This window comes from Enterococcus sp. DIV1283b (assembly GCF_051710965.1).
Lineage (GTDB): Bacteria > Bacillota > Bacilli > Lactobacillales > Enterococcaceae > Enterococcus_B > Enterococcus_B lactis.
The window spans coordinates 700,686-1,623,431 of record NZ_JBIOLR010000001.1; the positions used below are offsets into that span (position 1 = coordinate 700,686).

Sequence of the window (922,746 nt, forward strand, 5' to 3'; positions counted from 1 at the left end):
GAAACGCAATTCCCTGCAATTCGCGGTGGGTTCATCCACGTACCATTCTCACCAGATCAAGTGATCGATCGTCCAGTGGGTACACCTTCTATGTCTCTGGAAGACATTGCTTCTTCTTTGACTTATGCAGTTGAAGCAGCAGTAGAAAATAAAGAAGATATTTCTGGGAATGCCGGAACAACTCACTAATTTAGCAAGAAACACTGGCTGGTTGCTAACGTTATGTTAGTAGCCAGCTTTTTGTAATTAGAAAGGAAAGAAATAGCTGTGGAAGAATGGCAATCCGTCTTTGAAGAATGGTTTCCAAAAGAAATCAACAAAAGCTATCCTATTAAGATCTCTAAACAATACACAAGCAGTCAACGTTGGGAGATCTATGCAAAATTAACAAAAAAACAGCGGGAAGTAGTCGATAAGCACCGCCGATATCTAATCAGTTCTCGTTTTATGGAAGAACATTATTTGGCCGCAACAGATTGGGTGTTTTCTGACTTCAAGATCAATCCGTTTTTTCGAACAAAACGAAGCCAGCAAAAATTGTATTGCGAATGTGGGAGAGAATTAAAAGTGCAATATATCGTCAAATCGCCAAAAACCGGCAAGATCCTAAAGCTAGGTATCAACCACTTTGCCGATCACCTGCATGTTTCTCCGACAGTAGCAGCTTCGATCCATCAGGGAATGACAAAAGTCGATCTGGCCTTAGATGAATTATTATGGCTTAAGCAAAAGAATATCGATTTTCCTGAAGAACTATGGCAAAAATACTGTTTTGTCCTGTACCAAAATCGACGGATGAAACAGCCATATTTACCGGATATAAAATTAGCACAGCGTCTCGCAGAATTTCGCCAAGCGGAAATGCCGATTTACATAGCGGATTATCAAGCATTGGAAAATGAAATCAAGAAAATCAGTGAACACATCAATGGGCAGCCAAAAAAGCGACAGATAAAGAAAGAACTGTTTGACGACTTTGCAGAAGAATTAGTAAAGGATGTAGAAGAATTCTTGAACAACTATCGCACATTTTTACGTAAAGATTGGCAATCCATCGTTTATGAAGAAGTGCCAGCACATCCTAATGCTTATTTTGAAACGTTTATTTCCGCATTGAGAAAGACAAAACGTCAGCGAACACCAGAAGTCATTGCTCAGATGGAATATTTTGCGAAAAAACAACGGTTCATCCAACCAAAAATCTATCTATTTATTTGGAAGCAATATTGTCGCTATGGTTTTACGGAAGGATTCTTCGACAGCATTCCTCGGATAGTCAGAAATGGTTTTTTAAAAGTATTGCGTAAAGAACGAGAAGCCGTACAATCTGCTGATAAGAAAGGGCACACCGTCTCAAAAGAAAAATGGCAGCTAGTGGTGAAGGAGATCCATTCTGGGAATGTACAAGAGACGATCGACAAATGGAAAGGGAAACATTATCGTTTTACTGAAGCGCAAAAACAAGCGTTAGAATATTATCAGAAGTTAGAAGAATCACTGCGTTTCAATGATGAGGCAAGAAAGTATCTGAAGGAATTACTATAAAAAATAGGCTTTCTCTCTATTTTTAGAGAGAAAGCCAGCTTTTTTATGCGTGTTGTTGTGCGTTGTAGTATTCTTCTTCCATTTTTTGCATACGTTCACGTTCTTTTTGGTTATACCAAGGAGAAACGGTAAATGCAAGGACATCATTCAGCAAGTAAACAGAGCTGTTCACGAACATTGCCAAACTTGCAGATCCATGCGTAAATGAAATGTACCAAAGGACCATTTGTGCAAGCCCTGAAGCTAACCACCAGTAATATTGGTTATTGTAACGCAAGAAACTGATGATACCAGCAGTCAAGCTAATGGAAAAAGCAATGGCATCAACCCATGGGCGAGGATCATCTGTATAACGACCAATCAGGAATCCTGAAACAAGATAGACAAGGAAAGTACTGATGATTGCGATAAACCAGCTTTTTCCAGTGAATTTTCGGATTTTTGAAGCCATATTATGATTCCATTCTTTGCTTAACAATACGGGGATATCCAATGTGATCATATAAGCGATCTGTTCACCGATACTTAAATAGTTCTTTGCTGAAAATCCAACGATAATAAAACAAATCGCAGACAAAATACCTAAAATACCGTTGACTGATTTTGCCGCATTGATGGATAAAATACACAATACACCAAGCGTGGTACCGATAAATGTGATAACGGCCAGCCAAGTGATGGGACTATTGACAAGAGTCATGACCTGACAGCCAAGACTGAAAAAGAAAAGATAATAATTTTGTTGCGGCCAGCCTTTTAGCTGATGAGCTAAAAACTGAAAATATGACTTCATGTATGAGGACTCCTTAAGACACTAAATGTAGTGTGTTCTGTATTTACTAACACAATCTATTGTATGCTTTTCTTGAAAAAAAACTAGTCTTTCAATTATAAATAATTTGTGTTATGATAATTTTCTGTTTGTTTTCTTGAAAATATAATTTCTTACTTTCATTTATTATATTGGGAACAGGAAGAGTGTCTTGGAGGACCTACTTTCTGTTTTTTTTTTTGCCTTTTTTTATAAAAAGAAAAAACAGCTATTTTTTTCAAGCTGACACATTTACAATGGAACTGGAGAATAATGTAGATACGAATTTAAACAAAGAATAGGAGTGCTCATATGAACCTTACAACGATCCATCATGTAGCCATCATTGTTTCAGATTATCAGAAATCACGTGATTTTTATGTTAATAAATTAGGATTTGAAGTAATCAGAGAAAACTACCGCAAAGAACGAGATGACTATAAATTAGATCTGAAACTAGGAAGTGCCGAATTGGAGATTTTTGGAATTGCCAATGCGCCACAACGACCAAACTATCCAGAAGCTTGTGGCTTGCGTCATCTTGCTTTCAAAGTAGACGATATCGAAGAAACAATTGCAGAATTGCATTCCCTAGGGATCGAATCTGAACCGGTAAGAGAAGATACGTTTACAGGTAAAAAAATGACGTTTTTCTTTGATCCAGACGGGTTGCCGTTAGAACTACACGAATAAAGATAACAAAATTGTCACTTTTTTTTCGTTTCATTCGATTTTTCGTTCGTTCATTTCTTGATATTCTTTTAAAAAAAGAAACAGGAGAATGAAGAATGAAAAAAATGATGTTTGGTGCTGCTGCCCTCATCGTAATATTGATTACCGGTATGACAGGATTGCTCAGCGCCGCTTTTCACTTGGATGATATTAGTGATCAAGAATATCGGATCTCATTGAACGAAGCAGCAGCAATCGCTAAAAAAGAAATAAAAAAACACAATATATCTTCTATCCATTTTGCAGTGGAAAAAGAATTGGATAATCCTACGAATGCAACATATGAATACCAGTTTTTTTGTGAAGGACAAGTCATAGCAGTCAATCCGTCCACTGGGAAAGCAACTGTAAGGAATCATACAGAAAAAACAGCAGAACCTCTATTTGATATAGAAAAAACGGAAGAGTTCAAGCAACCGCAAGTAGCGATGAAAGAAGCAGTCAGCTACTACGGGAAAAAAGCAAAAGTGAAAGAGTGGGCGATTGTAGTTAAAGATGAACGTCCGTATTATCAAGTCCAATTAATTGATGGAAAACAGACTCAACAGGTATGGATATCTGCATAGAAAAAGGCTATCGCTTCTCTTTTTTTCAATATAAGAGTAAGCTAAGAGGGTAAAGATGAAAGGAAGTTGAGATAACATGGAAAAAATGAAATGTCCTAATTGCGGGAAAAAATTTGCATACGAAGAAGTCAATAATGTAGTCGAACATAATGATAAAGAAATGCCAATCGTCTGCCCTTATTGCCGAACTGAAGCGGCAAGAATCGTTACTCATGGTTATTTCATTACTGAAAAGATAGAAGATTTTTTAAAATAACGATTTTGCGATTTCTTTTTCTGCATGTTAGAATGGAGAAAAGGAGAGGAAACTATGATTCGTTTTGCGAGAAAAGAAGATGCTCCAGAAATCGCCCCATTGATCTTAGTAATTCTAAAAGACATGGAATTGCCATTTTTGAAGCAGACAGGGGAACAAAAGACTTTAGAGATTTTAGAAGAAGCAATCACTGATCCTAATTATCGCTACAGTTATTCACGAGGTATCGTAGAAGAAATAGACGGTAAAGTTGCAGGAGTTGCTTACGGTTATACAGATGAAGAAGAAGCAATCATCGATCAGCCACTAGTACCTATCTTAGAAAAATATCAGTTAGATGCGTCTACACGTTTGTTCATTGATAAAGAAACGTTTCCCAATGAATGGTATTTGGACTCTATCAGTGTATCAGAAGATTTTAGAGGGCAAGGCATCGGTTCACGATTATTAGAAGCATTACCTAAATTGGCGAAGAAAGCGAATCGCTCCGTCATCGGACTAAGTGTGGATGAAAAAAATCCAAAGGCTAAAAAATTATACGAACGCCATGGCTTCAAAGTGGTCGGTCAGCGGATGATCAGTGGTCATCTTTATGATCATATGCAAAAGAAATTAAATTGATTTAAATGGTCAAATAGTAAAAAAGTAATAATAGTGTAAAGAAGAATAATTGTTACTAAAAATTGAAATGGTTTTAATAAGGTTGTGATAGAAGTGGTCAGCTTCAAGAAATAAGAAGGAATTTACGAAAATTGCTTCTCAAATTTTTGTAAAATTTCGGCTTATTTCCGAAGAAGCTACTTCTGGAACACCGTGAATCAGAGGTTGTGAAAAAGTCGCTTAGTTTCGAGTATTAAGAAAAAATTTTGTGAAAATGGCTTTCTACATTTTTGCATAAATTTGGCTTAATACCGAGAAACTGGCTTTTGAACACCGTTTATCAAGAGGTTGTGAAATCAGCGTTTTGACCTGAGTAGTAGAGAAGCAAACGGAAAAATAGTTCCTCCTATTTTGCCGTTGGTTGAGCTAATACCGAGGGTCAGCTGATTGAACGCCGTTTATTCGAAATAAAGGACTGTGACACGATTTTTGTCACAGTCCTATTTGCTATCCGTTGTAAAATTGTATTCGACTCCGAATGAATCTTTTAGCCTTGCTTGATTGTCAGCTACCCATGTAAACTCCTTTTTGTAATCTTTTCCGATTAGATAAGTTTTTTTATTATCAGAATCGATTTCCACTCTTCCATTTTTGACTTTCCTGTTGAAACTTTGCAGTAATTCTGGATTTTCAGTAGAAATAGTTTCGGAAGGAAAGTCTTCTTTAATCATTTCAGCCAGTAACAGTCGATCGGTTTCGCTTAACAATTTTGTTGGAGAGGTATTTAAATTTATATTTTGTTTAAATTCTTTACTGATTTCTAAATACCCATTATCTAAAATATAAGTTCCTCTAGTTTGTAAGGTTCCATTAGCTGTAATTTGTTCTATTGTGACATAAGTTATTTTATTGTAATTTGAATTGCAACCGTTGATTATGAATAATAATAACAAGTGTGATGTATAAATAGTTCTTTTTAATAACTTTTTTTCATATGACCCTCTCCTTGAATCTCTATTTTTCTAATATTTTACCATATTTATAAAATAATGGGTAATATAATTGGAGTTTTGTTTGATATGCATAAAAATTCAATGTATAATGAGAGTGTAAAAATAGAAATGGAGGTTTTTTATGATTAAAAATGTTTTTTTATCTTGCTATTTTTTACTGTCCGTTGCTGTTTTTTTATTAAGTAATAACGGTGTCCATGCTGAAGCAAAAGATTTTAGCTATGGTGAGGATGCTCCTTCTCACATTGTAGAAACTACTATTTTTGATTTCGATCAAATGAAGTTTATCACTATTTCTCCGCAAGCTATATTGACACGTTATTGGACAAGTGGATGGACAACGACTGGAAATCCTGCTCCAGCTGTTGCATTCTTCCAATCTGGAGCCTATCGAGGTTGGCTTGGAAAATATAGGGAAATGCCTGTTTCAAATGGAACTCGAGGATATTATGAGGGATATTTTTATCACCATTCCTTACCTTTACCGATTCCTTCAAAAATAAATTTCAGGGAAGGAGATATATAAGTGAAAAAATTTAAGAACTTATTTATTTTAACAATGGTTATATGGGGATTAACCGCTTTTTCACAAAAAATCCATGCCGATACAAATGATTTAAGTGCTGAGCAAGTAATGAGTACTATCAATAGCAGAGGTAGTAAAGTTATCTACCATACAAGACGATCGGCTACTTTAAGCGGTCTAACAAATACAATTATATATAATGATGGTATTTATTGTGGGCAATTATATTTACAAAGTTGGTCTTACGACAAAGATTTTGCTACAGGAAGATTCTGGTATGTAGGGATATACAGAGGGACGGTCAGATCGAATGGAGGATGTCCTATCGGTCGATTAAAGTTTTAATATGTGATAGGAGAATATAGATGGATGAAATAGCACTTTTTTAGTTCATCAAGAGTGTTTGAATACCTCTGCTTCGTGGGGAATTTTGGTATTTTCTATTATTGATAAGAAATATTGGGAGTCGTTACTAGATCAAGTAACGACTCCCAATATCGTAGATTCTTCATTTTGACTTAGATTTTGAGTTTGTTTATTGTTAGCTTGCTTTCATGCTACTTTTATTTTTTCTAATTCACATCAAATCGATAGGATAAAGGCTTTTCTTTGTTTTTATTCTTTCGGTAAAGCCAGTAATCTAAAACCGCAGCAATACAAATACAAACAGGAGCATCTTCATCATTTGAGATATCCAGTACATAGTAATCTCCTGAAAAAAGCGTAGCTTTATCCATCTTCATGATTTGTTGATTGAAATGATGGATTTGATATTGATGATTATAGATATCACCTTGGACTGTCCAGTGAAGCCTACGAATATAATAAAAATCACCGGGCCAATTGAATATTTTCTGCATGGTTCCCACTTTTTCGAACTCCTTATACAGCTCAAAACGTGTACCGAATGTCAGGCTTATTTGCTTGATGTGGGCAACAAGATCGCCATTCATGGCATAAAGAGACAACGCATCGCCCTTTGTTCCCCAGCGACCAACCATCAAAAACAGGGAATGCCCTTTTTCGTTTTTGACGATTGTCCGAGTTGCACGTCCAAGCTGTTTTTCCTGAATGAAAAATTCTGACATCTATATCCCTCTTTTCTAGATAAAACTATAAGTCTTCTGCAATCGCGCGCAATATGGCTTTTCCTACGCCAGATTCAAGGTTCGTGTCCGTTGTATATTTGGCATAATCTTTTACTTCGATTTCTGCATTTCCCATTGCAAAACTGACTCCTGCCACTTGCAGCATGCTGACATCATTGAAATTATCACCAATCGTCATGACTTCTTCTAAAGAAATGCCACGCTCATGTGCGACATGGGCAACGGCAATCCCTTTTTGAGCGTTTTTATGGTTCACTTCAATATTGTTTTGACCAGAAGAAGTGACAGCTAAATCACCTAAAAGAGAAATCTGCTTACCAACTGGTCCTAACACCGCAGGTCCTTCTGTATGAAAACAGATAATTTTCAAGACTTCCAGATTCTTTTCTTCTAAAATGGTACGAATACTGTCTACATATGTGATGTGCAATAACTCCAGCTTAGCTGAGGCCATGGCAATCGCCATTTTATACGTAAGGTGAGGTAAATGGGTAGCAACCATGGAAGCAAAGCTTTCGATCCGCTTCGCTTGATTTTCAGAATAAAGACCATCGTTGGTTGCTACTTCATAGTAAATACCGTTAGCGTCTAAAATATCCAAAACAGAGGTTGCTTGATTATTTGGGATGGATACGGTAAACAAGGAATTTCCTTCTTTATCAAATACTTGTGCCCCGTTCAAAGTGATCATCGCACAATCGATTCCTACTTCATCCAAAGCGGCGCGAGCTTCTTGATAGTTTCGTCCAGTAGCGACCATGAACTCAACGCCGGCATCGTTTGCAAAACGTATCGCTTCGGCATTTTCAGGAGAAACACTCATATGGGCATCTAATAATGTACCATCCATATCTGATGCAATTAATTTGATCATAATGATTATCGTTCCTTTCTGCTTCTTGTTCCTAGTTTACCATATTAATCAAGTGCTGAGGGGGAAGATTGTCCCTTGTGATTGAAGAAAATGTGAGTTATTCTTTTTATTAGGAGGTGGAGGTTTTGAAAGAAATCATTCATAACAGTTGGCAAGAAGTTTTGTCCTCAGAATTTTCAAAAGATTATTATCTGCATCTAAGAGAATTTTTAAAGAAAGAATATGCGACCCAAAAGATCCATCCAGATATGTATCATATCTATGAAGCGTTGGAATTGACTCCTTATGAAGAAGTCAAAGTAGTGATCTTAGGACAAGATCCTTATCATGGAGAAAACCAAGCTCATGGATTATCTTTTTCTGTGCAGCCCGGCGTGAAGATCCCGCCATCTTTAAGAAATATCTACAAAGAGCTTCATGATGATCTTGGTATCGTACCTGTTCAACATGGAAACCTAGTATCATGGGCTAAACAGGGAGTCCTCTTACTCAACACTGTTCTTACTGTTCGGGAAGGGCAAGCTTATTCACATCGCGGGAAAGGTTGGGAAAGATTAACAGACACGATCATTGAAAAATTAAATGAACGAGAAAAACCAATCGTGTTTATCTTGTGGGGAAAACCGGCGCAAGAAAAAATCAAAATGATCGATAAGAGCCGTCATATCATCATTACATCTCCACATCCCAGTCCGCTATCTGCAAGCCGTGGCTTTTTTGGTTCCAAACCCTTCTCGAAAACGAATGATGCACTCCTTGCGTTAGGAGAAGAACCGATTGATTGGCAGCTGCCTGAAACAGTGTAATAAAACAGCGCTTTCCTGTTATAGCGCAGTTTGCCATGTATGTGAAAAACTTCATTTTTCCGGCATTTTTGACTGATACAGATAAAATAAACTGTTCTTTTTTTATGGAATAGTGTATGATAATACATATAAAAACGTCTGGAGGTCATCTTGTGGAATTGTTTGATAGTTTAAGATTTAAGATTGTTCGCCGTGGGATCAAAATCGTTTTCCCGGAAGCTACTGATGCTCGAATTTTAGGTGCAGCTGCCCGGTTGAAAGCAGAAGAACTGGTGGAACCCATTTTAGTAGGAAACGAAGAAGAAATAAGAAATGCAGCACATGCCAGAGGAATCAAAACATCTAGCTTTACGATCATTAGTCCTGATACTTATGATAAGTGGGATGAAATGGTAGATGCTTTTGTCGAACGTAGAAATGGAAAGGCATCCAAAGAACAAGCAGAAAAGATTTTAAAAGATGTAAATTACTTTGGCACGATGCTTACGTATATGGGTGTTGCAGACGGCATGGTCTCTGGAGCAATCCATTCGACTGGTGACACTGTTCGTCCAGCACTTCAAATCATCAAAACAAAACCTGGTGTCAGTCGGACAAGTGGTGCGATGATCATGGTACGTGGAAGAGACCAAGAAAAATACGTCTTTTCTGATTGTGCGATCAATGTGAATCCAACTGCACAAGAATTGGCGGAAATCGCTGTAGATTCTGCAAAAACAGCTGAACTGTTCGATATCGAACCAAAAGTGGCGATGATGAGCTTCTCGACAAAAGGTTCAGCGAAATCGCCAGAAGTAGACAAAGTAGTTGAAGCCACTAAAATCGCTAAAAAACTAGCACCGCAATATTTGATCGACGGCGAATTGCAATTTGATGCTTCTTATGTTCCTTCAGTTGCACAACTAAAAGCGCCAGATTCAGAAGTAGCTGGTCAAGCAACAGTCTTTGTATTTCCAGAATTACAATCAGGAAATATTGGCTATAAAATTGCTCAACGTTTCGGTAACTTTGAAGCAATCGGACCAATCTTGCAAGGTTTGAACAAGCCGGTTTCTGACTTGTCTCGTGGAGCAAATGAAGAAGACGTATATAAATTATCGATTATCACAGCAGCACAAACATTGATTGATTAACAAATACACACGGACTAGTCCAAAAACGGCAGCTGCTGTTCTTGACTAGTTCGTTTTTTTCTTTAAAAAAACTTCATTACGCGATATACTGGCAAAAAGAAAGAAGAGCGGGAGAAGATGAAAAATGATCGAACTATCAGGATTAACAATGACAGAACAATTTGCAGAGGCAATTGGTCATTCCGCCATGCCAGGTGATAATCTGATATTGACTGGTGATCTAGGTGCGGGTAAAACAACATTGACGAAAGGTATCGCCCAAGGACTGGGAATAACGCAAATGATCAAAAGTCCGACATACACGATTATTAGAGAATATAATCAAGGCAGGATTCCGTTGTATCACATGGATATTTATCGGGTAGCAACTAGCGGAGCTGACTTAGGGTTAGATGAATATTTTGAAGGAGATGGGCTTTCCGTTGTCGAATGGGGAAATCTATTAGAAGAAGCACTGCCAGAAGATTATTTGGAACTGATTTTAGAAAAAAGTGATACAGATTTAGAAAAGCGTTATGTGAAATTAGTCTCATATGGTGAACAAAGTGAAACATTCAAACAGCGAATCTTAGAAAAATGGGTTGAAAACCATGAGTGAAGAAATTGGAATCATCTTGCGGGAAGCAGTGCCAAAAGATGCAAAAGATATTCTTTCGATGATGGAACAAGTCAATAGCGAGACAGAATTTTTAGCTTTAGATGAAGCAGAACTTCTTTTACCCCCAGAAACTTTAGCAGAAGAGTTGGGTTATATGTACGAAAGCAACAATAATTTATTGCTGCTTGCTATCAATGAGGGGACGATTGTTGGAACAGCATCAGTCAAAGCAGACAGTCAATTTCGTTTATCTCACGTGGGAGAAGTCGGTATCAGTATCCTGCAGGAATATTGGGGAATGGGACTAGGTACTCTTATGTTAGAAGAAATCATCAATTGGGCGAAGGAAATGGGTGTACTTTTTCGATTGGAGCTGGATGTTCAAGTTCGTAATGAAAGAGCCGTACACCTTTACCAGAAAATGGGTTTCCAAATCGAAGCGGTCATGCCTAGAGGGGCAAGAACAGATTTAGGTGAATTTTTAGATGTATATAAAATGAGTTATTTGATTGAATAGAAAAAATAAGAAAAGAGTTAAGAAACTGTCAACCTTTTTCTGCCAACTCCTCGGTCACAAGTCACAACATTCAACAAACATGAGAAGCTGTTTTTTGAAATTGCTCCTTGTGACTCGGAGCTGAACGGAAGGCTCACGACCTCTTCCTTAAACGGTGTTCAAAAGCTTGCATCTGCGGTAATAAGCCCAACCAAACGAAAAATAGGAGGAGCTATTTTTGTTTGGCTGTTCTTATTACTTGATGCAGGACAGCTTTTTCACAACCTCTTTGTGCGTTTCATAAGTAAATGATTGTTTTACTTTATAGTCACGAGTTTTTTCAATGGATCTGTCCCAAATTTTTTTTCTTGATAAAGCAGGATTTCCGCACACGCACGACTATCTTCCAATGCATCATGATGATGATCTAATTGGATGTTCAAATTTTCGCACACAGTGTTCAATCGATGATTTGGAAATTCAGGGAACAAGCGACGACTGCTTTTCACTGTACATAAAGAAAGATAATTAGGCTGTTCGAGGTGGTAATAATCTAAACAACCTGCTAAGACCTTTGTATCAAAAGCAGCATTATGTGCAACGACTAAACGATTTTTTTGAAAATATGGTTGGATAGTTTGCCAGACCTCTGGAAATTTCGGCGCATTGCGTACATCTTCTTGATGGATTCCGTGAATTTGGACGTTTCGCCAGAAAAAAGGAGTTTCAGGCTGTATCAATGTATAGAATTCATCGACGATTTGGCTGTTTTTTACCATGACTAACGCAAGAGAACAAGCGCTATAAGGCTGATGATTGGCAGTTTCAAAATCCATGGCAACAAAATTCATTTCTGTAAAACCTCCTTGGGAAATTACTGTAACATACTTTTGAAAAAAACAAATAGTTTTAACAAAAAACATAGGATTTTTTATGTAGTTTTTGTAGAGAAAAGCTATTTTTTGAACTCATTCCTTGCGACTCGGAGTTAGACGGGAGGATCATGACTTCTCGGTATCAGCTCACAAAACGGCAAAATATGAGGAACTATTTTGCCGTTTGTTTCTCTAATACTCAGGTTAAAACGCTGATTTCACAGCCTCTTTCTTAAACGGTGTTCTCCTGCCAACTCCTCGGTCACAAGTCACAATATTCAACAAACATGAGAAGCTGTTTTTTGAAATTGTTCCTTGTGACTCGGAGCTGAACGGCAGGCTCACGACCTCTTTCTTAAACGGTGTTCAAAAGCCAGTTTCTCGGTATTAAGCCAAATTTATGCAAAAATGTGGAAAGCCATTTTCACAAAATTTTTCTTCATACTCGAAACTAAACAGCTTTTTCACAACCTCTTTATTTCAAATCTAATTCTACTGGACAATGGTCACTGCCCATAATGTCCGTATGGATCTTTGCATCCGCCAGTCTTGGCGCTAAATCTTTGCTCGTCAAAAAGTAATCGATCCGCCAACCAGCATTGTTTTTTCTTGAATTGAATCGGTAATTCCACCAAGAGTAAACACCTTCTTGAGTTGGATAAAAATAACGAAATGTATCGATAAACCCGTTATCCAACAGTCGAGAAAGAGCCGCTCTTTCTTCTGGAGTGAATCCAGCATTTTTTTGATTCGTTTTCCAGTTTTTCAAATCGATCGTTTGATGCGCGACGTTTAGATCCCCGCAAACGATGACTGGTTTTTGTTTCTTTAAATTTTCTAGATAATTATAAAAGGCTTCTTCCCATTCTAATCGGTAATTTAAACGTTTCAATTCACTTTGAGAATTTGGCGTATAACAAGTTACAAGAAAGAAATCGGAATATTCCAAAGTAATCAGACGGCCTTCTGTGTCGTGGATATCGATACCCATTCCGTAAGTGGCATTCAATGCAGGTTCTTTAGCAAAAATGGCTGTACCAGAATAGCCTTTTCGTTCCGCATAATTCCAATATTGATAATAACCAGGAAGATCTAAATCAATCTGTCCTGCTTGGAGCTTTGTTTCCTGCAAACAGAAAAAATCGGCGTCTAACTCATGAAAAACTTCTAAAAAATTTTTATTTACGATGGCACGAAGCCCGTTCACGTTCCAAGAGATAAATTTCAATAAAAGCACACTCCTTCGAATTAAATTCCTTACCTTTGCGATACTATTGTACCTCATTTTAGTAAAAAATGGTGTAAGATGAAAGTAACTAAATGATCCAGGAGGAAAGTCGATGAAGATTGGTGTAATCGGTGTAGGGAATATTGCAGAAAAAGCATATTTACCAACTTATGCGAAAAAACAAGGAACAGTTGATTTTTATTTTGCAACACGAAATAAAGAAACAAAAGAAAGAATCCAAAAAGAATATGGGTTCCAACATCTATATGAAACGATCGATGAGCTTTTAGAAGAAAAAATCGAAGCATGCATGATTCACGCAGCAACAAAAGTACATTATGAGCTAGCAAAAAGATGTCTAGAAAATGGTATCCATGTTTATATTGACAAACCGTTGAGTGTCCATCTAAACGAAGTGCGTGAATTGCAAGAATTGGCTGATAAGAACCAATTGATCTTGATGGTCGGTTTTAACCGACGCTTTGCTCCTATGGTAGAAGAATTGAAACGTATCCCAGAGAAGCGGCTGATCCAACTGCAAAAAAATCGAATAGCGGCAAAAGAGACGACAGAATTCGTCCTTTATGATTTATTTTTACATCTCATTGATACAGCGGTGTATTTATTGGATGAACCCATTTTGAGAACAAAATATCAGATAAGAGAAACAAAGGAATATTTGGAATATGCCATTTTACAATTAGAAACACAAAATCAAACGGCTATATTAACGATGGATTTGGCAAGTGGTGCTAATACAGAAAAATATCAAGTAACAAGTAAGAATGGTACTTATGAAGTAAGCGACCTGACCCAGCTTGTCATTCAAGATGCTGATGGAAAAAAGGTGAAAGAATTTGGCGACTGGACGAACACGCTAGTCAAACGCGGGTTTGAGCCAATGGTAGAGGCCTTCTTATCTCAGGTACGTTCAGGTAAACCGAAAGCAGAACTGCTTAAACAACAAGAAGTTGTAAGAAGTCATGAATTATGCGAGGAAGTGCTTAAAGAGCACTACCGTCATCAACTTTGAACAAGACTGGCAAGATTGTATTAAGCGTGATAGAATAATGGGGACGTTTGAGAAAAGAAAGGAAAATCCTCAGTGAATAAAGAAGAAATAGTTGAAAGCTTAGCCACGATCACTTTATTGTTTGATGAACCATTGATGAACTATACGTTTACGAAAACAGGCGGACCAGCTGATGTCCTTGCATTCCCGAAAAAGCAAGAAGAAGTAAAGCAAATCATCGATTATTGCCGAATCCATGATATATCTTGGATGGTACTAGGAAACGCAAGCAATCTGATCGTTCAAGATGGCGGGATCCGTGGTGTAGTCATCATGCTGACTGAAATGAAACAGATTCATGTCAAAGGAACGATGGTCATTGCGGAAGCAGGTGCCTCACTGATTGATACGACTTATGCAGCTTTGGCCGAATCATTGACTGGATTTGAATTTGCTTGCGGCATCCCGGGAAGTGTCGGTGGAGCGGTTTATATGAATGCAGGTGCGTATGGCGGAGAGATCAAAGATGTTTTTGCTGAAGTGGATCTTTTGCTTGAAGATGGAACATTGAAAACTTTGACAAAAGAAGAAATGGTATTTTCTTATCGTCACAGTAAAGTCCAAGAGCTACGTGCTATCGTATTGGAAGCTCGATTCAGTTTGCAAACAGGGGATTATGAAGCAATCAAAGCACGAATGGATGAGTTGACAGAATTGCGTCAATCCAAACAGCCATTAGAATACCCTTCATGCGGCAGTGTCTTTAAGCGCCCAGTAGGACATTATACGGGTCAGCTGATCCAGCAAGCAGGATTGCAAGGTCTGAAATGGGGCGGTGCACAAATCTCTGAAAAACATGCTGGATTCATCGTCAATATCGATCATGCGACAGCCACAGATTATATTGAATTGATTGCGCACATCCAAGAAGTGATCAAAGAAAAATTTGATGTGTCTTTAGAAACAGAAGTGCGGATCATTGGAGAGAAACAAGCACTATCAGAAACAAGCAGAAGTTTATCGAATTAATAAGTAATTGCACTTAAAATAAGTAAAAGAGCAGGACGGTGGACGCCCTGCTCTTTTTTGTGGTTGTTTACGCAAATGGTGCAAATCTTGTACATTTTAACACAATAAAACAAAAAATATAGAATATTTTCCCGTAAATTTTTCCATTTTTTGCAATATTCTCAAAAAAAAGATAAAAAATGAGAATAACTGATGAAAAAACAGGTGTAATCCATCATAAAATCAGTATAGGTGAAAAGATGAACTTTCATCTGCATATCAAGTGATTGGTATGAGGCATTTTTTTGAGGTGTAGGATATGAAGTTGGATTACCTTATCGAAGAGGAAGATAGAGAAAAACTGCTGTTAGCCAGATATTTAGAATTTGAGAAAAAGAATTACGTCGTGTTGTCTAAGTTATATGAAACATTAGGTTTATCTAAATTTAAAACAAGAAATTATATCATAGAATTAAATAAAGAATTTTTTGAATTCAAATCAAAGCCAGAGATCCAAATCTCAGAAGAAGGAGAGATTCATGTTGAACGGCTAAATTTGACGGATATCAAAAATTTAAGAAGAATCTACTTTCAACGATCAAAAATTGCTCGACTGTTAACGGAGATCGTGGATTCAAAAGTAACAATTGAAAAATTTGCAGAGAACCATTTTTTAAGCATATCAAGAGCTTATGTAAAAAGAAGAGAATTAGTCTCTTTTCTTGAACAGCATCAAATAAAGTTAAAGAAAAACATATTAGTTGGGGAAGAAATAAACATACGGAACGTATTATTTGGGGTATATTTTGGGGTTTTTAATGGTTTTTCTATGCCATTTAGAGAAAGCGTCATGAATGAAGCAAAGAGTATCGTGCAATATTTTGAATATCTGTTCAATTTAAAGTTGTCTGCCACAAAGCGAATCAAATTCAATTTGCTAACTACTGTTAGTTTGTTGAGGATTTATGGAAATCAACCAATAGGAAAACGTTTCTTTTCAGATGAATACTTTAAGAGCTCAGAAGGAATGAAGATTATTAAGGATTTATCGCATATTTCTTTTCTACATATCCCTAAAGAGCAGATCATTGATGAGATTTCTTATATCATGTTATTTTTGATCACGGAAGAAGAATTTGAATTAGATGGTGCGTTTGGGCTTGCGGAAGCTCATTTTCATGATATCCATATGATTAGTCAAAAAATGTCAGTGGAATTGATTGATCGATTACCATTTTCAACTGAAGTTTCTGAAGAAGAAAGACTCCATATACGAAAAGAACTTCGTATGGGGATGATGCATGTCAATCGGAAAAATTGGATATTCGACTTTGAGATGACTAGTTTTACGTCTAAAAAGCAGTTGCAGTTTTTCTTCGAAACGTATCCAATATTCAGTACAGCGATCCAAAATGTCATACAAGATAATAAACGTTATTTCTTGGAAAAAGATGAACGTTTCATGATTCGCTTATTTTATGATTATCTTTTTTTATTGGTTGGTATTTGTCCAGTCTCTTATTTTGAAGCACCAATCCATGTCTGTATTGATTTTTCTCAAGGATCTGCCTATACCGATTATATTATTTCTCAAGTGAAGGGGTTTAAAAATTACAATATTGTGATTGAAAGTCGAATCACTTCCCGTACGGATATTTATTTATCTGATTGTTTGCTTGAAAAATTCAACAAAGAGCAGATAATATGGAAAAATCCGCCGACTCCAGATGACTGGGAATATTTTGGGAATATCATTATCAGAGAAAAAAATAGACATTTAACTGAAAAAATCAGCTAATATTTATGGATGACAACTTTGTCTCACCTATTTATTAGCTGATTTATGTTTTTTTTCAAAGAAAAGATGACTAGATATCGAGAGATATTGCTTGACAAAATTAAAAAGTACATAAGTTATTATTCCGATTTTCTTGAAACAATAAAAAATCAAGAAAAATACTGTCCCAATTGACCATCTTTTTTTGATTTTATCTATATAATAAAATCATCTTATGAAAATTACTACTTCATGCCGAGGCAAGAGTAGGGAGGACTAAGAATAAATGTGTTCAAAAAGACAACCTAAAAAACTAAATAAACACGCTTGCCGTTTAGACAAAGAACGATCGTGTTCTGAAAACCGCTACGTCAAATTTGTGATGCGTACGATGCTGATCAGCTTATCTGTAGGTGTCTATATGAATGTACCCGTTCAGGCAACGGCACAAACCATCAAGATCGTACGTACATCTGTCTCTGAGACGACTGATTCCCCTATTACTATTACCCATACTTTCACTGATGTAAGTGGAACACAGCTACTTCCTTCTTTGAATTCCTATAATAAAGTCAGTTATCCTCCAACGATAAACCACTATTGGTTAATTCCTAACAAAACATTATGGACATCAGAAACTGGAAGCAGCGTGCCGCTTTCTGTTTTTTCCGGTATGACTGATCCAACAAAAGGTGATCAGCTAAAACAGATCATTGATATTTTAAATCATGCTTTGACAGGTGTGAAGGACGGTGGAAGTGCACAAGTCTCTTATGTATATGGAAAAGATTATTCACAGTTCGAAGGAAAGGAAATCGACGTTCTGGCAGGGACAAAAATTTCGATATCGAATCTGGTAGAAAGCTTGAGGAATGCAGATGGAACACAAGGAGATATGTCCAAAGTAATTTCAAACAATGGGAATATCATAGACACGACCAATACAGGTGTATCTACTATTGACTTGTCTTATTTTGATCCAATTGCTTTAAAAACAATGACTGCATCTGCGGTGATTCATGTTCATGCTGATCAAACAGCTATCAAAGGAAAAGATCTTCATCTAATAACAGGAGAGAATTACGACCCTAAAGCTCTTATCGAATATGTAACAAAAAGCGATGGAACTTCAGGGAATAAAGAAGAAATCAAAATGAGCGGGACAGTAGATCCTACCACACCGGGAGAATATCCCGTCGTATTAACTTATGTAGACCCTCTTACATCAAAAGCGGTGGAAACAACAGCTGTCGTTTATGTAGAAGCACCTGCTGCTTCATCGACTGTCATCACTCATTTTATTGATCGTCAAACGAATAAAGAACTGCAAGCAGAAACACGCATAAGTAGTGTAGAACCTATTCCAGATTTACAACTACCTGCTGAATTTTCTGATCGAGTGCCAAATGTAGATTTGTCGACTTATGAACAAGACGGAAAAGTCACTTCTATTTCTGACTGGATGCAAGCAAACGGATTAGACAGAAACAGTAACTGGTCGGTGATCCTTGAAGCCCTTCACTCAGAACTGATGAATAATAGGAAGCAATCAGGAGAGGAAATTGCCTTCACTTATGTTTATGTACCGGATAATAGTTCATTAGAAGGTCACGTTATTATTGCTCAGCCAAATGAAAAAATAAGTAAAGAAGAGTTGATCCAATCCGCAACAAACTCCTTAGGTAAACCCGTACCGTCAAAGGATGTAGAGGTCACAATCAACGGAGAACCATTGGAGGATGGTTACTTGACCAAACAAACAGGCGATTTTACGATTATGTATAGTTATCATGACCCGTATTCACTCCAAGAACTCCATGCTCAGTCGCTATTACATGTTTTACCATTAAATAAACAGACAAACCAAAAAGAACAAAAAAGACAAGAAGAAAGCTTGTCAGAAAAAAAACAACAAATGGCTCATGCAGTTTCTCCAACAGAAAAAGTAAAACAAACAAGAAGCCTAGAACCAGCACGAATATCTGTAAAAAGCTCAGAATCTAACCAAACGATAGGGCAAGAAGATCATTTGGTACCACAAGTTTCTGAATCGAAAAATGAAATGTTAGAGTCTAACATAGAACAACAATTAGAAAAAGAAATTGTTGCTAAACAGCCGGAAGATCAAAATGAATCAGATGACTACAAGGCAACGAAGAAAAAGCGCTTGTCAACTATTGATTCCACCAATGAGCATCTGCAGCCGCAAGTACCACTTCCTAGTCCGGGAACACCCGCACCTGGTGGAGGCGTCCCTTCTTCTTCCGCTTTAGGAGATGTCATGCGAGGTATGGCAGGAACATGGGTATACGCTAATCGAAATGAATTTGACGCAGATGACTGGTTCTGATTGTTATAGTCAAATAAGTAGCTGAGTTATCTGTTATTTGGCATAATGGATACGAGGAGGGATAGAAAAATGTTAGATAAAACGTTGCCTTACGCAGAAATCTGGATGACAAGACCACTTCAACTGCCTGTGCCAATGACGCCTTTAGCGGAAGGCTTTAAATTTCGAACCTATCAAAAAGGGGACGAATCTGCTTGGTCAGAGATTGAAACTTCCGTTGGGGAATTTCAAACGACAGATGAAGCACTTGAGTATTTTCAAAAAAACTTTGCTCCTTATCCTGAAGAACTTGAAAGAAGGATGTTTTTTGTAGAGACAAAAAATGGAGAAAAAGTAGCAACCTGTACCGCTTGGCGAAAGAAATCAAGAGAGCGTATGTATCCGGTTTTTCATTGGTTGGCAGTTAAACCAATTTACCAAGGAAAAGGGCTCGCAAAAGCATTGACTGCTAAAGTCTTACAAGAATTTCCTACCCTCCATACGGATGGACCAATCTATCTTCACACCCAGACATGGAGCCATCAGGCGATTGCTCTTTATAAAAAAATGGGTTTTTCTTTTATTGCTGAAAATCTAGACGGCACACCTAATTCAGATTATGAAAAAGTTATGCAGGTTTTAAGTAAATTAGATAAATAAAAAATGGTGAAATCAGCTCACAATATGAGAAGAAAAACGGAAAAGTAGTTCTTTCTATCTTACTGTTTTTGAATTCATCCTGTTGGCTAGCTGATGATACGCTATTTATTCGAAAAAGAAGAGGTTGTGACAAAAGTCTTGTCACTGCCTCTTCTCTTATTTTTTTAGTATTTTTATCGTTTGATTTTTTTGGGAATAAAATTCTTGATGAAAGTAAATTTTTGGTAATCATTTCGACTATAAAGGTAACCAAATATACTGAAAACGACTGCTCCAATAAAATTAACAAATAAATCCTTCATAGTATCCATGATTCCCACATCTAAATAACCATTTTGGATGATTATTTTATCTGTTTTACCGTCTGCATTCTGACTTTCAATGATTGTCCGAGTGATATCAGGAACATGATAGACAGTGTTTCCGTCTTTGCTTAACTCCACACTATTGATTTGCTGGACGATCGTATCTTTTTGCATATCGAATTGTAGCAATTTATCTGCTGTAAATTCAACAAACTCCCACATAACACCAACTGTCATCGAAAAACAAAAGGAAACGACTGCTAATAACAAAGGAGTCAAGTTCATCGTTTTTGTATTTTTATTGAGCAAATAAACAAGTGAAAAACCGACACCCCCAGCTAAAAATCCGCTGAATGCATGTAGAAAAGTATCCCACATTGAAAAATAGCCATAAAAATCGCTTAATTCTCCTAAAACTGTTGAACTGAAAATAAAAGATAACAATATGATTTCTAACATATTTGGAATCTGTATCTTTAATATCTTTTCTAGGAAATAAGGAATTTCAAATAAAATCAGTGTCAATAATAAAAGCATCGTATTTCCCCAATGTTGGTTCCAAATCTGATCAGCCAACATAATAACAACGATGATACGTAATAAAATATAGATTCCATTTGTGATTCTGCCAGCAGTTTTTGTACTGTTCGTAAAAAAGGTTTTCAAATGATTCATAAAATAACTCCTTCATGTATATCCTTAATTATACTAAGAAGCGCGTGTTTACCAAAACTATATGTCTTAAAGAAAAACAGAGTTGATATTGTGAAAAGAATCACTTAATATAGGTATAAAGAGAAAAGGGGGATAAACATGAAAAAATTAGTTGTTGGTTTATTAACGGCGGTTTCGCTTCTTGCCATGAGTGCATGTGGCGCAGATCAGAAAAATACAGCACAGACAAGTTCTAGTACGAAGGAATCTGCCGAAGTGTCATCAGGTGCTTCTGAACAAGCATATACTGATCCAAAAGAAATGAAAGAATCTTATGATATCGTAATCGTGGGAGCCGGCGGTGCAGGGATGGCAGCCGCTATCGAAGCAAAAGATGCTGGCTTGAACCCAGTGATTTTCGAAAAGATGCCTGTTGCCGGAGGGAATACGTCTAAATCATCAAGCGGAATGAACGCTTCTGAAACCAAATTCCAAAAAGAAGAGGGAATCGAAGACTCAAATGAGGCATTCTATGAAGAAACGCTAAAAGGTGGTGGAGGAACAAATGATAAAGAAATGCTTCGTTACTTTGTCGATCACTCTGCTGATGCAATCGATTGGTTGGATCAAAATGGGATCAAACTAGATAATTTAACGATCACTGGAGGGATGAGTGAGAAGAGGACGCATCGTCCGTCTGATGGCTCGGCTATCGGTGGATATTTAGTGGATGGATTATTGAACAGCGTCCATGAGCGAAAAATACCGATTTTTGTCAACACAGATGTGACAGATATTAAGAAAAATGGGGAAACAGTCAATGAAGTGACTGTACATGTCCAAGGAGAAGAACCAAAAAAAATCACCGGTAAAGCAATCGTCGTCACTACAGGCGGTTTTGGTGCTAGCAAAGAATTTATTGAAAGATATCGTCCTGATTTAGCTGATTATATTACGACAAATCAAGAAGGATCAACTGGAGATGGTATTACCATGATCGAAAAGTTAGGCGGACAAACCGTTGACATGGATAAAATACAAATTCATCCAACCGTGCAACAGGATGAGGGAATCTTGATCGGTGAAGTGGTTCGCGGAGAAGGAGCAATCTTGGTGAATCAAGAAGGAAAAAGATTTGTGAATGAAATGGATACAAGGGATAAAGTATCTGCAGCCATCACAGCGTTGCCTGAAAAATCAGCGTATTTGATTTTTGATCAAGGCGTGCGTGATCGTGCTACTGCCATCGAATTTTATGACCAAAAAGGATATGTCACAACTGGAAAAACAATGGAAGAATTAGCAGAAAAAATTGATTTGCCAAAAGAAACATTAGCAAAAACAGTTGATGGATGGAATGCGGATGTTGCGGAGAAAAAAGATGCTCAATTCAATCGTGCCACAGCCATGGAACATGATCTATCGTCTCCAAATTATTATGCAATCAAAATCGCGCCAGGGATCCATTATACGATGGGTGGCGTGAAAATCAATACGAATACCGAAGTATTGGATAAAGAAAATCAGCCAATCAGCGGGTTGTACGCTGCCGGAGAAGTCACAGGTGGCTTACATGGAGACAATCGGATCGGTGGAAACTCAGTTGCAGAAATCATTATTTTTGGGCGACAAGCGGGCATACAAGCAGCTCGGTTTGCTTCGGAAAATGAATGAAATAGAACGTAAATAAAAAGAGGTTGTGAAAAAGCTGCCCTGCATCAAGTAATAAGAACAGCCAAGTAAAAATAGCTTCTTATGTTTTTGACTTGGTTGGACTTATTACCGCAGATGCAAGCTTTTGAACACCGTTTGTTCGGAAAAAGAGCGTGGGACAAAAGTAAAGAACACTTTTGTCTCACGCTCTAAACACGTATAAACGGCGGAAGCAGAAGCAACTCCTTCTTATTTCTTGGAGTTAAACGCTTCTGTCCCAGCCTCTTTTTTGATCAGCATGGTTTTATTCAGTTATCTTCAAAATGATTTTTCCGATGTTTTTGTTTGCTTCCATATATTCATGCGCTTGTTTGACTTCGCTGAATTGGAATGTACGGTCAATGATTGGCCGAATCTTGCCACTTTCTAGAAAAGGCCCCGCTTTTTCCATAAAAGTTTGTGCGAGCTCTGCTTTATACTGATCACTTCTAGGTGTCAATAATGTACCAAGAAGTTGGACGCGTTTCCCAATTAATACACCAAGGTCTATCTCAGGCACAATGGTTCCGCCAAGCATACCAATCAAGACCCAGCGGCCATCAACGGCTATAGAAGCTAAATTCTTTTCCCAGTAAGAAGCGCCGATGAAATCCAAGATAACATCGACTCCTCGACCATCAGTGATTTTTCTTACCTCTTCTTGAAAATCTTGTTTTTTATAGTTGATCAATTCATCTGCACCAAGTTCTTTACAAAAGGCGAGCTTTTCTTCTGATCCTGCAGTAACGATGATTTTCGCGTGAGAAAGTTGTCTAGCTAATTGGATCGCTGCTGTTCCAACACCACTTGCTCCTGCGTGGATCAAAACAGTTTCGCCTTCTTGTAATTTTCCAAGCCAATAAAGTGTTTGATAAGCAGTCAGAAAAACTTCTGAGATTCCAGCAGCAGAAACATAATCTAACGTATCAGGGAGAAGGATTGCTCGATCGGCAGGCATCACAGCATATTCAGCATAACCACCTAGATTGACTAATCCGTACACTTTTGTCCCAGGAGTAAAAGTGGAGATATCACTTTTATTCTCAACTACCTCTCCAGCTACTTCGACACCCAAAATAGGGTAGGGAGGTTTTAAAGAGACTGATTCTCTTTTCATGATATCTGTTCGATTGACCGCTGCTGTATGAACTTTTATCAATAATTCGCCTTGTTTTGGTTCAGGAACAGGCACTTCTATTTGTTCTAATACATCTACAGAACCAGGATGCTTGATTGAAATGGCACGCATGGATCTATTCCTCCTTTGCCCATTCTTGGAATGCTGTATTCAACTCTTGGCTACCTTCAGAAAGCACTAGAGTCGTACGGGAAATATCCGTTTCTTCCACAAGAGCGGCAAGTACAGCAGCAACTGTAGAACGAGTAATCGTTTTGGCTGCTTTTTCATTAGGCTTAGTCAATTGAATGGAGGTGACTTCTTCATCGTTCGTCAATGTGACTGGTTGAAGAATGACAAAATCTAAGTTAGTTCGTTTCAGCCATTCATCTGCATAATGTTTAGTAATATAATAATCTGTCATGGACTCAGGCCATTTTGCTGGTTCATCTGCATAAACAGCACTGACCATCAGATAGCGAGAGACATGCGCATTTTCAGCTGCGATAACTGTTTTGATTGCACCATCCAAGTCTACTTGCAAAAGATTCTTTCCTTGAGAACCGGCAGCAAAAATCAATACATCGATACCTTTGAATGCTTCAGCCATTTTTTCCACGGACCAAGTCAAATCAAAAGAGACATACGAAACATTCTCTTTTTTCACTAATGTCTGGGAAGCGACATCTCTTACCCCAGCAAAAATTTCGTGGGAACTTGAAGCTAAATCTTTTATCAGGTGTCGGCCAATCTGTCCGTTTGCACCTACAACAAAAATTTTCATTTGGATCATCCTTTCGACGTCAAATCTTACTAATTAATAGTAACACCAAAAGAGAAAAAAATCAGACATCGGCTACGATGACTATCAGTGATGAAGAGAAGGGCGCTTGAAGTATCTTAACAAGACATTGCATACTGCCGCAGTCGCAAGACCAGCGACGATTCCTTCAGGTACGCCACTTGTAAAAATAACTGCAAGAATAGCTGAATAAACAGCGTTTAAATTTGTCCCGAGGACTTTGGCGTAATCTTGCTGGAATAAAAAGTAGATCATATTCATCACTAAAATCGTATTGGTCAATGAGCCGGCAAGTCCTGCTAAGAATAAAGAGACGGTATCAGCTTTTTGTTTCATCAGTTTGCGCAGACCATTATAAACGAAATAAGGAACAACACCAATCAAGATCCGAGGGATAAACGCAATCAACAAGGCTTTCCAGCTTCCATGTTCAGTGCCGATGACTGGGATGAACGGAGAAAAGACAAAAGACAAAGGTGTTTGGATAACCGTACTTCGAATCATACTGATCAGTCCAAATGTACCGCCAAGAAAAGCACCTAGTCTTGGTCCTAAAACGATCGAAGCAATGATTACAGGTATATGCATGGTTGTTGCATTTATTGGTCCAATAGGAATAAAACCTAGAGGCGTAACAGCTAATAAAATCAAAATAGCTAAAAACATCGCAGTCAAAGTAAAGTTTTTTGTATTTTTCATAAGTACTCCTTTTTCACTAAGCATTTCTTTCGTTAAGAGTCAGCATGACCTGTTCGATGATCGTCTGAATATCAGCTAAGGCACCTTTTCCAAAATCTCCGCAAGCTAAAAGAGATTCTTTTGGTTCGATTTCCTGATAGCCGACAGATCTCAATGTTTCCAGATTACGCTGAGTGATCGGGTTTTGATACATATTCGTGTTCATGGCAGGGGCAATCAGTTTTGGTGTTCCCATCGGAAGCGCCATTGCGACTGTTGAAAGGAGATCGTCTGCAATGCCGTTTGCTAGCTTGCCGACAATGTTCGCCGTAGCAGGTGCGATTAGAAACAAGTCAGCTTGTTTGGCTAGTTCGATATGATTGATCACCTGTGGATTTGATTCTTGCATGACATCTGTATGGACTGCTCGCTTCGACAGAGATTGCAAGGTTAATGGCGTGATAAAATGTGTGCTACTTTGAGACATAATCACATCTACTTGGACACCTGATTTGACAAATTGACTTGTAAGATCGGCGCTTTTGTAAGCAGAAATACTTCCGGTAACGCCTAATAAGATCTTTTTCATTTTGATTCCTCCAATCTAATTTTTTCAGTAATCAATGCAGCAATCTCAGATTTGCTTTGTGCTTCTTCCACTGTCCCATCTTTAGATAAGAGATAACCGTGGTGTGTCTCGCCATGGATTTCTGTCAAATCATTTGCGAAAATAAAATCAGTTTTGTTATTTATCAGACTGTTTTTGGCGACTGTAAGAAGAGATTCCTTTGGTACATCTACTAATAGTTTGAAACCAATGATTTTCGCTTTCGGCTGCCATTCACGCAGATAAGAAATGATTTTTGGCGTTTTCTTCAAAACGAGCACAAGATGCTCGGTGTCAGAAGAGATCTTTGAAGCAGAGTTCTTTATTTGTTCATTTTCTGCAAACCAGTTGGCCAGTTCTTCTTGTGTTGAAGAAGCGGGTAGTTTTTTTGCCAACTGTTCTTCTGAAAAACTAAAAGCAGGAGTAAAATCACTGACTGCCATACTGTGGATAATTGCATCATAGTGTTCTTTTTTTGTGAGTGCTTCTAATTGTAAAAACAAGTCTTGGGCAGACTCGATCGTATAGATCGTTATATTGGAACGTCTTTCCGGTTTCAGTGCTTGTCTCGTAGTCACGTAATCGACTGTGGTATCTGGGTTGGCAGCTAAGTGATTAGCTAAAGCTTGTCCTAATCGTCCTGTCGAATGATTCGTAATAGCACGTACCTGATCGATTTTTTCAGTTGTCCCTCCAGCTGTGATCAGAACCTTCATTTTTGGTCACCTACATTTACCAGTGTTCTTCCTTGATGTGTCCCAGCAAGTAGTTTAGTTGCTGTTTCAGGTAACTGCTCCAGAGTAACTTCTTGGACGACTAGATCATCTGCCATCTGCAAATCTGCCATCTGTTGCCATAAAGAAGGACGTTGTTCAATAGGTACATTGACAGAATCGATCCCAATCAATTGGATGTTTCGCAGAATAAAAGGCAAAACGGTCGTGTTTAGTTTGATTCCCCCTGCATTGCCACATAAAGCTGCTACACCGTTATAAGAGATCAATGGAAGAAGACTACTTAGTTGCTCACCACCTACTGTGTCGATGACAGCATCGATTTGCTGTTTTCCTAAAGTTTTTGTTGTTTCTGGCAGAAATTCATCAGGTCGTACGACTTGAGAAGCACCTAGGCTTTTTAGCCATGTGACAGACTCTTCTTTTCTGGAAAAAGCAATGATTGACTGGAATCCGAGTTTATGTAACAGGGCGACAGCTACACTGCCTACACCGCCAGAAGCACCAGTAACGACAACTTTTTTATTGGAGGTTATGCCTTGACGGATTAAAGCGTTCACACACAACATAGCAGTAAACCCTGCTGTACCAAAAATCATCGCTTGACGCAGCGTCATATTTTTCGGTAGAGGGACTAACCAGTCTCCTGGTACTTTTTGGTATTGGCTGTAACCGCCTGGATAGGTGACACCAAGCCCAAAACCAGTAGCAAGTACAAGATCTCCTTCTGAAAAACGTGAATCTTTACTTTGGACGACAGTTCCGGATAAATCAATCCCTGGAGTCATCGGATAGGTTCGTATCACCTGACCAGACTCGCTCATTGCCAATGCATCTTTATAATTGACATCAGAATAGGCAATTTTTACCAAGACTTCATTTTCAGCCAATTCAGTAAATGGCAGATCACTGATTGCTGTATGGAAAACAGGTTCATTTATTACCTGAAAAGATCGAAAAGCGTTCATTCGTGAGACACTCCTTTTAAAAATTTTCTTTTATCATACCACAAAGCCTCCTTTTTTATTCTGGTTCTTCCTTAAATTTAGACAAAAATTAGGTGAAAGAGGCAGAAAAAAGAAAGAATCGAATAAGTAGAAATGATTCGAAAAGATAAAGAAATATTCAGCAAAAAAAATTTTAAAAAGGGTTGCCTTTTGCAATAAAATTCGTATACTAATACGAGTGGTAGTAAACCAGAAGTTTACTATTAGAAAACTTCATACGGAGGAAATTATGGAAATTGGTGAGAAATTAAGAAATTTGCGCATCCAAAAGAATTTGACACAAGAAGAACTAGGCGAACGCACAGATTTGTCAAAAGGGTATATTTCCCAGTTGGAACGAGATTTAAGTTCACCATCAATGGAAACATTCTTTTCTATTCTTGAAGTCTTAGGTGTCACTCCAGAAGAATTTTTTCATCAAGAAGCAGCGAATCTGCAAGTGGTTTATTCAAAAGAAGATCATACGGTTTATTCCGATGAAGAAAACGGGTATGAATTGGAATGGCTGGTGGCTGATTCGAATGAAAAAGAAATGGAGCCTGTCTTACTAACTTTTGAAGGTGCAGGAGAATATAAGACGTTTGAACCTTCATTATCTGAAACGTTTATTTTTGTATTAGAAGGGGAATTAGAGTTAAGCTTAGGAGAGACGGTCTATGTGGCAAAAGCAGGACAGTCGATCTATTATCAAGCGACAAAACAACATCAATTAAGGAATCATCTCAAAAAACGAACAAAAGTATTGATTGTCGCGACACAATCATATTTGTAATATAGGGGGTAAAAACGTGGGGAAACCAATCATTTCATTTGATCAAGTAGTGAAACGCTATGATGATGAAACAGTATTAAAAAAAGTAAGTTTTGAGATCGAACAAGGAAAATTTTATACACTGCTTGGTCCTTCCGGCTGTGGTAAAACAACGATCCTACGTATTATAGCTGGATTCACTGAAGCTACAGAAGGGGACATCTATTTTGAAGGGGAACGGTTGAATGATTTGCCCGCTAATAAGCGACAAGTAAATACCGTCTTCCAAGATTATGCACTTTTTCCTCATATGAATGTTTTTGATAACGTTGCTTTTGGATTGAAGATCAAAAAAATGTCCAAATCTGATATCGAAAAGAAGGTAAAAGATGCATTGCGTATGGTCCAGCTTCCTGGATATGAGAAACGGGAGATCAGTGAAATGTCTGGTGGTCAAAGACAGCGTGTAGCGATTGCACGAGCAATCGTGAACGAACCTAAAGTATTGCTACTAGATGAACCGTTATCGGCGCTTGATTTGAAACTACGTACAGATATGCAGTATGAACTGCGGGATCTGCAACAACGATTAGGGATCACGTTTATTTTTGTGACTCATGATCAAGAAGAAGCGTTGGCGATGAGTGATGAGATTTTTGTCATGAATAAAGGGAAAATCGTCCAAAGTGGTACGCCTGTAGATATTTATGATGAGCCAATCAATCATTTCGTTGCTGATTTTGTTGGGGAAAGCAATATCGTGGACGGTGTGATGATCGAAGATAATCTAGTTGAATTTGTTGGTAAGCAATTTGAATGTGTCGATGGCGGGATGCGCCCGAATGAGCCAGTTGAAGTTGTTTTACGCCCAGAGGATTTGACAATCACGACACCAGATAAAGGAAAGTTAGTCGTAACGGTCGATACTCAGCTGTTTCGTGGTGTCCATTATGAAATCATCTGTTATGATGAACAGCAAAATGAATGGATGGTCCATTCGACGAAAAAAGCTAAAGAAGGAAGCAAAGTAGGATTGGCCTTTGAGCCAGAAGATATCCATGTCATGCGTTTCAACGAGTCTGAAGAAGAATTCGATGCACGTCTTGACAGTTACGAAGAATAGGGGGGACAAGAATGAAAACAATGCGCAGGATCTATTCCGTCCCTTATATTTTGTGGCTCGGTTTATTCGTGATCGCGCCTGTATTAATGATCATTTATCAATCTTTTTTTGATATGAATGGGCAATTCACGCTGAATAACTATCTATCTTATTTTACGTCGGGGACATCGCTTTCTATGACGATCAATTCTGTATGGTATGCATTTTTGATTACGTTTTTTACACTGATCATCAGTTACCCGACTGCTTATTTTTTAACAAAACTGAAGCACAAACAATTATGGCTGATGTTGATTATTTTACCTACATGGGTGAATCTGCTGCTTAAAGCTTACGCATTTATTGGGATTTTCAGTGTTCACGGCAGCGTGAATCATTTCTTTGACTTTATCGGGATCGGACCGAAACAGATATTGTTCACAGACTTCAGTTTCTTGTTCGTCGCAACGTATATCGAGATTCCATTTATGATTATGCCGATTTTCAATGCACTGGAAGAGATGAATCCTTCTTTGATCAGTGCCAGCAGAGATTTAGGAGCGAATAGCTTTGAGACCTTCCGACGAGTGATTTTTCCATTATCATTAAATGGTGTGAAAAGCGGTGTCCAAGCAGTCTTTATTCCTTCTCTTTCTTTATTTATGCTCACTCGTCTGATTGGTGGAAACCGAGTGATCACTTTAGGAACAGCTATCGAACAGCATTTCTTGGTTACGCAAAACTGGGGGATGGGTTCTACAATCGGTGTGATTTTAATCATTGCTATGTTTATCGTGATGCTCCTGACAGGCGAGAAGAAAAAAGGAGGTCGCTCATAAATGAAAAAATTTAAATGGTCGTATCTTTATTTAGGGATCGTCTTTTTATTCTTATATGCACCGATCTTCTATCTGATTTTTTATTCCTTCAATGAAGGAGGAACGATGAACAGCTTTACAGGGTTTACTTGGGAAAATTATGAAGCTGTTTTTGAAGATACTCGTTTGATCATTATCGTATTGAATACGTTCATGCTGGCTTTCTTATCTGCATTGATCGCCACGATCATCGGGACATTTGGGGCTATGGGGATCTATTACACGAAGAAACGACGTGCACGGACAGCGTTGTTGAGCATGAATAACATCTTATTAGTCTCTCCTGATGTTATTATCGGTGCTAGTTTCTTGATTTTCTTTACACTACTAGGATTCGGATTAGGTTTTCAGAGTGTATTGCTTTCCCATATTGCTTTCAGCATTCCAATCGTCGTCTTGATGGTCTTGCCAAAATTGCAAGAAATGAACGATTCAATGGTTGATGCGGCTAGAGATCTTGGTGCTAATAATTTGCAAGTAGTCAAAAATATCATTTTGCCTTATCTTTCTCCAGGGATCATAGCTGGGTATTTTATGGCATTTACCTATTCTCTTGACGATTTTGCGGTTACGTTTTTCGTCACAGGAAATGGCTTTACGACGCTCTCAGTAGAGATTTATTCTCGTGCAAGACAAGGAATCAGTTTAGAAATCAATGCGCTAAGTGCATTAGTTTTCTTGTTCTCCATGATATTGGTCATTGGTTACTACTTCATTAGTAAAGAGAACCGTCCAAAACGGTTGAAGAAAAACAGAAGAGTACGCGAGGGGGTGGCACGGCTACGATGAAAAAATTACAATCTCTGTTTTTAGGTATTCTCATCATTATTGCGGTGCTGCTGCTTGGTGTACGCCAACTTGAAAAAACAAGTGGCATGAGTGGAGCGAAGGTACTGACGATCTATAACTGGGGAGATTATATCGATCCTAGTTTGATCACGAAATTTGAAAAAGAATATGGGTACAAAGTAAATTATGAAACATTTGATTCTAATGAAGCGATGTTCACAAAAATCCAACAAGGCGGAACAAACTACGATATCGCTATTCCAAGTGAATATATGATCCAAAAAATGATCAAAGAAAAACTAGTGCTACCCTTAGATCATTCAAAGATCAAAGGATTAAATAATATCGATCCACGATTTTTAAATTTGGATTTTGATCCAGCTAATCAATATTCGATTCCATATTTTTGGGGAACTTTAGGGATCGTATATAATGATAAATTCTTTGATGCAGATCAAATCCAGCATTGGGATGATTTGTGGAAGCCGGAATTGAAAGACAGTTTGATGCTGATTGATGGTGCACGAGAAGTTATGGGGCTTTCTTTGAATAGTTTAGGCTATTCTTTGAATAGTAAGAATATGGCACAGCTGACAGAAGCAGCAAATAAATTGAATCATCTAACACCAAATGTCAAAGCAATCGTGGCTGATGAGATCAAAATGTATATGATCAATGAAGAAGCTTCCGTGGCAGTAACATTTTCTGGTGAAGCTGCCGATATGATGTGGGAAAATGAACATTTACATTACGTGATCCCACCAGAAGGGTCCAATCTTTGGTTTGATAATATTGTTATGCCAAAAACCGCGAAAAATAAAGAAGGTGCCTATGATTTCATCAACTTTATGCTAGAACCGGAAAACGCGGCACAAAATGCAGAGTATATTGGTTATTCTACACCAAATGAAAAAGCAAAAACGTTATTGCCAAAAGACATTTCGTCGGACGAACAATTTTATCCATCTGATGACACGATCTCTCATCTTGAAGTCTACGAAGATCTAGGATCGAAATACCTAGGCATCTATAATGATCTATTCTTAGAATTCAAGATGTATCGGAAATGATAGCAAAACTCAGTAAAACTAGGGATTTATCAACCTTCTAAAGAGAGAAAAAGCGACCTATTTCTACCTGAGTTTTCCACTCTTCTACTAAAAGTGGCTGAAAATTCCATAAGGTAGGGGATAATTTGATATATAGAAAGAACAATAAACAAAGTTGGTTTGATTTTTTCTGAAAATATTGTAGCAAACGTCGTCACAGTTTTTCATGTATCAGTTGGTAGGAATATGAAGACAGAAATAAAGAGAAAATAAAAAGTACTAAAGCTTCTAAATTTTTAGCTTTAGTACTTTTTAGTATCCAATTTCTCAGTTTAACTCAGAAAAAGTGAGTCCTGTAACTGATAGCTCAGTGTAATTTATTGCCTTTCAACTCCTTATTTTTGTTTATTTTAACGGAATCTATTACTACTTGGTCATTAAATATCTTCTTTTTATTCATTATTGTTGTTTCACCGTTTTTCTACATACATAATAAAGATTATAATTGTTTAAATTCACAGTGATTGTTCCCATTTTTACTACTTACCTACAATGATTAATCTACAAAAATTATTGGTGTGATATTGTAAATAAGCTCAAATTTCTTTAAGTCGTCTTTGAAACGTTTAGATAGGTTATGTGAACCAATCATTTTTAATCCTTGAAAATATTCTAATAAATCATTTGCTCGTCCAGATTCTTCTGTTAAATGATCGAAAAGTAATTTATAAAAATTACAGTAAACACCTGTATCTCCAAAAAATAACAGTCTGTGACGAACATCAGCTATCTTCTCTAAATATTTTTTAGCTAAAACGGTTTCTTTTCGTTCGAGCATTAATAAAAAAGCATTGTTATACATACCAATCAATATGGAATGAAAAATCTCAAAATCTTTATTTTTTTCTATTTTTTTTTCAATGTCTGATAATCTACCGTTTATGTAATTTGTTTCAAAAACAAATAAAAGAGTAGTAAAGGTTGCCATTTCAAATCTTCCCCAATCATCAACAGCTTCCAAATAATTTTTTAACTCGGATAGATATTCTTTATCAGAGTTGTTTAGTTTTCTTTCGCTATCTGCTAATTGATACCAACCGATCGTCTTAGCAACTAAATAATTCCTGATATCTACTATATTATTTGTATTTCTGGCTTTTTTTCGAAGTGCTTGCAACATATGTTGAGAAATTGATTTGTCTTCTCTGATTTTCTTTATTAATTTCTTTAAACTCCAATTCTTTTCTCTTAGGATATCTTTGTCTAAATAAAAAATAAATTCATCTAAACTTAAATTCATCTTCTCCAGTAATTCAATTAAAACAAAAAATGGAATATTTGTTTTGCCATTTTCGTATTTCACAAAAGTTTCTCTAGTTATTATTCCCTTTGATAACTCTTTTTGAGAAAGCCCTCTTTCTACACGGAGTTTTCTCAATAATTTATGAATTTCCATATTTCCTCCATTATTTTAATTTTTATGATGTGAAAATTTTGACCATAATTTAAATTTCTGTTTCTTAGCTACTATAATAACACATAAATAAAACATGCAAAGAACAAAACAAAGAGGTGGTGAAAATATGTTTGCTATTTTTTTTAAATCATTCAAAGATTGGTTCATTGATGTTCGCTGATTTTTTAAGGGTAAGGAGAAAATTTTTTGATAAATGAAAAGATAAGAAATGTGATTTTTTTCAATGATAACACAATTTTTAGTTTTGATATTTTTATACATCCGGAGATTTATATAGAAAATCAAAGAATATTTGATAAAAGAATTCCCAAATTGGAAATGATAGTAGATTCAATTGGATTACTAATTTGCAATAAATTAATAGAAACCAAGAAAATCAGTTTGAAAGAACTATTTCAATGGTTTCAAGAAGAATTTCCTGATGTGCCAAAAGAAAATTTAAAAAAAGACCTAGTAGTTTTTCTACAAGCCTTAAATAATAGGGGGATTATCAATTATACACTTCCTAAAAGAACCTCTATTAAAGAAAAAATCTCTTGTAGTATTAAAAAAATTCAAAAAAATTTGCGAAGCAGTCATAGTATTCATAACGAAAAAACGTTAAAAATTTTCTTGGAAGTGTGCTTTCATGTTTTAAAAGAGAATTTCCCAATAATTACTTTCATATGTGGAGTAAATTTATTATGTTTACTTTTTCTGTTCTTATCTTTTCAAGAAATTCGTTTAGAGTTTTTATGGATTCTATTCCCAGCTTTTTCCTATCTCGTTTTGCTAATGAGCATCATACTTCATGAAACCACTCATTTGATTTTATATAGGAAGATCACTCATCATAATCACGGGTATTTATCAATAAAAACGTTATCTATGTCAATTGTTAGAGAAAAAGTATTAGATAGAAAATCAAATATCCTCATTACGTTTTCAGGAGCGATTTTTGTTTTCTTTTTAGGTGTTCTACTCTATTTCTTATCAGATAATTTGTGGATAAGAATACCTGCTTTTATTTTTATGTTTCACATTATCAATTTATTGCCCTTCTTTGGTGACGGACATACGATTATTACAGAACTACTAAATTCTAATGATTAGTAGTTTTGAAATGATAAAAAAATTAAAGGAGATTCTATTATGGATTATTCAGCACCAACTATTACAAGTCAAAATATTTATTTGGCAGAAGATCAAGTTGTTTGGTATACCGTTGCAATTGCTATTCTTCTATTACTTGCTGTTACAATTGTTGCGGCTTGTGTTTTGTATTGCTTGACTAAAGGGAAGAGTTTCACTGGTTCTTGGAGTTATGTAAACGGAAGTGGGTCTGTAAGACTGGGCTGTAAGTAGCAATTACTGTCTACGATCATTTATTTAGCCCATGTGAAAGTATGCAATTTGTTAGAAGCTATCCATATCTTTATTTAATCGGATAGCTTTTCTTTTGTTTAATCAATTCTATTGGATGTAGAGGATAAAATATGTTAGCTATTAATGATTTAAATAAAATATACAAAAACTCTGAAAATGGAGTAAAAGAAATTTCTTTTCAAATTTCAAAAGGAGAAATTCTTTGTTTGGCAGGACCGAATGGTTCAGGAAAAACAACTTTACTAAATTCTATTCTCGGAATAATAAAGAAAGACAAAGGAAGTATTTCTTTATTTGGACAAAATGTTGATAATGATGCTATAAAAAATAGATTTGCCTATATTTCTGATGAAATTATCTTAATCGAGGAATTGACAGGTTTTGAGTACCTTGCATTTATAAAAAGTATGTATAAGGGAATCAATAAGAACCAGATTATTACATTATTAAAAATATTTGATTTGGAAAAAGATATAGACAAGCTAATCAGTTCTTATTCTCACGGTATGAAGAAAAAGTTGCAGATTATTTCAATGATTATGAAACCATTTGATGTCTTAGTTTTAGACGAACCCTGTAGAGGATTAGATGTCGAAGCTGTTTATGTTCTGAAAAAAATAGTGGATTCGTTTAAACGCAAGGGGAAAATGATACTTATTACTAGTCATGATTTACTCTTTATTGAAGAAATATGTGACAAAATTTTAATTTTAACTCGTGGAATAGTAGTAGGAGGTGGTACTCCTGAAGAAATCAAATCCCAATATAAAAAAAATAAAATAGAAGAGGCATTTCTTGAGGCGGCATTTTTGAAAGAAAGGGAGAATGAAATTGATTGTTATCTTGAAGATTATTTCGATGTTATCGAAAGTATATAGAAATAAAATCAATCAAGTTCTAAATTCAAAAGAAAAGAGAATTGGAATGTTTCTTTCTGTTTTTATCATAATCGGAATTTCTGCTTTACTAGCAAATATTCTAACACATGATGTTGTATCTATTTTTTTAAATGGGAATTTAGAGATACTTTATTCTGCAAATTTAACCTATTTAATATCGCTATCAATCTTTACTTTTTCTATTTTTATTGTTTTAAAATTTCTTGATCCAGATGAATCTAAAATTTTAAAAAACTTGGATAGGTTGCCTATATCTAAATTAGCTATGTATATTGGATATTATTCTTTTCCGTTAAGCATACAGGTAGCAATACCTTCTATCTTATTTTCTATAATTATCATTCCACAACTTGTAACAAATGGAATATCAGTTTCTCTGTCATTAAGAATAGCAGGAATTTTCTTATTACAATCAATATTTATCACTTTATTAATGAATTTGTCTTATAATATTTTATTTTTTTTAGGAATACGCATGAAAATTCCCTTTGCTAAAAGTGTTTCTTTATTGGTGCAAACGATTATTATATTGAGAATTGTTGTTACTTTGCTTGAAAATATTCAAAATATCTTACTAAATTACGAAACATTTTCTTATAATATCTTATTCTGGAACTTGGGATTTTTAGGCCATATTATTTTAGAGAATACCTTTTCTGTTAATCTTTTACTTCTTGTTTTAGTAGAATTAGTAATATTTATTGCTTGTATCCATAGTTTTGCTTTGCTTTCTTCCATTCAAGATAAAAATGAATATCAATCAAAAGTATTTGCTAAAATCAATAATACCAAAAGCTTAAATATTAGTCTTATTCTTAAAGATATGAAATTATTGTTACGCTCTGAAAATACAATTCTTTTAATTCTTCTACTATTAGGATTAAATATCTTTACACTACTGAGTCATCTTCCAATATTAGATATTCTTATTAAGATAGATGCTGGCTTGTTAGGTACACTTGGCTTTCTAAGTTATGGCGTTGATGAAAAGATGTTAAGTTTTTATAGAATTTTAGGAGTTAAGAGAAGTCAATATTTTTTAGGGAAGTTCATCAGCACATTTGTTGTTACCTCTTTCTTCTTTTTATTAATGCTTCTTTTTAAAGTTCCAAGTTTAAGAGAATGCCTTTTTGGTTTAGGAATTTTAGCAACTTCTACTCTTAGTTCTATTATTTTGGGTGTTTTCTTTCCATACAGTAAAGAAAATCCATTATCGCAAACTAGCCTTATATTGGTTTGTGTACTAGGCTTATTTCCGATTACTTATTTAATTAACCTTTTTAATAGTTATTCTAGTATTATCCAAATCACATTAGTAACAATTTTTATTGTTACTGGTTTTATCATAACAAATCACGTATTTAATACTAAATGGGAGAAAGAACGACTATGAAAAAAATAATTCTTGACATCTTTAAATATAGTGGCGTTTCATTTTTTGCAACATTTTCAATTCTAGTTGCGTTGATAATTCCTAATGGAGTAAATAGTTTTTTAAACGGAACAACTTTTCAGGCACCATTGAACCTGTTAACTATATCAGGAATTGCAAATGGTTCTGAAAATTCATTAGAAATACATTTTACACGAATCTTTTTTTGGCAAATATTACTTTTATATACTTGTTTGACATTTATGATTTTTGGAATAGTGTATGCTAAAAAAAATAAAAAAGCTGTTTATTTGGTAATATCATTAGCAGCAATGGTTACACTTGCATTAGGTTCTACTCAATTATCAAGAATTCAACAGGAGCCTTTAAAAACAACTACAATTCAAGGTATAGACTCTATCATAGATAGTAAGGGGAATAGTATTGTTTACATTGGTAGAGAAAATTGTCCAGACTGTATATTATATAAACCAAAATTAATTTCTTATTTGGAAAAGGAAAAACTAGAAATTAATTACCTAGATACTACTGGAAATAAAACCGATGTTGATAATTTTAGAAAATATTATAATAAATTAGGTGTCGAAAGTATTCCTGCTGTAATTTTTATAAAAAATGGTAAAGTAGAACGCATCTTATATGGGGATAAGGAAGCTGAAAATATAGAACGTACCATAAAACTTTTTAAAACCTCATAGGACGGAAATAATGAAGAAATCAGCAAATTTGCATAACTATAATAAAAAGGACTTAGTTTTGATGGGAAATTTTTCAAAATTAAGTCCTTTTTATGTAGTTGAAACGAGTATGATTATTTTAAGGAAGTGATCTAAGGATACCAAATTAGTATTTATTTGTTCTTATCCCCTATTGACTTTTCTTTCAAACATGCTATTCTGATTTTATTCTAATAGTATCCGATGAGAAGGAAAGTAGACAGGAAATGGTTCAAGAGAGGCTTTGGTTGGTGTAAAAAGCTAGAAGTTGACTGTCGAAAATGGCCTTAGAGGATTTTTTGTCGAAAGGTAGGCAAAAACGAACAGTCTTTCGTTACCAAGACCACTGATTTTATTGTCAGGCTGAGAGAAAGAATGTTTTTTCTGAAAAAAGGTGGTACCACGAGTATAATCGTCCTTTTACTAGTATTTGCTAGTAAAAGGATTTTTTTTTACAAAAAACAAAGAAAAGAGTGAGTGAAATGAGCAAAAACAAACCATTTACAGTAGATCATGTCGGAAGTTTCTTACGTCCGCAATCAATCAAAGAAGCAAGAAAAAAAGTTCAAGAAGGCTTACTTTCAAAAGAAGAACTTCGTACAATCGAAGATCAGGAGATAAAGAGATTAGTAGAAGATCAAAAAGCAGTGGGCATCAAAGGAATTACGGATGGCGAATTTCGGCGCGGATTTTGGCATCTTGATTTTTTAGAAGAACTAAATGGTATCGAAGGCTATGTTCCAGAAACTGGATATAATCAAACATTCCACGGGAAAGCAGCTCCAGCTTATAATATTCGGGTAGTAGATAAATTATCTTTCAATCCAAACCACCCATTTTTAAAAGATTTTGCTTTTCTGAAAGAAGTAGTGGAAACAGATGATACTTTTGTCGCAAAGGCAACGATCCCTAGTCCCACGATGATTTTACGACAAGAGATTCTATCTAACGATGGTTCTTCAAAAATCAATGAGATCTATCCTGATCTATCTGATTTTTATGAGGACTTGTCATCTACTTACAAAGCAGCAATCCATGCTTTTTATGAAAAAGGTTGCCGTTACCTGCAATTCGATGATACAAATTGGGCGTTTCTAGCTGATCAAACTAAAAGAGAAGCACTTCTTCAAAAAGGAATTGATCCGAAAGAAATGGCTTATATTTGTACAGAGATTATCAATAACGCACTGGAAGACAAACCAGAAGATTTGACGATCACGACACATATCTGTCGCGGGAATCACGCTTCTTCTTGGCTGTTCTCCGGTGGATATGAACCCATTGCAGAAGAGTTGTTTTCAACGAATTATGATGGTTTCTTTTTGGAATACGATTCTGAACGAGCAGGTGATTTTACCCCTTTAAGACATTGGAATAACAAAGAAAGTAAAGTTGTTTTAGGATTAGTTACTTCTAAGTTTCCAGATTTGGAAGATACGGAGAAGATAAAAGAACGAATAAAAGAAGCACAACAATTTGTACCGTTGGAAAATCTAAGTATCAGTCCTCAATGTGGGTTTGCTTCAACAGAAGAAGGAAATCATTTAACAGAAGAAGAACAATGGAAGAAAATCCAATTATTGCAGCAAGTCGCAAAAGAAGTTTGGCTATAAAAAATGTGGGCTTGGGAAAAATGTAGTGTTCCAAAAAGTTCGCTTTTCATGGAGTGGAGAGATCCACTCTTTTTATTTTCTGATGATTAGCCGTATCCTATAAATCCTTCACTATATTTTTCATTTTCTATAAACCAAAAGGAAAAAAATGACCTTTCCCTCTTTTCGATAAAATGATACGGTAATCGACAAAAGAAAGGGAGGAGATTGTATGAAAAGGAACAAAATGTTTTCACATTTTTTCAAAAAAAATAAACGATATGATCTTGTGAGTCAAAGTAACGAAAGCCAACAGAAACCAAATGCTCATTTTCAAGCCGTAGGATTTGATGTATACACGGATGTGTTAAAATATTTGCGCATGTATGAGAAGAAATACTATGCAGAAGAAACTAGTCATTCTAATTCTATGGAAGCATATTATCGGTTGGACTATGTTGCAAATTTAGCACAAATGACCTGGATACCACCTTTTACTGGGGATACACCATCAAGTGAATTTATAAAATATTTTAAAAAAGACATGGTTTGTCAACTACAAGATAAAATTTATTTATCTGATTATCTTCATTATTGGTTGAATATAGAAAAAGAAAAATTGAACTATATAAAATCTACATGGCGATACGATGAAGAATTAAAAAAACCTTTCGAAGAAGAAAATAAAAAAACTTTCCAAATACACTATACTCTTTTGTTCTGGTGTCTTGATGGAAAAATTCCAAACAGAAAATTGAATAACCAAGCTGTAAATGATATAGTCAACCGAATGTCCGTTCATCATTATGCGATTCATGAGGAAGTCAAAAAATACTATAACAATAGAAGAGACATTTTTGGAGAACTAGTTCCTAGCGTCTCACGACGTAAGCCAATCGACCCGGCTCACTTAAAGAAGTTACAGCAAATTTTGTTAGAAAACAAAAAAGAAAACAAAAAAGAAAACAAAAAAACATCTAATAGAAATATCATATTAGGCCCTGGTGCGGAGAGATTAATATGAAGCCTTATAACATTAGGCGCCGTTATTCTAGAGACGACTATGCGTTAAGATTTATCGCAGAACCAAAAGATGGTTTTTCTAATGAAAAGAAACGCCTAAAATAACCAAACTGTGGAATATTTAAACTTTCTTAAACTATAACCTAATAAATGTGAAGAAATAATGCACAATTTCTTCACATTTATCTTCTATTCTATATACATACCAACCAACAACCCTATATACTTTTTCATTTTTACTCCTCAAGTAAAAATAACTCCTAGACCGCGGCTACCCACCGCGGTCGTTTTTTTATTCTTCAATCAAAATCGCTTTGATACCCAAACCTGACAAGATTCGTGCAGAAGTATAAGTATTCAATCCTCTTCTAAAAGTAATGTAAACTTTTTTATCTTTTGGGATTTCATTGATTCGATCTCGTAATTCATTCATTGGAATATTTTTTGTTGCCGAGATACTGCCAGAAGGTGCTTTATTAGGTTCACGTATATCTAAAAAGAACGCTTCTTTCAAATCGTTTTCGGGTATATCGCCTGCTTTGATTGTTTCTACGATATTTGTCATTTGATTGATTGCGACATAACCAGCTATATTCAGCGGGTCACGGGTAGTAGAATATGGGGGAGAGTAAGGCAACTCAAGATCGGGCAAATCAAAGACTGTCAAGTTTCCGGTGATCGCTACAGAAAGTTCTCCCATCCGTTTATCGACGCCCTTTTCTCCAAATGCTTGTCCACCTAAAATCCGACCGCTATCTGCATCAAAAATTAGCTTTAGATTTAATCTTGTGGCTCCTGGATAGAAATAGGCATGGTCAAAAGGAGTGATAAAAACAGTTTTGTAATTCGTTATGCCTGATGCTCTTAGTGCATGTTCTGTCATTCCAGCATAACTTGCTGTATAATCAAAGATTTTTGCGACACCCGCACCAATATATCCGCGATAGCGCATAGGCGTACCATTTAAAATATCTGCCAGCATGTGTCCTTGACGATTGGCCGCACTGGAAAGCATACTTTGAATCGGCTGCCCAGTCACTACACTAGTCGTTTCGATAATATCACCAATCGCATAGATGTCCGGCAGATTGGTTTGTAACTGGTCATCAACAATGATCTGGCCTGTATCTGATAATTGTATGCCGGCTGCTTTCACCACTTCATTATTCGGAGAAACACCAACAGCAAAGACAAGCATATCAGTGGAAAGGACGGAGCCATCTGATAATACTAATTCTCGACCTTTTTCACGGATCTCAGTAACTGTTGTTTCTAAATGAACGGTTAATCCTTCTTCCAGCAATTTGTCATAAACTAGATCAGCAATCTCCGAATCATATGGGAAAGCGACTTGCGGCAATTGATCGATTAAAGTCACGTCTAAGCCGCGATGCTTGAAATTCTCCGCTAATTCCAGACCCATGACACCTGCGCCAAGAATGACGACATGTTGTGGATCTTTTTCTTCCAGAAACGATTTGATTCGATCCGCATCCGTCACACTGCGAAGGACAAAGCCGTTTTCTGCTTCAAAAACTCCGGGAATATCCGGGTAAGCTGGTCTAGCACCAGAAGAGATGATCAACTTATCGTAATCCGTTTCTGTCTCTTCATTTGTAGATAGGTCTTTAACTAGTAATCGCTTAGCAGATGGATTGATTGCTGTTACTTCGTGTTTAGTAAATACGTCGATGTTGTTTTTTGTTTTCAATATTTCTGGTGTACGTTCGATCAGCGAGTCACGGTCCGTGATCACACCACCTAAATAATAAGGCAAAGCACAACTTGCGTAAGAAATATTCTCTCCGCGTTCATAGATAATGATTTCGTGTGCTTCATTCAATCGACGGAAACGAGTGGCAAATGAAGGCCCGCCAGCTACACCGCCAATGACAACAACTTTCATAAAAACATCTCCTTTTCTACGTTGATCGTACTATGTTATGGCAAAAAACAGCAAATAATTGTGCCGGAAAATTATTGTTTATTTTGAATAGACAGAAAATATAGAGAAATAATTTGTGTATAAAAACCTAAAATTTTATCTATTTTAAAGATAGATAATACTTTGAAGGGGATAACCCTGTATATTTTTTAAAAGCTGAAGAAAAATGATGGATCGAATGAAATCCTAATATATCTGCAATTTCTGTATAGGTTAATTCATTTTCTAGCACGAGACGTTTTGCTTTTTCCATTTTTAGTTCTTTAAAATAGCTAATAACACTTTTTCCAGTCACTTTTCTAAAATGTTTTTTTAAACTGGCTGGACTGATAAAAAAAATTTGTGCTAATTGTTCAAGCGAAAAATTTTCTGAAAGATGTTCCTCTAAGTATCGTATGATTGGATCAACTAGTTCATCTGAATAAAGAATATGCTTTTTTTTAGGAACGACTTTCTCATGTGAAGGTATTGTTAATAAAGCAAGTTCTTGTTGATAATGCCTAGGTAAGGAAGACAATTGAATTTTTTGCAGACAATAAGTAACTAATAAGGAAAGCAAATGAATGCTCATCTGTTGGCATAGTATGAAAAAAGAATTGATTTCCTGATCATAGGAAATAGCTGGCTTACTATGTTTTAGATAATCAATTTTGAACTGTTCATTTTTCAGAAAAGTAATGATAGATGTTATTTCTTGATCTATAGAAAAAGATTGTCCCGTAATATGTGCTAATAATTGTTCATCAAAATAAAACTGGATAATGATAAAAGTTTGTGTTTCCTTTTGAGTAGAAAAGATTTGGACTTCTTGCTGTTTATCAATGAATAAAAGGGAAGGATTATCTAATTCTATAGATTTATGTGCAAATTTAGCATGTAAATTAGCGCTTTCATTTATTAGTAGTCGAAAATAGGGAGCAGCAGATAAATGAAGATGGGTATCTATGGAATAGGTTAGTGTTTTTTTGACAAGATTGGAGGATTGGTTGTTTGTTAACAAAAGAACCACTTTCCTTTCTCTTTTTATATAAAAAGCTTTCTATTTATAATTAATGACTATTATAACAAAAATGAAAAGCCAAAACGACAAGTAAAATATTTTTTTATATAAATATTTGTGTTACTAATTCCGTTAATATACATAAGTGAAAGCGTTTTATATAAGAACTTGAAAAGAAAGAAGGGATAGACATGAAAAAAAGATACAAATTGTTAATAGCTTTGCTAAACATTACTCTATTATTCAGCTTAAGTGCATGTGGAAAAACTAACGAAGAAGTAACAGCAAACATCGCAGATCCAATGATAAAAAAAGCCACTACATTAGAAGTATATGTCGCAAACGGCAAACTGACAAACTATGTTGAAAATGCTGCAAAAATCTATAACCGCAAAACTGGAGCAAATATTGACTTAAAAATTGTGAATGTAGCTTCGGGAACAGCAACAGTACAAATGATCACCCCAAAACTGGTAACACACGAAGATATGCCGGATATTATCTCCATGTCTGACACTTCAGCAGCAGGTGTGCTGGAAAAATTTCAAGATGCTTTTTATAGTGCTGATGAATATGGATTCTATGACAAATATGGCGATCAGTTTTATGATCAAAAATTGAATATTTTGCGTCAACAAACGAGCAATGAAACGATCATTCCTTGGGCTAGTGATTTTACTCCGGCACTTTGTTATTATCAACCAAAAAAATTTGCTGAAATAGGTGTAGATTTTGAAGAAATTAGTTCTTGGGAAGAATATATCCAGGTGGCAAAAGTATTAAAAGAAAAAAATGGTAGTTTTGGAATTGCTTTGCCAGAATCTGGGGACCAAGAATTGTTTATCAACATGCTAGCCCAGCAGAATCAATCTTTGCTTGATGAAGAAGGAAATATCCGTCTGAATACCAAAGAAGCGAAACATGCTGCAAAGTTAATCAAAGAAATGATCGACTCAGGTATTGTACATTTCTACGGTGCACAAGATGCTGAGAAAGCATTTCAAGAATCTGCAATGTTTGTTGCTGGCGGCTGGTATGCTACGAATATGACTTTGAATTTTCCTGATGCATCTGACAAATGGCGCATGGCCCCACTGATTCCTTTTTCAAAAGAAAATCCAGGAAAAGGTGCAGTATCAGGAGGATCAAGTTTTTATGTCCCTAAAGATGCCAAAAATCCACAAGTGGCACAACAATTTCTTACATTTATGCTGACAGATGAAGAATGCTTAGCCAACGCACTGGAGCTGGGCGTGGCTACATCTAACTCATTGGCCTATCAAACAGAAGCAGCTGAGAAAAAGTTTGACTACTACGGAGGACAAAAATACTATGAACTATTGAATGAAATCAATGAAAATACATCAAATATTGTTTTACCAGCCACTTATTCAGATGCTACGTCTTATTTGACTACCGCTGCATATAACTATTGGCAAACAGGTGATTTTGAAAATTCATATCTAAAAGAAGCAGAAAATTTTGCTCATAAGTACGGCGTAAAATTAACTGGTGATTAAAAAATATTAGGAGGACTTAACGATGATGCAATCTTCGTTACCAAGCAAGACAATAAAGAACAGCAAGAAAAAAGCAACAGATACGTCTCATAAAAAAAGTGCTTATGGATTGGTCACACCTTTTGTTCTTTTTTTTATTGTGACGATTTTGATTCCCATCATTATCTCGTTTGCTTTTAGTTTTATGAAAATTGGCTACTCATTTGAATTTGTTGGATTTGACAATTATCTAGCTATCTTCCGAGATCCATTGTTTATTAAATCTTACACGAATGTTTTGATTATCATGGCAGGATCAATTCCAATAACGATGCTATTAGCTATTTACTTTGCTGTTTTATTGAATTCAGCACAGTTAAAAGGAAAAGGATTTTTTAGAACTGTCTATTATATACCAACCATTACATCAACGGTGGCTGTAGCTTCCGTATTCATGACTTTTTTCAATCCGACTGGGTTATTCAATGGATTTTTGAATGCGCTAGGAATTAACGGTGTACAATGGTTAACCAATCCTTTTTGGATACGAATATCAATGATCATCACGATGATTTGGCTTAGCGTAGGATATAACACTATTTTATTTTTAGCTGGTCTTCAAGGGATTTCTAAAGAGATATACGAAAGTGCTGAAATAGATGGAGCATCGAAATTTCGGCAATTCTTTTTATTAACGATCCCCATGCTAAAGCCAATCATTTTAATGGCCACAGTTTTAGCCACTATCAATGGCTTGGGTAATTTCAATATCCCAAATATATTCTTTGGGACTTCCAATGGACCAGAAAATTCAGCTTTGGTCGTAGGAGTCAATTTATATAAAACAAGTTTTGAAATGGTTGATTTTGGAAAAGCATCTGCTATTGCCTGGACGATGGTGTTTGTATCAGTTATATTATCAGCTATTCAATTTAAATTCGGAGGTGATAAAAATGACTAAACAAAAGATACAAAACAGAATTTTTACGTACGTCATTATTGTGTTTGGTGCCTTAATATTTTTGATGCCATATTTATATATATTTGTAGCTTCAACGCAAAGTAATCAAGAAATTTTAAGTGGTGGAATCAATTTCAAGTTTGGGGATATGCTATTAAAAAATTGGCAATCTATCATGGCAAGATATAATTATCCCTTGATTATTTGGAATTCGATTGTTATTGCGGTAATCAGTACAGTTTTAGCTACAGCCAGTTCTACAATGGCGGGTTATGCATTAGCAAAGTATCGTTTTAAGGGGAATAAACTGTTGTTCAATACAGTTATGCTATCTAGGATGGTGCCTTTTTTTACCACATTGATTCCTTTATTTTACATTATGAGTCGTTTAGGATTATCGAATACTTATGCAGGTGTGATCATACCTTCGATTGCCAGTACAACTTCAGTGTTTATGATGCGACAATATAGCAGTCAATTTCCTACAGCACTGATGGAGGCTGCTAGAATCGATGGTGCCAATGAGTGGGTGATTTTTACGAGAATCGCTGTACCGATTTTATCACCTACGATTATTACTAGTGGTTTACTTATCTTTATGGGAAGTTGGAATCAATATCTATTTCCATTAGTCATGCTTTCAGATAAAGATAAATATACGGTTCCCTTAATTATCAAAAATATGACGGTTTCTAGTACAGGTGAGCCAATTAATTATGGCGCAATTATGTTGATTCTAGCAACTTCAGTGATTCCAATGGTCTTGATTTATGTGTGGGCGCAGTCTAAATTTAAGGAGAATGACATTGGAGCTGCAAATAAGTAAAAAAATTAACGAATGTTAACCATCTAGTTCGTTCTAGGAGCAACTCCACATTCATAAAAATTAAAAGAATGGCGGGATATCCATGAATGAACAGACGAAGGAATGGTCAAGAAAAATTTTGAATTTAGCTTCTGAAAAGATAGATGTGGAATTAGACAGAATGGGGAATAAAATTCCATATATTTCTTACAACGGGAAATATACAGACGTAATAAAGGACAGAGGAATTGATTGGTGGACCAATGGTTTTTGGAGTGGTATTTTATGGCAGCTCTTTCACAAGACAAAACGAGAAAAGTTTAAAGAGGCAGCGATACAACAAGAACAATTATTAGAATCTGCCCTGTACCATTTTTCAGACGTTCATCATGATGTAGGTTTTTTATTCTTACCATCAGCTATTGCACATTATCAACAGTCTCAAAACAAACATAGTCGACAACTAGGGTTACATGCAGCTACGGTACTTGCTGGACGATATAATATTTCAGGGAACTATTTAGTAGCATGGAATGACCATAAACCTGGTTGGATGATTATTGATAGTATGATGAATTTACCATTACTGTATTGGGCTTCGAGGGAAACTGGTGATCCGAGGTTCTCTAAAATTGCTCGGCGACATGCAGATACAACAGCTAAGTATCTAGTGAGGAAAGATGGATCAACCGGGCATATCGCAGAATTTGATGCAGAATCAGGAAAATATATTCGGTTACTTGGTGGGCAAGGATACAATGAGAATTCTTGTTGGAGCAGAGGAAATGCATGGGCTTTATATGGATTCGCGTTAAGTTATCGTTACACAAAAAATCCGTACTATCTAGCTATAGCAGAAAAGATAGCAGTAAATTTTATTCAGAAAATCGAAAAAACTGGTTATATTCCTCTCATTGATTTTGCTGTAAAAGATTCGAATATTGATACCAGTGCTGGAGTATGCGCTGCATGCGGTCTTCTGGAATTAGCAGGATATGTTTCCTCTGTACGATCAAAAATGTATCATGAAGCTGCTATCAATATACTCCAAAAGACAGAAAAGCACTATGCAAATTGGAATATGGATGAAGATGGGATCATTGGAGGCGGAGCAGAAGCATACCATAGAGAATTGACTTATAATGTGCCACTGATCTATTCTGATTATTTTTTTATTGAAGGTTTACTTCGATTAGAACAGTCGGAATTAGCTATTTGGTAGTAAAAAGAGGAGAAAATACAATGAAACATCCAGTACCGCTATTAAGGACCAGACAGGATTACTTTGACTTATTTAAAAAGATAAATTAACCACTCCAGCCGTTTTATCGAGCAAGTGGCGCACAAATTGAGTATATACATCAAGGGGTAGGATATGGAAATAAAATTGCAGGAATGGAAGGATTCTCTCGGGTTTTATGGGGAGCGGGGCCAGCAATTGACCAATTAGATGAACGATGGTTGAAATTAATTCTATCAGGAATAAAAGCTGGAACAGATCCTTCACATCCCGATTATTGGGGAGAAATACACGAAAGAGACCAGCGTATGGTAGAAATGCCCGCAATGTTATTAGCGTTATATCATCATGATCAATTATTATGGAAAAAATTAGATACAGGAGAAAAAAGCCAGATTATTCATTGGTTCTCGCAAATCTTTGAATATGAATGTGCAGATGGTAATTGGCAATTTTTTAAGATAATTGTCGGAACAATTATCCAAAAATTTGGTTATCCAGTTAAAGAATCAGCACTGAAAGAAGCATTTGATAATATAGAAAATTGTTATCTTCAAAATGGCTGGTATCGAGACAGTTCAAGAGGTCGCCAAGATTATTATAATCCTTTTGCTTTTCATTATTATGGTTTGATTTATAGCGTACTAGAACCAGAAAAGCCCATTAGCCAGATATATAAGAACCGAGCCATTGATTTTTCTAGAGATTATATTCATTTTTTTGCGGAAGATGGTGCAAATGTGCCTTTTGGTCGAAGCATGATTTATCGTTTTGCAGTTTCAAGCTTTTGGTCAGCTATGTTGTGGGCCGATCTTTTGCCTTTTACATTAGGGGAAATCAAGGGATTAGTCAATCGGAATATAAGATGGTGGATGCAAAAAGAAATATTTGATGAAAAAGGTATCCTGAATATTGGTTATACCTACCCTCAATTGACATTGACTGAACCCTATAATAGTACGTTATCTCCATTATGGCTGAATAAGATTTTTTTATTGTTGGCACTACCTGAAGACCATGAGTATTGGACGGCTAAAGAAATGCCTATGCCTATTCGTGAAGGAACTAAACTTCTTTCAGAAGCCAATCTGCTCATACAACATGATAATGGACATACATTTTTTTTGAATGCGGGACAAGCAGGGCCAAATTTCCATACATTGACCAATGAAAAATATTTAAAATTTGCTTATTCTAGTCAATTTGGTTTTTCGATACCGCGAGCGAATCAATTGAAAGCAGAAATGGCAATGGATTCAATGCTAGGGATTCAGCGAGCGGACACATATATCACGACCAGTTTTAAGAATGAGAGCATCAAAACCTATGGACAGTTCATCGTTCGAAATAATGTACGAGACATTGTATGTGAGAAAGAGGTACTTGCCTCTACATGGGAACCTACTTTACAGGCAAAAATCAGAACTTGGCTTATTCCTTTTGAAGCCTGGCAGATTCGCGTGCATAAAGTAGAATTAGATACAGAATATGTTCTATATGAGACAGGGTTTGCTATTGAAAGTTCTCCTGAAAAAGAAGGAATAATCATAGAAGAAGACAAGGAAAACTATAGGGTAAGTGAAGCTGGTTTTTCAGGTATTATCTGTTTAAGTGATGATACTATTAAACGAAAATCCACTGCTATTATGGGTTTGCCCAATACAAACTTGATGACATGGGAAAACACTTTTATTCCTGGCTTAGAAGGTACACTTGGAAAAGGAACCCATTGGCTCGGAACAGGAGTGGTTGCTCATCAAGATTGGAATTATAGTTTAGAAGTATGGAACAATCGTCCCAAAATTTATTTTGATGGGGCAAGTGGGCTAACTATCCAAAATGAAAACAATAAAAAAAGACTAAAATTATGCTAAAGGTTGGTGGAGAAATGCTTGATAAAGTGATGTTTGAAGAGATAATACATCCAGAAAAATGGATAAATGAATGTTATAAAGAATCAATGGAAAAAGAGTGGAATAATGAAATTGAGCGTTGTCGCAGACACACAGAGAAATTAATCAAACGTATCAATAACAGCCAGTATCAATTCCCAAGCGAGTGTCCTGTAGAAGGAGGTTACCCATTAAGAGACAATATTGGTTGGACAGAAGGATTTTGGACAGGAATTAATTGGTTGTTATTTGAGAAAACGGATGATCCTTTATTTCAACAAACAGCTGAAAAAGCAGATGTAGATTTTATCCACAGGATTGACTGTCAAATTATCACTAATCATCACGATCTTGGTTTTTTGTATTCTTTATCAACCGTAGCAGATTATAAAATAACGGGAAATCAAAAAATGAAGGAAGCTTCAATCGATGCGGCAGAAACATTACTTCAGCGTTTTTGGGAGAAGGCAGGAGTTATACAAGCTTGGGGAGATCCTAGTGATCCTTCACAACAAGGCAGAATGATTATGGATTGTTGCATGAATCTTCCATTATTGTATTGGGCGAGTGAAGAAACTGGAAATCAAAAATATAAAAAAGCTGCTCAGGCTCATATTCAAAATGCAGCAGATTATTTAGTAAGAGAAGATGGTTCAACTTATCATACGTTTTATATGGATGTCAAAGATGGAACACCAAGGTATGGAAGTACGCATCAAGGTTATAGTGATGATTCCTGTTGGGCTAGAGGCCAAGCATGGGGAATTTACGGCTTTGCATTAAGTTATCGTTATTTGAAAGAACAAAAATATTTTGATTTAAGCAAAATATTAGCCAATTATTTTATGAATCGGTTGCCAGAAGATACCATTTGTTATTGGGATTTGATTTTTGATGATTCTAGTAGAGAAGAAAAAGATACATCTAGTATGGTGATCATGGTTTGTGGATTATTAGAATTAATAGAATCAGGTCTATTAGACAAAACAGAAAAGAACTTATACCAGTCTGCTGTTTGGAAAATTATGCGACAATTGAAAGAAAGATATGCTACAACGGAAGAAGAAGATGGCTTTTTAACACAATCTGTTTATAATAAACCAAAAAATAATGGGGTAAATACACCTTGTATTTGGGGAGATTACTATTATTTAGAAGCTTTAGTCAGGATGACTAGTAATTGGTCTTCTTATTGGTGAAAAAGGTAAATATTGAATTTTTGTTTGATAAAATAAAAAAAGAAAAACCAAAACAGCATGAATGGTTTCTGTTTTGGTTTTTTCGTTAATTCTCGTATTCTTCTAATTCCAAGCTTAGTTCTTCCCATTCCGACAATTTTGTTTCTTGATCTTGTCTAGCTGATTCTAAAGCTTGGTTCAGCTCATTGAGTTTTACGTGATCTTCCAGATTTTCTGGTGCGACCATTTCTTGTTCCAACCGATCGATCCATTCATCGATCCGCGTCATTTCTTCTTCAACCTGAGTGATTTTTCGTTGAAGGCTACGGATAAGCTTTTGCTGTTCTTTGCTCTGGTAATAATCGGATTTATTCGTAGGAGCAGGAGCGGATTCTGGCTCATCTTGTGCCAACAATTCGGCGATTTCTTCTTCTTCCTGTTTTTTCTCTAAATAATAATCATAGTCTCCAAGATAGACTTTACTGCCATTTTCAGAGAGTTCGACGACTTTTGTCGCGATCCGATTGATGAAATATCGGTCATGGGAAACAAAAAGCAGTGTGCCATCGTAATCGATCAATGCATTTTCTAATACTTCTTTGTTGTCAATATCTAAATGGTTTGTTGGTTCATCCAAAATCAAAAAATTTTCTTTGTTCATCGCTAGCTTGGCTAAAGCAACCCGTGCTTTTTCACCGCCGCTTAACAGAGGGATTGGTTTTTCTACATCTTCGCCAGAAAATAAGAAAGCACCTAAAGCACTTCGAATGTCTTTTTCAGGAGTGGTAGGATGCTCATCCCACAATTCTGCTAGAATCGTCTTGTTTGTATGCAGATCAGCTTGCCCTTGATCATAATAGCCGATGGTGACATTTGTCCCTAGCGTTTCTTTGCCACGGATAAAAGGAATCTGGTGGATGATCGATTTCAGCAACGTCGATTTTCCGATACCATTCGGACCTACTAGAGCAATCGCTTCTTGTCGGCGGATATCCAAATTGATTGGTTCAGATAAGGTGACATCGTCATATCCGATAGCTGCATCTTCGATTTGCAAGACAACATTTCCAGAAGGTTTTTCTATACTGAAAAGAAAGTTTGCTTGTTTCTCATCCCCTTGAGGACGATCCAGACGTTCCATTTTTTCTAATGTCTTTCTGCGACTTTGCGCCCGTTTAGTGGTAGAGGCACGAACAAGATTCCGAGCAACGAAGTCTTCTAATTTGTGGATCTCTGTCTGCTGCTTTTCATAAGCCTTCCATTCACTTGTCAGCTGTTCTGCTTTCAAGTCTAGATACTTCGAATAGTTGCCTTTGTAATGGCGCATTTTTCTTCTGCTTAGTTCATAAACTTCATTGACTACTTTATCTAAGAAATAACGGTCATGTGAAACAATCAGTAATGCACCGGTATAGCTTTGCAGATAATTTTCAAGCCAGGAAAGCGTCTCGATATCCAAGTGGTTCGTGGGTTCGTCTAGAATCAAAATGTCAGGGTGTTGTAAAAGCATGCGAGCTAAAGCTAAACGTGTACGCTGTCCACCTGATAAAGTATCGATTTTCTGGTCATAAAAGGAAGAATCGAATTTAAAACCATGCAATACGGAACGAATTTCATTTTCATAACCATAGCCGTTTCGATCCGAAAAATCGTGTTGCAGGCGATCATATTCTTTTAAATAAGAAGTATAAGCGGGTGTATCTGGCGTACCTTCGCTAATGAAAATCTCTAGTTCGCGCATCCGCTGTTCCATTTGTCTAACTTGTTCAAAAGCTTTCAGCATCTCGTTCCACACTGTTTCATTGGAATCAAGTCCTGTGTCCTGAGCGAGGTATCCGAGAGTCGCTGTTTTATTTTTAGCAATCTTTCCATCATCTGGTGCTTCAATTCCAGCAATGATCTTCAATAAAGTCGATTTTCCAGCGCCATTTCTGCCAACTAAAGCGACACGAGCGCCTGTACTGATTTCTAAATGTATGTTTTCAAATAAGACTTCTGCACCAAAATGGCGAGCAATCTGATTGGCTTGTAATAATATCATGGAATCCTCTTTTCTACTTTGTGAATTCTCCTCAAATAAAAAACTATTTTTCAATTAGTAGTCTACCATAAATTCCCTCATACTGCGAGATTTGCAGAAATGATAAATAAATGAATAAAGAATAAAATTTCACAATATCTGAGCAATGGAATTGATTTTTTCCTATAAATACTGCTATGATGGAGAAATCAAAGATGTAATTAGACAATACGTGGAGGTCATTTCGTGAAAGATCATATTATTCCAAAGGCGACAGCAAAAAGACTGCCTTTGTATTATCGTTATTTAAGGATTTTAAATAATGCTGGAAAGAAAAAAGTGTCTTCAACTGAATTAAGTGAAGCCGTTCAAGTAGATAGCGCAACGATCCGTCGAGATTTTTCTTATTTTGGCGAATTAGGAAAACGTGGGTATGGGTATGATGTAGAAGATCTTATGCACTTTTTTGCGAAGACATTAAATGATGATCAATTGACAAATGTTGCGCTGATCGGTGTAGGGAACTTGGGAAGTGCTTTACTAAAATATAAATTCCATCAAAGTAATAGCATACGTATCAGTTGTGCTTTTGATGTGAATGAAGAAATCGTTGGACGCATCGTAGACGGTATCCCCGTTTATCCAATGGAAGATATGTCGGAACAAATCAAGATCCAGCAGATCGAAGTAGCGATTTTAACGATTCCCGCTGAAAGAGCACAAGAAGTAGTCAATCAGTTAACGGAAGCAGGAATCAAAGGAATCTTGAACTTTACCGCTGCTCGATTGAATGCTCCGTCAGATGTATTGATCCAAAATGTTGATTTGACGAATGAATTGCAAACCTTGATCTATTTCTTGCATTCTGACGCAAATGCGCATTCCGAAAATACAGCAGAATAAAAATAAAAAGCGATTGAACAAATGAAGGCAAAACTTTCACTTGTTCAATCGCTTTTTTCTGTTTGGATAATGATTATTCTGTTCGAAAGATTTCTTCATAAGAAAGAGAGTCATCTTCTGCTGTCAGTTCATCTAGTAAATGCCGAATTTTTTTAAAGTCGATGAACCGCGCTTGCCGAAAGACCTCTTTTCCTTGATGAAAAATCAGAACAACTGGCGCAGTCAATACTTCAAATCTGCTAGCTACTTCTGGTGTTTCGAATGCATCCAAATGAAGTGCCGGAATATCATAATGGGTGAGCAGCTCCTCCAATCGTGGACGAACAGCGTGACAAACACTGCAATTAGGCATCGAAAGATAAACGATGGCAACGGATGATTGTTGCAGTATGCCTTGAACTTCAGTCAAGTTAGTGGTTTGTTTCATTTTCATTCTCCCTTTTGTGATAGAAGTGATATGTACGAGACCTTAATTTAATGGGAATAATAGAAAAAGTCAATTGAAGTGCTTTGATAAAAAATAAGAGTTGTGTAAAAATTGACAGAGCAACTTGTTTTTTTTTGAATAAAAGCGTATATTTGCAAAGCGAATGAACTAGAAATGAAAAGGAGGAAACTCATGTTTTCTTTTATTCCCAATTCGGTTTTGCAGATGAGTACGATTTTCTTATCGATCGTTATCGAAGCATTGCCCTTTGTACTATTAGGTTGTCTTATCTCAGGCGCCTTACAAGTATTTTTGACCCCAGAACGTGTGAAGCGATGGCTTCCTGAAAATCGTATATTCTCTATTTTTACTGGTTCGATCTTAGGATTTTTCTTTCCTTCATGTGAATGCGGCATCGTACCAATCGTTCATCAGTTTGTAAAAAAAGGCGTGCCGGTCCACACAGCATTTGCTTTTATGCTGACAGCGCCAATCATTAATCCCATCGTGATTTTTTCCACGTTTATCGCATTTGGCAATTCTTGGCAGATGGCAAGCTGGCGGGTGATAGGCAGCTTTTTTGTTGCCCTTGTGATTGGTGTCTGGCTTGCCTATTTTCAAAAAGACGCTGTATTGAAAGAAAAAATCTCCTCTAAAGTAGCAGAAGAACACCACCATCATGTCAATGAAGAAGAACACAGTGATAAGAATGAACCAAAAAATCGGCTGATCCATCAAACGGGGCATGTGTTGACACATTCAATCGATGAATTTTTTGATACAGGTCGTTATTTGATCATTGGTGGGTTAATCGCAGCTGCGATGCAGACTTATTTACCAACTAGAGTGATGCTAACGCTCGGCTCAACAAAGATTTTAGCCATCATTATCATGCTGTTATTAGCTTTTACGATGTCTCTTTGTTCAGAAGCAGATGCGTTTATCGGGTCTTCTTTGTTAAGTCTGTTCGGCACAGCACCTGTAGCTGCCTTTTTGGTCTTTGGTCCAATGGTCGATATCAAAAATCTATTGATGATGAAACGGTATTTTACAGGACGTTTTATTTTATCGCTGATCGGACTGATTGCCCTTAGCGTTGTTGGATTCACATTATTTATCTAGGAGGAAAAATATGCTGCGGTTTTTGATTTTATCTGGCTATTTCGAATTGATGATGTATTTGCAAGTTTCTGGCAAACTTGATCAATATATCAATGTCCACTATCGTTATTTAGCTATTCTTTCGATGATTTTATCTGCTCTTTTGGCTTTAGTTCAGCTGTATTTGTGGGTCAAAAACGGAAAAGCAGAGGAAGAGACGCACGAGCATAATCATGATCACGACCATGGGTTATCGAAACCTTATCAACGTGGAATCGCCTATGTACTGCTTGCTTTGCCAGTGATCGTTGGTACGTTGTTTCCAACAGTTAGTCTGGACACTACGATCGTAGAAGCCAAAGGATTTAATTTTCCGGTAAGCAAAGAATCGGTAGGGGATCCGGAAATGCAGACACAATATCTAAAGCCGGATACAAGTATTTATTTCAACAAATCAGACTACTTAGACCAAATGAATGAACTGAAAGAGAAGTATGGGGATAAGCAGACTATCGAGATCACAGATGAAAATTATTTAGAAGTCATGGAGCTAATCTATAATTACCCTAGCGAATTCATTGGCAAAAAAATCAGCTACGAAGGATTTGTTTACCAAACACCGAACGATAGCAATGCAGATGTCTTCTTGTTCCGATTCGGTATTATCCATTGTGTGGCAGATTCAGGAGTCTTTGGATTGTTAACACATATGCCTGAAGGAGTAACGGTTAAAAATGATGAGTGGTATAAAATAGAAGGAACCATCCAATCGGACTATTATCAACCATTCAAGCGTGAAATTCCATCTGTAGTTGTGACAAACGCTGAGAAAGTCTCTGCTCCGAAAAATCAGTATGTGTATCGTTCTTTTTAAAAGAAAAAAATAAATGAACATAGCTCAGACAGTTGACGTGTAAGGACGTCGGTTGTCTGGCTTTTTTTGTATGAGATATTTGGCTATTTGATATGTTTTGTAAAATGATATTTATTTTAGAAGTTGCATGCTGAATGTAGTTAATAGCGGTTTCAAAGGTGTTGGAAAAGATTGTGAAGAGAATTACAATTTATTCCTAAAATGTATTTAGAAAAATGGTATGCAATAATTTAAATAGTAAAATATCAAGTGGAGGTACTTTGTATGATAACACGTATATTTATTTTGGATGACAGTTTGGTTTTTGAAAAAATGATAGAAGATATTTTAGAAGAATCCAGAAATTTACTGATTCCTTGGAATTTCGAGATAATCAAGGGATTGAACGTCATGCAGTTTGTTGAATTTGTCAAAAACAATGACATTCGTTCATCGGATATTTTTTTTCTTGATATCGATTTGAACGCTTATTACAGTGGGATTGAACTAGGAGAAATGCTTAGAGAAAAGAACGCGAAGTGTAAAATTGTTTATTTGACCTCTCATCCGAATAAAGCAATAGCTGTTATTAACCGAAATATTACGCCTAGCGGTTATTTGATAAAAGAATTCACTTATGAAAAAAATAAAAAAAACATCCAAAGTTACTTATTGAAAGAAAAAGAGAACGAGCCTGTTCAACAAGCAAACAAAAAAAAGTGGACGTCTGTTCGTTATGGCAATAGCGATCATTATATCCATTATGATGAGATCCTTTATCTAATGAGTATGCCGGGTTATAAGAATAAAATAGGCTTGGTATTGAAAGACGAAGAGGCTCTCGTAAACGGCACAATAAAAAAATATAAAAAAACACTGGAATATGAGTATTTATGTAAAGATTTAAAAGCCTACATCATTAATACTGAAAACATTGCATCTATTAGCCGAGTAAATGAAGTAGTAACGTTTACGAATGGAGAACAGTTAGAGATGGGTAAGAGAAGTATTGATAAACTAAAGAAATTTATTCAAGAAAAGATAGGGAATGAATCATTTTAAAGAAAACAAAGACTCGTATCTTATCTGTTAGAAGAGTGTTTTCCTGTAGAAGAGAACAACCCAAGTAGTAGCCTCGTTGTTTCTATCCTTTTTTGTTATGCACTCTTTTTGACATTTACTCCACCAATAGCGAAGAGTACAATAAAAGTAATAACAAACAAAAGGAGTACAGAAATGATTGAATTCATCAATGTAAGTAAAAGTTACGGGAAAAAACAAGCATTAAAAGAATTGTCTCTCACGATTAGACAAGGGGAAATTTTTGGGTTTTTAGGACATAATGGTGCCGGAAAATCAACTACGATCAAGAGTTTAGTCAGTATCATTGAACCTTCATCGGGTATGATTTTAGTAGATGGAATGAAATTACCGGAGAATCGCTTGGAAATCAAACAAAAAATCGGTTATGTACCTGATTCACCAGATATTTTTTTACAATTGACGGCTGGAGAATATTGGGACTTGATTTCAGCTGCCTATGAGTTGGACACACAAAAAAAAGAGAAGCGCTTAGCAGAATTGACAGCGCTTTTTGATATGTATAGTCATCAAAATGAAACAATCGCAAGTTTTTCTCATGGGATGCGTCAAAAAACGATTTTGATTGGTACGTTGCTACCAGATCCAGATATTTGGGTATTGGATGAACCTTTGCAAGGACTTGACCCTCAAGCAGCTTTTGATTTGAAAGAAATGATGAAGGCACATGCCGCAAAAGGGAAGACAGTCATTTTTTCTACACATGTATTGGATACCGCACAACAGCTATGTGATAAATTGGCTATTTTGAAGGAAGGCGAACTAATTTATCAGGGAGCAGTTAGTGAATTATTGAATGGCTCACCTGATGAAACGTTAGAAAAGATTTATTTGAAAATGGTTGGAAGACAAGCGATAGGAGATGAATCCTATGTATAAACGACAATTATTAGAATTGATCCATGTTAATCTTCTATATGTAAATCCTCAGCTTACGAATAGAGCAAGAGAAAAAGGAAAAAAGGGAAAACAACTAGCTATCTATCTTTTGTCTCAAAATCTTCTTTCAGGGCTGATTTTTTTACTGATTTACGGATTTGCTATGTTTAACATGGACTTTGCAAAAATGTCAGGCTTTTTTACTTATTATGTGGCACTTTTTAGTATCTTGGGTTTAACTCAAAGTATATCAGTCATTTATAATATCTTTTTTGAAGGAAATGATTTGCAAGTATTTTTGCCTCTGCCCTTTAGACAAGGACAGGTCTTTTCAGCAAAGATTTTGGTAGTTGCTTTGACCATCATTCCTTTTGTTTTTCCGCTACTAGTCATGTTTAGTTTAACCGGGTGGCGGGCTGATTTGGGGATTCTACTGACTATCTTTGTTTCAATCCTTTTATTTTCTCTATTTTTGATTATTCTTTTTTGCCTAGCTAGTTTGATTGTCTTTGGTTTGGCTCGAACAGCAGTATTTAAAAAACATAGAAAAACTGTTTCCACTATCTTGCTTGGCAGCTCGATGTTGATTGCAGTTGCTGGAATCATGTGGATGAATCATCAAACGGGAACTATTGAAAGCGAGTTAACGGATCGGCATCCGATTTCTTTTTTATTGCCATTCTATTATGTTGCCAGTCAGCCGCTTTCACAAAAAGGATTATTGTATTTGGGAATCCTAGTTATCATGACTTTGGGATTTTTCCTTGCAGTAAAGCAGCTAATAGTACCAAGACTTTCAGAACAGCTAACTGATTCAAATAGTGAGTTCAAAATAAAGCGAACCCATAAAACGAACCAAAATGTGCATCAGCTTTTATTCAGTTATAATGCACAATTAGTAAAAGAACCTAATTTGATTATGCAAGTTCTTTCTTCTTCTTTGCTGACTCCAGTCATTTTTATTCTTGCTTTTGCTCTAGGAGGCGAAATAAAATTAAATGATTTAGACCCTAAGCTAGTCGGCGTTACTTTTCTGGTAGGGATTGCCTTAGCTTTTCTAACAGTCAATCAGACTTCTTTTATTAGTAATCTTATTTCTTTGGATCAAGAAAATTTTCTATTTATTCGTTCTTTGCCAATCTCTATGAACCAATATTTAAAAGAAAAGTTCAAATTTGGATGGATATTGCAGAGCTTTTTAACTGGTGGGATCGCCTTACTAAGTGGACTGTCTTTTCGATTGCCTTTGATTTTTATTCCTAGCTTGATATTCGGTTCTTTATTAGGTTGTTACTTATTGTCATTACGTTATTTTGCTAGAGATTATCGTTTGCTACTGCTGAACTGGACAAATATCAACCAATTATTTACCAGAGGTTCAGGAAGTTTGGGCTTGGTTGCGACCATGATGGGCTCGTTGATCATCAGTATTATTCTTATCGTCCTGTACGGGATGCTGGCTTTATTTTATCCATTTTGGTTGGTGAATATCCCTGTAATCGGATTAGTTCTAATACTTTCTGCTCTATGGATCGTTTATTACCAACGAACGTTTTGGAAAAAATTTGAATAAAGAAGAGGGGCCGTGACAAAAATCATGTCGCAGCCTCTTTTTCCAAATAAATGGTGTTTAAAGTCAGTTTCTCAGTATTAAGACAATTTTATGTAAAAATGTGAGAAGTCATTTTTACAAAATTTTTTTACTATTCAAAATTACTTCTTATTGCTCCTGTGGTTACTCGTCGCAATGTTTGTGAGAGATTTTGTCATCGCTCAAGGCTGAACGTTTCTTTCACAACCTTTTCTTTGTTACATTTCATTTATTTAAAAAGCCGCTTTTTTCGCTTCAACATGATTGCATCACGCTTTACTTTGAAGTTGCGGATGTTATGGTTAAAGACTTCCGATAATACGAGACCTAAAGCAATTGCTCCAGCTATCATGATTGCTTGGACCGCATAATGAGCCGCTTCTTGATAGGATTCAGTAACGAGATTCCGAACCGCTTGATAAGCCAAACCACCAGGGACTAAAGGAACCATCCCAGGAATATTGAAAATCGTTACAGGCATTCTCAAACATTTAGAGAAAAGATCACTGATGAATGCGACTCCTAAAGAGCCAAGCAATGACCCGAAAGCAGCAGATCCGCCCATTTGAACACAGATCCAGTAGATCATCCAGCCGAAAGCACCAGAAAGACCACAACAAATCAATGAACGCCTAGGGACATTTGTAACAATGGCAAATGCCGCAGTCGCTAAAAAACTAAAAGAAAATTGAATAAACATCGTGCCCATACTCGTGCTCCTTTCTTAATAAAAAAGCTGGAAAATAAAAGCAATCGCAAAACCAATCATCGTAGCAGTCATCATCGCTTCTGTTCCGCGAGAAACCCCAGACACATAATGACCAGCTAGCAAATCACGGATAGCGTTCGTAATTTGAACCCCAGGAACCAAAGGCATCACACATCCGATGATAATTAAATCCTGATTGCTTCCTAAGCCAAAACGAACACTGTAGATAGCAGCTATGCCAATCAATAAAGAAGATAAAAATTCCGATAAAAATTTGATTCTAAAAAATTTCAAACTATACAGATAAACTGCGTATCCCCATCCACCAATAACTAAAGTCACAGGCAAATCGGTCATCTTTCCGCCGAATAACACCATGATCGTTCCACTGATAACTGCCGCACTAACGATCTGCAACCAGACAGGAAAGAACGAACGGTCTCGGTCGATTGCCTGCAATTCACTGTAAAGTTCTTCTAATGTTAGTTCTGAAGCAACATACTTACGTGAAAGATCATTCACTTTTACTACTTTTTCTAAATTGATCGAACGGTTGGTAATTTGTTCCATTCGAATGGTCGAGGTACGATCAAGACCAATAAATAGACCAGTCTGCGTGACATAGCTGACCAAACGGAAATTTCCAGAAGCTAAAGCAATTCGACTCATCGTATCTTCTACCCGATACATCTCTGCATTGCTTTCCATCATGATTTTCCCAGCGAGTAGACAAGTGTCTAGCAGCAAATCTAATTCTTTTCCCGTCATAGCATCTTCTCCAATAATTGATTGATTAGTTTTATTTTACTACAAAACATATCGGAAGCGTAAAGAATAAAAAAACTTGAGGAAGGAGTGAAAGAGGCGTATACTGTTTTTGTGTTGCGGGTGTAGTTTAGTGGTAAAATCCCAGCTTCCCAAGCTGATGTCGCGGGTTCGATTCCCGTCACCCGCTTAAAAGTGGTTGTGAAATCAACGTATTGTCTTGATTATAAAAAAAATTTTGAATGATAATAAATACCTTACAGATAGAGTTGTGAACGATTAGAGACGAGGAATCCGTCTCTTTTTTGTGTTTTAAGCCGTCTAAAAACTGGTTTTATTTTTTTACTGTTTCTATTTCTTTCCAGTATTTATTTATAGGGGAACATATGTTAAGATTTAGGGAGCTGTTAGTAAAGGAGTAAAGAAATGAGCAAAAAAACAACCAAAGCGATTGTGGGGATCGTCGCTGCTGTGATTGCAGGGGCACTCGGTATTTCCACCACACAAAAAGATTCAGATATCTTCCAACAAATTACAACCATTTTTGATTCCACACCGCAAGCTTCTCAAGTAGCGGATGTGCCAGAATATGATGGAAAACATCAAGAAATAGAAATCAATGGGAATCAGCCGGAGTTTACAAAAGAGGACCTTAGTCTTTCCAAAGGGACATGGGAAAGCTATTCAAATATAGACAAATTGAACAGAGTAGGACAAGCCAATGCGATGTTGGGAAAAGACTTGTTTCCTACTGAAAAGAGAGAACCTTTGTATATTGATCCGACAGGTTGGAAACAAAAGAAATTAAGTGACGGACAATGGTTATACAACCGCAGCCATTTGATTGGTTTCCAGTTGACTGGTCAAAATAATAACATTAAAAACTTAATGACAGGGACGCGTTCGTTGAATGCTCCGTACATGCTTGTCCATGAAAATGATATTGCGGCATATATCAAGGAAACAAATCATCATGTACGCTATCGTGTCACTCCTCATTTCGAGGGAAATGAACTGGTAGCAAGAGGTGTGCAGTTGGAAGCAGAAAGCATTGAAGACAAAAAAATTGAATTTAATGTCTTTATCTACAATGTTCAAGATGGCTACACCATCAATTATGAGACAGGGCAAGCAACGAAAACGAAAAATTAGTAGCAGCAATTCGAATTTTTTATGAACTTTATGAAAAAATTGTGTAAAAACATACTTTCAAAGAAATATAGCGTATACTTTATGGAAAGAGGGCTTTTGAAAAAGCCACAGAAAAAAGGAAAAATCAGACAAATCGTGTTTCTTAATTTATTCAGAAGTTTGGAATATTTGTTTGTAGTTTTCCCTTTCTTCGAGTAAAATAAGGGTGTAGAAGGTAAGCTGGAATTACCTTGCGGGAAAGAGGTGTAGAATCATGGGTTTTACAGATGAAACCGTACGTTTTGGTTTTGACGATAGTCGCAAAAAAGAAGTGAGCGAAACATTAGCGATTGTTTATCGGGCTTTGGAAGAAAAAGGCTACAATCCAATCAATCAGATTGTCGGCTACTTGCTTTCTGGAGACCCGGCCTACATTCCTCGTTATCGTGATGCACGAAATTTGATTCGCCGTCACGAACGCGATGAAATCATGGAAGTAATTGTCAAAGACTACCTCTCAAATCATGGAGTGAATTTATGAGAGTAATGGGCTTGGATGTCGGTTCTAAGACAGTAGGCGTTGCTGTGAGCGACCCCTTTGGCTGGACAGCTCAAGGAGTAGAAATCATTCGAATCAATGAAGCAGAAGAAGAGTTTGGCTTTGATCGGTTGAAGGAATTAGTGGCGCAGTACGAAGTAGACCGTTTTGTAGTTGGATTACCTAAGAATATGAACAATTCCATCGGACCAAGGGCAGAAGCTTCCATGTCATATGGAGAGAAGATCAAAGAACTATTCTCCTTGCCGGTTGATTATCAAGATGAACGACTAACCACTGTTCAGGCAGAACGTATGCTAGTAGAGCAGGCAAATACTTCAAGAGCGAAACGAAAAAAAGTCATCGATAAATTAGCAGCTGTGATGATTTTACAAAATTATTTAGACGGCTCAGGTAAGCAATTATTTTAATAATAAAAAGAAAAGAGGTAATCTTATGACAGAACATAACCATTCCCACGACCACGAAGGACACGAACACATCACATTGGTGGATGACCAAGGAAATGAAACATTATACGAAATCTTGTTAACAGTTGACGGACAAGAAGAATTTGGACGTAACTATGTTCTTTTATATCCAGCTGGTGTTTCAGAAGATGAAGATGTAGAATTACAAGCTTATGCATACATCGAAAACGAAGATGGAACAGAAGGCGAGTTAGAACAAATCGAAACAGATGCAGAATGGGATATGATCGAAGAAGTATTCAATACATTCATGGCTGAAGAAGAAGAATAGAACGAAAGAATGAATTAATAAGATATAAAAAAAGGGATTGTGACAAACGTCTTGTCACAATCCCTTTTTCCAAATAAACGATGCTCAATCAGCTGCCCCTCGGCATTCGCTCGAAAAACGGCGAAATATGAAGAACTATTTTGCCATTTGTTTCTCTAATAATCAGGTCAAAACGTTGATTTCACAGTCTCTTCCTTAAACGGTGTTCTCCTGCCAACTCCTCGGTCACAAGTCACAATATTCAACAAACATGAGAAGCTGTTTTTGAAATTGTTCCTTGTGACTCGGAGCTGAACGGCAGGCTCACGACCTCTTGGTATAAACGGTGTTCAAAAGCTTGCATCTGCGGTAATAAGTCCAACCAAACGAAAAATATGAGGAGCTATTTTTGTTTGGCTGTTCTTATTACTTGATGCAGGACAGCTTTTTCACGACCTCTTTTCGTTTAGCACTACATTTCCTTGAAAAGTAGAAAAGCTTTCGAAGCCTCGTTTGTTTCTTTTACTGTATAATAAAAGAAAAGAGTAAAAATCGCCAAAAGAGATAAACAAGAGAAAGGAAATACAAGATGATTGGTCTGATTTATTTTGTGGTGATCGTTCTGGCGAACACAGTTGGCGCTATTTCCGGGATGGGTGGAGGCGTGTTGATCAAACCGATTCTTGATCTTATCGGTGCCCATTCTGTTGCAGGGATTTCTTTTTACTCAACAGTTGCAGTATTCACGATGTCCATTGTTTCGACTGTGCGACAAGTATCAAGCGGGAAATCACTGAATTGGCAGATTGTCGGTTGGGTATCTAGTGGAGCTGTTGTTGGAGGAGTAGTCGGCAACATTGTATTCGAAGTTTTTTTACAGTTATTTGAAAATGAGAAGCATGTGCAGCTGATTCAAATTTTTTTGACGGTATTGACCTTGGTTTTTGCGTTCTTCTACACCAAGCATCATCAGCCAAAATTTCATTTGACGTCATGGACTTGGTACCTTATATGTGGGGTAGTTCTGGGCTTTTTAGCTAGCTTTTTAGGTATTGGTGGTGGACCAGTCAATGTTTCTTTGTTGATGCTGATGTTTGCATTGCCAATAAAAGAAGCAACACTATATTCTCTATCTACGATTTTCTTTTCTCAACTGGCAAAATTGGTAACGATTGCTTTAACAAGTAGCTTTATGCGCTTTGATTTATCTATGTTGTTTTATGTTATCCCCGCTGCTATTATTGGAGGTTTGTGGGGAGCAAGATTTAGCAGGATTTTGTCTCCAAAAAAAGTGACCTTTATTTTTCAAGCAATCGTCATCGTGGTTCTTTTGATCAATCTTTACAATGCTTTCGTCATCTTGCAAACATTAGAAGGATCTGGATTCAAGCAAGTCAAAATCACTGAAAAGTCTTTTTTTAAATGAAAAAAAGAGTATACTGTGATAAAAAATTCATTTAAAAAAATAGAAATTGGCTGGTGATTTGGATGTTGCGGGAAATGCGTTTAGGAGATGCAGAAGCACTACGAGAAATCAATGCGGAACAATTAGGGTATGATGTACCATTAACTGTTACGGTGAGACAAATGAAGAAACTGTTGAAGGAGCCAGAAAAAAATTTTTTCTTGGTTTATGAAGATCCTATTTCTAAAAAAGCAGCTGGCTATGTACAAGCGGAGTCCTATGAATCGATTTTCAGCGATCCGATGTTCAATATTATGGCACTTGCTGTGTCTAAACATGCTGAAAAAAGAGGAATCGGAAAGGCCTTGATGACTGGCGTAGAAGAAGAAGCGAAAAGACGAGGAATATCAGCAATAAGACTTAATTCTGCAGAATACAGAGTAGAAGCACACCGATTTTATGAACACATCGGTTATTATTCCGATAAAATGCAAAAAAGATTTTTGAAAATCCTGTAAATTTTTATCAAAAAATACCTGGTCATCAAGCCGATACTTGATGATCAGGTATTTTTTTGACTAAGAAAGTAATTGCATCAAGAAACCTGAGATGATCAAAACGATGGCACCACCAAGCCGATTGCCCATTTGAGCAAAAGCAATAAGTTCCATCCGATTAGCTGCAGATAAGACAGCTACATTTCCTGTACCACCCATCGAGTTGTTGCATAAGCCAGCAGTAATAGTTGATTCGATTGGATATAAACCAAACAAACGACCGACAAATCCTGAAACCACTGAAATCACGATAACACTTGTCAAACATAAGACAACAAATTGCCATGTCAAAGCAGAAGCCAATACATTCAGATTCAATAACGCAATACCGATACCTGCAAGAACAGCTGCTGTCAAGTTTTTGACAATCAAGTTGTTGAACATGATAGCTGCATCTTCGTAATATTCTGGTAATAGGTTTGCGATTTTACAGATAACAACGATAATGATCATGAATGCGTACGCATGGACTTTAGGAACAAAATAGTTACCGATTTGTCCTAAGATGAAGAAAGTCAATGATACCATCAAACCAACACCTAATTGTGGAATGGAAGGTTTTACATTTCTAGGTTTTCCATCGCCAAGGTCGCCTTTTTCCATTAATTTACCATTACCGTTGAATTTTGGCATTGATTGTCCCGCACGAGCAACTAATGCTGCACCAATGATAGCTAGGACATTTGTCATTGCTGTAGCAGGAATCAGGCGGGAAATGATAGAAGAAGCGTCCGTACCTAAAACATTTGCATAAATCGTTGATAAAGGTACAGCTCCGGCTCCAACCCCCCCAGCCATTGCGGGCAATGAGATATATAAAACGGAATTTGCAAAACCATTTCCGATAAGCATACCCACGAGTCCTACGGCAAAAAAGGAGACGACCATTGAAATAAGTGCAACAGGAATAAAACGAACAGAAGCTTTCATCAATAGATTACGGTTCATACCAAGGATGCTACCAGTAATCAAGGCAGCAATATAAAAGTCTAAAAAGCCCATATTGCTGACAAAGTTTTCTGTGGATTTCACTACATACTCAGGTAAGATCCCAAATGTAGCAATCGCAGCAGAGGCAAAAATCGCAAAGACGGAGCCACCACCTAAATAACTTTTGACGATAGGAATTTTTGTCCCGATAAAATGAAATAAATTACCGAAAATGACCAAAACAGCGATTGGGCCAATCATATTCGTCGGTAATTTTCCTAAAGCCATTGCAATGATCAGGACAAGAACCATGATCAAATAAAGGGGCAAACTTACGCCGGTAATTTTTGTTGACCAAAATCCTTCTTTTTTCTTTTCCTCAACTGCAGTTGCAGTTGTTGTTTTTTGTGCCATTTTTACAGATCCTTTCTTATTCTGTATCGTATGAAAAAAGCCAAAGAGAAGCGGCAAAAGAGCAGTAGTTGGCTGGCTGCTGTTTTGCCGCAGTCGCTTTTTTCTTTTTAGACGTCATACAAAGTTTCTGTATGTTCTTTTACTATAACAATCTTAATCTTCTAAAGATTTATATTCAGGAACCCATTTAGCAGATTCAACTGCTTCTTTGATATCCGTAATTTCTTCACGATTCAATTTTTGTGCAACAACTGATTTTGCGACAGTTTCAGCAATCGTTTGAGAGAATTCAGTGATTTTTGCTACTGGAGGCAAGATAGCTGCTCCTGGTTTTGTTACATCAACGATTCCGCCTAATGCTCGACTAGCTTGAGAAATGATTTCAGCATTTACTCGTGTAGCTGTTGAAGCAATCAAACCAAGCCCTAATCCTGGGTACATCAACGCATTATTTGCTTGACCGATTTGGTAAGTTACACCGTTATATTCCACATCAGCAGCAGGGATACCTGTTCCAACTAAAGCTTTTCCGTCCGTCCATTCAATCAAATCTTTTGCTTTTGCTTCTGCCAATTTTGTTGGATTAGACAAAGGCATGATGATTGGACGTGGGGTATGAGCCGCCATTTCTTTCACGATTTCTTCAGTGAATGCTCCAGGTTGGGTAGAAGTACCAATCATAATCGTTGGATGGATTGCTTTTACAATTGCTTCTAAGTTTGTCAATTCATCAGCATTAGTGAATTCTGAGCGTTTACGAGCGAATGGGATTTGGCCAGGAGTCAATCCTTTTGTATCTTCAAACAATAAACCTTGTTTATCTACTTGATAGAAATGTTGGCGTGCTTCTTCTTCAGGTACACCTTGACGGATCATTTCATCTAAAAGGATGTTTGCGATACCTACACCAGCAGTACCAGCACCGAATGTCAAGATTGTTTGATCTTTCAATTGCTCACCTGATATATTCAATCCACCTAATACACCAGCTAGTACAACGATTCCTGTGCCTTGGATATCATCATTGAAAGTAGTGATTTTATCTTCGTATTTTTCTAAGATCGTTGCAGCATTTCCTCGTCCAAAATCTTCCCAATGTAATAACAATTCTGGGAATAATTCAGTAGCTGATTGAACGAATTGATCGATGAATTCGTAGTAAGTTTCGCCTTCTACACGAGCATGACGATTCCCTAAGTATAATGGATTATTCAATAATTCTTCGTTATTAGTACCAGCGTCGATCGATACAGGTAAGACCTGTGCAGGATTGATACCAGCCGCAGCAGTATAGACCATCAATTTACCGATAGCGATGTCAACACCGTTCACACCCCAGTCACCCATACCTAAGATTCCTTCTGCATCTGTCACAACGATCAAACGAATGTCGCGTCCATCTGCTGCGTTTTTCAAACTTGCTTTGATGTTTTCTGGTTCGTCGATTGAAAGAAATGCAGCATCTTGTGGTTTCAAGAAAATTTCGTTGTATTGTTCGATTGAATCCGCAACGACAGGATCATAAACGACAGGCATGAATTCAACTAAATGTTCGCCCATCAATTTATAAAACAATGTCCGGTTCGTATTGAATAGATTCATTAAGAAGATACGTTTTTCCAAATCGGTCTGTTTGCTTAAGTATTGACCGTAAGCTTGGACAGATTGTTGTTCCAATGTTTGGACAGTACTTGGAAGCATACCAGTAATTCCGTATTTTGCCCGTTCTTCTTTTGTAAAAGCTGTTCCTTTATTTAGAAAAGGATTATTTAATAAGTTTAGCCCTGTAAGCATGAATGATTCCTCCTAAGTTTTAATACAAACGAAGTATAGGAGTCAGATGAGGATATAGTCAAAAAGAGCAGGTATAATAAATTTTATTTATATGAGTAATAGAGTCAAAAGAAATCAAAATAGCGGTATTTGTTCTTTTTATATCAACAATCCTTGCTTGATTACTATGCGTATCTCTTATATGCTAAAGAAAGAAAAGTAGAAGAATAAAGGATATGTTAGATAGATAAATAGAATCTCTGAAGAATAAATCACGTGATCGTGACGATAAAATTCACTTACGTCAGGTGATAAAAAATACATAAGTAGAAAACTAAGAGGAGGAACAGAAAATGAAAGAAGTTCAATTGATCAGAAAAAGCGAACTATCAGAAGGCGGTTGCAATGCATGCGGCGTAGTAGAAGCAACAAGCTATACATTAAAGCTTGGTGCCAACAAAGCGATAATCTCTGAGTTGACAGTAGGCGGTCTTGTGGACAGTCTGGCGCTTGCTGAAGGTTTTATTGGAGAAGATATTTATGAGATGTTTTCAGAAGTCCGTCAGTTAAAAAAAGGGGAAAAATGCATAGAGGTACATCATGAGAGTCCGAATGTGAGATTTAAACGTGGTGATAATGAGATGATCTTCAATAATCATGTGTCCGATCACACCGAGCTATATGGAATCGTGAATCAAATACTGACTGAGCTTTTTGGATTGGGACCTTATGCGTTCAAGGAAGAAAACGGTAATCCAAAATTAAACGAAGAATGGCAAGAAACGATTGAAACACAAAGAAACAATCCTCACTTATTTCAATAGGCATACACAGTATTTCGTATAAGGGACTTTGACACGACTTTTGTCAAAGTCCCATCGTTTTTTTATCTATTTGTGTTCTAAACATTTCTTCCAGAATAGTGACATCTGGAATGATTGAAATGTAAACAGATTATTTGCCTGTATCAATACTGAAGAGTAATATAAAAAGTGTAAACGCTATCATATTGTTCATTCAATTTTTTATAGAGGGAAGGCATTGAAATGGAAAAAATGTATCAAGCAGGTACAAATGAAGGAATAGTGGATTTTATCAATATGGAAGATTTAGAAATAGCCGCTTCACAAGTGATTCCAGCTGGTGGTTATGGTTACATCAGCAGTGGTGCTGGCGACTTATTTACTTATCAAGAAAATGAACGGGCATTCAATCATCAACTGATTATTCCTCATGTATTAAGAGATGTAGAATTACCCGATACAACTACACATTTTGACGAAGAAACGCTGACTGCACCAATCATCATGGCACCAGTTGCTGCTCATGGCTTAGCTCATGTGAAGGCGGAGAAAGCTTCTGCAAAAGGTGTAGCAGATTTTGGGACGATCTATGCAGCAAGTTCTTATGCTTCTTGTACTTTAGAAGAGATAAGAGAAGCAGGCGGGGAGAAAGCACCGCAATGGTTTCAATTTTATATGAGCAAAGATAATGGAATCAATTTGGATATTCTTGAAGTGGCCAAACGTAATGGAGCAAAAGCAATCGTATTGACAGCGGATGCAACAGTTGGCGGAAACCGTGAAACAGACCGCAGAAATGGGTTTACCTTCCCACTGCCAATGCCGATCGTTCAGGCTTATCAATCAGGAGTAGGCCAAACGATGGATGCTGTGTACAAATCTTCCAAACAGAAGCTTAGTCCAAAAGATGTAGAATTTATTGCTGCTCATTCTGATTTGCCAGTTTATGTGAAAGGTGTCCAGTCAGAAGAAGATGTCTATCGTTCATTAGAATCTGGTGCTGGCGGAATCTGGGTATCTAATCATGGCGGCCGTCAACTAGATGGTGGTCCTGCAGCGTTTGATTCGTTGCAATATGTGGCAGAAGCAGTAGATAAACGTGTACCAATCGTGTTTGACAGCGGTGTACGACGCGGACAGCATGTTTTCAAAGCAATCGCATCAGGTGCAGATCTTGTTGCTATTGGCAGACCCGTTATTTATGGATTGTCTTTAGGAGGAAGCACAGGAGTCCGTCAAGTGTTTGATTTCTTTAAAACAGAATTGGAAATGGTCATGCAATTAGCTGGAACACAAACAGTAGAAGATATCAAAAAAATAAAATTGCGTGAGAATCGTTTTATTTAAGATACAAAATGACGAAAACAATAGGGGTACGGCAGTTGATGCCGTACTCCTATTTGTATGGGTCAGAGATGCCATTAATAGAATAAGTTGAAACGAAAAAAGAAAATTGAAATGTTTTTTCATACTTAATAAAAAAAGAAGAATATTCATGTAAACGATTTTATTGCTTTTTTCTCTTTTATACAAAAAGGGTCAGAATTTCAAGTAAGCGGATGAATTCATGAGGATTTTTTGCATGCTGTCTCTACTATACTTAGGTCACTAAGAAAAAGGAGTGATTTATTATGAAAAAGAACATGATTGGGACATTATTACTTTCAACACTTCTTCTAGGCGGCTTGGCAACCCCAGCTTTTGCTGAAGGTCAAGCAACTTCAAAAGGAGATATTACCTTTACTGAACCAACAAATACCGTGGAGCCTCTTAACCCTACTGACCCTTCAAAACCAGTAGATCCGGCAGATCCGGAAAATCCAGCAACTGGCCAGACAGGTCCTTTAACACTGGATGTAGTTCCCGAATTGCCGTTTGGTACACACGAGATTGAAAGCGGAACAAAAACATATCAAGTAGATGCTTCAAAAAATGATACACCTTATCTCCAAGTATCAGATCGTCGAGGTGTAGGTGCAGACGGGCAAGCACAAGGGTGGAACGTGACAGTTTCGGTTTCAGATTTTGTAAACGGTTCACAAATTTTGCAAGGGGCTGAATTGAATTTTGGGACATCCACTGTGAAAAGTACGTCAGATAACGAAGCCACTGCACCAACTAGTCAAGCTGTGACTGGATTGAGTAAAGCAAGTGCAGCGACACCAATATTTACAGCAGCAAAAGACCAAGGTCTGGGAACATGGCTTTCTGTTTATGATCCAGCAAATATCACGCTGAAAGTGCCTAAAGCAGCAGCTGGAACATTCACGGCTGATTTGACTTGGAACCTCGTGGCTGGCCCAGTAGCATAGAATATGAAATAAATTCAACAAACTGCGGTGAAAATACTATGGATGAAGAATCTTTTTACCGCAGTTGTTGTTGAAAGGATGTGGTGGACAATGAATCAAAGTAAACGACTGTTTGTTTCTTTTTTTTCTATTTTAAGTCTATTTTTCATTTTTCCGTCAATCAGTCAAGCAGAGGATTCAGCAGGAGACTTTGGGATCAAACCGGTATTTCCAGAGAATCAAATAGATAAAGCAATCGGTTATTTTGATTTATTAGTGGCACCGGAACAAAATCAGACATTGGAAGTAATTATCAGCAATTCTTCAGATCAAGAACGAACATTTGAGGTCTCTGTTAATCCGGCGGTAACGAGTGATGGTGGAACGATCGATTATAGTCAAAAAAAAACAACGCTAGATGGGACTTTGCCGTTTGATGTCCGTGACGTTTTGATCGTTGCGAAAAAGGAAGTCAATGTACCAGCGCATGCTGAAACAACTGTACCTGTAGAAGTAAAAATCCCAGCTAAAAGCTTTAAGGGACGTGTATTAGCGGGTATTCATGTTTCACCTAAAGAAGAAGCTGAAGCAGAAAATGCTACAGAAGGAGCACAAATCAAAAATCGTATTGCTTATAATCTCGCAGTCGTTTTACAAGAAAGTCAAGAGACGATAGAACCGGATCTGAAACTTTTATCAGGAGATTTGAACGAGGTCAATGCAAAGCCCACTGTTCAGCTTCGTTTCCAAAATCCTCAGCCTACGATTATCAGCAATTTGATATTTACGAGCAAGATCTATTATGATAATCAGCTTTATATTGAAAATACGTCTAATGCATTTTTAGTTGCACCAAATTCGAATTTTCACTTGAATCTTGATTTAGCTGGTGATAAAGCAAAAGCTGGTGATTACCGCGCAGAGATCATAGCAAAATCAGGTGACAGTAATGAATGGCGATTTACACAAAACTTTACGATCAAAAAAGAAAAAGCACAGAAAGTAAATGAAAATTCCGTTTTTGAAGTACAAGAACAATCTTTCCCATGGCTTTATGTAGGATTGGTTGCTGCAGTTCTAGTGTTACTGTTGATTTTGCTGTTTTTGTGGATCCACAAGAAAAAGAAAAAAGGAGAAACAACACGATGAGGTGATTTCGTTGAAAACATCAATCTTATTAGGAGGGATTATTGCAAGTTTGTTGTTCTTCAGCTGGCAAGAGCCAGTCCAAGCAGATACCAAAAGTTCAGGCACGATTACATTTTATGATCTAAGTCCAGTTCCGCATCCAAGTAGTTCAGTCAATGGCGCATCAAAACAGCAGACACAGCCACCGATTTATAAAGAAGCTAATCAACATGGCGTATTCCCGGAGACGAATGAACAAAGGATCCGTGTTCTTTATTTGATTATTGGTATAGAATTATGGCTTCTTGCGTGGTTGTTGTTATGGAGAAGAAAGGAAAAGGAGGATGAACATGTTGCTACAAAATAAATTTACATTTTTTCGCTCCTTCTTTTTTACTTCGCTTTTTGTTTTAAGTATATTTATCTTTTCACCTTCGGCAGAAGCTGTTGGAGCAACGCCTCCTACCATTTCTTATGATCCGTACACATACGAAAACATCGTACCTCCAAATGGTGGACGTAGTGCAGTGAATGGCGGGAAGCTTGTCCAACTAACTGGGGCTAACCAGTTGCCTAAATTGACTGCTACTTATTTGAACGATGGTTCAAATGATCCTTGGAAAGGTGGCACGGTCCGTTTTCATTGGGAAAGCCATGTGAAAATAACAAATGTACTTGATTTGGTGAATATCACTGCACAAGGCTTTGCCTTCGTTGCAATCATCAATTTACCGGAACATGTATCAAGCAGTGATGTATTAAAAGCCATTGACTGGAACAACGCCTACTTGTATATTGCCGGTGCCCCCATCAAGGTTACTAGCGGAAGTTTATTATCAGCAGGAAGCCATACCTTACGTTTCGGGATGGGTTCGTGGGATACAAATACTCTCCTGCCAGATATCATCGCTATTATTACGCGAGGCGAGTTCAATGTTGACGATGTCCCGCTTCAATTTGATATTACAGCTAATGTCGCGAAGATGACAGAAAACGGAGATAAATATGATACGAGTCCAAACAAAATTTTGACCAAGGGTAAATTACAACCTTCTATGTCTAAAAAGGCTATTTTTTCTGTTGATTTTTATGACTCGAATAATATTATCCAAGATCGTATGTTCAATTCGATTATAGCTCCAGCTGCAGGTAGATTTTATCCTAAATTAACTGGTGGAAAATTGAATCCAGGAGCATATGCATTTTCTGCAAGTGCAGAGATAAATACGTGGAATAGTTACATTTCACCAAGTGATTCAACAGGAAAATATAATACATTTGCTGATACTACAGAATACGTGGATGGGAATAACCAGAACCTTCCAGGCTCAACCAATAATCGAACACTAACGATGGGGTTGACTGAAGGACGTTTTGATCAACTACCATCTACTCGCTTTGATCGTGTAGTCAATTATTTTACAGGAAAAAACGTCACACAAGGTGCAACACTGACTCATACTCCAGCAAGCACAAGTGGATTGAATCAGTCAACCAATATCTTATATAGCGGGAAAGATGCGCAAGGTGGATTGCTTTCTCCCGTTGCTTTAAAGGTATTGGAGCAGTATAAGCTAGACGGTACGGTCTTACCAACAAATTTAACAGCTGATAGTCAGTGGGGAAAGCTCCTTTCCCCTGCGCCGTACCAAGTCACGGCCAATTGGTCAGCAACTGAATTAAAAACGGGGTCGATCCATTACAGGCTTTATTCGAAAGAAACCCAAAAATTAGCGGCAGGATGGACAGATCAACTTTTCCAAACGATCTCATCAAATAATGGCGGCACAACTACAGCTACTTCTACACTACCTGCATTGGCTTCAGGACAATATTATTTTGATTATCGCTTGGTGGACGATGTGCTTACTAACCTGTATCCGTCTTTTGCGTACAAATGGCAGTCTGAACAAGCGGGAATCACCACTCTTCCCCAAATAACAGTGGCTAATTTTCCATCAGTGAGTGCAGACAGCCAGCTAAAAAATCTTAGCAGACAACCGGATGAAGGAACTCCCTTATCTGCACTATCAGGGGATACGATACAAGAAGATGTGACATTCACGTTGACAAAATTTGGGGATGCGATAACCGACAAAAAAATCACGGTCTCACTTCCAGAAAATACTACTTATATCAATGGCACCTTAAAATTAAATGATACAACTGTCGCAGATACTGGCGTTCAACAAGGAGTTTCTGTCCCGGCAGATTTATTGAGCAAAGTCGGCGATACCATTCATCTTACTTACAACTATCAATTAAATACTGTAGATACTTCTGTGCAATCTGTCAGCATACCGACAAAGGCAGCTGTACTTTCTAGCAATATTACATTAGCAGATGGTGCTAAGCTTCCTAACCCGATTGTCCAAACATCCTCTAAAACAATTCTTGTCCCCAAACAAGAATTGACATTAGTTGATGTACCAGCTGATTTTACATTTGGCAATGATCTCCCCAAACCGTTGAAGACAAGTTATTATGAAGCAAAAGGCGATTTTTCTTTTGATGTACGGGATACTCGGCTTCCAAGCACGTCTCCTTGGCAACTGACAGGTACATTGACTTCTTCATTTAAGAATGATCAAGGTCAAGAATTAAGCGGAACAAAATTGTATTTTAATCGTTCTGAATCAAAGCAATTGATCCAGCAAGGACAAAACACGTTGATTTATCAAAGTGATGGTACAGCTAAAGGAGAGGTTCTCGTTGACTTTCCCGATACCGATGGTTTACTCTTAGAGGTAAATAGCAGTACGAACGCTCAACCTGGCGTAAGGTATCAAGGCACGATCACATGGGAACTGTCAGCTGGTCCGTCAAGCTAAGTGATCAGAATTTGTATGGATCTGTGACAACTGTCGCAGATCCTCTTTTTCAAGGGTGAGAAGGAAACTTCTGCTGTTAAAATCAGAAATGCTTGGAGGAGTGGACTTGGAACTTTTCAGTTTGCTTGAAAAAAATGAACAACGGCAAATCAAACTTTTTCAACTTTTATTAGAGGAAAAAGGAGAGATCTCTGTTAATAACGTACTTGCCCGCTTATCAATCGATCGGTCTACCTTGAAAGAAGATTTATTTTATTTACAAACTAGCTTGGAAAACATCGAACAACTGGAAATCGTTATTCAAGAAGGAAATATTTTATTGATCAGACATGGCAATATAGCAGCTATCGATGTTTATTATCATTGCTACTTGCGCTATTCTACAAAATATCAAATCCTTCTTTATCTGTTAGAATATGGCTCATTTGATCGGCAGAAACTTGTGATGGAACTTAATATCAGTTCGGCTACTTTGTCGCGTAGAGTGAAGGAATTAAATGATTCTTTAAAAGAGTTTCATTTGAAAATAAAAAGCGGGCGTTTGACTGGCCCAGAAAATCAAATCCGCTATTTCTATTTTCAATTATTTTGGTTTGGTCGTCCCTACCTTGAAAATAAAAAAGAATACAGCGATTTATCAGGAAACACTTTTTTAGATCTGCTACAAAAAGAGTTCAGTTTCGCCATTACAGAAGAAGGACGACTGAAATTTGAAATATGGCTTTCCATTATGAAGAAACGGATGCGCTGTACGAAAAAAGCCAAACCAGATTATAGTAATCTTCCTGTTGGATTGTTTCAAACAACACAATTTTTATTGGAGCTCCATACATTTTTGACCCGCTATTTCTTTCAATATGCCTTTCCTTGGGACCAAAACGAAACGTTGGTTTTTTATCTTTTCATGATCAGTAACTTTACATTAGATACACATAATTCACATGTTCAGGAATTTTTGATAAGCGAAAAATACAAAGATGACGTAGTGGCTCAATTGAATCGAACGTTTAAACAATCGATAGAAGAATATTTTTCTTTCTATGCTTTTCCAGAAGAGATTTCGCAAAAGATTGCGTTGACAGTGATGCAAAATCACGCTCATTTTGCCTATTTTAGAGGATGGATGAATATTTTTGGTCAAGAAGGATTGAAACAACGGTTAACTGAAGTAGAAGATAAACAATTCCTTGTTTTATGTGAAAGGCTGGTCAGACAAACATTTGCTATTGTAGATTTTACTGAAGCAGACGAGGAAAATGCCCGTTTTGAATTATTTGCTCGCTATGCATCTATTTTACGAACGCTAATCAAGCAATTGGAATTGCGTTTGCAAATTGCTTATGATCTTCCTTACGAAAGGCTAATGGCGGATATCGTGAAAGAAATCATTCAAGAACAGTTGTTGAATACGATCAAATATGATTTAGTCGAATACGAGAAAGACAAGCAATATGATGTCATTTTGACTAGCCAATTGAAAGAATACCCGTCACAGAAGTCCGCTAAAGTTTTTGTATTTACGAGTAATGAATTTAACTATGATTTTCCCTATTTGAACCAATTTTTAAAAGAATGCTATTTAGAAAAATTGAATTTAAGGATGAATAAAACATGAAAATCGTGATTATTGGTGCTTCCCATGCAGGCATCACCGCTGCCCTAAATCTACGAAAACTTCAACCGGAAGCAGAAGTTCTGTTGATCGATGAAGATCACAAAGATGGGTTAGGCTATGTTTCAAATGGGATCAATCTTTATTTAAAAGGAAAGATACATAGTTTAGCTGAAGCTGCCAACAACGAGCGGATTCTTCAAGCAAGTGGTGCAAAACTGATCACGGAATGGAGAGTAACTGAACTTGATCCAGACAAACATCAGCTCATCCTCACTTCTGAGGAAGGAAAAAAAGAAACCCTAACCTATGATAAACTAATCGTGGCAACAGGTTCATCTCCTGCCACTTTATATAAACAAATTGAAGCTGAAAATGTCTATACCTATAAAAATCTAGTGCAATCTAAACAAGTACTTGCCGCTTTGAAAGAAGCAAAAGAAGTAGTGATTTTTGGTGCTGGTTATATTGGGTTAGAATTAGCAGATGCTTTGAGAAATAAGGGACATATGATTCATTTAGTTGATTACATGCCGAATGTTTTATCAAGATATTTCGATAAAGATATGATTGGCAGTTTTCAAAATCAGCTAAAAACCAAGCAAATCAACTTTCATCCAAATGAATTTTTGATTGATTGGAAAAAATCAGGAGAAGAAGTAGTATCCGTACAACTTTTGTCTCAAACACTGAAGGCAGATATCGTCATTTTTTCTGCTCAAACTCGTCCAAATACGTCATTGTTAAAAGACAAAGTGGCATTGTATGAGGACGACACTGTGATGGTCAATGAATACCTGCAGACAAGTGATTCGGATATCTATGCGATTGGCGATATCGTTCCAGTCAGTTTTGACAAGAATGAACGGCATCTCTTTTTGCCCTTAGTTACTCGAGCTGTACATATGGCGAGAGCGGTAGCGTTGACTTTGTGCGAGCAGCCGACTGCTTATGATCTCAAACAAAAGATAACAGCAACGGTCATTACCGATTACTTTTTAGGAACTGTTGGGTTGACAGAAGACGAAGCACCATTTTTGGAACAAAGTGCCTGTTCTTGTTCAGGAGAGTTTGACCTATTTCCACAATACTATGAAGAAAATAAAACAGTAAATGCAAAGCTGATCTATCATCCAGATACATTAGAAATAATTGGCGGACAGCTGATAAGCAAAGAATTTTTATTATCAGATTTGAACTTGCTTGCTGATATCGTGAAACAAAAAACCACGATTCCACAGTTAGCAGTTGAAAACTTTGGATTTTTGGCTGAATATACCCCACGCTTTCACTATCTCAATGAGTTAGCTTTTAAAGTACTAGCTAAGAGAGCAAATCGCAATAGAGTAGAAAAAAGATCGTGAGAAACATCACGGTCTTTTATTATGTGAAATGCTATTTTTATAATAAAAAAACTGAAAAATACTGACTAAAAAGCGTTTAGACATCATAAGGAGATATAATAAAAAAGCGAAAATGTATTTTGAGCATAATATTCGCCAAAAATTTATCAAGTGATAAAATTATTGTATAAAATAATTATTTCAAGAGGAGGAATTAAATGTTTTTAGCATTAAATGAAATTATGCATTCAAAGTTACGTTACGCATTAGTTGCAGGGGTGATGTTTTTAATCGCCTACTTGGTATTTTTTTTGACCGGGTTAGCCTATGGCTTAGCTCAAGACAATCGAACGGCGGTTGACAAGTGGGAGGCAGATTCGATCGTTCTTTCGAAAGATGCAAATTCAAATCTAGGGATGTCCATGATTACTAAGAAGACCGCAGAAGAAGTCGAAGGTGGGAAAGTGGCGTATCTTGCCCAAACTCCTGGAGTCGTGACTAGTAAAGACAGTACAGAAGAAGGAAAAATCAATGTTAGCTTCTTTGGTATCGATAAAAATCAGTTCATCATGCCGAATCTTGTTGAAGGAAAAGCTTTTAATAACGATGATGAGGCAATAGGCGATATTAGCCTGAAGGAAGAATATGGTCTAGCCGTAGGAGATACGGTTAAGTTATCTGGTAGTGATAAGACGTTTAAACTAACTGGTTTTACGGATCATGCCAAGTTTAATGTTTCACCGGTTCTTTATACGACCATCAATGCTTACCAACAAATCCGTTTCGAAAAAGAAGACACAAGTGAGAATGCACGGATCAATGCAATAGTTGTCAGAGGAAAAATCAACGATTTACCTGAAGACTTGGAACAGATCAAAATTTCTAAATTCATCAATGAATTACCTGGATACAATGCACAAGTATTGACTTTTGGGTTTATGATTGGCTTTTTGATTGTTATTGCAGCTATCGTGATCGGGATTTTTATTTATGTACTGACGATGCAAAAAATCAATATCTTTGGTGTAATGAAAGCCCAAGGAATCACGGGAGGATTTATTGCACGCTCTGTAGTGGCACAAACATTCATTTTATCCTTTGTTGGTATTCTTCTTGGTCTAGTGGGAACAGTGGGAACATCTCTTGTTCTACCTGATGCGGTTCCATTCCAAAGCAATTGGCTATTTTTTGGCGTCATTAGCTTGTTGATGTTGGTAGTGGCTGTGTTAGGCGCACTATTTTCTGTTCGGACGATCGTGAAAATCGATCCGCTGAAGGCCATTGGATAAGAAGGAGGAAGAACATGAAAGCAATAGAATTTAAAGAAGTAGAAAAAAGTTTCCAAGATGGCGACCAAGTAGTAAAAGCATTGAAAGAAACAACAATGAGTATCGATAAAGGGGAATTTGTTGCAATCATCGGTCCTTCTGGTTCAGGAAAAAGTACCTTTTTGACTTTAGCAGGCGGATTGCAGACGCCTAGCAGCGGCTCTGTATTTATCAATGATCAGGAATTCAGTAATCAAAAAGAAAGCGAACGTGTTAAACTCCGCTTCAAAGAAATTGGTTTTATTTTGCAGGCATCAAATCTGGTTCCTTTTCTGACAGTAAAAAAGCAGTTGTTATTAGTAGATAAAATCAAACATGAACGTCGGCAAAAAGAAGCAAAAGAATTATTTGAGCAGCTTGGCGTGGATAAGCTGATCAACAAGTATCCAGAAGAACTATCTGGTGGTGAAAGACAAAGGGTGGCAATTGCTCGTGCATTGTACAATGATCCGTCTATTATTCTAGCAGATGAACCAACTGCCAGTTTGGATTCAGAAAAGGCAAGAGAAGTAGTCGATATTTTGGCAAAAGAATCAAAAGAAAAAAATAAAGCAACGATCATGGTGACGCACGACACACGGTTGATTGACAAATGCGATAGAATATTTATGATGGAGGATGGTGTATTGAAAGAAAAAGAATAACCAAAAAGTAGGTGGAAAAATGGTCCATCGATACAATAAAGACACGCAACAAAAAATTTTAAAAGAAGCGACTGACTTGTTCATGTCCAAGGGCTATCTCGGTACTTCAACAAGAGAGATCGCACAAAAAGTTGGGATCACCCAGCCCAATCTTTATCACTATTTTGGTGATAAAGAAAAGTTATATACAGCAGTATTAGAAAAGCACTTAGAAGATGTTGGGAAAGCGTTGAGAGAAATCGTCCAAACAAGCGAAACGAGATTTCAAGTGACGTTGACAAAAATGGCTCAATTTTTGATTGAGACGCATCTTGTTGATTTATTTCTGATGCTTCACGACCTTGAAAGCAATCTTTCCAGTGAAACGAGAGATCATCTTTTCTTTCTATGGAAGAAAAATTATCGTGAACCATTTGAAGAAATTTTTTCAACAAACCAATCCGTGTTAAGAAGTGGGATTTCCAAAGAAATTGCAGCAAGGCATTTTTTCTTAGTGTTGGCACCGTACATCACTCGATCAAAAAGACCTGTAGAAGAACCGCTGAATGTGGCACAATTGATCGATTTATATTTGAATGGTGTGTTAGGACAAACGTAAAGCTGTTATATGTGGAGAAAAATAGTTAGGTAAAGAAACAAGATATGACGAAAATCGTTGTATCTTGTTTCTTTTTTATACGGCTAGTTTTTCATGCATAAAACTTTGTTATTCTCTCATAATTATCAAGGAATATTTTATTTATTATTTCATTCTAATTGAATCGTTATCAAAAGAGATTTAACCAAAATGTAGTTTTTATTTACTTATAAATAACGAAAAAAATATAAAAGAAAACGTTTGCAAATAGAATCTCAGGATGTTATTGTTTATTTGTAATTATAAAGTCAATGTTTCTGGTGCGTTTGTTCTGTTGGAGATCTAGGGGGTGTTTTTATTTAATAACGTAAATAATTAATTATTTGTAGAATGAAAGAAACTATTTATTTGGTGGATGAATCACAACGAATAGACAAAAGGAGGCTTCAAAATATGTCAAAAATGAAAAAAATCAGTTTAGCCGTAATGTTATTTTCTTCGGTGATGTCTGTCACATCTCCGTTATTAGGACAAAAAGACTCTGTCTATGCCGAAGAAACAGCTCAAGTTGTTCAAGCAAAAGAATACCGGAATGTCATGTATTATGGAGATTGGTCCATCTGGGATGGTGAAGGAAAATTTCTTCCTCAAGATATTCCAGCGGATCAGCTAACACATTTGAACTTTGCCTTCTTAGATTTTGATAGCGAGGGGAATCTGAAATTTACAGATAAAGATGCTGCTGTAGGTGCCTCTTTAGAACAACCTGGTGTAGGATGGAACACACCAAGTTCTGGGATTTTGAATGCAATCCAAGATTTACGCGGCAAAAATAAAAATCTAAAAATAGGCGTATCTTTAGGTGGATGGTCAAAATCAGGAGACTTTTCAGAAGTGGCAGCTGATCCAGTAAAACGTAAAAATCTAGTAGAAAATATCACGAAATTTATTAAGTATACCAATATGGATTTTGTCGATGTCGATTGGGAATATCCAGCTGATGTCCGTCAGCCAGATCTAGTAGATAATGTAAACGATGAAGGAACACCACATGCAAAACCGGAAGATAAAGAGAATTACATCACGCTTTTAAAAGAGATTCGCGAGTCAATTGATCAACAAGGAGAAAAGTTAGGGAAAACATATGAATTATCTGTAGCGCTTCCTTCTTCCAGAGAAAAATTAAATGATGGGATTGACATTCCTAAATTATTCTCTGTGGTAGATTTTGCCAATATCATGACCTATGATTTGAATGGGGCATGGAGTCCAAACAGTGCTCACCATACGGCACTTTATGGCAATCCAGCTGATCCTAATTATGAAGAAGGTCTTTCTGTCGATCAGACAGTCAAATTTTTACAAAAAGAAGGAGCTCCTTCCGACAAAATCGTGATTGGTGCAGCTTTTTATACACGCGGCTGGCATGAGGTAGAAAGCGGGGATAACAAAGAGCTACCTGGTTTGTTCCAATCAGCAAAAGCAAGCAACCAAGATGCCAATCAAACACCTTCTTACGGTGCCAAAAACAAAAACGATCTTGTTTCAGGAAATGGTGGTAGAGCTGGTGGCGTCTGGCCTTATCGGAATATCGCTGATTTGATTGATCAAACAGCAGACTTAAAAGAATATTGGGATGATGTAGCGAGAGCACCTTATATGTACAGTAAAACAACAGGAGAATTCTTTACTTATGACAATGTCAAATCTGTCAGCTACAAAGCAGAATATGTAAAAGAAAATGAATTAGGTGGAGTAATCTCCTGGATGCAATCACAAGATAAGGAAACCAACAGTAGTAAGAGAGACGAGCTGACTAATGCGATCAAACAAGGATTATTCGGTGACGAAAAGCTGTCAGAACAAGAAATAGTTTCCTCCCCGTTAGCGATTGATGTAGATATTTCTACTTATAGTGAATATGGTGCGAATGGTTATAACATCACTATCAAGAACAACGAGCAGCTTAACGAAACTTCTAGTGTATTGAGTGCAGTGGAATTAGCCCAAGAAACAATCAAATTCCCTAAACTATATATTCCAATCCATTCAGCTGAAAGCCTAAGTGCCGGAGATTACAAAGCTGGAACAGTAACGATAGAAAATGGATATGTCGTGATTGATTTAGCTTCTGTATATGACGGTAAACATATCGAGCCAGATGCTTCTTATGAATTTAGATTAAGATCAAGTGATGAGAATCCAACAGTCGATCGAATTGGCCATATTGCGTTAGTCCAAAGAATCGGAGATGAAGGAGCGGAAATCAATCGGCAAGTCATCTATGGAAAAGAACTGATACCGGATCCATCCGATACGCAACCCCCATCTGTACCCGAAAATCTAGCTGTTTCAGATATTCAAGGAACACAAGTTACTTTGAGTTGGGAAGAATCAACAGACAATAATCAGGTGGCAGGTTATTACATCTATCGTGATGGTCAGCGTACAGCACAAACAGCTCATACTCGATATACAGATACAGGTTTGGAGACAAATACACCGTACACTTATACAGTCAGTGCATTTGACGCTTCTGGAAATGTATCTGAGAAAAGCTTGCCGATAACGATCACAACGAAAAGCGAAGACCCTGCTCCAGGATACGAAGAATGGCACCCAGAAAAAGCTTATGTCAAGGGAGACATCGTCACTTATCAAGGCAAAGTTTATCAGGCAAAGTGGTGGAATCAAGGGGAAGAACCAGGTTCTAATGAGTGGGGCGCATGGGAACTGATTGGTTAAATTTGCTGTTTATTTGAAAACACGGGGCTGTGACAAAACGTTTGTCGCAGCTCCTTTTTTGCGTACTTAAGCTGATTTTAAGTTTTGACCCTTAGTCTGGATCTACGAGGTGAGAGTCAAGAATGAAAAAAATAATTGGAGCTTTTGTATGTGCAATCATTATCATTATTATCTGTTTTCAAATAGATGTTTTTGGTCAAAAAAAGATAGTTGGGCAAACGGTCAGCAGTACGAACAGTACGGTTACAAAGACAAAGGAATCATCTGATGACACAGAACAAGAGACATTAGTCAAAATCGGAAAAAATGACCGTACACTATATACAGATGACTCGCTAACTACCCCATTAGCAACTATAAACGGCGGAGAACTGACGGAGTTTCTTTCCGAAACAAAAAATGCTTATCAGATTAAGACAAATGATGGCTATACTGGATATTTAGCCCTCGAAGATGGAACCAAAGTCACAAAGAATATACAAACAAAACCGAAAGAGTTATCTGATGCAGTGATTGTATTAGATCCTGGGCATGGCGGAAATGATACTGGGGCATTAAGCAATGATGAACAAACAGAAGAAAAGGACATAACATTAAGTACAGCCATAAAAGTAAAAAAGGCGCTAGAGGATGCTGGAGCAACGGTTTATTTGACCCACACTACAGATGAATTAGTACAGCTTGGAGATATATGCGACTACAGTGAAGTAAAAAAGGCAGATGTCTTTATCAGTTTACACGCAGACTCTACGGAATATGCGAATGAAGCAACTGGGATCACGACATATTATTACTATGGACAAGAGGAAACATTAGCTCAAACAATCGCTGATTCCTTCACTGATCTGCCTCTGGATTCAAGAGGAATCTCCACTGGGAACTATCAAGTTCTTCGAGAAAATCTTCAACCTTCTATTTTAATCGAGATGGGTTATATGAATAATGATGGTGATTTAGAGGAATTAGTAACAGACAGTTATCAGCAGCAAATCGCTGCAAGTTTGACAGAAGCATTGTCCACTTATTTTCAGCAATAAATAAGGAAAGAGGTTGTGACAGAAGTGGTCAGCTTCAAGAAATAAGAAGGAATTTACGAAAATTGCTTCTCAAATTTTTGTGAAATTTCGGCTTATTTTTCGAAGAAGCTACTTCTGGAACACCGTTTAAGAAAGAGGTTGTGAGCCTGCCGTTCAGCTCCGAGTCACAAGAAGCAATTTCAAAAAACAGCTTCTCATGTTTGATGAATATTGTGACTTGTGACCGAGGAGTTGGCAGGAGAACACCGTTTAAGGAAGAGGTTGTGAAATCAGCGTTTTGACCTGAGTATTAGAGAAACAAACGGAAAAATAGCTCCTCATATTTTGCCGTTTGTTGAGCTAATACCGAGGGTCAGATGATTGAACACCGTTGATTCGGAATAAGGGACTGTGACACATTTTTTGTCACAGTTCTTTTATTTTTTTAGTAGCTTCAACGCTTTTTCTGTATTGGCAAAGTGAAGTTTGGCATATTTTTCAAGCATAGGCATGCCGCCTTTTTCTAATAGTTTTGCCGCTATTTGATCAGATTTCGTTCCAGCTCCTGAGGGAAGGGTGATTCCAGCTTCAGCTGATGCTTTGTCTAACTCTTCTAAAAAGCTGGCACGACTGATGATAGAAGCAGCAGCAACAGCTAAATGATATTGTTCTCCTTTAGTAACGAAATACAGTTTTTCTTGCAAGTGATTTTTTTCTAAACGCGCATATTTTTTAAAATTTGCTTCTGGCGTAAACTGATCGATCAAAATCGCTTCTGGTTTTTCTGGTGCGATTTTTTTTAGCAGCAAATGGATTGCTTGATTATGCAAAGCGACTTTCATCCGAACGGCATTGTATTTTGGCTGGATCTCATTGTATTTTTCTGGGGGCAAGACAAGTAGTTTGTAAGGGATAGTTTCTTTTAAGATATCAGCAAGTTGGATGATTTGGCTATCTTTTAACTCTTTTGAATCTCGAACACCAAGTTTACGTAATTCTGCAAGCTGATCACGTTTCACATAAGCAGCACATACTGTTAGTGGACCGAAATAGCTGCCATTTCCGACTTCATCGCTACCTAAAACGGATAATTGACTGATATTTTTTGGCAAAGAAGAGACCGTTCTTGCTGGTTTGGCCTGTTTATCCTGTGCCTGTCCCCAGCGCTGAGCTTCCGTTTCTGCGTTTGCCCCCTGGAACATCACTTTTCCTGATGTGTAAGCAGTGATGGTCGTCCCGTCTTTTTTTGCAGCAAAGATAGTATAAGGAATCTGTTTATTTAACAAATAAGAGCGATAGTATGCTTTCATTTGACTAAGTTGGTCGTTCGTTGCTTTGATAATGACGTTGCTCATAAAATTCTCCTCGTTTTTATACATAAATCTATACCGCAACTCCTGACTTTTCGTTTTCTAAGAGGTTGCGAGACATAGCATTTTTTTAAAGTTTATCATATAATAGTTAAGTATGTGAAAAATATTTGTGGAGAACGGTGAAAGAACCAACTTCATGGTACACTAAATAAAACTTTCATCAAATAGGAGGAAATGATTCGTATGGCGCACGAAAAAACACGCTACAAAGCAGTGATTGCCAACCAAACATATACTATTATCGGACGGGAAACCAAGCATCATATGGATATCGTAACGAAGCTGATCAATGAGCAGTTAGCAGAATTGAAACAATTATCACCACAAATGGATAATGAACAAGCAGCGATCTTGATGGCTGTCAATGCGCTTTCGGATCAATTGAAGAAACAAGAAAGAATCTTGGAACTAGAAGAAGAAACAGCAGAATTAAAGAAAAAAATGATCAAATTTACAGAGCTTGAAAATCGCGTAAAACGCATGGAAGCAATCGAGAATGAAGCTCGAGAAGTACTGAAAGAAAATGGTCAAGCAGATCATACTATTAAAAATCATGTGGAAGCACAACAGATTTTAAATGAAAAACGAAAAGGACAAATCAAACAAAAATCTTCTAATTAAGATCCTTTTATCAAAATAAGAAAAATTTAAAAAAGTTAGAAGAGAAAGGAACGTAGCATGCTGAGTTTGCTGATTTTATTTTTATTGCTAATCGCGTTTTTTTCTGGAGCACGTCGCGGGTTTGCTTTACAAGTCATATTCGCAATCGGATATGTGTTGTCATTTATTGCTGCCCAGCATTTTTACAAACCATTAGCAAGTCATTTGGAATTATACATTCCATACCCAGCTGTCACCCCGACATCAAAATTAGCATTTTTTGATCAAGTATTTGCCTTTCACCTAGATGAAGCTTTTTATGCAGGAACGGCTTTTCTGATCATTTTGCTGATTGGCTGGCTGATCACCCGATTTGTGGGGGTCTTTGTCCATGGATTGACATATGTGCCGATCTTGAGACAGGTAGACTGGATTGCAGGAGGCATCCTGTCACTAATCATGGCTTACGTTACTATATTTTTGATTTTGCAGTTACTTGCCTTTGTTCCATTAGATGTGGTCCAAAATCAATTCGGCGAGCATAGTTTCGCTCGTTTTATCGTTGAGAGAACGCCCTTTCTTACCAACAAGATGTATGAGCTTTGGGTAACGAATATTTTGAATTAAGGAAAATAGGGCTAGAAAATATTTTTTAAGAAAAACTTTTACAAGAATGTTTTGTTTTTTGTACACAGTAGTTTATTTAAGAAGGCTGCGCAACGTATGTCCGGCACAGCCCTTTTTTCATAGTGAAAGATAAGGTGATAAAATGAATAACCGAATCCTTGAAACATTGGAATTTGAAAAAGTCAAACAAATGGTCAAACAATTTGTAGTGACTGCACAAGGAAAAGAAGAACTGGCAGAATTGGTACCAGTGAGCGAGAAACAAACGATCACAGAATGGCTTCAAGAAACTGAGGATGGGTTGAAAGTACAACGTCTGCGAGGCGGGATTCCTATACCAAAACTTGAAAATATCCGCCCTCATATGAAAAGGATCGAAATCGGGGCAGACTTGAATGGAGTGGAGCTTGCACAAGTTTCCAGAGTGTTATCTACGACAAGTGAATTGCATCGGTTCATTGATGATCTTTCTGACAGTGAAATCGAATTTGCGCGTTTGTATATGTGGGCAGATCAGCTAGTCACGATTCCTGTTTTAAGTCGCCGTTTAAAGGAAGCAATTGATGAAGACGGACGCGTGACCGATGATGCTTCTCCTGAGCTAAAAATCATAAGACAGAACATTCGTCGAAGTGAACAAGCTGTTCGTGAACAGTTAGACGGAATCGTCCGCGGGAAGAACGCAAAATATTTGAGTGATGCAATCATCACCATGCGAAATGACCGCTACGTTATCCCAGTCAAACAAGAATACCGCGGTGTATTTGGCGGTGTAGTCCACGATCAAAGTGCTTCAGGACAGACTTTATTTATTGAACCAAAACAAGTGGTGGATTTGAATAATCGTTTGCGTCAATACCAAATCGCTGAACGAAATGAGATTCAACGTATTTTAAGTGAACTTTCTGCAGAACTTGTTCCACATCGTCAAGAAATCATCCACAATGCTTATGTGATTGGTAAAATGGACCTGATGAATGCAAAAGCACGATTTGGTAAAGAAGTAAAAGCCATCGTGCCGGGAATCAGTGAGGACAATCATGTCGTCTTGAAACAAGCAAGACATCCGCTGATTGATCAGGAAAAAGTAGTTCCTAATGACATCGCAATTGGAAAAGACTATCAAGCCATCGTCATTACAGGACCTAATACAGGTGGGAAAACGATCACGTTGAAGACTTTAGGTCTGTTACAGCTGATGGGGCAAGCAGGGTTGCCGATTCCTGCAGGAGAAGAAAGCCAAATCGGTATTTTTGAAGAAGTATTTGCGGATATAGGTGACGAACAATCGATTGAGCAAAGTCTATCGACCTTTTCTTCTCATATGACGAACACCGTAGATATTTTATCAAAAGTCAATGAAAAAAGTCTGGTACTATTTGACGAGCTTGGTGCAGGAACAGATCCACAAGAAGGTGCGGCTCTAGCCATCGCAATCTTAGATGATCTTGGTAAAAAGTCTGCTTATGTGATGGCAACTACGCACTATCCTGAATTGAAAGTTTATGGATACAATCGGGCAAATACGATTAATGCCAGCATGGAGTTCGATGTGGATACACTAAGTCCAACGTATCGTTTACTGATCGGTGTGCCTGGACGAAGCAATGCGTTTGAAATCTCCAGCCGATTAGGCCTTGATACAGATGTTATTAATGAAGCAAAGCAGTTGATGAATGATGAGAGCCAAGATTTAAATGAAATGATCACAGATTTAGAGAATCGCCGGAAAATGGCAGAGACTGAATATCTGGAAATGCGTCATTTTGTTTCTGAAGCACAAGAACTTCATAATGATTTGAAAGAAGCTTACAGCTATTTCTTTGAAGAACGTGAAAAAGAAATAGAGAAAGCAAAGAAAAAAGCAAATGAAGTCGTGTCAGAGGCGGAAGAAAAAGCAGAAAAAATCATTGCTGATATTCGTAAAATGCAACAGCAGATCGGGCAAGGAAATGTGAAAGAGCATCAGTTGATCGATGCAAAGACCCAATTAGCAAATCTACATCAAGAAGAAACATTGAAGAAAAATAAAGTATTGAAGAAGGCGAAAGAACAAAAAACATTGAAACCGGGAGACGAAGTGTTGGTTACGACTTACGGCCAAAGAGGAACGCTTTTACGTAAAAACGGGAATCAGTGGCAAGTAGAAATCGGTATACTAAAAATGAATGTGTCAGAAGACGAACTGACGCCTGTTGCTCCTCAAAAAGAGCCGACACAACGAGTTGTCCATGCTGTACGCTCTGAATCTAGCAGTCATGTGCCGAATCAATTGGATCTTCGAGGAAAACGATATGAGGAAGCGCTAAGTGAAGTAGATCAATATTTGGATTCTGCCATCCTAGCAGGTTATCCTCAAGTGACTATTGTCCACGGAAAGGGGACAGGCGCACTTCGCAAGGGAATTACTGATTATCTTAAAAACCATCGGAGCGTCAAAAGCTTTGAGTTTGCACCGGCAAATCAAGGCGGAAATGGTGCAACAATTGTTAAATTTAAGTAAAACTTACTAAAGGTAAGCAGATGGTTCGCTATCCAAGGATAGAAATGCTATACTGGTCATAGATTTTAAAAATGGAGGTCTTTGATATGTCACAAGTAATTACAGATAAGACATTTAACGAAGAAACAGACAAAGGACTTGTATTAATTGATTTTTGGGCAACTTGGTGTGGTCCATGTCGTATGCAAGCACCGATTTTGGATCAATTGGAACAAGAATATGATGAAGAAGAATTCAGAATTGCTAAAATGGATGTGGATGAAAATCCAGAAACTCCTCAACAATTCGGAATCATGAGTATTCCAACATTAATGTTGAAAAAAGATGGTCAAGTAGTAGAAAAAGCTGTTGGTGTTCATTCAAAAGAACAACTACGTCAAATGATCGATCAATATTTATAAAAGCTTAAAGCAAAAATAAGCTGAGGATGGGACTGAATTCAGTTCCGTCCTCGGTTTTTTTGCGGTTGAGTTAAGGTTATTCAAATTAACATTTTTTGAGTATAATTACGTTGTCAGGCTGGATTGTTTTTTTGACAGTCATGCTATAATAACTTTAATTGAATATGAAGGGGAGTACCAGATGAACGAACGAATCAAAAACAAACTAGCTTTACTTCCTGATCAGCCCGGCTGTTACTTGATGAAAGATAAAAATGGAACGATCATTTATGTCGGAAAAGCCAAAATATTGAAAAATCGCGTCCGCTCATATTTTACTGGCAGCCATAATACGAAAACGGAACGGCTTGTTAGTGAAATTGAAGACTTTGAATACATCGTTACAGAATCGAATATAGAAGCTTTGCTCTTAGAAATCAATCTGATAAAGAAAAATGATCCTAAATACAATATTATGTTAAAGGATGATAAAACCTATCCTTTCCTTAAGATAACGAATGAAAAATATCCCCGTTTGGTGATTACTCGCAAAGTACTAAAAGACAAAGCACTGTATTTTGGACCATATCCCGATGTCGGTGCGGCGAATGAGACAAAGAAGATCCTCGACCGATTATTCCCTCTGAGAAAATGCAAACCTAGTCAGACGAAGGAGCCTTGTCTTTACTATCATTTGGGGCAATGTCTGTGTCCTTATTATTTCGACGTAGATCCGAAAGTCTATACGAAAATCGTTGATGAAGTGAAAAACTTTTTAAACGGAGGACACGAAAAAATCGAGTCAGAGATCCATCAGAAAATGGAGAAAGCTGCTGAAAACATGGAATTTGAAAAAGCCGCAGAATACCGAGACCAGATCCGTGCTATCGAAACAATCATGACTCGCCAAAAAATGACAAATACTGATTTACTGGATCGAGATGTATTTGGTTATGCGATTGATAAAGGCTGGATGTGTGTCCAAGTGTTTTTTGTAAGACAAGGAAAGTTAATTGAACGAGATGTTTCAATGTTTCCTTTCTATAACGAAGCAGAAGAAGATTTTTTGACTTATATTGGCCAGTTTTATCAGGAAAATGAACATTTCATTCCTAAAGAAGTCTTGATTCCTGATACAATCGACAAGCCAAGTGTAGAAGCTTTGTTGGATACGAAGGTTCTACAACCGAAACGAGGCGAAAAGAAAAAATTAGTGGAATTGGCGAATAAGAATGCCTCAGTTGCTTTGAATGAACGATTTGATCTGATTGCTAGAAAGCAGGAACGGACGATCGGAGCAGTTGAACGTTTAGGAAACGCAATGAATATCCCGACCCCAATACGCATCGAATCTTTTGATAACTCCAATATCATGGGAACGAATCCTGTGGCTGCGATGGTCGTATTCATTGATGGAAAACCAGCAAGAAAAGAATATCGGAAATATAAAATAAAAACAGTCAACGGACCCGATGATTATGCATCGATGAGAGAAGTCATCTATCGCAGATATTCACGAGTGATTCGTGAAGGATTGCCTTTACCTGATTTAATCTTGATCGATGGAGGAAAAGGACAAGTCGATGTAGCAAAAGATGTCTTAGAAAATCAATTAGGAATCGATATTCCTATTGCTGGTATGGCAAAAAACGATAAACATAAAACAAATGAGTTGCTATTCGGTACAGATTTGGCTGTAGTACCACTTGAGCGAAATTCACCTGAGTTTTTCTTGCTCCAGCGGGTCCAAGATGAAGTCCATCGATTCGCGATCACTTTCCATCGGCAGCTGCGTAGTAAAAACAGTTTTGCTTCCCGATTAGACGAAATCGAAGGGCTAGGACCGAAACGAAAAAAAATGTTGCTTAAAGAGTTCAAATCATTGAAAAATATCACAGCAGCTACGATAGAAGAATTACAAGAAATCGGACTACCGAAAAATGTCGCACAAAGCGTATTTGATAAATTACATCAGGAATGAGAAAAGGGCACTTTACAAAGAAAGTAAAGTGTCCTATCATTTTATTTACAACAACAAGAGGGTATATGTTTTGTTGGTAAATAATAAATCGCTTACATCCGGTGTCTTAGGATATATGGATTTATTGAAGAAGGAGTGAAGAAATGTTAGAAGTCAAGGATCTTGTTAAAACTTTTGGGAACTACACAGCTGTCGATCATGTCTCTTTCCAAATCCCAGACGGAAAAATCATGGGGCTGATTGGTCAAAACGGTGCTGGTAAGACAACGACTTTTCGTTTGATCTTGGATTTTTTGACACAAGACCAAGGAGAAGTGTTATGGAATGGTCATCATCTTGGGGAGAAAGATTATGATATCATCGGTTATCTTCCAGAAGAACGAGGACTTTATCCAAAAGTAACGATTCAAGACCAACTGCTTTATTTTGCAGAACTTAGAGGGAAATCAAGAAAAGAAATTGAACCAAAAATCGATTTTTGGATGGAAAAATTTCAGGTAAAAGGGAAAAAGACGGATAAAGTAAAATCTTTGTCTAAAGGGAATCAGCAAAAAGTCCAGCTCATCGCCACATTGATCCATGAACCTAAATTGATCATTTTGGATGAACCATTTAGCGGGTTAGATCCAGTAAACGCGGAATTACTGAAAGATGGAATATTGGAATTGAAAAAACACGGTTCGTGTGTCATTTTTTCTAGCCATAATATGGATAATGTAGAAAAAATCTGCGATCATTTGATCATGCTGCGAAACGGAAAAATGGTTTTGAATGGAAAAGTCCATGAAATCCGTGAATCATTTGGCCGTACGAAGTTATTCTTGGAATCTGGGTTAAGCCAACAGGAAGTAAAAGAAATCGAAGGCGTGAAAAAAGTGATCCTTCGTGAGGATAATACGTTAGAGATCACATTAGAGGATCCTGAAGCAGGGAAAGAAATCTTTACTCGTGCGACTCAATTCGGTTATATCCCTATGTTCAACCAGCAACCGCCAACTTTGGAAGAAATTTTCAAATTGAAAGCAGGTGAAATCGATGCGTAAGTTTTGGATTATTACTAAAGATGTCTATTTAAAAAATGTCAAGTCGATTTCTTTCTTGATTATGATATTAGTCCCTTTCATCATGCTAGGTATTATTTATGTAGCAGGAAACTTTGCCCAGCAAAATAGTGATGTCAATAAAATCGGCGTATTGGCTGATAATGAACAAATCAGTCAGCAAATGAGCCAAGTCAAAACAGATGATTTTGAGTTCAAAGCAGTGGATTCTGAAGAAAACGCACAAAAAGACCTTTCGAAAGAAAAAATTGATGCTTATTTAGTAGTCACAACTGATAAAGATAAGGTAAATGGGACGCTTTATAGCGAAAATTCATTGGGACAAAGTACACAACTGCTGATACAACAACAATTGACTGGCTTGCAATCAATGATTCGAGCAAGTGAATTAGGCATTTCTCCAGAAGAAGTGGCAAGTTTGAGCCAACAGGCAAGTTTAACTCGACAAAAAGTCAACTTTGATTCAAAAGGAAAAATGTCGGTAGGAGAAGATAATTCGACAGTCCAATATGTTGTCAGCTATGTGGCGACGATTGTCTTGTTCATTATCATTCTGACTTATGCACAAATCATTGCACAAGAGATTGCTTCTGAAAAAGGCACGCGGATCATGGAAGTGATCCTGTCCAGTACGACTGCACAAAAGCATTTTTACGGAAAACTAACTGGTGTTTTACTTGTTGCATTAACGCAAATGGCATTATACGGCATTATTTTTGGTGTAGGATACAATCAATTCAAAGATATGGAAATGGTCAAGAATATATTAGACGGTATCTCATTGGATAACTTGATTGGACCATTCTTGTGGTATTCTCTTCTATTTATGATCTTTGGCATTTTGATTTTTTCTGTTTTGGCAGCTTTATGTGGCTCTTTGGTCAACAAAGCAGAAGATACAGCAAAAGCAATTTTGCCAGTGACTTATTTATCTTTAGGCGGATACATGCTTGGGTTGATATTAGGTGCGTCAGATCCAAATAATATCGTTATTCGGATCACTTCGTATATTCCATTCCTATCTTCTTATATTATGCCGGTTCGCTTGGCAAATGAGACAGTCGGTATGGGTGGAGCATTGATTTCCTTGTTGGTACTTGTAGCCGTGACATTCTTATTGATGATTTTGTCTGCAAACATGTACAAATCGAATGTACTCGTTTATAGCGAAGGCGGATTATGGAGTTCATTGAAACAATCGATTTCAATTATGAGAAATGAACGAAAAAAAGCATAAAATATAGAAAAATATAGAAGGAAGCTGGACATTTATTGTTCCCAGCTTCTTTTTTGTATAGACCTATTTCTATTTTTTTATTATATTGGATATATATCCATTGAAAATAGTGTATAACAACTTTATAATGTTGAGTATACCAATTCTTGGAGGCGTTTTAATGGACCGCTATTTAGATTTACTTTCAGAGAAATTCCCCACAACGGAAGATGTCATCACGGAAATCATCAATCTCGAAGCAATTTTACAGCTTCCAAAAGGAACAGAGTTATTTTTGAGCGATATACATGGCGAATTTCCTGCTTTTGATCATATTCTGCGTATCGGTTCAGGAAATCTTAAAGAAAAGATCAAAGACCTTTTCTCTGAACAAATGACGGAAACGGAGATTAGCCAATTCACTATTTTTACGGCTTATCCAGAATATGCATTGACGACTGATTGGTACAAAAAACAAGATAAATCCCAGCTGATCCATCGTTTGATTGATCTTTTACGGTTTACGACAGTCAAATACACTCGATCAAAAGTTCGAAAAGGATTGCCGAAAGAATATAGCTATATCATTGAGGAACTCTTGTATATCGATGATCGTATCAATGGGAAAAAAGACTATGTAAAAAAAATCATTGAACAACTTGTCTTGATGAAGGAAGAAGAAAAATTTTTAACAAAACTTGCGCAGACGATCCAAAAATCTGTCATCGATCATTTGCATATCGTGGGTGATATTTTTGATCGGGGAACTCAAGCAGCCAAAGTAATGGATCGAATCATGGATTTTTCCTCTGTAGATATCCAGTGGGGGAATCATGATATTTTGTGGATTGGTGCGTATTGCGGCTCTGAGGCATGTTTATTGACGCTTTTACGGATTGCCGCACGCTACAACTATTTATTTGAATTAGAGAAAGAATATGGATTAAATTTACGTCCATTATTTTCTTTTGCCCATCAAACCTACCAGAAGAATCCTGTATTTACGCCTAAAAACAGGAAAGATCTATCTGAAAGAGAGCAAGAAGAATTAGAAAAAATCCATCAAGCACTTTCTATCCTCCAATTCAAATCAGAACATCAGTTGTTGGATCGACGACCTGAATTTAAAATGGACGATCGCAAATTGTTGGAAAAAATCAACTATGAGGAATCAACGATCGATTTAGAAGGTCAGCTCTATGAGTTGAAAGGGACTTGTTTTCAAACGATCCAGCCAGATGATCCCAAAAAATTCTTGGAAGAGGAACAAAAAGTGATCGATAGTTTGATGTATTCATTCCAGCACTCGTTAAGAATGCAAAAACACATGACGTTTTTGATCGAAAAAGGGGGAATGTATCTCACGAACAATCAGCATGTACTGTTTCATGGCTGTATACCTGTAGATGAAAAGGGGCAGCTCTTAGCATTTGAATTAGACCAATCTTATCGCGGAAAAGAACTACTGGGATTTTTTGAAAAACAGATAACTGAAAGCGCAAAAGATCTGGCTGCAAAAGAAGATTTACCGACCGATTTGATTTGGTATGCGTGGAGCGGGCCATTTTCGCCTTTATTCGGCAAGAGTAAAATGGCAATTTTTGAGCGCTATTTTCTCACAGAGCCTCATACGCACGTCGAAAAAAGCAATCCCTATTATCACTTGCGAGATGAAGAGTGGTTCAGTGAAAAAATTTTGGCAGAATTCGATGCAAAAGAAGAAGGTTCAGCAATCATCAATGGACACACGCCAGTAAAAGTAAAAAAAGGGGAGTCACCGATCAAAGCAAACGGAAAAGCATTTGTTATTGACGGAGGTCTATCCAAAGCTTATCAAAAAACAACCGGGATTGCTGGCTACTCACTATTATGCAATTCGTACGGTTTCCAAATCGTGACACATTATCCGTTCTTGCCTATTGAACAACAATTTGCAAAAAAATCTGATCAAACGAATGTAAAAAAAGTGATCGAACAGCAGCTCCCACGCAAACTTAATCGGGATACGACAAAAGGAATGGAATTACAGCAACAGATTACTCAGCTCCAAAGGCTGTTGGACTATCGAAAGGACGATTGAGAAAAATGCTAGCCAACATTGCTCAATAGACTAAAAAAGGACTGCAACAAAAGGCATGTCGCAGTCTCCTTCAGTATTAGCTCAAAAAACGGAAAAATATGAGGAGCTATTTTTCTAATACTCAGGTCAGGGCGCTGATTTCACGACCTCTTCCATAAACGGTGTTCTCCTGCCAACTCCTCGGTCACAAGTCACAATATTCAACAAACATGAGAAGCTGTTTATTGAAATTGCTCCTTGTGACTCGGAGCTGAACGGCAGGCTCACAACCTCTTCCATAAACGGTGTTCTCCTGCCAACTCCTCGGTCACAAGTCACAATATCCAACAAACATGAGAAGCTGTTTATTGAAATTGCTCCTTGTGACTCAGAGTTAAACGGCAGGCTCACGACCTAATCAGAAAAACGATTAAAATTCATTCACAAAGAAATCGAATAAACGCTGTTCAGATGAATCTACACGATGAGAAAGTTCCGGATGCCATTGGACACCAAGGATTTTGTGCATATTATCTTTACTTTGGACTGCTTCAATGAGTCCATCGTTGGAAAAGGCGATGGCTTTTAACAAAGGAGAAAGATCTTTGACTGCCTGATGATGATAGGAATTCACAAAGTATGAATCAGGGAGAAGGTCACTTAATAAACTGTCCGAAACGATTTTGACTTCGTGAGTCGCAAACTGCGGGGCAGTGGGCTGTTGTTCGTGTTTCACGGACCATTTTGGATATAATGAAAGATCTTGATAAAGTGTTCCCTCCAACACGACATTCAATAGTTGAAGTCCTCGGCAGACTGCAAAAATCGGTTTTCTTTGTTTCAATGCTTCCAAGATCAATGCCTGTTCGAATTGGTCTCGTTGAATATTTGTTTCCGTCAGTTTTGGATGAGGATCTTCCATGTAAAGTTGCGGACTAACATCCTGACCGCCTGCAAGAACGAGTTTGTCGATTTTCTCAATTAGTTGAGGCGCTGAATCTGGAGACATGACTGGCAGAATAAGAGGCAATCCTTGAGCATCTAAAACTGCATCCACAAATCCCTGCGGTGTATAGCTTACTTGATTTCCTTGGAAAGTATCTGTTGCTCGAATCAGTTGATTCCCGGCAATGCCGATGATTGGTTTCATTTTTATTCCCCCTAAAGTAGACTAATTGTAACAAGGATTTAAAAAAATTTAAACTATGTAAGACTTGCCCCTATACTTATCTGTTCTTGCTGTGTTACTATCTGTAAAGAGAATTTTCGTGTGAAATTCATGACGATAGTTGAAAATATTGCTTAATTTGTTATAATAAAAAGTAAGCAGAAATAAAAAGGTTGGGCGTAAGCTTCAAGGATCTAGTTCTTCAAGGGGTGAGAAGGACATTTTATTGAAGGGGCCTGCCTATACTAAGTTATCTTTAGAGGTACATACTTTCAATGAAAAAAGAAAGCATGTACCTCTTTTTTAAATCGAAAGGAAGTGAAGCAAGTGTTAGAAGCTTTGGAACAAATCCGAAAAGCAGAAGAAGAAAATGAGAAGCGTGCTCGAACCCTACGGCAGCAGTTGAAGACCTATGCAGAAGAAAAAGAGCAAGAATTGGAAATAATCCAAACGAACAATCGGCAACAGCTGAAACAGTTGGTAGAAGAAAAAGAACAATTCGAAAAGCAAGAATTAGAAAAAGAAAAAATGAAATTGAAAGCAGAAGCAGACAAGGTGCAAGCTACTTTGAAAGACCAATATCAAAAGCATCAGAGTCAAGCAATCGGTGCAATCATTGAAAGGGTGAAAGAAACTTATGGCCGTCACTAAGATGGAAAAAGTGACCCTCATTTCAGATAAAAGAAATCAGGAGAGGATTTTACAAGCAGTACAAGGAATCCAAAATGTTGAAATCCGGGATCTGTATCAAAATAGAACAAACAACCAGTGGGTAGAAAAATATTTTCCAGATACCACGATTATTGATAAAGAAGCAAAATTAAGCGCTTTAGGCAATCGGCTGAAAGACATCCAAGAAGCTATCCAATTCATACAACACCACGGCGATAGCCGTCAAAAGAAACTCCATTTGAAACGTCAAGAACTTTCCTTACAAGACTTGGAAGCAAATTATTCCGAAGAAAATTTCATGAATAAATTAGAAGAAGTCCTTGATTTAAAAGAAAAGTGGGAACAGCTAACTGAAAAACATGATCGTTTAGAAGAAGAGGAAGAATGGCTTCTTCATTGGCAACAGCTGGATATTGCTCCAAGTATGTATGCAAGTAAGACGACCATTTTTGAGATGGGGACTGTGAGTGCAGCAAATTTTGAAAGTTTCAAGGAAGAACTGAGTAAGCTTGATGACGTTTATATGGAAGAAATAGATTATACGCCGAAACAAGTTTATCTTTCGTATGTTGCTTTAAAAAAATCCGTTGCTGCTATAGAAGAAATTGCTGGGAAATACGGGTTCAATAAAGAAACGTATCCTTATGAACAAAATCCTAAAGAAAAGTTGCAAGAAACCAAACAGCAATTGTCCATTGTTCACGAGCAACAAAAAAAGATAACCACAGCGTTAGGTCAGTGCAGCGGCTATATCCAAGAATTTGAATGGGTAGAAGAAGTCACACTTGCCGTTGCAGAACGGGAAAAAGTAAAAGAACGGTTTATCCATGCGACTTATCTGATCGTTTTGCAAGGTTGGGTAGATGCAGAAGAAAAACAGAATTTGATGCATGTGTTAAACGAAACTGTATCAGAAGAAGATATATATGTTAGTTTCGAAACACCAAACTCAGAAGAGATTCAGCAGGAAGTCCCTACCAAATTGAAAAACCATCCGCTTATCGAACCTTTTGAATTGCTGACTGAAATGTACAGTCTGCCAAAATATGAAGAAGTAGATCCAACACCTTGGATGACACCGTTCTATCTTGTCTTCTTCGGGATGATGGTCGCAGATGTTGGTTACGGATTGCTGATGCTCATTGGGACAATACTAGCTCAAAAATTACTTGTTTTACCACGCGGGATGAAACGTTTCGTAAAATTCTTTGAGATTCTCTCGGTGCCATCGATCATTTGGGGATTGATCTACAGTTCATTTTTCGGACAGGCATTACCAAAAGAACTGTTTGGCATCCGCTTGCCTTTCCCAATCCTATCTACGACGGATGATGTCAATACGATTTTGATTTTATCCGTGATTTTCGGTCTGATACAGATCTTGGTTGGATTATTTGTGTCAGCAAAGGAAAATATCAGGAGGAAAGATTACTTGAGTGCTGTCAGTGATGGATTTGCCTGGCAAGGGATCCTAATTGGGATCGTTATTGCATTGATTGGTGCCATGTTGATAAAAAATACAGCGTTTGTTTATCTTGGCGCAGGGCTATCGATCATTGCTGCTTTATGTATCTTAATCGTGCCGATTATCCAATCGCCGTCTAAAGTCAAGGGTGCTGCCAAAGGAGCGTATAATCTTTACGGATTGACTGGTTATATCGGTGATTTAGTCAGTTATACACGTTTGATGGCATTAGGTATTTCAGGCGGAAGTATTGGCGCGGCATTCAATATGCTAGTTGCTTTCATGCCGCCAGCCGCTCGATTCAGTGTAGGGATCCTTTTGATCATCGCTTTACACGCACTGAATATGTTTTTGACACTGTTAAGTGCCTATGTCCATGGTGCACGATTGCAGTATGTTGAATTTTTTGGAAAATTTTATACAGGAGGCGGACGTGCCTTTGACCCGCTGAAAACGGCGGAAAAATACGTCAACATCAATCATAAGAAAAAAAACAATAAATAATTGGAGGATTTTTATACAATGATGGATTACTTAATTAGTCAAAATGGTGGAATGGTATTTGCAGTATTAGCGATGGCAACAGCGACGATTTTTTCAGGAATCGGTTCAGCTAAAGGTGTTGGAATGACAGGTGAGGCAGCAGCAGCGTTAACAACAAGTCAACCCGAAAAATTCGGACAGGCTCTGATTCTGCAATTGCTTCCAGGTACGCAAGGGTTGTATGGATTCGTTATCGCCTTTTTGATTTTTATCAACTTAGGAAATGATATGTCAGTTGTACAAGGATTGAACTTTTTAGGCGCTTCTCTGCCGATTGCTTTTACAGGCTTGTTTTCAGGTATCGCCCAAGGAAAAGTTGCAGCAGCAGGTATCCAAATTTTAGCGAAAAAACCTGAACATGCTACAAAAGGAATCATTTTTGCTGCGATGGTTGAAACATATGCGATTTTAGGTTTCGTTATTTCCTTCCTATTAGTATTGAATGCCTAAGCATAAAGGAGGAAAAGCAGATGAACGCCATTGAAAAAATCATCTCTCAGATGAATGAAGCAGCAGAGCAAGAAAGAGCGGCGTTAGAGCAAGAAGAGCGAATAAAGATCGATCAAAACTTTGAACAAAAACGTACGCAAATCGAAACAGAACATCAAAAACAAAAAGAAAAACAAATCGAATTACTTGAAAAAAAATACCGTCAGCTTAGGAATCGCCAACAAGTAGAAGTACGACAAGAAAATTTGAACGCGAAGCAGGAATTTTTACGACGATTGTTTGCAGATGCAATAGCTGAAATGGAGAATTGGGATGAATCTGAACAAATCCAGTTTATCAAAAATTCATTGTATTCATTACCTTTGACAGGTAAAGTAACATTCATTGCTGGAGAAAAATCAGCAGCTTATCTTTCTCAGACATTGTTGGATGAATGGAACAATGAACTTCCCTTTACGATGGTTTTAAGCGATGAATCTGTTGCTGGTCAAGCTGGTTTTCTGATAAACGATCAAGGAGTTCAGTATAATTTTCTTTTCAGCAGCCTTGTACAAGATATCCAAGGAACGATGAGTTTTGAGATTGCCAATCAATTATTCGAATAAGGAGGGATCAGTGTATGGAATACCACGAACTAAATCCCTTGATTCGCGGAAGAGAGCTTGAACTTTTGTCCAATGAGACATTTGAACGGATGATTCAAACCAATTCTGTCGAAGCACTTGGTGAAATATTGAAATCCACGATTTACAGTCCATATATCTATGACGGGTATGAATATGACTTTGAACAGAATCTTTTAAAGGAGCAGAGCCGTCTATTTCGCTGGTTAAAGGAATCAGCACCGGAGCCTGAAATCGTTTGGATCTATACGATGCGCTATACTTTCCATAATCTGAAGGTTTTGACAAAAGCCGAGATGACAAATCAAAATCTGGACCATTTGTATATCGACGATGGGTTTTATTCATTAGAAACCTTGAAGGATGCCATTCATACGCAAGTTTCAAATGAACTCCCTGAAAGCATTATGGACAGTATACGAGAAGTACGTGATTATTTTGAAGAGTCTACCATTCTTCAGGGAATCGATGTGATCTATGATCGGCAGTTTTTGACTGAACAGCGACGGATCGCCGATAAGCTAGGATATCAAGAATTGCTGACAGAAGTCATTGCTTTTATTGACTTGACCAATATCACAACGATGGCTCGAGGAATATTGCAGAAAAGAACATATGGGTTCATGACGACGGTGCTTTCCAGTTCGGGAAGTATCGAAAAAGAAGATTTTTTGAACTTTGTAGATAAAGACATGGAAGCTTACACGAACTTTCTATTAGAGACAGATTATGCTGAGTTTCTGCGTCCTGTCATCCGTGAGGGAAATCTTGATCTCGTAAAGCTTGAACAGTTGAAAGATGATTATCTAAGTTCATTGTATCAAGAAGCCCAAACCCAGGCTTTCGGACCACTGCCACTACTAGCCTTTTTGAACGCAAAAGAGGTAGAAAGCAAAAACCTTCGTTTACTGGTTATCGGCAAAAGAAGCCATTTCGAACCAGAAACAATCAGAAAGCGGGTGAGACAAGTCTATGACGCATAAGATCGGTGTAGTTGGCGACAAAGATTCTGTTTTGCCATTCAAATTGTTTGGCTTTGATGTTCGTTATGGTACAACCAAGCAGACCGTTCGTCAGGCAATTGAAGAAATGGCAAAGAATGAGTATGGCGTGATTTATGTCACAGAGCAATGTGCAGCATTGAGCCCAGAAACGATCGAACGTTACAAGGAACAAATGATACCTGCTATCGTATTGATTCCCAATCATCAAGGATCATTAGGGATTGGGCTGGAAGAAATTCAAAAGAACGTAGAAAAAGCAGTAGGTCAAAATATCTTATAGTATGAAAAGGAGATAGAAATTTTGCAAATTGGAAAAATCATAAAAGTCTCCGGACCTCTTGTAATGGCTGAGAACATGTCTGATGCCAGTATCCAAGACATGTGTCTAGTGGGAGATCTAGGAGTTATCGGAGAAATTATCGAGATGCGTGGCGATGTGGCGTCTATTCAAGTATATGAAGAGACTTCTGGAATTGGTCCAGGCGAACCGGTTCGCTCTACTGGTGAAGCTTTATCTGTTGAATTAGGACCAGGGATCATTTCACAAATGTTTGACGGAATCCAACGGCCATTAGATACCTTTATGGAAATCACACAAAGTAATTTCTTAGGACGGGGAGTCCAATTGCCTGCATTGGATCATGAGAAAAAATGGTGGTTCGAACCAGCATTAGAAGCCGGAGAAACGGTTAGTGCTGGCGATGTGATTGGAATCGTAGAAGAAACAAAAGTTATCAAACACAAAATTATGGTGCCAAATGGGATAAAAGGTACGATCAAAACAATCGAAAAAGGGTCGTTCACTATTGATGAAACCGTATGTGTCGTTGAAACTGAAAATGGTGACAAAAACTTGACGATGCTCCAAAAATGGCCAGTAAGACGTAGTCGGCCAATCAAAGAAAAATTAAACCCTGATGCACCGATGATCACCGGACAGCGAGTGATCGATACGTTCTTCCCAGTGACAAAAGGGGGAGCAGCAGCTGTTCCTGGTCCATTTGGTGCAGGAAAAACAGTCGTTCAGCATCAAATCGCAAAATGGGCCGATGTGGACATGGTCGTTTATGTGGGATGCGGTGAACGTGGAAATGAGATGACGGATGTTTTAAATGAATTCCCTGAATTGATTGACCCTAATACAGGAGAATCGTTGATGGAACGTACGGTATTGATTGCCAATACATCTAACATGCCGGTAGCGGCTCGAGAAGCTTCTATCTATACGGGAATCACGATTGCGGAATATTTCCGTGACATGGGTTATGACGTTGCTATCATGGCAGACTCCACTTCGCGATGGGCAGAAGCACTTCGTGAGATGAGCGGACGTTTGGAAGAAATGCCTGGTGATGAAGGTTATCCAGCTTATCTTGGTTCCCGTCTTGCGGAATACTATGAACGTTCTGGAAGAGTCATTGCTTTAGGATCAGAAGGTCGCGAAGGAAGTATAACCGCAATCAGTGCTGTATCGCCTTCTGGAGGAGATATTTCGGAACCAGTCACACAAAATACATTGCGGGTCGTAAAAGTATTCTGGGGACTTGATTCGACTTTAGCCCAAAAAAGACATTTTCCTTCGATCGATTGGATCCAAAGTTATTCTCTTTATTCAACAGAAGTAGGGAAGTATATGGATCATATCCTTCAAGCTGACTGGGCATCCATGGTCACTGAGGGCATGCGTATTTTGCAGGAAGAACAGCAGCTGAATGAAATCGTGCGTTTGGTAGGGATTGATTCCCTTTCAGATAATGACCGTCTGACATTAGAAGTGGCAAAATCCATTCGTGAAGATTATTTGCAGCAAAATGCTTTTGATGATGTCGATACATTCACTTCAAGAGAGAAACAATTCAAAATGTTGAAGATGATCTTGACCTTTGGTGAAGAAGGACGCCGTGCGTTGTCGTTAGGTGCTTATTTAAGTGAGATCATGGACGGTACCGTATCGATTCGTGAAAGGATCGGACGAAGCAAATATATCCCGGAAACAGAATTAGAAAAACTAGATCAAATTATCGGTGAAATCAAGCAAACGATGCAAACAATCGTTTCAGAAGGAGGCATGAGCAATGATTAAAGAATATCGTACGATCGGTGAAGTCGTCGGTCCATTGATGGCGGTTGAAAAAGTTGCTGGTGTCAAATATGAAGAATTAATCGAAGTCCGTATGCAAAATGGCGAGATTCGTCGTGGACAAGTATTGGAAGTCCAAGAAGATAAAGCAATGGTCCAAATATTTGAAGGAACAAGTGGTATCAATTTACGTGACTCTTCTGTACGATTTTTAGGACATCCTTTAGAACTAGGTGTATCGGAAGACATGATTGGTCGAGTATTCGATGGCTTGGGACGCCCAAAAGATAATGGACCAGAAATCCTGCCTGAAAAGTATTTGGATATTAACGGAGAAGTAATCAATCCAGTAGCTCGGGATTACCCAGATGAGTTTATCCAAACAGGTATCTCTGCAATCGATCATTTGAACACATTAGTTCGTGGACAAAAATTACCAGTATTTTCTGGTTCTGGTCTTCCTCACAAAGAATTAGCTGCTCAGATCGCGCGACAAGCAACGGTACTTGATTCATCAGATGATTTCGCCGTAGTCTTTGCTGCTATTGGAATCACTTTTGAAGAAGCAGAATTTTTCATGGAGGATTTTCGACAAACTGGTGCAATCGACCGTTCTGTCATGTTCATGAATTTAGCAAACGACCCTGCAATCGAACGTATTGCTACTCCTCGTATGGCTTTGACTGCTGCAGAATATCTTGCTTATGAAAAAGGAATGCATGTATTGGTTATCATGACAGACATGACCAACTATGCAGAGGCATTGCGAGAGATTTCTGCAGCACGGCGAGAAGTTCCAGGAAGAAGAGGCTATCCTGGGTATCTGTACACGAACTTAGCTACTTTGTTCGAACGAGCAGGAAGGATCCGCGGACTAAAAGGATCAGTTACTCAGATTCCGATTTTAACAATGCCAGAAGACGATAAGACCCATCCGATCCCTGACTTGACCGGTTATATTACAGAAGGCCAGATCATCTTGACTAGAGAGCTTTACAAGAGTGGGATTCAACCACCAATTGATGTACTTCCGTCTCTTTCGCGGTTAAAAGATAAAGGAACTGGACCCGGAAAGACAAGAGAAGACCATGCGGCAACGATGAATCAGCTTTTTGCAGCCTATGCACAAGGAAAGCAAGCAAAAGAATTAGCCGTCGTTTTAGGAGAATCTGCTTTATCTGATGTAGATAAAATCTATGCGAAGTTTGCTGAACGGTTTGAAAAAGAATATGTCAATCAAGGATTCCACACGAACCGTTCGATTACTGAAACACTTGATCTAGGGTGGGAACTGCTATCGATGTTGCCAAGAACCGAATTAAAACGAATCAAAGACGACATGCTGGACAAATATCTGCCAGAAGGGAAGTGAGTTCTGATGGCACGATTGAATGTGAATCCGACCCGCATGGAATTGACCCGATTGAAAAAACAGTTGACAACTGCCACAAGAGGGCATAAATTATTAAAAGATAAGCAAGATGAACTGATGCGTCAATTCATTCTGTTGATTCGAAAGAACAACCAACTGCGTCAAGAAATGGAAGAGTCCATGACAGAAGCAATGTCTGATTTTGTATTGGCAAATGCTTCAATCACGGAACCTTTCATCGAAGAATTGTTTGCTTTGCCGGCGGAAAACGTTGATTTATCTATCGTAGACAAAAATATCATGAGTGTAAAAGTACCTGTGATGAATTTTGAATATGATGAACAGCTGACAGACACACCTTTGGAATACGGGTATTTGAATTCCAGTGCCGAACTGGATCGGTCAATCGATCGGTTTACTACCTTGCTTCCAAAACTTTTGGAACTGACAGAAATCGAAAAAACTTGTCAGCTGATGGCAAGTGAGATCGAAAAGACACGTCGGCGAGTCAATGCATTAGAATATATGACGATCCCTCAATTAGAAGAAACGATCTATTATATTCGTATGAAGCTGGAAGAAAACGAGCGCGCAGAAGTAACAAGGTTGATCAAAGTAAAAAATATGGGTACCACTGATTAAGTGGTATCCTTTTTTAAAAGAGGAAAATGATGATTAAACAAAACAAACAAATAAAGAAACGCTTGCCGGCCGTTCAGCTTCTCGCATTAGGATTTTTTCTCCTGATTTTAGTTGGCGGTGGCCTACTTACCCTGCCATTTTTTAGTAATAGTGGGCATGGGACAAATTTTATCGACGCGCTTTTCACTGCAACTTCTGCCGTCTGCGTGACGGGATTGACGACATTGAATACAGCAGAACATTGGAACAGTGCTGGTCAGTTTTTGATCATGCTTTTAATTGAGATTGGCGGTCTTGGCTTTATGATGGTTCCGATTCTATGCTTTGCATTGATAAAGAAAAAAGTCAGTCTCAGCACACGTATTATATTAAAAGAAGCGCTGAATCTAGAAGAAGTATCAGGTGTGATGAAGCTAATGCTTTACATCCTGAAACTGGCCTTTGTGATCCAATTGATTGGTACGATTGCTTTATCTTTTGTATTCGTACCTGAATTTGGCTGGCTGAAAGGAATCTGGTACAGTTTGTTTCACGCAATCTCTAGTTTTTGTAATGCAGGGTTTGATTTGTTAGGAGACAGTTTAGCCAATCACCAGCAAAATGTTTATTTGATCATGGTGGTATCTGCTTTGATTATTTCTGGCGGATTAGGCTTTATCGTTTGGCGTGACTTATTGGAATATCATCAGAAAAAGAAGATGACGATTCATTCAAAAATCGCATTAACCGTTACAGGTACCCTTTTATTAGGCGGTTTCGTTGTGTTCTTTTTCACAGAACACAATGGGGCAACATTAGTGGAAGGGAATATGTTTCAACGATTGGCAAATACTTTTTTTATGAGTGTAACACCTAGAACGGCTGGATATTATTCAGTTGATTACCTCCATATGAGTCATGCCGGTCTGATCTTAACGATGTTTTTGATGTACATTGGCGGAACATCTGGGTCGACTGCCGGCGGATTGAAAACAACTACGTTAGGTGTGTTGCTGATCCAGATGCGTTCGATGCTTAAAGGACGTACGAGAGCGGAAGCATTTGGCCGTACAATCCGTCAAGGCGCAGTGTTGCGAGCACTCACGTTGTTTTTTATCACGTTGACACTGTGCGTAGTCGCCATCATGATTTTATCAGTGACTGAAACGATACCTAAAACTTCTGGCATCGAATATATTGCTTTTGAGGTCTTCTCTGCATTTGGAACAGTAGGACTTACGATGGGATTGACGCCAGACTTGACTGCAATAGGGAAATTGATCATTATAGCGCTTATGTACATTGGACGAGTTGGGGTATTGACTGTGGTCTTCTCTCTGATGACAAAAGCACAAAGAACTCAATCAAAATACAAATATCCAGAAGAAAGTGTCATGATTGGATAATTTCATCTTCTGACAGAAATCTAGTGATCTAGCAAAATAAGAAAATAAAATATAAGACAAATTTTTTGCTGCTTGGTTACTTTAAGTGCAAAATGTTCATTTGCTTTTTGAGGCACTATCCGTTGTTGAACTTCGGGTAGTGCCTCTTTTTTATCGAAAGGAATCAATCAGCTTTGATTCCTTTATTTATCAATAGATTATAATTCATATTTTTTTATTTTTTCTTTTACGATACTTAGTCCAGAAGCTAAAATCTCAAGGTTGTTTGAAGATAGGGAAATACGAACGAATGCATCCGGTTGCGCTCGCGTAGTAAAGCGCCGGGAATGATAGAGTCGGATGCCGTTAGCCAGAAAGTCATTCTCAATCCTCTTAGGATCAATCTCAGGATCAACTGGAAGAATTCGATAATAAGGAACACGATTCGTTGGTTTTTCTACTTTGAAAAGAGAATCAAAAAGCTGATTAGCTCTTTTCGTAAGATTTAATTTAGTTTCTAAGATTCTATTTGCTTCATTTGAATGGAGGATTTGAGTGATGACCTCCACATCTAATCCAGAAGTTTTCACATTTATATTAAAAATTGCTTGTTCTATCTTGCTTTGGACATGTACTGGAGCTACAAGATAAGCAACTCGCAATCCAGAACAAATAAATTTTGTCATTCCAGCTAAGTAGATTGTTTGGTTAGGTAACAATTTTTGGAAAGGAGGAATGATCGTATGTTGATAATAAGTTGTTAAAAAAGAATGGATATCATCTTCGATAACCCATAGACCTTCTTTTTCAATTACTTCGGCTAATTGCTCTCGTCTTTGGTGAGAGATTTGAAACCCTATAGGATTATTGCAAGAAGGCATAAGAAAGACACCATGGATCTTCTTTTTTCTACATTCCTGAATCAATATATCAGGTCGCATTCCTTGCTCGTCAAAATCAATTGGAACGATCTCTAAATGATATAAATGAGCCAATTCAATGAAATCAGCGTACGTATATCGGTCCGTTGCTATTCTATCACCTGGAGAGAAAAGTGCAGAAAGTGTGATAGCCAATCCATTTTGAACACCGGAAACAATAGATAGAGATTCTAAAGACGGAATGACTCCTTGAGTTTTTAACCAATTTGCTGCAGTAGTCAATTGAAAATTTGTGCCTTTGGGATCTTGGTAATTAAGCAAACCAACAAGATTTGGGTTATTACCAGTTGATTGAATAAACGGGACAACGAATTTATTACATTCTTCAAAAGAACTAACCAGACCAAAATCAATGATATGTTCGGTTACTTCATTGGTAGAGATGGTAATGGATTCAAAGACATTGGGAGAAATAAAAGTGCCACTTCCAATATTCGTATACAGCAAACCTTTCTCAATTCCGTATTTATAAGCCTTGCCAACGGTAGTAAAATTTAAATCTAAATAATCAGCTAGCTCTCTTTGGGAGGGTAACTGAGTGTTTTTCTGTAATTTATTCTTTAAAATATCTTGTTCTAATTGTTGAATCAACGATCGATAATAAGGACGCTTCAATTTTTGTTTGTCTGGCCGCCAAGTTAACGGGTAGTTGTCATAAGAATTAATAGGCATTTTCTCCACTCCTTAAAATTGTATACCATACAATTTTACCATTGATTGTATTGAATTTAGAAGTTAATCTTTTGTGAGGAGGGAATTGTCTATGAAAATTATTAATTTTGAGGAAGTAGTAGCTTCTTTTAGTTTTGAAGAAGCGATCCAAGTAATGAAAAAATGTTTCTTTGATTATGAAAGTGGTAAAATCAGCCAAAATCCTCGATTGGTGGAAATTTTACCGGACGGAAAAGACAAAAATGTGTTTGCGATGATGCCTGCCTATTTGGGAGAGAACAGATATTTTGGGACAAAAGTCATTACCGCTTTCCCGGATAATCATCAGTATCATTTACCTTCTCATTTAGGAGAGATTTTCTTGTTTGATGCTCAAAACGGACTACCCAAAGCATTGATAAACGCAAATGCAGTCACTTGGATTCGAACAGCTGCTGTATCTGCACTAGCAACAGATTACTTAGCAGATCAGCATGCAGAAACACTTGCTTTAATTGGAGCTGGTCAACAAGCATTATCGCATTTGGCTGCGATTTCTACCATTCGTCGCATCACTACAGTGTTTGTTTACGATATTTTAGAAGAAAGACGAAATGCTTTTATCGCTAATGCTAAAAATCAGTATCCGAAAATAACGTTTATAAATGCAGTATCAGTAGAAGATGCAGTACGTTCAGCGGAAATCATTTGTACGTTGACCCCTAGTAAAGAGGCATTTCTTCAAAAAGAGTGGGTAAGGGAAGACGCACATATCAATGCTGTGGGCACGTTTACTCCTGATACAAGAGAGATAAGCACACCATTGATGGAAACTTCTCAAATCTATGTAGATGATTACTCAGCTGCCTTAACAGAAAGCGGAGACCTACTTATAGCCATGTCAGAAGGAGATTTAGAGGAATCTTGTATCGTTGGTACATTAGGCGAATTAGTTTCTGGGAAAAAAACAGTTTACAAAGGAGAATCGAGTCCGACGATTTTCGACGCAGTTGGTCTAGCTGTTGAAGATCTTTGCTGTGCAGAATATATTTATAACAAATTAGAGAGAGGGTCTTTAAAATGAACTTAGATTATTACGTAGTTGATGCATTTGCAGATGAGGTGTTCAAAGGAAATCCAGCAGCAGTGTATGTTCTAGAAGAATGGCTGCCAGAAGGTACGATGCAAAAAATTGCCATTGAAAACAATTTATCTGAAACAGCATTTACAGTGAAGAAAAATCAAGGATTTGAGCTTAGATGGTTTACGCCAGATCGAGAAATCGATCTTTGCGGTCACGCGACATTAGCAACAGCATTTGTTTTATTTAACTATTACAAAATACTTGATGAAACGATTAAATTTTCTACTCAAAGCGGTAATCTATTTGTGACAAGAATTGAAGATCATTATTACATGGATTTTCCTAGTATTATGCCAAAAAAAGTACCGATATTGTCTGAATATGAAGAAGCGATTGGGGCTAAGATTAAAGAAGCCTACTTAGCACGTGATTTATTTTTCGTATTGGAAGATGAAAAAACAGTGGCTAAATTGCAGCCAGATTTCACAAGTATCAAAAATTTTGATTTAGGAATAGGGGTCATCGTGACAGCAGAAAGTGTGCAAGAAGACTTTGTTTCTAGAACCTTCTTTCCAAAATTAACAATCAATGAAGATCCAGTATGTGGATCAGCACATTCTAATCTTATTCCTTATTGGGCAAAAAGAATGAGTAAAACAAAATTGTCAGCTTACCAAATGTCATCAAGGGGCGGGTATCTAGAGTGTGAATTAAAAGAAGATCGTGTGATAATAGGAGGAAAAGCAGTTTTGTTTTCTAAAGGTACCTCGTTTATTTGATTTCTTTCAAATGAACTAAAAATAAATAAGTGGAGAGTGGCAGCCTTATAGCTACAATAGTTGTTAAAAAAAGACGCAAACTTTTTCAATTTAAAGAAAGTTTGCGTCTCATTTTAATTATTGGCGTTTGTTTTTTGTTCAATCAAGAGCAAAATGCCCCCTACTAACTATCCTCGGATGACTTCGATTTTATAACCATCAGGGTCAATGACAAAGTAGTAAGAAGGCGCAGTGCCAGGTAATCCTTTTAAGTCAGTAATTTCAAGACCTGCAGCTTTATGCTGTTCATGTAATTTCTCTAGATCATCAGCTGCAATAGCGATATGACCATAACCATTTCCTAAATCATAGGCACCATGATCGTAGTTATAAGTCAACTCTAATTCATAGTCATCCCCAGGAAGTGTCAAATAAACAAGTGTAAATTTGTTTTCTGGAAAATCACGGCGGCGGCTTTCTTCAAAACCAAATGCCTTTTGATAAAATTCGATTGATGCTTCAAGATCTTTCACTCGAACACATGTGTGAGCCATTTTCATAGATTCATCTCTCCCTTTCCTTTTATTTAATCATAACAAAAAGAAGTAAGGAAATAGTTGATTTGTGCTTGTTCATGAGAAATTTCTCATGTAAAATGGATAGAAAATAAAACTGTTAAGGTGGAAACTATTCATGGATAAACCAATTTTTGGTGAAAAAAAGCAATTTGCTGATTATCAAACCCGTTATGCCGCATATATTGTCATAGAAAGAGATCAGCAGATTGCAGTAATCGAGGCTCCAAATGGTGCTTTTTTTCTTCCTGGCGGGGAAATTGAAGGAGATGAGACGAAAGAAGAAGCAATCGTTCGTGAGCTAGTAGAAGAAATGGGGATTGCGGCAGAAATTGCTTTCTATCTGGGAGAAGCAGATGAGTACTTTTACTCGAATTATCGTGCAACTTATTACTATAATCCAGGATATTTCTTTGCTGCTGATTCTTGGAAGCGTATAGGGGAACCCACAGAAAAGACCAATAAAATCTGGTGGGTCAGTCCTCAAGAAGCACTTGAAAAATTGAAACGTGGCAGCCATCGATGGGCAGTCGAGAGATGGGTCGAAAAAAATAAAAAATAAAAACTGAAAGAAAGCGAGTAGAACAGCTTTCTCTCAGTTTTTTTATTCATTACAGAACGTATTTTTTGATTGCTTCAGCTACGCCGTGTTCGTCGTTCGATGAAGTAATGACATTTGCTGCTTCTTTGACAAGAGAAACGGCATTTCCCATAGCTACTCCTAGACCAGCATATTCAATCATGGATAAGTCGTTCTCGTTATCCCCGATAGCCATGATTTCATCTTGATCAATACCAAGATGTTGTCCAAGATTCGCAACTGCCGCACCTTTACTTGCTTCTTTATTTAGTACTTCGAAGTAATAGGGCGCACTTTTGACCGTTGTGTATTTATCACGGAAAGTTTGCGGTAAACGTGCAATTGCTGCATCTAAAATTTCTGGTTCGTCGATCATCATCATTTTGACGATGTTCATGTCTGGTGTCATTTCTTCAGGTGTTCGATATTTTAGCGGCATCTTGACTAAGCTTGCTTCGTGGATCGTATAAGCGCTGATATCTCGATTAGGTGTGTAGATCGCTTTGTCATCAATCGAATGGAGATGACTGCCAACACGGCGTGCCATCACTTCGATCTCTAGAAAATCTTCATGAGTCAGACCGTGACGAGCAATGATTTTACCTGATTTTGTTTGTTGTACGAGTGCTCCATTATAAGTAATAACGTAATCATTATCTTGAAAAAGGTCCAGCTCGTTTAACTGTTCTTGGACACCTGGTAAGGGGCGACCAGTACATAAAACGATTGAGACCCCTTTTGCAACAGCAGCGGCAATCGCTTCTTTTACTTCTTTTGTTACTTCTCTTTTCTCATTTAATAAAGTACCATCGATGTCGATAGCGACTAGTTTGATAGCCATAATTTCCTCCAATATATTTCAGTTTATTTCAATCAATGCGCCATTACGGATATGGCTGGCAAATTCTTGATAAGTTTCATCAAATAAATCATAATGATCACGCAGGGATGGGTCAACCATTTCTTTTGGAAAGAAAAATCGCTCATCTCCTTGTTCTTGTCCCGCTAAAGCGGCAACAAGCTGACTAACCTGTGATAATTCTATCAAAGTTCCGTCATTTCGCAAAATCTCGATTTGCGTACGATGTCTGCCTTGTTCTGGGCGATAAAAATCATAAGGCAGATCGTAGCTAGAGTTGACAGCAGTATAATAAACAGGGTTATAGCCGACCTTTTCTACTAACAAAGTGAGTTTTTGAATCAAATTTGAATCTCGGTTGCCAGAAAAAGTGGCGGATTTCAGTGGTTTACGATTCAAAAATCGTTTAGCTAAATCATTTAAAATAGGATCAGCAGATTCAGACCATTGAGTAAAGTAAGTACCCAAGACCCCATCATCAAGTTTGAGGTATTCTTCTAAAGTAAAGCTTCCGTCAAGAAATGGCAAGAGTAGTTGAGAGTGAAGTTCAAAACTGCTGGCATCTTCTTGATACAACTCGTGCGCGCGATGAAGCAGATGCTCCAAGATCACTTCCATACCACGGGAAACAGGATGGAAGTACACTTGCACATACATTTGATATCGGCTAACGATATAATCTTCCACTGCATGCATGCCACTCATGGAAAAGGCGATCCCACCTTCATATGGACGAATCACACGTAATATTCGGGTAAGGTCGAATGTTCCATACTCCGTTCCGGTGAAATAAGCATCCCGAAGCAAATAGTCCATTCGATCTGCATCGATCTGGCTGGAAATCATTTGGACAACTTGCGGATTAGGGTAGGTTTTTTGGATCACGCTCGCTACTTTTTCAGGAAAACCTTCTTCTACTCGGTTAAGGATCTGATACACCTCTGTTTCTGGAGAAGTGATGATCTCTACAGTGATAGCCTCGTGATTCGTATGGAAGATATGCTCGAATGTATGAGAGTAAGGACCGTGACCGACATCATGCAATAGTGCCGCACATAAAGTTACTAGCCGTTCCTGATCATCCCAGCCTCCGTTGCCTATCTTTTCTTTTGGAAAATTTCGAGAAAAGATATCGCAAATTCGTCTTGAAATCTCATAAACACCTAATGAATGGGTAAAACGGCTATGTTCTGCTCCGTGAAAAGTGAAAGAAGCAGTGCCTAATTGTTTGATTCGTCGCAGACGTTGGACTTCTTTCGAGTTGATCAAATCTAAGATTACTTGATGCTGGACATGGATATAGTTATGGACTGGGTCACGAAAAACTTTCTCCATAGGCAGCATTTGATATTTATAAGGGGTTGTCATATTGTAGCTCCTTTATGTTATTGCGTTGTTCCATTCTCTGGATTTGGTTGTTCCATTGCTCCAGCTGGATTTCTTTTTTTAGCCAGTCGGTAGAATCCAGTAAATCACTTGCAGAATACAGCTTTTCAAAAGCTTTTGCAAATGCTTCTTTGACTTCTTTTACAAGAAGGGGGTGATCAAGCAGTTCTTCAAGTGTTGCCATTGTGGCAGGATCGACTGCAGGATAGCCATTTGTACCAAAGCCTTCTTTTAAAGCAGATTGATAAAATCGTTTCATGACTTGCCCGCGTTTTTCCTGATTACCGTTGACACTTAAGTACATCATAACAGAAATCCCATTTTTGATGCGACGCTGAGCGATGCCGGCAAATTTTTTGCCATGTATGCTTAAATCATAAGTTCCAGGACAATAAGAATGGGTGATTTCGAACGCTTGAATCGGTGCCTTCGGAAAGGCGTATTTAGTCAATCGGAGCATTTGCTCGTAAGCTCCATCGATGGTTATTTTTTTTTGGTCATTCTGGGGGAAAATCAAAGAAATATTCAAAATTCCTTCGTCTGATACGATTCCTAATCCACCTGAGTTTCTAATTACCGGAGCATAACCTGCATCTTTCAGTGTTTGGATCCCGTCTCTAAGAAAAGGTGTCCGAACATCTTTCATACCTAAGATGACGGTGCAGTCATATTGCCAGAAATGCAAAAAGATCTGCTGGTGTTCTTTGGAATATTCCGTTAATACATCTGTTAATGCGAAAGGGGAAAAGTCGTTTTTTTGATAAATGTGCTGATCTAGTCGAATCGCAGGGTTCATTCAACCGGCTCCTTTTTATAAATTCATATTTTCTACAATATTATACTCTAAATTCAAGGAGTTGTTTTGGAAAAAAGGTTTTCTGTAAAAATAGACAAGTTGGTTGACAAAACAAAAGAAACTAGGAACAATGTAGCTATGAGAAGTAAAGGAGAATGAAGAATGGAATTATCACAAGGAACACCGATTTCGATCAAATTGCGTACAAAAGTGAAACAACAAGGGGAAGTGCAAGATTTTTATTTTGATTTGAAAGGGCAAATGGTGACGATTGGCGATACGCTGTACATACGGTATAAAGAGATTCAGGAGGAAACAGGCGATGAAATCCCTGTAACGATCAAATTAGTTCCAGATGGTCATGTACAGCTGATCCGTGCAGGAGAAATGCGAATGCGTCTGAAATTTGGTTATAAAGAACGGTTAGAAACAGCCTACCGAACACCATACGGTATGATCCAGATTGCTACCTTTACGAAAGAACTGCATGTAAGTTTGAAAGACCGTCCCACAGCAGGCAAGGTTCGGATCGATTATGATTTGTTCATGGGACTAGAAAAAATCGGCGAATATTATTTGACATTGGATTTTACAGCGTAAATATAAAAGAAAAGTTTGATTTTTTGTGTCTGATTTTGTATGATAAGGAGTAGACTGTGAAAGGACGTGTCCTGATTGGAAATTAGTGTATTTGAAGGTGCAAACAAAAGCGAATTATCAATGATCGAAGTAGCACACGCGATCTTAGAACAACGTGGCGATGTCATGGATTTTTCTGATTTAGCCAACCAAATCCAAAACTATCTTGGCAAATCAGACAGTGAAATTCGTGATTCACTCGCACAATTTTATACTGACTTGAATATTGACGGCAGCTTTATCTCATTAGGGGATAATCGTTGGGGTTTGCGTTCATGGTATGCTATCGATTCGATCGATGAAGAAGTAAACCATGGAATGGACGAAGAGGATGAAGATACTCCGCGTCGCCGTAAACGCAAGAAAGTCAACGCCTTTATCAATGATGATGAAGACGCGATCGATTACAATGACGATGACCCAGAAGATACAGATCTGACAGAAGAAGACGACGATGATCTGTTTGATGACGATGATGATGAAGATGAAGAAATCGCTGCTTATAATTCTGACTTGCAAGAAATTGGAGCAGATGCCCCAACAGATGATGAAGAAGACTTGCCTGGGAATATCGAAGAAGATTTAAGTATCATAGACGAAGACGATGATGATGAAGACTATGAAGAGGAAGAATTTTCTGACTCTGAAAAAGAATAAACATCGTTTACTGTAGAGGCTGTGACGGAAGTGGTCAACTTCAAGAAATTTCCACTTACTTCCGAAGAAGCTACTTCTAGAACACCGTGTATCAGAGGTTGCAACAGAGACGTTGAACCTATCAGAATAAGGAGGTGTGACATGATTTTTGTCACACCTTCTTTTTTGTATATAAAAATTCAAAGTAAATACATAAAAAATAAAATAATTGAAACTTTTAGCGTACCTTGTACGTCATATTAAGTGAGGCGGAAAGGAGTGGAGAATGATTTTTACTGGATATAAGAAAAAACGGCAGATTGAAAAATACCGTCACCTGCTGAATGGACTCATCGAAACTGATTATCAAAAAATGTTCCGTATCACGATGAATTACGTACATGATAAAGAAGAGGCCTTAGATGTGATGCAAGATAGTTTCCATAAAGCACTGAAGTATTTTGAAAAAGAAAAAGAAATCGAGCATTTTAGTGCATGGTTTTACCGGATATTGATCCGCACGGCATTAGATAGTTGGCGCAGACAAAAAAGGACCCCTGTTGACTTATTTGAAATTCAAGATATCCCGCAGCAATTACCTTTAGAAACTTCCGTTGCAGAACTCCATATGATTTTAGATAAAATAGACAGTCCGGAAAAAGAGATTCTGATCCTTTACTTTTTTGAAGGATTTCGTTTGAAAGAAATTGCGACTATCTTAGATATGAACGAAAACACAGTTAAAACAAAAATGTATCGTTCACTGAATGTTTTACGTCAAATCCTAGAATGAAGGAGAGAAGACCGCTATGTATTCTCAAAAAGAAAAGTTAAAAAAACTAAAGAAAACTTATAAAGAACAAGAAATTCCAAGAGGGCTTCAAGAGAAGATCCGCCAGCGTTTTCTTATCGAAGAGCAATCATTCATAAAAGCAAGACGGAGAAAGAGACGCCTCCAAGGTTTCGGAGTATCTTTGGCTATCGTGATGATTACAACAAGTAGTCTCCTTTTTAATAGTCAAGTTCGAAGCTTTGCAGAAGACTTACCAATTTTAGGATCAGTCATTGAATTGATCTTAGGTGAACGTTTTACTGATCAATCTGAAAAAATCGATATTCAAGTACCGAAGATCCATACTCAAAATGAGAAAGAAAACAAAACGATTCATGGATTAAACCAAAAATACTTTCACGAAGGACAAGCAGATTTTAAAAAAGCTGAAAAAGAATATGGAAATCTTAAAACGGATCATTACCAAGTTCTGGGTGATTATCAGAAAATCGTAGACGATGACCGGTTTCTTGTGATCGAAAGACAGATTACCCAAACAGCAGCGGATAGCCACGTTGAAAAAAGATACGACACAATCGACAAGAAAAACAGTGTCCAGCTCTCACTTCCGCTGTTATTCAAAGATAACACCTATCTATCTGTTTTGACAAAAGAAGTCAAGCGGCAAATGGCCGAACAAGTCAAGGAAGATCCGTCTAAGTACTATTGGACTGAACAAGATATTCAAGAAGGAACGATAGAAAAACCAACACTTGTTACACCAACACGAAGTTTTTATTTGAATAAAGAGCATCAATTAGTTTTGACTTTTTCTCAATATGAAATTGCTCCTGGTTATATGGGAACACCAGAATTTGTCATTCCGAAGTCCGTGACAAAAACGATTTTGGCATCGGAAGATTATTTGGATCATTAGGCGAGAAGTAGTTGCGACTAGCAGTTTCAATTTTTTGCAGTTATTTTCAAGTAAGTAATTAAGAAGAGAAAAAGAGAAAGAAGAGATATAGTGAAAAGAAATTACTTAGTTATCAGTATCATTGCTTTATCCGTACTTTTATTTTTCGAAGTCACTTCGGTCGCCTCCTTGATCAGCGAAGAGAAAGGACAAGTAACTTCTTCGGAGCGTTCGTCACAAGCTTTCAAACAATCAGAACAATCAACGAATAAAAACAAGTCGACTGAAACAGCTAGCGTCAACGAATCCACTCAAGAATCAGTGAGACCAACACAAAGTCCATCAACTGAACCAGAATCAACACAAGAAAGTACAGAAGCTGTCCAAGATCCAACTGTCAAAAGTGTTGCCATCAGTTTTGATGATGGACCAGGAGCGACCACGACACCACAGCTGTTGCAAATACTTAAAGAAAAAAATGTGCATGCTACTTTTTTTGTTTTAGGAGAAAATACGGTGCAACATCCTGAAATTGTGAAGCAGACAGCTGAAGCAGGACACGAGATCGGCAATCACACGTATGATCATCAAGATCTGGCGACGCTTTCTGCCCAGTCGATCACAGAAGAAGTGACAAAAACAGACACTGAGATCAAAAAAGCCACTGGTAAAACCCCCACTTTCGTTCGTCCGCCCTATGGTTCGATCACAAGTGTAGGAGCAAGTGTTATCCAGCGACCAATCATCGAATGGTCGGTCGATTCAGAAGATTGGAAGACAAGAAATCCTGATTTGATTTTGCAGAAGATCCAAGCAACAGTATACGATGGTGCAATTATTTTATTCCATGATATTTATCCTGAAACGATTCGTGCCGTTCCTCAAGTGATCGATTATCTGCAAGAGCAAGGGTATCGCATCACGACAGTGGGGGATTTATTAGGGCATCCAACGACTGTCGAGAACTATTATGGCAGAAACGATCATCGGCCAGTCCAGTAAGTGAAAACAAGTATACTTATAATAAAAAAACTGTCCGCCAATTTTTTTGGTGGGCAGTTTTCACTTGAAAAATAAGGAAGCAAACATTAGGAAGTTATGCTAAAATAGCAATAGAACGCGTCCTGAGGGAATCGAACCCTAATAGTTGTACACATTCAAGGTATGTCAGCATACAATAGGAGTGATATTATGTTGAAGGTTGCTATCTGCGATGATGAACCTGGCATTGCTAACTATGTAGGTAATTTGTTGCAAAATTATGATCCAGATTTATTTGAACCTTATGTATATTATGATCCGTCAAAGTTGATCAAACAAATGGATCAATTAAATTTTGATATGTATATTTTAGATATTGAATTTCCAGGAAAGAATGGAATGGAGGTAGCAGATTTTATTCGGCAAAATGATTTCAATGTTCCGATTATTTTTTTAACGAGTTATCGAGAATATATGGAAAAAGTCTTTAAATTACATACGTTTGATTATATTCTGAAGCCGTTGGAACAGAACTATTTTTTTCAAGTAATTGAAAGGGCTATCAAATATTTAGGAATTTTAAATAATAAATTTGAGTTTTCCTATAGAAAAACGGATTATCGAATCGCGTTAAATGACATTTTGTTTTTTGAAAAAAATAGACGTCAAGTATTCATCAATATGACATCTCAAAACAAATATGTAGCAAATATGTCAACTTCGGAGATCATTGCTAAGCTGCCATCAACATTTGTTCAAACACATGCTTCATTTATTATAAATATGGAGCATATAAGAGAAATAGGAAAAAACTATGTTCGATTAAGCAATTGCGAAAATACCATTGAATTGCCTATAAGCAGAAAGTTTAAAGCAGACGCTCTAACAAAGATACTTATGCGAAAGAGAGATTTATTCTAATGGAAGATGCTTTACTTCGAAATATTAGTCTAATAATGTACGTTTTTTTGCTCGATTATTTTTTCTCTGGAGTAGCAGTAAAAAAAAGTAAGACTTTCTTGATAAATTTAATTATTTGTACGATTATTTTATTCAATTACCTTTCGAATCTTTTTTTACAGTTTGAATATTTACCTTATATTAATATTTTCTTGAGTCTTTTTATAATTGCGAGTATTGCGAAGAAATATTTTTTATCAGATAGTGAGATTTTCTTTTGGATGTTGTTTCTACTAGCAGTTAATTTCATCTGCGAATCGGTTTCAGTCAAGTTGATTCAGTTAGTAATTTTGAATCAGTTAGAAAATACAATTACTCATTATTCGATCCTATTTAGCACTAGTCTCACGTTACTTATCGAAATTTTATTTTTCTTTGGCATGCGACTATTCCTTTCACGAAAAGAAACGCTACATAATCAAATTAATACTATATCTCTCTTAACAATGAGTTCAATTCCGATTATTTCAAGTATCATACTTTTCGGGTTTCTTATGTCAGAAGTAAACATGGCCATCAATAGAAGGATAATAGATGTTTTTATAACGATGGGAATTGTAATCATGAATATTTGTGTTTTATACCTTTATCACAGTATTTCTTTTCATCAAGCATATATCAATCAAATCTCTCTAGAGAAGAAGGCGCTTGAATCAGAAATAAAATATGTGGAGGAAATTAAAAAGAGCCAAGAGAATCTGAAACAAATTAGACACGATTTGCGAAATCATTTTTTGGTTCTATCTGGGCTGTTAGAAAATGAAGATATTTCTTCAGCTAAGAAATATCTGAGGAAGACGATGAAACAACAAGAAACGATTACTGACTTTTATACTTCGGATCCCATCTTGAATTATATTTTAAATGAAAAACTGACTATAGCAGAACAATCGGAAATTCAGGTCAATACATCGATTTTTATATCAGAAAATGTAAAAATTGATCATGATATTATAGCAATCATTGTGGGAAACCTAATGGATAATGCGATCGAAGCATGCACTCGAAATAACGGAAAAGGCAAAGATATCATCGTGATTATTAAGCAGTTTAAAAGTGATCTTTTCATAGAGATAAATAATGCTTATTTAGTCAATGAGAGATATACAAGAAAGGAAAGACAGAGTGCTGGTATAGGTATAAAAAGTATAAGATCTTTAGTCGAGAAAAATGGTGGAATCTATCATTCTTGGACTGAAGCTGATAGATACTTTGCAAGCATCGTATTGTTTGACGTTTATGAATAGAGACTGCAGAATTTAAAAGTTAGTCTGTCTGGTTTTCCATTATTGGAATTTAAAGTATTTCTGTTTTTTCTATGCGTTGTGTAAAGGTGATCAGTGTCATTCCAATAATCAGAGCGATAAAAACTGACAGTATAAATGTTAATATTGTGTAATTCAATGCACCTAAAACGACAATATTTGAAACACCTATAATGTTTATAACAGCAGTGATAATGGTCACTGTCTCAGATTGCATTCTAACAGCTACGATTTCAGAGAGGGTAATGATAGAACACAACAGTAGACAACAGGTGATTTTAATGAGTATAGAATGAACGAAAACAATCATGCTTAAGCTTTGTGGATCGTTGAATACAGCATAAAGGAGTAATTCGAAAATAAAGGATACAATTAGTGAAAAAATCGATCCTAACAAGAATATAAGAAAAAAAGAAACATTTTTTGTAAGAAAAAGCTGACTGCGTTTTATAGGAAAAAGAAACATTCGAGCTCTTTGATTTCCAATATACAGATGAACAATCAGTTTCCTAATAAATACTGCGCCTACTATAGACAAAATACAGATTGTAAGAGTAGTGGATAGCGATATCAATCCAATGAAACTGCTAAATAACTTACCATGCTCCTCATATTTACCAATGAAGAGAAAAAATAAGAAAGCGGTTGTTTGAGTGATTAAACCTATCACAAATATTTTTGGCAGTAACTTTTTTATTTTTTTCACTTCATATTGAAATATTTTGATCTTATGGCCCTGTTCATCCTTGGCTGCTTTTTTGTTTATCATAATAATCTCTTAATCCACCCTTCCCTTTATTTTTTATTGTTTCAAGAAGAAGAGGCTCTCTTGGCTCACCATTTTCTATAAAAATTACGGAGTGAATAAATGTTTCTAGATCTTCTAGCCCATGGCTACTTATAACGATAATTCGATCATTGATCTGAGATTTTAAACATTCTATAAAAAGCTGTACGCCGTCAGGATCAAGGCCATTAAATGGTTCATCTAGTAAAATAATTTGAGGATCTGAAAGCAAGCTTATCCCCAACATAAAGCGTTGTTTCATCCCTAATGACATTTTTCTGAAAATCAAAGTGCCTGATACATTCAAAGCGACATCATTTAATAATTCTTGAAGTAAAGGTGGATCAAGCAAGTGATGATAGACAACTTGATCCCAATAAATTTCATCCAATGAAAGACTGTTTAATCCATCCAAATCAATAAAATTAGTTCCAATCATTCCTAGATCAATCATAGCAGGCGCTTGAGATAAATCATCGGTGTAGTTTATCGTCCCACTATCAGGAATCAATAGTCCGCAAATGCATTTCAATAAAGTGGTTTTTCCAGATCCATTGGGTCCTATCAATCCGTAAATCGTGTCTGAATATAAATCGAGTTGTTCGATGTTCAGTCTGAAGTGTTCAGAGGTGGTTTTATATAATTCAGTTATTTCAATTCTTCTCAAAATTTTCAATTCCTCCGTGATAATGCTCTCAATGACAATGCGCCAGTGAGGATTAACCAAATACTAACTGTTAGGATATTTTTTAGCTGAATAAATCCAGAGCCAAAAAAAGAAGTACGAATCAAATTGGCTGTTGGGACAAAAGGTAAGAAATCATATATTATTTTTGTCCATTCAGGCAGTCTATCGGCCGGATAAGTAATTGGTGAAAAAAGTAACCCGCCAATCATGATGATTTGTGTCATTAAAGACACTCCGTTAGTGGGCAGCCAGTAAGCAATACAAAATCCGATAGAAATCATCGACATTTGAGTTAAAATCAATAAAGCGACAGACAGGACAGAAAAATGAATCGCTAGACCAAATTTTAGGGATGAAGCAAGAAAAGACATCAGGATTCCTGGTAAAGAAGCGAATCCCCAGATAATAAAATCAGCAAATAGGAGATTGAATCGGGAAACGGGCAGTGTTCTTTGATAAGAAACGATTCCGTTTTGCTTAGCAGTGCTTACTATCTGTGCCGATAAGACGCACCCGACAGCAATAATCCCAAGTACTATTGCACCAGAGGATAAATAAACAGCGGTTGTATCATCCATTGTTGGAATTAAAAAAGTGAGTCCGTAAACAATTGCTAATGATAGTAGCAGTTGGGCCACTGTAAAGACTGGCAAAAGTACCTTGTATCTTATTAGACTCCATCTAAGTAAAGCGTATAATTGAAATAATCGACTATCGGAAGGGCGTGAATAGGAATCGTAGCTTTGCTTATTTTTCATTCGTTAATCCTCCGTATGTGTTTTCTAATGTTTGAGGTGATAAGCTATAGTTCGTTACTTCTCTTGATGAAATCTTTTCATTAATCCATATCATTGCATCAACTACTTGTTCTTGTGATAAAGTGATATCATAACGTAACTCACCCTTTTGTAAGATACAGCCAATATTTCTAGGTAATTCTTGCATTTCAAATTCCTTCTCAGAGAATAGTACAAGGTGCATTTGGATCAACGTTTTTTCTAACGATTCGCGAACATACGCATCTTTAATTAAAGTTCCCTTATCAAAGAGTAGATATCTATCTGCATATTGATCTACTTCGAGTAAATTGTGAGTTACCACAATTACAATGTGTCCTTTTTGAGCCAATTTTCTTAACGAATTCCAAATGATTTTTCTTCTTATCGGATCAACATCATTTGTAGGTTCATCAAGCAGTAAGATTGGTGGAGGGGCAACAATAGACATGGCAAATGAAGTAAGCCTTTGCAATCCGCCTGATAGTTTCTGCCCTTGCACATGTGCCCATTTCGAAATTTTAAGTTCTTGCATAATCTTTATAACATGAGACTGAGTATCAGATTTATTAAATCCTCGTATCCTTAAAATAGCTTCAATAGACTGTTGCATGGTAACCCCATCTAATGGTGCATGAAATTGGGGCATCATTGCTGCAAATTGCCTAGCCATTTTCCAGTTTTTATCTAAAGAGTGGCCTTGGAAAGTAATACTACCGGAAGTAGGTTTTGTTACGCCTATGATTTGATTTAAGAAAGTTGTTTTTCCTGCACCGTTGTGTCCAGTTACAGCAACAATTTCTCCAGGGGAAAAAACGATAGTTATATTTTTATTGGCAAAATTACTACTATTTTTATATTTTTTTGAAAGAGAATGGATACTTAAATGATTGTTCATAGTAAAATCACGTCCTAAAGTAGTTGATTGTTGGTATTAACCACACTAAAAGAATGAATATATCTGCTCCCATTCCTAGAGCAAGGATTAATTTCGAATGGCAAGTCTTGTTATCAAACAAAAAAGGATCATCCCTAATCATATTTAAAGTTAAACGTATGTCAGTTGTACTGTAGACTCGAAATTGCCAAGCAATTCGAGTAATCAAGACACCTTGAAAAAGCAGAATAACTTCGAAATTAACGCCAATCATCGGGAAAAAAAGGAGCAGTAAAAGGATACACAAATCTAAACATATCCCTGATAATATGGCCGCCATTCTCCCTAATAAAGACCAGGTCCACACATGGGTCATTGATATGGTAGCAACTGCTTTTTTGAAACATAAATTTAGTTCTTTTTCTTTTGAGAACAGTCTATTTGAAAAAATAAGGTGCATGATTTCATGTAATCCTGTAGTCAAAGTCGTAAAAACAATGAGCTGAGCCAAACCTATAAGTGGATTTTCTATTAAAAAAATGATGCTTGATTTAAATGGAAGTCCATTAAGATATAGGAAAAGAATCACCATGAAAAATGAAATAAAACCGGCTAGCAAGACAAAAATTGAGAAAAATCTAAATAGAGCAGAGTGAGGCTCTACTGGAATTTTTATGTTTCCAGATGTTCCTTCAAGAAAGCCACCATCATTTAACATTGTGATAAATAATGAATCAAGCAAGTCATTGTTTACTTTTCCTTTTTTTAGAAGGTTTAATGTGTTTCTGTCAATCACCAAAGGATTTCCTGATCTTGACACGATTATCCATTCACCGTTTTTTAATTTTCTTTTTTTGTATGGAGCCAACGTGAGGAAGTCAGACAAAATAATCACTCCTACTGTTTATAATACTGAAAAATTGCCCAGTCATCATGGTTGCCAGCTCCACATGTAGGACACTCACTGGCAAACCTAGGCCAAGATGGGTGACAGAATGATGAGCCATCCTCGTAGTTGATTTCGTACTGTGTTCCTAAACTTCTAGGTGGTGCGTATTGTGTGATTATTCTGACTACTTCATCAACTATTCCGGCAACTAATTGGAAAATTCCTGGACCGTAAGCAATAGAAGGAGGATTAAAGTTTATATTTCTGAATCCAATGAATTGCTCAATAAATTTTGAATCATTTTTGCTGAAGTGAAGATTTAGGCAATCAAAGCATCCGGTAACTCTAGGAACAACACTATAGACTCGTCCTCTACTTACTTGAGAAGCACCAAATACGCATGGAATTCCTGCTTTCACAATCGCTTCATTCACTATTCGATGAATAATAAATGGAGGCTCATCAATTGCACAGATGACTATATCAACATCATTTATTAGTTCTAATACGTCTTCAACAACAACTATTTTTTTATCAAAAGCTTCAATTTTAATTAATGAATTCATTTTTTCTACTGCACTCTTAGCAATTTCTGTTTTCTTTTTTCCAATATCATTCTCGCGATAAAGAAATTGTCTACCGAGATTTCCAAGTTCGACAATGTCATAATCGACTATTTTTATTGATTTTGGTCCTAAGCCTGCTAAGAGTGTTAGGATATTAGAACCACCACCGCCTAGACCGAGTAAAAGAATTTTTGTTTCATTTATTTCTTTCTGGATTAGAAATCTATCCCCGCTAGTATCTATGAATCTACTGAAATAGTTTACGTTAGGCAGGTACCTTTCCTCTGTTGCTTTATTAGGCAAACTTTCTTCTAATACGCCTTCATCATTTAGGAGATTAATCCCGTCTACTATATTTTGTTCTGTCAGCTCGGGATATTTTTTTTGCATAGAAGTTATGATATGGTCCAATTTATTTTTACTATTCAATAAATTCGCCAATGTCCAAAATTGATTGTCTTCCTCTTCGATTTCAGTTGTTATACCTAATTGCGCGCCAATACGAAATATGTTTGAGTTGAGCTTATATAACGGATAGATTGGTTTTACTCTCGGACTGATATAAGACATTTTCCCTCTCCTTGATGTGAAAAAAGGCGAGAGTCAATCCCGCCTCTTCCATGTGTTTGGACGTGATGTCAAATGACGATCCACCACGCAGTAGCATCGACTTTTTCTGCCTTGCGAATTTTCGCATTTTTCATAGTTTTCCTCCAAACTTATCGATACTTGGAACATACTTAATCTAAGAATTGAAGATTAAGGAAGACAAAAATATGAACGAATCAAGCAAAGAATGTATATCATTCCAAGTATCGATTTTTTATTATTTAGTAATTAAGATCGTCAAATCAATGTTTTATCACCAAATTCGATAAATTAATAATAAAACAAAAATACGTTCAAAAATCTAAATGATACAATTAACCAAGTAGCTGTAATATTTAACCTTATTCAAATTTTAGTGTATAAACAAGATGATTTGACATGAAAATAAAGTTATTCATACAAAAGAGATGAATCAACAAAAAATTAGAAGTATTAGAATATGTCCATAAACAAAAGGGATAAAAGTCAATTATATGTACATTTTATGTTGGAGTGAATAGATTCTGGTGATTTAGTCGAATTGTGATTGATAAGTGGTTAGATGAACAGGTATAATAAGTGCGTATCTACTTTAGCATGTTGTCATGGAAGACATTCAAACATCAGCATTTCAAAAATAAAAGTGACTTGCGCAGCGTTGAGGATAGGAATTAACAGGTAGGTAAATTTTAGGAAAAGCAAAAAGACACTTTCCGTCTCTGGTAGAAAGTGTCGTGAATCCTGCTATAAAAAAATAGAACGCGTCCTGAGGGAATCGAACCCCGTCTCAAGAATAGGAGTGTTATTTTATAAATTTTTAAGATGTTTTATTATTGGTTAATTAGCCTTTTGTCTAATAGTTACTATTTTAAATTGTAATGTATTTGAATAGATTTTAGACTGAATGTATCTATAAATGTACCTATTAAGCGGAGTTCAAAATTCTATTTTTTATGTTGTTTAGTCTACCAATATAAATTGTTACTTCTCTTAGCGATTTATATTCGGGGTTACATAAGAAGAAAATCTTTTTAAATAGACAAAGTTAAATGAGAGGTAGTGTGGTAATGAGAGAAATGGAAACGGCAAGATTATATCTTAGAAGTTGGAAATTAACTGATAGCTCAAGTCTTTTCAAATATGCCTCTGATCCTGAGGTTGGTCCAAGGGTCGGATGGATTCCTCATACTAGTATCGATGAAAGTGAGAAAATTATCCAATCAGTATTATTAAATAAAAATAATTATGCAATTTGTAAAAAAGAAGAAAATAGTATTATCGGTAGTATCGGTTTTGATGAATGTGAAACGGTGAAAGGAAAATCAGAGGCAACCATAGGCTATTGGATAGCACGACCATTTTGGGGATTGGGATTTGGTTCAGAAGCTCTTGAACAGATCGTCTGGTATTGTTTTGAAGAAAAAAAATTTGAAAGTCTATGGTGTGAAATATTTGAAGATAACTATCGATCAATAAAAGTTGTTGAAAGGCTTGAGTTTGAGCTCATCTATACAAAACCCTCTGTTTATGTTGAAGCTATAGATCTTTCTAAAAACTTGCTATGTTATAGATTAAAAAAATCGCAAAAAGAGGGCATGGATTAATTCAATGCCCTCTTTTTTGAGATTACTTCATTGCACTTGCACAAGACTGAACAGATTTTTTCTCAAACTTAGGCTTTTCATTCTTCATAGTTGCCACCTCCTCTCAAATTTCCACTGTTGTTGTGAAAATTTTTTTATTATCATCTGCTAATTAATTATGATGTGTAATAAGGCTTCTTCCTCAGCATTGATGTAGGAATCATCTATTACACTCAATGGACAGCAGTGTATCCCTTCATTTAACAGTAATAACTAAAGCAGCCGGATTCAATTAATGCATATCTAGTACCCATATTTCCATATTTTTCTCTATACAAATCTTCTATGGCGAAAATAGAGAGCAAGACTGTCTGACTGTCAACGTCATCATTCTGAAAAAAATTTGGTCAATTTGTTGCAAATAGAGTGTTCGTTTTTTAGATAAATGTGTATATCGTGAAATAGTGAATACATTATTTACTATGGATCGTTGGATAAAACAGGGGTTGCCAAGAACGGTGATTCAAGGTGTAATTCGATTCGATAAAGTGTGTTTAGATCACTGGATGATGAAGCATTTAATCCAGTTAACTTTGTAGCCACGACTTTGAGTTTTCTGATTCACAATTTTTCTTCCTATTTGGACAGGAATAATTTAATTTTATTTAATACATAGAAAACCTCCAGATTTCTTGATAACTCAAGTATATCCAGAGGTGCGTTTGTTATTTAGGTACTATTCTATGGTGCGCTTATGAAGTATAAGCTGTTACTCATGTATGTTTATCAGTGACATATGTCACAGCCTATTTTTAGTGCTTATTCATAGAATATTTTAAACAAAATATTCCGGTTTTTTCTTTTTCATATTAGGAAGTGTAGTTTCAAGTGCATCCAGGTGTTTTTCGATAAAGGAGTCAATTTCCTCAATTTTGTTTTCTGTAAGGATTTCAAGTAATTCAATATGTTCATAGTAACGACGATTTGAATAATCTTCATCAAGGACATCGAGTATGCGTAATCGGTTGAATGCTCCACCCATGTGCTGTAGTGATTTCCACGCTTCATATTTACCTGCAGTTTCATAAACAATCCGATGGAAAGCGTTATCCAGGAGGTAAATTGCGTTCCTCCCGTCTTTTATATCTAGAAACACTTTTTGTGCTTGCAGTTGTTCTTTAAGTGCTTCGACAATTTCAGGTGTAATTTTTTCACAGGCAAGTTTTAAAACTTCTCGTTCAATCGATTTGCGCATAAATATGAAATTAGCGATTTCAAGTGAGTTAATTTTAGAAACGAAAGTTCCTTGTTTAGACTGAATGTCAACGAGGTTTTCATTCTCTAGTAGTATAAGGGCTTCTCTCACGGGTGTCCTACTAACGTTAAGCTCTTCTGCGATAGTGGGCTCGCTGAGTTTGTCATCTGGGACAAAGTAACCCTCGATAATACTTTGTTTGAGTGTGCGATAGATATGATCACGATTACTTTCTTTATGCTTTTTAGGGATATGTTTTAACATTTTCTACTACCTTTTTCATTTAGTTTAGAGGTGCCCTTTATTGTGCTTCTTCAAAGTGAAAAGAGGACCAAGGTTTCAGATTGTCTAATAACAGAAAATCATCTGGATGGATTTTTCCTACTACGTTCACTTTTTCATTTTTAGCACGCTCTTTTTTGGCGATTTGCAATTCGCCTTTATATTGTAAGTATAAATCATTATCTACTAAAATGTCGCCTCTTTTAATTTCAATGGTATTGTTTTGTGGAATTAAGTGGTTACTGTATTTTTTTCTACTATCTGACTTTGTACGATAAACATAAGAGGAGACTTCTCCGCGATAGATGTGGGTATTCCCTAATACAATATCTTTTTCTAAATCAGAGATTGAAGAAGAAAGTTTGACGCGGATAGGAACTGTACGCATTTTTGCTAAACGAGCGACAGTTTCTAACTCTTCATCAGAAGCATATGCATTTCCGATGATAACGCAATCTATCAAATCTGAAAATAATAAATGGGCTGCTTGTGTTTGAATAGAGGCGTGACGGTGTTCTTCTAAGGTGCAAATTCCCTCTTCTAGAGGCCAAGGACCGTATGTTCCAGACGGTGCATTAATGAAAGCAGCAGTTGGGATATTTTGTTTTCTAAACTTTTGACAACATTTTTCGAAATAATTGTAGTCTAATCCTGTAAACTCATGAGGATAAAAATTATGTGATCCAATCAAGAAACCAGTACGTGGTCTTCTTGAGAGAATATTTTCTAAATAATTTGTACCATGACTCATATTAATTTCAATCAGTAAGTCGTGGGGGTTGTGTGTCATCAAGGCTTCTTCAGTACCACTAAAACCTAAATCTAAGCGAACACCTTGTGCACCTAGATGAGCAAAAAAAGATAGGTCAGAGTAAGAAATTTCCATCTCAGAAAATATGGCAGGGTTGACATCTAAGATAACTTCGAACTTTTTATCTTTAGCAAAAGAAATAATTTTTTTGAATTTTTCAATAATTACTGCTTTGTCGCCCTTCATTTCGAGTAAGCTGATGAATAAGCGAGAAAAACCAAGTTTTGCTGATTTTGTAATATACAAGCAATCTGATTCGAAAGATGCTTTTTCTGGATAGATTGAGATACCTATTTTTTTCATTATTTTTTTCTCCTTATAATAAATTCATAGTTTTATCAGTATTAACGAGCTTTAATTGATATAAAAACTAAAACAAAATAAAACGGAATAGCATGAAAACGCTTGACAAAAGACGTTGATGTTGTAATATACAAATGTAGTCTAACTAAAAAGTTTAATAATGTCAATAAAGCAAGAGATTTTTGGGGTGAATTATAAGTTTGTTTATTAATATATAACTAGTTGGATTATATTAAGTAGATAAGATATCTTAAAAAAGAGGGGATCGTTATTGTTTAAAAAAGAGAATTTCCTACTCAGGAATGTAGAAGCTATCAGAATTTATAACAAGTTTTGTAAAGGATTACCTATTGTAGATTACCATTGTCACTTGAAAAGTGATGAAATATACAAGGATTTAAAATTTAAAAATATTACTGAACTTTGGTTATCTAAGGATCATTACAAATGGCGACTCATGCGTGCAAACGGAATAAATGAAGCTCGAATTACAGGTTTGAGTTCCGATAAAGAAAAATTTTTTGCATGGGCAGAAACAATAGAACGCTGTCCAGGAAATCCTTTATATCACTGGGCACACATGGAGTTAGAAGAGTTTTTCGGTATAAGCTTACCGTTGAATTTGAAAAATGCACAATTCATTTGGGAGGAGGCAAATCGGCAGTTAGGAAGTCAAGGGCTAGGAGCTAGGGACTTTATTCGAAAACTAAATGTAAAAGTTATAGGTACAACTGATAATCCTTTGAGCAATCTTGGTTATCATAAGAAAATCGCAGTATCAGATTTTGATTTTCAAGTTATTCCTACATTCCGCATGGACAATATTCTTAAGATTGAAGATGCAAGCTGGTTTGGTGAAATTGCGACCAGTTATCAATTAGAGTTTAGCGAGCTAGATGAATATTTAGACTTCATCAAAAACCGTATTGAATATTTTGATGCTCTGGGCTGTCGTTCTGCTGATCTGGGGCTTGCCACATTAGATTGGGCAGTGATTCTATCCAAACCTAAAAAGACTTTTTCTCAAATTAGAAAAGGAAATGAAGTTTCCAAGAGAGACTTGGCAGATTTGAAATTGTACATTCTTATAGAGGTGCTTAGTTTTGTTTGTGAGAAAGATTGGGTTTTCCAACTACACTATGGTGCAGTCGGAAGTGTAAATGAAGAAGCTAAAGATAGATTAGGAACTGGAAAGGGATTTGATACTGTTTCTGATCAAGGAAATGTATCAGAACCATTATTATATCTTTTCAATCAGTTGAATAACCGCAAATCTTTACCAAGAACAGTCCTCTACAATATTGACGGGGGAAAAAATATAGTTACAGAGGCTATTATGGCATGCTTCCAAAACAACAAAGAAGCAGTTCGAGGTAAAATGCAACATGGTCCAGCTTGGTGGTTCCAAGATACATTGAGAGGAAACCAGAAACAGTTGGAAGATTTAGCAGAACAGGGTATTTTGATGAATTTCATTGGTATGACAACAGATTCAAGAAGTTTCTTATCTTATGTACGGCATGATTACTTTAGAAGGATTCTTTGCAATTTACTTGGACAATGGATAGAGGCAGGTGAAATGCCTAAAGATGATAATTTGATTCAACGCTTTATAGAAGATGTTAGCTATAGAAATGCATTAAACTATTTTAAATTAGAATGGTGAAAACAAAATTACTAGAAATGAGTTTTCTCTAATATGGTGAAACTAGAGGGAATTAAGCAGATCGTTCGCAATGTAGGTCAATGTGGCATGAATACAATATGTAATAATTTTATGATTATTGTTGATTGGAAAAGAACAGAGATGGAATTCATGTTACCTGATGGAAGTACTAGTGTGAGATATTGGCAAGTTCGAAATGTTGATATGCACGAAACTATAAAAGCTTTTGCGGACTATGGCTGTGGCTTATACAGTCTTGCTTTAGGTAATGTTTACTTAAAGGATTTAGAAGGTGTTTTAAAAATAACAAATGATTTTTTTAATGGAGGAGAAAGAAAATGAATAAGTTTTTAGAAATAATGGAACGCCGACTTGTTCCTGTCGCAACAACGATTGGACAACAACGCCATTTAGTTGCAATACGTGATGCTTTTGTTGCATCTATGCCGTTGATGATTTTAGGTTCGATTGGTACATTGATTAATACTTTGCCTATTCAAGCTTATCAAGACTTTATGATGAGGGTATTTGGTGAAAAGTGGTTAGCCTTTGGTACAGGTTTGAATAATGGAACGTTTAATATCTTATCATTACTCACGGTTATTGCCCTTGGATACAATTTAGGAAAAGCTTATGGAAAAGATAGTTTGATGACAAGTATCGTCGCAGTATCTTCTTTCTTTATCTTTGGAGGAGCTACAGGATTAGCTTCAAAAGGGCTTTTTGTAGCTTTATTTTGTGGTATTGTTTCTTCTGAAATTTTTATTAAATTACTTGACAATAAAAAACTAGTTGTAAAAATGCCAGATGGTGTGCCCCCAGCTGTCGGAAAAGCTTTTGATGCTCTATTCCCCTCGATGATTACTTTGGCTATCTTTGGTATTGTACCTTTGATTTCTGCCTTTGTAGGGATTGAAGATATTGTTTTGGCATTCTATGAAATAATTCAAGAACCATTTATGGGTTTGTCCAACAATCTTGGTGCAGCAATAATTATTCCGTTTTCCATTCAAATTCTGTGGTTCTTCGGCTTACATGGTGGGAATGTTTTGGCGCCATTTATGGAGACGCTTAATGCACCGGCTATTGAAGCGAACATCTCAGCACTTGCTAGCGGGCAAGCAGCACCTTATATTATCAATAAACCTTTTATGACAGCGTTTGTACATTTAGGTGGTAGCGGTGCAACTATTGGTTTGATCATTGCAATTCTCTTGGTTGCACGTCATGTGAAATCATTGCGCGCAGTTTCTGGACTTTCAGCACCAGCTGCGACTTTCAATATAAATGAGCCGATGATTTTCGGGTTCCCGATTGTTTTGAACCCTATTCTTTTTGTACCATTTGTTGTTGGTCCAGTTATTCTTTGTGTGATTGCTTATTTAACAACACTTGCAGGTTTGGTTCCTGCAGCTACATTCGTAGTACCTTGGAACATCCCGCCAGTTATCGGAGGTGTCTTAGCCACTCAATCATGGGCAGGCGGTGTTTTGGCAGCCTTCAACTTGGTCTTAAGTATTATTATTTATTTACCGTTTGTTAAACTTATTACGATGCAGGAAATTGCAAAAGAAAAAGCTGCAAAAAAACTTTCATAAAATGATAATAGACTTATTAGCTGAGCAGAAAGTTAATAGGTCTATTTTACAAAGTAGAAAATGATAGATGTTGTTGAAAATTACAGAGAACTGGATTTTAGAAAAATGATTTTCAGCAAGTAAGAATCAACACACTTGAGTTTGATTTTCTCAACTAGCACCACGTGTATTGTTTTATGAACTTGGAGGGAATAAAATGAGAAAAATAATCGCTCTTTTTGTTGTAATAATCGGCAGTCTTTTTACAGGAATAAGTGAAGGTTTAGCCGACGAAGAAAATATAAACCATTTATTAGGATCAAGTGTAGAGTATTCGGGAGTTGAGGGAGGCATGGTTGATGACGACTGGGTATATCCTGACTTTATCGGAGAAAAGGCAGTTGACGGAGAATCAACTTCTCGTTGGTCTGCGGATAAAATAGACCAGCAATGGCTTATTTTAGATATGGGGGAGGTGAAGAAACTTAAGGAAATTATTATCAAGTTTCATGCGGAATCACCATCATATGATGTTTTTCTTTCAAAAGACGGAGTAAACTATGAGAATATTTTTTCTACTAAAGAAGGAAGCCAAGGAAACGCCATAACAAAGAAAATAAAATTTGAAGAAAAAGAAGCTAGATATGTAAAGTACCAACAAAATTTACAGTGGATGCATTCTAATGGGAAAAAATATGGTTCTAGTATTTATGAAATAGAAGCTTATTCCGAGTTTTATGTTACTTCAAAAAATCCTTTATTTGATAAACTATTAGAAAACAGAAAAAGTTTTCTGGTAGGACGAGAAGATATAGATCCAACTGTTTTAGAAATTATTTCTGATAAAGACATAGAACTACGAAATAATGAGCAAACAGGTATCTGGGACAGTATGGTCAAAGGAAACGATTCGGTACTGTGGGAGAATAAAAGTGACTGGAAAACAAACTCCGCAAATCTTAAGTTAATGACAGATGATATTCAAAAAATGGCAATCCAGTATAACACGCCAAATTCAAAGTATTATCAGGATGCGAAATTAAAACAAGATGTGCTTTATGCACTCGATTGGTACTATCGCAATGCCTATAATGAAAAAGTAACAAATCGTTATGGTAACTGGTTCCATTGGGAAGTTTCTATCCCTAAAAATCTAGTTAATATTTATATATTGATGAATGATTCTATCGGTAATATTGATATGGAAAACTATATTTTAACTATTGATCGCTTTATTCCAGATCCGGCGAAGAGACTTAATGGTGTAACGGAAATGGGCGCTAACTTGTTGGATAAATGTTTCGCAGTTTTAGGACGTTCTATATTGGATCAAAATGAGGAAAGATATACGATCGCGATGGAATCCTCTTTAAATGTGTATGATTATGTAACTTCAGGTGATGGTTTTTATGCAGATGGCTCCTTTATTCAACATACGAATGTTGCTTACACAGGTGGCTATGGTGCAGAAGTACTGGGAAGAATTGGGGATATGATTGCGTTATTTGAAGGAACAGATGCATTGGGAGCATATCCTGAAATATTAAAAATATTTGAGATAATTGATTTGACTTATAAACCTACACTAATAGATGGGCAGAGCATGTCATTGACACGTGGAAGAAGACCAAGTCGTAGCTATACAGATGATTTTACTGAAGGAAGAGATATGTTGTTTTATATCTACGTTATTTCGAAACTGAATAGTGATGAAGCTCAAAAAATGGATAGCTTTTGGTTTGTGAAATCTCAGGTCATTACTTCGAAAAAAGGAGCTGGATTTTACTCGCAATGGGATATAAATAAAATCCAAAACATTCGTAACCTCGTAGAAAATTCTGAAGTTTCAAATACTGAGTATATCTTTGATAGTAATAGAAATATGGGGATGATGACCCAGATGTTCCACAGGAAAAAAACTTTCTCATCTGCCATCAGCTTGTTCTCCAAAACTACAACCGCTTTTGAATATATTAATGAAGAGAACAAGCAAGGCTTCTATACAGGAACAGGTATGTATTACCTTTACAATGGAGATAAGAAACAATATCTTGGTGGTTACTGGGGCAGTATAGACATGCGTCGCTTACCAGGGACAACAACCGATGGGAAAATGGGTTCATTAATTGATGATGGAAGGTGGCTTAATAGTGAATCTTGGTCTGGTGGCGTGTCCAATGGTATAGTTGGTTCAGCAAGTATGCATTATACGCTAGAACAGGTAACGAAAAGCACATTAGAAGCTAAAAAGTCATGGTTTATGTTAGAAGATAGAATAATTGCTCTTGGAGCTGGAATCAAATCTACTGAACCAGAAGAAGTGGAAACCATAATTGAAAATCGGAAAGTGACAGATTATGAATCAGCTAAATTATATGTGGATGGGATAGAAGTTGCGTTTGGAACCAACCAGCAGTTTTCTAATCCTAAATGTGCCTATATTGATACTGGAGAGCTTGATTCAAGCATTGGCTATATTTTCCCAGAAAATGTAGGAAAAATTACAGCTGAATATAAAAAAGAAAGCAAAAACTGGCAACTTGTCAATGGAACTAATCCAAATCAGATGGCAACGAATCGGTTCATGATCTTAGCCATAAAACATGGACAACTTCCAACCGCTGAAGAATATCAATATACAGTAGTGCCAAACGTCACACTTGAGGATCTTAAAGAAGAAGTAGAGAATCAAGATGTAACAATTCTCAAAAATTCTCCAGAACAACAAGTGATTGAGAAAAAGGATTCGAGTTTGTTTATTGGTCATTTCCAAGAAGTTGGAACGGTCGGTAAAGCTACGGCAAAAACACGAGGAAGTATTTTAATTCAAGCAAAGAATAATGGTTACGAAATTGTGCTATCTGACCCTATGCGTATGAACGAAAATGTAGAATTTTTAGTTGATTTTGAAGAAGAACTGGAGCTTGTGAGCAGCGATACCGAGATTACTACTTCAAAAGAAGGGAATGTATGGAGTATCCGCTCAGATACTTCCGCGAAAAATGGGCAATCAAAAAAAATATTTTTGTCCAAATAAGAGTAGTAGTCTAAAAAATAATTTCTAGACTGCAAAAACAGGTGTTTTGTAAGCGCCTCATAGATTAGTAGTCGTGCGTCAAATAACCCAACCTATAGAATAGGGTTATTTGACGTTTTTAGTTACGAGAAATGGGCAAACTTATTTCGCCTCAACAAGTTGAGTCTAGCATTTTTAGTATTTTAGTACAAAAAGTGGAGGAATCAAATGAATGAACAAATGAACTAAAAAAAGTAGGCAATACCGGATAAAAAGTGAAATAGAGCAAGCTAGAATTGATGCTAAAATGGAAACACGATAGTTAACTATGGCTGTGGTGTGTCAATATCTACACATTTCTAATAATACTATGGATCGTTGGATAAAACAGGGGTTGCCAAGAACGGTGATTCAAGGTGTAATTCGATTCGATAAAGTGTGTTTAGATCACTGGATGATGAAGCATTTAATCCAGTAATAAAATATGTTAAACTCTAAATATAGAATTTTGAATAATCCACTTGCTGTTGAGAAAGGTGAAGGCCATGGCAATAAATAAGCAAGCGAGTGGCAGCTACAAGGTGAATCTTCCATATCCCAAGATCCCAAGGAATTTAGAGAGATAACCGGGATTTAACAAACAAGATACCAAAAAACTTGGAAGAACCTTGAACTGGCTCAAAAAGAAGAGAAGGACGTTAATGAAAATATAAATAAGGTAATTGTAGAAAAGAATTCACGCTTTTTACAACAAAAGGGAAATATCAAATTTTCTAAATTTTATGAAGATGTATGGATTGAAAGATATGAAATGGGTATGACAGGTAGAACTGATAAAATACCAAGTACTGCAACCTTGAAAATACTAAGCTTTACTTTCGAGAATACTGGATACCAGTTTTTGGCGAGTACGGCTTAAACTATCTCAACAACGAAAATGAGTTAGTATCTAGACTGATGATGAAAAAAGCTAAAGAATATGCTAATATTAAAGCTCTGAAATGCTATTTTCTTCAAATATTTGATACTGCTGAGCAACTCGATTACATTGAGTGCAATCGATTAGGAAAACTTTTGAAAAATTTAAGCTCTCCTAAAAAAAGAGAGTTAATGATGAAAAGAGAGTTGGACGGTGAGTTTCTTACAGCGGAGGAATTGATTGAATGGATTGAAGCAGCTCAGAATGATCTAAATAATGACAAGATTATATTACAAGATTATGTCTTGTTTATGCTTACAAATGCATTTGGGAGATAGAAAAAGCGAATCTTATGCTTTACAGTGGCAACATATTGATTTCAATAATCGTCAATTATTTTGACTCAAAGTCAAGATCGATATGGAGTTATTAAAATCTATGTAAATGCTCCAGATTTTGTCGATTCAAGTGTGTATGATAGTTTTGCTTCGGTCCTGGAACATGCAAAGGCAGAGGTATAAGGTAATGTATCTTTTTATGTATCTCGATAACATAAAAAGACACCTTACATTTTGTAAGGTGACTGAATCGGTTTTTTATACCAACGATTATAAACTAACGCGTCCTGAGGGAATCGAACCCCCGTCTCAAGAACCGGAATCTTACGTGATATCCACTACACTAAGGACGCAAACACTGGGATAATTGTAACTAAACAGATAAAAAATTACAAGGGGATTGGACAAAAAAATGAAATTTGAGCAAAATTTTTCACAAAAACAGCAGCAGACACAGAAACTAGCCATGACGCAACAGTTGCAGCAGTCCATCCAAGTTTTACAATATAACAGTGAAGAGCTGTTGGCATTCGTTGAGAACCAAGCAATGGAAAATCCATTGGTGGAAGTTGTTGAGCCGGAATGGCAGCCAGATTACATAAAAGCTTCTTCATCTTCTTATGAAGGAGAAGAGACAAATTACCTAAATCAGATTCCTGATACAAAAGGGTCTTTATTTGATTCATTGATCGAACAAGTCCATTTGAATTACCGAGATACTTTTTTGAGGAAAATCGTTCTTTATCTTGTAGAATACATCGATTTGAACGGATTTTTGACGATTAGTTTAGAGGAAGCTGGAAAAGAGATTGGAGCGACGCCTATCCAAATGCTCGATGCGTTGACACTGATCCAACAATTAGAACCAGCTGGAGTAGGTGCACGTAGTTTGCAAGAATGTCTCATGCTTCAAACGGAACGGGATGATTATGCGCCGGAACTAGCTTATATCGTGCTAGAAGAATGTTTTGAGCATTTGGTGGAGCGAAAATGGAAAGAGATTGCGCAGCGTTTTTCTGTTGATTTACACGCTGTTCAGCAAATATTCGACTATTTGCAAACATTGAGCCCAAGTCCTGGACGAATTTTCGACCGTAGTAGCGAATTGTACATTATTCCTGATGTCCGGGTATTAGTGGACGATGGAAATGTACAAGTCATCTCAAACCGAAAAAACCAGCCGAATATCCGATTCCAAGAGACCTACTTCAAGCAAATGTCACAACAAGCAGATAAAGAAACTGAAAATTATTTAAAAGAACGGAAACAGGAATTCGAATGGTTGAAGAAAACGATCCTCCAACGCGGGGATACAATTTTGCGGGTTGCTCAAGTCATTGTTTCTCGGCAAAAAGCTTTCTTTATCGACAAGGGGCGGCCAATCAAACCTCTTACGTTAAAGGAAGTTGCGACCGAGATAAATGTGCATGAATCTACGGTCAGTCGAGCGGTCAACGGGAAATATTTGGAAACAGATTTCGGTGTATTTGAGTTAAAGAAATTTTTCACTGCAAGAATCCCTACTAACGGTGCAGAACAGACAGAAGATCTTTCAGCAGATACTGCGAAGAAAAAGTTGCAGGAATTAGTTGATCAAGAAGACAAAAGTAAACCGTTGTCGGACCAGAAATTGGTTGAATTGCTGAAAAAAGATGAGATAGCGATCTCAAGACGAACAGTAGCAAAATACCGTGATTTATTAGGAATCCCGAGTTCATCAAAAAGAAAACGTTATGATAATTAATCATCCAAAAGATCAGAAAAAGTATTTTACTTTTTCTGATCTTTTTAGTTGAAAAACGAAAGCAAAACTGTTAGACTAACAATCGTGAGGTTGAGATTTCCCTTTATTGATGTGAAATTTGAAAAGTTAATTTCTTTTTTTTATCGTATATGGGTCGTTTTAAGTCTACATTGGACGTAAAGTGTCCAACTAAGGAGATCGCTATGCTAGATGAAATAAAAATGATTGAATCTGTTGCACCAGATATTATCGAAGTGTTGCAAGAACGCTATAAAATTTTACGAAATATCTATTGGATGCAGCCGATTGGACGTCGAAGTTTATCGGAAAGTATGGGGATAACAGAACGAGTATTGCGAACAGAAACAGACCTTTTGAAAAATCTGAATTTGATCGATACCTCAAAAAGCGGTATGACGCTGACAACTAAGGGTGAAGAAGTTTATCAAAGTCTTGAAAACTTCATGGATCAGCTTTTAGGTACGCATCAAACCGAACAACAGTTGGCAGAATATTTTGGCAATCAGCGCTGTATCGTTGTTTCAGGAAACAGCGAAGAGCAAACCAAAGTGGCTGATGCATTCGGCGAAGCGCTGAGTGAAGCCTTAGACCGACTGCTTCCGGAAGGCGAGAATATTATCGCTGTGATGGGAGGAACCACCATGGCAGTTGTAGCAGAACAATTGTCTAATCTGGAAAATAAAAAACGGCATAACCTATTTGTCCCTGCAAGAGGCGGGATTGGTGAAGCGATAACTGTACAGGCAAATTCTGTCAGTGCAAGAATGGCTGCTAAAGCAAACGGAAACCACCGTGCGCTTTATGTTCCGGAACAATTAAGTCTGGCAACTTACAATTCTTTACTCAATGAGCCATCTATCCAAGAAGTCTTAAACTTGATTAGTGAGGCGAATTGTGTTATTCATAGTATTGGGCGTGCATTACACATGGCAGCACGTCGAAAGATGACTGAAAAAGAATTAGTCATGCTGAAACAAGCAAATGCTGTAGCGGAATCCTTTGGCTACTTTTTCAATGAAAAAGGCGAAGTCGTTTATAAGGTCCCTAGAATCGGCATAGAATTGCAAGATTTGGCGAAAGTCCCGATCATCATGGCGATAGCGGGCGGAAAATCAAAAGCCAAAGCAATTCGAGCTTATATGAAAAATGCACCAAAACAAACGTGGCTCATCACTGATGAAGCTGCTGCAAACGAGATTTTAAAAGGGGTAACCCTTTAAAATAAATATTTTTTTGATTTTCATAAGGAGGAAATCTTAAATGACAGTTAAAGTAGGTATTAATGGTTTTGGACGTATTGGACGTCTAGCATTCCGTCGTATCCAAGATGTAGATGGAATCGAAGTAGTAGCAATCAACGACTTGACAGATGCTAAAATGTTGGCACACTTGTTAAAATACGACACAACTCAAGGACGTTTCAACGGAACAGTTGAAGTTCATGAAGGTTCATTCAACGTAAACGGAAAAGAAGTTAAAGTATTAGCTAACCGCAACCCAGAAGAATTACCATGGGGCGAACTAGGCGTAGATATCGTTCTAGAATGTACTGGTTTCTTCACTTCTAAATCAGCAGCTGAAAAACATTTAACAGCTGGTGCTAAACGCGTTGTTATCTCTGCTCCTGGCGGAAACGATGTTCCAACAATCGTTTATAACACAAACCACGAAACATTAACTGGTAAAGAAACAGTTATCTCAGGTGCTTCATGTACAACTAACTGTTTAGCTCCTATGGCTAAAACATTGAACGACAAATTTGGTGTTGTTGAAGGATTAATGACAACTATCCACGCTTACACAGGTGACCAAATGACTCTAGACGGACCTCATCCTAAAGGTGACTTCCGCCGTGCACGCGCTGCTGCTGCAAACATCGTTCCTAACTCAACAGGTGCTGCTAAAGCTATCGGTTTAGTAATCCCTGAATTGAACGGTAAATTAGACGGAGCTGCTCAACGTGTTCCTGTACCAACAGGTTCATTAACAGAATTAGTAACAGTTCTTGAAAAAGAAGTAACTGTTGACGAAATCAACGCAGCAATGAAAGAAGCTTCAAACGAATCTTACGGATACAATACAGACGAAATCGTTTCTTCAGATATCGTTGGTATGACTTACGGTTCATTATTTGATGCTACACAAACTAAAGTAATGACAGTTGGCGACAAACAATTAGTTAAAACTGTTGCTTGGTACGACAACGAAATGTCATACACTGCACAATTAGTACGTACTTTAGAATACTTCGCTAACTTATAAGATAGACAAACGTACAAGTGTAAATGATAGACATGTACATTTAAAAGCGGGGAAGCAATCGCGCTTCTTCCGCTTTTTTTGATAATAAGTTTATTCAGGAGGAAATAAAATGGCTAAGAAAACAGTGAAAGATATCGATTTAAAAGACAAAAAAGTTCTTGTCCGTGTTGACTTCAATGTTCCTTTGAAAGACGGCGTGATCACTGACGACACTCGTATCAAAGCAGCATTGCCAACAATCAACTACGTTTTAGAACAAGGCGGAAAAGCAATCCTTTTCTCTCACCTTGGACGTGTAAAAACAGAAGAAGATAAAGAAGGAAAATCTTTAGCTCCAGTTGCAAAACGTCTAGGCGAATTATTAGGTAAAGAAGTAACATTCGTACCTGAAACTCGCGGAGAACAATTAGAAGAAGCAATCCGCAACATGAAAGATGGCGACGTTGTCGTATTTGAAAACACACGTTTTGAAGATGTTGACGGTAAAAAAGAAAGCAAAAACGATACAGAGCTAGGTAAATACTGGGCTTCATTAGGTGATGTATTTGTTAACGATGCTTTCGGTACAGCTCACCGTGCGCATGCTTCTAACGTAGGTATCGCTTCAACTGGTATCCCAACAGTTGCTGGATTCTTGATGGAAAAAGAAATCAAGTTCATCGGTGAAGCAGTAGAAGAACCAAAACGCCCAATGATCGCAATCCTTGGTGGCGCAAAAGTTTCTGATAAAATCGGCGTAATCGAAAACTTGATTCCTAAAGCAGATAAAATCTTGATTGGTGGCGGAATGACTTACACATTCTACGAAGCAAAAGGAATCAAGATCGGTAACTCTCTAGTAGAAGCTGACAAAGTAGCACTAGCAAAAGAATTGATTGAAAAAGCAGGCGACAAACTTGTCTTGCCAATCGACAATGTCTGTGCACCAGAATTTTCAAATGATGTAGAAACACAAGTAATCGAAGGAGACATTCCTGACGGTTTGATGGCTTTAGACATCGGCCCAGCATCAGTAAAATTATTTGCTGATACATTACAAGGTGCAAAAACAGTTGTTTGGAACGGACCTATGGGTGTATTTGAAATGAGTAACTTTGCTAAAGGTACAATCGGTGTTTGTGAAGCAATCGCTAACTTAGAAGGCGCAACAACAATCATCGGTGGCGGAGACTCAGCTGCAGCAGCAGAACAATTAGGTTTTGCTGACAAATTCACACACATCTCAACAGGTGGCGGCGCAAGCTTGGAATTGCTTGAAGGTAAAGAATTACCAGGACTAGCAGCAATCAACGATAAATAAACAGCCAAGTTTGCTCTATTCTGACGAGTAATCGATCAAAAGGTGAAGGGAGTTTTCATGACTCCCTAGCCATTTTTCAATAAATTAAGGAGTGTGTTCCTCAATGCGTAAACCTATTATCGCAGGTAACTGGAAAATGAACAAAACTGCATCAGAAGCAAAAGAATTTGCTGAAGCAGTAAAAAACAAAATCCCTTCAAATGACAAGGTTGATTCAGTCATCGGATCTCCTGCATTATTCTTACAAGAATTAATGACATCAGCTGAAGGTACAGAACTAAAAATCTCAGCACAAAACTGCTACTGGGAAAACTCAGGTGCGTTCACTGGTGAAACTTCACCAGCAGCTCTTGCTGATCTAGGTGTTCACTATGTGATCATCGGACATTCAGAACGTCGTGAATATTTCCATGAAACAGACGAAGACATCAATAAAAAAGCAAAAGCTATCTTTGCAAACGGTATGACACCAATCTTATGCTGTGGCGAATCTTTAGAAACATATGAAGCAGGCAAAACTGCTGAATGGATCGAAGGACAAATTACAGCTGGTTTAGCTGATCTTTCAGCTGAGCAAGTGTCAAACATGGTGATTGCTTATGAACCAATCTGGGCAATCGGTACTGGTAAATCAGCTGACGCACAAATCGCTGACGAAATTTGTGGTGTTGTACGTCAAACAGTTGAAAAACTTTATGGAAAAGAAGTATCAGAAGCTGTTCGTATCCAATACGGCGGTTCTGTAAAACCAGAAAATATTGCTGAATACATGGCTAAAGAAAATGTTGACGGTGCTTTAGTCGGCGGCGCAAGCTTGCAAGCAGATTCATTCTTGTCATTGTTAGACGCTGTAAAATAATTGGTGAAAATTTGCGAAAAATGCAAGAAATGTTTGCACTAATGAGCAAAATTAACTAAAATCGTATATGAGGGAAATCCCTTAGGAAAAAACAAACTCAAAGGAGAGACAAAACATGTCAATTATTACTGATGTTTACGCTCGCGAGATCTTAGACTCACGTGGTAACCCAACAATCGAAGTAGAAGTATACACAGAAAGCGGAGCTTTTGGCCGCGGAATGGTTCCTTCAGGTGCTTCAACTGGTGAATATGAAGCAGTTGAATTACGTGACGGAGACAAAGCTCGTTATGGCGGTAAAGGTGTAACTAAAGCTGTCGACAACGTAAACAACATCATTGCTGAAGCAATCATTGGCTACGATGTTCGTGACCAAATGGCTATCGACAAAGCTATGATCGCTTTAGACGGAACTCCTAACAAAGGTAAATTAGGTGCGAACGCTATTTTAGGTGTTTCTATCGCTGTTGCACGTGCAGCTGCTGACTACCTAGAAGTACCTTTATACCACTACCTAGGCGGATTCAACACGAAAGTATTGCCAACACCAATGATGAACATCATCAACGGCGGATCACATGCTGATAACTCAATCGACTTCCAAGAATTCATGATCATGCCTGTTGGCGCTCCAACATTCAAAGAAGCTCTACGTATGGGTGCTGAAGTATTCCACGCATTAGCTTCAATCTTGAAAGCTCGCGGATTAGCAACTTCTGTTGGTGACGAAGGTGGATTTGCTCCAAACCTTGGTTCAAACGAAGAAGGTTTCGAAGTAATCATCGAAGCAATCGAAAAAGCTGGCTATGTACCTGGTAAAGACGTTGTTCTTGCTATGGATGCTGCTTCTTCAGAATTCTACGACAAAGAAAAAGGCGTTTACGTACTAGCTGACTCAGGCGAAGGCGAAAAAACAACTGACGAAATGATCAAATTCTACGAAGAATTAGTTTCTAAATATCCAATCATCTCAATCGAAGACGGATTAGACGAAAACGACTGGGACGGATTCAAGAAATTAACTGACGTATTAGGCGACAAAGTTCAATTAGTTGGTGACGACTTGTTCGTAACAAACACTCAAAAATTATCTGAAGGTATCGAAAAAGGAATTGCTAACTCAATCCTTATCAAAGTGAACCAAATCGGTACATTAACAGAAACTTTCGAAGCTATCGAAATGGCTAAAGAAGCTGGCTACACAGCAGTTGTATCTCACCGTTCTGGTGAAACAGAAGATTCAACAATCTCTGATATCGCTGTTGCAACAAACGCTGGTCAAATCAAAACAGGTTCTCTATCACGTACTGACCGTATTGCTAAATACAATCAATTACTACGTATCGAAGACCAACTTGGTGAAGTTGCAGAATACAAAGGTTTGAAATCTTTCTACAACTTGAAAAACAAATAATTCTTTTCTAATGAAGATACATGATCGACCTATTGAAAGATAGACGAGCATGATCACTTAGTTAAGTAATCAGACTCTCTACCTGCTGATTTCAGCAAGTAGAGAGTTTTTTTGTTGTGAAAATCATTTGATGAATAAATCTCTTTTTTAAGAACAGAAAAATCGGGAGAGTACATAAATTATTATAATAACAACTATTTATTTATATATATCAAATAAACCTTATTATATAAATATCTGTATTTATTAAAAATAACTCATAATTTTATTTTTGCAACTGGCTTCTGTATATAATATTTACAAATATCGATACGAGACAATAGTATCGAAAAAGATCAGTTATCAAGAGATAACATCATATAGGACTTTTAAGGATAGAACTATAAGAGAGGAGGAAGCAGTCTTCGTTTCATTCATATCCTTTTACGCTCGGATAGGATGATTCTCTTCAAAAAGGGGATGGCAATCTTCCTCTTTCGATAAAAATCATTTGAACTGGGAGACAGAAAAATGAAAAAATTTTTGAAGATACTGGGTCTCATCGGGTTAATAGGACTTATTATCGTAGTAACACCCAAAGCGCACGCAGATGAAGTAGAAGAATATTTGACGAGAAATGCCTTACTTGGAGAAGAACTTGATAGATTTGAAGAAAACGAGCAACAGCAAGCCAAATTGAAACGCCTCTCTAAAAACCGTATGGACGAAATCGAGTTAAGAACGAAGTATAAGGAATATAAAGCGTTAGGGGTCCTAGAAGAAGATGTGACCTTTGAGCTTTTTACGCAGTTAGCCACCTCGGAACCTCCAACGGATCCAGTCGCTCCAGAATTTAGAAACGCAAGGACAAAAATGTATTATGGAGATATTTTGATTACGAACGACACTAGTTTTTGGGTAGTCACTGGACATGCTGGGATTTATTTAGGAAGTGTGGGGAAAAATCAGATCCTTTCAATTGAAGGATCAGGAAGACCACCAAAAACAATGAGCGTTTTAGATTAGGAATCAGCTTATGGAAAAAAAGGTACTTGGACGAAAATCTATCGGGTCGCAGAACAATATCAACCAAGATTAGTTGCTCGATGGGCATTAGATAATTACGATGGTAAAAATTATAAATATGGGATAACTACAAATATTTTTGGGATGGATCCGACTTACTGTTCTAAAATCGTCTGGCAAGCTTATTGGTATGCTTCAGCTGCTGTGCAAGTAGGAGGAATGTATCAGCCGCTTATTGCTTTGCCATACGATCTTCCTGATTATTTTGATGAAAGAGCGATCCATATCTTAACATGGGAGAATTGATGATGAGAAGGAGGATTTCTAAAAAAAGAAATTACTGTTCTAAGATTTTTATTTCGATAGGTTTACTGTTAGGTGGTACATGGCTCTATCAATTTCCAATCAAGAAACATATAGCTACACGAGCACTGTATCAATTATTAGAAGAGGAATACCAATTAACCGATTATGATATTTTTATTTCAAGAGTGGTGAAAGATACGAAAAGAGGTAGAGGCGGTGTCAGTATTTTTTTCATGGTAAGGAATAGTTTGTATGAATATGAGTATGACTACTCTCTTGAAGAAAATAATTGGCTACGTGGTTATTACGTAAGGAGGGGTAATTATAGATCATGTGATACTCTTATTTTCAATGATGAGGAATAAAATGATTTGACTACAGAAGAACAGTTCAACAAAGTAGCTTCTCTTGTTTTTTTACTTGGTTGGATTTACTAGCGTAGAGGCAAGATTTTGAACGCCATTTACTTGGAAAAGGGGAATGTGACGCTGCTTTTGTCACGCCCTTTTTTTCTGTGGCCTCTCTTATTTGAAAATCTAGGCGCACTCCAATACAATAAAAAGAAACGGCAAAGGAGAAGATTAGATGAAAAAAGAAGAAAAAATTGCGATTTTACAAGAGATTATCCGAATAAAATCAGTGAATGGAAACGAAGGCGAAGTAGCAGCTTATTTGAATAAGCTTTTGGAAAAACATGGCATAATAGGAGAAATTGTTTCTTATAGTAATGGTAGAGATAATCTGATTGCTCAATTCCAAAAAGGGCAATCAGGAAAAGTGTTAGGCCTATCTGGACATATGGATGTCGTGGCGGCGGGGAATGAATCGTCTTGGACCTATGCGCCTTTTGCAGCAGAAATCCATGGGAATCGTTTGTACGGACGTGGTGCTACAGATATGAAGAGTGGCTTGGCGGCAATGGTGATTGCCATGATTGAGCTCAAAGAGTCAGGAAAACCATTTAACGGAACAGTCAAATTATTAGCCACTGTCGGAGAAGAAGTGGGTGAATTAGGTGGGGAACAGCTCACGAAAGCAGGCTATGTGGATGACTTAGATGCCTTGATCATCGGAGAGCCAACTAATTACAGTTTGATGTACACACACATGGGATCAATCAACTATACGGTCATCTCGCACGGAAAAGAAGCGCATAGCTCTATGCCAGACCAAGGCTATAATGCGATCAATCATCTAAATGAATTTATTACGAAAGCAAATGTTGAAATGAATCACCTCGCTGAAACAATCGAGAATCCCGTCTTAGGAAAAACAATCCATAACGTCACGTTGATCAGCGGCGGAAATCAAGTAAACAGCATTCCGAGCCACGCGCAGCTTCAAGGGAATATCCGATCGATTCCTGAATATCCAAATGATAAAATCATTACATTACTGCAATCAATCGTCAAGGAATTGAATCAAGAGACAGACTACCATTTGGAATTGACGATCGATTACAACAAAATACCTGTCAAAGCTGATCCAGATTCTCCTTTGATTCATTGCATTCAGCAACAATTCAGTCAGCCATTACCTTTAGTTGGAGCGGCAGCAACCACAGATGCAGCCGAATTTACGAAAGCTGACCACTCCTTCGACTTTGTCGTCTTTGGGCCTGGTGTCGTTACTTTGCCTCATCAAGTAGATGAGTATGTCGAGCTCGATAATTATTTAGATATGATCGAAAAATATCAAGCCATTATTTTATCCTACTTAGCGTAAGTTTTTTTAATAGATGAAAAATAGAGCCAGATGAGCAACTTTTTGCTCATCTGGCTCTGTTTGTTCATCCTATTTTTCTCTTGGAATATATCAAGCGCTGCGGCAACATAGTGATGACTAATGAAACAACGACGATAGACAGCAGACGGTCAAGGTAGTCTGTGCCCGCCTGTACCAAGATCACACTGATGGTTTGATCGAAACCTAACCCATGTAATAATTGGACGATCATGCTAGATCCTGAGGAAGTGATTCCGCCAAATAACTGAACGGTAATGATCGAAGAGACAATCGTTCCAGGTACAGACAAAATCAAAGCGAGTAATAAAAGTTTCAAACGTTTTTTGTCTTTGTCGAGATACCTTGGTAAAATCAATCCAGCCAACAAACCTGTGAGGATTTGGATCGGTGAATAATACAGTGAAAAAATATCTGTAGTCACCCCGCTTAATACACCGCTGGATAGTCCTGTCAACATTCCTGGTATGGGACCAAGCAACGCGCCAGCAAAAATCGTTCCAATAGAGTCTAGATAGATTGGCAAACGAAGCCATAAAGCAATCGTTCCTCCAACATAATTGATCCCAATACACAAAGCCATCATTGTAAGTACGCGAGTTGCCATCTTGTTTTTATTCATTTTGTTAGCCCATCTTTAACCTTTCCAAATCTTTCATAATCGTTTCTTCTTGTGCATTTAAAAGAACGGTTAAAAACTTTTGGAAAAAAAGACGAGTATCTACTTTTGTCATAATTTTACTGTTAGCAGGTTTCTGCCAAAATTCATAACGATCAACCAATGTTTGCCCGCGACTTATTCCTTGAGTTTCTACAGCAGTGAAGCTTTTAAAGCCTTCACAGATGGACTCATCGATAAAATAAGCAACAGCTAACGGATCATTGATGACACATCCTAAGATTCTTTCTTGTTTCCAGTGGAAGTCAAAATAAAAACGAGTGATCGCTTTTAGATACTCTCCCTCTTCAGGATTCATTTGGCAGCAATATTCAAGGATAGTCGGTGTCAAAACGATTTCTCTTGTCACATCTAACCCAACCATTTCTATCGGTTGTTTGAGCTTTTTGAATACATAAGAAGCTGCTTCAGGATCACACCAGTAATTGTATTCAGCAACTGGTGAACAGTTACCATGGCTTTTGTAAGTTCCGCCCATTGAGACAAAACGATCCATATGTTTCCCAACAGTTGGGTTGATTTTCAAAGCAGAAGCGATATTGGTCAAAGGACCCAAAGCAATGACTGATGTATCTGTTTTTTCTTTGAAATAATCAGCCAGAAAATCAACTGCATGGAGCGGTTCTGCCTGTTTTGCTATGACCATCGGGAAATTTGTTTCCCCTAATCCATCCATCCCATGAGTGTCTTGCGCACTAATGAAAGGTTGCTTCAAAGGTTTTTCCATTCCTTGATAAACAGGGATATCTAAACGATCACAGCGTTCCAAACATTTCAGCACATTCTGCGTACCGATATCTACAGGGACATTCCCGCAAACGACGGTAATAGCAACTACTTCGATATCAGAGGATTTGACAGCTAGTGATAAAGCTAAAGTGTCGTCAATCCCTGGATCGCAATCAATAATTACTTTTCGCATTATTTCCAATCTCCTTTCTTTAGAGATACTTAGTTTTTTATTCTGGGAAGTTTCCGAACCAGTCCAAGACGAGCGTCTTGTTTATAATGCACGAAATTAGTATACTGGCTTTTATTGTGAATGTAAATGCTCTCTTACAAGTAAATCTATTGAGAAGAACTTTAAGTAAATGATACAATGAAAAAGAAATGGAATTTACGTGTGCCGAAGAAAAAGAATCCTATTGATCGGTATATTGTATAATAAATAGATTATAGTTTGGCAGAAAGCGGCGGGTGTACGATGGTTATTTTTTATTTCATTCTTATTCTGATGATTATAGGAATCAGTTACCATTTTCTTTCTTATTTTTATGCAAAGAAATTAGTAAGAGCGGGAGTACAGAGAGGCTATGACTGGTATGAAGACACTGGGCACCGCTTGATGGATCCTGCTGCAGTCACGTCAGTAGAAAAAAAGCGACAAAAATTAGAAGAAGAGTGTGAAAGCTTCTGGGAACAAGGAATACCGAAAACGATCAAAAGTTATGACGGGTTGAAACTAGCTGGACAGATGTTCATCCAACCAACTCAGCAGAATAAATGGGTCATTTGTGTACATGATTATCGAAGTACAGGGAAAAGAGATATGTCTCATATAGGTAAAAGATATGCAGAGAAAGGATTCAACGTTCTTATACCCGATTTACGTGCGCATGGAGAAAGTGAAGGAGAAATCATCGGAATGGGATGGCTAGACCGGCTAGATTTAATTGCATGGATCCAACTCATCTTAGATGAACAACCAGATGCCTCCATTATTTTGCACGGGGGTTCGATGGGCGCTTCTACGATTATGATGGCAAGTGGTGAAAAGCTTCCATCTGCAGTCAAAGGATTTATCTTAGACAGCGGATATGTTTCTGTTTATGCGGAATTTCGGTACATGCTAAGTAAAATCACGGTCTTTCCTAAAAAAATGATCATGAGATATGCGAATCACTATGCTCAGAAATACGCAGGTTATTCTTTAAAGCAAGCATCAGCTACAAGACAGCTTGGTAGTAACCATTTGCCTTTGTTAGTCATCCATGGTGAAAGAGATCATTTTGTTCCTACAGAAGCAGCATACACGATTCAAAACGCTACGGCAGGGGATAAAGCATTACTGCTTGTTCCAGAAGCAGAACATTTGGAAGCATCGATGAAAGATCCGAAAACCTATTGGACAGTGATTTTTTCATTTATTGAACAAAGAATAACGATGGAGTGATTTTCTCTTCCTTTTTGTAAGCAATCCAAGGATAAATAATTGTTTATAGACCAGGAGACTGTTAAAATAAGGTAGGAATAAAAAAATATCAGTTATTTGAGGAGTGCGGCATATGGAAATCAAAGAGGAAAAAAATCGTCTTGCTTTATTTAATGATGAGCAACAAGAAATCGGAGAAATGACATGGTCGGATGCGGGGCCAGACATCATGATCATTGACCATACATTTGTCGATCCAGCATATCGTGGTCAAAAATTAGCTGAAAAGCTAGTGTATACTGGAGTAGAACTAGCAAGACGAGAAGGGAAAAAGATTATCCCTTTATGCCCTTACGCAAAAAAAGAGTTTGAGAAGAAAACAGAATATCATGACGTCTTACGCCAATCATAATAATAACAGCTGAAAGTTTTGCACTTTCAGCTGTTTTTCCATTTATATAGAGTTGTCACGGAGTTTTATCTATGATAAAGTTAAAGAGACGATATCTTTTGGGAAGGAGGCTGCTATATGTATAATTTAATTTTGGGAATCGTAATCGTTTTATCGATTGTTATGGTCATTGCGATTATGATGCAGCCAAGCAAGCAAAATAGTGCAGCGAGTGCATTTACCGGCGGTGCGGATCAACTATTCGGCAAACAAAAAGCTCGCGGCTTTGAAGCTGTCATGCAGCGATCAACTGCAGTCATGGGAGCTGTCTGGATGATCTTATTATTTGTCCTAGCATTTTTATCTTCGAAGTAGTCGAATAAGCCTCTCGCACAACGGCGGGCGGCTTTTTTTATTGCAAAGAGAACGCTTAAGAAGAAGTTATGAAAGAAACTATGGTAAAATGAGGCGAAAGAGGTGAAACGAGTGAAACAATTACCAAAACCCCTTTATGCAAAACATGGAAAACGAGCAGTTTTGCTGCTTCATGCGTACTCAGGAAGTCCAAATGATGTCCGGATGCTCGCACGGTTTTTAGAAAAAGCAGATTATACAGTCTATGCGCCGCTATTTAAAGGACATGGAACGATGGAGCCATATGATATCTTGCAAGAAAAAGCAGAAAGCTGGTGGGCAGATACTAAAAAAGCCATCCATTTTTTACAGTCTGAACAGTTTTCTGATATTGCCGTATTGGGATTATCGATGGGTGGCATCTTTGCTGTACGGGCACTAGAAGAAGAATCAGTAATTGGCGGCGGTTTTTTCTGTTCGCCCCTGTCTCCTGTAGAAACAAACGTGCCTGAAAATTTTGAAAAATATGTACGTCAAGTGCTGAAGATAGCAGGCAAATCAGAAAAAGAAATCAATGAAAAAGCTGTGTCTTACCGCTCGTTAGCTGAACATCAATTAATGGATATACAAGACCAAGCAGCAATCGCAGAAAGTAGACTATCAGATATCCAACAGCCGATATTTTTAGCTCAAGCTGGGAAAGATGAAATGATTGACCCAAATGGTGTATTTGAAACGGCACGCAAATTGAGCCGCCAACGGGTGACACTTCAGTGGTATCCTGAAAGCGGTCATGTGATTACAGTTGGTACAGCAAGACGCGAATTAGAAAAAGACGTGTTGGAATTTTTAGAAAAATTACCTTGGAATGAGGAATAAATATGACAAAAGAAACAATAAAAGAGAAAATTCTCTTTTTCATGGAAAGCAGTCGCAAACGTAGTTTTTCTATGGAAGAAATCGCTGAAGGTCTAGGCTTTCAAAAAAGCGATGATTTTAAATTACTAGTACAAACGATTGCTCAAATGGAAAGAGAACAGAGTATCGTTTTCAATAAAAAAGGAAAAGTGAAACTTCCTTTAAAACCAATCTTGGTCGAAGGGACATTTCGGGCAAATGAACGAGGATTTGGATTTGTAACGATTGATCCCGAAGAAGATGATATCTATATCCCGAAAGAAGCGACTGGCTTTGCAATGGATGGGGATACCGTAGCAATTGATATCATGAAGCGAGCAAATACAGATATGGATCGCGGAGCAGAGGGAAAAGTAGTGGAGATTCGAGACCGAGCGACTACTCAGTTAGCCGGAGAATTTGTTGCTTATTCAGACGAAGAGATACAGGAAACGGATCTTTATGGTGTGGTCATCCCGAAAGATAGAAAGCTTAACCAATTCAAAGTGTATGCAGCGGCAGAGGGAGTTCGTCCAGTTGACGGAAGTATTGTACTGATCGAACTGACCCATTACCCTGAAAAAGGGTATGCGACTAGTTTAGAAGGGATAATCAAGCAAGTGATTGGTCATAAGAATGACCCTGGCATGGATATCCTCTCGATTGTCGTGGCTAACGGTATCCCTACAAAATTTCCTGATGATGTGTTGTCTGAGGCAGATGAAGTTCCAGACCAGATCAGCGAAAAGGATATTGTTGGACGCAGAGATTTAAGAGATCAGCTCATCGTTACGATTGATGGAGAAGATGCAAAAGATCTAGATGATGCAGTGACGGTCAAAAAATTAGAAAATGGTAATTATTTTCTTGGAGTACACATTGCAGATGTATCTTACTATGTGACGCAAGGCAGTCAACTGGACAGAGAAGCATACGAAAGAGGAACAAGTGTCTATTTGACTGATCGAGTGATTCCGATGATCCCACAACGTTTATCCAATGGTATCTGTTCATTGAATCCCCATGTTCCACGACTCACCATGAGTTGTGAAATGGAGATCGATCCAAATGGACAAGTTGTCTCACATGAGATTTTTCCAAGTGTGATCCAAACAACAGAACGGATGACCTACACAGCTGTCAATCAAATCTTAGAAGATCAAGATGAAGAAACGATGCAACGCTATGCTCAGCTCGTGCCTATGTTCCAAGAAATGGGTGAATTGCATCGAATCCTTGAAACGATGCGAATCAAACGTGGAGCGATTTCTTTTGAGGATCGTGAAGCGAAGATCCTTGTTGATGCTGAAGGACACCCAAATGACATCCAGCTAAGAAGCAGAGGGATAGGTGAACGCTTGATCGAATCCTTTATGCTTGCCGCCAACGAAACGGTAGCTGAACATTATAATAAATTAAATCTTCCGTTTATTTATCGAATCCATGAACAGCCAAAAGAAGAAAAAATGCAGCGCTTCTTTGATTTTGCTTCAGCTTTGGGCATTCTGGTACGAGGAACGAAAGGAACGATCACACCGAAAGATTTACAGCATGTGATCGAAGGAGTAGAAGATAAACCAGAAGCTGCAGTTATCAATACTATGTTGCTAAGAAGTATGCAACAAGCACGCTATTCAGAAGACAATTTTGGGCATTATGGCTTAGCAGCAGATTACTACACACATTTTACATCTCCTATTCGACGCTATCCCGATCTGATCGTCCATCGGCTGATCCGTTCCTATAGCCAAGATAAAAGTGAAAGCAATCAAAGTTTATGGGCTGAGGAACTTCCTGAAATCGCAGATCATAGTTCTAAGATGGAGCGTCGCGCAGTAGAAACAGAACGTGAAGTAGATGCGATGAAGAAAGCAGAATTCATGATGGACAAAGTGGGAGAAGAATTCGACGGGATCATCAGCTCTGTTGTGAAATTCGGACTGTTTATCGAACTGCCGAATACAGTAGAAGGATTGATCCATATCAATGAATTGAAACAAGACTACTTCCATTTTATTGAAAATCATTTAGCGCTTGTAGGTGAAAGAACCGGTCTGACTTTTAAAATCGGACAAAAAGTGCGCGTAAAAGTAGTCAAAGCTGATCCAGATGAACGAGCAGTAGATTTTGAACTCGTTTCCGCAGAAGAGGTCACTGCGTTGGAACGTCCAAAAGCACGCAATGGAAAATCTGGAAAACGAGAAGGAAAACAAGCAGGCAAACGCTCAGAAAAAAATGGCAAGAAGAACAAACGATATAGTGATAGTAAGCAAACGTTCGGTAAGAAAAAAGGGAAAAAGCCATTTTATAAAGGTGTCAAAAAGAAGAAAAAGAAAAAATAAAATGAGTTGGAGGAAACAGCTATGCCAAAAGGCGAGGGAAAACTAATTGCACAAAACAAGAAAGCTCGCCATGATTATTCGATCATCGACACGATGGAAGCAGGGATGGTCTTGCAAGGAACGGAGATCAAGTCGATACGAAACAGCCGGATCAATCTGAAAGATGGATTTATTCGTGTCCGCAACGGGGAAGCTTTCTTGCATAATGTTCATATCAGTCCTTATGAACAAGGAAATATTTTTAATCATGATCCGTTGCGCACGAGAAAACTATTATTGCACAAGAAACAAATCGTTCGTCTTGAAAACGAATTGAAAAACACGGGAATCACTGTTGTTCCTCTAAAAGTCTATATTCGTAACGGCTATGCCAAGGTATTGATTGGTCTGGCAAAAGGGAAAAAATCGTATGATAAACGGGAAGATTTGAAACGAAAAGATATCGATCGACAAATTGATCGAACATTAAAAAATTTCTCTAGATAATTTCATTATCCTTTTTCGCATATTCGGTGCTTTTGCTTTTACTTAATGATAAAATTTGTTAGCATTTAATCTGATAAAACATGATTATCACAGGTTTTTTCTTAGATCAGGAGCACCGTGTATGGGGAAAAATTCGCTTCGTTTTTGACTGAAATAAAAAAGTGTCTAATTTTCATGAAAATGTTTTGAATTTTCTGTTTCATGGTGGTATGATACCGTGTGGTTAGAAACCGATTGGAAAAAACCAGATACGCACATGAATTGATTTTATGTGAATTTCGGGGAAAAGAGGTGAAATGGATTGGATGAACGCTCGCTAACGTTCCACATTGGACCAATTTGGTTTGATGGTACAGTTTGTATAATGGTGTTACTGACCTGTTTGATTGTTTTCTTCTTAACTTACTTTTTTACAAGAAATCTTAAGTTGAAACCAACAGGCAAACAAAATGCGATAGAATGGGTCATTGATTTTAGTCGAGGAATCGTAACAGATAATCTGCCTAGAAAAGAATTGAGCAATTTCCATTTGTTGGCATTTACATTGTTTTTATTTGTTTTTGTTGCAAACAACATCGGTTTAGTAACAAAAATCGTCTTACCTAACGAAACAACACTTTGGAAAAGCCCGACAGCAGACCCGTTTGTTACTTTAACTTTGGCATTTATAATGATCTTACTTACTCACTTATTCGGGGTGAAAAAGTTAGGCTTCAAAGGATATTTCGTAAATTCGTTCTTGAAACCCTATAGTTTTATGTTTCCGATGAAACTGATTGAAGAATTTACAAACTTATTAACACTTGCTTTACGTCTTTATGGGAATATTTATGCGGGGGAAGTTTTGCTAACCTTGATTGCAAAAATGATGACAAGCTTAGGCTGGTTCTCATTACCATTAGCAATTCCATTAGAGATGGTCTGGATCGCGTTCTCCTTGTTTATTGGGAGCATCCAAGCATTTGTCTTTGTTACTTTGTCAATGGTTTATATGAGCCATAAGATTGAAGTAGAAGAATAATACTCGGTTAAAAAACAAACTACTATTTATCTATTTTAGGAGGAAAACAATTATGAATTATATCGCAGCAGCAATCGCAATCATGGGAGCAGCAATCGGAGCCGGTTATGGTAACGGTCAAGTTATCTCTAAAACAATTGAATCAATGGCTCGCCAACCTGAAATGTCTGGTCAATTCCGTACAACAATGTTTATCGGGGTAGCTCTAGTTGAAGCTGTTCCTATCTTAGGGGTAGTTATCGCCTTGATTCTAGTTTTTGCCGTTTAATTGAATCAGTATTAAGGCAGAAACAACATCGTTTGTTACTGCTTTTTTACATGGAAACTAGAAATACTCCAAAGAAAGGAAGGCTCGCCTATGCTGAATCAATTGGCAATTGCAGAAGTTGGCAATGCGATGTTAGGTAATATCATCGTTGTCAGCGGCTCATTTTTGATACTACTGGCTCTCTTGAAGCACTTTGCTTGGGGACCAATCAGCGATATTTTGAAAAAACGTGAAGACAAGATCGCCAATGATTTAGATTCTGCAGAACAATCTCGCATCAACTCAGCGAAAATGGAACAAGAACGCGAACAACAATTGTTAGCCTCTCGTTCTGATGCAGCTGATATCATCAAAAATGCGAAAGAAAGTGGAGAATTAAGCCGCCAAAATATTTTGAAGGATGCTCAAGAAGAAGCAGCTCGTCTAAAGAGCAAAGCCCAAGCTGATATCACTGTAGAACGTGATTCAGCGCTGAACTCTGTAAAAGACGACGTTGCAGAACTCTCTCTTCAAATCGCGGAAAAAATCTTGAACAAAGAATTATCTCCAGAAATGCATGAATCATTAATCAATCAATACATTAAAGGTCTAGGTTCTTCAAATGAAACTAGATAAATACACAGTAGGAAGACGTTACGGGAAAGCTTTATTTGAACTGGCGATCGATTCAAATCAAGCAGAAGAAATCTATCAAGATCTCGTAAGTTTACGTCAAATCTATGAACAAGTACCTGGATTAGGGAATATGTTAAGTGATGTTCGTCTAGAACCTCATGAAAAACGAGAAATCATGGACAAGCTTGTCAGCGGTTATGATGGGATCGTTAAAAACTTTTTAGAAGTTGTTTATGAGTATAACCGAATGGATGACCTTTTGTTCATGATCGAAGAATATGAACGTCGATATGATGAACATCAAGGGTTACTATTGGGAAGTGTCACAACAGCAGTCCCACTTTCAGACGAACAACGAATACAATTAGAAAAGAATGTTGCAAAAACAATGGACTATCAATCAGTTGAATTAAAACAAATCGTTGATTCTTCTATTATTGGTGGCGCGATTGTTGAAGCCAACCATCGAGTAATCGACGGAAGCATTCGCACGCAATTAGAAAAAATGCGTAATCAATTAAACAGATAGTACAAAGAGGTAGGTGAATCGAATGGCCATCAAAGCAGAAGAAATTAGTGCCTTGATTAAAGAACAAATTGAAAATTATCAAAACGTGCTTTCAGTCGAAGAAATCGGTACCGTAACTTATGTAGGTGACGGGATCGCTCGTGCACATGGTTTAGAAAACGCGATGAGTGGTGAGTTGCTTGAATTTTCAAACGGCTCATACGGAATGGCGCAAAACTTAGAGTCAAATGATGTAGGTATCATTATCCTTGGCGATTTCGAGTCCATTCGTGAAGGAGATAAAGTAAAACGAACAGGTAAGATCATGGAAGTTCCAGTTGGAGAGGCCTTGATCGGTCGGGTAGTCAATCCGCTAGGTCAACCAATCGACGGACTAGGTGAAATCGTTACTGACAAAGCTCGTCCAGTAGAAGCGATGGCACCAGGCGTTATGCAACGTAAATCTGTTAACGAACCAATGCAAACAGGGCTAAAAGCGATTGACGCCCTTGTGCCAATCGGACGCGGACAACGTGAATTAGTCATCGGTGACCGTAAAACAGGGAAAACTTCTATTGCGATCGATACGATCATCAACCAAAAAGGTCAAGATATGATCTGTATCTATGTAGCAATCGGACAAAAAGATTCTACAGTTCGTACACAAGTTGAAACATTGAAAAAATATGGCGCAATGGATTACACAATCGTTGTGAATGCCGGTGCGTCTCAACCAGCACCATTGCTTTATATCGCACCATATGCTGGTACTGCAATGGGTGAAGAATTCATGTACAACGGTAAACATGTATTGATCATTTTTGATGATCTTTCAAAACAAGCTGTTGCTTATCGTGAACTTTCCTTGCTACTTCGCCGTCCACCAGGTCGTGAAGCTTATCCTGGGGATGTTTTCTACTTGCACTCACGTTTATTAGAACGTGCAGCAAAATTAAGTGATGATCTAGGCGGCGGTTCAATGACTGCTTTGCCATTTGTTGAAACGCAAGCTGGAGATATCTCTGCTTATATACCAACAAACGTTATTTCAATCACTGACGGACAAATCTTCTTAGAAAGCGACTTGTTCTACGCAGGTACTCGTCCAGCGGTTGATGCCGGACTATCTGTCTCTCGTGTAGGGGGTTCTGCGCAAATCAAAGCAATGAAAAAAGTTGCTGGGACTTTACGTCTAGACTTAGCAAGTTATCGTGAATTAGAAGCATTTACACAATTCGGTTCTGATTTGGATGCGGCAACACAAGCAAAACTAAATCGTGGACGCCGTACAGTAGAAATCTTGAAACAAAAACTGCATGCACCGCTAGCTGTTGAAAAACAAGTAGTGATTTTGTATGCTTTGACACATGGATTCTTGGACAGTATCCCTGTAGACAGTATTTTAGACTTCGAACATGAATTATTCGAATATCTGGATACCAATCATTCAGATATTTTTGAAACAATCCGTACAACAAAAGATCTTCCAGAAGAAGAAACGTTGAACAGTGCGATTCAGGAATATAAAGACATGTTCTTAGCTACAAAAGGAAATAATTCCTCTACAGAAGATAAATTGAAATCCATTCAAAATGCATAGTGAGGTGAGATGAATGGGTGCTTCATTAAATGAAATCAAGACACGTATCGCTTCAACGAAAAAAACGAGCCAAATCACGCGGGCAATGCAGATGGTGTCTGCTTCTAAGTTGACAAAATCTGAAGCTTCTTCACAGAAGTTTCAGGTTTATGCAACAAAAGTAAGAGAAATCGTTACGCATTTGACTGCTACTCAGTTAAATGATATTGCCTCAGAAAATCCTAGAGGGGATATCAATTACAACAGCATGCTGCTCAGCCGTCCTGTGAAGAAAACCGGTTATATCGTCATCACTGCAGATGGCGGTCTGGTCGGTGGATATAACAGTTCGATATTGAAACAAACGATGTCTATTTTAGAAGAAGACCACCAATCACCCGATGATTACGTGATGATCGCAATTGGCGGAACTGGTGCAGACTTCTTTAAAGCACGCGGTATCAACCTAGCATATGAGCTGCGCAATTTATCTGATCAGCCAAGCTTTGATGAAGTCCGCAAAATCGTAAATATGGCAACAACTATGTACCAAAACGAAGTATTCGATGAATTATACGTATGTTATAACCATCATATCAATTCGCTAACTAGTCAGTTTCGTGTAGAAAAAATGCTGCCAATCTCAGACTTAGATCCAGAAGAAGCAACGACTTTCGAACAAGAATATATTTTTGAACCTTCAAAAGAAGAAATCTTGTCTCAGTTATTGCCTCAGTATGCTGAAAGTTTGATCTACGGTGCGATCGTTGACGCCAAAACAGCAGAACATGCTGCTGGTATGACAGCAATGAAAACAGCAACTGATAATGCTGCTAATATCATTGATGAGCTGACGGTTTCTTATAACCGTGCAAGACAAGGGGCTATTACCCAAGAAATTACCGAAATTGTTGCCGGAGCTTCGGCACTAGAATAGTATTGAGATTGGAGGAAAAAAGATGAGTTCAGGCAAGATTGTTCAAGTAATCGGTCCCGTTGTCGACGTGGAATTTTCTTTAGACCAATCCTTACCAGATATCAACAACGCATTAGTTGTTTATAAAAATGACGAAAATAAATCAAAAGTTGTTCTTGAAGCAGCATTAGAATTAGGGGACGGAGTGATCCGGACCATTGCGATGGAGTCAACAGATGGTTTACAAAGAGGAATGGAAGTCATTGATACAGGCAAAGCAATCTCTGTTCCTGTAGGTAAAGAAACATTAGGTCGCGTATTCAACGTACTAGGAGATACGATCGATTTAGAAACACCTTTCCCAGAAGATGCGGAAAGAAGCGAAATTCATAAAAAAGCACCAGCCTTTGACGAATTAAGCACAAGTACAGAAATTTTGGAAACAGGGATCAAAGTTATCGACTTGCTTGCCCCATATTTAAAAGGTGGGAAAGTTGGACTATTCGGTGGTGCCGGTGTTGGTAAAACCGTACTGATCCAAGAACTGATCCATAATATCGCCCAAGAACACGGTGGTATTTCTGTATTTACCGGTGTCGGTGAACGTACTCGTGAAGGTAATGACTTGTATTATGAAATGAAAGATTCAGGAGTTATCGAAAAGACAGCCATGGTGTTCGGTCAAATGAACGAACCACCAGGTGCACGTATGCGTGTTGCGTTAACTGGTTTGACGATCGCGGAATATTTCCGTGATGTAGAAGGCCAAGATGTACTGTTGTTTATCGACAATATTTTCCGTTTCACTCAAGCTGGATCTGAAGTATCAGCCTTGTTAGGACGGATGCCTTCTGCGGTTGGTTATCAACCAACATTGGCAACAGAAATGGGTCAATTGCAAGAACGTATCACATCTACGAAAAAAGGTTCGATTACATCGATCCAAGCCATCTATGTGCCAGCCGATGACTACACTGACCCGGCGCCGGCAACAGCATTCGCCCATTTGGATGCGACAACCAACTTGGAACGTAAATTAACAGAACAAGGGATTTATCCAGCGGTAGATCCATTGGCTTCTTCTTCAAGTGCTTTAGCACCTGAAATCGTGGGAGAAGAACACTATAAAGTAGCAACAGAAGTCCAACACGTATTGCAACGATATCGTGAATTACAAGATATTATTGCTATCTTAGGTATGGATGAATTATCCGATCAGGAAAAAGTGTTAGTTTCTCGTGCCCGCAGAGTCCAATTCTTCTTGTCACAAAACTTTAACGTGGCTGAACAATTTACTGGTCTTCCAGGTTCTTATGTTCCTGTAGAAGAAACAGTGAAAGGATTCCGCGAAATCTTGGAAGGCAAATACGATGATCTTCCTGAAGAAGCTTTCCGAAGTGTTGGCCGAATCGAAGACGTCGTAGAAAAAGCGAAAACACTAGGCTACTAGAAAGGGGTGCCCCATGGATCAATATTTAACAGTAAATGTGGTAACTCCTGCCGGTTTGGTCTATGATCACCATGCAGCTATCGTCGTCGCACGTACGACAGCTGGTGAGCTTGGGATTTTGCCTAAACATGCACCGATCATCGTTCCTTTGACGATTGATGAAGTTCGTGTAAAACGAACAGATTCAGATACCCATGTCGATTGGATTGCTGTGAATGGCGGAATCATGGAAGTGCGTGATAATGTTGTTTCAATCGTTGCTGATAGTGCGGAACGTGAACGGGATATCGATGTATCTCGTGCGGAACGTGCAAAACAACGTGCAGAACGCCAAATCGAAGAAGCAAAAGCAAAACAAGATACGAACGAATTGAAGCGGGCAACTGTTGCGTTGCATCGAGCAATCAATCGTATTAAAGTATCTAAGCACTCATAAAATGAGAAGCGGATGTTTATCCGTGTATCAGAGGTTGTGACAGAAGTGGTCAGCTTATTTCCGAAGAAGCTACTTCTGGAACACCGTGAATCAGAGGTCGTGAGCCTGCCATTCAGCTCCGAGTCACAAGGAACAAATTAAAAAACAGGTTCTCATGTTCGATGAATATTGTGGCTTGTGACCGAGGAGTTGGCAGGAGAACACCGTTTATTTGGAATAAAGGACTGAGACAAGACTTTTGTCTCAGTCTCTTTTTTTGCATATTTTTTCCCTTATTTCCTAAAAATGTAAGGGTATTCCTCTATTTTTAAGTATACTTGTTTTTCCTTTTATACATTTTATGGTATTATCATTTTATTAGTTATTATAAAAACAACTGTTAGAAAGGACGTCATTATGCAAGTATACGGAATTGATGCGATACTTCGAATCGTGAGTCATTTGGCGTTTATCTACTTAGCCTTCTGGTCTTTACGTTCGTTACGCATTGAGACTTTTTTTAGACCAATGCATAATACGCAAATTAGAATGGCAATCGTACTTTTTTCAATCTTTTTAGGGTACACTGCAAGTAATTTTTTCTTAGAAGTTATCGCTTTATGCCGAAATCTTTTCGTTAGCCTGTAAATTTTAAAAAAAGGTACTATTTTAAAAGCAAGGGTGTTATAATAGAAAAGATTTTGAGTAAGTGTATGCTCATTGGAATTTTTTGGAGGGAACAACAACATGGAAGAGATCATCGTAAGAGGTGGCAATCAATTAAATGGAACAGTAAGAATTGAAGGAGCTAAAAATGCTGTATTGCCTATTTTAGCTGCCAGTTTGTTAGCAGAAGAAGGTATTACGACATTAGACAACGTTCCGATTCTTTCTGATGTCTTCACTATGAATCAAGTGATTCGTCACTTAAATGTAGATGTAGATTTTGATGAACAAAAGAATCAAGTAACAATCGACGCTTCAAGACAATTAGAGATCGAAGCGCCTTATGAGTATGTTAGTCAAATGCGTGCTTCAATCGTTGTGATGGGACCGCTACTTGCTAGAAATGGACATGCAAAAGTGGCTATGCCTGGTGGATGTGCGATTGGTAAACGCCCAATCGATTTACATTTAAAAGGATTTCAAGCTTTAGGAGCAAAAATTATTCAAAAAAACGGCTATATTGAAGCAATTGCAGATGAATTGATCGGTAACACGATTTATTTAGATTTTCCTAGTGTAGGTGCTACTCAAAATATCATGATGGCTGCTGTAAAAGCAAAAGGAACAACCATCATTGAAAACGTAGCTCGCGAACCAGAAATCGTTGATTTAGCAAATATTTTGAATAAAATGGGTGCTCATGTCTATGGAGCGGGTACTGAAACAATGCGTATCGAAGGCGTTGATCATTTACATGCAGTCAACCATTCAATCGTACAAGATCGTATCGAAGCTGGTACCTTTATGGTCGCTGCTGCAATGACAGAAGGCAATGTACTGATTGCTGATGCTATCTCTGAACATAACCGCCCATTGATTTCTAAATTGATCGAAATGGGTGCAGAAATCATTGAAGAAGAAGGCGGAATCCGTGTCATCGGACCAAAACATATCTTACCTACAGATGTAAAAACGATGCCTCATCCTGGTTTCCCTACAGATATGCAAGCGCAAATGACAGCCATCCAATTAGTGGCAGAAGGTACAAGCGTAGTAACTGAAACAGTTTTTGAAAATCGTTTCCAACATTTAGAAGAAATGCGCCGTATGAACGCCCACGTCAAAATCGATGGAAATGTAGCAATCATGGATGGAAACCATGAATTGCAAGGTGCGGAAGTGTATGCAACAGACTTGCGTGCAGCAGCAGCATTAGTTTTAGCTGGCTTGAAAGCAAATGGAATCACACGTGTCCGTAACTTGAATTATCTAGATCGTGGCTATTATAACTTCCATATCAAACTACAAAAATTAGGTGCAGATGTTGAACGTGTAGACATGGATCAAACTCCTGCTGAAAAAACAGCACAAACGATTGCATAAGGAAGTGGCTGAATGAGTAACCAACGATATATCTTATTAACTCTGATAAAGATTTTAGTGGTGATCTTATTGCTTATCCTTCTTTTTGTAGCCGGAACGATGATTGGATATGGTGTCATCGGTGGTGGCAATCCATTTAAAGTATTTCAACCAAGCTTGTGGATTCATATTCGAGACTTTTTTCATTGATAATTAATTACGGTGGTTCTAGTCGATAGGAAATGAGCCATGAAGCAGCATAGGATAAAAGAAAACAGAAGGGAACGTTGACTTTAGTCGCGATCCCTTTTTTTAGTAAAAGAAAAGAAGGAATCTAGTTGATGAAGAAGATATTGATTTATTTAGTTAGAGGATATCAGCGCTTTATTTCGCCTGCATTTCCTCCTAGTTGCCGCTATTATCCAACCTGTTCTAATTATATGATAAAAGCAATTCAAACTCATGGTGCGCTAAAAGGGACGGTAATGGGGACGGCTCGGATCTTACGCTGTCATCCCTTTGTCAAAGGCGGCATCGATTATGTACCTTTGACCTTTCAGTTAACGAGAAATAAGAAAGATAAAAAAGAACCAGATTATAAAAAGGTTGTGAAAAATACGGGTAGCACTGAGCAATAAAGAAAAGAGAGAGTGACTATCAAAGCAACGACTTCATGACTACATATATGGAGGTCAAAAATGATCGAAGAACTCAATAAGATAGATTTACCATGGTCCTTGTTATTAGATGCAGATCCTGATAAAGAAAAAGTTCAGGTATATGTTTCAAAGGGGAACGGCTGGATATGGAAAGAAAAAGAAAAAACAATAGGTATACTGATCTATATAGTAAGGGAAAAAGAATTCGAAATCGTTAACGTAGCTGTAGAACCTTCGCATCAAGGAAAAGGGATTGGTGGGAAACTCCTTGAGACAGCTTTTCAGAAGCTTTCACAACTCGCTTCCAGTCAAACTCAGATCATCATACGAACCGGCAGTACTAGCAGTGCTGCGTTACATCTCTATCAAAAAATGGGCTATGTGGAGATTGGTCGAGTCAAAGACTATTTTATCCATCATTATTCTAAACCGATTTTTGAGAACGGAGAACAATTGCGAGATCAAGTGATTTTAGCAATTCACTTACACAAAACCAGCTTTAACGAATAGACTTGTGATCCGAGAAAATGCTTTCAAATGCTGAACATATACATTACAATAGCTTTAGCAAGCAAAAAGGAGAATATTTTTATGGGGATATTAGTTTTTGATTTTGGCGGGTCGGCTGTCAAATATGGTTGTTGGGATAGTAAAGATGTCAAAGGCAAGGGCCAATTTGCAACGCCTGAATCTTGGGAAGAAATGAAAGCGCAATTATTACAAGTCTATAAAGACATGAGTCTTTCTTTTGAGATTGAAGGAATTGGGATCAGCTCACCTGGAGTAGTGAATAATGAGAAACAGGTAATTGAGGGAATCAGTGCGATTCCTTATATTCATGGCTTTAATATTTTTAGAGATTTGGAAACTTTGTTTCAACTTCCGGTAACGATTGAAAATGACGCCAACTGTGCCGGAATGGCTGAGTTTTATGAAGGAGCTGCTCGTGATTATCAAGATGTTGCTTTTGTCGTGGTAGGAACTGGGATCGGCGGGGCGATGTTCACGAAAGGCCAAATCAATAAAGGTGCACATCTTTATGGTGGAGAATTCGGTTTGATGTTCTTAGAGGGCGATCAGACATTTAGTAAACTTGGTACAGCCGTACAGATGGCTTGGCGGTATTGTGAACGCAAAGGAGTCGATAAGAATACTTATACCGGAAAAGACGTCTTTGAATTAGCAGAAACCGGGGATGAAATAGCAAAAGAAGAAGTTGAGAGTTTTTATACGTACCTTGCGAAAGGTCTATTCAGTATCCAATTTTCATTTGATCCGGAAGTTATCGTATTAGGCGGTGGCGTTTCTGCAAAGGATGGACTCATTGATGAGATCCAAAGTAGAATGAAGAAGTTGACAGATCAATTCGACCTGCATGATTTCGAGCCACAGATCCTATTGTGTGAATACAGAAACGATGCTAATCTTGTAGGCGCAGCGGCCAACTATATCGCTATAGGTCAAGGGGAGAATGAAGAGCTTTAGAGAAATCGCCTCTTGTATAAAAGAAGATGAAATGGACAAGAGATTTTTGCCTAAGGAATGTTTTATTGGCTGCAATATGATAAAATGTCTGAGAGGTGAAAATGATGTCAAAAAAAAATAAAGATATTGAAGTGCGTATCGAAGAAGTAAAAAAAGATATCAAAGGTAAGAATTATGAAGTCACTCAGTTATTTATAGGGAAAAAAATGATTGGTGAAATTTTAGCCTATGGACCAAAAGAATATGAAATTTTCTTTGGTGAAGAAGATTTTGGGAAAGAAAAAAGTCTTGAAAATGCGATAGAAACAGTGATTCGTCACTGGAATCTGCACGAATAAAAAAATATCAAAAAAACTTTCAATAAAGGGTTGCAAAAATCTGGAAAATTAGGTATTATAACTAAGTCAGGTTGATACAAACCTTTCGGAGGAGTAGCGAAGTGGCTAAACGCGACGGACTGTAAATCCGTTCCTTAGGGTTCAGTGGTTCGAATCCACTCTCCTCCATTTCATTGGGGTATAGCCAAGCGGTAAGGCAAGGGACTTTGACTCCCTCATGCGTTGGTTCGAATCCAGCTACCCCAGTATAGCACAACCGTAGGCTCTCGTTAGTTCGAGAGCTCTTTTTTTTGCTTTGCTACCTTGTTCCTTGAAGATTCTGTCAATTTAAGATAGAGTTAAGTTAACAAAAAGAATTGGAGGGGCCAAAATGAAGTGGAAAGAAAAAGTAGACGAAGCAGCTGAAAAGTTATATGACTTGGTCAAATCAGAAAAATACGATATCGAAGTGAACATTCCTAAAAAAGGCGAAAAAGCAGTCCATGTAAAATCAAAACGCCCAACGAATCATACAAAAAAATGGATGGCTAAAAACCGCTAATAATAACAAAAGATCCATAAATCGGCATTTTCAGCGATTATAGGGTCTTTTGTTATTTTCTCAATTGGACATATCTAGAAAATGAATTCTATTAATAGGAATGGGAAGAAGGATTTGTACCTACATCATCTGTTTATGGATAGAATCCTTTATCTTTTTCAGTTGTGAATCAGGTATATACCAGTTATAATAGAAGAAACGAAAGGACGGGTGTACGTTATGTCGAATCAATTACCTGTATATATACAGATTCATGACCAATTAAAAAATGAAATCGAACAAGGTATATGGAAAGTCGGAGACCGTCTTCCTTCAGAAAGAGAATTAGCAGTGAAATTCAATGTCAGCCGTATGACGTTGAGACAAGCAATTCAAAACTTGGCAGATGAAGGAATCTTAGAAAGAAAGATCGGTTCGGGTACATATGTTGCGCGAGAAAAAGTACAAGAAAAGATGTCTGGCGCGACAAGTTTTACAGAAATCATGGAATCGCAAAATAGAGTACCGTCTAGTCGAACAATTTCTTACTTTTTGACTTCGCCAAGCTCAAGTGAAATGGAAAAACTAAACTTGAGTAAAGATGACACGATCTTGCGAATGGAACGTATTCGTTTTGCAGACGATGTCCCTATTTGTTTTGAAGTAGCCAGTGTTCCGCAAAAGCTGATCGATGGCTACAGCAAAGCAGAGATTACTGAATCGCTGTATCGCACATTAGAAGAAAAAGGTGGGAAAAAAATCGGTCCAGCGAATCAAACGATTACTGCTGTATTGGCTTCTGAGAAAATCGCAGACTATTTAGAGGTGAAACGAGGAGATGCAGTTCTTCGTTTGCGTCAGATTTCCTATTTTGAAGATGGTACGCCATTTGAGTATGTGCGTACGCAATATGTAGGAAATCGTTTTGAGTTTTATTTGGAAAAATAAAAAACAGGTGATTCCTGATTCCTTATTAGAAAAAAAGAGAATCAGAATCACCTGTTTTTATATATGATCAGTTATCAGTTGCTCATGATAAGAAACAGGGCCTTCTTCAAATTGGACTTGTCCGTTCAGCAGCTCAATGATGGATTCTTTAAAGCTGTCAGCATTTTTTTCATCCACCGCACAGATGACGATGACTTGATCAGTGTATTGGATTTCTTTTATAAAAAAGTGCTGTAGTTCAAGATAATTCTGCAATTTTCCTAGTTGCGGATACGTGATTACAATGGATATCTCCTGTTGCAAGGTACCTTCTACGATTCCAATGTCGGACAATGCTTGAGAGACCGCATGAGTGTATGCTCGTATCAATCCGCCCGTGCCGAGTTTCGTTCCTCCAAAATATCGAGTAACTACTGCAACTACATTGATCAGTTGATTTTTTTTGAGGACTTCCAACATCGGTACGCCCGCTGTTCCACTTGGTTCGCCATCATCGCTGCTTCGTTGGATCTCATTTTTTTCGCCAATAACGAAGGCACTGCAGTTATGGTTTGCTTTCCAATGTTCTTTTTTAATTTCTTGGATGAAGTTTTTCGCTTCTTCTTCTGATTCTATTCGTTTAAGAGAACAGATAAAGCGTGATTTCTTGATTTCAATCTCACTTTGTCCATTTTCTTTGATTGTACGATAACGTTCGATCATCTTGTCACCTCTTTTTTTTCGGTTGCTTTATTCAGTATAAAGAAAGTTCTAGGTTGTTTCAACACTATAACGGTTGCGCAATTGCTGTAGTATGCGATAATAAAGACAAAGGCAGGTGGATCCGGGGATGAAGGAACGAATGAAAAAGTACGATGCAATTACGCATTATTTGAAGAACAACGGCGGCTCCCAAGTAACATTAACCTTTACCCAATTTGATGAACTGTTGTTTCCCAGTAACGGACTTCCCAAAACAGCCAGGGAAAGCACAGATTGGTGGGCAAATGACTATAAACATCCAGAAAAGGGTGCCTACGGCTGGTTAAATGCAGGCTATGAAGTAGTGGTCATCAATTTGGATAAAGAATATGTCGTATTCAATAAATTAGTGAAATCTAGCTGGCTATTTGATTAAATAAATCGCGTTTAGAAAACGTTGACAAATTTCTTTCTTTTTATATAATAGAGTAACAGACGCTAAGAAAACGTTTGCGTAGTCTGTTTTAAAAAGGAGAGAAAAGTATGGCTAAAAAAACAATCATGCTTGTATGTTCGGCTGGTATGAGCACAAGTTTGCTCGTAACAAAAATGCAAAAAGCTGCGGAAGCAAAAGGAATCGATTCTGATATTTTCGCTGTGTCAGCTTCTGATGCAGATAATAATCTTGCAAATAAAGATGTAGATGTACTGTTATTAGGACCTCAAGTTCGCTTTATGAAAGCTGATTTTGAAAAACGTCTGGAACCAAAAGGCATTCCTTTAGACGTCATCAACATGGCTGATTATGGAATGATGAATGGCGAAAAAGTATTAGACCAAGCAATTACATTGATTGGTGAATAAATAGATTATATAGAACTATCGAACAAGCAATCCAAAAAAAAGATTGCTTGTTTTTTCGTATATTTTTTTAGGGCGAATGATATGAATCATTTTTGGGGCAGAAGGCTTCTTACGAGAGAGATTGAAGGAATGGACTGTGAGGAGGGAAACTTACCAAATTATAAGAAGATTGCAGCAGTAGAACATTTAGGTAACAGGATTCTTTGTCATCGTTGTGGAGTGAAAACGCCTGTCTTTGAGGGACAGCTTGCAGACTATGGCTATTTTTGCATACATTGCTTGTCTTTAGGGCGATGCGACAGTCAACAAGAGATATATTTATTTGATCAGCCAAAAGCAGCATCTCGAGAAGTCGTCTTTTCTTGGACAGGACAGCTTACTGAAAAACAAACGGAAATCGCAGAGAGGATACTTTATCATTCAGAAAAAAAACACCATCTTATTTGGGCGGTAACAGGTGCAGGAAAAACAGAAATGCTTTATCCGATTTTAGTGAAAACGTTAAAAGCTGGAGGAAGAGTAGCCATTTGTACACCGCGAATCGACGTTTGTAATGAATTGTTTTTACGTTATCGTCCTGTTTTTCCAGAAGAAACAATCATGTTGCTCCATGGGAATACAACAACAGCTTATACCTTTAGTTCTTTTGTTATCTGTACGATTCATCAGCTATACCGTTTTTATCGATCCTTTGACTTATTAGTCATTGATGAGATCGATGCTTTTCCTTATAGCGGGGACGCTGGGCTAGCTCACGCTGTGCAAACAGCAATCAAACCAGACGGTCGATTCATCTACTTAAGTGCCACGCCTGATGAGAAGTTACTAAAGGAAATCAAGCAGACATTTGAGCTCCACAAACTTGCCTTGCGCTTTCATCGGCGCTTGCTTCCTGAACCCGTACTTGTTTTCATGAATAATTGGCGACAAAAATGTGGGAACAAAAAGAAAATCAACTCTTTGGTGCGGATCATTCAGCAACTAATCAAAGAAAACCGTATCCTTTTATTTTGTCCAAGTATTACGATGATGCATCGTTTAAAAGTCACACTGCAAGAAGCTTTTCCAGAATATGAGATAACAGATGTTTCTTCACAAGACGATCAACGGGCAAAGAAAGTTCAGAAAATGCGAGAAGCAACATACGAGATACTGTTAACCACGATGATCTTAGAAAGAGGAGTCACATTTGAAAGAATCTCTGTCATCGTTTTAGGAGCAGATCATCCAGTTTTTACTAAATCCTCTTTGGTGCAAATCGCAGGAAGAGCTGATCGTAAAGGTCCTTATACGAACAGTCGGGTCTATTTTTTCTATGAAGAAAAAACTTCAGCTATTCGAAAAGCCTGTCAGGAAATCAAAGAAATGAACGAAGAAGGGAAGAAGATGCTGTGAGATGCAGTTGCTGCAGTAAAGACATCATCCAAAATTTAACATTCAGCGAGATCATCGGTGTGTCGAAATATAGACTTCCTCAGACATGTTCAGTTTGCCGCGCACAATTCCATTTATTGGAAGCAAAAGGTTGTGCAGGTTGTCAAAAACCAATCAATTTGAAATACGAGGATACGAAAAAGAAAGCAAAGACTAGTTTCGTTTACTGCAACGACTGTCAAGAATGGAAGAAGAAATATCCTTCATATGATTTTCAACACCGCGCCTTTTTTACGTACGATGAAAAGATGCAAGCTTGGATCAATCGGTACAAGTTTATGGGAGACATCCGATTAGCAGGGACTTTTGCATATAAATGGACTCAGATAAAAAAAGATTACCCGGCATATGTTTATTGTCCAATACCTTTATCTGAAAAAAGGTGGCTAGAAAGAGGATTCAATCAAGTAAGTGAGATGTTGAAAGCAGCAAAAATTCCTTTTCAGATGCTACTTAAAAGAGAGCATCATCTGCTTGCTCAAGCAAAAAACACGCGAAAGGAAAGATTGGAGATGCCTCAGCCTTTTGAGCTTGCTGTACCTCTTTCTAAGATACAACATAAAAAAATATTGATTATTGACGATGTCTATACAACAGGTCAGACACTTTTTCATGCAGCAGATTGCTTGCAGACCGCACAGCCGAAAATCATCCGAACCATTTCTTTGGCAAGATGAATCAGATGTGGAAATTTGATAGCGATTTAATTTGCAAATAACCTAGAGTTCGATATAATAGAATTAAGAAGAGGGAAAGAGTGGTCCTTCTCCTTCTTGATTGTGGTAGACGAAAGGGGTAATTTTTATGTTTAGATATAATGTACGCGGCGAAAATATCGAAGTAACTGAAGCGATTCGCGACTACGTTGAGAAAAAAGTAGGCAAACTAGAACGCTATTTCAGTGACGCACCCGATGCTACGGCGCATGTGAACTTAAAAGTTTATACAGAAAAAACAGCAAAAGTGGAAGTAACGATCCCATTACCTTATCTTGTATTACGTGCCGAAGAAACTTCTCCAGATCTATACGCAAGTATCGATTTGGTTGTTGACAAATTGGAACGCCAAATCCGCAAATTCAAAACAAAAATCAATCGTAAATCCCGTGAAACGGGCATGAATACTGCAGATGCTGCTGTTTTATTCAATGGAGAGGAAGAAAACGAAAACGATTCTGAATTAGATATCGTACGTACAAAACGCCTTTCATTGAAACCAATGGACAGTGAAGAAGCAGTCTTACAAATGAACATGCTGGGACATAACTTCTTTATTTTTGAAGATGCAGAAACAAATGGTACAAGTATCGTTTACCGCCGAAAAGATGGAAAATACGGATTGATCGAAACAGACTGATCAGCCATACTTAAATAACATCAAAAACTTGCAGCAGCTGTCAATAGCTGCCGCAAGTTTTTTTGAGTTCGTCTCTTTTCTAGTTAAAATATGAATAAATTATGAAGTTCTTACTTTAATACGATTAAGATATTTCAATTATCTATAACTAATGATAAAATGAAAAGTAGAGTCTACATAGTCTGGATAATACACAGAAGGAAAAGGAGATTACACAACGCATGGCCAATTTGATTCGTTCACTTATCGAAAACGATAAGAAAGAACTAAAACGTTTAGATAGCATTGCAAAAAAAGTTGAATCATACGCTGACCAAATGGCAGCATTAACTGATGAACAATTACAAGCAAAAACTGCTGAATTCAAGGGCAGATACCAAAAAGGAGAAACATTAGATCAATTACTTCCGGAAGCTTTTGCAGTCGTTCGGGAAGCAGCAAAACGTGTATTGGGGTTATATCCATACCACGTACAATTGATGGGTGGGATCGTGCTTCACGATGGGAATATCCCTGAAATGCGTACTGGTGAAGGTAAAACCTTGACCGCAACGATGCCGGTGTATCTGAATGCTTTGACTGGCGAAGGGGTCCACGTAGTTACCGTCAATGAATATTTAGCAACCCGTGACTCGACGGAAATGGGCGAGCTTTATAATTTCTTAGGATTGACAGTTGGGTTGAATATCAACTCAAAATCTTCGGATGAAAAACGCGAGGCTTATAATTGCGATATCACTTATAGCACGAATAATGAATTAGGATTTGACTATTTGAGAGACAACATGGTCGTTTATCGCCATCAAATGGTACAACGTCCGCTGAATTATGCCATTGTCGATGAAGTTGACTCAATCTTGATTGATGAAGCGAGAACGCCGCTGATCATTTCAGGGCAAGCAGAAAAATCAACAGCTTTATATACAAGAGCAGACAACTTCGTGAAACGTTTGAAAGAAGAAGAAGATTACAAAATCGATGTACAATCAAAAACAATCAGTTTAACGGAAGCAGGGATCGAAAAAGCTGAAGAAACATTCGGTTTAGACAACTTATATGACATTGAAAATACTGCATTGACCCATCACTTGGATCAAGCATTGAGAGCCAACTACATCATGCTTTTAGACATCGATTATGTTGTTCAAGATGGAAAAGTATTGATTGTTGACCAATTTACGGGCCGGATCATGGATGGACGCCGTTATTCAGATGGTCTTCATCAAGCAATCGAAGCTAAAGAAGGCGTAGAGATCGAAGACGAAACGAAAACGATGGCGACGATTACTTTCCAGAACTATTTCCGTATGTACAAGAAACTTGCAGGGATGACTGGTACAGCTAAGACAGAAGAAGAAGAGTTCAGAGAGATTTATAATATTCAAGTATACCAGATTCCGACAAACCGTCCGGTCATCCGTGACGATCGTCCAGATTTGCTTTACCCAACATTACAAAGCAAGTTCCATGCTGTCGTACAAGATATCAAAGATCGCTACCGCAAAGGACAGCCTGTCCTAGTCGGAACTGTTGCGGTTGAAACATCTGAGTTATTATCAGATATGCTGAATCAAGAACGTATTCCTCATGAAGTACTGAATGCGAAAAATCACTTTAAAGAAGCAGAGATCATCATGAATGCGGGTCAAAAAGGCGCAGTGACGATTGCTACCAACATGGCTGGTCGGGGAACAGATATCAAGCTAGGGCTTGGCGTAAGAGAACTTGGTGGCCTAGCAGTTATCGGGACAGAACGACATGAATCTCGTCGTATCGATAACCAGCTTCGAGGACGTGCAGGACGTCAAGGAGACCCTGGTATGTCACAATTCTACTTGTCTTTAGAAGATGATTTGATGAAACGATTCGGTTCAGAACGAATCAAAGCTTTCTTAGATCGAATGAAGATCGGTGACGAAGACGCTGTGATCCAAAGCAAGATGCTGACGAAGCAAGTAGAATCTGCACAAAAACGCGTAGAAGGAAACAACTACGACACACGTAAGAACGTCTTGCAATACGATGACGTGATGCGTGAGCAACGTGAAGTAATCTATAAACAGCGTCAAGAAGTAATCATGGAAGAAAAAAGCTTATCTAAACCACTGATGAATATGGTCAAACGGACAATCAGTCGTGTGGTAGATGCGCATACACAATTAGAAAAAGAAAATTGGAATTTGGAAAGTATCGTCGATTTTGCTGGCAGCACGCTTGTCCATGAAGACAGTATTTCCCTTACAGATATCGAAGGAAAAACCCCTCAAGAAATCAAAGAATATCTAAACGAACGAGCACAAGAAGTATTCAATACCAAAGCAGCTCAATTGAACGGACCAGAGCAGCTGCTGGAATTCGAAAAAGTCGTGATCTTACGTGTCGTGGATTCTAAATGGACAGATCATATCGATGCAATGGACCAATTACGTCAGTCAATCGGCTTGCGTGCCTATGGTCAAAATAATCCATTAGTCGAATACCAAACAGAAGGCTACAAGATGTTCGAAGATATGGTAGGTGCCATTGAATATGAAGTCACTCGTATCTTCATGAAAGCTGAGATCCGTCAAAACGTACAGCGTGAGCAAGTTTCTCAAGGAACAGCTTCTCACTCAGAAGATGGAGATGCCAAAGAAAACAGTAATACTAGCGCGAAAAAACAACCAATCCATGTGAACAAGGTTGGTAGAAATGATCCTTGTCCTTGTGGAAGCGGGAAAAAATATAAGAACTGTCACGGAAAAGATGCAAACTAATTTCTGACAGCAGGATTGGTGAGACAAATTCTTTTTTAAAGAATTCGTCTCACCTTCTTTCTGTTATTTGCCGATTCTGTTAGACTAGATATAATGAAAAAAGTATAGTGAAAGAAGGAAAAAAACATGGAAATATCCGAAATTCGAAATCTCCTGACAGAAATGCAGGAAAAGGTCACAAGCTTCAGGAGGTCTCTTTGACTTAGACCAGCTGGAAGAAGACATTGCGGAAGCAGAAGCAAAAATGGCTGAACCTGGTTTTTGGGATGATAGCGAAGCTGCTCAAAAAGTGATCAGTGAAAACAATGCAAATAAAGAGACCTATGATCAATTCCATTCTCTTGCTGAAGAACTGGAAGAAATCGAATTGATGGTGGAGATGTTGCAGGAAGAACCTGATGCAGCAATGCAAGAAGAAGCAGAAACACGTATCAATGCGCTAGATGAAAAAATGAAGACGTATGAATTATCTATGTTGTTAGACGGTCCTTATGATCGAAACAACGCCATCGTCGAATTGCATCCAGGGGCTGGCGGAACGGAGTCCCAAGACTGGGGCAGCATGCTTTTACGCATGTATACACGCTGGGCAGAGCAGCATGGGTATCAAGTAGAGACACTAGATTATCAAGCAGGTGATGAAGCAGGAATCAAGAGTGTGACCCTACTGATCAAAGGACACAACGCATTTGGTTATCTGAAATCAGAAAAAGGTGTTCATCGCCTTGTACGTATCTCGCCTTTTGACTCAGCGAAACGACGTCATACTTCTTTTTGTTCGGTAGATGTGATGCCAGAGCTTGATGAAACGATCGATATAGAAATCAATCCAGATGATTTGAAGATCGACACATATCGGGCAAGTGGCGCAGGTGGTCAGCACATCAATAAGACAGAATCCGCTGTACGAATCACTCACTTGCCTACAGGAACAGTAGTAGCGAGTCAGGCGCAACGTTCACAATTGAAAAACCGTGAACAAGCGATGGGGATGCTGAAAGCTAAGCTTTACCAATTAGAAGTGGAAAAGAAAGAACAAGAAGCAGCTGCACTGCGAGGAGAACAAAAAGAAATCGGCTGGGGATCACAGATCCGTTCTTATGTTTTCCATCCATATTCTATGGTAAAAGACCATCGGACAAATGTAGAGACAGGAAATGTCCAAGCTGTTATGGACGGAGATCTTGATTTATTTATTGACGGCTATTTGAAAATGCATCTGCAATAAGAGCCCTTTGTTAAATTGAAATAAAATTGTAAGATTTTGCAAGCAAGTTGAAACATTGCCATGCTATAATAGCTAAAGACTGAAAAAGATATGGAGAGAACGCCATGATTGAAATGAAGGATGTAATGAAGAAGTACTCAAACGGTACCACTGCTATCCGCAATCTCTCGATTGTCATCGAACAAGGAGAGTTTGTTTATGTTGTTGGTCCGTCTGGAGCTGGTAAATCTACATTCATCAAATTGATGTATCGAGAAGAAAAAGCTTCAAAAGGAACTTTGAACGTCGCAGGTCATGATCTAATAGCCATCAAAAACCGCGAAGTTCCTTATCTACGCAGAGAAATCGGCGTGGTGTTCCAAGACTATAAATTATTGCCAAGAAAAACAGTATATGAAAATGTTGCGTACGCCATGCAAGTTATCGGCAGAAAACCTCGGGATATCAAAAAACGAGTAATGGAAGTGCTGGATCTTGTTGGTTTGAAACACAAAGTGCGAGTCTTTCCTAGCGAATTATCTGGTGGGGAACAACAACGTGTTTCTATTGCCCGAGCAATCGTAAATACGCCTAAAGTACTTATCGCGGATGAACCGACAGGGAATCTGGATCCGGAAAACTCATGGGAAATCATGAAACTATTAGATCGGATCAATGCACAAGGAACAACTGTCGTGATGGCTACACATAACAGTACGATCGTAAATACGATTCGACACCGAGTAATTGCTATCGAAAACGGCCGCATTATTCGAGACCAAGCGGAAGGGGAATATGGATACGATGATTAGAACCTTTTTCCGCCATTTATTAGAAAGTATCAAGAGTTTGAAACGTAACGGCTGGATGACAGTCGCTTCAGTCAGTGCGGTAACGATCACGTTGACTTTAGTTGGCGTATTCATGGCGGTCATCATGAACGCAACCAAATTAGCACAAGATATAGAAGGAAACGTGGATGTATCTGTGTTCGTAGACATTGGTACAAAAGACGAAGAGATGAAAAAACTAGAAAAAGAATTAAATGACTTAGATCATGTCAAAAAAGTCGAATTTTCAAGCAAAGAACAGGAATTGAAGAAAATCCAAAACGAAATGGGTGATTCTTGGAAATTGTTCGAAGGGGATAATAACCCGTTATATGATGTATACGTAGTAAGTGCTACCGATCCTTCTTATACAAAACAAGTAGCAGAAAAAGCGGCAGATTTGAAGAATGTTTCCCGTTCTGATTACGGTGGGGCTTCCTCAGATCGGATTTTCCAAATTGCTGGTGCAGTTCGAACATGGGGATTAGTTGCGGCGGCATTGCTGTTGTTTGTAGCAATGTTTCTCATTTCTAACACGATTCGAATCACGATTTTATCTAGACAGCGTGAAATCCAAATCATGCGTTTAGTAGGGGCAAAAAATGGATATATCCGCTGGCCATTTTTCCTTGAAGGTGGTTGGATCGGCTTAATCGGTGCCATTCTTCCGATACTGATCATTACATTTGGTTACGCATGGTTTTACCAATTGATCAATCCGTCATTATTACGATCTCATTATTCATTGATCCATCCAGAAAATATCGTTTGGAAAATCAATCTTTTGATGGTCGGTATTGGTGTGATCATTGGTTCACTCGGCTCGATCATCTCTATGAGACGTTTCTTGAAATTCTAGTGCCACAAGATAAATATAATCAGAAAGTTGGACGATTTCGTTCCAGCTTTCTTTTTTTATTGGCTAGGTGGAGTAAATGGGGCGGCTTTTTTTCCTTTACTTTAAAAAACAACTTGGGTATTCTTAAGTTGGTAGAAAAAGAGGTGAAGCCGTGAAAATTATCGTTGACAATTTTTTTACGATCCTTTTGATTATGAATATTTTGCTTTCCTTTATTATCATTTTTCGAGAAAGAAAGGAAACTGCGCAAACATGGGCATGGCTGCTCGTTTTGATGTTCATTCCAGTTGTAGGATTTATTTTATATATTTTTTTAGGAAGAGGGATTTCCAAAGAGAAAATCTTTGATTTGAAGATCCAAGGGAAAATCGGTAAGAATCTAGAAATCGAAGAAGACAAACAGGCATTGATGCGAGGACTTTACCCTCATCCGCCTACTGGACAAGTAGATGTGAAACAATTGATCTATATGCTTACTGTATTTGAAAGTACGCTTTATACGACTAAAAATGAAATCACTTTATTTACAGATGGTCGTGAAAAATTCGATGCGCTGATCGAGGATATCAAACAGGCAGAAGACCACATCCATTTCCAGTATTATATTTACCGCAGTGATGCATTAGGTGAAGAAGTTCGAGAGGCATTGACAGAGGCAGCAAGACGTGGAGTAAAAGTCAGAGTCCTTCTTGATGCATGGGGTTCCACACAAGTTTCTTCTAGTTTTTTTCAGAATTTAAAAAAAGCTGGCGGAGAAGTCGCATTTTTCTTTCCTCTATTCGTTCCGTATATCAATCCTCGAATCAATTATCGCAATCATCGTAAAATCGTAGTGATTGATGGGAAAATCGGATATATAGGTGGGTTCAATGTTGGAAACGAATATCTAGGATTGGTAAAGAAATTTGGTTATTGTCGAGACAATCATTTGCGTATCTACGGAGAAGCGGTTTACACCTTGCAAAACCGTTTTTTGATGGACTGGAATTCTCAGCATACAAAAGAAGTAGGTTATTCACCGGAATTTTTCCCGACCATTCATTCTACAGGTGATATGGCTGTTCAAATCGTGACAAGCGGACCAGATACCGAACATGAACAAATCAAAATGACATATTTGAAAATGATTTCGTTAGCCAAACGGGAGATATTGATCCAAACGCCGTATTACATACCGGATGGATCGATTCATGAGGCATTGAAGTTGGCTCTTCTCTCAGGCGTAAAAGTCCATATCCAAATACCTAACAAACCAGATCATCTTCTCGTTTACTGGGCAACGTATTCTTTCGCTGCAGAGCTGATCGAGTATGGGGCAAGAATTGAAACATATGAAAATGGATTTATCCATGCAAAGACGATGATTATCGATGGCGGCATCGTTTCCGTTGGTTCAGCTAATATCGACGTTCGCTCATTTAGATTGGATTTTGAGGTCAATACACTGATCTATGATGAACGAATGGCTTCTCGCGTAAGAAAAGCATTCTTTGAAGATTCAAAGATTTCGACGCATCTCACAAAAGAAGTGTATGAAAACCGAGGAATGATGATTAAGATAAAAGAAGGATTAGCAAGACTGATTTCGCCGCTCCTTTAAAATACAACAAGGACAGGAGAGCCATCAATAGATGGAGATCTCGTGTCCTTTTCTCTCGGGGCCATTTCTGAGAGTACGTCAGAAATGGAGAAAGCGTCTCGCATGAGCGAAATTAACTTTGGGGTATCTCTTGTTTTTTGGGGAAAGCAAGAAATAAGCTAATATATGCTATTAAAAGAGACACATTTCAAAGCCAGTATAGCATAGAAACTTTTAATGAGATAGCTTTTTTTGCAATTATGAGAATTTATTTTGTTATTTAATGATTTTGATTCGTTTTCATCAAGTAATGAAAATGATAGAATAAACATACTTTAGGATTAAAGGAGATTTCTAATGAAAAAACTAAAATTATTCTTACCAATAATAGGATTAGCTATTCTTTTATCAGGCTGTTCAAAGTGGATTGATCGAGGAGAATCCATTACTGCAGTTGGCTCTTCTGCCTTACAGCCTTTAGTAGAAACGGTTGCTGAAACCTACCAGACAGAAAATCCTGGAAAATTCATCAATGTACAAGGGGGCGGAAGCGGAACTGGTTTGTCTCAAGTACAGTCAGGAGCAGTCGATATCGGAAATTCTGATTTGTTCGCGGAAGAAAAATCAGGGATTGATGCTTCGGCATTAGTCGATCATCGAGTAGCAGTTGTTGGAATCACTCCTATTGTGAACAAGGATATTGGCGTAAAAGATATCAGTATGGAAAACCTGAAAAAATTATTTACGGGCGAGATCAAAAATTGGAGTGAAGTCGGTGGGAAAGATCAGCCAGTAGTTATATTGAACCGTGCATCAGGAAGCGGGACCCGTAGTACGTTTGAAAAATGGGTATTGGACGGAGAAACAGCTGTTCAGGCACAGGAACAAGATTCAAGCGGAATGGTGCGCCAAATCGTTGCGGACACACCCGGAGCAATCAGCTATGTTGCTTTTTCTTACGTTTCCGATGATGTGGATACGTTGAATGTTAACGGTGTGGAACCAACAGATGAAAATGTGACAACGAACAAATGGACGATTTGGGCATATGAGCATATGTACACAAGAGACCATCCAAAAAAACTGACAAAAGAATTTTTAGACTATATCTTATCTGAAGAAGTACAAGATAATATTGTCGGAGAGCTAGGCTATATCCCTGTTTCACATATGAAAGTTGAACGTGATTGGCAAGGAAACATTGTTAAAGAGTAATCTTTACACAAAATTTACAAACTTAGCTAAACTTTTACATGTTATTAAAACCAAATTGATGTTCAATTTGTACACTGAGTGAGTATGTTAAACCTGATTAAGGGGGAGTCATCTGTGGAAGATGTGAAAAAAGTATTATTAACAAAATCAAAACGTTCAAAAATGGAACAGCGCGGAAAATTTATTAGTTTTTTATGTATCGCGCTGATCGTGTTGGTTGTATTATCTATTTTTTATTTTGTCGCTAGTAAAGGATTGGCCACCTTTTTTACTGATAAGATCAATGTATTTGATTTTCTGTTTGGTACAGATTGGAATCCGAGCCAAATCGGAGCCAATGGGAAACCCATGGTAGGCGCATTGCCTATGATCACAGGTTCATTTATTGTGACCTTTTTATCTGCTATTGTTGCCACACCATTTGCTATTGGAGCAGCAGTATTCATGACGGAGATTTCTCCTAAAAACGGAACGAAGATCTTGCAGCCAGTCATCGAGCTACTTGTAGGTATTCCGTCTGTCGTTTACGGGTTTATCGGTTTATCTGTTATCGTGCCTTTTGTCAGAAGTATCTTTGGCGGGACAGGGTTCGGTATCTTAGCTGGTACATTTGTGTTATTCGTTATGATCTTACCGACTGTCACAACGATGACTGTGGATGCATTAAAGGCAGTGCCACGGCACTATCGGGAAGCTTCATTAGCGCTAGGTGCCACAAGATGGCAAACAATCTACAAAGTGGTGCTGCGAGCAGCAGTGCCCGGGATTTTAACAGCAGTCGTTTTTGGTATGGCTCGTGCGTTTGGCGAAGCCTTAGCTATCCAAATGGTTATTGGTAATGCGGCATTAATGCCAACAGGACTTACTACTCCTGCTTCTACATTGACGTCCATCTTGACGATGGGAATCGGAAATACAATCATGGGAACAGTTGAAAATAATGTGTTATGGTCATTAGCGCTGATCTTGCTATTGATGTCATTATTCTTTAATATCGTGATCCGTATGATTGGGAAGAAAGGAGAGCTGAAATAATGAACGCAAAACGCTCAGATAAAATTGCTACAGGTGTTCTATATGTGGTTTCAGGGATCATCGTATTGATCTTAGCAGCTTTATTACTTTATATCTTAGTTCGAGGAATACCGCACATTTCATGGTCTTTCTTGACTGAACCTTCAAAAGCCTACCAAGAAGGCGGTGGGATCGGGATTCAACTGTTTAACTCGATTTATTTGCTTTTTATTACCATGATCATTAGTTTTCCTATTTCTTTAGGTGCGGGTATCTATCTTTCGGAATATGCTGGTAAAAATTGGGTGACAGATGTGATTCGTACGTCTATCGAGATCTTGAGCTCTTTACCTTCTGTTGTTGTCGGTTTATTCGGTTTCTTGGTTTTCGTTATTCAATTCCAGTATGGTTTCTCAATCATTTCTGGTGCATTAGCTTTGACCGTATTCAACTTGCCTCTTTTGACTCGAACGGTCGAGGAATCTTTACAAGCGGTCCATTACACACAACGAGAAGCTGGATTGGCGTTAGGTTTGTCACGCTGGGAAACAGTGATAAAAGTGGTTGTTCCAGAAGCGACACCAGGAATTTTGACTGGTGTGATCCTAAGTTCAGGAAGAATTTTTGGTGAAGCTGCTGCATTGATTTATACAGCTGGTCAAAGCGCGCCAGCATTAGATTTTACGAACTGGAATCCATTAAGTGTTTCTAGTCCAATCAGCATTTTCCGTCAAGCTGAAACATTGGCTGTCCATATTTGGAAAATCAACACAGAAGGTACGATGCCTGATGGTGTTTCTGTTTCGGCTGGCGCTTCTGCCGTGTTGATCATTGCTGTTTTACTGTTCAACTTCGGCGCTCGTGCGATTGGCAAACGATTATACCGAAAAATGACTTCAGCCTAAGGAGAAGAAGTAAAATGAAAAAATATAATTGGAATGAAACAAATGTCATTACCATGCCAAAAGATAAGGAAGTAGCATTATATACGAATGATCTGCATGTTTGGTATGGCGACAATGAAGCAATCAAGGGAGTGGATCTAGAGTTCGAAAAAAATAAGATCACTGCATTGATTGGCCCCTCTGGCTGCGGAAAATCCACGTATCTTCGTTCTTTGAATCGTATGAATGATGGGATTGCTAATACGAAAATCACTGGAAAGATCATGTATAAAGACGTGGATATCAATGCACCTCAAGTGGATGTTTATGAAATGCGTAAACGGATCGGCATGGTGTTCCAACGCCCTAACCCTTTTAGCAAATCGATTTATGACAATATAACTTTTGCTTTGAAACAGCATGGTGAAAAAAACAAGAAGAAATTAGATGAAATCGTTGAAACAAGCTTGAAACAAGCAGCTTTGTGGGATCAAGTAAAAGATAGCTTGGATAAAAGTGCCTTGGCTTTATCTGGCGGACAACAGCAACGTTTGTGTATCGCTCGTGCAATCGCGATGAAACCTGATATCTTGCTGTTAGACGAGCCGGCAAGTGCCTTGGATCCTATTTCGACAGGAACGGTTGAAGAAACACTTGTAAACTTGAAAGAAGACTACACGATCATCATCGTGACGCATAATATGCAACAAGCAGCTCGTATCAGCGACTATACTGCCTTTTTCTATCTAGGAAAAGTAATGGAATATGACAAAACAAACAAGATATTTACCAGACCAAAAATTCAGGCAACCGAAGATTATGTGTCCGGTCATTTTGGTTAAGACGGAGGCCTCAACATGACAAAAGAAATTATCTCATCCAAAGATCTTCATCTGTATTATGGAAAGAAAGAAGCACTAAAGGGAATCGATCTAAGTTTCAATCAAGGTGAAATCACAGCGATGATCGGTCCTTCTGGTTGCGGGAAATCTACCTATCTACGTTCGTTGAATCGAATGAACGATCTGATTCCAAATGTAACGATCACCGGAAGTGTTTTATATAAAGACAAAGACATCTATGGTCCGAAAACAGATGTTGTTGAACTAAGAAAAGAAATCGGCATGGTCTTCCAGCAGCCAAATCCATTTCCTTTTTCTATTTATGAAAATGTCATCTATGGATTGAAGTTAAAAGGAGAAAAAGATAAAAAAGTCCTTGATCAAGTAGTGGAAGAAAGTCTGAAGGCAGCGTCCGTTTGGGAGGATGTGAAGGATAAACTGCATAAAAGTGCCTTGTCTTTATCCGGTGGGCAGCAGCAGCGTGTATGTATCGCACGTGTTTTGGCAGTGAATCCCGAAATCATCTTATTGGACGAACCAACAAGTGCACTTGACCCTGTTTCTACTGGGAAAATCGAAAGTATGCTGTTAGAATTAAGAGAGCGGTATACGATGATCATCGTGACCCATAATATGTCTCAAGCTTCACGTATTTCAGATAAGACGGCATTCTTTTTAGATGGTCACTTGATCGAATACAACGATACGAAGAAGATATTCATGAATCCAGAAAAACAAGAGACAGAAGATTATATTTCAGGTCGATTTGGATAAGGAGGAAACGGAATGCTACGTACACAATTTGAAGAAGAATTGCTGAATCTCCATAATCAGTTCTACGAAATGGGGATGATGGTGAGCAGCGCTGTGCACAAGTCAGTTCGTGCATACATCAAACACGATAAAATCTTAGCCCAAGAAGTTATCGAAAACGATATAAATATCAATAATATGGAAACGCGTTTGGAGAAAAAAAGTTTTGAAATGATTGCATTACAACAGCCAGTTACAACTGACTTGCGTATGATTATCACGGTCATGAAAGCTAGCTCTGATTTAGAACGTATGGCCGATCATGCGGTGTCCGTTGCTAAATCTACAATCCGCGTAAAAGGACAGACGAGAATACCGGAAATCGAAAAAGAGATCTCCGATATGTCCGATTACGTGAAAAAAATGGTGGACAACGTCCTAGTTGCATATGTCAAAACAGACGAAAAAGACGCGCGTACGATCGCCAATATGGATCAAAGAGTCAATGATTATTTCAATCGAATCTATAATGCAACCATCAAAAACATGCAAGAAAATCCTGAAACAGTCATCAGTGGAACAGACTATTTGAATGTTGCCAGCTATCTAGAACGAATCGGAGACTATGTGACAAACATCTGTGAATGGATCGTCTACTTGGCTACAGGGAAAATCACTGAATTAAATACGAACCACAATGAGATTTTCTAAACTGAAGTTGTGATTCTGCTGTTTATTTAGGAAAAGAGGTTGTGAAATCAGCGTTTTGAGCTAATACCGAGGGTCAGCTGATTGAACATCCTTTATTCGGGAAAAGGGTTTGTGACAAAACATGTCACAAACCCTTTTCATTATTTCAATAGAAAGGATAAAGAATGCAAAAAAAGATTGGCATCATCATCACTCTATTTTTTATTTGTATACTTGCTTCATGGTTTATTCAGCGTCAAGCTGCTCTATATGACGTACCTGTCATCGAGATCGAAAGAGTGAGAATAGAAGAGGATCAGCAATTGATTACAGGAAGATTAATGAACACGGACCAAAAAGGAGAAGTGATTTCTTTATCGGCTCCTTATCAAAAAAATCAAATCGAAACAGCAAATATAACAATAAGACAAATCTATCTTGTCCAAATGCATGGAGATGAATGGCAACTAGTAGCGAAAAAAAATGATGGTTGGCTTTTTTTCTTTACAAGTATCTTCATTGGCACCATGTTGCTTATTGGTGGAAAACAGGGCGTATTTGCTTTAGGAAGTCTCATCGTCAACATCGTTTTACTTTTACTTTTGTTGCTCCTCTTTACCAAAACAGAAGGTATCTCTCTCTTAAATATAGCAATCCTATTTGTCGTTATAGGGATAATCGTTAGTATATTGGCGTTAGACGGATGGAATAGAAGCAGTATAATCAAAATTTCGGCTGCAGTTACAAGTGTTTTTTTAGCATTTTTTATTTGTCTTTTGACAATGAATCATTGGAAAGATCAAGGACTGCGCTATGAAGAACTGAATTATCTGACACGACCGTATCGTTCTGTTTTTCTTTCCAGCGTGCTGATCGGGACAGCTGGAGGGACACTCGATACCGTGATCACAGTCATTGCGACATTAGAAGAATTGACCAAGCAACAACCGAAAATATCAGCGAAACAGTTATGGCTTTCAGGAAGGCAAGTGGGCCGAGATGTGATTGGTTCGATGGCTAATATCCTTTTATTCGTCTATATCAGCGGAGCGATTCCATCGCTTCTGTTATATTTAGGAAATCAATGGTCTTTCAAAGAAACGGTAGAACAACATTTATCATTAGAATTTTTACGCGTCATTGCTGGCAGCTTAGGAATAGTATTATCAATCCCCATCGCGGTCCTCTTTTTTCTCGCTGTAAGGAGGTTAAAAAAATGAATGTACTTATTATACTTGTTGGGATTTTTGCAATCAGTGTGCTATTTGTCGGCGGTACGCAAGGTATGTATATTCTTTTAGGATTATTCATTAATTTAGGAATCTTTTTCCTATTATTATTCGGCTATCATCAGAAGTGGCCGATATTGGTATTGTCGATTATAGGATTCCTATTGATTGCTGTGGTTATCTTATTTTTTATCAACGGTTATAATCTGAAAATGCGAGCCGCTTTTGCCAGTATACTGATCTTTTTGTTTTGTTTCCTACTATTGCTTCCTATCACTGATTTTTTAGCGATCCAAGGGTTTACTTCGATAGAACTAGAAGAACTATCTGGCTTAGATAAGACGTTAGCAATTGATTTTAGACTACTTACGAGGTCGTTGCTTCTGATCAGTCTTAGCGGTGCTGTTTTAGATGCGAGTGTAGCGATTTCTAGTGGAACATTCGAAGTATATCAGGCAAATCCGCAATTGTCTTTTAACCAATTGCGCCATGCTAGTTTTGCCATTGCTAAAAAAATATTGGCGTCAACAGTGATGACTCTTCTTTTTGCGTTTATGGGGAGTTCTTTAGCGTTGATTCTTTGGTTTATTGATTTAGATATTCCTTTTCAGCAAATAATCAATGAAAAATCATTTGTCTTGGAATATACGATGGCTATCCTTACCACATTGGCCGCACTACTTGTCCTGCCCTTAACTTGCGTGACTACAGCATATCTCTTTACAAAAAAGAAAGAACATCTCAAGATGGAGTAAAAGTTACAACTTAAGTCCTATGACATTTTTACTGAATCAGTGCATAATATGGATGTAAGGAAAAGCTTGCAAACAATTTTGCTTAAGGAGGCAATTTCCATGAAAGAAAGAGAACGTATTTTAGACTTAGTGAAAAAAGGAATCCTTTCGACTGAAGAAGGCTTAGATTTATTAGAAAGCATGGCAACTGAAAAAGACGAAAAACAAATCAAAAAAGAAGCAGACAAGGTAACTGCTAGTCATAAAGAAAAAGATCAGGCAAGTCAATTGATCGATGAACTTGAAAACGGTGAAGAAAAAATTTCTGAGCCAGTTGATCCAAAAGAAAAAGAAAGACAAGATCAAGAAAACTTAGAAAAGATCTTAGATGAACTAGCAACTGAAGCGAATAAAACTTCGGCGCGTCTAGACGAAGTAAATGCTCAATTCGCTGACAATAAGGCAGCACGCAATGAGAAACAGGAAGCATTGATGCAGCTGAATACAAAAGAAGAATTAGGCGAGTTGACAGAAGAAGAATTAGCACAGCGTCAAACGTTAGAAGCAGAAATCAAAGAGTTAGAAGCAACCGGCGATACACTATTAGAAGAACAATTGAAGCTGGAAGCAGAATTAAAAGATATCCGTAAGAACCAATGGTCTGAGAAAAAAGAAACGTTTACGGATAAGTTTGAATTGCCAGATGATTGGAAAGATCAAGCGACAGACACGCTGAATCAAGTAGGCGAAAAAATGTCAGAAGCTGGATCACAGTTAGGCAAATTCTTGAAGAAAACATTCCAAACTGTTTCAGAAACAGTAAATGACAACATGGAATGGAAAGATGTTAGCTTACGTGTCCCTGGAATTGCGACAACGAAATTTGAACACGAATTTTACTATGAAGCTCCTGCAGCAAGTATCCTTGATATCAAGGCAGCAAACGGAAACGTGACGTTAAAAACGTGGGACAGTGATGATGTGAAAGTGGAAGCTAAGATCAAACTTTACGGAAAGATGGGTGCTGAACCATTTGAAGCATTCTCTGAACGGAGTCAGATCGAGGTCAATGAAGATCATATCTCCTTCCAAATTCCAAATAAGCGTGTGCGTGCAGACCTTGTTTTCTACTTACCTAAACGAGTATACGACCATGCAGCTATTAAACTTCTAAATGGCAACATCATGATTGAGACATTGGAAGCTAAAGATATTTATACAAAATCTACGAATGGGAACATCATCGTAGACCAATTAACTGCAACGATGTTGGAAGTAGAAGGTGTAAATGGCAATATCGATATTCGAAACGGGAACATCTTAGATTCTATTATCGAAACAGTAAACGGAACAGTGACATTTGGTGCGACACCAGAAAACCTTTCGGTGTCTTTAGTAAATGGTGATGTACGTCTTACGATTAAAGAAGATAATTTGAAAAAAGTAGAAGCAAGTTCAGTGAACGGGAATGTCAAAGTTGCTTTACCAGATAGCATCGGTTTGGAAGGACACGCTAAAACAAGTCTTGGAAGTATCAACAGCCGTCTGTCCAATTACGAAGTAGTTCGTGAGAAAAAAGAACGGACAAACCAAATGTTGCAATTCCGTCGTGTTTCAGATGAGGAAATCGCGCAAGTGCAACTTTCAACGACAACAGGAAGTATCTATTTAAAAGATACAGATAAATAAAGAAGTTGTGAAAGAGATGTTCAGCCTTGAGCAATAAGAAGCGATTTTGTAAAATAGCTTCCCCTATTTTACAAAATTATGCCTTATTGCTGATAGGCTATCTCTTGAACACCGATTAAGAAGAAGGTTGTCACAACGATTTTCTTCATTTAAAATAGTAGAACAGAGGTGAGACATGATGAAAAAAAAGTTGACAAAATCCAATAAAAATGTTGTTTTGACAGGTACTTTAGCAGGAATTGGGGAATATATCGGGATTGATCCGACTGTTATCCGTGTGCTTTATGTATTCCTAAGCTTAGTTGCTTTTGGAAGTCCAATCATTTTATACATTTTATTAGCTTTGATTATCCCATCTGCGCGTTCTGCACGAACAAACTATGGACATAACAATGCATATTATGAAAAAAACAATTATCGTGAACAAACTCGTGAACAAACAAAAAAACGCAAAGAAGCGGAAAAAATCGATGATGACGAATGGAGTGACTTTTAATGTCGTACTTTCAGCGTATTTTGGTTAATACGTTAACATTCATATCGTTGGCTGTTCTTTTTCCTGCGATGGTCCATGTGAGCAGTATTTGGACGGCCGTTCTTGCCAGCTTCGTATTATCTGTGTTGAACATGTTTGTCAAACCGATTTTGACGATCCTGTCCCTGCCCTTTACATTAGTCACATTAGGATTGTTTACGTTTGTTATCAATGCAGCGATTCTTAAAATGACTTCCTTTTTTGTAGGAGCAGAACATTTTAGTTTTTCTTCATTTGGTGCAGCATTGTTAGTAGCTATCTTGATGTCACTTGTCAATGTAATTGTTAGTGAACATAACAGCAGAAAATAAAAAAAAGCTGTGCCGAGATCTCGGCGCAGCTTTTTTGTTTAGAATCAAGAATGCGTTTTCTATTACATTGGTAATTAAATAAAAACGTTTTTTTTAATTGGTAGTACTTTTGGCTAGACAATGATAAAATGATAGAGAACACTCTAATAGAAATGAGGTAGCATGAATGTCAGAAGTTGTAAAAGTTAGCCAATTAGTAAAAAAATTATCTTTAGAAATCGTCACAGGCGACGAGAAAAGTTTAGACCGCGTCATCGTGACTGGGGACATCTCACGCCCAGGACTAGAGTTGACCGGTTATTTTAATTATTATTCCCATAATCGTTTACAGCTATTTGGCAGTAAAGAAATCAGTTTTGCGGAACGGATGATCCCAGAAGAGCGTTTGATCATCATGAGAAGATTATGTAGTGAAGATATGCCCGCATTTATTATTTCAAGAGGATTGCCGGCTCCGGAAGAAATGATCCAAGCAGCCAATGAAAATGGGATAGCTGTGCTGCGTTCGCCCATCTCAACATCCCGGCTACTAGGTGAATTATCTAGTTATTTAGATGGGCGCTTAGCCCCTCGAACAAGTGTCCACGGTGTGTTAGTCGATGTCTACGGATTAGGTGTACTAATTCAAGGTGACAGTGGGATCGGGAAAAGTGAAACGGCGTTGGAACTGATTAAGCGCGGACATCGATTGATTGCAGACGATCGAGTAGATGTCTATCAGCAAGATGAACTGACGGTAATCGGAGAACCTCCTAAAATCCTGGAACATCTGATTGAAATTCGAGGAATCGGGATCATTGATGTAATGAATCTTTTCGGTGCGAGTGCGGTACGAGGCTCTATGCAAGTCCAGTTAGCTGTTTATCTAGAAGCATGGGCGAAAGATAAGAAATACGACCGTTTGGGCTCTGAAGACACGACCGTTGAAATCGCGGAAGTGGGCATTCCACAAATAAAAATCCCTGTCAAAACAGGACGAAACGTTGCAATCATCATTGAAGTAGCCGCGATGAATTTCCGCGCACGTACAATGGGCTTTGACGCAACGAAAACATTTGAAGAAAGATTAAGTCGCTTGATTGAAGAAAACTCAGGCAATGACTAGCAAGGAGTGACAATATGTTAGCACAAATCAATCGAGTTGCTTTTGAGCTTGTAGGAATTCCTATCTACTGGTATGCATTGATTATCGTATCAGGAATCATTATTGCCATGTGGCTCAGCAGCAGAGAAGCTGTTCGGGTAGGATTAAAAGCAGATGACGTGACAGATTTTATGTTGTGGGGATTGCCGATTTCCATTATTGGTGCCCGCCTGTATTATGTTTTATTCGATCTTCCCCAATATATAGCTGATCCAATCCAAATATTCAATATCCGTTCAGGAGGATTAGCGATTTACGGGGGATTGATTGCAGGTGCAATCACACTGTACTTTTTTACCAAATATCATTTTATTTCTTTGTGGACCTTTTTAGATATTGCTGCACCAAGTGTATTACTGGCGCAGGCAATCGGACGATGGGGAAATTTCATGAACCACGAAGCGTATGGTCCAGACACGACTCGAAGTTTCTTAGAAAGTCTGCATTTACCGCAATTCATCATTGATAACATGTATATCGAAGGGATCTATCGACAACCAACCTTTCTTTATGAATCGCTTTGGAGTTTGATTGGATTTATTCTGCTTTTGGTTTTGCGGAAGAAACCACATCTTTTGAAAAAAGGAGAAGTCCTTTTATGTTATCTAATGTGGTATAGTTTCGGACGTTTCTTTATCGAAGGATTACGCACAGACAGCCTTTACTTTTTAGGTGTGATCCGCATTTCTCAATTATTGTCTGCTGTTTTATTTGTCGGCACATTGATTCTGTTTATTTGGCGTAGAAAAAAAGGAAATTTACCGGATTATGACCGCTCATTAGGAAAAAATCAACAAATTATTTGATTTTCAGAGCGTTAAAAATGAAAAAAATTTCAGGAGTGGTAAAATGAATTATAGAGTAGCGGTTTTAGGACCAGGCTCTTGGGGGACTGCTTTGGCACAAGTCCTCGCTGAAAACGGACATGACGTTCGGATTTGGGGACATCGTGCTTCACAAGTAGAAGAAATCAACACCCAACACACCAATCAACGTTATTTACCAGATCATCATCTACCCGATTCCATCCGAGCATTCACCGATATGGAAGATGCAGTAAAAGATGCAGATGCGGTACTATTCGTTATCCCGACGAAAGCAATACGTTCTGTTGCAAAAGAACTAGTTGCCAAATTGAATACGAAGCCAGTGATTATCCATGCAAGTAAGGGATTAGAACAGGGAACGCATAAAAGGATCTCTGAAATCTTGTTAGAGGAAATCCCGACAGAAAAAAGAAAAGCTGTTGCTGTTCTTTCTGGTCCAAGCCATGCGGAAGAAGTAGCAAAGCATGACATTACGACGATCACAGCGGCAAGCACAGATGCAAAAGCAGCAAAATATGTACAAGAGCTGTTCATGAACCATTATTTTCGAATCTATACCAACCCTGATGTGATTGGTGTAGAGATGGGGGCAGCTTTGAAAAATATTATTGCCATTGGAGCTGGTGCTATTCACGGCTTAGGGTTTGGTGATAATGCAAAAGCGGCAATCATGACGCGCGGATTAGCTGAGATCAGCCGTTTAGGTGTAGCAATGGGTGCCAACCCGCTGACCTTTATTGGCTTAAGCGGAGTAGGCGATCTAGTCGTTACTTGCACAAGTGTTCATTCCAGAAACTGGCGCGCAGGCAACTTGTTAGGACAAGGACAGCCTCTAGAAGAGGTGCTAGCCAATATGGGAATGGTTGTTGAAGGTGTGAATACTACTCAAGCAGCGATGGAACTAGCCCAAATGATGGAAATCGAAATGCCCATCACTCAAACAATCTATGAAGTGCTGTATGAGCAAAAAGAAATCAAAACAGCCGCAAAAGAAATCATGTTACGTGATGGGAAAAAAGAAAATGAATTCTCATTAACAATTTTTTGAAGGAGCGAATGTAGATGAAAGTAAAAAAAGCAGTTATTCCAGCAGCAGGATTAGGAACAAGATTTTTACCAGCAACAAAGGCGATGGCAAAGGAAATGTTGCCAATCGTGGACAAACCAACGATCCAATTCATCGTTGAAGAAGCGTTGAAATCAGGAATCGAAGACATCTTGATCGTTACAGGAAAAGCTAAACGACCAATCGAAGATCACTTTGATTCAAATATCGAATTAGAAACAAACCTAAGTGAAAAAGGAAAAACCGAATTATTGAAATTAGTAGAAGAAACGACAGATGTCAATTTGCATTTTATCCGTCAATCTCATCCAAAGGGGTTAGGACACGCCGTTCTTCAAGCAAGAGCCTTTATTGGAAATGAACCGTTTGTCGTTATGCTAGGCGATGATATCATGGAAGACGAAGTACCATTGACACAGCAATTGATCGATGACTATGAACGTACACACGCTTCTACCATTGCCGTTATGCAAGTTCCTCACGATGAAACTTCAAAATACGGAATTATCAACCCAGGGGAAGTACTGGAAGATGGGTTATACAATGTCAAAAACTTTGTTGAAAAACCAGATCCAAGCAAAGCACCAAGTGATTTAGCTATTATTGGGCGTTACTTATTGACTCCAGAAATCTTTGATGTATTATCAGAACAACAACCAGGTGCTGGAAATGAGATCCAACTAACTGACGCAATCGATACGTTGAATAAAACACAACGCGTATTTGCCCGTAAATTCACAGGTAAACGTTATGACGTTGGTGACAAATTTGGTTTTATGAAAACAAGTATTGAATATGGTCTGACACATCCAGAAGTAGGGGCACCTTTGCGTGAATACATCATGTCTTTAGGTAAAACATTAGAAGCAGAAGGAAGCAAGATCGATCATAATCCAAAAGGAATAACAGAAATCAAAGAAGAAAAGAAAAAATAATCTTTTTTTCTAACGAGCTTCAGCTGCTAATTGAATAAAAAGTAGTTGAAGCTCGTTTTTATTTGTTTAAAAAACACGAAAATGCTATCCTTATAGAAAAGAGAGACAAGAAGGGAGTTTGATCATGTCAGGAGGAGAAATTGCAGGATTGATCGCAGCAATCGCCTTTGCGATACTTGTCGTTTTCATCGTTCGCGTATTGTTGCAAGTTTCCAAAACTTTAGAAAAAGTAGACCAGACTGTCGCAGAAGCAAATACGACAATTGAGATCGTCACACAAGACGTAGATCTTTTATCTAGACAAGTAGAAGGCTTGCTGGTCAAAAGTAATGAGCTGCTCTTGGATATCAATGGAAAAGTCGCAACGATCGATCCATTGTTCACAGCAGTTGCTGATTTAAGTGAAAGTGTATCGGAACTTAATCATTCTAGTAAAAACATCGTGACGAAAGTCGGCGGAATCGGAAAAACGACAGCTAAAGCGACTGTTGCCGGAAAAGTCGGTGGAACAGCGATGAAATTTTTTAAAAACAAAAAACATACTGAAACGACAGGAGGAAAATAAGAATGGCTAAAAAAGGTGGATTTTTATTAGGTGCAGTAGTTGGAGGTACAGCCGCAGCAATCGCCGCATTATTGTTAGCACCCAAATCTGGTAAAGAACTTCGGGATGAATTGGCTGCTCAAGCAGACGATCTGATGGATATGGCTTCAGATTACACAGATATGGCAAAAGAAAAATCATCTGAGTTAACAGGGATTGCAAAAGAAAAAGCGCAAGATCTTTCTCAACAAGCAGGGGATCTAGCAGGCAATGTTAAGCAGAAGGTAAGTGAATCAGCAGAGGAAGCAGGAAGCGAATCAGATGATATCTTGTTAAACCTCAAAGAACAATCAGCTGATTTATCTAATCGTTTCAAAAAAACAGCAGAAGATCTGAAAAAACCAGCAGACGAATTAGGAAGTATTGCTAAAGATACTTCAGAAGATATCATGATCGATGTAAAAGATGCTGCAGGTAAAGCAGGAGAGACGGTCAATGAAGGAATGTCAGAAGCAAAACCAGTTGCAGATGACACAAAAGAAATGTTGAAAATGGCAAAAGAAGATGCAAAAGAAGCTAAAAAAGAAATGAAAGATACAATGACAGATTCGACTACCAATCACTAAGAATACTCATTTCTAGAATAAAAAGGTGAGAGCGGACCAGCTCTCACCTTTTTTATTTTCATTACTCTAAAACAAGTAATTCTTTTGGTGTAGTCGTGAATGGCACACAACCATCACTTGTCACATACACACAATCTTCGATACGTACCCCTACTTTTTCAGGAATATAGATTCCTGGTTCAAGAGAGAAGCACATCCCTTCTTCGATCACTAAGTCGTTTCCTTCTACAAGAGAAGGGAATTCGTGGACGGTTGTCCCGATTCCGTGACCTAAACGGTGATTGAAATATTCGCCGTAGCCATAGCTGTTGATCACGTTTCGTGCGATTTGATCAAGTTCACCTGCTGTCACACCTGGGCGAACTGCCTCTTGTGCGGCAAGCTGTGCTTCAAGAGTGATGTTGTAGATTTTTTCTTGGAATTCTGTTGGTTTTTTATAAGCCACTGTACGAGTAGCATCACTGCAATAGCCATTCCAAACAACGCCAAGATCGAATAACACTAGTTCATTTGGTGAAACCTTCGTGCTTCCTGGTGTACCATGAGGGCTTGCAGCATTTGCTCCTGCAAGGACTAATGTGTCGAAAGACATTTGTGAAACACCTTGTTTTTTTAATTGGTATTCGATTTCTGCGATAATTGCTTGTTCCGTTACGCCTTCTTTTACTGTTTTGAAGCCAATTTCAAAGGCAACATCGGCCCATTTACCAGCTTCGATCAGTTTGTCTTTTTCTTCTACCGTTTTGATCAGTTGCAGGCGCTGGATAATAGAAGTTAGATCGGTGTAAGAATCTGTACCTGTCAAGATATCAGAGATAGCATCGAAGCGATCGACAGTCAGAGCATTCTTTTCAATCCCTACATTACCAGGTTGCCCATAGCGTGCGCGAAGCTCTTTTCCGATGATTTCCCAAGGGTTTTCGCTGTCTAAGTAGCCACGTACATCGTACGCCCAGCTGCTGTTTTGAGCATCTTCAACTTCCAGAGCAGGAGTGAAAAGGAAAGGATCTTGTTCAAGAGGGATAAAAAGAGCTAGTACACGCTCGTGAGGATCACTTTCATATCCGGAAAAGTAAGCGATGTGGCCAGGGTCGCTGATATAAGCCAATTCTACTTGGTGTTGTGCCATCCATTGACGTAGTTCATTGATTTTTACGTTATTCATTTGGCAACCTACTTTCTAAATTAATTTTGTATTCAATAATTGTACCACTGATTGATTAAAAGACCAACGTTCTTAAAACTGAAAAAAGTAAAAATTTTCATGAAAACAGAGATAAAACGGTTGCAATTGTTGAGATTATTTGATATCCTATTTTAGAAATGTAAGACGTATTTTCAGAAAACATATAAAATATGAATAGGAGAACACAAATGGAAAAGCAAACAATCACTATCTATGATGTAGCGAGAGAGGCAAATGTTTCGATGGCTACTGTTTCACGTGTCGTAAATGGCAATCCAAACGTCAAACCAGCAACAAGAAAAAAAGTCTTGGAAGTTATCGATCGCTTGGATTATCGTCCAAATGCAGTCGCACGTGGCTTGGCAAGTAAGAAAACAACAACAGTTGGCGTAATCATTCCTGATGTCAGCAATATGTTCTTTGCCTCTTTAGCACGTGGTATCGACGATGTGGCAACAATGTACAAATACAATATCATCTTAGCAAACTCAGATGGTAACGATCAAAAAGAAGTCAATGTATTGAATAATTTATTGGCTAAGCAAGTGGACGGTGTGATCTTTATGGGTCACCATATCACAGACGAAATCCGTGGAGAATTTTCACGTTCAAAAACGCCTGTTGTACTAGCTGGTTCCATTGATCCAGATGAACAAGTAGGGAGCGTAAACATTGATTATGTATCAGCAACAAAAGATGCAGTAAATAAATTAGCAAAAAGCGGCAATAAAAAAATTGCTTTTGTCAGCGGTGCGCTGATTGATCCTATCAATGGTCAAAACCGTCTAAAAGGCTATAAAGAAGCATTAAGCGAAAACAATCTACCATATAGCGAAGGATTGATCTTTGAGGCACAATACAACTTTAAAGATGGTCTGTCTCTAGTTGACCGGATTCATAATAGCGGTGCAACAGCTGTCTATGTTTCAGACGATGAATTAGCCATTGGTATCTTGGATGGTTTATTAGACCGCGGCGTAAAAGTACCAGAAGAATTCGAAATCATCACAAGCAACAATTCTTTACTGACAGAAGTAGCTCGTCCTCGTTTGACAAGTATCACACAACCATTATACGATTTAGGAGCGGTATCCATGCGCCTATTGACGAAAATGATGAATAAAGAAGAAGTCGAAGAAAAAACGATTATCTTGCCTTATGGAATCGAAGAAAAAGGATCAACTAAATAATAAAAGATCAATCATTTAAAGGTTGTTCCAAAAGTGGTCAACTTCTGGAACAACGTTTATTCGAGAAAAGGGGTTATGACAAAATTTTGTCATAACCCCTTTTTTTTGTGACTTTAAAAAAAGAGAGAATGGCGGAAACAAACCTTACGTCCATCGTATACGACACAATCTGTGCGTAGATGCTACATTTTGTTCACTACTATCAAAATTACTTTAAAATGAAAACGTGATAAAAAAGAAAGTAGAAAAGTAGATAAGTAACTCTAAAAAATTCAAAAAAATCCAGGCTCGATTGCGTACTTATCTTAAAGGAGAAACAATCCATCATACCTAACCCGAAAGGAGACTTCTATTTGCCTAAGAAAAGCCGAAAGACCATAGTCATCATTTTGACCATTCTTACTATAGGAATCGGAGGGAAATTTTACATGGACAAAAGAGAAGTACAAAAACAGCAAGATTTACTCGCAGTAGAAAAACAATCCGTCAAAGTTTTGAAAAATACTTTTGCGGATATCAGGGAAGTGAAGGTAGAAGAATTTAAAAAAAACCCTGTCACCGGAAGTTATGGTGCACTTGTGACAATGACAAATAATGAAGGGAAATCTGTTTATTTTGATTATTTTTTTTCAAAACAAATGAATGAAATTAGCAGTTATGGCGTAGAAAATGAAGAAATACAAAACGAAGGGGTTACTACTCCTAAAATAAGAGTTATTTATTCTAATGGAGAGGCGGAGGAAGTGTGACAGTAAAAGACGAAGAGTATAGATATATAAGTGAACATGTTTATTGGATAGATCCTAAACATCCACAATACAGCAAAACTTATAAGGAAGGGGGAATAAAAAAAATCGGCAATACAAAATTCCAAATCCTAAAAATCAAAGACTCATTAGACGGCATGCAGGCGATGGCTGTAGCACCAATCGTCCATAGCAAATTGGAGAATAAAAATTTCAAAAATAAAAAAATTCCTGCAAACTTTCGCGTACTTAAATAATGAAGGTGTCAATACTTACATAAAAAGAAAGGAGGCACGTTCTTGTCACGGAAAATAAGAAAACTCAGCTTAGCTATTTTTTTAATCGTCATATTAGGGATCGGAGGGAAATTTTACATGGACAAAAGAGAAGCACAAAGACAGAAAGATTTACTCGCAGTAGAAAAACAGTCAGTCAAAGTTCTGAAAAATACTTTTGCGGATATCAAGGAAGTGAAGATTAACGAAGCAGGAAAAAATGAAAAAACTGGTTCTTATGGAATGCATATAACGCTAATAACTATTAATAACGAAACAGTATCTTTCTCATATACGTTTTGGAAAGAGCAAAACAAAATCGGGAGTTATAGTATAGAAAATAGAAATATACAAAAAAAGGGAATCACTAAAGAAAAAGTAAAAGTTACTTATACAAATAAAGAGGAGGAACTAGTTTGACTATAACTGAAGAATTCTATCGGGAGTTAAGTGACAAGGTTTATTGGCTAGATCCTAGACATTCAAAATATGAGCCTGATTTAAAAATTAATAGTGAGTGGGATTTTGCGGGGGTTGAATTTAAAATCCTAAAAATCAAAGACTCATTGGACGGCATGCAGGCGATGGCTGTAGCGCCAATCAAGAACGGTAAAGTGGATATTTCTCAAGTAGTGATTGCTTTTGCAGGAACGAACTTAAGTGATTGGAAAGATTTGGAAACGGATGCAAGGAGTATCATGAATCTCTATGGGAATAGACCAGGAGCAAGTTTTTCTGAAAAAGCAACAACAAACAAGATTTTATCCGTTAGTGGATTGAAAACAGCGGGGCAAATCAATTCAGCGATTGCATTTGCTAATGAAGTAAAAAAGGAATATGGAGAAGCTGCTATTTCTACTACCGGCCATTCATTAGGTGGATTCTTAGCATTATATGTAGCAGCAGAGAAACAATGGAAAAATGTCGGCTTCAACGGGCCGGACCCGTTTGATCTCTTATCACCAGAAGCAAAAAAATGGGTGGAAGAAAATCCCGGTATGCTCACCAATTACCGAAATCACGCCGATTTTATCGGTAATTTTGGTGGTAATGGCACAGGTGCTGAAGTTCGGATCAGTATGGAAACAGAATTCTTGAATCTGCTTGCTTCCCACAGTTTAACTTTTTGGAAGTTCAATGAAAAGGGAAAGCTGATTATTCCTGAAAATGAAAACAATGTTAAAGCTCGAAAACAACAGAAAGAAAACCAAGCGACCCAGTTGTTTTCCTATCAGTTGCAAGAACTGAACAACATACGTAAAAAACTACGATTAAGTGGCGGCCGGCTGACAGTTAATGAACAAATTTACTTAGATGACACACAAGCTAGGTTAGTAGTGGAAAAGTTATCGGCAAAAATGAAACGCGCTATGGAAGAAGTTATCCGCATCAATCAAAGAGGAATTTTTGAGCTAGAGAAAAAATGGCTAGAAGGCTTGCGACAAGCACGTTTTGTCGCCCCTTCGTTGACTGAACAGGAAATCATAGAAGCATTAACTAGTGTGGGCGCCACAAAAGAAAACTTAGTCGATTCTGCGAAAGAAGTCTATCTGTTGCGAATCAATAAGGCAAGACGTATGGGAGAGGCCTTTGATACATTGGCGAAGGAGATCCAAGACAAAATCAATGAAATCGTGGCACGAGATCGAGAATTAGCACAGCAATTCAATTAAAGGAGAAGTAGATGAAACTAGAAGAATTGGAAAGAGATTATCGAAGTGAACGAAGACAATTAGAAGCTCAAGAAGATGAATTGATCCACTTTAAGAATCAAGGATTACGATTGATGGAGCAAGAGGAGCAGCGACTGCATCATGTATTAAATAACTTAGCTTTAGATAATGATCCTCTGTTTCAAGCAAGACGAAGTTATTCGAATTATCAGGAGCATTATCAACAAGCCCTACAAGTAGAACGACGAAAACTCTATCAGCAGCAAGACGAACTAGAACGTTCCTATCGTCAAAAAATCAGACAAATAACTATGGAGAAATCATCTTATGAATGAATTTTTAATGCAATTACTAAAAGAATTAGAGAAAAATCTACATCGATCAAATGTACGTTCAGTTGGGATGGGGGTATCTCAGCAAATTTGGGCAGAAAAACGATTGACAGATCAAAACCACCAAATGACTGCAGAAGAAGCTGCTCAAGAATTTTCTAACCGACATGCACACTTGAAAGAATCAGTAAAAGGACAATTTGCAGAAAAACTAACCGAATTATTCCAAAGACAAGAAAAGGAATTAAAACAGTTTCGTTAGTAAAGTTATATAGAAAAATTTTGTGAAAATGGCTTTTCACATTTTTGTATAAATTTGACTTATTATTGTAGATGTAAGCTTTTGAACACCGTTTATTCGGAAAAAGGGAGCTGCGACAAGATTTTTGTCGCAGCTCCCTTTATTTCTGATTAATCTATTAGATCAATCATCTTTATCGTCTGATTCTTTGGTCTCTGGATTCGCTCTAGCATAAGCTGAAGCGGTGTTCCAGTAATCTGTATAGTTTTCATCAGTACCGCCAACGCCGAATTTAAAGGCGCTTTTCTTCGGACCATTTTTCGCCCAAAGTGATTCAACTGTTTTTCCTGGCGTTTGGATAGTTTTTTTATTGACAGTAACTTTTCCAGCTGTTTGTCCTGTAAACCCAGATACTTTTTTCTTCATCACATCAGATGATAAGTCAAATTTCTCATCAGTGCCGAAAATCTCAGGGTTTGCTTGGTAAGCTTGATTGATTAGATTGGCAAGATAATTAGCCGAACGTATCCTTGCTTGGCTGTCCATTCCAGTATTGTCATCGTGTCCTGCCCAGCTACTGATAGTGATAGACGGAGTAGAGACGATCAGCCATGAATCTCGGTATTCATTGGTAGAACCAGTTTTTCCGACCCAATCTGCTTTTCCTAGATTTCCGTTTAAACTTGTGATGACATCTTTGAATGGTGTAGTGATTTTTTCATTGATCACACTACGCATCATGTCATTCATGATCGATGCCGTTGCTTCGGAATAAATACGGACAGAATTACTTTCATGTTTATAAATCACATTACCTGCATTATCTGTGATGGAATCAATGATATAGCCTTCTTCATAGACTCCACCATTTGCTAAGGCCTGGAATCCATTTGTCTGTTGAAGTGTCGTTACATCTACTGTCCCTAAAGGAGCAGATTCAACGCCCCAATTATCATTTGCTGGGTAGTTCATCTTCGCCAAATAGTGCTCGTAAGCATATTGTTTCGATCCACCGGAATTCAATACGTCTTGGTATAAGTGATAAGCTGGAATATTGTTGGACCATTCCAGTGACTCACGGACGGTTTGGAAGGTGTTCGACCCTTCATTGGTCGCATTGACGATTTTCTCACCAGCATTTTCTCCTTCTTGCCAAGTCGTTGCATAATCTGATACACGGGATTCTGATCCGACAAGTCCCATATCGATTGCAGGACCGTAAACAAGAACCGGTTTGATGGATGAACCAGCTTGACGTTCTGTATCAAAGGCGTGGTTATTTTGATTCTGGCTGTAATTCCGGCCACCCACGAATCCATAGATACGTCCGGTCCTATTGTCCATCAATACATTTCCAGTCTCCACTTGGCTACCAGCACCATCATCTAACATATAACCGTAATTTTCTACGCCGGTTTGCAATGCAGCATAGATATCTTTATCGATCGTCGAATGGATCGTATATCCTTTGTTTTGGATCGTTTGCTGTGCTTTTTGATAATAAGCTTCACTGACCGATGAATCTGACATATCAGCATTATCTTTTTCTGCCAATTGTTGTGCAATAATCCTTGTTGCTTCGTTCATCACGGTATAATACAAGAATTCTCTGTCAGTCTGTTCCGCGATTTGTTGTGGGAGAAAGTCTTTTGTAAGATCATAGGCTTTCGCTTCTTCGTATTGTTCTTTCGTTATTTGTCCTTCACGGTACATACTGAATAAAACAAAATCTTTTCTGGCAAGACCGGCAGAAAGATCTTCTTTTAGCGCGCCTGTATTCGTGTATGGACTATACGTGATAGGGCTTTGAGGCAAACCAGCGATATAAGCAGCTTGTGGCAAAGTCACGTCTTTTGCATCTACACCAAAGATTCCTCTTGCAGCTTCCTGGACTCCAGCAATATTTTGCCCCTTATTGTTCCGACCAAATGGCGAGACATTCAAATACGTAGCAATAATCTCATCTTTTGAAAAGTGTTTTTCCACTTGTGCAGAAAGAACGATCTCGTTTGCTTTACGTTTGAATGTTGTTTCATCTGTTAGGATCTGCTGTTTGACTAATTGCTGTGTCAAAGTGGATCCTCCAGACGAGCCGATGCCAGTAGCTTCTGAAACTAATGCTCGTAAAACAGCTTTAGGGACGTAGCCTTGGTGTTTATCGAAGTATTCATCTTCTGTACTGATAATCGCGGTTTTCAATAAAGGCGAAATCTTATCAGATGAAATAGTCGTCCGCATCAGATCTGTCTGGATTTTTGATATCTCTGTATTATCTGCATAAACAATCTTTGACGTTTCCGTAATGTTTCCTAGTTCTGTCTGCAGTTCTTTTTTAGTCGGCAATTGTGTATCTTCGACAAGATAGGCAAAGTAGCCAGCACCTATTCCGATACCTAGAGCTGCGAACAACAAAAGAAGAACAGTAATAAAAACAGTCAATGATTGAAAGACTCTAAAAATAATCTTAGGAACAAACCATTTTTCTTTTTTTCTTCTATTCTGTTTTTTTCGAGTATTTTTGCGTGGCAAAAGGGTCACCTCAACTAATGGTTTTATTTCGCTAATTATAGCAAATAATAGGACAAAAAAACAGGCAAGGCTGTTTTTGACAGGAATTTCTTTTTCGAATGAGATAAAACGTGAGAAAATGATCTTTTTTATGAAAGAGTTCTTAAGCTTTTCTTTAGAGAAAGTTTCAGTTACTATGGAGAACAGGGCAAAGAAAAACAAACCATTTTCTTTGTACATCATCTTACCAATATATAGGAATTGTTCGAAACAATTACCTTTCAAGGAGGAATCCATCCATGTTATTAGGCTCACACGTCAGCATGAGCGGAAAGAAAATGCTGTTAGGCGCGGCAGAAGAAGCAGCCAGTTACGGATCTTCGACCTTTATGATCTATACAGGTGCTCCTCAAAATACTAGAAGAAAAGCTATCGAAGAGATGAATATTGATGCCGGAAAAGCATTTATGGCAGAAAACGGACTAACAAATATCGTCGTTCATGCGCCTTATATCATTAATTTGGGAAATACGATCAAACCAGAAATGTTTCCATTTGCTGTACAATTTCTGAGAGAAGAGATTGTTCGTGCGGAAGCTTTAGGTGCTACTCAAATCACCCTTCACCCAGGCGCTCATGTAGGAGCAGGGGCAGAAGCTGGGATTGCTAGAATTATTGAGGGTTTGAATGAAGTTTTGACAAAAGAACAGACGGCACAGATTGCTTTGGAGACGATGGCAGGGAAAGGTACGGAAATCGGTCGAACATTTGAGGAACTAGCGCAAATCATCGATGGAGTAAAATTGAATGAAAAATTATCCGTTACTTTTGATACATGTCATACGAATGATGCCGGATATAATATAAAAGAAGATTTTTCAGGTGTAATGGAAGAGTTTGATAAGGTCATCGGATTAGATCGGCTTAAAGTACTCCATATCAATGATTCTAAAAATCCACAAGGTTCTCATAAAGATCGGCATGCCAATATCGGTTTTGGAACAATTGGATTTGACACATTGAACAAGATTGTCCATGATCCAATGTTTGACAACATTTCGAAAATCTTAGAAACCCCATATGTCGGCAAAGATAAAAAGAAAGCTTACGCACCATATGGAAAAGAAATTGCCATGTTCAAAGCGCAAGCATTCGATCCCGAAGTGTTCCCTGAGTTATTAGCAGAAGAAGTCACACTTTAAGTTTTCTATCTGACAGCAACAAAAAAGGATTGGGCAGTCTGCCTTGTCCTTTTTTGTTTAAGAAACAAAGGAGTGCTTTTTGCAGTCGTTTTCATCATGCTTCTTCTACCCCCTCTTTTTAAATTCAGACAAACAGGGTATACTGATAGAAAAGCAAAAAACGAAAAGATTCACAAGCAAGTAGCAAAACGTGATTGAAAGGACGAAAAGATGCTGAACACTTTAAAACCCTTGATCAACCAATTAAAAAAGAAACATACATACTTTATTCTTGGCATAGCCGTATTATTTACAATTATTCGTTTGTATTTATATAGTAAAGCAATCTATGGAACAGATATGTCGGCGACCTATGATGATCAGCTGCTGATTCACTATGCTCAAAATATTTTGGATGGTAAATGGCTAGGGGAGTACACGACTACGACACTTTCAAAAGGGATCTCCTACAGCTTGTTTTTAGTACTTGCACATAAACTGCATCTTTCTTATGCAGTTTTGTTCGGCATGTTCAGTATTCTTGCCAGTATATTGGTTGCACTAGCGTTTAAACCGATCGTGAAGAACAAGTATCTTCTTTTAAGTATCTATTTTTATTTTTTGTTTTCTCCGATTAGTTTTACACATGAATATTCCACTCGAACGTATCGTAATGCTCTCGTGATTCCGGCTGTTGAGATCATTATCGCTTGTTTACTAGCTATTTATTACCGTAAATATAGTTCCAGCAAAAAATTGCTGCCGTGGTTTTTAGGGCTAGCTGTTTCTTTTCCTTTCTTTTGGTTCATTCGCGAAGATTCCATCTGGCTTCTTCCTTTTACTGTAGTCGCGTTAGGCATCAGTTTCGTTCAGATCTTGCTAGGACAAGACTTTTCTTTCAAAGAAGCAAAGAAGTTAAAAGAACGACCATTTCTCCTTTCGAAACAAGAATGGCTGAAACTTTCATTGTTTTTACTCCCTCTAGTCGGTTTCTCCATCGTCTATCAGTGGATCGAATATAAAAACGAGACAACATATGGTATTGCCACTATCAATGACCGTTCGAGTGGCGAATTTGGACGTTTGATGAAACAGCTGATCCGAATAGATGACGAAACGAACTTAAATAAAGAAAACAGTGAGATATGGGTCTCGCATGCTGCATTAAATAAAGCATTAGACGCATCTCCTACATTTCATACTGTTTCTACTCGTATTGACGAATTGTATACGACTCATGCGTGGACCCAAGGTGGAAAAGTAAAAGAATTACCAGGAGATATCATTTTTTGGGCATTGCGAGATGTGGTAAGCGAATCTGGTTATTACCAAAACAATGCAAAAGAAACCAATGATTTTTGGAAAAAAGTCAATCAAGAATTAGAAGAAGCCTATCAAAAGGGAACTATCAAAAAGAAAAAAGAATTCTATCTGATGGGATCAGGGGATGGAAAAACGATGAATGATCTGCCAATCGTATTTGATTTTCTGAAATCAGGATATGCCTATGCATGGCGATACAAAGATTTCCATCAAGGGGGAAATTATAGTTTCGGGACACAAGAACAAGTCGAACAGGCACAAGAATTATTGAATCTTCCACTAATGGATAATTGGATCGATAGCAGTGATCCGAGAACACCTGATTTCCAGTTGACAAAAACAGCAAAAGTCGCGAATGTCATGATAAAAATTTACCAAGTTCTGGCCATTCCCGTGCTGATTGCTTCAATAGCAGGGATATTACTTATGATACTAGGAACCATATTTGCAAAAGCTGATCGTGCCTATTATAGTTCCTCTTTGATTGTAGTCATCGGATTAATACTCACACAACTGGTTTTTCTTTTCGGTGTCTCGTGGTTTTGTTCTTATGCGCCAGAAAAAAAGGATTATTTTTTAAGTGTCTACACTGGCGCAGGCGTGCCATTAACGCAATTCATCGTAGTAACAAGCATGCTAGTTTTCAGTAAATTGAATCTGAAAAAAGCTTTATCTTCTAAATAAAAAGACCCTTGGTAGCTAGATTTTTAACCTAACTATCAAGGGTCTTTGTGTGAAAAAATCAGTTTTTATTCGATTTCTTCTATCGTTTCTTGCAAACGCTGTGCATATTTTTTGTTTCCTTTATATAAATCACCAATCGTCCATGCCAACAGGAGAAGGACAAGAACAATGATTACATAAGCGATTTGATCAGCCAATGCTAGTTGAGCTGAGGTGGCTTGCTCGCCGAAGAAACTTTCGATTTGACCTGGTAATCCTCGTAAGTTCAAGTAAGTCAGACTAATCACAGAGAACCAGCCAAGAAGTTTTACAACAAATGAATTTTTGAATCGGCTCCCCATCTCCGCTTGGCTATTGGTCATCATCAGTAAAGGAATCATCGAGAATGGCAATGCAAAAGCCAGAAAAACTTGGGATTCATTCATCAAGTTATTCAAAGCGGTATGTTCTTCGATTGTTCCTTTTGTACTTGTAAACAAAACACAAATCAATACAGGAATCACAGAGAGCAATCGTGTGACCAGTCTTCTTAGCCAAATCGGGATACGCATATGGATGAAGCCTTCCATGATGACTTGACCGGTCAACGTACCAGTAATAGTAGAGTTCTGGCCAGAAGCAAGAAGTGCTACAGCAAATAAAGTGGATAAGATACCAGATTTTGCTACAGCAATCAAGATACCATTGCTCATAGCTGATGGATCAGATAAAGCTTCATACAGACCAAAAAAGGAAGGATCTTGGACAGAACCGGTTTTGAATACAGCGACACCCATGATCAATAGTAGTGCATTGACTAGAAAAGCCATTGACAACTGGATATTAGAATCCCAAGTAGAAAAGCGTACCGCTTGTGCTACATCTTCTTCGTCTTGGTGATCAATCTTCCGAGTTTGAGAAACTGCTGAATGAAGATATAAGTTATGCGGCATGACTGTTGCACCAATAATCCCTAAAGCTCCAGTCAGCGGAGTTTCGCCGCCGATGACCGGTGAGTCTGAGAATGTATGACTGTTAGGAATAAAACCGGCAAACAAACTGTGCCAATCAGGGTTAGATAAGCCAACTTGATAGACGAAAACGAATAAAATGACGAAAATCAAGCAGACAACCAAAGCTTCGATTTTACGAAATCCGACTTTTGTCAGCAATAAAAGGACAAAAACATCTAACACAGTGATAAATACGGCAATTACCAATGGAATATCAAAAAGTAAGTAGAGGGCGATTGCTGCACCAATGACTTCTGCGATGTCTGTTGCCATAATGGCTAATTCAGTCAAGATCCATAAAATGACACCCAATGTCTTACTTGTCCGAGCTCGGATTGCTTGGGCCAAATCCATTTGGGTCACGATTCCTAATTTTGCTGCCATATACTGTAAAAGCATAGCAATCAGACTAGACATCAAAATAACTGACATCAATAAATATTGGAAATTTTGTCCACCAGTGATCGAAGTGGACCAGTTACCTGGGTCCATATAACCAACTGCTACTAATGCACCAGGTCCAGAGTAAGCAAGAAGTGTTTTAAAAAAACTTTTTCCCTTTGGTACATCCACTGTTCCATTTACTTCAGCTAAAGATAAACCATTTGTATGTTCAATAAGTCGATGCTTATGAAATTGTTTGTTGGATTGATTATTCAAGAAAAAACCACCTTTCCTATTTATCTACGATTACATTCTACACCTCAGAAAGAAAAAATTAAAGAAAAAGATTCGGTATGCCTAATTTTTTTTCGTGGCGTGTCTTGCTAGTTAATGAAAGAAATTTTGTTCTTCTCTAAAAAAACCACTATTTTTTGCATGAAACTAAAGAATACGCCTTTCTTTTTTCAATAAACTTTAGTAAAATAAATCATTGAGAGCAATTCGGAAATAGAAAGGAGAGATTTATATGGTATCAACAGGTATTGTCGTACTTATTGCTATTATTGCTTTGCTAATCGGCGCAGTAGGTGGCTTTTTCCTAGCGCGTAAATATATGAAAGACTATTTAGAAAAAAATCCTCCCGTTAATGAGGACATGTTGCGATCAATGATGATGTCAATGGGGCAAAAACCATCTGAGAAGAAAATTCGCCAGATGATGCAGCAAATGAAGAACCAAGGGAAAAAATAGGTTCTGACCCAAAGACTTTTTGCGGGCTGATTTTTTCAGTCCGTTTTTTATTTCGTAATTTGTTAGACTATTCAGACTATTCAGCAAAAAAGACAAGCACAGACAATCCTATGCTCTTGATAAAGACAAAGGAGGAGTAAAATGTCGATTTTTAGAAAATTAGGTTGGTTTTTTCGACAGGAAAAGAAACATTATTTAATTGGGATTTTCTCCCTATTCGCAGTGGCCTTGGTACAGTTAGTTCCTCCAAAAGTGATTGGGATCATCATTGATGAGATCGCCGATAAAAATTTATCAATAAAGATCATTTTTGGGTGGATCTTACTATTGATCATTGCAGCTTTCTTACAATATCTTTTTCGTTATATCTGGCGGACGAATATTTGGGGAAGTGCAGCTCGGTTGGAGAAAGAACTTCGGCAGCAGCTATTCAAACATTTTACAGAAATGGACAATCTCTTTTACCAAAAATATCGGACTGGAGATTTGATGGCTCATGCAACGAATGATTTAAATGCAATCCAGAATGTAGCAGGAGCTGGTATCTTGACCTTTGCAGATTCAGTGATTACGGGAGGAACAACGATCATTGCGATGATTTTGTTTATTGATTGGCGCTTAACACTGATTGCGCTGATTCCTCTGCCTTTGCTAGCCGTTACTTCACGAGTGCTGGGGTCAAAACTCCACGATGCTTTTCGTGATTCGCAAGAAGCTTTTTCTAGTATCAATGATAAGACACAAGAAAGTATCACTGGGATCAAAGTCATTAAAACATTTGGACAAGAAAAAGAAGATCTCGCGGATTTTGAAGAAAAGATTGAAGATGCAATTATTAAAAACAAACGAGTCAATTTTTTAGACTCCTTATTTGATCCATTCATTACCTTGATTATCGGTCTGTCTTATGTTGCAACAATTATTTTAGGTGGAAAGTATGTCTTGGAAGGCACGATCTCAATCGGGCAGATGGTCTCATTTATTAGCTATATCGGTATGCTTGTATGGCCGATGTTTGCGATTGGTCGATTGTTCAACGTATTGGAAAGAGGAAATGCTTCTTATGATCGCGTCAATGAACTTTTGCATGAAAAGACGCATATCGTGGAACAACTGGGTGCAGTGCAGACCCCGGCAAAAGGCGAGCTGAATGTAGCTATTTCCTCTTTTAACTATCCGAAAGAAGAATCACCAGCATTAGAACAAATCAAATTTGCGATCCAAGAAGGAGAAACATTAGGTATTGTTGGGAAAACTGGTGCGGGAAAAACGACGATCATCAAATTACTGATGCGTGAATACGATGATTATCAAGGGAAAATCCAATTTGGCGGACGTTCGATCAAAGAATATTCATTGAATGCTTTATTAGGATCAATCGGCTATGTGCCTCAGGATCACTTCTTGTTTTCGATGACCATTCGAGATAATATCCGTTTTTCTAATCCAAAACTTTCAGAAGAAGAAGTAGAGCATGCGGCTTCTTTAGCATTTATCAACAATGAAATCAAGGAATTGCCAAAAGGTTATGATACCTTAGTTGGAGAACGTGGAGTCTCTTTATCTGGCGGACAGAAACAAAGGATTTCGATTGCTCGAGCATTGATCAAAAATCCTGAATTGCTGATCTTAGATGATGCACTTTCTGCAGTAGATGCCAAAACAGAAGAAGCTATCTTGCATAATTTAAAAGAAATAAGAAAAGAGAAAACAACCATCATTGCAGCTCACCGTTTAAGCAGCGTGATGCATGCAAAAGAAATCATTGTTGTCGACCAAGGGAAAATCATTGAACGAGGAACCCATCATGAGCTGCTTGCACTAGGCGGCTGGTATGAACGAATGTGGGAGAAACAGCAATTAGAAGCGAAGATAGAAGGAGGCGAGGCCTGATGGATGAAAATTATCAATCGGAATGGACAAAATCGATTCCACTTAAAGAACAGAAGAAGATCATCAAACGACTGATGAAGTTCGCCAAACCTTTTAGAAGAACGTTTATCGTTGCTATCTTATTTGCGTTTGCTCTGTCTGTGATCAATGTCCTATTGCCAAGGATCATCCAAACTTTTATGGATGATCATCTGGCTAAACAGTCGGCTACGACACAAGTTATTTTGTTTTTTGCTGGTATGTACTTGTTTGGAGTCATAGTCAAAAGTATCATTTGGTTTTTTCAATGGTATTTGTATTCCATGGCTTCATTGAAGACCTATCAGTATGTTAGGGTAAGATTATTTGAAAAGCTGCATACACTAGGTATGCGTTATTTTGATCAGACACCGGCAGGATCGACCGTTTCTCGAGTGACGAATGACACAGAAACGCTATTTGAATTTTGGTATGTCTTTTTGATGGTATTGACTGGGATCTTTGCAGTCGTTTCTTCTTTCATTGCCATGTTTCAAATCAATGGAGAAATTGCCTTGTGGACTTTGGTGTTCTTACCGATTTTAGGAATCGTCATCTGGTATTACCAGAAATTCAGTTCTCGTATTTACCGGAATATGCGGGAAAAATTAAGTCAGCTGAATACGAAATTGAATGAATCGATTTCCGGCATGCGTATTATCCAACAGTTTCGCCAAGAAGCTCGTTTAGCTAAAGAATTTGAACAAGTGAACAACGAGTATTTAGACACGCGCTATGCGATGATCAAAACGAATTCGATTCTGTTAAGTCCGATCATCAATTTTCTATATGCATTGGCGATTGCGTTGGCGTTGACTTTGTTTGGGATCGATGCGTTGCATTCTCCCGTAGAAGTTGGACTGATCTATGCATTTACGACCTATGTCCAGGGATTTTTTAATCCAATGTCTCAAATGATGGACTTTTTGAGCACCTTTACAGATGGAATGGTTGCCGGTAGTCGTATTTTGAAAATCATGGATACAGAAGAATATGCACCGCAACAAAATCCTGGAGCAGATCAAGCGATTACTTCAGGTAAGATCGAGTTTCGCAATGTAAGCTTTTCTTATGATGGAGAGCACAATGTATTGAACAATATCTCTTTTGTCGCTAATCCGGGAGAGACCGTTGCATTAGTGGGGCACACCGGAAGCGGAAAAAGCTCGATCATCAACGTATTGATGCGGTTTTACGAATTTTATGAAGGCCAGATCTTGATTGATGATCATGATATTCGAGAATATCCAATGGAAGAGTTACGTAAGAAAATGGGATTGGTCTTGCAAGATGCCTTCTTGTTTTATGGAGATATTGCAGGAAATATCCGGATGATGAATCCAGCTATCACAGACGAACAGATTCGCCATGCAGCTGAGTTTGTTCAAGCAAACAAGTTCATCGATGAATTACCAAAAGGATATCACTCAAAAGTGATCGAACACGGTGCCAGCTATTCTAGTGGACAACGACAGCTGATCACTTTTGCGCGAACAATCGTGACAGATCCTAAAATACTAGTATTAGATGAAGCAACAGCAAATATCGATACTGAAACCGAAGGATTGATCCAAGAAGGATTGGCAAAAATGCGACAAGGACGGACAACGATTGCGATTGCCCATCGGCTGTCCACGATTCGGGATGCAGAATTGATTTTAGTTTTAGACAAAGGTCATATAGTAGAGCGTGGGAATCATGAAACACTTCTAGCGCAAAATGGTTTGTATGCAGATATGTACAAACTGCAAAGCAGTGGTGTGTAAAAGAGGTTGTGACAGTGCTCCGTTCAGCTTTAGGTGATAAGAAAAAATTTGTAAAAAAGGTTTTCCAGATTTTTGCATAAATTTGGCTTATCACCGATAAGCTGGTACTGGAACACCGTATATTAGAAGTTGTGACAGTAGCATAGTAGCATTTTGACCTAAGCGCTAGAGTGAAAATAAAACAGAGCTTCCCAGATTCTTCATCTGTGAGCGTTAGTGTCGTAGTTACCAGATTTAAAAAAGACGACGACAGCTAGTCAGAAGTGCCTAATAGCCACTAAGAAAGCGTTGACAAAAGCGTTTGCTTTCGATAATATAAAGAAAACGATACAACTTGGATAGTGATTGCCTGATGCAAGCTAAACCTGATGAGTCTCCCATGGTTCCATGGACGGCTTTTTGGGTTTTTCTTTTTGTTTTGGATACAGCCCTATATAATCATGGAAAGGAGCAAAACATGCTGATTGAGAAAGTACTAAATAACAACGTCGTAATAACCAGGAATGAAAGAAATCAGGAAATGATTGTGATGGGAAAAGGTTTGGCATTCAAAAAGAAAGTGGGTGACCCGATTTTTGACTCATGCATCGACAAAAAATTTCAGTTGACAAATGACGGACTTTCACAACAGTTCCAAGAATTGGCACAAGCGATTCCTCTTGAGTACTTAGAAATTTCTTGTGAAATCATTGAATATACAAAAGAGGCTCTACAAGTCCATTTGAATGATTCTGTATATATTGCATTGACGGATCATTTGTATACGGCTATCGAACGTCACAAAATGGGAATATTTGTACCAAATGTATTGCTGTATGATATCAAACAACTGTTTCCTAAAGAGTATGCCATCGGGAAAAAAACAGTGAAGAAAATCTCGGATAAATACCACATCAAGTTATCAGAAGACGAAGCCGGATTTATCGCATTGCATTTAGTCAATGCACAAGGCATTCAAAGCCAGCAAGACAATACCTACCTGTTTACCACAACAATACAGGATATTTTAAATATCGTCCGCTATTACTATAAGATTACATTTGATGAAGATTCAGTCCACTTTTTTCGATTCGTCACACACCTGCGTTTTTTTCTGACACGTGTCCTAGATGGAGCGAAATCAGAAGATGGAGAAGTTTCTGAGGAATTGTTCCAAGTTATTCAAAAAAAATATAAGGATACGTTTGGTTGCGTTGAGAAAATAGTAGACTTTTTAGCCGAGGCATTCAACTACCAGATGTCCACGGATGAAAAAATGTATTTAACGATCCATACTGCGCGTTTAGTGCATGAGAATCGTTGTAAATAAATAAAAAAAGGAGGATAAATTAACAAGAACGTATGAAAATAAGGGTAGTGACATTCAGTTGGCTAAACCTTCCACTAATAAATTGGAGGGAATAGAAATGGGAAAATACCAAGAATTAGCAGAAAACATCGTAAAGAATATCGGAGGAAAAGAAAATATCCGTAGCTTGACACACTGTGTGACGCGGCTTCGTTTCAAACTAAAGGAGGAAAATAAAGCAAAGGATGATGTTTTGAAAAAGATGGAAGGGATAGTTACCATCATGAAAAGCGGCGGGCAATATCAAGTTGTCATCGGGAATCACGTGCCAGATGTCTATGCAGAAGTACTGACAGCAGCAGGGATTTCCGATGAAGCAGAAGAAGAGGTTTCTTCAAGTAGTAACCTGTTCAATCGATTAATCGACATATTAAGTGGCTGTTTCCAACCTTTTTTAGGTGCTTTGGCTGCAGCGGGAATGGTCAAAGGATTAAATGCTTTGTTCTTGTTTCTCAAATTTTATACTGAAGGATCGGGTACGTACATCATGCTGAATGGGATAGGGGATGCAATTTTTTATTTCATGCCAGTGATCTTGGGGTACACAGCAGCGAAAAAATTTCATCTGAATCCGATGGTGGGGATTGTGATTGGTGCAGCACTTTGTTACCCGACTGTACAAGGAGCAGCACTACAAAGTGGTTTCTCTGATGGCAGTCCTGCCCCTTATAGCTTGCTGGGTCTTCCGGCTTATGAAACATTTTTGGGTATCCCATGGGTGGGCAGCAGTTATACCAGTAGCGTCGTACCTGTTATCTTCATTATCGCATTTGCCGGACAAGTCCAAAAAATTGCTAAGAAATGGATTCCTGCGGTCGTCCAGACCTTTTTGGTTCCTTTTTCTGTGTTATTAATCGCACTTCCTGCTGGCTTTTTGATTATCGGCCCGATTGTCAGTATACTGACAGATCTATTAAGCACGGGATTCCAAGCATTGATGGACTTTTCTCCAGCTGTGTATGGTGCAGTTCTAGGATTTCTTTGGCAAGTACTGGTGATTTTCGGACTTCATTGGAGTATTATCCCTCTTGCGATTATGCAGCTAGCGCAAAACGGGTGGAGTCAGATGTTAGTAGGCGTTTATGGTGCGAGTTTTGCACAGACTGCAGTGGTATTGGCGATGTATTTCAAGTTCAAGGATCAAAAAATGAAGGCGCTTTGCATGCCAGCTGTGATTTCAGGAATCTTCGGCGTAACAGAACCAGCCATTTATGGAATCACCTTACCGAAGAAGAAGCCATTTATTTACTCGATGATTGGTGGTGCCATTTCAGGAATCTATTTGATAGCATCTGGAACAATCAGCTACACAATGGGCGGATTAGGGATTTTTGGGGTGGTAAACTACATCACGGAAACAGACGCCAGTGGTATGTTTCAAGCGTTTATCGGCATTGCTATTGCTTCGGTAATCGGGTTTTCGCTGACTTTTTTCTTTTGGAAGGATGAAGCAGATGAAACAGATGCTATACAGAAAAAATCAGGTAAAGAAATTGTAAAAACACCGATACAAGGACAAATCGCTCCACTGAATGCAGCAAAGGATGCAGCTTTTGCACAAGGAACACTAGGTCGAGGAATCTTGATCTACCCTGAAAAAGGAGAAGTACGTGCCCCTTTTGACGGAACAGTCATGACCCTGTTCCCGACGAAACATGCAATTGGAATGGTTTCTGAAACAGGTCTGGAATTGCTGATTCATGTCGGATTGGATACTGTTCAGTTGGAAGGGAAATATTTTGAAAGCTTGGTGCAGCAAGGAGAAAGAGTGAAACAAGGCGATCTGTTGCTCCGCTTCGACAAAAAGAAAATCGAAGAGGAAGGATACAGTTTAGAAACACCTGTGATCGTCACCAATTACACGGATTATTTGGATATTTTGGAAAATCAAGGGGAGACGGTCGGGCCAGACGATGCGCTTATCACCGCACTGACCTGAACGGTTAGGTGAAAGAATGGACTAGGCTTAACTATTCTTTTTATTCCACTTCTTTATTTTCAAAATTGAAAGGCTCTTTCATGATGGCTGAGCTGATAGGGCGTTTATCAAATTTTTGTCCTACAGAGATTAGATGGACTAAATTCTGTTGATAATTTTCTGCAAAAACACAACTATATAACACGTCTAGAAGATAACAAATCGATGTATTGATCGTAAAATTACCAATTTTTGAATACAGTCGCTCGCGTGTCGTAAGTCGCAAAGCGGCTGTACTCATTGAGGATAGAGTTGAATCACCGATACTGGTCAAAGCTAAAATTGGCACATGATTTTGTTTCAATATTTCTGCGGTACGAAGGATCACATTGTTTTCACCCGTATAAGAAATCAGAATCCCGCACATATCACTCGTGCAATTGTACGCTTCATAGAACGATTCACCAAAAGTGGTGACAATCGTGACATCCATTTTGATGCGCTTCATTTTCAGCATGAAATCTTGAGAAATCAAAGTATTCGAGTTACTGGCGAAAATCACGATTTTTTTTGCTTGAAGCATTAGTTGTTTGGCTTTTTGCAGTTGGTCATGATGAATGAGAGAAAGTGTATCTTGAATCGTCATCTGTTCTAAAGAAGCCATTTTATTTGCGATCGTCATAATACCGTCTGTGGTGGAAAAAGGAAGATTCGCATCTACGTCTTGAAAATTCCCTTCAAGATAGGCTGTTTCAGCTAAAAAAGCATTACGAAAACTGACCCAGCCATCAAAACCCATTTTTTTTGCTACACGGATAAGTGTGGACGGGTGGACATAACATCGCTCAGCGATCTCTTGGATGGTCATTTCGCCAAGTGCTAGAGAATCGCTTAAGAGAAACTGAATCACTTCATTTTCTGAAGGAGAAAAGGAGATTTCTTTAATTTTTTCACGTAATAACATGTAGATACCTTCTTCTTGTTTTTTTACGTAAATTATAACTTTTTTGAAAATGATTTGTAAACGGATTTATGTTGCACAGCTTAAAAAAGACATTTTTTGACAAGATATTTACAAAAATACAGAAGAAAACACTAACTTTTGTAAATGTTACTGGAAAGAAACGAATTTCTATTGTTTGTTTTGTTTACAAAAAAGATAATAAAAGTGTAAAAAGTAAAGGAGTGAGAACATGGCAAAAGGAATCAAAATCGCTACGATTGGTGGAGGCAGCAGTTACACCCCCGAGTTGATGGAAGGATTTATCAAAAGATATGAGGAATTACCGATACGAGAAATCTGGCTCGTAGATGTAGAAGAAGGAAAAGAAAAGCTTGAGATCGTCAGTCAGATGTCTCAGCGTATGTGGGATGCTTCTCCGTATGAAGTCAAAATTTATGCAACTCTGGATCGGGAAGAAGCATTGAAAGATGCGGATTTTGTTACGACTCAGTTTCGTGTCGGTCAATTAGATGCACGAATCAAAGACGAGCGGATCCCTAGTTATTATGGGATGATTGGGCAAGAAACAAATGGTGCTGGCGGGATATTCAAAGCTTTTCGTACCGTTCCAGTGGTTTTGGCAATCGTTGAAGACATGAAGCGTTTATGTCCAAATGCTTGGCTAATCAATTTCGCGAACCCAAGTGGGATGGTGACAGAAGCAGTTATCAGATATGGCAAATGGGATAAAGTGATCGGATTATGCAATGTGCCAGTAATGGCGATGATGACAGAACCAGCAATGCTTGGCAAGAAAAAAGAAGAGCTGATCTACAAGTTTGCCGGTCTAAATCACTTCCATTGGCACAAAGTAGCAGATAATAAAGGAAATGACCGCACGGCAGAATTGATTGATCGTTTATACGATGAAGACAATGGATTGCCGAAAAATATCTTTGATATCCCGTTTTTTAAAGAACAATTAAAACAAATGAACATGATCCCTTGTGGCTACCACCGCTATTACTATCGTGAAGAAGAAATGCTGGAACATGCTTTAGAAGAATATCAAACGATTGGTACAAGAGCGCAGCAAGTGAAAGAAACAGAAGCAGAGCTGTTTGAATTATACAAAGATCCAGAATTGGATCATAAACCTGAACAATTGCAAAAACGAGGTGGTGCTTATTATTCAGATGCTGCCTGTGAAACGATTGCTTCGATTTATGGAAATAAAGAAACACAGATCGTGGTATCTACAAAGAATGATGGCGCTGTTCCTGATCTGCCGGCAGATTGTGTAGTAGAAGTCACTGCCTACGTTGGCGCACAAGGAGCACGAAATGTAGCGTTTGGTTCCCTTCCTGCTGCTGAAAGAGGGTGGTTGCAAGTAATGAAGAATATGGAATTGCTGACGATCGAAGCAGCCGTGACTGGTGATTATGGAACAGCTTTACAAGCGTTTACGATCAATCCACTTATACGATCAGGAAAGACAGCAAAACGGATCATGGATGAGTTGTTTATTGCACATCAGCAGTATTTACCGCAATTCAAGGAAACAATCAGCCGGTTAAAAGCAGAAGGAATCGAAGTCCAAGATGAACTGGCAAGAGAATTATCAAGCAATTCACATGTAATGGAGGAAGTATGATGGGATTCAGAAAAGATTTTTTATGGGGCGGTGCTACAGCAGCCAATCAATGCGAGGGCGGTTATGATGAAGGCGGACGTGGGTTAGCGAACGTAGATGTTGTGCCAATCGGAGAAGACCGTTTTCCTGTCATTACTGGAAAAAAGAAAATGTTTGAATTTGATGAGGATCATTTTTATCCAGCAAAAATTGCGATCGATATGTATCATCATTATAAGGAAGATATTGCTTTGTTTGCAGAAATGGGGTTCAAGACTTATCGGATGTCCATTGCTTGGAGTCGTATTTTTCCAATGGGCGATGAAAAAGAGCCAAATGAATCTGGTTTGAAATTTTATGAGGATGTCTTTAAAGAATGTCAAAAGTACGGAATCGAGCCGCTTGTGACGATTACACATTTTGATTGTCCGATGCATTTGATCAAAGAATATGGTGCGTGGCGTTCCAGAGAACTCGTTGGTTTTTATGAAAATCTGTGCCGAGTCATTTTCAATCGCTATAAAGGACTTGTCAAATATTGGTTGACATTCAATGAGATCAATATGATTCTTCATGCACCATTCATGGGCGCAGGGCTGTATTTTGAAGAAGGAGAAAATGAAGAACAAATCAAATATCAAGCGGCACATCATGAGTTGGTTGCAAGTGCCATCGCAACGAAGATTGCTCATGAAGTAGATCCGGAGAACAAAGTAGGCTGTATGCTGGCAGCAGGAGCATATTATCCATACACTTGCAATCCTGAAGATGTTTGGGCTTCTAGAAAATCAGATCGAGAAAATTATTTCTTCATTGATGTCCAGTCACGAGGAGAATATCCCGCTTATGCATTGAAAGAAATGGAACGAAATGGCATTCAGATCGAAATGGAACCTGAGGATGCCGCATTGCTGAAAGAACATACTGTTGATTTTATCTCCTTTTCTTACTATTCTTCTCGAGTTTCGACTACTGACAACGAACTCTTGGAACAGACTGCAGGAAATATCTTTGCTTCTGTCAAAAATCCATATCTGGAAGCAAGTGAATGGGGTTGGCAAATTGATCCATTAGGCTTGAGAATAACGATGAATGATATTTATGATCGTTATCAAAAACCACTATTTATTGTAGAAAACGGCTTAGGTGCAGTCGATACGCCCGATGAGAATGGTTATGTGGAAGATGACTATCGAATCGACTATCTGGCAGCACATATCCAGGCAATGAAAGATGCAGTAGAATTAGATGGAGTCGATCTATTAGGCTATACGACTTGGGGATGTATTGATTTAGTATCAGCTGGTACAGGGGAGATGAAGAAAAGGTACGGATTCATTTATGTCGATCGTGACAACGAAGGAAATGGCACATTAGCCCGTTCGAAGAAGAAATCATTCAACTGGTATAAAAAAGTAATTGATTCAAATGGAGAAAATCTTTCGAACGATTAATCAATGATTTATAAAAGTCTATTGTTTTTCAGCGGATTTTTCGAGTATAATAAAGCTATTCGAGAAACGCAAGCAGAACAATAGACTTTTTTTCGCATTGGCTGTAAAGTATGCTTACTTGATTAAGTAAAGGAGAATCTACATATGTATGATGTAATCGTTATTGGCGCAGGTCCTGCTGGGATGACTGCTGCTTTATATGCTTCACGTTCAAACTTATCCGTATTGATGATCGAACAAGGCGCCCCTGGCGGCCAAATGAACAATACGGCAGAAATCGAAAACTATCCTGGTTTCGATTCAATCATGGGTCCTGATCTAGCTTATAAGATGTATGAAGGTGTTTCAAGATTTGGGACAGAAAATGCTTATGGAATCGTGCAAGATATCAAGGATCACGGCAGCCACAAAGAAGTTATTTGTGAAGATAAAACTTACGAAGGAAAAACAGTCATTATCGCAACAGGCTGTATCCATCGTAAATTAGGCGTACCTGGCGAGGAAGAATTTGCTGGACGTGGCGTTTCTTACTGTGCAGTTTGTGATGGTGCATTTTTCCGTAACAAACGTCTAGTAGTGATCGGAGGAGGAGACTCAGCAGTAGAAGAAGCCATCTATTTGACACAATTTGCTTCTGAAGTAGTCATCGTCCACCGTAGAGATGAATTACGTGCACAAAAGATCATCCAAGACCGTGCATTTGCGAATGAAAAAATTTCCTTTATGTGGGATACAGTCGTTGACGAAATCGTTGGGAATGAAATGGTAGTGACAGGTGTGAAAGCACGTAATGTCAAAACCGGCAATGAGTTTGATTTGGCAGCAGACGGAGTATTCATCTATGTTGGACTGGATCCATTAACTGCACCATTTAGAGAAGCAGGGTTGACGAACGAAGCTGGCTGGATTCCAACAGACAACGAAATGAAGACGAATATACCAGGCGTTTTTGCCATCGGAGATGTTCGTGAAAAAGATTTGCGACAAATCACTACTGCTGTTGGTGATGGTGGGATCGCTGGACAACAAGTGTATAAATACTTGGAATCTTTAGAAGAAACAACTGCATAAGTTTAAAAAGAGTGAAAGAACGGTTTCAATTGTTCTTTTACTCTTTTTTTTCGCGTGAAATCCACTGAATCCGATTTATGCGAATACTTGCAACCGTGCTTGATGAAAGAATCCTTTCTTGATTTAAGCGTTTTTTGGTCCTCATACTTTCATATCTAATAAGTGAATGCTATACTTATTAAGAACCATATTTCAGAAAGAGGTGTTATTTTCATGTCTTGGGAACAAGTGTATGAACAATGGGTACATGAAGAAAATTTAGAAGAAAACTTAAAAAAACAATTAAATGATCTGGGTGAAGATCCTGAAAAACTTGAAGATGCTTTTTATGCACCGTTGGAATTCGGTACTGCAGGCATGCGGGGAATCTTAGGACCTGGGATCAATCGAATGAACATCTATACGGTAAGACAAGCAACAGAAGGACTTGCACGTTTCATGGATACACAAGGTGAAGAAACAAAACGCCGAGGTGTCGCTATCGCTTATGACTCACGCCATCAATCGCCAGAATTTGCCATGGAAGCAGCCAAAACATTAGCACATCACAATATCCCATCTTATGTATTCGAAAGTCTACGTCCAACACCAGAGCTTTCTTTTGCAGTCCGTCATTTGAAGACGTTTGCGGGAATCATGGTAACCGCATCCCACAATCCAGCAGCTTACAACGGATATAAAGTCTACGGAGAAGATGGGGGACAAATGCCTCCTGCAGACGCAGATGCATTGACGAAATATGTCCGTGAAGTCAGCAATCCGTTAAAAGTTGAAGTATTATCTGACGAAGAAGCTGAACATAGCGGATTGATCACGATTATCGGAGAAGAAGTGGATGCCGCTTATCTAGAAGAAATCAAAGCAGTAACGATTGATCATGAATTGGTGGAAACAATGGGGAAAGATTTGAAACTTGTGTACACACCACTTCACGGAACAGGAAAAATGTTGGGTGAACGTGCGTTGAAACAAGCTGGATTCGAACAATTCGTACTAGTTCCAGAACAAGCTGTCGCAGACCCAGATTTCACTACAGTCAAATCACCAAATCCAGAAGAACACTCTGCTTTTGAGTATGCGATGCGACTTGGCGAGAAAGAAGGCGCTGACTTGCTGATTGCAACAGATCCTGATGCAGACCGTTTAGGTGCAGCCGTTCGTTTGCCAAATGGCTCCTATGAAGTATTGACCGGAAACCAAATCGGAGCACTGTTTGCTCAATATATTTTGGAAGCACACCAATCGCGAGGCACTTTACCTGAAAACGCCGCGGTATTGAAATCGATCGTTTCTAGCGAATTGCCTACAGCAATTGCGGAACACTATGGTGCTACCATGTTCAATGTATTGACAGGATTCAAATTCATTGCTGAAAAAATTCAACAATTTGAAGAAGATCATTCCCATACTTTTATGTTCGGATTCGAAGAAAGTTACGGTTATTTAGTTAAACCTTTCGTTCGCGACAAAGACGCGATCCAAGCATTGCTCTTATTAGCAGAAGTAGCAGCTTACTATAAAAAACAAGGCAAAACGTTGTATGACGGCTTGCAAACGATTTTTGAAACCTATGGCTACTACGCAGAAAAAACGATTTCTGTGACAATGAGCGGACAAGAAGGTTCTGCGAAAATCTCTGCTTTGATGGAAAAATTCCGTGAAGAAGCACCGACAGAATTTGCCGGAGCAAAAGTCATCCAAACAGAAGACTTTAAAGAGTTGACGAGAACAGACCGTGAAGGAAACGTAGAAAAACTAACGACACCGCCATCTGACGTATTGAAGTATACGCTGGAAGAAAATGGCTGGATCGCTATCCGTCCTTCAGGAACTGAGCCAAAAATCAAATTTTATATCGGTGTAAAAGGAAGCTCTTCAGAAGACGCAGCTGGAAAAGTAGCCGCTTATGAAGCGATTATCAAAAAAATGACAGAAGAATAAAAAAACTTGAGACTGATGGAAAAAGTGGTAAACTTTAGAAGTCAGTCTTTTTTCAAGTTGGAGGTGAATGGATTGCCAGACACGCAAAAAACAAAAGTAGAGAAAGTCAGCCAACTATTCAAAATGTTGAGTGACCCCACTCGTCTCAAAATTCTGCTGTATCTGAAAGACGGGGAGCAAAATGTGACAGCAATCACCCAAGCAGTGGAAATGGAACAATCTGCTGTATCGCATCAACTGCGTTTATTAAGAGAAAACCATGTCGTCAAGTCCCATCGTGAGGGAAAAGCGATTTTGTATAGTCTTGATGATTCTCACGTACTAGATATTTTGAACCAGACACTCAAGCATGTGGAACATCAATAACGATAGGTGCAAATAGAGACAAACTGGACTGTGTCAACGAATCTTCTTCGCTGACACAGTCCAGTTTTTTTTAAGAAAAAGACAAGAAAAATTGTTAGTCTGTTTCTTCGGTGGTTTCAGTTCCATAATAACTATGATCTTCTAGGTCTAAAGCATTCAAAATAAGCGAAGCTGTTTCTTCAATAGATAAAGAAGCGACATTGATTACTACGCAGCCCAATTTTTCATAAAGATCATTCGCAAAATCGAGTTCAGCTCGTATTTTTTCGATATCGGAATAAGCAGTATCAGGATTTAATCCGTAAGAGCGCATCCGTTCTTTACGGATATTGTTTAAAATATCTGGGTTATTCGTCAGTCCCACGATTTTTTTAGGATCAATTTCCCAAAGCTGTTTGGGAATATGTGCTTGTGGGATCAAAGGAAGATTGGCAACTTTTAAATTTTTGTTAGCTAAAAACAAGCTCAAAGGCGTTTTGGAAGTTCGGGATACGCCTAGCAAAACGACATCTGCTTCTAGAAACCCACGAGGATCTTTCCCGTCATCATATTTTACAGCAAATTCCATTGCTTTGATCCGTTTGAAATAGTTCTCATTCAATAAATGAAGGGCGCCAGGTTGCCGAATGGGCTTGATACCAGTTAAGCGCTCGATTTCTGATATCGGCGGAGTCATCACATCGAAACTAAATAATTGATGTTCTTCACAAAAAGCACGCGTCATCTCGATCAATTCTTGATTGATCAATGTGTGCAGGACAAGGGCATTTTCTTCTAGTGCATCTTGCAGTGCCTGCATCAATGTTTTCTCATCTGTCACAAATGTTCTGCGGAATAAATTGAACTCAACGGTAGGATATTGGGCCATAGTGGCTTGCGCTAGTTTTGTCGCAGTTTCTCCAGCAGAGTCGGAGATGACAAAAAAAGTAACGATTTCTGTAGAATCGGAAGACATGGATAAAACCTCACTTGCATTTTTTTTATGTTTATTATACCATACTCTAGAATGTGTACTTCGTAATCATTTTGATTTGGAGGAATAAGTCATGAAAAAACAGACATTGATCGAACAATCACTAGAAACATTGAAAAATAACGGTTTTAAATATACTAAAAAAAGAGAAGCATTGTTAACTTATTTAGTGAAGCGCAATCGCTACGTATCCGCTAAAGAAGTTTTTGACTATATGAATCAGGAATTCAAAGGAGTAAGTTACGATACGATTTATCGAAATCTCCATGATTTTGCAGAAATCGATTTACTGGAAGAAACCGATTTAAATGGAGAGATGAAGTTTCGTTTTCATTGCTGTCAAGGGGAAATCGGCCATCACCATCACTTTATCTGTACGGTGTGCGGAACAACGAAAGAAATCCATATGTGTCCAATGAATTATTTCGAAGAACAGCTCGGTGGATGTACGATCGAAGGGCATAGATTCGAGATTTTCGGAAGATGTGAAAATTGTCAATAAGGATTTAAATAAAATAACATTTGATAATTTTAAAAAAAAGCAAGATTTCCTTGACGGTCAAAACAGCATTAGATATAATATTCACAGGACAGTCTTGTTTTTTGAGATATATTTCAATAACAATTACGGTTACTTTTTAAGCTCGGAGGGAGGGAATTAACATGTCAAAAACAGTCGTTCGCAAAAACGAATCACTTGACGATGCTCTTCGTCGCTTCAAACGTTCCGTGTCAAAAGCGGGTACTTTACAAGAATCTCGTAAACGTGAATTCTACGAAAAACCAAGTGTAAGACGCAAGAAAAAATCTGAAGCAGCTAGAAAACGCAAAAAATTCTAGTTCTGTGATGAATTGGAGTTGGTAGTGTGTCACTACTAAGTAGATTAAACGATGACATGAAAACAGCGATGAAAGCGAAAGATAAGGAATCTTTACAAGTCATCCGAATGATCAAGTCATCTATACAAAACGAGCAGATTAAAGAAGGTCACGACTTGACAGAAGAAGAAGAATTAACGGTGTTGTCTCGAGAAATGAAACAGCGACGTGATTCTTTGCATGAGTTTGAAGAAGCAGGACGTGACGATTTAGCTGAAAAAGTAAAAAGTGAAATTGTGATAGTCGAAAAATACATGCCGGAACAACTTTCTGACGAAGAAATTCGACAACTTGTTCAAGAAGCAATCACGCAAACTGGTGCTTCATCAATGAAAGAATTTGGCAAAGTCATGGGTGCGATCATGCCTAAAGTCAAAGGAAAAGCAGATGGAAACCAAGTAAATGCCATTGTGAAAGAACTATTACAATCTTAATTTTATCATTTAAACTGCGGACAATCATTGTCCGCAGTTTTTTTGTGCTCGTAAAAAAGAGATCTAAAAAATAGCTAGACGAAAGAATAAGATTATTTCATCTAGCTGTTTTTTTCCTGTTTAATATTTCTTATGTTAAATTGTGTTTGATTTGGTTATTCTTCTGGTAGTTCATTCGCTTCTTGTTTGTACCCTGATAGGCGATAGGCGTAATAGAAGAGTAAGCTGCCAGCGTAACCAAGTAACGTTGGGACCATCCAGCCAAGTCCTAATGCAGCAAAAGGAACGTGATGATGATAAAATTCGAGCATGCTTGCTACAACTCTTTGTTGACTCACTAAAGCAGGCGAATTTGCCAGCATATCCAATACGGCGGGAACAGCAGCAAACAACATCGTTACTTGATAGACAAATGGTGTCTTTTGGAAAAATTTTGCTGTTAAGGAAAGCAAGATCAACGCAAGCGACAATGGGTACAAAAGCATCAATACTGGTAAAGACCATTGGATGATATTGTCCAAACCAGCATTTGCAACGACAAAAGAGACGAAAGTCGTTAACCGCAGCCATGTCATATAACTGACTTTAGGGAACAGTTTATGGAAATCTTGTGCAAAAGAAACAACGAGTCCCATAGCGGTAGTGAAGACACCTAATGTGACCATCACTCCTAAGAAGCTAGCGCCGAAGTTACCTAAATAAAAATTAGTGATCTGAGAAAGTGCAGTTCCGCCATTTTCTGATAAAGACATCTTATTCAAACTCATCGCACCGAGAAGAACAAGACCAAAATAGATCATGACTTCTAGCGCAACGCTCAGGCTACCAGCTTTTGCTGTTAATTCTGTGACTTTTTTATCTTTGAAACCAAGGTCACGGACTGCATGGACAAAAGTGACACTTAGAGCAAGCAAAGCTACTGCATCAACCGTGTTATAACCTTCTAGGACACCATTTGTTAAAGCGTTTGTTTGGTAAGTATCTGCAGCAGATTGATTTAGATTTCCCATTGGGTGGAATAAAGAAACGACAAAAATGATTGCTAATAATGCAAGAAACAAGGAGTTTAGATACTTTCCGACGTATTTGACCAACCGTGTGGGATGGACAGTAAGGAAATAAGCAAGTAAAAAGAAAAGAGCAGAGAATAAAAACATACCTAATGAATTATATTTTTCAGGCAAAAATGGTTTAGCAGCCATTTCAAAAGCAGTAGCAGCTGTCCGTGGTGTACCGAAAAATGGTCCGATCGTCAAATGAACAAGGATTAAGAACAAGGCAGCATACCATTTTCCGACAGGTTTAGCTAAGTCATACAGACCATCACTTTTTGTCACTACTACAGCTAAGATAGCTAGTAATGGGAAAAGAGCGCCTGAGATGGCAAATCCTACGCCAGCACTGACCCAGTTTGCGCCAGCCATTTGACCTAAGTGGACAGGAAAGATTAGATTACCTGACCCGAAGAACATCCCGAAGATAAGTGAGCTGACCATCAATAGTTGTTTCCATGAATAAGTTTTTGTTTCTTCCATAAATTTTTCCTCCAATAATTATCATTTTGATTGACGATATAAACGTTGCAGCAATTAGTAATGCCACTAATATCAGATTCCATGAAAACCACCACCTTAAAATATAAAAAAAAAGCCCTTTTCCACTTGGGAAAAGGGCTCTAGATTCTAGAACGGTACCACCTTTTTTCGCTTAAAAAAGCTTCTTCATTCACGGACGCTTTTTGATAAAGTTATCCGCTAGCCTGATAATGGAGGCAGCCACAATGATCTACGTTTTCGACATTGACTCGGAAATGATGTTCGTCTATTCGATTTATTGTCATTTCTCACTTACATGACTCACTGGGAATAAATCGTTGAATAGCCTACTGTTTTCCTCGACGCTTTGCTGTATGTTTATTTGTTGACGTAATAATACACCTGTTTTTTTTGAAATGCAAGAATATTTTAAATATTTTGTTTTCTTTTTTTGAAACAAGAAAAATACCTAGAGAATACCTGTTGAATGAAACGAAATATTTTGTTCTCCACTTTCATATAACTTACATTCTCAGCTTCTTTTTATCAAAACGAGACCTTTAGCGAATGAAAACGGCTATTTTTTAACGTTTCTTGGTACGTATGGTTAAGCGACTCTTTTACAACCTTTTCTTATTTGCTATATAGTTTCTTCTGAGTATGGTAAAATAGGAAAGAATGAATCGAAAAAAAGGGGATGTCTATTTTTGACGGAAGAGTCTAGTTCTTTAGAGATTAGATTGACAGCAGCTGATGATGTCAGCATGCTTTTAGGTGCACACGACAAGCATATAAAACTGATCGAGGAAACAACGGAAACAACCATCCATACACGTGGAGAAATCATTCAGATCATTGGTGAGCAATCCCAGATTTCCTTGGCTGCCTCAGTCATTCGGACATTACAGGAATTGATCAAACGAGGAATCCACGTAAGTACGCCAGATGTTGTGACGGCATTGAAAATGGGGCAAAAAGGTACATTAGATTATTTTGTTGAGATGTATGAGGAAGAGATCGTCAAAGACCGTAATGGAAAACCTATACGGGTAAAAAACAGCGGTCAAAAGAAATACGTTGAATCGGTAGCCAAACATGACATCGTATTTGGTGTAGGACCAGCCGGAACAGGAAAAACGTTTCTTGCCGTAGTATTAGCAATTGCTGCCCTAAAAAAAGGCGAAGTGCAAAAAATCATTTTGACGCGGCCCGCTGTGGAGGCAGGGGAAAACCTAGGCTTTCTACCCGGGGATCTGAAAGAAAAAGTGGATCCTTATCTGCGGCCTGTTTATGATGCTTTATACCAAATTTTTGGATTGGATCATACGAACCGATTGATGGAACGAGGCGTGATCGAAATCGCACCTTTAGCTTACATGCGGGGGCGGACATTGGATGATGCATTCATTATCTTGGACGAAGCACAAAACACGACAGTCGCTCAGATGAAAATGTTCTTGACTCGTCTCGGTTATCAATCAAAAATGATTGTCAATGGGGATACAAGTCAGATAGACTTGCCTCGAGGGACGACAAGCGGTCTTGTTCATGCAGAACGAACACTAAAGCAAATCAAAAAAATCGATTTTGTTAATTTTGAAGCAAGTGACGTTGTTCGGCACCCTGTAGTTGCCGAAATCATCAAAGCTTATGAAAAGGCGGATCTTCATCAAGAATAAGCTTTGCTTAGGAGGATAAGCACATGTTGAATAAAACACTGCAGAAACTACAAGAAAAACTCGGAAAGGCAGCATTGCCTTTCCTTCTGTTCTTGTTTTTTATCATTGTCTGCGGCGTTACATTTAGTAGTGTCAAACAAAAGGCCAATGATTTTAGAGAAGGCCAAGTAGCAGAAGAGAGTATCCGTGCGAATAAAACGATCGAGAACACGGAAGAAACCGAACAAAGAAGAAAACTGGCAGCAGAAGCAGTGACTCCAGAATATACTTATCAAAAAGATCTGGCAGATGACCAGAACAATCGGATCAAGCAATTATTCGAATTGATCGATAAGACGAATGATACCATCAACAAATCTTATAATGACAAGGTAGATAAGGCGAAGGAAGATGAAAATATCCCGAAACCTACTACAGAAGAGCGGATTGCTACACTGAAGAAAAATTTTGAAAACGTGAATGCAGAAAACGTTGCGTTTTACCAAAAACTGCCGAACAATTTTTATTCGACGATATTTGAAATGACTGAAACGGAAATTCACACGGTTAGGGATGAAAGTTTGAAGCTCATTGACGAACAGATGAGTAAACAAGTTCGTGAAAGCGAATTGGACGCTTTTAAACAAGAAGCAGAAGATCAGATTCAATATTTGAATGCCACAACAGAGCAGCAACAAATGATTCGCTACTTAGTGGATCAAGGCATTGTAGTCAATGATGTATTGAATGAGAAAAAGACAGAAGAATTAAAACAATCTGCACGAGAAGCTGTACAACCAGTGATGATCTTCCAAGGAGAAATCATTGTTCGCGAAGGAAATCAAATTGATGCTTCAGCGATGAAAAAATTGGAATTACTAGGATTGACGAATCAAACGACTTCGATTTTCCCACTCATTGCCATGGTTTTAGCTGTTTTGCTTCAAATCGGTGTACTGATTTATAATTCACTTCAATTCCAAAATGCAGGAGAAAGAACAAAATACGTACTTTTCTACGTGACAGCAATGTCAGTCAGCGTAGTACTAATGAAATTTTTCCAACTCTTCCAAACAGAACAAGCTGCTTATATTCCGCTGTTTTACCCCGCGGCTTTTGCTCCACTTGTTTTAAGCTTTTTCTTGAATCGAAGAGCAGGGATCATGGCTGGTATTTTCCAAGCAGTATCCGCACTTTTCATTTTTTATGATTCGATTGGCACGAACTTTCTGACAGTTATTTTGATGTCCTATGTATTTTCTGGTCTCATGGCAACGATCGTCAGACGCAAACGGATCTCAGAACAAGGGTTATCCGCAGCTATGTGGGTCATTATTTTCCCTGTGATGATGGATGTCATTTTGATTATCTACCAAGGAATGAGCTTTGGGGATGCAACGACTTGGTTAACGCTAGTCTGCGGATTCACAGGTGCACTGTTCTCATTCTTGCTGACGATAGGTCTGCACCCCTATATTGAATTGATGGTCAATGATGATAGTGTGATCGTATTAAATGAACTCAGCAATCCTAATCACCCTTTATTGAAACAGTTGCTGGAAGAAGCACCAGGTACGTATCACCATAGCATGATGGTAGCCAATCTAAGTGCTAATGCTGTAGCAGAAATCGGTGGTCGTTCTTTACTAACTCGAGTAGCTTGCTATTATCATGATATCGGCAAGATCAAACACGCCAGTTTTTTCGTTGAGAACTTGCCTTCAGGAGCGGAAAATCCGCACAATTTCTTATTGCCAGAAGACAGTAAACATATTATCTTTGGACATGTGACAGATGGTGCCAAAATATTGGAAGATTATAATATGCCGCAAATGGTGATCGATATTTGCAGACAGCATCATGGAACCACGCTGATGCGTTATTTCTACGTTAAGGCAAAGGAACGCAACCCGGAAGTCACGGAAGAGCAATTCCGTTATCCTGGACCAAAACCTCAAAGCCGTGAAGCAGGAATCGTCAATATAGCTGACAGTTGTGAAGCGGCAGTACGGGCAATGGACCATCCAACGAGCGAAAAAATCGAAAGTTTTGTCCATAATCTTATTGAAGAGCGTATTTCCGATGGACAATTGGACGACAGTGGATTAACGTTAAAAGAAATCCGTAAAGTAGAAAAATCATTGATCAGCGGTTTAAGCAGTACCTTCCATTCTCGGATCAAATATCCTAAAATGAAATCGGAAGTTGAGAAGATAAAAGAAGAACAAGAAGAATAGCAAGAAGAATAGAAAGAAGCGATGTATAATGGATATTACCTTCATGGATGAAACAAACCAAGTCTCAGAAGAGAAAATGAAAGAAATCGACGACTTGTTGCAATTTGCAGCATCATATTTAGAGCTGCCAGAAGAAACAGAAATGTCTGTTACTTTCATGGACAATGCAGCAATCCAAGTAATCAATCGTGATTACCGTGGAAAAGATGCACCGACAGACGTCATCAGTTTTGCCTTGGAAGAAGAGGGCGAAGACGAAATCCCAGTGATTTTTGAAGATGGAGAGAATCCATTGCCTCGTGTACTAGGAGACATCATGATCTCTACTGAACGTGCTGCAGAGCAAGCAGAAGCTTACGGCCATTCGTATGATCGGGAACTTGGCTTTTTAGCGGTTCATGGATTCTTGCATATCAACGGGTATGACCATATGACACCAGAGGATGAGAAAGAAATGTTTGGTTTACAGAAAGAGATCTTAGATGCCTATGGACTTAAAAGATAAAAACGTAGAGAAAAACAAACATTTCCTGATGTCCGTGGAATTTGCCGTCCAAGGAGTCAAAACCGTTTTTGAGGAAGAACGCAACATGAGGAAACATGTTGCGTTCGGAATCCTTGCTTTGTTTATGGGCGTGATTTTCCAACTTGATCGGATAGAATGGTTATGGCTGCTTTTAGCTGTTTTTCTCGTATGGATAGTAGAGATCATCAATACTGTTTTTGAAAATGTCGTGGACATGTTTACGGATTTTCATTTTCATCCGATTGGGAAAAAAATCAAAGATATGGCAGCTGGAGCAGTTTTAGTGACCGCTTGTTTTGCCGTCATCGTTGGATTGATTTTATTTGTCCCTAAAATATATCATTTGTTGTTTAATTAAAAAGGAGAACGTATATGCCAGAACATAAATCAGGGTTTGTCGCAATCGTCGGCCGCCCGAATGTAGGAAAATCCACATTATTGAATCGAATCGTGGGTCAAAAAATTGCCATCATGAGTGACAAGGCACAGACAACTAGAAATAAAATCCAAGGAGTATATACTACACCAGAAGCTCAGTTGATTTTTATTGACACACCAGGAATCCATAAACCAAAGCATCGTTTAGGAGATTTTATGGTAGAAGCAGCTTACAGTGCGTTGAAAGAAGTGGACGCGGTCTTATTTATGATCAGCGCTGATCAAAAACGCGGTCGGGGAGACGATTTTATTATTGAACGTCTAAAAAACGTGCATTCTCCTGTTTATCTGATTATCAATAAAATCGATAAAATCCATCCAGACGAGTTATTGGGAATCATCGAAGATTATTCAACGCAAATGCTTTTTGCACAAGTGATTCCAATTTCTGCTACAGAAGGAAACAACGTCGAACGTTTGATGGATGTATTAGTCAGTGAAATGCCAGAGGGCCCACAATATTTTCCAGATGATCAAGTGACTGATCATCCTGAATACTTCATCGTTTCTGAATTGATCCGTGAGAAAGTCTTGTTTTTAACACGAGACGAAGTGCCTCATTCTGTCGCAGTCGTTGTTGATTCGATGAAGCGAAACGAGAATGATAAAATCCATATCCAGGCTACGATCATCGTCGAAAGAGATAGCCAAAAAGGGATCATTATCGGCAAAGGCGGAAAAATGCTGAAACAAGTAGGAACGAAAGCAAGAAAGGATATCGAAAATCTTTTAGGAGACAAAGTCTTTCTAGAACTTTGGGTCAAAGTTCAAAAAGACTGGCGAGACAAAAAAGTCTATCTGCAAGACTTCGGCTACCGAAAAGACGAATATTGATATTCTGAGCTTCTTGTAAGTCAGGTATAGAAATAAACTGAATAAAAATCCGCGTGTTGAGAAAAGCTGCGGAAGATCGCAACATAAATGATCTGGATCGGCAGAATCTGCTTTTCCAGATTTATTTTTTAGGAGGGAGAATATGAGCCAGCTTGCAGAATCAAAAGGCTTGATTTTATCTAGCCGTAATTACAAAGAAAAAGATAAATTAGTCAAAATCTTTACGGAATCTTCTGGCAAAATGATGTTTTATATCAAAGGGATCCATCGGCAAAATCAGCCCTTAGCTCCGGCTTTGCTCCCTTTTACTGAAGCAGTTTATATCGGGAATTTTCGAAGTGAAGGTTTGTCATTTTTAAGCAGTGTCAAAGATGTCCATGCGTTTCGACACATCCAAGAAGACATCTTTTTGAGCGGCTATGGCACATATTTATTGAATCTAGTAGATGCGGCAATCGAAGATCATCAGTACGACCCGCATTTGTTCCAGTTTACGCAACAAGCACTGCAACAGATGGACCAAGGAGATGATGCAGAAATCATCACGAATATTTTTGAAGTCCAAATACTGCAACGTTTTGGAATTGCACCAATCTGGACACACTGCGTCGTATGCGGGGAAACAAAAGGAAAATTTGACTATTCTTCCAAATATGGTGGTGTGATATGCGAAAGACACTGGTCGATGGACGATCACCGTTATCATGCAGATCCTCGAGCTGTTTATTTCGTTCGGATGTTTTCAGCTATTTCTTATGATAAGATCAGTGGAATCCATTTGAAAGAAGAAACCAAACAAGCAATCCGTGAACTCATCGACCAGCTGTATGATGAATATGTCGGTATCCATTTGAAAAGCAAAAAGTTCATCGATCAAATGAAGTCTTGGGCACACGTATTAAAGATGCCAGAGAAAGACATGCCTGAAAAAGATCTACCTGAAAAAGAAGAATAGTAAATGAAACATACAACAAAAAATCAAAACCATTTGACAAACACAGGGAGTTCCGTCTATTATTAACCGTAGATCAAATAGATCGTTCACTGAGAAGATCTATTATAGAAACAAGAAAACTGCAAAATGAATACGTACATTGACCAAGATCAGTAAAAAACACGTGGTTTAGCGAGTTCGGGAGAGTGGGAGCCGGACCCAAACGATTTTTGAAGAGGCACTTGAGAGTACGATAAATGAAGCTGCCGAATCTTTATTCGGAAGTAGGGTGGAACCGCGAATTATTCGTCCCTATGTCTGTAATCAGACATAGGGATTTTTTGTCGTTTTCTTTCCTGTATTCTTATTTGACAGCAACGTTTTAAAATTGAAAGGGGCAAAACAGATGAGTAAAAAATTGACCGTCCAAGATATGATTTTAACATTACAAAAATTTTGGTCATCAAACGGCTGCATGCTGATGCAAGCTTATGACACAGAAAAAGGAGCAGGTACGATGAGCCCATATACCTTTTTACGGGCAATCGGACCAGAACCATGGAATGCTGCTTACGTAGAGCCATCTCGCCGACCAGCTGATGGACGTTATGGCGAAAACCCAAACCGTTTGTATCAGCATCATCAATTCCAAGTCGTGATGAAACCTTCACCTGAGAATATCCAAGAGCTTTATTTAGAAAGCTTGCGCCTTTTAGGAATCGATCCATTAGAACACGACATCCGTTTTGTTGAAGACAACTGGGAGAACCCATCCATGGGCTGTGCCGGTGTGGGTTGGGAAGTATGGCTTGACGGAATGGAAATCACACAATTCACGTACTTCCAACAAGTTGGTGGACTGCCTTGCAAACCAGTAACTTCTGAGATCACTTATGGATTAGAACGTCTTGCTTCTTATATCCAAGAAGTTGAAAGTGTCTATGATTTAGAATGGGCTGATGGCGTGAAATATGGCGAGATCTTCAAACAACCAGAATATGAACATTCTAAATATTCTTTTGAAGTAAGCGACCAAGACTTGCTACTAAGCAACTTTGATCGTTTTGAAAAAGAAGCTAAACGCTGTATCGATGAAAATCTTGTTCATCCGGCGTATGATTATATCTTGAAATGTAGCCATACATTCAACTTATTAGACGCCCGTGGTGCAGTATCCGTAACAGAGCGTGCCGGTTATCTTTCTCGCATCCGCAACATGGCTCGTGCTGTAGCCAAAATATTTGTGGCAGAACGCGAAAAATTAGGATTCCCTTTGTTGAATAAAAACACAGCAAATCCAGAAACCGTGAAGGAGGCTGAATAAAATGGCAAAAGACTTATTACTTGAAATCGGGCTGGAAGAAATGCCTGCCCATGTTGTCACACCAAGCATGAAACAATTAGAAGAAAAAACAGCAAAATTTTTAGATGAAAACCAATTGACTTATGATACGATCGAAACATTTTCCACACCGCGCCGTTTAGCAATCAAAGTAACAAACATTCCAGAACGACAAGCGGACAGTGAAGAAGAAGTCAAAGGACCAGCCAAAAAAATTGCTTTGGACGCAGATGGAAACTGGACGAAAGCAGCTGAAGGATTTGTCCGCGGACAAGGTCTGACGACAGATGCGATCACTTTTAGAGAATTAAAAGGTGTAGAATATGTCTATGTAACGAAATACACTCACGGCAAAGAAGCAAAAGAAGTATTGACAGGTTTAGCAGATGTCATTAAAAGCCTCACTTTCCCAGTAACGATGCATTGGGCAGAATACGATTTTGAATATATCCGCCCTATTCACTGGATCGTGGCATTGTTAGATGACGAAGTAATTCCATTCGAAATCTTGGATGTCAAAACAGGCAGAGCCTCTCGAGGTCATCGTTTCTTAGGCGAAGATGTGACATTTGCGCATGCAAAAGAATATGAAGAAAAATTGAATGAACAATTCGTCATTGCGTCTCCGCAAAAAAGACAAGAAATGATCGTTACACAAGCAAATGAATTAGCAGAAAAAAATCATTGGGTTATTGATTTAGACGAAGATTTACTAGAAGAAGTCAACAATTTAGTCGAATATCCAACTGTCTTTTCTGGCGACTTCGAAGAAAAATATCTTTCTGTTCCTGAAGAAGTACTAGTCACTTCTATGAAAGAACATCAACGTTATTTCGAGGTACGGAATGATCAAGGTATGCTGCTTCCTCATTTTATTTCTGCTCGTAATGGTGATCGGGTAAAATTGGAAAATGTGGTTCGAGGCAATCAAAAAGTATTGACTGCTCGTTTAGAAGATGCGGAATTCTTTTATAATGAAGACAAGAAAGCTTCAATCGATCAATACGTTGAAAAACTAAAAACTGTTACTTTCCATGAAAAAATCGGTAGTATCTATGAGAAAATGCAGCGGGTACAAGTCATTGCCCGTATCATTGGCGAACAAGTAGGACTATCTGAGGAAGAATTGATGGATTTGCAACGAGCTGCTGAAATCTATAAATTTGATCTAGTAACCAACATGGTAGGGGAATTTCCTGAACTACAAGGGATCATGGGCGAAAAATATGCGCTGCTGAAAGGCGAGAAACCTGCTGTAGCGACAGCGATTCGTGAGCATTACATGCCTATATCCAGTGAAGGAGAGCTACCTCAGTCTACAGTAGGTTCTGTTTTAGCGATTGCAGATAAATTAGATAGCATCTTTTCTTTCTTTGCAGTTGGGATGATTCCAAGCGGGTCAAACGATCCTTATGCCTTACGTCGCCAAGCATACGGTGTCGTTCGGATCATCGAATCGAAAAAATGGGCCTTTCCTTTGTCTGTTCTGCAAGAAACGATTAGCGATGTTATCAGTAAAGATACGGATCGTTTCGGCATTGGTTTATCAGAAGGACAACAACAAGTGATCGACTTTATCAAAGGTCGTCTGCGCCAATTACTGACAACGAAGAACATCCGTCATGATGTCATCGAGGCTGTTTTGAATGCGGAACAAAAAGATCTGACAAAAGTATTTGCAGCAGCACAATTGTTCAAACAACATCTTGCAGATGAAGACTTCAAACCTTCAATGGAAGCTTTGACACGTGTCGTGAATTTAGCGAAAAAAGCTCAGCTTGAAAAACAATCAGAAGTAGACCCTGAGCTGTTCGAAAACGACGCAGAGAAAGAATTACACAAAGCAGTAGAAGCAATGAAAGCAAGTTTTGCTGACCAAACGATCCACGAAAACTACGACCAGCTTGTCGCTCTTCGTCCACTGATTGAAAATTATTTTGATCAAACGATGGTCATGGCTGAAGAACCAGCAGTACGTAAGAACCGACTAACACAACTTAGTCAAATAGCTGCCATGGCTTTGTCATTAGCAAGCTTGGATCAAATCATCACAAAATAATCTTTTGTTTGAAAAACAGAGAGCATGCACGCAACGTGCTGTGCCTCTGTTTTTTTGTTATAAATATAAATAGCTGTTATTAATTCTATTTTAATAATTTTTGTTATTTTATTTTTTGTTCGAATTTTCAAAATGCTCATGAAAAGAGAGGAAATAAAAATGAAAACGATTAATTGGAATGTCATTAACGTTTTATTTACTTTTAAATTATGAATTTCCCTAGTCAAGAAAACTGTTTGTGGTATGATTATATAGGGAAAACCTGCTTACAAATATTTCTATGAATATATTAGTTTAATTATGCTTTTAAATAAAAAGCGCTCATTCTGATGTGAATGAATCACATCTTTATTTATCTATCATCAATATTTAGGAGTGAATCTATGGAAAAGCCGTTCGTCAAGTTATTGGCTACTGTGGCGGTAGGCATAGGCGCTATTGTGATTTGCTTGTTTGGATACCATTTCAATAATCAGCGGCAACATCATCAACGGATCAATTACGCAGAATCTGCCATCACCAATCAAAAAGACACCGTGACCTCTTTATCAAAAGAAGTAGATAAGCTGTACAGTACAAAAGAAAAAATTTTCCTAAATCCTGAAATAACAGAAGAAACAGTTTCAAATTTGTCACATAAACTATCTTCTATCAAACTTTCAGCAGATGATTATGACATCAAGGAATCAGAATTACCTAAAGAAGCTGCTGCGATCCAAGAAGAAAAGAAAGCAGTCTTCACACAGTTAGAGGATGCAGAATCAAAACTGAAGATCCAGACGGCTGTCAATAAATTATTTACTAAAAACGTATCAAACTGGCAGCAAGCTGTGGATGATGTCATCATCAAAGAAAAGTTGGCAAGTGCAGATGTCGCCCATGTACGTGAAAATATGAGCTTTTTTAAGGATAGTGCTTGGAAAACGGTCGTTATGCAATATCTAGGATTCGCTGATACCCAAATTGCGCAAGTCACGCAACTAGATCAGCTATTCGATACGATGCTGAAAGACGGTCAAGTAACAGCTACTGCTACTTACGATCAATATTTGACCGCACTCAGTCTCATCGAACAGATTCGGAATGAAAAAATAAGAGCCGCATACGCGTCAAAAGCAGAAACAGTCGCTCAGCAAATGGGCTATAGCAATACGAGCTATTAATAGTAAAAGCGAGGATTCAAGCAAGGCTAGCAAACGGAGGAAACTATGGCAAAACGAAGAAGAAAATCAAGAGGGAAAAAGATATTTCTAATTATTTTAGCAATTCTTGTCGTATTAGTATTAGCAATCGTAGGAGTAGGAGCAAAATTATATCTAGATCTCTCACATTCTATTGAAAAAACTTACGAATCAGTGGAACGAACCCAAGGAGAACGAACAAAACCAGTTGATCTGGACAAACAAGAATCTTTCTCTGTTCTATTGATGGGAATCGATACGGGAGATTTAGGTCGGGTCGATCAAGGACGATCAGATACGATGATGGTTGCCACAGTCAGTCCTGAAGACAAACAGACAACGATCGTCAGTATTCCTCGTGATACGTATGTCGATATCGTTGGTCGTGACACAAAAGACAAGATCAACCACGCTTATGCATTCGGCGGAGCTGCCATGGCGATGGATACCGTACAAAAATATGTAGACATCCCAATCGACCACTATGTTTCAATCAATATGAAAGGTCTAAAAGAACTCGTTGATGCAGTTGGTGGTATCGAAGTCAATAATGACCTCACCTTCTCACAAGATGGCTATGATTTTACGATCGGTAAAATCACATTGAACGGGGATCAGGCATTGTCTTATTCTCGTATGCGTTATGAAGATCCAAACGGTGACTACGGCAGACAAGAGCGTCAAAGAAAGATCGTAGAAGGTGTAGCGAAAAAAGTATTGAGTCTGAACGGTGTAAGCAACTATCAATCCGTTTTGAATGCTCTAGAGTCGAATATGAAAACAGACATGAGCTTTGATGAAATGAAAAAGATTGCTTTAGATTATCGGGATGCATTTGGTACAATCAAGCAAGATCAGCTGCAAGGAGAAGGCTTCATGCAAGACAATATCTCATACCAAAAAGTCAGCGATCAAGAACTTGATCGTGTGAAAAAAGAATTAAAGGATCAAATGAATCTAGAGAATAAATAGGAAAGTGGAGAAAAAATGGAAGAGACTATCAGCTTGAAAGAAATTTTTGAAACATTACGCAAACACGTGATAACAATCCTCATCTCAATGTTTGCTGGCTTGGCCATCTCAGGCATCGTGACGTTTTTCATCTTGACACCAAAATACAGCTCACAAGCCCAATTGATCGTGACACTGCCACAATCAGATACTGCAAATGTCAATGATGTCAATACGAACCTGCAAATGATCAATACGTATAAAGATATGATCGTCAGTGATCTAGTACTAAATGAAGTCAAAGATCGTTTAGAAACAGAAGACAATGTGAAAATGACTGCTGGACAAATCAAAGATGCTATCTCCGTCAATCAGTCACAAAATTCACAAATGTTCTCGATCCAAGCAACAAGCACGAATGCAGTGACGGCTCAACAAATCGCTAATACAACGTCACAAGTATTCCAAGAGAACGCCAAAGACGTGATGAATGTCGATAAAATCTCGATCATCTCAGGTGCAGTTGCCAATACGACACCTGTTTCGCCAAATAATAAATTGAATCTAGTGATTGGCTTAGTGTTAGGAATGATGGTAGGTGTAGGTCTAGCTTTCTTATTTGAATTACTCGACCGGACAGTAAAAGATGAAAAATATGTGACGGATACATTAGGCTTCCCGATCTTAGGGACTGTACCAGAAATGTCAGCGAAAGAATTGAACGCTGGTGTTCGTAAAAAAGGACCAGCTCCGACACAACCAAAAGCTACAAACGATAAAACAGCGCCATCACGCAGAAGCCGCTCAAGAGTCTAGGAGGAAAGAAAAATGGCACGAACACAGAAACAAAAAGCAACCCAAACTCATGCAGTCAGTTTGGTCACACTCACAAACCCCTCTTCACCAATCGCCGAACAATATCGCACGATTCGGACGAATATCCAGTTTGCCTCCGCAGCTGGTCAGCAAATCAAAACGATTGTTGTGACTTCATCAGGACCTGGAGAAGGGAAATCGACCACTGCAGCAAACATTGCCGTTGTTTTTGCCAAATCCGGTCAACGGGTGCTGCTAGTCGATGCAGACTTACGTAAGCCCGTCATCTATAAAACGTTCAAGTTGAACAACGCAAGCGGATTAAGTACCGTTCTTAGTTCATCAGGGAGTGTAGCAGATGAGATCCAACGAACGCCAGTCGAGAATTTGTCGATTCTACCAAGTGGACCTAAACCACCAAATCCATCAGAGTTACTAAGCTCGCCAAGAATGGATCAGATTTTAGCAGAAGCAAGACAACTATTTGATGTAGTGATCTTCGACATGCCGCCAGTCGTTGCCGTAACAGATGCACAGATTATGTCTTCAAAAACGGATGGTACCTTATTGGTCGTACGTGAAAATACGTCACGTAAAGAATCATTGTCTAAAGCAAAAGAATTGCTGGATATGGTACAAGCGCGTGTCCTTGGTGTTGTATACAATGGGGCAGAACACAGCAAAGATGCTGGTTATTACTACGGGAATTAAGAAATAAAAGAGAGGAGACAAGAGAAATGATTGATCTACATTGCCATATCCTGCCAGGAATCGATGACGGAGCAGAAAACTTAGATGCCAGTATCGCCATGGCTGAAAAAGCGATTCAACAAGGGATCACACATATTTTATGCACACCCCATCATAATAATGGAAAATACAGCAATGAAAAATCACAAGTCATTTCTCTAGTCGCTTCGTTACAAGCAGAATTAGAGAAAAGACAATTGCCTTTGACGTTATTGGAAGGACAAGAAGTACGTATTACTGGAACGCTGATCGAAGACATCCACCGAGATGAAATTTTATTTACAGATTTAGATGATACATATCTTTTGATCGAATTTCCGACACTGGAAGTGCCGTTATATGCAGAACGGCTCTTTTTTGAGTTGTTACAACTAGGAAAGACACCAGTGATCGTCCATCCAGAACGCAACGCGCATTTTCGTAAAGACCCGAATCATTTGCTGCCATTCCTAGATATGGGATGCTTGGCCCAACTCACCGCACCAAGTTATGTCGGTGTATTTGGCAAAGACATCCAGAAAACAGCCAAAATGATGGTCAAACATAACCTCGTGCAAATGGCTGCTTCCGATGCCCATGGGGTCTCTAAACGCACCTTTTACTTAAAAGAATGTTATGAGCAAATCGCCAAGGACTTTGGCAAGGAAAAAGCAGCACAGATGAAACAAGTCGCAAAGGACCTGATCAACGGGGATGAGATCAGTTATCCAGTCTATGAAGAGGTAAAAAAGAAGAAGTTTGGTTTATTTTAGGGGGAATGTAGGGTGTTTGTTTTAACAAGAAGAAGAAAAATCATTACTTTGATTTTAGTAGACAGCTTGTTATTGATTGCTGCAAATAGCGCAGCGGTTAATTTTATGGAGCCGTTTGTAGCTATACCAATAGATCTTATTTTAATCTCCAGCGGGTTATCGATTGTTTTTTATCTATTATATGGTAGTTTTTTCAAAGTATTCACTCGAATCAATCGTTACACCAATTTAAGAGAGATGATTGCGATTTTTGGTTCGTTATCTGCAAGTGCGGCCTCAAGTATCATCGTATTGCTTTTCATAAATAAACAATACAGTTTACGTTTAGTCATCTTTGCATACCTACTTTCGCTATTATTGATCATTGGCAGCCGATTGATCTGGCGTATCTATATCGAAACAAAAAACATGAGGTATCTATCAACAGATTCCGCTAAAAATACCTTGATCGTTGGGGCCGGCGAAGGTGGACGTATTTTATACAACAGTTTTCTTGGTTCTAAAACGGCTCAAGATATCCATGTCGTTGGATTCGTGGATGATGATCCGAATAAAAGAAATACGTATCTTTCAGGAAAAAAAGTACTGGGGTCATTAAAAGATATACCGGAATTGATCGAAAAATATGACATCCAAATGGTAACGATCGCTATCCCTTCTTTATCAAGAAAAAAATTACGAAGAATCTTCGAGTTAGTCGAATCTGCTCATGTGAAAGTCAACACGATGCCTTCTATGGAAGAACTTGCTTCAGGGAAAATCAGCGTATCAAAATTAAAAACCATCGACGTAGTGGATTTACTGGGAAGAGATGAGGTAGAGTTGGATATCGAATCCATCAAAGACCAGATCACGAACAAAGTCATTCTGGTCACCGGTGCAGGAGGATCGATCGGTTCAGAAATCTGCCGGCAAATCATCCAGTTTGACCCTGCAAAACTATTACTTCTAGGTCATGGAGAGAACTCGATTTACTTGATTGACCGTGAATTACGCACGCATCATCAAAAGTGTCCTACAGAAATCGTACCAATTATTTCGGATATCCAAGATCGCAAGAAAATCAATGAGATCATGGAACAATACCACCCAGATATCGTTTACCATGCAGCCGCTCATAAGCATGTACCGCTGATGGAATATAACCCAAAAGAAGCAGTCAAAAACAATATTTTCGGTACAAAAAATGTAGCAGAAGCAGCCAAAGCAGCGAAAGTAAAAAACTTCGTCATGGTCTCGACAGATAAAGCCAACAATCCGCCAAACGTCATGGGTTCAACAAAACGAATCGCTGAAATGATCGTGACTGGGTTGAATGAAGAAGGCTGTACGAAATTCTCAGCTGTCAGATTTGGGAATGTCCTTGGTTCTCGTGGTAGTGTGATCCCAGTATTCAGAGAACAAATTGCTCAAGGAGGGCCAGTCACTGTAACAGACTTTCGTATGACCCGATATTTCATGACGATTCCTGAAGCTAGTCGTTTAGTTATTCAATCTGGTGCATTAGCAAAAGGCGGCGAAATCTTTATTTTAGATATGAGCGAACCAGTGAAAATCGTAGATCTAGCCAAAAACATGATCCGATTGAGCGGATATAGCGAAGACGAGATCGAAATCGTTGAAACAGGTATCCGTCCAGGGGAAAAACTATATGAAGAACTATTGTTGGATAAGGAAAGAAACGATGAAGCAGTTTACGAGAAGATCTTTGTAGGAAACATCAAAGGTTACTCCATGCAAACAGTGATGGAATTCGTCAATAGCCTGCCGCAAGACGACGAACAATTGGCTAAAGAAATTGTCACTTTTGCAAATGCTTCAAATAAGTAGGGGGAGTAAAGTGTATAAAGACGGTTTAAAAAGAGGGATAGATTTTTTATTATCTTTAATTGGTATCATCGTATTGTCACCAATCCTTTTGATTCTATGTATAGCTATCAAAATTGATTCAAAAGGTCCAATCATCTTTAAACAAAAACGGGTAGGAAAAAACAAATCCCATTTTTATATCTATAAATTCCGAACGATGAAAGTAGATACGCCTCAAGAGACACCAACTCATTTGTTATCAAATCCTGACTTTTTTATTACACGAGTAGGAAAATTCCTTAGAAAAACAAGTCTGGATGAACTACCGCAATTATTTAATATATTAAAAGGGGACATGGCAGTCATCGGACCACGTCCAGCGCTATGGAACCAATATGATTTGATTGAAGAACGAGACAAGTACCACGCAAATGATATCCGTCCAGGACTAACAGGCCTCGCACAGATCAGTGGACGGGATGAATTAGAGATCGACTACAAAGCACGTTTAGATGGACAGTACACAGCAAATATCACGCCAATGATGGATCTAAAATGCTTTTTTGGAACCATAATCTCCGTCTTTAGAAGCGACGGCGTTGTCGAAGGCGGAACTGGTTCGGTGAAAAAGGAGGATGCAAAATGAAAAAGATCCTGATTACTGGTGCAAATAGCTATATCGGTACATCCTTCAAAAAATGGATGACACAATTTCAAGACGAGTATCAAATCGACACACTAAGTGTACGAGGTGACGCGTGGCGAGAACATGACTTGTCGGGGTATGATACGGTTTTTCATGTAGCAGGTATCGCGCACGCAGATGTATCGAAAGTAAGCGAAGAAACCAAACAGCTCTATTATGCGGTCAATCGAGACCTTGCAATTGAGACAGCAAAAAAATATAAACAAGATCTATCAGGAAAGAACGGACAATTCATTTATATGAGTTCCATCATTATTTATGGTGAAGAAACAAATATCAACAAAAAACGTGTAATCACTCCAGATACCAAACCAAATCCTTCCAATTTCTATGGCGACAGCAAGCTGCAAGCGGAGATTGGCTTACAACCATTAGATGAGGATACTTTCCATGTTGCTATTTTACGTCCGCCAATGATCTATGGACCGGGGAGTAAGGGAAACTTTCCGGAACTAGTTAAACTAGCGGATAAGTTACCTGCCTTTCCTGCTATTAAAAATCAACGTTCCATGTTGTTTATTGAAAATTTATGCATATATTTAAAAGAAATAATTGATGAAGAAAAGAATGGTATCTTTTTTCCGCAAAATAACGAGTATGTCAGGACCAGTGATATTATACAAACAATAGCAAAATACCGAAAAAAGAAAATAATCATCTTTCCCTATTTTAACTATTTTGTTAAATTGTTAGGATATTTTCCTGGGAAAATCGGCAGGCTTACAAACAAAGCATTTGGAAGTCTAGTTTATGCTCCTAACGAAAGAGACGATAGATTAGTTGACTTCGAAGAAACAATAAAAAGGACTATTGAGAAATAAAATTAATATTCAATTTCGATTTTTAAAAATAGTAGGAGGAATAATAATGTTCAAAGATAAAATTTTATTAATCACAGGCGGCACTGGTTCTTTTGGGAACGCAGTGATGAAACGTTTTTTAGATTCAGATATCAAAGAAATACGTATCTTTTCTCGTGACGAGAAAAAACAAGACGATATGCGGAAGAAATACAACAATGACAAATTGAAATTTTACATTGGAGATGTTCGGGACATCAACAGTGTCAAAAATGCGATGTATGGCGTTGATTATGTTTTCCATGCAGCAGCACTTAAACAAGTACCTTCTTGCGAGTTTTTCCCAATGGAAGCTGTGAAAACAAATATTATGGGAACAGATAATGTCGTAACTGCAGCAATCGAAATGGGGATTCAAAAAGTTATTTGCTTGTCTACTGATAAAGCTGCGTATCCAATCAATGCTATGGGGATTTCCAAAGCTATGATGGAAAAAGTATTTGTTGCTAAAGCAAGAACCGTTACTGACGAACGCACGATGATTTGTGGCACACGTTATGGAAATGTAATGGCTTCTAGAGGATCAGTTATTCCATTATTCATTGACCAGATAAAAAGTGGTAAACCATTAACAGTGACAGATCCTGGCATGACAAGATTTTTGATGAGTTTGGAAGAAGCTGTAGAGTTGGTTGTTTTTGCCTTCCAAAACGCAAAAGCAGGGGATATCATGGTACAAAAATCACCAGCTTCTACTGTCGGCGACCTAGCACAAGCAATCAAAGAATTATTCCATGCAGACAATGAGATTCATATTATCGGAACACGGCATGGCGAAAAGCGTTATGAAACACTACTGACAAAAGAAGAATACTTAGTTGCTCAAGATATGGGTGATTTCTATCGTGTCCCTGCAGACACACGTGATTTGAATTATGATAAGTATTTCGTTGAAGGAAGCAAAGCGCTGACACAAGAAGGAGAATACAATTCAGATAATACACAACGATTATCTGTAGAACAAATCAAAGAAAGACTTCTTGAACTGGAATATGTAAGAAAAGAATTGAAAGAGTGGCAAAATCAATGAATATTTTAGTAACTGGGTCAAATGGTTTTATTGGAAAAAATTTAGTTGCTGAATTAAAAAATGAAGGATTCACAGATATTCTTAGTTTTGATAGAGACACGCCTGTACATTTATTAGATGAATATTGTAAAAAAGCAGACTTTGTTTTTCATTTAGCTGGAGTGAACAGACCAAAAGATGATGCAGAATTCATGAAAGGAAATTTTGGATTTACTTCAGAATTGCTAGAAAAACTAAAAGCACATGGCAATACATGTCCAGTGATGCTTTCTTCCTCTATCCAAGCAGAACTTGATAATTCTTATGGCAAAAGCAAAAAAGCAGGAGAAGAGTTATTAAAGAAATACCAAAAAGAAACCGGAGCACCTGTATATATTTATCGTTTCTCAAACTTGTACGGTAAGTGGTCACAACCAAATTATAATACAGTTGTAGCCACATTTTGTTACAAAATCGCAAGGGACGAAGAAGTGACGGTAAATGATCCATCTGCTGTCATTGAACTTTGTTATATCGATGATGTTGTGAAGGAATTACTTCATTGTCTGAACAGACAACCTTATATGGAAAAGGGGTATTGTGCTGTACGTGAGACGAATGAAGTAACGGTCGGCGAATTAAAAGAACTGATTACATCTTTCAAAAATAGTCGAACGAACTTGAGTGTTCCTAACCTTGCGAGAAGAGTAGAAAAAAATCTGTACAGTACGTACTTAAGCTTCTTACCAGAAGACGATTTTGCTTATTTTCTAAAAATGAATGTAGATGATCGAGGATCGTTTACTGAATTTTTAAGAACAAAAGACCGAGGTCAAGTATCTGTCAATATTTCCAAACCGGGAATCACGAAAGGAAATCATTGGCATCATACCAAAAATGAAAAATTCTTAGTAGTGAGCGGAGAAGGTGTGATCCGTTTTAGGAAAGTAGACTCAAATGAAATAATCGAGTATTTTGTTTCAGGAGAAAAATTGGAAGTAGTTGATATTCCAGTAGGTTATACGCACAATATCGAAAATCTGGGATCATCGAATATGGTGACGGTGATGTGGGTAAATGAACCATTTGATCCAAAACATCCTGATACTTATTATGTGGAGGTTTAAACAATGAAAAAATTAAAAGTGATGACAGTAGTAGGAACGCGACCAGAAATCATTCGTTTGTCTGCTGTTATCAATCGTTTGGATCAATCAGAAGCAATCGAACATATTCTAGTACACACTGGACAAAACTATGACTATGAATTAAATGAAGTATTCTTCGAAGACTTCAAGCTAAAGAAACCCGATTATTTTCTAAATGCAGCAACTGGAACAGCCATTGAAACAGTTGGAAATATTTTGATCAAGATTGATCCAATTTTGGAAGAAGTAAAACCAGATGCATTCTTAGTATTAGGAGATACAAATAGCTGTTTATGTGCAATTGCCGCCAAACGTCGCCATATTCCCATTTTCCATATGGAGGCAGGAAATCGCTGTTTCGATCAACGAGTACCGGAAGAAACAAATCGTAAAATTGTTGATCATACAGCGGATATCAATCTAACCTATAGCGATATCGCGAGAGAATATCTCTTACGTGAAGGATTACCAGCTGACCGTATAATCAAAACAGGAAGTCCGATGTTTGAAGTTCTCAATTCAAGAAAAGAGGACATCCAACATTCCGATGTCCTTAATCGCTTAGGGTTGAAAGAAGGACAATATTTTGTCGTTTCTGCTCACCGCGAAGAAAATATCAGCTCAGAAACAAATTTCTTACACTTGGTAGATAGCTTGAATACAATCGCTGAAACTTACCAATTGCCAATCATCATCAGTACGCATCCGCGGACAATGAAGATGATCGAAGCAAAAGGAATCAAATTCCATGAGCTGATCCAAACAATGAAACCGATGGGATTCAATGATTACAATAAATTGCAAATCAATGCAAAAGCTGTACTAAGCGACAGCGGAACGATCAGCGAAGAATCTTCCATTTTGAACTTCAAAGCATTGAATATCCGTCAAGCACATGAGCGACCAGAAGCAATGGAAGAAGCAAGTGTCATGATGGTAGGATTAGAAAAAGAAAGAATTATGCAAGGACTGGAAGTATTGGAAACACAGCAAAAAGATACTTTGCGACACGTCGCAGATTATTCAATGCCAAATGTTTCGGAAAAAGTATTGCGTATCATCCTTTCTTATACAGACTATGTGAATAGAGTGGTGTGGGGTAAGTGAATTTAGCAAGTTCTAATAATTTTAAAAGGGTAAATTTTTATGAAAATAAAAGAGTAGTATTTATAGTTAATCATGATATTGTTATTTATAACTTTAGAAAAGAAATTGTAGAAGCGCTAATCGAAAAAGGGTATGAAGTTATTATAGTATCACCATTTGGTGAAAGAATTCCTTTATTAGAGGAATTAGGATGCAAATTTATAGAGGTCGAAGTAGACAGACATGGTATGAATCCATTTAAAGAGTTTACTTTAATTAAACACTATAAAGATATACTAACAAAAATTAATCCGTTAGTAGTACTAACTTTCACAATAAAACCTAATATTTACGGTGGACTCGCGAGTGCAAAATTAAATATACCGTATATTTCAAATATTACCGGATTAGGCACTGCTCTAGAAAAGAATTCTTTAACTAGTAAAATATTAGTGTTACTATACAAAATTTCTTTTAGAAGAATCAATAGTATATTCTTTCAAAATAATGAAAATTTAGAGTTTTTTAAGAAAAAAAGGATAGCAAAAGAAAATAAGTATAATTTATTACCTGGTTCAGGTGTAAATTTGAATTATTTTAAACTGTTACCTTATCCTAAGAGCGATGTAATTAAGTTTGTTTTTATTTCAAGACTAATGAAAGAAAAGGGGATTGAACAGTATTTAGAGGCAGCTGAAATAATAAAAAAAGAATATCCTAATACAGAATTCCATATTTGTGGATTTGCTGAACAAGATTACGAAAAGAAACTAACTTCCTTACAGAAATCTGGAATAATTATTTATCATGGAATGGTTATAGATATAAGAAAACTACTAATAGATATGCACTGCACTATTCATCCATCTTATTATCCAGAAGGAATTTCGAATGTACTATTAGAGAGTGCGTCTTCTGGAAGACCTTTGATAACAACAAATCATGTAGGGTGTAGAGAAGTAATAAATAAAAATAAGAATGGTTATTTATTTCAACCTAAAAATACAGATGACTTAGTTATACAGATAAAAAAATTTTTAGATCTTTCATATGAAGAAAAAAGAGACATGGGAAAAGAATCTAGAAAATATGTAAGTGAAAGATTTTCTAGAGATATTGTTATAGATCAATATATGAAAAAAATCGAAAATATTTTAGAAGGAATTTAAAAATGAAAAAAGTACTATATGTAGGGGGATTCATTTTTCCTTATGAAAACGCAGCTACGACGAGAGTAAAAAACATTGGAAGACTTTTAAAATCAATAAACTACGCTACTCAATATTTCAGTATATATTTTGGATGTGATGAAGCAAATTACAACGCTAGCTTACAAAAAAAATCATACTGGGAACAAATTAGTTTCAAAAAGCTAGAAAGATATATATATACTTATCAACCAGACGTAATAATTGCTTACAATTTGCCTAGTATTCTTTTTATTAAGTTGCTATTAAATAAAAAGAGGTTTAATTACGAACTTATAATTGACTGTTCTGAATGGTATGATACAAAAGGTATTTCTTTATTTAAAAAACCAATCAAATGGCTAGATACATCACTGAGAATGAACTTTTTAAATTTCTTATCTAAAAAAATAATATGTATAAGTAGTCGATTAGAAAAAAAATATAGCAAAAAAAAGACTATATTAATACCGCCACTTATGGATGATACTTATAAAATTCAGAATAAAAGAAAACCGTATGTTTTAGTTTTTTCTGGAAATGGAGCGACTGGCAAAGATGATTTAGAAGCTATTATAAATGCTATTAATAACCTTGTGAAAAAGGGTTATATAATTAAATTAGAGATTATAGGTATTGAGGCCGAACAAATGAGTTTAAATTGTTCTGATAAAACATGGCTTAAATTTCATGGTAGGCTTGCACGAAATGAAGCGAGAAAAGTTATAAGTATGTCACACTATTCTGTTTTTTTTAGAAAAGGAACAAGGGCAAATAATTATGGTTTTCCTACTAAGTTTTCTGAGAGTATTGCTTTAGGTGTACCGGTAATAACTAATGATTTTTCTGATATTAGTTGCTATATCACTAATTCTGTTGATAGCTTTTATACAAAAAAAGTGGACGATAACGCACTTGAAAAGATTATTGAAAAAGCTTTAAAATTAGATAGCAATCAATATGATATATTAGTGAGGAATATGAGAAAATTAGACTTTTTCAAAGAAGAAAAGTATCGAGATGAATTTTTTGAATTTATGAAGTAGGATTATTATTTTATTAATTAAAGTAAGTTAGGAGAATAAAAGCCATTGATAAATAAAATTTGTTTTATTGCAATTAATTTTAATAATGCACAATTAACACTGAATTTTGTTAAAAATTTAAATGGGTTAACCAAAAGTAATCCACAAGAAATTTTAGATATAATAATTATTGATAATGGATCAAATCAGGAAGATACTCGTATACTTGATAAAGAGACACAATCTATATCCAATGTGACTTTAATCAAATCATCTATCAACCATGGATATTTTGGCGGGTTGAATTTAGGTTTAAAGTATATAGAGAATAGCTCTTATAAATATGTTATTATTTGTAATAATGATTTAGAATTTGATAGTGATTTTTTACTAAAATTAGATACAGTTAAATTTGAAAAAAGTGTTTTAGCTTTAGCTCCTGATGTAGAGACTGTTACGGGAGTACATCAAAATCCACTTAGAAAAACTAGGATATCAAAAATTGAAAAAGTAAAAAATGATATCTATTGGTCAAATTATTATATTATGATTCTTTTAAAAACTGTATATAATATCTTAAAAACAAATAAAACTATAAAAAATACAAAAATAAATAAGAGTATGTATATTGAAGCGGGGATTGGTGCTTGTTATGTTCTTACTTCCCATTTTTTTAAGTATTATTCTCTGTTGGATGCTAAAGTATTTTTATGGGGAGAAGAAGCCATCTTTAGCGAGCAAGTAAGAAGAGTTAGCGGAAAAATTTTATATGTTCCTGAGCTACATGTGCTGCACCAAGAAAGTCAATCTGTGAAAAAAATTCCTTCAAGAAAAAAATATGAAATGGTACGTAAATCATATAATATATATAAAAAATATTTGTGATTTTAGGTTTAGTTAATATAGGAGAAGTATAAATGTTTACTCTAAATGTAGCTCTGTTACTAGCTTTATTACTAATATATTATTTAAATGGAAAGGATTTGATTTCGCCGAGTTTTATAACGGTATCTGTTTTTTTATTGAGTTCATTATTCTTAAGCTTAAAAGTAAAAGAATGGGGAGTTGAAATTACTGGGAAAACAATTTTGATTATTTTGCTATTTATATTTGTTTTTTTTATTACTGAACTATTATGCCAAACAATATATCCTAATAGTAAAAAACGAAAGTTATTACAATATAATGATATTCAATTAAGCAAAAGTGTTATTATACTTTTAATTGGTCTGAGTATTTTGATTTTATATATGTATTATATACAGATAAAAAACATTGCGGTTTTTTCTGGATACAATGAAGGAGAAGATTTATTAATTCAATACGCAAGATTAGGGTTATTACAAAAAGGTCAGACAACTACTTTATTAATTTCTATATCCTCTCTATTTCTTAGATCTTTAGCTTATTTAAATTTGTTTATATTTACTTTTAATATTACGGTACCAAAAGATGTGAATAAAAAAGAAAACATTATTTATTTATTAATACCAATAATTTATTTAATACAATATTCTTTGAGTGGGTCGCGAGGAGCATATATTGAATTTTTATCATTTTTCCTAATTCTTTATATAATCTTATATACTAAATCGAATAATGGGAATAGATATAATAAACTAAAGATTTTTTCTTATACTATAATAACATTATTAGTTTTAATTATAGTTTTTGTATATTTAGGTAACTTAAAAGGTTGGGCAGGAAAATCCATTACTGATACTTTATCTTTATATTTTGGTGGTTCAATTGCTGCATTAAATAATTTTGTAGGACAAGGGGTTCATAATAATCATTCGTTTGATTCTGGGTTAGAGACATTTTTGGGAGTACAAGATTTATTTAATAGATTGAATGGAAATGTTTCTAACGTAACTCGTATTTTGCCTTTTACCGAAATTGGTAACAGTGGGGTAATGACAAATGTATATACAGCAATAAGAAGATATTTATCTGATTTTGGTTTAACTGGTTTAATTATTTGTTCTATGATAGTTAGTTTGTTTAATAACATTATGTATACTTATATAAAAAGAAGTAATAAGATAAATTTTTTATTTATTTTTTATGCAATCAATGCTATGATGATTTTCTATCAAAGTATAGATGAACAATTTTTCGTTAGCTTTTTAAATATTACTCAAATATTTACATTTTTGTTTAGTTATATTTTATATTATATATTTATTAAACGTGAAATATAATAATATTTTACGTTAAAGGAAGTCTTTTTTTACTCGTTTTTACTATATTTCTAAAAACATTTAGAATAAATAAGTACAAAATGTTTATTTTAGAGAATAAGAAAACCATATTAAAATAATATGTCTTTAAATAAAAATATCATATATATATTGTGATGACTGTAATAAAAATAGAAAGAGAGCAAGCAATGATGTTAAATGTATCATTAAAAAATAAAATAATTTTAATAACTGGCGCAGCCGGTTTTATTGGATCAAATTTGGTTCTTGAGTTATTACGTACTCAGTCATCAATAAAAATCATTGGCATTGACAATATGAATGATTACTATGATGTCTCTATTAAGAACTATAGATTATCAGAGATAGAAGCGGAGGCAAAGAACCATCCAGGATCTACTTGGAATTTTATCAAAGGTTCTATTGCTGATAAAGCAACAATTGATTTCATCTTTGATAATTATAAACCAAGTATTGTGGTGAATTTAGCAGCTCAGGCAGGAGTCCGTTATTCAATTACTAATCCAGATATGTATATCGAATCTAACATAATAGGATTCTATAATATTCTTGAAGCTTGTCGTCATTCATATGATAATGGAGAATCCGGTGTGGAACATTTAGTGTATGCTTCATCATCATCCGTTTATGGAACTAATAAAAAGATTCCGTATTCTACAGATGATAAAGTAGACAATCAAGTATCGTTGTATGCAGCAACTAAGAAAAGTAATGAATCAATGGCACATGCATATTCTAAACTTTACAATATTCCGTCTACAGGGTTACGTTTCTTTACAGTATATGGTCCTGCTGGGCGTCCAGATATGGCTTATTTTGGTTTTACTGATAAACTTCGTGCTGGTGATAATATCCAAATATTCAATTATGGGAATTGCAAGCGTGATTTTACCTATATAGATGATATTGTTGAAGGAGTAAAGAGGGTTATGCAGTGCCCCCCAGAGAAAATTACTGGGGAAGATGGGCTGCCAATACCACCATATCATATTTATAATATTGGCAACAATACGCCGGAAAACCTATTAGATTTTGTAGATATTCTACAACAAGAGCTAATTGCAGCAGGGGTGCTACCAGAAGATTACGACTTTGAATCTCACACCGAACTAGTTCCGATGCAACCAGGAGATGTGCCGGTTACTTATGCAGATACTAGTGCGCTAGAACGAGATTTTGGATTTAAGCCAAGCACAAGTTTGCGTGATGGGCTTCGTAAATTTGCACAATGGTATAAGTCCTTCTACGAAGTATAGTTATATTTTTTTATTATGAATAGTTGTAGAAACACCTCAGATACTAATAATCTGAGGTGTTATTTTTTCAGTCTCGTTGAAATAAATCTCTGGTATAAACTTTTTCTTTTACATCATCAAGATTACTATCATACCGATTGGCAATAATACTGTGACTGATGTTTTTAAAATTATCTAAATTATTTACTACTCTTGATCCGAAAAATGTAGTGTTATTATCAAGTGTTGGTTCATAAATTACAACGGTTGCTCCTTTTGCTTTTATTCGCTTCATAACTCCTTGAATAGATGATTGACGGAAGTTGTCTGAATTACTCTTCATTGTAAGACGGTATACACCTATGATTACTTCTTTTTCTTTTTCTTCACTCCATGAACTATTGGTCTCATACGCACCAGCAAGTTCTAATACACGCTCTGCTATAAAGTCTTTTCTTGTACGATTACTATCGACAATGGCACTCATCATATTTTGAGGAACATCGTTATAATTAGTAAGAAGTTGTTTTGTATCTTTTGGCAAACAATAGCCTCCATATCCAAAAGATGGATTATTATAATGTGTGCCAATTCTTGGATCTAAGCAAACCCCGTGAATGATTTCCTGTGTATTTAGTCTCTTCATTTCTGCGTAAGTATCAAGTTCATTGAAGTAAGATACACGAAGTGCAAGGTAAGTATTAGCGAATAATTTAACTGCTTCAGCTTCTGTGAATCCCATGAAAAGAGTTTCGATATCTTTTTTGATTGCTCCTCCTTGAAGTAAATCTGCAAAAGTATGAGAGGCTTCTAGTAAAGTTTTGTCATTTTGGTCCGTGCCAACAATAATTCGCGAAGGGTATAGATTGTCATATAATGCCTTAGATTCTCTGAGAAATTCTGGGCTGAATAGAATATTTTTAGTATTGTATTTTTCACGAATGCTTTCGGTATAGCCTACAGGTACCGTCGATTTGATAACCATTATTGCTTTTGGATTGACTGCTAATACCAATTCAATTACTGATTCTACAGCAGAAGTGTCAAAATAATTTTGTTTACTATCATAATTTGTTGGGGCAGCAATGACAACAAAATCGGCTTCTCTATAAGCGGCTGCACCATCAGTCGTTGCAATTAAATTAAGTTTTTTTTCAGCTAGATATTTTTCAATGTAATCATCTTGTATTGGCGATTTCTTATTATTGATTTGTTTTACTTTTTCAGGAATAATGTCTACTGCTGTTACCTGATTGTGCTGAGCAAGAAGAATAGCAATGGAAAGACCTACATAACCAGTACCAGCTACAGCAATATTCTTCGACTGATGTTTTGTTCTGTTTGATTTATTTGATTCATTTATAAATAGATCTGTTGGTTCAAAATTTAGAACTTCGGCTAATGATTCTAATTGTTGTATTGAAGGGATAAAATCGAGAGATTCTAATCGACTAATTAAGGCGCGGTTGATACCAGTAGCTACTGCAAGTTGTTGTTGTGTCATTTTTAGAGATTTTCTAGAATCAATAATGATTTGAGCTAAACGTTTTTGAGATAACTTTTTCATGATATACTCCTTTTTGTTACTATTAATAACAAATGATTTTTTCTTCTATAACAGAATAGCTTATTATTAATAAATATGTCAATTTTTTTATTGATTAAAAAGATATTTTTTTGTTTTAAGTATTTTTATTTATTTTTTTGTTACTTAAAGTAACTTTGTAGATTGTGAATAACCTTATACATAAAAAGTTTCCGTGAGTCCCTACAATATAAAGAATAAAAAAATGTGATGTTTTAAACTGTAACCAACCACAATAAACTGCTTCTCAATTCTCCCCCATACGCAATACATAGGCATCGAGCAGAATTCTCGCGATGATCTGGAGAGGCAAGCGTGAACGTACTTCATAATCAGGGAAATACGAACCTTCTGATTTGAACCCTACGAGATTTATCTCGCAATAATCTTTGAGTGTAGAGGAATGATTGGCTGTAACTAGAATCGAACCAATCTCTGCGTCATAGCAATTCTTTGCGGCAGTGACGAGTTCTTTTGTCTCGCCGTTCAAAGAAACAAAAATAACGCTGTCTTTCTTAGTTAGTTTCCGACTGATGCTTTTGATGATTTCTGGATCAGTATGCATTTGACAATTTTTCCCTGTTAATTGAAGTTTTACCAGCATCTCTTGACCAATCATTTCTGAAAATCCTCGTGCAAAGACAAAAACCCGGTCAGCAAATTTGATTCTTTGTATTGCATCTTCAATGTTCCCGATTTCCAACATATTGATCGTACGTACCACTTCTTGTTCATTTTTTAGAATGGCTCGACGGATACCTTTGTCTACTTTATCTAAGAAAGAAAAATTGATGTTCTTGTTTTCTCCTTCTTTTAGATGGTGCTTAAACGAAGTAAATCCTTCATAGCCTTTCTTCTTCATTGTCCGCACAATGGTGGCTGTTGAGACATTTGCTTGTTCACTTAGTTTCACGATGGAGTAGTTAGGGATCTCTAGGATGTGGTGTTCGATAAAGTTCCAGAGGTACTGTTCTGTTTCACTTAATTTGTGATCCATATTCTTTCCTTCTTTCACCAAAAGTTAGTTAAAAAATAGCACGAGGTGTTTATAAATGTAAAGGTTTTCTTTGTGTTGGAACGATTAAGAAAACATTTTCTCTTTCGCGTATTTCATAATAGAGTCAAGGAGGTCATTGGTTATGTCTATCTACACATGCACGATGAATTTGGCAATTGATCTATTTATTGAAACAGAGGAGATGCATCCTTTTATGGTAAACCGCACAAAAGAGGATGACATTCAGGCAAACGGAAAAGGGGTGAATGTGTCACTAGTATTAAAGATGCTAGATTTCCCAAGTACGGCACTAGGTTTTTCTGCTGGTTTCACAGGAAAATATATAGAAGACTATTTACAGAAGAAACAAATCCAAACAGAGTTTATTGAAGTGCCTGGTATGACGCGTATCAATGTATTTACACAAGTCAATCAAACGAAAGAAGAATACAAATTAGTGAATCAAGGACCTGAAATACCGCAGGCAGCTGTCCATAATTTTTTAAATCAAATAAGAGCATTACAAGCAGAGGATTACCTTTGTGTTTCTGGGAGTTTACCAAGAGGAATGTCTCCGAAGGTTTTAGTGGAAATCAGTCGGATTTGTCAGGAAAAGGGGATTCATTTGATTATTGATAGTAGTGATCAAGAGGTCATGGATTGTTTGCCCTATCGACCGTTTTTGCTGAAACCGAACGAGGAAGAACTTTCTTCTTGGTTCGGACGAAAAATGGTTACAGATGAAGATTACTTTGTTTATGGACAACGATTAGTAGAGTTAGGTGCAGAAAATGTTTTGTTATCCCTCGGGGAGAAAGGAGCGATTCTTTTTACGAAAGACAGGGTGATTCGAGGAAACTCGCCAAAAGGAAAAGTTGTCAATACAGCATGTGCAGGTGATGCCATGTTAGGCACTTTTTTAGCAGGATACATGAATCGACGACCGCTTGATGAAACGTTACGTAAAAGCATAGCAGCAGGCAGCTCTACTGCTTTTCGTAAAGGACTGACTGATTTTTTGGATGTGGAGGAATTAAGTAAACAAATCAAAATCAAGGAAGAGAGGTTCGAAAGATGGGAAAATATAAACTAATTGCAGCAACCGGTTGTCCGACAGGAATTGCACATACCTACATGGCGCAAGAGGCATTAGAGCAAGCAGCTAGGAAAAAAGGCATCACGATCAAAGTGGAGACCCATGGACAAATTGGGATCGAGAATGAATTAACGGCTGAAGAAATCAAACAGGCAGATGCTGTCATTATTGCCGCAGACAAAGATGTCCATTCAGAAAGATTTGCGGGAAAACGAGTCATTGATGTTTCTGTCAGTACAGGAATCAAAGATGCACAACGGCTGATTGACGAGGCATTGGCAGGAAAAGGGACCATCTTAGCAGATAATGAAGCTGTTGATACTTTAGAATCAGAAACGATAAGTGGTGCTAATTTTGGTCGCAGCATCTATAAAAATTTGATGAATGGTGTCTCTCATATGTTGCCTTTCGTGGTAGCTGGCGGAGTATTGATTGCTATTTCATTTGCCGTTTGGGGAATCTATTCTTTTGATCCAGATCATGCACAATACAATGCTACAGCGGCGATGTTAAAAACGGTTGGCGATGCAGCAATGGGGATGATGGTTCCAGTTTTAGCAGCTTATATTGCAGAAGGGATCGCGAAACGTCCAGGGTTAGTCGTTGGATTTGTTGGTGGAATCGTGGCCATGAATGGCGGTACTGGATTTTTAGGAGGTATTTTAGCTGGGTTCTTAGCAGGTTATTTTGTCTTATTTTTGCAAAAGCTACTGACAATTTTACCTAAACAACTAGATGGCTTGAAGGCAATCTTCTTATATCCAGTTATTGGTGTAGCGTTTATTGGCATCGTGATGTCTTTGTTGGCGGGTCCAATGAAGGCTGTAAATGAAGGAATGATGAGCTTTTTAGCTGGATTTGAACATTCGAATCCACTTGTTCTTGGCGTGATTGTTGGTTGCATGTGTGCGTTTGATATGGGAGGACCGATTAATAAGGCGGCATATGTAACAGGTACAGCTCTTTTGGCACAAGGAAACACGAGTTTTATGGCTGGCGTGTCAGCAGCTTGCATTGCACCACCGTTGATTACTGGTTTTGCAACTTTATTGTTTGGTAAATATTTTGATACTAATGATCGTAATGCAGGTTTGGTTAATTTTATTTTAGGATCAACTCATATTACGGAGGGAGCTATTCCGTTTGCTGCGAAAGACCCGATCCGAGTATTACCAACGATGATGTTAGGCTCATCAATTGCTGCTGTCTTGACCTATCTGTTTGGTGTCCAAGTACCAGCCCCACATGGCGGTTTTTTAGTGTTACCTGTAGTGACGGGAAAAATCCAATGGATTACAGCGATTCTTATTGGTTCAATCGTTGGTGGAGTGATACTAGGTTTGATCCAAAAGAAAAGAGTAACTGATGAAGACAAGAAGATGGATAATAAAGCAGCAAATCGTACAGTTATCGAAGAAGGAAGAGCAGGAGGCTTATCATGACAATCATTCATGAAGAGAACATTTTTTTACAACAGCCATTAGATAGTCAAGAAGAAGCATTTCAGTTTTTAGCAAAGCAAACATTCTGTTTAGGAATCGCTCATGACGAAAAAGAAGTATATCAAAAACTTCTAGAAAGAGAAAAAGAAGGTACTACAGGAATAATGTCAGGTTTTGCTATCCCTCATGCGAAGTCTCAAACAATCAACGAACCTAGTTTGATTATCATCACACTGAACAAAGGAATTGAATGGAACAGTTTAGATAGACAGTCAGTTGATTTTATTTTTGCGTTATTTATCCCAGATTCAGAAGCAGGAACGACTCATTTGAAATTATTGTCTCTCGTTGCACGATCATTGATGCGAAAAGAGGTTACAGAACAGTTGAGAGCAGCAAAATCAAAAACAGAAATAGCCGCAATATTAACTAAAGAAATAGGTGAAGATATATGAAGAAAATGAGTATAGAAAAACAGGAACGTTTGAAGCGATTGACGGATGAAGCTGGAATTATTAGCGCGTTAGCTATCGACCAGCGTGGTGCTTTGAAGAAAATGATCAACCAATATAAAGAAGCTACATCAGAAGATATCATCCAATTTAAACAGATGGTTTCTCAGTACCTGACTCCGTATGCTTCCGCTATTTTACTCGATCCAGAATATGGTCTGCCTGCAGCAGCGCTTCGAGAGAAAGAATGTGGCTTGTTGCTAGCTTATGAAAAAACCGGCTATGATGCGAAAATGCCAGGCCGACTACCAGATTTACTGAATAGTTGGTCAGTGAAAAGGTTAAAAGAAGTGGGTGCGGATGCTTGTAAATTTTTATTGTACTATGACGTTGATGAACCAGTAGAGATTAATGTGCAAAAACAAATAGTTATAGAACGGATTGGTTCAGAATGCGAAGCAGAAGGCATACCTTTCTTTTTAGAGATCCTTTCTTATGATGCCACTATTGGCGATCCGTCTTCTCTTGCCTATGCAAAAGTAAAACCGCATAAAGTTATTGAAGCCATGCGAGAATTTTCAAAAGAACGTTATCAAGTGGATGTATTGAAAGTAGAAGTGCCAGTGAATATGAGATTTGTGGAAGGATATGGGCAAGAGACTTGTTATAGTCAAGCAGAGGCATCCACGTATTTCTATGAACAATCGAAAGTGACTGAACAACCGTTTATTTTTTTAAGTGCGGGAGTCAGCGCTGCACTATTTCAAGATACATTGCGTTTTGCAAAACAATCAGGTTCGACATTCAATGGTGTCTTATGTGGACGAGCAACATGGGCGAAGGGAGTAGCACCTTTTGTTACCGAAGGCGAAGAAAAAGCGAGTAGTTGGATGTTAGAAGAAGGAAAACAAAATATTAAAGAATTAAGTACACTATTAGAAGAAACAGCGACATCTATTTATGTTAAGAAATAAGAAAAAGAATTGTCTGAGTGACAGATTCGAAAAAATAATTAGTTATTTAAAAAAATGTTTGTCAAATTTTATAGAAAAAAAGTATAAAACTGCAAAAGTTATCTAAAACTATTAATAACATTTGTCATTAATAAGCTATTTTAGGTTGTTGTAAATGATATTGGAAGTAATAAAACGATAGTTGTAGGAATATCATAGGGATTAATGTGGATTACGCTGCTCGATAAGTTAGTCCATTTTGACGGATCGCTTATGTGGTTCGTCTTTTTTTCTGTTCTTTTATTGGTAACTGGTATTTTTAAGGTATCTTTGTCTATTCAAACTATAAAACTTCGGATCGTTGTTATAATAGCTTTTTTGGTCTAAAAAACCTTTGACAAATGATTAACAATTCACTATTCTTGTGTTGTGGTTATAACCAGTAAAGAAGAGGTAATTTTTATGGAGAGCTCAAATAAAGGAAAATCATTGTATTATCAACTAGTTGATTTATTGAAGGATCGTATCGAAACACAGATGACTCCGCATGATAAGCTGTTATCTGAAAGAGAACTTTGTCAACACTATGGGGTGAGTCGTACCACCGTACGTCTGGCTTTACAGGAATTGGAAAATCAAGGTTATATTTACCGAAGACATGGAAAAGGTACCTATGTCTCTGATTTGTCTGATAAGTCATCGAACTTAGCTGGAGCATATAGCTTTATAGAAGAAATGCGCGAAATAGGGCGCGTCCCTAAGACGGTCATTTTAGAATTTAGACAAATGGAAGCTAATAAGAGAATTGCTAAGAATTTGAACATCCATTTAGGTGAAACTGTATTTAAACTTAAAAGATTGCGTTTGGCAGATGAAGAGCCATTGATGGTTGAGCGTTCTTATCTACCGGCGAAGCTATTTATGGGACTTGATTTGCCGTTACTTGAAAGTAAACCGTTGTATGATGTGTTTTCACAGGATTATGAACAACAAGTTCAATTAGCTGATGAAGAGTTTTATGCAAGTATCGTGCAAAAAAAAGATGCTGTTGTGCTACGAATCGCTGATGGCGCTCCCGTCTTACATCTGACGAGGATAACCTATAACGTGAAAAATGAGATTATCGAATATACGGATAGTGTAGCAAGAGCGGACCAGTTTCATTATAAAATTCGGCATATCCGAAAATGATTGAGAGGGAGAACAACATGTTTGAGCTATCGAAGAACAAATTAAAACAAATAGGTGCAGCAATCACGACACAAGAAATAAAACAACAACCAGATCTCTGGAAAGAAACAATCGATAGATTGATGCAAAGCCAAGAAAATTTAGCTCTATTTTTTGATCAAATAAAAAAAGAAGCAAACGGAAGAAGAATACGTGTTATTTTTACGGGTGCAGGAACGTCTCAATATATTGGGGATACGCTCTTACCCTATCTAAATGAACATGGAGACAATCAGTTTTTTATCTTCCACAGTTTTGGCACGACAGATATTGTAGCTTCACCAAAAGAATTTTTGTTTCCAAATGAACCGACTTTATTAGTTTCATTTGCTCGCAGCGGCAACAGTCCAGAAAGTGTAGCGGCTGTGCAAATTGCAAATAAACAAGTTGAAACATTATTTCATTTGACGATTACTTGTGCTGAAGAGGGGATGTTGGCAAAAAACGCACAGGATGATAAACAGAATTATCTGTTATTGATGCCAGAGAGAGCAAACGATGCAGGTTTTGCTATGACAGGAAGTTTTACGTGTATGTTATTGAGTGCTTTATGGATCTTTGATCAAACAGCAATGGAGAAAAAAGAAAGATATCTTGAACAATTAGTTACAATCGGTCAAGATCTTCTTTCAAGAGATCAAGAAATTCAAAAGTTATTACCTGATTTTTTTGAACGGATCGCTTATCTGGGTTCAGGAAGTTTGGCAGGTGCGACAAGAGAAGCACAATTAAAAATTTTAGAATTAACAGCAGGTAAAGTTGCTACAATTTTTGATTCTTCGATGGGATTCCGTCATGGACCAAAGTCTTTTTTAAATAGCGAGACACTCGTTGTAGGTTTTGTGAGCAATCAACCATATACGCGAAATTATGACTTAGATATTTTAGAGGAAATAAAAGAAGATCGGGTCACTGCCAATGTCATTGCGATTGCGCAACCGGGTACTATTGATTTCTCAGGTATGACTGTGCTATTGGAAGACTCGGTGAGTAAATTGCCCGATGCCTATCTTGCATTAGCGATGATTATGACTGCACAAATCATTGCACTCTATACTTCAATCAAAGTAGCTAATAAACCAGATACCCCATCTCCAACAGGCACGGTCAATCGAGTAGTCAAGGGCGTCATCATTCATAAATATGAAACCGAAGGAGAAATGACAGATGAATGAAGAAAAAAATAGGGCAATGGAGAGACTATCAACAAAAGATGGAATTATTAGTGCATTAGCGATCGATCAGCGTGGTGCTCTAAAAAAAATGATCAAATCGTTGGGAAAAGAGCCAAGTGAAGACCAAATCAGTGAATTCAAAGAACTAGTATCAGCTGAGCTGACACCCTATGCTTCTGCTATTTTATTGGATCCGGAATATGGATTGCCAGCAGCAAAAGTCAGAGCAAAAGAGACGGGGTTATTGTTAGCTTATGAGAAAACCGGCTATGACACAACTACGCCTGGTCGTCTACCTGATTTATTAGCGGATTGGTCTTCTCTCAGATTGAAAGAACAGCAAGCGGATGCAGTAAAATTCTTACTTTACTACGATGTTGATGAAGCACCCGAAATCAATCATTTGAAGCATGTGTTCATCGAACGTTTAGGTAGTGAGTGTGAAGGAGAAAATCGTCCCTTCTATTTGGAATTAGTTTCTTATGACGCACAAATAAGCGATAGTTCTTCTCCAGAGTATGCAAAAGTCAAGCCCCACAAAGTTATTGAGATGATGAAAGAATTTTCTGATCCAAAATATAAAGTTGATGTATTGAAAGTAGAAGTACCTGTCAATATGAATTATGTGAATGGCTATTCCACAGGTGAATTTATTCACAGCAAAGAAGAGGCTGCCGCCTTCTTTAAGGAGCAAAGTGAAGCGACTCCATTACCATTCATTTTTTTGAGCGGGGGTGTTTCAACAGAATTATTTCAACAAACACTGATTTTTGCTCATGAATCGGGTTCCACATTCAATGGTGTATTGTGTGGACGTGCGACATGGAAAGATGGGGTCAAAGCATATGTCGAAAATGGAAAAGACGGAGCTATTCATTGGTTAAGAACAAATGGGAGAGAAAACATCGAGACTTTAAATAAAGTAATAAATGAAACCGCTACCCCTTGGTTCAATAAAGCAAAAAGCAAAAAGGTGAAGATGAAATGATTACGACAGTTACCTTGAATCCTTCCATCGATATCGCTTATACAGTTGAAGAATTAAACCTCGACAAAGTCAATCGAGTTGAAACAGTCAATAAAACAGCGGGAGGAAAAGGAGTGAATGTGGCGAGGGTTCTAAATTTATTAGGAGAAGAGGTGATAGCTACTGGTTTAATAGGTGGCCAGCACGGTGAATATCTAAAGAACCAGCTAGATCAGTTAGGGATCATGCATCAGTTTGTTCCAATTAAAGGAGAGACAAGAGATTCTATTGCTATCCTGCATGGTTCGAGACAAACAGAGCTTTTGGAACAAGGCCCCTTCATAACAAAGAAAGAACAACAGACATTTACCGATCATTTTGAGCAGCTCCTCGAAATATCAGATATTATGACAATCTCAGGAAGTTTACCCCAAGGATGTCCTCTTGATTACTATAAGCAATTGGTTGCTTTAGCTGATAAAAAAGGGAAAGACATATTACTAGATACCTCTGGTAAATTTTTGCTTGAAGTATTGAAAGGTAAGGAGAAGCCACTACTTATCAAGCCCAATCTGGAAGAACTAGGAGAACTGATTGGCCAACGTATCTGTTCTTCGATTCAATTAGAAAAAATTCAGTCCTTATTAGCTCATCCAATATTTGAAGGAGTGCCATGGGTTGTTGTTTCTTTAGGAGAGAGAGGTGCTATAGCAAAAGTTGCTCAGTGTTTCTACGAAGTCATTATTCCTAAAATATCAGTTGTTAATCCTGTTGGTTCAGGTGACGCGACCCTTGCAGGATTGGCCAATGCGTTATCAAAAAGGCAATCAATCGAAGAGATTCTCGCATTTTCTATGGCTTGCGGCATGGCAAACGCGCAACAAGAGAAAACTGGCTGGATCGACCCTATAAAAGTTAAGATGTTGATGAAACACATTCAAGTTAAGAAAATCAAATGAACTTAAATATAAAAGAAAGCGTTTTCTTTAGCTGGGAGGGAATTTGTTCTTGGCTTAAAAATGAAATATAAGAAAGAAAAAAATGAAAACGTTATCTTTGGAACAGAAGGGATATTTGATGATGTCACAGATTTAATTGAACAACTAATAGAAAAAATAGATAAGGAGAATGCATGATGGCAATTATTGGTGTAAGAATCGATGGACGTTTGATACATGGACAAGTAGCAAATCTTTGGACAACGAAGCTGAATATTAGTCGAATCATGGTCGTGGATGATGAGGTAGCCACAAACACAATTGAAAAAAGTGGATTGAAGTTAGCGACTCCAGCAGGGGTAAAATTAAGCATTTTGCCAATCGAAAAAGCAGCAACAAATATTTTAGCTGGCAAATATGACTCTCAACGAGTATTGATCGTAGCAAAAAAGCCAGATCGAATCTTATCTTTAGTAGAAAAAGGAGTTCCTATCAAAGAAGTAAATGTGGGGAATATGTCACAAACGAATGAAACACGGTCCATTACAAAATCAATCAATGTGGTAGATGCAGATATCGAAGTATTTAAAAAATTAGATCAGCTTGGTATACATTTAATTGCTCAAATGGTACCAAACGATAAAGCAGAAGACTTTATGAATCTTTTAATCAAATAGGAGGAATGATCCATGGATATTCAATGGTGGCAGATCTTATTATTAACATTATATGCAGGTTATCAAATTTTAGATGAATTACAGATCTATTCTTCAATGAGTGCGCCAGTGTTTGCAGGGTTATATGCAGGTTTAGTAATGGGTGATTTAAACGCAGGTTTGATTATTGGTGGCAGTATGCAGTTGACAGTTTTAGGAGTGGGGACGTTTGGAGGCGCATCAAAAATAGATGCCAACTCTGGGACTATTTTAGCAACTGCCTTCTCGATTTCTCTTGGAATGAATCCAGAACAAGCGATTGCTGCTATTGCAGTGCCTGTAGCAAGCTTAATGATCCAATTGGATATTTTAGCTAGATTCGCTAACACATATTTTGCCCATCGTATTGACCGTCACGTAGAAGACATGAATTATCAAGCAATCGAACGCAATTTCTTAATGGGAGCTTTACCTTGGTCACTCTCTCGTATGATTCCTGTATTTTTAGCTTTAGCATTTGGTGGTGGATTAGTTGAAAATGTTGTTTCTGTTTTAAACGGGAATCTAAAATGGCTAGGCGATGGGCTCTCAGTAGCAGGAGCTGTTTTACCAGCTGTTGGGTTTGCCATTCTTCTGCGCTATTTACCAGTAAAAAAACATCTTTCTTATCTTATTTTAGGATTTACGATCACGGCATTATTAGCAACGTTATTCTCTAATGTTCAATTATTAGGAACAAGTGTGGCAAGCGTTGTTAAAGATCTTCCGGCAACTTTCAATTCGCTGCCGATGCTTGCTGTAGCATTGATTGGTCTAGCACTAGCAATGATCAGTTATAAGAATGATCAAAACAAAGACCATCAACCATTAGCTAGTGAGCCATCACATTCTGTTGAGGGGGAAATCGAAGATGACGAAATCTAATTACAAATTAACAAAAGAAGATTTTAAGCAAATCAATCGAAGAAGTTTGTTCACTTTTCAATTAGGTTGGAACTATGAGAGAATGCAGGGTTCTGGCTATTTATATACTATCTTGCCACAACTAAGAAAAATATATGGAGACAACACACCAGAATTAAAAGAGATGATGAAAACACATACGCAATTTTTTAATACTTCTAATTTTTTTAATACAATCATTACTGGGATTGATCTTGCAATGGAAGAAAAAGAAGGAATTACTTCAAAGGAAACCGTATCGGGGCTGAAAGCTGGATTGATGGGTTCCTTTGCAGCGATTGGAGATTCCGTATTTGCTGCTTTGATTCCAACGATTTTTGGGGCTTTGGCGGCGAATATGGCAACTGATGGAAATCCGATAGGTGTGTTTATATGGATTTTTGCTCAGATTGTTGTCATGGTTTTTCGTTGGAAGCAACTTGAATTTGCATACAAAGAAGGAATTACCTTAGTTACTACTATGCAATCTCGCTTAACTGCATTAACGGACGCAGCCACTTTATTAGGTGTATTCATGGTAGGGGCATTAGTTGCGACAATGATCAATGTTAAATTTTCATGGGCACCAACGATTGGCGACGTGACATTGAATATGCAAAACTATATCGATATGATTTTACCTAAAATTTTACCCGCTGGGATCGTCGGTGGTGTTTATTGGTTGTTAGGAAAGAAAAATATGACTCCTACTCGAGCGATTTTTATCGTATTAATTGTGTGTGTTGCTTTATCTGCATTGGGTGTGATTTCGAAATAAGGGAGAGCGAGAAATGAGTAGACAATTGGTATTGATTAGTCACGGAAAATTTTGTGAGGAATTGAAAAAAAGTACAGAAATGATCATGGGGCCTCAAGAGGATATCTACACGTTACCTTTATTACCAGAAGATGGCACTGAAACATACAAACAAAAGTTTCTCACTGTCACAGATTCGTTAAATGATTTTGTGGTACTATGTGATCTTTTAGGCGGTACACCTGCAAATATCATTTCTAAACTAATAATGGAAGGACAACAGATTACTCTTTATGCTGGGATGAATCTTCCGATGGTCATTGAATTTATCAACTCACAAATGATTGGTTCAGAGTCCGAGTTTGTTCGTGCAGGATGTGAAAGCATTGTCTCTGTCAACGAATTAATTAATGGAATAGCAGAAGAGGAAGAGTAACAAAAAAGATGAGGGCTTAGCTCTCATCTTTTTTGTCCTATGTTTTTATTTCCGCTTCTGCTGCTTTCCTGCATTGCGGCCTTTATTGTTTGTACTGTTTTTGGGTTGCTTGATTTGTTTGGTTGCTTGTTTGCTGTCAGCTGGTTTAGCTGTTTCTGTCACATCTTTTCTTGGAGTGACGACTTGTTTCGGTGGGTTTTGTTTCAACTCTTCTGCCACTTGTGCTTTCAACCGTGGTTTCATCATAACGTTTGTGATGAATGTTTGCAGACAGCTGAATACACCACCGACTACCCAGTAAAGTGTAACACCGGCTGGCGCACTGATCGACATGAAGACGATCATAGCAGGAGAGACGATCAGCATCGTACGCATCGTCTTTTTCTGTTCTTCAGGAATACCGATCGTTGAGATATATCCTTGAAGCAGATAAGCGACCCCTGCAATGGCAACAAGCACCATACTTGGTGAGCCTAGATCGATGCCGTAGAAAGATGATTCACGAATACCTTCTGTGTAACGTGCCGTAAAGTACAAGGCAGAGAAGATCGGCATTTGGATCAATAGAGGCAGACAGCCGATTCCGCCGGTCATACTCAATCCGTTTTCGCGGTATACTTGCTGCATTTCTGCTTGTGCTGCCATTTGTTCTTCACGTGTTGTTGCAGCTTTCAATTTTTGTTGGGCTGCTTCAACTTGTGGTTTTAACGCTTGCATTTTTTCAGATTGGATCATTGTTTTTTTCGATTGACTAATACCTAGTGGCAAGATGATGATACGGACGATCACAGTCATTGCAATAACTGCCCAGCCATAAGACCAATTGAAATTCTCAACTAGATATGTAATCGCTTGGCCCATAGGATGGACGAGTACTCGATAAACGATTCCCGAAGTGTCAGGGTTTCCGTTTGAATCCATCCGCACACAGCCAGATAAAAAGAGCAGGATACTGACAAGTCCGGATCCCAATAACCAGTTTTTCCATTTATTCATAGAATACTTCCTCTTCTATAATTTTTACACAAACTTAACTATACTAAAAAAGCGCATGGAATTCAATCAACTTCATAGAAATTTCATATAAATATTCGTTCTTTTACGTAGCGAAAAATTTTGAAAAGAAGACAAAAAATCAAGAAAGAAATACTAGGAAAAAGTAGGATGATTCCAAGTGTTTCTTTCTTATTTTAATAAACTAAAAACTTTTTTTATTCTGCCCGAAAAAGCGGAGTCAAATGAACTCACTGCAAGTGATAGATCAGCTTTTTCACTGCTGTCCGCAATGCTTGAGGCAAAACGCCTCAAAAATAACCTTACCGACGGTGTTCAAAAGCTTGCATCTACGGCATTAAGTCCAGCCTGTTGAAAAATATGGAGAGCTATTTTTCACAACCTGTCCTTAATGCTTGATGCAGACCAGCTTTTTCGCAACCTTATGGACGGTGTTTTATCAGCTGCCTCTCGGTATTAAGTCGTTACATTTCAAAATATGAGAAGCTATTTTGAAAATGTTTCTCCTTAATACTCGAGGCAAAGCGCCTCAAAAACAACCTTATCCCACCACATCAAATTTCTTTCGTTCCTCAATCATCGGGTCTTCTTGGACATCCACATACTGCACTCGTCCACTTGGGCTCGGAGATTTCTTGACTTCTTCAATAAATTTCTGGATGATGTCGTCATTGCCGATTGCTTCGATTGTGACTGAGCCGTCGTCTTCGTTTTTTACCGTTCCAGTCACGCCTAGTTGATCAGCAACCATCTTGGTCATGTAGCGAAATCCTACGCCTTGGACGCGTCCTTGGACGTTCATTTTAACTTTGCGCATGTTCGTCACCTTTCTTTCCTATTTTATAAATTAATGATACCGATTTTTTTAGGATGAAACAAGCTCAAGCATCTATTCCATGATATAATCATGGGGAGGTGAGGAATGTGAAAGAGATCCAATCAGCAAAAAATCCAAGAATCAAAGAATTAAAAAAACTACATAAAAAGAAATATCGGGAAGAAAAGGAAGAATATCTTTTGGAAGGGTTCCATCTGATTGAAGAGGCTGCGTCGTCTGATGCAGAAATAAAAGAACTTTTTGTGACACAGCGAGGCAGGAAAGAATGGGGAGACTGGCTGGCCGCAAACAAAGAGATTTCTACTTTTCTAGTTTCAGATGAGGTCATGGATGCTGTATCGGATCTACCTACACCACAAGGAATCTTAGCAGTGATGGCGTTAACGGCTGAAGGCGCGCCAGATTTTTCAGGAGGTTGGCTATTATTAGATAATGTACAAGATCCTGGAAATGTAGGGACGATGATCCGTACGGCAGATGCATTTGATATGGCTGGTGTTTTATTAGGCAAAGGAACGGCAGATATTTATAGTACAAAGGTGCTGCGGAGCATGCAGGGAAGCAATTATCATTTGCCTGTGTTGCAAAAAGATTTGACAGAAGTGGTCCCTTTAATGAAAGACAAAGGGTTCACAGTGTATGGCACAGAATTAAATGAAGAAGCACACGCATTAGACAAAGTAGAAAAATCAGATAACTTCGCAATAATCATGGGGAACGAAGGTCAGGGGGTAAGTCAGGAAATCTTGTCTTTGACTGATCAGAACGTATATATCCCGATGAAAGGAAATGCGGAATCGTTGAATGTTGGGGTTGCGGCAGGGATTGTTCTTTATCATTTTTCTTTATGATTAAGGAACTATTAAGCTTTGGCTATTTTATCCAAGGCGACTAGAATAATCCGAACACTGGTGGTATACTTAGATCAATTTCAGAAGAAAATGAAATTCAAAAAGGTGGCAGATCGATAATTATGACAGAAAAATGGCGTGAAGACGAAGAATATATGTCTTATGTAGAAGATCTTTTAGAAACAGAAGCAGTGAAAAAATTAGCGAATTACACACAGCATGTTCATTCCACTCGTTTGGAGCATTCCATCAGTGTTTCTTACTATAGTTATCTGCTCGCAAAAAAATGGGGTGGCAATGCTAAAGCAACAGCGCGTGCTGGACTTTTGCATGATCTGTTCTACTATGATTGGCGTACGACGAAATTTGATGAAGGTACACATGCGTATATCCATCCAAGAATTGCTGTAAAGAATGCAGAAAAGATCACCGAATTGTCGGATCTTGAGCGAGATATCATTTTGAAGCACATGTGGGGCGCAACGATTGCACCGCCTAAGTACAAAGAAGGATATATCGTAACATTTGTAGACAAATACTGCGCAGTCAAAGAAGCCGCTCAGCCTATGTCAGCAAGTATGCGTAAGAGATGGCAACGTTACTTTGGAAAAGAATCTTCGATTTAACAGGTAAAACCAATAATAGACCATGTTCCGAGAAAATCTAGCCGATTTTCTCGGTTTTTTCTGTTTGCAGTTGACTATCTGGTCAAGATACGGTTTACTTTTATTTATCGAATGAATCAAGTACATAGAAGAATGAACATTAAAGGGGGTGATGATAAGATGCAAAACGTATCTTATTTAAAAGAGTCCGGGATCTTCAGGTAACACATACTTTGCAGAAGATCACTTTTTTCTACAAAGTATGCACTTTGGTTAGAAGAAAGGACTTTAAAATCATGGAACAAACAATGAAACCATATCAATATTTTTTTATAAAAAGAGAAGTAGATCAGTTATTAAATGCGTACTCATCTGTCAATGACCCAAAAACGGTACAAACGGTTCAGGCTCTAGCAGCTGAAAAGATTCGCGATGTATTAGGTTACGAACCACCAGAAATCGATACGTTTTTAGCGACAGTTTTAGATGTAAAACTGACAAAAACGCAAGCAGAACGAGCATTGGAGGAGCTGAAACAAATCGTCCAGCCGTTTATGCAGCCGAGCAAACCACAAATCGATAAATTATTCCGAAAAGTGAAAAAACTCAAACAACCAGCTTGGAACGAAATCGACTTGCAAGCACATACGTACATCGGTTGGAATGATCCAGGGACGCAAAAAAAATTCATGGTTTATTACGAAGATGGAAAATTAAAAGGGATCAGCGGTACTTTATCACCAACGATTAATAAGGGAATCTGTGCGATCTGTCAGAAAACATCGAATGTCTCGCTCTTTCTTTCTACAACGAAAGCCGGTTCTGATGGCACGTATACGAAAAAGGGGAATTATATTTGTCATGATAGTGATCAATGTAATCAACAGTTAACGAAATTGGCTCCTTTCTATGAATTTGCTGAGCGTGTAAAGAAAGAACGATAATTTTATTGTTTTTTACAGAAAAATATGCTATCTTTTAATGGAAGTGAATAGGTGATGGTGTTCGCCTTTAAATGCTAACGTAAGATAGCTAATGACGCCTACTAAAGTCTGGGGACAGCCCCTTTCTTTAGTAGGCGTTTTTTTATTTGAGGAGGAATTTTTTATGGAAAAACAATTACCGAGTCCAGTGCGTATTTTGGCGTACATGCTGAAATGGCTGGTGATTACAGCGATTCTGGGAGTATTCATGGGGAGCTTGTCTGCTTTTTTCTTAAATAGCCTGACGTTCGTGACAGATATCCGACTAGCACATCCTTGGCTTCTTTATCTACTACCAGTCAGTGGTGCTCTTTTTGCTTATCTTTATGCGTATCACGGTGGTCTTTCTAGTCGTGGGAACAACTTAGTGATCGATCAAGGAAATGGAGGAGAAGAAAACATCCCTTTGCGGCTCATTCCATTGACCTTGTTTGGGACCATCACTACCCATTTATTTGGGGGATCTGTTGGTCGTGAAGGAACAGCAGTCCAAATGGGGGGAGCGTTAGCTGATAATATAGCCCGTTTGTTCCGATTGGATAAAGCAGAACGGGAGATTTTGATTATCAGCGGGATCAGTGCCGGTTTCAGTTCTGTATTTGGCACACCTTTAGCCGGAACATTGTTTGGATTAGAAGTGTTGGCAATCGGGAAAGTCCGAACAGAAGCGATCTTCCCTAGCTTCTTTGCTGCACTGTTTGCAAATTTCATGACGGAAAGCTATGGTGTTTCTCATCTACATTACCAAATGGGTGTGATTCCTGAATGGAGTATGTTGCTGTTCTTCAAAGTTTTTGTTGCTGGGATTGCTTTTGGTTTGATTGGTTGGGTATTCAGCCGTTCGATCGTCTTTTTAAAAGCACGGTATGCGCAATGGATTCCTCATCCTGTTTGGCGAAATACGATAGGTGGAGCAGTAGTTGTAGCCTCAGCGTTGATTTTGCAAACACAACGTTACCTTGGGTTGAGTCTTCCGTTACTGCAGGAATCATTTAATGGACAGGCACATGCTTATGATTTTATTGGGAAATTATTCTTCACAGTCTTGTCTTTAGGTGCGGGGTACCAAGGGGGAGAAGTGACACCACTGTTTGAGATTGGTGCAACGCTTGGCGCAGCACTAGCACCTTTGCTCCATGTTTCTGTTCCTTTTCTTGCTGGATTGGGTTTTATCGGGGTATTTTCTGGTGCGACAAATACACCGATTGCCTGTTTTGTGATGGGAATCGAATTATTTGGTTCACAAGCTGCTGTTTACTTCTTTATGATCTGCTTGATCAGCTTTATGTGTTCAGGGAACAGCGGTATTTATTCTGCACAGCAAGTAGCCGTCAAAAAAGGAATACTATTCTTGCCAATCGTCAAGAGAATAAAAGAAAAAAACAAGGTGTGACATATGTTTTGTCACACCTTGTTTTTTTAGAAAAGTAAAGTGATCAGTGATAAGAATGCGGAACCTGCGAAAAGCAATCCGCAAATGATTATATGTCTTTTTTTGTTCATCATCAAGATGGCGATGTATTCTCTTAAGAACGCGTTAGGCAAGTAATAGAAAGCTGTTTTTGCCCCAATACCATTTGCCTTCAGTTTCGCTTGTCGTGCATAGAGACCAGCTCTGAAAATGTGGTAATTGTTGGAACTGAAGATCGCGCGATAGGGACCTTTCATTTGCTGATCCATGATTTCCTTTGAATAGCGCATATTCTCCAAAGTGGTTGTCGAATTGGTTTCGACAAGAATATCTCTTTCAGGAATTCCTTGTTCCATGGCATATTGTTTCATCGCAATTGCTTCTGGTACTTTTTCGTCTGCTCCCTGTCCACCCGACATTAATAAGATAGGCGGATTTAATGTCGCACGGCTTTGTGCCCAATAAAAAGCAATCGCCTTATTAATTCGCTTGGCAAGAAGAGGAGAAACTGTTTCTCCATTGATCAACCCGGCGCCTAACACAACGATGAAGTCTTGGTTGTATCGAGGGCGGTTGAACTGATACAAGAATGAGACAGTCAAAAAGTTGTAGAATACGATAAATAGATAGATCAAGATCAATGGAATACATAAAAACAAAGCATTTATCCATTGCGGCAAATATTTTAACAAGAAAAAGTCAAAAACAAGAAACAATGTAAGAAAAATGGCTAGTATCAACGTTAAAAGATTAGCTAATGAATGCGATTCTCTACGTAAAACTGTGACACCGTTCCAAAAAAGAAAAACGATCAATCCATAAATCCCGAATAGAAGGACAAGCAGTAACGGGATCGTGATCAAGGCAATCAGTCCGCCAAGAAAAATATTTTGTGTTTCGTATAGCAAGACAAACAAGTAGATGCCAAAACTAATGAGGAAAACATTGAATAAAAGACCATTCAGCAGCCTTCGCTTTTCTGAAAAATAGGAAAAGGCAAAGATACTGAAAAAAACTAAGGGAATCAAAAAATAAAAGGTCGAATAAAAAATTTCCAACACGACAAAATAAGTCAAGATTACCGCAAATGTCCACGTACTGCTGTAAAAGAACAAGGAAGGATCCTTTTTCTGTTTTCGCCAATAAACGATGGAGAATACCCCAATAAGATAGAGAACCAAAAAAATCAGATCTCTGGTTAGATTCATAAATTCAACTCCTTTTTCTTATACAGTATAACGAAAATAGATGAAAAAAGCTGTTATTTAAACTAGAAAAAGCAAAAAAACATCTTCCTCACGGAAAGATGCTTTTTTCTTTTTGTTCAATTAAAACAAGTTGCTGAAAAATTCTGCGACACGTCGCCAGCCAATAACGAAAATATTTGCTTTTTCTACGGTTTTATCCGTGATGATTTCTGTGGATGGCGCGTTGTTGTCTTCTAAATAACCTAATTTATCCTCTGCCAAGGTGATCGTTGCGGTACCGATTTTTGTCCCTTTATCCATAGGTGCTTGGATCTCATTGTCAGTGACTTGCTTTTTGTCAAGAGTTGGTGTGATTGTTAATTTTCCAGTATCCATATCGTTTCGTACCCATACTTTTACAGGACTTTTAAGCACAACGGGCACTGTTGATTCTTTTCCATCTTTTACATCAATGGTTTTTAGACTAGGGATACTTGCATTGGCTTTTCCAAGCTCTTTTTCTGACCAATTGTCGTAGCAATAATCCATTAAGCGGGCTGTTTCATTGAAACGGGCACTTGGGTTTTCCGCATGGCCGTCTGCATTTAATACGACAGTGATGATTCGTTGATCATTTTTAGTGATCGTACCGACGAAACAGGCACCTGCAAGCTCAGTCGTACCAGTTTTTAATCCGTCCACGCCTTCTTTATAATTCACGAATCCTGGGAGCATCCAGTTCCAGTTGACCATTTCCACTGGTGATTGCGTGTTTTCGCCAAACATTTGTGTCGTAGTGCTAGATACGTCCAGTATTTCTGGAAAATCCAAGATCAAATGACGGGCCACGATGGCCACATCTTGAGCAGACATTTGATTTTCGTCGTTTTCTCCAGTACCTTCTGGTCGGTTTTCGCCAAGATAAGAGTTATTCAGTCCTGATGCATTAACGATCGTTGCATCTTTGATTCCCCAATCTTTCAATTGTTCTTTCATTCGTTCAGTGAATTTTGCTTCGCTGCCAGAGATTTTTTCTGCCAAGGCAACCATTGAAGCGTTGGCTGACTGGATGATTGCAGAGTCGAATAATTCTTTAACGGTGTAGGTGTTTTCTTTATGCAAAGGAACATTTGATAAATCTGGGGTGACACTCAAATTTTCTGCATAATCTGAAATTGAAACTTTATCATCCCATGATAGTTTCCCTTCTTTTACTTGATCAAGGACGATGTAAAGACCGATGATTTTTGTAATTGAAGCGATCCCCATGGTTTTTTCTCCATCTTGATCATAAAGAATCTTCCCGCTTTGCGCATCTACAGCAAAGGCTGCTTTTGCATTTACTTTGAAAGTATCTTCAGCTTGCACAGCAACAGCTGGTAGAAAAGAAGCAAGGCAAAGAATGAGACTAGCCAATAATAGGACTAGACGTGTTTTTTTTATGGACATATCCGATCTCCTTGTATTTAATTTGTTTCGCTACAAATTAAAATTTTATCAGAGAGGGAAGAGAGTTTCAATGTTTCTGAAAAAAACTTTAGGATAAGAACGCGCGTTATGAAAAGGTTAGCGGTCATTTTTCCGTACTTTTACAGGGACAGGCTGTGTTTCCGCCTCTAATAAGCGGGAAGCGCTGAAAGCAAATAAGCTGATGATACTTAATAAACTAAAAATCATAATCAAATGCATAAGGTCCACCTCTTTTATTCTTTTTCTTAGTTTAACAGCCTTTCATGAAGAATAGTTGAAGACTGTGCCCAAATAATTGAGGAAATTATGAAGATAACTTAAAAAAATTGCAAAATATCCAACTGTAGAAACCGTTTTATTTTTTTAAATACGTTTTATTGTATGGAAAAATAGTGTTGTGGTAGACTTTAGATAGACACAAAGGAATGATTTTTTTAGGAGGGGTACGTTTATGGCAAAAAAGGATAAAGAACTATTGTCACAATTGACTTCAGAAGGCGCTAAAGGACCGTTCGTCACGATCATGCTGAATACGCATGTCGCACATCAAGATGTGGAAAAAGATCAAATCAAATTCAAAAATTTTGCAAAAGAAGCAAAGAAACGTTTTGAAAAAAAATATTCCGAGCATGACTGGTCCCCGTTCCAAGAAAAAATTGAAAATTTGTTAGGAGATCCTTCGTTTTGGCGTAGTGCAACTACGAGTGTAGCAGTCATTATAACTGCTGATCAAACCTATATCCATCGTTTGAGCATCCCGGTAGACGATCAATATTATGTAAGTGATCTTCCTTATTTACTGGCCATTATCAAAAATGGACAGTTCAACTATTCCTATTATCTGTTGGGATTGAACCGCGACTCCATGAAATTGTATGAAGTCAGCAACAAACAAGTAAAAGAAGTGTCTCTACCAGAAGGGGCACCGGTCGATGTCGTTACTGCATTGGGATCTGAATTGACAGGTGGCGGTTTGAACTTCTCTTCTAATGGAGGGGGCGGTGCCCGAGATGGCGTGACTTTCCATGGTGTGAATCCAAAAGATGAAGAAGTAGAGATCGATTGGGTCAACTATTACCAAGCAGTTGATACGTACTTGAAGGATTCTTTCGAAAATCCTGAACAATGGCCGATTTATTTATTCGCTCTACCAGAAAATCAGACGATGTTCAAAAAAATCGCCAAAAATCCTTACTATTGTGCAGACGTTGCGATTTCTGCTTCTCCAGCACAACTATCCTTTAGAGATATCGAAGAAGGAGCGAAGAAGCTGTCAAGTGAACTAGCAGCTCAAGAATCAAAAGAGTACAATAAACTTTTAGATAAGAAATTCATCGATCAGTTAGTTGATATCGTTCCAGCTGCGAAAGAAGGAAAAGTATCCCATTTGTTTATCGCTACGTCAAACTTAGCTGATGGTTTCGGAGAAGATCCTGAAACAGAATATGATCGGCGTCAAGTGCTGAATGCTTTGGCAGACGATGTGATTATTAATGGTGGGAAAGTGTTTATTTTGGATCAAAAAGATGCGCCAGATGAAAAGAGTCTGACAGCGATTCTTCGTTATTAAAAGAGGTTGTGAAATCAGTGTTTTGACCTGAGTATTAGAGAGGAAAAGCTGTTCTGCATCAAGAAATAAGAAGAGACTTACGAAAATTATTTCTCAAATTTTTGTGAAATTTCGGCTTATTTCCGAAGAAGCTACTTCTGGAACACCGTTTAAAGGAGAGGTCGTGACATCGTCACGACCTCTTTTTTGACGATTATGATACAAAAAACACCATTTATGAATGAAATGCAAATAACGGTCGTTCTTGAGATATGATTTTAATTGGGAAAAACTTATCGATAAGGAGGTCTTTATGAAAAAAAGACTGTTATGGTGTTTGCTGTCTCTATCCCTAAGTTTAACAAGTCAACCAGTTTTTGCAGAAGAAACACAGCGTTCTCTAAGCACAGGCGCACGTATGTACAAAAATATTTATGCGCAGACATCAGCGTTTGATTCTGCGTTCCCTGAAACAGAAGAACGGGCTTTGCAGCCAAGGTTTGGTTATTTTTGGTATTGTCCGTCATGTGATTACGAAAGTTGCTGGCATTTCTTCCATTCAACAGCTGCAGCTTTTGCTGTTACCCATGCTCAGAAATATGATGGGCATCATCCTGTCATTTATGAGGTATAGGTATGAACAAAAAAGAAAAATTAATCTCGTTGATCGTATTGGTCTGCCTTGTTCTTCTGGTCACTGTCATAGGCTATCAGAAATACCATGAGAACATCAGACCTACTAAAGAGTCTTCCCCATCCTCAACCGTTGAAACAGAAACAATAAATAGTCAGACAGAATAATTTTTTAGTTTAAAGAGGTGCAATGGGTCGAAAGAGGGGTATCTGAACAATAGAACGTTTGTCATTAAGAAAGTTCGGTTTTTCACTTGATGTAATCGCTGAGAAAACATTTTTTTATAAAAAATTATCGAAAAACTCTAGCGTTTTTGTAAACGGTATGATATACTATAGGAGTAGTTTTTGTTCGGTAATCTGTGGTAGCTTGTTTCAAATAAACATCTTCCAGATATACACCATTCAAGTAATTGCAAAATATGTGTTGAAACACAAGGAGGATTTTTATTATGGAAACAGGTACAGTAAAATGGTTTAACTCAGAAAAAGGATTTGGATTCATCACTGCAGAAAACGGAAACGATGTATTCGTTCATTTCTCAGCTATCCAAGGCGACGGATTCAAAACTTTAGAAGAAGGCCAAGCAGTAACTTTCGACGTTGAAGAAGGTCAACGCGGACCTCAAGCAACAAACGTTACTAAAGCTTAATTCACCCATACTAAAAATAAAAGTCCAGACATTTACGTGTCTGGGCTTTTTTGTCTTTTTTTCCTTAAAAAGCGATGAGAGTATTTTTCTGCACTTTGTAGTATAATTTCAAAAGAACATTAGAGGCAGGAGAAGAGGAAGATATTTTGAAACCAAGAACTTATGCAGTCGTTGATATCGAGACGACTGGGACGAATCCAAAAGAAGATCGGATCATCCAATTTGGCTGCGTCATGATTGAAGCTGGTCGGATTACTTCACGTTTTTCGATCGATATTCATCCAGGGCGGAAGATTTCAAAACAAATCCAGCATTTAACAGGGATCACGAATCGACGCGTCCAAAAAGCGCCTTATTTTGAAGATGTCGCCCAAACGATTTACAATCTTTTGGCAGACACCATATTTGTCGCGCATAATATTTATTTTGATTATAACTTTTTGAACCATGAACTCATGCGATGCGGACTTCCTAGTTTGAAGATACCGGGCATCGATACCGTAGAACTTGCACAAATTTTCTTGCCGACGGAACCAAGTTTTCGCTTAGCTGATTTGTCAGAAAGCCTTGGATTTATTCATGAGAATCCTCATCAGGCGGATAGTGATGCCGAAGTGACAGGTCAGCTTCTTTTACTGATCGAAGAACGAATGAGGAAATTGCCGATCATCACATTAGAGCAGATTGCACGATTGAGTAGCCATACAGGAATGGATACGAGTCGTTTCATTTACCACGTGCTTGAAGAAATGAAAGAAAACCCGGAGCCCCTTGATCTCTCATTAGAAATCGTCGATGGGCTAGCTTTGCAGAAAAAAGAAGTGGAATTATTCACATCCGTCCATTATGGCGAGCGGACATATCCAAGAAAAAAACAAGCAAAAGAAAAAATGTTTGGTAAAACACTGATGTATCGAAAAGAACAGAACAGGCTGATGAATGCTGTCTACGACCATTTCACAAAAGATGAATCAAAAGATTTGATGATCGAAGCAGCTACAGGAATGGGCAAAACGATTGGTTATCTGTTGCCTTTGAGTTATTTGGCTACACCTGAAAAACCAGCTGTCATCAGCACCGTTTCGCTTGTTTTGCAGCAGCAGATCATGGAAAAAGACATTCCATTACTGAATCAATTGCTAGATCAGCCGATACAACCTGTGATTATCAAAAGCTATCGCCACTATATTGATTTACAGCGTTTTAAAGGTACGCTTGTGGAACCGCCGGGACAAAAACAATATGCTTTGTACCAAATGGCTGTCTTAGTTTGGCTAACACAAACGAAGACCGGTGATTTGGATGAATTACATTTAACCAATCTGAACCATGCATTCTTTGCAGATGTCGCGCACAGAGGCACTGGGTTTTTAGCAAGGAATCAGTCGTTTTACAAACAAGACTTTGTGCGTTTCTTGCAAAAGAAAATCAAACAAAGCAATTTTTTGATTGTCAACCATGCATTTTTAGTACAAGAAACACAGCGAAAAGAACCATTGCTTCCAGCTAGTCCTTATTTGTTGATTGATGAAGTGCATCATTTGCCGGAAATTGCTGAAAAAGTAAATGATAAACGACTAAGTATTAACTACTTCCATAAACAAATCCAGCAGCTGGAAGAGCCGAATCAGTTATTTGACCGCATACAAAGTTATTTGCCGAAGGAACATGAAGCCTTACGCTGGTTGTCGATTTATCGAGAAGAACTATCTGCGCTATGCGAAGCGCAGATTTGCGTGGCAGAGGGATTAATGAACTTAGTAAACAGCAAGCAACCTAACGGACAATATCCAGAAGAAGTCATGATGACAAAAGAAATGTTGGATCAGCTGCCACTGGAATCTGGGACAGCAATGGATCATCTGCAACTTTTCTATCAAGAGATCCAACAACTACAATCACAAATGCGCTTGACTTTTGAGATTATCCAAGAAAGTTGGACCAACCAGATGCGGATCGATTTAGCAAGTTTATATAGCTTATTTGATCAATTAGACAAGCAATACTTGCTGATGGACCAATGGATAGAAGATTGGCGAGATCATTTGATCCATTGGTTCGTTCCCGGGAATACAGCACAGCAGATGATTTTTCATCTCCATGATTTTCAAGCGGCGATGTTGCCGTCAACTGTGTGGTATCCTCGATATGACCATATTCTTTATATTGGAGGAACGCTGAAGATCGGACCTAATCGACAGTATCTCTCTAAACGACTTGGCATTGAAGCAGCACCTCTTAAAGTGATTGCTTCTCCTTATGATTACGAGAAACAGGCAAGAATCTATGTGCCGAAAGAAGCACCTGCAGTCCATCAAGTCAGCAATCAAGCATATATCGATTATTTAGAAGCAGCACTCACAGGATTGATTGAACAAGAAGATCGGCCGATCCTTGTTTTATTCACCTCCCATGATGTTTTGCAAAAGGTATATCAGAAAATGCATTTGTCTATGCTAGAAAAAGGACGTGAAATTCTTGCTCAAGGATTTGGCGGAAGTCGGGAAAAACTTTTGAAACGCTTCATTTTGTCAGAAAAAAGCGTCTTATTTGGTGCTGACAGCTTTTGGGAAGGCGTAGATTTACCTGGAGATGCTTTACAGATTGTTGTAGTCACACGTTTACCCTTCGACAACCCGTTACGTCCGATGGTCAAAGCTAGGAATGCTTATCTGGAATCAGAGGGGATCAATCCTTTTTATCAGGAATCCGTGCCTAAAGCAGCGTTGAAGTTACGCCAAGCATTAGGTCGTTTGATAAGGACGGAGACAGATCGTGGCGTATTACTTATTTTGGATCGGAGATTAGTCACTGCAAAATATGGTGCACGAATCATCCATGCATTACCGAAAAAAGTACCGATAAAAGAGCTAGCTATGGATGAAATCTATCAGGATATCCATGAATTCTTAAAGAAAAATGAAGAAGGAAGTTAAAGGTGCCGTCTTTTTTCATCATTAAAATCTGCTATAATGAAAAGGAATGAAGATAAAGGAGCGACGACCCTTGAAGAAAAAACAGACAAAGGAAAAAACGATTAATCGCGTGTTGCTTGGCTTGATCGTATTTTTATTAGCGGTCATCGTGATCAGCTCGATTTTTTACTTGCGTTCTAGTCGTCCGGCGGTCCAGGCGAAAAAAGAAGCAGTAGAAATCGCAAAGAAATATGCAAATCTCGAGGAAGCCGATCATTTTTACTGGTTTACTCGAAAGAAAACGTACTTTTCATTGACGGGTACGAATGATAAAGGAAAAGAAATCGCCGTTATCATTCCTAAATCTGGTGAAAAAGTAAAAGTATTGGATCAAACGAAGGGATTGACTGAAAACGAAGCGAAACAAACAATTGCTGCAGCTCATCCTGAAATCCAAATCGAAAAAGCAGCTTTAGGAATGTACGATGATCAGCCTGTATGGGAAGTAGTAGGAAAAGAAACAAATGGAAAATTGAATTATTACCTGATTGGTTTTGAATCAGGAGATGAAGTCAAGACAATCAAGGGAATTTAATAGGTAAAGGAATGAATGGGATGGAGTTATCAAAAAGAACGAAACGATTAGAACCATCTGTTACTTTGGCAGCTGCGGCAAAAGCCAAGGCGTTAAAAGCAAAAGGAAGAGATGTGCTGAGTTTGACTGTGGGAGAACCGGATTTTGCGACACCAGAAAACATCCAAGAAGCAGCAATCGAAGCAATCCGCAACGGAAAAGCTAGCTATTATACACCAACAGCAGGAATCCCAGAACTTCGGCAGGCGATCGTTGATTATCTGAAGAAAAACGATGGACTTGTCTATGAATCTTCACAAACGGTCGTAACAGATGGCGCGAAATTTGCTTTGTATACACTTTTTCAAACAATCCTGGACCCGCAAGATGAAGTCATCATTCCTGTGCCTTATTGGGTCAGTTACGGCGAGCAAGTGAAACTGGCAGAAGGTCTTCCTGTCTTTGTGAAAGGGAAAGAATCTAATAACTGGAAAGTTACTGTTGAACAGTTAGAACAAGCTCGTTCAGGAAAAACAAAAGCCGTGATCATCAATTCGCCGTCGAATCCGACTGGAATGATTTATAGCAAGAATGAACTGCAGGCAATTGGTGAATGGGCAGTAAAAAATGATATTTTGATAGTTGCTGATGATATTTATGGTCGTTTAGTTTATAATGGCAATGAGTTTACTCCAATTGCAACGATTTCAGAAGCAATCAAAAATCAGACCATCATCATCAATGGCGTGTCTAAGACATATGCGATGACAGGCTGGCGCATCGGTTATGCGGTTGGGAATCCTGAAATTATCAATGGAATGATCGCTGTTGCTTCCCAATCAACTAGCAATCCGACAGCAGTCAGTCAATATGCAGCTGTTGAAGCATTGAAAGGTGAGCAAGATACAGTGGAAGAAATGCGGAACGCCTTTGAAGAACGCCTGAATACGTTATATCCGCTTGTGGCAGAACTGCCAGGTGTTTCTCTTGAAAAGCCGCAAGGAGCTTTCTATCTTTTTCCTAATGTAAAAGAAACGCTACGCATGTGTAAGTATGAAAATGTCACACAATGGGTAGAAGATCTTTTAGAAGAAACAGGGGTAGCACTTGTGACTGGCGAAGGCTTTGGGGCACCAGAAAATGTCCGCATGAGTTATGCGACTGATCGTGCTACGTTAGAAGAAGCGGTACGCAGAATCAAGCAATTTATTGAGAGTAAAAGTCAAAATTAATCCTGAAGAAATTCAAGGAATATAAAAGGAGAGTCATACGTGGAACAAATTCAAATCATCGATTCGAAAAACCATGTGGGAGAAACAGTAACAATCGGCGCTTGGGTCGCAAATAAACGATCAAGCGGAAAAATTGCCTTTTTACAATTAAGGGACGGAACAGCCTTCTTCCAAGGGGTAGTTGTAAAAAGCGAAGTGCCAGAAGAAGTTTTCCAAACAGCTAAAAATCTGCACCAAGAAACATCTGTGCTAGTAACTGGAGAAATCCGTGAAGACAGCCGTTCAAAATTCGGTTATGAAATCGGGATTACAAATGTGGAAGTAGTAAGCGAGAGCCACGATTATCCAATCACACCAAAAGAGCACGGAACAGATTTCTTGATGGATCATCGTCATTTATGGCTACGTTCTTCAAGACAACATGCGATCATGCAAATCAGAAATGAAATCATTCGTGCAACATATGAATTCTTTAATCAACATCATTTTGTCAAAATCGATCCGCCAATCTTGACTGGTTCAGCACCAGAAGGCACTACGGATCTATTCGAAACAAACTACTTTGATCAAAAAGCCTATTTATCTCAAAGTGGCCAATTATATATGGAAGCTGCTGCTATGGCTTTCGGAAAAGTCTTTTCATTCGGTCCGACTTTCCGTGCTGAAAAATCAAAGACACGCCGTCACTTGATTGAATTCTGGATGATCGAACCAGAAATGGCCTTCACTCACCAAGAAGAAAGTTTAGAAGTACAGGAGCAATATGTAGCCTTCTTAGTACAAAATGTTTTAGATCATTGCGAATACGCATTGGATGTACTAGGACGAGACAAAGAAGTCTTAAAAACTTATACAAAATTGCCATTCCCTCGTATTACTTACGATGATGCAATCGAATTACTGAAGAAAAATGGATTTGATGACATCGAATGGGGCGAGGATTTTGGTTCACCTCATGAAACGTTCATTGCGAATTCATTCGAACAACCTGTCTTTATCCTAAACTATCCAAAAGCCATCAAGCCATTCTACATGAAACCACATCCAACAAGAGAAGACGTGGTGATCTGTGCAGATATGATCGCACCAGAAGGCTACGGTGAAATCATTGGCGGAAGCGAACGGGCAACGGACTATGATTTCTTGTTAGAACAAATCCGTGATCACGGTTTGGATGAAAAAGAATATTCATGGTACCTTGATTTACGTAAATACGGTTCTGTTCCGCACTCTGGTTTTGGTCTAGGTCTTGAACGAACAGTCACTTGGATTGCTGGTATCGACCATGTGCGTGAAGCTATTCCATTCCCACGTTTGTTGAACCGAATTTATCCATAAGAAGTGATGAAAAAGCTGTTCTGCATCAAGTAATAAGAACAGCCAAGCAAAAACAGCTTTTCATGTTTTTGAATTGGTGGAACTTATTACCGCAGATGTAAGCTTTTGAACACCGTTTAAGGAAGAGGTTGTGAAATCAGTGCCTTGACCTGAGTATTAGAGAAACAAAACGGAAAAATAGCTTCTCATATTTTACCGTTTTTTGAGCTAATATCGAGGGTCAGCTGATTGAACACCGTTTATTCTAAAAAAGAACTGCGAACTCTCGCAGTTCTTTTTTTTAATACAGGATAAAGGAAGTTTCCAGCAGACAAGAGAAGAAAGCAAAAGAAATTGCTATTTGATTCACAAGATTCTATAATGAAATCGCAATCAATCAAACATATACAAAGAAGGCGATTCAAATGGAGATCCGATTTGATGATGCTTCTGCTGCTGAAATAAAGCAGCATCTAGCACCTGAAAGCAAACTAATATTAACATTCGAAGATGGAGTAGGTCCGTATTCTCAGCATGCAATGATCCACATGCAAGTTCAATTCACCCTTGGAATCATCGGATCAGATATGTCGACAAAAAGTTATGACCAATCTATCCCAAGCAATCTAGGAGAGATATTAGTAAAGGGATATTCGTTGGCAGACTTAGATGAGCATATGAATATACGTTTTGATGCTTCTCGTCATATTTTGAGTTTGACGGGCGACAGTGGGTTGATTGACGGAAACTTAGGCCTGATCGATTTCACTGAATCAAACAACGAAGGAATCAAGAAAAATCCGGCACGTTAAGAAAAAAGCATAAAAAACTAGGCACTTGCTGAGTATTCATCCAATCGTTTGAAGAAACTAGGCGGGTGTCTTTTTTTATACATCTATTTTCTCTTTCGTCTTGGTAGAGCTTATGGGATAATATAAGGAAGAAAATCGTCGTTTTATTCAAAAAGGAGTTTTTGACAAATGAAAACACGCGTGTTATTTATTGGTGACAGCATTACAGACGCAGGAAGAGACCGTTCAGAAGCAACGGATCTAGGTAAAGGGTATCCGCTTTTGATTGCCGGGAAACTAATCTCACAATATCCAACGATGGAATTTGAATGTATAAACCGTGGGATAGGAGGAGACAAAATCGCAGATCTGCAAGCACGCTGGCAAGAAGATTGTTTAGCTCTGCAACCTGATTATGTATCGATTTTGATTGGGATCAATGATACGTGGCATAATACTGGACATCAAGCTATATTCGGCACTGAGAAATCTGTGCAGCAATTTGAATCCGTTTATCGAGAGTTACTAAATGAGCTTCAAGCAGCTGGAATCTGCAATATCGTATTAATGGAGCCTTTTGTACTTCCTGTGACAAATGATCGTTATGGGTGGCGCAAAGACTTAGACCCTAAGATCCAAACCGTTCGTAAACTCGCAAAAGAATATGGCACATTGCTGATTCCTTTAGATGGAATATTCAATGCTTTAGGAATCGCTTATGGTTTTTCGAAATATACAAAAGAAGATGGCGTGCATCCAACGATTGGCGGACATGAGATTATTGCACAAAGTTGGATAGATGCGATTTCCGCAGTTGATTTTTTTAGTGGAAATAAAAATGAACGAAAGAAAAGGGAGAAATGATGGAAATACGAAGGGCAGTAAAAGAAGATCTCCCTCAAATCAATCAGCTGATTACTGATCATCCAGAGTCATTCGTAAAAGTAAAAACGGCAGCTGACCTAAATGTTAAGAATAAACTATTGATCGTTGCTGTAACAAAAGAAAACCGGATCATCGGTTTTGCGCAAGCAGATGAACAGCAGTCAGAAGAACGGTTGGATCATCGACCATCAGGAAAACTAATCCAACACACATTAGTAACAAAAGAAAAAACGGAAGAAATCCAAAAAAAAGTTGCAGAATACTTGATGCTGGAAGCTAAAAAACGAAAAATCAAATCGTTTTTTGTCCAGTTCTAATTAAAAACAGTAATAAAAGGAGAAATACAATGAGTTGTTTAGGAAATGTCATCTGGTTTATATTTGGCGGACTAATTGGTGGTCTTAGCTGGTTAGTAGCAGGGGTACTTTGGTGTATCACGATCATTGGTATCCCCATCGGTATGCAGTGTTTTAAAATCGCCTCCCTTTCTTTTGCGCCGTTTGGCAAAGAAGTAATTTATCACCAGTCCGGCATGTCATTGATTGTCAACATCATCTGGCTGATCGTTTCAGGTCTCCCAATTGCTCTTGGACATGTCGTCAGCGGCATCCTTCTATGTATCACGATTATAGGGATACCATTTGCAAAGCAATCTTTCAAGCTTGCTCGATTGGCGTTGATGCCATTTGGTGCAGAGATTATATAAGTCAGGATGTTCTAAAAGAGTGTCCTAAACATGTTTTATGAACGAGAGGACTGGATGAAACACGACTATCACGTGTTTTATCTAGTTCTTTTTATGTTTTGAAAACTCATTTTTTCTATTTTGTTTTAAAGAACTTCATTTTTTTATTATTGAAAAAATAGTTCTAAAAGACTTCTTTAAATCAGTCATAATGAATGATAGAGCATCAATCAGCGATACGGCTTTTATATTTTTTATATTTAGTATTCAAAAAAAGAAAAAATAAGCAGTGGCTGGTCAGTTATTATCATGTCATAAGTTTCATAGCAATAGAGATAAAAAAGCATGAGGAGAGGTTGAATTTTGAGATTTATTGATTTAAGCATAACAATTGAAAACGATTTGGCAAGTGATCCAAAGGAAATGATCCCACAGATTATGTATATGGACCATGAACAAAGCGTGCCAGATATGCTTCGCTTTTTTGGAACGGCTCAATCAAAAGATCTTCCAGATGGATTAGCTTGGGCAATCGAAAAAATCGAACTGACAACACATACGGGGACACATTTAGATGCACCTTATCACTACCATCCAACGATGGACAAGGGCAAACCTGCTTGGACGATTGATGAGATTCCTTTAGATTGGTGTTATGGAGATGGAGTAGTATTAGATTTTTCAGATAAGCCAGATGGAACTAAACTGACTGTGAAAGATTTTGAAGAAGCTTTGTCTCGAATCGGCTATGAATTGAAAGATAAAGATATTGTATTGATTCGAACTGGAGCAGATCAATACTGGGGAACACCGAAATACCTTATCAGCGGATGCGGTGTCGGCAGAGAAGCTACATTATGGCTGCTGGAACAAGGAATACGTGTTGTTGGTACAGATGCTTGGTCTTGGGACAGACCATTACCTTATATCGCAAAAGAATTTGATGAAACTGGAGATCCTTCGATCATCTGGGAAGGACATTTTTCAGGGATCGAAAAAAAATATTGTCATATCGAAAAATTAACGAATTTAGACAAATTGCCAACAACAGGATTCAAACTGAGTTGCTATCCTGTCAAAATCAAGAAGGCAAGTGCGGGTTGGATAAGAGCGGTGGCAATGATCGAAGAGGAAAAGAAAGAATAAGCAAAAACATCTGTATTGGAAGAAATTTTCCGATACAGATGTTTTTCATTTTTTCTTTCGGATACCTTGACATATGAAGGACCATTCATTTATAATTAGTTATGAAGAGATATTCATATGTTAAAGCGAGGAGGTCGTTAAAATGAAAAGTTACAGATTAGAAGGTTTAGACTGTGCGAACTGTGCGATGAAAATCGAAAAAGGAGTCCAACAAATCGATGGAGTCAAGGAAGCAACGGTAAATTTCACTTCTGGAAAACTAACGATTGACGTAGAGGAAGATCAATTAGTTGCGGTTGAACAGGAAACAAAAAAAGTAGTGAAAGAATTAGAACCAGAGGTCAAGGTAACAGAAATAGACAAGGAAAAAGTATCTGAACATGGAAATGAAAAAGAGAGAAACACGCTGATCCGGATTTTATTTTCACTTGCAGGTATCGCTGTCTTGCTATTATTTGATTTTAATGAACCAATTCGTTTGATAGGGTATTTATTGATTTATCTGCTGATAGGATATGATGTAGTGAAAAAAGCGGTGATGAATATCGTCAAAGGACAGATCTTTGATGAAAATTTCCTCATGTCTGTTGCTACGATTGGTGCTATGTTGATCGGTGAATATCCAGAAGCCGTAGCGGTTATGCTATTTTATCAAATCGGCGAATATTTCCAAGGATTGGCAGTCAATCATTCAAGAAAATCGATTCGTGAATTGATGGCTATCCGTCCAGAAACAGCGCACATACAGACAGCAGAAGGACTGATGACCGTGAATCCTGAAGACGTGCGGATTGGTCAGTATGTACTTGTTAAGCCTGGTGAACGTGTACCGTTAGATGGAACGATCATCGAAGGAGAATCATTAGTCGATACATCAGCACTTACAGGTGAATCCGTTCCTAAATCTGTATATGTTGGTGAAACAGTATTAAGTGGATTTATCAATAAAAATAAACCATTTTTAGTTCAAGTAGAAAAATCCTATGAAAATTCTACCATCAGTAAATTATTAGAATTAGTAGAAAATGCCAGCAGCAAAAAAGCACCAGCTGAAAATTTCATTACCAAATTCGCGCGATATTATACACCAGTCGTTGTAGGGCTGGCCGTCTTATTGGCTGTTTTACCTCCAATAGTTTCTGGAGCGGCGTTTTCTGAATGGATCTACCGGGCGTTGACGTTTTTAGTGATCTCATGTCCATGTGCATTAGTGATTTCCGTACCACTTAGTTTCTTTGGTGGTATCGGAGGAGCAAGTAAAATTGGTGTATTAATAAAAGGTTCAAATTATTTGGAATTGCTTGCACAAACTGAGACAGTGGTATTCGATAAAACTGGCACATTAACGAAAGGCGACTTTTCGATCCAGACGATCGATCCAACAGGAATTGATCCAAAGAAATTTATGCAATATGTTGCAAGTGCAGAACAGTTTTCTACACATCCGATTGCTCAATCCGTTTTAGAAGGCTACGAAGGTCCGCTTTTACCGGCAACAAATATCCAAGAATTTGCAGGTGAAGGGATCTTAGCTGAAGTTGACAGCAAACAAATATTAGTAGGTAATCACAAATTGATGGAAAGGTTTGAGATCTCTTTTCCTTCAAGTCAAGAAATCGGTACATTGCTTTATATAGCAATCAACCAAAGTTATAGTGGTTATCTTGTCATTGCGGATACCTTGAAAGAAGATGCCGTAGACGCATTGGTTCAACTAAAACAGGCTGGTGTCAAGCACACAGTCATGTTGACAGGTGACTCGAAAAAAATCGCTGATCATATCGGGAAGCAAGTTGGCGTGGACAAGATATACAGTGAACTACTCCCAGCAGATAAAGTACAGCGGTTAGAGGAAATCTTACAAAGAAGCAATAAAAAGACCGCCTTTGTCGGAGATGGAATCAACGATGCACCGGTGCTAGCAAGAGCAGATGTAGGGATCGCAATGGGTGGATTAGGAAGCGATGCTGCAATTGAAGCAGCAGATGTAGTTATCATGAACGATCAACCATCGAAGATTGCAGATGCGATCCGGTTAGCAAAGAAAACATTGAAGATCGTCAAGCAGAACATTGTTTTTGCTATTGGGATAAAAATGCTGGTACTTGCCTTAGGTGCTTTTGGTTTTGCAACAATGGGAGATGCAGTATTTGCAGATGTCGGGGTAACTGTCCTAGCTGTTTTGAATGCTATGCGAAGCTTACATGTAAAAAATAAATATTGACCAGTAGAGAGGACAAATGAACGTCCTCTTTTTTTATTCCTTTTTCTTAATAAAAGAATACAAAGAAAATGACTAAGATTATAAAATAACTGATTTTTTTAATTTTACAGAAAATTCAAAAATTGCTTTAAATACAATAAAATCAATGAAATGAAAGAAAGTAACTTCTTTTTTTGATGGAAAAAATATGAAAAAATGATGTGTATTAAATAAAAGAATACACACATAAAATAACGCTGTCTTGTAAGTTTGTTAAAAATTGAATATGATTACATTTGGTTAACAAATTTTTATTATAAAGGAGAGAACGAATGAACAATAAACAATTACGCTGGTTCACTGTTGCGTTAATTGCATTTAACATGGTTTGGGGCATGGGGAATGTAGTTAATAACTATGCCCAGCAAGGAGTATCAGTTGTCACCTCTTGGCTATTGATTCTAGCCATTTATTTCATTCCATACGCATTGATCGTTGGACAATTAGGATCAGCCTTCAAGGATAGTAAAGGAGGCGTCAGTTCATGGGTCGAAAATACGACATCCAATAAACGGCTGGCATATTATGCTGCTTGGACTTACTGGGTCGTGCATATTCCTTATTTGGCACAAAAACCTCAAGCCATCCTGATTGCAGGGGGTTGGGCGGTCCAAGGAAATGGAAATATCGTAAATACGATGTCAGTCCAAATGGTAGCAGTTATTTCACTTATTATATTTCTTGCCTTTTTATATTTATCAACAAAAGGACTTTCTACGTTGAAAGTAATCGGCGGATTAGCCGGAACAGCGATGTTCGTTATGTCGATCTTATTTATTCTTTTAGCAGTAACGGCACCGTTCATCAACCCAACGATGGAATTTGCCACACCGCATATGAATCAAGTGAAAACATATATTCCAACCTTTGACTTCAGTTATTTCACAACTGTCTCTATGTTAGTATTTGCAGTTGGAGGAGCGGAAAAAATATCCCCTTATGTCAACTCTACAAGAAACCCTGCAAAAGAATTTCCTAAAGGGATGATTTTCTTAGCAGCAATGGTAGGGATTTGTGCTGTATTAGGTTCAGTCGCAATGGGCATGCTGTTTGCTAGCGATAATATTCCTAAAGACTTGATGGCAAATGGGGCATACAGTGCTTTTCAAATTTTAGGTAATTACTATGGTATCGGTAACTCATTGATGATTATTTACGCATTGACAAATATGATCGGACAAATCTCCGCATTAGCCTTTTCAATCGATGCACCGTTAAAAATCTTGTTAGCAGATGCAGATCCAGAATTCGTACCAAACTGGCTACGTAAACGTAGTCATAAAGGTACATTAGTAAACGGCTATCTTTTGACAGGTATACTAGTAGGAATCATTATTTTGCTGCCAATCTTCGGTATCAAAGATATGAATGAATTAGTTAAATGGTTGACGAACTTGAACTCAGTTGTTATGCCAATGCGTTACCTATGGGTATTCTTGGCGTATATGATGTTGAATAAAGCTTATAAGAAATTCAATTCTGAATATAAATTTGTCAAAAATCCAAAAATCGGGTTTATCTTCGGTGCTTGGTGCTTTGCCTTCACTGCGTTCGCCTGTATCTTAGGAATGGTGCCAAAAGTAGATTATACTGCGGATCCTAAAGCATGGTGGTTCCAGTTATTCACGAATATCATCACGCCAATCGTCTTGATCTTATTAGGCATGATCTTGCCGGCCATCGCTCGTCGAGACAAAAATAAAGAAATCACTGAGCCAGAAACTGTGGTTCAGCCTTAAAATAAAATTACTTCTTGCAAGAGTTGGCGTGTAGAGCCAACTCTTGTTTTTTTGTGTCGTTATAAGTGGTATGATCGAACCAAATTCCAAAGAGAAGTGAGGGAGGAAAATGAAGATCATCGTGATTGGACAAAGTGGGTCGGGAAAATCGACCCTCGCAAGGAAGATCAAAGAAATCACGGGCTTTCCGCTACTGCCGCTAGACCTTTTATGGCATACAACAGATTACAGTATTCAGGCAAAAAAGTGGTTTTTGCAAGAACAGCAATCGTTTATGGTATCTAATCCGTCATGGATCGTTGAAGGAAATTATACTTCTACGTTAGAAGAGAGAATCAAAGAAGCAGATAAAATCATTTGGCTTAAAGTGCCGCGTTATGTCGCCATCTACCGAGTAGTTTGGCGTTCTCTAAAAAGAAAGATAAACAAAAAATCACGGCCAGATATGCCTGAAGCATTTACAGAGAAACTAAATAAGGAATACGTAGAATTTTTATCTTTTATCTGGCATTTTGAAGAAAACAATGAACCGAAAATACAACAGCTGATCCAAGAAAACCATGCACGAAACAAACTGATCATCCTTAAAACAAGAGGGGAAAAACAAAAATTTTTAACTAAATTGAAAATAGAGAGCAAAAATAATTGACAGTTTTTGTTTACAAGTGTAATCTGTATTCATAAGTTATTGATTACATTTGTAAACGAAAGGTGTGAAATAAATGGAGAAAGTCAAAACGCCGGTAAAAATCAGCGATTCAGAATGGGAGATCATGCGGGTTATTTGGACACTTGGACAGACGACTGCCCAAGAAATCACGCAGATCTTAGCTGATTCGATGGATTGGAAACCAGCAACGATCAAAACTTTGCTGGGACGTTTGGTAAAAAAAGAAGTGATCTGGACAGAACAAGAAGGAAAAAAATTCATTTATCATCCAGCTGTCTCAGAGATGGAAACAGTTCGTAGTGCGACGGAAAATCTTTTTTCCCATATCTGTGCAAAAAGGATTGGAGAGACGATTGCAGATCTAGTAGAAGAAGCTACTTTGACTCAAGAAGATATCAATGAAATCTTGAAACAATTAGAACAAAAGCAACCAGTCGAAACAATCGAATGCAACTGTATCCCAGGTCAATGTGAATGTAAACAACATCAATAGGAGGAAGAAAAAATGAAACAACAATTTTCAATCGAAGGTATGAGCTGCAATCATTGTGTTGCAAGAGTCGAAGAAGCGGTAAGCGCACTTGACGGCGTACAGAAAGTAAAAGTGAACTTGAAAAAAGCAAACGGTACGGTCAAGTTTGATGAAACAAAAGTCCAATCCGAAAAGATTTGTCAAGCAATCAATGGATTGGGATATAAAGCAGAGGTGATTTGATGGCAGCAGCAGAAACCAAAATGGACACATTCGTCATTACAGGTATGACTTGTGCAAATTGTTCTGCTAGGATCGAAAAAGAGCTGAACGGACAACCTGGTGTTGTCAATGCCACAGTCAACTTGGCCACTGAAAAAGCAAGTGTCAAATATGAAGGGACGACCACTGAAAAATTAATCCAAAGCGTAGAGAATATCGGCTATGGTGCGATTTTGTACGATGAAGCCCATAAACAAAAAATTGCGGAAGAAAAGCAAGCATATTTGAAAAAAATGCTATTCGATCTTGTATTGAGTACGATTTTGACTTTGCCATTGATGCTGTCAATGATTGCTATGATGTTGGGGAGCCATGCGGCGATTGTTCACTTTTTTCATCTGCCAATCGTTCAGTTAGTTCTGTCTACCCCTGTTCAATTTTATGTTGGTGCACGTTTTTATAAAGGGGCGTATCATGCAATCAAGACGAAAGCACCAAATATGGATGTACTGGTAGCAATCGGAACATCAGCTGCTTTTGCATTGAGCATTTACAACGGATTTTTCCGTGGACATCCCCAAGATCTTTATTTTGAAAGCAGCAGTATGATCATCACGCTGATTTTGCTCGGCAAATATTTGGAACATACAGCAAAAACGAAAACAGGTAATGCAATCAAACAATTGATGTCTCTTCAAACAAAAACAGCTCAAGTGATAAGAAACGGTAAAGAAGAAACGTTAGCGATTGAAGAAGTCGTCGTTGGCGATCAGCTAGTCATCCGTCCTGGTGAGCAGATCCCAGCAGATGGGCGAATCATTTCAGGAAGTAGTGCGATCGATGAAAGTATGCTTACTGGCGAAAGTCTTCCTGTAGAAAAGAATCCAGATGACACACTATTTGGCGGAACAATCAATACGAATGGTCTGCTTCACATGGCAGTCACACAAGTTGGTAAGCAGACAGTTTTAGCTCAAATCATCCAAATGGTGGAAGACGCTCAAGGAAGCAAAGCACCAATTCAAAAAATCGCGGATCGAATCTCAGGGATTTTTGTTCCGATCGTTTTAGTCATTGCATTCATCACGCTAGTGGCGACAGGTTTGATCACGGGCGATTGGCAACTTGCATTGATCCATAGCGTCTCTGTATTAGTCATTGCGTGTCCATGTGCATTAGGTTTAGCGACTCCAACAGCTATCATGGTAGGAACGGGTGTTGGCGCACGAAACGGAATCTTAATTAAAGGCGGAGAAGCATTAGAAGCAGCTGCTCACTTAGACAGCATTGTTTTGGATAAAACTGGAACGATTACAGAAGGAAAGCCCAAAGTTACAGATCTAGTCGGTTCTAAAGAAGTCCTATCTATTTTTTATACTTTAGAACAAGCTTCTGAACATCCACTAGGTAAAGCAATCGTGGAATACGGAAAACTGCAAGAAGCAGCAACATACGATATGATTGATTTTACAGCTCATCCAGGTGCTGGAATCAGCGGTACGATTAACGGAGTACGCTATTTTGCGGGTACACGTAAACGATTAATTGAATTGAACCTATCATTTGATGAATACCAAGAACACGCGTTAGAATTAGAACAGCAGGGAAAAACAGTCATGTTTTTAGCTGATGAAAAGCAAGTAATCGGGCTGATTGCCGTGGCAGATCAAATCAAACAAGAAGCCAAACAAGCAATCAAGCAGTTACAGGATAAAGGATTAGATGTCTTTATGCTGACAGGAGACAACAAACTGGCAGCCGAAACGATCGGTAAACAAGTGGGTATTGATCCAATGCACATCTTTGCCGAAGTACTTCCAGAGGATAAAGCAGCCTATGTGGAAAAACTGCAGAAAGATGGCAAAAAAGTCGGTATGGCAGGCGATGGAATCAATGATGCGCCAGCTCTCGCATTAGCTGATGTTGGTATGGCAATGGGAAGTGGAACGGACATCGCGATGGAAACAGCAGATGTAACGCTGATGAATAGTAGTTTGGCGTCCATTGCTCAAACAATCGAGTTGTCTAGAATGACATTGAGAAAAATCAAACAAAATCTTTTCTGGGCTTTTGTCTATAATACGATTGGCATTCCTTTTGCTGCATTAGGCTTTTTGAATCCAATCATTGCAGGAGGAGCGATGGCGTTTAGTTCCGTCAGTGTATTGTTGAACTCCCTGAGCTTAAATCGGCACATGAAAAAGTAAGAGAAGGGATGGAGTAAAAATGAATGGGAACGATATGGAGAAAAAACAGGAGCATAAAAAAGAAGCAAGAAACAAAGAAAGTGCTCATTCAAACGAAAAACAGATGGAGATGAAGCATGACCATAGCCAGATGGACCATTCAATGCATATGGGACATAACCATGGAGATATAGCGGACAGCAAACAAATGGACCATTCGATGCACATGGATCACGATCATGGCGGTATGGATCATTCCATGCACATGGGGAATTTCAAACAAAAATTTTGGCTATCGCTTATCCTAGCTATCCCAATCATTCTTTTTTCACCAATGATGGGAATGGAATTTCCCTTCCAAATAACATTTCCTGGTTCGGATTGGCTCGTACTGATCTTAGCAACTATACTGTTTATCTATGGCGGACAGCCATTTTTAAGCGGGGCAAAAATGGAATTGAAACAAAAAAGTCCTGCTATGATGACGCTGATCGCGATGGGGATTACAGTTGCATATATTTATAGTGTCTATTCGTTTATCGCGAATCTAATCAATCCTCATACGCACGTCATGGATTTCTTCTGGGAATTAGCTACATTGATCGTCATTATGTTGCTAGGTCACTGGATCGAAATGAACGCTGTTTCGAATGCCAGCAATGCTTTACAAAAACTAGCAGAATTACTGCCAGAATCAGTGAAACGCTTGACGAAAGAAGGAAAAGAAGAGACAGTCTCACTAAAAGAAGTAAACGAAGGCGATCATTTGATCGCCCGTTCCGGTGACAAAATGCCAACAGATGGTGTTATCTTGAAAGGTGAAACAATCGTTGATGAATCAGCTGTGACTGGCGAATCAAAAGGAATCAAAAAACGAGCCAATGACAAAGTGATCGGCGGTTCTATCAATGGGGATGGAACGATCGAAATCGAAGTAACTGGAACTGGTGAAAATGGGTATCTAGCGAAGGTTATGGAAATGGTGCGAAAAGCACAAGGAGAAAAATCCAAGCTAGAGTCATTATCAGACAAAGTAGCAAAATGGCTGTTTTATGTTGCCTTAATTGTCGGTATCTTGGCATTTATCGCATGGTTGTTCTTGACAGATCTTCCTAATGCATTGGAACGTATGGTCACTGTCTTTATCATCGCCTGTCCCCATGCTCTAGGTTTAGCTATCCCATTAGTTGTTGCTCGTTCCACATCGATCGCCGCTAAAAACGGATTGCTTTTGAAAAACCGCAACGCACTAGAGCAAGCCAATGATCTAGATGTGATCATGCTTGACAAAACCGGGACATTGACAGAAGGAAAATTTACGGTAACGGGTGTCGAAGTTCTTGATGATGCGTTCAATAAAAATGAAATCCTTCAATATTTAGGAGCATTGGAAGCGAATGCCAATCATCCATTGGCTGTTGGCATTATGAATTATTTGAAAGAACATGAAATCAAGCCTTATCAAGCCGAAAATCTAAAAAATCTTTCAGGAGTTGGGCTAGAGGCAACAGTCAAAAACCAACAAGTGAAAATAGTTAATGAAAAAGAAGTTGAGCGTCTCGGATTAAACGTAGAACAAGCATTATTGAAACCTTACCAAGAACAAGGAAATACCATCAGCTTCCTGATTTTAGAAAATCATCTAGCTGCAATCGTTGCTTTAGGTGACGTAGTAAAAACAGAAGCAAAAGAGTTTATCCGAACATTAAAGGAAAGAAAAATCACTCCAGTCATGCTTACTGGCGACAATAAAAATGCTGCTCAAGCAGTAGCAGATTATTTAGGAATCGAAGAATATTACGGCGGTTTATTACCAGATGATAAAGAAGCTGTTGTCCAGAAATATCTTGACCAAGGGAAAAAAGTAATCATGGTGGGTGATGGGATCAATGATGCGCCAAGTTTAGCCCGTGCTTCTATAGGGATGGCAATAGGTGCAGGAACAGATATCGCAATCGATTCTGCGGATGTCGTCTTGACAAACAGCGATCCAAAAGATATTTTGCATTTCCTTGATTTAGCTAAGCAAACGCGAAAGAAAATGATCCAGAACCTCTGGTGGGGAGCAGGGTACAATATTCTCGCAATCCCACTAGCAGCCGGAATACTTGCACCAATTGGTATCCTATTAAGTCCAGCAGTTGGTGCTGTCTTGATGTCATTAAGTACGGTAGTCGTAGCGCTGAATGCTTTGACATTGAAAATCAAATAATAATGAAAAAAGAGGCTGGGACAGAAGCGTTTAACTCCAAGAAATAAGAAGAAATTCACGAAAATTGCTTTTCAAATTTTTGTGAATTTCAGCTTATTTCCGAAGGAGTTGCTTCTGCTTCCGCCGTTTATACGTGTTTAGAGCGTGAGACAAAAGTGTTCTTTACTTTTGTCCCACGCTCTTTTTTTACGAATAATCGATGCTCAATCAGCTGGTTCTCGGCATTCCAGAAGTAGATTCTCCAGGAATTTTATCTTATTTTTTGAAGCTGATCGCTTTTGTCATAACCTTTTTGTATACCGTTTTTCTTATTATATGCGTTAGTTCTAAATAGGTTTTTTTATCGAATTTTACCGGATCTGCTTGTCGCCCATATATTTCTGCTTCATATTGAGCAGTTAATCGAATAAAACGTTGATCTAGATCGAATTTTTGTTCTATTCGTTGGCTGTATGCCTGCAAAGATTCTGCGGTTTTGCGCGGTACCAGTGTTTCCAAATGGTGGAGAAGTTTTTGATACGCAACCGCATTAGTAGAAGCAAAAAAATGAAGATAGATAAGATAACTTGTCCAGCGCAGAGATTTTCTAAATAACAATAGAAAGAACAACAAGACGGATAAACACACCCCAAGGCTGAATAAGACGATTTTATAAGACGGTGTGAGTGTCGTGTTATCTGACGAAATAGCCTCAGGTCTCTCACTGGAAATAGTTTCTGCTATATTTTCGCTTTCTTTTGGTTGTTCTTCAGCAGATTGGACGGTTTCTGTTGTTTCAGCGGCTGGTTGTGAAACAGTTGGATTGGCAAATGAAGGGGTTGGTTCAAATGGGAGCCAGCCAAACCCAGGAAAGTACACCTCTGGCCAAGAATGAGCATGACTATTGAGAATGCTGTATTCCTCATTCCCTTGCTCATCTGTTCCTGTTCTAATCCCATCCGTAAAACCTTTTGTCCACCGAGCAGGGATGCCTAGTGTGCGAAGAAGGACGACCATAGAAGTTGAAAAGTTGTCACAATAGCCGACTTTTGAATCGAAGAGGAAATAATCTACATAATCGCGTTCTTTAGGCGTATGTCCGGTATCCGTTTTGGAATAGCGAAAATTCCCGCTTGTTTTCAAATACTGTTCGACAGCTTCGACTTTACGAATTAAAGTTGCTTCATTTTTGGTCAATTCGATCGCTAAGTCCTCAATACGTTGAGGCAAACCTTTCGGCAACTGAAGATTTGTCTGTTGATTTTCTAAATCATCGGCCTCTAACTGACTGCTTTTTAATTCTTCTCTCGTAAAAGCTAACCTTTCTGTTTGTAAGGACGCCAATCGCGTCGATTCATTCGGGACAGGGATGAATCGTTGGCTTTCAGGCAAATAGTAAAGCGTTTGTCCACTGGCTAATGAAAAATCAGTCAAGGTAGTATTTCCATAAGGATAAGGTAAGAAAGCTTGGTTTTTTAGCGTCAATGTAATGTTTTCTTTTTCTTCCATAACTGTTTGGTAGCTTGTGATATCAACAGGAAATTCTTGGATTGGTTGGATGGGTGCATCCGGATCTTCTACCCATCCAGAACCGGTATAATGATTCTTATTTTCTATCTTCCAATAGCCGTTTACTTTCTGGTTCGCTGTAAAAACAACTTCACCATTATCATACAATGGACCACCCAGTTGTTCATCATTTTCACTGAAACCCGTTCTGGCACTTCCGGTTAATTGGTACTCATGGAGTGTGTCATAAAGCCCTTCATCATTAAGATATTCTCGGATCGGTTCACTCGTTTCCTCAAGAGATTGGTGTACTTTTGGGAGATATAAAGGCAAGATGGCGCTGAAAGTGAACAAACAAATAAGCAGGATCGTAGTAAACGACTGGAATCGAGCGTTTCCCGACAACAATCGGATGGAGAAAAATTGCCTTGCTGCCAAATATACGCATAAAACAGCTACTACCGCAATCATTTCGTACAATAGTTCTTTTTCCCGAAAAACGGTAAGCATCATGAAGTAACCCATCAACGCAAGAAAGGGTGCATACCAATAGTCGTAATCCACGGTCAAAGTAATAAATAAATAGATCAACAACAATATGAGAAAAAAAGCTGTCTTTTCTGGTAAATAATGAAGTTTACCTTGGGATAGATGGAAGAATTCCTCTGTAACTGACGAAAAAAACTGTAAGACCCATAATAAAGAAAATGTCTTTGAAGGAAAATAGGTAAACAAGCAGCCAATCATTACTGGCAAAGAAAGTAGCAATCGTACCCATTTTTTAGGAATACAGCAGACAATAAGACATAGGATACCAATAGTTAGGATAAGAGGGTAGCTGTTTTGCAATTGATTAGCTGCTACAAATATCGGAGCACCTATACTTAGCATCATAAAGGAGTAAACGCCACGCAGGTATTTTTCCCATTTAATCGTCAATCCATTCACCTCCTGGCAGTGAACATACCTTGTCTTTTTCTTGGATCATGATTTGTTTTTCTGCGAAATAAACAAGATAGACCGTTCGATCTTTCGACAATGTTTCGACAGCTTCTGAGACTTCAGGAGAATGCTCAGGAATAAAGAGGACGATTTGTTTTTTTGCCTGTTTTTTCAAGTGTGCCAAAAAAGTTTTCTCATCTCCAGCGTTCAAAGAAGCAAAATAGGTATATCCAGGATCTTTGCCATGAAAGATACGGTCGCCTAATATCAGAAGTTCCGGCTGCTTTTCTTTTCTCAGATGCCATAAAGAAAAATACAAATCTAGCAGATGGTCAAATTTCAAGCTAGGTGAACCCCAAAAGCAAAGAAGCGGAGAATATTCTTCTTCTTGATACTCGTATTCGCGGTATAACCATTCTTGACTATGAGCAGACAATTTCCAATCGATTCGGTTAAAAGAATCGCCGGGGCGATAAGAGCGATGTTCTCGAAAATCAAGACCTTTTTGATACGCGTTCAGCTGTTGTTTTTTTTCCAGAACTCTCTGCAATGTTTCTGCTTGAGTCTTATGAAAAGCAGGAAGAACAGTCACAGGAAAAGAAAGCTCTCTTCTTGTCCTTTTTCTAAAAAGTCCTAGACTATCATAGGCTGTAAAAATGACGGTTAATGCTTCATGGAACCCTCTCTCTTTTGGTTGCCAAAGTACTTGGACTTCTTGCGGTTTATTTGTAAGGATCAATATTTCTTGTTTTTTTTCTGCAAAGATCTCTGGAAAGACGATCTGTAAACGAGGGAGAGGGAAAGAAAAAGCTCTCTTTTTGGCTATAGAAAAAATAACCTGTATACTTTTTTTACGATAAACGACTGGCTGGACTGTGCAAGTAACAGAAAGTTTCTTTAGAAAGGTGCTTAATGAAAACACACTCCATGATACATAAAGAGTAAAAAAGGCCAATAAGAACCACCCTAAAGAATTGTTGAATACAAGAGCAAAAAAGACAATGACGAAATATATCAGAAATAACACAAAATTAATGAAATAATCTTTGGCTTTTTCCATTATCTACCTCACGGGAATTGGGATTTGTGCAACAAGGGCACGGATCATTTGTGTCTTTTCGTCTTCCTTCAATGAACGATCGTAAAAAATCAGGCGGTGGGAAAAAACGAAAGGAACTAAATCCTGCAAATCTTTGGGCGTGACGTAATTTCTCCCATGGATCAACGCATAGGCTTTGGCTGCCTGAATAAAGGCAAGGCTTCCTCGTGGACTGATACCAAGCTGGATAGCAGAGTGGGTTCTTGTTGCGGATACTAACTGCAAGGCATAAGATGCCACTTCTGGACTGACAAAGACATTCGCCACACTTGTTTTTATTTCTTCTATTTCATGACTGTTCAAGACGACCTTCAAATTATCCAACACTTTTTCAAATTTATCCAAAAGTAGCAGAAGTTCGTCGTCAAAAGAAGGATAACCAATTTGTAGTCGGAATAAAAAACGATCGAGCTGTGCTTCCGGCAAAGGATATGTTCCTTCATACTCGATTGGATTTTGTGTAGCTAAGACAAAAAAATGATTGTCTAGGGGGTATGTATTGTTGTCGATCGTTGCATGATTCTCTGCCATTGCTTCTAAAAGTGCTGACTGAGTGCGAGGAGTCGTACGATTGATTTCATCTGCTAACAAGATCGTTGTAAAGATTGGCCCCGGACGAAATTCAAACTCTTTTGATTGTGAGTTATAGACGGAAAAGCCCAAAATATCACTAGGAAGAAGATCGGGTGTGCATTGGACTCTGCTAAAGGTTCCTTGCACAGCCTTTGCTAGTGCTTTGACTAGTAATGTTTTACCTACACCGGGAATATCTTCGAACAAGACATGACCACCTGCTAGCAGGGCAACGATCATCAATTGGATAGTGGAACGTTTACCGATGACCGCTTTTTCTAATTCTTGTATCAACTGATCGATTTTTTGTTTGGATTCTTCGATTTTAGCTTCCATTTCCACATCACCTTCTCATGAAATCACTATTTATTTTAATTGTAATGGAAGGGGATACATCCTACAAGCAAAGTGATTTTATTATGTTTTTTTAAAATACATTCGTTTTAAAATGAGAATACAATTAAATTAAGTAAAATAAAAAATAATGAGAGAAATTTGCGTAATTAAGTAAATAGAAAGGGACTTTTTATCTTTTTAGAAAAGAGCCCTTTCTGATCAAACAATATGTTTAGAAACTAGGTGAGAGATGATCAATGAGATGGCAAAAACTATTATCAAAAAATGCACAGAATTTATTTTCACTAATCAACCTAATGAAAGATCTGATCTGGCGAAAAACGGATCTAGCTGAAGAACTGAAAATCGATGTCAAAACAGTTGATCGGCATCTAAAACGTTTGGCAGAAAGCGACTGTCCAATCCAGCTGATTCTTCATAAGAAAACCGTTCAGTTAGTTTATGATCAAGGATATAGCGAACCTTACCTCCTTTTTGTTTTTCTGATTCAATCACCACCTTTTTGTCTACTGAAAAATCTGCTGTTGAATGAACCTTATGAGCAGGAGTATGATCGTTCTACACAAGAGCGGTTGAGAAAATGGTTTGGTGAGTATCACCTTTCGTTTTCTTATAAAAAAGCGCAGATCTTTGGTTCAGAAAGAAAAATACGGTACCTGCTATTTTGTTTCTTGAAAGATTTCCCCCATTTTTTTGCAGACGATGGAGAGCAGTCCTTTTCAGAGATGTTCATCCAATTATTGAAGCAACGAAAGGATCCGGCAGAAATCGAGATTTTAGGAGACAGTCGAACCCTTTTCTTTGAGTTGTTTCCAGAATTACTTTTTAGAGAAGAGCAGATTTTGCCAATAAAAGAAAAAAATTATCTAGCGATCTTGCGTTTGAGCTGTAACCAGATTACTGAAAAACGGTGGGAACGGATAGAAGAGACACAAGACTATCGGAAATTGACGATCGTAACTGAAAAGCTTGATTCGCTGTTTTGGTTGAATAGTGAGTTTGAAAGTGGAAATAAATCAAAGCTGACAAAAGTACTTTACCAAGAATGGCTTCGTTATGTGATTGGTATCCATGATCGATTGGTGGAAGAAGAAGTTCGTGATTATCAGGAAACATTAGAAAAGTTTCCCAATTCCAAAGATAAACTGTATCAATTTCGTCTAGCAATCCAACAAGCACTTGCACACCCCGCAGTTGAGTGGGGAATGCTTTTACTTAAGACACTCCAAGAACGGGGGTATTTAGATGTCCATCCTCCTGAAGTGAAAATCGTCTTTTTTTTTCGTTATGAACATCAGGAAGCAAGAAGACTTGCCGGGGTACTGAACAAAACGCTAAGACATCGAAAACGGATTTCGATCCATGTCTGCACTCGAAATAAACCACCTCGTTATGCAGATCTAGTGATTACGGATCATTTTTTCCCATTAGACCATAACGAAGATCAAAAAACGTATCTGTACCATCCTTCATTTGGTATCGAAAGACTTCTTACAGATATCAATTACTGGTTAGGGAAAAACCGATAAAACCTTTGGAAAAAAGATCAAAACAAATCAGTCTATGCTATAATAAAAAGCGATTAGTAAAGGAGGAAATCCATTGGAATTAAAGAAATTAGAAGTTCCCACATCTTCGATCACAGAAGTAAAACGATCGCCGATGGATGTATTTGCTCAAGCGCGAGACGCGGGAACTGGCGTATATATATTTAATCGGGAAAAAGTAGCTGGTGTAATGCTGACCCAAGAACAATACGAAACGCTCTTGCAAGAACTAGATGTCCTTCGTCAAACAGTGAAAGAGGAACTGAAAGAACCAAAGGAAAAAGAAATACACGAAGAATCTGTCAATAAAACAGCTTCCGTCGTATCCAATGCTGAAGGGATGGAAGAGCTGGCTCAAACATTACAGCACTCGCTTATTACTGGTGTGACGATTACAGCAAAAAATCTAGATGAACGAATGGTCGCACTTGGTTTTATTACGAAAAAAACCGGATTTGGCGGGGTCGTGGATATGCTCAGCGAATTGATGAAAACCGGGAAAATCAATTACCAGCTAAGAAGAAAACCGCAAAATCGGACCATCATCGCTGAAATCATAGGGGAGCAAAACAGTCAATCCCAATTGATGGATAAGATCATTATCAAGAAAATTTTTCTACATGAATTATAAGAAAACCCTATATGTACAAAAAGAAGAAAAACAGCTTCTCTTTGTACATATAGGGTTTGTTTTTTTAGGGATGCCGTGCTTTTTTATAAGATAAGGCTACCGCCCATAATGACCCAAGGATTTGTGGAACTAAGTAAATGCCAGCTAGAATCAAAATCAGTTGGGTCGGTTTTAAAGGATGATAAAAGTACCGCCATTCAGCAAAATTGACGCAAAATAAATAGGAAGTGACAGTAGATATAATATTGGCGATAAATAAAGATAAAATACGCCTGCTTTTTTGGAAATAATATCCAGCAAAAAGAGATAAAAATATCAATGCGATGAATCCGCTTACGGAATGATAATGGAAATCAAGCAGTAAAGCGAAATGCACATAAGGAACAAAAGATAAAAGCAATGGAAGATTCTTCCAACACGTTTTTATCATATTTTGTCACCACCTAACAAGTGTTATTATTTTGTTAGTTTTATTGTAAATTGAATCATATAATAATCAATTACTTTTTCATTATTTCTAGATTAAATGAATAAACTCTCATGCCATTATCTCTAAAAAAAAAGTTTTTCCCCCTAATTTTTTTAGATAGAAAATTGTATAGTATGATGAAAGAAAAATTGGTTTGGGGGAACATTGATGAGAAGAAAAGCAGTAATCGATCGGCTTTATTTATTTTTTTGGTTTTTTCCTATCGTTTTGCTACCTTTTACATGGGTAAATGCTGTTGTGCAAGGTGCAGAGATATTAGGGCTGATCCAAGGAAGTGGATTTGTGGTTTCTAGAAATTTTCCAGCTTTGACTGTTTTTTACTTAGTGATAAGTGTAGGTCTATTACTGCCAAAATCTCTGATTAATCATTATAATTGGCAGCTGCTTTATTTTTCTTGTTTACTCATATTCACATCTATGTTTTCCTTGTTGCCTCGTATGATCATCGGCCCTAATGGTTTGAGCGAGAGCGGACTGAAGGATTCAGCGTATCCTTCCATGTATTTCTTGACCATTAAACCGTGTTTCTATTTAGTCATTGTCTCATTTATTCTTGCGACATTCTTTTACTTCTGGACAGAGATCCGGATAAAAAGTGAACGATCTGTATCTATAAAAAATAACCGTTGATGGTGGATCATCGGTAACAAGCATATGAGCGGCGGAAAACGCCTATTTCTCATATGCTTTTTTATTATCGTGTAAAGAATCCGAAAAACGTTTACATGATTTTTACATAACTTAACTATATTTTTACAGCAACCATACGAGGGATTTACAGTCGACTGATAAACTTTAGTTGTAAATAAGAAAGGAGCAATAAAATGAAAAAAGTATTGTTTACTCTAGGTATGATGGGAATTCTTTTAGCCGGATGCGGCTCAGGATCAGGAAATACAGATGGCTCTGCCACACAAAATAATTCAAGTGACTCAAATGAACAAGTAAAAATCGTTGCGGTAGGTTCGACAGCATTACAGCCTTTGGTCGATGCAGCGCAAGAAAGCTTTGTGCAAGAAAATCCGAATTATCAAATCTCTGTACAAGGAGGAGGAAGCGGAACTGGGTTGAGCCAAGTCGAAGCTGGAGCAGTTACTATCGGAAACTCTGATGTATTTGCAGAAGAAAGAGACGGGATCGATGCCTCTAAATTAGTGGATCATAAAGTAGCAGTGGTCGGGATGGCACCAATCGTCAACAAAGATACAGGTGTCAAAGATATCACAAAACAGGAATTGATTGATATCTTTACAGGAAAAATCACTAATTGGAATGAAGTTGGCGGGAAAGATCAAAAGATCAACGTTGTGAACCGTGCAAACGGCAGCGGTACCCGTGCGACATTTGAAAAATGGGGATTAGATGGTGCCACACCTATACAGTCCCAAGAACAAGACTCATCAGGAACTGTTCGGCAGTTGGTAAGTCAAACACCAGGAGCAATCAGCTATTTAGCCTTCTCATATCTCGATGATTCCACACAAGCACTAAGTATCGACGGTGTAGAACCAAAAGAAGAGAATGTAGCAGATAACAGCTGGAAAATCTGGTCCTATGAACATATGTATACGAACGGAAAACCTTCCCCTGAAGTCCAAAAATTCTTAGACTACATGATGACAGAAGAAATCCAAGAAGGGCCTGTCAAAGAATTGGGCTATTTACCAATCACAATGATGGAAGTAGAACGTGACCACGAAGGAAATATCAAATAACTAGCAGATAAATATCCTACAGTTATCGTGACTATCAAGGAAAAATCAACTATGTTTCCCCGCATATAGATTTTTCCTTTAATTGAGAAAAAGAGCTACGACATAGAACTGTCGTCGCTCTTTTTTTGCTATATGACAGGAATGAAAGGTGTATGCAAGCTTAATATGAGGAACACTTTTCATATCTGTTCTATACTGGATAGGAGAAGTTTGTAAATATCCAGAAAACGAAATTGATCGAGGTAGCCACATGAAGAATAAATGGACAAATCGAAGTAAAAAAAAGAAAAGAATACAAAAATCATCTAACAAAGTTATCCGTCTTTTTCCCTCGTATAAAGAAGGATTGACAGCAGAACAAGTCAAGGAACGAATAGAAAAAGGTGCAGCAAACGATTCAGTCGATCCCACATTCAAAACAAACCAGCAAATTATATTGGAAAATATTTTTACGTATTTCAATTTGATCTTTCTTATCTTAGCCATTTTGCTTTGCCTAGTAGAATCTTATAAAAACTTGACCTTTTTACCAGTTATCATAGCCAATACAGGAATCGCTATCTTTCAGGAAATTCGATCCAAAAAAATCTTGGATGAATTGAATGTGTTGAATACAGCAAAAGTAAATGTCATAAGAGAGGGGATAGAACAAACAGTAGATATAGAAAACCTTGTATTAGATGATATTGTTATTCTAGAGACTGGACATCAGATTCCAGCAGATGCAGAGGTTGTGGAAGGAAAACTGCAAGTCAACGAGGCTTTATTAACAGGTGAAGCAGATGAGATAACCAAAGAAATAGGTGATTCATTGATGTCCGGCAGTTTCGTTGTTTCCGGAAAAGCTTACGCCCGATTAGACAAGGTCGGAGCGGATTCGTATATTTCCCAATTGACAGTCAAAGCCAAGACAATGGGAGAAGGAGAACAGTCGGAGATGATTGCTTCTCTTAATCAATTGATCAAATGGATTGGGATCATCATTATTCCTATCGGTATTCTGCTTTTTTCTCAAAGTTATTTTTTTAATGGAAACACGATGAAAGAAAGTGTCGTCGCAATGGAAGCAGCATTGATCGGTATGATACCTGAAGGACTGTACTTGCTAACAACGATTGCATTAGCATTAAGTGCGACTAAACTAGCAAAGCAAAGAGTTCTTTTACACAATATGAAAAGCATTGAGACATTGGCAAGAGTAAATGTCCTTTGTGTAGATAAAACAGGAACGATCACAGAAAACAAAATGTCTGTCCAAAAAGTGATTGTTTCTAAAAAACAAGAAATAATCAGCCAATCAGATCAACTGGAAGAGCGCATTGCTGACTATGCAAAAGCGATGGCAGGAGACAATGCAACAATGGAAGCTGTCAAAGAATACTTTACAAAAACCACTGATCAATCCTATCACCAGGTCATTCCTTTTTCTTCTGTCCAAAAATTCAGCAGTGTAGCGTTGGAAGACAAGGTATATGTTTTAGGAGCACCCGAAATGGTTTTGCGAGATCAGTTGCCGGAATATGCGGAAGAGTTTGTTTCTTTCGCTGAAAAAGGCTATCGCGTGTTGGTCTTTGGTGTATACGATGGGATTCTTGAAGAACCAGTATTAACGGAGGCAGTCACACCATTAGGCTATATCCTGATCGCTAATCCTATCAGAAAAGAAGCAAGAGCCACATTCGATTACTTCAAAAAACAGCAAGTAGCCATCAAAGTGATTTCTGGAGATAATCCGCTCACTGTATCTAATGTAGCTGTCCAAGCAGGGATTTCACATGCTGATCAGTACGTTGATGCGTCTAAATTATCAGAAGAAGAATATGAAGCAGCTGTCGAAAAATATACAGTTTTTGGACGCGTCAAGCCAGAACAAAAGAAAATCTTCGTTCAATTGCTAAAGCGTAACAATACAGTAGCTATGACAGGTGATGGCGTGAATGATATTCTAGCCATGAAAGAAGCAGACTGCAGTATAGCGATGGCTTCTGGCAATGAAGCCGCCATGCAGGCCTCACAAGTGGTCTTGCTTGATTCTGACTTTTCACGCATGCCGGAAGTTGTTGCAGAAGGACGGCGCGTCGTGAACAATATTGAGCGATCAGCCAGCTTGTTTTTAGTGAAGAATATTTTCTCCTTTTTGCTTTCGCTGTTTTCAGTCATCTTTGCTTTGACCTATCCTTTAGAACCATCACAGATCACATTGATTAGTTTGTTTACGATCGGACTCCCATCTTTCTTGCTTGCTCTAGAAGAAAACAAAAAGCGAATCAGAGGGAAATTCATCATGAATGTGATGGAAAAGGCTGTGCCAGGTGGACTAACAGATATGATCGTAGTCGGTGCGTTGGTGATCTGCGGGGTGACTTTGAATCTAAATAAAACAGATGTTTCTACAGCATCTACTATGCTTTTGATCGCAGTAGGATTCCTCGTTCTCTATAAAATCTGTTCACCTCTGAATAAATTCAGAAGTCAGATCATTCTTTTCTGTGCTAGCGGTATCTTTTTTTCGGTCGTTTTTTTGCATAAACTGTTTTCAATCACCGGTATCTCAGCTGTATCGCTTTTGCTGTTGAGCATTCTATTTTTCTCGGCAGATTCGATTTTTAGGCATTTGACTACATTGGTAGAATATTTGTTTGAACGTAAAAATGAAAAAGAGCCAAAACCGTTTAGTCGCGTAGTTAAAAAATTTCTATCGATATTTAAACGAGAAAATTGAAGAAAATCGTCTTAAAAAAGAGTAAAAAAGAACAACCGCTCGTGTATCTTTCGAAGCAGGATGAGGCATCCAACTTTAAAACGCACGAGCAGTTGCTCTTTTTTACATTTTCGGAATGGTAACGGTGAAAGTCGAACCTGTTCCAAGATGACTGTCTACAGTAATCGTACCATGAAGGAGCTGCACGTAGTCTTTTACAATCGCTAACCCTAGTCCGGTCCCGCCTGAATGCCGGCTTCGCGCCTTGTCTACGCGGTAAAAACGCTCAAAGATTCGTTCCTGATCCTCAATGTCGATACCTATACCAAAGTCTTGGACAGAAAACGATAATTCATCTGTTGCCTGATAACGGATAATGATCTCGCTGTCGTTTTTTGAGTATTGGACAGCATTTTCAATCAGATTTTTGAGGATTGGATAAAGGATATCTGTTTTAGTAGTAAATGGTTCGTTCTTTCCAATCAATCGAATCGTCAACCGTTTCTTTTCGATGATTGGCTGATAATTTTGAACGATTTGCTGGAAATAAGGTTCTGTATAAATCGTCTGGATCTCGTAAGAATTCTCACCGTCTTTTGACAGCTGGATGATTTCCCGAATCAATTTATCTAACCGAATCGCATCTTTTTGCATGATCTCAAGAAAAGAAGTCAGAGTTTGCGGGTCATCTTTTGCACCATCCAGTAAAGTCTCGGTAAAACCAATCAGTGAAGTCACAGGAGTTTTTAATTCGTGAGAGACGTTGCCAACGAAATCCTTTTGTAGCTTTTCTAAACGTCGCACTTTCGTTAAGTCATACGCCACCCCTAGAATCTGTCCGGTACCTTCTGAATTAGTAAAGTAGCGCAAGCTCAAGTCTAATGTCTGTCGTCCTTCAGTGATGGTGATCTCCTGATGGATCAGCGGATGCTCAGGAGTCACTTGGTGAATCAGCTGAATGAGTTTTGGCTCTTGGATGACTTCTGTGTACCGTTGTTCAGGTTCATAGCTTGTCACGTTTAAATGCAACTGCATCTTTGGATTAAGCAGTAGTAAACGAGAATCAGCATCATCAATCAGGAATACGCCTATCATCAGTTCATTTAATAATGTGTACAATTGTTCTTCTGTTGTAGTATACGCTCGATACATCTTACTCATTTGTTCGCTCAGCGCATTGATCGTCTGATACAATTCCTCCCATTGGTCAGGTGTCTGCATGATTACTTCTGCTTGGTTTGGATTTTGTACCATTTTTCTAAGAACAGGCAGGACAGTTTTCAAAGGCTGATTTTTTTGGTAGATCAGGTAATAGATCATTCCTGCAAGAACAAGGAAGAAAGACAGAAAGAAGAAAAAGACCCAACGGCGGAAACTTTCCGTTCTCGGTAAAAATCCGCTTGTCGGTTCTGCGATACGTAAAATGGCTTCTAACTGGCCTCCTTTTTTGACTGGTAATGCGACGTATAAAAGATCCTCATTCAAAGTAGTACTTTTACGCAAAGCGCTACCTAGGTTCCCACCATTCAATACAGCTTTTATTTCTGGACGAGAACTTCGCTGTTCATTCAATGTTTCATTGTTTGTGTCAAATAAGATTTTTCCAGTAGCATCCATTAAAGTGATTCGTTCGTTCGACTGATGGACGAATTCTTCCAAAGCAGTTTTGTTTTGCGCCGCTTGGAGGTTTTCGACATCTAATTGCCGAATCAGTAGTTGTGCTTTTTTTGTCAGGTAGCTTTCTTGCTGTTCGACGATCTGTTGTTGGAAATAATGGGAGATCAATTGCCAACCACCAAAAAACAAACTGATCAAAAGAATAAGAAAGAAGAGACGTTCATAAACTTTTTTCCATTTCATCGTTTTGGTTCCTGAAACTTATAGCCAAATCCCCTAACAGTCACCAAGTACTTTGGATGTTTTGGATCTCGCTCGATTTTTTCTCGCAAATGACTAACGTGTACATCTACGATTCGGCTTTGTCCTGCGAAGTCAAAATTCCAAATGCGGTCTAGCAATGTGTCGCGATCGATCACACGGTCTTTTCGTTTCATGAAATAAACGAGTAATTCAAATTCTTTCGGTGTGAGTTCAATCAGATGATCGTCTACGGTCACTTGATAATTGGTCAAATCAGCAGTGATTTGTCCAATCGATAGATATTCAGGCTCAGCTTCATCTTTTGATTGCTTACGAGGTTCGATCCGTCTGAATATGGCTTTCATACGGGCTAATACTTCACGTGGACTAAATGGTTTGGTCAAATAGTCGTCAGCACCTATCTCCAGACCAATGATCCGATCCACTTGATCATCTTTAGCCGTCAGCATCAAAATCGGTGTTTCATTTTTTTCTTGACGCAGCCGCTGAGTGATCTCCATGCCATCCATCGTTGGAAGCATCACATCTAAAATGATGAAATCAAATGATTGTTCTAATGCTAATTCTAATCCTTCGCCCCCATCTGCGGCACTGGTTACCTTATAGCCTTCTTTTTCCAAATTGAACGTCAAGAGCGTCACAATAGAAGGTTCATCATCAACAACTAGTATTTTTTTCATTCAAATCTCCTTTAAATAGGTTTCATTCTGTTTATATTTTAGCATAGAATCAGTACAAGGGGCTATTTTACAAAAGAAATAAATGGTATAATAGGAAGGCACTTTGCTGAATAGAAAGGAAGAGCAGTCAATGATTGGAATCAGTGCATGTTTAGGCGGTCTAGCCTGTCGCTATGATGGACAGAAAAAAGAAGTACCAGAATTGATGGAACTAGTTGAAACTGGCGAAGCTGTCATGGTCTGTCCAGAAGTAATCGGTGGATTGCCAATCCCTAGAGATCCTGCTGAAATCATTGGTGGAAATGGGTTCGATGTGTGGAAAGATCAAGCAAAAGTATGGACGACAAGCGGCGAAGATGTAACGGAAGCGTACAAAAGCGGCGCGATTAAAGCATATCAAAAATTGCAGGAAAAGCACATTGATCTAGTCATTATGAAGGAAAAAAGCCCTTCATGCGGGACCCATTCGATTTATGATGGAAGCTTTTCCGGAATAACAAAAAATGGCGCCGGAGTGGCCACTGCTTATTTTATTCAGCAAAAAATGACTGTGCTCTCTGATGAAGAATGGCTGAAAACTAGAGGTGAGCAGAATGGAAATCGAAAAGACCAATCGAATGAACGCGCTCTTTGAATTTTATTCGACCTTATTGACAGAAAAACAAATGAACTACATGGAGTTATATTATGCAGATGATTTTTCATTAGGTGAGATCGCGGAAGAATACGAAGTAAGTCGTCAAGCAGTATATGACAATATCAAGCGGACAAGCAAGATCTTGGAGGATTATGAAAAAAAACTCCATCTCTTCTCTGATTATATTGTCCGAGAACAGATATTGGAAAAGATGACCGCATATATTACAGATAAGTACCCGGAAGATAAAAAAATGCTTGAATATGTACAGCAAATTCAAGCAATCGAAGAATAAATAAAAGGAATGAAGAAAATATGGCATTTGAAAGCTTAACTGAACGTCTCCAGCAGGCGATGGGAAAACTAAGAAAAAAAGGGAAAGTATCAGAAGCTGACGTAAAAGAAATGATGCGGGAAATCCGCCTTGCCTTACTAGAAGCCGATGTTAACTTGCAAGTAGTCAAAGACTTTACTAAACGCGTACGCGAACGTGCGGTAGGGGCAGAAGTGCTGGAAAATTTATCACCAGCACAACAAATCGTAAAAATCGTTGATGAAGAATTAACGATCACACTGGGTTCTGAAACAGCAGAGTTAAATAAATCACCAAAAATACCAACTGTTATCATGATGGCTGGTCTACAAGGGGCAGGTAAAACAACTTTTACCGGTAAATTAGCGAATTATTTAAAGAAAAATGAAAATGCTCGTCCGCTCCTAATTGCAGGAGACGTATATCGACCAGCAGCGATCGACCAATTGAAAGTATTAGGTCAACAGCTAGATGTTCCTGTATTTGACATGGGAACAGAAGTCAGCCCGGTAGAGATCGTTCGTCAAGGGATGGAGTTAGCAAGAGAAAAGAAAAACGACTACGTATTGATCGATACGGCAGGACGTCTACACATCGATGAAACATTGATGGATGAGTTGAAACAAATCAAAGAATTGACTCAACCAAATGAGATCTTGCTGGTTGTCGATGCCATGACTGGTCAAGATGCCGTCAATGTAGCTGACAGCTTCAATCAGCAATTAGGGATTACTGGAGTCGTCATCACTAAACTTGATGGGGATACTCGAGGCGGGGCAGCACTATCGATCCGCTCAGTGACAGGCGCACCAATCAAATTCATCGGTTCTGGTGAAAAATTGACTGACTTAGAAGTATTCCACCCAGATCGTATGGCTAGCCGTATCCTTGGTATGGGGGATATGCTGACACTGATCGAAAAAGCGCAGCAAGACTATGATGAGAAAAAAGCGGAAGAACTTGCACAGAAGATGCGGGAAAACTCATTTGATTTCAATGACTTTATTGAGCAACTCGATCAAGTGATGGGGATGGGCCCACTGGAAGATCTAATCAAAATGATCCCAGGAATGAATCAAGTCCCTGGAATCGAAAACGTCAAGGTAGATCCAAAAGACGTTGAACGCAAAAAAGCGATGGTTTATTCTATGACACCAGCAGAAAGAGCAAATCCTGATCTGTTGAATCCAAGCCGTCGCCGCCGAATTGCTGCCGGTTCTGGAAACAGTGTGGTTGAAGTAAACCGAATGATCAAACAATTCAAGGAATCAAGAAAAATGATGCAACAAATGTCTAAAGGGGATATGAACATCCCTGGTATGGACCAAATGTTTGGTTCAGGCGTCAAAGGAAAACTAGGCAAAATGGCGATGAATCGAATGATCAAGAAAAATAAGAAGAAAAAGAAAAAACGGAAATAAGATGGAAAAAACAGCTTCGGTACAGACTGAAAATGTCTACTGCCGGAGCTTTTCTATCAGCAATTTTTATTCTTTACTGATACAATTACTCTAAACGAAGAGGTGGCATAGATGAGATGTCCGTGGAGTGAACAGACAGAAAATATGCGGCAATATCATGATACTGTATGGGGTGTTCCTGAATATGATGACCAAAAGCTGTTCCGAAAATTGATGCTCGACATTAATCAGGCAGGATTGAGTTGGCAGACGATTTTAAATAAAAGTGACGCATTCGATGAAGCATATGATCAATTCGATATCCAAAAAGTCGCAAATTATGGAGAAACAAAAATGAGCGAACTAATGGAAAACAAAGGAATTATTCGGAATCGCAGAAAAATCGAAGCAGCTGTCCAAAACGCTAAAGCAGTCTTGAAGATTCAAGAAGAAATCGGCAGTTTTTCTGAGTATCTTTGGTCGTTTTCTAATGGAAAAATCGTTGATTCTTCTTATCATTCACAAGAAGAAGTCCCGACAACAAGTCCTCTTTCAGATGAATTAGCAAAAGATCTAAAGAAAAGAGGATTCAAATTTATTGGCAGTACGACAATCTATGCTTTTTTAGAAGCAGTCGGGATCATCAATGATCACCTTGACAGTTGTTTCCGCAAAGAAGAGGTCATACGTATTGGCAGAAAATAAAGAAAGGGCGAATAAAGCATGCGAAAAATCATATTTTATGGCGCTGTAAGTTTAGATGGTTATTTGGCAACGAAAACGGATGATCTTCAATGGCTTTTTGACACTCCGACAGGTGAGCAAACCACTTATGAAGCTTTTTATGAAACAATCGATACGACCATCATGGGCAGGAAAACTTATCAGGAAGCAAAAAAATATTTGGAGACTGAAGCAATTTATCCTGAGAAAAAGAATTTCGTTTTTTCAACCAACGCACAATTACAATTGCCAGATGCTGAGGTCGTACACGAAAAGCCTGTTGCTTTTCTAAAAAATCTACAAATGACAGAAGGAAAAGATATCTGGGTTGTGGGTGGCGGTCGATTGATCAAACCGTTAGTAGAACATCAAATGATTGATGAATGGTATATCCAGATTGCCCCTGTATTATTAGGGGACGGAATCCCTTTATTCCAAAAAGGAACCTATGAAGCACGTTTCGAATTGCTAGATACGACACGATTCGGTGAATTTATCGAATTACATTATGTACGAAAGTAGAAGTAAATAAAACAAAAGGAGCGTGAGACAAAAGTGTTCTTTACTTTTGTCTCACGCTCTAAACACATATAAACGGCGGAAGCAGAAGCAACTCCTTCGGAAATAAGCTGAAATTCACAAAAATTTGAAAAGCAATTTTCGTGAATTCCTTCTTATTTCTTGGAGTTAAACGCTTCTGTCCCAGCATCTTTTTTTATTATTGTTCTGATTTTATTCTGCTAATTTGTTAGAAAAATCTAGATACGCATCTAAAATCGTTTGGAAGAAACTTAATGTTCCTTCAACGATATTGCCGTTTTCATCAATTAGATTCGCAACGTTTCCGATATATGCTTCCGGTTGTTGCAAGGTTGGCACATTTAAAAAGACAAGTGATTGGCGTAGATGGTGGTTTGCGCCAAAGCCGCCGATCCCACCTGGTGATGCTGTAACGACTAAACCTGGTTTATGATCCCAAACACTGTGTCCATAAGGTCTTGAGCCTACATCTAAAGCATTTTTCAATACTGCTGGCACAGAGCGGTTGTATTCAGGAGTAACGAAAACGACACCGTCTAATCCGCTCACTTCCTCACGAAAACGAGTCCATTCAGCAGGAGCTTTTTCTGGGGTTTCAAGATCCTCATTGTAAAATGGCAGATCATCGATTTTTACAAATACACTTTCGTACCCTTCAGGAAGCAATTTCGCAAAAGCTTCTGCTACTTTTTTGTTGTAAGAATCTTTTCTTAAACTACCAATAAAAAATCCAATTTTTTTTGTCATACGATTTTTCCTCCTTCAAACTATCTATAATAATCTTACAAAAAATAAGTAACTGGAGCAAATAAAAACACTCACTGGTAAAAGTTTCGTTTTAGTTGACAAATGATCGCGAAGTATCGTTAGTCTCCATTGCCAACCCTCTTAGAAAGTCTATATAATGAAGAAAAAGGAGGGATAAGATGGAAGAATTATCATTATCGAAAAATGTAGCAAATTTACGAAAGAAAAAAGGCGTGACTCAAGAAACTCTAGCTGAATTCATAGGTGTGACAAAAGCTTCTGTTTCCAAATGGGAGACAGGCCAAAGTATGCCTGATGTACTCATATTGCCTAAATTAGCCAGTTTTTTTGATGTGTCTGTTGATGAACTGCTTGGCTATCATCCTCAATTGACGAAAGAGCAAATCAGACACTTTTATCAGCAGTGGACCACCGCTTTTTCTGAAGAGCCCTTTGAATATGTGATGGAGGACTGTAGAAAAGCGGTCAAACAATATTACTCATGTTATCCTTTTCTTTTACAAGTAGCCGTTTTGTGGTTGAATCATTTTATGCTAACAAAGGATCTGGAGGAACAACAAGCAATTCTGTCTGAAGCAGAAGCGTTATGTACGAAAATCGTTGAAGAATCAGCAGAATTATCTCTATGCAATAATGCTTCTTTGTTAAAAGTAGCGGTCATGCTCCAGTTAGGCAAACCAGAAGAAGCTTTATCTGAGATCGAAGAAAAAGCGGACCCTTATCGTTTTGCCCAGCAAAGCGACACATTACTTATCCAAGCGTACCGAGCCGCTGGTCAAACAAAAAAAGCGGTAAGCTACACTCAATTCAGCATGTTTTCTCATTTAATCAATCTCGTATCTTCAGCCACTCATTATCTATTGATCCAAATCATTCAATTACCGGTTATAGAAGAAACTGTCAATAGAATAGATGCTGTGATCCAAGCATTCAACCTGACGGCGGTCCATCCCAACAGTTGTGCTCAATTTTCTTACGCTGCAGCCTGTGCTTATGCGAAACATGAAAAAGAAGAACAAGTAATAAAGTGCTTAAAACAGTTTGTGGATTTGACACTTATACTTTTAAGCGAGGAAGGCAGGATCCTTCATGGTGATAGGTATTTTGATGAGATAACTGAGATATTTGAAGGAGCAGATCTTGGGGTACAGCAAATAAGAGACACGAAAATCATCAGGGAAGGGGCATTAAGTGCATTAGAAAATCCGATTTTTCAACAAATTGAAAGATCAAAAATTGAAAAACTAAAAAAACGATTGGCAGGCGAGTAATATGGGCATCAAAGAATTTCTTCCGTTTTTAATTCCTTTAATCATTGTACAGTTTGGATTACTTATTTATGTACTTCAACATATTTTTACACATTCTGCATATAAACATGGAAATCGAATGATATGGGTGATTATTGTTATTGTTGGTATGCAGTTTATCGGTCCTGTCCTTTATTTGATTTTTGGCAAGGAGGATGCGTAGTGGCTATCTTAACACTTGAAAAAGTCTCAAAGTCTTTTGGTACAAACAAATTGCTGGATGATTTATCTTTTTCTGTAGAAGAACAGACGATTTTTGGTTTCATCGGTAAAAACGGTGTTGGAAAAACGACAACTATGAAACTGATCTTAGGTCTTATCAAAAAAAACAGCGGAACGATCCGAGTGAACGGAAAAGAAGTAGAGTACGGACAAACAACGACCAATCAAGAAATAGGCTATTTAGCTGATGTACCGGTTTTTTATGATTATATGACCGCTTCTGAGTATTTGATCTTTTGCGGCGAACTCACAGGAATGCCTAAACAGCGGATAAAGGAAAAAACCAATGAACTGTTGTCACTTGTCGGTCTGTCGAATGAAAAGAAGCGGATCAAAAACTTTTCCAGAGGGATGCGACAACGTTTAGGGATTGCTCAAGCATTATTGAACGAGCCCAAATTACTCATTTGCGATGAACCAACTTCTGCTCTTGATCCTGTTGGTCGAAAAGAAATCTTAGATATCTTATCCTCTGTGAAAGAGCAAACGACGATTTTATTTTCAACTCATATTTTATCTGATGTGGTGCGTATCTGTGACAAAGTTGCTTTTTTGGATAATGGAAAAATCGTGTTGTCTGGATCAGTGGACGAATTGAAAAAGCAAACAAATGCTAGTGGGTTTGAGATCGTATTTTTTTCCAAAAAAGAGCGCGAACAATTTGAAGAGCTTTTACCTGGAGGGATGATCCGAAGTGAACTGCGTATAGCTTATCCACAAAAAAGTAAAGAAGAAATGCTTTTTGCTATGGATTTGCTAGCCAAGTATCAATTGCCAGTCCAATCAGTCCAGATGGAAGAACCCACGCTAGAAAAACTCTTTTTGGAGGTCGTTCAATCATGAGACAACTCATTGCCTTCGCCAAAAAGGAGCTGAAGGAAAACTGGCGTACTGGAAAAATCATCACGCTAAGTGCGCTCACAGTGATTTTCGGTATAATGAATCCATTGCTAGCTAAATTGACTCCTTATTTAATGCAAGCTATGTCAACAACTCTGGCAGAGTCAGGGATTTCTGTTCAGAAAATCACAGTTGATGCAACGACTTCATGGACACAATTTTATAAAAATATTCCGATGTTGCTGATTTTCTTCCTTCTTTTATTCAGCGGGATATTGACAAGCGAATACCAAGATGGAACAATCATCAACTTGCTGACAAAAGGAATGAAGCGCTGGAAGATATTTCTATCGAAATGGATCATGGGCATACTATTTTGGAGTGTCAGCTATTGGTGCTGTTATAGTATTACGCTAGCATACACGATTTATTATTGGGACCAGTCGATTATCTTCCATCCTTTATTTATCAGTTTTACTTATTATTTTTTTGGCTGTTGGATTTATTCATTGATTTTATTTTATTCAGCTTTTCTTTCTTCCAATTATGCGGTTCTGTTGGCTAGTGGGGGAACGGTCATTCTGAGTTATGGTGCTGGGTTGTTCTCTAAAGTAGCAGAATATGTACCGACTTATTTGATTTCTTCCTCAAATTATCTTACGAAAGAAATCCACCTTACAGATTATACTCAGTCATTAGCAGTGACGTGTTGTTCTATCGTCATATCCATCGTAGCTGGGTGGCTTGTTTTTAACAAAAAAGAAGTCTAAAATCTGCTATTTCCTAAAAAAAATCGAATTTAATCAAGCTGTAAAGAAAAAAAGCTTTACAGGGTAAAAAAAAACTGTTACACTACATCTTGTGAATAAAACAATGGAGGTGGAAATAAATAATGGCAGTTAAAATCCGTTTAAAACGTATGGGTTCTAAAAAGAGTCCTTTTTACCGTATCGTCGTAGCTGATTCACGTTCTCCTCGTGATGGACGTTTCATCGAAACTGTAGGTACTTACAATCCTTTGAAAGACCCTGCAGAAGTAGTTTTAAAAGAAGACTTAGTTCTTGACTGGTTATCAAAAGGTGCACAACCTTCTGACACTGTACGTAACATCCTTTCAAAAGAAGGCGTTATGCAAAAACACCACGAAGCTAAATTCTCAAAGAAATAAGGTGACCGGATATGAAAGATTTAAGCGACTTAGTCTTAACAATCGTTCGTCCGCTAGTCACTTATCCTGATCAAGTCAAGTTAGATGTCGTAGAGTCGAAAGATTTTTACGAGTACAACCTAACAGTGGCACCTGAAGATATTGGCCGTATCATTGGAAAACAAGGGCGTGTTGCCAAAGCAATCCGCACGATCGTTTACGGTGTTCGGATCAATGCACCAAAAAAAGTGCGTTTGAATATCATCGATGATAAGGAAAAGTAAATAAACGTGCTGTACTCGAATTTTCGAGTACAGCTTTTTTGTTTTTTTATTAATTGAAGAAATGATTATTTGGCAAAAGAAGCAAGAAAGCGTATCCTTATAATAGGAGGGAGTGAACAGATAATGAGAAATAGTATGTTATTTATTCCGTTTGTCTTATTGTTAAGCGCCTGCAGTTTGATTACTGAAAAATCAGACAATACGCAACCATCAAGCAGTACATCTGAAACTGTTGCAAGTACAGAAAAAAGTAGTACTAAAACGGCTTTATCTACTGAACAAACAAGGACTACCTCAAATAATGAGGAAACGACTGCTTTAAACCAATTGAAAGAACAACAACCAAACGTGCCCATGCCTTTAGATGTACCCATTTCTTCTGGCTATCTCAATGTCGCAGCGGCACAAACAAAGCAAGGTTATTCTATTTTATATTACGAATCAAATCGTCCCCTCAGATTGAATGCTGACGAATTGAATCAAGAAACGCCTATTGCAACTTATCTCTATCAATATGGATTTGCTTCTAGTCAAGAAACGATCCAAGTCTTGCAGCCATTTGAGATCGATACTAATGGGCAGCAAATGGATTTAGGTCATCAAATCACGGGGTATCAGCAAGGAGCAGCAGGTTCAAGCTACCTTGAATGGCAAGAAGGAAATTGGCGTATTCGGATCCGTGGGAATAATATAGATGGTCAAGAACCCTTACCGTTAGCTAAAGAAATCGTAGCCTATTTGGAAGAAAACAGGCTGCCAGCACCTGAACAATTTGGTAAGATAACTATTGATATGGGAGATACGACGAATCGAGCCGTAGAAGTAAGTTGGCAAGAACCGAAAAATGTCTATACGATCACTCATCAAGACCCTATGGCTGCATTGAAGATGGCAGTTTCTATGAAGAAGACATGACAGAAGTGCTCAGCTTCAAGAAATAAGAAGTCATCAAAAACAGCACGCCGCAGTTTTGCATAAATTTGGGTTAATACCCTAAAAGAAAACTAGAATTGCCTCTCCGCACATGCTAAAATAAAACAGACAAAAAAGAAATGGGGATATAAGTTGACTGAATACTTGAATGTAGGAAAAATCGTAAACACACAAGGTATCAAAGGTGAAGTCCGTGTGATCTCAACAACGGATTTCCCAGAAGAACGTTACAAAAAAGGGACGGTGCTGACATTATTCCAAGATGGAAAAGCACCTATTGAATTAACGGTCAAAAGTCATCGCAAACATAAAAATTTTGACTTATTGAGTTTTGAAGGTCATCCTTCCATCAACGATGTGGAAAAATATCGGGATGGCATATTGAAAGTGTCAAAAGACAACTCTGTAGATCTAGATGAAAATGAATTCTATTACCACGAGATCATCGGTCTGCGTGTGGTGGAAGAAGATGGAATGGAACTAGGTAAAGTAAAAGAAATCTTGTCGCCAGGAGCCAATGATGTTTGGGTCGTACAACGTCCGAAAAAGGCTGATATCTTGCTTCCATATATCGCTTCTGTCGTCAAAGAAGTTGATTTAGAAGCTGGAGTGATTCGTGTAGAAATCCCAGAAGGACTGATTGACGATGAAGATTGATGTATTGACTTTATTTCCGCGAATGTTTGAAGGTCCTATGGGTGAATCCATCATCGGTAAGGCTGTAGATAAAGGTTTATTAGACATCAATGTCTCTAACTTCCGCGACTATTCAGATAATAAACATCAGACAGTAGACGACTATCCATATGGCGGAGGAGCAGGTATGTTGCTCAAAGTCCAGCCAATCTATGATAATATCCAAGCAATCGAACAAGCTGCACCTGATGTCAAGAAACGAGTCATCCTTCTTGATCCAGCTGGTAAACGATTCGATCAGAAAATGGCAGAAGAATTTTCACAGGAAGAACACCTGGTATTCATTTGTGGTCACTACGAGGGGTATGATGAACGTATCCGCACATTAGTGACAGATGAAGTTTCCTTAGGGGATTATGTCCTTACTGGGGGAGAATTAGGTGCGATGGTCATGATCGATGCAACAGTTCGGCTGTTGCCAGATGTGTTAGGCAATCAGACTTCTGCCCAAACCGATTCTTATTCAACTGGTCTATTAGAACATCCCCAATATACTCGTCCAGCAGAATATAAAGGGATGAAAGTACCAGAAGTACTGACAAATGGAAACCATAAATTGATTGAAGAATGGCAATTAAAAGAGTCGCTAAGAAGAACCTATCAACGCCGACCTGATCTCTTGGAAACACTTGAATGGACACCTCAAATGACGAAATTTTTAGAAGAGATCAAGAAAGAAGAGCAAGAAAAACCATCAGATGTAACCAAGTAACTTTTTCTAAAATCTTCTTTACAGTAGATTGATAGTATGTTAGTATTTTATGGTGAGTGCACAAGCACTTAACTATTACGATATTCCGCTGTGAGAGAAGCTCATAAGAATATTTGGAATAAGGAGAAGAAAACCATGAATCCATTAATCGAAGAATTAACAAAAGACCAATTACGTTCTGACATCCCAGCGTTCCGCCCTGGTGACACTGTGCGTGTTCACGCAAAAGTTGTCGAAGGTACTCGTGAACGTATCCAGTTATTTGAAGGTGTTGTTATCAAACGCCGCGGTGCTGGAATCAGCGAAACTTATACAGTACGTAAAGTTTCTAACGGAGTGGGCGTTGAGCGTACATTCCCATTGCACACACCACGTGTTGCAAAAATCGAAGTAGTTCGCTACGGTAAAGTACGTCGTGCAAAATTGTACTACCTACGTGCATTACACGGAAAAGCTGCTCGTATCAAAGAAATCCGTCGTTAATTATTGTTATCAGACAGAGAAAGAACCCTTGGCATTCAAGGGTTCTTTTTTTGTTCTTATCATGTAATGCGTTACTCTTGATTCAGTATTTTTTTAATTACTCGAATGGGCGAATAACTTATTAGGATGAGTCTATCGACAAATATTAGTAAAAAAAAGAGCCATATGATAATATCTTTCTTGAGAGTAACCGCTTTAATAAAAAATCCAGAATATTCTAACATAAATGGAGTATTCTTAGAATCAAAAGGAGAAAGAAGATGATTTATACTTATACGGAGCAAGAGAAAATGAAAGTTTTGGAGACATTTATGAAGGATGGTAAAGTAAAACAAGTACCAAGCGCAACAAAAAAGAAATACATCCTGCTGAAAGAAGTCTTGAAACGATTCGAACATGGAGTAATCTATACAGAAACAGAAGTCAATTCGATATTGATGGACGTATTTTCTAGTGCTGATTATGTCGAACAAAGGCGTTACCTAATCACATTCGGTTTTTTCAAAAGAAGTTCGGATGGTCGAGTGTATCAGTTGATGGAAAATGAACATTAGAAGTTTTGATTTATACTAATTGAAAAAACTTCAAGTATGCGGCGTAGAACCAACGCTGCATACTTTTTTGTTTTATTTAGTCATTCTTTAGTGTCAATTTTATATGTACGAATAACTTCAAATGCTCAAGTATACCTCCTAAAATTCATATTGGATACAATGTCCTTTTTTATGTTTTTATTCCTCTTTCAGCTTCCAAAATTAAGCAATACTTCAATTCATCAAGTTTTATCTTTTTTTTTCAATAGTCGTAAAAAAAGAGTATTTTTTATTTAAAAATAAAATCTTTCTATTAAAGGACAAGACTAAAATAATCTTAGAATAAAAAGAGAATAGAAATGAGCCAAACTTTCCATACATCAATAAAATAGTAAAAATTAAATTTTGAATAACGTCCACGTGCTTATTTGATAACGTTTTTTTATTGAGAGGAGGGATGAAAATGACCAAGAAAACTCAAAATAAAATCCAACGTATATGTCAAAAACATTTTGATTCTAGACTAAAAGCTGTATCTCGAAGAAAACACTTGCGTTCCATTGCAGTTTCGATAATCGTGATTCTTACTTTCTTAGGAAGTTTATCCAATATGAATGTAAACGTTTATACAGAAACGTCAAGTTTTGCTAACCAAACGACAGAGGAGACAAATAGTCCACCCCATTCTGAAATACAGTCAACAGAAAGTACCAATCAGTCTAGCAACAACGAGACAACCTCAACTACATCCTCGACTCAGCTGATTGATCCGACAGAAAAAGAAATTGCAGCAGCAAAAGCAGCAGGGGAAAAAGCTTATTCAGAAACAGGTAGAAGTCAGACATTCAGTGCTGTTGCGGCCACTACGAATTTCAACGGACATACCATACCAGATGGATATACAGTGATATATGCCAAAGATGGAGTCATTGTTGCGGTTAACGGAACGATGAGTGCGGATAAAACCATGTTACAAGGTGTTACCAAAGCAATCGCTTTTATTGATAACCGTCCAGATATCCATAATCTATTTATTGGCTCCACAGTAAATGGTACTACTACCACCTTCCCAAAAAGTATCTATATGGGGGTGGCTACCGCTGGAAATACGATCGATTCCGTTACACCCAATGCGGATAAAAGTTATTCTTTTACACCCTCAACATGGGGAGGGCTTCCTGCCGGAGGAGGTATGAGTACTTTTTCAATCGGTATACAGTTAGCAAATGATATCCCATTCACAGGGTACTCGATCAAAAATGGACAGATCGTTGATAACAAGGGGAATATTTCAGTTGTCCCAACCTATCAAGCAGCGACGGTTCAGGTCAATGCGAACCGGACAGGAACTTTTTCTTATACAGTCAATGGTGGAGCAGCAAAAATCGGTACGTATGGTACTGCACTATCTGGCATCCATGTGGGGGACAAAGTGGTTATTACTCCAACAGCAGTAACGGGCTATTCTTTTGCACAAACAAACAGTTCTTTCACAGCCCTAGAAAGTAACGTCGATACGGTGACCTATACAGGCAAACAAACACCAATCACTATTAAGTATCAAGACTATTTTGGACAGACGATTGCTCCTTCTAAAATAACGAATCTTACTTACGGAAGTGCTGCACAAGACCTGACGACTAATGTGCCTACTATCAGCGGATATACCTTTACAGCTGTTTCAGCAACAGAAACAAAGAACCAATCAGCAACGAATGTTTCAACTAGTTTAGATACAAATGGATATGTAATCGTAAAGGACGCAAATGGAAAACAGATTTCTGAAATCATCCTATATTATAAGACAAATGCAACAGTATCAATCATTGCAAATGGCAGTAAGTACTATGATGGTCTTTCTGTTGTACCGATCGTTAAATATATCTTTAATGATAAAACAGAATCAACATCCCTTTTAAACAATGATCTCAGTATTGATCAAATCACATGGAATCCAACTGATTTCAAAGCGTTGAATGAAAAGGGCGTTGAAGTAACTGCGCCTACTGAAATTGGAACCTATACGTCTTGGCAATTGACAAAAAGCGGACTAGCTAAACTAGCTGCCAAAACAAACTATTTATTTACTATCGTGCAGACATCTGATATCTATACGATCAAGCCAATCATCGGTACGGTAGAGCTCGTTGGCAGTAAGACATATGATGGAAAAGCAGGAATCCCGTCAATCCATGTCAAGCCAGCAGAAGGTGTCACCAGTTCGCTTACTCCAGTGCAAGTGACACTTAGCAACACGGACTACACAGTAGATGCACAATCAGCAAAAAACATGGTTAATGCTGGCAGCTATGCAATCAAATTAACGAAAAGCGGGATAGATAAAGTCAAAGCAGCAAATCCCAAGATGTCATTTACTGATATAGCTAACACATCAGGAACCTATACCATCAATAAAGCTGGTGCAGTGATTACTGTCGATGACGCTGTCTTTAATTATGATGCCCAAAGTCACTCGATTCCGGTTGGAAATGTCCACGTTACCGGTGTTGTCTCAGGTGAATCATTGGATTATACACTAACAGCTAACAGCCGGACAGATATCGGAACACAAATAGTAACGATTAGTTTAGGGGAAGGAACTGTACACAATAATTATTCGATTACCGCAACAGATACCGCTGAGTTGACGATCAATCCGACTCTCTTGCTTCCTTCGACAGGCGGGATAGGTCTACTGCCCTTTGTCTTTTTAGGAATAATCTTTATTTTTTCTGGCTTCTTTTATTTTATCCATCGTAAGAGAAAAGCAGGTGAACAGCGATGAAAAAAACAAAAAATGTACGTGTGGATAGGTTTGCTGTTCTCTTTTTTATCCTACTGGGATTTTTTATTGGTTCTCCGACTGTGTCAGCTAGAGAATCACCCATCACATTTACTTTGCATAATCGAATGTTCGAAAGCGAACAGATGCCAAGTATCAGTCAAAACGACGGAATGGATAGTCCAGATAACTTTCAGGAGGCAAAAGGGTTGAACGGTGTTACTTTCGCTATATATGATGTCTCGGATGAATTTTACAAGCTGCGGTCAGAAGGAAGTAGTGTAGAAGACGCACAAAGAAAACTAGCACAGAAAAGTGATAGTGGAAAAATACTGGCAGAAAGTGTAACAAAAACAGTAGACGGGGAAGAGGGCATTGCTTCTTTTCGTGTATCGGACAATGACGAGCAAGGTCGTGACGCTATTTACCGATTTGCGGAAATAAAATCTTCAGATCAAGTAAAAGAAAAATCAGCACCATTTGTCGTCGTGCTTCCTGTGACAGATTCATCTAATCATAAATTGACGACCATCCACTTGTATCCCAAGAGCGAACAAAAAATACCTGCTGCACTCACATTAACAAAAAAAGTAGAGAACAAGCAGACAGATTTTGCAGATGGGGATAAAGTACCTTATCTCATCACCACCACAATTCCGGAGAACATCAACGAGATAGGAACCTATACGATCAAAGATACAGCTGATCCTCAGTTGTGGCTAGAACCAGAAACAATTGATCTTTTGATTAGTGGAGAAAAGATTCATACATTTCATACACAAAAAACAAAACATGGTTTTGTATTATCAGATTCTGGAAAAGATCTCAGTTCGTTTGCTGGGAAAAAATTAACGATCCGTTACCAAATGACATTGAAAGAAAACAGTGAAAAAACGACATTTGACAACGAGGTACGTTTGACGACTGACAATCAAACAGTAGAAACACATCTTGCCATCCAAACAGGTGGCAAACAATTTGTCAAAGTAGATCGGCAAACGAAACAAAGACTGGCAGATGCTCAATTTTTAGTCAAAAGAGATAGCCAATATTTAGCGCAAGAAAATGGGATAAATTACTGGGTAGCCAAAGATGATCCGAGAGCAACGATTTTTACTTCCAGTAAAGATGGAACATTTTCTGTCCATGGTTTGTCTTTTGGAAGCTACGAACTAGTTGAGATCAAGCCGCCTAAAGGATATGTATGGAGTCCAGCACCAATTCTCTTTGAAGTTGAAGAAGGTAGTTATGATCCACTTCATCCTATACCATTGGAAATCATCAACGAACCAGAAGCAAATCGGACAAATAACGGAAAAACGCCAGTTCAGATGCAGACGAATGGCTCATCACATGAAAAAAGTGGAGGAAGCTTTCCAAAAACAAACGAAGAGATGCTTGGAATTTTTTCAATCTTAGGGTTGTTGCTAGTCCTTTCAACAGGGACAGCTTGGTTTTATAAAAAACAACAAAAAGGGAAACAATAGGAGGAAAATAAAATGAAAAACATCAAAACAAAAATATGGGCACTTCTAGGAACTACTATTATGTTGCTTCCTTTCATTCTCAGCCTAGGAACTGCAGATGTCTCTGCAGCCGTATCACCTACACCAGAAAATGTCACGGTTAATTTGCATAAATTGAAATTCACTTCAGCACCAGAAAATCAAATAAACAACGGAACGGAATTGACATTTCCGAATAGCGAACCATTGAATGGCGTAGAATTCAACGTATACGACATCACTGCTACGTACTATCCAAGTAAAGATACAGCAGTTCCAGCAGACGCTACACCCTTCGCAAGTGTAACGACTTCTGGTGAAGGATTAGCTAACTTGACTCTTCCAGGTAAATCTGATGGGAAAGATGCTGTATACGTCTTTGTAGAAACACCAAAACCTGGTGTCGAAATGTCGCCAAATATCGTGTTAAGCTTACCCTTTTACAACCCTGATTCATCAGACCCTGACAAACCTTTAGACACGATTCATCTATATGCTAAAAATGTCATCAAAGAAAGCAATATCAAAATCCAAAAAGCTGGGAACTTTTCAGGAGTAAATAAGTTATCAGGGGCGCAATTCCAGATCAAAAATTCAGACAATCAATTTGTGACTGGTTTTGATGAAAACACCGGTGTCGCTCTTTATGGTCCTGCCGAATCAGCATTGACATTCACAACTGATACTGAAGGATCCATCAGTGTCAATGGGTTACTAGACGGCAATTATACTTTAGTTGAAACAAAAGCACCAGATGGTTATCAATTGACCGATCCACAAAAAGAAACCTCATTTGTAGTAGAAAACGGAAAATTGCAACAAACAACCGGAATCATCCATGGCGCGGATGAAGCCGATCTTGGGAATCCAAACGGTGTAGTCAATCGGGAAAATACAACTACAGATAACACGATTACTGTAGAAAACGTCCAAAACTACGGTGATTTCCACTTCATCAAACAAGATGTGAACACGCAAGAAAAATTAGCCGGTGCAGAATTTTCTATTCTAAGAGCAAAAGATCCAACTGTTAAATTAATGAAAAAAATAGCAAACCTCACCTCAGGAGAATACCCATATGCTTGGTCAGATGAAGTCGCAGGTTCTGACTGGGAAGAAGTGAAATTGATTTCTGATTCAGAAGGGGAATTTTCAATCGAAGGGCTGAAACAAGGGGCATACTGCCTTCAAGAAACAAAAGCACCAGAAGGCTACGCATTACCTAAGAATGAAGCTGCGTACACTGAATTTACAGTAGATGATGATCCAACAACTTCTGATGAAACAACGATCGATAACCAACCTAAAGGAATCTTGCCTTCAACTGGTGGTATGGGGATCATCGTATTCATCTTGGTAGGTATTGCTTTAGTTGGAGGAGCAGTGATCTACTTCAAAAAACGCCATCAAGAAACAGAAGCTTAAACTATTGGAAACAGAAATCATACGATAAATAAATGACAGTGATTCAAATGGGGAGAAAGGTTGTGACAGAAGTGGTCGTGCTCTCGGTATTAAGTCAAATTTATGGGGAAATATGAGGAACTATTTTTCCGTTTGCTTCTCTAATACTCAGGTCAAGGCGCTGATTTCACAACCTCTTCTTTAAACGGTGTTCTCCTGCCAACTCCTCGGTCACAAGTCACAATATTCATCAGACATGAGAAGCTATTTTTTGAAATTGTTCCTTGTGACTCAGAGCTGAACGGCAGGCTCACGACCTCTTCATAGACATATTAGAAAATAGGTGGACATGATGAAAAAAAGCAGAATAAGAATACTGGACATCTTCATGGCAATCACTTTAGTCGTTGGGATCGGGATCTTTTCTTATCCTTTTATAGAAGATTCACTGAATGATTTTCTTGCCCAGCAAATGATCATCTATTATCAAAAGCAGGCATCGAGTAAGAATTCAGAGGAAATAAAAAAACAGCAGGAAAAAATGACAAAGAAAAACCAACAGTTGGCAGAGCAAAACGTATCACCAGGGATAGCTAGTTTCAACCAAGCAGTTGATGCAAAAGCATTAAAAGATTTACCTAGTAATGCCTTTTTTATGGAACATATGCTTGGAGTCATCGAAATCCCAAAAATCAATGTCAGCTTACCCATATTCGATCAGACAACGGAAATCTTTTTGCAAAAAGGAACGTCATTATTGGAAGGAAGTTCTTATCCGACTGGCGGGAAAAGCACCCATGCCGTTCTTTCTGGGCATCGTGGACTCCCAGAAGCAAAATTATTTACAGATTTGCCTAAGTTGAAAAAAGGAGACCAGTTTTTCATCCAGATCAATGGAAAGACATTGGCGTATCAAGTAGAAAAAATCCAAGTAGTCTTACCTGATGAAGTAGATTCTTTGAGTATCCAAAAAGGTAGGGACCTCGTGACTTTGCTTACCTGCACTCCATATATGGTCAATACACATCGACTGCTTGTGACGGGGCATCGTATTCCTTATCAAGCAAAAGAGGCAAAAAAAGCGATCCAAGGAATTGATCAATGGAAAAAATGGAAATTTATTACTTGGTTTATCGGTATACTACTTGGATCGATCGGCTTAGTTTGGCTACTCATCGCTTATTTAGATTCTTTGGCCATCGCTAAGCGAAACTATCCTTTATCTTTTTATGTAAAGAACAAAAACGGACGACCAATCGAAGGAATGGTCTTTTCTGTAAAAACGTTCAACGGCAAACACTATATTACTAGAGAAAAAGTTCCATTTGTGAAAGCTTCTGATGAATACGGACTAGTGAGATTTTCTGATTTAAAAGGCGGAAACTATCGCTTGCAACATGAGGAGATCCTACTTAAAATCCATGTAAAACATAAACATTCGAAACAGTTTTCAATGAAATTGAAAAAAGGAAGATACAAACTGCGAAAAGAAAAAGAGGTGTACTATTTGATTGAGAAAGAATGAATGAAGGTGTCCAAAAAGCAGAGGGAACAGACTAAATGAAAAAAGAGAGAAGCTGACGAAATAGACGTGTAAACTGCTATTTTTGGTTTACTATCTGGAACGCCAGCTTCTATTTTTTTATGTTTCAGAAGAATTTTATTACTCTAGTATAACTTTTGAATTAGTTTCCATAACATTTGGAGCAAGGGGTTAAACCACGAGCTTGAGCTTCGCTTAAAGTGGCAGGGGTATACGTACCATTTCCACATTTATGTGTATGGTATTTTGAACCGGTCGGTGTGACATAGACAGTTTGTTCATTATTTTGCTCAGGAGCTGCGGCTTGTGCCTGCTGAGAGGCCTGTTCAGCTGCTGCTTGCTGTCGCGCCTGTTCGGCTTGCTGCTGTGCGATTGCTTCTTGTTGCGCTTGTTCTGCTTGTTGTCGTGCAATTTCTTCTTGCTTTTTCCGTTCTTCTTCTGCTTCTTTTGCTTTGATCGTGGAATCAATTGCAGCAAGACGGTTTGTCAACTCTTGTTTGTTTTCAGGTAGCGCTTGGATAGCTGCTGAAGCAGTTGCATAGTTTTCTTTTGTAGGATTTGCTTCAGCTTGTGACAAAGCAGATTCTGCTTCTGTCACTTTTTTTTCTAGTGCAGCTTTTTCCGCTTTTTGTTTCTCTTCTTCTTTTTTCTTTTCAATTTGTTCTTGTTCTTTCGATGAATCTGCCGTACTTTCGGAGATCGCGGTGCTGCTGCTGGAAGCCTGAGCTGAACTTGTGCTTTGAGTAGTAGACGTGGTAGCACCACACCCGCTTAACAAACTTCCTGCGACCAAAAACAACGCAACTAATTTTTTCACTAAATTTCCTCCTTAAGTAAAAAACAACCGTTTTCAATAAATGTCCTTTTCAATTGTTTACTTACTTGTTATAATAATTGTGTTATGAATAGTGATTGAGGAAACTTAATCTAATCCCGTGTTGTTACACGGGATTTTTTGCTATAGTTCTGTTATTAAGTATGTAATAATAAAAAATGTATGTTATTTTATTATTAGATTATTGACATTTATATAATAAACGATTAAATGATTCATATCAAGAGAATGGTTAGGAAAAAAAGAGAAATAATAACAGGTTTATGCACCATTAACTGTTTTGCAGTGGGATATTTGTATCCGTTTTTTTCTTGTATGTAGTATAGTAAAGTAGATACAGAAGGAGAAAATATGCAGACTTTTTTAACAAAAGTTTCTCAAAAGAAAATCAAAATGATTCATTTACTGCTTGAAACGGATCGATGGTGTTCAATAGAAGAGCTACAAAACGAATTGAAGGTATCAAGTAAGTCTATCTTGAATTATCTAACAGATTTAGAAGAATTGTTCCAACAATATCCTGATAAGGTCATTTTGAAGAATGAGAATAATCGGCGCTTTTCTATGGAAAAGCAGGAGAACTTCCCAATCTACACTATTTATCTTCATTTCTACAGAAAATCATATAATTATCATTTGATTGAATTCATGTATCAACATCCTGAGAAAACTTTGGAAAATTATGCAGACGCTCAATATACGAGTGTATCCACAGTTTTTCGTTATGCGAAGTTATTAGTAAAGTACTTTGAAATGACGGACGTCAAAGAACAATCGCCGCCAGATAGAAGGAAATTAGCAGTTGAAAAAGCTGCCCTGCATCAAGTAATACGACCAGCCAAACGGAAACAGTGTCTCATGTTTTTGATTTGACTGGTCTTATTACCGCAGATGCAAGCTTTTGCCACACCTCTTTCTTGTCATTTACAGAATTACAGAAGCAAATATCAATGCTGCAAGCTTTCCTTTAATGCTGTAACACCAGTAAGAGTTGTCAAGACCAGCAGACTGACTAGGTAAATACCGCTCAAAAACAAGATTACGGCAGTTAAACTATAATGATCCATCAAGAAACCGATGACGATAGAAGAAAACCCACCAACAGCTCGTCCAAGATTCATAATGAAATTATTCGCCGTCGCGCGGATCTCTGTTGGATACAAACTACTAATCACTGCACCATATCCACCATACATGCCATTGATAAAGTAGCCGACTATCACAGCGGCTGCTACCAAACTCCACTGGCTATGGGCTAACACAAGTAGATAGACAGATAAGGATGAACAAATCAAAAACAGAGAAAAGGCTAGTTTAGGCCCCACTTTATCCATGATCATGCCAAAAGTCATCATCCCCAAAGACATGCCTAAAATAGTACTGACCATCCACAATGAAGATCCAGAAACCGAAAGTCCTAATCGATCTTGCATAATCGAAGGCAGCCAATTCATTAACCCAAAATAGCCGGCGATTTGGACAGTCACCATGATACTAAGGCCACATGTTTGCCAAGCAAGATGTTTTGATTCAAACAGTCTGCTAAGTTTGGTTTTCTTTTCGACGGATTGTGCAGATTTGAATTCCTTTGGTTCAGTCAAGCCGCGACGAATGAACAAGACCATCAACACCGGCAGTACACCTACGACATACAACATCTTCCAACCAAACGTTGGAATGATCACAGCGGCTAAAATCGCAGCCAAAGCCGCACCGACCTGCGCACCAATACCAGCAACCGAAGAAGCTCGTCCAATTTGTTTTTTTGAAAAACTTTCGGAAATCAAGGACATACATGCCCCATATTCTCCTCCCGCTCCTACACCTGCGATAAAGCGAAAGAGATAAACCAAGTAGATGTTTGAAGCAAAATACATCAATAAAGAAGCAATCGAAAACAGAAGGACCGTTTGAGAAAATACTTTCACACGTCCACATTTATCAGCTATGATGCCAAAAAAAATACCTCCAATGAGCATCCCCAAATTAGTGATCGTTGAAATGAAACCCGCTTGCGTACCACTAATATGAAAAGAAGCAATCATTGAAGATAATGAAAAAGCTAAAAACATAATATCCATATTCTCTAAAGCAATTCCCGCCGATGTCGATAATAATACCTTTCGCTGATACGTTGTCATTTTTATACCCCTTTTCCTAAAATTTCCCTAAATTGTTAAAAGTATATCCAAAAAAGAATAAAAAAACAAGACTTTTTTATTTGAAATAATACACAAACAACCGATATAGATAATCCAGCCTAGTTTTAATAGAAATGAGTATTGACTTGGAGTACACTTAAAGTTGTAGAATAAATAAAATACATAAGTAAAGTGGCAAGAAATTAAGAGAAAGAGTGATCAGATGAATATCAAACAAGTCAGTGAAGAAAAGGGCATTTCGGCCGATACATTGCGCTATTATGAACGAATCGGGTTGATTCCACCAGTTAATCGGACAAAAGGCGGAATCCGTGATTATACAGAAGAAGACCTAAAATGGGTCGACTTTACGATCTGTATGCGAAATGCCGGATTATCGATCGAGTCTTTGATTGAATATATTCGCCTATCTAGCGAAGGAGAAGCAACTGTATTTGAGCGGCGTAAGCTTTTGATTGAAGAAAGTGAACTTTTGACGAAAAAAATTGCTGAAATGCAAGAATGTTTGGAACGTTTACAAGGAAAAATCAAGAAATATGATCGTGTGTTATCTAGAAATAAAATAGAATGTATCAAGTAAAAAATCAAGGAGCATCGCTATGGAGTTACGCTTACTAAAATATTTTTGGACAATTGCAGAAGAAGGAACAATCTCTCAAGCCGCAGAAGTTCTACATCTTACACAACCAACCTTAAGCCGACAACTGAAGGAGCTAGAAGAGGAACTAGGAACAGAGCTGTTTGTACGTGAAAACCGCAAAATGATCTTGACAGAAGCAGGTTATTTTCTAAAAAGCCGGGCAGAAGAAATTTTAGATTTAACAAATCAAACCACTCAAGAATTCGAGAACAGAAAAAAACAATTATTCAGCGGACGATTTACGATTGGCTGTGTGGAAGCTGATAATTCGAATACATTGGCACTATTACTAGAAAAGCTGATCCGTGATTATCCCAACGTTCAATTTCATATCCACAGTGGAACAAGTGATGATATCACGGAGCGACTAGAAAAAGGCCTGTTAGATTTAGCGATTTTGCTAGATCCAGTAGATACAGAGAAATACGAAACGATTTTGTTACCAAGAAAGGAAAAATGGGGATTGCTCATTTCAGAAAATTCTGTTTTAGCAAAAAAAGACGCGATAACAAAAGAAGACTTTGCGAATGTACCTCTTTTAATCTCAAAGCGTCCAGAAATACAGCGAATGTTTGCTGACTGGTTAGGCATAAAAAAGGAGCAGTTGCTGATCACAGGAACGTACAATTTGATTTTCAATGTATTTGCGCTAATTGAGAATCAGGTAGGCGCTGCTTTAGTCATAGAAGGTGCTGTAAGTCATCATTCAAAGCGAGTGACATTCGTTCCGCTTGACCCAATGATTGAAACGAACTGCATGCTAGTCTGGAAAAAGAATCGGATTTTATCCCCTGTAGTCAATGAATTGATTCACCGTTTCAAAGAAGCTTTTGAACAGTAATAAGTATCTCTAATCGAAGAAAATTCAATAAGAAAGCAAGATGTATGACAGTCTTGCTTTCTTATTTTTTCATTTTTAAATCAAAAAAAATAAAGAGATTTACACAACTTGTTAAATAAGCGCTTACAAATAAAAAAAGAACGGAAATGAATCAGCTATAATAACCGTTGTTCTGGATTGTAATCATTACAAAGAAATGAAGATTATAACTTTGGAGGTGTTCGAAAAGAAAAATGGGAGGAGCTTTCATGAAAAGATTTAGAAAATGTTTGACATTGGTTTTTGTGTTGAGCTGCTTGATACAACTTTCTGCTTTCAACCAAGTAGTGTTTGCTGCAAGTGAAAAAAGTAGTGTAGGTATCACTTTTGAAGGAAGTGTTCCGCAAAGCTCAACCGATCCATCCGTACCATCCTCGCAAGATGCCGATCAATCGGCAGATCAATCCAGACCAAAGAAATACCCGAAAACCAACGAGATTCAGCAATCATTTATTACTTGGGGTGGAGTATTTCTTTTAGTAATCAGTTTGTTTTTAATATTTTGGAAAAGAAAGAGGAATAGAGAATGAAAAAAACAATTTTAGCTGCAGCATTAATTAGTACAACACTTTTGGCAGGAACATTATCTGTACATGCAGATGATCTAAATGGAAAAAGCACTGCAAAGATCGGTTTGACGACACAAGATCCAGATCATCCTGTAGGTCCGATCAATCCAATCGACCCTGATGATAATCCTCCTTCAAATGATCCAACTGGAAATACTGGGGACTTGCGTATCGATTATATCTCAAACATCGACTTTGGCACTCAAACGATTTCTGGAAAAACAGAAACATATACTGCCCAAAAACCAGCACTAAGAACTGAAGCGCAGATTTCAGATTTACGAGGAACTGGTGCTGGCTGGAATTTGCAAGTTAATTACGCTACAGAAAAACCAGGATTTACTTCAGAAGACAAAACATTGAATGGTGCAGAACTCACATTACCTATCGGAACTCCTAAAACGGTTGCCGATAACAGTTCTGCAGCTCCTGCTACAAACGAAGTAGTAGTCAATAATGCCGCACAAAACATTATGACAGCGGCTGCTAACGCTGGTTTAGGAACATGGGCGGATGAAATGGATACAGCAAATGTTTCGCTTAAAGTCCCATCAGGTAACTTGGTGGGTGATTACACAGCTACACTTGTCTGGACTTTGTCAGACGCACCAGCTTAATTAAACATTTATGATGAAAGAATAAGGAGAGAATAACAACGATGAAAAAACAAGTATTCTACACATTAGCAGCGACAGTATTGCTATCAAGCTCATTATTAAGCACATTGACAGTTCAAGCAGATGAAACAGAGCCAACCAAAGATTCAGCTACTTCTACAGCAAAAATCACCTTTACAGGTGGAAATGATGATCCAGTTGATCCATTGATTCCAGATAATCCTGACGACCATGGAACAGGCGATCATGGACCATTATCAATTGACCATGTATCTGATATCACTTTCGGTACACAAGAGATCTCAGCAAGTGAGCAAGTTTATCATGCAGAAAATACAGAAGCTAATGTCCAAATCACTGATAAACGAGGGGTAGAAGGTGGCTGGATATTAACAGCAGCAGCTTCTCATTTTACAGCGGAAGATCATTCAGAATTAAAAGGTGCGGAATTATCATTCAATGGTGGGAAAATCCAAACAACTTCAGATAACACTAGCGAAAACCCAACAGCACATGATGTGGTTTTTGACAATACGGAAGCAAAACCAGTAATGACCGCCGACAGTTTGCAAGGACAAGGTTCATGGGTAGACGTCTTCCAAGGGACTAATGGAGACAATGACAAAATACAATTAAAAGTGCCTTCAGGTTCTGTTGAAGCAAAAGAATACACGGCAACGATCACTTGGACACTCACAGCAGGCCCAACTGCTTAGAATGGAGAGAAAAATGAACAAACTTCAATCATTGTTTGTTGCTGCTCTTAGTTTATTAAGTATTGTAGTGATGCCATTGACGACATACGCTGATTCAAATGAATCAGCGTATAGCGTCAATGCAAATATTCCCGACTTTCAAAAAAATAAAAACGTTTCTTACTTTGATTTGCAATTAGATCCAAATCAAAAAAAAGAGATTTCAATCCATTTAGCTAACTCAGCAAAAGAAAAAGCAATTTTTAACGTAGATGTTAATAATGCTGCCACAAACAGTAACGGGGTCATTGACTACGGACAAACAGATTTGAAGAAAGATCCGTCTGCTAAATATGTATTGAATCAGCTAGTCACTCCTAAAAATCAAGAAATCGAATTACAAGCTGGTGAATCCAAAGATGTGACTTTCCAAGTTCAAATGCCAAAAGATCATTTTAAAGGCATCATTCTTGGTGGAATACACATCAGTAAAAAAGATAATGTGAGTGAAAAAGTAGACGGAACAGCAATCCGTAATAAATATGCGTACGTGATCGGTGTGAAACTGCAAAACGATACAGCTGCCGTCACACCCGATTTGAAACTGAACTCAGCAAAAGCTGGTCTGCAAAATTCCTATACGACTGTGTTTGCTAATGTGCAAAATCCAACACCTGGAATCATCAGCAAAGTTAATTTTGATGCGAAAATCACGAAAAAAGGGTCAAAAGATGTTCTTTATGAAACAAAAAAGGAGAATATGTCGATTGCCCCTAATACGAACTTTGACTTTCCAATCAGTTTGAATAAGGAGAAAATCGAAGCTGGAGATTATACGGTGACGATCGATGCCAACGAAGGGAATACAGATAAAACATGGCATCTGACAACTGATTTTACGATCCAGTCAGAAAAAGCCAAAAAGATCAACAAAGAAGCAGTGACAGAAGACAAAGGAATCCCATATCTCCCAGCTATCATCACAGTCGGAATCTTGTTATTATTGATCATCGCATTTTTAAGTTACAAATTACTTAAACAAAAAAAGTAGGTGAGTCTTTCAAGTGAAATTGAATCAGCCACTAAATAAATTATATGTGTTAGGTTTGTTTTTTTTATGTGTTTTTGGAAGCATTTGTTTTCTCGCCGTTGATGTTTCGGCAGCTGATTATACAGAAATTAGCGAAGGGCCAATTCTTGGGGGGCATGTTGAAGCATCGATTTCTTACAAAAAAGATCATTCGCCTAATTATACAGCAGTTGGAGATACGGTAACGGTTACGACCACTTTAGAAAAGTTGGATGATGGTGCTTTGCCCGATCAGTATAAACAATCTTCTGTTTTTATGCTGTTTCCGGATAAAACACAAGGTCTGCAATTACAGGGAGAACCTGAATTTAGATATGAAGTAGCAGGGATACAAGATACAGGAAGATTTGTTGAAACAACTAAAGAATTACATGTTAGTCTATTGACGTCTTTTAATTTGTTAGCTAACTATGAACACAGTGATCCACTGACTTATGATGGACGAATGACAGAAATCCCAATTACTACTGAATATGATGACGGTCCTTACGAGGATGAATATGCGTTATCAAACTTGTTGGTTTTAAAAGGTTCTAAAGTCATTTTAAGTTATAAAGCAACTGTAACAGAAGAAGCTTTGAAGAACGATAAATTTATGCTTCATGCCGCTGTTTATGATAGTAAAGCCGGTGATTTTGATTGGGCTCATTTTCTCACAGCATCTATGCCAAGTATCCAAAATTTAGGGATCTCATTTGACGAAGCTACTAAAGACAAAAAAATCGATATAAAAGACGATTCTTCTTATCAAACTACTTTAACCGGTTCTTGGGCTGGTGCAAAAGACGATATCCATCCTGTATTGACGATTGATGGTAAAGAAGTGCCTATTCCAGATGGTAGTTTTAAAGAAGACGGCACATTTGAAATCCCAGTTGACTTGAAGAATGTAGGGAATATTGGAACAAATAATGTCCATATCAAAATTTCTGATAGTAATGGACAAGTTGCGGAAGACGATGCAGTCATTACACTTGTCCAAGCATTGGTTCCACCAGAAATCAAACTTTCTGATTCTTTGGCAAATGCCTCGGTCAGTGTGTTTCCAACAGATCAGTCATTGACGATCGATGGGGAATGGAAAGATAAAGATAGCAATGCTGTGTCTTTATTTTATAAGCTGAATGGGCAAGAAAGAGTCTTGCAAGACAATGTCAGCAATACAGCAAAAGACTCATGGCTTCCATTCTCACAAGAGATCCCTCTCGCTGATCTTAACACTGGTGATAATCAAGTAGAAGTTTATGCCAAAGATGCAGAAGGTCAGTTATCTAATCATGAAAGTTTTAAAATCATATTGAATCAAGGAAACGTCAGCTTTAAATCGATCGATCCGGAGATCCAATTCAAAAACATGGTTATTTCCGGTACCACTGTTTATTCTTCACCACAAGCAACTGTTGGGGTAGTTGTAGAAGATACGACAGGAATTCCGAAAGATTGGCAGCTTAAAGTCAAACAGACCACATCTTTTTCTGACGGAACAAGAGATTTACCTGGGCAATTGACCTATCTGAATGGGGAAGAAAAGCTGTCAATCAATGATAGCTCAGCAGTGGGCTTGCCAGTCGTTCAAAACAATGCTACGGATTATTCTCTGCAACAAGATGCGAACCATCAATTCCAGTTAGCTGTTTCACCAGGCGCTTATACTGGTGAATATCAGTCACAGTTGGAATGGACGATCGAAAGAGCACCATAAAAAAATAAGAAGGGGAAACGTGGCTGTTTTTCCTTCTTATTTTTGTTATGATAGGGGCGAAAGGGTGGAGTTAGTTGATGGAGTCAATCATGTTTGTTTTCATTGCTTATCTAAATTTGTTTATTTGGATGAGTCTGTTGTTTAAAGGAACGTCAAAATGGCGATTCCTCTTGTTTTATTTGGGGCTAATGATAGCTAATATGTTCTTTGTTCCATACACATTCGTTTTCTTTGCAATCGCTTATGCTGCAATGTGTTGGTTTTTATATCTTTTGGTAGAAAATATTTTTTTATCGTTCCTGTTACAGAATTTTTTATTGAATGTGGTAGGTATTTCCTTTTTCTTAGCAATCGATATCCCAAGGTATTTGGGATTTTATACTAGTTATTTGAATCTTTCAGTAGAATTAGTACTAGCAGCTAGTTTATTTTTGCTGATCAGAAAAGCAGATCAAAAGTATGATATATTCGATTATTTTAGTGGCTATACGAAAAAACTGAAAGGCTTGACGATTTTATCTGTTGTGATTTATGTACTGATTTACATCTTTCATTTAGGTATTAGTTTTTACTCGTTGGATTATATCCTTACTTCGATCATCACGCTTTTATATAGTATTTTTTATACTGCTTTTTTTATTGTCTTTATTATATATAAGAAAAAGTTCCAAGTGATCGAACTTTATTTGAAAGACAATCAGGAAACAAAAGAATACTACGAGAAATTAGATGATTTCCGTCATGATTATTTGAATTATATTTCTGCGCTGGAATACAGCTTGGTGAATGACAGTCAGGAGAATTCTATCAAACTATTGACGCATTTAAAGGACTATTCTTTAGAAGCAATCGATGATGCGAGACACAATCCCTTGAAGCGAATCAGTGATCCGGCAGTACGCGGGCTTTTTTATCATTTTATGGAAAGAGCCAATCAGTCTGGCATTTCTTATGATATCCAAGTTCTGAATATCATCAATAATATCAAGGCAGATTATATCGATGTTCTTCGTCTTTTATCTATTGCACTGAATAATGCCATTGAACATTGTGATGAAACAAGAAAAGAAGAGCCGATCAGTATTACGATCAATCAAACAAAGGAGCGGTTTTATTTCAAAATCGAGAATCCTGCTGATATGTCCTCAACAAGCTTAGCTAAATTGATGAAAAGAGGAAGCTCAACGAAAAAAAATGGGGGACTCGGTCTTTATAACTTTTCGAAAATCACGGATAAATATCTGAATGCCAACTATGGAATCAAATATTTAAAACGTACGAAAATGTTTGTCTTGGAATTGGCGATTTATGAGAAGTCAATCAGTAAAACTGTATGAATAGTTAGCAAAGTGGAATAAGGAAGTTAAAAACGGGCAGGACAGACATGTCCTACCCGTTTGTTTGTTTTAGTTGGTCAATGTGGCGTAATAATTTTTTTACACTAGAAGAACTTAAAAGAAGTGTATCTTTATTTTTGAAATGGACTTCCATCATTTGTTTATCTACTTCTTTGATATTGAATGGATTGATAGAAAAACTTTTCAGATCATTAAAGAAATGATAGTCTTGGAATTTTTGTTTGATATTTTTCATTTTATCATGAATAACAAAGTTCTCATTTGTTCCATAAAATTCCAAGGTGGAGCGAGAACCATTGATCGTTGAGATATAATTGACTTCATCTGGCGCAATCAAAAAGACCCTTGTGGCGCCTTGCAGTTCAATGATAGAGGAAGATTGTTTTTGAGCTTCCAATTTTTCTAAAAGTAGCTGTTTCAATGATTGTGCAACTTCTTCTAAGTTTGATTTATCAAGATAGCGATCTGGGCGAATCTGCTGATTAATGATTTCTAATCCGCGTGTATTATCGTTTGATAGAAAAATAATCGAGCATTCTGGATTCTTGTTCCGTATTTTTTTAGCAAAATCAATGCCACTATGCAATGTTTTTAAATCAATGTCGATAATAAATAAATCAGAAGAAGAAAAGACCAGTGTATCTAAACGCTTATAAATCGTTTCCAACTCGCTGCTCGGGTATATTTGAAGAGAGAGGGCACTCAACTCTTTATGTTTTAGTAATTCTTTCTTCAATAATTCCTGATGAAACAAGTTATCTTCAATGTAGTAGATTTTCATGGTTCGATTCCCCTAAGACAGATTTCATTACGATTAGTATAACAGATTTTTTCTATAAATTTCATCATATAAATGATATTTGTTTTTTTATTAATCAGAAAATATGCACTTTTATCGTTTTAATGGACGGAATAAGCATAATGTTGATCGCGGTATTCTCTTGGCGTAAGGGAAGTTGTTTTTTTAAAGACCTGAATAAAATGGCTTTGACTTGCAAATGAAAGCAATACGCTGATTTCTTTATAGCTCTTGTCCGTAAAAAGCAACAAATGTTTACTTTCGTTGATCTTCCGTTCTTGGATATAGGAATGGATCGTTTGGCCCATTTCTTTTTTGAATAAAGCAGAAAGATGTGTTTTGTGCTTGTCAAATGTCTCAGCCAGCTCGTCAAGCGTTACACGGTCGTAAATATGGCTGTCTATATAATTGATTAGTTGTTTGACTAGCATGGATTTATCGGCTAGAGGTTGCTGATGGATCAGTTCCATGAAACGATAAGTCGCCTCTTTCATATAAGTGTGCCATTCATTAGAAGAATGGATACGGAACAAGCCTTGGATCAAGGCATCTGATAAACTAAAGGCCTGATTGATTGGGACTCCTTCGTCAATACTGATACGTGTCAGTATGGCAACAAAAGCAGAGAATTTCAGCTTCAAACCTTCTAATTCATTTTCGGATAACTCGACATGATACGTTTCTTGCATCTTTTTGAATAACCAATCGATCTTTTCTGGCTGATTCCGTTTGATGTATTCTGTGTATCGAAGCTCAAATTGATAAGAATCAAAAGTGGCTTCTTGCATCCGCCGGTCATATAAACTGTCCTCCAATCGCTGATCTGTGGTAGAGCGCTGCTTGATTTCTTTTTGGTAAATCCAGTGCAATTCCTCTTTTTTCAACAATTTGTGTGTTAGAAAAGCATAGGCAAGCTGAACGAATTCTTCAAATGCTGCAGTTGTTTCTTTCGTATAGTGAATACCGTAGTGATAGACATGGCCTTTGAATAGAAATGTATCGGGAGATTCTCCAATCATGCCGCAAGGGCCGATCAACAAGGAATAGGGTTTGCTGTCTGTCATAAAATCAAGCTTAGCAAACATAAAAGGAAAGTGATTAAATAAACATACGGGCTGATGTTCTTTCGGTGAAATGAATGTCTCCATGATAGGACGTATATCCCATGAAATCTCCGGATGGCAAACTTTGCCGCTTGAATCAAATAAAACCATGGGAATCAGATATTTTTTGTATAACAAATCCATTATTTTAGAAATCGCTGTCTGTTTCAATTATTTTCCTCCTATTTTTATATAAAGTCTTCTTTTGTTGTATAACAAAGAAAATTTTATCGTTATAATTAAAAATGTAAAAACGGTTACAAAAAAGGAGAAACTAATGGATGAAAAACAATTAAAGCAACTAGCCGATTCCTTGACAATAAAAGAAAAAATCGCACAAACAGTCCAGTTGAACGGCGACTTGTTTACTGATAGTGATGTGATGAATACTGGACCAACAAAGGAGTTAGGTTTTCCTGATGATTTTGATTTAAGTCAGATTGGTTCCATTTATAATATCAATGAACCCGAAAAGCTAAAAAAAATCCAAACAAAAATAATGGAAGAAAGTAGTAAAAAAATCCCGCTCCTCTTTATGTCAGATGTTATTTATGGTTTTCGCACCATTTTTCCTATCCCACTAGCACAAGCGGGATCGTATGATTTTGATTTGATCCAAAAAGCTGCACAAGAAACAGCAAAAGAAAGTTACTTAAGCGGATTACATGTTCTATTTTCACCCATGCTTGATTTAGTAAGAGATCCTCGTTGGGGACGGGTGATGGAGTCTCCAGGAGAGGATGTATATACTGCAAAAGAGTTTGCTAAACACGCTGTCCAAGGATACCAAGGAGACAATCTCCAATTGATTGACAAATACCGTGTTGGTGCATGTATCAAGCATTTTGCAGGATATGGTGCCCCAGAAGCTGGAAGGGAATACAATACCGTCGATATGTCCAACCAACGTCTTTTAAATGAATACCTTGCTCCTTATCAAGCGGCAGTTGAAGCCAACTGTTTACTAGTCATGACCGCATTCAATGTGTTGAATGGTGTGCCTTCTACCGGTAATCGCTGGCTGAACCGGGAGATTCTTCGAAAGAGATTCGGCTTTAACGGTGTACTGGTCTCTGATTATGCGGCTATTGAAGAGTTGCAAGTACATGGCTACACGAAAGATCAAGCAGACTCAGCTAAAAAGGCGTTAGAAGCCGGTGTGGATTTGGATATGATGACGTCTGTCTATGCCAATTCTTTAGAAAAATTAGCAGAAGAAAACAAAGAAATCTTACAATTGTTGGATGAGGCAGTATGGCGAATCTTAGTCTTGAAGAACAAACTTGGATTATTTGAAGATCCGTATCGAGGACTCGAAGAAGAGAACACAGGAGAAATCTTGACGGAAGAATCGAAAGAAGTAGCAGTCAAGCTAGTCGAAAAGAGTTGTGTCCTCTTGAAGAATGACGACACACTACCATTAAAAAAACATCAGAAAATCGCAGTTATCGGACCTTACGGCAAAAGTCGCCTGACAATTGGGTTCTGGGCCTCTGTAAGTGGTAAACCACAAGATAGTATCCCACTCAAAGATGGACTAGAACAGCATTTTTCAAAAGAACAGCTGCTATTTGCAAAAGGATTCAACCTATTTGATTCCTATGAACCATTTGGACCGTTAAAAGCCGGAATTGAACAACTGAATGGAACGATTGAGGACGAGGAAACGTTAATCCAAGAAGCATTGGAAACTGCTGAAAAATCTGACGTGATTTTGCTGACGATTGGTGAACAATTTTTAGAAAGTGGAGAAGGAGCTTCTAAAACCAACCTTCGATTACCTGAAAAGCAAAAACGTTTGATCAAAGCGTTAGCAGCGTTGGATAAACCAATCGTAGGGATTTTATATACCGGACGTCCGCTGGTCCTAACAGAGATCGAACCTTATTTTTCTAGTTTGCTGCTCGTTTGGTATCCTGGAACGATGGGAGGCATCGGTATTGCTAATCTTCTTGCAGGGGAAGCAGTGCCAAGTGCTCGACTTAGTATGACATTCCCACGGAGTGAGGGGCAGATCCCAATCTATTATGCACATGCTTCAACTGGCCGACCTTTAGAAATAAGTACGCATTCGACCCGTTTTGTGTCTAAGTATATTGATGAATCCAATGAGCCGCTGTTTGCATTTGGTGCCGGGAAAACATATGGAAAAGTCGAAGCAAACTGGCAGGAGATACAGGATCAAGAAGAACAGCTGCAATTTGTTTATGAAGCAGTTAATCATTCAGCAATACCAATAGAAACAGTTATCCACATTTATGTAAAAGACAAGACAGCCTCTATTGTGCAACCAGTCAAACGGTTGATTGCGAGTCAAGTCGTTTCCATACACGCAGATGAGAAAAAATTGATTAACTATACAGTATCAAAAGAAGCACTTATGTTTTATAACAATCAAGGGGGAAAAATTTGGGAGTCTGGCGAATTTACTTTTTCTCTCTCGACAGTAGATTCAGAAGAGGACCGTACAATTCAATTATAAAAAAGGAGAAGAAAGATGGAAAAATTAGAACAGTTTTTAAGCAGCAGACTATTGCCGATGTCGGAGAAATTACAAAAGAACAAAGTGTTAGCCGCATTGATGGAAGGGTTTATCCGAACAAGCCCAATTACATTAGGGATTGCCTTCATTACGATTATTGGAAATTTCCCATTTCCTGGCTGGATCGATTTTTTGAAAAATGTGGGGATTTTTCCTCATGTGGAAGCAATCACTAATGGTGCTACAGGTGTTTTCTCGTTGTATGTCGTATACAGTTTAGCTTTCTCTTATGCAAAACAATTAGGGACTAATGAACGGAATGCATCCATCATCTCTTTGGCAAGTTTCATTATGCTGATGCCGCAATCCGTTATGACAACTGTCACACAAGATGGGAAAGCAGTCGAACAAGCTGTCGGTGCGTTGCGATTGGATTATCTGGGCGGTCAAGGATTGTTTATCGGTATGCTTGTCGCTTTGCTCATTACCCGTTTTTATGCCTTCTTAGCTAAGAAAAATATTATGATCAAATTACCGGAAAGTGTGCCGCCGATGGTCACACAATCTTTGTCACCAGTATTTGTCGTTACGATCATTTTTGTTGTTGTATTTGCTTTGCGAGTATTATTTGGATTAACACAGTCAGGAACGATTTTCCAATTCTTTATTGATGTAATCAATGCCCCATTGAACTCTTTAGTAGCAAGTCCGTTATCAATCATCATTATCATGGAATTATTAGCTGTTTTATGGTTCTTCGGTATCCACAATGCTGTTTTGCAAGGACCTTTAGGCGCAATCAGTATGACGATGGTCGTTGGGAACATTGCTGCCTTCCAAGAAGGAAAAGCATTACCCTATTTAGTTCCATCTGTTATCTACATGGGGATGTACGCAGCTGGCTTCATGGGATTCGTGACATTTTTCATGATTAAAAGCAAGTCAGCCAAAATGCGACAGTTAGGTAAATTATCTTTTGTTCCATCCTTATTCAATGTGACAGAACCATTGATGTTTGGGATGCCGATCATCTTGAATCCGATTTTCTTTATTCCACAAATCTTTACACAATTGATTGCAGGATTCGTTACTTGGGGATTAACTACTACCATATTGCCGATTTCGTTGAATCCGACTATGTCACTATTACCTTGGACAACTCCTACATTTGTGAAGATGCCTTTATCAGGCGGATTGAACTACACGATCCTGATGGTTATTTGTATGGCAATCGGTGTGGTGATGTGGTACCCATTCATTAAGATCGCAGATAAGAAAGAACTAGAGTTAGAAGCGGCGCTGGAAAAAGAAGAAGCAGAAACGAAAGCAGAAAAAATCATCAATGCAGAAGTCGAAGCATAATGAAGGGGAAAAGCATGTGGACCTTAAGTATAGATATCGGTGGAACGTATATCAAGTCAGCTTTAATAATGGATACGCAAATAAGAGAAAAAAGACAAATAGAGACACCAAAAACAGATAAGGACAATTTTATCCTTGCCCTTGTCGAATTGATCCGTTCTTATCAGCAGCTCGAACCCATTGAATTTGTCGGATTTTCTGTTCCTGGTGCGGTGAAAGAAGCGTCAACCGTCTTTTTTGGTGGAGCAGTCGCATGCCTGAATGAAGTCAATTTAAAGCAAGAAATAGAAAAACAGCTGCCTGTTCGTGTGTTTGTAGAAAATGATGCGAAAGCTGCTGTATTGGGAGAAGCAAGTTTCGGTCATTTAAAAGGGATTGAAAATGGTGCAGGAATTATTCTAGGAACAGGCGTCGGCGTTGGTCTTTTGCTAGATGGGCAGGTGAGAAAAGGGCCGCATTGTCAAACTGGAGAAGTTAGTTTCTTGATACAAGATCGTGGGATAAATGGGGCTGAGTCATTTGCAGGGATCAATTTGTCAGCTGTTCGATTAGTAGAAGAACTGGCAAAATTATTTCAGTGTGAACCAGAAGGACCTCTTGTATTTGATTATCTATATCAAAAAGAAGATGAACAAGCACAAACTTTATATCGCACATACTGCAATCAAGTAGCGATTCTCTGTTTCAATATCCAATGTTTGTTGGATTTGGACAAAATGATTATTGGCGGTGGAATCAGCAAACAAAAAAGGCTGATCAGTGATATCCAGAAAAACTATGAAGCCATCTTTTCTGTGTCGCCGATGATCGAACAAACGATTACGAAAATGACGATAGAAGCTGCCGCCTTTGAGTCTGAAGCAAATCTGATCGGTGCAGCGAAAGGAGTACGATTGAATGAGATTTCCAACTGATTTTTTATGGGGAGCTTCCACTAGTGCGTATCAGACAGAGGGAGCTTGGGATGCAGACGGTAAAGCGCCGTCTGTTCAAGATATGAAAGAAGTACCTGACGGAACAAGTGATTTCAAAGTGGCGGTAGATCATTACCATCGTTTTGAGGAAGATGTTCGTTTATTTAAAGAGCTAGGGTTAAAAGCTTATCGGTTCTCGATTTCTTGGAGTAGAGTCATGTCCAATGGAAAGGTTAATCCAAAAGGGCTGGAGTTTTATAAGAAACTCATTGCATTATTGAAGGAAAATGAGATCGAGCCGATCGTGACGGTGTTCCATTTTGATTTGCCCTATGAGATCCATGAAAATGGAGGCTGGGAAAATAGGGCGACGATCCAAGCTTTCGCTGATTACTGCCAGCTGCTTTTTGACACATTCGGTCAAGAAGTAAACTATTGGCAAACAATCAATGAACAAAATGTCATGGCTTTAGCTGGATCGATCATTGGTACAAGTAATAAATCAATGAAAGAAAAGTTTCAAGAAAACCATCATATGCTCGTTGCTCAAGCCCTAGTCACGAAAAATTATCATGATGGGAATTATCCAGGAAAGATTGGTCCTGCGCCGAACATTGCCAGTGTATATGCTGCTTCTGATAAACCAGAAGACCAGTTGGCTGCAATGAATATGAGTGCTTTAAGAAACTGGTTGTTTTTAGATGCTGCGGTTTATGGTGTCTATAACCATAATGCCTGGAACATTTTGTCAAAAATCAATGCCTGTCCTGAAGTAACAGAAGAAGACAAAAAAATCATGTTAGAAGGTACATGCGATTATATCGCTTTTAATTATTACAATACCATGACTGTGTCAGCCTATTATCAAAAAGAGAACAAGATCGATCAGCAATCTGGCTTTGGTATCCCCGGCTTCTTTCAAGCGACAACGAATCCACATTTGCCAATGACTGAATTCGGCTGGCCAATCGATCCAGAAGGGTTCCGTTATACGTTAAATGAGATCTATTCAAGATATCGTCTGCCGTTATTGATAACCGAAAACGGAATAGGAGCAAAAGATCAATTAACAGAAGATGGAAAAATCCATGACAAGTATCGCATCGACTACTTGAAACAGCATATCCAGCAAATGTATCTAGCAATGGAAGATGGTGTAGAGGTGATCGGTTATTGTCCGTGGAGCGCGATCGATTTGATCAGCACCCATGAAGGAATCGAAAAAAGATACGGTTTTATTTATGTTGATCGAACAGACGATTCTTTGAAGACGCTGGATCGTTATAAAAAGGATAGCTTTTATTGGTACCAAAAATTGATTGCTGAAAATGGATTAAACGAAGAGGAGTAAGCCTATGCAGATCGATACGATGACTATTGACAACGAAGCCAATACGACTCTAACGGTTTATCTTCATGAAGAAAAGCCCGAATTTCACCGTATTGACAAACGTCCGTTCATACTAGTGATTCCAGGAGGAGGGTACGGATTTTGCAGTGAAAGAGAAGCAGAGCCGATTGCATTGAAATTTGCTGCTGAAGGCTATCATGCGGGTGTGCTGCGCTATCACGTTGGAGAACACCGTGATTTCCACAAAGCACTGGCGGATGCAGAAAAAAGCATGGATCTGATTGCCTTACTAGCTGAAAAAGCAAAAATTGATCAAACCAAAATTGCAGTGATCGGTTTTTCAGCCGGTGGGCATTTAGCAGCCGCTTTGTCTACTTTGTCCGATCGAAACCCAAGTGCTTGTATCCTTGCTTATCCAGCCATCTTAAGCTCCTTTGCAGAAGCGATGAAGATCCAGGCTCCTTCTTTGGAAACGTGTGTGACACCGCAAACGCCACCTACTTTTTTGTTTTCTACATTCGAAGATAATGTGGTGCCCATCGAGAATTCTCTTTTGTATTTGAGAGCGTTAGAAGAAAACGATGTACCTTTTGAAACACACATTTTTCAAAAAGGAAAGCACGGATTATCATTAGGAAATAAGTGGAGTGGAAATAGTGAAGAGATGGTGGACCCTCGATTTGCCAAGTGGTTTGAGCTTTGTATCGAGTGGCTGGAAATCATTTGGGCACAAGCAGCTGTAGAAACTACACAAAAAATAGAAGACATTTGGCAAGTACCGATCAAAAATTTATACGCCATTGAAGCCAATCAATCGATCTTACTTGAACATCTGCCATTTTTAGCCGATAGAAGTAGGTTCAAAATCATTCGAAGTTTGTCCTTCAACCAGCTGTGTGAGGTTTCGCCAGAGAAATTTCCAAAAACAAAGATCAGTCAATGGGTAAATGAATTGACTTGGTACCGTTGAACTTTCCTATCAAAGAATCGATACTCGGAGGAAACAAATGAAATATGAAATAGTCAAAAAGAACAATCGGTTCTATTTTCTTATGGATGAAAAACCCTGTCTTCTCTTAGGCGGAGAAGTGCATAATTCAGCAGCTTCTACGGTGCTTTCTATGGAAAAAAATATTTGGCCATTTGTGAATAATCTCGGATTGAACACCCTGCTTGTACCTGTTTATTGGGAAAATATCGAGACAAGTCCGGGAATATTCAACTTTGATTTGATAGAAGCCCAGTTACAAAAAGCAGCTGAAAGTAAGGTCATGTTGGTTTTTCTATGGTTCGGTTTATGGAAAAACGGTTTATCTACTTATGTTCCTTCATGGATCAAGACAGACACAGAAAATTATTTTAGAGTAGTCAACCAAAAGCAAGAGCAGTTAAACTGTATCTCACCGTTTTGCACGAAAGCAATTGAAGCAGATTGCCGCGCATTATCTAGCCTATGTCAATTTATCAGTCAGCATCCGCTGAAAGATCAAGTATGCATGATGCAGATCCAAAACGAGGTCGGCTGTCTTGAAACGGCAAGGGATCACTCTAGAAAAGCACAGCAAATATATGAATCCACACTTCCAGAAAGAATCAGAGAATTATATCCTAGAGCAATAAACTGGCAAGAACTTCCAGAGGAAACATTCATGGCCTACGCCTTTAGTCATGCACTGGAAAAGATGGCAGTAGAGGCAAAAAAATGGTTAGATATCCCGTTGTTCACCAATGCTTGGCTGCATAAAGAAGGAAAAAGCGCGGGCGACTATCCTAGCGGTGGGCCTACAAAAAATGTATTAAACGTATGGGCAAAAAATGCACCTAGCTTAACGGCTTTTGCTCCAGACATCTATGAAGAAAATGTTCGGGAAATCATTCAAGATTATCAAATGATTGATCAACCCCTTTTCATACCAGAAACAAGAAAAGATCTAAGCTATCTATCCAATTGTTTCTATGCATTTGGGCAAGGAGCACTTTTGTATTCTCCTTTTGGAATCGAAGATCTTCGAAAAAGTACGGAAGCTATAATAGACGAGGATCAGGCTTTCTTGAAACAGTTAGGATTAGACCAAGCGGCTTTTGATCCGACAGGAAGTTTGCCTTATTTTACTAAGTGTTATCAAATAATCAAAGAACTAACCCCATTTTTAACGGATGAAACACTCAAGATCCATTCTTTTAAAAAGGAAAAGGACACGACGTATCAGTATCAAGATGAAAATTACCGATTTTTGATCAAATATTTAAGTAAAGACAAGAAAGAGCAGCTGAACACTGCCGGTCTCTTTTTTCATTTAGAAAATGATTATTTTTTTGCTGGGTGCAACTTTGCGCTATTCCACGAAGCAGTAGATGAAGAGCTGCGTTCAGAAATTTTGAATTTTGAAGAAGGATACTTTGAAGGAAAAAAATGGATCACAGAGCGTGTTTTGAATGGGGATGAGCGCTATACGCCGTATATCGGTAATATGCCTAAAATTATTAAATTCTCTTTATATACCTATCCGAAAAAAGAACAGGAGGTTGTCCATGAATATCTTGCTGACGAACGAAACCTTTAAACCATCTACAAGTATGCTTGCCCAAGAACCGGAACCACTCGAAAACCTATCTGTTTATCGAAATAGTACAACCGCATTTCAGTTATTGCTACATGATGGGAAGAAAAACCATTACAGCTTAGACAATCAATTTACGATCCCGGATGCGATTGAAATACCTATATACCGGATAGAGATCAACTCGGAACTGCCAATCAAATCGAATTTTATTGAATATTATTGCGGAAAAGACGATATTTTCTATGGGGATAAACTGTTGGAAGAAAATGCACATACTTATCCTGGTGATCGCTTTGCTCCTATTTATGTAGAAATCCCGATTGATCATCAACAAAAATCCGGCATCTATCCGATAGATATCACGATTTATCAAGCAGGGATAACGACAAAAGAAACAGTCATCGGACAGAAACGATTAGAAGTAACTGTAGAAGCCTTTACGTTCAGTGATAAAGTAACTGATTCTTTCCATTTAGACATTTGGCAGCAACCTTCTAATCTTTCTCGTACATTCCAAGTGCCTCTTTGGAGTAATCAACATTTTGAACTGATTCAGACAATGGCTTCAACCTTAGCTGAGTTAGGCCAAAAAACGATTACAGTCATTGCAGGAGAGATTCCTTGGAAAGGATGGTTCAATTATATTGTCAAAGATTTCCCAGCTAACTTGTATGAATACTCAATGGTCAAAGTCCTCAAAACAAAAGAAGGAAATATCCAGTGTGATTTTTCAATTTTGGATAAGTATTTAGCTTGTTTTTTTGAAGCAGGGATCGATAAAGAAATCGATGTGTTCGGCCTTTTAGGTGTTTGGCAGCCGCCCTTCTTTCCTTTGAATAAAGCAGTAGAACATCCAGAAAAACTTGTGATCCGTTATTATGATGAGGAAATGCAGCAAATGGCATTCATCGAAAAACAAGAAGAGCTCAGACAATATTTCCAGCAATTGTTTACCTATTTCAAGAAAAAGAACATCTGGGACAAAGTTCGTCTCATGGCAGATGAGCCAAAAGCACACGAAATCGATACGTTTAAAGAAGCTGTCAAACGTCTAAAAGAAATCGAACCAACGTTGCAGTTGAAAGTGGCATTTGACAAGGAACCAGTCTTACAAGCCTTGATTTCAGAAATCGACTATCCAGTCACATCTTTTTATTGTACTTGTCAAAACCATGGATGGCTGAAGGAACAATTTCCTGGAAAAACACAATACTACATCTGTAATTATCCAGATAAACCAAATACATTCTTACACAGTCCCTTGACAGAAAGCCGGTTACAAGGCGTATTAGCTTATTATTTTGGAACGGATGGTCTGCTGAGGTGGGCATATAACTGTTGGCCGGAACATGCAAGAGAAGATATCCGTTACAATACCAGTTCACTTCCAATTGGTGATTTGTGCTTAGTCTATCCATCTGTCTCTGGCAGCCTGCTCTTGTCTCTTCGCTATAAAGAACTGTATCGTGGTGTAGAAGATTTTTACCTGCTAAAAGAAGCGGAGAAAATAAACAAAACAAAAACAGACCAGCTTCTAGCAGATTTTCTTGGAGAGGAAAAGCCAGAAAATTGGATGGAAAACAGCCATCAGTCTGTGCAAACATTATTCAATCAATCGTATCGTCAATTCGATCAGTTAAGAAAGAAATTGATCGCAATTATCACAGATACTTCTCTTTAATCAAGTAAGAGTGAATGAAAAGCATGACCTGCATGTTGCAGGTCATGCTTTTTGTTTTTAACCGAAATTGGAAAGAATCTGTCGTAAAAATATTTCCAGCACAGCGAGTTTTGTAAATCTTTGTTTAAAGCGATTTAGGACTAGCCAGCCGAAAAGAGCCGAAGAACCTTGTTGCTGCTTAGATAAACTTTTTGAATAGAGAAATCACGTGTTTACATAGTTTTTACAATCTTTATTTGAATTAAGAAGGATACAAATTAGAACTTTACAAATAGAAGGTACACTAAAGATGTAGCAAATAAATAAAAGGAGCATAAGATATGTTTGAGTTGAAAAAAATAGAAAAAACAATGGTGCGTATAGTATTAATAGCAACTCTAATAGTGTTAGCAGGTTGTCGTTCATCTAATCAGACAGTAAGTGGTAATCAAAACCAATCCTCTGATACGATCAAAATTGCTTTTTACCCTAATGAATCCGCTGCAGAGTTTGAACCGGCAAGAGAAGCGGTAAAAGCGGTGATTGAAAAAGCTACAGATAAGAAAGTCGAATTAGTGACAAGTACAGATTACAACGTGGTCGTGGAATCTATTGCAAATGGACAAGTAGACTTAGCTTATATGGGTGCAGAAGGTTATATCGAAGCAAACAAGAAAAATGAGCAAGTAGAAGCCATCTTGACCAATTCTGGGCCAAGCGGAACGCTGGAAGACGCGTTATATTACAGCTTTTTAGCGGTGAAACCAGAAAACAGCAAAGAGTATGAAGAAACAGGTGGCTATACGATTGATCCAATCAAAGACAAAACGATTTCTTTTGTCACGAATACCTCAACTTCTGGTTTTACTGTACCGAGCAACAAAATCGCTGAACATTTTGATTTAAAGAATACAGATGATCTTATCATGGATGGTCTATTCTTTGAAAAAGTGTTGTTTGGTGGGTCTCATCAAGGATCGATGATCAATTTATTAAAAGGTGACGCGGATGTAGCTGCTTTTATGAATATGCCACAATATTTTGATGTGATCCAAGGAGAAAAAAACAAGGCAGGAGTCATTTACGAAGTAAAAAAAGATGCTCAAGCTCCTTTTGACACAGTGCAAGGGGAACAAGCACAAGTCATTCTTTCCATACCGGTCTTGAATGGACCAATTGCAGCAAACAAAGAGACGTTGTCTGAAGCAGATATCGATAAAATCATCGAAGGAATGACTGCCGATAGTACGGCTGAAGACACAGCTATTTTTGCACCAAAAGATACTGATGTCCCAGGGATGTTCGCAAAAGAAGGAAATGAGCGATATGTGGAAGTCACAGATGACTTTTACGATGAAATCAAAGAAATGAATAAATAAGAAGAGATTGGAAAGGACAGCCAAATGCTATTAGAAGTAAAAAATATTACAAAAACCTATCCAAACGGAAATCAAGCATTGCAGGACATTTCATTCTCACTTGAAAAAGGAGAATTTGTTTCAATCATCGGACCTTCTGGGGCGGGGAAATCTACTATCTTGCGTACGATCAATCGATTGATCGAAGCAGATAGTGGGAGGATCAGATTTGAGGAGAGGGAAATGAATGAACTGAAAAGAAAAGAACTGCGAAAGAAAAGAAGACGTATTGGTATGATTTTCCAGCACTATAATCTTGTCAGTCGTCTTACCGTAATCGAAAATGTACTGCATGGCTGCTTAGGTTATAAAACAACGCTCGGTGGAGCTGCTGGGCTTTATCGAGAAGCAGAAAAAGAACAGGCTTTTGATCTTATAGAAAAGGTCGATCTTTCGGCATTTGCGTACACTCGATGTGACGAATTAAGTGGTGGACAAAAACAGCGGGTCGGAATCGCCAGAGCACTCATGCAAAATCCGGCACTGATCTTATGTGATGAACCAATAGCTTCTCTTGACCCAAAATCTGCTAAAACGATCATGGATTACTTAAAAAGAATAACCAATGAATTGGCGATTACTTGCCTTGTCAACTTGCATCAAGTAGAAACAGCCATCGATTATTCCGATAGGATCATAGGAGTGAATAGCGGAAAAATCGTATTTGAAGGAAGACCGTCTGAGTTAACAAAAGAAAAAATAGAAACGATCTACCAATCTAAAAAATTATTAGTGTAAAGGATGAGAGAATGGAAAAGATAGAGGCAGAAAAATTTTTCAGACAACAAAAAAGATATCGCTTGTTTTATATTTTGCTGATTGCTTTTCTTTGTTTTATTTCAGCCCATGGCGTTGGATTTCAGGCAGGAACAGCTTTTTCTGCTATACCAAAAAGTTTTACCTGGCTATTCTCCAACTTTATTCCGACAAATGATTCTCTAGCCTATTTATCGATCATCGTGTCTAGACTCATCCAGACGATACTGATGGCAGTGACTGCTACGACATCAGGTGCTGTAATTGCCTTGATAGCGGCTGTAATTGGTTCAAGAGAAATCGGGTTGAATCGTTTTACAAAAGTGTTGGCTAGAGGCATGGCAAGTTTTTTCAGAAATGTCCCTATCGTCGTATGGGCAATGATTTTGTTGCTAAGTTTCAAACAAAACGAATTTACCGGCTATTTGGCGATTACTTTTACGACATTTGGTTATTTGACCCGTTCCTTCATGGAAACGATCGATGAAGTATCTGGAAGCGTCATTGAGGCGATGATGGCATCAGGAGCTTCCTATTTGCAAATCATTTGGCAAGGTGTTTTGCCAATGTGTTTGAATCAGCTCCTTAGCTGGCTCCTTTTTCTAATTGAAAATAATATTCGGGATGCTACGCTAGTCGGGATACTGACAGGAACTGGTATTGGTTTTTTATTTGACTTTTATTACAAAAGATTCCAATACGATGTAGTCGGAATGGTTACGCTGACTGTCATTATCGCAGTTATCGTATTGGAGACGACTTCGAATACAGTAAGGAGGATGATCCGCTGATGATGGATTATCAGACAAATGAAACGAATGCCATACTTAATCAAACCTCTTATTCGAAAGTGGCATTTAGGAAAAGAAATCAAAGAATAAAAGTAAAACTATGGCGTCAAGAACGGATCATTGTAAAGCTTATGCTCCTATTTTTATGTTTGGTTTCTGTATATACGGTAATCACGATGGATTACGGGAATGTCAAATTAACAGAAGCAGTTTCTGCTTTTTTTTCCAATATGTTCAATATTTTCTTACGTCCACAGTTATCTGGAAGATTTACGGCGTTCTCTTTAGTAGAAAGCCTTGGTGTAACGATTGGCCTATCTGTTTTAACAACGGTGATTGGTGCTTTTCTTGCCTTCTTTCTTAGTCTGTTAGCTTCCAGAAATTTAAGCAGCGGCTTTCTTTCCAATATGATAAGAGGGATGATGTCGTTTATTCGAGCAGTTCCCACAATTTTGTGGGTCATGATTTTTTCTATTTTGATCGGATTAGGAGCGAATGCTGCAGTTATCGGGATGTCTTTTCACAGTATTGCTTATTTGACAAAAGTTTATTCTGAAAGTATCGAAGAAATGGAATCTGGTATGATTGAAAGTTTGAAAGCATGTGGAGCAAGCTGGTGGCAGATTGTTTTTCAAAGTGTTCTCCCTAATTGTTTTACGACGTTGCTTTCTTGGACATTCATCCGGTTTGAAATCAATTTTACAAATGCGATCGCAGTAGGAGCTGCAGCTGGTGCAGGAGGATTAGGCTTTCAGTTGACGATGGCTAGTAACTTTTATTTTGATTTTCGAGAGATTGGTGTAATGGTCTATATGATCTTGACGATTGCTGTATTGCTAGAATTCATTTCTTTGAAATTAAAAGAAAAATATATAGTCAAAACATAAATTTTTATAGAAAGAGGAGAACGGGAATGAAGGCAGATTTACATGTGCACAGCTGCTATTCGAATGGTTTTTTTCATCCAAAAGAGCTTTTGTCTTTAGCAACAACCCAAGAAGTAAACCATTTAGCCATCGTGGATCATCATACATTCGCAGGGATAGAAGCAGTAAAAGAAGTATTCTATGATTCACCTGTTAATTTGATTGAAGGAATCGAAATTAGTGCCTTTGACTTGAAAAGACAAAAAGATGTCCGCATATTGGGCTATAATATTTCAAATCGGAGCTATATCGAGCAGTTGTGCAGACCGTTACTCCATTTTCAAACAAATCAAACTTTATGTAAGTTAAAAAAACTGCAGGCAGAAGGCTATCGTTTGAAGGAAGAAGAACTTTGGAAGGAAGCAGAGACGGCAACTGCACTTTATCCCTGTCATTTATATCGTTTATTGAAAAAAAGAGGTTATGGTACACAAATGAATCCTCTGTTTTATCAAAAACTCATGACGACAGAAGAAGTTTCTGATGATCGGAAAAAAATAAATGTATATGATGCCATAGAAGCAATCAAATACGGCGGAGGATTGACTGTTTTAGCATGTCCAGGGAAATTTGACAACTATGATTTGATCCCTGAACTCGCTTCATTCGGGATTGATGGTTTGGAGAAATATCATCCAGCTCATCGCTTAAGAGACCTTAAAGTCCTTTCAGAGTTCATCCAAACCTATCACTTTTCTTGTTTCGGAGGTTCCGATTTTCATGGGATAAGGGGAACTGCAGGATTCGGCAGGACCTTGATTACAGATACGCGAGAATTTCCCGACCAACTACTCTGTAATTGAAAAACAATTTTTCAGAAAAATATCAAAAGATGATTACAGTAAGTAAGGATAGTGATATAATAACCACAATTACGTATGAGGGGATTGTGAACAATGATCAACTTTGCTTTATCACAGATCCAAGATTTGCCTAGAATCGTAGAAATTTATAACCAAGCGATTCCTACTCGCTTATCTACAGCTGATTTAGAACCAGTAACAATAGAATCTAGACAGGCATGGTTTGATGCTCATCAAACCAAAGAACGCCCGTTGTGGGTCATAAAGATCGATCAAAATATCGTAGGATGGGTGAGCCTTAGCGATTTTTACGGGAGACCAGCTTATGCAAATACTGCAGAGATAAGTATTTATATTGATTCAACTTATCGAAAACATGGCTTAGGACAAAAAGCATTATCCTTTGCTGAATCGCAACTGAAAGATTGTAAGATCGACACACTTTTAGCTTTTGTGTTTACTATCAATCAAGCGAGCATCAAGCTGTTCCAAAAAAATGGATTTGAGCAATGGGGGCATTTACCTAAAGTTGCAAATATGGATAATCAACTGATTGATTTAACTATCTTAGGAAAATCTTATGAATAACAGCCAATGACCGCTTTTAAGTGTTTTTTTTACACTTGAAAGCGGTCATTACCATAGAAGGTTTCAAGTGAAAAGTGTAAAGTGTGGATAAATTTTTTGAATTATCACAGTATTCAATCAAAATACAGTAAAAAATAGACATGTTTATCTCATACGCCATTCTTTTTTCATTTATCCTAGTATCAATGGGAAATAGCAGAAAATTCTAAAGAAATGAGAGCCCTTTATTTTAGTTTGAGTGTTATCGAATGTTGATTTTAAAATAACTAACGATGATAGAGCAATAAAGTAGCGATAAAGTAGTAAGAAATTTGTTTTTTGAGAAATTCTGCGAAAATAAGGGTTAAAGGAAGAATGGGTATGTCAAAACGGTCTTTTTTAGTTATTGGAATTATTGCTTTGCTAGGTATTTTATTTTTCGAAGTCACTTCGGTCGCCTCCTTGATCAGCGAAGAGAAAGGACAAGTAACTTCATCGGAACGCTCGTCACAATCTTTCAAACAATCAGAACAATCAACGAATAAAAACAAGTCGACTGAAACAGCTAGCGTCAATGAATCCACTCAAAAGTCAGTGGAATCGGCACAAAGTCAAACAACTGAACCAGAACCAACACAAGAAAGTACAGAAGCTGTCCAAGATCCAACTGTCAAAAGTGTTGCTATCAGTTTTGATGATGGCCCAGGAGCGACCACGACACCACAGCTGTTGCAAATACTTAAAGAAAAAAACGTACACGCCACTTTTTTTGTTTTAGGAGAAAATACGGCGCAACATCCTGAAATTGTAAAGCAGACAGCTGAAGCAGGACACGAGATTGGCAATCACACGGATGATCATCAGGATCTGGCGACGCTTTCTGCCCAGACGATCACAGAAGAAGTGACAAAAGCAGACATTGAGATCAAAAAAGCCACTGGTAAAACCCCCACTTTCGTTCGTCCGCCCTATGGTTCGATCACAAGTGTAGGAGCAAGTGTTATCCAGCGGCCAATCATCGAATGGTCGGTCGATTCAGAAGATTGGAAGACAAGAAATCCTGATTTGATTTTGCAGAAGATCCAAGCAACAGTATACGATGGTGCAATTATTTTATTCCATGATATTTATCCTGAAACGATTCGTGCCGTTCCTCAAGTGATCGATTATCTGCAAGAGCAAGGGTATCGCATCATGACAGTGGGCGATTTATTAGGACATCCAATGACTGTCGAGAACTATTATGGCAGAAACGATCATCGGCCAGTCCAGTAAATAAATTATTTTTCGGAGTAGCTACTTCTGAAATATCGCTTTTATCAAGAGGTTGTGACAAAATTTTGTCACAACCTTTTTTGAATTTTTCTAAAGTATAGGATTTAGATACAAATCAGATAGATTTTGCTTCTATCCTTAACAGCAAAGGAGGAGAGTACAAATGTACAAAATATTAAAAGTCATATCTATTTTTCTATTGATGTTTATTATAGCAGCAGGCGCTTATGGTGTAAGCGAATATATGAAATTGCAAAACTTGTCTGAGGTTTCAAAGAAAACAGCAGCCAACATGAATGTGAAATATACAGCTGATGCAGCCACACATTTACCGGATCGGTTCAATGTACTGCTATTAGGTGTAGATACTGGAGAATTTGGTAGGACAGAAAAAGGAAGATCGGATTCGATGATTGCTGCCCATGTTGATCTTAAAAATGAGACAGTAAAACTTATCAGTCTAGAACGAGATACTTATGTTCAAATCGCAGGACATAATAGTTTTGATAAATTAAATGCCGCTTATGCTTATGGAGGAGAACAAACAGCTATACAAACGACAGAGAACATGCTTCATACTACTATTCCCTACTATATGACAATGAATATGAAGGGGCTAGAGAGTATGCTAAGTATTGTTGGCGATATTGAAGTGGTCAATGATTTTGCTTTCAACTTTGACCATTATGATTTTCCAAAAGGCTCCCTTACGTTATCTCCAGAAGAAGCACTTGCATGGTCAAGAATGAGATATGATGATCCTAATGGTGATTATGGGAGGCAAATACGACAGCAAAAAGTGATTAAAGCAATCATGCAGAAGCTGTTGACTGTGGAATCCATACCTAAAATAGACAAAATTATCAATGTTCTGGGGAACAATATGAAAACAAATTTACCTTTGGGAGAATTATTTAAATTATATTTAACAAAGAATACCCAATTTAAAATGAGTATGGATCAATTAAAAGGAGAAGAAGAAATAATTGACGGTATCTCTTACCAAAAAATGACTGACACAGAAATCAAACGAATCAGTCAGCAATTACAGTAAAGCAGGAGAGAGGCACATGATTAAAAAAAGTTTGATAACCCTTGGGACAATCGTCCTTCTAATAGGGATTACAGGTGGAAGCGTCTATATGACGAACAGAGTCTTCATGCCCTCAACGAACGAAAGTAAAACAATAGAAAATACTGAGAGTTCTAGGAAACAAGAACGAACAGAATGGCAAAGTTCCAATTCTATCAGTCGGACGATCACCACAAAGGAACAGCAAGCAAAAAATGAAAAAAATAAAGAAACAGAAGATACAAAGGAATCATCAAAGACCGTTGCTCTTACCTTCGATGATGGACCTAATCCCTCCACTACCCCAAAACTTTTAGAGATTTTAGAACAAAAAAACGTACACGCCACTTTTTTTGTTCTAGGGGAAAATGTTTCCCAAAACGAACAGCTTTTACAAAAGGAGGTGCAAGAAGGTCATCAAATCGGCAGTCATACTTTTTCTCATAAGGATTTAGCTGGTCTATCTGACCAAGAAATCAGTGAGGAAATCACTCAAACAGATAACGCTATTTTGAAAGTAATCGGTAAAAAGCCAGCCTATGTCCGACCTCCGTATGGCTCTATTACAAAAAAAGGAGCAGCAATCATTCATCGACCAATGATCGAGTGGTCTGTTGATTCTCAAGATTGGCAATCCAGACAAAAGGAAAAAATTTTACAGCAAGTAAAAAGTACAGTATATGATGGCGCCATCATATTACTACATGATATCTATCCTGAGACCGTAGATGCTGTTCCTGTATTGATTGATGAATTAAAAAAAGAAGGATATACTTTTACGACAATCAGCGATTTGCTAGATAATCCATCAAAAATAGAAAATTATTATGGGCGCAATGATCACCGACCCGCTTAGTCTAAAAAAGGAGAGATGTCCAATGATTCAAAAGCAGATGTATTTTATTAGAGGATATTACATTTTGCTGCTGCTCGTACTTTATCTTTCTTTTTATGAAAAAAGTGTTTTTTATTTATTTTTTACTAATACGATTCTGGCATATATCCCGATTGAATTAGCAAGATGGGTAAAAGTCAGCAGCTCCAAACTAGTCTCTCTCGTGCTGATCTTATTCTGGCTACTGTTTTTTCCAAATAACTTTTATTTGTTCACCGATTTATTCCATCTGTCTTTGCTTTCACCTTACGATCCATCTACTATGATGATAAGCATGAAGATGGAAATTTGGTATAAATTATTGCTAGTCGTTCTTTCTGTTTTCCCAACCACATTTTTCGGTTGTGAAAGCTTATGGATGGTTACCAATGTAATTGTCAAAAAAATCGGAATAGGCGTCTATCAATGGTTAGTTATCAGCGTCGTCTTGTTTATCAATGCTATAGGGATTTACTTCGGTCGCTTTTTAAGATTGAACAGTACGGATGTCTTCACTGACAGCAAGGAAACGTTCATGAGATTCGTTGAAGCATTTACCAAAATAGACGGTCCATCTTTTTTGTTGATCGTACTCATCTTTTTCTTTTCGCTGATATTCGTGTATATTTATAGGTTAGGGATCAAATTTGCTCTATTGGCAGAAAGAGAGGAACTATATGAAGATACTAGTAGTAGAAGATAATCCTGCGATCAACAAACTTTTAGTTCGTACGTTAGAAAAAAATGGTTATACAGTCTATTCGGTATTCACAGGTAAAGAAGCAGCCGATATCATTGAGCAACAGGAATTTGATTTGGTTTTGCTAGATATCATGCTTCCTGAAATCGATGGTTATGAAGTATTTGCGTATATGCGGGAATATGATCTTCCTGTCATTTTCTTGACAGCCAAAGATCAGCTTTCTGATCGAGTCAGTGGCTTAAGATCAGGTGCTGAAGATTATATAACAAAGCCATTTGATCTGGAAGAATTACTAGCACGAGTGGAAGTTGTTCTTCGAAGAAATGGAAAAAACAACTCCAATAAATTACTGAGATGGCAGTATATCGAAATCAATGAAAAAACAAGAGCTGTCACTGCAAGAAACCAAGCTGTTTCTTTGACTCCTAAAGAATATGAATTACTTCTTTACTTAATTAGAAACAAAGGGATTATTCTGCCAAGAGAGAAAATCTATCAAAAAATCTGGGGAAGGGAAGAAGAGCCCAACTCTAGAACGCTTGATTTACACATTCAAAGAATCAGAAATAAATTACAATTAGGACAGGATTTGCGTACGATTTATGGTGTAGGTTACCTATTGGAGGGATGAACTTGAAATATACGAGTAAAGTTTTCTTTTCATTATTATTCTTCTTTTTACTCATTTATTTGGTGGTCAGTGGTTTTACACTGCATGCGATTTACCAGCGCACAGTTTCTCAAGAAAAAGAAGTGCTAGTCAACCAGCAGAAAAATCTCTTATTGCTGTTGTCGACGAAAACAGACGGAGATGAAACAACAGATGAAATGAGAAAAAATAGTGAATTCGTAGCCGCAGCCAAAATCGGAGAGTTTGAGATTCTAGACAAAAAAGGCAAAACGGTTTTTACTACAAAGCCTACTTTGTTTGAAAAATACGAACCTCCAGAAGAGTTGTCTAATCGTACCGTGGAAATCAGCGACATGTCTACTGTTAAAAACAAACAGGTGCTTTATTCAACTTCAAAGATACCTGATACTGTCTATCGTTTAGCAACTTACCATCAAGCAAAAAACTATGAAGAAATCGTCAAAGATTCTCTTGTCTATTTTCGTCTGATCTTGCTCTTTTTACTTTTAGCCATTATTCCAGTCACTTATTTTCTAACAAGCATGATCTTGAAACCAATCAATCAGCTGATTTCCGTCGCCCAGCATATCACAGAAGGTAAGACGAAAGAACGGGCAATAGTCAATACTCAAGACGAGATTGGAAAATTAGGGAGCAGTTTGAACAATATGGCCGATAAATTGAGCCACGATCTAGAAACTCTCCGCCAGGCAAAGAAAAAGCAAGATTTATTCGTTTCTAGCTTTTCTCACGAAATTCGAACGCCGCTGACTTCCATTATTGGCTATGCTCAAATGTTGAAATGGGAAAAATTGGACCAATCAGCCGAAGAATCTGTCGATTATATCCTTGAAGAAAGCAACCGATTAAAACATCTGTCCAATGATATTTTGAAATTGATGGAACTGGAAAGAACAAGTGTCTCTCTTGAAGAAATCTCGACTAATGTGATTAGCGATGATCTAAACAAGTTTCTTAAAGGAATGAAACAAGGGTTTACTTATACCATCGAACTAGAACCTGCCAATATTTTGCTAGACCTCAATCTTTTCAAGCTATTAGCCATGAATATTTTGGCTAATTCATTAGAAGCTATAGCAGAAGATGGAACATTAGTGGTCAAAGGAATAAAGGAAGAAAAGCGCTATATTATGAAGTTTTCCGATAATGGTAGAGGGATACCAGCAGAAAATTTGTCTAAAGTAACAGATGAATTTTTTACAGGAAATCCTTCAAGAACAACGAAACATTTAGGGCTTGGATTAGCTTTGGTAAAGAAAATAACCGAATTGCATAATAGTTCTTTTGACATAGAAAGTACACTTGACACAGGGACGACGATCACGATCGATTTTGCTTTAGGAGGGGAAACAGATGAAAATTAAATTATATCTTCTTTCTGCTTTCTTTCTGGTATTCAGCGCAGGATTGTTTTTTTTACCAGATATTTTAGCGAGTAGCATTACTACAAAAGAACAAAGAACAGTAGATATTTCTTCTTTAAGTTCAGCTTCTTCCTCTATCGAAACGGCAATGAGCCAAGCACAATCCTTTTCTATCATGGAAGAATCAGATCAGAGCCAATTAGATATGGTCAATCGGCTACGAGAGGAATTAAATCAGCTATTTCAAAAGCTAGCCATGCCAAAAGAGCCAGTGATTGTTCAAGACTATGAAGTTTTGATTTCAGGGGACAGCGTATTTTGGCAAATGGAATTCCTTACGCAAACAGGCTATGGAACGGCAATCATTGATGAAACGAACAAAAAAGTCGTGCGGTTATCTTATTTTGATGAAGATAAAAATAATCGGGAGAAAAAACAAATCATAGACGATTACTTGAACTATCTTTCTTTAGCATCAGATAAGATCGAAGAAGATGGTGAGATGATTACTGTCACTTTGAAAAACGGACAGAAATTAAACTTTCTGATTGACGAGACACGATTGTTGCTGAATTATGCATGACCTTTTGTGAAATTGGTTGAAACTTTCAATTAAGAATGACAGTTTTTTATGTAAAATCTGTCATTCTTTTTCATTTTTTAAAACATATAGCTAAACAAATGAAATAAAACGTGCTATACTTCTGAATGAAACAGGTTTAGAAACTGTATCACTTGTTTGTGATTATTTCTAACTAATAATTAAAAATAAAGCATAAAAAGGACGATGTTCAATGGCTGAAAAAATGAAACAAGGTTCGAAATCTGTAGTAGAAAGTTTGATTAACCATCACGTTGATTATGTATTCGGTATACCAGGCGCAAAAATCGATGGTGTATTTAATGAATTAGAGGATCAAGGTCCTGAATTAATCGTAACTCGTCACGAACAAAATGCTGCATTTATGGCACAAGCAATCGGACGTATCACAGGAGAACCCGGGGTTGTTATCGCAACAAGTGGTCCAGGTGCTAGTAACTTAGCTACAGGTTTGGTAACAGCGACAGCAGAAGGAGACCCAGTTTTAGCAATTGCCGGGCAAGTAAAACGAAGCGATCTATTGAAGTTGACCCATCAAAGCATGGATAATGCAGCGCTGTTCCAGCCAATCACAAAATACAGTGCAGAAATCCAAGATCCGGAAACAATTTCAGAAGTGATTGCCAATGCTTATCGTATGGCTAAGAGCTCAAAAAAAGGAGCGAGTTTTATCAGCATTCCTCAAGACGTAGTGGATGCGCCAGTTCAAGGTAATATCATCAAGCCATTGAGTGATCCTAAATTAGGTTCTGCTTCTGCAGATGATATCCGTTATTTAGCCGAACGCATCAGGGAAGCAAAACTACCGGTGTTATTAGTAGGTATGCGGGGATCAAGTGAAAAAGAAACATTAGCTATCCGACAATTAGTTGAAAAGACAGCATTACCTGTTGTAGAGACATTCCAAGCAGCAGGAGTGATCTCGCGTGAATTAGAAGCGCATTTCTTTGGTCGTGTGGGATTGTTTAGAAACCAACCAGGCGATATGCTTTTGAAACGAAGCGACCTAGTCATCGCAATTGGCTATGATCCAATCGAATATGAAGCAAGAAACTGGAACGCAGAAAAAGATGCGCGGATCATTGTGATCGATGAAGCACCAGCTGAAATCGATCCGTTTATGCAGCCTGAAAGAGAGTTGATTGGCGATATCTCAGCTACTCTTGATTTATTGACAGGTTCATTAGAGCCTCAACAAGTGTCAGAAGATGCGAAAGAATATTTAGCATCTCTTCAAGCAAAACTAACGGAGCGGGATATTGTCCAATCAAAAGGAGAAGCAGGTATCTTGCATCCTTTAGAAGTCATCAACACACTTCAATCAAAAGTAACAGATGATATGACCGTTACCGTAGATGTAGGGAGTCATTATATTTGGATGGCACGCCACTTTAGAAGTTATGAACCCCGACATCTGTTATTCAGTAATGGTATGCAAACGCTTGGTGTAGCATTACCATGGGCAATTTCTGCTGCACTGGTACGTCCAAATACGCAAATCGTATCAGTTTCCGGAGATGGCGGATTTTTATTCTCTGCCCAGGATTTAGAAACGGCTGTACGTAAAAAATTGAATATCGTTCATTTGATTTGGAATGATGGACACTACAATATGGTAGAGTTCCAAGAAAAAATGAAATATCAACGGGCGTCAGGTGTAGACTTTGGTCCAGTTGATTTTGTGAAATATGCAGAAGCTTTTGGTGCTAAAGGAATCCGAGCTACAAGTGTAGAGGAATTAGAAAAAGCTTTAGAAGAAGGATTTGCGACAGAAGGACCCGTAATTATTGATATTCCGATCGATTACCGTGATAATGAGAAATTGGGAGAAACAATCTTACCAGATCAATTCTATTAAGGAAGTGTCGACATGACTGAAAAAATCTTATACCAGCACGGGACATTAGGAGCTTTGATGGCCGGCTTGATGGATGGAACAGAAACGATTGCTCATATATTGAAAAAAGGAACTCTGGGATTGGGAACATTGCATGGACTTGATGGTGAAGTCATCTTTTTAGATGGCGTAGCTTATCAAGGAAGATCAGATGGCTCAGTTGTCCAATTAGATGGAAGTGAACTTACCCCCTATGCAGCAATTACAGATTTTACGCCAGATACTAGTTTTTCTGTCTCAGAATCTGCAGATGGAGAACAATTGAAAAAAGACATCTTAGTAAAAGAAGATGGGGAAAATCTATTTTTAGCAGTGAAGATAACTGGATTATTCAAAAACATGCATATCCGTATCATGCCGAAACAAGAAAAACCTTATCGAAGACTAGCAAAAATTTCAGAGTCTCAACCAGAATTCCAACAAAGCAAGATTCATGGAACATTAGTCGGGTTCTTTACGCCTGAATTATTCCAAGGAGTTGCCGCAGCGGGATTTCATCTGCATTTTATCGATGATACACATACATTTGGCGGACATGTAATGGATTTTGAAGTAACTGAAGGAAACGTGGAAATCAACCGCATCTCTTCTCTTGTACAGCACTTTCCAGTTGATGATCCGACTTTTGTTCACGAAACGATTGATTATGCTGATTTAGCAGCAGAAATCCAACAAGCAGAATAAAAAAGACAGCGAGATGCGTTTAAGGTAAACAACCTAACGTATCTCGCTTTTTTGAGAAGCAAACCTAGCGTTTACCAAAAAACTGAGCTATAATCTTTTCCATAGATTAAAAAGGAGCGGTTTTTATCATGTGGACAGAAAAACAGAAAAAAGATGCATACGAAATTCTATTATTACAGCAACAAGGATTATTAGAAGCAGAAGATAATTGGTTAGCAAACTTAGCAAATTCATCTGCATTGTTGAATGAAACATTACCTGAGACCGTCTTTGCAGGATACTATTTATTTGATGGTAATGAATTGATTTTAGGACCGTTCCAAGGGCGAGTTTCCTGCACACGTATCAAGATGGGAAAAGGAGTTTGTGGAGAGTCAGCTGAAAAACAAGCGACATTGATCGTTGACGATGTCAAAAAACATGAAAATTATATTTCCTGTGATTCAGCCGCACAATCAGAAATCGTTGTACCAATGGTAAAAGAAGGTCATTTAATCGGTGTTTTAGATATCGATTGCGGAGTAACGAAAGGGTACGATGAAATCGATCAAGCATTTCTAGAAAAATATGTAGATCTTTTATTAGCAAATTTTAATATAAATGCTTTTTCATTTATTAATAATTAAAATTGACTATTGAAACAAAAAAGAAGAGAAATCAAAAATAAAAAGAGCCGGAAAGACAGTGGGCATATCTGTTTTTCGGTTTTTTTATTTTTTTATAAAATCACAAATGTTATTGGTTTTCATAATCATATTTTAATGGTATTATCATTTTAAATAATGAAAAACACATTAAGGATGGATGAAATATGAATAACGAAACTATCATTTTAGGGAAAAAATATATTTGCCAACCTATTGGCTTGAAACAAAAAGTGGTTGGAGAAGTAATCAGTAAATTAGAAAATTGTGTTGTGATCTGCGTAGACGAATATCATGACGTCGATCGCAATGAAATATTAGAAAAATGCGGAAAAGTAGTGGCAAAATACACTCACGTTTATGAGTTGGAAACGACAGAATATCTATATAATTACAGCAATAAATATGAACATACTTTAGTTTCATAAAGATTTTAAATAAAGTGCCTTCAAAAGCGAGGAGTCCAAGCTTTTGAAGGCACTTTATTTAGTTGGCGTTGTTTTTTATATGTCTCTTTTCTTTTTAAGCGGCACAATAATTGTAAATTTTCTTTAATTGATTCTCTATGCAACCTGAATCTAGTTCAGTATATAAAAACTAGTTTCGTTTGCTTCACTGTCAGAAATTCTCCTTCGCTTCTTTTAGATTATATATAAGGTATCTCTAAAGTCCTTTTGGTCTACTTCAACTACACGTTCGTATACTGTTAGGCATAATCTAACTAGACGGAGTGCTGGAGCATCTACTGTGTTGAATGTTGCTATTGCATGGCAGAATCTGATAGGCTCAACTATAGTTTCTTCTAGGAATTTTTCTGGAACTAGCAACGGCACCTTCACGAGTTCATTAACTTCTGGCACGTATTTTCTTCGATTTGAAAGTAATGAGCGGGCCAAAACATTTGACATAAATGGAAGTGTCACGTATTAATAATATTCTATCTCCTTAAAAAAATTCTATAAATGACCAGTAAAAGTACAATTGGCCGTTCATTTTACTGGTTATTTCTAATGTTTTCTAAATAGATACTCATTATTTATGGTAATTTCTGATTGGTATTTTTTATAGGAACTAATAAAGTTAAAACGGATAAATCTATAAAGAAAATTATTGAAGGAAAGACTGTTGACAAAGAAAAACTAAGTGTGACAATATAAGCCAAATTTTAATTGTTAAATAAAAAGCAAAAAATTCAAATTTTTTTAAGCCAAAATAAAAAAACGTTGATTTATCAACGTTTTTTACAGTATCTATTAGTCTCAACCATACATATATGGAGACGGCGGGAGTCGAACCCGCGTCCAAACACATCGCCACTTAAAAATCTACGTTCATAGTCAACTCATTTGAGGTTTCGCTTTACAGCTTGCCGAGTGACAGGCATTCTGTATCGCTAGTCTGATATTCTCTTTTTCAACTTACAGACGGAAAGTTGAAACGTATCCCACTAAAGTTAGGACCCTTACTCGAGCACATGGGCGATGCCGAGAGGATCTACGCTAACTGTTTTTAGGCAGCTAAAGCGTAAGAGTTGTTTTCGTTTTTAGCAGTTATATTTAACTGTAACGTTTTTACGTAGACGTAACCTACGAAACGCAATTCAAGCTCGACTGTGCCTGTCGAATCCGTAACGTCCCCGTTAGCTAACAAGGGTTACGTGTATTTTTCATACAAAATCAGTATAGCACATCTTGGGATAAATTCAATAAAAAAGCGGATGCTACCCCATTATTTATATAAAACTGTCCCTTTCTTAAGAAAAAATAAGTGATTTTTTTTTAGAAAGGGTCCAGTTTCGAAAAAATGTCCTTAAATCAGATCAAAATGCTTCAATGCGTGGACAATCCCGCCTTCTGTATTTTTCTTTGTGATGAAAGTAGAAAGTTCTTTTAATCCATCATAGGCATTGCCCATAGCGATTTTGTTGTCGCAAGCTTCCAACAAGGCAAAATCATTCGGACCATCGCCAAATCCAAAAGTAGGAACTTCTTCTAATTGAAGTTCTTTTTTCAGTCGTTTGACACCTGCGCCTTTTGAGATTCCTTTCTTCACTGTATCAATCGAGTAAGGACCATTCCGATAAAAAGTTAGCTCAGGAAAATGTTCATGATAGTATTCGTCACCCGATTGAGATAAGATAAGTAACATATTTACTGTATTGTCTTTAAAGCCTAGAGGATCTATTTCCGGCACATCTGAATGGATAAAGTCATAAGCATCGATCATTGTTTGGCTATGACCGGTACACCAGATTTTCTGGTCGTTATAGTAAGAAAGTTCGTGCCCATTCAACTGTACATGATCATACATTTTTTGACATTCTTCTGAAGAAAATGTTTGAGAGTAGATTTCTTCACCGTTTACTCGAATGAAAGAACCGTTCATGGTGACCGCAGAAGTAATGCCCGCATCTTCCATGATCGAGTTGATTTCTGCTTCTGTACGTCCTGTGGCGATGACGGGAAGAACGTTGTTTTCTTTTAATGCATTCATAGCTTTTGCCACTTCGGGTGTGATTTTTGACTTCGCATCTAGTAATGTTCCATCAAGATCAAAGAAAGTGATTGCACGATAATTTGACACAAATAAAACTCCTTTTTTATTGGAATAAGTTTATCTTAACAAAGAATGAACAAAAGACAAACCTTTCGTGAAGAATTCCTGAACATATTGGTTCAGTCAACAATATAGAGTATACTATAAGAAGAGAATTTAGGAGGGAAAGAATGATTTTTTTCAGTATTGGTATCTTATTCTTAATAATTGGCAGTCTTTTTCGGATTCTGCCCTCAAAAGGAAACCTGCCTTTTTATGGGTACCATTCGCCTCTTGCTGCAAAAACAGACGCTCATTGGCGACTAGCACAAAAGACAAGCGGGAACTGGTTTTTCCTTATGGGCTTACTGATGACATTGATCGGTTATTATTTAAAGACATCTGGACATACGAATTATTTTTTGATTGAAATGCTATTATTGGTATTTCCAATTATGCCCATTTTTATTATGACAGAAAAAAAATTACAGAGATATGACCTGGAAACTGGAGGGAACGATAATGAATATTTTAATGATTGAAGATAATCAATCTGTTTCTGAAATGATGCAGATGTTTTTCTTAAATGAAGGTTGGGAAGCAACCTTCAAGTATGATGGAAAAGATGGGCTCGACGCCTTTTTAGAAAACCCCCAACACTGGGACATGATCACATTGGACTTGAATTTGCCTACAATGGACGGCATGCTAGTAGGAAGAGAGATCCGCAAAGTTTCAAGCACAGTGCCAATTATCATGCTGACAGCTAGAGATTCTGAAAGTGATCAGGTGATCGGCTTAGAGATGGGGGCAGATGATTATGTGACGAAACCTTTCAGTCCGCTGACGCTTATTGCTCGAATGAAAGCTTTACATCGCCGTAGCGAGTTGGCAGAGGCTAGAGAAGAAGCAGCGGTTTCAGATGACCATTTTGATATTGAGACCAGTCATTTCAAGATGAATACGAAAACACGAGAAGCATATCTGGACAATCGGCCCATCGAAGGCTTGACGCCTAAAGAATTCGATCTATTGTTTACTTTAGCAAAAAAACCACGACAAGTATTTTCTCGGGAACAGTTGCTTGAACTAGTCTGGGATTACCAGTATTTTGGTGATGAACGGACAGTAGATGCCCATATCAAGAAATTGCGTCAAAAAATTGAAAAAGTCGGACCACAAGTTATCCAAACTGTTTGGGGAGTCGGCTACAAATTTGATGATTCTGGTGTTGCCTAATGCGTTATTTGTATCAGCAACTCTTAGCTTTTTGTGGAATGGTCGCGTTAATCTTATTGATCGTCGGAGTTTCTTTTACGCAACTGACAAAACAGACGATTGAAGAAAACAATTATCAGCAACTGTTTGGATACGCTGAATCAGTTGAAAAGACAACGCAAACCTATGCCGATACACTTCCGCAGTTTAGCCAAGATCAGGCATTTCAAAATGCATTGCTGCTGACGGAGCAAGTACTGACAGAACAAAATGTGAATTTTATATTCATCGACAAAAATGAACGTGTCATTTATCCGACCAATACAGCATTGCTGAACTTTACCTTAACAACGGATCAATGGAAAAATCTGAGGAGTGGGCGTCAAGAGAAATTCACATCGAATAAAAACATTTTAGGGCAAGCACAGGCGACCTCTTACGCACTTGTACCATTCAATTTGAATCATGAATTCTATGGAGCACTTGTAGTCAGTCAACCTGCGCGGAATATCGATAACAGTGTTCGTCCAATTACACTGAACCTGTTCAAAGGCTTCATTTTTTCCAGTATTGTGGCGGTCATTGCCAGTTATGCTTTTGCAGCATTTCAAGTCAAGCGGATCAATCGTTTAAGGAATGCGACGAAAGAAGTGACGAATGGCAATTTTGATGTACAGCTTCCCGTACATGATAAAGATGAATTTGATGAGTTAGCAGATGATTTCAATAAAATGACGAATTCACTGAAAGAATCTCAAGCAGAAATCGAAGAACAAGAAAATCGTCGAAGACAATTCATGGCAGATGCTTCCCATGAGATGAGAACACCTCTTACGACAATCAACGGTCTTCTGGAAGGGTTGGAATACAATGCAATCCCTGAGAATCAGCGAGAAAATGCGATTAAATTGATGAAGAATGAAACAGAGCGTCTGATCCGTTTAGTGAATGAAAATTTGGATTATGAAAAAATCCGTACGAATCAAATCAGTATGGTCATTAAAAAATTCAATGGTACAGAAACATTGAGGAATATTGTTGCCCAGTTAGAAGCTAAAGCAGAGGCAGCAGGGGATACGTTGACACTGAAAGCTGATGATGATATCGATGTTTACGCGGATTATGACCGTTTTGTCCAAATCATGGTCAATATTATTCAAAACGCGATACAATTTACCGAAAACGGCCAAATCATGGTTACCCTGGAAAAAGGTTATCTTGAAACGATCATCACGATCGAAGATACGGGAATTGGAATGTCTGAACAACAAATGAAAAGTATCTGGGATCGCTATTATAAAGTGGATCCTTCAAGAAAAAATACAAAATATGGTGAATCAGGATTAGGTTTACCAATCGTGCAGCAGCTTGTTCGCCTGCATAAAGGAAAATTAGAAGTAGAAAGCGAACTAGGAAAAGGAACGAAATTCACTGTTCGTTTGCCTGACGTAGAAATCAAAGAAGAGTAAAAAAACAAGTGATATAAAAGATCATGAATCGATCTTCTATATCACTTGTTTTCTTATAATAAAAGGACTGATTTAACCCGCAGGCTCTAAACGATCAATGTAAGGACTTTGGGCAATAGTAGCGTCATGCGTAAAGAGTAAAATACCTTGATTTTCTTCATGAGCTAAATAAGAAAGCAAGTGGAGCAGTTCTTGGATCTCCAATATACTAAGTTCATCAAATGTATCTTCAATAACAATATTGTTTCGTTTGGAAAGCAACGCATGAAGCAATTGAAGCTTTACTTTCTCAAAAGGCGTAAGCTCAGTCGCCGCACAATTAAGTAATGAAGAAGAAATATCAAGTTTTTCTTGATAGGCTAAACGATCTTGTTTGATTCCCTTTTCTGGTAAATCTAACAGCACATGGTCTTTGAGCTTTAGGTAAGGAAACATGGGCCAATCTTTTTGAACGATGGCGAAATTTTCCAGATTAGCAACTAGAACTTCTTTTTTTAAATGTTCCAATATCTTATCCTGTTTTTCAAGGGGACACAAGATAACGGTCAAATGGTCAGCGTTAATCAAATATTCAAGTTTCATTACGTTTAGGCCTCCTGCTTTGCAAGTGATGGATAAAAAAAGTGAATGGGAATAGGCTGAGAATCAGACAGCACCCGCTAAGTCCAACAAGTGTTTGGGCAAAGCCTCTAAGAATATCTGTGAAAAACAGATCATTTTGAAAATCGATAGTAAAGAAAGTCTGCTGATCCATCGGAATCGTAAGTCCGCTTACTGAAGTCAAGATATCACGGATATCTGGCAGCTCAGCAGTCTTTAAGACAAGAAAATTGATCCTTTGAAGCAGTGTTTCATAAATCGACTGGAAGCTGACGATCCACAATAAAACCAAGATACAACAAAGAAAGAGAGGAAAGAACAGCTGCCAAAAAATAAAAAGGAACAGTTTGGCTTTAGAAAGACCAGTCAGGCGCCAATTCATCAATTCTTGCTGGTTTTGCCTGAGTGAATAGTAAAAGAAAAAGATAAAAAAGAAGGCAAACAGAAAAAATAAACTGAATATGCCTTTTAGATAAAATCGGCTAGCTAATTCTAAAGCCGGAAGAAGCTCCGTAGATGCAGAAGCACCGATAAATGAAAGCCGATCTTGGACTTGATTCGCTAAAGCCGATTGCAAATGGTAAAGAGTCAGGCATGCTATCAATAAAAAAGCAGAAAAGCTTGAAAATAAACAATAGAGTATTGTCTGCTTTTTGTAATAAATTAATCGAGCAGTAGCATAGTGGATCATTTTCATACTTTTCACCTCTATAAAAAGTATAAAAAATGAATATGAATAAAGTATGAAATTCCTTTAGTAAAATCACGAATTAAAACCAAAACCAGAAATCCTCTTGCAAAAAGCAAGAGGTTGTGAAAAAAGAGCTGTGACAAGATGTTTGTCACAGCTCCTTTCAGATTTGATTTGTCATTCGGAAGAACTTGTGGTCGTTCCGTGAAGTTCTTGATACGTTTGTGTTTTATAAAGATCAACAGTTGATTGTCCGTTGTGTTGACTAAAGACACTAGTTGATTTGTCACCTAGAGATTTTTCAGCTTCTTTTAATTTCTCTAAGCCATTCTTGTAGTCATAATCACTGGTATCAATTGGGTCTAGTCCACTATTCGTATAGAAGCGAAGAAGATCACCGTTATTGATTTGATCAGAAACAGCTAACTGTTTATCAACTTTTTCTTTGAGTGAATCAATTTCATTTTGTACTTCCTCAGTAGGTTCAGTAATGGCTTCACCAGTTTCGTTACTGTAGATGGTACCACCGTAGTAAGTATATTTTGGAGTAACAAAATCGCCATCACGGAAAGAAACAAGCTGTTCATGATCTTTCGAGAATAGATCTTGTCCTAACTGAATATAATTTTTTGTATCTACACCTAGTAAATGAAGCAGTGTAGGCAAAGCATCAACTTGGCCGCCATAAGTGTGATTGATCCCGCCTTGTGTTTGTCCAGGAATATGGATCATATAAGGGACACGCTGCATTTGTGCATTGTCATAATTTGTCCAAGTAGAACTTGTTTTTCCAACTAGTTCTGCTAGATTTTTATTTCTAGAATTCGAGACACCATAATGGTCACCGTAAAGAACGATAACTGAATTATCATACAAGCCGCTTTCTTTCAAATAGTTGAAGAATTCTTGTACGGCAGTGTCTAAATAATTGGCTGTCGCGAAGTAACCGTTAATCGTTTCATCGTTTGTATTGGCTAACGGGAATCCAGCTTCGTCATTGGTGAATTTCGAATAAGGATAATGGTTAGATACAGCAATGAATTTTGAATAAAATGGTTGTTGCAGACGTTCCAAGTATTGTACAGATTGTTGGAAAAATGGTTTATCATGCAAACCGTATTGGAACGAATTGTCATCATTAACGTCATAATAAGAAGAATCGAAGAAATAATCATATCCTAAATTCTTATAGGTCTCGTTTCGATTCCAGAATGTGCCGGCGTTCCCATGGAACACTGCACTTGTGTAGCCTTCTGTTTGACTTAAAATATCAGGTGCAGCTTGGAAAGTATTTTTTCCGCCTAATTGTGTGAACAAGGAGCCTTGATTCAAGCCAAACAATGAATTTTCCATCAGCGTTTCCGCATCACTTGTTTTTCCTGCTTTTACTTGATGGAAAAAGTTGTCAAAACTGAACGTGCTATTGCTGTGGTAAAGACTATTGATGAAAGGTGTAACTTCATGCTGGACACCATTCTCATCTGTCAATTTATAATCGATCAAGAATTGTTGGAAGCTTTCTAAATGGATATAAATCACATTTTTTCCTTTAGCAAGTCCAAACAAATCATCATTTGGTGCTGCGTAATGTTCTTTTACATAATTTTCTACTTCTTTCATATCATTGGGGCTTGCTTCTGCCCGCACTTGGTTTGTCTGGTAAGTTTGAACGCCGTCGTAAACCATGAACGCATTCAAGCCAAGATATTTGACCAAATAATCCCGAGAGAATGTACGAGTCAATAATTCTGGACGATCAGCTTCCGCCATAAAAAGATTTCCTGAGAAAATCATAACGGCTAATGTAGAGATCGCAAAAGCCATTCTTGCTCGAATCGGACGAGGGTCCAACTTGATTTTTTTGGCGATCAGTAGAACAGTCAAGAGAATGAAATCGATCCAATAGATCACGTCATATGGGCGAAACAGTCGAATGGCACTTTCTCCCAGACCACTTGCTACTTTCCCAGCACCTAAAATCGTGTTGATCGTAATGAAGTCCGTGAATTCTCGATAATAAGTGACATTCGAAAAAACAAGCAATGTCAAAAGAAAATAAATGACCATCATCGTGATATAAGCAACTCTAGGGCGTCTGATATAAAGAGCAATTCCAAGTAATAACAGTGTAGTTGCAATAGGATTGATAAACAAGATAAAGTATTGAATGCCACTTTCAATTCCGAGATGGAAATCGACCAAATAGGCAAAAATCGTTTTCAACCAAAGTAAAACGACTAGTAAAGAAAAAAATCCGAGCCTCTTATTCAAAAAGGCAGGTGTTTTTATATATTTCAAGATAATCTTCCTTTCTGCACTTCTTAATCACAGAAGTGTCATGAAACCATGTTACACAGCTCACTTATTCTCATTTATTTTACTAGTATGACAATATAGTGTCAATTGAAACCAGAACTTTGTGCTGTTTCATTAAGGTTTTCTTTAAGCTTGATGAAAAAGGAGCAGTAAGACAAGACCTATGTTTTTTGTTATACTTGAGAAGAGAAAGCTAAAGCAGGTGAAGGAATGAAAGTACAAGTAAAAAAAAGAGCAAGCAGTCGATTGAAAAAAGGATATCCACTGATCCAAAAAGAAGACCTTTCACATCCCCAAAAAGAAACCACGCAATGGGTGGAATTAGTTGATCCGCAAAACCAATTTATCGCAAAAGGATATCTAGGAAAGCAGAATAAAGGGATCGGTTGGGTATTGAGCCAGCAGGATATCCCATTTGATCAATCATTTTTTGAAGAACTTTTTGTGAAGTCAAAAGAAAAAAGAACTTTCTTTTTTACAGATGATTCTACTACCGCTTTTCGTGTATTCAATGGAGAAGGAGACGGAATCGGCGGTCTGATTATTGATTATTATGCAGGTTATGCTGTTTTTTCTTGGTATAACGAGACGTTATATACACATCGTGAATTATTGATTCAAGCTTTTCGTGAAATCTATCCGGAAATCATCGGCGGATATGAGAAAATTCGTTTTGAATCAGTGAATCTGCCTGAGAGCCAGTTCATTTACGGAAAAGAGGCACCGGAGCCCTTGATCGTAAAAGAAAACGGAGTAAAATTTGCCGTTTATTTGAATGAAGGATTAATGACTGGTATCTTTCTAGACCAAAAAGAAGTACGGGGATCATTAGCAGAAGGCTTCGCTTCTGGGAAAACAGTTTTGAATATGTTTAGTTATACCGGTGCCTTTTCTGTTGCTGCCGCAATGGGAGGGGCAATCGAAACGACAAGTGTCGATCTAGCAAAACGCAGTTTGAAAAAAACACAGGAACAGTTTGAAGTGAATGGCCTGGATGTCGATCAGCAAAAAATCATTGTTATGGACGTATTCGAGTATTTCAAATACGCAAAAAGAAAACAATTTTTATATGACATGATTGTATTGGATCCACCAAGTTTTGCCAGAAACAAGAAAAAAGTCTTTCGCGTAGCAAAAGATTATGGGGAACTGGTCAAGGATAGTCTGGATATTTTAGCAGAAAACGGGATACTTATTGCGTCTACAAATGCTGCGAATGTCTCGATCGAACAATTCCAAACAATGATCGAAGAGGAATTCCATGCCAAAAATGTTTCTTTTGAACAACTTGCTTTATATCGTCTGCCAAAAGATTTCCAGACGACGGATACCTTTTTAGAAGGCAATTATCTGAAAGTGTTTGTTTATCAAATTAAAAATAACCATTAGAAGGAGCGATGCAGAGTGGTTCGGATAAAGGGATTGAATATAGGAAGCGGTAGACCAAAGATTTGTGCGCCTCTTATCGGAGCCGTCCGAGAGGAAGTATTACGTGAAGCAGTTCTTGCACGTGAAGCAGGGGCCGACTTAGTAGAATGGCGAGTCGATCATTATCGTGAGGTTTTTTCTTTTGATGAAGTTGCAGAAACATTGGTTCTTATCCATGAGATGCTTGATGGGCTGCCGTTATTATTTACGTTCCGTACCTTAGCTGAAGGCGGGGAACAAGACATATCGATTCGTCAGTATCGCGACCTTTATGAATATGTGATACACACTGGATTAGTAGATATGGTCGATATCGAGTTGTTCAAAGTTGAAAGTTTAGGGAAAGGACTGATAGAGAAAATCAAATCTTTAGATATCCCTTTGATCATCAGTAGTCATGATTTTAAAGAAACACCAGCTGACCCTGTCTTGCTTTACCGACTGAATGTCATGGAACATTTTGGCGCTGATATCGGAAAGTTGGCAGTGACTCCCAATAATGAACGAGATGTTTTGCGATTGATGGAGTTGACTAGACGGGCAAATGCTTTTGTCTCCATGCCTATCATTACGATGTCTATGGGCGATCTGGGGAAAATTTCTCGTCTGGCTGGCGGAACGACAGGATCCGTCATGACGTTTGGTTCCTTAAGCAATGCTTCTGCTCCAGGACAATTACCGGTCAAAGCATTGAAGCAAATTATCCAATTATTAAATGAACCGTTGTAGAACAAGTTTGAGGTGATATTTTTTGGCAAAGAAAAAAATAGTAAAAACGAATGCGATCCGTATGGTCGAACAAAAAAAGATTCCCTATACAGAACACGAATATGAATGGGACGAAAACCATCTAAGTGCGTCCTCTGTCGCCGAACAGCTCCCAGAGAGCCAATCTCGTATATTTAAAACACTGGTTGCTGTGGGCAATGTGACGGGGCCTCTTGTTGCTGTGATACCGGGAGAAGCCGAATTGAATCTAAAAAAATTAGCAAAAGTTTCAGGGAATAAAAAAGTAGAAATGCTTCATTTGAAAGATTTGGAAGCAACGACCGGATACATACGTGGTGGCTGCTCGCCTATAGGAATGAAAAAACTATTTCCTACTTATTTAGATCAAATAGCAGAAAGCTATGAACAAATCATTGTATCAGCTGGCAGAAGAGGGCTGCAGATGGAGTTAGCACCGCAAGATATCTGTGCATTAACGAGCGGACAATTTGCAGATATAAAACAATAAATCATACGTATAAAAGAAAGAAGGAGGCCGGGATGTTGTTTGCCCAGCCTACTTCTTTCTTTTTTATACATTATGCTCTTTGCCCAGCATTCATTCCTGCTACATGTCCTGTAGCGAAAGCCGCTGTGATGTTAAAGCCGCCAGTATAACCATTGACATCCAGTAATTCTCCGGCAAAATACAGACCATCAATGATTTTACTCTCCAACGTTTTAGGATGAATTTCCTTTAGAGAAACCCCTCCGCCAGTTACAAATGATTTCTCAATAGGAAAAGTCTTGTTGATCGATAACTTAAACTCTTTGCATAATTGAACGAAATCTTGAATTTGTTTTTGAGAGGCTTGTTGTCCTGTTAGGCTGTCCATTTCAAGCCGCTCAAGAAAGAAAACCAACAATCGCTCAGGTAATAGACCGTGCCAAGCATTTACCAAGTTCTTTTTGGTGGTTTTACTTTTTTCTGTCAAGAAATGAATAAGCTCTTGTTTGGTTTGTGTAGGGAAACAATCCAGAGAAAGTGTCACTGGTTCTCCCGTTTTTTCTAATTCTTTATTGACAAAACTTGAACAACGCAGTGCAGCCGGACCAGAAATACCGAAATGGGTGAAAAGTAAATCCATCGTATGTTCAGTCAATACACGGCCTTTTTTATTTAGAACACGTAAAGTGATGTCCTGTAAAGAAAGCCCTTGAAGTGTTTTCTCCTGAATATACGGTTCATCCGATATCAAGGGGGACTCTGTCGCATAAAGAGGCGTCACCGTGTGACCCACTCGCTTCACGATCTTGTACCCATCTCCAGTAGAACCAGTAGAGGGATAAGTCCGACCACCAGTCGTTAAGATAACGGCAGGAGCATGGAACTCTTCGAATTCCGTGCGTATACCGTAAATTTTATGTTCTTTGTGGATCAATTTCTCTACCCGAGTAGCGAATAGGATCGTCACATCTAGTTCTTTCAGACGATTGAGCAATGCTTCAATAATCGTTTTTGATTTATTTGTCACAGGAAACATCCGTCCATGATCCTCTTCTTTTAAATGTACGCCTTGTGATTCAAAGAAGTTCATGATATCGAAATTATTCCATTGCGCAAATGTACTATATAAAAACTTTCCATTTCCAGGAATATGTGCGATTAAATCATCAACAGGACGATTATTCGTGACGTTGCACCGACCACCACCTGTCATCAGTAGTTTTTTTCCTGCTTTTTTGTTTTTTTCGATCAAAAGTACGCGTGCGCCTTGTTCAGCTGCGCTGATCGCTGCCATCATCCCGCTTGTTCCAGCGCCGACTACAATCACATCATACAGTTTTTCCATTCCCTCACCTCAAGGAAAGTGTAGCATATTTAAAGAAAGAAAACAGAAAAAAATGTTTTGAGCCAAAAGAGAAAATGAGCTAAAATGAGGGAAGATAAGCAAAGGAGCGTGGAACGATGACAAACGCAACAGAATATGTTCAAGCAATTCAAGAAAAGCTACATCAAAAGGATCAAGGACAAGAAGAATTTTTACAAGCAATCGATGAATTTATGCCCACAGTGATGTCTTTTTTGGACACTCATCCCGAATATATCAAAAAGAATATTTTAGAACTTTTAACAGAACCAGAAAGAATTATTCAATTTCGAGTCCCTTGGCAAGATGATAAAGGAAACTGGCGAGTAAATAGAGGCTACCGTATCCAATACAATTCAGCTATCGGCCCTTATAAAGGTGGATTACGCTTCCATCCCAGTGTCAACCTAAGTATCTTGAAATTTTTGGCTTTTGAACAGATTTTCAAGAATAGTTTAACCGGTCTGCCAATCGGCGGAGGAAAAGGTGGAAGTGACTTCGATCCTAAAGGGAAATCTGATAATGAGATCATGCGTTTTTGTCAAAGTTTCATGTTGGAATTGTCAAAACATATCGGGCCATCAATTGATGTTCCTGCAGGAGATATCGGTGTAGGAGCTAGAGAGATCGGTTATTTGTTTGGCGAATATAAACGATTGAAAAAATATGATACTGGTGTGTTGACAGGTAAACCTCTGGATTTTTGGGGAAGTAAGATACGTACAGAAGCGACTGGATACGGATTGGTCTATTATGTCAAACATCTATTGAACGAAGAAAAAGATTCATTTGATCAAAAAACAGTTTTTGTTTCCGGAAGCGGGAATGTAGCCATTTATGCAATCGAAAAAGTGCAAGAACTAGGTGGAAAAGTGGTTACATGTTCAGATTCCAACGGGTATATCTATGATCCAGAAGGAATAGACGTGTCACTATTGAAAGAAATCAAAGAAATCAAGCGCCAACGTTTAACAGAATACGCGAACCAACGTCCTTCTGCTGTTTATCATGCTGGAGAATCTGTTTGGACATTGAAAGAAAAAGCGGATATCGCTTTGCCATGTGCTACTCAAAATGAAATAGACGAAAGCTTGGCTGAAATCTTAGTAGAAAATGGGATCAAAATCGTAGCAGAAGGCGCTAATATGCCATGTACAGTAAAAGCTGTTTCTGTTCTTCATGAAGCAGGCGTGTGGTATTGTCCAGGAAAAGCTGCTAATGCTGGAGGAGTGGCAGTATCTGCTTTAGAAATGAGTCAGAACGCCCAGCGATTGACTTGGGAAAGAGAGCAAGTGGATGAGCAGCTGGATCAAATCATGGAAACGATTTACCATACATGTCGCCAAACAGCCGCTGAGTATGGTGACGAAAAGAATCTGCTTCTTGGAGCAAATGTTGCTGGATTTGAAAAAGTTGCCAAAGCAATGGCAGCAGAAGGTTTAGTTTAAAAAATGAAACTTTCTTGGAAATATTGTCAGCATTTTGTTTATTTGCTTGAAAAATAATAAAAAAAAACGTAAAGTATTACCTGTAGAGTAAACCTATAAGGAGGAGAACAAATGGCACACATTCATTTTGACTATTCAAAAGTAGCACCGTTTGTCAATGAACATGAGTTAGGGTACATGCAAAGCCAAGTAACAGCAGCCCACAACGAATTACGGGAAGGAACTGGCGCAGGAAGCGACTTCCGCGGTTGGATAGATTTACCAACGAACTATGATAAAGAAGAATTTGCACGTATCAAAGAAGCAGCTAAAAAAATCCAATCTGATTCTGAAGTATTAGTTGTTATCGGTATCGGTGGTTCTTATTTAGGCGCTCGTGCAGCGATCGACTTCTTGAATCACACATTCTTCAATCTATTAGATAGCGACACACGCAAAGCACCACAAATCTTCTTTGCCGGAAATTCAATCAGTTCAACATATATCGCTGATTTGATCGAAGTAATCGGTGATCGTGACTTTTCAGTAAACGTTATTTCAAAATCTGGAACAACTACTGAACCAGCGATTGCTTTCCGTGTATTCAAAGAGCTTCTTGTTAAGAAATACGGACAAGAAGAAGCAAACAAACGTATCTACGCTACAACAGACAAAGCAAAAGGTGCAGTTAAGGTAGAAGCAGATGCAGAAGGTTGGGAAACTTTCGTGATTCCTGATGACATCGGCGGACGTTTCTCTGTATTGACGGCTGTTGGTTTGTTACCAATCGCTGTTAGTGGAGCAGATATCGACGCATTGATGCAGGGAGCTGCTGATGCAAGCAAAGCTTATTCAAGCGACAAACTAGAAGAAAACGAAGCTTACCAATACGCAGCAATGCGCAACATTCTTTACCGTAAAGGCAAAGTAACTGAGTTGTTGATCAACTATGAACCAGGAATGCAATACTTCTCAGAATGGTGGAAACAATTGTATGGCGAATCTGAAGGAAAAGACCAAAAAGGCATCTATCCTTCAAGCGCAAACTTCTCAACTGATTTGCACTCTTTAGGACAATTCATCCAAGAAGGACGCCGCAATATTTTTGAAACAGTTGTGAAAGTTGAAAAACCTCGTAAATCAATCACGATTCCTGAACAAGCAGAAGACTTAGACGGTCTAGGCTACTTGCAAGGAAAAGAAGTGGACTTCGTAAATACAAAAGCATTTGAAGGAACATTGCTTGCTCATACAGACGGTGACGTACCTAACTTGCTAGTCAAAATTCCAGAAATGGATGCTTACACATTGGGTTACACAATGTACTTCTTTGAAATTGCTGTAGGTATTTCAGGTTACTTGAATGGAATCAACCCATTCGACCAACCAGGTGTAGAAGCTTACAAGAAAAACATGTTCGCACTTCTAGGAAAACCAGGCTTTGAAGACCTTGCGAAAGAATTGAACGAACGCCTGTAAGATAAGGGTTTTTCGCTAGATTTAAAAAATCAGTGATAGAAACATGTTCGCTTCTAAATAAAATTAGTGATAGTTTTAGTGATAGTGAACTTAAAAAAAGCACTCAATTTGAGTGCTTTTTTATTTGCTCTTCTATATAGTTTTCTAGTTGATTCATTGATCTTTTTTTCACTTCGGGAGAAATATGGGCATAGACTTGTGTAGTAGAAACATCTTTATGACCTAAAAAATCTTTGATATCTTCTAAAGGTATTCCTGCTTGTCTCGTTCTAGCTGCAAAAGTATGTCTGCCATCATGCACAGTTATGTGGGGGAGATTAGCACGTTTTTCAATTCTGTGAGAAGCACCATTAACAGTTCTATCCCTTATTGGAATACCTTTATTTTTTCCGTAAGTGTTTATAAAAATAAATGCTTCGTGGTCATCTGTTTCAGGTAAAAAACCAAATTCTTTTATTACTTGATTTCTTAAAGTCAATAAGGCTTTCTTTACTCGTTTTGTCAAAGGCAATGACCGTGTACCAGATGGGGTTTTTGTGTCATCTGTAATAATCAAACCTTTGTTAGGGCCTTTTTCAGCAGCTCCAAGTCGTTCACGATTAATATTAAGTGTATTCTGAGAAAAATCAATATCAGCCCATTGAAGCCCTAAAGCTTCTGATTTTCGCAATCCTTGATCAAATATAATAAGAAAAAAGGGATACCATATAAATGATTTTTCTTTTTTGGCAAATTCGAGAAATAGTTCAGATTGATCAAAAGTATAATATTTAACTTTCTTTTTATCAGATGGATTTCTTGGAAACTCAACAAAACTAGTAGGGTTATTCTTTATATATCCTAACTGAATAGCTTTTTTGAAAGCATTGCTAAGAGTGGCATTAATACTTTTGGCTGTTGTTACTGAGAGACCTTCCTTAGTTCTCCCCAAACCCTTTTTAGTAAGTAACTGATTGATGAATCTTTGGTGATCAGCTCTAGTATATTTATCTAGTTTATATTTTCCAATATATGGATTGATGTACATTTTTATATTTGCTCTGTGAACAATTCTTGTTCCTTCTTTAACATTCATTTTATAGTTATTAATCCAATCGTCCATAAACTTTTCTATAGTCAAATTTTTAGGGTTTTTTTGTGTATATTCTTCTGAAGCTATTTCACCTTCGATAATTTTTGCGAATCTTTCTGCTTCTTCATGACTTTTAAACCCTTTTTTATGAATCTTTTTCTGTAGCTTAGTACCAGGATCAATTCCATTTGATATATAGACTTCATAACGATATTCTTTTGATTTTTTTAAATAGTACTTTTTAATGGAAGCCATTAAAATCAATCCTTTCGTATTTCATTTCTAATAATAAGAATATTTTAGGGGAGGTATGTGATTTGAACGAATATTTAGAAAATCTTCGTATTAACAGAGTTTTTATACGAACTTATGTTCTTTTATATTTAAAAAGAAAAGCCCGAAGGCTGATCTTAAACTATTACAATGCAACTAATTAGGGCCGAGCGTATTGATTCCCTCGAGGGGCACGACTATACCCAGCATTATCAGCATCTATTTGAGTCATATATTGATAATTATTTGGATTTGTAACACGAGAATAGTACTTTCCACTATCTGAACGAGCGAAAACCATACCATTTGCAGCGATAGACCACTGGCCATCAACAGTGTATGAATTATTTTGTTGTTCAGCTTGACGTTGAGCTTCAGCAGCTTGCTGTTCTTGAGCCTGACGCTGAGCTTCAGCAGCTTGTTGCTTTTGTCGTTCTGCTTCAGCTGCCTCATTAGATTTTATAGTTGAATCAACATTGACTAAGCGATTTAGTAATTCTTGGTTTCCACCAGGTATAGATTGGATAGCTGATAATGCTGCATTGTAGTTATCTCTAGTTGGATTAGCTTCAGCTTGTTCCAGAATGGTTTTAGCTGTTGAAGTTTTTTGATTAATTTCTTCTTGGCGTTTTTTCTCAGCCTCTTTAGCTTTTTGTTCTTCTTGGCGTTTTTTCTCAGCCTCTTTAGCTTTCTGTTCTTCTTGGCGTTTTTTCTCAGCCTCTTTAGCTTTCTGTTCTTCTTGGCGCTTTTTCTCAGCTTCTTTAGCTTTTTGTTCTTCTTGGTGCTTTTTTTCAGCCTCTTCTTTAGCTTTTTGTTCTTCGGCCTTTTTCTTTTTAGCTAATTCTTTAGCCTTTTTTTCATCTTTTTCTCGGCTTTCAGAAGAGACAGATACACTAGAAGATGAAGATTTAGCGTCTTTGTGTACATCTGCTTGTCCAGTTGTTGGTGGAGCAAGAGCCCCTCCGATTACCATAACTATAAAAGCTACTAGAATTCCAATACTAATCTTTTTCTTTGAACGTTTCTTCTTGGAGAAAAAAGAATATACTAAAAAACATACTCCAAATAGAAAACCAAAGAACCCAACTAAAATTAAAAACGTACTCATTTATTCCTCCTTGTTGAATATATCACTGGGTAAATCAAGTATTTACTCCCACTTGAAGGCAGGTAGTGATAGTCGCCCTTAATAAAGCCTTAACAAAAAGAAAGCCCGAAGGCCAACCTTTTTTAATTAGTAGGGATAGTTTTTTCAAAACTTCCATTATCCATAAAATCTTTCATGATTATAGGAGAACCTGGATAAATAATTTCTACACCAACAACTGCATCAACAGTAGCATCAGGCTTAACATCTGTATCGCCCATCTTTACAAGATCTGGTTTGTAGTCTTGAGGGAACAAGCCATTTGCTCCATTCAATAGTTCTTCGGTTTTATCTGTTTCCTGTATAGGTTTGATTGATGTAGCGAATGCCATCCAAGGACTTTGAGCTTTGTCAGATTTATTAGTATATTGAATTTCAATAGCTAATATTTTTTTATTTGGATCATATTGGCTAGATAATTCTTCAGTGTTTTTTATTACAATCTTTGATGAATCGTCTTCAAAAGTTGTATCACTTGTAGATTTTTCTTCAGTACTTGAATCCATAGAGTTGTTGCTCTCTAAAGTAACCATTGTAGAAGTATTAGTAGTCGTTTTTTTAGGCACATCAGAGTTTGAATCGTTGTTACCACAAGCACCTAATGTGATGCTCAAAAACAAAATCAATCCTATCCCAACTATTTTTTTCATATTTTCCTCCAAAAAAATAAAATAATTTACTCCCACTTTGAGGCAGGAAGTAGTAGCCGCCAATTAAATTAAAAATATATACGCGCTTTCAGGAAGTCCGTATAAATTTGTTAATTTCTCAATTTAGAGATGATTTCTATAAATCCAATAATTCCTTTTTCTTTATATTAAATTCTTCTTGGTTAATTATTCCGTCGTCTAAAAGTTCTTTATATTTTCTTAACTCATCAGCAGGAGAAAATACTTGATTTTCTGCTATAATATTTATTTGTTCTTTAGAGGTTTCTTTTAACAATATGTCTAAAGTTGATAATATTTTATCAGCTTGTACAATAGCATTTTTATATAACATTGAGCTACGTTTTGTTTTCTTACTGATCAGTGGCAAATATATAACTGGTTTATCCAGATCATTCATATTAATTTTTATATTAAGATGCTCTATAATAGTATTATCTTTCTTTTTACCAGTAACTGCTCCAACGATGGCTCCTACACCACCAAAAGCTAGGGCACCTATAGCAGCTCTTCCTAATCCTCCTGAAGAAATAGAAGTTCCATTTTCGACTAATTCGTAACTGTTTATTTTATCTAAATCATAAATAGAACTAGAATTAAAGAGCCCCTTGATTTTAAATTGTCGTTTTTCTGTATCTATAAAAATACTTTTCTCAATTGTTCTATTAGGAGTAAAATCTTTTAATTTTCTTAAGTTTTCTTCTTGTTGTCTTTTTTTTAGTAATTTCTTTTCTTCATTTTCTTCTTGAATTAATAATTTTTTTTTTATTTTTTCTTCTTTCTTTTGGCTATTGCCAAACAAGCCCATGCTTCTCACTCCATTATTTATATTTATAATATTTAGAAATTCATAATACTTTACAGCAATCAATCAAACCACTCGAAAACGCCTACAGTTCCATTAGACTTAAATAAGATTTTATAGTTCTTATAAGCTAGACCGTCTGGATAAATCTTAGAATATGTTCTAACTGCATTTTTTAACGCCTCTGTTGTTATGCCTAGAAATTCTGCTGATTCCCACATAAATGTGAATCTTTCATTATAACAATCTATAAAATCTTGTGGAGTAACCAGCAGTGTAAAGCCAATATCTCTAGCTTTTTGTTCTTGTTTTCTTTTTTCATTAGTGTCCTGATCGACAATATCCCCAACGCTAGATAAGTGGTGACCGATTTCTTCAGTTATAGTGCTTGCCATTTCTTGAATTGATTGTTCTGGATTTAAATAAATGACATTATCGATATACAATCCTTTTTGTTTCTCTGGCATATACTTCTCAAATTTATATTCTAAATTGGGAAACTTAGACATGAATTTTTCGACCTTATCCACTCAACAACACCTACTTACTGTGATCTCTATTTTTAATGTAATCAATGAAATTTAATATTTCCTTCATTTCATCATCTGAAACATCGTCATCAATGTGAGCAGCAACAGTTTGTTGTTTTTTAGTATAAGTCGAATCATTCTTTTGGTTTCTTCCATGAAGATAATCTAAAGTTACTCCAAAATAGTCTGCAATTTTGTTTTGGATTTCTACATCAGGAGTTCTTCTGCCTTGTTCGTAAGATGAGTACGTAGTTCTAGCAACACCTAATAATTTTGCCATATCATTTTGGGTTAAATTTCTTTGTTTTCTTAATTCTGTTAAACGATTACCAAACATTTTTTACACCTCCTAATGATTCGCTTCGTATTAATCATACTACGCATATTGCGTATAATAAATATAAACAAAAAAATGTGTCAAAAAGAGTATTTTATCGTTGACGTGCGTCAAAATGAGTAGTACTATAAAAGTACGCAATTCGACACATTGAAAGGGGGTGTTTTTTAATGAATAACTGGCTAGTTAAAATGCGGACATCAAAAAAAATGACGCAAGATGAAGTAGCTCGATTAGCTGATATACCAAGAACAACGTATTCATCTATAGAGCAAGGAAGACGTAGACCATCTGTCGAGAATGCTATGCGTATAGCATCCGCATTAGACTTCGATTGGACTATTTTTTTTGAGAAAGAAAGACGCGAATTGACACGTAAGGGGGTTACCAAATGACACGACAAGAAAAAATAAACATTGTACTTGATGCTAGACCACGTTTGATTCACATCATCAAATGCGCTAACGATGATCAACTTGATCGCTTAGTTGCAGAAGTTCAAAAAGAACTTCAACGAGAATTAGATGAAGCGGCTTTTGTTTGATTTATAAATCAATAATATAGGGAATTTGTTCATATTACTATGTGGGTAAATAAGAAAAAGGAGTGGGGAAAATGCTAAAACAATCAGTGGTGATTAGAGAGCCGTTAGTTGAAGCGATTAATAAGAGTGGTGAAACCAAGAAGGAAATAGCAAGGCAAATCAATGTATCACAACAATCACTAAGCGATTGGTCAACGCCACATAATACAAAGCCAGTCACACTTGAAAATGCCCAAGCTTTAACTGATCACTTTCGAGATTCTGATTTTACTCTTCAAGTGATTCATGAGTTTTTCGGTCTATTCAAATCAATTGATGGTGATGTTTATAGAAGAGATCCATCTTCGTTAGATAAGTTGCAAATGATTGAATCTGGCGAACGTAAACAGAAGAAACAAGAAGTTGAGAAAATTCTTCTCAAACAAGTCAATTATTTAACCGCTGACGATCGTCAACAAATAATCTCATACGCCTATGAGTTTTTAGACGAGATTATGGTTGAAGTAACTCTTATCAGTGCATTATGCGAAATGCTTGGTATCGACACCCGTAAGCTCAGTGAGCAGCGATTATCGTACTGGGTAAATCAAGGATATATGAAAGGAGAGTTAAAATGAAAGTTTCACAAATGGAAAAAGTGGTTCCTTTAGCTCCAAAAAAGAAGCCAAAAGAAAGAGTATGGAAGAAAGCTAAAGATATTGCTGAATATTTCGGTGTCTCAGTAGCTACTATTTCCAAATGGACTAATTCAAATAATGATCCATTACCTTCCCGAAGAGTTAGAGGTGTTTTGCAATACGATTTTGAATTAGTTAAAGAATGGGAAGAACGCAATACTAATTAGAGAGGAGAGTGAAGTAATGAGAACGGTATTTAAAATGACTGTCAAAAGTGCTTTGCTTATGAGCCTAGTAGCAATCGTACTGGCAAGTATTAATCCAGCATATGCACTTATTTATTGGGGAACCTTAGTAGCGGTTACTGCTGTAAGAGAAAGTTTCAAAATGCCAACACAAAAAAGACCGACCAGCGACGGCAATCGCTAATCGGCAACATAACAAAATAACTTAACTGTATTTTAGCACGAAAGGAAGGCTAAAACAATGAATGATTTTGGACAAGCGCTTGATCAATATTTAACGACTCCCGAATGGGGCACGCCACATAAAGAGGAGGAAGACGATGAGTAAATCTACCTTAGAAATGAGCTATCAAGAATGGCTCGAAGACCGTAAGAAAGGTATCGGAGGTTCGGATATCGGAACGATTTTAGGATTGAATAAGTGGAAATCACCTTATCAACTCTGGCTAGAAAAAACAGGACAAGTCGTAATTGAAGAATCAGAAAATGAACCAGCTTATTGGGGCAATGTCTTAGAAGAAGTTGTTGCCAAAGAATTTCAAGAACGAACAGGCAAAAAAGTACGCAGAAGAAACCAAGTGTTTGAACATCCGTTACATCCATTTTTAAGAGCAAATATTGATCGTGACGTAGTAGGGGAAAACGCCATTCTTGAATGCAAAACAGCTAACCAATTTCTTGGTAAAGAGTGGGAAGGAGAAGAAGTCCCGCTTAGCTATCTCTGTCAGGTTCAACATTATATGAATGTTTTGAACAAAGATTATTGTTATATCGCTGTGCTGATTGGCGGACAAAGATTCATTTGGAAGCGAATTGCGAGAGATCAAGAATTAATCGATACAATTACAGAACGCTTGGTTGAATTTTGGGAAACAAATGTAGTTGAAGGTATCGAGCCTGTAATTGACGGAAGTGAAGCGACTGCTGACTTCTTAAAAGAAAAATATGCAGATGTAGAAGAAAATCAAACAGCTCTACCATCACGTTTTGATGAACTTATCGAGCAAAAAAGAGAACTCAAGCGGACGAAAAAAGAAATTGAGTCAGCTATCCGTCAAGTAGACAACGAGATTATCAGCGAGCTAGGAAAACGTGAGGCAAGTATTGGCATTACACAAAGGAACATCATCAGCTGGAAACTTGTTAGTACTAAACGCATGAACACGAAGAAACTAGCAGAGAAATATCCAGATATCGCAAGTGATGAAGAAATCTATAGCATTACTGAATCTAGAAGATTGACAGAAAAGGAGATTAAATAATGGAAAGATGTCCCCGCTGTGGAAGCGAAGTTAGAGAAACATCTTGGAGTTATTGTACGATTTGTGGATTACCACTGAAGGAGGAAAAGAAAAATGGCAACAAATGAATCGTTAAAAAAACAACTGACTGAACAAAATACTCAAGTGGTTGACCCATCAAAGTTAGGTTTTAAAGCTTTGATGAGTACGCCAGCAATGAAGAAAAAATTTACTGATATTCTACATGAAAAATCGGATTCTTTTATGGGATCGCTCATGACTTTAGTTGGTGGCGATAACTATCTATCTAAAGCTGAACCAATGACCATTATTGCTTCCGCACTAAAAGCAGCAACTATGGATCTACCCATCGACAAAAATTTAGGATATGCCTATGTTGTTCCATTCAATAGAAAAGAAAAAGTTGGAAAAGAATGGATTACACATAATGAAGCATAATTTATCTTGGGGTATAAGGGCTATATTCAGCTAGCACAACGATCTGGTCAATACAAAGCGCTAAATGCTTTAGAAATATACGAAGGTCAGTTGATTGACTGGAATCCTTTCACAGAAGAATTTCAATTCGATTATAAAGCCAAACAATCTGATACAGTCATCGGTTATGTAGGTTTCTTCGAATTATTAAATGGATTCAAAAAAACAGTTTATTGGACCAAACAAGAAATTGAAAGCCATCGGATCAAGAACGCCAAAGGCTTTGACAAAGATAAATTAACAGGTGCTTGGAAAGATAATTACGATGCAATGGCTATTAAGACAGTATTACGTAATCTTCTTTCAAAATGGGGAATTTTGTCAGTAGAGATGCAAACGGCAGTTACTTCAGATGAGAAAGTTTTCCGACTAGATGAAAACGAAAATTTGATTGAAGAAACGACTTTGTCAGAAATTGAACCAGAACTAAAAGAGGCAGAACCTGTTGCAGAAGATGTACAAACTGGATTATTTGATGCATCTAATCCGCCGTTAAACAAATAATGAGGGAGTTTTCTCCCTCAAATTACTAGAACGAAAGGAGGGACTCAATTGGATTACATCGGACAGCTTAATGCTTTCGACAATTGGCTTGAATATAACGAGCTTGGCGCTGGTCCCCAATTGCTTTGGTACAAGCTTATGGCTATAGCAAACAGAAGTGGATGGCAGAGCGAATTATCGATTGCCAATACAAGGCTACAAGCAATGACTAAAACGTCTGAAAAAACATTGATTAATAATCGAAACCAATTGATCCAAAATGGACTCCTTCAATATAAAAAGAGAGGTCGTACAAAAGCTGGAGTTTATATTCTTTCCGATCTAACTGGAAATTTTACAGTAAAAACTACAGTAGATAATACAGTAGAAAATCCCACTACTGGAAATATTCCAGTAGATGGTAAAGTAAATTCGAAAGTAAATAGGGAAGTAAATCCTTCAGTAGATTCTACAGTAAATCCTTCAGCTTATATAAACAATACAAAACAAAACAAGACAAATAAAGAAGATGATATAGGCGTGTATGAATTCATCCAAAAAAACTGGGGGAAAGCACCTACTGGACTTTTGCAAGGAGCATTAGGACCGATGATTAAAACTTGGGGAGCAGATATGATTCTCTTTGCTTTTAAATTAGCTTTCGAAAACAACGTTGAGATGCCAGGGTTGAAAAAATACGTTGAAGCGATATTAAATTCATGGAGTAATCAAGGAATTAAGACAATGGAATCAGCAGAAAAAGCCCAAGAAGCTTTTAAGAACAAGAAAAAGCAAAACTATCTTCCTAAACGTCAAAACAATGTACGGCGTGAAAAGTTGCCTGATTGGGTCAACAAACCTCAAGAAGAAAAGACACTAGATCCTGATAAAAAAGCAGAATTAGAAGCCCGCTTTGCTGCTTATCAGGCTAAGAAGGAGGCGCTTCTTGAGAATGAATAAATATCGTAATCGAAAAACTATCCATCGAGGTATCAAGTTCGATTCTATCGCAGAAGCAGAGTACTACGATCTAGCCTTGTGGCAAGCGGAAGCGAATGGCTGGAAAGTGAGACTTCAAGAAAGATTTGAACTGATGCCGAAATTTGAACTAGAAGGAAAGAAGTATCGCAAGATCGAGTATATTCCTGACTTCACATTTTATAAAAACGGCAAACTTGTCAAAGTCGTAGATGTCAAAGGAATGCAGACAAAAGACTTTAAGATCAAGGCAAAGTTGTTCTGTCATCAATATCAAGTTCCGTTGATTTTAGCTAAAAAATATCGGAATACGTTCAAGGAAGAGCGTTTTTAACGAGGTGGTCCATCATGACAACAGAAGAAGCGATTCAAATGCGCATTCGAAGCCTTCAGCGTGAGATTGACGATCTGGAACGAACAAAGGCAGTGATGGTCAATGAAACGGCGAGAAAGGCAATCGATTTGCACATAGAGAATTTAAGAAGGGAAATTCGTAGATTGGAGGAATAAGCGTGCATAAGATAGCAGTAATGAAAAAAACGACCAAATGGCCGTTTACTTCGATATAGCGCTTATAAAATTTATTTTGATTATTCGATAGATTGCTGTAAAAACTGAGAGGATAAGAGACAAATAACCTAATGGGATACAAAAGAATGCAGGCTCAATCAATATTCCATTTGCATCAACGTAAGAACCAACAAATGAATGAGTCGCAAACAAGATCAAACTAACAATAAAAAACAGAATAGAAACTTTAAAATTTTTCATCTATAACGCCTCCTAATTTTTTAATTAATTGTATATTAAAAATATTAAGAATTCATTAGTATGACAAAATTGTTAGTTATACATGAAGGGCAAAAAATAAAAGCTAGCCGAGTAGTGACTAGCTAAAATATAAATTTAACCAAAGTAATAAGCTATCAATATAGCAACAAAATCAAATATAACATGTGTACTCCAACTTGTAATCAATGAATTACTTTTAATTGCCGCTTGGTTAAAAATTAACCTTGCAACTCCTTGTATTAAAAGAATATGGACTAGAGTATGAAATACATTACCATTGTCATAGGTTGAATAATGAATCAATCCAAATAAAATTGCGGAAAAAACACTAGCGATAGGAATACTGAATTTACTAGAAAAGATTGAAAGAAAATAAATAGAAAATAGTTCTTCACCTAGTATCATTATAGGCAAAACGATTAACAATAGTGGCTGAAAGGCTTCAGTAACAGAATTTCCTGAAAGATTCCAATGCAATAAATTTTCCAAAACATAGGATACGATAAAACTCACAACGATGTTTAGAAGTAAATAGATAAAAATATTTTTTATTGGAGCGATAGGTTTAGAAAATAAATACTTTATATTTCCTTTTCCGTAAACATAACGAAACGCTATGAGACCTGTGACAGTTAAAGCTAAAATGCTAATTACAGATGGGCCATATAATAAACCTAATATACCTAATATAACAATGAGTGTACCTAATATCAATTTGCCAGCATTTAAATCTCTTTTTAATAATTTATTCATGTGCATCATCTCCTGATAAGCTTATTGTAAAGCAAATGTAATTATACACTTTAAGATAAAATAACCTATATTTTTTAACTTAAAACATAAGTGGAAAACGTTTTAATGAGAAAAAAATAATTTAACTATTTTTTGTTGTTGAATTGATTGAAATTTCATATATAGCGAATAGATTGTGAAGGAGGAATTAGTATGAACAACAGACACCGAAGAGTAACAAAAGTGAGAAAACAAGAACTGAATGCACTAAAGGCAAAGTTTGAAAAAGAATACGGAATGTCTGTAGACGAAACATATAAAGTGGCAAGTCAGTGTGTTGCAGATGCAAGTGACGCTATTCGAAAGTTTGGAGTTTCAATATTAAATGATGATCGTAAATGGGAGGAAATGAGATGAAACTAAAAGACGGATTTTACGCTAGCAGTCATGGCATTGGAGGTTTAATGCTAGACATGCCGACTAAGAACCCTAAAACACGTAAGAAACCAAAAGTCAAAGTCGGTGACATGGTTCGTTGTGAAGCAGAAGAGTTCATCTATCCGTTTCGTGGATATGTAGAACATGTTTATAATCACTCAGCGATCATTCGTATTGAAAACACGATGGAATGTGATAAGTGGTTAGCGAAAAGCAAAGAGAATTTAGCGGTGGCTAGATTGGTGGATATGGAACTAATCAATGACAAATAAAAAAGCCGGATCGCTCCGACTGTTCTAATAAATTCGACAAGTTTATTATATCACATAAAGGAGCGGTTTGACTTGATGCAATTGTTACGAGAGGTAGATTTCAAACAGACAAGATGTAATGCGAGAGATGTGCTGAAGAACTTTCGGCGTTTGGAGCGGATGGCAGGTCGCTCTTTGATAGATATTAAGTCGCCGATTATTACGGATATGCCGAAGGCACCGAAGCACGGCAATAAGGCAGAGGATGCATTGATTCAGATGATGGATATAGAAGCAGAGAGAGATGCGATTCTAGCGGCTTTGATGGCTCTTAGTCTGATTAGTCGTCAGATACTCTACTACAGCTTTTGTGTGCCAGATAGCTTCTCAAACTACAGAATTAGCCGTGAAGTGGGTTATTCAGAAAGAAGTATACAACGGATGAAGTCGGAAGCTCTAATAGAGTTTGCAGAAGCGTATAAACACGGAAGAGTAATTGCTTATAAATAATTTGGCGGTTTTTTGGCGGAATGATGGCGGTTTTTAGCTATTTACCAGTGATATTATGATAGTGTCGAAAGATTAGGAAACAGGACTTCGACAAAATAAAATGTAAGGGAGGAAATCTCCCTCATCGTTTAATTAAGCTTCGATAGACAGCAGCGGAAATATTAAGAATAAGGATGTGAATTTCAACTCCTTCTAACTGTTCTTATTATCTATCATCCGTTGCTGTCTATTCGTGTAACTATATGTAAAGGAGTTGGGGAAATGGGGATTTGGCGACTTCCGTTTGATGGCAATTTAAAGCCATATGAAGAAGGACAACAGTTCGGACAAACTTCTTATCCTCGTGGAAGAGGGTATTTCCATGATGGATATGATTTTGGCTCGGCAAAGTACTCAGGAGATTTCAAAGCAGTAAATGATGGTAAGGTCATTTATGCGGGATATTATGGTTCAGGAATAGGTTACGCAATTGTATTGCAAATTGGTGAATACCAAGTAATGTATCAAGAATTCGGTAATACTTATTATGTAAAAACTGGTGATCAAGTTACAGTAGGTCAACCTCTAGGGAGACTGACTAGTACTCACTTACATTTAGGTATTACAAAAAAGAATTGGCAGTTGGCTCTTTCAAGTTGGGATATTGATGATGGAACATGGCTGAACCCAATTCCAATTTTAACATCTGGAGATTCGACAGATGAAGATACAGAAAATAAAAGAAAAGGAATGATGAAAATGTTCGCATATATGATAGAAGGTAGACCAGAAGTTTATGGTGTTTGGGGAAATAAAGTTTTCCATTTAACAAGTAAAGAAATGTATAAAGATTTTCAAAATATTGTGCTTGATCAAACAGGTAAAGAATGTAAAACATATACATGGAAATTACCAAATAATCAATCGACTGTAGATTTAATTAGTTTGATGGCTGAGAAAGTAAATATTTAATTATATTAAACTTGAAGAGATCACTTTCTAAGTGGTCTCTTTATTTTACATAAAGGAGTTCACATAATGAGAAATTACTGGTATGTGTCATTATCTAATAGATATCCGCAACCGACTACAAATGATCCAATTAGAGTTGTCCAGTCAGTCCAGATTAAAAAGAAGTACTCCATCATTGAAATGACCAGAGAAGCTACACCGAAAGAGATTGATGCATGCCGTTTAGTATATTGCGGTCATGGTTTCTATTCAGATAAACACATACAGGAAAATCTTTCAAAGTATATTTAAGTACAATCAAGAAACTGAGAGGTGGTGAGAATGGTTGAACTAAAAAATAATAAACAAGAACAATTTGTAAAAGAATATCTAATTGATCTTAATGCAACGCAAGCGGCCATTCGAGCCGGATATTCCAGCAAAACTGCATATTCTCAAGGACAACGGTTGTTGAAAAATGTTGAAATTCAAACTCGTATTTCTGAATTAATGAATGAAAGAAGTCGTAGAACAGAAATAACTGCTGATCGTGTGATCCAAGAAATAGCTAAAATTGCTTTTTCGGACATCGGAGAATATATGACTTGGGATCAAGATGGAAATATAACCATGCTTTCAAGTGATAATATAGATACGAGTGTAATTCAAGCTATAAAAAGTAATCGAACTTTACGACCGATTGGCGATGGAGAAGAAGTTATAGATTCATCTTTAGAAGTGAAGTTTCATCCTAAACTTAAAGCTCTTGAGTTGCTTTATAATCACGTTAATGGCTCAGACAAACTATCTAAGGCTCAGGTTAGAAAGGCAATTGCTGAAGCAAAAATAATTGAAAGTAAAGCAGATAAGTTAACTGCTGGAGGAAAAGTCAATGACCTACTTCAAGCTCTCTTAGATGTTAAATCTGGAGGCGATGGAAGTAATGGAACTGAAGTTTAGCCCGAAACAGATTAGTAATATTAATCAAGTGGTTCAAGGGATTACTTTTGAATTGAATGAAGGAACACCTCGTAGTGGGAAGACAACTTCCGATATTTTTAAAATGGCTGATTTTTATTTGAGATCCCCTGATCAAAACCATCTTGTAACTGCTTATAACCAGGAACAAGCTTATCGAATGTTTATGGATGGAGATGGATTAGGCTTGGTCCATATATTTGATGGTTGTTCCGATATACGACACGATGAACATGGTGATCATCTGTTGTTATATGCTCCAAACGGTGAAAAGAAAATTTATTATAAAGGCGGAGGGAAGATAAACTCTGTTGGTGCTATCACGGGTATGTCTTTAGGCTCTGTGACATTTCTCGAATTTAATCTATTGCACAAAGACTTTATCAATGAATGCTTTAGACGGACATTCGCTGCTGAATGGCGTTACCATCTGGGTGAACAAAACCCGCCAGCGCCAAATCATCCTAATCTTGAATTGCTTGAACGTTTTGAGAAGTCAGGGCGTTTTTTATTTCGTCATTGGACACCGAACGACAATCCAATTTTAAGCGAGGAACGAAAGAAAGAACTTTTTGATGAGCTTTCTAGTAGTGAATATCTTCTAGAACGTGACTGGTACGGACATCGAGTATTACCGCAAGGTGTTATCTATGCTATGTTTGACAAGAAAAACAAAGCTACCGAGATAAAAGGGAATATAGTTGAAACATTTTTTACTGCAGATGGTGGGCAAGCTGATGCTACGACTTGTGCTTTTTGGGTGGTTACTCATCACGAAGGAAAGTTTTATTTGTATCGTTTATCTAACTACTATCATAGCGGAACTGACACTGGAGAAACCAAGGCGATGTCTACATACGCTAAAGAAATCAAAAAGTTTGTTGAGTGGTGCTATACAAAATGGAAACATCTCCCTCGATGGAACTGGTTCTTTGTCGATCCAGCATGTAAAACACTAAGAACAGAATTGGATTTAATTGGTATTGAGACTGATAAAGCTGATAATAATAGTTCTGACAAAGTTTCGAGTAATGGGTTAAAAATCGAAGTCGGCATTGAGCGTCTCCAAAATACAATGACTAGTGGACAATTCATTATCTTGGAAAACGGAGAAGAATATGACCACTATAATTTTGAAAAAGAAATATCTATGTACGTAAGAAATGACAATGGATTACCGATTGATAAATATAATCACGCTCTCGATGAAGCGAGATATGGAAACAATTATTTCTACAAAACTTACATCGCCTAGAAAAGAGGTGGACGAATGTTCGATAAATTAAAAGCTTTGTTTAGGATTGGAGGTGCAAAAATAGGAATGGTTGAAACGTTGAATAGTATCACAGATCATCCAAAGATTGCTATGAGTGATAGCGAATTAAATCGAATAAGGAACAATAAAGAAATTTATAGAAACGTTTATGGGGACATAGAATATATCAATAGTGATGGTTATAGGCAGACGCGCCCTTTTCACTCGTTGAACGTATCCAAAGTAGTGTCCAGAAAGTTATCTAAGCTAGTATTCAACGATGGATGTAACATCAGTTTGGATGATGAAAAAGCTGATGAATTTTTGCAGTCGGTATTTGCTGACAATAAATTCAGGAAAAACTTCGGAGAAGAGCTAGAGGCTGGTTATGCCATTGGCGGTTTAGCTTTGAGGCCTTACGTGGATACTAATTCAGGTAAAATCAAAATTTCATTTTGTCGAGCTGATACATTTTTCCCTCTACAATCCAATACCAATGATATTTCAGAAGCAGCCATCGCTACTGTAACTCAGCAAGCCGAGGGACAAAAGACAATCTATTATACTTTGCTAGAATTGCATGAATGGGTTGACGGAAAGTACCGCATCAGAAACGAATTGTATCGATCTGAAGAACAAAATCAAGTTGGTGTGAGGATTCCTCTCAACTCTTTAGAAAAGTACAAAAATCTGCAGGAGGAGACAATCTTAGATGGTTTTAGTCGTCCTCTTTTTGTGTATATAAAGCTAGCGGGTAAAAATAATATTAATTTAGATAGCCCACTAAGTTTGGGTGTGATCGACAATGCTAAGCGACAATTGGCGGATATCAATGAAAAATACGATGAGTTTATGTGGGAAATAGAAGAAGCTAGAAGAAAAATTTTAGCATCTGATCACTTTTTCAGAGTTAAATATGACAGCAATGGAAAACCAGTGAAGCGGTTTGACAGTAAAACATCTGTTTTTCAACGGCTTAAATCTGATGAACCTTTTATTGATGAATTCGCTCCATCATTGCGATCAACTGAATTTATAGCAAGTATCAATTTCATTTTGCGAATTATTGAACTTCAGACAGGCTTTTCTAGTGGAACATTTAGCTTTGATGGTCAGTCTGTTAAAACAGCGACAGAGATAATTAGTGAAAATTCTGAAACTTTTTCTACTCGGTCAGATAATGTTCTTATTGTAGAAGAAGCGTTGAAAGAATTGATCACTACGATTTTTGAACTTGCTGTGGCATACAAGTTATTTAATCCTGTCAAAGAATTAGGAATAAATATCGACTTTGATGATGGTGTTTTCCAATCGCAAGATGCCAAGGCTGATCATTACTCTAAACTGGTAACAGCTGGCTTAACATCTAAGTTAACTGCTATTCAAAAACTTACTGGAGTTACAGAGAAAGAAGCAAAAAGGATAGTATATGAGATTAGAGCTGAAACTCTTGATATGGATTATTCAGAACAAGAACAAATAGAGATAAAAAGTGAGCTAGGAGATGAGGAATAATGGTTTATAATCACGGCATGGCGGAACATATCATTAAGAGACCCCATTTACAAGAGTTTTCCTATTGCTCAAATGGTTTTGAAAAAAATTATGAATCGAGGATTGTTATTAATGGTATCAAAGTTGGAAAATACATTTCTGAAATCGCTATATTAAATACCTCGTCAACGGAGTATCCTAGAATAAAAATTAAAGGTATGTTGCATAGACTGGATGAAGAAACCAAACGAAGTTGGGGAATTGAGGGATAAAATGGCTATTACACCTCATCAATTAGATTTATGGTCATCTAATATGGCTCATCTATATCAATCGTTAGAAGGCGAATTAATACGTATTATCATCAAACGATTGAATAGTGGGCATGATAATATTTTAGATTGGCAAAGAGAAAAACTGCAGCAGTTGCATCTATTTAATAAAGAAACTGCAAAAGTGATTTCTCAAATAACAGGAATTGCTGAATCTGAAATTGAAAGTATGTTTGATAGCTCGGGAGAAAAGATAATCAGAGACTTAGACAAACAACTACCTTACGATCCTAAGCCTTTGCCATCGAACCTAGACAATGTCATGAAAGCTTATCATGATCAAATATGGTCTGACATAAACAATTATGTGAATCAAACGTTACTATCTACCAATTTTGGTTACGGAACAGCTACCACTCAAATGTATACAGAAATAATCAATAAAACGACTGCTGCATTTAACAGCGGTCTTTTTACATTCGATGAAGCACTAGAAAGAACGATTCAAGGATGGGCTCAAAAAAGTATTAAGTCTACTTTTATTGATAAGGGAGGGCATACATGGAGCTTAGAGCGGTATGTTAGAACAGTTTTAAAGTCTACCCTGTCAAATACCTATGACACATTAAGAAAAGACCGCATGAGCGAGTATAGTGTCCACACAGTGCTAGTCACAAGCCATATGGGAGCAAGACAAGCATGTTCAAAGATTCAAGGTCATGTGGTTGACTTACGACCCATGTCTGACTTACCTCCCAATTGGAAATATAGAAGTATCTACGACCCGTATTGGCAAGCAGAATATGAAACTGCAGGCGGGCACCGAGGTGTAAATTGTCAACATCTGCATATCCCATTTATTCCTAGTGTCAATACAAATAATCAACCTAAATTCAACGAAAAAGAAAATAAAAGGGTTGCAGAATTAACTAAGAAGCAACGCTACCTAGAACGTCAGGTTGTGAAATATAAAAAGAATAGAATGGTCTCAGAAGCTCTCGGACAAGACGAAAACGCAAAAGGTTGGGTGAAGAAAATTAGAGCCACACAAAGTCGATTGCGTACTCTAGTTGATTCTAATGAGTATTTAAGTAGAAATTATGCAAGAGAAAAAGTTTATACACCAATTGGCACATTGCTAAAAGATTTCAGATACGATCAGTAAACATCTATTTTTTAGCTGTTTTTATTTTGCCTTGTTTAGCCTGTTAAGGCGTAAAAGACAAAGTGCTCCATCGTGGTCGTTGCCACGTAAAAACTCGAAAGGATGAAGAAGAATGAAAAGAGAACAATTGAAAGAACTGGGTTTAACAGATGAACAAGTAAATTCTGTGATGGGAATGCATGGACAAACTGTTACTGAATTGAACAAAAATCTTGCTACTGCAGAACAAGAACGCGATCAATTTAAAGAACAGCTTGATTCTAACCAAACAGAACTAGATGCACTTAAAGAATCTGCAAAAGGTGACGAGGAATTGACTCAACAACTTGCAGACTTACAGAGTAAATTTGATGCTGTTAAATCTGATTCTGAAACAAAACTTGCAGAGCAACAAAAAGACTTTGCAATTAAGTTAGCTTTAAAAGAAGCGAATGCGCTTGATGAAGAAATTGTGCTTGGTCAACTAGATAAAGACACTATTAAAGTTGTCGACGGCAAATTACAAGGTTTTGAAGAACAATTAAAGGGACTTCAAGAAAGTAAATCATTCTTATTTCAAGAAGCAAAAGACCCTGAACCAACTCCGCCGACACCAACGATTGTTACCCCTGGAAATCCTGCTGGCAGTATAACGCCTAGTTACGATTTAGCTAAAATGTCTTATCAAGAAGTAGCCAAATTAAAACAAGAACAACCAGAAGTATTCAAACAACTTACACAATAGTAAAAGAAAGAAGGAATTTATTATGGCAGACGAAACAACATTATTAGCAAATTTAGTGGATCCCGAGGTCTTAGCGCCTATGATCTCCGCACAATTACCAAAAGCAATTAAATTTAGTGGGATTGCTCCTATTGATACTACTTTAACAGGTCAACCCGGATCAACGATTACGGTGCCTAAGTTTATATATATTGGAGATGCAGTGGATGTTGCTGAAGGGGCTAAAATTGATTACACCAAATTAACAACAGAAACAGCGCAATATACGATTAAAAAAGCTGCAAAAGGAGTGCAGATTACTGACGAAGCTGCATTATCAGGCTACGGAGACCCAGTGGGGGAAGCACAAAAGCAAATTCGTATGTCTATCGCATCCAAAGTAGATAACGATATTTTAGTAGCTGCACAGACAGCCACTTTAGAAGTGCAAGCAGAAATCAATTTAGACTTGATTGATACATTAGAAAACACATTTGTAGATGCTCCTGATAATTTTGAGGATGTAGATTCTACCGGCGTTTTGTTTTTGTCCTATAAAGATGCGGCTAAACTGCGTAAAGAAGCAGCGACAGCTTGGACCCGTGCATCGGAATTAGGTGATAATATTTTAGTTTCTGGAGCATTTGGAGAAGTGTTAGGTTGGGAAATTGTCCGGACGCAAAAACTCACTGAAGGTAACGGAATTGCTGTTAAATCTGGCGCTTTGAAAACATTTATGAAACGTAGTATCTTAGCTGAAAGTGCTCGTGACATTGACCATAAATTAACCAAGTTTAACGCAGATCAACACTATAGTGTTGCGTTAGTTGATGAATCACGAGTAGTAAAAATTTCCCCAAAAGCGTAGCCCCTTCAAGCGTTACATTGAATAAAACAACACTAACGCTTGAAGTAGGGGCAACTGAAACATTAACGGCAACTGTTTTGCCTGAAAATGCAGCTGATAAATCTGTTCAGTTTTCTTCTAGCGATACAGCAATTGCTACTGTAACTCCTGTACAAGGAAAAGTCACAGGTGTTGCCGCAGGAACAGCAACGATTACTGGAACAACAGTAAATGGTAAAACAGCGACATGCGAAGTTACTGTAACAGAAGCAGGAGGAGGGGCATAGTTCCCTCTTCTTTTAATAAGGAGGGATGTTATATGCCTTATATTGAATTTGAAGAATTCAAAGATCTTACTGGGAAAACAGATGATTTTAAAGCTGCTTTCGAAAAGCATTTGTCAAAAGCAACTGCTGTTCTAGATAGCATCACTAACTATTTTTATCAATTTAATAAAATTGAGGAAGATCCAATTGGTTTTCGTGTAAAACAATTTAAGCTAGCTCTATGTTCACAAATTATATATTTCGATGAAGTTGGAGCAGATACTTATGAAAGTATCAATAATACACCACAAAGCTTTTCTGCTGGAAGAACGAGTATCTCAAACTCTAGTAGATATAATCCTTCAGGGAAAAATGAGAGTAAATCACTTGTTGCTGAGGATATCTATATTTATTTAGAAGGAACGGGTTTGTTATATCGAGGTGTGCCATCATGGTAATGCCAAAACCTCCAGTACAATTTCTAGTGGATTCTTTTATTTATCGAGAATATTTAGGAGAAGGAGACTATAACCAACCTATTTATGGAGATTATGTAACTATAGAAAATTGTCGGATTGACCGAGGAAGTCAGTATTCTTTTTCGCCAAGTGGCAAGCAGGTGCTCTATAATGCAGTAATTTTTTGTTATAACACTTTAACTATCCCTTTACCGAATTTCAAAAAACAATCATTAGTTATTTATGATGGTAAAGAACATGTCATCACTAAAATCGATACGATTACAGAAGCGTATTCAGATGCTATCTATTCATACGAATTAGAGGTGATTTGATGGGTATTAAAGTTAATCTTGATGGAGTTAGAGCTAAAGTCAGCCCACAGGCTATGAAGCGAGGAAGATACGCATTAGCCAACCAAGCAATGGCTGACATGAACTCATTTGTACCTAAAAAAAATAATATCCTTCGCCAAAGTGCGCATATCAAAAGTGACGGCAGCGCTATTCTGTATGAAACGAAATACGCAAGGAGACAGTTCTATCTAAATGGAAAAAAATATACTACTCCAGGAACAGGTCCAAGATGGGATCTTAAAGCAAAATCACTGTATATGCCTTCTTGGAAAAAAGCGTATCTGAAAGGAGCTGGTATCCAATAATGGATTTTATCGATCGGATAAAAGATAAGATTAATAGTATTCCAGAACTGCCATTAAAAATAAAAAAAGGATATCTTTCTGCTGAAGAAAGCTTAGTAATTTATCCATTACCAGGCGGACAACCTATCACAGAATATTATGATGGTGTTAAAGACGTACAATTAAATTATGAAATTGCAATGAAGTCAAAAGATGGTCATAGAATTGAGCAAACGCTTTGGCTTATCTCTGATTCGTTAGAGCGTGTGTCAGACGTTGCTAGCTCTGATGGATCTTTTGAATTTAACAATTTAACTATAACGAGCAAACCTTTCATCAATGATGCTGATGAACAAGGTTGGTTCGTTTTTTTATTAGATTTTCAAACAAAATTAACCACATTTGAGGGGGAAAATAAATGAGACGCAAAAATGCCTTACAAAGCTATTTTATTCAATTAATTACAACTACTAATGCGGATACACCAAGCGAAGACGGCTGGTTGGAGTTAGCAAAGTGGATTTCCAACGTTGATGATAATTCGAACGAAGAAACTGAAACTACTGGCTACTATGATGGGAACGGCGAAGGGGAGACAGACGTTACTTCTCATCAGTTAGGTTATTCATTTACAGGTTTATACGATGAAGATGATGCTGCGATGGCGGCTATTGAGGGCATGATTGGAAAATCAGGAGATGCTCGGAAAGTGTGGTTCAAAGTAGTATCTGCATCTGGTAAAAAACAACGTATTGGTAAAGCAACAGTAACAGAGCCAGTTGCTCAAGTCGGCGATGCTACTGCATACGGTGATTTCTCATGCGGTATCGCATTTGATAGCACACCAGAAGCAGAAGATGTCCCTGTTACACCCTAATGCACCCCAGAACGTAACTGGGGTTTTGAATGCTGATGGGTCAGTTTCTCTTTCTTGGGATGCAGTGCCCAAAGCAAAATCTTATATTCCACACTATACCGATGCAAATCAAACAGATCCGCACGATGCCAACAAAATGGGATATACGGAAACAAATTCTTGGACGTTATCAGCAGCAGATATGCCACATCTAGAAGCTGGCGATGAAATCCGTTTCTACATCCAAACTTACAACGAGGTTGGCCAAGGGGCTAATGATATCGAGAAAGCACGCTATCTGCATGATGGTGAATTCTTAGGTTCTGCTTGGTCCAGACCAGTAGTATTAATCAAAAAATAAGTCGAGCTGTCCGTCTGGGCAGCTTTTTTAGGAGGATAACATGACTAACAAATTATCATTTCAAATAGAGAAAAAAGGGTTTCCTATCAATATTGGAGAAGTAGAGTTCTTTTTTGGTACTACTCCAGAAGAACTGACACGTTTTTTTGATGTTCAGGCTGAATTTGAGGAACAGGTAAGGGAACTTAAACAACAACTTAAACAAATCGAGAATATCGAGCAACCTGAAAAAGAAGACGCTATTAAGATTATTTCTCTAACGAAAGATTTAGCTAAGGCGGAATATGATTCGTTGCTTGGTGAAGGATCATTTGAAAAAATTTATTCTGTTTATCCTGATGCAGAACAATTAATAGAATTATTTGATCCAATCTCTTTTGAAGTTGCGGAAGCAATCGAAAAAGAAGCCTTGAAACGTAAAGATACTCTTTCTAAGAAGAAAGCCGATTTATTGAAAAAGAAAGCATTGAAAAATAAGAAAAAGAAGTAGGTGATTAAATGCGGTTAAATGACCCGTTAGTCACTTCGATAGAGGTTGATGGTATAGAATTACCTATCGATTTAACATTTGATAATGTACTAGATGTTTTTGATATTTTGGAAGATAGTGATTTATTTCCAGAAGAAAAAGTGAATATGTGTTTAGAACTGTTGATCGGTGACTTTGAAAAAATTTTTCAAGGCTCGTCTGAACAACAGTTTTTATTATTTAACTACATTTTAGAAAATTATATTTCTGTAGGAGATAGTGATGGTGTTGAAACTGATCGTTTAGGCAATCCTATGCCAAATGCGGTTAAGGAAAAAAGGACCATCAGCCTAGTTCATGATGCTAAATACATCTACGCATCGTTCAGACAAATTGGCATCAATCTATTTGAAGAGCAGGGACGGATGATGTGGGAGGAATTCCAAGCGTTACTTGAGAGTTTGCCAGATGACACCATTCTTGCTCGAATCATCCAGATTAGGACATGGGAACCGAGCAAAGGAGAATCAGCTAAAGAAAAAGAACGCATGAGAAAGCTACAACAAAAATATGCATTGCCTGATTCGGAGGTAGGTGAAGACGATGGCTGATGGAAGAGTAGAGATAGAAGTTGATGTGGATGGCAAAGGCGTTACCATACTTAACAAGGGTCTTGATCAGTTAGAAGGTAAGAGTAATAAAGCAGGAGCCTCAATTAAAAATTTAGTTGTTTCCTTAGGCCTCGTTAAAGTTGCGGCGGCTGCTTTTAATGTTTTAAAGAATTCGCTAGATTCCGCAATTAGCCGTTTCGATACTATGCAAAAATTCCCTAAAGTAATGAAAGCTTTAGGTTTTAGTGCAGAGGACTCTCAGAGATCCATTAACAAATTATCCGATGGAATTGATGGTTTGCCAACTAAATTAGATGATGTTGTAGCAAGTACACAACAAATGACAGCAATCACTGGAGATTTAGATAGATCCACGGACACTGTTTTAGCATTAAACAATGCATTTCTTGCGTCTGGCGCTTCAACAGAAGATGCCAGTCGAGGTATGCAACAGTATAACCAGATGCTTTCGACTGGGCAAGTCGACTTAGAGAGCTGGAAAACTTTACAAGAAACCATGCCCCTTGCTTTGCAAAAAACAGCTGAAGTAATGGGATTTGTTGGGAAATCAGCTCAAAGAAATCTCTATAATGCGCTTAAAGAAGGAACAGTAACATTTGATCAATTCCAAGATAAACTGATTGAGCTAGGAACTGGAACAGGAATGTTGGCAACCTTGGCAAAGGAGAATTCGCTAGGGATCGCTACTTCATTCGGAAATCTAAGTAATGCTGTTTCTAAAGGTGTAGCTAATCTTATTACTAAGTTTGATGAACTGGTGCAGAAACTTACTGGTAAAACTATTGCTCAAAATATTGATAGTATGAAATCTATTATTAATGAATCATTTGAAGAAATGTCAAAAGTAATGGACATATTGATAGATAATACTGATGATATGATTTCTGCTTTTAAAGGCCTATTAGACATTGTGGAATTGTTAGCTCCAGCTTTTATTGCAGCCACTGGAGCGTATGTAGGCTTCAAAACAGCATTAGCTCTAGGTACATTAATAAGTTTTGTAGGAAAAATCTATGGAGTGATAACGGCCCTAGGTAGTATGGTCAGCATGTTTGGAGTATCTGGAACAGCTTACGCATTGTTATCTGCTATTATTCCAGCTGGTCTGACGGTATTTCAACTACTTTCAGGTGTTATAGGAGCAGCAGTTGCAGCTTTCATCTATTTTTATAAAACAAGTGAAACGTTTCGAAATGGCATAAATAAAACTATTGAAGTTGTAAAATCTGGACTGATTAAGTCATTTGAATATCTAAAAGGAGTCTTTATTTCTATATTACCTACACTTCAAAAAGTAGCTGATACAGTAGGAAACTATCTTGTTAAAGGATTTCAAAAAGTTGTCGAAGTCGGATCAGCAATTGCTTCAGTAGCGGTACCAGCTTTTTTTAATTTTGTTGATGCAGTAAAAAGAATTGTTTCTTCTGGCATAGAAAGATTTGGCTCTACTCTTTCGCAAATAGGCTCTGTATTGTCAGGGATTTTTTCTTCTGGTATAGAATTGGCAGGTAATCTGCTGGAAAAATTTGGAGGAGCTTTTGGTAAAGTCGGCGGAGCAGTTTCTTTAGTTATCGGCATTTTGACTAAAGTAGCAATAGCAGCACTAGGGCTTACTGGTCCATTCGGATTAGCAGTTTCTTTAATTATTTCATTTATATCTGCGTGGGCTAAAACTGGCGATTTTAGTGCAGATGGAATCACAAAAGTGTTTGATCAATTAAGTGAAACAATTAGCAACGTGGCAGATTCTATCTCTCAATATCTCCCGCAAATTATCGAAAGTATTACTTCTGTGATTACAAGTATTGTCGACAAAATAGTTGAAATGTTACCGCAACTAACAGAGATAGCTATACAGCTTATTCAAACATTGACGGATGCAATTGTTACTTATTTGCCTAAATTGATTGAAATAGCCACGAAAATAATAACTACTATTGTACAAGGCATTTCATTAGCACTTCCCGCACTGCTGTTGGCTGCAACAGAGATAATTACAAAACTCATTTCTGCTTTTGCTGAGCTTCTACCAAAAATTATTGAAGTTGGCACAAATTTGTTAACTGTGCTTATTCAAGGGATCGTAGCAGCACTACCTACGATAATTGAAGTTGTCATTCAGATTATTAATACACTGATTGATGGGTTCTTAACAGTACTACCTATGCTTTTAGAAGTTGGATTACAAATCATCACTTCTCTCGTGAATGCGATAATAACTGCATTGCCTCAACTTGTTGAAGCATCTACCGTTATCGTTACTACTTTGCTAACAACAATTATTGAAGCTTTACCGACATTAATTTCTGCAGGAATACAAATGTTAATGGCGCTTATCGGAGGCATAATTTCTATTCTTCCGTTGTTAATAAATGCTGCTATCCAAATCACAATGGCTTTGATTAGTGCATTAATCAGTGCACTTCCGCAAATTATTGCTGCTGGCATTCAACTGTTATTAGCATTAATACAAGGAATAATCTCGATATTACCACAGTTGGTTGCAGCGGCAATTCAAATCACTATTGCCCTAGTTAATGCGTTGATTAGTGCATTGCCTCAATTGATATCAGCGGGTATTAAATTGATTGTTGCGTTGGTAGATGGAGTGATCTCAGTACTTCCTCAATTAGTATCAGCTGCTATTCAATTAATGGCTGCTTTGTTCAAAGCTTTAGTAAGTGCTATACCACAACTTTTATCAGCTGGTGTTCAATTGATCAACGCACTTATTAGAGGAATCTTGAGCTTATTGGGACAATTATTATCAGCTGGAGCGAGATTAATTACTGGATTATTGAGTACTATAGCTCAGTTTCTTGGACAAATGGTGAATGCTGGAGCCAATTTAATTAGAAACTTAGTTTCTGGGATTCTTAGTGTGATAGGGTCAGTAACCAGTGCAGTATCTAATATAGGAAACTCTATAATAGATACTTTGAGTGGGATTGATTTATTTGAAATTGGTTCAAACATCATACAAGGATTAATTAACGGTATCGGTTCAATGGTTGGAGCGGTTGCTTCTAAAATTTCTGAAGTAGCTGGAAACATTAAAGACAAAATAACTGGCGCGCTTGGAATTCATTCTCCATCACGTTGGATGAGAGATTACGTTGGTAAGTTTATCCCTCAAGGAATAGCTGTAGGTATCGAAGCAGATGCGAAATCTGCATATTCAGCAATGAATAAGCTTTCTAATGGTTTGATGAATTCTATCACGCCAGAATCAGCTCTTGGCACTTCAAGGATGGGGATGGCATCTGTTGGATCACAGATAGTTAATAATACCTACAACAATCAGAAGCAATTTGATGTTGAAAAGCTTGCACAAGTAATTGCAAAACAACCAGTACGGGTCTCAAGTTATTTAGATGGAACTTTAGTAGGGGATAATATGGATCAACGTTTTGGAAAAGTATTGAATCGTAGATCGTACATGAGAGGAGGATAGTTTAATGAATGAGAAAACTCGTGTATATCTTGCATTTTCTGATGAAATTGTCGAATTGACAAATAATTCTTATCTGAGATTGATTGACATTAATATAGGTATGCCAGTGGCAAAAAATGAGTTTGTTGAGTTTTCTGGTACGAATGGAAAGCGTCTTTCGAACAGCTCGTTTGACGCTTTTCCTATTACTCTCTCATTTGACATTCGAAGTAGAGAGCAATCGATGTTTGACTTAGTTTTACAAAAGACGGAACTCCGCGAATTGTTTACTAGAGAACCAGAATTTTATCTAATTTACAGCAAAGAGCCAGGTAAAAAATATCGAGTAGTTTATGATTCTATTGACGATGAAAGAAAAGGCGCAATTTACACAAGATATACTGTAAATCTGGGAGCTATCAGAGGATATTCTGAATCAATCGCAACTACTTTAACGGATTTCAATCTAGAGGAAGAATGGCAGTTCTCGCAAGGTCTAGTGGCGGAAGATTACAAGTATACGCATCAGACTAGTCACTTCATTATTTACAATGCTGGGAGCTTTGAAATTGATCCACGTGAACATTATCTGCGGATCGCATTAGAAGGAGAATCAGAAGGAAATGTGACGATTTTCAATAAAACAACTGGCGATCGATTTATTTACTATCCATCACTTTCTACGAATCTCGGACAGACATTAGTCTTGGATGGTGTGATTCCAAAATTGAACGGCGTAAGTTGCGGGATCAATACGAATCATGGCCTAATCAATTTGGTTGAGGGTGTCAATGAAATCGAGATCCAAAATATTACTCGCGTGAAATCTTCATGGGATTTCTGTTTCTTATATAAGTAGGTGATTGAGTGACTGATTTAATTATTCGAAATTATGAACAAACCAAAGAAGAAATCCTTGTCGGTTATGACAAGGGTTCTTTTTATGAAAACTGGCAACAAAATGAAACGTGGGAGATTGGTTTTATCGTTACCAGCAATTCGTTGAATCAAGAAGTATTTGATTTAGTCGAATACGAGTCTTCTGTTTTCTACAACGGACAGGAATTTGTGATCAAAGAAATGACTCGCAAAGCACTTGGACAGTTGTTGACGAAACAAGTGGTTGCGACACATATCTATTACACGGTTCAAGATGGCTATCAGTACAATACAGTAACTGGTGCGAGATCTATTAGCCAGTTACTCACACATGTATTTAGTGCAGGTAGTCGTGGCTTTACATGGGAAGTCATTGATCCAAACAAAAAATTCCTTACCGTTGAACAAGAAAACTTCGGTAATGCGAATTACTTGAAGCTGATCAATGAGATTCTGACTGACTATAATGCAGTCGTGATTCCGAATAATAAACATCTAACTTTCTATCCCGCCAGTGAGTACGGCCAGCAGACGGAAGAACAGATTCGCTATAAATACAATACAGATGAAGTGTCATTCGATATTGATACGTACAGTCTAAAAACACAAATCAAAGGCTATGGAAAATTGAAGGATGGAGCAAATACTGAGAATCCTAAAGATAGTGACTATATATTTACTCCTATCACTTACACAAGTCCTGAATCACAGAAGTGGGGAATCAGGGTACAAGATCCTGTTAAAGACGAACGGTATACCGTATCAGGGAACATGCTCGAACGGTTAAAGACAGACTTGCAAGACTATCCAAGTATTTCGGGATCCGTAACCTTGAAATGGAAAATCAGTCCCAACAAAGGCGATCACGTCCCATTCATTTATGAACCTTTGAATATCAATACGTACATTCAAGTGGTAGGAATCAAGACGTATCCAGCGATACCAAATAAGCCGCCAGAAATCACATTGAGCAACACAAAGAAAACAATGACGTCGATACTCGCTGAAATGGCGCAGAAAGGAGTGATTTGATGGGGTTATTAAAATTAATCAGTAACCGTATCTCTACGGAATGGAAAGAGAAATTTAATAAAAACATTGACTACCTCAATGATCTTGAAAAGAAACTATCTGATCAAGACAAAACAACGAACAGTCGTATTGATAATCTCGTAATCAACTCGGGTGGGGATTCACCGAACGAAGTAGTAGATGCTAGAGTTAACAGGGAAGGGGCAACCTTCGAAACATTACAAGGAAGACTTCTTGCGACTGAAACAAAACAAGAATCTGAAATAGCGGCATTGACCGATCGGCAGAACGCAACAGCGGAACAAGTGGATCAGTTGAATACTAGCGTTGAAACGATTGTTGGTGGTAGTAATAATAATTTTGATATATACGTATCAGCGACAAACGGCAGTGATCAAGTTGGAGATGGAACAGAAGAGAAACCTTTCGCAACAATTCAAACAGCAGTTAATCAGATTCCATTAATCTGCACTCAGGTAGTGACGATTTGGATCGATAATGGCGTTTATCTAGAGGATGTAGTAGTCAAAAATATAAATGCTTCTCAAATCCATATTCGTCCTAAGGACAACGTAGATGATGACGGCTATACAACAGGTGCAGATAGGTCTGTAAAAGTCAGACGTATATCATTTAGTTATTGCTCTGGTTACTTTCGAATTTACGGCTTACAAGGGGTAGATCAAGCAAATACTAGTTCCACTTTTTATATTGAAAATAGTGGCTATTTAGCAGTTGCATGTGTCACATGTAAAGAAGATACGAAATCAATTAAAGATCACGTAGCAGTAAGAGCAAATGCAGCAAAATGTCATATCTATAATTCATATTTTGAAAATCAAAACACAGTTATTCATTCAGCGCTTTTAGCTGATGTACTTGCTTCTTCTTTAAACAACGGAAAAAACAATAATATTGGGATGGTAGCGAACAATGCTACGATGCGTGATGGCATGTCTAAAACTATGACCTTCGCTACTACACGTCATCAAATTGTTAATTCAGGTTTGATCATCGCGAAAGGGCAGGTGTTGTCCTGATGATTTATAAAACCAATGAATCCATTATTATTATCCAAGCAGAAGCGATTCAACCCATTTCAACAGGTGTAGTTTTTTGGTCTTATGATCGAGGTACAGCCAAGCTTCGCTTCAAATTGCAGAAAAATGGACTTCCTCAAAGTCTACCAGAAGGAACTATGGTTCCTATTCGTCTGATATTTAAATCTGCAACAGCAGAAGGTGGTTATGGTAAACATGACTATCTCGCCACCATTGAAGATCGCTTGAATGGTATTGTGTCCATCGTGTTAGAAGATAATATTTTAGGATATCAAGGAAGAGTAGATGGAAGTATCTATATTGATTTCCCAAATGATCAGTCGTTAGACACGGCTGGTCGTTTTACTTTTGACATCAAACGCAGTCCAATCGATGATAGTACGCCAGAATTGGAAGATTATTATTTCAATGGTTTCAGTCAGACCATTGATAAAATCGAGAAAATTCTAGCTGATGGAAAACAAGAGATTGATCAGAAAATTGCGGAATCTGAGACGCAGATTGATGCGAAACTGAAAGACACAAACGACAAAATCACGAAAGCCAATCAAGATGTCGCAACTCTCAATACTAATATTGATAAAGCAAATGATCGTATTGATCAAACCAATCAGCAAATCGGCAACCTTGGCAAGCTGAAAAAGATGTACAGTAACAGCATCGACTTCGGGGACTATGATTATAGTGGGAATCCGAATTTAATGCCATATATTACAGACCCGTGGGTTGGGTCTTTGTTAGCTAATGGAGATACAGTTAAAGATAGTGTTAAAAGGGTTATAACTCATACTAAAACTAGAACAGCTGATGCCGGCGACATATTATCGCTTGGCTTAGGTATTCCGCGCACAGCGGAAGCTAATAATAGGTATCTTATAACTACTTTACAACCATCTACGCCGTACGCATTAACCGTTACTATGAGTGTTGGTTCAGATTGGACTGGGGAGACCAATACTATAGGGGCTAGGGTTAGATATTTAAATGAATCTGGTGGTACAGAATTACCCATTAATGTATTACTACCAGCAAATGTAGAACGCGATAAAATGATAACTCATACATTTACTGGGACAACAAAAGCTAATTTAACTGGTATGACAAATTGTTATGTTCAAATATTCTCAGTTAACAGTGAAGACAAAGGAACGGTTAGTGTCAGCTATGATGTTAAGTTAGAAATTGGTACAATAGCTACGCCATACCAACCTAATCTACTCAATGCTCCATATTATTTGAGTAAGGTGGCTTTGGGTGAAAATATAATTACATCAAAAAGTTACGATAATTCTAATTACTTAATTGGTTCATTTGATATTAATAAAACAATTAATAATGGCGATAAATTAACTTTTACAATACAAGGAACAAAACCAGCTAACAAGCAATTTGGTATGTATATTCAAACAACCACAGGTGCAGCAACCGAGTTTCAAGGACATCTTACACCAGTTGAAGGCTTAACAGACGTGTGGTCATGGTCTAGCGGTGCTAAAATATCTAAACCAATAGGAAGTGGGGCAAAGGTGGTAATTTATCAACTCCCCCCAGAAAGTCAAGTCCCTAACGGTAAATGTACTATTTTATGGGCAAAACTAGAGGAAGGCGACACACGAACCCCGAATATTAGTCAGTTTAAATACTTCGGTGAAGGCTTGAAAGACAGCAACAATCCCAATGATTATAGTTGGGATGTCACACCTGAATATACTGAAAAAGGCTTGAATGATTCTGTGAGCTTAACCGAACCTGAAACTGTTTTAGGGCTTAAAAACTTTGAGGATGGGTTGCAGCTGAAGGGTGTTTCTGTTGTGCAAGATAATTTTACAAGCAAAGCAGTGACAACAAAGAATATAACTGATTTTACTGAAGATAGCATCGTGAGGTTTGAACGATGGGGACGTTTAGTCATAGCGAATATTGAAATTACCAATAAATCTGCTAATTTTGCTGGATGGAAAAATTTAATGGCTTTTCCATCAGGCTATACTCCTATTAGTTTAGTCGGTTGGGGAGGTACTTTGTCTAATAAAACTAATAGAAATCCCGCATTATCTGTTTACGCAAATGCTTCAGGAATATCGGTAATGATCAGTAGTGCAGATTTACCGGCAAATCAAAGATGCTCTGGAACTGTTGCATATTTTACAAACGATGAATGGCCACAAGATTGAAAGGAGTAATATTATGAAAAACATTTGGAAATACGGACGTACTGGCGGAGAGTACGCAGGAAAAGTATTGGACGACATGCTTGTATCCGTTCCTTACACAGATCAACCTCCACTTGAAGGGATTCGTGTTGATGGCGAACCGCTAACGATCGCTGATCAGATGTTTGATCCTAAATTGAATCAATGGATTGTTTTAGCGAACGCACTAGATCACAACGATTTAAACAATCTCAAAGCGATGTACGAGGCACTGGAAAACGAGAACGGCAATCTAAAACAGCTCAATGCCAAACTCATGCTAAATGATGTAGCAATTAAACAGGAAAACACTGCATTGAAAGAAAAAGCTGATAGTTTAGCACAAATCAATTCAAAAACAATGCTCGCTTCGCTTCAAAACAGCAAGGATATTGCAGAAATTAAAGAGCAATTAAATCCAGAATCAGAAGGAGGCGAGTAGTATGTTTAGTTTTAGCGATGTGAAAATGATGTTTGACTGGGGCTGTTTTACAGAAGAACAGGTTCGACAGTTCGTTCCGTTATGTATCACAGATGAAGAAGCGGATGAGATTATTAATAACGAAGAATAGAAGCGTACTCAAACGAGTGCGCTTTTTGTATGGCCAAAAATAGAAAGTGAAGGGTGGAAACATGGTGATCATTGATAATTTAGTTTTGTTATCAGAGTTTAAAAATCTAGTAAGCAATGTTTATATTCAAATTTTTGTTTGGATTGTCATTGCGGATATCATTACAGGAGTTTGTAAAGGACTTGCTGGAAAAGAAACAAATAGTACTAAGGGACTAATGGGGGTAGTAAAGCATTTGCTGGTCGTAGCGCTTGTGCTGATTGCGTATCCCTATCTTAAAATCATGAATTTTGAAGGAGTCGCAACAGCTTTTGTGCTTTCATACATTGCTGTTTATGGAATCTCGGTGATCGAGAATTTAGGTCAGCTAGGAATCCCGATTCCAGATTTTGTGAAAGATCGATTCAGCAAATTAAAAGATTCATCTGAAGAACAAGGAAAAGACAAAAATAATACTTTAGGAGGAAAAAAATAATGGTCAATATTATCAATAATTCAGTATGTCGTGGTGTAGCAGGTAGACGTTTAGGAGACGTGAAGGGTGTAGTCATCCATAATACTTGGACAAACACGACTGCAGAACAAGAAATGAATCGTTTAGCAGGAATGACAGATAAACAGTTAGAAGCAGGATTTGCTCATTATTACTGTGATGAAAACACGATTATTCGCACAGAAGATACTTATAATCGTGCTTGGCATGTCGCTAATTCTGATGGTAATAACAGCTATATCGGATATGAAGTGCGGGGAAATCGTGAAACACCAAAAGCAGTTTTCCTACAAGCAGAACAAAATGCTTTCTGGCAAGCAGCAGAAGATCTTCGTTTTTACGGATTACCAGTTAATCGAGATACAGTCAAATGCCATCATCAATTTTCAGCAACTGAATGCCCTAAGCGTTCACTAATGGAACATTGTGGCTATGATTCTACGTTAGCAGTTCCTACAGCCATCACTGCTCAAATGCAAGATTACTTTATTTCACAAATCAAGAAATACCATGATAATCCCGCATTGAAACCTGATGGCAGTACAGAAGATCAGAATCATGATGATAAAGTATCAGCAAGCACGCCAACGCATCAGGGAAATGCTTATGGCAAGCTAGATATTTTCAAAAAGGTAACAGATAAAACAGTTCGTGTAGCTGGTTGGTTGGTTCCTGATAAACCACAAGGTACAATTGGAACCTACGCATATGTACTTGTGATGGAACACGGGACACCTAAAGAATTAACGCGTATCCAATCTCAAGGGATTGCTCGACCAGATGTCAAAAAGGCATACGGCTATCAAGGTGGCGATGCGCTAGGCTTTGATGTTACTTTTGATTCTAGTTGGATGAAAGGAAAGAAAATTGATATCATCTTACGTCGATGCAATCAGTCAAACGGTGAAGGTGCAGTAAATGATGTGCGGATTTCTGATATCTATTTGACGCTATAAATAAAAATAGCCCCTCGATGAGGGGCGGTACATAAGAAACTAAGAAATATCTTCAATAACTTTTGCTGATATCTTGTGTTTAGAAGGAGAATATTTTATTTTTTCAACTAATCCTAATTTAACTAACTGCTCCAGCTTAGTTTTTAGTTTGTAGCGGGATAACTCAACTGCTACGCTAACTTCTTCATCATCCATTGATCCGAACATACTAAAAAGGTAATCTTGTATTAAAACGAATAGTATTTTCTTTTGATCTTCATCCACGTCAGACAATTCTTTAAGATATTGACTTACAAATTTCATTTTTATATCAGCTTCTTTCAAATCGACTAAAGACTTTTCTTGACCTGAAATAATTAAATCCATCATGTCATCTATGAAATGAGTCATTTCTCCCATGTTCCTTGGATGTGAAACTTCTTCAAAAGCTTTATAGTATTTTGGTTTATTATTATTGACTGCGTTAGAAACAGAAAGTCCTGTATAAGGATCTAGCTTTCTAGCTAAATAAGAAGATATTAAAAAACGACCCATTCTGCCGTTTCCATCATAAAAAGGATGCACATATTCAAAATAATAATGGCTAATGAAGCACTTTTCTAAATAAGGTATGTCTTTATTGTTCATGAAGGCAATTAATCTATCACAAGCAGAATATATTTCTTCTTCTGTAGTTAAGCCACGATGTATAATTTTTTCATTGTCTTTTAACTCCACTTGATCATGACGAAATAGTTTTCCATCAGGCCAATCACCAATATCGCTTTCATCTTCAAACAAAGCATTATATATATTGCGAAAGTCTTTTGGCTCTTTTATAAATTCAAAGTTTTTTTCATTTAAATTTAAGTACATATTAACGATACCTTCAAAACGTCTTTTCTCTTTATTATTTATTTTATCATTCCTATTTATTATAGCTTTTCCAATTTCGCGTTTTGTACTTTCTACTCCTTCTGTCTCGTTAGTACTTTGTATTTCGTTAATCATAGTAGAAAGAAAAATTTTAGTTTCGGCTACTCCGGGTAGTCTGTTGCTAAGAGTTCTCAAATCATCAGAGTTATACTTAATTCGTTCAGCCTTGTTAGACATGCGTTGCAATGGTAAGTAGAAAAGTTCAAATTTTTTATCCGTTACTTTTTGTTCATTTAAAAAAGGAATGATTTCAAGTCCAGTACGTATAGTAGTATATGAAGAAACACGTTTTTTGAATTCTTCTTCTATATCAATTTCTCTATTATAAGATAATATTCTTAATTTTTTATATTCCACTTAACAATACCCCTTTCAAAAATGTAAAAAAACTATTTTTTAAAAATATATCATATATATAATACATAAGTAAATAAAATACGCCTTTTTTTAAAAATGATTGGACGAAAGACAAAGGTACAACGCATATAAGAGTATTTTATTAATTATATTAAAACACAAAATAATGTAATTTGTTTTTTAGATGTATATCGATAAGTTATCCTTGTGTTACCATTGCATTCGTGTTATAGTAAATAAGTAATCTAATTTGAAACGTAATCTGAGCGATATATTCACACTATAAAAACTCCTTTTACCAAGTAATATTAATTGCAACAAAACACGTATTATATACGTATCAGGAGGAAATATATATGAATAACGGTACAGTAAAATGGTTTAACTCAGACAAAGGTTTTGGATTTATCACTGGAGAAGATGGAAATGACGTATTTGCACATTTCTCAGCGATCCAGGGAGAAGGCTTCAAGTCTTTAGATGAAGGCCAAGCAGTTTCTTATGATATTGAAGATGGTCAACGTGGTCCTCAAGCAGTAAATATTGTAAAATAATGTTGAACTTTAAACACCTCATTTGAGGTGTTTTTTTATTTTAAGCTAGATACCGTAATTATTGCTAGCAATTTAGAGTAGTTCGTTACTAATTAAGGAGCAAATAAAATTATTATAATATAAAAAATTAAGCAAATAATAGACTAAAAAATAACCATGTGAGATAATGAACATAGAAAAAAGCTTCAGATACTCCCTCACCCTAGAGTCTTTCCCCAAAAAGATAAGTATCTGAAGCTTTTTTCTTTTTATGACTTGGAAATAATAGCATAAAATAATATCTTTTACAAAGAATAAGTACAATCTAGTTTTTTGCTATTAAATGTGTAATAATAAATATGCCATCACAACATGAAGAATGAAACCCATTATTATCTAGTCTATGTCCATTCTTTTTGTTTGCAGGAGTTGTGATGGCTTCTCGTACCTTTAGCTCAGTTGGTTAAACCGTCCAGTCGTAGGTTCGAGTCCTACAGGGTACATAAAAGACCTTAGCCGACTAGTGTCGACCGAGGTCTTTTTTTCGTTCTTCTATTAATTTTTCTAACTCTTGTAAATCTTCAGCGGTAGCTTGTTTCCGAATAAATGACCGAGCGGTGCTGCGATTCCGTAAATAACGAGCATGATCACGATTTTTTTCTTGCCATTTTTTGTTTGCTTCAGTTTGTTTATTTTCTGTCATTCTGATTTCTCCTTTTTTCAATTTGTGTCAAAGCTCCGACAACTAGTAGTATGATAAAGTAGGTTAACCAGTTAATAACATTGAATATCAACAATCCTAATCCAATTAAAACAATCAGTAGTAATGTAATAAGATATGCTTTTCTTTTCATAATTGACGTGATAAACTGATGGAAAGGGAGAGAAGCCTTACGGCTCTCTCGTCAGTCGTCGTCATCTTTTAGTAATTCTTTTAGTATCTTAGCGGATTGAAGAATTCCTAAAACGATAGCGACGGCTTTTCCTATTTCATCAAGTCTCACGTTTTTCACCTCCTTAACTATATTTATATTATACTATCGATAGTATAATTTATCAACACTTTTCCCATATAAAAACACAAAAAGCCCGAAAAATAGGGCTTCATAATACATATACGCAGAACTTTGAAATATTTTTTAATCTTTGTATCTTTCTGGATCAACGAAAGTATACTTTATATAGTCATAACGCCGATGATCGCTCCGTGCGTCAGTCACGTCAGTCACGATATCAAACAAAAAATATACATCTTTCTTCATTCTAGTTTTTGCAGCAGGAATTTTGAAATAGTTCTTATTAGAATAGTAGAGATTGATTAATAAGCTATCTTCGATTGCTAAAAAGAAAACTTCTGAATCCCATACTTTATAAAAATCTTTGATAAATCTATTCGAAGGATCAAATTTAAACCATAATTGTGTTTTTCCTTCCATTAACATATAAAGTTCACCTTGAAAAGAGTATACGAACTAATGTTCTTTTTGTAAACCTTAAAATAGATTTTCCTGAATATGTATTGACGATTCCGGAACGATAAAAAATAGCTCCTCGTTGAGGGGCGATGCATAAGATATAAAATGTTACGAAATAGTAACGAAAAATACAGTGGTAACAATTTAATTAAAAAATAAATACAAATTCATTAAGAATAAGTACATTTTTGTATGATAGTACACAAAAGTGTGCTAACATAAACATACAGAAAAAAATATGTAATTTAGATAAAGCATAAAAAGTTGGTATAGTAATGGAAAGAAGTTTCTGTTTACATCATGGAACTATAAAAGAATATGCAGAATCAATCATATCAAGTCAAAAGTTTTGTTTTAACAAAAGAGAAGATCACTGGCTCGGTAATGGTGTTTATTTTTATGTAGATGATTTTGAACAAGCCAAAATATGGGCTGGTTTGTGTAAAAATAAATTTTTAAGAAAAACAGGTGAAACGCCACTACACGAAAATACTAATGAAGTTGTATTTGAATTAAATTATACGGTTGATAAAGCAGACTATTTGAACTTAGACAGTAGAACAGATAGGATGAAGTTAGATGAATTTATTGAAGAACTGAAAGAAATTGGGACTGAAATTAATTCTGATAATAAACATAAAGCCATGTGTATGATTTTAGATTTTTATGTAGAATATTATGAGATAAAAGCTGCTAAATATACTTTTACTAATAAGTCGAGAAATGATAATTTAAGTTATTTAGGTATTGAAAATCATGGTGAGCAGTTTTGTATTTATGATGTAGATTCAATCAATTTTTCCAATGTCACGAAGAAAGAGGTCGTTTAATATGTTAGATAAGAAGAAGTTAAATAGTATCGCTCAAAAATTAAACGTTTCTATAAATTTTGATTCAGATACTCCTGGGGTAACTGTTGGTCATGGAGAAAGTAAAAAAATCACATCATTTGATTCTTTGATAGGTTACTTTGAAAAAGATGACAAAAATTATGATTTTCAGTATACTCAGTACGTAGTTGCAAATGAAAATGTTAAATTCAGTTCATTAAAAAATCTATCTGAGGATACGCGAAATCTTTATCAGGAGCTAAAGAACAATACTCAAGGTTCTAGTACTTGTGAGAAAATTGAAATAGCTCAAAAAATAACCAAATATAGTGGATTTACGAAGAAAACAAAAAAAATAAGTAGTAGTTCATTTGTAACAACAAATATTAATAAAAATAGCTATCCTAATAAGGGATTAAGAAGAGTTCAGACTGCCGGTGCACAGAAAAAACTTGTATTAGCTAGTTAAAAGAGGTAACTATGAATAAACCAATAATTGAATTTAATGGATATAAAGTTGAAAAAATTAATTATAAAAGCATAGATTTTAGTGACAGAGATGATATGTCTGAGGTTGAAATAAAAAATGTTGTTGAATGTGGTATTAATGACGAACAAACAAAAGGCCTTGTAGTTGTTAAGTTGTCAGTAATAGATCCTAGAAATTCTAGAGAATTAGAAATAGAAGTCACGGGTTTTTTTGATTTAAGCCTTGATATAAAAAATGAAGAGGAAGCTTATCAATACTTGAGCATTAATGGTTTAGCGATTGTTTATCCTTATGTTCGAACATTTGCTTCTATGTTGACTACTCTAGATTCTGATAAAGCAATCGTTTTACCTTCTGTTAATACAAAAGGATTCTATGAAACTTTTGATAATAAATGATATTTATTAGCTACTTTTTATAAAAGAAGGTAGCTTTTTATTTATTTAAAATAAAAAATAGTTTTGTGGTATTTTCGTGGCATAAAATAAAAAAACAGCGCAGACATATTGTTAAACTAACATGGTTGCACTGTTTAAGGAAACCTCTTGCCTACAAGGTACATATAGTAATTAAGTTAGTTATGTGCTAGAATTTTTTGAAGGATATCATACAAATCAATGTTTATTTTTCATTGTCACTTAAATGAGTGGCTTTTTATTTGTATCTTTCTGGATCAACGAAAGTATACTTTATATAGTCATAACACCGATGGTAACTATGCACTGTAACGATAATGCTTCTAAAATATCTTTTTACGAGAAATATCACAAGAAAAAACGTAGCTATGGTATTATCTAAACGTAATTTTTTGGGTATTTAAATATTTAATTAGGAGGGAAGATTTTGCTTTTTTATAGTAATTTTATCTTAATAGTAGCGATATTATTACTTCTGAATATATGGATTTTTGATAGGAGTAGAAATGCAGGTATAGGTTTTAGAACTAAACGAAGTCTGTCTTCTAAAAAAGATTGGGTATATTCACAAACTATTTTTTATGGAGGAATTGTTTTAATCAGTTTACTTTCTTCAACACTTTATTCTTTGAATGTTATAGATGTTTCCACCTCAAATTCAATATCTATTATTGGAATCATTATTGCTGCAATTATTACACAACTGTTTCTAGTGTTCGGAGAGAAGAAAAGAAGTAAAAAATAGAAAAACTAGTGATAGCTTTGGTGATAGTGATATTAAAAATTAGAAAAGATGGAAAAAGCAAGAGATAGATAAAATACTGATATTTCGGCGTTTTCTAACGGTATAAAAGAGAAAAAAAGTAATAAATGTATACATGATATAAGAAAAACATGTTCGCCCTTCTAGGCAAACCAGGCTTTGAAGATCTTGCTAAAGAATTGAACGAACGCCTGTAAGATAAGGGTTTTTCACTAGTTTTAAAAAATCAGTGATAGAAACATGTTCGCTTCAAAATGAAAACTGGTACCCATTTAGGTACTTAACACATATTAGCACCGTTTATTCGGAAAAAGGGGGCTGTGACAAGAATTTTGTCACAGCCCCTTGTTTGTATGGGAATCGATTCATTGCCTTGTTCTTTGGTTAAGGACTGGAAGAACAGGAAAGTGACTTCGAAGACCAATTCTATTTTTTTGTTTTCTAAAATCGACAAACAAAAAAGCACTTAAATCGAGTGCTTTTTTACGATAGTTTCTTAATCTTAAGATAGCCCTAATTTGTCTTTTACAGATGAAGGTACTTTATCGCTAGTGATTACTTTTTTCTCTATAATTCGCTTTTCGCTTGCTTTCAACTGCAAGATCGTTCCTTCAGGATAAGCAGAACCATTAGCAGAGTCGCCAGAAGTAATGACATCAAAATCCAATTGTCTTTTTTCACCGTTTTCAGCATACGCATCTACGTTATATTTAAACCCTTTTCCAATTACTTCTCCATTATCTGCTTTAATATCAGTTTCTGCAGGCATTGGTGCTTTGATTACTGCATAATAATCTTTTCCTACATAAGTAGACTGATAGTAGTCCCAGCCTTTCCAACCTATAAAAGCAATCAATACGATAACAATCAACCCTAAAATTTTTTTCATGAAAATTCTCCTTTTTTATTTTTATTCTATAGAATATTATACAGATCATAACAAAATATCATCATCGAAACAGCTAACAATATTGTCATAAAAAGCGACGATAATTGATATTAAAACTTATATTTTTATTTAGGTCAAGAGGCAATGACAGATATAATGACCAAATGTATGTAAAAAATACAAAAAGACGTCTGTCGCGGATCACCGTTACAAACGTCTTTTATTGATTTTCCGAGATCTCATCAGTCGCCATTTGGAATGGGTCACTCCTTATCTAGATTCATTTAATGCTCGGACTGCTTGTTCAATTGTAATACCAAACGCAACGTTATTTTCGTTTTGTGCATCAATCGCCATAAAACGGTTAGAAGTTGTATCAAAGGCTACGCGGTATTGCATATTTGTTTTTGTAAACGTCATAAAATTCATCTCCTTTGTAATGTAATTCAGTTCTTGAAAGTTTCCTTTAAACTTTCGAACCTATAACAAGTTTAGCATTGTCCGTTTTTTCATGCAATTAAAAAGCATTTATCACTTTTCTTGTTTACTTTTTCTTAAACCAATCAGCTGTTTTCTTTCAAGCCAATAAGTAGCCCAACCATCAACGTTACAAAGACTATTGCTTGGATATAGATCATATGCTCACCCCCTGTAAATAATTTAGCAGGATAATGAAAAGAACACACGAACAACATAGGAATATAAACAAACGTTTTTGTCACAACATCTAGAATTATGATAAGAAAATAGTTATCTAAAAAGTAAAAAATAAATCAAATAAAAATAAAAAAGCGAAATAAAACGTTTTCAAATGGAGGGAGATTTGTTATTATAAAATAAAGAAAAACAAAGAAAAGAGGGAATGAAATGGTAAAAGCAGAAGTAGGAAGAACTTATATATGCAAACCGATTGGCGTATCTCACGAACTAATCGGCTGTATTGAACGTACATATAACAACACGGCTGTCGTGTATGTTGAAAGTTATGACCAACGAGACCATCCAATCATCCATGAAAGCAAGTACCGCATGCTCGTAAAATTCTGTGATATTAGTGCACCTGCTGAATTGGTTTCTTAAACAGTATTTTTGAGAATTCGCAAGAACTCCCTTATAATATAAATAAAGACAGAAGGGAGCGAGAAGATATGCCAAAAAGAAAAAGTTCAGGGAAAATGGGAATTATTCTTGCAGTGATCTCTGCAATTCCTGCTATTTTAGCTATTGTTCGTGCGATGAAGGAATCAAGAGAAAGTTAAGGACACGTTATGAATGTCAAACAAAAAACGCATATACCTGCGATAGCAGGTCATGCGTTTTTTGTTGTATAAAGGCTTATTTCATCAACTATTTTTGATTAGCCAACACCCAAAACAAAATTTAGTAGCTTGTCTGAATAAGTGATTTCTTCATCTGTTTGTTTCACACTTTCATTTAGTAGTCCCATCTCATCGGTTATGATACCATCCACACCATAAAACATCATGCGACTCATAGCATCTGAATCGTTGATTGTCCATACATATACTTTTTTTCCATCTTGATGGGCAGAATTAATGAAGTTACGATTGATCGTACTATACTCCATTGTCAAAAAATCAGCAGGCGTCATAGGAGGTCCAACGATATTGAAAGGCAAGATATAGCCCACATAAAAGTTTGGTTCTGCTTCTTTTAAATCAGAAACAGTTTGGTACGTCAAACTTTGCAAAATATGATGATTCTCTAAGATCGCTTTGCGGTATTTCTGAACAAATCGTTCGACCAGGTCATCCGAATCTTTTTTAGAGGTCTTGATCTCAATAAGTAATTTTTGGTTCAATTCATGCGCTTTTTCTAAATAAGAATCAAAAGAACACACAGGGGCTTGGAACCCATTTTCAGTAACCGTAAGATTTGTCAATTCTTTCAATGTCAAATCCTGTGGTGTTCGATTTACCCCTGTTAAGTGACGAAGATTCGCATCATGCATCACTACGAAACGGCCATCTTTTGTTTCCTGCACATCCATCTCTATATAATCAGGATGATAGTCTCTGCTTGTTTTTTCAAGTGCTTCTAAAGTATTTTGCGCCCCATTTTGCGTACTTACACCTCTGTGAGATACAGTCACTGGTTTTGTTTGGACTGCTGAAGTCAGATAATCCATATTGTAAAGACAAACGCCAATACCGAAAAAAACTGCAAAAAGGGTCAAACCAGTGTTTTTCAGCGCAGATAAACGCGCGTTGGGTGTTTGAGGCGTAAACCACTTGGGAATCTCTGGTAAGAACCCTTCGTCATCCATGAAATCAACGATGATATAAAAAATTCCTACAGTAGACATCACGATATTGAATAATAAAATTCCTTGTAAAAGCGTCATCGCAAATACAGCGCTGATCAATGCGTAATTTGGGAAAAATTCTTCAACAACACTTTGTGCCAAAATAACAACGATATATCCCAAAGAAGAAAGAAGTAAAATCGTACCGCCAATCACGATAAATTGCCCCATGATGGCAAAAAGACGTGATTTGGTCAGCAACCAGCTTTCTCGAATGGATGCTCGAAAAGGTCGATCTCGTAAAATCATTTCAGGTAAAGCGAAAATCAAACGAATCCCAATATAGCCAAGAAAAATGTAAACGAGTAAAAAGGAACTGACGACGATCCAGCGGTTAGCAAAAATAAAATCCATGATAAAAGCAGGAATTTTTATTTTTGACAGTAAATCAGAATTGAAACTTAACCCGCTGATCGGTAGAATCAATAAAAAATAAGCAAGAAAAAACAAAAAAGTAATAGGTCTCACTTTTTTCAGTTGAAGTATCGTCAAGTGCAAGAGCTGCTTTAAAGAAACCGGTTCTTTCTTTTTAATAAAAAAGACGCTCATCAAAAGAAATGTAAATTCGAAATAAACCAATAGTAAAATCGTCAGTAAAACGGCGATTAACGACAGCAGAACTCCAGGATGCTGAGAGAAAATCAAAGGAATATTGTCATAAGACAAATAGTCAATTGCTCCTCGGTGCAAAATAAAACGAGTCGTACTGCTCAATAAGGGTAAACAAATAAATAAAATAAAGCCATGCATCAGCAAGACATCACGGAAATAAGCTTGTGTTCCTTTCAAAAAATCCCACGCGTTGCCTAAGCTACGTTTCAAATAATTCATCCTATCACCTACTTTCACATTGTAGCGCAAATCCAATGAAAAAGGAAAGGGCGCAATGTATCTTGCAGACCCTTTCCCAGAATTAACATTGGTAATCAATCAATAACTGATTTTGCAAAATAAATATTAACCAAGAAGACCACTTAGATATTGTCCTCCATAAATCAAAGCCATACTATATAAGAAAATCGATAGTGGTTTAGCAATCAAAATAATCAGTGTATATCGTTTCACTGAAATGTTTGTCAATCCAGCCATCAAACATAACGCATCGTCCGGAGCAACCGGAAGAAAAATAGCTAGAGCAAACAGCTTCTCAAAGCGGTTTTGATTGTCTAACCAGCCAATGTATTTGTTATAGGTCTTATCGCTGATCATGGAAAGAATGAATGGTTTTCCGTAACGTCGTCCTAGAAGAAAGATAATAATCGAACCAATACAGATTCCAACATAATTGTAAATAAAGCCAGCATAAGGACCAAATATCAGGACACCCGCTGCAGTGCTGATTCCTCCAGGAATGATTGGAATAACCACTTGCAAGATTTGGATGAAGATAAAAATGACCGGACCTAAAATGATCGAATCACCTACTAATCCTCTTAAAGCATTCAAATCTTTGAAAACACCTAAATTAATAAAATAAATCGTCAGCGCGATTGATAGACCTAATCCGATAATGGAAATGAAATTTATCAGTTTTCGAGAGGCAGCAACATTCATTATTCATCAACTCCTTAGAGGTTCTTTGATATCTATACTTTACTAGAAAAGCAACTGTCTGCGCCACTTTTTAAGATGACAGAAAACAAACAATTTTGTAAGTTCATCATACGTTCATTATAAGTATAAAAGAATAATCTCAAAAAAACATCCAACTAAAGACTTATTTAATATCTTGTTTTTTCAAAAAATAGAAAAAAGATAGAAAACGTTAACAATTATGCTTGGAAAGCATACTGATGGAATAAACTAAGCATTGGACAGGTTAAAAAATGGGGCTTAAAATAAAATGCGAAGAAACAATAGATAATGATGTTATTTAAGAACAGTGTTTGAATCACCTAGCAATCACGAACGGAGGAAATAAAAAAATGGCAGAAAAACAAACCGCAGGAAGAGATCAATTGGGGGAGTTTGCACCAAAATTTGCAGAATTGAATGACGATGTTTTATTTGGACAAGTATGGTCAAGAGAAGAATTATCTCCTCATCAGCGTAGTATCATCACCCTATCTGCTTTAATCTCAGGAGGGAATTTTGAACAATTGCCGGCTCACCTGAAAATTGGCAAGCAAAATGGCATTACTAGTGAAGAAATAGCAGAAATCATTACCCATTTAGCTTTTTATGTAGGGTGGCCAAAAGCTTGGTCGGCTTTTAGTTTAGCAAAAGAAATCTATCTAGAAGAAAATAGCGAAGATAAGAAAGAGGCGTAAATGATGACAAAACACGAAGAAATACAAAAAGGCGTGATTTTTCCAGCAGGTGAAAAAAACGAAGCATACGCTCAAGTATTTACCGGGCAAAGCTATCTGAATATGTTAGTAAACGATCCCGAAGTTTCTGTTGGTGTAGGTAATGTAACTTTCGAACCAGGCTGTCGCAATCACTGGCATGTCCATACAGACGGCTATCAAATCTTACTTGTGACCGGAGGAGAAGGCTGGTATCAGGAAGAAGGAAAGCCAGCAAGACGATTAATGGCTGGAGATGTCGTCGTAACGCACAAAGGGATTAAACATTGGCATGGTGCGACAAAAGACAGTTGGTTTGAACATTTGGCGATCACTGCTGGTAATTCAGAGTTTTTAGAACCTGTAACAGATGAACTATACGAAGGATTGGAAAATCAATAATATCAAGCTTAGAACAGCTCCTAAAAGTAGATTTTTAATCGAACTTTCAGGAGCTGTTTTAGGTGGATGAAGCTGTTTTGTAAAATAGGCTAATAATAGGGGCGAGGAGAAGCACGCCGGAAAATCTTGATATTGATAATCGGCTGGGCATACATGATTTCCACATCGTCAATCAAACTACCTAGCAGATGATAATCTTCCCGATCATGTCGAGGATTACCTAATAGCTCCTGATAGTAGATTTCCATGCTAGGGTCTCGTGGATTGTTCAGCAAATCAGCAAGTACATCTAGATCTTCTGGCTGAGTTTCTGTTGTGCCCTGTATTTCTATGAAAAGTCCCTCCTCAGCAAATTCTACGCCAATACGTATTTCAGTTATTTCGTGGGAATATAGATAAGTAAGAAGCTCATCGATGATTCTTTTTGATAATTCTTTTTCCAAGTGTCTTTTTTTCCTTTCTGACAGCAGTAAAGTTATCTAGTATCGGTACAAGGATACCTGCAACGAATCCAGTTGAAAAACCACTGTTATATAAATTGAGTCCTCCGTGCAAAGTGCTGACGTTATGGACAAGAGCAATATGTAACATACCAGCTATTACACCGTAAAAACTGCCGTAAAAACCGCTTATGGGCGCGAGACCTGTCCCAAACACAGCGGCAACGAGCATGCCGGTGCTGGTGATCTCATGAAACGTCCCAAACAAAGAAGCAAGAAAGATTCCGACTAGTATCGGAAAACTGTTTTTTAAATGACAACCAAAAGCACTGAAACCAACCGCAGATAAAATAGCACCGATGACAGGACCATTTAACTTACCACCAACCAGCAAAACATAAGAAGAAAGCATTAGACCAACTAGCCCCATGTTGATCAAAGTAGCACCGATACCAGAATTAGCAATGAAATCAGTTGTCAGTTTTCCAGATGAATCGAAAATCTCTCGAATACCCGAAAGTCGAAAGGAATTATAATAGAAACCAAAACCGACTGTCAGCAAAAAAAAGCCGAAAATGATCCAGACGAGAGGGGAATGGTATTCATTGGAAACCAATGTATTCTCGACGATCGAGTAGCTGAACAATCGCAAAACAGCAGTAAAAGCCATGGCAATCAAGCCTGAGGTAAATCCAATATTATAAAGCGTGAACCCGCGATGGAAAACTAAAGTTTGAGCAGCTAATGGCGGAAGAAGAAGACCAATTGCTATACCGGCCAAATTGCCCAGTAGTACACCTACTAGCAAAGGAAAGCGCATACCAAAAGTAATGTAACTAACGACCGGCGACAATGCGCTGCCGAACAGTCCTATCATAATATACTGAGAAAAATGTTTATTGACAAATACAGCATACAGGTATACACCTAAAATGATCGAGATCGAATTATAAAGGTTTTTGCCAAAAAAAGAAAAACCGGTAACTGTTAAAATCGAAGCGAATAAGGGGCCATTTAAAATCACCTTTTGCCGGTAAGCCAAAAGCACAGAAAGTAAGGTCAAGATCCCAACGTTTATAAATGCGCTTCCAAAACCACCCAAAGCAAAATAATCTGTCAGAAGATTGCTTGGCGAGGTAAGAATAGTCAGTAGTCCACTCCAATTAGCAGCAGGTGTACCAGAAACTAAGCCAATAAAAAGAAAAAAAGCACCTGTAAAACTAAGATAAAAATATTTTCTTTTCTGTGAAACGATTCTTTTTTGAGGATGAATATAAATAACGTCAGTTTCGTTTTCCATTACACACCTTCTTTTTCGTTTTCTTTAACTATAACTTGAAATGAAAGATTTGGTCAACTATCATTTAGGTTAAAACTAAAAATGTAAGGGAACCCAGTAAATTTAACCAAATTTTTTTAATTTTGCAAAAAAAGTTAAAGAAGACTGAGAAAAAAATTTAAAATATAACGTTTTGAGTAAAATGTTTGCAAAAAATACTAAAAATAGGGTACAATAAAACAACATATACTGCAGTAAAGAAGTGGGGGAGTTTTAATGAGAAGAAAAGTCTATACCAAGGATCAAATTCTAAAAGCTGCTTATGATGTTGTTGCAAAGGAAGGGTTTAAAGGATTTACTGCGAGAAACATTGCGAAAAAGATGGGGATTTCGACTCAGCCAATTTATCTGGAATTCAAAAACATGGAAGATTTGAAAAATACGTTATTGGATTCAATCTTTGAACAACTAAAAGAAGATGTTTTCCCTATTGAGCGCACGGGTGATAAAATCATTGATCTCGGTTTGAACTATATCTACTTTGCAAAGAAACATCATAGTCTTTACATGGCATTGTACATTGATGAACATGGGGACGGAAAGAAAATGCATGATTTTTCTTACAACTATTTCCGTGAAATAGTCAAAGAAGATGAAAGATACAATAAATTATCGGATGATTATATCGATGCCTTGCATACTGGTACATGGGTAGCGGTGACTGGCTTAGCATCATTGATGTCATCAAACATCATGCATCCAACAGAAGAACAAATCATCGCACTGATCAAACGGACAATTGACTCGATTTTAGCACTAGATAATCCTGAAACAATCAGATAGTGTTCTATCATTATGAATTTGATCGGTAAGTCCGTTGGCTATAAACTGTCAATGGACTTTTTTTGTAAAAAAACGGTTTCTGTTATTTATCTGTTAGAAATAGGCTTGACATTTCGTGGAAAAAGTTTAAAAATAGTACTTACGGAAGGTTGGCAGAGTGGTAATGCACCGGACTCGAAATCCGGCGAACCGGCTAATACCGGCGCGCAGGTTCAAATCCTGTACCTTCCTTATATATCAACGATTAGACACGATTTCGATCGTGTCTTTTTTGTTGTATTTTTAGCCCAAAATATTTTTTGACTCCCCTTTTGACTCCCCCTGAGTATTATTCTTCATAAATGCTACAAAATTATTGATAACTTTTTTGTTTTGAGTTTCAGTTACGTGAGTGTAAATATTTGAAGTAGTTTGAATATCTGCATGCCCTAAACGTTCCTGAACATCTTTTAAAGAGGCTCCTGATTCAAAAAGGAGAGAGGCATGAGTATGTCGAAAACCATGAGTAGTGATTCTTTTAGTTAATTCTGGATGATGCTTGTATATGACATTAAGCCACGAACGTGAAACTGTAGGATTATAGAGAAGACCATCATGGTGAAAAATTAAGTTTTCGCTTTGGATTGTAACGATCGTTTTGTTTTTTGTATAATACTTTCTCAATAAACTGATCAAATCATTGTCCAGATAAATTTTTCTTTTTCCAGATTTTGATTTAGGAGTATTTACGATCAATCTTCCTTGATAACCTCTTGTTACAGTTTTATTGATATTGAGTGTTTTGCTCTTAAAGTCAATATCCGACCAGGTCAGAGCAAAAGCTTCTCCTTTTCTTATACCTGTAAAAGCCAATAGGGAAAAGAATAAATATCTTTCATCATCATCGTTTCTTATTGCTTCTAAAAATTTGATTAATTCTTCTTTAGTATAAAATTCGATATTTTTATCTTCGATATCTAGAACTTCTCCGCGTGGAACAGAAACTAATTTCATAGGATTGCTAGTTATGATTTGTAAAGAAGCAGCGTAATCAAAAACATTAGATGTGTAATTTTTTATTTTCTTAAAAATTTTAGGATGGCTATCAGACCAAGTGTTTACTGCTTCTTGACAGAAAAAAACGTCTATTTTGTCAATGAACTTATCTCCAAATACTTTTAAGATATGTGTGTCAAAAATTTGTTTGGTGGAGGACCAAGTGCTTTCTTTAACCGTCTTTTTGTAATTCTCAAACCATAAGCTGTAAACATCTTCGAATTTCTTGCTCTTTTGAGCTGTAGAAGCTTGCAGTCCTTTTTCTTGTATATCTGCCTCCAATCTTTTTAAAGCTCTCTCAGCGGCTAATGGCGTACTAAAACCTCGTCTCGTTGTTTTTCTTTTTTTTCCTGTTAGCGGATCAACTCCTAAGTACAGACTAAACTGATATTTTTCTTCGCCTTTTTTTGTTAATTGCTTTTTAATTCGTTTATCAATTTCTTTTTTTGCCATCTTTATCTTTCCTTTCGTACGTTTGTTCGGTTGTACAGCGGATTTCGAGATGGTAAAATAGGGTACAACAAATAGACCTACTTTACCGTAGCTCTTTGCACATTTGCGTTCTTGGTCGGGCGGCAAATGTGCTTTTTTTTATTGATCGCTTTCTAAAGGTGTGTCTACGCCTTTATTAGGGTCTAGATTGCTATAAAGATATAGGACAGTATAATTAGTTGCATCTTTTTTCGAATAAATCAAAGAAAAGTTATATTTTTTGTCTTGCCAAGTAAAATCCCCAGTCCCATTGTAAATATTTTTGTACTCTTCACCAGTTTCCGCATTTTTGTCATCAGGAAATTGAGTAACTTTAATTGATTTTAAATCCATTTTCAAATTATCTATTGAGTATATTTCTTTAATGTGTTTCTCAGCAATAGTTGCAAATTCAGCAGTTTGCTCAGAGTCTACCTCTTTGATAGTACTGTTTGTCTCACTATAATTCTTCGATTCTTTTGTTTCGGCTGTCGAGGAGCCACATCCACCCATAATTGTTACGGCTAATAATCCAATAATTCCCAATTTAATAAATTTCATTTTCTACTCCTTATCTCTATGATATTATTTTTATGTAGGGTCTTGGAGATAAGATCTTAGTCCGTGTGCCAGCACGGGCTTTTTTTATTTAAATAAGTCCCAAAAGCTAAATGTAGTCTTTTTATAAACTTTATTGTATGCAGCCTTTTTTGGGTCTTTTATCCATTCGGAGCCTTTCTTTCCATAACCAGGGATAGTTGCTTTCTTCACAGCTCTTTTTGCCTTTCCAGTAGTTCTGGCACTTATGGATTTTTTAATACTCGGTTTTCTCATTCCTATTTTCATGTATATCCTCCTTCCGTTGTATTATAATTCACAAGAAACGATCGAATTCATCTGGTAATCCAAAGCAGACGAGCTTTTCATATTTTGTCATATGATCAAAGCCGTCTAAAGTTGGATCAATAGTCAGATGAGTTGCGAAATAATTTGCTTCTTTTTCAATTTTTAATTCAGATACTAGCGTTTTTTTAGACAACATAGGTGTGTTTTCATTCGGATGCAAAACACAGTGGCCTAATTCATGACTACAAGTTATCCATTTTCCCATCTCATCTAAACTAGAATTTATATGGATCATTTTTATCTGTTTGAATTTACTATAGTAACCATAAATTTCTCCCAAATCTTCTTCTAAAACTAGTATCTTCAATTCTCGTGCAATTCTAAAAGGATTGCGTGTTTGATATAGTTTTACCAGCTTATTAATTTTGTTATCAATTTGAGGTAAATACATAAACAACGTACTCCTTTTAATCGCGATATTTTTTAGGTGTGTATTTTTTCTTAGCTTCTATTTTAGCTATTCGCAAAGCATTCTCTAAAGAAATAATGAGAGCTTCACGTGTCGCTTCACTCATTTCATTATCCTTCTTCGAAAAAGCCATTCCATCAGCATTAGATAAATCGTCGATTAATGACTGCAATTCTTTTTGGATATCACGCTCGTCATTTTCTGTTAAATCATAGTATCTTTTTTTCTCAGTACGTCCTAGTAAGTAATCAACAGATACATCGAAATAGTTTGCAACTAATTGCACTTTATCAATACCAGGGGTATTTTTTCTCCAACGGTTGATAACCCCATTACCGAATCCAAGTGCTTCTTCTAATTGTCTTATAGATATCTTTTTTTCATTGGCAAGCATTTTTATTTTTTCGTATAAATCCACTTGTATCAACCTTTCTGTTAAATACAAGGTTTCGATATACAAAAATTCTACAAAAACAATTGACAATGTAGTAAATTTGTATATAATAATCCTTGTAAGATAAATGGTAAGTAAAAAAAGCTAATCAAAAACATACTTCCTAGCATTAAGTTTGGCGACCGAGTGCAGTAAGAAGCTTTGTTATAGGCTTATTTAACTATGTTTCGATTGTAGAATATTTGTATAAATATGTCAATGTTTTTATACAGAAAAACTTACTATTTATCTTACTAAAATATATTAGTGAGGTGAAAAAGATGCCTGATGCAAATGTTGGTAGAGAAAAAGTTCTTCGATATCTAGAAGAAAACAATATTCAAAAAATTGATCTAGCTGTTTTGTACGGTATACCTAAGCAAGATATTGGTAATTATCTGGAAGGAAAATTAGTTGATACTCCGAAAGCAAAACAATTACTAGTTAAAATTATTGCGGATTTCAAAATTCGATAGGAGGCAAGTCATGAATATTCTAAGTGAAGAGTTTCTGACTCGATTGAGAATCGCAATTGTTGAAGTTGTGAAGGATGCACTTAGTCAGCTTTCAAAAAAGAATTTGTCAGAAACACGATATTTAAAAAAATCGAAGCTAGAAAATATGTGGGAGGTGTAAATGATCAAGGCTTTGAGAAGTTAATAGCTCACGGTTTAAAAGAAATTCGTATAGATGGCTTTTTAAGGTATGACAAAAAAGATATCGATGAACTGATGGCTAAATACAAAATCTAAAAGGAGGACATACATGACAGAAATCACAATAACAGATGGACATATGTCTCATACTGTTAAGACAAAAGAAGAAGCACAACGTATTATTGATCGATATTTTTCAGAAGGAAAGGAGCATGTACACATGATGGAATTTAGAAAACCGATCAAACGACGTATAAGCAATAAAATATTTCTCGCATCGCTGGCTGAACACAAAAAACCTGTATACAAAATACGACAATTACAAGCACTTTGCTATATCAGCTTAGTTCTAAATGTCATTTTATTGTCTGTCGTTTTTGCCATTTTATAGAAAGTGATGATTTGATGCACGAATCAAAAAAAGACACGATCGCCGGCAAGCAAAATCGTGTCCTGAAAATAATAATCACAAGGAGAGTTTATCATAATGAACGAAAAAATTAAAACATTGGCTAAAGAATTGCAACAGAAATGTAGAAAAGAAGGGGTTACCGCTATTTGCACTCTTCAAAAAGAAGGTCATGTTATCAACATGCTTGTCGGTGACGCAACGGATGTAGCCTTTTGTTTGGCAGTACAGGAAAAAGAGCTTGATGAAAATCTACCATTGCCATCCAAAATTTTAAGAGCGGTCGGAAGTGCAACACTAGAAAAGACAAAAAATAAAGGCGAGTCAGATCATACGTTTGTTATTGATGATTTAAATGATTTACCAGATATTTTTGAACGAATCCTAAGAGGTGAAATATAGATGATAAACATCACTGGATTAGGCGATGAAATATTCGAAGTAATGATGAATAAAGCGCAACAAGACATCCAAGAAAAAATTCTAACCGCAGCAAGCTATGGACAAACGAGTTGCACTGTTCGTTCAAAAGGATTTACACCATCATTTCTAGCAGCATTAGAAAGGGAAGGTGTTTCAAATATCCAGCGTGAAGATGGAAGTGTCAAATTATTTTGGGAATTTTAGGAGGCAAATGATGAGTGTAAAGGATGTAGCTAAAAAGCAAATTTTAAAAATGGAACATATCATTGATCAAATCAACGAGGCGGAAGATTTACTTATCAGCTTGAAATCGCCAGCACTGAATAATCTTAACGAGCTTATAACTGATATTTCCATCGGTGTGCCTACTCAATTTTCAGGGAGAGGTTTTTTCCAAGAAGAGCAAAGCAGGTGGCATAATGTCCAACTTGAACGAGATCTTGGTATCACAGAGATTCAAGAAGAAATTCGTAATCTTGTTTCCAAATCAGTTCAAAAAAGGATTGAAGCACTTGAAAGCGAGTTGAGAGCAATGATTTATTATCGCGGTGATCACGATGAAAGACTTTGATTCTTTAGGTGCCAGACAGCAACCACCAAATGAAGCTAGTCCTGTCGGAGTTGATTGGCAGGGAAATCCGTTGTATCCAGGTGATACTTGCTATCTAACAGAAGAAGGCTATGTACCAGTAGACGCAATTCTAGAGTACGTCCAGCAACATTATCCAAAGATTGAATTAGGAGGAATTTAGGAATGGCAAATGATTTAACACAAACAACACAACGTTCATTAGACGAGCAGGTGATCAGTAATCTTGGGCGATTACAAGAACAAGGATTAGAAATGCCACCAGGATATAGTCCACAAAATGCGTTAAAAAGTGCTTTTTTCGAACTCACTAACAATACAGGAGGAAACTTGTTGCAGATGGCTGCAAACAATCAAGAAATGAAAACCTCCATTTCTAATGCACTTTTAGACATGGTTATTCAAGGGTTATCTCCAGCAAAAAAACAATGCTATTTCATTAAATACGGAAACAAAGTTCAGCTCATGCGTTCATATTTCGGAACAATGGCGGTTCTTGATCGCGTAACTGGGGGGGCTGATATTACGCCTGTAGTCGTTCGACAAGGTGATGAGTTTGAAGTTGCAATGGATGGACCAAACATGGTTGTCAAAAAACATGAAACAAAATTCGAGAATTTAGACAATGAAATCATTGCAGCCTATGTAGTCATCAAGTTAGCAAATGGTAAAGAGACCACAACAGTCATGACGAAAAAGCAAATCGATCAAAGTTGGGCGAAGTCAAAAATGAAAGGTTCTGGACCGCAAAAGGAGTTTCCAGAAGAAATGGCTAAACGGACAGTAATCAATCGGGCAGCTAAAACATTGATCAACACAAGCAACGACAACGATTTATTAGTTCAAGCTGCAAAAGATACGTTAGAAAATGAATTTGACAATGATCGGAAAGATGTAACGCCACAAACAGAAAAAGTGGCTACACTCGAACAAAAATTCTTTTCAAACAAAAAGATTACTGAACCAATACAAAAAGAACCAGATCCGATTGTGATTCCAGATGATATCCAAGATGAAGTAACTCGAGCTGCTGATGTACCTGGCCATCCAGAAATAGAGCAAGCACATTTAATCGAAAATGAGGATACCAATCCGATTCAAGAAGAATTATTAGATGTTCCAGATTTCGGACGTGAGGAAGGTGCAGATGATGTCTCAGAATTTGAAGACGATGAGTACCCTTTCTGATGAGAATTATTACTCAAATGAAGCTGACTGGCAGTACATGTCAACATCACAATATAAGTCCTTTTTAAAATGTGAAGCCGCAGCCTTAGCAAAGTTGAAAGGCGATTGGGCACCGACGTCGGATCCCAAAGCCTTACTCGTAGGAAACTACGTACATTCTTATTTTGAATCAAAAGAAGTACATGAAGCGTTCAAAGAAGAAAATAAATCAAAAATGTTTTCTAGTCGGAAGCCGTATGGATTGTTGAAAGATTTCCAAATTGCTGAACAAATGATTGAACGACTTAAACAAGAAGAAGTGTTCATGAACATTTATCAAGGTGAGAAAGAAACGATTGTAACCGGTGAACTGTTTGGGACGACATGGAAAGGCAAGATTGATTGCTTGAATGTTGAGGATGAGTATTTTGTTGATATCAAAACAACCAAAGACATGCACGAGCGGAAATGGAACGAAAACTACGGATCAAGAGAAACGTTCATTGTCAATTTTGGTTACGTACTTCAAATGGCAATTTACCAGGAACTGCTTTACCAACAATACGGAAAAAGTTTTATGCCGATCATCGCTGCAGTGTCCAAGCAGACTCCAAGCGAAGCAAGACTGATCACGATTGACCAGGATAATATGGATTATGAGCTGGTTATGTTAAAAGAAAAAATCGAAAGAATTGTCAGAGTGAAGAACGGAGAAGAGAAGCCGAAACATTGCGGTTTATGCGAGTACTGTAGAGGTAATCTTCCAATAACTGGATTCACTAGCATGGACGATTTATAGAACGGTGGTGATTATATGGCTGAAGGATGGGTCAAGCTTCACCGTTCTATAACTGAAAATTGGATATGGGACAATCCGCAATATCTAAAGTGGTGGCTTGATTTAATTCTAATGGCCAACCACAAAGAAAAGAAAATTCTTTTTAATGGTTCATTTAAAAAAGTTGATGTTGGGCAAAGAATTACTTCAGAACAAAAATTGGCTGAACGTTGGGGAGTAAGTAGAAATACTGTCAGAAAATTTTTAAGTCTACTTGTTGAAGATGACATGATAAGCATTGAAAAAAGCAGGAAAAATGGAACAACGTATAAAGTCAATAACTACGCCATTTATCAAGGATTTTCGGAAGAAAAAAAACAACAGACTGAACAACGAGCTGAACATCAAAAGGACAACGAACTGAACATAAACAAGAATGAAAAGAATGAGAAGAATGAAAAGAATAATAATTATGTCGCGACACGCAAAAAACGCGTGTACGCAGATGACGATCCAAATAAAAAATTGGCCATTCTTTTATTAAAACTAATTCGAAAAAATCAAAACATCAAAGAACCTGATTTGGATAAATGGGCGAATACGATTCGTTTAACAATTGAATCTGACAAACGAACTGGTAAAGAAGTTCAAGACATGATTGTGTGGGCCACTAGTAATGATTTCTGGTCAGGCGTGATTTTGTCACCGACTAGCTTAAGAAAGCATTTCGATAAGATGGCTATCCAAAAAAATAAAAGAAAGCAACAAAATATTTCTAATGATGAGTTACCAGAAACAGGTGAGGATTGGTAATGGATAAAAAACTAAGTGCAATGGCTGCACCTTACGGCGGTTTAAAAACAGCAGATCATAATTGCCCAAAATGTGGCGATCCATTGTATATCTGGAAAACAAAAAATAAAGATGGTACTGATCGATGCGGTCCTACATGTATCAATAAGATTTGTGGTTATCGAGAAATGGTAACTAAAAATCAAAAAGAAGCTATCCAAAAAGCGAATGAAGCAATGAAAAAGGATGCTATCAATCGAATGCTTAACAGTTCAATGATTACAGATGATGCCATATGGACCTTCGATTTTGATGGATACAAAGTAGTTGATCAGGAAACAGCACAAATCAAAGCGATGGCTCAAGAATGGGCTAAAAAAATCGTAAGTGGTAGCACGATTCACGCAGTTATTACTGGTAGAACAGGAGCTGGAAAAACCCATCTAGGCGCCGCAGTGATCAAAGAAGTAATGATGGCATCTAATTATAAAATTGCCTGTTCATTTATAAGCTATCGAGAATTATTAGAGCAATTGAAATTTGCAATGAATGATCCAGATGCAAGAAAAGCTGTGACAGGTTCGTTGATGGCTGAAATTAAAAAGACGGATTTTGTAGTGATTGATGATTTAGGTGCGGAGCTAGGAAGAATGGAAGAAAACAACCAGGCAACGCCTTATGATGTTGATGTTCTCACATCGCTCACAGAAGCTCGTCTAAACAAAGCTACGATATTCACAACCAATTTATCATCGAAGCAATTAAAACACGCGTACGGTGAGCGAGTGTTCTCTCGTGTAATGAATGGAACGAAAGGGAACATCGCTGTATTCAAAACAACGACAGACAAAAGGAGGAATCCAGTTTGACCTTTGTAGTGAAAAAAATGTGCTACTTAGATAGCCGAGGGCGAGGAGAAGCTAGTGTCGAGTTTGCTAAACACCACACGACTAAAGAAGAGGCTGACCTTGTTGCAAGTGTTTGTGGCGGCGAAGTAGTCGAAGTTATTAAACCCAAAAGACGATTTTCAAAACCTAAGACAAAGCCAGTGAAAAAAGAGTGTTGTTGTCCGAAAAGTAACCAAGCATGGATGAGAGGTGCAAAATGACTTGTTTAAAATGCAACGATGAAACAGTTATTTGGTATAAGACATCGCTTGGATGGTCAACTTGTGAACCTTGTCCAATATGCAATGAAAATGGACGACGTTCGAAAGAACGACTCGAAAGACTAAAGAAGGAGTATAGCAAATGGCAACAAGAAGCAAATACGGAAACAAAAAGCACGAAGTAGACGGCATCACTTTTGATTCTAAAGCAGAAGCTCGTTATTACATGAAGTTAAAACGAAACGGTATGAGTTTTATGCCATTATCTGAAACCTACTGTGCCATGCAAGAAAATGTTCTGCTGCAAGAAGGGTATCTATGCAATGATCGTAAGATTGCACCGATTTATTATCGAGCTGATTTTGTGATTTATGAGAATGGTCAAGTGAAAAAAGTGATTGATGTAAAAGGTTATCAAGATGCGATCTCTATGCTGAAAATGAAGATGTTTGCTCATCGATACGGCTTTCCAGTTACATTTGCTAAGTTCGATTCAAAAATCAATAAATTTATTGAAATGGACTGCTTTGAATCAGCAAGACAGCAGCGGAAAAGACAAGCGGAACGAAGAAAAAAGAAGCTCCAAAAAGAAGCTTCTTTATAAAATTAGTTACTTGAAAAAATCGCTTATCAGCAGAGTAAAGATCGATGAAATAATGGCTATTAAAATTGCTGACCAAATAGGATGTTTATTGTAAAAAGACTGATTACGCAAAAAATTTTCTCCGAGAACCGTAACAGATGGATACGATACATTTATTTGAGGGACTAAATCTTCGTAATCTAATTCAATACCTCTTACGTACTCTTCTTTAATTGCTATGTCCACGACAAACACATCATCGTCAAGATCAAGATAAGTTTGTCCTATATCATCTTTTATAGTGTATTTGCCATTAGCAACTCTTTTTAGGAATTTTTTCATTTTTTGAGAGTCTGTTTGTTTATTGAAAAATTTTTTATAGAGTTTTGATTCCGCTGTTTTATAACGAATCTTTCTAAAATATTTTTTCAGTGATTCTTTAATTTTATTAAACACAATTATTCAACTCCTTAATAAAAAGCATATCAAAGAAAGTAGGAAAATAAAATGACAAAACAAGTGAATTTCAGACCAGAATTAAAGAAAGTAACATCAAAATCAAATGGGAACACAGAAGTATTACTAGTTGTTAGCAACGGATCATTGAGAGGTAGCACTGAAAATCTAACTGAGTTTCTTGGATCAACAGTGACTGTAGTAATTCAACCAGAAACAATCGAATACACAGTGCCAGTAAACAAGCAAACGAAGAAACCAAATATTGAATACGTGGTGAATTCAGATGGCACAATCGAAATGCTTAAAGAAGAGCAGACTTCACTTGATGTCGGTGATGGAGTAGAAGAAGTTGAAAATGTGAAAGTCCTAGTATCAAAGGAAACGATTGATGAATTTATTAAAACAGCAACGACATTGCAACTGCCAGAAAACGTAACTGTAAATGTTCGAGATGTTCTTATCCGTTTAGATGAAGGCGATAGTATGAATGAAATTGCTGCAGATCATGAATTATCAGAAACAGCTTTAATTGATCAAATCGAATTAGCTAGACAATACTTTGCTCCATATGCAGATACCTGGTCTAAACATAAGGATGACATCATTTTTCCAGAAAAACAATGAGAGCAACTGATCCAGTAATTATCCTTGAGGAAGCCAAATTTATTTGGAATCACGAAGAGATAGAGCAAGTACGCTTGCTCTTTTCTCAAGGAGTTAAGCCGAGCAAAGTAGCTGAAATAATGGATCAAAAGATTCTGGATGTCGGATTGCTTTTGCTCCATCTAGCAGAAAAAAATTTGATTTGAGGTGAAAATGATGATTCAACTTGCAGGAATCCAAACAGGGAAAATTTATTTTTCCGGAGAAAGCAAGAGTGAGGCAAGCCAGTGGTTGCTTAAAACATATACGAACAATAAGAAGCTAAGAAAAAAATATCCTGATGCGTTGCTAAAGGATGATCAGATTATGCCAGAACCGATGATTTTGACAAGCAAGGAGAGGAGCTGAAAAAAACCAGCCGCTTGGGCTGGAATTGCTATTTCTTTTTAATAACGAGTTTTTCTAAATTTAATTCATTCGCACGAGTTTGCGTCCAATAATCAGAATAATATTTTAATTGTTTAAGAGCAGGAATATCGTCTTCGGTAAAATAAGAAAATAATTCAGGGGAATTTTTTATATTTAAAAATTCTAAATCAGTTTCTTCAAATCGTTGATTAATTAATTCAATCAATTTAGTTTTATTCAATGTTGATCACCTTTAGTTTTATATTTCGATTAAATACATCGATAAGGGTATTATAACAAACAAAAATATGATTTAGGGATCTTACAAAAATAATAAAATTTTTCAAAGAGATGATTTAAAGTGAACAATAAAAATTGGCCATCACGTATTAAATAGTAAAAATCGAACGATATATATTCCGGAAAGGATGTTTGTATGGGAAAAACAAAATCAAAGATTAAGAAGAAAAAGCGACGTTTGGAACAAAAGGCAATCCAGAATGGAACGGCTAAGAAAAAATAAAAAAAGCCACCTCTTTCGAGATAGCAGCGCAATACTATTTTATCATATAAGGGGTGGCGTTTGTGAGATTTCAGTGGTTAAAAGATTATCAAGAACTTGATGAGCAGATTCTTTACTTAAAGTGGAATCTTAATAAAAGTAAGCTTGAATTGAATCGATGGGTCAATGGAGATTTAGCAGACGTCCGAATCGAAAAAAATTCTAGATCAGCTTCTTTAGAAGAAAACATCCAAAAGATAGAAAATGAAATTGATTTACTCGAAGAACAAAGAAAAGAAATGCTTGCTATTATTAATTCGTTTAAAGGGATTGATAATGAGATTATTCGGAAGAAGTATATCGAAGGTTGCTCATTAGAGTTAATAGCCGAAGAGATTGGTTATAGTGCATCTTATGTTAGACAAAGGCATGCAGAGATTCGTAAAACTTTAGACTTCTTAGATGAGTATGAACAAAATAAACTGAGTAGACAAAGTAAATTAGGCGAGATTGATTATTACAATAATCGTCGAGAAGATACTGAACAGATCAGTTTGTTTTAAAATTACAATGTTCACTAAATGTTCGAACATTGTAGCTATGTAAACATTGTTAGCAGCATGATATTCTATTAGTGTCAAAAAAATATGAAAGAGCCAAGATATCCCAATGTTTTTATTACTTGGTATCTGTGGCTCTTTTCTATTGCTTTGATTGGACAGTAGCACTCACAAAAATAAACATGTTCTTGTCGTCTTTCAACTGCTGTTGTCTATTAATATAAGTTCTATACCTCTTTTTCATAATAATTGATATAATTATGGAAAAGAGAGGTGTCTATTTTGGAAAAAAAATATCAAGTTTTTATATCTTCAACTTATGAAGATTTAATTGTAGAACGACAAGAAGTTGTTACGGCGGTTTTAAATGCAGGTCATATACCTGCAGGAATGGAATTGTTTAAAGCTGGCCCAACCCAGGAAGAAGTGATTAGAGAGTGGATAGAAGAATCAGATATTTATGTGCTAATATTAGGTCCTAGATACGGCTCGCTAAATTCAGAGGGTATAAGTTATACACAGTGGGAATATAATCTAGCAAAAGAGTTAGATAAGCCAATGTTTTCTATTGTCTTGACTGATGATTATATAACCGAAATGGTTTCTGATGGAAAGATTAAACCTATTCGTTTAGAAATTTCGAATGATAAATATATTAGTTTTAAAGAGCAGGTATTAAGTTCTCTTGTAGTCCAGGTAAATCATATTGCAGAAATAAGAAGCGGGGTATCTGATTCAATTAGAGACATTGAAAAACATCATTCAGAAAAGCTTAACGGATGGATAAAAGGTGAATATTATCAAGAACTTGAAGAGCTTCGTAGAAAAAACAAAGAAATGTCGGAACAGTTGGTCTCTAGCCAAGCTAAAGTAATTGACATGCAAGAAGAGCTCAGGGATGTTAAAGATGAGTTTATTGGTGATTTGAGTTTTGAATCTGTTTTTAAAGGATTAAATGATGCCTTGTTGAGCGACGAGGCCTTAAGTGAAAATAATGAAGAAGTAGAAAGAGAGACGGCACAAGTATCTGGGGGGAAAAGGCGTGAAGACATATCAGAACAAAGTTATCAATTAATAAAAGAATTTTATAACAAGAAAAAACAAATTAAAAGCATTTTAGATTGGCTCATTTGTTATGAAAATAAGATTTTGGAAGGTGATTTGGAAATAAAAAGGAGAAGAAGCAATAGAACAATATTGGAAAAAGAAGTTATGGCTCAGTTGGAAAAATTTGGATTAATCAAATATGAAGATGTTGTGCTTTCAGATAGTTCTAAAAATTCGACAAAATGTACAGTTGTTTTTACATCAGAAGGTAAAAAGTTCATGCATTTATTAAACAGAAACAAAGAAAGTTAATCTAACATATTTTTAATCTACCAAGTGAAAATAAATTGTCAACAATTCAAAATTTCTAAGAAATTATTGTTTTTCTTATTGGGTTTATCAGATCACTCATTGAGTGGTCTTTTTATTATTTATATAATCAGTTATCCTTTAAGTATAGATATATGTAAAGGAGATTAACGATTATGGGAGAAAAACTAAATGCAGCTAAAAATTTTTTATTTGAAAATGTTTTGTCAATAGTAACCGAACACGGAAAAGATTTTCTAAAAGAAAACGCGTTACCTTTATTAACAAATGAAATTGCAAAGCAAGGCGGTGATATATTGATTGATTATGGAGCTAGTTTAATACCTGGTATTGGTGGAGCTGTAACGGAGTTCAGAACAAATAAAAAAATAAGAAATTTAGAAGTCATGGTTCAAGTTATTAATAAAAGAAATGAAGAACTAAAGGAAAAATTCGAAAAGCAAACTTTGGAGAATAAAGAAATTTTAGATAATATATTCGAAATGGTTATGCAAAAAATCGAATCTACTAATCAGTCTGAAAAAATTGAATATATGATCAATGGTTATTCAGAATTTTTAAACTTGGATAATCCATCTTTTGATGTAGCTTACTTATACTATGACACGCTTGATAAGTTGACAGTTTTAGATATTTCAGTTCTAAAACTGTCATATAAAAACAATACACTTGAGGATATCGATGGATATAATAGCTATGCAGATTTATTAGAGGCGTTTGATATTAATTACGATCAATATATTGCTGTTAGGGAAAATTTACATCGGTTGGGGTTAATGCAGAATGAATATGATGATAAGCTTGCGAAAGACATAAAAAATCTGCAAATTGCAATTGATGAGATTAGAAATTCTACAGAGAGTATACTAAATTCTTTATCTGGTAAAAGAACGCCGAAATTGAAGAGTCTATCTGGAAAAAGTAAAATAAGCCTCAAAGCTAAAGACAAATTAAAAATATCAAAATTTGGAAGAGACTTTATACGCTTTTTTATTATTAATAATCAATAAAAAAGCTTACTATAGTAAACAGAAAATTTGTTTAAAATTAGCTTTGCGAGTTTTTCTATCACTTCCAATCAGAAAATGATACTATTTATTGGAGGTGATTATTTTGAGTGGTAGAGTAAAAGCATTTTCAGTTTTTATTATTATAGTTCCACAAATATGGGCGTTTTGTAAAAAAATGGAATGGCAATATAACTTGATTCTATTATTAACAACAATGATAGTTATTTTAATAATTGAGTGGGACCAATTAGGAGAATTATTTTTTACAAAAGACGGTTTTGGGATCAAGATAAAACAAAATGTTGACGAACTGAAAATGGATATGGATATTCTAATTCAAATGAATAAGCCGTTGTTTATAGGCCATATCGAAACTAAGCGCCAACTTGGAAAATTCGATGTGAAGTCAACTGATATGATTTTAAATTATTTTTCAAAATTTTATAGTGAAGATAAAGAAATTATTGAAACCTTAAAATCATATAAAGAGCGGTTAATTCAATCTTTTTTTTGGAGATTTGGGAAAGAAGAGGAATACAGGAGGAATTTGACAAATATTGAGATTCAAAAAGAAGCAAATGCCGTAATACAAGAATGGATTATAAATAATGATAATTTGAAATCCAACAGTTCTTATGTAAAAACTAAGGATGACGCATTTTATCTTAGAGACAATATTATAGAAATATGTAAGTTGTTTGAAAAGAATGGTATTTAGTAAAGATCATCTCAGTTTGAGGTGGTCTTTTTATTTTACATAAAGGAGGTGGCATTGAGTGACAGAAGGAAACAAATATAAACCTACTGCTGCAGAAAAAAAGTTGCTGGAAGTATTGATAAATCCGGAGTATGTAGGTAAATCAGTAACAGCAATTTGTAAAGCAGCTGGGGTCAGTCGAAAAAAGTACTATGACGCTATGAGTAAAGAGCCATTTGTGCAACTGGTAAATGAAACTACGATGGAATTGATTAAAGGAAAAGCTTCGGAAGTTCTCAATGCTACCTATAAATATGCACTGACTGCTAAAGGGCACCAGGATAGAAAAATGATTTTGACGATTGCCGGAATATATACAGGTAAAGTTGAACATTCCGGTTCACTAGATATATCAAAAACTGCTCAAGAGATTGAAAGCTTCTTTGATGGTAGTGATTCGTCATGACGCCCGAAAAAAAGAAGTACTTGAATATGATCCGCACCGATCCCGTGAAGTTTGGGAACTTGGTAGGCTTTGTAGACTTGGTTGACATTCATAACGAATGGCTCAAGTCTTTTTTGTTTGCTAAAGAAGATCAGACACTACTAGCCCATCGTGGATCATATAAGACAACCACGCTCGCTGTAGCCATCGCTTTGTTGATGGTCCTGTTTCCGAATAAGAACATCATCTTTTTGCGTAAGACGGATACGGACGTTGTCGAGATCATCCAACAGGTAGCAAAGATATTAATCAGTAAGTATTTTCAAACGTTGACCTATGTGCTGTACGGTGTGGATATTGTGCTGGTAAAAGAAACCACAACAGAAATTGACACAAATCTCAAAACATCTGCAAGAGGAACATCCCAGCTTCTAGGTATGGGGATTGGCGCATCTCTTACTGGTAAGCATGCGGACATTGTTATCACTGATGATATTGTCAATATTAAAGACAGGATTAGTAGAGCGGAACGAGAGCGAACCAAACTGCAGTATCAGGAATTACAGAATGTGAAGAACAGGGGTGGCCGTTTTATCAATACTGGCACTCCTTGGCACAAAGAGGATGCTATCGGCATGATGCCAAACGTCCAGCGTTTTGATTGTTATCAAACAGGTTTAATTGATGTAGATCAGCGCAAAGCATTGCAGCAAGCTATGACCCCTTCTTTATTTGCTGCTAACTATGAACTGAAACATATTGCTGATGAAGATTCCTTGTTCTCTTCTCCTAACTATACTGATCAAATCGACCTGATTTATAACGGCGTGGCTCATATTGATGCAGCGTATGGTGGTGATGATAGCACTGCATTTACCATCTTCAAAGAGCAGAAAGATGGCACAATCATTGGTTATGGCAAAAAGTGGCAGAAACACGTTGACGATTGCTTACCAGAGATATTCAATTTGCATCAGTATTATAAAGCAGGATCATTCTATACTGAAACAAACGGTGATAAAGGATACTTAGCAAAACATCTGGAAGAGCGTGGTCAATTTGTTCATAAATATCACGAGAAAACAAATAAATTCATTAAGATATCAACTTATCTTCGGAAGTATTGGACTCAAATTACATGGGTTGATGACACTGACCCTGGATACATTGCAGAGATCTTAGACTATACAGAGAATGCAGAACATGATGATGCACCGGATAGTGCAGCGAGCTTACTTAGAGAAATTAAGAACACGAATAAATGGCTATTTTAGAAAGGAGGCACTTCATTGCAGGCTTTATTAAGTGATGATCCACAAACAATTGCTGGAGCTTTAAAAAGTGCAATACAGAGTGATCGTAATTCAACGATGAAAAAGCATGCCAAACAAGGTGTGCGATATTATCAACACGAAAACGACATATTGAAAAATCGCATCTTCTACATCGATGATGAGGGAAATTACAAGGAAGACAAATTCGCTTCGAACATTCGCATCCCTCATGGATTCTTTCCAGAAATCGTTGATCAAAAAGTACAATATTTGCTGGCTAACCCAGTCGAATATGAAACAGAGGATGAATCTCTAAAAGAATACCTGGAAGAATACTATGATTCTGATTTTCAAGTGGTGCTGCAAGAATTAGTGGAAGGTGCAAGTCAAAAAGGCTTTGAGTACGTATATGCCAGGACAAATACAGAAGATCGCCTATGCTTCCAAACTGCAGATAGTCTGCACGTCTTTGGGATCTACAATGACCAGAACGAATTACAGCGTATTTGCCGCTACTATCATACTGATATTGAGAAAGACGGCAAGAAAAAGAAAATCCATCATGCCGAAATATGGACGGACAAGGACGTTTATTTCTTCGTAGCAGAAGACTCAAAAGATTATAAGCTTGATATGTCTGTAGAGCTTAATCCACGCCCACATATCTTGGCTATTGACAACAAGACAGGAAAATTGTTGCAAAGAAGTTATGGTCAAATTCCTTTCTACCGTTTATCCAATAACAAGAAAGAAACCACTGATTTGAAACCAATTAAAGCATTGATTGATGACTATGATTTGATGAATTGTTTCTTATCCAATAACCTACAGGATTTTGCAGAGGCAATCTATGTAGTCTCTGGCTTTCAAGGCGACGACCTATCTAAGCTAAGGCAGAATGTCAAAGCTAAGAAGGTTGTCGGTACAGGTAGTGATGGTGGTTTAGACGTTAAAACAGTGACAATCCCAGTTGAAGGCCGCAAAGCAAAGATGGAAATCGACAAAGAGAACATTTACAAATTCGGCATGGCTTTTGATTCTACCCAAGTAGGGGATGGAAATATCACGAACATCGTTATCAAGGCTCGATATACCTTGCTGAATATGAAGGCTAATAAAACAGAAGCCCGACTCCGAGCAATGTTGGAATGGATGAACAAACTTGTCATTGAAGACATCAATCGACGTTTTAACAAAGCGTATGATCCTAAAGACGTTTCCTTTACATTTACTCGGGAGGTAATGGTCAACGAGAATGATTTAGTAACCAATGAAAAAACAGAGGCAGAAACAAAACAAATCATTATTAATTCAATCATGCAGGTTGCTCCTCGTTTAGATGATGAGACCGTCCTAAAACTGATCTGTGAACAGTTTGATTTGGACTGGGAAGAAGTACAAGCAGCACTTGAAGAAGCTGAGTACACAACAGGTCTGACTATGGGAACTGACGAGGCGGTGAATGCAGATGGATCAGCTGAACAAGTGCCAACAGGAACTCAAGCAACTGACAGCCAAACAATATCAGAAAACGGACAGTCAGCTGTTTAATCTCTATCGTAAGCAGCTAATTGATATTAAGAAAAAGCTCAAACATTATACAGAGAATGCATCTGACCTTTCATTTTCTACACGATTAGAAGTTGAGAGGCTTTTTAATGTTGCGAAAGATATTGACAATATTCTTTCTAGCTCTTATCCATCAATTGAAGAAGCAATCAAGGCTTATTCAGCTGGCCAAGCTAGACAAGGTTACTACGGTGTTTGGTATTCTATTGAGCGATCACAAAATATTGTCTTGCAATTTCCGCTGATCAATCATGATTATGTAATGAACTTAGTGAATGTTCCCATAGCTGGTAAACGGCTCTCCAAGCGCCTCTATCAATACCGTGATAAATTAGCCGAGAACGTCACTCACAACATCATCACGGGACTATTTGAAGGAAAGAGCTATGCTGAAATAGCAAGACGTGTAAACGAAGAAACAGAAGCCAGTTACAAGCAAGCTCTTCGGATTGCAAGGACTGAGGCAGGGCGTACCCAATCCACCACAACTCAAAAAGGTTATGTGGAGGCTAAAAAGAAAGGTATCGATATCAAAAAGCGATGGCTGGCTACTTTAGATAAGAAAACAAGACACGATCATCGCGAGCTAGATGGTCAGACAGTTGAAGTAGATGAAAAGTTTTCTATTCGCGGACATACTGCGGAAGGACCGCGTCTTTTTGGCGTGGCTAGTGAAGATATAGGTTGTCGATGCACGACTATCGAAGTTATCGATGGTATTGCACCAGAACTTCGAAAAGATAATGAAACAAAAGCAGTAATCAAATATAAGAATTATAATGAGTGGTTAGCAAATAAGGAGAACCAGGCCAAAGATGCTATAATTGGTTTGAAAACACCGGATGGCATTACCATTGAAAGTTTGGCTGCTCATCTATATGAACGAAAAGATGAGCGAAGCGTAGATGTGAAGCATATCATACGGACTGTAAAACACCCGATAAAAATTGATTCTGTGAAATACGACAATCAAGGCAGACCAAGCAAGAAATATATCGGAGATTATGCTACTATAGCTATCAACCCTGATGATGGTCGAATCATTACAGTCTATCCAACGTCCCGCAAAAGAAGGAAGAAAATAAGGAGTGAGAGAAATGGAACTTTATAAAATGCTAGTTTCTGAAGATATCCTGTTCTTGAAACACAAATTAAATATCATCATTCAAGATCGGAATTATTCTGATGATGAAGTCGAGCAGATTTACAATAAAATTGAAGATTTTCATATCCTTCAATCCTTTGATAAAAACTATAGGCTTTCAAAAGATGGTAACCATGCATTAAATATTTTAAATTTAGATATTTGGCAATAGCACTTAGTCATTAAATGATTGAGTGCTATTTTTGTACCCAAAAAACGAGGTGGACCATATGAACGATCCATACGATTATTTAGATGCTGATTACGAAGAATATTTAAGAAAAGAAAATGAGAAGACTTAGTTATCGTTAAGTCTTTTTATTTTGTCCTGGATCATGACGTAAAACTGATCTGTACCGTGCCAGCGGTATATCTGGACACTCTAAGCGGCAGCGACCGCTATATAAATGCTATGGAGGATGAGAAAAATGGAATGGATTCAAACAATTTTAGCAAAACATACCAAAGAAGATGGAACAGTCGATTTAGAAGCGGCGAACAAGGAAATTGACAAAGAATTTCCGGATCATGCAGTGCCAAAAGATCAGTATAACAACATTTCTAGCCAGCTTTCTGAAAGCAAAAAAACTTTGAAAACTTTAGAAGAGAAAACGAAAGATAATCCAGACGTACAAAAAGAATTATCTTCACTCAAAGAAAAAGCAGAGGCTCTAGAAAAAGAAAATACCGATCTAAAAATCAACAGCCAAGTTTCCGCAGTTTTACAGGCATCTGGCGCCAAAGACATCGATTATGCCTTGTTCAAGCTAGGAAAATTGGAACTGGATAAAGATGGAAAAGTAAAGGATCTAGACAGCAAAGTCAAAGATTTGAAAGCTTCTATTCCTGATTATTTTGCTAAAGAAGAAACACAAGAAGAAACGCCACCAGGAGCAGGTTATCAACCAATTGATACCAAACTACCAACAGGGTCTGGTTCAGAAGAAACAGATCCATTTGCAGCAATTTTATCTAAATATGAATAAACGGAGGAAATACAATGGCAACTAAAATTTACACGAAACAATATACTGGTTTACTAGCAAAAATTACAGAGAAAAAATCTTATTTCTTACGAGCTTTCGGAGGGAGTTTACAAGTAAAAGATGGGGTCAAAGATAGCGATACTTTCTTATATTTAAAAACGTCTGATACACCTGTTGTAATGCAAGAATATAATACAGATGAGAATGTAGGATTCGGGACAGGCACCGGTAATACTAATCGTTTTGGGCCACGAAAAGAAATTAAATCAGTAGACACATCTGTACCTTATGAAGCACCTTTAGCGATTCACGAAGGTATTGATGATATTACGGTGAATGATGATTCAGATTCGGTAATTGCAGAACGTTTAGAAGAACAAGGCATTGCCTGGGCTGAATATGTTGACAGCTTGATGGGTAAAGCTTTATCAGATGCTGCATCTGAAACAATTGAGTTTGACTTAACAGAAGAGGGAGTAACGGCATTATTTTCTACTGCTCACAAAACTTTTATTAATAACCTTGTTTCAAAATCTATTCCATGGGTAGCTTATGTCCATCCAGATGTCTATGATTTATTGATTGATAATAAGCTGGCTACTACAGCTAAAAACTCCTCTGCAAATATTGATGAACAAACTCTTTACAAGTTCAAAGGGTTTATTTTGGCTGAAATGCCAGAAAGCAAATTCCAAACAGGTGAATTTGTTCAATTTTCAGCAGATGGAGTAGGTATTGCGGGCGTAGGTATTTCTGTTACTCGTGCAATTGATTCTGAAGATTTTAACGGTGTAGCAATCCAAGGCGCTGGAAAATACGGAAAACATATTCCAGAAAAAAATAAAGTTGCGATTCTTAAAGCAGTAAAAAAAGCGTAGCGCCTACCGCAACAGGCATCACAGCAAGCCAGAAAACTTGGACTGGTGCAGTAGGCGCTACTAAAACATTTACTATTTCTGCTGTGCCCGCAGACGCCAGCGATGCTGATGCGGTTATTGCGGCTACTACAGCAACATCAAGCAACGATACTATTGCAACGATTGTAAAAAATGAAAACGGCGGATTTGATGGTACTATCGTTGCTGAAGGAACAGCAAGCTTTGATTTCACATCAGGTGAATTCACAACAACGATCGCAGTAACAGGAACTGCTGCATCTTAGGGGGATGATTTTATGATCATCAGTTTAGTTGATGCTCAAAAGATTGATCCTACGATTACACAATCGGATTTAGATGCTTATGAGCAAACAGTGCGACAATTGTCAAACAACAATTTTCAAAATATCCATGTCCGATTCAGAAAGATTTCTTTTTCTGGCAAATCTATTATTTTGGAAGATGCACCGTTGGGCCTGCGCGTTGGGGACACTATCCAAATAAGCAGCTCAAAGTTTAATGATTGTCTGACTACGATTGCATCAATCAACGATAAAAATATAGAAACCAATGTAGAAGAGCCGTTTTTTGATGGCTCTTTTTCTGGTTCCTTTATCACTAAAGTACAATATCCAGCTGATATCCGAATGGGTGTTGAAGAACTGATCAAGTATAAGAAACAAATGGGTTCTAAGATGGGCATTAAGTCAGAATCAATCGCCAGAATGTCAGTCACTTATTATGATATCAATGCGACTGACAATATTGAGGGATTTCCTGCTTCAAAATTTAGCTTTCTGAATAAGTACAAAAAAATGAGGTGGGGTTGATGTTTGAACCTCAAGATTTCCAAATACAAGAAATCATAGGACAAAAAACTGATGGGATTGGTGGTCTAATTGATGATTGGGGCTTATTTCAGCGTGTCTCTGGTTATTTAGATTTGCTGACAGGTTCTGATGACACCAATCAACAGAACGCTTTTACAGAAGATTCTACACACATTCTAGTTATCCCTCAGTTTACTGATGGTATTACAGATAAAATGCGTGTCATGGATTCGAACAATCGGCTCTATGCCATTACTTATTCCGATAATCCAGTAAATGTTAAACATCATACCGAACTTTATTTGAAATTTGAAGGTGTCAAAAATGGCAAATAACTTTATATTTACTAGCTATAAAGAAAAAGTAAAGAAACAACTAGAAGAAGCTGGGTTAGTAGGTATGGAGAAAGTCTTACGCATTATCAGAGCAGCTGCTAAAGCTAGCGCTCCTGTAGCAACAGGTCAATTGAGGGATCGTATTGATTTTGCTATTAAGACAGCAAGTGATGAAATTATTGGAGCTGTAGGATCACCGGAAGAATATGCTATCTACATTGAGTTTGGTACAGGAGAATTTGCTGAGAATGGGAATGGTCGTAAAGGTGGCTGGGTATATAAAGATCCAAGTGGTGAATGGTATTTCACTTGGGGACAAGATCCACAACCATTCTTACGCCCTGCTTTTAGACAAAATAAAGAAACGATCAAAGAGATTTTAGGGCAAGAATATGGTGCTCGATTCGGAGGGAAATAGATGGAAGAATTTTTGAACGAATTAGCAAAAATCTTGCAAAATATCCATTCTGAAATGTTTTTAGAGATCAACAAGCGAAAAGAGATCATTTATCCGTACGGTACCTTTTCTTTTGATTCAGAGCCTATGAGAAGGAATAAAGATGGTTTTTATATCGATATAGATATATTTGATCGTTCGGATACTTTTTTATCCCTTATAAACTTAGAGGATAAATTGAAAGATGAATTGATGTATAAACGAGTGCTAACGGATGGTTTAAATTTAACATTCAAATTTATTGGTTCTACAAAAGTCGCTACAGGCGATGAACAACTAAAAAGAAGAAATGTCCGCTTTTATTGTGCGGTCGATTGGAGGAAAAAAGAGTATGGGACTACCTAAAACAGGCTATACAGAAAGAAGTGCGAACAATTTTATTATTGATTCAGCCACAGTATTTACTGATTTTCAATTTGATAAAACCACAGGGGAGTTTACCGGAACGCCGATGGGTGCTACAAGTGGTGGCGTAGAGTTTAACTCAGAACTATCTTATAGAAAACCTGAAGTTGATGGTGCTTATGTTATGGACGTAAAGGGTCTAAATGTATTGGAGTCAGCTACAGCATCGATTAAAGCAAATTTAATGGAATTAACTGCTGAAAATTTGCGTCGTTCAATTAATGGTACGTTAGAAGATGCAGGAGAAGATGAAGCGCCCGCTGGATATAAAGTAATTAAGCAAAAAAGGTATCTTGAAGAGGGAGATTATATTCCTTCAGTTGCGGTTGCCGGTATCCATAATGGAACGAAGCAACCTGTTATTGTCGTTTTGGACAATGGACTTGTAAAAAGTGGTTTGTCTCTTAAAACAGAAGACAATAAAGAAGCTGTTATCGAGCAAGAGATCACAGCTAATGCTTCTTATGAACAATTGGCTAATGATGAATTTCCATGGCGAATTTACTACCCTAATACGACACCCTAATGCGCCCCAGAACGTAACTGGGGTTCTTAATGATGATGGATCAGTTTCTCTCTCTTGGGATGCTATACCAAAAGCACAGGCTTATGTTATTCACTATAGCAATGCTAATGAATCTGACCCTCATGATGCCACAATGATGGGATATTCAGAAACAACCTCATGGACGTTAGCGGCTAAAGATGTCCCTACCTTGAATTCGGGAGAAAAGCTTTATCTGTATGTGCAAACATTCAACGTTAAAGGTAGAGGGGCAACTGATATCGAAAAAGCGGCTTATCTAAATGAACATGAGTTAGGATCAGCATGGTCTGATCCAGTGATATTGACAAAGACTCCCTGATGCGCCCCAAAACCTGACATTCAAGTATGACGCAGATAAAAAACAAGTCACTGTGTCGGCTGATTGTCCGGCAGGGGCGACTTCAGCAAAAGCATACAAAGATCATGTCGATTCTGGCGCAGCTTATATTGTTGACGGAAAGATCACAAAGACTTTTAGTGACATTGAGGATGGCGTAACGCATATTTATGGTTTGAGTGCCATATATGGTGATGTAGAGTCAGAAACCGCAGAAGAACAGTATACGGCTATTATCGAAGCTAAAATCTTAACTGTGGATGAATATGTACCAGTTACCAGTACATGGGTAACTGGTACATATCAAGGGACACTGGTAGAAAAAGTAGGTCTGTATATTAACGGCGAGAGGCTTTATTCCGTGCCAATTAGTCAGGCTGATCCACCAAATTTTAAGTATTACAGAAAAGGCTTGTTAGCAACTGATATTGTGAAAGTCTACATTGCTGACAAAGACGACAAAGAACTAGATCAAGCAGATGTGCCAATTAAACAAGAAGAAAAATTGGAGGAATAATAAATGAATTTAGAAATGCGTGAATTAAAAGGTGATGACTTATTTTCTTTATTATCAATTGTAGGGAAATTAGATATTAAAGATGAATTTGTAGAAATGTTTGAGAAAAATGTTGAATCTGCAGAAAAAGTTGTACCTCTAGATTATAAAGATAAGAAACCAACAAAAGCAGAACAAGCGAAAATTGATAAGGCAAAAGAAAAAGCAGAAAAAGAAGCACAAAAACGTGGCATGGAAATGGGCGCTAAAATGTTACAAAAAACTTTACGGAATTTGAAATCAGTGAAATTCGATATTAATGAATTATTAGCCGAATTAACAGCTACTGATGTTTCTACAATTTCAACTCTTGGATTAACAGAGTATACAACATTAATTATTACCTTTTTTAAGAAACCAGAACTAATTGATTTTTTCAAATCTATCGCCACCTTATTGTAAATATCTCGGATGGCGAACATAAAATTAAAGATATCATTTTTAAAAGATATGGAGATCCGCTCAAGTTGCTAAGCACTTACCGCTTAGTTGACTTGGCGGATTTTATTTTGTGGGTTTTTGAAGAAGAGAGAGAAGAAAAGCTCTATAACCAATGGTTGCATACACAAATGACGCAATCTTTTAAAGAGTTCAAAAAGCAACAAATGTCCGCAAATGGTATAGCCGAAACAAAAATACCATCAAAAGAAGAACAACAAAAATCATTAGATTTTGCTTACCAATTTATCAAACCAACAAAACCTCTAGAAAGCGAGGTGACATGATGGGAGAAGTATTTAAACTATTCGGAACGATTGGGATAAATAATAAAGAAGCCAATAAATCGTTAGATGAAACTGAAGCAAAAGGAAAGAGTACCACAAACAGATTAGGTGGTTTCTTTTCAAGTTTAGCGAAGAAAATGGGAAGCATTAAGATTTTTCGTCCCATGACGACAGAGGCACTCGAATTTTCAAAAAAAGCCTTACTTACGTTAAATACAGTTGGAATAGCTATTTCTGGTTTCTCAATAAAAGCTGCTGCTGATATGCAAGCCATGAATGCTCAGTTTTCTCAAGTGTTTGGAAAATTCGAATCCAATGCCCAAAAGTCTATTGATAAGATTTCTAAAAAGACGAATATCTTACCTAATAGATTAAAACCAGCTTTCACATCAATGGCTGCTTTTGCTAAAACCACAGGAATGGATACCGCCGATGCTCTTTCGCTAACTGAACGTGCCACTATGGCAGCGGCAGACAGTGCTGCTTTCTATGATAAATCTATCGATGAAGTGACTGAAAGCTTGCAGTCTTATTTAAAAGGTAATTATGAGAATGATGCTGCTTTGGGAATATCATCTACTGAGACAACACGAAATGCTGCAGCTAACAAATTATATGGCAAATCATTTAATGATCTTTCGGAAGCGCAGAAACAACTCACTTTGCTACAAATGGTTGAGGATGGGAATAAACTTTCTGGCGCTTTAGGACAAGCGGCTCGTGAAGGAAGTGGCATGGAAAATGTTCTTGGTAATTTGAAACAAGCAGCTACTGATTTAGCCGCCGCTTTTGGAGCACCAATGCTACAACCCTTTCTAGCAATTGTCCAATCTATCACTAACTCAATGACTAAATTAACAACAGCATTCAGAGAAAAACCAGCTTTGGTTTATGTCGTTGTTGGTGCAGTAACAACCTTAACTACAGCTTTAGGAGCAATGATCATTGCAGCAAAAGCAGCAGATTGGTTAAAAACTCTTAGAAAAGCATTGCTTGGAGTGAAAGCCGCTGAAGGAGTTGCCGCGCAAGTCGGGTTATTAACTAATCCAATTGGTTGGGTCGTAGTAGCAATTGGAGCACTGATTACAGCTTTTGTCTATTTCTATAAAACAAATGAGAATTTTCGTAATGGTGTTAACAAAACTATTGCTGTTTTAAAGCAAGGGTTAGTCAAAGGCTTTGATGCGGTTCGACAAGCACTTTCGGCTGTATTACCGACTTTAAAAGAAATCGGTTCAGTCATAGCAGAAAATGTCATTAGTGTATTTGAAAAAATGGTCGCAGTTACTACACGTATCGTTAGTGCAGTTGCTCCCGCATTTCGTACCCTAGCATCAGCTGCCAAATCGCTCATTGCATCTGGCATCGAGAAATTTGGAGCGGTACTTTCTGAAATGGGTCAAACTTTATCGGGAACGGTTATATCCGCTTTTAATCGTTTGAGCGAAGTATTTGCTAAATTGAAGCAATCTGTTTCTAATTTATTATCTGCCGGATTAGATAGATTCGGTTCTGTTTTGTCTACCATTGCAAGTGTTGTATCTGGTTTGTTTTCTAGTGGATTAGAATTAGTCGGAAACCTACTGGATAAATTAGGTGGCTCTTTTGGAAAAATCGGTGGAGTCATTTCCATTTTTATCAGTGTGTTGACAAAAGTCGGACTTGCAGCATTGGGAGTTTCTGGACCATGGGGAATGCTTATTTCTTTAGTAATTTCTTTTTTAGCAGCTTGGGCAAAAACAGGTGATCTAAGTGCAGATGGAATCACAAAAGTATTTGATAACTTGGATGATACGATTAGTAATTTCGCTGATATGGTTTCTCAATACTTACCAATGGTTATTGAGGCTATAACCAATATTCTAGTTTCGATTATAGAAAAGATAACAGAATATATCCCGATGATTGTTGAAATATTTACACAAATAATCACGGTGATAACAGATGCTATTTCCACGTATCTGCCAATGTTTATCCAAATGGCTGTTTCTATTCTTACTAGTTTGATTGAAGGATTCACTGAGATGTTGCCAACGCTGATTGACACATTTTTAAATATCCTTACCAAAATGGTCAGCTTAACAGTCAGTTTGTTACCTCAAATTGTCCAATTAGGTGTACAAATATTAACTGCTTTGATCAACGGATTCACAACTGCTTTACCAGTCATCCTTGATGTTGGAATGCAAGTCATCACGTTCTTAGTTGAGGCAGTAGCCAATGCATTACCTAAATTAGTAGAGGTTGCTATACAAATCATCACAACATTATTAAACGCTTTAATTGATGCACTTCCTATTTTGATTGATATTGGAATTAAGGTATTGACTACGTTGCTTGATGCGCTTATCAACGCTTTACCAATGTTAATTGATGCAGGGATTCAAATTATCACTACGTTAATGGATGCTTTAATTAATGCATTGCCAACACTGATGGATGCTGGAATAAAAGTAACCACTACGCTACTTGATGCAATTATGACCGCATTACCGAAGTTGCTTGATGCAGGCATTCAAATTTTGATGGCTTTAATTAGTGGTGTTATTTCAATTTTACCTACATTAGTACAAGCGGCAATTCAAATTGTTATGGCCTTGATCAATGCGCTGATTGCTAGCTTACCCCAGATTATATCTGCAGGTATACAGCTATTGATGGCATTAATCAATGGAATCATTTCTATTTTGCCACAGCTAGTCAGCGCAGCGGTACAGATTATTATGGCGCTAGTTAATGCATTAATCTCCGCATTACCTCAGATAATTGCTGCAGGTGTTCAGTTGCTTATGGCGTTAATCAATGGAATTATTTCCATCTTGCCAGCTTTGATCAATGCCGCTTTACAAATTATTGTGGCTCTGGCTGGTGCATTAATTGCAGCACTACCTCAAATAATCGCTGCAGGAATCCAAATTATCATGGCTCTTATTAGTGGGATCGTTCAATTACTGCCACAGTTGCTCAATATATTTGTTGTTGCATGGAATGGAATTAAATCAGCAGTGAGTCTTATCGTACAAGCGTTGGTATCGGCTGTCGTTTCATTTTTAACAGGTTTGTGGAACAGAATTACAAGTATCTTTAATGGTATTCGGAATGCAGCTTCTACAGCTTGGAATGCAATCAAGAGTGTTGTTTCGTCTGTAGTCAGTGGGATTGTATCGGTTGCAGTCAACTTATTTAACGGATTGAGAAACACTATTTCAAATATATGGAATGGGATTCATTCAGTTATCAGCGGAATCGTGAACGGTGTGAAAAATACAATTTCAAATGTTTGGGGAGCCTTATCAAATACGGTATCTGGAATCTTCAACGGTGTTAAAAATGCAATTGAAGGTCCAATGAACACAGCAAGGGATTTTATTAAAGGAATCATTGATACAATCAAAGGATTCTTCAATTTCTCGATTAGCTGGCCAAAAATACCTCTTCCTCACTTTTCAATAAGTCCAGCTGGTTGGTCAGTGGGAGATTTACTGAAAGGGAAAATTCCAAGTTTAGGCATTGATTGGTACGCTAAGGGTGGTATTTTAACACAACCAACGGCATTTGGGATGAATGGAAATAATCTGATGGTAGGAGGAGAAGCTGGAGCTGAAGCAGTTGCTCCGATTGATACACTGTTAGGCTATGTAAAAGCAGCAGTAAACGAAGTGATCGGTGAACAAAAAGATGGAGATATTAATGTTACTCAATATATTAGTAGTCCAGAACCATTAACACCAAGAGAGATTGCCAGAGAAACAAAATTACGACTGCAGGATCTTGCAGCCTTGAAAAAATAAGGAGGGTTTGAATGTACGAAATTGTTTATAAAAACTCGGATGGTGCCCAGTTAGTTTTCGGCATTCAACCGCCTTTTACTGTATCAAATAAAACTGGATTTGGCGCTGTCGAGAATGCTATTACCACAGAAGAGCAGTATGGTCTCGATGGTGTCATTTTAGTTTCAGAACGTTTAGCTAAACGTGATTTGACAATAAAAGGTACGTTGATTGGTACAAGTCCAGAATATTTATCCATACTGCAACATGAAATGATTAAAATACTGAATCCGAAAACGCCAGGATCGCTTACTTATCGAGCATTTGATAAAGAGTACCAGATTGATGTATTGGTAGTAAAAGCTCCGGAAATGGATGATCCCATTAAAAATACAACTACAACTTATACTTGTTCTTTCCTTGCTTTAGATCCATATTGGAGAGATATGAGTATTTACAATACACTCATTCCTTTAGCTGTAGCGACAAAGAAACATTTCTGGCCATTAGCAATTACAACTGGCTATGAGTTTTCTACATTGAAATCTGGAGAGATTATACCAGTGGTGAATGATGGGGACGTTGCAGTAGGAGGCACATTCTATTTTAGTCTGGGTGCTGAAGCAACTGATCCAGAAGTCTATAACGTCATTACTCAAGAATTCTTTCGCTTTAAAGGATCATACCAAGCGGGTACTAAGTTTAAACTAGTGACAACGCGAGGGCTGAAAGAAGCAGTCATGACTGATCCCAACGGTGTGGAATCTAATGCTATGCCACTACGTGATCCAGATTCTACTTTTCTGCAGTTAGCGAAAGGGGATAACTATTTCCAAGTGAAAGCTACTTCTGGTATTGGGAACGTAATTGTACAACTTGATTTCCAACCGTTAGTAGGTGGTGTGTGATGGAATTAGAAATTTTTACACAGGATACAGAGAATCAATGGCTTTTTGAATCTGAAAAAGTCTTTGATGGATTTAAAAGTTTAACAGTCAATTTGAACTATTATACCTATTCAGATTTTGAATTATATGTTGGGCTGAAAAATGAGCATATACGTATGTTTGTTCCTGATACAGTGATTTATATGGAAGGACTCTATTTCTATGTAGATAATGCAGTGGTAGATGATCAATCTACTGCACAATTGAAAGTGACAGGGAAATCCTTACTTGGTAAATCTAACGATCGAATTGTTTATCGAATCTATAATAAAACAGCACGACCAGAACAAATTGTGTGGGACCATTTGAATGCCGAAGTTGTAAATCCTAGCGACACAAAGCGTAAGATTCAATATTTAAAACTTGATGGCACACCTAATTTTGGGACTGCTTTGATACAGTATCAGAACAGCTATGGAAATGTAGCTGAGGAAATAGAAAGTTTGTGTACAGCTTATGATTTTGGAATCAAGGAAGTGGCAGAACAATTAGGGAGACCAGGAAATAAATTAACCATTTTTCGTGGAGAAGATGTTTCCGATATTGTGGAGTTTTCCGATAGCTATGAAAATTTAACAAAGGCAGGCTATCAGAACAACAACTTCGATGAATCCACGACCGCTCTTGTTTTCGGAGAGGGCGAGGGATCAGCAAGAAAAAGCGTAGTTGTCAATGGCGAAAAAACCGGACTGCAGCGTAAAGAGCTGTACGTCGATGCTCGAGATCTTCAGCAAAGTAGCGATGAGGTAACATTGACAGACAGCCAGTATAAATCAGCATTAACAAATCGTGGGACAAGCAAATTAGCTGAACGAAAAAGAATTCTCACGCTTACTGGTGAAATTCCAACCAGCTCGAAATTATTTAAACTTGGAAAAGATTACAATCTAGGCGATACAGTTAGTGTTAAATCTGAACTATATAATTTGAAGAAAAAATCCACGATCACAACAATCAAAAAAACATATGACAGTAAGGGGCTTTTTGTCGAACCAGTTTTCGGTAAAGAAACCCCTACTATTTTTGACATTATTGGAAGGAGCTGAGAGCTTTTGGAATGGAGTTTTCCATGGTTATCTATTGACGAAGATCGTCTTTATGACGACAGCGATTTTGCCCAATTCTTTGCCAATTTATTTACTACAGGCGTTTCGATGACAACCGCTGACGGTTTAAAAGTAACAGAAAATTATACTGGTGGTATGCGGATTATGGTTTCTGCTGGTGCTGCCAATATGGAGGGGAGAAGTTATTTCAACAGTGTAGGCTTAGCTTTGAATATTACTATTGCTAGCTCTACTCAGGATCGGACAGATAGCGTAGTTGTTAGAATGGATAAGAGTACTAGAGAAATAAAGCTAGTTGTAAAAACTGGAGATACTACAGTACAACGTAGTAGTGACGTTTACGAGTTACAGTTAGCTACAATCAAGGTACCTAGAAATGCATCTGCCATTACCGCTGATTTGATCACTGATAAACGCGCAGATGAAAAAGTCTGTGGTTATTCTAGCCCATTTCAAAAAGTATCTGTATCTGGACTAGAAGAACAATATACAACCTTGTTAAACAATATTATTGCTAAAATGAATCAATATACAGCAGACGAAAAAGTGAAATTTGAAGCTGATATGAAAGCAATTATTGCTAAAGGACAGGGGTATATCAATCAAGCGCAAGCTGATTGGCAAGCATTTCTTGAAACGATACAGCAATCGATGGATGGAGACGTTGCACTCAACCTTCAAAATCAAATCATGAATTTAACGGCAGATCAATTAGTTTTTTCTAAGAATGATCTGCCTTTTGTGTATCCAGAAATCGAAGTATTGGCGCTGACAAATGGGTTTGGTATCACTGCTTTAGGCGAAGAAAATTGGTTGGGAGATATTCCGGAAACAATCCCAACAAAGATTGGCTATCCTACAAAAAATGCTGTGACAGTCAAAGTACCTACTAATTGGAAAATGTCATCACCAAAAATCACAGAAATAGAACCTAATACATTTTTGCTCAACGAGGGCAACAAAACCCTACAAATCAAAATAAAGGAGACGCGATAAAATGAAAACGAATTTTGAACGTGGTCAACTGAATGCTCAAGATGATTTAAATGATAATTTTAAGGAAATCGATGGATTTATGAAGAAATCTTTTAAAGAAGCTTTCGGATCGGGTACAGCTTTAGGAACAACTACAGGGAGTTCCGTTCTTATTCCTATGGGGCCATCGTTGGGGTATGCTGAAGCTGGAATGAAAGACAGAAGTCCATATGTTCTAAATGCAAATGGCACATTTACTATGACGCGAGATGCAACTTTGATTGTAAATATTGCTATACAAATCACTGGAACTGACAGTTCAACGACTGGTTCAGATTACGCATATGTTGATTTCAAACACGACAGTACGCAGACTAGAATTTTTTCTGTAGGAGATACTACGAATTTGAGATTAGATCAATCGGGAACTGGTTTTACAGTTGTAGCGTTGAAAAACGGACAAACTTGTTCGGTTGTTGTTTCTACTCGAGATAAAAAAACAATTACGAATGTTCGTTTTATCGCTGGGTATATTGAAGAGTTTATATAAAAATGTACTTATTTCAGTACGTTTTTTATTTTGCAGAAAAGATGGTGAATCATGGAAAAATTATTAGGGTCGTTACTCTCAAACCCCGAACAGATCAGCTTTGCTGTTTTGTTTGTGGGTTTGTTTATTTGGGTGATGCAACAGAATAACGCAAGAGAAAAAAGATATCAAAGCACGATCGACAAACTGACGGACGCTCTGGGCGACGTGGAAGATATCAAAAGTACAGTAGAGAAAATTCACGAAAAACTACAGTAGGAGGAAGAATGATGAAATTAAATAATTCAACGTATGACATTGTCAAATGGGTGGTGTCGATTGTTCTGCCAGCATTCGCTGTATTGGTAGGCGGACTGGGAAAAGTCTATGGGTATGAACACACTGATGTGGCTGTCACAACGATTACAGCTGTGACGACATTTTTAGGGACAATCATGCAAGTATCTAACAAAAATTATAAGAAAAATGGAGGTAATCAATAATGAGTAAACATTTAGTAGTTTTTGGACATGGCCAAGGAGATCCTGGTGCAGTAGGTAATGGATATCAAGAAGCAAACTTTACACGAAACATTTTAGGACCAAGATTAAAAGCATGGGCTGCAAAACTTAAAAATACGCAAGTCGATTTTTATAATGAATCTCTAGATATGTATCAGCAGTCGCAAGCGGGTGGTGGAGCTTATTCAGTGAACGGCTATGCATCTGTGACGGAATTCCATTTAGATGCAGCAAGTGCAGTAGCGACAGGCGGTCATGTTATCATCAATGCTAAGTATTCACCAGACGCGAACGATTTAGCTATTGGAAAAGTGCTAGAAAAATACGTCGGCTTGTGGGGATCATCCAGACCGACAGGTACTTTTGGACGTTCAGATTTGCTAAACTGCAATGTATTCTCTAATCGTGGAATTTCATACCGCTTAGTTGAACTAGGGTTCATTTCTAATGCGAGTGACGTAAAGAAATTAGTCGATAACATTGATGCAATAGCGAAAGAATTAATCGAAGCAATCACGGGTGAGTCTTTGGGTGGCTCTTCTTCGAACAATACAAATGACAATAACTCATCTAAACCAAAAACACATGATGACTATGTGACAGAAAGCCCGATTCAGAAAGCAAATGGGCAGGAAGCCAAACTAGAATTGATGAAAGAAGTCAAAACAGGCGTTCTTACTGTTGGGGGATGGCAAGGTCCAGGCAATCATAAATATGGATTCATCTTCTTGATGGATCGAAAAACAGGAAAAGAGCTAGCACGAGTAGCATCAGCTGGTATTGTCCGCAATGACGTCAACAAACATTTAGGCGTAGCGAACGGTTTGAAATATGGCATGAAAGCTGATTTCGATATGAAGAAATTCACTAACAAAAATGTATACGTAATGTTCCGACGTACAAATGACAGAGCAGGAAACACAGCAGGAGGCGCAGTAGATTTCCACTTCAAAGATTTAGCACTGACAATGCCAAAGCGATAAAAGTAAAACCTCGCCCATTTTAACGGTGAGCGAGGTTTTTTTTATTCTTTTCTTTTTTATTCATCCTGTAAGTATATGACAAACAATAAACTATTGTCAGTGGAACAGCAATAATTTTTAAGACAAGAAGGAACTTGAATAGAAATGAAGGTTTGTATCCAACGATGACCGTATTTTTACCAGGTTTTACATTTACAATTAAAGCTCCTATATTACTACTGGTATAGTCTTTACTGTTTAATTTTTTTCCATTTAATTCGACAGTACTATGTTCATAAACAAATACAGGAAGTAGTACTTTCTCAGATTTGTTTACCTCCCAAGTTAACTGCAACTCATTTTTTTCTGTAATACTTTTTTTCACTTTGATAGGATTATCATATATCTGATTAGTGTATTCTTTATAAGGTGCATCTGTAGCACCATTATTAGGTAAATAATCAGTTGTTGATTTTCTAATTGTGTTAAAAGCTTTTGTTAAATCGGAACTAGAAAAATTACTTCTAATTACTTCAGGTTGTGTTTCTAACCTATCACCAGCAAGATCTAATTTATCTGTTTTCCATGAAGCTGCTTTCGAAAGCATATCTGAATATCCACTTGAAACATTAATTAATGAAAGAACTAGAAAAACAGCCATAATTATTTTTGCATTCTCTTTTGATATTTGATTTATTATTCTTTTTATTACTAATCCGCTATTTAAAATTAACAGAACAGAAGCAATAGCACTAAATCTCTGTGGAAACTGTAGTCCTCCTAATGACGGAAAGTGAGATAAAAATTCGTTCCAAGGAAAATATTTAGTAGATATTAGGAGAAATAATCCACCGGTGAACATAATTGTTTTTTCAAGTAAAGATATTTTTTTCCAATTCATTATATTAACTGCAAATTGGAAAAGAAATATAAATGAGAATATCAAACCGTAATCATATCTTCCCATGGTTTTATCGGATAAAACCATACTAGTACCAATGAGATCATATACTTTAAACGGCATAATCAATGAAGTTGTTTTGACATCTAAGATTCCGATAAACATATTACCAGCTAATATAAGTGCCACTAAAACAGATAAAATACTATCTCTAAACATTAACAATTTACTTTTTGATTTATAAAAACCAATACACCAGAACGGGATCAAAGCAATGACATACATCAAGGTAGTAAACGTATGAATAGAAATTAGTAAAGCCACTGATCCTCCAAGAAAAATAGGATTTATCTGTTTTTCATCCTTAGATATCATTCTGATAGCTGGTATGAAAGCTATAGGTAAAAATGCGGTAGCCCAACCAGGAAATCCTTGAGAACTTATATAAAAAATGATGGTTGTAGTCCCCATTAAAAATATTGCATTTGTAACTGCAATTATTCTATCTAGTTTACAATATCTTGAAAGACTATACATTGATAATCCCGATACTACTATACATAGAAAACTTGTAATTAATTCAGCTTTAAACCAATTTTTTACAATAAGCAATAGTACCCCATGTAAATAGGCAAAATCAGAACCATACATAGCATTAATTATTCTTCCAGTTTGATTATAAGCATAAATCGATTGGAAGTAATTAAAATGTCCATTACTTATTTGCATTGCTGCTTCGTAAAATCTACTCCAATGGAACCACCAGTCAGGACCAACAATAATTGATCGATAATATATTTGTGGTGACATCAATAGAAAAGCAACAAGTACAATGAGAACCAGTACTTTATTTTTTTTTAAATAATTCAAAGTCAGTGCACAACTCCTTTATCTTTATTGAAAATATTTCCATTTTTAAAACCTTTGATTTTATTTACCTTAATAATCATAGCAAAGGTATCTTTAAGTTGAAAGAGGAAAATTAATAGGTATGGAAAATGGTTTTTTATAGAAAAGTAAATAACGAGTATAATCTAGTTTTTTATTAGTGATTATGTAATAATAAATATGCCATCACAACAAAAGAATGAAACCCATTATTATCTAGTCTATGTCCATTCTTTTTGTTTGCAGTAGTGGTGATGGCTTTCCGTACCCTTAGCTCAGTTGGTTAGAGCAGACGGCTCATAACCGTCCGGTCGTAGGTTCGAGTCCTACAGGGTACATACTCTAAGTGATTTAAATTGCGAATAAAATATAAAAATGACTCCCCTTTTGACTCCCCCAAGCAGTATATGGATGTATCTAAAAGTTGTTTTTTTAGATAATAAAAAGCTGATAATAAGCGAAAAACACTTAAAATCAGCCTTAAACCCTATTCTCGAAATCCGGCGAGCCGCAGTAATGTGGTGCACGGGTTCAAATCCCGTACCTTCCTTATATATCAACGATTAGACACGATTTCGATCGTGTCTTTTTTGTTGTATTTTCAGCCCAAAATATTTTTTGACTCCCTCTGAGTACGATTTTTCATACATGCTAGGAAATAAATCTCCTTGGACTTTTCTTTTGATATAAAAATACCAGATGTAAGATAAAAGTGTAAAAACGATTTGGTTTAGGGGGAAAGAGATGTGCATCGCGATCACTTATGGAACGAAAGACCATTGTTTTGGAAGGAATTTTGATTATGAGTTTTCTTATAATGAAGTAGTTACTATCATTCCAAGAAATCATAATTTCAATTCAACTATGTCAATGAGCGAATGAAGAGCTCTCTTTGGCTGCGTATTTTCTTATATAGTCATAAAAAGACACGATCTTTCGGTCGTGTCTTTTTATCTGGAGGCTATTTTTTGAACAGCATCCACTAATATTTTTTTAACACGAAGAGAATAAGATAGCCTCAAAAAAGAAAACATGGTAAATTAGATATTGGGACTTTATTTTCTGTAAAATCAGAAACTTTCATCTTTTGTTTTCACGTGACGAAACTGTAAGAGAGAAAATATTCGTCCGCTATTTATTCTATGATAAGATGCATATGGATGAAATAAACAGTAATTTTATATTAGGATGTGAAAGTTAAATGTGCGGTATTGTAGGTTTTGTTAACGACAAGGACAACAAAAAAACAATTATTAATACAATGATGGATCGAATCGTTCACCGTGGACCTAATAGTTCAGGTGAATATATCGATAAACACGTTGCTTTAGGATTCAGAAGATTAAGTATTATTGACTTAGAGGGCGGTACTCAGCCTATTTACAATGAAGATCGAACAAAGATTATTATTTTTAATGGCGAAATCTATAATTATCAGCCTTTGAGAGAAGAATTGATTGCAGCTGGTCACGTTTTTCAAACACATGCAGATACAGAAGTCCTTTTGCATGGTTATGAAGAATGGGGAACAGAATTATTGCAAAAAATCCGCGGAATGTTTGCTTTTGCTATTTGGGATAATGAAAAAAATGAGTTATTCGGTGCGAGAGACCATTTTGGGATCAAACCATACTATTATGCAGAAATGAACGGAACATTTATGTTTGGTTCAGAAATCAAAAGTTTTTTGCCTCATCCTGATTTTAATAAGGAATTGAATAAAGAAGCATTGAAACCTTATATGACTTTCCAATATTCTCCATTAAACGGTGAAACCTTCTTCAAAGGTGTCTATCGTTTGCCTGAAGGCCATTATTATACGTATAAAGACGGAAAACTGGACATTCAACAATATTGGGATGCAGATTTTGAAACAAAAGAAACGCATTCTCGACAAGAATGGATCGAAAAAATCGACGAAACTGTCCAAGCTTCTATTGAAGCACATACAATCAGCGATGTAGAAGTTGGTTCTTTCTTATCCAGCGGGGTCGATTCCAGTTATGTAACCTCTGTATTGAAACCAGATCATTCTTTCTCAATCGGGTTTGATGATAAAACCTATAATGAAGCGATTGAAGCTAGAAAACTAACAGAATTATTGGACTTAGACAATACGGCAGCTGTAATTGACGGAGACATGTCTTTTAAAGCATTCCCATTGATCCAGTATCACTTAGATGAACCAGACTCAAATCCTTCTTGCGTACCGTTGTACTTCTTAGCAAATCTCGCTTCACAAAGTGTACGGGTGGTTCAATCAGGAGAAGGGGCAGATGAACTATTTGCGGGATACCAAACGTATGGATTCCACACGAATTCAAAATTTATCCGTGTGATTGCTCAAGGATTGAAAAAATTGCCAAAAGGAACACGCTATAATTTAGGACGTAAAATCGGAAAAATGAAAAATTTCCATGGACGTATCCATTTATATGAATCACTTGCGCCTGCAAAAGAATATTTTATCGGGCATGCTCGAGTGTTCGAAGAATCAGAAGCATCAGAAGTGTTGACGCCAAAATATCAAACAGCGCCATCTGTGAATGAAATAATGACTGTTCATTACGAGAAAACAGAAGGAATCAAAGATGAAGTCAATAAGATGCAATATGTCGATCTTCATCAATGGATGCCAAAAGATATTTTGTTGAAAGCAGATAAACTTTCTATGGCAAGTTCTCTAGAAGTCCGAGTACCTTTACTGGATATCGAAGTCATGAAGTTGGCTCAACAAATACCAAGTAAGTTCTTGTTGAATCAAAACAATACAAAAGATATTTTCAGACAAGCTGCGAACAAACATCTTCCAGAAGAGTGGTCGAATCGGGTGAAATTAGGATTCCCTGTGCCAATTAAAGCTTGGTTGAAAGAAGAACACGGTTACGAACAAGTCAAAGCATTATTCGAAGCAGATTTTGCAAAAGAATTTTTTGATCAAGAAAAAATCATGAAGTTGCTAGATGACCATCACGAAGGACGTAAAGAAGAACAACGTAAAATCTGGACGATCTTCAGTTTCTTGACATGGTATAAAGTTTACTTTGTCGATGAAACGATTCCGCAAGCAGAAGCAATCGACTATGTGACTGTTTGATAAAAAAGAAACAACAATATGAGAAGAAGCATAGAAGCATGTGAGATGATCTCCTTGTTTCTATGCTTCTTTTTAAGTGCTCAGTAACTGATTTCTTTTTCTTTTGTCCCATCTTTTTTATAGATGATCAAAGTTGATTGTTTGTTTTGAGCTACTTGCTTTCCTTTTTCGATTGCTTCTTTTTTTGTATCAAAATGGTTGCTTGCCTTTTTTGCCCCTTTAGATTTCACGATCCATTGTTCTTCCTCATATTCTACGATCACATCTGAATCAAGAAGTTTTCCGGCACGAGGATTCGTATCGTGTTCATCCGTCTTGCTTGGATTTTTTTCTTTTTCGAAGGTTCGTTTTTCTGATTCACTAGCATCTTCATACCATTTTTTTGCTTGATCAATGGCAATTGGGATCGCACGGCTATCAGGGTACCCTTCATCTAATAATGCATTTGCGATGTCGATTGCTTTTTTTCTTGTCAATTTATCTAAGTTTTTCATTGATGCAGGAAAGTCCTTCATGTTCCATGGCATATTAGTATCCCCCTTTATTAAAAAACATAATCTATATAAACAAGTGTAAGGGTATTTATACAAAAAGAAAAAGATTTTGTTTGAGAAGTAAAACCGTTGTATTTATCGTCAAGTAGTTTTACTTAACAAAATCGTGAAAAACACTAGCAATCTAGAAAAAATCATGGTAAGATAATCAAGTCTGAGAGTCATCTTAGAGGATTCTTGTAAAAATGGGAGGGAAAAACATGCGCGTAAACATCACTTTAGAGTGTACTTCTTGTAAAGAACGTAACTACCTAACAAGCAAAAACAAACGTAACAATCCTGATCGTTTGGAAAAACAAAAATATTGCCCACGCGAACGCAAAGTTACTTTGCACCGTGAAACAAAATAATGTTTTTAAAGTTCTCAATTCCTTGCTGGTCAAAGAATTGAGACTTTTTTTATCTCAAACCATCTAAAATCATAAGGAGCGGATGATATGTTTATTTCAATGTGGGCACAAGATAGAAATGGTCTGATCGGCAAAAATGGATTGCTACCGTGGCGATTGCCAAATGACATGCGTTTTTTTCGTGAACATACAATGGATCGGATCTTAGTGATGGGAAGAAAGACCTATGAAGGAATGGGCGATCTCTCACTTCCTTATCGCCATATCATCGTATTGACAACGCAACCGAACTTTTGCACGAAAGAAAATGCAGAAGTGATGCATTCAATCGATGAACTTTTGGCGTATAGTCAAACAATTTCAGAAGATATCTATGTTTCGGGTGGCAGTCGGATTTTTCAAGAACTTCTTCCTTACACCGGTCGAATCTGGCGGACATTGATTGATAGCACGTTTGAAGGAGATACGTATATTGGGGATATCGATTTTTCAGACTTCGCTCTTATAGAGGAACACGAGGGAATAACGGATCAGGAAAATTTATATGCCCATCGTTTTCAAAAATGGGAAAGAGTAAGAAATAGGGTTGTTTCAAAAGAAGAATAATATCCGGTATTCAGTTTTTAATAATAAAAAAGCATCTCGCGAATGAACGTGAAGATGCTTTTTTTAGTTAAAATCAGTTTAACTTTTCTTTGATATCATTGACCATTTCCTGACTGGCAATAGGTCCGTTATATAGCCAGCTAGATTCAGGTCCGAATTGCAGTACGTGATCGTCCTTCACTGCTTTGAGATTCTTCCAACTTGGTTCATTGAACATAGCAGCATCTTTATCACTGTTCACAAGAATGATGTAATCAGCATCTAATTCAGCTAGTTTTTCCGAAGAAACAGCAGACCAGTCAGAAGTGGCTTCTTTGGACACTTCTTCTACTAAATCAGGCACACCAAATTTTAGATCGTCATATACGATTCTACCGCTTGACCGATTTTTGCTAACCATGAAGGCGGAGTTGTTGGTCACCCATAACACTGCAGCTGTCTTGTTCTCAATTTTATCTGCTAATTCTTCGCGAGTGCTCTTGACGGATTTTTGATAATCGGAAATGACTTTTTCCGCTTCTTTTTCTTTTGCTAAAGCCTTGCCGACATCTTTTAGTTGTTCTTCCCATGTGACGTCTGTTCCGTTTTTTACGACATAAGTTGGCGCGATTTTACTATATTGCTCGTATTTCCCACCTTCGACAGTAGCGGAAGAAGAAATCAACAGCAAGTCAGGTTCGAAGCTTAATACTTTCTCGTAAGGAAGATCATAAGAAATAGTTGGAACATCTTTCAAATCATCTTGCAGATAATCTTGGATAGAACCACTGCCCACTGTCCATTGGGCGATAGGTTTTTCTCCTAGGGAAATCAGATAGTCTTCTAAGTAACTACCGATGATCCGTTTAGGTGCGTTTGGAATGTCGACTTTATGTCCAAGCGTATCTGTGACTGTATGCGTGCTGGTAGATGAGGTCGTTGAATTGGCAGGTGTAGCTGCTTCTTTATCTGAAGAGGGAGAGCAAGCGCTCAATACCCCAGCCAACAGCAACATGCTAGATAATGTGAATACTTTTGTTTTTAAGTTCATTTCTTTCCTCCTGACATAATTGAGAATCTTTCTCATTGGTTATTATTCCTGATATTTCGAATGCTGTCAACCGCTTCATTTAGCTATAGATATGAAAGTAGCGCTTGACGAAATAGTGAAACAGCGTCATAATTGAGAATGATTTTCAGCGAAAGGATGGGTGAAATGACGAGACTAAGGGCAGCTGATATTGCAGCCGGCTACGAAAATAAAAAAATTATTGAAAACATGTCTGTTACGATTCCTGAAGGGAAAATCACGAGCTTGATTGGGCCAAACGGAAGTGGAAAATCTACTTTATTGAAAAGCTTTACCCGTATACTACCTGTGAAATCAGGAAAGATCATTGTCAATGATTCTGATATATCTACATACAGTTCAAAAGAACTTGCAAAAAAAATTGCTTTATTAGCACAAACTAGTGAACATCCTATAGGTATGACAGTAGAAGAAGTAGTATCTTACGGACGATATCCCTATCAAAAACTGTTTAGCGGTATGGATGCACAAGATCATGAAGCAATCGAGTGGGCTTTGGATGCAACAGGTTTGTCTGGATATCGCACGCGAGATATCGCAACGTTGTCTGGTGGACAAACTCAGCGTGTCTGGATCGCTATGGCACTTGCTCAGGAAACAGATATCTTGATCTTGGACGAGCCGACGACGTTTTTAGATCCGTCACACCAATTAGAGATCCTACAGTTATTGACTCAAATCAATCAAATAAAACAAACAACGATCTTGATGTCGATCCATGACATTAATCTTGCTTCACGTTTTTCCGATTATTTACTAGGAATGAAAAACGGTGAATTGATTACGGAAGGTACACCTGAAGAAGTGATCACAAAAGAGTGTATGAAAAAAATATTTGAGATTGATGCAACGATTGTCACACTACCAAAAACGAATAAACCAGTTTTTCTAACGTATGATCTGTTGCCAAAAGAGCAGGAGGATCAACTATGAAGGCTAGGAAAAAAAACAAACTCTTGCTTTTGATCTGTTTTGTTCTTTTGATCATTTTTTTTATTGCTCTTTCAAATGGCGCAGCGAGTGTGGGGAAAATAGCCTTTTGGCAGGCGTTGGTTGATTTTGATGGATCAAAACAAAGTCATCAAATCATAAGAAACATTCGCTTGCCTCGGGTCGCAGGGGCATTTCTCGTAGGGAGTTGTTTTGCATTGAGCGGTGCATTGATGCAAGGAGTGACAAGAAATCCGTTAGCAGATTCAGGTTTACTAGGAATCAACGCTGGTGCTTCATTGGCAATGGCTCTTAGTTTTGCTTTTTGGCCCAAAGCTTCTGGCTTTTCTGTGTTTCTGGTGTCATTGACAGGATCTTTTGCTGTGACTTTGCTCGTATTTGGCTTTTTGCAGTTTTCGAAAATGGGCATGAATCCTTTACAGCTGATTTTAGCTGGCGTAGCTATTAGTTCTTTTTTTACTGCAATCAGTCAAGCACTTACCCAATTTTTTAATCTACAGCAGGATCTTGCTTTTTGGTTTGTAGGTGGAGCTGCCAATATCACATGGAAACAGTTAACAGTGTTGTTCCCTGTATATGTACTTGCTGTCTTGGTTTCTTTTTCATTAGGAAAAGCGATATCCTTGATTAGTTTGAGTGAAACCCATGCATTAGCTCTTGGAGGTCATCCTAAACGAACACGGTTGATTGTTTTCTGTCTAGTTGCAGTGTTAGCAGCCATTGCCGTTTCGTTAGTCGGACCTGTTTCATTTATTGGGCTGTTGGTTCCGCCGATTGTTCGCGGAATGGTTGGGACAGACTATCGTTATGTCCTACCTGTCTCTTTTTTAGTTGGAGGCGGACTGGTCATGTTGGCGGATTTTGCAGCAAGGATGATCAATCCACCTTTTGAAACACCTTTTGGATTAGTCATCGCATTGATTGGCGTTCCGTTTTTACTGATACAAGTAAGGAGGGAACAACGGTGAAAAGAATATATTGGACGTTGTATTTCTTGCTTTTTCTACTTATCGTCTTGTCTGTAGGTAGTTTGATGATTGGCACGCCTTTTGTTTATCTTGATCAGCTTTTTGACACGTTCATAGGGAAAGGCTCCTCTTCTTTGGCGCTGATTGTTGGAGAGTTTCGAGTTCCTCGATTACTGATCAGTTTATTAGCAGGTGCTTGTCTTGGCATTTCTGGCTATATCTTGCAAGGAGTGACGAGAAATGAATTGGCAGATTCTAGCATATTGGGGATTAATGCGGGAGCTGGATTTCTAGTGATGCTTTATTTAGGTTTCTTTTCACAATATTCTCTGCCGTTTCTGTTGCTAGTCGTAGCCTTTATAGGTGGTATTCTCGCTGCTTGCTGTGTGTATCTTGCAGCCTATGATCGAAATGGATTTTTAGGGATGAATCGTATCTTATTGTCTGGTATTGCCGTGAATGCTGGTCTTTCTGCATTAACGTTGTTGTGCACCATCCAATTGTCAAAGGAAAATTATGGATTTGTCAATGCATGGTTGGCGGGATCGATTTGGGGTGCGAGCTGGTCCTATGTTTGGGCGCTTCTTCCATGGGCGATTATCTTGATTCCGCTAGGAGGATTTTATGCGCAGCGGATTGGCTTGCTATCATTTGGTCAAGAACGCGCGCAAGGATTAGGGCTAAATGTGGCTAAAAGTCAAAAAATCCTTTTGTTGTTAGCTGTTGCTTTAGCAAGCGGTAGCGTAGCGGTGACAGGGAGTTTATCCTTTGTAGGACTACTAGCTCCTCATGCTGCGAAGCTAGTCGTACGTAAAGAAAATCACTGGACCTTTATTCTAAGCAGTTTGTTTGGTTCCGTTTTTGTACTTAGCGCAGATATTGTTGCACGAGTGATTCTGCCAAGTGGGGAGATACCGACAGGAATTTTGATTGCCTTTTTTGGTGCGCCATATTTTCTGTATGTATTGTTTATCAGACAAAAACACGTGCTGAGCAGTTGAAGTTCATTAAAAGGCAAGAAGGCCAATCATTGTTAGGTCTTCTTTTTCTTTTATTTATACATTTATTTGAAAGTTCGATTGCTATTTTTCTTTTTTTCCTATACCATTTTATGAGAGAAGGAAGGGTGATTTTTTGGAGCAAATAAAAGAAAAATTACGCCGGCAAGGAATCGAAAAGCTGAAAAATCTGGCCAAAAGCGGCAAGAAAAAGGACAAAGAACAGCGAATCTGTGAACAGCTATTCGCAAGCGAGTACTGGAAGTCGGCACAAGTGATAGGGACGACTTTATCAAATGAATTTGAGCTGGATACACAGCCGATTATCCAACGGGCGAAAAAAGAACAAAAGAAGATAGTTGTTCCTAAAACTTTACCAAAACGTCAGATGGCGTTTTATGAAATGGATGAACACACCGTTTTTGAACGTTCGAGTTTTGGCGTTCTTGAGCCACAATCAGAGAAGCTTTATTTGCCGGAAATGATCAACCTCCTCATTGTACCAGGGATTATCTACAATAGAGCCGGTTATCGAATTGGTTTTGGCGGTGGTTATTACGACCGGTATTTAAAAAATTTCCATCGAAAAACATGCAGCCTCGTTTTTCGAGAACAATTGAATGAACAATGGCAACCGGAGAGTTTTGATCAGAAGATCCAACAATTATTTATTGACTAAAATGAAATGGGAGGTTTTCATGAATTATCAACAGCAAATAAAAATGCGTGCATGGTTGAGGCGACCGTTATGGACCTATGTTTTTTTGGGGATACAGACAATAGTCTTCATTATAATGGAGTTGTTTCCGCGTCTTGAAATTCCTTATTATACTGGAATGTATGGTCCTTATCTTGTTCACTTCAATGAATGGTGGCGCTTAGTGACACCAATCTTCATCCATTTTGGAGTGATGCATTTCGTCATGAACTCACTGATATTGTATTTTATGGGGCAACAAATCGAGGCAATATACGGTCACTGGCGGTTTTTCCTGATCTATATGTTCAGCGGGATAATGGGAAATACAGCAAGTTTTGCTTTCAACGAAGCGAATGTTTTGTCTGGTGGTGCAAGCACTTCGATATTCGGATTGTTTGGTGCGTTGTTTATTTTAGGATTTCATTTTAAATATAATACGGCGATCCAACAACTAGTCAGACATTTTCTTTTATTTATTGCGATGACATTTGTTTTTGGTCTTCTTGACACCTCTGTAGATGTTTGGGGACATGTCGGCGGACTGGTGGGCGGATTAGTATTAGGGAATATTTTAGGGCTACCGAAACAGCAGACAAGCTATTCGATACACCAGAAGATTCTTTCTACACTAGTTTTTGTATTTCTTTTTGTAATATGTATTTTACTGGGTTTAAAAAAATATGGTTTACTTGTATAATATGAAGGAAGTGCTTAAAGATGGAGAGCTTATATGATGTACAGCAGCTGTTCAAAAAATTTGGCATCTTTATCTATGTGGGTGCACGCATCTATGATATTGAATTGATGACTATTGAATTGCGGAATCTATATGATAGCCGTTTGATCGATCATGATACATACATGACAGCGTGGCGCATATTAAAAAGAGAGCACCGAATTGAAGAAAGCCGAAAGAAAGGAAATTTGTAATGGACAAGAAAATTATTGGGATTGATTTAGGTGGAACAACAGCAAAATTTGCAATTTTAACACCAGAAGGAGAGATTCAACAAAAATGGAGCATCGATACCAACATTTTGGATGATGGCAAACATATCGTTCCTGAAATCATCGAATCAATCAACCATCGATTGAATTTATATAATATGAAAGCCGAAGACTTTATTGGAATCGGTATGGGTACTCCAGGAAGCGTGGACAGTGACGCTGGAACAGTTATTGGTGCATACAACTTGAACTGGACAGAAGTACAATTTGTGAAAAAATTGATTGAAGCAGGGACAGGAATCAAATTCGCTATCGATAATGATGCGAATGTGGCTGCTTTAGGTGAACGATGGAAAGGTGCTGGAGAAAACGATCCAGACGTTGTATTCGTTACTCTAGGAACAGGTGTTGGCGGTGGTATCGTTGCTGGCGGGAATTTGATCCATGGCGTGAGCGGAGCAGGCGGAGAAATCGGCCATATCACTGTGGATCCTGAAGGGTTCGAATGTACTTGCGGTAAACGCGGATGTTTAGAAACTGTATCTAGCGCTACTGGTGTGGTACGTCTAGGTCGTTACTTGGCAGAAGAATACGCAGGAGATTCAAAACTGAAAGCAATGTTAGATAACGGTGAAGAAGTAACAAGTAAAGATATCTTTGAAATGGCTCAAGAAGACGATCCGTTTGCATTGATGGTTGTTGATCGCGTATGCTTCTACTTAGGTTTAGCTTGCGGAAACTTGGGGAATACATTGAATCCGTCAAGTATTGTGTTAGGCGGCGGAGTATCGGCAGCAGGAGAATTTTTACGCAGCCGTGTAGAGAAATATTTTAAAGAATTCACTTTCCCACAAGTAAGAGAATCAACAAAAATCAAATTAGCAGAGCTTGGAAATGAAGCTGGTGTCATTGGCGCTGCCTCATTAGCCTTGAAATTTGCTTAAAAAGACGGAGGCATCACATGGTTTTATGGGTAATTAATATCATTTTGCTATTGATTGTGTTTGCAATCATCTTTTGGGAAGTCTATCTACGAGTAATGGCCAAGCGTTCAGCAACGACTTTGACAGAAGAAGAGTTTCGAGAAGGAATGAGGAAAGCACAAGTAATCGATGTTCGCGAAAAAGATGTGTTTGATGCAGGGCATATCTTAGGTGCAAGAAACATCCCTTACACTGTTTTGAAAGATTCACTAGGATCGATTCGAAAAGACCAACCTGTCTATATCTACGATCAAAAGAAAAGCTTGAGTATCCGTACGGCAAATAAATTACGTAAAGCAGGTTATAAAGAGATTTATTTGCTTAAGGGTGGTTATGACGGCTGGTCTGGAAAAATCAAAAGCAAAAAAGTATAAAGCAGATGTTTTTATGACAGCTTTGGAAAAGCTAGATCAATAATCAGGTATTGACTAAGAAAAAATGAACGACGCGAGGGATAGTTGTGTCGTTCATTTTTTATTTTGTGCTATTATCTACATATAAAAGCAAAAAGGCAGAAAGAAGGAAACAACTATGATCAAATTAAAGCGTGTTTATCTTGATGCTGAAGAAGAGGATGGCTTTCGGATACTCGTGGATAGGCTCTGGCCACGAGGAATTTCAAAAGAAAAAGCACACTTGGATCTATGGTTGAAAGAAATTGCGCCTAGTAATGAAGCACGCAAAGCATTTGATCATGTACCAGAACGTTTTGCTTCATTTGCAAAGAAATATCAGCAAGAATTATCTTTTGAAGAAGAAAAGACACGAGCTGTTTCCGAACTCACCCAACTTATGAAAGAACATCCAGTCATTACTTTCGTTTATGGTGCAAAAAACGAGCACCAGAACCATGCCGTTGTGTTAAAAGAATTTATCGAAAAGGAGGTGTACAAATGAAAATAGGGATCATTGGTGCCGGACCTAGAGGATTAAGTGTAGCAGAAAGGATTCTCCATAATAATCAGGGCAGACATTCTCTTGAACTTATTCTTTTTGATCCAGAAGGTCCAGGCGGTCGAGTTTGGCGGTTGAATCAGCCACCAGAATTATTAATGAACTCTGTTTCTCAACAAGTGACGCTTTTTACAGACGAAACGTTGTCCAGTGGGGGAACGGTAATGCCGGGACCTAATTTGTTTCAATGGAGTAAAGGACCTGCTACAGATTATATCGAACAGACGGTAACCAAAAATAAGCAACTATTTATAGAAGAAATTAACCGTCTGGAAAAAGATCATCAATCTACTCGTTGCCTATACGGACTTTATCAACGCTGGTTTTTCTCAAAGTTGCAAGAAGAATTTCCAGCTTCTACTCAGCTTGTCTATTCTTTAGTGAAAAAGGTCAGCAAAGAAAAAGACGGTTTCCTTTTACAGACAGATCAGCAAAGCTATCCTGTCGATCAGCTCATTTTAGCGAGCGGTCATTGGGAAAATGATCAGACAGAAGAGGAAAGAGCCTGGGTAGACTATGCAAAGAAAAATGATTTACTGTATCAGCTTCCTTCTAATCCGGCAGATGTCGATCTTTCAAAGATACCGCCAAAAGAAAATGTCTTTTTAAGAGGGCTTGGTTTAAGCTTTTTTGATTATGTCGGATTGTTTACGGTATCAAGAGGTGGACGCTTCGAAAACAAAAAGGGAAAACTAGTCTATCATCCATCTGGCAAGGAACCGATTGTATACAGCGGGTCAAGAAGAGGTCTTCCTTATTATCCTCGGGGGAGAAATCAAAAGCAAGGCGGAGCAATGGCATGGCCGCGGCTACTTACAAAAGAGAACCTTGAGCAATGGCATCGATCGGGACTTTTGACTGGCGAAACATTTTTTGACTATCTGAAAAAAGACGCTGAGTTGTTTTATTACAAGAAAATCATCGAAGAACATCACTTGCCGATTTCAAGGAAAGCTTTTGAGCATGATTTTCTTTCCCTCTCTTCAGAAGAGTGTCTTGGAAAGTATCCACCATTACTTCCTTACAAATGGTCTTGGTCGTGTCTGGAAACTCCTCTTACCTATCAGGATGAGTCCTTTCCAGAAGCTAGCCGAGCATTTATTGAAGGGCAGATAAAAGAAGCGGAAAAAGGCAATTGCACAGGGGCATTGACTTCGACATTTGATGCATTGAAAGACTGGCGTGATCCAATCCGGCAGGCTATTGAATGGCACGTTTTTTCGGCTAAGGAATACAAAGAAATACTGTGGGGATGGTTTACTCATCTAAACAGCTTTTTAACGATTGGTCCGCCAGTTATTCGGACGAAAGAGTTAGCAGCACTGATAGATGCGGGTGTTTTTCATTTAATCGAACCGCCACTTGATATTCAGCAAAAGCAAAACAGCTATGTTATTTCTCTACAAGATAAAGAAATCAGCAGTCGCTATTTGATCGAAGCTCGTTTGCCACAAACAAGCTTTTCTCGTTCAAGTAATCCTGTCATAAAAAATTTGAAGGAAAATAAACTTGTTCGCCCTTTTTCGTTTTCAGATAATACAGGAAGTTATCATTCAGAAGCTATAGATGTTGAGCGAGGTACGAATCGCGTGATTGATGCTTCCGGGAAAATCCAGTCTGGATTTTATTGCTATGGAATACCAGTTGAAGGTGTGGATTGGTTAACTGCAGCAGCAGCTAGACCTTATACAGATCCATGGAATTTGAGACAAGCAGATAAAATAGCACAACTTATATTGACTGACAAATAAAAATACGCATGATGACTTATCTGTTATTCCACAAGTCTTCATGCGTATTTTTTAAATAATTATTAACGAGAAACGCGTTTGCGCATTGCTTTTTTACGATTTTCTTCGATCATTGCTTCTTTTTCGTCAATCGGATCGATCACTGTTTTTTTCACAGAAGCGACCAAACCAGCAACGGCAGCGGCTGTTGCCAAGCTACCTACTAATATTCCAGATACAAATTTTTTCATTGAATCCACCTCATTTATTATTTGTTATATCTATTATGGAACAAAAGAGAAAAAAAGGCTAGTTTTACGTTTGTTTGTAAACCTTTGCAAAAAATCCTTGAAAATGTTTACTAAATGTTTTATTATAAATTTACCAGATAAATTTACGAAATTTTACTTTCTTTTTTTCCACCATAAAAGTAGACTTCGTTTTTTAAATTATATAGAATCAACAAACACAATTTCACTAATCAAAGGAGTGTTTTTTATGACAATTTTAGTACTAGGCGGAGCCGGCTATATCGGTTCGCACGCTGTAGACCAGCTAGTTCAAAAAGGGTATCAAGTCGCTGTGGTAGATAATTTACTCACAGGTCACAAACAAGCAGTACATCCAGATGCTCATTTTTATGAAGGAGATATTCGGGATAAAAAATTTCTACGTTCCGTATTTGAAAAGGAACCGATTGAAGGAGTAATCCATTTTGCTGCAAGCTCTTTAGTAGGAGAATCTGTCGAAAAACCATTGATGTATTTCAACAACAACGTATACGGTATGCAAATCTTACTTGAAGTCATGCACGAGTTCAACGTGAATAAAATCGTATTCTCTTCTACTGCAGCAACTTATGGAGAGCCGAAAGAGTCTCCAATCACGGAAAATACACCAACTAATCCTAAAAATCCGTATGGTGAAAGCAAATTGATGATGGAAAAAATGATGAAGTGGTGTGACCAAGCGTATGGCATGCGCTATGTCGCTTTGCGCTACTTCAATGTAGCCGGAGCAAAAGCAGATGCATCTATCGGAGAAGATCATACACCAGAAACGCATCTTGTCCCAATCATTTTACAAGTAGCTCTTGGTCAAAGAAAAGCATTGGCTGTTTATGGAGACGATTACGATACACCAGACGGAACATGTATTAGAGATTATGTTCAAGTAGAAGACTTGATTGCCGCACATATTTTAGCTTTGGAATACTTGAAAGAAGGAAACGAAAGCAACTTCTTCAATTTAGGCAGTAATAAAGGGTACTCGGTCAAAGAAATGTTAGAAGCAGCTAGAGAAGTGACAGGGAAAGAAATCCCGGCAGAAATAGCACCAAGAAGAGCTGGAGATCCTAGCCGATTAGTCGCTTCAAGTGAAAAAGCGAGAGAGATTCTGGGCTGGAAACCTGAATACACAGATATCAAAGCAATTATCAAAACAGCATGGGATTGGCATGTCAGCCATCCAAATGGTTATGAAGAATAGGGGAATGAGATATGTCAATCAGTCAAACGATTTGTGATTTTGCCACACTTGCGATCGAAGCTGGCGGATGGATGGAAATGGACCGCTTATATTTACAGAATCGTCTTTTAGGGATGGTAGGAGAAGACGCTCTAGAAAGCGTCGAAGTAAGACCAGTTAAGGAAGAATCAGTAGACTTATTGGACCAGCTTGTCGCTAAGGCAAGAGAAAATGGTGTTCTTTCAGAATTACCAGCAGAACAAGAGATTTTTGAAGCACAATTGATGGATTTTCTTACACCGCCGCCTTCCGTTGTCAATGCATTCTTTGCACAGCATTATTCGAAAAGTCCAGAGGAAGCAACTGATTATTTCTTTGATTTAAGTAAGAAAAATGATTACATCAAAACAAGAGCCATCGCTAAAAATATCAAATTTCCAGCAGAGTCAGCATATGGTGAATTAGAAATCACGATCAATTTATCTAAACCAGAAAAAGATCCAAAACAAATTGCGGCAGAACGCGAGGCAGCCAAAGTAGATTATCCTACATGCATGTTGTGTATGGAAAACGAAGGATATAGAGGTCGCTTGAATTATCCAGCCCGCACCAATCATCGAATCATTCGAATGAATCTAGATGGTGAAAGCTGGGGATTCCAATATTCTCCTTATGCTTATTACAATGAGCATTCGATCATTTTATCAGAGCAGCACCGCCCAATGAAAATTTCAAAGGAAACATTTGTTAGACTGCTTCGGATTACTGAAGTCTTGCCTCATTACTTTGTTGGTTCAAATGCTGACTTGCCGATTGTTGGAGGATCGATTCTTTCTCATGATCATTATCAGGCAGGACGTCATGAATTTCCTATGGCAAAAGCACCAATAGAAAAACTCATCAAATTAGCAGATTATCCACAAGTCATCGCAGGAGTTGTGAAATGGCCGATGTCTGTGATCCGTTTGCAATCAACAGATAAAGAGTTGCTGATTGAAGCAGCCAATTCAGTGTTGGAAAAGTGGAAAGAATATTCGGATGAAACAGTAGAAATCCGGGCTTTTTCAGCAGATGGTACACCACACCACACGATTACGCCAATTGCACGAAGAAGGGACAATTATTTTGAGCTGGACCTTGTCCTTCGAGACAATAATGTTTCAGATGAACATCCTGATGGTATTTTTCATCCGCATAAAGATGTCCAACATATCAAGAAAGAGAACATTGGATTGATCGAAGTAATGGGGCTTGCTGTTTTACCACCTCGTTTGAAACCGGAACTAGCAGAAGTAGAGCGGTTCTTATTGGGAGAAGAAAACCAGATGGCTAAATACCATCGTCCATGGGCAGAACAGTTGAAAAAAGAGCATCCTGATTTGACGAAAGATGCGGTCACTGATGTTGTACAAAAAGCTGTAGGTCAGGTTTTTGCTCGTGTCTTGGAAGATGCTGGAGTATTCAAGCGAGATGAAAAAGGTCAAGCAGCGTTTGAGCGGTTTACTGCGATTTTATAAACGGAAAAAAGGAGGAGAGACAAATGGCAACAATTAAAGACATCGCTCAGTTGGCAGGAGTTTCTCCTGCTACTGTTTCAAGAGTGCTCAACTACGATCCTGAACTTTCCGTCGGCTTAGCCACAAAGCAAAAAATTTTTGAAGCAGCGGAACGCTTGAATTATACGAAGCACCGCAAAAATGCAGCAAATGCTAAGCAAACCCTTCGTCTGATCCAATGGTACGATGATACAGAAGAACTTGAAGATCTTTATTATTTGTCTATTCGTTTAGGAATCGAAAAAAAGGCAGAAGAAGCAAACGTTACTTTGTTGAAAGAAACGTGGGATTCCATTAGTGAGCGTCCAGCGGATGGAACGATCGCATTAGGGAAATTCGATGAAGCTCAGCTGTTGGATTTGAAACAATCTCAACAAGCCCTACTTCTGGTAGATTCTGATGGCACTTCTCAAGGAATCGATTCTATAGTTGTCGATTTTAAGTCGAGTGTTCAAAAAGTCATTGAGCACTTTGTTTCCCAGGATGCACAACATATCGCGATGCTTGCTGGAACAGAATATACAAAGAAAAACCATCAGCGACTAAGGGATCCTAGAATCATGGCATTCCAACAAGTTTTAGCAGAAAAAGGCTACGACGAAGGGTCAATTATCGAAGCAGATTTTTCTGTCGAGTCAGGCTATCAAGCGGTTAAAAAATATTTAAAAACAAATGAGCAGATTCCTGATGCACTTTTTGCGGCTAATGATGCATTAGCGATTGGCGCGCTGAAAGCGATTCAAGAAACAGGTTTAACGGTGCCAGAAGATATTTCCGTGATGGGTTTCAACGATGTCAGTGTAGCGAAATATGTAACACCCTCTCTTTCTACTGTGAAAGTTTATACGGAATGGATGGGAGAGCTAGCAGTGGAGACGATCCTTCAACTAAGTAATTCCAAAGCACCAGTTTCAAGAAAAATCATTGTGGAAACAGAGTTGATTGTTCGAGAGTCGACGAAATAAAAAAAGAAAAAGTTGTGGTAAAGTGTCGTGATACCGCAGCTTTTTTTGTGTATGTAAGAAAGAAACTAGATTTGCCGGTCAGCAGATAATCATGTATCATTGTACTAGTTTTGCCTTTGATATTTTCATCATTGGAATAAAAAAGTATGCTACAATGGAAGGCAAGAATGTTATAGCAGAAAGGATCAAATATATGATTACATTAGGAATAGATACTGCAAATCAAACTTTGGCGATCGGTGTGGTGGAAGACAAACAAATTCTTGGGCAAATACAGACAAATATCAAACGCAACCACAGTGTGACTCTGATGCCTGCCATTGACCAATTGTTTGCAGATCTTCAAATGAGTCCCCAAGACATTGACCGAATCGCGGTTTCTGATGGTCCCGGTTCTTATACCGGACTTCGTATAGGTGTAACGACAGCGAAAACGATTGCTTATACACTAGATAAAGAGCTAATAGGAGTATCTAGCCTAAAAGCCATCGCGGCTAATTGTGTCGGGGTGAATAAAATGATTGTGCCCATGTTCGATGCTCGAAGAAAAAATGTCTATGCTGGGGCATACCGCTGGAAAGAAAATAGATTAGAAACTGTACTGGAAGATGTACATATTGCTGCTTCTGATTTGTTTGCACAACTACAAGAGCTGAATGAAGCTATTTATTTCGTTGGGAGTGATTGTCATAAATTCATCTCTGAAATAAAAGAAATGCTGCCTGATGCGATGATTAATACAGTTCCAGCATGGGATATCCCAAGTGGTGTGACTGTGGCTCAATTAGGTGCGTTGGATGAACCAGCTGCAGATAAACAAGCTTTTCTCCCTCGTTATTTAAAACGAGTAGAAGCTGAAGAGAAATGGTTAGAGACGCACACGCCTGGAGACGAAAGCTATGTTGAAAAAATTTAAAGCATATGCTAGAAGTCTTTTTCAAGATAAAATGATCTATACAGAAAAAACAATCGAACAAATCGATCGTCGCTATATACTAAGAGAATTGACTATAGAAGATATCAAAGAGCTGTTGGATGTCGAACGAGAAGTCTATAATGGCGAGTTGCCATGGACAAAAAGTGCTTTTATGTCAGAGTTGAAGTCACCGCTCCCTCATCTATATTTAGGGATCTTTGATAATGGAAGAATGATCGGATTTGTCGGTTCAAGGGCGTTCGGCTTAGATTGTCATATCACGAATATTGCTGTTCGACCGGCATATCAGCGTAAACGAATCGGTTCGCTGCTTATTGACGAAATCGAGAACTTTGCTATAATGAATCGCTGTGAGACGATGTCATTGGAAGTACGTATGAGTAATCAGGATGCGCAAAGACTTTATCGGAAATTAGGGTTTCAAGCAACGACGATCAAAAAAAGATATTACACTGAAACAAAAGAAGATGCGTTGGATATGATAAAAATTTTAGAAAATGAGTGAGATTAGTTGATTTGCAGAAAAAAAGATTTTGATGAAGCATATTTGGCAGAATGCGTATGGGCAATTAGCGAAAATGCTTACCCATATGGCTCACCTTGGACGAAGATGCAGTTTTTGACAGATATCCAACAGCCCCACACGGATTATCTGCTTATAGTTGAAGATAACCAGATCTGTGGTTTTGTCGGGTATTCGAAAGTAATGGATGAAGTCGAAATCACAAATATCGCTGTTGCAGTTTCAGAACAAGGAAAAGGCTATGCACGGCATTTACTACATCTGCTGATTGCGGAACAAATAAAAGATTCGCTGCATGTTTTTTTAGAAGTACGTCTGTCTAATGAAGCAGCAAGAAAACTTTATGAATCAGAAAAGTTCCGTATATTAGGTAAACGGAAATCATATTATCGCAATCCGACAGAAGATGCGATCATTATGAGCAGAAAGTTAAAAACGGAGACGATAAAATGAATGAAGAATTGATTCTGGCAATTGAATCAAGTTGTGATGAAACGAGTGTAGCGGTCGTTAGAAATGGAACAGAGATCTTATCTAACATCGTTGCTTCCCAAATAAACAGTCATAAACGTTTTGGCGGAGTGGTGCCTGAAGTAGCTAGCCGCCATCATGTAGAACAAATAACCTTATGCTTGGAAGATGCACTGGTAGAAGCTGGTGTATCGGCAAAAGATTTATCGGCAGTCGCTGTCACTTATGGGCCTGGACTCGTCGGCTCTTTGTTGATTGGTATTTCTGCAGCTAAGGCTTTTGCTTGGGCACACCAATTGCCGCTGATTCCTGTGAACCATATGGCAGGTCATATTTATGCCGCACGTCTGGTCAAACCATTCCAGTTTCCATTGATGGCACTTCTTGTTAGCGGAGGACATACAGAATTAGTCTATATGCAAGAAGATGGATCATATGAAATCATTGGGGAGACAAGAGATGACGCAGCAGGAGAAGCTTATGACAAAGTTGGAAGAGTCTTAGGTCTTTCTTATCCAAGCGGAAAAGAAATCGATCAGCTAGCTCATCAAGGAAAAGATAATTATCATTTTCCACGAGCGATGATCCATGAAGATAATTATGATTTCAGTTTTAGTGGATTAAAAAGTGCATTTATCAATTTGGTGCATAATGCACAACAGCGTGGAGAAGATCTAGACAAAAATGATTTAGCAGCTAGCTTTCAAGCAAGCGTGATTGATGTATTGATTACTAAAACACTTCGAGCGTGTCAAAATTATCCAGTCAAGCAACTGGTTGTAGCTGGAGGTGTAGCGGCCAATCAAGGATTGCGTGAAGGATTGCATGCTGCTCTGTCAGCTAAACTCCCTGAAGTAGAATTAGTGATTCCGCCTCTGAGACTTTGTGGAGATAATGCCGCAATGATTGGAGCAGCAGCACATGTGGAAATGAAAAAAAGAAATTTTGCCAGCTATCAGTTGAATGCTGATCCAAGCTTGGTTTTATCTGAATAAATGAAAGAGAGTGTGAAAAAGCTGCCCTGCATCAAGTTATAAGAACAGCAAAGAAAAAAACAGCTTCACATGTTTTTGACTTGGTTGAACTTATTACCGTAGATGCAAGCTTTTGAACACTATTTATTGTAATAAGGGTTGTGACAGATTTTTTTCACAACCCTATTTTTTTGTCTACTTTTAATAGTATGTGTTATTTAAATTTCTATTAGAGCTTATTTTCAAAACGTTTTATGCTATTTTATATAATAAAAAATAGTTATTATATAAATTGTGTTCGTTTTTTTCCTGTGCTATGATTAATTCAATAAATCATAGGATTTATTCGTGTACATAGAAAGTCTGAATACAAAATGAAAAAAGAAAGTAGAGAGAATATGAAGAAAAAGAAAATAGCTGCCTCTCCGGTTCCTTTAGTTGCACTAGCTGATCAATCGATTACTGCCGAGAAATATCGAACGATCCGGTCTAATATCCAGTTTGCAGCGATTGATCGGGAATTGAATACATTGGTCATCACTTCTTCCGGCCCAGATGAAGGAAAATCTATTACTGCCGCTAATCTAGCAGTAGTTTTTGCAAATAGTGGAAAACAGGTCTTACTTGTAGATGCCGATTTGAGGAAACCAACTGTAGCATTGTCTTTTCAATTGCCGCATAATGAAGGATTGAGTAATTTACTTAGTGAGCGTGAACGGATAGCGGACGATTACATAACTGAAACACATATAGAAAATCTTTGGGTCTTGCCCAGTGGTCCAAAGCCGCCGAATCCTTCGGAAGTTTTAGGGACGAAAAGAATGGAAGAGATAATAGAGGAACTGATACTTGACTTTGATCTGGTCCTCTTTGATATGCCTCCGGTAGCAACTGTAACGGATGCTCAAATCCTTGCAGCAAAAACGGATGGGACGCTACTTGTTGTCAGAGAAAGAAAGACAAAGAAACAAGAGTTGGTAAAAGCGAAAGAACTGTTGCAGATTGCAAAAGCAAATATATTAGGTGTAGTTTACAATGGAACAAAAAAAGAGAGTGATCTCACTTATTATTACCAATCATTTGAATAGACGAAACAAAAAATAAACAGCGACTCCGATAAATATCAGGATCGCTGTTTATTTTTGTCGCGTTATTCTCTCATAGCTGGAGTAGTAGCGGTCTTACAGAAAGTAAAATGCTTTTTGTGATAATCTAACAATCCTGAATCACGTAGTTGTTTGATTACTTGTCCAGCAGTTTCACGTGTCGTGCCGCTATTCACTGCTAATTCTTTTAAGGTAATTGGATAAGGAATGGTGATATGGCCGTCTTCTGTTGGTACGCCAAGTTCTTCTTTCAAAATGAATAGATTTTGTTTCACTCGGTCAAAAGCACTGGAGGTTAATCCAATTTGGATACGTAACTCATGTATTTCGACTACTTTAGAAATTTTTTGGATCATATAGATCAGTTGTTCAGGATTTTTTCGTGCTAATTTTTCATAGTAGGAAACAGGAAGATAGAAAGTTTCGATATCAGTCATCGCTTGAGCTGTATAAGTGTAGGTCTCTTCTCCGAACATTCCTGACATAGGAAAAAGGTTATTGGTAGTCACGTAATCATAATAATAATAGGTGGCACTTTCATCGTAACGTTCTAAACGAACAAGTCCTTTGGTCAAGATATATAACCGTTGTCTAGGATCTCCATCATCAAAAAGGATTTGTCCTTTCTTATAGGAACGAAGAACAGTATGTTCCTTGATCTGTTGGAACTCTTCATCCGAGAAATGTTCAAAATCAGGTTGATATCTGAGTTTTGAAAAGTGAAAATCGATTTTATTAACACGCATTAAAAAGTCCTCTCCTTATTGTTCACTATATTTATTGTTACTTTTTTTAAAGAATTTGTAAAGTTTTAACACATCTGGATTACACATAAGTTTTAATACTTTACAAATAAAATTTGTTATTATGTAAAAAATATACATTCACATTGAATAATTTATTTTGAAGAGAAACATTTATGTATAAAAAACAATAATAATACATATAGCAAACGCTAACAATGTTAGTATAGTTTATTTTTTTAATTTATTCAAAAAAATTTTTTAGATGAATAAATATTTTTTTGGAAGTGTATACAGAATAAAAAATGAATAAATTACGCTTAAAATTAGAAAAACGTTTAATTATTTAATTATCGAATATTAATGTGAGGGATGTCTCATTTTGAATGAGACAAAATTATGAAAGTGATTACAAAAGGGAGCTATCCTATACATGTAATCAAAAAGAAGGAGGCAACACAACATGGATAAACCTATTCACGTTTTCTCTGAAATAGGGAAATTAAAGACAGTTTTACTGAAACGGCCTGGACAAGAAGTGGAAAATTTGACACCAGATATTATGGATCGTCTGTTGTTTGATGATATTCCATATCTTCCAATTGCTCAAGAAGAACATGACAACTTTGCAAAGACCTTGCAAAACGAAGGCGTCGAAACTCTTTACTTGGAAAAATTAGCAGCAGAAGCGATTGACGCAGGCAACGTCAAAGAACAATTCTTGAATAAAATGTTGGATGAATCTCATATCGTATCGAATGCAGTAAGAGATGGTCTTCATGAGTTCCTTCTATCAATGGAAACACAAGAAATGGTAGATAAAATCATGGCTGGAGTACGTACAAAAGATATCGAAGTACGTTCTAGCAGCTTGTATGATCTTTCAGCAGACGACGACTATCCATTTTACATGGACCCAATGCCAAACTTGTACTTTACACGCGATCCTTCCGCATCAATGGGAAATGGGATGACCGTCAATAAGATGACTTTTGAAGCACGTCGTCGTGAATCGATGTTTACAGAATATATTTTGAAACATCATCCAAGATTTGCCAATAAAGGGATCGAAGTATGGTTGGATCGTGAAAATCCAGATCATATCGAAGGTGGAGACGAATTAATCTTAAGCGATAAAGTAGTAGCAGTTGGGATTTCTCAACGAACAAATGCAAAAGCTTTAGAAAAATTAGCACGCCATCTATTCGCAAAAAATTCAGGATTTGAAAAAGTATTAGCAATCAAAATCCCGAACAACCGTGCAATGATGCATCTGGACACCGTATTCACAATGGTAGACCATGACAAATTCACTATCCATCCAGCAATCCAAAGTAAAGACGGTAAGATGGATGTCTTTACGATCGAACCAGATGGTGAGGATATCAAGATCACTCATTCAGATAACTTACACGAAACGATGAAAGCTGCTCTTGGATTAGATGATCTTGTGTTGATTCCAACTGGTAATGGGGATGAGATCGTTGCCCCTAGAGAACAATGGAATGACGGATCCAATACATTGGCAATCGCTCCAGGTGTCGTAGTCACTTACAATCGGAATTACGTATCGAACGAATTGCTTCGTAGCTATGGTATCAAAGTGTTGGAAATCAATTCAAGTGAATTGTCACGAGGTCGTGGCGGTCCACGTTGCATGAGTCAACCACTTGTCCGTGAAGACTTGAAGTAGTTTATAACCTGACGGCAGTCTTACTGTCAGCTGACGTCAGGATTTCCTCTTTAATCTTAAATAAAAACAATCTAAAGGAGAATGTTTAATATGAAAGAATCAGTATTCCAAGGAAGAAGTTTATTAGCAGAAAAAGATTTTACAAAAGAAGAGTTACAATATTTGATCGATTTTTCAGAACACTTGAAAGACTTGAAAAAACGTGGGATCCCACATCACTATCTAGAAGGAAAAAATATCGCACTTTTATTTGAAAAAACATCTACACGTACTCGTTCTGCATTTACCACTGCAGCAATCGATCTAGGCGCACACCCTGAATACCTAGGTGCGAATGACATCCAATTAGGTAAAAAAGAATCAACAGAAGATACAGCTAAAGTGTTAGGTCGTATGTTTGACGGAATCGAATTCCGTGGATTCAGTCAAAAAATGGTAGAGGAACTAGCAGAATTCTCTGGCGTTCCAGTTTGGAATGGCTTGACTGACGAATGGCATCCAACACAAATGATCGCTGACTTTTTAACTATCCAAGAAAACTTTGGAACTGTAGAAGGTATCACTGTTGCATACTGTGGAGATGGTCGAAACAATATGGCTAACTCTTTATTAGTAACAGGTGCAATTTTGGGAGCAAACATGCGTATCGTTGCACCAAAAGAATTACAACCTGAAGAAGAAATCGTCAAAATGGCAGAAGGTTTTGCTGAAAAATCAGGGGCACAATTGATGATTACCGACGATGTTGATAAAGGTGTAGACGGAGCAGACGTTCTTTATTCTGATGTATGGGTATCAATGGGTGAAGAAGATAAATTTGAAGAACGGATCAAATTATTGAAACCTTACCAAATCAATATGGAAATGGTAGAAAAAACACACAATACAGATCGTTTGATCTTCTTGCACTGCTTACCAGCTTTCCATGATACAAACACTGTTTACGGTGAACAAATGAAAGAACGCTTTGGCATCACTGAAATGGAAGTAACAGATGAAGTCTTCCGCAGCAAATATGCTCGTCAATTTGACCAAGCAGAAAATCGTATGCATTCAATCAAAGCAATCATGGCAGCAACATTAGGTAACTTGTTTATCCCTCGCGTTTAAGCATAACCACATTCATCTCACGAAAAAACGAGTCAGCATTGAGGGAAAATCACAAAACGCTGGCTCGTTTTGTTATCTAGAAAATTCAGGAGAACTGAAGAAAGGACGAATGAAATGGCCAAACGAAAAGTAGTTGTCGCTTTAGGAGGCAATGCCATCTTGTCTACGGATGCAAGTGCAAAAGCCCAACAAGAAGCGTTAATGGAAACAGCAAAGTATTTAGTGAAATTTATCGAACAAGGAGATGAATTAATCATCTCTCACGGAAATGGTCCGCAAGTCGGCAACCTATTGATTCAGCAGCAAGCTGCTGATTCTGAGAAAACACCAGCAATGCCTTTAGATACATGTGTCGCAATGACGGAAGGGTCAATCGGCTACTGGCTCCAAAACGCGATGGGTGAAGTACTGAAGGAAAAAGGAATCGATAAAGATGTAGTTTCTTTAGTCACTCAAGTCATTGTGGATGAAAATGATCCTTCCTTCAAAAATCCAAGTAAACCAGTCGGCCCATTCTACACGGAAGAAGAAGCGAAAGAACAAATGAATGCTGATTCTACTGTGACATTCAAAGAAGACGCTGGACGTGGATGGAGAAAAGTAGTCGCTTCCCCTAAACCAATCTCGATTAAAGAAGCACGTGTCATCGAAACGCTAGTCGAACAAGGAGTTATCACGGTGTCTGTCGGCGGTGGCGGGATTCCTGTTGTAGAAACAGCGACCGGATTAGAAGGGCGAGAAGCCGTGATAGATAAAGATTTTGCTTCAGAAAAATTAGCCGAAATCATCGATGCGGATTTGCTGATCGTTTTGACAGGTGTAGACAATGTGTATGTCAATTACCAAAAACCGGATCAAAAGAAACTAGAAACTGTTACTGTTTCAGAAATGAAACAATACATTGATGAAAAACAGTTCGCTCCAGGAAGCATGCTTCCGAAAGTAGAAGCAGCTATTGCATTTGTTGAAGCAAAACCGAACGCTAAGGCAATCATCACTTCTTTAGAAAATATCGAAAATCTTTTAGCTTCTGAAGAAGGAACGATTATCGTAGCTGATTAATTTGTTAAATCTTTCGTATTTACGAAATGATTTATAACTATCCAGGTGGTATTTCTTCTCCTTTAGGCCATCTGGATTGTTTTTTTATTAGAAACGACTAGCCTTTCGTTTTTTTTTCTGATATAATTCAAGAAAGTTTAATAAGATTAAGATTTGTTGAACAAGAGAGTACTTGTATCATTCTTGGCTAGCGAATTCGGAAGTGGTGGAAGCCGAATGAAGGAGATACAACGAAGCGCACTTGGAGAATTCTGTTTTAAACAGACGGTCGTCTACCGATATCAGATGGAGCTGGTCCTTTTTTAGGACAATTGGAGTGGTACCGCGGGAAATCTCGTCTCTAATGATGGCATACTAAGTATGTCGTCATTAGAGATTTTTTTTGTTGAACAAATAAGAGAGTATTTTAGGAGGAATAAAGATGAATAATAAAGATCTTGTCGCAAAAGCCGTCTATGACGTTGTCAAAGACGATTTGACACTTGAGCAAGTCGAACAATTACTAGAAAATCCAAAATCAGCCGAACACGGGGATGTGGCATTTCCAGCCTTTTCATTAGCAAAAGTTTACCGAAAAGCGCCACAGCAAATCGCTGCAGATTTAGCAGAAAAAATCGACTCTGCCAACTTTGAAAAAATCGAAGTGGTTGGACCTTACTTGAACTTTTTCATGAATAAAGAACTTATCAGCAAAAAAGTTTTGCAAACAGTAGTGAAAGAAAAAGAACATTATGGGGATAGCAATATCGGGAATCAAGGAACCGTACCGATCGATATGTCTTCTCCAAATATTGCAAAACCAATCTCAATGGGACATTTACGTTCGACAGTTATCGGTAATTCGATTGGCTTCATTATGGAAAAAATCGGATACCAGCCAATCCGCATCAATCATTTAGGTGACTGGGGCACGCAATTCGGAAAACTGATTGTTGCTTACAAAAAATGGGGTTCAGAAGAAGCGGTCAAAGCAGAGCCAATCAATGAACTGCTTCGTTTGTATGTCCAATTCCATGAAGTAGCTGAAACAGAACCAGAATTAAATGAAGAAGCTCGTGCTTGGTTCAAACGTCTAGAAGAAGGCGATGAAGAAGCTATCCAATTGTGGCAATGGTTCCGTGATGAATCGATGAAAGAATTCAACAAAATCTATGATCTACTGGAAGTACAGTTTGATTCATTGAACGGTGAAGCTTTCTATAATGACAAAATGGATGAAATCGTCGAACTTTTAGAAGAAAAACATTTGCTGAACGAAGATAAAGGTGCGGAGATCGTTGACCTTTCTGCTTACGACTTGAATCCAGCATTAATCAAGAAATCAGATGGCGCGACACTATACATCACACGTGACTTAGCTGCCGCATTGTATCGTAAACGTACCTATGACTTCAAACAATCTCTATATGTAGTAGGGAATGAACAAAGTTATCATTTCAAACAATTGAAAGCTGTCTTGAAGGAAATGGGCTTTGACTGGTCTGACGATATGCACCATATCCCATTTGGTTTGATCACACAAGGTGGTAAAAAATTATCAACTCGTAAAGGAAAAATCGTCTTACTAGAAGAAGTATTGAATGAAGCAATCCAATCTGCTAAAGAACAGATCAGCGAGAAAAACCCTGATTTAGAAAACAAAGATGTTGTAGCTAAACAAGTAGGGGTTGGGGCAGTCATCTTCCATGATTTGAAAAACGATCGTCTCAATACATTTGACTTTAACTTAGAAGAAGTCGTTCGTTTTGAAGGAGAAACTGGACCTTATGTGCAATATACACATGCTCGTGCAGTCAGTCTGTTGGAAAAAGCAGGATTCGTCCCTTCAGAAACAGCAGACTATGCGTTGAATGACGATATCAGCTGGGAAGTAGTCAAATTGGTTCAAAAATATCCTGAAACAGTCTTATCCGCTGGGGAAAAATATGAACCTTCAGTGATTGCGAAACATGCAATCAAATTAGCACAGGCATTCAACAAATACTATGCTCATACGAAGATTTTAGCTGACGATGAACAAAAAGAAGCACGCTTAGCTTTAGTGTATGCAGTGACTGTATTATTGAAAGAAGATCTTCGTTTGCTAGGACTTCATGCACCAGATAAGATGTAAGAAAAAAAGAATGTGAAATCAGTGTTCAGCCCCGAGTCACAAGGAACAATTTCAAAAAACAGCTTCTCATGTTTGTTGGACATTGTGACTTGTGACCGAGGAGTTGGCAGGAGAACACCGTTTATTCGCAAATAAGGGCTGTGACAATATTTTTGTCACAGCTCTTATTTTGTATAAAAGTCATTCTGGATTCTTGTCAGCGTACAAAATGTACTCTGTTAACTCCTTCAAGTTATTTACGCAAAGATCAGCGCCAGCTTGTTGGAACCTAAGAGCAACAGACTGTTTTAAGCAATCTTTTTCCTCCATCTCTATTTGTTGGTATGCATCATAAGAAAGTCCCATCAGCGAACTACCTTCAACCACACCTACTGTAAACACCCCTGCATTTTTCCCTTCTTGGATATCTGAGACCGTATCTCCGACTTTGATTACTTCATCAACCGACTTGTTTTTGAAATACTGTATGTTTTTATGAATCATATAAGGAAATGGTCGTCCATATCCTTCGACGTCTTCAGAAGTTGCCATGAAGTCTGGTGAATACCCTTCTTTTTTTGCGGTTTCTGCTACGATTGCCATCATAGGAGCAGTAAATCCAGTCGTGGAACCAATATTGATTCCAGCGCTTCTTAACCGTTCGATCGTTTCCAATGTGTCGGGTTTCAAGGTAGAATGCTGGGCCAAATCTTTAAACAGATAATGTTCAAATTGCTGATACAATTCCTCCACCTCTTTTTCCTGAGGTAGTTGTCCGTGAATCGCTATCCATTGTTCTTTGACAGAAGGGAGGGAAAGAAGCTGTTGGATATGATCCCATTTTAATTTTCCCATCGGTTCGCGGATCTCTTTGTCAGTCAGTTGGATCCCTTTTTCTAGAAAAGCATTTCTAAAAGCGTGGACAGGAGCCATACAGCCAAAGTCCACAGTTGTTCCTGCCCAATCAAAAATTACAGTTTTAATCATTAATGTTCTCCTTATAGTCTTTGATAATTGCTGTTAGTTCTGAAATGTCTTCTGGATAAATCTCGCCAATATTACCGATACGAAAACATTCATGATCGCTGATTTTCCCAGGATAGATCACAAATCCGTTTTGTTTTAAATGCTGATAGAAATGATTGAAATCAAATCGCCAGTCTTTAGGGTAAAGAAAAGAGGTAATGAATGGCCCCTGATACTCTTGGATGAAAGGCTGGAACCCCATCTCTGTCATTTTTTGTCGTAGCACATGATTATTGGCGAGATAACGTGAATATCGAGTTTCGATCCCTCCTTCTAGCTCTAGTTCCTTCAATGCCTGTTGAAAAGCCAAAACCGTATGAGTAGGGGAAGTGAAACGCCATTTGCCATTCTCGTTTTCCATCACGCGGTACTGGTCATACAGATCAAGTGACAAACTTCGACTCACATTTTTTCGCTTTTCTAGTTCCGCTTTATTAGCAAGTACAAAAGAAAAACCTGGAACACCTTGAATACATTTGTTTGAGCTGGAAATCAAAAAATCGATCCCTAGTTCCGCTACATGAATCGGTATCCCACCAAAGCTGGACATCGCGTCCACTATAAACAAAATGTCTCTTTCCTGTGTGACAGCAGCAATTTCTTCCAAATCATTTAAAATACCGGAAGTAGTCTCGCTATGGACCATTGCAAGTGCGGAGATAGACGGATTCTCTTCAATCAATTGTGTAATCATATGTGCTTGGGGGATTTGGTGTTCAGGTACTTCATAAACTGCATAGTTTAGTTGCAGACATTTGCACATGGCAACCATTCGTTGACCGTATGCGCCATTTGAACAAATCAGCAAAGTATCATCTGGTCTGATCACAGAACTTAAAACAGATTCTACCCCAAAGGAGCCGCTGCCTTGCATCAAGACCGTTGTGTATAGTTCTTCCGGTATTTGAGCAAGTTGCAGCAATTTTTTTCTTATCCATTGTGTCATCTCTTTGTATTCTTGATCCCAGGTACAATGATCGGTCAGCATAGCTTTTTTCACTGTTTCAGAAGTCGTTAATGGTCCAGGCGTTAATAATTTATACATGCGATTTCCTTTCATTTCTTTTTTATTGACATACACAAAGAGCAAGACTCTGCTCTTGCTAACATCCAATATAAATGATGAGTATTGTGATTTAATCAAAGTTATGAAAAGTTTAAATAAAAACTGATGTATTTTTGTAAAGAGTGTAAAGGTTTATTTAACAAGGAAAATATTGAAAATAAAAAAACACGCATTCCTTATTAGGAACACGTGCTCTGATTAAAAAAGTGATACTTCAGTCGGATGGTGAAGAAATTCTTCTACTCGTTTTGCATCCTCCTCATTTTCTGAGATGATCATAATCGTATCAAATCCAGCAATCGTACTGACGATAGGAGGAGGCTTGATCTCATCTAAAACAGATGCAAATAAATGAGCATTGTCTGGCAAGGTATTAACGATTGTCAAAAAGTGGACTCGTTCGACTTTCAACACAATGTCTTCGATCATTTGAATCAGCCGATCCTCTTCTTCAGTCCTAGTATCAGGAGTACCTTTTTCGCGAAACAACACAAAGCGGGAAATACCGTTTTCATCAGGTGCCTTCACGATTTTCAAATCACGGATATCTCGAGAAATCGTTGCTTGCGTTGCGGTAACGCCATAATGCCCAAGTTTGTTTAATAGTTCTTCTTGCGTACGGATCGGGAATTCTTCAATGACTTGTTTAATCAGCAAATGTCTTTGAGCTTTGCGCATTTTCTTTCTCCTTTACGAAAGATTTCACATGTATCATAACAAAAAAAAGAAGGATTGCCCAATAATATTCGTCTTTTACACCTAAAATTATTTTATGGAAAAAAGAGAATAAAGAAACAAAGAGAAATCTACTGTTTTTCTTGAATTCTTTTTGTCTTTCAGGTAAACTATTGAATGTTGAGCAGAAAAGTACATTTGCTCTTGCGATACGGATCTTTTGTCTGTATAATAGCTGAGGGTGCTTTATGCATCAGCAAATCCACATTCTTATTGGATTGTCGGTAGGTGCTTGAAAAAGTTTGCCGGCAAGGTAGAAGATAAGAAGAGGGAAAATAAAACCAAATCGGAGGAAACAAACATGGCAGTAATTTCTATGAAACAATTACTAGAAGCCGGCGTACACTTTGGTCACCAAACTCGTCGCTGGAACCCAAAAATGAAGAAATATATCTTCACAGAAAGAAACGGAATCTACATTATTGACTTACAAAAAACAGTTAAATTAGTAGATGCAGCTTATGATTACATGAAGAGCGTTGCTGAAGAAGGCGGCGTAGCATTATTCGTAGGTACAAAAAAACAAGCACAAGAAGCAATCAAAGAAGAAGCAACTCGTGCAGGACAATACTTCGTTAACCATCGTTGGTTAGGCGGAACATTGACAAACTGGGATACTATCCAAAAACGTATCAGCCGTTTGAAACAAATCAATGCAATGGAAGAAGATGGAACTTTTGAAGTTCTACCTAAAAAAGAAGTTGCTGGTTTGAACAAAGAACGCGAACGTCTTGAAAAATTCTTAGGCGGTATCGCTGATATGCCAAGAATCCCAGATGTAATGTACATCGTTGACCCACGTAAAGAACGTATTGCTGTTCAAGAAGCACACAAATTAAATATCCCAATCGTAGCTATGGTTGATACAAACTGCGATCCAGATGAAATCGACGTAGTAATCCCTTCAAACGACGACGCAATTCGTGCCGTTAAATTGATTACTTCAAAAATGGCTGATGCTTTCATCGAAGGAAACCAAGGTGAAGATCAAGTAGTTGAAGAAGATTTCACAGAAGAAAACACAGCAACATCAATCGAAGAAATCGTAGATGTTGTTGAAGGCGACAATTCTTCAGCAGAATAATTTTGAATGATGGAGCTGTTTCAAAGGCTGGGCGACAAGCCTCACTCTCCTTTGAAGCAGCTTTTTTTTAAAAAGAACACACAGGAGGAGTTAAACATGGCAGACGTTACAGCTAAAATGGTAAAAGAACTACGCGAAATGACTGGCGTAGGAATGATGGATGCGAAAAAAGCATTAGTTGAAGTAGAAGGCGATATGGAAAAAGCAGTTGATCTTTTACGTGAAAAAGGAATGGCAAAGGCTGCAAAGAAAAATGACCGCATTGCCGCTGAAGGATTAGCTTCAGTTGCTGTGAAAGGTAACACTGCAGCAATCGTTGAAGTAAACTCAGAAACAGACTTTGTATCTAAAAATGAAATGTTCCAAGACTTAGTAAAAGAAATCGCAGAACTTGTTGCTGAAAACAAACCAGCAGACATGGAAGCTGCAATGAAAATCAAAACAGATAAAGGAACGATTGAATCTGACTTGATCGAAGCAACTCAAGTTATCGGAGAAAAAATCAGCTTCCGTCGCTTTGAAGTTGTAGAAAAAGACGACAATGCTGCATTTGGCGGATACTTGCATATGGGCGGACGTATTGCTGTATTGACTGTTCTAGACGGAACAACAGATGAAACAGTTGCAAGAGACGTAGCTATGCACGTAGCAGCTATCAATCCTCGCTATGTAAACGAATCACAAATTCCAGAAGCTGAATTAGAACATGAAAAAACTGTTCTTACAGAACAAGCATTGAACGAAGGCAAACCAGCGAATATCGTTGAAAAAATGGTAGAAGGACGCTTGAAGAAATTCAAAGCAGAAATCGCTTTGGTTGACCAACCATTCGTTAAAGATCCTGATATGACTGTTGAAAAATACGTTGCTTCAAAAGGCGCAACTGTTAAAACATTCGTACGTTTCGAAGTTGGCGAAGGTATCGAAAAACGCGAAGATAACTTTGTAGAAGAAGTTATGAGCCAAGTGAAAAAATAATTCTGTTGAATGACAGACGGGAACGCACGCTTTGTGCGCTCCCTTTTTTTAAGCAAAACAAGAAAAACCAGGCTTAGCGTGTCGAAATCATCTAAGTATGGTAAAATGGCAATAGAAAATATTGGAGGAATGAACATGGTCACACCGAAATATCAGCGTGTAGTCTTAAAATTGAGTGGAGAAGCTTTAGCTGGGGATGCAGGATTTGGAATCAAACCACCAGTAATCAAAGAAATCATCCAAGAAATCAAAGAAGTTCATGAACTGGGCGTTGAAATGGCAATCGTTGTGGGCGGCGGAAATATCTGGCGCGGACAAATCGGAGCACAAATGGGCATGGAACGCGCTCAAGCTGATTACATGGGTATGTTAGCTACAGTTATGAATGCCTTAGCTTTACAGGATACGTTGGAAAACGTGGGTGTACCGACACGCGTGCAAACTTCGATTGAAATGCGTCAAATCGCAGAGCCATACATTCGCCGTAAAGCAGAACGTCATTTAGAAAAAGGACGGATTGTTATTTTTGCGGGCGGTACCGGCAACCCGTACTTCTCGACAGATACAACAGCAGCATTACGCGCAGCAGAAATCGGCGCAGATGTTATCCTGATGGCTAAAAACAATGTAGACGGTGTTTATTCTGCTGATCCGAAAGTAGATGCAAATGCAGTAAAATTTGAAGAACTGACTCATCTGGAAGTTATTGCTAAAGGACTACAAGTCATGGATTCAACTGCAAGTTCACTAAGCATGGATAATGACATTCCATTGCTTGTCTTCAATTTAAATGAACACGGAAATATTCGCCGGGCAATCTTAGGCGAAAATATCGGAACGACTGTAAGGGGGAAATAAAAATGGCAGATGCAATTATGACAGAAGCAAAAGAAAAAATGAAAAAAGCAGCACAAAATCTTCAACGTGAACTTGGGCAAATCCGCGCAGGCCGCGCGAATGCTAGCCTTTTGGATCGAATCACTGTGAATTACTACGGTGCACCAACTCCATTGAACCAAATGGCGTCAATCCAAATCCCAGAAGCACGTGTTTTAATGATCACGCCTTTTGATAAGAGCATTCTTCAAGATGTTGAAAAAGCTATTATGGCAAGTGATATCGGAATCAGTCCTACCAATGATGGAAATGTTATTCGTTTGGTTATCCCGCAACTGACAGAAGAACGCAGAAAAGAATTAGCTAAAGATGTGAAAAAAGAAGCAGAAAATGCAAAAATCGCGATTCGTAACATCCGTCGTGATGCGATCGATGAATATAAGAAACAACAAAAAAATGGTGACATTACCGAAGATGATTTGCGCGGATTAGAAAAAGACGTACAAACATTGACAGATAACAGCATTAAAGAAGTAGATAAGATCGCTGCTGATAAAGAAAAAGAATTATTGGAAGTTTAATAAAACCATAAAAACAGAGGGGCGGATCATTCCGCTTCCTCTGTTTTTATTTATGTTTCTTTTATTTAAAGATTAAAAAAAGAAAAAATTATTCAGTTTTTAAATAAAAAAACAATGATTTCATAGGAAAAACGTTTAGATATTGCTATAATACTTAAGATAGTGGGAATCTTTTAAGTATAGGAGGAAAAAGAATGTTACGTTTTTTTCCGCAAAAAAACAAATATATTCAAGAAAAAAGCGAATTTCAATTTAATGCCGATGGACCAATTCCTCAACACGTTGCCATCATCATGGACGGCAATGGTCGTTGGGCGCAAAACCGGCGTTTGCCGAGAGTCGCTGGCCATAAAGAAGGTATGGAAACAGTAAAGAAAGTCACAAAGAAAGCATCAAGGCTTGGAGTGAAAGTATTGACGCTTTATGCTTTTTCGACTGAAAACTGGAAGCGTCCAAAAGATGAAGTAAGTTTTCTCATGCAACTACCTGTCGACTTTTTTGATACGTTCGTACCAGAATTGATCAAAGAAAACGTCAAAGTCCATGTCATGGGGTATGAGAACGTGTTACCAGAACACACGCAAGACGCTGTAAAACGTGCAATTGAGCAAACAAAAGACAATACCGGAATGGTGTTAAATTTTGCTTTGAATTACGGAAGCAGAGCAGAAATCGTTACTGCAGTCCAAAACATTGCTGAAGAAGTAGCAAAGGGAGAAATACAGGCAGAAGAAATCGATGATGAAGTGATTGCCAACCATCTAATGACAGGTTTCTTGCCCAAAGAATTACAAGATCCTGAGTTGATGATCCGTACAAGCGGAGAAGAGCGGATCAGTAATTTTCTGTTATGGCAGATTGCATATAGTGAATTGTATTTTACAAAAGCACTTTGGCCTGATTTTGACGGTGCGCATCTTGAAGAAGCAATTGCCTCTTATCAAAATCGAGATCGTCGATTCGGCGGTGTAAAAAAAACAGAAAATGAGAAAGGGGATCAGTCATGAAACAACGCGTAATCACAGCAGCCGTGGCGCTTGTCTTGTTTATTCCGATTATATGGATTGGGGGCATAGCGGTTGAGCTTACCGCAGCAGTCTTAGCTGTGGTAGGAGTTTATGAGCTTTTCCGGATGAAAGGATTGACTCTCCTAAGTTTTGAAGGAGTTTTATCCGCTATTGGTGCAGTGCTCCTTGTCTTGCCAAAAGAAAGATGGTTCTTCTTTCTTCCAGAGAACGTCAGTACATTTATGCTATTTTATCTTATCGTTATGATCCTGTTGGGGACGTCAGTTATTTCTAAAAATACGTATACGATTGATGAAGCAGGTTTCCCAGTGCTTGTCAGTTTGTATGTAGGAATAGGCTTCCAGAATTTCGTCAATGCACGAACAGAAAGTTTAGCTGTTTTGATTTTTGGTCTGTTTATCGTTTGGGCAACTGATATTGGTGCTTATATGGTTGGCCGTCGTTATGGACAACACAAGTTAAGTCCGGATATTTCACCGAACAAAACGATTGAAGGCGCACTAGGTGGGATTGGAAGTGCTGTTGTAGTCGCATTTCTTTATCTATTGTTGTATCCAGCAAAAGAACTATTCAATCATGGTATGTTTGTCATGCTTCTGATGACGATTATTTTTTCGGCAGTCGGACAATTTGGCGATTTGGTCGAATCAGCAATCAAACGCCATTATGATGTGAAAGACTCAGGAAATATCTTACCGGGCCACGGAGGAATCTTAGACCGTTTCGATAGCTTGCTGTTTGTATTCCCTATCATGCATTTATTTGGCATTATTTAGTAAGTATACCTGCGTTTCTTTGTGATTTTCATAAAAGACGCAGGTTTTTGTTTCTCATTTTATTGATACTATTGGTGTCTTAGGTATACTATGGTAAAATTATAGTGTTTTAACGTTGTTTAAAAAAACACACAAAAAACAAGTAAAGGAGAAAAAAGCTATGAAAACGATACTAACATTTATCATTGTTTTTGGTATATTAGTGATTGTTCATGAGTTTGGTCATTTCTTCTTTGCGAAACGATCAGGAATCCTCGTTCGCGAATTTGCTATCGGTATGGGTCCGAAAATTTATGGGCATCAAGCAAAAGACGGGACAACATATACGCTTCGCCTATTACCTATTGGCGGTTATGTTCGAATGGCAGGTAATGGGGATGATGAAACAGAAATGGCACCAGGTATGCCTCTTTCTCTTTTACTAAATTCTGACGGCATCGTAGAGAAGATAAATTTAAGTAAGAAAATCCAATTGACAAATGCTATCCCAATGGAATTGAGCCGTTATGATTTAGAAGATGAGCTGACTATCACTGGTTATGTGAATGGGGATGAAACAGGAGTAGTGACCTATCCTGTTGATCACGATGCGACGATTATTGAAACCGATGGAACAGAAATCAGAATTGCACCAAAAGATGTACAGTTCCAATCGGCTAAACTATGGCAGCGTATGCTGACCAATTTTGCCGGTCCGATGAATAACTTTATCTTGGCAATCGTGTTATTCATTATTCTTGCATTCATGCAAGGCGGTGTTCAAGTGACAAATACTAATCGTGTAGGAGAGATTATCCCTAATGGTGCTGCGGCAGAAGCAGGCTTAAAAGAAAATGATAAGGTAGTTAGTGTGGACGGTAAAGAAATCCACTCTTGGAACGATTTGACAACAGTCATCACGAAAAATCCAGGTAAAACATTAGATTTTGAGATCGAACGAGAAGGTAAGATGCAATCTGTCGACGTGACACCAAAATCTGTAGAGTCAAATGGCGAAAAAGTTGGCCAACTTGGCATACAAGCCCCAATGAATACAGGTTTTATGGATAAGATCATCGGCGGAACACGTCAAGCTTTTAGCGGTTCATTGGAAATTTTCAAAGCCTTAGGATCACTGTTTACAGGTTTTAGTTTAGATAAATTAGGCGGGCCTGTTATGATGTACCAATTGTCTTCAGAAGCAGCAAACCAAGGTGTAACAACTGTTATTGGTTTGATGGCGCTTCTTTCAATGAACCTTGGAATCGTCAATTTGCTTCCGATCCCTGCCTTAGATGGTGGAAAATTAGTCTTGAATATTTTTGAAGGGATTCGTGGGAAACCATTAAGTCAAGAAAAAGAAGGAATATTGACATTAGCTGGCTTTGGATTTTTGATGTTGTTGATGGTGCTAGTTACATGGAACGATATTCAACGATTCTTTTTCTAGAAAAAGTTGACAAATAGGGTATAATAACAAACGATAACTATTTTGAGGAAATAAAGGAGTATATAGAATGAGACAATCAAAAATGTTGATTCCAACATTACGTGAAGTTCCAAATGATGCAGAAGTATTAAGTCATCAAATCTTGCTAAGAGCTGGATATATCCGTCAAGTATCAGCGGGTATCTATTCTTATCTGCCATTAGCAAATCGTGTATTAGAAAAGCTGAAACGTATCATGCGGGAAGAATTTGAAAAAATCGGTGCGGTAGAGATGCTGATGCCTGCTATCTTGCCAGCAGAACTTTGGGAAGAGTCAGGACGTTATGAAACATATGGCCCAAACTTGTATCGTTTCAAGGACCGTAATGATCGAAAAATGATTCTTGGACCAACTCACGAAGAAACTTTCACTGATTTGATGCGTAATGAAATCAATTCGTATAAGAAATTACCTTTGAATCTTTATCAAATCCAACCTAAGTATCGTGACGAAAAACGTCCTCGCTTTGGTTTGCTTCGCGGACGTGAGTTTATCATGAAAGATGCGTATTCTTTCCATGCAACGGAAGAAAGTTTAGACGAAACATATAAAGATTATGAAAAAGCCTATACCGAAGTTTTCAAGCGTTGCGGTTTGGAATTTCGTTCAATCATCGGAGACGGTGGCGCAATGGGTGGGAAAGACTCAAAGGAATTCATGGCAATCTCAGAGATCGGGGAGGATACGATCTGTTATTCGACTGAAAGTGACTATGCTGCAAACTTGGAGATGGCTACAAGCTACTATGTATCAAAAAAATCACATGAAACACAGCTTGAATTAGAGAAAGTAGCTACACCTAACGTAAAATCAATTGATGAAGTAGCAGATTTCTTTTCTGTTGAACCTCAAAAAATCATCAAGTCTGTATTGTTCATTGCGGATGAACAACCTGTCCTTGTTTTGGTACGCGGAGACCATGAAGTCAATGACGTAAAACTGAAAAACTATCTATCTGCTGACTTTTTAGAAGAAGCGACGGAAGAAGAAGCACAAAAATATCTAGGTGCTGAGTTTGGTTCTGTCGGACCAATCGGTGTTTCAGATGACGTAAAAGTATATGCAGACCGTTATGTCCAAGATTTAGCGAATGCCATTACTGGAGCGAACGAAACAGGATTCCACTATAAAAATGTGAATCCAGAACGCGATTTCACTGTGCTTTCTTATGAAGATCTTCGTTTTGTACAAGAAGGAGATCCTTCACCAGACAACAATGGTGTTCTTGCCTTTACTCGAGGAATCGAAATCGGACATATCTTCAAAATTGGCACTCGTTACAGTGAATCTATGGGAGCAACCGTTCTAGACGAAAACGGACGGGAAAAATTTGTGATTATGGGCTGTTATGGTATCGGTGTGAGCCGGTTATTATCAGCAATCGTAGAACAACATTCAGATGAACAAGGAATCAATTGGCCAAAAGGAATTGCGCCATTTGATCTGCATATCGTCCAAATGAATCTAAAAGACGAATACCAAACAAACTTGACGAATGAACTAGAAGAAGCGATGACAAAAGCTGGTTATGAAGTACTGGTTGATGACAGAAATGAACGCGCAGGAGTGAAATTCGCGGATTCTGATTTGATTGGCTGTCCAATCAGAATTACTGTCGGTAAAAAAGCAGTGGATGGAATCGTAGAAGTGAAAATCAAGAAAACTGGCGAAATGGTTGAAGTACGTAAAGAAGAATTGGCGAATACTTTACCAATCCTCTTGAACCAAGGCGAATAATAAGCGTTAAAACACAGAAAAGTAAAACAGCTGAATCAGCTGTTTTTGACAACCTGATGTTTCGCTTTTAAAATTGGAACTGTGATGTGAATCACAGTTCCAATTTTTTAATGTAAAACTCAGAAAAAACGAGTATACTAAAAGGTACTGAAAAAGAAGAGGATACGATGTAATCAATTGCATGGTTTCTCATCAGAAAGGGCGTATATCTTTGTCAGAAAAACGAGATTTATTTGAAAAACTGTTGGAACAAATCCAACTAGAGGAAGCAGAAAAAAATCATCCACTGCTTACTGCTGGTGAAATGGATAGTGTAGTGGTCCATCGTAAATCGCGTTTATGGGAATTTACGCTGCATTTTTCTAAAATTTTGCCTATTATGCTGTATCGGTCATTGGCTCAGCACCTGACTGTCGCTTTTAAAGAGATTGCACAAGTCAAATTGAACATCTTAGCAGATGACCAGACATTCGATGAACAGCTCTTGCAAGATTACTGGGCCCAAGCTTTGGAAAATCAGCAATGCGATACACCACTAGCACAGCAAGTATTGAAAACGCAAGTACCTGTGATAAAAGATCGTAAAGTTATCTTGCCAATCGACAGTACAGGGGCTATTTCATATTTGAAACAGCAATACTTACCATTAGTAGAAGAGTTGTTCGTCAGTTACGGCTTCCCGAAATTTCGTATCGAACCAGAAGTGGATGAGCAGCAAGCGGAACGTGTATTGAAACTTTTTGAAGAACGTAAACAAGAACAGGCAGAAGCCTTTATGAAGCAAGCAGCTGAAAGTCTAGTTGTTCATGAACAAAAGAAAAAAGAAAGAAAAGAACAGTCGCCATCTCTTGAAGGACCCATCCAGTTAGGACGAAATATTCCAGCAGATGAGCCCACAACACCAATGATCAATATCGTCGAAGAAGAACGGCGAGTCACTCTTGAAGGGTATGTGTTCGATAAAGAAGTCAGAGAACTGCGCTCAAAACGCAAGATCTTGACTTTGAAAATCACAGATTATACTTCATCATTTATTGTCAAAAAATTCTCAAATGGCGAAAAAGATGAACAGATATTTGATGCGATCAGTGTCGGCAGCTGGTTAAAGGTACGTGGAAGTATTCAGGAAGATACGTTTGTCCGTGATTTGGTCATGAATGCGCAAGATATCGTTGAAGTCAAACATACCCCTCGTAAAGATTATGCTCCTGAAGGGGAAAAACGGGTAGAACTTCATGTTCACAGCAATATGAGTACGATGGATGCAACGAATAGCATTTCTGATCTTGTGGCACAAGCAGGAAAATGGGGACACCGTGCCATCGCCATTACAGACCATGGTGGCGCACAAGCCTTTCCAGAAGCTCATAGTGCCGGAAAAAAAGCAGGCGTGAAAATCTTATACGGTGTGGAAGCAAATGTCGTAGATGACGGTGTACCTATTGCTTATAATGATGCACATGAAGCACTGAACGAAGCCACATATGTCGTATTTGACGTGGAAACGACAGGATTGTCTGCGGTATACGATACTATTATCGAGCTCGCTGCAGTCAAAATGTACAAAGGAAATGTGATCGAAAGCTTTGATGAATTTATCGATCCAGGACACCCTTTATCACGAACAACGGTGGATCTGACTGGTATTACGGATGAAATGGTTCGAGGATCGAAGTCAGAAGAAGAAGTCCTGCGGATGTTTCTTGAATTTTCAAAAGATACAATTCTGGTAGCCCACAACGCGGCTTTTGATATGGGGTTCTTGAATACTAGCTACGCAAGATATGGCATTCCTGAAGCAACTAATCCAGTTATTGATACCTTAGAATTAGCCAGATATCTGTATCCGCAATTCAAACGTTTCGGATTAGGTGTGTTATCCAAAAAATTTGGTGTCAGCTTGGAACAGCATCACCGAGCAATCTATGATGCTGAAGCAACAGGTCACTTAGCTTGGATTTTTGTCAAAGAAGCAATGGACAATCATCACATGCTTTATCATGATCAGCTAAATGAGCATATCGGAGAAGGAGATTCTTACAAACGAGCCCGACCTTTCCATGTAACGATTTTAGCAAAGAATCAGGCAGGGCTGAAAGATTTGTTCAAACTGATTTCAATGTCGAATGTCGAATACTTCGAACGTGTCCCGCGAATACCACGCTCCCAATTGAAAAAGATGCGAGAAAATCTATTGATCGGCTCAGCTTGTGATAAGGGAGAAATCTTCGAAGCTATGATGCAAAAAGGGGTAGAAGAGGCAAGAAACCGAGCAAAATTCTACGATTATATTGAAGTTATGCCAAAAGCGGTCTATGCACCTTTGATCGAGCAAGAATTGGTAAAAAATGAACATGATTTGGAAGAAATTATCCAAAACTTAGTAGAAATCGGAAAAAGTTTGGATAAAATCGTTGTTGCAACAGGCAACGTTCATTATCTCAACGAAGAAGATGCCATTTACCGAAAAATTTTGATCAATTCTATGGGCGGAGCGAATCCGTTGAATCGTCATAGTTTGCCAGATGTCCATTTCCGAACAACCGATGAGATGCTCACCGCTTTTCACTTTTTAGGGGAAGAAACAGCAAAAGAGATCGTAGTGGATAATACGAATAAAATCGCAGATATCTGCGAAGAAGTGATTCCAGTCAAAGATGAACTTTATACACCGAAGATTCCAGGTTCAGAAGATGAGATATCAGAATTGAGTTACACAAAAGCAAAACAAATGTACGGAGATCCGTTACCTGAAATTATCCAAAAACGATTAGAAAAAGAGTTGAATTCTATTAATGGTAATGGTTTCTCGGTTATTTATCTGATCGCCCAAAAGCTTGTGCATAAAAGTAATGAAGATGGCTATCTAGTAGGTTCACGTGGCTCTGTTGGCTCTAGCTTTGTTGCAACGATGACTGGGATCACTGAAGTGAATCCTTTAGCTCCCCATTATTACTGTCCAGAGTGCCAATATTCCGAGTTCTTTGAAGATGGCACGTACGGTTCTGGATTTGATATGCCAGAAAAACAATGTCCAAAATGTGGTGCACGCTTAAATAAAGATGGTCATGATATCCCATTTGAGACATTTTTAGGTTTCCATGGAGACAAAGTGCCCGATATTGATTTGAACTTCTCAGGTGATTATCAAGCAGAAGCACATAACTATACGAAAGTATTGTTTGGTGAAGACTATGTTTACCGTGCCGGAACGATTGGTACAGTCGCCGACAAAACAGCATATGGCTATGTAAAAGGTTATGAAAGGGACAATAATCTGCAGTTTCGAAGTGCAGAAGTCGACAGATTGGCAAAGGGTGCAACAGGAGTCAAACGGACAACTGGTCAGCATCCTGGGGGGATCATCGTTATTCCAGATTATATGGATGTCTACGATTTTACGCCGATCCAATATCCAGCAGACGATCAAAATTCGGAATGGAAAACGACCCATTTTGATTTCCACTCAATTCACGATAATGTATTGAAATTGGATATTCTAGGACACGATGACCCAACTGTTATACGGATGCTTCAAGATTTATCAGGGATTGATCCACAAACGATTCCTACAGATGACCCGGAAGTGATGCGGATATTTGCTGGTCCTGAAGTACTAGGGGTAACCCAGGAACAGATTTATTCTAAAACAGGAACATTAGGTATTCCAGAATTCGGCACTCGTTTTGTTCGAGGAATGCTAGAAGAAACACATCCTACAACTTTTGCAGAACTACTTCAAATATCCGGACTATCTCATGGTACAGATGTATGGTTAGGAAATGCCGAAGAATTGATTCGACGTGGGGATGCGACATTGGCGGAAGTAATCGGCTGTCGTGATGATATCATGGTTTATTTGATTCATGCTGGATTAGACAGCGGGATGGCATTTAAGATCATGGAAACTGTTCGTAAAGGGCAATGGAACAAGATTCCTGATGAATTGAGAGAAACCTATCTATCCGCGATGAAAGAAAATAATGTGCCTGATTGGTATATCGATTCTTGTTCAAAGATCAAGTATATGTTTCCGAAAGCCCATGCTGCAGCTTATGTATTGATGGCTCTTCGTGTTGCTTATTTTAAAGTTTATTTCCCTATTTTGTATTACTGTGCATACTTTTCTGTACGTGCGGATGATTTTGATCTAGTTTCCATGTGCAAAGGAAAAGATGCTGTGAAACAAGCAATGAAAGAAATCACGGACAAAGGGCTAGATGCTTCCGTAAAAGAAAAAAATCAGCTGACCGTGCTAGAATTAGCCAATGAAATGTTAGAACGAGGATTCAAATTTGGGATGATCGATCTGTACAAATCGGATGCTGTTAATTTTGTTATCGAAGGAGATACGTTGATTGCGCCATTTAGAGCTGTCCCTAGTTTGGGAACCAATGTAGCAAAACAAATCGTTGAGGCAAGAAAAGATGGTCCATTTTTATCTAAAGAAGATCTTGCTACTCGCGGGAAAGTTTCAAAAACATTGATCGAATATATGAACGATAATGGTGTATTGAAAGATTTACCAGACGAAAACCAATTATCGTTATTCGATATGTTATAAGCATCTATTATCTTGTCTGCTTGTAATTTTAAGCAGAGTATGGTATAGTTTTTATAGGTAATGATACTAACTGTGAGTGAGCGGATTTTTCGCTCACTCTTTTTAATGGAATTACGTACTTAATTTTTAAGGAGGCGAAACTTTTGAGTAGCGTCGTTGAAACAGTCACGGAAATGGTGACACCGATTTTAGATGAACAACATTTTGAACTTGTCGAAGTCGAATTTGTAAAAGAAGGAAAAAGCTGGTTCTTACGAGTATTTATTGACAAAGAAGGCGGAATCGATATCGAAGAATGTGCCTTTGTCAGTGAGAAACTGAGCGAAAAACTTGATGCAGCAGATCCAGATCCGATTCCTCAAGCTTATTTCCTAGAGGTATCCTCCCCTGGAGCAGAGCGGCCATTGAAAAAAGAAAGCGACTATGAAAAGGCACTTGGCGATTATGTCCATGTCTCCTTATACCAACCAGTAGATGGCGAAAAACAATACGAAGGATTTCTTCAATCATTTGATGCTGAACAGCTTACATTGAAAATACGCATAAAAACACGAGAAAAAGAATTGACTTTTGACCGAAAAAATATTGCAAAAGCTCGCTTAGCTATCCAATTTTAATCACGGAGAGGAATCAGAAAAAATGAGTAAAGAAATGTTAAATGCGTTAGACGCTTTAGAAGCTGAAAAAGGGATCTCAAAAGAAATCGTGATCGATGCTTTAGAAGCAGCATTAGTTTCTGCATACAAACGCCACTATGGCCAAGCACAAAATGTCGAAGTGGAATTTGATCAGAAAAAAGGAAAGATCCATGTCTATGCAGTAAAAGAAGTAACGGAAGAAGTGATGGATTCACAGTTGGAAGTCTCATTGAAAGATGCACTTTTGATCAATCCAGCATATGAGATCGGTGATACGATCCGTTTTGAAGTCACACCAAAAGATTTTGGGCGGATTGCTGCGCAAACAGCTAAACAAGTTATTTTGCAGCGTGTACGTGAAGCAGAAAGAACGATCATTTATAACGAATTCAGTGCTTATGAAAAAGACATCATGCAAGGAATCGTCGAACGTCAGGATAAACGTTATATTTATGTCAACCTTGGCAAAATAGAGGCAGTTCTTTCTAAACAAGATCAAATGCCAAACGAATTTTACCAACCTCACGATCGTATCAAAGTCTATGTTTCTCGAGTAGAAAATACGTCTAAAGGTCCGCAAGTATTTGTTAGCCGCAGCCATCCGGATCTATTGCGTCGCTTATTTGAGCAAGAAGTCCCAGAAGTTTATGATGGAATCGTTGAAATCGTCAGCATTGCCCGTGAAGCCGGCGATCGATCAAAAGTAGCTGTCCGTTCAAACGATCAGAACATCGACGCAGTCGGTACATGTGTTGGACCAAAAGGACAACGTGTCCAAGCAATCGTCAATGAATTAAAAGGTGAAAACATGGATATCGTTGAATGGAATGAAGACCCAGCTGTATTCATTGCAAATGCATTGAATCCTGCACAAGTCATGGATGTGATTTTTGATGAAACAAATCCTAAAGCTTGCACAGTTGTCGTTCCAGACTATCAATTATCGTTAGCAATCGGTAAACGTGGACAAAACGCACGTTTAGCTGCTAAATTGACTAACCATAAAATCGATATCAAATCAGAATCTGATATGGCGGAATTTTATGAAAAACAAGAACAACAAAACGAAACAGAAGAATTGCATGACGAAGCAATCGTTCAGTCAGATTTGACAGACGATGAGTATGAAACAATTGCGTTCAATAATGAAACGATCGAAGAAAAACCAGAAGCTTAACTTTAGTAAGGAGGCAAAGAGATGAAACAAAGGAAAATTCCTTTACGCAAATCCGTGGTTTCAGGTGAAATGAAACCTAAAAAAGAGATGGTCCGAATCACCCGTTCAAAAGAAGGGGAAGTATCGATCGATCCAACTGGAAAGATGCCTGGACGAGGAGCGTATGTCTCACTTGAGCCGGAAGAAGTACAACAAGCTTGGGATAAAAAAATTCTCGATCGAGTACTCGAAACAACTTTAACAGATGAGTTTTATCAAGAACTTCTTGACTATGTCACTCACCAAAAAGCACGTAAAGAGTTATTTGGAAAATGAACACAGTCAATCGGCAAAAAGCCATGAATCTCATGGGTCTGGCGATGCGCGCAGGAAAACTGATTACGGGCGAAGAACTGACCATAGCTGAAATCCGCAAACAAAAAGCAAAATTGGTGTTTGTGGCAACTGATGCAAGTGAGAATACAAGAAAAAAGATAAAAGATAAGAGTTCATACTATGAAGTTCCTTGCTTTGAGCTATTTTCTGAAGCAGAAATCACGCAGATGATCGGAAAACCTCGCAAGGTATTCGGAATAATGGATGCCGGATTCGCGAAGAAGACCAAGGAGCTAATTGAAGGTTAGGAAGGTGATTGCATGGGCAATAAAAGAATCTATGAATTAGCAAAAGAACTCAAAAAATCTAGTAAAGATGTCGTGGAAAAAGCACAACAACTTGGCATCGATGTGAAAAACCATATGGGTGCGATTACTAGCAGTGATGAGAAGAAATTGCAACAAGCGTTCAAAAACCCAAGCACGAAACAACAAGCTGCACAACAAGCAAGCAGAAAACCAGCCAATCAACAGCCGAACGATCAACGTAAAAAAGAAACAACAAATACTCAACAAAAAAATAAAAATAACCGCAGTTATCAAGATCGCGGTCAAGGGAGCGGTCAAGTGAATCAAGGAAAAAAACCAACAACAAACCAAAATAATACGGGGAATACTAGCAGTCAAAATCGTCCAGGAACGAGCCAAGGCGGCAATCAAAACCGTACCAACAATAACAACAAACCAAACAATAACAATCGCGGCAAATTTAATAATAACAACCGTAATCGTTATAATAAAAAGGGTAAAAAAGGCAGACAGCAACAATCAACTAAGCCAGCTGTACCACCACGCAAATTCCGTGAATTGCCAGATGTATTAGAGTATACTGAAGGCATGAACGTAGCAGACATCGCGAAAAAAATTCATCGTGAGCCAGCAGAAATCATTAAAAAATTATTTATGCTTGGCGTCATGGTCAATCAAAACCAAGCACTGGATAAAGATACGATTGAACTGTTAGCCACGGACTATGGTATGGAACCACAAGAAAAAGTCCAAGTTGATATTGCAGATATCGATAAATTCTTCGAGTCAGAAGAAGTTGATCCAGACAAATTAGTCTCACGTCCGCCAGTAGTAACGATTATGGGACACGTAGACCACGGGAAAACAACCTTATTGGATACATTGCGCCATTCACGTGTAACAAGCGGCGAAGCCGGCGGAATCACACAGCATATCGGTGCCTATCAGATTGATATTGATGGCAAACCAATCACTTTCTTGGATACACCAGGACATGCGGCCTTTACAAGTATGCGTGCACGTGGAGCAAGTATCACAGATATCACGATTTTAGTTGTCGCTGCAGATGACGGTGTCATGCCGCAAACCGTTGAAGCAATCAACCATGCCAAAGCAGCAGGCGTTCCAATTATCGTCGCTGTGAACAAAATTGATAAACCAGGTGCAAACCCTCAACATGTTATGCAAGAATTAAGTGAGTATGAGTTAATTCCTGAAGCATGGGGTGGAGAAACGATCTTTGTTGAGATCTCAGCGAAATTCGGCCAAAACATCGAAGAATTGCTGGAAATGATCCTGTTAGTCGCAGAAGTAGAAGATTTAAAAGCAGATCCAACACAACGCGCAATCGGAACAGTGATCGAAGCACGTCTTGATAAAGGTAAAGGTCCTGTGTCAACCTTACTTGTCCAAGAAGGAACACTTCATGTTGGTGACCCAATCGTTGTCGGTAATACTTACGGACGAGTCCGTGTAATGACAAACGATCTTGGCCGTCGCGATAAAGAAGCAGGACCTGCAACGCCAGTAGAAATCACTGGCTTGAATGATGTACCTCAAGCAGGTGACCGTTTCGTAGTCTTCGAAGACGAAAAGACAGCACGTGCAGCGGGGGAAGAACGCGCAAAACGTGCATTATTGGAAAACCGTGCTGCAAGCAGCCGTGTAACCTTGGACAACTTGTTTGAAAGCTTGAAAGAAGGCGAGTTGAAAGAAGTTAACGTCATTATCAAAGCCGACGTTCAAGGGTCAGCAGAAGCATTAGCTGCCTCATTGAAAAAAATCGAAGTTGAAGGCGTACGTGTGAAAATCGTCCATTCAGCGGTAGGTGCAATCAATGAAAGTGACGTAACACTTGCAGCAGCAAGTAATGCGATCATCATTGGATTTAACGTCCGTCCTACACCTCAAGCAAAAGCGCAAGCAGAAGCTGAAGAAGTAGACATTCGTTTACACCGTATCATTTACAAAGCTATTGATGAAATCGAAACAGCGATGAAAGGAATGCTTGACCCAGAATATGAAGAAAAAATCACTGGTCAAATGATTGTACGTGAAACATTCAAAGTATCCAAAGTCGGCACGATCGCTGGTGCATATGTAACAGAAGGCTATATCCGCAGAGATAGCGGTGTCCGTGTGATCCGTGACGGTATCGTTATCTATGAAGGCCAATTGGCAAGTTTGAAACGTTTCAAAGATGACGTAAAAGAAGTCAAAATGGGCTATGAATGCGGTGCTATGATTGAAAAATTCAATGACATCAAAGTAGATGACGTAATTGAAGGATTCGTTATGGAAGAAATCAAAAAAGACTAATATCTAAAGGAGGTTCCTCGATATGGCAAATTATCGCGACCGTCGAGTTGGTCAAGAAATCTTAAAAGAAGTCAATGAGATCCTACGTAAAAAAGTAAGAGATCCTCGTGTGCAAGATGTAACGATCACTGATGTACACGTAACAGGCGATCTTCAACAAGCAACAATCTATTACAGCATCCTTTCTGATTTAGCTTCTGAAAAGAAAAAAGCACAAGAAGGATTGGATAAAGCATCAGGATTGATTCGTCGAGAGCTAGGGCACAATCTAAGTATTTACAAAACACCTGAATTGTCCTTTGAATTAGATGAATCAGTTGTCTATGGCAACCATATCGATGAATTGCTTCGCGACTTGAACAAAGACTAATCAAAAAATCCCGCAAATCCTGTGAAATCAGAGGTTGCGGGATTTTGTTGTTTTCATTAAGACGTATTACTTAAGAGTTCCATGACTTTAGTCTTGCGGCGTGTCAGCTAACCAAAAAAGAGAAAAAGAAAAGAAAAAAATTCGACTTTCTTTTTTCTATAGTATATAAATTTTTGCATATAGATAAAGATCAAGATACCGATGACGGAAGCTAGATTTTAATCCATTTTAGTGACAGTCAGGTTATATAGCCAAGTAACTAGAAGATCAGTGGAACCTACACTATAAAAGTTTGAATTTGTCGGTCCGCCACTAGTTAAAAGAAAAATCACGTTGAATTTTTTGACTAGATATAAAATCTAAGCAAATGAACAGAAGTGCTTATTAGGTTTCAATTAGGAGTATCTGCGCTAGAATAAGAGTAATAATGAAAAGGAGTGTTACGTATGGATTATTCTAGTAAAGAATACTTTGATAAAATGACGGCTTGGTGGCGTGCTGCCAATTATCTTTCTGTCGGGCAAATTTATCTTAAAGATAACCCCTTACTGAGACGTACATTGAAACCAGAAGATGTCAAAAAACATCCAATCGGTCATTGGGGAACGATTCCTGGCCAAAATTTTATTTATGTCCATTTGAACCGAGTCATCAATAAATATGATTTGAACATGTTTTATATCGAAGGACCAGGACACGGCGGACAAGTCATGGTATCGAATGCTTATTTAGATGGAAGTTACACAGAAATCTATCCAGAAGTAACGGAAGATGAGACAGGAATGCAAAAATTATTCAAGCGATTTTCATTTCCTGGAGGCATTGCTTCTCATGCAGCACCAGAAACACCAGGTTCTATCCATGAAGGCGGAGAGCTTGGATACTCTCTTTCACATGGTGTTGGAGCTGTATTAGACAATCCTGAAGTAATCTCTGCTGTCGTGATTGGTGATGGTGAAGCAGAAACCGGTCCTTTAGCTGGAAGCTGGTTCTCAAATGTCTTTATCAATCCGGTGAAAGATGGAGCTGTTTTACCAATCCTTCATTTAAATGGTGCTAAAATAGCCAACCCAACGATCTTGGCACGTAAATCAGATGAAGAATTAGCAAATTACTTTAACGGACTTGGCTGGGAACCTTTCTTTATTGAAGGAAATGATCCAGAAAAATTAAATCCTGTTATGGCTGAAAAAATGGATCAAGCAATCGAGAAAATCAAATCCATCCAAAAAGAAGCTCGCCTGAAGACAGCAACAGATGTCGTGATGCCAAAATGGCCAGTATTAATCGTACGCACACCAAAAGGATGGACCGGTCCAGAAGAATGGGACGGGAAGCCAATTGAAGGAACCTTCCGAGCACACCAAGTACCGATTCCTGTAGATCAAGAACATATGGATCATGCAGATGATTTACTCCGTTGGTTGAAATCCTATGAACCAGAAAAATTATTTGATGCACAAGGACGTATTTTAGAAGAAATCAGAGAAATCGCGCCCACTGGTGACCAAAGAATGGCAAAAAATCCTATCACCAATGGCGGAATCGATCCGAAACCGCTTGTTATGCCAGATTGGAAAAAATATACTTTGCAATTTGAACAACCGGGCTCCGTTAAAGCAGAAGATATGACCGAACTTGGTAAATTCGTTCGCGAGATCATTGAGGAAAATCCAGAAAATTTCCGTATATTTGGTCCAGATGAAACAAAATCAAACCGATTGAATCAAGTTTTCAAAACGACAAATCGCCAATGGATGGAAAAAATAGAACTAGAAAACGATGAATGGCTTTCGCCATCTGGTCGCGTCATCGACAGTCAATTATCGGAACACCAAGATGAAGGGTTCTTAGAAGGGTACGTTCTGACTGGACGGCATGGTTTTTTTGCAAGTTACGAATCATTCTTGCGAGTGGTTGACTCTATGTTGACTCAGCACTTCAAATGGATGCGGAAATCACATGACCTTTCTTGGCGAAATGATTATCCTTCGCTGAATCTCATTGCAAGCTCAACAGTCTTCCAGCAAGATCACAATGGATATAGCCACCAAGATCCAGGAATATTGACACATTTGGCAGAAAAGAAGGCGGAGTTCATCCGTGAATATCTGCCTGCGGATGCAAATACATTGCTCGCAGTCATGGACAAAGCATTCCGCTCGTCAGAAAAAATCAATTTGATCATCTCTTCCAAACATCCGCGTGCTCAATTTTACTCAGCAGAAGAAGCAGCCGTCTTAGTGAATGAAGGCTTGAAAATCATTGATTGGGCTTCGACAGCAAAAGAGGAGGAACCTGAATTGGTCATTGCTGCTGCAGGAACGGAATCTAACTTAGAAGCATTAGCAGCTGTGACTTTGCTGCTGGAAGAATTCCCAAAACTAAAAATCCGGTTCATCAATATCGTAGATTTATTGAAATTACGTCATCCAAGTCAAGATCCGCGTGGGTTGAGCGATGAAGAATTTGACCAATATTTTACAAAAGACAAACCGATCTTATTTGCTTTCCACGGTTATGAAACATTGGTCCGCACGATTTTCTTTGATCGTCATAACCATCATTTAATGATTCATGGCTACAAAGAAAACGGAGATATCACGACACCATTTGACATGCGTGTGGTAAATGAACTTGACCGTTATCATTTGGCAAAAGATGCAGCTTTAAAAATCAAAGGAAGTCAAGCAGAAGATTTTGCAAAAAAAATGGATCAGAGATTACAAGAACATCAAAACTATATTCGTGAAAATGGTATTGATCTGCCAGAAGTATTGGATTGGAAATGGAAAAATCTTGGCCAATAAAGTGATAAAATCGACCCTGAAAAACAGATTTTTTTACATTGATCAAGAAACTGAAAAAATAAATAAAAAAAACGGAAAAAAGACTGGAAGAATGACCAGTCTTTTTTTTCGTTTTTGGGAAGTGAAAACCAATCTATTTACCTGTAAGCCACCCATAAATCCAATCAAATGGTGCAAAGAAAAAATCTTCCATTCTATCCCCTCCTTTAAAAAAAGCATAACACGATTTCTATTTACGTGAGCATGAATTTTGTTACGTTTTTATTGCCGAAAAATAAAAACCGTTCATTATGATGTCAAATTCGTCAGTAATAGATGCAATGTGTTATAATAATTCAGTTAAATCAAAAATGAAATGGAGAAAAGACATGGACGGGTTATTACCTTTATGGAAAGAACGCGGAATGACAAGTCATGATTGCGTATTTAAATTAAGAAAAATCTTACATACGAAAAAAATCGGACATGGGGGTACGCTTGACCCGGATGTAGACGGTGTATTGCCTATTTGTATCGGGAAAGCCACAAAAGTTATCGAATATTTGACAGATTCTGGGAAAATCTATGTGGGCGAGATGACTCTAGGTTTCAGTACAACGACGGAAGATCGATCCGGAGAACGAGTAGAAACAAAACCAGTGGATATGTCTTTATCTGAAGAAAAAATAGATGAAGTGATGGCTTCATTTATTGGTGAGATTACCCAGATACCGCCCATGTACTCAGCAGTAAAAGTAAACGGTAAGCGGTTATATGAATATGCACGGAATAACGAACCAGTGGAGCGGCCTGTTAGAAAGGCTCAAATTTACCGTTTTATCCGAACAAGTGAACTAACAAGAGACGAAGTGGCAGGAACCATTTCTTGGCGTTTCGAAGTAGAATGTGGGAAAGGAACCTATGTCCGTACATTAGCTGTGGATACAGGCAAGAAACTTGGTTACCCTGCACACATGTCTGATCTCACTCGAACAGCAAGTGCCGGTATGGACCAAAAAGAAGCGTTAACATTAGAAGAAGTAGCTCAAGCTGTAGAAAACGGTACGATCGATGAGTATTTGCTGCCAATTGAAAAAGGAGTGGAACGGTTCAAACGAGTAGATATTACTGATGAGGTATGGCAGAGAGTAAAAAACGGTATGAGACTTGATTATACTGTATTCGCGCTCCCAGAAATGCCTTCAGAGGAAATTGCCTTATTTTATAAAGAAAAAGTCGTAAGTATCTATCAGCCAAACCCGAAAGAAAAAAATAAACTAAAACCTAGTAAAGTATTGAGAAATGAGGAATAACGAATGAATATCATCAAGATCAGACATCCTTACCAACCAGAACAAATTCCAGAAGACGATGTCGTTTTAGTACTGGGATTTTTTGACGGCGTGCATATTGGACACCAGAAAGTCATAAAGACAGGTATGGAAATTGCACAAAAAGAAGGATTGAAATTAGCATTGATGACTTTCAATCAACATCCATCGATTGTTTTTAAGAAGATCGATCCTAGCAGTGTGAAGTATTTGACTAGCCTGAAGCAAAAAGAAGAAAAAATGGCAGCTTTGGGTATCGATTATTTATATGAAGTCGATTTTACTTCTTCTTTTGCTCATTTAGCGCCACAAGAGTTTGTTGATCAATATATCGTAGGATTACATGCGAAATATGCTGTTTCCGGTTTTGATTACACCTATGGACCAAAAGACATCGCGGACGTCGCTCATTTTCCTGAATATGCTAAGGGAAGATTCAAAATCGTCACAGTCTCTAAAGAAGAAGAACAAGGCGAAAAAATCAGCTCTACACGTATTCGAGGATTGCTAGACAGCGGTCAAGTAAAAGAAGCGGCAAAACTATTAGGTTGCATATACGAGGTAGAAGGGGTAGTTGTTCATGGCGATGCACGAGGCAGATTATTAGGATTCCCTACAGCAAATGTCAAAGTAAAGAGCACAGTCCATTTACCTAAAGAAGGTGTTTATGTATCGGAAATAAAAATTGGGGAAACTTGGTATCCAGCCATGGGTTCAATTGGACATAATGATACATTTGGTGAAGGACGGGAGCTGACTGTAGAGTTGTATATTTTGGACTTTAATCAAGATATCTATGGCGAGCATGTCAAAGTACGTTGGAATCAATTTTTAAGAGATCAAGTGAAATTTTCAAGTGTAGAGGAATTGATTGAACAACTCAAAGAGGATGAACAAGCAACAGCTGAATATTTTTCTCAGCAATAAAATAATGTCCGTGAGAGCTAATCTTTATGCATAACTAGCAATTACAACGAAATGGTTGATAAATAAGCGCATGAAAGGGCTGTGACAAAAGTCTTGTCACAGCCCTTTTTCCGAATAAACGGTGTTCCAGAAGTAGCTTCTTCGAAAATAAGCCGAAATTTCACAAAAATTTGAGAATCCATTTTCGTCAATTCCTTCTTATTTCTTGAAGCTGAACACTTCTGTCACAACCTCTTTCTTTATAGAAATAGAAGGATGCTACCAATCGGTGAAAACGATTACCGGAGCGTATCATTTGCTTTAGACTATATATATTGGTGTACACTCACTTTAAGGCGGAAATAAAAGTTATCCGTAATAACAGGTTTAGGTATAAAAAAGGAGTGGGTACTATGTACAAGGAATTAGAAAACAAAGTCGCAGTAGTAACTGGCGGATCAAAAGGGCTTGGAACAGCGATTGCTCAACGATTCGGGAAAGAAAAAATGAATGTAGTCGTCAACTATAATTCGGATAAAGAAGGGGCAGAAAAAGCAGTCAAAGCAATCGAAGAGGCAGGCGGAAAAGCAGTCTCTGCACAAGCAGATGTCAGTTCTGAAGAAGGAATACAGCGTTTACTTGATACGGCTTTAGAAAATTTTGGGACACTGGACATTTGGGTTAATAATGCTGGGATGGAAAATCAGCATCCGACCCATGAACTTAGCCTTGAAGATTGGGAAAGAGTATTAAAAGTCAATTTGACTGGCGTTTTTATCGGAACGAAAGCAGCTTTGAATTATTTTACAGAGAATGATAAAAAAGGAAATATCATCAATATGTCTTCTGTTCATGAACAAATCCCATGGCCAACGTTTGCTCATTACGCTGCTTCAAAAGGCGGGGTAAAATTATTTACCGAAACGGTAGCAATGGAGTACGCACCTAAGGGAATCAGAATCAATAGTATAGGACCTGGCGCTATCCGTACACCTATTAATGCGGCAAAATTTGATGATCCTGAACAAAAAGAACTCTTGGAAAGTATGATCCCGCTAGGACGCGTAGGTGAACCAAAAGAAATAGCAGCGGCAGCTGCATGGTTGGCTTCAGACGAATCCAGTTATGTTACAGGTATTACACTATTTGCAGATGGTGGGATGACTTTATATCCTTCTTTCCAAGGTGGAAAAGGATAAGGGTGAATGAAAATGGGTTTATTGATTGCATTGATCCCGGCAGTTGGGTGGGGGATCCAACCGCTGATTTTGAAAAAGATTGGCGGCAGACCAACAAATGAGATATTAGGAACTGGTATTGGAGCCGTGCTCGTTGGCTTACTCGTTCAATTATTCGCTTCTCCATCTGGTATTTCAGTGACTACATTTTTGATTAGTTTACTTTCTGGTGCATTTTGGGTTATTGGACAAACAGGACAGTATACATCTTTCAACTTGATTGGTGTTTCTAAAACGATGCCTATCTCGACTGCATTACAGTTAGTCGGAACCTCGTTGATTGGTGTCTTCGCTTTTGGAGAATGGTCTGGAAGTATGGGGAAAATCATTGGTGCAGCAGCAATCATTCTTCTTGTATTTGGTTCTGCTTTAACGGCAATCAGTGATGATCCTGGAAAAAAAGGCGGTATCACAAAAGGAATCAGTCTATTAGCATCAACAAGTATTGGTTATTGGGTTTACAGTGCATTGCCCAAACTAGTTGATGCAAGCGGACTTTCCATTTTCTTTCCGCAAATGATCGGTGTCTTTTTAGGGGCAGTTATTTATGTGATTTTCCGAAAACCAACTGCATTTTCTGAAGACAAGAGTTGGAAAGCAACAATAGTTGGAGCCATCTTCAGTGTGTCAGCGTTGGCTTATATTTTTTCAGCGAATGAAAATGGGGTTGCTACTGCATATATCATTACACAGCTAAACGTAGTTATCTCTACATTAGGCGGTATGTACATCCTGCATGAAAATAAGACACCAAAAGAAAAAAAATTAACGATTATCGGCTTGTTGCTGATCGTAGTAGGAAGTATGGTCACGGTCTTTATTTGAGGATAAAGATGGTAAAAATTTGATGACTCCTAGATATGTCTAAGGAACGAGAAAACATAAAAAATGTTTTTTCGTTCCTTATTTTTTATTATCAATTAAGCTTCAGCGTAAAATTTCCGAAAAATTTTTTCATATAATGATAGACGGAATACAAAATTATGCGGTAACATGGAGGTAATAAAAATAACAGCTAGTAGTTTGCTGAAGTAAAGATGAAAGTGTGAAATGATGAACTATCCATTACTATCAAAAAAAATGTCGTATAAAATTAAAACTGTTTGGCGTAAAAGCACCTATGTATCTAGCACTATTTTTATGCTGATTGGAGTCGTAGCAGTAGGCACTTTAGCATGGTTTAATCATTTGAATGGTGTTTGGATATGGCTTTTGGGCATCTATTTCTTACTTGGTTTAATAAATTTCGTTTTCTCGATGCTATTGATTCCTTATCGCTATAAATTTTATCGATACGAAATTACAGCAGAGGATCTTGCGTTTCAAAAAGGATTTATTTTCCGCTCCCTTACTTATGTTCCAATGAATCGTATTCAGCATGTAGAAACGGAACAAGGGCCATTCTTAAGACAAGAGAATTTAATGGAAATCGTTATCCATACCGCTGCCACTAGTCATCATATTGCAGGTTTAGATGTACAAGAAGCAATGGATTTACGTCAGCAGATTATTGAACTGATTAAGGTGGTAAAAGAGGATGCTTGAAAAAAAGAGATTTCACCCTTTAGCTTTGATACTTTTATTTTTTCAAGAACTAAAAACCTGGTCCTTCCTTTTTTTCTTTATCTTCATCAATATACAACGACTAGCTGGTAACGTCTGGTTAGCAGTCTCCGCTGTATTATTGATTTTTGTTATCATATCTATCTCAGCACTGTTGAGATATCTTACACAAGGATATCAAATTTATCCTGAAAAAATCATTATTTATCATGGGGTATTTCGCAAACACGAAACAGATATTCCTTATGAACGGATTCAAACAATCAAGCAGAAACAATGGTTTTTCTTGCAACCATTTCGTGTGGTAGAGTTAATGATTGAAACCGCTAGCGGCGGTTCCACCGAAAAAGCAGAAGCATCTTTGCCAGCAGTTAGCGAAGAATTGATGGAAGTAATTGAGAACTATCGTATCAGTAAAAAATTTGAATGCTCCCAGTCAAAGATAACATATAAAGTTGAAGATTCCTTCTACTCATATCAGGTAACAAACAGACAAATACTGTTATTTGGTATTACAGATCTCAATATGCTAACAGTGGCAGCTGCTATTTCCATTTTTCTTGATGATTTTATCCCAGATGATTGGATAGAGCAGGCTTTATCTGCTTCACAAAAATTGATAAGATTCGGCCTACTGGTGTTTGTGGGGATTATTGCCCTTATTTTGTTACTACTCGCTTTTTTATCAATCGTCAGGAATTTTTTTAAATACTATCATTTTAGAGTAAGCCGACAAGAAACAACGTTAACAATAGAGAGCGGTTTGTTAGAACGACGTATACAAAAAATTCCTTTAAAGAAAATACAAGGAATTAAAATTCGTCAGCAATTGATTCGAAAGTTATTAAGGATTTCGTCTGTCGAACTTTTACTGGCAGGTGGGCAAGAAGAAAGAGAGAGTGCGAAAATCTATTTTTTACCGATCATTTCTGATGACGAGTTGTATGAGAATCTCCATAGATTACTACCAGAGTGGTCATTTTCAAATCCTGAAATCCAGTATATTTCTCGAAAAAAATTATGGTATTTTTGGCGTTGGCCGTTAATTCTATTATTACCAATGATCGTAGGAGCTTTTCATTTCAATCTTTGGTTGGGACTGTTAGGTTCTCTATTTTTAATGACTCTTCTCCTATTGACCTGGTTGAATGCTTATTATCAAGGATTCGCTATTCAAACCACATCACGAATTTGTATACAGACTTTTACAGTTCTGACAAAAATCCAAACTATTGTTGATAGAGATAAGATCCAATCCTTTACGGAAAAAACGACTCACCGACTATTCAAGAAAAGAATTGGTCATATAAAGTTTTGTTTGAAAACAGGGACTTCTGCGGAAAAAGTTGCATTACGTTATGTAGAAAAGCAAACAATCGATGTGTTGAAGAATACATTTTTGAAAAATAGAATGATAAAGGGATATAATAGAACTGAGTCCTTTAAAATAAACAATAAGTAATTATTAGAAAAAATAGCGCTAGAATTTCCAACATCTCTGGAATTTCTAGCGCTTTTTAATTGTTTAAGATACAAGTGAAATATCTGTCTGCATCAATAATTTTCCATTGATCCATTGACTAAAGTTCGTTACATAATTAAAATTACCACCTATAAGTATCTCCGCATGATTATCTTTATAAAGATCGTATTGTAAAAGACGGTCTTTTTTATTTGCGTAAACATCGTTATGGTACTGGACTAATTGTTCTCGGAATTGATTGATCGCTGTAAAATCACGATACTGAAGGTTGAAACGCATCGTGATTGGTGCATCTAGCATGAATCGCTGCATGTCTTTTGCTGCTTCATCTGCTTGATCTCCGTAAAGAAATTCAAAAAGATTACGTTCAGAAAATTTCCATTGTCCGCCAACCTTTGTTCCTTTTAGTTTTCCTTCATGAAGATAATTTCTGATAGAACGTGTAGTAACACCTAATTGTTCGGCTAATTCGTTTACTGAGTAAAAATCTTTCAATGTTCACCCTCCTATGTGAATGGTTCTATTGGTTTGGTTGTTAGTTGCTTTATCACGAGATGTAGAAAGAACGATCTCACTTAAAGTCATTGCAAAAAACGAATCAGAAAATTCTAACTTTTCTTTCTCTAAAGAAATTCATTCTCTTCTAAAGTGATATTATATTTAAATATACCTGAAAATAATGGATAGTATTATGAAAGATTGCTGATATTTTCTCGTATTTTTTCCTTATTCAAAAGATTTGCAGGAAAATTGCTGAAAAAATAATTTTACTAAGTTGAAAATTCAAGGTCATTCGTATTAGTGATTTTTTTCAGCACAAGAAAGACTCCTTATAAAAACAGCAGATACTTTGCCAATTAAGTGTTTAACCAGTGAGGATAAAAAGGATAGAACAAAGCCTGTACAAGGTAATGGATAGATTCTTCACCAGTACAGGTTTTGTTTGTATAAAGCTTTATCGCCAAAATTTATCATGATCTTTCTTGTCTTCAATATTAAATGAAATCAATTGGTCAATCAGTTCCCAATTGATTGCACTTTTCCAAGGAACTTTGATGACATTATCCGTATATATGTAGCCAATTTCTTGGATAGTCTTTTCAAGGGCACGAATCGCTACTTTTTCTGGTGCGATGGAAAAATGATTTTTAGCAAAACTGAATGCAATAATAAAGGTACCATGATCAGTAAAGATAGGCTGGTTCCATTTTACAGTTGTGTCCAGCTGGGGATATGTCTTCGCTATCTTAGAGAAAAGGTCATTGATCTTTTGTTGATTTTCTTTTTCTTTTATTTGATCAATAATCAGCCGAAATTTTTCCATTCTAAAACGCCTCCATTAAGTGGTTTGATTTATTTTACCAGAAAAACAATGGTTATGTATAAAAATAAATTAGAAAACAAGCGATATTGTATCCGGTATATTTTGATGATAAGATGGCTCAAAGACCAAAATAGAAAAGAGGCATAAAAATGATTGACTTGGCAAAGAAATTCTCACACGCAAATATTTATTTTGAGTTGTATCATCATCGAGCTATTTATACAAATGAAGATGCTTTGGTGGTAAAGAAAGAGCAAGGATTTACAGGCACAGAGACCAAAAGCTTATTCTTAAAAGATAAAAAAGATAATAACTATGTATATCTGACTTTTACTACGAAACAAACGGATTTCAAAGCATTAGGAAAGATTATCGGTAAAAGGCTTTCTATTGTTTCATCAGAACGGATGGAAGAACAAACGGGACAAAAACAGGGCGCTGTTTCTCCATTTGGTTACGAAGAACAGATACCGATTATTATTGACGAAGAACTATTGTCAAAAGAAAAACTTGTTTTTGCACCAGGGAGGCCAGATCAAACGATGGTCATCAAAACGGTTGACTTAAACAAAATCATCCAGCTACTTGAAATACCAATATTTTTGATGCCAGCAAATGAAAATAACAACTAATCAAACAAAATAGCGCGTACTAGGAGCTGAAGCAATATGATAAGATATCCGTTATTAGGTAGAAATACGACGATTGGGGTTACTGCACCATCATCGGGCGTACCAGAAGAACACCACCTGTTACTAGAAATGGCTTTAAAGAGTATGGAAGAAAAATCTTTTCATGTCGTTACTGGAAAGACGCTGTGGATGCAAGATAAAGAAAAATCAGCTCCAGCAAGAGAACGAGCAGATGAATTCAATCAAATGATGAAAAATGAGAATATCCAAATGATCCTTCCGCCTTGGGGAGGAGAATTATTGATTGAGATCCTCGATTCTGTCGATTTCGATGCTCTCCAGCCAAAATGGATAGTAGGTTATTCAGACATTAGTACGTTGCTACTCGCCATCACATTAAAAACAGGGATAGCCACTGCACATGGGACCAACCTTATTGATTTAAGAGGAAATTATTCAGATAAAACGACAGCGATGTGGAAAAGTGTACTAGAAACAGGCAAAGGAGAATCAATCTTACAGCATTCTTCTGAAAAATATCAAAAAGAATGGCATCATGAACAACCGTCACCTTCAGTTTTCCATCTTACTGAACCAACAAATTGGCAATCAGTCAGCGGAGAGGCAGTAAGGATAAAAGGTCGATTATTAGGTGGTTGTATAGATACGATCAGACACTTAATTGGTACACCTTATGGAGATGTCCAAACGTTTAAAAGAACGTATAATGATGGAAAGCCAATCTTGTGGTTTCTAGAAAACTGTGAGCTATCGTCCGTTGATTTAAGAAGATCACTTGTTCAGATGAAACTAGCAGGATGGTTTGAGGATAGCTCTGGTATCATGTTCGGCAGAAGTGCAGCAGAGGATTTGTTAGATTATCGAATGAAGGATGTATATGAAGATATTTCAAAAGAATTGAACATACCAATCTTGTATGATATTGATTGCGGTCATGTACCGCCACAACTAACATTGATCAACGGTGCCTACGCAGAAGTAGAGGTAGAAGATGGAAAAGCGACTGTTTTGCAAACGTTTATTTAATAAAATTTTTTCCTGCCTTGGAGTCTATCAAAGACCAATAAATCTAAATAGAAAAGAAAATGAAAGAAGCTGACAGTATTTTGTCAGCTTCTTTTCCTATGATCTATTAGAAAGTCTAATTATCTATAACTGTCACATCGATTAACTGTTTCACGTCATTGGGGTTGCCTGTAGGAATAGCAACCACAGATGCATGATCAATGATTTCTTGAGTTGTTTTTTTAATGAATGCTGGATCAGAGGCTTGATCTGCAGGCATTTGCCAATGTGAAGGAACTGGATAACTAGTGATCGTTCCGTCGTGGTTACTAGAATACACTAAAATTCCCTGGTAGCCGTATTTTCCAGTAAGCATAACTACGTCTTTTGGATAACCTACGCTCCCTGCATCATAGGGATTGATAGGTGTTCCTGCCGGATAATGAATAACATGTAGTTCAAAATCACCTGATGCATCTTTAAAAGTATTACCCTTGACAGCCAACCAAACGCGTGCATACTCAATTTGCAGATCAGAATATCCTGCTAACGGATCTACTGACTGAGAAGACTGTGAGAAGGATGTGTCTGCTGTAGAAGAAGAAAGACTCGTGTCAACTGTACCACTAGATATAGAAGAAGGGTTAGACTCTGAAAGTTTGCTGGTGGTTGAAGATGTATTCGATTCAGAAGAAGCTGATTTCTCTGTACTTGATTTTTCAGCTGAACTAGTTTGTCTGATGGAACTTTTGACTGCGGTCGCAGATGACTCACTGGTTTCTTTACTAGCAGATGTACATCCTACAAGGAATAAGGAGATCGACGCTAAAATAAACCCTAACTTTTTCATATAAAACACCTCGCCACTTTAATTAATACTAGTATAGCATAATTCTAAATTTCTCTGGTTAAAGGAGAAGCATAGACAAAAATTTCTATACATTGATTAAATCTGTCTTTTATTTATGTATTTAGGGAAATTTCCCATTATATGCTACCTAAGAACTATTATTGAAATCAAGTTTCTTAATGTGTAATAGCTATTGTAACCGATTTCTTTTGTGCTTATACTAAATCTGCGACACAAGATGTGTATGGAAGGAGTTGACTTATTATGATAATGGAAAAGATTCAACGCTTTGGCGGAGCTATGTTTACACCGGTTTTGCTCTTTTCTTTTTCGGGGATCATGGTGGCTTTATGTATCATCTTCAAAAACCCAATGTTAGTGGGGAGTATTGCTACAGAAGGAACAGCATGGTATTCGATCTGGTCAGTGGTTGAAAGTGGTGCTTGGACCGTATTCAATCAAATGGAGTTGTTGTTTGTTATTGGATTACCTATCGGATTAGCTAAAAAAGCAAGTGCTAGAGCAGCGATGGAAGCATTTGTAGTCTATATTACTTGTAATTATTTCATTTCTACCATGTTAGGCTTTTATAGCGGATTTTTTGGTGTTGATTTTTCTGCCGATCCGGGCGGCGCAAGTGGACTGAAAATGATTGCGGGTATCAAAACATTGGATACAGGAATTATAGGGGCAATCTTGATTTCAGCTGTTGTAGTGTATCTGCATAATCGATTCTTTGATAAAAAGCTGCCGGATTTTTTAGGGATCTACCAAGGGTCATCATTTGTTGTGATTATTAGTTTTTTCATCATGTTGCCTATTGCATTTTTGATCTGCCTTATCTGGCCTAAGATCCAGTCGGCAATCAGTTCATTGCAAGGTTTCTTAGCGGGTGCTGGTATATTTGGTGTCTGGCTTTACACTTTTTTAGAACGTATTTTGATTCCAACCGGCTTACATCATTTTATTTACGCACCGTTTGCGTTTGGGCCAGCAGTAGTAGAAGAAGGGATTGCGAGATACTGGATGACACATCTTCAGGAGTTTGCTCGCAGCGAACAGCCACTTAAGCAGCTTTTTCCAGAAGGCGGTTTTGCTTTGCACGGGAATTCAAAGATATTCGCTTCTCCAGGTATTGCCGCAGCGTTTTACTTCACTGCAAGACCTGAGAATAGGAAAAAAGTGCTGACGATCCTGATCCCCGCCACTTTGACAGCTGTTTTGGCAGGTATCACTGAGCCATTAGAGTTTACGTTTCTATTTATATCTCCACCATTATTTGCTGTTCATTCACTTTTGGCTGCTACAATGGCGGCAATGATGTATGGTTTTGGTGTGGTAGGGGATATTGGTGGTGGGTTTATTGACTTGTTCGTGAAAGTATGGATTCCATTATTTCAAAACCATAAAGGAATGATCTTTACCCAACTAGTGATTGGTCTAGCTTTTACAGGAATCTATTTTATTGTGTTCCGATACCTGATTCTCAAATTTGATATTGCCACTACGGGGAGAGAAGAGAATACCGACGCTATTAAATTATATACTAAAAAAGATTACAAAGAAAAACAGGGGAAAACTTCAAAAACAGAAATTGAAAATGTATATGAGAATCAAGCTGCTATTTATTTAGAAGGTTTTGGAGGGGCCGAAAATATTGAAAAAGTCACAAATTGTGCTACACGCTTGAGAATAACTGTAAAAAATAAAACGTTGGTTTTAGAAGATACGATTTTTAAAGAAGGTGGAGCACACGGTGTAGTGAGAAACGGCAATGCTTTTCAAGTAATAGTTGGTTTGGACGTGCCACAAGTACGTGAACAATTTGAACGTTTATTAGAAATAGAACAATAGTTTCACAAAAATCTTAACAGACAAATAGAAAGGGGAATGTTAATATGAAAAAATTTTCAATCACGATTGCCGGCGGAGGGAGTACATTTACTCCTGGAATTGTTTTGATGCTTTTGAAACATCTGGATAAATTTCCTATCCGGCAAATCAAATTTTATGACAATCTGGAGGAAAGACAAGCACGTATTGCTTCTGCGTGTGAGATTTTATTGAAGGAAAGAGCACCAGATATTTTGTTTACAGCCACTACTGATCCAGAAATAGCATTCACTGATGTTGATTTTGTTATGGCACATATTCGTGTTGGCTTATATGCGATGCGGGAAAAAGATGAAAAAATTCCGTTCAAGTATGGGGTAGTTGGTCAGGAAACTTGTGGACCTGGCGGAATTGCTTATGGGATGCGTTCAATTGGCGGTGTTTTAGAGTTGATAGATTATATGGAAAAATATTCACCAAATGCGTGGATGCTCAATTACTCTAATCCAGCGGCGATCGTGGCAGAAGCGACTCGAAAATTACGTCCTAAAGCAAAGATCATCAATATATGTGATATGCCGGTGGGAATTGAAGAGCGTATGGCTCAAGCTATCGGCTTAGCTTCACGCAAAGAAATGGTCGTACGCTACTATGGCTTGAATCATTTTGGTTGGTGGACGGATATCCGAGATACAGAAGGAAATGATTTGATGCCTAAAATTCAAGAATATGTTAGTCAGTTTGGTTACGCTCTACCATCGGAATCTCAAGAATCACAACAAACCGATGCAAGTTGGAAACATACATTTATGAAAGCAAAAGAAGTATATGACATTGACCCTACTACTCTTCCTAACACTTATTTGAAATATTACTTTTATCCGCAAGATGAAGTAGCGCACACTAACCCAGAGTTTACGCGTGCAAATGAAGTGATGGTTGGACGCGAAAAACAAGTATTTAATGAATGTGATCGTATCACTAATAGTGGTTCAGCAGAAAATACAATACTGGAAATCGATGAACATGCTAGCTATATAGTTGATTTAGCACGAGCAATCGCCTATAACACTCATGAAAGGATGTTGCTGATCGTACCTAATAACGGAGCTATCGAGAATTTTGATGAGTCGGCGATGGTAGAAATACCCTGTATAGTTGGCAGCAATGGACCAGAACCATTGATACAAGGAAAGATTCCACGCTTCCAAAAGGGGTTGATGGAACAACAAGTAGCTGTCGAAAAATTAGTAGTCGAAGCTTGGGAAGAAAGGTCTTATCAGAAATTATGGCAAGCACTGACATTATCAAAGATTGTTCCAAACGCAAAAATTGCAAAAGATCTATTGGATGATCTGGTGAGTGTAAACCAAGAATACTGGCCTGAATTGAAATAGCAGTATCCCAAATACATCGTGGTCCTCCTCTATTAAAAAATAGTTTCATGTTATTGCATATACTAATAATAGAGGAGGGATAGTATGGAACTAGAAAAATTGATTCATCAACATGCAGAAAAATTAAGCGAACTAGACCGAGGAATCTTGAACTTTATTTTATCGGATCCTAGCTTGATACAAAATTTGAAAATAACTGACTTAGCGGAGAGACTTTATGTCTCAAAATCTTCCATTATGAGAACAACTAAGAAATTGGGGTTTTCTGGTTATTCTGAGTTCAAATATTTTTTACGACATGTAAAAAATAAAGAAAATGGACTTAGAACACAAGAAGACATTTTTGAAAAACAACTGGAAGATATCCAGCAGACGCTTCATTATATGAAGGCTGTCAACTTAAAGCCAATCCTTCAATGCTTAGACCGAAGTAAGATGATTTATTGCTATGCAACGGGATTTTCACAAAAGAAAGTAATTGATGAGTTTTATAAAATGATGCTAGGCATTGGAAAGAGAGTAATGGTATTGCCAAATAAGACGGAGTTTGATATGGCCATGCCACTGATAACATTAGAAGATATGGTCATTATTGTTTCTTTGAGCGGTGAAACACAAGAGGTCAAAGAAAATCTGACTGCCTTTGAATTACAGAAAATTCCAGTTTTGACCATTACTGCAGCTGGAGATAATTATTTCGCACGCCATAGTACTTATCATTTAAATTATTATTGTAATTGCTTTATCCTTGGAAAAGAAAATAAACCATTTCAATCATTGATCAGCTTGAGTTGCTTAGCGGATTATTTAGCTCGTGCTTATGGTGTATATACGCTGAGAGAGGAGAGCTAGATGAGAAGAGACAGGATAGAAAGACTCTGGAAACACATTTTACTTGGTTATTGGATAGCTGCAGCTTCCCTTTTTTATTTCTATGCTATATTAATGACGATCAGAATGAATGGAATGATACACGAAGCTTTTTTCCATAATCCATATATCGCTCTTGGGTCCTTATTTCCTTTTTTAATGTTATTTCAAGCAAGTATTCTTTATTTTTTAGAAAAAAGAACAATTGAAACCAGCTTGTTAAGAATATACCTACAATTTACGGTTGTCCAACAAGTTATAACAGGAAATTTAATAGGAGCTCTTTTAGCTTTTCTCTATGTAAGAAGTTTAAAAAAATGTGGGAAGAAGTCCACTATATACAGCAAAGTACTAGTTTTATCTAGCACAATTTTTATAGGAACCATTAGTCTGCTAGCAATATTTTTGCTTTTTCGAATGAGTTAATAAGTTGGTTCTCCATTTTTAATTTAAAATAGAAAGATAAGAGAAAAAGTTTAACACGATATATAAATTTGTAAATTAATGGGATCTTCTATAGTGAACATAAATAGAGTGTATCTTCTTTGATAAATACCATAAAAAAGTGTGACAAGCAATCATTGTTAGATTGCTTGTCACAACATTGATAAGAGTATCCAATTGAAGAGAATGTTTAGGAGAAAGGGTCTCCGTACTTTTTATAGTAATCATAGTATCCAAGTTTGTATAGACGAATCGTTTTTTGTCTTATTTCTTCTGTTTCAAAATGGACTGCTTGAAGAATCAAATCTGTGAATTCTATAGGAGCTGTTCCATTCGCGGTAATCAAGTTATGATCTTTCACAGCTTGTTGTTCTATAAAATCTTCTTTATTTTGATAATTTTCCGATTCTAACCAAGGAAATTGCGCATTTCCGGTGTGTTTGTAACCTTGCAATAATCCGCTCTGTGCTAAATAATCAACTGCCCCACAAATAGCAGCTACTGGTACGCCTGTTTTTAAAAATTTATCGATTATTAAATGTAAATGGTGGTTTTCTATGTCCCATGAATTGCCACCAATCATAATAAAGAGGTCAATTTTTTCAGGTATTTGTTCGATTAAATAATCGATTTTTGTTTTTAGTCCTCCAATGGAAGTGACCTCTGATTGGATAGAGGCAGTTTTATTTTGCCATCCCTCATTTTGGTTTAGTGTGCTAGTAATATAAGCACCTTCCCAATCGGCATAATCCTCTAATAGAAACGTAATCGCAGTTTTCATTTTCAAGCTCTCCTTTATTATCTATGACAAGGACAACAGTTTTAATATACAGACATTCATTAAATTTGGATAGCGACAGAGGAAACAACAATTCTTAAGTTTTAGACAGAGTACATAGGCAGCCAACTTTATTTACTAGCATTATAACATTTTGCATACGCGTATGACAAAAGAACTAGTTGCCGCAGCGTTACTATCTATGAAGTAACCTTAAATTGAGTTAGAAAATCTACTATGGTTTCTATTCTGCGAATCTATTCGAATTAAAAAGACACTCTCGGAAAGTTTCTTCGTTTGATGGAAAAATTGAGTACCAAAAGAGAAAAATTAACTGGTCTCATAAGTAGAGGATCTGATTAGCTTCTCTATTTATTTGAATACAATCTAAAAAGAAACTGGAAGGCAAAAAGTATTTATAAAAAAGAAACAATAAAATGTGTCAAACACTCAGCATGATATATATAACCATGTAACCAGTTCATTAAGAAAATAGTGAAAGCCGCAGAAAATAAAGTTTCTGCGAACATCCTTATCCCATTTTGCGAGCATATCTGCTATTACTGTGGCTGAAAATTATTGAGTAATACATTTTTATTGGTGCGACACGTTTCCTAATAAGTGCGTAGCACGAAATAGGAACATTAATCCATGTAAGGACTAATGATAACTAATTATTCAACAGTTGGAATGAAAGCCGTCATGTTGGCTGAAACAACTGGTCTAATACTCCTACATGCGTCAATGTGTATCAGCACATCGGGGTGTGAAGCTAGGTGAAGACGGCAGAACAATACCTAAGTGAAGTAGCTGATTCATACGGTAAAGGATATGCCGGGACGCTATAAACTATCTATGGTGAGAATGTTTTTAACGGAAAACTGACGAACTCGCGAATGTACGGGTCTAAAAAATAGACGTATTCGAAAGAATATAAGGTTGTGTGCGCAACGAGTATCACCGACGAGTAAAAGTCAAAGATATGAAAATCGGGATAGAAGACAATGATTCTATAGTAATACTCAGGCTTAAAGTGAGCACCTAAAGATAGATGAACAGCTAGAATAATTGGAACGTGGAAAGCAAGAAACACCCATAATGACTGATATCAGGGTGGTGGATATAAAGCAAATGCTGAAATTCTTTCGTTCTTGCGAGAGTAGGGGCACAGTACCTAAGAAACCACGATAACAAGTGGTGGAGGGATAGCCCCAAGACTAGAATTTTGACAAGTGAATACAGTTAAATGAAACTCACAGGGTCTGGTAAGAGGATGGGAATAATCAATATAGGAGATTAAACCATCGGTGAGTGCAGAGAAACTAAAATATATTGAGTACTATAATATGCAATCGACTTTTGATTGGTTGTTTAAGAAAAGCACCGAAGGAAGAACTAAAGGAATCGATTTGTATGAAATAATCACATCTAAGCAAAATATTCTTCTTGCTTATAGAATGATTAAATCAAATCAGGGGTCCAAAACAGCGGGAACAGACGAATTAACGATTGATAATTTTAAATTCGTCAATGCAGAAAAATTTGTGGGATATATTAGAAAGGAACTGAGTTCCTATACACCACAAGCTGTAAAACGAGTTGAGATACCAAAACCTAATGGAAAAATGCGACCTTTAGGAATCCCTACAATGAGAGACAGAATTATTCAACAGATGTTCAAGCAGGTTCTTGAACCAATCTGTGAAGCTAAGTTCTATAAGCATTCTTATGGCTTTCGTCCAAACAGGTCAACTGAACATGCCATTGCTAGATGTAATCTTCTTGCACATCGATGCCATTGTCATTACGTGATAGATATTGATATAAAAGGATTTTTCGACAATGTTAATCATACAAAATTGTTGAAGCAACTCTTTACTATTGGTGTTACAGATAAAAGAGTCCTAGCGATAATATCTAAAATGTTAAAAGCGCCGGTTGACAAATTAGGTGTCCAGTATAAGGGATGTCCCCAGGGCGGGATATTAAGTCCATTACTATCGAACGTGGTACTAAACTCGTTAGATTGGTGGATCGCCAATCAATGGGAAAACTTTGAAAGTAAATATCGATACTCGAATGCAAATAACCTCTATCGAGCTCTAAAAACAACCAGATTAAAAGAAATGCATATTGTAAGATATGCAGATGACTTCAAAATATATACAAACAGTCCTCGCAACGCCATAAAGATATTCCATGCGGTACGTGGGTACATTCACAACGAATTAAAACTTGAAATATCAATGGAAAAATCGAGGATAACCAATCTTAGGAAAAGATATTCCGAATTCTTAGGTTTTGAATTAAGGGTGCAAAAACACCGTGAAAAATACAAAACAATCTCAAGAGTTTCAAGGAAATCACTAAAAAGGTTGAAAAAAGAAGTTAAGAATAGGATAAAACTGATACAAGAAAACCCGGCAAAATCGAATATAATTAAATATAATTCGTTTGTTCGAGGTATTCAAAATTATTACTGCAAAGCGACTTTAATAAATAAAGACTTTGCGGAACTATACTATTCCTGCTTACCAACAATGTATAATCGGTTACTTCCTTTCGGAAAATATGAAAAACCAAGGAGTCCACCATTAGCATACAGGAATTTATACAGCACAACTCAGAGAACTTTTATTATCAAAGGGTTGTACTTGTTTCCTATTTGCCAAATAAAATGGAAAAAGCTTAGTTACTTTAAACCTGAAGTAAACAACTTTACTCCAAATGGGAGACTATCCTTGATAAAAGCGCAAAAACTAACCATTCAAACAGAGATAATCAAAATGAGTTATTCGGCTCTAAATAGTTCGAGCATAGAATATTCCGACAATAAATTGTCCAAGTATTCAATGCAGAGAGGTAAATGTGCAGTCACAAAGCAATTTCTGACTGCAGAGGCCGCCCACTGCCATCATATTGTTCCAAAGGAGTATGGCAAAAATGACTCGTTTGATAATTTAATTATTGTACATGAATGGGTACACAAATTAATCCATGCGACTAGAAAGGAAACGATTGGAATGTACTTGGATTTAGTAAAACCAAATGCAAAAGCATTGGAAAGAATTAACAAGCTACGTAAACACTGTAATTTAACTGAAATTCACTAATAAAAGAACTAGTTGGAACGCCGTATGAGGTGAAAGTCTCACGTACGGTGTGGAGCAGGGGAAAAGTTGGAGAATGACATGCTTATTATTTGCAAAAATAAACAACTTTCAAAGACTTACCTATTGCTATTGACTGTAGTAGGATAAAATTACAGGTCTTCATTTTTTCTTTTTCCTTTGTTACAATGAAAAAAATTGGATTTATGGAGAATAGAAAATGAAAATTGTAGAGGTAAAAGACAGAAATACATTGCTGATCGATCAGTTATTAGTGATATGGGAAAATTCTGTAAAAGCAACACACTTTTTTCTATCCGAGAAAGAAGTAAAAGAAATCAAGAACTATGTACCGCAAGCATTAAAAGAAATCCCTCATTTGGTTATTGCAGAAAATGAGAATCAAATTCCTGTAGGGTTTATGGGTATTGCAGAGAAGCAGCTTGAAATGCTCTTTATTTCTCCGGAAGAAAGAGGGAAAGGCGTGGGGAAAAAATTGCTTGAATATGGCATAGAAAAATATTCAATCAATGATTTAGCCGTGAATGAACAAAATCCTCTTGCTAAAGGTTTCTATGAACATATGGGATTTGAGATATATAAAAGAACAGAAGTAGATGAACAAGGTAATCCGTATCCACTTTTATATATGAAATTAGATTAACAAAATGAACAGGATTTTACGAATCAATGATTCATTTAATGCATATGAAGCAATGTACAGAGAATTGGCAAACCTCAGATGAAATGACAGGGTATGTGATGCAGGTGCTTTAACTGAGTCTGTGAATCAGCCGCACCAGAAAATGTTTGGTTATTAATTTAATAGTACTGTGATTTACAAAAAATAATAAGCGAAATCTAGTTAAAACTCTCGAATTAAGAGGATTGACTAGATTTTTTTATTGCTCAGGCCGCATGCTTACAGCATGTTTTTTGTTTACAAAAACAAGAATTAAATAGCACAAGTCGATTTTTTTAAATAATGGGTTGACCTTATAGCGACTCTAACCTTTATCCTGTAATAGAAAAGAAGATGGAGGGATAAAAATGAAAAATTGGCATTATTTATCAATAGAAGAAACAAAAGCACAAACAGGTATTTCTCTGATTACAGAAAAGGAACGAAAGATCAAACAAGAACAGTTTGGCAAAAATAAACTAGAAGCAGCGGATTCTGTGCCAGAATGGAAAAAATTCTTAGCTTATTTCCACGATGCGTTGATGTATGTATTGATCGGGGCATCTTTCTTGAAATTCGTGACAGGAAGTTTTGTTGAAGGAATAATCGTTTTATTAGTCGTCGTGCTAAATGCAGCAATCGGCTATTATCAAGAACGCAAAGCAGATGAATCGTTGAGCGGAATCTCCAAATTATTAAGTGCTAGTGCAACGATTGAAACAGAACAGGGACGAAAAACTATTGATACAGAAGAATTAGTTGTTGGCGATCGAGTTTATTTAAAACCAGGCGATGTGGTTCCAGCTGACTTGCGTCTGATAACTGTGAATCAGTTGAAAATAGATGAAGCAATTTTAACAGGAGAGGTAGAACCTGTTGAGAAACAAACGGATTCTTTAGCAGAAGAGACTGTTTTAGCAGACCGAATAAATATGGCTTATTCCGGGACAAAAGTCCAATCAGGAACAGGTCAAGGAATTGTCGTTGCAATCGGCTCTGAAACAGAGGTTGGGAAGATCAATCATTCTTTAAAGACAATCGAAGAGAAAGAAACTCCTTTATTAACAAAAGTGAATGAAATGAATCAAAGTATTTTCAAAGGGATCGGTTTCTTTATCTTACTTTTAGGATTAATCAGCTACTTTGTTTATGGGATGAGTCTCACTTATATTCTTTCTGCCATAATTGCGTTAATCGTTTCGTCCATTCCAGAAGGGCTGCCGTCGATTTTGACGATTATTTTATCTTCTGGTGTCCACAATATGTCTAAACAAAAGGCAATTGTAAAAGCATTGCCTACAGTAGAAACATTAGGTTCGATGACAGTGATTTGTTCAGATAAGACAGGAACTTTAACAAAAAATGATATGACATTAACGTCCCTTTTTGTTAATCAAAACACTGTTTTTTTAACAGACAAAGAGCGCCAAAATTCATATGGAAAATCAGTTCTTTCTGAAATTATGCAAAACTGCCAGGAAACACAAAATTTTTACGATACAAAGTGCCCAATCACAGGGAATGCGACGGAGCTAGCGTTATTGAAATGGACAAATGAACAGCAAGTTCTTCGCCGTGAATGTATAGATGTATTGCCTTTTGATTCAGCATACAAATATATGGCGACCATCCATATCATCGACGGAAAAAAACGTATTTTCGTTAAAGGAGCACCCGATATTTTATTTACTAAAGCAACTAGCCAGCTTGTTAATGATCAAGTTCAAGCTTTTGACCATGAGGCTTGGGAAGAAGCTAATTCAACTTTTGCTTCAAAAGGACAACGTGTGTTAGCTTTCGGATATAAAGATGTTTCTTTAAATGAAGCTGTTACGCACGATACAATAAATGGGTTAGTGATGGCAGGTCTGGCTGGGATTATTGATCCACCTAAAGAATCAGCGATTAAAGCTGTTAAAGAATGTAAGCAAGCTGGTGTTCGGGTAGTGATGATTACGGGTGATCATCCAACAACAGCTAAAGCAATTGCTCAGCAGCTGGGATTGAAAAACGCTTATCAAGCAATCACTGGCGAAGAATTGAATCAGTTAACGCCAGAAGAATGGGAAGCGGTTGTTCAAAACACGGATGTTTTTGCTAGAACGACTCCTGACCACAAAATATCCATTGTGTCCTATTTACAAAAACAAGGTGAGATCGTTGGAATGACAGGTGATGGTGTCAATGATGCACCAGCGCTGAAAAAAGCGGATGTCGGGATTGCCATGGGAATCAAAGGCAGTGATGTAAGTAAGCAAGCGGCGGACATGATTTTAGTGGATGATAATTTCGTGACGATTGCCAAAGCGGTAAAAGAAGGACGTCGTATTTTTGACAACCTAAAGAAAACAATCTTATTCTATTTGCCAACTTGTTTAGCACAAGGATTATTATTGATTTTCTCCATTCTGGGAAATTTACCATTACCTCTTACAACTGTCCAAATTTTATGGTTAAACTTAGTTGCTTCAATTACATTATCTTATGCTTTAGGGTTTGAACCAGCACACAAAGATATCATGCGCCGTAAGCCAAGATTGATGACTGAGAAGATCATTTCAAGGTATACATTATTCCGAATCATATATGTTGGATTTTTGATTACTCTTTTTGGGTTTATCACGATGAGTTTATTTAGCGGGGAAAATTTACGTCAAACGATCTTGATTAATGCTATTGTTTTTGGACAAGCACTCTATATGATCAATTGTCGTGAAATGACAGATTCTGCTTTTAGTAATCCATTATCAAAAAATCGTGCATTGATTTGGTCCCTGACAGCTATGCTAGCGTTGCAATTAGCGATGGTCTACTTGTCGCCGCTTCAATTAGTTATCCAGACAACGCCTTTAAGCATAGGTCAATTCATGATGAGCATCGTGCCTTCTGCCATTCTATTTTTGCTTGTGGAGTTAGAGAAAAGAATCACGAGAACGTTTGATTCAAATACTTCATCTGTAAAATAAGTTAGAAATAAAAAAGGAGTAGTTTCTATGGACTACTCCTTTTTTCGGGCATTAAGCGGGGGATAATTGAATCTCAATCTCAGATATATATTCTTCAGGAAAATTTGTTTCATAGAAGTCGAGTAAATAAAATTCATAGAAAGGGCCTGCAGCTTTTAACTGGTGTTCTTCTAAATAACTTTTTAACAACTGAAGGGCGAGGTCGCGATTTTTGTAGGTGCCGCTATAACAAATCGTTAAGTAATCGCCAGCAGGTAAAGTAGTAGAATGTTCAAGGGCTTGTTCACCATCTAGACAGTAAAAAACTTGATGTCTAAAACCATCGCCGTTTGGTGTCATCCGCGTTCCGAAGACATTTTGATTGTTGGCATGCAGATTTTTTTCAAATAATTTGTGTAGTTTTTTCAGCTCTAAGTAGAGATTTTTTCCTGTGGTATCCGTCTGCCGGCTTAAAATAATTTGGCGAGGCGGATGGGTCACAATTTCGACGGTCAACGTTTTTTTCTTTTCTGCTAATTCGATCAGCTCTAATCGTTCATTTAGGAAATGCTCTTTTTCTTTAAGGACGTTGATTTGCTCACGTACGTTCGCAATCTCGAATTGGAGCATTTCTTTTGTTAAAGCTTTATTTTTCTGATCAAGATAATTTCGGATTTCTTCAAGCGAAAGGTTAAAGAAACGCAAATCTCGAATAGTATTCAATCGCTCCAGATCTTCATAAGTATATTGGCGATAGCCATTTTCTGCATATTTGGGAGAAAGCAACCCGATTTTTTCATAATAGCGTAATGTATGTGAGGTAATGCTATACATTTGACTGACTTCTTTGATATTCATTTTTTGTCTTCCTTTTTATAATGATGTTTTTTTATGATAGCGTAGTTCAAAAGTTCTCCAAATATTGTTCCCATCACTAACTATTATACAGAAGAGATAAGACTTTTACTGTTCTGTTTTACAAATTTCTTCGTCTGGAAGTGAATGATTTCTTCTATTTTATTCTTCAACAAATGAAAGTCAAGTTCTAATTATTAGTAATCTAATTATTAGCATTTGACTTTTTTTGTTTGACATTTCTTTTATAAGCGTGTATATTCTTTTCGAATAGTTAGATATCTAATCTTTAGCAAAGGAGGATTTTTTTTTGGATAAAATGATTGTTTCAAATTTGATGCGTTCCATCATGAACAAATCTCGTGAATCCATGGAACAACGGACCAAAGACATGGATATCAGTCCTCAACAAGGGCGAATGATCTCTTATATTGCACAAAATGAAGACAAGGGATTGATCCAAAAAGATTTAGCGGAAGTGTTTCAACGTCGTGGTGCAAGCATCACTAGCATGCTTCAGGGATTAGAGAAAAAAGGTTACATTGAACGTCGAATTCCAGAAGACAATGAGCGGCAAAAGAATATATACGCATTACCTAAAGGCAAAGCTTTGGTCGATGAAACAAATGAAGCTTTTTATGCGGCAGAAAAAGAACTAATACACGCATTAAGTGAAGAAGAAGTTCAACAATTAATAGAGCTGTTAAGAAAAATTGATCGTAATCTTTGATCAGCAAGCAGAGAACAACTGCTTGCAGCTAAATAGTTAGATAACTAACAATTATAAATCTAATAAAAGGAATGACTTGTCATGGAAGAATTTGAAATTAATGAATCAAATATTTACTACTTAAAAGAAAGCCCAATTCGAAAATCGATTGCTCATTTATCGATTCCAATGATGGTTGGTATCTCGGCGACCACAATCTATAATTTGATCAATGCTTATTTTATTGGATTGATCCATGATACGAATATGATGTCTGCGATTACTTTAGCAATGCCGATCACGCTCATTTTAATGGCTGTTGGAAATATGTTTGGTGTGGGTGGTGGAACATTCATTACGCGTCTATTAGGCAGCGGTGATACCAAAAAAGGCCGAAAAGTTGCTGGTTATTCTTTCTACGCAAGTATCATTTTGGGCGTAATCATTGGCATCATTGCTATCATATTTATGAATCCATTTATTCGTTTGCTGGGAGCAGACAGTCAAACAATACTTTACACAACACAATATTCGACGATTCTATTTGCTGGTGGTGCAGCTTTTATCTTAAACTTTGCCTTGGAACAATTAGTTCGTTCGGAAGGCGCATCAAAAGAATCGATGTATGGTATGTTTATCAGCGTCGCTGTTAGTATTGTGTTGGATGCTTTGTTGATTTTGGTATTCAATATGCATGTGATCGGTGCGGGGATTTCGATTGTGCTTGCAAATATTGCTTCAACTATTTATTACGTCTGGTTCTTAGAAAATAAGAGCGACTCCTTAAAAGGTTTTTTAAAACACTTTAAAATTTTAGTTAAGGATCAACTAGAAATCTACAAAATCGGTGTTTCAGAACTGTTCAAATCCGCTTTTATGATCGTTACAACTTTGTTATTGAATAATTTCTCTGCTGAATATGGGGACAATGTTGTTGCAAGTTTTGGTATCGCCGTTCGAATAACTCAATTGCCAGAATTTTTAACAATGGGTCTATTTCTAGGTGTAATGCCATTAATTGCCTACAGTTTCTCTGCTCTTAATACAAAACGTTTAAAAGAAGCATTGAAGGAAGTTTCTTTATGGATTGGAGGAATTTCAATTATTTTTGCTCTTGTTGCTTATCTGTTCCGAGTACCAGTATTGAGCTTATTTACCAGTGATCCTCGTGTAATTCAAGTCGGTCTCACTATTTTAGTTGCACAATTGGTTTCTTCTGTCTTTAATGGTTTTTCCGGTTTGTTCACTGGAATCTTCCAAGCATCTGGTTTAGGTGCTCAAACAGGTGTGATGTCCACAATCCAAGGAACACTCTTTATCCCTGTTGTTCTATTATTGCATCATTTCTATGGTTTGAACGGTTTGATCTGGTCAATGACTATTACAGAGGGAATTGCGTTTGTCGCTGGTACTATTATGATAATTCCTTACTTGAATAAACTAAATAAAAATGAATTACCTGCAATGCAAAAGCAATAAAAAATCCAAAACTAGTTTTTCATTGTCTTAACAAAGATATTCCATTAGTATTACCGATACAATATATCTCAAAAGAGTTGGAGGAGGAATCACATGACTGAGAAAGAACATGTACAAAAAATCGTGAAGAAGTATAATAAAAGTATCGCTGATTTATCAGAAAACGCCTCAGCGAAAGAATTTAAAACAGTAATGAAGTACGTAGCAGATGAAGCAAATCGTAAGCAGCGTAAATTAGTGGGGTTGGATAAGTAAATTTTTTAAACCATATCCTTGTAAAGTTGAGTTTTTTATTTTAATGAACTAAGACTATTAAATAGATAATTATTGTAACTTAAAAACACAGCTAAAAATTAGTTGTGTTTTTTTATTAGGTTTACTTTTCAGGTATAAAAGGAACTAGCTACTTTTTCAAAATTTCTAAACCTTTCCATATGTAACGTTTACCAAGTTATTCGCCATAAAATTTTATAATTGGGTCACCCATTGTTTTACATAAGTCGTATTTAAGTAATAACCGGCGTTTTTTACATAAGAAGACTTCGGATATTTTTTAGTTTGATTGGCTCTGATATACCTATAAAGAATATGCTAAGATAGGAATAGTAAAAATTAACATAGATGAGGTATAATAATGATGTTTTTATATATTATAGATAACTTGAACATAAAATGAGATTTTTCGATTTTCAAGTTATCTAATGCCAATTATATTGATATCATTAGGAGCTGCATTGCTATGAATCCAACATTGATTACTAAGAAAGAATTACTAAAAAAATTAGATATTTCTACTGGTGTATTAGCTGATTTAATTAGAAATGGCATGCCAAAAGAGGGAGAAATGTTTAATCTTGATAAAATTATCGCATGGCGAGAAAATTGGTCTAAAAACATATTAGGCGAGTTAGAAGTTGGTAGAGTATATACTAATAAAGAAATTTCAGAGAAGTTTAAATGTTCTAAACAGGGTGGAATGAGAAGATCTCATCAAACTAATACTCTTGTACTGTTTAGTGATCAAACAGGAAGTAATGTTTATAAAGATAAGTGGTTAAATGGTATTTTACAATATACCGGTATGGGGCTAAAAGGGGATCAAGTATTGGACAAGAATCAAAATAAAGTTTTAGCCAATTCAAAAAGTAATTTTGTAAAGATTCATTTATTTGAAACATTTAAACCAAAAGAACACACGTATTTGGGAGAAGTATATTTAGCAGGACAAATATATACTGATAATGAAAAAGATAGTTCGGGTAACAGAAGAAAAGTATATAAATTTCCTTTAGCTTTAATAAATCAAGAGCAATTGATTGAAGATAAAGACATATATAATCAGGAAAAAAGCCAAACTAGGCATGTTCATAATTTATCTGATACTAAATTAGAAGAAGAAGCAAGAAAAATTAGTAGTTATAACAAAAAAATGGCTGCAAAATATGTTAACAAAGAGGAGTTTTTCTTCTCAAAAACAAAAGTATATAAACGTAATCCCTTCGTATCTGAATATGTTAAACGACTTGCAAAAGGTATTTGTCAACTTTGCCAAGAAAAAGGACCATTTATAAAAGACGGTGTACCTTATTTACATTGTCACCACATAGAATATTTGTCGCAAGGTGGAAAAGATGTGATTGAAAACTGTATCGCGTTATGCCCCAATTGTCATGCTAGAATTCATGAACTTGAGTTACCTGATGATAAAGAAAAATTGCTGAAGATCGTTGAAAAAAGAGAAAATAGCTTTTCTGAAATAACGTAATTTATTTTTATGGGAAAAATAAGCTAATGGGTGCTATGCCTTCTATGTGAAACTTAGTTCTATGATAAATAACAAAGTATTTCTAGTTCATTTCTCCAGTAAATCCCAAATACTGGAGGATTCTTTTTTGTAGTGCTGCCTTGCTCAGGAAAAAGTAGTTGGCTACTTCGTCAAAATTTCTAATTTTTTTTAACGCTTAAGGAAGGGCTCAATCATTCGCCATGAGGATGCTGACACTTACATTTGCACGAAGTACTTTTTCACAGTTTTCTAGCAAGTAAATTTTTTTAAATTTCATATCAAAAAAAGCATGAGATTCTTCAAGGGTATATCTTTATAAAGTGGAATATCTCATGCATTTTTATATTGTTCTAAAGTTCAATCTTCCTTTTACAAAAAATCATTTTTTTGTGGTCAAACAAATTAATACTCTTGTTATTAATTTACAATAAAAAGTGATATATAACTTTTTGAAGGGAGACAATAAATTGGTTCTAAAATTTTTACAGAAGTTAAATGGAAAATCGAGTCAGCCAGAAGATGAAACAGAGGTTCAAGAAATTATCCCAGAAGAAAAAAAGGGATTGGAAGAAGTATCGTTCTCACTAAACAATGATGAAAGAATTGTTGTAGATTTCGTAAGCGATATGGATAGGGATTTTGGAAGTAGTATTCGAGATCGAGTGAGGCAAGGTGATCATTTTGAAAGGTTTTTAGCCGCGGTGTTTCGGTTGGCTGGATATGAAGTTGAAATTACTAAAAAAAGGTATAAAAAAGACAAGCGTGTCTATACTGGCGATGGTGGCGTGGATTTGATTTTAACTAAAGAAAATGAGCGTATAGCTGTTCAAGCAAAATCAAAGCGCTTAAATAGCACGAAAGAGGAGCGATTGATCACTGATAATGACGTAAAAATTTTTGCAGGAATATCTGATAAAAATTGGACTAAAAAGATGTTTATCACTTCGTCTTTTTTTAATAGTTATGCTTATAAACAAATAGCAGAAAATGAAAAAGCACATAAAATCGATTGGTATGGCAGATATGAACTTTTAAAACTATTAAATCAGTTGATTCCAGAGACGATGCTGAAATATCAAGTATTGAGTTCTTTGCCTAAAAATATAAAAATTTGTCCTAAATGTAACAAAGGAGTTATGATACTACGGCAGAATGGAACAACCGGACAATACTTTAATGCTTGTGCAGCTTATTGTGGTCATACAGAAAGTATCAAGAAGTATTAAAATGAAAACACTATAACTTAAAGTACTCAAGTCCTACTCTAAATATTGAAGTATTTCTAGTTCATTCCTGTAGTAATAATTTTTAAATAACTTATAGGCTTCTTCTGATGTATATCCTCCAGTAAATTCCAAGTACTGGAGGATTCTTTTTCGTAGTGCTGCTCTACTCATGAAAAAGTAGTTGGCTACTTCGTTAAAATTTCTAAACTTCCTTAGGGCGTAGGGAAGAGCTTGATCATTCGCCATGAGGATGCTGGCACCTATATTTGCTCGAAGTTCTTTTTTATAGTCTTCTGGCAAGTATGTATCTTCTAAAATCATGTCAGAAAATGCATGAGATTCTCCAAGATAGGGTATGTCCCTATAATAATGGATGATCTCATGCATTTTTGTAAAATTTTTGCGTTCGAGCATTAAATGTTGATTGGTGGTAATGATGATTTCGCCATGAACTTTTGTAATGGAACCAAGCATTTTCTTACTTAAGTTATCTTTGCAGTCGTAATCGATGAATTCTACATTTTCCACTTCATTCACATAGCTCTCAATATCGTAGCATTTTACATGTTCCATTTTCTTTGAACAGTAATAACTAACTTCTTCTGAGAGTTCATTTGCAAGGTCTGCAGCTTCAAAATAAAGTTCTTCAGAAATCACATTCAATCCAATAATTCTCCTGGCTATTTTTTATTTTTCTTTGCTTTTGCACGTTGAACTAAAAAGTCCATATATTCATTTAATTCTTCTTCCAGTTCTTCAATGTCTTCTACTTCCATATCTGCAGTATTCAATCTGAAGTGAGAAAGGATACTGTCTCCAAGCTGATCTTCTTCACTGCGTTTTGGAGGAGTCGGATCAGAGGTTCTATTTAGTAGAAAATCTGTAGAAACATTGAAGAAATCTGCTATTACCGTGACTAGCTGATAATTCGACAACAAGGTAATTAAATTTGAATTTTTTAAAATTTAAACTGTTTTTTTATAGAATATAAAAATAGTAACGATTATGAGTCTAAAACAACTTTTTAAGATGCTATAAAATATTAAACTTGTTATTAATTTATAGTTATGTTGTCTTTATAAGGCAAATTTAAATTTTGGAGGATTCATAATGAGAAAGAAATATTTGGACTTAAAAATGTGGATTAGTGTAATAGCAGTAACTTTTGTTTTGTCCGTAGTAGCAACAAGTGGGAGTATGATTATTTCAGCTAATGAGTTGATTCTAGATGAAACTCAGAATAGTGAAAGCAATTTTAGTTCTGAAGACTTGTCAGTTTATTACTCGGAAGAAAAAAAGAATTCCGAACTAGCCCTTGAAAAAATCAAGGAAGAATATGGAGATGTTCAACCTAAATTTAACGAAAACGGAGAAATATTATTAACACCTGAAGATGAATTAAGAATGGAACAAGCAATCAATCAGTATTTAGCAATGATTGGATTCAATCCAAGAATGCGAGGCGTAGGGAAAAATTGGTGGAACTCAACTGGTTTTGTGGCTGGTGTCATTGATGTAGGGTTAATAGCAATTGGACTATGGACGACTGGTGGGAGTGTCTCAGCCGTTAGAACATTATTAAGAAACAATAGAACAAATATAACTAGAATGGTTGAAAGACAAATTTTAGCTAAAATTGGTATTGGAGTAAGTGGTCTATTAAATAGTATGTTCAATATTGCACTTACAATTGCAAGTACATCAGTCGGGGGAGTCTTAGCAGAAGGGTTGGACCGTGCTGATGGAAAGAACGACAATTATATTTTAGCATAACAGGAGTATACTTGGATGCGAAGAAAAACAAAAGAAAAAATCAATCATTTGATCAATATTGGCATATTCTGTTCGATTATTATGGCTATTTTCTCGGTCATTTTACTTCTTCAAAAAAGATATTTTTGGGCATTTTTGAGTATGATTGGAATGATGGTTGGTATTGCTTCTTTTTGGAATTTAAAAAAAGAAATGAAGTCGATTGAAGAAGCTGGTTTTCATGATAATAATTGAATGCTTCGTTAAGCAAAAACAGGATTTGTTGTTATAAGCGATGGCCTTGATCGAGTAGATGGAAGAAATGATAATTATCTTTGGGCATAGCGCTAGACAAGTTTAAAATTCAAATGGATGAGGAGCTATAAGTGACAATAGGAGAAAATTTGAATTTTTTAGGTAGAATACTGCTAGGAGTATTGAATGTGTACTGCTTATATAAAGGTAGAAACATATTTAAAAAAGTACAAGCTATTTGTTTTTTGGGGCTTTGTGTTTCTTGCGATAAGTTTAATTTTGGTGTGTTTAAAAAAACTACCCTTCTTCTGAGAGTTCATTTGCAAGGTCTGCAGCTTCAAAATAAAGTTCTTCAGAAATCACATTCAATCCAATAATTCTCCTGACTTTTTTTATTGGTTAAAAAAATGGAAAAATCTCAAAATAAGCTAAGTAAATCATACAAAATTGACATCTTGTCCCTTTTGTATTACAATGTGATACAAAAGGGGGGCGATAATATGGCTATGATTACGGTTCGTGTGAGTGATGCCGAAAAAGAATGGCTTTCTTATATGGCGGAATTTTATGGGATTACTTTATCTGAGCTTCTAAAAACCTATTCGATGGAACAACTAGAAGATGAATACGATCGTCAAACGGCTGAAATTGCCCATAAACATTGGGTAGAAAGTGGAAAAACAACAGTATCTATGGAAGAAATCCTTCATGAATTTGGAGGGCTGGGATGACCTACCGTTTAGAATTCACGCCTGAAATTCAGAAACAACTTCGTAAAATGGACAAGCATCAAGCGATGCTGATCGTTCGATGGCTGTATCAACATATTGATGGTATTGACGATCCGAGAAAATTCGGAAAAGGATTGACCGCTAATCGTTCAGGACAATGGCGTTATCGAATTGGCAAATATCGTGTGTTGGTAGAGATAGAAGATAAACAATTGGTTGTTATCGCTATTCAAGTAGGACACCGAAGAAATATCTATGATTAAGATACTGTTTATTTTTACAAAAAAACAATAATTGGATTCTAGTTAAACCTCTTGAAGTGAGAGATTTAACTAGATTTTTTTATGAATAAAATAAGGACAAGATTGTTTAGGGGAATCATGAACGTAAAAAAATCATCCAAGGAGTCGATTCTTGGATTTTTTAGTGGATTTGTTTGCCAAATACGTTTAGTATGCGTATATAAGAGTGGTCGAAAATTGGTACGACTTTTCGACGTAAGGAGAAAGAATTTCAATGAAAGAAACAAATAATCCCGCAGAAAATAAGGTTTCTGCGTACATTCATATCCCATTTTGCGAGCATATCTGCTATTACTGTGACTTTAATAAAGTTTTTTTAGAAGGGCAACCGGTAGATGAGTATGTGGAAATGCTGCTGAATGAAATGAGATTAATGCTGGAAAGTCATCCAACAGCGAATTTGGAAACACTTTATGTAGGGGGCGGAACACCAACCTCTTTATCTGCTAAACAACTTGATCGATTGTTATCAGGAGCTAGAGAAAGCTTGCCTTTCCAGGATGGTAAAGAGTTTACTGTAGAAGCGAATCCTGGCGATTTGACCCGTGAAAAGCTTCAAGTGATGAAAAACTATGGCGTCAATCGTTTATCCATGGGAGTTCAGACATTTGACAATCGCTTATTGAAAAAAATTGGACGTAAACACACCGCAGAAGATGTGTATCAAACGATGCAATTTTTAGAAGCAGAAAATTTTACCAATGTAAGCATCGATTTGATTTATGCATTACCGGGACAAACACTAGAAGGGTATCGGGATACTTTGGAAAAAGCTTTGGCTTTGGACCTGCCTCACTATTCTTTGTACTCATTGATCCTAGAAAACAAAACAATGTTCATGAACTGGGTACGACAAGGAAGACTCGAACTGCCTGATCAGGAAACGGAAACTAAAATGTTTGAAGAGACCATTGAAGCAATGGAAAAACATGGACGTCACCAATATGAAATAAGTAACTTTGGGCTTTCCGGACACGAGTCGCAGCATAACTTGATGTATTGGAACAATGACCATTATTTTGGGTTTGGAGCAGGAGCTAGCGGTTATCTTGGAAATATTCGTTACCGCAACAAAGGACCAATCCAACACTATTTACGTCCATTACGAGTCAATGAACGCCCGGTATTGGAAGAAGAAAAATTGACACGAAAAAATCAAATAGAAGAAGAAATGTTCTTGGGGCTAAGAAAAAAAACTGGGATTGCTAAAAAACACTTCTATGATCGCTATCAACAAACGATTGAATCGGTGTACGGAGATGTGTTGATGAAGTTAGAGGAAGGAGGGTTACTTGTTAATGAAGAAGACCGTATTTATTTGACACCTAGAGGGACTTTTTTGGGAAACAATGTGTTTGAGCGTTTTTTGTTTGAAAAATAGTTTAAAGAATATTTGTTTTTTATCGGAATTTAAATAAAAAAGTTCAAAAATACAATAAAGAACTATTGAAACGTTGATATAACTGAATTTATAGCAATTGCTCAGAATTAGCACTCTAGACGATAGAGTGCTAAAAAATGAAGTCTTTCTCTTGACAGGAGAAGGGCTTCTTGCTATATTTATAAGTGGATTAGCACTTAGAATCTATGAGTGCTAATGAGAGGTGAGGAAGATGTTAACAAAGCGACAAAACGACATTTTACGTCTGATCATCCAACACTATACGAGTAGTGGCGTGCCCGTTGGTTCCAAAACATTGATGTCTGAGGGAGTCAAGGCCAGCTCAGCAACGATTCGCAATGATATGAAGGCATTAGAAGATGAAGGGTTGCTGTTGAAGACTCACTCTTCTTCTGGGCGGATTCCATCTGCTTTAGGCTATCGTTATTATGTGGATCATTTGTTAAAACCTGCTCGCGTAGCAGAAGATGATCTGCTACTGATACGTCAGTCTTTAGGTAGAGAATTCCATGAGATCAATGAGATCATTAAGCAATCTGCTGAGATCTTATCTGAGCTGACAAGTTATACGACTTTTTCGTTGGGACCTGAAATAAAAGACCGCCGACTAACTGGCTTTCGTATCGTACCCTTGAATAATCGACAGATCATTGCGATTGTCGTGACAGATATGGGAAATGTAGAAAGCCAAGTGTTCACTCTTCCCGAATACATGGGAAGTCAGGAACTAGAAAAAATGGTGCAAATTGTAAACGACCGTCTAGTCGGGGATCCTCTGATGACGGTGTACCATAAACTACGTACAGAGATTCCGATGATTCTTCATAAATATTTCCAGACGACAGAAGGGATGTCCCAGTTGTTTGACACCGTTCTTGGTCATGTATTTGAAGAAAAAGTTTATGTCAGTGGACAAATGAATCTCTTGGATTATGAGCCCCGTCAAGATCTTGATCAGTTTAAATCGATGTTTTCTTTTATGAAAGACTCCGATGGACTTACACAAATGATCACTCCGATGGATAGTAATATTCATATCAAGATCGGTGCTGAATTAGGTAATGATTTATTGCAGAATATGAGCATGATTCAAGCAAGTTACGAGATAGATGGTCATGGAAGAGGTACAATAGCCTTGTTGGGGCCGACTAGTATGCCTTATTCTCGGATGTTTGGTCTAGTGGATGTTTATCGAAGAGAACTAGCAGCTAAGCTTGCTGATTACTATCGATCACTTGACTTGTCAAACTCGTAATGTGAATAACGAAGCTATTTGCAGCTGATCGTTCTCTCTTTCTTAGTAAGAGCAATCAAACAGCTGACTGAATAATGAAAGGAAGACTGTATCGTGAAAGAAAATCAAGAAGAACTAGATAAAGAAATGACAGATGCTCAGCCAGAACCGGAAATCGATGTCGAAGCTGCAGAAGATTCAGGCATTTCAGAAGTTGAAGCGGAAGAATTCGAATCAGCAAAATTAAAAGCTGAATTAGAAGAAATGGAAGATAAATATTTGCGAGCTCGTGCGGAAATCGCAAATATGGCAAATCGAGGAAAAAATGAACGTGAGCAATTACAAAAATACCGTTCACAAGATTTAGCCAAAAAATTGCTTCCATCAATTGACAATCTGGAACGTGCATTAGCCACCGAAGTGTCAGATGATCAAGGAGCAAGCTTGAAAAAAGGCGTGGAAATGGTCTTGGAAAGTTTACGTAACGCACTGGAAGAAGAAGGTATCGAGAAAATCCCTGCTAAAGGAGAATCCTTTGATCCTACTCTTCATCAAGCAGTACAAACTGTTCCAGCGACTGAAGATACACCAGCCGATACGATTGTAGAAGTACTACAAGAAGGCTATAAATTACATGATCGCGTGTTAAGACCAACTATGGTCATTGTTGCACAATAATTGTGCGGATATAAAACTTACACTTTCAATTAAAGAAGGAGACGTTAATTATGAGTAAAATTATCGGTATTGACTTAGGTACGACTAACTCTGCAGTAGCAGTACTAGAAGGAAACGAAGCAAAAATCATCGCTAACCCAGAAGGAAACCGTACAACACCTTCTGTTGTATCATTCAAAAATGGAGAAATCCAAGTAGGGGAAGTGGCAAAACGTCAAGCTGTGACAAACCCAAATACGATTTCATCAATCAAACGCCATATCGGTGAAGCTGGTTACAAAGTAGATGTAGAAGGCAAATCATACACACCTCAAGAAATCTCAGCAATGATTCTTCAATATATCAAAGGATTTGCAGAAGATTACTTAGGTGAAAAAGTCGAAAAAGCAGTTATTACTGTACCAGCTTACTTTAACGATGCACAACGTCAAGCAACAAAAGATGCTGGTAAAATCGCTGGTTTAGAAGTAGAACGTATCGTCAATGAACCAACTGCAGCTGCTCTTGCTTATGGTTTGGATAAAACAGATCGTGACGAAAAAATCTTAGTATTCGACCTTGGTGGTGGTACTTTTGACGTATCAATCCTTGAATTAGGAGACGGTGTCTTTGATGTATTGTCAACAGCTGGTGACAACCATCTAGGTGGGGATGACTTTGATAACAAAATCATCGACTACATGGTAGCAGAATTCAAAAAAGAAAACAGCATTGACTTGTCTCAAGACAAAATGGCGTTACAACGCTTGAAAGATGCTGCTGAAAAAGCGAAAAAAGATTTATCTGGCGTATCAAGCACACAAATCAGCTTACCATTTATCACAGCAGGAGAAGCTGGACCATTGCACTTGGAAATGACATTAACACGTGCAAAATTTGATGAATTAACAGCTGACTTAGTAGAACGTACGAAAGTACCAGTACGTCAAGCGCTAAAAGATGCAGGTCTATCACAATCAGAAATCGACGAAGTTATTTTGGTCGGTGGATCTACTCGTATCCCTGCAGTTGTAGAAGCAGTACGTAAAGAAACAGGAAAAGAACCAAACAAATCAGTTAATCCTGATGAAGTAGTTGCGATGGGTGCTGCTATCCAAGGCGGCGTGATCACTGGTGATGTAAAAGATGTTGTTTTACTTGACGTTACGCCATTGTCATTAGGTATCGAAACAATGGGTGGTGTATTCACTAAATTGATTGACCGCAATACAACGATCCCAACAAGTAAATCACAAGTGTTCTCAACTGCGGCAGATAATCAACCAGCAGTAGACATCCATGTATTACAAGGTGAACGCCCAATGGCTGCTGACAACAAAACACTAGGAAGATTCCAATTGACAGATATTCCAGCAGCTCCTCGTGGCATCCCACAAATCGAAGTAACATTCGATATTGATAAAAACGGGATCGTAAATGTATCTGCGAAAGATCTAGGTACACAAAAAGAACAAAAAATCACGATTAAATCTTCTTCAGGTCTAACAGACGAAGAAATCGAACGTATGGTAAAAGATGCAGAAGCAAACGCTGAAGCAGATAAAGCTCGTAAAGAGGAAGTTGACCTACGTAATGATGTAGACGCATTGCTATTCTCAGTGGACAAAACATTGAAAGAATTAGAAGGCAAAGTGGACGAAGAAGAAGTGAAAAAAGCAGAAACAGCTCGCGATGAATTGAAAGCCGCTGTTGAAGCAAACAACATCGAAGAAATGAAAACTAAACGCGATGCATTGAACGAAATCGTTCAAAACTTGACTGTTAAACTATACGAACAAGCGGCACAACAACAAGCTCAAGAAAACCCAGAAGCAGCTCAAGGCGGAGCAGATGATGTCGTTGATGCTGATTTTGAAGAAGTCGATGGCGACGATAAATAATCAGTTCACTGAATTTCGAGAGAAGGCCAAAGTTGCTACTTTGGCTTTTTCTTTTGAAAAATAGTTTGAAGTATCGGTTTTTGTTTCAAACAAAATATGATATGATAACAAGCGACGTGAAAATGATGAGAACCAATAGGAGGAAAGCCTATGGCAACAAAACGTGATTATTATGAAGTCTTAGGGCTCTCAAAAGGAGCATCAGAAGATGAAATAAAGAAAGCTTATCGTAAGCTTTCAAAAAAATACCATCCTGATATCAATAAAGAACCTGATGCGGAAGAAAAATTCAAAGAAGTATCAGAAGCTTATGAAATTTTAAGTGATCCGCAAAAACGCGCTGCATACGACCAATACGGGCATGCAGGTACAGATCCAAATTACGGTGCTGGTGGAGCTGGTGGCGGATTTGGTGGATTCGGCGGCTTCTCTGGCGGCGGTTTCGGTGGTTTTGAAGATATCTTCGACTCATTCTTTGGAGGGGGAGGTCGTTCAGTCGATCCCAATGCGCCTCGTCAAGGAGCTGATTTGCAATATACGGTCGACTTATCTTTTGAAGAAGCAATTTTTGGCGTAGAGAAAGAAATCAAGTACAATCGAGAAGAGATCTGTCATACTTGTGGCGGAAATGGGGCAAAACCAGGTACGCAACCAACTACTTGTCATAAATGCCATGGTGCAGGTACGATTAATGTAGAACGCCAAACACCGCTTGGACGAGTGATGAGCCGTCAAACTTGTGATGTTTGTCATGGGACAGGAAAAGAAATCAAAGAACCTTGTCCAACATGTCATGGCTCAGGTCATGAGAAGAAAGCTCACTCAGTCAAAGTGAATGTACCAGCTGGGGTAGAAGAAGGACAACAAATGCGTTTAGCTGGTCAAGGAGAAGCCGGAGAAAACGGCGGACCATTTGGTGATTTGTATGTGGTCTTCCGTGTAGAAGAAAGTGATATCTTTGATCGTGAAGGTTCTGAAATTTACTATGAATTGCCTTTAAGTTTTGTACAAGCAGCTTTGGGGGATGAAGTCCAAGTACCAACTGTCCATGGAGATGTGAAACTGAAGATTCCTGCTGGTACACAGACAGGTACGAACTTCCGTTTACGTGGAAAAGGCGCTCCGAAGTTACGTGGTGGCGCAACAGGTGACCAACATGTCAAAGTAAAACTGATCACGCCGAAAAATCTAAATGAACAACAAAGAGAAGCGTTACGTGCATTCGCTGAAGCTGGCGGCATCAAAGTAGAAGAACAACAAGAAGATGGTTTCTTCGATAAATTCAAAGATGCTTTTGGCGGGAAAAAGCGGAAGTAGCTTTTCTAGTAAAAAACACAAGTGTCAAAAAGACTTACCAAAATTTTCTATTTCTAGAAAAAATTGGTAAGTCTTTTATTTTTTTATGTATTAACACTTAGTAATGTTAGTTTTCAATAGCGTTTATTAGGGGGGGGAAAGGAATCTAGGAAATGAAATAAGGGGATGGCCATCACTTTCTATATTGATAAAAAGTTGATAATGAGCCATTACTATATTTTGGTAAAATATAAATAAATAAAAAAGTCGATTGATTGAATTAGTTCATTTTGATTGAAAAAGTTAAAAAAGTATATGGTAATGGTGGTTCTACATGGTACTAATCTATTCAGGAGTTTGTCTATGAAACTTATTGATTTTTCTAAACGATTTGGGCAAAAAATCTTATTTGATCATCTGTCATTCACATTTGATCAAAATAAAATCTATTATCTTTATGGGGATAATGGCATTGGCAAAACGACTTTATTTCGCTGCATTGTCGGTATTGATAGCTACTCGGGAACGATTGAAAAAACAGGTAGTTGTTTTTGTGTTTTTGACTCTACCCCTTTTTACTTGAATCTAACTGGATTAGATAATCTGATTTTACTGACAAAAAATCGGCAAATAAAAGAACTAATCTCTAAACAAAAAATCGATTTTTTACCCCTTTCATTTTTATCGTATGTGAAAGTTAAGAACTATTCTCTGGGAGAAAAAAAGATACTTTCGCTGCTATTGCTATTGTTGCTTGCGCCCCGAGTTGTTTTATTAGATGAAGTGTTGAATGGATTAGATCAAAAGAATCGAAAAGTGCTGCTTTATTGCTTGGTTCAGCTGAAAAAAGAAGCTACTGTCATCTTAAGTGGTCATGAAGAATATTACTTGGAAATGGCTGATGAGTTATTAAATGTAAAAAACGGAAAAATAGAACCTATCACATCCGAAGATCTACGCAGCTTTTTTATTTCAACAAAAAGGAGGTAAAAATGCTTTTTGAATTTTATTATCAAAGACGTTCGAAAATATTTTACCTTTTTCTTTCAGTAATATTGTTGCTTTCTACTTTAATGTTCGTTTCTCAAATAATGCTCATTCAAAGTCATCTTCGTCATTTCCAATATTATGTAGAGGAAGCCTTGGCAAGGGGTGAAACGATCCAAGAAATACTTGAACAACCTTTTTCTATCAGTATGAACCAAAATACTGAAATAGTTGACAATCCGTTGAAATATCATTACGTTGCTTATCATTCTAGTTTTGCAGCTTTAAATGTCCAAAACGGGATCAATCAATTATTGTCTTCTTTGTTTTTTGTTCTCTTTCCTTTTTTTTCGGGGGTATACGGGATAGTAATAGCAAATGCAGATATCAAATACCATACAATGAAAATCAGGCGCTGTTTGGATTCTCAATGGCAAATCAATCGACATAAGATAGGAGCGGGGTTTCTTAGTTTGACTATTTTTATACTTGCTTCTCTCAGTTTATTTTTGATGTTGCAGTCTTTTTCAAGATTTTTTGTTCATGCTGACAAATCGACACAAATCGATGAAGCGTTAATTAGGCAAATATCTTATCTTGAGAAAGCGCCGTTTCAATTGAGTGTCCTATTGGGGTTTGCATTTCTTTCCTTTTTAGTTTGTTATTATTTTACAACAGTCGTAAAGAATTCTTTTATCAGCCTATGTCTCTTAGGAAGCTATTTTCTTTTTTTACCGCCACTAGGAAAATATGATCTCAAGAATATTTTGTTATATCTATATCCTAAAATATTTAATACAAATGCTTCAACTTTTAGGATCAATTCGGGGACGAGGGTTGAGTTTGGTATGCTCCATGTGTGCATTCTATGTGGGGTGATTGTTCTATATGTATACTTGATGGAATTCGTGCAACGAAAATATAGTGTTATCACGGAAAAATAAAAAGGCTGAAACATAAGTCAAGTAAATAGGTCTCCAAGAGATAGGTGTATTTCTTTGTAACTTCATACATCAATCTTTTGGAGATACCTGTTTTCAGTGACCTTGTCTCAGTCTATAGGAGTAAATTTAAATATTTAATACTTTATTCAAGAAATCTTTTGTCCGTTCGTTTTGCGGATTTTCAAAGATCTGTTGAGGCGTTCCATCTTCTAAAAAGTTTCCGTCGTCAATGAACATGACGCGATTGGCTACTTCTTTAGCGAACCCCATTTCGTGCGTAACGATAACCATCGTCATACCTTGTTTTGCCAATTTTTTCATGACGTTCAAGACATCACCGACCATTTCAGGATCGAGTGCAGAAGTAGGCTCATCAAAAAGCATGATGTCAGGATTCATCGCTAGAGCACGAGCGATAGCTACACGCTGTTTTTGTCCACCAGAAAGCATTTCAGGATACATATCTTTTTTATCTTCTAGACCAACTGTCTGTAGCAATTTGATTGCTTTTTTCTCTGCTTCTTCTCTAGATTCTTTCTTCAGATCCATCGGTGCCAAAATGATGTTTTCCAAAATAGAAAGATGAGGGAACAGGTTAAAATGCTGGAATACCATTCCGATATGTTGTCTCACCAAGTTGATGTCTGTGCTTTTATCCATCAAGTGGGCGCCGTCAATAATGATCTCACCGTCAGAAGGTTCTTCTAAACGATTCAAGCAACGCAAGAATGTACTTTTTCCTGAACCTGAAGGGCCGATGATACAGACGACATCTCCTTCGTTGATGGATACGTTGATGTCGTTTAATACTGTGTTATCGCCGTATTTTTTGACTAGATGCTCAACTAAGATTTTTTCTGCCATCTTACTTCACCTTCTTTTCTAAAACTTTCGCTAATTTTGTCAATGCTGTAATCAAGATCAAGTACATGATCGCGATGATCAAATAAACATACGTACTTTGTGTCGTACGTGCAACGATGATCTTACCAGTTTGTAGCAATTCGACTACACCGATTGCGGAAATGATCGTTGTATCTTTCAATGAGATAACGAACTGATTCACGAATGATGGAATCATGATGCGTATCGCTTGTGGTAAAATGATTTTTTGCATCGTCCGATTATAAGAAAGACCCAAACTTCTAGAAGCTTCCATTTGTCCGACAGGAACGGCATTGATTCCGCCTCGAACAATCTCTGCGATATAAGCACTTGCGTTAAGAGTCAAGGTGATAACACCAGCGATGAAGTCGGGGATCGTAAATCCAACGATACCAGGCAATCCAAAGAAAATAAAGAATGCAAGAACCATCATCGGAATCCCACGGATGATATCGACATAAATGCTAGCTACCATGCGAAGCGCGCGTATTGGTGCTACACTGAATAATCCAAAAATCACACCGATTACTATAGCCAAAGCAAAGGAGATCAAAGTCAAGAGAATCGTTCGCCAAAGTCCTTTTAACAATGCTTGATAGTTGTTTTGGATAAGTCCAAAAAATGTCGATTCATCAGCTGTGGAAGAATCACTAGAAGATTCTGAACCATCTGCTACATATTCTTTGATGATCTTATCGTACTCGCCTGTTCTTTTTAATTCTTTCAATCCTTCATTGAACATATTAAGAAGTTCAGGGTTTTGCCCTTTTTTGACGGCAAATGCATACTTTCCGCCAGATTCTTTTTCAATCGGTGTTTCCAATTCTTGTCCTTGTTTGATCGCATAACCAATGACTGGATAATCATCCATCATGGCATCGATTGCGCCAACTTTCAACCCGTCATACAATTGATCAGCAGCATCAAAATATTTGATAGAATAGCCGTATTCAGATTCATGATCGCTTAAAAATTCTGCACTTTCGGTTCCAACTTTTGCTCCGACTGTTTTTCCTTTCAAATCTTCATAAGACTTGATCGAAGTGTCGCCTTTTTTGACAGCTAATTGAATTCCGCTGTCAAAGTAAGAATCAGAAAAATCGTAGCTTTTCTTTCTTTCGTCCGTTACCGTCATTCCGGCAATCATCCCGTCTGCTTGTCCTGATTCTAAAGCTTGCAAAGCAGCGGAGAATCCACGATAGTCCATTCGGATGTTGAATCCTTGTAGTTTGGCGATGCTTTCCATCAATTTTACATCGATGCCCTCGTACTCACCGTTTGCGTTTTGAAATTCAAATGGAGCAAAAGCAGAGTCGCTGGCAATTACGTATACGTCTTTTTTGGGCTCTATTTTTTGCATTGTCTCGCTTGTGCTTGACTCTGCCGTTGTAGTGTTGTCAGCTTGTGCAACATGACCAAACGCAAGTGTCACAAGTCCTGTCATTAAGAAAACAAATGAGTGAAATAAATGCTTTCTTTTCATAATCAACCTCCTAAATTTCCAATATTTTATTATTATAGGCGAAAAGTGCTGAATCAGACAAGACTGTAAGCTTGAAAAAATGAAAAAAATGCGAATTTCTAACATTCTATGTTATAAAACATAACATGGATAATGAGAGAAAAAAGTGGCGAAAGTATGTTCGGTGTGGTATAATTTTTTAGTAAGGAATGCCTTTGCTTTCCTTTTCTTTTTATTGGTCGTAAAATGAAAAGGAATGAATGAAAAGGAGGACAAAGAATGATTGAGAGAGATACCTCCCGACGCTTTGAGCTTGTCTCGAAATACCAACCGGCTGGTGATCAGCCTGAAGCGATTAATCAATTAGTGGATGGCGTAGTCGGCGGGAAAAAAGCACAAATTTTATTAGGTGCGACTGGAACAGGGAAAACATATACGATTTCCAATCTTATTGAGAAAGTGAATAAACCAACACTGATTATTGCCCATAACAAAACATTGGCTGGTCAGCTGTACGGGGAATTCAAGGAATTTTTCCCTAACAATGCTGTTGAATATTTTGTTTCTTATTATGATTATTATCAGCCTGAAGCTTATGTGCCTTCAAGCGATACGTATATCGAAAAAGATTCAAGTGTAAATGATGAGATCGATAAATTACGACATTCGGCTACTAGTTCATTATTAGAAAGAAATGATGTGATCGTCATTGCATCTGTTTCATGTATTTTTGGATTAGGCTCGCCTTTTGAGTATCAAAAACAAGTCGTTTCGATTCGACAAGGAGCAGAATTAGATCGCAACCAGTTGATTCGTGACTTAGTCAGTATCCAGTTCGAAAGAAATGATATAGATTTTCAGCGCGGTCGTTTTCGAGTGCGTGGTGATGTCGTGGAGATATTCCCGGCTTCAAGAGATGAACGTGCCTTACGAGTGGAGTTTTTTGGAGATGAAGTCGAACGTATCCGAGAAGTCAATGCGCTGACAGGTGAAGTTTTAGGAGAAACGGAACATGTAGCAATCTTCCCGGCAACTCACTTTGTGACGAATGACGAACATATGGAGCATGCCGTAGCGAATATCAAAACAGAATTAGAGCAGCGTTTAGCTGTTTTACGAAATGAAAACAAACTTCTAGAGGCTCAACGTTTAGAACAGCGAACCAATTATGATATTGAAATGATGTTAGAAATGGGCTACACTTCAGGAATCGAAAATTATTCTCGGCATATGGACGGACGTAAAGAAGGCGAACCGCCTTATACGCTATTGGATTTCTTTCCTGAAGATTTTTTAATCGTGGCTGACGAATCGCACGTGACCATGCCTCAAATCAGAGGAATGTATAATGGCGACCGAGCGAGAAAACAGATGCTAGTAGATTACGGTTTCCGCTTGCCATCTGCTTTAGATAATCGGCCGCTTCGTCTAGAAGAATTTGAAAAACATGTCAATCAGATCATTTATGTCTCTGCGACACCAGGACCATATGAATATGAACAAACAGATACCGTTATCCAACAAATCATCCGTCCGACAGGGCTGCTTGATCCAGTAATCGAAGTCCGTCCAATGATGGGACAAATCGATGATCTAGTAGGTGAAATAAATGAACGGGTCGAAAAAGATCAAAGGGTGTTTGTAACGACATTGACGAAAAAAATGGCAGAAGACCTCACAGATTATTTCAAAGAATTAGGAATCAAAGTCAAATATCTGCATAGCGATATCAAAACGTTGGAACGAACAGAGATCATTCGAGATCTACGATTAGGCGAATTTGATGTGTTAGTCGGAATCAATTTGCTTCGTGAGGGATTAGATGTACCTGAAGTTTCCCTTGTTGCTATCTTGGATGCAGATAAAGAAGGCTTTTTACGTAGCGAACGTTCCTTAGTCCAAACGATTGGGCGAGCTGCTCGTAATGAAGAAGGGAAAGTAATCATGTACGCAGACAAGGTGATGGATTCTATGCGTTTAGCGATGGGTGAAACGTCAAGACGTCGTACGATTCAGCAGAAGTACAATGAAGAACATGGGATCGTTCCAAAAACGATCATTAAAGAAATCCGAGATTTGATTTCTATTACGAAAGAATCGGAAGATGATACAAAAGAAGCGGTACAAGTCTCGTACGAAGAAATGACGAAGGAAGAAAAAGACACGTTATTGATGAAATTAGAAAAAGAAATGAAAGATGCGGCAAAAGCTTTGGATTTTGAAACAGCCGCTAATGTGCGAGATATGATTTTAGAATTAAAAGCTTCGAAGTAGGAGGACAACATGGCTAACGATAAAATTACGATTCATGGTGCACGTACCCATAACTTGAAAAATATAGATGTCACGATTCCACGAGACAAATTCGTGGTCGTTACAGGTTTGTCCGGTTCTGGAAAAAGTTCCTTAGCATTTGATACACTGTATGCCGAAGGACAGCGGAGATACGTAGAAAGTCTTTCTGCGTATGCCCGCCAGTTTTTAGGTCAAATGGATAAACCAGATGTAGACAGCATCGACGGATTGAGTCCGGCGATTTCTATTGATCAGAAAACAACAAGTAAAAACCCTCGTTCGACAGTAGGTACTGTGACGGAAATCAATGACTATTTACGCTTGTTGTTTGCTCGTGTAGGACATCCGATTTGTCCCAACGATCATATCGAGATTACCAGTCAATCAGTAGATCAAATGGCAGATCAAGTAATGGCTTTGCCTGAGCGCACAAAGATCCAAGTATTGGCACCGATCGTGGTAAAGAAAAAAGGACAACATAAAAAAATATTCGAACGAATCCAAAAAGAGGGATACGTCCGCGTTCGAGTCGATGGCGAAATCTATGATTTAAGTGAAGTGCCTGAGCTGGAGAAAAACAAAAAACACGATATCGCGATCGTCATCGACCGGATCATTGTGAAAGAAGGGATTCGTTCTCGTCTATTTGATTCTTTAGAGGCAGCCTTGCGACTGGCAGACGGCTATGCTTTGGTTGACGTGATTGGCGAAGAAGAAATGTTGTTTAGTGAACACTATGCTTGTCCTTATTGCGGATTTACTGTTGGTGAACTAGAACCAAGACTGTTCTCCTTCAATGCGCCTTTTGGAGCTTGTCCAGACTGTGACGGATTAGGCGTCAAATTAGAAGTCGATCAAGATTTAGTCATTCCAGATAGAACGAAGACGCTTAGTCAAGGTGCAATCGTTCCATGGAATCCAATCAGCTCTCAGTATTATCCTCAAATGTTAGCGCAGGCTTGTGAAAGTTTCGGTATCGATTTGGATACACCATTTGAAGAATTACCGGAAGAACATCAGGAGATCATCTTAAATGGGACAGATGAACTTTTCCATTTCCATTATGAAAATGATTTTGGTGGCGTTCGCGATGTAGAAACAACTTTCGAAGGAGTATTGAAAAATATCGAACGTCGTTATCATGATACGAACAGTGATTTCACGCGTGAGCAAATGCGACTTTATATGACCGAATTGACTTGTCAGACGTGTAAAGGTTATCGTTTGAATCCCCAAGCATTATCTGTTCAAATCAATGGAACGAATATTGGGCAAACAAATGAATTGTCTATCCAAAAAGCAGTAGACTTCTTCTCAAACCTTACATTATCTGAACAAGAAAAAGTGATTGCCAAACCAATTTTAAAAGAAGTGAATGACAGACTTTCATTCTTAGAAAATGTCGGATTAGACTATCTAACCTTGAGTCGTGCTTCGGGAACGTTATCTGGAGGAGAAGCACAGCGAATCAGATTGGCTACGCAAATTGGATCGAATCTTTCTGGAGTTTTGTATATTTTAGATGAACCATCGATCGGATTACATCAACGCGACAATGATCGACTGATTGGCTCATTGAAGAAAATGCGTGATCTTGGCAATACACTCGTTGTGGTCGAACATGATGAAGATACGATGTGGGCAGCAGATTATCTGATCGACGTTGGACCTGGAGCAGGGGAACAAGGCGGACAAATCGTTGCTGCAGGTACTCCTGAAGAAGTAGCTAATGATGAAAATTCTTTGACAGGGAAATATCTTTCAGGGAAAAAATCGATCCCGGTGCCAAAAGAACGCCGTAAAGGTAATGGGAAAGCAATCAAGATCACCGGTGCTTCAGAAAACAATCTGAAAAATATCAGTGTCGAATTTCCTTTAGGAGAATTTGTAGCAGTAACAGGTGTGTCTGGTTCTGGGAAGAGTACATTGGTCAATAGTATCTTAAAGAAATCATTAGCGCAGAAATTAAATAAAAATTCTGCTAAGCCAGGTAAATTCAAGACAATTTCCGGCTACGAAAGTATCGAAAAAATCATCGATATCGATCAAAGCCCAATCGGACGGACGCCGAGAAGTAATCCAGCGACTTATACGAGTGTCTTTGATGATATCCGTGGGTTATTTGCTCAAACAAACGAGGCAAAAATGCGGGGATATAAGAAAGGTCGTTTTAGTTTCAACGTAAAAGGCGGTCGTTGTGAAGCGTGTCGCGGGGATGGGATTATTAAGATCGAAATGCACTTCTTGCCTGATGTCTATGTTCCTTGTGAAGTATGTCATGGCAAACGATATAACTCTGAAACATTAGAAGTGCATTACAAAGGAAAAACCATTGCAGATGTTTTGGAAATGACGGTAGAAGATGCTGTAGAATTCTTCAAGCATATTCCAAAGATCCATCGCAAATTGCAAACGATCGTTGATGTTGGCTTAGGGTATGTGACGATGGGACAACCAGCAACGACATTGTCCGGTGGCGAGGCGCAACGGATGAAACTTGCCAGTGAATTACACAAAATCTCTAATGGAAAGAATTTCTATATATTAGATGAACCAACAACTGGACTTCATAGCGACGATATCGCCCGTTTGCTGCAAGTATTACAAAGATTAGTAGACGCTGGTAACACAGTTTTAGTGATCGAACACAATCTAGATGTAATCAAAACAGCCGATCATATCATTGATTTAGGGCCAGAAGGCGGAGAAGGCGGAGGAACGATCCTTGCGACTGGAACTCCAGAAGAAATCATTGATGTAAAAGAAAGCTATACAGGTCACTATTTGAAAAAAATAATGGTATAAAGAAGATAGATCGCTGAGATAGTTAAAAAAACATAAAAAAATGAATTTTTGCTTGTTTTCTTAATACCAGTGTTCTAGAATCATTACATGGTAGTTCTTTCTACACTGATTGGTATAGATAAAAACTTCCTATAAGTTCAATCCGTTCAAAAAAGAATTGAGCAATCGGAGGAGTTTCCTTTGATTGCTTTTTTCTTTATGGTATGATATTCCTTGTGTAGTTAGAAAAGAAAAACAAGAGATTATGAGTAAGTGAGAGATAATGATGAACAGTATTGAAAATGAAGAATTTATCCCTATATTATTAGGAAGCGACATGAACGTTTATGGTATGGCACGTTCTTTTAACGAAGCATACGGCAAAGTCTGCCAAGCATATGCTTCTGATCAATTAGCCCCTACCCGCTACAGTAAAATCGTCAATGTAGAAGTCATTCCAGGATTTGATAAAGACCCTGTATTTATCGAGACGATGCTTCGTTTGGCAAAAGAAAGATATTCTGATAAGAGTAAAAAATATCTTTTGATTGCTTGTGGTGATGGGTATGCAGAATTGATCTCTCAACATAAGCAAGAGCTGTCAGAATATTTTATCTGTCCGTATATTGATTATTCTTTATTTGAAAGACTGATCAATAAAGTAAGCTTTTATGAAGTTTGTGAAGAATATGATCTTCCGTATCCTAAAACATTGATCGTCAGAGAAGAAATGTTAGTAAATGGACGCTTGGAACAGGAATTACCTTTTGAATTCCCGGTTGCTTTGAAACCCGCAAACAGTGTGGAGTACCTTTCTGTTCAATTTGAAGGAAGAAAAAAAGCGTTTATTCTAGAAACGAGAGAAGAGTTTGATTTGATTTTAGGTCGGATCTATGAAGCCGGTTATACTAGTGAAATGATCGTACAAGATTTTATCCCGGGTGATGATAGTAATATGCGTGTGCTAAATGCGTATGTAGATGAAGATCATCAAGTTCGGATGATGTGTCTTGGTCATCCACTGTTAGAAGATCCTACACCAGCATCGATTGGGAATTATGTTGTGATCATGCCAGATTATAACGAAAAAATCTATCAAACTATTAAAGCATTTTTGGAAAAAATCGAATATACAGGCTTTGCCAATTTCGATATGAAGTATGATCCTAGAGATGGAGAATATAAATTATTTGAAATCAATTTGAGACAAGGACGCAGCAGTTTCTTTGTGACATTGAACGGATTGAATCTGGCTCGTTTCGTCACAGAAGATCGAGTGTTCAACAAACCCTTTGTTGAAACGACCTATGGAACGAATCAATCAGATAAAGCAAGATTATGGATGGGTGTGCCCAAAAAAATCTTTTTAGAATATGCTCGGGAAAATGAAGACAAAAAACTAGCTGAGCAAATGATCAAAGAAAATCGTTACGGCACTACTGTATTTTATGAAAAAGACCGGTCAATCAAACGCTGGATGTTGATGAAATATATGTTCCATAACTATATTCCAAGATTCAAAAAGTATTTTCATGTGAAAGAAGGCTAGTTCATGGAGAATTTTTTCAGTATTTTAGGCGGAATGGGCACGATGGCGACAGAAAGTTTTGTTCGCTTGATCAACCACCGAACGAAAGCTACAAAAGATCAAGAATATTTGAATTATGTCTTATTCAATCATGCAACAGTTCCTGATCGTACAGCTTATATTTTAGATCGATCAGAAGAAAATCCAATGCCGTTTCTGCTGGATGATATTGAGAAACAAAATTTATTGCGACCAAACTTCATTGTGTTGACTTGTAACACAGCACATTACTTTTTTGAAGAATTACAAGCGGCAACGGATATTCCTATCCTGCATATGCCAAGAGAAGCAGCAAATGAACTTGTCCGTCAGCGTACGACAGGGAGAGTAGCGATTCTAGGAACAGAAGGAAGTATGAAAGCTGGAATCTATGAACGCGAAGTCAAAAATCTTGGATTTGAAACAGTGATTCCTGATACTGCGCTTCAAGAAAAAATCAATTATTTGATCTATCATGAAATCAAAGAGTCAGATCACTTGAATCAAGAACTCTACTATGAGATTTTGGAAGAAGCGGTAGAGCGATTAAACTGTGAAAAAGTTATCCTAGGTTGCACGGAATTATCTTTGATGAATGAATTTGCTGAAGATAATCATTACCCAGTGATCGATGCTCAATCTATTTTAGCGGATCGGACGATCGAACGAGCATTAGCTGAAAGAAACGAAGCATTAGATACAGTATCTGAAAAGTAGAAAAATCTTGGATTTGGGGCAAATATCCTAAAAGATATTTGGTCCAAATCTTTTTGTAAAAGAGAAAGAAAGCTGGTAATGATACGCCCGGAATGATATAATTTTATTATGTACAATGTGAGAGGGGTTCGTAAATATGACAGATAATTTGCAATTAGTCATCATAACAGGTATGAGCGGTGCAGGAAAAACAGTAGCTATCCAAAGTTTTGAGGATATGGGCTATTTTTGTATCGATAATATGCCACCTCGATTGATTCCAAAATTCTGGGAATTGATCAAAGAATCAGGTAAAGTCACAAAAATGGCTTTAGGAGTAGATTTACGTTCTCGTTCCTTCTTTGAAGAAATTCAAAACATGCTGATTGAAATCGAAAATACGAACTTCATCGACACTTCTATCTTGTTTTTAGATGCTTCGGACGAAGAACTAGTTGCTCGTTACAAAGAAACAAGACGAGCGCATCCGATGGCAATGGACGGTTTGATCACTGAAGGAATCCGTAAAGAGCGGGCAATATTAGACGACTTGAAAGCACAAGCTTCCGTGATCATTGACACCACGACATTGACACCACGACAATTACGCGAAAAAATCAACGAGTCTTTCAAGTCAAAGGGAGACCAAGGATTTCGAATTGAATTTGTATCATTTGGCTTTAAATATGGGTTGCCGATTGATTCTGATATCGTGATGGATGTACGTTTTTTGCCAAATCCTCATTATATTCCAGAACTAAGACCACTAACCGGTAAAGACCAGCCAGTCTATGATTATGTGATGTCCTTTGATGAAACACAATCTTTCTACCATAAATTCTTGGATCTTCTGGAAACCGTATTACCTGGATATATCAAAGAAGGAAAAAGCAGCTTGACGGTCGCAATCGGCTGTACAGGCGGCCAACACCGTTCTGTAGCGTTGACTGAACGTTTGGCAAATGCTTTAGGGAAAACATATAAAGTCAATGTGACACATCGGGACAAGGATAAAAGGAAAGAGACGGTGAACCGGTCGTGAAAATGAAAACCTACCGGATAAGAAAACCAAAGATCGTAGTGGTCGGCGGTGGCACGGGTCTGCCGGTTATCCTAAAAAGTTTACGAAATCAGGGAGCAGATATCACGGCAGTAGTGACTGTTGCGGATGATGGTGGAAGCAGCGGCGCAATCAGAGAATCGATTGCTATGGCTCCTCCTGGTGACTTGAGAAATGTCTTAGTAGCGTTATCGGATATGCCGCAATTCTATGAAGATATTTTCCAATATCGTTTTAAAAAAGAAGATCAGTTCTTAGCCAATCATACGATCGGTAACCTGATCATTGCTGCAGTTTCCGAAATGCGAGGAAGCACATACGAGGCGATTCAATTATTAGCGAAAATGATGCATGTAGATGGACACGTCTATCCTTCTTCAGAAACGCCTTTGACCTTGCATGCGGTCTTTAAAGACGGAACGACTGCAGTAGGAGAATCTAAAATCGCGATTGATCGCAAAACGATCGATCATGTCTATGTTTGCAACACGAATGATAAAAGTGAAGCTAAAGCGGCACGAAAAGTCGTTTCAGCAATTATGGATGCCGACATGGTCGTTTTGGGTCCCGGCAGTTTATTCACTAGCATCCTTCCCAATTTAGTGATACCAGAAATTGGCGAAGCTATGATTAATACAACTGCTGAAACCGTGTATATCTGTAATATCATGACCCAAAAAGGGGAAACTGAACACTTCACCGATGCCGATCATATACGTGTCTTACACAAGCATTTGAAGCAGCCCTTTATCGACACGGTACTAGTCAATACGGAAAAAGTACCAGAAGATTATATGGACCCGGAAATCTATGATGAGTACTTAGTACAAGTCGCACATGATTTCAACGGATTGAGAAATGAAGGCTGTCGAGTGATTTCTACCGACTTTTTAGAATTGAAAGACGGTGGTGTCTTCCATGATGGAGACAAAGTGGTAGAAGAATTGTTCCGATTAGTTTTCGGTTCAAAATATTAAGCAATTTATTGTTGGAGAAAGGAGGAGAATAGGATGTCATTTGCTGCAGATGTGAAGAAAGAACTAACTGGTTTGGAAGTTCATCGAGAACATGCGAAAGCAGAATTAGCTGCTTTGTTGCGAATGAACGGCTCTTTAGGTATTGTGAACCAGCAGTTTATTTTGAACGTCCAAACAGAAAATGCTGCAATTGCCAGACGTATCTATTCTCTTTTGAAAGATCATTATCAGGTACGAAGTGAGCTACTCGTTCGTAAAAAAATGAAATTAAAAAAGAACAATGTCTATATCGTCCGCTTGAAGCAAGGCACAAAAGATGTGCTGATGGATCTTGATATTATGGATGGTATGATGTTCAATGGACACGTTTCGGACGAGATTATGGGGAATTCGCAAAAAATGCGTTCGTATTTACGTGGGGCTTTTATGGCCTCGGGTTCAGTCAATAATCCGGAAACAAGCCGTTATCATTTAGAGATATTTTCCATTTATGAACAGCATAACCAAGACATTTGCGATATGTTGAATTATTACGGACTGCATGCTCGAACGCTTGAACGACGCAATGGCTATATTTCCTATTTAAAAGGTGCAGAAAAGATTGCTGATTTCTTGACACTGATTGGTGCAACCAATTCGATGCTTCGATTTGAAGACGTACGGATCGTACGGGATATGAGAAATTCAGTCAATCGCCTAGTTAATTGTGAGACAGCAAATTTGAATAAGACGATCGATGCGGCTTCTAAACAAATCGAAAACATCGAATTGATCGAAGCAAAGGTCGGTCTGCATGCCCTTCCTGAAAAACTTCAGGAAATTGCTGAACTCCGGCTTCAGCATCCAGAAGTCAGTTTGAAAGAGTTAGGGGAAATGATTCCCTCAGGTGCGATATCCAAATCGGGAATCAATCACCGCATTCGCAAAATCAATGAATTTGCGGAAAAACTACGTGAAGAAGCAGTGTAATCCAATGTAAAAGCTGATACATGAAGCAGAGATGCGGATGTATCAGTTTTTTTATTTAACAAAATATTACTTGCTTTTCTTTTCTTCTTCTGTCAAACTATAAATCCCTATTACTGCCCGTTGTTCGCCATAGATTTGTTTAAAAATCGATTTTAAAGGAGAAACAAGGATGACAGAGTATATTGAATTGATTCATGCCCGTGAAAACAACTTGAAAAACATTGATTTGCGTATCCCAAAAAATAAAATTACTATCTTTACTGGCGTATCAGGATCTGGCAAATCTTCTATTGTTTTTGATACGATTGCACAGGAGGCGGGCAGACAGCTGAATGAGACTTTTAGTAGTTTTGCACGTAATTTTTTGCCTAAATATAGCAGACCTGATATTGATGAGATCAAGCATTTATCTACGGCTGTTTTGATCAATCAGAAGAAACTGGGAGGAAATGCTCGATCCACTTTAGGTACTGCAACGGATATCCAGGCACTTTTTCGAGTTTTATTTTCACGCTTTGCTGAACCGCCATTAGGTTATGCCAATGCGTATTCATTTAATGATCCTCAAGGTATGTGCCCTGTCTGCCAAGGAATTGGAAAAACGATAACATTGAATATCGATGCCGCCGTAGATGCGACACGCTCACTAAATGAAGGAGCAATCTTGCTTCCCAATTTCACGGTAGGGACTTGGTATTGGAAAATGTATGCAGAGACTGGTTTATTCGACCCAAACAAACCAATCTCCGAATACACATCAGAAGAATACGATCGATTATTGTATGGAAAAGCAGAGAGAATCAATATACCAAGTGCGGGAGATATGAATGTGACTTATGAAGGGATTGTCACTCGATTCATGCGAACCAATGTCCATACTGAAAAAGAAACAACGAAAAAAACAGCAAAGGTTCTGGAGACGTATACAAAGATGGACACTTGTCCAGAATGCCAAGGAAAACGTTTCTCACACGAAGTCCTAAGCTCTAAAATAAACGGTTATAATATATACGATTTGACAGCAAAAGAATTATCTTCACTATTACAAATACTAGAAACGTTAGATAACAAAGAGCGTCATCCGTTGATTGCCAGTATCAAAAAACGTATCCAAGATTTGATTGATATTGGATTAGGCTATATGACATTGACACGCGAGACTTCAAGTTTATCTGGAGGGGAATCACAGCGAGTAAAAATGGTGAAGCAATTAGCTAGCAGTTTGACTAATATAATGTATATTTTTGATGAGCCAAGTACAGGATTGCATCCTAGAGATGTCCACCTACTTAATGATTTATTAAAAAAAATTCGAGATGAAGGGAATACAGTTCTGGTAGTCGAACATGATCCTGATGTCATCAAGGTGGCCGATCATATCGTGGATGTAGGACCTTATGCTGGAAGTCACGGCGGTGAGATCATGTATACTGGGGATTATGATGGATTACTGGATTCTAGTACGTTAACGGGAAACTATTTGCGACATCAATTACCAATCAAAAAAGAAGTACGGACATTTTCAGAAACCTTCATTAGCCGCCAGAGCTCTTTGCATAATTTAAAAAATATTCGCTTAGAAATCCCTAAAGGTGTATTTACCGTTGTTTCAGGGGTAGCTGGTTCTGGCAAGAGTACATTGGTCAATCAAGTATTTTTAAAAGACTTTCCAGAGAGCCTACTTATTGATCAAAATCCAATCCATACGAACAAACGGTCAAATCCAGCTACATTCAGTGGAATCATGAATAATATTCGGAAAGCCTTTGGTAAAGAAAATCAAGTTGATGCTGGATATTTCAGCTACAATTCTAAAGGGGCTTGTCCAGAATGCAAAGGAACGGGTATAATCGAGCTTAATCTATCCTTTATGGACAAATCAGAGGTAGTTTGTTCAAATTGCCATGGGAAACGTTATGATCCAGCTGTTTTGGATTATCGTTATCGTGGAAAAAATATCGTAGAAGTTATGGATATGACCATAGAAGAAGCACTTGAATTTTTTGATGAGAAAGAGATTCAGCGAAAGCTTGAGAATCTAAAAGAAGTTGGTATTGGTTATCTGACTCTTGGACAGCCGATGGATACCTTGTCTGGCGGAGAAGCGCAAAGGCTGAGATTAGCTAATGAATTGAAAACAAATGGACAAATATACATTCTAGATGAGCCAACAACAGGACTGCATATGTCAGATGTCGAAAATGTGATTCGAATTATCAATAACTTAGTGGATAAAGGGAACACGGTCATTGTTATTGAACACAATCTCGATGTGATCCGAAGTGCTGATTGGATCATTGATCTTGGTCCAGAAGGTGGATCTGGTGGTGGAAGTATCCTTTATGAAGGGATTCCAGGAGGATTAAAGAACGCACAAACGATCACTGGAAACTATATCTGATTGAACACTGTTTAGTGGAGAGGTTGTGACAGAAGTGGTCAGCTTCAAGAAATAAGAAGGAATGTACGAAAATTGCTTCTCAAATTTTTGTGAAATTTCGGCTTATTTCCGAAGAAGCTACTTCTGGAACACCGTTTATTCAGAAAAAAGGGCTGTGACAAGACTTTTGTCACAGCCCCCTTGTTGTTTTATTTTGATTGGATCAATTCTTTTAGTTTTTCTTTTGAAATAGATTCATCAAAGATTTCTTTACCCAATATGACAGTTGGAACAAATCGAATATGTGCTTGCTCAGCTTCGTTGATGATAGCTTGGCTCAGCTGTTCGTCTTTTTGTTCTGCCAGCCCTAATTTATCTGCTGCAAAATCCGCTACTCCTTGGAGCGAAAGATGTTTCCACTCGTCTTGAGCATCGAATATTTGTTTGATCTCTTTGATTGCTTGTTGCCCATCGCTAATCGTGATATACCGGTGCATCACGTTTCCTCGCTGCAAGCTTTCTTTTTCTTTATCGAATAATTTGATCACTCGCTGCAATTGTCCGCTTTGGACGGCTTCTTCCAATAGCTCATGAGATTCTTCAAACCATTGGCGGCAATATGGGCAAGCTAAGTTGATGAATTCGATCATTTTTTTAGGAGCATCTGATGAACCATAAGTAATACCTTTTTCTGTAGTTGTTTTTGTTGCATCAATCACTGATATATCCATGTAAAAACACCTCTTTCGGTTATAGTTTACACATGTCTGATAAAAAAAGGCAACGATTTAGACTGTTTTTCTAAAAAAATGATTGAAATAGACGTATGTGAAATATTTTTCTAAATAAAAGAAAAAATGGAATATTTTACGTTATAATGGAACAGATAATAAGAGAGAATATGAACAAGGATGATGAATCATGCGAAAAATGAAAACAATGGACGGCAATACGGCAGCCGCGTATATTTCTTATGCTTTTACCGAGATTGCTGCAATATATCCGATAACGCCAAGTTCGACCATGGCTGAATTAGTTGATCAATGGTCAGCAGCAGGAAAAGAAAATGTATTTGGTCAACCAGTAAAAGTAGTGGAAATGCAGTCCGAAGCAGGAGCAGCTGGCGTGGTTCACGGTTCACTGAAAACTGGTGCGCTGACAACTACATATACCGCCTCACAAGGGTTGCTTTTGATGATACCGAATATGTATAAAATTGCTGGGGAACTACTGCCAAGTGTTTTTCACGTTGCTAGTCGGGCAGTGACGACGAATGCTTTAAATATATTTGGAGATCATGGAGACGTGATGGCTGCAAGACAAACAGGGTTTGCGATGCTAGCTGAAAGCAGTGTGCAAGAAGTGATGGATTTGGCACCTGTTGCACATCTTGCTTCCATTGAAGGTGAATTGCCTTTTTTGAATTTCTTTGATGGGTTCCGTACGAGTCACGAAATTCAAAAAATCGAAGTTTTGGAATATGAAGAATTAGCTCCTTTGATCAATCAGGAGAAATTAGCTTCTTTTCGTAAGCGAGGGATGAATCCCAATCATCCGACAGTTAGTGGCACGAACCAGAATCCAGATATTCATTTTCAACAACGGGAAACAATCAATCCGTATTATGATAAGTTACCTGCAATCGTACAAAAATATATGAAAGAGATCAATCAATTACGAGGTACTTCTTATGATCTGGTGACTTATTACGGAGCAGCTGATGCAGAAGAGGTCATTGTTTCGATGGGATCAGTTGCACAGACGATTGAGCAAACAGTTGATTATTTGAATGCAAACGGACGGAAAACAGGTTTTTTGAATATCCATCTTTATCGACCTTTTCCAGTGGAAACATTCGTGCAAAAGTTACCTCATACAGTAAAAGCAATCGCTGTTCTTGATCGAAGTAAAGAGCCAGGAGCAGGGGGAGAACCCCTTTTATTAGACGTTCAAAGTGCGTTATATGATTCTGAATTTCGCCCGGCTATTATTGGTGGTCGCTACGGATTAGGTTCGAAAGATGTGACGCCCGATCAAATCTCGGCAGTTTTTGATGAATTGAAAAAAGATCCAAGCATACGCAAAAAACGGTTCACCATAGGGATCGTGGATGATGTGACTTATCAATCTTTGGAAACAAAAGAAAGTCTGGATTTGACAGAACCGCAAACATTCCAGGCAAAGTTTTGGGGATTTGGATCTGACGGAACAGTTGGTGCAAATAAATCAGCCATCAAGATTATCGGGGATCACACAGACAAATATGCTCAAGGCTATTTTTATTATGACTCGAAAAAATCTGGCGGTCTAACTGTCTCTCATCTTCGTTTTGGAGATACACCGATACGTTCAGCGTATCTTGTCGAGCATGCGGACCTTGTTGCTTGTCACACACCAGCTTACCTGCATAGCTATGACTTGGTCAAAGGATTGAAGCCAGGTGGAATCTTTTTACTGAATACTCTTTGGAATGACGAACAATTAGAAACGCATCTGCCCATAAAATTAAAACGTTACTTGGCTGAAAATAACATTCGGTTCTATACGATCAATGCCATGAGATTGGCCCAAGAAGTTGGTTTGGGACGCCGAATCAATACGGCAATGGAAACAGCATTTTTTAAATTAGCTGACATCATTCCATTTGATGAAGTGATCCCGTTGCTAAAAGAAGAAGCACTAAAAAGCTACGGGCATAAATCAATGGCTATCGTAGAAAAAAACATACAGGCAATTGATCGGACAATCGAACTGCTTCATGAAGTTGTGATTCCAGAAAATTGGAAAACATTGGAGATGCCTGAAAAAATCAATAAAAGAAACAGGGGATATGTACAAGAAATCCTTAAGCCAGTGAATGCGCAGGAAGGGAATCATCTCTCTGTTGGTACGCTTGTAGCAAATGGAATGACAACTGGCGAAATGCCTTTAGGAACGGCTTCTGTTGAAAAGCGAGGTGTCGCTTTAGAAGTACCCGAGTGGATTAGTGATCGCTGTACGATGTGTAATGAATGTGCCTTTGTTTGTCCTCATGCTGCCATCCGTCCATTTTTAGCAGATGAAGAGGAAATGGAAGAAGCGCCAGAAGGATTTATCGTGAGAGAAATGCGAGGCGCAGACGGCGTAAAATATCGTATCCAAGTTTCAGTGGAAGACTGTACAGGTTGTGGTCTTTGCGTAGAGGCTTGTCCCGCAAAAGGCAAAGCTTTAGTAATGAAACCTTATGAAGAACAGAAAGAACAAGCTATGAATTGGGCTTTTGCAATGACGCTAAGACAAAAAGAAAATCCAGTGAAAGGGAAAAATACGGTTTTATCGACACAATTCAACCAACCGCTTCTTGAATTCTCAGGTGCTTGCTCAGGCTGTGGCGAAACACCTTATGTAAAATTATTGACACAAATGTTCGGCGATCGAATGATGATCGCGAATGCGACAGGCTGCTCTTCTATTTGGGGCGGTGCCTCTCCGGCTTCTCCTTATACGACAAACGAATGTGGTCAAGGGCCTGCATGGTCAAATTCTTTATTGGAAGATAATGCTGAATTTGGTTATGGTATGCTTCTGGCGGCACAGACTCGTCGTGAGGCTTTGGCAAATTCAATCAAAGAAGTATTGCCAAAAGTATCAGAAGAACTGCGAGAATTGATGGAAGACTGGTTGGAACATCTCTTTGAGAGTGAAGGAACGCAGCAAAGAGCAGCAAAACTGCAAGCAGCGATCGAAAACGAACGATCAATTGTCCCTGAACTGGAAGATATATACAAGAGAAGAGATCTATTCGTAAAAAACAGCCAATGGATGATTGGTGGAGACGGATGGGCTTACGACATTGGCTTTGGCGGAATCGATCATGTACTTGCCAGCGGAGCAGACGTAAATATCCTTGTTTTGGATAACGAAGTCTATTCCAATACTGGCGGTCAAACCTCAAAAGCAACACCAGCTTCGGCAATCGCTAAATTTTCAGCTAGTGGAAAATATGCTTCAAAGAAAGACTTAGGGATGATGGCGATGACATATGGGAATGTCTATGTAGCACAAATCGCTTCTGGTGCCAATCAAATGCAGACAATCAAAGCATTTGAAGAAGCAGAAAAGTATCCTGGTCCTTCTCTGATTATTGCCTATACGCCTTGTATCACACATGGTTTGCTTGGTGGAATGAAAGAATCGCTTAAAGAAGCAAAAGAAGCTGTTTCTTCTGGTTATTGGTCATTATATCGATATAACCCTGCAATGGTCGAAAAAAACAAGAAACCAATGACTTTGGACTACAAAAAACCTGATTTCTCTGCTATGCCTGATTTCATGAGGAAACAAGTTCGCTTTTCCTCGCTAGAGAACGCAAATCCAAATCTTGCAAAAGCTTTATTTGAAAAGACTGTCCAAGATGCTAAAACACGTTTTTACAACTATGCTGCACTGTCAGGAGAATTAGAAAAAATCAAGAAAAGACTTGAACCAGAAGAGTCTATTGATGTAGTCGTTAAGACGAGAAAAGAAAAAACGACGGATCTTGAAGCGGAAGAAAGAAGAGCTGCCCGAAGAGCCGCCAGAGCAGAACGACGTAAAAAAATGGAACACGTTACAGAAGAAAAAAGTGAAAAATAACAGAAAAAATGTAATGAATAATTCTCTGAGGTTTAAAAATTTTTATTCTAGAGAAAAATAAAACGCATACTTGTAATTTTCTTGAAAATTATGTGTTTTTCTCAAGAAAAATACGAGCAGATCAGCCTCTAAAATTAAAACATATGATATACTAGAGAGGAAATCTCAAAAGAGAAGAGAGGCTTTTTATGTCATTTCAAATCGGGGAACTTTTTAATTTGGACTATTGGCAGCAAATGTTTTCCGGTGACTTGTTCTCTCTGAATTTTTTGGTGAACATACTTGATATTCTGGTTGTCTGGTATCTTGTATACAAACTGATCCAACTGCTGCGAGGCACAAAAGCGATTCAGCTTCTGAAAGGTGTAGCTATTTTTATTGTTATCCGAATCGTAGCGGAAATCATTGGTTTGCACACCTTGTCTTGGCTGATGAACCAAGTCATTACGTACGGGGTGATAGCTGCTATCGTGATTTTTCAGCCGGAAATCCGGAGAGGACTGGAACATCTTGGACGCAGTTCGCTTTTCAAACAATCAAAAAGCGAACAGCAGGAAGATGAGAAGATGATTTTGTCTTTTGACAAAGCCATCCAATATATGTCCAAGCGAAAAATCGGTGCGCTGATCACTATCGAACGTCATACTGGATTAGATGAGTATATTGAGACAGGGATTGCTTTAGATGCAGATATCACTGGGGAGCTGCTGATCAATATCTTTATTCCTAATACACCGCTGCATGATGGTGCAGTTATTGTAAAAGAAGGAAAGATCGCAGTAGCAAGCGCCTATCTTCCTCTATCAGAAAGTATGTTGATCCCTAAAGAATTCGGGACTCGACACCGGGCAGCTGTCGGTATAAGCGAAGTCAGCGACGCGATCACCATCGTTGTCTCTGAAGAAACCGGGGACGTCAGCATCACGTTAGATAATGAACTGATGGCTGGCTTATCCCAGCAAGAATATTTGGCAATCTTGCGTAGAGAACTAATTGCTGAAGAGAAAACAAAAAATAAGAAAAACGTGATTCAATCTTTCCTAGACGGTATGACTAAGGGAGGGGATCGCAAATGATCTCAAAAGAGAGACGGACAAGCATTCTTTACAGTTTTATTGCATTGCTGTTCAGTATTGCACTGTACTTCAATGCAAATGGACAGTCCGTTCAAAACACGCTTTCTGGAAATGAAGCGTATAATCAAACAGTCACTGGTGTGCCGATCAAAATTTCTTATGATTCGCAACGCTATTATATCCATGGATATGAAAACACAGTGACGGTCAAACTTTCCAGTGCAAACCGAGTCCAGTTGAATGCAGAAGCAAACGAAGATACACGAATGTTTCGCATCACTGCAGATATCACTAAGCTTGGCGAAGGAACACATGAAGTTCCGCTGAAAATTCAGAACTTGAGCAGTGCTGTCAAAGCAAAGATGGAACCATCAACTATTACAGTAACGGTTGAGAAAAAGGTGACAAAAGATTTCGATGTTGAAACGTTGATCCCTTCAACGATCACACCATCTGGATATGAGCTGGATGATACTTCCGTTAGTCCTAAAAAAGTCTCTATCACTACAGGCGACAAAACATTGGCCGAAATCAAACGAGTAGTAGCTGATGTGGATGCTTCGATGGTCACGGATGATGGAATCAATAGTGAAGTGCCGATACAAGCGCTGAATGCAGCAGGAGAAATATTAAGTATCATTTCCGATCCAGTGCAAGTAACTGTGAAAGCTGATGCAATCAAACCAAGCAAGACGGTACGACTTTATGGGACGCAACAAGGAACACCGGCTGCTGGGGTCGAAAGCTATGATTTCAGTTTTTCAGACCTGGAAGCAGAAGTAAGCGGATCTAGCGATTTACTTGCATCAATCGGCGACAGTATCGCTGTACCGATTAATGTCTCAGGAATCAGTCATCGAACAACTCGTAAAATCGAAATACCAGTAGAAGAAGGACTAAGTATCAAACCTAAATCAGTCAGTGTGGAGATTACACCCGTAATGCAAACGTCAAGCAGCAGTTCCGCTTCGACGAGCAGTCGGACACAAGAAGATACAAATACAAGTATAAGCACTTCATCTGCTGATTCAGCAACGGTACCATCAACAACAACGTCCATTTCTTCTAGTTCGGGATCTGCAACAAGCAGTTCATCCACGAGTACAGAAGAAACGTCGCAAACAAGCGAATCAACACAAGTGAGCAGAACAAATTCCTCGGAAAATTAAGTTAAAGGAGTAATTTTACAACTATGGGTAAATATTTTGGAACAGACGGCGTCCGCGGTGAAGCCAACAAGGAACTTACGCCAGAACTTGCATTTAAGCTGGGACGATGCGGAGGTTATGTCCTAAGCCAGCATGAAGAAGAAGGAAAACGCCCACGCGTACTAGTGGGGCGGGATACAAGAATCTCAGGTCAAATGTTAGAAGAAGCGCTGATTTCAGGACTTTTATCGGTGGGTATCGAAGTGTTCCAACTAGGTGTGATTTCTACGCCAGGTGTTGCTTATCTGACACGGTTACAAAAAGCAAGTGCAGGAGTCATGATCTCTGCTTCGCACAATCCAGCGCAGGATAATGGAATCAAATTTTTTGGTGCAGACGGTTTTAAATTAGTAGATGATCAAGAACTAGAAATCGAAGCATTGTTGGATGCAGAAGTAGATGAATTGCCTCGTCCATCAGCTGAAGGTTTGGGAACTGTAGAAGAATTTCCAGAAGGTTTATTGAAATATTCTCAATTCCTTGTCCAAACGATCAATGGCGATCTTTCCGGTTTGACGATTTGTGTCGATGCAGCAAACGGAGCAACTTCAACAAGTGTCAATCGTTTGTTCGCTGATCTTGAAACAGACTTCTATACAATGGGCACAAATCCAGATGGTTTAAACATCAATGATGGGGTAGGTTCTACACATCCAGAACGTTTAGCTGAGATGGTCGTTGAAAAAGGAGCGGACGCTGGTCTAGCTTTCGATGGCGATGGCGATCGCATCATCGCGGTAGATGAACTTGGGAATATCGTCGATGGTGATAAAATCATGTTTATCTGTGCTAAATACTTAGCAGAAAAAAATCGCTTGAAAAAAGACACTATCGTTACAACTGTGATGAGCAACTTAGGCTTCCACAAAGCGGTAGAAGGAATCGGTCTGAAAGATGTCGTTACACAAGTAGGTGATCGTTATGTTGTAGAAGAAATGCGCAAAAACGATTATAATTTTGGTGGCGAGCAGTCTGGACACATGATTTTCTTAGATTTCAACACAACTGGAGATGGGATGCTTTCAGGAATTCAGTTGTTGAATATTATGAAACAGACGGGTAAAAAATTATCTGAGCTTGCAGCAGAGGTAACGATTTATCCGCAAAAATTAGTGAATATCCGCGTAAGTGATAAAAATGGTGCGATGGATGTTCCAGCAATTAAAAAAGTGATCGAAGAAGCAGAAGCTGAAATGGGATCAGAAGGTAGAATCCTAGTTCGTCCTTCCGGCACAGAACCATTACTTCGTGTGATGGCAGAAGCGCCTACCGATGAGAAAGTTAATTACTATGTCGATAAAATCGCGGCAGTAGTCAAAGAAGAAATCGGTCTAGATTAAGAATCTAAAATATAAGAGAAAAAGCAAAGACTAGTGACGGTTATTCGTCGCTGGTCTTTGCTTTTTCTTTTATTTAAAAACATATTGTGTAAGAAACATTATACCAATGTAAGAGATGAAAAAACTCAACATCACTAGTAAAATAGCACGTTTGCGTGCTTTATCTGCTTTTAATCCTATTTTTTTGTGGATATGATCAAGAATAATATAACTAGGAATTTGAGCCAATAGATAGACGTAATAATAGTTTTGCCCGTCCGCAATAAGGAAGTACAAAACAAGAGAAGCAACTATACTATCAAAAAAGAGAATAGACCAGCGTAAGAGCGTTAATTTTGTTACCATCGAAAATCATAGGTAGAACTCCAGCGTGCTTCGGTCAAGGTTATTCTACCAGTCCCTCTATTGCCGTTAGCATCTATTCTATCACGACAAAATCTGCTTCTTGATGCTATCGTATTCAATACCATGCCGGATAACAGAGCCGCAATAGCAACACCCACCCCTAGTAAAGTAGCTTTAGTAATGGCAGCAAGTATTCCGGAAAGTGCGACGCCAGCACTGCTTTGAACGAATAAAATATTGTAAGCAGTACGAACTGCTTGCTTACCGGCAGCTGTTTGATAAAAAATATTCCAACCCCCGTTTTGGATACGTTCGCCATAACCACTAGTCCTCATTTCTGCGCCTTCATATTTTTTAAGAAAATATTCTGCAAATGCTTTTGCCTGTTCAATGTTGTTTGTTCGGGTAATGGTTTCCAATGATCTTTTGAACGCAATGGATGCCATTTCTTTTTCCATTTCTTTATAACTATCATTTTTGTAAACATCAGGCTTGATAGTGGTAGTATCTAATTCAGAAGCAAGGGAGACGATTGCAGTAGAAGTCAGGACGAGTGAGGAAACAACAATTGTAGTGACAAAAATAATAAGCATTTTTCTTATCATAGGACAACCTCCATTTTGTTTTTGTTATAATATAAGTATAATAGTTTCTTTGTTACCCTTATATTTTATAATCATCTAATTGTTTTTGGTAGATTTGTTGCATAAGCTCACAAAAATTTTGGAGGGAGAAAAAATTGAGGTTTGGCGAAATGTATCGATTTATAAGGAAAGGGAAAGGAATGACTCAAAAAGAAGTTTGTAATGATTTTTTAGATAGGACAACTCTTTCGCGGATTGAAAAAAATGAGACGGAGCCAAGGTTTGAAAATGCTTGTTATTTATTAGAGAGGATAGATGTATCTTTAGATGAATTTAGATATTTGGCAAATATAGAGAATAGAGATAATAGAGATAATCGTACAAGGCTTATTGAGGATTTTTATTCTATTATTTCAAATACAGAAAGTGCACAGATAAGAAAGTTGTATAGACGATGTTTAGAATTTACATCTACTTGTTCAGATAAAAAAATAGAAGAAATCCTGTTGATTTTACGCTTGTATTTATCTGCTGATCCTATAGACTTTGATAAAACAGAATTCAAAGGGTTGGTGACTCCGATTTGGCAGCGGCTTTCAAAAATAGAGGTGTGGACATTAAGAGATATTCAAATATTTGCGATCATTTCATTTCATCTAGAAATCAGCACGTTAGAAATAATGTATCCTATTCTATTAGCTACGCTTGATAGATATAATCGATTGGATGTTGTCGATACAGTAAGGCTGACACTTTTGATGAATATCTCTCAAATATATATACAAAAAAATCTTGTAGAAGATGGCCGATACATGTTGAATCTAGCAAAAGATATGGCGAAACGAGCAAAACGAGCTGATTTTCTAGGCATGATCTTCGTAAGATTGGGGTACTGCCAAAACGATACAAAATTAATGCAAAAAGGGTTTGATTTACTTGAAGTAGTTGAAGAAACGGAATTAAAAGCCAAATTATTAAAGGAACTCCAATATTATAGACAGAGAAAGTGAACGATTTATTTAAACGAGGTTTTAAAAAGTAAACGGGAAATAAAGTAAAAATACCGAACACTAAAAATCAAATTTTTTGGTGTTCGGTACATACTATGCTTTTATTTTTTTACAAAAGACTGCAAAAATCAAATGATTTCCCGTACAGAAACGTTACTCAACTGTCACTGATTTCGCCAGATTACGTGGCTTGTCAACGTCAAATCCTCGTAACAGTGTGGCGTAATAGGCAAGTAATTGAGTCGGTACGACTGTGGCAAGAGTAGACAGATAAGGGTGGACTGCTGGCAGTACTAGTTGGTCATTTTCTTTTTCTAATCCTTCTGAGACGATAACTAATGTTTTAGCGCCACGGCTTTCGACTTCTTTCAGATTACCTCGAGTATGCGCGCCAGTCACTTCTTCACTGATGATTCCGATCACGGGTGTTCCTTCTTCAATCAAAGCAATTGTTCCGTGTTTCAATTCACCAGCAGCAAAACCTTCTGCCTGGATGTAACTGATTTCTTTCAATTTCAAAGCGGCTTCAAGAGAAACGTTGTAGTCTGCCCCGCGTCCGATATAAAAAGCATTTCTTGTGTCACTGAGGTATTCTGCAGCCAGCTCCTCTAAATAATCTTTCTGGGCAATGACCGATTCCATCGCATTTGCGACTAAACTCAATTCATGAGTGATATCGAACGAAAGAGAAGTTTCTAATTCTTTTTTGTCACCGATAGCTTTGGCTAATAAAGTCAGTACTGCTATTTGTGCAGTATAAGCTTTCGTTGATGCTACTGCAATCTCAGGTCCGGCATGCAACAATAGGGTGAAGGATGCTTCTCGCGAAAGAGTAGAGCCAGCAACATTTGTAATCGTAAGTGAAGGATAGCCAAGACGGTTGATTTTTACCAGCACTTGCCGACTGTCCGCTGTTTCGCCACTTTGACTCAAGAAAATAAAGAATGGTTTTTTTGAAAGAAGAGGTGTGTTATAGCCGAATTCACTGGCTAAATGAACCTCGACAGGAATCTGTGTCAATTCTTCCAAAGTCTGTTTACCAGCTAATCCCGCATGGTAACTAGTTCCGCAAGCAACGATGTAGATTCGATCGCTGTCAGATAATGTATCGATCAGTTTTGGATCAAGAGGGACCCGATTGTCTTCTGTTACGTATTTTTGAGCAATACGGCGCATGATAATAGGCTGTTCGTCGATTTCTTTCAGCATATAAAAAGGATAGGTGCCTTTCTCGATATCTGAAGCATCTACTTGCGCTTCAAATGAAGAACGTTCCATAATGTCGCCCGCAAAATTTTGGATAATAATTTTGTCTGATGTAACGGTAACCATCTCTTCATCTTCGACCTCGACGAATTTCTTCGTATGAGCAAGCACAGCCATTGCATCGCTAGCAATCACATTGAATCCATCACCAAGTCCAACTAACAATGGGCTTTTGTTTTTCGCTACATAAATCACATCAGGTGTTGTACGATCAATCAAAGCGAAAGCATAAGAACCTTTGATGACGCGCAAAGCTTTTAAAAATGCCTCTTTTGCCGTCATATCCTTCGCAAAAGTTTCAATCAGATGAGCGATAATCTCAGTATCTGTCTCACCGATAAAGTGATCATCTGTTAAATAAGCATTTTTAAGTTCTTCAAAGTTTTCGATCACGCCATTATGAACGAGCACGAAACGTCCGCTTTGTGAAGTATGTGGATGGGCATTTTCCTCAGATGGTTGTCCGTGGGTTGCCCAACGTGTATGGCCGATGCCTATATTTCCTGTAGTATCAGAAGTTATTTTATCCTTTAAATTTTGGATTCTGCCTTGTGCTTTGACTAAATGATCTGTCGTGCCATCTGAGACAAAGATGCCAGCTGAATCATAACCGCGGTATTCCAATTTTTCTAGCCCGCCAATCAATCCTGGTGTTACATTTTTTAATCCAATCATTCCAACAATTCCGCACATAAAAAACATCCTACTTTCTATAATGAATTCGTATGAATGCTTCCAGCTGCAGGAAAATCCTTTTGTTTTATCTTTGCAGATACTTTTTGTGGATCTTCTGTAGAGTGCAGTCCCTAGGGTCATCCGCCGAATCTTTCGATAAACCCTCTCCTCGTCATCTGTTTGCACAGACCAGGCGCTATCCTAAAAGGTATAACTATCCTCCTTTTTTATTTTTTATCTGGAAACATTTAAAATCATACCCTTTTGCGAATGTTTTTGTCAACAAAAAAAGAATAAAAATAAATTGGTATATATCGAATTGCTTTTTGTATGTGCGTTTTGTGTCAAAAAATAATCGGTTTTTATCTATCATCTTTTTCAGGAGTTCGGTACAATAGAAAGTAATAGGATGAAGGAGGAGACAAATGGATTCAAAAATTGAAATCATGACACTTGGAATGTTAAAAAAACAATTGTCCGAATTTGAAGCATCAGCTGGTGTATCAGATGATACAAAAATATTTTTAGATACTGGTTGGGATAGCATCCAGGAAATCGCACCTGATGCCTTGGAAGTTGTCCAAGCGCGAGAGTTTACGGTAGAAGATGAATGGACAAAAGAGTCATTTTCCGGGTATGCGCGTGAAGAAAAAGCAGAGCGGTTCGACGCTTCCGAGCAGTCAGAAACTGTGATCGTCATAAAAAACTTGTATTAGAAAGGAGAAAGAATGAATAAAAAACGTTGGGCAGCAGTTCTGATTGCTGCGGGATTATTTGTGGTTTCGTTAGTTTCGGCGAGTTTGACTAAGCCTCAGGAAAACAATCAAGTCGAGGGGTTGAACAGTTGGTTATACGGGGATGAAGAGTTAGTACCAAATGTGTTGGAAGAGGGAGACAGTACGCAAAAAATCGTAAAACTAACAGTAGATGGAACGATTGCTGCAGGAGGATCTTCTGGTTTATTTGCTTCTGAAGGTTATAACCATGAAAATTTCATGGAACAACTGAAAGCTGTGGAAGAAGATCCAACAGTCAAAGGAATCTTTTTAGAAGTAAACTCTCCTGGTGGTGGTGTCTATGAAAGTGCGGAAATCGCTAAGAAATTAGATACGATCCGTAAAGAACATGATATCCCGATGTATGTCAGTATGAAAAACATGGCAGCTAGCGGTGGTTACTATATTTCTGCTCAAGCAGATAAAATCTTTGCAACCGAAGAAACAGTGACCGGTTCAATTGGTGTGATCATGTCAGGATTGAATTATTCAGGGCTTTTAGAAAAACTGGGTGTGGAAGACACAACAGTGAAAAGTGGTGCATTGAAAGATATGGGTTCAGGAACACGCCCAGAGACAAAAGAAGAGGAAGCAGTGCTTCAAGCGTATATTGACAGTGCGTATCAACGATTTGTAAGAATCGTTAGCGAGGGACGGAATAAATCTGAAGAAGCAGTCAAAAAAATAGCAGATGGAAGGATTTATGATGGTGTCCAAGCAAAAGAAGTAGGTTTAGTCGATGAATTGGGATTCCCTGAAGACGCCTTACAAGCTATGCGAAAGGAACAAAAGCTTGAAGATGCTGAATTAGTAGAATATTCCTCCGCATCATCTGGATTTGCCAGCACATGGTTAGGGAGCAAACTGGCAGAGTTCCAAGGATTGAAATCTTCTGAAACTAGTCAGATCTTATCAATACTTGAGAATCTCGGAACTGCAGAATCACCAAAAGCAATGTATTATTACGGAGGTGAGTAAGCATGACGGAACTTCCAAACGAAAATAAGGAACAAGGAAGAGAGAGGCAACAGCAGCCTGCTGTGGGACCTGATCCAAGCTTTTCCCAAAAGGTGCTGAGCTCTTTTGAAAGAGAACCGATGACGTCAGAAGAAATCAAAAAGAAACAACGGAAATGGAAAAAGTATACTGACACAAAAAAATGAACCACCAAAAGCAAATGATTTTCCTCATTATTTCTATGCAGGTTTTTTGATCCGAATGTTTGCCTTCTTGATTGATCTTTTGTGTATCGGAGCTATTACACGTTTAACACTTGGTATTGCCAAAAATCTAGGTTGGCTGAATTTTTCAGATTCGTATTTGAGTCTCTATGGATTCACAGCATTACTCATTTATTTAGCGTATTTTGTTTTATTGACGAAACTCAATCATGGCCAAACGATTGGGAAAATGATCTTCGGTATTCGAGTTATCAGCTTTGATGAAGAAGAACTTAGCTGGTCAACTGTTTTAGTTAGAGAAGGTGCTTGCCGGTTCATTCTAAAGTTTCCTTTGCTGATGTTAGGGTATCTTCCAGCAATCTTTAATCAGAAAAAGCAGCATCTGGGAGATTTTTTCACTAATACAAGTGTCGTTACGATTAATCTAATCAAAGCATTCAACCAAGAAGTTAACAGCTGATGATCTATAAAAAACAGTAGTTTGAAGCATCTTCTAAAAGTCAGATCAAAAATCTAGCTTTTAGAGGATGCTTCGATTATTTTTAATTGTCATGCTTTTTTTGTTTTGCTACTATTGAACATGAGCTGAACATAAGCAAGAGGAGGACACTGCGTGAAGCCGATTGATTTTCCAGAAAAATATGAGAATTTAATGCGAGTGGCCCAACAAGCACTAGCAAACCAGCAATATCAGCAGGCAAAAGAACTATTTCAACGTGCTTACGAGTTGAAAGAAAGCTTTGAGGCTAATAGCCTGCTTGTTTTTTGTCTTTATGAGTTAGACGAGAAAAAAGAAGCGTTGAAACAAGCACTCTTACATGAAAAACAGTATCTTGAAAACGAGGAGTTTGCTGAATTTTATTTTGACTTGTTAATCAGCGCACAAGATTTTTTATATGCTAGAAAATTGATAGCAAGTACAGATTTTTATGAATCTTTTGAGCAGCGTATCATTGAAAAAATTCAATTTGCAGAAGAATTATCCGGACAAATGGAGAGGCAAAAAGTCAAGGCACTCCATAAAAAATCGGAGGAACTTCCTTCATTGGAACCAGCACGTCAGCTGTCGTCTATCGAGGAGATCGAACAGCTTCCTTACCATGAGTTTATCCAAACAGCGAGTAAGCTGATTGTATTACCAGAGGTCCATATTTTAGCGAGGGCAAAATTGCTGGAGACACTCAGGCAATTGAATGAATGCAACCCTGTTTTCTATTTGACGATTGAAGAAAAACTAGTCAAAGTCATACCCAAAGATTTGCCTAAGCCACAGCAACAGTCAAGTTATCGACAATTGTGTGTGTTTTCAGATCATTATGGGAATGAAGATGCGCTACTTAGTTCGGTGTTGAAAGAAGAATTTACGTTGCAATCTGCAATCGTTTATCCTGTCTATGATACATACATTGAAGACCCGAGGCGTTGGTTTCAACTGACTGTAGAGGCATGCACAGGAAAAACGATGTATGATGGTACGGAAGATGAAAAACAAGATTTTTTTAAAAAACGAGAGAAAATTTTGCAGCAAATGATCTTCTTCCATTAGATTTTATCAGTGAAAAAGATAAAAATGTTATGAAAAACAAGGATTCTACCCATTCAATATGTTTACAATTTGAAAGGGTTAGTGTACTATTTAAAGGTATGCATGAAACGTTTTTGATGTATAAAATGAATTTCTAAACTCGGAGGGAATTAAATGACTGCAACATTTGAAAAAAAAGGCACGAATGATGGTGTTTTAAAATTTACGATTGCGCAAGACGAAATCCAAAAAGGATTAACAACTGCGTTTAATAAAGTGAAAAAAAGCTTGAACGTACCTGGATTCCGTAAAGGAAAAGTTTCTCGTCAAGTATTCAACCGTATGTACGGTGAAGAAGCTTTATATGAAGATGCATTGAATGCTGTATTACCAGAAGCTTATGAAGCTGCTGTCAAAGAAGCTGGCATCGATCCTGTTTCTCAACCAAAAATCGATGTTGAAAGCATGGAAAAAGGTCAAGACTGGGTAATCACTGCTGAAGTAACAGTGAAACCAGAAGTAAAATTAGGACAATATAAAGATCTAGTTGTTGAAAAACAAGATCGTGAAGTAACAGATGCTGACGTGGATGCACGTATCAAACGTGAACAAGAAGCACAAGCTGAATTAGTTATCAAAGAAGATGCTGCAGCTGAAAATGGCGATACAGTAGTAATCGACTTCGAAGGCTTTGTAGATGGCGAAGCGTTTGATGGCGGAAAAGGCGAAAATTACTCACTTGAATTAGGTTCAGGTTCATTCATTCCAGGATTTGAAGATCAATTAGTTGGTCATAAATCAGGTGAAAGTCTAGATGTAAATGTAACTTTCCCAGAAGATTATCAAGCAGAAGATCTTGCTGGAAAAGAAGCAGTCTTCAAAGTAACAATCCATGAAGTAAAAGCAAAAGAAGTGCCTGAATTAGATGACGAATTCGCAAAAGATGTGGATGACGAAGTATCAACATTAGACGAATTGAAAGAGAAATATCGCAAAGAATTAGTAGAAACTAAAGAAAAAGCAGCAGACGATGCAAAAGATGAAGCGGCAATCCGTATGGCTGTTGAAAACGCAGAAATCGTTGAATTGCCACACGTGATGGTTCATGATGAAGTACATCGTTCAATGGACGAATTCTTGAACAACATGCAACGTCAAGGTATCTCTCCTGAAATGTACTATCAATTAACTGGTTCTACAGAAGAAGACTTGCATAAACAATTCGAAGGTGAAGCAGAAATGCGCACAAGAACAAATCTTGTGATCGAAGCAATTGCAGCTGCTGAAAATCTTCAAGCAACAGAAGAAGAAATCAATGCAGAAATCCAAGAATTATCAGAAACATACAACATGCCAATCGAACAAATCAAACGCGTGTTGACAGAAGATATGCTGGAACACGATGTGACAATGAAAAAAGCAATCGAATTGATCACAGGTACAGCGACAGAAGCAAAAGAATAAAAATTAAGTAATAGAGGTCATGAAATAAGGGACTGTGACATGTTTGTTGTCACAGTCCCTTATTTTTTGTTAAGCGTGAAAATATACAAAGATATGGGTCAATCGATCCTTTGTTAAACACTTTTTCTTTTTACTAAACTATGTTATGATAGTAAAAGACTGTAAAGTCTCTGATAGTTTCTTGCATACTTTTTGCAAGTTAAGGGGTGAAGACCATGTATGACAATCCAAGTAGCAATGAGACCGTACGCTGTTCTTTTTGTGGGAAAACCCAAGAAGAAGTGAAAAAAATCGTAGCTGGTCCAGGGGTCTACATCTGTAATGAATGTATCGACCTATGTAAAGAGATCATTGATGAAGAATTTTATGAAGAAGCTGTACGCGAATTCACTGAAGTCCCTAAACCACTAGAAATTCTTGAAGTATTGAATAACTACGTGATTGGACAAGATCGCGCAAAACGCTCGTTAGCTGTTGCCGTATACAATCACTACAAACGTGTCAATCAGCAAGCACAAGAGAACACAGATGATGTTGAACTACAAAAAAGCAATATCTGCTTGATCGGACCTACAGGGTCAGGGAAAACATTTTTGGCACAAACATTAGCAAAAACGTTGAATGTACCTTTTGCAATCGCAGATGCGACAAGTTTGACAGAAGCTGGTTATGTGGGTGAAGATGTGGAAAACATTTTACTTAAATTGCTCCAGTCTGCTGATTACAATGTGGAACGTGCAGAAAAAGGGATCATCTATATTGATGAAATCGATAAAATCGCGCGTAAAAGCGAAAATGTATCCATCACTCGTGATGTTTCCGGTGAAGGTGTCCAACAAGCCTTGCTGAAGATTCTAGAAGGAACTGTTGCAAGTGTTCCGCCTCAGGGAGGACGTAAACATCCACATCAAGAATTTATCCAGATCGATACGACGAATATCTTGTTCATCGTAGGTGGGGCGTTTGATGGTATCGAAACAATCGTGAAAAACCGTATGGGCGAAAAAACGATTGGATTTGGTACACAAAACCAAAAACTTTCTGAAGACGAAAGCGTCATGCAGCATATCATTCCTGAAGATCTGCTGAAATTCGGATTGATTCCTGAGTTTATCGGACGATTACCTGTTATGGCAGCTTTAGAGAAATTGACAACAGATGATCTGGTACGGATCTTGACTGAGCCAAAAAATGCGTTAGTCAAACAATATCAAAAACTTCTTTCTCTAGATGATACTGAACTTGAATTCGAACCTGAAGCGTTGAGAGCTATTGCGAAAAAAGCAATCGAACGCAACACTGGTGCTCGAGGTCTTCGTTCTATCATCGAAGAAATCATGATGGATGTGATGTTTGATATCCCTTCAAATGAAAACATCGAAAAAGTGATTATCACCAAAGAAGCAGCTGAATTGTCTGGTGAGCCAACAGTGATCTATAAAGATTCAGAGAAAAAAGCGGGTTGATGAGAAGAGGCTGCCGTAAAAGTCATTTTGGCTTTTACGACAGCCGCTTGCTTTATTCATCACCTTTTTAAGGAGAGAGACCATGAAAGTCCATCAAGCTGAAATCATCATAAGTGCAGTGGCACCAAAACAATATCCAGAGACACAATTACCGGAAATAGCTCTGGCAGGGCGATCAAATGTAGGGAAATCTTCTTTTATCAACACATTGATTGATCGAAAGAATTTAGCGCGTACTTCCGGTAAGCCTGGAAAGACCCAGACCTTGAATTTTTATTTGATCGAGAATGCGTTGCATTTTGTCGATGTTCCAGGATACGGGTATGCAAAAGTATCCAAAACTGAACGAGCAAAATGGGGGAAGATGATCGAGACATATTTAACGACTAGAGAACAACTACGTGCGGTCGTTTCTTTAGTAGATCTGCGCCATAAGCCTTCTCAAGAAGATATCCAGATGTATCAATTTTTGAAGTATTATGATATCCCTGTGATCGTTGTTGCTACTAAGGCAGATAAGATTCCTCGCGGTAAATGGAACAAGCACGAAAGCGAGATCAAAAAAGCATTGGATTTTGATCGTAATGACACATTTATTCTTTTTTCTTCCGTTACAAAACAAGGAAAAGAAGAAGCATGGGCAGCAATCGAACAAGCAATCGAATCATAAAAAGAAAAAAAGACTTACCAGCCAAACTCTTCCATAAAAGTTTGGCTGGTAAGTCTTTTTTTTGCAGAACTTATCTTACTTTTGTTTCTTGTCTTTTTTCTTTTCGTTTTGTGGCTGCGGTTTTAGAAACCGATCGATTTCTTCTTTTGGCGCAACTGTTTTTTCCGGATCGACAGCAAATGATTCGAAAAGTTTATCTAAATTATCTGTACGTTCAAATTTCAATCCCATTGCGAACACCTCTTTGTTCCTTTTTACTTAGTTTACCATGTAATACCTAAAATTGGTTTCTAAGACAAAAAGTTTTAGTTTTTCTTTATCATTCGTTATAATTAAATTATAAAAAGATTTGAAAGAGGTGAGAAAATGATTGGTGAAGATAAATTATTAATGACTATCCAGCTCACAGACTTAAATGAGGAAGAAAAAAAACAGGAAATAAGCGATTGGGCCGTTTTGACACGTCTGTTGATCCAGCCAACATTTATCCGCTCTTTCACTCAACAAGCGGAGCCGTATGATCTTAAGAAACTGCAAGAAAAAATAATGCTCGCATCGGTAAGAGACGAAAGCTGGTTAGTTGTAGGGAATGACGAGAACGAGTGTAGTTTTCGTTTGGAAGGCAATCAATTGTTGATAAAAAATGTATTGGCTATCTCTGTTTTCAAAGAAAACCAGTTTTTGATTCGAGATTTCATTCAGAAAAAAATGATTGCCCATGGTGTATTTGCTTATATGAGAGCTTATAGCGAGTTTATCTATCACAATACAAAACAGATTCCCCAGCGGCTGCTGTTTGAGACGATGGATGAAATCGAGCGTTTACCTAAAATGAAACAACAAAACGGCGACGTAGTTGTGGATTGCAATCAATTTCCAGGCTACGATCTTTTTTATCAAGGCTTATGTTTTACCTCATGCTGGGAAATGTATTACAGTCACTATTACCATCAAATCATCCCCAAACCGATTTTTCTCGATACACAACAAGTAGAAAAAGTGAAAGAATTAGATAACGAAGTCATATATATCCAGCTTTATCGAGACCCATTCAATTGGCAAAAAACAAACAATCAGCTATTCCAATCCTATTTTAGAGACCAGCTTGGGTTTGACCACCTTGCTTGGGATAACGGCGTGGGATTGCTGAAACCACCATTTGTTGAATACATTTATACTGATCATACGATTCAATCTGTCCAGTATCAAAATACGCAGATGCAACCTGTTCCCAAAAAAAATGCCTCGTTCTTTGTAACGAAAATTTATGATATTCAAGGAGGAAATTATAAAGAAAGACGTGTCCGCGGAACACTAAATGCTCAGGCGTATTTTCCTTGGGTTGACGAGAATCGCGCGCGCATGATGTGCTATAAGATCATCGATCCGACTGTTGCTTTGGACAATGGAATCGAAGCATATTGTTATTACATCAGGGAATATCTAGAAATAGAGGTAACAGATGAGAAATATCAAGATTATCTTTTATCATTAAGAATCTATGTTCCTTCTGAAGCACTTCCGGATTTACCGTTAAAGGAAATCAAACACAGACTCTCTGATATTGCCTTCAAACGAATAAAGAAAAAACGGCGAAGTGTCCAATTTGATGTCAAGAAAGGCGAGAAGCATCTGCGTGTGCTATTTTTAGATTATCGCGAATTAGAACAATTGATTACTTTACAAAAAATATGAGGTGAAGAAAATGGATAAACAACTTTATTATCGAATAATGGTTCCAGCATCATTATTATCCGTCTGTCTCTTTTTTGTTCCTAATTTTCCTATTCGATCAGTCATCGGTTTCTTGGTCATGTTTGGTGGGATGGGACTTTATTATTACCTTCTTCATAAGGAAAGAAAACCTGCTTCTGTTTATATGAAAAAAACAAGAAGCGAAAATAACAAACGATAAAACAGTTTGATAATAGTCAAATAAAGTAGGGAACCAGTCAAAAAAAGACTGGTTTTTATTTTTTTGACTGATTTATAATTTTTGTGAACGTTTTTGACTGATTTGTATTGCGAGCCTAAAAAAAATATGCTATTATTTGTATTGAGGTGATCGTGAAAATGCTTACAGAGGAACGCAGACAAAAAATCCTAGACTTGCTTGAACAGCAGAAAATCGTGAAATCACAAGACCTTGTAAACCTTTTGAATGCTTCAGAATCAACGATAAGGCGTGATTTGCAAGAGTTGGAGAATAGTGGGTTTCTAGAAAGAGTCCATGGAGGCGCTAAGAAAGAGCAATTATTGAATTTTGAGCAGAATATGAGTGAAAAATCACTCAAAAACGTTCATGAAAAACAGCAGATCGCCAAATTGGCAGCTGAAACCATTAATGACGAAGATGTCATCTATTTAGATGCTGGCTCTACTACTTTAGAAATGATTCCTTTTTTACAAGGAAAACAAATCACAGTGGTGACAAATTCCGTTCAACATGCGGCAAATTTAGTCGATTTGGAGCTTGCTACGATTATTTTAGGTGGAACGATCAAGCTGTCAACCAATGCTGTTTTAGGATCTAATGCAATAGAACAACTAAAACATTTTCATTTCAATAAAGCGTTTATGGGAATGAACGGTGCACATATCGAACAAGGATTCACGACTCCGGATCCAGAAGAAGCAGCTGTTAAACGTTTAGCCATGAAAAATTCTGAAGAGACCTTTGTATTGATTGATCATACTAAATTCAACCAGTTGTCTTTCACCTCTGTTGCACCTTTGGAAGCAGCCACGATCATAACCGAGCGTTGTCCATTAGAATTCATCAATGAATTTCGTGAAAAGACAACAATTAAGGAGGCAATACAATGATTTACACAGTAACACTTAATCCATCAATTGATTATATTGTACGCGTAGATGGGTTAAAACTAGGTGATTTGAACCGGATGAAAGAAGACTTCAAATTGCCTGGAGGAAAAGGGATCAATGTTTCCCGTATTTTGAAACGGATCGATTCTCAGTCTACAGCACTAGGGTTTTTAGGAGGATTCACTGGCGAATTTATTTCGAAGTGGCTTGAAAAAGAACAAATCAAATCTTTGTTCACACACGTGCAAGAAGATACAAGAATCAATATCAAACTAAAATCAGATACTGAAACTGAAATTAACGGTTTAGGTCCAGCTATTTCAGATGAAGAAATCAATGAATTGAAGCAAGCGCTAGGGACAGTAGAACAAGGAGATATCGTCGTATTGTCAGGAAGCGCGCCAGCCAGCCTACGAAAAGGATTTTATCAAGAACTGGTTGATATCATTCGAGAAAAAGGTGCAGATTTCGTAATCGATACAACAGGTGATGATCTAAAAAATGCACTTGTTAAGAAACCGTTGTTGATCAAGCCGAACAATCACGAATTAGCTGAGCTTTACAATACAACCTTCCAATCTGTAGAAGAAATCATTCCGTATGGGAAAAAATTACTAGCTGAAGGGGCACAGAATGTGCTGATCTCAATGGCTGGAGACGGCGCTTTGCTCTTTACAGAACAAGGAACTTATAAAACGAATGTATTGGTTCGCCCATTGAAAAATTCAGTAGGTGCAGGGGATTCAATGATCGCCGGTTTTATTGGTGCTTACAGTCGGACAAAAGATCCGATCGAAGCCTTTAAATGGGGAGTTGCTTGTGGAAGCGCAACGGCTTTTTCTGATGACCTGGCAGCTCGCGAACTGATTGATGAGTTATTGCCAGAAGTTGAAATCACAAAAATTGATTAGTTTCAAGGAGGATAATCATGAATATCAAGGATTTAATGGTCAAAGAAGCAATGATCATGGATTTGCAAGCGACTGATAAAAAAAGCGCGATCGATGAAATGGTCCAAAAAATGTTTGATGCCGGCCGGATTTCCGATATCGACACATATAAAGAAGGAATTCTAGCTCGTGAAGCACAAACCTCTACAGGTCTTGGTGACGGAATCGCTATGCCTCACGCGAAAAATAGTGCAGTCAAAGAAGCAACAGTTTTATTTGCAAAAAGCCAAAAAGGAGTAGATTATGAAGCATTAGACGGACAGCCAACTTATCTGTTTTTCATGATCGCAGCTCCAGAGGGCGCGAACGACACACACTTGCAAGCATTAGCAGCACTATCTCGATTGCTGATTGATGCAGATTTCGTAGGAAAATTAAAAGAAGCAAATACACCAGAAGAAGTCCAAGACTTGTTCCAAACAGCTGAAGAGCAAAAAGAAGCAGAAGAAAAAGCAGAACAAGAAACACAAGCTGCAGACGCTTCTGCTCATCCAGAAAGAAAATTCGTTGTTGCAGTTACAGCTTGCCCAACAGGAATCGCTCATACTTACATGGCAGAAGATGCTTTGAAGAAAAAAGCGAAAGAAATGGGAGTGGAGATCAAAGTCGAAACGAACGGTTCAGAAGGAATCAAAAACCGATTGACTGCTGAAGACATCGCTCGTGCAGAAGGCGTGATCGTTGCAGCAGACAAAAAAGTAGAGATGAACCGTTTTGACGGAAAAGAATTGATCAATCGTCCAGTCAGTGATGGTATCCGTAAACCAGAAGAGTTGATCAATCTAGCCCTTAGTGGTACTGCACCAGTATTCCATGGTGACGGAAAAGAAAATAGTTCAGAAGAAGGAAACGCGGATGGTACTGTCGGACAAAGAATCTATAAAGATTTGATGAATGGCGTATCACACATGTTACCATTCGTTATTGGTGGAGGAATCGCTATTGCTCTTTCTTTCATGATTGACCAATTTATTGGCGTGCCGCATGACCAGTTATCGAATCTGGGGAACTACAATCAAGTTGCTAGCTGGTTCAACCAAATCGGACAAGCTGCATTTGGGTTCATGTTACCGGTATTAGCTGGATTTATTGCTTCAAGTATCGGCGACCGCCCTGGTTTGATTGTTGGATTTGCTGCTGGTGCATTAGCTAATACAGGTGGCGCAGGATTCTTAGGCGCACTGATTGGTGGATTCTTGGCTGGTTATGTCATCGTATTTTTACGTAAATTATTCAAGAACTTACCAAAATCATTGGATGGAATCAAAACGATCCTCTTTTATCCAGTGTTTGGCTTACTGATTACTGGTTTCTTGATGTTGCTGGTCAATGTCCCTATGAAAGCAATCAATGATGCATTGAACGGTTTCTTGACAAGTATGAGTGGTTCGAATGCTGCTTTACTTGGTGCATTATTAGCTGGAATGATGGCGGCAGATTTAGGCGGTCCAATCAACAAAGCCGCTTATGTATTTGGTACAGCAACTTTAGCTACGACTGTTGCCACTGGCGGAAGTGTTGTGATGGCTTCTGTTATGGCTGGAGGAATGGTTCCTCCATTGGCGATTTTCGTTGCTACACGTTTGTTCAAAAATAAATTCAGCAAAACAGATCAAGATGCTGGTTTGACGAACATCGTGATGGGACTTTCGTTTGTCACGGAAGGATCGATTCCATTTGCAGCAGCTGACCCGATTCGTGCCATTCCAAGTTTTATTATTGGTTCAGCTTTAACTGGCGGATTAGTCGGTGCTTTCGGAATCAAATTACTGGCTCCTCATGGCGGAATTTTTGTTGTATTTTTACTGAGTCATCCAATTATGTATTTGGTTTTTATTGCTATTGGAGCAGTCGTCTCTGGTGTGATTTATGGTTTATTGAGAAAAGCTCCTGCAGTAGCAGAAGCATAGAAATAAAAAAGAAGAGACTGGGGAAATCCAGCCTCTTCTTTTTTTGTAGAGTCAAGTAGTATAGATGAATAGTTGTTGTGCCATAAAATAGTTCTTCTCGGTTCGTTAAAATGATTGCTTCAAATTTGTGATAGAAGATTTAGCCTCGATTTCTTGCTTGATTCTTGGCAAGTTTGCTTCATCAGTCAAGATTACCAAAATATCTCCTACATTCATGATCGTATCACCGTGAGTCAAGATTTCCTGATTTCCTCTGCGTATAGAGATTAGCAGCATATTTTTAGGCCAATTGAAGTCTCGTACCATTAATCCGTCTAAAGAACTCTCTGCCGTTACTGGAAAATCAAAAGTTGTCCTTGCGCCTTTAAGAGCGGCGGTCTGATTATTTCCAAGTAAACGTTCCAACAATGATTCGTAGATCGGATTCCCTCCGAGAAGATCATTGACGATATAAGCAACAAGAGCAGCCAACCCTAAAGGCATCAGATGATTGAGAGAGCCAACCATTTCTGTCACTAAAATAATTGCTGTCAGCGGTGCTTTCCCAATTGCTGTGAAATAACCAGCCATGGCAATCACGACGAAATCCTTGATGTAGATTGGATCCATCCCGAAATCAACCATGATGTTTCCATAAAAGCTACCGATTAAAGCACCCAATGTCAATATCGGAAGGAAAATCCCTCCTGGAAGACCACCACCATAAGAAATCATGGAAAAAACGAATCGAAGAACAAACAAACCGATAATCATAATGATTGGCAATGAAGCATGTCCAAAAGCTAAAACGATTTGATTGCCTCCGCCTAGCGTACTAGGCCATAAATAACCAATCGGCAAAATCAGCAAGAAAGGAACGAATCCATGAAAATAAGCAGGTAAAGGCAATCGGTTGTAAAATTTTGGCAATGCCAGCAGGACCTTTTGATAAATAAAACCTAAGACGCCTAGAAGTACGCCTAATACCACCAAAGAACCATAATATTTCAACGGCAAAGAAGGAAGATCGCCTAGATATAAAACTGGTCTTAAGCCAAAAAAATAAAGAGAGACAAAGTTAGCCGTGATGGCCGAAGCAAAAGATGTCAGCCAAACAAGAGGAGAGAAGGAGTGATGGATTTCTTCTAAAACAAAGAGTAATCCTGCGATAGGAGCATTGAATGCTGCTGCAAGTCCGCTACTTGCTCCGCTAGAAATCAAAATCTTTTCTTCTGAAGATGGACTCCGAAACAATTGTCCAGCTCCTTGTCCGATAGCTGCGCCAAGCTGGATAGAAGGGCCTTCTCGACCTAGAAAAAGCCCTGCGCCAACTGAAAGTACACCACCAATGAACTTTTTCCATAAAACAGAGAACCAGTTCATTGATAATTCCCCTCGAAGCTGTCCTTCTACTTGTGGAATCCCGCTTCCTTTGATATCCGGTTCATTTTTGACCAGATAACCCACAAAAAATGCTGCAAGGATGCAGCAAATGGCCATACCAACTAAGTAAATCGGCTGTTCCCGACTTATTTCATAGATACTTCGAACAAAATCGCCTAACTTTTCGATCGATAAACGAAACAGGCTAACCACGATTCCTGTCAGTAGTCCAACGAATATTCCTTTTAGAATAAAATATATCTGAGTTTTATCTAATTTCTTGATTTTTCCTTTTTTTTCCATTCAAACGCCTCACTTTCTTTTAATTTAGCGCGAAATCAACGAATTGACAAGGAGAAATCCATAAAAAGAAACAAATGATTTTGAATTAGCTAGTTTAATGAAAGCCAAGAAAATGCTATAATTAACAAGATTGATAAAAGAAAGGATGTTGTTAATGTCATCCAAAGCTGAATTATTAAACGGGATGAACCCCCGTCAGAAAGAAGCTGTTCTTCACACTGACGGACCATTATTGCTGATGGCAGGTGCGGGAAGTGGAAAGACGAGAGTGTTGACGCATCGCATTGCTTATTTGATTGAGGAAAAAGAAGTCAATCCTTGGAACATCCTAGCGATTACTTTTACCAATAAAGCTGCAAAAGAAATGAAAGAACGTGTCAATGCGATTCTCGCATCTGGAGGCGAAGATGTCTGGGTATCGACTTTTCACTCAATGTGTGTGCGTATTTTAAGAAGAGATGTTGATTTTATCGGGTATAACCGGAACTTTACGATCATCGACTCTTCTGAACAGCTGACCTTGATGAAACGGATACTGAAAGAACTGAACATTGACCCGAAAAAATATGATCCTCGCAGCATATTAGGAACAATCTCCCAAGCAAAAAATAGCTTGCAGACCCCTCAGGATTTTGCAAAAATGCAAGGCAGTTATTACGAAGAGATTGCGGCAAAATGTTACGCTGCTTATCAAAAAGAGCTTCAATACAATCAATGTATGGACTTTGACGACCTGATCATGAATACGATCCGGTTATTTGAAGAACATCCTGATTCACTCACATATTATCAAAACAAATTCCATTATATTCATGTAGATGAGTATCAAGATACAAACCACGCACAGTATACGTTGGTCAATTTATTGGCAGGTAGATTTAGAAATCTATGCGTAGTGGGAGATGCAGATCAAAGTATCTACGGCTGGCGCGGTGCAGATATGCAGAACATCTTGGATTTTGAAAAAGATTATCCAGATGCTGCAGTGATTTTGCTGGAACAAAACTATCGCTCCACAAAAAACATTCTTAGCGCGGCAAACCAAGTCATTGAAAACAATAGCAATCGAAAACCAAAAAACTTGTGGACAGAAAACAAAGAAGGAAACAAGATTACTTATTATCGTGCAGATAATGAACGAGACGAAACCCGCTTTATCGTAGACCGGATGCAAGAAGAGATTCGAAGCAATCATCGGAATTACGGCGACTTTGCCATTTTGTACCGGACGAACGCACAATCTCGTGTAATGGAAGAAACCCTGTTGAAAGCAAATATTCCTTATAAAATGGTCGGAGGGCACAAATTCTACGATCGTAAAGAAATCAAAGATATTTTAGCGTATTTAAATGTGCTGGCAAATCCTCAAGACTCAATCAGTTTTGAGCGTATCGTTAATTCGCCCAAACGAGGCATCGGACCAGGATCTATCGAAAAACTACGCAGTTTTGCTTCTCTCCATGAATGGCCACTGCTTGAAGCAGCCCAAAATGTGGAACTGGCAAATATCGGTGGAAAAGCAGGCCAGCAATTAGGTGCATTTGGAGAGATGATCCAAGAAGTCACGCAGATGATCCCATACTTGACAGTGACAGAATTGACGAAAGAGGTTTTGGATCGTAGCGGATACCTGGAAGATTTAAAAATCCAAAATACATTAGAAGCACAAGCGCGCATCGAAAACTTGGAGGAATTTTTAACGGTCACACAAGAATTCGATAAGCAATTCGAACAGCAAAACGAAGAAGATGCTGATGCACCAGAAGAAAAACTAACGGTCTTCTTGAACGATCTGGCACTTGTTTCTGACATTGACAATTTAGAAGAAGACGCTTCGCAAGTGACATTGATGACGTTGCATGCAGCCAAAGGATTAGAATTCCCAGTTGTATTCCTGATTGGTCTAGAAGAAGGTGTTTTTCCTTTATCTCGAGCATTGATGGAAGAAAGCGAACTGGAAGAAGAACGTCGCCTCGCTTATGTGGGGATCACGCGAGCAGAAGAAGCGTTGTATTTAACCAATGCTTTCTCCAGAACATTATATGGACGGACGCAATATAACCGCCCTTCTCGTTTTGTAGAAGAAATCGATCAAGAATTGCTAGAAATCGAGGGCATGCTTCCTACGCCTAAAAAAACACCTGTATTCGCTAAAAAAACAGCATATAGCTATAAACAGCCAGAGACAGCGGTTGTTTCCTCTAAAAGTGCCACTGGAGGGGAAAAGAACAGCTGGAAACCTGGAGATAAAGTCAAACACAAAAAATGGGGACTAGGAACAGTCGTCCGAGTAAGTGGGACGTCGAAGGATCTAGAACTAGATGTGGCTTTCCCAAGTCAAGGAGTAAAACGTCTTTTGGCTGCCTTTGCGCCAATTGAAAAAGCTTAGTAGTGGAGGGTAAATGATGGAACATGAAATGACGATTGACGAAGCTGCTAAACGAGCAGAAGAACTTCGTACAAGATTGAACCAATGGTCTCGCGAATACTACGTAGAAGATAAACCAACAGTGGAAGATTATGTTTATGATAAAGAATACGCAGAATTAGTAGCAATCGAAGAACAATATCCTGATTTGATCACGTCTGATTCTCCCACTCAACGAGTAGGCGGAAAAGTATTAGAAGGGTTTGAAAAAGTCACTCATGATATTCCGCTTTATAGTTTGAACGACGTTTTCAGCAAAGAAGAGCTGATAGCTTTTGATCAACGTGTACAAAAAGCAGTGGGACGTGTAGTCGACTATTGCTGCGAACTAAAAATAGATGGTCTTTCTGTCTCTTTGCGTTATGAAGATGGAAATTTCGTTAGAGGAGCGACTCGTGGGGATGGGACTGTAGGAGAAAACATCACTGAAAACCTAAAGACTGTCCGATCGGTCCCAATCAAATTAAAAGAACCGATGAACATCGAAGTAAGAGGCGAATGTTTCATGCCAAAACGTTCATTTGTTCAATTGAATCAAGACAGAGAAGCAGAGGGAAAAGATATCTTCGCGAATCCTCGGAATGCCGCAGCCGGTTCCTTGCGTCAGTTAGATTCTAAAATCACAGCGAAAAGAAATCTGGATACTTTTTTATACACAGTAGCTGATTTCGGTCCTATGGAAGCAAAAACACAGTATGATGCGCTAGAAGAACTAGAAAAAATAGGATTCCACACGAATCGGGAAAAACGTCTATGTCATTCGATTGACGAAGTATGGGCATACATTGAGGAATATCATGATAAACGTGTAGATTTGCCCTATGAGATTGATGGGATCGTCATCAAAGTGAATGAGTTCTCGCTGCAAGATCAACTTGGCTTTACTGTCAAAGCACCACGATGGGCAACAGCTTATAAGTTTCCACCAGAAGAAGTTGAAACACTGATCGAAAACATCGAATGGACAGTCGGACGAACGGGGGTAGTGACGCCAACGGCTATCATGACGCCGGTCCGAGTAGCAGGAACGACAGTAAGCCGTGCCAGTCTGCATAATGGGGATTATATCAAGTTGAAGGATATCCGCTTGAAAGATACAGTTCTGATTTATAAAGCGGGAGATATCATTCCAGAAGTTTCGCAAGTCGTGTTGGATAAACGACCTAAAGACAGCGAAGAATACCAATTACCTACACATTGCCCAGTTTGTGGAAGTGAACTTGTCCATTTGGATGAAGAAGTAGCGTTACGGTGCATCAATCCTAAATGCCCTGCTCAAATGAAAGAAGGCTTGAACCACTTTGTCTCAAGAAATGCGATGAATATCGACGGGTTGGGTCCACGTGTGCTTGAACAGATGTATGACAAAAAACTAGTCGCAGATGTTGCTGATCTTTATAAATTGACAGAAGAAGAGTTATTGACGTTGGACAAAATAAAAGAAAAATCAGCAAATAATATTTTGACAGCAATTGACAACAGCAAAGATAATTCGGTCGAGCGGTTGATTTTCGGGTTAGGAATCCGACATGTCGGAGCGAAAGCAGCAAAAATTTTAGCAGAACATTTTGGTGATCTAGAGACATTGAGTAGAAGCGACTATGAGTCGATCATTGCGCTTGATACGATCGGTGATATCATTGCCGACAGTGTAGTCACTTATTTTAGTAACGAAGAAGTCCATGAATTGATGAATGAATTAAAACAAGCAGGCGTCAATTTCGAATACAAAGGGCTTCGAAGTACCCAATTGCAAGAAGTCGAGTCGCCTTTTAAAGAAAAAACAGTGGTCCTTACTGGTAAACTAACACGATTGACTCGTGAAGAAGCAAAAGAGACGATTGAAAATCTTGGCGGGAAAGTGACTGGTAGCGTATCGAAAAAAACAGATATCGTGGTAGCAGGAGAAGATGCTGGCAGCAAGCTAACCAAAGCACAAGAATTAGGAATCGAAGTTTGGACAGAAGATCAAATGGCAGAAGCATTGGCTAAAAGCCACTCAGCAAAAGAATAAATATTGAGTTTTTTCAGACAAATTTCAATAAATAATTTCAGACAGGGCACTCTTATGTTAAAATAGGGAGCAAAGTTTTTAACTCGTTTAGAAAGAAGGGGTAGTATGGCGATTAGTGAAGAACAAGTGAAACACGTTGCCAAATTAGCAAAACTTGCGTTCGCAGATGAAGAACTTGCAAGTTTTACCGACCAATTAGGTAAAATCATCGATATGGTGGAAATGCTGGAAGAAGTAGATACGGAAGGTGTTCCATTTACGTCGAATGTTGTCGAAACAGTAAACGTGATGCGACAAGATCGGGCGCAAGCTGGATGGAACCGTGATGAATTATTGAAAAATGTGCCGGAAACAGAAGACGGCTTTATCAAAGTACCCGCAATCATCGATAATGGGGAGGCTGGCGCATAATGACAAAATTACACAATCGTTCTCTAGAAGAACTGCATCATATGCTTGTATCGAAAGAAATCACTGTACAAGATTTGACAAAAGCAACATTTGAACGAATCAAAGAAACAGAGCCTGAGATCGAAGCATTCATCACATTGAATGAAGAAAAAGCATTGGAACAGGCAAAAGCTTTAGATGAAAAAGGGATTGATGAAAGCAATATCCTTGCTGGAATTCCGATTGGGATCAAGGATAATATCGTAACAAAAGATATCTTGACAACCGCTGCATCTAAGATTCTTTACAATTTTGAACCAATTTATGATGCAACGGTCATGGATAAAATCTATCAAGCAGATATGATCCCTGTTGGTAAACTAAACATGGATGAATTTGCTATGGGCGGAAGTACAGAAACTTCTTATTTCAAGAAAACAAAAAATGCTTGGGACCAAACAAAAGTACCTGGTGGCTCTTCCGGTGGTTCTGCAGCAGCAGTAGCAGCTGGACAAATCCCAGTTTCTTTAGGTAGTGATACGGGGGGAAGTATCCGCCAACCAGCAGCTTTCAACGGCACTGTAGGAATGAAACCTACTTATGGCCGTGTCTCACGTTTTGGCTTGATTGCCTTTGCTTCATCTCTTGACCAAATCGGACCAATGACCCGTACGGTGAAAGATAACGCATTAGCATTGACAGCTATCAGTGGTTATGACGAAAAAGACGGTACTTCTTCAGGCGTTTCAGTTCCTGACTTTGCAGAGGGACTGACCGGTGACATCAAAGGAATGAAGATTGCTTTACCTAAAGAATACTTAGGCGAAGGTGTGGCCCCTGGCGTAAAAGAAGCTGTATTGAAAGCAGCAGAAACATTCCGTTCATTAGGTGCTGTTGTGGAAGAAGTCAGCTTACCTCATTCAAAATACGGTGTGGCTGTTTATTATATCATTGCCTCATCAGAAGCAAGTTCCAACTTGCAACGTTTCGATGGTATCCGCTATGGTTATCGCTCTGAAAACGTGAAATCATTGGATGATGTATATGTCAACTCACGTTCAGAAGGATTCGGTGAAGAAGTAAAACGCCGTATCATGTTAGGTACATTCTCATTAAGTGCGGGTTATTATGACGCTTACTTCAAAAAAGCAGGACAAGTCCGTACATTGATCAAACGAGATTTTGAAAAAGTCTTTGCAGATTATGACTTGATCATCGGACCATCTTCACCAACAGTGGCATTCGGAATCGGTGAGAACATCAACGATCCAATCACGATGTACATGAGTGACATCTTAACGATCCCTGTCAACTTGGCTGGACTTCCAGGTATGTCTGTACCGGCAGGATTGTCAGAAGGATTACCAGTTGGATTGCAGATCATCGGTAATTATTTTGATGAAAAAACGATGTATCAAGCGGCATATGCGTTTGAACAAGCAACAGAATTCCACACACAACAACCAGCTATTTTAGGAGGGAAAGACGAATGAATTTTGAAACAGTCATTGGACTAGAAGTCCACGTCGAATTGAAAACCAACTCAAAAATTTTCTCTCCAGCGCCAGCTCATTTTGGTGCAGAACCAAACAGCAATACAAACGTGATCGACTGGGGTTATCCAGGCGTGCTGCCAGTAATGAACAAAGCTGCGCTGGAATTCGGGATGAAAGCAGCTTTGGCATTAAACTGCGAAATCTCTAAAGATACTCATTTTGACCGGAAAAATTACTTTTACCCAGATAATCCGAAAGCATATCAAATTTCCCAATTTGATCAACCAATCGGTCATGACGGATGGATCGAAATCGAAGTAGAAGGCAAGAAGAAAAAAATCCGGATCGAACGGGTCCATTTAGAAGAAGATGCTGGGAAAAACATGCATGGTATCGGCGGCTATTCTTACGTTGATTTGAACCGACAAGGCACGCCTTTGATCGAAATCGTTTCTGAAGCTGATATGCGTTCACCAGAAGAAGCATACGCTTATCTAGAAGCATTACGTTCAATCATCCAATTTACAGAAGTCAGCGATGTGAAAATGGAAGAAGGGTCTATGCGTTGTGATGCGAATATTTCTCTACGCCCTTATGGACAAGAAGAATTCGGTACGAAAGCAGAATTGAAAAACTTGAACTCTTTATCTTTCGTGAAAAAAGGTTTAGCTTTTGAAGAAAAACGTCAAGCAAAAGTTCTTCTTTCAGGAGGAGAAATCCAACAAGAAACACGCCGTTTTGACGAAACAACGAATAAAACAGTTTTGATGCGTGTGAAAGAGGGTTCTAGTGATTATCGTTACTTCCCAGAGCCTGATATTCCGAAATTCGTGATCGATGACGAATGGATTCAAAAAGTAAAAGCTAGTTTACCTGAGATGCCAGCTTCTCGTCGCGAACGCTATATCCGTGAATTTGGTCTTCCGGAGTATGACGCGATGGTATTGACACTTACAAAAGAAATGTCTGATTTCTTTGAAGCTGTTTTGGAAAATGGTGCAGATGCCAAGCAAGCATCTAACTGGTTGATGGGTGAAGTTTCTGCTTACTTGAACAGTGAGAAACTGGAATTAGCTGAGACAAAATTGACACCTGAGAACTTAGCAGGAATGATTCGTTTGATCGCCGATGGAACGATCAGCTCAAAAATCGCCAAAAAAGTCTTCCGTGAATTGATCACAAATGGCGGAGAAGCGCAAGAAGTTGTTGAGAAAAATGGTTGGGTACAATTATCTGATCCTAGCAAACTTCTTCCAATCATTAATGAAATCTTGGATAACAATCAACAATCTGTCGATGATTTCAAAAATGGAAAAGATCGTGCGGTTGGCTTCCTAGTCGGTCAAATCATGAAAGCAACTAAAGGGCAAGCAAATCCTGGTGTCGTGAACAAGCTGCTTAAAGATGAATTAGCGAAACGCTAGAGGCTGAAAATGAAAAAAGCACGCGTAATTTATAACCCTACCTCGGGAAAAGAATTATTGAAAAAAAATTTGGCGGATATCCTACAGGCATTAGAAGAAGCAGGATTTGAAGCCAGCGCCTATGCCACTACACCAGAACCTGATTCAGCCAAGAATGAAGCACGCAGAGTTGCAGAACTAGGTTTTGATCTAGTAGTGGCAGCTGGGGGCGACGGAACGATCAACGAAGTGGTCAATGGGATCGCTCCGCTTGAACACCGTCCTAAAATGGCCATTATCCCAGCCGGTACGACGAACGACTATGCTCGAGCATTAAAAATTCCTAGAGATAATATTAAAGCAGCAGCAGAAGTAATAAAAAAACACCAAACCGTAAAAATGGACATCGGTCTTTCTGATAACAGTTACTTCATCAATATCGCTGCAGGCGGCTATTTGACAGAATTGACTTATGAGGTTCCATCAGAACTAAAGAGTATTTTTGGTTATCTTGCCTACCTTGCAAAAGGAGCAGAGATGCTGCCTCGAGTAAAGCCAATCAAAATGCGCTTGAAGTATGATGAAGGGGAATATATCGGAAATGCTTCGATGTTTTTCCTAGGGCTGACGAACTCTGTTGGAGGATTCGAACAGATCGCGCCAGATGCCAAATTGGATGATGGCAAATTTTCTTTGATCATTGTGAAGACAGCAAATATCTTTGAGATTTTGCATATTGCGGCACTCATGCTGAATGGCGGTCGACATGTCGATGATCCAAGAGTAATCTATACCAAAACAAGCAGTTTGTTCGTCGAAACAGAAGATGATATCAATCGACCAGTAATGATCAACTTAGATGGTGAATATGGCGGGGAAGCACCGATGCATTTCCAAAATCTTCATCAACACATTGAGTTCTTTGCCAATACCGATCAGATTCCTGATGAAGCAATCACAGGCACAGATGAAGAAGAATTAGAGGTTGTCAGCAAAGAATTTGTAAAAGAAGTCGAACGTTTAACGGATGAAGATATCGACGGTGACGGAAAAATAGCAGACGAAACACCTAATCAAAAGAATTAATCAAAAGCCGGTGCTGAACGTAGTAAGGTCAGTGCCGGTTTTAGTTGTGTAATTAACTGATTTATAGTAGAGTTCAGTAGGATTGAAAAATAGGCTTAAAGGAGCAAAATATGACAGAACAGCAAATAGTAAAGAAAAACGAACGATATACAGTCGAAATCGTCGACTTGAGTTATGAAGGAATGGGAGTAGCAAAAATCGATGGTTATCCATTATTTATCGAAAATGCACTTCCTGGAGAAGAAGTAGAAATACTAGTAGTGAAAGCGGGCAATAAGTTTGGATATGGGAAAGTCGAAACATTTATTACACAATCTCCTGATCGCCAGCCTGTAGAAAACAATGCACTACTTCGCACAGGTATCGCACCTTTAGCCCATTTGAAGTATGAACAACAGCTTGTTTTCAAACAAAAACAAGTAGAGCATGTAATGGCGAAGATTGCTAAGATGCCAGAAGTTCCTGTACTTCCAACTGTCGGAATGGCAGAACCATTCGGCTACCGTAATAAAGCACAGATCCCTGTTCGCCGTATCGATGGACAGTTAGCCACCGGTTTTTACAAAAAGAATAGCCATGATCTAGTCCCTATCGAAGATTTTTATATCCAAGATCCTGTCATCGATCAAGCAATCAAAGTAGTCAGAGATATCTTGCAACGGTTCCAAGTACGAGGATATAATGAAGAAAAAAATGAAGGACAGCTTCGTCACATCATTATCCGTCGTGGTCATTATTCCCATGAAATGATGGTCGTTTTAGTTACTCGTAAAGAAAAATTCTTTAAATCCAAGGAAATTGCTGAAGCCATTCATGAAGAATTGCCAGAAGTGGTTTCGGTCATCCAAAATATCAATGAAGAAAAAACAAATGTGATTTTAGGAGACAAAGAAAAAGTTTTATATGGCAGAGATTATATCGAAGATCAGCTATTAGGAAAAACCTATCGAATCTCAGCAAAGTCATTTTATCAAGTAAATACTCAACAAGCAGAGTATCTGTACCAAACAGCCATCGAGTTTGCCGAGTTAGATAAAAAAGACATTGTGATCGACGCTTATTCAGGAATAGGTACGATTGGCTTGTCTTTAGCAGACAGAGTGGATAAGGTGTATGGGATGGAAGTTATTCCAGAAGCAATTGAAGATGCACAGTTCAATGCTTTAAATAATAAAATCGAAAATGTTCATTATGAAGTCGGAAAAGCAGAAAAAGTCATGAAAAAATGGCAAGAAAAAGGGATCAAACCATCTGTGATCGTAGTTGACCCTCCACGAAAAGGATTAGATCATCATTTTATTGAATCAGCAATCGAAATGTCACCAGAACGAATCGTCTATATCTCATGCAATCCGGCAACTTTTGCAAGAGATGCTAAGTTATTTGCAGAAGCAGGTTATGCCGTGAAGAAAGTTCAGCCTGTAGATCTTTTCCCACAAACCCATCATATCGAATTAGTCGCTTCATTCGTTAAAGGAGAATAAAAATGGACCAAAAAGAAAAAATGAAAGAATTGATCAAAAAGAAACAAGGTGGAGGCCGATCCAAACAAATGGAAACACCTAAGAATGATCGTAAAAACATGAGAAAAGGCCCTAAGATCTTTAATAAGTAATATGGTTAAAAAAGGATGGGGAACGATGATTTTGATGATCATTCCTCATCCTTTCGCTATTTAAATCCTCATACACTTTGTTTTATATTCTTGAAAATGATATAACCTAAAAAAGATAAAGAAAGAGTGAATAAAATGCCGCTATACTCCACATTTTTTGGTAATTCAATCGGCTGTTCGTGAAAAAGTCGTTGAAAATGAGGGTTTAAAAAAGTCACGATGACAAAAGAAACAAGAAACGTAGCTGCATTTAGAAAAGCTAAGTTAGAAAAACTCATGAAATCCATCAGAATTACTCCTGCTAACTGGAAAGCTACATACGAGGCCATTCCAAAATATTTAGCTGATTGTATTCAGATATTTTAACATTTTTGGTGTTCAACCGGTAATGAGATAAAGAGGCTGGGACAGAAGCGTTTAACTCCAAGAAATAAGAAGGAATTCACGAAAATTGCTTTTCAAATTTTTGTTAATTTCAGCTTATTTCCGAAGGAGTTGCTTCTGCTTCCGCCGTTTATACGTGTTTAGAGCGTGAGACAAAAGTGTTCTTTACTTTTGTCCCACGCTCTTTTGGCTATGCTACCTGAAATTGACTATTATAAAGGCTAGCATAAAGCGTTGGTGCTTGGAGTAATTCAGAATGCGTTCCTTTTTCGACGATATCGCCGTTTTTCATTACAAGGATCATATCTGCATTTTCAATCGTTGACAAACGGTGGGCAATGACAAAACTTGTCCTATCTTTTGTCACAGCCTCCATTGCTTGCTGGATCAATGCTTCTGTTCGTGTATCTACACTAGAAGTTGCTTCATCTAAAATAACGACAGGGGGATTTGCCAGAATGACCCGTGCAATTGTTAATAATTGTTGCTGCCCTTGAGATAACGTACCATTTTCGCTAGAGATGATTGTATCATATCCCTCTGGCAGTGTTCGAATAAAGTGATCACATTGTGCGATTTCAGCCGCTTCGATAATTTGTTCTCTCGTGGCATCCATTTTCCCATAGGCAATATTATCGGCCACTGTTCCTTCAAACAGCCAGGTATTTTGTAAGACCATCCCAAAAGAACGGCGTAGTTCTCCACGCGAAAGCTTGGTAATATCGCGGCCGTCAAATTCGATCTTTCCTTTATTCAGTTCATAAAAACGCATCAGCAGATTAACTAAAGTCGTTTTTCCTGCACCAGTTGGTCCAACGATCGCCACAGTTTGTTTTGGTTTTACTGAAAAATCAACTTGATTCATCAATATATTATCCGATGTGTAACCAAATTGTACATTTTTGAAAGCTATTTTTCCTTTCGGTTCTTCCAAAAGTTTTGCTTCTGGTAGGTCCGGAATTTCATCTGTTTCATCTAATATCTCAAAGATCCTTTCGATTGCAGCCATTGCGGATTGAATCGAGTTGATCACATAAGAAGCAGTGGAAATTGGTTCAGAGATCTGATTGATGTACTGAAGGTAAGCTTGTAAGAAGCCAATCGTCACACCGCCAGAAAGAACGAGTATAGCACCGAATACCGCACTTATGATGAAGGCGAGTTGATTGATGAATCGGATTGCCGGATAGATGGCAAAGTTCATAAATTGAGCACGTTTAAAAGCATTGTATTGTTTTTTGTTTACTTCATGTATGGAAGCTTCTGCATGAGCTTGCTGATTGAATGTTTTGACCACTAGATTACCAGCTAAGATTTCTTCCATCCGATTATTCAAGACACCTAGTTCATATTGGTTTTGTTCAGAAATCTGTTTGTTTTTATTCGCAATTTTAGTTGTAATAATTGAACTTCCAACGATCAGCAATAAGACAAGCAAAGTGAGCTTGCTTTCGATATAAAACAGCATTAGACCAGCAGCAGCTATTGTTACGACAGAAGTGAAAAATTGATTGATACCTGTCAATAACACTTGAGAAAGCTGATTGAGTCCGGTAGTCGTCCGACTGATGATGTCGCCGACTTGATGATTATCAAAAAACGACATCGGTAACGTTTTGAATTTTTTTGTGATTTCTTTTCGCACCCTCAATGTGATCTTTTCGCTTAATGCTGCCATTGTACGTTCTTGGATAAATGAAGCAACACTGCTTAGGACTGAACAGCCAATCAGCAATAAGACAGGGAACAACAATGCTTGTTTGATATCACTGAAAGTAAGCTGTCCAATACCTGTTTTTCTTATTTGCGACAACAAATCATCAATCCCGATTCCCATGATCAGGGGCATGGCTACAACTAATAGGTTGCCCAATAAACTGCATAGAAACAATCCGTAAAAATATTTATGTTCAGGTTTGATCATTTTCCAAAAACGTATCAAAGCGCGTGTGTTTAACGTTTTTTTCTTTTCCATCGAATCCCTTCTTTCTATATTCCTTGTGATTTGGCAAATTCCTGATATGTTTGACAATTAGACAATAGTTCTTCATGAGTACCTTGTCCTACGATTTTTCCTTCATCTAAAACAATGATGTTATCTGCTTGTTGGATCGTACTGAGCCGTTGAGCAACAATCACGAGAGTTTTCTCCGACATGTGTTTATGGAGTGCTGCCCTTAATGCTGCGTCTGTTTTATAGTCTAAAGCGGAAAAACTATCATCGAATACATAGATTTCTGCTGGTTTGATCAATGCTCGAGCAATGCATATCCGCTGTTTCTGTCCGCCAGAATAATTAGAACCACCTTGAGCAACAAAGCTATCTAATCCATCAGGAAGAGTGTCCACTAGTTCTTCTAATTGGGCGATCTTGATCGCTTTAGCCAATTCTTCTGGTAAAGCATGTTCATTTCCCATCTGCAAGTTGCTTAAGATCGTACCGCTGAATAAGAAGGCTTTTTGAGGGACATAACTGATGTGTGAGCGGATCTGTTCCTGCGTCATTTGAGTAAGAGGGATACCACCAAGGGTCACTTTTCCTACCGTAGGATCACTTAGTCTCAAGAGAAGTTTTGCTAAACTACTTTTTCCAGATCCGGTCCCGCCAACGATCGCCGTTGTTTTTCCTTTAGGTATTGTAAAATCAATATCTTCTAGAACTGGATCAGAAGTTTCAGTATATTTGAATGTGACATGTTCAAAAGCAGCTGCATTTGTCTGATCAAAGGATGGTTTAGCAACTGTTTGGATCGTCTCTTCTTTAATTTCGATCTCTGCTTCGAGTATTTCTTCTATCCGTCGTAAAGAGGCGAATGATTTAGGGATAATGACCAGTACCATGGCTGCAATCATCAAATAAGCAAGTGTCAGCATAGAGTATTCCACTACCGCGGTCACGACACCGATCTGTAACGTGCCGTCTGCCACAAGATTTCCGCCAAACCACAAAATAGAAGCATAAACGATTCCCATGAGTAAAAAAGCAATTGGAGTGACCCAAGCAAAGATTCGGTTCACTTTGATCATTTGACTAGCATAATCTGCAAAGGTCTGATTCGTTCGCTTTTCTTCATATGACTGATTATCAAAGGCACGGATCATATTGATCCCCGTAAAGAATTCTCTCAATGTGATGGTGATCCGATCCATTTTTGGTTGGATACTTAAAGATAAAGGCGTTCCTCGTTTCATCAGTCGGTAAACGATCCATACGTAAAAAACAACAGAGAGTAATGTAACCCATGTAAGCAATAGAGAATAACGAAACATCATGAGGATGGTGAAAAAGCAAATAACTGGTGCTGGTAAAATCATTTGGCAAAATAAAACAATCATTTGCTGGACATTATCGACATCATTCGTCATTCTTGTCAAAAGAGATCCAGAACTGAAACGGCTGATATCCTTCATTGACAGTTGTTGGAATTTACGGAAATATTTCTCCCGTGTCTGGAACCCAAACCGAGCGGATGCCAATGCTGAAAAGTAACTAGAGGCAACTGCAGCGATCGTTCCTAGAAATGCTACAAGTAGCATTTCAACGCCGATTTTCTTGATAACAGAGGCTTCGCCACTTGCTATACCTGTGTCGATCAGTTTGGCTACTAATTTTGGTACACCTAATGTACCGGCGATTTGTAAACAGATCATCACAAAGGTAAGGAGAGCGAGTCCTTTGTTTTGCTGTAAGAATTTTTTTAAGATAGTCATATTATTCCTCCTTTTTCCTGATACTTTTCGATTCTATACCTTCAAGTAGCTTGAAGGTCAATAGGAAAAAGAATAAACTGGAAAAGAGGTGAGAAAAAATGAAAAAAATGTACACGATCGGCCAAGTATCGGAACTGTTCGATTTGCCAAAATCAACGATTCGCTATTGGGATGAACAGGGTCTGATTCGGTCAAGCAGACAGGAAGAGAATGATTACCGCTTGTTTGATATCGACGATATTTTTATGCTTTATGATATCGTTTTTTATAGAAAATTAGATATACCGATCAAGCAGATGAAGAATTTATATGGTAAAACATTGACGGAGTTATATGAGACACTTGATGAAACAGAAAAAAGAATCCATAAAGAGCTATTGATAATGAAACAAAAACAGAAAGAGATAAGGGCGCAGAAAAAACAGTTGAAATTGATGATCGATACAAACGAGGAAGAATTTCCTATAGAAGAGATCCCTTTTGACTGTATGATTTCAACGGAATTTGAGGATATTGTGGAAATAAAACAATTTCTACCGAACTATTCGAGTTTTGGAATGATGAGTATGCCAGCTTCCAGTTCGCAAACGATGTACGGCTTTTTTATCGATCCCAGTGAGATACATTTATTTTCCCAAGATGTGATTTGGAAGAAAAAAGATACGACTATTTATCGCCGGTTTTTGTTGAAATCTGAGATGAACCATGCGGAACGTAATAATATCTTAGAAGTCAGAGAAACAATGCATGAAAAAGGGTGGAAAACAGGAGAAGTGATCGGACAATATCTATTGACGAATACGGACGAAAACAATATCAGAATTGAATATTATCATGCATGGATGGAAATGAAAAAATAGGAAAGAAGTGTTTAGGATAAGTGTGATTGAATGGATGAAAATGAAATAAGAGAGAGAACTACTCGGTTTTTCATTAAAAAAAGATTGACAAAATGAAACAAAAGTGGGATATTAATTAGCAAATAATGAAGCGTTGAAGAGAAGAGTAACTGATAGGAAATAAGTACAGAGACCTTGGTAGGTGAGAGCAAGGATTGTTTGGTCAGTGAAGATGAGCTCTGAGTTTTTTTGATTGTTCACGCAATCTAAACGGTAAAGCGACCGATAACTCGCCGGGTATACAATCTGTACCGATGAGGCATTATTTGTGAGAATAATGCAAATAAGGGTGGTAACACGAAGTATTCGTCCCTTTTGTCGTTCAACGGCAAAAGAGGCGGGTACTTTTTTCTTTTTTCGAAAAGCTTCTTACGCTTTGTTAAAACATGATTATTGGAGGAGATTTTTTATGACAATTCGAACAACATCACCATTTCGCTATGACATCGTCGGGAGCTTTTTACGTCCTGAAAAGCTGAAAGAGGCAAGGACTCGTTTTGCTGATGGGAAAATCACACAAGAAGAACTTCGAAAAGTTGAAGATGAAACGATCATCGAATTGATAAAAAAACAAGAAGGAGCTGGTTTGAAAGCTGTTACTGATGGAGAGTTCCGTCGCAGCTGGTGGCACTTGGACTTCTTTTATGGGTTGAATGGCGTGGAATTTTATGTGCCTGAACATGGTTATTTCTTTCATGGAGAAGAGACACGTCCTGGTACAGTGATTGTGACGGGGAAAATTTCTGGTACGAACCATCCTTTCGTCGAACATTTTAAATTCACTCAGGCTCATACAAGTCAAGGCATCGAAGTGAAACAGACAATTCCTGCTCCAGCTCAAATTTTAGTGGAACTACTTCGTCCGGATATATTACCCCATGTTCGAAAAGTCTATGAAGACAATCAAACATTAATTAAAGATATCATCGCAGCTTATCGTCAAGTGATCGACGACTTATATGAAGCAGGTGCGCGGACGATCCAGCTAGATGATTGTACATGGGGAGTATTAGTTGCACCACTTCCTAAAGGGTTTGCGGTGGATGAGGGAAAAGATGAAAAAGAAGTTCGTCGGGAGCTAGCAAATCTTTATTTAACGATCAACAATGCAGTCTTAGCTGACCAGCCAGATGATTTAACACTCAATACACATGTCTGTCGCGGGAATTATCATTCTACTTGGGCAGCATCGGGCGGTTATGACGACGTAGCAGATCCATTATTTAGTCAAGAAAATGTCCGTGCCTATTATTTAGAATACGATAGTGAACGTGCTGGGAGTTTTGCACCTTTAGCGAAAGTTTCCGAAGATAAATTAGTTGTATTAGGCTTGATCACAACGAAAAGTGGTGAACTGGAAGAGCGCCAGCAAGTGATTGACCGGATCTACGAAGCGACACGATATCTGCCTTTAGATCGTTTGTGCTTAAGTCCTCAATGCGGATTTGCTTCAACAGAAGAAGGAAATATTTTGTCTGAAGAAGAACAATGGGAAAAGATTGCTTTTGTCAAAAGCATTGCAGAAGAAGTTTGGGGGAACAATTAAATCATGCAGGAGAGCTTGCTAGGAAAGAACACTATGGTATAATCAGAATGCTTAATATTAATTACTGAGGGAGACTTATGAAAAAGAAAATTCTTAAATTTATCGGATGGTTCTTCGGGATCATTCTCGGGATCGTGTTTGCAATCTTTCTTGCCTTCCAGCTTTCCCCCAGACCCGGAGCATTCTTGATCAACCATATGTTTTCAAATACTGTACAAATCACCGATCAGAAAACGTTCAATCAAGCAGAAAAAAACGTGGCGAAAAAAACAGATTTGACGTATGAGTCCAACTATAAAGAGAATACGTATGATATCTACTATCCAAAAAACAGCAAGGGACCTGTGCCTGTTCTGTTTTGGGTACATGGTGGAGGGTTCGTCGGCGGAGATAAATCAGGTGTCAAGGAATTTGCGACAAAATTAGTATCAGACGCCAACATCGCAGTGGTTGCGATGAATTATGAATTAGCGCCTGATTCAGAATACCCTAATCAAGTTCTTCAAGTGAATGAGCTGGTCAAAGATTTATTAGCTGAAGAAAAAGACGACAAACTGCTAGACATGGAGCAACTATTTTTTGGCGGAGATAGTGCAGGTGCACAAATCGCTTTGCAATATGCAGCTCTACAAACAAACGAGGCATATGCCAAACAAATGAAAATCAAACAGGTGCTTCCAAAAGATAGTTTGAAAGGAACCATTTCTTATTGCGGACCCGTTGATTTGAAGCTAACAGCACAGCAACATTCGGATGATCGATTTATGAAGTTCTTCGTCAAAACTGTTGCATGGTCGTTGATTGGAACAAAAGATTGGAAAACGAGCGAGCAACTGAAAGAAGCTAGTGTGGCTGACCATGTTTCTAAGGAATTTCCGCCAACGTATATAACTGACGGAAATGCATACTCATTCCAGGAGCAAGGTCAAGCATTAGAAAATCGGTTGACAGAATTAAAGGTACCCGTGCAATCCTTGTTTTATACAGATACAAAAAAAGAGATTACCCATGAATACCAATTTGATTACACGCTAAAAGAATCGCAAAATTGTTACCAGCAGACATTGGATTTTGTGAATAAGTATAAGTAAGAGGTTGTGAAAAAGCCGTTTAGTTTTGAGTATGAAGAAACGAAGCGGCTTTTCACAACCTCTCTTTCAATACCTTTTTGTTCTTGGGATAAAACTTTCCCGAACAATCAATCGCGCAGGATAAGTCAAAATGATTGGTTCGTCTCGTATACCGTCAATTCGCTCCAATGCCATTCGAACAGCTGCTTGGCCAATTGATTTCGCATTGATTTGAACACTGGTCAAGCCAGGGGAGAGGTTTGCGATTGTCTCGATATTATCAAAGCTTGCTACAACAATCTCTTCACCAATTTGGATATTTTTTTGTTTCAATGCCCGATAGACACCGATTGCCATTGGATCGCTCCCGACAAGAATGGCGGTAGGAAGAGGGGACTCATTTTCTAATAAATCAGTCGCAAGTACCTCACCTTGTTTTTCTGTCCAACCACCTAGACGATAAGACATATATTTTTCTAAGTGATGATCGATCATAAAATGCTGATAGGCACGCATCCTCTTTTCGTTTATAGAAATCTGCTTCCCACCGAATTCATCCATATCGACTTTATATCCCCCGATATAGGCTATTCTTTTATGGCCATTTTCTAAGAACAATTCCAGTACGGTTTTAGTCATCCGTTCAAGATCTGCGTACACCATATCGACCTCTTGCTGGATGTCAGGGTTATCCACGACGACTATTTGCATGTTTTGTTTTAACAAGGCGGTAATCGATTCTTTCGTAACAGTCCCAACAATGATCACCGCACCTAACTGATCTAGATCTTCCCATTGTTTAGGATTATCAGATAGATTATAGATTCGATTCATCCCTAAATGCAGACGTCGAGCCTCTTCTTCCATCCCTACTCGCAAATGTTTGTAATAGATATCCTGTTCTTCGCTCGCTTTGCCGATCGTAGAGATCACACCAATCGAAGGCATTCTCTTTTTGATATATTTTCGAGTACTGATATCATAATCCAACGCAGCAGCTGCCTCTACTATCCGTTGCCGAGTAGCCTGAGCCACATGGATCGTCTGATCGTTATTCAACACGCGGGAAACTGTAGCAGGGGAGACATTTGCCTTTCGTGCGACATCTCTAATTCCAACCATTTTTACACACTCCTCAAAAAAATAAAAAATTTCTATTGACAAAATTGTTTAGTAAACAGTATACAGGAATTATAAAAAAAGTAAACGGTTTCCGTTTTGATGGGAGTGAAATGATGGATATTACGCATAGAAAAACAGAAAAAAATTTCATCTTATTTGATGAAAAGAGCCGAGTCTTCCATTTACGAAATACATTTCTTTCTTATCTGATAAAGATAGAAGAGAGCAATGTATTGGCGCATATTTATTTTGGCAAACCAGTCAAGCAGTACAAAGACAATAAAAATTATCCCCGAAGAGATCGTGGATTTTCAGGAAATGTTCCCTTAAATCCTGACCGGTCTCTGTCGAAAGATACACTACCGCAAGAATACTCTTCTCATGGCAGCATGGACTTTCGAACACCCGCATCGATTATTCAGCGCAAGAATGGGTCAGACTTACTGGATCTGAGATATGACAGCCATTATATTACAGATGGGAAGCCAGAGATCGAAGGCTTGCCTCAAACTTATGTGCTAGACAAGTCAGAGGCGCAAACGTTGGTGATTTCACTCAAGGATAGAGAAACAGCGATTTATTTCGATTTGTTCTATACCATATTTAGTGATAGAGCAGTGATTACACGATCTGTAAAGATAAGAAATGAAACCGGAGAAACAATCAAACTAGAAAAAGTAGCTAGTTTCCAGCTAGACTTTGCCCATACTAGGCGATTTGATGAAGTCATTGCTTTGCCAGGAGCACATGTCAATGAAAGACAGATTTCACGGCAATCTCTTTTATCTGGAACAAAAGTATTTGAAAGCCGTCGAGGAACGAGCAGTCACCATATGAATAACTTTATTGCTTTAGTTCATCATCATACGACAGAAAATACTGGAGAAGCGATTGGACTTCAATTTGTTTATTCCGGCAACCATTCTTTCGAACTTGAAAAAGATCAGATCAATCAATTGAGAGTCGTCGGTGGGATCAACAGCCATCGTTTTTCGTGGGAATTGAATGCAAATCAGTCTTTTCAAACACCTGAAATGATCCTTTCTTACTCAAGTCAGGGATTGAACAAAATGAGTCAGATCCACCATGAGTTGCTACGTGAAAGAATCGCAAGAGGTCGTCATCAATTTGCTGAACGGCCGATTCTTGTCAATAACTGGGAAGCCACTTACTTTGACTTCAATAGTGAAAAAATCAAGGCGATCATTGATGAAGCAAAGGAGCTAGGCATCGAAATGTTCGTATTAGATGATGGCTGGTTTGGAAAAAGAGATGCGGACAATTCTTCATTAGGAGACTGGTTCGAGTATGAAGGCAAGTTGACAAATGGATTACGTGAAATAGCAGATTATGCTCATAGCAAAGGATTGAAATTTGGTTTATGGTTTGAACCAGAAATGATCTCAATTGATTCTGAACTGAATCGAACACATCCTGATTTTCTTATGCAGGAGCCAGGTAGAATGCCTTCTGCTTCCAGATCACAACATGTACTGGATTTTACAAGGTTAGATGTTCGGCAGACGATTGAAAAACAAATGAGAAAGATTTTAGACACGATTCCTCTTGACTACATCAAATGGGATATGAACCGTTCGCTTTCAGATGTCTATTCGATTACCCTTGACCCACAGAGACAAGGAGAAGTAGCGCATCGTTATATGCTCGGGCTTTATGAACTACTCGAACATTTGACAGCTGATTATCCGGAAATCTTATGGGAAGGCTGTTCTGGTGGAGGTGGGCGGTTTGATGCTGGTTTTATTTATTATATGCCGCAGTCATGGACAAGTGATAACACGGATGCAGTGGAGCGTATGAAAATCCAATATGGAACAAGTCTTGCTTATCCGATTTCGTCCATCACGGCTCATGTATCAGCTGTACCAAATCATCAGACTGGCAGATCTACTTCGTTGAAAACAAGAGGAGAAACAGCTATGAGCGCTGTTTTTGGTTATGAACTGGATTTGACAAAGCTGTCTCCTGAAGAAAAAAAGCAAGTCAAAGACCAAATTATATCCTATCAAACGATTCGTCCGGTGATCCAATACGGCCATTATTATCGTTTGGCGAGTCCTTTTGAAGAAAATATTGCCGCATGGATGTTTGTGTCTCCTAAACAAGATGAAGCTATTGTGTTTTTAGGGAGGATACTAGCTTCAGCTCAACCAGTGTTCCATGAAGTATATCTGATGGGGTTAGATGATGAGGCACTTTATCAGGAACAGACCTCGAAGCGGATATTTTCGGGGGCCGAATTGATGACAGTCGGACTTTACTTCCCTGATTTTCAAGGTGATTTCCAAACAGAGATGCTTCATTTCAAAAAGTTATGAGAGAAGGAAAAAAGTATGAAAGCAAATATAAAATGGTTAGATGATCCACAAGTTTTTAGAGTGAACCAATCAAATGCGCATAGTGATCATGTTTGCTATGCAACAAGGGAAGAAGTAGAAACCACATCCTCCCTTAAACAGTCTTTAAATGGAACATGGCGTTTTTGTTATTCGCCAAATCCTTCGGTACGTCCAAAAACATTTTATAAAAAAGATTTTGATGCCTGTTCTTTTGATGAAATCACTGTTCCTAGTCATATTGAATTAGCAAATTATGACAAGATCCATTACATCAATACGATGTATCCGTGGGAGGGACATGTATTTCGCCGTCCCCCTTTCACGACAAGCCCTGAGAAAGAGGCGGAAGGAATCTTTTCAACTGCTAAAGACAATCCGGTGGGTTCGTATTTGACGACTTTTCGATTAGAAGAAGGTCTAAAGGGAAAACAAATCTCGATTCATTTTGCTGGTGTAGAACAAGCAATGTTCCTTTGGTTGAATGGTCATTTTATCGGGTATGCCGAAGATTCGTTCAGTCCGTCTGAATTTGATTTAACACCTTATTTGGAAGAAGAAAATATTCTAGCTGTGGAGGTTTACAAAAGAAGTACAGCTGCATTCTTGGAAGATCAGGACTTTTTCCGATTTTTTGGGATCTTCAGAGATGTCTATTTAGTTGCTCGAGGACAAAACCATTTAGAAGATCTTTGGATCAAACCTCGATTAGATGACAACTGTCAAAATGGCAAACTTGAAATAGATTTGTCTTTTGAGCAAGTAGCCAAAAACAGTCAGTTGAATGTAGCGATACTAGATCCTGAGGGGAAGGAAATCTATCAACAGCAATATCCGTTAAAAGAGCAAATGACGATTCGGATCGATGGATTTGAAAACGTGGCACTGTGGGGGCATTTTCAGCCCAATTTATATAAGCTTGAATTGGAGACGATAGACGAAGAAAAAAGAGTAACGGAGTATATTGACTATTCTTTCGGTTTTCGTAAAATCGAAATCAAAGATAAAATCATCTACTTCAATGGAAAACGGATGATCATCAACGGGGTAAATCGACATGAGTGGCATCCAAAAAAAGGACGCGCCATCACTATAGAAGATATGGAAAAAGATTTGGCTATCATAAAAAATGCAAAGATCAACGGCGTACGGACATCTCATTACCCCAACCAGATCACTTGGTATTATTTATGCGACCAAGCAGGAATCCATGTGATGGCGGAAACGAACCTCGAATCCCACGGCTCATGGCAAAAAATGGGCGCATTTGAGCCTTCTTACAACGTGCCAGGTGCAGTACCTCAGTGGCAGGCTGCTGTTCTTGATCGGGCAAAAACGAATTTCGAAACATTAAAAAACCATCCAAGCATTCTTTTTTGGTCTCTTGGAAATGAATCCTATGCGGAAGAAAACATTCGACAAATGAACGATTACTTCAAAAAAGTAGACCCGGATCGACTCGTCCATTATGAAGGGAATTTTCCAAATCCAGCATTCGAAGATTCGATTTCAGATGTAAAAAGCTGCATGTATGCGCCACCAGAAGAGATCATTGACTACCTAGAAAATAAAGCGGAAAAACCGTTCATCTTATGTGAATACATGCATGACATGGGGAATTCATTAGGTGGAATGGATTCTTACATGACGTTGCTTGATCGTTATGAAATGTACCAAGGAGGCTATATATGGGATTTTAAAGATCAGGCGATCCAAGTGACTGATCCAATCACTGGTCGAGAAGTGATGCGCTATGGCGGTGACTTTGACGATAAACCAAGTGACTATGAATTCTCAGGGAATGGGATCGTTTTTGCAGATGGACAAGAAAAACCCGCCATGCAGGAGGTAAGATATTATTATGAAAAATACAGTAAATAAAAGTCATATGGAGACGGAAAAAGTTGCAATCGTCTTCGGCGACTGTACATTAGGTGTCAAATCGGGAAATACGCATTATATTTTTTCTTATACAAGAGGCGGACTGGAATCACTCAATAAAAACGGAAAAGAATGGCTATACCGGGAAACACTTCCAGTTTTTTGGCGGGCAACGACCGATAATGACAGAGGTAGCGGATTTGGATTTAAATCTGGTATGTGGTTAGGAGCCGGATTGTATCCAAAAGTCAAAGAAATAGAAGTACTGGTGGACAATAAAAAGATCGATTTGCCGATTGCCCCAGTAAATAATCAATATTCAAGTAATGAAAACGCTGGAACGGTTGAAATCATTTTTACACTGGAAATCAACACAGTACCAAAAACACAAGTGACAATTTCCTACCAAATCGCTGGAGAGGGTAAAATGCTTGTTAAGATGCATTATGATGGACAAAAAGGGTTGCCGGAATTACCAGCATTGGGTATAAGGTTCATTATGCCAACAAAAGCAAAATTCTTTGAGTATGAAGGTTTATCAGGGGAAACATATCCGGATCGGTTGGCTGGTGGTATCGAAGGTATTTATAAAGTGGAAGGACTCCCCATTCCTCCATACCTTGTTCCCCAAGAATGCGGTATGCATATGGAAACGAAATGGCTAGAACTGACAAGAAATGAAACATTGGATAATACGGACAAAGATCAAGAAGACTTTTCGTTGCGATTTGAACAGCAGGATACGCCATTTGCTTTTTCCGCTTTACCATTCAAAGCAGAAGAACTGGAACAGGCGACACATATAGAAGAACTACCGCCAGAAAGACGAACGGTTCTTACGATTTTTGCAAAAGTAAGAGGAGTCGGGGGTATCAATAGCTGGGGAGCGGATGTTGAGTCACCTTACCGCATCAGCGGCGAAGAGGACCATGAAATCAGTTTTATTATCCAGTAGCGATCTTTAGATTATTATTTGAAAAACGGAGTGTACAAGACAAAGCTGCTTTATTCTATATGTCATGAACAAGAGAGCAAAAAAGTTCTCAGATTCTTTTGTTCATGACTGTTTTCTTCAATAAAACCAATTGTTATTTTTCTGAAAACCAAAGTTAACTATCAGAAAATTAAAAAAAGTTTCACAAAAATGATTGACAGTCGATTTTTTTATGTCTATACTAGGTACAATTCTTACATCAGTTTGGAGCGATTTTTTATGAAATCTAGAAAACTTACAAAACTGAATACGTATTACTTTAGCTATTTTAGATAGGTTTGTATTCATGACTTCGTGGGTACAAACAAACCAAGTTTGTATCTATGATGGCTAAAGATTTTTAAACACGACTTACAGCCACGTAGAGAAATTCATCTATAGTGGCTATTTTATATTTTTGCAGCGCTTTTTAAGGCTCGTTGAAGATGTTCACTGTAGAGGCAATTTCCTACAGGGACATCTTTTTTTGTTGATTATCCGAGTCATAAGTAGGAAAGAAGGAGCGAAAATGAGAACAACAGGACACGGTCGTTTAGTAGGGATTTATGTAAAACCACCTTGAAAAAGTAGAGAAAATCAGCCAAGATAGATAAGTAAACAAAAGAAAGCGGGAAAAACAATGATAGTAATTATGAAAAAAGAAGCAACGGAAGAACAAGTAAAAAAAGTCGTCGATCATATCGAAAAAGAAGGATTCAAAGTCTCAATCGATCAAGGAACAGAACGAGTAGTGATTGGACTAAAAGGTGATACGCGAAGTTTACAAGAAGGAGCATTTACACGCTACGAAGGAGTAGAAAATGCTGTGCGTATTTTAAACACATACAAATTGACTTCTCGAGAATTCCATCCTGGCAATACAGTCGTGGATGTAGACGGAGTAAAAATTGGTGACGGCAGTTTCGTGACGATGGCTGGTCCTTGTTCTATCGAAGGATTAGACCAAATCAGAGAATGTGCGCGAATGGCCAAAGCCGGGGGCGCAAAAATTCTGCGAGGTGGTGCCTTCAAACCACGTACTTCTCCATATGCTTTCCAAGGTTTAGAAGAAGAAGGATTGAAATACATCCGTCAAGCGGCTGATGAATTTGGAATGAAAGTGATTACTGAAGTGATGGATGAAGGACATATCGACATGGTGGCTGAGTACAGCGATATCCTACAGATTGGTGCACGGAATATGCAAAATTTCAAACTGCTATCTGCTGTCGGTAAAACAGGTAAACCTGTTGGATTGAAACGTGGGATTTCTGGTACGATCAATGAATGGCTTAATGCTGCAGAATACATTGCAGTTGAAGACAAATCTCCTGTCATTTTTATCGAACGTGGGATTCGGACTTACGAGACAGCTACACGTAATACGTTTGATTTAAGTGCTGTCCCATTGATGAAAAAATTAACTCATTTCCCTGTGATCGTTGATCCAAGTCATGGTACAGGTATTTGGGATCTTGTACCGCCAATGGCCCGTGCGGGTGTGGCAAGCGGAGCAGACGGCATGATCGTAGAGATCCATCCTGATCCTGCAAATGCTTGGTCAGACGGTCCCCAATCGTTGAATGAAAAGACTTACTCACGCATGATGAAAGAAGTGACGATCATGAAAGAAGCAATGGAAAAGATTCAAACACTCGATTAATGCCAGCTTTTTAAAAGAAAGAAGTGAAACGAATGCTTACTGTACATGTTGATAACCAGAAATACGATATTCATATTGAAGAAGGTGCACTAGAACAGGCTGGATCATGGCTTCAAACGATTTGGAAGCCTCAAAAAGTAGCTGTGATCACTGATACCAACGTTGCTCCACTGTATGCGGAAAAAATCATGTTCCAATTGAGACAAGCTGATTTTGAACCAGTCCTTTCAATCGTACCGGCGGGTGAGACCAGTAAATCTTTGGAACAAGCAGCTGAGTTATACGATTTTTTGGCAGATAATGATTTTACCCGCAGCGATGGAATACTTGCACTTGGTGGAGGAATGGTGGGTGATCTAGCCGCATTCGTGGCCTCGACATTCATGCGTGGGATCCATTTCGTTCAACTTCCGACTACGCTACTTGCACAAGTAGATTCTAGTATCGGCGGGAAGACAGCAGTCAATACAAACAAAGCGAAGAACCTTGTCGGAACATTTAGCCAGCCAGCTGGCGTATTGATTGATCCTGAGGTTCTAAAAACTTTACCGGTACGTCGTTTACGAGAAGGAATCGCTGAAATCATCAAATCAGCAGCTATAGCAGATGCAATGCTTTGGCAACAACTGAATGAGCTTAAAGACGAAAAAGATCTTCTAGAGCATGCTGTTCCAATCATCACTGCTACGTTGAAAATCAAGCGAAAAGTAGTGGAAGAAGATGTCTTTGACCAAGGAAATCGACTTATTTTAAATTTTGGTCATACAATTGGCCATGCAATTGAAAATACAGCAGGATATGGGGTAGTCAGTCATGGAGAAGGAGTAGCTATTGGAATGGTAGCCATCACTTCTCATGCAGAAAAAATCGGCTTGTCTCCAACTGGATCGACAGCTGCATTAGAAAGGATACTCCAAAAATTCCACCTGCCGATTACTTACGATCTAAGTCATTCAGAGGAATTATTCCACGCGATAACCCATGATAAGAAAGCAAGAGGAAGCCAATTGAATATCATCTTACTAGAAAAGATTGGGCAAGCAAAAATCGTACCTGTTCCCACAGAGACATTCAAAGATTACTTAGGAGGACTGTAAGATGCGTTATATGACTGCGGGAGAATCCCATGGACCAGAATTAACAGCGATTATTGAAGGACTACCAGCAGGGTTACCTCTGTCAGAAGAAGAAATTAATCACGAACTCGCTCGCAGACAAGCTGGTTACGGCAGAGGAGGAAGGATGAAGATCGAAAAAGACCGTGTTCGGATCACGTCTGGCATCCGTCACGGCAAAACAATTGGTTCACCTGTCACTTTAGTGGTAGAAAATAAAGATTGGAAAAATTGGGCAACTGTCATGTCTGTAGCAGAAGTGCCTGAAAAAGACCAATCACTGCGGCGAGTTGCACGTCCGCGTCCGGGTCACGCGGATTTGGTAGGCGGTATGAAATACCATCATCGAGATCTTCGAAATGTGCTTGAACGGTCCTCTGCAAGAGAGACGACCATGCGTGTAGCAATCGGCGCAATTGCCAAGAAAATTCTGGAAGAACTTGACATCACCGTAGCAGGACACGTGATTTGTCTTGGTGGAATCCAAGCAGAAATACCTGAAAATATCTCCATTCAAGAAATCAAAGAAATTTCTGAAGCATCAGAAGTACGGGTTGTTGATTCAGCAGTCGAGCAAAGAATAAAAGAACTGATCGATCAGACAAAGAAAAATGGAGACACGATCGGAGGAATTGTAGAAGTGCTCGTTGGAGGCGTTCCAGCTGGATTAGGAAGCTATGTACAATGGGACACGAAGCTAGATGCCAAAATCGCGCAAGCTGTGGTTAGTATCAATGCCTTTAAAGGAGTAGAATTTGGGGTCGGATTCACTGCTGGTTCATTACCAGGATCAGAAGTGATGGATGAGATCTTATGGGAAGAAGAACGAGGCTACTTCCGACGTAGCAATAATCTAGGCGGCTTCGAAGGCGGGATGACCAATGGCGAACCACTTATTATCCGCGGGGTCATGAAACCCATCCCTACATTGTACAAGCCACTTCAAAGTGTTGATATCGATACAAAAGCACCTTACAAAGCAAGTGTAGAACGTTCGGATAGTACAGCAGTTCCTGCAGCTAGCGTCGTTGCGGAAAATGTTGTAGCCACTGTAGTAGCGACAGAGCTATTGTCAAAGTTCCCAAGTGATTCGCTTGTTGAGTTGAAAGCTGCAGTGAAGGAGTACCGTGACTACTTGAAACATTACTAAAAAGGGGGCAAATAAGATGGCACAACATGTTTTTATCGTGGGGCTTGGACTGATTGGTGCTTCTATGGCACTTTGTATTCGTCAGACCAATCCAGAACTGATAGTAGTTGGTTGGGATAGTCAGTCAAAAACCCGTGAGCAAGCAGTAGAACAGCAGATCGTTGATTACGTTGCAAATGATTTTGAAACAGGTGCAGAACAAGCAGACGTTATCTTATTAGCCGTTCCCGTCCGTACAACCTTAGCTTATCTTGATGTCCTTGAAAGAATCAACTTGTCTGATCACGTCATCATTACGGATGTCAGCAGTACGAAGCAGCAAGTCGTGACATCCGCTGAGCAGAAAAATCTTCGGTTTGTCGGTGGACATCCAATGGCTGGTTCTCATAAATCAGGTATACAGGCAGCAGATGCTAAACTATTTGAAAATGCCTATTACATCTTTACACCTTTGGAAAAGACGAAAAAAGATGTTGAAAAACTGCAAGAACTATTTTGCGGAACCAAAGCAAAATATGTGACTCTTACAGCAGGAGAACATGACCGTATAACAGGAATGCTAAGTCATTTTCCACATATTCTGGCAGCTGGTTTAGTCAACCAGGCAGAACAATTCAATCAAGAATATCCGCGAGCCAAACAACTGGCAGCAGGAGGCTTTCGAGATATCACTAGGATCGCTTCCTCGGATCCTGTCATGTGGACAGATATTTTGTTGAGCAATAAGCAGATATTATTGGAACGATTGGCAGATTGGCAACAAGAAATGACACAAATAGCAGAATGGATCATGACTGAGAACCAATCGGAAATCTTTTCTTTTTTCAATCGGGCAAAAGAAAGTCGAGACCAGTTGCCTATCCATAAGCAAGGCGCGATTCCTGCCTTTTTTGATTTATTTATCGATGTACCAGATGAGCCTGGCGTGATTGCAGAAGTAACTGGACTGATTGGAAAAGCGGGAGTTTCTTTGATCAATTTGAAGATCCAAGAGACGCGAGAAGATATTTTAGGGATACTGCAAATCAGTTTCAAAAATCAACAGGATTTGTTACAAGCAAAAAGAACCATTATGTCTAATACCAGTTATCATTGCTGGATCAAATAGGAGGCTGGATAAATGCGATTATTACAACAAATACATGGATTAAGAGGGACTGTTAGGATACCAGCAGATAAATCGATTTCCCATCGCAGCATCATGTTTGGAGCAATTGCTGAAGGAACGACGACTATACAAAATTTTTTGCGCGCAGAAGATTGTCTGATTACTTTACATGCCTTCCAACAATTAGGTGTCGAAATCGAAGAAGAGGAAGAGGTGATCAAGATTCATGGTCGCGGTAGCCACTCCTTTGTCCCACCAACTGAACCCATCGACATGGGAAACTCCGGTACGACGAGTCGTTTATTGATGGGTATTTTGGCTGGACAGCCTTTTGCAACGACTCTGTTCGGTGATGCTTCGTTGTCTAAACGTCCAATGGGGCGAGTGATGGAGCCTTTACGCGAGATGGGTGCTGACTTGCAAGGAAAAGAAAATGATCAGTATCTACCAATCACTGTGACAGGAACCCGCTCTTTATCACCTATCCGATACAATATGCCTGTAGCTAGTGCACAGGTCAAATCTGCTTTGCTGTTTGCGGCACTACAAGCAGAAGGTACATCCGTAATCGTTGAGAAAGAACGTTCCCGTAACCATACGGAAGAAATGATTTGTCAATTTGGTGGAAGGATCACAGTGGAAGATAAAACAATCATGGTGACAGGACCGCAAAAATTAACCGGTCAGCAGATAACTGTTCCAGGTGATATTTCATCAGCTGCTTTCTTTCTAGCAGCAGGGCTTCTTGTTCCGGAAAGCCAACTGTTGTTAAAAAATGTCGGGGTCAATCCAACAAGAACCGGTATCTTAGATGTACTGGAGGAGATGGGCGCAGCGATTACCCAGACGAATCACAATGAACAGAACCAATCGGCTGATTTAAGTGTCAAGACGAGTCGTTTGAAGAAAGCAACGATTGGTGGAGAAATCATTCCGCGTCTGATTGATGAACTGCCCATTCTAGCTTTAGTGGCTACTCAAGCAGAAGGAATCACGATCATTAAAGACGCAGAAGAATTAAAAGTAAAAGAAACCAACAGAATTGATGCGGTGGCAGAAGAATTGCAAAAAATGGGGGCAAAGATAAAAGCAACAGCAGACGGTTTGATCATCCATGGACCAACACCTCTGCATGGTGCAAAAGTTTCCAGCAGAGGCGATCATCGAATCGGTATGATGCTGCAAGTAGCTGCTTTGATAGCTGATGGACCTTGCGAACTAGAAGGAGCCGAAGCCGTTTCAATCTCTTATCCGGCATTTTTCGACGATTTAGCAGAACTTGTGTCAGGAGGAGAAGCTCATGGCTAGCATTTTGCTGATTGGTTTCATGGGCGCTGGAAAAACAACGATCGGTAAAGGGTTAGCTCAACGTTTACAAAAAGAGTATGTAGATTTAGATACAAAGATTGAGGAACATATCCAATTGTCGATTGCCGAATATTTTCACTATTACGGTGAAAACAGCTTTCGAAAAGTGGAGTCAAAGGTTTTAAGAAAGCTGTCAAATGAAGATATAATTATCGCGACTGGTGGAGGAATCGTCCAATGTGCTGCCAATCGGCAATTTTTACAAACGCAGCCTATTGTTCTTTACTTAGAGGCAGAAGCAGATTGTCTAATCGATCGTATCCAACAAGATAAAACGTCTATTCGACCGTTAGCTCTTGGAAAAACAAGAGAAGAAATAAAAGCCTTATTGGCACAACGACTTTCCTGGTATGAAGAGAGCGCGACACATCGAATCAACACGACCAATGAAACACCAGAAAAGATCATCGATACCATTATAGAAAGGATCAAAAGCATATGAATGTCAGCTATCTAGGGCCAGAAAGTTCGTTCACTTATCAGGCGGCTTGCCAGCTATTTCCTACAGAACAATTGACTGCGTATGCTTCGATCCCTGCTTGTTTGCGCGCGTTGTTTCGCAAACAGGTCGATCTGGCTGTCGTTCCTGTAGAGAATTCATTGGAAGGATCTGTTCATCACACAATCGATCTTCTCTCCAAACATCCAGAAGTCGAAGTTAAAAGTGAAATCGTTCTTCCTATCAAGCAGCAGCTTTTAGGCAATGCAGCAACAAAGATTACAAAAATCCTTTCTCATCCCCAAGCACTAGCACAATCACAACAGTTTTTAGAAACGTATTATCCTAATGTTCCTTTAGTAGCAACAGAATCAACAACTGCTGCAGCAATGTATGTAGCAGAACATCCGAAAGAAGACGCAGCAGCGATTGCTTCATTAGAAACAGCACAGCATGTTGGATTGGAGATCTTAGCTGAGAATATCCAAGATAATGAGTTGAACCAGACACGTTTTTGGATCGTCGGTGACCGAAAGATGACCAGCCAGCAGTCAGCTCCAGTAAAAATGAGTGTCATCTTGACACTACCTGCTAATCAGCCAGGGATGCTTCATAAAATGCTGGCAGCTTTTGGCTGGCGGGAAATCAACTTAAGTAAGATTGAATCCCGACCATTGAAAACTAGCTTGGGAGAATATTTTTTCGTGATCGATTTGTTGTTGGACCGCCCAATGGCATTAGTAGAGAATGCGCTCCAAGAAATCAAGATGCTCGGAGGAAAAAGTCAAATATTGGGCTGTTATCCAGTATTGACAGTAGAATAGACGCGTAGATGAAAGTCAAGAATACTGATTGATTTATTTAACTTAAAAATAAAAAAATCAGCGCTTGGCTATTCTTTATTTTTGATATTCTGATTGGTTTTTAGGAAGAAGCGGGAGACAAATCGCTACAGTCGTTCCTGTCCCAATCACTGATTGGATCGTTAAGCCATATGCATCTCCGTACATTAGGCGTATCCGCTCATCTACATGACTGATGCCGATTCCTGAGAAATGATCATTTTTTTGTTTGGTATTTTCAGTATCGAAGCCATCGCCGTTATCAATCACTTCGAATAAAAGAAGCTGATTTTTTGTTTTGCCGTACACCGTGATGAATCCTTGCGTTTTATTGTGAAAAGCATGAAGATAGGCGTTTTCGATAATTGGTTGAAGGATCATATTCGGCATAGATAATGTCTGCAGTTCATCAGGAATCATTATTTTAGCCGAGATTCTTTCGCCATATCGCATACTCAAAAGATCGATGTAACTTTGTACGCTTTTGATTTCTTCCTTGACTGGAATCACTTCTTCTTTTTTTCCAATCGTACTTCTTAGTAAAGTAATGAAACTGTCGATTCCTTGAACTGCTTCATCTGTTTTTTGCTGCCAAATCAAAAATTTCAAGCTAGTCAGCGTATTATAAATGAAATGGGGTTGTATCTGTGCTTGCATAGTCTGGATTTCAAGCGAACGTTTCTTCTTTTCGTCTTGGATCGTCTGTTCATAATGATGCTGCGCATTACTTAGCAATTGATTGATCGTATTCCCTAGCAATTGGACTTCATGGCTTCCTTGTACAGGAACAGTAGCTTTCAAGCCATCTACCTCTAGCCATTTTAGCGAATCAATCAAGTGGTAGATCGATTTTGTGTGTCGATCCAAATACATAAATACCAATGAGCCAGCAAAAACAAGTGTCACGATATTATACAAAATAATGGGGAAAATCACGCCCATTTGGTTAGACAAAGAATGAAGATCGACTTGGCTGAGTAATGTACAATGCTGGCGGTACAGAGGAAGACGGGTCAACTGCTGTCCATTTGAAATGATTGTTTCACCTACTGTTAGTTTTTTGAAAATCATTGATCGGCTCCCAATTGTATTTTCTTCATTTGATGCGATGACCGTCTGTTCTTCGTTCATGAAGGAGATCTTCGATATCTCAGGATTTACTACAGATTGAAAAAGATTCGCTAGTTGCTGGGATGAGATCGATAAAACAGCATATCCGTAAATATGGTTCAATGTGTTTTTCAGTTTTTTGACAAAAAAGACGCTGGGTTCTTTCTTATCGCGAAGAGTCAATCCGTATTGTGCAAAAAGCATTTGTGTATCCGCAGCACGTTCATTCACTCTCTGGGCAATCGCAGATTGAAAAAAAGAATCGGCAGATACGGCAGTGAGCATGTCGTTTCCGACAAAAGTTCTTCCATTTTCTCCAAAGATCAATACATCGTAATCGATCATTGGATGGATTTTTGAAAGAGAGTCATTCATTTTTTGGATCGTTCTTAGCTGCTGAAGCTGTTCCATATGTTGAACTGGACCATTGGAAAAATAGCTTTCGACAGCTGGGTTGGAATCAAAAGCGGCTAATGTATTCTCGATTGCATCATTCAAGCTTTCAAATTCAGATTGGATCTTTTTTAGTACCACATCATTCGATTGATTGAACAGCTGGATGTAGGCATCCCTTGATTGATGATAAATAAACAAAGAGATGACGATGGCTTGCAGAAAAAGACCGATGAACAAAATGAACAGAAGTTTGGTAAAGAGTTCATGCTCTTTGATTTTTTTTCTCATTTTACAAAAGTTCCTTTACGGTATTGAGAAGGTGTCATTCCTGTCTCTTCTTTAAAAACTCTGGAGAAATAACCCAGTTCGGTATAGCCGACTTTCTCACAGATTTCCGTCAAAGTAAGCCGTGTTTCCGTTAAAAAGAGCTTAGCTTTACTAATACGGACTTTTTTTAGATATTTTGAAAAGTTGATGCCAAATTTTTCAGTAAAGATGGCTGAGAGATAGCTATATGAAAAATGATATTTTTCGGATAGAAGTTGTAAATTGATTTCTTTCTCATAATTTTCCTGAACGAACTCGTAGATCAAAGTCAAGATATCGAAATTGTCTTTTATTGCATTTGCAGAAAAGTGGGTGAGTTTCTCAAGTGTTTCTTTGACAAGAATAGAAAAATCTTCGAAGTACTCAGCATCGGCTAATAAAGAAGGAAGGGCGATCTTGAGCAAAGAAAGTTCTTCATTTCCAACATGCTCGTCAGCCAAAGCGTTGAGTAATGCATAGAAACGATTGATTGCTTCATGTTTCAAATAAGCTGGATCAATAGGCTGTTCCAATATTGTCGTAAAGAAATCCTCAAGTTCTTTGACAGCTAAAGCGTAGTCTTTATGAACGATTTTTGTTAAGTAGCTACTTGCTTGCTGCTCGTGGTTGGTTGATAACGGAAGAAGTTCATGCTGATAAGCAAGGTTCTTTCCCTTATGATAGAAGCGTTGTCCTTTGGTGTAATTTCTGATTTCTTGGAATATTCCATTGATATCTTGGATTGCAAAAGAATCAGAAACAACAAAAAAATCACCTGGAAAAACTTCTTGACGAAACTTTTGAACAAACTTCCTAAGCGTATCTTTGGAATCAGTATTGATCACATAGCCGGATTCTTCCGAAAAGGTAGAAAAGGGATAAATAGTAAACGAATCGTCGCTATCCATCAACGAATCGATGATCGACTGTTTTTGTTTAGAGCCTTGTTTTGAACTGAATGGCCGTTTTTCGGTATATAACAGAAAAAACAAGGTGTGTTCAAAAAGAAGAGGGTCAAGCAATGGACGAGTTTGTCCAGCAATCTGCTGTGAAAGATTCTCGCAGATCTGCTCATAACGATCGGTGATTGGGCTTTTGTTGGGCTTTTTTTTGATTTTTTGTGAAACGGCAGTTAAGGAATTTAGAAAAAAATCAGGACTCAATCGAGGCTTTAAAAGATAATCAGCGACGCCTTCTTTAAAAGAATCTTTAACCATATCAAATTCATCATAGCTAGAGAGGATAAGGATCTGTGTTTCAGGTTGTTGCTGTTTTAATAGCCGCGATAATTCGATCCCATTTAGTTCAGGCATCATTACATCTGTGACCACAATATCGATTGCATGTACCAAAGAAAAATCAAGCGCTTTCAACGGGCTGGAAAAAGTCCCTATTAATTGAAACCCGTGCTCAGACCAATTGATCAACTGTTTCATTCCGTCTAAAATCGTCTGTTCATCATCGATAAGAATTACGCGTATTGGCATTTTTTTACCCGCCTTAAGAATAGTCTTGTAATTTAAAAATACTTATTTCTAGGAGAAAATGCAAGGATATTTTTATTTTAAAGAAACCTCCACCCTTTCGATCTTTGGTCTAGATGCTAAGATTATTCCTTTTATCATAGCTGATTTGTATTTTTTTATTATTTTAGGAGAAATTTTTGAAGTATCTGAATAATAAAGAAACCGTTTTCAAATTTTGGTATGATGAATGTAGCAAACGTAAACAACTAATGGATAGAAAAGGAGCGGATAAAAAATGAACATCAGAAAGTTAATTGCTGGAGTCGTTTGTTTAGCGGCAGCATCAGGTTTCTTAACAGGATGCGGAAGTGCTAGTAGCACAGCAGACAACGAAGAAAAAGTCACTGTCTGGGCGTGGGATGAGACATTCAATATCAAAGCAGTGAATGAAGCAAAAAAAGTTTATGAGAACGAAGAAACAGAGATAGAAGTTGTTACGATGTCTCAGGATGATATCGTTCAGAAACTGAACACCGCTTTAGCAAGCGGGAATACAGAAGGATTGCCCAATATCGTCTTGATTGAAGATTATAGGATACAAGGCTATTTGACTTCTTATCCAGATGCATTCGCTGATTTGACTGCTATTGTAAAGGAAGCTCATTTTGCACCATATAAATTTGCAGTAAACAAAGTAGGAGAAAAAATATACGGTGTTCCTTTCGATTCGGGCGTAACAGCAAACTTCTATCGTTCGGATCTGATGGCTGAAGCAGGATATACAGAAGAGGATATGGAGAATCTGGAGTGGGACGAGTATATTCAAGTAGCGCGAGATGTCAAAGAAAAGACGGGAAAGAAAATCGCTGAAGTCAATCCTTCTGATCTTGGTCGAGTAAGAATGATGATGCAACAGGCGGGAGAATGGTATACATCCAAAGATGGGGAGATGGTCACAATCCAAGACAATGCATCTTTAAAGTATGGTCTTGAATTATTTGCCACTCTTTTGAAAGAAAATCTAGTCGAACAAACCTCTGACTGGAATGCTGGAGTAACTGCGATACAATCAGGAGCAGTAGCTTCTAGCCCAACTGGCGCTTGGTATTCTTCAACGATCCAAGGAGCAGAGGACCAATCTGGAAAATGGAGGATTGCGCCAATACCTGCACTTCCAGAAAATCTGCAAAAAGCGCAAGCTTCTAACCTTGGCGGTGCTGGCTGGTATGTGCTCAAAGGAGTAGCTGGAGAAGAATCAGCGAAAGATTTCCTCGAAGCAACGTTTGCATCGAATGAAGAACTGATGGGCACTCTTGCGAAAGAAATCGGACTGGTGTCTGCGATGCTTAGTGCAAATGAACAAGAAGCTTATCAAGAAGCTTCAGAATTTTATAGTGGTCAAAAGGTCTTTGATGATTTTTCCAAATGGACATCAGAAATTCCAGAAGTGAATTACGGACATGAGACCTATGCAATTGAAGCAGTCGTAGCCGAAGCTCTTCATCGTATCATCAATGGAGAAGAGACAGACAAGGTACTAGCAGATACACAAAAACAAGTAGAAGCACAGTTGGCTAATTGATTGGTGATAAAAAAGTGAATTTTTTCGCTTTTTCATCAGACAACCGAAAAGACAAAAAAGATGGCGGCTGCCTTACAGACGTTGTCTTTCTTGTCTTTTCAAGTAAACAATCAATGATAGAAATTGGAGGGAAAAGAATGAAGCAGAAAGATTTATTCAAAAACGGGCATGCTTTTTTAATCTTGCCAGTCATTTTGATATCGATCATGGTTTTTATTCCGATGGTTTTGGCTTTGATCACGTCTTTTCAAAGTGGTCCCCCTGTCAATATGACATTTAACGGGTTAGGTAATTATCAGCGGATGCTGACAGATGCTACTTTTAAAAAAGCTTTTTTCAATACGTTCCTGTATTTACTAGTTCAAGTACCAATCATGCTGTTTCTAGCACTTTTTATTTCCAACCTTTTAAATGATAAAAAGCTGAAATATAAAGGGGTGTTTCGAACAGCTATTTTTCTTCCGTGTATCACTTCGATGGTCAGTTATTCTCTGATCATGAAAAGTCTATTTTCTCAATCTGGCCTTGTAAACAACTTGTTGTTGGGCATTGGTATGATTGATACACCGATTGGCTGGCTGACTCATCCAATTTGGGCGAAAGTTCTGATCATTCTTTCGATCACTTGGCGTTGGACTGGATACAATATGATTTTTTTCCTTTCAGGCATGCAAAATATTGATTCGGAGATTTATGAAGCAGCATCTATTGACGGTGCTTCTAAATGGCAGCAGTTTATCAAAGTGACGATCCCGAATTTAAAACCGATCATTTTGTTTACTTCCATTACTTCAACGATCGGGACATTGCAGCTTTTTGATGAAGTACAAAATATTACTGGCGGGGGACCAGCAAATGCAACGACCACCCTGTCTCAATACATCTATAATTTGAGTTATAAATTCACGCCTAATTTTGGATATGCGGCAGCAGTTTCCTTTGTTATTGTTGCCTTTATTGTGATATTGTCGATAATCCAAACGAAAGTAGGAGGAGAGAGTCGATGAAAAGCATAGTAGAAAAAGAAACAATCGAACATCCCAACGTCAAAAAACAAGCCTTAGGACTTCGTTCGGCAATTGGGTCAGTATTAAAGTATACAGCATTAAGCATCCTATCATTTATTTCCATTTTTCCTTTTGTCTGGATGATTCTGGGAATGACGAATACACCCGTGGATATCACATCGGGAAAAATAAAGATTGGCAGTAACTTGATCATCAATTTTCAAAATTTGTTTTCCAATGAACTGAATTTTACTCGTTCCCTTTGGAATTCAGCAATGATTGCTCTAGTGACCACTGTGCTCGCATTGCTGATTTCGTCAATGGCAGGATATGGATTTGAGATTTATCAAAGCAAGCGAAAAGACTTGATTTTCAATATTCTACTGCTGTCGATGATGGTTCCTTTTGCGGCATTGATGATTCCTTTGTATCGAATGTTTTCACAATTGAACGGAACGATTTTGGGAATCAATAGTTTCTTAGTTGTCATCTTACCATCTGTCAGCACTGCTTTTTTGATCTTCTTCTTCCGGCAAAATGTTAAATCCTTTCCAAAAGATCTAGTAGAAGCCGCTCGATTAGACGGTCTAAAAGAACTAAGTATTTTTTTTAGAGTATATATGCCGACGGCTAAAAATACCTATGCAGCGGCAGCAATCATCACATTCATGAGCAGCTGGAACAATTATTTATGGCCCTTAGTGGCTTTGCAGTCACCTGATAAACGGACGGTTCCGCTTGTTTTATCTGCTATGGGTGCTTCCTATACGCCAGATTATGGAATGATCATGGCTGGATTAGTCATCGCTACTTTACCAACTGCCATCGTATTTTTTGTTTTGCAAAAGCAATTCGTTCAAGGCATGATCGGCTCTGTAAAATAAAAAACAACAATAAGTACGTCCCTACAAAGTCATCTTTTCCAAGTAAAAAGACACTTTTGGGACGTGTGTTATTTTATGTTGAGAAAAATTAAATGATAACGTTTTAAGTTTATACTCGAAAACTCTTTCATTTTAAGGTAAACTTAAAGAGTAAAGGAGGAGGATACATGCTAAAAAATTTTAAAGAAGTGATTGCTGCCATATTGCCGATGACCGTCCTGATTGTCATTTTAACGTTTGTTTTTGCGCCGTTAGAAGGAGAAGACCTCGCTTCATTCTTGGTAGGTGCGGCTATCATGATGATCGGAATGACGCTCTTTTTGTTTGGGGCAGACTATTCCATGATGGAAGTCGGAGATCTAGTAGGGAAATATATGATCAAAAAGAAAAGTTTGGCTGTTTTGGTCAGTTTGGGGTTTGCTATCGGGATCGTGATCACGATTGCCGAACCTTCCGTGCAAGTTTTGGGACAACAAGTATATGATATATCTGACGGAGAGATTGGCAGAGTGTTGCTGATTGGAATCGTCAGCGTCGGCACTGGAGTATTTCTAGCCTTTGCGCTGCTTCGGGTCGTATTCAAGCTATCCTATTATCAATTGATGGCTATAGGCTACATAGGCGTTTTGATCGCCTCGTTTTTCACCAGTTCCGAATTCATGCCGATTGCTTTTGATTCGGGGGGAGTGACTACTGGTCCAGTAACTGTTCCATTTATCTTGGCCCTTGCCGGAGGGATGACTAGTATGATCAAACAAAAGAAAAATGAAAATGACAGCTTTGGAATGGTTGGTATTGCTTCATTAGGGCCAATTCTTGCCGTAATGATTTTGGGGGTGATCTTCCAATGAGTTTCTGGCAGCAAGTGATAGATGGTATCGAGATCGTTACTATGGAAGTTATTTTAGCAGTGGCACCTATCGTGATTCTATTTGTTTTGATGAATATCATTAGTTTTCGTATGCGCAAGAAGCGTTTCTTTGACATTATGAAAGGCTTCTTGATAACGACTATTGGGTTGATCCTTTTCCTGCACGGAGTCAATATGGCTTACGTTCCGGTAGGACAGCATTTAGGTAGTACGATCGCTGGATTGCCCTATAATTATATATTGGTTCCCCTTGGCTTTTTGATGGGGTTCCTAGTAGGGTTTGCTGAGCCGGCGATTCATGTAATGGTCAAACAGGTTGAAGAATTGAGTGAAGGAAGGATCCGGTCGAAAGTCATGCTGATGGTGATTTCGATTGGGATTGGCGCAGCAGTAGGGTTGTCTATGTGGCGTTTGCTCGTCGGATTCTCTCTTTATTATTTCTTGATCCCAGGATATGGGCTAGCATTTATTTTAGGACGAAAAGTGGACAAGCTCTTTTTAGCAATGGCTTTTGATAACGGTGGAGTAGCAACGGGTCCGATGTGTTCGACATTTATTTTATCAATGAGCGTGGCGATCGCTGCACAAATTGAGGGAAGAGATCCGATCATTGATGGGTTTGGTGTGGTTGCAATGATTGCATTGACACCAATATTATCCACTTTAGTACTAGGATATATTTATAAACGAAAAGATGAAAAAGACAGAATCGAAAAAGAAAGATTGCAAAAATTGGGGGAAAGCAAATGAAAGATCTTGTAGCATTGAATCTTCACATGATTGTGACGATCGTGGACGGAGGAACAGGTGAAGATGTCATCGACTTTTCAAAAGAAGCAGGTGCAGCAGGCGGAACGATCTTGCATGGTCGTGGTTCTGGTGTACATGATTCAGGGAAATTTTTAGGTTTGGACATCTCGCCAGAAAAAGATGTTGTTTTGACATTAGTACCAGATAGTTTGACGAATCAAGTGATGGATGCGATTGGTCAAGGCATCAACATCGATGTTCCAGGTAACGGGATTTGTTTTAGTATTGATGTAGATAAAGTAATTGGTATCACTAAGATTCATCAGTATCGGGAAATTATCGGGATGCAGGAACTTTTGGATGAAACTAACGATAGAGAAAATCCTGAATCATAGACAAGCATTTGAAGGAGAAATAAACCTAAACAAGAAGGCGGATGAACGTTATTTCCGCTTTTTTGTTTAGTTTTTTTTCGTGAATACTTATGAAATAGTAAATTTTTATGAAATTCTTCTCTAAGCATCAGACTTTCTTTTCAAAATATGCTATTTTAAAAATGATGAAAAAAGGGGGAGAAAAATGAATTTTTTAGTTGTTTTAAAAGATACTCTGATTGAGCGGTCTACATTTCTATATGTTCAATTGCAGGAAAATAAAACATTGCTGCATTTTTCACCAGAGTTCCATCTAGAGGGACTAACATTAGGAGAAATTTATCAAGCAGAAGGGTTATCGGCTGTTTTGCACTTTTTTGAGGCAGAATTGGAATTACCGGTAAAAGATTATATCGAGCTTTCTCTTGAATCTTGGGATCGAGCAGTCGTTGAGCTATTCCCAGAAGGTTTGATGATCGATACGAATGATGGGAAGTTTCATTTGACTGCAGCAGAACTACAGAAACAAATGCGTTATCAAATAGATGATGAAAATTCTTTTTCTATTTTTAGACGTCAGCAAAAGATTCTAAAAAGCTTTTTAAAAGTAATCAGTAAAAAACGGAATTTGCTCAAAACGACTCAACTGTTGAAAAAATATCCAAATCTGCTTCATACGTCCATTCAATTCCCTCAATTGATTACGATGATCCATCGTTTTATACGTATGCAACAGCTACCATCTAAGAAGCTGTTTTTGCCATTGACGGACACATTCCGTGTAGTCAACAGAGAAGATAAAAAGAAAGTGATTGTGATCGACTTTACCAGAAATCGGAATGTCCTTCATCAAGTCGCAATGGAAAAGGCCAATTAAGGCTTTTTCTTTTTTGTTTTTTTTGTCATAATGAATGATAGATGATGGAGGAGATAACAGGATGCAAACATGGTTAGAAAGACTGATACGGTTTCAGCAGAACTATCAAAAACTTATGCAGGGAAGATATGCAAAATTTGATCAATTGAATCGTGTTTTATTGATTATCGCACTTTTTTTTAGTTTACTAAGTCGATGGTTGCCATTTAGGATCGGGCAATTGTTGTTCATCGTTTTTTTCGGATGGATGCTATTTCGTTTTCTATCAAAAAAAATCTATCCTAGACTAAATGAAAATCAACGTTATTTGGAATATTTTGATAAAGTCAAAGAAAAATATCATCAGATGAGAAACAAAAAGCAAGCTAAAACGGAACGAAAAAGCTATACTTTTTTTGAGTGCCCGAATTGTCATCAAAAGCAGCGTGCGCCTAGAGGAAAAGGACGAATACGCGTGACATGCAAAACATGTGGCATAAAATTCGAAACGAATGTTTAAGGGAGAAAAAAATGAAATTAGTATTATTGCGTCATGGCGAAAGCGAAGCAAATTTTGAAAATTACTGGACAGGGTGGCTAGATGTCGCCTTAACAGAAAAAGGAAAAGAACAAGCAGCAGTAGCCGGTCAAAAAATGTATGAAGCCGGTCTTCAATTCGATGCGGTTTACACCTCTGTTTTAAAACGCGCGATTCTTACCGGTCAAGTCGCACTAGAAGAAATGGGGCAGTTGTGGCTTCCTATAGTAAAAACATGGCGTCTGAATGAACGGCACTATGGGGATCTTGTTGGTAAAAACAAGGATCAGATGAAAGAAATATACGGAAAAGATCAAGTAAAGAAATGGCGCAGAGGATATACAGAAGTTCCGCCGTTAACCGCAGAAAACCGATTTGACCGCAGATATGATCATTTGGATCCACATTTGATTCCGTACGGAGAAAGTCTAGAAATGACAGTGAATCGGATCATTCCTTTGTGGCAAGATCAACTAGCACCAACACTGAAAGATCGGAAAGATTTACTAGTTGTGGGTCATGGTAATAGCATCCGAGCACTGACAAAATATTTAGAAAATGTTCCTGAGGATCAAATGGATACAATTGATATCCCGAATGCACAACCAATCCAATATACATTAGCAGACGATTTGACGATTCTAGAGAAAACAATACTTTAATCAACGTATTTATCTATAATGAAAGATAGAAAAAAGAAGCAAAGGAATGGAACAAAAAATCATGAGAAATTATATATGGGACTTTGATGGTACATTGTTTGATACGTATCCCGCAATGGTAGATGGTGCTCAGCAAGCTCTAAAAGATTTTGGTATCAATATGGACAAAAAAGAGATCTACTTCAAAATGAAAAAATATTCCACCAGTTATTTGATCAATGAATCAAATTTGGACGCCAATGAGTTTAATGAATTGTTTCATCGGTATGAGAAAAAAAGCAAGGAAGCTTCCCGTCCATTTCCAGAAACGAAACAAGTACTTAAAAGGCTAAAAATCAATGGAGGACGTCACTTCATCTTGACCCACCGTTTGACAGAATCGACATGGGAACTGCTGAAAGAGTATCAATTAGCCCATCTGGTTGAGGAAGTAGTAGGGATCGATCAGGATTTTCCTCGTAAACCGGATCCAGCATCTTTAAAGTATTTGATTGATACTTTTCATTTAGAAAGAACAGACACGATGATGATCGGCGATCGCCGTTTAGATATCGAAGCAGGGAAAAACGCAGGAGTCGTTACTTGTCTTTACGATATTGATCATTTTCTGGGGGAGATTCCTGCAGATCATGTTGTAGAAAATTTGAATGAAATCCTATCCTTGCAGAGTAACGTAAAAAAATAGTATCCCCTTACAAAGGAGATATGGTATAATTTTTATAAAGGAGTGATAAAATTATATGGAAATCAGAAGACAAAAAGAAGTAGTAGAAGCATTTCATTATGATATGAGATTACCGAACCAAGAAGTAGAAACAGATTTGAAAGTGGGCTTCTCGCCTTTGAAAGAAACGATCGAAAACTATCCGAAAGAACATAGCATCGTAGGAGCACGTTTAGAGTTCCGTTTAGTGTTTGATACATATGTTTTATCTGGAAGTGTGAGTCAGATCAATCATATCCTCAATCGGAAAATTGAAGGTCAAAATGATGTCACACAAGAAGAAGTGGACGAGCTAGTAGCACCGTTATTCGATATCGTACGCCGGATGTCTTATGAGGTGACAGAGATCGCCTTGGATCAGCCTGGGGTAAAATTGAATTTTCAATCAGAAAAACAAGAATAGACAGTAAAAACATTCCTGTGATAGTTTTAATCTATCACAGGAATGTTTTTTTATTACTAATTGTAAGCAAAAAGAATGTCATTTCGATAAAAATCGTCTAAAATGTAAAAGTCACTGAAAAAAATTTTTCAGGAGGATGGTTGAAGAATCATTCTCGGGAACCTTTACTTCCTTCGATGGACTTGTCATTAATAATAAGAGGAGGAGAAAAATGACAACACTCATCACAGTTTTAGTGGTTCTAGTTTTTGCGGCATTATTATATGTGTTCTATCGTATGCAAAAGCGCCATACAAAATTTTCAACACGCGTCTTTACAGCATTAGGAGTTGGTATCGTCTTTGGCGGTCTGCTTCAATTGATCTTTGGTGTAGAAGACAAAGTCGTTACTCAATCAATGGAATGGATCGGGATCGTAGGACAAGGGTATGTATCATTTTTGCAAATGCTAGTTATGCCTCTAGTGTTCATTTCGATCATTGGTGCATTCACAAAAATGAAAGTTTCTGAAAAGCTGGGGAAAATCAGTGCAACTGTACTGACTTCTTTACTTGGTACAACAGCTATTGCAGCATTGATCGGAATCGGTTCAACGATGCTGTTCGGTCTTCAAGGAGCTAAATTCACACAAGGAGCAGCAGAAACAGCACGGATCTCTGAATTGGCGACACGTCAGGAAACGGTTGAAAACTTATCGATTCCGCAGCAGATTTTATCCTTTATCCCTAAAAACGTATTTGCTGATTTAGCAGGTAGCCGTGCAACTAGCACGATTGGAGTCGTTATTTTTGCAGCCTTTGTCGGTATCGCTTATCTAGGTGTGAAAAGAAAAGCGCCAAAAGAAGCAGCATTCTTTTCAGATCTAGTCGACAGTCTGTATAAAATCATTATGCGGATCGTGACGCTTGTTCTGCGTTTGACACCATACGGGGTATTTGCTTTGATGACAAACGTTTTGGCAACAAGTGATTTTGCAGCTATCGTCAATTTAGGTAAATTTGTCGTTGCATCTTACGTAGCATTGCTTGCTGTTTTAATTGTCCACTCACTGATTTTGATTGGTGCCAAAGTCAATCCAATCAACTATTTCAAAAAAGCTTTTCCAGTATTGAGCTTTGCGTTTACTTCACGTTCAAGTGCCGGAGCCTTGCCATTGAACATCGAGACTCAGACAAAAGCTTTAGGAGTAGACGATGCGACAGCTAACTTCTCAGCAAGTTTTGGTTTGTCTATTGGACAAAACGGCTGTGCTGGCGTTTATCCAGCTATGTTGGCAACGATCGTCGCACCAGCAGCTGGAGTGAATGTCTTTAGTTTGGAATTTATTTTGATGCTTGTGGCGATTGTAACAATCAGTTCTTTTGGTGTAGCCGGAGTCGGCGGTGGTGCAACATTTGCTTCACTGATTGTTTTAGGGGCAATGAACTTGCCAGTAGCAATCGTTGGGTTAGTTATCTCTGTCGAACCATTGATTGATATGGCACGTACAGCAGTAAACGTCAGCGGTAGCATGGTAGCTGGTATCGTGACAAGTGCACGCATCAAAGATTTAGATCGCGATGTCATCAATGATGATTCAAAAGTGATCGATGTGAATGCATAGTTAAAAAGAGGTTGTGATAGAAGTGGTCAGCTTTAAGAAATAAGAAGAAGTTTCCCAAAAATAGCTTCTCAAATTTTTGTGGAATTTCGGCTTATTTCCGAGAAGCTACTTCTGGAAGACCGTGAATAAGAGGTTGTGAAAAAGCTGCCCTGCATCAAGTAATAAGAACAGCCAAACAAAAATAGTTCCTCATATTTTACGTTTGGTTGAGCTTACTACCGCAGATGCAAGCTTTTGAACACCGTTTAAGGAAGAGGTTGTGAACCTGCCGTTCAGCTCCGAGTCACAAGGAGCAATTTCAATAAACAGCTTCTCATGTTTGTTGAATATTGTGACTTGTGACCGAGGAGTTGGCAGGAGAACACCGTTTACCAGAGGTTGTGACTTGATTTTTGTCACAACCTCTTTTTTTATATAGTCCATATAAATACATATTATTTATTCCGAAAAGTGAAAGCGTGAATAATAAAAACAACCAACTTATTTATTATTAAAGAAAAGCGTATTTAAGTAGGACGATTCTGTTGAGAGCTTTCGTAGATTTTCCCATTTTCCTATGGTAAACTGACAAAGTTGGGAATGTTAGAACAGATCGTTTAGGAGGAAACAGATGTTTACGAATGAAATAAAAATCATGCTTTATGTGGACGATGTAGAGAAAAATGCAGCGTTTTGGAGAGCAATTGGCTTTGCGGAAAAAGATCGTCAAGAAATGGATGGGACGCTTGTAATTGAAGTAGGAGTTGAGGACAGTCAAACCTCATTCGTGTTATATGATCGAGCGTTTGTTGAGTCCCATTCACCTGGCACAGCTACTAGTGCCCCATCTTTGATGTTTTACAGCAAAGATATCTTTGGACTATATAAAAAAATGCAGACGCAATCAGTCACATTAGGTGATATGGTACAGCTTGGAGAAGAATATGTCTTCAACTTTGCTGATCCCGATGGCAATTACTTTGCGGTTACAGGTAAATAATAGAAATAAAGACTTTGTTTTTCTGTGCGAAACAGGAAAGCAAAGTCTTTTTAATTTAAATAATAATATTATGTAAACAAAAATCACATGCGTAATTATACACAAGCAAATAAATCGTCAAATGCGAACGCCTTCTTTATACTGTTTAGGAACGAAAAGAAGGAAGGAAGAAATACATGGATTATCAAGTACTGCTTTATTACAATTATACAAAAATAGAAGAACCAGAGGAATTTGCCAAAAATCATTTAGCCTTTTGCAAATCTTTGGATCTTAAAGGTCGTATTCTAGTAGCTGAAGAAGGAATAAATGGTACTGTGTCTGGAACCGTTGAAAACACGACTGCCTATATGGAAGCAATGAAAGCTGATCCTCGATTTGCTGATACGATGTTTAAGATCGATCCAAGCGAAGGACATGCCTTTAAGAAGATGTTTGTAAGATACCGTCCAGAGCTTGTAAGTTTAAAGCTAGAAGAGGACATTGATCCAAACCAAGTGACGGGTGCTTATCTTTCACCGCAAGAATTTAAAGAAGCTATTTTAGACGAACAGACAGTGGTGATTGATGCACGGAATGATTATGAATATGACTTGGGGCATTTTCGAGGGGCTGTACGCCCAGATATACGCAGTTTTCGAGAGCTTCCAGACTGGATCCGCGAGCATAAAGAAGAATTTATGGAAAAACGGGTAGTGACCTACTGTACTGGCGGCATTCGTTGCGAGAAGTTTTCTGGTTGGCTTGTCCGTGAAGGATTCAAAGATGTCGGACAGCTGCATGGCGGTATTGCTACTTATGGCAAGGATCCTGAAGTCCAAGGAGAATTATGGGATGGCAAGATGTATGTGTTTGATGAACGGATCGCTGTCGATATCAACCAAGTAGATAAACAAATCGTCGGTCGCGACTGGTTTGACGGAACACCATGTGAACGATATATCAATTGTAGCAATCCTGAGTGCAATCGTCAGATTCTTGCTTCCGTTGAAAATGAAGAAAAACATTTAGGAGCATGTAGCGTAGAGTGTGCGAAACATCCACGCAACCGCTATGCTCAAGACCATGGAATCTCTCCAGAAGAAGCAGAACTGCGGTTTGCAGCTTTAAGTAAATAGAAAACAATAGTTTTGATTGTCGACCATTTCCAATATGCGCTATACTAGCGTTGAGGATGGTGATCCACATGAAATCATTGATTTATGCTATTGGCGATGTCCACGGTAAATATGATCTTTTTGAAAAACTTATTCACTATTATGATCCGACGATCCATCAGCTTGTTTTATTAGGAGATCTCAATGATCGAGGGCCTCGTACAAAGGAATGTTTTCTATTAGGAAAGCAATTAGTCGAAGAAACAGGAGCCATTTATCTCCGGGGAAACCATGAAGAATATTTTTTGCAATTTCTGCAAGCACCGGAGGACTGGTATGCGCCTTATATCAGAAATGGTGGAAAAGAAACATTTGAAAGCCTACTTCACCCAGGTGCATCGGAGGAATACTCCCCGACTGAAATCTCAATGATGATCCGATCAAGATACCCAGAACTGATTGAATTTTTAGTCCAACGCCCCTTGTATTATGAATGGGAAAATTATCTGTTTGTCCATGCTGGAGTGGATTTGACAAAGAAAGACTGGCGTAAGACAAGTCCAAGAGACTTTATTTGGATACGGGAACCATTTCATGAAGGGAAAAACAATACAGGTAAGACAATTGTATTTGGACATACGATTACACCAATGCTCCATGGAGATATGCAGACAACAGACCTCTGGATTCAGGATCATAAAATCGGAATGGACGGTGGGGCTGTATTCGGAGGGTCATTGCATGGGGTTGTTTTTGACAAGGAAGGTATCCTTCAAGACATTGAATATCAGAACAACAAAGGATCTTGGCAAGGAATCTGACGAATGGAAAGAATGAAGGAGCTGCGACTTTGTTGCGGCTCTTTTTATTTGTATAGAGAATATTGTTTCTTTCAGCAGTTTAACCCATGATAAAAAGTATGATAGAATAAAGAAGCAATTTTTAGCAGAAAAGAGGCATTTTAATGACGGAAAATTTGAACCAGACAATCATTCAGCTTGTACAAAAAGAGCTTTCAGACTATCGTCCCAAGCAGTTGACGACTGTACTTAATTTGTTAAATGAAGGAAACACCGTTCCTTTTATCGCGCGTTATCGAAAAGAAATGACTGGAAGTCTTGATGAAGTCCAGATTCGTGAAATCGAAGAGCGGTATGCATATCTTGAAAACTTAGAAAAACGAAAAAACGAAGTGATTCGGCTGATCGATGAACAAGGGAAGCTGACCCCTGAGTTAGAAACAGAAATCACGCAATCCGTAAAAATGCAACAAGTGGAAGATTTATATCGTCCATACAAACAGAAACGACGGACAAAAGCAACGATTGCTAAAGAAAAAGGACTTGAACCACTCGCACTGTGGCTGATGCAGCTTACAGATGGAGAGGTGCAATCGGAAGCAGAAAAATATATCGATAAAGAAAAAGAAGTCTCTTCTGCTGAAGAAGCGTTGCAAGGTGCGCATGAGATCATTGCTGAACAAGTCAGCGATAATGCAAAATTTCGGACTTGGATTCGGTCTTATACGTATAACAAAGGCATGTATGTCAGCCAAGTCAAGGATGAGCAAGCAGATGAAAAAGGCGTATACGAAATGTATTATGACTTTGCAGAACCTGTCCATAAAATGGTTTCTCATCGGATATTGGCCACTAATCGAGGAGAAAAAGAAGAGGTTCTCAAAGTGTTCCTTCAAGTAGACGAAGCAGCAGTTTTAGCTTACTTGGATCGCCAATTAGTGAAAAATCCTGCCTCTCCTTCTTCTTCCTTTGTAAGAGAAGCCTATCAAGATAGTTATAAACGCTTTATACAGCCGGCAATCGAGCGAGAACTGCGTAATGAATTGACTGAAAAAGCGGATGAGCAAGCCATCGCTATTTTTGGAGAAAATCTTCGCAATCTTTTGTTGCAACCGCCGCTAAAAGGTAAAGTCGTACTGGGATTTGATCCGGCCTATCGTACTGGATGTAAACTAGCAGTCGTAGATGCGACAGGAAAAGTTTTGGCAATCGAAGTCATTTATCCGCATAAACCTGCAGCACAAGCGAAAAGGGAAGCTGCTGGTCCAGCTTTTATCCAATTGATCAATCAATATCAAGTAGATATGGTAGCTATCGGGAATGGAACAGCCAGTCGGGAATCAGAACTTTTTGTGGCTGAGCAATTGAAATCAGCCGACCATAAAGCCTATTACGCCATTGTCAATGAAGCTGGCGCTTCTGTTTACTCCGCTAGCGAAATTGCACGAAAAGAATTCCCGCATCTACAAGTAGAAGAAAGAAGTGCTGTTTCTATTGCCCGTCGTCTGCAAGATCCTTTAGCTGAATTAGTCAAAATCGATCCTAAAGCTGTCGGTGTAGGACAGTACCAACATGATGTTTCTCAAAAACGTTTGGCTGAACAATTGGATTTTGTCGTGGAAACAGCGGTCAACCAAGTAGGCGTGGATGTGAACACGGCTAGTCCACAGCTCTTGCAGCACATATCAGGATTGAATAAAACGACTGCCCAAAACATTGTCAGTTATCGTGAAGAAAATGGAGAATTTACTGCACGAACTCAGCTGAAAAAAGTGCCACGTTTAGGACCAAAAGCATATGAACAAGCAATCGGCTTCTTGCGAGTTCCTGGCGGGAAAAACATTTTGGACAACACCGGTATCCATCCCGAAAGTTATTCTATTGCGAAAGACATATTAATGACAGTCCATCTTTCAGAAAAAGAGCTTGGGACAGAAGAAGCAGTAGAAAAATTGACACGGTTATCCGCGGAGAAACTGGCTGAAAGCTTATCAGTCGGAGAAGAAACGTTAGCCGATATTTTAGCTGGGCTGACACAACCTGGACGAGATATGCGTGATGAGATGCCAGCGCCCCTATTGCGTACAGATGTGTTGAGTATGGAAGATTTGAAACCAGGTATGGAATTGACTGGAACGGTCCGTAACGTCATCGACTTCGGCGCATTTGTCGATATCGGTGTGAAACAAGACGGACTTGTCCATATCTCAAAACTTAGCAAAAAATTTGTCAAGCATCCAACAGACGTCGTGTCAGTCGGAGATATCGTGACGGTTTGGATAGAACAAGTTGATACGAAAAAAGGCAGAATCAGTTTGACGATGCTTTCCCCTTATGAAGAGTAACAATGAGGAGTAACAAAAATTGACACAAGAAGAACTGCAGCAGTTAGTAGAAGAGATATCATTAAAAAGCTTCCAGCGTCCTTTCAAGCACCAAGCAATGTTCAATCCACGCTTGCGTACAACTGGCGGGCGCTATCATTTAAACGATCATCATTTAGATTTTAATGCAAAGCTGTTTGAAGAGTCAGACAAAGAGACGATTGCAGGAATCATCAAACATGAACTTTGCCATTATCATCTGCATCTAACTGGAAGAGGATATCGTCATAAAGATATGGATTTCAAGTATCTTTTGAAAAAAACAGGAGGATTGCGCTATGCGCCAGCCTTGACGAAGAAACAGATAAAGATCGAATATTATCAATGCCAAGATTGTTCTGCCACGATCTGCCGCAAAAGAAGAATCGATGTACACAAATATCGTTGTGGAAGATGTCATGGGGAAATCAAATGGATTGAGACAAAGAGAGAAAGCCTCAATGAAGTATAAAAAATCAGATGAAAGGATGAAGAGTTTTTGGAAAAAAATGAGCAGAGAAATCTAAAAGACTGGAATCAGTTATTAGCCTTTTTAGCCGCACCTGATGAGAAAGATTTTGAGAAATTGTCGGCACCTACACTTATTTTAGCTGGAAACGGTCTTCCTATCTTAGCTGATAAAGCAGCACAAATGTATGTAAATGGTCAAGTAGAACGTTTGTTTTTGGTCGGCGGGGTGGGTCATGCGACTAGGATCCTTTATGAGAATTTTGAAAAGCAAGGATTTCATTTTGAAGAAGGCATGAGTGAAAGTGAAATCTGTCGTCAGTATCTAAAAGAAGTCTATGATTTGCCCGATAAGGCTTTCCTGATAGAAACGAAGTCTACAAATTCTGGAGAGAACGCCACTTTTTCACTGGAGATTCTTCATTCCTTAGATGCTGTACCAGAAAAAGTCCTATTGATGAATGATCCAACACTGCAACGCAGGACTCGAGCAACTTTTGAGAAAGTATGGCAAAATGAACAAACTGTTTTCGCAAATGCTGTGCCATTTGTGCCGGAAATCCTTCACTTTTCTGAGGAGATCATCTTTACAGCAAAAGAACTGAACCATCAATGGCCGAAGGAATATTTCTATGCACTGGTGTTAGGAGAAATGGAACGACTCCACGATGATGAGAATGGCTATGGTCCAAAAGGAAAAGATTTTATTCCTCATATTGATATATCAGAAGAAGTTTGGTCTTCTTATACAAGAATCAAACAGTCAATAAAAACAGATTTTTCCCGTACATGACCTTTTTAGCAGGCGAATCCTCCTTTCTAAATAAATTTGGTTGAAATTTTCAATCGTTTATAAGATAATGAGGAGCGTGTTGAATGTAATAGCTAAAAGAATGGACGCTAGATAAGAGAAGAGGATTCAAATGGAAAATCAAAATAAATTGTATCATTTCGTTGGTATCAAAGGTTCAGGAATGAGCTCCTTGGCTCTTGTTTTACATGAACAAGGTTTAAATGTCCAAGGATCAGACATTGAAAAATATTTCTTTACACAAAGAGATTTAGAAAAAGCAAATATCACGATTCTGCCATTTAACGCAGAGAATGTAAAACCAGGTATGACGATTATTGCAGGAAATGCATTTCCTGATTCACATGAAGAAATCCAGCGAGCAAAAGAATTAGGTTTGGAAGTGATTCGCTATCACGACTTTATTGGTCATTTTATCCAAAACTATACGAGTATCGCTGTAACAGGTTCTCACGGAAAAACAAGTACGACTGGTCTGCTCTCTCATGTATTGAGTGGTGTCCGTCCAACAAGTTATCTAATTGGAGACGGAACAGGCCATGGTGATCCGCAAGCGGAATTCTTTTCATTTGAAGCCTGTGAATATCGCCGTCATTTCCTTGCCTATTCACCAGACTATGCGATCATGACAAACATCGATTTTGATCATCCGGATTATTATACAAGTATCGACGATGTATTTACAGCTTTCCAAACAATGGCTGGGCAAGTGAAAAAAGCTATTTTTGCGTACGGTGATGACGCTTATTTACGCAAATTAGAAGCAGATGTGCCGATTTATTATTATGGTGTCACAGAAAATGATGATATCCAAGCACGAAACATCGAACGTACAACATCCGGTTCTGCTTTTGATGTCTATCATGGGGATGAATTTGTTGGACATTTCACTGTACCAGCATTCGGCAAACACAATATTTTAAATGCTTTAGGTGTTATTGCAGTCGCGTATTTCGAAAAACTGGATCTGAAAGAAGTTGCGGAAGAAATGTTGACTTTCCCAGGAGTAAAACGTCGATTCAGTGAAAAAATCGTAGCAGACATGACCGTAGTCGATGATTATGCGCATCACCCTGCAGAAATCAAAGCAACGATCGATGGCGCACGCCAAAAATATCCAGATAAAGAAATAATTGCAGTTTTCCAACCCCATACGTTTACGCGTACGATTGCATTGATGGATGAATTTGCAGAAGCACTTGATTTAGCTGATAAAGTTTACTTATGCGATATTTTTGGTTCGGCTCGGGAAGAACAAGGAAACGTTAAGATTGAAGACCTTGGAGCGAAAATCAAAAAAGGTGGAGAAGTCATCAAAGAAAATAATGTATCTCCATTATTAGATTATCATGATGCAGTAGTAATCTTCATGGGTGCTGGAGATGTTCAAAAATTTGAACAAGCATATGAAAAACTTTTAAGCAGCACGACGAAAAATGTACTGTAATACAATTACTGCAGTGTCCTTATAAAAATAGAAAGAGGGAGAGTGGCAAAATTCTTGTCATGCTCCCTTTTTTACAACTTTTGATAAACGGCGTTCAAAAGCTTGCATCTGCGGTAATAAGCCCAACCAAATCAAAAACATGAGAAGCTGTTTTTTCTTGACTGTTCTTATTACTTGATGCAGGACAGCTTTTTCACGACCTCTTTAAACTATAGGAATCTGTTAAATCAATGGAGCAGAACTTGCCTTTTGTGCTGCTTTTGGTACAATAATGTATGATTAAAAATAAACTGGAGGGTTTCTATCTTGAACATAGGTAAGCCGAGAAAACTAGGAAAAACAATAAATGAAATCGAGGAAGGCGACTCGTTATCCTTAACAGAATCTATTGAAGATAACCAGCTTTTGCTGTATTTGGGATTGACGAATGATGCAAATCCTTTGTACATCCAACATGACTTTGCACAAAAAACAGAATATCATCAGCCAATCGTTCCATCAGTGATGCTGATGGGGATCATCACAAGTGCAATTTCAAAGCATCTTCCTGGACCAGGATCACATGTTGTCAATTTTTCTGTCAATTTTATTGAACCGGTTTTCCATTATGAAACACTGACTTTTCAGTTTGAGGTCATAAAAGTAGATAAGATGAAGGATGTGGTGACGATTTCTGTAGAAGCGGAAAACACGAACGAAGATCGTGTGTTGGATGCTGTTGTTATGGTCCAACCGCCACAAGTTCCTGAATTGGAAATAGCAATCGAAAGTGAAGGTGAATTAAATGAATAATCCAAGTACATCAATGTCAGGTATCAATCGTTTTTATGCAAAAGTTTATGGTTTTTTAGGTATGGGACTTGCCCTTAGTGCTGTCACTTCTTACTTGGCTCTTTGGGTATTTCCTTTGCAACTAGCAACTTTTATCAATAACTTTCCATTAGGCTTTATGGGTCTGTGGATCGTTGAACTGATTTTAGTAATGGTTCTAGGCGTAAAAGCACAAAAGAATCCGAGCTTAGCAATCGGTGGATTTATTGCCTACTCTCTTTTGAATGGCATAACATTAGCAGTTACTCTTGCATACTACGATATTGGAACAGTAACGCAAGCTTTCTTGACAGCTACCTTGATGTTCATGGGGATGTCTGTTGTCGGAGTAACAACAAAACGAGATCTTAGCGGGGTTGGAAGAGCAGGACAGGCTGCTTTGATCGGAGTGATCATTGCACTAGTCTTGAACATCTTCATTTTGAGAAGTAGCGCAGTTGAGCTGTTTATCTCACTGCTTTTAGTCGTCATCTTTGCAGGGATCACAGCTTATGATAACCAAAGCATTCGTAATATCTATGTCCAGACAAATGGAACAGCACATAGTGGCATTGCTGTATTCATGGCATTGAAGCTGTATTTGGACTTTATCAACTTGTTCTTGGCGTTTCTAAGAATCTTTGGACGGAACAACTAAAAAAGAAAAAATTGATCAGTTGGGGCTATACCGAAATATTTGGTATGGTCCCGCTTTTTCTTTTCGCATTCCGCATGATTCTTTGTTAGAATGAATAAGAACTTTACAGTAAGGAGTTAAGAAGATGACAAAAAATAAATTATTACTCGTTGATGGGAACAGTGTGGCTTTTCGCGCATTCTTTGCGCTGCACAATTCCCTTGAACGTTTCAAAAACAGAAACGGTCTTCATACAAATGCAATCTATGCATTCAATACGATGTTTGAAAATGTTATGCAAAAAGAGCAACCGACGCATGTTCTGGTTGCGTTCGATGCAGGAAAAACGACCTTTCGGACAGAAATGTATGCGGAGTACAAAGGCGGAAGATCTAAAACACCAGGCGAATTCAAAGAACAAATGCCATATATCCGTGATTTGTTGACGGGATTAGGTGTACAGTATTATGAATTGCCCAATTATGAAGCGGATGATATTATCGGTACTTTGGCTGAAAAAGTAGACAAAGATCAATTTGATGTCGTCGTACTTTCCGGTGATCGGGATTTGACTCAATTAGCTAGTAAAGAAGTCAAAGTGGATATCACTGTAAAAGGTGTCAGCGATATCGAAAGTTATACACCAGAACATGTGGCGGAAAAATATGATGGATTGACACCAAAACAGATTATTGACATAAAGGGGCTAGCCGGAGATGCCTCTGACAATATCCCAGGTGTGACTAAAATCGGTGAAAAAACAGCTATCAAGCTATTGAAACAATATGGCTCAGTCGAAGGAATCTATGAGCATATTGATGAAATGAAGCAAAGCAAAATGAAAGAAAATCTGATAAATGATAAAGAGCAAGCGTTCTTATCGAAAAAATTGGCAACCATCAATACCTCAGCGCCTGTGGAGGTCTCTATCGATTCACTGAAGTATGAAGGGAAAAATCTCGATAAACTCGTTCCGTTTTATAAAGAAATGGATTTCAATCAGTTCCTTTCTAAACTGAATATCGTTGAAGAAGAAGTAAAAATGGATGATATTTTATTTGAAGTCGTGCATGAATTTAAAGAGGAAATGTTTACTACGGATATGGCACTATACGTGGAAATGATGGGAGACAATTACCATACAGAGGAAATTGTCGGAGTAGCGTGGGGGACAGAAAAGAAAATCTATGTCACGAATGATCTGTCTGTATTCGAAAACCAAGCGTTCCATTCTTGGATCACTGATCCGACCCGATTGAAAAAAGTATATGATGCGAAACGAACTTATGTTGCTTTAAATCGCTATACTGGAAAAACGAAAGGAATCGATTTTGATGTCTTGCTAGGTGCATACCTTCTCGATACGAATGAAAAAAGCACAGATATCGAAGGAATAGCCGCACATTACGGATACAACGATATTCAATCAGATGAAACTGTATACGGCAAAGGGGCGAAAAAAGGTTTACCAGAAGAAGAGGAACTCTTTTTTGCTCATTTGGCGCGAAAAGTAGCTGCAATCAATGCGTTGACACCAAAATTGAGCCAAGAACTGGCAGATAAGAACCAAGAAGATCTTTTCCGAAAAATGGAACTGCCCTTGTCTATCATTTTGGCAGAGATGGAAATAAGCGGGATCAAAGTAGATGCGACTCGCTTACAAGAAATGAAGGGCGAGTTTTCTGCTCGCTTAAGAGAGATCGAACAAAAAATCTACGAAGAAGCCGGCGAAGAATTCAATTTGAATTCACCAAAGCAATTAGGAGTGATCTTATTTGAAAAAATGGGATTACCCGTTATCAAAAAAACAAAAACTGGGTACTCTACAGCCGTAGATGTACTGGAACAGCTTCGTGAACAAGCACCAATCGTAGAGGATATCCTAACCTATCGTCAAATCGCAAAAATTCAATCTACCTATGTCGAAGGACTGCTGAAAGTGATCCAATCAGATGGAAAAGTGCATACTCGTTATGTCCAGACATTGACCCAAACAGGACGATTAAGCTCTGTTGATCCTAATTTGCAGAACATCCCGATTCGATTAGATGAAGGGAGAAAGATACGTCAGGCATTTGTTCCTAGAGAAAAAGACTGGTTGATTTATTCTTCTGACTATTCACAAATCGAGTTACGCGTACTTGCGCATATCTCAAATGATGAACATTTGAAAGCTGCCTTCCTAGAAGGTCAAGATATCCATGCCAGCACAGCGATGCGCGTATTTGGAATTGAAAAGGCAGAGGATGTCACACCAAATATGCGTCGGCAAGCAAAAGCAGTGAATTTTGGTATCGTGTATGGCATCTCTGATTACGGACTTTCACAAAATTTAGGCATCAGCCGAAAAGCAGCACAGCAATACATCGATACGTACTTTGAAAAATACCCAGGTGTCAAAGAATACATGGAAAGAATCGTACGCGAAGCAAAAGACCAAGGCTACGTCGAAACGCTGTATCACCGCCGTCGATATTTGCCAGACATCAATTCAAGAAATTACAATATCCGTTCTTTTGCGGAACGAACAGCTATCAATACACCAATTCAAGGAAGTGCTGCTGATATTTTGAAAATCGCGATGATCGAATTGGATAAACGATTGAAAGAAACAGGTCTTCAAGCTACGATGCTGTTACAAGTTCATGATGAACTTGTCTTCGAGGTACCTGAAAAAGAACTTGAATCGTTAGATAAATTGGTGAAGGAAGTTATGGAACAAGCTGTTTCTCTCCATGTACCACTGATCACTGACAGCAGTTGGGGAAAAACGTGGTACGAAGCAAAATAAACATTGTTTAAGACAGAGCAATATAATGAAGGTGAAAAGAAAAAATGCCAGAATTACCAGAAGTAGAAACCGTTCGTAAAGGATTGGAACGGTTAGTAGTAGGAAAAACGATTCAGAAAGTGCAAGTCTTGTGGCCCAAGATCATCGAGCAACCAGAGACACCCATCTTTGAGGCTTCTCTTGTTGGCGAAACCATCCAATCCATTGGACGTAGAGGGAAGTTTTTGATTTTTCATCTCGATCATTATGAACTGATCTCACACTTGCGAATGGAAGGAAAATATCAATTCACGAAAGAAAATACACCAATCGATAAACATACGCATGTACTTTTCTTTTTTGAGGACGGGAGCCAACTTCGCTACAACGATGTACGAAAATTTGGTCGTATGACAATCGTCGAAAAAGGAGCAAGTGCAACTTACCGAGGAATCATGAAATTAGGACCTGAGCCATTGCCTGACAGCTTTTTATTAGCAGATTTTGCAGCTGGACTGAAAAAATCGCACAAAGCAATCAAGCCTTTACTGCTAGATCAACGTTTAGTAACGGGACTAGGTAATATTTATGTAGACGAAGCATTATGGGAAGCGAAGATCCATCCAGAACAACCGGCGAATACATTACGTCCAAAAGAGATAGAACAATTACGTCTATCGATCATTGATGTTTTGAATCGTGCAATAGAAGCCGGAGGTACCACGATTCGCAGCTATTTGAATGCATTAGGAGAATCAGGCGGATTCCAAGTAGCACTGCATGTCTATCAGCAAACTGGTAAACCATGTATACGTTGTGGGACACCGATCGTGAAAACAAAAGTGGCACAAAGGGGGACTCACTATTGTCCGAATTGTCAAAGGCTGAAAATCGAAAAGTAGGCTTTGTTTTAGGTTTGACGGGCGGAATAGCTACTGGCAAAAGTACGGCAGCCAAAGTCTTTCAGTCTCATGGATTTCCTTTGATCGATGGCGACGTGATTGCCAGAGAAACTGTTGAGCCTGGAACGCTTGCTCTGAGGAAGGTTGTGTCCGTGTTTGGCCAAGAGATATTGCAGTCTGATGGTCAGCTAGATCGAGGGAAACTTGGGATGATTGTTTTTCCATCAAAGGAGAAACGGCAAAAACTTGATCAGCTATTAGATCCGTTTATCCGAAAAGCGATAAAAGATCAAATCGCCTCTCTAAGTTCCAAGCATCCTTTAGTAATTGTAGATATCCCATTGCTCTACGAAGGTCATTATGACCACTATATGGATGCAGTAGCTGTCGTTTATACCACGCCAGATATTCAACTCAGACGCTTGATGAAACGTAATCAGCTAACACTAGAACAAGCGCAGCAGAGAATTAGCAGTCAACTTCCAATCGAAGAAAAAAAGCAGCGTGCGGATATTTTGTTTGACAACAACGGAACGAAAGAGGAACTTGTGGAACAAATCAAAAATTGGCTTTCAGCTAATCGCTTTCTTTGAGTATCTGTGTCAAGTTTGCTATCCTGAGTATATAGAAAGCGAGGGATAGCGATGGGATCATTTAAAAACCAAAAGGATAAAGTCGTAGGTAACGCAAAAGAAAAAATCGGCGAAATTCTCAATAAAGAAAATCTAATCGATGAAGGTCGTACGCAATCAGAAACAGCAGAAGAGAAAGAAAAGCAGTACCAAGCAAGAATCGATGAAATAGAAGACCAGCAGGCAGAAAAAGAAGCGAAACAGCAAGATTTGACTCAAGAACGAAAAAATCCGGCACCTGATCGTAGTAAGACACCGCTCCCAGAAAGTGAACACATTCCTGATGAACAAAAGATCGAGGAACAACGAATGAAACACTATACAGGAATCGAAGAGAAGTTATAAAATAGTAAGAAATAGAGACGTGACTTGAAGCAGATGATAAGATGTTCATCTGCTTCAAGTTTTTTGTGCTAGTCGACTAAATCAGCTTTTGGGCGAGTCATTTCTCAGCAATCAAGGTCATCAGTACTGGAAAATTGAAATTGGTTTAGGACAGGGGACAGAATTACGCATGAAAATAGAAAAAATTGTTCTTATATCCGTGTTTTTTTGGGTAGGACAGTCGCGTTTGTGATTTGTTTCGTGTTATAATACAACTAGTTGTAAAGAAAGACACATCCTTTATATAAAAATGCGATGCAAGAGGTGAGACAAAATGAGATGTCCCAGATGTCAACATAATAATTCACGAGTAATCGACAGCCGTCAAGCAGACGATGGACGTGCGATCCGTCGCCGTCGCGAATGTGAGAATTGTTCGTTCCGATTCACTACGTTTGAACGAATTGAAGCTGCTCCGTTATTAGTCATCAAGAAAAACGGGGAACGCGAAGAATTCAATCGCGATAAAATTTTAAGAGGACTCATCCGCTCAGCAGAAAAAAGACCTGTAGCTATGGAGCAAATGGAACAAATCGTCAACCATGTCGAAAACCGCGTACGCAGTCTTGGGGAAAACGAAGTATCAACGAATCTGATTGGTGAATATGTGATGGAGGATTTAGTCGATTTAGACGAAATCGCGTATATCCGTTTTGCCAGTGTTTATCGCCAGTTCAAAGATATGTCTGTTTTCTTAAAAGAGCTGCAAGATATCGTGGATAAAGCAAAAGAAAATAATAAAGAGAATAATAAAGAGAATAATAAAGAGAATAATAAAGAGAATAATAAAGAGAATAATAAAGAGAATAATAAAGAAAACAATTAAGAAACAAAAAGGAGGCATTTCCTTGGAAAATGCTTGGAAAGAGCTTCAACCAAAAAATATTTACCAAGGAAGAAAAGAAGCTCCGCTGAGGGAAGACAGCAAGAACGCCTTGCTGTATCTTTATCAGCCACTGATCGGCGGAGAAGCCTTGAGTATCTATTTCACTCTATTATCAGAGATCTCGCAAGAATCTGGTGAAGGTCCTGAAGGGATGCATGCAGATTTACTCAGTAGTCTAGGCTGCGGGATCCCTCAATTTTATGATGCAAGAAAAAAGCTGGAAGGAATCGGCTTACTGGATGTTTATTTTAAAGAAGATAGCGATCTGGGGCCTCGTTTTATTTATGAGTTGTTAGAGCCACTCGTTCCTAAAGCATTTTTCAAAGATTCTGTTCTGGCATTTCTTCTTTTGGAAAAAGTTGGTGAACGACGATTCCAGAAGCTTACCCAGTTGTTTGAACCTAAAAGGCATACAACACAGGGATATCAAAAAATCACAAAAAAATTTTTAGATGTTTATCGCTTCAATGAAGCAGTATACGCTGCTAATCAAGAAAACATCGAATCACTGAATAAATCTTTTGAAGAATCTGAGCCAGCAGCATTACTTGAAACAGATTCGACATTCGATTGGCAATTTTTGAATGATTGGCTGGCAAAAAAACATATGACTGTTCTTGATGATTCAATCATCAAACAAGTCGACATGTATCATCAGCTTTATGGATTCGATGAACTAACTCTTGGTGAACTCATCAGTCAATCTTATGATTTTAGTGAACAAAAAGTATCCATGAAGGAGCTGCAAAAAGCTGTTTTAGCAATGCAGAGACGACCAGTAAAGCAAATAAAGGAAACAGTCGCTGTTGCTGAAAACAGCAATGAATCTCCGACGAACGAACATTTGACAAATGCAGCGCTTCAGTTGATAAAAGAAGCACAGAGCATTCCACCGATGAAATATCTGGAAGCAATCAAGTCAGAAAAAGGCGGATATGTTTCTAAACAAGAAAATTGGTTACTGCAAGACCTTGTTTCTCAATCAGGTCTTTCCAGCAGTGTGATCAATGTTTTGTTGAATTATGTATTGGTGATCAAAAATAATGCTAGCTTAAATGCTAGTTATGTGAATACAGTGGCAAATGAATGGGCACAAAAGAAAATCGCCACAGCAGAAGAAGCAATTCAGCATATTCGGCAAATAAGCAATCAAGCAAAACAATCAAAACAAAAGAAGCAAACAAATTATCCAAACGGCAAGCGAAATGTTCGGCGGGAAAAGCTTCCTGATTGGGTCAACCAGCCAAAAGATGAAAAACAGATCAGTAGTGAGAAAAAAGCAGAGATTGACCGCCGTTTTAAAGAATACCTGGCGAAAAAGGAGGGTGACATCTAATGGAAGACGTAGGCAAAGAATTGAAGAGGATCATCAGCAAACGTAATTATCAAGAAAAATATGCTGAAATGATTGCTGACGTCCTAAATGATGCGGATGTTCAAGCTTTTCTAAGTGCACACCAAGAAGAACTGACACAAGCAGATATTGAAAAAAGCTACGCCAAATTGTATGAGTTCGTGCAAGAAAAGCGTAAATATCAAAAAAATGATCCCACGATGATCGCTCCAGGCTACGAGCCGAAGTTGACGTTGAATTTTCATTATGTGGATGTCACTTATGTACCAACAGAAGCATTGTTAGCTCGGCAAAGACAAGAAGAAATCAGAAGCCGAGTAAAAGCAATGGATATGCCAAAAGATATTCAATCAGCATCTTTTGAAAACTTTGAGCGTACAGATGGACGAGGATATGCGAGCTTAGAAGCCCTAGATTTTGTAGAGAAATATACTGCAGATCCAAAAGGGTATCATAAAGGTCTTTATTTGGTAGGGAGTTTTGGTATTGGAAAAACATACTTATTAGGAGCAACAGCGAGAGAACTAGCGATTGCTGGTTTCACCACGACATTAGTCCACTTTCCGACGTTTGCCGTTGAGATGAAACAGGCAATCGGAAAAGATCAAGTGGCAGAAAAGCTATATGCAGTGAAGCGTTCCCCCATTTTAATGATTGACGATATTGGTGCAGACGCGATGAGCAGTTGGATACGGGATGAAGTATTCGGCGTCATCCTTCAATATCGGATGCAAGAACAGCTACCGACATTCTTCTCATCAAATTTCACAATGGATGAATTGGAACAGCATTTGTCCGTCACTCAACGTGGAGATGAAGAGCCGCTGAAAGCAAAACGCATAATGGAACGCATACGTTATTTGACAAAAGAAATCGAAATGACTGGTCGCAACCGTCGCAATGGTTGAACAGTTGATAAGTCCAACTGATATTTGACCAAGGAGTAAAAGCAGGTCAGCGAATCTTTACATGGACAGAAATGACCGGAGACAATCACCGCAACAAGTAATGCAAAAACTTAAACGGAGGATTTTTTATGAGGGCTATTTTTTCTAGTATATCTGTAGTTGGTCTATTTTTTATTTTAGCAGGATGCGGTAGTGCAGATAGCAACACAGGTTCTGTTGATTCGATTGATGCGGGTCAAACAGTAAAAACAAGCAGTACGAAAACGGAGGGACAAAGCATATTTGTAGGAACGATTGAAAGCATCACTCAAGTAGAAGCGGAAGAAGAAACGATTCAGCTGAAACTCGTCGATGTCATGGCAAAGGAAGATCCAGCGAATATGGGGACATCATTCAGCAATGACGGAGTGATTTTGAACGCTACTGCTGAAAAAATAAGCGTGGACATAAATGAACTGAAAATCGGTGACAAAGTCCAATTTACATTAGTTGAGATGCCAATCATGACGATGTCTATCCCACCACAAGTGCCTGGAGATTCGATTATTGACGTTTCGTTGAACAAATAATCAGAAACACTTTATTCAAAAAAAGAATATGTTGTTTTATAGAACAAAAAGGTATATTTTTTAAGGAGATCTGGGAATTTTTTTATTCCTAGTCTCCTTATTTTATATGGAAAATGCTATAATTACCTAGAAGGAGTGAAGCTATGAACCATTTAGATTTATCTCAGCGCTTAGCGGCAGTTGGTGACTTTGTCCCTGAATCTGCTCGTTTAGCAGACATTGGATCAGATCACGCATACTTACCTGTTGCATTGATGCTAAAAGGAAAAATCGAATATGCAGTTGCAGGTGAAGTCGTTCAAGGTCCTTATGAATCAGCACGTAAGCAAGTCCAAAAAGATGGATTGGAAGACCGTATCACTGTACGTCTTGCAAATGGTCTAGATGCGATCCAACCGCAAGATGCTATAACGGCTGTCACAATCGCGGGTATGGGAGGTTCGCTGATCCGAGATATCCTAGAAGCTGGCAAGTTGCATCAACGCCTAAGTGGACAAGAACGTTTGATCCTTCAGCCAAATATCGGAGAGCGTACGTTACGATCTTGGCTGCAAGAAAACCAATACAAAATCCAATCAGAAAAAATACTTGAAGAAAACAAAAAAATATATGAAATCATTGTAGCCGAAAAAGAACAAAAACCAGTTACTTACAGTGAAATGGAGCTGATGTTCGGGCCATTTCTGCTTGAAGAGAAAAGTGAGATCTTCAAATCAAAATGGACAAGAGAGCTTCAACAAAGAAAAGCTATCCGTGAACAGCTCAAACAAGCAGCTAATCAAGAGGCACGTCAAAAACAAATCGAGCAGGAAATCCAAATGATTGAGGAGGTTTTAGAGTCATGACAATCAGCGGACGTACCTTCATCCAAAAGTTTGAGAGCTATTGTCCTCAATGGCTAGCTGAAGAAGGAGACCCAGTCGGACTGCATATTGGAACATTAGATAAACCGATTCAACGAGTAATGATGACATTGGATGTTCGCCCAGAAGTGGTCGAAGAAGCAATCGAGAAAAAAATCGATCTGCTGATTGCTAAACATCCCCCAATCTTTCGTCCTATAAAACGGCTGACTACTGATCAGCCGCAAGAAAAAATGTATGCAGATCTGTTGAAACATGATATTGCCGTTTATGCGGCACACACGAATATGGATATTATTTGGGACGGACTGAATGACTGGTTTTGCGAACTTCTTGGTATTGAAGTGGAGAGTTATTTAGTGAAGACTCATGAAATCCATTATAAAAAACTGGCGGTTTATGTACCTGTGGATCATGCACAGAAAATGCGTGAAGCATTAGCTGCATCTGGCGCTGGTACGCAAGGCGATTATACTGGTACAAGTTTTACCTCGATTGGACACGGTCGATTTACTCCAAATGTTGGTGCACAACCAGCGATTGGGAAAGTAGGGAAGACAGAACAAGTTCAAGAAGCAAAAGTCGAGGTTATTTTGCCCGAAACAATCGAAAAACAAGTGATTGATGCCATGCAATCAGCTCATCCTTATGAAGAACCTGCGTACGATCTTTTCGCAATTGATGCACCAGTCGAAAAGTTTGGGCTAGGTCGAATAGGTGAATTACCGCAAGAAATCCCCTTAGAAATATTTGTGGAACAAGTAAAAAAAGTTTTCCAATTAGAGGGACTGAGAATCGTTCAGCCTCAAAAAACAAAATCATCCATCAAGCGTATTGCGATTTGCGGTGGAAGCGGCGAAAAATTTTATCCGCAAGCAATCGCTCAAAGAGCAGACGTCTATATCACCGGAGACATCTATTATCACACGGCTCATGATATGCAAAGCGCCGGATTGATCGCAATTGATCCCGGACATTATATTGAATCGTTATGTAAGGAACGGTTCATCGAGAAATTTGAGACTTGGAAACAAGAAGAAAATTGGGCTATTGACTTTTTCGTCTCTGAAACGAATACAAACCCATTTCAATTTAATTAAAGGAGAGAATACTATGTACGAAAATCTTTTGCCACGTTTTTTACGGTATGTCAAAACAGAAACACGCTCCGATGCAACAAGCAAAACGACCCCATCGACTCAGACACAAGTTGCTTTTGCGCAAGAATTGAAAAAAGAATTGGAAGAGTTAGGTTTATCTGATGTTTTCTATAATGAAGACAATGGATTCGTTATGGGAACATTACCAAGCAATGTCGATCATGAAGTGCGTTCTATTGGATTTATTTCCCACATGGATACAGCAGACTTTAATGCAGTAGGAGTCAATCCACAAATCATTGAAAACTATGATGGAGAGTCTACGATCGTACTAGATGCGGAAGAACGTTACACGTTGAATACAAAAGATTTTCCAAATTTGAAAAATTATGAAGGTCACACGTTGATTACTACAGATGGCAGTACTTTACTGGGAGCAGATGACAAATCAGGGATTGCGGAAATCATGACTGCAATGGAGATCTTAATCAATAATCCTTCTATCCCTCATGGTACCATCAAAGTAGCTTTTGGTCCTGATGAAGAAATCGGTGTCGGAGCGGATAAATTCGATGTTGAGCAATTCAATGTGGATTTTGCTTATACAGTCGACGGCGGTCCTTTAGGTGAATTGCAGTATGAAACATTCAGTGCTGCTCAAGCAAATATCACGATCCAAGGGAAAAATGTACATCCGGGGACGGCAAAAGATACGATGATCAATGCTTTACAGCTGGCCATTGATTTTCATAATCAGCTTCCAGCCGATGAAGTTCCAGAAAAAACAGAAGGATACGAAGGTTTCTTCCATTTGATGGCATTGAATGGGAATCCTGAAGAAGCTTCTATGAGTTATATCATTCGCGATCATGATCGTGAAAAATTCGAAGCACGCAAAGCACAAATCACACATATCCAAGAAGAATTGAATCAACGATTTGATCAAGAACGAATCAAAGTAGATATGTATGATCAATATTACAACATGAAAGAAATCATCGAAAAAGATATGAGCATCGTGGAATTAGCGAAACAAGCAATGATCGAGCTTGGGATCTCTCCAGTGATCGAACCAGTCCGTGGAGGAACAGATGGTTCAAAAATCTCTTACATGGGGATTCCGACGCCAAATCTATTTGCCGGAGGAGAAAATATGCACGGTCGATTCGAATTTGTTTCTTTACAAGTAATGGAAAAAGCAACAGATGTGATTGTTAAAATTGCAGAATTGAACACAAAGAGTTAAAATCAAAAAAGAACAGCTTATGACAAGGCGTTCGTCCGATGATGGAATGTCATCTGTCTAAGGCTAAAGGGCAGGACAATGGAATGGATTGTCCCGCCCTCTTTTTTGAAGAGTAATTAGGAGGTAAAGAATGGAAAAGCTGCTAGTTTTTTATAACAAAAGTTCAGGGAAAGATGAGGGTGAGAAATTAGCACGCTGGTTTCAAGATTATGTAAAAGAAAAGCAACCGGAATTATTTGTAGATTTAGCTGAAACTGGCCCGTCGATTGACCATGCGGATTTAGTCAAGAAAGCAGAAGCTATAGGAGCCGATACTCTAGTGATCATAGGAGGGGACGGCACGATCCATCATATCGTTCAAGCGTTCCAGCAAACGTTATCTCAGTATCATATCGGGTTACTTCCAGGTGGAACAGTCAATAATCTCGCACGTGTCCTTGAAATCCCCTTGAAGAAAGAAGAGGCTGCTGATGTGATTCTAGAAGGAAATGTCCGAAAAATAGACTATGGCCAAGTCAATGATGCAGTCATTATCTCTACACTGACAATCGGTATCTTAGCCGATACAGCAGTTTGGATCAGTCAAGAAGAAAAACAGCGTTATGGCTCGTGGATTTTTATCAAGAAATTCTTTAAGTTATTGCTGAAGAAGAAAAAATATCATTTGGATTTAGAAACAGACGAGGAGCATTGGAAAGGAAAATCCCAGTTATTGACAGTCACGATGTCTAACTCCGTGGGCGGCTTTACAAATTTCGACGACTCAGCGACCCCAGATGATGGAAAATTCCATGTAACGATCGTACCTTCCTTAGATATTTTCCGATTTATTTTTTATTTGCCTAGAATCATGAGAGGAAAATTCTATACGATACCTGGCATCACTTATTTCACAGCCAAACGCATGAAAATCAAAGCACAGGAAAGATATGTTGGCACTCGGACAGATGGAGACACGACAGATGATCTTCCAGTTGAATTATCTGTTGTATCAAAAGGATTAGCAGTTTATTCACCAAAAAAAGAAGAAAAAGATCAGAAATAGTAGTTAATAGAAAGTTGGAAGAAGAATAATGGATGTATTGTTACACAATCCTTTGTGGTTTTATCTATTCATTGTAAATTTTTATTTATTTTGTCTGATGGGATATGATAAACATCAGGCTCGAACTGGCGGCTGGCGTGTACCTGAAAATAATTTGATATTTGTTAGTCTGTTAGGCGGTGGTTTGGGAGGATTGATTTCTCGGAAAGTTTTTCATCATAAAACAAGGAAAAAGAAGTTTACCGTAGGATTCATTGCGGGTGTGCTTGTTGATTTGATTCTCATTTATTTTTTCCATTAAGGAGCAGGAGATGTCATCTAAAGGAACGAAAATTAAAATCATTCTGAATCTGCTTTTGCTGATTGCGATTTTTGCTATTATTTATTATTTAATCAATCAATCATTTGCAGATATCTTTGCTGAATTACTGTCTACCAGTGTTGTCGTTTTGGCAGCCACTGTTATATTAGGGACAGTTTACCAAATCGCTGAAGGGCGCTCGATCAAAGAGATTGCGGAACCTTTCGCGCCGAATTTTACAACGAAAGATGGGTTTCTGACCTCTAGCTATATTGCATTTTATCGAATCGTTTCATTTGGTACAGGAACATTGATCTCAGAAATTTATTTTTATAATAAAAAAGGAATGAAACTGTCTCAGGGAGCAGGGGTGACAGCACTCCATATGATCATGTACAAACTTGCAGTGATTACCTATGCGTTAGCTGGCTTGCTCATCCAATTCTCTCTTTTTTATTCTAATAGTCCGTCAATGATCTGGTTTATTATTGCTGGCATTCTTTTGACGATCGTGATTGTTGCCTTTTTATTGGTAATGTCCATCAGTCTGAATGTCCAAATATTTTTTGTCAGCTTATCGAATAAGTTATTTAAGAGTGAGCGTTTGCGAAAATGGGTGGATACATGTAATCAGCAGATCTACTCTTTAAGGGAAACGGTCCAAACCATTATCCAAGACAGGACTGCGCTATTGCGGATTTATCTATGGAATATGTTGAAACTTGTATTTTGGTATGTACTTCCCTATTTGATTCTGATTGAAAACCATCCTAAAATAGATTTCCTACTGACCATTTCGTTTATCAGCTTTGCAGTAGTGCTTTCAGGAGTTATTCCTACGCCAGCTGGTATTGGATCCTTTGAATTTGTCTACTTGTTATTGTTTAGACCAGTTGTCGGAACAGTTGACGCAGTTTCTTCGCTTTTGTTGTATCGTTTCAGTTCCTTTATCTTGCCATTTCTCTATGGATTTGTGTATGTGATTGCTGAACGGCGAAGAGTGATCAAAGAAGAAATAATAGAAGTAAAAAAAGAGAATAAAGAAAATCAAGGGTAGGTCTTTTATAAAATCTACCCTTTTTTTATAAAAGAAAAACATTAGGAAGCTATGTCACTTGAACATGTAAAACATTTTTTCTTGAAGCAACTCTACCAATGCATTTATTCTTGACTGTCTTTTTTTAAAAGAACCATTAAGATGCTTAATAGAACAACAAACAAAGCAGAAAAAAATACTCCCTGATAACCATCAATTGAAAAAGTACTTTTACCAAACAATTGGAATACGATACCAAAAAAAGTGATCATGAAGCTTTGACCTAGATTTCTGCAAAGGGTGATGAAACCAGATACCGTACTGATATTTTTATCTGTAGCTAAAGCTTGTGCAGACAAGACACTTGTAGTAACCGTTGTGCCAGTACCAAAACCTGAAAAAGAGGCTAAGATAAGGAGAACGAAATAAGGCGTCATTTGTGGTAGAAATCCTAAAATAAGAAAAACTAAACCATTCATCCCCATACAAAAGGTTAACAAACGTTTCGTGCCAAAACGTTTTCCTAATGGCACAGCAATCATCGATCCAGTAATAAAAAAGACAGAGGAAGGTAAAAGCGCTAAACCACCAAGGCTAGGAGATAAAGAAAGTTGCGTCTGAATCCATAACGGAAGATATACTTGAAACCCCATCATTGCTCCATTCATGAGAAAAGTAACGAGGTTGAACAAAAGAAAGTCAGATGATCTCAATGTTTCGACAGGTAAGACTGGTTCCTTTACTTTATTTTCATAGGAAAGCAAAATGAAAGAAACAAGGATGCCAAAAAGGAACACGCCGCCACCAAGTATAAAATGATCTGGTATTATCTGGATACCAACTAGTAAAAGAAATAAAACTGTGATCAGAAAGAGATATTGTCCCAGTTCTTGATAAGAAAAAGAGACAGACGGACGTTTTTCTTCATCATAGAATAAAAGTAAGATCAAAATCGTTATTAAGCCAACAGGAATGTTTATAAAAAATACCCAGTGCCAACTAAAGTTTTCGACCAATAGCCCTCCTAAAAGAGGAGCAGCTAACGAAGCAATCCCCCATGCTGAATTATTCAATCCCATTATTCTTCCGCGAGATTCATAATCAAATAAATCACCAATCAGAGAGAAAGTAATGGGCATGATTCCTCCCGCACCTATTCCTTGAATCATCCTAAAAAATACCAGAATAAAAAATGATTGGGAAATACCGCAAAGAAAAGTACCTGTCATAAACAAGAGCAATCCAATGATAAAAATCGGTTTCTTTCCATACTGATCCGCCAGACGGCTGAATACAGGTGTTGACAATGCACTGGAAAATAAGTAACTAGAAAACAGTAAGGCAATCGGGATTTCACGACCAAAACTATTAGCAATAGCATTAGCAGCTGTGATGACGATCGTGGATTCGACTGCAGTCATAAATGTAGCAAGATAGATTGCTAGTAATATCCATCTTTTTTTTGTTTGACTCATCTTTTTTCCTCCTAAAAATCTTTTTAAGCATCCTACAAATTGACAAGTTCAATTATTTGTTTTAGAATATGCTTGCGCACGCAATTATATGCCTTGCGAGAATAGTTTGTCAACTAAAAGGAGGAGAAGAATGGAAAATAAACGCGAAAGCAATTTGAAGTGGTTAGCCAAATTGACCCGAACCTATCATAAAGAATTAGACCAGGCACTAGCTCCGCTCAAGTTAAATTCAACAAATTATTACTTTATCGTGAAAATCCATGATTATCAACAATTGAAACAAGAAGAATTAATCAAATTGACCGGATTGGATGGAAGTAACGTCACCAGAACAATACAGAAGTTGACGAAGATGGGGTTAGTGACAAAAGAAAAAAATACACAAGATCGAAGAAGTTTTCTTTTAGAATTAACTGAAAAAGGACAAGAACTTCACGCTCAAGTAGTAGAATCTGTAGAAAATGCTCAGAAGAAATTTCTGTCAAAATTGACAGCTGATGAGCAAGGAACATTTGAGTATCTGTTAGGAAAGTTGGCACAAGAAGAATAGAAGGGTGATCCTCATGGAAAATACATCCAATGTACTAAAGGGACTAGTAGAAATTCCTAATCATTACGAATTAGTCAATGAATTAATAGAACAAAGAAACAAAAAGAAAGTCAACATCATCCGTTATCAAAATCAAGGAATCTATCTTCATAATGGACCAAGAATCATTGAAGTCATGGAAGGAAAGCATTTAGTCAGTTTTAAGAATCTGACCGAAATACCTGAAGGGAAATTGTTATCAATCGAACGTGCCAAAGCTTTAGCTGAAAAGATATTTCATAAGTTCAATCCAACCTATGCGAAAGGGTTGACATTTATGCGCATAGAGCAACAAAAACGTAGCTTTATAGATGAAAACAGCGTGGAACAAACATTTCCTGTTCAATGGATCAAATTTGCTCATCGAAATGGAAGCTACAACTGGGTTACATTAGGAGCCAACGGCAAACTCATTGAGATGGAAATCGACTCAAGGTGGGATTATTTTCACGGACGCCGACAAACGGAAATGTGGGACAATGACGATTGGGTATTAGCTCGTGAAGGAAAAGGGCCTCAGCTTCCAAGTCCGAATGCACTAGCTTAACAAGGAGGGACAGAAATGAACACGAATGGACTATATGATGAATTTGATCTAGAACTTTTAGGAAATCTAAGAAATCGGCTCCAGAGACTAGAAGATACAGACTACATGACTGCCTACTATAAAGGATACAGTGCTAGTGGCATGACACTGGACGAAATAAAAGAAGAAATAGAAGAACTGTCTCACACGATTCGAGAATTAGAAGATCGTATGGAAGAAACACAGTGGTGAAAAATATAGTTATTAAAAGCAAGTATTTGACGTAAATAATCAATGAAAAAAGAGCCAAGCAGCTAAAATATTATTCTTCTATTGAAAAAGAACGTAACCATAATGGGTAAGATGATTTTACGTTTGTTTGGCTCTTTTTTTGTATACATACAATCAATTTTGTTTTTTTAAGATTTATATAAGACGAGAAAAAAAGTCAAAAAACTATGTGTATATTTTGACCAAAATTGACCAAAGAGATATAATAGTTTTTGTAAAGATCAAAGAAATAAGTGATCTTACCTTTAATTAGGAGGTATACCTGTATGAATATTGAGAAAATGACCACGACGCTTCAAGAAGCGATTGCTGAAGCTCAACAGATTGCGGTCACTCGAAAACACCAAGATATCGACATTGCCCATGTATGGAAAATCTTCTTACAACCTAATCATTTTGGTCGAAATTTCTATACGGATGCCGGATTGGACGTCGAATCTTTTGAACATGAAATCGATCGTCTACTGGATGAGTATCCAGTTGTTTCTGGTGGAAACGTCCAATATGGACAAAACCTCAGCCAGAATTTCTTTCGATTATTGAATGAAGCAGACCAAATACGTGAAAGCTTCGGCGACGAGTTTCTTTCAACGGAAGTCGTTATTTTAGCGTTGATGAAATTAAAAAATTATCCGTTAACTGTTTATTTGAATAAAAACGGATTATCTGAAAAAGAATTGCGTAAAAACATCGAAGAGATGAGAGGAGGAGAAAGGGTGACCTCGCAAAACCAAGAAGAACAATACAAAGCATTAGAAAAATACGGCGTTGATTTAGTACAGCAAGTCAAAAGCGGAAAAATGGATCCAATCATCGGTCGTGATGAAGAAATCCGTGATGTCATCCGTATTCTTTCACGAAAAACAAAAAATAATCCTGTTCTGATAGGAGAACCCGGTGTAGGGAAAACGGCGATCGTTGAAGGACTTGCTCAACGTATCGTACGCAAAGATGTGCCTGAAAATTTAAAAGATAAAACGATTTTTTCATTAGATATGGGTGCATTGATCGCTGGAGCAAAATTCCGCGGTGAATTTGAAGAAAGACTAAAAGCGGTCTTGAAAGAAGTCAAAAAAAGTGATGGACGTATCCTCTTGTTCATTGACGAAATCCACAATATCGTAGGAGCAGGAAAAACAGAAGGAAGTATGGATGCCGGAAATCTGTTGAAACCAATGCTTGCTCGCGGTGAATTACATTTGATTGGTGCCACAACTTTAGATGAGTACCGTCAATATATGGAAAAAGACAAAGCGTTGGAACGTCGCTTTCAAAAGGTATTAGTCAAAGAACCAACAGTGGAAGACACGATCAGTATTCTGCGTGGATTAAAAGAACGTTTTGAGATCCACCATGGTGTTAACATCCATGACAACGCATTAGTAGCAGCAGCTACTTTATCTGACCGTTATATTACTGATCGGTTCTTACCGGACAAAGCAATCGATTTGATCGATGAAGCCAGTGCAACGATTCGGGTAGAAATGAACTCTATGCCAACGGAATTAGATCAAGTTACCAGACGTTTGATGCAGTTGGAAATCGAAGAAGCTGCACTGAAAAAAGAATCAGATGATGCAAGTAAAAAACGACTGAAAAATTTGCAAGAAGAATTAGCTGAACTTCGTGAAGAAGCAAATGCAATGAAGATGCAGTGGGAAACAGAAAAAGAAGAGGTCAATTCTGTTTCAGCAAAACGTGCTGAAATCGATAAAGCAAAACACGAATTAGAAGATGCAGAAAATAACTATGATTTGGAACGCGCTGCTGTATTGCGTCATGGTACGATACCTCAATTAGAAAAAGAATTGAAGGAACTAGAAGCCAAAGCAAAAGACAGCGAGATCAAGATGGTTCAAGAGTCCGTTACCGAAAATGAGATTGCTCAAGTCGTGGGCAGATTAACGGGTATCCCCGTAACGAAACTTGTAGAAGGCGAACGAGAAAAACTGATTAAATTGAACGAAACACTTCACAAACGAGTGATTGGTCAAGATGAAGCAGTTGATGCGGTCAGTGACGCGGTGATTCGTTCACGTGCTGGATTGCAAGACCCAAATCGTCCTCTAGGTTCTTTCCTTTTCCTAGGACCAACTGGTGTCGGAAAAACCGAATTAGCGAAAGCTTTAGCTGAGAACTTGTTTGACTCAGAAGATCATATGGTACGGATCGATATGAGTGAATATATGGAAAAACATGCTGTGTCTCGTCTAGTCGGAGCTCCTCCAGGCTATGTAGGTTACGAAGAAGGCGGTCAATTAACGGAAGCTGTTAGACGAAATCCTTATACAATCGTCTTGTTGGATGAAATCGAAAAAGCGCATCCCGATGTCTTCAATATCTTGTTACAAGTCTTAGATGACGGACGCCTAACTGATTCAAAAGGGCGAGTAGTTGATTTCAAAAATACGGTTCTAATCATGACCAGCAATATCGGTTCACAGTTACTGTTGGAAGGTGTGACTGCTGATGGAACGATTCCAGAAGCAGTGGCTGAACAAGTCAACACGCTATTACGTGGAAACTTCAAACCAGAATTCTTGAACCGAATCGATGACACGATTTTATTTACACCATTGAGCCTAGACAACGTGAAAGGAATCGTTGACAAAATGGTGGCGCAATTGGCACAACGTCTGGAACATCAAGAAATCCTGTTGACAATCAGTGATGAAGCCAAAACGTGGATTGCTGAAAATGCTTATGAACCAGCATATGGTGCAAGACCATTGAAACGATTTATCACTAAGGAAGTAGAAACACCACTAGCTAAAGAAATCGTTGCAGGACATGTTATGCCTAAATCAAAAGTAACGATTACTTTACTTGATGGACAACTTCATTTCAAAACAGAAGAGCTAGAAGAAATCGTCTAATCTTCCATTGAGACTATAAAAGAAAAAAGGAGGTCTGACACAACTAGTGTCAGACCTCCTTTTTTCAAATAAACAGTGTTCCAGAAGTAGCTTCTTCGAAAAATAAGCCGAAATTTCTTGAAGCTGCCCGCTTCTGTCACAACCTTTTTTATTAGGTATTTTTCACTTTTTCTAATTTATAACTTTCAAAGTAACGCTCATTTTTTTTACTTTGAGACCATGCAAACAATCCCATTAAGGCAGCACCTATCGTATTTGTCAGCAAGTCGCCCATCGTATCCATCAATGCAGCTCGTCCGACAAACAGTGTGCCATCAGAAGCAGCAAAACGTTGAAGATTCATGCCTAAGAACTGGTCGCATAAGAATTCCCAGAACTCCCAAAACACGCCGCAAAGTCCAGCAAACGCAAAGCCGAATAAGAGGAACAACCAAGGACTGGTTTTTGATATCTCAGCATCTTTCATCAAGTAACCAATCAATCCATAGCCAAGAGCTGTCAGGACCATTGGACTTACCGCATGTAAGATTTTGTCCCAAAAAGAGATGATACTGATCAAATGCATCCCTGTACCTAAAAAGACAGAGATGAATAAGAAGAACCAGTAAAACAAAACGATTGCTGCTGGAATTTTAAGTTTGAAAACTGTCAAAATGACTTGTGGCATGAAAATCAATGCAATCCCTAATAAAGATTCCACGATAAATGTGATTCCTTGAGAAGTCGAATACTTTTGGGTGATAAATTCATAAAAATTATAGCAGACAACGAATACACCAAAAGCAAGTAAAGCTATTTGAACCTTTTTGATTTCTTTAATCACTGAAAGTCCCTCCATCTAAAAATCTTTTTACTTCTGAAAGCAACTCAGTCTCTGAAGAAACCACTTTTCCGTTCAATTTGATCAGTCCTACTGTATATAAGTTCAGATAGTGAAATTGATTCTCAGCAGTTTCTTGTAGCGCAGCGATTTTTTTCGGGTGGGTTCCGCCTTGCTGCCGAGTATCAGTATACAAGCCAATCACTGGGATACCGTTCGCATAAGCCACACCGATTTCCGATGCTACGCCAGCATCAATCGTCAATCCATCTAATAAAGCAATCATCAAATCGCTCTCCAACACTTTTTCTGTATCTGCAAGAGCAATCATCCGACTGTCTGCATAAGCAGTTTTGTCATTGATTGCTTCATTTTCTTGAGGAAGATAAATTGAAAGTTCAGGAGAGAGCGCTCTGACTTCTTTCACTATCTGCTCGTTATATAACAAATCACTTTTAGCAAACATTGGTGCGGCAAAATAAATTTTCATCTAAACATCATCCTTTTTATTAAAAATAATCGCTAAAGTAAGCTTCCATGTTTGGAATGATACGCTCTAGTGACTTCAGTGTTTCTTCATCTGTTTCTAACCGTTCGATTCTTGCCAAATAAGAAGCACGTCGATAATTCATCATCAAGCAAGTCAATGTTTGGATATTCAATCGAACGGGGTTTCCTATAGGTTCATTCAAGACACAGACTTTTCCTTGATCATCCCATGTTAAAGCAAAGACGCCATTATTCCAAGGAGCGACAGGATCTTCAATGATGAAATGAAAAGCATCAGCTGTTCCAACAAACGGAAACCGTTGAAGGAATTCTTTTACATCAACGATCCGAGCCATAAAATATGGTTCGATCTGCTCTTTGATCTGACTGTCTTCAATCAAAAAAGCTAAGGGCTCATTTTTGTAAATATCTCCATATACCCAGTAAATCATGGAAAAATGAGCGGAAATAAAGTTCCATAAGCCATTTCGAGCTTCTTGATCAAGATAGAACATTTCTTTTACGTGAAATATTTCTTCAGCTACCCAGTAGAATAGAACACCTCTTGGTTCATGATTGCTATCGTAGTAGACAGCGGCTGTGCGCTCATCTTCATTTTCGAAACGCCAATATTCTTCCCAATGAAAATCACTGCGGAATAAAGCACCATGGTTTCGTTGGGCAAATTTGTTATAAACGGCAAATACGTCTGGATGATCAACTGGTAATCGCTCAACCATACCACTTACTGGGACTTGTTTAGGTAGTTGAGTATCTCTGATTTTAAAGGAAAGTTTATCAGACATGATCTCCCATCCTTTGCGCCGATAATAGGGGATACTGTAAGGATACAAATAAGAGATCCATTGCTTGTTCTTGCGCATATTATCCAATGCAACGATGATTAGATCTTGCATCAATCCGTGGTTCGCATATTCTGGATAAGTTCCAACTCCAGTCACACCCCCCATATTATAACGTGCACCGTGAATATTGACTTCACAAGGATAGATAGCGATTTGAGAGATTAGTTTGTTTTCATGGAACCACCCGAACACTTTCGATACTTCTAAAATCGGTCTTTTGGAACGGATAAAAGCTCGTTTATTCTCAAACCCGCTTTCTTCGATATCTGCTTCAGTCACTTGGAACACATAGGAAAGTAATTCGTTGAATTGATCGATATGTTCTTGAGTGACTGGTTTTAATTCAAGATTTTCTCTAAAATCTTTTTGATCCATTTTTTCATCTCCATTTATTAGCTTGATAACAGTATAGCAAAATTCTACCAAAAAAACTTCTAAAGCTGACTAATTAAAAAGTCTTTAAATTACTGCTTTTCGTTGGTATAATGGAAAGTGCTGATTATATGAAAAGAGGAGACGCTATGGATATAAAGAAAATGAAAGAACGCCAAGAGCAGATTCGTAATTTTTCGATCATTGCTCATATCGACCATGGAAAATCTACATTGGCCGATCGTATTTTAGAAATGACGCACACTGTGACGTCTCGCGAAATGCAAGATCAGCTGTTAGACTCGATGGATTTAGAACGTGAACGTGGAATCACGATTAAATTAAATGCTGTAGAACTCAATTACACAGCGAAAAACGGAGAAACATATATCTTTCACTTGATTGACACTCCAGGGCACGTCGACTTCACCTATGAAGTCTCTCGAAGCCTTGCTGCCTGTGAAGGCGCCGTTTTAGTGGTCGATGCAGCCCAAGGAATCGAAGCCCAAACATTGGCCAATGTTTATTTAGCGTTAGACAATGATTTGGAGATCCTGCCAGTCATCAATAAAATCGACCTACCCGCAGCAGATCCCGAACGTGTCCGTCAAGAAATCGAAGACGTAATCGGAATCGATGCTAGTGAAGCTGTATTAGCCAGTGCCAAATCAGGGATTGGGATTGAAGATATTCTCGAGCAGATCGTGGAATATGTTCCAGCACCAAGTGGAGACTTAGATGCACCGCTAAAAGCTTTGATCTTTGATTCTATTTATGATAGTTACCGCGGTGTTGTTCTAAATGTCCGGATCACGGACGGTATGGTCAAACCCGGAGATAAAATCAAACTGATGAGTAATGGCAAAACATTTGATGTTACAGAGGTCGGGGTCTTCTCGCCAAAAGCAGTTGCTAGAGACTTTTTGATGGTCGGTGATGTCGGTTATATCACAGCAAGTATCAAAACTGTCCAAGACACTCGAGTAGGGGATACAGTAACGTTAGCAGACAATCCTGCCGCTGAAGCTTTACCAGGTTACCGAAAAATGAATCCGATGGTTTATTGTGGTCTTTATCCAATTGATACTTCTCGTTACAACGATTTGCGGGAAGCTTTAGAAAAACTGCAATTGAATGATGCTGCTTTACAATTCGAACCAGAAACTTCTCAAGCATTAGGATTTGGGTTCCGCTGCGGATTCTTAGGACTTCTTCATATGGATGTCGTCCAAGAACGTTTGGAACGGGAATTTAATCTAGAATTGATCACGACTGCACCATCCGTTATTTACCATGTTAATAAAACAGATGGTACGACTGCTACAGTAGATAATCCGGCAGATTTCCCTGAACCTGTAACGATCCAAGATGTAGAAGAACCATTTGTCAAAGCACAGATTATGGTGCCCAATGATTTTGTCGGTGCAGTCATGGAACTTTCTCAACGAAAACGTGGAGAATTCATGACGATGGATTATTTAGACGATTACCGAGTAAATGTCGTCTATAATATTCCGCTTTCTGAAATCGTATTTGACTTTTTTGACAAATTGAAATCAAGCACGAAAGGCTATGCCTCATTGGATTATGAAATGTCTGGTTATCAAAAAAGCAAGTTAGTGAAGATGGACATCTTGCTGAATGGAGAAAAAGTCGATGCATTAAGCTTTATCGTTCACCGAGACTTTGCCTATGAACGTGGAAAAGCAATCGTTGAAAAACTGAAAAAACTAATCCCACGCCAACAATTTGAGGTGCCAATCCAAGCAGCTATTGGACAAAAAATCGTTGCCCGTTCAGACATCAAGGCCTTGCGTAAAAACGTCTTGGCTAAATGTTATGGTGGAGATGTTTCTCGTAAACGTAAACTCTTAGAGAAACAAAAAGAAGGGAAGAAGCGGATGAAACAAATCGGCTCCGTCGAAGTTCCGCAAGAAGCCTTCATGGCCGTTCTGAAAATGGACGAGGAAGAAAGTAAGAAGTAGCAAGGATTTTAGGAGTTTCTTAGCTTTTAAAATTTGTGAAATTCAAAAATATTCGCCCTATGTTCGCCCAAGTTTTTACTTGGGCGAATTTTTTGCATTTTAAATCAAAGATCTTTTCAAACGTTGGGCGAAAATATCAACAGCTTCATTTCTCATTTTTTTGGTTACATGGACATATTTATCCATTGTTGTAGCAATACGAGTAGAGAATTTAATTATATGAAAAGAGGAGAGAAAATGGAGTTATTAAAAGATATTTTATTAATATTGAGTGGTGGGATGATTGGTGTGACTGTCATGTGTTTGCTGAGGGTGAGTGCTGCCTCCAATCGTGAAATAGAAAGCCAGAAAGGAAAGTGACGAGATGAATTTCGGACAAAATCTGTATCAATGGTTTTTAGCCAATGCGCAGTCCTTAGTATTGTTAGCAATTGTAGTCATTGGTTTATTTTTGGGGTTTAAACGAGAGTTTTCAAAACTGATCGGTTTTTTATGATTGCTTTAATTGCTGTGGGACTAGTGTTTAATGCCGCTGGCGTGAAAGATGTTCTACTCAAATTGTTTAATCGAATTGTCGGTGCCTAGGAGGAGGAATTTTTTTATGGAGCAAATGCAAATTTATATTGCGAACCTCGGAAAATATAATGAAGGAGAACAGGTAGGGGCGTGGTTTACTCCACCTGTTGATTTTGATGAAGTCAAAGAACGTATTGGACTAAATGATGAGTATGAGGAATATGCGATTCATGATTATGAGCTTCCTTTTGAGATTGATGAGTATACGCCAATTGAAGAAACCAATCGATTGTGTAGTCTGGTAGAAGACCTAGAAGATACACCGATTGGTGAAGTTGCATCGAAAATTCAGCATGCTTTTTTCAATTCTTTTGAGGAAATGGTGGAACATGTGGATGATATTATTTGCTATCCAGATTGCGATGATATGAGTGATGTCGCTCGTTATCTAATTGAAGAAACAGGTTCTTTGGGAGAAGTCCCTACTCATTTGCAGAATTATATTGATTATGAGTCATATGGAAGAGATTTAGAATTAGAAGGGAATTTTCTTGTTACGAATAGGGGGATTTTTGAATATGTTGGATAATTATTTTTCATATTTTATTTAGAGGTTATACTTAATGGGAATAATTATTGATTGAAGGATGTGTAGACAATATGAATTTTCAGTTTGATTTTAACTTCTTTTTGAACTTACTTATTCCAGTTTTAACTTCGTTTGCAGTGTGTTTTATTACGATATTTTTTACAAATAGGCAACATAAAAAAAATTTGATGCAACAAGAAAAGCACCATAAAGAAACACTTGAATTATCGAAGCAACAATATAATGATGATAAAAAACGTAATAAGGAACAAGAACGTCTTAGCTATTTCCCATATTTAACTATTGTACCGAAATTACAAAAAAATCGATTTGTTGGAGAGATGGTTCAATTCGAAGATGAAAAGCGTTTTTATTTACCATTTGAACTTGTTAATGAAGGAATGGGGGTAGCGTTCTCTATTCGTCTAATATATGTAGATAAAGTAACTGGACCTAATGCGGATGAAATCAATGTGTTAACGCCAATATCTGTTCAAAGAGACTATGATGGTTTTGATGTATTAGGTATTTCTGCCCCTATTTTTACAGATATTCTGAGAGTAGGGAATAAAACAGAATTTGAATTGTATTGGAGTAGATATGAAGGTCAATTTGTAAGAGTTTCAAATAAATCAGTAAGAAAGTGGGAGATAAAAATTCAATTTAGTGATTTTCAAAATAGGAACTATGAGCAAAAATATACTTTTCTCACTTCAGCAGGATCTCAAGAAATCCATAATTTTACTTCCGAGAAGCCAAAATTAATTAAATAAAAGTAGAACTTTCTTTATGAATACTTAGTGCTAGTCTATTTATTCATTCTCGATATTAATTAAACTAACAGATAACTTCCAATACACAATCAATTACTTTGAAAGACGCCTATTTTTAGGTGGCGTCTTTTTTGGGAGAAATTAGAAAAATGAAAAAAATAAAAAGCTACACCAGTATTTGGGCAGTTGAAAAAGTCATTTATGCGATAAATGACTTTCAGCTGCCTTTTCCTGTGTCCTTTAACCAAATGGCTTGGTTTGTTTTATCTTTACTGTCTGTCATTGTATTTGCCCACGTGCCTCCACTATCGCTGATAGAGGGGGCATTTTTAAAATATTTAGGTATACCAGTGGCAGTGACTTGGTTTATGTCACAAAAGACATTTGATGGCAAGAAACCGTTGGGATTTTTGCGATCCTTTATCGGTTATCACTTGCGATTTAAGGTTACATTTGCTGGTAAAAAAGTAAAAGAACAGAATAAACAATGGGATGTGGTCATCACCCTTGTAAGGAGCGTGAATTATGTACCCGATCAAATATATCGAAAATAATTTAGTTTTCAACCAAGAAGGGGAGTGCTTTGCTTATTACGAGCTGACTCCCTATAATTATGCTTTTTTGTCTCCTGAACAGAAGTATCAAGTACATGACAGCTTCCGGCAATTGATCGCCCAAAATCGTGAGGGAAAGATCCATGCCTTACAAATTGCTACAGAAAGCAGTATTCGCGCTGCTCAAGAACGGTCGAAAAAGGAAGTTGTTGGACGACTAAAAGAAGTTGCTGGACAAAGGATCAATCTTCAAACGGAGGCACTGGTATCTATGATTGGAGATACTCAGATTGATTATCGGTTCTTTATTGGTTTTAAGCTGATTGCTACAGAAGAGGTAGTAAATTTAAAAAATTTGAAAAAATCTTTTCTATCTGGACTGCAAGATTTTATTTATAGCGTGAATCATCAAATGATGGGCGACTTTGTTTCCCTATCGAATGAAGAAACACGACATTATACAAAGCTTGAAAAATTAATGGAAAGTAAGTTGGCTCGAAGATTTAAAGTTAGAAGACTGACTCCGAGTGATCTCGCGTATTTGATTGAACATATTTATGGAAAAAAAGGAACTCCCTTTGAAGAGTATGAATTTGAGTTGCCAAAGAAGAAGTTTGGATCCAAAACGTTGATCAAACGTTATGAGTTGTTGCGACCGACTCGTTGTCTGATTGAAGAAAAACCACGCTATTTACGAATAGAACACGAGAATCATGCAACCTATGTAGCCTACCTGACAATTAATACCATTGTAGGCGAGATGGAGTTTCCTTCATCTGAACTGTTTTATTATCAGCAACAACAATTTACCTTTCCAATCGATACCAGTATGAATGTTGAGATCGTGACGAATAAAAAGGCATTAGCCACCGTTTATGGGCATCTTGATGTGTGTGGGTTTGTTGTTTGGCGAGGATAGTGAAGGAAGTGGTAGTTCTGGGACATCTCCAGGAGGAAGTAGTGTTTCAGAAGAGGTTTTGAAAAACCGCTCAATGGTGGAAAAATATGCCAAAGAATTAGATATCTTAGAATATGTCCCGATTCTTTTGGCGATTATTCAAGTGGAATCTGGTAGCACAATGGAAGACGTCATGCAAAGTTCGGAGTCAGCCGGCTTACCACCTAATTCATTAAGTACCGAAGCATCCATTAAACAGGGATGTCTCTATTTTTATTCCTTGGTTAAGCGCTCCAAAGAACTAGGGTACGATCAAGATAGTATTATTCAGGCCTATAACTACGGTGGCGGGTATTTGGACCATGTCGCGATAAACGGGAAAAAGCATAGTTTTGCTTTAGCCGAATCTTTTTCAAAGGAAAAATCAGGCGGTCAAAAAGTCGATTATCCCAATCCTATCGCGATTAAAGAAAATGGTGGGTGGCGCTATAACTATGGGAATATGTTTTATTGCTTATTAGTGAAGCAATATCTAACTACTACTCAGTTTGATGATAAAACAGTTCAAGAAATTTTTGACGAGGCTTTTAAGTATGAAGGTACTGACTATGTATTTGGTGGTTCAAGTCCCAAAACGGGTTTTGATTGTAGTGGCTTGACTCAGTGGTGTTATGCCAAAGTTGGTTTGAAACTCCCTCGGGTCGCTCAGGATCAATATGATGCCACGACTCACATTGATCTAAAAGATGCCAAGCAAGGTGATTTGGTTTTCTTTCACTCAACCTATGATGCCGGTACTTATGTGACTCATGTTGGGATTTATGCAGGAGACAATCGGATGTTTCATGCAGGAGATCCAGTGGGATGGACGAATCTAACAGAAAGCTATTGGCAGCAGCATCTTATTGGAGCAGGACGATATAAATAAGAGAAGAGGGGAATAATAATGAAGATAAAAATTGAACGGAGCCAAAAGGATAAGACCCTAAAAAAGAAGAAAGAACGAGTTGTATCCGTGGGCAAGCATCGAAAAATGGTGCTTGCCCTTTGGTTTTTATTGTCTTGTAGCCTTGTTTTTGGTGTTTATAAAAATTTCACCGCTATTGATCAGCATACAACTCATGAAAAAGTGGTAGTGAAAGAGAAGGTAGTGAATACTTCTGGCGTTGAAAGTTTTACGAAGGATTTTGCGAAAGAATATTTTTCGTGGAAGAATAACAAAATGGCTATCGAAAAAAGAATGAGTAATTTAGAACAGTATCTAACAGAAGAGGGAATTAATTTAAGTCAAGATATGGTTCGAGCCGATATCCCGACTAGTTCTGATGTTGAGTCAGTGAAGATTTTAAATGTTGAGAAACGTTCAGATAAATTTATTGTTTCATTTCTAATCAATCAGAAGATATCCAAAGGGAAAAAAATACATCAGATTTCTTCAGCATATCGAGTAGCGATCTTTGAAGATAAGAAAGGCAATTACATTGTGACTAGCTTGCCTACTATGATCGAAAAGCCAGAAAAGGCAATATATAAAGAAGAACAAGTGGAGAGAGAAACAGAAATTGATGCTAAAACAACAGAAGAAATTACCGGATTTCTAGAGACATTCTTCAAAATTTATCCAACGGCATCAAAAAAAGAACTTGAATATTATGTTGAGAATGATACGATGCAACCAATTGATATCAATCTTAAATATGTGGAACTGATTAATCCCATTTATCAAAAAATAGGAAATTATGTCCATGTTAAAACTGTGGTAAAGTATCTTGATGATACCAATAAGACGACAAATTTTTTTCAATATGAACTTAGTTTACAAAAAATTGAGAATTGGAAAATTTTTGGTGAATGATTTATAAATATTATTTTTTATGAGAAATTAAAAATCTAATAATGTAATTAAATGAGTCTAAAACAATTAATAAAGCGATATGATATCATTTTGTCTTAGACTCTATTTATTTTTAGTTTATATTCCAAAAAGGAGTGTACGTGTTCCTATATATAATGTGTCTTGCACCTTTCGAAGTGTTGCAAGAATTACATAATAATTGTAAATTTGTTGCGTCATTAGTACCACCACAATTTAGAGGAATTATATGATCAATGTGATAAGATTCAATCATTGGGTTGAAAGACGGTGCAACTACTTTCCCACAATTTTGACAAATCTCTTTATCTCGGAAAACTAGTCCCTTTTTTAGCCAAGCCGGCCAATATGAAGGTCGTTTTATTACACCGTCCCTTGCCAAATAATTAGGAAAATCTTGTTTGGTATGAAATTGAATATAAGTGGATATCTGTAATCCAATTACAGCTAATAAATCTCGATCAGTATATAAAATAGTGAAAACTTCATTAGTTAGTCTATCGATTCCTTGTTCATAAAAAATAGATTTCATCTTAATCAGATGATCAGATATTGTTTCTTTATCAATAGTCGTGGATTTAAAATCAATTTCACCACGTTCGGCGTCATAATGTTCTAGGTACTTAAAAGTTGAAATATTTGAGTAATTAATACTGTATTTTTTTAGTATTGAAAAAATTTCAAATAGTACAACTTCATCAAAGTGTTTGTCGCATAAGTACCTTTGGTTTTCAATAATAGTGTCCTTAATATATTCATGAAGAATTGTCCAACGCTGAGGTTTTGCAAAAAATCTTTGATACCAGTTATTCCATTCATCGAACGTCAGCCATTCCTCCATGCTCCTTTCATTGCAGTTTTCAATTTCCGCGTATATTTGATTTGCATAACCAATTGCATCTTTCGCAGCCCATTCAAACATTTCAATACCTCATTTCATCAGTTATACTATCACATTATTATACAGTGGAGTTAACAGTAAATAAAGCTAGAATAATCAGATAGGTACTAGATATTTTATTGCTATGTAATTGACAAAATTGAATGAAAAAGAAAATTAGAAAGTAATAGGATATTGCTTACTGCATAAGATCATATTGTTAGGAGGCTTAATTTTTTGATTTCGTTCTTCTTCCAGAGATTATTAAAAAAAGGATGAATTGACTGCTATTAAAAGTGAGGTAACAGACACGATGTACCAAATTGGTGGAGCTAGATATCGGCTTATCGAGTTTTATCTCATATACTAGTATTCTTCAAACGTATCTCTGACTGGCAATATTATTTGCTATATTTGTTTTTAGGTCAATAATGGCTATTTTGGTCAATAAAAAGTCAATAAAAATTAGAAGATTCAATTTATTAGTTCCAGCTAATAGAAATAGAAGCTAAATTTGACGTTTATGGAAATTTTCACTTATATTAATTAATACTAAAACTTATGTTTTTCATCCAAGAAAAGAATGTCACTTAAGAAAAGTATAGAAATCGTTCTAAAACTATTTAAATATCAACAGCAGTATTTAAATAGTTTTAACTATAAAATGATCATACACTGCTGTTGATATTTAAAAATTATAGTTCAAAAGAGTATTTATTTAAACATTGATGCTTTTCTAATAAACAATCCTATTACATTTGAAATGATATTCAATAACAATGCAATCAATAATGCTCTCGGGACCACCCAAAATTTAAATAGGATTGCTAGGAAACTGAATATTATTTCAATGCTGATGACCTTAATCTTATACATTCTGAATATCTTAAACCCTGTATGATTAATTGGGTTATTTGCATGATCCACTGTAGGCAAAATAAGTTGTAGAAATGCAAATATTATAATAAGTGTAACTAAAAGGTAAGGTGAATACATTTCAAACCAAGATTGAAGCAATGAATACACTAAAATTGTAAAAATAGAAAAAACGAAACAGGGTAAATCTCTTTTTAAATGAAAACCTCCTGTCGTATTTCTTAATGGAATAAAAAGGATTACAAAACAAGTAATTCCCAATAGATTATGATTCACAACCCCTATAAAAGTACAAGCTAATAGGAATATTACGTAACGGGTTAATTGACTTAAACCAAAAGTATAAATTTCTCTGTCTTCTGTAGAAATTAAATTAGTCTCAACTAAGCGCAAGACAATATGGTTGGAAAAGTTGTTAATCATATACCATTACTAGAACTTTCTTAATTTTTTTATTTTTGAGGGAAGTTTTGGTTGGCCATACATAAAATTACACATTGTGTTTGCTTCATAAGTTGCCACTTTCAATGCTGCTTTCTTGATCGCTTTCAAAGCTGGATTTTTCAAATTTTTCATCATTTTCTTTTGACTCTCCTTCATATATTTTCATCAGAACGACTGATGCATGGTAAGTTTCACCTTCGATCCAATGTCTATATAATCCATTCTGTTCACTAACAATACTCTGAACGCTTTTTAACCCAATTCCTCCTTTCATCCGCCATCTTCTTGTATAAATTTCACCACGATCAAAAGTATTGTCAATGTTTATAATGAGATTATTGTTAGATAGTTTTAGTAAGATAGAAATTTTTCGTTCAAAATCTTTTTGTCTAATACATGCATTAAGTGCATTATCAATTAAATTTCCTAAAATCGAAGCGATAATTGAACTTTCTATATGGAAATCAGCTGGAATAAATGCTTTGATTTTCATTTGTATATTATTTTCTCTCGCTTGTTGTGTTTTTTGATTCAATAAATAATTGAGAATAGGATTATTCGTATAAAATTTGGTTTGCGAATGATCCAGTTTTATGATGGATTTGTTTATATAGTTTAATGCCACATCATAGTTTTTATCCTCAATATAGCCAGCTAAAATGAGATACTGATTTTTTAAATCATGACGCATCATTCGAATGTTTTTTTCTTTATTTTCCAAGTCAGTAAAATATTGAATTTCTTTTTTTACAACAACTTCACTAGCTTGTTTTTGAGACAACTCGATAATTCGTATTTGTATCAATTTAAACATGAACAAGTTAAATATAGTCATTGCCACAATTCCAAAATCTATTCCTAGAACTCCAATTACCGGTAAAGAAAAGCTACTATGCCACCATAATGTAATCGTACATAAAACAATTATTGACGATATAGGAATGATAGACAGCATCAATACCATTTTATCAGGAAGTTTTGGTATTTGTTCAAGTTGCTTATGAGACAACATCGAAAAGATTATACTAATCAATATTACTCTTAAAACACTTGAAATTAGAGATCCGCTAAAATATTGAGTAATTGATGTGGCAGAAGTAGGAAACCAATGTTGCTCAGAAAAACTTTGTTGAATAAGACCTGCAATGTTCTCAGAAACTAGGGCAATACTCATAAATACACAAGGCCAAAGTATAATACTGCTTTTTTCAACTTTCATTATGATTCCAACAAAAATATAAATAAGTAACGATGAAATTAAGTTAATGGGTTCTCTTAAGCCCAAATTTTCAAGTATAGATATAAAAGCTGAGTATCTTAATATTAAGCAAATAAATACTAAAATTATCCATTTATTCGTAGATTGTGTAAGACCAGATTTTTTATAGATATAAGCCATTAATATACAGTCAATGATAGTGAAAATAATATTCATAAAATAAATTAACATAAATTTTATACTCCTAACATAGCTAGGATTTGTTCTTTGCATTGTTCATTGAATTTTCCACTAATAGGTAATTCTTCAGAACCATTATGAGTTTGAACAACAACGGCTCTTTTTTTTACAGCTCGAATATAATATGAGTTGACGATATATGAAGTATGAATCTGCACAAAGTTGTCACCCAATTTCTCTAAAAGTGTTTTTGTATCCATATAAAAGGATTTACTACCGATTTTTCCATGCATAATTACTTTTCGTTTCTGTTTCTCAAAAAAATAAATATCGTTTGTGGCAATAACAAAATTAGTTTTTTCACTTAAATAGGAAAATTGATTTGGAAATTCATTCAGATGACGAATAGCCTTTGTCAAAATTTCCCAAGTTTTCTCTCTATATAAAGGTTTTAACAGATAATCAAATGGTCGTACTTTAAAAACACTTTCCATATATTCTCTATGACTAGTAAAAAAAATTAAGATGGCATAGTCATCTCTTTCTCTTATTTTTTCTGCTAAAGTAATTCCATCTAAGTTAGGCATATCAATGTCTAAAAAGTAAATATCGTATTTGTCTTTTTTCAGTTTTTTATACAATTGATCACTGTCCGTATAAACATCAACGTCGAACTTTAAATTCGGATAACATATGATTTGACGTTCGGCTTGTTCTAGAAATGAAGGTTCATCGTCGCAAATTGCTATATTTAACATGCGTTCATCTCCCATAACTATTTAGTTCTATTTTACACCAAAAACGTATAATTTTAGTAACTTGTAACGATTTTTCGTTTGAATGTAACTGTTGACAGTTTTATAGATTGGAATTTTATTAATGAAATGAATGTTTATTTTTCGTTACATGTAAATTTGTTTTTGTTACACATTACGTTCAAACGATTTCTCTTTGATAAACTATTAATGTAATCAATACAACAGATAATTAAAAAAATTATATATATGGAGGGGATCAAGTGGAAGGTAACTATTCAATGGGGGATTTACTTTTTTTCACAGATTCGAAATACGATACAGATAATTCTAAATCCTTTTCAGTACCGATCCCTAAAAATTGGGAGGAATTTCGTGAAAGTGAGTGGACATATATAATTCCTCTAAAAAACAATATGCAACGTCAAGGATGGAAAGTCCATATCAGTTCAACTCTTGAATGTACAGATGAGATACTAACGATTGTCTCTGAGTATTGCTATAAAAAAAATGTTGTTTTTAAGCATTTATCAACAGTTAAACGTTTTGTTAATCGCAATGGAAAACAAATGCCTCGAGAGCATGCTGGAAAGTTCATCACTTGTTATCCTGATGAGTCAATATTAGAAGAATTTCTGGACTATTTAGAAGACCAATTACATGATTATCCGGGGCCTTATATTTTAAGTGATAAACGTTGGGCAAAAGGACCGATATATTTACGATATGGAATGTTCAAGAAAGGTTCGCCAAATAGTGAAGGAATCTTTAGTGATGAACTTGAAATAGATGGAAAAATGGTCACTGACAAAAGGGAAACTTTCTTTGTGAGACCTGATGATAGTGTAACCCCTGAGTTTCTAAAGCAGTGGCTAAATGTGAAAGAAGATGCTTCATTAGACTCAATTCCTTTTGAAATAGAAAGACCGATTCGATTTTCAAACTGTGGCGGTATCTATGAAGGATACTATCCTGAATCGGGAGATGAATTAGTTTTTATAAAAGAGGCTCGCCCATACACAGGAATTGATGATACGAGACTAACAGCAGTTGATAAGCTTATTACAGAAACGAAAGCATTAAGTCAATTGCAAGATATTCCACAAGTTCCAAGATTATTGTGGGAGGGGAAAATTTGGGAACACTATTATCTTATCATGGAAAAAATTGAGGGAATAACTTTAAACCGATGGATTGCTAAAAATTATCCGATTTATTTAGAGGGTAAGCCTAATCTTGCAACGGATTATCTTAATCGAGCCCATAAAATTGTTAAAGAAATAGAAAAAATTTTCGAATCATTTCATGAAAAAAAAGTTTTCCATCAAGACGTTCATCCGAGAAATTTCATTATTGACTCTGATGATTTTCTTCATGTAATTGATTGGGAACAGGCTGTTTTTGATAGTTCTAACAAAAAATATCATACAGTGGCTGCTCCTGGTTTCAGACATTGGGGAGAAAAGACACCTACAGAAATAGATTGGTATGGTGTTTCGCAGATTGCTCACAGTCTTTTCTTTCCAGTCGTTATTCAAAGTGACCTTGTTTATGGTTTTTCTGAACAACAAGAGAAATCTGGGAAAGACTTGTTTCTTAAGCTTGGTGCAGATGAAAAAATATTGAAGGAATTCTTACTAACACTTCAAAGATTAAGGGAGAAATCAGGAACTGTCCATGTATTAACTGAGCAGAAGAATCTACATCCATATTTAGAATCCAATAATAAAAATAACGATTTTGAGAAACTAGAAAAAGAATTGATTCAAGGTTTTGATAAAACGATAAGAAGGTGGAAATATTCTTATCGAAATTTTCCTGTTCACTATTATGGACTAACTGTTCAACATGGTATATCATTCTCTGATTTGGGTATTTTATGGATCTATCATATTGCTAGTAATAGAATAGGTGTAACCTTGTCTGATGATTTCAAACTATTGCAAAATAAAATAATTTGTAACTTATTTACTGAAATAGATAATAATGAAGTCGTAAATTATGGTTTTGGTGAGGGGATCTCTGGCACCTTATGGTTAATGTATAAATTGGGTCTGTCTCAAAAAGCATCTGAAATTTTTCAAGAAAAATTTGAATATTGGTGGAAACACACTAAGAGTAAGAATATTTATGATGGTCAAGCTGGTATTATGTTAGTAGGATTAGAATTTGCGAGTGCGGGATTATTTAAAAAAGCTTTTGAAGAACATTTTTTGAGTTTAGCAATGACTTTTGCTGAAGAATATTTATCGATTCCAGATAATTATTCTCCTATCGGAAAGGGTAAATTTGCATCTAATGATCCGCATAAAATTGATGCTGGCTTACTTTATGGTCATGCTGGAATTGGCTGGCTTTTTGCAGAGCTATATAGATATACTAAGAAAGATATTTTTCTTACAGGATTAGATTGTTCTATTAATAATGAACTTCAAGGATATTATACAGATCAAAAAGATATGATGCAGTATTCACAAGGGCACCGAGTCTTGCCGTATTTGTCAATGGGAAGTGCTGGTCTAGGTATTCTTATATCAATAAATGCTGATATTATTGCTGATCATCATTTAAAAATACTGGAATCATTGTATAGAGCTGTCGATGCAAATTTCTGTGTATCACCAGGTTTATATAATGGCTATGCAGGATTAAAACTAGGTCAATATTTTATGAACAAGAACCTACAAAAAGTTTCATGTTTTGAAATAAATAAGTCTACTTGTTCCGGTCTTTCTCAACATTTGATAAAGTTTAGCGATGGGTTGTGCTTTGCAGGCGACAATGGTATGCGTATAACTACAGATATTGCTTCAGGTTTTGCTGGTGTAATATTGGCTCTTGAGTCTATTACATCAGATGATTTTATATTGTTACCAAAGTTGATTAAAGAAAGAAGGTGATGAACGATGGCTACAGAAATTTTAAAGTTTCAAGTCCTTGAAATAGAAGATGATGTAATGGATGGAGAATTAGGGGGACGGGATAGTGCTGTTAGTGTCAGTTGGTGTGATAATTCTCCAAGTAATCTAAGTTTGGTTTTCTGTTAAACCAAACAATAGGAGATGGATTAAGTATATTAAAAAAGACAGAAATAATTGAATGATTTTCTGTCTAGCACCATATGTGGCTAGAAGTCTGTGTAGTGAACAGATTTTTGCTAACAATCTAATAAATAGAGAGGAATTGAAGAATAATGCCTACAGAAATTTTAAAATTTCAGTCACTTGAAATTGATGATAATTTGATGGAAGAAGTTGAGGGTGAACGTGGTAGCACTGCAAGTTGGGGATGGTGTGATACAACACCTAGCCATATTAGTTTAGTAGGTTGCTGAATTACGCCATCTCTATGGTGAAGTAGTGATTGATCTACTGCGCTAAGACTTTTGTAAATTTATATTATTAGTAATACTAAGAATTAAGAGTGTCCTAATTAGTTTATATTTTTAATAGTATATTAAGTTGGTGTTGTCTTAATTACTGTAATGTAAACTAATTAGGATGATTTGTTTATGAATAAAGTGTTTTTGTAAGTATATCTAAAAATGCATTTCTCTCATCCATTTATTTTGTTATATGTAGTTAATTAGTACATATTCTTTTTTATGATTAAATTTGTTATTTTCCATAATAATTAGACTTAAGAACGATGGCGATATTTTTCTATTATGGTATTGTGACAGTAATGATATAAAACGTTATAGGAGACAGACCGATGATTAAACTTATTACGAAACAATTCGTGCAATATTGGAAGATATGGTTTTCTGTACTACCTGTTTTCTTTGCATCAGGGTTAGTTTTTAACACTTCTTTTACTATAATAAATGGAATGAGGGGAGTAAATAGTGTCGATATTAATGATTATAGTGTTTTCATGCAAATGCCTATAATCACTGGCGCTGTTATATTACTTCTATTAACAACCAATACAATGAAACAGTGTATAGATTTTTTTGATGAAACAAATGATATTCTTCTTCTCTTAGGTGGTTCACCATTACAATTGAGTTTCCTAATGACAAGTCAAATGTTATTGATTGGTATTATTGGTACCTTTATCGGAAGTCTTTTTTCTATACAAGCAGCACAAGCATTTTTTAGTATTTTACCTTCATTTTCTGCTAGGCAATCTTTTTCTCATTTAACTCTTCATTTGTCTTGGAGCGTCATTTTTATTACTCTTTTGCTTCAAATTTCGATCATTACTATTACCTGTATGCGTTATTGTCTTAAAAACTTCAAAAAAAGAAAGGGAATTCTTTCCTCGTACAGTGCGTCAATCAAAAGGAAATTTAACGGTAGTTTTTTTGGAATACTTGCTTTAATCATCAGTGTAGTGGGAACATTTTATTTATACTTAAAAAATGTTCCAGATCCATCGGTTTTGAAAGAATACACGCAAAGTATGAGTAACTCGATGAATGTATTACTTCTTTTGTGGCTTTCTTTACTTGTCGCTATGAATTTTTTAGTACGACCAATATTTCGAGCAATAGTAAATAGAATTGTTGATTTACCTGAAATATCAAAGTATCCAATGGTTCGTATTGCATTTTACAATATACAATACAATGTAGAAGGTTTGGTTAAATTAATTCGCCCGGTTAGTATCATCACTTTGCTGACGGGAAATTTTATTGCACTATTTCTTAATACAAGGCTATTGATTGATGGTGCTAATAGCGGCTCTTATATATCTGATTTAATACTCAGTCTTGAATTTTTGTTTGGGGCTCCAATAATTATTAGCTTAGCTAATATCTTTGCATCGATTTGTCTGTTTAGAATGAAAACAAAAATTGAATCAAAAAACTATTTTTACACGGGATGTACACCAAATTGGATTTTCAAAACACGAATTATTGAAATTAGTTCAATCTCAATAATTTCTATATTGACTACTTTAGTCGGAACCATCTTGTTTGCGGTTCCTCTTCTTAGAGTCACATACCTAGGAGGAGGCAATATTTTCAAAGCAAATTGGTCGGTTAATATCTTGTTAGCACTTGGGGCTTTTCTTTTGTTCAGTCTTTTCTTTATTTTGATTTATTGGTTTGAATATAAACTGTTAAAAAAATACGTTGAGTAAGCTTTGTAATAAATCTAAAGTGGTTAGATCATTTCAGGTAAATTTATCCATAATAAAAAGCAAGAAAGTAGGTGAACATCAATGATTTATAATAAAAAAAAATTTGTATCGACTATTCAATCTTGCTTACTTGATTATAAAAAAGTTTATAATCATAAGGTCCAAATCAATGATTACATTTACAGCTTTGAAGATTGGAAATTACCGTACTCTGGAAGCATTAGTGTACAACTGAATGATGCAAATAAAGAGCTAATTATAACAGAGTCCGAAAGAATTCATTTAAAAAAATCTAAACTGCTTTTCGATGTTCGCTTATATCCTAATAAACAGGTACTAAAAGTAATTCTTGATCCAGTTCACTTATTTCGAACGATGATTTCTATTTCTGATAGTAATTATATAATTGAAGTAATGGAGTTGAATTCAGAAAAAGTAATGACTACAGTTCTAACCAGTCTTGATCATTTTCCTGAGTTTGAGTTACACACAGATCGTATTGTTTTTATTAGTCATACAGAAGACGGACGACCAAATAAAATTTTAGAAAAGAATTTCGAACAATTGGAAGAGAAAGTCTGCTATTGCGAAAGCAGGAGTACACATCAATTAAAACTAATTAAAACATCTTTATCAAATCGATCTTTGTTTAAAAATAACGTAGAATACTTACTTTTTTCATCTGAAGAAAAAAATCCTATCCAAGTTATTTGGCCCAAAAAAAGTGAGCGAATTGCTCATGTTATAGGATTTACAAAGTATTCAACAGACTACATATTATTTATATGTAGGAAAGAGAAATCGGTGAATCACAAATTAATTCTCTATAATTGCAATGATAAAAAATATCAAATTATTCCTACAAAAAAAAATATAAGTGTTCTTACTGTTGAAGCGAATCATACCTATATTTTCCTTCGTTACTTTAATGAAAATAAATTGAATTCTGGAATAATATCCATTGAAAATTTAGTAAACGCTAAGGTTGATTTTATCGAAGATACTTTCAGCATTCCGTTACAAGGTGATGCTCACCTTTGTAAAAATACTAATGATGAGAGCTTGACATACCTATTTTGTGAAGACGGTTGTGTATCTAATATGTTATATTCCTACAATCCTAACCTTTCCGAGAGATTAGTTTTGGTTAAAAGCAACCAAAATATACCCAATCTTAACGTAAAAAAGTTTCATAGCAAAATTTTCTATGTAAGATCTGTTGTTGATGGGATGAAAATACCGTTAACAATATATTGGAAGGGAGACTCAAAACAATTACCCAGAAAACAACCTGGTATCATTTATGTCTACGGATCATACGGTTCGAGAGAACAAAAAGGAAATCTTGAGCCCATGATGATAGCGATGATAGAACTTGGTTTTGTTTATTGCATTGCTCATGTTAGAGGGGGCGGATATTTAGGCGAGAAATGGCATCATATGGGTAAAACTTTGAATAAGTGGAACTCAATTCACGATTTTTTGGACTGTTGTCATTATTTAATTGACGAGGGAATAGTGGCTTCTGACAGATTGTCGTTAATTTCTTCTAGTGCTGGAGGAATAGTTGCTGGAGCTAGTCTGAATGAAGAACCGAATTTGTTTAAATCTATGTTACTAGCTTCGCCATTTCTTGATCCTTATAATACTATGCTATATAAACGTGATTATTTATCGCATATGGAAGTAGCAGAATGGGGAGATCCTTCTACTGATTTAAAAGTACGAAAATATATTCATTCGTATTCACCAATGCAAAATGTGAAAAAAGCCAAAGGATCAAAGACAAATTTATTTGTGGTTTGCGGAGAAAATGATAAGCAAATTTCAAATGAAGATGTGAAAAGTTGGCTACAAAAACTTCAAGCGTTAGGGGTCTCTTCACATTTAGAGATTAACCCAAAAGCTAGTCATGGGGGATTGCCTCAAGGAGACATTAAAGCTTTGACAAAAATTCTAGTTGATTTTTTATATTCCGTTATCAGTTAGTAGGTTTAGTATTATTAAATTTTATGGAGGTTAATTTTAATGAGACAGATAGTTATTTCAATAACAAAATTAAAAAAAGAAATAGAGCTTGCTAAAGGAAATCTTTTACAAGTGCTTGCTGATATTTCTTTTGATGTAGAGCAACAAGAGTTTGTGTCAATTGTAGGACCTTCTGGTTCAGGGAAAACAACGTTGCTTTATTGTATTTCTAGCTTATTACCTCCTACAGATGGAGAGGTGTTAATCGATGGAAAATCACCTTATGGATGGAGTGCAGCGAAATTAGCAAAGTTTCGCCGCAAAAAAATTGGCTTTATTTTTCAAGATTTTCAACTGATTCCTTCATTGTCCGCTTATGATAATATGGTACTTCCAGGAACTTTAAATGGTCACAAAATAAAAAAGGAAAATGTTTATTCTCTGGCGGAACGATTGGAATTAAAAGCGGATTTACACCAACCTATTGACGCTCTTTCAGGTGGTGAACAACAAAAGGTTGCAATTGGTCGCACAATATTAGCGGATCCAGATATATTATTTTTAGATGAGCCTACTAGTGCATTGGATACTCACTCACGTGTCCTTATTATGGAAGTATTGAAAGAATTAGTAAGCAAAGGGAAGACAATTGTTATGGTTACTCATGATTTGGAATTAGCTAGTCAATCTTCAAGAGCAATTGTTTTAAAGGATGGACACATTCATAGTAATATAAGTTCACCTACCTTGGAAACATTGGTGTTTTAAACATTATTTCTCTGTTCGTTGTTTATGAATATGTATTATCACGTTCTATTCATAATAAAAAACATTGAAAAGAGGCACATGATGACTATCTTAAAATATGGTTCAAAATTATGTTTAGCAGTATTTCTGATCTCGACAAGTTTATCTAGTTTACAGTATATCTTCCAAGCGTTTATAATAGGAAATTTTATTACTGCAGCTACAAATGCAGACCTGAATTTTTTTGTGAAAAATGTTACTTTTGCTGTTGTTGGTATACCTCTATTTGGAATCGTTATGCTGATTAATGTAAGTGCTCGAACAAATTATGTTAAGTCTGTCAATATAGAAATAAAAGAACGCGCAATTGAACATTTGATCCAAAAAGATATACATGAAGTTGATGTTTCAAGTGATTTGTCGTTTATTATGAATGATCTGAAATTATTAGAAACAAATGGCATAAACGCTGTACTTTCAATTTTAACAAGTGTGATTACCTTTCTATTTGCTCTTTTTTCTTCACTGAAATACGATATTTGGACTACTGCTGCTTTCTTTTTAGGATCGCTTATTCCACTGGTTATTTCGAATGTGACCAAGAAACAGATCCGAGGAAAATCAGAAAAATGGTCGGAAGAAACCTCTAGATTTCTTTCACGGTTAAAAGACTTTTTAACAGCTACACGCACAATAAGAACTTATCAAGTAGAAAAAGAAATGGCAGCACGGGTGTCACATTATGCAAGGGAATCAGAAAATGCTCTTAAAGATATGAATCAGACAGTGGGTTATACAAACGCGGTCGTAACTGTGTTGGCTACACTATGTGCCTTAACACTTCCGTTTGGAATCGGTATATTACGAATTATAAACAGTAGTCTAACATTAGGTGCATTTATTTCTGTAGTACAATTGTCAAATTATTTGAATAAACCACTCTTATCAGTACTTGAGATGCGAAATCAATTACAAACTACGCGAGACATTCAAAAACGGGTTGATCGAGTTTTAAAAGATAGCAAAACAAATCGTTTATTAGAACGGAGTGATTCTAAAAGAGCATCAATATCTATATCTCCATTTTCTAAATTAGAACTACGTGATGTAACTATTCAATTAGGCAATAAAAGAGTGATTAGTCGGCTCAATCTAACCATTAACGCTGGAGAAAAAATGCTAATAATGGCACCTTCGGGATTTGGAAAGTCAACGCTTCTTGGTGTCTTACAAGGAAATGTTCCGATATTAGAAGGGGAATATTTGTATAATGGAATTTCAACTTCAAATTATACTGTTTCTCAATTAAGTGAGCAATTCTCATTGATTTTGCAAACACCATTTGTGTTTAATGATACGGTTCGTTTTAATGTAACTCTTGATCATTCATTTTCTGAAGATAGCATTTTTACTGCACTTGATCATGCAGGGATGAAGCAATTTATCTCGGAAAAGGGATTAGACTACATAATAGCTGAAAATGGGCAGAATCTTTCAGGAGGAGAACTACAGCGTATAGAAATAGCAAGAGCTTTTTTGTACAATAGACCGATTATATTGGCGGATGAAGCAACTTCTTCTTTAGATAATATCACAGCAGCACATATCAGAAACACTTTTATCAATAGTCCTAATACGTTGATTGAGGTAGCTCATAAAGTCTCACAAGAAGAACAACTACTTTATGATAAAGTATTAAAACTGGAAGGAAATGAATGATTTAAAATAGTTGTTTTCAATAATAAAATAATGTAAACGTTCTTAAATGGATAGGATTTGGTGCCACTAATTGAATAAATTTTACTGACCCCCAGTGTATAGGCAATTTAGTCTGTACACTATTTTTTTCGGAAAAATTTATAAACTTCGAAAAATGGACTCGTTCAGATTGTAGTAGTAGTGGAAAGAGGAAAGCCATATGTTGAAGTCTCTATTTGGTTTTTAAAGGAGGAAATTCAATGGTTCATTCGTTCGATTCACATATTTCTCATACTTTTGATAGCTTTTGTAAAGCAATAGTTCGAAATGAAGCAAGAAACATCAAGAAACAATATGCGCGATTGAGAGAACGTCAAATTTCATTAACTGAACTACCTCGAGAGCTAGAGTCAACATTCCAAGTGGTTGATGCATCTGCAGAAAATAGCGAAATTTTTATTGCTCTTGGAATGGAATTGCTCGTTACCAACCTCACTTTAGCGGAAGCAATTCATCAACTTAATGAAATAAAGCGGAAAATTGTTTTGTTGTACTATTTTAGTGGTTTTAATGATCGTGAGATAGGACAAGTAATCGAAATGAGTGGTGGGGGTGTCTGGTATCAACGAAAAAAAGCTCAATCCGAATTAAGAGATATTTTGGAGGAGAAGTATTATGTGTGAGCTTGACTATTCTGATGCTTTATTATCACCTGAAATAATCATTGCTGCTTCTTCAGGTGAACCACTCGCAATGAGTGAAGTTTTAAATCATTATCAAAACTATATTACTAGCCTTTGCCTAAGAAATAAGTATGAGAACGGTACTATATCCTCAGTTTATATTGATGATTTTCTACGTAGAAGTCTTGAAAGTAAATTGATTGAAAAAGTCATGAAATTTGATGTAACCCGCTAGTAGCTACTTTCCTCTTTCTGTTTTTCATTCTATGTAAGTTTTATACACAGATCCGAAGTATAAAATTTTCATAGGCTGAAAAGCTTATATGTTCATTGAAAAGTAAATATAACTCTATCAGTACATTAGTCTTTTGAATAAAAAACACATACTACGCCATGACAAGCATTGACTTGAGCGAAAAATAGTTGGTTTTGATTTGAAAGCTAGATAATGATACTTCCGTAACCAAATAGGCCCGCCATTACTGGGGGGAGGTGAAATTCCTATGTGCTTTAGTAAAGCAGCTGATAGATAAAAAACATTAAAGTATAGACTAATTTTTATCTCATTTGAAAGCTTAAAAGAGTGCGACAAATATTAAAGAAGGCGGTATAATGAAGACAGTCACACGACAGGATATAGTCAACTTAGGATTTTCTCAGTACTACGCTGACAAAATTTTCAAGGAGTGCAAAATTCTTCTTATAAAAAAGGGCTATTCTTTTTATCGAAATTCTAAGATAAAAAGAATACCTGTCTCAATACTTGAAGAAGTCTTGCATATTTCTTGGGAGGAATAGTACGATGAGAAGAATAGCCAATGTGTATAAAGATGAAAAACGAGGTACTTGGTATTTTTCATTGTCTCTAGGATATGATCGTTTTGGTAAGAGAATTCAGCCTACCAGAAGAGGTTTTAAAACTCAGACAGAGGCCAAGCAAGACATGGAGGAATTGAAAAAGAATTATTCTGATTCTCAAAATATCTATCTGCAAGGAATTACGTTTCGAGATTTTTATAAGAAATACTTCTTTCCTTGGTATAAGCTGGGGACAGTCGAAAAAACCTATGTAAAAACAGATAAGACTTTAAAACGTGCGTTAGCTTATTTTGGAAAATTGCAGATGGAAAAGATCAGACCAATTCATATTCAAGAATTTCAACAGTATCTAGTTGAGAAGTGTTCAGTTAAAAACAGAGATGGTTCAACACGTCCTTTATCAAACAATTACATTAAACAGATTTTTAACAAGTTACGGATTTTTTAAGCGTGCGGTAATTTTGGAAGTGATTGAAGAAAATCCAGTAGATACGATTGGAAAGATTCGAACTGAGCGTTCAGTAGTAGAGTTTTGGACAGTTGATGAATTTAAAAAAGTATACAATTGTTCTTATCTCTGCGATTTTCAGGAGACTTTCTACAAAAGGATGATGCGTTTTTTGTTTGTTACGGGTCTCAGGAGTGAAGAGCTTTTTGCTCTACAATGGCCGAATATTGATTTTAAAAAAGGGACTTGCAGCGTGAATAAATCCCTTTATATTCGGACAAGGACGGATTATGAGTTTTCCGATACGAAAAACACTTCGAGTATCCGAACTATCACGCTAGATCAACAAACTATTGAAGACTTGAAAGAATGGCAAGAGATTCAAAAGTCAATTGGAGATGACTTAGGTTTTGTCTTTATTTTTGATGGCTTACCGCCTTCACCAAAAACATTTTTAAATCGTATCAAAAAATTGGCAGAAGAAGCAGGAGTAAAGCCTATTCATTTACATGGTCTTCGTCATTCTCATGTTGCTTTTTTAATTGAGCATAATAAAAATGTTTATGCTATTTCAAAACGTTTAGGTCATTCATCAATTAAGACCACATTGGATAAATATGGTCATCTTTATCCAGAAACAAACCAAACCCTAGCAGATGAGTTTACTAAATTTTCTGTTTGATTTTTAACGATTTATTGCTGTCATTTGGTTGTCATGAACGATTTTTTTAACTTAGTTATTGAGGTACCGGTCATTAAAGGTTAGTTATCGGAATCGAAAATGGATGAGGAAGAAAGTAAGAAGTAGCAAGAGGTCTGGTGATTGGAATATACCATTTAAGAGCTATCTTCCCACATTTTTCCCACATTAATCAATTGAAGTAATTTTTTTAAAAGGCATTGTCGCGTAGCATCTGTTCAAAGATGTCGATAGTGTCTTTTTTCATTTTTTTAGTTACATGTGCGTAAGTATCCATAGTAGTAACTAATCTAGAATGACCCAGTCGAGCCTGGATTTCTTTTGGGTTTGCCACCGGTGGTTTTTTTGTTGGTAAAATTCAAGAATTTTTTCTTAAATTCTCCATGATATCTACCGTTTCAATTCTCATCTTATTTGTAATATGAGAATAGGTGTCCATCTAATCACGTCTTGGATGCCCTGGAATCAGTGGATTAGTCGGAAACAACTTTGGATCAATCAAAAGAATCCATGTATAAACTGAGTGATGTCGTTTGAGTTAGCGCAAAATTCCTAGCTGTTTTAAAAAATAGTCTGGCTATAATCTCTCAAAGAGTGTATTTATTCAAGCAACTTTTTAGAAAAAATAGACTAGAAACAAAAAAAGCCAGCCGTAAGAGCTGGAAAACTTAATTTTTTGTATTCAGATAAATTAGTATGCAAATAAAAAATACTATCGAAACTACTAACCCAACTAAATAATTGGATAAAAAAAGGGGATCAGCATCTGAATCATCCCAAATCTGAATCATGAAATAGATAAATGGGAGGGATGAGACGATCAGTAAACAATCTTTTTTACGCCATATTTTTAAACAGTGTAGAACAATAATTTTATATGCACAAGTAACCCAGAATAAAATTTTACTAATAAATAACAAAGTTATATCCCCTTTATTTTTTCTCTTTCGCAATATATTTATCTTATCATTATTTATTGATTATGAGAAATAAATGAGATTGAAGGGGGAAGTCGGTAATAAAAGACTTATACAAAAATGAAGGGTTGCTTAGATACATAGATTACTACAGTATAATAAGAACGATTTCAAGCTATATGATTATTGATACATAAGTTCAGAAAATCGACTTAAAATGTTATTGATTGATGAGAATTGGAGAAACAGCAATGAATAAATTGAGTAAACAAGAATCGAACGTACTGAAGGCAACATTTGAAAAAGAATACGGAGTTTCTACAGAAGAAGTATATAAAGTGGCAAGTCAGGGTGTTGCTACTGCAAGTGAGGTTAGTCGTAAGCTTGGATTTCTATATAAGATGATGCTCGTCAATGGGAGGGAACGGAATGAAAATAAAAGACGGATGTTACGCTAGTAGTCATGGTATAGACGGTTTAATACTAAATATGCCGATAAAGTACCCTGATTAATTTGGATTGAAAGAATGATGAAATGCGATAGACAGCAACGGAAATAGTAAGAACAAGGATGTGAATTTCAACTCTTCCTAATTATTCTTACTATTTTTCAACCGTTGTTGTCTATTAATTTATAAACATCGAAGTTACGTTTATTTAAAATACATCAATTACTTATTGTCAAAGATAGATATAATACGCATCAGCTTCTGAAGTAGCAGAATTTACCTTATGGAGTCCTTCTAATTTGATGTGGAGCTCTTTGGCAACTTCTTGAATATATTTGTTAAATATACTATTTTCTAATTTTAAATAATTAGCAATCTCTATAGAAATAACTTTTTTACGTTCTTTTCCTATGAACTGAATATTAAACTGTCTTATTACACTGTTTCTATCACTTTCATTAGAAAAGCTACTCATCATCGATACATATTCTTTTATAGACATAAGAGTACTTTTTATCATTTGGAATTCATCCATAATTTCACCTTCTCTAATTATTTTAATTTTAATTTAATTATACATGATACTTTTGTTTCTATCCATTTTTTTGCTGAAGAGAAGATTATGGTCATTATGCAGGAGAAGAATTAAGAGGGAGTTAATTTAATCTACACAAGATAAATCAGAAATTTATTTAAATGAGTAAAAAAAAGAAAATAGGGCAAGGAAAGTTTAGCGACTATCGCTAGGCGAAAAGATAAACCGCTTCTTTTTTATTTTTTAATTACATAGACATTCAGAAAAAAAGACAATCAACTAGTGATCGTCTTTTAGAAAGTTACCAATTAATTTTATAATATTGCTAGAAAATGAGATAAGAGCAAGACCTAAAATATTTACAAAAAAATTGAAATCTAAAAAAATAGCATTAAGAATAACAAGAATCATTCCGATGTATTAAAATATATTAGTGTTAAGTTTGTTGATAGGTGTCATGTTTCTACCTCCAATAACTTTTAGAAAAGAGTATCTCTTATTCAATTTGTAGTCAATACCTTAATAAAAATGTCGGCAGAAATAAGAAGAATCAAGATGAAACAGATAGATGTCTATTAATAGTACTAGTATAAAGACAAAAACAATAAGTGAGAAAATTTGTAGTTATAAAAGTATAACAATTAATCATTCTTATAAAGATAACGTAAAACAACGATGAAAAGAATAAGTGATAAAAACAACCCAACTACGTAAAAAAATAATGCTGAAAGCGATTGATAAAATGTATATTGCACTATTTTTATTATAAAAATTGCTGTTGGAAAAAAAGAAAGTATTAATATAACTGTTTTTCTAGAACGTTTAGTGAAGTAAAAGAAAGAACTGATACCAATACAAACTGGAATCCAAAATAAAAGCATGCTAAATGTGACCACCGTATCATCTCCTATATAGTTTTATGTCAATTAGGATAATAGCATTTTATCAATTAATAACCAAATATTAAGGATAATAGTTTCTTTCGAATGGACTACAAGCACACCAGAATGAAAAAGTCAGAAAACCAGAACTAACTGCAATAAAAGCAAAGTTTAAAAAATACGGTGTTCCTACAGAAGCAGCGTATAAAGTTGCGAGCAATTGTATTATCGGCCATCATTCGGGTTGAAAACGTAAGCAGTTAACGAAGAACAAAAAGAAAGTAGATAGATATGAGATTATTAATCGGAGATCTCGCTCGTTCATTAACCAATTGTTGTGATCTTTCTGAAATTTTATATCTTTAAGCCTTATATCGAGTGATTATCCTTGTGTTAGTATTATATCCGTGTTATAGTAAATAAGTAATCTAATTTGAAACGTAATCTGAGCGATATATTCACACTATAAAAACTCCTTTTACCAAGTAATATTAATTGCAATAAAACACGTATTATATACGTATCAGGAGGAAATATATATGAATAACGGTACAGTAAAATGGTTTAACTCAGATAAAGGTTTTGGTTTCATCACTGGTGAAGATGGAAATGACGTATTCGCTCATTTCTCAGCAATCCAAGGAGAAGGCTTTAAGTCTTTAGATGAAGGTCAAGCAGTTTCTTATGATATTGAAGAAGGTCAACGTGGTCTTCAAGCAGTAAATATCGTAAAATAATGTTGAACGTTAACCGCCTCATATGAGGTGGTTTTTTTGTTTATGTTGGTAGAAACAATCCCTCACTGTAATATTAGGTGAGGGATTGTTTTCGTTCATTGATTAAGTTTAACACTATTGTTTGCTTTAGTTTGTTTATTTCTGTCACTCAGTTTTTATCTGCTTTGATAGTTTTTATCTGAAACCGTCAAATCATAAAGAAGCTACTTTTTTGAGCAAAGGAATTTACATATTTTATCAAAGATGGTTTAATGGTTTAAACTTATAAACCGAAGGAGTGAGCTACAATGATTAGACATGATCGCTTAAAAACAGAACTAGAATCATTGAGTGGTTTTTTAGCAGCTTTAGGTGACACAAAAAGACAATTGATCTTGATTAGATTATTAAATGAAAAAAGCTGTCATGGTTTGCAAGTAGGAGAACTAACTGACGATACAGGTTTATCAAGACCAGCAGTATCGCACCACTTGAAAATTTTAAAAGACGCCGATTTATTAGAGGTCAGAGAAGAAGGAACTAAAAATTTTTACTATTTAAAACACGAAAATAAAAATATATACAAATTAAGAGATTTTTTGAATGATGTAATAGATGAAATGGAGGAGCTAAAAAACAGTGAAGAAAATCCTGATCGTTGAAACAAATGTCAATCAATACAAAGGAACGAATAAAGCTACTGGGCTTTGGCTGGGAGAAACAGTAGAATTTTTAGCAGAAACCTATAAATATCAGTTTGAAGCTGATTTTGTTAGTCCGTTAGGGGGCTATGTGCCGATTGATCCTCGAAGTATGAAAAATCTAGATTCTGATGTTATGGACATTTATTCTAATAAAACATTTATTGAAAAAGGGTTGAGGAATACGTTGTCTCCTGCAAACGTAAAGAGTGAAGATTATATTGCTATTTACTTTACCGGAGGACATGGTGTCATATGGGATTTTCCAGAGAATAACGCATTACAAAAAATAGCTAGTGATATTTATGAATCAAATGGATATGTATTATCTGTGTGCCACGGTATAGCAGGTTTATTGAATATCAGACTTGCTAATAATGACTATTTAATAGCAAATAAAAAATTGACTGGTTTTACCAAAACGGAGGAACGATTAGCGATGAAAAGCAAAATAGTTCCTTTTGATAATGAAGAGATGACTGTAAGTAGAAAAGGACATTTTATCAAGAAGCGTTTCTTTAAGAGTCATGTGGTAAAGGATGGACATCTGATAACTGGACAAAACCCGTATTCAACAAGAGAACTAGCACGAACATTCATCAAGGAGGTTATCTAAATGCAAACAGTTATTGGTAGTAATGGCCAAATTGGATACGAATTAGCAAAAGAACTCAATCAAACGTACGGGAAACAGCTGCGCTTAGTTAGTCGAAATCCGAAATCAATCAACGATACAGACGAACTGATCTCAGCGGATATTTTAGATCGTGAGGCAACTATTCGTGCTGTAGCAGGAAGTGAGATTGTTTATTTTGCTGCAGGATTACCGATGGACTCCGAACAGTGGAAAACAAAATTTGAAATCATGTTAGAAAATGTCAAACAGGCTTGTAAAGAAACAAAGGCGAAATTAGTGTTTTTCGATAACACTTATATGTACGAAAAAAATGACACGGAACAATTTGAGGATAGCAAATTTATTTATGATGGTATCAAATCCACTGTTCGAGCTAAAATGGCAGATCGGCTAGTGACTGAAATGGAGAATCCTGACATCGATGTGATGATTTGTCGCGCTCCTGAATTTTATGGACCTAATAAGACGCAAAGTATTACAAACAGTTTATTGTTTAACCGAGTGAAAGACGATAAGACTGCTTTGGTACCAATTTCTGATCAAACTTTAAGGACCTTGATTTGGACACCTGATGCTAGTAAAGCCATGGCGCTTTTAGCAAATCAGCCTGACACTTATAACCAAACCTGGCATCTACCTTGTGATGTAAGTCGAACATATGAAGAGATGATAAAGTTGATGGAAGAAAAGCTGCGCAAACCGGTAAAATATAAAGTGATCAAACAATGGATGTTTGATCTTGGTTCTATATTCAATAAAAATATGCAAGAGCTAAAAGAGTTACTACCTCGATACCATTATGACAACAAGTTTAATTCTGATAAATTTAAAAAGAAATTTCCAGATTTTGAAACAACAACATTCTCCAAGGCATTAGATGAATTATTCAAATTAGAAAAGTAATGCTACTCGAGAGAAAAAGCGATAGTTGACATCCGCTAAACATGGAAAGTCAACTATCGCTTTTTCGTTTTATCTCATGGCTAGAATAACAGTTGCCAAGTAAAGCCAAACTTGTCAGTCACCCAGCAAACTTCCGTATACTTCTCGTAATTTTTTTCATGCATCATTACGGTTCCGCTATCTTTTAATGTATGAAATGCCTGATCAAATTCTTCCTGATTATCTACTTCAATCAAAATGGTAGATGCCCAGGTGGAGACAGGTGCAGGGAAATCTTTTGACATATCCAAAAATCCAATTACTTGATTGCCTAATTTAAGTTCGCCTTCAAGGATAAGATCCGATTCCTCTTTACTGGCATCTCCATACCGATTCAACTTGGTGATTTGGGAGTTAGGAAAAGCTTTGTGATACCAATTGATTGCTTCTTCTGCTTGACCATTATACGTCAAAAACGGTAATATTTGCTTCATCTTTTTCCCTCCTGATTCCTTTTTTGAGATCGATTGCAAAGCGATTGTAACATGGAATGGATAAAAAAGACTAAAGATAGGAACTAAATCGAAATGGTGAATTCTCCTGTATAAGTTTCAGGGGATTCTTTAAGTGTTCATGACAAGTTTTTCTTCCGTTAATAATAATCAGTCTAGTATTTATATAAAAAGGCAGACAGCAAATATAATAGGGCAATATGTGCCGGATAAAAGATATAAAATAAATATTTCATGCCTTTTCCTTTTTGTCCGTTATATAGCAAGATTGGGATGAGTGAAAAAATCATTATCCACTGGGTCGTACCTAAAAAGAAGAATATTCCAGCAACAATCGAGATGATGACACATTGAATGTTACGGTGATTTCTTGCTAAATAAAGCAAAGGAATCAAAAGAACCATAAAATTATTTTCTGCTAAAAGCAGTGCAGGTAAAAATGATGTAATCAGCATAAAAACAACTTTGTTTTGAAGGATAACAGGACTAGAAAATAACAACGGGATAAATAATGAGAGCAAGATTGGTAAAATGAATAAGAAAATACTTGTAACAATTTTTTTCCAACTTCCTGTATTTTTTCCCTCAGTGAAAAGATCGATCGCATACATCATGACCGTACCAATAAACAGATCTCTGAAAATGTTATTCATCAATACCACTTCATCATAATGAACGATATTACCTAAAAAATAAGTAAAGAGGGCCATAAGTACCATTGAGAGATAAAGTCGCTGCAAATATTTCTTTTTATCATGTGTATGTGAGAAGCCTACAACGCTTATAAAAAAGAACAAAGTAGCAACTGGTCTACCAAACCAATCCAGCCAGTCGGGGGCACCAAACGGATAAAACATTTGATGAATGTGATCGATAACCATCAATGTAATCCCTAAAATTTTCAAGTCAAAGGTAGAAAGTCCTCTTTCAAACGAACAGTATTCAAATTTTCCCCTCCTAATGATTAAATAAATGAAACAGACAATCACATTATTAATGAATTGAAGTAAGAAACACAATTGAAACATCGAACATTTTTGTCATGTGAATCGCTACAAAAATCAAAGTAAAATAGAAATCATCTTTGGAATATCAGAGATTGGAATATTAGAGAGTAGTAGAGAATAACAGAATATAACTATAATCAAATTATGTAAACTTGATATCGAAAAATAATTTATATATCAATACACCATGTACCAAAAAGAAATTTAACTTGTTTAGACATTTATCTTTTTATTCAATTTGTATAATGAAAAGATCTACGCCAAATAAAAAGCTTCCAGTCGAAATTGACTGGAAGCTTATTTTTTTCTGAAATATCCTAACACACAAATGAAAAAGATGGCCGAAGCTAATAAACCGATTTCGTAGTAAAGCAATGAGATACCAGAGTCATAATAATAAAATCCTCTGATTTTATGGATAAAATAAATCATCGGACAAGCAGCTAAAAGTAAGTATTTGTTGGGCTTTTTGAATAAGTAAAAGAAAACACTGGTCATTATGATGAATGGTATCCAAAATAAAAGTTTACTTAAGACAATCAAATGATCAACTCCCATATTTTTTACCAAGAGAGATCATACCATCTTTATCGCCAAAACAAAATATTTTTTTGTGCCTTTTGAAATTTTAATTAGGATCATGGAATTGGTTCTGAATAACTATAAAATTCAATTAGAAATCACTTTGTTCTTATCAAAAATATAAAAATCGCCTCTCATTCATGGAGAGGCGAAAGTTCCTAGTTTAACTCGATTTTTTTCGTTTCTTTTGGATGATGCGCCGTTTTAGGTAATGCTAATTTCAGCACACCATTTTTAAAGGTTCCGGTGATTTTTTCTTCATCAACATCAGGAAGATAGAATGAACGTTTGTAAGAGACCGAATGTCTTTCTTTCCGTACGTAGTTGCCATTTTCTTTATCTTCCATATGGGACTCGTGATTGGCGGAGATCGTCAAAGTGTTGTCTGAATATTCAACTGTTGTGTCTTCTTTGTCACAGCCAGGCATATCAGCTGTTAGTTTGTATTCTTTTTCATTTTCAACTAAATCTACTTTTGGATAACTTGAAACACCTAAAAAATCATTGAACGCTGGACTAAACACATCATTGAAATCAGGGAACATGTCGCGAATGCTAGGTACATTTGCCATTTTTGATCATCCTTTCAATAGAGTATTTTTTATTTATCCCTATTTACGTAATAACTCTATTTTGAAAAAAATGCAAGTATAACGGTTGCCTTTGTGAAAGTTTCATCTAGTGAATTACAAAGGTTATCTTTCTCATTTGAGAAAGGGTTTGCTAGAATAATAGTAAGAAAATAATTTGGAGAGGAGAAAATATGGCAAAAAACAAAAATCCCTATTGGCGAGAAGAAAGCAGAATCTATCATTTAGAATTAGAAATCGCTAGGACAAGCAATCCACAAAAGAAACGTGAACTCGGCTATCTTTTAGAAAAAGAAAAAACAGCTTTGCAGCAACGAAAATGGCGAGATCGAGAAGCGCGAAATTACCAAATAAAAACGATACGTAAAACCCGTAGAAGAAAAATCGTCTATTACACATGTTGTATAGCAGGAATCATCATCGTGTCATTTTTTATAATAAGCAAATTCTTTTACCCAAATATAGAAAAATTGGATTTAGAAAACCATTCGGCGACTAATTTTATTACACAACTGACCAAAAGCGAAGTGGATACCACAAATTTAACAAGAGAGCAAGTAGAGAAGTGGGCATACTATCATTTGAAGTTAGAAGATCCAACTATTGTAAGCGCTAACCATTATTGGTTTAACGTTCGTATCAATCAAGTTAGAGAAGTAGAAGTAGATATTTTTATGGAAGAAGTAGCTGTAGCAAGCTATGTAGTTGACGCAAATGGTCACTTATATCGTGTGACTGCATCTGACAAAAAAATGGTGGCGAATAAATGGGACGTGCCAGAGAATTTTGAAATAGAAAACGTGAACGATTGAGATACTCGTTCGCGTTTTTTCAAAATAAAATAGCGTTAAAACACACAATGAACAGACAGAAATGTGAAACTTTCTATATCATCAAAACGGTGTGCCGTACGCATCAGTAATCGAAATCACTCCATCTGGGGACACTCGATAGAAACCGACACTTCCTGATCCTCCTTGGGCACGAGTCTGCTTGCTAGAAGTCGTGAACAAATAATCTTTATCGATTTTTTGATAAAAGCTAGTAACGATATCTTCACTTTGTAATTCGGAACGATGGGCAATAAGAAATAGAAGTGCTTCATCAGAGTTTTCCAATGGAAGAGAAGGTTCAGTTCTTTCTTGCATTTCAGATGTTGAAGAAATGGGAGACGACTGAATACTTGATTGGCTATATTGCGAATCTACATTACTAGTAGAAGTATTAGTAATGGAAGCAGTAGAAGTACTTTTAGTCGAACCGACCTCAGTTGTTGAATTGGTTAGTGAAGATTCATTGATAGAATTCTTTGTAGCATTTCCACAGGCTGAAAAAAGTAGTACAACCCCCAACAATCCTATGTAAAGCCCTTTATTCATGATGGTTCCTCCTAAAATAGATTATCTTAATTCAGTATACCACTTCCCATATGGGATCAGATGACTTCAAATGAAAAAACCTTCCCACTAATGGGAAGGTTCATGAAGATAATAGCTTTTTTAATAATTATAGCTTTCTAATATCTTTCATCAACTTTTCTAGTAATCATAGGGAAAAATTTCAAGCAGTAGATTGCACAAATACCTACGACGATATAAATGATCTTCGCAAAAATAGTTGTTGAACCACCAGCAATCATAGCTACTAAATCAAGTTCGAACAAGCCTACCAACAGCCAGTTCAGCCCTCCCACAATCAATAAAGTTAATGCAATAGCATCTAAAGTTTTCATTAAAATTCTCCTTTCTTAAATGATAAAATAATTATATATCAAAAAGAGAAACATTGCTTATATAACGCTCAGGAATTTTGGCGAATGATGCAAAAAGAGGAAAAATAAGTAAAGGTATCGCAGATAATGTCTTCAATCAAAAAAAGAAATCGACTTACAAAACGTCTGATTTTCAACATTGACAGTCAGAAATACTTGATGAGCTCCGATGAGGGATGACTTGCGGGCTCACTTCTCCATAAAATAAACGATAGCCTTCTCGAAAACTCGAGAAGGCTATCTGACGATTCAATATTCATTAATTTAAAGTTTCAGTGACTATTACTAACTATTACTTATTTCTCATTTAAACGATGTATTCCCTAACCTCTAATACATCCTTGTAACTCTGAAGTTACGCCAGTTTTGAATAAATTTCATAAAAACAAATGAAAAGTGTCGCATAAAAATATCTTTCGTGTTTCTCTAGTATAACAGAATAAGAAGAAAAAGTCCATAAGGGATATTTTAATGAAATGAATACCATTTATCGAGAAATCAATGTTTTTCTTTTTGTGAATAATAAAGATCAACTACAATATTTTGAGGGTGGTTACCGAAATGGCGCCCAAAAATCGTCAATCCGCCTTTGTTCTTAGCCTCTTTGTCGACACCGATTCTGAATTTGATAAAAGGGGAGTGCTGCAATTTTAAATCAGAGAGATTGATTATTGATAGCTGCTCTCCATCTATCCCGGTGTCTTTTGTATTGATGCGCAAGTGCTTTAACATACCGTATTGGCTGAAGCGACTGTCCCACCATTCAGGCGTCAATCTTCCGCGGACGTCGGAGTAATTGCCTTTGGCGGTCCAAGTGCCAACTTTTACATCATTGATATAAAAGGAAATGTCGCTTGGCCAGTTGTTGTTGGAAACTGGGAATTCAGAAGAAAGCTCTAGAGAAATATCCAATAGTTCCGGTTGATCAGAAGCTTCTAAAGGATTAGGAAAAATATATTCTACATACCCATCTGAAAACCACAAAAGGGAAGCATCCACTCGTTCGTTTGATACGAATGAACGCAAGTCATCCATTTTTCCAATCACTTTTTCAGGACTAGCTAATCCGCAAGAAGGCTGCACAGAAAAATCCGAAAAATAACCCAAAGCAATCTCGTGGCTCTTTTTTTTATAAGGGAGATAGATTTGTTGAGGGAAGTGGATTTCTATTTTGTCCACGGATAAAGAATAAATCTTCTTTCGATTGTCTTCCTCCACTTCGCTAAGTTCCACAAGAGAAATAAGTGAAGCTTCTTCAAGAACTTTCAAGTGCCGAGAGATGATGGCTTTGCTTAAATTCATTTGTTGTGCTAGTTCACTAGAAGTCTGTGGTTTTTGTGCTAGTTTATCCAATATGATTAATCGAGTTTCTGCTGATAGTGCCTTGTAAACAAGAAGTGAATCTAAATCAAGGGAGAGTTCCATGGCGGATCTCCTTTCTTTTTATTTCGTTTCAAGTTTACTATATATAGAACTTTTGTACAAACCAAACGTAAATATAAACCATTTAGTTTACTGTTTTTAATCCTTTCAATATCCTTTTGACAGCGTTTTCTTTCGTGTGTTATGATTTGATAAACAAGTTTTTTTGATAAAAAGTAAATAAAAAAGTTTACTAAAAAGGAGAGAGAAAAATGAAGTTAAGAAAACAATGGATGGCATTATCTGTAGCAACACTTGCAATAACCGGTTTAGCTGCTTGCGGTGAGGGGAATACTTCTTCAGGAAACAAAAATGAGATTCTTTTATGGTCTTCTGCTACGGGACCAGATGGGGAGAAGATAAAAAAGAATATCGACGAATATAATCAAACAAACCCCGATTTCCCTGTAAAATTTGTTTCAATGGCTGCTGATACATTTACTTCTCGGCTCACTACTGCTGGAAAATCAGGAAGAGGAGTCCCAGATATTGCGCTTGTTGCATCCGAAGCCCTTCCTACTTATAAGAATCAGGACATGCTTGAAACTTGGAATGAAATGATAGCGGATACAGAATTAAAAAAAGAGAATTATGTAGAAATTGCTTGGGAAGTAGGAAAATTAGAAGAGGATCAATATGGTATCCCAGCAACGATGGGCTCGTGGATCATGTATTACAATAAGGATCTAGTAGAAAAATACCATCCTCAAGCGTTAGATGATGAGATCATCACCTACCAAGAGATAGAAGAAGCCGGACAAAAAGCAAAAGAAGATGGGATATATAGTTATGGGTATACTTGGGGGATGCAGAACTATTCGAACCTTTATCAGCAGATGGGAGGAGAATGGCTAGATAGCGGGAATAACATCGATATAAACAATGAACATTCGTATCGAACAGTAGAAGAATTCAAAAAGCTTCATGATAATAAGTTGATGGTTCCAGAAGGTGAGGATGCAAATAAATTATTTTTGAATCAAAGACTCCTCTTCTTACCAGAAGGAACGTGGATGTTGGGACAAATGGAAAAAATTAGTGATTTTCAATGGGGAGCGGCCTTCACACCACAATGGGATGCAGAAAATCTTATTCAAGGAACAGGTGTTGATCAATTCGCAATGTTCAAAACGAGAGAGGAACGTTCGGACGATAAAAAAGCTGGTATGGTCGAATTTTTGACTTGGTTGCAAAGCAATCAATTGGAATGGATCAAATCAGGAGCAAACCCTACTTCATTAGCTATGTTAGAGAATGAATCGTATACGGATATGCCTCAATCATTTTTATTGGCGGCTGAAAAGGGTCAGGAAGCTTTATCGGTAAACGATCAAGATGGTCTTTCTTATGTATTTGCTGAGTATGATAATCGTTCTTGGGATATGATTACCGGAAAGGCGGATATTAAAGAAACTTTTGAAGAAATCCAAAAAGTAGTGGATGAAAAAATGAAGTAACCGAAAGAAATCGAACAAATCTGAAGTGAGAGGAGTGCACAAATATTGAAGAACAAAGGGAAAATAAGTGTGTGGCCTGCTTTATTTATTGGTCCGCATATGCTTTTATTTGTCCTATTTTTTCTTATTCCAGCAATGATTGGTATTTACGTATCAATGACAGAATGGGATCTATACAGTCAGCCTGTATTTGTTGGATTAGATAACTTTCGGACGTTGCTATGGGATACAGATTCTATTTATCATACTCAATTCATCAATGGATTCAAAAACACGATGCTTTTTGCTTTACTGTCAGTTCCGCTATGTATCGTGATTCCATTAGGTTTAGCTGCAGCTTTATCAGCTAAACCAAGACTTGCCCGTTTTTTTCAATCCATTCTTTACTTGCCTACATTATTCGCTATTTCAGCTGTAATGATCATCTGGGGGTTTTTACTTAGTCTTTCTTTTGGACCTATCAAAGAGCTCTTTGGATTTGATGTTCATTTAACAGGTACGCAACCATGGGCTTGGTTAGCGATAGTAGCTGTAACGATTTGGTGGACAGCAGGAGGTAATCTCATCATCTATACTGCAGCGCTTAGCAATGTTTCCCGAGAATTGCTAGAAGCAGCAGAGCTGGATGGTGCAAACAACGTCACTAAATTTTTCAAGATTTCTCTCCCGTCTATCAAAAATCAATTGTTGTTTACGACAGTTATGACGACGATTGCTCAGTTTAATATTTATGGGCAGCCTTTGATGCTGACAGGAGGTGGCCCAAATAATTCAACACGCGTCTTGATGATGTATATTCAGGAAAATGCTTTTGGAAGCAGTACATCAGTAGCGGGAATGTCCTCCGCGATGGCTGTTCTTTTAGGGTTAGCTATCATGATCGTATCTATATTCCAGTTTGTAAGCATGAAAAAACTAGAAAAGTAGAGGACAGAAAATGAAAGAAAATAAACTAGGTAAAAAAATCGCTTTTTTCTTGCTTCTATCTGTTTGTATCATTTGGTTGTTCCCTTTGATCTGGGCTGTCTTCACTTCCTTCAAACCAGAAATGGAGATCCAAGCAACAGGTTTCAGTTTGTTACCACAGCAATGGACTTTAGCAAACTATTTGCAGCTGATGGGTAATGAATCGTCTCCCGTTTTTCGATGGTTTGTCAATTCGCTGATCATTTCACTTTCGCATATGCTATTAGTACTTTTTATCGTATCTATGTCTGCATACGGCTATACTCGTCTATCTTTTAAAGGTCGAGAGGTGATCTTTTCTCTTCTTTTAGGCACGATGATGTTTCCAACAGTAATGAATCTTATCCCTAATTTTAAGATCATTGATATGCTTGGTTGGACGAATACGTTTATGGCTGTCATCGTTCCTGGTGCAGCAGGTGTCTACAATATTTTTTTAGTGAGGCAATTTATTCTTGGAATCCCAAAAGAGCTAGACGAATCGGCAGTTGTTGATGGAGCAAATGAATTTCAAATCTTTTATTATATCATCCTGCCTTTGATCAAGCCTATTTTGACAGTCGTTGCTTTATTCAGTTTTACCAGTTCATGGAATGATTTTCTTTGGCCTTCTATCGTTATCAATGATATAGATAAATTGCCAATTACTCCAGGATTACAGCTGCTGCAAGGTCAATATCTGACCTACCCAGAGATAGGTGCTGCAGGCGCGTTGTTGGCGCTTGTTCCTACATTCGCACTTTATTTAGTCGTACAGAAAAGCTTTATGAAATCAATGTCCCTACAAAGCGGGATCAAGTAAAGGAAGGTACGTTTTGATGAATAAAACCGAGTATCCAAGACCACAATTTGTTAGAAAAAAATGGCAGAATCTGAATGGAGAATGGCTTTTTGCGTTTGATGATCAATGTGTTGGAATGAAAGAAAAATGGGGGAGCCATCCGAAATATTATGATCAGAAAATCCTTGTTCCTTTTGTATATCAATGCCTGGAAAGTGGGATAAATGATCAAACGCCTCATGATATTGTTTGGTACTACCGTGAATTTGACATAAACAAACAGGATGGTCAGAGAGCAATCCTTCATTTTGGCGCTGTAGATTATTATGCGGATATATTTGTGAACGGACATCATGTCGGACGACATAGCGGTGGACATACCTCTTTTTCGTTTGATATAACCGATTATTTGACAAATGAAAAGCATCAGCAACTATCAGTAAGAGCAGAAGATCCTCATAAAGATGAGAGTATTCCGCGCGGAAAGCAATTTTGGCAAGAAAAACCTGAGGGAATCTGGTACACCAATTCAACGGGTATATGGCAAACTGTCTGGCTGGAAGTGGTGGAAGATGTTTATTTTTCTCACTTGAGATTCACCCCACTATTCGATGAAGGAAAAGTTGTAGCTGAGTTGGAACTAAATGAATTTAGAGAAGGATTAACTGTCGATTGCTGTATTGCTTTTAAAGGGGGAATTGTCGCAAAATTGGCCCATTCTTTTGTCGAAAAAAGAGTCATACTGACTGTTGACCTGTTGCAGAACTATATTTTTCGAACCAATTTCCATCATGAAGGTTGGTCCTGGACACCATAGACACCCAATTTATTTGATGTAGAATTTGTATTGAAGCAAAAAGAAAACATAAAAGATGTTGTTTCCAGTTATTTTGGTCTGAGAAAGATACATCAAGAAAACGGAATGATTTATCTTAACAATAAACCGTACTATCAGAAGCTAATATTGGATCAAGGATATTGGCCAACTGGTTTAATGACTGCCCCGACTGATGATGCATTAGCAAAAGATATTCAAGTCGCAAAAGAAATGGGGTTTAACGGCTGCCGCAAACACCAAAAGACGGAAGATCCCAGATTCCTCTATTGGGCGGATAAACTTGGCTACCTTGTTTGGGGAGAATGTGCGGCACCTGCTGTGTTTACACATGATTCCAGTAAACGTTTGATGCAGGAATGGACAGAAATCGTTGATCGCGATTATAATCATCCGTGTATTGTTACATGGGTACCGATCAATGAAAGCTGGGGAGTACCTAAAATTTCGTTTGACCGCCAGCAACAGCATTTTTCTCAATCGCTGTACCATTATCTGCATAGTCTGGATACGACTCGTCTTGTTATTTCAAATGATGGCTGGGCAATGACGGAGACAGATATTTGTGCCATCCATCATTATGGACATGGAGAGGAAAAAGAGGAAGATAAGTATCAAGATTTCGTCACAACCTTAAGTACAAGAGAAGATTTGCTTAATCGACCGTCTACTCCGTGGCCAATATTTGCTAACGGGTTTATATATCAAGGTCAGCCCATTTTGTTGACCGAATTCGGCGGCATTGGTTTTGATTTTTCTGGGCAAAAAGGCTGGGGATATACCTCTGTGAAAAGTGAAGTTGACTTTATCAAAGACTACCGGCGAATCATAAATGCTGTATATAGATCAAAGGGGCTTTGGGGATTTTGTTATACGCAATTGACAGATGTAGAACAAGAGATCAATGGCTTGTTGACCTATGATCGACAACCAAAATGTGACTTGAAGGAAATAAAAAAAATCAATGATTCTTTCCGTACGCCGTACCTAGAATAATAATAAAACAGACGACAGAGGCAGTGAAAACAGTGTTCTGTTCTGAATATTAGAGAAGCAAAAAAGAAAAATAGCTACTTAAATTTTATTGTTTTTGAATACTATTTATTCAAATAAGGGGATGTGCCATCACTTTTGCCACATCCCCAATTGGGTCAAACTTGTTTAGTTGAATATATTTTTTACATAAGGATCTTTAATAGTTACATTGTCTTTTTTCATCACTTTATGGATTGTTTTGTCCATGAATTCCGTATCAAGAGTTTTTGTTTCCTTGGCGATTTTTTCTAGCTCTGATTTGTATTTATCTTTATTGGAACCTTTATCCTGTTTTTTTACCATTTTTACTAGATAATAGCTTTGCTGATAAGTCGTTGGATCTGTTACAGGAATGATATCAGAAACTTCCCCGTTGTTTAATTGAAATGCTGCTTTTTTTACTTCAGTAGGAATCCCTGGATTGGTTGAATCAAAATTCATTTTTCCATCAGTTTCCTTTAGTGTTTTATTTTTTCCATAAGCTTGAACAAGCTTGGAGAAATTTTCCCCTTCGTTTGCTTCTTTTTTTGCTTTATCTGCTTCTTCTTTAGTCGAAAATGGGATGATCTGTGTACTAACTTCTGGATGGAATTCTTTCCAAGCAGTGTCTAGCTCTTTATCTGTTAATTTTACATTGGCTTTCAAACCGTACTGGAAAGCCAGCATCTGTTTCAAAAGTTTCTTATATGTCTCTTCCGTTTGGCCAACTGCTTTTAATTGTTCCTTGTAGTTTGGACCAAGTTTTTTGATTTGTTCATTATATTCTTTTGTTACTTCCTTTGAAGAAATCTCTTTTCCGTATACATCATCAAATGCTTTGAAGACGATCATTTTTTTTAATAGTGTTTGATTGTTTGATTTAACTTTTGGGTTATCATAAAAATCCTGAACTGTAAGTGTTCCACCTTTAAACGTTGCAATTGTTTCATTGGACTTGCGACAACCTGAGAATAGCAAAATAGCAAATGCTGAAAGGCACATAATCAGTAGTTGTTTTTTCAAAAAATTTCCCATCCTTTCCTTATTAAAGACAGTCTAACAGAAGAACCAGGCAGACAGTCTTTCATTTTCGTAAGGTTGCTGTAGATATTCTTAGTTCGTAAAAATCTTTTCTCTCTATGAGGGAGAACATTTACATAGTTTTCACGAGACAAGAAAGGGGTTGTTACACTTAATATAAAGGAGGGATGAAAGATGATCAGGATTATTCGGTTGATTGTATCTGTTTTAATAGTCTTAGTTGGTTTTGTTTCAGGTATTCTTGTCAATAATGCACTTGCGGATATGTTTCTTGGAGGTAGTGAATGGATTGGAGCAATTGCTGGTACGGTTGGACATTTAGTTGTTTTTTTACTAGCTTTATTTCTTGCTAGTAAGGTAGAAGGGAAAAAAGTGGAATGGTATTTCTGGACGAGGAAAAGACTGGGGATATTTAGTGGGAGGTCTCGTTGTTGGAATTGGAGTGTTTCTGCTTATTACTAGTCCATTATATTTGATGGGAGCGTATCGGTTAGATTCAGGAAACGCAAACATTGTACCGCTGATCACGAGTTTTATTTTATTTATTGCGGTGGGACTCTATGCATATAAAACAAAGCGGATGAAGAAATACACTGCTGTTTATCAATAACTATATAGCTATTAATGATTATCCATATTTAAAATGTTATATGGAGATCAACAGAGTATACTTTAGTACCTGCTATAAGCAACAAAAAGTCCCTTCTAATAAAAGAGACTTTGAAGTTATTTATTTTTTTTTTTGGATTTCCTGTAAATTGAAAAAGCTTCAAGAAGACTTAAAAACAATACCGTATAGAAACCAGAAACTATAAAGTCTTTATTTAGTAAATATTCAACAGAAATTCCGATAATACTACCTAACAACAAATTGATTAGAAGGGAAAGATAAGGATGTTTTTCGTAGAATAAATCTATTTTAGCTTTCATAGGTTCTCCTTTTGTATTATTTACTCTATTTTATAATCAGTGGTCACAGCTCTTCTCGCTCTGTCATAGCCAGTTCGTTTGTAAAATCCTACCCAGCTATTACAATTTTTGTTTTATAGTCGAGCGATTGCATTTACTGGGATATTGCCATGCTTCCCACGTTGCAACATTAGCACGAGCTTTTGTTTCCATTTTTACTACCATAAGATGACCGTTCTCGTCTTTTATATAGATACACTCAAGTTATCATCGTTAGAATAACTAGTATTTTCGATGATATTTTGTTCGCTAGCAAAAACAATTCCAGTTGGGAGAATTGTTGATCCAAAAGTTAGTAACAAGGTTGATAATAGCAAACTTTTTAATAATGTTTTTTCTTGATGTCTGCCTCTTAAAATAAATTGTAATATACGTATTTACGAATTTAATATAACATGTGACTTGTTTTAAAAGAGAAAAAATCACAAACAGTTGTTTTGAAGTCATAATCGCTAGTGTCATTTGACGTGCTAGTAAACAGAATGTATTGCCTAAAAATTCTCCTTTAGACGAAAGAAACAAAAATTAGTTGTATCTATTTTAATTATTATGATACAGACAGCAGAGCATACGTTTTTGATGTTTTTAATACTTGAGAAATTTCATAGTAAGTAAGGTACCTACTGGTTCAAAAAGATGTGGACATTGATCTATTAGTATAGAAGTAATGGATTGATTTTATTAAAACTCGACATAAAAGCTTTAAAAAGAGACATGGAAAATAAAGAAAAGAATTAGTGATAGAATGATAGTATAATAGTTTTTACTTCATAAGATAACAACTGCTCAGTAGTCAACTGAAAGCGGTTGTTTTTTGTTTTCTCTATCTTTTCAAGATATCTTCTATAAATGGTTTTTCTTTAAACATGCCAACGTTTTGCACGTCTAGAAGACGAGCAACCAGAACCTGTATATAATTTAATCATGATACATTCCTCCATAGCTAAATATTTATGAAATAATAACATGAAGAAATAGTCGAAAAATGCCATTTAGAGGTGTAAAATAAGAAAATGTTGTCACGTATAAAGGAACGAACGAGATAAGAAATGCTATCAAAGGAACCCCAATAAAAAAATCAGAAAATGGAATATATTTTTTTGATTGCTAACCATAAAATGGAAAATAGTAGTAAACGAAACATCATTAGAAGAAAGAACTAGAAAAAAGAAAGAAGGCATACGTATGTCAAACACAGCCGACGTATTAGTAGTGATCGATTTACAAAAAGGGGTATGTTTTGATTCTTCGCCGATACACGAATTAGAAACAGTGACAGCATTAGTGAATAAAAGAATCAAAACATACGAAACGATTGGAAAGCCAGTTATTTTCGTTCAACACGAAGATGATCAATTAGTACCAGGAACAAAACCATGGGAGCTATTGTCGGAATTATCTATTCCTGAACACAGTTATTTTGTGAGAAAAACCCATGCGAATTCATTTTATAAGACGAATCTGAGTATGTTATTAACTGAATTGGACTGTCATTCGATCGAATTATGTGGGGCACAAACAGAGTATTGTATAGATACGACTGTGAAGTTTGCTCATGGATTAGGATACCAGCTTATGATGTGCAGAGGAGCAGCGACGACTTATGATCATCCTTTTATGAAAGCGAAGGAAACAATCGCTTTTTACGAAAAGATTTGGGATAAACGATTTCTGACATTTTTGGAGCAATAAGTTATTTCATCGTTTAAAGAAAAGCAGAATGGATACTGGTTTATCCATTCTGTTTTGTTACGGAAATTGAGAAAATGATCCTGTTCTATTTTTATGGGATAAACCGTTTATTTTTTGTATAAAAAATGTTTGCGTTTACATATAATTCTCCTAGAATCATAAAAAGGAGTGAATCGATTGAGAACAAAACAAGTGTTAAAGGGAGCGTTGGTCGTCTTATTTGCTGTAAGTACAAACGTCCCGCAATGGTCAGTATATGGAGAGAGTATCTTTTCCGAATCGGGATCTAGGGAGGTCGAAACCACGGAAACAACTGATGCTAGAAACGAAACGAAATCGAGTACTTCACAAACAGAAACAAGTACTGAAACAACGGCTGAGACATCTGTTACTAGCACAGATCAAGAAACGACCGCTACCACAGATAACCAACAAACAGAAGAAGCAACAGCTACAAAAACGCCAAACGACGAATCCTCTTCTGCTAAAGTAAGTGACAAAGAGAATGGGACAGAAAATGAGGATATCGGTAAAGGCGAAAATTTCAATGGTAAAAAATATTTGAATTACTTCGGTAAACAGATGACAGAAATACTTAATGGACCAGCAGAAGACATCAAGTCAAAATTAATAAAGTTATTAGTCACTGAGCTTGCTGTTAATGATTATGGTGTAGATAAAGAGATTATCAAACATCTGATTGCTACTTATCTATTGTATGATATCGCTTTTTCTAAAAATAGTGTGTTGATGTCGATGCTTGGAGGTACAGATGATGGTACGACGCCTGCAGAAAACACAGGCTTCTATCCAAATACAAAACAACTTCATCAAACTGTACTAAACAAACAAGACGGCAAAATGATGGATGTGTATGCTTACTATGTCGACCAGGGTTCAGATAAAACAGTCATGATCCATGGCGGATTTCGTGGGAATTGGAATAATGGGATCGTTACAGAAGAATACAATGATTTTTATAAGGCAGGGTATAATTTACTATTTGTTGATTCCAGAGCGACTGGTAACAGTGGAGGCGATTATGTAACCTATGGACAATATGAATCAGATGATGTCCTTTACTGGATCAATCAAGAAGTTCGAGAACGTCCATCTCAAAAGATCCTGCTGTATGGTGGTTCCATGGGAGCAGCTACGATGATGTCTGTATTAGCAAAAGATATACCAGTCAATGTCAAAGGAATTATTGAAAATTGCGGATTTGCATCAATCGATGAACAACTACGTTTTACGTATAGCCAGACAGTAGTTCCCGCATTACCGGATGCCATAAAAAATCAGTTAGACATCATTGAGGATCAAGAGCATGAAGATTTGTTTATGGGGCTTTTGAAACAATATTATTTTGATCAGGAGATGCATTTGGATCCAACAGCCGCTCTACCTACGATTGGGATGTCTGGTTCATTGCCTAAATTGATCATCCATGGAACGGCAGATGATGTAGTACCTGTATCTAACGCGCAAAAATTATATGAGTTAGCAGGAGGATATAAAGACCTTTTACTGGTAGAAGGAGCAGGGCATGGAAAGGCACAGGGAGTTGACCATGCTGCCTACACGAAACATGTAACGGACTTTTTGAAAGTAGTGTTCCATGATCAGATAAACGTAAAGTATGTGGATGAAAACAATAAAAGTCTACTCAAAGACCAGGACGAAATCCAGCTTTACGGAGCTTATGGAGAGAATTATGTGACAGAGCAAAAGACATTCGAAGGATACGAATTAGCAAATGTTGAAGGACCGACTGAAGGTGTTTTTAACGAGACGATACCAACTATTATTTACCATTACAAAAAAATTCCAGTAGCTCCACCAAAAAAACAAGATCCGACAGAGAATGCAGACAATAAGGGAAAGAATGAACCTCGAGATGATCAATCAAGTGATGATACGCAACCGATTCAGATGACAGTGAAAGTACAAAAAAAGACAGATACAAAAAAAAGAATGTTGCCGAAAACTGGGGAAAAGAAACATTCGCTTCTCATTTATTCAGGCGGATTTTTGTCTGCTAGCACGATCATCACATGGATTTGGCGAAGAAAGAGAGGGTAAATGAATGAAGTGGTTCAAGCGAATAGTGATTGCAGTGCCAGTTATCATCGTAGTTATTTTAGTCACTGTATTTTTGATTAATCAAATCACACCAAAGCCGATTAGTTTGCTTGTTAGAAAACAATTTGACACAAGTGAAAAAGAACAAGTATATGCCAGACCAGACGATTTCCAGCAAAAAATCAAACAAATCGATAGAAATAAAGAAATATCTTATCCTTCAAAGTACAAAAACAATCATATGGATATCTACACACCGAAAACGGAGAAGAAAAAGTTGCCAATCCTTTTCTGGATGCATGGAGGCGCATATGTAGGAGGGGATAAAAACGATTGTCGTGATTATTTGGAATATCTATGTTCAGATACGCAGCAGATCGTCGTAAATATCGATTATGAACGATCGCCTGAAGCAAAGCATCCTACACCAGTTATCCAATTGAATGAAGCCATTCAAGCAGCCAAAAAAGAGATAAAAGAGCAAGCGGATTGGTCGAATATTTCGATTGGTGGCGATTCAGCAGGCGCACAAATTAGCGGAGAGTATTTGTTAGCACTTCAAAACGAAGAAATCAAAAAAGCCGATCAACTTGGTCCAACTTTGGAGAACAAGCAGATCACAAAATTTGTTTCTTTGTCTGGACTACTAGACCCTTCTGCATTTACCCAAGTAAGTGATAAGATTTCTAGCTTTCTTTATGCAAAATGTGGATGGGCTTATTTTGATAATAAGAACTTTGAGCGTTTAGAAGAGGTCAAACATTTAGCTTTAGCTAGACATACAGACCATTGGACGCAAAAAATATTCTTGACGGACGGAAACACAAATACGTTTACGAAACAAATGGAACAAACAGCTTCTATATTTGAAAAAGCAGGAGTGGAAGTCACAAAAGTAGACTATACGGAGAAAAATGTTGTCTTGAACCATGAATATCAGTTTGATTTTAGTAATAAACAAGCGCAAGAAACATACCGAAAATTAGTAGCATTTTTCAAGGAATAAACGCTCATGATGTAAAAAAGGATGTGAAGAAGCTGCTTAGTTCCTTCTGACTCGGAACTAAGCAGCTTCTCATGTTTGATGAATAGTGGGACTTGTGACTGAAGAGCTTGTAGGTACCGTATATCAGCTCTCGCGAAAAAGATGTTCAGCCTATTGTCAAAAGGTTGTCTATGGAAAAATTTTATTCGGAATAAGGGAAGGTGATACGATTTTTTCCACGAGCTCTTTTACGTAAATTTTATAAGTCAGATTTGTTGTTTCGATCGTTTAAAAAAGGCAACAAATCCGAATCCAGCGGAGGCAAGAAGGGACAAAAAACCGAGTGGTAAGCAAAAGAATGCTGGTTCTACTAATATTCCGTTGTTATTGATATAAGGCTGGGAACAAAGATGAATAGCAAATAAAATCAATGCACTAGCGAAAAAAAGCAAAGAAATATGAATAGCTTTCATACGCAGCACCTCCTTTTTTATAATTATAGGATAGATAGATTAAGAATCCATAAATGTGACAAGTTTGTTAGAATGTGAACAAAAACTACCATCTATCAATCATGAGTAAGCTTGAAACAAAGATATCTCACGATAAGTCAAAGAGGATTCATCCATCATATAGATAGAAAGTTCATTAGTATATGTCTAGACCAATAATGAAAAATATGAGAAACTAATAGAAAAGGTTTAGGATACCCCCAAAAGAATTTCCCCAAAAATTCGATGTATCCTAAACTTTTTTATTTTACATAACAATCATAACAACTGTGAAATAAAATTACAAACGATAACCTAATATGTATTCGAAAGCCAGTTTTGTCAAGAGAATGCTTGATTCATCAAAGATTTATTTTTATTTTTTAGAAAATAAGAAACAAAACTAATAAAAAAAAGAAAAAATAAATTTTTCCCTGCTGTATACTATCCTTGTTATCGCATCTAATAAGTCACTCGAATAATACCAATACAACCTTCTCCAAAGATGTGATAACATACGTTCTAACCCACCGACTATCGATGTTCTGTACCACCCTTACAGAACCCGAAAAGCCACTACCAAATATTTGGTAATGGCTTTTTAGGTTTTAATGGATTTTTTACTTTTTCTGTTATGGTGCTATTTCTTGATTTCAGAAATCGTATGACGAACTTTAGCGATAGAACGACGTGATTCTTTTTCATTATAAAACATCAAGATTACATATAGAGAGTCTAAAATACTTAGTTGCGAAATACGGGAAGCTAATGCTTCAGATCGGAATTCTGTTTCTTCAGAAATAGAAATAAAAACGACATCGCCAAGTTTAGCAAGGGAAGAATTAGCTTGGCTAGTAATAACAATTGTTTTTGCTCCAGTTTTTCTGACGGTTTCAGCAATATGGATTGTTTCTTTTGATTGCCCTGTGTGAGAAATCAAAACAGCACAGTCTTTTTCCGTCAATAAAGAAGCTTCCATCAACTGAATATGGTAATCCGTACTGTGAGAAGTCGCGATAGGGGAACGCAAAAATTTATGGTAGGCGTCAGTTGCTACAATCTCTGAACCACCAACACCGAAAAAATAGACACGTTTAGATTCATTGATAATAGTAGCTGCTTTTTTTAGATCTTTTTGTTGTAATAACCTTTTTGTGTCATTTAAAGTGGAAATACTAGACTCGAACACTTTTTGCGCCATAGTGAGCTCAGTATCCGTTTTCTGAATATTTTCATGGATTGAAATAGCAGATAGATCATTTTCTTGGATCAACATGGCCATTTTAAAATCTTTAAATCCATTATAACCAAGTTTTTTTGTAAATTGAAAAAAAGTAGAGTCAGCAATGCCCAGTTCACTTGCTAAATTGCTGATCGGACTATGACTTACTTTGCTAGGATTTTCTAAAATATAATCGGCGATAGCCTGTTCTTTTGGGCTGAAGTCGTTGTACATTGTTTTGATTTGTAGTCTTATGGAGACGCTCATGAGAATTCCTCCTTTTTATAATAAGATTATCATTTTTTCCGTTCTCATTAATGTTAAAGATACAAGGAGAGTAGGAAAAAATCAAACAAAAAATATTTTTGTAAAATCTATTTACAAAAAAATATTTTTTTGTATAATGAGGGTATAAGAAATGGAGGCGCTATCATGGAAATTGGTGTAATTGGTTTGGGAAAAATGGGATTGAATTTAGCTTTAAACTTAAAAGAGCACCATCACAAAGTACAAGGACTCGACATTTCAAGTACAGCTGTTAGTCTGGCAAGAGAAAGTGGCGTTCCTGCTTATCAAGAGATCTCTGAATTTCTAGCTACTTTTGAGCAGAAAAAAATCATCTGGTTAATGCTTCCTGCTGGAGAGATAACCGAAAACATGTTAAGAAAACTTTTTCCAAAACTCGGACCAGGAGACATTGTTATTGAAGGCGGAAACTCTTATTATAAAGATTCAATCCGTCGAGCAGAAGATTTTCAGAAAAATGAAATCGGTTACTTGGATTGCGGGACTTCTGGGGGAATCGAAGGAGCACGACATCAAGCCTGCTTAATGATTGGAGGAGATAAAGAAACTTTTCTATCCGTGGAACAATTATTCAAAGATGTAGCAATTGAAAGAGGATATCTGTATGCTGGTGCATCCGGAAGCGGACACTTCTTGAAAATGATCCATAATGGAATCGAATATGGAATGATGCAAGCAATCGGTGAAGGATTCCAACTTGTACAAAAAAGTGAGTATGCTTTTGACTTGGAACAAGTCGCACGTGTTTGGAATCATGGTTCGGTGATTCGCGGCTGGCTGATGGAAATCATGGAAGATCAGTTAAAAGAACATCCCAATTTAAGTAATTATCGGGGAATCGTTTCTGCATCAGGTGAAGCAAAATGGACGGTTGAAACAGCGCTAGAAATGGCTGTTCCAGTTCCAGTAATTGCAACTAGTTTGTTCATGAGGAATCTTTCACAGGAAGAAGATAGTTTTTCAGCAAAAGTAGTTTCAGCACTAAGAAATGGGTTTGGCGGACATGAAATAGTTGAAAAGGGTGAGTAAAATGCCAGATTATCATATAGCAATCGTTAATTCCAGCAGTTTCGGGAAAGTTTTTCCACACCACTTGGAAAGATTAAAGTCGGTTGGAGACGTTCATTTCTTTACTGTTGATCAAGAGATTCCAGGAAAAGAATTAGCGGAGTTACTTAAAGGATTCAATATCATTATTGCAAGTGTTACGCCATTTTTTCGACGAGATTTTTTCGAAAACAAAGATGAATTGCTATTGATTTCCCGACATGGTATTGGTTACAACAATATTGATTTAAAAGCAGCAAAAGAACACCAGACAATCGTATCTATCATACCTGCTTTAGTTGAACGAAATGCTGTAGCAGAAAATAATATAACTAATTTGTTGTCCATGCTTCGACGCACGACACAAGCACAAGCAAGAGTCAAGGACGATCGATGGGAAGATCGGGCGGAGTTCGTCGGTAGGACGCTGTTTAACAAAACAGTTGGTGTGATTGGTGCAGGAAATACCGGCAGCGGAGTAATCGAAATTTTGCGTAACGGTTTTCGCTGTGATGTTCTAGCTTATGATCCTCACAAATCAGATTTATACATCGAAAGCTTTGGTGCAAAAAAAGTAGAACTTCAAGAATTACTGGAACATTCAGATATCATTTGTTTATGTGCGAATTTGACAGAAGAGAACTATCACATGATTTCTGCTAAAGAAGTCGATCAGATGAAAGAAAATGTTTATCTATCTAATAGTGCAAGAGGCGCTCTAGTTGATGAAGAAGCGATGATTAATGGTCTGAAAAGCGGAAAGATCGCAGGATATGCCACAGATGTTTTAGAAGAAGAACCGGGACGTCAAGATCATCCGTATTTAGCGTTTGAACAAGTAGTGATTACGCCACATATATCGGCCTACACAAGGGAATGTTTAGAAGCAATGGGTGAAAAATGTGTCAGAGATGTAGAACAGATCAGTCAGCATCTTCTTCCTGAACGTTCTGTCCAGACAGAGAGTGATTATATAAAAGGATGATGAAGAAAATGGTGAACGGGTTAAAAGTGAAAACGGGTCCTCAATTTTATTTATATGAAGAAGGTGGCATTTCAAAAGTTTATGATCTCTTAGAATCATACGGCGCAAAAAGAGTATTGATTACCCATGGAACGGTATCATGGGAAAAGGCGCTACCTAAATTAGTATTTTTGAATGACGAAACGATTCAATTTTTTTATCATCGTTATTCTGGAGAATGTAGTTACGCTGAAGCCAGACGAATAGCTACAATCATCAAAGAAAATGAAATCGATTTCTTGGTTGGCGTTGGCGGAGGAAAACTGACCGATCTAGTGGGTTATAGCGCAAACCTTGCAAAAATCAATTTTGGCGTCATACCTACTTTAGCTAGTAATTGCGCTCCTTGGACACCACTTGCTGTCATGTATAAGGAGAATGGACAAGCAGAAGGGAAAACAGAACACTTTTACAGACAAGCTGCTTTTTTTATAACAGATCCCCAATTAGTGATTGATTCCCCTGTTCCATATTTCATTGCCGGGTTAGCAGATACACTTGCCAAATGGTATGAATCTGAGCTCATCTTAGAACAAGATTTTTTGCAAGATGAATCATTTTTGAAGCTAGCACAAGATACTGCGAAGATCTGCAAAGAAGAGATTTTGAATCATTCTGCTAAAGCAATCCAAGATATGGCACAAAGAAAACTGACATCGGAGTTCAAACAGCTTTCAGAGATTATCTTTGCTGTTGCTGGTTTAGTTGGAGGATTAGGAGATAAATATGCAAGAAATGCGGCAGCACATGCTATGCATGACGCTATCAGTAAATATATTCCGGAAAGCCATCGTTTTCTACATGGAGAAAAAGTGGCGTATGGAATTTTCTACCAATTGGCACTAGAAGGTCGTTGGGAAAAAATAGACGAGTTATATCCTTTGTATCAGGAATTAGAACTGCCGGTTTCTCTAGAACAAATGGGATTATTTCCGAAAGATAAACAAATAATAGATAAAATGGCTGAATTTATTGATTCGAAAGAGAAAGTGCATTTGATTCCTATAGAGGTGACAAAGAAATCATTGATACAGTCAATGATGGAACTGGAAGGTTATATCAGAAAGATCTGAAGGAGGAGGACACATGGAAACATTAAGTGTAGTACAAAGTTTGTTGATTGCTTTATGGGTAGCCGCGGTCATGTCCCGCTGGTTAGGTGGAGGAGCCACGTTGACCTTACGTTTTTCTCCTTTGATGACTGGATTAGTCGTCGGGTTGATCATGGGGGAAGTTGCACAAGCAATGATCGTTACAGCTGCTCTGCAAATGATTTATATGGGGGTTTTTTCTCCAGGAGGATCGATGCCAGCTGAACCTTCCATTGCAGCAGCTATCGCAGTACCAGTCGCATTATTAGGGGATCTGTCGCCAGAAGCAGCGATTGCTGTTGCAGTGCCAGTCGGATTGCTCGGAAGTTACTTGTATCAGTTTCGTTTTTTCATCAATACTTTTTTAGGTAAATATACAGATAAAGCTGTAGAAGATTTGAATACAAAAGCTATGGCCCGATCAATTATTCTTTATCCAACGGTTGCCTCATTTTTATTATTCGTTCCGCTTGTTTTCGTTGCTTTATATTTAGGGGCACCATTGATTGCTGATGTAATCAAAGCTTTAGAGGGAACGGTTGTTATCCACATTCTTGAAGTAGTAGGTGGAGGGTTAGCGGCAATCGGTATCGCGACAACTGTATACGTTATCGGTCGAAAAGATTATCTGGTCTTTTTCTTCCTTGCTTATTTTATGAGTGTTGTTTTGAAATCTTTAGATATTACGATGGTTACTTATGCCATTTTTGGGATTATTATCGCTTTGATCTTTGTCCAGTCGCAAAAAGGGAAACAAGTACAGCCTGCTACAAACAATAACAATTCAGCATCTTTTGATGACGAAGATGACTATGATGACGGATTTTAATTTAGGAGGAATGGGAAATGGCTGAAATAATGGATAATCAAACAGGTGCTCCTGAAGAAATCACGAAAAAAGATGTAACAAAAGCATATCTGAGATGGCATTTTGCAAATGAAATTCCTCACTCTTTTGAACGTTACTTGGCGCCATCACTACTATACGGAATGATGCCAATCTTGAAAAAACTTTATAAAGATGAAGACGCTTTAAAAGCAGCGTATAAACGGCAGTTACTGTTCTTCAACACTCAATTAAGCTGGGGCGGCGGTGTGATCACTGGCCTAATGTCTTCTATGGAACAGCAAAGAGCAGAAGAAGAGTATGAAGAGAAAGAGATTCTGATGCAGGATGACTTGATGTATAACACGAAAGCGGGATTGATGGGGGCACTAGCAGGAATCGGAGATGCAATCGATTCAGGAACCGTCCAATATATTTTTATTGCGATCGCGGTACCTTGGGCACAACAGGGAAGTCCTTTAGGCGCACTTTTTCCTTTTATCTGCTTTGGGTTGTATCAGGTTTTACTAGGGGTATTTTTCGCAAGACAAGCTTTCACTATGGGCCGTAATGCTACAGGCCTGATGCAAAACACTGGTGTTCAGACAGCGATTGAAATGCTATCAGTTTTAGGATTGTTTATGATGGGGGTGCTTGCGGGAAACTATGTAAAAGTAGAATCTTCATTGAAATTTGCAATTTCCGGACGTGAGTTTGTTATCCAGGAAATTCTTGATCAAATCGTGCCAGGAATATTACCTTTAGCTGTCGTAATGGGTGTGTACTTGTTCTATACGAAAAAAGGTTTGAAAGTCACACAAGCATTATTATGGCTGACAGGAATATTAATTGTGCTAGCAGGAATCGGAATTTTATAAAAAGAAGGGAATGTGAATAAGATGGGTGTAGTCAATTTAGCGCGTGTGGATGAGCGTTTGATCCATGGGCAAGTAATGGTAACGTTATCTCAAAAAAGTGGAGTGAATTCCATTTTTGTTGTAGACGAAGTTGTAGCAAAAGATAAATTTATGAGAGATCTTTACAAAAATGCAGGAAGCCGTACAGGACAAAAAACAATTGTCATTACACCAGAGAAAGCTAAATTCTATTGGGATGAATATCAATTTAAAGAGTACAACTGTATTTTGATCGCAAAAACAGTCCAAACGATTTACGACTTAGTAAAACACGGAATCCCCATGGAAGAATTGAATATCGGAGGGATTGCTCAAAAAAATCCTGATACAGATCTTTTAGTGACGAAATCTGTTTATTTAAATAAATCAGATGCTGAAAAATTGAAAGAAATGAATGAACAATATGGCGTAAAGAATATTTATTTTCAAGCCACTCCATCTGCACCTAAAACAGGATTAAAAGATGTATTGAACAAGTTTGATTTGTCATGAACAAATGCTTAGAAAAAAGATAAAGAGGGCGGGAAAATGAAGAAGAACGAACTGTTTCGTGATTGGGAATTCCGTTATCGCTATGTTTACCGTAAGCGACGTACAAAAAAGAGTAAACAGCGTTTTCTTTCAGCGTTGGTATCAGATATTTACAGTATGAGAACAGATGTGACAGTCATTGCTTACGATACGCCAGCCTACCGATCAAAAAATATTTATGTTGGAGATATCGAAAAAGCAGAGAAAGTTATCTGTACTTATTACGATACACCCGTTCATACATTAGGAAGTTATTTCATGTTTGATTGGAAAGACCAACGGAAAAAAACAATCTATTCTATATTATTGTCCTTCATTTTGTTGTTCAGTTTAGGTTGGTGGGGAATGATGATATATAACGGAAATCCTCATCACGTATTCGATCTGCTATCCGTACAAACAAGTATCACTGTACTAGCATTTGGGAGCTACTTTTTCTTATTGGGAAAAGCAGCGCGCGGATGGTCTAGCAGACAAACGTTTATTCGAAATACTTCATCCATATTAACGATGCTGGAAATGATCCGTACGATCGATGATCCGAGTGTAGCGTATGCGTTTGTTGATGAAGGCTGTTATGGAAAAAAGGGTTTGGACAGTGTGAGATTGAGTATGAAAAAAGAGGGCATTCTTTTTTATCTAGACTCTGTTGGGGCAGATACACCGTTACAGTTTTCGGGAAATTATTTTTCAAATGAAGAACAGTGGCTAAAACAAGTGGATGAGTTGAAAGAAAAAAATATCAATTATATTTTTAGTGCAAGAAAAAAGCAAGCGCAGTTTTTCTATTTGACCAAAACAGATTTACGAGGGAAAACATTTAATTGGCAAAATGCCAACCAGATTATTGCTCTTTTTCGATAATTGAAAAGTGCAAAACAAGGAGTGAGAAGACTCATGTTGGAAATCATGATCGTTACACATGGTAAGTTGAGCGAAGGACTGAAAGATGCGGCAGAAGTAATTGTCGGGACATCAAGCCATATTGAAACAGTGTGCTTAGAGTCTGGGGAAGACATCCAAACATTCGGAGAGAAGGTCAAAGAAAATTTAACTATGATCAACACAGCAGAACCCGTACTAGTATTTGTTGATCTAATTAGCGCAAGTCCGTACAATCAAGCGCTCTTGGCAGTCAATGAACTGACTGAAGAAAAGAAAGCAGCCACTTATGTCATAGGAGGCGTGAATCTGCCAATGTTGTTAGAAGCAATCAATCATCAGATGCTTCACACACCGATAGAAGAAGCGGTGGAACAAATTGTCAAACAAGGAAAAGATAATTTAACTGTTTGGCATGCTTCAGCGGAAGAAAAAAATTTAGATGAGGACGATTTTTAGAAGGAAGGCTGAAAAGATGAAGTGGGGATTTAGATGGTATGGTGAAAAAGGGGATTCGATCCCATTAAAATATGTTCGACAAATACCGGGAATAAATGGGATAATTGGAACTTTGCTGACTAAAATGCCTGGAGATGTTTGGGAGATTTCAGAAATTGAGGAGTTGAAAGCATCTGTTGAGAGCCAAGGACTGGAACTGCTTGGAATTGAAAGTGTCGCAGTCCATGATGCAATCAAGGCAGGAACAGAAGAACGAGATTACTATATTGATAACTATATACAAACAATCAAAAACTTGTCTCGATGTGGGGTTCGATTGATTTGCTATAGCTTCAAACCAATTTTTGGATGGGCGAAAACTGATTTGTTTAATGAAAACAACGATGGAAGCTATTCTCTTTTATACGATCAGAAAATCGTCGATCAGATGGAGCCAGGAGAGATGTATCAATTGATACACAGTCAGTCAAAGGGATTCAAATTGCCAGGTTGGGAAGAAGAACGGTTGAAAAAATTCGCTCAGCTGGAAAAACTGTATGAAGGAATGACCGAAGAAGAATTATTTGAAAATCTGACTTATTTTTTAGAAAAAGTGATTCCTGTATGCGAAAAAGCAGATGTAAAAATGGCTATCCATCCAGATGATCCACCATGGGAACTTTTTGGTTTTCCTAGAGTGACGAAAAATCTTGGCGACTTGAAGAAAATTCTAAATGCAGTAGATTCTCCATATAATGGACTAACGCTGTGCACAGGATCTTTAGGAGCAAATCCTGAAAACGATTTAGTTGAAATCATTCATGAGATAGGTTCTCGCATCCACTTTGTCCACTTTAGAAACGTGGAGTTTTTAGGAGAAAGAAAGTTCAAAGAAACGGCACATCCTTCTACAGAAGGCTCCCTTGATATGCACCATATTATGAAAGCGTTGGTGCAAGAAGGGTTCGACGGTCCTATACGCCCTGATCATGGTAGAACCGTGTGGGGTGAAGTGGCTATGCCTGGGTATGGCCTGTATGATCGTGCAATGGGACTCACTTACATGCAAGGTCTATATGAGGCGATAAGTAAGGAAAAACCACTGGGAGAGCATTATGAATAAAATCAAGCTCTTCATCTTTGATATGGATGGCCTTTTATTAGAAACTGGACGTTTAGCTTATCGTGCTTATGTAAAATCAGCACAAAAGTATGATTATGAAATGCGTAAGGAAGTCTATTATTTACTGACTGGCCAGACAGAAGCGGCTATAAGAGAACAAATGGGCAATTTGTACGGAGAAGATGTTCCATATATCAAATGGCGAGAAGCAATCAATCAATATAAAGAAAAAATTGTGGATGAAGACAAGAGAGTATATACGAAAAAAGGAGCAGAAGAAATTTTAGCTTTTGCAAAAGAAAGAGGAATCCATACAATCGTGGCTTCGTCTAATACACGGGTAAAAGTAGAAATGTATTTAAAAATGGAAAATCTATATGCCTTGTTTGACCAAATCATTTCAGGGGATGATGTAAAAAAAGGAAAGCCGGAACCAGAGATCTTTTTGAAAGCTTGTTCAAAAATGAATATTCCTCCAAGTGAAGCACTTGTATTTGAAGACTCCATTGCAGGGATCGAAGCAGCAAGGCGAGCGGGTATTTTGTCTTTTCTCATCAAAGATCATTTGATAGGGTTGCCCGATCATAATGGGAAGCATAAGTTGAAAGTAGATGTAAGTTTATATGAGTCCAATAAAGCAGACTATGAATTTTATGACCTGCATCAAGCAAAACGATTTTTAGAAAGTAAAGGGTTATATCTCTAATAAAGAGGACTAGTTTCTAGTTCTCTTTATTTATGGTCCTAGATGAGTGATGAAAAAGAAGCAATTTTTAACTTGTAGCATCTATTTGATTTGTATTGAAAAATTTGGAGTAAACACAAAACGCACCCCTGTTATCATCCAGTAGATGCGTTTAAAGAGAAGAACGAGAATCGTCCATATGAGGGTTTCCACTCCTTATGCAGATTTTTTTAATTCTTGCACTGCTTGTTCGATCGTAACACCTGTTGCTACATGATTGGTATTTTCTTTGTCAAAAACGACAAAGAGATTCAAATCTGTATCCAAGGTTACTCGATATTGTATATCTTTGTTATAGAATGTCATAGCCATTCTCCTTTCTTTAAATACTTGCTGAAAGGCAACGAACGCGTTGATAACGAAATTCCATTTATAAGTATACCACCAATTGAAAGGTTTTCATAGTTAAGAAATTTTAAAGAGAAATAATTGCCGATAAAAGCAAATAAACAAGAAAACAAAAAGTGAATCAAACGCGGTTATTCAACTTTTTTATCGATTCGAAGACAATAAATTTTATATTTTATTGCATTATTCTTGTGTTATTAGAAAAAGCATGATATATTAAATAAGTAATCTATTTTGAAACGTAATTTGAGCGATATATCTACATAGATAAAACTCCTTTTGCCTATCAAATATTTATTGCAACGAAAAAACGTACATTGATACGTATCAGGAGGAATTTATTTATGAATAACGGTACAGTAAAATGGTTCAACGCAGACAAAGGTTTTGGCTTCATCACTGGTGAAGATGGAAATGACGTATTTGCACATTTCTCAGCTATCCAAGGCGACGGCTTTAAAACTTTAGAAGAAGGCCAAGCAGTGTCTTACGATGTTGAAGATGGTCAACGTGGCCCTCAAGCAACAAACATTGTTAAAGCTTAATAAAAATTGACTTTTAACCGTCTTTTCTTTCGAAAAGACGGTTTTTTTGTACGAAGAAATTCATCGATCGTTGAATAGACGGAAGAATATTTTTCTTGGTGCTTTTTTGTTTCGTCCTTTGATTTTTTCATTTCATAGCTATGTTTGTTTGTCAATAGGTATTTTGGAGAAGTATTTTACATAAAGTTGTGTATTAATCATTAAAAAAAATAAAAAAACAGATCAACTATTATTTTTTCATAATTATTTAAAGAGAATTAAAACGAAAAAGCCTAATGATAGTAAGGCTTTGAAGGGATTTTTTTGTTTTTTAAATAACTAAATTTATTTTAGTTGTTTAAATTATACCTTTTATTTTAAGTGCGTTTAACTTATTTTTTTATTTAAAAATAACTATGTTATGTATTATGAAAGCTATAAGAGTTTTTAAATAAAATTTAAGAACATTTAGAAATTATTAAGCTTTATCTGAAAATAAAAAAACGAAATGTTATTATTTTAGTCTGTTTTCAGGGGGGATAATCTTATGATAAAAAAACTATTTTTACTATCAACATTAACACTAGCAATGGCCGGTTGTTCTACAACCGATTCGGCAACTGAATCAACAACAGAAACAACTGAAGACACGACAGAAGAGGTAAAAGTTGAGACGATCACAGAAGCAGAAGTAGACGAAGCACGGGAACGCTGGGCAGAAGCAATCATAAGTATCGGTGCAGCAAGCGAAGAAGGTATGGAGGAAGCAACAGAAAAAGCAGAAGAAGTCATCGAGACATTGTATGCATACGACGAAGGTGCTGTGCTTTTTAAACCAACCAAAGCTGCAGAGTTACCATTCAGGGCAACAAAAGAAGAAGCACTTTCTTATTTCGTTGGCGGTGATATCAGCGAAGATTCTGGTTTTGCGTTAGAGCCTTGGACAGACATCCGCTTCGACAATCATGAAACGATCATCGATACGGATTCAGCACTCGCTTCAGGAGAATATTACTTTACTTCTGGGGAAACGGGTGATGAAACAAAAGTAGAATATACTTTCGGATTTATACGTGATGACGAAGGTAACCTGAGAATCAACTTGCACCATTCGAGCTTACCCTACGTTGGTTAAGACTTTTTCGATGAGGGAAGAGTAGAAGAGTTTTTCATGTTATATCAGAGCGTGGGACAAAAGTAAAGAAAAACTTTTGTCTCACGCTCTAAACATGTGTAAACGGCGGAAGCAGAAGCAACTCCTTCGGAAATAAGCTGAAATTCACAAAAATTTGAAAAGCAATTTTCGTGAATTCCCTCTTATTTCTTGGAGTTAAACGCTTCTGTCCCAGCCTCTTTTTTTTAGGTAAGATAAATTCCTTTTTGCTCCAAATTTGCTAAACACTCTGCTAGATACACTTCATCATGTTCCGGATAAATTGGCACGCTACGCTCTACAGCAGGTAAATCAAAAAATGCTTCGCATGATTTGCCGCGGTACATAGGATCTGTCCATTCTGATGCTGGGCTGTAGCCACGTTTTTCCATTTCGTCTATGACGAGTTGATGATATTGAAATAATTTATAAGGAGAATAGTGGAAGACATAATCTACAGTGGCGTGTTTCTTTCCCCAACCATTTCCTCTCAACGCACAGCATTCTCGATGTTGTCCTAAAAGCTGCTGACGAGGAAGTTTTGAAATCAATTTTTCATGCCATAAACGCATAGATACATCTCCTTTTTGTACATAGTTTGTTCACTGTAAACATTAAATGAAAAAACCAGCACAATGGCTGGAAAAAATCATTTAAGTTTGCTTGCAGTTTCTGAGCGACCAATCAGGTAGTCAACGGAAATATCGTAAAAGTCGGCGATATAGATCAATTCAATGATACTTGGAATTTCATCGCCTTGTTCGTATTTACGATATTTGAATAAAGGGATACTTAACGCGTTAGAAACAGCTACTTGGGATAAAGATCGGCCAGTTCTTAAAAAATTCAGACGACAACGTAAAGTATCCAGTAAAATAGCTTCTTCGATACTCATTTAATCACCTTTCATCATAATAGAATAGTTGTAATGACCATAGAAAGCTACACAAGCAATCAATAGCACTCAATGTTTTTTATTTAAACGTATCAAATAAAGAATGACGATCAATAGAGACAAAACCAACCCTGATAATTCTTCTACAAAAACACTATCAGGTTCAAAGTAGTTGTAATTAAAAACCTTCCACATAAAATAAATAACCGGAAGAGTCAAAACAGCCAAATAAAACCGTTCTTTATTCCAATGCATAAGATAAAAAATAATTGCAATCAGGACGACCGAAGGCAACCAAAACAAAACTCTAACCAACGTAATCATGTAACGGACTCCTCAACGATTCATATAATAAAAGATAACATGTTATTGCATACATCACAAATGAAATGCTAGGAAAACCAAAGAAGAAGAGACAGATGAAAAAGCGGAACAGCTCTCTGCTAATACGCGAGAACTGTTCCGCTAAATACAAGTTATCTATCTAGAAAAAATCAATGGATTGATATTTAAGTAATTCAATACATATAAAAAGAGGACGATTGCATTCACTAAAAAGGAAAGAATGATGATCCCGTAACGAATAGAAACATATTTAACAAATATTTCTGTCTGGACACGTGCATATTTTTTTCCGTTGTAGCTGATCATCATGATGAGAAGCAGAAGGGTGATCACACCTTGGAAAATCATTCCAACAAACAGGACTTCTGAACTTTGATGATTGTATTGGAGAAAGTAAGCTGCTGCCGCAACCAAATCGAATAAAATCGCAATAAATGGCAAAATAATCACTCCTAGAATTAAGAATACTTAAAAGAATAACATTTCTTCTAAAATAAGCAAGTAAAAAACAGTCAAGTTTTAAGTTAAGTAAATAAGAATAAATATATCATATTATTTATATTTTGAAGCTTGTGAGCGTCTATAATTCGTGCTATAGTTAAAAAGTAACGAAAATATATCTCATGATGATGTACCTTTAGCTCAGTTGGTTAGAGCAGACGGCTCATAACCGTCCGGTCGTAGGTTCGAGTCCTACAAGGTACATAAGAGGTTGTGACAGAAGTGGTTAGCTTCAAGAAATAAGAAGGGATGTGCGAAAATGGTTTCTTAAATTTTTGTGACATTCCGGCTTATTTTTCGAAGAAGCTGCTTCTGGAACACCGTGAATCAGAGGTTGTGAAAAAGCCGATCTACTTTTGTAGAAAAAGCACGTAAGACTGAAAACAGTTCTTCGTGCTTTTTCTTTTTTAGTTTGCTTGTTAAATGATAATAGAACTTATATAAAGAATAGACTGTAGCATACGTGTGACTTTCTATTTTTTAGGTTCGATGATTGAAACATTGAAATCTTTCAGAAGTGCCAAAGCAGATTCTCCATGTTTTCTACTAGAAACTAACGTTGGATCAACAAAAAAGTCAGCTTCAGGGAACGCACTCTGCAAGCCTATCAGATTAGAGAGCACACATAAGTTTGTTTCGATCCCAACCACTTCGATCTCTTTTTGTTCTTCTTTGCTTTCAAACAAAGTCTCCTTGATTTCAGCTAAAGTTTCAGGGGGGATCGTAAAGTAATACTTTTTGATCACTCGTTCATTTCCTTGGGGAGAAAGAAGAGGGATCAATTGCAAATCTTCCCGTTCCTCTTCTTTGTCCTTCAGCTCGACTGGAATATCCCGTGTGAATAGAATATATTCCTTGTTTTTACGTGCTTTAGCTAATCGTTTAGCAATGCGTTCCGCCAATTGGTCTGATTCTGGAATATAAAATTCGCTGTTTGGATCAAGAATATGATTTTGCATATCGATAATAACTAACATTTTCTTTCCTCCTACGTTCATGACGTCATTTTTTTATTTTTAATAGAAGTTTTTTAAAATATAAGCAACCCCAGCTTCCTCATTCGTCAGCGTTACTTGGTTTGCAATTTCTTTTACTTGCCGCTGTGCATTCCCCATCGCAATACTCAACCCACTATAATTCAACATAGCAATGTCGTTTTCTTGATCGCCAAAAGCCATGATGTCACTCGACTCGATTCCAAGGTAATCCGCCAGAAAAACAAGTGAATGAGCTTTAGTGATACCTGTAGGCGTGATTTCTAAGAAATGTGGATCAGAGAATACTGAATTGATGCCGTCTGCTTGCAGATCTCTTTGGAGCTTCTGTAGTTTTTCTTCACTCTTATCTGTTAACGCTAATTTAAGATAGCTAAGAGAAGGATCTTCTAACATACTTAAAATTTGATCAAAAGAATGATTCTGCAGATTGAAATGTTCATAATAGGGGTCGTCTTTGACAAGATTTGATTCATCGAATGTCAGCTGATCATCTTGGGTTTCTCGGCTGGCAATAATTGAGATTTTTGCTTCTTGAGCATAGAAGAAGGCTCTTTTCAGAGTATCGATATCTATTTTCGAACGTCTGAGAACCTTTGCCATCTTTCCATCCTTCATTTCAGCAATCAGCGAACCATTGGAAGAAATCAAATAGCCGCCGATTCCTAATTCGGAAAAAATATCTTTAGCAGAAATGCTGTTCCTTCCTGTAGCTACTGTTACGATTCCGCCATTTTCATCAAATTTCCGAAGTGCCTGGATATTTTCTTCTGGTATCTTTCCATTTCGATCAAGCAAGGTACCGTCTAAATCAATCGCTGCTAGTTTCATTTTATCTTCCTACTTTCTTTTTACATATCTATTTTCCTGTTACCTTAAGATTAAATGAGAAATTAAAAAAATGAAACTAACTTGCTTTGCCGTTATGAATTTTTTCAAAAAACATTCTTAAGAAAAAGGTGGCTATATATAGTAGTTTTTGGTCAATACCTTTGAATAAAAAGCCATGAAAAACGAATAGTTAGCGCTTACCAATGCGTTTTGTAATAAAAAAATTTTAAAATATTCAATGAAAACAAAGCATATATTTTGCTTTAAAACCAAATGAGGAATATTCTAGATGTAGAACAGGTTAGAAAAAGATTAGAAAAAGGAGTGATTTTGATGGAGAAGAGATACGGCGTAGTTCCTGTGGTGACTGCTTCAGACGAAAATTATGCTCCTTACTTGAGCGTGATGATCGCAACTGCATTAGAAAATTGCAATAAAACAAGACGCATAAAATTTTATGTGATTGACGATGGTCTATCAGAATATAGTAAACAAGGATTGGAAGAAACGGTAAATAAATATTCAAGTAATGCAAGTATCCAATTCCTGACAGTGGAAAAAGATATCTACGAAGACTTCCTAGTCAGCGACCATATCACAACTACCGCTTACTTAAGAATTTCTTTACCCAACTTATTAGCTAAAGAGGATTATAAGAAAGTCCTTTACTTAGATTCAGATGTGTTAGTGCTAGACGATATCGTAAAACTATATGATGAACCATTAAATGGAAAAACGATCGGCGCCATTATCGATCCAGGACAAGTGAAAGCATTGGAAAGATTAGGAATAGATTCCAATGACTTGTACTTCAATTCAGGGGTGATGGTGATTGACATCGATCAATGGAACAAAAAAGAAATTACAGAAAAAACTATCCATTATTTAAGTGAAAATGGTGATCGAATCATCTATCACGATCAAGATGCTTTGAATGCTGTCCTTTATGAAGACTGGGAACAACTTCATCCAAAATGGAACATGCAGACTTCTTTGATATTTGAACGACACCCAGCACCAAATGAAAAATATGAACGTCTGTATAAAGAAGGAAATGAAAAACCTTCGATCGTTCATTTTACAGGACATGATAAACCTTGGAATACGTTGAAAGATCATCCGTATACCAATTTATACTTAAAAAAATTAGCACACAGTACTCTAACGAAAGTAGGCGAGATCAATGAATAAAAAAGAAATAGCAGTAGTCGCAAGTTGTAACACAAAATTCGTACCGCATTTAGCTGCATTATTTGTCTCAGTATTAGATAATTGCAACCCGTCTAAATTTGTTCGGTTCTATGTGATTGACGACGATATCGATTTTGAAAGCAAACAGCTTTTACGCTTCTCAGTGAAAAATGCACGAATGAATTCAGATGTAGAATTTTTGAAAATCAATAAAGAATTCTTTACAAATGTAGTAATCAGCGATCGTATTCCAGAAACAGCTTATTACCGCATAGCGATTCCAGAATTGTTCCGCGGCACGGAAGTCGAACGTATCTTATATATGGATTGCGACATGATCGCTTTACAAGACATCTCTAAATTATGGCGTCTTGACTTCGGTGATTCAATCGTAGCAGCTGTTGAAGACGCTGGGTTCCATCAACGATTAGAAAAAATGGAGATTCCAGCTAAATCAATGCGTTACTTCAACTCAGGATTGATGCTGATCAATGTAAAAAAATGGTTAGATGAAAATATTACGCAAAAAGTATTAGACTTCATCGAACATAATCCAGAAAAATTAAGATTCCATGACCAAGATGCATTAAATGCAATCTTGCATGATCGTTGGCTTCCGCTTCATCCGCGCTGGAATGCACAAGGCTATATCATGGCTAAAGCAAAGAAACATCCAACAGCAGCAGGTGAACGTGAATACGAAGAAACGCGCAACAATCCTTACATTATCCATTTCTCAGGACATGTGAAACCATGGAGCAAGGATTTTGAAGGACCAACGAAGAAATATTACGAAAAATATGCAGGGATGACGGCGTTCCGTTGTGTGGCTAAATTCCCTAAATATCCAAAATATGCAAAAGTTCAACAAAAAACAGACGTAGTTGTTAAATAATAGAAGACTACAACTGAACAGGGGGAGTAGGAATGGAAATTACAATGTCTAAAAATGCAGTAGAGACGTTAATCGAAAAAGTGGGGGAAAATACAAAAATTGCACTTGCTCTCATCAATGATTCCGATCCATTTTTAAGGGATAAAGGTGCTTTTGCAAAAGGCAGCTTTTTCCAAATCATTCCTTTTGTTTCGGAATTTGGAGAGTATGCAACAAAAATCGAGCATCCTTTATTGGAAATCTATACATCTAAAGTAGAACAAAGTTATTTCGGCAAACGATTGAACATGGACTTTAACAAACAGCTTGACAGCTTCTCATTAGAAAATGAAAGTGCAGTACTCGATTATAATATCAAATTAAAAAACTGCTTCTTCAGCTAATCGTTTTTGAAAAAGTCCAGAAAGGAGGTATACATTGAGATACTACTTTGTGGATGATGAAAAGAAAGTAACAGAAACAGATGAAAACAAATACAACTGGCTTATTCTCGATAATACAAAGCCAGAAGAGATCCAGCAGGCAATCAACGAATTCGAGCTTCCAGATGACATTTTCGTAGGCACGGAATATCCGGAAGAAGTTTCTCGGATGGAGCGCCTTTATGAGACCAAATTAGCGCATCCATTTTCTTTGGTTGTAATCAATCTGGATCAGTCAGATAATCGTATCGAAAAAAAATTGACACCGATATCTTTTGTACTTTCCGATAATCTCTTAATTACATGTATCGATAGAAAGATCGAGTTCGTGGATCGCTTGCTGACAAAACACGGAGATCATTTAAACTCGTTTGAAAAGATCATCACGTATACATTACTGGATATTTATACCCATTACGTGAAAGAACTAAGAGAAATGAAGAAGCGAATTGACGCTTTGGATAAAGCAGCCCGTAAAACGACGGAGAATGAGGAACTGTATAAACAGGCAGATCTGGAAAGAGACATTGTGTATATCGATCATACCTTAAGAGATCAGCGGGAAACAATGGATCAATTATGGAATTCTGAAACGTTTATCAAACGTTTAGATGATGAACAGTTACTTTATGATGTTCATTTGAGACAGCGTCAAACAGAAAAAATGATTGAAATCTATCGAGACTTATTGGAGAGTATTGGAGATTTATTCAATGGGATGATGGACAATAATCTAAACCATATCATGAAATATCTAGATTCAGCTGCACTGATCATCTCCGTTCCGGCGTTGTTTGCAGGGCTTTGGGGAATGAATACAGGAGGATTGCCGGGTAAAAGCTCTGCTTTAGGATTTATCCTCGTAGTATTCGGCTCTTTGATAGCAGCGGTGGTTTTAGGCTACCATCTATACCGAAAAGATTATACGAATTAAACAAACTAGTTAAAACAGGTATCAAACAAAGAAATTTGTTTTGGCAATACAATTTAGAAAAAGTAGGAGGAATACAGCAATGACAGAACCAAAATTAATCGACCCACGAAATCTGTACCATACGGAGAAATTTCCTAAGCAAGATCAGGATACGCCAGCTTTACAACAGAACATGATTCCTGTTCCTGATTGTGGTGAAGAATCCTATGAGGGCAATAATCAGCTGGAAAATCGCCGTGTACTAATCACTGGTGGCGATTCAGGGATCGGTCGAGCAGCAGCGATTGCATTTGCTAGAGAAGGTGCAGACATCGCTCTTCAATTCTTCCCAGGAGAAGAAAAAGATGCAGAGGAAGTAGCTAAATACGTCAAAGATGCAGGACGTAAGATCGTCTTACTCCCATTTGATCTTCGTGATGAACAAGCGCCTAAAGAAATCATTGAAAAGGCTGTAAGTGAGCTTGGCGGGCTAGATACGATGGTATTGAATGCAGGGCAGCAAATTTCTTGCCAGTCCATTGCTGAACTGCCACTTGAACAAATCAAAGACACATTCATGGTCAACATCATTGCTATGTTTGCTTTAGTGAAAGAAGCAGTACCACATATCCCAGCAGGAGGAGCGATTGTTACAACAACTTCTGTCCAAGCCTTCAATCCAAGTGAACATTTGTTGGATTATGCAGCAACAAAAGCTTCAATCGCTAACTTTACGATCGGCTTAGCAAAACAACTTGCACCTAAGGGAATCCGTGTAAACGGTGTAGCACCTGGTCCAATCTGGACACCGCTACAACTAGACGAAGGTCAGCCTTCTGGTTCGATTCCTGAATTTGGTCAGCAAAGTTTACTAGAACGTGCAGGTCAGCCAGGAGAATTAGCACCGGTCTATGTCTTCTTAGCATCAAATAAAGCAAGTTATGTCACAGCTCAAATTTACGGAGTAACTGGTGGAGAAGCGATCAACTTATAAAAAGTTGATCGTTTCACCCCTATGAGGAGGTGCGAAAATGAATAAAGGAGTAAAAACGCTTGGAGTGATCGGAACGTTACTTTTGCTATCTATACTCTTGTTTGCGATACTATTAAGTGCAGCCTATCCACTGCCTTTTCAATTAGAGAAGTTTCGATTCTTTTCCATCACTAATTCATATGTGCAACAATATGTATTCTGGCTTGCTGTTGCATTTGCTATTTTGACGATTATCACATTGCTTGTTTTCTTGTTTTATCCAAAAACGATCGGAACCTTTTTACTGAAACATGGCGATGGGGAGTTGACGTTGGATAAAAAAGCAATCGAAGGAATGGTTCGTTCTCACTTGCATGAAGATGAATTTATCCATTCACCAAAAGTAAATGTCAAAGCAACGAAAAACAAGATCGCCGTCAATGTAAAAGGGGAGTTGAAACGAACTTCAGCACTCATTGGTAAAACTGGAACATTGATGAAAGAAATCGAAAACGAAGTGCAACACATATTAGGCACAAAAGAGTCAGTGAAAGTATCGGTGAAATACACAGGCTTTGAAGAACCAGCTAAACGAAGCAATGACCGCAAACGAGTAGAATAGGGGGGGACCAAAAATGAAAGAACTATTTTCGACATACAAGCTCCCTATCATCTTTGGGGTACTTGGGTTGATATTAGCCGTTTTATGGATTACCGTCGGCTTTTTCAAGACTTTATTGATCTTGATCATGGCAGCTATCGGTGTCGCTATTGGTTTTTATTTGAAACAAACGAAAATTTTAGATCACTATTTTAAATCTTAGGAGGAAACATCCATGAATAACAATAACAAAAATAATAACAACAATAAAATGAACAACCAAAAACCAGTGTCTGCACATCCAGACCCAACGACACCAAACCAATCAAATGGTGTGAAAGACGAAAAAAACAAAACAGCACCAGTATCTGCACATCCAGATCCAGTCGTGCCAAATGTTCAACAAGGTGTAGAAGAAAAGAAACATGACGCAGAAAAACATGCGCCTCATCATCCCGGCTCTCCAGAATCTAAAGTTCCAGAACAACATGATGCAATCGATCCTTCTAAACCATTAGAGGAACAAAAGCATCCTTCTGATCATGCGAAAGCACAAGAAAAACTTGGTTCTGAACACTCAAACGGACAAGGAAAATTTGGTTCACAACATACAAACGACCAAGAAAACCATGGCTCTGAGCAAGAAGATTCGATGCGCGGTGAGTTGAATTATGAAGATAAAGTGGTGCAAAAAATCATTGGAATCGCAATTGAACAAGTAGACGGCTTATTATCTGCAAACGGTGGTTTCTTCTCTAATGTGGCAGGAAAACTTGTGAATACAGATAATGTAACGGCTGGGATCGAAACAGAAGTCGGTAAAAAACAAGTAGCAGTTGACATGGATGTCATTGTGGAATATGGCAAAGATATCGAAAAAATCTTTGAAGAAATGCAAGAAGTAATCGGCAAAGAAGTAAAAAATATGACACACTTAGACGTCATCGAAGTCAACGCTAACGTAGTGGACATCAAAACAAAAGAAGAATTTGAAAAAGATCAAGAAACGGTGCAAGACAAAGTGACTGACGCAGCGAAAAAAACTGGTGAATTTGCTTCTAATCAAACAGATAAAGTAAAATCAGCAGCTGGAAGCGGCGTTGAAAAAGTAAAAGAAAATACAGAACCACGCGTTCAGTAATAAGGAAGCAAAACATTAGGAGGAACGAAACATGGGATTTATTTGGTCACTTATCGTCGGAGGAATTATCGGAGCAATTGCAGGAGCAATCACGAATAAAGGTTCTTCGATGGGGATTATTGCAAATGTCGTAGCAGGTTTAGTTGGATCAGCACTTGGTCAAGCATTATTAGGTTCTTGGGGACCAAGTATTGCAGGAATGGCAATCGTGCCATCATTGATTGGTGCCATCATTTTAGTACTGATTGTCTCATTCTTTGCTAGAAAACTGTAAAAAGACTTTTAAATAAAAAGGTCGTGAAAAAGCTGTTCTGCATCAAGTAATAAGAACAGCCAAACAAAAATAGCTTCTCATATTTTTCGTTTGGCTGGACTTATTACCGCAGATGCAAGCTTTTGAACACCATTTAAGAAAGAGGTCGTGAACCTGCCGTTCAGCTCTGAGTCACAAGGAGCAATTTCAACAAACAGCTTCTCATGTTTGATGAATATTGTGATTTGTGACCGAGGAGTTGGCAGGAGAACACCGTTTATTCGAAATAAGGGCTGTGACAAGATTTTTGTCACAGCCCTTTATTTGTGTGGGTAAATTCCCAATGAGTTTTTTAAAAGTTTTTAAGAAAAAACCAGTATATTAACCAATTTTTCCTTAAATGTGTCTTTATTGATACAGAGAAGCTTCTTTAATAAAACAATGTCTCTCTAAATTTTCTTGAGAGAGGAAAGGTGAACATACAAAATAGTACGACCACTTGAAAGACCCAGATGATCCACAGATGGATCGTATGATACTGATGAAGTAAAAAGCAATGGATCAGAAACTCAAAGAGATTGAAAAAGACAAGGAAGAAATAATATCTCTTTTTTACTCTTGTCTGTTTTAGCCAATAATAGCTCGTAAAGTAATCTAGACAAATAAATAGAAGTAAACAAAGCTTCGTAAGAGCAGTAATCGTATCATGTTGCTCTGCTAGACGATTGACGAGCAGAAAGAATGTGGGTAATGGAATATAGATCACGAGTAATGAAAGAAAAAAGTAAACAATGAATGGCATACTATTCCTCCTAATTGTGTGAGTTCGCCCTCATTTTAAAATAACGATATTTGTTTGTGAAGCTTTTTTGTGTCGTAACAAATGTTATCTAATGTATTTTTAAATAAATAATCATTATTATCAAATTAACGTTAAAAAGAAAAAAGAGTAGTGGATCGTTGTTATTCGAAACATTCTGTCAAAAACTCCATATTAAATGGGAAAAAGTGGCATTACATAATAGAAAGAACCCCTTTACAGTATAAATGTGGGAGTTTGCTCCCGCATAAAACCAAAAAAGAAAGGAGTGGGAGACGCCCAGTTACGATTATTGGGGAGAGAACTACATATTCAAAGATCGTAAGAGGGGGAGACAGTAGCAATTCATGTACAATGCTGACCGTCAAGTTTGTCACAACAAATGATCGTTAGGTGTTTAGCAAAATCAATACTGTTCGATCGATTCGATTTGTGTCAAATGAGCAAAAGCTACGGAGGTTAGAAACAAGCAAAACTATTTTTTACACGATTTATTTATGTTTAAGACAAGAAAATAGCATACCTTCTTTGCTGACGGTTTAAAGCAGATCACTTTTGATCTGTATAGGAAAAATAAAGGAGGTAAAACGTTCATTGAAAAAAGTAAAAAAATTATTGACTAGTACACTATCGTTGGGACTGGTTCTAGGGAATATGGGCGGTACCGTAGTAGAGGCCGCCTCTGCCTTACATTCGATCGAACTACCCGCATTAAGGCAATTGCGCCCTCAGGAAGAGAAAGAACAGGAAGAAACGAATGAAGAGGAAAACCAGCTTCGAGCATCAACCTTGCCACGATTACCCATAGAAGCACAAGAAAGAGAGGAGTTACGAACGGAGAATGTCCTTCAGGAGTCACGACTAACTAGATGGTCACGTGAAGAAATAGTAGACGCAGCAATGGATTTTGCTGCACGTTTGACGGAATATAGGTTGAATGAGGCAATGAAAAAACATAATCATTCTTTTGTAAATGGGGAAATGATAGAAATTCGTTTTGTACCAGATGTAGAGGACATATTTAATATGCCAGAAGGTATTCGTCCTAATTTTCCTACTAACGCGCTTCATAACAATAGAGTGACTATCTGGCCCAATGGTATACGTAGTCAGCATCCTGGTTCTTATTCTAATACAGAAAGTGGGAATTGGAGATATAACTTGACAAACCGTGGCGGCTCTACGGAACCTCAATCAATGACTCTAACTAGAATAGGAAATCAACAAAATTTAGGCACAGAAACTATGGAAATGAATATACGCCTTTGGCTAAGTTTTGACAGCTCCGGCTTAGTCCACAGAGATTCTATAAAAACAATAAACTTCCTTTCTGTAGCACAAGCCATGGGAGACATCAAAGTCGAAGCAAAAACGGGGCCTCATTCTTTATGGGAAAATGATGCCCTTCCTGATCCTTCTGATTATGTGACGATTGATCGTAGTAATGTCAAATGGGATCTGAAGACAGAATGGGAAACTCCACCTAGAATGAACACAATAGGTACTCAAAATACTAGAATCAAAGTAACCGAAGATACTTCTGGCAGAACGACTACTGTAACTGTGCCGATCACCGTTCAGGCCAGAGCACTACAAATCACTGGGAAGGAGGGACCGCATTCCATTTACGTGAACGAAGCAATCCCTAATCCTGCTGACTACTTTGACGTGAGAGACCCTCTTGGACAGACACATCAGTTAGAGTGGCTCGATGCTGATACGAGTTCAGCTGGTACAAAAACATGGCGGGCAAAAGCAACGGCTGCTGATGGTCGGGAAGCGACTGGTTCGATCACGATGGATGTTCTTCCTCAACCAGAGGTAGAACTAAAATTGCAGGATGTGGAAGATCGATATCTCGGTGGAAATTATCCTGCACTTTCCTCTTCATTCCGTGAATATATCCAAGAAGCGACGATGGAAGGACAAAGGATTAATACAGCTGACTTAGAGTTTGTCGCCGCTGAATCAACAGAGCCACATTATTCTATCGTAGGAGAACAGCCGCTCAAACTGACTGTTCAAACGAGACACCCTGTTACAGGTCGAATGATCAAAGGAACAGCTGAAACGAAGGTCAATGTCCGTTGGGGCGACACGTTTTTACTGAAAGCTCATAATGGACAATCAGCGGGTGCATACGCCTTCCAGTTGAGAAATGGGAACAATGCTCGAATCGTGGCAACTCGAGGATTAGATTCTCCTCTTGAAGAACGGATTGGTCTGGAAGATTCGTTGTATTACTCTATTGAGGTGCTACGAAATGACCGACAAGCTTATTACCATGAAGTGCCGGGGAGAGCTACTCTACAGCAAGTGATCACGACATTCGGAAATGGAAATGGATACCTTGATGTACAGTTGGGCGATATCATCAATATTCACCATCCACAAAAGAGTGCAGGAAGCTCAGTCTTGATGGTGGAAGAAAAAGAGCAAGATTTCACTTACGGAACAGATAACGCCTATTATCGTGTCACGGCTTTCGGATTTGAACCACTTCCTGTACTTCCTGATCCGGCGATCCAACTGAAATTGAAGCCAATGGAAGACCGTACATTAGGAGAAACTTCTGTGTCACTTGCAAGTACGTTTAAAAATTATATCGAAGAAGCCACTTTTGAAGGGGAATCAGTTGCGGTCGATGATCTAGAATTCGTCGCAGCAGAATCGACTGAGCCGACGAATACGAACGCTGGCAAACAAGATATTCGGATCACGGTACAAGCGAAACACCCGATTTCAGGGGAGACGATCAAAGGAACAGCCGAAACATCGGTCAATTATCTTTGGAGAGATACGTTCATGATCAAGTCAAGCGAAGGTGGTTCAGCGGGAGCTTATTCCTTGCATCTGAGAAGCGGGAATGCAGCTAGATTAACCGTTACCAGTGGGTTACCTTCAGCATTAGATGAACGGGTCGGTACGGAAGAATCGATGCACGCCTTGTATTACTCATTGGAAGTCCTGAGAAACAATCAGTCAATCTACAATTATGAGGTACTTGGTAGAGGAACGCTGCGGCAAGTGATCAATAACTTTGGGAACGGGAATGGTTACTATGATGTCCGATTGGATGATGTGATCAAGATCTATCATCCGCAGAAATCACCGAACAGCTCGGTTGTCATGATTGATGAAGAAGAACGGGATTTCACTTATGATTCTGAATATGCTTATTACAGAGTGACTGCATTCGGACTAGAACCGATTCCAGTGATGGAAGCAGAGGGGACTGCTCAAACATTCTCTTTGATGAATGATGTCAGCACATTAGATGTCAAAGAACTAGTCAAAGATGTTACGATCAATCATCAAAGTATTTCAGAGGATCGTTACACGATCGAACAATTGTCAGAGATTGAGAAGAAGGATTTGAGCCGTTTACAGATATCAAGGCAGATCCGATTTCACAAGAACTGCTGTTAGGACATGAGACGAATACAGTGAACCCGGCAGAATTGATCCAAAATGTGACTTTCAACGGACGTCCGCTAACGAGTGATCTTTATACGGTGGAACAATTGTCTAACTTTGATACAACAACTGTGGGAGAAAAAGGAGTTCGTGTGAGAGTAAGCACGACTGATGGTACTGGATTCACAGAAGTGAAGATCCCTTATGTAGTAAAATGGGGAAGTACGATCCGAGTCAAAAACAATGACGGCGCAACGATTGGCGCATTTAGCTTGATCAATCAGAAAAACCCAAACAATCAGAACAATCAGCTGATGATCCGAGCATCACAAGGCGTGGCGAATACAGAGTTGTCCAAAGTAGTGCATGATTACTCCGACCGCTCGATCTATTATCAATTCGATGTGATGAACAAAGATAATACCACTAGCAGTTTCACTTATGATGTAACAGGAAATCGGACGATCGAACAAGCACTGTCTCGATTCAACAGTGGACAGCCATTGAATGTCAACATAGGAGACATTGTCAGAATCTATCATACAAAAGAGTTTAGACGAAATATGCTGATGGAAGATGAGCAGGAGAAGAACTTCACTTATGGTTCTCAATATGCTTATTATGAAGTCACAGAATATGGGTTCGAACCAAGCGGGAAAATTGATGTAGAAGCTAATAAAGTAGAAATTCCACGAGGTGCCACGGAACTAGATCTTAAATCATTTATCAAAAATGTAAAAGTAAATGACAAGGTCATTCCAGAAAATCTTTATACAGTCTCTTTAAATTCTGAAATCGACACATCGACTCCTGGTCGGAACAATGTCGCAGTCAATGTGACGACAGACAGTTCTTATGGCGGTTTTTCAACAGAATTGAATATGCCGTATGAAGTACGTGATCACACGACGAATTCCAGTACGAATGAATCACAAAATAATCATACAAATAATGAAGGTACAAGCGGCAGTACGGAACGAAATGAAGCAACGACACCAAGTATCCAAGATGATCCAACAACAAGTGCAGATAATGAATCTTCACTGAATATGCCACAAACCAATGCAATTAGGAATACTGCATGGACATTGATTGGTATAGCGTTAGTAGCAGGCATAGGGGCGATTGTTATGAGAAGAAAAGCAAAAGAGAAAGCTGAAAATCAATAACCATTTTTTGCTTAAGTAAGAAAAAATAGTTCTCAAAGCTCCTAATTCTAAAGCAGATACACGATATAATATAATCACAAGCACTCAATAAGGGAAACCGACATTGAGTGCTTTTACATTTCTCTATCAGGATGTATCAAAAGAATTTTGTTAGAAAGGGGTGGAAACACGTTGAATCTTCTCTCAAAAAAATTACAACGTCAGTTGAATCTGTTAGAACTACTATTCGAGGGGGAACGTTGCCGTCTTAGTCAATTGGAAAAAAAATTGGCAAGTTCTGGAAAAACATTGCGGAACGATTTTATAGAAATCAATACATATTCTTCCGATATCCAAATCGTCACTGATCGGGATGCTGGTGTGACAGCTATATTTTCACCTGCCTTCACAAAAGATCATATTTATCAGATCGTGATCTCCCAATCTACTGAATATAGATATTTAGAAACCATACTGCTACATCCAAAAGAGAATTATTTAGAATTAGCAGAGTATCTGTTTATTTCAGAAAGTACATTGCGAAGAATCGTAAAGAAAATCCAATCAAAATTAAAAAAATACGATTTGAGGATCAAAGGGTTGACTCGGATTGTCGGAGAGGGTCAGGTGATCGACGGTCTTACAGCTCGTTTGTTGATGGAAAAATATCCTTCTCCTGCTAGTATTTTTAATCGTTCTTTTAGCGAGGCAACTTATGATGTGGTCATCCTATTTTTAAAAGAAAACCAGCTATATGAGGTAGCAAAAAATGATCCGAAAACCTTATGTTTTTTACATTTTTTTATTGCTTGTCGTATACAACGATTCAACAAAAATAAAAGGGGATTGGAGCAAAAGAAAATCAGCTGTTACACCTTTTCATTCTTGGAAAAAAATCACTTGAGCCATTTTTCTTTGCCACGAGAAGAAAAAATCTGGCAGTGGATATTTGATACAGAAGTCATTCATACTGCTTTGAAAATAAGAAATGCAAGCGAGCAAAGAGAGTATCATTTTTGTATCAGTCATTGTTTAATGATATGGATGGATTGCTTGGAAAAAAAATATCAGTTGGAATGTGAGAACAAAGGTTTGATCGTTCAACGATGTAAAGAGATACTGACACAACCACGATTTCCAGAATATATACTAAATGATCCAAGCCAGACAACGATAGTTGATCCGTCGATTTTAGCCTGTTTATGTGAAGAATTGAAGGGAAGGATGGTAAATGACTGCAGAGAAAAAGGATACGTCATTCCTGAACTTGATTCATTTGTTCGCCATGCTATCTTAGAAATTCTTTTCGACTGGCCATTATTGCTATCATACATTGAAGGGAAAGAAAATAAATTAAAAGCAGTGATAGTCACAAATACAAGAAAAAAACAAGCGGATGACATAGCAAAAAGATTGCAAGAAAAATTGGGAGATTATTATCAATTTGGTGTTCTCCCAAACTTTTATCAGAAAGAAATAAAATTATACTATCCGGATATCGATTGTATCCTTACGAATGCGAGGATAGATGAGGAGACAAACATTCCGGTCTTCGGTATTTCACTATTTCCAAATCAACGTGAGATCCAAAATCTTCTTCATTTTTATCAGGAGAAGTACCATATAGTAGAAGAAAAGTCTCTCTACGTGTAAATATGTATCTATAGACAACAGGATATTCCATTAAAATAAAAAATATCTGAATAATAGATGTAATGACCGCTAAAAGTCTCATACATCTATTATTCAGATTATTTTTTTACTGATTGTTATGCTTTATATTCATTTTTTTGGTATAGGATCGGGGTCTTTTTGATAACTTAACAAATCTCCCGGTTGACACTCTAATACTTCACAGATTTTTTCGAGGGTGGAAAAACGGATGGCTTTTGCTTTTCCGGTTTTTAGAATAGAGATGTTTGCCATCGTAATACCCACTTTTTCACTCAATTCTGTTACACTCATCTTTTTTTGAGCCAATACTACATCTAGATTAACGATAATAGCCATGTCGCACCTCACACTGTCAAATCATGATCTGTCTTAAGTAAAATCGCGTGTTCGAGCAGATTTTCCAACACGCTTGTCAAAGTATATACGGCAAAAGGAATGAATACGACAGCAATTCCTACCAACATCAAACCAGGAGCATCATCTAAATCTGCCACTTTCAAAAATTTAGGAAGCAAGCCGAAAAAGGCGAAACCAATAATCAAAATCGTTCGTTCGATTTTTTTTAGAATGTCCAAACTTTGATTAGAAAAGGCCTGGTTTTCTTCGATTTGTTTCAACAGCCTCAATAAGAAATAAGCAATAATAATCCCTAAGAGAAGGGCGAAGTAGATGACAGAAACGAATAAAGTCGTCTGCCAATCAAAAGTGAATCCTTTTTCGCTTGTAGCAATCTGAGTATAAAAAAGTATACCGAATAAAATAAATACGGCACTTATACCTAAAACAACAAACTTTAGTAATAATGTTTTTAATTTCATTTTTATCCCTCTTTTATCTTTGATAGATAAAATATAGCAGAATAATTATTGAAAAGCAATTACTTTTTATCGAAAAACAATAAATTTTTGCCGTTTTTAGTAAATGTGATTTTATAGTATTTGAGAGTTTTAATTGAAGTTAGCATTTGATTCTTTTTGATTTATAAGGAAACTTTTAAATATGTTATTTACAAATAGTTAGTAAACTATGTTACAATTTTTATGGGGAAAAACTTAAAAAATAAATTTTTTTATTCATAATTGCTGTTTATTTTGTTATGTAAAACATGCATAAAGTGAGGTTCTAAAATTGAATATTTTACAGTTAAGTTATTCTCTACTCATATCAGGGCAGCTGATGACGATGTTTGTTGGATTGGGCTATTTGAACAAGAAACTAAGAAATAAAAAGTATGCTTTATTATCAATCTTGGTTATCCTATTGATATCGGTACTTTATCAATGGATAAATGTAATTGCCACTGGTTTGGTATGGCTAGTCATGTGTGCTCTCGTGATTTATCATGAAGAGACGCTTCAATCAGCTTTATTCTATGCTTCGTTATCTATTATCCTGCTTATTTTTTCTAATTATCTAATTTACGTTATCTTAAAATCATTATCTATAATGATGAATGATTTGGGTATGTGTTTTTTATCAATTATTTTATATTTATGTTTAGCATTTTATTTAAGGAATTATATATTGAAAAAAGTACCCCTTGAATCGATGGTATATGATATTAGTAAGTATACTGTTATTGCTACGTTTTTGATTTATTTCATTTTTCTTATGATTGAACGCTTTTCAGATTTAGACTGCTTCATGAAGGGTGCTCATGTGATTTTTATGCTGGCATATAGCCTTTTTGCTATTCTTATCAGCTTTTTAGCTGTTTATATAAAAAAGGCAGAGTATAAAAGTAAAGAAGAAAAGAACCGAATGGAATATCTTATCGAATACAGTGAGCAAATCGAAAAAAGTTATATGGAAATACGTAAGTTCAAGCACGACTACAAAAACATACTGGTTTCTATGGAAAATTATATCCAAAGTAATGATATAGATGGGATGAAACATTTTTTTTACTCCCATATCAAGGAAACTGGAACTCTTTTTGATCAGGAATTATTAGAAATGTCACCGATAAGAAATCTTGAAGTCAAGGAAATAAAAAGCATCGTTTTGAGCAAGTTGTATCTAGCTCATGAAAAAGGAATAGAAATAGACGTAAATGTGCCACAAAAATTGGATTCTTTCCCCGTTCCTTCTATCATGCTAGTTCGGATGCTGGGGATCATACTAGATAATGCAGTTGAAGAATCTTCTATTATAGATAAGCCGAAAATCTTGTTTGCCGGATTGAGACAAGAAGAAGCGATAACCTTTATTATTGCCAATAAATGTCGTTCTGATATACCTGATTTACATGTATTAAAGAAAAAATCTTATTCATCAAAAGGGAAAGAACGTGGGATTGGTCTAAGCAATCTTGATGAATTAGTTCAGTTGAATAAAAATGTGTACTTAGATACTAAAATCGAAGAAGGACAGTTTATTCAAATACTGACCATTTGGGAGGGGTAGAATCTTTATGTTGAAAATTTTTGTTTGCGAAGATGACGGAGCATTTAGATTGAAATTAGCAAAGATGATCCAAAATTATTTAATGATGCAAGATTATGACATCAAATTTCAAATGGATACCTCGGACCCTGAAGTGTTGCTTTCATATATACGTTCAAATAAAACAGAAGGCATCTATTTTTTAGATATTGACTTAAGTTCCAATATGAATGGAATCAATCTAGCCGCTACGATTAGAGAATACGATCCACTAGCAAAAATTATTTTTGTGACCAGTTATACAGATTTAGCTTATCTCACTTTTTTGTATAAAGTAGAAGCAATGGATTATATTGTGAAGGGGAACGATACACTGCTGCAAGAAAGCGTGACAAAATGCATCGATGTGGCTAACCAAAGATATCTTGATACAATTTTACCTACAAGAGAACAGATTCGTATTAAGAGTGGACCAATCAATACAAAATTGTTCGTAGACGAAATCTTGTTTTTTGAATCCAGTCCTGTTCCTCACAAAGTGATCGTTCATCTTGAAAATCGAATGCTAGAATATAATGGAAAAATCAAAGAGATCGAATCGTTTAGCCCGAGCTTTTACCGTTGCCATCAATCGTTTGTTGTAAATGTAGATAATATTTGTTCCATCAACAAGAAGGAAAGAACGATCCTTATGTCTAACGGAGAAAAGTGTCTTGTTTCCACCCGAAGTTTAAAAAAATTATTGATTGCATTTAGCAAAGGAGCGTGACGAATGTCACGTTCTTTTTTTATCGAATATTTTAGACCTAAAGAATATAAGGGGGTTATTAAGAAAGATAACACTGCAGTTATGTAAAAAAAACGCGCACTTTTTACTTTTTAATATATGCATCCTTATTTTTAGTATAATCAAAAGTGAGAAAGGGGTAAACGATATGCCAAATGAATATCTGTCTCTTGAAGAGAAGCTGTCAAGCAAGATGAGCAGAAAACTCGGAGAGAAATATGGGTTAACAGAACTGGATGAAGCAAAAGTCAACTATGGATTAGCGATCCTGTTCATTAATCTATTCAAGTTCATGCTTATTTACGTATCAGCGTTTTTCTTACATAGCATTCTTGCTGTGATCACCACTCATTTGTCTTTTATTGCTGTACGAAGATATGCAAAAGGATATCATGCAAGCCGAAGCATGGCCTGCACGCTCTACAGTATGGGATTATTGGTGGCGCTACCTGTTTTGGCTAATCATTACAATTTGGAACTTACACGCTACGAATATTTCATCGGAGCAGCTATTCTTAGTATGGTTTTAGGAATCATTGGTTCCTTTATCGCACAAGACCAACAAAAAAGAAGAAGCGTAAGAAACAAACTAGTTATAACAGGAATAAGCCTCACGCTGGTCGGTTCAGTGATTCCAGCAAATGATTCAAGAGTCATGATATTACTGGGTATGTTGACCGCAATCTTACTTGTATTCATTCCAAAAAAAGAAAGGAAGATCATCAAATGAAACACACACAAACTAAATTTAGTCTCTCACATGCAATCACAACAATTGCTATCAGCGTTGCCGAAAAGGCTGTAATAAGCGGAAGTACCTGTATTGGTTTAGTTTATGAACCAAAAGTACCAGAGGCATTAAAAAAAGAAGTAGAAAAATAAGTAAAAATAAAATGGTTTGCCGAATAAAAAGTACCGTAAGTCCTAAAAACTGTGCCAACAGATTGTTGGCACAGTTTTATTTTTTTCGATAGTTTTGTAACAAAAATACAAAGATGAAAAAGAATAAAGATTCCCATAGTGTAGTAGTCCAGCTGAATTCTTTACTGATACCAAATACCATATTTCCAAGATTCGATACAATCAAATAGCCAATCGTTATGATCAATGAATAATACAATCTTTTCATCATAGGACATACCTCGTTTTTATTTATAAGAATAGTATAAACCAAAGAAGAGAATAAGAAAAATGATAATAGAAAAATAAAGTAAAAACGCAATAAAGTAACTTAAGTTATTTTATTGCGTTTTTTTTCTTCACTGAAAAATTTTAATAAATAAATAGAATTTTGTAATAATAACTGAGCATAATCTTTGCAATTTTTAATCTAGAATAATATCCTTTAAGTATAGCCAGCAATCAAAAAGAAATAGAGAATAAGTGAGTAGTTGTTATTTCAGTATCAGTCGAACGATAAAACGCCGTTATGATCCAACAATGTTTGGTAGCGCTTTATTTGCTGGTGCTAATCTAACTGTTTGCTCTCTATACTGTGATTGTCGGTAGAGTTATTTACAGGGTAAAAATAAGTTTATAGGAGGTGGAAAATGAATAAGGGGTTAAAAATAATCGGTGTTATCATGAGCTTGCTGCTACTTTCAGTATTTCTAGCAATTGCGTTAATCAATGCGCCGTATATTATGCCTGAACAATTGGAACGATTTCGCTTCTTTACCTTAACGAATTACTACATGCAACAATATATTTTCTGGGCAGCTGTAGTATTTGCCGTTCTTGCTATTATCATCTTGCTAGTCGTTCTTTTCTATCCAAAATCAAGAGGAACTTTCGTTATGAAACGGGAAGATGGCAAATTGACGATCGACAAAAAAGCGATCGAAGGGCTGGTACGTTCCCATTTACACGAGGAAGAGTTCATTCATTCACCTAAAGTACGGATACGTTCAACGAAAAATCGAATCCATATCCATGTCAACGGAGACTTGAAGCGAACTTCTTCATTAATAGGGAAAACAGGTGTACTGATGCAAGACATCGAAGAAGAAGTGACTAGAGTACTTGGAACAAAAGAAACAGTCAAAGTAGCAGTCACATACAGCGGTTATGAAGAACAAGAAGATACAAGAGACTACAAGCACTCTCGAGTGGAATAGGAGGGCCAAATAATGAAAGAACTATTTTCAGCATACAAGCTCCCTATTATCTTTGGGGGTCTTGGACTACTGCTAGCTGTTTTATGGTTAACGATTGGATTTTTCAAAACATTGTTGATTATCATCATGACAGTAATTGGCGCAGGAATCGGATTTTATTTGAAACAGACAGGAATAGTGGATCAATTTTTTAAATCATAGGAGGAAACAAAGATGGAAAACAAAAACATGAATACAACAAATGGATCAGTTTTGGCAAATGAAAAAGGTGAAAACCGCATGATGAATGGTGAATTGACTTATGAAGACAAAGTTATCCAAAAAATCATCGGCTATGCATTGAAAGATGTAGACGGTCTATTGACATTAGATGGCGGATTCTTCTCAAATATGGCTGAAAAATTAGTCAACACAGATAATGTAACAGCAGGTATCAATACAGAAGTAGGGAAGAAACAAGTAGCTGTGGATTTAGATGTGATTGTAGAATACGGTAAAGACATTGAAGACATCTACAACCAAATCAAAGAATTGATCAGTACTGAAGTCAACAATATGACACATTTAGATGTTATCGAAGTGAATGTGAATGTTGCAGACATCAAAACACAAGAAGAATACCAAAAAGATCAAGAAACAGTACAAGACAAAGTAACAGAAGCAGCAAAATCAACAGGACAATTTGCTTCACGCCAAACAGATAAAGCAAAATCTGCTGTAGGCAAAGGTGCACAAAAAGTCAAAGAAAATAACGAACCACGTGTACAATAAGAAGTAAAAGTCAACTAGGAGGAATTTAAAATGGGATTTATTTGGGCATTAATCGTCGGAGGTATCATCGGAGCAATTGCAGGAGCAATCACGAATAAAGGATCATCAATGGGAATCATCGCGAACATCATTGCTGGTTTAGTAGGTTCAGCCATTGGACAAGCTTTATTAGGTACTTGGGGACCAACAATTGCAGGAATGGCTATCATTCCATCATTGATCGGTGCAATCATTTTAGTATTAGTCGTTTCATTCTTTGCACGTAAATTATAAGCAAATTGAAGAAAAACTTATGTTGAAATGAAGAACAAATTTGAGAACCGCAGCGAAACTTGCTGCGGTTCTTTTTTATATATTTTTATATGAAGAATTCTTTATTCTTTATGAAAAAATAGCTTGAAAAATAAAAAAAGACGAAAATAAACGGTTTTCTATAAAAGAAGATCGTTTATTTTTTTGTCTTTATTTGGTCAAAACGATAAGAAAGCACAGCAGACCAAGCGTTTATTGATTGTCTGTCTTTTATAAATACAAGAATGTATTCAAAAAAACAGAAGAAAAATACAAGTAGATTTTCTTTTATACTCGTAAACGTAGAAAGGAGGCGAAATAATGAATACATTACCTATCAATACAGGAGATACAGCATTCATGATTTTATGTACAGCGATGGTTTGCTTGATGACTCCTGGTTTAGCATTTTTTTACGGCGGACTGGCACGGAAGAATAATATACTGACGATCATGACTCAATCTTTTCTCTCCGTTGGGATAACAACGATCATGTGGGTATTCGGTGGATTCGGATTGGCATTTGGACGGGATATCGGCGGTATGATTGGAAATCCGGCAGATTTCTTTTTGATGAGACATGTTACAAGCTTCCCCAACATGTTCCATGGAGCGACGATTCCATTTTTGATGTTCTTTCTTTACCAACTGATGTTTATCGTGATTACTGTTCCTTTGATGACAGGAGCTTTTGCAGGGAGACTGAATTTAAAAGGCTATATTATCCTTGTTGTTTGTTGGAACCTGCTGATTTACTTCCCTGTTTGCCATTGGATATGGGGCGGCGGATTTTTGGATCAGATGGGATTTAGAGATTTCGCTGGCGGAGCAGTCATCCACACGACAGCTGGGTTCGGTTCATTGGCATGTATCCTCACACTTGGACAAAGAAAGATTCCTATGGGCGAAAGAAATCAGCATAGCAGTCTTATGGCAGCTGCTATCGGTACAGGTCTACTTTGGTTTGGCTGGTTCGGTTTTAACTCCGGTGGTGCACTTCGAGCAGATGATCAAGCAGTCAATGCATTTGGTTCAACATTCATCGCTCTCGCATTTGCGATGGTTACTTGGTTGATTATTGCAAAAATAAAAGGAAATGGCTTTGATTTTGTCGACGTACTAACAGGATCCGTTGCTGGATTGGCAGCCATTACGCCTTGTGCTGGTTATGTAGAAGCAAAAAGTGCCATGTTGATCGGAATCATTGCTGGAATCGTCTGTCATGCTGCTGTTGATTTTCGTAAAAAGAAACAATGGGACGATGCACTTGATGTGTGGGGCGTCCATGGAATGGGCGGATTCACAGGGACGATCCTGATCGGAATTTTTGCATCTAACAGCCATTTATTAACAAATCCAAGCAGCTGGTACTTCTTAGGAATCCAAGTGATTGGTGTCATCATTACTGCCGTGTATGCCTATGTGCTAACAGCAGCGATTCTAAAATCAGCCATGCATTTCACAACGATCACTACTACAAAAGAAGAGCAGGAAGAAGGATTAGACTTTTTCTTCTTTGGTAACAAACGCAATTGAAACAAAATCAAATAGAAAAGAGGAAGATTCATGCAACAAAGCAAAACGAAAATTCCTGCAAAAAAATTAACGTTCTTCGGCTTTTTAGCCATGACGATCTCAATGGTCGTTTCACTATATGAATATCCCACATTTGCGACCTCTGGCTTCAGTTTAGTATTTTTCTTGTTATTAGGCGGTTTGCTATGGTTTATCCCTGTGGCATTGTGTGCAGCAGAGATGGCAACGGTGAAAGGCTGGGAAAAAGGCGGTGTCTATACTTGGGTCAGTCGGACATTGGGAAAACGATTTGGTTTTGCCGCTATCTTTTTCCAATGGTTTGAGATAACTGTTGGCTACTTGACTATGCTGTATTTCTTGACTGGTGCATTATCCTACGCAACAGGGATCGACGCTATACAAAACAATAAATTTCTAAAATTGGCTATCTTATTGATTATTTTCTGGGCTATTTTGCTCTCTCAGCTAAAAGGAACCAAATACACTTCTTTAATTGCTCGAATCGGTTTTGTAGCTGGGATCTTATTGCCTGCATTAGTCTTGTTTGGCTTAGGGATCCACTATGTCGCTTCAGGTGCTCCACTACAAACGACACTGTCTATGAAAACATTGATTCCTGATTTTTCAAAATTACCTACGCTGGTTGTTTTTGTTTCCTTTATTTTAGCGTATATGGGAGTAGAAACATCTGCTAGTCATGCAAATGAAATGGAAAACCCTAAAAAGGATTATCCATTAGCAATGTTTGTATTGGTTATTCTGGCCATCATTTTAGACACTTTTGGCGGATTGACTGTGGCTACTACAGTACCTCAACAGGGTTTGTCTCTTAATACAGGAGTGATCCAATCGTTAGAATTCCTATTAAGACACATTGATCCAAGTCTTGCATGGATTGCGAAAATCCTTGCGATCCTTGTTTGTTTAGGGGTCATCGGAGAAATAGCTTCTTGGGTAACTTCTCCTTCAAAAGCACTTCATGTAGCGGCAGAAGAAGGATTACTTCCTGAATATTTTGCGAAAGAAAATGCACATGGTGTTCCTGCGCATTTGATGATTGCAAATGGGATTGTTGCGACAATCTGGGCAGCCGTCTTTACATTAAGTGGCGGGGGGAATAATCTTTCATTTCTTGCAGCAATGTCATTGACTGTTGTGATCTACCTAATGTTGTACTTTATGTTTTTCGCTGGCTATTTGAAGTTAGTGTTTAAAGATGAAAGTCTTGAAAGAGCCTATCAGGTTCCAGGAGGAAAAGTTGTAAAAGTAATCGTTGCTTGTTTAGGTCTTTTGACTTCACTTTTTGCTTTTTGTATCTCATTTGTTCCACCTGCAAGTATTGCAGCTGGACAGCATGGGATTTATGAAACGATTCTGATCGTTTCTTATCTTATCGTCTTAGTTATTCCATTTACGATCTACGCATGCCGTCATAAATTCCAACATGCAGAAAAATAAAAAATGAAAGCTGGTTATTCAAATGGAAGGAAAAGAATTAGAACAATTGATTGGAAAAAATTTCCACTATTATCAAACAGGACAAGTGGCAGACTACATTCCAGCATTAGCTGAAGTAGATCCAAAACAATTAGGTATGGCGATTTATGATCTGGATACAAAACAACTGATCGAGGGAGGAGATGCCGATGTACGTTTTGCCATCGAAAGCATGTCAAAAGTTCCCGTATTGTTATTAGCAATCAAAGATAACGGAATTGAAAAAGTCTTTCAAACAATCAACACGGAACCAACCGGATTTGCTTTCAATTCTATCATGAATATGGAGATCAATCATCGCAAACATCCGATGAACCCATTTGTTAATGCAGGAGCGATTGCAACAACCTCTTTGATTGCCGGAAAAGATGCAGATGAAAAATTTGAACGGATCGTGTCATTTATGAAAGAAATCTGTGATGATCCTGATATCACATTGAATGAAGAAATCTATCATTCTGAATCAAGAACAGGTGATATCAATCGCTCTCTTGCTTATTACATGAAAGGCAATCAAATGATCGAAGGAGACGTTCCAGAGATACTCGATGCCTATTTCAGACAATGTTCCGTCAATGTCACCGCTACAGGTATAGCAAAATTAGCCGCTGTATTGGCAAATAAAGGGATCGCTCCTTGGAATGGCAAACGGCTCATTACTGAAGAAAGTGCAACGATCGTCAAATCGATTATGACAACTGCCGGTTTGTATGATGAATCAGGTGAGTTTTCCGTCCATGTTGGTGTACCTGCAAAAAGCGGTGTAGGTGGCGGCTTGATGGCAGCTGTGCCAAATCGTTACGGCATAGGCGTCTTCAGTCCAGCACTAGATCCATTCGGTAACAGCGCAGCTGGCATCCAATTACTGAAGGACGTAGTCAAAGAACTAGATGCTGATATCTTCGAATAACCTTTCTTGAAAGTGGCTGGGGTAAAAGTCCAAGCGACGCCAAGTTATCGAAACGATAGCTGGGATTGTAAGCTTGATCGACTTTTGTTCCGGCTTCTTTTTTTATTGGTTTTTGAAAGGGGTTTTCTAAACAAAAAGTAAATAAAAAAGCGATTCGTGGATATGTTTAAATTAAACTATAAGAAAAACTGGAGGCGTGTATCAGGAATGCTGGAAAAATACATCGAGCGAAATATATTTAGAAAAGTGTATCTATGCGAACAATTATTTGAATTCCAAGAAATAGATATCGAACAAACAGCTATTTCACTAGGGGTGACCACACCGACGATCCTTCATGATCTAGAAAGTCTAGCCGAGTGTCTGGAATATTGCATAAAAGAACAAATAAGAGAGAAGCATAAGTACAAACTTATATTTAAACGAGGGATTGCTCTTTCTGAGCTTACGCAATTTTTGTATGGTCAATCTTATTTTTTAAAGTTTTTAAGTTATTATTTCAAGGGCATATTCACGAGTACAGAACTGGCTGATCTTGAATTTATTTCTTTGAGCAAAGTATATACGATCAAAAAGAGCGTCTTGGATTTTTTCAAAGAAAATGATTATTTGAAAAATAAAGAAATCATTATTCCAGAATTTGATTCGCGGAATATTCTGCTAGCTTTAGTACGATATATCAATTGGGAAGGATATGAGAGTAAAAATCCGCATGTAGAAGAAGCTTGTAACGAGCTGATTGATTATGTAGAGACTCATTTTTTTAAAAGAAGATATTCGGAAGACGAAAAATTCTTTATCATACGTGGAATAGAGATGGCAATTGGAAGAAAGCCATTTCCCCTTGAACTGAAAGAAGAAGATAAGAAAAGCGCGGAAACGAAGCCGTTATTTCAATTAGTCTGTCAAGGATTGGAAGAGCAAAAAGGGATGTTAGACTTACAGGAAGAAGATGTCTATTATATTTTCTCTTTGTTCAATAGCAGAAATTATACCAATGAGAACATGGAGCTGTTAAGAAAAGATTTCGAAGTTGTGTATAAAAATTTTGTTCTCAATGACCTGTCACTCAATGAATTGATTTTACAGATTCTCCCAGTCGCTGAAATCGACGATGCAGACAATTTTATTTTTAAGCAATCCTTTTTACAATTCGTCCGTACGTTGTGGGCAGACGGTCAAGTATTTTTACCGGAAAGAATCTATCTACTGTCAGAAAAAGAACAGCTTCTATACAGAAAAATAGTAGAAGTGCTAGACGATTGGAAAAAGAAAAACCAAATTCATCTAAGATGGAATGATAATTTCATCCGAAAATTTGTTAAGAGTCTTTCTTTGATTACCAGAGAACAGATGAAACAACAAGAAATAGAAATATTTGTTGTTTCAGAAAGTTCAGTCAAACAATTTTTTTATCGAACCCAATTTCATTTGTATGCTGAAGAAGACATGGCTGAAATAAATCCCATTTTATTTCGTTCTTTAGAAGAATTACCTGATGAATGTTTGTGTTCAAAAAAACGAGTGGTTTTATGCGATGCTGCTAGCTATCAAACTGGTTTAGAAACTGAAAAAACAAAGGTCTATCCTATCTCGTTAAAAGGCGCAAACATCCTTTTGTATCGTATTGCTCAGGAGCTTCATTTATTAAAAAAACATATTTCTTGAGGAGATCTTAAAGCAAGACAAAAATCAACTTTCTACAGAGCTTTTTAAAAGACTGTAGAAGTTTTTTTATTTGTAATCTGATTTGTGCGAAGAACTACTTATATAACAAACTTTCTCTGAATTTTTTTAAAAATACTATTGACTTAGAGTCAACTCTAAGGAGTAGAATAGATAAAGTGTTACAAATCTATTTTCAACTAAAAAGAAGATAGTACGGAGGAGAGAATGTATGATGAGTACAGCATTACATGTATTGGATACAATCAACAGTCCAGCAGATGTCAAAAAATTATCTGTGGAGGAAATGAAACAGCTGGCAGAAGAAATGCGCCAAAAAATCTTGCAAAAGGACAGTGATGTAGGTGGGCACGTTGGTCCGAATCTAGGTGTAGTCGAATTAACGATTGCTTTTCATTATGTATTTGATTCACCTAAGGATAAAATCGTATGGGATGTTTCCCATCAATCTTATGGTCATAAGCTGCTAACTGGTCGGAAAAATGGCTTTGAAAAAGGACATTACCATGAAGTAAGCGGGTATTCCAATCAACACGAAAGTGAACATGATTATTTTACAGTGGGTCACACATCTACATCTATCAGTTTAGCTACTGGATTGGCTAAAGCCAGAGATCTAAAGAAAGAATCAGGGAATGTGGTAGCATTTATTGGAGATGGCTCACTAAGTGGCGGCTTAGCTTTTGAAGGGCTGAACAACGGTGGCGCTTTACAGACTAATCTAATCGTATTAGTAAACGATAATGAGATGTCTATTGATGAGAACCACGGTAGCTTATACCAGAACTTAGCAGAGCTTCGTCAAACTCACGGTGAAAGCAGTAATAACCTATTTAAAGCTATGGGATTTGATTATCGCTATGTGGCTAATGGAAACGACCTAGAGACGGTGATCCGTATATTTGAAGAAGTAAAAGATATTGATCATCCAATCGTACTTCACGTACATACGGAAAAAGGCCGCGGTTATCAGCCAGCAATCGATAATAAAATGAAATATCATTGGCACGTCCCATTTGATCTGTCTACAGGAGAAGCAAAACAGGTGGCTTCTGGAGAAACATTCAATACGATCATCATGGATTATCTGGATAAAAAAGTGCAAACAAGTACAGCACCTATTGCCGCAGTCAATGCAGCAATACCAGGCGCCTTTGGACTGAAAACATTCCAAGAAAAACATCCAGATCATTATTTTGATGTGGGAATCGCCGAGCAGCATTCCATTACGTTTGCTTCTGCTTTGGCTTCTCAGGGAGTACGTCCAGTCGTCTTCCAATCAAGTACTTTCCTGCAACGGGCATATGATCAATTATCACATGATTTAGCGATCAACGAGAATCCAGTCATCCTTTTAGTTGGTGGCGGAACGATCTCTGCTAGTGATCGAACACACCAAGGAACGTTTGACATTCCTTATTTATCAAGCATCCCGAATATCAAATATCTTGCTCCAGCAACAAAAGAAGATATGATTTCTATGCTAGATTGGGCTTTTGAGCAAACAGCACAGCCTGTGGCAATTCGAATCCCTACTCACGGTGTAGAACATGGTAAAGCCATCGCAAATGATTACAGTATTCCAGCCTATCAGACAGTAAATAAAGGCGAAAAAGTGGCAATTTTAGCTTTAGGTGGTTTTCTTGGACTAGGAAAAGAAACAGTGGAAACTTTTAGAGAAAAAGGAATCGAAGCAACATTGATCAATCCAGGAACAATTACAGAAAATGATGTAGAAACATTAGATAAATTAAAAGAAGCCCATGAATTAGTCATCACATTAGAAGATGGTAGTTTATCAGGCGGATTTGGCGAAAAAATCAGTCGTTATTATGGTGATTCTTCAATGCATGTGCTGAATTTCGGTGCAAAGAAAGAATTCACAGATAGTGTTCCAACAGTTAAACTTTATGAACGTTACCATTTGACACCAAGCCAAATCGTTGAGGATAGTCTACGTGTCTTAAATATTCAATAATACATCGTATTTTCCATCCAGATAATCGTTTATACTAGTATCTGGATGGTTTTTTATTATACGAAACAAAGGAGTAGATGCTCTTATGTATCAAAAAGTAGAAGAATATTTCAAAAAGTTTCAAGAAGAATATCCTAGATATCAATCAGAAAAACTAAGCTTTTTTTCATTTGGGAATACAGAAGAAATGGCAGATGAATTGAGTGAATTAGTTGTAAAAAAAATAAAAACCGGTACATCAAGTGGATACGATTTATACAAAAAAGAGAAGGAACCTTTACCAAAAGTGGGCCAGTTAGATGTGGTTCTGAATGGAAAAAATGAACCAGTTTGTATCATCCAAAATATAAATGTGACTATCTTGCCTTTTAGTGAAATCACGGAAGAACATGCTTGGAAAGAAGGAGAAGGAGATCGAACGTTAGCTTATTGGCGGAAAGTCCATACTGACTTTTTCAAGCATGTCTACAAAGAAGCACTGAACACGACATTTACAGAAGAGAAGCTGATCGTATATGAAGAGTTTGAAGTCATTTTCTTTTAGCAAGAAAGGCTTGCTAAAAGAAAAAGGATAGCTCCTTTATTGACTCCTAGATAGAAAAGGGTTACATTTTTATAAGAAGATGTATTTCTAGAGAACGTCATTGGAGGAGATAGTGTGGATGTACTGGAAAAAATAAAAGGTGGGATTGTCGTTTCTTGTCAAGCTTTGGAAAATGAGCCATTACACAGTTCTTTTATCATGGGGAGAATGGCTTTGGCTGCAAAAGAAGGCGGAGCAGTTGGGATTCGCGCAAATACAACAGAAGATATCAATGAAATCAAGCGAATCGTTGATTTGCCAGTCATAGGGATCATTAAAAGAGATTACGATGGGTCAGAAGTATTTATTACTGCGACAGAAAAAGAAGTGAAAGAACTTTTGGAGACGCAAGCTGAGATCATTGCACTCGATGCAACTTCTCGTAAACGTCCGACAGAAAAAATAACAGCTGAGCTTGTCCAAATGATCCACGATCACGGTCGATTAGCCATGGCAGATATTTCGACTTTTGAGGAAGCGCTTCAAGCGCAAGAAGATGGTTTCGATCTCTTGTCTACGACATTAGCAGGATATACAGAATATTCTCGAAAGACACAGACGCCTGATTTTGATTTGTTGAATCAGATCATAGAACAAGTCAATATACCAGTAGTCATGGAAGGCCATACTGACTCTCCAGAACAAGTAGAGAAAGCCTATGAATTAGGTGCTTTTTCAGTCGTCATTGGATCCATCATCACCCGTCCACAATTCATCACTAAAAGATATGTCGAAGCTGCGAATAAAGCAAAGAACTAAAAAATACGTACGGCACAGATTCTTGACAAAAAAGAAAAATTAATAGATAGTTTAAAGCAGATTCTAAGAAGAAGAGGAAAGCGTTGCTTTTCCTTTTGTCTTCGCAGATCTGCTTTTTAGCGAATTTTATAGAAAGAAGGCGAGACCATGTTTGAACGAAGTCCTTCAGAATTGACAGAACGTGAAAATTACAAGTTGCTGATTGGTTCAGTTATCCCTAGGCCAGTTGCAGTAGTAACGACTAAATCCGTAAATGATATAGTGAATATCGCACCCTTCAGTTACTTCAATATCGTCAGTTCGAATCCACCTATCTTATCCTTGGCGATCCAGAGAAAACAAGATACAGTAAAAGACACAGCAAAAAACATTCTTGAGACAAGAGAAGCGGTTATCCATATCCTTGATGAGGACAACGTAGAAGAAGCAAATAAAACAGCAGCTAATCTGCCTAATGAGGAAAGCGAACTACACTTGACTGAATTGACTTTAACGGATTCATCAATCGTTTCAGTTCCAGCATTGACAGAAGCAAAAGTTCGTTTTGAGACCACCTTATATGAACATGTCGAGATACGGAATAAAAATAAAGTAACAGCTGATTTATTTTTATTAGAAGTACAGAAATATCATTTGAATGAAACAGTCTATGATGAAAAGACGGGAAGAATCGACCCAAGAGAATTGAATGCTATAAGCCGTTTGGCCGGAAATGATTATGCAGCAATAGGAGAAATTTTCACGATCGCACGTCCCCAATAAGAAGGAGTAATAGTTATGTTAAAAATAAGTTATAAACCATCAACAGATTCAAAAGAAATGGAAAAAGAATACGAGACAGTGAATGATTTTCTGCAAGGGCAGTATTTAGAAGTTCCGCCATTGCAAGATCATTTTGTCGTCACCAAAGTTACTTTAGACGGCAAAGAAATAGGAGTAACAGACCACACGATTAGCGGATTATTCAATTACTTCAACAAATAAATATTTATTCCGAAAAGTAAAAATCATATAAAAAAACACCAAAAATAAAAAAATTATCAAGGAATCCTGGCAAAATTGAACGAAACTGCGCTGGGATTCTTTTATGTTATTTGTTATTTTTTCCTAAAAAATATTAAAGATTGTTAAATTTCACTATTTCATTTCAAATTCCATTGCCTATTCATTAGGAAAAGTCTATCATGGACTCGTAAATAGAATATAGTAATAACCTTGTTAGGTGAGGCTCCTATACAAACATAGGCTATTGCCCAGAAACGTCGAAAGTCGCCAATGGGTAAAACAGAAACTGTCGGATTAAGGCTTTTTCCAATAGCTAAGAATGTTTTCTTTACGTTGTATAGTGCTAAAACTCGGACGATGAGATGATGCTAGGTCAGAATTCTTGTTCGAAAAGGTTTCTGACCTTTTCTTTATATTTTCAAGACTGCCTTATTTGAAGAGACAAACTCGCTCCTCACCTGACAAATGGATTACTGTGTGAGGAGGAGATGCGGTGAAAAAAAGAAAAAAGATCGATTGGTGGATTTTGGGTCCTTATTTGACTTTGTCCATGATCGGTCTTTTAGAAGTATACAGTGCTAGTTCTTATCGCTTATTGCAAGCAGATGAAAATACAAAAAGTCTATTATTGCGCCAACTGATTTTCATATTTTTGAGTTGGGGCGTAATCTTCTTAGCTCGTTCAATCAAACTGCACTATTTACTTCACCCTAAAATAGCAGGATATGGTTTAGCTTTATCGATTTTCTTTTTAATCTTAGTACGAGTAGGAATATTCGGTGTCACTGTCAATGGCGCACAACGTTGGATTTCTCTGTTTGGCATTCAATTCCAGCCTTCAGAATTAGCAAATCTTTTTCTGATTTTTTATCTAAGCTGGTTTTTTCGTGACGGAAATAATCCGCCAAAAAATCTAAAAAAACCATTCCTGATTACAGTAAGCATAACTTTGCTGATTTTATTCCAGCCAAAGATTGCTGGAGCATTGATGATTCTTTCGATTGCTTGGGTCATTTTTTGGGCAGCAGCAGTTCCATTTAAAAAAGGAATCTATCTGATTGTTACTTTTTCTGCCTTATTGATTGGAGCAGCCGGCGGAGTATTATATTTAGGAAACAAAGGCTGGCTTCCCCAGATGTTCAATCATGCTTATGAAAGAATTGCAACTTTAAGAGATCCTTTCATAGATAGTCATGGTGCGGGCTATCAAATGACTCATTCGTTTTATGCACTATACAATGGTGGCATATGGGGGAGAGGATTAGGAAACAGTATCACAAAAAAGGGATACCTTCCAGAGACAGAAACAGATTTTATTTTTTCGATCATTACAGAAGAGCTTGGGCTAATTGGTGCATTGTGTGTACTTTTCTTATTATTCTCATTATGCATGAGAATCTTTTGTTTAAGCAGTCGTTGTAAAAATCAGCAAGCTGGATTGTTTCTTTTAGGATTCGGAACTTTGCTATTCGTTCAGACGATAATGAATGTGGGAAGTATCGCAGGGCTTATGCCAATGACTGGAGTGCCATTACCATTTGTTAGTTATGGAGGAACAAGTTATCTGATCCTTTCTTTAGGAATCGGGATCACGTTGAATATTTCTTCGAAGATACAGGCCGAAGAGTTGCCGCTCTATCGACCTGAAAAACAATAAAGAGAAACTGAGAATCTCTCAGTTTGAATTATCATAAAGGACTATCTTTTATTTTTCAAGCGAGAGATTCTTTTTAGAAAGAGGAATTCGCAATGAAAGTATTTCAAAAAATCATATTATCTGTTTTGTTACTGCTTACACTAGTAGTCGGCTTTTTTTCGATTGAATTTGTCCATGGATTTTCGTCTGCAAAACAGACCTCAACTGTGAAAAAGGTAGAGCCGAAAAGTGTCCCTACCACACTAAACGTGGCTTTGATTGGTTCGGATGCCCGTTCGAAAGACGAAAATGGTCGCTCAGATTCACTTATGGTTGCACAATACGACCAGAAAACACAACAAGCAAAACTAATCTCTATCATGAGAGACTCATATGTCGATATACCAGGTTACGGAATGGATAAAATCAATGCAGCGTACTCATACGGAGGAGTTGATTTATTAAACCAAACATTAAAGGAAAATTTCAAATTTGAAGCCCCGTATTATGCAAGTATCACATTTCAAGATTTTATCGATTGCGTCAATGAACTGTTTCCAGATGGAGTAGAGATTGATGCAGAAAAATCTTTAGATTTAGATGGCGTATATATAAAAAAAGGGAAGCAAGTAATGGATGGCAATACGTTACTGCAGTATGCTCGTTTCCGTGAAGACGAAGAAGGGGACTTTGGGAGGATTAGAAGACAGCAACAAGTGATTAAAGCGATCTCTCAGCAGCTGAAAGACGTCACTTCGATATTTAAATTACCGAAAGCAGTGGGAAAACTACTTGGTAGTATCCAAACGAACCTTCCTGAGAGTGTGTTACTGGATTGCGGTATGGATTTCCTCAAAGACGATAATAAAAAGATAGATACATTATCCGTACCAGTAGACGGCAGTTGGGACTTCAACGACAATACGCCTTCCGGAAGTGTTCTGGAATTAGATTTGACCAAAAACCAAGAAGCGATCAAAAAATTTCTGAATAATTAAGTAAAGAAAATAAAATAAAAGAAGTTAGAAATAACAATCTATGTTATGTTCTGACTTCTTTTATTATGTTAGAATAAACAGGTATAAATAGTGAAAATAAAGGAATAACAAGCAAGAGAAGGAGGAAAAAATGAAAAGAAGTGACAAGCACGGCAAAAATCGAACAGGCGCTTATATTGCCGGCGCAGTGATCTTAATAGCAGCTGCAGGTGGCGGTTATTTTTACTACCAGCACTATCAAGAAACCCAAGCAGTAGAAGCTGGAGAGAAGACGGTTGAGCAATTTGTCCAAGCTTTGAACAAAGGAGAGTATAACAAAGCTGCAGGAATGGCATCGAAAAAGGCAGCAAATAAAAGTGCATTATCTGAAAAAGAGATCTTAGAGAAATACCAAAATATATACGGTGCTGCCGATGTCAAAGGACTTGAGATATCAAATCTAAAAGTAGAGAAAAAAGATGAGTCTACTTACAATTTTTCATATAAAGCAAAGATGAATACCTCATTAGGTGAATTGAAAGATCTTTCTTATAAAGGAACATTAGACAGAAATGATGGTCAAACCACAATCAACTGGCAGCCTAACTTGGTTTTTCCAGAAATGGCAGGAAATGACAAAGTAAGCCTGACCACGCAAGAAGCAGCAAGAGGGAACATTTTAGATCGAAATGGGGAATCATTAGCAACAACCGGCAAACTAAAACAATTAGGAGTCGTTCCAAGCAAACTTGGAGATGGGGATGAAAAAACGGCCAATATCAAAGCCATTGCTTCCGCATTCGACTTAACAGAAGATGTTATCAATCAGACTATTTCACAAAGCTGGGTACAACCCGATTACTTTGTCCCATTGAAAATCATTGATGGAGCAACGCCAGAACTACCAGCTGGAGCTACCATCCAAGAAGTAGACGGCAGATATTATCCTTTGGGTGAAGCAGCTGCTCAACTGATTGGCTACGTGGGAGATATCACAGCAGAAGATATTGATAAAAATCCAGAATTAAGCAGTAATGGAAAAATCGGACGATCTGGTTTGGAAATGGCTTTTGATAAGGATCTTCGTGGGACTACAGGTGGAAAATTAAGCATCACGGATGCAGACGGTGTCGAGAAAAAGGTTCTGATCGAGCATGAAGTCCAAAACGGCAAAGATATCAAATTGACAATCGATGCGAAGGCACAAAAAACAGCTTTCGACAGTCTAGGAGGAAAAGCTGGATCGACTGTTGCGACAACGCCAAAAACCGGTGATCTTCTTGCGCTTGCTAGCTCTCCAAGCTATGATCCAAACAAAATGACAAACGGGATCTCACAAGAAGACTACAAAGCTTATGAAGAAAATCCTGAACAACCATTCATCAGCCGATTTGCGACAGGTTATGCTCCTGGATCTACGTTTAAAATGATCACAGCAGCAATCGGTCTCGACAACGGCACTATCGATCCAAATGAAGTGTTGACGATCAACGGGCTTAAATGGCAAAAAGACAGTTCTTGGGGATCGTATCAAGTAACTCGTGTTAGTGATGTGTCACAAGTAGACTTAAAAACTGCTTTGATTTATTCCGATAATATATATATGGCGCAAGAAACGTTGAAAATGGGAGAGAAGAATTTCCGTGCAGGTTTGGATAAATTCATTTTTGGTGAAGACCTTGATTTGCCAATCAGTATGAATCCAGCACAAATTTCTAATGAAGAGAGCTTTAATTCAGATATCTTGCTAGCTGATACTGGATATGGTCAAGGCGAACTTCTAATTAATCCTATTCAGCAAGCAGCAATGTATTCTGTTTTTGCCAACAATGGCACACTTGTCTATCCTAAATTGATTGCAGATAAAGAGACAAAAGATAAGAAGAATGTCATCGGTGAAACAGCGGTACAGACGATCGTGCCAGATCTAAGAGAAGTTGTGCAAGATGTAAATGGTACAGCACATTCTCTTTCTGCTTTAGGGATTCCGTTGGCAGCGAAAACTGGTACAGCGGAAATCAAAGAAAAACAGGATGAAAAAGGGAAAGAGAACAGTTTCTTGTTTGCTTTCAACCCTGATAACCAAGGTTATATGATGGTTAGCATGTTGGAAAATAAAGAAGATGATGATTCAGCAACTAAACGAGCACCCGAACTATTACAATACCTCAATCAAAATTATCAATAAAGAACGACTTCTTAACTATAGTAAAAGGACTGCGACGGTATCGTCACAGTCCTTTTTTCGAATAAACGACAGGTTCACGACCTCTTTCTAGATCACTCACACTTCATAAACTTTTTTTGTAAAATATTTCAGAACAAGTGGAGAAATAAGTGTACTTAATAAAATCACGATTACTAAAGGTGAATAGTACTGTGGTTCGATTAATTGACTTTGCTGTCCAATTTGCAAAATGATCAAAGCCATTTCTCCACGCGAAATCATACCAGCCCCGACCATCAACGAACTATGTTGAGAAAAACCGGCAATCTGAGCACCAAAATATCCTCCAAGCAATTTGGTCAAAATCGCTACAAGCGTCAATATAGAAATAAAGAGCAGCTGCTCACCAAAGTCAGAAAAATCAACTTCTAATCCTACACTGACAAAAAATACTGGTATAAATACTGCATATCCTAAAGCTTCAACATTGTGGTATACTTCTTCTTTGACCTTCGTCTGACTGACTGCTATCCCAGCAAAAAAGGCACCAATGACAGAACTAAGACCCACAAGATCCGCTACGTAAGACATACCTAAACAAATAACTAGCGATACGATGATAATAGAAGAATTTGCGTACACTTTTTCTGCAAATGAAAGCAAGAAGGGTGCAATCCATTTGACTAATAAGAAAATAAAAACAAAGTAAACGAGCTGTTCAATCAAAACAAGCGGTAAAGAAGCATTGCTAGAAGCTTCCCCAGTGAGAAAAGATAGACTGAAACTTAGGACTAAAACGACTAAAATGTCATCTACAACAGAAGCACCTAAAATAGTTGAGCCTTCTTTCGTATTCACCACGTTTAGTTCCTTTAATACCTCAACTGAAATACTGACAGAAGTTGCTGCAAGAATAATTCCAAAGAAAATCGCTTCATTTCCCGAAACTTGGAATGCCTCGCCTGTTAGCCAGCCAAAAACAACAGGGAAGATGATTCCAAGTAAAGCAACAAACATGCCTGGTCGGAAATATTTTCTTAAAAGAGATAAATCACTTTCCAGACCAGCTAAAAACATCAATAAGATTACACCAATCTCCGAGAAGTCATGGACTAGAATATCCGGTTTGACCCAATTCAATCCAGCTTGTCCTAGCAAAACACCAACAAGTAATTGTCCGATTACTGCTGGAATACCTAATCTCCTAGAGATATGTGAGCCAATCGTTGTTGAAATCAATATCAGGCATAAAATACCAATAAATTCCATTCTCATCATTCCTTTGTATAAAATATAGCCCGAACTTAGCATAACATATATTATTGAAAAAATAGGAAAATATACTCATAAAAAAACCAACAAACCAAAAGTATTTTTTTGGGTTTGTTGGTTTTTAAACAGTCTATTTTAATAACTAAAAACGATTAACGTATAGTCATTTTTCTTATTCTGATAAAATTGATGATCTCCTGGATGCCCATGAAAATCAAGATGAAACCGAATATTTGAAATAGAACCATCAAGCTTTTGAATGGATTGAACAATAAGACGAATCCGCCAATCAACAACAGAATACTATACACACTCCAACTTTTAGCTTTTGTATTCATACTGAAGAACAACTGGAACAAGCTGTTGATGATAACAGCTAATCCAAGAAGAATCGGCAGGATAGAAACGATTGCAGGTGCAAAAGCATAAACAATCAGCGCGCAGATCAGGAAAAAAAGACCACTAAACAGACCGATACTCCAAGAACCTGTTTTCCTTTTAAAACGGTAAGCCTCAAAAAGATTCAACAACCCAAGCAAAACAAGATAGGCAGTGATCAGATAACCGATAAAATGAAAAACAGCAGAAGGGTTTAGCACAATCGCAATCCCAGAAATAATATAAACAGCAGCTCTTAATAAGGCGTATTTTTGAATATTTTGTTTAATTGTCTCAAACATATAAGAAAACCTCCTTTGACTTATTTTAACGTGAACTAGTCATTTTACCAAATCAAACGTTGCAAAATGAGCGAAGGAGAAGAGCTTCTTGGGGAAAATCATTTTCTGAGGATCTTTTCCATTTTTTTGCCTTTTGCTAGCTCATCGATCATTTTATCTAAATAACGAATTTCTTTCATCAAGTTATCCTCGATATTTTCTACTCGCACACCACAAACAACACCTGTAATCAAAGAACGAGAAGAATTGGGGGCAGGGGCTTCCGCAAAAAATTGTTCGAAAGTCACTTGTTTTTGTAGTTGCTCTTCTAGTTCTGTTTGGGAATAACCTGTCAGCCAGCAAATGATTTCATTTACTTCCTCTTTTGTACGACCTTTTCTCTCTGCTTTTGCTACATACATGGGATAAACGCTTGCAAAACTTGTCTTAAAAATACGATTTTGCACCATAATCAGTCACCTTTCTTCTCTCAAACTATTTACTACTTATAGTATATAAAAAAAAGAGAAGAAAAAGTGATGATTCAAAAAAAAAAAGACAAAAAGGATTGTGACAAAATTTTTGTCACAATCCTTTTTTCCGAACAAACGGTGTTCTCCTGCCAATTCCTTGTGACTCGGAGCTGAACGGCAGGCTCACAACCTCTATCTGTCTTTTGTACAATCTTCATAGCTCAAGTGCGCATCAGATAATCGAATGCTCCTAAAGCTGCAGTAGCTCCTGAACCCATTGAAACGATGATTTGTTTGTATGGACTATCTGTACAATCACCAGCCGCGAAAACGCCGGGGATATTCGTTGCGCCATTTTTCTCGGTCACTATTTCATTTCTTGGGTTCATGTCGATCGTTCCATCTAGCCAATCCGTATTAGGAAGTAAGCCGACTAGAATGAATACTCCTGAAACAGCTAGTGTATGCATCTCCATCGTACGGCGATCGATATAGGAGAGAGATTCTACCTGATTCGTACCGCTGATTTCTTTCGTCGCTGCATGTTTGATAACAGTGACATTCGCAAGAGAGACTAGTTTATCCTGTAAGATTTGATCTGCTTTTAATTCTGGTAAGAATTCTAGAACATATACATGTTTTGCTAACCCAGCCAAATCGATTGCTGCTTCAACACCAGAATTACCACCACCGATAACAGCAATTTCTTTTCCTTTGAATAGAGGGCCGTCACAGTGTGGACAATAAGCAATTCCTTTATTTTTAAACTCTTTTTCGCCCGGTACATTGATAGAACGCCAATGCGCACCTGTCGCAATAATTGCCGTTTTTGCTTGAAGTGATATGCCGTTAGCCAAGCCGATATTGATAAAATCTTGCTCTTTATTTAAGGAAACAGCCTGTTGATTGATCATAATATCGATAGGGTAACTACGCACATGATTTTCTACTTGCTGCATCAATTTTGGCCCTTCTGTGTAAGGGGTGCCAATCATATTTTCAATGCCCAGTGTTTCAACGACTTGTCCACCAAAGGAGTCAGCAACAATCCCTGTGCGGATTCCTTTACGTGCGGCATAGATAGCTGCACTACTAGCTGCTGGTCCGCCACCGACCACCAATACATCATAAGGTTTTTTTTCAAATAATTCTTCTTCAACCAAAGGACCAGTGATTTTTTCAACGATTTGTTCGATCGTCATGCGTCCGCTACTAAATTCTTCACCATTTAAAAACACTGTTGGCACTGCCATGATTTGTTTATCATCGATTTCTTTTTGGAACATACCGCCTTCAATCATCGTATGAGTAATATTTGGATTTAATACAGCTAATATATTCAATGCCTGTACAACGTCGGGACAATTATGACAAGTCAAGCTGACATAACTGTCAAAATGCAGCGTTTGTTTGATTTGTTTGATTTTGAGACTCAAAGATTCACTAATTTTCGGTTCCCGTCCACTAATTTGCAACAGTGCTAGTAAAAAAGAAGCAAATTCATGACCGAGGGGGATACCAGCAAAAACAATTCCACTTTCTTTGCCAAGAGGGCTGATAGAAAAACTAGGTGTCCGCGTCAACTCTTTTTTTTCCCAAGAGATTTTAGGAGACATTTCTGATATTTCCTTCGTAAATTCTGCTAATTTTTGACTATTTTCACTAGTATCCAAACTAACAGAAAAAACAATAGGAGATTCAATCAGTGCTAAATATTGTTCGAGGTTTTGTTTAGTTTCTTTATCTAACATGTCGACCACCTAAATTTTTCCAACAAGATCAAAACTTGGTTTCAATGTTTCGCCACTTTCTTTCCATTTTGCCGGACAAACTTCACCTGGGTGGGTACGTACATATTGAGCAGCCCGTATCTTATCAATCAGTGCACTAGCATCACGACCAATTCCATCTGCATTGATTTCCATGGCTTGAACGATGCCGTCTGGATCAATAATAAATGTTCCTCGTTGAGCTAATCCTTGTTCTTCATCCAACACATCAAAAATACGAGAAACCCGATGCGAAGGATCGCCAATCATCGTGTATTCGATTTTACCAATAGCATCTGATGTATCATGCCATGCTTTGTGAGTAAAATGGGTATCTGTAGAGCAAGAAAAGACTTCAACGCCCAAAGATTTCAAGGTGCTGTATTGTTCTTGTAAGTCTTCTAGTTCAGTGGGACAAACAAAAGTGAAATCTGCTGGGTAGAAACATAGGATGCTCCAATTCCCCATAAGGTCTTTCTCGCTAATTTCTAAAAATTCTCCTTGATGATAAGCTTGAGCGTTAAATTCTTCGATTCTTTTCCCAATCAATGACATAGTAAAACCTCCAATAATAATTATTTATTTATAATAATTGTAATTTAGTTGGAGTTAGAAAGTCAATGAATATTTTGTTATTTAATAAAGATTACTCAAAAACGCTGGTTAATTATAAAATGGAAGAGGCACAAAAAAATACAACTACTTGAAATACTCAGGATAACGTTGAGTGACAGTTTCTTGTTCTTTCAGCATCATGTGCAAGTGCAATCCCGTTTGAAAACGAGCTTCTTCTGGTTTTTTATCGACTAAGGCTCTGAATAAATCTTCATGTTGTTCCATGATCGTTTCCCATGGAAGCCCTTGGATGGTCACTCTTAACCAACGAAAACGTTCTAAATGGGTATTGTGGTCATCTAACCAATTCCAAACTTCTTTTCTGCCGGCAATTTCGAAACAAGCTTCATGAAATAAATTATCTGCACGAAAAAACGCACGTTCATCCTTTATTTGGGCTGCTTTTTCTTGTTCTTCTAAAATCGTTGCTAAAACTATTCGTGTTTGATTGTCCAATTTGGAACAGCATTCGATCATGATCTGCTGTTCTAATTGTTCTCGAACAAAGCGAGCATTTTCTGCAGAATCGAGATTGATTCTTGAAACATACGTACCACTTTGAGGAACTGTGTACACGAGTTCTTGCTGACGTAGTTGAATCAATGCTTCGCGAATGGGGGTCCGGCCGATAGAAAGATGTTCCTCCAACGCCTTCTCAGATATTTTCCTTCCAGGTTCTAGGTCCGCATAGATGATTTGTTTACGAATCGCTTGATAAGCTTGAGATTGCAAGCTACTTTTCATTTTTATACCTCCAAAATCATTTCTATGAACGTAGTATAACAGAAGAAACCTGAAAAACAATCTGATATGTCACTTTAACTAGTAAATTTGTATAAAAAGAAAAATTTTGATTGACACAGCGGTTTTTATTGCATAAAATTCATTTGAAGACAAAAACTGATATGTTAGTTTAGGAGGGGAAAAATGATTGATTTAAACAACTGGAAGAACTTTATTCCTGAATTATCTCAAAAAGAAGTAGAAATACCTCATTTTGACCGTGCATCATTAAGAGAAACTGGACAAAGAAATCCTGTCTGGATCCATTTCGGTGGCGGAAATCTTTATCGAGGATTTCATGCAGAAATCGCTCAACGTTTAGCGGATCAAGGCGAATTGCCCACTGGTGTCATTGTTTGTGAAACATTCGATGAAGAAATAATTGAAAAGGCTTACCGAGATTTTGATGATTTGATTCTTGAAGTGGTCATGCTAAGCAGCGGAAAATTTGTCAAACGTGTATTAGCTGCGACAGCTGACAGTCTGTATTGTCATCCAGATTGCTCGGAACACTTTGCTAAGATGATTGGGCACTTTGAAAATCCGAGTTTACAATTAGTTACTTTTGCTATTACTGAAAAAGGTTATCGATTGAAAGATACAAGTAATAAATATATAGGACCGATTGCAGTTGATATAAAAAACGGTCCGAAAAATCCATCACATACGATGAGTATTCTTGCTGCACTACTTTATAGACGGTTTTTATCGGGAGCTTGGCCGATTGCACTTGTCTCTACAGATAATTTTTCACAAAACGGCAGTCAATTACGTACTTCGTTGCTAACGATCGCAAAAGAATGGCAAAAGGAAGGTTATGTACCAGAAACATTTATCCAATACTTATCGAATGAAGAAATCGTTGCGTTTCCATGGACAATGATTGATCGTATCACCCCGAATCCTTCCATATCAGTTAGCAGAATGTTGGCAGAAGAAGGCTTTTCAAATATGTCGATCTTGCAAACCGCAAAGGGAACCAATATTGCGCCATTCGTCAATACAGAAGACATCCATTATTTAATCATGGAAGATCATTTTCCAAACGGACGTCCGAGATTCGAAAAAGCTGGAGTGTTCTTGACTGATCGTGCAACGGTAGATAAAGCAGATACGATGAAAGTGACGACTTGTCTTAATCCTTTGCATACGGCTTTAGCTATTATGGGTTGTTTACTGGGTTATAGGAGTATAGCTGAGGAGATGAATGATCCAGATTTGTCGCTGTTAGTTTCTGAAATTGGGTACAATGAAGGTCTTCCAGTCGTAGAATCGCCTGGAATAATTGATCCAAAGACCTTTCTTGAAGAAGTAGTCACTGTGCGATTTTCTAATCCAAATATTCCTGACATGCCTCAGCGAATCGCCACGGATACCTCTCAAAAAGTTGCGATTCGTTACGGTGAGACGATTAAAAAATATATGGAAATAGAAAATAAAGACCCGCAGACTCTTATATTCATCCCATTGATTCTTGCTGCTTGGCTTCGATACCTTATTGGCCTTGATGATCAAGGAAAACCATTCACACCGAGTCCAGATCCTTTGCTGATAGAACTTCAGCACAGGCTTTCTGACATTCAATTGGGTACGCAAGATACCTCACATATCCAAGAGAAAATTGCTCCTATTTTGTCAAATAAAGAAATTTTTGGTGTAGATCTTTATCAAGCTGAGATTGGCAGAAAAATAGAAGAAATGTTCATCAAAATGTTGGCAGGACCCAATGCCGTACGAAAAACATTACAGAATTACTTACAAGAACATGGAGGAACTTTATAATGGAAATGACTTTTAGATGGTACGGTTCACAAGAGGAAAAGATTACTTTAGATGAAATCAGACAAATACCTGCAGTCAAAGGTATTGTAGGCACATTGATGGATATACCAGTAGGAGAAGTGTGGCCTAGGGAACGGATCAAAGAATTAAAAGAAGAAATTGAGTCTCGTGGATTGACACTAAAGGTTATCGAAAGCGTCAATGTGCATGATGCCATTAAAATTGGATTACCGTCCCGTGAGCAGTATATCGAAAACTATAAGCAGACGATCCGAAACTTGGCAGAATATGGAATAGAAGTCATCTGCTATAATTTTATGCCTGTATTTGATTGGGTCAAATCTGATCTTGATTACCGCTTAGAAGATGGCTCATCTACGTTAGCTTTTATATCCGCTGATATTCCAGATGATCCAAAAGAAATCGTCGAACGTATCGAACAGTCCAGCAATGAATTCGAGTTGCCGGGGTGGGAACCTGAACGCTTAGCTCATATCAAATCTTTGCTTGAAGCGTATGCATCAGTAGACGAAGAAAAACTTCGAGAAAATTTTGCCTATTTTCTTCACTCAATCATCCCGACATGTGAAGAGGTAGGGGTCAAAATGGCTGTACACCCAGATGATCCGCCGTACTCGATTTTTGGATTACCACGAATCGTAAAGAATCGAGAAGATCTAGATTGGTTGTGCCGAGTAGTAGACAGTCCTTCTAACGGAATCACTCTTTGTACAGGAAGTATTGCAGAAGATCCAGAAAATGATGTGTATGAAATTTTAGCAGAATTTTGCCAAAGAGACCGGATCCCATTTGCTCACGTTCGAAATATCAAGTTTTTAGCTAATCGAGATTTCTATGAGGCACCGCATAAATCAGAATACGGTTCATTAGACATGTACCGTATACTAAAAACAATGTATGACAATGGATTTGACGGATACATCCGCCCTGATCATGGCAGAATGATTTGGAATGAGACAGGAAGACCAGGATATGGCTTATATGATCGAGCATTAGGTGCGGTATATCTAAATGGATTATGGGAAGCAATTGAAAAAGGAAACGAACGTAAAGAAAACCAGTAAATAATTTATAATTTTATTATGTAAACGAAAAAGATATTCAAACTTTTGTGACATAAATCCGTATGCTTTTTAACAGTATACGGATTTATGTCACTTCTTTGGTCTAGGCACTAGAGGTTATCTTGATTTTCTTTTTCCGATTGGTTCATAAGAGCCTCTTCTTTTAATTCAAAAATGTATTCTGAAATCCTCATAATCACTTTTTTCCAATCTTCTGGTGTGATGATTCCCTTTAAAATATATATTTTTTTGATGTGGGAAGGCAACTGTTTCAAAGGGCAGTCGCTGATAACGATGTCACAGTTCTCCATAAAATCGTTTTGTATTTTGATCGATTCATTTGAAAAAATTTGTTCTATCTTAACAATCAAATCTTTACTGATATAAAAATCACGCGTATAGTTCACACCAATCACGATCAGCGGTTGTTTTTTGTAACGATCATATAAATGTACTAGATCTTCGACCATCCATAACACATTTTCCTTTTCTAAAATATCTGGCAGCATATGTTGATTTTGTTCTCTGAAATCCATGTAAAAACGTTCGATAGCTGTTTGGATTTCTTTCAATACGTTATGCTCTTGATAAAGCATAAAAGTAGGAAGGGGCGTATTTGGTTGATTGAAGTTAAGAAATCCATTATAAAGTTTATTTCGTGCGAACGCCAACGAGTAAAGAATTTTTTCTTTTTCAGGTATAAACAAATCAAATACTGTACAAAAGGATTCCACCATTTTTCTTGAATAAAGAACATGAGGAACATTTGCTTTTCTTAAAAGTTCGTATTGCTCCACACTTGTTTTTTCTGATTCGATTTTCGTGATAGAAAGCCGAGCTAAAATATTCACTAAGATGCGTTGTTCGCGACAAATTGGCAGATTGGGGCGCAAAATATCGACAGAGGGATCAATAAAAAAGTCAATATATTCATACTCTTCAAATTCTCTTTGTACACCTTTCACAGAAGTAGCCGGAAAATTCTCTTTACATATTTTCAACAGCAAATACAATTTATCCATCATACCGCTATTCAGTCGGTCAAGTACCTCTTTTTTAAAAAAAGTATTCATCATAAAAGCAACTACTTGTGGATCTTCATCATAAAAATCTGCAGCAGTACTTGAAAAGATATTCCAATAAATATCTAATGCTGCATATTGGATTTGTACTTCTTTTCCAGAAAAAGACTTTCTTCCATTATTAGAAAAGGAGACAGACAAACCATACAATGCTAAAAATGCATTGATTTTTTTCATTTTCGTATACAGATAAGAGGCACTATAATTCGTTTGCTGACTTAAACTAATAATCGAATTTGTCTGACAACTGAACAAAGAAGTCAAGATCTGATAACTGACCGATTCGTTGCAGTACCTTCCAAATAGACGATAGTAGCAATAAGCCGGATCAATTCCTTCAAAATTCAACTTCAAAAAAGGCTTTTGTTTATCAATATGCAGTTTTGTTAGATTTAGACGCTCAAAATCTTGTTCTAATTCTTTGATGTATAATAAAAAATTTGATTCAGACATATGGAAATGATCTGCTAAATATTGTGTAGTAATAAAGAAACGATGTTCAGACAGGAAAAGAAAAATATCTAATTTTATATTGCTTTTTTTCTTCAAAAGATACGTTTTTATCGCTTCTTGGGTTTGCATGAAGGGCGCTCCTTTTTAGTTAAATTGTTAAAACTTGAAAATATTACTGTTTTTTTCATGAATCTAGACAAAAATACAGTAAACATATAGGCACAATCTCTACTATCTTATTTCTTGCATACAAAAAAATCAAGGAGTGAGAGAGTTATGAGATATCCAACCATCTTAATCTCAACATTTACAGCCTTAAGCTTATCGCTTACTATAAATCAGACAGTGCATACAGAGGAGATAGGAACAGCAAATTGGGCAGAAGTCAAATGGGCCAATGTCAATCGAATTACTTTCCAAGATGAATTTTCTTCCTTCAATTCAGGTGTCACAAAATTAAAAAAAGGACAAACAGCGACCATCAAAGCAACAGTTGATTATTCGGGAGACTTAGCACCGATACGACAATCAGCTGTTACATTTGAGAATGTTGACCCTGCTTTATTGATCAGTTATGACGAGAATACTTTGTCTATCCAACACAAGCAAGCAACATTTACTTTCACCGTCACATTAAATCAGGACTTGCTAAAACCAGCACTGTTTACTGTCAAAGTATCAGATGGGTCACCGAACGATCTTCATTATCTGACGCCGTATAGTCAACGGCAGACAGTTGAGCAAGATTCAGCAAGCGACTCAGGAGGAGGAGATCTTGTTGGGGAACCAACGGATAAACCAGAAAATGAAAACAAGCCTGATATACCGCCTACAGAAAATCCAGACGGAGAACAGCAACCGGAAATAGAACCTGGTGAAGAGCCTGATACAGAAATGAAGCCAGAGCCAGACAATGAATCAAAACCTGAAACAACTCCCGAAGAAAAACCAGATGTCCATCCAGAACCAGATACAGACTCTGGAAACGAAACAATACCGGAAACAAAACCAGGCACAGATAATGAAACTGAGAATCCAGAGAAACCAGATGTGACTCCAGAACCAGATACAGACTCTAGCAACGAAGTAACACCAGAAGAAAAACCAGACACGGATAATGAGGTTAAGAATCCAGAAACACCAAATAGGTTTCCAGAAGAAAAGCCAGATGTGGCCCCAGAAATGCCAGAAAAAACACCTGAAACAAATATAACGGCAAAAGAGATAGGCACCCAAAAGGATGAAAAGAAAGAGAGTCAAAAAATAAATACAACCATTCGACAAATAAATGAAGAGAAGCAGAATACACACACACAACGATTTGATAGCCCTCACCCAGCTGAGACTTTAAAAAGTAGCAAAGATACAATCCTTGCTAGTTCTGATACGAAAAATAAACAGCTGCCAAAATCTGGAGAAGCACAAAATAAAGTTATACTGTGGAGCGGAATCATTCTATTAAGTATAACAACAATGTTTTCTGTAAAAAGATTTAAACAAAATAGATGACACTGACATTTGAAGAATGTCGGAGAACACATTTTTTCAAACGAAAAAAGTATCAATAAAACGACCCTGAATAACAGATTCTAAATCTGATATTTAGGGTCGTTTTAATTTTTATCTTTCTTCATTTTTAATTTAAAGGATATCTGTTTCTCTTGGTGAATGATTTGGAATCTTTTTCACTTTCAGCACATCTAAAAAGAAGGTGAAGATCGGAATGCCGACAATCAATCCCCAAACGCCAAAGAATCGTTCACTAACAAGCAAGACCACGAATGTATAAAAAATCGGCAAGTCTGTTTTGCTAGACATCAATTTTGGGTTCAGTACATAAGATTCGATCAGATGCACAACCAAAATCGTCATCAGGATATAAACAACATCTCTGATTCCTCCTTGGGAATAAGCAATGAAAGATAGAGGAATACAAGAAATAATAACGCCTGCTACTGGGATCAGACTCAGAATGAATATCATAATCGCTAAACTCAGCAGTTGGTGAAAGCCAAATGCGGCCAAGGCAATAGTTGTGAGCAGAGTGTTTAAAAGAGCAATAATAAATTGAGCTTCTAATACTAAGCCAAATGTGTTGACAAACTTATCGGCAAAATAATATAGATCTTGAAAGAACCAAGAAAATTCACTTTTTAGAAATAACCGTGAGAATAAAATCGTTTTTTGCTTTTCAATCATAAAAAAGAAACTTAAGATGAACGACATAGCGAACGCCACGGCCAGTTTTCCTATATCTTGTAAATAGCCAAGCGCAATTGACGCACCATTTTGAAGCTGTTCAAAGAAATCGTTCCGCTCGATATAATTGTGGATGTATTGTAAAACTGGATCTGCATCTTTTGGTTGATGCTCGTAAAAATCAATAACAGATTGGATCATATCGAATGTTTGATGAATAAGCATCGGGATATACTTTGTGAATGCCAGATAGATAAGATAAACAATCAATGTATAAATCATGATGGCTAAAATACCTGTAGGAATTCGGACAAATCGCTGAATGATCTGAACAAGGTGAATCATCAAGTAAGTAAAGATAAATGTGAGTAAAATGGTTGTAATCATACTTCTTACTAAGAAAAGTACAAAAATAACAGATAATAAAACCGTGAGGCGGCGTATTTTTTCATTCGCCAAAAAACGCTGATAAACGGACAATTTGACAACCTCCAAATAACAAAAATAAACACGTTATTCATTATATGATGGAATACGAAAATAAGAAAGGAAAAGAGCAAAAAGAAAAACTGCTAAATGACGTTATCTTATGAGTTGGTTTTCCTCATAAAATCGTTCATCTAGCAGTTTCAGCCCTTTTTCTGGTCTTGATGAAAATTATCTAGCATTTTTCGGGTCAGATGTTGCAGTGTATCCAATTCTTCCTGTTCAAGTGGAAGATAAGACTTGATCTTTTGTGGAATACCTTCTGCTTGTTTTTGCAACGCAACTCCTTGAGAAGTGAGCGTAACATTTACGATTCTTTCATCATCCGTTTCACGCTGACGCTTGATATAATTTTTTTCTGCTAACTTCTTCAGTAAGGGAGTTAGCGTACCAGAATCCAGACACAAATCATTTCCTAGCTCTTTCACTGTAGTCTTTTTCTTTTCCCATAAAACTAGCATCACAAGATACTGGGTATAGGTAAGATCCAGCGGTTTGAGAAGGGGAGTGTAGTGTCTAATGATCTCCTTAGAGGCGGCATATAAAGGAAAACATACTTGATTAGCTAAATATAGATCTTCCATTTTTCCACCTCCGCTGTTTTACTATAGTGTATCATAGCGGATTTACACAAAAAAGTCTATTCACTAACAGCTTTTAGAGTAACTTCGATATTTCCAGCTGTCGCTTTTGAATAAGGGCACACTTTATGTGCAGCTTCTAATAATTCTTGGGTTTCTTCTAGAGAAAGACCTTCGATAGATCCTTCAATCTCTACGCCTAAGACAAAGCTCATTTCACTTTCAGAATAAAGAGAAACTTGTGCGCTGACAGTAGAAGCGCCAGAAATATTTTTTTGTTGTTTAATCAACTCCAATGCACTGTTGAAACAGGCACTGAAACCAGCTGCAAACAATTGTTCAGGATTTGTTGCGTTTTCAACGCGTTTACCAGGAGCTGCAATATTTAATTCGAATGTGTGATCAGGATTATGGACTTCTCCAGAACGTCCGCCTGTGTTGATCATTTTTGTAGAATACATTTTTTTCATAAGATTACCACCTTTTATTATATTTTGTACAATCCAATTGTACACAACTTAATTACGAAAAGCAAAGAAATTGATTGTTCAAGGAAAAAAGAGAAAGCAAATGGAACAAACTTGCTTCCTCTAATAAGAACATTTACAAAAAATATCAGTGACAAGAACTAATCTCATCATGAACTTTACATATATTTTTCAAAAAGTTGTTTTCTTTCTTCAAAACTTACTTCACGATGAACCTGATGAAGCATCCATAAATAACCAAAAGGATCCCTGAACATCGAATTGGTCACACCAAAGTCCATCATTTCTGTCATTTCTTGGATCTCTACACAGCCATTTCGTAATGCTTTATTATGTGTGTCCTTAATGTCAGAGACGATGATATTGAACCAGATCGTATTTGGATGTTCAGCAGTAGGGGCAGTCAGACCAAGGGGCGGATTTTCATCCAACATATGGAACCGCGTGCCATACAAGGAAAAAATGACTTCATTATTGCCTCTAGGATACTCTGTTGCCTCAATCAGTTCTATTTCATCAAAGATCGTTTGATAAAGTTTTAGAGCTTTCAAACTGTCGTTTACTACAAAATCGATTTCTGTTCCTTTATGCATAAAAATCTCCTCTCTTTTTCAATCGAACATTTACTTACTTCTTCTATTATTATACCAGTTAAAGAAAACGCATTCAAAATAAAGGGATTGATTACTTACCAACTCATTCGATTGGATGATAAGTAAATCCGCGTCCCATTACTTCTGCTACGCTGTTGACAATGACAAAGGCGCTTGGATCAATTTCTTCTATCAGAGGTTTCATTCGAGAGAATTCATGATCAGTCACAACAATCAATAACACTTCTTTTGACTTTCGGTTATAGCCGCCTTTTGCCTCCAGCAAGGTAAGCCCGCGTCCGATTTCAGCACTTAAGCGAAGGCGGATGTCTTCCAAAGAATGTTCGCTCATGACCATGACGGATTTCTTCCGATTGATACCTGTTTCGATATAGGTCATGACAATTGAAGTGATTGCAATAGATAAAATAGCGTAAAGAAATTCTTCTATTCCAAAAACAAACAGATTGAGAGAAACGACGAAAGCATCTGTGAGAAATAGGCCGATTGAAGTGTTCAAGTGGAAATATTTTTTAAAAACGAGGGGAGGGATCGTCGTGCCACCACTGGAAGAGTTATTTTTATATAAGATGGCCACTCCTAAAGCAAAAATCGCACTTCCAAAAATGACCGATAACAACCGATCTGAAGTAATCATCATCTCTGGAACTACCGCGATGATCAAAGGAAAAACTAAGCTTCCAAAAAGCACTTTGAAAAAAGGTTTTTTACCTAAAAACAGAAGAGCTAGCACTAACATAACGATATTCAATACTAAAATGACTATAGCACGGTCAAAACCGAAAGCAGCTTCCAGTAATATTCCTAGTCCGCTGACACCACCAGCAGCGATATGATGAGGCCCTAAAAACATATTGATAGCGACTCCTAATATAAAGAGGGCAAAAATAATCTTGGCATATGTCCATATAAATTGTCTTGTTTCTTTCATTTATTCACTTCCTTTAGTTGATTAATAGTATTCTTATCTTATTATAACTTATTTTTCACTATAAGTTAACTTCGTTTAAGAAAAAAATTAGGCTTGGCTAATTTGGGGTACTTAACTTATCTAAAATTACTCGATCAAACAAAAACTCTTAAAAAATTTTTTTAATTAGGAGTATCGAATATAGAGAGCAGAGAAGCAGAGAAACTAAGATAACTATAGAACTCGAAATAGGTAGAAAATAGCTTAAAAACTTTTAAAAAATTTTTTCATTAACTGTTGAATTCGTTTAAAAAGTAATGGAAAAGTGTCAAAAAAACTGTTACCGATAACATTTTTTGAAAGCGTTGTCTTTTCTATCTCTATCACTTATAGTGAGGACGTAATATTAAATCGCAAGGAGGAAATCAATGGACACAGCTGCAATTTATCATCGACCGGAAAGTGAATATGCATTTCTATATACGAATACAAAATTACGTATCCGGCTTCGTACTCGGAAGAATGATATCAAAAAAGTATATGTGTTAAGCGGAGATCCATATACCATAACAACTGAAAAATGGTATCAAAAAGAACGACCAATGAAAAAATGTTTAAGTACAAATGTTCATGATTATTGGGAAGTTGAATTGACAAGTGAAACAAGACGATTACAATACGCGTTCCATGTTATTGGAGAAGACAGCACAGATTGTTTCTATGGTGATCAAGGAATTTTTCCTTATCGAGAAAATGTGATTGCTGAACCAAATTTTTATTTTCGAATGCCTTATTTCCATCAAATTGATCGCTTCTTTGTACCAGAATGGGTGAAAGAAACAGTATGGTATCAAATTTTTCCTGAAAGATTTGCAAATGGGGATAAAGCAAATGACCCCGAGCATACTTTGGCTTGGGGAAGCAAAGAGCCAGACCGTGAAGATTTCTTTGGCGGGGATTTACAAGGTGTGATGGATCATCTGGATTATTTGACAGACCTTGGTATCAATGGAATATACTTTTGTCCCATATTTAAAGCTACATCCAATCACAAGTACGATACGATCGACTATTATGAAGTCGATCCCGCGTTTGGAGATAAAAAACTTTTAAAAAACTTAATTGATGAAGCACATAAACGAGGGATACGTATCATGTTTGATGCTGTATTCAATCATATGGGGATCCATTCGCCCCAATGGCAAGATGTACTCGAAAACGGAGAAAAATCAATCTATAAAGACTGGTTCCATATCCGCTTTTTCCCAGTAGATTCCTATCAGATGACTGATGTGCCAGAAACTGCTGAAAATATCCCATATGATACTTTTGCTTTTACTCCATTCATGCCCAAACTAAATACAGCAAATCCAGAGGTTCAAAAATATTTACTAGATATTGCCACCTATTGGATAAAAGAATTCGATATTGATGGATGGCGACTAGATGTTGCTAATGAAGTGGATCATCATTTTTGGAAAAAATTTAGAGAAGAAGTCACAGCCATCAAACCTGATATCTATATCCTAGGAGAGATCTGGCATTCCTCACAGGCCTGGCTGCAAGGGGATGAATTCCACGCAGTAATGAATTACGCATTTACAGATTCAATTAAAGATTATTTTGCAAAAAAGAAAGTTACAGCTTCGCAAATGGTCAGCGGAATGAATCATCAGCAAATGCTTTACAGAGATCAGGTGAACGAAGGGACATTTAACTTATTAGATTCTCATGATACTGCAAGGATTTTGACTCTTTGTAATGGGAACAAGGAGTTGATGAAATCTGTGATGACTTTTATGTTTCTTCAAAAAGGATCTCCTTGTATCTATTATGGGACAGAAGTAGGGATGACTGGTGGAGAAGACCCAGATTGTCGAAAATGTATGGTCTGGGAAAAAGAAAAACAAGATCTAGAACTGTTTGGTTTTATAAAAGAACTCGTTTCTCTTAGGAAACAGTTGTCTAAGATTCTTTCTGAAGGGGCTACCCAATGGCTAATAGTAAATGATCGTGAAGATAAGCTTTATTTTATACGTGAACTAGAGGGGCAGATTATCCATATTTACTTCAGTCAGTCAGAAGAACCTTGGATAGTAGAACAGGAAAATGAGGTTATTCTTAGTCAAAATTGTCAGTTATTAGAAGATGGGAAAGCAGAGATACAGCAATACGGATTTTTGATTATGTGTTGAAAAACTGTTACCGGTAACAACAAGAAAGCGTTTGCAAATATAGATTTATGCCCATTATAATAATGGTGTAACAGCACGTTGAATACACAGGAGGAAATGAAGATGAAAAAACAAAGCGCGAAAAAGTTAGGTTTAGGGTTAGTCTCTTTAGGAATCTTAGGCGGATTAGCGGCTTGTGGCAATGGTAATTCTTCAGCAGAAGGGGAAGCGGAAGAAGGAAAAACGTTAACAGTCTCCGTTGATTCTGGATATAAAGATTATATAAACGAAATAAAAGATACATTCGAAAAAGAAAACGATGTGAAGATCAAGCTGGTAGAAAAGGACATGTTCGATCAGTTGGAATCATTAGCGTTAGATGGGCCTGCTGGAAAGGGACCTGACGTTATGATGGCAGCATATGACCGGATCGGTGCGTTAGGACAGCAAGGACATCTGGCGGAAGTAAAACTGGGAAATGAATCAGCTTACGATGAAACAGACAAAGCCCAAGTGACTTATGATGGAAAAATCTATGGAGAGCCTGCAGTAATCGAGACCCTTGTTTTGTACTATAACAAAGATTTAATCGATACAGCACCAGCGACGTTTAAAGATTTGGAAAATCTATCCAAAGACAGTCGTTTTGCTTTTGAGTCAGAAGCAGGAAAAAATACAGGATTTTTAGCTAAATGGACTGACTTTTATTATTCCTATGGTTTGATTGCAGGTTACGGCGGCTATGTATTCGGTGAGGATGGTACAGATCCTTCTGATATCGGTTTGAACAATGCAGGTGCTGTAGAAGGAATTTCTTATGCAACAGATTGGTTCCAAAATGTTTGGCCTAAGGGAATGCAAGACATAAAAAGTGCAGGAGACTTCGCCAGCCAGCAATTCATGTCCAATAAAACTGCAGCAATTATTGACGGTCCATGGCAAGCGCAAACATACAAAGAAAACAATATCAATTATGGTGTTGCAAAAATCCCTACTCTAAACAATGGACAGCCTTATCAACCATTTGGCGGAGGAAAAGGATGGGTAGTCAGCAATTACGCTAAAAACAAAGATCTCTCTCAAAAATGGCTCGATTATGTAACGAATCAGGAGAATCAAGAGAAATTCTTTGAAATGGTAAATGAAATCCCTGCAAACCAACAAGCTCGGGAAACAGCCAAGGCTAAAAACGATGAATTAACAACAGCTGTGATCGAACAATATGAAACAGCTCAAGCAATGCCAAACATCCCAGAAATGGGTGAAGTTTGGACAGGTGCAGAAAACTTGATGTTCGATGCAGCATCAGGTTCAAAAACACCAAAAGAATCCGCAGATGAAGCAGTGAAAACAATCAGTGAAGCCATAGAACAAAAATACTGATTAAAATGATAACCGTCCATTTTTATAAAAAAATGGAACAGGTGCTTCAGATAGAGGTGGCAAGAGCGAGATGGAAAATTATCTTGCTCTTGTTGCCATTATCTTAAAAGTAGTTTGCGGTTTAGCAAGTTTAGAGGGGGCATTCAGATGCAGCAAGATAAAACAAGCCAGATCAACGAAAAAAGAATCACGCTTTGTTCACTTATTCCGGGGATGGGGCAGTTTGTAAATGGCCAAACTTTTAAAGGTATCGTTTTTTTCGCCATATTCGTCCTATTCATTGGTCAGATGCTTTTGGGCGGATTTCATGCATTGATAGGATTGGTTACTTTGGGAAGTATACCAATGGAAGATCATTCATTATTTATTTTGATTGAAGGCACTTTGCAATTCATCATTACGATCATTTTCTTGATTTTTTACGCTTTGAATCTTTTAGACGCCTATCGAGTAGCAAGGATGCGTAAAGAGGGCAAAAAAATCAATCGGACGATGAAGGAAGTCATACATAATATAGGTGACGAAGGTTTTCCTTATCTATTGACACTTCCCGCGTATCTTCTCATGATTTTTACCATCATTTTCCCAGTCTTAGTCACATTATTTACTGCATTTACCAATTATGACTTTAATCATATTCCACCAGCCAGTTTGATTGATTGGGTAGGGGCTAAAAACTTTTTTAGCATCTTCTTCTTGAGTTCATATCGCAATACTTTTTTTGCAGTCTTTTCATGGACCGTGATCTGGACGTTATGTGCAACAACTTTGCAAATCACCCTTGGTATTCTCACAGCGGTTGTTGCTCACCAGAAATTTATTAAATTCAAACGTATTTTCGGTATCATTTTCTTATTACCATGGGCGGTCCCAGCTTTTATTACTATCATGAGTTTTTCGAATATATTCAACGATAGCGTAGGTGCCATCAATACTCAAGTGATTCCTTTCATAAACCAGCTTCCTTTTGTAGACATCAGTGCAATCTCTTGGAAAACGGACCCGAACTGGACGAAAGTGGCAATCATCTTAGTTCAAGGATGGTTAGGATTTCCCTATATCTATGTAATGGTTACAGGGATTTTACAGTCGATTTCTGAAGATTTGTATGAAGCAGCAAAAATCGATGGAGCAAATGCATGGCAACGTTTCTCAAATATCACACTTCCAGCTGTATTTCTAGTTGCAGCACCAACGTTTATTACCCAATATACTGGGAATTTCAATAATTTTTCTATGATCTACCTATTTAACAATGGAGGCCCCGGAAGCGTGGGTGGAGGAGCTGGTTCTACTGATATCCTGATTTCATGGATTTATAAACTTACGACTGGAACTTCTCCGCAGTATTCTATGGCTTCAGCCATCACGTTGATTATCTCCATCATCGTTATCTGCGTATCTTTGCTAGTGTTCAAAAAGACAAATGCGTTCAATATGGGGGATTAAACAATGAAAAAATTTCATTCGAGTGCACGATTCCAAAAACGGCTTTCTCACTTTTTTACTTACTTTTTTCTTTTGCTGTTATCAGTCATTATTATCTATCCACTTTTGATCACAGCAAGTACTGCCTTCAAGTCAGGAAACATTGCGGCTTTCAGTTTGGATTTTTCAAGCGACTGGACTTTAGGGAATTTCACGCGGCTGTTCAGTGAAACACTTTACGGGACTTGGTATAAAAATACGTTAATCATCTCTGTCCTAACGATGATCGTACAAGTAACTGTAGTAACTTTAGCCGGCTATACGTATAGCCGTTATCGTTTTATCGGCCGCAAATCAAGTTTGATGTTCTTTTTAGTGATTCAGATGGTACCGACTATGGCAGCATTGACTGCCTTTTATGTCATGGCTTTCCTATTAGAGGCGCTAGATAAGTATTGGTTCTTGACGATGATCTATATAGGCGGTGGGATTCCAATGAATACTTGGCTGATGAAAGGATACTTTGACACAGTACCAATAGATTTAGATGAATCTGCTAAACTTGATGGGGCAGGGCATTTCAGGATTTTTTTCCAGATTGTATTACCTCTTGTCAAACCAATGCTCGCCGTTCAAGCATTATGGGCATTCATGGGACCATTTGGCGACTTCATGTTAGCGAAGTTCTTGCTTCGAACACCTGAAAATCAGACTGTTGCTGTCGGCCTGCAAACATTTATTTCTGATGTGACAAATCAAAGGGTCTCCCTCTTTGCTGCTGGAGCAATTTTGATTGCTTTACCGATTTGTCTATTATTCTTCTTTTTACAAAAGAACTTTGTTACCGGCCTGACATCTGGCGGAACAAAAGGATAGGAGCAGAGGATCATGCAAACATTTCCGTTAAATTATTTTTCCACTTTACGTACGCCAACTCAAGTGTTTGCGGGACGCAAACTATTATCATGGCCTAAATTTTTCTTGATATTTGTATTTTTAGTTTCCTTGATGGTCATGCCTGTGACTCTTTTTTATGCCAATCAGATCCAAGCGATTCCATTAGAACAATTTCTATCCGTTCATTCGCTGATCGATGAACAAGGAACCAAAAAATTTTCTGAACTTGAATTATCTGAAACTGGGTTACAATCATCGCAACAAACGATAGCTGTGACCCCTGAAATTTTGGTAGGTGTGTCTTTATCTGAGAAACAACAATCCGATCATGGAACTTTTATTGATTTTGAGAAGGAACAATGGGTGATCCAACAAAAGGATAAATCTGGTATACGCCGCTATACGATGAATTATAGTCCATCTTTCCAACCAGATTCTGTACGTACGCCCGAAGATTTCCAACGATTTTTAGAAAGAGAATTTTATGCCAGTAATCGTCCAACAATCATTTTATCTTATAGTTTAAGTCTTGGTATTGTCCTATTTGTCATGACGAGTCTCATTTTATTCGGGGCTTCCTTTTTCTTGTGGATGACAAGAAAAAGCCAACTTTCATCCATTCATACATTCAAAGAGAGTGCAAATTTGATGCTGAATGTTATGGGGATAGGATCCATGGTAGCAGCAGTTGTAGGGTTTATCCACTTTGACTTTATCTTGATGCTAAGTGTCCAAACAATGATAACTGTCTTGCTGCTTTTATGGGTTTTTGCTAAGACAAAATTCAAAGATAAGCGTGTCGAATGACAAGTTTAAGTGATTTGTGCGACAATGAATGTGAAAAAAATGAAAAATAAAGTAGTTTTTGAAAAATTTCTGAAAAAATTAAACTTCTTAGTTGATTCTTTTCTTTTTTAGTATTAACGTAATAGGGTAGTTTTTTTAAGGAGGAAAATCATGTTAGAGAAAACTTTATACAATCAATTATTTTCACGTTCTTTCTCGCTCCCTGTCGAAGTAAATTATTGGGACGGTACAACGAAACAATACGGAGATACGGACACTCCTCCCCAAATCAAAATCAATATCCATGAAGAAATCCCAATGAAAGAGATTACAAGCAACGCTTCTTTGGCACTAGGAGAAGCCTATATGGATCATCGAATCGAGATCGAGGGAAGTATCCAAGCATTGATCAACGATGCTTATCAGCAAGCAAACAGCTTTTTACGAGGAAAAGATTATCTAAAATGGCTGCCAAAGAAAGAAAAACATACAAAACAAAAAAACAAAGAAGATATCCATGCGCATTATGACTTAGGTAACGACTTTTATAAACTTTGGCTAGACCCAACTTTGACTTATTCTTGTGCCTATTTCAATACACCTGAAGATACGTTGGAACAAGCACAAATCAATAAAGTCCATCATATTTTAGACAAACTCTTTATCAAAGAAGGCGAAACGTTGCTTGATATCGGTTGTGGCTGGGGAACATTGATGTTCACTGCTGCCAAAGAATATAACGTCAAAGCAACTGGGATCACTCTAAGTGAAGAACAATATGATTTGATCACCAAAAAAATCAAAGAAGAACATTTAGAAGATAAATGCCGTGTATTATTAATGGATTACCGTGAACTAAAAGGCGAAACGTTTGATCATATCACAAGTGTAGGTATGTTCGAACATGTAGGTTCTGAAAATCTTGAAGGTTATTTCAAAGTCGTAAAAGATTTATTGAAACCAAAAGGAACAGCTTTGATCCATGGAATCAGCCGACAACAAGGCGGTGCGACAAATGCTTGGATCAATAAATATATTTTCCCTGGTGGTTATGTTCCTGGTGTTACGGAGTTAGTTGATAATATTACAAAAAACGATTTGCAATTGATCGATTTAGAAAGTTTGCGTCGTGACTATCAATTGACATTAGAGCATTGGACAAAAAATTTCCATCAAGTCCAAGATCAAGTCACAAAAGAAATGGGTGACTCCTTCTATCGGATGTGGGATCTATATTTACAAGCTTGTGCAGCTTCATTTGAGTCAAGCAATATCGATGTAATTCAATATTTGCTTGTTCAACCTGGAAATAATGATATCCCAATGCATCGTGCATAATTGATATAAAAAGGCAGTTTAAAAGCTATTTAATTATTTAATAAATGGAAGCTAAGTTTTATGAGGCTCCCGAAGTGAGATTTTAGTCTAACTTCTAGGGTTGTCTCTAAGCTTAGCTTCTTTTTTATTTTCATAATAAAAACGTTGTTCTTTAATTTTTAAACATGACAGAAATTTTTTTCTTCGTTATACTTGTATAGAATACTATTTTATAATAAAGGAGATAGAATCAATGAAGAAAACTGTTATTTATACTAGTTTATTTGCGGCTTTGTTTTTAGCTGCTTGTCAATCAAACACCAATCAAGGAACATCTGGGAATACATCTTCCAGCAGTGAACAACGCTCTTCTCAGGTATCGGAATCCTCAACAAACGCAAGTACATCTTCATCTAGTCAAACAAAGAATTCGAGTGAGGCAATGGGCCAGACAGCTATCAAAGTGTCTGTAGCTCGTGCGATTGACTTGTTTAAAGATAAGTATCCAGATACTGCTATTACTAGTTTGGAACTAGATAGTGATTGGGGATCTTACTTCTACAAGATAGAAGGTGTCGATGATCAAAAAGAATATGAAGCAAGAATCGATGCTCAGAATGAAAAAATGGAAACAGAGAATCCAGAAACGCTAGATCGAGAGGATCAAAATGGTCAAAAGAAAAAAGAAGATGGTCTAGCTGTTGATAAATTGATCACGATTGAGGAAGCCGCAAAGATTGCTGTCGATAAAGTAGGAAGCGGTACAGCAACCGATTGGGATCTGGATAAAGAACTAGGCACTACTTATTGGGAAGTCAAAGTAAAAGATGGCAATCAAAGTACGTCAGTCAAGATCAATAGCCAAACAGGAGAAGTACTATCAACTGAACAGGATGATTAAGAAATTCGATGAAAAACAAGAGTTGATTTTTCTTTTAGTCATGATACACTAGATAAAATAACTTGTTTGAAGGAGCGATTTACTTGAGTTTAGAAACGACCTTTGCCAATCATACCTTTGCCAACCCTTTTATGAATGCATCTGGTGTACACTGCATGACTACCCAGGAATTAGACGAGCTGGCTCATTCAGAAGCAGGAGCATTTATCACTAAGAGCTGTACAATCAATGAACGAAAAGGAAATCCCGAACCACGCTATTTTGATGTTCCTTTAGGCAGTATCAATTCTATGGGGCTTCCCAACTTAGGCTTTTCATATTATCTAGAGTATGCTCTTGCGTATGAAAAAGCGCAGAAAAACCCAAATCAACCATTATTTTTTTCGATCGCCGGGATGAGTGTCCAAGAAAATTTGGAAATGCTTGGGGAAATAGAAAAAAGTGGATTCAAGGGGATTACTGAACTAAATTTATCTTGTCCAAATGTGCCTGGTAAACCACAACTAGCTTACGATTTTGAGGCCACTTATGAAACACTGAAAGAAGTATTCAGCATCTTTTCTAAGCCGCTAGGAATCAAATTGCCTCCTTATTTTGATTTTGCTCATTTTGATCAGATGGCAGATATCTTGAATCAGTTCCCGTTGACATATGTCAATGCTATCAACAGTGTGGGCAATGGGTTGTATATCGATACAGACAAAGAAGCAGTGGTCATCAAACCAAAAGAAGGGTTCGGCGGCATTGGCGGAGAGTATATCAAGCCGACTGCTTTAGCAAATGTCCGCGCTTTTTATACGCGTTTGAAACCAGAAATCCAAATCATCGGTACAGGTGGGATTCGGACAGGACAAGATGCATTTGAACATCTGTTATGCGGTGCAAGCATGTTGCAGATTGGTACCGAGCTTCACAAAGAAGGACCGGAAATCTTTTCTAGGATCACAAACGAATTAACTCAGATTATGTCAGAAAAGGGATATGCGTCTATTGACGAATTTAAGGGTAAATTACGCACTATTTCTTAGTAAAAAGACGAAGATCGATCATGATCTTCGTCTTTTTTTATAAAAAACGGTTGTCTGTTCATTTTTGTGCAAGCGTACTCATTGTATGTTAGACGAACTTGTGGGAAAATAACAGGGGCAAAAAGGAGGATAATATGAAAGATGCAACAGAATTAGCGAAAGGACTTAAAGAAAAAGAATTTAGTTTTCAAGAATTAGCTGATGATGTACAGAAAAAAATAAAGAAACAAAATCATGAATTGAATGCGTTTGTTGCACTTGAACCATTCGAGAATAGTTCCACTGAACGATTGATTCCCCAGTCAGAAAAAGGACCATTGGCAGGTATTCCATTCCCTTTAAAAATGCTCGGTCAAGAAAAAAAGGGGTGGCTAGCTACTTCAGGATCTCGTTTATTTGAAACACATCGAGCTTCTCATACATCCAATTATGTACAGCAAGCAGAAGCGATAGGGCTAGTTCCTTTTGGACAAACCAATGCGCCAGAGTTTGGTTTCAAAAATATTACAGACCCCGTCATCTATGGCCCAGCAAGAAACCCTTGGAACCTTGAATGTACACCGGGCGGATCAAGTGGAGGCGCTGCTGCTGCAGTTTCAGCGGGAATCGTTCCTTTAGCTGGCGCTAGTGATGGTGGTGGTTCTATTAGAATACCCGCTTCGTTCTGCGGATTGATTGGGCTGAAACCTTCGCGAGGGACGATGCCAGTTGGTCCATATGCTTGGCGAGGATGGCAAGGAGCTGCTATTGATTTCGGTTTGACGGTTTCTATGAGAGACACGGAAGCTTTATTTTATGGAATGAGAAGCATCCATACCGGTGCGCCATATCAAGTATCGCCAGTTGAGTGGCAAACACATCCAAGAAAAAAACGTTTGAAGATAGCTTTTTGTATCGATTCACCAATCCACTCACAGATTAGTGAAGAGGCAGTACTTGCTGTAAAAAAAGCTGTAAATTTCCTTGAAAAAGAAGGGCATGATTTGACGGAGATTCCTTACCCACTAGATGGTCGTAAACTGATTACGTCTTATTATCAGATGAATGGCGCAGAGACAGCAGCAATGATCCACTCGATTGAAACAGGCATCCAGCGAACTGTCAGAAAAGAAGAACTTGAGCCGATCTCTTGGACTTTGTTCCAATATGGTCAGAAACTTTCTGCCGCTACTTACATTGATTCTCTGCATGTATGGGATGAAGCAGCAATTGTCATGGAAAACTTGCATCAAGAATATGATTTATTCCTTTCACCAACGACTGCATTTACTGCCCCTAAAATCAGCGAAGATTTGCAAAGTGATACGATAAGAGCACAGATGGAACACATCCATGATTGTTCTGAAGTACAAGCTTTAGAAGTTGTTTCTTCTATGTTTGAGGAGAGCTTGAAGATCACACCTTATACACAATTGGCTAATCTGACTGGACAACCAGCAATCAGCTTGCCTACTCATTTGACAAAAGAAAACATGCCTCTCGGAATTCAATTTATGTCCGCCAGAGGAAGAGAAGATTTGCTGCTTCAAATCGGCTATCTATTTGAAGCAAGTCACCAGTTCCATTTACCAAATCCATGGGAATAGCAGAAACAAGGAGAAGAAAAAATGAAGAAAAAAAGATTGTTTGCTCTAATAACTAGTGCCTTTTTTATTTTAAGCGCTTGCGGTACAGCTGCCGCTAACCAAGAAGATCACAGCTGGAGTAATGTGGAAAAAAAGAAAGAATTGGTAGTAGCAACTTCTGGCACACTATTTCCCGCTTCTTATTATAATGATCAAAATGAATTAGTTGGTTATGACGTAGACTTGGCGAAAGAGGTAGCCAAACGTTTAAATGTCAAAATCTCCTTTAAAGAATACAATGTGGATGGACAAATCACTTCTGTTTCAAAAGGAGAATCAGATTTTGCTGCGAACGATTTTGGTATCACAAAAGAAAGAGAAAAAAAATTCTCCCTTTCAGAGCCTTTCAAATATTCATTTGACAGTATGATCGTACGAAAAAAAGATGATTCAGGAATCCACTCACTTGATGATCTTAAAGGAAAAAAAGCAGCTGGCGAACCCAATACTAGCTATATGCGTTTAGCGGAAAAGCACGGAGCTAAATTAGTCACTTACGATAACGCCACGAATGATCAATATTTAAGCGATGTAGCAAACGGTCGAACAGACGTTATTCTAAATGATTATTATTTGCAGAAAATGGCCGTATCTGCTTTACCAGAGATCCCCGTAAAAATCTTGGAGAACGTTTATTTCAATGAAAACGAAAGTGGTTTTTTATTGAAAGAAGGAAATGATGCTCTGAAAAAGAAAATCGATGGCGTATTAAAAGAGATGAAAGAAGATGGGACGACAAAGAAAATATCTGAAAAATATTTTCAAACTGATGTTTCAGTCAAACCGAAAGAAACGATGACTGAGTCGGTGAGTGATTGATGTACTTTCCTCTCATTGATTTTCCCCTCATGTGGACTTCACTTCCTTTCGTCATGCAAGGCTTGGTATACACATTAGGGATTGGCTTCGTGTCGTTTCTTTTAGGAAACTTGGTAGGGTTGCTTTTGACAGTTTTAGGTCTGTTGGATTGGCTACCTTTGAATGTATTTATCCATTTTTATTTATCGTTCTTTAGAGGCATTCCCGCACTAGTCCTGCTGTTCTTGCTATATTTCGGGTTACCTTATCAATTAAGTGCCTTAACGGCTTCAGTCATCTGCTTTACGATTACCAGCAGTGCATTTATTGGTGAAATCTATCGAGGATCACTAGCAGGCGTTTCTTCAGGTCAGTGGGACGCTGGTTTAGCTTCCGGTTTTTCTTTCTTTGGGGTTTTGAAATATATCGTTTTGCCGCAAGCCTTTCGAATCTCGGTACCGGCACTCAGTAACGTAGCTATGGATTTAGTGAAAGGTACCTCGTTAGCGGCAACGATCACAGTGCCAGAAATATTTCAAAAAGCAAAGATCATAGGTGGTCGGACATTCGACTATTTTTCTCTCTATATTTTAGTTGCATTGATTTATTGGGTCATTTGTATCGGGATCGAAAAAGTGCAACAGTATTTAGAAAAACGTTCCGTCCATCAGTCAATCTGAAAAATAGAAATGGTGCTAGCGTGGCAAGCATCATTTCTATTTTTGTTTCTTGTGTATTCTGTCTAGTATTTTAAAATCATTTCATGTAAAATGTAAGACGAAAATATGTTCGGAGGTAAAAACATGAAGACCCCGCTAACCATCGAAATAGAATCCTCATTATACCAATATTGCATCGAGCAAGGCGGCTTAGTCGTAGAAGAAGTCACGATGCCTGATGACCAAGGAATTGTAGATACGCTTAGCTGCTTGACAAAATTTGATGGAAGCCGAGAATGGCGATGCTATGAGCTGAAAGTGACAAAAGCAGATTTTCGTTCTACAGCCAAACTGTCATTTGTCGGGCATTATAATTATTTTGTTTTACCAAGTAAACTATATGAAGAAGTGAAAACAGAGATCCCTACAGGAATAGGTGTACTAGTATATCGCCCGTACACGATCGAAGAGGAAATGCCTGCATCTGGAACATTTATGATTGCGAAAAAAGCAGCAAAGAAGGAGCTTGCTGTACCGGAAGAAGCTTTGACAAACCGTTTTATGGCTTCTTTATTCAGAGAAGTAAGAAAAGCAAAGCAAATGGAGCGAGGCGTAAAATATTTTCCAACAGATCAATTGTACAAAGAATTGAAAAGACGTTCAGAAAATCAAGATCCATTTTCTAACGAACGATACTATGAACGGTTTTTAGAGGAAATAGCTAGTCAGGCAATCAATGAGTTGCAAGAAGAAGTTGCTGCGCTTCAACATGATTATGAATACTTAAGGCAGCAACAGCAGATCCGTCGGTTGCCCACAGAGCCATTGGAGTGAAAAATATGTACTATCCTTATTTAAGAGGAAAACAATTTGACTTATTAGCATTAAAAGAAGCATTGTCGCGAGGATTACTCTCCAATAAAATCCAACCGGTGATCGAACCAGTACGTGATTCCGCTACGCTTAAAAACGTGATCGAATTATTTCAAAAAAAGCACCATCCAATCGCTGTGATCCAAAATCCCCAAGTAGGACAATTCAAATTATTCGATCAGCATGTGCACAGTTGGACAGTCAAGGAAAATAGCTCTGTCGTCTCTGCACAGATTTTAACGCCAGAAAATCTTAACGACGTACTGGATTTACCTCCAACGTTTCTGATTTTCGATGGACAACACTACCCAAAAGACGCAGAGGTGTGGAAACAGCTGGCAGGAGTCGATTCGAAATTCTTGATACCAGATGCTAGTCGCTTTCGCATCTGGCTGCCCGAAAACAAAATTGTGATCCGTGACTCTTTTCAAACGAGAAAGCATGTTGAAAGTTATGCAGATAAAACAGATGACTTTTTTAGTGATGACTATCTTTTTTTCCACGAAGATGGATATAGTGGATTTTCTGATTTCACGATCGAAGGCAGCCGTTATTTCGATAAAGGGTTTCCTAGCCGAGCGCTTGCTATCCATCTAACGTATATCGATGCTTACGGTAATATCCGCGTAAAGCATTTTGTCTCTGACAGTAATGATTCTGCTAAAGATCAAGCATTGAAGTTTCTTGAAGCAGGAGATAAAATGAAAAAATGGATCATGCGTCACCATCATCAGCTCTTGATCACTTCAGGAATGATTGAATTACTGGCTCTCTATCAGCAACAAAAATTTCCAGGACTCGGAGTATTGAAAAAGTGGTCGCTAATGCATCATTTGGAACTTATCAGTCAACTACTGGATCATCCAAAAAATTGGCTTAGAAGTTATTCAAAAGTTCCTGAACTGTATGAAGTGATCCAAAAATTAGAGAATATAAATGAAAAAGAAACAGAAAAGAGGTAACTGGATGTGTATATTCGGCTAACAAGAAAAGAAGAAGTAGAAGAAGTGGTAAAAATTATTGATGCTGCAGCGGAATTTATTGCTTCGCAAGGCTCTCCCCAATGGCAGAACGGGCAGAAACCAACAAAAGAAACGATTTTGAACGATATTGAAAGAAAAGAAAGCTATGTATTAATAGTCGAAGATCAAATTGCTGGAACAGCTGCATTAGTCTCAGGCGTGGATCCCGTTTACACAAAAATAGATGGTAGTTGGAAAGAATCAACTGGTCCTTATTTATCGATTCATCGTGTTGCTTTAGCAGAAAGTACTCGAGGAAAAAAACTAGCAAAACCGTTCTTAGAACATTTGTTGACGATTGCAGCCAGCAAAGATATCCAAGATATCCGTATCGATACTTATCCAGCTAATGAACCGATGGAAAAGACCATCTATTCTGCTGGATTCGCTTATCAAGGGATGATTGAATTCCCTTTTGAACATGGTGAAAGAAAAGCGTATCAAAAAATAATCAAGTGAGTATAAAAGCATCTTCACAAGGATGAAGACCTAATAATACGAAAAAACAACTAGCTGATCGCTAAGAGAGTGGGACAGTAGTGGTGAGCTTCAAGAAATAATTTCCGAAGAAGCTACTTCTGAAATACCGTTCATCGAGAGGTCGTGACACCACTTTTGTCGCGGCCTCTCAGCCTATCTTATGGATATTTAGTTAATCTGTTTCTATCAATAATCCTTTTTTTATTTTATCTGCTGCTTCTTGGAACGCTCCATCGTTTGACACGACTAAAAGTATGGGAATAGTTGCCAACCGTTCCAGTTGAGCTAAGTCTTCTGCATAAACTGCCATTCTGGCCGAAATCTGTTCGGGTGAATCTCCACGCTTTTTCAGGCGCGATTGTAATGTTTCTTTAGAAATCGTAATAAAGATCGGACGGACTACCGTGCCAAAATATTCGTATAAATGCCAAAAACCATTTGCCGTCAAAACGGCATAACAATTTCCTTCCTTCAATTTTTTGGTAATCTCTGCTTTGCTGGAACCATATTTATGTTGAGCATATTGATCCCACTCTGCAAACTCATCTCGCTTGATCATCTGATTGAATGTATCGTCAGAAACAAAATAATAATCCTCTTGATCTTTTTCTCCAGGTCTTGGTGATCGATTCGTGTAAGTAATAATCTTTTGTTCCGGCTGAAAAACAGCTTCTGCGAGTGAAGTTTTCCCAGAACCAGAAGGACCGATAAACACATAGCAATAATTCATCATCATTTCTCCTTTGATATTTGAGCAACTGAAAAAGCTTTGGAAATATTTCCAAAGCTTTTGAAAGCAACATTGCTTTTTTGTTTATTATACCAGTAATCCAGTCACAATAGCACTTAAAAAGCTGACTAAAGTCGCTGTTAACAAGATCTTCAACCCATGTTTTGCAACAAGATTTCCTTTTTCTTCGTTTAACCCCTTCATCGCACCGGAAATGATCCCGATAGAAGAGAAGTTGGCAAATGAAACAAGGAAAACAGATATGATCGCTGTTGTGCGTTCAGTAAAATGGAAATGACCGTTAGCTAATTCTGTCATAGCAACAAATTCATTTGTAACCAATTTAGTCGCCATGATACTACCAGCATCCACTGCTTCTTTCCATGGGATTCCACTGATGAAGGCAAGAGGGGCAAAGATATAACCTAAGATCTCTTGGAAAGTAATACCGAATATCCCATGAAAGATAGCATTGATCATAGCGATCAAGGCAACGAATCCGATAAGCATAGCAGCAACCGTGATTGCCACATGGAAACCATCAAGAATGTATTCTCCCAACATTTGGAAAAAGGTCTGTTCTTTGTTTTCTTCAATAATTAGTTCGTCTTCTTTTTCTTCTAATACATAGGGATTCACAATCGAAGCCAGAATATATCCGCCAAATAAATTCAAAACAAGGGCAGTAATCACATATTTAGAATCGATTAGTGCCATATAAGATCCAACGATTGACATAGACACGGTAGACATAGCCGAGACACTCATGGTGAATAAACGTTTCTCAGATAAGAAAGGTAATTCCTTCTTTATGGAAATAAATACTTCCGATTGCCCTAAAATAGCAGAAGCTACTCCATTGTAGGATTCTAATTTGCCCATTCCGTTGATTTTACTTAACCCAAGACCAACGGCTTTCATAAACAATGGAAGAATTTTGATGTAACGTAAAATCCCGATAATAGCAGAAATAAATACGATTGGCATCAATACGGAAAGAAAGAAAGGTGCACTTCCTTTATTTGCTACACCGGCAAAAACAAAGTCAACACCCTGCCCAGCAAAAGCAAGAAGATGATCAAACATTTTTGCCAATACAGAAACAACCGCTGTACCAAAAGTTGTACGTAATAATACGAAACCAAGAACAAGCTGTAAAACGAACATCACAATTAGTGGTTTCAATTTGATTGCTTTTTTGTTGCTGCTGATCAAAAAAGCAAGACCTAATGTGACAAATAAACCAATAATACCTAATAAATAACTCAAATAATCACTCCTATTCCAAATTCCGTTTTATTTTACCTGTTTTGTAAATAAAATACTAATCTTTAGTGAAATTTTCATTACTTTTTTAGAGTAAAACGCATTCATTTTCCATTAGAATACAAAGCAACCAAAATAAATTGAAAAAACAGATAAAAGACGTTAAAAAAACTGATGTTCCTTTGTTTTTTCGTATTTCAAATAGAGAGGGAAAGCAAGTTAAAGTATGAGAAATAAAATTTATCACACTCTTGTTTTTTCTTTCAAACTGAATATCCCTCAAGAAGGGACAAGAAGTGTATCCACTTAGTGATGGTTATAAAAAAACGAAACTATTGTTTAAGCTAATGCTAATAGTTTCGTTTTCAACCTTTATAAGTGAATTATTTCTATTGGTAGTATAGATTTTCTGAAGGGTAGACAGGTGCGCAAGTAATATCGATTCCTAGTTTTTTCAATGTTTGTTCATCATTTTTATTGACCATCACAGTGGAGTGGGCTTGTGCTCCCTCAAGTTCAGCTAGTTTATCATAAGCAACTTGAGCGATTGGATTCGTTACTGCACTGATTGATAAAGCGATCAAGACTTCATTGATGCTTAGTGCATCCATAGAGGAATGAAGTGTCTTTGACTTTAATCCTTGTATTGTTTCAAGAACTAATGGTGATAATAAAGGAATGTCATCTGCAATATGCGCTAAATGTTTTACTGCATTTAAGATGACTGCCGCTGACGCATCCATCAATGAGCTTGTACGTCCGGTAATAATGACTTCGTCTGGTAATTCGATGGCAATCACAGCAGAAGGATCTTTTGTAGGACTTTGTGCTTGAATCTTATCTGCATAATCATGGGCAGGAACGACAACGTTTCGGTCTTCAGGGCGTAATCCGACTTCTTCCATAATCAGTTTGATTCGATTAACTGCTTCTTCGTCAATCAATCCTTTTTTGAAGTCACACTCTGTTTGGAAATAGCGACGGATGATTTCTTGTTTAGAAGCTTCTTGGACAACCGCATCATCCACGATACCAAATCCTACACGATTCACACCCATGTCAGTAGGAGATTGATAAACAGATTCTTTACCAGTAATTTTTTCAATAATACGTTTGATTACAGGGAAGGTTTCAACATCTCGATTATAGTTTACAGCTACTTTATTGTAGGCGTCAAAGTGGAAGGAATCGATCATATTGACATCCTTCAAATCGACTGTGGCTGCTTCATAGGCAATGTTCAATGGATGTTTCAACGGAACGTTCCATACTGGGAAAGTTTCGAACTTGGAGTAACCAGCTGCATGTCCTTTTTGGCTTTCATGATACAGTTGGTTCAAACAAGTAGCGAGTTTGCCGCTTCCTGGTCCAGGAGCTGTCACTACAACGATTGGTTTAGTTGTTTCAATGTATTCGTTTTTCCCAAACCCATCTTCTGAAACGATTTTTTCTACGTTGACTGGATAGTCTTCGATTGCTGAATGTTTATAGACTTTGATATTTCGTCTTTCTAGTTTATTGATAAAGACTTTCGTGGCAGGCTGGCCGCTATAGCGAGTGATAACGACACTGTTGATCAATAATCCATAACCGCGTAATTCATCAATCAGCCGCAAGATATCCATATCATAAGTAATCCCATAATCACCGCGGATCTTATTACGTTCAATGTCTCCGGCATAAACGCAAATCAGTATTTCAGCTTGATCTTTCAATTTTTGTAGCAATTTGATTTTCGCATCTTCTTCAAATCCTGGAAGTACACGTTTCGCATGTTTGTCATCAACTAGCTTTCCACCAAATTCCAAATATAATTTATCATAGTGGTTCACTCGTTCCAAAATATACGCGGACTGCTCTTCAATATATTTATCTGAATCAAAACCAATTTTTTTCACTGGGTTCCCTCCTTAAGTACTAAAGCATTTTTTCATTTTTTTTTGGATTCGTCAACTGGAAGAGCAAAATTCCTCAAAAAAACAAAGAAAATGGTTTAAACCAACTTGTCTAGATAGTTATTCATTGGTATGATAGTTTTTGATAAGGAAGGTGCTACATGAAAAAAAGACAGAAAAAGAAAAACGCATATAAACACTATATCCGTTCGATTTTTACCGGTTATGAAAAAATGCTTGAAGATCCCGAATTAGAACAATTGACGTTTACTTATTTAAATGAAGAAACGCAACTAACTCGTGATGACCATCAGCGCATTCATTTCACAACAAGAGATCTGCCTAGTAAATAAAAGAATATGATAAAAGTCATTGTATTCGATTCTGTCCTATCAGATGAATCAGATATCAAAGACTAGTTGATCGAAAAAAAGGCTGTGCCAAATTTTGGTGCAGCCTGTTTTATGGAGCATTGCCCGCTCTTTTTTATAACAATTTTTTACAGAAAATGGTACTATTGAAGTATTAATAAGTGAAAATCAGATGAGTAAGAGGAGGCAAGTAGTATGAAAGAGCCAGATACAAACACAAATTACGAGCAAGGCGAACTAGAGGAGACGAGCACGAATCAGGATACAGCAAAAGAATCGTCTTCTTTTTATGATATCAAAGAAAAAGCAAGCATGAATCTTTCCCAATTATTAGAAGATTTACAGGCTTTTGAAAAAGCTGTCCGCGAAGAAGATATTCCTGAGATCTACCGTTTGTACAACGGCCGATTGAACGAAGAATTAAAACGAAGCTCAAATGAAAATCACGAGATTGACCAATTGCTGATGCGTAAGATCCATGATCGTTTTTTGCAAGAATTTCCTTTTATGGAACAAGTAGAAAGTATCTCACCAACGATGAGCTATTACAAAATCGGCACTTATTACCATGATCGCCCTACAATTGGTATCGATGCAAGTCTGCCAGAAATTTTTGTTTTGCCTAGGATCGATGAAGAGTGGGAGAAATATTCCCAACCGGAGACAACGGACTATGACAAAAAAATCAATGAGTTAGATGCAAAGGTGATCACAGCTCAGACAGAGATCGAACGTTTAGACGAACAGATAAAAGAAATCAATCGGCAGATGACTGATTTGGACGATAATAAAGGATTCTTGAATCGTAAGAAAATCGAGGAAGAAATTCAAGAATTAGAGAAGAAGAAGCAAGTGCTATCTAATGAAAAATTAGGCTGGCTTCCTTATATCGAGACACCTGAAACAATCCAGCAGCAAAAAGAAGCATTGAAACAAGAAGCAAGAGCGGACCAGCTTCGCGCAGCCATCGTAGAAAAAGAGCAACGGCAAATCAGTCGCTATTTCGGTAGCAAAGAGGGATTTGGTCAAGCAATCCATGAATTCTTGATGAATTATCTTGGTAATGAAAATCCTAATAATCAATCTAATGAAGGAGGTTCCGAGTATGAATGAACACGATGAAGCAGAATGGACAAAAAATGAAGCACAGACAGAAGATCATGAAGAAACGAACACTTCATTAGAGGAACAAACAAGTAATCCACTGGATGACACAGAAAAAGTCCCTATGCCAGAAGAAACAAAAATCCATGAAAAAGAAAAAGTAACTCCGACGAATACGGATACTTCAGAAAACACCCGTGCTTATGAAGTATCTGAAAATCCCGGGTATTTAGAAGGAAAAGAGCAAGATCATCAAGATATCGTCAGTTTGATTGAAACAGCGGAAGCAGAATTAGCGGATTTACGTATGAGAAAATATTTGATGGAATCAGATTTTCCCGAATTATTAGAATCATATGACCGCTTTATATTGAATGAAGAACCGATCTCAACGATTGGAAAAACAAGTCTGATCGAATACTTCACATATGAATTACTGAAACCGTTGAATGATATTGGTCTGGAACGATCAAATTCAGCTTATGACACATGGAAAACAAGACATTTCTCTATCAATTATACGTTGAATGGACAAAACGAATTAGTCTTTTCCTTTGTATTACCGACCATCGATCAACGATACCAAGTGGAATCGATGAGTCTTCTAAATGTATCACCAGAGACGATGGAAATCGATGTCCATGATGATCGAGTGCTTTCTTTGATCCGATACTGGTCAGTTGATCGAGTATTCTCAGCAGGACAGATCACGATCTTCAATCACAAATTGAATCAATTATTAGCCCACGCTAGAACACTTGGTTTTACAGTTAATCAGACACTACTAGACAATACGAAGCCACTTCGTTTGAACCTTCAGAGCGAATTTGAATTGACGAATGAAGTATTGGATGATATTTTTATCGTGGCGATGAAAAATCCATCCTATGATATGGAAAAGATCAACGAAACTACTTATCAAGTACGATTAGATAAAGGACAGTCTTTAACGATAGCAATAAACGAAAAAGATCAAACGGTCTTGTCGATCTCATCTGGAGATTACCCACGATCCGTCATTGATTTCTTTATCAATTACGAATTCTTGGTTCCGTTAATGGTGAGAAAGTCCTGATTGGATAAGTTGGATTACCAGAGGTCATTCAGATAATTCTGTTCCAAAGGACTTGCGGCAGTTATCCAGAATAATTGTCACAAGTCTTTTCTGTATGTACTGAATGAACGTGAATCATCTGCTGGTGAAGGAGGAGTTACATCAAGAATGTCCACAAATAAAATCGCCCAGCTTAGCTTATTGTCTGCTGCTTGTGTAGCAGGTAGGATCGCTTTTCAATTTATTCCGAATTTCCAGCCAATGACTGCTATTTTTTTGTTTATTGTCCTTTACTTAAGCTTGAAAGATGCGCTAATTGTCATGAGTCTTTCTATCGCAATCAGCAGTTTTTATTTTGGTATGGGTCCATGGGTCATCGGTCAGTGGCTCAGCTATACCGTCGTTCTGGCGTTGTTTTCAATCTTCTGTTCGAGAAAAACAATTCGAAGGAATCTCTGGTTAAAAGGAACCTGCTTTTTTCTAGCGGGTATAGTTTATGGAATAGGGATGACTGTTTTCGATACGCTGCTCTATCATTTACCTCAACCTTGGGTCTATTACCTTCAAGGGGTGTCGTTTGATCTGATGCACAGTATAGGTAATGTTGTGTTCTTCCTTGTTTTTCTGCCAGTCGTCAAACGTTTTTACAATCATTCAGGAGGAAAAAATGAAAAAAATAATTTATAGTCTGCTTGCAATGAGTGTCAGTGTACTCATGTTGACAAGTTGTAGTACAACTAACACACCATCGACTTCCAACCAAAAGGAGGAAGTAAAAACATCGCAAAAAGCAACGATCACGTTACAAGAAAATGGTCAAAACTTTTTGAAAAAAGAAGTGACTTTCAAAAAAGGAGAAACTTTGCTGACTATTTTGAAACAAAATTTTGAAGTCGAGGAAAATGATGGCTTCATCACTTCGCTTGAAGGGCGTTCTCAGGATGAAAAGAATCAAACCTATTGGATGTTTACTGTGGATGGGAAAAGTGCTACTACTGGGGCAAAAGAGATCGAATTGAACAATGGACAATCGGTCATTTTCAATTTATCTAAACTATAAGTTTCATAAAAACTGTTAAAGGGCGGATATTGCTGCACTTTAGTCAGTTCACTTGATGAAAGAAGGAAAAGAATATGGAAAATTTTAAAAAAAGCGGAATGTTTTCCGTAATTGCTGCTCTAGGGGCTAATATTCTAGTCGCTATCAGCAAATTTGTCGGCTATGCAATCAGTGGCAGTGCCGCCATGCTGAATGAAAGCATCCATAGTATCGTTGATTGTAGTAATCAGATTTTGCTGCTATTTGGCGATAAACAAGCTAATAAAGGTCAGAGCGACTTGCATCAATTTGGTGAAGGTCGAGCAAAATACTTTTTTAGTACGATCGTCGCAATGATGCTTTTCTTCGGTGGGGGAGCACTAGGGGTGATGGAAGCTTTTGAAAAATTGACGCATCCATCCCATGAAGTTGGTAATCCAATCATTGTCATTGCCATTTTGTTATTTGGTTTGGTAATCGAAGGAAGTTCTTTGCGTGTCGCAATGAAGGAAATCAAAGAATTGAATACTGAAAATCTTTCCACGATGCGCTTTTTGCGCGAAAGTCGACATAGTGAAATACTGATTATATTTACGGAAGACTTGTGTGCTGTAATCGGTTTGGTCTTGGCTTTAGCGGGAACAATCTTGACTTATGCAACCGGGATTGCTGCATTTGATGCTATCAGCGGATTACTGATCGGTTTCTTACTGATGGGAGCTGCGATTTTCCTAGCAAAAGAATTTTATAGTCTGATCATTGGTGAAAGTGTGACAGCAAGCGATTTGTCAAAAATCAAGTTAGCCTTTGAACGACCTGAGATCAGTCGGCTAATTGATATCAAAACCGTTCATTTAAGTCCAACAGAAATTTTAGTCGCTGCAAAAGCAGATATTGTTGGAAACAAAGAAAATGAAACGTATTCGATCATCAATGATATCGAAAAAAATATGCGTCAGTCTCTTCCTGACAAGAAGATGTATATATACATTGAAACAGATAAATATGACCCAAATTATTCTCACAAATAAAACGTATGTTCATGAATTGAAGCAAAAATGAGAAAAATATAATCTTGTTTTTAAATAAAACGGCTACAATTTAGCGAATTTATGTTACAATGAGTCCGCTGTTTATTTGTTGTAATTAAAGGAGATATTTTAATGAACAAAAAGAAAAGTGCGCCATGGCTTCAAGCTTTGCATGCAGTGATGCCGCTTTGTATAAGCTATATACCAGTGGGATTAGCTTGTGGAGTATTGTTGCAAAAAGTTGGATTTGATCCTCTCTTATCAGGGCTGTTATCGATTCTGGTCTTTTCCGGCGGCGCGCAGTTTTTAGTTGCATCTATGCTTACGACGCAAGCATCATTTGCAACGACATTATTGATGGTTTTCTTTTTAGAATTACGCTATACATTATTAGGAGCAAGTCTTGCCGGTTTTATGAAAAAAGAAAAGCGGACGTTTTTAGCTGTCTTTTCTCAATCACTGAATGATGAAAACTATGCGGTGAACTACTTAAAGTTTTCAACTGACCCTTCTTGGAACAAAAGAAAAGCTTTATATGTCAATTGGTTCTCAATGGCTGCATGGGCTGGTAGCAACATGATCGGCAATTTTTTTGGCTCGGTGATTCGAGTAGATGCTGACCTTGTCCATTTTGCTTTGACTGCTATGTTCATTTTCATGTTTGTCATGCAAATGAAAAACGCACTACTGATCTTTACAGGTTTGTTTTCAAGTGTATTAGGGGTGATATTCATGCTATTATTCCAAAACACATTCGGCTTGATTGCAGCTACTGTTATTGCTTCTTTTGCCGGATTTATGTTGGAGAAGGCATTTAAAAAAGAAAAAGCCAAGAAACTAAGGGATCGCGGCAAAGATGTCAATGAACCGCTCTTCAACTTCCCGGAACAGGAGGTCAACCATCATGACTAAACTATATTTGCTGTTTTTAGTTGCTTGTCTGTTCATCGTTGCGTATATCCCGCGCTTGTTCCCGATGCTTTATTTTACTCATCGAAAAGTGCCATCTTGGTTTAGTGACTGGATGAAGTATGTACCAGTAGCATTGTTTGCGGCGTTAGCTTTCAAAGATGTCTTCATTACTCATGAACATCTGGATATTGCTTGGAATATCAAAATAGCTGCAATGATTCTAGTAGCAGGTGTGGCTTACAAAACACGTTCGATGGCATTGTCAGTTTTGACAGGACTTGCGTCTGTCTTTTTACTGTCCATGCTTTAAACTGTTTTATTCCCTAAAAAACAGAGATTGCGACATAAGTTGTTCAAACTGATCTATCCAAACTGCTTTTGCATCAGCCAATTGTGGATGCAAGTTCATTTGTTTGGATAAAAAGATTAGTGTTGACTTATGATGCAAGCTCTTTTTTGTTTTAAGAATTAAAGAGGGATTTGTCCTTCTATGTTTTTTTGCTATAATAGAGAAGATGTTTATTTTATGAAAGAATAGTTGAGGGAAATTAGATGAATAAAAAATTGATGCAAGGAACATTTTGGCTAACCTTTGCTAATCTTCTATGTAAAGTTTTAGGGGTAGTCTATTTGATTCCCTGGCTAAGTATGATGGGGAACAATCAAGATGGTATGCTTGCTACGACATTATACAATGTTGGCTATCTTCCTTATGGATTGTTCCTGATGCTTGGTACAGTCGGATTTCCAAATGCGATTGCAAAAAAAGTAGCTGTAGCAACAAAAGAAGGAGATAACGCTGCTTGCCGGCTGATTTTTCGAAGTACGATCAATATCATGTTCGTCATCGGTATCGCCTCTGCCGCGTTGATGTATTTATTTGCTCCTTTACTAGCCGGAATCAGTCCAATCGCTAACGTTAACAACGGAATACTAGCTATCCGAAGTTTATGCCCATCTTTGGTTGCTATCCCGATTTTGAGTGCAATGAGAGGATACTTCCAAGGGAAAAACGATTTACGACCTTATGGAACTTCTTTGATTATTGAACAAGCTGTACGAGTGATCGTTATCTTGGCTGGTACTTATTACTTGCGCGTATTGACTGACGGAACCATATTAGAAGCTGTATTGATCAGTACAGTTGCTTCTTTCTTCGGTGGGTTAGCTGCGATTATCCATATGTATATCGTCGGACGCAGAAAAGACTTCTTTGAACTTAAAGACTTTTTGATTTCCATCCGTTACTTCGAAAGAGAAAACCGATCTGCCTCTGTCTCTATCATTCGGGAAACACTACCGTTCATTTTTGTCGGCTCCGTCATTACTATCGTTCAAATGATCGACCAAGTAACGATGAAACCACTGCTTCACTTTTTCCGTCCAGAGATTGCAGATCAGCAACTGGAATTCTTATTCAGTCGTGCTTCTGTTAATCCAAACAAACTGACATTGATCCTGATTTCCATGGTAGGAACGGTTGCTATAAGTAGTTTGCCAATACTAAGCACAATGAAGAAAAAAGATCGTTTACAAATCGAAAAGACAGTAGGAGACAGTTTTTCGATTGCGTTATTGATCCTTCTTCCTTCATTGACCGGGATGTCTTTATTAGCTGGACCATTATACACATTGTTTTTTGGTTATGATCCTGAAAGTGTTGGTTATTTCCAAATGGCTTTGTTAGCTTCTTTGTTTTTCTCTTTATTCACGATCCTATCTACGATGCTTCAATCTCTGAACCACCATCGTTTTGCGATTCGACTAACTGTAGAAGCAATTATCCTGAAAGTCATCTTCCAAGTAATCGGACTAGGTCTAGTTGGCGGATACGGAATGAGCTTATCAAATGGCTTGGCATTCGGTATCGTCTTTGTTCGTGGCTATCACTTTATGTGCAAAGAATACCGAATAGCACCTTTAGCAAAAATCAGCAGTTTTTTCTTAAAAACTTTCCGATCTACCTTGATTATGCTTGCGGTATGTTTTATCATTTTCTTTTTGCTGAATCAGCGATTGTCAATGGAATCAAAAAGTTATGCAATGGTTTATTGTGTGGCTTTAGGAAGTATTGGGGGTTTAGTATTTTTATTTTCTCAATTCGGAAAAAATGGGTTCCGAATGTTGAAAAATGTTAAACATCGTAGCGGAAGCAAAGAATAGGCTAACTAGTCGTCTTTTTGCTGTCACTAGAAAAACGGCAACTCGTATGATTACGCTTGTCGTTTTTCTATTTTCCAATTTTAGTTTCATATCTAATCTTACTTGTGATATAGTTATGAGGTCTGGAAAAATTCTTTGAAACGAGGAAATTAAACACATGAAACTTGCAGTAGTTACAGATAGTTCGGCATATCTGCCGGAACGTATCAAGAACCATCCCGACTTATTCGTGATTCCAATCCCTTTGATTATGGATGGGAAAATTTATAACGAAGGAATCGATATCGAAGCGGATGAATATTATGGACTTTTAAAAAACAGCAAAGATTTTCCTACTACTTCACAACCTGTCGTAGGGGAAGTTTTGGCTTTATATGAGGAATTGAAAGAGAAAGGGTATGACACGATTTTAAGTATCCACCTTTCTTCAGGTATTTCTGGTTTCGTCAACACCTTATTTGCGATGAAAGACGATATCAGTGGAGTAACGGTCATTCCTTATGACTCTAAGATCACTAGTATGCCGATGGGACATATGGTAGAAGCTGCCTTAGACTTAAACGATGAAGGTCAGCCCCTTGATGAGATACTTGCGCATGTCGATCGAATTCGAGATAATACTTACGCTTATCTAATTGTAGATGATTTGAACAATTTAGTACGGGGAGGGCGATTGACCAATGGCGCTGCGCTGATTGGTAGCTTATTGAAAATCAAACCGATCCTGACATTTTCTGAAGGAAAAATTGTTTTATTCGAAAAAATCCGTTCAAGTAAAAAAGCATTTGCTCGGGCTGAAGAAATCATTGGCAAAAGAAATAACGAAATACAACCGCCAGTCAAACTTTACGTGATACATGCAAACAATTTAGAAGTAGCGATTGCGGAAAAAGAGAAATTGCAGAAAAAGTATCCAAATGCAGAAATCGAAGTTGGTCATTTTGGACCAGTCATTGGTACACATTTAGGCGAAAAAGCCATCGGCATCGCCATTTCAGCGCAATAATTCCTTTTATTCAAAAAACATACCAAAAATATTCTACATCATCTTGCTCTCTATTCACGCGATAAATGAACGTGCAGAAGAGCAAGATGATGTTTTTATGTATTTCTAACAAACAGGCTCTTTTTCTTTGCATTTCTCTCTTCAGTCATTTATAATGTCGCATATAGTTTAGTAAATTAGTAAACTACTGATTTACTAATTTACTAAAAATAGAAAGACGAGGAGTTAAAATCATGGAAATACCTACAAATTTAAAACATAAACCAGTGCTCGTTGTAGAAGACTACGATAAAGTTGATGGAAGAAATGCATTGAATACGGACGCAAAAGGTCTTTCTCTGGGTCTCGCTCAATGGAATGACCGTGGAAAAGTCGACATATCAGGCAAAGTATGGCGACATACTGGAGAAAAATGGTCTCGACAATCAGAAGAATTACCAATTACACGTATTTTAGACTTAGCGATCTTAGCTGCACAAGGAAGTTTATACTTCCAAGATGCTTATCGTTATGAAAAATTCTATGATCCAGAAAATCCAGTGGTGGACATCATTGGTTTGCAGGGAAACCGGATGACAGTCGAGGTAGATACCAAAAATCCAAAGATTGATGAAGACATTATTTTGTATTACGATACACTACAAAAAGACGGAGAACTGATTGGGGAACGATTCCGTATTTTAAAACGTCTTTTAGATGAGTTAGGATATTAATAGACAGAGATGATCAAAAGGGGAAGAGAAGCATGGAGAATTTCTCACTAACAGAAAACCGGACCTTTTCACGGCTAGAAAAGCAAATGATCTGGAAGAAACCGAAAAGCCATCGGACAAGTGCAGAAGAGTGGCGGATCGCCTCCGAAATCAAAGAAAATTGGCAAGATCCTGAAATGAAAATCAGTAACGTTCTTTTAGAAGGAGACGCCGGATCGGGTAAGACACAGTTAGCAAAAGCACTATCTGCTGATTTGCAACTTCCCTATACAAAAGTGACATGTTTTGCAGATATGGACAAATCAGATGTGTTCGGCGCCTTATTACCTGTAGTAGATTCCGATAAAGAACAAGACCAAGAATTGCTGGAAGCTATTTACCAAACAGATACACTTGAAGCTGTACTGACACTGATCCAGAACCATTACGGCATTGATCCTTTTTCTGCCAAAGAAAAATTAGCAGAGCTAGTTCAAAGAATCGAAGCCGATTATCCAGATGCAATCCATTATAGTTATTATCCTTCTGAAATCGTTCGAGCGATCGAAAAAGGATATCTATTAGAGATCCAAGAGCCGACTGTCATCCGTGATGCCTCTGTTCTTGTCGCACTTAACTCAGCGCTCGAACCAAATGGGATGTTGAATTTGCCAACAGGAATCATTCGTCGCCATCCAGATTGTATTATTGTCATTACCACAAATCGAAACTACCAAGGAAATCGGCCCTTAAATGAATCCTTAAGAGATCGGATGCAGCATGCGGAAAAAATGGATCTTCCTGCCTTAGAAGTCATGGCAGAACGTGCGATGGCGAAAACCATGATTCAAAATCAAGAACTCCTTATGAAGATGGCAGAGATTATCCGTTTATTGGATGAAACTGCAAAAGCAAATGCCATCAAAGGTGTAGCAGGAATGCGTTCATATTTTTATTGGGCAAATACCTATAAGCAAGGACAAGATCTACTCCAGTCGATTTATCCAAAAGTTTTGTATAAATTATCCACTGATCCAGATGAATTGGCGATCCTTGAGCAAGCTTTGTCTGAGAGTGGATTGTTATTGGAACTTCAAGACATTTTGAGAAAAGAAAAATGGAGCTATCCTCAAATAGAACCTCAATCTGAGTATGCAAAAGGAAGAACTATCAGCGCCGAAGAAGCAAACGAACGAAACATCACTGAAGATGCTGAAGAAACTTTACGCTTAGATGAAAAGAAACAACTGTCTGCTGAAGAACCAAATGAGGGAGAAGAGAGACTAGAGAAAACAACAGAAAAAAACGAGATGCCTCCTCAAATGCAAAAAGAACGTAGGAGCGATATCGAAGGGAAAAATCAGAAGGAACAACAACAACCAGAAGAGGATTCCCAAGAAATGTCTGCTTCTGACATGGAAACACATGATAAGGAAATCAAGAAGCAATTGAATAAAGAAGCGCGACAAATCATGAAGGAAACGATTCATGAAAAAGAAGGACTCATCGTTCACCGACCAGCTTTCCAAGGAAAAACGCAAGAAGCCCGTGAGCTACAAATGCAAGTCATGCCGATGGTAGAATCACTTAGCCGACAAATTTTAGAATTACTGGATAATGAACAAACAGAGACGTACCAAAAAGGAAAATACGAAGGCCAGCGGTTCAACGCAAGCAGAGTAGCATATGGTGATTTGAGAAATTTTGACAAAAAGAACCCTCCACATGAGCAGCCTTCCTTAGCGGTAGCTGTGCGGATCGATGAATCTGGATCAATGATACGGGATGATCGGATCGAAGCGGCAAAAAAAGCAGCGATTGCCATTGCCGAATTTGCTAAGAAAGTCGATATCCCCTTGTTGATTTACGGGGATACAGCAGACCGTTCAGTAAGAGAAAAAACTTCTTTGTTTTCTTATAAAGAATTTGAAGACGGGTTTCAATGGTTAAATGAAAAACTAGTCACTATGAAACCAAGACAAAATAATCGTGACGGAGCGGCACTTCGTTTAGCAGCGGAAAAATTAAACAGACAATCTGCCACAACCAAACTGTTGCTTAATATTAGTGACGGTCAGCCAAAGGCGTTGCCAGATTATACTGGCAAAAAAGCAAAAGAGGACATCCAGTCTGTTTTGAAAGAATACGAGCGTCAAGGCATATTATTTGTCTCCGCAGCTATTGGTCAAGACAAAGAAGAGATCAAGACAATTTACGGTGAAAGCCGTTTTGTAGATATTACTGACCTAAATGAATTTCCCAAACAAATGATTCAATTGATTGCCCGTTACCTATGATAAAATAAAGCTCAACGAACGCACTTAGCAGATTCGTTGAGCTTTTCGTTTCTAGTTACCGGTAACAAGGATACTTCTAAAATAGAATCGGTTATAATCAAGAGGGACCGTTAAAGGAGTGAAACGATATGATACAAGAACAAAAATGGTGGAAAGAAGCAGTAGGCTATCAAATCTATCCGGCTAGTTTCAAAGATAGCAACGGCGATGGTCAAGGAGATATCAATGGGATCCGCGAAAAACTTGGATACTTGAAAGATCTTGGCATCGGATTTATCTGGATCAATCCAATCTATCAATCTCCATTTATTGATAATGGTTATGACGTAAGTGACTATCAAGACATAGAAAAGCGATTCGGAACGATGGAAGATTTTGATTTATTGCTGAAAGAAGCACATGAACTAGGAATCAAAGTCATTATGGATCTTGTCATCAACCACAGTTCGGATCAGCATCAATGGTTTGAAGAATCGAAGAAATCCAAAGAAAGCCCTTATCGAGATTATTACATTTGGGTCGATGGAGTAGATGGCAAAGAACCAAATAATTGGACATCGATTTTCGGCGGCTCTGCTTGGGAATATTCTCACGAAACAGGACAGTATTATCTGCATGTCTTTGCGAAAGAACAACCAGACTTAAATTGGGAAAGTGAGAAATTGAAAGAAGAACTATTCAATATGATTCGATGGTGGCTAGATAAAGGGATAGACGGATTTCGCTTAGATGCGATTTCTCATGTAAAAAAAGATGAATATTCAGTAAATGCCACAGAGAACCCTTTTTCACCCTTTCAAAATGTCTCAGGAATCGAAGAACATTTGACTGATTTGAAACATATTTTTGAAGAGTACGATATCATGACAGTCGGAGAAGCAAGCGGCGTTACTGCAGAAGAAGGACCGGAATGGGTAGGAAAAGACGGTTATTTCGATATGATCTTTGAATTCGATCATATCCATATTTGGCAGCAAGAAAAAGAAGGGCAATTAGACGTCCTTAAGTTAAAACATGCATTAAGTGCTTGGCAAACTTCCCTAGATGGTATCGGATGGAACGCTTTATATATGGAAAACCATGATGTTCCTCGTGCCGTTTCTGTGTTCGGAGATACCCGTCCCGAATTTTGGGCTATGTCTGCAAAAGCAATCGCTATGATGTATTTCTTTTTGCAAGGAACGCCATTTATTTATCAAGGACAAGAAATTGGAATGACGAATATGCCTTTTGAATCGATCGATCAAGTTGATGCAGTGGATTCTAAAAGACTTTATGAAAGGCTTCTTGCGGAAGGTAAGACAAGAGAAGAAGCATTAGATATTATTCGTGAAACCACCAGAGACAATAGCAGAACACCCATGCAATGGACTTCAGAAGAATATGCTGGCTTTTCAACACATGAGCCTTGGATGATCACTAATCCAAATACCAAAACGATCAATGTAGAACAACAAGAACATGAACCGGATTCGATCTTGCAATTCTATAAGAACATGATCCGCATTAGACAAATCAATAAAGGCCTGATATACGGTTCTTATAAAGAATATCTTCATGAACATCCACAACTATATGTCTATGAAAGAAATTTAGAAGATGAACAGTATCTTATTATGGTAAACTTGACGGAATCATTTGCTGACTATGAACTCCCAAAAGAAGCAGATCAGTCATGGACATTACTCTTGTCAAATTCCTCTAGCGGAAACTTTGAAAAAAAAGGAACACTAGCACCTTATGAAGCTCGTCTGTATAAAACAAACAATTAAAAAACTTCCTCGTTAAAGTTCAATAGTTGGACTTTTCGAGGAAGTTTTTCTGATTGGTCTGTCAATTACCCATCTTAATAATTTGCTCTAGGACCACCAATATATTTAGGACGAGAGCGAAGGGCTGTCACATGGGCTTGTCCCAAAGTTTTCAAACGAGGTCTGACAGGCACTTGGACATGTTTGATATGCATACCGATCGAAGTGTCACCGATATCGATGCCGGCTTGCCCAATTACATGCTCCACTTCAACAGGGTCATTGAACTGCTCAAAAGCAGCAACAGAACAAGCACCTCCAGCATGTAATGCAGGGATAACAGAGACGATTTCAAATTTTTTTGCTTCTGCCACTGTTCGTTCTACCACCAATGCTCGATTCAAATGTTCGCAACCTTGGACAGCTAACGCAATCTCTTTAGGATCTAATAGCTCTTTTAACGTGCGAATAATCCACTGACCAACTTCCGCACTGGAATTTTTTCCAATATGTCCACCGACGACTTCGCTTGTGCTGCACCCTAAAACAAAGAGATCTCCTTTTTTCAAGTATGCTTCAGCCAATACGTCATTAACTATTTCAGTCAATTGAACTTTCAATTCTTTTTCTGACAACTTCATTCTCTAAAACCTTCTTTTCAATTAATATTGCTTCCGTGCTTGAATACGTTGAAGACTTGCAGTTATAGGAAAGGCAAGACCCATACCGATAAGATTTTGAAAGATATTCCCGGGGATAGAAGCCACTCCAGCCGGCCAATCATACAAAATCCAACCGGCGATACCGTAGCCGACGATCATAACTAAGCTTCCTAAAAAAAGACCAAATAGCCACATGCGAGTAGAAGATTTGCTGAAAGATCCGGCAACATATCCTTGTAATCCGTGAATCACTAATGAAAAAATAGCCCATTGCGGATACCCAGAAATCAAATCGATTAATAGACCACTGGAAGCACCGACAACTAATCCACCCATTGGACCATAAAGAAAAGAAGCAGTATAGATTCCAGCTTCACATAATGTCACAAAACCGTTCGTAGCCGGCACAGGGATCAAAATAGTTAATGAAAGTGCAACGGTCAACGCAATCAGCATCGCATAGATTGTTAGTTGTTTAGTTTTCATTTATCGTTCCTCCTTTTTGGATACCGCCAGACCAGACGCTTCCTGTATGATCATTCATCAGCACGCCATTGGAAATACAATGGGCAACAAATTTTTTACTTTCTGCTACGGCTTTTGAAACATCTAATCCTAATACAAGATTCGCTGTTATTGCAGAAGAAAAGGCACAACCGGCACCATTTACTGTTAGGGTGTCGATTTTTTTCTGAGAAAACACCTCATGATGGTCAACTGAATAGAGAAGATCCACAGCTTGTTCGCCAGCCATCCTTGTGCCGCCTTTTATTACAATTTTCTTTGCTCCTGAAGCAGTGAGCTCTTTAGCGAGATGGATCATTTCTATCAACGAAGAGGGGAGAGCTTGACCAGAAAGTAAAGCAGCTTCTGCCAAATTAGGCGTAATCATCGTAACAAGTGGAAAAAGTTCTTCGATGAGCTGCGAAATATATAATTGATTGATCACAGTTTCAGTTTCTTTGAATGCCAAAACAGGGTCTAAAATGATTGGGATATTCTGTTTTGCTTTTATGAAGTCTCGAACAACCATGATTGCTTCACTTGAATTCAATAACCCGATTTTGATTCCATCTAATGAAGTCATTTGATCAATTGAAGCCAACTGTCGTTCAAGCAATTCTGAAGGAATAGATTCCAGGATAAATCGCCCATTCGTATCTAGTACCCCTATAGATGTCAGGGCGCTTAGCCCGAATAGACCAAAATCTTCAAAAGTTTTTAAGTCTGTTTGGATTCCTCCGCCAGCAAATGGATCAGAACCACCAATCGTCAAGATTCTTTTCATAACATTTCCCTCCATGAATAAGAGTATAACGAAATTTTCAAAAAAGAAAAACAGCCAATTGGCATATTTTTATCTCATCCAATTTTCAAAAAGAATCGAAAAGGGAATGTGACAAAAATCGTGTCACATTCCCTTTTTTTCGAATAAACGGTGTTCAAGAGACAGGCTATCGACAGTAAGAAGGAATTTCGCAAAAATTTGAAAAAACATTTTCGGAAATTGCTTTTTATTTCTTGAAGCTGATTACTTCTGTCACAACCGCTTAAAGATGTTTAATTGTTTTGTGTTTTTAATTCTTTTTCGATTTGAAGCCGCTGAACTTTCATTGTAGCTGTTCGCGGGATTGCATCAAAATCACGGATGATAGGGGCGTTCAAACGGGGAAGTTCATGGACTTGCTCCCACCATCGATTCCAATCCATTTCTTTATCAGGAGCTAAAGCAATAATCGGCTGTGGAGAATGATTTTTATCCCTTACAATCACTACTTCTGCCAAAAAATCTAACGAATCTAATAAAAAGTCTTCAATAGCTAATGTACTGTTGATCGTTTCGATCAAATCTACTTGCCGATCTTTCAAAAATAGGTGACCACGATCATCCATAAAACCGTAATCTCCGCTATCCCACCAATTGCCATAAACATTTTCCTGGAACCGTGCATCTTCCTTATAATAAGTCAAAGCCCGTCCTTTAGATAGTAATTGTATATGACCATCTGTATTTTCAGGAAGGACGTTCCCAACTGAATCTGTGATCCGAGCGCTTGTCATGTCTTCCAGTCCAACGCCCATATCTCTTGCATCACTCGTTTTCAAACTTTCCAGTGTATGAGCCTTAAGAATCATTGGTCCACATTCACTTTGGCCATATACTTGAAGGAATACCGCATCTTGTGTTATTGATGTTCGCAAAAATGTTTCCATTGTCTGATTGTTTATGGCATCAAAAGTAGAATGATAATAACGGATGCCAGAGAAAGCTTTTGGATGTTCTTTAGCAGTAAAACTCCATTGAACAAAGTTATTCGGATGAGTCTCTAATGCGATTGGTCGGTGGGTTTCCAACATACGAATAACTTTTGAACTTTGTGCGTCTGCTAAAGGCATCATAGGAAAACCCATGGACATCAAAGATGAGATGCCAATATTGAATCTAGAATGTACGGGGGAAATGTGAAAAGCGATTACTTTCTTTTCTGAAATTTTTGCAAAAACAGTTTTTTGCCATTTCGTTCGCCAACCCATAGAATGAGCGGAATGACAAATAAGCTTAGGGATACCAGTTGTACCAGAAGTATGGGTCATATAAGAAATTTCATTTTTAGCTAAAAACGATTGGGGAACAGGAAAAGCAGGTTGCTCCAGTAAATAAAAAATAGGAATCTGTTTTGATTTAGTCCCGTTTGAAATTTCTCCCACTCGTTTTTTTGTCTCATCATCAAATAAAATGAAGGGGTCTTCTAAACGGTCGATAAATACTTCCATTGTCGCTGTTGGTAGATGATAAGAAGTCATGACAGGCACTGCACCAAGGTAAGACACAGAAACAGCGAGAAGGTATGTGTCAAAAGCGGAACTCTTATAGATAATGACTTTGTCTCCAGATTTCACACCAAGATGGGCCAATTGATAAGCTCGATCTAACACACTTTCAAAGCATTTTTTGTAAGTTGTTTCAAGTCCTAACTCAGGAAAAGCAGAAAGCGGCTGATCACAGATAATCGGGGTCTCGGAAAAGCCAGCTGCAGCTTCTTGAAAATTCGTAAATAAATTCAAAGGGGAATACGTTATGGTCTCCATCATTCACACTCCATTATCTTTTGTTAAGTAATATACAAACTCAAGATAATCGTAACATAAACCTTTATATAATAACATAGTTTATTGTGAAAAAAAGTTCAGGTTCCTATGTGACAGAAACCTGAACGAATGCCGCTAATTCGTGATAAGAAAAATCAACCATTTTTTCCCAGATTTCTTGAAAAGAATGGGAAGATAGGTATCGATTACCACATAAATAGTTTACCGCGTCAGCATCATCTAAATATAGTTCGGTATAATAGCGATAGGTTTTTCGGCATAATTCTGGTGATACATTCTTATACACTGTAATTTTGCTCAAAATTTGGCGAATAGTCCGAGGAGAAATTTGTTGATCATGCGAGGAACGAAAAACAAAAGAATTTTCATCCGTATTTTGTGCTGTTAACTTAAAATAGTTCTCCAGAAACGGCATCGCTTCTTTTGGTATTGGTACTTTACTCAATCTGTTTTCTTTTCTATTCAGATTAAGAATCTGCTTGGTCAAAGATACATCTTTACGTTTAAGTTCTACTACTTCATGGATCTTTAATCCGCAATACAGAAGAATGGCAGTAATCGCAAGGTTCCTCGGTCTATTCTTTTCTTCAAAGCTAGCTTCTCTGCTTGTTTGAAAGCCTTCAATCGGGATAAACAAATGCTCAAAATCTTTGAAAAGTTCTGCATCGATATATCGCGGAGCTGCTTTAGTTGTTTCCGGTAAACTTGTACCCAAAAGAGAAATCTCTTCTTCAATCAGTCCTTTTTGATACAAAAATCGTAAAAAATGATTTAATGAATATTGCTTCCTTGAAATCCCGTAATAGCTATTTTCAAACAATTGCTCCGTTTCCTGGTTCGCTGTAGTTTGGAACGAACGAGTATGTCGATAGATTTTAGCTAAGAAATTCTGATAATCTTGTTTTTCTAAACGGATAATCAGCTGGTCATCCACTTCTTCAGAAAATACTTTTCTCAAATAATCAGTAAACAAATGGAAATCTTTTGCATATTCATAGCGACTACCTAATGATAAAGAAGAGCGATTTTCTTCTAAAAACTGTTGAAAGACGGAAGGGAGCAAATGTGTACGTTGTTTTAATTTTTCTTGCAGTTGTTTTCTAGTTTTGCTGTCCAATACAAATCCCTCCAGTTATTGTTCATTTCCTTTATTTTACCGCATTTCCTCAAATGACGATAGACACTTTACCTTGATTTCATTAGGAACCTATTTTTAACTGTCTTTTAAAAGTTTTTGTTAATGCATAGACGTTCATCTAATTTTCAATGAGCCTTCAAGTTTTACTTGTACTAATAACTACAATTTCAATAATAGCAGATAAAAAAGGAGTAGCTTTAGGAATAAGAAAAAACACTTTACAGTTATTTTATTAATATAGTGGTTCTTTTTATTTTTTAATTGGTTTATTCTCATTTTAGCTATGGGGTCACTTTACAAGTATTGGAATGGGGTTGGTTCGTTCGAATAGTAGTAGGGGCTTTTCTTTTTATTTTTGAAAAATTATTAAATACTTTTCAAAAATTGCTTAGCTTTCAATTTATTCATCATTGGCTTAACTAGCTATACTATCTACATGTTTCTTAGAGTAAAATTAGAAAAAATGAGGTGCCATTACCTGACATAGGGTTTTATCCTAATAGAGGAAAAAATATATGGGGAAATCAGTCTCTTTGTTTATACAAATATCTTATTTATACACGGTTTGGATAAATAGCTTCATTTTCAATGAATGGAAATTATATGAAATTTTTCAAAAAAATTCATATAGAAACAAAAAATAAACGATAATTTTATTTAATACATAGTTTTCTTTATCATAAATATCTTCGGAATACAATTAAAATGTTTTAATCAAATTCCAATCTAAATATTTGTAGAAAACAATCGTCTCCTATAGAATAAATTTATAAGTAAAAATATACCAATCATAAATCTATTTGCTAGGAGGAATTTACATGGAAGACAAAAATTTAACAGTCATCGGTAGCTACAGTACAAGGGATGAAGCATTATCAGTAATCGAACGGTTGCGTAACGAAGGGTACGATCGAGATGATATCGTTATTTATACTACTGATGAAGCAGCAACTAGACTAGGATTCGACGGCTTATCCGGCATAGATGTTGAAACAGATGAGAATCGGATGGATGGCGAAGAAGATCGTTCTTTATGGGAAAGAATAAAAGACACTTTTTCTTTTGATACCTATGATTCTGAGACGGCTACGCCAGAAAATGATCCTTTATATCAGTATAGAGGAGATATTTCTGCTGGAAAATTTGTCATCACAGTAAAAGGCTATCGTCAGCCAGAAACAACTGAAGACACAATGGATACGCAAGATACTGTTAGCCCAGCAAGCACAATGGGAACTGGACTAGGGACTGGGACTGGCACTGATCCAATGGACGTAGATGGCACGACAGGCTTTCAAAATACAACAGATCCATTGAATATGACACCAGGAACTGATCCGATGGACGTACCTGGCGAAGCTGATTCTATGGGTACAAGAGAGACTGAAGACATCGATCGCAAACCAAATCTAGATGATGATACGATTCAACTAAAAGAAGAAAAATTAGATGTAAATACACATGATGTTACTACTGGAGAAGTCGACATCCACAAACATGTGGTCAACGATACTGAAACGGTAGAAGTACCGGTCAAACGTGAAGAAATCGTCATCGAGCGCAAACCAGTAACAGACCCATCTTCACAGGGTACAGACGAGAACTTGGAAGATGACACGATCACTATCCCAATCAAAGAAGAGCAAGTAGACGTTAGCAAACATACAGTTGTTCGTGAAGAAGTGGGAATTCATAAAGAAGAACATGAAGATGTTGAAAAAGTGACAGAAGATGTTAGCCGAGAAGAATTGGATATTGACACAAGCGGTGATGTACACATTGAAGACCGCAATAAAAAATCTTAAGCGTAAGCTAAAGAGGTTGCGACAGAAGTGGTCAGCTTCAAGAAATAAGAAGGAGTTTACGAAAATTGCTTCTCAAATTTTTGTGAAATTTCGGCTTATTTTTCGAAGAAGCTACTTCTGGAACACCGTTTATTCGGAAAAAAGGGCTGTGACAAGATTATTGTCACAGCCCTTTTCCTAGTATGTTTTAGAGTTAAGCATTATTTTTTAGGCTTCAACGGTAATTGGACTTTAAAATCAACTCCTTGTGGAAGATAATTGGATACAGAAATTTGTCCGTGGTGCTGTTCGATTATCTGTTTTGCAATCGCCAAGCCAAGTCCGTAACCGCCAGTCGCCTTCGCACGAGATTGATCTTCCCGATAAAATCGATCAAATATTCTTACTTGATCTTCTTCACTGATAGAAGGGCCAGTATTCTTTACGTGAATCAGCCATTCTTTATGGTTAACAGACGAATCCAAAATGATTTTATCTTTTGGATTCGTATATTTTAAGGCATTATCTAGCAAAATAACCAAAACTTGATGGATCTTTTTTTCGTCAATTGGTACTTCTGATGTTGCCTCGTTATGAAGGATAAACTCTTTTCCGTCTATGATGGCCATCTCTTGAAATGGTTTAACAAGATTTTCGATATATTCCTGTGTATTGATCATTTGTTTTGAAAGTAGCTGCTGATCAGAATCGTTTCGGGCAATCGTCAGCAGATCCGAAGTCAATCCAGTGAGCCGTCTCGTCTCTGACAATGCTTGAGCAATACTTTCAGATTCCTCAATGATGGTATGATCAGGTTTGGTAAATAGATGTTCCAAACTATTTTGAATAATCGTTAACGGTGTACGTAATTCATGAGAAGCATTTTCGACAAATTCTTTTTGCCTTCTCCAAGAAAGAATGATAGGGCGCATGCTTAGACTAGACAAGTAGTAACTAATGCCAATTGAGATAAGCCAGAAAACAACCATACACAAAATCATAATTGTGCGAAAAGTCGCTAATGAATCCTTGATTTGATTTGTATTTTCTAAAATTTGGATATAGGCAACGCCAACTTGATTCGTCTCTGCTTTTTTCGTAATCGAACGGAAGGAGAGAGTAGACGAGTCGTTTTCTTCATTTAATTCAATATTTTGGATGGTATTCAGATTTTTCGTATCCATTTTTAATTCTTTGATCTGATTGAAGCGTCCACCAATAGCTGCCTTATTCAATATCTCACCTTTTTCAGACCACAAGATCACTTGAGTGTTAAATCGGTCATTTGATGGTTCCATCAATGGTTGTTCCATGTTGGGTCTGTTTTGTTCCGTTTGTGTCTGGTTCAAAAAGGGATCACCTTGCTGATACCTTTGTATCTCTAATTGCACTGTCCGAGAATCAAAATCTGTTTTCTCTAATGAAAGATCCGTTTCTCTGTATGCGGATTGGTTCAATATCTGTAAAGTAATGAACCCCAGAAGAAAAAAGATCAAGGCAAATGCTGCTACATTCGTTGCAAAAAAACGGCTGCGCTGCTTGCGTGTAATATCTCCATTCATTTCATCACACCTCTTGCAGTATATAACCGACGTTACGTAAGGTTTTGATTTCTTTATCCAATCCAGTACTTCGCAGATGTTTTCGTAAGTTGCTCATATAAACTTCAATAACTGTAATCGTCGTATCAGAATCAAATCCCCAGATCCGGTCAAATATCTGCTCTTTTGTCAAAATGATTCCTTTATTTTGTAAAAAATAAACGAGCAACTCAAACTCTTTTCCTTGTATGGGCAAAACTTGTTCTTTATACAAGACTTCATTGCTTTTTAAATCACAACTGATATCCTTATACTTCAGAACGTTTTCATCAAATAGACCTAGCGAGCGTTTCAATAATGCTTTCACGCGCATGATCAATTCTTCTCGATAGAACGGTTTTGTCAGGTAATCATCTGCACCACGTTCAAATCCTTCAATCTTATCCTCCAAACTATCTTTTGCTGTCAAAATCAATACAGGAGTCTGTATTTTTTCTTTCCGTAGCTTTGCTAAGACTTCATAACCATTCATTTCCGGCATCATCAAATCCAAGATTGCAAGGTCGTAAACACCGCTTTCCAACTCAAATAGTCCTTCACTACCGTTATAAACTTGTGTTATCTCACCAATTGGAGTGAGTATTTCTTTTATATTATTGGATAATACTTTATCGTCTTCTACTACTAATAGTTTAATCATTTTCCCACCTCATTGATTTGGTCACTTTAGTTTATCATGGAAAGCATAAATAAGACTTAAATAATCCTATTATGACACATGTTAAGATTTTATGGAAAGATGTCTTAGACAATTTATTGATAAAAAATCCAACAGAAGTGACAAAATGTCACTTTAGAGTTACACTATTCAACGAGTGACATTTTGTCACTATCAACATATCATAGGGAGGAAAACCAAATGTTTCTAGCTATTAAAGAAATTCGCTATTCTAAATTACGGTATGGCTTGATCATCGGGATCATGTTCTTGATTGCGTATGTCGTATTTATGTTATCTGGACTAGCAAATGGGCTTTCTGAAGAATTCAAGAAAGCAATCGATGATTGGGATGCACAAGAGATTGTTTTATCAGAGGACGCCAATCAAGTATTTGCTGCTTCACAATTAACAAGAGAAGATCTGACATATATTGAAGGAGGAGAAAAAGCCCCGATTGGATTATACAGCGGTGCAGTCAAAGGAAAAAACAAAGAAAATGTCACAGTTTTCGGCACGTCAAAAAAAGCATTCTTATTACCAAAACTCACGAAAGGGCATAAATTCAAAACAAAGAATGAAATCATCATTTCGCAAAACCTGGCTGATTCAGGTTATAAAATCGGAGATACAATCAAAATTGGCAGTTACAACGATCCTTTGACGATTGTTGGTATCTTTCCTGCAACTTATTACACTGTTTCCCCAGTCATCTATACATCTCTTGATACGTGGACTGCTTTGAAGTATGGAAAACAGCCATTTGCTTCTGAAGAGGAACAGCCAATCAATGGAATCGTTACAAAGAATTCTGCTAAAATTTCGAAAGAAAAAGCATCAAAGGAACTACAGTTACTAACTATTGAGACGTTCATTGAAAGCATTCCTGGCTATTCTGCCCAAAACATGACCTTAAACGCAATGATCTACTTTTTGTTCTTAGTAGTCGCTGCCGTGGTCGGTATTTTTATGTATGTGATCACTCTTCAAAAAACCGCTATTTTTGGAGTAATGAAAGCACAAGGAATCAAAAATTCCTTCATTGCTAAATCTTTAGTCGCACAATCATTTATTGTGGGGTTGGTAGGCGTACTGATTGCTCTTGTGTTTGCTTATCTGACTAGTCTGATTTTACCAAGTGCGATGCCTTTTGCTGTTTTTTGGTCCCAATGGCTGCTATATAGTGGGATTTTGATCATTGTTGCGATGCTAGGCGGTCTCTTTTCAATCCGTACAATAACAAAAGTAGACCCAATTACAGCAATAGGAGGTTAATAAAAATGAAAGAAATATTGACGATGAAAAAAGTTACCAAGACATTCGGTTCTGGTCATACAAAGGTCTCAGCTTTGAAAGGAATTGATTTTTATGTAAAGGAAGGGGAATTCGTCAGCATTATTGGTCCTTCTGGTTCAGGTAAAAGTACGTTTCTCACCATTTCAGGAGGATTGCAAACACCGACTTCCGGAGAAATAGTGATCAACGGTCATTCATTAACCGAACTTCCAGAAAAAAAACGAGCAGATTTGCGTTTTCAAGAAATTGGATTTATTCTCCAAAGCTCTAATCTGATTCCTTTTTTAACGGTAAAAGAGCAATTTGAACTAGTTGATCAAGTCACTTCAAAAAAAGATGTTTCCAAAAAAAACGATTCTTTACTGCAATCTTTAGATATCCAGTCACTAAAGAACAGTTATCCTAAAGATCTTTCTGGTGGGGAAAGACAGAGAGTGGCAATTGCTCGCGCTTTATATAATGAACCGAGCTTGATCTTAGCGGACGAACCAACAGCTAGTTTAGATACCGATCATGCATATGAGGTCGTGAAATTACTGGTTAAGGAAGCTCATGAAAAACAAAAAGCAACTATTATGGTTACTCATGATGTCCGTATGATTCAGTGGAGTGATCGCGTTTATCGAATGGAAGATGGGTACTTGACAGAAGAAGAGAAAGAGAAAAAATGAGTACTTCATGACAAGGATGGGCAATCCACGTATAATCAGAGATAAAGGAGAGATGTGGATGCCAAAAGAAACTTTTTTCAATTTGCCGAAAGCAAAGAAACAGCGAATCGACGACCTATTGTTAGAGATATTTTGCTCACAGCACATCAGCCAAGTAAAAGTCTCAGAAATTGTTGAGAAGATGGGAATGTCGCGCGGCGCTTTTTATAAATATTTTCAAGATCTAGAAGATGCTTATTTGTATACGATCAAAAGCAGTTCTCGTATAGTCCATCAAGATATCTTGACATTCATTAGTGAAAACAAACAACATTTCTTTTTAGGGATCGAAAAGTATTTGGAGTGGTGCAGCGATTTAGATCACAATAGTATCTATTGGCAAAGATTATACTTGTTGACCCAGAGAAATGATCAGCAGGCAACCAAACGTAGAGAGCTAACTGCTGATTCTCCTATGAACGACAAATGGCTAGAATTACTAAAAATTAATCATTTTACCATTCAATCGTCGGAAGAAGCAGTTAGCTTCTTATACTTTTCCATGTCTCTCGTAATGAACTCATTGACGGATCTCATTGCAAATGGCTGGACAAAAGAAGAACTATTAAAAGATTTTCGCTATAAATCTCGTTGGATTGCGGAAGGTATACAATAAAAAGAAACAGCTATGTCTATTTGTCCTGATATTTTTATCAGGATGGTAGAGTATACATAGCTGTTTTTTGATTGTTTATAGTTCAAATAAGCGGATCAACTCTTCTTCATTTGCGAATGACACACTGTCATCAATCAACATATAAGGAACATGGGTATTCGGAATTGGTTGATTCGTGACGATCAGGTCATACTCAAGAAGATTGTACTTCGAAAGTTGATTTTCAGTGATAGCAGTTGTCTCAGAGTGAATCTTATGCACAGCAAGAACATCACTGACATATTCTTCAATGTATCGACTATGTCGAAGACTTAAGTCACTGACGATCAGTATTTTTTTATCGGAAGTATAATGGTGTATTTCAGGATTACCAATAAGCATCCAAAATATATAGCTAGATAAATAATAAATCAAATTTCGATTCAGTAGGGTGGAATAAAATTGAAGTTCTGCACGAAATCCAGCATATAGACGTATATGGCGATGTTGCATCTGTTCCGCAAAGTAAGTGGCACGGATCGTCAAATGAGTCGTATCGTATGGAAAAATACGTGAGAAAAAATAAATTTGAGTTAAGAGTCGAACAACAAATTCTTCGTTTTTTTCTTTGCAATCAGCAGATGAAAATGAACAGTAGGATATATTTTTTCGTATCTGTTCACTGATTTCATTTTTTTCTTTCTCCGAAAATTCCGAAAAAATCGTATTGACAAAATAGTTCACTACTTTTATATAGCTGCTGTACTTCAATTTCCCTAAAAGATTTTTCAAGATCAAAAAGTCTTTTTTATCTATATTTATCAACTTTACATAAGGGTCTCCAGCTTTCCATTCGAATGGATTTCCTTGTGATTCCCGCATAAGATGCACAACAAAATACATAATAAAGAAAGATTGCTCATAAGGACTTTCTTCTTGAAATAAATTCAACTGACAATTGTTCTTTGACATAATTTCTTTGATCTTCTTTTTTTCGATTGGAAATGGCAAAGTACGTCTTCCATAGTAGCTTAAAAAGAAAAAGGTGACAAAGATACGCAGCTGGAGCTCACTTTTCAGGCTAGTTAACTGAAACCCTTGGTCGACGATTACTTTTAATAAATAGCTTTCTAAAATTTGATTGCATTGTTTCAACTTACGCGTAAAAGAAGAACGACTAATCGAGATTTTTTCACAATAATACTCGATCGTTTTACCCGGATTGACAATGATTTCATTTAATAGACGACTATTTGTAGAACTTTGTGACATTTCCATTAGCACATTTAAATAAGCCGGTACATTCAAATGTTCAAGTCGATACCCCAATTTTTGTGAAGACTGAATCGTTACATCCGTTCCCCAGCGGATTTTGATTTCTTCGATATACCTTACAAATGTAGATTCCGAACTACCGATTCGTTTGGCAAGTTCTTTTTTAGTCATCCACTTGTCAGAAATGGATAGAATCCGAATGATTTTTTCCATCTTTCTATAGTTTCCTTCCAGCAACCTGATCATATGTTTTTCTCCCTCAACCCTTTTCTTTAATGAAACGCTCATTAATCAAAGGAATCAACGTCATAAATGAAACCAATTGGTATGAAAATTGGTGTGATTCCCTCTAGTGCCCTTCGTATAATAATTATCATATTAGAATAAATACGTTTATTTATTTTAATAATCATCACTATTCACGTCAAAACAGATAATAATAAAAAGGAGGGGAAAAATGACGACCACAGGGAAGAAGCTGAAAGTTGTTTTTGTGCTGATATTATTGAGTTTATCGAACATCCTGCCTGTAACTGCAATAGCAGAAGCTACAGATAATCCAACGATGTTAGAAATCATTTCAGCTGAAATCACTTCAGATCAATCTGGGAAAAAAGCGCTGAACGTCAAACTAAATGCGAATAACAACAGTACAGAAAAGGTAGAGAAAGAAATTGGTCTAGTTGAGAATTACTTAAGCGATGTGGAAAGAAAGGAAGAAGATAGCTATGCTTATCAGGTAAAAAGCGGGAAAACCACGCTAGAAATCTCTCCAAACACTAAACAAACGATCAATCTAAGTCTTCCAATCGATCCAACACTTTACCACAGCCAGACAAATAAGCTGATCGTCGATAATAAAGAGTATGACATTACTGATGCGACAGAACACAAGAAAGAGACAGAAGTGTCAATACCAAATACAGACGAAACAAAAGAAGGAGTATCAGAAGAAAATGAAAGTTCTGTCAATCCCTTTACATTGCCTACATTGTCTTTGCCAGCTGTGACTGTTTCAGCTAATCAGACGATTCCTACAGAGTATACGACGGATGATCAAGGCACTTATCCTAAAGCCAATTGGCAACCTACAGGAAATACAAATGTTCTTGATCACCAAGGTAATAAAAATGGATCAAATCAATGGGATGGGATAAATTCTTGGGACGGAAATCCTAATGATCGGACTCATTCGTATATCGAATACGGGGGAACAGGCAATCAAGCAGACTATGCGATACGTAAGTTTGCAAAGGAGACAACTACACCTGGATTGTTTGATGTTTATTTGAATGCCCGTGGAAATGTACAAAAAGATATCACACCTCTTGATCTCGTATTGGTCGTAGACTGGTCAGGAAGTATGAACGACAATGATCGAATCGGTGAAGTAAAAATTGGTGTCGATCGTTTTGTCGATACTTTAGCAGATAGCGGTATCACAGACAAAATCAATATGGGATATGTCGGCTACTCCAGTGATGGCTATAACTACAGTAACGGTACTGTTCAGATGGGTCCATTTAATTCGGTAAAAAACCAAGTAAAAACCATTACACCTTCACGAACAAATGGCGGTACTTTTACACAAAAAGGGTTAAGAGATGCAGGAGACATGCTATCCGTTCCAAACGGACATAAAAAAGTAATCGTCTTGCTGACGGATGGTGTACCGACATTTTCCTATAAAGTACAGCGAGTACACGCACAATCAAGCAACGATTATTACGGTACCCAGTTTTCCAATACTCAAGATCAGCCGGGAAATACTTCTCGAATTGCAAGAAGCTATTATGCACCTGACCAAAACAACCGATCCAGAAGAATAGACAGCACATTTATCGCAACCATCGGAGAAGCGATGGCGCTTAAAGAACGAGGAATCGAGATACATGGTCTTGGTATCCAACTTCAAAGCGATCCAGCAGCTGGTCTATCTAAAGCAGAAGTAGAGTCTCGTATGCGGCAAATGGTTTCAGCAGACGAAAAAGGGGACCTTTATTATGAATCAGCCGATCATGCAACAGATATCTCTGAATATCTGGCTAAAAAAGCTGTACAGATCTCTGCAACTGTAAGTAATGGACAAATAAATGATCCAATCGCAGAACCATTTATTTATCAACCTGGTACACTTTCAGTCAAAAGCGTGGGAACAAACCCTACAACAGTTACTCCAACTATTTCTATAGATGGAAATACGATCAAGAGCAATCAGATTTATTTAGGAAAAGACCAAGAAATCCAAATTCATTACCAAGTGAGGATCCAGACAGAAAATGAGGACTTCCACCCGAATTTCTGGTATCAAATGAACGGTAGGACGACTTTCCAACCAAGTATTGACACTGACAAATTAGCTGAATTCGGTATACCATCTGCTAAAGCTCCCGGAGTCAGTCTTCACATCAAAAAATTATGGGAAGAATTTGATAATAATCCAGCTAATCGTCCAGATCAAGTCACTTTTGAAATCCAACGGAACCATACAACAGATGCTGCAGCTTGGAAAAACGGATATATCCGCATCACTAAACCAGCTAAAGATACTGCAAATACGTGGGAACGTGCAGACGTCGACAAACTCTCTGCAAATAGTGGAGAAAGTTATCAAGAGATACTATCACTGCCTCAATATAATAATCAAGGTCAAGCATTCAGTTACCAAACAATCAAAGAACTGCCTGTACCAGGATATGATTCTCAACAAATAGACGCACTGACATGGAAGAATACTAAACAATTCACACCGTTAGACTTAAAAATAACGAAAAATTCCTCTACAGGAGAAAAGGATCTCATTGGCGCTGTTTTCAAATTAACAGGAGATTCTATTGATACTTTACTAACTGATAATGGTGACGGGACCTATTCTCTTCCGGAAAATGTCAAATTGCAAAAAGAAATGACTTATACACTGACAGAAACAAAAGCGCCAGAAGGTCATGAATTAAGCAAAAAGACTACTTGGGAAATCAAGATTGCTTCTGATGGTACGGTAACCATTGATGGAAAAACAGTCACTACTTCCGATGATACGATCCAGTTGACCATTGAAAATCCTTTTGTTGAAATTCCTATAGCAGTACGTAAGTATACGATGCAAGGGACGGGCAAAGAGATGAATCTTAAAGGTGCAGCTTTTGCCCTACAGAAAAAAGAAGCAAACGGTGCTTATCAGCCAATGGACAACCAAACAACGAATGAAAAAGGCCTTGCCATTTTTGATTCACTCACACCTGGAGAATATCGAGTCGTTGAAACAGCTGGTCCTGCAGGATATGATACTTCGCCGGGAAATTATGAATTCCAAATTGATAAATATGGAAAGATTATTTACACGGGGCAAAACACCGAGACAACGAATGGCATGTGGACGCTCACTCATCAAAATCGATTAAAAGCATTTGACCTGACAGTACACAAAAAGGAAGACAATGGACAGGCATTAAAAGGAGCCAAATTCAGACTGCAAGGGCCAGAAATGGACTTAGAATTGCCAAAAGATGGACAAGAAACGGACACCTTTCTATTCGAAAATTTAAAACCTGGAACTTATAAGCTGACCGAAACCTTTACACCAGAAGGATACCAAGGACTAAAAGATCCAGTTACTATCATCATAAAAGAAGATGGATTGATTCAAGTGGATGGACAAGAGTATGAGTCTGTTCTTTCACCAGGAGCCAAAAACAACCAGATTTCTTTAGACATCACGAATCAGGCAAAAGTACCATTACCTGATACGGGAGGAATTGGCCGCTTAGGAATCTATCTAGTAGGGATGATTGGTTGTACATTTTCTATTTGGTATCTTTTTTTCAACAAAGAAAGAGGGGGCAGCTAATATGAAAAAACTTGGTTGGCTTAGTATGTGTCTCTTCTTATTACTATTTAAACCTGCTTTTACTCAGGCAGTAACAGTAACAGCAACAGAACCAGATAGGGTCCAGATCACTTTGTACAAGTTACTGTTTCCAAATGGCCAACTACCGGAAAATCAGCCAAGTGACGGACAAGAAAAAGAGTTATTGCAAACGTATCGGGGATTGAATGGAGTCACATTTCAAGTTTATGATGTCACAGAATCTTTTTACCATTTACGAGAAAAGGGGAAAACAGTAGAGGAAGCACAAACAGAGATCGCAAAAAACGGTAAGTCTTCTGGCACGTTTATCACAGAAAAAACAACCGCAACTCTGAACAACGAAGATGGTATTGCTTCTTTTTCTCTAGCTGCCAAAGATCATAAAAAAAGAGAAAAAGCGTATCTTTTTATTGAATCCAAAGCACCAGAAGTCGTCAAAGAAAAAGCAGGGAACATGGTAGTTGTTCTTCCTGTATATGGACAAAACGATCAAGAACTTTCATCTATCCATTTGTATCCTAAAAATGAAGAAAATAACTACCCTGATCCTCCTTTTGAAAAGGTATTAGAAGAATCGAGGGATGATTTTACGATTGGTGACAAAATCACTTATTCCTTGCACACGATGATCCCTATGAATATCTTAGACTATCAAAAATTCGTATTATCAGATAGTGCGGATGGAGCATTAACATTTTTACCTACTAGTCTAACGATTTCATCGAATGGACAAAAGCTATCAGAAGGATTTGTCATACACACGAAACCACACGGATTTGAAATTGCATTTTCGATTCCTTCGCTAGAAAAATATGCTGGAAAAAACCTGACTATTTCTTATCAGATGCAGCTAAACAGTACAGCTCAGGCGAACAAGGAAATCAATAACAACGGAACACTAGATTTTGGTTTTGGTATCAGTACAAAGAAAGTCTCTATATATACAGGGAGTAAGCAATTTGTCAAAATCGAGACAAATAAACCAAACAAACGATTAGCTGATGCAGTATTCCTTATTAAAAACAAAGCAGGAAATTACCTGCAGCGAACAGCCAACGGATACAAGTGGACAAGTAACGAATCAGATGCGTTTCACCTGACTTCCAATAAAAATGGCGCTTTTTCCATTATCGGGTTGAGAACAGGAGATTACTGGTTAAAAGAGATCAAAGCACCATCTGGTTATATTTTAAGTGAAACAGAAATTCCGTTTACCATTTCAACTAGTCTCTCTGAGGATAAAGAGACTGTCGGTATATTGAAAGTAGTCAACAAAAAAGAAAATAGTCGTCCATTTCTTCCTAAAACAAACGAAACGAAAAACATCCTTCTAGTCATTGTTGGCATGGTGTTCGCAAGCCTTGCAATATGGTTGTTTATCAAAAAAAGAACAGGAGTGACAAAATGAAAAATCATAAAAAAATAAGCATTATATTAGGTGCACTTTTTCTTATTTTACCATTAATCACAAGTAGCTTCGGCACAAAAAGAGTGTTTGCGGAGGATACAGCAGCTCAAGTCATTCTCCATAAAAAGAAAATGACTGATTTACCCGATCCTTTGATTCAAAACAGTGGGAAAGAAATGAGCGAATTCGATCAATACCAAGGATTAGCCGATATCTCATTTTCCGTTTATAACGTCACTCCAGAATTTTATGCGCAACGGGAGAAAGGAGCGTCGGTGGATGCAGCAAAACAAGCAGTCGAGTCTTTGACTCCTGGTACACCAATTGCATCAGGAACGACAGATGCGGATGGAAATGTGACTTTATCTTTACCTAAAAAACAAAATGGGAAAGATGCAGTCTACACAATCAAAGAGGAACCAAAAGACGGAGTGACAGCTGCTACAAACATGGTGCTCGCTTTTCCTGTATATGAGATGATCAAACAAGCAGATGGCTCTTATAAATATGGGACAGAAGAATTGGACACTATCCATCTCTATCCTAAAAATATAGTTGGTAATGATGGAACATTGAAAGTGACCAAAGTCGGTACTGCCGAAAACGAAGCACTAAACGGTGCGGCATTCATTATTTCTAAAGAAGAAGGAACACCAAGCGTCAAAAAATATATCCAAAGCGTCACAGATGGATTGTACACTTGGACAACGGATCAAACGAAAGCCAAACATTTCATTACTGGTCATTCTTATGATATCGGCAACAATGACTTTGCCGAGGCAACGATTGAAAAAGGACAGTTGATCGTCAATCATTTAGAGGTTGGAAAATATAATTTAGAAGAAGTAAAAGCTCCTGATAATGCAGAAATGATTGACAATCAAACAAACACACCGTTTGAGATCTTGGCAAATAGTCAAACTCCTGTAGAAAAGACCATCAAAAATGATACGTCCAAAGTCGATAAGACAACTCCACAATTGAATGGAAAAGATGTCGCAATCGGAGAAAAAATCCAATATGAGATCTCTGTCAATATTCCTTTAGGTATCGCTGATAAAGAAGGAACACAAAACAAGTACACGACATTCAAACTCATTGATACTCATGATGCTGCTTTGACATTTGATCATGAAACTTCAGGAACGTATGCGTATATCTTGTATGATGGGGATAAAGAAATTGATCCAACAAATTATTCTGTCACTGAACAAACAAACGGATTCACGGTTTCAGTTGACTCGAATTATATTCCTTCACTCACTCCTGGCGGTACGCTGAAATTTGTTTACTATATGCATTTGAACGAAAAAGCAGATCCAACAAAAGGGTTTTCTAACCAAGCAAATGTCGATAACGGACATACAAATGATCAAACGCCACCGTCTGTCGATGTCGTTACTGGCGGCAAACGATTTGTCAAAGTAGATGGTGATGTTGCATCAGATCAAACACTTGCTGGAGCAGAATTCGTCGTTCGTGATCAAGAGAGTGACACAGCCAACTATTTGTCGATCGACCCATCTACAAAAGCCGTCAACTGGGTTTCGACGAAAGAATCAGCAACTGTTTTTACAACCACAAACAACGGTTTAGTTGATGTGACAGGTCTCAAATACGGCACGTACTATCTGGAAGAAACGAAAGCACCAGAAAACTATGTTCCATTGGCAAACCGCGTAGCATTTACTGTCGATGAACAATCTTACGCAACAGCAGGACAGTTGATTTCTCCTGAAAAAATACCAAATAAACACAAAGGTACACTTCCTTCAACAGGTGGTAAGGGAATCTATCTTTATATTGGTGCAGGAGTGATCCTTCTATTGATTGCTGGATTGTACTTTGCTAGACGCAAGCATAGTCAGATTTAATCTTTGTACATGAATTGGAAAAGGAGCAGCGGCTTACGCAATTGCTCCTTTTTCTTTTATTAACAACTAGTCAGCACAAGGAGAACACAAATGAAACAAAAGAAAAGAAAATATCTAGACCTGCTAATGATCCTTCTGCTTCTGTCAGGGATAGGCGTCTTGGCTTATCCATTCGTTAGCGATGCGCTGAATAACTACCTGGATCAGCAAATCATCTCTCATTATCAGCAACAAGCAGTAAAAGAAAATGAAGCAGTCATGGCCAAGATCCAAAAAGACATGATAAAGAAAAACCAGCAATTAGCAAAAAAAGGAGGAAATCCCGGTGTCGATCCCTTTACTAAGAAAAAGGAACCAGTGAAAACGGACAAAACCTATTTTGAAAAACATACGATCGGCGTTCTGACGATTCCTGAAATCAATGTCCATTTACCGATTTTTGACGAAACAAATACCGTGCTACTAGAAAAAGGTGCTTCTTTATTGGAAGGGACATCTTATCCTACTGGGGGAGAAAGTACACATGCCGTTATTTCCAGCCATCGGGGACTGCCTCAAGCAAAGTTGTTCACTGACTTGCCAAAACTGACTTTAGGTGATTCTTTCTATATCGAGATCAACGGACAGACACTTGCTTATCAAGTCGATCAGATAAAGACGGTAGAACCAACTGATACAACAGACCTGAGAATCGAAAAAGGAAAGGATTTCGTGACACTATTGACTTGTACACCTTATATGATCAACAGTCATCGCTTACTTGTCAGAGGGCATCGCGTTCCTTATCATGCAAAAGAAGTGCAGAAAGAAGTACAGAAAGTATCTGAGAACAAACGTTTCTTCCTGTACGGATTGATAGCTATAAGTATACTGATTTTTCTGTTTCTTATTTATCTTTTTCGGCAAACATTTAAAATAAGAAACAGAAGGTAACTGTGTCTCTTTTCTATGATAGATGTATTCAAATCAATGCGTAAACAAATAGACTGGCTGAAGTTTGAAAAAGAAAACTTCAGCCAGTCTATATTTATAACGATATCAAAGAAAGCTTGTCTCAATTTTTCCGATATTCTTTAAGAAGGCCTTTTTGCATCAATTCTTGTTTGTTTTTCAAGTTGCGGATATTCTTTTCAAAATTTTGAGAATATATCACTGAGAATAACGTATTTAATACGTAATCGAAGGCAATTTGAGAGGAGAAAGTCGCTACTTTAGCAAAATCATATTCCTCCTGCGATATAACAAGACACATATCAGCCTGTTTGGCCATTTCTGAATGCTGATTTCCGGTAATCAATAATGTTGGAGCTCCTACATGCTTTAGATAGGTCATGATCCGTTCATAATGATGGATACGACCGCTGTAGCTAATAAAAACTGCGCAATCCTCGCTAGTTAAATTGGCTGCATTCCAAGAAGAATCACTATATTCTTCGGCCAAGATCAAAAATTTATTCAACTTGACCATTTTATTCTGGAACTTCCTTGCCGTGATTTGGGAATCGCCTTTTGCAAAAAGAAAAATTCGCTGTGCGTTGTTCAATACTTTACTGATGGTATCCAAATCTTGATGCTCGATCTGCAATTGCGCTTTTTTTATTGACTGGATCGACAAATCTGCCATTTTCTTTGCAATTTGCTGTGTGTTATCTTCACTTGAAAAAGGAAAATTAGGATCGACTGTTTGATTAAACTGGGCAATCAATTGATGAACTTCCCGTCCTAATTCGAAACGAAATTCTTTAAATCCGCTGAAGCCCATTTTTTTGCATAAACGAATAATAGCTGAATGGGAAGTATACGTAGCTTTTGCTAATTCTTCAATCGTCATGTAGACTGCGGCTTCGATATTCCTCCGAATGTAATCAGCAATCCGTTTCTCTGTCGTGGTAAACAACTCTTGTTTGGTTAATTTTTCTTCAATAAGCATGATCTGACCTCCAAATTCTATCTTACTGATAAATGCTTGGTTCCGCCACTCTCTTTTTGATTTTTTACCTTACTTTGAACATAAATTTCACCAAACCAAATGATAACAAATGTTTTTCTGAACTTTTTTGCCAGAATGGCTATTATAGACACTTTCTATATTTTTCTAAGATATACTGAAAACAACAATAAAAGGAGGCACAAATCATGCTTACAATCGCTTATCTCGGCAATGGAAAGAGTACAAATCGCTATCATTTGCCATTTTCGAGAAAACTTACGGACAAAATCAATATCAAAAAAATTTTTTCCCCATCTAAACCAGTATGGGAAACATTTGAAGACATCGAATATACCGATCAGCTGTCTGATCTTTGGAATGATCCTGAGATCCAATTAGTTGTCATTACTACACCAAGTCAATTTCATTATGAATATGGAAAAATGGCACTCGAACATGGAAAGAATGTATTGGTAGAAAAACCTTTTGCAGAAACGTCAAAGGAAGCAGAAGAGTTATTTGCATTAGCAAAAGAAAAAGGGCTATTTATCCAATGTTACCAAAACAGACGGTTCGATTCTGACTTCTTGACAGTCCAAAAAGTAATCGAAAGCGGAAAATTAGGGGATATTTTAGAAGTAGAAATGCATTACGATTATTTCAGACCAGAAGTACCAGAAAATACGCATGAATTTTCTACTGCAAACAGCTATTTATATGGACATGCTTGTCATACAGTAGACCAAGTTCTTTCTTATTTCGGCGAACCAGATGATATTCGTTATGATGTTCGTCAACTATTAGGGAAAGGACGAATGAATGATTACTTCGATCTGGACTTTTTCTACGGAAACATGAAAATTTCGATAAAATCCAGCTATTTCCGTATCAAAGAACGTCCGAGTTTCGTCGTTTATGGAAAAAAGGGGATGTTCGTGAAACAAACGAAAGATCGGCAAGAAGAACATCTTAAAATGTTTTATATGCCTGATCATGAAGACTTTGGGATCGACTTGCCCGAGCACTACGGTGTATTGACTTATATAGATGAACAAGGCGATTATCATGAAGAAAAAGTGATTTCCGAGGTTGGTGATTACAGTCGCGTCTACGAAGGCATTTACGAGACATTAGTCAATGGTACAAAAAAAGTCATTAAAGATGAAGAAACAATCTTACAGATGAAAATTTTGGAAGAAGGAATCAAAGGCATTCAAGAATCAGAAGGTAAAAGATGAAAACATGACATATTTGTAAGAATCGGGTTTGTTTTTTGACGCACAAACTGTCTTATTGTACGATGAAAAAGTATAGAATTACTAGGAGGAACCAATATGACAAATTATGATGGTGAAAAACACAAACGATTAAGAGGTTCTATGGCCCCTAAAACGGAAGAGGAAGTAGCTCTAGCAGGTACTAATTCTGGTGAAACAGAAGATAAAGAAGAATCATTAGCTGGCACAAACTCCGGTGAAACAGAAAACAAAGAAACAGCTTTATCCGGTTCCAATTCTGTAGAAGAAGAATCAGAGTCTAACGAACCTAATCGCTTTGAAAAAGATATCGAAAAAGCGGTTGAAGAGGTCAAAGAAAAATTTGAAGAACTGACTTCAAAAAAGAAACACGATCATCATTGATCGAGCGAAATTGATTGAAATTGATTCATAAAAGCAGGGAGCCATTTGGTCACCTGCTTTTTTTCTGTAACTCGATAGAGGTCGTTTGGTACAGTCGTAAAAAAAATCTAACTGTAAGTTGTACCAAACAACCCTCGATTTAAAAGCGGTATCATACTAGAATACAAATAGGAGGTGAACAGCGCTGTGAACTACAAAATTAGTTATCTCCTGAAAACACCCAGAGAAATCAGTCTAGAAAAAGCAGCCGAGATCATCGAAGTAAATATAAACGAGGCAATCAAACAACTTGCTCCCTTTGCCGAGTATATGGATGAGACTTATATCCGTCTGAAAAAATTTCGAGCGATCGACTGGGCAGAAAAATACGTGAATATCACTCGCTTTGAAGCGGTGTACACCGAACAAGAGCGTAGAGATCTTCTTTATTTGATGGTCTATTCGAATACCATACCTATTTCTGTATTTCATTTTCAAGACTTTCTTCAGGTTTCTAAAGGAACAGTCCTATCGGATATCAAAAAAGTAAGAAAGGAATTAGAAGGGGAAGAATGTCAGCTGACATATACTAGAAAAGCAGGCTTTAGGCTACTGGGGTCAGAAGTGATATTGAGAAGGGAAGCAAAAAATCGCACCGCTCATTTAATGCAATCGCTTGCTGGAAGATTTGGTCTCACGTATTTAACCGCAATGCTCTCTCTTGATTGTTATGCAAAAGCCAGAGATTTGTTAGACAGCACAATCTCTCTATCAGATCTTCGCTTTGCACCCAATCGAATGGATGAGTTAGCGTATTATTTAAGTTTGACCACTAATCGAATTGGGAAAATATCTGTAGAAAAGGTAAAAGATGCTGAACTTTTAGCTTCTCTTGCAATCAATGACATCAGCCGACAAATATTGACTGGCTTAGGCTATTCCGAATATCTAGAGTCAGAGATTCTATTTTTCTCTCTTTGCTTAGCCTCAATTGTTGAAGGAGATATCCAGGAGCCTGCGCTTGATTTTTTGCTGGAATGTTCTTCAGAAGTCATCCATCGCATGGAATTCCTGATGGCCATAGAATTTGATTCATTTCGTGAATTATTGATGAATGTCTTTTATCACTTGGTACCTGCCTATTTTCGTATCTCTTATTCTTTTTACTTGCCAAATGTGATGATCAATCAAATCAAACATCAATATGCTTCCATCTATGAAATGACAAGAAAAGCATTGCGTCCGTTAGAAAAACGGATAGGAAAGAGCATCCCTGAAGAAGAGGTTGGGTTTTTCACTATACTATTCGGCGGAGAAATAAGAAAAGTAGATGAAGAAGAGAGAAACAGAAAAATAAGAGCCGTGATCGTCTGTCCAAGTGGCATTAGCTCTTCATTGATCTTAAAAAGCGAACTTCAGCAATTATTCCCGATGATCCTTTTTACAGAGACCAATTCAGCTGATCGCTTGCATGAGATTGACGGAACTTCCTACGATATTGTTTTTTCTACTGTGCCTCTTACGCTTACGAATAAGAAAAAGTCACTATATGTCCTACAACCAATCATGACTGACTTGGAAAAAAACCAACTGATCAATCAAGTACAAAGAGATTGGCTGATACCAGGATTCTCCATGCCTTCTGCTCAAGAATTGCTAGCTGCGCTACTTCCATATATCGAATTAAAAGAAGGTGTAGATGAAGAAAAGCTCTATCAAGTCTTAAATCGTAAAATGAACAAACTTTTAGAAAAGAAGGAGGATCAACGTCCTATGCTATCTGAATTATTAACAGAAGAAATGATCCAATTATCCGATCAACCAAAAAACTGGCAAGAAGCAATCACACTTGCCGCACAGCCACTATTATTAAAGAATAAAATAGAGGAGAGTTATATCAAAGCGATGATTGAACGTGTGGAGCAGTATGGTGCGTTTATCCACATCGGCGACCACATCGCACTGCCGCATGCTCGTCCGGAAGACGGTGTAAACGAAGTAGGGATGTCTTTGCTGAAACTTCAACAACCAGTTGATCTAATCGATGATCCTGCTCATCCCATCAGCTTATTTATCTGTTTAGCCGCTATCGATAACGAGGCACATCTTCGGGCGTTGGCAAATTTAACCAAGCTGCTTTCTAATAAACAAAATCTTCAAGAGCTATTACAAGCCTCAACAAAAGAAGAAATACTAGCAATCATAAAAAAGGGAGACGAATAACATGAAAATTTTTGCAGTGTGTCAAAGTGGATTAGGAACAAGTTTTATGGTAGAGATGAACATCAAACAAGCTCTTGCAGATCTTGGAGCAGATGTGGACGATTTCGAAGTAAGTCATACGGATGTTGGGAGTGTATCTAGCGATATGGCGGATTATTTCTTCATTGAACATTCTTTGAAAGATACACTTACTTCTATACCGGATGAAAAACTCGTGCCGTTGCAATCGATCATCGACAGTGATGAAGTAAAAGAAAAAGTAGGACAAATCTTGTCAAAAGAATAAAAATGATTCAAGGGAGGAAATATCAATGGATAAATTGTTGAATTTGTTTGTTTCAATCGTCAGTCAGCCCTCCATCCTCGTTTCTCTGATTGCGCTGCTTGGGCTTGTTCTGCAAAAAAAGAAATTTTCAGAAGTAATCCAAGGAACCATCAAAACATTTGTCGGATTCTTAGTATTGATTGGCGGCGCTGGACTGATCAGTAATTCATTAACCCCTTTCGCTTCGATGTTCCAAACGGCTCTGCATACCCAAGGCGTGGTTCCAAGCAATGAAGCAGTAGTGGCAATTGCTTTACAACAATTCGGGACACCTACTGCCTTGATCATGCTAGTAGGGATGATCGTGAATATTCTACTTGCTCGATTCACAAGATATAAATTTATTTTTCTTACAGGTCAAGCGATGCTTTATGTTTCTTGTCTGACAGCAGTCATTTTAGTAAGCGCTGGATTTACTGCAAACGTGTGGATGATCTTATTAGGAGGGATTTTTGAAGGAACACTATTAACTATTACGCCCGCTCTTTGTCAACCATTCATGAAAAACATTACTGGGAACAACCAAGTTGCGCTGGGGCATACCGGCAATATCGGTTACGCGTCTAGCGGGTGGATCGGTAAGTTCTTTGGAAATAAAGACCGCTCTACGGAGGACATAAAGATTCCTAAAAGTTTCAGTTTTTTGCGAGATTCTACTGTATCGATCATGCTCTTGATGTCAATCGTATATGTCGCACTTGCCTTATTAGCAGGTCCTGGATTTGTTGAAAGAGAATTAAGCAATGGAGACAACGCTGTGATCTTTGCATTGATCCAAGCTGGAACATTTACAGCAGGGTTTGTTATCGTCCTTCAAGGGGTTCGGATGGTGTTGGCAGAAATCGTTCCAGCATTCCAAGGAATCGCTAAAAAGCTTGTACCTGATTCTAAACCAGCGTTAGATGTCCCTATCGTTTTTCCATATGCACCTAATGCTGTATTGATTGGTTTTTTTGTCAGCTTCTTTGTAGGAACGCTATCGATGTTTGCCATGATAGGCTTACAGACTACAGTCATCATCCCTGGAGTAGTTGGCCATTTCTTCTGCGGAGCTGCTTCTGGTGTTTTCGGCAACTCGACTGGCGGTAGAAGAGGGGCGGTATTAGGTTCTGCTTTCAATAGCTTATTGATTAGTTGGTTGCCATTATTTATCCTTCCGGTATTAGGAGATCTTAAAATCGCTTCTTCTACATTTGCCGATACTGATTATCTAGTACCAGGACTTGTACTTGGGAAACTAGGAGAATACGGTCAAATGGCATTGACAGTCGGAATCATCGCTTTCTTTTTACTTGTCGTATTATCTAGCTTTCTTTTTGCCGGAAAAAAAAGAACAAACATTGTTTCTAAAGAACAGAATTAAGCAAGCTTCAAAATAAAAACTGCTTGGACAATATCAGAAGACGATTTAATGTTTTCTGATATGTCGCAAGCAGTTTTTTGTTTTATGCATTTATTGAAAGACTTATCCGTGTATTAACTAAACTCAATCAATAGAAGAAGAAAAAAGTTGATGGCACCATATAGGAGATAAGTTGCTATAAATAGATGTTTTAGTAGTGGCTGTTTCCACTTTTGCCTTCTTTTCATTTGATAAATACTCACTAGTAAGCATACAGTGATGATAGATACGCTGATCTTTCTAACTTGGAAGATTAGCGTCCATAGATGGGAATCCATTGTTAATTGGACACGTGGCAGAAAAAAATAGAGTACACTCAAAAAGACATACTTTATCCAAGATGAACCATTGGACTTATTCTTCATAATATTCACTCATTTCAATAGATTAGTCAGACAGATAGACTTTTGTTTAGTACATCTCATAAGGTATATCTGATACTAGTGTACTCATTTCTTATCTTTCAATAAACATATAGGAGGAACAGTTTTTTCATAAATAAGAAAAAGCAGTTCCTTTTTTAAACTTCTTTTATTGTATCCTTTAGATAATGTGATTGAAGAAGGGAGGAGGAGATGAAAATGGTAAAGGCTTGGTTGAGTGGTTTGGCTGCTTACAGCGTTGTTGGACAAACTGATTTATTTTCTGCGTTCGCTATGTACTTGTCTAAGTATCGTTTTGTGTTATTAGGTGCTCTTTTTTTCGTGATTCTATTAACTGTTCTGTTGAGCAAAAAGATGTCCGCAAGTTCAAGTACGAAGAGTAAAGCACCTGGTAATAAGGGTTTTCAGAAGCAGCAGCAATATAAAAACTATCGTAAGTGATATTTTCTATCTCTTTAAAGAAATCAAAGGATGATACGGCAACTATTTACTATTTACAATGAGGTGAAGCATGGGAAATTTTGCATTTATCATAACTTTTTTAAGCGAATTTGCTGTCTTAGCACAAAATGAAGGAACTGGTATTTTTGCCACCTTCGTTGCTATGTATCTCATCCGATACGGATTGTCCACGTTTTTTGCCGTCTATCTGTTCATTTTTATCGTCAAACAGTTCTATGAATATCTAAAAGGCACCAGTATACGAAAAAACAAACGCCGATTTAAAAGACAGTTAGCTGCATCCTATAAAATACAAAAGAAAACGATCCAAGAAAATTACGAAAAAGGATTGACTGATACGGATAAAGTAAAGAAAAACGTTTATAACAAAACAAAACTTTAGATGGGACAATGAGGGAGCAGAGCAAATGGATATAGGGATTTCAATCGTAAATGAAGGGATATTGATTTTAGGTGCGATTGGCTTTTTATTATGGTTAATTATTTTTGGCTTGGTTTTATTTTCAGTTCTAAAGCGTACAAGGAAAAAGTATAGCTTTGATAAAGGTGGAGCTAAAGTAGCTCCATTAGTGATAGCGTTAGTACTTTTAGTTGTGTTAGCAGGGTACATGGGTGTAATCGTTTATCAGTTATCTGTTGTACGTATTTAGGAATTCGTTTCCATCAAAAATTATAATAACAACTATTATAATTAACATATTGATAAAATGAATAAACAAGACTATAATTTCCATGAAAGTAACAAATAGTTATGAAAAAGGAGCTGTTTATTCATGAAAAAAACAAGTCGTAAAGTAGTAATCGTCGGTACAGGTTTTGTTGGAACAAGTATCGCTTATGCAATGATCAACCAAGGAATCTCTAATGAATTAGTCTTGATCGATGTGAACCAAGAAAAAGCAGAAGGGGAAGCACTGGATCTATTAGATGGTATGGCTTGGGGCGATGAAAACGTTGCTGTGTGGTCAGGCGGTTATGAAGAATGTAAAGATGCAGATATCGTTGTTATCACAGCTGGTATCAACCAAAAACCTGGTCAATCTCGTTTAGATTTAGTTAAGACAAATGCGTCAATCATGCGCCAAATCGTCAAAGAAATCATGGGCTCAGGATTCGACGGAATTATCGTTGTTGCTTCAAACCCAGTAGATATTTTAACATATATCGCTTGGAACGAATCAGGCCTGCCAACATCACGTGTTATCGGTACTGGTACAACATTGGATACAACTCGTTTCCGTAAAGAAATCGCATTGAAATTAAAAGTAGACCCACGTAGCGTTCACGGCTATATCTTAGGTGAACATGGTGATTCAGAAGTTGCTGCATGGTCACATACAACTGTTGGTGGTAAACCAGTTTTTGAAATCGTAGAAAAAGATCATCGTATCGCTAAAGACGAATTAGATGTAATTGCTGATAAAGTTCGTAATGCTGCTTATGAGATCATTGATCGTAAAAAAGCAACTTATTATGGTATTGGTATGAGTACTGCACGTATCGTAAAAGCTATCTTGAATAACGAACAAGCTGTATTGCCTGTATCTGCTTACTTAACTGGTGAATATGACGAAAAAGATATCTTTACAGGTGTGCCATCAATCGTTGACGAAAATGGTGTTCGTGAAGTTGTTGAATTATCCATCAACGAAGAAGAAAAAGCAATGTTCAGCAAATCAACAAGTGCTTTAAGAGAAGTATTGAACACTGTATTATAAGAAATAATGAGTAAGAACTAAAAAATCAAAACCTGCTTAACAGCTGAAATATCTGTTAAGCAGGTTTTTTATTGATATCTATAGGTAAGCAAATAAACAGAATGATTATAATTGATCCGGTCGAAAATGATCCATACGTATGAAATGTAATCTGCTGATTAAATAATCGAATCGATATCAATGACAACTAAACTTAAGTAAATGATTTATCTATGTGATTAAAAATCCTTCAGTGATGGCAAACACAAATACAGTGAGTCATAATCTGATGAACTGTATAAAGAAAATGGTTTTTTATCATTTAATTAAACGCTAAAAAAGTAAGAAAAACTGCAAAATTTTTTTATAATTTTGCACAAGTAGATTTTGATGGAAAAATGATGATTTTTGATAAAAAACCGTTCGAGAGAGGTTTATTATTTTCTAAATCTACTTTGTATAATATATATTATGTAAACTAAAATATATAAAAAATCAGTCCACTAGTTCTAAACCACTATTTCCTGCTATTCGCTCTTTTGTATTCCTTTTAAATCAATTATTTCAATAATTAATCCATATTTTTATGAAAAAACTATTTTGTATGAACAACCATACAAAAAAATCAGCATGTTCCTTAATGACATGCTGATCTAATTGAGAAATAAAGTTTTTAATTCGTTCATTTTATTGCGGTTTGTCGTAAATAATTGGTTATCTTGGACTTTAGTGAATCGAAATCCAATGAACTAGTGGTAATCATTATGATAAAATCAACAGCTTCTTGACGAGAAAAAGCAACTGGACAATTATTCAATTGAAGAAACAACAACATGGCAACAAGAGCCGTTCGTTTATTGCCATTATGAAAAGGATGTTTTTTAGCTAAATTAATTGCTAAAATCGCCGCTTTTTCATAGACTTCGGGATAGAGTTCTTGATTAAATACCGCTTGTGAAGGCTGTTTAACAGCCATATCTAATGCATTGGCATCTTTTACACCAATCATTTCGCCTGGTGAGTAACGTAAAATAACTTTTGCGTTGATTTTGATAATTTCTTTAGTCGAAAGATACCTCATAAATCAACCAAATCTTTTAACGCGTCTTCATATTGATTCATGATCGAATCAACTAACGAATCAATATCAGGTTCTTCTTGCGCTTTGATCATTCGTACAGAACCATCAGATTGAAAAACATAACTGATTGCGTCACCTGTCTGCACACCCATGAATTCTTTTACTTCTGGTGGGATAGTTGTTACATCGCTATTGCCAGATTTTCTAATTTTATACTTTTTCATTTTTTTCATATTTCGCCACCCTCTATACCATTCTATAGTAAGTACATTATATCCAAGTATATACATTTAATCAATGTATATACTATTGATTTACTTTTTCTTACGAAAAAATGACAAAGAAAAAAGTTTGTGACATGACTTTTGTCACAAACTCTCGTATTCTTAACCAAAATATTGATGGAATACTTGTGTAATAACTGGTAGGAAATAAATAATAATCATAGCCGCTACCACCATCAACAATTGTTTACGCTGTTTCTTTCGCTTCAATATGCTTGTCGTTTTATGAAAAAAATAAGTAGCGCTTTTAGCTCCTGCAGTCAAAGTCGATAAAATCAGCGTTGGTGAATATGCTGTTTGATTGTGCGTCAATGACAACAACTTCGTCCCGTAATCAGGATACTTTAGAAATGCTTGATACACAGCCACAATCGTGATTGCTCCCATAAGATAATTTAAAAATGAATGCACTTTTTTCAAATAAAAAAACTCCTTGCTATCTATATAAAATCAGCCTACCCTAACTTTTTTGCTTGATTGACTGATATTTTTTAGTTTTATTGATATTTATATTCTCACTTTTCGGAATAAATATTCTGCTATTTCATTGTTTTCATTTACTCTACTTCGTTTTCATTATTTTTTCTTGATGTTTCTTTGTTTCCATCAACTGCTTTTGTTCCGCTGTTTTCGATCCAAGGAAAAGAAAAACCAATCGTCATATCTTCTTTTAATACTAAAACTGCATCGAATTTTCCTTTTTTACCAGTAAAACCTTTGACAACTTTACTTGTCTTTCCTTTTGAAAGCAAATCTCTGAGATTCGTTTTAGTCAGCTTCTTTTTAGCTACTGTTGGCCACAATTTGAAGTCGCATTCCGGGTTCAAGCATGTAGCGATTTTAGGATAAAGCATGACTGTCCCTTTTTTACATTTTGGACATCTTCCTAATTGATCGTTTTTCTTCTCCATCGCTTTTATCTGGCGTGTTCCGCTGATCTCATCTGAAAAATCTACCTTATCGATTTGATTAGGTACTCCTGCCAATAAATGTAAGATGAATTTTTTGATGTTTTCTAAAAAAACAGATGGCGTCCCTTCTTGGTTACCAATTTTTCTCAAGTATCCTTCCCAGCGTGCAGTCATTTCTGCACTTGTCAGCAATGGTTCATTAGCTACTGCCTTACAAAGAGTGATTCCTTTTGGCGTAACGATTATTTCGTTTTTATTGACTTCGATGTAATGTTTCTGCTTAAGATTTTCAATGATATTGGCCCGTGTAGCTTCTGTTCCTATTCCTTCTACTTCTTTGAGGATTTCTTGTGCTTCATCATTATCCAGCGTTTTTCCCGCAGTTTTCATTGCTGTGATCAAGGTTCCTTCGGTATAGGGTTTCGGAGGTTGTGTTTCTTTCTCCATACTTTTCAGCTCTACTTCTGCTTCTTCATTTTCTACGATAGGAGGAAGAGTCTGAGCTTCTTTCTTTTTTGACTTGATGCGCAAGATTTCCTGCCACCCTTGCTGTAATGGGATCTTTCCGATGCTTTTTAGCTTTAATTGCTGTACACCTGTCATTACAGTCGTCTCTTCATAAATATAATCTGCGGCAAACATAGCCACAGTGGTACGTAAGACTTGTAAATAGATTGCTTGCTGTAATTTAGATAGCTTCGCAAAGCGTGCAGGAGTCGGAATCGTCTTTGTCGGAATGATTGCGTGATGTTCTTGAACTTTTTTCGCATCGACATACCGTTTCTTTGCTCTGATCTCAGTTGTCTGTACTTCTTCTATTCCTAAAAACTTTTTATAGTTTTGCAGATGTTTAACTAGATACTGATGCTCATTTTCTGTGATGTAAAAGGAATCCGTTCTTGGATAGCTTAGAAACTTGCTTTCATACAGTCCTTGAGCAGCATCAAGTGTGGCTTTAGCACTTGCTTTCATTAGCTGATTCATCTTTGTCTGCAAACTAGATAGCGAAAATAAACGTGGGCTATGCAACCTCTTTTCCTTTTTCGTAACTTCAAGAATCCGTCCGTTTTGCTTACCTAAATGCGCTCCGAGTTTCTCTATTTCCTTCGTTAACTCTTCTTGGGTTTTAAATGCTTTTTTTGGTACGATTTTTCCAGAAAACTGTCCTTTGTTTGTCGTAATTAAACCTTCTCCTTCAAAGTAGGTTTCTTTTTTGAAGTGTTTGATTTCTTCTTGCAGCTGATAAATCATATAGAGTGTCGGCGTTTGTACACGACCAAGAGAAAAACTGCCATCAATCCCTTTTCGTTGAAGCAGTAAGCTATATAATGGGCTTCCGTTCATTCCAATCAGCCAATCAGCATTTAGAAAATGCGTTTGCTTGTCGAATAATCGACCACGCGATGGCTTCACCTTCTCGATCACCATCTGTTGCAATAATGATGGTATCGGCTGACTGCAATTCTCGTTTTACGATCGAAAATTGTGCACGTTTGTCCATTGGAACTTCGTAACGGAAGGTTTCTGGGAAAATAGGCAAATTTTCTAAAGACCATTTTGCCCAACGCTCTTCATAAGCTCCTGGAGCAACCATATCTACCAAATGTCCAAAACCATAAGTGATGGTTACTTCACCAGCAAACAATGGATCGCTGATTTCATAATACCCTTCATGCCGCTTTCGCTGTTGGAAGGTTTCGGCATAGGCTTTTGCTTGTGAAGGTTTTTCAGCTAGTATTACCGTCTTCATCTTCTAACCTCCGTTACTTGATTTTTTGCGGACTTCTCTATTATGGAACATATTTTCGCATCTGGCAATAAAAAAAAGATACCGTATAGTCGAAATAGGCACAAAAAACATCAAGCAAACAAACGATGTTCCGTTTGCTGCTTGATGTTTCCAGAAAATACTCATCTTTAGCTGTCACTCTTGGTTAATCTGCCAGTTGATGCCAAATCGATCAGTTACCATCCCATACAACTGAGCCCACGGAACAGCATCCAGCGGCATCTCAATCTTACCACCCTCAGCTAAGCTTTCAAATAGACGCTTCGTTTCTTCTTCATTTCTTGTTTGGATGACTAAAGAAACATTATTTCCAACAACTAATTCAGGACCAATTCCTTCTGGCGTATCTGCAAACATAACTAATGTATCATAAATGTTCAACCGTGCATTCGTGATTAGATTTTTTGCTTCTTCTGGCAAGTTCATTTGTTCTATTCCAGGCATTTCACCGTATGTGGTGATACCTGATGCTTCAGTCTCAAAAACTTTTTCATAAAAAGCGATGGCTTCACGAGACTCATTTTTGAAGTTCAGATAGATATCCAATGAAAACAGCTCCTTTCTTGGTTATAATCTACCATAAGAAAGCGTTTTTTACGAGTGAATCGTTTGATTGATTCATGAAAAAAGCCTTGCCATAGCTTCTTCTTGATCTTTTTTATGATCATTTATTCAAAAAATCTGTAATAGCAGATTGATTCATTTGATTATCAATTTCAAGAATACTTCCAGCATAATCACTTTGCCCATAATTCCACGAACCGTCTACTGGCACACTTATTCGATCAATGCCACCAGCTCCTCGTGCAATCGAAAAGAGGTTTTTCGTCAAGAACCAAGCAGTGACATCTGTGGATGTATACCCTAAAGCTTTACCAGCTGCATAAGGTGCACGGATCAGATTCAATGGATTCTTCAATTGGCTGAAAATAGCATTCATTACTTGTTGTTGGCGTCTGACACGGCCAAAGTCTCCTTCTTCATCCATTCGGAAACGTGCATATTGCAAAAGAACATGTCCATCCATCTTCTGGACCCCTTTTTTAATGTCTACACCATCCAGATTCAGATCTTTTTCTGCATCGATCTTCACTCCGTTCATGAATAAGGCATCGATCACTTTTTCAAACGATTTGAAATCGACTTTCGCATAGTATTGACAATCGATTCCAAAATTTTCTACTAAAGTTTGACGCACTAGATCGGCTCCTCCGTATGCATAAGCTGAATTGATCTTATTTTGTCCTACCCCTGGAATCGTAACGAAGCTGTCACGCATAAAAGAAATCAGTTTCGGCTTATGGGAAGGACCATCCAACTGTAAGACCATGATCGTATCGGCTCGCCCGGCATCTTCTCCGCGTGTATCACTCCCAAGAATCAAAATATTATGCGCACCATTCGTCGCTTTTTGCCCATGAAAGGTTTCTGAAGTCGCTGCCTCTAAGCTCGTGTCATGTTCAGCTACATATTTACCAATAAAAAATGAGATTCCTGAATAAAGGATCAAAACAAGCAAAATCGATAGAATGATTTTTTTCCACGATCGCTTTCTTCGAGGCTTCAACGGTTTGTTCTTTTTTTGCCGATTGAAAAATTTTTTATTTTTTTGTTGTTCTTCTGCTCTTGGTGCATCTCTATATATCTGTTGTTCGTGTTGGTTCAAATGTTCAAATGAGTGCTGCTCTCTTTCATCAATACGGGTAGCATCTTCCTCATTTTCCATACGCGTTCGTTTTCGTTCTCTTCTAGCAAAAATACTCCCCGTATCCCGCTTCAGAGGTTTCGCCTTCTTATGGATGTCCTTATAGCGATCCATCCGACTCATTGTGGTTCCTCCTCGTTTCTTACTGATAAATAAAGGATACGATAACCAATCGACAAAAGCCTATCATTTTTTGATAATTTAATAAAAAATAACGAAATAAATGCTTCGATACATAAAGGATTACTTTTCTTGAGACCGTTTATGCGAGAATAAAAAATCTTTATCTATTATCCTTTTTTATTCAAACAGCTTTTCAATCACATGGATCGGCATCTTTTCCTTTGTCCATAATTCAAACGCGATTGCTCCTTGGTAGATCAACATGCCAAGTCCATTGTATCCTTTTGCTCCTACTTTTTTTGCTTCTTTTAATAAACGTGTTTCTCTAGGTGCATAAATCAAATCAAAAACCGCTAGATTCTCATGCATCATGTTTATATCTAAGAGCGGTGACTGATTGATTTTCTTTCCCATCCCGATATCTGTTGCATTGACTAGAAGGCAGCTTTCTTTCAAGTCTTTTCTTAATTGATCCGTATCGGCAAAGTCACGAACTTTTATCTTACAAGAAGTTCGATAGCTGAGTTGTTCGAATGTTTCTTTTACTTGAGCGAATGTTTGGTTGTTTCGTTTATAAACTACGATTTCCTCAGCGCCGTCTAACGCTGCTTGAACAGTGACTGCCTTTGCTGCACCTCCAGCGCCCAGCAGAGTCATTTTTTTCTTTTCGATTGAAATCCCAGCTTCTTGCACAGATTGCATGAAGCCCGCACCATCGGTATTATAGCCAATCAAACGAGCCTTTTCGTGCACGATCGTATTCACTGCTCCGATCAATTGTGCTTCCTGACTTACCTCATCCAGGTAAGGAATAACCGCTGTTTTATTCGGCATCGAAAGGTTTACACCTAACATATCAAAAGTTTGAATACTTTCGACTGCTTGCTTCAAATTCATTGGATTTACTTTGAAAGCTAAATACACCGCATCGGTATCGTTTGCTTCAAAAGCAGTATTGTGCATCAATGGAGATAAACTGTGAGAAGCTGGATCAGCAAAGAGTCCAGCTAATTTGGTTTTTCCAGAAATCATCTTATTCCTCCTTTGTTCTTACTTCAATAAAAAAAGCCACTTAGCGTTTGATACGAAAAAGTACGAAACGTCTAGGTGGCAAAGTAGCAAAGTCTTTTCTCATCGTTCACTTGTCAGAGCAAAGAATATTCTATTTAATTGTTAAAATCATTGACTACGCGATCCTACAAAACACCCATATATGTTCAATTGTTTATTGTTTTAAGTATAGGATGAATCAAAGGAAGATGTCAATGAGTTTTCAAGTCCTTCTACTGGAAGGAGACTTTCTGTCGAAATCAATCCACTACTTCTTCAAAGAATTGCAAAAGGTCGCCCATTGTCAAATGTTGCTTTTCTTTTTCAGAAAGATCCTGAACGATTTTTCCTTTTTGAAGTACGATCAGACGATTTCCGTATTTCAAGGCGTCTTCCATTCGATGCGTGATCATGAGACAAGTCAATTTTTGTTCATTGATCCGCTGATTGGTTAACTGCATTAATGCTTTAGCTGTTTTAGGATCTAAAGCGGCAGTATGTTCATCTAATAACAGTAATTCTGGAGCCGTGATCGTCGCCATCAGCAAACTTAATGCTTGCCGTTGACCGCCAGATAATTCCCCTGCTGGAGTATCCAAATGTTGTTCTAGGCCATTACCTACTTCTTGACATAGTCTGAAAAAATCTTCTTTTTGATTTTTCAAGTTACGTAAACGGAATTTCCGCTTTTGCCCTCTTTTTTGTGCAAGCAGCAGATTTTCTGCTACAGTCATCCGGGGTGCCGTTCCCATCTTAGGGTCTTGGAAAACCCGAGAAAGGAATCGTGCTCTTTTTTCTTCTGAATCTTTTGTAATCAGCTGATCTTTAAAAGAGATCGATCCTTGACTAAGTTGAAGCGTACCAGCGATCGTATTGAACAGTGTGCTTTTTCCAGCACCATTCCCGCCAAGGACAGTGATGAAGTCCCCTTCTCTGATTGTAAGGTTGATTTCATCCAATAGTACTTTCTCTTCATTCATTCCATTGTTTACGACTTTTCTGCCATTTTTGATTGTCAATATATCTGTCATTACTATGCCTCCTTCTCAAAACCCGTTTTTAAGTTCAGTGCTTTCTTCAATTGCGGGATCATCAGACAAATAGCTAAGATGATAGCGGAGAACAACTTCAGATAAGTCGTGTCAAACCCTAGTTTGATTACTACTAAAATCAATAGCTGATAAATGATACTGCCGACAACAATAGCAATCAATCTTTCTGCTAGCGTCAATTCTTGGAAGATCACTTCACCGATGATGATGGAAGCAAGACCGATGACGATTACGCCAATCCCTTTATTTACATCTGCATATCCGTCGTTCTGGGCAATCAGCGCACCGGATAATGCAATGACACCGTTCGACAAAGTTAAACCTAAAATTTTCATACGATCGGTTTTTATCCCTAACGACCGAGCCATCGTTTCGTTGTCTCCTGTCGCAATATAGCCTTGACCTAAATCTGTATTGAAGAAGAATAGCAGTACAGCAATCAAGATGCCCAAAGAGATGAAGCCAAGAAGGACTGTGTCAAAGTAATCAGGTAACCCAAAGCGATGGAAGCTGTCTTGCAGAATCGGATGATTCAATAAAGAAAGATTTGGTGTTCGCATCACAAACAAAATAACTGAGTTCAATCCTGACATCACTAAAATCCCTGCTAGAATAACCGGTATCTTTCCTTTTGTATAAAGTAACCCTGTAATGAGTCCTGCTACCATACCAGCGCCTACGCCCAATAACGTAGCTAAGATCGGTGCTACCCCATGAGTGATAGCTGTCACACAGACAGCAGCACCTAACGGGAAGGACCCTTCTGTCGTCATATCAGGAAAATCTAAGATCCGATAGGTCATGAAAATCCCTAATCCTAATATTGCCCAAAGCATGCCTTGTGAAATAGCTGATACGATCATTTGTCATCCTCCTTAGATGTTTCTTGTTGCGACTCATCTGTAATGATTTTGGCTTTTTCTTTCATCGATTGAGGAATAGTGATTCCTAAGCGATCAGCCTGAGATTGATTGATCACTGTATCCCCTTGATCAAACGTATAAACAGGCGTCGTTTCCGGTTTTTCTTTTCCGCTCGCAAGTTCTGCCGCCATCTTACCGCTTTGAAGCCCTAATTGATATTGATTGATCCCGATTGTTGCTAGTCCGCCTTGTTCCACCATTGTATCCACAGATGGAATGACGGGGATATTTGCTTTGTTTGCTTCTTTTACCACTGTTTGCATCGCATTGGCAATCGTATTGTCTAATGGAACATAGATAAAATCGACTTGTCGGCTCATCACTTGTACCGTTTGTGCAATCTCATTAGTGGACGGCACCGCATATTTTACTGCTTCTAACCCTTCTTTTTTTGCAGCTTCTTCCGCTTGTGCTACTTGGTATTTTGAATTATCTTCCGAAGAAGCATACAAGATCCCGACTTTTTTTGCATTTGGCAACAAATCAGAAGCAAGCTTGATTTGTGAAGCAACAGGTGGCTGATCAGAAACACCTGTCACGTTTCCACCAGGCTTCTCTAAAGAAGCAACTAATCCAGCTCCCACAGGATCCGTTACAGCACCTAATACAACGGGGATCGACGAAGTCGTGTTTGCTAATGATTGAGCAGCAGGCGTTGCGATTCCGATCAAAACATCAGGATCGGATTGTACTAGCTGTTGACTCATTGTGGCTAGCTTGCTCTGATCGGCTTGTCCATTTTGAAATTTGATTTCAAGATTTTCTCCTTCTTTTAATCCTTCTTCTTTCAGACCATCTTTGATCCCTCGATAAATCTCATCTAATGCCGGATGGCTCACATATTGCAATACCCCGACAACTGTTGTTTTCTTTGTCTGGTTCGTCGAAGTACTTTCTTTTTCTCCTGAGGCTTTTCCATAAATAAATGCACCTGCTAAATAAACTAAAATAATTACTACAACTGTTATTAAACGTTTGTTTTTCATTTTTTTCCTCCTGCAAAGTCAATCTTTTTATTTATTATATTCAGGCAAGTATCCAGTCTACAAAAAAAGACAATGGCCAAAACGGTCATTGTCTTTACACAAAAAACCGCATAGATAGGATCTATGCGGCAGTCAATGTTCATGTCTAGCATAGATACAAGCTTTAGAAATGCACTCTAAAAAGTTGTATCTATGGGAAAGTTTCACCATTAATACAACTTATCTACGCCAGCTGCGCCAATTTTTTTTGTTCTCTGCTGAAATACGTTTTGATAAGTTCATTACAGGTCACCCTTTCCTTAAGAATTGATTTAAGTCTAATCGAATTTTTGAATTTCGTCAACTATATTTTTCATTTTTTTCATTTGTTATTTTGAAGATCAAACATCACTTGTTCTGATAATTAAAAATAGCGCTATATAGACCCACCATTTCATCACGCTAACGACTCAATTAGCAGTCTCGGCGTTTGGGGAAGCTGTTCCTGTTCTATCCATTTCCTCTTCTAATTGTTTGATATTGGCTAACGGTAGTCGATTCAGCTCAGGGATCAACTTCTTATCAAAATCAGTTATCCCTCCCTTACCCGCAGTTATCCGATTTGCTTCTTTTCCTCCATCAAAGAAAATAAATGTCACTTCATCCGTTCGTATGTTATATTTTTGTTCCAGTTCATATACATCATAAACGATCGGATAATAAAAGATCGGTCGATTCAATTCTTCCATAAGCTCAGGATCATTAAAGACATCCAGCATATCCTGATAGGTTTTCCCGTTCGGTTTGCTGAACATCACCGATATCGCTCGGCTTTGTTTGATTTTCTGATCCGCTTGGCTGTAATCAAAAGGTTTTAATTTACTGGTTGGTATGGATGAATAAACAAGACTATTTACTTGCTCTTCTCGGATTTTTTCCGGCAACAAAAACATCGCAATTGTTAGCAGCAATGATAAGATGAGCAGAAACACAAGACGTCGAAAATACTTACTTGGATTTTCTGCGAATGACACTGAGAAATGTTCATTCATTTCTTGTACTCTCGATTTAACTGCTTCCCAAATAACAAACACCTTCTTTTCTACTTTTTCTCCTATTTTTTATTATACCTAAAAATTTGGATTTCAACGATAGAAACACTGTTTTTTATGTAATTAGTCCAAGTTTTTTCTAGACTTTTGCTTCACTATTCGGACAAATTGGTTTTTCTTCTTTTTTTCGTTATAATGAACATACTTATGAAAAGAAATGAGGAATGAACCATGTCCTTTGATGGTGTATTTACCCATGCGATGGTCAACGAATTGCGTGAAACGTTACTATCTGGTCGGATCTCGAAAATCCATCAGCCTTATGAAAATGAAATCGTGCTGGTGATTCGTTCACGCGGCAAAAACCATCGATTATTATTATCTGCGCACCCTAGTTATGCTCGTGTACAGATTACCCAAATCGATTATCAGAATCCTGATAATCCACCTAACTTCGTGATGATGCTTCGAAAATATTTGGATGGTGCTATTTTAGAAAACATCGAACAAATCGAAAACGATCGAGTGATCCATTTTCACTTTGCTAAGCGCAACGAGTTAGGCGATCTACAGAATATCATATTGATCGTTGAATTAATGGGACGTCATAGCACGATCGTCTTAGTTAATCAAGAAACTGGGAAAATATTGGACGCGATCAAACACATCGGAAGCTCTCAAAACACTTATCGTTCTTTGCTTCCCGGCGTAGAATACATTGCTCCGCCAAAACAAGAGGTCTTGAATCCATTTAGCTCCGATAAAGAAAAAATCTTTCAGCGACTTTCTCAAACTGAACTAGAACCAAAAGCAATCCAACATCAGTTTCAGGGAATCGGTTTCGATACTGCTCAAGAGCTGACCAAGAGATTGCTTGAACGTCCTAATGAAAAAATGGTTGTTTGGGACGAATTTTTCTCATCGATCATCAATCACCCAGTTCCTACTTTTTACGAAACGACAAATAAAGATTTCTTTACGCCGATCGTTTACCAAGTATTTTCCGAACAAGCATCTGTTGTAACAGCTTATCCAACACTCAGTCAATTATTAGATAGCTATTATCACGAAAAAGCGGAGAAAGATCGGGCAAAACAACAAGGCGGAGAACTGATCCGAAAAATCGAAAATGAACTAAAACGAAATAAAAATAAATTAAAAAAACGTGAACAAACACTTAAAGAATCCGAAAACGCTGAGAATTACCGTAGAGATGGCGAACTACTTACTACTTTTCTGGCACAAGTGCCACGTGGCGTAAAAGAAGTTGTTTTACCTAATTATTATGAAGAAGATCGGCCAATCAAAATAGCATTAGATCCGGCGCTGACGCCAAATCAAAATGCACAGAAATATTTCCATCGATACCAAAAGCTGAAGAACGCCGTTAAGTTGATTGGCGAACAAATCCAAGAAGCCAAAGATGAAATCCAATATCTTGAATCTGTCTTGTCTCAACTGGAAATTGCCGGTCCGATGGATATCGAAGCAATCAAAGAAGAATTGACTGCTGAGGGCTATTTGAAAAAGAAGACACAGAAAAAACAAAAGAAAAAGAAACCATCTCAGCCTGATCAATACTTTTCTTCTGACGGAACGCTCATTCTTGTTGGTAAAAACAATCTTCAAAATGACCAGCTGACAATGAAAACAGCTAAGAAAACCGACTATTGGCTTCATGCAAAAAATATCCCTGGTTCGCACGTCATCATCAAAAGTGATCAGCCTTCAGATGAAACAATTACCGAAGCTGCCGAGTTAGCTGCCTATTTTTCAAAATATCGGTATTCTGCCCAAGTACCAGTTGATCTTGTACAGGTGAAGCATATCCGCAAGCCAAATGGTGCCAAACCTGGTTACGTCATTTATGAAAATCAGAAAACAGTCATCGTGACACCAGAAGAAGAGAAAATTATAGCTATGAAACAAAACGGGTAATGAATGTATTTTCTTAGAATCATATTTTCGTACTTTTTCATAAAAGCAATCAGTTATAGATTGCTTTCTATAAAAAGAGGGGTTGTGACAAAATTCGTGTCACAACCCCTTATTTCGAATAAACTGTTTTGTTTGGCTGTTCTTTCTACTTAATATCAGTCAGATGTTCCGTCTACTTTTCTTAATTCTGTTGGTCCAGTAACCGAGTAAGCTCTTTGATAAATCTTTGAGCGATTTCACTGAGCGGGCGCTTTGCCGAATAAATGATATAAAATTCATTTAGTTCACCTTCTGCTAAAGGAATTAACCGCAAGTGCTCACGAATTCCTCCAATCACAATACCAGACCCTGAAGCGTACGCATCAGTTTCAAGAACGATATTCATCAAAGTCCCTCGATCACTGGTATAGATCACTGTTTCTTGATCAGGAATCTCGATAAGGTCTTCATAAAAATACGGAAAATTATTTCCATCCTGTGTAAAACGAACTTGAGGATAAGATAACAATTCTTCTTTTGTGATCTCTGCGTGTGTAGCTAGCGGATGCCCATGCCTTAAAAAAATGTGTGTTTTAAATTTTCCAATGCTGCGGCCACTTAGTTCTCCTTGTTGCAAATATCTTCTGATACCAGCTTGATTATGCTCGTTCATATAAATAATGCCGATTTCACTGTGCTGCTCTTTGACTTCTTCGATTACTCTCGCCGTCGTCGTCTCCATGATCCGAAATTGTTTGATTTCATCTTTGAATTCCTCGAGTAGCTGTGCGGTCAAAGGACCTAAGAAATCATAATGCTGGGCAGCGATTGAAAAATTCTCTCTCTTTTCACTCGTTAGATAGTGACTTTCTAATGTATCAAGCTGAACCAAGATTTTTTCGGCACGATTTAAGAAGTCTTGTCCTTCTTCTGTTAAATATGCACCTCGATTCGTTCGAGTAAACAGCGTAATTCCTAACTCAGTTTCTAATTCTTTGATACCAGCTGAAAGACTTGGTTGCGAAACAAACATTTTCTTTGCTGCTTCTCTGAAACTACCATTGTTTGCCACAGCGACCACATATTTCATTTGTTGAATATTCATTGCTCAAACTCCTCAAAATAATAAATTTCTCTTCCATTCAAGGGTTGAATTGGTCGGTTGTTCGGCTGTGCATACTGCCCTTTGAAGGGTAGAAGAAACTCTTGGTTCAATTTTCCTACATGATCCATCACAAACCATTGGATTGGCCCGCTGGTAGGTGGAGTTGTCAATGAACCTACATAATGAAAATGGCTTTTTTTCTCTGGAAAGAAGACATCCGGATTTACCCAGTGTTCATGTTTTTCTAAATTCCATCTCTCTCCGTTTTCTTGATCATAAAACCAACCTTCCTGTTCCATTAACTGATACATGACTCCCACGACCAAATTCTCTTTTTTGCTGTTCATATGAACAAAATGAAACTCAATATCTTCCTGGTTCCCGTCGATGATATGTTCAGATGGTAAGTGGAAATGAATATCTGTCAAATAGTAGCGTTCTTTCTTGAACTCTACATAACTGAGTTGATCAAAAGGTACTAAATGAATCGTATTTTTGAATTCCTTGTCAGTAAAACGTTGCTTTTGATAATGAAACGAAAGTGTATCTCCTTTCGTTTTTATTTCTTCACCTTTTGTTAAATGAATAGGTGACTGCAACGGAAATTCTGCACCTCTCGCAAACCAATCACATAAATTCGCCCAATTTTCCGGACCTCTGTCTCCAGAATAGCCCCATTCGACATCCATATTCTTTTTCAACTATACTTCCCCCTGCATCTCATATCGTTTTTATTTTTCTTCTTTCTTTACAATCGTTGAGACGGTTTCTAAAAACGCCTCTTTTCCATAAAATTCCTGGTTCAATAGTTCAGGAAATATCTCTTTAAAGAAATACTGAACAGAAGGCCGATGTTCAAAGCCTTTGATAGTCGTCACTGCCTCAATGAACATCTCCTTGTAAACTTTTTCTGGATTATTTTTGATGATTTCATCAAAAGACTCATAAAGAAGGTCAACCTTATCTGAAATGGCTAATAGTTCTCCTTCTACGGTTTCATCTTTTCCTTCGAACAACCGACGGCGATACACTTCTTGGAACTCAGCTGGAATCTCTTGGTTGATGAATTCGTCCGTCATCTTTTCTTCAACTGTTTGCAGCATCCCTCTTAATTCTTTGCTTGCATATTTCACTGGTGTTTTGATATCACCGATGAAACGTTCGGTATAGTCATGATTCAATGATTTTTCATAGAGCAGTTTCCAATCGATTGGCTGCCCATTTGCTTCTTCAATATCTCCCAGAACTTGCGCAATAGATGCTACACGATACGAATGTGCTGCAACTGTATGCTCTGTATATTTAAAAAAACCAGGTGCCCTTGTGATCGTCTCTAAATTGTTCAATCCTAAAATAAATTCATTCAATCCCATAAAAGTTACCTCCCTTTGAGATTTCTTTTTCCGAATATCATATCATTAAATAACTGACATTCGCAACATTTCCGCTCTTTTCCATTTTCGCAACAGCCCGCTTACCAAAAAATAGAGAAAATCTCGATAGAATAGAGTCAGAGAAGAGATTATTCTCTTCTCTCTGCTAACCAGTCTTAGCAAAATAAATTTTGCAAAAATCAAAAACTGATCACGATAGAAATTTCTTTTCATACCTGATGAAAAGATGCTTCTCGCAATCAGTTTTTGGATTGTTTCTATATCGATTGATAGCCATTTTTTCTCACAATCAATTAATTATATGCTTAAGATTCTTGTTCAAAAATTTCACGAAATTTCGGAGCATTTAAATCTTTTTCAGATAGTTAAATCAATCTATATCGTAAGTTTCGATTATTTTGATGATATCATTCAACTCATCAATCACGATATCTGCTTGTGTCTGATCAAGGGGCAGATCTTGCTTTAATGCAATCGTATATAAATTAGCTGCTTTTGCTGATGCAATACCAACAGGAGAATCTTCTACTGCGATGCAATGTCTACGCTCCAATGCATTGACTGCGATTTGATAAATTTCTGGATGTGGTTTGCTTTTAGATAGCTTTTCCCCTGAAATGACAAAATCGAAGTAAGCTGCTAAAGCATTCTGTGTCAGCATTTTGTCGATTTCTCTTTGCGGAGAAGAAGAAGCAAGAGCAATTTTGATACTTTTCTTTTTTAAATAATCCAAGATGTCTTCCGCACCCTTTCGCAGTGCTATTTTAAAGTCAATAGGATGTTTTTCCCGGTACGCAAGGTATTCTTTTCTAAGATCAGCTCGTTGGTCTTTTTCTGAGACCAATACTTCCCAAATCCCATTTTCTGTCAGTCCAACGAAATCCAACTTATTCGTCGAACCTGGTAGGATGTTTTTTTCTTTGAAAAATTGCATACGTCGATCAAAATAAAAGTTTTCTGAGTCAATTAAGACACCATCCATATCAAAAATCATGCCTAAATTCACAAACCTTCCTCCTATCCATAAATAATTTCATGAATCAATCGTAATTCCAATGTGGAAATCTTGATAGTATACTCACTCTCTATTTCGAAAAAGGCACGATGAATCTGTTCCATTTCTGCACCTGCTTGAGTCGTATATTCCTCTATATCTTCTTGTTCATCCACACTTTCTTTCCTTAAAATTCGTTCAATCATACAGCAACAATGCAGGTATAGTAAAAACAACTTACTATTAGATAGAGTAATCTCTAAGGTTTCCTCAGCTACGGATACAGCACTTTGCACTAAACGCAATAGTTTAGTTGCGTCCAAAATCGTTAAATTCTCGATGATTTTATTAATTGAAAAGCTGAACATCAGCTGTTCTTTTAAATCTTTATCACGTATGTCAAAATAATCTTGTAGAATTGAAATGAACTTCTCAACATCTTCACCGTTAATTAAATGATCAAGACCAATATAAGGAACCTGTTCGATTTTGGGATCTTCTGTTCCTACAATCATCAATACTTCATATATATGGAAAGGATCCTCATACATTTTATTTTTTTGCAATTTTTTGTAATCATACGGAATAATCGTCAATTCTTTGCAATGATTTTCTAAACAAGATTCCAAAATCTCTTGTATTTGAGTAGCTGAACCTATTCCAGTGTAACAGCAAGTTAAGATTGCCTGTGTTTTTTCTTTTTTTGGTAGAATTAGCTGTTTTTTTACTTTGTTTTCTATATCTATTTTTTGGCTAATTTCTGCGATAGACATTTGTCTTTGAATCAACTGCCCAATCTCCAATACAAGAGGCGTAGAGACATAATCGATAATCAGCAGTGGTCCACGTATTTTATCTGCTAGCTTTTTTCCGATTTCGTTCAACGACCCCATATCTACTAATAAAATCAACCCGGCGTCCGTTTGATGATCATTGATAAAGCGAATAACTTGTTCTTCTACTTTAGCTAACGTGATATTGATTGGCATATCATAAGCTTGAAAGATATTCTGCTTCAGCATCCGATTGCCTACGTTCGCCATACTGCTAGCAGTAGAATAACCATGAGCTAAAATGACACTCTTGATTTTCTTTTCTCCTAGCGTGATCTGCAGCCCATGAAAATAAAAGGAAATAAAAATCAAATCTTCCTCTTTAAAATCTTGATCTAATTGTCGAGAAATATGTCCTAGTACTTTTTTAGCATACCAATAAGAAGTATCTATGGAACTCGAAACCAATTCTAACAACTTGTCTTTGACACTTTGCCATTCATGGTTTTCTGCAATCATATCTGTGTTGTTTTTATGGTAGAGATACTGCGCTAGGGCAATCACACGATTACCATCTTGTTCCAATCCGTAGTTTTCATGCATCCATTCAAAAGTTTCTCGTATCTGATAGGTTAGTACAGAATAAAATGATTCTTCTTTCGAATAACTATCTTTAAAAATAAACTCGTCCATCAAATGATTGATTCGATTTACCGTATGATCAATAAAATTTTTGATCATTAATTCTTGCTTTTCAACTTTTTGATACATTTGCACTATTTTTTCAAATAACTGCCTGATTTGCCTGACTTCTGAAGATTCTAAAAAGACTTGATTAGCTGTATGTGGCAAATATTGGCGGTCTGGTAAAGCTTTGATTGTTTTTTTCAGCTGCTCTTTTAGCTGCATTGTATTTTCAGTTGGAAGATCCTTCAAACGAACTCGAATAGACAGACTATTTTGATTTTTGGCGTACGCACTACCGCAGACATATTTCACGATGTTCTTTATCTTCCCTACATTGCCTTCTAAGTCACTATTAAGCAAAAAGTCCACTAGTTGATAACTTACATCGATGCGTTTTGACAAAATATTCGCTTCATTGATAAAAAATGTGTCTATCAGTTGCATACGCTCTGATTGCGGGCGACGTTCATAATTCGGCAACATGACAATCACTGGCAAACGGCGAATAAAGGTCGGCAAAAATGTTTGATAGACATTCTCAGTTGTTGCAAATATCATACGGACGTTTGCTTTATGTCTGATTGCATTGTCCCCCATCGGTGAAATTTCTCCTGTATCCATAAATGTAAAAAGCTTTTCTTGCCCTTCATCACTTAAGCGGTGTACCTCATCCAAAAATAATACGCCATTATCAGCTTTTTCTATCAATCCAATATGTTCTTTTTCCGCTCCAGTAAATGCTCCTTTGACATGACCAAACAAAGCAGAAGACAAGAGTTCAGGATTGTTGAAATATTGGGCACAATTATAAGAGATAAACGGAGCATCTTTTGGGATGACCTTTTCTGCTACAGCATATTCATAGATTTTTTCTGCTAAAAATGTTTTCCCTGAACCGCTATTGCCTGATAAAAGAATAGGCAACCCATTCCCAGGATAAAGTACTGCTGTCTTTATTTGATCAACTACTTCTCTTAAGCTGCCATTTGCTCCAATCACCGTTTCTAATGCATTGGCTTTTTCTGCTGCAAATAAGTCTTCCCAAGTTTCATATTCAGATTCTCTGTGGAAAATGCCAAGTTCAGCTAAAGTTTCAACATGTAAAAAAGAGACGGGGTAACTCTTGACCTTGACCAATACTCCTTCTTTCATTCCTTGATTTAAGTAGAAACTTGTTGTACTGCGATTCAAACCGACATTTTCGCTAATTGATAAAGCTGAAAAATCTTCTGCATGATGCTCACTATAATTTTTTGTCAGCTCTTTTAAATATTTTTCTACTTTTTTATTCATGATCAACACCACCCAATTTACTCTTGCTCAATCAATTGTACGAGAATAAGAAACCCTTTTCAATGCAAGGGAAGAAAAGCCGAGGCACTTGGCCTCAGCTCTAATTTAATACTTTAGTTTCCACATATAACGACGCTTTGTCAGCGGATGCTGGCGTACTTCAGCTAATTCTTCTGCATAGACACGGAATACTGCTGTGATGACGAATGGATTGAAGTAATCAAGAACCTCTTTCGCAATGTGGGCTGACAGTCCCCAATCTAGAGCATCTACGATTTCTATTTTTGCATCGAAACGATTCAAAAAGGTCAGTGCTCGAGCATCCATTTGACGCGTACGACCATCATTCATCAATAAGATAAATGGTACGTCTTTGTCCGTGATTTCAAATGGACCATGGAAAAATTCACCAGAATGGAAAGTACCAGAGTGAATCCATTGCATCTCCATCATTAAACAAATAGAAGTGGAATACGCAACTTCATGAGTGGCTCCTGAACTCATAACATATATCACCTTTTCATTTTTGAAACGTTCGGCGAATTTTTTTGCTTGTAGACGTGCTCCCTTTGCGCTTTCTTGCGACAAATCATAAATTTTGTCGAAACCATCCATCATCTTGTCGTAGTCTTTATACCCTTCGATCTGATTTAGTAGTTCAACTGCAAGTTCTAAGCAGTAACCTGTTTTTTCTAGTTTTGCCGCGTAATCTTCTGTGAAACGATGATAAATCACATAGTCTGCGTCTTTCGTTAACGGAGAATCTACGCTATGTGTTAAACTAATAACTGTGGCACCTTGTTCTTTCGCTACTGCGTTAGCTTGAACAGTTTCAGGAGTCGTACCTCCCAATGAAGCTGAAATAACTACAGTATGATCGTTGATTGAGCGAGGTGTCGCATAATTGAATTCATTTGCCGTAAAGTGGCTGATACGTAATTTGTTTGCGTTTTGTTCTAAAAAATATTTTGCTGGATATAGATCTGCTTTCGATGCACCACAGCCGACAAATACGATGGACTCCACCTCTTTGTTCGCGATGATTTCTTTGACGATATCTTTTGGACTTAATGTTGAATTCATGTTTGAATTCCTCCTTATACTATTTATTTTTAACCTAAATTAGGTTGGTCCCTTAATTAAAAATCCCGCATAAACTTAGTAAAACACCACCAGCGATACAAATAGTGAGCATCAAACCGGTCCGAACTTTCTTTTGCAACAACCAATACATAAAAAATGTCAGCCCTAAAGGAATCAACTGGGGCATGATATTATCTAAAACATCCTGTAAAACAAACGCCTTGCCGAATCTTAGCGGTGTGGTGATCCCAATCATGCTAGCAATCATAGCTCCAATGACCATCAAACCGATAATCGTACAAACATACATCACTTTATCCATCAGACCTTCTTGATATAGTTTCGCTAAATATTTATTCCCAGTATTATAACCAATTTTTCCGCCATAATATGTAACGAAAAAGGACGGAATGAAGGAGATGATGATGGCCAAGATAGGGCCTAAGATACTACCTTGCTGAGCGAGATTGATTCCAAAGCCAAAGGCCAAAACACGTATGGTTCCTTGGAAGAAAGAGTCTCCGATTCCTGACAATGGTCCCATAAGCGAAGTCTTCAAAGCACTGATGGTTTCCGGATTGAAATTCTCTTGATCTTCGGCATATTGTTCTTCCATAGATGCTGCTAGTCCTAAAACGAATGAACTTGTTTGCGGCGTACAATTGTAGTAAGCCATGTGCCGCTCATAAGCATCGATTTTCTTTTGTTTGTCTTCTGGCTTGTCATAGATTTTATCGATGATTGGTGCGATACCATACATAAACCCCATATTCATTTGTCGTTCGTAATTCCACGAAGCTTGTATTGCCCACGAACGCCAGAAAAACTGCCAATACTTCCAACTATTTTGATCTTTCTTAGTCATAAAAAAACTCCTTTCTATAAATCATCTAAAGGATCAGGTTCGCTTACAGCTGTCCTATTATCTTTACCATTGAATTTGACTTGTGCCATCACAAAGGCCACAATGCAAGCAAAAGCTGCGATACCTGTGATGCTTAATCCAGAGTAAGCTGTGATTAGAAAACCAAGTAATAAAAACGGGATCATTTTTTTCGTCAACATCGTTTGTAACAACAAAGCAAAACCATATGCTGGTAAAATTTTGCTTGCTAAAGTCAGACCATTTGTCAACCATACTGGGATACTGCTCACGATATTTTTCACTAAATCTGTTCCAAAGTAAACAGCTAAAAAGATAGGGATAAAATACATCAGTGAATATAAGACCGTACCATAGATTATGTGGATCCGTCGTGCTCTGCTGAACTTTCCTTCATTGATTAAATTATCTGCCCAATGTGTCAGATTTGAGAGTACCGTCCGCATCAATATTCCAAGCATTTGTCCTAACACAGAGATTGGAATGGCAATAGTCAGAGCAGTTTCAGCATTGGAGCCAGATAGAATAGCAAAAGCTGTAGCAATAATGGATGCCATATTCATATCTGGTGGTGCTGCTGCTCCGATATTTACCAGACCAAGCGACATCAATTCCAGAGAAGCACCAACCAACAAACCTTTTTCCAAGTCACCTAATACTAACCCAACTAGCGTACTCACGATTAAAGGCCGTTCAAAATTCATCCTCCCTAGTAGTCTAGAGTCCAAGATGCACATGATTCCGACCAGACCTAAGGCAATCGATTGAAACAACATAACGTAAACTCCTTTCTTTTTAAATCATTGTATTCAAATCCTCTTTTTTGGAGGTTGGAACCTGTTGCATGAACTGTTTGATGCCCATTGATTTTAGTACTTTCGCATCTTCTATCTCATTTTCAGTCAAGAAGATAGCATTACTGAATTGTTTTGATCCTTCTTTTTTTATGATGCCTCCGTAATTGATTTCCTTAACGTTTGAGTAATTTTCGCAAAACTGACGAATATCCTTGGTATTTCCAAAGATCATCATGATGTTTTCATTCAATGCTTCTATTTTAGATATTTTTGTCAATGTATTTTCAACGGTAAGTATATTGAGTTTGATTCCTTGAGGTTTTGATAGTTCTAAAGACATTTTTTTAAATTCATCATTGGCTGCTTCATCATTCACCACTATAAGTCGGTTGATTTGCAAAGATTTACTCCAAGAAAACACCACTTGCCCATGTAACAATCGATGATCGATACGAATGAACTTGATCATAGATCATCTCCTCCTTCATTTGATTTTTTTAGTAATCGATTGCAATCAATCAATGACTGCCGACTTTCTTCAATAATCAATTCTAAATCTGCAGCAGCAATTGGGTTAACTTGCGTGGCGATTGAAATCACCAAGGGTAGATTCATTCCAGTGATCAATCGTATTGCTGGCTCTTTCTTTAACAGTCCTATCATTTCATTATTGACACTTCCTCCTAAGATATCTGTGAGAATAAATAGATTTTCTTTTCCTAATTTTGTAACTATACTTTGTATTTGTTGTTCTATCGGCTCATCTTCATCGCGATAAGCTGATAATGCATAAATATTAGTGGCAGGTCCCAAGATCATTTCAGCTGTTTGTTTTAGCCCTTGAGATAATGCGCCATGACTAGCTAGAATAATCGTATTCATTTTCATTTCCTCCTCGCTGACAATTTTATATAAAGCAAATACCGTGCCAACTTCTGTTCAGCCTGTAAAAGCTATAGTTACAACTATTTCCCAACACTTTTATCATTTACTGATAAGTGTTCAATCGATTTTGTAAAAGTGTTGGACTGCTTTTCTACATATATAAAACAAAGATAGCCCCTCGACTGTGGGATAGGAACACAGTTGAGGGGCTATTTTGACTCGTTGAAGTCGTTCATACTTTGTGTAATCAACGCTATTGAAGATCATGCATATGTATCTTATGGATATATTTCCTCATCCAAATCATCCATGCAGGATTATGAAAAAAATAAGGATACAGTTTATGTAACTGTATCCTTAAAAAATATAACGGTGTAGAGAAATGGTAATTTAGAAATATTCAAAATAACATAGCTTTATTTCTTCAACTATCTAAGTATTTTTATACTTAAGACTGCCAATTTTCAGGATCTTTCTTCCATTCTTTTAGCAGAGTTAATTCTTGCTCATCGATATAACGATCTTCTAAAGCTGCTTCGATCAATACAGAATAATTGGTCAACGTCATAAGAGGGATTTCGGCTTTTTCGAAATTTGCTTTTCCTTTTGGCAACTCATACGTAAAGATAGCTGCAACACCAAGGATATCCGCACCTTCTCTTTTTGCTGCTTCAGCTGCTTCCAAGACACTGCCTCCTGTAGAAATCAGATCCTCGATCACAACCATCTTCTGACCTTCAATTATACGCCCTTCGATTTGGTTACCTTTCCCATGATCTTTCGCCTTACTTCGAATATAGACCATTGGCAAGTCTAATATTTCCGCTACCCATGCAGCATGAGGGATTCCTGCCGTTGCAGTTCCAGCAATTACTTGTACTTCAGGGAAAGCTTCTTTGATTTTGCTTGCTAAGCCTTTTGCGATTTCTTTTCGGACGTTTGGATAGCTCATCGTGATTCGGTTATCACAGTAAATGGGGCTTTTGATTCCACTTGCCCAAGTAAAAGGATCACTTGGATTTAAAAATACTGCTTCAATCTCTAATAGATCTTTTGCGATACTTTGTTCTACATTCATTTTAGGTTGGCTCCATTCTGTTTGAATCGTTCGGTATGCTTCATAAGGATCAGTTGCCTGTGTGATTGGTCGTCCCACAACGATGAAAGTTGAGCCAATCTCTCTTGCTTGAGAAGGTGTGACTACTCTTGTTTGATCTCCTGCGACTGTTCCTTCTGGTCTTATCCCTGGAGTTAAGCAAACAAATTCATCTCCCGCCGTTTCTTTGATTGCTTCTACTTCCCAAGCAGAAGAAACCACACCATCTAATCCTGCTTTTTTGGCACAGTGAGCGTAATGGATCACACTTTTTTCTAAAGGAACTTCGATTAGTTGGTCTGCATGCATCTCCTCTTCACTTGTAGAGGTAAGTTGAGTGATAGCTAGAAGTAGCGGACGTTTCCCACCTTCTGGCGTTCCTTCTTCTAATCCACGCATTGCCGCCTCCATCATGCGAATACCGCCAGCTGCATGAACACATGTGACATCAACACCAAGCTTTGCCAGTCCCCGCATTGCTTTTTCGACCGTATTCGGAATATCGTGAAGTTTCAGATCTAAAAACACATCGTGACCAGCATCCTTTAGATAACGTACGATTTCAGGTCCTTCTTGGTAGAACAATTCCATTCCGATTTTCACAAACAATTTTTCTTCTTCTGGGAAAAAACGAAGAAAGTCTTCTACTTCTTGCCAAGTTGAAAAATCTAATGCAATGATTGGTCGTTGGTTTAGTTGGTTCATCGTTCACGTTCCTCTCTCACTTCTTTGATTAATCTTTCCAGTGACTCAATACCTAGTTCGCTCATTCGCACTGGGAGCTCTTTGATTAGTTTAGGACAGATATAGGGATCGGTGAAATTCGCAGTCCCTATAGCTACAGCGCTTGCTCCAGCCATAAACATCTCAAGAACATCGTCCACTGTCTGCACGCCACCCATCCCAATGATTGGAAGACTGGATATACTTGCCACTTGATGAATCAAACGGATAGCGACAGGCTTGATCGCTGGTCCGGATAGTCCACCTGTTTGATTGGCTAAAATCGGTTTTCTTGTCTTAAGGTCAATCCGCATACCAAGTAGTGTATTGATCATTGTAAATCCATCTGCCCCTCCAGCTTCGATTGCCTGAGCGATTGGAACGATGTCTGTCACATTTGGGGATAGTTTGACATAGACAGGAACAGAAGCAACTTTCTTTACTGCTTGTGTTAATTGAAAAGCAATATCTGGATCTGTTCCAAAAGCGATTCCGCCATGCTTGACATTTGGACAGGAAATATTCAGCTCGATTGCTTTCACATTTGGCGCTTCGCCGATTTTGCTACAAACTTCTACATAGTCTTCTTCACAAGCACCAGCAACATTTGCGATGATGGGTAACTCATTGTACTCCTCTAATTCTGGAAGAAGTTTATTCATAACAACGTCTAGACCAGGATTTTGTAAACCAATCGCATTCAACATGCCAGATGGTGTTTCCGCCACTCTCGGTGTGGGATTGCCAAAGCGAGCATTTGGAGTCGTTGCCTTGACCATGATCGAACCAAGCTGATTCAAATCATAGTATTTTCCGTATTCTTTGCCAAAACCGAAACAGCCGCTTGCCGGCATGATAGGATTTTTTAATTCTAGGCCAGGAAGTTTGACTGCTAAAGGATTCTCATTCATATAATTACCTCTCCTATTTTAAAAATCGGTCCTTCGTCACAAACTTTCACACTTTTTGTTCCTGTTTCATCTTCCGGCGTATGACAAACGCAAGCATAGCAAGCCCCTATCCCACATGCCATGCGGGATTCTAATGATAACTGGACATTTTGATGCGAAGAAAACAACTGTTCCACTGTCTTCAATAACCCGTTTGAACCACATGCAAAAACAGCTGTAGGTTTCGTCTTCGTTCCTAATAATAAATTACCGACATTTCCGTGCATACCGTATGTTCCATCGTCAGTAGCGATTCTTGTTTCTCCTAGACGATTAAATTCTTTTTCATAATAAACGACTTCATGTGTGGCAAAACCTAAAAAGTGCGTTGGCTTGATCCCTTTTTTGACTAACTGCTTTGATAACTCATACAGAGGAGGGACACCGATTCCTCCACCGATTATAAATACTTCGTCTCCTGTATGAAGATCAGATAAATCAAAACCATTACCTAAAGGGCCCATAACATCTAAATAGTCTCCGGCAGAAAGAGTAGAGAAAACGCTAGTCCCCTCACCTTCCACCCGATAGATAATACGGCAAGTATTTGTCTCGTGATCGATATGATTCAAGCTAATCGGTCGGCGTAGCATCAAGTCTGCACGCGGCACGAGGATATGCAAAAACTGTCCTGGTTGCTGCATTTCTTTTACTAGATCACCTTTTAATGTCATTTCAAAAATCTTTGGTGCCAGCTGTTTTTGCTGAACGATTTCCATCATTTCTTGTTTCATCTGTCCCCTCCTGTAACGGATTTTCTTCTTTCGGTCTTAACATGTGTACACCGTTAAATAGGGTTGGTTGAAAATGCACGGGATTCCATCACTCGAACGATCGCATCTGCTGTGTCTAAAGAAGTAAACAACGGAATACCATGTTCAACTGCTTCTCTTCGGATAATGAAGCCGTCTTTAGAAGCATTTCCCCGATCTTTATCAATCGTATTGACAACCACTTGTGTTTTACCATCTCGTATCAAGTCGACTACATTTTTTTCTGCTGCTTGCTCAGAAATTTTCGCAACTGTTTCAACAACCAAACCATGTTTTTCGAAATAGGCAGCTGTATGTTTCGTTCCTATCAGACTATAGCCGATTTCTGTAAAACGTTTAGCCAACTCTAGTGCTTCTTCTTTTGTTTCATCCGCAATCGTAAACAATACGGCTCCATATTCAGGCAAGTGTAATCCAGAAGCTTCGAATGCCTTGTACAAAGCTTTGTCTAATTGTCTATCAGATCCCATTACTTCTCCAGTCGATTTCATTTCAGGTCCTAAGTAAGTATCGACTTTCTGCAATTTAGTAAAAGAAAAGACGGGCGCTTTAACATGGACTTCTTTTGTTTCCTTATAAAGTCCGTTTTCATAACCAAGTGCCTTTAATTTTTCTCCCAAAATAGCTTTCGTCGCAATTTGTGCCATTGGAATTCCTGTCACCTTACTTAAGAATGGAACAGTCCGACTTGCTCGAGGATTGACTTCGATCACATAAACCTCATTTTCATGGATGACAAACTGGATATTCATCATCCCGACACAATTCAAACCTAATGCTAAACGGATCGTGTAGTCTTCGATCGTTTTCTTGATTGATTCAGATAATGTTTGAGGTGGATACACAGCCATTGAATCCCCTGAATGGACACCAGCACGCTCAATATGCTCCATGATCCCTGGGATGAGTACTGTTTCACCGTCACAAATCGCATCCACTTCGCATTCGCCACCAAGCAAATAGCGGTCCACTAGTACTGGATGTTCTGGAGAAGCTTTCACAGCATGTTCCATGTAGTCTTCTAAATCTCTCTGATTTTCAACGATTTCCATCGCACGTCCGCCTAATACATAGCTTGGACGAACAAGAACTGGATAACCAATTCTCGAAGCGATAACCACGGCTTCTTCTTTACTTGTAGCAGTATCCCCTAAAGGTTGAGGAATATCCAACTCTTTCAGCGCTTGCTCGAATAAATCACGATTTTCCGCACGATCCAAGTCTTCGATCGTTGTCCCTAAGATTTTTACACCAGCAGTAGTCAAAGGTTCGGCTAAGTTGATTGCTGTCTGACCACCGAATTGAACGATTACTCCTATCGGCTGTTCTAGCTCGATCACATTCATCACATCTTCGAAGGTCAATGGCTCAAAATATAATTTATCCGAAATAGAAAAGTCAGTAGAAACTGTTTCCGGATTGCTGTTCATGATGATTGCCTCGTATCCTGCCTGCTGAATTGCTTTGACAGAATGCACAGTCGCATAGTCAAATTCAACCCCTTGTCCGATACGGATAGGACCAGATCCCAGTACTAGAACTGAGGGCTTTTCTGATCGTGAACTTTCATTTTCATATTCATAGGAACTATAAAAATAAGGTGTTTTTGATTCGAATTCCGCTGCACAAGTGTCAACCATTTTATATACAGGAATCAAATCATTTTCTTTTCTCATCTGGCGAACGGCTTCTTCGCTTATTTCCCACAGCTCCGCCACTTTTTTGTCTGTAAAACCGTTTTGTTTCGCTGTTTTCAATATCTTGTCATCCAACGGCTGCTGTTTCAACTGCTGTTCGATTTCTACGATATGCAACAGTTTATCTAAAAAGAATAAATCGATTTTTGTCAAATCCGCCAATTCTTCTATGGTGTACCCTCGTCTAATAGCTTCAGCTACATAAAACAGGCGATCATCTTGTGCTCGAACCACTTTTTGGATTAGGTCATCGTCCGTGATATCTGCCAACTCAGGAAGTTCGATATGGTGTGTACCGATTTCTAAAGAACGCACAGCTTTCAATAAAGACTCTTCGATATTCCGACCGATAGCCATCACTTCACCAGTTGCTTTCATCTGCGTGCCTAAAAGCCGTTCTCCGTTTTCAAACTTATCAAACGGCCAGCGAGGAATTTTAGCTACAACATAATCTAATGCAGGTTCAAATTCTGCAAAAGTCGTTCCTGTGACAGGATTTTTCATTTCGTCTAATGTTAATCCAAGCGCTATTTTAGCAGCTAGCTTAGCAATCGGATAGCCAGTCGCCTTACTTGCTAACGCAGATGAACGAGAAACACGCGGATTGACTTCAATCACATAATAATTAAAACTATGCGGATCAAGAGCAAGTTGGACGTTACAGCCTCCTTCAATCTTAAGTGCACGAATAATCGAAAGAGAAGCATCACGAAGCATTTGATATTCATGGTCAGACAATGTCTGGCTAGGAGCAAATACGATAGAATCACCTGTATGGATACCCACTGGGTCAAAATTTTCCATATTGCAGACAACGATTGCATTATCAGCCGAATCTCTCATCACTTCATATTCAATTTCTTTAAAACCCGCAATACTTCGTTCAATCAAACATTGGGTAGCCGGGGAAAGACTTAATCCATTTTCTGATACTGTTCGTAACTCTTCTTCATTTTCACACATGCCTCCACCAGTCCCGCCTAAAGTAAAGGCCGGACGAACGATGACGGGATAGCCGATTTTATTTGCAAACGCTACAGCTTCTTCTACTGTATTGACGATTTCAGACTCAGGGATCGGCTGATTCAATTCTTTCATCAACTGTTTGAATAGATCACGGTCTTCTGCTTGATCGATCGCAGAAAGCTTCGTTCCTAGAAGTTCTATGTTCAATTCTTCTAAAATACCAGATGCTGCCAGCTCCATTGCCATATTGAGGCCTGTCTGTCCGCCTAAAGTTGGAAGGAGAGCATCAGGACGCTCTTTTCGAAGAATCCTTGATACAAATTCAAGTGTGATCGGTTCGATATATACTTGATCTGCCACTTCTTTGTCCGTCATGATCGTCGCAGGATTAGAATTTACTAAAACTACTTCATATCCTTCTTCTTTTAAGGCAAGACAAGCTTGTGTTCCTGCGTAGTCAAATTCTGCGGCTTGACCAATGATGATCGGACCAGATCCAATCACCATAATTTTCTTGATATCTGTACGTTTCGGCATCTGTTTACTGCTCCTTTCCTGCATCCATCATTTCCATAAATTCATCAAATAAATGTAGTGCATCGTGCGGACCAGGGGCAGCATCTGGATGAAACTGCACACTGAAAGCGGGATAATCTCTGTGTTTGACTCCTTCTACTGTTCCGTCATTTACTTCTACATGGGTTACGATGAGTTTTTCTGGATCAATCGTGGCTTCATCGACTGCATAGCCATGATTTTGAGAAGTAAAATCAATTCTTCCGGTCGCTACTTCTCGTACCGGGTGATTTAATCCTCGATGTCCGAATTTCATTTTATAGGTATCTGCACCGTTGGCTAAAGCAAATAACTGGTGACCAAGACAAATACCAAAAATCGGTACTTTTCCTTGAATTTTTTTGATCATTTCGATTGCTTCTGGCACATCTTTTGGATCACCAGGTCCATTCGTCAGCATGACTCCGTCTGGTGATAGCGCTAAAATCGTCTCGGCATCTGTGTTATAGGGAAGTACTGTGAGGTTACAGTTTCTTTTACTCAATTCTCGTAAAATACTATGTTTCAAGCCGAAGTCAATGACGATGACTTTCCGTCCTGTTCCTGGACTTGGATAGGGTTTGTTAGTGGAGACTTGCTGCACTTGATTGGTTGCTAGAACGGTTGCTTTCAGCTGATCAAATGCATGTTCGAAGGAATCTCCAGCATCAACGATACTTGCTTTCATCGTTCCGACTTCACGGATTTTACGAGTAAGGGCGCGCGTATCGATACCTGATATTCCAGGAATCCCTTTTTGTTTCAAAAATGAATCTAGCGTCATTTGGTTTCGCCAATTTGAAGCTACACGCGCGTGCTCTTTTACTACTACTCCTTTGCATGTAGGAGAAATCGATTCATAATCATCTCTATTTACCCCATAATTGCCCACCATAGGATAGGTAAATGTAATGATTTGACCGTTGAAACTTTGATCGGTGATGGTTTCTTGATAACCAGTCATACTTGTTGTAAAAACGATTTCTCCGAAGACATTTGCATCCGCACCAAAAGCTTTTCCTTCGAAAACTGTTCCATCTTCTAATATAAGCAAACGTTCCATACTTTTATTCTCCCTTCTGCCACACAAGTTTTCCGTTGACAAAAGTCATTTGTGTTTCACCTTTTACTTTCCAACCGATAAAAGGTGTATTTTCCCCTTTTGATAAAAAGTCTTCTTTATCGATCGTGCAAGTTTTTGTAATATCAAAAATTGCTACATCAGCGGGTGCGCCGACTGTCAGTGTTCCTGCATTCAAACCAAAAATCTCGGCCGGTTTAACTGCCAACCAATTGATTACTTGTTCCAATGTGAATTGTCCAGTTTCTACAAAATGAGTGTAAATCAGTTGGAATGCTGTTTCGCTTCCTACGATGCCAAATGGTGATTTCATGAAGCTTTGGCTTTTTTCTTCTAATCCATGCGGAGCATGATCTGTAGCGATACAATCGATTGTGCCGTCAAGCAAACCTTCGATCAAGGCTTCCCTGTCCTCCCGTCCTCTTAGCGGTGGGTTCATTTTCCAAAAGCCGAAATCTTCGGGAATATCTTCGTCAATCAAGATAAGATGATGGGGCGAAACTTCCGCTGTTACGTGTATTCCTGCTTTTTTTGCGTCTCTGATTACTCGGACACTCTCTTTAGTAGATACGTGGCACACATGGTAATGAACACCAGTTGCTTCAGCTAGCAACAAATCTCTGGCGATTTGAGAAGACTCGGTTACACTTAAGATCCCGGGAAGACCAAGTTCTTCTGCCTTCTTGCCAGCGTGCATAACACCGCCAAATAATAAGGATTCGTCTTCTGTATGGGCTACTAGTGCTTTATTGTTTTTCGCAGCTTCTTTCATAGCCAGATACATCGTTCCAGCCGTTTGGACACCTACACCGTCATTTGTGAAAGCAAAAGCACCTTCTTCAATCAGTGCTTCTTGATCAACTAATTTCTCACTTCGCAGATTTTCTGTGATTGGCGCATACTGTAATACCTTCACAACTGCATCTTTTCTAATGATGTCATATACTTGTTTCAGCTTTTCTGACGTATCAGGTACAGGATTTAAATTCGGCATCGCACATACAGTAGTAAAACCACCACGTGCAGCTGAGCGAGTTCCAGCTTCGATCGTCTCCTTGTATGTAAATCCTGGCTCTCTCAAATGGACATGGACGTCCACTAAACCAGGTGTGATCAATTGTCCCTTTGCATCAAACACTTCATCAAATTCGGCTTCTGAGAATCCTGTACCGATTGCTTTGATTCGCCCATCTTCTATCCAAATTTCTGCTGGTGTCGTCATATTTTTTCGTGTATTGATCTGACCGTTTTTAATGAGTGTTTTCATTTTTTCATCCTCCTATAATTACGCTTTTCCATTTAGTACTGCTTCTAAGATTGCCATTCTGACAAAGACACCATTGCTCATTTGTTGAACGATTCGTGACTGTAATCCTTCCACTAATGAATCAGCTAATTCCACATCGCGGTTAACTGGTGCTGGGTGCATAATGATTGCATGTTTTTGCAGCTTCTTCGCACGTTCAACTGTTAAACCATATTCCTGATGGTAGCCTTCTTTTGAGAAGCTTTCTTTTCCATCATGGCGTTCGTGTTGCACTCGAAGCATCATCATGACATCAACTTGATCTAGTAGTTCGTCCAATGGCATATAATGTCCGTATACTTCGAACTCCTCATCGTACCATTCTCTAGGACCTGAGAAGAATACTTGTGCACCTAAACGTTTTAACATCTGCATATTGGATTTCGCTACCCGAGAGTGAGTGATGTCCCCTACAATGGCAACTTTCAGTCCTTCAAAGTGTCCAAATTCTTCATAAATCGTCATCAAATCAAGCAAGCATTGGGTTGGATGCTGTCCGCTTCCGTCTCCCCCATTAATAATCGAGCACTGGATGGTTTTGCTTTGTATCAGTTCGTCATAATAGTTCTCATCACCATGACGGATGACCGCTACGTCTACACCTAATGCAGACATCGTCAGTACTGTATCGTATAACGTTTCTCCTTTTTGGACAGAGCTTGTACTTGCTTCAAATTCAATCACTTCGAGCCCTAGTTTTTTCTCCGCTACGTCAAAACTTTTATGTGTGCGGGTACTATTTTCGAAAAAGAGGTTTGTAGCAAAGTACTGGCGCTTTTGCGGAGTCCAATTAGCCCCTTGCTTGAATTCTTGCCCTCTGCGAATCAAGCCCATAACTTCTTGGTCAGTAAGTGCCTCAACGGTCAATAAATGCTTTAAACTGATACGTTCTGATTTGATGATCATAATGTTTCCTCCTTAGTTTTCTTCGCTTCGTGAAGTTTCTGGTAAGATAAGATTTAAAATGATGCCAAGTACAGTTGCTAACGCCATTGCCGACAATGTAAATGTGCCTACTTCAAAGACAAGTCCGCCAATTCCTACTACTAGGATAACTGAAGCAATCAACAGATTTTTCTTTTTGTCAAAATCGATTTTGTTCTCGATCAAAATCTTCATTCCACTTGCTGCAATGACACCAAACAAGATAAAACTGATTCCTGAGATGACTGGTCCAGGGATACTTAAAATCAAAGCGCTTAATTTTCCTACGAATCCCAAAACGACTGCAAAGACTGCAGCTCCCCCAATCACGAACACGCTATGGACGCGTGTGATAGCCAGAACACCAATGTTTTCGCCGTAACTTGTTACAGGAGGTCCACCAACGAAGGCTGCTACGATTTGTGCTAAGCCATCACCTGTCAACGTCTTATGAAGACCCGGTTCTTCAAAGAAATTACGTTTAGTTAGTTTATTCAATACCATAAGATGGCCGATATGCTCTGTCATCGTCACAAAAGCGATGGGTGCCATTGTTGTGATTGCTCCAAGATATAGCTTTGGTTCATATTGTACAAAGGGAATCTCAAAGTTAGGAACAGCAAACCAGGCAGCGTCTACGATTGGCTTAGTATCCACGATTCCAAACAGCAAGGCTACGATGTACCCGCTAATAATACCTAGTAAAATCGGAATCAATCCGAGAAAACCTCTTAGCCACATGTTGAAGAAGATGGTCAATCCTAATGTGATCAGTGCTACGGCAATATACTTGAAATCATATGTGCCTTGATTATACATAGCATTTGTTGCTGCATTTGCCGCAAGTCCCAACCCGATAACCATGATGACTGGGCCGACGACGATCGGAGGCAAGATTTTATCCAGCCATGCTGAACCGATCTTTTTGATGATCAACGCCACAATCAAGTAGACTAATCCAGTTGTGACTGCTCCTTGTGCAATCGCTGGATAACCATCTGTTTTCATCAAAAGCTGCATCGCCGCAATGAAAGCGAAGCTGCTTCCTAAGTACGCCGGTATCTTTCCTTTAGTAGTAAATAAGTACACTAATGTCCCTAGTCCTGAACTGACTAGCGCGATACCTGGATCGATCCCTACTAAGATAGGTACTAACACGGTTGCTCCGAACATCGTGAACAAGTGTTGTAAACTTAATCCAATCCAATGTCCTGGGGTTGGGCGATCGTGGATATCTAACACCACGTCATCATTATGAAATCCTTTTTTCTCCGACATGTTTCTCTCTCCTCTAATCTTCCTCTTTCAAAATCATGATGCGATCTTGTCCATCAAGCTCTTGCATCTCTACTAAAATCTCTTCCGCCCGAGATGTTGGAATGTTCTTTCCAACATAATCTGCACGGATTGGCAATTCTCGATGCCCACGATCTACTAGGACTGCTAATGAAATTTTTCTTGGTCTGCCAAAATCCATTACTGCGTCCATTGCTGCTCGAATCGTTCGTCCTGTATACAAAACATCATCAATCAAAATAACTTCTTTTCCTTCTAAGGAAACTGGGATGTCAGAAGAATGAAGTTCCGGTTCTTCTGGATTTTCTTTTTTGTCATCTCGGTATAAAGTGATATCTAGTTCTCCCACAGGAATATCGATATCTTCTAGTTGCTTCAAACGTTCAGCGATTCTTGATGCAATGTAGATCCCTCGTGTTTTGATACCTACCAATACGATATCTTGGATACTATGGTTTCTCTCGATAATCTCATAAGTGATTCGAGTCAATGCTCGCTTCATCGTTACCTGATCTACTACTTCTTTTGCTTGCATTTTCATTCCCCCTACTTTTTTGCATAAAAAAACTCCTGCCCTAAGAGGACAGGAGGAATGTTTAGACTGAGCGTATACTGATACACTGATAGCTATACTATGTCAATGAGCAATTTACTTTATGGCGCACCATACGTATCCTTGCTCCCACCCTTCTTAGCCTCACGGGACTAAACTTAAAGGAATTCTATTAAGTTTTATGCTTTCGTTGTTAATTACTATACCGTTATCTAAATTAAAATGCAATGTTTTTTCTTAATTTTTCTAAAGTTTTTTCAAAAACTTCTGGAAGAGGTGCTTCAAAGACCATCTTTTCATTTGTAGTCGGGTGTGTAAAACCTAGCATTTGCGCATGGAGAAACTGACCATTGCCTTTCAAAGTTTTCTTCGGTCCATATACTGGATCTCCAGCTAACGGATAGCCGATATACTTCATATGCACGCGGATCTGATGTGTTCTTCCAGTTTCCAGTTTTAATTCAACCAGAGTAAAACCTTCAAAACGTTCCAACACAGTAAAATGCGTGACAGCTGGCTTCCCATCTTCTCTTATCGCCTGCATTTTTCGGTTTTCTTTCGAACGGCCGATTGGCGCATTGATCGTGCCTTTTTCGTGAGGAATCTCTCCATGGACTAAAGCAACATATTTACGTAAAGAAGTCTTATCTTTTAATTGCTCAGCTAATGATTCGTGTGCCTGGTCATTTTTAGCAACCATTAGCAGACCTGAAGTATCTTTGTCGATTCGGTGGACGATACCTGGTCGGATAACCCCGTTGATCGTAGAAAGATCCTTGATATGATACATCAGCGCATTGACCATTGTGCCATGCGTATGACCTGCTGAAGGATGAACGACCATTCCTTGGGGTTTATTGATTACCGCGACATCTTCATCTTCATAAACGATGGTCAACGGGATGTTCTCTGGGACAACATCTAATGTTTCTGGTTCAGGGATCAAGACAGTGATCTCGTCTCCTTGTTTTACTTTGTAATTTGCTTTGACTGGTTGTCCATTGACAGAAACCGCACGTTCTTTCAGCCACAATTGAATTTGCGAACGGCTGTAATCACTGAATAAATTAGTCAATACTTTATCGATCCTACCAGATTCATGGCGAATCGTTGTTTTAAGTTCTGTCATTTTTTTCTTTGATCCTTTTCATCTAAAATAATATAAATTAATATACAGATCACTCCGCATACAAGTGTCACATCTGCTACATTGAAAATTGGAAAGTTCATAAAGTCTGTTTGAAACATATCTACTACATAGCCAAGTCGGAGACGATCAATAAAGTTGCCAATCGCACCAGCTAGAATCAGGCTCAATCCAATCATGAACCAGCGATTACCTTTTTCACGATTTTTAATCATCAATGTGAGAATCACAACGACTGCAATGAGTGTCACTATAGTAAAGAACCACATCTTCCCTTCTAGCATACTCCATGCGGCTCCAGTGTTTCGAATATGATTCAGTGACAAAATACCTGGTATAAGACTTTTCGTCTCTCCAAGCGCTAAATTATCAGTGATCCACCATTTGACCAGCTGATCCACTCCCACTAGCAGAGCACTGAATATCCAATAAATAATTAACAAAAAATCAATCCTTTTCTATTTGTTTATAAATATCGCGAGGTCGTATGATCCCAAGCAGATTACCATCGGGATTCCCATCTTTAGTGATAAGTACGGCTTCCAAAGTTCCTTGCTCGCGAAACATCGCTTCAACCTCGTAAATATGTGTTTTAGCTGGAACAAAATGATAATTTGTGTACTTCCCATTCTGGATAATCAAATCCAATGCTCGTTTATTTGTTAAATCAACAGGACCTTTTTGGCTTTCTTTTGCTAGCCAAAATCCGATATTTCGTAAAGTAATCAATGCTACAAATTTTCCTTTATTGTATAACGGAAACTGTGAATACCTTTTTTCTGCTACTATCTTTAACAGTTCAAGTAGCGGAAGATCTTGCTCAAAACCTGTTACACGTTTCGCAAATCGAGGTAGTACGGTTTCTGGGCGTATTAGTTCTTGTTCGATCAGCTGGATTCGCTTGACTGTCCAATCATTTGGTTCGGCAATGACAAAATCGACGGCGATTCGGTCATGGACGATCGCATTCCTCAACTGAGCAAGCTGTAAAAGATCATCTTCATATTTTCTGATCATCAATTGTTTTCTTTGAGCTAGGCGTCTGACAAGTTCGGTAAATCCCATGTTTCGTGCATTTCCCATCTCGTCTCTCATCCATTTTTCGATTCGATTGAAACTGATTAAAAAAAGATCAGAGTTTGCCATAATTTTCCTCCTTGATCAAATATGCCCGGTTTTTTATATAGAAAAAGAACGCAAACAACACGATAACTGCAAAAAAACTGAAAAATAGATTTTGTAGGAAAACGGCCCCCAACCCAGTTGCCAGAAATAAGAACGGGTAGATCTGAAGAATCAAACTATTCATTGTGATCACATAGACAGGCTTTGCTTCTTTCACTGTATAAACGGGGCTTTTTAGCCAATAAAAGGTGACCTGCATCGTAAAGGGCACTTCCAGATCAAGCGTTATCTTTTGTTCATGATTGAGAACACTGCGTTTTTCATTATTGATTCTTAATTGAATCGAGCTGCCCATACCGTAAAAACCGGTTTTTCTTATAAATGTCGTTTTCATCGTACCCTCCTATTATGCTTTAGTATAGCTCAAAATACAATAAAGAAAAAGAATGATCCTAGCGCAAACACAATTAATCTCTTGATACCTTCAAAAAAAGAAGCTGTAGTCAAAATACAGCTCCTCTTATGTTTAATGAAAGTTATTTAGTATACGGTAGATTATAATTAAGCTTAAAACAATCCCAATACTTCTCCGTCGTTTGTCACGTCCATATTTAATGCAGCAGGTTTTTTAGGCAAACCAGGCATCGTCATAACATCCCCAGTTAAGGCTACTAAAAATCCTGCCCCTAATTTTGGGATGATCTCACGTATCGTGATAGTGAAATCTTCAGGTGCGCCTAGCAAGGAAGGATCATCAGAGAATGAATATTGTGTTTTCGCCATACAAATCGGCAAATTATCCCATCCATTTTTCGTAAATTCTTCTATTTGTTTTTGCGCCTTTTTACTAAAAACAACACCATTTCCTCCGTAGATTTTCTTGACGATTGTTTCAGTCTTTTCTTGTATCGTTTCTTCTAGGCGATACAATGGCTTGTAATCAGCTTCTTTTCTATCAATCAATCGTACCACAGCTTCTGCTAAATCAACGCCACCTTCTGCTCCATTTGCCCATACACTTGCTCTTTTAGCAAGGATTCCCTGATCTTCGCACAAGTGCTCCAGCAATGTAAGCTCACTATCTGTATCTGTTACGAATTCATTGATTGCGACGATCACAGGGAGTTGGTATTGTTCCATGTTACGTATATGACGTTTTAGATTTGCAAAACCTATTTTCAAAGCGTCAAGATTCTCATTTTTAAGTTCATCTTTTTTCATTCCGCCATGCATTTTCAATGCGCGGATAGTTGCGACGATCACCACTGCATCCGGCGTTTTTTTCAAGTTAGGTACTTTGATATCTAAAAATTTCTCTCCGCCAAGATCTGCACCAAATCCTGCCTCTGTGACAACGTAATCTGCTAATCTCAATGCTGTCTTGGTAGCTAAAATACTATTGCAGCCATGGGCGATATTGGCAAACGGTCCCCCGTGGACAAAAGCTGGTGTTCCGTAAATTGTTTGTACAAGATTCGGCTTGATTGCATCTTTCAGCAGTAATGCCAGAGCGCCTTCTGCTTTCAAGTCTCCAGCAGTCACAGGCTGACGGTCAAATGTATAGCCGACAACGATCCTTGCAAGACGAGCCTTTAAATCTTCAAGGTCTGCCGCAAGACACAAGATAGCCATGATTTCGCTGGCAACTGTGATATTAAACCCATCTTCTCTTGGGACACCTTGGATTGGCCCACCCAAGCCAACAATTACTTTACGCAGTTCACGATCATTGAGATCGACTACCCGTTTCCAAATCACTCGGCGGGCATCGATGTTCAATTCATTTCCTTGATGAATATGATTATCTAAAAGAGCAGATAATGCATTATTAGCTGTTGTGATAGCATGCATGTCACCAGTAAAATGCAAGTTGATATCTTCCATAGGCAATACCTGTGCATATCCTCCGCCTGCAGCACCACCTTTGATTCCCATCACAGGACCAAGTGAGGGTTCTCGCAATGCAATAACAGATTTTTTATTGATTTTATTGAGCGCGTCTCCTAACCCTACAGTGATCGTTGACTTTCCTTCGCCAGCTGGTGTTGGATTGATGGAAGTAACTAAGATCAAATGCCCCTCAGCGTTATCCTTTGATCGATTGATTCCAGAAAAATTGATTTTCGCCTTATATTTCCCATACAGTTCCAAATCGTCTTCCTTAAGATCTAATTTACTAGCTACTTCAACAATCGGTTCTAGCTCTGTTTCTTGTGAAATTTGCAGATCACTCTTCATTTGATTACCCCTTTTCACGAACTTTATTCAACAAAATATCTTCTTTGTTAAGATATGCCAATTATACCTTTTTTTATTCAGAAAAAAAACATTAAATTACAGGTTTTTAATTTATTTGACGTACTTATAAATACTCTTTATAATGAAGGCTATGATCAGACTTTAGAAAGGTCGTGAGTGCTTTGACCACAGGAATTGTAAAATGGTTTGACAACAAAAAAGGATACGGCTTTATCAGTTATGATGACACAGAAGAAATTTTTGTACATTTTACTGCGATTGAAGAAGAGGGATTCAAAACTTTGGAAGAAAATCAAGTGGTCGAATTTGAGATCATCGAGGGGAATCGAGGAACACAAGCTGCCCATGTCAAGAAAGGCAGTGTTCAGACTTCCGAATCCAGTATACATTGATTTAGATAATCAAATAGAGTGAGACGCTTAACGGGTTATCCGTACGTCTCACTCTTTTCTTTTCCTACAAAGATTCATTTCTTCAGGGCCTATTTTTTAAAATTAACTTTTTCTATTTTTCGTATATGGGGTATTATTTCTTTGCTGTTGAGAAGATGGTCCTACTTTAGGCCCGTTTTTTTCAAGATGATCAAAAAGAACCACTTGATCTTTTTTTCGCATCATAAAAACAGATGGGTCTTTCTCATTTTGCAATGTCATTTGTACTCCTGTATTAGTCGGTGTCAAAGACCGAATCTGACCGACAGTTATTTCTCGGTCTTTCCAAAAAGCAGCATAGCGTATGATGACCGAGTTGGATTTTAAAATAAAAGAACGCCGCCATCCTAGAAATAGAAAAACAAGAAAAACACCTAAAACAATATTGCTTTTCCAATAAGGACCTGTGTTTTCTAAAGAAAGAATCAGACTAAAAAACAGAATGATCAAGGTCAATGACCAATAGATGATCGTATGTGCCAGTTCAGGCTGCCATCGAATATTTTTTTTCATTCTCTAACCTCTCACCGATTCAGTAATGATATAATCTTACCATAACATTAATTTGAACAAAAAGGAGAATCTCTTTTTATGTTAAAAGTATACATTGATGCCTCTACAAAAGGCAACCCTGGACCTAGCGGAGGAGGGATTTTGATTGTCTATCAAGGTAAACAAGAACAGCTATCTATTCCCCTTTCCGTAGGGACAAACCATCAAGCAGAGTTCGAAGTCTTTTTAAAAACTTTAGAATTTCTAAAGAATAAAGATTTACAGAATGAAACGATTTTCTGTTTTTCAGACAGCAAAACACTGGTTTCTACAGTCGATAAAAACACAACGAAGAACGAGCTTTTCCTTCCCTATCTCCAAAAAATCAAAGAACTTCTGCCTGAATTTTCCTTATTGATCCTGCAATGGTTGCCCGAAAACAAAAACAAAGGGGCAGATAACCTCGCACGACAAGCTCTACAAAAACAATTAAAAGAAAGATAGACTCTTTGAAGAAAAAACTTTAAAGAGTCTTTTTAGTATCTTATCTTTAATACAAAAGATAATTGTGATCAAACGTGATTTCCAAATGATAATCTCCGATTTTCTCTTCTATTTGAATACGTAAGATTCTTTCGAGTTCTGTATCATCAAATTGGAATTTTTCAGGAACAACTACATCAAACTGCAGCGTTTTCCCTTGATGGATGACTCTAAAATCATGTATATCGAGCCCTCTACCTGTTTCAAGAAGAATTTGCTTTAATTGATGCAAGATATTATAGTATTTTTCGTTATCAACAGGCATTGGGTCCAAGTGACAGACAAGTTCCACGTCCAAAGACTTTTTAAAGTCTTTTTCTATCAGATCAATAATCTTATGTGCTTCATTCAAATTCATTGATTCATCTACTTCGATGTGGACTGATGCAAAGCGTTTATTGGGTCCATAGTTATGCACCAGCAAATCATGATAGCCAAGTATATCGTCGCAGGCATTCAAGTGCTCTTCCATTTCTTCAATCTCTGCTGACGTTGGACGACTACCTAATAGTTCATATACAAAATTCCGAAGCATCGTCAATCCACTATAAAGGATATATAATGCTAAAGCAAAACCGATATATCCATCGATACGCCATCCAGTTACCCATTCGATTGCTGCTGAAAGCAATACAGCCAGTGTAGTAAAGACATCATTATAACTATCTGTTGCTGTAGCTCTCAATGTTTCAGAATCAATGGATCGTGCAATAACCTGATACATTTTTCCTTGTGCAAATTTCAAAAAGATGGAAATGATCAGGACAAAAAAGACGATGGGTGCTAAAGAGACATTTTCTGGATGGATGATTTTTTCAACGGATGACTCTAAAAATTGAAATCCTACATAAGTAATGATGATTGAAACAAATAACCCACTGATATATTCGAAACGTTCATGTCCATAAGGATGTTCCTGATCCGCTGGCTTTGCAGCAATTTTAAATCCAATCAAAGTCAATATGGATGAAGCAGTGTCTGATAGACTATTCACTGCATCAGCCATAATGGAGACACTCCCTGAAAAAAGCCCGATCATTAGCTTAGAGACAAACAAAATCAGATTCGTAACCAATCCTAATACGCCAGCTAGTACTCCTTTTTTTGTCCGCTGTTGCAGTATTTGTTTCTTTTTTTCTTCTTGTTTCTTAACCAAGTTTTTTACCCCTTCTAGTTTGCTTGTTGCTCAGGTAAAAAGATGGAGAGGACAATTCTTTTCCTCTCCTCTCTTCCTTTTTCTATCTATCATGCGTCCTATTATTCACTCAAAGATGGCCATTATTCTGGTTTTAATGGTGTTGCTGCAAATAAGGCTTTTGCTAGTAATGGTGTTATGATTCCCGCACCTATTGCTTCGGGTATCCCATTGATTGCTGCAACTCCTGCTAAGGTTTTAAATAAAAGAGCAGAATCTACACCATAGGCATCTGCCGTTGCACCTGTATAAAACAATCCCATGAATCCTAACACTAAGACTGTATTGACCAATGAACCTAATACCCCTGCAAAGACCGAGCTGATCGTTATTGATTTATTTTTTTGATAAATCCAGTGGAAAACCAAACCAGCTACTAAGCCAACAAGCACTCTGGGAACTACCGAAATAATCGGGTTCGTGAATACCAATGTATCAAATGGTGTTGTCGGCATGGCGTAGGCACGGACAATTGTAGCAATTCCCCAAAACAGGCCAATTACCATACCATCTTTTGGACCCAATACTACTGCGGCAATAATTACTGTAATATGAATAATCGTTAAACTGATGAACCCTAATGGAATAAAGCCAAGCCAAGGTACCATAGCTTGTACGATGATGATTGCTAATAAGATAGCACGTAAGACTAGTCGAAAGGTTTTATTTCTGCTATTCATTTTTTTCACCCCTTTTTATTTATACTAATCGTAAAAATTTCTGTCACTTTCGTCAACTAAAGACCATCCGAAATCGACCATTTGATTAGATGCGCTCTTCTATTCCATCGAAAAAAGTATGAGGGCAAGACTATTTGTCTTCGCCCTCATGATCGTGTTTCGTTCAATGATTGAACAGTTGTTTTTTTCTATCAAACATAAACGGTCTATTGTTGCGCAAGCCATTCTTTCGCAGCTTTAAGTGCATCTGGAATACCAGCAGGATTTTTCCCACCAGCTTGTGCCATATCTGGACGTCCACCACCGCCACCGCCTACTTTCGGTGCGATTGCTTTAATCAAGTCGCCAGCTTTTAGTCCAGCTTCATTTGATTCTTTCGTCATTGCCGCTAGCAGACTGACTTTTCCTTCTTGTTCGTTTGCTAAAACAAGAATGTCTGAGATATTTTTTTGTTTCCACTGGTCAGCTAATTGACGCAGCTGATTCATGTCTTTCACTTTTACTTGTGCTGCAATGATTGTTTTTCCATTGATCGTTTCTGGATCCTTGAATACATCACCGGCTTGTTGATTCGCTAACTTGCTAGCTAATTGTTCATTTTCCTTTTGCAGCTCTCTTACTTGCTGTTGCAATTGTTCCGCTTTTGAAACAACTTCCTTCAATTGAGGTGATTTAACAATTGTTGCTACTTGTTTTAGTTGTTTTTCTTCTTCTTCAAGTAGTTCGTACGCTTCTTTGCTTGTTACAGCCTCGATTCGTCGCACGCCTGCACCAATTCCTGATTCAGAAACGATTTTGAAGATTCCGATATTTTCTGTGTTTGCTACATGTGTGCCTCCGCACAATTCGATTGACCAACCGCCAATATTTACTACGCGAACGTCATGTCCGTATTTTTCACCAAACAAAGCCATTGCACCCATATTTTTGGCTGTATCGATATCTGTTTCAATTGTTTCAACTGGGATAGCTTCCCAGATTTTTTCGTTGACGATTCTTTCCATTTCAGCTAATTCATCTGAAGTGATTTGACCAAAGTGGGTAAAGTCGAATCGTAAATGTCCAGGAGCGACTAAAGAACCAGCTTGATTTGCATGCTCGCCAAGTACTTCTTTCAATGCTTTGTGCAGTAGATGGGTTGCTGTATGGTTTTTGATGATACGATTGCGCATCGATTGATCGATCAATAGATGATAGGTTTGTCCTTCGCTCATTGGTGCTTTTACTTCTACTGTGTGCATAAATTGACCATTAGGCGCTTTTTGAACATCTGTAACAACTGCAACGATTTCTCCTGCTTCATCCATGATCCAACCTTGGTCTGCTACTTGCCCACCCATTTCTGCATAAAAAGGTGTTTGGTCAAAGATCATTTGAGCTTCACCTTCTGCGATTTCATTCAGAAGAGATTCGCCTTTTACGATGACCAATAATTGACTATCTGATTCTTGCTCCGTGTATCCGATGAATTTACTTTCTACTTTGATATCTGTCAATAAAGCAGATTGTACACCCATTGATTTTTCTGTGCTACGGGCAGAACGAGCACGTTCACGTTGTGCGTCCATTTCTTTTTCAAAACCAGCATGATCAACTTTCAGTCCTTCATCTTCTGCCACCTCTTCCGTTAATTCTACTGGGAAGCCATATGTGTCGTATAGTTTGAAGATGTCTTTTCCTGCTAGAGTCGTACCGTTTTCGTTTTTCACTTCTTGGATCACTTGATTCAAGATTTCCAAACCTTCATTGATTGTTTCATTGAAACGTTCTTCTTCTGTACGGATAACTTTTTCAATAAATTCTTTTTGTTGAAGTACTTCAGGATAATAACTTACCATGATTTCCCCAACGACAGGGACTAAACGATATAAGAATGCTTGTTCAATACCTAATTTTTTCCCATGCATGACCGCACGACGAAGCAAACGGCGTAAGACATACCCTCTTCCTTCATTCGATGGTAATGCACCGTCGCCAATAGCAAATGAAAGAGCGCGAATATGATCTGCGATTACTTTGTAAGAAATATCTGTTACTGGGTTTTCACCATATTTTACTTGTTTGCTTAGCTTTTCTACAGCGTGGATAATAGGCATAAACAAATCTGTCTCAAAGTTCGTTGGCGCATCTTGAACGATTGAGACCATACGTTCTAATCCCATGCCCGTATCAATGTTTTTATGAGGAAGTGGTTCAAATGTATTATCAGGTTTATGGTTGAATTCTGAAAATACCAAGTTCCAGATTTCTAAATAACGTTCATTTTCTCCTCCTGGATAGTTTTCAGGATCATCTTCTGCTAAATCGTTATAAGCTTCTCCTCGATCATAGAAAATTTCTGTATCCGGTCCACATGGGCCTGCACCGATATCCCAGAAGTTGTCTTCTACATCAATAATGTGATCTAACGGCAGACCGACTTCTTCATGCCAGATACGTTTGGCTTCTGTATCTTTTGGATAAACTGTTACATAAAGTTTTTCTGGATCGAATGCCATCCATTTTGGATCAGTCAAAAATTCCCATGCCCAGTGGATGGCTTCATTTTTGAAATAGTCACCAATAGAAAAATTACCCAGCATCTCAAACATCGTATGGTGACGTGCTGTTTTACCGACATTTTCGATATCATTTGTTCGAATAGATTTTTGGGCATTCGTGATTCTTGGATTTTCTGGTACAACTGAACCATCAAAATATTTTTTCAATGTTGCAACACCAGAGTTGATCCACAATAAGGTTGGATCGTTCACGGGGATCAAAGACGCACTAGGTTCAATTGTATGTCCTTTAGATTGGAAGAAATCAAGAAACATTTGTCGAACTTGTGCACTACTTAATTGTTTCATGTCATTACCTGCTTTCTATAAATTAAATACAAAAAAACACCATCACAGCCAAGGACGAAAACTCGCGGTACCACCTTGATTGCAATGATGTGTAATCATTACCTCTTAAACTCGATAACGCTGAGCTGCGTCGGTATTTCTACCAAAATAGAAAAAGGGAGCAATTTGATTAGTGACTATTCTTTTTTCAGCCAAGAAAGAATTTTCTGTGAGTCTTAAAAAAACAAATCATGTCCTTTTCGTACTTTAATAAGTATACGCATTCTGTCAATCACTGTCAATATCTCAATTGCCTATTTTTATTTCCTTTTGGTCATATTCCATATTTTTTGGTACGATAAGGATAAAGAAATCAATACATCTCTGTTATTCATGATGAGGAGGAATATAATGAAAAAAATAGTTGGCGCAGATGAATGGATCCGCGCAGCTAGCTGCTTTTTGAGATATCAAGTTTTTGTATTAGAACAAGGGATTCCTGCAGAACTAGAATTCGACGGAAAAGATATCCCGCAACAAAACTATTATCTATTTCTTGATCAAAAAAGACCAGTAGCCACATTGCGTTATGAAAAGAAAACACCTACTTGCTTTAAGCCAGAACGCTTTTGCGTAGCAAAAGAATACCGAGGAAAAGGGTTAGGCGGTCAGTTGCTTGAAGCTGCAGAAAAACGGGCGATGTCAGAAGGTTGTCAGACTAGTTATGTAGTAGCTGAAATGACGGCTGTAGATTTCTATGAAAAACAAGGGTATCATACTTGCACAGAACCTTTTATTGAAGATGAAGTACTTTGTATCGGAATGGAAAAAAGTCTAGCTTAAAAACAAGAGATTGTGACACGCCTTCTGTCACAACCTCTTGTTTTTATTTATGCGAATTTTTCTTATTTTTACGAGCAGTACGACTTTGCTGTCTGCGTTCGATTTTACGTTCTTTTTTATTTTTTTCTGCAATTGCCCAATCGATTTTTTTCTTATAACCAGGCTTGATCTTTTTCTTTTTCTTCTTCACAAGTCCAATCAGAGTTGGGTCTAATACATCCTTTGATTTTTCTCGTTTGGTACGTCTATTACGATCATATGTTTTAACGATTTCACCATTTTTGATTTCTTTTGGTTCAAACGAGACGCCTAATTTCTCGATCGCATCAATGGCTTGTTCATCGTTTGGTGAATACAACGTAATGGCCGTTCCTTTTAAACCATTACGTCCAGTACGTCCGACACGATGGATAAAGAAGTCCAGATCTTCCGGGATTTCTGCATTGATAACATGAGAAACACCTTCGATATCGATTCCTCTAGCAGCTAAATCAGTCGCTACAACATATTGATACTCCAGATTCTGTACTTGTCGCATCACTCGTTTTCTCTCTCTTGGTGTGATGTCCCCGTGAATCTTTGCTACTTTCAAGCCTTGGTTTTTCAAATAATCAGCAATTTCATCCACATGCTGTTTTGTATTGGCAAATACGATTGCTAAATAAGGATGACCAATCGTCAGCAGTTGATAAATCATTTGATTCTCATCTTTACCTTTTGTTGAGATCAGCCAATTTTCGATATCTTCAGAAATAACTGCTTTCGGCTTGATTTCTTCAATGATTGGATTCTCCATATATTTTCGCAAGAATGGACGCAGTTTTTCTGGAATAGTGGCAGAAAAGACTAAGAACTGCAATTTTTCTGGTAACCGACTTGCAATTTGGTCTACTTCATTTAAAAAGCCCATATCCAATGTCATATCCGCTTCATCAACAACAAATGCAAATGCTGTGTGAATCTTCAGCGCTTGTTCATTCATCATATCTAATATTCTACCAGGCGTGCCTACTACGACCTGCGGCTGCTGATGGTGCAGACGGTTTAACTGACGCTGTTTGTCTGTCCCCCCGACAAAATTCGAAACACGGATCTCCGGTGTAGAAAATTTAGCGATTTGTGTAGCTGCTTCATAAATTTGTGCAGCCAGTTCTCTACTTGGAGCTGTAATAACAACTTGTACTTCCTCTTTATCTGCATTGATTTTTTCAAACAACGGCAACAAAAACGTATGTGTTTTTCCTGTACCAGTTTGAGATTGCCCAATGATATTTTTTCCTTTTTTAATTAAAGGAATCAAACGTTCCTGGACCTCTGTGGGCTGTTTGAAGCCCTTTGCGGCTAACGCTTCATTGATAAATGGTTTGAAGCGGAATATATCAAAATTATTCATTCGTGCACCTCTTCTCTTTAAATTATCACGACTTTGGCATTATAACATAGACAAAGTATTTTTGCTCAGCTAATTTCGAGAATCATCATCCTTTGTTTGAGCAATCGTGCTAACAGTAGATGTGTGACTAGCTTTTTCATAAAACAGAATCCGTTTTTTTCTCAAAAATGATAGCAAGATATTTAAAATAAAAATACCTTGCAGTAACAAGACACCGAGAGAAATGAATACTGCACTCATCTGCAACACCGTATTCGTTGTCGAATTCATGATTTGCTGAAGCAACTGCCCCAACCAGCTTAAACCATAAAAAAGAAAATATAGATACCCGTAGCGGACGATTAATGCTTTCAAAGAAATTCGCTCGCGGTCTTGCTCCACCAAGCGGATGCGTACAATTTTTTTCCCAAGTGTCCATCCATTGGTTATAAACGGTACGATTATAAAATATAGCCCTACTTCCAATAAAAGCCACCAGATATGAGAAGTAACTGTCCCTGAATCAAACGCAAGTTTAAAGAAAATCGCTGCGATAAAATTGACAATAGATAAAAATGTCCAGTCGATCAAATAAGCGACTAAACGTCGTGTCAACGAGACAGTCTTCCCTTTTTCATAAGAAAGTTCATCCATCCGTCTTCTCGTAGGAAGCATAAATGTAAATAACGGCGTAACGACAAAACCAATGATTCCACCCAATGTATTTGTCACTAAATCATTCACATCAAATAAGCGGTATGGTCTTGGGTAGATAAAATAAAGTCCACTTAACTGTGTCAGCTCAAAAAATAGTGATAGACAGAAACTAGCAATCATCGTTTTCATAAAAGAAAGCCGGAAATAATATCTTAAATAAATGCCAAATGGTATGAGTAATAAAACATTAAAAGCTGGTTCCAAAAATACACTCTGCTTCATTGCCGGCAGATAGGTACTAGGTTCAGACAATACCAATACCGTGTTGTCTCTGAAATGTTGCCATGAAGCAAATAAATGCAGCTCCATCTTTGGCCCTGTCATTTGGGCAACCGTCTCCTTTGCCGGAAGTGGTAAGATCACCAGAAAGTATGCACACAATAAATAAAAAACAAAGGAATACAAAATAACTGCCCTTGTTACTAGAAATGTTCCATATTTTCGATATTCATAAATAAAAAAAACAGATGAAATCGCTAAGGCTAAAAATGGAAAAACAATCAGCGCAAAACGAATCGGTTCGATATAACTTGCCATATGACTCCTCCTTGATTCTTTGTATCTCCCTTATCTTAGCAGTCCTTTGCTGTTTCAAGCAAGTAACGAGGCTATTATTTCTCATTTCTTTCAAAGTAAAGTAAGATAAACTCAAAGGGGGTGTCGAGATGCTGAATATGTACTTTGTTTTTGGCGTACCTATTTTTTTACTGTTCCTTTATGCTACGATCGCTTATGTAAGAAAAAGAACTACCATTCATTATTTAGGATTTATTCTCCTGATTATTTCGGGTTTCATGCTAGTCTTCAATCTTCAGACTTGGCAGCAAGCGCTTCTTGAAATGGATAAAATGACTCCACATGCTTTGTCTAAAATGATTGGCTACCCTGTCTATCTGATTTGGCTTCCCATTTTCATTTCTGGTTGCTTGGTTTTATTGAATATTTATCGCGGTGTACGCCGAATATTTCTCTTACGCGAAACAAAATAACAGGCAGAAATCGGTTGAACCCGATTTCTGCCTGTTATTTTGCTATTTCGTCGTAGACAGAGCATCATCTACGTAATCTAAATGAATGAGTGCTTCTGTCATTTCTTCCGTGTATTCCTCATTCCCATAAAATAGTTTGTTTAGCAGAAAATTTGTTTCTAATGTATTTCGAATCATTTTTAGCTATCTACGTTTCAAATAAAGGTAAAACGGGATACCGGCAAGTGTCAATGCGATCCCCATCGAAGCTAAAAAAGTTTGAGTAATAAGTGTGCTTGATACAATAAAGGTTCCTCCAATGATTGCTACTAATGGGATAAACGGATACATTGGAACTTTATATGGTCGAATCAGATCAGGTTCTTTTTTACGAAGAAGAATGACACCAACAAAGACCATCGTATAAAAAATCCAAATGACAAAGATCAGCATATCCGTTAGTGTATCAAAACCACCAATCATCATCATGCCAATAGCGATGACTAGCTCTAAGATACCTGCGGCTACAGGAACTTTAGTTTTATCATGAAGTTTAGCAAAGAGCTTGCTAAAAGGCAGGTTGTTTTCTTTTGCCATAACATAAGGGAGACGCATTCCAGTAAGGGTATAGCCATTGATAGTTCCATAAACAGAAATCAAGATACCAATTGTGACCAGTCTTCCACCAAAGCCGCCAAAAATCATTTTTGCAACATCACTTGCCGCATTGCTGTTTCCTACGACTCCGTCGATAGATGCGGTTCTTAAGAACACCGCATTTACTAATAAATAAACGATCATGATTCCGATGATTCCTAAAGAAATTGCTTTTGGCAAATCTTTCGCCGGCTTTTTCAATTCTCCCGAAATATTTCCTACATGTATCCAACCGTCGTATGCGAACATCGTTGCTAGCAAGCCAGCTCCCAAGGCAGAGAAAAATGAAAGATTTTCTCCTGCTTGGATCGGAAACAGTTGGAAGTCTACTCCTTCTTGTCGGAATAAACCGAAAATAACGATCACAAACAAAGGAATGAGTTTGCAGACAAGCGTAATCGACTGAAAAGCTCCTCCAGCTTTAGAACCTAAAAAATTGATCAGCATGATCGATACAGCAGCTGTAACAGCTACAGGAACAATCATCGATTGGGAAAGATCGAATAAATTGACGAACTGTGTACCGAAAATGATCGACAAGGCTGCTACATTGGCTGGAAAATAAATCACGACTTGAGCCCAGCCAAGTAAAAATGCTGCTGTATTTCCGTAAATCCGTTCGATATATTTGATCATCCCGCCTGTTTCAGGAATAGCCGCTGCCAATTCAGCTCCTGTCAGTCCTGCACAAACAGAGATCACACCACCTAGAAACCAGGAAAACATATGCAAACTGACGGTACCTGTTACTTCTGCTACGCTTGCGGCTTTGAAAAACACCCCTGCACCGATTACTGTACCCATAACAGTCGATAAAGCAGTGAAAAAACCCATCGTACGCTTCAATTCATTTTCCGTTTTTACTTCCTTTACTGGCGTGGCTTGATATTCTTCCATTACTTACCTCCTTCCATACCATAGCCAAAAAGTATAGAAACCTTTTTGGCTATGGTTCTTGTTTTATACCGTCTCTGCTAATTTTTCTCTCAGTTTTTCCAACATATCCTTTGTCATTGCATCTAAATCGTATTTTGGCGAAAAATCCCATTCCTCTTGCGCACAAGAAACATCTAGTGAGTTTGGCCAAGATTCTGCTATCGATTGACGCACAAGATCCACATCGTAATCCATTTCAAAATCTGGTATGATTTTTTGAATAGATGCTTTAATTTCTTCAGGCTCAAAAGACATTGCCGATATATTAAAGGCATTTCGATGAACTAGTCGATTAGGGTCTGCGTTCATGAGCTTTATAATGGCATCGATTGCATCTGGCATATACATCATATCCATTGATGTACCTTGATCAATGAAACTAGTGTACTTTCCTTCTTTGATTGCTGAATAATAAATATCGACTGCGTAGTCTGTCGTACCGCCTCCTGGCAAGGTTGCATAAGAAATCAATCCAGGGAAACGTACACCACGAGTATCTACGCCATATTTCACATAATAATAATCACATAGTAGTTCTCCAGCTACCTTCGTTACTCCATACATGGTTGTAGGACGCTGAAGAGTATCTTGTGGGGTATGATCTTTTGGAGTATTTGGACCAAACGCGCCGATTGAACTTGGCGTAAAAAATTTCAGCTGGAATTCTCTAGCGACTTCCAATGCATTGACCAGCCCAGTCATGTTCAAATCCCAGGCTAATTGTGGTTTTGCTTCTGCAACAGCTGACAAAAGAGCAGCCAAATGAATCAATGTGTCCACTTGATATTGTTCTGCTATGCTGCGCATTTTTTCGTAATCCATTACATCTAGGATCTCAAAGATATCGTTTTTCTCAATGACTTCAGGCATGCGTATATCTGTCGCAATGACATTTTCACTGCCTAGTTCTTGACGTAGCCGTGTGATCAACTCTGAACCAATTTGTCCTAAACATCCTGTCACCAATACTTTTTTCATGATGATCCTCCCTGATCTTTTTTACTACTATCTTCAGATGATTAACAATATATGCGTGAACATGTTCTCTAATTTTAAATATGCGAAAAAACTAAATTAGTTAAATAATTTCCATTTCCTTTCCTATTTTTTGATAAACCGCTACTGCTTCATCAAGCATTTCCTTTGTATGTTCCGCAGTCGGCATATTTCTGATCCTGCCTGTCCCCAGAGGAACAGTTGGATAAACGATTGGTTTAGCATAAATCCCATGTTCGATCAGTTTTTTAGAAAAAGTCTGAGTCACTTTTTCATCTCCTAAAATAACTGGAGTGATAGGTGTTTCAGACACACCGATGTTATAGCCGACTTTTTTCAATTCTTCTTTAAAATAATTAGCATTTTCCCAAACTTTTTCGACAAGTTCCGGATGTTCTTGCATCAAAGAGATTGAAGCCAATGCAGAGGCAGCTGCTCCAGGAGTTAGCGAGGTAGAAAATAAAAATGGCCGGCTTCTGGCTTTCAACCAGTCAATCAATGTTTTTGAACCAGCTACATAGCCCCCAACAACACCTACAGCTTTCGATAACGTACCCATTTGCATATCAATTTTGTCGCTTAATCCAAAATGTTTGACGGTTCCTGCACCTTTTCCAGTTACACCTGAGCCGTGCGCATCATCTACATAGGTGATTAGTCCATATTTTTCGGCGATTGGGATGATTTCCGGCAATCGTGCAATGTCTCCATCCATAGAGAAAACCCCATCTGTGATATACATGATTTTTTTATATTTCTTACTTTCTACGGCTTCCTTCGCTTTATTCTCAAGGTCTTCCATATCTTGATGTTTAACTCGGATGATTGTTGCTCCGGATAAACGGCAGCCATCAATGATAGATGCATGGTTTAATTCATCCGATAAGATAGCATCTTCTTTTGTCATTACTGCAGAGATAGCGCCCATATTACAGTTGAATCCAGATTGAAAGGCGATTGCAGCTTCTGTCCCTTTGAATTCTGCGATTTTTTCTTCTAATTGTTGATGGATCTTCAGCGAACCATTGATCGTTCGGACTGCACCTGCTCCTACGCCATAAGTTTCAGTTGCTTCAATACATGCTTTTTTCAATTCTTTGCGATTGGCAAACCCGAGGTAATTGTTGGATGCCAGATTGATCATCTTTTTTCCGTCTACGATGATACAAGCACCGTTTTCACTTTCTAGTATATCGATCGTGTTGTACAATCCCTTTTCTTTCAGTTGCTCCAATTCTTTCTCCAAATACATCGTTAACTCTTTGGAAGACATGGCCTCCACCTCCATATTCATCTGTCTTGCAGAACATACCAAACATATATCGTGTCATTCATCTACGAAGCAAGTATGCCACATTTTTGATAACGCTTACATCAATTATGAGAGTTATTTAACCATATTTTTTATTTACTGCATCTTTTTACTTTAAAAGAAATTGTATAGTATGAAGAATTAACTTTTAAATAATGGTGATATTTTGATTTACACAGAAAGAAAACACAGCAAAACCATTGATGGAAGCTAGCTAGATAAAATCAAGTATATTCTGAATTTTTAATCTATTTCTCGCATAGACCAATAAAAAATAAAAAAAATAAGCAAAAAGCTTTCATCTTTGTTTATCAGCAATTTTTAATCTTATTATCTGATTGTTTTTTCACAAAATATCCATGTTGAATTTGAAAAAAGGACTGTGACAAATATCTTATCACAATCCCTTCTTCCGAATAAACGGTGTTCTCCCACCAACTCCTCGGTCACAATCTCCATCATTTTTTGTTATTTTTGATCCAATTATTTGGTGTGAAAGATGGATCGTCAATAGACCACTCTAGAAAAAATTCATCTAAAAATTCACGCATAAAGCCTTCTCTACGTTTGGCTTCTTTGTATCCGTAATCAGTGTTCATTTTATCAGGCAACAAGAACAGTTTTTCATAAAAATGATTGATCACTGTCGTGCCTTTTCGGTAATTTTTTTTGTCCTTGAATGTTTGTGGATACAGTTCAGAATCAAAAATCGGGTGTCCATGTCCTCCACCGAAATAAGCAGTTCGCAAAATGCCGATTGCTCCTAACGCTTCGATACGATCAGCATCTTGAACGATCTTCCCTTCCAAAGATAGTTCGACTGCTTCAGAGAGATTTTTAGAAAAGGACATATTTTCGATAATGGCAAAAATCATTGAAATCTGTTCCTCTGTGATTGGCAAAGAGCGAAGAAATACACGAAGCTGTTGCTTTGCTTTGTTCTCATCTTTAACGACTTTATCATCAATCGTATCATGTAGGTAAGCTGCTGCAAGCGTCACAAAACGATCTGCCTGCGGTTCCGTATCCAAAATTCTCTCTGCTAGCTTGACGACTCTTTTGGTATGGTCGCTTCCATGTCCCGTTTGATCATGTGCTAATTGTTCCATGCTATAATCAGCGATTACTTGTAATTTATCCATCCAGTCCACTTCTTTCTTAAGTAAATAGCTGAAAGCATCTAATCGATTAGATGAATTCCAGCTATCTTTATAAATAGGTTTTATTTTACCTGATATACATTGAAATATAGCTCTCTCATGTAATCGATCAGATATTGTGGATTAAGTGGTTCATGCGTTGCATCCATAATCAATTGATTTGGCTTTCTAGATGCACCATATTGATGGATATGCTCTGACATCCAATTTTTGATTGGAGAGTAATCATCTGACGCTAGAACATTTTCCACATCTATTTCTTGCTGTAAAGAATGAAGTAATTGTGCCGCATACATGTACCCCAATGCATAAGATGGAAAATAACCAAAGCTTGCACCTGACCAATGAACATCTTGTAAGATCCCTTCCACATCATTTGTTGGTCGTATTCCCAGATACTCTTCATATTTTTGATTCCATATCTCAGGTAATTCAGCAACATCTACCCCTTCATTGAAAATCATTTTTTCGATTTCATAACGAATGATGATATGGAGAGGGTAAGTCAAACTGTCTGCCTCGATACGAACCAAACTTGATTGTGTATGTTTCAATGAACGATAAAACTTGTCAAAAGGAATATCATCGAATGTTCCTTCTGCACATTCCTGGAAGAAAGGATATTGCTTTTTCCAGAAGCTGTGACTACTTCCCACAATGATCTCATTAAACAACGATTGTGATTCATGAATACCCATTGATGTGCCTTGATAAACCGGTGTATAAGCATATTTATCATCGATGTCTTGTTCATACATTCCATGACCAGCCTCGTGGATCACTCCAAAAACAGCCATTTTGAAATCTGTTTCGTTCCAGCGTGTCGTGATCCGTGCATCATTTGGATTGATTCCAGTCATAAATGGGTGGACAGTGTCATCTAGACGACCACGACTAAAATCATAACCAAGTTGTTCGATCACTTTTACTACAAATCTCTTCTGTTGTTCCTTTGTCATTCTCCGATTTAAGAAGTCTGTTTCAGGTTCCGTCCCTTTTTCTTGGAGCGTACGGCGGATCGTAAGAATTCCTTCTTTGAGTTGATCAAATACCTTATCGAGGATTTCAACAGTCATCCCAGGTTCATATTGGTTCAGCAAAACATCATAATCTGTCTTTTCTTCTTTTTTCCAATAAGGTATCAATTGTTTTGTCAATTCGATATTTTGGTCCAATGCTTCTTGAAAATCAGAAAACTGTTGTGTTTCTCTAGCTTTTTGCCATTGACCATGAGCGGAAGAAACAGCAGCTGTATATTTTCTCATGAGATCTTCCGGTACGCGATATTCTAAATCATACTCTTCTTTTACTTTGTCAAAAACGGACGTTCCGACTTCCGATAATTCTTCCGGATGTTCAGAAAAATAGCGAATGGCTTCTTTAATTTTTGGACCGATCTTTTTTGAAAAATAAATACTGTAAAGATAGCTATCTACTTCACTCCGGTATGCACTAGCTTTTTCTGGCATACCTGTTTGTGTATCCCAATCGAGGATTCCTAAAGCTTGTTGTAGAAGATTGATTTCTTTTACTTCTTGTAAAAACTCTTTTTCTTTCATTCCCTATTCCTCCAAACATCCAATTGAATGAATCAATTAGTCAGATTATTCGTCTTTCTCTTTTTTTCTAGGCGGACGAGTTCCCCAATACTGGAACAGATCCGTACGCAAAGCACCATTATACAATTTTCTTTTTTTGGTTGCTTTTTGTCCGTAAAATTCCTCAAACGCTAAGTCGCTAGTCAAGATATATTTACTCCATGTTTTTAATGGACGGAATACATCGCCCATTTCTTTATATAATTTTCGAACGGTTTCTTCTTCTCCTAGTCGTTCTCCGTATGGCGGATTAGCAACGATGACCCCATATTCTTTATCTGTCTTGAAGTCTTTCACTGCTTGTTGTTTAAAGACAATCGAAGAGCCTAGTCCGATTTCTTCTGCATTGGCTTTGGCAATTTCAATCATCCGTCCATTGATATCTGAACCAGTAATATCTAATTCAATATCATAATCTGCTTTTTCTTCTGCAGCTGATCGAACATTTTCCATGATTTCCTGACTGAACCAGTCCCAAGATTCGCAAGCAAACTCGCGATTGAATCCTGGTGCGATATTATGACCTATTAAGGCTGCTTCAATACAAAGCGTACCTGAACCACATACAGGATCATAAAATGGACGATCTTTCCGCCAATTTGTCAGCATCACAAGCGCGGCCGCCATGTTTTCTTTCAATGGTGCACCACCTTTTTCTAAGCGATAACCACGTTTGAATAAACTTGGTCCTGTCGTATCCAAAGTTACCATCACATGGTCTTTCAGCAAAGCTACTTCCAATTGGAAATGTGCGCCTGTTTCCGTCAGCGGAACAGAAGCTGGACGATGATAATACGTGCGAAGACGTTCAACGATTGCTTTTTTTGTGATTGCCTGGCAATCAGGTGTACTATATAGTTTCGATTTGATTGATTTTCCAGCTACAGGGAAAGCTGCATCTAGTGGAAGAAAATCTTCCCAAGGCAATGCTTTTACGTTTTCAAACAATTCATCAAACGTATACGCATCGAATTCCCCAACCACGATTTTTACTCGATCTGCTGTACGTAACCATAAATTAGCTGTAGCGATCGTTTCCATTGTTCCTTCAAATCGTGCACGTCCGTTCTCAACTTGGCATTCAATTCCAAGATCTCTTAATTCTTTACCAACCAGCGCTTCGAGACCGCTTGCCGCAGTTGCGACGAGGTTGAACTTCCTGTTTTTTTCCATACATAATCTCCTTATTTATAAAAAAAGGGGGGTGGGACATCAGTCAGTCCTACCCCACGCTTTTACTCAAACTCCGAATAACCGGTGACACAAAAGTCTGTTTTGTAATAAGAACAAAATACTTTTGTCACGACCTTATTCCCTGATGTTTGCGGTTTTCTATAAGCCATGTTCTGTACTTTGCTTTTCCAGGGAGAAAAAGCAAAGCGGTAACCATCTATCTGCAGTTGTACTGCCTTTTTGTCTTGTTCTTCTTCCAGACAAAAAGCGCCCCTACCATTGTTTGGGTTGCTCGCTCGAGGGGTTTACCGCGTTCCACCGGATGGGTTTCCCCAGCCGCTTCGTCACTGTGGCACTTTCAAGGATACTTAAGCATAGCCGAAGCCTTAGCTTGTTTTCCTGCCGTTACTCCAAAGAGTACCTTAGCTTATGGTTTCGCTAAGCACGAACACTACAGGCATCACAGCCTGTGCGAGCATGGACTTTCCTCAGCCTGATCAAGTCAGACCGCGATTACCCGAAAACCGCAAATTCATTAGTCAAAAATTAAAATTGACGTGTTTTTTCATTATCATCTAAGCTTGTATCTGCATTTGTGTAGTTATTTGGATTAGGTTGTGCTGGTTTGACTGCACTTGCTTGTTGATCAAGCTTTTTACCGAATACTTCACGTTCAAGGTTTGACAAGCGTTTTAAGATATCGAAATTGGTTACTGCTGCGCTCTTCGGTGCTTCTGTTTGTTGCACACGTGTTTGAGCTGCTCCTTGAGTTTTAGATAATTGAGCTACTTTTGCACTCAATCGATCGTTTTCTTCTTGTAAAGCAAGGAGTTCTTTGCTGTAAGTTTCATAATCTTTGATGATATTGTCTAAGAATTCATCAACTTCAACGGGATCATAGCCGCGCATTTTTGTTTTGAATTCTTGTTGTAAAATGTCTTTAGGACTATAAACCAAATTCGCCATATTTACACCTCTAGTTTTCATTTACGTAATAACATTTCTACCTTTTTCATTGTATAGGAAAAAAGTTGATAAATCAAACACAATATCGATTATTCACTAAAATTTTGAAGATCGTCCATACTGATCAGCCGAATTTCGTAGGGATGATCTGCTTGGTAATTCTGTGCATCTTCAAAAAAATACTTCGTTTTCCCAGGGAATTCTTCATCATAGATCAGCAGACAGCCTACTGTATGTTCAAGTATAAAGCGAGTATGATTCTTTAGCTGACTAGGGGATTGGTAGGGTTGATGGCTAACAGCTTCGACATAATCTGCTAATTGTTCTGCTAATTGTTTTTTCTCTTGGTTCCCTTCATTCCAGTTATTACCAAAATCAGCAAAAGGATACAAAATACCAAGGGCAAGTTCCGGATATTCTTCTTTCAATTCCGCTACCGTTTGCACGGTCCATAGTTCAACGCCCAAATTCCCACTGACAAGTACCCATTCCAACCCTTCTTCTGCTAACTGACGGAGTTCCCTTTTTAAAACATTTTTAACAACTTGGATTTTAGGGTCATTTTCTTTAAAAACACCGAGTTCGAAACTTCGATACCCAGACACATAGATTACTTTTGACTTATCCATCTCAGATTCCTTTTCTTTCTATCTGCTTTTTTGCTATAATGTGGCCTAGGAGTGTGATTAAAGATGGTATTGCGCTATCCAAACGGCCAACCTTATTATAAGAATGCCTCTCCCGTCGAAAAAATTCAAGAAAAAAGAAAACAAATCACCGAATTCGGCAATCGGGGGATGCGCTTTGAAGAAGCAATCAATGAAAGTAATGAGTATTATCTTTCCCGCGGGTTGGCAGTTATCCATAAAAAGCCTACCCCTATCCAAATCGTGAAAGTAGACTATCCTAAGAGAAGCGCTGCTGTGATCAAAGAAGCCTACTTTACCCAAGCCTCAACCACAGACTATAATGGCGTCTATCGAGGCTTTTACTTGGACTTTGAAGCAAAAGAAACCAAGAACAAAACATCGTTTCCCTTTAAAAACTTCCATGCCCATCAAATCGAACACATGAAAGCATGCCTCGAACAAAAAGGAGTCTGCTTTGTCTTATTATGGTTTTCGACTTTGAAACGCTGTTTTTATTTGAATAGTGTTCATTTGATTGCTTACTGGGATGCCCAAAAGGAAAAAGGACGCAAATCACTGCCTTTATCTTTGATCGAAGAACTAGGAATAGAGATCAAAACTGGTATTTCTCCGCGGATTCCTTATTTGGACGCGGTTGACTTCTATTTATCAACATTATCTATTGAAGGAGAAAGCAAGAATGGCAAATGAACAAACTAGAAGCTCTAGACGACAGAAACAGCCTACTCCTAAAAAGAGTGTGAAGAAGAATTCTGGCAAAGGTTCTGGGAAGTCTTCTGGACCACATAAAAAAGGATTGTTTATCAAGATCCTTTTAGGCATCCTCTCGTTTTTCTGTATCCTCTTTTTAGCAGGTGTAGGACTGTTCTGGTATTACGCAAAAGATGCACCCGAATTGACAGATAAAAAATTAGACGCTACCGTATCTTCCAAATTATATACACAAGATGGTGAATTATTCGAAGATCTAGGTGCGGAAAAGCGAGAAAAGATTTCTGCAAATGAATTACCGAAAACATTGGAAGATGCGATCGTGTCAGTAGAAGATCGCCGTTTTTATAAACATATCGGGGTTGACCCTATTCGGATCATCGGTTCTGCCCTTTCTAATTTCACCTCTGGCGGTCTACAAGGCGGAAGTACTTTGACACAACAATTGATCAAACTGTCCTTCTTCTCCACCAGCGCCGAGGATCAGACTCTGAAACGTAAGGCTCAAGAAGCGTGGATGGCTGTAAGATTGGAACAGAAAAAATCGAAACAAGAAATTTTGACCTACTACGTAAATAAAGTGTACATGTCAAATGGTTTGTACGGGATGGAGACAGCTTCTGAGATGTACTTTGGTAAGAAACTATCAGAACTTTCTTTACCACAAACAGCATTGCTTGCTGGAATGCCACAAGCCCCTTCTGCCTATGATCCTTATGTTTATCCCGATCAGGCGAAGAAAAGACGAGATACTGTTTTGTATACGATGCTTCAAAACGAAAAAATCTCTCAAACAGAATATGATCAAGCTGTTAATGTACCGGTAACGGATGGTTTGCAAGAGCTGACTCAATCTGATGACAACACTAAGATCGTCGATAATTATGTCAAAGAAGTCATCAATGAAGTACAAGAAAAAACAGATAAGAATGTCTACACAGACGGTTTAGAGATCTATACGAATTTGGATCTGGATGCTCAAAAGAAACTATATGATATCGTCAATACGGATCAGTATGTCTCTTATCCAGACGACGAGATGCAAGTTGCCTCCACGCTTATCGACACAAATACTGGGAAAGTCAAAGCCCAGATTGGCGGGCGTCACATCGCAGAAGACGTGACTTTAGGCAACAACTTAGCAGTGAATACTTCCCGTGATTTTGGTTCTACGATGAAACCTGTAACAGATTACGGACCAGCTTTTGAATATTTGAAATATTCTACTGGAAAAACTATTACTGACGCACCGTATAACTATGAAGGTACTTCTACACCTGTAGGAAACTGGGATAATCAATATATGGGCACCATTACTTTACGCCAAGCACTTTACTTATCCCGTAATGTTCCAGCAGTCAAATTATTCAATGAAGTTGGTTCAGATAAAGTGGCTTCTTTCTTAAAAAATCTTGGGATCGAATACAGTACGATCCATCAATCGAATGCGATCTCTAGTAATACGGAAGAACAAGATGGGACAAAATACGGAGCTTCTTCCTTAAAAATGGCAGCAGCCTATGCGGCTTTCGCCAATGGAGGAACCTATTACAAACCTCAATATGTTAATAAAATCGTCTTCCAAGACGGTACAGAAGAAACTTATGAACCAGATGGAAAAACAGCCATGTCTCCAGAAACAGCTTATATGATCACAGATATTTTAAAAGATACAATCACTGAAGGTACTGGTACGAATGCGCAAATCGCTGGGTTATATCAAGCCGGTAAGACCGGAACATCAAATTATACAGATGACGAGTATGCGAAACTTGGTATTTCTTCTGGTGTATATCCAGATATCCTATTTGCGGGCTATACACCAAATTATTCGATTTCCGTGTGGACAGGTTACAACAAGAAAATGACACCTGTCACTTCAGAATCGTCACACGTGGCCTCTGATGTTTATCGCGAGCTTATGCAGTATGTTTCAGCTAACGTGACAAATACAGACTGGGAGATGCCAAGTGGCTTGATTCGTGTGGGCGGTGAACTGTACTATAAGGATCAATATACAGTGAAATCAAGCACAGTTGCGCCATCAACAACTATTCCTTCTTCCAGCTATGTCCAGACTCCTGGAAGTTCAACAACAGAGACGACGACTCAAACTAGCACTACTAGTCAAAGTGAATCAACCGCTGAGTCGTCAACAGAAAGCACGACAGCAGAGACAAGTGAGCCAGCGTCATCAACGACGGTTCCTTCTTCTTCATCTGAAGAAAGCTCGACGCCGTCTTCATCTGCTCCTCCTGCTTCTTCTAGTGAGCCAGTAACTAGCGGAGCGGATGCTGCAAATGACCATACACCATCCAGTAGCACCTCAGCTTCTGGAAACAGATAGAAAAAAGAAACCACGTCTACAGGCGTGGTTTCTTTTTTAGCGTCTTTTCTTTTAGGCGCATCCGATTTTTCCCATCTTGACATATTGATAGCAAAGGACACACCTCACACTTAGGATTTCTTGCTGTACAATGATATCTACCGAAAAAAATCAGTGTATGATGTGTCTTTACCCATAATTCTTGCGGCACTTTCCGCATCAGTGTTTCTTCTACTTCCATGACCGAGGCATCTAGTTTGCAGATCCTCAGTCGTTTTGAAACACGCTCAACATGGGTGTCTACTGCGATTGCTGGTATCCCGAATGCATCTCCTAATACGACATTTGCCGTTTTTCTACCCACGCCAGGAAGTGACATCAATTCTTCTCTTGTCGTTGGTACTTGTCCGTCGAAACGTTCAATCAGCTGCTGCGCACACGCTTTGATATTTTTTGCTTTGTTACGATACAAACCAATCGTTTTTATTTTGAGGATGATTTCATCGATTGAAGCATCTGCTAATGCATCAGGTGTTGGGAAGGAGGCAAACAAATCTGGCGTTGCTTTATTTACTGATACATCTGTCGCTTGGGCACTTAAGATCACTGCAATCAATAACTCAAATGGATTATTGTGTTTCAGTTCTCCGTGTGCTTCTGGGAACATTTCATACATCGTTTCTAGAGCTTCCATTGTCTTTTGTTTGCTTAACATATTCTGCTACTCCTCCAACCAATTTTTAAGCGAAACTTTTGGCAATTCTTCTTGTTGAGTTGGCTGCTCTACTTCTTTTTGAAGAAGTTGCTGTTTTCTTCGTTTTTGGTCTTCTTCTACTTGCTGTTTTGTACGTAGATTTTTTCTTTCCCACGATAGCAAAATACGGTCAACGTAATTAAAACTATAAGCCTGATTCAATACGGCTTCCCGCAGTGCTAGCTTCAAAATTTCCGGCTGATAATGGTCTTCTTCTAGCCATTGTCCAATCCGCTGGAACTCGATCGAAGAAAGCGGGCGTCCAAATTCTTGTTCAAATAATTGATACACTGACTGGATTTCTTTTTCTTGTGTTTTTTCTTCGTATTTTTTTTCTTGTGTTTTTAAATACTCACCTAATTGATCATAGATGGGGTAAAGATTATATCGATCTGCTTTTTTACCGTTGACAATCGTCGTTTCTATCTTGATAAATCCATTTGTTACGAGACGATCCAGTATTTTAAAAATCTGATCTTGTTTGATTCCCATATCCATAGCAATCATCTGCAAATCAGGGAAAGTATCTCCTTCAAGCTGTGCCATGTGCAACTGTAGAACAAATAAAAATTCTTCAGATTGTAGACCGATCCTATGATAATTTTTAAGTAAAAGATTAGATATGACTGTTTGTCCAGCGCTTAAGTAATTTTCTAAATTCAACATGATTTCTCCTCCGCTCAATCACAGTATACGTAAAAAAAACATGGGAAGCAAGAACAGGTTTCTTTTCTATTTACTTCACTGATCGGTCAGATTTACAGTGTCGTCTACTTGATTTTTGTTTGTTCATGTTTTTGATGCGCATCTTCACTTTTCGGAATAAATAAATTAAGTAGATTTTGCTGTTCCTTAGAATGTTGACAAGGAAACAAAATTGCTATACACTATTTTTGTTTCCAAGTTAACATTATTCCATAAAGGAGTTTTTTAATGTACAGTTTCACAAATAAACATTCTAAAGTTTTTGGATACGTCTCTGTCTTATTCACTGGATTAGGATTTACTATCGTCAGTCCTGTACTTCCGTTTTTAGCGCTGCCTTATTCCCACTCCGTACATCAGCAAGCTTTCTATATCACTTTGCTCATGTCTATTTATGCTCTAGCTGCCTTCTTATCTGCCCCCATTCTCGGTAGCTTAAGTGATCATTTCGGGCGTCGTCCGATCCTTATTATCAGTTTATTAGGATCAAGTATTGGATATTTGATTTTTGGTTTAGGAAATTCGATATGGATGTTGTTCCTTGGTCGTATCATTGAAGGATTGACGGCAGGAGAAATCTCCACCTTATATGCTTACTTTGCCGACATTACGGAACCTAATGAAAGAACCAAAGTTTTTGGATGGATGGGTGCTTTAGTCGGTATAGGAACAACGCTTGGTCCTATTATAGGGGGGCTATTAGCTGAGTTGGGGAATTCTGTTCCTATATTTATCGGCGCTCTCTTTACTTTCTTAAATGCCGTTTATGGCTACACATTTTTGCAAGAAAGCCTTCCAATAAAAAAACGTTCAGTAGATTTAAGTTTCTCCCATGTAAGACCTTTTCACCAATTACAACAATTATTCAAGATTTCATCCGTTATTCCTTTATTGACAGCAGGTTTTGCTGTTTGGTTAGCAGCTGGCTCTCTTCAATCTATCTTTTCTCAATTTTCGATTGACGCCTTTCAGTGGAAGGCTGGGTTGGTTGGTTTAAGCTTCTCTTTGATTGGAATCTTGGATATTGTCTCGCAATTGTTCATTATGACTCGATTGCTCAAAAAATTTTCAGAACAGCAGATCACAAGAATAGGGATGTTCAGTGAAATCCTCGCCTATCTATTCATCACATTATCTGGAATTCTTCTACTGCCGATTTTGTTTTTATTTGGGATTATCTGTTATGGTTTCGGCGATTCTATTTTTACTCCTGTATTCAATGGACAACTATCCAATTCTGTCTCAGATAACCAGCAAGGTCTTGTAATGGGCGGTACCCAAAGTATACAATCTCTATCGCGCGTCATCGGCCCGCTAATCGCAGGGCAACTTTATGCTGCAGCACCATTTCTTCCGACGATATTCGGGTTTTTACTTATGATCTTTGCCTATTATTATTACAATATAAAACATTAGTTTCATTTGCTTCTTCGTATAAATTCTCTGTATCGACCGATAAAACGAAATACTGTGTCAAATTCTTCTTTTGACATATTTTCAAATACAGCAGCATCTCGCTGTACCCATTTTTGATGGAGCTGCTCATGTCTATTCCTTATTTTTTGTCCGATTGGCGTCAATTGAAAATAGATTTCTTTTTTATTCTCTTCGCTTTGATAAGTGTTTATGATCCCTCTGGCTATCAGTTTTTTTGTTAGCTTACTGATGGCTCCTCTAGTCATATAACTAGCATTCGCTAATTTTGTCACATTAGAATCAGGGACTTTCCCGATATGTTCAATCACTTCTAGTTCATTTAGCGTAAATCCTACAAATTCTTTTTCCATTTCTGGTTTATTACGATGAATCATCTCATTAGCTAAATCCAGATATTCTTCTATTAGCAGCTGTCTTTTATCCATTTCTACACCTTCTTTTTCTTTCATTATATTATTTTTTTGTTTCCTAAACAACAAAGCTAAAAGGATTTTATAGTAAAAATGAGAATGAAATCAAGAAAAAAGGGTGTTGACAAAAATGTCACAACCCTTTTTTCCGAATAAACGGTGTTTAAACATCATCTTCTGTTTCTAGTTCATACGGCTGTCCTTCATATGTGTACTCCGTATTCAATGTGCCGTCATTTTCATCTGAGTAGATGCGTCGACTGAAAGGAAAACGATGAGAAGCATTATCTTTCGCATCTTCTGCTGGCATCGTATAATATTCCTCTTGTGTTTCATTCAATTGAGAGAGCACTTGCTCCGCCAACTTATCTAT

The 922,746-nt window shown here is 37.6% G+C and carries 908 protein-coding genes, 8 tRNA genes, 2 other RNA genes, 18 pseudogenes, 3 riboswitches and 4 other annotated features (2 of these 943 running past the window's edge); of the genes and pseudogenes, 696 read left to right on the plus strand and 240 right to left on the minus strand.

The window, feature by feature from the left end; all coding sequences use genetic code 11:
* Both pcp and IGJ53_RS03300 read left to right on the plus strand, forming a co-directional pair.
* A protein-coding gene (gene pcp / locus IGJ53_RS03295; RefSeq protein WP_010732053.1) for a pyroglutamyl-peptidase I crosses the window boundary here: on the plus strand, window positions 1–189 show its 3' end. 456 nt of this gene lie to the left of the window's left edge; the window shows 189 of its 645 coding nt (coding positions 457–645); its start codon lies beyond the left edge, outside the window; its stop codon occupies window positions 187–189.
* 78 nt (window positions 190–267) lie between these two features.
* A complete protein-coding gene (locus IGJ53_RS03300) occupies window positions 268–1,545 on the plus strand; it encodes a hypothetical protein (RefSeq protein ID WP_010732054.1) in 1,278 nt (425 codons plus the stop codon).
* 43 nt (window positions 1,546–1,588) lie between these two features.
* Here the strand turns inward: IGJ53_RS03300 and pnuC are convergent, their stop codons facing one another.
* A complete protein-coding gene (gene pnuC / locus IGJ53_RS03305) occupies window positions 1,589–2,338 on the minus strand; it encodes a nicotinamide riboside transporter PnuC (RefSeq protein WP_002299958.1) in 750 nt (249 codons plus the stop codon).
* A 330-nt stretch (window positions 2,339–2,668) separates the two neighbouring features.
* On the opposite strand from pnuC, the gene gloA2 reads away from it, so the two are divergent.
* The 4 genes from gloA2 (at window position 2,669) to IGJ53_RS03325 (ending at window position 4,531) form a co-directional block, all read left to right on the plus strand.
* Window positions 2,669–3,049 carry an SMU1112c/YaeR family gloxylase I-like metalloprotein gene (gloA2, locus tag IGJ53_RS03310; RefSeq protein ID WP_002313429.1) on the plus strand — a complete coding sequence of 127 codons (381 nt, stop codon included), beginning with the start codon at window positions 2,669–2,671 and terminating at the stop codon, window positions 3,047–3,049.
* 95 nt (window positions 3,050–3,144) lie between these two features.
* Complete coding sequence (locus IGJ53_RS03315) at window positions 3,145–3,654, plus strand: hypothetical protein (RefSeq protein ID WP_002373973.1); 510 nt, start codon at window positions 3,145–3,147, stop codon at window positions 3,652–3,654.
* 76 nt (window positions 3,655–3,730) lie between these two features.
* Complete coding sequence (locus IGJ53_RS03320; protein WP_002308376.1) at window positions 3,731–3,910, plus strand: hypothetical protein; 180 nt, start codon at window positions 3,731–3,733, stop codon at window positions 3,908–3,910.
* A gap of 54 nt (window positions 3,911–3,964) precedes the next feature.
* The gene (locus tag IGJ53_RS03325; RefSeq protein WP_002346106.1) at window positions 3,965–4,531 is read left to right on the plus strand and encodes a GNAT family N-acetyltransferase; all 567 of its coding nucleotides are present in this window, start codon (window positions 3,965–3,967) and stop codon (window positions 4,529–4,531) included.
* Between the two features lie 479 nt (window positions 4,532–5,010).
* On the opposite strand, the gene IGJ53_RS03330 is transcribed toward IGJ53_RS03325, so the two are convergent.
* Window positions 5,011–5,463, minus strand: a complete 453-nt coding sequence (locus IGJ53_RS03330) for a hypothetical protein (protein WP_259741801.1) — start codon at window positions 5,461–5,463, stop codon at window positions 5,011–5,013.
* Between the two features lie 181 nt (window positions 5,464–5,644).
* Between IGJ53_RS03330 and IGJ53_RS03335 the strand changes: the two genes are divergently transcribed.
* A complete protein-coding gene (locus IGJ53_RS03335; protein ID WP_259741802.1) occupies window positions 5,645–6,049 on the plus strand; it encodes a hypothetical protein in 405 nt (134 codons plus the stop codon).
* Window positions 6,050–6,394 carry a hypothetical protein gene (locus IGJ53_RS03340; protein ID WP_002308382.1) on the plus strand — a complete coding sequence of 115 codons (345 nt, stop codon included), beginning with the start codon at window positions 6,050–6,052 and terminating at the stop codon, window positions 6,392–6,394.
* Window positions 6,395–6,621: 227 nt separating this feature from the next.
* Here the strand turns inward: IGJ53_RS03340 and IGJ53_RS03345 are convergent, their stop codons facing one another.
* Both IGJ53_RS03345 and IGJ53_RS03350 read right to left on the minus strand, forming a co-directional pair.
* A complete protein-coding gene (locus tag IGJ53_RS03345; RefSeq protein ID WP_002375323.1) occupies window positions 6,622–7,137 on the minus strand; it encodes an LURP-one-related/scramblase family protein in 516 nt (171 codons plus the stop codon).
* Window positions 7,138–7,162: 25 nt separating this feature from the next.
* Window positions 7,163–8,032, minus strand: a complete 870-nt coding sequence (locus IGJ53_RS03350; RefSeq protein WP_002312156.1) for a Cof-type HAD-IIB family hydrolase — start codon at window positions 8,030–8,032, stop codon at window positions 7,163–7,165.
* A gap of 125 nt (window positions 8,033–8,157) precedes the next feature.
* On the opposite strand from IGJ53_RS03350, the gene IGJ53_RS03355 reads away from it, so the two are divergent.
* From IGJ53_RS03355 to IGJ53_RS03370, 4 genes are all read left to right on the plus strand, one after another.
* On the plus strand, window positions 8,158–8,838 hold the full coding sequence (locus tag IGJ53_RS03355; protein ID WP_002308387.1) for a uracil-DNA glycosylase: 681 nt from the start codon (window positions 8,158–8,160) through the stop codon (window positions 8,836–8,838).
* Between the two features lie 152 nt (window positions 8,839–8,990).
* Window positions 8,991–9,971, plus strand: a complete 981-nt coding sequence (pta, locus tag IGJ53_RS03360; protein WP_002312157.1) for a phosphate acetyltransferase — start codon at window positions 8,991–8,993, stop codon at window positions 9,969–9,971.
* Between the two features lie 124 nt (window positions 9,972–10,095).
* A complete protein-coding gene (gene tsaE / locus IGJ53_RS03365) occupies window positions 10,096–10,569 on the plus strand; it encodes a tRNA (adenosine(37)-N6)-threonylcarbamoyltransferase complex ATPase subunit type 1 TsaE (protein ID WP_002375318.1) in 474 nt (157 codons plus the stop codon).
* Window positions 10,562–11,086: a GNAT family N-acetyltransferase gene (locus IGJ53_RS03370; protein WP_002375316.1), complete on the plus strand. Its 525-nt coding sequence runs from the start codon at window positions 10,562–10,564 to the stop codon at window positions 11,084–11,086. The genes tsaE and IGJ53_RS03370 overlap by 8 nt, the downstream gene beginning before the upstream one ends.
* A 296-nt stretch (window positions 11,087–11,382) precedes the next feature.
* Here the strand turns inward: IGJ53_RS03370 and IGJ53_RS03375 are convergent, their stop codons facing one another.
* Complete coding sequence (locus tag IGJ53_RS03375; protein ID WP_002291442.1) at window positions 11,383–11,916, minus strand: 3'-5' exonuclease; 534 nt, start codon at window positions 11,914–11,916, stop codon at window positions 11,383–11,385.
* A gap of 499 nt (window positions 11,917–12,415) precedes the next feature.
* Window positions 12,416–13,168: an exodeoxyribonuclease III gene (locus IGJ53_RS03380; protein ID WP_259741708.1), complete on the minus strand. Its 753-nt coding sequence runs from the start codon at window positions 13,166–13,168 to the stop codon at window positions 12,416–12,418.
* 112 nt (window positions 13,169–13,280) lie between these two features.
* On the opposite strand from IGJ53_RS03380, the gene IGJ53_RS03385 reads away from it, so the two are divergent.
* From IGJ53_RS03385 to IGJ53_RS03405, 5 genes are all read left to right on the plus strand, one after another.
* Complete coding sequence (locus tag IGJ53_RS03385; protein ID WP_010732058.1) at window positions 13,281–14,201, plus strand: Gfo/Idh/MocA family protein; 921 nt, start codon at window positions 13,281–13,283, stop codon at window positions 14,199–14,201.
* A 72-nt stretch (window positions 14,202–14,273) separates the two neighbouring features.
* Window positions 14,274–15,209, plus strand: a complete 936-nt coding sequence (gene murB / locus IGJ53_RS03390; RefSeq protein WP_259741709.1) for a UDP-N-acetylmuramate dehydrogenase — start codon at window positions 14,274–14,276, stop codon at window positions 15,207–15,209.
* A gap of 298 nt (window positions 15,210–15,507) precedes the next feature.
* Window positions 15,508–16,986 (plus strand): helix-turn-helix domain-containing protein, encoded by a 1,479-nt coding sequence (locus tag IGJ53_RS03395; protein ID WP_002375310.1) that lies wholly within the window; start codon window positions 15,508–15,510, stop codon window positions 16,984–16,986.
* A 265-nt stretch (window positions 16,987–17,251) separates the two neighbouring features.
* Window positions 17,252–19,315 carry a bacterial Ig-like domain-containing protein gene (locus tag IGJ53_RS03400; RefSeq protein ID WP_259741710.1) on the plus strand — a complete coding sequence of 688 codons (2,064 nt, stop codon included), beginning with the start codon at window positions 17,252–17,254 and terminating at the stop codon, window positions 19,313–19,315.
* A gap of 69 nt (window positions 19,316–19,384) precedes the next feature.
* Entirely contained in the window at window positions 19,385–19,954 is a 570-nt protein-coding gene (locus IGJ53_RS03405) for a GNAT family N-acetyltransferase (RefSeq protein ID WP_259741711.1), read from the plus strand.
* 173 nt (window positions 19,955–20,127) lie between these two features.
* Here the strand turns inward: IGJ53_RS03405 and IGJ53_RS03410 are convergent, their stop codons facing one another.
* Window positions 20,128–20,934 carry a hypothetical protein gene (locus IGJ53_RS03410; protein WP_259741712.1) on the minus strand — a complete coding sequence of 269 codons (807 nt, stop codon included), beginning with the start codon at window positions 20,932–20,934 and terminating at the stop codon, window positions 20,128–20,130.
* 138 nt (window positions 20,935–21,072) lie between these two features.
* Between IGJ53_RS03410 and IGJ53_RS03415 the strand changes: the two genes are divergently transcribed.
* Window positions 21,073–22,587: a flavocytochrome c gene (locus IGJ53_RS03415; protein ID WP_002375305.1), complete on the plus strand. Its 1,515-nt coding sequence runs from the start codon at window positions 21,073–21,075 to the stop codon at window positions 22,585–22,587.
* Between the two features lie 283 nt (window positions 22,588–22,870).
* Here the strand turns inward: IGJ53_RS03415 and IGJ53_RS03420 are convergent, their stop codons facing one another.
* The 6 genes from IGJ53_RS03420 to IGJ53_RS03445 form a co-directional block, all read right to left on the minus strand.
* A complete protein-coding gene (locus tag IGJ53_RS03420) occupies window positions 22,871–23,854 on the minus strand; it encodes an NAD(P)H-quinone oxidoreductase (RefSeq protein ID WP_024635605.1) in 984 nt (327 codons plus the stop codon).
* 4 nt (window positions 23,855–23,858) lie between these two features.
* Window positions 23,859–24,506 carry an NAD(P)-binding oxidoreductase gene (locus IGJ53_RS03425; protein ID WP_259741713.1) on the minus strand — a complete coding sequence of 216 codons (648 nt, stop codon included), beginning with the start codon at window positions 24,504–24,506 and terminating at the stop codon, window positions 23,859–23,861.
* A gap of 84 nt (window positions 24,507–24,590) precedes the next feature.
* Window positions 24,591–25,223 carry an ECF transporter S component gene (locus IGJ53_RS03430; RefSeq protein ID WP_010732064.1) on the minus strand — a complete coding sequence of 211 codons (633 nt, stop codon included), beginning with the start codon at window positions 25,221–25,223 and terminating at the stop codon, window positions 24,591–24,593.
* 16 nt (window positions 25,224–25,239) lie between these two features.
* Entirely contained in the window at window positions 25,240–25,791 is a 552-nt protein-coding gene (coaC, locus tag IGJ53_RS03435) for a phosphopantothenoylcysteine decarboxylase (RefSeq protein WP_010732065.1), read from the minus strand.
* Window positions 25,788–26,525, minus strand: a complete 738-nt coding sequence (locus IGJ53_RS03440; protein WP_259741714.1) for a phosphopantothenate--cysteine ligase — start codon at window positions 26,523–26,525, stop codon at window positions 25,788–25,790. The genes coaC and IGJ53_RS03440 overlap by 4 nt, the downstream gene beginning before the upstream one ends.
* Window positions 26,522–27,511 carry an oxidoreductase gene (locus IGJ53_RS03445; protein ID WP_010732066.1) on the minus strand — a complete coding sequence of 330 codons (990 nt, stop codon included), beginning with the start codon at window positions 27,509–27,511 and terminating at the stop codon, window positions 26,522–26,524. The genes IGJ53_RS03440 and IGJ53_RS03445 overlap by 4 nt, the downstream gene beginning before the upstream one ends.
* 268 nt (window positions 27,512–27,779) lie before the next feature.
* On the opposite strand from IGJ53_RS03445, the gene IGJ53_RS03450 reads away from it, so the two are divergent.
* From IGJ53_RS03450 to IGJ53_RS03470, 5 genes are read left to right on the plus strand one after another with little or no spacing between them, the layout of a single operon-like run.
* Window positions 27,780–28,322 (plus strand): helix-turn-helix domain-containing protein, encoded by a 543-nt coding sequence (locus tag IGJ53_RS03450; RefSeq protein WP_259741715.1) that lies wholly within the window; start codon window positions 27,780–27,782, stop codon window positions 28,320–28,322.
* A 16-nt stretch (window positions 28,323–28,338) separates the two neighbouring features.
* The gene (locus IGJ53_RS03455) at window positions 28,339–29,424 is read left to right on the plus strand and encodes an ABC transporter ATP-binding protein (RefSeq protein WP_259741716.1); all 1,086 of its coding nucleotides are present in this window, start codon (window positions 28,339–28,341) and stop codon (window positions 29,422–29,424) included.
* An 11-nt stretch (window positions 29,425–29,435) separates the two neighbouring features.
* Window positions 29,436–30,242, plus strand: coding sequence for an ABC transporter permease (locus IGJ53_RS03460; RefSeq protein ID WP_002287038.1), 807 nt, complete (start codon window positions 29,436–29,438; stop codon window positions 30,240–30,242).
* On the plus strand, window positions 30,243–31,070 hold the full coding sequence (locus IGJ53_RS03465) for an ABC transporter permease (protein ID WP_002308417.1): 828 nt from the start codon (window positions 30,243–30,245) through the stop codon (window positions 31,068–31,070). It abuts the gene before it with no gap.
* Window positions 31,067–32,140, plus strand: a complete 1,074-nt coding sequence (locus IGJ53_RS03470) for an ABC transporter substrate-binding protein (RefSeq protein WP_438749582.1) — start codon at window positions 31,067–31,069, stop codon at window positions 32,138–32,140. Before IGJ53_RS03465 ends, IGJ53_RS03470 begins: the two co-directional genes overlap by 4 nt.
* 535 nt (window positions 32,141–32,675) lie before the next feature.
* On the opposite strand, the gene IGJ53_RS03475 is transcribed toward IGJ53_RS03470, so the two are convergent.
* Window positions 32,676–33,575, minus strand: coding sequence for a helix-turn-helix domain-containing protein (locus IGJ53_RS03475; RefSeq protein WP_438749584.1), 900 nt, complete (start codon window positions 33,573–33,575; stop codon window positions 32,676–32,678).
* 207 nt (window positions 33,576–33,782) lie between these two features.
* On the opposite strand from IGJ53_RS03475, the gene IGJ53_RS03480 reads away from it, so the two are divergent.
* The 7 genes from IGJ53_RS03480 (at window position 33,783) to IGJ53_RS03510 (ending at window position 40,585) form a co-directional block, all read left to right on the plus strand.
* Window positions 33,783–34,688, plus strand: coding sequence for a PqqD family peptide modification chaperone (locus tag IGJ53_RS03480; RefSeq protein WP_002308422.1), 906 nt, complete (start codon window positions 33,783–33,785; stop codon window positions 34,686–34,688).
* Between the two features lie 39 nt (window positions 34,689–34,727).
* Entirely contained in the window at window positions 34,728–34,940 is a 213-nt protein-coding gene (locus IGJ53_RS03485) for a hypothetical protein (protein WP_002308423.1), read from the plus strand.
* A gap of 131 nt (window positions 34,941–35,071) precedes the next feature.
* On the plus strand, window positions 35,072–35,839 hold the full coding sequence (locus IGJ53_RS03490) for an ABC transporter ATP-binding protein (protein ID WP_002308425.1): 768 nt from the start codon (window positions 35,072–35,074) through the stop codon (window positions 35,837–35,839).
* Window positions 35,820–37,253, plus strand: a complete 1,434-nt coding sequence (locus IGJ53_RS03495) for a hypothetical protein (RefSeq protein WP_259741718.1) — start codon at window positions 35,820–35,822, stop codon at window positions 37,251–37,253. Before IGJ53_RS03490 ends, IGJ53_RS03495 begins: the two co-directional genes overlap by 20 nt.
* On the plus strand, window positions 37,250–37,951 hold the full coding sequence (locus tag IGJ53_RS03500) for a thioredoxin family protein (protein WP_259741719.1): 702 nt from the start codon (window positions 37,250–37,252) through the stop codon (window positions 37,949–37,951). Before IGJ53_RS03495 ends, IGJ53_RS03500 begins: the two co-directional genes overlap by 4 nt.
* Window positions 37,952–38,164: 213 nt before the next feature.
* Window positions 38,165–38,392: a binding site (T-box leader), on the plus strand.
* 59 nt (window positions 38,393–38,451) lie between these two features.
* Complete coding sequence (locus IGJ53_RS03505) at window positions 38,452–39,582, plus strand: 5-methyltetrahydropteroyltriglutamate--homocysteine S-methyltransferase (RefSeq protein WP_010732068.1); 1,131 nt, start codon at window positions 38,452–38,454, stop codon at window positions 39,580–39,582.
* Window positions 39,583–39,793: 211 nt separating this feature from the next.
* A complete protein-coding gene (locus tag IGJ53_RS03510) occupies window positions 39,794–40,585 on the plus strand; it encodes a hypothetical protein (RefSeq protein ID WP_259741720.1) in 792 nt (263 codons plus the stop codon).
* A 291-nt stretch (window positions 40,586–40,876) separates the two neighbouring features.
* On the opposite strand, the gene IGJ53_RS03515 is transcribed toward IGJ53_RS03510, so the two are convergent.
* Both IGJ53_RS03515 and IGJ53_RS03520 read right to left on the minus strand, forming a co-directional pair.
* Window positions 40,877–42,490 carry an FAD-dependent oxidoreductase gene (locus IGJ53_RS03515; RefSeq protein WP_002373426.1) on the minus strand — a complete coding sequence of 538 codons (1,614 nt, stop codon included), beginning with the start codon at window positions 42,488–42,490 and terminating at the stop codon, window positions 40,877–40,879.
* A 139-nt stretch (window positions 42,491–42,629) separates the two neighbouring features.
* Entirely contained in the window at window positions 42,630–43,538 is a 909-nt protein-coding gene (locus IGJ53_RS03520) for a helix-turn-helix transcriptional regulator (RefSeq protein ID WP_010732071.1), read from the minus strand.
* A gap of 182 nt (window positions 43,539–43,720) precedes the next feature.
* Here IGJ53_RS03520 and IGJ53_RS03525 point away from each other — a divergent pair.
* From IGJ53_RS03525 to IGJ53_RS03550, 6 genes and pseudogenes are all read left to right on the plus strand, one after another.
* Window positions 43,721–44,842: pseudogene (locus tag IGJ53_RS03525) on the plus strand (ABC transporter substrate-binding protein); the annotation flags it as partial.
* Window positions 44,843–45,071: 229 nt separating this feature from the next.
* Window positions 45,072–45,989, plus strand: coding sequence for a carbohydrate ABC transporter permease (locus IGJ53_RS03530; RefSeq protein WP_010732073.1), 918 nt, complete (start codon window positions 45,072–45,074; stop codon window positions 45,987–45,989).
* Window positions 45,982–46,815, plus strand: coding sequence for a carbohydrate ABC transporter permease (locus IGJ53_RS03535; RefSeq protein ID WP_259741721.1), 834 nt, complete (start codon window positions 45,982–45,984; stop codon window positions 46,813–46,815). Before IGJ53_RS03530 ends, IGJ53_RS03535 begins: the two co-directional genes overlap by 8 nt.
* 82 nt (window positions 46,816–46,897) lie before the next feature.
* Window positions 46,898–48,016, plus strand: a complete 1,119-nt coding sequence (locus IGJ53_RS03540; protein ID WP_259741722.1) for a glycoside hydrolase family 88 protein — start codon at window positions 46,898–46,900, stop codon at window positions 48,014–48,016.
* Window positions 48,010–49,908 (plus strand): annotated as a pseudogene (locus tag IGJ53_RS03545) (DUF2264 domain-containing protein). Before IGJ53_RS03540 ends, IGJ53_RS03545 begins: the two are co-directional and overlap by 7 nt.
* Window positions 49,902–51,125: a glycoside hydrolase family 88 protein gene (locus tag IGJ53_RS03550; protein ID WP_259741724.1), complete on the plus strand. Its 1,224-nt coding sequence runs from the start codon at window positions 49,902–49,904 to the stop codon at window positions 51,123–51,125. The pseudogene IGJ53_RS03545 and the gene IGJ53_RS03550 overlap by 7 nt, the downstream one beginning before the upstream one ends.
* A gap of 85 nt (window positions 51,126–51,210) precedes the next feature.
* Here IGJ53_RS03550 and IGJ53_RS03555 read toward each other — a convergent pair whose 3' ends face one another.
* Window positions 51,211–53,145, minus strand: coding sequence for an ABC-F family ATP-binding cassette domain-containing protein (locus tag IGJ53_RS03555; protein WP_002314624.1), 1,935 nt, complete (start codon window positions 53,143–53,145; stop codon window positions 51,211–51,213).
* A gap of 225 nt (window positions 53,146–53,370) precedes the next feature.
* Between IGJ53_RS03555 and IGJ53_RS03560 the strand changes: the two genes are divergently transcribed.
* On the plus strand, window positions 53,371–54,027 hold the full coding sequence (locus IGJ53_RS03560) for a redox-sensing transcriptional repressor Rex (RefSeq protein ID WP_002287746.1): 657 nt from the start codon (window positions 53,371–53,373) through the stop codon (window positions 54,025–54,027).
* Window positions 54,028–54,100: 73 nt separating this feature from the next.
* Here the strand turns inward: IGJ53_RS03560 and IGJ53_RS03565 are convergent, their stop codons facing one another.
* The gene (locus tag IGJ53_RS03565; RefSeq protein WP_259741725.1) at window positions 54,101–54,454 is read right to left on the minus strand and encodes a thioredoxin family protein; all 354 of its coding nucleotides are present in this window, start codon (window positions 54,452–54,454) and stop codon (window positions 54,101–54,103) included.
* A 192-nt stretch (window positions 54,455–54,646) separates the two neighbouring features.
* Here IGJ53_RS03565 and IGJ53_RS03570 point away from each other — a divergent pair, with 192 nt between their 5' ends.
* From IGJ53_RS03570 to IGJ53_RS03590, 5 genes are all read left to right on the plus strand, one after another.
* Window positions 54,647–55,576, plus strand: a complete 930-nt coding sequence (locus IGJ53_RS03570; protein ID WP_010732080.1) for a permease — start codon at window positions 54,647–54,649, stop codon at window positions 55,574–55,576.
* Between the two features lie 10 nt (window positions 55,577–55,586).
* Window positions 55,587–56,429 (plus strand): TIGR03943 family putative permease subunit, encoded by an 843-nt coding sequence (locus IGJ53_RS03575; protein WP_010732081.1) that lies wholly within the window; start codon window positions 55,587–55,589, stop codon window positions 56,427–56,429.
* Window positions 56,430–56,693: 264 nt separating this feature from the next.
* The gene (locus tag IGJ53_RS03580; RefSeq protein WP_259741726.1) at window positions 56,694–57,470 is read left to right on the plus strand and encodes a LytR/AlgR family response regulator transcription factor; all 777 of its coding nucleotides are present in this window, start codon (window positions 56,694–56,696) and stop codon (window positions 57,468–57,470) included.
* A gap of 174 nt (window positions 57,471–57,644) precedes the next feature.
* Window positions 57,645–58,388: an ABC transporter ATP-binding protein gene (locus IGJ53_RS03585; RefSeq protein WP_010732083.1), complete on the plus strand. Its 744-nt coding sequence runs from the start codon at window positions 57,645–57,647 to the stop codon at window positions 58,386–58,388.
* Complete coding sequence (locus tag IGJ53_RS03590) at window positions 58,381–59,961, plus strand: hypothetical protein (protein WP_010732084.1); 1,581 nt, start codon at window positions 58,381–58,383, stop codon at window positions 59,959–59,961. Before IGJ53_RS03585 ends, IGJ53_RS03590 begins: the two co-directional genes overlap by 8 nt.
* A gap of 247 nt (window positions 59,962–60,208) precedes the next feature.
* Here the strand turns inward: IGJ53_RS03590 and IGJ53_RS03595 are convergent, their stop codons facing one another.
* Both IGJ53_RS03595 and IGJ53_RS03600 read right to left on the minus strand, forming a co-directional pair.
* Entirely contained in the window at window positions 60,209–60,688 is a 480-nt protein-coding gene (locus tag IGJ53_RS03595) for a threonine/serine exporter family protein (protein WP_010732085.1), read from the minus strand.
* A 15-nt stretch (window positions 60,689–60,703) separates the two neighbouring features.
* On the minus strand, window positions 60,704–61,456 hold the full coding sequence (locus tag IGJ53_RS03600) for a threonine/serine exporter family protein (RefSeq protein ID WP_002308449.1): 753 nt from the start codon (window positions 61,454–61,456) through the stop codon (window positions 60,704–60,706).
* A gap of 116 nt (window positions 61,457–61,572) precedes the next feature.
* Between IGJ53_RS03600 and IGJ53_RS03605 the strand changes: the two genes are divergently transcribed.
* The 7 genes from IGJ53_RS03605 (at window position 61,573) to IGJ53_RS03635 (ending at window position 65,786) form a co-directional block, all read left to right on the plus strand.
* A tRNA-Gly gene (locus IGJ53_RS03605) sits at window positions 61,573–61,643 on the plus strand.
* Between the two features lie 236 nt (window positions 61,644–61,879).
* Window positions 61,880–62,605 carry a DNA/RNA non-specific endonuclease gene (locus IGJ53_RS03610; protein WP_002373657.1) on the plus strand — a complete coding sequence of 242 codons (726 nt, stop codon included), beginning with the start codon at window positions 61,880–61,882 and terminating at the stop codon, window positions 62,603–62,605.
* Window positions 62,606–62,858: 253 nt separating this feature from the next.
* Window positions 62,859–63,125: an IreB family regulatory phosphoprotein gene (locus IGJ53_RS03615; protein ID WP_002290885.1), complete on the plus strand. Its 267-nt coding sequence runs from the start codon at window positions 62,859–62,861 to the stop codon at window positions 63,123–63,125.
* Window positions 63,122–63,553, plus strand: coding sequence for a Holliday junction resolvase RuvX (gene ruvX, locus IGJ53_RS03620; RefSeq protein WP_002290886.1), 432 nt, complete (start codon window positions 63,122–63,124; stop codon window positions 63,551–63,553). The genes IGJ53_RS03615 and ruvX overlap by 4 nt, the downstream gene beginning before the upstream one ends.
* 25 nt (window positions 63,554–63,578) lie before the next feature.
* Window positions 63,579–63,884, plus strand: coding sequence for a DUF1292 domain-containing protein (locus tag IGJ53_RS03625; RefSeq protein ID WP_002290887.1), 306 nt, complete (start codon window positions 63,579–63,581; stop codon window positions 63,882–63,884).
* Window positions 63,885–64,452: 568 nt separating this feature from the next.
* On the plus strand, window positions 64,453–65,289 hold the full coding sequence (locus tag IGJ53_RS03630; protein WP_002326306.1) for a sulfite exporter TauE/SafE family protein: 837 nt from the start codon (window positions 64,453–64,455) through the stop codon (window positions 65,287–65,289).
* A 62-nt stretch (window positions 65,290–65,351) separates the two neighbouring features.
* Window positions 65,352–65,786, plus strand: a complete 435-nt coding sequence (locus IGJ53_RS03635; protein ID WP_042956885.1) for a GNAT family N-acetyltransferase — start codon at window positions 65,352–65,354, stop codon at window positions 65,784–65,786.
* A 60-nt stretch (window positions 65,787–65,846) separates the two neighbouring features.
* Here IGJ53_RS03635 and IGJ53_RS03640 read toward each other — a convergent pair whose 3' ends face one another.
* Window positions 65,847–67,169 (minus strand): 2-hydroxycarboxylate transporter family protein, encoded by a 1,323-nt coding sequence (locus IGJ53_RS03640; protein WP_010732087.1) that lies wholly within the window; start codon window positions 67,167–67,169, stop codon window positions 65,847–65,849.
* Window positions 67,170–67,322: 153 nt separating this feature from the next.
* Complete coding sequence (locus IGJ53_RS03645; protein WP_010732088.1) at window positions 67,323–68,963, minus strand: malolactic enzyme; 1,641 nt, start codon at window positions 68,961–68,963, stop codon at window positions 67,323–67,325.
* A 332-nt stretch (window positions 68,964–69,295) separates the two neighbouring features.
* On the opposite strand from IGJ53_RS03645, the gene IGJ53_RS03650 reads away from it, so the two are divergent.
* From IGJ53_RS03650 to IGJ53_RS03710, 13 genes are all read left to right on the plus strand, one after another.
* The gene (locus IGJ53_RS03650; protein WP_010732089.1) at window positions 69,296–69,766 is read left to right on the plus strand and encodes a DUF4809 family protein; all 471 of its coding nucleotides are present in this window, start codon (window positions 69,296–69,298) and stop codon (window positions 69,764–69,766) included.
* A gap of 222 nt (window positions 69,767–69,988) precedes the next feature.
* Window positions 69,989–71,092, plus strand: a complete 1,104-nt coding sequence (locus IGJ53_RS03655; protein WP_010732090.1) for an alpha-hydroxy-acid oxidizing protein — start codon at window positions 69,989–69,991, stop codon at window positions 71,090–71,092.
* 284 nt (window positions 71,093–71,376) lie between these two features.
* Window positions 71,377–72,057 (plus strand): WxL domain-containing protein, encoded by a 681-nt coding sequence (locus tag IGJ53_RS03660; protein ID WP_010732091.1) that lies wholly within the window; start codon window positions 71,377–71,379, stop codon window positions 72,055–72,057.
* A gap of 90 nt (window positions 72,058–72,147) precedes the next feature.
* Entirely contained in the window at window positions 72,148–73,185 is a 1,038-nt protein-coding gene (locus IGJ53_RS03665) for a DUF916 and DUF3324 domain-containing protein (RefSeq protein WP_010732092.1), read from the plus strand.
* A 10-nt stretch (window positions 73,186–73,195) separates the two neighbouring features.
* Window positions 73,196–73,531 (plus strand): hypothetical protein, encoded by a 336-nt coding sequence (locus IGJ53_RS03670; RefSeq protein WP_010732093.1) that lies wholly within the window; start codon window positions 73,196–73,198, stop codon window positions 73,529–73,531.
* Window positions 73,515–75,995, plus strand: a complete 2,481-nt coding sequence (locus tag IGJ53_RS03675; RefSeq protein ID WP_259741727.1) for a WxL domain-containing protein — start codon at window positions 73,515–73,517, stop codon at window positions 75,993–75,995. The genes IGJ53_RS03670 and IGJ53_RS03675 overlap by 17 nt, the downstream gene beginning before the upstream one ends.
* A gap of 88 nt (window positions 75,996–76,083) precedes the next feature.
* Entirely contained in the window at window positions 76,084–77,610 is a 1,527-nt protein-coding gene (locus IGJ53_RS03680) for a helix-turn-helix domain-containing protein (protein WP_259741728.1), read from the plus strand.
* Window positions 77,607–78,971, plus strand: a complete 1,365-nt coding sequence (locus tag IGJ53_RS03685; RefSeq protein ID WP_259741729.1) for an NAD(P)/FAD-dependent oxidoreductase — start codon at window positions 77,607–77,609, stop codon at window positions 78,969–78,971. The genes IGJ53_RS03680 and IGJ53_RS03685 overlap by 4 nt, the downstream gene beginning before the upstream one ends.
* A gap of 197 nt (window positions 78,972–79,168) precedes the next feature.
* Window positions 79,169–80,239, plus strand: a complete 1,071-nt coding sequence (locus IGJ53_RS03690) for an ABC transporter permease (RefSeq protein ID WP_010732097.1) — start codon at window positions 79,169–79,171, stop codon at window positions 80,237–80,239.
* Window positions 80,240–80,253: 14 nt separating this feature from the next.
* On the plus strand, window positions 80,254–80,922 hold the full coding sequence (locus tag IGJ53_RS03695; RefSeq protein WP_002308499.1) for an ABC transporter ATP-binding protein: 669 nt from the start codon (window positions 80,254–80,256) through the stop codon (window positions 80,920–80,922).
* A gap of 19 nt (window positions 80,923–80,941) precedes the next feature.
* Window positions 80,942–81,520, plus strand: a complete 579-nt coding sequence (locus IGJ53_RS03700) for a TetR/AcrR family transcriptional regulator (protein WP_002373166.1) — start codon at window positions 80,942–80,944, stop codon at window positions 81,518–81,520.
* A 432-nt stretch (window positions 81,521–81,952) separates the two neighbouring features.
* Entirely contained in the window at window positions 81,953–84,244 is a 2,292-nt protein-coding gene (locus IGJ53_RS03705; RefSeq protein WP_438749597.1) for a glycosyl hydrolase family 18 protein, read from the plus strand.
* Window positions 84,245–84,366: 122 nt separating this feature from the next.
* Complete coding sequence (locus IGJ53_RS03710) at window positions 84,367–85,281, plus strand: N-acetylmuramoyl-L-alanine amidase family protein (protein WP_259741731.1); 915 nt, start codon at window positions 84,367–84,369, stop codon at window positions 85,279–85,281.
* A gap of 416 nt (window positions 85,282–85,697) precedes the next feature.
* Here the strand turns inward: IGJ53_RS03710 and rnhC are convergent, their stop codons facing one another.
* Window positions 85,698–86,615, minus strand: coding sequence for a ribonuclease HIII (gene rnhC, locus IGJ53_RS03715; RefSeq protein WP_259742331.1), 918 nt, complete (start codon window positions 86,613–86,615; stop codon window positions 85,698–85,700).
* A 201-nt stretch (window positions 86,616–86,816) separates the two neighbouring features.
* On the opposite strand from rnhC, the gene zapA reads away from it, so the two are divergent.
* From zapA to IGJ53_RS03755, 8 genes are all read left to right on the plus strand, one after another.
* Window positions 86,817–87,254, plus strand: a complete 438-nt coding sequence (gene zapA, locus IGJ53_RS03720) for a cell division protein ZapA (protein ID WP_010732101.1) — start codon at window positions 86,817–86,819, stop codon at window positions 87,252–87,254.
* A gap of 57 nt (window positions 87,255–87,311) precedes the next feature.
* A complete protein-coding gene (locus tag IGJ53_RS03725) occupies window positions 87,312–87,860 on the plus strand; it encodes a CvpA family protein (protein WP_002333754.1) in 549 nt (182 codons plus the stop codon).
* A 142-nt stretch (window positions 87,861–88,002) separates the two neighbouring features.
* A complete protein-coding gene (locus IGJ53_RS03730; protein ID WP_438749600.1) occupies window positions 88,003–90,363 on the plus strand; it encodes an endonuclease MutS2 in 2,361 nt (786 codons plus the stop codon).
* 86 nt (window positions 90,364–90,449) lie between these two features.
* The gene (gene trxA / locus IGJ53_RS03735; RefSeq protein ID WP_002290803.1) at window positions 90,450–90,764 is read left to right on the plus strand and encodes a thioredoxin; all 315 of its coding nucleotides are present in this window, start codon (window positions 90,450–90,452) and stop codon (window positions 90,762–90,764) included.
* Window positions 90,765–90,945: 181 nt separating this feature from the next.
* Window positions 90,946–92,724, plus strand: coding sequence for an excinuclease ABC subunit UvrC (gene uvrC, locus IGJ53_RS03740; RefSeq protein ID WP_259742329.1), 1,779 nt, complete (start codon window positions 90,946–90,948; stop codon window positions 92,722–92,724).
* A gap of 143 nt (window positions 92,725–92,867) precedes the next feature.
* Window positions 92,868–93,767: an ABC transporter ATP-binding protein gene (locus IGJ53_RS03745; RefSeq protein ID WP_438749603.1), complete on the plus strand. Its 900-nt coding sequence runs from the start codon at window positions 92,868–92,870 to the stop codon at window positions 93,765–93,767.
* Window positions 93,760–95,022 (plus strand): ABC transporter permease, encoded by a 1,263-nt coding sequence (locus tag IGJ53_RS03750; RefSeq protein WP_002373772.1) that lies wholly within the window; start codon window positions 93,760–93,762, stop codon window positions 95,020–95,022. The genes IGJ53_RS03745 and IGJ53_RS03750 overlap by 8 nt, the downstream gene beginning before the upstream one ends.
* Window positions 95,023–95,182: 160 nt before the next feature.
* Window positions 95,183–97,081: a fructose-1,6-bisphosphatase gene (locus IGJ53_RS03755; protein WP_438749605.1), complete on the plus strand. Its 1,899-nt coding sequence runs from the start codon at window positions 95,183–95,185 to the stop codon at window positions 97,079–97,081.
* 409 nt (window positions 97,082–97,490) lie between these two features.
* On the opposite strand, the gene IGJ53_RS03760 is transcribed toward IGJ53_RS03755, so the two are convergent.
* On the minus strand, window positions 97,491–98,210 hold the full coding sequence (locus tag IGJ53_RS03760) for a gamma-glutamyl-gamma-aminobutyrate hydrolase family protein (protein ID WP_259742118.1): 720 nt from the start codon (window positions 98,208–98,210) through the stop codon (window positions 97,491–97,493).
* A 189-nt stretch (window positions 98,211–98,399) separates the two neighbouring features.
* Window positions 98,400–98,447, plus strand: a sequence feature (sodium ion sensor (DUF1646 type); this cis-regulatory element may regulate processes involved in with the transportation of sodium ions).
* Between the two features lie 99 nt (window positions 98,448–98,546).
* Here IGJ53_RS03760 and IGJ53_RS03765 point away from each other — a divergent pair.
* Genes IGJ53_RS03765 through IGJ53_RS03810 form a run of 10 tightly spaced genes read left to right on the plus strand, consistent with a single transcriptional unit; the run spans window position 98,547 to window position 108,464 of the window.
* The gene (locus IGJ53_RS03765) at window positions 98,547–98,879 is read left to right on the plus strand and encodes a hypothetical protein (protein WP_002400597.1); all 333 of its coding nucleotides are present in this window, start codon (window positions 98,547–98,549) and stop codon (window positions 98,877–98,879) included.
* Window positions 98,866–100,869: a V-type ATP synthase subunit I gene (locus tag IGJ53_RS03770; protein ID WP_259742117.1), complete on the plus strand. Its 2,004-nt coding sequence runs from the start codon at window positions 98,866–98,868 to the stop codon at window positions 100,867–100,869. Before IGJ53_RS03765 ends, IGJ53_RS03770 begins: the two co-directional genes overlap by 14 nt.
* A gap of 18 nt (window positions 100,870–100,887) precedes the next feature.
* The gene (locus IGJ53_RS03775; RefSeq protein ID WP_002292848.1) at window positions 100,888–101,358 is read left to right on the plus strand and encodes a V-type ATP synthase subunit K; all 471 of its coding nucleotides are present in this window, start codon (window positions 100,888–100,890) and stop codon (window positions 101,356–101,358) included.
* A 20-nt stretch (window positions 101,359–101,378) separates the two neighbouring features.
* Window positions 101,379–101,963, plus strand: a complete 585-nt coding sequence (locus IGJ53_RS03780; protein ID WP_002400594.1) for a V-type ATP synthase subunit E — start codon at window positions 101,379–101,381, stop codon at window positions 101,961–101,963.
* 14 nt (window positions 101,964–101,977) lie between these two features.
* Window positions 101,978–102,964, plus strand: coding sequence for a V-type ATPase subunit (locus IGJ53_RS03785; protein WP_438749608.1), 987 nt, complete (start codon window positions 101,978–101,980; stop codon window positions 102,962–102,964).
* The gene (locus IGJ53_RS03790) at window positions 102,954–103,265 is read left to right on the plus strand and encodes a V-type ATP synthase subunit F (RefSeq protein WP_002292844.1); all 312 of its coding nucleotides are present in this window, start codon (window positions 102,954–102,956) and stop codon (window positions 103,263–103,265) included. The genes IGJ53_RS03785 and IGJ53_RS03790 overlap by 11 nt, the downstream gene beginning before the upstream one ends.
* Before the next feature lie 21 nt (window positions 103,266–103,286).
* Entirely contained in the window at window positions 103,287–105,068 is a 1,782-nt protein-coding gene (locus IGJ53_RS03795) for a V-type ATP synthase subunit A (RefSeq protein WP_025478462.1), read from the plus strand.
* The gene (locus tag IGJ53_RS03800) at window positions 105,061–106,437 is read left to right on the plus strand and encodes a V-type ATP synthase subunit B (RefSeq protein WP_002308533.1); all 1,377 of its coding nucleotides are present in this window, start codon (window positions 105,061–105,063) and stop codon (window positions 106,435–106,437) included. Before IGJ53_RS03795 ends, IGJ53_RS03800 begins: the two co-directional genes overlap by 8 nt.
* 6 nt (window positions 106,438–106,443) lie before the next feature.
* Window positions 106,444–107,079, plus strand: coding sequence for a V-type ATP synthase subunit D (locus tag IGJ53_RS03805; RefSeq protein WP_002292841.1), 636 nt, complete (start codon window positions 106,444–106,446; stop codon window positions 107,077–107,079).
* A gap of 29 nt (window positions 107,080–107,108) precedes the next feature.
* A complete protein-coding gene (locus IGJ53_RS03810; RefSeq protein ID WP_002334872.1) occupies window positions 107,109–108,464 on the plus strand; it encodes a TrkH family potassium uptake protein in 1,356 nt (451 codons plus the stop codon).
* Window positions 108,465–108,661: 197 nt separating this feature from the next.
* On the opposite strand, the gene IGJ53_RS03815 is transcribed toward IGJ53_RS03810, so the two are convergent.
* Window positions 108,662–110,056 carry a PLP-dependent aminotransferase family protein gene (locus IGJ53_RS03815; RefSeq protein ID WP_438749611.1) on the minus strand — a complete coding sequence of 465 codons (1,395 nt, stop codon included), beginning with the start codon at window positions 110,054–110,056 and terminating at the stop codon, window positions 108,662–108,664.
* Between the two features lie 91 nt (window positions 110,057–110,147).
* On the opposite strand from IGJ53_RS03815, the gene IGJ53_RS03820 reads away from it, so the two are divergent.
* Window positions 110,148–111,119: an ornithine cyclodeaminase family protein gene (locus IGJ53_RS03820; RefSeq protein WP_010732111.1), complete on the plus strand. Its 972-nt coding sequence runs from the start codon at window positions 110,148–110,150 to the stop codon at window positions 111,117–111,119.
* The gene (locus IGJ53_RS03825) at window positions 111,116–111,898 is read left to right on the plus strand and encodes a PhzF family phenazine biosynthesis protein (protein WP_002400583.1); all 783 of its coding nucleotides are present in this window, start codon (window positions 111,116–111,118) and stop codon (window positions 111,896–111,898) included. Before IGJ53_RS03820 ends, IGJ53_RS03825 begins: the two co-directional genes overlap by 4 nt.
* 167 nt (window positions 111,899–112,065) lie before the next feature.
* Here IGJ53_RS03825 and gloA read toward each other — a convergent pair whose 3' ends face one another.
* Window positions 112,066–112,437 (minus strand): lactoylglutathione lyase, encoded by a 372-nt coding sequence (gloA, locus tag IGJ53_RS03830; RefSeq protein ID WP_002308538.1) that lies wholly within the window; start codon window positions 112,435–112,437, stop codon window positions 112,066–112,068.
* A gap of 133 nt (window positions 112,438–112,570) precedes the next feature.
* Between gloA and IGJ53_RS03835 the strand changes: the two genes are divergently transcribed.
* Entirely contained in the window at window positions 112,571–113,014 is a 444-nt protein-coding gene (locus tag IGJ53_RS03835) for an NUDIX hydrolase (RefSeq protein WP_010732112.1), read from the plus strand.
* A gap of 49 nt (window positions 113,015–113,063) precedes the next feature.
* On the opposite strand, the gene yidA is transcribed toward IGJ53_RS03835, so the two are convergent.
* Genes yidA through IGJ53_RS03850 form a run of 3 tightly spaced genes read right to left on the minus strand, consistent with a single transcriptional unit; the run spans window position 113,064 to window position 116,073 of the window.
* Window positions 113,064–113,873, minus strand: coding sequence for a sugar-phosphatase (gene yidA, locus IGJ53_RS03840; protein WP_002292832.1), 810 nt, complete (start codon window positions 113,871–113,873; stop codon window positions 113,064–113,066).
* An 18-nt stretch (window positions 113,874–113,891) separates the two neighbouring features.
* Window positions 113,892–115,259 carry an HD domain-containing protein gene (locus IGJ53_RS03845; RefSeq protein ID WP_002292830.1) on the minus strand — a complete coding sequence of 456 codons (1,368 nt, stop codon included), beginning with the start codon at window positions 115,257–115,259 and terminating at the stop codon, window positions 113,892–113,894.
* Window positions 115,243–116,073: a lipoate--protein ligase family protein gene (locus tag IGJ53_RS03850; RefSeq protein ID WP_438749614.1), complete on the minus strand. Its 831-nt coding sequence runs from the start codon at window positions 116,071–116,073 to the stop codon at window positions 115,243–115,245. The genes IGJ53_RS03845 and IGJ53_RS03850 overlap by 17 nt, the downstream gene beginning before the upstream one ends.
* Window positions 116,074–116,235: 162 nt before the next feature.
* On the opposite strand from IGJ53_RS03850, the gene IGJ53_RS03855 reads away from it, so the two are divergent.
* From IGJ53_RS03855 to IGJ53_RS03885, 7 genes are all read left to right on the plus strand, one after another.
* Window positions 116,236–116,673, plus strand: coding sequence for a DUF1934 domain-containing protein (locus IGJ53_RS03855; protein WP_002334869.1), 438 nt, complete (start codon window positions 116,236–116,238; stop codon window positions 116,671–116,673).
* A 75-nt stretch (window positions 116,674–116,748) separates the two neighbouring features.
* Entirely contained in the window at window positions 116,749–117,369 is a 621-nt protein-coding gene (gene rpoE / locus IGJ53_RS03860; protein ID WP_010732114.1) for a DNA-directed RNA polymerase subunit delta, read from the plus strand.
* A 265-nt stretch (window positions 117,370–117,634) separates the two neighbouring features.
* Window positions 117,635–118,141, plus strand: coding sequence for an RNA polymerase sigma factor (locus IGJ53_RS03865; RefSeq protein ID WP_002292824.1), 507 nt, complete (start codon window positions 117,635–117,637; stop codon window positions 118,139–118,141).
* A gap of 16 nt (window positions 118,142–118,157) precedes the next feature.
* A complete protein-coding gene (locus IGJ53_RS03870) occupies window positions 118,158–119,057 on the plus strand; it encodes an RsiV family protein (RefSeq protein ID WP_259742116.1) in 900 nt (299 codons plus the stop codon).
* Window positions 119,058–119,147: 90 nt separating this feature from the next.
* Window positions 119,148–120,038, plus strand: a complete 891-nt coding sequence (locus IGJ53_RS03875; RefSeq protein ID WP_010732116.1) for a polysaccharide deacetylase family protein — start codon at window positions 119,148–119,150, stop codon at window positions 120,036–120,038.
* 189 nt (window positions 120,039–120,227) lie between these two features.
* Window positions 120,228–120,938 carry a LytR/AlgR family response regulator transcription factor gene (locus tag IGJ53_RS03880; protein WP_010732117.1) on the plus strand — a complete coding sequence of 237 codons (711 nt, stop codon included), beginning with the start codon at window positions 120,228–120,230 and terminating at the stop codon, window positions 120,936–120,938.
* 548 nt (window positions 120,939–121,486) lie between these two features.
* Entirely contained in the window at window positions 121,487–122,224 is a 738-nt protein-coding gene (locus tag IGJ53_RS03885) for a sensor histidine kinase (RefSeq protein ID WP_259741657.1), read from the plus strand.
* Between the two features lie 49 nt (window positions 122,225–122,273).
* On the opposite strand, the gene IGJ53_RS03890 is transcribed toward IGJ53_RS03885, so the two are convergent.
* Genes IGJ53_RS03890 through IGJ53_RS03915 form a run of 6 tightly spaced genes read right to left on the minus strand, consistent with a single transcriptional unit; the run spans window position 122,274 to window position 127,395 of the window.
* Window positions 122,274–123,011 carry a hypothetical protein gene (locus IGJ53_RS03890; RefSeq protein WP_010732119.1) on the minus strand — a complete coding sequence of 246 codons (738 nt, stop codon included), beginning with the start codon at window positions 123,009–123,011 and terminating at the stop codon, window positions 122,274–122,276.
* The gene (locus IGJ53_RS03895; RefSeq protein ID WP_010732120.1) at window positions 122,983–123,696 is read right to left on the minus strand and encodes an ABC transporter ATP-binding protein; all 714 of its coding nucleotides are present in this window, start codon (window positions 123,694–123,696) and stop codon (window positions 122,983–122,985) included. The genes IGJ53_RS03890 and IGJ53_RS03895 overlap by 29 nt, the downstream gene beginning before the upstream one ends.
* A 5-nt stretch (window positions 123,697–123,701) precedes the next feature.
* Window positions 123,702–124,475 (minus strand): ABC transporter permease, encoded by a 774-nt coding sequence (locus IGJ53_RS03900; protein ID WP_010732121.1) that lies wholly within the window; start codon window positions 124,473–124,475, stop codon window positions 123,702–123,704.
* Window positions 124,465–125,391, minus strand: a complete 927-nt coding sequence (locus tag IGJ53_RS03905) for an ABC transporter ATP-binding protein (protein WP_010732122.1) — start codon at window positions 125,389–125,391, stop codon at window positions 124,465–124,467. Before IGJ53_RS03905 ends, IGJ53_RS03900 begins: the two co-directional genes overlap by 11 nt.
* Before the next feature lie 7 nt (window positions 125,392–125,398).
* The gene (locus IGJ53_RS03910; protein WP_002400571.1) at window positions 125,399–126,265 is read right to left on the minus strand and encodes a hypothetical protein; all 867 of its coding nucleotides are present in this window, start codon (window positions 126,263–126,265) and stop codon (window positions 125,399–125,401) included.
* Between the two features lie 2 nt (window positions 126,266–126,267).
* Entirely contained in the window at window positions 126,268–127,395 is a 1,128-nt protein-coding gene (locus tag IGJ53_RS03915) for a ThiF family adenylyltransferase (RefSeq protein WP_010732124.1), read from the minus strand.
* Between the two features lie 1,085 nt (window positions 127,396–128,480).
* On the opposite strand from IGJ53_RS03915, the gene IGJ53_RS03920 reads away from it, so the two are divergent.
* Window positions 128,481–129,017, plus strand: coding sequence for a GNAT family N-acetyltransferase (locus IGJ53_RS03920; RefSeq protein WP_259741659.1), 537 nt, complete (start codon window positions 128,481–128,483; stop codon window positions 129,015–129,017).
* Between the two features lie 814 nt (window positions 129,018–129,831).
* On the opposite strand, the gene IGJ53_RS03925 is transcribed toward IGJ53_RS03920, so the two are convergent.
* Together IGJ53_RS03925 and IGJ53_RS03930 are read right to left on the minus strand one after the other, a co-directional pair.
* Window positions 129,832–130,515, minus strand: coding sequence for a GntR family transcriptional regulator (locus tag IGJ53_RS03925; protein WP_010732126.1), 684 nt, complete (start codon window positions 130,513–130,515; stop codon window positions 129,832–129,834).
* A gap of 37 nt (window positions 130,516–130,552) precedes the next feature.
* Entirely contained in the window at window positions 130,553–131,647 is a 1,095-nt protein-coding gene (locus tag IGJ53_RS03930) for a DUF871 domain-containing protein (RefSeq protein ID WP_259741660.1), read from the minus strand.
* Between the two features lie 271 nt (window positions 131,648–131,918).
* Here IGJ53_RS03930 and uxaC point away from each other — a divergent pair, with 271 nt between their 5' ends.
* The 6 genes from uxaC to IGJ53_RS03960 all read left to right on the plus strand — a co-directional run bounded on the left by uxaC (window position 131,919) and on the right by IGJ53_RS03960 (window position 139,163).
* Window positions 131,919–133,313, plus strand: coding sequence for a glucuronate isomerase (gene uxaC / locus IGJ53_RS03935; RefSeq protein WP_438749621.1), 1,395 nt, complete (start codon window positions 131,919–131,921; stop codon window positions 133,311–133,313).
* A 33-nt stretch (window positions 133,314–133,346) separates the two neighbouring features.
* On the plus strand, window positions 133,347–133,655 hold the full coding sequence (locus IGJ53_RS03940) for a mannonate dehydratase (protein ID WP_010732129.1): 309 nt from the start codon (window positions 133,347–133,349) through the stop codon (window positions 133,653–133,655).
* Window positions 133,652–134,911 carry a PTS sugar transporter subunit IIC gene (locus tag IGJ53_RS03945; protein WP_010732130.1) on the plus strand — a complete coding sequence of 420 codons (1,260 nt, stop codon included), beginning with the start codon at window positions 133,652–133,654 and terminating at the stop codon, window positions 134,909–134,911. The genes IGJ53_RS03940 and IGJ53_RS03945 overlap by 4 nt, the downstream gene beginning before the upstream one ends.
* Window positions 134,912–135,107: 196 nt before the next feature.
* Window positions 135,108–137,927 (plus strand): polysaccharide lyase family 8 super-sandwich domain-containing protein, encoded by a 2,820-nt coding sequence (locus tag IGJ53_RS03950; RefSeq protein WP_438749624.1) that lies wholly within the window; start codon window positions 135,108–135,110, stop codon window positions 137,925–137,927.
* A gap of 307 nt (window positions 137,928–138,234) precedes the next feature.
* Window positions 138,235–138,384, plus strand: a complete 150-nt coding sequence (locus IGJ53_RS03955; protein WP_438749626.1) for a helix-turn-helix domain-containing protein — start codon at window positions 138,235–138,237, stop codon at window positions 138,382–138,384.
* A 479-nt stretch (window positions 138,385–138,863) separates the two neighbouring features.
* The gene (locus tag IGJ53_RS03960; protein WP_010732132.1) at window positions 138,864–139,163 is read left to right on the plus strand and encodes a hypothetical protein; all 300 of its coding nucleotides are present in this window, start codon (window positions 138,864–138,866) and stop codon (window positions 139,161–139,163) included.
* 281 nt (window positions 139,164–139,444) lie between these two features.
* Here IGJ53_RS03960 and IGJ53_RS03965 read toward each other — a convergent pair.
* A tRNA-Arg gene (locus IGJ53_RS03965) sits at window positions 139,445–139,516 on the minus strand.
* Window positions 139,517–139,575: 59 nt separating this feature from the next.
* On the opposite strand from IGJ53_RS03965, the gene rpoN reads away from it, so the two are divergent.
* The 10 genes from rpoN to IGJ53_RS04015 all read left to right on the plus strand — a co-directional run bounded on the left by rpoN (window position 139,576) and on the right by IGJ53_RS04015 (window position 149,799).
* Window positions 139,576–140,907 carry an RNA polymerase factor sigma-54 gene (gene rpoN, locus IGJ53_RS03970; protein ID WP_010732133.1) on the plus strand — a complete coding sequence of 444 codons (1,332 nt, stop codon included), beginning with the start codon at window positions 139,576–139,578 and terminating at the stop codon, window positions 140,905–140,907.
* A gap of 149 nt (window positions 140,908–141,056) precedes the next feature.
* Window positions 141,057–142,148 carry a sugar-binding transcriptional regulator gene (locus tag IGJ53_RS03975; RefSeq protein WP_016628649.1) on the plus strand — a complete coding sequence of 364 codons (1,092 nt, stop codon included), beginning with the start codon at window positions 141,057–141,059 and terminating at the stop codon, window positions 142,146–142,148.
* Window positions 142,149–142,188: 40 nt separating this feature from the next.
* Window positions 142,189–143,190 carry a type I glyceraldehyde-3-phosphate dehydrogenase gene (gene gap, locus IGJ53_RS03980; protein ID WP_002292818.1) on the plus strand — a complete coding sequence of 334 codons (1,002 nt, stop codon included), beginning with the start codon at window positions 142,189–142,191 and terminating at the stop codon, window positions 143,188–143,190.
* A gap of 109 nt (window positions 143,191–143,299) precedes the next feature.
* Window positions 143,300–144,490 (plus strand): phosphoglycerate kinase, encoded by a 1,191-nt coding sequence (locus IGJ53_RS03985; RefSeq protein WP_010732134.1) that lies wholly within the window; start codon window positions 143,300–143,302, stop codon window positions 144,488–144,490.
* Between the two features lie 103 nt (window positions 144,491–144,593).
* On the plus strand, window positions 144,594–145,349 hold the full coding sequence (gene tpiA, locus IGJ53_RS03990) for a triose-phosphate isomerase (protein WP_002292815.1): 756 nt from the start codon (window positions 144,594–144,596) through the stop codon (window positions 145,347–145,349).
* 115 nt (window positions 145,350–145,464) lie between these two features.
* On the plus strand, window positions 145,465–146,763 hold the full coding sequence (gene eno, locus IGJ53_RS03995) for a phosphopyruvate hydratase (protein ID WP_002292812.1): 1,299 nt from the start codon (window positions 145,465–145,467) through the stop codon (window positions 146,761–146,763).
* Window positions 146,764–147,273: 510 nt separating this feature from the next.
* The gene (locus IGJ53_RS04000) at window positions 147,274–147,768 is read left to right on the plus strand and encodes a hypothetical protein (protein ID WP_259741663.1); all 495 of its coding nucleotides are present in this window, start codon (window positions 147,274–147,276) and stop codon (window positions 147,766–147,768) included.
* A 144-nt stretch (window positions 147,769–147,912) separates the two neighbouring features.
* Window positions 147,913–148,074, plus strand: a complete 162-nt coding sequence (locus tag IGJ53_RS04005; RefSeq protein WP_002292811.1) for a hypothetical protein — start codon at window positions 147,913–147,915, stop codon at window positions 148,072–148,074.
* Window positions 148,075–148,076: 2 nt separating this feature from the next.
* Window positions 148,077–148,439 (plus strand): hypothetical protein, encoded by a 363-nt coding sequence (locus IGJ53_RS04010; RefSeq protein ID WP_259741664.1) that lies wholly within the window; start codon window positions 148,077–148,079, stop codon window positions 148,437–148,439.
* A 220-nt stretch (window positions 148,440–148,659) separates the two neighbouring features.
* Window positions 148,660–149,799 carry an ArgE/DapE family deacylase gene (locus IGJ53_RS04015; protein WP_259741665.1) on the plus strand — a complete coding sequence of 380 codons (1,140 nt, stop codon included), beginning with the start codon at window positions 148,660–148,662 and terminating at the stop codon, window positions 149,797–149,799.
* A gap of 64 nt (window positions 149,800–149,863) precedes the next feature.
* Here the strand turns inward: IGJ53_RS04015 and IGJ53_RS04020 are convergent, their stop codons facing one another.
* Window positions 149,864–150,439 carry an ECF transporter S component gene (locus IGJ53_RS04020; protein WP_002400562.1) on the minus strand — a complete coding sequence of 192 codons (576 nt, stop codon included), beginning with the start codon at window positions 150,437–150,439 and terminating at the stop codon, window positions 149,864–149,866.
* Between the two features lie 4 nt (window positions 150,440–150,443).
* Window positions 150,444–151,418 (minus strand): nucleoside hydrolase, encoded by a 975-nt coding sequence (locus IGJ53_RS04025; RefSeq protein WP_259741667.1) that lies wholly within the window; start codon window positions 151,416–151,418, stop codon window positions 150,444–150,446.
* Window positions 151,419–151,441: 23 nt separating this feature from the next.
* A riboswitch (PreQ1 riboswitch) is annotated at window positions 151,442–151,486 on the minus strand.
* A gap of 214 nt (window positions 151,487–151,700) precedes the next feature.
* Here IGJ53_RS04025 and IGJ53_RS04030 point away from each other — a divergent pair.
* The 25 genes from IGJ53_RS04030 (at window position 151,701) to IGJ53_RS04150 (ending at window position 169,868) form a co-directional block, all read left to right on the plus strand.
* Window positions 151,701–152,669 carry an alpha/beta hydrolase gene (locus IGJ53_RS04030; RefSeq protein ID WP_259741668.1) on the plus strand — a complete coding sequence of 323 codons (969 nt, stop codon included), beginning with the start codon at window positions 151,701–151,703 and terminating at the stop codon, window positions 152,667–152,669.
* Window positions 152,670–152,781: 112 nt separating this feature from the next.
* Window positions 152,782–153,060 (plus strand): GNAT family N-acetyltransferase, encoded by a 279-nt coding sequence (locus IGJ53_RS04035; protein WP_259741669.1) that lies wholly within the window; start codon window positions 152,782–152,784, stop codon window positions 153,058–153,060.
* Between the two features lie 117 nt (window positions 153,061–153,177).
* Window positions 153,178–153,414, plus strand: a complete 237-nt coding sequence (gene secG, locus IGJ53_RS04040) for a preprotein translocase subunit SecG (RefSeq protein ID WP_002292802.1) — start codon at window positions 153,178–153,180, stop codon at window positions 153,412–153,414.
* 102 nt (window positions 153,415–153,516) lie between these two features.
* On the plus strand, window positions 153,517–154,272 hold the full coding sequence (locus tag IGJ53_RS04045; RefSeq protein ID WP_002300470.1) for an alpha/beta hydrolase: 756 nt from the start codon (window positions 153,517–153,519) through the stop codon (window positions 154,270–154,272).
* Between the two features lie 2 nt (window positions 154,273–154,274).
* Window positions 154,275–156,632: a ribonuclease R gene (gene rnr / locus IGJ53_RS04050; RefSeq protein ID WP_002314673.1), complete on the plus strand. Its 2,358-nt coding sequence runs from the start codon at window positions 154,275–154,277 to the stop codon at window positions 156,630–156,632.
* A 21-nt stretch (window positions 156,633–156,653) separates the two neighbouring features.
* On the plus strand, window positions 156,654–157,118 hold the full coding sequence (gene smpB / locus IGJ53_RS04055; protein WP_002292799.1) for an SsrA-binding protein SmpB: 465 nt from the start codon (window positions 156,654–156,656) through the stop codon (window positions 157,116–157,118).
* Between the two features lie 301 nt (window positions 157,119–157,419).
* The gene (gene atpB, locus IGJ53_RS04060; RefSeq protein WP_010732140.1) at window positions 157,420–158,139 is read left to right on the plus strand and encodes a F0F1 ATP synthase subunit A; all 720 of its coding nucleotides are present in this window, start codon (window positions 157,420–157,422) and stop codon (window positions 158,137–158,139) included.
* 52 nt (window positions 158,140–158,191) lie between these two features.
* Window positions 158,192–158,407 (plus strand): ATP synthase F0 subunit C, encoded by a 216-nt coding sequence (atpE, locus tag IGJ53_RS04065; RefSeq protein WP_002292797.1) that lies wholly within the window; start codon window positions 158,192–158,194, stop codon window positions 158,405–158,407.
* A 90-nt stretch (window positions 158,408–158,497) separates the two neighbouring features.
* Window positions 158,498–159,022, plus strand: a complete 525-nt coding sequence (gene atpF / locus IGJ53_RS04070) for a F0F1 ATP synthase subunit B (protein WP_010732141.1) — start codon at window positions 158,498–158,500, stop codon at window positions 159,020–159,022.
* Window positions 159,009–159,551, plus strand: a complete 543-nt coding sequence (locus tag IGJ53_RS04075) for a F0F1 ATP synthase subunit delta (RefSeq protein WP_002292794.1) — start codon at window positions 159,009–159,011, stop codon at window positions 159,549–159,551. Before atpF ends, IGJ53_RS04075 begins: the two co-directional genes overlap by 14 nt.
* Window positions 159,552–159,573: 22 nt before the next feature.
* Entirely contained in the window at window positions 159,574–161,130 is a 1,557-nt protein-coding gene (gene atpA, locus IGJ53_RS04080; RefSeq protein WP_002292793.1) for a F0F1 ATP synthase subunit alpha, read from the plus strand.
* 13 nt (window positions 161,131–161,143) lie between these two features.
* Entirely contained in the window at window positions 161,144–162,046 is a 903-nt protein-coding gene (locus IGJ53_RS04085; protein WP_002292792.1) for a F0F1 ATP synthase subunit gamma, read from the plus strand.
* A 22-nt stretch (window positions 162,047–162,068) separates the two neighbouring features.
* Window positions 162,069–163,475, plus strand: a complete 1,407-nt coding sequence (atpD, locus tag IGJ53_RS04090) for a F0F1 ATP synthase subunit beta (RefSeq protein WP_002289006.1) — start codon at window positions 162,069–162,071, stop codon at window positions 163,473–163,475.
* A 13-nt stretch (window positions 163,476–163,488) separates the two neighbouring features.
* Window positions 163,489–163,911, plus strand: a complete 423-nt coding sequence (locus IGJ53_RS04095) for a F0F1 ATP synthase subunit epsilon (protein WP_002289005.1) — start codon at window positions 163,489–163,491, stop codon at window positions 163,909–163,911.
* A gap of 396 nt (window positions 163,912–164,307) precedes the next feature.
* A complete protein-coding gene (locus tag IGJ53_RS04100; protein ID WP_002300479.1) occupies window positions 164,308–164,538 on the plus strand; it encodes a DUF1146 family protein in 231 nt (76 codons plus the stop codon).
* A gap of 99 nt (window positions 164,539–164,637) precedes the next feature.
* Complete coding sequence (gene murA / locus IGJ53_RS04105; RefSeq protein WP_002308580.1) at window positions 164,638–165,939, plus strand: UDP-N-acetylglucosamine 1-carboxyvinyltransferase; 1,302 nt, start codon at window positions 164,638–164,640, stop codon at window positions 165,937–165,939.
* 12 nt (window positions 165,940–165,951) lie between these two features.
* Window positions 165,952–166,128, plus strand: a complete 177-nt coding sequence (locus IGJ53_RS04110) for a DNA-directed RNA polymerase subunit beta (RefSeq protein WP_002292789.1) — start codon at window positions 165,952–165,954, stop codon at window positions 166,126–166,128.
* A gap of 131 nt (window positions 166,129–166,259) precedes the next feature.
* Window positions 166,260–166,556: a membrane protein insertion efficiency factor YidD gene (yidD, locus tag IGJ53_RS04115; RefSeq protein ID WP_002329491.1), complete on the plus strand. Its 297-nt coding sequence runs from the start codon at window positions 166,260–166,262 to the stop codon at window positions 166,554–166,556.
* A 60-nt stretch (window positions 166,557–166,616) separates the two neighbouring features.
* A complete protein-coding gene (locus IGJ53_RS04120) occupies window positions 166,617–167,087 on the plus strand; it encodes a GNAT family N-acetyltransferase (RefSeq protein ID WP_002292786.1) in 471 nt (156 codons plus the stop codon).
* Between the two features lie 81 nt (window positions 167,088–167,168).
* Window positions 167,169–168,062, plus strand: coding sequence for an ROK family protein (locus IGJ53_RS04125; RefSeq protein WP_010732142.1), 894 nt, complete (start codon window positions 167,169–167,171; stop codon window positions 168,060–168,062).
* Between the two features lie 101 nt (window positions 168,063–168,163).
* Window positions 168,164–168,400 carry a DUF2969 domain-containing protein gene (locus IGJ53_RS04130; RefSeq protein WP_002316425.1) on the plus strand — a complete coding sequence of 79 codons (237 nt, stop codon included), beginning with the start codon at window positions 168,164–168,166 and terminating at the stop codon, window positions 168,398–168,400.
* Window positions 168,401–168,487: 87 nt separating this feature from the next.
* A tRNA-Tyr gene (locus IGJ53_RS04135) sits at window positions 168,488–168,568 on the plus strand.
* 6 nt (window positions 168,569–168,574) lie between these two features.
* A tRNA-Gln gene (locus IGJ53_RS04140) sits at window positions 168,575–168,646 on the plus strand.
* A 124-nt stretch (window positions 168,647–168,770) separates the two neighbouring features.
* Window positions 168,771–168,941, plus strand: a complete 171-nt coding sequence (locus tag IGJ53_RS04145; RefSeq protein ID WP_002292784.1) for a hypothetical protein — start codon at window positions 168,771–168,773, stop codon at window positions 168,939–168,941.
* Between the two features lie 219 nt (window positions 168,942–169,160).
* The gene (locus IGJ53_RS04150; protein WP_002292782.1) at window positions 169,161–169,868 is read left to right on the plus strand and encodes a GntR family transcriptional regulator; all 708 of its coding nucleotides are present in this window, start codon (window positions 169,161–169,163) and stop codon (window positions 169,866–169,868) included.
* 57 nt (window positions 169,869–169,925) lie between these two features.
* Here IGJ53_RS04150 and IGJ53_RS04155 read toward each other — a convergent pair whose 3' ends face one another.
* Window positions 169,926–170,570 carry a YigZ family protein gene (locus IGJ53_RS04155; protein ID WP_010732143.1) on the minus strand — a complete coding sequence of 215 codons (645 nt, stop codon included), beginning with the start codon at window positions 170,568–170,570 and terminating at the stop codon, window positions 169,926–169,928.
* A 127-nt stretch (window positions 170,571–170,697) separates the two neighbouring features.
* Here IGJ53_RS04155 and IGJ53_RS04160 point away from each other — a divergent pair, with 127 nt between their 5' ends.
* The 27 genes from IGJ53_RS04160 (at window position 170,698) to IGJ53_RS04290 (ending at window position 196,472) form a co-directional block, all read left to right on the plus strand.
* On the plus strand, window positions 170,698–170,985 hold the full coding sequence (locus IGJ53_RS04160; RefSeq protein WP_002400548.1) for a DUF7662 domain-containing protein: 288 nt from the start codon (window positions 170,698–170,700) through the stop codon (window positions 170,983–170,985).
* A gap of 107 nt (window positions 170,986–171,092) precedes the next feature.
* Window positions 171,093–171,413 (plus strand): PTS sugar transporter subunit IIB, encoded by a 321-nt coding sequence (locus IGJ53_RS04165; RefSeq protein ID WP_002292778.1) that lies wholly within the window; start codon window positions 171,093–171,095, stop codon window positions 171,411–171,413.
* An 81-nt stretch (window positions 171,414–171,494) separates the two neighbouring features.
* Window positions 171,495–172,808 (plus strand): DEAD/DEAH box helicase family protein, encoded by a 1,314-nt coding sequence (locus IGJ53_RS04170; RefSeq protein ID WP_259741671.1) that lies wholly within the window; start codon window positions 171,495–171,497, stop codon window positions 172,806–172,808.
* Window positions 172,805–173,524, plus strand: a complete 720-nt coding sequence (locus tag IGJ53_RS04175) for a ComF family protein (RefSeq protein ID WP_259741672.1) — start codon at window positions 172,805–172,807, stop codon at window positions 173,522–173,524. Before IGJ53_RS04170 ends, IGJ53_RS04175 begins: the two co-directional genes overlap by 4 nt.
* Window positions 173,525–173,651: 127 nt before the next feature.
* Window positions 173,652–174,203: a ribosome hibernation-promoting factor, HPF/YfiA family gene (hpf, locus tag IGJ53_RS04180; RefSeq protein ID WP_002292771.1), complete on the plus strand. Its 552-nt coding sequence runs from the start codon at window positions 173,652–173,654 to the stop codon at window positions 174,201–174,203.
* Window positions 174,204–174,424: 221 nt separating this feature from the next.
* Window positions 174,425–176,959: a preprotein translocase subunit SecA gene (gene secA / locus IGJ53_RS04185; RefSeq protein ID WP_002400544.1), complete on the plus strand. Its 2,535-nt coding sequence runs from the start codon at window positions 174,425–174,427 to the stop codon at window positions 176,957–176,959.
* 126 nt (window positions 176,960–177,085) lie between these two features.
* Window positions 177,086–178,187, plus strand: a protein-coding gene (gene prfB / locus IGJ53_RS04190) for a peptide chain release factor 2 (protein ID WP_096948712.1) whose coding sequence is annotated in 2 segments (ribosomal slippage) — window positions 177,086–177,157 and window positions 177,159–178,187 — 1,101 coding nt in all. Because the reading frame shifts where the segments join, the coding sequence is not laid out codon by codon here.
* A gap of 104 nt (window positions 178,188–178,291) precedes the next feature.
* Window positions 178,292–178,978 carry a cell division ATP-binding protein FtsE gene (ftsE, locus tag IGJ53_RS04195; protein WP_002292768.1) on the plus strand — a complete coding sequence of 229 codons (687 nt, stop codon included), beginning with the start codon at window positions 178,292–178,294 and terminating at the stop codon, window positions 178,976–178,978.
* On the plus strand, window positions 178,971–179,855 hold the full coding sequence (gene ftsX, locus IGJ53_RS04200; protein WP_002292767.1) for a permease-like cell division protein FtsX: 885 nt from the start codon (window positions 178,971–178,973) through the stop codon (window positions 179,853–179,855). Before ftsE ends, ftsX begins: the two co-directional genes overlap by 8 nt.
* A 151-nt stretch (window positions 179,856–180,006) precedes the next feature.
* Entirely contained in the window at window positions 180,007–181,455 is a 1,449-nt protein-coding gene (gene cls / locus IGJ53_RS04205; RefSeq protein WP_438749635.1) for a cardiolipin synthase, read from the plus strand.
* 336 nt (window positions 181,456–181,791) lie between these two features.
* On the plus strand, window positions 181,792–182,649 hold the full coding sequence (locus tag IGJ53_RS04210) for a phosphate ABC transporter substrate-binding protein PstS (protein WP_002400540.1): 858 nt from the start codon (window positions 181,792–181,794) through the stop codon (window positions 182,647–182,649).
* A gap of 114 nt (window positions 182,650–182,763) precedes the next feature.
* Complete coding sequence (gene pstC / locus IGJ53_RS04215) at window positions 182,764–183,684, plus strand: phosphate ABC transporter permease subunit PstC (RefSeq protein WP_002292761.1); 921 nt, start codon at window positions 182,764–182,766, stop codon at window positions 183,682–183,684.
* Window positions 183,684–184,568: a phosphate ABC transporter permease PstA gene (pstA, locus tag IGJ53_RS04220; protein ID WP_149558188.1), complete on the plus strand. Its 885-nt coding sequence runs from the start codon at window positions 183,684–183,686 to the stop codon at window positions 184,566–184,568. Before pstC ends, pstA begins: the two co-directional genes overlap by 1 nt.
* 14 nt (window positions 184,569–184,582) lie before the next feature.
* Window positions 184,583–185,389: a phosphate ABC transporter ATP-binding protein PstB gene (gene pstB / locus IGJ53_RS04225; protein WP_002308601.1), complete on the plus strand. Its 807-nt coding sequence runs from the start codon at window positions 184,583–184,585 to the stop codon at window positions 185,387–185,389.
* Window positions 185,390–185,404: 15 nt separating this feature from the next.
* Entirely contained in the window at window positions 185,405–186,163 is a 759-nt protein-coding gene (gene pstB, locus IGJ53_RS04230; RefSeq protein WP_002292757.1) for a phosphate ABC transporter ATP-binding protein PstB, read from the plus strand.
* Window positions 186,164–186,175: 12 nt separating this feature from the next.
* Window positions 186,176–186,853 (plus strand): phosphate signaling complex protein PhoU, encoded by a 678-nt coding sequence (phoU, locus tag IGJ53_RS04235; RefSeq protein WP_002289490.1) that lies wholly within the window; start codon window positions 186,176–186,178, stop codon window positions 186,851–186,853.
* Window positions 186,854–187,017: 164 nt separating this feature from the next.
* The gene (locus tag IGJ53_RS04240) at window positions 187,018–188,052 is read left to right on the plus strand and encodes a YibE/F family protein (RefSeq protein WP_259741675.1); all 1,035 of its coding nucleotides are present in this window, start codon (window positions 187,018–187,020) and stop codon (window positions 188,050–188,052) included.
* Entirely contained in the window at window positions 188,049–188,816 is a 768-nt protein-coding gene (locus IGJ53_RS04245) for a YibE/F family protein (protein WP_010732149.1), read from the plus strand. The genes IGJ53_RS04240 and IGJ53_RS04245 overlap by 4 nt, the downstream gene beginning before the upstream one ends.
* Before the next feature lie 99 nt (window positions 188,817–188,915).
* The gene (gene liaX, locus IGJ53_RS04250; protein ID WP_259741676.1) at window positions 188,916–190,484 is read left to right on the plus strand and encodes a daptomycin-sensing surface protein LiaX; all 1,569 of its coding nucleotides are present in this window, start codon (window positions 188,916–188,918) and stop codon (window positions 190,482–190,484) included.
* Window positions 190,485–190,659: 175 nt separating this feature from the next.
* Window positions 190,660–190,980: a PspC domain-containing protein gene (locus IGJ53_RS04255; RefSeq protein WP_002294972.1), complete on the plus strand. Its 321-nt coding sequence runs from the start codon at window positions 190,660–190,662 to the stop codon at window positions 190,978–190,980.
* A complete protein-coding gene (locus IGJ53_RS04260; protein WP_002289566.1) occupies window positions 190,980–191,330 on the plus strand; it encodes a phage holin family protein in 351 nt (116 codons plus the stop codon). Before IGJ53_RS04255 ends, IGJ53_RS04260 begins: the two co-directional genes overlap by 1 nt.
* Before the next feature lie 166 nt (window positions 191,331–191,496).
* Entirely contained in the window at window positions 191,497–192,435 is a 939-nt protein-coding gene (gene hprK / locus IGJ53_RS04265; RefSeq protein ID WP_002289568.1) for an HPr(Ser) kinase/phosphatase, read from the plus strand.
* A gap of 14 nt (window positions 192,436–192,449) precedes the next feature.
* Window positions 192,450–193,280, plus strand: coding sequence for a prolipoprotein diacylglyceryl transferase (gene lgt, locus IGJ53_RS04270; protein ID WP_002308605.1), 831 nt, complete (start codon window positions 192,450–192,452; stop codon window positions 193,278–193,280).
* Between the two features lie 43 nt (window positions 193,281–193,323).
* Window positions 193,324–194,349 (plus strand): NAD(P)H-dependent glycerol-3-phosphate dehydrogenase, encoded by a 1,026-nt coding sequence (locus tag IGJ53_RS04275; protein ID WP_002340896.1) that lies wholly within the window; start codon window positions 193,324–193,326, stop codon window positions 194,347–194,349.
* Window positions 194,350–194,363: 14 nt separating this feature from the next.
* Window positions 194,364–195,302, plus strand: a complete 939-nt coding sequence (gene galU, locus IGJ53_RS04280) for a UTP--glucose-1-phosphate uridylyltransferase GalU (protein WP_002291647.1) — start codon at window positions 194,364–194,366, stop codon at window positions 195,300–195,302.
* Between the two features lie 124 nt (window positions 195,303–195,426).
* Window positions 195,427–195,867, plus strand: a complete 441-nt coding sequence (locus IGJ53_RS04285; protein WP_002308608.1) for a DUF948 domain-containing protein — start codon at window positions 195,427–195,429, stop codon at window positions 195,865–195,867.
* A gap of 2 nt (window positions 195,868–195,869) precedes the next feature.
* Window positions 195,870–196,472 (plus strand): YtxH domain-containing protein, encoded by a 603-nt coding sequence (locus IGJ53_RS04290; RefSeq protein ID WP_002400529.1) that lies wholly within the window; start codon window positions 195,870–195,872, stop codon window positions 196,470–196,472.
* Between the two features lie 61 nt (window positions 196,473–196,533).
* Here the strand turns inward: IGJ53_RS04290 and IGJ53_RS04295 are convergent, their stop codons facing one another.
* The gene (locus IGJ53_RS04295) at window positions 196,534–197,637 is read right to left on the minus strand and encodes an aminopeptidase P family protein (RefSeq protein ID WP_149558185.1); all 1,104 of its coding nucleotides are present in this window, start codon (window positions 197,635–197,637) and stop codon (window positions 196,534–196,536) included.
* A 209-nt stretch (window positions 197,638–197,846) separates the two neighbouring features.
* Between IGJ53_RS04295 and ccpA the strand changes: the two genes are divergently transcribed.
* The 7 genes from ccpA (at window position 197,847) to IGJ53_RS04330 (ending at window position 202,136) form a co-directional block, all read left to right on the plus strand.
* Entirely contained in the window at window positions 197,847–198,848 is a 1,002-nt protein-coding gene (gene ccpA / locus IGJ53_RS04300; RefSeq protein WP_002291653.1) for a catabolite control protein A, read from the plus strand.
* A 353-nt stretch (window positions 198,849–199,201) separates the two neighbouring features.
* Entirely contained in the window at window positions 199,202–199,597 is a 396-nt protein-coding gene (locus tag IGJ53_RS04305; RefSeq protein WP_259741677.1) for a hypothetical protein, read from the plus strand.
* On the plus strand, window positions 199,594–199,851 hold the full coding sequence (locus tag IGJ53_RS04310; RefSeq protein ID WP_259741678.1) for a hypothetical protein: 258 nt from the start codon (window positions 199,594–199,596) through the stop codon (window positions 199,849–199,851). The genes IGJ53_RS04305 and IGJ53_RS04310 overlap by 4 nt, the downstream gene beginning before the upstream one ends.
* A gap of 42 nt (window positions 199,852–199,893) precedes the next feature.
* Window positions 199,894–200,289 carry a hypothetical protein gene (locus IGJ53_RS04315; RefSeq protein WP_010732158.1) on the plus strand — a complete coding sequence of 132 codons (396 nt, stop codon included), beginning with the start codon at window positions 199,894–199,896 and terminating at the stop codon, window positions 200,287–200,289.
* Entirely contained in the window at window positions 200,286–201,542 is a 1,257-nt protein-coding gene (locus tag IGJ53_RS04320; RefSeq protein ID WP_259741679.1) for a lipase, read from the plus strand. The genes IGJ53_RS04315 and IGJ53_RS04320 overlap by 4 nt, the downstream gene beginning before the upstream one ends.
* Window positions 201,543–201,553: 11 nt before the next feature.
* Window positions 201,554–201,877 (plus strand): hypothetical protein, encoded by a 324-nt coding sequence (locus IGJ53_RS04325; protein WP_259741680.1) that lies wholly within the window; start codon window positions 201,554–201,556, stop codon window positions 201,875–201,877.
* Window positions 201,870–202,136: a hypothetical protein gene (locus IGJ53_RS04330; RefSeq protein ID WP_010732160.1), complete on the plus strand. Its 267-nt coding sequence runs from the start codon at window positions 201,870–201,872 to the stop codon at window positions 202,134–202,136. The genes IGJ53_RS04325 and IGJ53_RS04330 overlap by 8 nt, the downstream gene beginning before the upstream one ends.
* A gap of 162 nt (window positions 202,137–202,298) precedes the next feature.
* On the opposite strand, the gene IGJ53_RS04335 is transcribed toward IGJ53_RS04330, so the two are convergent.
* The gene (locus tag IGJ53_RS04335) at window positions 202,299–204,644 is read right to left on the minus strand and encodes a penicillin-binding protein (RefSeq protein WP_259741681.1); all 2,346 of its coding nucleotides are present in this window, start codon (window positions 204,642–204,644) and stop codon (window positions 202,299–202,301) included.
* A 278-nt stretch (window positions 204,645–204,922) separates the two neighbouring features.
* Here IGJ53_RS04335 and IGJ53_RS04340 point away from each other — a divergent pair, with 278 nt between their 5' ends.
* Together IGJ53_RS04340 and IGJ53_RS04345 are read left to right on the plus strand one after the other, a co-directional pair.
* Window positions 204,923–205,825, plus strand: a complete 903-nt coding sequence (locus IGJ53_RS04340) for a deoxyribonuclease IV (protein WP_002335980.1) — start codon at window positions 204,923–204,925, stop codon at window positions 205,823–205,825.
* A gap of 210 nt (window positions 205,826–206,035) precedes the next feature.
* Window positions 206,036–207,811, plus strand: coding sequence for a hypothetical protein (locus IGJ53_RS04345; protein WP_010732162.1), 1,776 nt, complete (start codon window positions 206,036–206,038; stop codon window positions 207,809–207,811).
* Window positions 207,812–207,876: 65 nt separating this feature from the next.
* On the opposite strand, the gene IGJ53_RS04350 is transcribed toward IGJ53_RS04345, so the two are convergent.
* Window positions 207,877–209,463 (minus strand): Nramp family divalent metal transporter, encoded by a 1,587-nt coding sequence (locus IGJ53_RS04350; protein ID WP_002400516.1) that lies wholly within the window; start codon window positions 209,461–209,463, stop codon window positions 207,877–207,879.
* Between the two features lie 250 nt (window positions 209,464–209,713).
* Between IGJ53_RS04350 and IGJ53_RS04355 the strand changes: the two genes are divergently transcribed.
* From IGJ53_RS04355 to IGJ53_RS04375, 5 genes are all read left to right on the plus strand, one after another.
* The gene (locus tag IGJ53_RS04355; RefSeq protein WP_002291670.1) at window positions 209,714–209,938 is read left to right on the plus strand and encodes a YneF family protein; all 225 of its coding nucleotides are present in this window, start codon (window positions 209,714–209,716) and stop codon (window positions 209,936–209,938) included.
* A 141-nt stretch (window positions 209,939–210,079) separates the two neighbouring features.
* Window positions 210,080–211,831, plus strand: coding sequence for an ABC transporter ATP-binding protein (locus IGJ53_RS04360; RefSeq protein WP_010732163.1), 1,752 nt, complete (start codon window positions 210,080–210,082; stop codon window positions 211,829–211,831).
* Complete coding sequence (locus tag IGJ53_RS04365) at window positions 211,831–213,615, plus strand: ABC transporter ATP-binding protein (RefSeq protein ID WP_002400515.1); 1,785 nt, start codon at window positions 211,831–211,833, stop codon at window positions 213,613–213,615. The genes IGJ53_RS04360 and IGJ53_RS04365 overlap by 1 nt, the downstream gene beginning before the upstream one ends.
* 457 nt (window positions 213,616–214,072) lie before the next feature.
* On the plus strand, window positions 214,073–214,924 hold the full coding sequence (licT, locus tag IGJ53_RS04370) for a BglG family transcription antiterminator LicT (protein ID WP_010732164.1): 852 nt from the start codon (window positions 214,073–214,075) through the stop codon (window positions 214,922–214,924).
* Window positions 214,925–215,021: 97 nt separating this feature from the next.
* A complete protein-coding gene (locus IGJ53_RS04375; RefSeq protein WP_438749645.1) occupies window positions 215,022–216,902 on the plus strand; it encodes a beta-glucoside-specific PTS transporter subunit IIABC in 1,881 nt (626 codons plus the stop codon).
* Window positions 216,903–216,942: 40 nt separating this feature from the next.
* Here the strand turns inward: IGJ53_RS04375 and IGJ53_RS04380 are convergent, their stop codons facing one another.
* A complete protein-coding gene (locus IGJ53_RS04380; RefSeq protein WP_010732166.1) occupies window positions 216,943–217,845 on the minus strand; it encodes a MurR/RpiR family transcriptional regulator in 903 nt (300 codons plus the stop codon).
* Window positions 217,846–218,074: 229 nt separating this feature from the next.
* Here IGJ53_RS04380 and IGJ53_RS04385 point away from each other — a divergent pair, with 229 nt between their 5' ends.
* From IGJ53_RS04385 to IGJ53_RS04405, 5 genes are all read left to right on the plus strand, one after another.
* Entirely contained in the window at window positions 218,075–219,478 is a 1,404-nt protein-coding gene (locus IGJ53_RS04385) for a 6-phospho-beta-glucosidase (RefSeq protein WP_010732167.1), read from the plus strand.
* A complete protein-coding gene (locus IGJ53_RS04390; RefSeq protein ID WP_311135309.1) occupies window positions 219,478–220,911 on the plus strand; it encodes a 6-phospho-beta-glucosidase in 1,434 nt (477 codons plus the stop codon). Before IGJ53_RS04385 ends, IGJ53_RS04390 begins: the two co-directional genes overlap by 1 nt.
* A 144-nt stretch (window positions 220,912–221,055) precedes the next feature.
* Window positions 221,056–221,982 (plus strand): thioredoxin-disulfide reductase, encoded by a 927-nt coding sequence (trxB, locus tag IGJ53_RS04395; RefSeq protein ID WP_002291688.1) that lies wholly within the window; start codon window positions 221,056–221,058, stop codon window positions 221,980–221,982.
* A gap of 213 nt (window positions 221,983–222,195) precedes the next feature.
* A complete protein-coding gene (locus tag IGJ53_RS04400; protein ID WP_010732169.1) occupies window positions 222,196–223,923 on the plus strand; it encodes a phospho-sugar mutase in 1,728 nt (575 codons plus the stop codon).
* A gap of 15 nt (window positions 223,924–223,938) precedes the next feature.
* On the plus strand, window positions 223,939–224,289 hold the full coding sequence (locus IGJ53_RS04405; RefSeq protein WP_002316410.1) for an ArsR/SmtB family transcription factor: 351 nt from the start codon (window positions 223,939–223,941) through the stop codon (window positions 224,287–224,289).
* A 94-nt stretch (window positions 224,290–224,383) separates the two neighbouring features.
* Here the strand turns inward: IGJ53_RS04405 and IGJ53_RS04410 are convergent, their stop codons facing one another.
* The gene (locus IGJ53_RS04410) at window positions 224,384–225,244 is read right to left on the minus strand and encodes a pyruvate, water dikinase regulatory protein (RefSeq protein ID WP_010732170.1); all 861 of its coding nucleotides are present in this window, start codon (window positions 225,242–225,244) and stop codon (window positions 224,384–224,386) included.
* 91 nt (window positions 225,245–225,335) lie between these two features.
* Between IGJ53_RS04410 and IGJ53_RS04415 the strand changes: the two genes are divergently transcribed.
* From IGJ53_RS04415 to IGJ53_RS04425, 3 genes are all read left to right on the plus strand, one after another.
* The gene (locus IGJ53_RS04415) at window positions 225,336–225,764 is read left to right on the plus strand and encodes a Fur family transcriptional regulator (protein WP_002287322.1); all 429 of its coding nucleotides are present in this window, start codon (window positions 225,336–225,338) and stop codon (window positions 225,762–225,764) included.
* A 161-nt stretch (window positions 225,765–225,925) separates the two neighbouring features.
* Entirely contained in the window at window positions 225,926–226,102 is a 177-nt protein-coding gene (gene rpsU, locus IGJ53_RS04420; protein ID WP_002287321.1) for a 30S ribosomal protein S21, read from the plus strand.
* Window positions 226,103–226,128: 26 nt separating this feature from the next.
* A complete protein-coding gene (locus tag IGJ53_RS04425; RefSeq protein ID WP_002291695.1) occupies window positions 226,129–226,575 on the plus strand; it encodes a GatB/YqeY domain-containing protein in 447 nt (148 codons plus the stop codon).
* 155 nt (window positions 226,576–226,730) lie between these two features.
* Here the strand turns inward: IGJ53_RS04425 and brnQ are convergent, their stop codons facing one another.
* Entirely contained in the window at window positions 226,731–228,110 is a 1,380-nt protein-coding gene (brnQ, locus tag IGJ53_RS04430; RefSeq protein WP_002291696.1) for a branched-chain amino acid transport system II carrier protein, read from the minus strand.
* Window positions 228,111–228,817: 707 nt separating this feature from the next.
* On the opposite strand from brnQ, the gene IGJ53_RS04435 reads away from it, so the two are divergent.
* From IGJ53_RS04435 to IGJ53_RS04550, 24 genes are all read left to right on the plus strand, one after another.
* Window positions 228,818–229,789 (plus strand): PhoH family protein, encoded by a 972-nt coding sequence (locus IGJ53_RS04435; protein WP_086307657.1) that lies wholly within the window; start codon window positions 228,818–228,820, stop codon window positions 229,787–229,789.
* Between the two features lie 23 nt (window positions 229,790–229,812).
* A complete protein-coding gene (locus IGJ53_RS04440; RefSeq protein ID WP_259741687.1) occupies window positions 229,813–232,005 on the plus strand; it encodes an HD family phosphohydrolase in 2,193 nt (730 codons plus the stop codon).
* A 28-nt stretch (window positions 232,006–232,033) separates the two neighbouring features.
* On the plus strand, window positions 232,034–232,510 hold the full coding sequence (gene ybeY, locus IGJ53_RS04445; protein ID WP_002291700.1) for an rRNA maturation RNase YbeY: 477 nt from the start codon (window positions 232,034–232,036) through the stop codon (window positions 232,508–232,510).
* Window positions 232,494–232,889, plus strand: coding sequence for a diacylglycerol kinase family protein (locus IGJ53_RS04450; RefSeq protein ID WP_002316408.1), 396 nt, complete (start codon window positions 232,494–232,496; stop codon window positions 232,887–232,889). Before ybeY ends, IGJ53_RS04450 begins: the two co-directional genes overlap by 17 nt.
* Before the next feature lie 14 nt (window positions 232,890–232,903).
* Window positions 232,904–233,803: a GTPase Era gene (gene era, locus IGJ53_RS04455; RefSeq protein ID WP_129165964.1), complete on the plus strand. Its 900-nt coding sequence runs from the start codon at window positions 232,904–232,906 to the stop codon at window positions 233,801–233,803.
* Window positions 233,804–233,945: 142 nt separating this feature from the next.
* Window positions 233,946–234,758 (plus strand): DNA repair protein RecO, encoded by an 813-nt coding sequence (recO, locus tag IGJ53_RS04460; protein ID WP_438749650.1) that lies wholly within the window; start codon window positions 233,946–233,948, stop codon window positions 234,756–234,758.
* A 385-nt stretch (window positions 234,759–235,143) separates the two neighbouring features.
* The gene (glyQ, locus tag IGJ53_RS04465) at window positions 235,144–236,061 is read left to right on the plus strand and encodes a glycine--tRNA ligase subunit alpha (protein WP_002305598.1); all 918 of its coding nucleotides are present in this window, start codon (window positions 235,144–235,146) and stop codon (window positions 236,059–236,061) included.
* 1 nt (window position 236,062) lies between these two features.
* Window positions 236,063–238,138, plus strand: a complete 2,076-nt coding sequence (gene glyS, locus IGJ53_RS04470; RefSeq protein WP_010732173.1) for a glycine--tRNA ligase subunit beta — start codon at window positions 236,063–236,065, stop codon at window positions 238,136–238,138.
* Window positions 238,139–238,521: 383 nt separating this feature from the next.
* Complete coding sequence (locus tag IGJ53_RS04475) at window positions 238,522–239,301, plus strand: hypothetical protein (RefSeq protein WP_010732174.1); 780 nt, start codon at window positions 238,522–238,524, stop codon at window positions 239,299–239,301.
* 45 nt (window positions 239,302–239,346) lie between these two features.
* On the plus strand, window positions 239,347–240,291 hold the full coding sequence (locus IGJ53_RS04480) for an LCP family glycopolymer transferase (RefSeq protein WP_038398524.1): 945 nt from the start codon (window positions 239,347–239,349) through the stop codon (window positions 240,289–240,291).
* Between the two features lie 15 nt (window positions 240,292–240,306).
* Window positions 240,307–241,086, plus strand: a complete 780-nt coding sequence (locus IGJ53_RS04485) for a YveK family protein (protein WP_010732176.1) — start codon at window positions 240,307–240,309, stop codon at window positions 241,084–241,086.
* 12 nt (window positions 241,087–241,098) lie between these two features.
* Window positions 241,099–241,797 carry a CpsD/CapB family tyrosine-protein kinase gene (locus tag IGJ53_RS04490; RefSeq protein WP_038398527.1) on the plus strand — a complete coding sequence of 233 codons (699 nt, stop codon included), beginning with the start codon at window positions 241,099–241,101 and terminating at the stop codon, window positions 241,795–241,797.
* A 26-nt stretch (window positions 241,798–241,823) separates the two neighbouring features.
* Window positions 241,824–242,588: a tyrosine-protein phosphatase gene (locus tag IGJ53_RS04495; protein ID WP_259741688.1), complete on the plus strand. Its 765-nt coding sequence runs from the start codon at window positions 241,824–241,826 to the stop codon at window positions 242,586–242,588.
* A gap of 12 nt (window positions 242,589–242,600) precedes the next feature.
* Window positions 242,601–244,418 carry a polysaccharide biosynthesis protein gene (locus tag IGJ53_RS04500; RefSeq protein ID WP_438749656.1) on the plus strand — a complete coding sequence of 606 codons (1,818 nt, stop codon included), beginning with the start codon at window positions 242,601–242,603 and terminating at the stop codon, window positions 244,416–244,418.
* Between the two features lie 10 nt (window positions 244,419–244,428).
* Window positions 244,429–245,043 carry a sugar transferase gene (locus IGJ53_RS04505; RefSeq protein WP_311135310.1) on the plus strand — a complete coding sequence of 205 codons (615 nt, stop codon included), beginning with the start codon at window positions 244,429–244,431 and terminating at the stop codon, window positions 245,041–245,043.
* On the plus strand, window positions 245,040–245,924 hold the full coding sequence (locus tag IGJ53_RS04510; RefSeq protein WP_259741690.1) for an NAD-dependent epimerase/dehydratase family protein: 885 nt from the start codon (window positions 245,040–245,042) through the stop codon (window positions 245,922–245,924). The genes IGJ53_RS04505 and IGJ53_RS04510 overlap by 4 nt, the downstream gene beginning before the upstream one ends.
* A gap of 46 nt (window positions 245,925–245,970) precedes the next feature.
* Entirely contained in the window at window positions 245,971–246,993 is a 1,023-nt protein-coding gene (locus tag IGJ53_RS04515) for a polysaccharide biosynthesis protein (protein WP_259741691.1), read from the plus strand.
* Window positions 246,990–248,099, plus strand: a complete 1,110-nt coding sequence (locus tag IGJ53_RS04520; RefSeq protein ID WP_259741692.1) for a capsular polysaccharide biosynthesis protein CapF — start codon at window positions 246,990–246,992, stop codon at window positions 248,097–248,099. Before IGJ53_RS04515 ends, IGJ53_RS04520 begins: the two co-directional genes overlap by 4 nt.
* A gap of 3 nt (window positions 248,100–248,102) precedes the next feature.
* Window positions 248,103–249,227 (plus strand): non-hydrolyzing UDP-N-acetylglucosamine 2-epimerase, encoded by a 1,125-nt coding sequence (gene wecB, locus IGJ53_RS04525; protein WP_259741693.1) that lies wholly within the window; start codon window positions 248,103–248,105, stop codon window positions 249,225–249,227.
* Window positions 249,224–250,375 (plus strand): glycosyltransferase family 4 protein, encoded by a 1,152-nt coding sequence (locus IGJ53_RS04530; RefSeq protein ID WP_002336786.1) that lies wholly within the window; start codon window positions 249,224–249,226, stop codon window positions 250,373–250,375. Before wecB ends, IGJ53_RS04530 begins: the two co-directional genes overlap by 4 nt.
* A gap of 2 nt (window positions 250,376–250,377) precedes the next feature.
* A complete protein-coding gene (locus tag IGJ53_RS04535) occupies window positions 250,378–251,439 on the plus strand; it encodes a glycosyltransferase (RefSeq protein ID WP_104836089.1) in 1,062 nt (353 codons plus the stop codon).
* Between the two features lie 45 nt (window positions 251,440–251,484).
* The gene (locus IGJ53_RS04540; protein WP_259741694.1) at window positions 251,485–252,303 is read left to right on the plus strand and encodes a glycosyltransferase family 2 protein; all 819 of its coding nucleotides are present in this window, start codon (window positions 251,485–251,487) and stop codon (window positions 252,301–252,303) included.
* Window positions 252,304–252,335: 32 nt separating this feature from the next.
* Window positions 252,336–253,622 (plus strand): O-antigen polymerase, encoded by a 1,287-nt coding sequence (locus IGJ53_RS04545; protein WP_259741695.1) that lies wholly within the window; start codon window positions 252,336–252,338, stop codon window positions 253,620–253,622.
* A 191-nt stretch (window positions 253,623–253,813) separates the two neighbouring features.
* A complete protein-coding gene (locus IGJ53_RS04550; RefSeq protein WP_259741707.1) occupies window positions 253,814–254,899 on the plus strand; it encodes an NAD-dependent epimerase/dehydratase family protein in 1,086 nt (361 codons plus the stop codon).
* 67 nt (window positions 254,900–254,966) lie between these two features.
* Here IGJ53_RS04550 and IGJ53_RS04555 read toward each other — a convergent pair whose 3' ends face one another.
* Both IGJ53_RS04555 and IGJ53_RS04560 read right to left on the minus strand, forming a co-directional pair.
* Complete coding sequence (locus IGJ53_RS04555) at window positions 254,967–256,445, minus strand: nucleotide sugar dehydrogenase (RefSeq protein WP_259741696.1); 1,479 nt, start codon at window positions 256,443–256,445, stop codon at window positions 254,967–254,969.
* 265 nt (window positions 256,446–256,710) lie between these two features.
* On the minus strand, window positions 256,711–257,460 hold the full coding sequence (locus tag IGJ53_RS04560) for a MurR/RpiR family transcriptional regulator (protein ID WP_002302187.1): 750 nt from the start codon (window positions 257,458–257,460) through the stop codon (window positions 256,711–256,713).
* Window positions 257,461–257,602: 142 nt separating this feature from the next.
* On the opposite strand from IGJ53_RS04560, the gene pfkB (IGJ53_RS04565) reads away from it, so the two are divergent.
* The 12 genes from pfkB (IGJ53_RS04565) to IGJ53_RS04620 all read left to right on the plus strand — a co-directional run bounded on the left by pfkB (IGJ53_RS04565) (window position 257,603) and on the right by IGJ53_RS04620 (window position 268,504).
* On the plus strand, window positions 257,603–258,553 hold the full coding sequence (pfkB, locus tag IGJ53_RS04565; protein ID WP_259741697.1) for a 1-phosphofructokinase: 951 nt from the start codon (window positions 257,603–257,605) through the stop codon (window positions 258,551–258,553).
* On the plus strand, window positions 258,535–259,998 hold the full coding sequence (locus IGJ53_RS04570; protein WP_010732186.1) for a PTS fructose transporter subunit IIC: 1,464 nt from the start codon (window positions 258,535–258,537) through the stop codon (window positions 259,996–259,998). Before pfkB (IGJ53_RS04565) ends, IGJ53_RS04570 begins: the two co-directional genes overlap by 19 nt.
* Window positions 259,995–260,453: a fructose PTS transporter subunit IIA gene (locus IGJ53_RS04575; RefSeq protein WP_259741698.1), complete on the plus strand. Its 459-nt coding sequence runs from the start codon at window positions 259,995–259,997 to the stop codon at window positions 260,451–260,453. The genes IGJ53_RS04570 and IGJ53_RS04575 overlap by 4 nt, the downstream gene beginning before the upstream one ends.
* A complete protein-coding gene (gene lacD, locus IGJ53_RS04580; RefSeq protein ID WP_259741699.1) occupies window positions 260,450–261,424 on the plus strand; it encodes a tagatose-bisphosphate aldolase in 975 nt (324 codons plus the stop codon). The genes IGJ53_RS04575 and lacD (IGJ53_RS04580) overlap by 4 nt, the downstream gene beginning before the upstream one ends.
* A 441-nt stretch (window positions 261,425–261,865) precedes the next feature.
* The gene (locus IGJ53_RS04585; RefSeq protein ID WP_438749663.1) at window positions 261,866–262,594 is read left to right on the plus strand and encodes a GntR family transcriptional regulator; all 729 of its coding nucleotides are present in this window, start codon (window positions 261,866–261,868) and stop codon (window positions 262,592–262,594) included.
* Between the two features lie 17 nt (window positions 262,595–262,611).
* Window positions 262,612–263,808 carry an SIS domain-containing protein gene (locus IGJ53_RS04590; RefSeq protein ID WP_010732190.1) on the plus strand — a complete coding sequence of 399 codons (1,197 nt, stop codon included), beginning with the start codon at window positions 262,612–262,614 and terminating at the stop codon, window positions 263,806–263,808.
* Complete coding sequence (gene lacD / locus IGJ53_RS04595) at window positions 263,801–264,796, plus strand: tagatose-bisphosphate aldolase (RefSeq protein WP_010732191.1); 996 nt, start codon at window positions 263,801–263,803, stop codon at window positions 264,794–264,796. The genes IGJ53_RS04590 and lacD (IGJ53_RS04595) overlap by 8 nt, the downstream gene beginning before the upstream one ends.
* Window positions 264,793–265,734 carry a hexose kinase gene (locus IGJ53_RS04600; protein WP_259741701.1) on the plus strand — a complete coding sequence of 314 codons (942 nt, stop codon included), beginning with the start codon at window positions 264,793–264,795 and terminating at the stop codon, window positions 265,732–265,734. The genes lacD (IGJ53_RS04595) and IGJ53_RS04600 overlap by 4 nt, the downstream gene beginning before the upstream one ends.
* Before the next feature lie 176 nt (window positions 265,735–265,910).
* A complete protein-coding gene (locus IGJ53_RS04605; protein WP_024635520.1) occupies window positions 265,911–266,390 on the plus strand; it encodes a PTS system mannose/fructose/N-acetylgalactosamine-transporter subunit IIB in 480 nt (159 codons plus the stop codon).
* 12 nt (window positions 266,391–266,402) lie between these two features.
* Complete coding sequence (locus IGJ53_RS04610) at window positions 266,403–267,293, plus strand: PTS mannose/fructose/sorbose/N-acetylgalactosamine transporter subunit IIC (RefSeq protein ID WP_002311317.1); 891 nt, start codon at window positions 266,403–266,405, stop codon at window positions 267,291–267,293.
* Window positions 267,280–268,089: a PTS system mannose/fructose/sorbose family transporter subunit IID gene (locus IGJ53_RS04615; protein ID WP_010732193.1), complete on the plus strand. Its 810-nt coding sequence runs from the start codon at window positions 267,280–267,282 to the stop codon at window positions 268,087–268,089. Before IGJ53_RS04610 ends, IGJ53_RS04615 begins: the two co-directional genes overlap by 14 nt.
* 13 nt (window positions 268,090–268,102) lie before the next feature.
* Window positions 268,103–268,504: a PTS sugar transporter subunit IIA gene (locus IGJ53_RS04620; protein WP_438749667.1), complete on the plus strand. Its 402-nt coding sequence runs from the start codon at window positions 268,103–268,105 to the stop codon at window positions 268,502–268,504.
* Window positions 268,505–268,549: 45 nt separating this feature from the next.
* On the opposite strand, the gene yidC is transcribed toward IGJ53_RS04620, so the two are convergent.
* Complete coding sequence (gene yidC, locus IGJ53_RS04625; protein ID WP_010732194.1) at window positions 268,550–269,500, minus strand: membrane protein insertase YidC; 951 nt, start codon at window positions 269,498–269,500, stop codon at window positions 268,550–268,552.
* Window positions 269,501–269,678: 178 nt separating this feature from the next.
* Between yidC and IGJ53_RS04630 the strand changes: the two genes are divergently transcribed.
* A complete protein-coding gene (locus tag IGJ53_RS04630) occupies window positions 269,679–269,873 on the plus strand; it encodes a hypothetical protein (RefSeq protein WP_438749669.1) in 195 nt (64 codons plus the stop codon).
* A gap of 186 nt (window positions 269,874–270,059) precedes the next feature.
* On the opposite strand, the gene IGJ53_RS04635 is transcribed toward IGJ53_RS04630, so the two are convergent.
* Window positions 270,060–270,335, minus strand: a complete 276-nt coding sequence (locus tag IGJ53_RS04635) for an acylphosphatase (protein ID WP_002289551.1) — start codon at window positions 270,333–270,335, stop codon at window positions 270,060–270,062.
* A 107-nt stretch (window positions 270,336–270,442) separates the two neighbouring features.
* Between IGJ53_RS04635 and IGJ53_RS04640 the strand changes: the two genes are divergently transcribed.
* From IGJ53_RS04640 to IGJ53_RS04655, 4 genes are all read left to right on the plus strand, one after another.
* Window positions 270,443–271,207, plus strand: a complete 765-nt coding sequence (locus IGJ53_RS04640) for a TrmH family RNA methyltransferase (protein ID WP_010732196.1) — start codon at window positions 270,443–270,445, stop codon at window positions 271,205–271,207.
* Between the two features lie 122 nt (window positions 271,208–271,329).
* Complete coding sequence (locus IGJ53_RS04645; RefSeq protein ID WP_002291751.1) at window positions 271,330–271,833, plus strand: HD domain-containing protein; 504 nt, start codon at window positions 271,330–271,332, stop codon at window positions 271,831–271,833.
* A gap of 275 nt (window positions 271,834–272,108) precedes the next feature.
* A complete protein-coding gene (locus tag IGJ53_RS04650) occupies window positions 272,109–272,756 on the plus strand; it encodes a FusB/FusC family EF-G-binding protein (protein WP_010732197.1) in 648 nt (215 codons plus the stop codon).
* A 41-nt stretch (window positions 272,757–272,797) separates the two neighbouring features.
* A riboswitch (Fluoride riboswitch) is annotated at window positions 272,798–272,864 on the plus strand.
* 55 nt (window positions 272,865–272,919) lie between these two features.
* Window positions 272,920–274,188: a voltage-gated chloride channel family protein gene (locus IGJ53_RS04655; RefSeq protein ID WP_259741703.1), complete on the plus strand. Its 1,269-nt coding sequence runs from the start codon at window positions 272,920–272,922 to the stop codon at window positions 274,186–274,188.
* Window positions 274,189–274,214: 26 nt separating this feature from the next.
* Here the strand turns inward: IGJ53_RS04655 and IGJ53_RS04660 are convergent, their stop codons facing one another.
* The 3 genes from IGJ53_RS04660 to IGJ53_RS04670 form a co-directional block, all read right to left on the minus strand.
* Window positions 274,215–275,414 (minus strand): YdcF family protein, encoded by a 1,200-nt coding sequence (locus IGJ53_RS04660; protein ID WP_438749673.1) that lies wholly within the window; start codon window positions 275,412–275,414, stop codon window positions 274,215–274,217.
* A 120-nt stretch (window positions 275,415–275,534) separates the two neighbouring features.
* Window positions 275,535–276,842 carry a serine hydrolase gene (locus IGJ53_RS04665; RefSeq protein WP_010732200.1) on the minus strand — a complete coding sequence of 436 codons (1,308 nt, stop codon included), beginning with the start codon at window positions 276,840–276,842 and terminating at the stop codon, window positions 275,535–275,537.
* Between the two features lie 117 nt (window positions 276,843–276,959).
* Entirely contained in the window at window positions 276,960–277,082 is a 123-nt protein-coding gene (locus tag IGJ53_RS04670; RefSeq protein WP_002291757.1) for a hypothetical protein, read from the minus strand.
* 232 nt (window positions 277,083–277,314) lie between these two features.
* Between IGJ53_RS04670 and IGJ53_RS04675 the strand changes: the two genes are divergently transcribed.
* The 20 genes from IGJ53_RS04675 (at window position 277,315) to copB (ending at window position 299,007) form a co-directional block, all read left to right on the plus strand.
* Window positions 277,315–278,433, plus strand: a complete 1,119-nt coding sequence (locus IGJ53_RS04675) for a baeRF6 domain-containing protein (RefSeq protein ID WP_002294874.1) — start codon at window positions 277,315–277,317, stop codon at window positions 278,431–278,433.
* Between the two features lie 292 nt (window positions 278,434–278,725).
* Window positions 278,726–279,046 carry a hypothetical protein gene (locus tag IGJ53_RS04680; protein WP_002291761.1) on the plus strand — a complete coding sequence of 107 codons (321 nt, stop codon included), beginning with the start codon at window positions 278,726–278,728 and terminating at the stop codon, window positions 279,044–279,046.
* A 2-nt stretch (window positions 279,047–279,048) separates the two neighbouring features.
* A complete protein-coding gene (locus IGJ53_RS04685; protein WP_002291763.1) occupies window positions 279,049–279,213 on the plus strand; it encodes a hypothetical protein in 165 nt (54 codons plus the stop codon).
* Between the two features lie 284 nt (window positions 279,214–279,497).
* Window positions 279,498–279,698: a cold-shock protein gene (locus tag IGJ53_RS04690; protein ID WP_002288762.1), complete on the plus strand. Its 201-nt coding sequence runs from the start codon at window positions 279,498–279,500 to the stop codon at window positions 279,696–279,698.
* Window positions 279,699–279,844: 146 nt separating this feature from the next.
* Window positions 279,845–282,634 (plus strand): helicase C-terminal domain-containing protein, encoded by a 2,790-nt coding sequence (locus IGJ53_RS04695; RefSeq protein WP_438749676.1) that lies wholly within the window; start codon window positions 279,845–279,847, stop codon window positions 282,632–282,634.
* A gap of 46 nt (window positions 282,635–282,680) precedes the next feature.
* Entirely contained in the window at window positions 282,681–283,208 is a 528-nt protein-coding gene (locus IGJ53_RS04700) for a cell wall elongation regulator TseB-like domain-containing protein (RefSeq protein ID WP_002348809.1), read from the plus strand.
* A gap of 20 nt (window positions 283,209–283,228) precedes the next feature.
* Window positions 283,229–284,419, plus strand: coding sequence for a pyridoxal phosphate-dependent aminotransferase (locus tag IGJ53_RS04705; RefSeq protein ID WP_002291769.1), 1,191 nt, complete (start codon window positions 283,229–283,231; stop codon window positions 284,417–284,419).
* A gap of 39 nt (window positions 284,420–284,458) precedes the next feature.
* On the plus strand, window positions 284,459–285,757 hold the full coding sequence (gene asnS / locus IGJ53_RS04710; RefSeq protein ID WP_002308688.1) for an asparagine--tRNA ligase: 1,299 nt from the start codon (window positions 284,459–284,461) through the stop codon (window positions 285,755–285,757).
* 404 nt (window positions 285,758–286,161) lie between these two features.
* Complete coding sequence (locus tag IGJ53_RS04715) at window positions 286,162–286,548, plus strand: iron-sulfur cluster biosynthesis family protein (protein ID WP_010732205.1); 387 nt, start codon at window positions 286,162–286,164, stop codon at window positions 286,546–286,548.
* Window positions 286,549–286,716: 168 nt separating this feature from the next.
* On the plus strand, window positions 286,717–287,391 hold the full coding sequence (locus tag IGJ53_RS04720; protein ID WP_010732206.1) for an SGNH/GDSL hydrolase family protein: 675 nt from the start codon (window positions 286,717–286,719) through the stop codon (window positions 287,389–287,391).
* Window positions 287,388–287,729, plus strand: coding sequence for a hypothetical protein (locus IGJ53_RS04725; protein WP_042956889.1), 342 nt, complete (start codon window positions 287,388–287,390; stop codon window positions 287,727–287,729). The genes IGJ53_RS04720 and IGJ53_RS04725 overlap by 4 nt, the downstream gene beginning before the upstream one ends.
* Window positions 287,730–287,758: 29 nt before the next feature.
* A complete protein-coding gene (locus IGJ53_RS04730; RefSeq protein WP_010732208.1) occupies window positions 287,759–288,118 on the plus strand; it encodes a YccF domain-containing protein in 360 nt (119 codons plus the stop codon).
* Between the two features lie 342 nt (window positions 288,119–288,460).
* Window positions 288,461–289,243 carry a cyclase family protein gene (locus IGJ53_RS04735; RefSeq protein WP_010732209.1) on the plus strand — a complete coding sequence of 261 codons (783 nt, stop codon included), beginning with the start codon at window positions 288,461–288,463 and terminating at the stop codon, window positions 289,241–289,243.
* 142 nt (window positions 289,244–289,385) lie between these two features.
* Complete coding sequence (locus IGJ53_RS04740; protein ID WP_010732210.1) at window positions 289,386–291,467, plus strand: heavy metal translocating P-type ATPase; 2,082 nt, start codon at window positions 289,386–289,388, stop codon at window positions 291,465–291,467.
* A 311-nt stretch (window positions 291,468–291,778) separates the two neighbouring features.
* Window positions 291,779–293,245 carry an APC family permease gene (locus IGJ53_RS04745; protein ID WP_002291780.1) on the plus strand — a complete coding sequence of 489 codons (1,467 nt, stop codon included), beginning with the start codon at window positions 291,779–291,781 and terminating at the stop codon, window positions 293,243–293,245.
* Between the two features lie 109 nt (window positions 293,246–293,354).
* Window positions 293,355–293,894 (plus strand): topology modulation protein, encoded by a 540-nt coding sequence (locus tag IGJ53_RS04750; RefSeq protein ID WP_149558151.1) that lies wholly within the window; start codon window positions 293,355–293,357, stop codon window positions 293,892–293,894.
* 73 nt (window positions 293,895–293,967) lie between these two features.
* Window positions 293,968–294,408 (plus strand): CopY/TcrY family copper transport repressor, encoded by a 441-nt coding sequence (locus IGJ53_RS04755; RefSeq protein ID WP_002291784.1) that lies wholly within the window; start codon window positions 293,968–293,970, stop codon window positions 294,406–294,408.
* Window positions 294,409–294,420: 12 nt separating this feature from the next.
* Window positions 294,421–294,630 carry a copper chaperone CopZ gene (gene copZ, locus IGJ53_RS04760; RefSeq protein ID WP_002291786.1) on the plus strand — a complete coding sequence of 70 codons (210 nt, stop codon included), beginning with the start codon at window positions 294,421–294,423 and terminating at the stop codon, window positions 294,628–294,630.
* Window positions 294,630–296,816 (plus strand): heavy metal translocating P-type ATPase, encoded by a 2,187-nt coding sequence (locus tag IGJ53_RS04765; RefSeq protein ID WP_010732212.1) that lies wholly within the window; start codon window positions 294,630–294,632, stop codon window positions 296,814–296,816. The genes copZ and IGJ53_RS04765 overlap by 1 nt, the downstream gene beginning before the upstream one ends.
* 19 nt (window positions 296,817–296,835) lie before the next feature.
* Window positions 296,836–299,007 carry a copper/silver-translocating P-type ATPase CopB gene (copB, locus tag IGJ53_RS04770; protein WP_259741705.1) on the plus strand — a complete coding sequence of 724 codons (2,172 nt, stop codon included), beginning with the start codon at window positions 296,836–296,838 and terminating at the stop codon, window positions 299,005–299,007.
* A 255-nt stretch (window positions 299,008–299,262) separates the two neighbouring features.
* On the opposite strand, the gene IGJ53_RS04775 is transcribed toward copB, so the two are convergent.
* The 3 genes from IGJ53_RS04775 to IGJ53_RS04785 are packed head-to-tail and all read right to left on the minus strand — an operon-like array spanning window position 299,263 to window position 303,445.
* The gene (locus tag IGJ53_RS04775; protein WP_010732214.1) at window positions 299,263–301,434 is read right to left on the minus strand and encodes a DUF4129 domain-containing transglutaminase family protein; all 2,172 of its coding nucleotides are present in this window, start codon (window positions 301,432–301,434) and stop codon (window positions 299,263–299,265) included.
* Window positions 301,424–302,497: a DUF58 domain-containing protein gene (locus tag IGJ53_RS04780; RefSeq protein WP_010732215.1), complete on the minus strand. Its 1,074-nt coding sequence runs from the start codon at window positions 302,495–302,497 to the stop codon at window positions 301,424–301,426. The genes IGJ53_RS04775 and IGJ53_RS04780 overlap by 11 nt, the downstream gene beginning before the upstream one ends.
* 3 nt (window positions 302,498–302,500) lie before the next feature.
* Window positions 302,501–303,445, minus strand: a complete 945-nt coding sequence (locus IGJ53_RS04785) for an AAA family ATPase (RefSeq protein WP_010732216.1) — start codon at window positions 303,443–303,445, stop codon at window positions 302,501–302,503.
* A 257-nt stretch (window positions 303,446–303,702) separates the two neighbouring features.
* Between IGJ53_RS04785 and IGJ53_RS04790 the strand changes: the two genes are divergently transcribed.
* Window positions 303,703–304,995, plus strand: coding sequence for a hypothetical protein (locus IGJ53_RS04790; RefSeq protein WP_010732217.1), 1,293 nt, complete (start codon window positions 303,703–303,705; stop codon window positions 304,993–304,995).
* A 73-nt stretch (window positions 304,996–305,068) separates the two neighbouring features.
* Window positions 305,069–305,644 (plus strand): hypothetical protein, encoded by a 576-nt coding sequence (locus IGJ53_RS04795; RefSeq protein ID WP_002291618.1) that lies wholly within the window; start codon window positions 305,069–305,071, stop codon window positions 305,642–305,644.
* A gap of 64 nt (window positions 305,645–305,708) precedes the next feature.
* Here the strand turns inward: IGJ53_RS04795 and IGJ53_RS04800 are convergent, their stop codons facing one another.
* The gene (locus IGJ53_RS04800) at window positions 305,709–306,074 is read right to left on the minus strand and encodes a hypothetical protein (RefSeq protein WP_010732218.1); all 366 of its coding nucleotides are present in this window, start codon (window positions 306,072–306,074) and stop codon (window positions 305,709–305,711) included.
* 207 nt (window positions 306,075–306,281) lie between these two features.
* Between IGJ53_RS04800 and IGJ53_RS04805 the strand changes: the two genes are divergently transcribed.
* The 3 genes from IGJ53_RS04805 (at window position 306,282) to IGJ53_RS04815 (ending at window position 310,571) form a co-directional block, all read left to right on the plus strand.
* Window positions 306,282–306,764 carry a hypothetical protein gene (locus tag IGJ53_RS04805; protein WP_002291615.1) on the plus strand — a complete coding sequence of 161 codons (483 nt, stop codon included), beginning with the start codon at window positions 306,282–306,284 and terminating at the stop codon, window positions 306,762–306,764.
* A 194-nt stretch (window positions 306,765–306,958) separates the two neighbouring features.
* Entirely contained in the window at window positions 306,959–307,849 is an 891-nt protein-coding gene (locus tag IGJ53_RS04810) for a phosphate ABC transporter substrate-binding protein PstS family protein (RefSeq protein ID WP_002320320.1), read from the plus strand.
* A 250-nt stretch (window positions 307,850–308,099) separates the two neighbouring features.
* Entirely contained in the window at window positions 308,100–310,571 is a 2,472-nt protein-coding gene (locus tag IGJ53_RS04815) for a cation-translocating P-type ATPase (RefSeq protein ID WP_259742244.1), read from the plus strand.
* Between the two features lie 102 nt (window positions 310,572–310,673).
* On the opposite strand, the gene IGJ53_RS04820 is transcribed toward IGJ53_RS04815, so the two are convergent.
* Both IGJ53_RS04820 and IGJ53_RS04825 read right to left on the minus strand, forming a co-directional pair.
* The gene (locus tag IGJ53_RS04820; RefSeq protein WP_010732220.1) at window positions 310,674–312,410 is read right to left on the minus strand and encodes an ATP-binding protein; all 1,737 of its coding nucleotides are present in this window, start codon (window positions 312,408–312,410) and stop codon (window positions 310,674–310,676) included.
* Complete coding sequence (locus IGJ53_RS04825; protein WP_002291606.1) at window positions 312,407–313,111, minus strand: response regulator transcription factor; 705 nt, start codon at window positions 313,109–313,111, stop codon at window positions 312,407–312,409. Before IGJ53_RS04825 ends, IGJ53_RS04820 begins: the two co-directional genes overlap by 4 nt.
* Before the next feature lie 130 nt (window positions 313,112–313,241).
* Between IGJ53_RS04825 and IGJ53_RS04830 the strand changes: the two genes are divergently transcribed.
* The 5 genes from IGJ53_RS04830 (at window position 313,242) to IGJ53_RS04850 (ending at window position 316,706) form a co-directional block, all read left to right on the plus strand.
* Entirely contained in the window at window positions 313,242–313,745 is a 504-nt protein-coding gene (locus IGJ53_RS04830) for a DUF523 domain-containing protein (protein ID WP_010732221.1), read from the plus strand.
* Window positions 313,705–314,043: a putative DNA-binding protein gene (locus IGJ53_RS04835; RefSeq protein WP_010732222.1), complete on the plus strand. Its 339-nt coding sequence runs from the start codon at window positions 313,705–313,707 to the stop codon at window positions 314,041–314,043. Before IGJ53_RS04830 ends, IGJ53_RS04835 begins: the two co-directional genes overlap by 41 nt.
* Window positions 314,044–314,063: 20 nt before the next feature.
* A complete protein-coding gene (ffh, locus tag IGJ53_RS04840) occupies window positions 314,064–315,482 on the plus strand; it encodes a signal recognition particle protein (RefSeq protein ID WP_438749685.1) in 1,419 nt (472 codons plus the stop codon).
* Between the two features lie 111 nt (window positions 315,483–315,593).
* Window positions 315,594–316,166, plus strand: coding sequence for a DNA-3-methyladenine glycosylase I (locus tag IGJ53_RS04845; protein ID WP_259742242.1), 573 nt, complete (start codon window positions 315,594–315,596; stop codon window positions 316,164–316,166).
* An 18-nt stretch (window positions 316,167–316,184) separates the two neighbouring features.
* A complete protein-coding gene (locus IGJ53_RS04850; RefSeq protein ID WP_259742241.1) occupies window positions 316,185–316,706 on the plus strand; it encodes a dihydrofolate reductase family protein in 522 nt (173 codons plus the stop codon).
* A gap of 210 nt (window positions 316,707–316,916) precedes the next feature.
* Here the strand turns inward: IGJ53_RS04850 and IGJ53_RS04855 are convergent, their stop codons facing one another.
* Window positions 316,917–317,471, minus strand: coding sequence for an NADPH-dependent FMN reductase (locus tag IGJ53_RS04855; RefSeq protein WP_259742220.1), 555 nt, complete (start codon window positions 317,469–317,471; stop codon window positions 316,917–316,919).
* A 179-nt stretch (window positions 317,472–317,650) separates the two neighbouring features.
* Between IGJ53_RS04855 and IGJ53_RS04860 the strand changes: the two genes are divergently transcribed.
* The 15 genes from IGJ53_RS04860 (at window position 317,651) to IGJ53_RS04930 (ending at window position 331,868) form a co-directional block, all read left to right on the plus strand.
* Window positions 317,651–318,763 (plus strand): helix-turn-helix domain-containing protein, encoded by a 1,113-nt coding sequence (locus IGJ53_RS04860; protein WP_259742221.1) that lies wholly within the window; start codon window positions 317,651–317,653, stop codon window positions 318,761–318,763.
* Between the two features lies 1 nt (window position 318,764).
* Window positions 318,765–318,965: a PLDc N-terminal domain-containing protein gene (locus IGJ53_RS04865; RefSeq protein WP_086323530.1), complete on the plus strand. Its 201-nt coding sequence runs from the start codon at window positions 318,765–318,767 to the stop codon at window positions 318,963–318,965.
* The gene (locus tag IGJ53_RS04870) at window positions 318,965–319,867 is read left to right on the plus strand and encodes an ABC transporter ATP-binding protein (RefSeq protein WP_259742222.1); all 903 of its coding nucleotides are present in this window, start codon (window positions 318,965–318,967) and stop codon (window positions 319,865–319,867) included. The genes IGJ53_RS04865 and IGJ53_RS04870 overlap by 1 nt, the downstream gene beginning before the upstream one ends.
* Complete coding sequence (locus tag IGJ53_RS04875; RefSeq protein ID WP_259742223.1) at window positions 319,864–320,634, plus strand: ABC transporter permease; 771 nt, start codon at window positions 319,864–319,866, stop codon at window positions 320,632–320,634. The genes IGJ53_RS04870 and IGJ53_RS04875 overlap by 4 nt, the downstream gene beginning before the upstream one ends.
* A gap of 122 nt (window positions 320,635–320,756) precedes the next feature.
* Window positions 320,757–321,032 carry a 30S ribosomal protein S16 gene (rpsP, locus tag IGJ53_RS04880; protein ID WP_002290274.1) on the plus strand — a complete coding sequence of 92 codons (276 nt, stop codon included), beginning with the start codon at window positions 320,757–320,759 and terminating at the stop codon, window positions 321,030–321,032.
* An 11-nt stretch (window positions 321,033–321,043) separates the two neighbouring features.
* The gene (locus IGJ53_RS04885) at window positions 321,044–321,295 is read left to right on the plus strand and encodes a KH domain-containing protein (RefSeq protein WP_002290277.1); all 252 of its coding nucleotides are present in this window, start codon (window positions 321,044–321,046) and stop codon (window positions 321,293–321,295) included.
* Window positions 321,296–321,418: 123 nt separating this feature from the next.
* Window positions 321,419–322,210, plus strand: coding sequence for a hypothetical protein (locus tag IGJ53_RS04890; protein ID WP_259742224.1), 792 nt, complete (start codon window positions 321,419–321,421; stop codon window positions 322,208–322,210).
* Window positions 322,211–322,360: 150 nt separating this feature from the next.
* Window positions 322,361–322,885 carry a ribosome maturation factor RimM gene (rimM, locus tag IGJ53_RS04895; protein ID WP_010732231.1) on the plus strand — a complete coding sequence of 175 codons (525 nt, stop codon included), beginning with the start codon at window positions 322,361–322,363 and terminating at the stop codon, window positions 322,883–322,885.
* Window positions 322,875–323,636, plus strand: a complete 762-nt coding sequence (gene trmD, locus IGJ53_RS04900; RefSeq protein ID WP_010732232.1) for a tRNA (guanosine(37)-N1)-methyltransferase TrmD — start codon at window positions 322,875–322,877, stop codon at window positions 323,634–323,636. The genes rimM and trmD overlap by 11 nt, the downstream gene beginning before the upstream one ends.
* Window positions 323,637–323,771: 135 nt before the next feature.
* Window positions 323,772–324,119 (plus strand): 50S ribosomal protein L19, encoded by a 348-nt coding sequence (gene rplS / locus IGJ53_RS04905; RefSeq protein ID WP_002290284.1) that lies wholly within the window; start codon window positions 323,772–323,774, stop codon window positions 324,117–324,119.
* A gap of 260 nt (window positions 324,120–324,379) precedes the next feature.
* Entirely contained in the window at window positions 324,380–324,673 is a 294-nt protein-coding gene (locus IGJ53_RS04910) for a DUF2087 domain-containing protein (protein WP_259742225.1), read from the plus strand.
* A 436-nt stretch (window positions 324,674–325,109) separates the two neighbouring features.
* Window positions 325,110–327,437, plus strand: a complete 2,328-nt coding sequence (locus IGJ53_RS04915) for an MBG domain-containing protein (RefSeq protein ID WP_259742226.1) — start codon at window positions 325,110–325,112, stop codon at window positions 327,435–327,437.
* Window positions 327,434–328,921: a SpaH/EbpB family LPXTG-anchored major pilin gene (locus IGJ53_RS04920; RefSeq protein WP_259742227.1), complete on the plus strand. Its 1,488-nt coding sequence runs from the start codon at window positions 327,434–327,436 to the stop codon at window positions 328,919–328,921. The genes IGJ53_RS04915 and IGJ53_RS04920 overlap by 4 nt, the downstream gene beginning before the upstream one ends.
* A gap of 12 nt (window positions 328,922–328,933) precedes the next feature.
* Window positions 328,934–330,364: a SpaH/EbpB family LPXTG-anchored major pilin gene (locus tag IGJ53_RS04925; RefSeq protein WP_259742228.1), complete on the plus strand. Its 1,431-nt coding sequence runs from the start codon at window positions 328,934–328,936 to the stop codon at window positions 330,362–330,364.
* A gap of 331 nt (window positions 330,365–330,695) precedes the next feature.
* On the plus strand, window positions 330,696–331,868 hold the full coding sequence (locus IGJ53_RS04930) for a class C sortase (RefSeq protein ID WP_259742229.1): 1,173 nt from the start codon (window positions 330,696–330,698) through the stop codon (window positions 331,866–331,868).
* 160 nt (window positions 331,869–332,028) lie between these two features.
* Here the strand turns inward: IGJ53_RS04930 and IGJ53_RS04935 are convergent, their stop codons facing one another.
* A complete protein-coding gene (locus tag IGJ53_RS04935) occupies window positions 332,029–332,703 on the minus strand; it encodes a hypothetical protein (protein ID WP_438749691.1) in 675 nt (224 codons plus the stop codon).
* A 369-nt stretch (window positions 332,704–333,072) separates the two neighbouring features.
* On the opposite strand from IGJ53_RS04935, the pseudogene IGJ53_RS04940 reads away from it, so the two are divergent.
* Window positions 333,073–333,492 (plus strand): annotated as a pseudogene (locus tag IGJ53_RS04940) (helix-turn-helix domain-containing protein); the annotation flags it as partial.
* A gap of 176 nt (window positions 333,493–333,668) precedes the next feature.
* Here the strand turns inward: IGJ53_RS04940 and IGJ53_RS04945 are convergent.
* Window positions 333,669–334,862 (minus strand): MFS transporter, encoded by a 1,194-nt coding sequence (locus IGJ53_RS04945; protein WP_259742231.1) that lies wholly within the window; start codon window positions 334,860–334,862, stop codon window positions 333,669–333,671.
* Between the two features lie 223 nt (window positions 334,863–335,085).
* On the opposite strand from IGJ53_RS04945, the gene IGJ53_RS04950 reads away from it, so the two are divergent.
* The 8 genes from IGJ53_RS04950 to IGJ53_RS04985 all read left to right on the plus strand — a co-directional run bounded on the left by IGJ53_RS04950 (window position 335,086) and on the right by IGJ53_RS04985 (window position 342,413).
* Window positions 335,086–335,463 (plus strand): MerR family transcriptional regulator, encoded by a 378-nt coding sequence (locus tag IGJ53_RS04950; RefSeq protein WP_010732242.1) that lies wholly within the window; start codon window positions 335,086–335,088, stop codon window positions 335,461–335,463.
* A gap of 19 nt (window positions 335,464–335,482) precedes the next feature.
* Window positions 335,483–336,364: a LysR family transcriptional regulator gene (locus IGJ53_RS04955; RefSeq protein WP_038398624.1), complete on the plus strand. Its 882-nt coding sequence runs from the start codon at window positions 335,483–335,485 to the stop codon at window positions 336,362–336,364.
* A 248-nt stretch (window positions 336,365–336,612) separates the two neighbouring features.
* Entirely contained in the window at window positions 336,613–336,933 is a 321-nt protein-coding gene (locus tag IGJ53_RS04960; protein WP_010732247.1) for an LPXTG cell wall anchor domain-containing protein, read from the plus strand.
* Window positions 336,930–337,589 (plus strand): WxL domain-containing protein, encoded by a 660-nt coding sequence (locus IGJ53_RS04965; RefSeq protein WP_010732248.1) that lies wholly within the window; start codon window positions 336,930–336,932, stop codon window positions 337,587–337,589. Before IGJ53_RS04960 ends, IGJ53_RS04965 begins: the two co-directional genes overlap by 4 nt.
* Before the next feature lie 41 nt (window positions 337,590–337,630).
* Complete coding sequence (locus tag IGJ53_RS04970; protein ID WP_010732249.1) at window positions 337,631–338,305, plus strand: WxL domain-containing protein; 675 nt, start codon at window positions 337,631–337,633, stop codon at window positions 338,303–338,305.
* A gap of 13 nt (window positions 338,306–338,318) precedes the next feature.
* Entirely contained in the window at window positions 338,319–339,335 is a 1,017-nt protein-coding gene (locus IGJ53_RS04975; RefSeq protein ID WP_259742233.1) for a DUF916 and DUF3324 domain-containing protein, read from the plus strand.
* 13 nt (window positions 339,336–339,348) lie between these two features.
* Window positions 339,349–341,076: a hypothetical protein gene (locus IGJ53_RS04980; protein ID WP_438749695.1), complete on the plus strand. Its 1,728-nt coding sequence runs from the start codon at window positions 339,349–339,351 to the stop codon at window positions 341,074–341,076.
* 77 nt (window positions 341,077–341,153) lie between these two features.
* A complete protein-coding gene (locus IGJ53_RS04985) occupies window positions 341,154–342,413 on the plus strand; it encodes a GHKL domain-containing protein (RefSeq protein WP_259742235.1) in 1,260 nt (419 codons plus the stop codon).
* 52 nt (window positions 342,414–342,465) lie between these two features.
* Here IGJ53_RS04985 and IGJ53_RS04990 read toward each other — a convergent pair whose 3' ends face one another.
* Both IGJ53_RS04990 and IGJ53_RS04995 read right to left on the minus strand, forming a co-directional pair.
* The gene (locus IGJ53_RS04990; protein WP_010732253.1) at window positions 342,466–343,215 is read right to left on the minus strand and encodes a LytR/AlgR family response regulator transcription factor; all 750 of its coding nucleotides are present in this window, start codon (window positions 343,213–343,215) and stop codon (window positions 342,466–342,468) included.
* 119 nt (window positions 343,216–343,334) lie between these two features.
* Window positions 343,335–344,480, minus strand: a complete 1,146-nt coding sequence (locus IGJ53_RS04995; RefSeq protein WP_042956950.1) for a helix-turn-helix transcriptional regulator — start codon at window positions 344,478–344,480, stop codon at window positions 343,335–343,337.
* A 133-nt stretch (window positions 344,481–344,613) separates the two neighbouring features.
* On the opposite strand from IGJ53_RS04995, the gene IGJ53_RS05000 reads away from it, so the two are divergent.
* The 24 genes from IGJ53_RS05000 to IGJ53_RS05115 all read left to right on the plus strand — a co-directional run bounded on the left by IGJ53_RS05000 (window position 344,614) and on the right by IGJ53_RS05115 (window position 370,124).
* Window positions 344,614–346,818: a glycoside hydrolase family 3 N-terminal domain-containing protein gene (locus tag IGJ53_RS05000; protein ID WP_010732255.1), complete on the plus strand. Its 2,205-nt coding sequence runs from the start codon at window positions 344,614–344,616 to the stop codon at window positions 346,816–346,818.
* A 15-nt stretch (window positions 346,819–346,833) separates the two neighbouring features.
* Complete coding sequence (locus IGJ53_RS05005; protein ID WP_002302944.1) at window positions 346,834–348,180, plus strand: PTS sugar transporter subunit IIC; 1,347 nt, start codon at window positions 346,834–346,836, stop codon at window positions 348,178–348,180.
* Window positions 348,180–349,094, plus strand: a complete 915-nt coding sequence (locus IGJ53_RS05010; RefSeq protein WP_311135324.1) for an ROK family protein — start codon at window positions 348,180–348,182, stop codon at window positions 349,092–349,094. The genes IGJ53_RS05005 and IGJ53_RS05010 overlap by 1 nt, the downstream gene beginning before the upstream one ends.
* Window positions 349,078–350,445 (plus strand): glycoside hydrolase family 1 protein, encoded by a 1,368-nt coding sequence (locus IGJ53_RS05015; protein ID WP_259742237.1) that lies wholly within the window; start codon window positions 349,078–349,080, stop codon window positions 350,443–350,445. The genes IGJ53_RS05010 and IGJ53_RS05015 overlap by 17 nt, the downstream gene beginning before the upstream one ends.
* Before the next feature lie 4 nt (window positions 350,446–350,449).
* On the plus strand, window positions 350,450–351,415 hold the full coding sequence (locus tag IGJ53_RS05020) for an alpha/beta hydrolase (RefSeq protein WP_010732258.1): 966 nt from the start codon (window positions 350,450–350,452) through the stop codon (window positions 351,413–351,415).
* Window positions 351,416–351,452: 37 nt separating this feature from the next.
* Window positions 351,453–353,009, plus strand: coding sequence for a DUF5597 domain-containing protein (locus IGJ53_RS05025; protein WP_259742238.1), 1,557 nt, complete (start codon window positions 351,453–351,455; stop codon window positions 353,007–353,009).
* A complete protein-coding gene (locus IGJ53_RS05030) occupies window positions 352,978–354,690 on the plus strand; it encodes a DUF4091 domain-containing protein (RefSeq protein ID WP_010732260.1) in 1,713 nt (570 codons plus the stop codon). The genes IGJ53_RS05025 and IGJ53_RS05030 overlap by 32 nt, the downstream gene beginning before the upstream one ends.
* Window positions 354,691–355,010: 320 nt before the next feature.
* Complete coding sequence (locus tag IGJ53_RS05035) at window positions 355,011–356,048, plus strand: phosphate/phosphite/phosphonate ABC transporter substrate-binding protein (RefSeq protein WP_259742239.1); 1,038 nt, start codon at window positions 355,011–355,013, stop codon at window positions 356,046–356,048.
* A 24-nt stretch (window positions 356,049–356,072) separates the two neighbouring features.
* Window positions 356,073–356,825, plus strand: coding sequence for a phosphonate ABC transporter ATP-binding protein (phnC, locus tag IGJ53_RS05040; protein ID WP_010732263.1), 753 nt, complete (start codon window positions 356,073–356,075; stop codon window positions 356,823–356,825).
* 11 nt (window positions 356,826–356,836) lie between these two features.
* Window positions 356,837–357,634, plus strand: a complete 798-nt coding sequence (locus IGJ53_RS05045) for a phosphate/phosphonate ABC transporter permease (RefSeq protein WP_010732264.1) — start codon at window positions 356,837–356,839, stop codon at window positions 357,632–357,634.
* Window positions 357,634–358,521, plus strand: a complete 888-nt coding sequence (locus IGJ53_RS05050; RefSeq protein WP_010732265.1) for a PhnE/PtxC family ABC transporter permease — start codon at window positions 357,634–357,636, stop codon at window positions 358,519–358,521. Before IGJ53_RS05045 ends, IGJ53_RS05050 begins: the two co-directional genes overlap by 1 nt.
* A 26-nt stretch (window positions 358,522–358,547) precedes the next feature.
* Window positions 358,548–359,363 (plus strand): PHP domain-containing protein, encoded by an 816-nt coding sequence (locus IGJ53_RS05055; RefSeq protein ID WP_438749702.1) that lies wholly within the window; start codon window positions 358,548–358,550, stop codon window positions 359,361–359,363.
* Between the two features lie 93 nt (window positions 359,364–359,456).
* Window positions 359,457–359,951 carry a GNAT family N-acetyltransferase gene (locus tag IGJ53_RS05060; RefSeq protein ID WP_010732266.1) on the plus strand — a complete coding sequence of 165 codons (495 nt, stop codon included), beginning with the start codon at window positions 359,457–359,459 and terminating at the stop codon, window positions 359,949–359,951.
* Between the two features lie 360 nt (window positions 359,952–360,311).
* Entirely contained in the window at window positions 360,312–361,205 is an 894-nt protein-coding gene (locus tag IGJ53_RS05065; RefSeq protein ID WP_010732267.1) for a polysaccharide deacetylase family protein, read from the plus strand.
* 163 nt (window positions 361,206–361,368) lie between these two features.
* On the plus strand, window positions 361,369–362,259 hold the full coding sequence (locus IGJ53_RS05070) for an LCP family protein (RefSeq protein WP_010732268.1): 891 nt from the start codon (window positions 361,369–361,371) through the stop codon (window positions 362,257–362,259).
* A 16-nt stretch (window positions 362,260–362,275) separates the two neighbouring features.
* Complete coding sequence (locus tag IGJ53_RS05075) at window positions 362,276–363,133, plus strand: polysaccharide deacetylase family protein (protein ID WP_010732269.1); 858 nt, start codon at window positions 362,276–362,278, stop codon at window positions 363,131–363,133.
* A 22-nt stretch (window positions 363,134–363,155) separates the two neighbouring features.
* A complete protein-coding gene (locus tag IGJ53_RS05080; RefSeq protein ID WP_010732270.1) occupies window positions 363,156–363,854 on the plus strand; it encodes a DUF1361 domain-containing protein in 699 nt (232 codons plus the stop codon).
* A complete protein-coding gene (locus IGJ53_RS05085; protein ID WP_010732271.1) occupies window positions 363,829–364,485 on the plus strand; it encodes a response regulator transcription factor in 657 nt (218 codons plus the stop codon). The genes IGJ53_RS05080 and IGJ53_RS05085 overlap by 26 nt, the downstream gene beginning before the upstream one ends.
* Entirely contained in the window at window positions 364,482–365,870 is a 1,389-nt protein-coding gene (locus IGJ53_RS05090; RefSeq protein WP_010732272.1) for a sensor histidine kinase, read from the plus strand. Before IGJ53_RS05085 ends, IGJ53_RS05090 begins: the two co-directional genes overlap by 4 nt.
* The gene (locus IGJ53_RS05095) at window positions 365,860–366,453 is read left to right on the plus strand and encodes a hypothetical protein (protein WP_010732273.1); all 594 of its coding nucleotides are present in this window, start codon (window positions 365,860–365,862) and stop codon (window positions 366,451–366,453) included. Before IGJ53_RS05090 ends, IGJ53_RS05095 begins: the two co-directional genes overlap by 11 nt.
* Window positions 366,454–366,664: 211 nt before the next feature.
* On the plus strand, window positions 366,665–368,329 hold the full coding sequence (gene alsS / locus IGJ53_RS05100; RefSeq protein ID WP_010732274.1) for an acetolactate synthase AlsS: 1,665 nt from the start codon (window positions 366,665–366,667) through the stop codon (window positions 368,327–368,329).
* A gap of 12 nt (window positions 368,330–368,341) precedes the next feature.
* Entirely contained in the window at window positions 368,342–369,052 is a 711-nt protein-coding gene (budA, locus tag IGJ53_RS05105; protein ID WP_438749707.1) for an acetolactate decarboxylase, read from the plus strand.
* Between the two features lie 128 nt (window positions 369,053–369,180).
* Complete coding sequence (locus tag IGJ53_RS05110) at window positions 369,181–369,678, plus strand: GAF domain-containing protein (RefSeq protein ID WP_002293167.1); 498 nt, start codon at window positions 369,181–369,183, stop codon at window positions 369,676–369,678.
* A 185-nt stretch (window positions 369,679–369,863) separates the two neighbouring features.
* A complete protein-coding gene (locus IGJ53_RS05115; protein ID WP_002289617.1) occupies window positions 369,864–370,124 on the plus strand; it encodes a hypothetical protein in 261 nt (86 codons plus the stop codon).
* A gap of 843 nt (window positions 370,125–370,967) precedes the next feature.
* On the opposite strand, the gene ssrA is transcribed toward IGJ53_RS05115, so the two are convergent.
* Both ssrA and IGJ53_RS05125 read right to left on the minus strand, forming a co-directional pair.
* Window positions 370,968–371,334: a transfer-messenger RNA gene (gene ssrA / locus IGJ53_RS05120) on the minus strand.
* Between the two features lie 171 nt (window positions 371,335–371,505).
* On the minus strand, window positions 371,506–372,279 hold the full coding sequence (locus tag IGJ53_RS05125) for a Cof-type HAD-IIB family hydrolase (RefSeq protein WP_010732276.1): 774 nt from the start codon (window positions 372,277–372,279) through the stop codon (window positions 371,506–371,508).
* Window positions 372,280–372,422: 143 nt separating this feature from the next.
* On the opposite strand from IGJ53_RS05125, the gene IGJ53_RS05130 reads away from it, so the two are divergent.
* The 3 genes from IGJ53_RS05130 to IGJ53_RS05140 are packed head-to-tail and all read left to right on the plus strand — an operon-like array spanning window position 372,423 to window position 374,918.
* Entirely contained in the window at window positions 372,423–372,773 is a 351-nt protein-coding gene (locus IGJ53_RS05130; RefSeq protein WP_002290403.1) for an SdpI family protein, read from the plus strand.
* Complete coding sequence (locus IGJ53_RS05135; protein WP_010732277.1) at window positions 372,754–373,470, plus strand: response regulator transcription factor; 717 nt, start codon at window positions 372,754–372,756, stop codon at window positions 373,468–373,470. The genes IGJ53_RS05130 and IGJ53_RS05135 overlap by 20 nt, the downstream gene beginning before the upstream one ends.
* A complete protein-coding gene (locus tag IGJ53_RS05140) occupies window positions 373,470–374,918 on the plus strand; it encodes a sensor histidine kinase (RefSeq protein ID WP_002290405.1) in 1,449 nt (482 codons plus the stop codon). The genes IGJ53_RS05135 and IGJ53_RS05140 overlap by 1 nt, the downstream gene beginning before the upstream one ends.
* Before the next feature lie 72 nt (window positions 374,919–374,990).
* Here the strand turns inward: IGJ53_RS05140 and IGJ53_RS05145 are convergent, their stop codons facing one another.
* The 3 genes from IGJ53_RS05145 to IGJ53_RS05155 all read right to left on the minus strand — a co-directional run bounded on the left by IGJ53_RS05145 (window position 374,991) and on the right by IGJ53_RS05155 (window position 378,507).
* On the minus strand, window positions 374,991–375,500 hold the full coding sequence (locus IGJ53_RS05145; RefSeq protein WP_010732278.1) for a hypothetical protein: 510 nt from the start codon (window positions 375,498–375,500) through the stop codon (window positions 374,991–374,993).
* Entirely contained in the window at window positions 375,490–376,215 is a 726-nt protein-coding gene (locus IGJ53_RS05150) for an FtsX-like permease family protein (RefSeq protein WP_010732279.1), read from the minus strand. The genes IGJ53_RS05145 and IGJ53_RS05150 overlap by 11 nt, the downstream gene beginning before the upstream one ends.
* A 171-nt stretch (window positions 376,216–376,386) precedes the next feature.
* Window positions 376,387–378,507 (minus strand): LTA synthase family protein, encoded by a 2,121-nt coding sequence (locus tag IGJ53_RS05155; protein ID WP_010732280.1) that lies wholly within the window; start codon window positions 378,505–378,507, stop codon window positions 376,387–376,389.
* A 228-nt stretch (window positions 378,508–378,735) separates the two neighbouring features.
* Between IGJ53_RS05155 and IGJ53_RS05160 the strand changes: the two genes are divergently transcribed.
* The 3 genes from IGJ53_RS05160 to ybaK are packed head-to-tail and all read left to right on the plus strand — an operon-like array spanning window position 378,736 to window position 381,190.
* Window positions 378,736–379,914: a class I SAM-dependent rRNA methyltransferase gene (locus tag IGJ53_RS05160; protein ID WP_259741530.1), complete on the plus strand. Its 1,179-nt coding sequence runs from the start codon at window positions 378,736–378,738 to the stop codon at window positions 379,912–379,914.
* Window positions 379,915–379,929: 15 nt separating this feature from the next.
* Complete coding sequence (gene aroD / locus IGJ53_RS05165) at window positions 379,930–380,682, plus strand: type I 3-dehydroquinate dehydratase (RefSeq protein ID WP_010732282.1); 753 nt, start codon at window positions 379,930–379,932, stop codon at window positions 380,680–380,682.
* Window positions 380,683–380,704: 22 nt separating this feature from the next.
* Window positions 380,705–381,190, plus strand: coding sequence for a Cys-tRNA(Pro) deacylase (gene ybaK / locus IGJ53_RS05170; protein WP_010732283.1), 486 nt, complete (start codon window positions 380,705–380,707; stop codon window positions 381,188–381,190).
* Between the two features lie 70 nt (window positions 381,191–381,260).
* Here ybaK and IGJ53_RS05175 read toward each other — a convergent pair whose 3' ends face one another.
* The gene (locus IGJ53_RS05175) at window positions 381,261–382,514 is read right to left on the minus strand and encodes an NAD(P)/FAD-dependent oxidoreductase (protein ID WP_010732284.1); all 1,254 of its coding nucleotides are present in this window, start codon (window positions 382,512–382,514) and stop codon (window positions 381,261–381,263) included.
* A gap of 116 nt (window positions 382,515–382,630) precedes the next feature.
* On the opposite strand from IGJ53_RS05175, the gene gdhA reads away from it, so the two are divergent.
* Window positions 382,631–383,980, plus strand: a complete 1,350-nt coding sequence (gene gdhA, locus IGJ53_RS05180) for an NADP-specific glutamate dehydrogenase (protein ID WP_010732285.1) — start codon at window positions 382,631–382,633, stop codon at window positions 383,978–383,980.
* A 111-nt stretch (window positions 383,981–384,091) separates the two neighbouring features.
* On the plus strand, window positions 384,092–385,438 hold the full coding sequence (locus IGJ53_RS05185; RefSeq protein WP_002290415.1) for a glucose-6-phosphate isomerase: 1,347 nt from the start codon (window positions 384,092–384,094) through the stop codon (window positions 385,436–385,438).
* A 103-nt stretch (window positions 385,439–385,541) separates the two neighbouring features.
* Here the strand turns inward: IGJ53_RS05185 and IGJ53_RS05190 are convergent, their stop codons facing one another.
* The 6 genes from IGJ53_RS05190 to IGJ53_RS05215 form a co-directional block, all read right to left on the minus strand.
* Window positions 385,542–386,765 (minus strand): tyrosine-type recombinase/integrase, encoded by a 1,224-nt coding sequence (locus IGJ53_RS05190; RefSeq protein WP_259741532.1) that lies wholly within the window; start codon window positions 386,763–386,765, stop codon window positions 385,542–385,544.
* Between the two features lie 178 nt (window positions 386,766–386,943).
* A complete protein-coding gene (locus tag IGJ53_RS05195) occupies window positions 386,944–387,891 on the minus strand; it encodes a hypothetical protein (RefSeq protein WP_061573480.1) in 948 nt (315 codons plus the stop codon).
* Between the two features lie 122 nt (window positions 387,892–388,013).
* Window positions 388,014–388,580 carry a DUF5067 domain-containing protein gene (locus IGJ53_RS05200; protein WP_259741533.1) on the minus strand — a complete coding sequence of 189 codons (567 nt, stop codon included), beginning with the start codon at window positions 388,578–388,580 and terminating at the stop codon, window positions 388,014–388,016.
* A 136-nt stretch (window positions 388,581–388,716) separates the two neighbouring features.
* Window positions 388,717–389,406, minus strand: a complete 690-nt coding sequence (locus tag IGJ53_RS05205) for an SHOCT domain-containing protein (protein ID WP_061573481.1) — start codon at window positions 389,404–389,406, stop codon at window positions 388,717–388,719.
* Window positions 389,407–389,465: 59 nt separating this feature from the next.
* A complete protein-coding gene (locus IGJ53_RS05210) occupies window positions 389,466–389,912 on the minus strand; it encodes an ImmA/IrrE family metallo-endopeptidase (protein WP_375379627.1) in 447 nt (148 codons plus the stop codon).
* 31 nt (window positions 389,913–389,943) lie between these two features.
* Window positions 389,944–390,270, minus strand: a complete 327-nt coding sequence (locus IGJ53_RS05215) for a helix-turn-helix transcriptional regulator (protein WP_010732290.1) — start codon at window positions 390,268–390,270, stop codon at window positions 389,944–389,946.
* Window positions 390,271–390,440: 170 nt separating this feature from the next.
* On the opposite strand from IGJ53_RS05215, the gene IGJ53_RS05220 reads away from it, so the two are divergent.
* The 10 genes and pseudogenes from IGJ53_RS05220 to IGJ53_RS05265 all read left to right on the plus strand — a co-directional run bounded on the left by IGJ53_RS05220 (window position 390,441) and on the right by IGJ53_RS05265 (window position 395,386).
* Window positions 390,441–390,665, plus strand: a complete 225-nt coding sequence (locus IGJ53_RS05220) for a helix-turn-helix transcriptional regulator (protein ID WP_259741535.1) — start codon at window positions 390,441–390,443, stop codon at window positions 390,663–390,665.
* Complete coding sequence (locus tag IGJ53_RS05225) at window positions 390,662–390,814, plus strand: hypothetical protein (RefSeq protein WP_162846314.1); 153 nt, start codon at window positions 390,662–390,664, stop codon at window positions 390,812–390,814. Before IGJ53_RS05220 ends, IGJ53_RS05225 begins: the two co-directional genes overlap by 4 nt.
* Before the next feature lie 62 nt (window positions 390,815–390,876).
* Window positions 390,877–391,431, plus strand: coding sequence for a hypothetical protein (locus IGJ53_RS05230; RefSeq protein ID WP_259741536.1), 555 nt, complete (start codon window positions 390,877–390,879; stop codon window positions 391,429–391,431).
* A complete protein-coding gene (locus IGJ53_RS05235) occupies window positions 391,428–391,658 on the plus strand; it encodes a helix-turn-helix domain-containing protein (RefSeq protein WP_002290430.1) in 231 nt (76 codons plus the stop codon). Before IGJ53_RS05230 ends, IGJ53_RS05235 begins: the two co-directional genes overlap by 4 nt.
* 16 nt (window positions 391,659–391,674) lie before the next feature.
* Window positions 391,675–391,860 (plus strand): hypothetical protein, encoded by a 186-nt coding sequence (locus tag IGJ53_RS05240; RefSeq protein ID WP_002290431.1) that lies wholly within the window; start codon window positions 391,675–391,677, stop codon window positions 391,858–391,860.
* A gap of 136 nt (window positions 391,861–391,996) precedes the next feature.
* On the plus strand, window positions 391,997–392,938 hold the full coding sequence (locus tag IGJ53_RS05245; RefSeq protein WP_438749715.1) for a YqaJ viral recombinase family protein: 942 nt from the start codon (window positions 391,997–391,999) through the stop codon (window positions 392,936–392,938).
* A gap of 93 nt (window positions 392,939–393,031) precedes the next feature.
* Window positions 393,032–393,919: pseudogene (locus IGJ53_RS05250) on the plus strand (recombinase RecT).
* Between the two features lie 48 nt (window positions 393,920–393,967).
* Window positions 393,968–394,858 (plus strand): DnaD domain protein, encoded by an 891-nt coding sequence (locus IGJ53_RS05255; RefSeq protein ID WP_202764718.1) that lies wholly within the window; start codon window positions 393,968–393,970, stop codon window positions 394,856–394,858.
* A complete protein-coding gene (locus IGJ53_RS05260) occupies window positions 394,851–395,210 on the plus strand; it encodes a DUF1064 domain-containing protein (RefSeq protein ID WP_104856279.1) in 360 nt (119 codons plus the stop codon). The genes IGJ53_RS05255 and IGJ53_RS05260 overlap by 8 nt, the downstream gene beginning before the upstream one ends.
* A 14-nt stretch (window positions 395,211–395,224) precedes the next feature.
* On the plus strand, window positions 395,225–395,386 hold the full coding sequence (locus IGJ53_RS05265; protein WP_259741538.1) for an antitoxin: 162 nt from the start codon (window positions 395,225–395,227) through the stop codon (window positions 395,384–395,386).
* 45 nt (window positions 395,387–395,431) lie between these two features.
* On the opposite strand, the gene IGJ53_RS05270 is transcribed toward IGJ53_RS05265, so the two are convergent.
* A complete protein-coding gene (locus IGJ53_RS05270) occupies window positions 395,432–395,647 on the minus strand; it encodes a DUF3955 domain-containing protein (RefSeq protein WP_081156589.1) in 216 nt (71 codons plus the stop codon).
* A gap of 135 nt (window positions 395,648–395,782) precedes the next feature.
* Complete coding sequence (locus IGJ53_RS05275) at window positions 395,783–396,421, minus strand: CPBP family intramembrane glutamic endopeptidase (RefSeq protein WP_081156590.1); 639 nt, start codon at window positions 396,419–396,421, stop codon at window positions 395,783–395,785.
* Between the two features lie 192 nt (window positions 396,422–396,613).
* On the opposite strand from IGJ53_RS05275, the gene IGJ53_RS05280 reads away from it, so the two are divergent.
* From IGJ53_RS05280 to IGJ53_RS05425, 30 genes are all read left to right on the plus strand, one after another.
* Window positions 396,614–396,817, plus strand: coding sequence for a toxin PIN (locus IGJ53_RS05280; RefSeq protein ID WP_259741539.1), 204 nt, complete (start codon window positions 396,614–396,616; stop codon window positions 396,815–396,817).
* Window positions 396,814–397,110 (plus strand): hypothetical protein, encoded by a 297-nt coding sequence (locus IGJ53_RS05285; protein WP_010777094.1) that lies wholly within the window; start codon window positions 396,814–396,816, stop codon window positions 397,108–397,110. The genes IGJ53_RS05280 and IGJ53_RS05285 overlap by 4 nt, the downstream gene beginning before the upstream one ends.
* 75 nt (window positions 397,111–397,185) lie before the next feature.
* On the plus strand, window positions 397,186–397,599 hold the full coding sequence (locus IGJ53_RS05290) for an ArpU family phage packaging/lysis transcriptional regulator (RefSeq protein WP_259741561.1): 414 nt from the start codon (window positions 397,186–397,188) through the stop codon (window positions 397,597–397,599).
* 261 nt (window positions 397,600–397,860) lie between these two features.
* The gene (locus IGJ53_RS05295; protein ID WP_259741540.1) at window positions 397,861–398,550 is read left to right on the plus strand and encodes a M23 family metallopeptidase; all 690 of its coding nucleotides are present in this window, start codon (window positions 397,861–397,863) and stop codon (window positions 398,548–398,550) included.
* A 66-nt stretch (window positions 398,551–398,616) separates the two neighbouring features.
* Window positions 398,617–398,841: a hypothetical protein gene (locus IGJ53_RS05300; RefSeq protein WP_259741541.1), complete on the plus strand. Its 225-nt coding sequence runs from the start codon at window positions 398,617–398,619 to the stop codon at window positions 398,839–398,841.
* Between the two features lie 30 nt (window positions 398,842–398,871).
* Window positions 398,872–399,489, plus strand: coding sequence for a terminase small subunit (locus tag IGJ53_RS05305; RefSeq protein WP_259741542.1), 618 nt, complete (start codon window positions 398,872–398,874; stop codon window positions 399,487–399,489).
* The gene (locus IGJ53_RS05310; RefSeq protein WP_259741543.1) at window positions 399,473–400,762 is read left to right on the plus strand and encodes a PBSX family phage terminase large subunit; all 1,290 of its coding nucleotides are present in this window, start codon (window positions 399,473–399,475) and stop codon (window positions 400,760–400,762) included. Before IGJ53_RS05305 ends, IGJ53_RS05310 begins: the two co-directional genes overlap by 17 nt.
* 15 nt (window positions 400,763–400,777) lie before the next feature.
* Window positions 400,778–402,277 carry a phage portal protein gene (locus IGJ53_RS05315; RefSeq protein ID WP_259741544.1) on the plus strand — a complete coding sequence of 500 codons (1,500 nt, stop codon included), beginning with the start codon at window positions 400,778–400,780 and terminating at the stop codon, window positions 402,275–402,277.
* Window positions 402,277–402,528, plus strand: a complete 252-nt coding sequence (locus tag IGJ53_RS05320; protein ID WP_259741545.1) for a hypothetical protein — start codon at window positions 402,277–402,279, stop codon at window positions 402,526–402,528. Before IGJ53_RS05315 ends, IGJ53_RS05320 begins: the two co-directional genes overlap by 1 nt.
* 1 nt (window position 402,529) lies before the next feature.
* Window positions 402,530–403,693 carry a phage minor capsid protein gene (locus IGJ53_RS05325; RefSeq protein ID WP_259741546.1) on the plus strand — a complete coding sequence of 388 codons (1,164 nt, stop codon included), beginning with the start codon at window positions 402,530–402,532 and terminating at the stop codon, window positions 403,691–403,693.
* Window positions 403,694–403,805: 112 nt separating this feature from the next.
* The gene (locus tag IGJ53_RS05330; RefSeq protein WP_259741547.1) at window positions 403,806–404,417 is read left to right on the plus strand and encodes a phage scaffolding protein; all 612 of its coding nucleotides are present in this window, start codon (window positions 403,806–403,808) and stop codon (window positions 404,415–404,417) included.
* A 22-nt stretch (window positions 404,418–404,439) separates the two neighbouring features.
* Window positions 404,440–405,264 (plus strand): N4-gp56 family major capsid protein, encoded by an 825-nt coding sequence (locus IGJ53_RS05335; RefSeq protein ID WP_259741548.1) that lies wholly within the window; start codon window positions 404,440–404,442, stop codon window positions 405,262–405,264.
* A gap of 17 nt (window positions 405,265–405,281) precedes the next feature.
* Window positions 405,282–405,530, plus strand: a complete 249-nt coding sequence (locus IGJ53_RS05340) for an Ig-like domain-containing protein (RefSeq protein WP_086299733.1) — start codon at window positions 405,282–405,284, stop codon at window positions 405,528–405,530.
* A gap of 32 nt (window positions 405,531–405,562) precedes the next feature.
* Window positions 405,563–405,967 (plus strand): hypothetical protein, encoded by a 405-nt coding sequence (locus tag IGJ53_RS05345; RefSeq protein ID WP_010732313.1) that lies wholly within the window; start codon window positions 405,563–405,565, stop codon window positions 405,965–405,967.
* The gene (locus IGJ53_RS05350; protein ID WP_259741549.1) at window positions 405,961–406,302 is read left to right on the plus strand and encodes a minor capsid protein; all 342 of its coding nucleotides are present in this window, start codon (window positions 405,961–405,963) and stop codon (window positions 406,300–406,302) included. The genes IGJ53_RS05345 and IGJ53_RS05350 overlap by 7 nt, the downstream gene beginning before the upstream one ends.
* A complete protein-coding gene (locus tag IGJ53_RS05355; RefSeq protein ID WP_038398699.1) occupies window positions 406,302–406,628 on the plus strand; it encodes a minor capsid protein in 327 nt (108 codons plus the stop codon). The genes IGJ53_RS05350 and IGJ53_RS05355 overlap by 1 nt, the downstream gene beginning before the upstream one ends.
* Window positions 406,628–407,029, plus strand: a complete 402-nt coding sequence (locus IGJ53_RS05360; RefSeq protein WP_104856292.1) for a minor capsid protein — start codon at window positions 406,628–406,630, stop codon at window positions 407,027–407,029. The genes IGJ53_RS05355 and IGJ53_RS05360 overlap by 1 nt, the downstream gene beginning before the upstream one ends.
* Window positions 407,026–407,484 carry a phage tail tube protein gene (locus IGJ53_RS05365; RefSeq protein WP_259741550.1) on the plus strand — a complete coding sequence of 153 codons (459 nt, stop codon included), beginning with the start codon at window positions 407,026–407,028 and terminating at the stop codon, window positions 407,482–407,484. Before IGJ53_RS05360 ends, IGJ53_RS05365 begins: the two co-directional genes overlap by 4 nt.
* Window positions 407,465–407,824 (plus strand): fibronectin type III domain-containing protein, encoded by a 360-nt coding sequence (locus IGJ53_RS05370; protein ID WP_010732318.1) that lies wholly within the window; start codon window positions 407,465–407,467, stop codon window positions 407,822–407,824. Before IGJ53_RS05365 ends, IGJ53_RS05370 begins: the two co-directional genes overlap by 20 nt.
* Before the next feature lie 40 nt (window positions 407,825–407,864).
* Window positions 407,865–408,314 (plus strand): hypothetical protein, encoded by a 450-nt coding sequence (locus tag IGJ53_RS05375; RefSeq protein WP_113845881.1) that lies wholly within the window; start codon window positions 407,865–407,867, stop codon window positions 408,312–408,314.
* Window positions 408,315–408,322: 8 nt separating this feature from the next.
* Entirely contained in the window at window positions 408,323–408,904 is a 582-nt protein-coding gene (locus IGJ53_RS05380) for a bacteriophage Gp15 family protein (protein WP_259741551.1), read from the plus strand.
* Window positions 408,897–412,379 (plus strand): tape measure protein, encoded by a 3,483-nt coding sequence (locus tag IGJ53_RS05385; protein ID WP_438749725.1) that lies wholly within the window; start codon window positions 408,897–408,899, stop codon window positions 412,377–412,379. Before IGJ53_RS05380 ends, IGJ53_RS05385 begins: the two co-directional genes overlap by 8 nt.
* Before the next feature lie 4 nt (window positions 412,380–412,383).
* The gene (locus tag IGJ53_RS05390) at window positions 412,384–413,217 is read left to right on the plus strand and encodes a phage tail family protein (RefSeq protein ID WP_259741553.1); all 834 of its coding nucleotides are present in this window, start codon (window positions 412,384–412,386) and stop codon (window positions 413,215–413,217) included.
* A gap of 8 nt (window positions 413,218–413,225) precedes the next feature.
* A complete protein-coding gene (locus IGJ53_RS05395) occupies window positions 413,226–414,269 on the plus strand; it encodes a phage tail protein (protein ID WP_259741554.1) in 1,044 nt (347 codons plus the stop codon).
* A complete protein-coding gene (locus IGJ53_RS05400) occupies window positions 414,269–415,309 on the plus strand; it encodes a hypothetical protein (protein ID WP_259741555.1) in 1,041 nt (346 codons plus the stop codon). The genes IGJ53_RS05395 and IGJ53_RS05400 overlap by 1 nt, the downstream gene beginning before the upstream one ends.
* Window positions 415,309–417,504, plus strand: coding sequence for a BppU family phage baseplate upper protein (locus IGJ53_RS05405; RefSeq protein WP_259741556.1), 2,196 nt, complete (start codon window positions 415,309–415,311; stop codon window positions 417,502–417,504). Before IGJ53_RS05400 ends, IGJ53_RS05405 begins: the two co-directional genes overlap by 1 nt.
* A gap of 13 nt (window positions 417,505–417,517) precedes the next feature.
* On the plus strand, window positions 417,518–417,964 hold the full coding sequence (locus tag IGJ53_RS05410; protein WP_259741557.1) for a hypothetical protein: 447 nt from the start codon (window positions 417,518–417,520) through the stop codon (window positions 417,962–417,964).
* A 1-nt stretch (window position 417,965) separates the two neighbouring features.
* Window positions 417,966–418,094: an XkdX family protein gene (locus IGJ53_RS05415; RefSeq protein WP_259741558.1), complete on the plus strand. Its 129-nt coding sequence runs from the start codon at window positions 417,966–417,968 to the stop codon at window positions 418,092–418,094.
* Between the two features lie 61 nt (window positions 418,095–418,155).
* Window positions 418,156–418,569, plus strand: coding sequence for a phage holin family protein (locus IGJ53_RS05420; protein ID WP_047927172.1), 414 nt, complete (start codon window positions 418,156–418,158; stop codon window positions 418,567–418,569).
* Window positions 418,569–419,543 (plus strand): peptidoglycan recognition protein family protein, encoded by a 975-nt coding sequence (locus IGJ53_RS05425; RefSeq protein ID WP_259741559.1) that lies wholly within the window; start codon window positions 418,569–418,571, stop codon window positions 419,541–419,543. Before IGJ53_RS05420 ends, IGJ53_RS05425 begins: the two co-directional genes overlap by 1 nt.
* A gap of 39 nt (window positions 419,544–419,582) precedes the next feature.
* Here the strand turns inward: IGJ53_RS05425 and IGJ53_RS05430 are convergent, their stop codons facing one another.
* A complete protein-coding gene (locus IGJ53_RS05430) occupies window positions 419,583–420,815 on the minus strand; it encodes a Fic family protein (protein ID WP_259741560.1) in 1,233 nt (410 codons plus the stop codon).
* Window positions 420,816–421,171: 356 nt separating this feature from the next.
* Between IGJ53_RS05430 and IGJ53_RS05435 the strand changes: the two genes are divergently transcribed.
* Window positions 421,172–421,369, plus strand: coding sequence for a cold-shock protein (locus tag IGJ53_RS05435; RefSeq protein WP_002342557.1), 198 nt, complete (start codon window positions 421,172–421,174; stop codon window positions 421,367–421,369).
* 423 nt (window positions 421,370–421,792) lie between these two features.
* Window positions 421,793–421,851 (plus strand) — tRNA-OTHER (locus IGJ53_RS05440).
* A gap of 17 nt (window positions 421,852–421,868) precedes the next feature.
* Here IGJ53_RS05440 and IGJ53_RS05445 read toward each other — a convergent pair.
* Window positions 421,869–422,051, minus strand: a complete 183-nt coding sequence (locus IGJ53_RS05445; RefSeq protein ID WP_259741562.1) for a hypothetical protein — start codon at window positions 422,049–422,051, stop codon at window positions 421,869–421,871.
* Window positions 422,052–422,487: 436 nt separating this feature from the next.
* On the minus strand, window positions 422,488–422,790 hold the full coding sequence (locus tag IGJ53_RS05450; RefSeq protein ID WP_259741563.1) for a DUF5960 family protein: 303 nt from the start codon (window positions 422,788–422,790) through the stop codon (window positions 422,488–422,490).
* Window positions 422,791–423,098: 308 nt separating this feature from the next.
* Between IGJ53_RS05450 and IGJ53_RS05455 the strand changes: the two genes are divergently transcribed.
* The 3 genes from IGJ53_RS05455 to IGJ53_RS05465 are packed head-to-tail and all read left to right on the plus strand — an operon-like array spanning window position 423,099 to window position 424,541.
* The gene (locus IGJ53_RS05455) at window positions 423,099–423,653 is read left to right on the plus strand and encodes a hypothetical protein (RefSeq protein ID WP_104853563.1); all 555 of its coding nucleotides are present in this window, start codon (window positions 423,099–423,101) and stop codon (window positions 423,651–423,653) included.
* A gap of 1 nt (window position 423,654) precedes the next feature.
* Window positions 423,655–424,122 carry a hypothetical protein gene (locus IGJ53_RS05460; RefSeq protein ID WP_259741565.1) on the plus strand — a complete coding sequence of 156 codons (468 nt, stop codon included), beginning with the start codon at window positions 423,655–423,657 and terminating at the stop codon, window positions 424,120–424,122.
* Between the two features lie 11 nt (window positions 424,123–424,133).
* Window positions 424,134–424,541 (plus strand): protein-export chaperone SecB, encoded by a 408-nt coding sequence (locus IGJ53_RS05465; protein WP_060789855.1) that lies wholly within the window; start codon window positions 424,134–424,136, stop codon window positions 424,539–424,541.
* Between the two features lie 256 nt (window positions 424,542–424,797).
* Here the strand turns inward: IGJ53_RS05465 and IGJ53_RS05470 are convergent.
* Window positions 424,798–424,890: pseudogene (locus IGJ53_RS05470) on the minus strand (DUF5960 family protein); the annotation flags it as partial.
* A 96-nt stretch (window positions 424,891–424,986) separates the two neighbouring features.
* Between IGJ53_RS05470 and IGJ53_RS05475 the strand changes: the two are divergent.
* Window positions 424,987–425,304 carry an SdpI family protein gene (locus IGJ53_RS05475; RefSeq protein ID WP_259741566.1) on the plus strand — a complete coding sequence of 106 codons (318 nt, stop codon included), beginning with the start codon at window positions 424,987–424,989 and terminating at the stop codon, window positions 425,302–425,304.
* 520 nt (window positions 425,305–425,824) lie between these two features.
* Here IGJ53_RS05475 and IGJ53_RS05480 read toward each other — a convergent pair.
* On the minus strand, window positions 425,825–426,211 hold the full coding sequence (locus tag IGJ53_RS05480) for a YxeA family protein (RefSeq protein WP_002308846.1): 387 nt from the start codon (window positions 426,209–426,211) through the stop codon (window positions 425,825–425,827).
* A gap of 270 nt (window positions 426,212–426,481) precedes the next feature.
* The gene (locus IGJ53_RS05485; RefSeq protein ID WP_002293931.1) at window positions 426,482–426,631 is read right to left on the minus strand and encodes a hypothetical protein; all 150 of its coding nucleotides are present in this window, start codon (window positions 426,629–426,631) and stop codon (window positions 426,482–426,484) included.
* A gap of 447 nt (window positions 426,632–427,078) precedes the next feature.
* On the opposite strand from IGJ53_RS05485, the gene IGJ53_RS05490 reads away from it, so the two are divergent.
* Window positions 427,079–427,291, plus strand: a complete 213-nt coding sequence (locus tag IGJ53_RS05490) for a hypothetical protein (RefSeq protein WP_002329372.1) — start codon at window positions 427,079–427,081, stop codon at window positions 427,289–427,291.
* 277 nt (window positions 427,292–427,568) lie between these two features.
* Here IGJ53_RS05490 and IGJ53_RS05495 read toward each other — a convergent pair whose 3' ends face one another.
* Entirely contained in the window at window positions 427,569–429,368 is a 1,800-nt protein-coding gene (locus tag IGJ53_RS05495; protein WP_438749733.1) for a glycerophosphoryl diester phosphodiesterase membrane domain-containing protein, read from the minus strand.
* A gap of 126 nt (window positions 429,369–429,494) precedes the next feature.
* Complete coding sequence (locus tag IGJ53_RS05500) at window positions 429,495–430,091, minus strand: TVP38/TMEM64 family protein (protein ID WP_010732333.1); 597 nt, start codon at window positions 430,089–430,091, stop codon at window positions 429,495–429,497.
* 371 nt (window positions 430,092–430,462) lie between these two features.
* On the opposite strand from IGJ53_RS05500, the gene IGJ53_RS05505 reads away from it, so the two are divergent.
* Window positions 430,463–430,807 (plus strand): carboxymuconolactone decarboxylase family protein, encoded by a 345-nt coding sequence (locus tag IGJ53_RS05505; protein WP_010732334.1) that lies wholly within the window; start codon window positions 430,463–430,465, stop codon window positions 430,805–430,807.
* Complete coding sequence (locus IGJ53_RS05510; protein WP_010732335.1) at window positions 430,808–431,227, plus strand: cupin domain-containing protein; 420 nt, start codon at window positions 430,808–430,810, stop codon at window positions 431,225–431,227.
* 89 nt (window positions 431,228–431,316) lie between these two features.
* On the opposite strand, the gene IGJ53_RS05515 is transcribed toward IGJ53_RS05510, so the two are convergent.
* Together IGJ53_RS05515 and IGJ53_RS05520 are read right to left on the minus strand one after the other, a co-directional pair.
* Complete coding sequence (locus IGJ53_RS05515) at window positions 431,317–431,670, minus strand: hypothetical protein (RefSeq protein WP_002338851.1); 354 nt, start codon at window positions 431,668–431,670, stop codon at window positions 431,317–431,319.
* A complete protein-coding gene (locus tag IGJ53_RS05520; protein WP_259741568.1) occupies window positions 431,636–432,967 on the minus strand; it encodes a DUF1576 domain-containing protein in 1,332 nt (443 codons plus the stop codon). Before IGJ53_RS05520 ends, IGJ53_RS05515 begins: the two co-directional genes overlap by 35 nt.
* A 255-nt stretch (window positions 432,968–433,222) precedes the next feature.
* Between IGJ53_RS05520 and IGJ53_RS05525 the strand changes: the two genes are divergently transcribed.
* Both IGJ53_RS05525 and IGJ53_RS05530 read left to right on the plus strand, forming a co-directional pair.
* The gene (locus IGJ53_RS05525) at window positions 433,223–433,789 is read left to right on the plus strand and encodes a TetR/AcrR family transcriptional regulator (RefSeq protein WP_010732336.1); all 567 of its coding nucleotides are present in this window, start codon (window positions 433,223–433,225) and stop codon (window positions 433,787–433,789) included.
* Window positions 433,790–433,932: 143 nt separating this feature from the next.
* Window positions 433,933–434,020, plus strand: a tRNA-Ser gene (locus IGJ53_RS05530).
* Between the two features lie 51 nt (window positions 434,021–434,071).
* Here the strand turns inward: IGJ53_RS05530 and IGJ53_RS05535 are convergent.
* The 5 genes from IGJ53_RS05535 to IGJ53_RS05555 form a co-directional block, all read right to left on the minus strand.
* A complete protein-coding gene (locus IGJ53_RS05535; protein ID WP_438749737.1) occupies window positions 434,072–435,277 on the minus strand; it encodes a site-specific integrase in 1,206 nt (401 codons plus the stop codon).
* Between the two features lie 138 nt (window positions 435,278–435,415).
* Window positions 435,416–435,856: a hypothetical protein gene (locus IGJ53_RS05540; RefSeq protein ID WP_438749739.1), complete on the minus strand. Its 441-nt coding sequence runs from the start codon at window positions 435,854–435,856 to the stop codon at window positions 435,416–435,418.
* A gap of 84 nt (window positions 435,857–435,940) precedes the next feature.
* Window positions 435,941–436,141, minus strand: a complete 201-nt coding sequence (locus IGJ53_RS05545; RefSeq protein WP_438749742.1) for a hypothetical protein — start codon at window positions 436,139–436,141, stop codon at window positions 435,941–435,943.
* 28 nt (window positions 436,142–436,169) lie between these two features.
* Window positions 436,170–436,592 carry an ImmA/IrrE family metallo-endopeptidase gene (locus tag IGJ53_RS05550; RefSeq protein ID WP_002353429.1) on the minus strand — a complete coding sequence of 141 codons (423 nt, stop codon included), beginning with the start codon at window positions 436,590–436,592 and terminating at the stop codon, window positions 436,170–436,172.
* A gap of 16 nt (window positions 436,593–436,608) precedes the next feature.
* Window positions 436,609–437,028 carry a helix-turn-helix domain-containing protein gene (locus tag IGJ53_RS05555; protein ID WP_438749744.1) on the minus strand — a complete coding sequence of 140 codons (420 nt, stop codon included), beginning with the start codon at window positions 437,026–437,028 and terminating at the stop codon, window positions 436,609–436,611.
* 296 nt (window positions 437,029–437,324) lie between these two features.
* Here IGJ53_RS05555 and IGJ53_RS05560 point away from each other — a divergent pair, with 296 nt between their 5' ends.
* The 13 genes from IGJ53_RS05560 (at window position 437,325) to IGJ53_RS05620 (ending at window position 443,569) form a co-directional block, all read left to right on the plus strand.
* Window positions 437,325–437,519 (plus strand): hypothetical protein, encoded by a 195-nt coding sequence (locus IGJ53_RS05560; RefSeq protein ID WP_010732342.1) that lies wholly within the window; start codon window positions 437,325–437,327, stop codon window positions 437,517–437,519.
* Window positions 437,520–437,529: 10 nt separating this feature from the next.
* Window positions 437,530–437,679 carry a hypothetical protein gene (locus IGJ53_RS05565; protein WP_438749746.1) on the plus strand — a complete coding sequence of 50 codons (150 nt, stop codon included), beginning with the start codon at window positions 437,530–437,532 and terminating at the stop codon, window positions 437,677–437,679.
* A 129-nt stretch (window positions 437,680–437,808) separates the two neighbouring features.
* The gene (locus IGJ53_RS05570) at window positions 437,809–438,090 is read left to right on the plus strand and encodes a hypothetical protein (RefSeq protein WP_438749748.1); all 282 of its coding nucleotides are present in this window, start codon (window positions 437,809–437,811) and stop codon (window positions 438,088–438,090) included.
* 96 nt (window positions 438,091–438,186) lie between these two features.
* Complete coding sequence (locus IGJ53_RS05575) at window positions 438,187–438,510, plus strand: hypothetical protein (protein ID WP_438749750.1); 324 nt, start codon at window positions 438,187–438,189, stop codon at window positions 438,508–438,510.
* Window positions 438,511–438,735: a hypothetical protein gene (locus IGJ53_RS05580; protein WP_223603482.1), complete on the plus strand. Its 225-nt coding sequence runs from the start codon at window positions 438,511–438,513 to the stop codon at window positions 438,733–438,735.
* Window positions 438,736–438,745: 10 nt separating this feature from the next.
* A complete protein-coding gene (locus tag IGJ53_RS05585) occupies window positions 438,746–439,102 on the plus strand; it encodes a hypothetical protein (protein WP_438749752.1) in 357 nt (118 codons plus the stop codon).
* Window positions 439,089–439,283 carry a hypothetical protein gene (locus IGJ53_RS05590; RefSeq protein WP_215717429.1) on the plus strand — a complete coding sequence of 65 codons (195 nt, stop codon included), beginning with the start codon at window positions 439,089–439,091 and terminating at the stop codon, window positions 439,281–439,283. Before IGJ53_RS05585 ends, IGJ53_RS05590 begins: the two co-directional genes overlap by 14 nt.
* Before the next feature lie 2 nt (window positions 439,284–439,285).
* Window positions 439,286–440,308: a recombinase RecT gene (locus tag IGJ53_RS05595; RefSeq protein WP_438749755.1), complete on the plus strand. Its 1,023-nt coding sequence runs from the start codon at window positions 439,286–439,288 to the stop codon at window positions 440,306–440,308.
* Window positions 440,271–441,086, plus strand: a complete 816-nt coding sequence (locus IGJ53_RS05600; RefSeq protein WP_413147142.1) for a PD-(D/E)XK nuclease-like domain-containing protein — start codon at window positions 440,271–440,273, stop codon at window positions 441,084–441,086. Before IGJ53_RS05595 ends, IGJ53_RS05600 begins: the two co-directional genes overlap by 38 nt.
* 15 nt (window positions 441,087–441,101) lie before the next feature.
* The gene (locus IGJ53_RS05605) at window positions 441,102–441,878 is read left to right on the plus strand and encodes a hypothetical protein (protein ID WP_438749757.1); all 777 of its coding nucleotides are present in this window, start codon (window positions 441,102–441,104) and stop codon (window positions 441,876–441,878) included.
* Window positions 441,878–442,726, plus strand: a complete 849-nt coding sequence (locus tag IGJ53_RS05610) for an ATP-binding protein (RefSeq protein ID WP_438749759.1) — start codon at window positions 441,878–441,880, stop codon at window positions 442,724–442,726. The genes IGJ53_RS05605 and IGJ53_RS05610 overlap by 1 nt, the downstream gene beginning before the upstream one ends.
* The gene (locus IGJ53_RS05615) at window positions 442,723–442,965 is read left to right on the plus strand and encodes a hypothetical protein (RefSeq protein WP_002301754.1); all 243 of its coding nucleotides are present in this window, start codon (window positions 442,723–442,725) and stop codon (window positions 442,963–442,965) included. Before IGJ53_RS05610 ends, IGJ53_RS05615 begins: the two co-directional genes overlap by 4 nt.
* Window positions 442,966–443,107: 142 nt before the next feature.
* Window positions 443,108–443,569, plus strand: coding sequence for a DUF1064 domain-containing protein (locus tag IGJ53_RS05620; protein ID WP_053766690.1), 462 nt, complete (start codon window positions 443,108–443,110; stop codon window positions 443,567–443,569).
* A gap of 6 nt (window positions 443,570–443,575) precedes the next feature.
* Here IGJ53_RS05620 and IGJ53_RS05625 read toward each other — a convergent pair whose 3' ends face one another.
* A complete protein-coding gene (locus IGJ53_RS05625) occupies window positions 443,576–444,004 on the minus strand; it encodes a hypothetical protein (protein ID WP_369903826.1) in 429 nt (142 codons plus the stop codon).
* A 51-nt stretch (window positions 444,005–444,055) separates the two neighbouring features.
* Between IGJ53_RS05625 and IGJ53_RS05630 the strand changes: the two genes are divergently transcribed.
* Genes IGJ53_RS05630 through IGJ53_RS05640 form a run of 3 tightly spaced genes read left to right on the plus strand, consistent with a single transcriptional unit; the run spans window position 444,056 to window position 445,018 of the window.
* Window positions 444,056–444,631, plus strand: coding sequence for a hypothetical protein (locus IGJ53_RS05630; RefSeq protein ID WP_438749762.1), 576 nt, complete (start codon window positions 444,056–444,058; stop codon window positions 444,629–444,631).
* Window positions 444,628–444,816, plus strand: a complete 189-nt coding sequence (locus IGJ53_RS05635; protein WP_438749764.1) for a hypothetical protein — start codon at window positions 444,628–444,630, stop codon at window positions 444,814–444,816. The genes IGJ53_RS05630 and IGJ53_RS05635 overlap by 4 nt, the downstream gene beginning before the upstream one ends.
* Window positions 444,817–444,823: 7 nt before the next feature.
* Window positions 444,824–445,018, plus strand: coding sequence for a hypothetical protein (locus IGJ53_RS05640; protein ID WP_311048825.1), 195 nt, complete (start codon window positions 444,824–444,826; stop codon window positions 445,016–445,018).
* 28 nt (window positions 445,019–445,046) lie between these two features.
* On the opposite strand, the gene IGJ53_RS05645 is transcribed toward IGJ53_RS05640, so the two are convergent.
* Entirely contained in the window at window positions 445,047–445,259 is a 213-nt protein-coding gene (locus IGJ53_RS05645) for a hypothetical protein (RefSeq protein WP_104885798.1), read from the minus strand.
* A gap of 344 nt (window positions 445,260–445,603) precedes the next feature.
* On the opposite strand from IGJ53_RS05645, the gene IGJ53_RS05650 reads away from it, so the two are divergent.
* From IGJ53_RS05650 to IGJ53_RS05790, 29 genes are all read left to right on the plus strand, one after another.
* Complete coding sequence (locus IGJ53_RS05650) at window positions 445,604–446,083, plus strand: hypothetical protein (RefSeq protein WP_438749767.1); 480 nt, start codon at window positions 445,604–445,606, stop codon at window positions 446,081–446,083.
* 279 nt (window positions 446,084–446,362) lie between these two features.
* Complete coding sequence (locus IGJ53_RS05655; protein ID WP_438749769.1) at window positions 446,363–447,439, plus strand: DUF4062 domain-containing protein; 1,077 nt, start codon at window positions 446,363–446,365, stop codon at window positions 447,437–447,439.
* 173 nt (window positions 447,440–447,612) lie between these two features.
* Complete coding sequence (locus IGJ53_RS05660; protein WP_438749771.1) at window positions 447,613–448,467, plus strand: hypothetical protein; 855 nt, start codon at window positions 447,613–447,615, stop codon at window positions 448,465–448,467.
* Window positions 448,468–448,570: 103 nt separating this feature from the next.
* Window positions 448,571–449,185: a hypothetical protein gene (locus tag IGJ53_RS05665; protein WP_438749773.1), complete on the plus strand. Its 615-nt coding sequence runs from the start codon at window positions 448,571–448,573 to the stop codon at window positions 449,183–449,185.
* Window positions 449,186–449,243: 58 nt separating this feature from the next.
* On the plus strand, window positions 449,244–449,630 hold the full coding sequence (locus IGJ53_RS05670) for a phBC6A51 family helix-turn-helix protein (RefSeq protein ID WP_438749775.1): 387 nt from the start codon (window positions 449,244–449,246) through the stop codon (window positions 449,628–449,630).
* Window positions 449,627–450,883 (plus strand): hypothetical protein, encoded by a 1,257-nt coding sequence (locus tag IGJ53_RS05675; RefSeq protein ID WP_438749777.1) that lies wholly within the window; start codon window positions 449,627–449,629, stop codon window positions 450,881–450,883. The genes IGJ53_RS05670 and IGJ53_RS05675 overlap by 4 nt, the downstream gene beginning before the upstream one ends.
* A gap of 15 nt (window positions 450,884–450,898) precedes the next feature.
* Complete coding sequence (locus IGJ53_RS05680; RefSeq protein WP_438749779.1) at window positions 450,899–452,434, plus strand: phage portal protein; 1,536 nt, start codon at window positions 450,899–450,901, stop codon at window positions 452,432–452,434.
* A complete protein-coding gene (locus tag IGJ53_RS05685) occupies window positions 452,352–453,563 on the plus strand; it encodes a phage head morphogenesis protein (protein WP_438749781.1) in 1,212 nt (403 codons plus the stop codon). The genes IGJ53_RS05680 and IGJ53_RS05685 overlap by 83 nt, the downstream gene beginning before the upstream one ends.
* Window positions 453,550–453,768, plus strand: a complete 219-nt coding sequence (locus IGJ53_RS05690) for a hypothetical protein (protein WP_438749783.1) — start codon at window positions 453,550–453,552, stop codon at window positions 453,766–453,768. Before IGJ53_RS05685 ends, IGJ53_RS05690 begins: the two co-directional genes overlap by 14 nt.
* Before the next feature lie 256 nt (window positions 453,769–454,024).
* Window positions 454,025–454,582 (plus strand): phage scaffolding protein, encoded by a 558-nt coding sequence (locus tag IGJ53_RS05695; protein WP_438749785.1) that lies wholly within the window; start codon window positions 454,025–454,027, stop codon window positions 454,580–454,582.
* Between the two features lie 14 nt (window positions 454,583–454,596).
* On the plus strand, window positions 454,597–455,460 hold the full coding sequence (locus tag IGJ53_RS05700) for a capsid protein (protein ID WP_438749787.1): 864 nt from the start codon (window positions 454,597–454,599) through the stop codon (window positions 455,458–455,460).
* 17 nt (window positions 455,461–455,477) lie between these two features.
* Entirely contained in the window at window positions 455,478–455,744 is a 267-nt protein-coding gene (locus IGJ53_RS05705) for a hypothetical protein (RefSeq protein ID WP_438750520.1), read from the plus strand.
* Window positions 455,745–455,756: 12 nt separating this feature from the next.
* Window positions 455,757–456,290: a hypothetical protein gene (locus tag IGJ53_RS05710; RefSeq protein WP_438749789.1), complete on the plus strand. Its 534-nt coding sequence runs from the start codon at window positions 455,757–455,759 to the stop codon at window positions 456,288–456,290.
* On the plus strand, window positions 456,290–456,625 hold the full coding sequence (locus IGJ53_RS05715) for a phage head completion protein (RefSeq protein WP_438749791.1): 336 nt from the start codon (window positions 456,290–456,292) through the stop codon (window positions 456,623–456,625). Before IGJ53_RS05710 ends, IGJ53_RS05715 begins: the two co-directional genes overlap by 1 nt.
* The gene (locus tag IGJ53_RS05720) at window positions 456,615–457,043 is read left to right on the plus strand and encodes an HK97-gp10 family putative phage morphogenesis protein (RefSeq protein WP_438749793.1); all 429 of its coding nucleotides are present in this window, start codon (window positions 456,615–456,617) and stop codon (window positions 457,041–457,043) included. The genes IGJ53_RS05715 and IGJ53_RS05720 overlap by 11 nt, the downstream gene beginning before the upstream one ends.
* Window positions 457,044–457,427: a hypothetical protein gene (locus tag IGJ53_RS05725; protein ID WP_438749796.1), complete on the plus strand. Its 384-nt coding sequence runs from the start codon at window positions 457,044–457,046 to the stop codon at window positions 457,425–457,427.
* Window positions 457,414–458,013, plus strand: a complete 600-nt coding sequence (locus tag IGJ53_RS05730; protein WP_438749798.1) for a hypothetical protein — start codon at window positions 457,414–457,416, stop codon at window positions 458,011–458,013. Before IGJ53_RS05725 ends, IGJ53_RS05730 begins: the two co-directional genes overlap by 14 nt.
* The gene (locus IGJ53_RS05735) at window positions 457,970–458,353 is read left to right on the plus strand and encodes a fibronectin type III domain-containing protein (RefSeq protein ID WP_438750522.1); all 384 of its coding nucleotides are present in this window, start codon (window positions 457,970–457,972) and stop codon (window positions 458,351–458,353) included. The genes IGJ53_RS05730 and IGJ53_RS05735 overlap by 44 nt, the downstream gene beginning before the upstream one ends.
* Before the next feature lie 52 nt (window positions 458,354–458,405).
* Window positions 458,406–458,888, plus strand: a complete 483-nt coding sequence (locus IGJ53_RS05740; RefSeq protein WP_438749800.1) for an immunoglobulin-like domain-containing protein — start codon at window positions 458,406–458,408, stop codon at window positions 458,886–458,888.
* A 3-nt stretch (window positions 458,889–458,891) separates the two neighbouring features.
* The gene (locus IGJ53_RS05745) at window positions 458,892–459,329 is read left to right on the plus strand and encodes a hypothetical protein (RefSeq protein WP_438749802.1); all 438 of its coding nucleotides are present in this window, start codon (window positions 458,892–458,894) and stop codon (window positions 459,327–459,329) included.
* A gap of 65 nt (window positions 459,330–459,394) precedes the next feature.
* A complete protein-coding gene (locus IGJ53_RS05750) occupies window positions 459,395–459,652 on the plus strand; it encodes a peptide methionine sulfoxide reductase (protein WP_438749804.1) in 258 nt (85 codons plus the stop codon).
* Window positions 459,652–463,443, plus strand: a complete 3,792-nt coding sequence (locus IGJ53_RS05755; RefSeq protein WP_438749806.1) for a phage tail protein — start codon at window positions 459,652–459,654, stop codon at window positions 463,441–463,443. Before IGJ53_RS05750 ends, IGJ53_RS05755 begins: the two co-directional genes overlap by 1 nt.
* A gap of 11 nt (window positions 463,444–463,454) precedes the next feature.
* Entirely contained in the window at window positions 463,455–464,330 is an 876-nt protein-coding gene (locus IGJ53_RS05760) for a phage tail family protein (protein ID WP_438749808.1), read from the plus strand.
* Complete coding sequence (locus IGJ53_RS05765) at window positions 464,330–465,415, plus strand: siphovirus ReqiPepy6 Gp37-like family protein (RefSeq protein WP_438749810.1); 1,086 nt, start codon at window positions 464,330–464,332, stop codon at window positions 465,413–465,415. Before IGJ53_RS05760 ends, IGJ53_RS05765 begins: the two co-directional genes overlap by 1 nt.
* 6 nt (window positions 465,416–465,421) lie before the next feature.
* The gene (locus IGJ53_RS05770; RefSeq protein WP_438749812.1) at window positions 465,422–466,432 is read left to right on the plus strand and encodes a structural protein; all 1,011 of its coding nucleotides are present in this window, start codon (window positions 465,422–465,424) and stop codon (window positions 466,430–466,432) included.
* A 1-nt stretch (window position 466,433) separates the two neighbouring features.
* Window positions 466,434–466,961 carry a hypothetical protein gene (locus tag IGJ53_RS05775; protein ID WP_438749814.1) on the plus strand — a complete coding sequence of 176 codons (528 nt, stop codon included), beginning with the start codon at window positions 466,434–466,436 and terminating at the stop codon, window positions 466,959–466,961.
* A gap of 51 nt (window positions 466,962–467,012) precedes the next feature.
* Window positions 467,013–467,219 carry a BhlA/UviB family holin-like peptide gene (locus IGJ53_RS05780; RefSeq protein ID WP_104856303.1) on the plus strand — a complete coding sequence of 69 codons (207 nt, stop codon included), beginning with the start codon at window positions 467,013–467,015 and terminating at the stop codon, window positions 467,217–467,219.
* 11 nt (window positions 467,220–467,230) lie between these two features.
* Complete coding sequence (locus IGJ53_RS05785) at window positions 467,231–467,443, plus strand: phage holin (RefSeq protein ID WP_086311117.1); 213 nt, start codon at window positions 467,231–467,233, stop codon at window positions 467,441–467,443.
* Window positions 467,443–468,444 (plus strand): N-acetylmuramoyl-L-alanine amidase, encoded by a 1,002-nt coding sequence (locus IGJ53_RS05790; RefSeq protein WP_438749817.1) that lies wholly within the window; start codon window positions 467,443–467,445, stop codon window positions 468,442–468,444. The genes IGJ53_RS05785 and IGJ53_RS05790 overlap by 1 nt, the downstream gene beginning before the upstream one ends.
* A 19-nt stretch (window positions 468,445–468,463) precedes the next feature.
* On the opposite strand, the gene IGJ53_RS05795 is transcribed toward IGJ53_RS05790, so the two are convergent.
* Entirely contained in the window at window positions 468,464–470,194 is a 1,731-nt protein-coding gene (locus IGJ53_RS05795; protein ID WP_438749819.1) for a hypothetical protein, read from the minus strand.
* A 282-nt stretch (window positions 470,195–470,476) separates the two neighbouring features.
* On the opposite strand from IGJ53_RS05795, the gene IGJ53_RS05800 reads away from it, so the two are divergent.
* The 3 genes and pseudogenes from IGJ53_RS05800 to asnB all read left to right on the plus strand — a co-directional run bounded on the left by IGJ53_RS05800 (window position 470,477) and on the right by asnB (window position 473,309).
* Window positions 470,477–470,550 (plus strand) — tRNA-Ile (locus tag IGJ53_RS05800).
* A 406-nt stretch (window positions 470,551–470,956) separates the two neighbouring features.
* Window positions 470,957–471,070, plus strand: a pseudogene (locus tag IGJ53_RS05805) (linear amide C-N hydrolase); the annotation flags it as partial.
* A 343-nt stretch (window positions 471,071–471,413) separates the two neighbouring features.
* Window positions 471,414–473,309: an asparagine synthase (glutamine-hydrolyzing) gene (gene asnB / locus IGJ53_RS05810; protein WP_002335776.1), complete on the plus strand. Its 1,896-nt coding sequence runs from the start codon at window positions 471,414–471,416 to the stop codon at window positions 473,307–473,309.
* Between the two features lie 80 nt (window positions 473,310–473,389).
* Here asnB and IGJ53_RS05815 read toward each other — a convergent pair whose 3' ends face one another.
* The gene (locus IGJ53_RS05815) at window positions 473,390–473,836 is read right to left on the minus strand and encodes a DUF2188 domain-containing protein (RefSeq protein ID WP_002338848.1); all 447 of its coding nucleotides are present in this window, start codon (window positions 473,834–473,836) and stop codon (window positions 473,390–473,392) included.
* Between the two features lie 212 nt (window positions 473,837–474,048).
* On the opposite strand from IGJ53_RS05815, the gene rpmG reads away from it, so the two are divergent.
* Window positions 474,049–474,213: a 50S ribosomal protein L33 gene (rpmG, locus tag IGJ53_RS05820; protein ID WP_002320810.1), complete on the plus strand. Its 165-nt coding sequence runs from the start codon at window positions 474,049–474,051 to the stop codon at window positions 474,211–474,213.
* An 87-nt stretch (window positions 474,214–474,300) separates the two neighbouring features.
* Complete coding sequence (locus IGJ53_RS05825; protein WP_010732391.1) at window positions 474,301–474,819, plus strand: dihydrofolate reductase; 519 nt, start codon at window positions 474,301–474,303, stop codon at window positions 474,817–474,819.
* A 73-nt stretch (window positions 474,820–474,892) separates the two neighbouring features.
* On the opposite strand, the gene IGJ53_RS05830 is transcribed toward IGJ53_RS05825, so the two are convergent.
* Window positions 474,893–475,849: an ABC transporter substrate-binding protein gene (locus tag IGJ53_RS05830; RefSeq protein WP_010732392.1), complete on the minus strand. Its 957-nt coding sequence runs from the start codon at window positions 475,847–475,849 to the stop codon at window positions 474,893–474,895.
* A 165-nt stretch (window positions 475,850–476,014) separates the two neighbouring features.
* Between IGJ53_RS05830 and IGJ53_RS05835 the strand changes: the two genes are divergently transcribed.
* The 10 genes from IGJ53_RS05835 (at window position 476,015) to IGJ53_RS05880 (ending at window position 484,141) form a co-directional block, all read left to right on the plus strand.
* Window positions 476,015–476,821: an ABC transporter ATP-binding protein gene (locus IGJ53_RS05835; protein ID WP_010732393.1), complete on the plus strand. Its 807-nt coding sequence runs from the start codon at window positions 476,015–476,017 to the stop codon at window positions 476,819–476,821.
* Complete coding sequence (locus IGJ53_RS05840) at window positions 476,818–477,807, plus strand: FecCD family ABC transporter permease (RefSeq protein ID WP_010732394.1); 990 nt, start codon at window positions 476,818–476,820, stop codon at window positions 477,805–477,807. Before IGJ53_RS05835 ends, IGJ53_RS05840 begins: the two co-directional genes overlap by 4 nt.
* Window positions 477,804–478,808 (plus strand): FecCD family ABC transporter permease, encoded by a 1,005-nt coding sequence (locus IGJ53_RS05845; protein WP_010732395.1) that lies wholly within the window; start codon window positions 477,804–477,806, stop codon window positions 478,806–478,808. The genes IGJ53_RS05840 and IGJ53_RS05845 overlap by 4 nt, the downstream gene beginning before the upstream one ends.
* A gap of 133 nt (window positions 478,809–478,941) precedes the next feature.
* On the plus strand, window positions 478,942–479,484 hold the full coding sequence (locus IGJ53_RS05850; protein ID WP_010732396.1) for a 5-formyltetrahydrofolate cyclo-ligase: 543 nt from the start codon (window positions 478,942–478,944) through the stop codon (window positions 479,482–479,484).
* 19 nt (window positions 479,485–479,503) lie between these two features.
* A complete protein-coding gene (locus tag IGJ53_RS05855) occupies window positions 479,504–480,202 on the plus strand; it encodes a rhomboid family intramembrane serine protease (protein WP_002308868.1) in 699 nt (232 codons plus the stop codon).
* A gap of 20 nt (window positions 480,203–480,222) precedes the next feature.
* Complete coding sequence (locus IGJ53_RS05860; protein ID WP_002293902.1) at window positions 480,223–480,435, plus strand: YqgQ family protein; 213 nt, start codon at window positions 480,223–480,225, stop codon at window positions 480,433–480,435.
* Window positions 480,435–481,397 (plus strand): ROK family glucokinase, encoded by a 963-nt coding sequence (locus IGJ53_RS05865; RefSeq protein WP_010732397.1) that lies wholly within the window; start codon window positions 480,435–480,437, stop codon window positions 481,395–481,397. The genes IGJ53_RS05860 and IGJ53_RS05865 overlap by 1 nt, the downstream gene beginning before the upstream one ends.
* A gap of 17 nt (window positions 481,398–481,414) precedes the next feature.
* The gene (locus tag IGJ53_RS05870; RefSeq protein WP_002400381.1) at window positions 481,415–481,810 is read left to right on the plus strand and encodes a rhodanese-like domain-containing protein; all 396 of its coding nucleotides are present in this window, start codon (window positions 481,415–481,417) and stop codon (window positions 481,808–481,810) included.
* Window positions 481,811–481,967: 157 nt separating this feature from the next.
* A complete protein-coding gene (locus IGJ53_RS05875) occupies window positions 481,968–482,333 on the plus strand; it encodes a DUF488 domain-containing protein (RefSeq protein ID WP_002400379.1) in 366 nt (121 codons plus the stop codon).
* Window positions 482,330–484,141: an FAD/NAD(P)-binding protein gene (locus IGJ53_RS05880; RefSeq protein WP_010732398.1), complete on the plus strand. Its 1,812-nt coding sequence runs from the start codon at window positions 482,330–482,332 to the stop codon at window positions 484,139–484,141. The genes IGJ53_RS05875 and IGJ53_RS05880 overlap by 4 nt, the downstream gene beginning before the upstream one ends.
* Window positions 484,142–484,203: 62 nt before the next feature.
* On the opposite strand, the gene IGJ53_RS05885 is transcribed toward IGJ53_RS05880, so the two are convergent.
* On the minus strand, window positions 484,204–484,371 hold the full coding sequence (locus IGJ53_RS05885) for a DUF3042 family protein (RefSeq protein WP_002288457.1): 168 nt from the start codon (window positions 484,369–484,371) through the stop codon (window positions 484,204–484,206).
* A 247-nt stretch (window positions 484,372–484,618) separates the two neighbouring features.
* On the opposite strand from IGJ53_RS05885, the gene galE reads away from it, so the two are divergent.
* The 8 genes from galE to IGJ53_RS05925 all read left to right on the plus strand — a co-directional run bounded on the left by galE (window position 484,619) and on the right by IGJ53_RS05925 (window position 492,101).
* A complete protein-coding gene (galE, locus tag IGJ53_RS05890; RefSeq protein ID WP_010732399.1) occupies window positions 484,619–485,608 on the plus strand; it encodes a UDP-glucose 4-epimerase GalE in 990 nt (329 codons plus the stop codon).
* 11 nt (window positions 485,609–485,619) lie between these two features.
* Window positions 485,620–487,104, plus strand: a complete 1,485-nt coding sequence (gene galT / locus IGJ53_RS05895; protein ID WP_010732400.1) for a UDP-glucose--hexose-1-phosphate uridylyltransferase — start codon at window positions 485,620–485,622, stop codon at window positions 487,102–487,104.
* 23 nt (window positions 487,105–487,127) lie between these two features.
* Window positions 487,128–488,108 carry a LacI family DNA-binding transcriptional regulator gene (locus tag IGJ53_RS05900; RefSeq protein ID WP_010732401.1) on the plus strand — a complete coding sequence of 327 codons (981 nt, stop codon included), beginning with the start codon at window positions 487,128–487,130 and terminating at the stop codon, window positions 488,106–488,108.
* A gap of 193 nt (window positions 488,109–488,301) precedes the next feature.
* On the plus strand, window positions 488,302–489,024 hold the full coding sequence (tsaB, locus tag IGJ53_RS05905; RefSeq protein ID WP_042956958.1) for a tRNA (adenosine(37)-N6)-threonylcarbamoyltransferase complex dimerization subunit type 1 TsaB: 723 nt from the start codon (window positions 488,302–488,304) through the stop codon (window positions 489,022–489,024).
* On the plus strand, window positions 489,008–489,550 hold the full coding sequence (rimI, locus tag IGJ53_RS05910; protein WP_002334782.1) for a ribosomal protein S18-alanine N-acetyltransferase: 543 nt from the start codon (window positions 489,008–489,010) through the stop codon (window positions 489,548–489,550). Before tsaB ends, rimI (IGJ53_RS05910) begins: the two co-directional genes overlap by 17 nt.
* A gap of 6 nt (window positions 489,551–489,556) precedes the next feature.
* Window positions 489,557–490,021, plus strand: a complete 465-nt coding sequence (gene rimI, locus IGJ53_RS05915) for a ribosomal protein S18-alanine N-acetyltransferase (protein ID WP_010732403.1) — start codon at window positions 489,557–489,559, stop codon at window positions 490,019–490,021.
* Complete coding sequence (tsaD, locus tag IGJ53_RS05920; protein WP_010732404.1) at window positions 490,018–491,034, plus strand: tRNA (adenosine(37)-N6)-threonylcarbamoyltransferase complex transferase subunit TsaD; 1,017 nt, start codon at window positions 490,018–490,020, stop codon at window positions 491,032–491,034. The genes rimI (IGJ53_RS05915) and tsaD overlap by 4 nt, the downstream gene beginning before the upstream one ends.
* Before the next feature lie 377 nt (window positions 491,035–491,411).
* Window positions 491,412–492,101, plus strand: a complete 690-nt coding sequence (locus IGJ53_RS05925; RefSeq protein WP_010732405.1) for a CpsD/CapB family tyrosine-protein kinase — start codon at window positions 491,412–491,414, stop codon at window positions 492,099–492,101.
* A gap of 62 nt (window positions 492,102–492,163) precedes the next feature.
* Here IGJ53_RS05925 and IGJ53_RS05930 read toward each other — a convergent pair whose 3' ends face one another.
* The gene (locus tag IGJ53_RS05930) at window positions 492,164–492,865 is read right to left on the minus strand and encodes a Crp/Fnr family transcriptional regulator (RefSeq protein ID WP_002400355.1); all 702 of its coding nucleotides are present in this window, start codon (window positions 492,863–492,865) and stop codon (window positions 492,164–492,166) included.
* 460 nt (window positions 492,866–493,325) lie between these two features.
* Between IGJ53_RS05930 and arcA the strand changes: the two genes are divergently transcribed.
* The 4 genes from arcA (at window position 493,326) to argS (ending at window position 498,840) form a co-directional block, all read left to right on the plus strand.
* Window positions 493,326–494,555 (plus strand): arginine deiminase, encoded by a 1,230-nt coding sequence (gene arcA, locus IGJ53_RS05935; RefSeq protein ID WP_002400354.1) that lies wholly within the window; start codon window positions 493,326–493,328, stop codon window positions 494,553–494,555.
* A 90-nt stretch (window positions 494,556–494,645) separates the two neighbouring features.
* Window positions 494,646–495,665, plus strand: a complete 1,020-nt coding sequence (argF, locus tag IGJ53_RS05940; protein WP_002288437.1) for an ornithine carbamoyltransferase — start codon at window positions 494,646–494,648, stop codon at window positions 495,663–495,665.
* A gap of 114 nt (window positions 495,666–495,779) precedes the next feature.
* The gene (gene arcC, locus IGJ53_RS05945) at window positions 495,780–496,727 is read left to right on the plus strand and encodes a carbamate kinase (protein ID WP_002313642.1); all 948 of its coding nucleotides are present in this window, start codon (window positions 495,780–495,782) and stop codon (window positions 496,725–496,727) included.
* Between the two features lie 147 nt (window positions 496,728–496,874).
* Window positions 496,875–497,072, plus strand: a binding site (T-box leader).
* 76 nt (window positions 497,073–497,148) lie between these two features.
* The gene (argS, locus tag IGJ53_RS05950) at window positions 497,149–498,840 is read left to right on the plus strand and encodes an arginine--tRNA ligase (RefSeq protein WP_002308891.1); all 1,692 of its coding nucleotides are present in this window, start codon (window positions 497,149–497,151) and stop codon (window positions 498,838–498,840) included.
* Between the two features lie 180 nt (window positions 498,841–499,020).
* Here argS and phnX read toward each other — a convergent pair whose 3' ends face one another.
* From phnX to IGJ53_RS05965, 3 genes are all read right to left on the minus strand, one after another.
* Window positions 499,021–499,806, minus strand: a complete 786-nt coding sequence (gene phnX / locus IGJ53_RS05955; protein ID WP_010732406.1) for a phosphonoacetaldehyde hydrolase — start codon at window positions 499,804–499,806, stop codon at window positions 499,021–499,023.
* Window positions 499,799–500,890: a 2-aminoethylphosphonate--pyruvate transaminase gene (phnW, locus tag IGJ53_RS05960; RefSeq protein WP_010732407.1), complete on the minus strand. Its 1,092-nt coding sequence runs from the start codon at window positions 500,888–500,890 to the stop codon at window positions 499,799–499,801. The genes phnX and phnW overlap by 8 nt, the downstream gene beginning before the upstream one ends.
* Window positions 500,891–501,109: 219 nt before the next feature.
* Window positions 501,110–501,589: an arginine repressor gene (locus IGJ53_RS05965; protein ID WP_010732408.1), complete on the minus strand. Its 480-nt coding sequence runs from the start codon at window positions 501,587–501,589 to the stop codon at window positions 501,110–501,112.
* A 358-nt stretch (window positions 501,590–501,947) separates the two neighbouring features.
* On the opposite strand from IGJ53_RS05965, the gene rpsB reads away from it, so the two are divergent.
* From rpsB to IGJ53_RS06075, 22 genes are all read left to right on the plus strand, one after another.
* Window positions 501,948–502,730, plus strand: coding sequence for a 30S ribosomal protein S2 (gene rpsB / locus IGJ53_RS05970; protein ID WP_002293880.1), 783 nt, complete (start codon window positions 501,948–501,950; stop codon window positions 502,728–502,730).
* 96 nt (window positions 502,731–502,826) lie between these two features.
* Window positions 502,827–503,708: a translation elongation factor Ts gene (tsf, locus tag IGJ53_RS05975; protein WP_002293878.1), complete on the plus strand. Its 882-nt coding sequence runs from the start codon at window positions 502,827–502,829 to the stop codon at window positions 503,706–503,708.
* 135 nt (window positions 503,709–503,843) lie between these two features.
* A complete protein-coding gene (gene pyrH, locus IGJ53_RS05980) occupies window positions 503,844–504,566 on the plus strand; it encodes a UMP kinase (protein WP_002293877.1) in 723 nt (240 codons plus the stop codon).
* Window positions 504,567–504,568: 2 nt separating this feature from the next.
* Window positions 504,569–505,126, plus strand: a complete 558-nt coding sequence (frr, locus tag IGJ53_RS05985) for a ribosome recycling factor (RefSeq protein ID WP_002293875.1) — start codon at window positions 504,569–504,571, stop codon at window positions 505,124–505,126.
* Between the two features lie 194 nt (window positions 505,127–505,320).
* Complete coding sequence (locus IGJ53_RS05990) at window positions 505,321–506,133, plus strand: isoprenyl transferase (RefSeq protein WP_002314807.1); 813 nt, start codon at window positions 505,321–505,323, stop codon at window positions 506,131–506,133.
* The gene (locus tag IGJ53_RS05995; RefSeq protein ID WP_002308898.1) at window positions 506,130–506,930 is read left to right on the plus strand and encodes a phosphatidate cytidylyltransferase; all 801 of its coding nucleotides are present in this window, start codon (window positions 506,130–506,132) and stop codon (window positions 506,928–506,930) included. The genes IGJ53_RS05990 and IGJ53_RS05995 overlap by 4 nt, the downstream gene beginning before the upstream one ends.
* Window positions 506,931–507,090: 160 nt before the next feature.
* On the plus strand, window positions 507,091–508,359 hold the full coding sequence (rseP, locus tag IGJ53_RS06000) for an RIP metalloprotease RseP (protein ID WP_259741572.1): 1,269 nt from the start codon (window positions 507,091–507,093) through the stop codon (window positions 508,357–508,359).
* Between the two features lie 67 nt (window positions 508,360–508,426).
* On the plus strand, window positions 508,427–510,136 hold the full coding sequence (locus IGJ53_RS06005; protein ID WP_002314809.1) for a proline--tRNA ligase: 1,710 nt from the start codon (window positions 508,427–508,429) through the stop codon (window positions 510,134–510,136).
* Between the two features lie 211 nt (window positions 510,137–510,347).
* Window positions 510,348–514,700: a PolC-type DNA polymerase III gene (locus IGJ53_RS06010; RefSeq protein WP_042956960.1), complete on the plus strand. Its 4,353-nt coding sequence runs from the start codon at window positions 510,348–510,350 to the stop codon at window positions 514,698–514,700.
* A 143-nt stretch (window positions 514,701–514,843) separates the two neighbouring features.
* Window positions 514,844–515,317: a ribosome maturation factor RimP gene (gene rimP / locus IGJ53_RS06015; RefSeq protein ID WP_002308902.1), complete on the plus strand. Its 474-nt coding sequence runs from the start codon at window positions 514,844–514,846 to the stop codon at window positions 515,315–515,317.
* 22 nt (window positions 515,318–515,339) lie between these two features.
* Window positions 515,340–516,515 (plus strand): transcription termination factor NusA, encoded by a 1,176-nt coding sequence (gene nusA / locus IGJ53_RS06020; RefSeq protein ID WP_010732410.1) that lies wholly within the window; start codon window positions 515,340–515,342, stop codon window positions 516,513–516,515.
* A 21-nt stretch (window positions 516,516–516,536) separates the two neighbouring features.
* The gene (gene rnpM, locus IGJ53_RS06025; RefSeq protein ID WP_002288501.1) at window positions 516,537–516,830 is read left to right on the plus strand and encodes an RNase P modulator RnpM; all 294 of its coding nucleotides are present in this window, start codon (window positions 516,537–516,539) and stop codon (window positions 516,828–516,830) included.
* Window positions 516,827–517,138 (plus strand): YlxQ-related RNA-binding protein, encoded by a 312-nt coding sequence (locus IGJ53_RS06030; protein WP_002314812.1) that lies wholly within the window; start codon window positions 516,827–516,829, stop codon window positions 517,136–517,138. The genes rnpM and IGJ53_RS06030 overlap by 4 nt, the downstream gene beginning before the upstream one ends.
* 12 nt (window positions 517,139–517,150) lie before the next feature.
* Window positions 517,151–519,457 carry a translation initiation factor IF-2 gene (gene infB, locus IGJ53_RS06035; protein WP_010732411.1) on the plus strand — a complete coding sequence of 769 codons (2,307 nt, stop codon included), beginning with the start codon at window positions 517,151–517,153 and terminating at the stop codon, window positions 519,455–519,457.
* 22 nt (window positions 519,458–519,479) lie between these two features.
* Window positions 519,480–519,827, plus strand: a complete 348-nt coding sequence (rbfA, locus tag IGJ53_RS06040; RefSeq protein WP_010732412.1) for a 30S ribosome-binding factor RbfA — start codon at window positions 519,480–519,482, stop codon at window positions 519,825–519,827.
* A 446-nt stretch (window positions 519,828–520,273) separates the two neighbouring features.
* Window positions 520,274–522,637: a phosphoketolase family protein gene (locus IGJ53_RS06045; protein WP_259741574.1), complete on the plus strand. Its 2,364-nt coding sequence runs from the start codon at window positions 520,274–520,276 to the stop codon at window positions 522,635–522,637.
* A gap of 368 nt (window positions 522,638–523,005) precedes the next feature.
* A complete protein-coding gene (truB, locus tag IGJ53_RS06050) occupies window positions 523,006–523,929 on the plus strand; it encodes a tRNA pseudouridine(55) synthase TruB (RefSeq protein WP_259741575.1) in 924 nt (307 codons plus the stop codon).
* Between the two features lie 3 nt (window positions 523,930–523,932).
* Window positions 523,933–524,874, plus strand: a complete 942-nt coding sequence (ribF, locus tag IGJ53_RS06055; protein ID WP_002400329.1) for a riboflavin biosynthesis protein RibF — start codon at window positions 523,933–523,935, stop codon at window positions 524,872–524,874.
* 392 nt (window positions 524,875–525,266) lie between these two features.
* Window positions 525,267–526,052: a glucose-1-dehydrogenase gene (locus IGJ53_RS06060; protein ID WP_259741576.1), complete on the plus strand. Its 786-nt coding sequence runs from the start codon at window positions 525,267–525,269 to the stop codon at window positions 526,050–526,052.
* Between the two features lie 12 nt (window positions 526,053–526,064).
* Window positions 526,065–526,916 carry a GRP family sugar transporter gene (locus tag IGJ53_RS06065; protein WP_042956961.1) on the plus strand — a complete coding sequence of 284 codons (852 nt, stop codon included), beginning with the start codon at window positions 526,065–526,067 and terminating at the stop codon, window positions 526,914–526,916.
* Window positions 526,917–527,141: 225 nt separating this feature from the next.
* Complete coding sequence (locus IGJ53_RS06070; protein ID WP_010732416.1) at window positions 527,142–527,636, plus strand: PH domain-containing protein; 495 nt, start codon at window positions 527,142–527,144, stop codon at window positions 527,634–527,636.
* On the plus strand, window positions 527,629–529,116 hold the full coding sequence (locus IGJ53_RS06075; protein WP_259741577.1) for a PH domain-containing protein: 1,488 nt from the start codon (window positions 527,629–527,631) through the stop codon (window positions 529,114–529,116). The genes IGJ53_RS06070 and IGJ53_RS06075 overlap by 8 nt, the downstream gene beginning before the upstream one ends.
* Before the next feature lie 63 nt (window positions 529,117–529,179).
* Here IGJ53_RS06075 and IGJ53_RS06080 read toward each other — a convergent pair whose 3' ends face one another.
* Both IGJ53_RS06080 and IGJ53_RS06085 read right to left on the minus strand, forming a co-directional pair.
* Entirely contained in the window at window positions 529,180–529,632 is a 453-nt protein-coding gene (locus tag IGJ53_RS06080) for a helix-turn-helix domain-containing protein (RefSeq protein WP_002329339.1), read from the minus strand.
* A 460-nt stretch (window positions 529,633–530,092) separates the two neighbouring features.
* Window positions 530,093–530,461 (minus strand): iron chaperone, encoded by a 369-nt coding sequence (locus IGJ53_RS06085; RefSeq protein WP_098041606.1) that lies wholly within the window; start codon window positions 530,459–530,461, stop codon window positions 530,093–530,095.
* Window positions 530,462–530,610: 149 nt separating this feature from the next.
* Between IGJ53_RS06085 and IGJ53_RS06090 the strand changes: the two genes are divergently transcribed.
* The gene (locus IGJ53_RS06090) at window positions 530,611–531,093 is read left to right on the plus strand and encodes a YbaK/EbsC family protein (RefSeq protein ID WP_086323148.1); all 483 of its coding nucleotides are present in this window, start codon (window positions 530,611–530,613) and stop codon (window positions 531,091–531,093) included.
* 36 nt (window positions 531,094–531,129) lie between these two features.
* On the plus strand, window positions 531,130–532,140 hold the full coding sequence (locus IGJ53_RS06095) for a S66 family peptidase (protein ID WP_259741578.1): 1,011 nt from the start codon (window positions 531,130–531,132) through the stop codon (window positions 532,138–532,140).
* A 115-nt stretch (window positions 532,141–532,255) separates the two neighbouring features.
* Here IGJ53_RS06095 and IGJ53_RS06100 read toward each other — a convergent pair whose 3' ends face one another.
* Window positions 532,256–532,969: a hypothetical protein gene (locus tag IGJ53_RS06100; protein WP_259741579.1), complete on the minus strand. Its 714-nt coding sequence runs from the start codon at window positions 532,967–532,969 to the stop codon at window positions 532,256–532,258.
* A 264-nt stretch (window positions 532,970–533,233) separates the two neighbouring features.
* On the opposite strand from IGJ53_RS06100, the gene IGJ53_RS06105 reads away from it, so the two are divergent.
* The 4 genes from IGJ53_RS06105 (at window position 533,234) to IGJ53_RS06120 (ending at window position 537,495) form a co-directional block, all read left to right on the plus strand.
* Window positions 533,234–534,823 (plus strand): alpha-glucoside-specific PTS transporter subunit IIBC, encoded by a 1,590-nt coding sequence (locus tag IGJ53_RS06105; RefSeq protein ID WP_311135305.1) that lies wholly within the window; start codon window positions 533,234–533,236, stop codon window positions 534,821–534,823.
* A gap of 44 nt (window positions 534,824–534,867) precedes the next feature.
* Window positions 534,868–536,199, plus strand: a complete 1,332-nt coding sequence (locus tag IGJ53_RS06110; protein ID WP_259741580.1) for a 6-phospho-alpha-glucosidase — start codon at window positions 534,868–534,870, stop codon at window positions 536,197–536,199.
* An 84-nt stretch (window positions 536,200–536,283) separates the two neighbouring features.
* Window positions 536,284–537,051 (plus strand): MurR/RpiR family transcriptional regulator, encoded by a 768-nt coding sequence (locus IGJ53_RS06115; RefSeq protein WP_259741581.1) that lies wholly within the window; start codon window positions 536,284–536,286, stop codon window positions 537,049–537,051.
* Entirely contained in the window at window positions 537,052–537,495 is a 444-nt protein-coding gene (locus IGJ53_RS06120) for a hypothetical protein (protein WP_010732424.1), read from the plus strand.
* A 208-nt stretch (window positions 537,496–537,703) separates the two neighbouring features.
* Here IGJ53_RS06120 and IGJ53_RS06125 read toward each other — a convergent pair whose 3' ends face one another.
* Window positions 537,704–538,294: a type 1 glutamine amidotransferase family protein gene (locus IGJ53_RS06125; protein ID WP_010732425.1), complete on the minus strand. Its 591-nt coding sequence runs from the start codon at window positions 538,292–538,294 to the stop codon at window positions 537,704–537,706.
* 1,304 nt (window positions 538,295–539,598) lie between these two features.
* Here IGJ53_RS06125 and ltrA point away from each other — a divergent pair.
* The 3 genes from ltrA (at window position 539,599) to IGJ53_RS06140 (ending at window position 545,049) form a co-directional block, all read left to right on the plus strand.
* A complete protein-coding gene (gene ltrA, locus IGJ53_RS06130) occupies window positions 539,599–541,404 on the plus strand; it encodes a group II intron reverse transcriptase/maturase (RefSeq protein WP_438749841.1) in 1,806 nt (601 codons plus the stop codon).
* A 217-nt stretch (window positions 541,405–541,621) separates the two neighbouring features.
* Window positions 541,622–542,065: a GNAT family N-acetyltransferase gene (locus IGJ53_RS06135; RefSeq protein ID WP_259741582.1), complete on the plus strand. Its 444-nt coding sequence runs from the start codon at window positions 541,622–541,624 to the stop codon at window positions 542,063–542,065.
* 386 nt (window positions 542,066–542,451) lie between these two features.
* A complete protein-coding gene (locus tag IGJ53_RS06140) occupies window positions 542,452–545,049 on the plus strand; it encodes an HAD-IC family P-type ATPase (protein WP_259741583.1) in 2,598 nt (865 codons plus the stop codon).
* Window positions 545,050–545,100: 51 nt separating this feature from the next.
* Here IGJ53_RS06140 and IGJ53_RS06145 read toward each other — a convergent pair whose 3' ends face one another.
* Window positions 545,101–545,886, minus strand: a complete 786-nt coding sequence (locus tag IGJ53_RS06145) for a MerR family transcriptional regulator (protein WP_438749844.1) — start codon at window positions 545,884–545,886, stop codon at window positions 545,101–545,103.
* A 307-nt stretch (window positions 545,887–546,193) separates the two neighbouring features.
* On the opposite strand from IGJ53_RS06145, the gene IGJ53_RS06150 reads away from it, so the two are divergent.
* The 5 genes from IGJ53_RS06150 (at window position 546,194) to IGJ53_RS06170 (ending at window position 551,083) form a co-directional block, all read left to right on the plus strand.
* Window positions 546,194–546,613: a MarR family winged helix-turn-helix transcriptional regulator gene (locus tag IGJ53_RS06150; protein ID WP_098041612.1), complete on the plus strand. Its 420-nt coding sequence runs from the start codon at window positions 546,194–546,196 to the stop codon at window positions 546,611–546,613.
* Window positions 546,614–546,694: 81 nt separating this feature from the next.
* The gene (locus IGJ53_RS06155) at window positions 546,695–548,071 is read left to right on the plus strand and encodes an MATE family efflux transporter (protein ID WP_259741584.1); all 1,377 of its coding nucleotides are present in this window, start codon (window positions 546,695–546,697) and stop codon (window positions 548,069–548,071) included.
* Window positions 548,072–548,164: 93 nt separating this feature from the next.
* On the plus strand, window positions 548,165–548,326 hold the full coding sequence (locus IGJ53_RS06160) for a hypothetical protein (RefSeq protein WP_259741585.1): 162 nt from the start codon (window positions 548,165–548,167) through the stop codon (window positions 548,324–548,326).
* Between the two features lie 484 nt (window positions 548,327–548,810).
* Window positions 548,811–549,836 carry an HNH endonuclease gene (locus tag IGJ53_RS06165; protein ID WP_438749847.1) on the plus strand — a complete coding sequence of 342 codons (1,026 nt, stop codon included), beginning with the start codon at window positions 548,811–548,813 and terminating at the stop codon, window positions 549,834–549,836.
* A 488-nt stretch (window positions 549,837–550,324) separates the two neighbouring features.
* Window positions 550,325–551,083 (plus strand): restriction endonuclease, encoded by a 759-nt coding sequence (locus IGJ53_RS06170; RefSeq protein ID WP_259741587.1) that lies wholly within the window; start codon window positions 550,325–550,327, stop codon window positions 551,081–551,083.
* Window positions 551,084–551,116: 33 nt separating this feature from the next.
* Here IGJ53_RS06170 and IGJ53_RS06175 read toward each other — a convergent pair whose 3' ends face one another.
* Both IGJ53_RS06175 and IGJ53_RS06180 read right to left on the minus strand, forming a co-directional pair.
* Window positions 551,117–551,746 carry an ImmA/IrrE family metallo-endopeptidase gene (locus tag IGJ53_RS06175; protein WP_438749849.1) on the minus strand — a complete coding sequence of 210 codons (630 nt, stop codon included), beginning with the start codon at window positions 551,744–551,746 and terminating at the stop codon, window positions 551,117–551,119.
* Window positions 551,747–551,763: 17 nt separating this feature from the next.
* Window positions 551,764–552,018, minus strand: a complete 255-nt coding sequence (locus IGJ53_RS06180) for a hypothetical protein (RefSeq protein ID WP_002316334.1) — start codon at window positions 552,016–552,018, stop codon at window positions 551,764–551,766.
* Window positions 552,019–552,193: 175 nt separating this feature from the next.
* Here IGJ53_RS06180 and IGJ53_RS06185 point away from each other — a divergent pair, with 175 nt between their 5' ends.
* The 11 genes from IGJ53_RS06185 to IGJ53_RS06235 all read left to right on the plus strand — a co-directional run bounded on the left by IGJ53_RS06185 (window position 552,194) and on the right by IGJ53_RS06235 (window position 562,544).
* Window positions 552,194–552,856 carry a hypothetical protein gene (locus IGJ53_RS06185; RefSeq protein WP_259741588.1) on the plus strand — a complete coding sequence of 221 codons (663 nt, stop codon included), beginning with the start codon at window positions 552,194–552,196 and terminating at the stop codon, window positions 552,854–552,856.
* A gap of 15 nt (window positions 552,857–552,871) precedes the next feature.
* A complete protein-coding gene (locus IGJ53_RS06190) occupies window positions 552,872–553,090 on the plus strand; it encodes a hypothetical protein (protein ID WP_010732437.1) in 219 nt (72 codons plus the stop codon).
* A gap of 500 nt (window positions 553,091–553,590) precedes the next feature.
* The gene (gene relB, locus IGJ53_RS06195; protein WP_086310755.1) at window positions 553,591–553,821 is read left to right on the plus strand and encodes a type II toxin-antitoxin system RelB family antitoxin; all 231 of its coding nucleotides are present in this window, start codon (window positions 553,591–553,593) and stop codon (window positions 553,819–553,821) included.
* The gene (locus tag IGJ53_RS06200) at window positions 553,818–554,084 is read left to right on the plus strand and encodes a type II toxin-antitoxin system RelE family toxin (RefSeq protein WP_002400299.1); all 267 of its coding nucleotides are present in this window, start codon (window positions 553,818–553,820) and stop codon (window positions 554,082–554,084) included. Before relB ends, IGJ53_RS06200 begins: the two co-directional genes overlap by 4 nt.
* Before the next feature lie 253 nt (window positions 554,085–554,337).
* Window positions 554,338–555,504 (plus strand): radical SAM family heme chaperone HemW, encoded by a 1,167-nt coding sequence (gene hemW, locus IGJ53_RS06205; RefSeq protein WP_438749853.1) that lies wholly within the window; start codon window positions 554,338–554,340, stop codon window positions 555,502–555,504.
* Between the two features lie 232 nt (window positions 555,505–555,736).
* Window positions 555,737–556,780 carry a heat-inducible transcriptional repressor HrcA gene (gene hrcA, locus IGJ53_RS06210; RefSeq protein ID WP_002294449.1) on the plus strand — a complete coding sequence of 348 codons (1,044 nt, stop codon included), beginning with the start codon at window positions 555,737–555,739 and terminating at the stop codon, window positions 556,778–556,780.
* 93 nt (window positions 556,781–556,873) lie between these two features.
* Complete coding sequence (grpE, locus tag IGJ53_RS06215; RefSeq protein WP_002400298.1) at window positions 556,874–557,437, plus strand: nucleotide exchange factor GrpE; 564 nt, start codon at window positions 556,874–556,876, stop codon at window positions 557,435–557,437.
* A gap of 50 nt (window positions 557,438–557,487) precedes the next feature.
* Complete coding sequence (dnaK, locus tag IGJ53_RS06220; protein ID WP_002400297.1) at window positions 557,488–559,317, plus strand: molecular chaperone DnaK; 1,830 nt, start codon at window positions 557,488–557,490, stop codon at window positions 559,315–559,317.
* A 150-nt stretch (window positions 559,318–559,467) separates the two neighbouring features.
* The gene (gene dnaJ / locus IGJ53_RS06225; protein ID WP_002289374.1) at window positions 559,468–560,634 is read left to right on the plus strand and encodes a molecular chaperone DnaJ; all 1,167 of its coding nucleotides are present in this window, start codon (window positions 559,468–559,470) and stop codon (window positions 560,632–560,634) included.
* Between the two features lie 342 nt (window positions 560,635–560,976).
* Window positions 560,977–561,603: an ATP-binding cassette domain-containing protein gene (locus tag IGJ53_RS06230; protein ID WP_002320123.1), complete on the plus strand. Its 627-nt coding sequence runs from the start codon at window positions 560,977–560,979 to the stop codon at window positions 561,601–561,603.
* Window positions 561,604–561,605: 2 nt separating this feature from the next.
* On the plus strand, window positions 561,606–562,544 hold the full coding sequence (locus IGJ53_RS06235) for a hypothetical protein (RefSeq protein WP_311135306.1): 939 nt from the start codon (window positions 561,606–561,608) through the stop codon (window positions 562,542–562,544).
* Between the two features lie 126 nt (window positions 562,545–562,670).
* Here the strand turns inward: IGJ53_RS06235 and IGJ53_RS06240 are convergent, their stop codons facing one another.
* Both IGJ53_RS06240 and IGJ53_RS06245 read right to left on the minus strand, forming a co-directional pair.
* On the minus strand, window positions 562,671–563,408 hold the full coding sequence (locus IGJ53_RS06240; protein WP_010732443.1) for an amino acid ABC transporter ATP-binding protein: 738 nt from the start codon (window positions 563,406–563,408) through the stop codon (window positions 562,671–562,673).
* Window position 563,409: 1 nt separating this feature from the next.
* A complete protein-coding gene (locus tag IGJ53_RS06245; RefSeq protein ID WP_259741591.1) occupies window positions 563,410–564,912 on the minus strand; it encodes an amino acid ABC transporter substrate-binding protein/permease in 1,503 nt (500 codons plus the stop codon).
* A gap of 258 nt (window positions 564,913–565,170) precedes the next feature.
* Here IGJ53_RS06245 and uvrB point away from each other — a divergent pair, with 258 nt between their 5' ends.
* From uvrB to IGJ53_RS06285, 8 genes are all read left to right on the plus strand, one after another.
* The gene (gene uvrB / locus IGJ53_RS06250; protein WP_438749857.1) at window positions 565,171–567,165 is read left to right on the plus strand and encodes an excinuclease ABC subunit UvrB; all 1,995 of its coding nucleotides are present in this window, start codon (window positions 565,171–565,173) and stop codon (window positions 567,163–567,165) included.
* Between the two features lie 9 nt (window positions 567,166–567,174).
* Window positions 567,175–569,991: an excinuclease ABC subunit UvrA gene (gene uvrA / locus IGJ53_RS06255; RefSeq protein ID WP_438749859.1), complete on the plus strand. Its 2,817-nt coding sequence runs from the start codon at window positions 567,175–567,177 to the stop codon at window positions 569,989–569,991.
* Between the two features lie 262 nt (window positions 569,992–570,253).
* On the plus strand, window positions 570,254–571,519 hold the full coding sequence (locus tag IGJ53_RS06260) for a D-aspartate ligase (RefSeq protein WP_002320122.1): 1,266 nt from the start codon (window positions 570,254–570,256) through the stop codon (window positions 571,517–571,519).
* Window positions 571,520–571,522: 3 nt separating this feature from the next.
* Window positions 571,523–572,254: an aspartate racemase gene (locus IGJ53_RS06265; protein ID WP_010732446.1), complete on the plus strand. Its 732-nt coding sequence runs from the start codon at window positions 571,523–571,525 to the stop codon at window positions 572,252–572,254.
* A gap of 136 nt (window positions 572,255–572,390) precedes the next feature.
* Complete coding sequence (rapZ, locus tag IGJ53_RS06270) at window positions 572,391–573,275, plus strand: RNase adapter RapZ (RefSeq protein ID WP_002292102.1); 885 nt, start codon at window positions 572,391–572,393, stop codon at window positions 573,273–573,275.
* On the plus strand, window positions 573,272–574,270 hold the full coding sequence (locus IGJ53_RS06275) for a gluconeogenesis factor YvcK family protein (RefSeq protein WP_193754153.1): 999 nt from the start codon (window positions 573,272–573,274) through the stop codon (window positions 574,268–574,270). The genes rapZ and IGJ53_RS06275 overlap by 4 nt, the downstream gene beginning before the upstream one ends.
* A 33-nt stretch (window positions 574,271–574,303) precedes the next feature.
* Window positions 574,304–575,239 (plus strand): DNA-binding protein WhiA, encoded by a 936-nt coding sequence (gene whiA, locus IGJ53_RS06280; RefSeq protein WP_002289698.1) that lies wholly within the window; start codon window positions 574,304–574,306, stop codon window positions 575,237–575,239.
* Between the two features lie 169 nt (window positions 575,240–575,408).
* On the plus strand, window positions 575,409–577,640 hold the full coding sequence (locus IGJ53_RS06285) for an excinuclease ABC subunit UvrA (RefSeq protein ID WP_259741594.1): 2,232 nt from the start codon (window positions 575,409–575,411) through the stop codon (window positions 577,638–577,640).
* A gap of 188 nt (window positions 577,641–577,828) precedes the next feature.
* Here IGJ53_RS06285 and IGJ53_RS06290 read toward each other — a convergent pair whose 3' ends face one another.
* Window positions 577,829–578,350 carry a DsbA family protein gene (locus IGJ53_RS06290; protein ID WP_259741595.1) on the minus strand — a complete coding sequence of 174 codons (522 nt, stop codon included), beginning with the start codon at window positions 578,348–578,350 and terminating at the stop codon, window positions 577,829–577,831.
* Window positions 578,351–578,540: 190 nt separating this feature from the next.
* Here IGJ53_RS06290 and nifJ point away from each other — a divergent pair, with 190 nt between their 5' ends.
* From nifJ to glmM, 4 genes are all read left to right on the plus strand, one after another.
* On the plus strand, window positions 578,541–582,233 hold the full coding sequence (gene nifJ / locus IGJ53_RS06295) for a pyruvate:ferredoxin (flavodoxin) oxidoreductase (protein WP_010732449.1): 3,693 nt from the start codon (window positions 578,541–578,543) through the stop codon (window positions 582,231–582,233).
* Between the two features lie 188 nt (window positions 582,234–582,421).
* On the plus strand, window positions 582,422–583,309 hold the full coding sequence (gene cdaA, locus IGJ53_RS06300) for a diadenylate cyclase CdaA (protein WP_002287821.1): 888 nt from the start codon (window positions 582,422–582,424) through the stop codon (window positions 583,307–583,309).
* Window positions 583,306–584,478, plus strand: coding sequence for a CdaR family protein (locus tag IGJ53_RS06305; protein WP_010732450.1), 1,173 nt, complete (start codon window positions 583,306–583,308; stop codon window positions 584,476–584,478). The genes cdaA and IGJ53_RS06305 overlap by 4 nt, the downstream gene beginning before the upstream one ends.
* 23 nt (window positions 584,479–584,501) lie before the next feature.
* Window positions 584,502–585,857, plus strand: coding sequence for a phosphoglucosamine mutase (gene glmM / locus IGJ53_RS06310; protein ID WP_002287824.1), 1,356 nt, complete (start codon window positions 584,502–584,504; stop codon window positions 585,855–585,857).
* A 338-nt stretch (window positions 585,858–586,195) separates the two neighbouring features.
* Here the strand turns inward: glmM and IGJ53_RS06315 are convergent, their stop codons facing one another.
* Window positions 586,196–586,807 carry a hypothetical protein gene (locus tag IGJ53_RS06315; protein ID WP_002400282.1) on the minus strand — a complete coding sequence of 204 codons (612 nt, stop codon included), beginning with the start codon at window positions 586,805–586,807 and terminating at the stop codon, window positions 586,196–586,198.
* 149 nt (window positions 586,808–586,956) lie between these two features.
* On the opposite strand from IGJ53_RS06315, the gene IGJ53_RS06320 reads away from it, so the two are divergent.
* On the plus strand, window positions 586,957–587,796 hold the full coding sequence (locus IGJ53_RS06320; protein ID WP_002336457.1) for a helix-turn-helix domain-containing protein: 840 nt from the start codon (window positions 586,957–586,959) through the stop codon (window positions 587,794–587,796).
* Window positions 587,797–587,949: 153 nt separating this feature from the next.
* Here IGJ53_RS06320 and glmS read toward each other — a convergent pair whose 3' ends face one another.
* Complete coding sequence (glmS, locus tag IGJ53_RS06325; RefSeq protein ID WP_010732451.1) at window positions 587,950–589,755, minus strand: glutamine--fructose-6-phosphate transaminase (isomerizing); 1,806 nt, start codon at window positions 589,753–589,755, stop codon at window positions 587,950–587,952.
* 407 nt (window positions 589,756–590,162) lie between these two features.
* On the opposite strand from glmS, the gene IGJ53_RS06330 reads away from it, so the two are divergent.
* The 7 genes and pseudogenes from IGJ53_RS06330 to yihA all read left to right on the plus strand — a co-directional run bounded on the left by IGJ53_RS06330 (window position 590,163) and on the right by yihA (window position 596,819).
* Window positions 590,163–590,453, plus strand: coding sequence for a hypothetical protein (locus tag IGJ53_RS06330; RefSeq protein WP_002297551.1), 291 nt, complete (start codon window positions 590,163–590,165; stop codon window positions 590,451–590,453).
* 12 nt (window positions 590,454–590,465) lie between these two features.
* The gene (gene sppA / locus IGJ53_RS06335) at window positions 590,466–591,491 is read left to right on the plus strand and encodes a signal peptide peptidase SppA (protein ID WP_002314847.1); all 1,026 of its coding nucleotides are present in this window, start codon (window positions 590,466–590,468) and stop codon (window positions 591,489–591,491) included.
* Between the two features lie 2 nt (window positions 591,492–591,493).
* Window positions 591,494–592,154: pseudogene (locus IGJ53_RS06340) on the plus strand (RDD family protein).
* A 153-nt stretch (window positions 592,155–592,307) separates the two neighbouring features.
* Window positions 592,308–593,240: a tetratricopeptide repeat protein gene (locus tag IGJ53_RS06345; protein WP_010732452.1), complete on the plus strand. Its 933-nt coding sequence runs from the start codon at window positions 592,308–592,310 to the stop codon at window positions 593,238–593,240.
* 153 nt (window positions 593,241–593,393) lie between these two features.
* Window positions 593,394–594,683 carry a trigger factor gene (tig, locus tag IGJ53_RS06350; protein ID WP_002292069.1) on the plus strand — a complete coding sequence of 430 codons (1,290 nt, stop codon included), beginning with the start codon at window positions 593,394–593,396 and terminating at the stop codon, window positions 594,681–594,683.
* A gap of 215 nt (window positions 594,684–594,898) precedes the next feature.
* Window positions 594,899–596,149: an ATP-dependent Clp protease ATP-binding subunit ClpX gene (gene clpX / locus IGJ53_RS06355; RefSeq protein WP_002292068.1), complete on the plus strand. Its 1,251-nt coding sequence runs from the start codon at window positions 594,899–594,901 to the stop codon at window positions 596,147–596,149.
* Window positions 596,150–596,231: 82 nt separating this feature from the next.
* Entirely contained in the window at window positions 596,232–596,819 is a 588-nt protein-coding gene (yihA, locus tag IGJ53_RS06360) for a ribosome biogenesis GTP-binding protein YihA/YsxC (RefSeq protein ID WP_002297545.1), read from the plus strand.
* A gap of 75 nt (window positions 596,820–596,894) precedes the next feature.
* Here the strand turns inward: yihA and IGJ53_RS06365 are convergent, their stop codons facing one another.
* Window positions 596,895–597,050 (minus strand): SPJ_0845 family protein, encoded by a 156-nt coding sequence (locus tag IGJ53_RS06365; protein WP_002288488.1) that lies wholly within the window; start codon window positions 597,048–597,050, stop codon window positions 596,895–596,897.
* A 135-nt stretch (window positions 597,051–597,185) separates the two neighbouring features.
* Between IGJ53_RS06365 and IGJ53_RS06370 the strand changes: the two genes are divergently transcribed.
* The 5 genes from IGJ53_RS06370 (at window position 597,186) to IGJ53_RS06390 (ending at window position 602,505) form a co-directional block, all read left to right on the plus strand.
* Window positions 597,186–598,514 carry a hypothetical protein gene (locus IGJ53_RS06370; protein WP_259741598.1) on the plus strand — a complete coding sequence of 443 codons (1,329 nt, stop codon included), beginning with the start codon at window positions 597,186–597,188 and terminating at the stop codon, window positions 598,512–598,514.
* A gap of 10 nt (window positions 598,515–598,524) precedes the next feature.
* Entirely contained in the window at window positions 598,525–598,734 is a 210-nt protein-coding gene (locus IGJ53_RS06375; RefSeq protein ID WP_002314851.1) for a hypothetical protein, read from the plus strand.
* Between the two features lie 158 nt (window positions 598,735–598,892).
* Window positions 598,893–599,645: a DeoR/GlpR family DNA-binding transcription regulator gene (locus IGJ53_RS06380; protein ID WP_259741604.1), complete on the plus strand. Its 753-nt coding sequence runs from the start codon at window positions 598,893–598,895 to the stop codon at window positions 599,643–599,645.
* The gene (pfkB, locus tag IGJ53_RS06385; RefSeq protein WP_259741599.1) at window positions 599,642–600,556 is read left to right on the plus strand and encodes a 1-phosphofructokinase; all 915 of its coding nucleotides are present in this window, start codon (window positions 599,642–599,644) and stop codon (window positions 600,554–600,556) included. Before IGJ53_RS06380 ends, pfkB (IGJ53_RS06385) begins: the two co-directional genes overlap by 4 nt.
* Before the next feature lie 17 nt (window positions 600,557–600,573).
* Complete coding sequence (locus tag IGJ53_RS06390; protein ID WP_010732456.1) at window positions 600,574–602,505, plus strand: PTS fructose transporter subunit IIABC; 1,932 nt, start codon at window positions 600,574–600,576, stop codon at window positions 602,503–602,505.
* A gap of 105 nt (window positions 602,506–602,610) precedes the next feature.
* On the opposite strand, the gene IGJ53_RS06395 is transcribed toward IGJ53_RS06390, so the two are convergent.
* On the minus strand, window positions 602,611–604,170 hold the full coding sequence (locus IGJ53_RS06395; RefSeq protein WP_002400269.1) for a ClC family H(+)/Cl(-) exchange transporter: 1,560 nt from the start codon (window positions 604,168–604,170) through the stop codon (window positions 602,611–602,613).
* 154 nt (window positions 604,171–604,324) lie between these two features.
* Between IGJ53_RS06395 and pcrA the strand changes: the two genes are divergently transcribed.
* From pcrA to IGJ53_RS06435, 8 genes are all read left to right on the plus strand, one after another.
* Window positions 604,325–606,559 carry a DNA helicase PcrA gene (gene pcrA / locus IGJ53_RS06400; protein ID WP_259741600.1) on the plus strand — a complete coding sequence of 745 codons (2,235 nt, stop codon included), beginning with the start codon at window positions 604,325–604,327 and terminating at the stop codon, window positions 606,557–606,559.
* Window positions 606,560–606,575: 16 nt separating this feature from the next.
* Complete coding sequence (ligA, locus tag IGJ53_RS06405) at window positions 606,576–608,612, plus strand: NAD-dependent DNA ligase LigA (protein ID WP_002306506.1); 2,037 nt, start codon at window positions 606,576–606,578, stop codon at window positions 608,610–608,612.
* 105 nt (window positions 608,613–608,717) lie between these two features.
* A complete protein-coding gene (gene gatC, locus IGJ53_RS06410; RefSeq protein ID WP_002288477.1) occupies window positions 608,718–609,023 on the plus strand; it encodes an Asp-tRNA(Asn)/Glu-tRNA(Gln) amidotransferase subunit GatC in 306 nt (101 codons plus the stop codon).
* Window positions 609,023–610,495, plus strand: a complete 1,473-nt coding sequence (gene gatA, locus IGJ53_RS06415; RefSeq protein ID WP_438749868.1) for an Asp-tRNA(Asn)/Glu-tRNA(Gln) amidotransferase subunit GatA — start codon at window positions 609,023–609,025, stop codon at window positions 610,493–610,495. The genes gatC and gatA overlap by 1 nt, the downstream gene beginning before the upstream one ends.
* Complete coding sequence (gatB, locus tag IGJ53_RS06420) at window positions 610,492–611,922, plus strand: Asp-tRNA(Asn)/Glu-tRNA(Gln) amidotransferase subunit GatB (protein ID WP_002297526.1); 1,431 nt, start codon at window positions 610,492–610,494, stop codon at window positions 611,920–611,922. The genes gatA and gatB overlap by 4 nt, the downstream gene beginning before the upstream one ends.
* Before the next feature lie 9 nt (window positions 611,923–611,931).
* Window positions 611,932–612,987, plus strand: coding sequence for a diacylglycerol kinase (locus tag IGJ53_RS06425; protein WP_002295235.1), 1,056 nt, complete (start codon window positions 611,932–611,934; stop codon window positions 612,985–612,987).
* A gap of 110 nt (window positions 612,988–613,097) precedes the next feature.
* On the plus strand, window positions 613,098–614,471 hold the full coding sequence (gene rlmD, locus IGJ53_RS06430; RefSeq protein ID WP_002314856.1) for a 23S rRNA (uracil(1939)-C(5))-methyltransferase RlmD: 1,374 nt from the start codon (window positions 613,098–613,100) through the stop codon (window positions 614,469–614,471).
* Window positions 614,472–614,473: 2 nt separating this feature from the next.
* Window positions 614,474–614,602: a 30S ribosomal protein S9 gene (locus IGJ53_RS06435; protein ID WP_002295229.1), complete on the plus strand. Its 129-nt coding sequence runs from the start codon at window positions 614,474–614,476 to the stop codon at window positions 614,600–614,602.
* Window positions 614,603–614,670: 68 nt separating this feature from the next.
* Here the strand turns inward: IGJ53_RS06435 and IGJ53_RS06440 are convergent, their stop codons facing one another.
* From IGJ53_RS06440 to IGJ53_RS06450, 3 genes are all read right to left on the minus strand, one after another.
* Complete coding sequence (locus tag IGJ53_RS06440; RefSeq protein ID WP_259741601.1) at window positions 614,671–614,889, minus strand: hypothetical protein; 219 nt, start codon at window positions 614,887–614,889, stop codon at window positions 614,671–614,673.
* Between the two features lie 287 nt (window positions 614,890–615,176).
* Entirely contained in the window at window positions 615,177–616,961 is a 1,785-nt protein-coding gene (locus IGJ53_RS06445) for an ABC transporter ATP-binding protein (protein ID WP_259742066.1), read from the minus strand.
* Between the two features lie 14 nt (window positions 616,962–616,975).
* Entirely contained in the window at window positions 616,976–618,697 is a 1,722-nt protein-coding gene (locus tag IGJ53_RS06450) for an ABC transporter ATP-binding protein (RefSeq protein ID WP_259742067.1), read from the minus strand.
* A gap of 98 nt (window positions 618,698–618,795) precedes the next feature.
* Between IGJ53_RS06450 and IGJ53_RS06455 the strand changes: the two genes are divergently transcribed.
* The 3 genes from IGJ53_RS06455 to IGJ53_RS06465 all read left to right on the plus strand — a co-directional run bounded on the left by IGJ53_RS06455 (window position 618,796) and on the right by IGJ53_RS06465 (window position 622,233).
* The gene (locus IGJ53_RS06455; RefSeq protein ID WP_438749872.1) at window positions 618,796–619,557 is read left to right on the plus strand and encodes a MerR family transcriptional regulator; all 762 of its coding nucleotides are present in this window, start codon (window positions 618,796–618,798) and stop codon (window positions 619,555–619,557) included.
* A gap of 124 nt (window positions 619,558–619,681) precedes the next feature.
* Window positions 619,682–619,913: a binding site (T-box leader), on the plus strand.
* A gap of 92 nt (window positions 619,914–620,005) precedes the next feature.
* Window positions 620,006–621,142, plus strand: coding sequence for a 5-methyltetrahydropteroyltriglutamate--homocysteine S-methyltransferase (locus IGJ53_RS06460; RefSeq protein WP_010732463.1), 1,137 nt, complete (start codon window positions 620,006–620,008; stop codon window positions 621,140–621,142).
* A gap of 77 nt (window positions 621,143–621,219) precedes the next feature.
* Window positions 621,220–622,233 (plus strand): alpha/beta hydrolase, encoded by a 1,014-nt coding sequence (locus IGJ53_RS06465; RefSeq protein WP_010732464.1) that lies wholly within the window; start codon window positions 621,220–621,222, stop codon window positions 622,231–622,233.
* Between the two features lie 66 nt (window positions 622,234–622,299).
* Here IGJ53_RS06465 and IGJ53_RS06470 read toward each other — a convergent pair whose 3' ends face one another.
* On the minus strand, window positions 622,300–623,334 hold the full coding sequence (locus IGJ53_RS06470; protein WP_259742069.1) for a LacI family DNA-binding transcriptional regulator: 1,035 nt from the start codon (window positions 623,332–623,334) through the stop codon (window positions 622,300–622,302).
* Window positions 623,335–623,447: 113 nt separating this feature from the next.
* Here IGJ53_RS06470 and IGJ53_RS06475 point away from each other — a divergent pair, with 113 nt between their 5' ends.
* From IGJ53_RS06475 to pheA, 10 genes are all read left to right on the plus strand, one after another.
* Entirely contained in the window at window positions 623,448–625,673 is a 2,226-nt protein-coding gene (locus tag IGJ53_RS06475) for an alpha-galactosidase (protein ID WP_010732466.1), read from the plus strand.
* 15 nt (window positions 625,674–625,688) lie between these two features.
* Window positions 625,689–627,572 (plus strand): glycoside hydrolase family 2 TIM barrel-domain containing protein, encoded by a 1,884-nt coding sequence (locus tag IGJ53_RS06480; protein ID WP_010732467.1) that lies wholly within the window; start codon window positions 625,689–625,691, stop codon window positions 627,570–627,572.
* Window positions 627,553–628,527, plus strand: a complete 975-nt coding sequence (locus tag IGJ53_RS06485; RefSeq protein ID WP_438749876.1) for a beta-galactosidase small subunit — start codon at window positions 627,553–627,555, stop codon at window positions 628,525–628,527. The genes IGJ53_RS06480 and IGJ53_RS06485 overlap by 20 nt, the downstream gene beginning before the upstream one ends.
* 658 nt (window positions 628,528–629,185) lie before the next feature.
* Window positions 629,186–630,208 carry a 3-deoxy-7-phosphoheptulonate synthase gene (aroF, locus tag IGJ53_RS06490; RefSeq protein ID WP_002313693.1) on the plus strand — a complete coding sequence of 341 codons (1,023 nt, stop codon included), beginning with the start codon at window positions 629,186–629,188 and terminating at the stop codon, window positions 630,206–630,208.
* Between the two features lie 32 nt (window positions 630,209–630,240).
* The gene (gene aroB, locus IGJ53_RS06495) at window positions 630,241–631,305 is read left to right on the plus strand and encodes a 3-dehydroquinate synthase (protein ID WP_002316320.1); all 1,065 of its coding nucleotides are present in this window, start codon (window positions 630,241–630,243) and stop codon (window positions 631,303–631,305) included.
* A 1-nt stretch (window position 631,306) separates the two neighbouring features.
* Window positions 631,307–632,473: a chorismate synthase gene (gene aroC, locus IGJ53_RS06500; protein WP_438749878.1), complete on the plus strand. Its 1,167-nt coding sequence runs from the start codon at window positions 631,307–631,309 to the stop codon at window positions 632,471–632,473.
* A 16-nt stretch (window positions 632,474–632,489) separates the two neighbouring features.
* Window positions 632,490–633,581 carry a prephenate dehydrogenase gene (locus IGJ53_RS06505; RefSeq protein ID WP_002292024.1) on the plus strand — a complete coding sequence of 364 codons (1,092 nt, stop codon included), beginning with the start codon at window positions 632,490–632,492 and terminating at the stop codon, window positions 633,579–633,581.
* A gap of 12 nt (window positions 633,582–633,593) precedes the next feature.
* A complete protein-coding gene (aroA, locus tag IGJ53_RS06510; RefSeq protein WP_438749880.1) occupies window positions 633,594–634,889 on the plus strand; it encodes a 3-phosphoshikimate 1-carboxyvinyltransferase in 1,296 nt (431 codons plus the stop codon).
* Window positions 634,882–635,391: a shikimate kinase gene (locus IGJ53_RS06515; RefSeq protein ID WP_259742071.1), complete on the plus strand. Its 510-nt coding sequence runs from the start codon at window positions 634,882–634,884 to the stop codon at window positions 635,389–635,391. Before aroA ends, IGJ53_RS06515 begins: the two co-directional genes overlap by 8 nt.
* Window positions 635,388–636,212 (plus strand): prephenate dehydratase, encoded by an 825-nt coding sequence (gene pheA, locus IGJ53_RS06520; protein ID WP_259742072.1) that lies wholly within the window; start codon window positions 635,388–635,390, stop codon window positions 636,210–636,212. Before IGJ53_RS06515 ends, pheA begins: the two co-directional genes overlap by 4 nt.
* Window positions 636,213–636,287: 75 nt before the next feature.
* Here the strand turns inward: pheA and IGJ53_RS06525 are convergent, their stop codons facing one another.
* From IGJ53_RS06525 to IGJ53_RS06535, 3 genes and pseudogenes are all read right to left on the minus strand, one after another.
* Window positions 636,288–638,024, minus strand: a complete 1,737-nt coding sequence (locus IGJ53_RS06525) for a cache domain-containing sensor histidine kinase (protein ID WP_259742073.1) — start codon at window positions 638,022–638,024, stop codon at window positions 636,288–636,290.
* Window positions 638,021–638,950, minus strand: a complete 930-nt coding sequence (locus IGJ53_RS06530; protein ID WP_229216142.1) for a helix-turn-helix domain-containing protein — start codon at window positions 638,948–638,950, stop codon at window positions 638,021–638,023. The genes IGJ53_RS06525 and IGJ53_RS06530 overlap by 4 nt, the downstream gene beginning before the upstream one ends.
* 318 nt (window positions 638,951–639,268) lie before the next feature.
* Window positions 639,269–639,529, minus strand: a pseudogene (locus IGJ53_RS06535) (response regulator); the annotation flags it as partial.
* Window positions 639,530–639,803: 274 nt separating this feature from the next.
* On the opposite strand from IGJ53_RS06535, the gene IGJ53_RS06540 reads away from it, so the two are divergent.
* The 35 genes from IGJ53_RS06540 (at window position 639,804) to IGJ53_RS06710 (ending at window position 673,191) form a co-directional block, all read left to right on the plus strand.
* Complete coding sequence (locus tag IGJ53_RS06540) at window positions 639,804–641,090, plus strand: ABC transporter substrate-binding protein (RefSeq protein WP_259742074.1); 1,287 nt, start codon at window positions 639,804–639,806, stop codon at window positions 641,088–641,090.
* Between the two features lie 137 nt (window positions 641,091–641,227).
* A complete protein-coding gene (locus IGJ53_RS06545) occupies window positions 641,228–642,097 on the plus strand; it encodes a carbohydrate ABC transporter permease (protein ID WP_259742075.1) in 870 nt (289 codons plus the stop codon).
* Window positions 642,094–642,981 (plus strand): carbohydrate ABC transporter permease, encoded by an 888-nt coding sequence (locus IGJ53_RS06550; RefSeq protein ID WP_010732475.1) that lies wholly within the window; start codon window positions 642,094–642,096, stop codon window positions 642,979–642,981. The genes IGJ53_RS06545 and IGJ53_RS06550 overlap by 4 nt, the downstream gene beginning before the upstream one ends.
* Window positions 642,982–643,148: 167 nt before the next feature.
* On the plus strand, window positions 643,149–643,832 hold the full coding sequence (locus IGJ53_RS06555; RefSeq protein ID WP_002292009.1) for a DUF1538 domain-containing protein: 684 nt from the start codon (window positions 643,149–643,151) through the stop codon (window positions 643,830–643,832).
* A complete protein-coding gene (locus IGJ53_RS06560; RefSeq protein ID WP_010732476.1) occupies window positions 643,829–644,602 on the plus strand; it encodes a DUF1538 domain-containing protein in 774 nt (257 codons plus the stop codon). Before IGJ53_RS06555 ends, IGJ53_RS06560 begins: the two co-directional genes overlap by 4 nt.
* Window positions 644,599–644,997 (plus strand): P-II family nitrogen regulator, encoded by a 399-nt coding sequence (locus tag IGJ53_RS06565; RefSeq protein ID WP_002292005.1) that lies wholly within the window; start codon window positions 644,599–644,601, stop codon window positions 644,995–644,997. The genes IGJ53_RS06560 and IGJ53_RS06565 overlap by 4 nt, the downstream gene beginning before the upstream one ends.
* Before the next feature lie 184 nt (window positions 644,998–645,181).
* Window positions 645,182–645,853 (plus strand): hypothetical protein, encoded by a 672-nt coding sequence (locus IGJ53_RS06570; RefSeq protein ID WP_438749885.1) that lies wholly within the window; start codon window positions 645,182–645,184, stop codon window positions 645,851–645,853.
* A 61-nt stretch (window positions 645,854–645,914) separates the two neighbouring features.
* Window positions 645,915–646,352: a hypothetical protein gene (locus IGJ53_RS06575; protein WP_002292001.1), complete on the plus strand. Its 438-nt coding sequence runs from the start codon at window positions 645,915–645,917 to the stop codon at window positions 646,350–646,352.
* An 11-nt stretch (window positions 646,353–646,363) separates the two neighbouring features.
* Window positions 646,364–647,032, plus strand: a complete 669-nt coding sequence (locus IGJ53_RS06580; RefSeq protein ID WP_010732479.1) for a 2,3-bisphosphoglycerate-dependent phosphoglycerate mutase — start codon at window positions 646,364–646,366, stop codon at window positions 647,030–647,032.
* Between the two features lie 61 nt (window positions 647,033–647,093).
* Window positions 647,094–647,717: an HAD-IA family hydrolase gene (locus tag IGJ53_RS06585; protein WP_010732480.1), complete on the plus strand. Its 624-nt coding sequence runs from the start codon at window positions 647,094–647,096 to the stop codon at window positions 647,715–647,717.
* A gap of 55 nt (window positions 647,718–647,772) precedes the next feature.
* The gene (locus IGJ53_RS06590; protein WP_002291995.1) at window positions 647,773–648,159 is read left to right on the plus strand and encodes a DUF1149 family protein; all 387 of its coding nucleotides are present in this window, start codon (window positions 647,773–647,775) and stop codon (window positions 648,157–648,159) included.
* Between the two features lie 211 nt (window positions 648,160–648,370).
* Entirely contained in the window at window positions 648,371–649,762 is a 1,392-nt protein-coding gene (locus IGJ53_RS06595) for an L-cystine transporter (RefSeq protein WP_002306552.1), read from the plus strand.
* Between the two features lie 610 nt (window positions 649,763–650,372).
* On the plus strand, window positions 650,373–650,741 hold the full coding sequence (locus IGJ53_RS06600) for a VOC family protein (RefSeq protein ID WP_002374534.1): 369 nt from the start codon (window positions 650,373–650,375) through the stop codon (window positions 650,739–650,741).
* A gap of 176 nt (window positions 650,742–650,917) precedes the next feature.
* Window positions 650,918–651,859 carry an oxygen-dependent tRNA uridine(34) hydroxylase TrhO gene (trhO, locus tag IGJ53_RS06605; RefSeq protein ID WP_010732481.1) on the plus strand — a complete coding sequence of 314 codons (942 nt, stop codon included), beginning with the start codon at window positions 650,918–650,920 and terminating at the stop codon, window positions 651,857–651,859.
* A gap of 68 nt (window positions 651,860–651,927) precedes the next feature.
* Complete coding sequence (locus tag IGJ53_RS06610) at window positions 651,928–652,659, plus strand: metallophosphoesterase (RefSeq protein ID WP_010732482.1); 732 nt, start codon at window positions 651,928–651,930, stop codon at window positions 652,657–652,659.
* A 143-nt stretch (window positions 652,660–652,802) separates the two neighbouring features.
* On the plus strand, window positions 652,803–654,983 hold the full coding sequence (locus IGJ53_RS06615; protein ID WP_010732483.1) for a Tex family protein: 2,181 nt from the start codon (window positions 652,803–652,805) through the stop codon (window positions 654,981–654,983).
* A 19-nt stretch (window positions 654,984–655,002) separates the two neighbouring features.
* Window positions 655,003–655,473: a SprT family protein gene (locus tag IGJ53_RS06620; protein WP_002374542.1), complete on the plus strand. Its 471-nt coding sequence runs from the start codon at window positions 655,003–655,005 to the stop codon at window positions 655,471–655,473.
* A 27-nt stretch (window positions 655,474–655,500) separates the two neighbouring features.
* Entirely contained in the window at window positions 655,501–656,262 is a 762-nt protein-coding gene (locus IGJ53_RS06625) for a YdcF family protein (protein ID WP_010732484.1), read from the plus strand.
* 130 nt (window positions 656,263–656,392) lie between these two features.
* A complete protein-coding gene (gene murC, locus IGJ53_RS06630; protein WP_002319131.1) occupies window positions 656,393–657,727 on the plus strand; it encodes a UDP-N-acetylmuramate--L-alanine ligase in 1,335 nt (444 codons plus the stop codon).
* Window positions 657,728–658,033: 306 nt separating this feature from the next.
* On the plus strand, window positions 658,034–658,519 hold the full coding sequence (locus IGJ53_RS06635) for a MaoC/PaaZ C-terminal domain-containing protein (RefSeq protein WP_002291977.1): 486 nt from the start codon (window positions 658,034–658,036) through the stop codon (window positions 658,517–658,519).
* The gene (locus IGJ53_RS06640; RefSeq protein ID WP_002374546.1) at window positions 658,512–659,195 is read left to right on the plus strand and encodes a Bax inhibitor-1/YccA family protein; all 684 of its coding nucleotides are present in this window, start codon (window positions 658,512–658,514) and stop codon (window positions 659,193–659,195) included. Before IGJ53_RS06635 ends, IGJ53_RS06640 begins: the two co-directional genes overlap by 8 nt.
* Before the next feature lie 124 nt (window positions 659,196–659,319).
* Window positions 659,320–661,965, plus strand: a complete 2,646-nt coding sequence (gene polA / locus IGJ53_RS06645; RefSeq protein WP_259741870.1) for a DNA polymerase I — start codon at window positions 659,320–659,322, stop codon at window positions 661,963–661,965.
* A 44-nt stretch (window positions 661,966–662,009) separates the two neighbouring features.
* Window positions 662,010–662,846 (plus strand): DNA-formamidopyrimidine glycosylase, encoded by an 837-nt coding sequence (gene mutM, locus IGJ53_RS06650; RefSeq protein WP_065773060.1) that lies wholly within the window; start codon window positions 662,010–662,012, stop codon window positions 662,844–662,846.
* Complete coding sequence (gene coaE, locus IGJ53_RS06655) at window positions 662,810–663,439, plus strand: dephospho-CoA kinase (protein WP_149557753.1); 630 nt, start codon at window positions 662,810–662,812, stop codon at window positions 663,437–663,439. Before mutM ends, coaE begins: the two co-directional genes overlap by 37 nt.
* A gap of 51 nt (window positions 663,440–663,490) precedes the next feature.
* Window positions 663,491–663,823 (plus strand): hypothetical protein, encoded by a 333-nt coding sequence (locus IGJ53_RS06660; protein ID WP_002348395.1) that lies wholly within the window; start codon window positions 663,491–663,493, stop codon window positions 663,821–663,823.
* A 313-nt stretch (window positions 663,824–664,136) separates the two neighbouring features.
* Complete coding sequence (nrdR, locus tag IGJ53_RS06665) at window positions 664,137–664,688, plus strand: transcriptional regulator NrdR (RefSeq protein WP_123839190.1); 552 nt, start codon at window positions 664,137–664,139, stop codon at window positions 664,686–664,688.
* 22 nt (window positions 664,689–664,710) lie between these two features.
* Window positions 664,711–666,084 (plus strand): replication initiation and membrane attachment family protein, encoded by a 1,374-nt coding sequence (locus IGJ53_RS06670; protein WP_002374556.1) that lies wholly within the window; start codon window positions 664,711–664,713, stop codon window positions 666,082–666,084.
* Entirely contained in the window at window positions 666,084–667,010 is a 927-nt protein-coding gene (gene dnaI, locus IGJ53_RS06675) for a primosomal protein DnaI (RefSeq protein ID WP_438749893.1), read from the plus strand. Before IGJ53_RS06670 ends, dnaI begins: the two co-directional genes overlap by 1 nt.
* Before the next feature lie 128 nt (window positions 667,011–667,138).
* Window positions 667,139–667,579: a hypothetical protein gene (locus IGJ53_RS06680; RefSeq protein WP_002374558.1), complete on the plus strand. Its 441-nt coding sequence runs from the start codon at window positions 667,139–667,141 to the stop codon at window positions 667,577–667,579.
* Window positions 667,580–667,722: 143 nt separating this feature from the next.
* Window positions 667,723–668,424 (plus strand): tRNA (adenine(22)-N(1))-methyltransferase, encoded by a 702-nt coding sequence (locus IGJ53_RS06685; protein WP_010732490.1) that lies wholly within the window; start codon window positions 667,723–667,725, stop codon window positions 668,422–668,424.
* Window positions 668,421–669,542, plus strand: a complete 1,122-nt coding sequence (locus IGJ53_RS06690; RefSeq protein ID WP_010732491.1) for a Nif3-like dinuclear metal center hexameric protein — start codon at window positions 668,421–668,423, stop codon at window positions 669,540–669,542. The genes IGJ53_RS06685 and IGJ53_RS06690 overlap by 4 nt, the downstream gene beginning before the upstream one ends.
* 13 nt (window positions 669,543–669,555) lie before the next feature.
* Window positions 669,556–670,788: a peptidase T gene (gene pepT / locus IGJ53_RS06695; RefSeq protein ID WP_002291957.1), complete on the plus strand. Its 1,233-nt coding sequence runs from the start codon at window positions 669,556–669,558 to the stop codon at window positions 670,786–670,788.
* Window positions 670,789–670,918: 130 nt separating this feature from the next.
* Window positions 670,919–671,833 carry a diacylglycerol/lipid kinase family protein gene (locus IGJ53_RS06700; RefSeq protein ID WP_438749896.1) on the plus strand — a complete coding sequence of 305 codons (915 nt, stop codon included), beginning with the start codon at window positions 670,919–670,921 and terminating at the stop codon, window positions 671,831–671,833.
* Between the two features lie 28 nt (window positions 671,834–671,861).
* On the plus strand, window positions 671,862–672,134 hold the full coding sequence (locus tag IGJ53_RS06705) for a DUF1294 domain-containing protein (RefSeq protein WP_086310831.1): 273 nt from the start codon (window positions 671,862–671,864) through the stop codon (window positions 672,132–672,134).
* 10 nt (window positions 672,135–672,144) lie between these two features.
* Window positions 672,145–673,191 carry a lysylphosphatidylglycerol synthase transmembrane domain-containing protein gene (locus IGJ53_RS06710; protein WP_010732493.1) on the plus strand — a complete coding sequence of 349 codons (1,047 nt, stop codon included), beginning with the start codon at window positions 672,145–672,147 and terminating at the stop codon, window positions 673,189–673,191.
* A 104-nt stretch (window positions 673,192–673,295) separates the two neighbouring features.
* Here IGJ53_RS06710 and IGJ53_RS06715 read toward each other — a convergent pair whose 3' ends face one another.
* Complete coding sequence (locus tag IGJ53_RS06715) at window positions 673,296–674,645, minus strand: MFS transporter (protein WP_438749899.1); 1,350 nt, start codon at window positions 674,643–674,645, stop codon at window positions 673,296–673,298.
* Between the two features lie 130 nt (window positions 674,646–674,775).
* Here IGJ53_RS06715 and IGJ53_RS06720 point away from each other — a divergent pair, with 130 nt between their 5' ends.
* The 4 genes from IGJ53_RS06720 (at window position 674,776) to clpB (ending at window position 678,927) form a co-directional block, all read left to right on the plus strand.
* Complete coding sequence (locus IGJ53_RS06720; RefSeq protein ID WP_259741873.1) at window positions 674,776–675,195, plus strand: MarR family winged helix-turn-helix transcriptional regulator; 420 nt, start codon at window positions 674,776–674,778, stop codon at window positions 675,193–675,195.
* Between the two features lie 13 nt (window positions 675,196–675,208).
* Window positions 675,209–675,781: a YcdB/YcdC domain-containing protein gene (locus tag IGJ53_RS06725; RefSeq protein ID WP_002338324.1), complete on the plus strand. Its 573-nt coding sequence runs from the start codon at window positions 675,209–675,211 to the stop codon at window positions 675,779–675,781.
* A gap of 15 nt (window positions 675,782–675,796) precedes the next feature.
* Window positions 675,797–676,012: a hypothetical protein gene (locus IGJ53_RS06730; RefSeq protein WP_002340731.1), complete on the plus strand. Its 216-nt coding sequence runs from the start codon at window positions 675,797–675,799 to the stop codon at window positions 676,010–676,012.
* 305 nt (window positions 676,013–676,317) lie between these two features.
* Entirely contained in the window at window positions 676,318–678,927 is a 2,610-nt protein-coding gene (clpB, locus tag IGJ53_RS06735; RefSeq protein ID WP_002301554.1) for an ATP-dependent chaperone ClpB, read from the plus strand.
* A 151-nt stretch (window positions 678,928–679,078) separates the two neighbouring features.
* Here clpB and IGJ53_RS06740 read toward each other — a convergent pair whose 3' ends face one another.
* From IGJ53_RS06740 to IGJ53_RS06750, 3 genes are read right to left on the minus strand one after another with little or no spacing between them, the layout of a single operon-like run.
* Complete coding sequence (locus IGJ53_RS06740; protein ID WP_259741874.1) at window positions 679,079–679,765, minus strand: hypothetical protein; 687 nt, start codon at window positions 679,763–679,765, stop codon at window positions 679,079–679,081.
* Window positions 679,743–680,237 carry a nucleoside 2-deoxyribosyltransferase gene (locus tag IGJ53_RS06745; RefSeq protein WP_259741875.1) on the minus strand — a complete coding sequence of 165 codons (495 nt, stop codon included), beginning with the start codon at window positions 680,235–680,237 and terminating at the stop codon, window positions 679,743–679,745. The genes IGJ53_RS06740 and IGJ53_RS06745 overlap by 23 nt, the downstream gene beginning before the upstream one ends.
* Window positions 680,238–680,256: 19 nt before the next feature.
* On the minus strand, window positions 680,257–681,477 hold the full coding sequence (locus tag IGJ53_RS06750) for a GNAT family N-acetyltransferase (protein ID WP_259741876.1): 1,221 nt from the start codon (window positions 681,475–681,477) through the stop codon (window positions 680,257–680,259).
* A gap of 146 nt (window positions 681,478–681,623) precedes the next feature.
* On the opposite strand from IGJ53_RS06750, the gene lepA reads away from it, so the two are divergent.
* The 9 genes and pseudogenes from lepA (at window position 681,624) to IGJ53_RS06795 (ending at window position 688,644) form a co-directional block, all read left to right on the plus strand.
* On the plus strand, window positions 681,624–683,459 hold the full coding sequence (gene lepA, locus IGJ53_RS06755) for a translation elongation factor 4 (RefSeq protein ID WP_259741877.1): 1,836 nt from the start codon (window positions 681,624–681,626) through the stop codon (window positions 683,457–683,459).
* 237 nt (window positions 683,460–683,696) lie between these two features.
* On the plus strand, window positions 683,697–683,819 hold the full coding sequence (locus tag IGJ53_RS06760; RefSeq protein ID WP_010732498.1) for a DUF3789 domain-containing protein: 123 nt from the start codon (window positions 683,697–683,699) through the stop codon (window positions 683,817–683,819).
* A gap of 4 nt (window positions 683,820–683,823) precedes the next feature.
* Window positions 683,824–684,044 (plus strand): annotated as a pseudogene (locus IGJ53_RS06765) (hypothetical protein).
* Between the two features lie 16 nt (window positions 684,045–684,060).
* Window positions 684,061–684,564, plus strand: coding sequence for an antirestriction protein ArdA (locus IGJ53_RS06770; RefSeq protein ID WP_010732501.1), 504 nt, complete (start codon window positions 684,061–684,063; stop codon window positions 684,562–684,564).
* Between the two features lie 71 nt (window positions 684,565–684,635).
* Window positions 684,636–685,337, plus strand: coding sequence for a hypothetical protein (locus IGJ53_RS06775; RefSeq protein ID WP_010732502.1), 702 nt, complete (start codon window positions 684,636–684,638; stop codon window positions 685,335–685,337).
* Window positions 685,338–685,486: 149 nt separating this feature from the next.
* On the plus strand, window positions 685,487–685,891 hold the full coding sequence (locus tag IGJ53_RS06780) for a conjugal transfer protein (RefSeq protein ID WP_042956968.1): 405 nt from the start codon (window positions 685,487–685,489) through the stop codon (window positions 685,889–685,891).
* Window positions 685,863–686,765 (plus strand): annotated as a pseudogene (locus IGJ53_RS06785) (ATP-binding protein); the annotation flags it as partial. The gene IGJ53_RS06780 and the pseudogene IGJ53_RS06785, both read left to right, overlap by 29 nt.
* Window position 686,766: 1 nt before the next feature.
* Window positions 686,767–687,717: a bifunctional lytic transglycosylase/C40 family peptidase gene (locus IGJ53_RS06790; RefSeq protein ID WP_259741878.1), complete on the plus strand. Its 951-nt coding sequence runs from the start codon at window positions 686,767–686,769 to the stop codon at window positions 687,715–687,717.
* Between the two features lie 18 nt (window positions 687,718–687,735).
* Complete coding sequence (locus IGJ53_RS06795; RefSeq protein WP_010732506.1) at window positions 687,736–688,644, plus strand: conjugal transfer protein; 909 nt, start codon at window positions 687,736–687,738, stop codon at window positions 688,642–688,644.
* A gap of 112 nt (window positions 688,645–688,756) precedes the next feature.
* Here the strand turns inward: IGJ53_RS06795 and IGJ53_RS06800 are convergent, their stop codons facing one another.
* The 5 genes from IGJ53_RS06800 to IGJ53_RS06820 form a co-directional block, all read right to left on the minus strand.
* Window positions 688,757–689,584: an HNH endonuclease gene (locus IGJ53_RS06800; protein ID WP_010732507.1), complete on the minus strand. Its 828-nt coding sequence runs from the start codon at window positions 689,582–689,584 to the stop codon at window positions 688,757–688,759.
* Window positions 689,585–690,256: 672 nt separating this feature from the next.
* Entirely contained in the window at window positions 690,257–690,841 is a 585-nt protein-coding gene (locus tag IGJ53_RS06805) for an accessory gene regulator B family protein (RefSeq protein WP_010732508.1), read from the minus strand.
* Window positions 690,842–690,850: 9 nt separating this feature from the next.
* A complete protein-coding gene (locus tag IGJ53_RS06810; RefSeq protein ID WP_370684371.1) occupies window positions 690,851–690,997 on the minus strand; it encodes a cyclic lactone autoinducer peptide in 147 nt (48 codons plus the stop codon).
* Window positions 690,927–692,312, minus strand: coding sequence for a sensor histidine kinase (locus IGJ53_RS06815; RefSeq protein ID WP_010732509.1), 1,386 nt, complete (start codon window positions 692,310–692,312; stop codon window positions 690,927–690,929). Before IGJ53_RS06815 ends, IGJ53_RS06810 begins: the two co-directional genes overlap by 71 nt.
* A gap of 5 nt (window positions 692,313–692,317) precedes the next feature.
* Window positions 692,318–693,019, minus strand: coding sequence for a LytR/AlgR family response regulator transcription factor (locus IGJ53_RS06820; protein ID WP_010732510.1), 702 nt, complete (start codon window positions 693,017–693,019; stop codon window positions 692,318–692,320).
* Window positions 693,020–693,279: 260 nt separating this feature from the next.
* Between IGJ53_RS06820 and lanKC the strand changes: the two genes are divergently transcribed.
* The 11 genes and pseudogenes from lanKC to IGJ53_RS06875 all read left to right on the plus strand — a co-directional run bounded on the left by lanKC (window position 693,280) and on the right by IGJ53_RS06875 (window position 705,152).
* Complete coding sequence (lanKC, locus tag IGJ53_RS06825) at window positions 693,280–695,916, plus strand: class III lanthionine synthetase LanKC (RefSeq protein WP_438749911.1); 2,637 nt, start codon at window positions 693,280–693,282, stop codon at window positions 695,914–695,916.
* Between the two features lie 6 nt (window positions 695,917–695,922).
* Window positions 695,923–696,063, plus strand: coding sequence for a SapB/AmfS family lanthipeptide (locus IGJ53_RS06830; RefSeq protein WP_010732512.1), 141 nt, complete (start codon window positions 695,923–695,925; stop codon window positions 696,061–696,063).
* Between the two features lie 146 nt (window positions 696,064–696,209).
* Window positions 696,210–696,350, plus strand: coding sequence for a hypothetical protein (locus tag IGJ53_RS06835; RefSeq protein ID WP_010732513.1), 141 nt, complete (start codon window positions 696,210–696,212; stop codon window positions 696,348–696,350).
* A 380-nt stretch (window positions 696,351–696,730) separates the two neighbouring features.
* Window positions 696,731–698,107, plus strand: a complete 1,377-nt coding sequence (locus tag IGJ53_RS06840) for an FtsX-like permease family protein (protein ID WP_010732514.1) — start codon at window positions 696,731–696,733, stop codon at window positions 698,105–698,107.
* A gap of 81 nt (window positions 698,108–698,188) precedes the next feature.
* The gene (locus IGJ53_RS06845; protein WP_010732515.1) at window positions 698,189–700,096 is read left to right on the plus strand and encodes a prolyl oligopeptidase family serine peptidase; all 1,908 of its coding nucleotides are present in this window, start codon (window positions 698,189–698,191) and stop codon (window positions 700,094–700,096) included.
* Window positions 700,097–700,135: 39 nt separating this feature from the next.
* Window positions 700,136–700,843, plus strand: coding sequence for an ABC transporter ATP-binding protein (locus tag IGJ53_RS06850; RefSeq protein WP_010732516.1), 708 nt, complete (start codon window positions 700,136–700,138; stop codon window positions 700,841–700,843).
* 81 nt (window positions 700,844–700,924) lie between these two features.
* Window positions 700,925–702,541, plus strand: coding sequence for an ATP-binding cassette domain-containing protein (locus IGJ53_RS06855; RefSeq protein ID WP_259741879.1), 1,617 nt, complete (start codon window positions 700,925–700,927; stop codon window positions 702,539–702,541).
* Between the two features lie 239 nt (window positions 702,542–702,780).
* Window positions 702,781–703,203: an RNA polymerase sigma factor gene (locus IGJ53_RS06860; RefSeq protein ID WP_259741880.1), complete on the plus strand. Its 423-nt coding sequence runs from the start codon at window positions 702,781–702,783 to the stop codon at window positions 703,201–703,203.
* On the plus strand, window positions 703,196–703,438 hold the full coding sequence (locus tag IGJ53_RS06865) for a helix-turn-helix domain-containing protein (RefSeq protein ID WP_016180781.1): 243 nt from the start codon (window positions 703,196–703,198) through the stop codon (window positions 703,436–703,438). The genes IGJ53_RS06860 and IGJ53_RS06865 overlap by 8 nt, the downstream gene beginning before the upstream one ends.
* 377 nt (window positions 703,439–703,815) lie before the next feature.
* Window positions 703,816–704,001, plus strand: coding sequence for a DUF3173 domain-containing protein (locus tag IGJ53_RS06870; protein WP_010732520.1), 186 nt, complete (start codon window positions 703,816–703,818; stop codon window positions 703,999–704,001).
* A gap of 4 nt (window positions 704,002–704,005) precedes the next feature.
* Window positions 704,006–705,152: pseudogene (locus IGJ53_RS06875) on the plus strand (tyrosine-type recombinase/integrase).
* Between the two features lie 208 nt (window positions 705,153–705,360).
* Here IGJ53_RS06875 and IGJ53_RS06880 read toward each other — a convergent pair.
* Window positions 705,361–705,501 (minus strand): annotated as a pseudogene (locus tag IGJ53_RS06880) (site-specific integrase); the annotation flags it as partial.
* Window positions 705,502–706,317: 816 nt separating this feature from the next.
* On the opposite strand from IGJ53_RS06880, the gene IGJ53_RS06885 reads away from it, so the two are divergent.
* Entirely contained in the window at window positions 706,318–706,545 is a 228-nt protein-coding gene (locus IGJ53_RS06885) for a hypothetical protein (RefSeq protein ID WP_259741881.1), read from the plus strand.
* 223 nt (window positions 706,546–706,768) lie between these two features.
* On the opposite strand, the gene IGJ53_RS06890 is transcribed toward IGJ53_RS06885, so the two are convergent.
* Window positions 706,769–707,071: a hypothetical protein gene (locus IGJ53_RS06890; protein WP_010732523.1), complete on the minus strand. Its 303-nt coding sequence runs from the start codon at window positions 707,069–707,071 to the stop codon at window positions 706,769–706,771.
* Between the two features lie 641 nt (window positions 707,072–707,712).
* The gene (locus IGJ53_RS06895) at window positions 707,713–707,967 is read right to left on the minus strand and encodes a hypothetical protein (RefSeq protein WP_002374583.1); all 255 of its coding nucleotides are present in this window, start codon (window positions 707,965–707,967) and stop codon (window positions 707,713–707,715) included.
* A 524-nt stretch (window positions 707,968–708,491) separates the two neighbouring features.
* Between IGJ53_RS06895 and IGJ53_RS06900 the strand changes: the two genes are divergently transcribed.
* The 4 genes from IGJ53_RS06900 (at window position 708,492) to IGJ53_RS06915 (ending at window position 710,909) form a co-directional block, all read left to right on the plus strand.
* Window positions 708,492–708,689, plus strand: a complete 198-nt coding sequence (locus IGJ53_RS06900) for a cold-shock protein (RefSeq protein WP_010732524.1) — start codon at window positions 708,492–708,494, stop codon at window positions 708,687–708,689.
* A 287-nt stretch (window positions 708,690–708,976) separates the two neighbouring features.
* Window positions 708,977–709,330, plus strand: coding sequence for an ArsR/SmtB family transcription factor (locus IGJ53_RS06905; protein WP_002374585.1), 354 nt, complete (start codon window positions 708,977–708,979; stop codon window positions 709,328–709,330).
* The gene (locus tag IGJ53_RS06910) at window positions 709,308–709,985 is read left to right on the plus strand and encodes a type 1 glutamine amidotransferase domain-containing protein (protein WP_259741883.1); all 678 of its coding nucleotides are present in this window, start codon (window positions 709,308–709,310) and stop codon (window positions 709,983–709,985) included. Before IGJ53_RS06905 ends, IGJ53_RS06910 begins: the two co-directional genes overlap by 23 nt.
* Window positions 709,986–710,909, plus strand: a complete 924-nt coding sequence (locus tag IGJ53_RS06915) for an NAD-dependent epimerase/dehydratase family protein (RefSeq protein ID WP_259741884.1) — start codon at window positions 709,986–709,988, stop codon at window positions 710,907–710,909.
* An 80-nt stretch (window positions 710,910–710,989) separates the two neighbouring features.
* Here IGJ53_RS06915 and IGJ53_RS06920 read toward each other — a convergent pair whose 3' ends face one another.
* The 4 genes from IGJ53_RS06920 to IGJ53_RS06935 all read right to left on the minus strand — a co-directional run bounded on the left by IGJ53_RS06920 (window position 710,990) and on the right by IGJ53_RS06935 (window position 713,561).
* Entirely contained in the window at window positions 710,990–711,382 is a 393-nt protein-coding gene (locus IGJ53_RS06920; RefSeq protein WP_086328204.1) for a VOC family protein, read from the minus strand.
* 173 nt (window positions 711,383–711,555) lie between these two features.
* On the minus strand, window positions 711,556–712,362 hold the full coding sequence (locus tag IGJ53_RS06925) for a TraX family protein (RefSeq protein WP_042956973.1): 807 nt from the start codon (window positions 712,360–712,362) through the stop codon (window positions 711,556–711,558).
* 342 nt (window positions 712,363–712,704) lie between these two features.
* Complete coding sequence (locus tag IGJ53_RS06930) at window positions 712,705–712,965, minus strand: hypothetical protein (protein WP_042956974.1); 261 nt, start codon at window positions 712,963–712,965, stop codon at window positions 712,705–712,707.
* A gap of 182 nt (window positions 712,966–713,147) precedes the next feature.
* Window positions 713,148–713,561, minus strand: a complete 414-nt coding sequence (locus IGJ53_RS06935) for an Hsp20/alpha crystallin family protein (RefSeq protein ID WP_002374600.1) — start codon at window positions 713,559–713,561, stop codon at window positions 713,148–713,150.
* Window positions 713,562–713,752: 191 nt separating this feature from the next.
* Between IGJ53_RS06935 and IGJ53_RS06940 the strand changes: the two genes are divergently transcribed.
* Window positions 713,753–714,391 carry a hypothetical protein gene (locus IGJ53_RS06940; RefSeq protein ID WP_010732530.1) on the plus strand — a complete coding sequence of 213 codons (639 nt, stop codon included), beginning with the start codon at window positions 713,753–713,755 and terminating at the stop codon, window positions 714,389–714,391.
* Window positions 714,392–714,472: 81 nt separating this feature from the next.
* On the opposite strand, the gene IGJ53_RS06945 is transcribed toward IGJ53_RS06940, so the two are convergent.
* The 3 genes from IGJ53_RS06945 to IGJ53_RS06955 all read right to left on the minus strand — a co-directional run bounded on the left by IGJ53_RS06945 (window position 714,473) and on the right by IGJ53_RS06955 (window position 716,775).
* Window positions 714,473–714,958 carry a hypothetical protein gene (locus IGJ53_RS06945; RefSeq protein WP_010732531.1) on the minus strand — a complete coding sequence of 162 codons (486 nt, stop codon included), beginning with the start codon at window positions 714,956–714,958 and terminating at the stop codon, window positions 714,473–714,475.
* 137 nt (window positions 714,959–715,095) lie between these two features.
* The gene (locus tag IGJ53_RS06950; RefSeq protein ID WP_002289418.1) at window positions 715,096–715,311 is read right to left on the minus strand and encodes a DUF378 domain-containing protein; all 216 of its coding nucleotides are present in this window, start codon (window positions 715,309–715,311) and stop codon (window positions 715,096–715,098) included.
* A gap of 537 nt (window positions 715,312–715,848) precedes the next feature.
* Window positions 715,849–716,775, minus strand: coding sequence for an ArsR/SmtB family transcription factor (locus tag IGJ53_RS06955; protein WP_098041653.1), 927 nt, complete (start codon window positions 716,773–716,775; stop codon window positions 715,849–715,851).
* Window positions 716,776–716,984: 209 nt separating this feature from the next.
* Here IGJ53_RS06955 and IGJ53_RS06960 point away from each other — a divergent pair, with 209 nt between their 5' ends.
* The 4 genes and pseudogenes from IGJ53_RS06960 (at window position 716,985) to IGJ53_RS06975 (ending at window position 721,807) form a co-directional block, all read left to right on the plus strand.
* Window positions 716,985–718,229, plus strand: a complete 1,245-nt coding sequence (locus tag IGJ53_RS06960) for an ABC transporter substrate-binding protein (protein ID WP_010732533.1) — start codon at window positions 716,985–716,987, stop codon at window positions 718,227–718,229.
* Window positions 718,230–718,328: 99 nt separating this feature from the next.
* Window positions 718,329–719,156, plus strand: a complete 828-nt coding sequence (locus tag IGJ53_RS06965) for a carbohydrate ABC transporter permease (RefSeq protein WP_370683723.1) — start codon at window positions 718,329–718,331, stop codon at window positions 719,154–719,156.
* Between the two features lie 10 nt (window positions 719,157–719,166).
* Window positions 719,167–719,997, plus strand: coding sequence for a carbohydrate ABC transporter permease (locus tag IGJ53_RS06970; RefSeq protein WP_010732535.1), 831 nt, complete (start codon window positions 719,167–719,169; stop codon window positions 719,995–719,997).
* Window positions 719,998–720,013: 16 nt separating this feature from the next.
* A pseudogene (locus IGJ53_RS06975) lies at window positions 720,014–721,807 on the plus strand (glycoside hydrolase family 2 protein).
* Window positions 721,808–721,972: 165 nt separating this feature from the next.
* On the opposite strand, the gene IGJ53_RS06980 reads toward IGJ53_RS06975, so the two are convergent.
* A complete protein-coding gene (locus IGJ53_RS06980) occupies window positions 721,973–722,860 on the minus strand; it encodes a peptidyl-prolyl cis-trans isomerase (protein ID WP_259741886.1) in 888 nt (295 codons plus the stop codon).
* Window positions 722,861–723,040: 180 nt separating this feature from the next.
* Here IGJ53_RS06980 and IGJ53_RS06985 point away from each other — a divergent pair.
* Window positions 723,041–723,422, plus strand: a pseudogene (locus IGJ53_RS06985) (abortive infection protein); the annotation flags it as partial.
* 170 nt (window positions 723,423–723,592) lie between these two features.
* On the opposite strand, the gene IGJ53_RS06990 reads toward IGJ53_RS06985, so the two are convergent.
* The gene (locus tag IGJ53_RS06990) at window positions 723,593–723,796 is read right to left on the minus strand and encodes a hypothetical protein (RefSeq protein WP_010732540.1); all 204 of its coding nucleotides are present in this window, start codon (window positions 723,794–723,796) and stop codon (window positions 723,593–723,595) included.
* Window positions 723,797–725,020: 1,224 nt separating this feature from the next.
* Here IGJ53_RS06990 and IGJ53_RS06995 point away from each other — a divergent pair.
* The 3 genes from IGJ53_RS06995 (at window position 725,021) to IGJ53_RS07005 (ending at window position 728,615) form a co-directional block, all read left to right on the plus strand.
* Window positions 725,021–725,527, plus strand: coding sequence for a cysteine hydrolase family protein (locus IGJ53_RS06995; RefSeq protein WP_259741887.1), 507 nt, complete (start codon window positions 725,021–725,023; stop codon window positions 725,525–725,527).
* Between the two features lie 168 nt (window positions 725,528–725,695).
* Window positions 725,696–727,609, plus strand: coding sequence for an alpha/beta fold hydrolase (locus IGJ53_RS07000; protein WP_259741888.1), 1,914 nt, complete (start codon window positions 725,696–725,698; stop codon window positions 727,607–727,609).
* Window positions 727,610–727,613: 4 nt separating this feature from the next.
* Window positions 727,614–728,615 (plus strand): alpha/beta hydrolase, encoded by a 1,002-nt coding sequence (locus IGJ53_RS07005; RefSeq protein WP_010732543.1) that lies wholly within the window; start codon window positions 727,614–727,616, stop codon window positions 728,613–728,615.
* A gap of 245 nt (window positions 728,616–728,860) precedes the next feature.
* On the opposite strand, the gene IGJ53_RS07010 is transcribed toward IGJ53_RS07005, so the two are convergent.
* On the minus strand, window positions 728,861–729,067 hold the full coding sequence (locus IGJ53_RS07010) for a DUF3955 domain-containing protein (protein ID WP_002296638.1): 207 nt from the start codon (window positions 729,065–729,067) through the stop codon (window positions 728,861–728,863).
* A gap of 658 nt (window positions 729,068–729,725) precedes the next feature.
* The gene (locus tag IGJ53_RS07015) at window positions 729,726–730,574 is read right to left on the minus strand and encodes a MurR/RpiR family transcriptional regulator (RefSeq protein WP_002335083.1); all 849 of its coding nucleotides are present in this window, start codon (window positions 730,572–730,574) and stop codon (window positions 729,726–729,728) included.
* 165 nt (window positions 730,575–730,739) lie between these two features.
* Between IGJ53_RS07015 and gnd the strand changes: the two genes are divergently transcribed.
* The 10 genes from gnd to IGJ53_RS07065 all read left to right on the plus strand — a co-directional run bounded on the left by gnd (window position 730,740) and on the right by IGJ53_RS07065 (window position 739,198).
* Window positions 730,740–731,642 (plus strand): phosphogluconate dehydrogenase (NAD(+)-dependent, decarboxylating), encoded by a 903-nt coding sequence (gene gnd / locus IGJ53_RS07020; RefSeq protein WP_010732544.1) that lies wholly within the window; start codon window positions 730,740–730,742, stop codon window positions 731,640–731,642.
* A gap of 1 nt (window position 731,643) precedes the next feature.
* Window positions 731,644–732,645, plus strand: coding sequence for a D-isomer specific 2-hydroxyacid dehydrogenase family protein (locus tag IGJ53_RS07025; RefSeq protein ID WP_010732545.1), 1,002 nt, complete (start codon window positions 731,644–731,646; stop codon window positions 732,643–732,645).
* An 8-nt stretch (window positions 732,646–732,653) separates the two neighbouring features.
* Complete coding sequence (locus tag IGJ53_RS07030) at window positions 732,654–733,757, plus strand: iron-containing alcohol dehydrogenase family protein (RefSeq protein WP_010732546.1); 1,104 nt, start codon at window positions 732,654–732,656, stop codon at window positions 733,755–733,757.
* 13 nt (window positions 733,758–733,770) lie between these two features.
* Complete coding sequence (locus IGJ53_RS07035) at window positions 733,771–734,604, plus strand: PTS mannose/fructose/sorbose/N-acetylgalactosamine transporter subunit IIC (protein WP_259741889.1); 834 nt, start codon at window positions 733,771–733,773, stop codon at window positions 734,602–734,604.
* 17 nt (window positions 734,605–734,621) lie between these two features.
* Window positions 734,622–735,479, plus strand: coding sequence for a PTS system mannose/fructose/sorbose family transporter subunit IID (locus IGJ53_RS07040; RefSeq protein ID WP_002374645.1), 858 nt, complete (start codon window positions 734,622–734,624; stop codon window positions 735,477–735,479).
* Between the two features lie 21 nt (window positions 735,480–735,500).
* Window positions 735,501–736,010: a PTS system mannose/fructose/N-acetylgalactosamine-transporter subunit IIB gene (locus IGJ53_RS07045; protein ID WP_002296648.1), complete on the plus strand. Its 510-nt coding sequence runs from the start codon at window positions 735,501–735,503 to the stop codon at window positions 736,008–736,010.
* Between the two features lie 549 nt (window positions 736,011–736,559).
* A complete protein-coding gene (locus tag IGJ53_RS07050; protein ID WP_042956975.1) occupies window positions 736,560–736,913 on the plus strand; it encodes a hypothetical protein in 354 nt (117 codons plus the stop codon).
* 33 nt (window positions 736,914–736,946) lie between these two features.
* On the plus strand, window positions 736,947–737,390 hold the full coding sequence (locus IGJ53_RS07055) for a PTS sugar transporter subunit IIA (protein ID WP_010732549.1): 444 nt from the start codon (window positions 736,947–736,949) through the stop codon (window positions 737,388–737,390).
* Window positions 737,391–737,406: 16 nt separating this feature from the next.
* Window positions 737,407–738,492 (plus strand): mannonate dehydratase, encoded by a 1,086-nt coding sequence (gene uxuA, locus IGJ53_RS07060; protein ID WP_010732550.1) that lies wholly within the window; start codon window positions 737,407–737,409, stop codon window positions 738,490–738,492.
* The gene (locus IGJ53_RS07065) at window positions 738,485–739,198 is read left to right on the plus strand and encodes an HAD family hydrolase (protein WP_010732551.1); all 714 of its coding nucleotides are present in this window, start codon (window positions 738,485–738,487) and stop codon (window positions 739,196–739,198) included. The genes uxuA (IGJ53_RS07060) and IGJ53_RS07065 overlap by 8 nt, the downstream gene beginning before the upstream one ends.
* 195 nt (window positions 739,199–739,393) lie before the next feature.
* Here the strand turns inward: IGJ53_RS07065 and IGJ53_RS07070 are convergent, their stop codons facing one another.
* Window positions 739,394–739,543 carry a hypothetical protein gene (locus IGJ53_RS07070; protein ID WP_002296658.1) on the minus strand — a complete coding sequence of 50 codons (150 nt, stop codon included), beginning with the start codon at window positions 739,541–739,543 and terminating at the stop codon, window positions 739,394–739,396.
* Between the two features lie 386 nt (window positions 739,544–739,929).
* On the opposite strand from IGJ53_RS07070, the gene IGJ53_RS07075 reads away from it, so the two are divergent.
* Together IGJ53_RS07075 and IGJ53_RS07080 are read left to right on the plus strand one after the other, a co-directional pair.
* Window positions 739,930–740,130 (plus strand): cold-shock protein, encoded by a 201-nt coding sequence (locus tag IGJ53_RS07075; RefSeq protein WP_002293303.1) that lies wholly within the window; start codon window positions 739,930–739,932, stop codon window positions 740,128–740,130.
* A gap of 526 nt (window positions 740,131–740,656) precedes the next feature.
* On the plus strand, window positions 740,657–741,244 hold the full coding sequence (locus IGJ53_RS07080; RefSeq protein WP_010732553.1) for a hypothetical protein: 588 nt from the start codon (window positions 740,657–740,659) through the stop codon (window positions 741,242–741,244).
* A gap of 224 nt (window positions 741,245–741,468) precedes the next feature.
* Here IGJ53_RS07080 and IGJ53_RS07085 read toward each other — a convergent pair whose 3' ends face one another.
* The 4 genes from IGJ53_RS07085 to IGJ53_RS07100 all read right to left on the minus strand — a co-directional run bounded on the left by IGJ53_RS07085 (window position 741,469) and on the right by IGJ53_RS07100 (window position 742,943).
* Window positions 741,469–741,834 (minus strand): TIGR02328 family protein, encoded by a 366-nt coding sequence (locus IGJ53_RS07085; protein ID WP_010732554.1) that lies wholly within the window; start codon window positions 741,832–741,834, stop codon window positions 741,469–741,471.
* Window positions 741,835–741,911: 77 nt separating this feature from the next.
* Entirely contained in the window at window positions 741,912–742,157 is a 246-nt protein-coding gene (locus IGJ53_RS07090; RefSeq protein WP_002374660.1) for a helix-turn-helix domain-containing protein, read from the minus strand.
* 69 nt (window positions 742,158–742,226) lie between these two features.
* Window positions 742,227–742,481, minus strand: a complete 255-nt coding sequence (locus tag IGJ53_RS07095; RefSeq protein WP_010732555.1) for a hypothetical protein — start codon at window positions 742,479–742,481, stop codon at window positions 742,227–742,229.
* Window positions 742,482–742,637: 156 nt separating this feature from the next.
* Window positions 742,638–742,943 carry a hypothetical protein gene (locus IGJ53_RS07100; protein ID WP_010732556.1) on the minus strand — a complete coding sequence of 102 codons (306 nt, stop codon included), beginning with the start codon at window positions 742,941–742,943 and terminating at the stop codon, window positions 742,638–742,640.
* A 190-nt stretch (window positions 742,944–743,133) separates the two neighbouring features.
* Here IGJ53_RS07100 and IGJ53_RS07105 point away from each other — a divergent pair.
* Window positions 743,134–743,207, plus strand: a tRNA-Ile gene (locus IGJ53_RS07105).
* Window positions 743,208–743,476: 269 nt separating this feature from the next.
* On the opposite strand, the gene IGJ53_RS07110 is transcribed toward IGJ53_RS07105, so the two are convergent.
* Window positions 743,477–743,980 carry an isochorismatase family cysteine hydrolase gene (locus tag IGJ53_RS07110; RefSeq protein ID WP_010732557.1) on the minus strand — a complete coding sequence of 168 codons (504 nt, stop codon included), beginning with the start codon at window positions 743,978–743,980 and terminating at the stop codon, window positions 743,477–743,479.
* A gap of 39 nt (window positions 743,981–744,019) precedes the next feature.
* On the minus strand, window positions 744,020–744,829 hold the full coding sequence (locus IGJ53_RS07115) for a Cof-type HAD-IIB family hydrolase (RefSeq protein ID WP_024635254.1): 810 nt from the start codon (window positions 744,827–744,829) through the stop codon (window positions 744,020–744,022).
* Between the two features lie 333 nt (window positions 744,830–745,162).
* On the opposite strand from IGJ53_RS07115, the gene IGJ53_RS07120 reads away from it, so the two are divergent.
* The 9 genes from IGJ53_RS07120 (at window position 745,163) to IGJ53_RS07160 (ending at window position 751,239) form a co-directional block, all read left to right on the plus strand.
* Window positions 745,163–746,020 (plus strand): glycosyltransferase family 8 protein, encoded by an 858-nt coding sequence (locus IGJ53_RS07120; protein WP_010732559.1) that lies wholly within the window; start codon window positions 745,163–745,165, stop codon window positions 746,018–746,020.
* The gene (locus IGJ53_RS07125) at window positions 746,013–746,915 is read left to right on the plus strand and encodes a glycosyltransferase family 8 protein (protein ID WP_002291262.1); all 903 of its coding nucleotides are present in this window, start codon (window positions 746,013–746,015) and stop codon (window positions 746,913–746,915) included. The genes IGJ53_RS07120 and IGJ53_RS07125 overlap by 8 nt, the downstream gene beginning before the upstream one ends.
* A gap of 32 nt (window positions 746,916–746,947) precedes the next feature.
* A complete protein-coding gene (locus tag IGJ53_RS07130; RefSeq protein ID WP_010732560.1) occupies window positions 746,948–747,298 on the plus strand; it encodes an iron-sulfur cluster biosynthesis family protein in 351 nt (116 codons plus the stop codon).
* 49 nt (window positions 747,299–747,347) lie between these two features.
* Entirely contained in the window at window positions 747,348–748,271 is a 924-nt protein-coding gene (locus tag IGJ53_RS07135; protein WP_438750528.1) for a magnesium transporter CorA family protein, read from the plus strand.
* A 79-nt stretch (window positions 748,272–748,350) separates the two neighbouring features.
* Entirely contained in the window at window positions 748,351–749,244 is an 894-nt protein-coding gene (locus IGJ53_RS07140) for an SDR family oxidoreductase (RefSeq protein ID WP_259741805.1), read from the plus strand.
* A gap of 37 nt (window positions 749,245–749,281) precedes the next feature.
* A complete protein-coding gene (gene amaP, locus IGJ53_RS07145; protein WP_002291268.1) occupies window positions 749,282–749,845 on the plus strand; it encodes an alkaline shock response membrane anchor protein AmaP in 564 nt (187 codons plus the stop codon).
* 13 nt (window positions 749,846–749,858) lie between these two features.
* Entirely contained in the window at window positions 749,859–750,047 is a 189-nt protein-coding gene (locus IGJ53_RS07150) for a DUF2273 domain-containing protein (protein WP_002291274.1), read from the plus strand.
* Window positions 750,048–750,059: 12 nt separating this feature from the next.
* Window positions 750,060–750,965: an Asp23/Gls24 family envelope stress response protein gene (locus IGJ53_RS07155; RefSeq protein WP_010732563.1), complete on the plus strand. Its 906-nt coding sequence runs from the start codon at window positions 750,060–750,062 to the stop codon at window positions 750,963–750,965.
* A 31-nt stretch (window positions 750,966–750,996) separates the two neighbouring features.
* On the plus strand, window positions 750,997–751,239 hold the full coding sequence (locus IGJ53_RS07160) for a GlsB/YeaQ/YmgE family stress response membrane protein (RefSeq protein WP_002291278.1): 243 nt from the start codon (window positions 750,997–750,999) through the stop codon (window positions 751,237–751,239).
* A 409-nt stretch (window positions 751,240–751,648) separates the two neighbouring features.
* Here IGJ53_RS07160 and IGJ53_RS07165 read toward each other — a convergent pair whose 3' ends face one another.
* Window positions 751,649–752,020, minus strand: a complete 372-nt coding sequence (locus IGJ53_RS07165) for a hypothetical protein (RefSeq protein ID WP_010732564.1) — start codon at window positions 752,018–752,020, stop codon at window positions 751,649–751,651.
* 612 nt (window positions 752,021–752,632) lie between these two features.
* Between IGJ53_RS07165 and IGJ53_RS07170 the strand changes: the two are divergent.
* Window positions 752,633–756,624: pseudogene (locus tag IGJ53_RS07170) on the plus strand (LPXTG cell wall anchor domain-containing protein).
* A 171-nt stretch (window positions 756,625–756,795) separates the two neighbouring features.
* Window positions 756,796–758,256 carry a helix-turn-helix domain-containing protein gene (locus IGJ53_RS07175; protein WP_010732566.1) on the plus strand — a complete coding sequence of 487 codons (1,461 nt, stop codon included), beginning with the start codon at window positions 756,796–756,798 and terminating at the stop codon, window positions 758,254–758,256.
* A 129-nt stretch (window positions 758,257–758,385) separates the two neighbouring features.
* Here IGJ53_RS07175 and IGJ53_RS07180 read toward each other — a convergent pair whose 3' ends face one another.
* Both IGJ53_RS07180 and IGJ53_RS07185 read right to left on the minus strand, forming a co-directional pair.
* Window positions 758,386–758,613, minus strand: coding sequence for a helix-turn-helix domain-containing protein (locus IGJ53_RS07180; RefSeq protein WP_002291287.1), 228 nt, complete (start codon window positions 758,611–758,613; stop codon window positions 758,386–758,388).
* 8 nt (window positions 758,614–758,621) lie between these two features.
* The gene (locus IGJ53_RS07185) at window positions 758,622–759,095 is read right to left on the minus strand and encodes a DUF2975 domain-containing protein (protein ID WP_002306633.1); all 474 of its coding nucleotides are present in this window, start codon (window positions 759,093–759,095) and stop codon (window positions 758,622–758,624) included.
* A 310-nt stretch (window positions 759,096–759,405) separates the two neighbouring features.
* Between IGJ53_RS07185 and IGJ53_RS07190 the strand changes: the two genes are divergently transcribed.
* The 4 genes from IGJ53_RS07190 to IGJ53_RS07205 all read left to right on the plus strand — a co-directional run bounded on the left by IGJ53_RS07190 (window position 759,406) and on the right by IGJ53_RS07205 (window position 762,331).
* On the plus strand, window positions 759,406–760,683 hold the full coding sequence (locus tag IGJ53_RS07190; protein WP_010732567.1) for a GHKL domain-containing protein: 1,278 nt from the start codon (window positions 759,406–759,408) through the stop codon (window positions 760,681–760,683).
* A gap of 7 nt (window positions 760,684–760,690) precedes the next feature.
* A complete protein-coding gene (locus IGJ53_RS07195; RefSeq protein ID WP_070769939.1) occupies window positions 760,691–761,431 on the plus strand; it encodes a LytR/AlgR family response regulator transcription factor in 741 nt (246 codons plus the stop codon).
* Window positions 761,432–761,597: 166 nt separating this feature from the next.
* Window positions 761,598–762,179 carry an accessory gene regulator B family protein gene (locus IGJ53_RS07200; protein WP_010732569.1) on the plus strand — a complete coding sequence of 194 codons (582 nt, stop codon included), beginning with the start codon at window positions 761,598–761,600 and terminating at the stop codon, window positions 762,177–762,179.
* Window positions 762,176–762,331 carry a cyclic lactone autoinducer peptide gene (locus IGJ53_RS07205; RefSeq protein WP_002291297.1) on the plus strand — a complete coding sequence of 52 codons (156 nt, stop codon included), beginning with the start codon at window positions 762,176–762,178 and terminating at the stop codon, window positions 762,329–762,331. The genes IGJ53_RS07200 and IGJ53_RS07205 overlap by 4 nt, the downstream gene beginning before the upstream one ends.
* 76 nt (window positions 762,332–762,407) lie before the next feature.
* Here IGJ53_RS07205 and IGJ53_RS07210 read toward each other — a convergent pair whose 3' ends face one another.
* Window positions 762,408–762,581, minus strand: coding sequence for a hypothetical protein (locus IGJ53_RS07210; protein ID WP_002291299.1), 174 nt, complete (start codon window positions 762,579–762,581; stop codon window positions 762,408–762,410).
* A 418-nt stretch (window positions 762,582–762,999) separates the two neighbouring features.
* On the opposite strand from IGJ53_RS07210, the gene amaP (IGJ53_RS07215) reads away from it, so the two are divergent.
* From amaP (IGJ53_RS07215) to pbp4, 16 genes are all read left to right on the plus strand, one after another.
* Window positions 763,000–763,566: an alkaline shock response membrane anchor protein AmaP gene (amaP, locus tag IGJ53_RS07215; protein ID WP_259741807.1), complete on the plus strand. Its 567-nt coding sequence runs from the start codon at window positions 763,000–763,002 to the stop codon at window positions 763,564–763,566.
* 12 nt (window positions 763,567–763,578) lie between these two features.
* Entirely contained in the window at window positions 763,579–763,767 is a 189-nt protein-coding gene (locus IGJ53_RS07220; RefSeq protein ID WP_010732571.1) for a DUF2273 domain-containing protein, read from the plus strand.
* 12 nt (window positions 763,768–763,779) lie between these two features.
* Window positions 763,780–764,337, plus strand: coding sequence for an Asp23/Gls24 family envelope stress response protein (locus tag IGJ53_RS07225; RefSeq protein ID WP_002295944.1), 558 nt, complete (start codon window positions 763,780–763,782; stop codon window positions 764,335–764,337).
* A gap of 30 nt (window positions 764,338–764,367) precedes the next feature.
* On the plus strand, window positions 764,368–764,610 hold the full coding sequence (locus IGJ53_RS07230; RefSeq protein ID WP_002290686.1) for a GlsB/YeaQ/YmgE family stress response membrane protein: 243 nt from the start codon (window positions 764,368–764,370) through the stop codon (window positions 764,608–764,610).
* Between the two features lie 339 nt (window positions 764,611–764,949).
* Window positions 764,950–766,164: an ammonium transporter gene (locus IGJ53_RS07235; protein WP_010732572.1), complete on the plus strand. Its 1,215-nt coding sequence runs from the start codon at window positions 764,950–764,952 to the stop codon at window positions 766,162–766,164.
* 30 nt (window positions 766,165–766,194) lie between these two features.
* Window positions 766,195–767,622, plus strand: coding sequence for an amino acid permease (locus tag IGJ53_RS07240; protein ID WP_010732573.1), 1,428 nt, complete (start codon window positions 766,195–766,197; stop codon window positions 767,620–767,622).
* Window positions 767,623–767,644: 22 nt separating this feature from the next.
* Window positions 767,645–768,571, plus strand: coding sequence for a glutaminase A (gene glsA / locus IGJ53_RS07245; protein WP_002374695.1), 927 nt, complete (start codon window positions 767,645–767,647; stop codon window positions 768,569–768,571).
* A 207-nt stretch (window positions 768,572–768,778) separates the two neighbouring features.
* A complete protein-coding gene (locus IGJ53_RS07250; protein WP_010732575.1) occupies window positions 768,779–770,239 on the plus strand; it encodes a hypothetical protein in 1,461 nt (486 codons plus the stop codon).
* Between the two features lie 232 nt (window positions 770,240–770,471).
* Entirely contained in the window at window positions 770,472–772,235 is a 1,764-nt protein-coding gene (locus IGJ53_RS07255) for a 1-deoxy-D-xylulose-5-phosphate synthase (protein ID WP_259741852.1), read from the plus strand.
* An 85-nt stretch (window positions 772,236–772,320) separates the two neighbouring features.
* On the plus strand, window positions 772,321–772,779 hold the full coding sequence (locus tag IGJ53_RS07260) for an ASCH domain-containing protein (RefSeq protein ID WP_010732577.1): 459 nt from the start codon (window positions 772,321–772,323) through the stop codon (window positions 772,777–772,779).
* 114 nt (window positions 772,780–772,893) lie between these two features.
* Window positions 772,894–773,577 carry an N-acetylmannosamine-6-phosphate 2-epimerase gene (locus IGJ53_RS07265; RefSeq protein ID WP_010732578.1) on the plus strand — a complete coding sequence of 228 codons (684 nt, stop codon included), beginning with the start codon at window positions 772,894–772,896 and terminating at the stop codon, window positions 773,575–773,577.
* A 147-nt stretch (window positions 773,578–773,724) separates the two neighbouring features.
* Window positions 773,725–774,339, plus strand: a complete 615-nt coding sequence (locus tag IGJ53_RS07270) for a flavin reductase family protein (RefSeq protein WP_010732579.1) — start codon at window positions 773,725–773,727, stop codon at window positions 774,337–774,339.
* Window positions 774,340–774,354: 15 nt separating this feature from the next.
* Window positions 774,355–774,561 carry a hypothetical protein gene (locus IGJ53_RS07275; RefSeq protein ID WP_010732580.1) on the plus strand — a complete coding sequence of 69 codons (207 nt, stop codon included), beginning with the start codon at window positions 774,355–774,357 and terminating at the stop codon, window positions 774,559–774,561.
* A 223-nt stretch (window positions 774,562–774,784) separates the two neighbouring features.
* Window positions 774,785–774,951: riboswitch (M-box (ykoK) riboswitch) on the plus strand.
* Window positions 774,952–775,075: 124 nt separating this feature from the next.
* Entirely contained in the window at window positions 775,076–776,239 is a 1,164-nt protein-coding gene (locus IGJ53_RS07280; RefSeq protein ID WP_002329236.1) for an FtsW/RodA/SpoVE family cell cycle protein, read from the plus strand.
* 92 nt (window positions 776,240–776,331) lie between these two features.
* Entirely contained in the window at window positions 776,332–777,216 is an 885-nt protein-coding gene (locus IGJ53_RS07285; protein WP_010732582.1) for an LCP family protein, read from the plus strand.
* Between the two features lie 130 nt (window positions 777,217–777,346).
* Entirely contained in the window at window positions 777,347–779,383 is a 2,037-nt protein-coding gene (gene pbp4 / locus IGJ53_RS07290; RefSeq protein WP_438749940.1) for a penicillin-binding protein PBP4(5), read from the plus strand.
* A 96-nt stretch (window positions 779,384–779,479) separates the two neighbouring features.
* Here pbp4 and IGJ53_RS07295 read toward each other — a convergent pair whose 3' ends face one another.
* From IGJ53_RS07295 to IGJ53_RS07320, 6 genes are all read right to left on the minus strand, one after another.
* On the minus strand, window positions 779,480–780,631 hold the full coding sequence (locus IGJ53_RS07295) for a cation:proton antiporter (RefSeq protein WP_259741809.1): 1,152 nt from the start codon (window positions 780,629–780,631) through the stop codon (window positions 779,480–779,482).
* A 155-nt stretch (window positions 780,632–780,786) separates the two neighbouring features.
* Window positions 780,787–781,314 carry an HdeD family acid-resistance protein gene (locus tag IGJ53_RS07300; RefSeq protein ID WP_002373323.1) on the minus strand — a complete coding sequence of 176 codons (528 nt, stop codon included), beginning with the start codon at window positions 781,312–781,314 and terminating at the stop codon, window positions 780,787–780,789.
* A 98-nt stretch (window positions 781,315–781,412) separates the two neighbouring features.
* Window positions 781,413–781,763: a DUF2200 domain-containing protein gene (locus IGJ53_RS07305; RefSeq protein WP_259741811.1), complete on the minus strand. Its 351-nt coding sequence runs from the start codon at window positions 781,761–781,763 to the stop codon at window positions 781,413–781,415.
* 224 nt (window positions 781,764–781,987) lie between these two features.
* Complete coding sequence (gene ahpF / locus IGJ53_RS07310) at window positions 781,988–783,517, minus strand: alkyl hydroperoxide reductase subunit F (RefSeq protein ID WP_010732587.1); 1,530 nt, start codon at window positions 783,515–783,517, stop codon at window positions 781,988–781,990.
* Between the two features lie 9 nt (window positions 783,518–783,526).
* Window positions 783,527–784,090 carry an alkyl hydroperoxide reductase subunit C gene (ahpC, locus tag IGJ53_RS07315; RefSeq protein WP_010732588.1) on the minus strand — a complete coding sequence of 188 codons (564 nt, stop codon included), beginning with the start codon at window positions 784,088–784,090 and terminating at the stop codon, window positions 783,527–783,529.
* 144 nt (window positions 784,091–784,234) lie between these two features.
* On the minus strand, window positions 784,235–784,894 hold the full coding sequence (locus tag IGJ53_RS07320) for a GntR family transcriptional regulator (protein WP_259741812.1): 660 nt from the start codon (window positions 784,892–784,894) through the stop codon (window positions 784,235–784,237).
* A 183-nt stretch (window positions 784,895–785,077) separates the two neighbouring features.
* Here IGJ53_RS07320 and IGJ53_RS07325 point away from each other — a divergent pair, with 183 nt between their 5' ends.
* Together IGJ53_RS07325 and uxuA (IGJ53_RS07330) are read left to right on the plus strand one after the other, a co-directional pair.
* A complete protein-coding gene (locus tag IGJ53_RS07325) occupies window positions 785,078–786,715 on the plus strand; it encodes a mannitol dehydrogenase family protein (protein ID WP_259741813.1) in 1,638 nt (545 codons plus the stop codon).
* Window positions 786,715–787,800 (plus strand): mannonate dehydratase, encoded by a 1,086-nt coding sequence (gene uxuA, locus IGJ53_RS07330; protein ID WP_010732591.1) that lies wholly within the window; start codon window positions 786,715–786,717, stop codon window positions 787,798–787,800. The genes IGJ53_RS07325 and uxuA (IGJ53_RS07330) overlap by 1 nt, the downstream gene beginning before the upstream one ends.
* Window positions 787,801–787,910: 110 nt before the next feature.
* Here the strand turns inward: uxuA (IGJ53_RS07330) and IGJ53_RS07335 are convergent, their stop codons facing one another.
* Window positions 787,911–789,464 carry a helix-turn-helix domain-containing protein gene (locus IGJ53_RS07335; protein WP_010732592.1) on the minus strand — a complete coding sequence of 518 codons (1,554 nt, stop codon included), beginning with the start codon at window positions 789,462–789,464 and terminating at the stop codon, window positions 787,911–787,913.
* A gap of 147 nt (window positions 789,465–789,611) precedes the next feature.
* Between IGJ53_RS07335 and IGJ53_RS07340 the strand changes: the two genes are divergently transcribed.
* On the plus strand, window positions 789,612–790,844 hold the full coding sequence (locus tag IGJ53_RS07340) for an LPXTG cell wall anchor domain-containing protein (protein ID WP_010732593.1): 1,233 nt from the start codon (window positions 789,612–789,614) through the stop codon (window positions 790,842–790,844).
* Between the two features lie 132 nt (window positions 790,845–790,976).
* Here the strand turns inward: IGJ53_RS07340 and IGJ53_RS07345 are convergent, their stop codons facing one another.
* The 5 genes from IGJ53_RS07345 to IGJ53_RS07365 form a co-directional block, all read right to left on the minus strand.
* Window positions 790,977–792,014 carry an AI-2E family transporter gene (locus IGJ53_RS07345; protein ID WP_010732594.1) on the minus strand — a complete coding sequence of 346 codons (1,038 nt, stop codon included), beginning with the start codon at window positions 792,012–792,014 and terminating at the stop codon, window positions 790,977–790,979.
* 149 nt (window positions 792,015–792,163) lie between these two features.
* Complete coding sequence (locus tag IGJ53_RS07350; RefSeq protein ID WP_002290718.1) at window positions 792,164–792,604, minus strand: MarR family winged helix-turn-helix transcriptional regulator; 441 nt, start codon at window positions 792,602–792,604, stop codon at window positions 792,164–792,166.
* A gap of 56 nt (window positions 792,605–792,660) precedes the next feature.
* The gene (locus IGJ53_RS07355; RefSeq protein ID WP_002290719.1) at window positions 792,661–793,071 is read right to left on the minus strand and encodes an organic hydroperoxide resistance protein; all 411 of its coding nucleotides are present in this window, start codon (window positions 793,069–793,071) and stop codon (window positions 792,661–792,663) included.
* Window positions 793,072–793,247: 176 nt separating this feature from the next.
* On the minus strand, window positions 793,248–793,682 hold the full coding sequence (locus IGJ53_RS07360; protein WP_010732595.1) for a VOC family protein: 435 nt from the start codon (window positions 793,680–793,682) through the stop codon (window positions 793,248–793,250).
* 103 nt (window positions 793,683–793,785) lie between these two features.
* Complete coding sequence (locus IGJ53_RS07365; protein WP_002290725.1) at window positions 793,786–794,634, minus strand: YitT family protein; 849 nt, start codon at window positions 794,632–794,634, stop codon at window positions 793,786–793,788.
* A gap of 407 nt (window positions 794,635–795,041) precedes the next feature.
* Here IGJ53_RS07365 and IGJ53_RS07370 point away from each other — a divergent pair, with 407 nt between their 5' ends.
* The 14 genes from IGJ53_RS07370 (at window position 795,042) to IGJ53_RS07435 (ending at window position 809,963) form a co-directional block, all read left to right on the plus strand.
* Window positions 795,042–796,808: a glycoside hydrolase family 13 protein gene (locus IGJ53_RS07370; protein WP_010732596.1), complete on the plus strand. Its 1,767-nt coding sequence runs from the start codon at window positions 795,042–795,044 to the stop codon at window positions 796,806–796,808.
* A 102-nt stretch (window positions 796,809–796,910) separates the two neighbouring features.
* The gene (locus IGJ53_RS07375) at window positions 796,911–798,170 is read left to right on the plus strand and encodes an extracellular solute-binding protein (RefSeq protein WP_010732597.1); all 1,260 of its coding nucleotides are present in this window, start codon (window positions 796,911–796,913) and stop codon (window positions 798,168–798,170) included.
* 147 nt (window positions 798,171–798,317) lie between these two features.
* A complete protein-coding gene (locus IGJ53_RS07380; protein WP_010732598.1) occupies window positions 798,318–799,619 on the plus strand; it encodes a carbohydrate ABC transporter permease in 1,302 nt (433 codons plus the stop codon).
* 3 nt (window positions 799,620–799,622) lie between these two features.
* Entirely contained in the window at window positions 799,623–800,474 is an 852-nt protein-coding gene (locus IGJ53_RS07385; protein ID WP_002290731.1) for a sugar ABC transporter permease, read from the plus strand.
* 12 nt (window positions 800,475–800,486) lie between these two features.
* Window positions 800,487–801,302: a maltodextrose utilization protein MalA gene (locus tag IGJ53_RS07390; RefSeq protein ID WP_259741816.1), complete on the plus strand. Its 816-nt coding sequence runs from the start codon at window positions 800,487–800,489 to the stop codon at window positions 801,300–801,302.
* A gap of 150 nt (window positions 801,303–801,452) precedes the next feature.
* Complete coding sequence (locus tag IGJ53_RS07395) at window positions 801,453–802,619, plus strand: SAM-dependent methyltransferase (protein WP_002290735.1); 1,167 nt, start codon at window positions 801,453–801,455, stop codon at window positions 802,617–802,619.
* Window positions 802,620–802,851: 232 nt separating this feature from the next.
* Entirely contained in the window at window positions 802,852–803,499 is a 648-nt protein-coding gene (locus tag IGJ53_RS07400; protein WP_259741817.1) for a PepSY domain-containing protein, read from the plus strand.
* A gap of 83 nt (window positions 803,500–803,582) precedes the next feature.
* Window positions 803,583–804,527 (plus strand): dihydroorotate oxidase, encoded by a 945-nt coding sequence (locus IGJ53_RS07405; RefSeq protein WP_002329225.1) that lies wholly within the window; start codon window positions 803,583–803,585, stop codon window positions 804,525–804,527.
* A 134-nt stretch (window positions 804,528–804,661) separates the two neighbouring features.
* A complete protein-coding gene (locus tag IGJ53_RS07410; protein ID WP_010732601.1) occupies window positions 804,662–806,113 on the plus strand; it encodes an amidase in 1,452 nt (483 codons plus the stop codon).
* A 21-nt stretch (window positions 806,114–806,134) separates the two neighbouring features.
* The gene (locus IGJ53_RS07415; protein ID WP_002400231.1) at window positions 806,135–806,971 is read left to right on the plus strand and encodes a transporter substrate-binding domain-containing protein; all 837 of its coding nucleotides are present in this window, start codon (window positions 806,135–806,137) and stop codon (window positions 806,969–806,971) included.
* The gene (locus tag IGJ53_RS07420; protein ID WP_010732602.1) at window positions 806,971–807,630 is read left to right on the plus strand and encodes an amino acid ABC transporter permease; all 660 of its coding nucleotides are present in this window, start codon (window positions 806,971–806,973) and stop codon (window positions 807,628–807,630) included. The genes IGJ53_RS07415 and IGJ53_RS07420 overlap by 1 nt, the downstream gene beginning before the upstream one ends.
* A gap of 123 nt (window positions 807,631–807,753) precedes the next feature.
* Window positions 807,754–808,443, plus strand: a complete 690-nt coding sequence (locus IGJ53_RS07425; protein WP_002290743.1) for a hypothetical protein — start codon at window positions 807,754–807,756, stop codon at window positions 808,441–808,443.
* 5 nt (window positions 808,444–808,448) lie between these two features.
* Window positions 808,449–809,444, plus strand: coding sequence for a sce7725 family protein (locus tag IGJ53_RS07430; RefSeq protein WP_259741818.1), 996 nt, complete (start codon window positions 808,449–808,451; stop codon window positions 809,442–809,444).
* A 6-nt stretch (window positions 809,445–809,450) separates the two neighbouring features.
* Complete coding sequence (locus IGJ53_RS07435; RefSeq protein WP_010732604.1) at window positions 809,451–809,963, plus strand: GNAT family N-acetyltransferase; 513 nt, start codon at window positions 809,451–809,453, stop codon at window positions 809,961–809,963.
* Window positions 809,964–810,156: 193 nt separating this feature from the next.
* On the opposite strand, the gene IGJ53_RS07440 is transcribed toward IGJ53_RS07435, so the two are convergent.
* The 3 genes from IGJ53_RS07440 to IGJ53_RS07450 all read right to left on the minus strand — a co-directional run bounded on the left by IGJ53_RS07440 (window position 810,157) and on the right by IGJ53_RS07450 (window position 813,878).
* Window positions 810,157–810,714 carry a guanylate kinase gene (locus IGJ53_RS07440; RefSeq protein ID WP_438749953.1) on the minus strand — a complete coding sequence of 186 codons (558 nt, stop codon included), beginning with the start codon at window positions 810,712–810,714 and terminating at the stop codon, window positions 810,157–810,159.
* 87 nt (window positions 810,715–810,801) lie between these two features.
* Entirely contained in the window at window positions 810,802–811,983 is a 1,182-nt protein-coding gene (locus IGJ53_RS07445; protein ID WP_002314996.1) for a NupC/NupG family nucleoside CNT transporter, read from the minus strand.
* Window positions 811,984–812,369: 386 nt separating this feature from the next.
* The gene (locus IGJ53_RS07450) at window positions 812,370–813,878 is read right to left on the minus strand and encodes a DUF1846 domain-containing protein (RefSeq protein WP_086310889.1); all 1,509 of its coding nucleotides are present in this window, start codon (window positions 813,876–813,878) and stop codon (window positions 812,370–812,372) included.
* A gap of 158 nt (window positions 813,879–814,036) precedes the next feature.
* Here IGJ53_RS07450 and IGJ53_RS07455 point away from each other — a divergent pair, with 158 nt between their 5' ends.
* The 13 genes from IGJ53_RS07455 to IGJ53_RS07515 all read left to right on the plus strand — a co-directional run bounded on the left by IGJ53_RS07455 (window position 814,037) and on the right by IGJ53_RS07515 (window position 827,316).
* Window positions 814,037–814,228 carry a hypothetical protein gene (locus tag IGJ53_RS07455; RefSeq protein ID WP_002290760.1) on the plus strand — a complete coding sequence of 64 codons (192 nt, stop codon included), beginning with the start codon at window positions 814,037–814,039 and terminating at the stop codon, window positions 814,226–814,228.
* A 213-nt stretch (window positions 814,229–814,441) separates the two neighbouring features.
* Window positions 814,442–815,359 carry a coiled-coil domain-containing protein gene (locus IGJ53_RS07460; protein WP_002290761.1) on the plus strand — a complete coding sequence of 306 codons (918 nt, stop codon included), beginning with the start codon at window positions 814,442–814,444 and terminating at the stop codon, window positions 815,357–815,359.
* The gene (locus tag IGJ53_RS07465) at window positions 815,352–816,425 is read left to right on the plus strand and encodes a hypothetical protein (protein ID WP_010732607.1); all 1,074 of its coding nucleotides are present in this window, start codon (window positions 815,352–815,354) and stop codon (window positions 816,423–816,425) included. The genes IGJ53_RS07460 and IGJ53_RS07465 overlap by 8 nt, the downstream gene beginning before the upstream one ends.
* A 147-nt stretch (window positions 816,426–816,572) precedes the next feature.
* The gene (locus IGJ53_RS07470; protein WP_010732608.1) at window positions 816,573–817,091 is read left to right on the plus strand and encodes a hypothetical protein; all 519 of its coding nucleotides are present in this window, start codon (window positions 816,573–816,575) and stop codon (window positions 817,089–817,091) included.
* Window positions 817,072–817,464, plus strand: coding sequence for a DUF4430 domain-containing protein (locus IGJ53_RS07475; protein WP_002400223.1), 393 nt, complete (start codon window positions 817,072–817,074; stop codon window positions 817,462–817,464). Before IGJ53_RS07470 ends, IGJ53_RS07475 begins: the two co-directional genes overlap by 20 nt.
* Window positions 817,465–817,538: 74 nt before the next feature.
* Entirely contained in the window at window positions 817,539–818,474 is a 936-nt protein-coding gene (locus IGJ53_RS07480; RefSeq protein ID WP_002290766.1) for a cation diffusion facilitator family transporter, read from the plus strand.
* Window positions 818,475–818,606: 132 nt separating this feature from the next.
* A complete protein-coding gene (locus tag IGJ53_RS07485; protein ID WP_438749959.1) occupies window positions 818,607–819,386 on the plus strand; it encodes an AzlC family ABC transporter permease in 780 nt (259 codons plus the stop codon).
* Window positions 819,379–819,696: an AzlD domain-containing protein gene (locus IGJ53_RS07490; protein WP_002290769.1), complete on the plus strand. Its 318-nt coding sequence runs from the start codon at window positions 819,379–819,381 to the stop codon at window positions 819,694–819,696. Before IGJ53_RS07485 ends, IGJ53_RS07490 begins: the two co-directional genes overlap by 8 nt.
* Before the next feature lie 242 nt (window positions 819,697–819,938).
* Entirely contained in the window at window positions 819,939–821,549 is a 1,611-nt protein-coding gene (locus IGJ53_RS07495) for a polysaccharide biosynthesis protein (RefSeq protein WP_010732610.1), read from the plus strand.
* 157 nt (window positions 821,550–821,706) lie between these two features.
* Window positions 821,707–822,555 carry a DegV family protein gene (locus tag IGJ53_RS07500; RefSeq protein WP_002290771.1) on the plus strand — a complete coding sequence of 283 codons (849 nt, stop codon included), beginning with the start codon at window positions 821,707–821,709 and terminating at the stop codon, window positions 822,553–822,555.
* Window positions 822,556–822,788: 233 nt separating this feature from the next.
* Window positions 822,789–823,268 (plus strand): DUF6530 family protein, encoded by a 480-nt coding sequence (locus IGJ53_RS07505; RefSeq protein ID WP_002290778.1) that lies wholly within the window; start codon window positions 822,789–822,791, stop codon window positions 823,266–823,268.
* A 32-nt stretch (window positions 823,269–823,300) separates the two neighbouring features.
* Window positions 823,301–825,544, plus strand: a complete 2,244-nt coding sequence (locus tag IGJ53_RS07510) for an AAA family ATPase (protein WP_010732611.1) — start codon at window positions 823,301–823,303, stop codon at window positions 825,542–825,544.
* A 128-nt stretch (window positions 825,545–825,672) separates the two neighbouring features.
* On the plus strand, window positions 825,673–827,316 hold the full coding sequence (locus tag IGJ53_RS07515) for a glycoside hydrolase family 13 protein (RefSeq protein WP_002400214.1): 1,644 nt from the start codon (window positions 825,673–825,675) through the stop codon (window positions 827,314–827,316).
* Between the two features lie 74 nt (window positions 827,317–827,390).
* On the opposite strand, the gene IGJ53_RS07520 is transcribed toward IGJ53_RS07515, so the two are convergent.
* From IGJ53_RS07520 to IGJ53_RS07540, 5 genes are all read right to left on the minus strand, one after another.
* Entirely contained in the window at window positions 827,391–827,936 is a 546-nt protein-coding gene (locus IGJ53_RS07520; protein ID WP_010732613.1) for a TIGR01440 family protein, read from the minus strand.
* 21 nt (window positions 827,937–827,957) lie between these two features.
* Window positions 827,958–828,443, minus strand: coding sequence for an ECF transporter S component (locus IGJ53_RS07525; RefSeq protein WP_002290784.1), 486 nt, complete (start codon window positions 828,441–828,443; stop codon window positions 827,958–827,960).
* Entirely contained in the window at window positions 828,433–829,245 is an 813-nt protein-coding gene (locus IGJ53_RS07530) for a hydroxymethylpyrimidine/phosphomethylpyrimidine kinase (protein WP_259741822.1), read from the minus strand. The genes IGJ53_RS07525 and IGJ53_RS07530 overlap by 11 nt, the downstream gene beginning before the upstream one ends.
* Window positions 829,246–829,517: 272 nt before the next feature.
* Window positions 829,518–831,050 (minus strand): acyl-CoA synthetase, encoded by a 1,533-nt coding sequence (locus IGJ53_RS07535; RefSeq protein WP_259741823.1) that lies wholly within the window; start codon window positions 831,048–831,050, stop codon window positions 829,518–829,520.
* Between the two features lie 103 nt (window positions 831,051–831,153).
* Window positions 831,154–832,185: a tyrosine-type recombinase/integrase gene (locus IGJ53_RS07540; RefSeq protein ID WP_002292437.1), complete on the minus strand. Its 1,032-nt coding sequence runs from the start codon at window positions 832,183–832,185 to the stop codon at window positions 831,154–831,156.
* 839 nt (window positions 832,186–833,024) lie between these two features.
* Between IGJ53_RS07540 and IGJ53_RS07545 the strand changes: the two genes are divergently transcribed.
* Window positions 833,025–834,011, plus strand: coding sequence for a DUF2382 domain-containing protein (locus IGJ53_RS07545; protein ID WP_438749964.1), 987 nt, complete (start codon window positions 833,025–833,027; stop codon window positions 834,009–834,011).
* 200 nt (window positions 834,012–834,211) lie between these two features.
* On the opposite strand, the gene IGJ53_RS07550 is transcribed toward IGJ53_RS07545, so the two are convergent.
* Window positions 834,212–835,552, minus strand: coding sequence for a sensor histidine kinase (locus IGJ53_RS07550; protein WP_259741825.1), 1,341 nt, complete (start codon window positions 835,550–835,552; stop codon window positions 834,212–834,214).
* Between the two features lie 4 nt (window positions 835,553–835,556).
* Window positions 835,557–836,231, minus strand: a complete 675-nt coding sequence (locus tag IGJ53_RS07555; protein ID WP_010732618.1) for a response regulator transcription factor — start codon at window positions 836,229–836,231, stop codon at window positions 835,557–835,559.
* A 219-nt stretch (window positions 836,232–836,450) separates the two neighbouring features.
* On the opposite strand from IGJ53_RS07555, the gene IGJ53_RS07560 reads away from it, so the two are divergent.
* Genes IGJ53_RS07560 through IGJ53_RS07570 form a run of 3 tightly spaced genes read left to right on the plus strand, consistent with a single transcriptional unit; the run spans window position 836,451 to window position 838,871 of the window.
* Window positions 836,451–837,524 carry an ABC transporter permease gene (locus IGJ53_RS07560; RefSeq protein WP_010732619.1) on the plus strand — a complete coding sequence of 358 codons (1,074 nt, stop codon included), beginning with the start codon at window positions 836,451–836,453 and terminating at the stop codon, window positions 837,522–837,524.
* Window positions 837,525–837,529: 5 nt separating this feature from the next.
* Entirely contained in the window at window positions 837,530–838,216 is a 687-nt protein-coding gene (locus IGJ53_RS07565) for an ABC transporter ATP-binding protein (RefSeq protein WP_259741826.1), read from the plus strand.
* Between the two features lie 7 nt (window positions 838,217–838,223).
* Window positions 838,224–838,871, plus strand: coding sequence for a TetR/AcrR family transcriptional regulator (locus IGJ53_RS07570; RefSeq protein ID WP_080114433.1), 648 nt, complete (start codon window positions 838,224–838,226; stop codon window positions 838,869–838,871).
* 75 nt (window positions 838,872–838,946) lie between these two features.
* Here the strand turns inward: IGJ53_RS07570 and IGJ53_RS07575 are convergent, their stop codons facing one another.
* Complete coding sequence (locus tag IGJ53_RS07575; RefSeq protein ID WP_042956977.1) at window positions 838,947–840,338, minus strand: helix-turn-helix domain-containing protein; 1,392 nt, start codon at window positions 840,336–840,338, stop codon at window positions 838,947–838,949.
* Between the two features lie 244 nt (window positions 840,339–840,582).
* On the opposite strand from IGJ53_RS07575, the gene IGJ53_RS07580 reads away from it, so the two are divergent.
* The 4 genes from IGJ53_RS07580 to IGJ53_RS07595 all read left to right on the plus strand — a co-directional run bounded on the left by IGJ53_RS07580 (window position 840,583) and on the right by IGJ53_RS07595 (window position 848,208).
* On the plus strand, window positions 840,583–843,972 hold the full coding sequence (locus tag IGJ53_RS07580; protein ID WP_010732622.1) for a SpaA isopeptide-forming pilin-related protein: 3,390 nt from the start codon (window positions 840,583–840,585) through the stop codon (window positions 843,970–843,972).
* A 1-nt stretch (window position 843,973) separates the two neighbouring features.
* Window positions 843,974–845,401, plus strand: a complete 1,428-nt coding sequence (locus IGJ53_RS07585; RefSeq protein WP_438749969.1) for a SpaH/EbpB family LPXTG-anchored major pilin — start codon at window positions 843,974–843,976, stop codon at window positions 845,399–845,401.
* Window positions 845,398–847,275, plus strand: a complete 1,878-nt coding sequence (locus IGJ53_RS07590) for a SpaH/EbpB family LPXTG-anchored major pilin (protein ID WP_259741828.1) — start codon at window positions 845,398–845,400, stop codon at window positions 847,273–847,275. The genes IGJ53_RS07585 and IGJ53_RS07590 overlap by 4 nt, the downstream gene beginning before the upstream one ends.
* A 90-nt stretch (window positions 847,276–847,365) precedes the next feature.
* Window positions 847,366–848,208, plus strand: a complete 843-nt coding sequence (locus IGJ53_RS07595; RefSeq protein WP_259741829.1) for a class C sortase — start codon at window positions 847,366–847,368, stop codon at window positions 848,206–848,208.
* A gap of 121 nt (window positions 848,209–848,329) precedes the next feature.
* On the opposite strand, the gene IGJ53_RS07600 is transcribed toward IGJ53_RS07595, so the two are convergent.
* Window positions 848,330–849,205, minus strand: coding sequence for a MurR/RpiR family transcriptional regulator (locus tag IGJ53_RS07600; RefSeq protein ID WP_010732626.1), 876 nt, complete (start codon window positions 849,203–849,205; stop codon window positions 848,330–848,332).
* Between the two features lie 206 nt (window positions 849,206–849,411).
* On the opposite strand from IGJ53_RS07600, the gene IGJ53_RS07605 reads away from it, so the two are divergent.
* The 9 genes from IGJ53_RS07605 (at window position 849,412) to IGJ53_RS07645 (ending at window position 857,337) form a co-directional block, all read left to right on the plus strand.
* Complete coding sequence (locus IGJ53_RS07605; protein ID WP_438749973.1) at window positions 849,412–850,443, plus strand: Gfo/Idh/MocA family oxidoreductase; 1,032 nt, start codon at window positions 849,412–849,414, stop codon at window positions 850,441–850,443.
* A gap of 96 nt (window positions 850,444–850,539) precedes the next feature.
* Window positions 850,540–850,845: a hypothetical protein gene (locus tag IGJ53_RS07610; RefSeq protein ID WP_002400196.1), complete on the plus strand. Its 306-nt coding sequence runs from the start codon at window positions 850,540–850,542 to the stop codon at window positions 850,843–850,845.
* A 186-nt stretch (window positions 850,846–851,031) separates the two neighbouring features.
* Window positions 851,032–853,047, plus strand: a complete 2,016-nt coding sequence (locus IGJ53_RS07615) for a BglG family transcription antiterminator (RefSeq protein ID WP_259741831.1) — start codon at window positions 851,032–851,034, stop codon at window positions 853,045–853,047.
* A 1-nt stretch (window position 853,048) separates the two neighbouring features.
* Entirely contained in the window at window positions 853,049–853,333 is a 285-nt protein-coding gene (locus IGJ53_RS07620) for a PTS sugar transporter subunit IIB (RefSeq protein WP_002315031.1), read from the plus strand.
* A gap of 25 nt (window positions 853,334–853,358) precedes the next feature.
* Window positions 853,359–854,735: a PTS ascorbate transporter subunit IIC gene (locus IGJ53_RS07625; protein WP_010732629.1), complete on the plus strand. Its 1,377-nt coding sequence runs from the start codon at window positions 853,359–853,361 to the stop codon at window positions 854,733–854,735.
* A gap of 620 nt (window positions 854,736–855,355) precedes the next feature.
* Window positions 855,356–855,598, plus strand: coding sequence for a hypothetical protein (locus IGJ53_RS07630; RefSeq protein ID WP_010732630.1), 243 nt, complete (start codon window positions 855,356–855,358; stop codon window positions 855,596–855,598).
* Between the two features lie 70 nt (window positions 855,599–855,668).
* Window positions 855,669–856,001 carry a hypothetical protein gene (locus tag IGJ53_RS07635; RefSeq protein WP_002309277.1) on the plus strand — a complete coding sequence of 111 codons (333 nt, stop codon included), beginning with the start codon at window positions 855,669–855,671 and terminating at the stop codon, window positions 855,999–856,001.
* A 25-nt stretch (window positions 856,002–856,026) separates the two neighbouring features.
* Window positions 856,027–856,269 carry a hypothetical protein gene (locus tag IGJ53_RS07640; protein ID WP_002329193.1) on the plus strand — a complete coding sequence of 81 codons (243 nt, stop codon included), beginning with the start codon at window positions 856,027–856,029 and terminating at the stop codon, window positions 856,267–856,269.
* A 123-nt stretch (window positions 856,270–856,392) separates the two neighbouring features.
* On the plus strand, window positions 856,393–857,337 hold the full coding sequence (locus IGJ53_RS07645; RefSeq protein ID WP_002400190.1) for an L-lactate dehydrogenase: 945 nt from the start codon (window positions 856,393–856,395) through the stop codon (window positions 857,335–857,337).
* A 661-nt stretch (window positions 857,338–857,998) separates the two neighbouring features.
* Here the strand turns inward: IGJ53_RS07645 and IGJ53_RS07650 are convergent.
* From IGJ53_RS07650 to IGJ53_RS07700, 11 genes and pseudogenes are all read right to left on the minus strand, one after another.
* A complete protein-coding gene (locus tag IGJ53_RS07650; protein ID WP_002400189.1) occupies window positions 857,999–858,397 on the minus strand; it encodes a type II toxin-antitoxin system death-on-curing family toxin in 399 nt (132 codons plus the stop codon).
* Window positions 858,394–858,630 carry an AbrB/MazE/SpoVT family DNA-binding domain-containing protein gene (locus IGJ53_RS07655; RefSeq protein ID WP_002289715.1) on the minus strand — a complete coding sequence of 79 codons (237 nt, stop codon included), beginning with the start codon at window positions 858,628–858,630 and terminating at the stop codon, window positions 858,394–858,396. Before IGJ53_RS07655 ends, IGJ53_RS07650 begins: the two co-directional genes overlap by 4 nt.
* A gap of 153 nt (window positions 858,631–858,783) precedes the next feature.
* A complete protein-coding gene (locus IGJ53_RS07660; protein WP_002400186.1) occupies window positions 858,784–859,068 on the minus strand; it encodes a hypothetical protein in 285 nt (94 codons plus the stop codon).
* 170 nt (window positions 859,069–859,238) lie between these two features.
* Window positions 859,239–861,342: pseudogene (locus tag IGJ53_RS07665) on the minus strand (DNA topoisomerase).
* 174 nt (window positions 861,343–861,516) lie between these two features.
* Entirely contained in the window at window positions 861,517–861,927 is a 411-nt protein-coding gene (locus IGJ53_RS07670; RefSeq protein ID WP_002299733.1) for a VOC family protein, read from the minus strand.
* Between the two features lie 118 nt (window positions 861,928–862,045).
* Window positions 862,046–863,209 (minus strand): LCP family protein, encoded by a 1,164-nt coding sequence (locus IGJ53_RS07675; protein WP_259741833.1) that lies wholly within the window; start codon window positions 863,207–863,209, stop codon window positions 862,046–862,048.
* Between the two features lie 177 nt (window positions 863,210–863,386).
* The gene (aroE, locus tag IGJ53_RS07680; RefSeq protein WP_438749977.1) at window positions 863,387–864,241 is read right to left on the minus strand and encodes a shikimate dehydrogenase; all 855 of its coding nucleotides are present in this window, start codon (window positions 864,239–864,241) and stop codon (window positions 863,387–863,389) included.
* 278 nt (window positions 864,242–864,519) lie between these two features.
* Window positions 864,520–865,290, minus strand: coding sequence for an ABC transporter ATP-binding protein (locus tag IGJ53_RS07685; RefSeq protein WP_002309294.1), 771 nt, complete (start codon window positions 865,288–865,290; stop codon window positions 864,520–864,522).
* Between the two features lie 2 nt (window positions 865,291–865,292).
* Entirely contained in the window at window positions 865,293–866,174 is an 882-nt protein-coding gene (locus IGJ53_RS07690) for an ABC transporter permease (protein WP_002309295.1), read from the minus strand.
* Window positions 866,171–867,220, minus strand: a complete 1,050-nt coding sequence (gene trpX, locus IGJ53_RS07695) for a tryptophan ABC transporter substrate-binding protein (RefSeq protein WP_010732636.1) — start codon at window positions 867,218–867,220, stop codon at window positions 866,171–866,173. Before trpX ends, IGJ53_RS07690 begins: the two co-directional genes overlap by 4 nt.
* 449 nt (window positions 867,221–867,669) lie before the next feature.
* The gene (locus IGJ53_RS07700) at window positions 867,670–868,293 is read right to left on the minus strand and encodes a hypothetical protein (RefSeq protein ID WP_438749980.1); all 624 of its coding nucleotides are present in this window, start codon (window positions 868,291–868,293) and stop codon (window positions 867,670–867,672) included.
* Between the two features lie 189 nt (window positions 868,294–868,482).
* Between IGJ53_RS07700 and efbA the strand changes: the two genes are divergently transcribed.
* The gene (gene efbA / locus IGJ53_RS07705; protein WP_438749982.1) at window positions 868,483–870,189 is read left to right on the plus strand and encodes a fibronectin-binding protein EfbA; all 1,707 of its coding nucleotides are present in this window, start codon (window positions 868,483–868,485) and stop codon (window positions 870,187–870,189) included.
* Window positions 870,190–870,370: 181 nt separating this feature from the next.
* Here the strand turns inward: efbA and IGJ53_RS07710 are convergent, their stop codons facing one another.
* The 26 genes and pseudogenes from IGJ53_RS07710 to IGJ53_RS07835 all read right to left on the minus strand — a co-directional run bounded on the left by IGJ53_RS07710 (window position 870,371) and on the right by IGJ53_RS07835 (window position 896,492).
* A complete protein-coding gene (locus tag IGJ53_RS07710) occupies window positions 870,371–871,273 on the minus strand; it encodes a LysR family transcriptional regulator (RefSeq protein ID WP_002372451.1) in 903 nt (300 codons plus the stop codon).
* A complete protein-coding gene (locus tag IGJ53_RS07715; protein WP_002372449.1) occupies window positions 871,270–871,962 on the minus strand; it encodes a carbonic anhydrase family protein in 693 nt (230 codons plus the stop codon). The genes IGJ53_RS07710 and IGJ53_RS07715 overlap by 4 nt, the downstream gene beginning before the upstream one ends.
* A gap of 42 nt (window positions 871,963–872,004) precedes the next feature.
* On the minus strand, window positions 872,005–872,646 hold the full coding sequence (locus IGJ53_RS07720; protein ID WP_010732640.1) for a YfbR-like 5'-deoxynucleotidase: 642 nt from the start codon (window positions 872,644–872,646) through the stop codon (window positions 872,005–872,007).
* A gap of 37 nt (window positions 872,647–872,683) precedes the next feature.
* Window positions 872,684–872,961: pseudogene (locus IGJ53_RS07725) on the minus strand (hypothetical protein).
* Between the two features lie 76 nt (window positions 872,962–873,037).
* Window positions 873,038–873,673, minus strand: a complete 636-nt coding sequence (locus IGJ53_RS07730; RefSeq protein ID WP_259741837.1) for an HAD family hydrolase — start codon at window positions 873,671–873,673, stop codon at window positions 873,038–873,040.
* A gap of 11 nt (window positions 873,674–873,684) precedes the next feature.
* Window positions 873,685–876,414 carry a sigma 54-interacting transcriptional regulator gene (locus tag IGJ53_RS07735; RefSeq protein WP_259741838.1) on the minus strand — a complete coding sequence of 910 codons (2,730 nt, stop codon included), beginning with the start codon at window positions 876,412–876,414 and terminating at the stop codon, window positions 873,685–873,687.
* Between the two features lie 105 nt (window positions 876,415–876,519).
* Window positions 876,520–877,497, minus strand: coding sequence for an SIS domain-containing protein (locus tag IGJ53_RS07740; RefSeq protein ID WP_010732643.1), 978 nt, complete (start codon window positions 877,495–877,497; stop codon window positions 876,520–876,522).
* Between the two features lie 52 nt (window positions 877,498–877,549).
* Entirely contained in the window at window positions 877,550–878,362 is an 813-nt protein-coding gene (locus IGJ53_RS07745; RefSeq protein ID WP_002335700.1) for a PTS system mannose/fructose/sorbose family transporter subunit IID, read from the minus strand.
* Window positions 878,363–878,376: 14 nt separating this feature from the next.
* On the minus strand, window positions 878,377–879,156 hold the full coding sequence (locus IGJ53_RS07750) for a PTS mannose/fructose/sorbose/N-acetylgalactosamine transporter subunit IIC (protein ID WP_002313784.1): 780 nt from the start codon (window positions 879,154–879,156) through the stop codon (window positions 878,377–878,379).
* Between the two features lie 19 nt (window positions 879,157–879,175).
* On the minus strand, window positions 879,176–879,646 hold the full coding sequence (locus IGJ53_RS07755) for a PTS sugar transporter subunit IIB (RefSeq protein WP_010732644.1): 471 nt from the start codon (window positions 879,644–879,646) through the stop codon (window positions 879,176–879,178).
* Complete coding sequence (locus IGJ53_RS07760; protein WP_002324822.1) at window positions 879,643–880,059, minus strand: PTS sugar transporter subunit IIA; 417 nt, start codon at window positions 880,057–880,059, stop codon at window positions 879,643–879,645. Before IGJ53_RS07760 ends, IGJ53_RS07755 begins: the two co-directional genes overlap by 4 nt.
* Before the next feature lie 451 nt (window positions 880,060–880,510).
* Window positions 880,511–881,140 carry an orotate phosphoribosyltransferase gene (gene pyrE, locus IGJ53_RS07765; RefSeq protein WP_042956978.1) on the minus strand — a complete coding sequence of 210 codons (630 nt, stop codon included), beginning with the start codon at window positions 881,138–881,140 and terminating at the stop codon, window positions 880,511–880,513.
* A gap of 9 nt (window positions 881,141–881,149) precedes the next feature.
* A pseudogene (gene pyrF, locus IGJ53_RS07770) lies at window positions 881,150–881,863 on the minus strand (orotidine-5'-phosphate decarboxylase); the annotation flags it as partial.
* Window positions 881,860–882,792, minus strand: coding sequence for a dihydroorotate dehydrogenase (locus IGJ53_RS07775; RefSeq protein ID WP_010732647.1), 933 nt, complete (start codon window positions 882,790–882,792; stop codon window positions 881,860–881,862). The gene IGJ53_RS07775 and the pseudogene pyrF, both read right to left, overlap by 4 nt.
* Window positions 882,789–883,565, minus strand: coding sequence for a dihydroorotate dehydrogenase electron transfer subunit (locus IGJ53_RS07780; RefSeq protein WP_010732648.1), 777 nt, complete (start codon window positions 883,563–883,565; stop codon window positions 882,789–882,791). Before IGJ53_RS07780 ends, IGJ53_RS07775 begins: the two co-directional genes overlap by 4 nt.
* 53 nt (window positions 883,566–883,618) lie before the next feature.
* Window positions 883,619–886,804 (minus strand): carbamoyl-phosphate synthase large subunit, encoded by a 3,186-nt coding sequence (gene carB / locus IGJ53_RS07785; RefSeq protein ID WP_010732649.1) that lies wholly within the window; start codon window positions 886,802–886,804, stop codon window positions 883,619–883,621.
* A gap of 4 nt (window positions 886,805–886,808) precedes the next feature.
* On the minus strand, window positions 886,809–887,885 hold the full coding sequence (locus IGJ53_RS07790; RefSeq protein ID WP_002345088.1) for a carbamoyl phosphate synthase small subunit: 1,077 nt from the start codon (window positions 887,883–887,885) through the stop codon (window positions 886,809–886,811).
* A gap of 4 nt (window positions 887,886–887,889) precedes the next feature.
* Window positions 887,890–889,170: a dihydroorotase gene (locus IGJ53_RS07795; protein ID WP_010732650.1), complete on the minus strand. Its 1,281-nt coding sequence runs from the start codon at window positions 889,168–889,170 to the stop codon at window positions 887,890–887,892.
* An 18-nt stretch (window positions 889,171–889,188) separates the two neighbouring features.
* Complete coding sequence (locus IGJ53_RS07800; RefSeq protein WP_002335694.1) at window positions 889,189–890,115, minus strand: aspartate carbamoyltransferase catalytic subunit; 927 nt, start codon at window positions 890,113–890,115, stop codon at window positions 889,189–889,191.
* Between the two features lie 12 nt (window positions 890,116–890,127).
* Entirely contained in the window at window positions 890,128–891,411 is a 1,284-nt protein-coding gene (locus tag IGJ53_RS07805) for a solute carrier family 23 protein (RefSeq protein WP_259741839.1), read from the minus strand.
* A gap of 13 nt (window positions 891,412–891,424) precedes the next feature.
* Entirely contained in the window at window positions 891,425–891,964 is a 540-nt protein-coding gene (gene pyrR, locus IGJ53_RS07810) for a bifunctional pyr operon transcriptional regulator/uracil phosphoribosyltransferase PyrR (protein WP_002295862.1), read from the minus strand.
* Window positions 891,965–892,199: 235 nt separating this feature from the next.
* Window positions 892,200–893,111: an RluA family pseudouridine synthase gene (locus IGJ53_RS07815; RefSeq protein ID WP_002372427.1), complete on the minus strand. Its 912-nt coding sequence runs from the start codon at window positions 893,109–893,111 to the stop codon at window positions 892,200–892,202.
* Window positions 893,108–893,572, minus strand: coding sequence for a signal peptidase II (lspA, locus tag IGJ53_RS07820; RefSeq protein ID WP_002309326.1), 465 nt, complete (start codon window positions 893,570–893,572; stop codon window positions 893,108–893,110). The genes IGJ53_RS07815 and lspA overlap by 4 nt, the downstream gene beginning before the upstream one ends.
* A gap of 4 nt (window positions 893,573–893,576) precedes the next feature.
* Window positions 893,577–894,275 carry a CBS domain-containing protein gene (locus IGJ53_RS07825; protein WP_002309327.1) on the minus strand — a complete coding sequence of 233 codons (699 nt, stop codon included), beginning with the start codon at window positions 894,273–894,275 and terminating at the stop codon, window positions 893,577–893,579.
* Entirely contained in the window at window positions 894,262–894,648 is a 387-nt protein-coding gene (locus tag IGJ53_RS07830; protein ID WP_010732652.1) for a hypothetical protein, read from the minus strand. Before IGJ53_RS07830 ends, IGJ53_RS07825 begins: the two co-directional genes overlap by 14 nt.
* 173 nt (window positions 894,649–894,821) lie before the next feature.
* Window positions 894,822–896,492 (minus strand): formate--tetrahydrofolate ligase, encoded by a 1,671-nt coding sequence (locus IGJ53_RS07835; protein WP_438749990.1) that lies wholly within the window; start codon window positions 896,490–896,492, stop codon window positions 894,822–894,824.
* A gap of 182 nt (window positions 896,493–896,674) precedes the next feature.
* On the opposite strand from IGJ53_RS07835, the gene IGJ53_RS07840 reads away from it, so the two are divergent.
* Window positions 896,675–896,905: a cold-shock protein gene (locus IGJ53_RS07840; RefSeq protein WP_002315067.1), complete on the plus strand. Its 231-nt coding sequence runs from the start codon at window positions 896,675–896,677 to the stop codon at window positions 896,903–896,905.
* A gap of 102 nt (window positions 896,906–897,007) precedes the next feature.
* Here the strand turns inward: IGJ53_RS07840 and IGJ53_RS07845 are convergent, their stop codons facing one another.
* Window positions 897,008–897,457, minus strand: coding sequence for an EbsA family protein (locus IGJ53_RS07845; protein ID WP_002372422.1), 450 nt, complete (start codon window positions 897,455–897,457; stop codon window positions 897,008–897,010).
* Window positions 897,458–897,535: 78 nt separating this feature from the next.
* Between IGJ53_RS07845 and IGJ53_RS07850 the strand changes: the two genes are divergently transcribed.
* The gene (locus IGJ53_RS07850) at window positions 897,536–897,940 is read left to right on the plus strand and encodes a ribonuclease HI family protein (protein WP_002372420.1); all 405 of its coding nucleotides are present in this window, start codon (window positions 897,536–897,538) and stop codon (window positions 897,938–897,940) included.
* A 46-nt stretch (window positions 897,941–897,986) separates the two neighbouring features.
* On the opposite strand, the gene IGJ53_RS07855 is transcribed toward IGJ53_RS07850, so the two are convergent.
* The 3 genes from IGJ53_RS07855 to alaS form a co-directional block, all read right to left on the minus strand.
* On the minus strand, window positions 897,987–899,135 hold the full coding sequence (locus IGJ53_RS07855) for a cation diffusion facilitator family transporter (protein WP_010732654.1): 1,149 nt from the start codon (window positions 899,133–899,135) through the stop codon (window positions 897,987–897,989).
* A gap of 122 nt (window positions 899,136–899,257) precedes the next feature.
* Window positions 899,258–899,854, minus strand: a complete 597-nt coding sequence (locus IGJ53_RS07860) for an ECF transporter S component (protein ID WP_002309336.1) — start codon at window positions 899,852–899,854, stop codon at window positions 899,258–899,260.
* A gap of 206 nt (window positions 899,855–900,060) precedes the next feature.
* Window positions 900,061–902,703 carry an alanine--tRNA ligase gene (gene alaS, locus IGJ53_RS07865; protein ID WP_259741840.1) on the minus strand — a complete coding sequence of 881 codons (2,643 nt, stop codon included), beginning with the start codon at window positions 902,701–902,703 and terminating at the stop codon, window positions 900,061–900,063.
* Between the two features lie 390 nt (window positions 902,704–903,093).
* Here alaS and IGJ53_RS07870 point away from each other — a divergent pair, with 390 nt between their 5' ends.
* The gene (locus IGJ53_RS07870; RefSeq protein ID WP_086328279.1) at window positions 903,094–903,525 is read left to right on the plus strand and encodes a GNAT family N-acetyltransferase; all 432 of its coding nucleotides are present in this window, start codon (window positions 903,094–903,096) and stop codon (window positions 903,523–903,525) included.
* Window positions 903,526–903,568: 43 nt separating this feature from the next.
* Here IGJ53_RS07870 and IGJ53_RS07875 read toward each other — a convergent pair whose 3' ends face one another.
* Together IGJ53_RS07875 and IGJ53_RS07880 are read right to left on the minus strand one after the other, a co-directional pair.
* Window positions 903,569–904,918: a DEAD/DEAH box helicase gene (locus IGJ53_RS07875; protein ID WP_002372411.1), complete on the minus strand. Its 1,350-nt coding sequence runs from the start codon at window positions 904,916–904,918 to the stop codon at window positions 903,569–903,571.
* A 69-nt stretch (window positions 904,919–904,987) separates the two neighbouring features.
* Window positions 904,988–906,151 carry a VanZ family protein gene (locus IGJ53_RS07880; protein ID WP_259741841.1) on the minus strand — a complete coding sequence of 388 codons (1,164 nt, stop codon included), beginning with the start codon at window positions 906,149–906,151 and terminating at the stop codon, window positions 904,988–904,990.
* A 128-nt stretch (window positions 906,152–906,279) separates the two neighbouring features.
* Here IGJ53_RS07880 and IGJ53_RS07885 point away from each other — a divergent pair, with 128 nt between their 5' ends.
* Window positions 906,280–906,603: a hypothetical protein gene (locus tag IGJ53_RS07885; protein ID WP_010732657.1), complete on the plus strand. Its 324-nt coding sequence runs from the start codon at window positions 906,280–906,282 to the stop codon at window positions 906,601–906,603.
* Between the two features lie 42 nt (window positions 906,604–906,645).
* Here the strand turns inward: IGJ53_RS07885 and IGJ53_RS07890 are convergent, their stop codons facing one another.
* From IGJ53_RS07890 to IGJ53_RS07935, 10 genes are all read right to left on the minus strand, one after another.
* Window positions 906,646–906,780 (minus strand): hypothetical protein, encoded by a 135-nt coding sequence (locus IGJ53_RS07890; protein WP_259741842.1) that lies wholly within the window; start codon window positions 906,778–906,780, stop codon window positions 906,646–906,648.
* A gap of 6 nt (window positions 906,781–906,786) precedes the next feature.
* A complete protein-coding gene (locus IGJ53_RS07895) occupies window positions 906,787–908,136 on the minus strand; it encodes an APC family permease (RefSeq protein WP_002372401.1) in 1,350 nt (449 codons plus the stop codon).
* Between the two features lie 63 nt (window positions 908,137–908,199).
* The gene (locus IGJ53_RS07900) at window positions 908,200–909,153 is read right to left on the minus strand and encodes an L-threonine 3-dehydrogenase (protein ID WP_010732658.1); all 954 of its coding nucleotides are present in this window, start codon (window positions 909,151–909,153) and stop codon (window positions 908,200–908,202) included.
* A gap of 100 nt (window positions 909,154–909,253) precedes the next feature.
* Window positions 909,254–910,444, minus strand: a complete 1,191-nt coding sequence (locus tag IGJ53_RS07905) for a glycine C-acetyltransferase (RefSeq protein WP_002315081.1) — start codon at window positions 910,442–910,444, stop codon at window positions 909,254–909,256.
* A gap of 497 nt (window positions 910,445–910,941) precedes the next feature.
* Window positions 910,942–911,625, minus strand: coding sequence for an HD domain-containing protein (locus IGJ53_RS07910; protein WP_259741843.1), 684 nt, complete (start codon window positions 911,623–911,625; stop codon window positions 910,942–910,944).
* A gap of 80 nt (window positions 911,626–911,705) precedes the next feature.
* Complete coding sequence (locus tag IGJ53_RS07915) at window positions 911,706–913,202, minus strand: carboxypeptidase M32 (protein ID WP_010732660.1); 1,497 nt, start codon at window positions 913,200–913,202, stop codon at window positions 911,706–911,708.
* 45 nt (window positions 913,203–913,247) lie between these two features.
* A complete protein-coding gene (locus IGJ53_RS07920; RefSeq protein WP_002372394.1) occupies window positions 913,248–914,414 on the minus strand; it encodes a THUMP domain-containing class I SAM-dependent RNA methyltransferase in 1,167 nt (388 codons plus the stop codon).
* Between the two features lie 157 nt (window positions 914,415–914,571).
* An RNA gene (gene rnpB, locus IGJ53_RS07925) (RNase P RNA component class B) lies at window positions 914,572–914,939 on the minus strand.
* A 21-nt stretch (window positions 914,940–914,960) separates the two neighbouring features.
* On the minus strand, window positions 914,961–915,380 hold the full coding sequence (gpsB, locus tag IGJ53_RS07930) for a cell division regulator GpsB (protein ID WP_002295835.1): 420 nt from the start codon (window positions 915,378–915,380) through the stop codon (window positions 914,961–914,963).
* Between the two features lie 89 nt (window positions 915,381–915,469).
* On the minus strand, window positions 915,470–916,009 hold the full coding sequence (locus IGJ53_RS07935; protein ID WP_010732661.1) for a DUF1273 domain-containing protein: 540 nt from the start codon (window positions 916,007–916,009) through the stop codon (window positions 915,470–915,472).
* A gap of 63 nt (window positions 916,010–916,072) precedes the next feature.
* Between IGJ53_RS07935 and recU the strand changes: the two genes are divergently transcribed.
* Window positions 916,073–916,720 (plus strand): Holliday junction resolvase RecU, encoded by a 648-nt coding sequence (gene recU, locus IGJ53_RS07940; RefSeq protein ID WP_002309362.1) that lies wholly within the window; start codon window positions 916,073–916,075, stop codon window positions 916,718–916,720.
* Window positions 916,710–919,088 carry a PBP1A family penicillin-binding protein gene (locus IGJ53_RS07945; RefSeq protein WP_259741844.1) on the plus strand — a complete coding sequence of 793 codons (2,379 nt, stop codon included), beginning with the start codon at window positions 916,710–916,712 and terminating at the stop codon, window positions 919,086–919,088. Before recU ends, IGJ53_RS07945 begins: the two co-directional genes overlap by 11 nt.
* A gap of 16 nt (window positions 919,089–919,104) precedes the next feature.
* Here IGJ53_RS07945 and nth read toward each other — a convergent pair whose 3' ends face one another.
* Both nth and IGJ53_RS07955 read right to left on the minus strand, forming a co-directional pair.
* Window positions 919,105–919,782 carry an endonuclease III gene (gene nth, locus IGJ53_RS07950; RefSeq protein ID WP_002309365.1) on the minus strand — a complete coding sequence of 226 codons (678 nt, stop codon included), beginning with the start codon at window positions 919,780–919,782 and terminating at the stop codon, window positions 919,105–919,107.
* 6 nt (window positions 919,783–919,788) lie between these two features.
* A complete protein-coding gene (locus tag IGJ53_RS07955) occupies window positions 919,789–920,487 on the minus strand; it encodes a DnaD domain protein (RefSeq protein WP_010732664.1) in 699 nt (232 codons plus the stop codon).
* Between the two features lie 267 nt (window positions 920,488–920,754).
* Between IGJ53_RS07955 and IGJ53_RS07960 the strand changes: the two genes are divergently transcribed.
* Window positions 920,755–921,942, plus strand: a complete 1,188-nt coding sequence (locus IGJ53_RS07960) for an MFS transporter (protein WP_259741845.1) — start codon at window positions 920,755–920,757, stop codon at window positions 921,940–921,942.
* 2 nt (window positions 921,943–921,944) lie between these two features.
* Here IGJ53_RS07960 and IGJ53_RS07965 read toward each other — a convergent pair whose 3' ends face one another.
* Together IGJ53_RS07965 and IGJ53_RS07970 are read right to left on the minus strand one after the other, a co-directional pair.
* Window positions 921,945–922,388: a MarR family winged helix-turn-helix transcriptional regulator gene (locus IGJ53_RS07965; RefSeq protein ID WP_438749999.1), complete on the minus strand. Its 444-nt coding sequence runs from the start codon at window positions 922,386–922,388 to the stop codon at window positions 921,945–921,947.
* Window positions 922,389–922,536: 148 nt separating this feature from the next.
* On the minus strand, window positions 922,537–922,746 hold the 3' portion of the coding sequence (locus IGJ53_RS07970) for a DUF5960 family protein (RefSeq protein WP_002372384.1). 78 nt of this gene lie beyond the right edge of the window; only the last 210 of its 288 coding nucleotides appear in the window; its start codon lies beyond the right edge, outside the window; the stop codon is at window positions 922,537–922,539.

Excerpts from the sequence above, each read along its gene's own strand:
- IGJ53_RS06740 (WP_259741874.1), bottom strand. The coding sequence starts at position 679,765 with ATGGAGGGACTTTCAGTGATTAAAGAAATCAAAAAGGTTCAAATAGCT.
- IGJ53_RS06435 (WP_002295229.1), top strand. The coding sequence starts at position 614,474 with ATGGACCAAAAAGAAAAAATGAAAGAATTGATCAAAAAGAAACAAGGT.
- IGJ53_RS04330 (WP_010732160.1), top strand. The coding sequence starts at position 201,870 with ATGAATGAATTTTTAATGCAATTACTAAAAGAATTAGAGAAAAATCTA.
- IGJ53_RS04915 (WP_259742226.1), top strand. The coding sequence starts at position 325,110 with ATGAAAATGACCAAGAAAACTCAAAATAAAATCCAACGTATATGTCAA.
- IGJ53_RS04910 (WP_259742225.1), top strand. The coding sequence starts at position 324,380 with ATGATTTATACTTATACGGAGCAAGAGAAAATGAAAGTTTTGGAGACA.
- IGJ53_RS06390 (WP_010732456.1), top strand. The coding sequence starts at position 600,574 with ATGAATATCAAGGATTTAATGGTCAAAGAAGCAATGATCATGGATTTG.
- IGJ53_RS07530 (WP_259741822.1), bottom strand. The coding sequence starts at position 829,245 with ATGAAAAGAATCTTGACGATTGGTGGTTCTGATCCATTTGCTGGCGGA.
- IGJ53_RS06240 (WP_010732443.1), bottom strand. The coding sequence starts at position 563,408 with ATGGCAGAAAAAATCTTAGTTGAGCATCTAGTCAAAAAATACGGCGAT.
- IGJ53_RS07815 (WP_002372427.1), bottom strand. The coding sequence starts at position 893,111 with ATGACAGAACTTAAAACAACGATTCGCCATGAATCTGGTAGGATCGAT.
- IGJ53_RS04260 (WP_002289566.1), top strand. The coding sequence starts at position 190,980 with ATGTCGTACTTTCAGCGTATTTTGGTTAATACGTTAACATTCATATCG.
- IGJ53_RS05025 (WP_259742238.1), top strand. The coding sequence starts at position 351,453 with ATGAAATATGAAATAGTCAAAAAGAACAATCGGTTCTATTTTCTTATG.
- IGJ53_RS06145 (WP_438749844.1), bottom strand. The coding sequence starts at position 545,886 with ATGAATATCAAAGAAGTCAGTCAAATGTATAGCATTACCTCACATACA.
- IGJ53_RS05565 (WP_438749746.1), top strand. The coding sequence starts at position 437,530 with ATGAATATTCTAAGTGAAGAGTTTCTGACTCGATTGAGAATCGCAATT.
- pbp4 (WP_438749940.1), top strand. The coding sequence starts at position 777,347 with ATGAAAAGAAGTGACAAGCACGGCAAAAATCGAACAGGCGCTTATATT.
- IGJ53_RS04750 (WP_149558151.1), top strand. The coding sequence starts at position 293,355 with ATGAAGATCATCGTGATTGGACAAAGTGGGTCGGGAAAATCGACCCTC.
- IGJ53_RS07475 (WP_002400223.1), top strand. The coding sequence starts at position 817,072 with ATGAAAAAAATAATTTATAGTCTGCTTGCAATGAGTGTCAGTGTACTC.
- IGJ53_RS05160 (WP_259741530.1), top strand. The coding sequence starts at position 378,736 with ATGAAAGTACAAGTAAAAAAAAGAGCAAGCAGTCGATTGAAAAAAGGA.
- IGJ53_RS03700 (WP_002373166.1), top strand. The coding sequence starts at position 80,942 with ATGGTCCATCGATACAATAAAGACACGCAACAAAAAATTTTAAAAGAA.
- IGJ53_RS06580 (WP_010732479.1), top strand. The coding sequence starts at position 646,364 with ATGAAATTAGTATTATTGCGTCATGGCGAAAGCGAAGCAAATTTTGAA.
- IGJ53_RS03625 (WP_002290887.1), top strand. The coding sequence starts at position 63,579 with ATGACAGAACATAACCATTCCCACGACCACGAAGGACACGAACACATC.
- ahpC (WP_010732588.1), bottom strand. The coding sequence starts at position 784,090 with ATGTCATTGATTGGGAAAAGAATCGAAGAATTTAACGCTCAAGCTTAT.
- IGJ53_RS05400 (WP_259741555.1), top strand. The coding sequence starts at position 414,269 with ATGGGGTTATTAAAATTAATCAGTAACCGTATCTCTACGGAATGGAAA.
- IGJ53_RS04535 (WP_104836089.1), top strand. The coding sequence starts at position 250,378 with ATGAAAAAAGTACTATATGTAGGGGGATTCATTTTTCCTTATGAAAAC.
- glmS (WP_010732451.1), bottom strand. The coding sequence starts at position 589,755 with ATGTGCGGAATTGTTGGAATGATTGGATTAAAAAATGTAACACCAGGA.
- IGJ53_RS05505 (WP_010732334.1), top strand. The coding sequence starts at position 430,463 with ATGGCAGAAAAACAAACCGCAGGAAGAGATCAATTGGGGGAGTTTGCA.
- pyrE (WP_042956978.1), bottom strand. The coding sequence starts at position 881,140 with ATGAATGTAGAACAAAGTATCGCAAAAGATCTATTAGAGATTGAAGCA.
- IGJ53_RS05150 (WP_010732279.1), bottom strand. The coding sequence starts at position 376,215 with ATGAAAATGATCCACTATGCTACTGCTCGATTAATTTATTACAAAAAG.
- hpf (WP_002292771.1), top strand. The coding sequence starts at position 173,652 with ATGTTTAGATATAATGTACGCGGCGAAAATATCGAAGTAACTGAAGCG.
- IGJ53_RS04960 (WP_010732247.1), top strand. The coding sequence starts at position 336,613 with ATGAAAAGATTTAGAAAATGTTTGACATTGGTTTTTGTGTTGAGCTGC.
- IGJ53_RS07945 (WP_259741844.1), top strand. The coding sequence starts at position 916,710 with ATGGCAAATGAACAAACTAGAAGCTCTAGACGACAGAAACAGCCTACT.
- IGJ53_RS07605 (WP_438749973.1), top strand. The coding sequence starts at position 849,412 with ATGCTTACAATCGCTTATCTCGGCAATGGAAAGAGTACAAATCGCTAT.
- IGJ53_RS06700 (WP_438749896.1), top strand. The coding sequence starts at position 670,919 with ATGGAAAAGCTGCTAGTTTTTTATAACAAAAGTTCAGGGAAAGATGAG.
- IGJ53_RS04075 (WP_002292794.1), top strand. The coding sequence starts at position 159,009 with ATGAAACTAGATAAATACACAGTAGGAAGACGTTACGGGAAAGCTTTA.
- IGJ53_RS07025 (WP_010732545.1), top strand. The coding sequence starts at position 731,644 with ATGCCAGATTATCATATAGCAATCGTTAATTCCAGCAGTTTCGGGAAA.
- IGJ53_RS06640 (WP_002374546.1), top strand. The coding sequence starts at position 658,512 with ATGAATAATCCAAGTACATCAATGTCAGGTATCAATCGTTTTTATGCA.
- IGJ53_RS06870 (WP_010732520.1), top strand. The coding sequence starts at position 703,816 with ATGAAGACAGTCACACGACAGGATATAGTCAACTTAGGATTTTCTCAG.
- IGJ53_RS03585 (WP_010732083.1), top strand. The coding sequence starts at position 57,645 with ATGATTGAATTCATCAATGTAAGTAAAAGTTACGGGAAAAAACAAGCA.
- IGJ53_RS03805 (WP_002292841.1), top strand. The coding sequence starts at position 106,444 with ATGGCACGATTGAATGTGAATCCGACCCGCATGGAATTGACCCGATTG.
- pyrR (WP_002295862.1), bottom strand. The coding sequence starts at position 891,964 with ATGCAAGCAAAAGAAGTAGTAGATCAGGTAACGATGAAGCGAGCATTG.
- IGJ53_RS05115 (WP_002289617.1), top strand. The coding sequence starts at position 369,864 with ATGAATAACGAAACTATCATTTTAGGGAAAAAATATATTTGCCAACCT.
- IGJ53_RS05075 (WP_010732269.1), top strand. The coding sequence starts at position 362,276 with ATGATTAAAAAAAGTTTGATAACCCTTGGGACAATCGTCCTTCTAATA.
- IGJ53_RS04285 (WP_002308608.1), top strand. The coding sequence starts at position 195,427 with ATGTCAGGAGGAGAAATTGCAGGATTGATCGCAGCAATCGCCTTTGCG.
- IGJ53_RS07040 (WP_002374645.1), top strand. The coding sequence starts at position 734,622 with ATGGCTGAAATAATGGATAATCAAACAGGTGCTCCTGAAGAAATCACG.
- IGJ53_RS05825 (WP_010732391.1), top strand. The coding sequence starts at position 474,301 with ATGTTTATTTCAATGTGGGCACAAGATAGAAATGGTCTGATCGGCAAA.
- arcC (WP_002313642.1), top strand. The coding sequence starts at position 495,780 with ATGGCCAAACGAAAAGTAGTTGTCGCTTTAGGAGGCAATGCCATCTTG.
- IGJ53_RS05455 (WP_104853563.1), top strand. The coding sequence starts at position 423,099 with ATGGAAAGAAGTTTCTGTTTACATCATGGAACTATAAAAGAATATGCA.
- IGJ53_RS04875 (WP_259742223.1), top strand. The coding sequence starts at position 319,864 with ATGAGACAACTCATTGCCTTCGCCAAAAAGGAGCTGAAGGAAAACTGG.
- IGJ53_RS05200 (WP_259741533.1), bottom strand. The coding sequence starts at position 388,580 with ATGAAAAAAATAGTTGGGATAGGATTGATTTTGTTTTTGAGCATCACA.
- gloA2 (WP_002313429.1), top strand. The coding sequence starts at position 2,669 with ATGAACCTTACAACGATCCATCATGTAGCCATCATTGTTTCAGATTAT.
- IGJ53_RS03770 (WP_259742117.1), top strand. The coding sequence starts at position 98,866 with ATGGCCGTCACTAAGATGGAAAAAGTGACCCTCATTTCAGATAAAAGA.
- IGJ53_RS07430 (WP_259741818.1), top strand. The coding sequence starts at position 808,449 with ATGTACTATCCTTATTTAAGAGGAAAACAATTTGACTTATTAGCATTA.
- IGJ53_RS05760 (WP_438749808.1), top strand. The coding sequence starts at position 463,455 with ATGTACGAAATTGTTTATAAAAACTCGGATGGTGCCCAGTTAGTTTTC.
- IGJ53_RS05930 (WP_002400355.1), bottom strand. The coding sequence starts at position 492,865 with ATGCGTGTTAATAAAATCGATTTTCACTTTTCAAAACTCAGATATCAA.
- IGJ53_RS05495 (WP_438749733.1), bottom strand. The coding sequence starts at position 429,368 with ATGAATTATTTGAAACGTAGCTTAGGCAACGCGTGGGATTTTTTGAAA.
- IGJ53_RS04405 (WP_002316410.1), top strand. The coding sequence starts at position 223,939 with ATGGAAAAAGTGGTAAACTTTAGAAGTCAGTCTTTTTTCAAGTTGGAG.
- gdhA (WP_010732285.1), top strand. The coding sequence starts at position 382,631 with ATGACAAACGCAACAGAATATGTTCAAGCAATTCAAGAAAAGCTACAT.
- clpB (WP_002301554.1), top strand. The coding sequence starts at position 676,318 with ATGAATATTGAGAAAATGACCACGACGCTTCAAGAAGCGATTGCTGAA.
- phnC (WP_010732263.1), top strand. The coding sequence starts at position 356,073 with ATGCTATTAGAAGTAAAAAATATTACAAAAACCTATCCAAACGGAAAT.
- IGJ53_RS06995 (WP_259741887.1), top strand. The coding sequence starts at position 725,021 with ATGTCAAACACAGCCGACGTATTAGTAGTGATCGATTTACAAAAAGGG.
- IGJ53_RS04150 (WP_002292782.1), top strand. The coding sequence starts at position 169,161 with ATGTCGAATCAATTACCTGTATATATACAGATTCATGACCAATTAAAA.
- IGJ53_RS04145 (WP_002292784.1), top strand. The coding sequence starts at position 168,771 with ATGAAGTGGAAAGAAAAAGTAGACGAAGCAGCTGAAAAGTTATATGAC.
- IGJ53_RS03410 (WP_259741712.1), bottom strand. The coding sequence starts at position 20,934 with ATGAATCATTTGAAAACCTTTTTTACGAACAGTACAAAAACTGCTGGC.
- copB (WP_259741705.1), top strand. The coding sequence starts at position 296,836 with ATGAATGGGAACGATATGGAGAAAAAACAGGAGCATAAAAAAGAAGCA.
- IGJ53_RS04665 (WP_010732200.1), bottom strand. The coding sequence starts at position 276,842 with ATGTCCATAAAAAAAACACGTCTAGTCCTATTATTGGCTAGTCTCATT.
- IGJ53_RS04355 (WP_002291670.1), top strand. The coding sequence starts at position 209,714 with ATGGTATCAACAGGTATTGTCGTACTTATTGCTATTATTGCTTTGCTA.
- IGJ53_RS04550 (WP_259741707.1), top strand. The coding sequence starts at position 253,814 with ATGTTAAATGTATCATTAAAAAATAAAATAATTTTAATAACTGGCGCA.
- IGJ53_RS05320 (WP_259741545.1), top strand. The coding sequence starts at position 402,277 with ATGGTTTATAATCACGGCATGGCGGAACATATCATTAAGAGACCCCAT.
- IGJ53_RS07455 (WP_002290760.1), top strand. The coding sequence starts at position 814,037 with ATGAAAAAAAGACAGAAAAAGAAAAACGCATATAAACACTATATCCGT.
- IGJ53_RS04745 (WP_002291780.1), top strand. The coding sequence starts at position 291,779 with ATGAACAATAAACAATTACGCTGGTTCACTGTTGCGTTAATTGCATTT.
- IGJ53_RS04945 (WP_259742231.1), bottom strand. The coding sequence starts at position 334,862 with ATGACAACGTATCAGCGAAAGGTATTATTATCGACATCGGCGGGAATT.
- ybeY (WP_002291700.1), top strand. The coding sequence starts at position 232,034 with ATGGATATTACCTTCATGGATGAAACAAACCAAGTCTCAGAAGAGAAA.
- IGJ53_RS03645 (WP_010732088.1), bottom strand. The coding sequence starts at position 68,963 with ATGCTTACAGGGCTAAACTTATTAAATAATCCTTTTCTAAATAAAGGA.
- IGJ53_RS05060 (WP_010732266.1), top strand. The coding sequence starts at position 359,457 with ATGATCAACTTTGCTTTATCACAGATCCAAGATTTGCCTAGAATCGTA.
- IGJ53_RS04255 (WP_002294972.1), top strand. The coding sequence starts at position 190,660 with ATGATGAAAAAAAAGTTGACAAAATCCAATAAAAATGTTGTTTTGACA.
- IGJ53_RS03750 (WP_002373772.1), top strand. The coding sequence starts at position 93,760 with ATGCGTAAGTTTTGGATTATTACTAAAGATGTCTATTTAAAAAATGTC.
- rnr (WP_002314673.1), top strand. The coding sequence starts at position 154,275 with ATGACAAAAGAAACAATAAAAGAGAAAATTCTCTTTTTCATGGAAAGC.
- IGJ53_RS05355 (WP_038398699.1), top strand. The coding sequence starts at position 406,302 with ATGGGTATTAAAGTTAATCTTGATGGAGTTAGAGCTAAAGTCAGCCCA.
- clpX (WP_002292068.1), top strand. The coding sequence starts at position 594,899 with ATGTATGACAATCCAAGTAGCAATGAGACCGTACGCTGTTCTTTTTGT.
- glmM (WP_002287824.1), top strand. The coding sequence starts at position 584,502 with ATGGGTAAATATTTTGGAACAGACGGCGTCCGCGGTGAAGCCAACAAG.
- infB (WP_010732411.1), top strand. The coding sequence starts at position 517,151 with ATGGGCAATAAAAGAATCTATGAATTAGCAAAAGAACTCAAAAAATCT.
- IGJ53_RS04790 (WP_010732217.1), top strand. The coding sequence starts at position 303,703 with ATGAGATGGCAAAAACTATTATCAAAAAATGCACAGAATTTATTTTCA.
- lacD (WP_259741699.1), top strand. The coding sequence starts at position 260,450 with ATGAAGAAAATGAGTATAGAAAAACAGGAACGTTTGAAGCGATTGACG.
- IGJ53_RS05225 (WP_162846314.1), top strand. The coding sequence starts at position 390,662 with ATGACACGACAAGAAAAAATAAACATTGTACTTGATGCTAGACCACGT.
- IGJ53_RS05550 (WP_002353429.1), bottom strand. The coding sequence starts at position 436,592 with ATGTATTTACCTCAAATTGATAACAAAATTAATAAGCTGGTAAAACTA.
- IGJ53_RS05535 (WP_438749737.1), bottom strand. The coding sequence starts at position 435,277 with ATGGCAAAAAAAGAAATTGATAAACGAATTAAAAAGCAATTAACAAAA.
- IGJ53_RS04825 (WP_002291606.1), bottom strand. The coding sequence starts at position 313,111 with ATGAAAAAAATACTAGTTGTTGATGATGAACCTTCTATTGTGACGCTC.
- IGJ53_RS06185 (WP_259741588.1), top strand. The coding sequence starts at position 552,194 with ATGAGAAAGAAATATTTGGACTTAAAAATGTGGATTAGTGTAATAGCA.
- IGJ53_RS03890 (WP_010732119.1), bottom strand. The coding sequence starts at position 123,011 with ATGATAAACAAAAAAGCAGCCAAGGATGAACAGGGCCATAAGATCAAA.
- IGJ53_RS03450 (WP_259741715.1), top strand. The coding sequence starts at position 27,780 with ATGGAAATTGGTGAGAAATTAAGAAATTTGCGCATCCAAAAGAATTTG.
- IGJ53_RS07425 (WP_002290743.1), top strand. The coding sequence starts at position 807,754 with ATGAAGACCCCGCTAACCATCGAAATAGAATCCTCATTATACCAATAT.
- IGJ53_RS06660 (WP_002348395.1), top strand. The coding sequence starts at position 663,491 with ATGGGATCATTTAAAAACCAAAAGGATAAAGTCGTAGGTAACGCAAAA.
- IGJ53_RS07320 (WP_259741812.1), bottom strand. The coding sequence starts at position 784,894 with ATGAAAAGTAGCTTGCAATCTCAAGCTTATCAAGCGATTCGTAAACAA.
- IGJ53_RS07005 (WP_010732543.1), top strand. The coding sequence starts at position 727,614 with ATGAAGTGGTTCAAGCGAATAGTGATTGCAGTGCCAGTTATCATCGTA.
- IGJ53_RS04585 (WP_438749663.1), top strand. The coding sequence starts at position 261,866 with ATGGAGAGCTCAAATAAAGGAAAATCATTGTATTATCAACTAGTTGAT.
- IGJ53_RS05700 (WP_438749787.1), top strand. The coding sequence starts at position 454,597 with ATGGCAACTAAAATTTACACGAAACAATATACTGGTTTACTAGCAAAA.
- IGJ53_RS05735 (WP_438750522.1), top strand. The coding sequence starts at position 457,970 with ATGAATTTCCATGGCGAATTTACTACCCTAATACGACACCCTAATGCG.
- IGJ53_RS04520 (WP_259741692.1), top strand. The coding sequence starts at position 246,990 with ATGAATATTTTAGTAACTGGGTCAAATGGTTTTATTGGAAAAAATTTA.
- IGJ53_RS06065 (WP_042956961.1), top strand. The coding sequence starts at position 526,065 with ATGGGTTTATTGATTGCATTGATCCCGGCAGTTGGGTGGGGGATCCAA.
- IGJ53_RS04675 (WP_002294874.1), top strand. The coding sequence starts at position 277,315 with ATGGCAAAAAAGGATAAAGAACTATTGTCACAATTGACTTCAGAAGGC.
- IGJ53_RS05725 (WP_438749796.1), top strand. The coding sequence starts at position 457,044 with ATGGAAGAATTTTTGAACGAATTAGCAAAAATCTTGCAAAATATCCAT.
- IGJ53_RS07295 (WP_259741809.1), bottom strand. The coding sequence starts at position 780,631 with ATGGAATTTATTGGTATTTTATGCCTGATATTGATTTCAACAACGATT.
- IGJ53_RS07885 (WP_010732657.1), top strand. The coding sequence starts at position 906,280 with ATGCTGAATATGTACTTTGTTTTTGGCGTACCTATTTTTTTACTGTTC.
- IGJ53_RS07790 (WP_002345088.1), bottom strand. The coding sequence starts at position 887,885 with ATGGAACGTTTGCTTATATTAGAAGATGGAACAGTTTTCGAAGGAAAA.
- IGJ53_RS06725 (WP_002338324.1), top strand. The coding sequence starts at position 675,209 with ATGGAAAATACATCCAATGTACTAAAGGGACTAGTAGAAATTCCTAAT.
- IGJ53_RS05590 (WP_215717429.1), top strand. The coding sequence starts at position 439,089 with ATGAAAGACTTTGATTCTTTAGGTGCCAGACAGCAACCACCAAATGAA.
- IGJ53_RS07355 (WP_002290719.1), bottom strand. The coding sequence starts at position 793,071 with ATGAAAAAAATGTATTCTACAAAAATGATCAACACAGGCGGACGTTCT.
- IGJ53_RS05490 (WP_002329372.1), top strand. The coding sequence starts at position 427,079 with ATGGTAAAAGCAGAAGTAGGAAGAACTTATATATGCAAACCGATTGGC.
- IGJ53_RS06750 (WP_259741876.1), bottom strand. The coding sequence starts at position 681,477 with ATGGATCAAAAAGATTTTAGAGAAAATCTTGAATTAAAACCAGTCACT.
- IGJ53_RS03850 (WP_438749614.1), bottom strand. The coding sequence starts at position 116,073 with ATGAACCCTGCGATTCGACTAGATCAGCACATTTATCAAAAAAACGAC.
- trxA (WP_002290803.1), top strand. The coding sequence starts at position 90,450 with ATGTCACAAGTAATTACAGATAAGACATTTAACGAAGAAACAGACAAA.
- glyS (WP_010732173.1), top strand. The coding sequence starts at position 236,063 with ATGGCAAAAGACTTATTACTTGAAATCGGGCTGGAAGAAATGCCTGCC.
- IGJ53_RS06955 (WP_098041653.1), bottom strand. The coding sequence starts at position 716,775 with ATGGAACTCTCCCTTGATTTAGATTCACTTCTTGTTTACAAGGCACTA.
- IGJ53_RS05445 (WP_259741562.1), bottom strand. The coding sequence starts at position 422,051 with ATGACAGAAAATAAACAAACTGAAGCAAACAAAAAATGGCAAGAAAAA.
- IGJ53_RS07560 (WP_010732619.1), top strand. The coding sequence starts at position 836,451 with ATGTTTCTAGCTATTAAAGAAATTCGCTATTCTAAATTACGGTATGGC.
- IGJ53_RS06990 (WP_010732540.1), bottom strand. The coding sequence starts at position 723,796 with ATGAAAGCTAAAATAGATTTATTCTACGAAAAACATCCTTATCTTTCC.
- IGJ53_RS04480 (WP_038398524.1), top strand. The coding sequence starts at position 239,347 with ATGGCAAAACGAAGAAGAAAATCAAGAGGGAAAAAGATATTTCTAATT.
- IGJ53_RS03775 (WP_002292848.1), top strand. The coding sequence starts at position 100,888 with ATGATGGATTACTTAATTAGTCAAAATGGTGGAATGGTATTTGCAGTA.
- IGJ53_RS04010 (WP_259741664.1), top strand. The coding sequence starts at position 148,077 with ATGAGAAGGAGGATTTCTAAAAAAAGAAATTACTGTTCTAAGATTTTT.
- IGJ53_RS03490 (WP_002308425.1), top strand. The coding sequence starts at position 35,072 with ATGTTAGCTATTAATGATTTAAATAAAATATACAAAAACTCTGAAAAT.
- dnaI (WP_438749893.1), top strand. The coding sequence starts at position 666,084 with ATGGAAGACGTAGGCAAAGAATTGAAGAGGATCATCAGCAAACGTAAT.
- IGJ53_RS06090 (WP_086323148.1), top strand. The coding sequence starts at position 530,611 with ATGATTGACTTGGCAAAGAAATTCTCACACGCAAATATTTATTTTGAG.
- IGJ53_RS07110 (WP_010732557.1), bottom strand. The coding sequence starts at position 743,980 with ATGTTAGTTATTATCGATATGCAAAATCATATTCTTGATCCAAACAGC.
- IGJ53_RS05485 (WP_002293931.1), bottom strand. The coding sequence starts at position 426,631 with ATGACGTTTACAAAAACAAATATGCAATACCGCGTAGCCTTTGATACA.
- IGJ53_RS05855 (WP_002308868.1), top strand. The coding sequence starts at position 479,504 with ATGAATTATCAACAGCAAATAAAAATGCGTGCATGGTTGAGGCGACCG.
- IGJ53_RS06560 (WP_010732476.1), top strand. The coding sequence starts at position 643,829 with ATGAGTTTCTGGCAGCAAGTGATAGATGGTATCGAGATCGTTACTATG.
- IGJ53_RS07800 (WP_002335694.1), bottom strand. The coding sequence starts at position 890,115 with ATGATCATCAAATCAGAACGTATCAGTTTAAAGCATTTATTGACCGTT.
- IGJ53_RS05610 (WP_438749759.1), top strand. The coding sequence starts at position 441,878 with ATGGATAAAAAACTAAGTGCAATGGCTGCACCTTACGGCGGTTTAAAA.
- IGJ53_RS05510 (WP_010732335.1), top strand. The coding sequence starts at position 430,808 with ATGATGACAAAACACGAAGAAATACAAAAAGGCGTGATTTTTCCAGCA.
- mutM (WP_065773060.1), top strand. The coding sequence starts at position 662,010 with ATGCCAGAATTACCAGAAGTAGAAACCGTTCGTAAAGGATTGGAACGG.
- IGJ53_RS05295 (WP_259741540.1), top strand. The coding sequence starts at position 397,861 with ATGGGGATTTGGCGACTTCCGTTTGATGGCAATTTAAAGCCATATGAA.
- glsA (WP_002374695.1), top strand. The coding sequence starts at position 767,645 with ATGGAAGGAAAAGAATTAGAACAATTGATTGGAAAAAATTTCCACTAT.
- IGJ53_RS03815 (WP_438749611.1), bottom strand. The coding sequence starts at position 110,056 with ATGCCTATTAATTCTTATGACAACTACCCGTTAACTTGGCGGCCAGAC.
- IGJ53_RS06100 (WP_259741579.1), bottom strand. The coding sequence starts at position 532,969 with ATGAAAAAGTTAGGGTTTATTTTAGCGTCGATCTCCTTATTCCTTGTA.
- ftsE (WP_002292768.1), top strand. The coding sequence starts at position 178,292 with ATGATTGAAATGAAGGATGTAATGAAGAAGTACTCAAACGGTACCACT.
- IGJ53_RS06940 (WP_010732530.1), top strand. The coding sequence starts at position 713,753 with ATGGCAAAAAACAAAAATCCCTATTGGCGAGAAGAAAGCAGAATCTAT.
- carB (WP_010732649.1), bottom strand. The coding sequence starts at position 886,804 with ATGCCGAAACGTACAGATATCAAGAAAATTATGGTGATTGGATCTGGT.
- rapZ (WP_002292102.1), top strand. The coding sequence starts at position 572,391 with ATGACAGATAATTTGCAATTAGTCATCATAACAGGTATGAGCGGTGCA.
- IGJ53_RS07825 (WP_002309327.1), bottom strand. The coding sequence starts at position 894,275 with ATGGCAAACTCTGATCTTTTTTTAATCAGTTTCAATCGAATCGAAAAA.
- IGJ53_RS07390 (WP_259741816.1), top strand. The coding sequence starts at position 800,487 with ATGCAAACATTTCCGTTAAATTATTTTTCCACTTTACGTACGCCAACT.
- pstB (WP_002308601.1), top strand. The coding sequence starts at position 184,583 with ATGAAAAAATATAATTGGAATGAAACAAATGTCATTACCATGCCAAAA.
- IGJ53_RS05690 (WP_438749783.1), top strand. The coding sequence starts at position 453,550 with ATGGAACTTTATAAAATGCTAGTTTCTGAAGATATCCTGTTCTTGAAA.
- IGJ53_RS07640 (WP_002329193.1), top strand. The coding sequence starts at position 856,027 with ATGGATATAGGGATTTCAATCGTAAATGAAGGGATATTGATTTTAGGT.
- era (WP_129165964.1), top strand. The coding sequence starts at position 232,904 with ATGCCAGAACATAAATCAGGGTTTGTCGCAATCGTCGGCCGCCCGAAT.
- IGJ53_RS04700 (WP_002348809.1), top strand. The coding sequence starts at position 282,681 with ATGAAGATAAAGGAGCGACGACCCTTGAAGAAAAAACAGACAAAGGAA.
- IGJ53_RS05190 (WP_259741532.1), bottom strand. The coding sequence starts at position 386,765 with ATGGCTTCCATTAAAAAGTACTATTTAAAAAAATCAAAAGAATATCGT.
- IGJ53_RS06075 (WP_259741577.1), top strand. The coding sequence starts at position 527,629 with ATGCTTGAAAAAAAGAGATTTCACCCTTTAGCTTTGATACTTTTATTT.
- IGJ53_RS05055 (WP_438749702.1), top strand. The coding sequence starts at position 358,548 with ATGAAGGCAGATTTACATGTGCACAGCTGCTATTCGAATGGTTTTTTT.
- IGJ53_RS07890 (WP_259741842.1), bottom strand. The coding sequence starts at position 906,780 with ATGATTCGAAATACATTAGAAACAAATTTTCTGCTAAACAAACTATTT.
- IGJ53_RS07360 (WP_010732595.1), bottom strand. The coding sequence starts at position 793,682 with ATGCATAAAGGAACAGAAATCGATTTTGTAGTAAACGACAGTTTGAAA.
- IGJ53_RS03320 (WP_002308376.1), top strand. The coding sequence starts at position 3,731 with ATGGAAAAAATGAAATGTCCTAATTGCGGGAAAAAATTTGCATACGAA.
- IGJ53_RS07015 (WP_002335083.1), bottom strand. The coding sequence starts at position 730,574 with ATGAGCGTCTCCATAAGACTACAAATCAAAACAATGTACAACGACTTC.
- IGJ53_RS07225 (WP_002295944.1), top strand. The coding sequence starts at position 763,780 with ATGGAAAACAAAAACATGAATACAACAAATGGATCAGTTTTGGCAAAT.
- IGJ53_RS03745 (WP_438749603.1), top strand. The coding sequence starts at position 92,868 with ATGTTAGAAGTCAAGGATCTTGTTAAAACTTTTGGGAACTACACAGCT.
- IGJ53_RS04360 (WP_010732163.1), top strand. The coding sequence starts at position 210,080 with ATGTCGATTTTTAGAAAATTAGGTTGGTTTTTTCGACAGGAAAAGAAA.
- zapA (WP_010732101.1), top strand. The coding sequence starts at position 86,817 with ATGGCGCACGAAAAAACACGCTACAAAGCAGTGATTGCCAACCAAACA.
- IGJ53_RS03825 (WP_002400583.1), top strand. The coding sequence starts at position 111,116 with ATGAACTTAGATTATTACGTAGTTGATGCATTTGCAGATGAGGTGTTC.
- uvrC (WP_259742329.1), top strand. The coding sequence starts at position 90,946 with ATGAACGAACGAATCAAAAACAAACTAGCTTTACTTCCTGATCAGCCC.
- IGJ53_RS03600 (WP_002308449.1), bottom strand. The coding sequence starts at position 61,456 with ATGACGGGAAAAGAATTAGATTTGCTGCTAGACACTTGTCTACTCGCT.
- IGJ53_RS06800 (WP_010732507.1), bottom strand. The coding sequence starts at position 689,584 with ATGTTTGAATGGGCTGCGAAAGATGCAATTGGTTATGCAAATCAAATA.
- IGJ53_RS03960 (WP_010732132.1), top strand. The coding sequence starts at position 138,864 with ATGATGAAAAAAGCTAAAGAATATGCTAATATTAAAGCTCTGAAATGC.
- IGJ53_RS04545 (WP_259741695.1), top strand. The coding sequence starts at position 252,336 with ATGTTTACTCTAAATGTAGCTCTGTTACTAGCTTTATTACTAATATAT.
- IGJ53_RS07650 (WP_002400189.1), bottom strand. The coding sequence starts at position 858,397 with ATGAGGTATCTTTCGACTAAAGAAATTATCAAAATCAACGCAAAAGTT.
- IGJ53_RS05500 (WP_010732333.1), bottom strand. The coding sequence starts at position 430,091 with ATGAATGTTGCTGCCTCTCGAAAACTGATAAATTTCATTTCCATTATC.
- IGJ53_RS03870 (WP_259742116.1), top strand. The coding sequence starts at position 118,158 with ATGTATTCTCAAAAAGAAAAGTTAAAAAAACTAAAGAAAACTTATAAA.
- IGJ53_RS06460 (WP_010732463.1), top strand. The coding sequence starts at position 620,006 with ATGACAATTCGAACAACATCACCATTTCGCTATGACATCGTCGGGAGC.
- IGJ53_RS06365 (WP_002288488.1), bottom strand. The coding sequence starts at position 597,050 with ATGGGATTGAAATTTGAACGTACAGATAATTTAGATAAACTTTTCGAA.
- IGJ53_RS03920 (WP_259741659.1), top strand. The coding sequence starts at position 128,481 with ATGAGAGAAATGGAAACGGCAAGATTATATCTTAGAAGTTGGAAATTA.
- IGJ53_RS04970 (WP_010732249.1), top strand. The coding sequence starts at position 337,631 with ATGAAAAAACAAGTATTCTACACATTAGCAGCGACAGTATTGCTATCA.
- IGJ53_RS03570 (WP_010732080.1), top strand. The coding sequence starts at position 54,647 with ATGTTTTCTTTTATTCCCAATTCGGTTTTGCAGATGAGTACGATTTTC.
- IGJ53_RS07960 (WP_259741845.1), top strand. The coding sequence starts at position 920,755 with ATGTACAGTTTCACAAATAAACATTCTAAAGTTTTTGGATACGTCTCT.
- IGJ53_RS07780 (WP_010732648.1), bottom strand. The coding sequence starts at position 883,565 with ATGAAACAAGAAATGATGGAAATCGTTCAGCAAAAACAGCTGGCACCA.
- IGJ53_RS03635 (WP_042956885.1), top strand. The coding sequence starts at position 65,352 with ATGTTGCGGGAAATGCGTTTAGGAGATGCAGAAGCACTACGAGAAATC.
- efbA (WP_438749982.1), top strand. The coding sequence starts at position 868,483 with ATGTCCTTTGATGGTGTATTTACCCATGCGATGGTCAACGAATTGCGT.
- IGJ53_RS07490 (WP_002290769.1), top strand. The coding sequence starts at position 819,379 with ATGACTAAACTATATTTGCTGTTTTTAGTTGCTTGTCTGTTCATCGTT.
- IGJ53_RS03495 (WP_259741718.1), top strand. The coding sequence starts at position 35,820 with ATGTTATCGAAAGTATATAGAAATAAAATCAATCAAGTTCTAAATTCA.
- IGJ53_RS06455 (WP_438749872.1), top strand. The coding sequence starts at position 618,796 with ATGAAAAAAATGTACACGATCGGCCAAGTATCGGAACTGTTCGATTTG.
- IGJ53_RS07910 (WP_259741843.1), bottom strand. The coding sequence starts at position 911,625 with ATGGATAAATTACAAGTAATCGCTGATTATAGCATGGAACAATTAGCA.
- galE (WP_010732399.1), top strand. The coding sequence starts at position 484,619 with ATGACAATTTTAGTACTAGGCGGAGCCGGCTATATCGGTTCGCACGCT.
- IGJ53_RS05370 (WP_010732318.1), top strand. The coding sequence starts at position 407,465 with ATGTCCCTGTTACACCCTAATGCACCCCAGAACGTAACTGGGGTTTTG.
- IGJ53_RS07070 (WP_002296658.1), bottom strand. The coding sequence starts at position 739,543 with ATGACATTCTATAACAAAGATATACAATATCGAGTAACCTTGGATACA.
- IGJ53_RS06135 (WP_259741582.1), top strand. The coding sequence starts at position 541,622 with ATGAAAATTGTAGAGGTAAAAGACAGAAATACATTGCTGATCGATCAG.
- IGJ53_RS03800 (WP_002308533.1), top strand. The coding sequence starts at position 105,061 with ATGATTAAAGAATATCGTACGATCGGTGAAGTCGTCGGTCCATTGATG.
- pnuC (WP_002299958.1), bottom strand. The coding sequence starts at position 2,338 with ATGAAGTCATATTTTCAGTTTTTAGCTCATCAGCTAAAAGGCTGGCCG.
- IGJ53_RS04805 (WP_002291615.1), top strand. The coding sequence starts at position 306,282 with ATGAGAAGAAAAGCAGTAATCGATCGGCTTTATTTATTTTTTTGGTTT.
- IGJ53_RS05305 (WP_259741542.1), top strand. The coding sequence starts at position 398,872 with ATGGTTGAACTAAAAAATAATAAACAAGAACAATTTGTAAAAGAATAT.
- IGJ53_RS04100 (WP_002300479.1), top strand. The coding sequence starts at position 164,308 with ATGCAAGTATACGGAATTGATGCGATACTTCGAATCGTGAGTCATTTG.
- IGJ53_RS07090 (WP_002374660.1), bottom strand. The coding sequence starts at position 742,157 with ATGAGTATCGAAGAAGCTATTTTACTGGATACTTTACGTTGTCGTCTG.
- IGJ53_RS05640 (WP_311048825.1), top strand. The coding sequence starts at position 444,824 with ATGATGATTCAACTTGCAGGAATCCAAACAGGGAAAATTTATTTTTCC.
- IGJ53_RS04485 (WP_010732176.1), top strand. The coding sequence starts at position 240,307 with ATGGAAGAGACTATCAGCTTGAAAGAAATTTTTGAAACATTACGCAAA.
- IGJ53_RS04950 (WP_010732242.1), top strand. The coding sequence starts at position 335,086 with ATGAATATCAAACAAGTCAGTGAAGAAAAGGGCATTTCGGCCGATACA.
- phnX (WP_010732406.1), bottom strand. The coding sequence starts at position 499,806 with ATGATTAAAACTGTAATTTTTGATTGGGCAGGAACAACTGTGGACTTT.
- uvrB (WP_438749857.1), top strand. The coding sequence starts at position 565,171 with ATGATTGAGAGAGATACCTCCCGACGCTTTGAGCTTGTCTCGAAATAC.
- IGJ53_RS03630 (WP_002326306.1), top strand. The coding sequence starts at position 64,453 with ATGATTGGTCTGATTTATTTTGTGGTGATCGTTCTGGCGAACACAGTT.
- gnd (WP_010732544.1), top strand. The coding sequence starts at position 730,740 with ATGGAAATTGGTGTAATTGGTTTGGGAAAAATGGGATTGAATTTAGCT.
- IGJ53_RS07685 (WP_002309294.1), bottom strand. The coding sequence starts at position 865,290 with ATGACAGATATATTGACAATCAAAAATGGCAGAAAAGTCGTAAACAAT.
- IGJ53_RS07760 (WP_002324822.1), bottom strand. The coding sequence starts at position 880,059 with ATGAATACGATTATTCTAGCTAGTCATGGCGCATTATCTCAAGGGCTA.
- IGJ53_RS07065 (WP_010732551.1), top strand. The coding sequence starts at position 738,485 with ATGAATAAAATCAAGCTCTTCATCTTTGATATGGATGGCCTTTTATTA.
- IGJ53_RS06530 (WP_229216142.1), bottom strand. The coding sequence starts at position 638,950 with ATGGATAGCGACGATTCGTTTACTATTTATCCCTTTTCTACCTTTTCG.
- IGJ53_RS03845 (WP_002292830.1), bottom strand. The coding sequence starts at position 115,259 with ATGACAACCCCTTATAAATATCAAATGCTGCCTATGGAGAAAGTTTTT.
- IGJ53_RS06950 (WP_002289418.1), bottom strand. The coding sequence starts at position 715,311 with ATGAAAACTTTAGATGCTATTGCATTAACTTTATTGATTGTGGGAGGG.
- IGJ53_RS04575 (WP_259741698.1), top strand. The coding sequence starts at position 259,995 with ATGACAATCATTCATGAAGAGAACATTTTTTTACAACAGCCATTAGAT.
- IGJ53_RS05280 (WP_259741539.1), top strand. The coding sequence starts at position 396,614 with ATGAACAACAGACACCGAAGAGTAACAAAAGTGAGAAAACAAGAACTG.
- IGJ53_RS06885 (WP_259741881.1), top strand. The coding sequence starts at position 706,318 with ATGAGAATTGGAGAAACAGCAATGAATAAATTGAGTAAACAAGAATCG.
- IGJ53_RS07270 (WP_010732579.1), top strand. The coding sequence starts at position 773,725 with ATGTTTGAACGAAGTCCTTCAGAATTGACAGAACGTGAAAATTACAAG.
- IGJ53_RS07635 (WP_002309277.1), top strand. The coding sequence starts at position 855,669 with ATGGGAAATTTTGCATTTATCATAACTTTTTTAAGCGAATTTGCTGTC.
- IGJ53_RS03530 (WP_010732073.1), top strand. The coding sequence starts at position 45,072 with ATGATGCAATCTTCGTTACCAAGCAAGACAATAAAGAACAGCAAGAAA.
- ffh (WP_438749685.1), top strand. The coding sequence starts at position 314,064 with ATGGCATTTGAAAGCTTAACTGAACGTCTCCAGCAGGCGATGGGAAAA.
- IGJ53_RS04385 (WP_010732167.1), top strand. The coding sequence starts at position 218,075 with ATGGCAAAAGGAATCAAAATCGCTACGATTGGTGGAGGCAGCAGTTAC.
- IGJ53_RS07035 (WP_259741889.1), top strand. The coding sequence starts at position 733,771 with ATGGAAACATTAAGTGTAGTACAAAGTTTGTTGATTGCTTTATGGGTA.
- yidA (WP_002292832.1), bottom strand. The coding sequence starts at position 113,873 with ATGGCTATCAAACTAGTCGCTATCGACATCGATGGTACTTTATTAAAT.
- yidC (WP_010732194.1), bottom strand. The coding sequence starts at position 269,500 with ATGAATAAATGGAAAAACTGGTTATTGGGATCCGGACTTGTCAGTATC.
- IGJ53_RS03385 (WP_010732058.1), top strand. The coding sequence starts at position 13,281 with ATGAAGATTGGTGTAATCGGTGTAGGGAATATTGCAGAAAAAGCATAT.
- IGJ53_RS04990 (WP_010732253.1), bottom strand. The coding sequence starts at position 343,215 with ATGAAAATCTACTACATTGAAGATAACTTGTTTCATCAGGAATTATTG.
- IGJ53_RS07505 (WP_002290778.1), top strand. The coding sequence starts at position 822,789 with ATGGAAATACCTACAAATTTAAAACATAAACCAGTGCTCGTTGTAGAA.
- IGJ53_RS04610 (WP_002311317.1), top strand. The coding sequence starts at position 266,403 with ATGGATATTCAATGGTGGCAGATCTTATTATTAACATTATATGCAGGT.
- IGJ53_RS03690 (WP_010732097.1), top strand. The coding sequence starts at position 79,169 with ATGTTTTTAGCATTAAATGAAATTATGCATTCAAAGTTACGTTACGCA.
- eno (WP_002292812.1), top strand. The coding sequence starts at position 145,465 with ATGTCAATTATTACTGATGTTTACGCTCGCGAGATCTTAGACTCACGT.
- IGJ53_RS04650 (WP_010732197.1), top strand. The coding sequence starts at position 272,109 with ATGGAACAAACAATGAAACCATATCAATATTTTTTTATAAAAAGAGAA.
- IGJ53_RS04635 (WP_002289551.1), bottom strand. The coding sequence starts at position 270,335 with ATGCGCAAAGTTAAAATGAACGTCCAAGGACGCGTCCAAGGCGTAGGA.
- IGJ53_RS07555 (WP_010732618.1), bottom strand. The coding sequence starts at position 836,231 with ATGATTAAACTATTAGTAGTAGAAGACGATAAAGTATTATCCAATAAT.
- IGJ53_RS07370 (WP_010732596.1), top strand. The coding sequence starts at position 795,042 with ATGGACACAGCTGCAATTTATCATCGACCGGAAAGTGAATATGCATTT.
- IGJ53_RS05600 (WP_413147142.1), top strand. The coding sequence starts at position 440,271 with ATGTCTCAGAATTTGAAGACGATGAGTACCCTTTCTGATGAGAATTAT.
- IGJ53_RS06110 (WP_259741580.1), top strand. The coding sequence starts at position 534,868 with ATGAAAAAATTTTCAATCACGATTGCCGGCGGAGGGAGTACATTTACT.
- IGJ53_RS05300 (WP_259741541.1), top strand. The coding sequence starts at position 398,617 with ATGAGAAATTACTGGTATGTGTCATTATCTAATAGATATCCGCAACCG.
- IGJ53_RS07115 (WP_024635254.1), bottom strand. The coding sequence starts at position 744,829 with ATGAAACTAGCAGCGATTGATTTAGACGGTACCTTGCTTGATCGAAAT.
- IGJ53_RS05620 (WP_053766690.1), top strand. The coding sequence starts at position 443,108 with ATGGCAACAAGAAGCAAATACGGAAACAAAAAGCACGAAGTAGACGGC.
- IGJ53_RS07740 (WP_010732643.1), bottom strand. The coding sequence starts at position 877,497 with ATGAATTCAACATTAAGTCCAAAAGATATCGTCAAAGAAATCATCGCG.
- IGJ53_RS06760 (WP_010732498.1), top strand. The coding sequence starts at position 683,697 with ATGGAGTTATTAAAAGATATTTTATTAATATTGAGTGGTGGGATGATT.
- IGJ53_RS07675 (WP_259741833.1), bottom strand. The coding sequence starts at position 863,209 with ATGAGTCGGATGGATCGCTATAAGGACATCCATAAGAAGGCGAAACCT.
- IGJ53_RS05245 (WP_438749715.1), top strand. The coding sequence starts at position 391,997 with ATGAGTAAATCTACCTTAGAAATGAGCTATCAAGAATGGCTCGAAGAC.
- atpE (WP_002292797.1), top strand. The coding sequence starts at position 158,192 with ATGAATTATATCGCAGCAGCAATCGCAATCATGGGAGCAGCAATCGGA.
- IGJ53_RS07365 (WP_002290725.1), bottom strand. The coding sequence starts at position 794,634 with ATGAAAGAAACAAGACAATTTATATGGACATATGCCAAGATTATTTTT.
- IGJ53_RS07275 (WP_010732580.1), top strand. The coding sequence starts at position 774,355 with ATGTTAAAAATAAGTTATAAACCATCAACAGATTCAAAAGAAATGGAA.
- IGJ53_RS07400 (WP_259741817.1), top strand. The coding sequence starts at position 802,852 with ATGAAGAAAACTGTTATTTATACTAGTTTATTTGCGGCTTTGTTTTTA.
- IGJ53_RS07420 (WP_010732602.1), top strand. The coding sequence starts at position 806,971 with ATGTACTTTCCTCTCATTGATTTTCCCCTCATGTGGACTTCACTTCCT.
- IGJ53_RS06445 (WP_259742066.1), bottom strand. The coding sequence starts at position 616,961 with ATGGAAAAGAAAAAAACGTTAAACACACGCGCTTTGATACGTTTTTGG.
- IGJ53_RS06045 (WP_259741574.1), top strand. The coding sequence starts at position 520,274 with ATGGATTATTCTAGTAAAGAATACTTTGATAAAATGACGGCTTGGTGG.
- alaS (WP_259741840.1), bottom strand. The coding sequence starts at position 902,703 with ATGAAACAATTAAGTAGTGCACAAGTTCGACAAATGTTTCTTGATTTC.
- IGJ53_RS05880 (WP_010732398.1), top strand. The coding sequence starts at position 482,330 with ATGAAAATAGGGATCATTGGTGCCGGACCTAGAGGATTAAGTGTAGCA.
- IGJ53_RS05540 (WP_438749739.1), bottom strand. The coding sequence starts at position 435,856 with ATGAAATTTATTAAATTGGGAATTATTGGATTATTAGCCGTAACAATT.
- IGJ53_RS07285 (WP_010732582.1), top strand. The coding sequence starts at position 776,332 with ATGAAAGTATTTCAAAAAATCATATTATCTGTTTTGTTACTGCTTACA.
- tpiA (WP_002292815.1), top strand. The coding sequence starts at position 144,594 with ATGCGTAAACCTATTATCGCAGGTAACTGGAAAATGAACAAAACTGCA.
- IGJ53_RS03485 (WP_002308423.1), top strand. The coding sequence starts at position 34,728 with ATGGATTATTCAGCACCAACTATTACAAGTCAAAATATTTATTTGGCA.
- IGJ53_RS03650 (WP_010732089.1), top strand. The coding sequence starts at position 69,296 with ATGAAAGAAGTTCAATTGATCAGAAAAAGCGAACTATCAGAAGGCGGT.
- IGJ53_RS03660 (WP_010732091.1), top strand. The coding sequence starts at position 71,377 with ATGAAAAAGAACATGATTGGGACATTATTACTTTCAACACTTCTTCTA.
- IGJ53_RS04015 (WP_259741665.1), top strand. The coding sequence starts at position 148,660 with ATGAAAAAAGAAGAAAAAATTGCGATTTTACAAGAGATTATCCGAATA.
- IGJ53_RS06685 (WP_010732490.1), top strand. The coding sequence starts at position 667,723 with ATGAACCATTTAGATTTATCTCAGCGCTTAGCGGCAGTTGGTGACTTT.
- IGJ53_RS07410 (WP_010732601.1), top strand. The coding sequence starts at position 804,662 with ATGAAAGATGCAACAGAATTAGCGAAAGGACTTAAAGAAAAAGAATTT.
- IGJ53_RS07510 (WP_010732611.1), top strand. The coding sequence starts at position 823,301 with ATGGAGAATTTCTCACTAACAGAAAACCGGACCTTTTCACGGCTAGAA.
- IGJ53_RS04680 (WP_002291761.1), top strand. The coding sequence starts at position 278,726 with ATGAAAAAAAGACTGTTATGGTGTTTGCTGTCTCTATCCCTAAGTTTA.
- IGJ53_RS05215 (WP_010732290.1), bottom strand. The coding sequence starts at position 390,270 with ATGTTTGGTAATCGTTTAACAGAATTAAGAAAACAAAGAAATTTAACC.
- brnQ (WP_002291696.1), bottom strand. The coding sequence starts at position 228,110 with ATGGAAGAAACAAAAACTTATTCATGGAAACAACTATTGATGGTCAGC.
- IGJ53_RS05240 (WP_002290431.1), top strand. The coding sequence starts at position 391,675 with ATGAGAACGGTATTTAAAATGACTGTCAAAAGTGCTTTGCTTATGAGC.
- IGJ53_RS05710 (WP_438749789.1), top strand. The coding sequence starts at position 455,757 with ATGATCATCAGTTTAGTTGATGCTCAAAAGATTGATCCTACGATTACA.
- IGJ53_RS06980 (WP_259741886.1), bottom strand. The coding sequence starts at position 722,860 with ATGGGAAATTTTTTGAAAAAACAACTACTGATTATGTGCCTTTCAGCA.
- IGJ53_RS03975 (WP_016628649.1), top strand. The coding sequence starts at position 141,057 with ATGGGTCGTTTTAAGTCTACATTGGACGTAAAGTGTCCAACTAAGGAG.
- IGJ53_RS06840 (WP_010732514.1), top strand. The coding sequence starts at position 696,731 with ATGATTAAACTTATTACGAAACAATTCGTGCAATATTGGAAGATATGG.
- IGJ53_RS05235 (WP_002290430.1), top strand. The coding sequence starts at position 391,428 with ATGAAAGTTTCACAAATGGAAAAAGTGGTTCCTTTAGCTCCAAAAAAG.
- IGJ53_RS05205 (WP_061573481.1), bottom strand. The coding sequence starts at position 389,406 with ATGGGCTTGTTTGGCAATAGCCAAAAGAAAGAAGAAAAAATAAAAAAA.
- IGJ53_RS07045 (WP_002296648.1), top strand. The coding sequence starts at position 735,501 with ATGGGTGTAGTCAATTTAGCGCGTGTGGATGAGCGTTTGATCCATGGG.
- IGJ53_RS04125 (WP_010732142.1), top strand. The coding sequence starts at position 167,169 with ATGGGGATATTAGTTTTTGATTTTGGCGGGTCGGCTGTCAAATATGGT.
- IGJ53_RS07905 (WP_002315081.1), bottom strand. The coding sequence starts at position 910,444 with ATGTCTTCCAAAGAGTTAACGATGTATTTGGAGAAAGAATTGGAGCAA.
- tsaE (WP_002375318.1), top strand. The coding sequence starts at position 10,096 with ATGATCGAACTATCAGGATTAACAATGACAGAACAATTTGCAGAGGCA.
- IGJ53_RS03465 (WP_002308417.1), top strand. The coding sequence starts at position 30,243 with ATGAAAAAATTTAAATGGTCGTATCTTTATTTAGGGATCGTCTTTTTA.
- IGJ53_RS05885 (WP_002288457.1), bottom strand. The coding sequence starts at position 484,371 with ATGAAAAAATTTGTATCTGGAATATTAGTAGGTAGCTTGGCAACAGCC.
- IGJ53_RS05480 (WP_002308846.1), bottom strand. The coding sequence starts at position 426,211 with ATGAAAAAAATTTTAGGGTTGATTGTTATCGTATTGATTGCTTTTATA.
- IGJ53_RS06450 (WP_259742067.1), bottom strand. The coding sequence starts at position 618,697 with ATGACTATCTTAAAAAAATTCTTACAGCAAAACAAAGGACTCGCTCTC.
- IGJ53_RS05130 (WP_002290403.1), top strand. The coding sequence starts at position 372,423 with ATGATTTTTTTCAGTATTGGTATCTTATTCTTAATAATTGGCAGTCTT.
- aroA (WP_438749880.1), top strand. The coding sequence starts at position 633,594 with ATGCGATTATTACAACAAATACATGGATTAAGAGGGACTGTTAGGATA.
- nrdR (WP_123839190.1), top strand. The coding sequence starts at position 664,137 with ATGAGATGTCCCAGATGTCAACATAATAATTCACGAGTAATCGACAGC.
- IGJ53_RS07495 (WP_010732610.1), top strand. The coding sequence starts at position 819,939 with ATGAATAAAAAATTGATGCAAGGAACATTTTGGCTAACCTTTGCTAAT.
- rpmG (WP_002320810.1), top strand. The coding sequence starts at position 474,049 with ATGGGAGGGAAAAACATGCGCGTAAACATCACTTTAGAGTGTACTTCT.
- IGJ53_RS07575 (WP_042956977.1), bottom strand. The coding sequence starts at position 840,338 with ATGGAAAAAATCATTCGGATTCTATCCATTTCTGACAAGTGGATGACT.
- IGJ53_RS07260 (WP_010732577.1), top strand. The coding sequence starts at position 772,321 with ATGTATCAAAAAGTAGAAGAATATTTCAAAAAGTTTCAAGAAGAATAT.
- IGJ53_RS03780 (WP_002400594.1), top strand. The coding sequence starts at position 101,379 with ATGAACGCCATTGAAAAAATCATCTCTCAGATGAATGAAGCAGCAGAG.
- IGJ53_RS04410 (WP_010732170.1), bottom strand. The coding sequence starts at position 225,244 with ATGTCTTCCGATTCTACAGAAATCGTTACTTTTTTTGTCATCTCCGAC.
- IGJ53_RS03760 (WP_259742118.1), bottom strand. The coding sequence starts at position 98,210 with ATGAAACCAATCATCGGCATTGCCGGGAATCAACTGATTCGAGCAACA.
- IGJ53_RS04920 (WP_259742227.1), top strand. The coding sequence starts at position 327,434 with ATGAAAAAAACAAAAAATGTACGTGTGGATAGGTTTGCTGTTCTCTTT.
- IGJ53_RS04800 (WP_010732218.1), bottom strand. The coding sequence starts at position 306,074 with ATGATAAAAACGTGTTGGAAGAATCTTCCATTGCTTTTATCTTTTGTT.
- IGJ53_RS06915 (WP_259741884.1), top strand. The coding sequence starts at position 709,986 with ATGCAAACAGTTATTGGTAGTAATGGCCAAATTGGATACGAATTAGCA.
- secG (WP_002292802.1), top strand. The coding sequence starts at position 153,178 with ATGTATAATTTAATTTTGGGAATCGTAATCGTTTTATCGATTGTTATG.
- IGJ53_RS04605 (WP_024635520.1), top strand. The coding sequence starts at position 265,911 with ATGGCAATTATTGGTGTAAGAATCGATGGACGTTTGATACATGGACAA.
- IGJ53_RS07485 (WP_438749959.1), top strand. The coding sequence starts at position 818,607 with ATGAACAAAAAGAAAAGTGCGCCATGGCTTCAAGCTTTGCATGCAGTG.
- IGJ53_RS07465 (WP_010732607.1), top strand. The coding sequence starts at position 815,352 with ATGAATGAACACGATGAAGCAGAATGGACAAAAAATGAAGCACAGACA.
- IGJ53_RS07080 (WP_010732553.1), top strand. The coding sequence starts at position 740,657 with ATGATAAAAAAACTATTTTTACTATCAACATTAACACTAGCAATGGCC.
- IGJ53_RS06865 (WP_016180781.1), top strand. The coding sequence starts at position 703,196 with ATGTGTGAGCTTGACTATTCTGATGCTTTATTATCACCTGAAATAATC.
- IGJ53_RS03325 (WP_002346106.1), top strand. The coding sequence starts at position 3,965 with ATGATTCGTTTTGCGAGAAAAGAAGATGCTCCAGAAATCGCCCCATTG.
- glyQ (WP_002305598.1), top strand. The coding sequence starts at position 235,144 with ATGAGTAAAAAATTGACCGTCCAAGATATGATTTTAACATTACAAAAA.
- phnW (WP_010732407.1), bottom strand. The coding sequence starts at position 500,890 with ATGTATAAATTATTAACGCCTGGACCATTAACGACTTCTGAAACAGTG.
- IGJ53_RS07470 (WP_010732608.1), top strand. The coding sequence starts at position 816,573 with ATGTCCACAAATAAAATCGCCCAGCTTAGCTTATTGTCTGCTGCTTGT.
- IGJ53_RS06680 (WP_002374558.1), top strand. The coding sequence starts at position 667,139 with ATGAGGGCTATTTTTTCTAGTATATCTGTAGTTGGTCTATTTTTTATT.
- IGJ53_RS06705 (WP_086310831.1), top strand. The coding sequence starts at position 671,862 with ATGGATGTATTGTTACACAATCCTTTGTGGTTTTATCTATTCATTGTA.
- IGJ53_RS03515 (WP_002373426.1), bottom strand. The coding sequence starts at position 42,490 with ATGAAAGTTGTTGTCATTGGCGGTGTAGCTGGCGGGCCTTCATTTGCC.
- IGJ53_RS05110 (WP_002293167.1), top strand. The coding sequence starts at position 369,181 with ATGTGGACAGAAAAACAGAAAAAAGATGCATACGAAATTCTATTATTA.
- IGJ53_RS03460 (WP_002287038.1), top strand. The coding sequence starts at position 29,436 with ATGAAAACAATGCGCAGGATCTATTCCGTCCCTTATATTTTGTGGCTC.
- IGJ53_RS05005 (WP_002302944.1), top strand. The coding sequence starts at position 346,834 with ATGGAAAAATTAGAACAGTTTTTAAGCAGCAGACTATTGCCGATGTCG.
- IGJ53_RS05080 (WP_010732270.1), top strand. The coding sequence starts at position 363,156 with ATGATTCAAAAGCAGATGTATTTTATTAGAGGATATTACATTTTGCTG.
- IGJ53_RS05365 (WP_259741550.1), top strand. The coding sequence starts at position 407,026 with ATGAGACGCAAAAATGCCTTACAAAGCTATTTTATTCAATTAATTACA.
- IGJ53_RS06570 (WP_438749885.1), top strand. The coding sequence starts at position 645,182 with ATGAATTTTTTAGTTGTTTTAAAAGATACTCTGATTGAGCGGTCTACA.
- cdaA (WP_002287821.1), top strand. The coding sequence starts at position 582,422 with ATGTCATTTCAAATCGGGGAACTTTTTAATTTGGACTATTGGCAGCAA.
- IGJ53_RS05185 (WP_002290415.1), top strand. The coding sequence starts at position 384,092 with ATGGCACACATTCATTTTGACTATTCAAAAGTAGCACCGTTTGTCAAT.
- IGJ53_RS03685 (WP_259741729.1), top strand. The coding sequence starts at position 77,607 with ATGAAAATCGTGATTATTGGTGCTTCCCATGCAGGCATCACCGCTGCC.
- IGJ53_RS07570 (WP_080114433.1), top strand. The coding sequence starts at position 838,224 with ATGACAAGGATGGGCAATCCACGTATAATCAGAGATAAAGGAGAGATG.
- nifJ (WP_010732449.1), top strand. The coding sequence starts at position 578,541 with ATGCGAAAAATGAAAACAATGGACGGCAATACGGCAGCCGCGTATATT.
- IGJ53_RS07745 (WP_002335700.1), bottom strand. The coding sequence starts at position 878,362 with ATGACTAAGAAAGATCAAAATAGTTGGAAGTATTGGCAGTTTTTCTGG.
- IGJ53_RS04085 (WP_002292792.1), top strand. The coding sequence starts at position 161,144 with ATGGGTGCTTCATTAAATGAAATCAAGACACGTATCGCTTCAACGAAA.
- IGJ53_RS07655 (WP_002289715.1), bottom strand. The coding sequence starts at position 858,630 with ATGAAAAAAATGAAAAAGTATAAAATTAGAAAATCTGGCAATAGCGAT.
- IGJ53_RS03905 (WP_010732122.1), bottom strand. The coding sequence starts at position 125,391 with ATGAACAATCATTTAAGTATCCATTCTCTTTCAAAAAAATATAAAAAT.
- IGJ53_RS07525 (WP_002290784.1), bottom strand. The coding sequence starts at position 828,443 with ATGAAAACTAAACAACTAACAATCTATGCGATGCTGATTGCGTTGACC.
- IGJ53_RS04835 (WP_010732222.1), top strand. The coding sequence starts at position 313,705 with ATGGAAATCGAAAAGACCAATCGAATGAACGCGCTCTTTGAATTTTAT.
- IGJ53_RS07775 (WP_010732647.1), bottom strand. The coding sequence starts at position 882,792 with ATGAATGAGAATCCTTTAGCAGTCAAACTTCCTGGCCTAGAATTAAAA.
- IGJ53_RS07580 (WP_010732622.1), top strand. The coding sequence starts at position 840,583 with ATGACGACCACAGGGAAGAAGCTGAAAGTTGTTTTTGTGCTGATATTA.
- IGJ53_RS06105 (WP_311135305.1), top strand. The coding sequence starts at position 533,234 with ATGATAATGGAAAAGATTCAACGCTTTGGCGGAGCTATGTTTACACCG.
- sppA (WP_002314847.1), top strand. The coding sequence starts at position 590,466 with ATGAATAAAAAACGTTGGGCAGCAGTTCTGATTGCTGCGGGATTATTT.
- IGJ53_RS05990 (WP_002314807.1), top strand. The coding sequence starts at position 505,321 with ATGTTACGTTTTTTTCCGCAAAAAAACAAATATATTCAAGAAAAAAGC.
- IGJ53_RS07350 (WP_002290718.1), bottom strand. The coding sequence starts at position 792,604 with ATGGAAGATCTATATTTAGCTAATCAAGTATGTTTTCCTTTATATGCC.
- IGJ53_RS06555 (WP_002292009.1), top strand. The coding sequence starts at position 643,149 with ATGCTAAAAAATTTTAAAGAAGTGATTGCTGCCATATTGCCGATGACC.
- aroC (WP_438749878.1), top strand. The coding sequence starts at position 631,307 with ATGCGTTATATGACTGCGGGAGAATCCCATGGACCAGAATTAACAGCG.
- rpsB (WP_002293880.1), top strand. The coding sequence starts at position 501,948 with ATGGCAGTAATTTCTATGAAACAATTACTAGAAGCCGGCGTACACTTT.
- IGJ53_RS06900 (WP_010732524.1), top strand. The coding sequence starts at position 708,492 with ATGAATAACGGTACAGTAAAATGGTTTAACTCAGATAAAGGTTTTGGT.
- IGJ53_RS04375 (WP_438749645.1), top strand. The coding sequence starts at position 215,022 with ATGGGAAAATACCAAGAATTAGCAGAAAACATCGTAAAGAATATCGGA.
- IGJ53_RS06855 (WP_259741879.1), top strand. The coding sequence starts at position 700,925 with ATGACTATCTTAAAATATGGTTCAAAATTATGTTTAGCAGTATTTCTG.
- IGJ53_RS06085 (WP_098041606.1), bottom strand. The coding sequence starts at position 530,461 with ATGGAAAAATTTCGGCTGATTATTGATCAAATAAAAGAAAAAGAAAAT.
- IGJ53_RS06935 (WP_002374600.1), bottom strand. The coding sequence starts at position 713,561 with ATGGCAAATGTACCTAGCATTCGCGACATGTTCCCTGATTTCAATGAT.
- IGJ53_RS03880 (WP_010732117.1), top strand. The coding sequence starts at position 120,228 with ATGTTGAAGGTTGCTATCTGCGATGATGAACCTGGCATTGCTAACTAT.
- trmD (WP_010732232.1), top strand. The coding sequence starts at position 322,875 with ATGAAGATTGATGTATTGACTTTATTTCCGCGAATGTTTGAAGGTCCT.
- IGJ53_RS07720 (WP_010732640.1), bottom strand. The coding sequence starts at position 872,646 with ATGGGATTGAATGAATTTATTTTAGGATTGAACAATTTAGAGACGATC.
- phoU (WP_002289490.1), top strand. The coding sequence starts at position 186,176 with ATGCTACGTACACAATTTGAAGAAGAATTGCTGAATCTCCATAATCAG.
- IGJ53_RS06330 (WP_002297551.1), top strand. The coding sequence starts at position 590,163 with ATGGATTCAAAAATTGAAATCATGACACTTGGAATGTTAAAAAAACAA.
- IGJ53_RS07870 (WP_086328279.1), top strand. The coding sequence starts at position 903,094 with ATGAAAAAAATAGTTGGCGCAGATGAATGGATCCGCGCAGCTAGCTGC.
- IGJ53_RS04830 (WP_010732221.1), top strand. The coding sequence starts at position 313,242 with ATGATTGGAATCAGTGCATGTTTAGGCGGTCTAGCCTGTCGCTATGAT.
- IGJ53_RS04295 (WP_149558185.1), bottom strand. The coding sequence starts at position 197,637 with ATGAATAACGTAAAAATCAATGAACTACGTCAATGGATGGCACAACAC.
- IGJ53_RS04850 (WP_259742241.1), top strand. The coding sequence starts at position 316,185 with ATGCGAAAAATCATATTTTATGGCGCTGTAAGTTTAGATGGTTATTTG.
- atpF (WP_010732141.1), top strand. The coding sequence starts at position 158,498 with ATGCTGAATCAATTGGCAATTGCAGAAGTTGGCAATGCGATGTTAGGT.
- IGJ53_RS05345 (WP_010732313.1), top strand. The coding sequence starts at position 405,563 with ATGCCTTATATTGAATTTGAAGAATTCAAAGATCTTACTGGGAAAACA.
- IGJ53_RS06245 (WP_259741591.1), bottom strand. The coding sequence starts at position 564,912 with ATGAAAAGAAAGCATTTATTTCACTCATTTGTTTTCTTAATGACAGGA.
- IGJ53_RS03705 (WP_438749597.1), top strand. The coding sequence starts at position 81,953 with ATGTCAAAAATGAAAAAAATCAGTTTAGCCGTAATGTTATTTTCTTCG.
- IGJ53_RS06550 (WP_010732475.1), top strand. The coding sequence starts at position 642,094 with ATGAAAAGCATAGTAGAAAAAGAAACAATCGAACATCCCAACGTCAAA.
- IGJ53_RS07300 (WP_002373323.1), bottom strand. The coding sequence starts at position 781,314 with ATGTTTGAGACAATTAAACAAAATATTCAAAAATACGCCTTATTAAGA.
- frr (WP_002293875.1), top strand. The coding sequence starts at position 504,569 with ATGGCAGATGCAATTATGACAGAAGCAAAAGAAAAAATGAAAAAAGCA.
- IGJ53_RS05870 (WP_002400381.1), top strand. The coding sequence starts at position 481,415 with ATGGTTTTATGGGTAATTAATATCATTTTGCTATTGATTGTGTTTGCA.
- trhO (WP_010732481.1), top strand. The coding sequence starts at position 650,918 with ATGGATTATCAAGTACTGCTTTATTACAATTATACAAAAATAGAAGAA.
- secA (WP_002400544.1), top strand. The coding sequence starts at position 174,425 with ATGGCCAATTTGATTCGTTCACTTATCGAAAACGATAAGAAAGAACTA.
- IGJ53_RS07180 (WP_002291287.1), bottom strand. The coding sequence starts at position 758,613 with ATGGCTATTATCGTTAATCTAGATGTAGTATTGGCTCAAAAAAAGATG.
- rnpM (WP_002288501.1), top strand. The coding sequence starts at position 516,537 with ATGAAACAAAGGAAAATTCCTTTACGCAAATCCGTGGTTTCAGGTGAA.
- IGJ53_RS05775 (WP_438749814.1), top strand. The coding sequence starts at position 466,434 with ATGAAAACGAATTTTGAACGTGGTCAACTGAATGCTCAAGATGATTTA.
- gloA (WP_002308538.1), bottom strand. The coding sequence starts at position 112,437 with ATGAAAATGGCTCACACATGTGTTCGAGTGAAAGATCTTGAAGCATCA.
- IGJ53_RS07630 (WP_010732630.1), top strand. The coding sequence starts at position 855,356 with ATGGTAAAGGCTTGGTTGAGTGGTTTGGCTGCTTACAGCGTTGTTGGA.
- hrcA (WP_002294449.1), top strand. The coding sequence starts at position 555,737 with ATGTTAACAAAGCGACAAAACGACATTTTACGTCTGATCATCCAACAC.
- IGJ53_RS04715 (WP_010732205.1), top strand. The coding sequence starts at position 286,162 with ATGGAGATCCGATTTGATGATGCTTCTGCTGCTGAAATAAAGCAGCAT.
- IGJ53_RS03505 (WP_010732068.1), top strand. The coding sequence starts at position 38,452 with ATGAGCAAAAACAAACCATTTACAGTAGATCATGTCGGAAGTTTCTTA.
- pyrH (WP_002293877.1), top strand. The coding sequence starts at position 503,844 with ATGGTCACACCGAAATATCAGCGTGTAGTCTTAAAATTGAGTGGAGAA.
- IGJ53_RS03640 (WP_010732087.1), bottom strand. The coding sequence starts at position 67,169 with ATGGCACAAAAAACAACAACTGCAACTGCAGTTGAGGAAAAGAAAAAA.
- amaP (WP_002291268.1), top strand. The coding sequence starts at position 749,282 with ATGAATAAAGGAGTAAAAACGCTTGGAGTGATCGGAACGTTACTTTTG.
- IGJ53_RS05865 (WP_010732397.1), top strand. The coding sequence starts at position 480,435 with ATGGACAAGAAAATTATTGGGATTGATTTAGGTGGAACAACAGCAAAA.
- uvrA (WP_438749859.1), top strand. The coding sequence starts at position 567,175 with ATGGCTAACGATAAAATTACGATTCATGGTGCACGTACCCATAACTTG.
- IGJ53_RS05900 (WP_010732401.1), top strand. The coding sequence starts at position 487,128 with ATGGCAACAATTAAAGACATCGCTCAGTTGGCAGGAGTTTCTCCTGCT.
- IGJ53_RS05325 (WP_259741546.1), top strand. The coding sequence starts at position 402,530 with ATGGCTATTACACCTCATCAATTAGATTTATGGTCATCTAATATGGCT.
- IGJ53_RS04515 (WP_259741691.1), top strand. The coding sequence starts at position 245,971 with ATGTTCAAAGATAAAATTTTATTAATCACAGGCGGCACTGGTTCTTTT.
- IGJ53_RS05085 (WP_010732271.1), top strand. The coding sequence starts at position 363,829 with ATGAAGATACTAGTAGTAGAAGATAATCCTGCGATCAACAAACTTTTA.
- IGJ53_RS05410 (WP_259741557.1), top strand. The coding sequence starts at position 417,518 with ATGAAAAACATTTGGAAATACGGACGTACTGGCGGAGAGTACGCAGGA.
- hemW (WP_438749853.1), top strand. The coding sequence starts at position 554,338 with ATGAAAGAAACAAATAATCCCGCAGAAAATAAGGTTTCTGCGTACATT.
- IGJ53_RS07095 (WP_010732555.1), bottom strand. The coding sequence starts at position 742,481 with ATGATTACGTTGGTTAGAGTTTTGTTTTGGTTGCCTTCGGTCGTCCTG.
- pheA (WP_259742072.1), top strand. The coding sequence starts at position 635,388 with ATGAATGTCAGCTATCTAGGGCCAGAAAGTTCGTTCACTTATCAGGCG.
- IGJ53_RS04000 (WP_259741663.1), top strand. The coding sequence starts at position 147,274 with ATGAAAAAATTTTTGAAGATACTGGGTCTCATCGGGTTAATAGGACTT.
- IGJ53_RS04510 (WP_259741690.1), top strand. The coding sequence starts at position 245,040 with ATGAAAAAGATCCTGATTACTGGTGCAAATAGCTATATCGGTACATCC.
- IGJ53_RS07880 (WP_259741841.1), bottom strand. The coding sequence starts at position 906,151 with ATGGCAAGTTATATCGAACCGATTCGTTTTGCGCTGATTGTTTTTCCA.
- IGJ53_RS05595 (WP_438749755.1), top strand. The coding sequence starts at position 439,286 with ATGGCAAATGATTTAACACAAACAACACAACGTTCATTAGACGAGCAG.
- IGJ53_RS06290 (WP_259741595.1), bottom strand. The coding sequence starts at position 578,350 with ATGGATATATCAGTGATTGATGCAACAAAAACAACTACAGAAAAAGGT.
- IGJ53_RS04390 (WP_311135309.1), top strand. The coding sequence starts at position 219,478 with ATGGGATTCAGAAAAGATTTTTTATGGGGCGGTGCTACAGCAGCCAAT.
- IGJ53_RS04620 (WP_438749667.1), top strand. The coding sequence starts at position 268,103 with ATGAGTAGACAATTGGTATTGATTAGTCACGGAAAATTTTGTGAGGAA.
- IGJ53_RS06970 (WP_010732535.1), top strand. The coding sequence starts at position 719,167 with ATGAAAGAAAATAAACTAGGTAAAAAAATCGCTTTTTTCTTGCTTCTA.
- IGJ53_RS05560 (WP_010732342.1), top strand. The coding sequence starts at position 437,325 with ATGCCTGATGCAAATGTTGGTAGAGAAAAAGTTCTTCGATATCTAGAA.
- IGJ53_RS06590 (WP_002291995.1), top strand. The coding sequence starts at position 647,773 with ATGGAAATCAGAAGACAAAAAGAAGTAGTAGAAGCATTTCATTATGAT.
- IGJ53_RS05360 (WP_104856292.1), top strand. The coding sequence starts at position 406,628 with ATGGATTTTATCGATCGGATAAAAGATAAGATTAATAGTATTCCAGAA.
- IGJ53_RS03425 (WP_259741713.1), bottom strand. The coding sequence starts at position 24,506 with ATGAAAATTTTTGTTGTAGGTGCAAACGGACAGATTGGCCGACACCTG.
- IGJ53_RS04245 (WP_010732149.1), top strand. The coding sequence starts at position 188,049 with ATGAATGTACTTATTATACTTGTTGGGATTTTTGCAATCAGTGTGCTA.
- IGJ53_RS06440 (WP_259741601.1), bottom strand. The coding sequence starts at position 614,889 with ATGGATTTCATGAGTTTTTCTAACTTAGCTTTTCTAAATGCAGCTACG.
- IGJ53_RS07850 (WP_002372420.1), top strand. The coding sequence starts at position 897,536 with ATGTTAAAAGTATACATTGATGCCTCTACAAAAGGCAACCCTGGACCT.
- IGJ53_RS04240 (WP_259741675.1), top strand. The coding sequence starts at position 187,018 with ATGCAAAAAAAGATTGGCATCATCATCACTCTATTTTTTATTTGTATA.
- IGJ53_RS03445 (WP_010732066.1), bottom strand. The coding sequence starts at position 27,511 with ATGAACGCTTTTCGATCTTTTCAGGTAATAAATGAACCTGTTTTCCAT.
- IGJ53_RS06795 (WP_010732506.1), top strand. The coding sequence starts at position 687,736 with ATGAAGATAAAAATTGAACGGAGCCAAAAGGATAAGACCCTAAAAAAG.
- galU (WP_002291647.1), top strand. The coding sequence starts at position 194,364 with ATGAAAGTAAAAAAAGCAGTTATTCCAGCAGCAGGATTAGGAACAAGA.
- IGJ53_RS04590 (WP_010732190.1), top strand. The coding sequence starts at position 262,612 with ATGTTTGAGCTATCGAAGAACAAATTAAAACAAATAGGTGCAGCAATC.
- IGJ53_RS04845 (WP_259742242.1), top strand. The coding sequence starts at position 315,594 with ATGAGATGTCCGTGGAGTGAACAGACAGAAAATATGCGGCAATATCAT.
- IGJ53_RS07955 (WP_010732664.1), bottom strand. The coding sequence starts at position 920,487 with ATGTTGAATTTAGAAAATTACTTAAGCGCTGGACAAACAGTCATATCT.
- IGJ53_RS07535 (WP_259741823.1), bottom strand. The coding sequence starts at position 831,050 with ATGATGGAGACCATAACGTATTCCCCTTTGAATTTATTTACGAATTTT.
- IGJ53_RS04780 (WP_010732215.1), bottom strand. The coding sequence starts at position 302,497 with ATGGAAAAAGCCAAAGATTATTTCATTAATTTTGTGTTATTTCTGATA.
- IGJ53_RS04020 (WP_002400562.1), bottom strand. The coding sequence starts at position 150,439 with ATGAATAAAAACAAGATGGCAACTCGCGTACTTACAATGATGGCTTTG.
- IGJ53_RS06070 (WP_010732416.1), top strand. The coding sequence starts at position 527,142 with ATGATGAACTATCCATTACTATCAAAAAAAATGTCGTATAAAATTAAA.
- aroF (WP_002313693.1), top strand. The coding sequence starts at position 629,186 with ATGATAGTAATTATGAAAAAAGAAGCAACGGAAGAACAAGTAAAAAAA.
- IGJ53_RS04720 (WP_010732206.1), top strand. The coding sequence starts at position 286,717 with ATGAAAACACGCGTGTTATTTATTGGTGACAGCATTACAGACGCAGGA.
- IGJ53_RS04095 (WP_002289005.1), top strand. The coding sequence starts at position 163,489 with ATGGATCAATATTTAACAGTAAATGTGGTAACTCCTGCCGGTTTGGTC.
- IGJ53_RS04785 (WP_010732216.1), bottom strand. The coding sequence starts at position 303,445 with ATGGAAGCTAAAATCGAAGAATCCAAACAAAAAATCGATCAGTTGATA.
- IGJ53_RS07205 (WP_002291297.1), top strand. The coding sequence starts at position 762,176 with ATGAAACACACACAAACTAAATTTAGTCTCTCACATGCAATCACAACA.
- IGJ53_RS07935 (WP_010732661.1), bottom strand. The coding sequence starts at position 916,009 with ATGGATAAGTCAAAAGTAATCTATGTGTCTGGGTATCGAAGTTTCGAA.
- relB (WP_086310755.1), top strand. The coding sequence starts at position 553,591 with ATGGCTATGATTACGGTTCGTGTGAGTGATGCCGAAAAAGAATGGCTT.
- IGJ53_RS06515 (WP_259742071.1), top strand. The coding sequence starts at position 634,882 with ATGGCTAGCATTTTGCTGATTGGTTTCATGGGCGCTGGAAAAACAACG.
- rpoN (WP_010732133.1), top strand. The coding sequence starts at position 139,576 with ATGAAATTTGAGCAAAATTTTTCACAAAAACAGCAGCAGACACAGAAA.
- dnaJ (WP_002289374.1), top strand. The coding sequence starts at position 559,468 with ATGGCAACAAAACGTGATTATTATGAAGTCTTAGGGCTCTCAAAAGGA.
- IGJ53_RS03730 (WP_438749600.1), top strand. The coding sequence starts at position 88,003 with ATGAATAACCGAATCCTTGAAACATTGGAATTTGAAAAAGTCAAACAA.
- IGJ53_RS07805 (WP_259741839.1), bottom strand. The coding sequence starts at position 891,411 with ATGTCGGAGAAAAAAGGATTTCATAATGATGACGTGGTGTTAGATATC.
- ribF (WP_002400329.1), top strand. The coding sequence starts at position 523,933 with ATGAATATCATCAAGATCAGACATCCTTACCAACCAGAACAAATTCCA.
- IGJ53_RS07200 (WP_010732569.1), top strand. The coding sequence starts at position 761,598 with ATGCCAAATGAATATCTGTCTCTTGAAGAGAAGCTGTCAAGCAAGATG.
- IGJ53_RS04975 (WP_259742233.1), top strand. The coding sequence starts at position 338,319 with ATGAACAAACTTCAATCATTGTTTGTTGCTGCTCTTAGTTTATTAAGT.
- IGJ53_RS05175 (WP_010732284.1), bottom strand. The coding sequence starts at position 382,514 with ATGGAAAAACTGTATGATGTGATTGTAGTCGGCGCTGGAACAAGCGGG.
- IGJ53_RS07395 (WP_002290735.1), top strand. The coding sequence starts at position 801,453 with ATGTTAGAGAAAACTTTATACAATCAATTATTTTCACGTTCTTTCTCG.
- IGJ53_RS07610 (WP_002400196.1), top strand. The coding sequence starts at position 850,540 with ATGACAAATTATGATGGTGAAAAACACAAACGATTAAGAGGTTCTATG.
- IGJ53_RS07240 (WP_010732573.1), top strand. The coding sequence starts at position 766,195 with ATGCAACAAAGCAAAACGAAAATTCCTGCAAAAAAATTAACGTTCTTC.
- IGJ53_RS03430 (WP_010732064.1), bottom strand. The coding sequence starts at position 25,223 with ATGAAAAATACAAAAAACTTTACTTTGACTGCGATGTTTTTAGCTATT.
- IGJ53_RS03420 (WP_024635605.1), bottom strand. The coding sequence starts at position 23,854 with ATGCGTGCCATTTCAATCAAGCATCCTGGTTCTGTAGATGTATTAGAA.
- IGJ53_RS05730 (WP_438749798.1), top strand. The coding sequence starts at position 457,414 with ATGGGACTACCTAAAACAGGCTATACAGAAAGAAGTGCGAACAATTTT.
- pepT (WP_002291957.1), top strand. The coding sequence starts at position 669,556 with ATGTACGAAAATCTTTTGCCACGTTTTTTACGGTATGTCAAAACAGAA.
- IGJ53_RS04120 (WP_002292786.1), top strand. The coding sequence starts at position 166,617 with ATGATCGAAGAACTCAATAAGATAGATTTACCATGGTCCTTGTTATTA.
- IGJ53_RS04380 (WP_010732166.1), bottom strand. The coding sequence starts at position 217,845 with ATGTTATTACGTGAAAAAATTAAAGAAATCTCCTTTTCTCCTTCAGAA.
- IGJ53_RS04685 (WP_002291763.1), top strand. The coding sequence starts at position 279,049 with ATGAACAAAAAAGAAAAATTAATCTCGTTGATCGTATTGGTCTGCCTT.
- IGJ53_RS03470 (WP_438749582.1), top strand. The coding sequence starts at position 31,067 with ATGAAAAAATTACAATCTCTGTTTTTAGGTATTCTCATCATTATTGCG.
- IGJ53_RS07305 (WP_259741811.1), bottom strand. The coding sequence starts at position 781,763 with ATGGTGCAAAATCGTATTTTTAAGACAAGTTTTGCAAGCGTTTATCCC.
- IGJ53_RS06260 (WP_002320122.1), top strand. The coding sequence starts at position 570,254 with ATGATGAACAGTATTGAAAATGAAGAATTTATCCCTATATTATTAGGA.
- IGJ53_RS06125 (WP_010732425.1), bottom strand. The coding sequence starts at position 538,294 with ATGAAAACTGCGATTACGTTTCTATTAGAGGATTATGCCGATTGGGAA.
- IGJ53_RS07140 (WP_259741805.1), top strand. The coding sequence starts at position 748,351 with ATGACAGAACCAAAATTAATCGACCCACGAAATCTGTACCATACGGAG.
- IGJ53_RS07860 (WP_002309336.1), bottom strand. The coding sequence starts at position 899,854 with ATGAATAGCAGAAATAAAACCTTTCGACTAGTCTTACGTGCTATCTTA.
- IGJ53_RS06200 (WP_002400299.1), top strand. The coding sequence starts at position 553,818 with ATGACCTACCGTTTAGAATTCACGCCTGAAATTCAGAAACAACTTCGT.
- IGJ53_RS03755 (WP_438749605.1), top strand. The coding sequence starts at position 95,183 with ATGGACCGCTATTTAGATTTACTTTCAGAGAAATTCCCCACAACGGAA.
- IGJ53_RS04930 (WP_259742229.1), top strand. The coding sequence starts at position 330,696 with ATGAAAAAAAGCAGAATAAGAATACTGGACATCTTCATGGCAATCACT.
- IGJ53_RS07385 (WP_002290731.1), top strand. The coding sequence starts at position 799,623 with ATGAAAAAATTTCATTCGAGTGCACGATTCCAAAAACGGCTTTCTCAC.
- IGJ53_RS05460 (WP_259741565.1), top strand. The coding sequence starts at position 423,655 with ATGTTAGATAAGAAGAAGTTAAATAGTATCGCTCAAAAATTAAACGTT.
- rbfA (WP_010732412.1), top strand. The coding sequence starts at position 519,480 with ATGGCAAATTATCGCGACCGTCGAGTTGGTCAAGAAATCTTAAAAGAA.
- IGJ53_RS05000 (WP_010732255.1), top strand. The coding sequence starts at position 344,614 with ATGGATGAAAAACAATTAAAGCAACTAGCCGATTCCTTGACAATAAAA.
- IGJ53_RS06285 (WP_259741594.1), top strand. The coding sequence starts at position 575,409 with ATGACAGAGTATATTGAATTGATTCATGCCCGTGAAAACAACTTGAAA.
- IGJ53_RS03335 (WP_259741802.1), top strand. The coding sequence starts at position 5,645 with ATGATTAAAAATGTTTTTTTATCTTGCTATTTTTTACTGTCCGTTGCT.
- IGJ53_RS07230 (WP_002290686.1), top strand. The coding sequence starts at position 764,368 with ATGGGATTTATTTGGGCATTAATCGTCGGAGGTATCATCGGAGCAATT.
- IGJ53_RS05045 (WP_010732264.1), top strand. The coding sequence starts at position 356,837 with ATGGAAAAGATAGAGGCAGAAAAATTTTTCAGACAACAAAAAAGATAT.
- IGJ53_RS07050 (WP_042956975.1), top strand. The coding sequence starts at position 736,560 with ATGCTGGAAATGATCCGTACGATCGATGATCCGAGTGTAGCGTATGCG.
- IGJ53_RS06265 (WP_010732446.1), top strand. The coding sequence starts at position 571,523 with ATGGAGAATTTTTTCAGTATTTTAGGCGGAATGGGCACGATGGCGACA.
- IGJ53_RS06810 (WP_370684371.1), bottom strand. The coding sequence starts at position 690,997 with ATGATGAAAAATTTGAAAAATCCAGCTTTGAAAGCGATCAAGAAAGCA.
- argF (WP_002288437.1), top strand. The coding sequence starts at position 494,646 with ATGAAAGAATCAGTATTCCAAGGAAGAAGTTTATTAGCAGAAAAAGAT.
- recU (WP_002309362.1), top strand. The coding sequence starts at position 916,073 with ATGGTATTGCGCTATCCAAACGGCCAACCTTATTATAAGAATGCCTCT.
- IGJ53_RS04815 (WP_259742244.1), top strand. The coding sequence starts at position 308,100 with ATGAAGAATAAATGGACAAATCGAAGTAAAAAAAAGAAAAGAATACAA.
- IGJ53_RS07375 (WP_010732597.1), top strand. The coding sequence starts at position 796,911 with ATGAAAAAACAAAGCGCGAAAAAGTTAGGTTTAGGGTTAGTCTCTTTA.
- IGJ53_RS05685 (WP_438749781.1), top strand. The coding sequence starts at position 452,352 with ATGGATCAGCTGAACAAGTGCCAACAGGAACTCAAGCAACTGACAGCC.
- IGJ53_RS03475 (WP_438749584.1), bottom strand. The coding sequence starts at position 33,575 with ATGGAAATTCATAAATTATTGAGAAAACTCCGTGTAGAAAGAGGGCTT.
- IGJ53_RS03595 (WP_010732085.1), bottom strand. The coding sequence starts at position 60,688 with ATGGGCACGATGTTTATTCAATTTTCTTTTAGTTTTTTAGCGACTGCG.
- IGJ53_RS04755 (WP_002291784.1), top strand. The coding sequence starts at position 293,968 with ATGGAGAAAGTCAAAACGCCGGTAAAAATCAGCGATTCAGAATGGGAG.
- IGJ53_RS05035 (WP_259742239.1), top strand. The coding sequence starts at position 355,011 with ATGTTTGAGTTGAAAAAAATAGAAAAAACAATGGTGCGTATAGTATTA.
- yidD (WP_002329491.1), top strand. The coding sequence starts at position 166,260 with ATGAAGAAGATATTGATTTATTTAGTTAGAGGATATCAGCGCTTTATT.
- IGJ53_RS05350 (WP_259741549.1), top strand. The coding sequence starts at position 405,961 with ATGGTAATGCCAAAACCTCCAGTACAATTTCTAGTGGATTCTTTTATT.
- atpA (WP_002292793.1), top strand. The coding sequence starts at position 159,574 with ATGGCCATCAAAGCAGAAGAAATTAGTGCCTTGATTAAAGAACAAATT.
- IGJ53_RS04490 (WP_038398527.1), top strand. The coding sequence starts at position 241,099 with ATGGCACGAACACAGAAACAAAAAGCAACCCAAACTCATGCAGTCAGT.
- licT (WP_010732164.1), top strand. The coding sequence starts at position 214,073 with ATGCTGATTGAGAAAGTACTAAATAACAACGTCGTAATAACCAGGAAT.
- IGJ53_RS06140 (WP_259741583.1), top strand. The coding sequence starts at position 542,452 with ATGAAAAATTGGCATTATTTATCAATAGAAGAAACAAAAGCACAAACA.
- IGJ53_RS05995 (WP_002308898.1), top strand. The coding sequence starts at position 506,130 with ATGAAACAACGCGTAATCACAGCAGCCGTGGCGCTTGTCTTGTTTATT.
- IGJ53_RS05310 (WP_259741543.1), top strand. The coding sequence starts at position 399,473 with ATGGAACTGAAGTTTAGCCCGAAACAGATTAGTAATATTAATCAAGTG.
- IGJ53_RS05580 (WP_223603482.1), top strand. The coding sequence starts at position 438,511 with ATGATAAACATCACTGGATTAGGCGATGAAATATTCGAAGTAATGATG.
- IGJ53_RS07755 (WP_010732644.1), bottom strand. The coding sequence starts at position 879,646 with ATGATCAAGTTCATTCGTATCGATCATCGATTGTTACATGGGCAAGTG.
- budA (WP_438749707.1), top strand. The coding sequence starts at position 368,342 with ATGACTGAAAAAATCTTATACCAGCACGGGACATTAGGAGCTTTGATG.
- IGJ53_RS03535 (WP_259741721.1), top strand. The coding sequence starts at position 45,982 with ATGACTAAACAAAAGATACAAAACAGAATTTTTACGTACGTCATTATT.
- IGJ53_RS05520 (WP_259741568.1), bottom strand. The coding sequence starts at position 432,967 with ATGGAAAACGAAACTGACGTTATTTATATTCATCCTCAAAAAAGAATC.
- IGJ53_RS06615 (WP_010732483.1), top strand. The coding sequence starts at position 652,803 with ATGACGGAAAATTTGAACCAGACAATCATTCAGCTTGTACAAAAAGAG.
- IGJ53_RS05070 (WP_010732268.1), top strand. The coding sequence starts at position 361,369 with ATGTACAAAATATTAAAAGTCATATCTATTTTTCTATTGATGTTTATT.
- uxuA (WP_010732550.1), top strand. The coding sequence starts at position 737,407 with ATGAAGTGGGGATTTAGATGGTATGGTGAAAAAGGGGATTCGATCCCA.
- IGJ53_RS05265 (WP_259741538.1), top strand. The coding sequence starts at position 395,225 with ATGACAACAGAAGAAGCGATTCAAATGCGCATTCGAAGCCTTCAGCGT.
- IGJ53_RS03615 (WP_002290885.1), top strand. The coding sequence starts at position 62,859 with ATGGGTTTTACAGATGAAACCGTACGTTTTGGTTTTGACGATAGTCGC.
- IGJ53_RS05860 (WP_002293902.1), top strand. The coding sequence starts at position 480,223 with ATGGAGAGCTTATATGATGTACAGCAGCTGTTCAAAAAATTTGGCATC.
- IGJ53_RS03565 (WP_259741725.1), bottom strand. The coding sequence starts at position 54,454 with ATGAAACAAACCACTAACTTGACTGAAGTTCAAGGCATACTGCAACAA.
- IGJ53_RS05830 (WP_010732392.1), bottom strand. The coding sequence starts at position 475,849 with ATGAACTTAAAAACAAAAGTATTCACATTATCTAGCATGTTGCTGTTG.
- IGJ53_RS06770 (WP_010732501.1), top strand. The coding sequence starts at position 684,061 with ATGGAGCAAATGCAAATTTATATTGCGAACCTCGGAAAATATAATGAA.
- IGJ53_RS07520 (WP_010732613.1), bottom strand. The coding sequence starts at position 827,936 with ATGAAGTTGTCAGAAAAAGAATTGAAAGTTCAATTGACTGAAATAGTT.
- IGJ53_RS07835 (WP_438749990.1), bottom strand. The coding sequence starts at position 896,492 with ATGAAGAGTGATCTGCAAATTTCACAAGAAACAGAGCTAGAACCGATT.
- IGJ53_RS06060 (WP_259741576.1), top strand. The coding sequence starts at position 525,267 with ATGTACAAGGAATTAGAAAACAAAGTCGCAGTAGTAACTGGCGGATCA.
- IGJ53_RS04810 (WP_002320320.1), top strand. The coding sequence starts at position 306,959 with ATGAAAAAAGTATTGTTTACTCTAGGTATGATGGGAATTCTTTTAGCC.
- IGJ53_RS05695 (WP_438749785.1), top strand. The coding sequence starts at position 454,025 with ATGGAATGGATTCAAACAATTTTAGCAAAACATACCAAAGAAGATGGA.
- IGJ53_RS07030 (WP_010732546.1), top strand. The coding sequence starts at position 732,654 with ATGGTGAACGGGTTAAAAGTGAAAACGGGTCCTCAATTTTATTTATAT.
- rimI (WP_002334782.1), top strand. The coding sequence starts at position 489,008 with ATGTTGAAAAAATTTAAAGCATATGCTAGAAGTCTTTTTCAAGATAAA.
- hprK (WP_002289568.1), top strand. The coding sequence starts at position 191,497 with ATGTCAGAAGTTGTAAAAGTTAGCCAATTAGTAAAAAAATTATCTTTA.
- IGJ53_RS03925 (WP_010732126.1), bottom strand. The coding sequence starts at position 130,515 with ATGTTAAAACATATCCCTAAAAAGCATAAAGAAAGTAATCGTGATCAT.
- IGJ53_RS05675 (WP_438749777.1), top strand. The coding sequence starts at position 449,627 with ATGACGCCCGAAAAAAAGAAGTACTTGAATATGATCCGCACCGATCCC.
- IGJ53_RS07660 (WP_002400186.1), bottom strand. The coding sequence starts at position 859,068 with ATGGGAGCAATCACGATTGTGGCTGTGTATCAAGCATTTCTAAAGTAT.
- coaC (WP_010732065.1), bottom strand. The coding sequence starts at position 25,791 with ATGAAAAAGATCTTATTAGGCGTTACCGGAAGTATTTCTGCTTACAAA.
- aroE (WP_438749977.1), bottom strand. The coding sequence starts at position 864,241 with ATGATTTCTGGAAAAACCAAATTAGCTGGACTCTTTGCTGATCCAGCT.
- IGJ53_RS05290 (WP_259741561.1), top strand. The coding sequence starts at position 397,186 with ATGCAATTGTTACGAGAGGTAGATTTCAAACAGACAAGATGTAATGCG.
- pfkB (WP_259741599.1), top strand. The coding sequence starts at position 599,642 with ATGATTTACACAGTAACACTTAATCCATCAATTGATTATATTGTACGC.
- IGJ53_RS04890 (WP_259742224.1), top strand. The coding sequence starts at position 321,419 with ATGAGAAATAGTATGTTATTTATTCCGTTTGTCTTATTGTTAAGCGCC.
- IGJ53_RS03820 (WP_010732111.1), top strand. The coding sequence starts at position 110,148 with ATGAAAATTATTAATTTTGAGGAAGTAGTAGCTTCTTTTAGTTTTGAA.
- IGJ53_RS05065 (WP_010732267.1), top strand. The coding sequence starts at position 360,312 with ATGTCAAAACGGTCTTTTTTAGTTATTGGAATTATTGCTTTGCTAGGT.
- IGJ53_RS06730 (WP_002340731.1), top strand. The coding sequence starts at position 675,797 with ATGAACACGAATGGACTATATGATGAATTTGATCTAGAACTTTTAGGA.
- pstA (WP_149558188.1), top strand. The coding sequence starts at position 183,684 with ATGAACGCAAAACGCTCAGATAAAATTGCTACAGGTGTTCTATATGTG.
- IGJ53_RS05390 (WP_259741553.1), top strand. The coding sequence starts at position 412,384 with ATGAATGAGAAAACTCGTGTATATCTTGCATTTTCTGATGAAATTGTC.
- IGJ53_RS04570 (WP_010732186.1), top strand. The coding sequence starts at position 258,535 with ATGGGAAAATATAAACTAATTGCAGCAACCGGTTGTCCGACAGGAATT.
- IGJ53_RS07585 (WP_438749969.1), top strand. The coding sequence starts at position 843,974 with ATGAAAAAACTTGGTTGGCTTAGTATGTGTCTCTTCTTATTACTATTT.
- IGJ53_RS03510 (WP_259741720.1), top strand. The coding sequence starts at position 39,794 with ATGAAAAGGAACAAAATGTTTTCACATTTTTTCAAAAAAAATAAACGA.
- IGJ53_RS04965 (WP_010732248.1), top strand. The coding sequence starts at position 336,930 with ATGAAAAAAACAATTTTAGCTGCAGCATTAATTAGTACAACACTTTTG.
- IGJ53_RS06540 (WP_259742074.1), top strand. The coding sequence starts at position 639,804 with ATGAACATCAGAAAGTTAATTGCTGGAGTCGTTTGTTTAGCGGCAGCA.
- IGJ53_RS04170 (WP_259741671.1), top strand. The coding sequence starts at position 171,495 with ATGAATCATTTTTGGGGCAGAAGGCTTCTTACGAGAGAGATTGAAGGA.
- IGJ53_RS05010 (WP_311135324.1), top strand. The coding sequence starts at position 348,180 with ATGAAGGGGAAAAGCATGTGGACCTTAAGTATAGATATCGGTGGAACG.
- IGJ53_RS04855 (WP_259742220.1), bottom strand. The coding sequence starts at position 317,471 with ATGACAAAAAAAATTGGATTTTTTATTGGTAGTTTAAGAAAAGATTCT.
- IGJ53_RS05285 (WP_010777094.1), top strand. The coding sequence starts at position 396,814 with ATGAAACTAAAAGACGGATTTTACGCTAGCAGTCATGGCATTGGAGGT.
- IGJ53_RS06235 (WP_311135306.1), top strand. The coding sequence starts at position 561,606 with ATGCTTTTTGAATTTTATTATCAAAGACGTTCGAAAATATTTTACCTT.
- IGJ53_RS05965 (WP_010732408.1), bottom strand. The coding sequence starts at position 501,589 with ATGCGCAAAGCTCAAAGACATTTGCTGATTAAACAAGTCATTGAAGAA.
- IGJ53_RS04995 (WP_042956950.1), bottom strand. The coding sequence starts at position 344,480 with ATGGATTTGTTATACAAAAAATATCTGATTCCCATGGTTTTATTTGAT.
- IGJ53_RS05570 (WP_438749748.1), top strand. The coding sequence starts at position 437,809 with ATGACAGAAATCACAATAACAGATGGACATATGTCTCATACTGTTAAG.
- IGJ53_RS03785 (WP_438749608.1), top strand. The coding sequence starts at position 101,978 with ATGGAATACCACGAACTAAATCCCTTGATTCGCGGAAGAGAGCTTGAA.
- IGJ53_RS03695 (WP_002308499.1), top strand. The coding sequence starts at position 80,254 with ATGAAAGCAATAGAATTTAAAGAAGTAGAAAAAAGTTTCCAAGATGGC.
- IGJ53_RS07900 (WP_010732658.1), bottom strand. The coding sequence starts at position 909,153 with ATGAAAAAAGTATTGGTGACAGGATGTTTAGGACAAATTGGTTCAGAG.
- IGJ53_RS06395 (WP_002400269.1), bottom strand. The coding sequence starts at position 604,170 with ATGGAAAAAAAAGGAAAAATCAAGAAATTAGATAAAACTCAGATATAT.
- IGJ53_RS05835 (WP_010732393.1), top strand. The coding sequence starts at position 476,015 with ATGACGAGACTAAGGGCAGCTGATATTGCAGCCGGCTACGAAAATAAA.
- IGJ53_RS03940 (WP_010732129.1), top strand. The coding sequence starts at position 133,347 with ATGGTGAAACTAGAGGGAATTAAGCAGATCGTTCGCAATGTAGGTCAA.
- IGJ53_RS06715 (WP_438749899.1), bottom strand. The coding sequence starts at position 674,645 with ATGAGTCAAACAAAAAAAAGATGGATATTACTAGCAATCTATCTTGCT.
- IGJ53_RS04655 (WP_259741703.1), top strand. The coding sequence starts at position 272,920 with ATGGAAAAACAATTACCGAGTCCAGTGCGTATTTTGGCGTACATGCTG.
- IGJ53_RS03555 (WP_002314624.1), bottom strand. The coding sequence starts at position 53,145 with ATGATATTATTACAAGCCAATCAGATTGCTCGCCATTTTGGTGCAGAA.
- amaP (WP_259741807.1), top strand. The coding sequence starts at position 763,000 with ATGAATAAGGGGTTAAAAATAATCGGTGTTATCATGAGCTTGCTGCTA.
- IGJ53_RS05715 (WP_438749791.1), top strand. The coding sequence starts at position 456,290 with ATGTTTGAACCTCAAGATTTCCAAATACAAGAAATCATAGGACAAAAA.
- IGJ53_RS04725 (WP_042956889.1), top strand. The coding sequence starts at position 287,388 with ATGATGGAAATACGAAGGGCAGTAAAAGAAGATCTCCCTCAAATCAAT.
- IGJ53_RS05405 (WP_259741556.1), top strand. The coding sequence starts at position 415,309 with ATGATTTATAAAACCAATGAATCCATTATTATTATCCAAGCAGAAGCG.
- IGJ53_RS04820 (WP_010732220.1), bottom strand. The coding sequence starts at position 312,410 with ATGAAATGGAAAAAAGTTTATGAACGTCTCTTCTTTCTTATTCTTTTG.
- IGJ53_RS04025 (WP_259741667.1), bottom strand. The coding sequence starts at position 151,418 with ATGCGAAAAGTAATTATTGATTGCGATCCAGGGATTGACGACACTTTA.
- IGJ53_RS07915 (WP_010732660.1), bottom strand. The coding sequence starts at position 913,202 with ATGAAAGAAAAAGAGTTTTTACAAGAAGTAAAAGAAATCAATCTTCTA.
- ahpF (WP_010732587.1), bottom strand. The coding sequence starts at position 783,517 with ATGTTAGATAAAGAAACTAAACAAAACCTCGAACAATATTTAGCACTG.
- IGJ53_RS06905 (WP_002374585.1), top strand. The coding sequence starts at position 708,977 with ATGATTAGACATGATCGCTTAAAAACAGAACTAGAATCATTGAGTGGT.
- IGJ53_RS05195 (WP_061573480.1), bottom strand. The coding sequence starts at position 387,891 with ATGAGTACGTTTTTAATTTTAGTTGGGTTCTTTGGTTTTCTATTTGGA.
- IGJ53_RS05145 (WP_010732278.1), bottom strand. The coding sequence starts at position 375,500 with ATGAAACTTGAATATTTGATTAACGCTGACCATTTGACCGTTATCTTG.
- IGJ53_RS03930 (WP_259741660.1), bottom strand. The coding sequence starts at position 131,647 with ATGAAAAAAATAGGTATCTCAATCTATCCAGAAAAAGCATCTTTCGAA.
- IGJ53_RS06585 (WP_010732480.1), top strand. The coding sequence starts at position 647,094 with ATGAGAAATTATATATGGGACTTTGATGGTACATTGTTTGATACGTAT.
- IGJ53_RS06115 (WP_259741581.1), top strand. The coding sequence starts at position 536,284 with ATGGAACTAGAAAAATTGATTCATCAACATGCAGAAAAATTAAGCGAA.
- IGJ53_RS04600 (WP_259741701.1), top strand. The coding sequence starts at position 264,793 with ATGATTACGACAGTTACCTTGAATCCTTCCATCGATATCGCTTATACA.
- IGJ53_RS03900 (WP_010732121.1), bottom strand. The coding sequence starts at position 124,475 with ATGAAAAATAAGCAAAGCTACGATTCCTATTCACGCCCTTCCGATAGT.
- IGJ53_RS05090 (WP_010732272.1), top strand. The coding sequence starts at position 364,482 with ATGAACTTGAAATATACGAGTAAAGTTTTCTTTTCATTATTATTCTTC.
- IGJ53_RS07160 (WP_002291278.1), top strand. The coding sequence starts at position 750,997 with ATGGGATTTATTTGGTCACTTATCGTCGGAGGAATTATCGGAGCAATT.
- IGJ53_RS06380 (WP_259741604.1), top strand. The coding sequence starts at position 598,893 with ATGCTTACAGAGGAACGCAGACAAAAAATCCTAGACTTGCTTGAACAG.
- ruvX (WP_002290886.1), top strand. The coding sequence starts at position 63,122 with ATGAGAGTAATGGGCTTGGATGTCGGTTCTAAGACAGTAGGCGTTGCT.
- IGJ53_RS06165 (WP_438749847.1), top strand. The coding sequence starts at position 548,811 with ATGAATCCAACATTGATTACTAAGAAAGAATTACTAAAAAAATTAGAT.
- IGJ53_RS05585 (WP_438749752.1), top strand. The coding sequence starts at position 438,746 with ATGAGTGTAAAGGATGTAGCTAAAAAGCAAATTTTAAAAATGGAACAT.
- IGJ53_RS07550 (WP_259741825.1), bottom strand. The coding sequence starts at position 835,552 with ATGAATGGAGATATTACACGCAAGCAGCGCAGCCGTTTTTTTGCAACG.
- IGJ53_RS05385 (WP_438749725.1), top strand. The coding sequence starts at position 408,897 with ATGGCTGATGGAAGAGTAGAGATAGAAGTTGATGTGGATGGCAAAGGC.
- lgt (WP_002308605.1), top strand. The coding sequence starts at position 192,450 with ATGTTAGCACAAATCAATCGAGTTGCTTTTGAGCTTGTAGGAATTCCT.
- IGJ53_RS04340 (WP_002335980.1), top strand. The coding sequence starts at position 204,923 with ATGTTATTAGGCTCACACGTCAGCATGAGCGGAAAGAAAATGCTGTTA.
- IGJ53_RS05720 (WP_438749793.1), top strand. The coding sequence starts at position 456,615 with ATGGCAAATAACTTTATATTTACTAGCTATAAAGAAAAAGTAAAGAAA.
- nusA (WP_010732410.1), top strand. The coding sequence starts at position 515,340 with ATGAGTAAAGAAATGTTAAATGCGTTAGACGCTTTAGAAGCTGAAAAA.
- IGJ53_RS04730 (WP_010732208.1), top strand. The coding sequence starts at position 287,759 with ATGAGTTGTTTAGGAAATGTCATCTGGTTTATATTTGGCGGACTAATT.
- IGJ53_RS06545 (WP_259742075.1), top strand. The coding sequence starts at position 641,228 with ATGAAGCAGAAAGATTTATTCAAAAACGGGCATGCTTTTTTAATCTTG.
- IGJ53_RS04290 (WP_002400529.1), top strand. The coding sequence starts at position 195,870 with ATGGCTAAAAAAGGTGGATTTTTATTAGGTGCAGTAGTTGGAGGTACA.
- IGJ53_RS03415 (WP_002375305.1), top strand. The coding sequence starts at position 21,073 with ATGAAAAAATTAGTTGTTGGTTTATTAACGGCGGTTTCGCTTCTTGCC.
- IGJ53_RS04740 (WP_010732210.1), top strand. The coding sequence starts at position 289,386 with ATGAAAAGTTACAGATTAGAAGGTTTAGACTGTGCGAACTGTGCGATG.
- IGJ53_RS04325 (WP_259741680.1), top strand. The coding sequence starts at position 201,554 with ATGAAACTAGAAGAATTGGAAAGAGATTATCGAAGTGAACGAAGACAA.
- polA (WP_259741870.1), top strand. The coding sequence starts at position 659,320 with ATGACAAAAAATAAATTATTACTCGTTGATGGGAACAGTGTGGCTTTT.
- IGJ53_RS06425 (WP_002295235.1), top strand. The coding sequence starts at position 611,932 with ATGAAAAAAGCACGCGTAATTTATAACCCTACCTCGGGAAAAGAATTA.
- IGJ53_RS04865 (WP_086323530.1), top strand. The coding sequence starts at position 318,765 with ATGGGCATCAAAGAATTTCTTCCGTTTTTAATTCCTTTAATCATTGTA.
- IGJ53_RS07165 (WP_010732564.1), bottom strand. The coding sequence starts at position 752,020 with ATGCCATTCATTGTTTACTTTTTTCTTTCATTACTCGTGATCTATATT.
- copZ (WP_002291786.1), top strand. The coding sequence starts at position 294,421 with ATGAAACAACAATTTTCAATCGAAGGTATGAGCTGCAATCATTGTGTT.
- IGJ53_RS04555 (WP_259741696.1), bottom strand. The coding sequence starts at position 256,445 with ATGAAAAAGTTATCTCAAAAACGTTTAGCTCAAATCATTATTGATTCT.
- IGJ53_RS06305 (WP_010732450.1), top strand. The coding sequence starts at position 583,306 with ATGATCTCAAAAGAGAGACGGACAAGCATTCTTTACAGTTTTATTGCA.
- trxB (WP_002291688.1), top strand. The coding sequence starts at position 221,056 with ATGTATGATGTAATCGTTATTGGCGCAGGTCCTGCTGGGATGACTGCT.
- IGJ53_RS07515 (WP_002400214.1), top strand. The coding sequence starts at position 825,673 with ATGATACAAGAACAAAAATGGTGGAAAGAAGCAGTAGGCTATCAAATC.
- IGJ53_RS03790 (WP_002292844.1), top strand. The coding sequence starts at position 102,954 with ATGACGCATAAGATCGGTGTAGTTGGCGACAAAGATTCTGTTTTGCCA.
- IGJ53_RS05050 (WP_010732265.1), top strand. The coding sequence starts at position 357,634 with ATGATGGATTATCAGACAAATGAAACGAATGCCATACTTAATCAAACC.
- IGJ53_RS03855 (WP_002334869.1), top strand. The coding sequence starts at position 116,236 with ATGGAATTATCACAAGGAACACCGATTTCGATCAAATTGCGTACAAAA.
- IGJ53_RS06505 (WP_002292024.1), top strand. The coding sequence starts at position 632,490 with ATGGCACAACATGTTTTTATCGTGGGGCTTGGACTGATTGGTGCTTCT.
- IGJ53_RS06575 (WP_002292001.1), top strand. The coding sequence starts at position 645,915 with ATGCAAACATGGTTAGAAAGACTGATACGGTTTCAGCAGAACTATCAA.
- IGJ53_RS05330 (WP_259741547.1), top strand. The coding sequence starts at position 403,806 with ATGAAAAGAGAACAATTGAAAGAACTGGGTTTAACAGATGAACAAGTA.
- IGJ53_RS04475 (WP_010732174.1), top strand. The coding sequence starts at position 238,522 with ATGGAAAAGCCGTTCGTCAAGTTATTGGCTACTGTGGCGGTAGGCATA.
- IGJ53_RS06190 (WP_010732437.1), top strand. The coding sequence starts at position 552,872 with ATGCGAAGAAAAACAAAAGAAAAAATCAATCATTTGATCAATATTGGC.
- argS (WP_002308891.1), top strand. The coding sequence starts at position 497,149 with ATGAATAATAAAGATCTTGTCGCAAAAGCCGTCTATGACGTTGTCAAA.
- IGJ53_RS05545 (WP_438749742.1), bottom strand. The coding sequence starts at position 436,141 with ATGAAAATAGGAATGAGAAAACCGAGTATTAAAAAATCCATAAGTGCC.
- IGJ53_RS05335 (WP_259741548.1), top strand. The coding sequence starts at position 404,440 with ATGGCAGACGAAACAACATTATTAGCAAATTTAGTGGATCCCGAGGTC.
- IGJ53_RS07480 (WP_002290766.1), top strand. The coding sequence starts at position 817,539 with ATGGAAAATTTTAAAAAAAGCGGAATGTTTTCCGTAATTGCTGCTCTA.
- IGJ53_RS06095 (WP_259741578.1), top strand. The coding sequence starts at position 531,130 with ATGATAAGATATCCGTTATTAGGTAGAAATACGACGATTGGGGTTACT.
- IGJ53_RS05415 (WP_259741558.1), top strand. The coding sequence starts at position 417,966 with ATGTTTAGTTTTAGCGATGTGAAAATGATGTTTGACTGGGGCTGTTTT.
- IGJ53_RS05790 (WP_438749817.1), top strand. The coding sequence starts at position 467,443 with ATGAGTAAACATTTAGTAGTTTTTGGACATGGCCAAGGAGATCCTGGT.
- IGJ53_RS03710 (WP_259741731.1), top strand. The coding sequence starts at position 84,367 with ATGAAAAAAATAATTGGAGCTTTTGTATGTGCAATCATTATCATTATT.
- ligA (WP_002306506.1), top strand. The coding sequence starts at position 606,576 with ATGGAACATGAAATGACGATTGACGAAGCTGCTAAACGAGCAGAAGAA.
- IGJ53_RS04030 (WP_259741668.1), top strand. The coding sequence starts at position 151,701 with ATGGTTATTTTTTATTTCATTCTTATTCTGATGATTATAGGAATCAGT.
- IGJ53_RS04345 (WP_010732162.1), top strand. The coding sequence starts at position 206,036 with ATGCTGAACACTTTAAAACCCTTGATCAACCAATTAAAAAAGAAACAT.
- IGJ53_RS07830 (WP_010732652.1), bottom strand. The coding sequence starts at position 894,648 with ATGAAAACGACATTTATAAGAAAAACCGGTTTTTACGGTATGGGCAGC.
- pfkB (WP_259741697.1), top strand. The coding sequence starts at position 257,603 with ATGTCTATCTACACATGCACGATGAATTTGGCAATTGATCTATTTATT.
- IGJ53_RS04615 (WP_010732193.1), top strand. The coding sequence starts at position 267,280 with ATGACGAAATCTAATTACAAATTAACAAAAGAAGATTTTAAGCAAATC.
- alsS (WP_010732274.1), top strand. The coding sequence starts at position 366,665 with ATGGCTGAAAAAATGAAACAAGGTTCGAAATCTGTAGTAGAAAGTTTG.
- IGJ53_RS05220 (WP_259741535.1), top strand. The coding sequence starts at position 390,441 with ATGAATAACTGGCTAGTTAAAATGCGGACATCAAAAAAAATGACGCAA.
- murC (WP_002319131.1), top strand. The coding sequence starts at position 656,393 with ATGGAAAATCAAAATAAATTGTATCATTTCGTTGGTATCAAAGGTTCA.
- IGJ53_RS05315 (WP_259741544.1), top strand. The coding sequence starts at position 400,778 with ATGTTCGATAAATTAAAAGCTTTGTTTAGGATTGGAGGTGCAAAAATA.
- IGJ53_RS04440 (WP_259741687.1), top strand. The coding sequence starts at position 229,813 with ATGTTGAATAAAACACTGCAGAAACTACAAGAAAAACTCGGAAAGGCA.
- IGJ53_RS06835 (WP_010732513.1), top strand. The coding sequence starts at position 696,210 with ATGCCTACAGAAATTTTAAAATTTCAGTCACTTGAAATTGATGATAAT.
- yihA (WP_002297545.1), top strand. The coding sequence starts at position 596,232 with ATGAAAGTCCATCAAGCTGAAATCATCATAAGTGCAGTGGCACCAAAA.
- IGJ53_RS03885 (WP_259741657.1), top strand. The coding sequence starts at position 121,487 with ATGGCCATCAATAGAAGGATAATAGATGTTTTTATAACGATGGGAATT.
- rplS (WP_002290284.1), top strand. The coding sequence starts at position 323,772 with ATGAATCCATTAATCGAAGAATTAACAAAAGACCAATTACGTTCTGAC.
- IGJ53_RS07690 (WP_002309295.1), bottom strand. The coding sequence starts at position 866,174 with ATGATCGTATCAGCTATTTCACAAGGCATGCTTTGGGCAATATTAGGA.
- IGJ53_RS06710 (WP_010732493.1), top strand. The coding sequence starts at position 672,145 with ATGTCATCTAAAGGAACGAAAATTAAAATCATTCTGAATCTGCTTTTG.
- IGJ53_RS07545 (WP_438749964.1), top strand. The coding sequence starts at position 833,025 with ATGGAAGACAAAAATTTAACAGTCATCGGTAGCTACAGTACAAGGGAT.
- IGJ53_RS07645 (WP_002400190.1), top strand. The coding sequence starts at position 856,393 with ATGAAAAAAACAAGTCGTAAAGTAGTAATCGTCGGTACAGGTTTTGTT.
- tsaB (WP_042956958.1), top strand. The coding sequence starts at position 488,302 with ATGATTACATTAGGAATAGATACTGCAAATCAAACTTTGGCGATCGGT.
- IGJ53_RS07130 (WP_010732560.1), top strand. The coding sequence starts at position 746,948 with ATGGAAATTACAATGTCTAAAAATGCAGTAGAGACGTTAATCGAAAAA.
- IGJ53_RS07875 (WP_002372411.1), bottom strand. The coding sequence starts at position 904,918 with ATGAATAATTTTGATATATTCCGCTTCAAACCATTTATCAATGAAGCG.
- dnaK (WP_002400297.1), top strand. The coding sequence starts at position 557,488 with ATGAGTAAAATTATCGGTATTGACTTAGGTACGACTAACTCTGCAGTA.
- IGJ53_RS04885 (WP_002290277.1), top strand. The coding sequence starts at position 321,044 with ATGAAAGATTTAAGCGACTTAGTCTTAACAATCGTTCGTCCGCTAGTC.
- IGJ53_RS03680 (WP_259741728.1), top strand. The coding sequence starts at position 76,084 with ATGCTTGGAGGAGTGGACTTGGAACTTTTCAGTTTGCTTGAAAAAAAT.
- IGJ53_RS03440 (WP_259741714.1), bottom strand. The coding sequence starts at position 26,525 with ATGAAGGTTCTGATCACAGCTGGAGGGACAACTGAAAAAATCGATCAG.
- IGJ53_RS06815 (WP_010732509.1), bottom strand. The coding sequence starts at position 692,312 with ATGTTAATTTATTTTATGAATATTATTTTCACTATCATTGACTGTATA.
- IGJ53_RS04110 (WP_002292789.1), top strand. The coding sequence starts at position 165,952 with ATGAGTAACCAACGATATATCTTATTAACTCTGATAAAGATTTTAGTG.
- rseP (WP_259741572.1), top strand. The coding sequence starts at position 507,091 with ATGAAAACGATACTAACATTTATCATTGTTTTTGGTATATTAGTGATT.
- IGJ53_RS06780 (WP_042956968.1), top strand. The coding sequence starts at position 685,487 with ATGAAAAAAATAAAAAGCTACACCAGTATTTGGGCAGTTGAAAAAGTC.
- IGJ53_RS06860 (WP_259741880.1), top strand. The coding sequence starts at position 702,781 with ATGGTTCATTCGTTCGATTCACATATTTCTCATACTTTTGATAGCTTT.
- IGJ53_RS04160 (WP_002400548.1), top strand. The coding sequence starts at position 170,698 with ATGAAGGAACGAATGAAAAAGTACGATGCAATTACGCATTATTTGAAG.
- IGJ53_RS07620 (WP_002315031.1), top strand. The coding sequence starts at position 853,049 with ATGAAAATTTTTGCAGTGTGTCAAAGTGGATTAGGAACAAGTTTTATG.
- pstB (WP_002292757.1), top strand. The coding sequence starts at position 185,405 with ATGACAAAAGAAATTATCTCATCCAAAGATCTTCATCTGTATTATGGA.
- IGJ53_RS06830 (WP_010732512.1), top strand. The coding sequence starts at position 695,923 with ATGGCTACAGAAATTTTAAAGTTTCAAGTCCTTGAAATAGAAGATGAT.
- IGJ53_RS04560 (WP_002302187.1), bottom strand. The coding sequence starts at position 257,460 with ATGGATCACAAATTAAGTGAAACAGAACAGTACCTCTGGAACTTTATC.
- IGJ53_RS04860 (WP_259742221.1), top strand. The coding sequence starts at position 317,651 with ATGGAAGAATTATCATTATCGAAAAATGTAGCAAATTTACGAAAGAAA.
- IGJ53_RS03675 (WP_259741727.1), top strand. The coding sequence starts at position 73,515 with ATGTTGCTACAAAATAAATTTACATTTTTTCGCTCCTTCTTTTTTACT.
- IGJ53_RS06565 (WP_002292005.1), top strand. The coding sequence starts at position 644,599 with ATGAAAGATCTTGTAGCATTGAATCTTCACATGATTGTGACGATCGTG.
- IGJ53_RS04985 (WP_259742235.1), top strand. The coding sequence starts at position 341,154 with ATGGAGTCAATCATGTTTGTTTTCATTGCTTATCTAAATTTGTTTATT.
- IGJ53_RS06120 (WP_010732424.1), top strand. The coding sequence starts at position 537,052 with ATGAGAAGAGACAGGATAGAAAGACTCTGGAAACACATTTTACTTGGT.
- tsf (WP_002293878.1), top strand. The coding sequence starts at position 502,827 with ATGGCAGACGTTACAGCTAAAATGGTAAAAGAACTACGCGAAATGACT.
- IGJ53_RS04130 (WP_002316425.1), top strand. The coding sequence starts at position 168,164 with ATGATGTCAAAAAAAAATAAAGATATTGAAGTGCGTATCGAAGAAGTA.
- IGJ53_RS05140 (WP_002290405.1), top strand. The coding sequence starts at position 373,470 with ATGCGTTATTTGTATCAGCAACTCTTAGCTTTTTGTGGAATGGTCGCG.
- IGJ53_RS05465 (WP_060789855.1), top strand. The coding sequence starts at position 424,134 with ATGAATAAACCAATAATTGAATTTAATGGATATAAAGTTGAAAAAATT.
- IGJ53_RS03945 (WP_010732130.1), top strand. The coding sequence starts at position 133,652 with ATGAATAAGTTTTTAGAAATAATGGAACGCCGACTTGTTCCTGTCGCA.
- gpsB (WP_002295835.1), bottom strand. The coding sequence starts at position 915,380 with ATGGCGAATTTGGTTTATAGTCCTAAAGACATTTTACAACAAGAATTC.
- murA (WP_002308580.1), top strand. The coding sequence starts at position 164,638 with ATGGAAGAGATCATCGTAAGAGGTGGCAATCAATTAAATGGAACAGTA.
- IGJ53_RS03865 (WP_002292824.1), top strand. The coding sequence starts at position 117,635 with ATGATTTTTACTGGATATAAGAAAAAACGGCAGATTGAAAAATACCGT.
- IGJ53_RS07335 (WP_010732592.1), bottom strand. The coding sequence starts at position 789,464 with ATGCAAACCCAAGAAGCGATAAAAACGTATCTTTTGAAGAAAAAAAGC.
- IGJ53_RS04165 (WP_002292778.1), top strand. The coding sequence starts at position 171,093 with ATGGCTAAAAAAACAATCATGCTTGTATGTTCGGCTGGTATGAGCACA.
- liaX (WP_259741676.1), top strand. The coding sequence starts at position 188,916 with ATGAAAGAAAGAGAACGTATTTTAGACTTAGTGAAAAAAGGAATCCTT.
- IGJ53_RS04035 (WP_259741669.1), top strand. The coding sequence starts at position 152,782 with ATGGAAATCAAAGAGGAAAAAAATCGTCTTGCTTTATTTAATGATGAG.
- IGJ53_RS06155 (WP_259741584.1), top strand. The coding sequence starts at position 546,695 with ATGGAAGAATTTGAAATTAATGAATCAAATATTTACTACTTAAAAGAA.
- IGJ53_RS03955 (WP_438749626.1), top strand. The coding sequence starts at position 138,235 with ATGGCTGTGGTGTGTCAATATCTACACATTTCTAATAATACTATGGAT.
- IGJ53_RS05135 (WP_010732277.1), top strand. The coding sequence starts at position 372,754 with ATGAATATTTTAATGATTGAAGATAATCAATCTGTTTCTGAAATGATG.
- IGJ53_RS03550 (WP_259741724.1), top strand. The coding sequence starts at position 49,902 with ATGCTAAAGGTTGGTGGAGAAATGCTTGATAAAGTGATGTTTGAAGAG.
- rpsU (WP_002287321.1), top strand. The coding sequence starts at position 225,926 with ATGTCAAAAACAGTCGTTCGCAAAAACGAATCACTTGACGATGCTCTT.
- IGJ53_RS05815 (WP_002338848.1), bottom strand. The coding sequence starts at position 473,836 with ATGCCATGGAACATGAAGGACTTTCCTGCATCAATGAAAAACTTAGAT.
- IGJ53_RS04210 (WP_002400540.1), top strand. The coding sequence starts at position 181,792 with ATGAAAAAACTAAAATTATTCTTACCAATAATAGGATTAGCTATTCTT.
- IGJ53_RS03610 (WP_002373657.1), top strand. The coding sequence starts at position 61,880 with ATGAGCAAAAAAACAACCAAAGCGATTGTGGGGATCGTCGCTGCTGTG.
- IGJ53_RS05840 (WP_010732394.1), top strand. The coding sequence starts at position 476,818 with ATGAAGGCTAGGAAAAAAAACAAACTCTTGCTTTTGATCTGTTTTGTT.
- IGJ53_RS07795 (WP_010732650.1), bottom strand. The coding sequence starts at position 889,170 with ATGAAAACACTCATTAAAAACGGTCAGATCAATACACGAAAAAATATG.
- IGJ53_RS06720 (WP_259741873.1), top strand. The coding sequence starts at position 674,776 with ATGGAAAATAAACGCGAAAGCAATTTGAAGTGGTTAGCCAAATTGACC.
- IGJ53_RS04365 (WP_002400515.1), top strand. The coding sequence starts at position 211,831 with ATGGATGAAAATTATCAATCGGAATGGACAAAATCGATTCCACTTAAA.
- IGJ53_RS03655 (WP_010732090.1), top strand. The coding sequence starts at position 69,989 with ATGGAAAAAATGTATCAAGCAGGTACAAATGAAGGAATAGTGGATTTT.
- IGJ53_RS06030 (WP_002314812.1), top strand. The coding sequence starts at position 516,827 with ATGAACACAGTCAATCGGCAAAAAGCCATGAATCTCATGGGTCTGGCG.
- wecB (WP_259741693.1), top strand. The coding sequence starts at position 248,103 with ATGAAAAAATTAAAAGTGATGACAGTAGTAGGAACGCGACCAGAAATC.
- IGJ53_RS05765 (WP_438749810.1), top strand. The coding sequence starts at position 464,330 with ATGGAATTAGAAATTTTTACACAGGATACAGAGAATCAATGGCTTTTT.
- IGJ53_RS07055 (WP_010732549.1), top strand. The coding sequence starts at position 736,947 with ATGTTGGAAATCATGATCGTTACACATGGTAAGTTGAGCGAAGGACTG.
- IGJ53_RS05420 (WP_047927172.1), top strand. The coding sequence starts at position 418,156 with ATGGTGATCATTGATAATTTAGTTTTGTTATCAGAGTTTAAAAATCTA.
- IGJ53_RS06475 (WP_010732466.1), top strand. The coding sequence starts at position 623,448 with ATGGATATTACGCATAGAAAAACAGAAAAAAATTTCATCTTATTTGAT.
- IGJ53_RS05095 (WP_010732273.1), top strand. The coding sequence starts at position 365,860 with ATGAAAATTAAATTATATCTTCTTTCTGCTTTCTTTCTGGTATTCAGC.
- IGJ53_RS05425 (WP_259741559.1), top strand. The coding sequence starts at position 418,569 with ATGGTCAATATTATCAATAATTCAGTATGTCGTGGTGTAGCAGGTAGA.
- IGJ53_RS06595 (WP_002306552.1), top strand. The coding sequence starts at position 648,371 with ATGACAACACTCATCACAGTTTTAGTGGTTCTAGTTTTTGCGGCATTA.
- smpB (WP_002292799.1), top strand. The coding sequence starts at position 156,654 with ATGCCAAAAGGCGAGGGAAAACTAATTGCACAAAACAAGAAAGCTCGC.
- IGJ53_RS06960 (WP_010732533.1), top strand. The coding sequence starts at position 716,985 with ATGAAGTTAAGAAAACAATGGATGGCATTATCTGTAGCAACACTTGCA.
- IGJ53_RS05450 (WP_259741563.1), bottom strand. The coding sequence starts at position 422,790 with ATGTTAATGGAAGGAAAAACACAATTATGGTTTAAATTTGATCCTTCG.
- IGJ53_RS07595 (WP_259741829.1), top strand. The coding sequence starts at position 847,366 with ATGAAACAAAAGAAAAGAAAATATCTAGACCTGCTAATGATCCTTCTG.
- IGJ53_RS07255 (WP_259741852.1), top strand. The coding sequence starts at position 770,472 with ATGAGTACAGCATTACATGTATTGGATACAATCAACAGTCCAGCAGAT.
- IGJ53_RS03400 (WP_259741710.1), top strand. The coding sequence starts at position 17,252 with ATGTGTTCAAAAAGACAACCTAAAAAACTAAATAAACACGCTTGCCGT.
- rnhC (WP_259742331.1), bottom strand. The coding sequence starts at position 86,615 with ATGAGCAACGTCATTATCAAAGCAACGAACGACCAACTTAGTCAAATG.
- IGJ53_RS04925 (WP_259742228.1), top strand. The coding sequence starts at position 328,934 with ATGAAAAACATCAAAACAAAAATATGGGCACTTCTAGGAACTACTATT.
- IGJ53_RS04670 (WP_002291757.1), bottom strand. The coding sequence starts at position 277,082 with ATGCATTTGATTATGATTTTTAGTTTATTAAGTATCATCAGCTTATTT.
- ftsX (WP_002292767.1), top strand. The coding sequence starts at position 178,971 with ATGATTAGAACCTTTTTCCGCCATTTATTAGAAAGTATCAAGAGTTTG.
- IGJ53_RS06745 (WP_259741875.1), bottom strand. The coding sequence starts at position 680,237 with ATGAAAATTTATTTTGCCGCACCAATGTTTGCTAAAAGTGATTTGTTA.
- IGJ53_RS05745 (WP_438749802.1), top strand. The coding sequence starts at position 458,892 with ATGAATTTAGAAATGCGTGAATTAAAAGGTGATGACTTATTTTCTTTA.
- IGJ53_RS07250 (WP_010732575.1), top strand. The coding sequence starts at position 768,779 with ATGCTGGAAAAATACATCGAGCGAAATATATTTAGAAAAGTGTATCTA.
- IGJ53_RS03725 (WP_002333754.1), top strand. The coding sequence starts at position 87,312 with ATGCTGAGTTTGCTGATTTTATTTTTATTGCTAATCGCGTTTTTTTCT.
- IGJ53_RS07010 (WP_002296638.1), bottom strand. The coding sequence starts at position 729,067 with ATGAAAGCTATTCATATTTCTTTGCTTTTTTTCGCTAGTGCATTGATT.
- IGJ53_RS03405 (WP_259741711.1), top strand. The coding sequence starts at position 19,385 with ATGTTAGATAAAACGTTGCCTTACGCAGAAATCTGGATGACAAGACCA.
- IGJ53_RS05755 (WP_438749806.1), top strand. The coding sequence starts at position 459,652 with ATGGGAGAAGTATTTAAACTATTCGGAACGATTGGGATAAATAATAAA.
- IGJ53_RS06470 (WP_259742069.1), bottom strand. The coding sequence starts at position 623,334 with ATGGTTGGAATTAGAGATGTCGCACGAAAGGCAAATGTCTCCCCTGCT.
- IGJ53_RS06775 (WP_010732502.1), top strand. The coding sequence starts at position 684,636 with ATGAATTTTCAGTTTGATTTTAACTTCTTTTTGAACTTACTTATTCCA.
- IGJ53_RS03915 (WP_010732124.1), bottom strand. The coding sequence starts at position 127,395 with ATGTCTTATATCAGTCCGAGAGTAAAACCAATCTATCCGTTATATAAG.
- IGJ53_RS07415 (WP_002400231.1), top strand. The coding sequence starts at position 806,135 with ATGAAGAAAAAAAGATTGTTTGCTCTAATAACTAGTGCCTTTTTTATT.
- IGJ53_RS05030 (WP_010732260.1), top strand. The coding sequence starts at position 352,978 with ATGAATATCTTGCTGACGAACGAAACCTTTAAACCATCTACAAGTATG.
- IGJ53_RS07440 (WP_438749953.1), bottom strand. The coding sequence starts at position 810,714 with ATGAATTATTGCTATGTGTTTATCGGTCCTTCTGGTTCTGGGAAAACT.
- IGJ53_RS07590 (WP_259741828.1), top strand. The coding sequence starts at position 845,398 with ATGAAAAATCATAAAAAAATAAGCATTATATTAGGTGCACTTTTTCTT.
- IGJ53_RS06315 (WP_002400282.1), bottom strand. The coding sequence starts at position 586,807 with ATGATAAGAAAAATGCTTATTATTTTTGTCACTACAATTGTTGTTTCC.
- IGJ53_RS03950 (WP_438749624.1), top strand. The coding sequence starts at position 135,108 with ATGAGAAAAATAATCGCTCTTTTTGTTGTAATAATCGGCAGTCTTTTT.
- IGJ53_RS06465 (WP_010732464.1), top strand. The coding sequence starts at position 621,220 with ATGAAAAAGAAAATTCTTAAATTTATCGGATGGTTCTTCGGGATCATT.
- IGJ53_RS04705 (WP_002291769.1), top strand. The coding sequence starts at position 283,229 with ATGGAGTTATCAAAAAGAACGAAACGATTAGAACCATCTGTTACTTTG.
- IGJ53_RS05660 (WP_438749771.1), top strand. The coding sequence starts at position 447,613 with ATGGGAGAAAAACTAAATGCAGCTAAAAATTTTTTATTTGAAAATGTT.
- IGJ53_RS07155 (WP_010732563.1), top strand. The coding sequence starts at position 750,060 with ATGAATAACAATAACAAAAATAATAACAACAATAAAATGAACAACCAA.
- gatB (WP_002297526.1), top strand. The coding sequence starts at position 610,492 with ATGAATTTTGAAACAGTCATTGGACTAGAAGTCCACGTCGAATTGAAA.
- IGJ53_RS04415 (WP_002287322.1), top strand. The coding sequence starts at position 225,336 with ATGAAAAAACAGACATTGATCGAACAATCACTAGAAACATTGAAAAAT.
- whiA (WP_002289698.1), top strand. The coding sequence starts at position 574,304 with ATGTCATTTGCTGCAGATGTGAAGAAAGAACTAACTGGTTTGGAAGTT.
- IGJ53_RS05925 (WP_010732405.1), top strand. The coding sequence starts at position 491,412 with ATGAAGAAAAAGAAAATAGCTGCCTCTCCGGTTCCTTTAGTTGCACTA.
- nth (WP_002309365.1), bottom strand. The coding sequence starts at position 919,782 with ATGTTAAGCAAACAAAAGACAATGGAAGCTCTAGAAACGATGTATGAA.
- IGJ53_RS06320 (WP_002336457.1), top strand. The coding sequence starts at position 586,957 with ATGTATCGATTTATAAGGAAAGGGAAAGGAATGACTCAAAAAGAAGTT.
- IGJ53_RS06805 (WP_010732508.1), bottom strand. The coding sequence starts at position 690,841 with ATGATTAACAACTTTTCCAACCATATTGTCTTGCGCTTAGTTGAGACT.
- IGJ53_RS05525 (WP_010732336.1), top strand. The coding sequence starts at position 433,223 with ATGAGAAGAAAAGTCTATACCAAGGATCAAATTCTAAAAGCTGCTTAT.
- ccpA (WP_002291653.1), top strand. The coding sequence starts at position 197,847 with ATGGAAAAGCAAACAATCACTATCTATGATGTAGCGAGAGAGGCAAAT.
- IGJ53_RS06965 (WP_370683723.1), top strand. The coding sequence starts at position 718,329 with ATGCTTTTATTTGTCCTATTTTTTCTTATTCCAGCAATGATTGGTATT.
- IGJ53_RS07715 (WP_002372449.1), bottom strand. The coding sequence starts at position 871,962 with ATGGATGTCGAATGGGGCTATTCTGGAGACAGAGGTCCGGAAAATTGG.
- IGJ53_RS05375 (WP_113845881.1), top strand. The coding sequence starts at position 407,865 with ATGACTAACAAATTATCATTTCAAATAGAGAAAAAAGGGTTTCCTATC.
- atpD (WP_002289006.1), top strand. The coding sequence starts at position 162,069 with ATGAGTTCAGGCAAGATTGTTCAAGTAATCGGTCCCGTTGTCGACGTG.
- IGJ53_RS07150 (WP_002291274.1), top strand. The coding sequence starts at position 749,859 with ATGAAAGAACTATTTTCGACATACAAGCTCCCTATCATCTTTGGGGTA.
- IGJ53_RS05635 (WP_438749764.1), top strand. The coding sequence starts at position 444,628 with ATGAGAGCAACTGATCCAGTAATTATCCTTGAGGAAGCCAAATTTATT.
- truB (WP_259741575.1), top strand. The coding sequence starts at position 523,006 with ATGGACGGGTTATTACCTTTATGGAAAGAACGCGGAATGACAAGTCAT.
- IGJ53_RS04275 (WP_002340896.1), top strand. The coding sequence starts at position 193,324 with ATGAATTATAGAGTAGCGGTTTTAGGACCAGGCTCTTGGGGGACTGCT.
- IGJ53_RS07460 (WP_002290761.1), top strand. The coding sequence starts at position 814,442 with ATGAAAGAGCCAGATACAAACACAAATTACGAGCAAGGCGAACTAGAG.
- IGJ53_RS03315 (WP_002373973.1), top strand. The coding sequence starts at position 3,145 with ATGAAAAAAATGATGTTTGGTGCTGCTGCCCTCATCGTAATATTGATT.
- IGJ53_RS03580 (WP_259741726.1), top strand. The coding sequence starts at position 56,694 with ATGATAACACGTATATTTATTTTGGATGACAGTTTGGTTTTTGAAAAA.
- IGJ53_RS03375 (WP_002291442.1), bottom strand. The coding sequence starts at position 11,916 with ATGAATTTTGTTGCCATGGATTTTGAAACTGCCAATCATCAGCCTTAT.
- IGJ53_RS06005 (WP_002314809.1), top strand. The coding sequence starts at position 508,427 with ATGAGACAATCAAAAATGTTGATTCCAACATTACGTGAAGTTCCAAAT.
- galT (WP_010732400.1), top strand. The coding sequence starts at position 485,620 with ATGTCAATCAGTCAAACGATTTGTGATTTTGCCACACTTGCGATCGAA.
- IGJ53_RS05270 (WP_081156589.1), bottom strand. The coding sequence starts at position 395,647 with ATGAAAAATTTTAAAGTTTCTATTCTGTTTTTTATTGTTAGTTTGATC.
- IGJ53_RS07340 (WP_010732593.1), top strand. The coding sequence starts at position 789,612 with ATGAGATATCCAACCATCTTAATCTCAACATTTACAGCCTTAAGCTTA.
- IGJ53_RS04155 (WP_010732143.1), bottom strand. The coding sequence starts at position 170,570 with ATGATCGAACGTTATCGTACAATCAAAGAAAATGGACAAAGTGAGATT.
- IGJ53_RS07625 (WP_010732629.1), top strand. The coding sequence starts at position 853,359 with ATGGATAAATTGTTGAATTTGTTTGTTTCAATCGTCAGTCAGCCCTCC.
- IGJ53_RS03370 (WP_002375316.1), top strand. The coding sequence starts at position 10,562 with ATGAGTGAAGAAATTGGAATCATCTTGCGGGAAGCAGTGCCAAAAGAT.
- IGJ53_RS07195 (WP_070769939.1), top strand. The coding sequence starts at position 760,691 with ATGTTGAAAATTTTTGTTTGCGAAGATGACGGAGCATTTAGATTGAAA.
- uxuA (WP_010732591.1), top strand. The coding sequence starts at position 786,715 with ATGGAAATGACTTTTAGATGGTACGGTTCACAAGAGGAAAAGATTACT.
- IGJ53_RS05020 (WP_010732258.1), top strand. The coding sequence starts at position 350,450 with ATGCAGATCGATACGATGACTATTGACAACGAAGCCAATACGACTCTA.
- rlmD (WP_002314856.1), top strand. The coding sequence starts at position 613,098 with ATGACAGAACAGCAAATAGTAAAGAAAAACGAACGATATACAGTCGAA.
- IGJ53_RS06690 (WP_010732491.1), top strand. The coding sequence starts at position 668,421 with ATGACAATCAGCGGACGTACCTTCATCCAAAAGTTTGAGAGCTATTGT.
- tsaD (WP_010732404.1), top strand. The coding sequence starts at position 490,018 with ATGAATGAAGAATTGATTCTGGCAATTGAATCAAGTTGTGATGAAACG.
- IGJ53_RS05785 (WP_086311117.1), top strand. The coding sequence starts at position 467,231 with ATGAAATTAAATAATTCAACGTATGACATTGTCAAATGGGTGGTGTCG.
- IGJ53_RS07710 (WP_002372451.1), bottom strand. The coding sequence starts at position 871,273 with ATGAATATTCAACAAATGAAATATGTGGTCGCTGTGGCAAACAATGGT.
- IGJ53_RS06820 (WP_010732510.1), bottom strand. The coding sequence starts at position 693,019 with ATGTTAAATATAGCAATTTGCGACGATGAACCTTCATTTCTAGAACAA.
- IGJ53_RS03985 (WP_010732134.1), top strand. The coding sequence starts at position 143,300 with ATGGCTAAGAAAACAGTGAAAGATATCGATTTAAAAGACAAAAAAGTT.
- IGJ53_RS07380 (WP_010732598.1), top strand. The coding sequence starts at position 798,318 with ATGCAGCAAGATAAAACAAGCCAGATCAACGAAAAAAGAATCACGCTT.
- IGJ53_RS07085 (WP_010732554.1), bottom strand. The coding sequence starts at position 741,834 with ATGCGTTTATGGCATGAAAAATTGATTTCAAAACTTCCTCGTCAGCAG.
- IGJ53_RS04955 (WP_038398624.1), top strand. The coding sequence starts at position 335,483 with ATGGAGTTACGCTTACTAAAATATTTTTGGACAATTGCAGAAGAAGGA.
- lacD (WP_010732191.1), top strand. The coding sequence starts at position 263,801 with ATGAATGAAGAAAAAAATAGGGCAATGGAGAGACTATCAACAAAAGAT.
- IGJ53_RS06230 (WP_002320123.1), top strand. The coding sequence starts at position 560,977 with ATGAAACTTATTGATTTTTCTAAACGATTTGGGCAAAAAATCTTATTT.
- IGJ53_RS04645 (WP_002291751.1), top strand. The coding sequence starts at position 271,330 with ATGACAGAAAAATGGCGTGAAGACGAAGAATATATGTCTTATGTAGAA.
- IGJ53_RS05260 (WP_104856279.1), top strand. The coding sequence starts at position 394,851 with ATGAATAAATATCGTAATCGAAAAACTATCCATCGAGGTATCAAGTTC.
- IGJ53_RS05875 (WP_002400379.1), top strand. The coding sequence starts at position 481,968 with ATGATCAAATTAAAGCGTGTTTATCTTGATGCTGAAGAAGAGGATGGC.
- IGJ53_RS07735 (WP_259741838.1), bottom strand. The coding sequence starts at position 876,414 with ATGAATAAAAAAGTAGAAAAATATTTAAAAGAGCTGACAAAAAATTAT.
- IGJ53_RS05380 (WP_259741551.1), top strand. The coding sequence starts at position 408,323 with ATGCGGTTAAATGACCCGTTAGTCACTTCGATAGAGGTTGATGGTATA.
- gatA (WP_438749868.1), top strand. The coding sequence starts at position 609,023 with ATGACAAAATTACACAATCGTTCTCTAGAAGAACTGCATCATATGCTT.
- IGJ53_RS06480 (WP_010732467.1), top strand. The coding sequence starts at position 625,689 with ATGAAAGCAAATATAAAATGGTTAGATGATCCACAAGTTTTTAGAGTG.
- IGJ53_RS04765 (WP_010732212.1), top strand. The coding sequence starts at position 294,630 with ATGGCAGCAGCAGAAACCAAAATGGACACATTCGTCATTACAGGTATG.
- IGJ53_RS03590 (WP_010732084.1), top strand. The coding sequence starts at position 58,381 with ATGTATAAACGACAATTATTAGAATTGATCCATGTTAATCTTCTATAT.
- IGJ53_RS06930 (WP_042956974.1), bottom strand. The coding sequence starts at position 712,965 with ATGGGAGTTGATCATTTGATTGTCTTAAGTAAACTTTTATTTTGGATA.
- IGJ53_RS06610 (WP_010732482.1), top strand. The coding sequence starts at position 651,928 with ATGAAATCATTGATTTATGCTATTGGCGATGTCCACGGTAAATATGAT.
- IGJ53_RS05435 (WP_002342557.1), top strand. The coding sequence starts at position 421,172 with ATGAATAACGGTACAGTAAAATGGTTTAACTCAGACAAAGGTTTTGGA.
- IGJ53_RS05780 (WP_104856303.1), top strand. The coding sequence starts at position 467,013 with ATGGAAAAATTATTAGGGTCGTTACTCTCAAACCCCGAACAGATCAGC.
- tig (WP_002292069.1), top strand. The coding sequence starts at position 593,394 with ATGACTGCAACATTTGAAAAAAAAGGCACGAATGATGGTGTTTTAAAA.
- IGJ53_RS06160 (WP_259741585.1), top strand. The coding sequence starts at position 548,165 with ATGACTGAGAAAGAACATGTACAAAAAATCGTGAAGAAGTATAATAAA.
- asnB (WP_002335776.1), top strand. The coding sequence starts at position 471,414 with ATGTGCGGTATTGTAGGTTTTGTTAACGACAAGGACAACAAAAAAACA.
- IGJ53_RS06945 (WP_010732531.1), bottom strand. The coding sequence starts at position 714,958 with ATGAATAAAGGGCTTTACATAGGATTGTTGGGGGTTGTACTACTTTTT.
- IGJ53_RS03540 (WP_259741722.1), top strand. The coding sequence starts at position 46,898 with ATGAATGAACAGACGAAGGAATGGTCAAGAAAAATTTTGAATTTAGCT.
- IGJ53_RS03810 (WP_002334872.1), top strand. The coding sequence starts at position 107,109 with ATGATTAAACAAAACAAACAAATAAAGAAACGCTTGCCGGCCGTTCAG.
- lepA (WP_259741877.1), top strand. The coding sequence starts at position 681,624 with ATGGATATAAAGAAAATGAAAGAACGCCAAGAGCAGATTCGTAATTTT.
- IGJ53_RS07325 (WP_259741813.1), top strand. The coding sequence starts at position 785,078 with ATGATTGATTTAAACAACTGGAAGAACTTTATTCCTGAATTATCTCAA.
- IGJ53_RS03345 (WP_002375323.1), bottom strand. The coding sequence starts at position 7,137 with ATGTCAGAATTTTTCATTCAGGAAAAACAGCTTGGACGTGCAACTCGG.
- IGJ53_RS06890 (WP_010732523.1), bottom strand. The coding sequence starts at position 707,071 with ATGGATGAATTCCAAATGATAAAAAGTACTCTTATGTCTATAAAAGAA.
- gap (WP_002292818.1), top strand. The coding sequence starts at position 142,189 with ATGACAGTTAAAGTAGGTATTAATGGTTTTGGACGTATTGGACGTCTA.
- IGJ53_RS07075 (WP_002293303.1), top strand. The coding sequence starts at position 739,930 with ATGAATAACGGTACAGTAAAATGGTTCAACGCAGACAAAGGTTTTGGC.
- IGJ53_RS05575 (WP_438749750.1), top strand. The coding sequence starts at position 438,187 with ATGAACGAAAAAATTAAAACATTGGCTAAAGAATTGCAACAGAAATGT.
- IGJ53_RS07220 (WP_010732571.1), top strand. The coding sequence starts at position 763,579 with ATGAAAGAACTATTTTCAGCATACAAGCTCCCTATTATCTTTGGGGGT.
- gatC (WP_002288477.1), top strand. The coding sequence starts at position 608,718 with ATGGCGATTAGTGAAGAACAAGTGAAACACGTTGCCAAATTAGCAAAA.
- IGJ53_RS06920 (WP_086328204.1), bottom strand. The coding sequence starts at position 711,382 with ATGAAGCAAATATTACCGTTTTTGACGTATAATGGTCAAGCAGAAGAA.
- aroB (WP_002316320.1), top strand. The coding sequence starts at position 630,241 with ATGCTTACTGTACATGTTGATAACCAGAAATACGATATTCATATTGAA.
- arcA (WP_002400354.1), top strand. The coding sequence starts at position 493,326 with ATGGATAAACCTATTCACGTTTTCTCTGAAATAGGGAAATTAAAGACA.
- IGJ53_RS03350 (WP_002312156.1), bottom strand. The coding sequence starts at position 8,032 with ATGATCAAATTAATTGCATCAGATATGGATGGTACATTATTAGATGCC.
- IGJ53_RS04005 (WP_002292811.1), top strand. The coding sequence starts at position 147,913 with ATGGATCCGACTTACTGTTCTAAAATCGTCTGGCAAGCTTATTGGTAT.
- IGJ53_RS07565 (WP_259741826.1), top strand. The coding sequence starts at position 837,530 with ATGAAAGAAATATTGACGATGAAAAAAGTTACCAAGACATTCGGTTCT.
- IGJ53_RS06485 (WP_438749876.1), top strand. The coding sequence starts at position 627,553 with ATGAAAAATACAGTAAATAAAAGTCATATGGAGACGGAAAAAGTTGCA.
- IGJ53_RS06850 (WP_010732516.1), top strand. The coding sequence starts at position 700,136 with ATGAGACAGATAGTTATTTCAATAACAAAATTAAAAAAAGAAATAGAG.
- IGJ53_RS07125 (WP_002291262.1), top strand. The coding sequence starts at position 746,013 with ATGAATAAAAAAGAAATAGCAGTAGTCGCAAGTTGTAACACAAAATTC.
- IGJ53_RS03395 (WP_002375310.1), top strand. The coding sequence starts at position 15,508 with ATGAAGTTGGATTACCTTATCGAAGAGGAAGATAGAGAAAAACTGCTG.
- IGJ53_RS04400 (WP_010732169.1), top strand. The coding sequence starts at position 222,196 with ATGTCTTGGGAACAAGTGTATGAACAATGGGTACATGAAGAAAATTTA.
- IGJ53_RS04660 (WP_438749673.1), bottom strand. The coding sequence starts at position 275,414 with ATGAATCTAACCAGAGATCTGATTTTTTTGGTTCTCTATCTTATTGGG.
- IGJ53_RS06370 (WP_259741598.1), top strand. The coding sequence starts at position 597,186 with ATGATTGGTGAAGATAAATTATTAATGACTATCCAGCTCACAGACTTA.
- IGJ53_RS06600 (WP_002374534.1), top strand. The coding sequence starts at position 650,373 with ATGTTTACGAATGAAATAAAAATCATGCTTTATGTGGACGATGTAGAG.
- IGJ53_RS07500 (WP_002290771.1), top strand. The coding sequence starts at position 821,707 with ATGAAACTTGCAGTAGTTACAGATAGTTCGGCATATCTGCCGGAACGT.
- IGJ53_RS07235 (WP_010732572.1), top strand. The coding sequence starts at position 764,950 with ATGAATACATTACCTATCAATACAGGAGATACAGCATTCATGATTTTA.
- IGJ53_RS07600 (WP_010732626.1), bottom strand. The coding sequence starts at position 849,205 with ATGCTTATTGAAGAAAAATTAACCAAACAAGAGTTGTTTACCACGACA.
- IGJ53_RS04450 (WP_002316408.1), top strand. The coding sequence starts at position 232,494 with ATGGACTTAAAAGATAAAAACGTAGAGAAAAACAAACATTTCCTGATG.
- pcrA (WP_259741600.1), top strand. The coding sequence starts at position 604,325 with ATGTCATCCAAAGCTGAATTATTAAACGGGATGAACCCCCGTCAGAAA.
- IGJ53_RS06525 (WP_259742073.1), bottom strand. The coding sequence starts at position 638,024 with ATGAGAAAAAAAATCAAAGAGCATGAACTCTTTACCAAACTTCTGTTC.
- rpsP (WP_002290274.1), top strand. The coding sequence starts at position 320,757 with ATGGCAGTTAAAATCCGTTTAAAACGTATGGGTTCTAAAAAGAGTCCT.
- IGJ53_RS03575 (WP_010732081.1), top strand. The coding sequence starts at position 55,587 with ATGCTGCGGTTTTTGATTTTATCTGGCTATTTCGAATTGATGATGTAT.
- IGJ53_RS07895 (WP_002372401.1), bottom strand. The coding sequence starts at position 908,136 with ATGGAAGAATATCAAGCCACGCCAGTAAAGGAAGTAAAAACGGAAAAT.
- IGJ53_RS07185 (WP_002306633.1), bottom strand. The coding sequence starts at position 759,095 with ATGAAATTAAAAACATTATTACTAAAGTTTGTTGTTTTAGGTATAAGT.
- IGJ53_RS07965 (WP_438749999.1), bottom strand. The coding sequence starts at position 922,388 with ATGGATAAAAGACAGCTGCTAATAGAAGAATATCTGGATTTAGCTAAT.
- IGJ53_RS05605 (WP_438749757.1), top strand. The coding sequence starts at position 441,102 with ATGGCTGAAGGATGGGTCAAGCTTCACCGTTCTATAACTGAAAATTGG.
- IGJ53_RS06845 (WP_010732515.1), top strand. The coding sequence starts at position 698,189 with ATGATTTATAATAAAAAAAAATTTGTATCGACTATTCAATCTTGCTTA.
- IGJ53_RS03665 (WP_010732092.1), top strand. The coding sequence starts at position 72,148 with ATGAATCAAAGTAAACGACTGTTTGTTTCTTTTTTTTCTATTTTAAGT.
- IGJ53_RS07120 (WP_010732559.1), top strand. The coding sequence starts at position 745,163 with ATGGAGAAGAGATACGGCGTAGTTCCTGTGGTGACTGCTTCAGACGAA.
- IGJ53_RS03835 (WP_010732112.1), top strand. The coding sequence starts at position 112,571 with ATGGATAAACCAATTTTTGGTGAAAAAAAGCAATTTGCTGATTATCAA.
- IGJ53_RS05275 (WP_081156590.1), bottom strand. The coding sequence starts at position 396,421 with ATGAATAAATTATTAAAAAGAGATTTAAATGCTGGCAAATTGATATTA.
- IGJ53_RS04690 (WP_002288762.1), top strand. The coding sequence starts at position 279,498 with ATGGAAACAGGTACAGTAAAATGGTTTAACTCAGAAAAAGGATTTGGA.
- IGJ53_RS03500 (WP_259741719.1), top strand. The coding sequence starts at position 37,250 with ATGAAAAAAATAATTCTTGACATCTTTAAATATAGTGGCGTTTCATTT.
- IGJ53_RS06790 (WP_259741878.1), top strand. The coding sequence starts at position 686,767 with ATGGGCATCTTGATGTGTGTGGGTTTGTTGTTTGGCGAGGATAGTGAA.
- IGJ53_RS06375 (WP_002314851.1), top strand. The coding sequence starts at position 598,525 with ATGGATAAACAACTTTATTATCGAATAATGGTTCCAGCATCATTATTA.
- IGJ53_RS05630 (WP_438749762.1), top strand. The coding sequence starts at position 444,056 with ATGACAAAACAAGTGAATTTCAGACCAGAATTAAAGAAAGTAACATCA.
- IGJ53_RS07210 (WP_002291299.1), bottom strand. The coding sequence starts at position 762,581 with ATGATGAAAAGATTGTATTATTCATTGATCATAACGATTGGCTATTTG.
- IGJ53_RS07920 (WP_002372394.1), bottom strand. The coding sequence starts at position 914,414 with ATGGAAAAAAACAGGAAGTTCAACCTCGTCGCAACTGCGGCAAGCGGT.
- IGJ53_RS07845 (WP_002372422.1), bottom strand. The coding sequence starts at position 897,457 with ATGAAAAAAAATATTCGATGGCAGCCTGAACTGGCACATACGATCATC.
- trpX (WP_010732636.1), bottom strand. The coding sequence starts at position 867,220 with ATGAAAAACAAACGTTTAATAACAGTTGTAGTAATTATTTTAGTTTAT.
- IGJ53_RS07750 (WP_002313784.1), bottom strand. The coding sequence starts at position 879,156 with ATGTTGTTTCAATCGATTGCCTTAGGTCTGGTCGGAATCATGTGCATC.
- IGJ53_RS04495 (WP_259741688.1), top strand. The coding sequence starts at position 241,824 with ATGATTGATCTACATTGCCATATCCTGCCAGGAATCGATGACGGAGCA.
- recO (WP_438749650.1), top strand. The coding sequence starts at position 233,946 with ATGAGCCAGCTTGCAGAATCAAAAGGCTTGATTTTATCTAGCCGTAAT.
- IGJ53_RS05210 (WP_375379627.1), bottom strand. The coding sequence starts at position 389,912 with ATGTCTAAGTTTCCCAATTTAGAATATAAATTTGAGAAGTATATGCCA.
- IGJ53_RS05015 (WP_259742237.1), top strand. The coding sequence starts at position 349,078 with ATGAGATTTCCAACTGATTTTTTATGGGGAGCTTCCACTAGTGCGTAT.